Origin of the sequence: Flavobacterium sp. GSB-24 (assembly GCF_027924665.1) — a bacterium.
Classification (GTDB): Bacteria; Bacteroidota; Bacteroidia; order Flavobacteriales; family Flavobacteriaceae; genus Flavobacterium.
The window spans coordinates 3,863,364-4,786,109 of the sequence record NZ_AP027043.1 but is presented as its reverse complement, the minus strand read 5'-3'; the positions used below and the strand labels follow the sequence as shown (position 1 = coordinate 4,786,109).

General features: G+C 34.4%; 658 protein-coding genes, 8 tRNA genes, 6 rRNA genes, 2 other RNA genes and 3 pseudogenes (2 of these 677 running past the window's edge). 417 read left to right on the top strand and 260 right to left on the bottom strand.

Annotated features, from left to right (window positions below):
- From QMG60_RS20155 to QMG60_RS20135, 5 genes are all read left to right on the top strand, one after another.
- Positions 1-414 carry the 3' portion of a T9SS type A sorting domain-containing protein gene (locus QMG60_RS20155; protein WP_281866189.1) on the top strand. Its footprint begins 111 nt before the window's first position, so the window shows 414 of its 525 coding nt (coding positions 112-525); the start codon falls outside the window, past its left edge; its stop codon occupies positions 412-414.
- Positions 415-429: 15 nt separating this feature from the next.
- Positions 430-1,158 (top strand): hypothetical protein, encoded by a 729-nt coding sequence (locus QMG60_RS20150; RefSeq protein ID WP_281866188.1) that lies wholly within the window; start codon positions 430-432, stop codon positions 1,156-1,158.
- Positions 1,155-3,332 (top strand): hypothetical protein, encoded by a 2,178-nt coding sequence (locus QMG60_RS20145; RefSeq protein WP_281866187.1) that lies wholly within the window; start codon positions 1,155-1,157, stop codon positions 3,330-3,332. Before QMG60_RS20150 ends, QMG60_RS20145 begins: the two co-directional genes overlap by 4 nt.
- Positions 3,333-3,836: 504 nt before the next feature.
- Positions 3,837-4,067: a helix-turn-helix transcriptional regulator gene (locus QMG60_RS20140; RefSeq protein ID WP_144219045.1), complete on the top strand. Its 231-nt coding sequence runs from the start codon at positions 3,837-3,839 to the stop codon at positions 4,065-4,067.
- A 67-nt stretch (positions 4,068-4,134) separates the two neighbouring features.
- Positions 4,135-4,338, top strand: coding sequence for a helix-turn-helix transcriptional regulator (locus QMG60_RS20135; protein ID WP_057116544.1), 204 nt, complete (start codon positions 4,135-4,137; stop codon positions 4,336-4,338).
- A gap of 87 nt (positions 4,339-4,425) precedes the next feature.
- Here QMG60_RS20135 and QMG60_RS20130 read toward each other — a convergent pair whose 3' ends face one another.
- Positions 4,426-4,896: a UpxY family transcription antiterminator gene (locus tag QMG60_RS20130; RefSeq protein WP_057116543.1), complete on the bottom strand. Its 471-nt coding sequence runs from the start codon at positions 4,894-4,896 to the stop codon at positions 4,426-4,428.
- A 586-nt stretch (positions 4,897-5,482) separates the two neighbouring features.
- Here QMG60_RS20130 and QMG60_RS20125 point away from each other — a divergent pair.
- The 27 genes from QMG60_RS20125 to QMG60_RS19995 all read left to right on the top strand — a co-directional run bounded on the left by QMG60_RS20125 (position 5,483) and on the right by QMG60_RS19995 (position 32,980).
- The gene (locus QMG60_RS20125; protein ID WP_057116542.1) at positions 5,483-5,917 is read left to right on the top strand and encodes an adenylyltransferase/cytidyltransferase family protein; all 435 of its coding nucleotides are present in this window, start codon (positions 5,483-5,485) and stop codon (positions 5,915-5,917) included.
- Complete coding sequence (locus QMG60_RS20120; protein WP_281866186.1) at positions 5,907-6,908, top strand: mannose-1-phosphate guanylyltransferase; 1,002 nt, start codon at positions 5,907-5,909, stop codon at positions 6,906-6,908. Before QMG60_RS20125 ends, QMG60_RS20120 begins: the two co-directional genes overlap by 11 nt.
- A gap of 42 nt (positions 6,909-6,950) precedes the next feature.
- Complete coding sequence (locus QMG60_RS20115; protein WP_281867944.1) at positions 6,951-7,901, top strand: GDP-L-fucose synthase; 951 nt, start codon at positions 6,951-6,953, stop codon at positions 7,899-7,901.
- A 109-nt stretch (positions 7,902-8,010) separates the two neighbouring features.
- The gene (gene gmd, locus QMG60_RS20110) at positions 8,011-9,135 is read left to right on the top strand and encodes a GDP-mannose 4,6-dehydratase (RefSeq protein WP_281866185.1); all 1,125 of its coding nucleotides are present in this window, start codon (positions 8,011-8,013) and stop codon (positions 9,133-9,135) included.
- 51 nt (positions 9,136-9,186) lie between these two features.
- Positions 9,187-10,599 (top strand): UDP-glucose 6-dehydrogenase, encoded by a 1,413-nt coding sequence (locus QMG60_RS20105; RefSeq protein ID WP_281866184.1) that lies wholly within the window; start codon positions 9,187-9,189, stop codon positions 10,597-10,599.
- Between the two features lie 64 nt (positions 10,600-10,663).
- On the top strand, positions 10,664-11,965 hold the full coding sequence (locus tag QMG60_RS20100; RefSeq protein ID WP_281866183.1) for a polysaccharide biosynthesis protein: 1,302 nt from the start codon (positions 10,664-10,666) through the stop codon (positions 11,963-11,965).
- Positions 11,966-12,049: 84 nt separating this feature from the next.
- The gene (locus QMG60_RS20095) at positions 12,050-13,021 is read left to right on the top strand and encodes a hypothetical protein (protein WP_134140093.1); all 972 of its coding nucleotides are present in this window, start codon (positions 12,050-12,052) and stop codon (positions 13,019-13,021) included.
- A 21-nt stretch (positions 13,022-13,042) separates the two neighbouring features.
- The gene (locus tag QMG60_RS20090; protein ID WP_057116532.1) at positions 13,043-13,915 is read left to right on the top strand and encodes a capsular polysaccharide synthesis protein; all 873 of its coding nucleotides are present in this window, start codon (positions 13,043-13,045) and stop codon (positions 13,913-13,915) included.
- A gap of 60 nt (positions 13,916-13,975) precedes the next feature.
- Positions 13,976-15,058: a hypothetical protein gene (locus QMG60_RS20085; RefSeq protein ID WP_281866182.1), complete on the top strand. Its 1,083-nt coding sequence runs from the start codon at positions 13,976-13,978 to the stop codon at positions 15,056-15,058.
- A complete protein-coding gene (locus QMG60_RS20080) occupies positions 15,055-16,320 on the top strand; it encodes a glycosyltransferase family 4 protein (RefSeq protein WP_281866181.1) in 1,266 nt (421 codons plus the stop codon). The genes QMG60_RS20085 and QMG60_RS20080 overlap by 4 nt, the downstream gene beginning before the upstream one ends.
- Positions 16,311-17,609 (top strand): hypothetical protein, encoded by a 1,299-nt coding sequence (locus QMG60_RS20075; protein ID WP_134140098.1) that lies wholly within the window; start codon positions 16,311-16,313, stop codon positions 17,607-17,609. The genes QMG60_RS20080 and QMG60_RS20075 overlap by 10 nt, the downstream gene beginning before the upstream one ends.
- Positions 17,610-18,776 (top strand): glycosyltransferase family 1 protein, encoded by a 1,167-nt coding sequence (locus tag QMG60_RS20070; RefSeq protein WP_281866180.1) that lies wholly within the window; start codon positions 17,610-17,612, stop codon positions 18,774-18,776.
- Entirely contained in the window at positions 18,773-19,846 is a 1,074-nt protein-coding gene (locus QMG60_RS20065; protein WP_281866179.1) for a glycosyltransferase, read from the top strand. Before QMG60_RS20070 ends, QMG60_RS20065 begins: the two co-directional genes overlap by 4 nt.
- Positions 19,847-19,850: 4 nt before the next feature.
- On the top strand, positions 19,851-20,963 hold the full coding sequence (locus QMG60_RS20060; protein WP_281866178.1) for a glycosyltransferase family 4 protein: 1,113 nt from the start codon (positions 19,851-19,853) through the stop codon (positions 20,961-20,963).
- 7 nt (positions 20,964-20,970) lie between these two features.
- Positions 20,971-21,522 carry a DapH/DapD/GlmU-related protein gene (locus tag QMG60_RS20055; protein WP_134140103.1) on the top strand — a complete coding sequence of 184 codons (552 nt, stop codon included), beginning with the start codon at positions 20,971-20,973 and terminating at the stop codon, positions 21,520-21,522.
- Positions 21,515-22,333, top strand: coding sequence for a glycosyltransferase family 2 protein (locus QMG60_RS20050; protein ID WP_281866177.1), 819 nt, complete (start codon positions 21,515-21,517; stop codon positions 22,331-22,333). The genes QMG60_RS20055 and QMG60_RS20050 overlap by 8 nt, the downstream gene beginning before the upstream one ends.
- Before the next feature lie 5 nt (positions 22,334-22,338).
- Positions 22,339-23,307, top strand: coding sequence for a UDP-glucuronic acid decarboxylase family protein (locus tag QMG60_RS20045; protein WP_281866176.1), 969 nt, complete (start codon positions 22,339-22,341; stop codon positions 23,305-23,307).
- A gap of 201 nt (positions 23,308-23,508) precedes the next feature.
- Entirely contained in the window at positions 23,509-24,255 is a 747-nt protein-coding gene (locus QMG60_RS20040) for a glycosyltransferase family 2 protein (protein WP_281866175.1), read from the top strand.
- A gap of 94 nt (positions 24,256-24,349) precedes the next feature.
- Entirely contained in the window at positions 24,350-25,117 is a 768-nt protein-coding gene (locus QMG60_RS20035; protein WP_157848507.1) for a polysaccharide biosynthesis/export family protein, read from the top strand.
- 51 nt (positions 25,118-25,168) lie between these two features.
- The gene (locus QMG60_RS20030; protein WP_281866174.1) at positions 25,169-27,508 is read left to right on the top strand and encodes a polysaccharide biosynthesis tyrosine autokinase; all 2,340 of its coding nucleotides are present in this window, start codon (positions 25,169-25,171) and stop codon (positions 27,506-27,508) included.
- Between the two features lie 38 nt (positions 27,509-27,546).
- Positions 27,547-27,951, top strand: coding sequence for a VanZ family protein (locus QMG60_RS20025; RefSeq protein WP_057116519.1), 405 nt, complete (start codon positions 27,547-27,549; stop codon positions 27,949-27,951).
- Entirely contained in the window at positions 27,935-29,335 is a 1,401-nt protein-coding gene (locus QMG60_RS20020; protein WP_134140111.1) for an exopolysaccharide biosynthesis polyprenyl glycosylphosphotransferase, read from the top strand. The genes QMG60_RS20025 and QMG60_RS20020 overlap by 17 nt, the downstream gene beginning before the upstream one ends.
- Before the next feature lie 57 nt (positions 29,336-29,392).
- Entirely contained in the window at positions 29,393-29,596 is a 204-nt protein-coding gene (locus QMG60_RS20015; protein ID WP_128414957.1) for a hypothetical protein, read from the top strand.
- A gap of 587 nt (positions 29,597-30,183) precedes the next feature.
- A complete protein-coding gene (locus QMG60_RS20010) occupies positions 30,184-30,636 on the top strand; it encodes a hypothetical protein (protein ID WP_057116516.1) in 453 nt (150 codons plus the stop codon).
- A gap of 20 nt (positions 30,637-30,656) precedes the next feature.
- Positions 30,657-30,732, top strand: a tRNA-OTHER gene (locus QMG60_RS20005).
- A 165-nt stretch (positions 30,733-30,897) separates the two neighbouring features.
- Positions 30,898-32,076 carry an MFS transporter gene (locus QMG60_RS20000; RefSeq protein WP_281866173.1) on the top strand — a complete coding sequence of 393 codons (1,179 nt, stop codon included), beginning with the start codon at positions 30,898-30,900 and terminating at the stop codon, positions 32,074-32,076.
- A gap of 82 nt (positions 32,077-32,158) precedes the next feature.
- Positions 32,159-32,980, top strand: coding sequence for a phospholipase A (locus QMG60_RS19995; protein WP_057116514.1), 822 nt, complete (start codon positions 32,159-32,161; stop codon positions 32,978-32,980).
- A 73-nt stretch (positions 32,981-33,053) separates the two neighbouring features.
- Here QMG60_RS19995 and QMG60_RS19990 read toward each other — a convergent pair whose 3' ends face one another.
- Positions 33,054-33,257: a hypothetical protein gene (locus QMG60_RS19990; protein ID WP_128414956.1), complete on the bottom strand. Its 204-nt coding sequence runs from the start codon at positions 33,255-33,257 to the stop codon at positions 33,054-33,056.
- 36 nt (positions 33,258-33,293) lie between these two features.
- Complete coding sequence (locus QMG60_RS19985; RefSeq protein WP_057116512.1) at positions 33,294-33,563, bottom strand: hypothetical protein; 270 nt, start codon at positions 33,561-33,563, stop codon at positions 33,294-33,296.
- Positions 33,564-33,685: 122 nt separating this feature from the next.
- Between QMG60_RS19985 and QMG60_RS19980 the strand changes: the two genes are divergently transcribed.
- Entirely contained in the window at positions 33,686-34,015 is a 330-nt protein-coding gene (locus tag QMG60_RS19980) for a helix-turn-helix transcriptional regulator (RefSeq protein WP_082586781.1), read from the top strand.
- Positions 34,016-34,191: 176 nt separating this feature from the next.
- Positions 34,192-35,295 carry an acyl-CoA desaturase gene (locus QMG60_RS19975; RefSeq protein ID WP_281866172.1) on the top strand — a complete coding sequence of 368 codons (1,104 nt, stop codon included), beginning with the start codon at positions 34,192-34,194 and terminating at the stop codon, positions 35,293-35,295.
- Positions 35,296-35,523: 228 nt separating this feature from the next.
- On the opposite strand, the gene QMG60_RS19970 is transcribed toward QMG60_RS19975, so the two are convergent.
- Positions 35,524-36,045 carry a hypothetical protein gene (locus tag QMG60_RS19970; protein WP_281866171.1) on the bottom strand — a complete coding sequence of 174 codons (522 nt, stop codon included), beginning with the start codon at positions 36,043-36,045 and terminating at the stop codon, positions 35,524-35,526.
- 204 nt (positions 36,046-36,249) lie between these two features.
- Between QMG60_RS19970 and QMG60_RS19965 the strand changes: the two genes are divergently transcribed.
- A complete protein-coding gene (locus tag QMG60_RS19965) occupies positions 36,250-36,897 on the top strand; it encodes a M15 family metallopeptidase (protein ID WP_281866170.1) in 648 nt (215 codons plus the stop codon).
- On the opposite strand, the gene QMG60_RS19960 is transcribed toward QMG60_RS19965, so the two are convergent.
- From QMG60_RS19960 to tsaD, 8 genes are all read right to left on the bottom strand, one after another.
- Positions 36,898-37,464, bottom strand: coding sequence for a hypothetical protein (locus QMG60_RS19960; RefSeq protein ID WP_057116506.1), 567 nt, complete (start codon positions 37,462-37,464; stop codon positions 36,898-36,900).
- 3 nt (positions 37,465-37,467) lie between these two features.
- A complete protein-coding gene (locus QMG60_RS19955; RefSeq protein WP_281866169.1) occupies positions 37,468-38,646 on the bottom strand; it encodes a class I SAM-dependent methyltransferase in 1,179 nt (392 codons plus the stop codon).
- 2 nt (positions 38,647-38,648) lie between these two features.
- Positions 38,649-39,740, bottom strand: a complete 1,092-nt coding sequence (locus QMG60_RS19950; protein ID WP_134140123.1) for an AI-2E family transporter — start codon at positions 39,738-39,740, stop codon at positions 38,649-38,651.
- Positions 39,741-39,847: 107 nt separating this feature from the next.
- Positions 39,848-40,807, bottom strand: coding sequence for a zinc metalloprotease (locus QMG60_RS19945; RefSeq protein WP_281866168.1), 960 nt, complete (start codon positions 40,805-40,807; stop codon positions 39,848-39,850).
- A 293-nt stretch (positions 40,808-41,100) separates the two neighbouring features.
- Positions 41,101-41,598: a TrmH family RNA methyltransferase gene (locus QMG60_RS19940; RefSeq protein WP_281866167.1), complete on the bottom strand. Its 498-nt coding sequence runs from the start codon at positions 41,596-41,598 to the stop codon at positions 41,101-41,103.
- Between the two features lie 105 nt (positions 41,599-41,703).
- On the bottom strand, positions 41,704-42,342 hold the full coding sequence (locus tag QMG60_RS19935) for a DUF4159 domain-containing protein (RefSeq protein WP_134140128.1): 639 nt from the start codon (positions 42,340-42,342) through the stop codon (positions 41,704-41,706).
- Positions 42,343-42,480: 138 nt separating this feature from the next.
- A complete protein-coding gene (locus QMG60_RS19930) occupies positions 42,481-43,197 on the bottom strand; it encodes a 16S rRNA (uracil(1498)-N(3))-methyltransferase (protein ID WP_057116500.1) in 717 nt (238 codons plus the stop codon).
- Between the two features lie 3 nt (positions 43,198-43,200).
- Entirely contained in the window at positions 43,201-44,223 is a 1,023-nt protein-coding gene (gene tsaD / locus QMG60_RS19925; RefSeq protein WP_057116499.1) for a tRNA (adenosine(37)-N6)-threonylcarbamoyltransferase complex transferase subunit TsaD, read from the bottom strand.
- 194 nt (positions 44,224-44,417) lie between these two features.
- On the opposite strand from tsaD, the gene QMG60_RS19920 reads away from it, so the two are divergent.
- From QMG60_RS19920 to QMG60_RS19900, 5 genes are all read left to right on the top strand, one after another.
- The gene (locus QMG60_RS19920) at positions 44,418-48,944 is read left to right on the top strand and encodes a translocation/assembly module TamB domain-containing protein (RefSeq protein WP_281866166.1); all 4,527 of its coding nucleotides are present in this window, start codon (positions 44,418-44,420) and stop codon (positions 48,942-48,944) included.
- A 309-nt stretch (positions 48,945-49,253) separates the two neighbouring features.
- Positions 49,254-50,240: a 6-phosphofructokinase gene (pfkA, locus tag QMG60_RS19915; protein ID WP_057116497.1), complete on the top strand. Its 987-nt coding sequence runs from the start codon at positions 49,254-49,256 to the stop codon at positions 50,238-50,240.
- A gap of 93 nt (positions 50,241-50,333) precedes the next feature.
- The gene (gap, locus tag QMG60_RS19910; protein WP_057116496.1) at positions 50,334-51,338 is read left to right on the top strand and encodes a type I glyceraldehyde-3-phosphate dehydrogenase; all 1,005 of its coding nucleotides are present in this window, start codon (positions 50,334-50,336) and stop codon (positions 51,336-51,338) included.
- 130 nt (positions 51,339-51,468) lie between these two features.
- Positions 51,469-52,320, top strand: a complete 852-nt coding sequence (locus QMG60_RS19905) for an N-acetylglucosamine kinase (protein ID WP_057116495.1) — start codon at positions 51,469-51,471, stop codon at positions 52,318-52,320.
- Between the two features lie 10 nt (positions 52,321-52,330).
- Positions 52,331-52,705, top strand: a complete 375-nt coding sequence (locus QMG60_RS19900) for a methylglyoxal synthase (RefSeq protein ID WP_044048067.1) — start codon at positions 52,331-52,333, stop codon at positions 52,703-52,705.
- Here the strand turns inward: QMG60_RS19900 and QMG60_RS19895 are convergent.
- On the bottom strand, positions 52,686-53,066 hold the full coding sequence (locus tag QMG60_RS19895) for a RidA family protein (protein ID WP_057117004.1): 381 nt from the start codon (positions 53,064-53,066) through the stop codon (positions 52,686-52,688). The genes QMG60_RS19900 and QMG60_RS19895 overlap by 20 nt on opposite strands.
- Before the next feature lie 28 nt (positions 53,067-53,094).
- On the bottom strand, positions 53,095-55,791 hold the full coding sequence (locus QMG60_RS19890) for a putative LPS assembly protein LptD (protein WP_057117003.1): 2,697 nt from the start codon (positions 55,789-55,791) through the stop codon (positions 53,095-53,097).
- A gap of 82 nt (positions 55,792-55,873) precedes the next feature.
- Here QMG60_RS19890 and QMG60_RS19885 point away from each other — a divergent pair, with 82 nt between their 5' ends.
- From QMG60_RS19885 to QMG60_RS19855, 7 genes are all read left to right on the top strand, one after another.
- Positions 55,874-56,998, top strand: a complete 1,125-nt coding sequence (locus QMG60_RS19885; protein ID WP_057117002.1) for an N-acetylmuramoyl-L-alanine amidase — start codon at positions 55,874-55,876, stop codon at positions 56,996-56,998.
- A gap of 50 nt (positions 56,999-57,048) precedes the next feature.
- On the top strand, positions 57,049-58,014 hold the full coding sequence (locus QMG60_RS19880; RefSeq protein WP_281866165.1) for an MlaD family protein: 966 nt from the start codon (positions 57,049-57,051) through the stop codon (positions 58,012-58,014).
- A 6-nt stretch (positions 58,015-58,020) separates the two neighbouring features.
- Positions 58,021-59,361 (top strand): (Fe-S)-binding protein, encoded by a 1,341-nt coding sequence (locus QMG60_RS19875; RefSeq protein ID WP_134140132.1) that lies wholly within the window; start codon positions 58,021-58,023, stop codon positions 59,359-59,361.
- A 129-nt stretch (positions 59,362-59,490) separates the two neighbouring features.
- A complete protein-coding gene (locus tag QMG60_RS19870) occupies positions 59,491-60,282 on the top strand; it encodes a (Fe-S)-binding protein (RefSeq protein ID WP_281866164.1) in 792 nt (263 codons plus the stop codon).
- A gap of 123 nt (positions 60,283-60,405) precedes the next feature.
- Positions 60,406-60,888, top strand: a complete 483-nt coding sequence (locus tag QMG60_RS19865; RefSeq protein ID WP_057116491.1) for a hypothetical protein — start codon at positions 60,406-60,408, stop codon at positions 60,886-60,888.
- Positions 60,889-61,305: 417 nt separating this feature from the next.
- The gene (gene bshA, locus QMG60_RS19860; protein WP_057116490.1) at positions 61,306-62,451 is read left to right on the top strand and encodes an N-acetyl-alpha-D-glucosaminyl L-malate synthase BshA; all 1,146 of its coding nucleotides are present in this window, start codon (positions 61,306-61,308) and stop codon (positions 62,449-62,451) included.
- Between the two features lie 16 nt (positions 62,452-62,467).
- The gene (locus tag QMG60_RS19855; protein WP_057116489.1) at positions 62,468-62,890 is read left to right on the top strand and encodes a protease complex subunit PrcB family protein; all 423 of its coding nucleotides are present in this window, start codon (positions 62,468-62,470) and stop codon (positions 62,888-62,890) included.
- 244 nt (positions 62,891-63,134) lie between these two features.
- On the opposite strand, the gene QMG60_RS19850 is transcribed toward QMG60_RS19855, so the two are convergent.
- Both QMG60_RS19850 and QMG60_RS19845 read right to left on the bottom strand, forming a co-directional pair.
- Positions 63,135-63,632, bottom strand: coding sequence for a hypothetical protein (locus QMG60_RS19850; RefSeq protein WP_057116488.1), 498 nt, complete (start codon positions 63,630-63,632; stop codon positions 63,135-63,137).
- Between the two features lie 138 nt (positions 63,633-63,770).
- Positions 63,771-64,592: a UDP-2,3-diacylglucosamine diphosphatase gene (locus QMG60_RS19845; protein WP_057116487.1), complete on the bottom strand. Its 822-nt coding sequence runs from the start codon at positions 64,590-64,592 to the stop codon at positions 63,771-63,773.
- A gap of 188 nt (positions 64,593-64,780) precedes the next feature.
- Between QMG60_RS19845 and aroC the strand changes: the two genes are divergently transcribed.
- The 3 genes from aroC to QMG60_RS19830 all read left to right on the top strand — a co-directional run bounded on the left by aroC (position 64,781) and on the right by QMG60_RS19830 (position 69,477).
- Positions 64,781-65,839 (top strand): chorismate synthase, encoded by a 1,059-nt coding sequence (gene aroC / locus QMG60_RS19840; protein WP_281866163.1) that lies wholly within the window; start codon positions 64,781-64,783, stop codon positions 65,837-65,839.
- Between the two features lie 52 nt (positions 65,840-65,891).
- Positions 65,892-67,151: a dicarboxylate/amino acid:cation symporter gene (locus QMG60_RS19835; RefSeq protein WP_134140134.1), complete on the top strand. Its 1,260-nt coding sequence runs from the start codon at positions 65,892-65,894 to the stop codon at positions 67,149-67,151.
- Between the two features lie 142 nt (positions 67,152-67,293).
- On the top strand, positions 67,294-69,477 hold the full coding sequence (locus QMG60_RS19830; RefSeq protein ID WP_057116484.1) for a response regulator: 2,184 nt from the start codon (positions 67,294-67,296) through the stop codon (positions 69,475-69,477).
- Here QMG60_RS19830 and QMG60_RS19825 read toward each other — a convergent pair.
- Entirely contained in the window at positions 69,474-70,724 is a 1,251-nt protein-coding gene (locus QMG60_RS19825) for a DEAD/DEAH box helicase (protein ID WP_057116483.1), read from the bottom strand. The two genes, QMG60_RS19830 and QMG60_RS19825, sit on opposite strands and share 4 nt — an antisense overlap.
- A 135-nt stretch (positions 70,725-70,859) precedes the next feature.
- The gene (locus QMG60_RS19820; protein WP_281866162.1) at positions 70,860-71,897 is read right to left on the bottom strand and encodes a formimidoylglutamase; all 1,038 of its coding nucleotides are present in this window, start codon (positions 71,895-71,897) and stop codon (positions 70,860-70,862) included.
- 98 nt (positions 71,898-71,995) lie between these two features.
- On the opposite strand from QMG60_RS19820, the gene QMG60_RS19815 reads away from it, so the two are divergent.
- Positions 71,996-72,874 carry a hypothetical protein gene (locus QMG60_RS19815; RefSeq protein WP_057116481.1) on the top strand — a complete coding sequence of 293 codons (879 nt, stop codon included), beginning with the start codon at positions 71,996-71,998 and terminating at the stop codon, positions 72,872-72,874.
- A gap of 174 nt (positions 72,875-73,048) precedes the next feature.
- Here the strand turns inward: QMG60_RS19815 and hutI are convergent, their stop codons facing one another.
- Both hutI and QMG60_RS19805 read right to left on the bottom strand, forming a co-directional pair.
- Complete coding sequence (hutI, locus tag QMG60_RS19810; RefSeq protein WP_281866161.1) at positions 73,049-74,287, bottom strand: imidazolonepropionase; 1,239 nt, start codon at positions 74,285-74,287, stop codon at positions 73,049-73,051.
- Between the two features lie 132 nt (positions 74,288-74,419).
- A complete protein-coding gene (locus QMG60_RS19805; protein ID WP_134140137.1) occupies positions 74,420-75,469 on the bottom strand; it encodes a glutaminyl-peptide cyclotransferase in 1,050 nt (349 codons plus the stop codon).
- Positions 75,470-75,557: 88 nt separating this feature from the next.
- Between QMG60_RS19805 and ffs the strand changes: the two genes are divergently transcribed.
- The 5 genes from ffs (at position 75,558) to QMG60_RS19780 (ending at position 78,372) form a co-directional block, all read left to right on the top strand.
- Positions 75,558-75,655: signal recognition particle sRNA small type (ffs, locus tag QMG60_RS19800), an RNA gene on the top strand.
- A 154-nt stretch (positions 75,656-75,809) separates the two neighbouring features.
- A complete protein-coding gene (locus QMG60_RS19795) occupies positions 75,810-76,613 on the top strand; it encodes an SDR family oxidoreductase (RefSeq protein WP_281866160.1) in 804 nt (267 codons plus the stop codon).
- A gap of 4 nt (positions 76,614-76,617) precedes the next feature.
- Positions 76,618-76,824: a hypothetical protein gene (locus QMG60_RS19790; protein WP_281866159.1), complete on the top strand. Its 207-nt coding sequence runs from the start codon at positions 76,618-76,620 to the stop codon at positions 76,822-76,824.
- 306 nt (positions 76,825-77,130) lie between these two features.
- Positions 77,131-77,787, top strand: coding sequence for a fructose-6-phosphate aldolase (gene fsa, locus QMG60_RS19785; protein ID WP_057116476.1), 657 nt, complete (start codon positions 77,131-77,133; stop codon positions 77,785-77,787).
- Positions 77,788-77,877: 90 nt separating this feature from the next.
- The gene (locus QMG60_RS19780; protein WP_281866158.1) at positions 77,878-78,372 is read left to right on the top strand and encodes a hypothetical protein; all 495 of its coding nucleotides are present in this window, start codon (positions 77,878-77,880) and stop codon (positions 78,370-78,372) included.
- Between the two features lie 130 nt (positions 78,373-78,502).
- Here the strand turns inward: QMG60_RS19780 and QMG60_RS19775 are convergent, their stop codons facing one another.
- From QMG60_RS19775 to QMG60_RS19765, 3 genes are all read right to left on the bottom strand, one after another.
- Positions 78,503-79,972, bottom strand: coding sequence for an MFS transporter (locus QMG60_RS19775; RefSeq protein ID WP_281866157.1), 1,470 nt, complete (start codon positions 79,970-79,972; stop codon positions 78,503-78,505).
- Between the two features lie 174 nt (positions 79,973-80,146).
- Positions 80,147-80,848: a LytTR family DNA-binding domain-containing protein gene (locus tag QMG60_RS19770; RefSeq protein WP_057116473.1), complete on the bottom strand. Its 702-nt coding sequence runs from the start codon at positions 80,846-80,848 to the stop codon at positions 80,147-80,149.
- Positions 80,838-81,890: a histidine kinase gene (locus QMG60_RS19765; RefSeq protein ID WP_281866156.1), complete on the bottom strand. Its 1,053-nt coding sequence runs from the start codon at positions 81,888-81,890 to the stop codon at positions 80,838-80,840. Before QMG60_RS19765 ends, QMG60_RS19770 begins: the two co-directional genes overlap by 11 nt.
- A 274-nt stretch (positions 81,891-82,164) precedes the next feature.
- Between QMG60_RS19765 and QMG60_RS19760 the strand changes: the two genes are divergently transcribed.
- The 5 genes from QMG60_RS19760 (at position 82,165) to chiA (ending at position 96,269) form a co-directional block, all read left to right on the top strand.
- Positions 82,165-85,206, top strand: a complete 3,042-nt coding sequence (locus tag QMG60_RS19760; protein WP_281866155.1) for a SusC/RagA family TonB-linked outer membrane protein — start codon at positions 82,165-82,167, stop codon at positions 85,204-85,206.
- Positions 85,207-85,216: 10 nt separating this feature from the next.
- Positions 85,217-86,782, top strand: a complete 1,566-nt coding sequence (locus QMG60_RS19755) for a RagB/SusD family nutrient uptake outer membrane protein (protein WP_057116470.1) — start codon at positions 85,217-85,219, stop codon at positions 86,780-86,782.
- Between the two features lie 106 nt (positions 86,783-86,888).
- Positions 86,889-88,826: a glucosamine-6-phosphate deaminase gene (gene nagB, locus QMG60_RS19750; protein ID WP_057116469.1), complete on the top strand. Its 1,938-nt coding sequence runs from the start codon at positions 86,889-86,891 to the stop codon at positions 88,824-88,826.
- Between the two features lie 150 nt (positions 88,827-88,976).
- Positions 88,977-91,043 (top strand): family 20 glycosylhydrolase, encoded by a 2,067-nt coding sequence (locus tag QMG60_RS19745; protein ID WP_281866154.1) that lies wholly within the window; start codon positions 88,977-88,979, stop codon positions 91,041-91,043.
- Positions 91,044-91,517: 474 nt separating this feature from the next.
- The gene (chiA, locus tag QMG60_RS19740) at positions 91,518-96,269 is read left to right on the top strand and encodes a T9SS-translocated chitinase ChiA (RefSeq protein WP_281866153.1); all 4,752 of its coding nucleotides are present in this window, start codon (positions 91,518-91,520) and stop codon (positions 96,267-96,269) included.
- A gap of 177 nt (positions 96,270-96,446) precedes the next feature.
- On the opposite strand, the gene QMG60_RS19735 is transcribed toward chiA, so the two are convergent.
- The 4 genes from QMG60_RS19735 to QMG60_RS19720 are packed head-to-tail and all read right to left on the bottom strand — an operon-like array spanning position 96,447 to position 99,031.
- A complete protein-coding gene (locus tag QMG60_RS19735; RefSeq protein WP_057116466.1) occupies positions 96,447-96,644 on the bottom strand; it encodes a hypothetical protein in 198 nt (65 codons plus the stop codon).
- Between the two features lie 36 nt (positions 96,645-96,680).
- Positions 96,681-96,854, bottom strand: coding sequence for a hypothetical protein (locus QMG60_RS19730; RefSeq protein ID WP_281866152.1), 174 nt, complete (start codon positions 96,852-96,854; stop codon positions 96,681-96,683).
- Between the two features lie 17 nt (positions 96,855-96,871).
- Positions 96,872-98,260 carry a radical SAM protein gene (locus QMG60_RS19725; RefSeq protein WP_281866151.1) on the bottom strand — a complete coding sequence of 463 codons (1,389 nt, stop codon included), beginning with the start codon at positions 98,258-98,260 and terminating at the stop codon, positions 96,872-96,874.
- A gap of 15 nt (positions 98,261-98,275) precedes the next feature.
- Complete coding sequence (locus QMG60_RS19720; RefSeq protein WP_281866150.1) at positions 98,276-99,031, bottom strand: prolipoprotein diacylglyceryl transferase family protein; 756 nt, start codon at positions 99,029-99,031, stop codon at positions 98,276-98,278.
- 218 nt (positions 99,032-99,249) lie between these two features.
- On the opposite strand from QMG60_RS19720, the gene QMG60_RS19715 reads away from it, so the two are divergent.
- Complete coding sequence (locus QMG60_RS19715; protein WP_281866149.1) at positions 99,250-100,023, top strand: TlpA disulfide reductase family protein; 774 nt, start codon at positions 99,250-99,252, stop codon at positions 100,021-100,023.
- Positions 100,024-100,151: 128 nt separating this feature from the next.
- Positions 100,152-101,771: an ABC-F family ATP-binding cassette domain-containing protein gene (locus tag QMG60_RS19710; protein WP_057116462.1), complete on the top strand. Its 1,620-nt coding sequence runs from the start codon at positions 100,152-100,154 to the stop codon at positions 101,769-101,771.
- Between the two features lie 227 nt (positions 101,772-101,998).
- Here QMG60_RS19710 and QMG60_RS19705 read toward each other — a convergent pair whose 3' ends face one another.
- The 4 genes from QMG60_RS19705 to QMG60_RS19690 all read right to left on the bottom strand — a co-directional run bounded on the left by QMG60_RS19705 (position 101,999) and on the right by QMG60_RS19690 (position 103,493).
- Complete coding sequence (locus tag QMG60_RS19705; protein WP_166669280.1) at positions 101,999-102,172, bottom strand: hypothetical protein; 174 nt, start codon at positions 102,170-102,172, stop codon at positions 101,999-102,001.
- 96 nt (positions 102,173-102,268) lie between these two features.
- Positions 102,269-102,568 (bottom strand): type II toxin-antitoxin system RelE/ParE family toxin, encoded by a 300-nt coding sequence (locus tag QMG60_RS19700; protein WP_281866148.1) that lies wholly within the window; start codon positions 102,566-102,568, stop codon positions 102,269-102,271.
- A complete protein-coding gene (locus QMG60_RS19695) occupies positions 102,558-102,812 on the bottom strand; it encodes a type II toxin-antitoxin system ParD family antitoxin (protein ID WP_281867943.1) in 255 nt (84 codons plus the stop codon). The genes QMG60_RS19700 and QMG60_RS19695 overlap by 11 nt, the downstream gene beginning before the upstream one ends.
- 87 nt (positions 102,813-102,899) lie before the next feature.
- On the bottom strand, positions 102,900-103,493 hold the full coding sequence (locus QMG60_RS19690; RefSeq protein WP_281866147.1) for a dihydrofolate reductase family protein: 594 nt from the start codon (positions 103,491-103,493) through the stop codon (positions 102,900-102,902).
- Positions 103,494-103,745: 252 nt separating this feature from the next.
- On the opposite strand from QMG60_RS19690, the gene pyrR reads away from it, so the two are divergent.
- From pyrR to QMG60_RS19660, 6 genes are all read left to right on the top strand, one after another.
- Entirely contained in the window at positions 103,746-104,285 is a 540-nt protein-coding gene (gene pyrR / locus QMG60_RS19685; RefSeq protein ID WP_057116460.1) for a bifunctional pyr operon transcriptional regulator/uracil phosphoribosyltransferase PyrR, read from the top strand.
- Positions 104,286-104,390: 105 nt separating this feature from the next.
- Positions 104,391-105,317 carry an aspartate carbamoyltransferase catalytic subunit gene (locus tag QMG60_RS19680; protein WP_029273654.1) on the top strand — a complete coding sequence of 309 codons (927 nt, stop codon included), beginning with the start codon at positions 104,391-104,393 and terminating at the stop codon, positions 105,315-105,317.
- 257 nt (positions 105,318-105,574) lie between these two features.
- Entirely contained in the window at positions 105,575-105,907 is a 333-nt protein-coding gene (locus QMG60_RS19675; RefSeq protein ID WP_281866146.1) for a ribonuclease Z, read from the top strand.
- A gap of 105 nt (positions 105,908-106,012) precedes the next feature.
- Entirely contained in the window at positions 106,013-106,918 is a 906-nt protein-coding gene (locus QMG60_RS19670) for a ribonuclease Z (RefSeq protein WP_057116458.1), read from the top strand.
- A 154-nt stretch (positions 106,919-107,072) separates the two neighbouring features.
- Positions 107,073-107,717 (top strand): pyridoxamine 5'-phosphate oxidase, encoded by a 645-nt coding sequence (gene pdxH / locus QMG60_RS19665; protein ID WP_057116457.1) that lies wholly within the window; start codon positions 107,073-107,075, stop codon positions 107,715-107,717.
- A gap of 173 nt (positions 107,718-107,890) precedes the next feature.
- Positions 107,891-108,394, top strand: a complete 504-nt coding sequence (locus tag QMG60_RS19660; RefSeq protein WP_057117001.1) for a CAP domain-containing protein — start codon at positions 107,891-107,893, stop codon at positions 108,392-108,394.
- Between the two features lie 121 nt (positions 108,395-108,515).
- Here QMG60_RS19660 and QMG60_RS19655 read toward each other — a convergent pair whose 3' ends face one another.
- From QMG60_RS19655 to QMG60_RS19640, 4 genes are all read right to left on the bottom strand, one after another.
- Positions 108,516-110,459, bottom strand: coding sequence for an OmpA family protein (locus tag QMG60_RS19655; RefSeq protein ID WP_281866145.1), 1,944 nt, complete (start codon positions 110,457-110,459; stop codon positions 108,516-108,518).
- A gap of 13 nt (positions 110,460-110,472) precedes the next feature.
- Positions 110,473-111,384, bottom strand: a complete 912-nt coding sequence (locus tag QMG60_RS19650) for a type IX secretion system membrane protein PorP/SprF (protein ID WP_057116455.1) — start codon at positions 111,382-111,384, stop codon at positions 110,473-110,475.
- A 67-nt stretch (positions 111,385-111,451) separates the two neighbouring features.
- Positions 111,452-117,745 carry a gliding motility-associated C-terminal domain-containing protein gene (locus QMG60_RS19645; protein ID WP_281866144.1) on the bottom strand — a complete coding sequence of 2,098 codons (6,294 nt, stop codon included), beginning with the start codon at positions 117,743-117,745 and terminating at the stop codon, positions 111,452-111,454.
- Between the two features lie 17 nt (positions 117,746-117,762).
- Complete coding sequence (locus QMG60_RS19640) at positions 117,763-118,314, bottom strand: hypothetical protein (protein ID WP_281866143.1); 552 nt, start codon at positions 118,312-118,314, stop codon at positions 117,763-117,765.
- 498 nt (positions 118,315-118,812) lie between these two features.
- On the opposite strand from QMG60_RS19640, the gene QMG60_RS19635 reads away from it, so the two are divergent.
- The 6 genes from QMG60_RS19635 (at position 118,813) to QMG60_RS19610 (ending at position 124,331) form a co-directional block, all read left to right on the top strand.
- The gene (locus QMG60_RS19635) at positions 118,813-119,298 is read left to right on the top strand and encodes a histidine phosphatase family protein (protein ID WP_134140156.1); all 486 of its coding nucleotides are present in this window, start codon (positions 118,813-118,815) and stop codon (positions 119,296-119,298) included.
- A gap of 5 nt (positions 119,299-119,303) precedes the next feature.
- Positions 119,304-121,382: a polyphosphate kinase 1 gene (gene ppk1, locus QMG60_RS19630; RefSeq protein WP_057116450.1), complete on the top strand. Its 2,079-nt coding sequence runs from the start codon at positions 119,304-119,306 to the stop codon at positions 121,380-121,382.
- 31 nt (positions 121,383-121,413) lie between these two features.
- Positions 121,414-122,304: an exopolyphosphatase gene (locus QMG60_RS19625; protein ID WP_057116449.1), complete on the top strand. Its 891-nt coding sequence runs from the start codon at positions 121,414-121,416 to the stop codon at positions 122,302-122,304.
- Positions 122,305-122,442: 138 nt separating this feature from the next.
- Positions 122,443-123,015, top strand: a complete 573-nt coding sequence (locus tag QMG60_RS19620; RefSeq protein ID WP_057116448.1) for a TMEM175 family protein — start codon at positions 122,443-122,445, stop codon at positions 123,013-123,015.
- A gap of 16 nt (positions 123,016-123,031) precedes the next feature.
- On the top strand, positions 123,032-123,592 hold the full coding sequence (locus QMG60_RS19615) for a Crp/Fnr family transcriptional regulator (protein WP_281866142.1): 561 nt from the start codon (positions 123,032-123,034) through the stop codon (positions 123,590-123,592).
- 160 nt (positions 123,593-123,752) lie between these two features.
- Complete coding sequence (locus QMG60_RS19610; protein WP_281866141.1) at positions 123,753-124,331, top strand: NAD(P)H-dependent oxidoreductase; 579 nt, start codon at positions 123,753-123,755, stop codon at positions 124,329-124,331.
- A 15-nt stretch (positions 124,332-124,346) separates the two neighbouring features.
- Here the strand turns inward: QMG60_RS19610 and QMG60_RS19605 are convergent, their stop codons facing one another.
- The gene (locus QMG60_RS19605) at positions 124,347-124,790 is read right to left on the bottom strand and encodes a hypothetical protein (RefSeq protein WP_057116445.1); all 444 of its coding nucleotides are present in this window, start codon (positions 124,788-124,790) and stop codon (positions 124,347-124,349) included.
- A 248-nt stretch (positions 124,791-125,038) separates the two neighbouring features.
- On the bottom strand, positions 125,039-126,124 hold the full coding sequence (gene dnaX, locus QMG60_RS19600) for a DNA polymerase III subunit gamma/tau (protein WP_134140160.1): 1,086 nt from the start codon (positions 126,122-126,124) through the stop codon (positions 125,039-125,041).
- A gap of 320 nt (positions 126,125-126,444) precedes the next feature.
- On the opposite strand from dnaX, the gene QMG60_RS19595 reads away from it, so the two are divergent.
- The 3 genes from QMG60_RS19595 (at position 126,445) to QMG60_RS19585 (ending at position 127,670) form a co-directional block, all read left to right on the top strand.
- Positions 126,445-126,924 carry a BON domain-containing protein gene (locus QMG60_RS19595; protein ID WP_281866140.1) on the top strand — a complete coding sequence of 160 codons (480 nt, stop codon included), beginning with the start codon at positions 126,445-126,447 and terminating at the stop codon, positions 126,922-126,924.
- A gap of 6 nt (positions 126,925-126,930) precedes the next feature.
- Positions 126,931-127,302, top strand: coding sequence for a LysM peptidoglycan-binding domain-containing protein (locus tag QMG60_RS19590; RefSeq protein WP_281866139.1), 372 nt, complete (start codon positions 126,931-126,933; stop codon positions 127,300-127,302).
- A gap of 143 nt (positions 127,303-127,445) precedes the next feature.
- The gene (locus QMG60_RS19585) at positions 127,446-127,670 is read left to right on the top strand and encodes a type II toxin-antitoxin system ParD family antitoxin (protein ID WP_281866138.1); all 225 of its coding nucleotides are present in this window, start codon (positions 127,446-127,448) and stop codon (positions 127,668-127,670) included.
- 186 nt (positions 127,671-127,856) lie between these two features.
- On the opposite strand, the gene QMG60_RS19580 is transcribed toward QMG60_RS19585, so the two are convergent.
- Positions 127,857-128,150 (bottom strand): hypothetical protein, encoded by a 294-nt coding sequence (locus tag QMG60_RS19580; protein WP_057116439.1) that lies wholly within the window; start codon positions 128,148-128,150, stop codon positions 127,857-127,859.
- 123 nt (positions 128,151-128,273) lie between these two features.
- Here QMG60_RS19580 and rnpB point away from each other — a divergent pair.
- Positions 128,274-128,616, top strand: an RNA gene (gene rnpB, locus QMG60_RS19575) — RNase P RNA component class A.
- Between the two features lie 31 nt (positions 128,617-128,647).
- The gene (locus QMG60_RS19570) at positions 128,648-129,898 is read left to right on the top strand and encodes a cation:dicarboxylase symporter family transporter (protein WP_281866137.1); all 1,251 of its coding nucleotides are present in this window, start codon (positions 128,648-128,650) and stop codon (positions 129,896-129,898) included.
- 108 nt (positions 129,899-130,006) lie between these two features.
- Here QMG60_RS19570 and QMG60_RS19565 read toward each other — a convergent pair whose 3' ends face one another.
- The gene (locus QMG60_RS19565; protein ID WP_057116436.1) at positions 130,007-130,201 is read right to left on the bottom strand and encodes a hypothetical protein; all 195 of its coding nucleotides are present in this window, start codon (positions 130,199-130,201) and stop codon (positions 130,007-130,009) included.
- 180 nt (positions 130,202-130,381) lie between these two features.
- On the opposite strand from QMG60_RS19565, the gene QMG60_RS19560 reads away from it, so the two are divergent.
- On the top strand, positions 130,382-130,930 hold the full coding sequence (locus tag QMG60_RS19560; protein WP_281866136.1) for a hypothetical protein: 549 nt from the start codon (positions 130,382-130,384) through the stop codon (positions 130,928-130,930).
- Between the two features lie 31 nt (positions 130,931-130,961).
- Here QMG60_RS19560 and QMG60_RS19555 read toward each other — a convergent pair whose 3' ends face one another.
- Positions 130,962-131,651 (bottom strand): response regulator transcription factor, encoded by a 690-nt coding sequence (locus QMG60_RS19555; RefSeq protein WP_057116435.1) that lies wholly within the window; start codon positions 131,649-131,651, stop codon positions 130,962-130,964.
- Between the two features lie 10 nt (positions 131,652-131,661).
- Entirely contained in the window at positions 131,662-133,020 is a 1,359-nt protein-coding gene (locus tag QMG60_RS19550) for a HAMP domain-containing sensor histidine kinase (RefSeq protein WP_281866135.1), read from the bottom strand.
- A 201-nt stretch (positions 133,021-133,221) separates the two neighbouring features.
- Here QMG60_RS19550 and QMG60_RS19545 point away from each other — a divergent pair, with 201 nt between their 5' ends.
- The gene (locus tag QMG60_RS19545; RefSeq protein WP_281866134.1) at positions 133,222-135,336 is read left to right on the top strand and encodes an outer membrane beta-barrel family protein; all 2,115 of its coding nucleotides are present in this window, start codon (positions 133,222-133,224) and stop codon (positions 135,334-135,336) included.
- Between the two features lie 116 nt (positions 135,337-135,452).
- On the opposite strand, the gene QMG60_RS19540 is transcribed toward QMG60_RS19545, so the two are convergent.
- The gene (locus tag QMG60_RS19540) at positions 135,453-136,058 is read right to left on the bottom strand and encodes an RsmD family RNA methyltransferase (RefSeq protein ID WP_057116432.1); all 606 of its coding nucleotides are present in this window, start codon (positions 136,056-136,058) and stop codon (positions 135,453-135,455) included.
- Positions 136,055-136,876, bottom strand: coding sequence for a DUF3822 family protein (locus tag QMG60_RS19535; protein ID WP_281866133.1), 822 nt, complete (start codon positions 136,874-136,876; stop codon positions 136,055-136,057). The genes QMG60_RS19540 and QMG60_RS19535 overlap by 4 nt, the downstream gene beginning before the upstream one ends.
- A gap of 306 nt (positions 136,877-137,182) precedes the next feature.
- Here QMG60_RS19535 and QMG60_RS19530 point away from each other — a divergent pair, with 306 nt between their 5' ends.
- From QMG60_RS19530 to kdsB, 3 genes are all read left to right on the top strand, one after another.
- The gene (locus tag QMG60_RS19530) at positions 137,183-138,592 is read left to right on the top strand and encodes an AAA family ATPase (protein ID WP_057116430.1); all 1,410 of its coding nucleotides are present in this window, start codon (positions 137,183-137,185) and stop codon (positions 138,590-138,592) included.
- An 85-nt stretch (positions 138,593-138,677) separates the two neighbouring features.
- Positions 138,678-139,508 (top strand): 4,5-DOPA dioxygenase extradiol, encoded by an 831-nt coding sequence (gene ygiD, locus QMG60_RS19525; RefSeq protein WP_281866132.1) that lies wholly within the window; start codon positions 138,678-138,680, stop codon positions 139,506-139,508.
- A gap of 108 nt (positions 139,509-139,616) precedes the next feature.
- Positions 139,617-140,351: a 3-deoxy-manno-octulosonate cytidylyltransferase gene (kdsB, locus tag QMG60_RS19520; protein WP_134140177.1), complete on the top strand. Its 735-nt coding sequence runs from the start codon at positions 139,617-139,619 to the stop codon at positions 140,349-140,351.
- Between the two features lie 196 nt (positions 140,352-140,547).
- Here the strand turns inward: kdsB and QMG60_RS19515 are convergent, their stop codons facing one another.
- The 10 genes from QMG60_RS19515 to QMG60_RS19470 form a co-directional block, all read right to left on the bottom strand.
- The gene (locus tag QMG60_RS19515; protein WP_281866131.1) at positions 140,548-142,959 is read right to left on the bottom strand and encodes an alpha-ketoacid dehydrogenase subunit alpha/beta; all 2,412 of its coding nucleotides are present in this window, start codon (positions 142,957-142,959) and stop codon (positions 140,548-140,550) included.
- Between the two features lie 188 nt (positions 142,960-143,147).
- The gene (locus tag QMG60_RS19510) at positions 143,148-145,898 is read right to left on the bottom strand and encodes an aminopeptidase (protein ID WP_281866130.1); all 2,751 of its coding nucleotides are present in this window, start codon (positions 145,896-145,898) and stop codon (positions 143,148-143,150) included.
- 301 nt (positions 145,899-146,199) lie between these two features.
- A complete protein-coding gene (locus QMG60_RS19505) occupies positions 146,200-146,928 on the bottom strand; it encodes a TIGR00730 family Rossman fold protein (RefSeq protein ID WP_057116425.1) in 729 nt (242 codons plus the stop codon).
- A gap of 60 nt (positions 146,929-146,988) precedes the next feature.
- Entirely contained in the window at positions 146,989-147,114 is a 126-nt protein-coding gene (locus tag QMG60_RS19500) for a hypothetical protein (RefSeq protein ID WP_281866129.1), read from the bottom strand.
- 198 nt (positions 147,115-147,312) lie between these two features.
- Entirely contained in the window at positions 147,313-148,407 is a 1,095-nt protein-coding gene (locus tag QMG60_RS19495; protein ID WP_281866128.1) for a hypothetical protein, read from the bottom strand.
- A 12-nt stretch (positions 148,408-148,419) separates the two neighbouring features.
- Positions 148,420-151,251 carry an excinuclease ABC subunit UvrA gene (gene uvrA / locus QMG60_RS19490; protein WP_281866127.1) on the bottom strand — a complete coding sequence of 944 codons (2,832 nt, stop codon included), beginning with the start codon at positions 151,249-151,251 and terminating at the stop codon, positions 148,420-148,422.
- Between the two features lie 101 nt (positions 151,252-151,352).
- A complete protein-coding gene (locus QMG60_RS19485) occupies positions 151,353-152,306 on the bottom strand; it encodes a Fic family protein (RefSeq protein WP_281866126.1) in 954 nt (317 codons plus the stop codon).
- Between the two features lie 63 nt (positions 152,307-152,369).
- On the bottom strand, positions 152,370-154,154 hold the full coding sequence (locus tag QMG60_RS19480) for a chloride channel protein (RefSeq protein ID WP_057116421.1): 1,785 nt from the start codon (positions 154,152-154,154) through the stop codon (positions 152,370-152,372).
- A 73-nt stretch (positions 154,155-154,227) separates the two neighbouring features.
- On the bottom strand, positions 154,228-155,913 hold the full coding sequence (gene ggt, locus QMG60_RS19475) for a gamma-glutamyltransferase (RefSeq protein WP_281866125.1): 1,686 nt from the start codon (positions 155,911-155,913) through the stop codon (positions 154,228-154,230).
- Between the two features lie 33 nt (positions 155,914-155,946).
- A complete protein-coding gene (locus QMG60_RS19470; protein WP_281866124.1) occupies positions 155,947-156,531 on the bottom strand; it encodes an acyl carrier protein phosphodiesterase in 585 nt (194 codons plus the stop codon).
- A 203-nt stretch (positions 156,532-156,734) separates the two neighbouring features.
- On the opposite strand from QMG60_RS19470, the gene glmM reads away from it, so the two are divergent.
- Positions 156,735-158,123, top strand: coding sequence for a phosphoglucosamine mutase (glmM, locus tag QMG60_RS19465; RefSeq protein WP_281866123.1), 1,389 nt, complete (start codon positions 156,735-156,737; stop codon positions 158,121-158,123).
- Between the two features lie 634 nt (positions 158,124-158,757).
- Here the strand turns inward: glmM and QMG60_RS19460 are convergent.
- Together QMG60_RS19460 and QMG60_RS19455 are read right to left on the bottom strand one after the other, a co-directional pair.
- Entirely contained in the window at positions 158,758-160,242 is a 1,485-nt protein-coding gene (locus tag QMG60_RS19460; RefSeq protein WP_281866122.1) for a glycosyl hydrolase, read from the bottom strand.
- Positions 160,243-160,432: 190 nt separating this feature from the next.
- Positions 160,433-161,305, bottom strand: a complete 873-nt coding sequence (locus tag QMG60_RS19455; protein WP_281866121.1) for a lysophospholipid acyltransferase family protein — start codon at positions 161,303-161,305, stop codon at positions 160,433-160,435.
- 112 nt (positions 161,306-161,417) lie between these two features.
- Between QMG60_RS19455 and QMG60_RS19450 the strand changes: the two genes are divergently transcribed.
- The 6 genes from QMG60_RS19450 to QMG60_RS19425 all read left to right on the top strand — a co-directional run bounded on the left by QMG60_RS19450 (position 161,418) and on the right by QMG60_RS19425 (position 167,474).
- Positions 161,418-162,056 carry a rhomboid family intramembrane serine protease gene (locus QMG60_RS19450; RefSeq protein WP_134140193.1) on the top strand — a complete coding sequence of 213 codons (639 nt, stop codon included), beginning with the start codon at positions 161,418-161,420 and terminating at the stop codon, positions 162,054-162,056.
- A gap of 51 nt (positions 162,057-162,107) precedes the next feature.
- Entirely contained in the window at positions 162,108-162,797 is a 690-nt protein-coding gene (locus QMG60_RS19445; RefSeq protein WP_281866120.1) for an SIMPL domain-containing protein, read from the top strand.
- A 106-nt stretch (positions 162,798-162,903) separates the two neighbouring features.
- Positions 162,904-163,473, top strand: a complete 570-nt coding sequence (locus QMG60_RS19440; RefSeq protein ID WP_281866119.1) for a Crp/Fnr family transcriptional regulator — start codon at positions 162,904-162,906, stop codon at positions 163,471-163,473.
- An 84-nt stretch (positions 163,474-163,557) separates the two neighbouring features.
- On the top strand, positions 163,558-163,947 hold the full coding sequence (locus QMG60_RS19435) for a RidA family protein (protein ID WP_281866118.1): 390 nt from the start codon (positions 163,558-163,560) through the stop codon (positions 163,945-163,947).
- A gap of 666 nt (positions 163,948-164,613) precedes the next feature.
- Positions 164,614-165,531, top strand: coding sequence for a type IX secretion system membrane protein PorP/SprF (locus QMG60_RS19430; protein ID WP_281866117.1), 918 nt, complete (start codon positions 164,614-164,616; stop codon positions 165,529-165,531).
- A gap of 11 nt (positions 165,532-165,542) precedes the next feature.
- Positions 165,543-167,474, top strand: a complete 1,932-nt coding sequence (locus QMG60_RS19425; protein ID WP_281866116.1) for an OmpA family protein — start codon at positions 165,543-165,545, stop codon at positions 167,472-167,474.
- A gap of 81 nt (positions 167,475-167,555) precedes the next feature.
- Here the strand turns inward: QMG60_RS19425 and QMG60_RS19420 are convergent, their stop codons facing one another.
- Both QMG60_RS19420 and QMG60_RS19415 read right to left on the bottom strand, forming a co-directional pair.
- Positions 167,556-168,335 carry a hypothetical protein gene (locus tag QMG60_RS19420; protein ID WP_134140201.1) on the bottom strand — a complete coding sequence of 260 codons (780 nt, stop codon included), beginning with the start codon at positions 168,333-168,335 and terminating at the stop codon, positions 167,556-167,558.
- Positions 168,336-168,345: 10 nt separating this feature from the next.
- Positions 168,346-168,738 (bottom strand): two pore domain potassium channel family protein, encoded by a 393-nt coding sequence (locus tag QMG60_RS19415; RefSeq protein ID WP_057116406.1) that lies wholly within the window; start codon positions 168,736-168,738, stop codon positions 168,346-168,348.
- A 213-nt stretch (positions 168,739-168,951) separates the two neighbouring features.
- Between QMG60_RS19415 and QMG60_RS19410 the strand changes: the two genes are divergently transcribed.
- The 9 genes from QMG60_RS19410 to QMG60_RS19370 all read left to right on the top strand — a co-directional run bounded on the left by QMG60_RS19410 (position 168,952) and on the right by QMG60_RS19370 (position 184,412).
- Positions 168,952-170,283, top strand: coding sequence for a TolC family protein (locus tag QMG60_RS19410; protein WP_281866115.1), 1,332 nt, complete (start codon positions 168,952-168,954; stop codon positions 170,281-170,283).
- Between the two features lie 12 nt (positions 170,284-170,295).
- Entirely contained in the window at positions 170,296-171,357 is a 1,062-nt protein-coding gene (locus QMG60_RS19405; RefSeq protein ID WP_281866114.1) for an HlyD family secretion protein, read from the top strand.
- A 2-nt stretch (positions 171,358-171,359) separates the two neighbouring features.
- Positions 171,360-172,928 (top strand): MFS transporter, encoded by a 1,569-nt coding sequence (locus tag QMG60_RS19400; RefSeq protein WP_281866113.1) that lies wholly within the window; start codon positions 171,360-171,362, stop codon positions 172,926-172,928.
- A 176-nt stretch (positions 172,929-173,104) separates the two neighbouring features.
- On the top strand, positions 173,105-175,378 hold the full coding sequence (katG, locus tag QMG60_RS19395; protein WP_281866112.1) for a catalase/peroxidase HPI: 2,274 nt from the start codon (positions 173,105-173,107) through the stop codon (positions 175,376-175,378).
- A 468-nt stretch (positions 175,379-175,846) separates the two neighbouring features.
- Entirely contained in the window at positions 175,847-176,404 is a 558-nt protein-coding gene (locus tag QMG60_RS19390) for an RNA polymerase sigma-70 factor (RefSeq protein WP_057116401.1), read from the top strand.
- A gap of 112 nt (positions 176,405-176,516) precedes the next feature.
- A complete protein-coding gene (locus QMG60_RS19385; RefSeq protein ID WP_057116400.1) occupies positions 176,517-177,437 on the top strand; it encodes a FecR domain-containing protein in 921 nt (306 codons plus the stop codon).
- A 72-nt stretch (positions 177,438-177,509) separates the two neighbouring features.
- On the top strand, positions 177,510-180,890 hold the full coding sequence (locus QMG60_RS19380; protein WP_281866111.1) for a SusC/RagA family TonB-linked outer membrane protein: 3,381 nt from the start codon (positions 177,510-177,512) through the stop codon (positions 180,888-180,890).
- Between the two features lie 19 nt (positions 180,891-180,909).
- Positions 180,910-182,445 carry a RagB/SusD family nutrient uptake outer membrane protein gene (locus QMG60_RS19375; RefSeq protein WP_281866110.1) on the top strand — a complete coding sequence of 512 codons (1,536 nt, stop codon included), beginning with the start codon at positions 180,910-180,912 and terminating at the stop codon, positions 182,443-182,445.
- Between the two features lie 149 nt (positions 182,446-182,594).
- The gene (locus tag QMG60_RS19370) at positions 182,595-184,412 is read left to right on the top strand and encodes an alkaline phosphatase (protein ID WP_281866109.1); all 1,818 of its coding nucleotides are present in this window, start codon (positions 182,595-182,597) and stop codon (positions 184,410-184,412) included.
- Positions 184,413-184,546: 134 nt separating this feature from the next.
- Here QMG60_RS19370 and QMG60_RS19365 read toward each other — a convergent pair whose 3' ends face one another.
- The 7 genes from QMG60_RS19365 to QMG60_RS19335 all read right to left on the bottom strand — a co-directional run bounded on the left by QMG60_RS19365 (position 184,547) and on the right by QMG60_RS19335 (position 197,477).
- A complete protein-coding gene (locus tag QMG60_RS19365; RefSeq protein WP_281866108.1) occupies positions 184,547-187,360 on the bottom strand; it encodes a M16 family metallopeptidase in 2,814 nt (937 codons plus the stop codon).
- Positions 187,361-187,371: 11 nt separating this feature from the next.
- The gene (locus QMG60_RS19360) at positions 187,372-189,639 is read right to left on the bottom strand and encodes a Gldg family protein (RefSeq protein ID WP_281866107.1); all 2,268 of its coding nucleotides are present in this window, start codon (positions 189,637-189,639) and stop codon (positions 187,372-187,374) included.
- Between the two features lie 11 nt (positions 189,640-189,650).
- A complete protein-coding gene (locus QMG60_RS19355) occupies positions 189,651-190,598 on the bottom strand; it encodes an ATP-binding cassette domain-containing protein (protein ID WP_281866106.1) in 948 nt (315 codons plus the stop codon).
- 65 nt (positions 190,599-190,663) lie between these two features.
- Positions 190,664-192,034, bottom strand: a complete 1,371-nt coding sequence (locus QMG60_RS19350; RefSeq protein ID WP_281866105.1) for a RagB/SusD family nutrient uptake outer membrane protein — start codon at positions 192,032-192,034, stop codon at positions 190,664-190,666.
- A gap of 11 nt (positions 192,035-192,045) precedes the next feature.
- Positions 192,046-195,351, bottom strand: coding sequence for a TonB-dependent receptor (locus QMG60_RS19345; RefSeq protein WP_281866104.1), 3,306 nt, complete (start codon positions 195,349-195,351; stop codon positions 192,046-192,048).
- 274 nt (positions 195,352-195,625) lie between these two features.
- Positions 195,626-196,669 carry a FecR domain-containing protein gene (locus QMG60_RS19340; protein WP_281866103.1) on the bottom strand — a complete coding sequence of 348 codons (1,044 nt, stop codon included), beginning with the start codon at positions 196,667-196,669 and terminating at the stop codon, positions 195,626-195,628.
- A 220-nt stretch (positions 196,670-196,889) separates the two neighbouring features.
- Positions 196,890-197,477: an RNA polymerase sigma-70 factor gene (locus QMG60_RS19335; protein WP_057116390.1), complete on the bottom strand. Its 588-nt coding sequence runs from the start codon at positions 197,475-197,477 to the stop codon at positions 196,890-196,892.
- 341 nt (positions 197,478-197,818) lie between these two features.
- Here QMG60_RS19335 and QMG60_RS19330 point away from each other — a divergent pair, with 341 nt between their 5' ends.
- The 3 genes from QMG60_RS19330 to QMG60_RS19320 all read left to right on the top strand — a co-directional run bounded on the left by QMG60_RS19330 (position 197,819) and on the right by QMG60_RS19320 (position 201,919).
- Entirely contained in the window at positions 197,819-199,291 is a 1,473-nt protein-coding gene (locus QMG60_RS19330; RefSeq protein WP_281866102.1) for a M28 family peptidase, read from the top strand.
- A 237-nt stretch (positions 199,292-199,528) separates the two neighbouring features.
- On the top strand, positions 199,529-200,866 hold the full coding sequence (locus QMG60_RS19325) for a HAMP domain-containing sensor histidine kinase (RefSeq protein ID WP_166669285.1): 1,338 nt from the start codon (positions 199,529-199,531) through the stop codon (positions 200,864-200,866).
- Between the two features lie 63 nt (positions 200,867-200,929).
- Complete coding sequence (locus tag QMG60_RS19320) at positions 200,930-201,919, top strand: hydrogen peroxide-inducible genes activator (RefSeq protein ID WP_281866101.1); 990 nt, start codon at positions 200,930-200,932, stop codon at positions 201,917-201,919.
- Positions 201,920-201,977: 58 nt separating this feature from the next.
- On the opposite strand, the gene QMG60_RS19315 is transcribed toward QMG60_RS19320, so the two are convergent.
- Both QMG60_RS19315 and QMG60_RS19310 read right to left on the bottom strand, forming a co-directional pair.
- Positions 201,978-202,397 (bottom strand): OsmC family protein, encoded by a 420-nt coding sequence (locus QMG60_RS19315; RefSeq protein WP_057116387.1) that lies wholly within the window; start codon positions 202,395-202,397, stop codon positions 201,978-201,980.
- Between the two features lie 210 nt (positions 202,398-202,607).
- Positions 202,608-205,196: a glycoside hydrolase family 3 C-terminal domain-containing protein gene (locus QMG60_RS19310; RefSeq protein WP_281866100.1), complete on the bottom strand. Its 2,589-nt coding sequence runs from the start codon at positions 205,194-205,196 to the stop codon at positions 202,608-202,610.
- Between the two features lie 326 nt (positions 205,197-205,522).
- Here QMG60_RS19310 and QMG60_RS19305 point away from each other — a divergent pair, with 326 nt between their 5' ends.
- The 19 genes from QMG60_RS19305 to QMG60_RS19215 all read left to right on the top strand — a co-directional run bounded on the left by QMG60_RS19305 (position 205,523) and on the right by QMG60_RS19215 (position 244,168).
- Complete coding sequence (locus QMG60_RS19305) at positions 205,523-209,839, top strand: hybrid sensor histidine kinase/response regulator transcription factor (RefSeq protein WP_281866099.1); 4,317 nt, start codon at positions 205,523-205,525, stop codon at positions 209,837-209,839.
- Positions 209,840-210,373: 534 nt separating this feature from the next.
- Positions 210,374-211,123 (top strand): hypothetical protein, encoded by a 750-nt coding sequence (locus QMG60_RS19300; protein WP_281866098.1) that lies wholly within the window; start codon positions 210,374-210,376, stop codon positions 211,121-211,123.
- A 162-nt stretch (positions 211,124-211,285) separates the two neighbouring features.
- A complete protein-coding gene (locus QMG60_RS19295; RefSeq protein ID WP_281866097.1) occupies positions 211,286-214,507 on the top strand; it encodes a TonB-dependent receptor in 3,222 nt (1,073 codons plus the stop codon).
- Between the two features lie 24 nt (positions 214,508-214,531).
- The gene (locus tag QMG60_RS19290; RefSeq protein ID WP_281866096.1) at positions 214,532-216,424 is read left to right on the top strand and encodes a RagB/SusD family nutrient uptake outer membrane protein; all 1,893 of its coding nucleotides are present in this window, start codon (positions 214,532-214,534) and stop codon (positions 216,422-216,424) included.
- A 12-nt stretch (positions 216,425-216,436) separates the two neighbouring features.
- Entirely contained in the window at positions 216,437-218,086 is a 1,650-nt protein-coding gene (locus QMG60_RS19285; protein ID WP_281866095.1) for a DUF5123 domain-containing protein, read from the top strand.
- Between the two features lie 128 nt (positions 218,087-218,214).
- Positions 218,215-219,858 carry a glycoside hydrolase 43 family protein gene (locus tag QMG60_RS19280; protein WP_281866094.1) on the top strand — a complete coding sequence of 548 codons (1,644 nt, stop codon included), beginning with the start codon at positions 218,215-218,217 and terminating at the stop codon, positions 219,856-219,858.
- A 6-nt stretch (positions 219,859-219,864) separates the two neighbouring features.
- The gene (locus QMG60_RS19275) at positions 219,865-221,088 is read left to right on the top strand and encodes a glycoside hydrolase family 88 protein (protein ID WP_281866093.1); all 1,224 of its coding nucleotides are present in this window, start codon (positions 219,865-219,867) and stop codon (positions 221,086-221,088) included.
- Positions 221,089-221,120: 32 nt separating this feature from the next.
- Positions 221,121-222,803 (top strand): glycoside hydrolase family 28 protein, encoded by a 1,683-nt coding sequence (locus tag QMG60_RS19270; RefSeq protein WP_281866092.1) that lies wholly within the window; start codon positions 221,121-221,123, stop codon positions 222,801-222,803.
- 13 nt (positions 222,804-222,816) lie between these two features.
- Entirely contained in the window at positions 222,817-223,812 is a 996-nt protein-coding gene (locus QMG60_RS19265; RefSeq protein WP_281866091.1) for a pectinesterase family protein, read from the top strand.
- A gap of 46 nt (positions 223,813-223,858) precedes the next feature.
- Positions 223,859-224,854, top strand: a complete 996-nt coding sequence (locus QMG60_RS19260) for an alpha/beta hydrolase (RefSeq protein ID WP_281866090.1) — start codon at positions 223,859-223,861, stop codon at positions 224,852-224,854.
- A gap of 1 nt (position 224,855) precedes the next feature.
- Positions 224,856-225,653, top strand: a complete 798-nt coding sequence (locus QMG60_RS19255) for a rhamnogalacturonan acetylesterase (RefSeq protein WP_057116378.1) — start codon at positions 224,856-224,858, stop codon at positions 225,651-225,653.
- A gap of 82 nt (positions 225,654-225,735) precedes the next feature.
- Positions 225,736-233,022 carry a pectinesterase family protein gene (locus QMG60_RS19250; RefSeq protein ID WP_281866089.1) on the top strand — a complete coding sequence of 2,429 codons (7,287 nt, stop codon included), beginning with the start codon at positions 225,736-225,738 and terminating at the stop codon, positions 233,020-233,022.
- Between the two features lie 85 nt (positions 233,023-233,107).
- On the top strand, positions 233,108-233,758 hold the full coding sequence (locus QMG60_RS19245) for a hypothetical protein (RefSeq protein WP_281866088.1): 651 nt from the start codon (positions 233,108-233,110) through the stop codon (positions 233,756-233,758).
- A 328-nt stretch (positions 233,759-234,086) separates the two neighbouring features.
- Entirely contained in the window at positions 234,087-234,656 is a 570-nt protein-coding gene (locus QMG60_RS19240; RefSeq protein WP_281866087.1) for an RNA polymerase sigma-70 factor, read from the top strand.
- Between the two features lie 195 nt (positions 234,657-234,851).
- The gene (locus QMG60_RS19235; protein ID WP_281866086.1) at positions 234,852-235,991 is read left to right on the top strand and encodes a FecR family protein; all 1,140 of its coding nucleotides are present in this window, start codon (positions 234,852-234,854) and stop codon (positions 235,989-235,991) included.
- Between the two features lie 132 nt (positions 235,992-236,123).
- Positions 236,124-239,771 (top strand): SusC/RagA family TonB-linked outer membrane protein, encoded by a 3,648-nt coding sequence (locus QMG60_RS19230; RefSeq protein WP_281866085.1) that lies wholly within the window; start codon positions 236,124-236,126, stop codon positions 239,769-239,771.
- A gap of 4 nt (positions 239,772-239,775) precedes the next feature.
- A complete protein-coding gene (locus tag QMG60_RS19225) occupies positions 239,776-241,200 on the top strand; it encodes a RagB/SusD family nutrient uptake outer membrane protein (protein ID WP_281866084.1) in 1,425 nt (474 codons plus the stop codon).
- Positions 241,201-241,205: 5 nt separating this feature from the next.
- A complete protein-coding gene (locus QMG60_RS19220) occupies positions 241,206-243,650 on the top strand; it encodes a zinc-dependent metalloprotease (protein ID WP_281866083.1) in 2,445 nt (814 codons plus the stop codon).
- Positions 243,647-244,168 carry a DUF3347 domain-containing protein gene (locus tag QMG60_RS19215; RefSeq protein WP_281866082.1) on the top strand — a complete coding sequence of 174 codons (522 nt, stop codon included), beginning with the start codon at positions 243,647-243,649 and terminating at the stop codon, positions 244,166-244,168. Before QMG60_RS19220 ends, QMG60_RS19215 begins: the two co-directional genes overlap by 4 nt.
- A 151-nt stretch (positions 244,169-244,319) precedes the next feature.
- On the opposite strand, the gene QMG60_RS19210 is transcribed toward QMG60_RS19215, so the two are convergent.
- Together QMG60_RS19210 and QMG60_RS19205 are read right to left on the bottom strand one after the other, a co-directional pair.
- The gene (locus QMG60_RS19210; RefSeq protein ID WP_281866081.1) at positions 244,320-245,138 is read right to left on the bottom strand and encodes an alpha/beta hydrolase; all 819 of its coding nucleotides are present in this window, start codon (positions 245,136-245,138) and stop codon (positions 244,320-244,322) included.
- Between the two features lie 233 nt (positions 245,139-245,371).
- Positions 245,372-245,869 (bottom strand): hypothetical protein, encoded by a 498-nt coding sequence (locus tag QMG60_RS19205; RefSeq protein WP_281866080.1) that lies wholly within the window; start codon positions 245,867-245,869, stop codon positions 245,372-245,374.
- A 227-nt stretch (positions 245,870-246,096) separates the two neighbouring features.
- Here QMG60_RS19205 and QMG60_RS19200 point away from each other — a divergent pair, with 227 nt between their 5' ends.
- The 6 genes from QMG60_RS19200 to QMG60_RS19175 all read left to right on the top strand — a co-directional run bounded on the left by QMG60_RS19200 (position 246,097) and on the right by QMG60_RS19175 (position 251,597).
- The gene (locus QMG60_RS19200) at positions 246,097-247,065 is read left to right on the top strand and encodes an alpha/beta fold hydrolase (protein WP_057116367.1); all 969 of its coding nucleotides are present in this window, start codon (positions 246,097-246,099) and stop codon (positions 247,063-247,065) included.
- 253 nt (positions 247,066-247,318) lie between these two features.
- Positions 247,319-248,146 (top strand): STAS domain-containing protein, encoded by an 828-nt coding sequence (locus QMG60_RS19195; RefSeq protein ID WP_134140255.1) that lies wholly within the window; start codon positions 247,319-247,321, stop codon positions 248,144-248,146.
- 18 nt (positions 248,147-248,164) lie between these two features.
- Positions 248,165-248,563, top strand: coding sequence for an STAS domain-containing protein (locus tag QMG60_RS19190; protein WP_057116365.1), 399 nt, complete (start codon positions 248,165-248,167; stop codon positions 248,561-248,563).
- Positions 248,544-248,957, top strand: coding sequence for an anti-sigma regulatory factor (locus QMG60_RS19185; RefSeq protein WP_057116364.1), 414 nt, complete (start codon positions 248,544-248,546; stop codon positions 248,955-248,957). Before QMG60_RS19190 ends, QMG60_RS19185 begins: the two co-directional genes overlap by 20 nt.
- Positions 248,950-249,963, top strand: coding sequence for a SpoIIE family protein phosphatase (locus QMG60_RS19180; RefSeq protein ID WP_057116363.1), 1,014 nt, complete (start codon positions 248,950-248,952; stop codon positions 249,961-249,963). Before QMG60_RS19185 ends, QMG60_RS19180 begins: the two co-directional genes overlap by 8 nt.
- A 5-nt stretch (positions 249,964-249,968) precedes the next feature.
- Positions 249,969-251,597: an ATP-binding protein gene (locus QMG60_RS19175; protein WP_281866079.1), complete on the top strand. Its 1,629-nt coding sequence runs from the start codon at positions 249,969-249,971 to the stop codon at positions 251,595-251,597.
- A gap of 56 nt (positions 251,598-251,653) precedes the next feature.
- Here QMG60_RS19175 and QMG60_RS19170 read toward each other — a convergent pair whose 3' ends face one another.
- The 4 genes from QMG60_RS19170 to QMG60_RS19155 all read right to left on the bottom strand — a co-directional run bounded on the left by QMG60_RS19170 (position 251,654) and on the right by QMG60_RS19155 (position 255,079).
- Entirely contained in the window at positions 251,654-251,935 is a 282-nt protein-coding gene (locus QMG60_RS19170) for a hypothetical protein (RefSeq protein WP_134140259.1), read from the bottom strand.
- A 6-nt stretch (positions 251,936-251,941) separates the two neighbouring features.
- Positions 251,942-252,106, bottom strand: a complete 165-nt coding sequence (locus tag QMG60_RS19165; protein ID WP_157848504.1) for a hypothetical protein — start codon at positions 252,104-252,106, stop codon at positions 251,942-251,944.
- A 250-nt stretch (positions 252,107-252,356) separates the two neighbouring features.
- On the bottom strand, positions 252,357-252,920 hold the full coding sequence (locus QMG60_RS19160; RefSeq protein WP_281866078.1) for a ferritin-like domain-containing protein: 564 nt from the start codon (positions 252,918-252,920) through the stop codon (positions 252,357-252,359).
- A gap of 17 nt (positions 252,921-252,937) precedes the next feature.
- Complete coding sequence (locus QMG60_RS19155; protein WP_281866077.1) at positions 252,938-255,079, bottom strand: catalase; 2,142 nt, start codon at positions 255,077-255,079, stop codon at positions 252,938-252,940.
- Between the two features lie 431 nt (positions 255,080-255,510).
- Here QMG60_RS19155 and QMG60_RS19150 point away from each other — a divergent pair, with 431 nt between their 5' ends.
- Both QMG60_RS19150 and QMG60_RS19145 read left to right on the top strand, forming a co-directional pair.
- Positions 255,511-259,548 (top strand): PAS domain S-box protein, encoded by a 4,038-nt coding sequence (locus QMG60_RS19150; protein ID WP_281866076.1) that lies wholly within the window; start codon positions 255,511-255,513, stop codon positions 259,546-259,548.
- Positions 259,549-259,581: 33 nt separating this feature from the next.
- Positions 259,582-259,992 (top strand): response regulator, encoded by a 411-nt coding sequence (locus QMG60_RS19145; RefSeq protein WP_281866075.1) that lies wholly within the window; start codon positions 259,582-259,584, stop codon positions 259,990-259,992.
- 56 nt (positions 259,993-260,048) lie between these two features.
- Here QMG60_RS19145 and QMG60_RS19140 read toward each other — a convergent pair whose 3' ends face one another.
- Positions 260,049-260,474, bottom strand: a complete 426-nt coding sequence (locus tag QMG60_RS19140; protein WP_057116356.1) for a response regulator — start codon at positions 260,472-260,474, stop codon at positions 260,049-260,051.
- Between the two features lie 272 nt (positions 260,475-260,746).
- Between QMG60_RS19140 and QMG60_RS19135 the strand changes: the two genes are divergently transcribed.
- Positions 260,747-261,427 carry a DUF892 family protein gene (locus tag QMG60_RS19135; protein WP_281866074.1) on the top strand — a complete coding sequence of 227 codons (681 nt, stop codon included), beginning with the start codon at positions 260,747-260,749 and terminating at the stop codon, positions 261,425-261,427.
- Between the two features lie 75 nt (positions 261,428-261,502).
- On the opposite strand, the gene QMG60_RS19130 is transcribed toward QMG60_RS19135, so the two are convergent.
- On the bottom strand, positions 261,503-263,083 hold the full coding sequence (locus tag QMG60_RS19130) for an FAD-dependent oxidoreductase (protein ID WP_281866073.1): 1,581 nt from the start codon (positions 263,081-263,083) through the stop codon (positions 261,503-261,505).
- Between the two features lie 211 nt (positions 263,084-263,294).
- Here QMG60_RS19130 and QMG60_RS19125 point away from each other — a divergent pair, with 211 nt between their 5' ends.
- The 6 genes from QMG60_RS19125 (at position 263,295) to QMG60_RS19100 (ending at position 268,453) form a co-directional block, all read left to right on the top strand.
- Positions 263,295-264,464, top strand: a complete 1,170-nt coding sequence (locus QMG60_RS19125) for a zinc-dependent alcohol dehydrogenase (RefSeq protein ID WP_134140265.1) — start codon at positions 263,295-263,297, stop codon at positions 264,462-264,464.
- 294 nt (positions 264,465-264,758) lie between these two features.
- Positions 264,759-264,929 (top strand): hypothetical protein, encoded by a 171-nt coding sequence (locus QMG60_RS19120; protein WP_166669287.1) that lies wholly within the window; start codon positions 264,759-264,761, stop codon positions 264,927-264,929.
- 53 nt (positions 264,930-264,982) lie between these two features.
- Entirely contained in the window at positions 264,983-265,144 is a 162-nt protein-coding gene (locus QMG60_RS19115) for a hypothetical protein (protein WP_166669288.1), read from the top strand.
- Positions 265,141-265,797 (top strand): DUF6766 family protein, encoded by a 657-nt coding sequence (locus QMG60_RS19110; protein WP_057116352.1) that lies wholly within the window; start codon positions 265,141-265,143, stop codon positions 265,795-265,797. Before QMG60_RS19115 ends, QMG60_RS19110 begins: the two co-directional genes overlap by 4 nt.
- Positions 265,798-265,855: 58 nt before the next feature.
- Positions 265,856-268,042: a hypothetical protein gene (locus QMG60_RS19105; protein WP_281866072.1), complete on the top strand. Its 2,187-nt coding sequence runs from the start codon at positions 265,856-265,858 to the stop codon at positions 268,040-268,042.
- Positions 268,043-268,159: 117 nt separating this feature from the next.
- Complete coding sequence (locus QMG60_RS19100; RefSeq protein ID WP_057116350.1) at positions 268,160-268,453, top strand: hypothetical protein; 294 nt, start codon at positions 268,160-268,162, stop codon at positions 268,451-268,453.
- Between the two features lie 124 nt (positions 268,454-268,577).
- On the opposite strand, the gene QMG60_RS19095 is transcribed toward QMG60_RS19100, so the two are convergent.
- Complete coding sequence (locus QMG60_RS19095; RefSeq protein WP_281866071.1) at positions 268,578-270,086, bottom strand: tetratricopeptide repeat protein; 1,509 nt, start codon at positions 270,084-270,086, stop codon at positions 268,578-268,580.
- A gap of 126 nt (positions 270,087-270,212) precedes the next feature.
- Between QMG60_RS19095 and yiaA the strand changes: the two genes are divergently transcribed.
- On the top strand, positions 270,213-270,686 hold the full coding sequence (gene yiaA, locus QMG60_RS19090; protein ID WP_134140269.1) for an inner membrane protein YiaA: 474 nt from the start codon (positions 270,213-270,215) through the stop codon (positions 270,684-270,686).
- Between the two features lie 74 nt (positions 270,687-270,760).
- The gene (locus tag QMG60_RS19085) at positions 270,761-271,078 is read left to right on the top strand and encodes a hypothetical protein (protein WP_134140270.1); all 318 of its coding nucleotides are present in this window, start codon (positions 270,761-270,763) and stop codon (positions 271,076-271,078) included.
- A gap of 125 nt (positions 271,079-271,203) precedes the next feature.
- Here the strand turns inward: QMG60_RS19085 and QMG60_RS19080 are convergent, their stop codons facing one another.
- The 7 genes from QMG60_RS19080 to QMG60_RS19050 form a co-directional block, all read right to left on the bottom strand.
- Positions 271,204-271,665: a hypothetical protein gene (locus QMG60_RS19080; protein ID WP_281866070.1), complete on the bottom strand. Its 462-nt coding sequence runs from the start codon at positions 271,663-271,665 to the stop codon at positions 271,204-271,206.
- Positions 271,666-271,753: 88 nt separating this feature from the next.
- Entirely contained in the window at positions 271,754-272,938 is a 1,185-nt protein-coding gene (locus QMG60_RS19075) for a DUF3570 domain-containing protein (RefSeq protein ID WP_134140271.1), read from the bottom strand.
- A gap of 18 nt (positions 272,939-272,956) precedes the next feature.
- Complete coding sequence (locus QMG60_RS19070) at positions 272,957-273,190, bottom strand: DUF4266 domain-containing protein (RefSeq protein ID WP_057116344.1); 234 nt, start codon at positions 273,188-273,190, stop codon at positions 272,957-272,959.
- Positions 273,187-274,080 carry an FAD:protein FMN transferase gene (locus QMG60_RS19065; RefSeq protein WP_281866069.1) on the bottom strand — a complete coding sequence of 298 codons (894 nt, stop codon included), beginning with the start codon at positions 274,078-274,080 and terminating at the stop codon, positions 273,187-273,189. Before QMG60_RS19065 ends, QMG60_RS19070 begins: the two co-directional genes overlap by 4 nt.
- A 40-nt stretch (positions 274,081-274,120) precedes the next feature.
- The gene (locus tag QMG60_RS19060) at positions 274,121-274,558 is read right to left on the bottom strand and encodes a thioredoxin family protein (protein ID WP_281866068.1); all 438 of its coding nucleotides are present in this window, start codon (positions 274,556-274,558) and stop codon (positions 274,121-274,123) included.
- Between the two features lie 109 nt (positions 274,559-274,667).
- Positions 274,668-275,357 (bottom strand): VIT family protein, encoded by a 690-nt coding sequence (locus QMG60_RS19055; protein WP_281866067.1) that lies wholly within the window; start codon positions 275,355-275,357, stop codon positions 274,668-274,670.
- Positions 275,358-275,592: 235 nt separating this feature from the next.
- Entirely contained in the window at positions 275,593-277,101 is a 1,509-nt protein-coding gene (locus QMG60_RS19050; protein ID WP_281866066.1) for an ATP-binding protein, read from the bottom strand.
- A gap of 830 nt (positions 277,102-277,931) precedes the next feature.
- Between QMG60_RS19050 and QMG60_RS19045 the strand changes: the two genes are divergently transcribed.
- The 19 genes from QMG60_RS19045 (at position 277,932) to QMG60_RS18955 (ending at position 316,253) form a co-directional block, all read left to right on the top strand.
- Positions 277,932-280,103 carry an alpha-N-acetylglucosaminidase gene (locus tag QMG60_RS19045; protein ID WP_281866065.1) on the top strand — a complete coding sequence of 724 codons (2,172 nt, stop codon included), beginning with the start codon at positions 277,932-277,934 and terminating at the stop codon, positions 280,101-280,103.
- Between the two features lie 277 nt (positions 280,104-280,380).
- Positions 280,381-283,392: a TonB-dependent receptor gene (locus QMG60_RS19040; RefSeq protein WP_281866064.1), complete on the top strand. Its 3,012-nt coding sequence runs from the start codon at positions 280,381-280,383 to the stop codon at positions 283,390-283,392.
- Between the two features lie 19 nt (positions 283,393-283,411).
- Positions 283,412-285,025: a RagB/SusD family nutrient uptake outer membrane protein gene (locus QMG60_RS19035; protein WP_281866063.1), complete on the top strand. Its 1,614-nt coding sequence runs from the start codon at positions 283,412-283,414 to the stop codon at positions 285,023-285,025.
- 348 nt (positions 285,026-285,373) lie between these two features.
- Positions 285,374-287,686: a GH92 family glycosyl hydrolase gene (locus QMG60_RS19030; RefSeq protein ID WP_281866062.1), complete on the top strand. Its 2,313-nt coding sequence runs from the start codon at positions 285,374-285,376 to the stop codon at positions 287,684-287,686.
- A 20-nt stretch (positions 287,687-287,706) separates the two neighbouring features.
- Complete coding sequence (locus tag QMG60_RS19025; protein ID WP_281866061.1) at positions 287,707-289,983, top strand: GH92 family glycosyl hydrolase; 2,277 nt, start codon at positions 287,707-287,709, stop codon at positions 289,981-289,983.
- 13 nt (positions 289,984-289,996) lie between these two features.
- Positions 289,997-290,563 carry a hypothetical protein gene (locus QMG60_RS19020; protein WP_281866060.1) on the top strand — a complete coding sequence of 189 codons (567 nt, stop codon included), beginning with the start codon at positions 289,997-289,999 and terminating at the stop codon, positions 290,561-290,563.
- Positions 290,564-290,717: 154 nt separating this feature from the next.
- Entirely contained in the window at positions 290,718-291,569 is an 852-nt protein-coding gene (locus QMG60_RS19015; protein WP_281866059.1) for a DUF4861 family protein, read from the top strand.
- 14 nt (positions 291,570-291,583) lie between these two features.
- A complete protein-coding gene (locus tag QMG60_RS19010) occupies positions 291,584-293,413 on the top strand; it encodes a metallophosphoesterase (protein WP_281866058.1) in 1,830 nt (609 codons plus the stop codon).
- Positions 293,414-293,465: 52 nt separating this feature from the next.
- Positions 293,466-297,500, top strand: a complete 4,035-nt coding sequence (locus QMG60_RS19005; RefSeq protein WP_281866057.1) for a two-component regulator propeller domain-containing protein — start codon at positions 293,466-293,468, stop codon at positions 297,498-297,500.
- A 286-nt stretch (positions 297,501-297,786) separates the two neighbouring features.
- Entirely contained in the window at positions 297,787-298,665 is an 879-nt protein-coding gene (locus tag QMG60_RS19000; RefSeq protein WP_057116332.1) for an inositol oxygenase family protein, read from the top strand.
- 42 nt (positions 298,666-298,707) lie between these two features.
- On the top strand, positions 298,708-301,848 hold the full coding sequence (locus tag QMG60_RS18995) for a glycoside hydrolase family 2 TIM barrel-domain containing protein (protein WP_281866056.1): 3,141 nt from the start codon (positions 298,708-298,710) through the stop codon (positions 301,846-301,848).
- A gap of 103 nt (positions 301,849-301,951) precedes the next feature.
- Complete coding sequence (locus QMG60_RS18990; protein ID WP_281866055.1) at positions 301,952-303,094, top strand: DUF5009 domain-containing protein; 1,143 nt, start codon at positions 301,952-301,954, stop codon at positions 303,092-303,094.
- A gap of 57 nt (positions 303,095-303,151) precedes the next feature.
- Positions 303,152-304,789 (top strand): sodium/sugar symporter, encoded by a 1,638-nt coding sequence (locus QMG60_RS18985; RefSeq protein WP_057116329.1) that lies wholly within the window; start codon positions 303,152-303,154, stop codon positions 304,787-304,789.
- A gap of 29 nt (positions 304,790-304,818) precedes the next feature.
- Complete coding sequence (locus tag QMG60_RS18980) at positions 304,819-306,381, top strand: glycosyl hydrolase family 28 protein (RefSeq protein ID WP_281866054.1); 1,563 nt, start codon at positions 304,819-304,821, stop codon at positions 306,379-306,381.
- 102 nt (positions 306,382-306,483) lie between these two features.
- On the top strand, positions 306,484-307,923 hold the full coding sequence (locus QMG60_RS18975) for a glycosyl hydrolase family 28 protein (RefSeq protein ID WP_281866053.1): 1,440 nt from the start codon (positions 306,484-306,486) through the stop codon (positions 307,921-307,923).
- Positions 307,924-307,942: 19 nt separating this feature from the next.
- A complete protein-coding gene (locus tag QMG60_RS18970) occupies positions 307,943-309,922 on the top strand; it encodes an alpha-L-arabinofuranosidase C-terminal domain-containing protein (RefSeq protein ID WP_281866052.1) in 1,980 nt (659 codons plus the stop codon).
- Between the two features lie 14 nt (positions 309,923-309,936).
- Positions 309,937-312,405 carry a glycoside hydrolase N-terminal domain-containing protein gene (locus QMG60_RS18965; RefSeq protein WP_348773901.1) on the top strand — a complete coding sequence of 823 codons (2,469 nt, stop codon included), beginning with the start codon at positions 309,937-309,939 and terminating at the stop codon, positions 312,403-312,405.
- A 22-nt stretch (positions 312,406-312,427) separates the two neighbouring features.
- Positions 312,428-314,848, top strand: coding sequence for a sugar-binding domain-containing protein (locus QMG60_RS18960; protein WP_281866051.1), 2,421 nt, complete (start codon positions 312,428-312,430; stop codon positions 314,846-314,848).
- 31 nt (positions 314,849-314,879) lie between these two features.
- Positions 314,880-316,253 carry a glycoside hydrolase family 27 protein gene (locus QMG60_RS18955; RefSeq protein ID WP_281866050.1) on the top strand — a complete coding sequence of 458 codons (1,374 nt, stop codon included), beginning with the start codon at positions 314,880-314,882 and terminating at the stop codon, positions 316,251-316,253.
- Positions 316,254-316,385: 132 nt separating this feature from the next.
- Here QMG60_RS18955 and QMG60_RS18950 read toward each other — a convergent pair whose 3' ends face one another.
- Complete coding sequence (locus QMG60_RS18950; RefSeq protein ID WP_281866049.1) at positions 316,386-317,198, bottom strand: T9SS sorting signal type C domain-containing protein; 813 nt, start codon at positions 317,196-317,198, stop codon at positions 316,386-316,388.
- An 864-nt stretch (positions 317,199-318,062) separates the two neighbouring features.
- Between QMG60_RS18950 and QMG60_RS18945 the strand changes: the two genes are divergently transcribed.
- The 6 genes from QMG60_RS18945 (at position 318,063) to QMG60_RS18920 (ending at position 325,227) form a co-directional block, all read left to right on the top strand.
- Positions 318,063-319,400: a DUF6734 family protein gene (locus QMG60_RS18945; RefSeq protein WP_281866048.1), complete on the top strand. Its 1,338-nt coding sequence runs from the start codon at positions 318,063-318,065 to the stop codon at positions 319,398-319,400.
- 1,046 nt (positions 319,401-320,446) lie between these two features.
- Positions 320,447-321,124 carry a GNAT family N-acetyltransferase gene (locus QMG60_RS18940; protein WP_281866047.1) on the top strand — a complete coding sequence of 226 codons (678 nt, stop codon included), beginning with the start codon at positions 320,447-320,449 and terminating at the stop codon, positions 321,122-321,124.
- A 177-nt stretch (positions 321,125-321,301) separates the two neighbouring features.
- Entirely contained in the window at positions 321,302-322,336 is a 1,035-nt protein-coding gene (locus QMG60_RS18935; protein WP_281866046.1) for an SDR family NAD(P)-dependent oxidoreductase, read from the top strand.
- A 61-nt stretch (positions 322,337-322,397) separates the two neighbouring features.
- Entirely contained in the window at positions 322,398-323,228 is an 831-nt protein-coding gene (locus QMG60_RS18930) for an AraC family transcriptional regulator (RefSeq protein ID WP_281866045.1), read from the top strand.
- A gap of 289 nt (positions 323,229-323,517) precedes the next feature.
- Positions 323,518-323,970: an Hsp20/alpha crystallin family protein gene (locus QMG60_RS18925; protein ID WP_134140319.1), complete on the top strand. Its 453-nt coding sequence runs from the start codon at positions 323,518-323,520 to the stop codon at positions 323,968-323,970.
- A gap of 57 nt (positions 323,971-324,027) precedes the next feature.
- Positions 324,028-325,227, top strand: a complete 1,200-nt coding sequence (locus QMG60_RS18920) for a cation:proton antiporter (protein WP_281866044.1) — start codon at positions 324,028-324,030, stop codon at positions 325,225-325,227.
- A 115-nt stretch (positions 325,228-325,342) separates the two neighbouring features.
- On the opposite strand, the gene QMG60_RS18915 is transcribed toward QMG60_RS18920, so the two are convergent.
- Entirely contained in the window at positions 325,343-326,158 is an 816-nt protein-coding gene (locus tag QMG60_RS18915; RefSeq protein ID WP_134140324.1) for a tyrosine-protein phosphatase, read from the bottom strand.
- A gap of 26 nt (positions 326,159-326,184) precedes the next feature.
- Positions 326,185-329,088 carry a TonB-dependent receptor gene (locus QMG60_RS18910; RefSeq protein WP_281866043.1) on the bottom strand — a complete coding sequence of 968 codons (2,904 nt, stop codon included), beginning with the start codon at positions 329,086-329,088 and terminating at the stop codon, positions 326,185-326,187.
- Between the two features lie 219 nt (positions 329,089-329,307).
- Here QMG60_RS18910 and QMG60_RS18905 point away from each other — a divergent pair, with 219 nt between their 5' ends.
- The 11 genes from QMG60_RS18905 to QMG60_RS18855 all read left to right on the top strand — a co-directional run bounded on the left by QMG60_RS18905 (position 329,308) and on the right by QMG60_RS18855 (position 345,570).
- A complete protein-coding gene (locus tag QMG60_RS18905) occupies positions 329,308-330,495 on the top strand; it encodes a helix-turn-helix domain-containing protein (RefSeq protein ID WP_281866042.1) in 1,188 nt (395 codons plus the stop codon).
- A gap of 140 nt (positions 330,496-330,635) precedes the next feature.
- Complete coding sequence (locus QMG60_RS18900; protein WP_281866041.1) at positions 330,636-331,259, top strand: hypothetical protein; 624 nt, start codon at positions 330,636-330,638, stop codon at positions 331,257-331,259.
- Positions 331,260-332,070: 811 nt separating this feature from the next.
- Positions 332,071-334,116 carry a GEVED domain-containing protein gene (locus QMG60_RS18895; protein WP_281866040.1) on the top strand — a complete coding sequence of 682 codons (2,046 nt, stop codon included), beginning with the start codon at positions 332,071-332,073 and terminating at the stop codon, positions 334,114-334,116.
- A gap of 648 nt (positions 334,117-334,764) precedes the next feature.
- Complete coding sequence (locus QMG60_RS18890; RefSeq protein WP_281866039.1) at positions 334,765-337,764, top strand: TonB-dependent receptor; 3,000 nt, start codon at positions 334,765-334,767, stop codon at positions 337,762-337,764.
- A gap of 11 nt (positions 337,765-337,775) precedes the next feature.
- On the top strand, positions 337,776-339,125 hold the full coding sequence (locus QMG60_RS18885; protein ID WP_281866038.1) for a RagB/SusD family nutrient uptake outer membrane protein: 1,350 nt from the start codon (positions 337,776-337,778) through the stop codon (positions 339,123-339,125).
- 97 nt (positions 339,126-339,222) lie between these two features.
- Positions 339,223-340,176, top strand: coding sequence for an isoaspartyl peptidase/L-asparaginase (locus QMG60_RS18880; RefSeq protein WP_134140339.1), 954 nt, complete (start codon positions 339,223-339,225; stop codon positions 340,174-340,176).
- A gap of 8 nt (positions 340,177-340,184) precedes the next feature.
- Positions 340,185-341,078 (top strand): cyanophycinase, encoded by an 894-nt coding sequence (locus QMG60_RS18875; protein ID WP_134140341.1) that lies wholly within the window; start codon positions 340,185-340,187, stop codon positions 341,076-341,078.
- Positions 341,079-341,082: 4 nt separating this feature from the next.
- Positions 341,083-342,471, top strand: a complete 1,389-nt coding sequence (locus tag QMG60_RS18870) for a Na+/H+ antiporter NhaC family protein (protein ID WP_057116308.1) — start codon at positions 341,083-341,085, stop codon at positions 342,469-342,471.
- A gap of 12 nt (positions 342,472-342,483) precedes the next feature.
- Entirely contained in the window at positions 342,484-343,533 is a 1,050-nt protein-coding gene (locus QMG60_RS18865) for a cyanophycinase (protein WP_281866037.1), read from the top strand.
- A 67-nt stretch (positions 343,534-343,600) separates the two neighbouring features.
- Complete coding sequence (locus tag QMG60_RS18860; protein WP_281867941.1) at positions 343,601-344,515, top strand: arginine deiminase family protein; 915 nt, start codon at positions 343,601-343,603, stop codon at positions 344,513-344,515.
- Between the two features lie 65 nt (positions 344,516-344,580).
- A complete protein-coding gene (locus QMG60_RS18855) occupies positions 344,581-345,570 on the top strand; it encodes an arginine deiminase-related protein (protein ID WP_281866036.1) in 990 nt (329 codons plus the stop codon).
- A 156-nt stretch (positions 345,571-345,726) separates the two neighbouring features.
- On the opposite strand, the gene QMG60_RS18850 is transcribed toward QMG60_RS18855, so the two are convergent.
- The 9 genes from QMG60_RS18850 to QMG60_RS18810 form a co-directional block, all read right to left on the bottom strand.
- Positions 345,727-346,281, bottom strand: a complete 555-nt coding sequence (locus QMG60_RS18850; RefSeq protein WP_281866035.1) for an NAD(P)-binding domain-containing protein — start codon at positions 346,279-346,281, stop codon at positions 345,727-345,729.
- Between the two features lie 793 nt (positions 346,282-347,074).
- Positions 347,075-347,476 (bottom strand): helix-turn-helix transcriptional regulator, encoded by a 402-nt coding sequence (locus QMG60_RS18845; protein WP_241774338.1) that lies wholly within the window; start codon positions 347,474-347,476, stop codon positions 347,075-347,077.
- A 492-nt stretch (positions 347,477-347,968) separates the two neighbouring features.
- Positions 347,969-348,373 carry a response regulator gene (locus tag QMG60_RS18840; RefSeq protein WP_281866034.1) on the bottom strand — a complete coding sequence of 135 codons (405 nt, stop codon included), beginning with the start codon at positions 348,371-348,373 and terminating at the stop codon, positions 347,969-347,971.
- Positions 348,367-350,670 carry a PAS domain S-box protein gene (locus QMG60_RS18835; protein ID WP_281866033.1) on the bottom strand — a complete coding sequence of 768 codons (2,304 nt, stop codon included), beginning with the start codon at positions 350,668-350,670 and terminating at the stop codon, positions 348,367-348,369. The genes QMG60_RS18840 and QMG60_RS18835 overlap by 7 nt, the downstream gene beginning before the upstream one ends.
- 31 nt (positions 350,671-350,701) lie before the next feature.
- Entirely contained in the window at positions 350,702-351,463 is a 762-nt protein-coding gene (locus tag QMG60_RS18830; protein WP_281866032.1) for a LytTR family DNA-binding domain-containing protein, read from the bottom strand.
- Between the two features lie 1,295 nt (positions 351,464-352,758).
- A complete protein-coding gene (locus QMG60_RS18825; RefSeq protein WP_281866031.1) occupies positions 352,759-353,064 on the bottom strand; it encodes a hypothetical protein in 306 nt (101 codons plus the stop codon).
- Between the two features lie 273 nt (positions 353,065-353,337).
- Positions 353,338-353,622, bottom strand: coding sequence for a hypothetical protein (locus QMG60_RS18820; RefSeq protein WP_134141832.1), 285 nt, complete (start codon positions 353,620-353,622; stop codon positions 353,338-353,340).
- Positions 353,623-353,899: 277 nt separating this feature from the next.
- A complete protein-coding gene (gene hxpB / locus QMG60_RS18815; RefSeq protein WP_281866030.1) occupies positions 353,900-354,568 on the bottom strand; it encodes a hexitol phosphatase HxpB in 669 nt (222 codons plus the stop codon).
- A gap of 180 nt (positions 354,569-354,748) precedes the next feature.
- Entirely contained in the window at positions 354,749-355,360 is a 612-nt protein-coding gene (locus tag QMG60_RS18810) for an NAD(P)H-dependent oxidoreductase (RefSeq protein WP_281866029.1), read from the bottom strand.
- Between the two features lie 112 nt (positions 355,361-355,472).
- On the opposite strand from QMG60_RS18810, the gene QMG60_RS18805 reads away from it, so the two are divergent.
- Positions 355,473-355,835 carry a helix-turn-helix domain-containing protein gene (locus QMG60_RS18805; protein ID WP_057116297.1) on the top strand — a complete coding sequence of 121 codons (363 nt, stop codon included), beginning with the start codon at positions 355,473-355,475 and terminating at the stop codon, positions 355,833-355,835.
- A gap of 449 nt (positions 355,836-356,284) precedes the next feature.
- On the opposite strand, the gene QMG60_RS18800 is transcribed toward QMG60_RS18805, so the two are convergent.
- The 4 genes from QMG60_RS18800 to QMG60_RS18785 form a co-directional block, all read right to left on the bottom strand.
- Positions 356,285-357,202, bottom strand: coding sequence for a hypothetical protein (locus tag QMG60_RS18800; protein WP_281866028.1), 918 nt, complete (start codon positions 357,200-357,202; stop codon positions 356,285-356,287).
- 22 nt (positions 357,203-357,224) lie between these two features.
- Entirely contained in the window at positions 357,225-358,097 is an 873-nt protein-coding gene (locus QMG60_RS18795) for a helix-turn-helix domain-containing protein (RefSeq protein WP_281866027.1), read from the bottom strand.
- Positions 358,098-358,196: 99 nt separating this feature from the next.
- Entirely contained in the window at positions 358,197-359,105 is a 909-nt protein-coding gene (locus QMG60_RS18790) for an alpha/beta hydrolase (protein ID WP_281866026.1), read from the bottom strand.
- Positions 359,106-359,459: 354 nt separating this feature from the next.
- Positions 359,460-360,542 (bottom strand): Gfo/Idh/MocA family oxidoreductase, encoded by a 1,083-nt coding sequence (locus QMG60_RS18785; RefSeq protein ID WP_281866025.1) that lies wholly within the window; start codon positions 360,540-360,542, stop codon positions 359,460-359,462.
- Positions 360,543-360,634: 92 nt separating this feature from the next.
- Here QMG60_RS18785 and QMG60_RS18780 point away from each other — a divergent pair, with 92 nt between their 5' ends.
- The gene (locus QMG60_RS18780) at positions 360,635-361,015 is read left to right on the top strand and encodes a helix-turn-helix domain-containing protein (RefSeq protein ID WP_281866024.1); all 381 of its coding nucleotides are present in this window, start codon (positions 360,635-360,637) and stop codon (positions 361,013-361,015) included.
- Between the two features lie 181 nt (positions 361,016-361,196).
- Here the strand turns inward: QMG60_RS18780 and QMG60_RS18775 are convergent, their stop codons facing one another.
- Both QMG60_RS18775 and QMG60_RS18770 read right to left on the bottom strand, forming a co-directional pair.
- A complete protein-coding gene (locus tag QMG60_RS18775) occupies positions 361,197-361,517 on the bottom strand; it encodes a hypothetical protein (protein WP_057116292.1) in 321 nt (106 codons plus the stop codon).
- A 106-nt stretch (positions 361,518-361,623) separates the two neighbouring features.
- Positions 361,624-362,418 (bottom strand): SDR family oxidoreductase, encoded by a 795-nt coding sequence (locus QMG60_RS18770; protein WP_281866023.1) that lies wholly within the window; start codon positions 362,416-362,418, stop codon positions 361,624-361,626.
- A gap of 123 nt (positions 362,419-362,541) precedes the next feature.
- Here QMG60_RS18770 and QMG60_RS18765 point away from each other — a divergent pair, with 123 nt between their 5' ends.
- Together QMG60_RS18765 and QMG60_RS18760 are read left to right on the top strand one after the other, a co-directional pair.
- Positions 362,542-362,916 carry a helix-turn-helix domain-containing protein gene (locus tag QMG60_RS18765; RefSeq protein WP_057116291.1) on the top strand — a complete coding sequence of 125 codons (375 nt, stop codon included), beginning with the start codon at positions 362,542-362,544 and terminating at the stop codon, positions 362,914-362,916.
- A 453-nt stretch (positions 362,917-363,369) separates the two neighbouring features.
- On the top strand, positions 363,370-364,584 hold the full coding sequence (locus QMG60_RS18760; RefSeq protein WP_281866022.1) for a condensation domain-containing protein: 1,215 nt from the start codon (positions 363,370-363,372) through the stop codon (positions 364,582-364,584).
- A 598-nt stretch (positions 364,585-365,182) separates the two neighbouring features.
- Here QMG60_RS18760 and QMG60_RS18755 read toward each other — a convergent pair.
- The 4 genes from QMG60_RS18755 to QMG60_RS18740 form a co-directional block, all read right to left on the bottom strand.
- The gene (locus QMG60_RS18755) at positions 365,183-366,919 is read right to left on the bottom strand and encodes an FAD/NAD(P)-binding protein (protein ID WP_281866021.1); all 1,737 of its coding nucleotides are present in this window, start codon (positions 366,917-366,919) and stop codon (positions 365,183-365,185) included.
- A 1,060-nt stretch (positions 366,920-367,979) separates the two neighbouring features.
- Positions 367,980-369,110 (bottom strand): hypothetical protein, encoded by a 1,131-nt coding sequence (locus tag QMG60_RS18750; RefSeq protein WP_134141843.1) that lies wholly within the window; start codon positions 369,108-369,110, stop codon positions 367,980-367,982.
- A complete protein-coding gene (locus QMG60_RS18745; protein ID WP_281866020.1) occupies positions 369,100-370,143 on the bottom strand; it encodes a hypothetical protein in 1,044 nt (347 codons plus the stop codon). Before QMG60_RS18745 ends, QMG60_RS18750 begins: the two co-directional genes overlap by 11 nt.
- A 96-nt stretch (positions 370,144-370,239) precedes the next feature.
- Positions 370,240-371,019 (bottom strand): hypothetical protein, encoded by a 780-nt coding sequence (locus QMG60_RS18740; protein ID WP_134141845.1) that lies wholly within the window; start codon positions 371,017-371,019, stop codon positions 370,240-370,242.
- An 831-nt stretch (positions 371,020-371,850) separates the two neighbouring features.
- Here QMG60_RS18740 and QMG60_RS18735 point away from each other — a divergent pair.
- The 17 genes and pseudogenes from QMG60_RS18735 to QMG60_RS18655 form a co-directional block, all read left to right on the top strand.
- Positions 371,851-371,946: pseudogene (locus QMG60_RS18735) on the top strand (IS6 family transposase); the annotation flags it as partial.
- A gap of 477 nt (positions 371,947-372,423) precedes the next feature.
- The gene (locus QMG60_RS18730) at positions 372,424-375,462 is read left to right on the top strand and encodes a sensor histidine kinase (protein WP_281866019.1); all 3,039 of its coding nucleotides are present in this window, start codon (positions 372,424-372,426) and stop codon (positions 375,460-375,462) included.
- 57 nt (positions 375,463-375,519) lie between these two features.
- Positions 375,520-375,951: a response regulator gene (locus QMG60_RS18725; protein WP_281866018.1), complete on the top strand. Its 432-nt coding sequence runs from the start codon at positions 375,520-375,522 to the stop codon at positions 375,949-375,951.
- Between the two features lie 394 nt (positions 375,952-376,345).
- Positions 376,346-377,107: a LytTR family DNA-binding domain-containing protein gene (locus QMG60_RS18720; protein WP_281866017.1), complete on the top strand. Its 762-nt coding sequence runs from the start codon at positions 376,346-376,348 to the stop codon at positions 377,105-377,107.
- A 423-nt stretch (positions 377,108-377,530) separates the two neighbouring features.
- Positions 377,531-377,887 (top strand): hypothetical protein, encoded by a 357-nt coding sequence (locus QMG60_RS18715; protein WP_281866016.1) that lies wholly within the window; start codon positions 377,531-377,533, stop codon positions 377,885-377,887.
- A gap of 441 nt (positions 377,888-378,328) precedes the next feature.
- Entirely contained in the window at positions 378,329-378,676 is a 348-nt protein-coding gene (locus QMG60_RS18710; RefSeq protein ID WP_281866015.1) for a hypothetical protein, read from the top strand.
- Between the two features lie 361 nt (positions 378,677-379,037).
- On the top strand, positions 379,038-380,021 hold the full coding sequence (locus QMG60_RS18705; protein ID WP_281866014.1) for an AraC family transcriptional regulator: 984 nt from the start codon (positions 379,038-379,040) through the stop codon (positions 380,019-380,021).
- A 1,494-nt stretch (positions 380,022-381,515) separates the two neighbouring features.
- Positions 381,516-382,553 (top strand): hypothetical protein, encoded by a 1,038-nt coding sequence (locus QMG60_RS18700; RefSeq protein ID WP_281866013.1) that lies wholly within the window; start codon positions 381,516-381,518, stop codon positions 382,551-382,553.
- Positions 382,554-382,571: 18 nt separating this feature from the next.
- Positions 382,572-384,140, top strand: a complete 1,569-nt coding sequence (locus tag QMG60_RS18695; RefSeq protein WP_281866012.1) for a hypothetical protein — start codon at positions 382,572-382,574, stop codon at positions 384,138-384,140.
- Between the two features lie 85 nt (positions 384,141-384,225).
- The gene (locus tag QMG60_RS18690) at positions 384,226-385,473 is read left to right on the top strand and encodes a gliding motility-associated C-terminal domain-containing protein (protein ID WP_281866011.1); all 1,248 of its coding nucleotides are present in this window, start codon (positions 384,226-384,228) and stop codon (positions 385,471-385,473) included.
- Between the two features lie 79 nt (positions 385,474-385,552).
- Positions 385,553-386,464: a type IX secretion system membrane protein PorP/SprF gene (locus QMG60_RS18685; protein WP_281866010.1), complete on the top strand. Its 912-nt coding sequence runs from the start codon at positions 385,553-385,555 to the stop codon at positions 386,462-386,464.
- 11 nt (positions 386,465-386,475) lie between these two features.
- On the top strand, positions 386,476-388,422 hold the full coding sequence (locus QMG60_RS18680) for an OmpA family protein (RefSeq protein ID WP_281866009.1): 1,947 nt from the start codon (positions 386,476-386,478) through the stop codon (positions 388,420-388,422).
- A 90-nt stretch (positions 388,423-388,512) separates the two neighbouring features.
- Positions 388,513-389,685, top strand: coding sequence for a hypothetical protein (locus QMG60_RS18675; protein WP_281866008.1), 1,173 nt, complete (start codon positions 388,513-388,515; stop codon positions 389,683-389,685).
- Between the two features lie 331 nt (positions 389,686-390,016).
- Positions 390,017-391,051, top strand: coding sequence for a rod shape-determining protein (locus QMG60_RS18670; RefSeq protein ID WP_281866007.1), 1,035 nt, complete (start codon positions 390,017-390,019; stop codon positions 391,049-391,051).
- 439 nt (positions 391,052-391,490) lie between these two features.
- Positions 391,491-400,391: a T9SS type B sorting domain-containing protein gene (locus QMG60_RS18665; protein ID WP_281866006.1), complete on the top strand. Its 8,901-nt coding sequence runs from the start codon at positions 391,491-391,493 to the stop codon at positions 400,389-400,391.
- Positions 400,392-400,408: 17 nt separating this feature from the next.
- Positions 400,409-401,395 carry a type IX secretion system membrane protein PorP/SprF gene (locus tag QMG60_RS18660; protein ID WP_281866005.1) on the top strand — a complete coding sequence of 329 codons (987 nt, stop codon included), beginning with the start codon at positions 400,409-400,411 and terminating at the stop codon, positions 401,393-401,395.
- Positions 401,396-402,008: 613 nt separating this feature from the next.
- Entirely contained in the window at positions 402,009-405,032 is a 3,024-nt protein-coding gene (locus QMG60_RS18655; RefSeq protein ID WP_281866004.1) for a two-component regulator propeller domain-containing protein, read from the top strand.
- A gap of 195 nt (positions 405,033-405,227) precedes the next feature.
- Here the strand turns inward: QMG60_RS18655 and QMG60_RS18650 are convergent, their stop codons facing one another.
- Genes QMG60_RS18650 through QMG60_RS18635 form a run of 4 tightly spaced genes read right to left on the bottom strand, consistent with a single transcriptional unit; the run spans position 405,228 to position 412,430 of the window.
- Complete coding sequence (locus QMG60_RS18650; RefSeq protein ID WP_281866003.1) at positions 405,228-406,583, bottom strand: DUF4302 domain-containing protein; 1,356 nt, start codon at positions 406,581-406,583, stop codon at positions 405,228-405,230.
- A gap of 23 nt (positions 406,584-406,606) precedes the next feature.
- Entirely contained in the window at positions 406,607-407,464 is an 858-nt protein-coding gene (locus QMG60_RS18645; RefSeq protein ID WP_281866002.1) for a putative zinc-binding metallopeptidase, read from the bottom strand.
- Positions 407,465-407,484: 20 nt separating this feature from the next.
- Positions 407,485-408,972 (bottom strand): RagB/SusD family nutrient uptake outer membrane protein, encoded by a 1,488-nt coding sequence (locus QMG60_RS18640; RefSeq protein WP_281866001.1) that lies wholly within the window; start codon positions 408,970-408,972, stop codon positions 407,485-407,487.
- A 14-nt stretch (positions 408,973-408,986) separates the two neighbouring features.
- Complete coding sequence (locus QMG60_RS18635; RefSeq protein ID WP_281866000.1) at positions 408,987-412,430, bottom strand: SusC/RagA family TonB-linked outer membrane protein; 3,444 nt, start codon at positions 412,428-412,430, stop codon at positions 408,987-408,989.
- Positions 412,431-413,939: 1,509 nt separating this feature from the next.
- On the opposite strand from QMG60_RS18635, the gene QMG60_RS18630 reads away from it, so the two are divergent.
- The 4 genes and pseudogenes from QMG60_RS18630 to QMG60_RS18615 all read left to right on the top strand — a co-directional run.
- Entirely contained in the window at positions 413,940-414,248 is a 309-nt protein-coding gene (locus QMG60_RS18630; RefSeq protein ID WP_281865999.1) for a hypothetical protein, read from the top strand.
- 644 nt (positions 414,249-414,892) lie between these two features.
- On the top strand, positions 414,893-416,089 hold the full coding sequence (locus QMG60_RS18625) for a hypothetical protein (protein WP_281865998.1): 1,197 nt from the start codon (positions 414,893-414,895) through the stop codon (positions 416,087-416,089).
- A gap of 60 nt (positions 416,090-416,149) precedes the next feature.
- Positions 416,150-416,521, top strand: a complete 372-nt coding sequence (locus tag QMG60_RS18620) for a carboxypeptidase-like regulatory domain-containing protein (protein WP_281865997.1) — start codon at positions 416,150-416,152, stop codon at positions 416,519-416,521.
- A gap of 992 nt (positions 416,522-417,513) precedes the next feature.
- Positions 417,514-417,798: pseudogene (locus tag QMG60_RS18615) on the top strand (DDE-type integrase/transposase/recombinase); the annotation flags it as partial.
- Positions 417,799-418,406: 608 nt separating this feature from the next.
- Here the strand turns inward: QMG60_RS18615 and QMG60_RS18610 are convergent.
- The 3 genes from QMG60_RS18610 to QMG60_RS18600 form a co-directional block, all read right to left on the bottom strand.
- The gene (locus tag QMG60_RS18610; RefSeq protein WP_281865996.1) at positions 418,407-418,763 is read right to left on the bottom strand and encodes a TolC family protein; all 357 of its coding nucleotides are present in this window, start codon (positions 418,761-418,763) and stop codon (positions 418,407-418,409) included.
- Between the two features lie 382 nt (positions 418,764-419,145).
- A complete protein-coding gene (locus QMG60_RS18605) occupies positions 419,146-419,517 on the bottom strand; it encodes a VOC family protein (protein WP_281865995.1) in 372 nt (123 codons plus the stop codon).
- Between the two features lie 44 nt (positions 419,518-419,561).
- Positions 419,562-420,179 carry an NAD(P)H-dependent oxidoreductase gene (locus QMG60_RS18600; RefSeq protein ID WP_281865994.1) on the bottom strand — a complete coding sequence of 206 codons (618 nt, stop codon included), beginning with the start codon at positions 420,177-420,179 and terminating at the stop codon, positions 419,562-419,564.
- Between the two features lie 120 nt (positions 420,180-420,299).
- Between QMG60_RS18600 and QMG60_RS18595 the strand changes: the two genes are divergently transcribed.
- The 5 genes from QMG60_RS18595 (at position 420,300) to QMG60_RS18575 (ending at position 423,114) form a co-directional block, all read left to right on the top strand.
- Positions 420,300-420,680, top strand: a complete 381-nt coding sequence (locus tag QMG60_RS18595) for a helix-turn-helix domain-containing protein (RefSeq protein ID WP_281865993.1) — start codon at positions 420,300-420,302, stop codon at positions 420,678-420,680.
- 221 nt (positions 420,681-420,901) lie between these two features.
- Entirely contained in the window at positions 420,902-421,312 is a 411-nt protein-coding gene (locus QMG60_RS18590) for a nuclear transport factor 2 family protein (protein WP_281865992.1), read from the top strand.
- Between the two features lie 614 nt (positions 421,313-421,926).
- Positions 421,927-422,100 (top strand): hypothetical protein, encoded by a 174-nt coding sequence (locus QMG60_RS18585; RefSeq protein WP_281865991.1) that lies wholly within the window; start codon positions 421,927-421,929, stop codon positions 422,098-422,100.
- Entirely contained in the window at positions 422,064-422,240 is a 177-nt protein-coding gene (locus tag QMG60_RS18580) for a hypothetical protein (protein WP_281865990.1), read from the top strand. Before QMG60_RS18585 ends, QMG60_RS18580 begins: the two co-directional genes overlap by 37 nt.
- Positions 422,241-422,502: 262 nt before the next feature.
- Positions 422,503-423,114 (top strand): hypothetical protein, encoded by a 612-nt coding sequence (locus tag QMG60_RS18575; protein ID WP_281865989.1) that lies wholly within the window; start codon positions 422,503-422,505, stop codon positions 423,112-423,114.
- A gap of 427 nt (positions 423,115-423,541) precedes the next feature.
- Here the strand turns inward: QMG60_RS18575 and QMG60_RS18570 are convergent.
- Positions 423,542-423,697, bottom strand: a pseudogene (locus tag QMG60_RS18570) (IS1 family transposase); the annotation flags it as partial.
- A gap of 882 nt (positions 423,698-424,579) precedes the next feature.
- Here QMG60_RS18570 and QMG60_RS18565 point away from each other — a divergent pair.
- Positions 424,580-425,368: a hypothetical protein gene (locus tag QMG60_RS18565; protein WP_281865988.1), complete on the top strand. Its 789-nt coding sequence runs from the start codon at positions 424,580-424,582 to the stop codon at positions 425,366-425,368.
- Positions 425,369-425,374: 6 nt separating this feature from the next.
- Positions 425,375-425,755 (top strand): hypothetical protein, encoded by a 381-nt coding sequence (locus QMG60_RS18560; RefSeq protein WP_281865987.1) that lies wholly within the window; start codon positions 425,375-425,377, stop codon positions 425,753-425,755.
- A 467-nt stretch (positions 425,756-426,222) separates the two neighbouring features.
- Here QMG60_RS18560 and QMG60_RS18555 read toward each other — a convergent pair whose 3' ends face one another.
- The 6 genes from QMG60_RS18555 to QMG60_RS18530 all read right to left on the bottom strand — a co-directional run bounded on the left by QMG60_RS18555 (position 426,223) and on the right by QMG60_RS18530 (position 430,722).
- On the bottom strand, positions 426,223-427,383 hold the full coding sequence (locus tag QMG60_RS18555; protein ID WP_281865986.1) for an IS3 family transposase: 1,161 nt from the start codon (positions 427,381-427,383) through the stop codon (positions 426,223-426,225).
- 300 nt (positions 427,384-427,683) lie between these two features.
- A tRNA-Tyr gene (locus QMG60_RS18550) sits at positions 427,684-427,764 on the bottom strand.
- A 463-nt stretch (positions 427,765-428,227) separates the two neighbouring features.
- On the bottom strand, positions 428,228-428,587 hold the full coding sequence (locus QMG60_RS18545; protein ID WP_082586769.1) for a TlpA disulfide reductase family protein: 360 nt from the start codon (positions 428,585-428,587) through the stop codon (positions 428,228-428,230).
- Between the two features lie 45 nt (positions 428,588-428,632).
- A complete protein-coding gene (locus QMG60_RS18540; protein WP_057116262.1) occupies positions 428,633-429,394 on the bottom strand; it encodes a DUF4369 domain-containing protein in 762 nt (253 codons plus the stop codon).
- Positions 429,395-429,655: 261 nt separating this feature from the next.
- Positions 429,656-430,096 (bottom strand): KTSC domain-containing protein, encoded by a 441-nt coding sequence (locus QMG60_RS18535; protein WP_057116261.1) that lies wholly within the window; start codon positions 430,094-430,096, stop codon positions 429,656-429,658.
- A gap of 380 nt (positions 430,097-430,476) precedes the next feature.
- Positions 430,477-430,722, bottom strand: a complete 246-nt coding sequence (locus QMG60_RS18530) for a hypothetical protein (protein WP_057116260.1) — start codon at positions 430,720-430,722, stop codon at positions 430,477-430,479.
- A gap of 86 nt (positions 430,723-430,808) precedes the next feature.
- On the opposite strand from QMG60_RS18530, the gene QMG60_RS18525 reads away from it, so the two are divergent.
- The 9 genes from QMG60_RS18525 to QMG60_RS18485 all read left to right on the top strand — a co-directional run bounded on the left by QMG60_RS18525 (position 430,809) and on the right by QMG60_RS18485 (position 439,075).
- The gene (locus QMG60_RS18525) at positions 430,809-431,351 is read left to right on the top strand and encodes a hypothetical protein (RefSeq protein WP_281865985.1); all 543 of its coding nucleotides are present in this window, start codon (positions 430,809-430,811) and stop codon (positions 431,349-431,351) included.
- Complete coding sequence (locus QMG60_RS18520) at positions 431,351-431,497, top strand: hypothetical protein (protein ID WP_095931643.1); 147 nt, start codon at positions 431,351-431,353, stop codon at positions 431,495-431,497. Before QMG60_RS18525 ends, QMG60_RS18520 begins: the two co-directional genes overlap by 1 nt.
- Before the next feature lie 95 nt (positions 431,498-431,592).
- The gene (locus QMG60_RS18515; RefSeq protein WP_248727372.1) at positions 431,593-431,826 is read left to right on the top strand and encodes a hypothetical protein; all 234 of its coding nucleotides are present in this window, start codon (positions 431,593-431,595) and stop codon (positions 431,824-431,826) included.
- Complete coding sequence (locus QMG60_RS18510) at positions 431,798-432,196, top strand: YchJ family metal-binding protein (RefSeq protein ID WP_281865984.1); 399 nt, start codon at positions 431,798-431,800, stop codon at positions 432,194-432,196. The genes QMG60_RS18515 and QMG60_RS18510 overlap by 29 nt, the downstream gene beginning before the upstream one ends.
- 106 nt (positions 432,197-432,302) lie before the next feature.
- The gene (locus tag QMG60_RS18505) at positions 432,303-433,421 is read left to right on the top strand and encodes a VWA domain-containing protein (RefSeq protein ID WP_057116256.1); all 1,119 of its coding nucleotides are present in this window, start codon (positions 432,303-432,305) and stop codon (positions 433,419-433,421) included.
- Positions 433,422-433,567: 146 nt separating this feature from the next.
- Positions 433,568-435,031 carry an AAA family ATPase gene (locus QMG60_RS18500; RefSeq protein WP_281865983.1) on the top strand — a complete coding sequence of 488 codons (1,464 nt, stop codon included), beginning with the start codon at positions 433,568-433,570 and terminating at the stop codon, positions 435,029-435,031.
- Positions 435,032-435,133: 102 nt separating this feature from the next.
- On the top strand, positions 435,134-435,988 hold the full coding sequence (locus QMG60_RS18495) for a DMT family transporter (protein ID WP_281865982.1): 855 nt from the start codon (positions 435,134-435,136) through the stop codon (positions 435,986-435,988).
- 448 nt (positions 435,989-436,436) lie between these two features.
- Positions 436,437-437,723: a Glu/Leu/Phe/Val dehydrogenase gene (locus QMG60_RS18490; protein WP_281865981.1), complete on the top strand. Its 1,287-nt coding sequence runs from the start codon at positions 436,437-436,439 to the stop codon at positions 437,721-437,723.
- A gap of 128 nt (positions 437,724-437,851) precedes the next feature.
- Positions 437,852-439,075 (top strand): sterol desaturase family protein, encoded by a 1,224-nt coding sequence (locus QMG60_RS18485; protein WP_281865980.1) that lies wholly within the window; start codon positions 437,852-437,854, stop codon positions 439,073-439,075.
- Positions 439,076-439,450: 375 nt separating this feature from the next.
- Here QMG60_RS18485 and QMG60_RS18480 read toward each other — a convergent pair whose 3' ends face one another.
- Positions 439,451-441,049: a DUF6377 domain-containing protein gene (locus tag QMG60_RS18480; protein ID WP_281865979.1), complete on the bottom strand. Its 1,599-nt coding sequence runs from the start codon at positions 441,047-441,049 to the stop codon at positions 439,451-439,453.
- 480 nt (positions 441,050-441,529) lie between these two features.
- On the opposite strand from QMG60_RS18480, the gene QMG60_RS18475 reads away from it, so the two are divergent.
- The 6 genes from QMG60_RS18475 (at position 441,530) to QMG60_RS18450 (ending at position 451,216) form a co-directional block, all read left to right on the top strand.
- Positions 441,530-442,051 (top strand): DUF5004 domain-containing protein, encoded by a 522-nt coding sequence (locus QMG60_RS18475; RefSeq protein WP_057116251.1) that lies wholly within the window; start codon positions 441,530-441,532, stop codon positions 442,049-442,051.
- An 8-nt stretch (positions 442,052-442,059) separates the two neighbouring features.
- Positions 442,060-443,142, top strand: coding sequence for a hypothetical protein (locus tag QMG60_RS18470; protein WP_134141857.1), 1,083 nt, complete (start codon positions 442,060-442,062; stop codon positions 443,140-443,142).
- 29 nt (positions 443,143-443,171) lie between these two features.
- Positions 443,172-446,189, top strand: a complete 3,018-nt coding sequence (locus QMG60_RS18465; RefSeq protein WP_281865978.1) for a TonB-dependent receptor — start codon at positions 443,172-443,174, stop codon at positions 446,187-446,189.
- A gap of 28 nt (positions 446,190-446,217) precedes the next feature.
- On the top strand, positions 446,218-447,729 hold the full coding sequence (locus tag QMG60_RS18460; protein WP_281865977.1) for a RagB/SusD family nutrient uptake outer membrane protein: 1,512 nt from the start codon (positions 446,218-446,220) through the stop codon (positions 447,727-447,729).
- Between the two features lie 198 nt (positions 447,730-447,927).
- Positions 447,928-449,172, top strand: coding sequence for a glycoside hydrolase family 71/99-like protein (locus QMG60_RS18455; protein ID WP_281865976.1), 1,245 nt, complete (start codon positions 447,928-447,930; stop codon positions 449,170-449,172).
- Between the two features lie 25 nt (positions 449,173-449,197).
- Positions 449,198-451,216, top strand: a complete 2,019-nt coding sequence (locus QMG60_RS18450) for a glycoside hydrolase family 97 protein (protein ID WP_281865975.1) — start codon at positions 449,198-449,200, stop codon at positions 451,214-451,216.
- Positions 451,217-451,520: 304 nt separating this feature from the next.
- Here QMG60_RS18450 and QMG60_RS18445 read toward each other — a convergent pair whose 3' ends face one another.
- Entirely contained in the window at positions 451,521-452,435 is a 915-nt protein-coding gene (locus QMG60_RS18445; RefSeq protein ID WP_281865974.1) for a hypothetical protein, read from the bottom strand.
- A gap of 174 nt (positions 452,436-452,609) precedes the next feature.
- On the opposite strand from QMG60_RS18445, the gene QMG60_RS18440 reads away from it, so the two are divergent.
- The 3 genes from QMG60_RS18440 (at position 452,610) to QMG60_RS18430 (ending at position 455,883) form a co-directional block, all read left to right on the top strand.
- Positions 452,610-453,086, top strand: coding sequence for a MarR family winged helix-turn-helix transcriptional regulator (locus tag QMG60_RS18440; RefSeq protein ID WP_134141864.1), 477 nt, complete (start codon positions 452,610-452,612; stop codon positions 453,084-453,086).
- A 65-nt stretch (positions 453,087-453,151) separates the two neighbouring features.
- Entirely contained in the window at positions 453,152-454,573 is a 1,422-nt protein-coding gene (locus tag QMG60_RS18435; RefSeq protein WP_281865973.1) for an MATE family efflux transporter, read from the top strand.
- 146 nt (positions 454,574-454,719) lie between these two features.
- Positions 454,720-455,883, top strand: a complete 1,164-nt coding sequence (locus QMG60_RS18430; RefSeq protein ID WP_281865972.1) for a hypothetical protein — start codon at positions 454,720-454,722, stop codon at positions 455,881-455,883.
- 112 nt (positions 455,884-455,995) lie between these two features.
- Here QMG60_RS18430 and QMG60_RS18425 read toward each other — a convergent pair whose 3' ends face one another.
- Positions 455,996-456,430 (bottom strand): DUF6526 family protein, encoded by a 435-nt coding sequence (locus QMG60_RS18425; protein ID WP_281865971.1) that lies wholly within the window; start codon positions 456,428-456,430, stop codon positions 455,996-455,998.
- 309 nt (positions 456,431-456,739) lie between these two features.
- Positions 456,740-457,225, bottom strand: a complete 486-nt coding sequence (locus QMG60_RS18420; RefSeq protein WP_281865970.1) for a DNA-deoxyinosine glycosylase — start codon at positions 457,223-457,225, stop codon at positions 456,740-456,742.
- A 164-nt stretch (positions 457,226-457,389) separates the two neighbouring features.
- Here QMG60_RS18420 and QMG60_RS18415 point away from each other — a divergent pair, with 164 nt between their 5' ends.
- A complete protein-coding gene (locus QMG60_RS18415; RefSeq protein ID WP_057116240.1) occupies positions 457,390-458,415 on the top strand; it encodes an AraC family transcriptional regulator in 1,026 nt (341 codons plus the stop codon).
- 237 nt (positions 458,416-458,652) lie between these two features.
- Positions 458,653-459,603 carry a bifunctional helix-turn-helix transcriptional regulator/GNAT family N-acetyltransferase gene (locus QMG60_RS18410; RefSeq protein ID WP_281865969.1) on the top strand — a complete coding sequence of 317 codons (951 nt, stop codon included), beginning with the start codon at positions 458,653-458,655 and terminating at the stop codon, positions 459,601-459,603.
- 79 nt (positions 459,604-459,682) lie between these two features.
- Here the strand turns inward: QMG60_RS18410 and QMG60_RS18405 are convergent, their stop codons facing one another.
- The 10 genes from QMG60_RS18405 to QMG60_RS18360 form a co-directional block, all read right to left on the bottom strand.
- A complete protein-coding gene (locus QMG60_RS18405; RefSeq protein WP_281865968.1) occupies positions 459,683-460,882 on the bottom strand; it encodes an FAD-dependent oxidoreductase in 1,200 nt (399 codons plus the stop codon).
- Entirely contained in the window at positions 460,879-461,421 is a 543-nt protein-coding gene (locus QMG60_RS18400; RefSeq protein WP_243839362.1) for a low affinity iron permease family protein, read from the bottom strand. Before QMG60_RS18400 ends, QMG60_RS18405 begins: the two co-directional genes overlap by 4 nt.
- Positions 461,421-464,240, bottom strand: a complete 2,820-nt coding sequence (locus tag QMG60_RS18395; protein ID WP_281865967.1) for an AsmA-like C-terminal region-containing protein — start codon at positions 464,238-464,240, stop codon at positions 461,421-461,423. Before QMG60_RS18395 ends, QMG60_RS18400 begins: the two co-directional genes overlap by 1 nt.
- A gap of 132 nt (positions 464,241-464,372) precedes the next feature.
- On the bottom strand, positions 464,373-465,212 hold the full coding sequence (locus QMG60_RS18390) for an MlaD family protein (protein ID WP_057116235.1): 840 nt from the start codon (positions 465,210-465,212) through the stop codon (positions 464,373-464,375).
- A 22-nt stretch (positions 465,213-465,234) separates the two neighbouring features.
- Positions 465,235-466,014: an ATP-binding cassette domain-containing protein gene (locus QMG60_RS18385; protein WP_057116234.1), complete on the bottom strand. Its 780-nt coding sequence runs from the start codon at positions 466,012-466,014 to the stop codon at positions 465,235-465,237.
- Between the two features lie 2 nt (positions 466,015-466,016).
- Entirely contained in the window at positions 466,017-466,775 is a 759-nt protein-coding gene (locus QMG60_RS18380) for an ABC transporter permease (protein ID WP_281865966.1), read from the bottom strand.
- A gap of 260 nt (positions 466,776-467,035) precedes the next feature.
- On the bottom strand, positions 467,036-468,280 hold the full coding sequence (fabF, locus tag QMG60_RS18375) for a beta-ketoacyl-ACP synthase II (protein ID WP_281865965.1): 1,245 nt from the start codon (positions 468,278-468,280) through the stop codon (positions 467,036-467,038).
- The gene (locus tag QMG60_RS18370; RefSeq protein WP_281865964.1) at positions 468,280-468,837 is read right to left on the bottom strand and encodes a TetR/AcrR family transcriptional regulator; all 558 of its coding nucleotides are present in this window, start codon (positions 468,835-468,837) and stop codon (positions 468,280-468,282) included. Before QMG60_RS18370 ends, fabF begins: the two co-directional genes overlap by 1 nt.
- 183 nt (positions 468,838-469,020) lie before the next feature.
- Positions 469,021-471,291, bottom strand: coding sequence for a glycosyltransferase (locus tag QMG60_RS18365; protein ID WP_281865963.1), 2,271 nt, complete (start codon positions 471,289-471,291; stop codon positions 469,021-469,023).
- Positions 471,272-472,330: a pesticidal protein Cry7Aa gene (locus QMG60_RS18360; RefSeq protein WP_281865962.1), complete on the bottom strand. Its 1,059-nt coding sequence runs from the start codon at positions 472,328-472,330 to the stop codon at positions 471,272-471,274. The genes QMG60_RS18365 and QMG60_RS18360 overlap by 20 nt, the downstream gene beginning before the upstream one ends.
- A gap of 270 nt (positions 472,331-472,600) precedes the next feature.
- Between QMG60_RS18360 and QMG60_RS18355 the strand changes: the two genes are divergently transcribed.
- Positions 472,601-472,762: a DUF1328 family protein gene (locus tag QMG60_RS18355; RefSeq protein ID WP_082586767.1), complete on the top strand. Its 162-nt coding sequence runs from the start codon at positions 472,601-472,603 to the stop codon at positions 472,760-472,762.
- Positions 472,763-472,940: 178 nt separating this feature from the next.
- On the opposite strand, the gene QMG60_RS18350 is transcribed toward QMG60_RS18355, so the two are convergent.
- The 11 genes from QMG60_RS18350 to QMG60_RS18300 all read right to left on the bottom strand — a co-directional run bounded on the left by QMG60_RS18350 (position 472,941) and on the right by QMG60_RS18300 (position 483,862).
- Positions 472,941-473,408 (bottom strand): hypothetical protein, encoded by a 468-nt coding sequence (locus QMG60_RS18350; protein WP_057116229.1) that lies wholly within the window; start codon positions 473,406-473,408, stop codon positions 472,941-472,943.
- A gap of 27 nt (positions 473,409-473,435) precedes the next feature.
- Positions 473,436-473,942 (bottom strand): DinB family protein, encoded by a 507-nt coding sequence (locus QMG60_RS18345; RefSeq protein WP_281865961.1) that lies wholly within the window; start codon positions 473,940-473,942, stop codon positions 473,436-473,438.
- Between the two features lie 178 nt (positions 473,943-474,120).
- Complete coding sequence (locus QMG60_RS18340; protein WP_057116227.1) at positions 474,121-474,498, bottom strand: VOC family protein; 378 nt, start codon at positions 474,496-474,498, stop codon at positions 474,121-474,123.
- Positions 474,499-474,572: 74 nt separating this feature from the next.
- The gene (locus QMG60_RS18335) at positions 474,573-474,782 is read right to left on the bottom strand and encodes a hypothetical protein (RefSeq protein ID WP_057116226.1); all 210 of its coding nucleotides are present in this window, start codon (positions 474,780-474,782) and stop codon (positions 474,573-474,575) included.
- Positions 474,783-474,794: 12 nt separating this feature from the next.
- Entirely contained in the window at positions 474,795-475,175 is a 381-nt protein-coding gene (locus QMG60_RS18330) for a DoxX family protein (RefSeq protein ID WP_281865960.1), read from the bottom strand.
- A gap of 211 nt (positions 475,176-475,386) precedes the next feature.
- Positions 475,387-476,118 carry a GNAT family N-acetyltransferase gene (locus QMG60_RS18325; protein WP_281865959.1) on the bottom strand — a complete coding sequence of 244 codons (732 nt, stop codon included), beginning with the start codon at positions 476,116-476,118 and terminating at the stop codon, positions 475,387-475,389.
- Between the two features lie 71 nt (positions 476,119-476,189).
- Positions 476,190-476,795: a Crp/Fnr family transcriptional regulator gene (locus QMG60_RS18320; RefSeq protein WP_281865958.1), complete on the bottom strand. Its 606-nt coding sequence runs from the start codon at positions 476,793-476,795 to the stop codon at positions 476,190-476,192.
- 284 nt (positions 476,796-477,079) lie between these two features.
- Positions 477,080-478,498, bottom strand: a complete 1,419-nt coding sequence (locus tag QMG60_RS18315; RefSeq protein WP_281865957.1) for a TolC family protein — start codon at positions 478,496-478,498, stop codon at positions 477,080-477,082.
- Positions 478,499-478,625: 127 nt separating this feature from the next.
- Entirely contained in the window at positions 478,626-481,790 is a 3,165-nt protein-coding gene (locus QMG60_RS18310; RefSeq protein WP_057116222.1) for an efflux RND transporter permease subunit, read from the bottom strand.
- 12 nt (positions 481,791-481,802) lie between these two features.
- Entirely contained in the window at positions 481,803-483,020 is a 1,218-nt protein-coding gene (locus QMG60_RS18305; protein ID WP_281865956.1) for an efflux RND transporter periplasmic adaptor subunit, read from the bottom strand.
- A gap of 248 nt (positions 483,021-483,268) precedes the next feature.
- Positions 483,269-483,862 (bottom strand): TetR/AcrR family transcriptional regulator, encoded by a 594-nt coding sequence (locus QMG60_RS18300; RefSeq protein WP_057116220.1) that lies wholly within the window; start codon positions 483,860-483,862, stop codon positions 483,269-483,271.
- Between the two features lie 590 nt (positions 483,863-484,452).
- On the opposite strand from QMG60_RS18300, the gene QMG60_RS18295 reads away from it, so the two are divergent.
- Positions 484,453-484,887, top strand: coding sequence for a cupin domain-containing protein (locus QMG60_RS18295; RefSeq protein WP_281865955.1), 435 nt, complete (start codon positions 484,453-484,455; stop codon positions 484,885-484,887).
- A 227-nt stretch (positions 484,888-485,114) separates the two neighbouring features.
- Complete coding sequence (locus QMG60_RS18290; RefSeq protein ID WP_281865954.1) at positions 485,115-485,663, top strand: type 1 glutamine amidotransferase domain-containing protein; 549 nt, start codon at positions 485,115-485,117, stop codon at positions 485,661-485,663.
- Positions 485,664-485,915: 252 nt separating this feature from the next.
- Here QMG60_RS18290 and QMG60_RS18285 read toward each other — a convergent pair whose 3' ends face one another.
- Positions 485,916-486,548, bottom strand: coding sequence for a hypothetical protein (locus QMG60_RS18285; protein WP_281865953.1), 633 nt, complete (start codon positions 486,546-486,548; stop codon positions 485,916-485,918).
- A gap of 451 nt (positions 486,549-486,999) precedes the next feature.
- Here QMG60_RS18285 and QMG60_RS18280 point away from each other — a divergent pair, with 451 nt between their 5' ends.
- Positions 487,000-487,233 (top strand): hypothetical protein, encoded by a 234-nt coding sequence (locus QMG60_RS18280; RefSeq protein WP_281865952.1) that lies wholly within the window; start codon positions 487,000-487,002, stop codon positions 487,231-487,233.
- A gap of 52 nt (positions 487,234-487,285) precedes the next feature.
- On the opposite strand, the gene QMG60_RS18275 is transcribed toward QMG60_RS18280, so the two are convergent.
- From QMG60_RS18275 to QMG60_RS18245, 7 genes are all read right to left on the bottom strand, one after another.
- A complete protein-coding gene (locus QMG60_RS18275; protein WP_281865951.1) occupies positions 487,286-488,401 on the bottom strand; it encodes a response regulator in 1,116 nt (371 codons plus the stop codon).
- Positions 488,398-488,844 carry a hypothetical protein gene (locus tag QMG60_RS18270; protein WP_281865950.1) on the bottom strand — a complete coding sequence of 149 codons (447 nt, stop codon included), beginning with the start codon at positions 488,842-488,844 and terminating at the stop codon, positions 488,398-488,400. The genes QMG60_RS18275 and QMG60_RS18270 overlap by 4 nt, the downstream gene beginning before the upstream one ends.
- A gap of 2 nt (positions 488,845-488,846) precedes the next feature.
- Entirely contained in the window at positions 488,847-492,248 is a 3,402-nt protein-coding gene (locus QMG60_RS18265; protein WP_281865949.1) for a hypothetical protein, read from the bottom strand.
- 370 nt (positions 492,249-492,618) lie between these two features.
- The gene (locus tag QMG60_RS18260) at positions 492,619-493,707 is read right to left on the bottom strand and encodes an efflux RND transporter periplasmic adaptor subunit (RefSeq protein WP_281865948.1); all 1,089 of its coding nucleotides are present in this window, start codon (positions 493,705-493,707) and stop codon (positions 492,619-492,621) included.
- Positions 493,697-496,981, bottom strand: a complete 3,285-nt coding sequence (locus QMG60_RS18255) for an efflux RND transporter permease subunit (protein WP_281865947.1) — start codon at positions 496,979-496,981, stop codon at positions 493,697-493,699. The genes QMG60_RS18260 and QMG60_RS18255 overlap by 11 nt, the downstream gene beginning before the upstream one ends.
- Positions 496,982-496,991: 10 nt before the next feature.
- Entirely contained in the window at positions 496,992-497,303 is a 312-nt protein-coding gene (locus QMG60_RS18250) for a TolC family protein (protein WP_281865946.1), read from the bottom strand.
- Positions 497,304-497,360: 57 nt separating this feature from the next.
- A complete protein-coding gene (locus QMG60_RS18245; protein WP_281865945.1) occupies positions 497,361-498,377 on the bottom strand; it encodes a TolC family protein in 1,017 nt (338 codons plus the stop codon).
- Positions 498,378-498,552: 175 nt separating this feature from the next.
- Here QMG60_RS18245 and QMG60_RS18240 point away from each other — a divergent pair, with 175 nt between their 5' ends.
- The 4 genes from QMG60_RS18240 to QMG60_RS18225 all read left to right on the top strand — a co-directional run bounded on the left by QMG60_RS18240 (position 498,553) and on the right by QMG60_RS18225 (position 501,412).
- Positions 498,553-499,590, top strand: a complete 1,038-nt coding sequence (locus QMG60_RS18240) for a histidine kinase (protein WP_281865944.1) — start codon at positions 498,553-498,555, stop codon at positions 499,588-499,590.
- The gene (locus tag QMG60_RS18235; protein ID WP_281865943.1) at positions 499,587-500,291 is read left to right on the top strand and encodes a response regulator transcription factor; all 705 of its coding nucleotides are present in this window, start codon (positions 499,587-499,589) and stop codon (positions 500,289-500,291) included. The genes QMG60_RS18240 and QMG60_RS18235 overlap by 4 nt, the downstream gene beginning before the upstream one ends.
- 135 nt (positions 500,292-500,426) lie before the next feature.
- Entirely contained in the window at positions 500,427-500,900 is a 474-nt protein-coding gene (locus QMG60_RS18230) for a hypothetical protein (protein ID WP_281865942.1), read from the top strand.
- 59 nt (positions 500,901-500,959) lie between these two features.
- A complete protein-coding gene (locus QMG60_RS18225; RefSeq protein WP_281865941.1) occupies positions 500,960-501,412 on the top strand; it encodes a hypothetical protein in 453 nt (150 codons plus the stop codon).
- 237 nt (positions 501,413-501,649) lie between these two features.
- Here the strand turns inward: QMG60_RS18225 and QMG60_RS18220 are convergent, their stop codons facing one another.
- From QMG60_RS18220 to QMG60_RS18180, 9 genes are all read right to left on the bottom strand, one after another.
- Entirely contained in the window at positions 501,650-502,414 is a 765-nt protein-coding gene (locus tag QMG60_RS18220) for an SDR family oxidoreductase (protein WP_281865940.1), read from the bottom strand.
- Positions 502,415-502,554: 140 nt separating this feature from the next.
- Positions 502,555-503,280, bottom strand: a complete 726-nt coding sequence (locus QMG60_RS18215; RefSeq protein WP_281865939.1) for an SDR family NAD(P)-dependent oxidoreductase — start codon at positions 503,278-503,280, stop codon at positions 502,555-502,557.
- Positions 503,281-503,591: 311 nt separating this feature from the next.
- The gene (locus QMG60_RS18210) at positions 503,592-504,515 is read right to left on the bottom strand and encodes an AraC family transcriptional regulator (protein WP_281865938.1); all 924 of its coding nucleotides are present in this window, start codon (positions 504,513-504,515) and stop codon (positions 503,592-503,594) included.
- Positions 504,516-504,692: 177 nt separating this feature from the next.
- Positions 504,693-505,256 carry a 2'-5' RNA ligase family protein gene (locus tag QMG60_RS18205; protein WP_281865937.1) on the bottom strand — a complete coding sequence of 188 codons (564 nt, stop codon included), beginning with the start codon at positions 505,254-505,256 and terminating at the stop codon, positions 504,693-504,695.
- 21 nt (positions 505,257-505,277) lie between these two features.
- Positions 505,278-506,648, bottom strand: a complete 1,371-nt coding sequence (locus QMG60_RS18200; protein ID WP_281865936.1) for an alginate export family protein — start codon at positions 506,646-506,648, stop codon at positions 505,278-505,280.
- A gap of 3 nt (positions 506,649-506,651) precedes the next feature.
- Positions 506,652-508,439 (bottom strand): amidohydrolase, encoded by a 1,788-nt coding sequence (locus tag QMG60_RS18195; RefSeq protein WP_281865935.1) that lies wholly within the window; start codon positions 508,437-508,439, stop codon positions 506,652-506,654.
- Between the two features lie 150 nt (positions 508,440-508,589).
- A complete protein-coding gene (locus QMG60_RS18190) occupies positions 508,590-509,279 on the bottom strand; it encodes a hydrolase (RefSeq protein WP_134141916.1) in 690 nt (229 codons plus the stop codon).
- A 226-nt stretch (positions 509,280-509,505) separates the two neighbouring features.
- Positions 509,506-509,820: a hypothetical protein gene (locus QMG60_RS18185; protein ID WP_057116199.1), complete on the bottom strand. Its 315-nt coding sequence runs from the start codon at positions 509,818-509,820 to the stop codon at positions 509,506-509,508.
- Between the two features lie 777 nt (positions 509,821-510,597).
- Complete coding sequence (locus tag QMG60_RS18180) at positions 510,598-511,629, bottom strand: AraC family transcriptional regulator (RefSeq protein ID WP_281865934.1); 1,032 nt, start codon at positions 511,627-511,629, stop codon at positions 510,598-510,600.
- A gap of 107 nt (positions 511,630-511,736) precedes the next feature.
- Here QMG60_RS18180 and QMG60_RS18175 point away from each other — a divergent pair, with 107 nt between their 5' ends.
- The 3 genes from QMG60_RS18175 to QMG60_RS18165 all read left to right on the top strand — a co-directional run bounded on the left by QMG60_RS18175 (position 511,737) and on the right by QMG60_RS18165 (position 516,906).
- A complete protein-coding gene (locus tag QMG60_RS18175; RefSeq protein ID WP_281865933.1) occupies positions 511,737-514,130 on the top strand; it encodes a TonB-dependent receptor in 2,394 nt (797 codons plus the stop codon).
- A 22-nt stretch (positions 514,131-514,152) separates the two neighbouring features.
- Positions 514,153-515,388: a DUF4374 domain-containing protein gene (locus QMG60_RS18170; RefSeq protein ID WP_281865932.1), complete on the top strand. Its 1,236-nt coding sequence runs from the start codon at positions 514,153-514,155 to the stop codon at positions 515,386-515,388.
- 75 nt (positions 515,389-515,463) lie between these two features.
- Positions 515,464-516,906 carry a PepSY-associated TM helix domain-containing protein gene (locus QMG60_RS18165; protein ID WP_281865931.1) on the top strand — a complete coding sequence of 481 codons (1,443 nt, stop codon included), beginning with the start codon at positions 515,464-515,466 and terminating at the stop codon, positions 516,904-516,906.
- A gap of 83 nt (positions 516,907-516,989) precedes the next feature.
- Here the strand turns inward: QMG60_RS18165 and QMG60_RS18160 are convergent, their stop codons facing one another.
- On the bottom strand, positions 516,990-517,928 hold the full coding sequence (locus QMG60_RS18160; protein WP_281865930.1) for an alpha/beta hydrolase: 939 nt from the start codon (positions 517,926-517,928) through the stop codon (positions 516,990-516,992).
- 406 nt (positions 517,929-518,334) lie between these two features.
- On the opposite strand from QMG60_RS18160, the gene QMG60_RS18155 reads away from it, so the two are divergent.
- The 9 genes from QMG60_RS18155 to QMG60_RS18115 all read left to right on the top strand — a co-directional run bounded on the left by QMG60_RS18155 (position 518,335) and on the right by QMG60_RS18115 (position 529,420).
- Positions 518,335-519,804: an MFS transporter gene (locus QMG60_RS18155; RefSeq protein ID WP_281865929.1), complete on the top strand. Its 1,470-nt coding sequence runs from the start codon at positions 518,335-518,337 to the stop codon at positions 519,802-519,804.
- Positions 519,805-519,851: 47 nt separating this feature from the next.
- A complete protein-coding gene (locus tag QMG60_RS18150; RefSeq protein ID WP_281865928.1) occupies positions 519,852-521,168 on the top strand; it encodes an MFS transporter in 1,317 nt (438 codons plus the stop codon).
- A 98-nt stretch (positions 521,169-521,266) separates the two neighbouring features.
- Positions 521,267-522,106, top strand: a complete 840-nt coding sequence (gene kduI, locus QMG60_RS18145) for a 5-dehydro-4-deoxy-D-glucuronate isomerase (RefSeq protein WP_082586765.1) — start codon at positions 521,267-521,269, stop codon at positions 522,104-522,106.
- Between the two features lie 4 nt (positions 522,107-522,110).
- Positions 522,111-522,902, top strand: a complete 792-nt coding sequence (locus tag QMG60_RS18140; protein WP_281865927.1) for a gluconate 5-dehydrogenase — start codon at positions 522,111-522,113, stop codon at positions 522,900-522,902.
- 24 nt (positions 522,903-522,926) lie between these two features.
- Positions 522,927-524,330, top strand: a complete 1,404-nt coding sequence (uxaC, locus tag QMG60_RS18135) for a glucuronate isomerase (RefSeq protein WP_281865926.1) — start codon at positions 522,927-522,929, stop codon at positions 524,328-524,330.
- 63 nt (positions 524,331-524,393) lie between these two features.
- Positions 524,394-525,416: a sugar kinase gene (locus QMG60_RS18130; RefSeq protein ID WP_281865925.1), complete on the top strand. Its 1,023-nt coding sequence runs from the start codon at positions 524,394-524,396 to the stop codon at positions 525,414-525,416.
- A 10-nt stretch (positions 525,417-525,426) separates the two neighbouring features.
- Positions 525,427-526,095, top strand: a complete 669-nt coding sequence (locus QMG60_RS18125; RefSeq protein ID WP_057116188.1) for a bifunctional 4-hydroxy-2-oxoglutarate aldolase/2-dehydro-3-deoxy-phosphogluconate aldolase — start codon at positions 525,427-525,429, stop codon at positions 526,093-526,095.
- A gap of 219 nt (positions 526,096-526,314) precedes the next feature.
- On the top strand, positions 526,315-527,760 hold the full coding sequence (locus tag QMG60_RS18120) for a tagaturonate reductase (RefSeq protein ID WP_281865924.1): 1,446 nt from the start codon (positions 526,315-526,317) through the stop codon (positions 527,758-527,760).
- A 37-nt stretch (positions 527,761-527,797) separates the two neighbouring features.
- Positions 527,798-529,420, top strand: a complete 1,623-nt coding sequence (locus QMG60_RS18115; protein WP_281865923.1) for an altronate dehydratase family protein — start codon at positions 527,798-527,800, stop codon at positions 529,418-529,420.
- A gap of 320 nt (positions 529,421-529,740) precedes the next feature.
- Here the strand turns inward: QMG60_RS18115 and QMG60_RS18110 are convergent, their stop codons facing one another.
- Positions 529,741-530,769: a LacI family DNA-binding transcriptional regulator gene (locus QMG60_RS18110; protein WP_057116185.1), complete on the bottom strand. Its 1,029-nt coding sequence runs from the start codon at positions 530,767-530,769 to the stop codon at positions 529,741-529,743.
- A 284-nt stretch (positions 530,770-531,053) separates the two neighbouring features.
- On the opposite strand from QMG60_RS18110, the gene QMG60_RS18105 reads away from it, so the two are divergent.
- From QMG60_RS18105 to QMG60_RS18040, 14 genes are all read left to right on the top strand, one after another.
- The gene (locus tag QMG60_RS18105; RefSeq protein ID WP_281865922.1) at positions 531,054-532,499 is read left to right on the top strand and encodes a glycoside hydrolase family 28 protein; all 1,446 of its coding nucleotides are present in this window, start codon (positions 531,054-531,056) and stop codon (positions 532,497-532,499) included.
- Positions 532,500-532,532: 33 nt separating this feature from the next.
- Complete coding sequence (locus tag QMG60_RS18100; RefSeq protein WP_057116183.1) at positions 532,533-535,637, top strand: TonB-dependent receptor; 3,105 nt, start codon at positions 532,533-532,535, stop codon at positions 535,635-535,637.
- A 12-nt stretch (positions 535,638-535,649) separates the two neighbouring features.
- Positions 535,650-537,323: a RagB/SusD family nutrient uptake outer membrane protein gene (locus tag QMG60_RS18095; protein ID WP_281865921.1), complete on the top strand. Its 1,674-nt coding sequence runs from the start codon at positions 535,650-535,652 to the stop codon at positions 537,321-537,323.
- Between the two features lie 100 nt (positions 537,324-537,423).
- Entirely contained in the window at positions 537,424-538,362 is a 939-nt protein-coding gene (locus tag QMG60_RS18090; RefSeq protein ID WP_281865920.1) for an alpha/beta hydrolase, read from the top strand.
- Positions 538,363-538,393: 31 nt separating this feature from the next.
- Positions 538,394-539,614 (top strand): glycoside hydrolase family 88 protein, encoded by a 1,221-nt coding sequence (locus QMG60_RS18085; RefSeq protein ID WP_281865919.1) that lies wholly within the window; start codon positions 538,394-538,396, stop codon positions 539,612-539,614.
- A gap of 22 nt (positions 539,615-539,636) precedes the next feature.
- Positions 539,637-540,860: a glycoside hydrolase family 88 protein gene (locus QMG60_RS18080; RefSeq protein ID WP_281865918.1), complete on the top strand. Its 1,224-nt coding sequence runs from the start codon at positions 539,637-539,639 to the stop codon at positions 540,858-540,860.
- Positions 540,861-541,159: 299 nt separating this feature from the next.
- Positions 541,160-542,749 (top strand): glycoside hydrolase 43 family protein, encoded by a 1,590-nt coding sequence (locus QMG60_RS18075; protein ID WP_281865917.1) that lies wholly within the window; start codon positions 541,160-541,162, stop codon positions 542,747-542,749.
- A gap of 6 nt (positions 542,750-542,755) precedes the next feature.
- Entirely contained in the window at positions 542,756-544,756 is a 2,001-nt protein-coding gene (pelA, locus tag QMG60_RS18070) for a pectate lyase (RefSeq protein WP_281865916.1), read from the top strand.
- A gap of 111 nt (positions 544,757-544,867) precedes the next feature.
- The gene (locus QMG60_RS18065; protein ID WP_281865915.1) at positions 544,868-546,223 is read left to right on the top strand and encodes a glycoside hydrolase family 28 protein; all 1,356 of its coding nucleotides are present in this window, start codon (positions 544,868-544,870) and stop codon (positions 546,221-546,223) included.
- 207 nt (positions 546,224-546,430) lie between these two features.
- Positions 546,431-547,174, top strand: a complete 744-nt coding sequence (locus tag QMG60_RS18060; protein WP_281865914.1) for a rhamnogalacturonan acetylesterase — start codon at positions 546,431-546,433, stop codon at positions 547,172-547,174.
- Positions 547,175-547,854: 680 nt separating this feature from the next.
- On the top strand, positions 547,855-551,715 hold the full coding sequence (locus QMG60_RS18055) for a hypothetical protein (RefSeq protein ID WP_281865913.1): 3,861 nt from the start codon (positions 547,855-547,857) through the stop codon (positions 551,713-551,715).
- Positions 551,716-551,737: 22 nt separating this feature from the next.
- Entirely contained in the window at positions 551,738-552,124 is a 387-nt protein-coding gene (locus QMG60_RS18050; RefSeq protein ID WP_057116173.1) for a hypothetical protein, read from the top strand.
- 459 nt (positions 552,125-552,583) lie between these two features.
- Positions 552,584-553,906, top strand: a complete 1,323-nt coding sequence (locus QMG60_RS18045) for a glycosyl hydrolase family 28 protein (RefSeq protein WP_281865912.1) — start codon at positions 552,584-552,586, stop codon at positions 553,904-553,906.
- A gap of 306 nt (positions 553,907-554,212) precedes the next feature.
- Complete coding sequence (locus QMG60_RS18040) at positions 554,213-554,389, top strand: histone H1 (RefSeq protein WP_026729959.1); 177 nt, start codon at positions 554,213-554,215, stop codon at positions 554,387-554,389.
- Positions 554,390-554,533: 144 nt separating this feature from the next.
- Here QMG60_RS18040 and QMG60_RS18035 read toward each other — a convergent pair whose 3' ends face one another.
- A complete protein-coding gene (locus QMG60_RS18035) occupies positions 554,534-555,289 on the bottom strand; it encodes a LuxR C-terminal-related transcriptional regulator (protein ID WP_134141951.1) in 756 nt (251 codons plus the stop codon).
- Positions 555,290-555,458: 169 nt separating this feature from the next.
- On the opposite strand from QMG60_RS18035, the gene QMG60_RS18030 reads away from it, so the two are divergent.
- Positions 555,459-556,682: a serine hydrolase domain-containing protein gene (locus QMG60_RS18030; protein ID WP_281865911.1), complete on the top strand. Its 1,224-nt coding sequence runs from the start codon at positions 555,459-555,461 to the stop codon at positions 556,680-556,682.
- Positions 556,683-556,747: 65 nt separating this feature from the next.
- Here the strand turns inward: QMG60_RS18030 and QMG60_RS18025 are convergent, their stop codons facing one another.
- Positions 556,748-557,788, bottom strand: a complete 1,041-nt coding sequence (locus tag QMG60_RS18025; RefSeq protein ID WP_057116171.1) for a GntR family transcriptional regulator — start codon at positions 557,786-557,788, stop codon at positions 556,748-556,750.
- A 386-nt stretch (positions 557,789-558,174) separates the two neighbouring features.
- Here QMG60_RS18025 and rhaT point away from each other — a divergent pair, with 386 nt between their 5' ends.
- The 7 genes from rhaT (at position 558,175) to QMG60_RS17990 (ending at position 567,567) form a co-directional block, all read left to right on the top strand.
- Positions 558,175-559,224, top strand: a complete 1,050-nt coding sequence (gene rhaT, locus QMG60_RS18020; RefSeq protein ID WP_281865910.1) for an L-rhamnose/proton symporter RhaT — start codon at positions 558,175-558,177, stop codon at positions 559,222-559,224.
- Positions 559,225-559,253: 29 nt separating this feature from the next.
- The gene (locus QMG60_RS18015) at positions 559,254-561,395 is read left to right on the top strand and encodes a bifunctional aldolase/short-chain dehydrogenase (RefSeq protein WP_281865909.1); all 2,142 of its coding nucleotides are present in this window, start codon (positions 559,254-559,256) and stop codon (positions 561,393-561,395) included.
- A gap of 482 nt (positions 561,396-561,877) precedes the next feature.
- A complete protein-coding gene (locus tag QMG60_RS18010) occupies positions 561,878-563,152 on the top strand; it encodes a TIM barrel protein (RefSeq protein WP_281865908.1) in 1,275 nt (424 codons plus the stop codon).
- 64 nt (positions 563,153-563,216) lie between these two features.
- Positions 563,217-564,578: an FGGY-family carbohydrate kinase gene (locus QMG60_RS18005; protein WP_281865907.1), complete on the top strand. Its 1,362-nt coding sequence runs from the start codon at positions 563,217-563,219 to the stop codon at positions 564,576-564,578.
- A gap of 95 nt (positions 564,579-564,673) precedes the next feature.
- Complete coding sequence (locus tag QMG60_RS18000) at positions 564,674-565,414, top strand: (Fe-S)-binding protein (protein WP_281865906.1); 741 nt, start codon at positions 564,674-564,676, stop codon at positions 565,412-565,414.
- A 172-nt stretch (positions 565,415-565,586) separates the two neighbouring features.
- Positions 565,587-566,987, top strand: a complete 1,401-nt coding sequence (locus QMG60_RS17995) for a lactate utilization protein B (RefSeq protein ID WP_281865905.1) — start codon at positions 565,587-565,589, stop codon at positions 566,985-566,987.
- The gene (locus tag QMG60_RS17990) at positions 566,980-567,567 is read left to right on the top strand and encodes an LUD domain-containing protein (protein ID WP_281865904.1); all 588 of its coding nucleotides are present in this window, start codon (positions 566,980-566,982) and stop codon (positions 567,565-567,567) included. Before QMG60_RS17995 ends, QMG60_RS17990 begins: the two co-directional genes overlap by 8 nt.
- A 69-nt stretch (positions 567,568-567,636) precedes the next feature.
- Here the strand turns inward: QMG60_RS17990 and QMG60_RS17985 are convergent, their stop codons facing one another.
- A complete protein-coding gene (locus QMG60_RS17985) occupies positions 567,637-567,969 on the bottom strand; it encodes a YegP family protein (RefSeq protein ID WP_057116163.1) in 333 nt (110 codons plus the stop codon).
- A gap of 134 nt (positions 567,970-568,103) precedes the next feature.
- Entirely contained in the window at positions 568,104-568,853 is a 750-nt protein-coding gene (locus QMG60_RS17980) for a DUF1349 domain-containing protein (protein ID WP_281865903.1), read from the bottom strand.
- 101 nt (positions 568,854-568,954) lie between these two features.
- Between QMG60_RS17980 and QMG60_RS17975 the strand changes: the two genes are divergently transcribed.
- The 3 genes from QMG60_RS17975 to QMG60_RS17965 all read left to right on the top strand — a co-directional run bounded on the left by QMG60_RS17975 (position 568,955) and on the right by QMG60_RS17965 (position 571,519).
- A complete protein-coding gene (locus tag QMG60_RS17975) occupies positions 568,955-569,731 on the top strand; it encodes a helix-turn-helix transcriptional regulator (protein ID WP_281865902.1) in 777 nt (258 codons plus the stop codon).
- Positions 569,732-569,802: 71 nt separating this feature from the next.
- Positions 569,803-570,927, top strand: coding sequence for an XdhC/CoxI family protein (locus QMG60_RS17970; protein ID WP_281865901.1), 1,125 nt, complete (start codon positions 569,803-569,805; stop codon positions 570,925-570,927).
- Positions 570,902-571,519, top strand: a complete 618-nt coding sequence (locus QMG60_RS17965) for a nucleotidyltransferase family protein (RefSeq protein WP_281865900.1) — start codon at positions 570,902-570,904, stop codon at positions 571,517-571,519. The genes QMG60_RS17970 and QMG60_RS17965 overlap by 26 nt, the downstream gene beginning before the upstream one ends.
- A 99-nt stretch (positions 571,520-571,618) precedes the next feature.
- Here QMG60_RS17965 and QMG60_RS17960 read toward each other — a convergent pair whose 3' ends face one another.
- On the bottom strand, positions 571,619-572,761 hold the full coding sequence (locus QMG60_RS17960) for a cysteine desulfurase family protein (RefSeq protein WP_281865899.1): 1,143 nt from the start codon (positions 572,759-572,761) through the stop codon (positions 571,619-571,621).
- A 351-nt stretch (positions 572,762-573,112) separates the two neighbouring features.
- On the opposite strand from QMG60_RS17960, the gene QMG60_RS17955 reads away from it, so the two are divergent.
- Genes QMG60_RS17955 through QMG60_RS17945 form a run of 3 tightly spaced genes read left to right on the top strand, consistent with a single transcriptional unit; the run spans position 573,113 to position 576,940 of the window.
- Positions 573,113-573,751 carry a 2Fe-2S iron-sulfur cluster-binding protein gene (locus QMG60_RS17955; protein WP_057116158.1) on the top strand — a complete coding sequence of 213 codons (639 nt, stop codon included), beginning with the start codon at positions 573,113-573,115 and terminating at the stop codon, positions 573,749-573,751.
- Positions 573,748-574,728: a xanthine dehydrogenase family protein subunit M gene (locus QMG60_RS17950; protein WP_281865898.1), complete on the top strand. Its 981-nt coding sequence runs from the start codon at positions 573,748-573,750 to the stop codon at positions 574,726-574,728. The genes QMG60_RS17955 and QMG60_RS17950 overlap by 4 nt, the downstream gene beginning before the upstream one ends.
- A gap of 7 nt (positions 574,729-574,735) precedes the next feature.
- Complete coding sequence (locus tag QMG60_RS17945; protein ID WP_281865897.1) at positions 574,736-576,940, top strand: xanthine dehydrogenase family protein molybdopterin-binding subunit; 2,205 nt, start codon at positions 574,736-574,738, stop codon at positions 576,938-576,940.
- Between the two features lie 314 nt (positions 576,941-577,254).
- Here the strand turns inward: QMG60_RS17945 and QMG60_RS17940 are convergent, their stop codons facing one another.
- The 12 genes from QMG60_RS17940 to QMG60_RS17885 form a co-directional block, all read right to left on the bottom strand.
- Positions 577,255-577,818 carry a DUF2911 domain-containing protein gene (locus QMG60_RS17940; RefSeq protein ID WP_281865896.1) on the bottom strand — a complete coding sequence of 188 codons (564 nt, stop codon included), beginning with the start codon at positions 577,816-577,818 and terminating at the stop codon, positions 577,255-577,257.
- A gap of 133 nt (positions 577,819-577,951) precedes the next feature.
- Positions 577,952-579,748, bottom strand: coding sequence for a glycoside hydrolase family 2 TIM barrel-domain containing protein (locus QMG60_RS17935; protein WP_281865895.1), 1,797 nt, complete (start codon positions 579,746-579,748; stop codon positions 577,952-577,954).
- A 141-nt stretch (positions 579,749-579,889) separates the two neighbouring features.
- On the bottom strand, positions 579,890-582,298 hold the full coding sequence (locus tag QMG60_RS17930; protein ID WP_281865894.1) for a glycoside hydrolase family 2 TIM barrel-domain containing protein: 2,409 nt from the start codon (positions 582,296-582,298) through the stop codon (positions 579,890-579,892).
- Between the two features lie 72 nt (positions 582,299-582,370).
- Complete coding sequence (locus QMG60_RS17925; protein WP_281865893.1) at positions 582,371-583,564, bottom strand: glycoside hydrolase family 88 protein; 1,194 nt, start codon at positions 583,562-583,564, stop codon at positions 582,371-582,373.
- A 226-nt stretch (positions 583,565-583,790) separates the two neighbouring features.
- Positions 583,791-585,311: a RagB/SusD family nutrient uptake outer membrane protein gene (locus tag QMG60_RS17920; protein ID WP_281865892.1), complete on the bottom strand. Its 1,521-nt coding sequence runs from the start codon at positions 585,309-585,311 to the stop codon at positions 583,791-583,793.
- A 12-nt stretch (positions 585,312-585,323) separates the two neighbouring features.
- Complete coding sequence (locus tag QMG60_RS17915; RefSeq protein ID WP_281865891.1) at positions 585,324-588,326, bottom strand: TonB-dependent receptor; 3,003 nt, start codon at positions 588,324-588,326, stop codon at positions 585,324-585,326.
- 415 nt (positions 588,327-588,741) lie between these two features.
- Entirely contained in the window at positions 588,742-592,830 is a 4,089-nt protein-coding gene (locus tag QMG60_RS17910) for a two-component regulator propeller domain-containing protein (protein WP_281865890.1), read from the bottom strand.
- A gap of 124 nt (positions 592,831-592,954) precedes the next feature.
- On the bottom strand, positions 592,955-594,583 hold the full coding sequence (locus QMG60_RS17905) for a DUF4955 domain-containing protein (protein WP_281865889.1): 1,629 nt from the start codon (positions 594,581-594,583) through the stop codon (positions 592,955-592,957).
- Between the two features lie 178 nt (positions 594,584-594,761).
- Positions 594,762-595,946 (bottom strand): mannonate dehydratase, encoded by a 1,185-nt coding sequence (gene uxuA, locus QMG60_RS17900; protein ID WP_281865888.1) that lies wholly within the window; start codon positions 595,944-595,946, stop codon positions 594,762-594,764.
- Between the two features lie 123 nt (positions 595,947-596,069).
- Positions 596,070-596,882, bottom strand: a complete 813-nt coding sequence (locus tag QMG60_RS17895) for an SDR family oxidoreductase (protein ID WP_281865887.1) — start codon at positions 596,880-596,882, stop codon at positions 596,070-596,072.
- A 189-nt stretch (positions 596,883-597,071) separates the two neighbouring features.
- Entirely contained in the window at positions 597,072-597,734 is a 663-nt protein-coding gene (locus tag QMG60_RS17890) for a ketohydroxyglutarate aldolase (RefSeq protein ID WP_057116146.1), read from the bottom strand.
- A 3-nt stretch (positions 597,735-597,737) separates the two neighbouring features.
- Positions 597,738-598,187, bottom strand: a complete 450-nt coding sequence (locus QMG60_RS17885) for a YhcH/YjgK/YiaL family protein (protein WP_134141985.1) — start codon at positions 598,185-598,187, stop codon at positions 597,738-597,740.
- Positions 598,188-598,390: 203 nt separating this feature from the next.
- Between QMG60_RS17885 and QMG60_RS17880 the strand changes: the two genes are divergently transcribed.
- Complete coding sequence (locus tag QMG60_RS17880; protein WP_348773908.1) at positions 598,391-599,428, top strand: substrate-binding domain-containing protein; 1,038 nt, start codon at positions 598,391-598,393, stop codon at positions 599,426-599,428.
- Between the two features lie 67 nt (positions 599,429-599,495).
- Here the strand turns inward: QMG60_RS17880 and QMG60_RS17875 are convergent, their stop codons facing one another.
- The gene (locus QMG60_RS17875) at positions 599,496-600,665 is read right to left on the bottom strand and encodes a DUF4861 family protein (protein ID WP_281865886.1); all 1,170 of its coding nucleotides are present in this window, start codon (positions 600,663-600,665) and stop codon (positions 599,496-599,498) included.
- A 155-nt stretch (positions 600,666-600,820) separates the two neighbouring features.
- Between QMG60_RS17875 and QMG60_RS17870 the strand changes: the two genes are divergently transcribed.
- The 6 genes from QMG60_RS17870 (at position 600,821) to QMG60_RS17845 (ending at position 614,066) form a co-directional block, all read left to right on the top strand.
- Positions 600,821-601,285 (top strand): NUDIX domain-containing protein, encoded by a 465-nt coding sequence (locus QMG60_RS17870; protein ID WP_281865885.1) that lies wholly within the window; start codon positions 600,821-600,823, stop codon positions 601,283-601,285.
- Positions 601,286-601,375: 90 nt separating this feature from the next.
- Positions 601,376-602,014 carry an HAD family hydrolase gene (locus QMG60_RS17865; RefSeq protein ID WP_281865884.1) on the top strand — a complete coding sequence of 213 codons (639 nt, stop codon included), beginning with the start codon at positions 601,376-601,378 and terminating at the stop codon, positions 602,012-602,014.
- Between the two features lie 373 nt (positions 602,015-602,387).
- Positions 602,388-605,315 (top strand): triple tyrosine motif-containing protein, encoded by a 2,928-nt coding sequence (locus tag QMG60_RS17860; protein ID WP_281865883.1) that lies wholly within the window; start codon positions 602,388-602,390, stop codon positions 605,313-605,315.
- A gap of 217 nt (positions 605,316-605,532) precedes the next feature.
- Entirely contained in the window at positions 605,533-609,483 is a 3,951-nt protein-coding gene (locus QMG60_RS17855; RefSeq protein WP_281865882.1) for a family 16 glycosylhydrolase, read from the top strand.
- A gap of 126 nt (positions 609,484-609,609) precedes the next feature.
- A complete protein-coding gene (locus QMG60_RS17850; RefSeq protein ID WP_281865881.1) occupies positions 609,610-612,264 on the top strand; it encodes a beta-1,3-glucanase family protein in 2,655 nt (884 codons plus the stop codon).
- Positions 612,265-612,440: 176 nt separating this feature from the next.
- Positions 612,441-614,066 (top strand): glycosyl hydrolase family 18 protein, encoded by a 1,626-nt coding sequence (locus QMG60_RS17845; protein ID WP_281865880.1) that lies wholly within the window; start codon positions 612,441-612,443, stop codon positions 614,064-614,066.
- A 290-nt stretch (positions 614,067-614,356) separates the two neighbouring features.
- On the opposite strand, the gene QMG60_RS17840 is transcribed toward QMG60_RS17845, so the two are convergent.
- Positions 614,357-616,288 (bottom strand): metallophosphoesterase, encoded by a 1,932-nt coding sequence (locus QMG60_RS17840; protein ID WP_281865879.1) that lies wholly within the window; start codon positions 616,286-616,288, stop codon positions 614,357-614,359.
- A 235-nt stretch (positions 616,289-616,523) separates the two neighbouring features.
- A complete protein-coding gene (locus tag QMG60_RS17835) occupies positions 616,524-617,588 on the bottom strand; it encodes a phosphatidylinositol-specific phospholipase C1-like protein (RefSeq protein WP_281865878.1) in 1,065 nt (354 codons plus the stop codon).
- Positions 617,589-617,852: 264 nt separating this feature from the next.
- On the opposite strand from QMG60_RS17835, the gene QMG60_RS17830 reads away from it, so the two are divergent.
- From QMG60_RS17830 to QMG60_RS17810, 5 genes are all read left to right on the top strand, one after another.
- Positions 617,853-618,377 carry an RNA polymerase sigma-70 factor gene (locus QMG60_RS17830; RefSeq protein ID WP_057116135.1) on the top strand — a complete coding sequence of 175 codons (525 nt, stop codon included), beginning with the start codon at positions 617,853-617,855 and terminating at the stop codon, positions 618,375-618,377.
- An 84-nt stretch (positions 618,378-618,461) separates the two neighbouring features.
- Entirely contained in the window at positions 618,462-619,385 is a 924-nt protein-coding gene (locus QMG60_RS17825; protein ID WP_281865877.1) for a FecR family protein, read from the top strand.
- Between the two features lie 70 nt (positions 619,386-619,455).
- Positions 619,456-622,740: a TonB-dependent receptor gene (locus QMG60_RS17820; RefSeq protein WP_281865876.1), complete on the top strand. Its 3,285-nt coding sequence runs from the start codon at positions 619,456-619,458 to the stop codon at positions 622,738-622,740.
- A gap of 6 nt (positions 622,741-622,746) precedes the next feature.
- Positions 622,747-624,516 carry a RagB/SusD family nutrient uptake outer membrane protein gene (locus QMG60_RS17815; protein WP_281865875.1) on the top strand — a complete coding sequence of 590 codons (1,770 nt, stop codon included), beginning with the start codon at positions 622,747-622,749 and terminating at the stop codon, positions 624,514-624,516.
- A 432-nt stretch (positions 624,517-624,948) separates the two neighbouring features.
- Positions 624,949-625,323, top strand: a complete 375-nt coding sequence (locus tag QMG60_RS17810; protein WP_057116131.1) for an STAS/SEC14 domain-containing protein — start codon at positions 624,949-624,951, stop codon at positions 625,321-625,323.
- A gap of 143 nt (positions 625,324-625,466) precedes the next feature.
- Here QMG60_RS17810 and QMG60_RS17805 read toward each other — a convergent pair whose 3' ends face one another.
- The 3 genes from QMG60_RS17805 to QMG60_RS17795 are packed head-to-tail and all read right to left on the bottom strand — an operon-like array spanning position 625,467 to position 626,689.
- Positions 625,467-625,739 carry a PrgI family protein gene (locus QMG60_RS17805; protein WP_281865874.1) on the bottom strand — a complete coding sequence of 91 codons (273 nt, stop codon included), beginning with the start codon at positions 625,737-625,739 and terminating at the stop codon, positions 625,467-625,469.
- Between the two features lie 38 nt (positions 625,740-625,777).
- Positions 625,778-626,170 carry a hypothetical protein gene (locus QMG60_RS17800; protein WP_134142004.1) on the bottom strand — a complete coding sequence of 131 codons (393 nt, stop codon included), beginning with the start codon at positions 626,168-626,170 and terminating at the stop codon, positions 625,778-625,780.
- Between the two features lie 30 nt (positions 626,171-626,200).
- The gene (locus tag QMG60_RS17795; protein ID WP_281865873.1) at positions 626,201-626,689 is read right to left on the bottom strand and encodes a hypothetical protein; all 489 of its coding nucleotides are present in this window, start codon (positions 626,687-626,689) and stop codon (positions 626,201-626,203) included.
- 221 nt (positions 626,690-626,910) lie between these two features.
- Here QMG60_RS17795 and QMG60_RS17790 point away from each other — a divergent pair, with 221 nt between their 5' ends.
- The gene (locus QMG60_RS17790; RefSeq protein ID WP_281865872.1) at positions 626,911-627,384 is read left to right on the top strand and encodes a CinA family protein; all 474 of its coding nucleotides are present in this window, start codon (positions 626,911-626,913) and stop codon (positions 627,382-627,384) included.
- A gap of 163 nt (positions 627,385-627,547) precedes the next feature.
- Positions 627,548-628,009 (top strand): IS200/IS605 family transposase, encoded by a 462-nt coding sequence (gene tnpA, locus QMG60_RS17785; protein WP_281865871.1) that lies wholly within the window; start codon positions 627,548-627,550, stop codon positions 628,007-628,009.
- 987 nt (positions 628,010-628,996) lie between these two features.
- On the opposite strand, the gene QMG60_RS17780 is transcribed toward tnpA, so the two are convergent.
- Positions 628,997-629,911: a DsbA family protein gene (locus QMG60_RS17780; RefSeq protein ID WP_281865870.1), complete on the bottom strand. Its 915-nt coding sequence runs from the start codon at positions 629,909-629,911 to the stop codon at positions 628,997-628,999.
- A 276-nt stretch (positions 629,912-630,187) separates the two neighbouring features.
- On the opposite strand from QMG60_RS17780, the gene QMG60_RS17775 reads away from it, so the two are divergent.
- Entirely contained in the window at positions 630,188-630,664 is a 477-nt protein-coding gene (locus QMG60_RS17775; protein ID WP_281865869.1) for a TlpA family protein disulfide reductase, read from the top strand.
- 11 nt (positions 630,665-630,675) lie between these two features.
- Positions 630,676-631,287, top strand: coding sequence for a thioredoxin family protein (locus QMG60_RS17770; protein WP_281865868.1), 612 nt, complete (start codon positions 630,676-630,678; stop codon positions 631,285-631,287).
- Positions 631,288-631,364: 77 nt separating this feature from the next.
- Here QMG60_RS17770 and QMG60_RS17765 read toward each other — a convergent pair whose 3' ends face one another.
- From QMG60_RS17765 to QMG60_RS17750, 4 genes are all read right to left on the bottom strand, one after another.
- A complete protein-coding gene (locus QMG60_RS17765; RefSeq protein WP_281865867.1) occupies positions 631,365-632,597 on the bottom strand; it encodes a PQQ-dependent sugar dehydrogenase in 1,233 nt (410 codons plus the stop codon).
- 354 nt (positions 632,598-632,951) lie between these two features.
- Positions 632,952-633,245, bottom strand: a complete 294-nt coding sequence (locus QMG60_RS17760; RefSeq protein ID WP_281865866.1) for a DUF3861 domain-containing protein — start codon at positions 633,243-633,245, stop codon at positions 632,952-632,954.
- Between the two features lie 18 nt (positions 633,246-633,263).
- Positions 633,264-633,995 carry a LytTR family DNA-binding domain-containing protein gene (locus QMG60_RS17755; protein ID WP_057116120.1) on the bottom strand — a complete coding sequence of 244 codons (732 nt, stop codon included), beginning with the start codon at positions 633,993-633,995 and terminating at the stop codon, positions 633,264-633,266.
- A complete protein-coding gene (locus QMG60_RS17750; protein ID WP_281865865.1) occupies positions 633,992-635,041 on the bottom strand; it encodes a histidine kinase in 1,050 nt (349 codons plus the stop codon). Before QMG60_RS17750 ends, QMG60_RS17755 begins: the two co-directional genes overlap by 4 nt.
- Positions 635,042-635,305: 264 nt before the next feature.
- Between QMG60_RS17750 and QMG60_RS17745 the strand changes: the two genes are divergently transcribed.
- From QMG60_RS17745 to QMG60_RS17730, 4 genes are all read left to right on the top strand, one after another.
- Positions 635,306-636,466: an efflux RND transporter periplasmic adaptor subunit gene (locus tag QMG60_RS17745; protein ID WP_057116118.1), complete on the top strand. Its 1,161-nt coding sequence runs from the start codon at positions 635,306-635,308 to the stop codon at positions 636,464-636,466.
- A gap of 6 nt (positions 636,467-636,472) precedes the next feature.
- Positions 636,473-639,640: an efflux RND transporter permease subunit gene (locus QMG60_RS17740; protein ID WP_057116117.1), complete on the top strand. Its 3,168-nt coding sequence runs from the start codon at positions 636,473-636,475 to the stop codon at positions 639,638-639,640.
- An 18-nt stretch (positions 639,641-639,658) separates the two neighbouring features.
- Positions 639,659-641,065 (top strand): efflux transporter outer membrane subunit, encoded by a 1,407-nt coding sequence (locus QMG60_RS17735; protein ID WP_057116116.1) that lies wholly within the window; start codon positions 639,659-639,661, stop codon positions 641,063-641,065.
- A 340-nt stretch (positions 641,066-641,405) separates the two neighbouring features.
- Positions 641,406-641,915: a hypothetical protein gene (locus QMG60_RS17730; protein WP_113679120.1), complete on the top strand. Its 510-nt coding sequence runs from the start codon at positions 641,406-641,408 to the stop codon at positions 641,913-641,915.
- Between the two features lie 69 nt (positions 641,916-641,984).
- Here the strand turns inward: QMG60_RS17730 and fucP are convergent, their stop codons facing one another.
- The 7 genes from fucP to QMG60_RS17695 form a co-directional block, all read right to left on the bottom strand.
- Entirely contained in the window at positions 641,985-643,289 is a 1,305-nt protein-coding gene (gene fucP, locus QMG60_RS17725) for an L-fucose:H+ symporter permease (RefSeq protein WP_281865864.1), read from the bottom strand.
- 162 nt (positions 643,290-643,451) lie between these two features.
- Positions 643,452-643,895 carry a MaoC/PaaZ C-terminal domain-containing protein gene (locus QMG60_RS17720; protein WP_057116114.1) on the bottom strand — a complete coding sequence of 148 codons (444 nt, stop codon included), beginning with the start codon at positions 643,893-643,895 and terminating at the stop codon, positions 643,452-643,454.
- 109 nt (positions 643,896-644,004) lie between these two features.
- A complete protein-coding gene (locus tag QMG60_RS17715) occupies positions 644,005-645,078 on the bottom strand; it encodes a Gfo/Idh/MocA family oxidoreductase (RefSeq protein WP_281865863.1) in 1,074 nt (357 codons plus the stop codon).
- A gap of 33 nt (positions 645,079-645,111) precedes the next feature.
- Entirely contained in the window at positions 645,112-646,368 is a 1,257-nt protein-coding gene (locus QMG60_RS17710) for an extracellular solute-binding protein (RefSeq protein WP_281865862.1), read from the bottom strand.
- A complete protein-coding gene (locus tag QMG60_RS17705; RefSeq protein ID WP_281865861.1) occupies positions 646,368-647,507 on the bottom strand; it encodes a CaiB/BaiF CoA-transferase family protein in 1,140 nt (379 codons plus the stop codon). Before QMG60_RS17705 ends, QMG60_RS17710 begins: the two co-directional genes overlap by 1 nt.
- On the bottom strand, positions 647,504-648,655 hold the full coding sequence (locus tag QMG60_RS17700; protein ID WP_281865860.1) for a CaiB/BaiF CoA-transferase family protein: 1,152 nt from the start codon (positions 648,653-648,655) through the stop codon (positions 647,504-647,506). Before QMG60_RS17700 ends, QMG60_RS17705 begins: the two co-directional genes overlap by 4 nt.
- Positions 648,652-649,800: an extracellular solute-binding protein gene (locus tag QMG60_RS17695; protein ID WP_281865859.1), complete on the bottom strand. Its 1,149-nt coding sequence runs from the start codon at positions 649,798-649,800 to the stop codon at positions 648,652-648,654. The genes QMG60_RS17700 and QMG60_RS17695 overlap by 4 nt, the downstream gene beginning before the upstream one ends.
- 401 nt (positions 649,801-650,201) lie before the next feature.
- Between QMG60_RS17695 and QMG60_RS17690 the strand changes: the two genes are divergently transcribed.
- From QMG60_RS17690 to QMG60_RS17675, 4 genes are all read left to right on the top strand, one after another.
- Positions 650,202-651,056 (top strand): fumarylacetoacetate hydrolase family protein, encoded by an 855-nt coding sequence (locus QMG60_RS17690; protein WP_057116108.1) that lies wholly within the window; start codon positions 650,202-650,204, stop codon positions 651,054-651,056.
- A 183-nt stretch (positions 651,057-651,239) separates the two neighbouring features.
- Positions 651,240-652,253 carry a zinc-binding alcohol dehydrogenase family protein gene (locus QMG60_RS17685; protein WP_281865858.1) on the top strand — a complete coding sequence of 338 codons (1,014 nt, stop codon included), beginning with the start codon at positions 651,240-651,242 and terminating at the stop codon, positions 652,251-652,253.
- A 208-nt stretch (positions 652,254-652,461) separates the two neighbouring features.
- On the top strand, positions 652,462-653,259 hold the full coding sequence (locus QMG60_RS17680; protein WP_281865857.1) for an SDR family oxidoreductase: 798 nt from the start codon (positions 652,462-652,464) through the stop codon (positions 653,257-653,259).
- Between the two features lie 6 nt (positions 653,260-653,265).
- Positions 653,266-654,096, top strand: a complete 831-nt coding sequence (locus QMG60_RS17675; RefSeq protein WP_281865856.1) for an amidohydrolase family protein — start codon at positions 653,266-653,268, stop codon at positions 654,094-654,096.
- A 266-nt stretch (positions 654,097-654,362) separates the two neighbouring features.
- Here QMG60_RS17675 and QMG60_RS17670 read toward each other — a convergent pair whose 3' ends face one another.
- Positions 654,363-656,039: a glycoside hydrolase family 28 protein gene (locus QMG60_RS17670; protein ID WP_281865855.1), complete on the bottom strand. Its 1,677-nt coding sequence runs from the start codon at positions 656,037-656,039 to the stop codon at positions 654,363-654,365.
- 559 nt (positions 656,040-656,598) lie between these two features.
- Between QMG60_RS17670 and QMG60_RS17665 the strand changes: the two genes are divergently transcribed.
- The 4 genes from QMG60_RS17665 to QMG60_RS17650 all read left to right on the top strand — a co-directional run bounded on the left by QMG60_RS17665 (position 656,599) and on the right by QMG60_RS17650 (position 662,945).
- Complete coding sequence (locus QMG60_RS17665; protein WP_281865854.1) at positions 656,599-659,061, top strand: right-handed parallel beta-helix repeat-containing protein; 2,463 nt, start codon at positions 656,599-656,601, stop codon at positions 659,059-659,061.
- Positions 659,062-659,274: 213 nt separating this feature from the next.
- Complete coding sequence (locus tag QMG60_RS17660) at positions 659,275-660,339, top strand: Gfo/Idh/MocA family oxidoreductase (protein WP_281865853.1); 1,065 nt, start codon at positions 659,275-659,277, stop codon at positions 660,337-660,339.
- Positions 660,336-661,916 carry a sodium:solute symporter gene (locus tag QMG60_RS17655; protein ID WP_281865852.1) on the top strand — a complete coding sequence of 527 codons (1,581 nt, stop codon included), beginning with the start codon at positions 660,336-660,338 and terminating at the stop codon, positions 661,914-661,916. Before QMG60_RS17660 ends, QMG60_RS17655 begins: the two co-directional genes overlap by 4 nt.
- 108 nt (positions 661,917-662,024) lie before the next feature.
- Positions 662,025-662,945 (top strand): hypothetical protein, encoded by a 921-nt coding sequence (locus QMG60_RS17650; protein ID WP_166669316.1) that lies wholly within the window; start codon positions 662,025-662,027, stop codon positions 662,943-662,945.
- A 43-nt stretch (positions 662,946-662,988) separates the two neighbouring features.
- Here the strand turns inward: QMG60_RS17650 and QMG60_RS17645 are convergent, their stop codons facing one another.
- Entirely contained in the window at positions 662,989-664,197 is a 1,209-nt protein-coding gene (locus QMG60_RS17645) for an MFS transporter (protein ID WP_281865851.1), read from the bottom strand.
- Between the two features lie 128 nt (positions 664,198-664,325).
- Between QMG60_RS17645 and QMG60_RS17640 the strand changes: the two genes are divergently transcribed.
- The 38 genes from QMG60_RS17640 to nagB (QMG60_RS17455) all read left to right on the top strand — a co-directional run bounded on the left by QMG60_RS17640 (position 664,326) and on the right by nagB (QMG60_RS17455) (position 740,438).
- On the top strand, positions 664,326-665,117 hold the full coding sequence (locus QMG60_RS17640; RefSeq protein WP_281865850.1) for a helix-turn-helix transcriptional regulator: 792 nt from the start codon (positions 664,326-664,328) through the stop codon (positions 665,115-665,117).
- Between the two features lie 487 nt (positions 665,118-665,604).
- Positions 665,605-667,791, top strand: a complete 2,187-nt coding sequence (locus tag QMG60_RS17635) for an alpha-rhamnosidase (protein WP_281865849.1) — start codon at positions 665,605-665,607, stop codon at positions 667,789-667,791.
- A gap of 213 nt (positions 667,792-668,004) precedes the next feature.
- On the top strand, positions 668,005-669,681 hold the full coding sequence (locus tag QMG60_RS17630) for a hypothetical protein (protein ID WP_281865848.1): 1,677 nt from the start codon (positions 668,005-668,007) through the stop codon (positions 669,679-669,681).
- Positions 669,682-669,897: 216 nt separating this feature from the next.
- Positions 669,898-671,022, top strand: a complete 1,125-nt coding sequence (locus QMG60_RS17625; protein ID WP_281865847.1) for a glycosylase — start codon at positions 669,898-669,900, stop codon at positions 671,020-671,022.
- 215 nt (positions 671,023-671,237) lie between these two features.
- The gene (locus QMG60_RS17620; protein WP_281865846.1) at positions 671,238-674,561 is read left to right on the top strand and encodes a glycoside hydrolase family 2 TIM barrel-domain containing protein; all 3,324 of its coding nucleotides are present in this window, start codon (positions 671,238-671,240) and stop codon (positions 674,559-674,561) included.
- A gap of 301 nt (positions 674,562-674,862) precedes the next feature.
- A complete protein-coding gene (locus QMG60_RS17615; RefSeq protein WP_281865845.1) occupies positions 674,863-678,252 on the top strand; it encodes a glycosyl hydrolase in 3,390 nt (1,129 codons plus the stop codon).
- A gap of 324 nt (positions 678,253-678,576) precedes the next feature.
- Complete coding sequence (locus QMG60_RS17610) at positions 678,577-680,010, top strand: sialate O-acetylesterase (protein WP_281865844.1); 1,434 nt, start codon at positions 678,577-678,579, stop codon at positions 680,008-680,010.
- Between the two features lie 221 nt (positions 680,011-680,231).
- Positions 680,232-682,559, top strand: a complete 2,328-nt coding sequence (locus QMG60_RS17605) for a DUF5703 domain-containing protein (protein WP_281865843.1) — start codon at positions 680,232-680,234, stop codon at positions 682,557-682,559.
- Positions 682,560-682,574: 15 nt separating this feature from the next.
- The gene (locus tag QMG60_RS17600) at positions 682,575-685,034 is read left to right on the top strand and encodes a T9SS C-terminal target domain-containing protein (RefSeq protein WP_281865842.1); all 2,460 of its coding nucleotides are present in this window, start codon (positions 682,575-682,577) and stop codon (positions 685,032-685,034) included.
- Between the two features lie 173 nt (positions 685,035-685,207).
- Positions 685,208-687,226, top strand: coding sequence for a glycoside hydrolase family 127 protein (locus tag QMG60_RS17595; protein WP_281865841.1), 2,019 nt, complete (start codon positions 685,208-685,210; stop codon positions 687,224-687,226).
- 161 nt (positions 687,227-687,387) lie between these two features.
- Positions 687,388-688,374, top strand: coding sequence for a pectinesterase family protein (locus QMG60_RS17590; RefSeq protein ID WP_281865840.1), 987 nt, complete (start codon positions 687,388-687,390; stop codon positions 688,372-688,374).
- A gap of 696 nt (positions 688,375-689,070) precedes the next feature.
- Entirely contained in the window at positions 689,071-692,466 is a 3,396-nt protein-coding gene (locus QMG60_RS17585) for a SusC/RagA family TonB-linked outer membrane protein (protein WP_281865839.1), read from the top strand.
- Positions 692,467-692,485: 19 nt separating this feature from the next.
- Positions 692,486-694,462, top strand: a complete 1,977-nt coding sequence (locus QMG60_RS17580) for a RagB/SusD family nutrient uptake outer membrane protein (RefSeq protein WP_057116089.1) — start codon at positions 692,486-692,488, stop codon at positions 694,460-694,462.
- Positions 694,463-694,565: 103 nt separating this feature from the next.
- Positions 694,566-696,278: a polysaccharide lyase gene (locus tag QMG60_RS17575; RefSeq protein ID WP_281865838.1), complete on the top strand. Its 1,713-nt coding sequence runs from the start codon at positions 694,566-694,568 to the stop codon at positions 696,276-696,278.
- Positions 696,279-696,349: 71 nt separating this feature from the next.
- The gene (locus QMG60_RS17570; RefSeq protein WP_281865837.1) at positions 696,350-697,039 is read left to right on the top strand and encodes a DUF3826 domain-containing protein; all 690 of its coding nucleotides are present in this window, start codon (positions 696,350-696,352) and stop codon (positions 697,037-697,039) included.
- Between the two features lie 50 nt (positions 697,040-697,089).
- A complete protein-coding gene (locus QMG60_RS17565) occupies positions 697,090-698,796 on the top strand; it encodes a polysaccharide lyase (RefSeq protein WP_281865836.1) in 1,707 nt (568 codons plus the stop codon).
- A 214-nt stretch (positions 698,797-699,010) separates the two neighbouring features.
- A complete protein-coding gene (locus QMG60_RS17560; protein WP_281865835.1) occupies positions 699,011-702,169 on the top strand; it encodes a DUF6298 domain-containing protein in 3,159 nt (1,052 codons plus the stop codon).
- A gap of 146 nt (positions 702,170-702,315) precedes the next feature.
- A complete protein-coding gene (locus tag QMG60_RS17555; RefSeq protein WP_281865834.1) occupies positions 702,316-703,719 on the top strand; it encodes a glycoside hydrolase family 140 protein in 1,404 nt (467 codons plus the stop codon).
- Between the two features lie 267 nt (positions 703,720-703,986).
- Entirely contained in the window at positions 703,987-705,561 is a 1,575-nt protein-coding gene (locus tag QMG60_RS17550) for a glycoside hydrolase family 28 protein (RefSeq protein ID WP_281865833.1), read from the top strand.
- An 88-nt stretch (positions 705,562-705,649) separates the two neighbouring features.
- A complete protein-coding gene (locus QMG60_RS17545) occupies positions 705,650-706,567 on the top strand; it encodes a glycoside hydrolase family 43 protein (RefSeq protein WP_281865832.1) in 918 nt (305 codons plus the stop codon).
- Between the two features lie 66 nt (positions 706,568-706,633).
- Entirely contained in the window at positions 706,634-708,496 is a 1,863-nt protein-coding gene (locus tag QMG60_RS17540) for an exo-alpha-sialidase (protein ID WP_281865831.1), read from the top strand.
- Positions 708,497-708,639: 143 nt separating this feature from the next.
- On the top strand, positions 708,640-711,414 hold the full coding sequence (locus QMG60_RS17535; protein ID WP_281865830.1) for a glycoside hydrolase family 78 protein: 2,775 nt from the start codon (positions 708,640-708,642) through the stop codon (positions 711,412-711,414).
- A gap of 271 nt (positions 711,415-711,685) precedes the next feature.
- Positions 711,686-713,110 carry an acetylxylan esterase gene (locus QMG60_RS17530; protein ID WP_281865829.1) on the top strand — a complete coding sequence of 475 codons (1,425 nt, stop codon included), beginning with the start codon at positions 711,686-711,688 and terminating at the stop codon, positions 713,108-713,110.
- Positions 713,111-713,236: 126 nt separating this feature from the next.
- Positions 713,237-715,687 (top strand): glycoside hydrolase family 95 protein, encoded by a 2,451-nt coding sequence (locus QMG60_RS17525; protein ID WP_281865828.1) that lies wholly within the window; start codon positions 713,237-713,239, stop codon positions 715,685-715,687.
- A gap of 416 nt (positions 715,688-716,103) precedes the next feature.
- Positions 716,104-717,672, top strand: coding sequence for a glycosyl hydrolase family 65 protein (locus QMG60_RS17520; RefSeq protein ID WP_281865827.1), 1,569 nt, complete (start codon positions 716,104-716,106; stop codon positions 717,670-717,672).
- Positions 717,673-717,874: 202 nt separating this feature from the next.
- The gene (locus QMG60_RS17515) at positions 717,875-720,625 is read left to right on the top strand and encodes a glycoside hydrolase family 78 protein (RefSeq protein ID WP_281865826.1); all 2,751 of its coding nucleotides are present in this window, start codon (positions 717,875-717,877) and stop codon (positions 720,623-720,625) included.
- A 143-nt stretch (positions 720,626-720,768) separates the two neighbouring features.
- Positions 720,769-721,914 (top strand): sialidase family protein, encoded by a 1,146-nt coding sequence (locus QMG60_RS17510; protein WP_281865825.1) that lies wholly within the window; start codon positions 720,769-720,771, stop codon positions 721,912-721,914.
- Between the two features lie 95 nt (positions 721,915-722,009).
- Positions 722,010-722,894 carry a TIM barrel protein gene (locus QMG60_RS17505; RefSeq protein ID WP_281865824.1) on the top strand — a complete coding sequence of 295 codons (885 nt, stop codon included), beginning with the start codon at positions 722,010-722,012 and terminating at the stop codon, positions 722,892-722,894.
- Between the two features lie 208 nt (positions 722,895-723,102).
- Positions 723,103-725,832 carry a glycoside hydrolase family 20 zincin-like fold domain-containing protein gene (locus tag QMG60_RS17500; RefSeq protein WP_281865823.1) on the top strand — a complete coding sequence of 910 codons (2,730 nt, stop codon included), beginning with the start codon at positions 723,103-723,105 and terminating at the stop codon, positions 725,830-725,832.
- A 334-nt stretch (positions 725,833-726,166) separates the two neighbouring features.
- Positions 726,167-729,694: a malectin domain-containing carbohydrate-binding protein gene (locus tag QMG60_RS17495; protein WP_281865822.1), complete on the top strand. Its 3,528-nt coding sequence runs from the start codon at positions 726,167-726,169 to the stop codon at positions 729,692-729,694.
- A 180-nt stretch (positions 729,695-729,874) separates the two neighbouring features.
- The gene (locus tag QMG60_RS17490; protein WP_281865821.1) at positions 729,875-732,295 is read left to right on the top strand and encodes a sugar-binding domain-containing protein; all 2,421 of its coding nucleotides are present in this window, start codon (positions 729,875-729,877) and stop codon (positions 732,293-732,295) included.
- A gap of 252 nt (positions 732,296-732,547) precedes the next feature.
- Positions 732,548-733,054, top strand: coding sequence for an endonuclease V (locus QMG60_RS17485; RefSeq protein WP_281865820.1), 507 nt, complete (start codon positions 732,548-732,550; stop codon positions 733,052-733,054).
- Positions 733,055-733,183: 129 nt separating this feature from the next.
- Positions 733,184-733,990 (top strand): SDR family oxidoreductase, encoded by an 807-nt coding sequence (locus tag QMG60_RS17480; RefSeq protein ID WP_281865819.1) that lies wholly within the window; start codon positions 733,184-733,186, stop codon positions 733,988-733,990.
- 11 nt (positions 733,991-734,001) lie between these two features.
- On the top strand, positions 734,002-734,307 hold the full coding sequence (locus QMG60_RS17475) for a hypothetical protein (protein WP_281865818.1): 306 nt from the start codon (positions 734,002-734,004) through the stop codon (positions 734,305-734,307).
- Positions 734,308-734,346: 39 nt separating this feature from the next.
- The gene (locus tag QMG60_RS17470) at positions 734,347-735,261 is read left to right on the top strand and encodes a helix-turn-helix transcriptional regulator (protein ID WP_281865817.1); all 915 of its coding nucleotides are present in this window, start codon (positions 734,347-734,349) and stop codon (positions 735,259-735,261) included.
- Positions 735,262-735,415: 154 nt separating this feature from the next.
- Positions 735,416-735,973, top strand: a complete 558-nt coding sequence (locus QMG60_RS17465) for a YdeI/OmpD-associated family protein (RefSeq protein ID WP_281865816.1) — start codon at positions 735,416-735,418, stop codon at positions 735,971-735,973.
- A gap of 313 nt (positions 735,974-736,286) precedes the next feature.
- Entirely contained in the window at positions 736,287-738,380 is a 2,094-nt protein-coding gene (locus QMG60_RS17460) for an alpha-L-fucosidase (RefSeq protein ID WP_281865815.1), read from the top strand.
- A gap of 129 nt (positions 738,381-738,509) precedes the next feature.
- Entirely contained in the window at positions 738,510-740,438 is a 1,929-nt protein-coding gene (nagB, locus tag QMG60_RS17455; RefSeq protein WP_281865814.1) for a glucosamine-6-phosphate deaminase, read from the top strand.
- A 346-nt stretch (positions 740,439-740,784) separates the two neighbouring features.
- Here the strand turns inward: nagB (QMG60_RS17455) and QMG60_RS17450 are convergent, their stop codons facing one another.
- Complete coding sequence (locus QMG60_RS17450) at positions 740,785-741,498, bottom strand: response regulator transcription factor (RefSeq protein ID WP_281865813.1); 714 nt, start codon at positions 741,496-741,498, stop codon at positions 740,785-740,787.
- 69 nt (positions 741,499-741,567) lie between these two features.
- Complete coding sequence (locus QMG60_RS17445; RefSeq protein WP_057116063.1) at positions 741,568-742,626, bottom strand: histidine kinase; 1,059 nt, start codon at positions 742,624-742,626, stop codon at positions 741,568-741,570.
- Positions 742,627-742,756: 130 nt separating this feature from the next.
- Here QMG60_RS17445 and QMG60_RS17440 point away from each other — a divergent pair, with 130 nt between their 5' ends.
- The 16 genes from QMG60_RS17440 to QMG60_RS17365 all read left to right on the top strand — a co-directional run bounded on the left by QMG60_RS17440 (position 742,757) and on the right by QMG60_RS17365 (position 770,962).
- Positions 742,757-744,997 carry a GH92 family glycosyl hydrolase gene (locus QMG60_RS17440; RefSeq protein WP_281865812.1) on the top strand — a complete coding sequence of 747 codons (2,241 nt, stop codon included), beginning with the start codon at positions 742,757-742,759 and terminating at the stop codon, positions 744,995-744,997.
- A 17-nt stretch (positions 744,998-745,014) separates the two neighbouring features.
- The gene (locus QMG60_RS17435) at positions 745,015-746,892 is read left to right on the top strand and encodes a sodium:solute symporter family protein (protein ID WP_281865811.1); all 1,878 of its coding nucleotides are present in this window, start codon (positions 745,015-745,017) and stop codon (positions 746,890-746,892) included.
- Between the two features lie 240 nt (positions 746,893-747,132).
- Positions 747,133-748,098, top strand: a complete 966-nt coding sequence (locus QMG60_RS17430; protein WP_281865810.1) for a glycoside hydrolase family 130 protein — start codon at positions 747,133-747,135, stop codon at positions 748,096-748,098.
- A 7-nt stretch (positions 748,099-748,105) separates the two neighbouring features.
- The gene (locus QMG60_RS17425) at positions 748,106-749,173 is read left to right on the top strand and encodes a carbohydrate-binding family 9-like protein (protein WP_281865809.1); all 1,068 of its coding nucleotides are present in this window, start codon (positions 748,106-748,108) and stop codon (positions 749,171-749,173) included.
- Positions 749,148-750,266, top strand: a complete 1,119-nt coding sequence (locus tag QMG60_RS17420; protein ID WP_281865808.1) for a putative glycoside hydrolase — start codon at positions 749,148-749,150, stop codon at positions 750,264-750,266. Before QMG60_RS17425 ends, QMG60_RS17420 begins: the two co-directional genes overlap by 26 nt.
- A 90-nt stretch (positions 750,267-750,356) precedes the next feature.
- A complete protein-coding gene (locus tag QMG60_RS17415; protein WP_281865807.1) occupies positions 750,357-751,379 on the top strand; it encodes a N(4)-(beta-N-acetylglucosaminyl)-L-asparaginase in 1,023 nt (340 codons plus the stop codon).
- A gap of 137 nt (positions 751,380-751,516) precedes the next feature.
- Positions 751,517-753,829: a family 20 glycosylhydrolase gene (locus QMG60_RS17410; protein ID WP_281865806.1), complete on the top strand. Its 2,313-nt coding sequence runs from the start codon at positions 751,517-751,519 to the stop codon at positions 753,827-753,829.
- An 11-nt stretch (positions 753,830-753,840) separates the two neighbouring features.
- The gene (locus QMG60_RS17405; protein WP_281865805.1) at positions 753,841-755,691 is read left to right on the top strand and encodes a beta-galactosidase family protein; all 1,851 of its coding nucleotides are present in this window, start codon (positions 753,841-753,843) and stop codon (positions 755,689-755,691) included.
- Between the two features lie 57 nt (positions 755,692-755,748).
- Positions 755,749-757,233: an alpha-L-fucosidase gene (locus QMG60_RS17400; protein WP_248727148.1), complete on the top strand. Its 1,485-nt coding sequence runs from the start codon at positions 755,749-755,751 to the stop codon at positions 757,231-757,233.
- A gap of 11 nt (positions 757,234-757,244) precedes the next feature.
- Complete coding sequence (locus QMG60_RS17395; protein WP_281865804.1) at positions 757,245-759,488, top strand: GH92 family glycosyl hydrolase; 2,244 nt, start codon at positions 757,245-757,247, stop codon at positions 759,486-759,488.
- Between the two features lie 13 nt (positions 759,489-759,501).
- Positions 759,502-762,162: a glycoside hydrolase family 3 protein gene (locus QMG60_RS17390; protein ID WP_281865803.1), complete on the top strand. Its 2,661-nt coding sequence runs from the start codon at positions 759,502-759,504 to the stop codon at positions 762,160-762,162.
- Positions 762,163-762,424: 262 nt separating this feature from the next.
- The gene (locus QMG60_RS17385) at positions 762,425-765,511 is read left to right on the top strand and encodes a SusC/RagA family TonB-linked outer membrane protein (RefSeq protein ID WP_134142124.1); all 3,087 of its coding nucleotides are present in this window, start codon (positions 762,425-762,427) and stop codon (positions 765,509-765,511) included.
- A gap of 16 nt (positions 765,512-765,527) precedes the next feature.
- A complete protein-coding gene (locus QMG60_RS17380; RefSeq protein ID WP_057116052.1) occupies positions 765,528-767,114 on the top strand; it encodes a SusD/RagB family nutrient-binding outer membrane lipoprotein in 1,587 nt (528 codons plus the stop codon).
- Positions 767,115-767,285: 171 nt separating this feature from the next.
- Positions 767,286-768,620 (top strand): sugar MFS transporter, encoded by a 1,335-nt coding sequence (locus tag QMG60_RS17375; RefSeq protein ID WP_281865802.1) that lies wholly within the window; start codon positions 767,286-767,288, stop codon positions 768,618-768,620.
- Between the two features lie 186 nt (positions 768,621-768,806).
- Positions 768,807-769,853, top strand: a complete 1,047-nt coding sequence (locus QMG60_RS17370) for a sialidase family protein (protein WP_281865801.1) — start codon at positions 768,807-768,809, stop codon at positions 769,851-769,853.
- A 155-nt stretch (positions 769,854-770,008) separates the two neighbouring features.
- A complete protein-coding gene (locus QMG60_RS17365; RefSeq protein ID WP_281865800.1) occupies positions 770,009-770,962 on the top strand; it encodes a M20/M25/M40 family metallo-hydrolase in 954 nt (317 codons plus the stop codon).
- 57 nt (positions 770,963-771,019) lie between these two features.
- On the opposite strand, the gene QMG60_RS17360 is transcribed toward QMG60_RS17365, so the two are convergent.
- A complete protein-coding gene (locus QMG60_RS17360) occupies positions 771,020-771,385 on the bottom strand; it encodes a helix-turn-helix domain-containing protein (protein WP_057116048.1) in 366 nt (121 codons plus the stop codon).
- Between the two features lie 80 nt (positions 771,386-771,465).
- Here QMG60_RS17360 and QMG60_RS17355 point away from each other — a divergent pair, with 80 nt between their 5' ends.
- Positions 771,466-772,341, top strand: a complete 876-nt coding sequence (locus QMG60_RS17355) for an NAD(P)H-binding protein (protein ID WP_281865799.1) — start codon at positions 771,466-771,468, stop codon at positions 772,339-772,341.
- 192 nt (positions 772,342-772,533) lie between these two features.
- Here the strand turns inward: QMG60_RS17355 and QMG60_RS17350 are convergent, their stop codons facing one another.
- From QMG60_RS17350 to QMG60_RS17335, 4 genes are all read right to left on the bottom strand, one after another.
- Positions 772,534-773,526 (bottom strand): FAD:protein FMN transferase, encoded by a 993-nt coding sequence (locus tag QMG60_RS17350; protein ID WP_281865798.1) that lies wholly within the window; start codon positions 773,524-773,526, stop codon positions 772,534-772,536.
- Between the two features lie 289 nt (positions 773,527-773,815).
- Complete coding sequence (locus QMG60_RS17345) at positions 773,816-775,999, bottom strand: PepSY domain-containing protein (RefSeq protein WP_281865797.1); 2,184 nt, start codon at positions 775,997-775,999, stop codon at positions 773,816-773,818.
- Positions 776,000-776,131: 132 nt separating this feature from the next.
- A complete protein-coding gene (locus QMG60_RS17340) occupies positions 776,132-776,614 on the bottom strand; it encodes a DUF2271 domain-containing protein (protein ID WP_134142134.1) in 483 nt (160 codons plus the stop codon).
- Positions 776,615-776,662: 48 nt separating this feature from the next.
- The gene (locus tag QMG60_RS17335) at positions 776,663-778,159 is read right to left on the bottom strand and encodes an ankyrin repeat domain-containing protein (RefSeq protein ID WP_281865796.1); all 1,497 of its coding nucleotides are present in this window, start codon (positions 778,157-778,159) and stop codon (positions 776,663-776,665) included.
- Positions 778,160-778,981: 822 nt separating this feature from the next.
- Here QMG60_RS17335 and QMG60_RS17330 point away from each other — a divergent pair.
- The 3 genes from QMG60_RS17330 to QMG60_RS17320 all read left to right on the top strand — a co-directional run bounded on the left by QMG60_RS17330 (position 778,982) and on the right by QMG60_RS17320 (position 783,703).
- Positions 778,982-779,956: a ribonucleotide-diphosphate reductase subunit beta gene (locus QMG60_RS17330; protein ID WP_281865795.1), complete on the top strand. Its 975-nt coding sequence runs from the start codon at positions 778,982-778,984 to the stop codon at positions 779,954-779,956.
- Between the two features lie 18 nt (positions 779,957-779,974).
- A complete protein-coding gene (locus QMG60_RS17325) occupies positions 779,975-781,669 on the top strand; it encodes a ribonucleoside-diphosphate reductase subunit alpha (protein WP_134142138.1) in 1,695 nt (564 codons plus the stop codon).
- 429 nt (positions 781,670-782,098) lie between these two features.
- A complete protein-coding gene (locus tag QMG60_RS17320) occupies positions 782,099-783,703 on the top strand; it encodes a Na+/H+ antiporter (protein ID WP_057116040.1) in 1,605 nt (534 codons plus the stop codon).
- A 236-nt stretch (positions 783,704-783,939) separates the two neighbouring features.
- Here QMG60_RS17320 and QMG60_RS17315 read toward each other — a convergent pair whose 3' ends face one another.
- Together QMG60_RS17315 and QMG60_RS17310 are read right to left on the bottom strand one after the other, a co-directional pair.
- A complete protein-coding gene (locus QMG60_RS17315; protein WP_281865794.1) occupies positions 783,940-785,712 on the bottom strand; it encodes a DNA mismatch repair protein in 1,773 nt (590 codons plus the stop codon).
- Between the two features lie 61 nt (positions 785,713-785,773).
- Entirely contained in the window at positions 785,774-786,607 is an 834-nt protein-coding gene (locus QMG60_RS17310; protein ID WP_057116038.1) for a universal stress protein, read from the bottom strand.
- Positions 786,608-786,776: 169 nt separating this feature from the next.
- On the opposite strand from QMG60_RS17310, the gene mnmE reads away from it, so the two are divergent.
- Positions 786,777-788,177, top strand: a complete 1,401-nt coding sequence (gene mnmE, locus QMG60_RS17305; protein WP_134142142.1) for a tRNA uridine-5-carboxymethylaminomethyl(34) synthesis GTPase MnmE — start codon at positions 786,777-786,779, stop codon at positions 788,175-788,177.
- 119 nt (positions 788,178-788,296) lie between these two features.
- Here mnmE and QMG60_RS17300 read toward each other — a convergent pair whose 3' ends face one another.
- On the bottom strand, positions 788,297-788,716 hold the full coding sequence (locus QMG60_RS17300) for a helix-turn-helix domain-containing protein (RefSeq protein WP_281865793.1): 420 nt from the start codon (positions 788,714-788,716) through the stop codon (positions 788,297-788,299).
- A gap of 103 nt (positions 788,717-788,819) precedes the next feature.
- Between QMG60_RS17300 and QMG60_RS17295 the strand changes: the two genes are divergently transcribed.
- The 5 genes from QMG60_RS17295 to QMG60_RS17275 all read left to right on the top strand — a co-directional run bounded on the left by QMG60_RS17295 (position 788,820) and on the right by QMG60_RS17275 (position 795,883).
- Positions 788,820-789,587 (top strand): SDR family NAD(P)-dependent oxidoreductase, encoded by a 768-nt coding sequence (locus QMG60_RS17295; RefSeq protein WP_281865792.1) that lies wholly within the window; start codon positions 788,820-788,822, stop codon positions 789,585-789,587.
- 99 nt (positions 789,588-789,686) lie between these two features.
- Positions 789,687-790,304: a TetR/AcrR family transcriptional regulator gene (locus tag QMG60_RS17290; RefSeq protein WP_281865791.1), complete on the top strand. Its 618-nt coding sequence runs from the start codon at positions 789,687-789,689 to the stop codon at positions 790,302-790,304.
- 56 nt (positions 790,305-790,360) lie between these two features.
- Complete coding sequence (locus tag QMG60_RS17285; RefSeq protein ID WP_281865790.1) at positions 790,361-791,692, top strand: TolC family protein; 1,332 nt, start codon at positions 790,361-790,363, stop codon at positions 791,690-791,692.
- Positions 791,693-791,705: 13 nt separating this feature from the next.
- Complete coding sequence (locus tag QMG60_RS17280) at positions 791,706-792,824, top strand: efflux RND transporter periplasmic adaptor subunit (protein ID WP_281865789.1); 1,119 nt, start codon at positions 791,706-791,708, stop codon at positions 792,822-792,824.
- An 8-nt stretch (positions 792,825-792,832) separates the two neighbouring features.
- Positions 792,833-795,883 carry an efflux RND transporter permease subunit gene (locus QMG60_RS17275; RefSeq protein WP_281865788.1) on the top strand — a complete coding sequence of 1,017 codons (3,051 nt, stop codon included), beginning with the start codon at positions 792,833-792,835 and terminating at the stop codon, positions 795,881-795,883.
- Between the two features lie 227 nt (positions 795,884-796,110).
- Here the strand turns inward: QMG60_RS17275 and QMG60_RS17270 are convergent, their stop codons facing one another.
- The 7 genes from QMG60_RS17270 to QMG60_RS17240 are packed head-to-tail and all read right to left on the bottom strand — an operon-like array spanning position 796,111 to position 801,516.
- The gene (locus tag QMG60_RS17270; RefSeq protein WP_281865787.1) at positions 796,111-796,647 is read right to left on the bottom strand and encodes a 4'-phosphopantetheinyl transferase superfamily protein; all 537 of its coding nucleotides are present in this window, start codon (positions 796,645-796,647) and stop codon (positions 796,111-796,113) included.
- Positions 796,644-796,898 (bottom strand): phosphopantetheine-binding protein, encoded by a 255-nt coding sequence (locus QMG60_RS17265; RefSeq protein ID WP_281865786.1) that lies wholly within the window; start codon positions 796,896-796,898, stop codon positions 796,644-796,646. Before QMG60_RS17265 ends, QMG60_RS17270 begins: the two co-directional genes overlap by 4 nt.
- A gap of 4 nt (positions 796,899-796,902) precedes the next feature.
- Entirely contained in the window at positions 796,903-798,177 is a 1,275-nt protein-coding gene (locus QMG60_RS17260; RefSeq protein WP_281865785.1) for a beta-ketoacyl-[acyl-carrier-protein] synthase family protein, read from the bottom strand.
- Positions 798,174-798,611, bottom strand: a complete 438-nt coding sequence (locus tag QMG60_RS17255; protein WP_057116030.1) for a hydroxymyristoyl-ACP dehydratase — start codon at positions 798,609-798,611, stop codon at positions 798,174-798,176. Before QMG60_RS17255 ends, QMG60_RS17260 begins: the two co-directional genes overlap by 4 nt.
- A 14-nt stretch (positions 798,612-798,625) precedes the next feature.
- Positions 798,626-799,678 (bottom strand): type III polyketide synthase, encoded by a 1,053-nt coding sequence (locus tag QMG60_RS17250; RefSeq protein WP_281865784.1) that lies wholly within the window; start codon positions 799,676-799,678, stop codon positions 798,626-798,628.
- Complete coding sequence (locus tag QMG60_RS17245) at positions 799,675-800,388, bottom strand: methyltransferase domain-containing protein (protein ID WP_281865783.1); 714 nt, start codon at positions 800,386-800,388, stop codon at positions 799,675-799,677. Before QMG60_RS17245 ends, QMG60_RS17250 begins: the two co-directional genes overlap by 4 nt.
- Positions 800,389-801,516: an NAD(P)/FAD-dependent oxidoreductase gene (locus QMG60_RS17240; RefSeq protein ID WP_281865782.1), complete on the bottom strand. Its 1,128-nt coding sequence runs from the start codon at positions 801,514-801,516 to the stop codon at positions 800,389-800,391.
- 474 nt (positions 801,517-801,990) lie between these two features.
- Between QMG60_RS17240 and QMG60_RS17235 the strand changes: the two genes are divergently transcribed.
- The 7 genes from QMG60_RS17235 (at position 801,991) to QMG60_RS17205 (ending at position 814,495) form a co-directional block, all read left to right on the top strand.
- On the top strand, positions 801,991-802,440 hold the full coding sequence (locus QMG60_RS17235) for a sigma-70 family RNA polymerase sigma factor (RefSeq protein ID WP_241774327.1): 450 nt from the start codon (positions 801,991-801,993) through the stop codon (positions 802,438-802,440).
- A gap of 92 nt (positions 802,441-802,532) precedes the next feature.
- Complete coding sequence (locus QMG60_RS17230) at positions 802,533-803,738, top strand: FecR domain-containing protein (RefSeq protein WP_281865781.1); 1,206 nt, start codon at positions 802,533-802,535, stop codon at positions 803,736-803,738.
- A 101-nt stretch (positions 803,739-803,839) separates the two neighbouring features.
- Complete coding sequence (locus QMG60_RS17225) at positions 803,840-807,430, top strand: SusC/RagA family TonB-linked outer membrane protein (protein WP_057116025.1); 3,591 nt, start codon at positions 803,840-803,842, stop codon at positions 807,428-807,430.
- 10 nt (positions 807,431-807,440) lie between these two features.
- Positions 807,441-808,838 (top strand): RagB/SusD family nutrient uptake outer membrane protein, encoded by a 1,398-nt coding sequence (locus QMG60_RS17220; RefSeq protein ID WP_281865780.1) that lies wholly within the window; start codon positions 807,441-807,443, stop codon positions 808,836-808,838.
- Between the two features lie 60 nt (positions 808,839-808,898).
- The gene (locus tag QMG60_RS17215; RefSeq protein ID WP_281865779.1) at positions 808,899-810,905 is read left to right on the top strand and encodes a TlpA disulfide reductase family protein; all 2,007 of its coding nucleotides are present in this window, start codon (positions 808,899-808,901) and stop codon (positions 810,903-810,905) included.
- The gene (locus QMG60_RS17210; protein WP_281865778.1) at positions 810,905-812,320 is read left to right on the top strand and encodes an alpha/beta hydrolase; all 1,416 of its coding nucleotides are present in this window, start codon (positions 810,905-810,907) and stop codon (positions 812,318-812,320) included. The genes QMG60_RS17215 and QMG60_RS17210 overlap by 1 nt, the downstream gene beginning before the upstream one ends.
- 102 nt (positions 812,321-812,422) lie before the next feature.
- On the top strand, positions 812,423-814,495 hold the full coding sequence (locus QMG60_RS17205; RefSeq protein WP_281865777.1) for a thioredoxin family protein: 2,073 nt from the start codon (positions 812,423-812,425) through the stop codon (positions 814,493-814,495).
- A 175-nt stretch (positions 814,496-814,670) separates the two neighbouring features.
- Here QMG60_RS17205 and QMG60_RS17200 read toward each other — a convergent pair whose 3' ends face one another.
- Positions 814,671-815,945: a helix-turn-helix domain-containing protein gene (locus QMG60_RS17200; RefSeq protein ID WP_281865776.1), complete on the bottom strand. Its 1,275-nt coding sequence runs from the start codon at positions 815,943-815,945 to the stop codon at positions 814,671-814,673.
- 906 nt (positions 815,946-816,851) lie between these two features.
- Between QMG60_RS17200 and QMG60_RS17195 the strand changes: the two genes are divergently transcribed.
- The 4 genes from QMG60_RS17195 (at position 816,852) to QMG60_RS17180 (ending at position 827,013) form a co-directional block, all read left to right on the top strand.
- Positions 816,852-817,556 (top strand): hypothetical protein, encoded by a 705-nt coding sequence (locus tag QMG60_RS17195; RefSeq protein ID WP_281865775.1) that lies wholly within the window; start codon positions 816,852-816,854, stop codon positions 817,554-817,556.
- A 10-nt stretch (positions 817,557-817,566) separates the two neighbouring features.
- Positions 817,567-824,076, top strand: a complete 6,510-nt coding sequence (locus tag QMG60_RS17190; protein WP_281865774.1) for an Ig-like domain-containing protein — start codon at positions 817,567-817,569, stop codon at positions 824,074-824,076.
- A gap of 61 nt (positions 824,077-824,137) precedes the next feature.
- Positions 824,138-825,049 (top strand): type IX secretion system membrane protein PorP/SprF, encoded by a 912-nt coding sequence (locus tag QMG60_RS17185; RefSeq protein ID WP_057116019.1) that lies wholly within the window; start codon positions 824,138-824,140, stop codon positions 825,047-825,049.
- Positions 825,050-825,051: 2 nt separating this feature from the next.
- On the top strand, positions 825,052-827,013 hold the full coding sequence (locus QMG60_RS17180) for an OmpA family protein (RefSeq protein WP_281865773.1): 1,962 nt from the start codon (positions 825,052-825,054) through the stop codon (positions 827,011-827,013).
- A 147-nt stretch (positions 827,014-827,160) separates the two neighbouring features.
- Here the strand turns inward: QMG60_RS17180 and QMG60_RS17175 are convergent, their stop codons facing one another.
- Together QMG60_RS17175 and QMG60_RS17170 are read right to left on the bottom strand one after the other, a co-directional pair.
- Complete coding sequence (locus QMG60_RS17175; RefSeq protein WP_134142168.1) at positions 827,161-827,625, bottom strand: STAS/SEC14 domain-containing protein; 465 nt, start codon at positions 827,623-827,625, stop codon at positions 827,161-827,163.
- A gap of 106 nt (positions 827,626-827,731) precedes the next feature.
- Positions 827,732-828,490 (bottom strand): SDR family oxidoreductase, encoded by a 759-nt coding sequence (locus QMG60_RS17170; RefSeq protein WP_281865772.1) that lies wholly within the window; start codon positions 828,488-828,490, stop codon positions 827,732-827,734.
- Positions 828,491-828,873: 383 nt separating this feature from the next.
- Between QMG60_RS17170 and QMG60_RS17165 the strand changes: the two genes are divergently transcribed.
- Positions 828,874-829,155 (top strand): hypothetical protein, encoded by a 282-nt coding sequence (locus QMG60_RS17165; RefSeq protein WP_241774326.1) that lies wholly within the window; start codon positions 828,874-828,876, stop codon positions 829,153-829,155.
- 195 nt (positions 829,156-829,350) lie between these two features.
- Entirely contained in the window at positions 829,351-831,114 is a 1,764-nt protein-coding gene (locus QMG60_RS17160) for a mechanosensitive ion channel family protein (protein WP_281865771.1), read from the top strand.
- A gap of 121 nt (positions 831,115-831,235) precedes the next feature.
- Here QMG60_RS17160 and QMG60_RS17155 read toward each other — a convergent pair whose 3' ends face one another.
- On the bottom strand, positions 831,236-832,156 hold the full coding sequence (locus QMG60_RS17155) for a hypothetical protein (RefSeq protein WP_281865770.1): 921 nt from the start codon (positions 832,154-832,156) through the stop codon (positions 831,236-831,238).
- Between the two features lie 481 nt (positions 832,157-832,637).
- On the opposite strand from QMG60_RS17155, the gene QMG60_RS17150 reads away from it, so the two are divergent.
- Positions 832,638-833,240: a murein L,D-transpeptidase catalytic domain-containing protein gene (locus tag QMG60_RS17150; protein ID WP_281865769.1), complete on the top strand. Its 603-nt coding sequence runs from the start codon at positions 832,638-832,640 to the stop codon at positions 833,238-833,240.
- A gap of 3 nt (positions 833,241-833,243) precedes the next feature.
- On the opposite strand, the gene QMG60_RS17145 is transcribed toward QMG60_RS17150, so the two are convergent.
- The 5 genes from QMG60_RS17145 to QMG60_RS17125 form a co-directional block, all read right to left on the bottom strand.
- Entirely contained in the window at positions 833,244-835,586 is a 2,343-nt protein-coding gene (locus tag QMG60_RS17145; protein ID WP_281865768.1) for a UvrD-helicase domain-containing protein, read from the bottom strand.
- A 234-nt stretch (positions 835,587-835,820) separates the two neighbouring features.
- Positions 835,821-836,066 carry a hypothetical protein gene (locus QMG60_RS17140; protein ID WP_057116011.1) on the bottom strand — a complete coding sequence of 82 codons (246 nt, stop codon included), beginning with the start codon at positions 836,064-836,066 and terminating at the stop codon, positions 835,821-835,823.
- Between the two features lie 27 nt (positions 836,067-836,093).
- Entirely contained in the window at positions 836,094-836,315 is a 222-nt protein-coding gene (locus QMG60_RS17135) for a hypothetical protein (protein ID WP_281865767.1), read from the bottom strand.
- A complete protein-coding gene (locus QMG60_RS17130) occupies positions 836,305-836,508 on the bottom strand; it encodes a hypothetical protein (protein ID WP_281865766.1) in 204 nt (67 codons plus the stop codon). Before QMG60_RS17130 ends, QMG60_RS17135 begins: the two co-directional genes overlap by 11 nt.
- Positions 836,509-836,512: 4 nt before the next feature.
- On the bottom strand, positions 836,513-836,692 hold the full coding sequence (locus QMG60_RS17125; protein ID WP_057116008.1) for a DUF3606 domain-containing protein: 180 nt from the start codon (positions 836,690-836,692) through the stop codon (positions 836,513-836,515).
- A 326-nt stretch (positions 836,693-837,018) separates the two neighbouring features.
- On the opposite strand from QMG60_RS17125, the gene QMG60_RS17120 reads away from it, so the two are divergent.
- The 7 genes from QMG60_RS17120 (at position 837,019) to rrf (QMG60_RS17090) (ending at position 843,649) form a co-directional block, all read left to right on the top strand.
- Positions 837,019-837,552: a hypothetical protein gene (locus QMG60_RS17120; protein WP_281865765.1), complete on the top strand. Its 534-nt coding sequence runs from the start codon at positions 837,019-837,021 to the stop codon at positions 837,550-837,552.
- A gap of 68 nt (positions 837,553-837,620) precedes the next feature.
- On the top strand, positions 837,621-837,797 hold the full coding sequence (locus tag QMG60_RS17115; RefSeq protein ID WP_281865764.1) for a hypothetical protein: 177 nt from the start codon (positions 837,621-837,623) through the stop codon (positions 837,795-837,797).
- A 563-nt stretch (positions 837,798-838,360) separates the two neighbouring features.
- Positions 838,361-839,874 (top strand): 16S ribosomal RNA (locus QMG60_RS17110).
- A gap of 195 nt (positions 839,875-840,069) precedes the next feature.
- Positions 840,070-840,143: transfer RNA gene (locus tag QMG60_RS17105), tRNA-Ile, on the top strand.
- 148 nt (positions 840,144-840,291) lie between these two features.
- Positions 840,292-840,365: transfer RNA gene (locus QMG60_RS17100), tRNA-Ala, on the top strand.
- Between the two features lie 128 nt (positions 840,366-840,493).
- A 23S ribosomal RNA gene (locus tag QMG60_RS17095) occupies positions 840,494-843,375 on the top strand.
- Between the two features lie 164 nt (positions 843,376-843,539).
- Positions 843,540-843,649, top strand: a 5S ribosomal RNA gene (rrf, locus tag QMG60_RS17090).
- Together the 16S, 23S and 5S rRNA genes with 2 tRNA genes alongside form the textbook arrangement of a ribosomal RNA operon.
- A gap of 166 nt (positions 843,650-843,815) precedes the next feature.
- Here rrf (QMG60_RS17090) and QMG60_RS17085 read toward each other — a convergent pair.
- The 5 genes from QMG60_RS17085 to QMG60_RS17065 all read right to left on the bottom strand — a co-directional run bounded on the left by QMG60_RS17085 (position 843,816) and on the right by QMG60_RS17065 (position 853,857).
- On the bottom strand, positions 843,816-845,051 hold the full coding sequence (locus QMG60_RS17085) for a response regulator (RefSeq protein ID WP_082586727.1): 1,236 nt from the start codon (positions 845,049-845,051) through the stop codon (positions 843,816-843,818).
- Positions 845,052-845,060: 9 nt separating this feature from the next.
- Positions 845,061-851,426, bottom strand: a complete 6,366-nt coding sequence (locus tag QMG60_RS17080) for a HAMP domain-containing protein (protein WP_281865763.1) — start codon at positions 851,424-851,426, stop codon at positions 845,061-845,063.
- A 59-nt stretch (positions 851,427-851,485) separates the two neighbouring features.
- Positions 851,486-851,920: a response regulator gene (locus tag QMG60_RS17075; RefSeq protein WP_134142910.1), complete on the bottom strand. Its 435-nt coding sequence runs from the start codon at positions 851,918-851,920 to the stop codon at positions 851,486-851,488.
- Positions 851,917-853,368 carry an ATP-binding protein gene (locus QMG60_RS17070; RefSeq protein ID WP_281865762.1) on the bottom strand — a complete coding sequence of 484 codons (1,452 nt, stop codon included), beginning with the start codon at positions 853,366-853,368 and terminating at the stop codon, positions 851,917-851,919. The genes QMG60_RS17075 and QMG60_RS17070 overlap by 4 nt, the downstream gene beginning before the upstream one ends.
- Before the next feature lie 111 nt (positions 853,369-853,479).
- Entirely contained in the window at positions 853,480-853,857 is a 378-nt protein-coding gene (locus QMG60_RS17065) for a response regulator (RefSeq protein ID WP_057114997.1), read from the bottom strand.
- A 519-nt stretch (positions 853,858-854,376) separates the two neighbouring features.
- Between QMG60_RS17065 and QMG60_RS17060 the strand changes: the two genes are divergently transcribed.
- Positions 854,377-854,754, top strand: coding sequence for a nuclear transport factor 2 family protein (locus QMG60_RS17060; protein ID WP_281865761.1), 378 nt, complete (start codon positions 854,377-854,379; stop codon positions 854,752-854,754).
- Between the two features lie 95 nt (positions 854,755-854,849).
- Here QMG60_RS17060 and QMG60_RS17055 read toward each other — a convergent pair whose 3' ends face one another.
- Entirely contained in the window at positions 854,850-855,482 is a 633-nt protein-coding gene (locus QMG60_RS17055; protein ID WP_281865760.1) for a DNA-3-methyladenine glycosylase, read from the bottom strand.
- A 285-nt stretch (positions 855,483-855,767) separates the two neighbouring features.
- Between QMG60_RS17055 and egtD the strand changes: the two genes are divergently transcribed.
- Positions 855,768-856,760 (top strand): L-histidine N(alpha)-methyltransferase, encoded by a 993-nt coding sequence (gene egtD, locus QMG60_RS17050; protein ID WP_134142907.1) that lies wholly within the window; start codon positions 855,768-855,770, stop codon positions 856,758-856,760.
- 11 nt (positions 856,761-856,771) lie between these two features.
- Positions 856,772-857,953, top strand: a complete 1,182-nt coding sequence (egtB, locus tag QMG60_RS17045; protein WP_281865759.1) for an ergothioneine biosynthesis protein EgtB — start codon at positions 856,772-856,774, stop codon at positions 857,951-857,953.
- A 50-nt stretch (positions 857,954-858,003) separates the two neighbouring features.
- On the opposite strand, the gene QMG60_RS17040 is transcribed toward egtB, so the two are convergent.
- Positions 858,004-858,990 carry an SDR family NAD(P)-dependent oxidoreductase gene (locus QMG60_RS17040; RefSeq protein WP_281865758.1) on the bottom strand — a complete coding sequence of 329 codons (987 nt, stop codon included), beginning with the start codon at positions 858,988-858,990 and terminating at the stop codon, positions 858,004-858,006.
- Between the two features lie 310 nt (positions 858,991-859,300).
- Between QMG60_RS17040 and QMG60_RS17035 the strand changes: the two genes are divergently transcribed.
- Together QMG60_RS17035 and QMG60_RS17030 are read left to right on the top strand one after the other, a co-directional pair.
- Complete coding sequence (locus QMG60_RS17035; RefSeq protein WP_281865757.1) at positions 859,301-860,317, top strand: aldo/keto reductase; 1,017 nt, start codon at positions 859,301-859,303, stop codon at positions 860,315-860,317.
- A gap of 187 nt (positions 860,318-860,504) precedes the next feature.
- On the top strand, positions 860,505-860,864 hold the full coding sequence (locus QMG60_RS17030; RefSeq protein ID WP_281865756.1) for a hypothetical protein: 360 nt from the start codon (positions 860,505-860,507) through the stop codon (positions 860,862-860,864).
- A 50-nt stretch (positions 860,865-860,914) separates the two neighbouring features.
- Here the strand turns inward: QMG60_RS17030 and QMG60_RS17025 are convergent, their stop codons facing one another.
- From QMG60_RS17025 to QMG60_RS17010, 4 genes are all read right to left on the bottom strand, one after another.
- Complete coding sequence (locus tag QMG60_RS17025; protein ID WP_281865755.1) at positions 860,915-861,439, bottom strand: PPC domain-containing DNA-binding protein; 525 nt, start codon at positions 861,437-861,439, stop codon at positions 860,915-860,917.
- A gap of 17 nt (positions 861,440-861,456) precedes the next feature.
- Positions 861,457-862,989 carry a glycosyl hydrolase family 32 gene (locus QMG60_RS17020; protein WP_281865754.1) on the bottom strand — a complete coding sequence of 511 codons (1,533 nt, stop codon included), beginning with the start codon at positions 862,987-862,989 and terminating at the stop codon, positions 861,457-861,459.
- Positions 862,990-863,117: 128 nt separating this feature from the next.
- Positions 863,118-865,298, bottom strand: a complete 2,181-nt coding sequence (locus QMG60_RS17015; RefSeq protein ID WP_281865753.1) for an HAD-IIB family hydrolase — start codon at positions 865,296-865,298, stop codon at positions 863,118-863,120.
- Positions 865,299-865,470: 172 nt separating this feature from the next.
- Positions 865,471-866,370 (bottom strand): carbohydrate kinase, encoded by a 900-nt coding sequence (locus tag QMG60_RS17010; RefSeq protein WP_281865752.1) that lies wholly within the window; start codon positions 866,368-866,370, stop codon positions 865,471-865,473.
- A 372-nt stretch (positions 866,371-866,742) separates the two neighbouring features.
- Between QMG60_RS17010 and QMG60_RS17005 the strand changes: the two genes are divergently transcribed.
- The 4 genes from QMG60_RS17005 (at position 866,743) to QMG60_RS16990 (ending at position 879,009) form a co-directional block, all read left to right on the top strand.
- Positions 866,743-868,371 (top strand): T9SS type A sorting domain-containing protein, encoded by a 1,629-nt coding sequence (locus QMG60_RS17005; protein WP_281865751.1) that lies wholly within the window; start codon positions 866,743-866,745, stop codon positions 868,369-868,371.
- Between the two features lies 1 nt (position 868,372).
- Positions 868,373-874,447 carry a DUF5977 domain-containing protein gene (locus QMG60_RS17000; RefSeq protein ID WP_281865750.1) on the top strand — a complete coding sequence of 2,025 codons (6,075 nt, stop codon included), beginning with the start codon at positions 868,373-868,375 and terminating at the stop codon, positions 874,445-874,447.
- Between the two features lie 23 nt (positions 874,448-874,470).
- Positions 874,471-877,953, top strand: a complete 3,483-nt coding sequence (locus tag QMG60_RS16995) for a DUF6443 domain-containing protein (protein WP_281865749.1) — start codon at positions 874,471-874,473, stop codon at positions 877,951-877,953.
- 807 nt (positions 877,954-878,760) lie between these two features.
- A complete protein-coding gene (locus tag QMG60_RS16990; protein WP_281865748.1) occupies positions 878,761-879,009 on the top strand; it encodes a hypothetical protein in 249 nt (82 codons plus the stop codon).
- A gap of 100 nt (positions 879,010-879,109) precedes the next feature.
- Here QMG60_RS16990 and QMG60_RS16985 read toward each other — a convergent pair whose 3' ends face one another.
- From QMG60_RS16985 to QMG60_RS16975, 3 genes are all read right to left on the bottom strand, one after another.
- Positions 879,110-879,919 (bottom strand): SDR family NAD(P)-dependent oxidoreductase, encoded by an 810-nt coding sequence (locus QMG60_RS16985; protein ID WP_281865747.1) that lies wholly within the window; start codon positions 879,917-879,919, stop codon positions 879,110-879,112.
- A 67-nt stretch (positions 879,920-879,986) separates the two neighbouring features.
- The gene (locus QMG60_RS16980) at positions 879,987-880,574 is read right to left on the bottom strand and encodes a TetR/AcrR family transcriptional regulator (protein WP_057115010.1); all 588 of its coding nucleotides are present in this window, start codon (positions 880,572-880,574) and stop codon (positions 879,987-879,989) included.
- Between the two features lie 672 nt (positions 880,575-881,246).
- Positions 881,247-883,601: a mechanosensitive ion channel domain-containing protein gene (locus tag QMG60_RS16975; protein ID WP_281865746.1), complete on the bottom strand. Its 2,355-nt coding sequence runs from the start codon at positions 883,599-883,601 to the stop codon at positions 881,247-881,249.
- Between the two features lie 443 nt (positions 883,602-884,044).
- Here QMG60_RS16975 and QMG60_RS16970 point away from each other — a divergent pair, with 443 nt between their 5' ends.
- The gene (locus tag QMG60_RS16970; RefSeq protein ID WP_057115013.1) at positions 884,045-884,338 is read left to right on the top strand and encodes a winged helix-turn-helix transcriptional regulator; all 294 of its coding nucleotides are present in this window, start codon (positions 884,045-884,047) and stop codon (positions 884,336-884,338) included.
- A 138-nt stretch (positions 884,339-884,476) separates the two neighbouring features.
- On the opposite strand, the gene pdeM is transcribed toward QMG60_RS16970, so the two are convergent.
- The 6 genes from pdeM to QMG60_RS16940 all read right to left on the bottom strand — a co-directional run bounded on the left by pdeM (position 884,477) and on the right by QMG60_RS16940 (position 891,123).
- Positions 884,477-885,112, bottom strand: coding sequence for a ligase-associated DNA damage response endonuclease PdeM (gene pdeM, locus QMG60_RS16965; protein ID WP_281865745.1), 636 nt, complete (start codon positions 885,110-885,112; stop codon positions 884,477-884,479).
- A gap of 6 nt (positions 885,113-885,118) precedes the next feature.
- Entirely contained in the window at positions 885,119-887,578 is a 2,460-nt protein-coding gene (locus tag QMG60_RS16960; RefSeq protein ID WP_281865744.1) for a ligase-associated DNA damage response DEXH box helicase, read from the bottom strand.
- Entirely contained in the window at positions 887,579-889,180 is a 1,602-nt protein-coding gene (locus QMG60_RS16955) for an ATP-dependent DNA ligase (RefSeq protein WP_281865743.1), read from the bottom strand.
- Between the two features lie 168 nt (positions 889,181-889,348).
- Positions 889,349-890,353, bottom strand: a complete 1,005-nt coding sequence (locus QMG60_RS16950; protein WP_281865742.1) for a ligase-associated DNA damage response exonuclease — start codon at positions 890,351-890,353, stop codon at positions 889,349-889,351.
- Positions 890,354-890,401: 48 nt separating this feature from the next.
- A complete protein-coding gene (locus tag QMG60_RS16945) occupies positions 890,402-890,788 on the bottom strand; it encodes a DUF202 domain-containing protein (protein ID WP_281865741.1) in 387 nt (128 codons plus the stop codon).
- 17 nt (positions 890,789-890,805) lie between these two features.
- Positions 890,806-891,123 (bottom strand): hypothetical protein, encoded by a 318-nt coding sequence (locus QMG60_RS16940; RefSeq protein ID WP_057115019.1) that lies wholly within the window; start codon positions 891,121-891,123, stop codon positions 890,806-890,808.
- Positions 891,124-891,327: 204 nt separating this feature from the next.
- On the opposite strand from QMG60_RS16940, the gene QMG60_RS16935 reads away from it, so the two are divergent.
- A complete protein-coding gene (locus QMG60_RS16935; RefSeq protein WP_262487354.1) occupies positions 891,328-891,459 on the top strand; it encodes a hypothetical protein in 132 nt (43 codons plus the stop codon).
- Between the two features lie 83 nt (positions 891,460-891,542).
- Here the strand turns inward: QMG60_RS16935 and QMG60_RS16930 are convergent, their stop codons facing one another.
- The 6 genes from QMG60_RS16930 to QMG60_RS16905 all read right to left on the bottom strand — a co-directional run bounded on the left by QMG60_RS16930 (position 891,543) and on the right by QMG60_RS16905 (position 897,609).
- Entirely contained in the window at positions 891,543-892,172 is a 630-nt protein-coding gene (locus QMG60_RS16930; RefSeq protein ID WP_057115021.1) for a DsbA family oxidoreductase, read from the bottom strand.
- 370 nt (positions 892,173-892,542) lie between these two features.
- Positions 892,543-893,661, bottom strand: coding sequence for a DNA polymerase III subunit beta (gene dnaN, locus QMG60_RS16925; protein WP_111364793.1), 1,119 nt, complete (start codon positions 893,659-893,661; stop codon positions 892,543-892,545).
- Between the two features lie 107 nt (positions 893,662-893,768).
- The gene (gene gldG / locus QMG60_RS16920) at positions 893,769-895,454 is read right to left on the bottom strand and encodes a gliding motility-associated ABC transporter substrate-binding protein GldG (protein ID WP_057115022.1); all 1,686 of its coding nucleotides are present in this window, start codon (positions 895,452-895,454) and stop codon (positions 893,769-893,771) included.
- A complete protein-coding gene (gene gldF / locus QMG60_RS16915; RefSeq protein WP_281865740.1) occupies positions 895,454-896,179 on the bottom strand; it encodes a gliding motility-associated ABC transporter permease subunit GldF in 726 nt (241 codons plus the stop codon). The genes gldG and gldF overlap by 1 nt, the downstream gene beginning before the upstream one ends.
- 73 nt (positions 896,180-896,252) lie before the next feature.
- Positions 896,253-896,549 carry an antibiotic biosynthesis monooxygenase family protein gene (locus QMG60_RS16910; protein WP_281865739.1) on the bottom strand — a complete coding sequence of 99 codons (297 nt, stop codon included), beginning with the start codon at positions 896,547-896,549 and terminating at the stop codon, positions 896,253-896,255.
- Positions 896,550-896,781: 232 nt separating this feature from the next.
- Positions 896,782-897,609 carry an SAM-dependent chlorinase/fluorinase gene (locus QMG60_RS16905; protein ID WP_057115025.1) on the bottom strand — a complete coding sequence of 276 codons (828 nt, stop codon included), beginning with the start codon at positions 897,607-897,609 and terminating at the stop codon, positions 896,782-896,784.
- Between the two features lie 273 nt (positions 897,610-897,882).
- On the opposite strand from QMG60_RS16905, the gene QMG60_RS16900 reads away from it, so the two are divergent.
- From QMG60_RS16900 to QMG60_RS16875, 6 genes are all read left to right on the top strand, one after another.
- A complete protein-coding gene (locus QMG60_RS16900) occupies positions 897,883-898,833 on the top strand; it encodes a PhoH family protein (protein ID WP_134142876.1) in 951 nt (316 codons plus the stop codon).
- A gap of 123 nt (positions 898,834-898,956) precedes the next feature.
- Positions 898,957-899,232: a hypothetical protein gene (locus QMG60_RS16895; protein WP_134142875.1), complete on the top strand. Its 276-nt coding sequence runs from the start codon at positions 898,957-898,959 to the stop codon at positions 899,230-899,232.
- Positions 899,233-899,239: 7 nt separating this feature from the next.
- Positions 899,240-899,602, top strand: a complete 363-nt coding sequence (locus tag QMG60_RS16890) for a DUF1801 domain-containing protein (RefSeq protein WP_281865738.1) — start codon at positions 899,240-899,242, stop codon at positions 899,600-899,602.
- Between the two features lie 140 nt (positions 899,603-899,742).
- The gene (locus QMG60_RS16885; protein ID WP_281865737.1) at positions 899,743-900,573 is read left to right on the top strand and encodes a Cof-type HAD-IIB family hydrolase; all 831 of its coding nucleotides are present in this window, start codon (positions 899,743-899,745) and stop codon (positions 900,571-900,573) included.
- A 136-nt stretch (positions 900,574-900,709) separates the two neighbouring features.
- Positions 900,710-901,663, top strand: coding sequence for a phosphoribosylaminoimidazolesuccinocarboxamide synthase (locus QMG60_RS16880; RefSeq protein WP_281865736.1), 954 nt, complete (start codon positions 900,710-900,712; stop codon positions 901,661-901,663).
- 287 nt (positions 901,664-901,950) lie between these two features.
- On the top strand, positions 901,951-902,331 hold the full coding sequence (locus tag QMG60_RS16875) for an ankyrin repeat domain-containing protein (protein ID WP_134142869.1): 381 nt from the start codon (positions 901,951-901,953) through the stop codon (positions 902,329-902,331).
- A 62-nt stretch (positions 902,332-902,393) separates the two neighbouring features.
- Here QMG60_RS16875 and QMG60_RS16870 read toward each other — a convergent pair whose 3' ends face one another.
- A complete protein-coding gene (locus QMG60_RS16870; protein ID WP_281865735.1) occupies positions 902,394-902,915 on the bottom strand; it encodes an SRPBCC family protein in 522 nt (173 codons plus the stop codon).
- 357 nt (positions 902,916-903,272) lie between these two features.
- On the opposite strand from QMG60_RS16870, the gene QMG60_RS16865 reads away from it, so the two are divergent.
- Positions 903,273-903,653: an ankyrin repeat domain-containing protein gene (locus QMG60_RS16865; RefSeq protein ID WP_134142868.1), complete on the top strand. Its 381-nt coding sequence runs from the start codon at positions 903,273-903,275 to the stop codon at positions 903,651-903,653.
- Between the two features lie 168 nt (positions 903,654-903,821).
- Here QMG60_RS16865 and QMG60_RS16860 read toward each other — a convergent pair whose 3' ends face one another.
- From QMG60_RS16860 to QMG60_RS16835, 6 genes are all read right to left on the bottom strand, one after another.
- Positions 903,822-906,920 carry a CusA/CzcA family heavy metal efflux RND transporter gene (locus QMG60_RS16860; RefSeq protein ID WP_281865734.1) on the bottom strand — a complete coding sequence of 1,033 codons (3,099 nt, stop codon included), beginning with the start codon at positions 906,918-906,920 and terminating at the stop codon, positions 903,822-903,824.
- Between the two features lie 3 nt (positions 906,921-906,923).
- Positions 906,924-908,009 (bottom strand): efflux RND transporter periplasmic adaptor subunit, encoded by a 1,086-nt coding sequence (locus QMG60_RS16855; RefSeq protein ID WP_057115035.1) that lies wholly within the window; start codon positions 908,007-908,009, stop codon positions 906,924-906,926.
- Between the two features lie 12 nt (positions 908,010-908,021).
- Positions 908,022-909,269, bottom strand: coding sequence for a TolC family protein (locus QMG60_RS16850; protein ID WP_281865733.1), 1,248 nt, complete (start codon positions 909,267-909,269; stop codon positions 908,022-908,024).
- A gap of 85 nt (positions 909,270-909,354) precedes the next feature.
- Positions 909,355-910,716, bottom strand: coding sequence for a HAMP domain-containing sensor histidine kinase (locus tag QMG60_RS16845; RefSeq protein WP_281865732.1), 1,362 nt, complete (start codon positions 910,714-910,716; stop codon positions 909,355-909,357).
- Positions 910,713-911,393, bottom strand: coding sequence for a response regulator transcription factor (locus QMG60_RS16840; protein ID WP_281865731.1), 681 nt, complete (start codon positions 911,391-911,393; stop codon positions 910,713-910,715). Before QMG60_RS16840 ends, QMG60_RS16845 begins: the two co-directional genes overlap by 4 nt.
- A gap of 59 nt (positions 911,394-911,452) precedes the next feature.
- Positions 911,453-912,541, bottom strand: coding sequence for a M42 family metallopeptidase (locus QMG60_RS16835; protein ID WP_281865730.1), 1,089 nt, complete (start codon positions 912,539-912,541; stop codon positions 911,453-911,455).
- An 81-nt stretch (positions 912,542-912,622) separates the two neighbouring features.
- Here QMG60_RS16835 and QMG60_RS16830 point away from each other — a divergent pair, with 81 nt between their 5' ends.
- The 9 genes from QMG60_RS16830 (at position 912,623) to QMG60_RS16790 (ending at position 920,455) form a co-directional block, all read left to right on the top strand.
- The gene (locus QMG60_RS16830) at positions 912,623-913,306 is read left to right on the top strand and encodes a DUF4294 domain-containing protein (protein ID WP_134142859.1); all 684 of its coding nucleotides are present in this window, start codon (positions 912,623-912,625) and stop codon (positions 913,304-913,306) included.
- 1,009 nt (positions 913,307-914,315) lie between these two features.
- Positions 914,316-915,829, top strand: a 16S ribosomal RNA gene (locus tag QMG60_RS16825).
- Positions 915,830-916,024: 195 nt separating this feature from the next.
- Positions 916,025-916,098: transfer RNA gene (locus tag QMG60_RS16820), tRNA-Ile, on the top strand.
- A 148-nt stretch (positions 916,099-916,246) separates the two neighbouring features.
- A tRNA-Ala gene (locus QMG60_RS16815) sits at positions 916,247-916,320 on the top strand.
- A gap of 128 nt (positions 916,321-916,448) precedes the next feature.
- Positions 916,449-919,330 (top strand): 23S ribosomal RNA (locus QMG60_RS16810).
- Positions 919,331-919,508: 178 nt separating this feature from the next.
- Positions 919,509-919,618, top strand: a 5S ribosomal RNA gene (gene rrf / locus QMG60_RS16805).
- A 59-nt stretch (positions 919,619-919,677) separates the two neighbouring features.
- Positions 919,678-919,750 (top strand) — tRNA-Phe (locus QMG60_RS16800).
- A gap of 6 nt (positions 919,751-919,756) precedes the next feature.
- Positions 919,757-919,842 (top strand) — tRNA-Leu (locus tag QMG60_RS16795).
- Positions 919,843-920,020: 178 nt separating this feature from the next.
- The gene (locus tag QMG60_RS16790) at positions 920,021-920,455 is read left to right on the top strand and encodes a nuclear transport factor 2 family protein (RefSeq protein ID WP_281865729.1); all 435 of its coding nucleotides are present in this window, start codon (positions 920,021-920,023) and stop codon (positions 920,453-920,455) included.
- Here QMG60_RS16790 and QMG60_RS16785 read toward each other — a convergent pair whose 3' ends face one another.
- A complete protein-coding gene (locus QMG60_RS16785) occupies positions 920,456-921,106 on the bottom strand; it encodes an endonuclease III (RefSeq protein WP_281865728.1) in 651 nt (216 codons plus the stop codon).
- 48 nt (positions 921,107-921,154) lie between these two features.
- Positions 921,155-922,021: an alpha/beta hydrolase gene (locus QMG60_RS16780; protein WP_281865727.1), complete on the bottom strand. Its 867-nt coding sequence runs from the start codon at positions 922,019-922,021 to the stop codon at positions 921,155-921,157.
- 114 nt (positions 922,022-922,135) lie between these two features.
- On the opposite strand from QMG60_RS16780, the gene QMG60_RS16775 reads away from it, so the two are divergent.
- Positions 922,136-922,746, top strand: partial view of a glycogen synthase gene (locus QMG60_RS16775; protein ID WP_281865726.1) — the beginning only. Its footprint extends 817 nt past the window's final position; 611 of the gene's 1,428 nt are visible here — the first part of the coding sequence; its start codon is at positions 922,136-922,138; its stop codon lies beyond the right edge, outside the window.

The following is a 922,746-nucleotide window of genomic DNA, read 5'->3' as shown; positions in this document are numbered from 1 at the left end:
ATTACATCTGGAAGTAATGCGACTGGAAGTTCTGGAACCGTTACCTACTCAATTGGACAAGTATTTTACACTTATATAGGAGAAGAATCTGTATATAATGTTGCTCAAGGAATACAGCATCAAGAAAAAGATGCCAATTTAGGCACTCCAGAAGTTGACAAACCTACAACAGAAATATTCGTTTTCCCAAATCCAACAATAGATTTTGTTACCGTAAGCATGACCGGATTAGAGATGGAAAGCGGTCAAAGGTCCTACAAGCTTTATGATATTCAAGGCAGACTTTTAAAACAAAATACAATTAATCAAACTGAAGCGCAAGTCAGCTTTAGTTATCTAAGTCCATCTATTTATATACTTGTGGTGTATAATGACAACAAAATTTTGAAATCTTTTAAAATAATAAAAAACTAAAAAAATAAAAAGAGAATGAAACTGGCATATACCCTTTTATTATTATTTGTGACTGTTACGCTTAAGGTATTTGCACAATCACCTGAGAAAATGAGCTACCAGGCAATTGTTCGAGCCCAAGATAATAGTTTGGTTGTTAATTCGAGAGTCAGCCTTCGAATTATTGTGCATCAAGGCACTGCAACAGGAACTAATGTTTATCTGGAAACACATTCTGTTACTACAAATGCAAATGGTCTGGTTTCTCTTGAAATTGGTACAGGAACAATTGGTACAGGAGATTTTAGTAAAATCGCTTGGGATAAAGGACCTTATTTTATAGAAACTCAAGTAGACGTTAAGGGAGGATCTAATTACAATATTACGGGAGTTACCCAGCTTTTGAGCGTACCTTATGCTTTGTACGCAAAAACAGCAGGAGGAACATCAAGTACTCCATTTAGATCAGCAATCGTTTCATTTACTTCATCCAGAAACATTGCGGCTGGAGATGTAAACAATACAATAGAATGTACGGCTTCATCTACATTAACGCTGACTTCTGACTTTGGAAGCATGGCAATTGGTGAAACTATTAATCTAGAAGCACATAATGGTGCGGTGTTAACAATACAAGCGGCTTCTGGTGTAACAATTAATTATAATGCAGCTGGAAGCGGAAAGTTTACTAGTACTGCTGGAAATGTAAGGTTTGGATTTCTTAGAAAAACAGGCACAAATTCCTATATTATATCGGGACAATGAAACATCTAATTTACTTTTTACTCCTTTCAACTGCAGTTTTTTCACAAAACTATCATTATGCAATTGATGAGGCGCCGGTTAAAACTCCAGAAACTCCAGTTGTTAATAATCAGCAGGAAGAAAATGACTATTTTAATGCTTATTTATTACCAGTTACCCAAAAAGCAACTCTTCAGCAGGCTTTAGACAAATATGGTTCAGTAAGATTAGAAAAGGGAGATTATTCTGGCGTGGACATTGTCATGAAAAGTAATCAAAAATTATACGGACATCCGTCTTTAAATTTGTTTTCTAATATTACAATAGCCGCAGGAAGTACTGGTGTTGTTATAGAATACCTGCTTCCAGCCGATAAGACAATCACGCTTCAGGCAGGAGGAGTAATTTCTAATTGCACTTTAAAATCAATTAAATGGGCAACTTTAAAAGCTACAAATGCAACGTTTGAAAATAACTCATTTATAAATTTTGGAGGTCCTATATTAGTAGACTGTAGTCAGTCGGGTTATTTTAGAAACAATAAATTTATAAAGCATCAATCTGGCGGAGTAGCTACAGTTCTTACTATGAAAGGAAATTCAACAACTCCTAGTTATGGTAATGTACATTTGCATACTAACTTTTTGACGCCTCACGCCAATACAACAGAAATGGATAATTTAAAGTCTGCTACATTTGTTGGTATCGATGCTGAGGGATGGAACCTTGAAGGAAAGGGAACTTTTGCAATGTTTAAGGCCAGCAATATGGGGAATGTTAAAATTACCGACTTAGGTGGTGGTAATAATTATTCTGCAGTTCGTACAGGAGCTTTTGATATTGATGCTGCCAACGTTTCGATATTGAATAAAAAACTTACCACAGAATTTGATGTAATCTCAGCAAGAACCAATATGACTATGATAGGTGCTGTAGGAGGATACAAAAGAGGAAGCGGAACTGTAACAGGATATGATCTCTGGGGAAATGTCGATACGAGTAATTCTATAAAATATAATGGTGTTGAACAAACAGCAGCAATTGGCAATTCGACGGTAATTTCAAATTTAAGCAGTTCTATTTTAGGAACAAAATACACAGCGTGGGCTCGACCAAACTGGGAAACTTTACCAGATCCGCTGGGTGCAAATTGGAGAAACGACAGAAATGGTAAACCCGATAGTACAACCTATATTCAGAACTTAATTAATAATGCAGGAATCGCAGAACTTCCAGAAGGTGTTTTTTATATTAGTTCAACTTTAAAAATTCCTCTTGACAAACTTCACGGTATTACAGGAAAAGGTACTGGTAAAACAGTTATTGTTGGTTTAAAAGACGATTTTCCTTTAATATCACTTACAGGCGGTCAGGATGCTAATTTTGTATTAGCACATTTAACGCTTCAAGGTGGAAGTACAGGCGTTTATTCGTCACAAAACTACGGAACACAGCACATGGCTTATGTGTGGCTGAAATATGTAGTGTTTAGAGATCAGACCAATGGAATTCATCTGGATAAAATGATGGGATTTGATAATAATTTCCTAGACAATATTTCTTTTGTAAACTGCGGAAAAGGTTTCTTTCAAGATCCTCTTGCAGGTGGTGTTTCTGACAATTCTAGCTTTGTTGACAAAACAATGTTTTACAGAAGCCAGTTTATTAATTGTACCACAGCCATTTCTATGCTAGCAACAAGGGCAGATAATTTAAATGCCTGGGTAAATTGTAAATTTAGCGGCGGACAAAATGCACTTGCTTTAGCCTCGAACAATTATCCGCTGGTTGCCAATAGTGATTTTACGGGCTACACAGGAAATTACACTATCAGCAGTGGAGAGATTTCTTTGTACAGTGTTAATTTTTCTGGTAATTCAAATACAAAATCAACCATTAAAGCTATTACAACCTTTATAGAAGGCTGTAATTTCTCTGATGCTGCTCCAATATTTTCATCTGTTTTATACAACCCGGTGTATGCAAGTATATTAAACTCGACAATTACAAGTAATGTAACTGCTCTTGCGGTTGATGGAGATTGGAATAGTAAATACTCCGCTATATTTATGAATAACGATTTTAAGTCAAACTCAGCGCTTAGTAAATTGTTAGTCAATGTAAAAGAAGGAGTGTCAACTGTAATTATCAATACAACTTCTAATCCTTATCCGCAGTTTCTGGTAACTCAATAAGCATAATATTTTATAACTCCATCCGTTAACTATTAAAAAAGCTTTTAAAGCCGACATTAATAGTTAACGGATTTTTTTGTTTGAACTCTTCATCAGAATCTTCTGATTTCTCTTTTTCAATGTAACTATGCAGCAATTACGTTCCTGAAGTGCGTAGAATTACGTGATTATTATCTTATAAAATAAGGATTTTTGAATATTAGGAAGCACTTTTTGGAGCCTTAAAATGTAACATGTTGTATTTTATCGGATTTTAAAATACGTTGAACAGATTTATTATTAAATAGTCGAAACATTATATATTTTTGATCAAAATTTAAAATGAATGATAAAGAAAAACCGTCATTTAGCTTTAAACCTTATTAATAATTGAATAGTTGTCGTAAAAATGTGTTTTTTTTACAAATAAGACAAAAATAACGAATGACTTACTGTCAAGATTTAGTAATAGTTCTAACAGTAACTTCAAATAAGATTATTTATATTTTTTATTTTTTACTTTTTATGAAATACAGTGTATACGAAAATATTAGAAAGATAAGAGAATTAAAAAATTTCACTAGGGAATATGTAGCTGCTGAATTAAAAATGAGTACCAGCGGTTATGGCAAAATTGAAAGAGGCGATGTTGATTTAACGGTCTCTAAATTAATCGAAATTTCAAAAGTTTTAGAGGTCTCAATAGAGTTCATATTTAAATTTGATGTATCCATTTTTTTTAGTGAAACGAGATAGAATACCCATCGCAATTAATTATTAATCAAACTTTAACCAATTAGAATTAGTAATAAAAAATACGATTATGGAAAATTACTATTTAAAAATTAGAGAGTATCGGTTGCAAAATAATCACACCCCCGAGTATGTTGCAATTCAAATGGAAATTAGTGTCAAAAAGTACGAAAAAATCGAACAAGGAATGGTCGATCTTAAACTATCAAAGCTAGACCAATTAGTAAAGATTTTAGGAATCAAAAAAAGCCAGATTTTTCAATTAGATAATTAATTTTCAAAACGCAATCTTCATTTTGAAATTTTAAAAAAGAGTTTACTTAAGATCATCAGGGATATCTTAAAAAACTCTTTTTTCGTTTTATGATTTATGCTTTACTTTTAAAACGTACCCTAAAGATTCTAGAATTAAAACATAATGCGTTTTTGTAATGTCTTTTACCACTGCATTTTGATCGCAGAAAGGGCCAGAATTCAAATGAATTTTATCTCCAATTTGGTATTGCATAACAGATATTTCTGAAGCTGTGTCTCCAGTATTAAGCCATTCTTTAATAGTCTCAATTTCTTGATCCTTTACAATAGCATGTCTTCCAAGCCAGAATAAAAATCGCACTACTCCAGGAGAATGAAATACTAAGTTTCTATCTTTTTCTGCTAATTGTACAAATATGTAATGATTAAACAATGGCACTTCTACCTTTATTTTCCTATCTGATCTTTGTTGAATTTTTTTAATCACAGGACAATAACAATTGATATTAAACTTAGTTAATTGTTCTGCGGCTCTTTTTTCCCATTTAGGTTTTGTGTATACTACATACCATTTCATAATCCTTAATTTATTGTATTTGTAAATTAGTTGTTTAAAATAGCTTAAGCCGTTATATTGGTAATTCTCTTTTAATGGATAATAGTCTATACATTGATTGGTGTAAGCCAAATGTTTTCCATTAAATTATATGCTGCAGTATCTGGAAACCATCATTAAGATATGATATGGTTTTGTATACAAACTAAGATGTAAATTTAATTCGAGGACACTAAAATCACTGATGGTTTTTATGCTAAAATTTCCTTATTAAGGACATTTAGCAACAAAAACGAAATTTCTCATCAGCCGTATTATCATAATTTTATCTTAAATTATTGTTCTAGACAAATTGATATTATTTGATTTTGTTTTCGAGCTTTTTAATGCAGAAATAAAATTTTTTTGATATTAATATAGGAGCAAAATTTTAAAAGTTTTTTTACCATTTATTTTTTCTTTTTTGAGTAGTTAGAGTGTAACTATTCACGGGGAACCCTTATTCAAAATTTTAAAAAAACCGTTGAAACCCCAATAAAACGGTCTATTTTTTTACCCGACAATTCTACATTAACAAACATATTTTTTAATTTAAAACATTAAGCAGATGAGAACTGGAATAACATTTAGTGCTTTTGATTTGTTACATGCAGGGCACGTTAAAATGCTTGAAGAAGCAAAACAACATTGTGATTATTTAATTGTTGGTCTACAAACAGATCCAACATTAGATCGCCCGACAAAAAATAAACCAACACAAACTGTAGTAGAGCGTTACATACAGTTAAAAGCGTGTAAGTTTGTTGATGAAATTGTTCCGTACGCTACAGAACAAGACTTAGAAGACATTCTAAAATCTTTTACTCTCGATGTGCGCATTGTAGGTGACGAATACAAAGACAGAGATTTTACCGGCAGGACCTATTGTGAAGAAAAAGGAATCGAATTGTATTTTAATACCAGAGACCACCGTTTTTCGAGCACTAACCTTCGTAATGAAGTGTATCAAAAAGAAATTTTAATGCACTCTAATGGCAATTAGTTCTGTAACACATGTTGTTTTAACTGGCGGAATTGGCAGCAGGTTGTGGCCTCTTTCCAGAAAAACACTGCCTAAACAATATCTGGAACTTTTTGACGGTGAGTCGCTTTTCGAAAAAACGGTGGCCCGCAATCAAAATGTTTCAAACAAAATGATAGTAGTAGGAAATATTGAAAATTACAAAATGAGTAATCTCATTATGTCTAAATTCAATAGACCTTTTACTCATATTATAGAGGCAGTTCCCCGAAACACAGCTGCGGCAATTGCGTTTGCAGCTTTTGCATCAAAGCCAGAAGATGTTTTATTGATTACACCATCGGATCATATTATAGATGGCGAAGATTCATATCCAGCTGCTTTACAACAAGCAATTGCATTAGCCAATCAGGATTATCTAGTAACCTTTGGAATAAAACCAGCAAAACCAGAAACGGGCTACGGCTATATCGAATTTGAAGGTGAAAATGTAATTGCATTTCATGAAAAACCAAATTTAGAAACAGCAAAAATGTATCTGAAAAATGGAAATTATTTCTGGAATAGCGGTCTTTTTTGTTTTAAAGCTGGAAAGTTTTTAAGCGAACTTGAAAAGCAGGAACCAGAAGTTTATTGGGCATCAAAAGCAGTTTGGGAATCTAATAAAGATGGTTTTTTGGATTATGAATTATCACTTGCTATTCCTTCCATAAGCATTGATTATGCCGTTATGGAGCGAAGTAAAGATATAAAAGTAGTTCCGGCTCAGTTCGAATGGTCAGATTTGGGTTCTTTTGAATCGGTTTATGATTATTTGGTTGAGAAAGATCATCCAATAGATGTCAACAGAAATATTGTAATAGGAACTTCAATGCATACCACTTTTATTGGGGTTAAAAATTGCATTTTGATTTACACTGCCGATGCTTTAATGGTTTTGCAAAAAGAAAATTCGCAGGAAGTAAAACAAGTTTACCAGCAATTAGAATCAATTGCTTCTCCATTATTATAAAATAAAACTCTTAAAAGAATCAATAAAAAAGAGCCTGATATGATTGATAAAAATGCTGCAATATATATTGCTGGACATAAGGGAATGGTAGGAAGTGCCATTTGGAGAACCTTGACTGCAAAAGGTTATCATAATCTTATTGGAGCTTCAAGTACAGAAGTGGATTTAAGAGAACAAGACTCAGTTCGTGATTTTCTAGGAGAAATTAAACCAGACGTTATTATAGATGCTGCTGCAAAAGTGGGCGGAATTTTGGCTAATAATGATTATCCGTATCAGTTTTTAATGGAAAACATGCAAATTCAAAACAACTTGATTAGCGAAGCGCATAATTTGGGCGTAAGCAAATTTATCTTTTTAGGAAGTTCATGTATTTATCCAAAATTAGCAATACAGCCATTAAAAGAAGAGTATCTGCTAACAGCATCTTTAGAAAGTACCAACGAATGGTATGCTTTGGCTAAAATTAGTGGCGTAAAATTATGCCAAGCAATACGCAAGCAGTTTAAAAAAGATTTTGTCAGTTTGATGCCGACAAACTTATACGGCATTCACGACAATTTTGATTTGAACAGCTCTCACGTTCTGCCAGCTATGATTCGCAAATTTCATGAAGCTAAAGAAAATAATAATGCGTCTGTAATACTTTGGGGAACTGGTAAACCCATGCGCGAATTTCTGTTTGTAGATGATATGGCAGAAGCCGTAGTTTTTGCTGTAGAAAATCAGCTTCCAGGATATTTGTACAACGTAGGAACAGGAGAAGATTTAACTATTAAAGATCTGGCTGTTACGATACAAAAGATTGTGGGTCATACCGGAGATATTATTTGGGATGAAAGCAAACCTGACGGCACTCCGCGAAAATTAATGGATGTTTCTAAAATGCATAATATTGGCTGGAAACACCAAGTGAACTTAGAAGAAGGAATCCAAAAAACCTACAATTGGTTTCTAGAAAACATTGAAAACTTAAAAGAAAAGATTTACTAATCAGTCCATTCTTTTAATCTGGAAATCTCTCCCCAAAAACTTTACAAATAAGACTTTATCAAACATTGCAACATTGCAGCATAATGCCTTTGTGCCTTATAATTACATTATGAATCTATTAAAAAAAACAGCCTTCATTACAGGAGTGACAGGACAAGACGGAGCCTATTTAAGTGAATTTTTATTAGAAAAAGGCTATATAGTACACGGATTAAAAAGACGTTCGTCTTCATTTAATACCGATCGAATTGACCATTTATACCAAGATCCTCATATAGAAAACAGAAATTTTATTCTGCATTATGGAGATATGACCGACAGTACAAATTTGACGCGTTTGATTCAGGAAATTCAACCTGATGAAATCTATAATTTGGCTGCTATGAGTCATGTGGCAGTTTCTTTTGAAACTCCTGAATATACAGGAAATGTTGATGCCTTGGGAACTCTGCGACTTTTGGATGCCGTTCGTTTGCTGGGATTAGAAAACAAAACTCGAATCTATCAAGCTTCAACTTCGGAGTTGTATGGAAAAGTACAAGAAGTACCACAGTCAGAAACAACACCTTTTTATCCAAGATCACCTTATGCAGTAGCCAAAATGTACGCTTACTGGATCACGGTAAATTACAGAGAAGCTTACGGAATGTACGCCTGCAATGGTATTTTGTTCAATCATGAATCTCCTATTCGTGGAGAAACTTTTGTAACACGTAAAATTACCAGAGCAACTTCAAGAATTGCGTTGGGATTGCAGGATAAACTTTATTTAGGAAATCTAGATGCCCAAAGAGATTGGGGACATGCCAAAGATTATGTGCGAATGATGTGGATGATTTTGCAGACAGAAGAAGCTGAAGACTGGGTAATTGCTACAGGAAAAACTACCCGTGTTCGTGAATTTGTCCGAATGAGTTTTGCTGAAGTAGGTATTGAATTAGAGTTTAGAGGCAGAGGAATAGATGAAAAAGGATATATAGCTTCTTGCAGTAATCCAGATTATCAGCTTCCAATTGGGAAAGAAGTATTGGCAGTAGATCCAGAATATTTTAGACCAACAGAAGTAGATTTACTAATAGGTGATCCTACAAAAGCTAAAAAGAAACTAGGCTGGGAATGCCAATATGAGTTATCTGAATTAGTACAGGAAATGATGCAGTCTGATATAAAATTAATGAGAAAAGAGCAGCTTTTAAAAGAATGCGGTTTTTCGATAATGAATTACTTCGAATAACTAACTGGTTTCCAAAAACGAAATTATTCGCCTCCCAAAAAAGATATTTAAATGAAAATCAAAAATATTTGCTGCTTAGGTGCTGGTTATGTAGGTGGTCCTACAATGTCTGTTATTGCATTGAAATGTCCAGAAATTAAAGTAACTGTTGTCGATTTAAATAAAAGCCGTATTGCGGCATGGAATGATGAAAATTTAGACAATCTTCCTGTGTATGAACCTGGACTTGCAGATGTTGTTCGTGAAGCGAGAGGACGTAATTTGTTTTTTTCTACAGAAGTAGACAGTGCCATCGAAGCTGCCGATATGATTTTTATAGCTGTAAACACACCAACAAAAAATTATGGAGAAGGCAAAGGAATGGCAGCTGACTTAAAATTTGTTGAGTTATGCGCCAGACAAATAGCCAGAATAGCGAAGAACGATAAAATTATAGTCGAAAAATCGACACTTCCGGTTAGAACAGCAGAGACTTTGCAGACTATTCTAGATCATACTGGAAACGGATTTAAATTTGAAGTTCTTTCTAATCCTGAATTTTTGGCAGAAGGAACAGCAATCAATGATTTATTAAATGCCGACCGTGTTTTAATTGGAGGAAACCAAACAGAAAGCGGTCAAAAAGCTATTCAATCTTTAGTCGATATTTATGCACATTGGTTGTCTCCAGAACAGATTTTAACTACGAATGTTTGGTCTTCAGAATTATCAAAATTAACGGCCAATGCATTTTTAGCACAGAGAATTTCTTCTATTAATGCCTTGTCCGCTTTATGCGAAGTTACAGAAGCAGATGTTGATGAGGTTGCATCTGCAATTGGAACTGACAGTAGAATTGGTTCTAAATTTCTTAAAGCTTCCGTAGGTTTTGGAGGATCTTGTTTTCAAAAAGATATTTTAAACTTAGTCTATTTGTGCCGCTATTTTAATTTGCCAGAAGTAGCCAATTATTGGGAGCAGATAATTATCCTAAATGATTACCAAAAATATCGTTTTGCAAAAAAAATTATCACCTCTCTTTTTAATACGGTCAGCGGTAAAAAAATAACATTTTTGGGATGGGCATTTAAAAAAGATACCAATGACACCCGTGAGTCGGCGGCGATCTATGTAGCGGAACATCTTATTGAAGATGGAGCAGAAATTCATGTGTATGATCCTAAAGTTTCTGAAGCAAAAGTCAAAGACGATATGCGCTATTTATGGGAATTAAAAGGACTCACAGAACAAAAAATCGATTTAAAACTCAAACAGATTTTTGTTTACCAATCACCAATTGAAGCGCTCCATCAGGCGCACGCAGTTGCTGTTTTAACTGAGTGGGATGAATTTAAAACCTACGATTGGAATTTGATTTACATCAATATGTACAAACCTGCTTTTGTATTTGACGGGCGTAACATTTTAGATACAGAAAAATTAGCCGCAATTGGTTTTCAGATTAAAGGAATTGGGAAAGGTTAAACTTAACAATTGTAAAAAAGAATCTATTTTTTAATCTTTTTATTTCTATTTCTTGAAAAATATTTTGATAAAGCTCAAACAACACCCTAAGTATGATACTGTTATCAATTGGGGCAAATTAATTTCAATTACAGGAAGTGCGCAAATTCTGATACAGGCTTTAGGATTTGCTTCTGGAATTTTAATAATTCGATTGTTGTCTGTTCAGGAATATGCTTTTTATACTTTGGCCAATACCATGCTCGGGACAATGACTGTTCTTGCTGATGGAGGAATAATTACCGGAGTAATGGCACAGGGCGGAAAAGTGTGGGAGAATAAAGAAAAAATGGGTGCCGTTTTGGCAACAGGTTTAGATTTAAGGAAAAAATTTGCAGTAGCAAGCTTATTAGTTTCCGTACCAATCTTATTTTATTTATTACTGCACAATGGAGCCAGCTGGATTGCAGCAATTTTCATTGTAATAGCTTTGATTCCTGCTTTTTATGCAGCTTTGTCCGACTCGTTATTAGAAATTATTCCGAAATTGAATCAGACAATTTTGCCTTTGCAGAAAAATCAAGTCGGCGTGGGAATTGTGAGGTTAATACTTTCGGCATTAACCATGTTTATTTTTCCATTTTCTTTTGTAGCCATTTTGGCGGCAGGAATACCTAGAATCTGGGGAAATATTGGTTTACGAAAAATAGTGTACAGCATGGCAGCTAAAGATCAACAGCCAGATGTCCAAGTAAAAAAGGAAATATTAAGCTTAGTCAAACGCATTTTACCAACCTCAATTTATTATTGTCTTTCGGGTCAGATTACAATTTGGCTGATTTCAGTTTTTGGTAACACAACTTCATTGGCACAATTGGGAGCCTTAGGCAGATTGAGCGTAATGCTAACAATTTTTAATGTAATTATTGCAACATTAATAGTGCCGCGATTTGCCAAATTGGCGACTAAAAAATACCTTTTATTGACACGCTTTTTTCAAATAATGGGATTTTTGGCGGTTTTACTAAGTTTAATTGTGCTGGCAGTTTATTTATTTCCCGCTCCAATTTTATGGCTTCTAGGAGATGCTTATGAAGGATTATCGTTTGAATTATTATTAAGCATCATCAGCAGCTGTATTGGATTATTCAGCGGAATCGTTTTTAATTTATATAGTTCACGAGGCTGGGCGATGTCGCCAATAGCGGTAATTTTAATCAATTTAATTGCCATTATTGGTTTTGCAAGTCTGCTGGATTTGAGCAATTTGAGAGGAGTTTTATATTTTAATATAGCTTTAGGATTAGTATCCGTTGTCCAAACTGTTCTGTTTTGTTTGTATCATATTCTTCTACTAAAAAATCAAGAATATGAAGATGTCTCATAAGTCATCATTGTAAATAATAAAAGCCTGTAAATGAATTTAGACAGGAGTACTGCACGTTTTATAAAAAAAAGAACATAATAAGATATGATTTCAGCTGTTTGCACCTTATTTGAGGGACATTACCATTATGGAGTTGCTACCCTTTCTAATTCGTTATACATAAAAGGGTTTCGTGGAACTGTTTATGTAGGTTATCGAGGATCATTGCCAGATTGGGTTTCAAAAGACAAAAAAGAACACATTGGTAAATGGAAGGACGCAATTACCGTAAGTCCTGTTGACGGCATTCAACTCGTTTTTTTGCAGCTCGTTACGAGCTACAGTCTTACGAATTACAAACCAGATTTTATGCTGGAATTATGGGAAGGTCCTGCAAAAGATGCAGATGCGCTATTCTATTTTGATCCAGATATTGTTGTTGTTGATTCGTGGACATGCTTTGAACAATGGGTTCAATGCGGTGTGGCCGTTTGCGAAGACATTAATTCGCCTTTACAGGAATTTCATCCGCGCAGACAAGGATGGAGAGACTATTTTAAAAATTATAATATTGATTTACAGTTTAAAAACCAGATTTATGTAAATGGCGGTTTTGTTGGACTCAGTAAAAAAAATATTTCTTTTTTAAAGTTGTGGATTAAACTTCAAGAGCGAATGGGCGACGCAATAGGCGGACTAGATAAATCGATATTTCTAAATCAGGTGCATAATTCAACCATATTAAGAAGGGAAGGATTTCAGTTTTTTGATAAATCAGATCAAGATGCTTTAAACGCAACTATCGAAGCCTATCATGGTAAGATCAGTTACATTGGAAAAGACGGAATGGGTTTTATTCCCGGAGAAGCAACCATGATTCATGCATTAGGAAGTTCAAAACCTTGGAGAATAAATCACTTTGCAAGATTTTTTAAAGGGAGAATACCAAGAAAAGAAGATGTAGTATACTGGGAATATTCTAAAAGTCCAATTTTAGCGCACTCGAGAAGAGAAATTAGAAAAAAACAAATAGCTATTAAAATCAGCAAGTTCTTAGGGAGGTTTTATAGAGTTTAATCTAAAAAAGGATAATAAATTATGATTCCAAAAACAATTCATATATGCTGGTTTAGCGGAGAAGAATATACTCCATTTATAAAAGAATGTATTGAAACTTGGAAAATTCATTTGCCAGAATTTAATATCCGTTTGTGGGACAAGGATAGTTTTGATTTTGATTCGATACCTTTTGTAAAAGAGGCATTGCTGGCCAAAAAATGGGCTTTCGCGGCAGATTACATTCGTCTATATGCCTTATATACTGAGGGCGGACTATATCTAGATTCAGATGTTCGAATACTTAAACCCTTTAAAGAAGAATGGTTTGATTATGGGTTTTTTAGTGCCCATGAAATACATCCTGGATTGTTTGAAGAAGATGGGGGAATGCAGCGTTTAAATTCTTCCTTCCTGCCTAAAACTGCTGGAAAACCAATAATGGGTTTTGCTATTCAAGGTGCCATTTTTGCTTCAGTACCCAAACATCCTTACATTAAAGATTGTTTAGACCAATACAAGAATCTGCAATTATTTGCTGATGACGGAACCATCGATTTAAAAAAAGTAATAATAGGTTCTGTAATAACCCCAGTCGCCGAAAAATACGGATATACCTATCAAGACAAAGAACAAATCTTAAAAGAGAATATGCTCATTCTCCCATCCAATATATTAGTAGGAAACTCAATTTATTTAGATAAAGAATCGTACGCTATCCATCTAATTAATGGAAGCTGGAGAGGAAAAAAAGGAATTGAAAAATTTATGCATTTAGTGCGAAATCATTATCCTCGAATATTCCCAGTTGTCAACTTTATTGATAAAGGTTTTAAGAAAACTTCCCGTACCTCCAAACATATAAAAAAAGTATCCTACAACACCATCAAGACATTGATCAAGATCGTTTCCTGACTTGTAAGTAAGGAAATTATTAAACCTGATGATTCTATAATTCATAATTAAAATCAAAAAATGGATATTCTCTTCATTTGCGGTTCTGCCGAAATTGGCAATGACGGCGTAGGCGATTATACTCGCCGTTTATGCGGCATGCTGATACGATCTGGCCATCAAGCTCAGATTTTAGCCTTATGCGATCAGCAGATTACTTTTTTTACGACTGAAAATCAAATTGCAGAACAAACTCCAGTTACAGTTCATAGAATTCCTGTAATCGCAGATCATAATGAGCGCTTAGTTTTACTGCAAAGTGTTATAAAAGATTTAGAACCCGATTGGATTTCTTTACAATATGTACCGTACAGTTTTAATCCGAAAGGATTACCATTTTGGCTGCCTTCTTATTTAAAAAAAATAAGAGGAAATCATAAGTGGCATATTATGTTTCATGAGTTGTGGTTAGGAATAGATTCAGAATCTTCAATCAGGCACAAAGTTATTGGCAAATTGCAACAGGTAATAGCCAAGAAAATAGTTCATAATACTAAAACGCATTCGATTAATACCCAAAATAAATTATACCAATTCTTTCTTCAATCACAAAATATTACAGCAGAAGTACTGCCAATTTGCGGCAACATACCGCTGACAGCTGTGAAAAAAGAAACGCAGGAATTCACACAGTTTGTTTTGTTTGGTACGATTCATAACGGAGCTCCTTTTAAAGATTTTGTTGATGATTTGATGAAAACTTCAAATACATTTAGTAAGCCTCTAAAATTTGTTTTTATTGGGAACAATGGTCCTCAGCTAACGAACTGCACCGAGATATTAGAAAATTATAATATAGAGTATGAAGTTCTAGGAATACAAGCTGAAAATGTAATATCGCAAGTACTCTTAGACAGTGATTTTGGAATTTCAACAACACCTTATTTTCAGACAGAAAAAAGCGGCGTTTATGCAGCTTACAAAGAACATCAAATAAATACGATTTGTGTTTCTAGAAACTGGACACCAACTCAAGGACAATATACTATACCGCAAATCATTAAGTACGAAAAAAATAATTTGAATATAGTTCCAATGAATCTTGAGGTTTCTGATTTAAACGGCATGGCATCACAATTTATTAATTCAATTTCTATATCATGAAAGTGCTGGTCTCACATCCGACCTTAAATGCAAATTCAAAAAATTTGATCAATGGGTTATTAAAAGAGCAGCAGCTTTTTAAATTATTTACCTCAATTGCAATATTTCCGGGTCAATTATTATATAAGTTAGGCAATAACCCGAAGTTAAAAGATTTAAAAAGAAGAAGTTTAGATACAGCCTGGCAGCCTTATACACGTTCAAAATCTTTTTTTGAGTTTGGACGTCTGCTGACTTCAAAATTCAAATTAGACTTTTTAATCACACACGAAAAGGGTTTTTTCTGTATTGACAGAATATATCAAAAACACGATAATTGGGTAGCCAATACTTTAGCGAAAGCCAAAAAACAAGGATTATCTGGCGTTTATGCTTATGAAGATGGAGCACTGTCAACTTTTATAGAAGCAAAACAATTAGGACTTTATTGTATTTACGACCTGCCTATTGGCTATTGGAAAAGTTCTCGATCATTAATGCAAAAAGAATTTATTATTAATCCAGACTGGTCAAGTACACTTACTGGTTTTAATGATTCTTCAAAAAAGTTAAATAAAAAAGATCAAGAACTGGCTTTAGCAGATATCATTTTTGTAGCAAGCAGTTTTACCAAGAAAACGCTGGAAGAATATTCTGGAGACTTAGCAGAAATCAAAGTGATTCCATATGGATTTCCAGAAGTTACAGCAGAAAAGAAATATCAGCCGCTTGTTAATAGAAAGCTTAAAGTGTTATTTATAGGAGGCTTATCACAGCGAAAAGGACTTTCTTATTTGTTTGAAGCTGTTGAAGGACTGCAGGACAAAGTAGAGTTGACAATTGTAGGACAAAAAGCCGTGCCCAATTGTGCTTCACTAAACCGTGCATTAGAAAAACACAAATGGATTCCATCCTTATCTCATGATCAAGTGCTGGCCTGTATGAGAGAACACGATGTATTTGTATTTCCTTCTCTTTTTGAAGGTTTTGGATTGGTAATTACAGAAGCAATGTCGCAGGGAATCCCAGTAATTACAACCGATCGTACAGCAGGACCAGATTTAATAAAAGATGGCGAAGACGGCTGGATTGTACCAGCAGGTTCGTCAAAAGCATTGAAAGAAGTAATTACAAAAATACTTGAGAAACCTGAATTGGTAGAAAAATTTGGGCTTGCAGCACAAAATAAAGCGAAGACCAGACCTTGGTCTGTATATGGAAAAGAAATGGCAGATGCACTTTCTTCTTTGAGTTTTATAAAAAATTGGGATAAATGGATATAACAAACGAAATAGCGGCACCAAATTACAAATCCATAAAAATAGCGATATGGCTTTATTTTTTACTATGGATTTTTGAAGGTGCTTTGCGCAAATGGATTTTACCAAGTTTGGCGACGCCTTTATTAGTAGTGCGTGATCCAATTGCGGTTTACATTATTCTGCGGGCTTTTTATCTGCATGTAAAATTTGTAAACGGTTATGTGGTTTTAAGCAGCATTTTTACGCTTTTAGGATTGGCGGTAACATTGACTTTTGGACATGAAAATCTTTTCGTAGGACTTTATGGAGCAAGAATTATGCTGCTTCATTTTCCTTTGATTTTTATAATTGGAGAAGTTTTTAAGAAAGAAGACATATTGAAATTCGGACGTGTGATGCTGGCAATAAATATTCTGGTAACCTTAATCGTTTATTTTCAATTTATAAGTCCGCAGACTGCATTTATTAATGTTGGAGTTGGAGGAGAAGGAAGTGCAGGTTTTTCTGGTTCGATGGGATATTTTCGTCCATCAGGGACATTTTCTTTTACAACGGGATTATCGGCTTATTACATTTTAGTTTCTGTTTTTGTCTTTTATTTTTGGATGTCTAAAGAAGCTTGTTCTAAGATTCTGCTTATTTCCAGCACCATCGCCTTGCTGATTGCTTTGCCTCTTACAGTAAGCAGAACTTCGGTTGGAGGCGTAATCTTAGTAGGTTTATTTACTTTTTTAGGTTCCTCTACAAGTGTTAAATCGATAATTAGACTGGCATTTACTGTTGTAGTAATCTTTGTTTTATTTACAGTTTTACAAAAAACGACAACAATTTTTAGTTTAGGAACAGAAGTTTTTATGAGCAGGGTCGAAACTGCAAATACTCAGGGCGGCGGTATGAAAGATTCATTTTTTACCAGAGCGATATCAGGATTTACCGAGCCCATAGTTTCATTATTAAAAGCACCTTTATTTGTGGGCAATCTCGGAATGGGAACCAATGCTGGTGCACAAATGTTAGTCGGGAAAAGAGATTTCTTAGTTTCTGAAGGAGAATTGAATCGAGTCGGAGGAGAACAAGGACTGATTCTGGGCGGCGGCCTTATTGTTTTAAGATTGGTTTTAGCAATCAGTCTGTTTTTAAAATCAATTAAATTACCAAGTGCATACAAATTACTACCGGTAACATTTTGCGGAACTGCTTTATTTATGATTACTCAAGGCCAATGGGCACAGCCAAGTATGCTGGGCTGCGCAGTAGTTGCTACAGGTTTATTAGTAGCAAGTATAAATATCAAACCGAAAACCGAATAAATGAAAATTGTTCTTTTTGCACATCCTTATTTTTTAGATCACCAAAGCATGCCCCGTTATGCTAATATGCTGTTCAACGGAATGACAGAAAGAGACCATGAAGTAGAAATTTGGAGTCCGAAAGCTCGATTTTACAAACTTCCAAGTTCTAAGTCTTTAAAAAAGTGGTTAGGGTATGTAGACCAATACATTATTTTTCCGCTAGAAGTAAGGTTTAAACTGCTGGGAGCTTCAAAAGATACTCTTTTTGTATTTACAGATCAGGCTTTAGGACCTTGGGTTCCTTTGGTAAAAAATAAAAAACATGTAGTGCACTGTCATGATTTTTTAGCCTTGAAATCGGCTTTAGGGAATATTCCTGAAAATCCAACATCATTTTCAGGTAAGAAATATCAAAATTACATTCGAAATGGCTTTTCAAAAGGGAAAAATTTTATTTCAATTTCAAAAAAAACACAAGAAGATCTGCACGAGCTGCATCAAGGCAAAATTGTGAACTCTGCAGTATGTTACAATGGATTAAATCGTCCGTTTCATCCATTATCTCCAATTGAATCCCGCAATTTATTGAAAGCTAAATTAAATATAGAATTGACAGATGGATATATTATGCATATTGGTGGAAATCAATATTATAAAAACAGAAAAGGCGTAATAGAAATATATGATTTCTGGCGCGGAATAAGTAAAAAAAAGATTCCGCTGCTTTTAATAGGCTCAGAACCTTCAGAGGAATTGTCTGATTTACATCAAAAATCACCTTATAAAGAAGATATTCATTTTGTTAGTAATTTATCTGATGAATATATTAACAATGCATATTCTGGGGCTGTTTGTCTTTTGTTTCCTTCTCTTGACGAAGGTTTTGGATGGCCGATAATCGAAGCAATGGCTTCGGGTTGTCCAGTCATAACCACTAACAGATCTCCTATGAACGAAGTGGGCGGACCAGCAGCTTTTTATATTGACAAAAGACCTAATGATGAATTGCATTTAAAAAAATGGAAAGAAGATTCGGCAAAAATTTTAGAAAGATTGATTACTCTGGATACACTTCAAATGAAGGAATTGATAGAGAAATCATTAAAACAATCTCAAAAATTTACCACCGAACATTCTTTAAATGCTATTGAAGTTGTTTATAAAGAAATTAATCAAATTGTATGAAAGTAATTCACTATATAGCCAGTATCGATAAAAGTGGCGGCGGCACTACAGAATATATGCGTTTGCTAAGCAAAGCATTAAAAAACGATACTTCGTTTAGCATCGCTACAGGAATGTCCAGAGATCCTATTTCTATCGAGGGAGTTTCAATTAAATTTTTCAATAACAGTTTATTGCGCTGGTTTTCTTTGGCAAATGATTACCGCATTTTTCTTGAAAACGAAAAACCAGATATTGTACACATCAACGGAATTTGGAGCCCTCAAAATTGGATCTTTCAAAAAACAGCTCAAAAATTGGGAATCAAAGTAATCGTTTCTCCTCACGGAATGCTGGAGCCTTGGATTCTGGCTCATAATCCGCTGAAAAAAAGAATAGCACTTTTTTTATATCAAAAACACGCCATAAATAAATCGGTTTGCCTTCACGCAACCGCTGATATGGAAGCTGAAAATATTAAAGCATTAGGGTTTAAAAATCCAATTCATATTATTCCAAACGGTATTTATTTAAGAGATGTCAAAAAAATCAAGGAAAAATATGGAACCAAAAAGATGATATTCATGTCAAGAATTCATCCTAAAAAAGGTGTAGAATTACTGATAGATGCTTGGAGAACAAGTAATACAGAAGACTGGACGCTAGAAATTGCAGGTACTGGTGAAGAAGAATACGTAACAAATTTAATTAAGAGCGTAGAGGATTTAAAAAATGTCCGTTTTGTAGGGGCAAAATACGGAGAAGACAAATGGGATTTTTTACGATCTGCAGATGTAATGGTTCTTCCAACTCACAGCGAAAATTTCGGAATTGTTGTCGCCGAAGCACTGGCAGTAGCCGTTCCGGTAATAACAACGCATGGTACGCCGTGGGAAGATTTGGAAATACACAAATGCGGGTGGTGGATTGATTTATCGGTTACAAATTTAGAAAAGACTTTGCTTAAAGTTTTTAATTCTTCAAACATGCTCTTAGAAATGATGGGAAAACATGGCAGAGAATTAATAATAGATAAATACGACATAAAAACAGTAGGAAAGAAAATGGTTGAATTATATAAAACTATGTAAGGCAATGAAAATAACAATAGTTCAAGGCGCTTTTTTCCCCGTTCCGCCATTATTGGGCGGTGCTGTAGAAAAAATGTGGTACGGTTTGGCAAAAGAATTTGTTAATCAAGGTCATGAGGTGAATTACATATCAAAATCGTACGAAGGATTTTTAAATGTTGAAAGCGAAGGCGGAATCAATCACGTTAGGGTTAAAGGTTACAAAGTTCCCTCTTCTGGAATTGTTCTTAAAATTTTAGATCTCTTTTACACTTTAAAAGCCGTCCGAAAAATAGCCAATAATACAGACGTTATTATTTCTAATACTTTTTGGCTTCCCATTCTTTTACCATCCAATCAAAAGAAAAAATGTATGATTGATGTATCTAGAATGCCTAAAGGGCAGATGAGATTTTACACCAAAAATTCCAGATTACGCGCAAATTCAACCCCAGTTGCAAAAGCGATAAAAGACGAAATCAAAAAAGAGTATTTTGATAAAGTGGTAATGATACCTAATACACTGCCTTTTAGAAATACAAAAGCTGTTGATTTTTCAAAAAAGGAAAAAATAATACTATACACAGGACGAATTCACCCTGAAAAAGGTTTAGATATTTTAATTAAATCTTTTGCCTCTTTAGACACTAACGACTGGAGGCTGCTTATTGTAGGACCTTATTCTACAGAAACCGGAGGAGGCGGAGAAGCTTATTTAGAAGAACTAAAACAGCTGGCAAAAGACAGCAATGTGAGATTTCTGGAACCTATTTTTGATATGGACAAATTAAACGAAATGTACTCCAAAGCTTCCGTATTTGTCTATCCTTCAGTAGCAGAAAAAGGCGAAACATTTGGAGTCTCCCCATTAGAAGCCATGAGCTGGGGCTGTGCAACAATAGTTTCCAATTTAGATTGTTTCAAAGATTTTTTAATTCATAATAAAAACGGTTTGTGTTTCGATCATCGTGTGGAGAAAAGAGTTGAAATTTTGAATCAATACCTTAAAGATTTAATCAATAACCCAGCACAGCTCAATGATTTAGCAAGAGCAGGCTTAAAGGTAAACGAGACTCATTCTAACGAAAAATTAGCAGGTGAGTTCTTAAATGAATTTGAGTCTATGAAAATCAAATAATAACATAATGGAACAAGAATACTCACAAAATTCGCCTTACGATTCACCATGGTCGGTATCGCAGCGAATTAAAATGATAGTTTGGGAATATGTTTGGTTATTATTTTGTGTCTGGACTCCAAAACCGGCGAATGCCTGGAGATTATTTTGGCTCAAATTATTTGGCTGCAAAATCTACGGAAAACCATTTGTGCACCAAAGAGCGAGAATTCAAATTCCGTGGAATCTAATTCTTCACGATCATGCTTGTCTGGGAGATCGCGCCAACGCCTACACGCTTGGCATTGTAGAAATATTTGAGCACGCCACAGTAGGGCAGGAAGTGTATTTGTGTACTGGAACCCACGCTTTTGATAATCCGTCAATGAATTTGATTACCAAAAAAATAACAATTCATAAAGGAGTTTTTATAGGAGCGCGAGCACTTATAATGCCAGGCGTAACAGTTGGCGAAAATGCAATTATAGGTGCAGGAAGTTTAGTAACCAAAAATGTCGAGAAAAATACTATCGTAGCAGGAAATCCTGCCAAATTAATAAAATCTAGAAGCTTTGAATAAAATTCCAATTTCCGTAATCGTTTCTGTTAAGAACGAAGCTCAAAATTTACCCTCATGTCTGGGTAAATTAAAGCGATTTTCTCAAGTAATTGTAGTAGATTCAGGTAGCACCGATGATACTATAGATATAGCAAAAGCTATGGGAGCCGAAGTATTGCAATTTCAATGGAATGGTAAATTCCCTAAAAAAAGAAATTGGGCACTTCAAAATGCAAACCTTCTCAACGAATGGATTTTGTTTTTAGATGCTGACGAATTTGTAACTGACGAATTTGTGAACGAAGTAGAAACTAAAACCCAAGATCCTGCTTATAATGGTTTTACCATTCAATTTGAAAACTATTTTATGGGTAGAAAACTGAGATATGGTTATGGATTTAAAAAATCGGCACTTTTTAAAAAATCAAAAGGAGCCTACGAAAAAATCGATGAAGATTTATGGAGCCATTTGGATATGGAAGTGCATGAACATCCTATTATAGAAGGCAAAGTTGGTGTTATTGATGCCAAAGTTATTCATAAAGACTTCAAAAATTTAGAGCATTATATTGACAAACACAATGCTTACTCGACTTGGGAAGCACAAAGGTATTTACAGCTTAAACAATCTAAGAACACTCTTTTATCCTTAAATCAAAAAATTAAATACGGACTTTTAAATACAGGATTACTGCCTGCTGTTTATTTTTTTGGTGCTTACTTTTTAAAATTAGGTTTTTTAGACGGGAAAGAAGGGTTTTATCTGGCGCGTTTTAAGTCACATTACTTTTTTCAAATTCAGACAAAAATTGATTTAATCAAAAATAAATAGAATATATGAAAAGAATACTGATAACTGGAGGAGCTGGATTTGTAGGTTCACATTTATGTAAAAGATTATTGAATGAAGGAAACGAAGTAATTTGCTTGGACAATTATTTTACTGGAGCAAAATCTAACATCATTGAGCTATTGGATAATCCGTATTTTGAAATGGTGCGACATGATATTACAGAACCGTATTATGCTGAGGTTGATGAAATTTACAATCTTGCCTGTCCTGCATCTCCTGTACATTACCAATACAATCCCATTAAAACCATAAAAACGTCTATAATGGGAGCAATTAATGTACTTGGATTAGCGAAACGCATTAATGCTAAAGTATTGCAGGCCAGTACAAGTGAAGTATATGGAGATCCGCTGGTGCATCCTCAAACCGAAAGTTATTGGGGACATGTCAACCCAATTGGGATTCGTTCCTGCTATGATGAAGGAAAACGTTGCGCCGAAACCTTATTTATGGATTATCACAATCAAAATAAAGTAGCGATTAAAATTATTCGAATTTTTAATACCTACGGACCCAATATGAATCCGGCAGATGGGAGAGTGGTTTCCAATTTTATTGTACAAGCATTACAGGGAAAAGATATTACAATTTTTGGAGATGGACTGCAAACCCGCTCTTTTCAATATGTTGATGATTTAGTCGAAGGCATGATTAGAATGATGGGTTCTGCTCCTGAATTTTTAGGACCTGTAAATTTAGGGAACCCAAATGAGTTTACGATGCTGGAACTGGCTCAGACAATTATTGACTTGACAGATTCTAAATCAAAAATAATTCATCTCGATCTTCCGCAAGACGATCCAAAACAAAGACAGCCGGATATTTCTCTGGCAAAAAATAAACTTAATAATTGGGAACCTAAAATCCAGCTTAGAGAAGGTTTGGTTTCTACAATTAACTATTTTGACAAGCTATTGTTAAATCAACAAACAGCTTCTTCTGTTTTTTACTAAAAACATAAATTATCGCTGCTAATTTCTTCCCTAAATTTCCTGATTAAGGACATAGATCGCTCATTTTTAAGGCCTAAACTTCATTTTTTTGGGTTTTAACGAGGATTACGGTGCTTCGTCGAGAACTTTTTTTAGTAGTATTCTTTTGTTTTAGCTTTACCTTATAATTATGAAAGATTTTCACCTTAAAATATAATTATTATGAGAATTACCATAATCACAGTTTGTTACAATCGTAAAAATACAATCGAAAAAGCGATTAAAAGTGTTTTGTCTCAAAATTATCATGATGTAGAATATATAATCGTTGATGGAAACTCTACAGACGGAACCAAAGAAATTATTTCCTCTTATAGTGATAAAATAACTCAGTTCATTTCTGAACCAGATAAAGGAATGTATGATGCCATAAATAAAGGACTTAAACTGGCAACAGGAGACGTTATTGGATTGATGCATTCTGATGATGAATTTTATGATAAAAAGGCTCTAACCAGAATTGCAGCTCGTTTTGAATATGAACCAAACATCGACGGCGTTTACGGCGATGGAGTTTATGTTTCGAATGATCTGCAGGAACGATTAATTAGAGACCGAATAGGAGGTGTTTTCAGTATTAAAAAACTTAAAGAAGGCTGGTTGCCATTGCATCCTACTGTTTATCTAAAGAAAAGTATAATCGATAAACACGGTTTGTACAATCTGGATTTTAAAATTGCTTCTGATACAGAATTCTTACTTCGCTATTTGTACAAATATAAAATTAAGATGAGTTATATCGATTCTTATATCGTTAAGATGAGAATGGGAGGAATGAGCACTAGTTTTAAACGCGCTTTTGAAGTTTTACAAGAAGATTATAAGATTTATAAATTTCATGGTTTAGCAGCAATTGGAACTGTTTTTTTGAAGAAAACAATCGCTTTAAGGCAGTACATCGTTCATTAACATTGATCCATTTGTTTTAAAGAAGTGTAAGTCATCAGCAGAATTTTGATTCACGAAATTTAGATTAAGAATACTAATATATAATATGATTAACATGAAAAAGATTTCCTTTTCAATAATTTTATTGCTTTTAATGATGCTTCAGTCTTGTACGACCAAGAAACAAATGTTGTATTTGCAAGATTTAGATAAATATGCAAACACGACGATTAATTATACATCTCCTAAAATTCAGCCAAATGATATTTTAAAAATTGATGTTGGTGATCTAAATCCTTTAGTTGCTGCACCCTTTAATATTAATAACGGAACCAATAATTCGCAGACTTCTGTAGAAATGATGAGGTTATCAGGATATTTGGTTAATCCGCAAGGAACGATTATGATGCCGATTTTAAATGAAGTTAAGGTTGGAGGATTAACTCCAGCCAATGTCGAAGTCAAAATAAAAGAACGTCTGATCAGTGAGAATTATTTGGTAAATCCAACCGTTCAGGTAAGAGTCCTCAATAATAAATTTACCATTTTGGGAGAAGTAAATTCTCCAGGTGTTATAGCTTTTAGCGAAGAATCTATAAGCTTACTTGACGCAATCGGACTGGCAAAAGACTTGACTTATTCGGCAATTCGTACAGATATACAACTGATTAGAGAGTCAGAAGGAAAACGTTTGGTATATCATATTGACTTGACAACCGCTTCTTGGATGTCGAATCCAAATTTCAGAATCAGACAAAACGATGTTATTGTCGTAACGCCAAATAAACTCAAGGCAAATAGCGGCGGGGTAATCAAAGATCCATTGCAATTAATCGGAATAGTTGCTTCTCTGGCAGCGCTGATTATAGTAATTGCAAAGTAAAATTTACAAGTAAAAAATAGAGTAATAGAATTGCTAATTAATTAAATGGTTATGGATTTTAAAAAAGAATTTTTAAAGTATTTTCAGTATTGGCCTTGGTTTTTACTTAGCTTAATTGTATTTGTAGGTGCTGCTTATATTTTCATAAAAATAACGCCGCCAACATACGAAACTTCGGCTACGATCTTTATTGATAAAAAACAAGAAGACAAAACCAAAATAATTACCATCAGTACAGACAAAAAAAGTAGTGAGGATAATTTAGAAGACGAAATTAGACTGATGACTTCCAATGAGTTTTTGTTGGGTGTAGTAAATAATTTGAATTTAAATTTCAGCTATTTTGAAAAAGCATACACTGTACAAAATAATTATATAAATGAAGTTCCTTTTGTTTTGATTCCAACAGTTTCTAGAGATTCACTGCCACAAGTTACCTATGAAATTAAAATAGACAAAGAAGGATTTACGGTAACAGATCCAGCTGCAGAAAAAAGTTTCAGAATTAAAGGATATCAAAGCAATGAACCAGTGTATGGACTGCCATTTAAAATTCAATTATCTGCAAAAGCAAAAAAGAATCCAGCCTATTATTTTGAGAATGATTATAAGGTAAAAATTGAACCGACAGATATAGCTTTAAAAAATCTGAAAGAAGCGCTTATTGTTTTATCTGACGAAAAAGCACAAGGAGTAATAGAATTACAACACACAGGTTCAAGTCCAGATCGTTCCAGAAAAATATTAAACGAGATGATAACGTTGCTGGATAAAAATATTGTCATCAACAAGCAAAAAGTATTTAGTAATACGGTTTCTTATTTAAATCAAAGGATAAAAAATTTCACCAAAGAAAAAGATTCTATAGAAAGTGTAAAAGAAAAATACCTGCAAAATAATGATATCGGGGTAATGGACAATTACATCGTTGAAAAAACAGCCGATAGAAGCCAGACAAAAGAGAGCTCTATGCTCAACGAACGTCAAATAACACTTACCAATTTTGCGATTAACGATATTAAACAATCTGGCGTTGCACAAACTTTGGGTACAGGTTATAATTTAGATTCTCCAGCTGTTAATCAGATGCTTGTAAATTACAATGCAAAGCTAATGGACAGCCAGCTGATCTTAGAAAGAGCACAAAAAAATAATCCTGCGTATATTAGTTTAATGACCCAGTTAAAGGTTCAAAAACAAGAAATATTAAATACGCTGGAAGGGTATTTAAACTTTCTAATTCAAAATAGTAGAGCAAATAAATCAGAACAAAGTATTGCCGAAGCAAAAGTAAAAAGCATTCCTACAAAAGATAAAGTATTGGGTAATATCAATAGCAATCTTAATATGAAAGAAGAAACTTATGTGGCATTATTGCAAAAGAAAGAAGAAGCAGTTTTAAACGGCGCAATTTTAGAATCAAACCTAAAAACTTTAAATGCTCCTGAAACCAATTATTCGGCAATTTTTCCGCAGCCAAAAGCATTTATGTTAGGAGCTTTTATGTTTGGTTTACTTATTCCTTTCGGGTTCACATATCTTAGATTATTCTTAGATACCAAAATTCACAACGAAGAGGATATTCAAAAGGTAATTGCCGACATTCCAATTTTGGGACATATTCCTAAAATAAATACAAGCGAAAAATTGGACAACACTGCTACTTCTCGTTCGCTGATTGCAGAAGCATCACGAGCCTTAATGTCAAATATATCCTATCTGCTGCCCAGAAATAAGGAAAGTAAAGGAAATGTAATCCTGTTTACATCATCTATTCAGGGAGAAGGAAAATCGTTCTGTGCTTTTCATAATGCCATAACAATTAGTAATCTCAATAAAAAAGTGCTGCTTATTGGAGTCGATTTAAGAAATCCTCAATTACACGATTATTTTAGTATCAATAGAAACGTGTTAGGACTCTCTAATTTCTTAGCTAATAAAGCAGATGACTGGAAAGATTTTTTGCAGAAAGACAATAATTTTTCTACCAACTTAGACGTCTTGTTTGCAGGAGAAACACCGCCAAACCCTTCTCAATTAATTACCAATTCTAATTTTGATTCCTTGATTGAAGAAGCTAGAAAAATTTATGACTACATCATTCTAGATACTGCTCCTGTGCAAATAGTATCTGATACACTGAATTTTAGTCATTTGGCAGACGTAACAGTTTTTGTAGTAAAATACGATTATACAGATAAAAGCAATTTAGTCCAGGTAAGTAATTTTATTAAAAAAGAACAATTAAAAAATGTCGGAATTGTTATAAACGGCGTAAACATGAAAACGGCATACGGATACGGTTATGGCGTAAGCTACGGCTACCAGTATCAAGAAGCAAAAGTAAAGAAACCTTGGTATAAAAGAAGTCTTGCTGTAAAAGGCGCTTAAGCAATACAAAGCCATTTACTAAAATTAAATAATATAAAATGTTTCATAAAATAGTTCTATTGCTATTGCTCTTTGTTATTGGTGCCGTTTTTTATTTTTCGTGGCTGTCTGATCCTGGTTTTGGGGGAGAAACCTATCTGCCAAGATGGCTTTTGAACTGGAGTAACCATTATTATAATTTGCGTACTGCTGTTCCTTTTTTAGCTGTAGGTTTCTTGTTGGAAATCTATACGGAACAGAGTGAATATAACAGCAAAAATTTGAATTTCATACAAAATATTGGGATCGCAACAATAATAGTATGCATAGCTGAGGGAGGACAGTTTTTGATCCAGAGAAGAAGCCCCGATTTGATGGATATTTTTTATGGAATCGTTGGAAGTTTAATAGGAGCATTGTGTTACAATTTATTGAAAAAGATAAGAAATGCGAAACAGACATAAATTTACTTTCATAATGTGCTGCGCCATTGTAGATATGATTGCGATGGTTTTAGGGACTATGATATTTTTGAATTTTGCAACTGAAGAAAATATTGGTTGGAATGGATTATTTCTAAATAAAATGATTCCGATTACAATTTTAAGCTGGTTGTTTTCAGTTACTTATTTTCAATTGTATCGAGTAGACGTTCTTTTTAGTTTAGATGAATTTTTTAGAAACAGCTGGCGTGCTTTCTTTACACAAAGAATATTATGGCACAGTTATATTTTCATTTTTCAGGATGACGTTTTGTACTTCTTTGGAAGCAAGGCAAATTTAATACAGTTGAGTTTTTTACTGTCTTACTTTTTGTTTTCCAGAATTTTGTTTACAGTAGTTATTGGAAAAATAAAAGGCTGGGTTTTTAAGCAATATACAGTTGCAATATGGGGCTTTAATAAAACAAGTATCGAATTGGCTTCTCATTTAGAAAACAATTCATTCTTCATAAATTTTGTGGGTATTCTTAACGAAAATTCGTCTGTAGAATACACAAGTAATGAAGATTTTTCCTTGGCACTGTGTGACGCCATTCATAATGCATCTGAAAATAATATAAATGAATTGTACATAGTTACTAAACCTGATTTTATTTCAGATTTGAATTATTTCTTTGAGCTTGGTGATAAGCATTGTATGCGTTTGAAATTTGTACCCGATTTTTCATCAATTTCAAAAAAACACTTTAACTCAACTCATTTAAATAATTTTCATGTTATCAAGCCCCGTTTTGAGCCTTTACAAAATGCTTATAATAGATTAGCAAAAAGAATATTTGATCTAGCTTTCAGTATTTTGGTTATTGTTTTCATCTTGTCCTGGCTGTATCCTTTGTTAGCTTTTTTAATTAAAAAACAAAGTAAAGGACCAGTTTTATTCAAACAAATGCGAACGGGTAAAAAGAACCAGCATTTTTGGTGTTATAAATTCCGAAGCATGTATGTCAATATGGGAGACGAAACCCAGCAGGCACAAAAAGGAGACAGCAGAGTAACGCCAATAGGAAAATTTATCCGCCGTACCAGTTTAGACGAAATGCCGCAGTTCTTTAATGTTTTGATAGGAAATATGAGTGTCGTAGGGCCGCGCCCTCATATGATTAAGCACACATCTGACTATAATGACCATATCAATAATTTTATGGTACGTCATTTTGTTAAACCAGGAATTACAGGTCTGGCCCAAGTTTCGGGTCTTAGAGGCGAAACTAAAAAAGTATCAGACATGAAACGCCGTGTGACAACAGATATTGAATATGTACAGCGCTGGAGCCTGATTAAGGATATTAAAATTTGCTTTCTAACAGTTATTGTAACCTTAAAAGGAGATAAAAATGCTTTTTAAAAATTATAAAATAAATTAACCAAAAAAATAAACTAATAAACTTAAATAGAAGAAATTATGGACATGACTAATTACCTTATTGGTTTACTCACAGGAGTTTCTGTGACAACCTTTTTTATTGGAAAAGAGTGGTATAAATATTATACTAAATACACGATCCAACAAAAGCAATTGGATCGAGTTTTGAAATTAAACGATAAAATTAAAAAACTGAAAAATTACAGTCCGTCTGAAACTCAAAACTTAAATGTTGGAGTCTAAAATTATTTTTCTGATTTAATTTTTACGAATGCTTGTTAATTATTTAAATCTAGATACTTATTATCAAGTGTAAATAAACGATGTCAAAAACTTAAATAATTTTATGATGAAGTTAATAATGAGCTCGATAAAATGTCGAGCTCATCCCTTTTGAAATTACCTCTACGCCTGTTGCTTATTTTAAGTTCCTTTTATAGTCCGACTATTGAGGAATATTTTTCCTTATATGATTCGTGTTCTTAATGCATATAAAAACTTTTAAATCTCCCTTATCTCCAAGATGTTATATATTCTGTTTTCTTTAATGGAAATACCCAATACATCTAACCTTCTTTATACAACTTTACAAAGCTCCCAAATCCTATTTGAGGCTTAATAGCATTGCGATTGAGCCATTTGCATACATGTTTTTGCTCGTATGTATTCTTCATTTTACAAGTCAGCTAAAAATGAACAGTACTTATTTTGTAAAAACTATATATGATTTTAATTAAAGTCCCGATATGAGAATATAAGGGATTTTCGTGTTTTATGTTGTTGAAGTATAATCTATTATAAATAAGGATAAAAATGCTAAATCTTGAGAGATGATTAAAAAAGAAAAAGTTTTAGTTCGCGATAATAAAGGTATTTTTTTAAAAATGTTCAAAAGAAAGTTCAAGAGTGAATTTGACTTTTCTGAAGATTCCTTCTTGTTGAAAAATGAAAATAAATCGGGAGGTTTTGATCATTCTGTCTTTGTAGTTTATGAATATTCTGAATTAGTAGATTTTTTCGAATTAGACGGAATAAATACAAATTCTATGGTTTGCTTATTTAGTAAACATCTCTATAACAGCTTATCTAGAATAGAAGAGATTAAAGATTTAATTTTAATAGATGCCTCAAAGTCAAAAACAGAAATTTTTGAAGATTTAAAAGTATGCTTTAAAAAGTCTTCATCGCTGCTTCCAAAATTATCTCAGAACAAATTTGTAAAATCAAAAATGCCCAAAAAGCAGCTCGAAGTACTGCAGAGAGCTTTATATTTTATGATGTAAGTAACTCGAAAATTTATTACGAATGCATAGCTCAGCTGGTTAGAGTCTCCCAACTTCAGTCGGGAACGGTCGGGGGTTCGAATCCTTCTGCGTTCGCAAATAGCCACTCCTTTGAGTGGCTTTTCTTTTTTTTAAATTGACTGAAATTGAAAGCAATTTTTAGAAGATTTATTAAAAGCTTTTTCAGAATAGAAAAGTATATTTGCAGCCTGCGATTTATTCCATTCTTCGCTTCGCAGCAATTATTCTAACAGCCTGATAATGTCACAAAATAAAAAATCTATTTATACGCTTCAATTCATTCTGCTTTGCATGAGCTCGCTTTTGTTCTCGTCAAGTTTTAATATGATAATTCCAGAACTTCCAAGTTATTTAAGCAGTCTAGGAGGAGCAGAATATAAAGGATTAATTATTTCATTATTTACTTTAACAGCAGCAATTTCGAGGCCTTTTAGCGGAAAACTAACCGATAAATGGGGACGCGTTCCTGTAATGGCTGTAGGATCTGTCGTTTGCTTGATCTGCGGATTTTTATATCCCATCTTAAGTTCAGTTTCTGGATTTTTACTTTTGCGTTTAGTTCATGGTTTTTCAACCGGATTTAAGCCTACTGCGACTTCTGCTTATGTAGCAGATATTATTCCGCAGGAGCGCTGGGGCGAAGCATTAGGTTTGCATGGTTTATGTTTTAGTATTGGCGGTGCTTTAGGACCTGCATTAGGCGGCTGGGTCGTAAATGCTTATGGCATTGATGTTATGTTTTATGGTTCGTCATTTCTTGCCTTTCTTTCTATTGTCATTGTAATGAACATGAAAGAAACTTTAACAACAAAAGAAAAACTTCACAGATCTATGTTTTATATCGGTCGAAAAGATATTATAGATGTTGGGGCACTTCCTGCAGGAATCATCACTTTCTTTTCTTATACAGCCTATGGTTTGATTTTGACATTGATTCCAGATTGGAGCGAACATTTGGGAGCACAGAATAAAGGAATATTTTTTACAGCCTTTACAATAGCATCTGTTTTGATAAGATTTGGAGCTGGAAAAGTTTCTGACCGACACGGAAGAACGAATGTCATATTAGCAGGACTAGTGGTAACTGCAATTGCATTATTTGTAATAAGCGAAGGCACTCATATAAAGATGCTATTAGCAGGCGCAGCCCTTTACGGAATGGGAACTGGAATTTTATCTCCAGCAATAAGTGCATGGACAATCGATTTAAGCAATCCAGAACACCGCGGCAAAGCAGTAGCCACAATGTATATTTCTATGGAAATAGGAATTGGGTTTGGTGCATTGTTAGGAGGAAGCTACTATAGTGATCATATAATGCGAATACCGCAGATTTTCAAAATAGACATCCTAATAATACTAACGGGACTCTTGTATCTTTTGTATTGGAAAAGCAGAAATACTAATAAAAAATGTTGAAATAAGCAATTTTTAAATTCAGTAAAAATAACGTACATTAGTGTAAAAGCTTACAATAAAGCTCCAACTTTAAATCATAAAAATGTACTTTAAATACCTATTGACTTGTTTCATATTGTTTACAATCACATCCAACTCACAAATTGTAGAAGAGAAAAAAAATTTCCGCGCCGCAGATTCATTGTTAAAAGAACATAGTTTTTCTGTTCATAAGGATAATTATTTTTTAACCGGTATACCGTTGAGCGAACCCATTACACGAAATTCTGCAGATGTAAAATATCAAGTTAGTTTTAAACTTCGACTAAACTCAAAACCTTTATGGGGTGGATTTTTCCCTTATCTAATGTACACTCAAAAAGCATTTTGGGATATTTACGCAAGTTCAAAACCCTTTTCAGAAATTAATTTTAACCCTGGAGTTGCTATCGTTCGTCCGTTTTATTTAAAAGGCGGAAGATTAACGTATGGAACAATTTCGTTGGAACACGAATCAAACGGAAGAGATTCGATCTATTCAAGAACTTGGAATATGCTTGCCTTTTCATTAAAATCACAAGTCTCTCCAAGATGGACAGTTGGAATTAGAGGCTGGATTCCGCTAGTTGATAAAGAAGATAATCCTGGATTAACCAAATATGTCGGTTACGGTGAGGCAAGCGCAACTTATCAGATTCAGCCAGGAAGATGGAGCGCCGACGTTCTTTTTAGAAAAGGAAGCGGACTCATCAATTATGGTTCTCTGCAGACGCAGCTGAACTGGAAACCCTATAAAGACGAGAATTATTACATTACATTGCAATGGTTTGTGGGATATACAGAAAGTTTAATAGATTATCAGGAACATAAAAGCATGCTCCGTTTAGGCTTTACAATCAAACCAGAAAATATGGGAATTTTCTAAATCAAAAAAAACATCATTTTTTAGCAGCATTCCAAAAAAATCCAATTTCGAGACAAAATAAAAAAATATAGTTTTAATTTAATTCAGCTTCTATTTTTTTAAGCTGATTAAAACATCTGAAATGTATTTCTGCGCCTTCTATATATTGTTCAGGAGTCATTCCGTATAAGTTTAGGTTTGCTAAATCGTCTAGGGTAAGAGATTTATTTCTGAGCAGATCATTAGTAAAATCGATTTGGTATTCTTCTTTTGTGTTGTGTATATCCTGGTTGATCATAATGTTATTTTTAATAAGATTCGGTTAGAAATCTTTTTAAGAAGTTATAAGTTTAATTTTTTCAATTGCCTCTTTATTTTCTGCAGCTACTTCTACCAATGCAAGCAAAATGTCATTTCTTAATATTGCTTTATTTCTTACATTTCTAATCAAAGCTTTACTTGGAGGAGTTTTTCCTTTTTTAAGCAGGCAAGCGATAGTTAAGTCGACATAGGTAACTGGTAAATGCTTGTCAATAAATTCGTAAGCTTTTAGGTTGTGAGAATTATCTTCTTTAAAATTGCTGTTTTTGATTAATTTTGACATATATTTGCTATTAATAACTTAATCTTTTATAATTTATGTAAATGTAAGAAAAATATTATATTTTAAATAAGTTTTTATGTTAAAAAAAGTATTTTGAGTACATTTTATATTGAATTTAAATAATGATGTATAACGAAAAATTAAGCAAATTCTTTAAAGCTAAAGGATTAAAGCAAAAAGAGGTTGGCGAAATTTTAGGATTTAGCCCAGTAATGATTGGAAGATATTTACATGGTACTGCTAATATTGGATCTGAATTCCTTATTAGTTTAAGTAAAAACTTCCCAGATGTAGATTTGAATGATCTTTTTGCTCCAGAAAAAGAGCAAAATATGGTTAATGAAGACAGGGCGGTTTACGAAAAACATGATATTCTTAATGATTTAGAAGAAATAGAAGATCGTATCCATACCATTAGATTGCGCCTGGCAGAAAAAAAGTTTGAGGAATAGTTTTAAAAAATAATTTTCCGAAAATATCTAACAAAATAAACCTGAAAAAGAATTATTGAAACCACTCCAATAGAGTGGTTTTTTTATTTTACAAAGTTTATAGTTAAATAAATGTGTTATAGTAGATTAAGTTTTTTTTTATTAAATTTGATAGACAATTTCTAGCCAGAATACACATGGAAAAATTAAAACGACCGGTTTATGTCAAACCCGGAACTGATGATTTTTTTAAAAAGATGCGTTTAGAAGTGAATGAAACCGTCTTAAAGAATTCATCTTTATACGTATTAAATGTTGTAAAATCTCTAGGACTTCTAGTTGTTTTCTTTCTATTTTACAGCTGTATTTTACTTTTTGGTAACCAGACCTATTTGCTTTTTCTATTTTATATTTTGTCTGGAATTACTATGATTGTTTTATTTATAAATGCTTTTCATGATGCAGCGCATGGAGCATTGTTTAGAAAACCGAAACATAATGAATGGTTTTTATATGTTTTAGAACTCTTCGGCAGTAATCACTGGCTCTGGATGCGCCGTCATATCAGCCTGCATCATGCATATCCAAATGTTCCAGATTGGGATGTAGATATCAAACAAAGCGATATAATTAGAATATTTCCCAACAGTCCATTACTTAATTATCATAAATATCAGCATATTTATATGTGGTTTATATATCCATTTTATAGTCTCAACTGGATTTATATACGAGATTTTAAAGACTTTTTTGGTACCAAAGATAATTACGTAAAAAAAGTAGTCGAAAAGATTCCGAAACCAGAAATCTATCGCTTATTTGCGGCCAAGATTATTAATATTGCTTATTTGCTTTTCCTGCCAATGATACTTTTAAAACAGCCTTGGTATATGGTTCTGTTTGCCTGGCTGTCTATGCACATGTGCGGCAGTGCGCTTGGGGTAGTAGCCTTGGTTTCGACTCATGTCGATGAAGATGCTCATTTTCCGAATACAGATGAAGAAGGCAATCTTTCTGATACTTGGGCAGTACATCAAATGATAGTTACCAAAGATTTTAGCACCAATAGTAAACTAGCAAATTTTTTATACGGCGGATTTACACATCACGTGGCCCATCATCTTTTTCCAGGTGTTGGGCATACTTATTATCCATACATTACCCCAATAATAAGACGTTACGCAGAAGAATACAACCTGCCTTATACTTCGTATCCTTTTTATCACGCCGTGCGTTCCCATTTCAGAATGCTCAAAAATAAAGGAGTAAAAGAAAATATTTTAATGACGGGGGAAATTTGATTAAAAATTAAAAGTTAAAAGTTAAAAGTTAAAAGTTAAAAGTTAAAAGTTAAAAGTTAAAAGTTAAAAGTTAAAAGTTAAAAGTTAAAAGTTAAAATAGGCATTAAACACCAACCATTAACAATTAACAATTAACAATTAACAATTAACAATTAACAATTAACAATTAACAATTAACAATTTACCATCAACCATTAACCATCAACCATTAACCATTACCATTAACAATTACCCCTCAACTTCTACATTTTCTTTTTTAACGTTCAAATCTTTCAAGAAGTTATCCTTAATTTCGATTTCAAAATCATCTTCTTTAAAAATAGTTAGCTTAGATTTTTCAAACTTGTAAACATTTATCTTGTTATTTTTTACGTCGATAAAAAGATCATACGAATACGTACTGCAGTCGTGTTGTTTACATCCCCAGGCATGCAGGATATTTTCCTGTTTTTCAAAAGGCGTTTCTGTATTCCAATATTTTACCATTTGATCATAATCAGCTCCTAATAATTTTTTCAGCCTTGGAGCCAGACTGCTTTTAGTTAAAAACTGAGTTCCAATAACGCTTTTATCAACCAAATCATTTAAGGTATCTGACGGATTAATTACGGCCGAATCTGATTGTAAGGCATGTGTTATTATAGAGGTTGAATCTGTTGTAGGAAGACTTTTAACCGTTTCTTTTTTACATGAAATCAATATAAAACTACTTAATATAACTAGAGAAAAGTATTTGGCTTTGCAATTCATAATAATTGATTTTAGAATTAATAATTTAAATTATAAAGTCATAATAATCTAATATTCATAAAGATATTAAAATAAAGTCTGTTTTGAAAGAGATTTAAATCCATGTAAATTATAAAACATATTATTTTAGTGTAAAGATCAAATTATAAAGAAAGCAGTTTTAAGTTTTTTTGATTAACTTCAATTTTTTAAAATTATAAAGCAATGAATTGTTTTTCAAAACTTTTATGCGTTTTCCTTTTTGGTACCGCATCTTTACAAGCACAAAACGAAGCCTACACAGATATTTCTGAATCACAAATTTCAGATACAACATTTGTCAATCTAAGAGATTACAGTAATGATTTTATCTACGACATGAAATACGCAACCGAAGATAATTTTCTAAAAGCAAAAGTATATGATTGTGCCGAATGTATGCTGCGTTTAAAAACGGTCAAAGCTTTAATTGCGGCCAATACTGATTTTCTAAAAAAAGGCTATAGAATCAAATTATTTGATTGTTACAGACCTTTGGATATCCAAAAGAAAATGTGGGAGATTGTGTCGAATCCAGAATACGTTGCAGATCCAAAAAAAGGCTCCATCCATAATAGAGGAGGAGCCGTAGATATTTCTTTGGTAGATATAAATGGACAAGAAGTCGATATGGGAACTTCTTTTGACTTTTTCGGAATTCAAGCGAGCCACAATTTCAAACAGCTTTCAAAAGAAATCCTTTCAAAAAGAGCTTATCTGAAAAAAGTTATGATTAAAAACGGCTTTAATTCTTTTGATTCAGAATGGTGGCATTATAATTTAAAAGCGGGTTTAAAAGATAAAGTTGCCAATCAAAAATGGAAATGTGATTAATTATTCGACACATCGAATGTTGTCCATAAAATAAGTATTTGGATGGAAAACTTTACCATTCATTTCAGATGTTAATTCAGACTTTACAATGTAATCTTCAATGTTGGTTAAATATTTAACTCGCATTAAGGTTACAGGAGATTTTTTCAGCTCTTCGTAATTATCTTTCATAAAAAGAAAAATACCAGTATTAACACGATTGTCAAAACCTTTTTCGTCACGGATAAGAGTTCCGCAATTTTCTTGGTTAATGTGCATTAGCGAAACAATTTTTCCGTTTTGCAGTTGTAAAAATATTTTAGAATTTTTGTCAAAACAATTCGCTTTGATAAATTCTTTACTTTTTTGAATTAACTGCACATTTAAAGTCGGTAGTCCGTCTGTTTGAGCAAGCGAAAAAAAGATGTAATTAGAAGTTCCTCCAAAATTTTTCTCGTTTACTAAATATTCGTTGGTGATTTTATAAGAACCAATAGAATCGGTAACGTTGGTACTATATTCACATGGTTTTTGGGCAAAAGCGGTAAGGGTTAATAGAAAAATGGTTAAAGTAAATAGTTGTTTCATTGTTTAGATTATTTTGCTGCAAATTAAAACTATTTTGTTATCTTTTACATCGGTTGTAAAAAAACAATACAAATTCCCGCCATTTTTTATTTTCCATTTTTTTCTAATATTTTCCACCGTTTCTGGAAAATTACGCGTTGTGATATTCGCCTGCTGATTCGCAAGTTCATTTTTCATTTCGTTTTTATTGTACGGAATCACTTTTTGGATTTCAAATCTTCTTCCCGGAAAATCAATTAAGTTCTCTGAACTGTACAAATGGGAATGTTTGTGAAGTTTGTTAATTTGAAAAACAGCACTTACTTCATCAAAACCGCCAGATTTCATAATAGCCGAATTGGGTTCATAAAGATATTTCTGCGGAAAATCATAAATAGGAAAAGAAATTTCGCCTAAAACAAACTCAAAAGTTTCGGTTGTCTCTTTTAAAATATTGGCAGTCTTTAATTTTATTTCACTTGAATAATTTTTGTGAATTTCAAAAAGTAATTCTTTAACCTCATTTTCCAGTGCAATGACATGAATGTTTTTTACATTTTTCAATTCAGACAATCCAGCCGAAATATCCAGCAAAGGCGCAGTTTTAATTAAAATAGAATCTGCTTTTTCAAAATAAAAATCAAGTAATTCGGGAACATTTGGCAGGCAGTCTTTCAGCATAAAAACTTTGCCTTTCGCATCATTTCTTCGCGAAGGATCTATGTAAATACAATCATATTTTTGATCGGATTTTTCTAATAAATGAATGGAATCGCCAGCATAAAAAGTACAGTTTTTAATCTCTAACTGATTGAAATTATGTTTTACAATTTCAGATAAATCTTCATTGATTTCGCAGTGCGTTACAGCTTTAAATTTCTTAGAAAAGTAATAATCATCAACACCAAAACCGCCTGTAAGATCGACTAAAGTTTCACCAGAAATTAAATCAGCTTTGTAAGCAGCTGTTTTTTCTGAAGAAGTCTGTTCTACCGAAATTTTGCTTGGATAAATAATATTTGCAGCCGAAAACCAAGTCGGAAGTTTTTCTTTTGCTTTAGAACGCGCTTCGATTTGATTTAAAATTACAATCCAGTCTGCTTCTGGAAATGGATTTTTCTGAAGGGCTAGTTTCGTTAAGTCTACACCAGTATTTTGAATTATAAATTCCTGAATATCTGGATGCAAAATAGAAGTGTTCAAAGCTAAATTCTTTCGGTTAATACGGAGACAATTTTATTGTTAGGAAAAAATTCTTTCAAGATTACTTTAATCATTGTAAAAACCGGAACCGCGATGATCATACCAACAATTCCAAACGTAATACCGCTAATTAAAATAATTAAAAATATTTCTAACGGGTGCGAATTTACACTTTTTGACGAAATTATTGGCTGGCTGATATTATTGTCAATAGCCTGAACGACTAAAAATCCTATTATTACATAGATTGTAGTCGGCAGAATTTCCGATTGAAAATCTTGTCCGATCATGCTGATCATGGTTAAGATTCCAGCCAAAGTAGTTCCGATAATCGGTCCCAAATATGGAATTATATTTAATATGGCACACAAAAAAGCAATTACAAATGCATTTTTATTTCCGAATATGAGCAATACAATCAGGTATAGAATAAATACCACTATCAACTGCAATAGCAAACCAATAAAATAGCGGGTCAATAGATGATTTATTTTGGTGATTGAGTTTATAATTTTGTCTTCATTTGAATCTGGAAGTATTCTTCTCGCTTGATCTTTAAAAACGGTTTGATCTTTAATAAAAAAGAAAGTAATAAAAAATACTGATACTAATCCCATTCCCATATTGGCCATGAAATTAAGTATTGAATTAAGAAATCCTGTAAAATAGCTGAAATCCAGTACGGAAGTAAGTTTAGAATCCTTTATAACTTTATTTAAATCAATATGCTGGATATTAAAATATTCCTCAAGATGTCTTTCTGTTTCCATAAATTTTGTCTGAAGATGCGCTGTATCTAAAAGCGCTAAATTGTTGGCCTGAGAAATAATTAACGGAACAAACAATAATATGAAGCCTGCAATTAAAAAAACAAAAAGAATGATCGTTGTTGTAGCAGCTAAAGAATTGCTGAATTTTAATTTATTCTTTAAAAATAAAACCAACGGATTTGAAATTAAGCATAATAGTAATGAAATGCATAAGTATACAATTACTGTTTGAATTGAATATAAAAAGTATAAAATTATACCAATTATTAAGATTGTTGCTAAAGCTCTTAAAATTCCGTTTGAAATAGTTTTTGAGGTGATCATGTTTTCATTTTAGACTATAAATATAGGAAAAAGCATTTTAAAATTTGAGTTTAAATAAAAAAAGCGGGATGTATTACATCCCGCTTTGCCATATAATTTTTTGCTGATTATTGTGCAAATGAAGCTCTAGCACCTCCAGTTGTGAATATTGCAGCTATTCTGTTTTTTTGTCCAGTTGAGAACATATACATTGCAGCATCATCAACATAATCCATGTAGTTCATAGTCATTTCTACAGGATTTCCTGAACAAGTACTATAGTGAGGATAAGCAGGAACGCCATAGTTTTCTGCGTTATGAGTAGGAGTATCGGCAACAAGGTCGCTTCCGCAAGTTGCATCTCCCCAGATATGACGTAAGTTCATCCAGTGTCCAACTTCGTGAGTAGCAGTTCTTCCTAAGTTAAATGGAGCATTTGCAGAACCAGATAATCCAAAATAACGTGGGTCAATAACAACCCCATCTGTAGATGAAGATCCGCCAGGAAATTGTGCGTAACCTAAAATTCCGCCTCCAATGTTACAAGTCCAAATGTTTAATTTAGTTGTTGGAGAAGTAGGAGCAAGTCCGCCTTGAGCTGTTTTTTTCATGGCATCATTTGTACCCCAAGAAGTTTTGGTAGTAGATTTTCTAATGATCTGATCTAAAACAAATGTAATTCCGATATTAGCTTTAACTCCAGAGAATAAAGCAGGTACATTATTAAAATCAGAGTTTAATGCATTAAAATCTTTGTTTAAAACGTCAATCTGCGATTGAATTTGTGCATCTGAAATATTTTGTGCAGCAGTTCTATACAGAACGTTTACTACAACTGGAATTTCGATTTTGCCATTTACTAAACGGCCTGTAAAATTGGTAAGAGAATGTTTTGCAGTAAATGCTTCAATCTCATTCATTCTAATAGCTAATGAAGGATCAGCTTTTAATTGTGCTTCTAAAACGTCTTGTGTAGCACATCCTCGGCGAGAAGCTGCTACTGCATCTGGACTGTTAGAATCAGATTGTTCATTTTGACAAGCAAAGAGCATTAATGCTGCAAATGTGGTAATAATAACTTTTTTCATAATAATTTGGGTTTTTGTTATAAAAATGTTGATTAGTTAAACATTGCAGCAATTTTATAACAAAAATAAATTACAGAAAAATTTTATAAAGAATATTTTGTGGGAATTTTTGCAGTGCCTTACAAACACTGGTTCTTACAAAAAATCAACGAAAAATATTAGTAAGATTTTACTTTATTTTTATTTTTTTTGATGCATTTCGTCGTAAAAATTTGTACGTTAAACGATTATTTCGATAAATCAAATTGTTGAAAATCAAAATAATGGTTCAAAATACAAGCAGAATTGATTAATTATTTACACGTAAGCTCGTAAAGTGCAATACTCGCAGCCTGAACCACATTCATACTGCTGTTTTTTCCAAACATATTAATATGGACAATTTGGTGTGAAAGCTTTAAAAGTTCGTCTGAGATTCCATTGATTTCGCTTCCTATCAAAAGAGCGATTTTTTTGTTTTCTGGAATAACGACTTCTTTTAAGGGTTTACTAGTTAAGGCAATTTCTAATGCAATAATTTCAAAATCATTATCGATCAGAAAAGATTGAAGGTCGGTAAAATCTTCAATCACAGAATGAGGCACATGAAGATGAGTGCTTCGAGAAGTTTTATTGATTTTACGAGGTGTCAGCGGAATATCCTTTCCAAAAAAGATAATATTTTCTACTCCAAAAGCTTCAGAAATTCTGAATAAAGAACCAATATTCTGTTGAAAGTAAATATGATCACAAACTAAAGTGATGGGAAATGTTTTTCTTTCAAATTGATTTTCTTCGTGAGTAAGCTGCATTTTTGTTAGTAAAAAAGTAATTAGTGATTAGTGAAAAGTGATTAGTGTTGAGAGGTGATGTTGTTTTTTAAAATTGATGAATTACTAATTACTTAGGACTAGCCATTAATTAGTAAAAATATAATTGATGATGTTTGCACCCATTTTAAGGGCTTTATCTCTAACATTTGCTGGATCATTATGAACTTCAGCATCTTCCCAGCCATCGCCCAAATCGCATTCGTAGGTATAAAGCAAGACCAATTTATTTTCGATAAAAATACCAAACGCTTGCGGACGAGTTCCGTCATGTTCGTGAATTTTTGGCAATCCGTTTGGGAATGGAAATGGTTTTTGAAAAATAGGATGACTTGCAGGAATTTCAACTAAATTATTATTCGGAAATATTTTTTTGATCTCTTTTCTAATAAATTGATCCATTCCGTAATTATCATCAATATGCAAGAAACCGCCAGCTGTTAAGTAATTTCTAAGATTGGTAACATCAGAATCGCTGAAAACTACATTTCCGTGTCCTGTCATGTGCACAAAAGGATAAGAAAATAAATCAGGATTACTTGGCTCAACAGTCGAAGGTTTGCTTTTTATACGGGTATAAATATTAGCATTGCAAAAACTGATTAGATTAGGCAGTGATGTTGGATTGGCATACCAGTCGCCGCCTCCGCTGTATTTAAGCAAAGCAATTTCTTGTGAAAATGAAGAAACTGAAACCAATAAAAACAAAAGAAATATTTTTTTCATGTAATTTATATTATCGGTCTGTCATTGCGAGGAACGAAGCAGCCTCACTAAGTAATACGACCTTTTGTACTTTGACAAAGCTTTGTAAATTTAATTTGAAAGTGCGATTACTTCGTTCCTCGCAATGACTAATTAAACTTAATTATTAGGAACTTCATTAAAAAAAACAACACTATGGCAAGCCACAACTGCTGCCGTTTCTGTTCTTAAACGTGTGTTTCCTAAAGTTACTGGCTTGTAATTATTTTCTAATGCCAATGCAATTTCTTTCTCAGAAAAGTCACCTTCTGGTCCAATTAAAATGGTTACATCTTCGCTTGGTTTTAAGACTTCTTTTAGTGATTTTTTATCGGTTTCTTCACAATGCGCAATCAGTTGTAAACCTTTTTGCTGTTTTTTGATAAATTCCTTAAACGAAATCGCTTCATTTAATTTTGGCAGAAAAGTTTCGTTGCACTGTTTCATTGCCGAAAGAATAATTTTCTCGAAACGGTCTTTATTAATCACTTTTCGTTCAGAACGATCGCAAAAAATTGGGGTAATTTCCTGAATTCCAATTTCAGTTGCTTTTTCCAGAAACCACTCAAAACGATCATTCATTTTAGTTGGCGCGACGGCTAAGTGTAAATGAAATTTAGGTTTTTCGGCATTTGTTATAGAAAGTACTTCAACGATGCATTTACTGTCTGAAGCCAATGTAATCTGGGTTTCAAACAATAATCCTGAACCATTTGTAACATGCAGAATATCTGAATCTTTTTTTCTAAGAACTTTTATAATATGACGGCTCTCTTCTTTATCAAAAGAAAAACTTTGAGTGCTTTCGTCTATATTCGGATTAAAAAATAACTGCATGATTTAAAATTGAATTCGTGCTTTTGAAACTACAGAAGAAGTTTCAAAACGATTTGATAAATATTTTTGATAACCAACAATTCCAATCATTGCTGCATTATCTGTTGTGTATTCGAATTTCGGAATAAAAGTTTTCCAGCCGTATTTGCTTTCTGTTTCCTTCAATGTGGTTCTAATGCCTGAATTGGCAGAAACACCGCCGCCAATAGCAATTTGCGTAATTCCGGTTTCTTTTACCGCCATTTTTATTTTATCCATCAAAATTTCGATAATTGTATGCTGAATCGAAGCACAAATATCATTTAGATTTTCTTCAATAAAATTGGGGTTGGCTTGTTTATTTTTTTGAATGAAATATAAAATCGCTGTTTTTAGTCCAGAGAAACTAAAATCTAAACCAGGAACTTTCGGTTTTGTAAAAGTAAACGCTTTCGGATTTCCTTCTTTGGCATATTTGTCAATCAATGGTCCGCCGGGATAAGGAAGTCCTAAGATTTTTGCGCTCTTGTCAAATGCTTCACCTACAGCATCATCTGTTGTTTCTCCGATGATTTCCATGTCAAAAAAGCTGTTCACTTTTACAATCTGTGTATGTCCGCCGCTAATCGTTAAAGCTAAAAAAGGAAATTCTGGTTTATCATAACCTTCTTCATCAATAAAATGCGCTAAAATATGTGCATGCATGTGATTTACAGCAATTAACGGAATATCTAACGCCAATGATAAGGATTTACTAAAAGAAGTTCCAACTAATAAAGATCCCATTAAGCCTGGTCCTTGTGTAAATGCGATTGCGCTTAACTGTTCTTTTTGTACATTTGCTTTACGAAGTGCAGCATCTATAACTGGAACAATATTCTGCTGATGTGCTCGCGAAGCCAATTCAGGAACGACACCGCCGTATTGATTGTGAATTAATTGATTGGCAACAACATTTGACAATACTTTGTCGTTATGTAAAACCGCGGCAGCAGTATCATCGCATGAACTTTCGATGGCAAGAATAAAAACCTCTGGATTTTGCATATAAAGGCACAAATTTTGAATTATATTTGACAAATCAAATTATTATATTTCTTTGATTTAAGAAGTGACCAAAATTAAAGAATTTTTATCAAAAACAGCGGTTCTTTGTCTGTTCAAAATAAATTTAAAAGAAAACTAAAATTAAAGAAGCTATCAAAAAAGTAAAGAAAATAATATCTAGAACCCTAATTGGGTTGATTTTACTTTTGTTAGCATTAGCTATTACATTATCACTTCCTGTAGTTCAAACTCAGATTGCCAACTATCTGACCAATTCTTTAAACGAAGATTTTAAAGTAAATATTAGTGTAGAAAAAACGGCGATCAACATTTTTGGAGGTGTAAAATTGAAAAATGTGATGATTTTAGATCATCATAAAAAAACTTTGATTTATTCGGATATCATTACTACAGATATTGCCAGCTTCACCAGACTACTGGACGGCGATTTGATTTTTGGCGATTTACGTTTGACAGGTTTAATTTTTAATCTGAAAACGTATAAAGGCGAAGACGAAAATAATATCAATAAGTTTATAAAAGCCTTTGAGGTTAAAAATACTCCGAAGAAAAAATCAACAAAACATTTCCTTTTAACTGCAAAAAATGCTTACATCGAAAAGGGAAGATTTTCTGTTGTGGATGAAAATAAAACAACGCCTTTATTTTTAGATTTTACCAAACTAAATGCTTATATAAGTGATTTTAAATTGTATGGACCAGATGTAACTACTAGGATTCATCGATTTTCATTTATGGATCACCGTGGTTTATATGTTTCTAATTTTGCTGGGAAATTTGCGTATAGCAAAAAACAGATTAAGGTTGAGAATTTAGCTATTACAACCAAACGATCTTCAATTTACGGTTTAGCAATTTTAAATTATAAACCAGAAGATTTCATTGATTTTACAGACAATGTCAAGTTTAATGTTGTAATAGATTCGGCATCGATTGCAACAAATGATATTCGTAATTTTTATGATGGCTTAGGTAAAAATCAGCATTTTAAACTAAAAACAAAATTAGATGGTCCGCTAAATAATTTAACACTTTCTAAATTAAAATTAAGCGATACAAACGGATCAAAAATTAATGGAACTATAAATTTCAAAAATCTTTTGGGCAGTAAAACTCAGAAGTTTTTTATGGACGGTAAATTTGATAAACTGCTTTCAAGTTATGATAATTTAGTGGTTTTGCTTCCAGAGGTTTTAGGTAAAAAACTTCCGAAAGAACTTAAAAGAATAGGAAAATTTAATATTGTCGGAAAAGCAAAAGTTTCTACAACAGCATTAGAAACAGATTTTAAAATGGCAACCGATCTCGGAAACGGTCAAGTCGATCTTCATATGAATAATATGGATTTTATTGATAAAGCTTCATACTCTGGAAATATTATCCTGACTAATTTTGATGTTGGTGCGGTTCTAGCCCGAAAGGATATCGGAAGAACAACGCTGAATCTGGATGTGGATGGAGTTGGTTTTACAGAAAAGTATTTAAATACTATTATAAAAGGAGATATTTCGAAATTAGATTATAACAAATACACGTATAATAATATAGTAGTAAATGGAAATTTTAAACTGCCGTATTATAAAGGTCAAATTGCGATAAATGATCCGAATCTGAATTTAAATTTTGATGGTTTATTAGACTTAAGTAAAAAAGAAAATCGTTATGATTTTCATATTAATGTTGAGAATTCAGATTTAAGAAAACTGAGATTTATCAACGACTCAATTTCTCGTTTCAAGGGAGATGTTGTGGTTCAGGTAACGGGAAATTCGATAGAAAACCTTCAAGGAGATATTTTTATAAAAGATGCTGAATATCAAAATCCAAAATCAAATTATGTTTTTGAAGATTTAACGATCAATTCCAATTTTGACGCAGACAGACTAAGAACTATTACAATTAGTTCAAATGATGTTGTAGACGGAAAAATTGTTGGAAAATTTAGATTTGACCAATTGGATAAATTGGTAATGAATTCCGTTGGAAGTTTATATACTAACTATAAACCTTATAAAGTTAGAAAAGGCCAGTTTTTGCGCTTTAATTTCCGTGTATACGATAAAGTGGTAGAAATGCTTTATCCAGACATTAATATCGATTCGTCTACAGTTGTTCGAGGAAAAATCGATTCAGATTTACAGGAATTTAAATTCCGTTTTAGATCACAAAAAATTACGGCCGCTAAAAATACATTTGATAACATTCGAATTAATATCGATAATAAAAATACGCTTTACAATGCATACATCGAGTTAGATAGTATCAAAACGCCTTATTATAAGATTCGTGATTTTAATTTGATTAATGTTACATCAAAAGATACGCTCTTTGTACGTTCTGAATTTAAAGGCGGTAATGCAGGTGAAGATTACTTCAATCTCGATTTGTATCATACTATTGACAAGAATAAAAACAATATTGTCGGAATCAAGAAATCAGAGATGAAGTTTAAAGACTATATATGGTATTTAAACGAAGACTCTGAGAAGGATAATCAAATTGTCTTTGATCAGTATTTTAAAAACTTCACGATCGATAATATTATTTTATCGCATGAAAATCAGAAAATTGATTTGAATGGTGTCATTAAAGGAAGTGATTATAAAGATCTCGTCCTGAATTTTGAAGATGTTGACATTAATAAAATTACGCCTCTAAATTCCAAGTTTGTATTTAATGGAAATTTAAACGGAAACATAAATTATAAACAGAATAAGAATGTTTATCAGCCTACCGCGTCTATAAAAATAGATCATCTTGTTTTAAATAAAACAGAGCTGGGAACACTTAATTTTGATATTTCTGGAGACGAAACTTTTAGGAAGTTTACGGTCAATTCGTCTATACAAAATGGTTTTACAGAATCATTTAGAGCCGGAGGAACTTTTGCAGTTGAGAACAAAGAAACGATATTGGACATGAACTTAAAACTGGAAGGTTTTAATCTTGCAACTTTAGGAACGGTTGGAGGGGATGTCCTGTCGAATGTGAGAGGTTCTGTTTCTGGAAATGCAGCTGTTGTAGGGAATTTGAAAAAACCAGAAATAAACGGACGATTGTATGTTGAAAAGGCAGGAATGACTGTGCCCTATCTAAATGTCGATTACGAATTAAGCGATCGAACAGTAATTGATTTGACAAATGAGAAATTTTTATTTAGAAATAATCAGCTGACGGATACTAAATATGGAACAAAAGGTTTGTTGAATGGAAGTATTGAGCATCATAATTTTGGAGATTGGAAATTAGATCTAAACATAACTTCCAAACGATTATTAGCGCTCGATACAAAAGATAGTGACGATGCTGCGTATTTTGGCACGGCTTTCATAAACGGATCGGCTAGTATAAGAGGTCCGGTAGAAAGTTTATTTATTAAGGTTGATGCCAAGTCTGAGAAAGGAACTGAAGTTAAGATACCTATTAATAATGTACAAAGTGTTGGAGAGAGCAGCTGGATTCATTTTGTGACGCCAAAAGAAAAATTTAACCTGGCAAACGGAATTGTTGAGAAAACCAGAAATTACAACGGACTTGAACTTGAGTTTGATTTTGATATTACGCCAGATGCCGAAGTAGAAGTTATACTCGACCGAAATTCTGGACATGGTATGAAAGGAAAAGGATACGGATCGCTTTTATTTAAAATCAATACGCTGGGTAAATTTAATATGTGGGGAGATTTCCAGGCATATGAAGGAACTTATAATTTTAAATACGGCGGACTTATCGATAAAAAATTTGCTGTTAAAAAGGGAGGTTCTATTATTTGGGAAGGAAACCCGATGCGTGCTCAGCTGAATTTAGAAGCAGTTTATAAAACTCAGGCCAATCCTGCTGTACTTTTAGATAACACTTCTTCATTCAATAAAAAAGTTCCTGTAGAAGTGGTAATTGGATTGAGAGGAGATTTGGCAAGTCCAGAACCTAATTTTGATATTCAGTTTCCATCTGTGAGTAATGTCTTGAAATCGGAGATACAATATAAGTTAGACGATAAAGATATTCGTCAGACACAGGCGTTATATTTATTATCTACAGGTTCGTTTATGAGTACAGACGGTTTTAGCCAAGGAGATTTCTCGGGTACTTTAACAGAAACTGCATCTAGTTTATTAGGCGGAATTATAAAATCAGATAATGATAAAGTCAACATAGACTTAAACTATATTGCTGCCGATAGAAGAATGGGGCAGGAAGTAGATGGCCAGTTTGTGGCGAATATATCTTCTCAGGTTAACGAAAGAATTACAATCAATGGTAAATTGGGAGTTCCTGTTGGAGGTGTAAATGAATCTGCCATCGTAGGAGATATTGAAATTCTTTATCGTGTTAATGAAGACGGTACAATGAATCTTCGTTTATTCAATAAAGAAAATGATATTAATTATATCGGGCAGGGAATTGGTTATACACAAGGAGTTGGTATTTCTTATGAAGTCGATTTTGATACTTTTAGTGAATTAGTCAATAAGCTGTTTAAGAATCATAAAATTGAAAAAGCTGTAAAAGGTTCGTCAGACGATCTTCAAGATTCTTATTTAAATCCTGATTACGTGAACTTCACCAGTAAAAAGGATGCGGAAAAAAATAAAAAGAAAGCGGAGAAAGAAGAAGAGAAAAAGAAAAAGGACGAAGAAAAGAAGAAAAAACAAGAACCAGTTAATAATCAAGGTTTAATTCCAGATAACGATTATTAACAGTTTGTTAAAAATATACATTTATAAACCATTATACTTATAATGGTTTTTTTTTGTGCTAAATTTAGGGCCTCTATTCGAATTTTTCATGTGAGAGAGAAATTCCGATTTTTATAACACTTCATTTAGGTATTGTTAATTTTGACGATTTAATTAAAAAAATAGCGATTTATTATTTTAAATGAAATTTTTACCTGTAAAAAACTTATTAACGAAAACGTTTGAATTTAACATATTTTATTAATTTATAATAATCATAACCTAATAAGTGCTGAATGTTTGCTAATTTTACACTTTAATACTTAAATAATGCCAAAAACAATAAAAAAAGTAGGTGTTCTTACCTCAGGAGGAGATTCACCTGGAATGAATGCTGCAATTAGATCAGTTGTTCGAACTTGCGCATATCACAATATAGAATGCATCGGAATTTATAGAGGGTATCAAGGAATGATTGAAGGAGACTTCAAAGAAATGGGACCTCGTAGTGTAAATAATATTGTAAACAAAGGTGGAACGATCTTAAAATCGGCTCGTTCAGTTGAGTTTAGAACCCCTGAAGGTAGAAAAAAAGCACACGAAAACCTTGTAAAAGCAGGAATTGATGCTTTGGTAGTTATTGGTGGAGATGGAAGTTTTACTGGAGGTTTGATTTTTAATTCAGAGTATAATTTCCCTGTAATGGGAATTCCAGGTACAATTGATAATGATATTTATGGTACAAGTTTTACTCTAGGGTACGACACAGCTTTAAATACTGTTGTAGATTGTATTGATAAAATTAGAGATACAGCAAGTTCACATAACCGTTTATTCTTTGTAGAGGTTATGGGTAGAGATGCTGGTCACATTGCACTTAATGCGGGTATTGGAGCTGGTGCAGAAGAAATTCTTATTCCTGAAGAAGATTTAGGTCTTGATAGATTGTTAGATTCACTTCAAAAAAGTAAAGCTTCAGGGAAATCATCAAGTATAGTTGTTATTGCCGAAGGAGATAAAATTGGTAAAAACGTATTCGAATTGAAAGATTATGTTGAAGCTAATTTACCTGAGTACGATGTACGTGTTTCTGTTTTAGGACATATGCAGCGTGGTGGTTCTCCATCTTGCTTCGACCGTGTATTGGCGAGCCGTCTGGGTGTAAAAGCAGTAGAATCTTTAATTGAAGGAAAATCAAATTATATGGTTGGACTTAAAGAAGATAAAGTGATTTTAACGCCGCTTGAGCAGGCAATTAAAGGAAAATCTGAAATCGACAGAGAATTATTAAGAGTGTCTGACATCATGTCAACATAACCTAATATAAAAGTTTAAAAAGAAGAGAAGTTTATTGTGAGGAAATTAGACTTTGAAATAGTGTAATAAAAACAAAAGCAAAAATTTAGTAAAATGTCAAAAGTAAAATTAGGAATAAACGGATTTGGACGTATCGGAAGAATCGTTTTTAGAGAGTCTTTCAATAGAGATAATGTAGAAGTTGTTGCAATCAACGATTTATTAGATGTTGATCACTTAGCTTATTTATTAAAATATGATTCAGTTCACGGTCGTTTCGACGGAACTGTAGAAGTTAAAGAAGGAAAACTTTATGTAAACGGAAGAAATATCCGTATCACTGCAGAAAGAAATCCAGCTGATTTAAAATGGAACGAAGTTGATGTAGATGTTGTTGCTGAATGTACTGGTATCTTCACAACTATCGAAACTGCAAGTGAGCACTTAAAAGGTGGTGCTAAGAAAGTTATCATTTCTGCTCCTTCTGCTGATGCTCCAATGTTTGTAATGGGTGTGAACCACGAAACTGCAAAAGCTTCTGATTTAGTTGTTTCTAATGCATCTTGTACTACAAACTGTTTAGCTCCATTAGCTAAAGTTATCCACGATAATTTCGAAATTGTTGAAGGTTTAATGACTACTGTTCACGCAACTACTTCAACTCAAATGACTGCTGACGGACCTTCTAGAAAAGACTGGAGAGGTGGACGTGCAGCTGCAATCAATATCATTCCTTCTTCAACAGGTGCTGCAAAAGCGGTTGGAAAAGTTATCCCTTCTTTGAATGGAAAATTAACTGGAATGTCTTTCCGTGTTCCTACTGCTGACGTTTCTGTAGTAGATTTAACTGTGAAAGTAGCTAAAGAAACTACTTACGAAGAAATCTTAGCTGTATTGAAAAAAGCTTCTGAAAACGAATTGAAAGGTATCTTAGGATATACTGAAGATGCTGTTGTTTCTCAAGACTTTATTTCAGATAAAAGAACTTCAATCGTTGATGCTACTGCAGGTATCGGTTTAAATTCAACTTTCTTCAAATTAGTTTCTTGGTATGACAATGAGTACGGATACTCAAGCAAATTAATTGATTTATCTGTACATATTGCAGGTTTAAAATAATAATATATATTTTTGCAAAATCCCGTTAGTCAAATAACGGGATTTTCTTATTTTGTTACCTCTATAATTAATGTAAAAAGTACACTTTTAAGTTGAGAATAGGGAAGACCTAATCCAAAAACAAAAAAAAATGAAATTAATAGTTGATAGTGGATCTACTAAAGCCGATTGGATTGCAATTGATGATAATGGAAAAGTATTATTCACGACACAAACCTTAGGATTAAATCCTGAAATTCTTGACGGTCCAGAAATTATTGAAAGATTAAACGATCGTTTTGATATTTTACAAAACAAAAAAAATGCTACTCATTTATTCTTTTACGGTGCCGGATGTGGTACTGATAGAATGAAAACAGCACTATCACAAATTTTCCAAGAGTATTTTGTTAACGCTATTGTTGATGTTCAGGAAGATACTTACGCAGCCGTTTATGCAACAACTCCAAAAGGACAAGAAGCAATCGTTTCTATTTTAGGAACAGGATCTAACTGCAGCTATTTTGATGGTAAAGTATTGCATCAAAAAGTACAATCATTAGGATACATTGTTATGGATGATTGCAGCGGAAATGTTTTCGGAAAAGAATTAATTAGAAAATACTATTTTAATAAAATGCCTAAAGAATTGGCTGTTGAACTTGAAAAAGAGTACGACGTTGATCCAGATTTTATTAAAAATAAATTATATAAAGAACCAAATCCAAATGCTTACTTAGCAACCTATGCGAAGTTTTTAATTAAGCACAAAGACACTGAGTTCTGCAGAAAAATTATCTTTAAAGGAATGAAATCTTTCGTTAAGAATTACATTAAACAATTCGATAACTGTAAAGAAGTTCCAGTTCATTTTGTAGGTTCTATTGCATTTTATTTGAAAGATGAATTACAAGAAACATTCAATAAATATGAACTACAATTAGGGAATGTTTTAAGAAGACCTATTGATGGATTAATTGCGTACCATGTTGCTAATCAATAGTTCTGGTTTTATGGAGATTGCCATTATTGCTCATGATGGAAAAAAAGCTGATTTAATTGATTTTTTAATCAAAAATGAAGCTGTTTTGCATAATGAAAAGATAAGGCTGATTGGTACAGGAACTACGGGAGGAAAAGCCGAAGCTGCTGGTTTTAAAACACAGAGAATGCTTTCTGGTCCGCTGGGCGGAGATGCGCAGATTGCGGGAAGAGTAGCGGAAGGAATAACGCAGATGGTTTTCTTTTTTAAAGATCCTTTGTCAAGTCATCCACACGAAGCAGATATCAATATGTTGATTCGTGTTTGCGATGTACATAATGTGCCGCTGGCAACAAATGAAGCAACGGCACAATTATTATTAGATGCTATTGCACAGCAATTATAGAAATCTCAACATTTACATTTTTTGGCAGACAAGCCACTTGAACCGTTTCACGAGCTGGAGCGGTTTTTTCGTTAAAATAAGAACCGTAAACGGTGTTAATAGCGCCAAAGTTATTCATGTCCATAATGAAAATAGTAGACTTCACTACATTTTCAAAAGTCATACCTGCTGCCTCCAAAATAGCTGCAATGTTCTGCATAACCTGATTGGTTTCGTCATTAATGTTAGCTGTAATCAATTCTCCTGATTCAGGATTGATTGCAATCTGCCCAGAAGCATAAAGCGTGTTTCCAGATAAAACGGCTTGATTATAAGGTCCGATTGGAGCCGGAGCTTTCTCGGTAAAGATGATCTTTTTCATAATAAAATTATTTTGATTCGAAAGTAGTTTATCTATTAGAAACGCTTCGTTTGTTCCATTTAATATCACTAAGCATACCAGATTTAATTCCGATGAAGAAATTCCAGTTAGAGTTTGTTCCAAGAGGCTGCCAGTTAAATGCCATTCTCCAGCTTAATAAATCTCTTTCAAAACGGAATTGCGTAAAAGTAACCCCTTTTTGTACGAAATCGTAACCAGTAGAAACCCCGCCTTTCCATTTTGGCGTAATATCTGTGTTAATCGAAATCATAATAGAGTTTCCTGAAATTTCATTTTGCCTGTTGGTATTTGAATACGTTAATGAGTAGGCTAAAGTCATATCCCATGGAATTTTCGAATTAAAGAATTCCGTAATTACATCCTCTTTTTCAGGTTCATTAGCAAACTGACTGTTTCTGCTGTCATTTAAATCTGTATTCGTACCAAATAAGTCATCACTTCGTCCTCCATTCCGCTGACTCTGAGTATTTTTTTCTTTGCCGGTTCCTTTGTTCGAAAATGAATAATTAACCGTTAAATTGGCACTTGTAAGTCTAAATAAACTTCCGCCATTGTCAATATTGAACTTGTCGATTTTTTGGTTACCACTGTCCAGTGCATACGGATCAAGTGTTGCGCCAAAATTCATGTTCATTTTATTGTCAAAAAACTGTGTTCCACCGCTTACTAAAACAGGCTGCCAGCCGAAAGTAGTTTTTCCGTCAGCATCAAAATTATAACTTGTGCTAAAGTTTAAATTGTTTAGCAGCATTATTTTTTTAGGTTCTGTTTTTGTGCTGTCTCGGTCTCTTACTTTGGCTTCAAAAGTATTACTCAAAGCAAAACCAACTATATTTGAATTGTCTTTTCCAGGCTGTCCAAAAAGACCGTTTTCAAATCTTGTATATTCAGAAGTAATTCTTCCGGTAGCATCAACCGCATATGTGTCGTAATAACGTTCAAAACTTGGTGTGTAAGCATAAGTAATGCTCGGACGCATTACGTGTCGAATCGATTGAATTCTTTTGTCATCGCCAAAATTGAAAGTTCCGTAAATAGTAGTTCCTAAATTGGTACTGAAATTATAAGTTCTAAAAGAGTCAAAACCATTTACAGTTGTATTAACTGCCTTTCCTTCAGCCGAATCGTAATTTTTGGATACGGTTTTATTAACCCACGTTTCTTGATAAGTCGTTGAAGCTCCCGCACTAAAATATTTAAAAATTTTAAAGTTGGTACTAAGCGGAATGGTATGCTGCATTCCTAACTGAGCATCGTTAAACATCTGCGGCTTAAAAAACAAAGAATCTTTTGTTTTAAAGTAGTTTTTACCGCTTACACTGTATTGTAAGTTAATGTTTTTAATTAAGCCCTTTTTAACGCCGTCTTTTCCAACAAAAGGGTATACACGGTCAATACTTCCCTGTAAGGAAGGAAGAGTCATGATAATGTCTTCTGTTTGCGTATTTTGCTGATGCGTTGCAGACAACGAAATACGAGAACCGGGAATAGTGTTAAAAGTTTTATTGTAAGATATCGACGAACTTAATGTGTTGTTCAAATTCGATCCAATATTCGCCTGGTTAATCGATTGTTTAAAGTACTTACTGCTACCCATGTTAACCGATGCAGAAAAGGTTGAATTAGGATTCGATTTAGTATCTTTAGAATGAGACCACTGAATATTATAAATACCTTGTTTGCTGTAGTCAGGATAGCCGCGTTCGCTACTAATCAAATTCTCAAAACGAACATTTATATTTCCTCGATACTTATATCTTTTGGCATACGATGATTCAAATCGCATGGCATAACTTCCGTTGGTGTAATAATCTCCAAGTACCGTAAGGTCATAATTGTCGCTAAGAGCAAAATAATAACCCATATTTTGCAAAGAGAAACCTCTTGTGTTAGAGTCATTATAACTTGGAATGATAATACCAGAAACACTTTTTTCTTGACTCATCGGGAAATAAGCAAAAGGCAGTGCAAGTGGAGTAGGAACATCAGCAATTACCATGTTGGTCAAACCAGTAATTACTTTTTTTCCTGGAATAAATTTTACTTTATTGGTCTGGAAATAATACTCTGGATTGTCAACATCTGTAGAAGTTGTAAAACGGGCGCCTTTTAAGAAGTAAACAGAATCATTTTCTTTTTTAGTAACAGCAGCTTTGATTTTAAATTCGCCTTGTTCAGTTCTCGAATTGTAAATTAAAGCTTTTTTGGTTTTGAAGTTAAAACGAATAGAATCTGGCTGTACTTCGCTGCCCCCTTGTTTGAAATTTGGATATTGAGTCAAAACACCAGCAGAGTCTTTAATTCTTCCAGCGTAAACTTCATCTTTTTCATAATTAAGAACAATTATACCAGATTTTAATTCAACATCTTTATAGTATAATTCAGCTTCATTATACAAAGTAATAAGCTTTTTCTTTTGATCTATCTTGGCGTAATCTTTTGCTTTGTATCTTACTTTTCCATCCAAAAAAGTCTTTTTGGGTTTAACAGTATCAAGCTTTATAGTATCTGTAATTGCAGGAGCTTCTTTATCTGTTTGTTTTACAGCAGGTAAAGGCTTTTTTTTATTTTTTATTTCTTGCGAATATAAATTACCACAACCTATAGTTAGGAAAAATGATATTAAAACGATATTAAATAAGTTTGTATGCAAAGGTTTAAATGCTATTTTTGTAAAATTATGGCTTGTTTTTTGACATGTCAAACTTACATATAATTTTTTGGCAAAAATAATCAATTCTAAAAATTATAACAGCTGCGTTTTATTAAAATTAACTTTTAGATTTATGAATAGAATTAACAAATTTAAGGTAATATTTACTTTATTTCTAACAATACTGTCTTTTTATGCTCATAGTCAGTCAAATGTGTTTAAGGTGACTTTGGATGCCGGACATGGAGATCATGACTTTGGAGCAGTTTATAGTGGGAGAATTGAAAAAAATATTGCTTTAGCTATTGTGTTAAAAGTGGGCAAGATTTTAGAACTTAATCCTAATGTAAATGTAATTTATACTCGTAAAACAGATGTTTTTATAGATTTGGTCGAAAGAGCGAATATTGCCAATAGAGCCAATTCAAATATTTTTGTTTCTATTCACTGTAATGCCAATAAAAATACGGCAGCCGATGGAACCGAAACTTATGTAATGGGTTTGAGTAAAGTTGCCTCTAATCTTGAAGCGGCGAAAAAAGAGAACTCTGTAATTACATTAGAAAAAGATTATAAACGTAAGTACGAAGGATATGATCCTAATTCTCCAGAATCAATGATTGGTATGACTTTGATGCAGGAAGAATATTTGGATAATAGTATTTCCTTAGCGAGTAAAATTGAAGAAAACTTTGAAAAATTAGGTAAAAAACTTCGTCATGGCGGTGTAAAACAAGCGCCATTTATGGTACTTCATAAAGCTTATATGCCAAGAGTTTTAGTTGAAACTGGTTTCGTTTCAAATCCGACCGAAGGAAATATTTTAAATTCAGAAGAAGGGCAGGATGATATTGCAAGAGCAATTGCAGAAGCTATCTTAAGCTATAAAAGAGAATATTTTGGTTCTGGAGCACCAGAAGCAGCTGAGAGTCGGCCCATAAGAGATACTACTCCAGCAAAACCAAAAGCAACGGCGCAGGTTGCAGCGGTAAAAAATGCTCCTAAAGGAACATTCTTTAAAGTACAGCTTATTGCCAGTATTAAGAAAACACCTTTAGAACCTAAAAATTTTAAAGGTCTTAAAAATGTAACTATGATCTACGAAAATAATATTTATAAATATTTCTACGAAGAAACTTCAAGTTACGAAACAGCGCAAAAATACTTGCAAGAAGCTAAAAATAAAGGATATGGCGCAGCATTTTTAGTAGCAACTAAAGATGGAGAAAAAATCAGTATTCAGGACGCAATTAAATAATAAGCGTAAGTTCGAATATTTATATTAATTTTGTATAAACACTTAGAATTTTGAAACTAACAAGAGAAATTAAAACGGCTATATTAGTCATCGCATCGATTTTATTATTTATTTGGGGTTATAGTTTTTTAAAAGGCAGAGATCTTTTTACAAATTATAAAGTATTATATGCTGAATATGATAACGTTGAAGATTTATCACCATCAGCTCCAGTAACACTTAACGGACTTGCTGTTGGTAAAGTAAATAAAATTACTATTGATGAAGTAACAGGTAAATTATTAGTTGAGCTTCAGCTTAAAACTGATTTTCCAGTTTCGAAATCAAGCGTAGCTGCAATTTATTCTCCAAGTTTAATTGGAGGTAAACAAATTAAGATTGTTCCAAATTTTGCTGATAAAGAATTAGCAGAAGATGGGCAGAAACTAACTTCTACTGTAGAGCTTGGATTGACGGAATCTTTAGGCGGAAAAATTGAACCAATTCAGCAAAAACTAGATAAAATGCTGGTTAATATCGATGTTCTAGTTACAGGTTTAAACAATACTTTAGATAAAACTACACAAGAAAACCTAAAGAAAACAATTGCTGAGTTAAGCCAGACTATGGAGCAGTTTCATAGAGCTTCTGGAAGCCTTAACAATATTTTGGATACCAATAAAGGCCAAATTAGCAGCGTTGTGACAAACTTGAATAAAATATCAGGTAACTTTAACAAAATATCAGATTCTTTAAACAAAGCAGATTTAGGAAAAACAGTACGTAATCTTAATCAGGCTTTGGCAAAAGTTGATGGTTTAATGAATAACTTAAATTCTGGTAAAGGCACAGCTGGTAAATTATTGAATGACGATGCATTGTATAACAACTTGGCTAAAACTTCAAAAGAGCTTGAATTGTTGTTGCAAGATGTACGTCTTTACCCAACTCGTTATGTAAATGTTTCTCTTTTCGGAAAGAAAAATAAACCATACGTAGCACCAGCAGAAGAAACAAACTCAACTGATAAAAAATAATTATAAATGAGTTATTTAGATAATATTTTATTCGCGATACTTCTTATAGTAGGTTTCGGTTTTTTTGCAGCGAGCGTAAAAAAAATCATCCGAAATATTAATTTGGGAGTTGATATAGATCGAAAAGATAATCCTAAAGCTCGTTGGAAAAACATGGCATTGATTGCTCTTGGGCAGTCAAAAATGGTGAGACGCCCTGTAGCAGGAATACTTCATATCTTTGTATATGTTGGTTTCATAATAATTAATATCGAATTATTAGAAATCATTATAGATGGACTTTTTGGGACACATAGAATTTTTGCACCATATTTGGGTGTTGTTTATGATGTTTTAATTGCTTCATTCGAAATATTGGCAATATTGGTAATTTTTGCTGTCACAGTTTTCTGGATCAGAAGAAATTTTATCAGATTGAAACGTTTTATACATTCAGATTTAACTGGATTTCCAAAAAGCGATGCCAATTACATTCTGTATTTTGAGACCGTTTTAATGATTTTGTTTTTATTAATGAATGCTGCCGATTTGCATTTACAAAATGTTCCAGGCGGTTATTCACATTTTCATAAAGCAGGAAGTTATCCAATAAGTCAGTTTATTGCACCAATTTTTAATGGTTCGTCTAATGAATTGGTAGGTCTTTTATTCGAAGTTTTCTGGTGGCTGCACATTGCTGGTATTTTAGTTTTTATGAACTATTTATACTTCTCAAAGCATTTACACATTCTTTTAGCTTTTCCAAATACCTATTTTGCAAACTTGAAACCAGAAGGTCAGTTTGATAATTTAGAATCGGTTACAAAAGAGGTTAAATTAATGATGGATCCAAATGCAGATCCGTTTGCTGCTGCACCGCCTGCTGATGAGAATGCTGCTCCGGCTAAATTTGGAGCAAGTGATGTTCAGGATTTAAACTGGGTTCAGTTGTTAAACGCTTATACTTGTACAGAATGCGGACGTTGTACTTCTTCTTGCCCTGCAAATCAAACAGGTAAAAAATTGTCTCCTCGTAAAATTATGATGGATACAAGAGATCGTTTAACTGAAGTTGGTAAAAATATAGATGCTAACAAAGGTGTTTTTGTTCCAGATAACAAGACACTTTTAAATGATTATATTACTCCAGAAGAATTATGGGCTTGTACATCTTGTAACGCATGTGTGGAAGAATGTCCAGTAAACATAAGCCCATTGTCTATTATTATGGATATGCGTCGTTATTTGGTTATGGAGCAGAGTGCTGCGCCAATGTCGCTGAATGCCATGATGACCAATATAGAAAATAACGGTGCACCTTGGCAGTACAGTCAGCAAGACCGATTAAATTGGAAAAACGAGAATTAGAATGTATTGTTTAAACGGTTAATTGTTTTAGCTGTTTATCAATTTTAAAATATTTGAGGTTTTTAGTAGGTTATAGTAAAGAGTACGATTAACCAAATAAACGATTAACCGATTTAACAACAAAAGAAGATGTCAGAAAGTTTAGTAGTGCCAACAATGGCAGAGATGCTTGCCGAAGGAAAACAGCCAGAAGTTTTGTTTTGGGTGGGTTGTGCAGGAAGTTTTGATGATAGAGCAAAAAAAATTACTAAAGCGTTTGTACGAATTTTAAATCGTACCAATGTTTCTTTTGCGGTTTTGGGTACAGAAGAAAGCTGTACTGGTGATCCTGCAAAAAGAGCTGGAAACGAATTTTTGTTTCAAATGCAGGCCATGATGAATATTGAGGTTTTGAACGCCTACGAAGCAAAAAAAATTGTTACTGCTTGCCCGCATTGTTTTAATACTTTAAAAAATGAATACCCAGAATTAGGAGGTACTTACGAGGTAATTCATCATACAGAATTTTTGAAATCATTAATTGATGATGGAAGATTAACTGTTGAAGGCGGACAATTTAAAGGAAAAAAAATAACTTTTCATGATCCTTGTTATTTAGGAAGAGCTAATAAAGTTTACGAAGCTCCTAGGGATTTAATTGAGAAATTAGACGTCGAATTAGTCGAAATGAAGCGTTCTAAATCAAATGGTTTATGTTGTGGAGCAGGTGGTGCTCAAATGTTTAAAGATGCCGAACCTGGAAATAAGGAAGTAAACGTGCTTCGTACAGAAGATGCTTTAGAAGTACAGCCTGATATTATTGCAGCAGGATGTCCGTTCTGTAATACGATGTTAACAGACGGAATTAAACATGCACATAAAGAGGGCGAGGTAAAAGTAATGGACGTTGCGGAGTTAATTGCTAATGCGCAGGATTTGTAAAAAAAGGGTCTAAGATTCTAAGGTGCTAAGATGCTAAGTTTTTAACTGAACATGAAACCTTAAACTTGAATCTTGAGTCTTGAAACAGATCTAAAATCAACAATCTAAAATCTAAAATTAAAAATGTATATACCTTTTGAAAATTTACCTGGTGAATCCAGAGTTTGGATTTATCAATCGAACAGAAAATTTTCTGAGGAAGAGTTTTCTGAAATCGAAACAGACTTAAAAGCTTTTGTGGAACAATGGGCCGCACACGGAACAAGTCTTGAAGCTTCTTTTTTACTAAAATACAATCGATTTATCATATTGGCTGTTAATCAAGATGTGCAGGCTGCGACGGGTTGTTCTATCGATAGTTCGGTAGAATTTATCCAAAGTTTGGAGAAAAAATATAATGTTGATTTGTTAGATAAAATGAACGTTACTTTTAAACTTGGAGAACATATTGCACATAAACCATTGATCGACTTTAAGAAGATGGTAAAAGATAAATCGGTTTCTGAGAATACGATTGTTTTTAATAATCTGGTTAACAATATCGAAGAGTTCAACGAATCTTGGGAAGTTCCTGCTGCCGACAGCTGGCATAGCAGATTTTTCTAAAAAGAAATTTTATAAGATTTGAAAAGGCATGAAACTTCGGTTTTGTGCCTTTTTTTTATTTCATTAGTTTAAATTGTTTCAAGTTTAAGGTTTAAGGTTTAAGGTTTCAAGTTTTCCTAAAACTTAGGGATTAATCTTTGTCAAAGTTTTGAACTTTGACAAAGATTGTCATACTGCACTTCTTATGAAAACCAAAACGTCTATTCTAGCCCCGATGGAAGTGATATCCTTTTTCTTGCTTCTTTAGCAAGGAAAAGATTTAACGGACAGCGGGACTACTGGTCTTTTTTGCAGATATTGTGGTGCTGCTAAAAATATTTATTAACTAGAATTAATCTAATTTTGTCAAAAATCTAACAATTTAAAAGCTTAATTGAACGCTATTTTTGAGTAATTTCGTAGAATTAAATTTAATCCATGAAAATAGCAATTGTTTGTTATCCTACTTTTGGAGGTAGTGGTGTAGTAGCCACAGAGTTAGGTCTCGAATTAGCCAGAAGAGGACACGAAATACATTTTATCACATACAGTCAGCCGGTAAGACTGGCACTTTTAAATCCGAATGTCCATTATCACGAAGTAAATGTTCCGGAATATCCATTGTTTCATTATCAGCCGTACGAATTAGCCTTGTCAAGTAAATTGGTTGACATGGTGAAGTTGTACAAAATTGAACTTCTTCACGTGCATTATGCTATCCCTCACGCGTATGCGGGTTATATGGCAAAACAAATGCTTAAAAATGAGGGAATTAATCTTCCTATGATTACTACGCTTCACGGAACAGATATTACTTTGGTTGGAAATCATCCTTTTTATAAACCTGCCGTAACTTTTAGCATTAATAAATCGGATTATGTGACTTCGGTTTCGCAGAGTTTGAAAGATGATACTTTGAAATTATTTAAGATTAAGAATAAAATTAAAGTAATTCCGAATTTTATTGAATTGGATAAGGTTAAAAAAGATCCAACTGCGCCTTGTCATCGTTACGTTATGGCAAATGAAAACGAGAGAATTATTACGCATATCAGTAACTTTAGAAAGGTAAAACGTATTCCGGATATTATTAAGATATTTTATAGTATCCAAAAAGAAATTCCAGCTAAGTTAATGATGGTGGGTGACGGACCTGAGAAGGAAAAAGCAGAGATTTTATGTCAGGAACTGGGAATTTTAGACAAAGTTATTTTCTTTGGAAACAGCCACGAAATTGATAAAATTTTGTGCATGACAGACTTATTTCTGCTTCCTTCAGAAACAGAAAGCTTTGGTTTGGCTGCTTTGGAAGCAATGGCTTGCGGCGTACCAGTAATCTCTAGTAATTCTGGAGGTTTGCCTGAGGTAAATTTTGATGGTTTTTCTGGATATTTAAGCAACGTTGGAAATGTTGAAGAAATGGCCGAAAATGCTCTTAAAATTTTAAGAGATGATGCGGTATTGAGTCAGTTTAAGGCAAATGCGCTGGAAGTGGCAAGAAAATTTGATATTAAAAACATTCTGCCTAAGTATGAGGCTTTGTACCAAAAAGCTGTTGATGATTATAAATATGAAAAGCATTAATTTTTAATAAGGATAAATGAAAAAAGTAATTTCTGTTTTAGCAATTTTTGTTTTGGTTTCGTGCGGTGTTAAGAAAGTTGAAAATTCAAATGCTTTGTACGAAGTTTTGACAAAGCAGTCTGACGGCGGCGGTAATATTAAGTTTTTTGAGATCTTGACCGAACCAAATGAGATTAAGATGCTTGAAAACGATCCGCTTTTGGCTGATAAAATGAAGGATCCAAATGTTCATGATTATAATTATGTGATTTTGAATATGGGGGAGAAAAACACAAGCGGTTATTCTATAGACGTTGAAAAGGTCGAAGAAACAGATAAGAATATCATTATTACTGTAAAAGAAAACAGCCCGGCGCAAGATGCAATGACAATGCAGGTGATTTCGTATCCTTACACTGTGGTGAAAATTCATTCTAAGAAAGAGATTATTATTAAGTAATTAGTTTTTTAGTTCTTGGTTCATAGTTCTTAGTGATTAGTACTAGAGTTTGGTACTTAAACTTTAGTACTTATTCTTTGATTTTGTTATTTTAAGTTAAGTGTTATCCTGAGTGAAGTCGAAGGTTTAAGATGTAGAAAGGGCTTCTAGTTCGCTTACCCTGACAAAAACTTTAATCAATAAAAAAAAACCTGTCGCTTTAAACGACAGGTTTCTTCTTACAATTATTTTTTAATTTTTTATTTTAGAATCTGAATTTAACACCTAAACCAACGTCAAATCCAAAATTGTCATCATCATAGTATCCTGAACCAATTTCAGGTCTAGCATCTAATGATAATGTAATTGGCACTTCACTAAATCTATATTCGATACCAATATCTCCTGCTGCGAAAACATAAGTTCCGCTGTCATTATATCTGAAATTATTATTGTAATAGTCATAATCCCAAGCAGCAACTCCACCACCGACACCAGCGTACCAGTTAAATCCTCCGTCGATGTTCCAAACCCATTGGTAAAGGGCAACTCCTTTGATAGCATCAACATCTCTGCTGTTTCTCCAGCCTAAATCAAATTCTAGTCTGTTTTTTTGGTTCAATCCTAATTGGTATGATACTTCTCCTCCGAAACCGTTATTGTCACCTAAACGTAACCCTAACGCATGTTTTGAAATTTCTTGTGATTGAGCCGTAAATGCTAATCCTAAAAGCATAAGGGCTGATAAAATGATCTTTTTCATAAAAATGGTTAATTAATTTTTTTCAAATGTATAATTACAGTCAGATACAGAACGTATAATATTTTTGAAAATTGTTATATAATTCACATTTTCGAAATTAAGATTCTTAAAATTGTTAAAAAATAGGTTTTGGTGAGGTTATTTTAATATGATTGAAGATATTAATTGGGAAGTTAAAATATCTTCCATTTCAAAAAGATTTTCTTCTTCAACAAAATTAGCTGCTTTGTAAGAGAACAATTTCCAGCGTTTTTTATGGTATTCAAGAGCTGTTAGGTTTTCTACCCAATCGCCAGAATTAAGGTATAAAGTAGAGCCGTGTTTGTTTTCCTTAGTCATAATTTTTGGTTCATGGATATGACCGCAGATTACGTAATCGTAATTTTTTTCGATTGCTAAATCGGTTGCAGTAGTTTCAAAATCAGAAATAAATTTAACTGCTTTTTTTACGCTTGCTTTTATTTTTTTAGAAAAAGAGTAAGGTTCACGCCCGAGCTTTGATAGACACCAATTTACAAATCGGTTTATTAGAATCAAATAATCATAACCTAATCCGCCTAGTTTTGCAATCCATTTTGAATGCTGCACAGAGGCATCAAATACATCTCCGTGAAAAATCCATGCTTTTTTATCGTCTAATTCTAAAACTAATTTGTCGACCAAAGCAAAATTACCCATATTCATATCACTGAATTTTCGAAGTATTTCATCATGATTTCCAGTAATATAATACACTTTTGTTCCTTTAGAAGCCATTCCGATAATACGCTGAATTACTCTTAAATGTGCTTTCGGGAAGTACGATTTACGAAACTGCCAAGCATCAATAATGTCGCCGTTTAAGACTAAAGTTTTGGGTTTAATGCTTGAAAGATAGTTGTTTAGTTCTTTTGCATGACTTCCGTAAGTTCCTAAATGGACATCAGAAAGAACGACCAATTCGACATTTCTTTTTTTCAATTTTTCTTGATTTGAAGTTTTACAAATGAAAGAAATTTTGAATGGTTTTATTTTATCAAAAGGTTATGAAAAAGCGGATAATTTTACCAAATTGTGATTTTTAATCGGTTTAATGTTTAGTTAATAATACCAGTTTTAAATTTTTTAATTTAATTCATAAAACTTACATTTGCTCAAAACAAAATACAATGGCAGGAAACAGCTACGGCACCCTATATAAAGTTACAACATTTGGAGAATCTCATGGTGAAGCTTTAGGCGGCATTATTGACGGATGCCCTCCAGGAATACAACTTGATTTTGAAGCAATTGAATTGGATATGGCTCGAAGAAAACCAGGGCAGTCGGCAATTGTTACACAGCGTAAGGAACCAGATGCAGTTCAGTTCTTATCTGGAATTTTTGAAGGAAAAACTACAGGAACCCCAATTGGGTTTATTATTCCAAATACCAATCAAAAGTCAGATGATTATTCACATATAAAAGATAATTACAGACCAAGCCACGCTGATTATGTTTACGATCAGAAATATGGTTTTCGTGACTATCGCGGCGGCGGACGAAGTTCGGCTAGAGAAACTGCAAGCAGGGTAGTAGCTGGGGCAATTGCAAAACAAATGCTTCCAGAGATTAAGTTTAATGCTTACGTTTCTTCTGTTGGGCCAATTCATTTAGAAACGCCTTATCAAGAATTAGATTTTTCAAAAATAGAAAGTAATCCTGTTCGTTGTCCAGACGAAAAATCTGCAGCGATTATGGAAGAATATATTCGTGATATTCGTAAGCAAGGAGATACCGTTGGAGGTGTTGTAACTTGTGTAATCCAAAATGTTCCAGTTGGTTTAGGAGAACCGGTTTTTGATAAACTTCATGCAGAATTAGGAAAAGCAATGCTTTCTATTAATGCAGTAAAAGGTTTTGAATACGGAAGCGGTTTCCCTGGTTCTGAAATGAAAGGAAGCGAGCACAATGATTTGTACAATCCTAACGGATCTACTAAAACCAATCTTTCTGGCGGAATTCAAGGAGGAATCAGCAACGGAATGGATATTTATTTTAGAGTAGCTTTTAAACCTGTAGCAACTATTATGCAGACTCAGGACTCATTAGATAATAAAGGTAACATTACACCAATGACAGGAAAAGGACGTCATGATCCGTGTGTAGTGCCTCGCGCAGTGCCAATCGTAGAAGCGATGGCCGCAATTGTTTTGGCTGATTTTTATTTAATCAACAAAACATATTAATAAAAGGTAAGACAGTGAGGGTCTTATATTTTAATAATTAAAAAGTAAATTAATGCAAGTTACAGAAACTAAAAAAAAATCATTTCTTTCAGGATTAACAGGGCAAATTATAATTGCGATGATTCTTGGAGCTATTTTGGGAATCATATTACACAATTCAATTTCGCCTGAAGCAGCACAATCTTTTAGTACTAAGATAAAAATGCTGGCAACTATTTTTATTCGTTTGGTGCAAATGATTATTTCCCCTTTGGTTTTCACGACTCTGGTAGTGGGAATTGCAAAATTAGGAGATATTAAAACGGTTGGGAGAATTGGAGGAAAAGCTATAGGATGGTTTTTTACAGCTTCATTTATTTCTTTATTAATTGGATTGTTTTACGTAAATATTCTACAGCCGGGTGTTGGTCTAAAACTAGAGCACGTAGATATGGCAGCTGCTACTGAGGTAACTGGTAAAACACAAAATTTATCTTTCGAAAATTTTGTTGAGCATATTGTGCCAAAAAGTATTGTTGAAGCAATGGCAACAAATGAAATCCTGCAGATTGTAGTTTTTTCTATTTTCTTCGGATTAGCTGCGGCATCTTTAGGAGAAAAGGTAAAACCTATTATTGGAGCCTTTGATAAGTTGTCTCACATTGTTTTAAAAATGGTAAACTATGTAATGAACTTTGCTCCAATTGGAGTTTTTGGTGCTATTGCAGCTGTTTTTGCTATTAGAGATGCTGAAGAATTGGTAATTACTTATTTTAAATTTTTCGGATCGTTCTTAATCGGTATTAGTACATTGTGGGTGCTTTTAATAGCTGTTGGTTATATTTTCTTAAAAGGAAGAATGACAGAATTATTAAGACGTATCACTGGGCCATTAGCAATTGCTTTTGGAACAACTAGCAGCGAGGCTGTATTTCCTAAACTAACAGAAGAATTAGAAGGTTTTGGAGTAAAAGATAAAATTGTTTCTTTTATGCTGCCGCTTGGTTATTCGTTTAATCTTGATGGAAGCATGATGTATATGACTTTTGCCAGTATTTTTATTGCACAGTTTTACAATGTACATTTAGATTTGGGAACTCAAATGGCGATGCTGTTAGTATTAATGCTAACCAGTAAAGGTATTGCAGGTGTTCCAAGAGCAAGTTTAGTTGTTGTTGCGGCAACTTGCGGCATGTTTGATATTCCAATTGAAGGTATTGCATTGATTCTGCCTATTGATCATTTTTGTGATATGTTTAGAAGTGCAACAAATGTACTTGGAAATGCACTGGCAACTTCTGTTGTAGGACAGTGGGAAGAAGGTAAAGAATAAACAATAAACGAATAAGATTTTAACACTAAGAATATTATTTTTTGGCCTTAGTGTCCTAAATAACAAGTCAAAAGCTGTATTTTTTTATGAAATACAGCTTTTTTTTATTTTAAAGTGTATATTTGATAAAACTAGCCGATTAATGCCCCAAATACGGATATTTTTACTTCTATTCTTTGGTCTGAATTGCTTCGCCAATTCGGCAATTTCTCAATCTAATTGTAATAAAGATCCTAAGATCGATAAGCTGGTTAAAAAAGCACTTTTAAATTTTCGGGAATCTAATTTTGAGCAATCACTAAAAATTTCTAGAGCGGCATTAAATTCTGCAACATTACTAAAAGACTATTGCCTCATTTCTCGTTCCTATAATATTATTGCGGCTAACTATAATGAATTATCAGACTTTGATAAAGCGATTTTCTTCTATAAAAAAAGCTTGTATTATGCCAATAAAACAAATAACGACTCTCTAAAATGCAACCTCTATAATAATCTAGGGAACATGTATTGTTTCGAAAAGAAACAATTTGACAAAGGTATTAGTTATTATAAAAAATCTGTAGCTTATGGTTTGAAAATTAATGATTTAAAAGAAGTTTACTTTACAAATGTAAATATTACCTGGGCATACTTTGATATTAAAAATTACGATCAGGGATATCTTTTTTTAAAATACATTAACAGCACAAAAAACAAATATAGCGACGGATCTACAGAAGTTATCGTAGATATGCTTAATGCGATTTATTTAAGTTACAAAAACGATAATAATGCGGCTAATACTTATTTTTTAAGTGCTATTGAAGCAGGAAAAACATGTGAAGAAAAAACAGATTTATCGAATGTTTATTTAGAATATTCAAAGTTTTTAAATAAAATTAAAAGGCACAAAGAGGCTTATGAAGCTTTAGTGAATCACAATAAAATTTCGGAAGTACTATATAACGAAAAGAAACTAAAAAAAGCTTCGATTGCGGGAATGGGGCTTGAGTTAGATGAATATAAAAGACAGATTGATAAAATTGAAAGTGAAAAAGTAGAGCAGTCTCAAAGTCTTAAAAAATCAAGGATCATCGTTATTCTTTTTATCTTGATTTCTTTTATACTTCTGTTTTTAATCATCACTTTAGTTAAGAATATTCGATTTAAGAAAAAACATAATTTAGAGCTTCTAAAAGCGAAAGAAATTGCAGAGGAGGCATCTTTGCTGAAAACACAATTTATTTCGACTATAAGCCACGAATTACGCACTCCGTTGTATGGTGTGGTTGGAATTACTAATATGTTATTAGAAGAACATAAAGAAATTTCTAGAAGCCAGCATCTAAGTTCGCTTAAATTTTCTGCCAGATATTTACTGTCTTTGGTAAATGATATTCTGCAGATTAATAAAATTGAAGAAAATAAAGTAGTACTTGAAAATTTGACATTTAATATTTCAGATGAAATCACAGTTATAAAAAACTCACTTTCTTTTCTTTCCCAAAAAAACAACAATAGAATTTCAATAGACATAGATCCTGAAATTCCAGAATATTTAATTGGAGATAAATTAAGACTGGCTCAAATTTTAATGAATTTAGTGAGTAATGCACTAAAGTTTACTAAAGACGGGCAAGTCGAAATAATAGTAAAACTAAGCAGGGTAGAAGGAAAACTGAATTACCTGCATTTCTTAATTAAGGATAATGGCGTAGGAATTGCCCTTGTGGACCAAAGTAAGATTTTTGAAAAATTTGTTCAAGTTGGGAGAAAGGATGAAGATTATCAAGGAACTGGATTAGGACTTAGTATTGTAAAAAGACTTCTTGGACTCTTTGGAAGTACTATTACTTTGGATAGTGATCTCGGAAAAGGTACTTCATTTTCGTTTGAAATTGGTTTTGAGCACGATTTGGCTAAAACGAAAAGTATTATTGATGAAATTGAAGTTGATCTAACCTCAAATGAAGTTTATAAAATTTTAGTCGTAGAAGATAACTTAATCAATCAATTGGTAACCAAAAAGATTATTGAGAAAAATAATTATATCTGTAAAGTGGTTGATGATGGTTATGCAGCGCTTAAAATTCTTGAAAACGAAGTCTTTGATTTGATTTTAATGGATATTAATATGCCTTTGATGAATGGTTTTGAAACGACAAAAAGAATTCGTCTGGCAGGAATAGAAACTCCAATTGTTGCTTTAACAGCTTTTGACAAAGATGAAATTACCGATGAAGCACTTTCGTCTGGAATGAATGATATTATAATTAAGCCTTTTGAACCTGTCAAATTATTTAAGATAATCAATTACCTTATAAAAGAAAAAAACGCTGTTTAGTACCAGCGTTTTTTGTTTTTCTTAGAAGTATTTGATTTTCTTGATTTATGAGCTCCACCGCTTCTATTAGAAGAATTTTTTGGTTTTTCTCCAGCTTCAGGACTTCCAGACTGCCATTGATAAGGGTGATCTGCGATTGTTTTTACATCAACTTTAATTAATTTCTGAATATCTTTCCAATATGGAAGTTCATCTTTTCCGCAGAAAGAAATTGCAATTCCGCCATTTCCTGCACGACCTGTACGACCGATACGGTGAACATAAGTTTCTGGGATATTCGGTAAATCAAAATTAATCACATACGGCAGTTGCTCAATGTCAATTCCTCTAGCCGCAATATCTGTAGCAACCAAAACACCAACTTCTTTATTCTTAAAAGCGTCTAAAACTCTTTGTCTTGCATTCTGAGATTTGTCTCCGTGAATGGCTTCTGCTGGAATATCTTTTTTACGAAGCGCTTTAACAACATTGTCAGCACCATGTTTTGTTCTTGAAAAAACAAGCACATTTGATAAATTTTCTTCTTTAATTAAACTATACAACAAGTTTCTTTTTTCAGTTTTATCTACAAAATAAATGCGTTGTTCTACATTTTCGGCTGTTGATGAAACAGGAGATACTTCTACTTTTTCTGGATCCTGCAAAAACATTTCTGCCAGTTCGCGAATTGCAATTGGCATTGTAGCAGAGAAAAGTAAAGTTTGTCTGTTCTTTGGTGTAAGTTTTACGATTTTTTTGACATCATTAATAAAACCCATATCCAGCATTTGATCAGCTTCATCGAGCACTAAAGTGTGCAGATGGTCTAAATCTAGAAAACCCTGTTTATGAAGGTCAAGCAAACGTCCTGGAGTCGCAACTAAAATATCGATTCCATTTTTTAAAGCCTCAACTTGAGGGTTTTGAGATACACCTCCAAAAATTGTCAGCTGTGTTAAATTAGTATATTTAGCATAAGTGTCAAAACTCTGGCCAATTTGTACCGCTAATTCACGTGTAGGCGTAACTACAAGAGCACGAATTTGTTTCGCTTTTTTTGATGAACCGACAATTCTATGTAATTGATGTATGATTGGAATAGCAAATGCTGCCGTTTTTCCTGTCCCTGTCTGCGCGCAGCCAATTAAATCACGACCTGCTAAAACTATCGGAATAGATTTTTCCTGAATTGGTGTCGGATTTAAATAGCCTTCTTCAAATACGGCTTTTTGTATACTTTTTGAAAGTGATAAATCTTCGAATAACATATCTTAGGTATTAAGTATTTTAGTTTTAAGTACTAAAATGCCGTGCAAAGATAGTTTTATTCGGTTAATCGTTTGTTTGAATTAGCTTTTATTTGGCAAAACAGCTTCGCGTTAGAATTTTATCTGGTCGCTTAATTAATCTTTTTCGATGTTTGCTTTAATAAAATCGGTTACTAAATATCCAATTAATTTACCAATTAAATTATTATTAGGCGAATTGTCTAAATCTGGTGCTCCTTCGCAGATATGCAGATAAGCAGCGTTTTTATGTTCGGCGAAAAAAGAAACAAACTGTCTCAATTCTTCAACAGAAAAACCGCTAATTGTCATGGCACTGCTTGCAATATTAGGAATTGCATCAAGATCAATTTCAATTCCGAAAGCATCATTTTTAACAAAATCTAAAGCGGCAATCATTTCTCGATTGAAATCTTTTTCTTTTCTAATGTTTACACTGTCATAAGTATTATATCGAACTCGGTCTTCTAGTTTTTTAATTATATCTAAAACACTTTTTGAAGTATAATTTTCGTGAAGTCCAAAAATGAAATATTTTTTTAAAAACCCTTCTTCGTAAGCGTATGAAAATCCGTTGCCGCTGTGACGTCCTTCAAGAATTCTAAAATCAGAATGTGCATCAAAATTTATTGCGTTTATAGGTTTTCCTTTGGCTAAAGCCGCTCCTTTAATATTTCCGTAAGCATTATTGTGGCCCCCACCGATGATAATAGGCGTTTTTCCGGCTTTAATTATGGTAAAAATAATATGAGATACTTCTTTATCAATTTTTTCAACCAGCTGACTTAATTTTGAACGATCATCGATATCATTAAAATCAAGATTTTCGACTTCACGCATTTCGTCAGCAACATTAATCTGTCCTAAAACAATAATGTTACTTCCTTTACAAAACCGATTATGCTGAATGTTGGCAATACTTTTTATCGCGCTCTGCCATGCAGAAGCAGCTCCAGGTCTTCCGTAATTGGCACGTACGCCTATATCTTCAGGAATTCCAAGAAGGACATATTTAGCTTCACTTTCTTTTAAAAAATTGATTTTATCAACTCCAGATGGAATGACAATCATTTTTTCTCCGAACTTTATTTCACCACTTCGATGATTTGTGACTTTTGCTAAATCATTTATAGTGAAAGGGATTAATTTTTCCATGAAAAAAATTTATTTTCCAAAAATAATATAATTGTAGAAACTTACGTTATTACCTTATATTAATTCTTAAATTTGTTATTAAAGAAAATTATTTAAATATGGAAAACCCAAAGAACAACAATTCAAGTCTAAAGGCGATAATCGCAGTTTTAGCAGTCCTACTGATTGGTAGCTTAGTGTATATTTTTAAATTATCATCTGATACAGATGTAGTTAAAACAGAACTTACAACAACTTTGACAGAGAAAGAATCTGTTATGAAAGATTTGCAAGAGCTGAAAGCGACTTATGATGCTGCAATTGCTGAAAACACTTCTATGTCTGACGAATTAATCCAAGAGAGAGATAAAGTAGTTGCTTTAATGGATGATTTAAACAAGTCTAAAGGAGATGTTTCTAAATACAGATCTCAAGTTCAGGCAATGCAGAGTAAAATGAAAACTTTAGTTGCTGAAAATGATGAGTTGAAAAAACAAAATGGTGTTTTAACTACTCAAAGAGATAGTACTATTGTAGTTCTAGGAGAATCTAAGAAATATAACGAAGTATTAGTTGGTCAAAACGAAGAATTGGCTAAAACAGTAGAAAAAGGTGCGAAGTTATCAGTACTAAATACAAAAACTTCAGCTTATAAATTGAAAAGCTCTGGTAAACAAATTGAAACAGACAAAGCAAGTCGTGCTGATGTTTTAAAAGTTAGTTTTACAATTGCTGAAAATCAAATCGCAAAATCTGGAGATAAAACGTATTATGTACAAGTTATCGATGCTAAGAACAATGTTTTAGGTGAAAAGAAAACTGAAAATTTCGGTGACAATTCATTGACTTACAGTTTTAAAACTACTGTGAAATATGAAAATAAAACTGTAAACGTGAGCGAAGATCTTCCAGGAAAAGATTTTGCTAAAGGAACTTACTTTATCAATATTTTTGATAATGACGAATTAGTTTCTAAAACTAGTTTCAGTTTAAGATAATTTCTGCCAAAGGGATATAATACCACTTAGATATTAAAGGTCTGTGATTTTCACAGGCCTTTTTTTATGGGTAAATTTGAATGCTTTTGTCACTGTTCGGAGAACTGTAAGTTTCCCGTAGTTGAAACTACGGGTTATGTTTGGAATGATTTATTTTGTAAAAAGAATAATTGTTTATTCTAGAATTTTTCCTTCAACAAAAACAGATTCTATAAGATTGCTTCCAAAGGCATAAGGAATTTGGTAATAAGAAGAAATGGGTTTTGTTAGAATCAGATTGGCTTTTTTGCCTTTTGTAATACTTCCATGCGTTTCTGAAAGTCCCATGGCATAAGCACCGTTTATTGTTGCAGCATTAATTGCTTCTTCTGGTGTCATTTTCATCTTGATACAAGCCGTTGCAACAACAAAATTCATGTTTCCAGATGGAGTAGAACCAGGATTGAAATCTGTTGCTAAAGCCAAAGGTAAGCCTGCTTTAATCATTTCACGTGCGGGCGTGTACGGAATGCTTAAAAAGTAGGAACAAGACGGCAAGGCTACAGGCATTGTCTCGCTATCTTTTAAAGCTTCAATGTCTTCTGATGTCATAACTTCTAGATGATCTACAGAAAGGGCCTTAAATTTAATACCAGCCTGAATGCCGCCAATAGAATTAAATTGATTGACATGAATTTTTGGTTTTAGACCAAATTGAATTCCTGCCTGCATAATTTTTTCGGTTTCTTCCACAGAAAAGTAACCGCTTTCACAAAATACATCTACATATTCGGCTAATTTATTTTGAGCAATTTCTGGAATCATTTTAGTGATGATTTCTTCAATATATCCAGCTTTATTTTCTTTATAATGCGTTGGAAAAGCATGCGCTCCTAAAAATGTAGCTTTAATTGAAATTGGATAATTTTCAGCCAGTTTTTTAATAACACGAAGCATTTTCAATTCTCCTTCAATAGTTAGCCCATATCCAGATTTTATTTCAACAGCACCAGTTCCTAAATGCATAACTTCTTCCAGGCGAAGTTTTGACTGTTTGTAGATTTCTTCTTCAGAAGTTTCGTTGAGTTTTTTAGCCGAATTTAAAATACCGCCTCCGCGATTTGCTATTTCTTCATACGAAAGTCCGTTAATACGGTCCACAAATTCTTGTTCGCGATTTCCTGCGTAGACAATATGCGTGTGACTGTCGCACCAAGAAGGAAGAACAACTTTGCCCATAGCATCAATAATTTTATCAGCTTTAATTTCAGGAAGATCTTTCATTAAACCAAAATCAGCAATTAGATTGTCTTTTAAAACTAGAAAAGCATTTTTAATTGTTGGAAGTTGAGCCATTTCAGAACCTGAAACCTTATCAATTGAAGTTTCTCGAACTTGTAGTAATTCTTGTATGTTGGTAATTAAAGTAACCATTAATATGAGTTTGTTATATTTAGATAAGTCTATAAAAGCACAAATTTCACAAATTATCACGAACTAATCCGTGAAATCTGTGAAATTCATGTTTAGATTTTGAAATTAAAATTTTGAAATTTTATTTCAAAATTATTCTGAAACTGTTATTTCAAAAATTTTGTCCCAGTATTTTCCAGTAACAAAAATAGTTTTCGTAGCAGGATTATAGGCAATTCCATTAAGGACTTCTGCATTTTTAGCTTTAATAGATTTGCGCAGATCTGAAAGATTTAATATTCCTTCAACAGCTCCAGAAGTCGGATTTACAACAGCAATCGCATCTTTCTGCCAAACATTTACATAGAATTTTCCGTTGATTAGTTCTAACTCATTAATAGCTTTAATTTTTGCAGATCCAGAGTAAACGTTTATGTAGTCAATCAACTTTTGAGTAGCTGGATCCATTTTCCAGATTTTTTCTGTTCCGTCAGAATGATAAATGTATTTATCATCATGTGTCATTCCCCAGCCTTCGATATCTTTATCGTATTTAAAGGTTTTTTCTAGCTTAAAAGTATTGGCATCATAAATAAAACCAGTTTTTTCCTGCCATGATAGTTGGTAGATTTTACCATTGAAAAAAGTGATTCCTTCTCCAAAATATTCTTTAGGAAGATCCACTTGTTTAATCACTTTTCCTGTTTTATAGTCTACTTCTCTAAAATAAGAATCTTCTTTTTGTCCTGTACTTTCAAAAAGTCTTCCGTCATGAAATTCTAAACCTTCTGTAAATGCTGTAGTATCATGGGGAAAAGTATTTACTACTTTGTATTTTAATAGTTTTGGTTCAATATCAGAAATCACTTCAATTCTTTTAGTAGCATCTGAAGAATCGCCGCCAAAATAGGCAGTAGCTTTTAAGTATTGATAACCTAGTTTTTGTTCTTTTAAATCAAATTTAAATTTCTCAGCACCTTTTGTGCTTCCTACTCTTTTATCATTTACAAAGTAAGCAATACTGTCAATTTCTTTCGAATTTGGGTTTAAAATTCCAATTGAAACTGATTCTTTTTGCGTAAAATGAGCCGGAAAAGCAGAATCGTCGATAGTAAACAAAGAATTTTCACCTTTTTTTGTGTCTCCACATCCAATTAATGTGATTCCTAATAAAATGAAAGTTAGGAAGTTATATTTTTTCATAGTTTAAAATTTGAATAAGCCAATATACAACGATATTTTTATAGCAACAAAGGTCTTGCAAAAATATAAAAAGGTTGTATATTTGCACCGGCAAGTCCTACACGACCAGCTCCTGCAGACTCCCCCAGGATGGGAACATAGCAAGGGTACGTGGTTGAGCGGTGCGATGTAGGTCGCTTGCCATTTTTTTTTAGAATAAATTTAATTTGTAATCTTCCTTATCAGGAGGATTTTTTTATTTTTGGGACTTCGTAAAGTTAAAAGTTATTAGTTAGAGGTTGAAATTTTACCTCAATGAACCAACTCATAACTTATAACTCAAAACTCATAATTTTTCAAAATGAATAAAGTCGTTTTAATTACTGGAGGATCATCAGGGATTGGAAAATCTATTGGTGAATTTTTACATCAAAAAGGTTTTGTTGTGTATGGAACCAGCAGAAATCCTGAGAAAGTTTTAAATTCAGTTTTCCCTTTGGTGGCTTTAGATGTACGAAATTCTGATTCTATTCAGAAAGCAGTTTCTAAAATTATTGAAACTTCTGGTAGATTAGATATTGTTATAAATAATGCTGGAGTTGGAATTACAGGGCCTTTAGAAGAAATTCCGACTGAGGAAATCCGAAATAATTTTGAGACTAATTTTTTTGGACCAATTGAAGTAATGAAAGCTGCTTTACCGCAAATGCGTAAACAAAATTCTGGACTTATTATAAATATTACTTCTATTGCAGGTTATATGGGACTTCCTTACAGAAGTGTTTATTCGGCATCAAAAGGGGCTTTAGAATTGATTACTGAAGCTTTAAGAATGGAAGTTAAATCTTTTGGAATTGAAATTACCAATGTTGCGCCTGGAGATTTTGCTACAAATATTGCTGCTGGCCGTTATCATGCGCCAGTTATTAAAGATTCTGCTTACGAAAAAGTTTACGGAGAGGTTTTGGCAACGATGAATGATCATGTTGACGCAGGAAGTAATCCGAATGAAATGGCTGAGGCAGTTTACAAAATTATTCAGACCAAAAAGCCAAACGTGCATTATAAAGTTGGTGCTTTTATGCAGAAGTTTTCGATCGTTTTAAAACGTGCTCTTCCAGATAAGATATACGAAAAAATGTTAATGAATCATTATAAATTGTAATACTATGGATAAGATTTCAGAGTTTTTGCCTACTATTTTTGCTGTTTTAATTTTTCTGTTTATTTGGTTTGTAATTCGCAGGATCTTAAGTGCTTTAAGTGATAAGATTAATAATTCTGAAATTCAGAAAGAAGAGACACTTGCGGTTCTTCAAGAAATTAGAGATGAATTGAAAGAATTAAACAGAAAAAATTCTTCGGGGAGTTTATAGTGATTACGTTTTAGCCGAATTTGAAACATTAAGCCAGATTTTTAAAATTAAGTAAAATTATTGTTTGCAATTTATTTTGTGAATTTTAATGAAATTTGCAAATTGATTTGGTTTTTGAAATTGTTATTGGTATTGATTTCGTAATTTTGCAGCTGAATTTGCGTGAGGGATAGAAGCTGATCCGCAGAGTCGGAGTGGATAATCCAGCCAGATTAAAAAAAGGTACTTAGTAATCGTTCTGCTGAGTGCGCCTTTTATAAATGTGGTCACGCCCAGTTAATCAACACAATTTAAATAATATAAATTATGAAATTTTTTATTGACACAGCTAATTTAGCTCAAATTAAAGAAGCACAAGCTTTAGGTGTTTTGGATGGTGTAACAACTAACCCATCTTTGATGGCAAAAGAAGGAATTACCGGAAAAAACAACATTTTAAAGCATTATGTTGATATTTGCAATCTTGTAGAAGGTGATGTAAGTGCTGAAGTTAATGCCCTTGATTTTGACGGAATGGTTAAAGAAGGTGAGGAGCTGGCTGAATTACATGACCAAATCGTTGTAAAACTTCCTATGACTAAAGAAGGTGTTATGGCGGCAAAATATTTTTCTGATAAAGGAATTAAAACAAACGTTACTCTTGTTTTCTCTGTAGGACAAGCACTTTTAGCTGCTAAGGCTGGTGCTACGTATGTTTCTCCTTTTGTTGGACGTTTAGATGATATTTCTACTGATGGATTGAATTTAATTCAGGAAATTAGAGAAGTTTATGATAACTACGGTTACGAGACTCAAATTTTAGCAGCTTCTGTACGTCATACAATGCATATTGTAAATTGTGCAAAAATTGGCGCTGATGTTATGACTGGACCTCTTTCTGCAATTTACGGATTGTTGAAACATCCTTTAACTGATATCGGTTTAGCGCAGTTCGTAGCTGACTTTGAGAAGGGAAATAAATAATTCTCAAATACTTATAAAATTAAAATCGTCTTTTTTCTAACGAGAAGAGACGATTTTTTTTACTTTTATATGAACCTTAAATAGTTGAATATGAAAGCTATATTGATATTGTTGTCTTTTTTTGCAGCTAGCTTTTCAGTAAATGCTCAGGCAAAAGTTATTACTTCTGTAAACGATGCAGGCGACGTCGCAACTTACGAGTTGGATTCTTCTGTGAAATTTCAAACCCTCGCTAAAGGTCTACGTTACAATATTACGCGGCACGAATTTAGAGGTCCTGAAATGAAGAACAGTTATAGACTGCTTTTGGTTATGGATGGTTTTTATGCGAAAACGTTAAATAAAGAAATGACTATTTCTGCAGTTCTGAGTGATGGATCTGTCATTGAAGCCAGAAAGATTATTGAGGATGATGGCTTTTTTGATGGTGCATGCACATTGAAAATAAAAGACCCTAATGCTCTTTTAAAGGCAGATATCAACAAAGTTATAGTTCATGCTGATAAAGATGTTATTTATTCTTTAACGGCAGAAAACAAAGCGGTTTTTAAAAAGAATCTTAGCAATATTATTAATGCAAAGTGAAATTAAGGTTCTAAGATGCTAAGGTTCTAAGGTTATTAATGTCGATTACTATTGGTTAAAATAAAAATTCCAAATCCCAATTACTATAAATTGGAATTTGGAATTTAAAAAATTGGATTTTTTATACAGTTTAGTGACCTCCGCCACCGCCTTCAACGTGGTTGATACCTTGTCTTTTTAATATTTTTGGGCAGTAATAGCCATAAAATCCTAAGTAAGCAAAACCTAAAAGCGGTACGATATAAGAGAAATGTGTCCAAGTGATTCCGAAGATTCCTCCTGAGTGAGAAATGTCAAAGTCGCAAATACTTCCTTGAATTAATGGAATTACACCACCTCCAAGAATCATCATGATTAAGAAAGAAGATGCTTTTCCTGTGTTTTTTCCTAAACCTGCAATTGCTAAATCGAAGATTGAAGGCCACATAATAGATAAGAATAATCCTCCTGAAATGAAGAAGAATTTAGCTATTTCTGGGTTTGGCCATACTAATCCTAAGATCATCATTAATAAACCTGAGATTCCGAAAAGCATTAAAGTTTTTCCTGCGTTTTTACCTCCTACAAAACTTACTGCAATGAATAATAAGATCCAGATTGGGTAGATGTAGAATGAAGAAACATCATGCGCAGCAAAGATATTTGCTCCAATAATAACCCCAAATGCTAAAGCTGGAACGATAAATTTCAATGCTGTGTTTACAAGATTTGAAGTGTTGAAAACGTTAACTCCACCATTCCAACGGCCAATCATTAAACTTCCCCAGTATAGGGCAATGAATGGAGCAATGGCATCTTCTAGAACGTTTCCGAATTCTGCAGTATGAAGTAAAGCTGGTAAATTACTAATGATAGTAACCTCAGTTCCAACATAAATGAAGATTCCTAACATTCCTAAATATAGTTGTGGATAATCTAGTATATTGAATTTTTCGTGTGCTGTTTTAACTACTTCAACTTCTTCTTTTTCAGGATCTTCTATTTTAGAGAAGTTCATAAAAATGGCTACAACAATAAATGCTAGTCCAAGAATGATGAAAGGTAATTTGATATCTTCTAATGAAAGTGAAGTGTTTTTATTATCTCCCATTCCAAATAAAGCGATTCCTAAAAGGATAGCTCCAATTGTTGTTCCGAATGAGTTAATACCTCCAGCTAATGTTAAACGGTGCGCTCCAGTTGCAGGGCTTCCCATTTTAATTGCTAGCGGGTTAGCTACAATTTGTTGTATTGAGAATCCTAGACCAACAGTAAATAAAGCTGTTAAAAAGAATGGGAAACTTTCCATTGTTGCAGCTGGAATGAATAAAAATGATCCTACTGCTGAAAGGAGTAAACCAGCTGAAAGGGTTTTTTTATATCCGAATTTTTGTAAAACGTCCATTTTCAAGGATACTAAAAAGAAAATAATAGATCCTACGAAGTATGCAGCATAAAATGCCCAAGCAACTAATTGTGATTGTACTTGAGATAAAGTGAATACTTTTTTGAATACTGGAATCAGGATGTCATTGGCAGAACCAACAAAACCCCAAAAGAAGAACACGATTATCAAAGAGATAAACTGCCCCCATTTGGTTTGCACATTTTCTGAACTCATAATAATAAGGTTAATTTTTTATTTTATTGTTTTTTGAAGACCGTAAATATATTTGTTAGGATTATCAAAAAAAAATAAAAAGGTATAAATAATGTTAAATTTATACCAACGACACTCTTTTTTCAACAAAGTGTTAATTTTAACCTATTTAGAAAATGTAATTCATAAATATATTTACTCTAAAATTTTATTTTTGACCTCTTTACTGTAATTTCTGCCTATTGGAATGTTGTAAGATTGTATTTGAACACGGTTTCCCTCTATCGATTTTACCTTGTTTAGCGCAATTACATAAGATTTATGTATTCTGAGAAAACGATCTGCGGGCAATTCTTCAGACAAGGATGTAAGAGATTTATGTGTAATATAGGTTTTATCAGGTGTAACCACTTTTATATATTCCTTCATTCCTTCCACAAATAAAATTTCTTCAATATTAATTTTCATCATTTTTTTATCGACTTTGATAAAAATATGAGAATCACCTTTTGTGGTTTCAACCTTAATATTGTTTTTAAGATTGTATTCGGTAGTAATTTTATTGATGCATTTAATAAATCTCGGAAGCGGAATAGGTTTTACTAAATAATCTAAAACATCTAAATCATAACTTTCGGCGGCGAATTCTCTAAAAGCAGTTGTAATGATAACTTTGGTTTTACTTTCAATCAGGCTGATAAGTTCAAACCCTGTCATCATAGGCATGTTGATATCTAAAAAGACGGCATCAACAGCTGTACTGTTAATAAAATCGAGCGCCTCTAAAGAGTTATTGAATGTTGCTATAACTTCAAAATCTGTAAAATTGGTGAAATAATTTTGCAGGACTTTGATCGCTAAAGGCTCATCATCAATTAACACGCATTTAATCTTCATTCTGAGTAGGTATTTGTAATCTGATTATGTAGAAATTTAGTTTGGTTTTATGTTTAAGACTAAAATTGTTTCTGTAAATGAGTTTTAATCTCTTTTTTGTGTTTACTAAACCAATTCCTCTTTTCGGATTATGATTTTGTGAAATTACAAAATTATTTAAGATTTCAAAATCGAGCATTTTGTTGTCGATCACTTTACAATTGATTTTAATCTTCAAATTTTTGTTGTTTACGCCTCCATGTTTAAAAGCATTTTCTACTAGTGAAATAAAGATTAGCGGTGGTACAACAACATCTTCGATATTCGATTCGAGATTTATGGTTACTTCAACATTTTCAAAACGAAGTTTTTCGATTTCAATATAATTCTGAATATAATCGATCTCTTTTATTAACGGAACAAATTTAGTTCCTTTTACATCGTAGAGAACATATTCCATTAAGTTCGAAAGTTTGATAATTACATCAGGAACTTTTTTTGAAGATTCTAGTGAAAGTGCATATAAATTATTTAAAGTATTAAAGAAAAAATGCGGTTGAATCTGGTTTTCAAGATATTTTAATTTTATTTTAAATTGATTTTCCCGTAAAGATCTGTTTCTTTCTCTTTCTCTTAGCCAGGTTAAAGTAAGATAAACAGAAGATGCCATTGCAAGAACATACAATTCACCAATACAAACTGCTACAATGTGATTAATTTCAAACGGATGGTATTCTCTGTTTGCTTCAGGCCAAATATTTTCGGAAATGATATAATAGGTAAGGGCGGTTTTTAATAAATAGATTCCAAAAAGACTCACTAAAAGCCATGCAGTATATTGAATGTATTTTTGTTTAAGAACATATTTTGGAACCAAAACAAATAAATTCAAATATACTAAAGGGATAACCAATGAGAATTCAATCAAATTTGATTTGAAAGCGTACGGATAATCATTAAAGTAAGCTCCCCATCTTAAAAAGTTTAATATAAAATAGACTCCCCAAAACCAAATATGATTTTGCAGTTTAATATCAAATTTAACTTTTCTAATTTCTTTCAATTGGTTTTAAGTTATTTGTGTTTTTAGTTTTTCTTAACAATACTGAAATATTGTGCAACTTTAAACAATTAACTGCAAAGCGACAATTTTTTTGAATAAAATTTCGAAAAAAAACGATATTGGTGTTTTATTTTTTAATTAGAACGTTTTCGTAAAGCGTATTATTGAATGATTTATGTCGTTGGTTTAAATTTTGTTGTCGTTGGTTTAATTTATTTTTTTTAACAATGTCTTAAGAATAATTTTACCTCATAACTAACAAAATAAAATAAACATGAAAAAAATTTTCTTAATCTTTATGATTGTTTTTACGGCGCAAGTTTCGCTTGCACAAGTAAAAAGTGTCAAGGGTGTGATTACAGATTCTGACGGTATGCCATTACCAGGGGCTTCTGTTGCTGTACAAGGAGGTCAAAAGGGAACAACCACCGATTTTGACGGATTGTACACGATTGAAGTTCAAAAAGGTCAGAGCTTAGTTTTTACTTATGTAGGGCTGGAAACTCAGACAATTGTTGTAGGAGACGCTGCGACAATTAATGTGAAGTTGGTTCAAGGAGCTTCAAATGCATTAAACGAGGTTGTTGTAACTTCTTTAGGTATTAAAAAGACAAGAAAATCTTTAGCATATGCAGCTCAAGAGTTGAAAGGCGAAGAATTAACTCGTGTTAAAGATGCCAATCTAATTAATACTGTAGCTGGTAAAATTGCTGGTGTTGCAGTAACTAAAAGTTCTTCTGGAGCTGGAGGTTCAACAAAAGTTGTAATTCGTGGTAATTCTTCATTTGTAAATAACCAGCCATTATATGTAATAGATGGTATTCCATTGGTTAGTTCTGGAGCGGCACAGCCAAATGGTACATTTGGTGATTTAGCAGGAGGTAACCGTGACGGTGGAGATATTGTCTCATTAATTAATCCTGACGATTATGAAGGAATGACAGTTCTAAAAGGAGCTGCTGCATCTGTATTGTATGGTTCTCAAGGAGCTAATGGTGTAATTTTACTTTCTTCTAAAAAAGGAAAAGTTGGAAGTGAAACTTTTAATGTAAATTCAGTTACTACATTTGATTCTGCAGCATACTTACCTAAATTTCAATCAGATTATACTTCAGACCCTGGGGATTCAAGATCTTGGGGAGCTAAACAAAAAGTTGAAGGTGATATAAAAGATTTCTTTGAAACGGGAGTTACACAAATTACTTCTATGGCTTTTTCCAAAGCCTCTGAAGGTTCTGCTACAAGTTTAACTTATGCTAATACTGATGCTTCAGGAATTGTTCCAGGAAATCATTTGAAGAAGAACAATTTTGGTATTCGTCAATCAGGTAAATTTTTCGATGATAGATTAAATGTTGCTGTTACAGGTAATTATGTTAATCAAACTATTGATAACAGACCTGTTAACGGATTATACTTTAATCCAATCAGTGGTGTTTATTCACATCCAAGAGCTTTCAGTCTTAATGATTTGAAAAACTATGAAGTTTATGATCCATCGAAAAACTGGATGGCTCAAAATTATCCAGGCTTTGAAACTGCACAAATTAATGAAAGCAATGAAAACCCATATTGGCAGATTAATAAACAAAAATCTGTTGATTATAACAATTTCTTTAACGGGGCTATTGCTTTAGATTATAAAATCAATGATTGGTTGCATTTGACTTCTAGATATAGTTATAATAGAAATGAAAGTAATTTCCAAAAACGCATGTTTGCAACTTCTGCTTCATCATTAGTACATCCTAAAGGAAGATATATTAATTCTACATTAATTACAACTCAAAACTATGCTGATTTATTGGCTTTAGTAAATACCAAATTATCTGATAATTTTTCTTTAAATGCGACCCTTGGTACAAGTATCAATAATGGTAAAAGTGCTGGTGTAGTTCTTGACTCCGGAATTGGTGGAGGATTAGCAAACGCAAATATATTCACGTTAGGAAACTTCGTAAATAATAATGGAAACGTTCAAACTGCTTATCAAAGAGAAGTTCAGTCATTATTCGCTGCTGCAACATTTGGTTATAAAGATTACTTGTTCTTAGACGTAGCAGGAAGAAATGACTGGTCATCAACTTTAGTAAATACAAATGATGCAAGTTATTTTTACCCATCTGTTGGTGCGACAGCTATCTTAAGTGAAATGGCTACAATGCCAGAATTCATTAACTATGGAAAAGTTCGTGCAACATATGCTCAAGTAGGTAATGATATTGCTGCTTTTATCACTAATCCGACATATTCAATCGTAGCAGGAACACCTATTAATCCACCAGCTGGACCAAGACCTGGTACTACATTAAAACCAGAATTGAAATCAGAAGTTGAGGTTGGTACAGAATGGAGAATGTTTAATAATAGATTTGGTTTTGAATTATCATATTACAATTCAGAAACGAAAAATCAATATATGTTAGTTCCTGCAGAATCTACAAACGAGAATGGATACACTAATTATGCTATAAATGCAGGAAGCATTTCAAACAAAGGATTTGAGGTAGTATTATTTGCTGACATCATTAGAGGAGAGAAATTTAATTGGGAATCAAGAATCAACTATTCTCAAAATAAGAGTAAAGTAAACGATATCCCTGCTCAAAATGCAGAAGGAAGAATTGTTTTAACTGATCCAGGTTCTAATAGTTACAGATATTCACTAGTTGAAGGAAGACCATTTGGAGTAATCGAAGGATATAACTTTAAAAAAGATGCTCAAGGAAGAATCTTAGTTAATGATGATAATACAATTCAAAGAACTGACTGGGAAGAACTTGGTAACGCAAATCCTGATTTTATGTTAGGATGGTCTAATACTTTTAAGATCGGAGCGTTTACAGCAAACATTTTAATAGATGGACGTTTTGGAGGAGAAGTTTTAAGTTTAACTCAAGCTATAAATGATCAAAATGGAGTTTCTAAAGCTTCTGGAGATGCGAGAAACGCTGGAGGAGTTAAAATTAATGGAGTTAGAGCTAGTGACGGAACTACGCCTGTAATTACAATGGATGCAAAAGAATATTACAATACAGTTGGAGGAAGAAATGGAGTAAGTGGAGAATATATTTATGACGCTACAAATGTAAACGTAAGAGAGGTTTCTATTGGTTATACTTTTAACAAATCTAAAATTCCATTTGTTCAATCTGCATCAATCTCGTTGATTGCAAGAAACTTATTCTTTATTTACAAAAAAGCTCCTTTTGATCCAAATGTGGCGCTTAGTACAGGAGAAGGATTACAAGGTGTTGATGTTTTTGGAATGCCATCAACAAGAAACATCGGTCTTAATTTAAACATAACATTCTAATCTTACTATCATGACACTAAATAAATTTAAAAAAACAGCAATTTGCTTCTCTTTACTAGCAGCTGTAGGTTGTACAGATAATTTTGAGGAGATTAATACAAATCCCACTGGGGCTACAACAGAGCAATTAGATCAAGATTATAATAGTATAAAAAGCTTGTTTAAACCTGCTTTTAACAGAATGTATATTTGTGATGTAACTTGGCAATATCAATTGCAGCAAAGTTTGCAGGCAGATGGTTGGTCTGGTTATATGACTACACCAGTTCCTTTTGGAGCATTTAATAATCATGATTATGCTCTAAATGTTGGATGGAACAGTTATGCTTGGGACGATGCTTATGTAAACATTATTGCATATTTATACAAAGTAGAGCAAAGATCTAAAGGTAAATTTGATCAGTTTTATGCATGGTCTTTAATATTTAAAGCGGCTACAATGCAGAGAATTACGGATATGTATGGACCTGCAGTTTACTCTAAATTTGGAAGTGAAGTAGCGACATACGATTCTCAGCAGGAAATTTACACTCAGATGTTTAAAGATCTGGATTTCGCAGTTGCGGAATTGTCTAAAAGAATTGCGGCTAATGAAAAAACATCGTTTGATGAAACAGATTTATCTACTTACGAAGGAAGCTATGAGAAATGGGTAAAATATGCGAATTCTCTTCGTTTAAGAATGGCAATGCGTATCTCAAAAGTAGATCCTGCACTAGCAAAAACAGAAGCAGAAAAAGCAGTAAATAATCCTATTGGTGTTTTCACAACGGTTGCAGATCTTATGAAAGTTAAGTCTCCAGTAGATTTAAATGTGATCGATGTAATGAGCCACGCTTGGGCTGGTTTATTTATGGGAGCGGATATGGAGTCTATTTTAGGCGGGTATGAAGATCCTCGTATGGCTAAATATTGGGAGACTTCTGAAGTTACTCCAGGAGAATACAAAGGAGTTAGAACAGGTATTGTTTATCCAACAGGAACGACTTATGGTAAATTTTCTAAAACTGCCTCAAGAACTAAAACAGGAGAAATTACATGGATGTCAACATCTGAAGTTTATTTCTTAAGAGCTGAAGGTGCTTTAAGAGGTTGGAACATGGGAGGAACTGCTAAAGATTTATATGAAGCTGGTATAAAAGCATCTTTTGACCAAAATGGTGTTGAAGGAGCAGCTGCTTATATTGCAGACAATACTAAAAAACCTAAAGATTATGTTGATCCGCTTAATGCAGCCAACAACGCAGCAGCTGTTTCTAAAGTTACTGTCGCGTGGGGAGCAACTAATGAGGAAAATCTTGAGAAAATTATTACTCAAAAATGGATTGCGACTTATCCTGATGGTCAGGAAGCCTGGTCAGAATTCAGAAGAACTGGTTATCCAAAATTGTTTAGAATTACCAATAATAAAAGTGGTGGTTTAATAAGCACTGAATTAGGAGTTCGTAGATTAGGTTTTTCACAATCAGAAATTAACAATAATAAAGAAGGTATCGAATCTGGTTTAAGTAAACTTGGCGGTCCAGATAATGGAGCTACAAGACTTTGGTGGGATGTTGATAAAGCAAACTTCTAAAAAAAACAAAGATATTGAGTTTGGTTAGTAGTATGGTATAGGCGGCGAAAGTTGTCTATACCATTCTTAAAACCAAAATGGTAATTACTACAAAAAAAGAAAAGAAATGAAAAGTGCTTTAGAAATAAAACCTGATATCAGTTACAAAAGCGCGGGAAAATTTGAGGAAACTCGATTTGAGAAAATTCATAACGAAATTTTCAAAGGCTCAATAGAAGCTTCTGTAATTGTGGCACAGGAAATTGCGCAGCTAATTAGATCTAAACAAGAAAAAAATAAATCTTGTGTTTTAGGTCTTGCTACAGGTTCTTCGCCTATTAAAGTTTATGAGGAACTAGTGAGAATGCACAGAGAAGAAGGACTAAGTTTTAGCAATGTAATTACTTTTAATTTGGATGAATATTATCCGATGACTAAAGAGAATAATCAGAGCTATCACTATTTCATGCATCAGCATCTTTTTAATCATATTGATATCAAACCCGAGAATATTAATATTCCAGACGGTACAGTAGGAATTGACGAAATCAATCAATATTGTATCGATTATGAAATGAATATTAAAAATGCAGGCGGTCTTGATTTCCAACTATTAGGAATTGGACGTACAGGGCATGTTGGTTTTAATGAGCCGGGTTCGCATATCAATTCTGGAACCCGAATTATTACACTGGATCATATCACGAGAGTAGATGCTTCATCAGCTTTTAATGGTATTGATAATGTACCAAAACGTGCCATTACAATGGGAGTTTCAACCATTATGAGATCAAAACGTATTGTTTTGATGGCATGGGGACAGAACAAAGCCGATATCATTAAGAGAACTATTCAAGGAGATATCAGCTCAGAGGTTCCAGCAACATTTTTACAAAATCATCCAAACGCAACTTTCGTTTTAGATCAGTCTGCAGCTTCAGAATTAACCCGTTTCAAGACGCCTTGGTTAGTTGGAGAATGCCTTTGGACACCTGAATTAAAAAGTAAAGCAATTGTTTGGTTGTGTCAAAAAACAAAACAATCTATTTTAAAATTGACTGACCGTGATTACAACAATAACGGAATGTCTGATCTTTTGGCACAGGAAGGTTCTGCTTATGATATGAACATTAATATGTTTAATATTTTGCAGCACACTATTACTGGATGGCCTGGAGGAAAACCAAACACAGATGATTCGCATCGTCCCGAAAGAGCAAATCCTGCAAAAAAGAGAATAATTCTCTTTAGCCCGCACCCCGATGATGATGTTATTTCTATGGGAGGAACATTTTCAAAATTAATCAAGCAAGGTCACGATGTTCATGTGGTTTACCAAACTTCAGGAAATATTGCCGTTACAGATGACGAAGCATTAAAATTTGCAGAAGTTGCCAGTGATTTTATTGGTAAAGGTGAATCTGATATCAATTTTAAAGAAGTAATTAAATTTCTAAACAATAAATCAGAAAATCAAATTGATTCTCTTGAAGTTAGAAAATTAAAAGGACTTATTCGAAGAAGAGAATCTTATGCTGCAACAAGATATATTGGGTTGAAAGATGAGAATACACACTTTTTAGATCTTCCTTTTTATGAAACTGGACAGGTTAAGAAAAATCCATTAGGTCCAGAAGATATTGCCATTGTAAAAGATATTATTGCTAAAATAAAACCACATCAAGTTTTCGCTGCTGGAGATCTTGCAGATCCACACGGAACTCATGAGGTGTGCTTAAATGCGATATTCGCTGCATTAAAAGAACTTAAACATGAGCCTTACATGGACGATTGTTGGCTATGGCTTTACAGAGGAGCTTGGCACGAATGGGATATTCATGAAATTGACATGGCTGTTCCTTTAAGCCCTTCTGAAGTTTTATTAAAACGTCATGCGATTTTATACCATCAGTCTCAAAAAGACAGGGTTATGTTTCAAGGAAATGATTCTAGGGAATTCTGGGTTAGAGCAGAAGATCGAAACAAAAATACAGCCATATTATATGATGAATTAGGTTTGGCTGAATATGAGGCAATAGAAGCTTTTAAACGTTTTGATTACTAAAATTTTTTCCGATTCATTTAAAAATGAATCAAATAACAAAATTCAGATTGGTCTCATCGCAAAAGTGAGGTAATGCAGAAATCTCTCTGAGTTTTGTTTTTTTAATAAATTTAGGATACTTAAAAACTATCCAAACCAAAAAAAAGAAAAATGAAATATCTATTTGTACTATTATTTGCAGGTATATCTGCAGGTGCTCAAATTCAGAAAGAGCAGCTCAATCTTATGCCTTGGCCTCAGAACTTTGTTATTAATGAAGGTAATTTTAATTTAACTAAAAATTTTAAAGTAAACATTACTGGTAATCCAAATCCAAGAATTTTTGGTGGAGTAACTCGTTTTTTGCGCCGTTTAGATGGTAGAACAGGTATATTTTTTGAACAAGGTTTTATTTCCAAATTAAATGAAGTTCCGAATGCAGAATTGCAGATCAATTGTACAAAAAATGGTAAAATTGGTTTATATGAAGATGAAAGTTATCATTTAGATATTGCTTCGAATAAAATTATTTTAAATGCTTCGAGTGATTTAGGAGCTTTGCATGGACTTGAGACATTATTGCAAATACTTCAAAATAATTCGACCTCATTTTATTTTCCAGCTTCAAAAATTTCAGATTTTCCAAGATTTACATGGAGAGGCTTAATGATTGATGCTTCAAGACATTTTCAGCCAATTGATGTTATCAAAAGAAATATTGATGCTTTGGCAGCTATGAAAATGAATGTTTTTCATTGGCATTTGGTTGATGATCAAGGCTGGAGAATCGAAATGAAAAAACACCCAAAGTTTACCGAATTAGCTTCGGATGGACTTTATTACACACAAGAGGAAATTAAAAATATCGTAAAATACGCAGATGAGCGTGGTATTTTAATAGTTCCAGAAATAGATGTCCCAGGTCACGGATCAGCAATTTTAACAGCTTATCCAGAAATAGGAAGTAAAGTAATTACTTTGACAGGAGGAACATCCGAAAAAAATATTCAAGGTACAGCAATCGCTACCTATGGAATTGAAAGAAATGCTGGTATTTTTTCGCCTACGTTAGATCCTTCAAATCCTAAAACATATCAACTTCTAAGTGAAGTTTTTGATGAGGTTTGTCCGTTATTTCCTGGAGCTTATTTCCACATTGGAGGAGATGAAAACGAAGGAAAAGATTGGGATGCAAACCCTAAAATTCAAGAATTTAAAAAGAAACACAACTTAAAAACCAATCACGAGTTACAAACTTATTTCACGATGCAGCTGGCTCCAATGTTAAAGAAACACGGAAAACAGTTAATGGGATGGGAAGAAATTTTAACCAAAGATTTATCTAAAGAAGCTATTGTACATTCATGGAGAGGTCCAAACGAAGGAATGGCGGCCGGCCAGTCTTTGGTAGACGCGGTAAAAAAAGGTTATAAAACAGTTTTATCAAATGGGTATTATATCGATTTGATGTATCCAATTGCTAGTCATTATTTAAATGATCCGATGCCAAAAGGAGCGAATTTAACCGCAGAAGAAAAGGCTAGAATCCTTGGCGGAGAAGCAACAATGTGGACAGAATTAGTAACCTCTACAACAATAGACTCTAGACTTTGGCCAAGAACAGCTGCAATTGCAGAAAGACTTTGGTCCGCAGAAGATGTTGCCGATGTAGAGAATATGCGTAAACGTTTAGAATCGGTTTCTTTCAGATTGGAAGAATTAGGGCTTACACATATTCGAAATAAAGATGTGATTTTAAGAAATATTGCCAATAATCAAGATATTAAAGCGCTTGAAGAATTTTCAAATGTTACTGAACCACTAAAAGGATATACACGTAACAAAGGCGGAACGGAATATCAAATGTATTCTCCATTTACCTTATTTGCAGATGCATGCGGACCAGATGCCAAAGATGCTTTAGGATTTAACGCGGCTGTAAATCAATATTTAGCAAATAAATCGGCAGATAATAAAGCTAAAGTAGCAGCCTATTTCACAAAATGGATTGCAGTACATCAAGAGTTAACAAAACTAAGTGCAAATGCTCCATTGATACAGCCATTACTGCCTTTGTCAAAAAAATTAAATGATGCGTCACAAGAATTATTATTGGTTTTAGATAATAAATCGACATTAAAGACAGCAGATTTAAAAGGTTTAATAGAACAATGCAACACAAAAGATCATGCAGATGTAGAATTATCTGTTTATGAGAGTTTGAAGAAATTAATTTAAAGTTGGATTTGAATTAGTATTTAGTACGTTTTTAAAGCTGCTAATGTTTTTTTAAGAGTGGTGATTATCTCTGCCATAATTATTTGGCAGAGGTAATTACAAATTAGAATTTTAAAATGAATTCAAGTCATAAGTAAGTATAAAAAATAACCAATAATAGAGTATTAACCTTTAAAAAACCAAATAGAAAGAATAAAAAAACATGACAAAAAGAAGAGTATAGATTGATGAGTCGTCCCAAATTTATCATTTGTATTTAATATTAATTTTTTAAAAATTATAAATAAATATCAATCACTACTATTTGCTATTGATTATAAAAAATCGGTAATAGTAATATTTATCTATAGAATGTAATTTGAGTTTATTTCCCAGTCGACAGCAGCCTTCCAACCTGCAGTTGAGCGAAACCCAGATGCTTTTGAGATCTGCGGCCCAATTATTTATTTTCTATTAATCAAATATTTATTAACTATGAAACATTATTACAGATTGCTCTTTTTGTTACTGTTTCCCATGCTCGCGTTGGCACAACCAGCTCACGGAAAAAAAGTAGTGGGATATTATGCACAATGGTCTATCTATGCTAGGGATTTTAATATTCCCAAAATTGATGGAAGTAAATTGACGCATTTGAATTATTCTTTTTATGGCACAAGTTATGATCCTGCCCATCCTGAGAATACAAAATTACAATGCTTGGATACCTATGCTGATTTTGAGCATATGGAAGGTGGAATTCCGTGGGATGCTCCTGTTAAAGGTAATTTTTATGACCTAATGAAACTCAAACAAAAGTATCCTCATTTAAAAGTTTTAATTTCTGTAGGAGGTTGGACGAAAGGTCAGGATCTTTCTCCAATTGCAGCAAGCCCAGTGGCAAGAGCTGCTTTGGCTGCAGATATGGCAAACTTTATTGTTACCTATCCTTTTATTGATGGTTTTGACATTGATTGGGAATATCCTCTTTCTGGAGGAACTGATGGTACAGAAGTGATTAACGGAGCTCCAATTCCTCCGCAAAAATACAGTCCTGATGACAACAAAAACTTGGTATACTTATTAAAAGCAATGCGTCAGGCAATGCCAAATAAATTAATTACAATTGCTGCTGGAAACAACGTTAGAAAAGTAGCACAGCAATATTTAGGACCAACAAACAGATCACAATACGGAATGACAGAAGATATTTCGACGTATTGCGATTATATAACTTATTTTGGATATGATTTTGGCGGGAACTGGTATGACAAAACATGCTACAACGCACCTTTATATTCAAGTGGAAACACAAACGATCCGCTTTATGGCGCAACACAATCAGAATCATTAGATGAACTAACAAATCAATATTTAAACGTAGTTGGTTTTCCTGCAAATAAATTAATCATGGGGCTTCCTTTCTACGGAAAGAAATTTGACCATGTGGCAAATAACGGAACCAATCCAAATTTACCTGGATTATTCGTTTCTGCACCAAGAGATATTGTTGCTGGATGTACCAATCCGCAAAATCCAACAGGTACATGGGATGGTCCTGCAGCGTGTGAAAAATCAGGAAGTATTGAAATCTGCGATTTAGTCGGAAATCCAGTTACAAATTCTCATCCTTATTTAGATCCAAATACTATGTTAGTTACTCCAGCTGCGGCTTCAGCAGGCTGGGTACGTTACTTTGATAATACAACCAAAGTTCCTTATTTGTACAATTCGACTCTAAAACAGTTTATCTCTTATGAAGATAAGCAGTCAATGGATTTAAAAGTACAATATATAAAATCAAGAAATTTAGCTGGAGGTATGGTTTGGGAATTATCTCAGGATACCAGAGGTTCAGTTCCAAATTCTTTACTAACACAGGTTGATACTTCTTTCGGAAGCATTGTTGCTGGAACAGTAAGTATCTCAGGTTCTGTAAAAAACGGATCAGCTTTAATTCCAGATGTTACGGTTGAATTGCGTAATGCAAGTAATACTGTTATTCAAACTGTGGTTTCTACAGGAGGAAATTTTACATTCAACAATCTAACTTCGGGACAAAACTATACATTAACAGCTTTAAAAACGACTTATAGTTTTACTCCTGTAACTTTAACAAACGTTACAGTTAATCAAACTGCAGTAGTTATTAATGGAACTCAGCCAACGTATACAGTTAGTGGAACAGTTTTAAATGGAACAACTCCAGTTTCTGGCGTAACTGTTTCTGCAGTTTCAGGAAGTACAACATTAACAGCAGTTTCAAACGCAAGCGGCGTTTACAGCATCGCAGGTTTAACAGCAGGACTTAACTTTACAGTAACAGCTGCAAAAACTGGATTCTCTTATGCTCCAGCTTCAACAGTTTATAATGCTATCGACGCAAACAAAACGTTGAATTTTACACAAGGTGCAGCAGTTGTTAATTATACCGTAAGCGGAACTGTTTTAAACAATACAACTCCCGTTTCAGGAGTAACTGTTACAGCTTCTTTTACAGGAGGAAGTTATGCTGCTGTTACAAATGCAAGCGGAGTTTACTCACTTAGTTTACCGTCAGGCGGAAATTATACAGTAACCGCAGCCTTAACAGGTCAAACGTATACGCCGGCTTCGACAGTTTATTCTAATTTGAATGCCAACAAAACATTAAACTTCTCTCAAGATGTAGTGGTAGTTGGAACGAACAAAATTAGCGGAACGGTTAAAAATGGAACAACTCCAGTTGCTGGTGCTAAAGTAGAATTGGTTTTACCTTGGACAGACAGCACACACAACTGGAAAAGCGTTATTGCTGTAACCGATGCGCAAGGAAAATACAGTTTTGATAATTCAGTTGTAGCAGGTTATACAACAGTTACAAGTTTAAAATTAAATACTTGGGAAAACGGAGAAGTAAATTATTTTCCAAATAATCTAGCAAACTTCCCTGTTCCTGCCAATCCAACGGTTTATAATTTCAATACCAGTTCAACAGCTAAAGCAGCGTTAGCAATGGCTGCAAATTTAATTAGCGGAACTGTGAAAAATGGTTCAACCCCAGTAGCAAATGCTAAAGTTGAATTGGTTTTACCATGGACAGATAATACTCATAACTGGAAAAGTGTTTTGGCAACAACAGATGCATCAGGAAATTATACTTTTGATAATTCAGTTGTAGCGGGTTATACACAGGTTTTAAGTTTGAAATTAAATTCATGGCAAAATGGAGAAGTAGCTTATTTTCCAAATAATCTAGCAAACTTTGCTGTGCCAACTACTCCGACAGTTTATAACTTCAATACACAAGCGGTGGTTGCGACTAAACCAGTGGTTGCCATTACAGCGCCAACAGCTTCGGCGATTGCTATAAATTTAGGATCATCAATTAATTTTGTTGCAAGTGTTGGATTAAGTGCTGCAGATGCCACTACAATTTCTTCTGTTGCATTTAGTTTAGACGGACAAAATTTGAGCGCTACTAATTCTTCTGGAACTTATACAGCGGTTTGGACACCAGCTGCAAATCAGTTTGCGCTTTCTCATACATTAACGGTTACGGCTACGGCATCAAACGGAACAACAGATTCAAAAACATATAGTTTTACATTGACTTGTTCAGGTGCAAACTGTCCAAATGCAGTGCCTGTCATTAATTGGAATTCACCATCGAACACAACTGTAAACCAAAGTTCTTTCCAAGTTGTGCCAATTTCTGTTACAGCTGTTGATAGTGACGGATCAGTTTCGGGTGTTACAATTACAATAAACGGAGGTACATTTAACATGACAGCAGGTACAAATAATACTTATACGTATAATTTTACACCATCTGCATATCAGGATTATCCAGTTGTAATCAAAGCGACGGATAATAAAGCTGCGGTAACTACATTCAACAATACCATTAAAATTGCTCCAGTAAGCACGAATAGATTCATTCCGCTTCCATCTAAAGTTATTTTAGGATATGCACATTCTTGGGAAAATACTGCTGCTCCATTTTTATATTTTTCTCAAATGGTAGGAAGTAAGTTTAACGTAGTGGATTATTCTTTCGTAGAAACAGTTAATCGTGATGGTTATACACCAGTATTAACTACAAATGACACTAGATATTTGACTAATGGCGTTTTCAATAAGCAATTGTTGAAAAACGATATAAAATCCTTAAGAGACAGCGGAGTTCCTGTTATTGTTTCTATTGGAGGTCAAAATGGTCATGTTGTTTTAGACAATGTAACTCAAAAAAATATTTTTGTTAATGGTCTAAAAGCAATTATCGACGAGTATCAATTTGATGGAGTTGATATTGATTTTGAAGGCGGATCGATGAATTTTAGTGCAGGAAATTTAAGAGATATTTCGTATGCGGGTATTTCTGCTTATCCAAGATTGAAAAACGTAGTAGATGCTTTTAAAGAATTAAAAGCATACTATGGCCCTGGATTTTTATTAACCGCAGCTCCAGAAACACAATATGTACAAGGAGGATATACTACTTATACTGATACTTTCGGATCATTTCTTCCAATCATTCAAAACTTACGTAATGAACTGGATTTGTTAGCTGTACAGTTATATAATACGGGAGGAGAAAACGGATTAGATGGTCAATATTATGGAACGGCTAAGAAAGCAAACATGGTAACAGCCTTAACTGATATGATAATAAAAGGGTACAACATTGCTTCGACGGGAATGCATTTTGATGGTTTACCAGCCTCAAAAGTTCTTATTGCATTACCAGCTTGTCCGAGCGCAGCAGGCAGCGGTTACTTAACTCCTACAGAAGGAATTAATGCTATGGATTATTTAAGAAACGGAACTACTTTTTCAGGAAGAACATACACTCTGCAGCCAGGCGGGCCATATCCTTCTTTAAGAGGTTTAATGACTTGGTCTGTAAACTGGGATGCATCTTCTTGCGGTAATTCATCTGAATTATCTAAAGCGTACGCGGCTTATTTTGCGTCACAAGCTACAGCAAAAACATTAGCGGTGGACGATATTTCGGCTGAAAGTAATGCGACAGTAGCTTATTTTAAAAACAATACCTTATCAGTAGCGAATGAAACAGGAGATATTACTCAAGTTGACGTATTTAATACAATAGGGCAAACTGTTACAAGTCATAGAAATATTCAAAACAACAAAGAGGTACTACTTAATAGCCCGAGTTTTGCTAGTAAACAAATTTTTGTTGTAATAGTAACAGATAAATCAGGTCACAAAAAGTCATTGAAAGTAATGAACTTTCTAAACTAATATAAATGATTGAAAATTTAGAAATAAGAAAATTGGGACGGTTAAAATTGAGTTTGGTTATTTATTTTTTAACCTAATTTTTATTTCTTAAATGCTGTGAATTGAGGTAATTTGTTATTTGGTTTTTGCCTCAACTAGCGCATTATGAACCTGGCAATTTTTATTGCCAGGTTTTTTTTAGTGCATTCCTCCCAATGAAAAATTTGCAGCACATGTACCAAAGCCAATTACAAAACCAATCACAGAATACAAGATTATTTTTAATGATGTATTTTTGTCATCTGATATAAATATCAAACGGAATAATCCGATAAAAAAAGCAAGTACACTTGCTAAGGCAGCTAGACATCCTGCTGAAGCTAAAAAATCTCCCATATTTAGATCTTTTTCTAGGTGAGTTAAATTATAAAGTTACAGACCGCTTATTATTAATGCACATGTTCCAAATCCAATTACAGCAAAGACAACAGGAATTAACATTAAGGTTAGATAAAATTTTTTGTCTTCTTTTCTAAAAATTAAACCAATTAGACCAATCAAGAACATTGCTGTAAAAATAACGCCAATAAGTATTAATGCTTCCATATTTCTAATTTAAATAACTAGACAGTTAATTCTTGTCGGATTTTTTCAATTTTATTATCCCTGTAAAATAAATTCATGGTTTCGAAAGGAATAATTTTCATTTTATCGCTTACAATGTGAACACATGATTTTTTTACAGCTCTTACATCAAAATCATGGGCATCCATAAAATTCATAATTAAAATTCGAAATAAATTATTATAATTCAAGGTATCTGACTGAACTCTTGGCAGACAGCACATCAATTCATTAAATTCTCCTTCTGCACAATCCACAGAAATACCAGTACTAAATAAGTTAAGCATATGTGTTTTTAGTTTTTCATCATGCTCAAAAACAATTGTATTTTTTGAGTTGTTTAACAAATCTTCTGGGTTTATTAAATGAGTCATTGGAAAAACTTCGCCATCTATTTTAAGAGCATATGCCATACACAAAGCGTCTGGATTACAAGGAACAGGAATGAGATCCTGAGGTGTAAAAAGTGGATATTGCTCGTAAATTTTTCTTCGTACTTCTGTCAAGGTTATTCTTCCCGAAATATCATCATAGTTGTCATTTCTGCCTGCAACCTGTGTAGGTTGAAAAGTGACACCACGAACACATTTCTGTTGTAATGCATACTCAATTATTTTTCCAATCTCATCGTCATTTTCTCCTTTTTGCAGTGTGATTACTAGTGTGGTTGAGATATTAAACTGATTTAAATTTTCTATTGCTTTTTTGCGTACTTCTGTTAGGTCTTCGCCTCGTAATTTTTCTAATACTTCTGGTTTAAAACTGTCAAACTGCAAATAAATTTCAAAGTCAGGCATATACGTAGCCAATGTTTCTACAAATTTGATGTCTTTTGCAATTCGAATACCATTTGTATTAAGCATTAAATGCTTGATTGGTTTGCTTTTGGCTATATCTAAAATTTTAAAAAATTCTGGATGTACTGTTGGTTCTCCTCCAGAAATCTGAACAACATCGGGTTCTCCTTCATTAGCCACAACAGCATCAAACATTTTTTCTATTTCTTCTAAAGTCCGGTGTCTTCCATAGTTTGGAGCTGAGTTTGCATAGCAAGTAGGACATGCTAAATTACATCGGTCTGTAACTTCTACAATTGTCAGACAAGAATGCTGTTCATGATCTGTACATAATCCGCAGTCGTAAGGGCATCCGTAATGCACTTTTGTATTGAATTTTAAGGGCATTTCAGACTGCTTGTTGTAATTACGTAATTGTTTATAATAATTTACATCATCCGCAATCATCGACTTTGATTCACCATGTGTTTTACAATGTTTGAGCATCCAAACTTTATCGTCCTGAAATACAATTTTTGTATCTACAAGTGCCAGACATTTATGACATAGACTCTTGGTGTAATCGTAAAATATATAGTCGCGAGTTTTCATTAAAATATTTTTATGTTATAAAGTACGTTTTTTATTTATAGCTAAAGGAAATTCCCTGTAAAGAAATTTCCAATAGTAAACAAAAATTAAGATAGAGCTCCATTGTATACTGCTCAAATTAAGCAGCAAAGGCTCGTATGGTTTTAAAAATTCAATTAAAAAACGAAACAGAAAATATAAAATCATAAAGATTTTAAAACGGTCACCATTCAGCAGAGCTTTATTTTTTATACTTTGAAAAAAGATGAAAAGCAGAATCATGAAAAACATTTCGTATAATGCAATAGGATGTCTTTTTAAACCGTCACCTAAATTAATTCCTGTAAAAAAGTTAGTTTCTATCCCGTAAGTAGGTTCTGCCATTCCCATCGAAAAACATCCAATACGTCCAATAAACAAAGCAGTTATTATTGGAATTACGTATAAATCTCCCGACGAAGATTTTTCTCCAATCGCTTTTTTTATAAGCTCGACACCAAATAATCCTCCTAGAAACCCGCCTGCAACCGTTTTATTTTGATATAAGGTTAAAAAAGTTTGATGGGTTATTTGAGATGGATTTTCTAATAAAGCAATAAATCGCGATCCGATCAACGCTCCAACCATTGCTCCGATCATAATAACTAAACGATTGGTGTCTGATATTGAATCTTGAGTTCTCTTTTTTAAAAAATAATACATTCTTATTCCAACAAAAAAAGCTAACGTTTCAAATATAAAATGCCAGTAAAAAGTTTTTTCAAAAATTTCAAATTGAAAAGGAAACGTCATTTTTAGTCAGAATTTTTTGCGAATATAAGGAAATCACATTAACATTTAAATAAACTTTCAAAAAAGAATGACAATCTGTTTAATTTTATTTTTTACACAGTGAAATTGTCAAAATTAGCCAAGTTGTCATTTTTAGTTGTAAAAAAGTAAAAGTTTTGTTCTAAAAACTCCATAGATTTTTAAGTACTTTTGAAACTCATTATATCTGATTAAAACTCATGCATAAATTCATTTACATAAATACTTTTCTTTTAATTCTTAATTTCTGTTCGGCCCAAAACAAATTCGGAAATCCCGAAGTTGATCCCATTCAAATTCAGAAAAACTATATGGAATGGTCGGTTTATCAGAATAAAAAAATAATGCTTTCGCGAGATTTTACAGCTCTTGATTCTTCTTCTAAAGAAATTTCGAAAGAGGCTTTTTTTGATCAATTAGCAAATGGAAATTTTATTCCAATTCGGTTAAAATCAGATAACTCTACATACTATTATAAGTTGTTCAAAATTCTGCCAAAGACAGATACAAGCATAAAAGCGACAATCAATCAGATTGGTTTTGACGCTTACAAAAATTATAAAATGGAAGGAACTGTTTTTCCGAAATTCTCCTTTAAGGATTTAAATGGAAATTTGGTGACCAACGAATCCATGAAAGGAAAAATCATAGTGATAAAATGCTGGTACATTCATTGTACACCTTGTATAAAAGAATTTCCGCAAGTCAATAAATTGGTTGAAGAATATAAAGATCGAAAAGATATTGTTTTTATGAGTTTAGCCGAAGATTCACCAGAACAATTAAAAACATTTTTGGCTAGAAAACCATTGTCATATTCGGTAGTTCCAGATATGAAAGAATATATGAATGAATCTTTGCAGTTGAATTCATTTCCAACACATTTTATTCTTAATAAAGAAGGTTTAATTTCTAAAGTCCTTCCGAATTTTGAAAGTCTGGAAGTTGCGCTGGCGAAGGAAAGTAAATTGTAAAAGCTTAGAAGTTAGAAGTTTTTAGGGTAATCATTTCATATTTTACAATTTACATTTCACATTCCGACATCTTTGCAACTCTGAACCTTTTTCCGTACTTTTGCACCAAATTAATTAAAAAGACATTCATGTTAACAGTCAATAATTTATCAGTTCAATTTGGCAAACGAATTTTGTTTGACGAAGTAAATACCACTTTCACTCACGGAAATATTTACGGCGTTATTGGAGCCAATGGTGCTGGAAAATCAACTTTCTTAAAAGTTATTTCGGGTGATATCGATCCGACTTCTGGGCACATTCATTTAGAGCCGGGAAAACGTATGTCGGTTTTAAACCAAAATCACAACATGTTCGACGAACATACTGTTTTGGAAACCGTTTTAATGGGGAATAAAGTTTTGTATGCTGTTAAAAAAGAAATGGATGAACTTTATTTAGATTATAACGATGCCAATGCCGACAGAATAGGGGAGCTTCAGGTTCAGTTTGAAGAAATGAACGGATGGAACGCAGATTCTGATGCAGCTGCGATGTTGTCTAACTTAGGTATCACAGAAGCAGATCATTATACTTTAATGGGTGATATGGAAGGAAAAATGAAAGTTCGTGTGCTTTTGGCGCAGGCACTTTTCGGAAATCCCGATTTGCTTATAATGGATGAGCCTACCAACGATTTGGATTTCGAGACAATCGCTTGGTTAGAAAACTTCTTGGCAAACTACGAAAACACTGTAATCGTTGTATCTCACGACCGTCACTTTTTAGATGCCGTTTGTACACATATTTCTGATATTGATTTCGGAAAAATTAATCACTACTCAGGAAACTATACATTCTGGTACGAGTCTAGCCAATTAGCGGCAAAACAACGTGCACAGCAGAACAAAAAAGCAGAAGAGAAGAAACAAGAGTTGGAAGAATTTATTCGTCGTTTTAGTGCAAACGTTGCGAAATCTAAACAAGCAACTTCTCGTAAAAAAATGATTTCTAAATTGAATATTTCTGAAATCAAACCATCAAGCCGTCGTTACCCTGCCATTATTTTTGATCAGGACCGTGAGGCTGGAGATCAGATTTTAAATGTAGAACATTTATCTGCATCTGTAGATGGAGAAGTTTTATTTAAAGATGTCCATTTGAATATGGCAAAAGGCGATAAAATCGTTCTTTTCTCTAAAGATTCACGTGCTACAACAGCTTTCTACGAAATCTTAAACGGTGAACAAAAAGCAGATTCTGGAACTTTTGACTGGGGAATTACAACCAACCAAGCGTATCTACCAGCTGAAAACCATAAGTTCTTTGAAAACGATTTGACTTTAGTAGATTGGTTACGCCAATATGCCAAAACAGAGGAAGAGCGTGATGAGGTATTTATTAGAGGTTTCTTAGGAAAAATGATTTTCTCTGGAGAAGAAGCTCTAAAAACGTCTAGAGTTTTATCTGGAGGAGAAAAAGTGCGTTGTATGCTTTCTAGAATGATGATGGAGCGTGCTAACGTTTTAATGCTGGACGAGCCAACAAATCACTTAGATTTGGAATCTATTACAGCTTTTAATAATTCGTTGAAAAACTTTAAAGGTTCTGTAATTTTCACCACTCATGACCACGAGTTTGCACAGACTGTTGGTAACAGAATCGTAGAGTTGACACCAAACGGAGTAATTGACCGTTACATGACATTTGACGAATATCTTGATGATGAAAAAATTCAAGAACAAAGAAAGAAGATGTACAATCTTTAATTTTTTAAATTCTAATATTAATCCCGAAGCTTCGGGACCAAATTCCAATTTTGCGAGCTTTGATAAAAGATAAATTATAAAGTTGATTAGCGCATTTTTGTCATTCGACCGAAGGGAGAAATCTTCACGAGAAGCTCCGCAAAGATTGACTTTATTCTACATCATAAAAAAATCCCAAACTCCAATTTAAATTTGGAATTTGGGATTTTTTAATTTTTTATTTGTGTTTATTTACGTCCGAACATTTTTGCGAAAATCCAGATTATAATCGCAACAATAAAAATTACGATAAATATCCCGAATCCCATTCCGGCTTTAAAAATGTCTCCTACTAGTTCGCAGCTTGTAAATGAAAATAGTATAACGAATACCATTAACAATCTTAGTATTTTATTTTGCATGATGTTGAGTTTTTAAGTTCAATAATAAAATTACTTCAACAATAGTGGAAATGTGTTATAGAATTTTTGGAAAAAGTTTTAGGATTTTGATTCAGATTATTTACTTAAATGTCTCTCGATATCCATCATTTGATGTAAAATTCGAATGATTTCTAATTGGTTTTCTTTTATGTTGATCTTATAGAATATTAAATGTGATTTTACTTTACTTCTAAAATAACCTTTTCTAATATGATTTACATCATTTCCAGATTTAGGATTTAAACATAAATATTCAATTTCATCAATAATTAAATCTATATATCTATGAGCTTGTTTACGTGACCAATTTTCAAAAGTATATAACCAGATTTTTTCTAAATCATAAGATGCTTCGGTACTAATCTTATAATTCATTATCTGAATATTTTTTATCGAGATTGTTTAAAAAAGAAACACGATCGAAATCTTTTACAAAACCAGATTTCTCTCCTTTTTCTAATTCCTTAATTAATTCAGTTTTTTTTGTTTCTTCTTCTTCAAACATTCTTAATGCTGCACGTACAACTTCGCTGGCAGATGAGAATCGTCCAGTTTTAATTTGTGAACTTATAAAGTTATTAAAATAATCCCCTAATAATATTGATGTATTCTTTGGCATAACTAAAATTTCATCAAAAATACCAAGAATTGGTATTCTTTCCAAATAAGATTATATTTTTTTTAGAGCTAAGATTATTAATATCTCTTATTCTCCAATAGTTCCTGTTTTAACTTCGGCAGCTCGCTTATAGCTTACAGCAATTACCCCACTTGGCGTAACTGTACTTTCAACTAATTTAAATCCTGCCGGAGTTGAACTTTCATTAAATAATTTTTTTCCTTTGCCTAAAATTATGGGATGAATTTTTAGAGCCAATTCATCAACTAAATCATGTTGAAGCAAAAGCTGTACTAGTGTTGCGCTTCCCCAAACTTTAATATCATCACCTTCACTATTTTTAAGTTTCTTAATGTCATCAATAGTTGAAAGGAATTCTGAGTTTTCCCAATTAGAGTTTTTTCTGGTAGAAGATAAAACGTATTTGGTAACTTCGTTAATTCCCGGCCAGCCTTCTACGTGTTTTGGCCAATAATCTTCGAAAATATCAAATGTTTTTCTGCCTAACAGAATATCCGCTGGAGCCATTTGTGCCTGCATAACTTTTCCATATTCTTCATCACCAAATGGAGCAACCCAGCCTCCGTATTCAAAACCTCCTGATGTGTCTTCTTCAGGTGCGCCCGGTGCCTGCATTACGCCATCGATTGTAATCATTGATATGACGATTATTTTTCTCATGATGTTTAATATTTCAGTGTTTATCAAATATAAGAAAAATCATGGAAATCTTAATTTTTCAAAAAAAGGGTCATCGGCTCGATTAGTATTGTAGGAGTGGATTTTAATCTAGCTAAAAAATAAAAGAAGTATTAGATTCAATTATTGAAAGTTTTGACAAACGTAATTTCAAAAAATAATATTTGTCTTTAGATTTCCCCAACAAATAAAATCAGATTCCGTATATTTGCAAACCAAACATTACAATTACTTATGAGCCAAAAAGTATTACTTAATTCAAAAGAAGTTACTATCATACTCCATCGTTTGGCTTGTCAGTTAATCGAAAAACATCTTGATTTCTCCGATACTATTTTAGTGGGAATTCAGCCAAGAGGTGTTTTTTTAGCTGAACGTTTAAAACAAATATTAGAAGACGAATACAAGGTTCCCGAAATTTCTTTGGGATATCTAGACATCACTTTTTTTAGAGATGATTTTCGTCGTACTGATAAACCGCTTGAAGCCAATAAGACCCAAATCAATTTTATAGTCGAAGACAAAAAAGTCATTTTTATTGATGATGTATTGTTTACGGGGCGAAGCATTCGTTCTGCATTAACCGCGATTCAATCTTTTGGAAGACCTTCAGAAATTGAATTATTAGTTTTAATAGACAGACGCTTCAGCCGTAATTTACCAATTCAACCCGATTATAGAGGCCGTCAGGTAGATGCTATTAATGGCGAAAAAGTAAAAGTGAGCTGGAAAGAAAATGATGGTGAAGATGTTGTTCACTTAGTAACGAATTAGTTTAATCGGTTAACCGGTTAATTGTTTAATCGGCAGAAAGACCGATTAAACGATTTGAAAAAAAACGATTAAACAATTCAAAGAATAAACAAATAAATAATAAAAATGAAAGAATTAAGCGTAAATCATTTATTAGGAATCAAATATATCAACGAAAATGATATTAACCTGATTTTTGAAACGGCAGATCATTTTAAAGAAGTCATTAACCGACCAATTAAAAAAGTTCCTTCATTACGAGATATTACCATTGCCAATATTTTCTTTGAAAACAGTACCAGAACCAAACTTTCCTTTGAATTAGCGCAGAAACGTCTTTCTGCGGATGTTATTAGTTTTTCTGCAGCGCAGTCATCGGTTAAAAAAGGAGAAACTCTGATTGATACTGTAAATAATATCCTTTCGATGAAAGTTGACATGGTTGTAATGCGCCACTCCAATCCCGGAGCGGCTTATTTTTTATCTAAAAATGTGAAAGCCAGTATTGTAAACGCTGGAGACGGTGCGCACGAACATCCAACGCAGGCTTTATTAGACAGTTATTCTATTAGAGAAAAGCTGGGTGATGTTGCCGGAAAAAAAGTAGTTATCGTTGGAGATATCCTGCATTCAAGAGTTGCCTTATCAAACATTTACGCTTTGCAAATGCAGGGCGCAGAAGTAAAAGTATGCGGACCAAAAACGCTGATTCCGAGATATATTGAATCGCTTGGTGTTACGGTTGAACCGAATTTAAGAAAAGCATTAGAATGGTGTGATGTTGCCAACATGCTTCGTGTACAAAATGAACGTATGGATGTAAATTTCTTTCCATCAACACGCGAATACGCGCAACAGTATGGAGTTGATAAACCGCTTTTGGATTCTCTTGGAAAAGAAATTGTAATCATGCACCCAGGACCAATCAATAGAGGAGTAGAGATTACATCTGAAGTTGCAGATTCTGATCATTCTGTTATCTTAAATCAGGTGGAGAATGGTGTTGCGATTAGAATGGCGGTGATTTATTTACTGGCTTCTAAGATTCAGTAGCTTTTAGTCGCAGTTTTAAGTCTCAGTAACAGTTTTTTGATCGCGTTTTTCAGTTTTGGAAGAATGTCCACTAAGCGATCCCGAGGCTTCAGGAGAGTGCTTTTTTAATACTAAACGTGGCTTCTGCCGAAGCCTCGGGATCGCTCAGCCTGACAAACTTGAAATCTGAAACCTAAAACTTGAAACAAAAAAATAAAAAAACTTCGTACCTTAGCTCTTAGAAAATCAATTTTTATATAAGCCCCACAAATTAAAAAATGAAAGTAGATCAAAAAGGACATACCGTTACTATTAAAGATACACAAGGAGATGTAAAATCTTTCCTTGAAAAAGTTACGCATCAGTTTAAAACCTTTGAAAAACAAAATATTATAATCGATTTATCATCAGATTCTAAGCTGTCAGAAAATGATTTAAAAGCTTTTTTACCGCTTTCTAAAGCTCACAAAAAAGCAAAAAAATCTTTCGTAATTGTTGCTTCTGATCTTGATTTTAATGCTATTTCAGATAAATTGGTTGTGGTTCCTTCTCTTTTAGAAGCGCACGATATTATCGAAATGGAAGAAATCGAAAGAGACCTAGGATTTTAGATTTCAGATTTTAGACTTTAGATTTTAGATTGTTACTAAATCTAAAATGCTTTTATCAATTCTAAAATATTTCATCAATCTAAAATCTAATATCAACAATCTAAAATGAAGTTGACTATACTTGGCTGTTATGCCGCAACTCCCAGAACGCTTACCAACCCAACTTCGCAGGTTTTAGAAATTAAAAGCCGATTATTTTTAATTGATTGTGGAGAGGGAACTCAGGTTCAGCTTCGAAAAAATAAGATTAAATTCTCAAAGATTAATCACATTTTTATTTCGCATCTTCATGGAGATCATCTTTATGGCTTGATTGGTACGATTTCGACTTTTTCCCTTTTAGGAAGAACAACCGATCTGCATATTTATGGTCCAAAAGGAATTAAAGAGCTTATTCTGCTTCAATTAAAATTGACAGAATCGTGGACAACTTACAGCCTGTTTTTCCATGAATTGGAATCAAAAGAAAGTGAAGTAATTTTTGAAGATAATAAAGTCATCGTTAAAACAATTCCACTGAAACACCGCGTTTATACCAACGGATTTTTATTTCAAGAAAAACCTGCAGAACGCAAGCTGAATGTTGAAGCTGTTCAGCATTACGATGTTCATATTGCTTATTATCAAAAGATAAAAAACGGCGGCAATGTTACTCTGGATGACGGAACTGTAATTGAAAATGAAAAACTGAGTTTTGATCCCGAACCGCCAAAAAGCTATGCCTTTTGTTCGGACACAGTTTATAACGAAGATGTGATTCCGATTATCAAGGATACAGATGTCTTATATCATGAATCTACATTTTTAGAATCTGAAGCGCGTTTAGCATTAAAAACATTGCATTCCACGGCAAAAGAAGCGGCTAGAATTGCTTTAAAAGCCAATGTGAAATATTTGGTTTTAGGTCATTATTCAACACGTTATGACGAAATTGAACGTTTTAAAGAAGAAGCTAAAACGGTTTTTCCTAATGTACTTTTGGGTGATGATGGGGTGAGTTTTGAATTTTGATCTAAGGTTCTAAGGGGCTGAGGTACTAAGATACTAAGTTTAGGAACGCGAAGCCTGAGCGATCCCGAAGCTTCGGGATCGCTCAGCCTGACAAACTTGAAACTAGAAACAAAAAAATCTAAAATCTGCAATCTAATATCTAAAATATAAAATCATGAATGATTTAAGTAATTATAGAAGATCCTACGAAAAAAGCGAATTACTGGAAACTAACATTCCTGAAGATCCTATTAATTTATTTAATAGATGGTTTCATGAAGTAGAAGATTTCGGTGGAAGTGGAGAAGTAAATGCCATGACCGTTTCGACAATTGGTCTGGACGGATTTCCAAAATCGCGTGTTGTTTTGTTAAAGAAATTCTCTGAAGAAGGATTTATATTTTATACCAATTATAATTCTGAAAAAGGAAAAGCGATAGAAGCGAACCCAAATGTTTGTTTGTCTTTTTTCTGGCAGGAAATGGAACGTCAGGTAATCATAAAAGGAATTGCACAAAAGACTTCTGAAATTATTTCTGATAATTATTTTGATTCCCGCCCAGAAGGAAGTAAACTCGGAGCGATCGTTTCTAATCAAAGTGAAGTGATTCCGTCAAGAACTTTCTTAGAAGAAAACTTGAAAAAACTAGAATCAGAATTTGAAGGAAAATCAATTCCCCGACCAGATAATTGGGGTGGTTATTTAGTTACTCCTCTGCAAGTTGAATTCTGGCAGGGAAGAGCTAACCGACTCCATGACAGAATACGCTATACAAGTCAATCTGATTTTACGTGGAAGATTGATCGACTTTCTTCTTAATTTGTAAGTTTTTTATAGGTAAAAGAAAAAAACACATGTAGTTCATCGATTAATTTTGTAGTTTAACGGTAAATTGAATATGTTTGGTACAGAAAATCAGACGATAATTATTCAAAAATAAATTTAAAGGATTTGCCCCAACATTTACTTTAAACCGCTAAATGCTGTTGATTATGAAAAAGATTATGCGCATCATGTTGTTCATTGCGATTCTAATCGCAATGAACTCATGTTCTGCTGAGACTGCCGAAGGAAGCGTGGATAATACTCCTGTTGAAACGCTTGTTGCCAATTATACTTACAACGATACAGAAATACAAACCATGAAGCTAATAAACGAATACCGTGTGAGTATTGGTTTAAATGCTTTGGAACGCATTAATCATATATCTTATAAATGTGAAGAGCATAATAAATATATGATTGAAAATAATGTTGTAAACCATAATGATTTTACTGAAAGATCTAAAAATCTCACAGATGTTTTGGGAGCTAAAAAAGTTGGTGAGAACGTTGCCTACAACTATAAAACTCCCGAAGCAGCTTTGAGAGCCTGGTTGGACAGCCCTGGTCACAAAGAGAATATCGAAGGTGATTATACGCACTTCGGATTATCTGTAACGACAGACGCTGCCACAGGAAAAAAATATTACACTAACATTTTTGTTAAGATTTAAATCGAATATTGAACAGGTTGGTTTTTTAGAGGTCGTTGTAATTCTTTGAATTGCAACGACTTTTTAAATTAAAAAAGGCCGCCTTGTACAGATAGCCTTTTTTAAATGAAATGATCAATTTTTATAAAGCAGTAATAATAAATTCACTTCTTCTATTGGCTTGATGTTCTTCTTCGGTACATTTTACACCGTCAGCACATTGATTGACAAGCTGTGTTTCGCCGTATCCTTTGCCGGTTAATCGGTTTGGGGCTACGCCATTTTTAATCAGCCATTTTATAGTTGATTTTGCTCTTCTTTCAGATAAAACTTCATTGTATTGATGTGTTGCTCTGCTATCTGTATGCGAACGAATATCGAGTTTCATTGTTGGGTTATCGTTTAAAACAACCAATATTTTTTCTAAATCTAAAGCAGCTTCTGTTCTTATATTGTATTTATTCAAATCGAAATAAATCATTTTAATTCCAAAACATTTTCCGAGGTCATCTCCAACAGTAACTTTGCAGGTTGATTTTTCTAATGCAATTGGTAAAGTTGTTTTACCGCTTGTTTTGGCAATAGTAACATTAACTTCTTTTGTGGTGTATTCTGGCTTTTCTGCTCTTACATTATAGGTTTTGCCGCATTCTACAGGAAAAGAATATTTTCCTGAACCGTCAGAAACAGTAGAGTTTTTAACTGCCATTTGATTGTTGTATAAAGTAATTATTGCTCCAGGGAGAATTGCTCCTGTTTCGGCATCTGTTATTATGCCTTCCAGTTCTTGAATGCATTTTAGTTTTTTGGTTTCTAAGAATTTATAAATATCATCAGAACCTTGTCCACCGTCTTTATTAGAGCTAAAATATCCTCTTCTGGAAACTGGATCAATGATATAGGCAAAATCATCATTAGGGGAATTCACATCTCCTCCGACATTTTGAATATTAGTGATTGTACCATTTTCTTCGATATTAGCAACAAAAACATCTAAACCACCTAAACCGGGATGCCCATCTGATGAAAAGTAGATTTCATTTTCATTTGTAACAAAAGGATAAGTCTCTTTTCCTTCTGTATTTATTGTATTTCCCAGATTTTCTGGAGTTCCGTATCCGCCATTAGAATTAATGCTCACTTTATACAAGTCTGATTGTCCTACTGAACCGGGCATATCTGATGAAAAATATAATGTTTTCTCATCTGGACTTAAAGCTGGATGTCCAGCGCTGTAGTTATCGCTGTTAAAAGGAAGTTCGGCAATATTGGTCCATTTGTTATTACTGTCCAATTCAGCTTTATAGATTTTGATTAGCGTAATCTTATTATCGTCTTTTCCTTTTTTTCCATTGATGTAGTTATTTCTAGTAAAATAAACTGTTTTTCCGTCTTTGGTAAAAACTGGAGAAGCTTCATGGAATTTTGTATTTATAGCAGATTTAAACTTATTTACTTTTGCAGCTTTTCCTGTTTCAGGATTAAGATCTGCATTGTAAATATTCGTAAAATATTCTCCTGTCCATTTGTGTTTTCGCTGCGAAAAATTTCCTGTATCTCTTGCCGAGGCAAAATAGATTTTATTATCGTAAACAAAAGATCCGTAATCTGAATATTTGCTGTTTATTCCAGCATCTTCAATTTTATATCTTCCTGAATTTGCTTTAATTTCATCGAGATAATTGACATCATTTTTATAAAGTTTGGCTCTGGTATCGTTTTTTGATTGAGTATTAAATTCATCAAAAATTTTATTTGCCTTAGCAATATCTCCAGTAGACTTTAAAGATTGGGCGTATCGATAATAATACTCTGGTTCAACAGTAGTATTCATGGCAAATAATTCTCCGTACCATTTTGCGGCACCTTCAAAATCAGAATTAAAATAATAAGAGTTGCCTAATTTTTTAAACATGTCTTCAGATTTATAACCCTTATTGGCTACTTTTTCATAAGTTTTTATGGCATCAACGTAGGCGTAATTATCGTATTTTTTGTCTCCCGAATTTATTTTTGACTGCTGTGCATAACTGCTAAATGAAAAAGCACTTATGATTGTGAAGAAATATAGTGTATAGTTTTTCATGATACTTTTTTTTTTAGAAGAAACGAGGAGTTGTCATTTTACCGTTGTTTTTAAAGAATTCAAAGCGCAGGAAAATTTCGTGTGAGCCAGAATTGTAGTTTCTTAATCTAGTCGTTTCATTATCATACGCATAACCAAGATATAGTCCGTCTGTGAGTTGAAATCCTGCCATTGCACTTACAGCAGCATCCCATCTGTAAGCAACACCCAAGGTGAGTTTTTCAAAGAATAAAAAGTTAGCAGACACATCAACTTGAAGTGGTGCGCCTTCGACCATTTTAGTTAAAACTGCAGGTTTGAATTTTACTTCTTGAGAAAAATCAAAAATATAACCTCCCATTAAATAGTAATTTATTTTGTCTTTGTAAATGGCAACATCATTGTCGTCGTAACGATTGGTTTGTATAAAATTTGGAACAGATAATCCGATGTAAGCGTTATCAGAATGCCAATAAATACCTGCCCCAATATTGGGCGAAAAGTCATTGTTCAGATTTTGAAATTGCGGATCTCCTTGAGTTTCTGGATTTAGTTTTGTTACGTCAAGATTAAAGATATCGGCTGTACCTTTTATACCAAAAGAGAGTTTCCAAGTTTCTGAGGTTGGAACTGTATAAGACAGATCTACAGAAAATTGATTCTCATTTGTTGGACCAATTTTGTCGTTTACCAAAGACACTCCAAGTCCGACATTACTATTATTAATTGGGGTATTTACTGAAATTGTATTGGTTTTTGGAGCTCCATCGAGTCCCACCCATTGATCACGATGCAGCGCAAAAATGCTTAATGCACCACGAGAACCAGCATAAGCAGGATTGATATTTATGGTATTGTACATATATTGAGTAAACTGCGCATCTTGTTGTGCATGCCCCATATAGGTAACTAACAGAATGACGAAGAAAAATAATTTTGTTCTCATAGTAGATATATTATTTAATGTTACTAATGATTTAAAAATCAGTTAGTTGTTTTTATTCAAAATGGAATTATTTCGATAGATATAAATACCCGTCTAGTTTGTTATCTTGAATAGCATTATTTCCATCGACAGACTTATAATTAATAATATAAAAATAAGTACCAGTTGGGAGTCCGTCAGATTGCTTTACAGTTGTTCTTCCTCTTGAGTTACCGTCAAATGCATTTGTTGTATTGTTATAATTTTTGGTTTCAAAAACTAGAATTCCCCAGCGGTTATATATTTCAACTGTATTTTCTGGATAACAAGTTAAATCTTCAATATTGTCAATTTTGAAAATATCGTTCGTTCCGTCGCCATTTGGAGAAAAGGCATTATGAGGTAAAACATTGCCACAGGCTAGTACTTTACAATCATCGTTTACTTCCATATCTAGGACAATGCTTCTTGGACATTTTTCATCTGCTATTATATACTCAAATGAATAATTACCAAGCGATATACCAAACGGATTAAATACACTTCCCTGAAGGCTATTCGTATTATTTCTATCAATCCAAGAACCAGTAGTCGGACTGCCTTCTGGGAGTAAAGTTGTTAAGTTAATCAGGGTTGAATCGTCAGTACAAGCTGTACTTTTAATTTCTGTAATTCCGTTTGGAGCTACCGTAATAGTGACAATTGCAGTATCACAATTCTCAGCACTCAATTTGTCACAAATTCTATAACTATAAGTGTAAGTTCCCGCTGGTGTCAAACTAGAAACGGTTACATTTCCAGAAGCGTCAATTGTAATGTTTGGATCTGTTTTAGTATTATTTTCGTTAATAAGTGTAAAGTTTACTAGTTGCAGCGTTGCAGGATTTAGCCCTTTGAAATCATTACTTAAAACATTGCCGACAAGTCCAAAAGTATTACATCCGATATTGTTGTAACTATCATCATTAGCCACAACTGGAGTAGGCGGAGCAGGAGTATCTAGAATTATGACAGTTACAATAGCTGTATCACAGTTTCCGAAATCGGCTTTCTCACAAATCTGATAAGTCAATATGTAAGTACCGGCAGGTACATTGGCAGCAACGTCTACCGATCCGTTTGGATTTAATGTTAAAACTCCTTTAGGATCTGGTGTTACGGTGGTTAATATTAGATCATTAATATTTGCAGGACTATTGTTTAATGTATCGTTGGTAAGAACATTTACAATATTGGTAACTGCTCCAGGTCCTGTAATAGGTGTTGGATTATCGTCATTAGCATTAATTGCAAATGTTGGTCTGGCAGTACAATAGGGATCTGCTGGTGGATAATTAACAGTAATAGTTTCGGTTGGATTTAAAGATATTATCAGATTAGCTGCAGGACGTAATTTTTCAAATCCATCAGGACCTTGAATCCATTTATTATTTTCAAAAATCCATCCCGGCCAGTCAATTCCTTTTCCAGTTCCGTCGACAACAGCTCCAGGCCATAATACACGACCATTTAAGGGTAAATCGGTCATTGTTGTAATAATAGTATTGCTACTGTCTGCCCAAGTAATTGTTAATCCGTTCACAGGAGTGAAGTTTATAGGAGTAACCACATAATCAATGTAAGGAACGTCGTTGATACAAATAGGTGTTGCAGTAACCGTCATTTTTGGTGCTTCAATTGTAATTGTAACAGTTGCAGTATCACAGTTATCTGTTTGGCCTGCTTCACAAATTTGATATACTAATGTTAATGTTCCTGCCGGCGCATTTGGTAATACATCTACAGAACCATTAGGATTTAATTGTAAATAATTATTTGGTGTTACGGTTGTCAGTATTACATCGGTTGGCGTTACTGGGATACCTTCAAGAGTATCGTTTGAAAACACATTCAAAACATTTGTGGTACTATGATTTACACCGGCAACTGGTCCAGCAGTATCATCATTCGCTACAATGACTTTTATAACTTTACAATTTACACTAAAGGTCTGAACCAATTTAGTGATGTTTCCAGCGCAATCTATTAAGGTGTAAGTTCTCGTTACGATAGAAACATTTCCGTCGCACTCAGTACTGGTATCTGCTACAGTTATATTTACTGTAGGACTGCAATTATCAGTAGCATCTTTTATGTCTGATGGACTTCCGACAGGAATCAAATCTATACTGCCTAAATTATTTACATTCGCAGGAGCTGTTCCAGTCGGAGCCGTTTTATCTCTTACAGTAAGAATTTGAGTATATGATGCTGTGTTTCCACTACAATCACTCGTTTTCCATGTGCGGGTTAAAGTGTAGTTAGAAGCACATCCATTTTGAATATCCGATTTTGTTTCGGAGAATACAATTGGCAAATCTCCATTGCAATTATCTGAAGCATGCATTTCAGCTGGTTCAGGAACTGCGTCACAAGATGCTTCGATATCCAAAGGAAGAGTACCTGTAAATATTGGTGCAGTTGTATCTTGAATAGTAATCACCTGCGTGAAAGTATCAGAAGTATTTCCGCAGTCATCTTTCACAGTCCAAGTATTGGTGTAAGTTCCAGCATTTGCACAATTTGCAGAAGCTGTAAATGAACCGCTAACTTTTACAATATTGGTTACATCAGCATCACAAGTATCATACGCTGTTGGAAATAAAGCCTGCGCAGCTGTTAAAGCTGATGCGTCACTGCACTCAATAGTTTGATCTAAAGTTCCCGCTTGAATTGTCCAAGTTGGCGCCGTATTATCTTGTACCATTATGGTTTGGCTAACAGGAAGCGAAATGTTTCCACAAGCATCTTTTGCGGTCCAAGTTCTTGTAGTTGTATACGATCCAGCACAATTTCCTGGCGTAATAGTATCAACGTAGGTTAATGAAGAAATAGTTCCATTAGTATCAGAAGCAGTTGCTTGTTCAAAAACAGGCGCTGCTGGACAATAAATTGTAGTAGTCTGTGGTAGCGGATTTATAATTGGTATAACAGAATCTCCATCAATAATTGTAAATGATTCAGAAAGCTGGCATCCATTTTCATCTGTGATAACAACGCTATAGTTTCCAGCAGTAAGACCAATTGCCGAAGCAGTTGTCTGCACAGGATTTGTATTCCAAGTATAAGTATACCCAGAAGTTCCGCCAGAAACCGTTACGGTAGCAGAACCGTTATTACCGCCTCCACAAGTAACATCAGTTTGTGTTTTTACTGCATTTAATGCATTTTGTGGCTGCGAAATTGTTACAGTATTAGATTGAGAAGAACAAGAATCTGTTACCGTTAAAGTATAAGTTCCCGCAGGCAGATTTGAAACAGAAGCTGTACTTCCTACTTCAACATTTGCACTGTTTTTCCAGGAATACGTTATTGTTCCCACAGCATTTGTAATTGTTCCTGCAGTTACAGATCCAGTACTTTCACCAAAACATAAAACATCTGTTTTAGAAGAAATTCCCAAAGTTAAAGCAGCGATTGGCTGATCGATTGTAACCGAATTAGATTGAGAAGAACAAGAATCGGTTACCGTTAAAGTATAAGTTCCCGCTGTAAGATTAGATACAGAAGCAGTTGTTCCTACTTCAACATTTGCACTGTTTTTCCAGGAATACGTTACTGTTCCCACAGCATTTGTTACTATGCCGGCAGTTACAGATCCAGTACTTTCTCCAAAACATAAAACATCTGTTTTTGAAGAAACTGCAAGGGCTAAAGGAGCATTGGGTTGTAAAATACTAATTGTTATTGTTCCTTGGCAGCCATTGGCATCAGTTGCTGCAACCTCATAAACTCCAAATCCCAAATTATTTAAAGTTTGAGAAGCTCCAGCATACGCAGAACCGTTCTTTTTCCATGAATAAGTGTATGGAGCAACTCCTCCAGAAGCATTATTTACAGTAATTGAGCCAGTAGCTTCATTAAAACATTTTACATCTACATGCGAAGCAGTTAATTCTGTAACTATAACGGTGCTTTTGGTAATTACGACTGGTTTTATATCGTAACAATTAGAAGTATTTGTTCCTTTGATATAATAAGTTCCAGGAACGGCAGTACTAAAATTGGCATACGGAAGAGTCGCAGCAGCATCAGTCCAATACGTATAAGTCAAACCTGATGTGCTGCCAGCAGTGATATTTGCAGCGGTTAAATCTACTGTTGCTGCTGGTGCACAAATAGGAAGTGGATTGGTTATAGTTATTGTTGGTTTTGAATTTATATTGACTACAATTGCTTTTTTAGGACCAATGCAGGCATTGGTTTTTCCTTCTGCAACATAATAGGTAAATTGTCCTGCAACAGCAGTAGAAGGTGTTAATGTCTGCTGGCCTGTTGAAGTGGCAGTTTGGTAATAGTATAATGTATACTCGGGTTTGCTTGGTACCGCAGTTAAAGGAAGCGCATTATCGCCAATACAATAGTTTACGGGATCTGTAACAGTTGGCATTGTTGTAATGCTTTCAACTTTAATCGTAAATTGAAAGTAACATCCGGCAGCAGCTCCGGGAGGAATTGCATAATAAGTTGATGTTCCCACTGTCGCAGGGAAAGGGTTGTTAATCGTATATTGGGTTGTTGTTCCCGCTACTACTGGGTATGCATTGTAAAATGTGGAACCAGAAGGAAACGAACCCGTTACATCTGTAATTGGAATTGAGGATGCATTATTACAAAAAGTAAAAGAAATAGTTGGTGAAGTAGCCTGACAATTCACATTTGTATAATTTGAAGAATCTATAGTGGTTTGAAGCGGTGCAGATATAGTAGTTCCTGTACAGCTTCCAGAGGTTGTATAACCTAAAATTAAAGGTTTGTCGGTTACTGTTACAGTCGAATTTACACCTTGTCCGCTTAACGAGCCGTTTACTTGAATTACATTACTGCAGTTTGAGTTTTTAAGCAAAGCACAGTTTTCTGTAGATTTTAATTGGAATGTCAGCTCAGCCAAAACAGTATTTGGATCAGATGGTAAAGGTAATGTGCCAATGTTCCAGACAATAGATCCGTTGGCGCCAATTGTAGGTTCGTAAGTAAGCAAATTTGGCGAAGGAGCTGGAGTGAAATTCACTGTTTTAGCTAAACTTCCGCTAACAAATGTGGCATTGTACGGAATTGGAATAACAATCTTGCTGTTTTGAATCGCTTCAGAACCTCTATTTTTTATTTGTATTTTATAGCCAAGTTCTTGACCTGGCAAAACAGTGTAAGGACCAGCACCAGCAGAACTTCCGTTAATAGTTGTAGCTGTAAGAACACCTTCAATTTCTGGTACGTATGCATCAATTGCCATTACGATCGAGAAAATCGTATAGGTGTCAACGGTAGATCCATATTTAAAAGTCGTAGACGTCTGATTGTTTCCAATAATATCTTTGTTACTGTTTGGAAGTTTAAACATGCTGATATCAAGTCCCGAATTATTAACCAAATTCGGATTTCTGTTGTTTCCACCAGTGCTAATAGAAGAATTAAAAAAGTTATTGGCAGAATTTCCAGTTCGGCTTAAGCTTAAATAATTGTTGGTATTCAATTTTTGAATCTGAAAGTAATCACCCTCATAGTTCACATCACCTTCGCCGGCCATAACTCCAAGTTTAACATCGACTGGCCCAGATGTTACAGAGTTAAAGCCCGAAACAGTAAAACTATGTTCTGCGGTTATATTATTTTGCACAAAAGCGTGTCCGTCAAAAACAGTAATATCTCTGTTTTTCATGTTAGAATTTTCATAAACCACGACCAAACCCCATCCCGCATATTTTCCTATCGCGCCTCCGTCAGCACCTTCAGTTGCCGCGATGTTGGCCGCAAAATATTCACCAATTCCGTTTGTTCTTACATAATCCGTAACCTCCGCGTAAGCAGTAAACATATTGTTATCTGCATTTGTCGGAAAATAAATATCTGTCGCCGTAAATTCATCATAAGTACTATCATTAGGCCCTTTAAACAGAATTTTTCTTTTATCTAAAGTTTTAGTCACGCCATTTTTAGTCACATTAAAAGAGTTTGGGCTGTAAGCCGCATCAGAAACTCTCCCAGTCCAGTACAATCCAGCATAAACAATATTATAGCAGTTCGTTAATTTTACTCCGCTGTCATTTAGCAAATCCAAAGTTGCCGCAGAAGAGTTAACAGTTTGATTGTTATTATCCTTATCTACATATACCATCGGGAAAGGTCCGTTGGTTTCACCAGCGTCGTAATTCTGCATAGTTAGATTAGTGTTTCCAATCATCGTAAAATCTCCTTTAATTTTATAAATCGTTTTGGTAGGAGAATAAGAAGATGTTCTTTCTTTAAACGGTTTTATAACCTGCGCATTTGCTTCAGTAGTACCAATGATAAGCATCAACAAGAAATAAAAAACCGCAAAATATTGAGAGTAGATTTTTTTCATAATAGTAGTTTTTTAAATTATCCGCCTATAGAAATTTTATACAGAAGAACATATTTTGAAGTATCATTTTTTATCAAATTATTGATAACAGAAGGATTAGTCCCAATTCCTGAAATGATGAAAATGTATTTTAATTTTTCGAAAGCGGAGAAAGAATTCAGATCGATGGATTGGTTTAAATCTGTCGTTTTTTCAATTTTAATCGATACAATTTCGATGTCACTTTTTGTAGCAATAGAAGAATTAAGACTATTAACCGAACTAATATCTGTGAACAAAGCAGTAGGCTGGTCGCCGTAAACATTTATATCTCCAGAAGAAACATAAACAGCTGATTGTAAATCGTAAAGAAGATGTTTGAGATCACTAAGCTTAGAATCCTGTCCCGAATTTTCTAAGTTGGTTAAGTACGAATCCACATTTTCACTTTGAGCAAATGAAAAAGTTGTTGTTAAAAAAAACAGCACGAAAAAAATGTTTTTTTGAAAGATGTTCTTTTTGAACGAAAAAATAAACTTACAATTGTAAACAAATTTTACTGCTTTTTCAAGAGTAGATTTAGTTCTCATAACTTAAGACTTTGTTTTGAAGTATTTATAAAATTTTAACAGAATCAAAGTTATAGGGTCTATTTATTTTTGATTTTTTTTGTCTGTAACTAACCTAAAAACTCGTTGAAATGTATTTTTTGTATATAAAACAGCGTCAAAAAGCATTTTTTTTAACACAAAAAAGCCATTTTTTTAATACATTTTTTTTGCTTTTTTGTTGAAAACAGAGCGTTTTTAAATATTGTAAGTTGTTAAAAATCAAATATTTAGTTAAAATTTTGAAAATTTAAAGAATATCGACTAAATACTCATTTTATAGATGAAGTACATAAAAAAGAAAAATCTGCGTTTTATGTTATACTTAAAAGTTAACGATTAATAAACTATTCATTCTTGTTAAAATTTGGATATAATGTTAACACAAATAAAAAAAAGAAAAGGTTTAAAATATCTTTTGTAAATTAGAACTTAATTAAAAATATAAGTCTGCAAGTCAGGTTTTTAAATTTATTGTTTATGAAAAATCTTATTTTAATACGTCATGCTAAATCAAGTTGGGAAGCACCATTAAAAGATTTCGATCGTCCGTTAATGAAAAGAGGAATCTTAGACGCGCATGATGTGTCATTAAATATCTCAGATTACCTTCCTAAAACCTATATAATTTGGAGCAGTACTGCAGCAAGAGCTTCAGAAACAGCTTTAATCTTTGCACAAAACATTTCTTACCCTATAGAAAGCATCGTTTATAAGGATGACCTTTATACTTTTGATGACAAACAACTCGAAAAAGTTATCAAATCGTGTGATAATAGTTTTGAAAGCGTTATTCTTTTCGGACATAACGAGGCTATTACAAATTTTGTTAATAAATTTGGGGATGTTTTTATAGAAAATGTTCCAACATCTGGCTTTGTCTCATTGCAATTTGATGCCGACAGCTGGAACACAATCGATAAAGGCAAAACACATAAAACTATTTTCCCCAAAGATTTAAAATAATTACAGTGTACGAACAGAAATATATCGATAGAGAAAAAAGCTGGTTAGCGTTTAATGCAAGAGTGCTTCAAGAAGCAGCAGACAACACGGTTCCACTTTTAGACAGACTGCGTTTTGTTGGAATTTTTTCAAACAATTTAGATGAATTCTTTAGAGTTCGGTATGCAGCCATTCGTAGATTAAGTCTCTCTGGAATTTCTGGCGAAAAATATTTGGGAGGTATTTCTGCCCATCAATTAATTAAAGATATTACAGAAATCGTAATTCAGCAGCAGTCTGAAAGTTTACGTATTTTAGGAAATATCGAAGCAGAGCTTGAATCTGAAAACATTTTTATTATCAACGAAGATCAGATCACGCCAAAGCAGGAATGCTTTTTAAAAGATTTTTTCACCCAAAAATTAAGTCCAGAATTAGTAACAATTATTCTGAATGATTTGGCTGTTTTTCCAGTATTAAAAGATACTTTAGGCTATTTGGCAGTACGTTTGGAATTGAAAAATGATGAGGTTCGATATGCTTTAATCGAAATTCCGAAAAACATAAACAGATTTGTCGTTCTTCCTTCAGAAGATGAAAAACAATATGTAATTCTAATCGATGATGTTATTCGTTTTAAACTGAAAAACATCTTCAATATATTTGATTATAAGACTGTTTCGGCGCACATGATCAAAATTACTCGTGATGCGCAATTGGACATTGATAGTGATTTGAGTAAAAGTATGCTCGAAAAAATTGCTACATCTGTAAAAGACCGCCGAATAGGAGAACCAGTTCGTTTTATTTATGATAGTTTAATCGAAGAAGATACGCTGCGTTTCTTCCTAGATAAAATGAAAATCGTCGAAACAGATAGTATTATTCCAGGAGGAAGATATCACAACCGACGTGATTATATGAGCTTTCCAAATTTAGGACGTTACGATTTATTGTATAAGCCAAATGAGCCGCTTCCGGTTCCGGGTTTAAGTTTAGAAGGAAGTATTTTAGAAAAAATCAGTAAAAAAGATTATTTGGTACATGCACCATATCAGTCTTTTTCTTATTTGACAAAGTTTTTGCGCGAAGCAGCTTTAGATCCTAAAGTTACAAGTATTAAAATTACTTTATATCGTTTAGCAAAAAATTCACAGATTATCAGTTCGCTGATTAATGCTGCTAAGAATGGAAAAAGAGTAGTGGTTCAAATCGAGCTTCAGGCGCGTTTTGATGAAGCTTCGAATATTTCCTATGCAGAACAAATGCAGACAGAAGGTATCGAACTGATTTTTGGAATGAAAGGTCTTAAAGTACACAGTAAAATATGTGTTATTGAAAGGACAGAAGAAGATAAAAACCGACGTTACGGATTTATTTCAACTGGAAATTTCAACGAATCGACAGCAAAAATTTATACCGATGTTACGCTTCTTACCTGCCATCAGGGAATTTTAAAAGACACATCAAAAATATTTGAATTTTTTGACATCAATTATAGAGTTCATAGATACAAACATTTAATTGTATCGCCGCATTATACCAGAACAAAATTTATAAAACTAATTGATCGTGAAATTCTTCATGCCTTAGCGGGTAGAAAGACACATATTAAATTAAAAATGAATAGTTTATCTGATTTTAAAATGATCGATAAATTATACGAAGCCAGTAATGCCGGTGTGAAAATTCAGCTTCAAGTGAGAGGAATTTGTTCTTTAATTCCTGGAATTCCGGGAATGAGTGAAAACATAGAAGCCATAAGTATCGTTGATAATTATTTGGAACATTCAAGAGTTTATATTTTTGGAAATGCAGGTTTAACAGAAGTTTACATTTCATCTGCCGATTTCATGACCAGAAATCTTGACGGAAGAGTTGAAGTAACGTGTCCGATCTATGACCTTGAAATTAAAAAAGAACTGATAGATAATTTCAACATTGCCTGGAAAGGAAACGTAAAAGTAAGATATCATTCGTATAAATTAGATAATAAATATAAACCTAAAAATCATCATGCCCCATTTAGAGCACAATTTGAGACCTATAAGTATTATCAGAATAAAATAGCAATGCTGGATGAGGTTCCTCAAAAAGTAAATTAATAATAAAACAATTTCAAATCATATAGTGAGCATGATTAATATAAGGAAGTTTGCAGCGATAGATATCGGTTCAAATGCCATGAGGCTTCTGATATCCAACGTTGTGGAACAAGATGGGAAAGAACCACAGTTTAACAAAAGTTCCCTTGTTCGTGTACCAATTCGTTTAGGGCAAGATGCCTTTACAGTTGGAGAAATTTCACCAGAAAATATAGACCGAATGGTTGATGCTATGAAAGCATTTAACCTTTTGATGAAAGTACATAAAGTAGAGCGTTATATGGCATTTGCAACTTCTGCAATGCGTGAAGCCTATAATGCAAAAGAAGTGGTGGCTTTGATTAAGAAAAAAGCCGACATTAAAATTGAAATTATCGACGGTAAAAAAGAAGCTGCAATTATTGCTTCTACAGATTTACATCATTTATTAAAAACAGACGAAACCTATCTTTTTGTAGATGTGGGAGGTGGAAGTACTGAATTTACATTATTCTCTGATGGAAAAATGATAAATTCAAGATCTTTTAAAGCTGGAACCGTTCGTTTGCTGAACAATATGGTTCATGATGTGGTTTGGGACGAAATCGAAAAATGGATCAAAACGAATACAGCTGGATACGAGGAAGTTACCTTGATTGGTTCTGGGGGGAATATTAATAAATTATTTAAAATGTCTGGAAAGCAGCAAGAAAAACCGCTTTCATACATTTATATTAATTCACAATATGCGTTCTTAAATTCATTGTCTTACGAGCAAAGAATTGCCGAATTAGGTCTGAATTCTGACCGTGCCGACGTTATTATTCACGCTACCCGTATTTACCTAAATGCGATGAAGTGGAGCGGCGCACGCCAGATTTACGTTCCAAAAATTGGACTTTCTGACGGAATCGTAAAAGCGATGTATTACGGAAAAATTTAAAGTACAATAACTTTTTTTGCCACGAATTCCACAGATTTACACAAGTTATATTTTACAAAGCATAAAAAAACCGTGTAAATCTGTGGAATTCGTGACAGACTTTTTTAACCTATAAGTTGAAAACTTAAATCTTAGTAAATGAATAAAACTAGACTTGAAGCCTTTAGTGATGGTGTTTTGGCAATTATAATAACCATTATGATCTTAGAAATTAAAGTGCCGGAAGGAAACGAGTTTGCAGATCTAAAACCATTAATACCTAAGTTTTTAAGTTATATATTGAGTTTTATTTACGTTGGAATTTACTGGAACAATCACCATTATTTACTGCACGGTTTATCTAAAGTAAACGGAAAAATTTTGTGGAGCAATCTGCATTTATTGTTTTGGTTATCCCTAATTCCAGTTTCGACAGGATGGATGGGAGAACATAATTTCTCAAAAGCAGCAATGGCATTATACGGAGTCATTTTGTTGTTGTGCGCAATAGCTTTTGTAATTCTTCAAAAAATAATTGTTGATACAGAAGGAAAAGATTCGCTCTTGGCTAAAGCATTAGGAAAAGATTTAAAAGGAAAAGCTTCTGCAGTTTTGTATATAATAGGAATAATAGCTTCATTTTATAACGAATGGATCTCAGGAGCTGCTTATTTTATAGTAGCAATGCTATGGCTTATTCCTGATAAAAGAATTGAAAGAGTTTTTTCTTAAAGTTGATATTTAATAAATGAGGTCAATTTTCCAGTCCATTCAAGATTTTTCTCAGGAAGAATTAGATCTTTTAGATGATTTAATCACATTTCGAACACTGAAAAAAGGCGAACTTTTATTAACAGAGAATCAGGTTTGCAATGAAATTGTATTTATAAAGAAAGGAATTCTTCGTTCCTTTTTTATCAATCATAAAGGAGATGAAATCACCAATTGCTTTGCCTTTGAAAATGAATTTATGGCTTCGTTTGCCAGCTTTATAACAGAAGAAAAAGCAGAAGAAAGCATTCAGGCCTTAGCAGATACAGAATTACAGGTTTTAGATCGAAAAAGCCTGGAAGAATTATATAAATCAAGTTTCAACTGGCAGGAAACGGGCAGGAAATTAACAGAACTAGAATTTGTAAACCTTCAAAAGAGAATGATTTCTTTTCAGAAATTATCAGGCGCACAGCGTTATGAAGAACTTTACAAAAATCAGAAAAAATATTTGGAGTTAATTCCGTTGCAATATTTAGCTTCCTATTTAGGAATAACACCAAGACATCTAAGCCGAATCAGAAAAGCAGCGATATAGTATTTTTTGTTTTACACAGATTTTGCAGATTACGCAGATTTTTTCAATCGTTTCTTCAGATAAAAAATCTGCTAGAAAATTAAATCAAGCAATTTCAATATTCAGGACATTTGTCCAGTAAAAGAAATAAGTCGAATAGTATTTTTGAAAAAAGAACAATATGAAAAAAATACTGATTATAAACGGGCATCCAAATCCTGACAGCTTTAATTTTGGCATTGCAGAATCCTATAAAAATGGAGCCGAAGCTTCTGGCGCTGTAATAGAAACTATTACAATTGCATCTCTAGATTTTAATCCCAATTTAAAATTTGGTTACCAAAAACGAACCGAATTAGAACCCGATTTGTTGGAATCTTGGGATAAAATCAAAAGAGCAGATCATTTGGTATGGATACATCCCGTTTGGTGGGGAGGACTTCCAGCTATAACAAAAGGCTTTATCGATCGTTTATTTCTTCCAGGAATGGCTTTTCAGTACAGAGAAAATTCAGTTTGGTGGGATAAACTGCTAAAAGGAAAGACTGCACACATAATTACAACTTTAGATCAGCCGAGCTGGTATTATAGATTTGTTTACGGAAGACCAAGTGTTAATCAGTTAAAAAAATCTACTCTAGAATTTTGCGGTATAAAACCTGTAAGAGTCAGTTATATAGGAGTTATCAAAGGTTCTGAAGAAAAGCAGAGAAAAAAATGGCTTGATAAAGTTTATAATTTCGGAATTAGAAATCTGTAAGCAGAAACAAAAAAATTAATCTTTCAAATCTAATCCAAATGTTGAACGCAAAAGTTCGATGTTTGGATTGATCTCTAAGAAACGATTGTAACGGTCCTGATTGTTATAACTTCTTTTAGCTTCTACTTTTTCATTTACAATTACTTCAATAGTAATATCATGATTGTGTAAATGTCCTTTTAAATGCCCTAATAATCCATTAATCTGACTTTCAAACTCTAGTTTTGAACCTTCGTTTGGCAGTTCGTAAAGAATTCTTGTACCATCCAAAACAGGATCGTTGATCAATAGGATAGATTCCATAATTTTGAATCCTTTTTGACCTAAACGTTCTGCATATTTGTTCCAATGCAATAACATTTCAGTTTCTGTAAATTCTTCAGTAGGTAAAACAGATGAAGGTTTTACGTAAGATTTACTGCTTGCCTCAAGTTCTTTCTTTTTTCGGATACTTGCCAATGAAAATGCAGAAACCTTAGGCGTATTGCTTGTTTCTGTTTTCGGAGTTTCCGCAGTTTGAACTTTTGGAACTTCTACAGATGGAGTACTATTTCCAGTTTTTGGAACGTTAGAATTATCGTTTTCACTGCCATTTTGATTGACATCGATATTGATTTTTTCTTCCGTATTTGGATTTTGGGATTTTAAATCTGGGGTTTTAACTTCCGTTATAGAGAAGCTTCCATTTTTATAATAAGTAGGCGGAATTATGAATTGCTCAACTTTTTTTTTTCTCCATCAAAGTTGATAGAGGCCAATTGCATCAAACATAATTCTACTAAAAGTCGCTGATTCTGACTCAATTTGTATTTCAAATCGCAGTCGTTTGCAATATCAATTCCTTTCAATAAAAATTCCTGAGAACATTTTTGAGACTGAGCGCCATACATTTGCTGTGCTTGTTCTCCCACTTCTAATAAAGCAATGGTAGAAGGCGTTTTGCTGACTAGTAAATCTCTAAAATGAGAAGCCAATCCAGCAATAAAATGATGTCCGTCAAAACCTTTTGCAAGAATATCGTTGTATGCTAATAAAAGATCTGGAATTTTATTTTCCAAAATCAAATCGGTAATCGAAATGTAAGTTTCGTAATCTAAAACGTTTAGGTTTTCGGTTACGGCTTGACGTGTTAAATTAGTTCCGCAATACGAAACCACACGGTCAAAAATAGACAAAGCATCACGCATTGCACCATCTGCTTTTTGAGCAATAATGTGCAGTGCATCATCTTCAAAATTGATTCCTTGACTTTTTGCAACTTCAGCCAAATGTTCTTTAGCATCTTTTACTGTAATTCTTTTAAAATCAAATATCTGACAGCGAGATAAAATCGTCGGGATAATTTTGTGTTTTTCTGTTGTTGCTAAAATGAAAATAGCATGTTTTGGCGGTTCTTCTAAAGTTTTAAGAAAAGCATTAAAAGCAGCCGAAGACAACATATGAACCTCGTCAATGATATATACTTTGTATTGTCCAGTTTGCGGCGGGATTCGAACCTGATCAATCAAGCTTCGAATGTCATCAACTGAGTTGTTTGAAGCAGCATCTAACTCAAAAACGTTAAAAGCAAAATCTTCATTTGGATCGTCATATCCAGGCTGGTTTATTTTGCGGGCCAAGATACGCGCACAGGTAGTTTTTCCAACTCCACGTGGTCCCGTAAACAAAAGTGCAGAAGCAAGGTGATTGCTGTCAATAGCATTCAACAAAGTGTTGGTAATGGCTTTTTGCCCCACAACATCCTTAAAGGTCTGCGGGCGGTATTTACGAGCCGATACTACAAATTGTTCCATATTCTGTTTTTATTCGATAGCAAATATAGGCTGAAAATTACCAAATCACAAATCTGAAAATCATAAAACTTTTAAAGGTTTTTTGAGTGGATTGAGTTTGAGTTCCTAACGTTATTTTTTATTGGAAAAGTAATTTTTTGATTATTATATATAGTAAAACATTGTGGAGAAAAACCTTGTAAAATAATAAAGATTGTGTTTAATTAAAATTGAAAAATTCTTTTTACTGGAAAAGATATAAAACCCACGAGCATATCCTATAATGTTTTGATATTTAAACTGTTTAATTTTAGATAGTTAATTATTAAAACTTTATTATTATGAAAATCAAATCAATTTTATTGGGAATCGGTCTTTTTCTTTCACTTGCAGCATGCGCTCCTAAAGATGCAGATATAGAAAAAGCAATCAGCGAAAAATTAAGTGACACACCAAACATACAAGTTACTGTGCATGAAGGTGTCGCAACAATTACTGGAACTTGCGACGACGAAATTTTCAAAAAAAATATCGAAAAAAGTGTTAGAGCAACGAAAGGTGTAAAATCCGTAGTGAATACCTGCGAAATTGCAAGAGCTAATCAAGAACCTGCTGCAGCAACTGTGGTAATCAATTCAGATGCTGAATTAGATAAATCGATACATAAAGTAGTAGATGCTTACGATGGCGTAAGTGCAACTGTTGTAGGAGGTGTTGTAACACTTTCGGGAGAAATTAAAAGAGATAAATTACAGCCTCTATTACAAAGCATACAGGAATTGAAACCCAAAAAAGTTGATAACAAATTAACTATTAAATAAAGAATCATGAGTTTACTAGATAAATATAGAGAATTGACAAGTTTGGCAGCTGAATTAGGAATCGCCAATTTGCAGTTAAGAGAGCAGGATAACGTTTTATATATTGACGGAGAAGCAAAATCTGCTGAGGACAAAGAAAAACTTTGGAATTCTTATGCTAAAATTGATCCAGATTATAGATCTGGCGATGTGGTAATGAATATTCAAGTTGCCGCAAGACCTACAACAGATTATACTGTAAAAAGCGGTGATTCGCTTTCTAAAATTGGAAAAGAATTTGGAGTTTCCTGGCAGACAATCTTTGAAGCTAATAAAGATGTTATTTCAAACCCAGACTTAATTCAACCTGGTTGGAAATTGAAAATACCAACGGCGTAAATTAAATTACGCTTTTTGCATAAAAGTCCGTTTTATTGACGGGCTTTTTTTGTGGAGCATATTTAAAGTAAAAAGACGTTGTATTAAAAGAAAGTAGAAGGAATTACCAATTTTTAGTAACTTTATAATTCTAAAAATTAAGCATGGGAAGAAATACTTCTATATCATTAGGAAATCATTTTGAAAATTTTATTAAAAATAGACTTTCTGAAGGAAGATATAAAAATGCAAGTGAAGTTGTGAGAGCTGGATTGCGTCTTTTGGAAGAAGAAGAAAATAAATTATTAATATTGAAAATAGCTGTTGAAGAAGGACAATACAGTGGTCGTGCAGAAAACTTTGATCCAATAAAACATCTTAAAAGTTAAAGCAAAGAAAAAAATGGATTTAAAAAAGTAAGTTTTTAATGTTTTGAATCAGTTTTTAAGGTTAAAACTAACACATTTTTACAATAATTCTTTCCATTTATTTCATTTCGACGAAAGACAAATCGCATTTTACTTTACAGCATTTTAGTTGATTTGTTTTTCGTCGAAATGACAAAAGTTAATAAACTACCTTCCTCTAATACTTAAATCAAATAAAAATTTAGCTGTTTCCTGATCTGAATCGGCTGAAAAACCAGCTACATACACGCCCTTTTTGCCGTTAGTAGATTTAATTCCGTATACAACTGCCTCATCCGCTGGGTCTGATTCCCCTTCGTATCGATACACATGAACAATTTCAAATTTCTCAGGATTCTTTTTAATCATGTCTGCATTTCGATTAAAATCGCATGTAAATCCTTTTTCATTCAATTGATCTAAAGCCTTTGAGACAGTTGCGTAATGATACATTCTTTTCATGATAACTGAATTTAAATTAATAGATTTTTAAAGATAACTAATTTAAAATTAAAAAGTTATGATGAACTCATAAAATCGGAAATTTAAAACCAATATAGTTAAGTGATAAAATTGTACTTTTGCCGCGCAGACCGCCTTATCGTCGTTCCAATTTATTGGGAGGGAGGAAAGTCCGGACACCACAGAGAAGCATAGCGGGTAACACCCGTCGGTCTCGTCCCGAAGTCTCGGGATCGGGATTAGGACAAGTGCAGCAGAAAGTATGTACAGGTAATGCTGTAGTGAAAACAGGTAAACTCTATGCGGTGAAATACCAAGTATATCAGCATTTAAGGGCTTCTCGTCCGTTGCTGAAGGGTAGGTAGCTTGAGTCATGCAGTAATGCATGATCTAGATAAATGATAAGGTATTGTCTCGTTGTAAAATGAGACAAGAACAGAATCCGGCTTATAGGTCTGCATTTTTTATATATTTGTGAAACTATCTAAACCTGCTTCATGAATATTTCTACTCCAAATCCTTCTTCCAAAACTAAGAAAAGTCTTTTCCGCACTGTAATTACCAATTTGACTTTTTGGGTTTTAATTGCAATTATTGCCGGGATTCTGCTTGGACATTTTTCTCCTCAAAATGGAGTAAAAATGGAAATTTTGGGTAAAAGATTCGTTGATCTTATCAAGCTTTTTATTGGACCAATTATTTTCCTAACAATTGTTTTGGGAATTTCTGGAATGGGAAATCTAAAGAAAGTAGGACGCATTGGGATAAAAGCTCTTGCTTATTTTGAGGTAGTTTCTACAATAGCATTGGCAATTGGCGTTGCAGTTGCTTATTTATTTCAACCAGGAAAAATTGATAAATCGGGATTAACTCTCGGAGATGCAAGTCAATATACAAATTCGAGTGCAGAGAACTTTTCGTGGATTCAATTTTTCTTTTCCAATTTTACGCTGCAGGTTTTGCTGGCAGCAATTATTTGTGGAATTGCCCTGAACTTTTATAAAAAAAGAGAACAAACTATTTTTGTTCTGGAACGTTTTTCTAAAGTTGTTTTTACCTGTTTAAAATATGTAATGTATCTCGCACCTATTGGAGCTTTTGGCGGAATGGCTTACACAATTGGAAAGTTTGGATTAGCAACTTTAATTCCGCTTGGGAAATTAATGCTTTGTGTATATTTAACCATGGCACTTTTTGTGTTTGTAATTTTAGGAAGTATTCTGCGGTATTATAAAATCAGTATTCTTTCGATTTTAAAATATATCAAAGAAGAACTTTTATTGGTTTTAGGGACTTCCTCTTCAGAAGCTGCTTTGCCGAGTATTATGGTAAAACTAGAAAGAATGGGCTGCAGTAAATCGGTTGTAGGATTGGTAATTCCGACTGGATATTCTTTCAATCTCGATGGAACTTCGATTTATCTTTCGATGTCAGTAATTTTCTTAGCACAGCTATACGATGTACATTTGAGTTTCTTCGAAATCCTAACCGTTATCGGAATTTTAATGATTACTTCGAAAGGTGCGGCGGGAGTTACCGGAAGCGGTTTTATTGTTTTAGCATCTACATTAACGGCGCTTCATAAAATTCCCGTTGAAGGTTTGGCCTTTTTATTAGGAGTTGATAAATTTATGAGCGAAGCCAGAGCAATTACAAATTTGATAGGAAATACAGTAGCAACCATTATAATTTCTAAAACTGAAAGAGATTTTACAGAATTGAATCTTGATCCAGTTTTAGAAGAGTAGATTTTTTAAGGTTCAAAGGTTCAGAGTCACGAAGGGACAAAGTTTTTAAATCCTTTGAACCTCTGCACCTCTGAACCTTTGTTACTTTAAATGTTACTTTAAAAGAAACTAAGCCTCATCTTTTGTAGCACGAACCAAACTGATTCCTGACATAAAAAAAACGATTCCTAGTACACCGTAGATAATTAATGATTTGATATCTCTCGTTTCTCCAGATGTGCTGGCAAAAATTACAGCAGTATATATAAGTCCTACTATTCCTAGGATTGTCAATAATCCTCCGAAAAATCTTTTTAGGTTCATGATTGTTAGATTTAAAAGTTCTTATTCAAATGTATAATTGAAATAGACAAAAGTTGTTATACAATTGTTGGTGAAAGATTATATGATTACAAGCAAGAACTTGTGAGAAAATAAAATAAGGTTTTAAAGTTTTACATTGTTCAATTGCTATTTTTGTCTCAACTAACCAATTGATAAACAATGAAGAAAAATTACCTCTTAGCAATCTTATTTATTATTTCTATTACTACAATCCATGCGCAGGATGACGCTCCTGTAAGTGTTGAAAAAAATCAGTTTAAGGTTAATTTATTATTTCCAGGCTTTGTTTACGAACATGGTTTTTCAGCCAAAAACACTTTGTATTCTGAAGCTAGTTTGGGATTAGGTTATCGGTATAATAGTTATTATGATGAAGAAAATTTTTATTTTTTTCCTATGATTAATGAGCAGTTTCGTCACTATTACAATTTAGAAAAGAGGGCTTCGAAAGGAAAAAGAACAGCCCGTAATTCTGGTAATTTTATCGCGGCGTCTGCCTATTATAATTTTAAATCTTTTTCTACAAACGAAAAGTACGGAGAATACGTTCCTTCTTTTACGATAGCACCGCTTTGGGGATTTCAGCGTACATATAAGGGAAGATTCAATATAGAGGTACATTTAGGAGCAGGTGTAAATTTTGATAGATGTGACACTGAATTTGCTCCTATTGGAAACTTTACTTTAGGCTGGGTTATTGGAAAATAATTTTCAAATAAACAAAGAAAACCTTGATACGTCAAGGTTTTTCTATTTTAAATTCTAAGCCGATATTACGAACGCTTTCAATTTTGATTTTTGGATCTGAATTAAAATATTTTCGAAGCCTGCTGATAAAGACATCCATGCTTCGGCCTGAAAAATAATCATCTTTTTTCCAAACAGACATTAAAATTTGATCTCTCTTTAATAACTGGTTATGGTTTAGATATAAATATTCAATAAGAGAAGCTTCTTTCTCTGTAAGCTGTTGTACGTGATTTTTATTGTTGAGTGTTAATCTTTCATTATCAAAAATATAAGAACCAATTTCAATAATATTGTTTCCTTCCAGACTTCTTTTTTGTTCGATTCTTTTTAGAATATTCTGCAAACGGAGAACCAGCTCATCGACTTCAAAAGGTTTTACGATATAATCGTCCGCGCCTAATTTTAATCCAATGATTTTGTCTTCTTTTAACTTTCTTGCCGTCAGGAAAATAAATGGAATTTCAGGATTGATCGTAATTATTTTTTCAGCCAATGAAAATCCGTCCAATTTAGGCATCATGACATCAAAAACACAAATATCAAAAGTCTGGTTTTTGAAATACTCCAAAGCTATTTCGCCATTTTCTGCCCAGATTACTTCAAATTGATGCAGTTCTAAGTATTGTTTTAAAATTGCTGCAAAATCAAAATCGTCTTCAGCTAAAAGTAATTTTTTCAAAATAAGGGAATTAAACTTTTAATAAAATAGTAAACTGTGTTCCTTTTCCTAACTCACTCACAACGTTAACAGAGCCCTGATGTGCTTTTATAATTTGAGAAACATAATACAAACCTAAACCTAAACCTTTTGTATTATGAAGATTTCCTTGTTCTACGCGATAGAATTTGTCAAACAGAAACGATTGTTTGTTTTTAGCAATCCCAATTCCATCATCTTCAATGCTTATCGCAAACTGATTTTCAACTATTCTTGTTTTGATAGTAATCGTACTGGAACCATATTTTACGGCATTTTCCAACACATTCAAAAAAGCAGTTGTCAAGTGGAATTTATCTAAAACTAAAATCGTTTTCTGGGTTTGAAAATCGGTTTTTAAATTGATGTTTGGAAACGTAATTTTAAAATCATTTACAATAGAAAGCAGAAAATCTTCTGTTTCGATTTTTTCTTTTTGTAATTCCAATTCATTTTCAGCCAGAGAATTAGCCATAACCTGATCAATCAAACTTTGAAGGCGATTGTTCTGACGCGAAATTGTATTGACAATTGCATTGAAATTTTCATCGTTGTCACGAATGTTCTTCTGCTCCAAAATTTTTGTTGAAATTCCTAAAGTTGCCAAAGGCGTTTTGAGTTCGTGTGTGATATTATTGATGAAATCGGTTTTAACATCACTTACTTTTTTCTGTTTAATTAATGCTTTTAGCGCAATTACAAAAAGTGTGATCAGCGTGAGAATCGATAATAAGGACAAAACCAAAATAAATGTCATTCGTCTTAAAATAATCATTTCCCAATCGATAACCGAGACGTACATCGAATCTTCTGTCAGTAATTTATATTCTTGATTATCAAAGTTTCCGTTTGTGGTTCCAACATAACTTCTCACCAAAAAAGCATTGTTTAACGAAGTCAGATTACCGTATAATTTATTTTGGATAAAAGGTTTTTCAGAGAAAATGGTGTCAGCTTTTGCAGCGTTTTTGTAGAGTATAAATTTATTGAGAACAATCGCAAAATCAATTTCGAAATTAGGCAAATCCCTTTCAAATTTTCGTTTAATTTTCTGTGTTAATGCATTTTCGAATTCATTTTCTAGAATTCCATTTTTAATATCCAGTTTGGATTTTTTTCCTTTAAGATAATTCTCAGATAGACTTTTATAAAGTGCTTCTTTTCGAGCAACCAACGCCGAATCAATATCGCTGTAGTTATTACTAATCTGTGCAATTTCATTTTTAATCTGCGTATGAAACTGCGCCACTTTATATTCGTAAGCGGTTTTTACCAAATAGCATTGTACCGTCATTAAAACAATTAATGCAAGGACAGAAAATGCGATTAATAAATTGATTCTTTGCTTCATTTATAACACGACGATTAAGCTGCTTTTTTTGTGAAATTCGCACGCTGATCTATAAAAAATTGCGTTCGATTTTTCGATTCAAAAATAATGCTTTTAAAAGACAATCTGGAGATTAACCCCGCATTAACCTTCAATTAACTTTCGGAATTGGTTTTTCAAAGCACTTTTGCATTGTCATTAACCAAAACTTTTATTTCACAAATGAATATTTACCTGCCGTTAAAACTTTTGATAGCTTTTATGCTTTTTTGTCTTTCATTTATGGCAAACGCTCAAAATGAAACTCCTAAAGATTCCATCTCGCAAAAACTAAACGAAGTCGTTATTACCCAAAACAAAAAGACTTTTACCAATTCAAACGGAAACATAAAAGTGGATGTTGTCAACTCAATTTACAATGCAATTCCGAATCCTGTTGATTTGCTTTCCAGACTTCCATTGGTGCAGGTAAGCCCAAACCGTGAAAGCGTTTCAATTGTAGGCAAAGGAAATCCGCTTATTTATATCGACAATCAAAGAGTAGGAATGAATGAGTTAAATGCTTTAGCTGTCGCTGATATCAAAACGATTGAGATCATTCAAAATCCGTCTTCAAAATATGAAGCTGAAGGACGTGCCGTAATTTTGATTACCAGAAAATTGAGTAAAAAAGATAGTTTTAGAACTGAAATTAGTGAAACAGCTTCCTTTAAGAAAAATTATAATAATTACTTAGGATTCAATTCGAGTTTCAAAAAAAATAAACTGGAATGGAAAGCTAATTTGAATTACAATAAACTCGAACCGTGGGAAAATCATAGTATTGCGTATCAAATTCCTCAAGCGGGAATAATTTCAGATTATGATGTTTCGGCTGTTACCAAAAGAAATCAATATATTTTTGGAGGAGGTTTATTTTATAAAATAAATGAAGAAGATTACTTCTCGGTGAACATAAATGGTAAAAGTCAGGGCGATAATTTTGATATTAATACCTTTACTTTTAATAAAAATATGAACGACGAAAACAACGTTTATACTTTTAGCGATAATTCTAGCTCAAAGAATTTTATCAATTCATTTGTCAATTATTCAAAAAAAATAAAAGCAATCGATACTAAGCTTTTTGCAGGTTTTCAGTATTCCAATTTCAATCAGCATTTGTGGAGTTTGGTGCAGAATAATTACAATGAAACCGAATTGGAACTATCTCAAAACCGTGATCAAAAATTTAATGTTGATGCTTTTTCGGGACGAATTGATTTAGAAAAAAAGTTTAAAAACGAAATGAATTTAGAATACGGCGGACTTTATTCTGCCGCAAAATCTAAATCTAATTATGATGTTTTTGATTATGGTAAAAATGGAAACACCACTTTTGATTATAATTTTAAAGAAGCCAATTTAGCAGCATATTCCCAGCTTTCTGGAAAAATTAAAAAAGCAGCATTCTCGGTTGGACTTAGAATTGAAAATACCAATGTCAGCGGAAAATACAGCACAGATAATTCTTTTTTGATTGATAAAAATTATACTAATCTTTTTCCAAAAGCACAGCTTTCTTATGCGATAGACAGTACTAAAAGTTTAAGTGTCGATTATTCTAAAAGCATTTCGAGACCCAATTATTCTTCGTTAAGTATGATTGCAACTTACATAAATCCGTATTTTATTTATGGCAGCAATATCAATTTAGGACCCACTTTTATGGATGTTATTTCGACGGTTTTTCAGTATCATGATAAGTCTTTAAAACTAACTTTATATCAAAACAAAAATCCTGTTTATCAAGATTTTGTTTTTGACAATCAGAATAATGTGCTGACTTTTACGGAGAAAAATTTTCAAAAAGAGTCAGGGTTTAATATTGAATTAACAGTGCCTTTTACCTATAGGTTTTGGACCAATACAAACTCTTTAGTTTTTACTAAAAACAAAATTGAAGATGAAAATGCATTATTCAATTCGTCTAAACCTTATATATATTATTACTCTAACAATAGTTTTAAACTTCCAAAAGATTTTACATTTGTTCTGTCTTTTTGGGGAGCAACCAAGCAAAAAGAAGGTGTTTTTGAACGAAATGCAAAGTTGATTTTTGATATGTCTCTCGCAAAATCTTTCGGTAAAAACTGGAATTGTACTTTAAGCTATAATGATATTTTTAAAAACACGATTTATACAGAGCGATTCACAATCAATGATATAGGATCTAGAGCGAGATATTTGGTTGATGCGAATGAAGTTTCAATTACACTTCGTTATTCTTTTGGAAAAATAAAAGAAAGTGAATTTAAAGAAAAAAGTGTGAATGAAAATGAGAGCAGGATTCGATAGCTCGATTGCGTGTAATTATTTGCGGAGATTTCTCTTTCGTCGAAACAGTCATTTCGTTTAGAGATAAACGTAAAAAGAGTCTAATTTTAGACTCTTTTTATATCTTTTAAAAAAAACTATCCTTCGTCTTCTTCAGTATCTTTTTTAGAACTGTCATGTGGCAGTTCTTCATCATCATCGGTTGAATTTAGTTCGAAGAAACTAAAAAACGAACCGCCGTAACTTTTTTGAAAAGAAAAATTACTCAAATGATCCATTTTAGTATACTTTGAATGCTCGATAATCATCATGCCGTCATCTTCTAGTAAACCTTTTTCAAAAACCGTTAAAACAACTTTTTCGAACGTAGCCTGGTCCAATCCGTATGGCGGATCGGCAAAAATAATATCATAAGTCGTTTTACAGTTTTCCAGAAATTTAAAAACATCACTTTTAGTCGCAGCAATATCAAAATCATATTCTGATGAAATTTGCTTGATGAATTTAACGCATCCGAAATCGCCGTCAACAGACGTAATTGGCGCGCTTCCGCGTGAAGCGAATTCATAACTAATATTGCCAGTTCCCGAAAATAAATCCAGAACCTTTAAGCTGTCAAAACTAAAATGATTATTCAAAACATTAAACAATGCTTCTTTACTCATATCAGTCGTTGGTCTTACAGGTAGATTTTTTGGCGGAAAAATTCTGCGTCCTTTATATTTTCCTGAAATGATTCTCATGATTGAAATAAGATATAATGTTTTTGATTTTGAGCAGTTGTGAAATTGTTCTTTTCCTGCAGTTTTGTTACGTCTAAAAAAGAAATATGACGGATATATTTGTATGCAATGGCATAGAAAGGATCATTTTCTGTAATGGTTCCCAACAATTCTAATTGAAAACTTTCTGGATTCAGACTCAATTGTTCTGCGGTAAACAAAATGTAATAAATAAAATCTTCCGGAGTATTGTATTCAAAAGAATTAAACAATAAAAGCTTCTGATTTTGAACAACAATGATTTCGAAATTTCCCGGATTGAAATTCACAATCATTTTCTTATCATCATTATTACGAGAATTATCCAAAATCTTTTCGACCAAAATACTGTTCGCATGTTTGTAGTCAAAAGATCCAACATTATCAATCAGGAAATTATTGATATTCACATAGGGAATATAAACGGCATTCATTTCATAATTAGAAATTTGATCGAAAGTAAAAAAGTCAGTTTCAAATACTTTTGTAGTGTATTGAAGATAACTTCCTAAATAATTTTCATCAAACAAAGCAGTCGGAACAAAAGTTGAAAGATTGTTGGTATGAATAACCATTACTTCATCGTACGTGTTTTTTAATTCAGGATTATTCTTAAATGCATCAGCAAATAAGTCCTCAATTTTTGTTGATTTATTCGAATTGTCAAATTGAATTTCTTTAAACGAAGTAATGATATTATTTAAAGTATCAAAACAGCAATATGAAAATCCAGTCAGAGAAACCTGAATAGAAAGTTTTTTGTAATTTTTTGAAGTAATGTTAGTGTTTTGTAATGACATAGTTGATTTACAATTCGTTACCTGTTTTAAATCAAGAAAGAATTTAAGCGACCACAAACTTACAAATTAAAAAGGAACAATTATAACTGCAATTTCAAAAAACAAATGGAATTAAACTTTAATCTAAGGTTAAGAAAAAGTTTATTTATTTGAAATTAAATAAGTTAGGGTGTTTGCTTTTGATTATTTGGGGATTCTGTATTTTAAATTTAAAAGCTTGGAATTTGCAATTTGATTTTGGAATTTAAAATTTGAATTTTGCCATTGCCGTTTAAAAAACCGATCTTTGTCTTTCAATAATATTATATGAATTCTGCACTGTTTTACGGTATTTTACAAAAACGATTTCCTTTTGCTCCAACTCACAAACAGGATATTTTTTTTCAGAAGATTGCAATTTTTTTAACGGAACCTCAAAACGACACCATTTTCGTTTTGAAAGGATACGCTGGAACGGGAAAAACAACCGTAATCTCTACTATCGTCAATAATTTGGGAGATATCAATAAAAAGTTTGTTTTGCTGGCGCCAACTGGACGTGCGGCAAAAGTGATTGCAAATTATTCAAATACGCCAGCGTTTACGATTCATAAAAAAATATATTTTCCTAAAAAATCATCGGGTGGAGGAGTGGCTTTTACCAAACAGGTTAACAAACACAAAAACACCATTTTTATCGTCGATGAAGCTTCTATGATTTCAGACAGCACATTAGACAGCGGTTCACTTCTGGACGATTTAATTAATTATGTCTATTCTGGAAACAATTGTAAAATGATTCTGTTGGGAGACACGGCACAGCTTCCGCCGGTAAACTTAGATATTAGTCCAGCACTCGATGTTCAGACATTAGGAATTCATTACGATAAAGAAATTGAACATATCGAACTAGACGAAGTAATGCGTCAGGAAGAAAGTTCTGGAATTTTATACAACGCCACAGAATTACGTGAATTGTTGAAAGAGAGTTTTATAACTGAGTTCCGATTTAATGTAAAGAAGTTTAAAGATATTGTTCGTTTAACGGATGGCTATGATATTCAGGATGCTATAAATATGGCGTACAGTAATTATAGTATTGAAGATACTGCTTTTATTGTTCGTTCTAATAAAAGGGCAAATCAATACAACGAACAAATTAGAACCCGAATTTTATTCAAAGAAAGTGAACTTTCGGTGGGTGATTTTTTGATGGTTGTAAAGAACAATTATTTCTGGCTTAAAGAAACTGATGAAGCTGGATTTATTGCCAACGGAGATATTATCGAAGTTTTAGAGTTATTCGGAATTAAAGAATTGTACGGATTTACTTTTGCGAAAGTAAAAATAAGAATGGTCGATTATCCCGATCAAAAACCTTTTGAAACGGTTTTGATTTTAGATACTTTAAAAAGTGAATCTCCATCTTTAACTTACGAAGAATCAAATCGTTTGTACGAAGAAGTAATGAAAGATTATGAAGATGAATCTACAAAATACAAGCGTTTTCAAAAAGTAAAAGAAAACGAATATTTTAACGGATTACAGGTTAAATTCTCTTACGCCATCACTTGTCATAAATCGCAAGGAGGACAATGGAACACGGTTTTTATTGAACAGCCTTTTTTGCCAAACGGAATCGACCGCGATTACATACGATGGCTTTACACGGCAATGACACGTGCTAAAAATAAGTTATATTTGATAGGGTTTAAAGACGAGAATTTTGAAGAATAAAAACACGAATTTCACGAATTAGCACGAATTAAATAAAAAACAATTTGTGTAAATCTGTGAAATTTGTGTTTGAAATAATATAGCAATGACAACATTAAACGATTTACATTCGATTTCATCAACGTTTTCGAATACTGATAAAATGCCAGTTTTGTTTTTAGGACACGGAAGTCCGATGAATGCAATTGAGGAAAATCAGTTTGTGGCGGGTTTTCGTGATTTGGCTAAGACATTGCCGCAGCCTAATGCTATTTTATGTGTTTCCGCGCATTGGTTTATAAAAGGAACAAAAGTTACTGCAATGGAAATGCCCAGGACCATTCATGATTTTGGAGGTTTTCCGCAGGCACTTTTTGATGTGCAGTATCCCGCAAAAGGAAGTCCCGAACTAGCAGTTGAAACACAGAAAATCCTAGATCCTGTAATGGTCGAATTAGATGAACATTGGGGATTAGATCACGGCGCTTGGAGTGTAATTAAACATTTGTATCCGAATGCAGATGTTCCTGTAATTCAATTAAGTATCGATTATACCAAATCGGGACAATATCATTTTGAATTGGCTCAGAAATTACAGGCATTGCGATATAAAGGCGTTTTAATTATCGGAAGCGGTAATATTGTTCACAATCTTAGAATGGTCGATTTCAGAAATTTTGATAAAGATAATTACGGTTACGATTGGGCAATTGAAGCTCGTGAAACTGTGAATAATTATTTGCTTGATGGAAATTTCCAACCTTTAATTAATTTTGAAAAATTGAATAAAGCCATTCAATTGGCAGTTCCAACACCCGAACATTATCTTCCGTTGTTGTATACGTTAGGTTTAAAAGATAAAGCTGATGATTTAAGTCTGTTTAATGATAAATTACTGGCAGGTTCATTAAGTATGACTTCAGTAAAATTGATGTGAAAAAAACTTTGAGAATCTCTGTGAAAACTCTGTGCATCTCTGTGGTAAGTTTATAACGCAAAGTGACACAAAGATTCGCAGAGAAAAAATAAATTTAAAAATAGAAGAATGAAAATAATAGCGGTAATTCCAGCCCGATATGCTTCAACTCGTTTTCCTGCAAAATTGATGCAGGATTTAGGAGGGAAAACTGTGATTTTAAGAACTTACGAAGCGGCAGTTTCAACAAACTTGTTTGACGATGTTTTTGTAGTAACCGATTCTGATTTGATTTTTGAGGAAATCGTTTCAAATGGCGGAAAAGCGATTATGAGCATCAAAGAACACGAATCTGGAAGCGACCGAATTGCAGAAGCTATTGCAGATCTTGACGTTGATATTGTGGTAAATGTTCAAGGCGACGAACCTTTTACAGAAGCAGAACCTTTGGCACAAGTTTTATCTGTTTTTGAAAATGATACAGATAAAAAGATTGATTTAGCTTCACTAATGCGCGAAATAACCAATGAAGATGAAATTAATAATCCAAACCATGTAAAAGTTGTCGTAGACCAATCGCAGTTTGCCTTGTATTTTTCCCGTTCAGTGATTCCATATCCGAGAGAGAAAAATGTTGGAGTGCGATATTTTCAGCATATCGGAATCTATGCTTTTAGAAAGCAAGCCTTATTAGATTTTTATAGCCTTCCTATGAAATCTTTAGAAGCTTCTGAGAAGTTGGAGCAGTTAAGATATTTAGAATTCGGAAAACGCATTAAAATGGTCGAAACAACTCATGTAGGAATTGGGATTGATACTGCTGAGGATTTGGAAAGAGCTCGAGCAATGCTGCGTGATATTTAGACGCGGATAAAACGGATTCGCTTTCGCGAAGACGCTGATTTAAACGGATTTTTATTTCATTGCAAACAATCTCATTTGCTAAGTTCAAATTATAGAGAGATTGCTTCGTTCCTCGCAATGACTCTAACTTTGTGTATATAAAAACAAAAAGCTCCAAATATTTGGAGCTTTTTTAATATCTAAAACATTCTAAATCTTAGTATAAACTAGGAAACTTAGAAGGATTAACTTCGTGCATCATATCATATACTTTCTCGAAAATATCTTCAGCAGAAGGTTTAGAGAAATAATCACCATCAGTTCCGTAAGCAGGTCTGTGTGCTTTTGCAGCTAGAGTCTGCGGTTTGCTGTCTAAGTATTTATAAGCATCCTGCTCTTCTAGAATTTGCTGTAAAATGAAAGCTGAAGCTCCGCTAGGAACGTCTTCGTCGATTACTAAAAGACGATTTGTTTTGGCAATACTTTTTACAATGTCTTTATTGATATCAAACGGAAGTAGAGATTGAATATCAATTACTTCACAGTCAATTCCTAAATCTAATAATTCGTTAGCTGCTTGCTGCACCAGTCTTAAAGTTGATCCGTAAGAAACTAAAGTAATATCGGCACCTTCTTTTAAGGTTTCTACAACACCAATCGGCGTTTTAAATTCACCAAAATTTAGAGGTGTTTTTTCTTTTAAGCGGTAACCGTTTAAACATTCAATTACCAAGGCAGGTTCGTCGCACTCTAAAAGTGTGTTGTAAAATCCTGCTGCCTGTGTCATATCTCTTGGAACCAAAACGTGAATACCACGAATCGCATTGATAATCATTCCCATTGGAGAACCAGAATGCCAGATCCCTTCCAAACGGTGTCCACGGGTTCTAATGATTAATGGTGCTTTTTGTTTTCCAACAGTTCTATATTGTAAAGTAGCTAAATCGTCACTCATGATCTGAATAGCATACAATAAATAATCTAAATATTGAATTTCAGCAATTGGGCGTAAACCTCTCAAAGCCATTCCAATTCCTTGACCGATAATAGTCGCTTCACGAATTCCGACATCGGCAACACGAAGTTCTCCGTATTTTTCCTGCATGCCTTCTAGACCTTGATTTACGTCGCCAATGTTTCCAACATCTTCACCGAAAATTAAAGTTTCTGGATATTTAGAAAATAAAGCATCAAAGTTATCACGAAGAATCATTCTTCCGTCCAAATCTGGTTTAGCATTTTCGGCATATTTAGGAAGCACTTTTTCTACAGAAAATACATTTTGAGAAGATTCAGAATGCAGATTGCTGCTGAATTTTTCCTGAGTTTCTGCAATGAAATTTGTAATCCAGTTTGATAAAAGCATCTTACTGTTTGGAACTTCAATAAAACGAAGAATTTTTCTAGCGTAAACCAATAATTCCTTTTTTAAAGGAGCTTTGATAGCGCCTAATTCAGAAATCAATTTTTTGATTCTGTCTTTATGATTAATGCTTGCTTCAGCAATTTGTTCTAGTAAGCTAAGAAGATTTTTTTGATCTTCTATAATTGGGTTAATGAACGAATTCCAAGCCTCTTTTTTAGCTTCAAGAACCTCTTTCTTTATTTCAAAATCAAGTTCTGCCAATTCTTCTGGAGAAGCAATATTAATTGCAATCATCCATAAACGCATTTGACGAATACAGTCAAAATCTTTTTCCCAAGCCAGTCTTTCTGCATTTTTGTAACGTTCGTGAGAACCAGAAGTAGAGTGGCCTTGTGGCTGCGTTAATTCGTTTACGTGAATCAAAACTGGAATATGTTCTTCGCGTGCAATTGCTCCAGCTCTTTCATAAGTGGAAACCAATTCGGCATAATCCCAGCCTTTTACTCTAAAGATTTCATAACCTTTAGCGTCTTCATCGCGTTGATATCCTTTTAATATTTCAGAAATATTTTCTTTAGTAGTTTGATGTCTGGCGTGAACAGAAATTCCGTATTCATCATCCCAAACACTCATTACCATCGGAACTTGTAAAACCCCTGCAGCGTTTATAGTTTCGAAAAATAAACCTTCAGAAGTACTCGCATTCCCGATAGTTCCCCAGGCAACTTCATTTCCATTTACTGAAAATTTGTCTTTGATGGTAATTCCGTCAACATTTCTATAAATTTTAGAAGCCTGCGCCAATCCCAATAATCTTGGCATTTGTCCTGCAGTTGGAGATATATCTGAGCTTGAATTTTTTTGTTTCGTTAAGTCTTTCCAAGAACCATCTTCGTTTAAACTGTGCGTTACAAAGTGTCCGCCCATTTGTCTTCCCGCAGACATTGGATCATAAGCTAAATCGGTATGACCATATAAACCAGCAAAAAACTGTTTAGCATCCAGTTCGCCAATAGCCATCATAAAAGTTTGATCGCGATAGTATCCAGAACGGAAATCACCATTTTTAAAAGCTTTTGCCATTGCCAGCTGTGGAACTTCTTTTCCATCACCGAAAATTCCAAATTTGGCTTTTCCTGTTAGTACTTCTTTTCGACCTAAAAGACTACATTCACGGCTTGTTACAGCAATTCTATAGTCATTCAATACCTCAGTTTTGAAATCTTCAAATGTCAGTGTAGTATTGTTTTTTTCTTTTATCATAATCTTGAAGGGTCATGTTTATGTCGCGAAATTACTTAAAAACAATCAATAATCATAATTCTTTAAAATAAATATAATTTAATTATTTGTATTTAAAATCAAAAAACTACGTACTTTTTTTGTGTTATTTCTATTTAAAATTTATTATTGTTGATAATTTCGCAAGTTTTTATTTAAAATTTATTCGATTAAAACCATTTTCGGGTAAAAAGTGTGACTAAAGTTTTTGGCGAAAAAGTGATAATAAATCGTATTTTTTCATTGTATTTTGTTTGTGCTATTTCCCATCCGTTATTAGAATAAACAGGGAAATAGAGTTCAAAGTAGTCTGGAACAAGATTTAAACGCACACCAGTATCATAAGCAAAGAACTCTTTTTGGTGTTTATTTTTAAGAAAACCAATGTCGCCATAAAGTTCAATCCAATTCCAAACTGCATAACTAGTATTCAAAGTGGTCATCCATTGATTGGCGAACGCAGGTTCTAATTGTGATTTAAAACCCCCTTCTGCAATTACATACTGCTGACTAAAAAAACCGCTGGTTTCAGATCTTCCAAAAAGATTGTAATCAAACAAATAATCAGTCGGTCGGTCTAAACCAAAACTAAAATAATCTGAATTTGTTTTATTATACAAGAAACTTCCAGCGTACAATCTTAAGTTTAGTTTACGATTGTTCTCAAATAATCTTCGGTATTCAACTTCTCCTGAGACTTTTCCAAATCCACCCGAAAATTGCAAATCGGTCATAAAACTAAAATGGTCAATCAGTTCAGTTTTGGTGTTTGAATAACGTGCATTAAAAACAGAATAATTGGGCTCAGAGTTATCCGTAATAAATTCGCTCGCTTCTCGCTTTACAATAATCTGGCGAAATAAAAATTGTTGTTTTCTATTGTCTCTAAAATCTTTTTCGCGAATGCGGAACAGCACCATCGGATTCAATCTCAAATAAGTAGCGTCTGGTGCGTAATGAAAATAATTTTGACTAATGGAATAACGAACATTGTATAAAGTGGAGTTTCTGTAATATTGATTCCAAGAAAAAGCAGACGAACCAGATATCGTTCCCGCTTTAAGGGAATAGGCTGGATTAATATCAAAATTAAAAGGTTTGTCTAAAATTGTTTTATTGCTAAAGCGGATTCCAGGCGTAAAACCATCATAATAATTATAAGTCAGCGTCGGAAGATATAAGATCTGATTGTAAAAAGGATCTTCTAAATCTTTGGCGAAGTTAAATTTAATTGGGCGATTGGTTACTGCAATATGTTTTAGCGATTTCCAATTATTTCTTTGGTTGTATTCTGGAACTTCATTATCGTAGTTTAAAACAATTTTATCAGCATTCTTTCTGTCAAATGCATAAACAGAATCTTTTGTTTTAGGTTCGATCCATTCTTTAAAAACAACTTCCTTTTTTTTAATTCCGTAAACGGGAATCGGAGCGTAAAATCCAGTTTTGTTTTTAATTGAAAATTTAACGCTGTCTGCAGTTCTAGAAACATTAGAGAATTTATAGTCGATTATGTCTCGAGAATCAATAATAGTATTAAAGAACCAATCTAGATTTTTTGGACTTTTTTTGATTAATATTTTTTCAAAATCGTATCGGTTTGTTTGTTGTTGTTTGTTGAGATTGTAAAATTCCTTTACACTTTCTGGAACAATATTATGATTCAGATAATCATCTAAATAACTCAAACTTAATCCAGCTCGATATTTACTGGCAATCTGTTCGTTGAATTTGATTAAAGTATTCTTTGGATCTCCCAGAGGCTGATCTAAATTTTTACGAGCCATTAACATGTAATAATAGCTGTATTGCTCATTAAAAGTTAAGTTGGTGATGTTGTAACTTTTAAAAAGCTTCATGTTCGAAAGTCTTCCCAGCATTTTTTGATCCAGATGATTCTCTTCCATATATTTCATCATGGCATAAATCTGAATTCCATCATAAACCCAGTTGTCTTTTCGCGGATCCAAACAAAGACTGTTTTGGAGATAAGTATTTAAAAATGTCTTTAAAAACTGAATTTCAAATATAAAATCATCTGAAAATGGACTAATAAACGAAGGCAGCTGATTTAAACCATAAAACGGATTTCGATCGTAATCTATTTGAGAAACTGTTATTTTTTCATGCGGATATTTACCAATAAAGTTTTCAGCAAAAGAAGCAACCCGATCAATAATTATAGCTTTTTGAATTTCATCGATCTTCTTGCTTTTCAAATTAGTTGCAATTTCTATTGATTCATTCGCATAAGTTCGAAATCCGTTTTGCTTTTCTATAAAAAGACTAAAGTCGGTTCTGTCTTTACCAGAGAAGGAATAAATACTGTAATCGCTATTGCTTACATCTTTAGAAACCGAATTAAGGTCTGTTGTAATAGAATATTGATTCGGGATTTTAATAGCAATTTCGTAACTAGTTACTGCGTTGGCAATATCATCTAGATTGAAATTGTTGTACTTTATAAAATTATGATCTTCAAAACGCGCAGGACTTATAAACCAATTTTTCAAAGCCATTCCGCCATTTTGGTCAAAACCAAAACGAGTAAATTTGTCGTTTGGAATTTTTGAAATGTAAGTAAGATGTAAATCTATTTTTTCTCCAGGCGCCAATTTCCTGTTTAATTTTACCGTAATATAATCTGGATTTTTACCGTCTCTTTCCCATTCAAGAGCTATAAAATTGGGATCCAAAAGGTTTAGAATTGTAGTTTTTCCCCTGTCAGCAGCTTTGGCCAAATGAAAACCTCTATAAAATTCATCAGAAAATCGTTTTGCCAGAGGTGTGTTTTTATCAGCAAAAGCATTATTCCAGTCGTTTAAAACAATCGAGACTAAAGAATCATTCGAAGTATTGTAATACGTAATATCTTGTTTTACATTCAGTGTTTTCAATTCAAGATTTACCGCCACCTCCATCTTAGACAGATGTTGTGCATGAAGTTTTATCGAACTGAATAAAACTAAAATAGAGCAGATAATTTTAAAAAAGAATTTCAAGAATGGCGCAAAATTTATGAGTTATATACTTAAGTTACGTATATAAAGTTACTTCGGATTTTTGTAAAAATAGCATAAAAAAAGCTGTTTAAAAAAACAGCTTTCAATTTTTACGTATTTGAAGTAAAATTTAACCATATAAGTTATATAAGTTCATATAAAAGTATTGTTTTAAACGTTGCGCTTAAACGCTTATATCACTTATCTGTATAGCTTAAATTTAGAAATTCGGACTTAAATCGTATTTCTTGTAGAATTTATCTAATACGTCAACAACTTCATCTTCAGTATCTACAATCTTAAATAAGTTTAAATCTTCTGGGCTTACTGTATGCATTTTTTCCACCAATACCGTTTTTACCCATTCGATTAAGCCAGACCAAAATTCAACTCCAACCAAAATAATTGGGAATTTTCCAATTTTCTTAGTCTGAATCAAAGTGATCGCTTCAAACATTTCGTCCAAAGTTCCAAAACCACCTGGCATAACCACAAAACCTTGCGAATATTTAACGAACATTACTTTTCTCACAAAGAAATAATCGAAATTCAAGTTTTTATCATGATCGATATACGGATTAAAATGTTGCTCAAAAGGAAGTTCGATATTCAACCCAACCGAAGTTCCACCGCCCAAATGTGCGCCTTTATTTCCAGCTTCCATAATTCCGGGACCACCTCCTGTAATCACACCGTAACCTGCTTTACTAATTTTGTAGGCAATTTTTTCAGCCAGTAAATAATATTTGTCATCTGGTTTGGTTCTCGCAGATCCAAAAATCGAAACACAAGGACCAATACGCCCCATTGCTTCGTAACCATTTACAAACTCAGACATAATTTTAAAAATTGCCCAGCTGTCATTGGTTCTAATTTCATTCCACGTTTTTTGTTTCAAACGATCCTGAATTACTTTATCTTCATCATTATCAAAATCTTCTAATCTCATTTTAGGTATTTTAATTTATTATTTTATTATGTTTTTCCTCATTGTCATCATGAACTCAGACTATGAATAAGGAGCTGATTCCTGCTGTCCGCTATATTCCCGATAAACAAAAACTACGGCTAAAAAGCCTTGTTTTTCTAAATCGGGAGATGCCACTCCCATCAGGGTTAGGGCAGTTGGTTTCAAATAAACAATTGGTTTTATTTAAAGATCTCTCTTTAAAACTTTGAAGTTTTCAGAAAAAGCGGATACTAAATTAACGCTTTTTTCTAGAATTGTTATAAAATGAGGGATTAATTAAATTGTAAAAGTAACAGAATTGGACTTTTTTTGTGTATGCGTGTTGAATACCAGTGGCTTGTGAAGTAAGTAAAATATTTTTTTTTAATAGTAATTTATCTTTCTAGTTCTTTTAGAATGGATAGATCCATTTCTAATAATTGTGATTGTAATCCAATTATCATTCATGTCATATTGATAATCGTATTCCAAACCATTAGAATCTTTATCGTAGTTACTATCAGATTTTATTATCTCAGAAATATTATTATTATTTTCGTCATATTTATAATTAAAAATTACCCCTTCATTAGATAATTCAACAATGTTGTTTTTTGCATCAAATTCAAAGCCATAAGTACCAGTGACTTTAAATTTAGTCGAATTAACTGAATTAATTCTGTTGAATTCGTCATATTTTATAGTGATTGAATTTTCTATTTTATTTGAAAAAAAATGATCAATTTTTGAAACTTCACCCTTTTTATTTAAATAGTAAATCTTTTTTTGAGGATTTGAATTGAATATTGTTGAATCTTTTTTTAATTCTTGAATGCTATGATTCTTATCTCCAAAATTATATGTTTTTTCAGTAATGGTATTATCCGCATATTCAAAAAGAGATAAAGACCCAAAAATGAATGGTACATTTTCTCTGATCTCATATTGATATTTTTTTACTAATTTATTTTTGTCTATGTATTGATAATCTTCAATATGTCTTTCGATAATATTTTGTTTTTGATCATAATTGGTAAGTGATTTTTTTATGATATTATTGTTGTAATCGTAGAAAATACTATCTGTAGAAGATAATTTATCCGCAATATTGGTTCCAATAGCGTAGGATTGTCTTGTAATAATTTTGTTGGAGTAATTGAAAGTTATTTTTTTATGGTAATAAAAATTCTCAATCTTTTGTATTTTACCATCACGTGTAAACTCTATGAAATACATTTTAGCTTTATTATTATTGTAATAATAACTAACATCTTTAATAGGTTTGTTTTTATTGAAAAAAAAGTCTTCTAAATTAATTTCAAAATAATAATCATAATAAGCCTGATAATTCGGTGTTGGGTTAATGCTAAATTTATTTTTAATGCTTCGATAAGTATTTTTCGGATAATTAAAAGTTTCTATTTGCTGACTAAATATAGCATGATTTACAAATAACAAAATGTAAAAGATTTTCTTCATATACTTAAAATATTACTCCAATTCTTTTTTCAAAAACTTAGCCGTATAACTTTTTTTATTCTTTGCTACTTCTTCAGGAGTTCCTTTAGCAACCAATTGTCCGCCGCCTTTTCCTCCTTCTGGGCCAATATCGATAATATAATCCGCAAGTTTTATAACGTCCATATTGTGTTCGATAACCAGAATTGTATTTCCTTTATCAACTAGTTTGTTAATTACTTCCATTAAAACGCGAATGTCTTCAAAGTGTAATCCGGTTGTAGGTTCGTCTAGGATATAAAATGTATTTCCAGTATCTTTTTTAGATAGTTCTCCAGCCAGTTTAATTCGCTGCGCTTCTCCTCCGGAAAGAGTGGTACTTTGTTGACCAAGTGTAATATAGCCTAAACCAACATCTTGGATGGTTTTGATTTTACGGTAAATTTTCGGAATGTTTTCGAAAAACGGAACCGCTTCATCAACTGTCATATCCAATACATCAGAAATTGATTTTCCTTTATATCTAATTTCTAAAGTTTCTCTGTTAAAACGTTTTCCCTGACAAGTTTCGCATTCTACGTAAACATCTGGAAGAAAGTTCATTTCGATTGTTCTTACACCAGAACCTTCGCAGGTTTCGCAACGTCCGCCTTTTACGTTAAAGCTGAAACGCCCCGCTTTGTAACCACGAATCATGCTTTCAGAAGTCATTGTAAACAGATTTCTAATTTCTGTAAAAACTTCGGTATAAGTCGCTGGATTTGAACGCGGTGTTCTTCCAATCGGACTTTGATCTATATCAATTACTTTGTCAATATGTTCTAAACCTTCAATCTTTTTATAAGGCTGTGGTTTTTTTACGCCATTAAAATAATACGCATTTAGAATCGGGTAGAGTGTTTCGTTAATTAAAGTCGATTTACCACTTCCAGAAACTCCAGTTACGCAGGTTAATTGTCCCAAAGGTATTTCAATAGAAACATTTTTCAGGTTATTTCCTGTTGCGCCGGTTAGTTTTAAGAATTTCCCATTTCCTTTTCTACGCTTTTTCGGAATCTCTAATTTCATTTTACCATTCAAATATTGAGCAGTAATGGTATTTGATTTTAAAGTTTCTGCGGGAGTTCCAATACTGATGATTTCTCCGCCGTATTTTCCTGCTTTTGGACCAATATCAATAACGTAATCAGCTGTTTCGATCATGTCTTTATCATGTTCAACCACAATAACCGAGTTTCCGATATCACGTAACTGCTCCAAAGATTTAATCAGTTTTTCGTTGTCTCTTTGATGTAAACCAATACTTGGTTCATCCAGAATATAGAGAACTCCAACCAATTGCGAACCAATTTGTGTTGCCAAACGAATACGCTGTGCTTCACCACCAGAAAGCGATTTTGAGCTTCGGCTTAAAGCCAGATAATTCAAACCAACATTCATCAAAAAGTTCAAACGATCTTTTATCTCTTTTACCACTTCAGAAGCAATCAAAAGCTGTTTGTCTGATAAATGATTATTCAAATCCTGAAACCAGGCAGTCAAATCAGATATATCCGTATCACACAATTCGGTGATATTTTTTTCATTCACTCTAAAAAACTGTGCTTCTTTTTTCAAACGAGAACCATCACAAACGGGACAGTTAATTTCGTCCATAAAATCTTTTGCCCAGCGTTTTATGCTTGTTGTGGCACTTTCATCGTATTGATTTTTGATGAAATTAGAAATTCCTTCAAAATCAATTTTATATTCTCTCGTTACGCCAAGATCTTTTGAGTTTACGGCAAATTTATCTTTTCCGCCATACAAAATCATGGTCATGGCTTCTTCTGGAATTTTCTCGATTGGATCGGTGATTTTAAATCCGAATTTTTCTCCGATTGTTTCTAACTGCTTGAAAATCCAAGAAGATTTATATTCGCCAAGAGGCGCAAAACCACCGCTTTTTATCGATAATTTCGGATTTGGAATAATCTTTTTTACATTGATTTCATGAACAGTGCCTAATCCATTACAATGCGGACACGCGCCTTTTGGAGAGTTAAATGAAAATAAATTCGGCTCTGGATTTTGATAAGATATTCCTGTTGTCGGACACATTAAATTTCTACTGAAATAGCGCACTTCATTACTGTCCTGATCTAAAATCATTAAAACATTTTCACCATGATGCATTGCTGTATTAATACTTTCAGCCAACCTTTTCTGATTGTCAGGTGTGTCTTCAATCTGCATTCTATCTACAACAATTTCAATGTCATGGGTTTTGTAACGATCCAGTTTCATTCCAGAAACTAAATCCTGAACTTCGCCGTTTACGCGGACTTTTAAAAATCCTTGTTTGGTAATCTGCTGGAATAATTCGGCATAATGTCCTTTTCTGGCTTTAATTACGGGAGCGAGAATATTAATTCTTTTTCCTTTGTAATCCTGAATAATCAAATCTTTAATTTGTTCATCAGAATACGAAACCATTTTTTCGCCAGTGTTGTAACTGTAAGCGTCTGCACCACGTGCGTATAGAAGTCGCAGAAAATCGTAAATTTCAGTGATAGTTCCAACAGTCGAGCGTGGGCTTTTGCTGGTAGTTTTTTGTTCAATAGCAATTACAGGCGAAAGTCCGTCGATTTTATCTACATCAGGACGTTCCAACCCGCCGAGGAATTGTCTGGCATATGCCGAAAAAGTTTCAACATAACGACGCTGACCTTCAGCATAGATAGTGTCAAACGCCAAAGACGATTTTCCAGAACCAGATAAACCAGTAATTACAACTAGTTTTTCTCTCGGAATAGAGATATCGATATTTTTTAGATTATGAACTCTTGCACCAAGAACTTCAATAGTATTGTCTTTTTCTAACATAAATTTGAGCAAAACGCAAAGTTACCACTTTGATTTGTTCTTTTTGCACTAGACTATAGAAGTTTATGTTAAAAATTGTAACAAAATTAAGCTAGTAGCAACTAGCGTTTTCTTTTTCTTGTTGCCATATATTCTTCGATAGCTTCCTTGGTTGTATACCAATTTCGACCTTCTTTATAAGCGTCTATTTTTCCTGTTCTGGCCAACAAACTTACATATTCCTGACCATATGGTGTGTCGGGTTCGCTAACGATATTTTGTATGGATTGGTAGTCGTAACTACTTCCTGGCATAGCACTTAAATAAATATTGAGTGTTCGCTCAAGTGCTTGACACATTAAAAGTGTTAGTTTTTGATAATTACCGTTATTAGCTTGATTAAGTGCTTCATAGTATTTCTTGCGATCATTTTTTAAAATGATTGCAGGAGGAAAACCAGAGCGCATCAATAATAAATTCATGGTTAAGCGAACTGTGCGTCCGTTCCCGTCAAAAAAAGGATGAATCCAGACTAGTTTATGATGATAGATTGTTGCGAGTTCAATATCATTTAAACCAAGAGGATTTGTATTGATAAAATCAATTAATTCGTCCAAATAATCGGAAACTTTATTGGCATTTGGAGGCATAAAATTAGCTCCCGAAATTCGAACGCCTCCATTACGAATTCGCCCTGCAAAATCATCTTCGATAGAACGTAAAACTAAACCATGAATAGAAAGTATATCAATGCTTCTAAGTTTGTAATTGTCATCAACAATAGAATAAAGATAATCGATAGCTTTATCATGATTATGAGTTTCAAAATGTTCGCGAAGTGATTTTCCTTTAATTGTAATTCCTTCTTGAATCACCATCTGGGTTTCGCGCAAACTCATTGTATTTCCTTCAATACTATTAGAATTGTACGTCCATTCTATAGATAAACTTTCTCTAATTTTATGCAAAGCAATATTTGGCAATGGTCTGCTGGTTTGCAGTTCCTGCCTTTTTTGGTACAATCGATCAAAGGTTGACTGAAATTCTGTTCTGTATGTTAGATCTATATTCCACATTCGACGACAAATTTACTTCTTAATATCGGATAAATAAAATTTTTAACTTATCCGATATTAAGCTTATTCAATCGTCATAGAACGAAGTTTTGTTCTATAAGCTTCAAGTGCTATTGATTTGGAAATGAAGCCGTGATATTTGCCGTTTCTTAAAACAGGAAGAAATGCCGATTTCGATTTTTCAAATTTACTCATCACGATTTCCATACTGTCAAACGAAGAAATGGTTGCAGCTGGCGTTTTCATTACATCTTTAATCTGGGTATATTTTACGCGGTAAGCATTGAAAATAATTTCTCTAATATCATTAAAATGTACAACGCCGACTAAATCTTTATCATTGTTAACAACTGCGAAAACGACTTGATTAGAATGCGAAATAAGATCGACCAATTTACTTAAATTTTCATCGGGATGAACGGTTAAATAATCACATTGAATGATGGTGTCGATATCTAAAGTTGAAAGAATATTAGAGTCTTTATTACTGGTAAAGGCGTGACCTTTTTTCGCTAATCCTTTTACGTCAAGCGAATATTTTTCATAACGTTTAGAAATCGCAAAACTAATAGAAGAAACTATCATAAGCGGAATCATTAATCCGTAACCTCCTGTTATTTCTGCAATCAAGAAAATAGCGGTCAAAGGAGCATGAAATAAACCACTCAAAATTCCAGCCATTCCGACCATCGTAAAATTGGTGATAGGAAGTTTTGATAAACCGATAAGTGTTATAAATTTAGAAAAGAAATAACCCAAATACGAACCTAAAAATAGAGAAGGAGCAAAGTTTCCTCCATTTCCACCACTTCCAATAGTTAATCCTGAAGCAAAAACTTTAACCATCATTGTTGCTCCCACAAATAGCAGCAAAACCCATTGGTTATTTCTAAAATCTGCAAACAAAGTATTGTCTAATAGTTTTCCAGGATCTGTTTCAGACAAAGTTTTGATGCTTTCATATCCTTCACCAAACAACGTTGGAAAAATAAAAATTAGTAACGCTAAAAGCGATGAACCAATTAACGCTTTTTTGTATGGATTAATCTGCTGCTTGGAAAAATAATGCTCAACTCTCTGAAAATTTCGAGAATAATAAATAGCAACTAATCCCGTAAGAACACCTAAAACAACGTAAAAAGGAATATTATGAAAATCGAACGTTTCTTGCTTTTTAAAACTCAAAAGAATCGTTTCATCTAAAACAATTGCGGAAACTAATGCACCTGTTGCAGCAGAAATCATAATGGGTGTAAATGCAGAAATACTAACATCTACCAGTAAAACTTCAATAGCAAAAAGAACTCCAGCAATTGGAGCATTAAAAGCAGCTGAAATTCCAGCCGCAACGCCACAGCCAATTAATAAAGTTCTGTCTTTGTACGGCAGTTTGTAATTTTGAGCGAAATTTGAACCAAATGCAGCTCCAGTAATCACAATCGGACTTTCTAAACCTGCAGAACCTCCCAAACCAACGGTTAAGGAACTGGTAACAATCTGAGCATACATCTGTTTTCTCGGAATAATGCTGGCTTTTTTTGCAACAGCATAAAGTATCTGTGAAGTCCCTTTTTGTATAGATCCGTTAAGTACTTTTTTAACCACAAAAACCGTCAGTAAAATACCAACAATTGGCAGAATACTATTAATGAAACTTAGTTTTAAAATTCCGTTGATGTAAGTGGCAAAAGAAAATACGCTGTGAGCAAAAGTTTTTAAAACGATTACTGCTAAAGAGCATGAAATCCCAATTAAAACACTTGATAAAAAAATAAACTGCTTTGGAGTCATTAACGATTGCGCCAAAGCAATTATGCTTTCGAGTCTTCTGAAATATTTTTTTAGCATTAGGTTTTAAAAATTATCGTTCTTACAAAATTAGGCTATAATCTTAGATTAAAAAAATAAAAAGGCAGAAGTATTAAAAACCAACGGCAGTATCATCTCCACGAAAATCAGCTCCGCCTTCAAGACTTTTATTTGGAAGAACTAAAATTGCATCCACTTTTCCGATGATAGGAGTTGGTTTTTCGTTGATTAGATAATTTTTAGCTTTAAGCTTGTCAATTGTTTTTGTTTCGAAGGTACTAGGTTCAAAAGTAATTAAATCGGGAAGCCACTGATGATGGAAACGTGGTGCATTTACAGCTTCCTGCATACTCAAATTATATTCGTAAACATTTAAAATAGTTTGTAAAACAGAAGTAATAATGGTTGAACCTCCAGGAGTTCCTACAACCATAAATAATTTTCCGTCTTTCTCTACAATTGTCGGTGTCATTGAACTTAACATGCGTTTTTGCGGTGCAATGCTGTTGGCTTCATTTCCAACTAAGCCAAACATATTAGGAGAACCCGGTTTAGCGCTGAAATCGTCCATTTCATTATTTAAGAAGAAACCCAATTCATCACAATAATATTTTGATCCATAACCATCATTTAATGTTGTAGTAGCAGCAATTGCATTTCCGAATTGGTCTACAATAGAGTAATGGGTGGTTTCTGTACTTTCGGCATAATTTACTTTTCCTTCTTTTATTTCAGAAGATAAAGTGGCTTTTTCTGGATTGAAACTAGCCATTCTATTCTGTAAATAATTTTTATCTAATAATTCTTTAATCGGAATTTTTACAAAATCTGGATCTCCTAAAAAGAAACTGCGGTCGGCATATGCTCTTCTTTCAGCTTCTACAATAACCTGAATAGATTCAGCTGTATTATGTCCCATTTTTGCTAAATCGTATGGCTCCAGCATTTTTAAAATTTGTGCCAGACAGATTCCTCCGCTGCTAGGAGGTGACATCGAAGTAATTTTTAAATCTTTATAAGTAAATTGAAGTGGTTTTCTCCATTTGGCTTCATATTTCGCTAAATCCTGCAGGGTAATAATACCGCCTTTTTTTTGAAGATAATCTACAAGAATTTTAGCCGTTTCGCCTTTGTAGAATTCATTTCTTCCTTTTTTCTGAATTCTTTTTAAAGTCTTAGCTAAAGCTGGATATTTAATAGTATCATTCTCTTTAAAATTTCCAGACAAAAGAGAAGTTTCGCCGTTTATTTTTACAATACTTTCGTGATAATCTTTTAAACTTTTTTCTTGTTTTTTGGTCACAACAACTCCTCTTTCTGCAAGAGCAATTACAGGTTCTAGAATTTTAGAAATTGGCATTGTTCCGTACTTTTTATGTACAGCAAAAACTCCGGCAATAGTTCCAGGAACACCAATAGCAAGAGCTGTTTCAGTGCTTTTTCCTTTTATAACATTTCCTTGGCTGTCCAGAAACATATCTTTTGTTGCTGCCAACGGTGCTTTTTCGCGGTAATCTAAAGAACCAACTTCTCCATTTGCTTTTCGATACACCATAAATCCGCCGCCGCCAATATTTCCAGCAAAGGGAAATGCAACTGCCAGGGCTAATTCGGTTCCTACCATGGCATCAAAAGCATTACCGCCTTTTTTCATAATATCGGAACCAATTTTAGACGCTTCTTCACGTGCAGAAACGACCATTGCTTTTGTGACAACTAATCCTGTTGGTGCTGTATTTACCTGCTGTGCATTGCTGCTAATATAAATAAGAGCTATTAAAAGCGTAATTTTTTTCATGTGTGTAATAATTTTGTAAATGAGAAAAAGCAGTTAAAGAGAAAGCAATTTTGCTTTTGCTTGTATTTTTATTTCTTCAAAAAATGAAGTAAATTCTTCTTCAAATTCGTCGTAAAATTCATTAAGTTCTTCTATCGCATACTGCATTTTAGAAATGTTTTTAGATCTTCGATCCATCTGCGTTAGAATCTGGTGAATCCCCTCTGTAGTCCTGTAACTTAAAAGCCAGTTTCTTTCGATCATATAAGGCATTAGACCTTGTGTTTTTTCGGTCAAAATACTATAATTGTCATGTAAAGAGTTATAGAATCGATTAATAAAACTTTCTAATTTTTCTTCCGAATAATTACTCCAGTTTTTGGCCAGAAAATGATCGTAAACGATATCTACAATAACTCCCGAATAATGGTGGTATCTATCGTGTAAGCGTTTGGTACTTTTTCTGAAAATATGGTGAGAATCGGTATAAGTATCAATGAATCGATGCAGTAAAATTCCTTTTTGGACATCTTCGGGAAAATGCTCAAATTGTTTCCCGCGAATTCCATCGGCCATAAAATTTCCAATTTTGATCAAATCATTTTCTCCAGAAAGATATATGTGGGCTAAGAAATTCATTTTTTTGAGTTGCTAAGATTCTTAGAGGCTAAGTTTCTAAGTTATTTTAGTAAATGTATAAAAACTTTTTTAAATCATTTTGTTATAAAATTGTGTTCTTTCAAAGCAAAACCATACTGCAATTTCAAATTCTTAGAAATTTACTGCGGGAGTAACTCAGTAACTTTTCTATATTTGTAATAAAATAACCCTAACTCACAAAAATGACTCTAATAAAATCTATTTCTGGAATCCGTGGGACGATCGGAGGAAAAGTAGGAGATAATTTAACTCCTGTTGATGCGGTAAAATTTGCGTCGGCATACGGAACTTTCTTAAAAAATAATATTTCTAAAGATAAATTGACAGTTGTAATTGGTCGCGATGCCAGAATTTCTGGGCCAATGATTCACAACTTAGTAGTAAATACTTTAATTGGTTTAGGGATCAATGTAATCGATCTTGGACTTTCGACAACTCCAACGGTTGAAGTTGCCGTACCTTTGGAAAAAGCCGATGGCGGAATTATTTTAACGGCGTCGCATAATCCAAAACAATGGAATGCTTTAAAATTATTAAATGCAAAAGGAGAATTTTTAAGCGGTGCAGATGGTGCAAAAATCCTTGAAATTGCTGAAGCTGAAGCTTTTGATTTTTCGGATGTTGATAGTTTAGGTGAAATTATACCAAACGATGCTTACATGGATATTCATATTGATGAAGTTTTAAACTTACCATTGGTAGATATCGAAGCGGTAAAAGAAGCTAAATTTAAAGTGGTTGTAGATGGTGTAAATTCTTCTGGAGGCATTATTATTCCAAAACTTCTTAAGCAAATGGGAGTTGAAGTGGTAGAATTATACTGTGAACCAAATGGACATTTCCCTCACAATCCAGAGCCTTTAAAAGAGCATTTAACTGATATTTCTGAATTGGTTGTAAAAGAAAATGCACATTTAGGAATTGTTGTCGATCCAGATGTTGACCGTTTGGCTTTTATCAGCGAAGATGGCGAAATGTTTGGTGAAGAATATACGTTGGTTGCCTGTGCAGATTATGTTTTGAGTAAAACTCCAGGAAACACAGTTTCAAACATGTCGTCTTCTCGCGCATTGCGTGATGTAACTGCAAATCATAACGGAAGTTACGAAGCAAGTGCAGTAGGAGAGGTGAATGTTGTTGAATTGATGAAGAAAAACAATGCTGTAATTGGCGGTGAAGGTAACGGCGGAATTATCTATCCTGAATTGCATTACGGACGTGATAGTTTGGTTGGAGTTGCTTTGTTCTTAACGCATTTGGCTAATAAAAAAATGTCGGTTTCTGCATTGAGAGCTTCTTATCCAGAATATTATATGAGCAAAAATAAAATTGAATTAACACCGCAGATTGATGTTGATGCCATTTTAACTCAAATGACAGAGAAATATAAAAACGAAGATATTTCGACAATTGATGGTGTGAAAATTGATTTTGCAACAGAATGGGTTCATTTAAGAAAATCAAATACAGAACCAATTATCCGTATTTATACAGAAGCACCTTCTCAAGATGCTGCAGATAAACTTGCTCTTCGTATTATTGATGAGATTAAAATAATAGCTGGAATCTAAGATTTTAGTTTTTTTATATATTCAAAGGGTTGTCTTAAGTAAAGACAGCCCTTTTTTTTAAATCAAACGTTCCTACGGAACGTGAAATCTGTTGCTATTATAATTTTTCTACCGACGAAATGTTCCTACGGAACAAATATTTTTACAATGTTCACTCAACTTTTTAGTTTTTATATTTACAGTTATCATTCCGTAGGAATGTTTCGTCGGTAGAAAAAAAAATAGCACATGCATGTAGACGTTCTGTAGGAACGTTTGAGATTAGATTGTTAAAAATGCTGTCCAAAATCAAACGTTCCTACGGAACGTGCAATCTGTTTCTAATTATAATTTTTCTACCGACGAAATGTTCCTACGGAACAATATTTACAGCATTTTTACTCAATTTTTTTAGTTTTATTTACGGTCATCATTCCGTAGGAATGTTTCGTCGGTAGAAAAAAAAATAGCACATGCATGTATACGTTCCATAGGAACGTTTGAGATTAGATTGTTAAAAAGGAGGTCAAAAATTCAGACGTTCTTAAGGAACGTGAAATCTGGTACTATTATAATTTTTTCTACCGATGAAATGTTCCTACGGAACAAATATTTATAGCGATTTTTAATTTCTAAAAATTAAAGAATTAATATCTTAGTTTTTAATAATCTTAATTGATTTTTCAATTTTACCATAAACAGCATTTACAATATAAACCCCTCTTGGAAGTTTATCTCCAATTTTGATATCCTGATTAGTAAAATAAGCATCTGAAGAAAAAACGGTATTTCCATTCATATCCACAATTTTTAATTTTACTGATTCAGTTTCTGCAGATTTGATATGAAGAATAGACTGATTTTTTATTGGATTTGGATAAACTGTAAAACTGTTTTTTTCCAGTTCAGATTCTCCAACACCAAGATTAGCGGCAATAACATCAATATAATTAAAATTGATATCGTTTGATTTGAATTTTATTTTCAAGTAAACTTCACCTTTTGGTAATGCAACTCCGTTTACAACTTTGTCTCCATAAGTCTGCCAGTCGCCAGTTGGCGGAAATGTTTCGTCTGTTTTAACAATTACATCATTTATAAGTATATCAAATTTTCCAGTGTTAACGGGTGATGCAACTCTAAAAGTCAAATTATATGTTCCAGCATCAGGAACATTTAGCATAAATTCGTTCCAGTCTCCATCATTGATAAAACAAACATTTTGCCCCGTGTTAGAGTCTAACGTGGCTTGTAAGCCGGTTCCTTTTCTTCTATAGTGTTTGTTTGCTACAACACGGCCTGGAACAGTTATTTTTTTTGTTGTATAAGGGACATTGATATATTCAGTTCCAATTGGTCGTAGAACACCGCTTGTGCCACTTAATAATTGTCCTTCTAACATATCTGTCCAAGTAGGATTTACTCTTCCGGTGTACCATGAGTAACGGAAAATGTCGGGATCATTTTCAAAATTGGTTAAAATAGTTTTCATAAAAGCTGTTTTATCAGCAGCACTTTGAATAACTCTATTGGCAAATTCAGTAATCCAAAGCGGACGATTGAATTTCTTTAAAAGTCCCGTAACACCAATTACAGAACCTGCAGTATCATCATACGTGTGAAAAGCAATATAATCGACTTTGCAGTTTGGACATAATTGAAAAAACTGATTGTGCCAAACAACAGGATCTTGATAACCGCCATAATTGTTTGGACCGTTATAAGCTGGAGATGCGCTTACAATTTCAAGGTTTTTTGCAGCAGCAATTTTTTCAATATTTGGCCAAGCATTAACAGCTTCTTGTGGTGTTAATCTTGCGCCGTCGGTGAAATTTGGTTCGTTAAAAGCGAGAAGATATTTCGCTCCTGGTTTTATTTTATTGATGAAAGTCTGAACTTCTGCATCGCTGATTTTTCCCCATGCCATTGGGACAAACTCAACTCCAAGTGATTCATAATTTGCGTTTAAAGCCGCATCAGGTTCTGGCGACCAATTGTACCACCAAGAAAGTCCTGGTTTTAAGGCCAGCATATCTGCTTCTGAATGATATCCGTAAGCAATACCTCGTTTGGGACTTTGAGCAGAAATGCTGAGATTTAGAAACAGTAATAAAACTGTAAATAGTAATTTTTTGATCATGGTTAATGATTTTTTTGTTTTTTTGATAATTAGAGAAGGTCAAATTTATATCGTTTCCCATTTTAATCAATCTAAAAAAATCATTACAAAAACACATCAAAATACCTATAGAATGCGTTTTATGAAATTCGAAAGCATTATTAAAGAAAAAATCTGAAAAGCAAATGCTGCATTTCGGATTTTTAAATTTTTATTGAACTCGATGTTTCCATCTTTTATGTGTCCATAAATAAAATTCTGGTGTTTCAAGAATTTGCTTTTCGACTTCTTTTAAATACATTTCTGTAATTTCAAAATCTTCAAAATCTTTCGGATTATCAGCAAGAGAAAGAAAAGTTGCTTCATAATATCCTCTTCTTACTTTTTTTACCTTTACCATTATAACCGCAAGATCATATTTTTTAGCCAGCATTTCAGCGCCTGTGTGTACAGGAACTTCCACTCCCATAAATTTCATTGAATGGAAAATTCTATCCAATTTAGGAGATTGATCACTTGCCAAACCATACATGCTTAAAATCCCATTGCGCTGGTTTTGTGCCATTGTCGGAATTGCTTTTCTGGTTTCAATCATTTCGGTATTGTATTTAGAACGAATTTTTCGAACCAATTTATCAAAATACGGATTGGCCAATTTTTTATAAACAGCAATTCCTTGAAATCCAAGTTTTGGATTAATGGTTAAAAGCCATTCGTAACTTGCATAATGTGAAGCAACAAGAATTACGCTTTTTCCTTTTTTAGCATAATCTAAAACGAGATCAATATTGGTTACATGAAATCTTTTTTCCATTTCTTCTGGAGAAATACTCATGGTTTTAATCATTTCTAAAAACATATCGCACATATGTTTGTAGAATTTTTTCTCGATATCTTTTCTTTCAGCGTCACTTAAATGTGGTAAAGTAAGCGCTAGGTTCTCACGAACAACTTTTTTACGATATCCTATAACTCTGTACACTAGAAAATATACAAAATCTGAGAATAAGTAAAATAATCGAAAAGGAAGTATAGAGATTAGCCAAAGCAAAGGATAGGCTAGAATATAAACGAGAAACTGCATGTAATTTTTTTTTACAAAGATAAATCAAAAATGATTAATGATTGATATTTTGCTTTCTTACGCACTTATGTTTTAGAATGATTATCTTTACAATTCACAATAATTATAATTTATGAATATCATTTTAGCAGGGATTATCGTTGCCAACGCTGTTATTAGTTACAAAGGTTTTAATGATCTTTCTTTTTTTAGAAAATACGAATTTCATGTAGGAAGTATTCGTTCGGGCGAACAAATTAGAATGCTGTCTTCTGGATTTCTGCATGTAGATATGATGCATTTAATATTTAATATGCTGACACTTTACTTTTTTGCACCAGTGGTTATAGGCTGGCTTAGTACCTTCTCTTTTATTCTTATTTATTTCGGAAGTTTAATTTTCGGAAATCTTCTTACCATGTTATTTCATAAAAATGATTACAGTTATCGCGCTGTTGGTGCTTCGGGAGCTGTAACAGGAGTTTTGTATTCTGCTATATTGCTGCAGCCTGACATGATGCTGGGAATATTTTTTATAATTCCGATGCCCGCATATATTTTTGGAATCTTATATTTATTGTATTCTATTTACGGAATGCGCGCCAAAAATGACAACATTGGACATACAGCACACTTTGGAGGCGCTATAGGCGGTTATTTAATTACATTGATCAAACAGCCTTCTTTATTTACAGATCAAACCCTAATGGTAATCCTGCTTGCGATTCCGATTTTGATACTTTTTGCAATGGCAAAATTGGGAAAATTATAATGCTGGCATAACTTTTGAAAAGCTTTTACTAAATATTAAAATTTAACAAAAATGAAAAAACTAGTATTATTTTTAACAATCATGTTTATGACTATGTCTTACGGCCAGGAAATCAAACAAGTACCTCTAATCAACGTGAACGGAGAAGGAAAAGTAAAAGTAGCGCCTGATCAGGTTTGTATTTCAGCTTCGGTTGAAACAAAAGGGAATAATGCTAAAGACGTTAAAAAACAAAACGACGAAAAGATGGATGCTGTTTTAAAATTCATCAAAAAAATGAATATCCCAACGGCAGATTTCAAAACCAAACAAGTTGCTCTTAATCCGCAGTACGATTATGAGAAAAAGAAAACTTCTTATAACGCAACTCAGACTGTAGAAATTATTGTAAAAGATTTGTCTAAATATGACGAATTAATGGAAGGTTTAGTACAGCAGGGAATCAATCGTATTGACAGAGTTTCTTTTGAGTCATCTAAATTAGCACAATACCAATCTGAAGCTAGAAAATTAGCGATGAAAGATGCTAAAGTGAAAGCAGAAGAATATGTTTCTGTTTTAGGACAAAAAGTAGGCAAAGCTTTTACAATTTCAGATAACTCTCAGATTTATACTCCGAGACCAATGTATGCAGCAATGAAATCAATGGAGATGGATGCAGCTGGAGCTTCAAACGAAACTTTGGCAATAGGCGAAATCGAAATTACTGCAAATGTAAGTGTGAGTTTTGTTTTAGACTAAACGATATAAAATTCAAATTTTTAAAATCCAAATTCCAATTTAATTGGGATTTGGATTTTTTTGTTTTAAAAAGCTTCATTTATATTTACACAAAAAGTAACTTCAAATGAATAATCCAGAGCAATTTTTAAAAGCGCATATTGAGAAAGTAGTTCCATTAGCGGATGATGAAGCTGCTTTTATTATATCTCATTTTGAGTTAAAAACTTTTCAAAAAGGCCAATTTATTATAGAAGAAGGAAATGAAGTTTCAGATGTATATTTTGTAATTTCTGGATTAGTCAAATTAGTTTATGAAGACAAAGATGCCAAGAAACATATCGTTTCTTTTGCAATGGAAGACTGGTGGGAAACCGACTTTCATGCTTTTTATACCAAAAGTAAAGCAACACTATCCTTAGAATGTATTGAAGACACAATTGTGTATAGCCTTTCTTTGGAAAACTTCGAAAAACTTTGTTCGGAAATACAGAAAATGGAGCGTTTTTTTCTCCGAAAATCTATTGCAGGTCATATTGGATCACAAACAAGAATATTGTCATTTCTAACTTCAAATGCACGCGAAAGATACGAACAGTTACTGCTCAAAAATCCAGCTTTGCTGCAGCGTGTTCCTAAAAGCTCTTTAGCCTCTTATATTGGTGTTTCGCGCGAGACGCTGAGCCGTTTATTTTAATAATTCAAAATTGTGATGTTTATCACACCCCGGAAAACAAAGCCTTTCTGATTTTTGCATCTACTTAATTTAAAAATATAAATGATGGAAAAACGAACAATAAATCCTTGGAAATGGCAGGACGCCAGAAGCTATGTTCAAGCTGTAGAAGTGAGTAACGTAAAAGGAACTTTGTATGTTTCTGGTCAAACGGCTATTGATGATAATGGCGTTTCTAGTGATGCTGATATGCGTACTCAATTGATACAAGCAATCGAAAATTTAGAAAAAGTAATTAATGAAGCTGATTACGAATTAAAAAATATTGTTAAACTTAATATCTATACAACAGAAAGTACTTCGTTATTTGAAAATTTCGATGTTTTACAAAATTGGATTCAGAATAACGAAATAAAACAATCGAGTACAGTTCTGGAAGTAAAAACTCTTTTTGAAACTTTAAAAGTCGAACTTGAGGCAACTGTAGTAAAGTAGATTTTTAATTTATTTCTAATTATAATATACAATGAAAGTCCTAATAAATATTAGGGCTTTTTTTTGGAAATTTTTATTGGATATTATAATGGTCATTTATATAAGTTTTTTATTAATAATGAAAAATTAAAATTTTGATTGTTAGTATTTTAAAATTTATTACTTTTACAAAACTTTAATTAAAATAGGATTCATCTTATAAGTATTATTTCATTAGTTCAAAAAATCCTTATTTAATTTATTCAAGCCATCAAATCTAATACGTTTTATAGAGATCTATATTTTTATTTATGCCGTCTCTTCTACATGTCTTCTTAAAAGCATGTAATAATCTATTTTATCATTTTTGTTCTTTAAGATTAGACCTTTTAATTCATTCTTTTTGTATCTATAGGTCTTGCTTAAAGTGTTTTCTCTTATCTGCCTTAGATGTCTGTCTTTAGTTTTTATTTCTATTATAAATAAATTGTTTGATCATCCTAATAATTGAACTTATGAAGAATAAATTACTCTCTTTGCTTTTATTTTCAAGCTTTTATGCTAATAGCATTGCAAATCTTTTTGTAATGTACTTTGCTAGTATTCGATACGGCAATTTTTCCACTTTAATTATTTAAGACTTACTTCCAGGTAATAGAAAAAAATAGTAATAATAAATATTCTATTATGAAAACAACATTATTTTCTTTCATTTTGATGTTTACAGCTATTGCAAATTACGCTCAGCAAGATGCCCAGTACACGCAGTATATGTACAACACGATCAATATCAATCCCGCTTATGCAGGATCGCGGGGAGCTTTAAGTATTTTTGGATTGTATCGTACCCAGTGGGTGGGTCTTGATGGTGCTCCAGAAACCAGTAGTTTCTCGATCAACACCCCAATTAACAATAGCAAGTTAGGGGTAGGACTATCAGTAGTAAATGATAAAATTGGACCTACTAATGAGAATAACTTTTCGGTAGACTTGTCTTATACTGTTCAAACTTCGGCAGATTTCAAACTCTCTTTTGGAATAAAAGGAACAGCTAATTTGTTTAATCTCGATATTAATAAATTGAATCCAGAAGATCAAGGCGATCCGCAGTTTCAGGACTTAGACAATAAATTTTCGCCAAACGTTGGAGCAGGAATCTATTGGCACTCTGACAAAGCCTATATCGGATTATCTGTACCTAATTTCATAGAAACTAATCGTTATGATGATAATGATGTTGCCATCTATAAGGATAAAATTAATTATTACTTAATGGGAGGCTATGTCTTTAATCTAGATAAATATCAGGATATTAAATTTAAACCAGCAGTATTGGGTAAAATGGTAGAAGGAGCTCCATTACAAGTAGATATTTCGGCTAATTTTATGTTCATTGATAAATTTGTGGTAGGTGTGGCCTACAGATGGAGTGCTGCGCTTAGTGCTATGGCAGGTTTTCAAATAACCGACGGTTTGTATATTGGTTATGGCTATGATCGTGAAACTACTCGTCTGAACAACTATAACTCAGGCTCACATGAAATATTCCTGCGTTATGAATTCTTCAAAAACAATAATAGAATGACAACTCCTCGATTCTTCTAAAAATATTTATTATGAAAAAAGTTATACTCATTTGTACAATAATAAGTGTTTTTTTTCAAGGTTATGCTCAAGAGAAAAAAGTAGCCTTGGGAGATAAAAACTATAATAGTTATGCCTATATCGATGCGATTAAGACTTATGAGCGTGTGGCAGATAAAGGATACAAATCTGAAGATATGTTTAAAAAGCTGGGGAATTCCTACTACTTCAATTCTGATTTTGAAGGCGCTGCTAAATGGTATGGTGAACTTTTTGCTATGAACCCTTCTCCTGAAGCTGAGTACTATTACAGATATGCACAATCACTTAAATCAATAGGTCAGATCGAAAAAGCAAATAAAATGCTGGCAGAATTCAGCGCTAAGTTTAGTAATGACAGCAGAGGAAAATTATACAAAGAAGACAGTAATTATCTTAACCAAATCAAAAACAATTCAGGGCGTTATAAAATTGAAGATGCAGGAATAAATACCAAATATTCTGATTATGGCTCTTTTGTCTATAATGATAAAATATACTTTGCATCTGCAAGAGATACGGGTAATTTCTCGCAGCGTAAGCATCAATGGACAGGAGAATATTTCACTAATTTATATTTTGCAGATATTGACCCAGTAACCAATGCAAGTTCTAAAGTCAATAAATTTAAAACCTCCTTAAATACCAAATTTCATGAATCTTCCCCAGCTTTTACCAAAGATGGAAAAACGGTATATTTCACAAGAAATAATTTTATAAATGGTAAAAAAGGTAAAGATGAAAATAAAATTACTTTAGTAAAAATATACAAGGCTACTCTCGAAAATGATAAATGGACAAATATAACAGAACTTCCTTTCAACAGTGACAATTACAGTACAGCACATCCAGCTCTAAGCGCTGATGAGAAAACGCTTTACTTCGCATCAGACAGGCCGGGAACACTTGGTCAGTCGGATATTTATAAAGTAAGTATCAATCCTAACGGAGGATACGGGCCACCTGAAAATCTCGGAAACACCATAAATACAGAAGGCAAGGAAACTTATCCATACGTTACAAGCGAAAATGAAATCTATTTTGCTTCGGATGGTCATCCTGGACTTGGCGGATTAGATGTTTTTGTGGGGAAAATTGAAGATGATGGAACTATAAGCAATATTCAAAATGTAGGTGCTGATATTAATTCTCCCAAAGATGATTTTGCTTATATCATTGATCCCGTTTCCAGAAGAGGATATTTCAGCTCCAATAAAGATGGAGGACAAGGTTCTGATGATATTTATAAATTTCTTGAAACCCGAAAACTACAATGTATTCAAGGATTAGAAGGTACAATAACTGATGCTGCAACCGGCAGTATTCTTTCGGGAGCAAAAGTAACATTATATGAGGATCAGATCGTTAAGAGTACCATAGTTTCTGATGGTTCAGGAAATTATTCTTTTCCTGTAGAATGCGGTAAAACGTATAATGTAAGAGCAGAAAATACAGATTATACGACAAAAGAAGTAATGGTGACTATAGATAGAGTAACAGGAAAAACCACCCTGCCAATTGCTTTGGATAAAGCCACTTGTAAGGTTACTGTTGGCGATGATTTAGGAAAATGTTTTGATATTAAAATGATTTATTTCAAATTGGACAAGTCAGATATTCAAAGGGAAGCAGCGCTAGATCTAGAGAAGATTTTGGATGTTTTAAATAATAATCCAACAATGAAACTCGATATTCGTTCACACACCGACAGCAGAGCCAGCAATAAATACAATCAGGCTTTATCTAATAGAAGAGCCGAATCAACTATAAAATGGCTGATTAAAAATGGTATTAATGCCAATAGATTAACTGGAAAAGGGTATGGCGAAACCCAGTTAGTAAATGGATGTACTGATGGAGTAAAATGTTCAGAAGAACAGCATCAAGCCAACAGAAGAAGCGAATTTATTATTTCACAATTATAATATTTTAATTGAAATCAAAACAATAAAAAAGTCCTAATGAAAATTAGGACTTTTGTTATATGGTGTATTATAGCTTTTTAATTACTGAAAATTTTTCCTCAAGTCAATTATAGTTTGATTAGGAACATCTAGGTTAACGAAACCTCTGCGCGGTCTGTCTAGATCTAAAGTAAATAGAACTACTAAAGAAACCAAAATACAAAATCCAATTTGTACCAGCCAGTCAATTTTTCCTTTACGGCCCTCAGAATAACCTCCATAAAATGAAATTATTACAGCCAGAAAAAATAACATGACTAAGATACTCTGAGGAACTTTTGCCTTTTCTCCAGAAAGCCGGGTAGTAGTTACATCAATCATATCATTTAAAGCAGGAATCATTTGCTGCGTTGCAGCTAAATTAGCGGGATCTTTAGAAAGTGAAGTTGCACGTTTCCATAATTTAGCCGATATAATCTGCGATAAGCTGTCGGCTTTTAAAATCCCTTTTGCATCTGGGCCTGCCGTATAATAAGAAATTCGTGTTTCTACATAATCTTTAAAATCTTTACGAAATAAAGCTCTAGTCGTGTCCGGATATAAATCAGCTCGCAATATGGCAGTACCAATAATATTGGCTTCTTCTACAACAACCTTTCTTCGCGAATCGTAGCGTTCGCCGCTCATACCAAATGTAAATGCAAGTAAGAAAAAAAGCAAAGCAATGAGAGCCGAAGTTTCTGGCGGTTTTTCTTCAGTTTGATTTTTATTATGAATGTAATTTCCAATTTGTTTTCCAACAAAGCTTGAAATAAGCATCAATGCAAAAAGGAGGAGAGCAATCACCCAGGCTTCGGTATGCTCTAATGTATTTGAATTCATATTTTATTCATTAAAGTCCAGCTTCTTTTCTTGCTTTTTTAAGCGCTTTTTTTTCAGCTTGTTTTTTTTCAAATTCTTCATGAGCAGCAATAATTGTTCTTCCTGCTTCAAGTACAAAAATTAGATATACACCAACACCTATAAAAATGTATATAATATTAAAAACAACACCAATAGTGGAAAAAGTAATTTCATGATCGTACGGACTATTCATAGAAAGTGTTCCTACGGAATAAGCCAATGCTTTAAGAAAAGGCAGATGTTCTACCAGCCAAAAAAACATTGTACCAACCAAAATTAAAACGAAAAGTAAAAATCCTAGGGTTCGAAATGTCTTGTCATTTCTCAATCTTTTAACAATATCTACAATGAATTTTCCCGTTAAAGCAAGTTCTATAAGCATCGTGTTTTGATTTTAAGTTACTCAATATTAGTGATTTATTTTTATATACAGAAATATTTACTATATTTATAATGAAAAAAATTAACAAAATTTTATGTTAATCCTTTAAAATCAACCCATACAAGCCTAAATATTCAGATTCCTTCTTTTAAACGGTTTTAAATTTAGAATACTTTTTGAAAATCAACGCGTTAAATTATATTAATGAATTATATGTTGAACAAAAAAATACGACTTCTCTATTTGTTTTTGATTTTGACCTTGTTTAGTACTTTACCAATTTTTTCTCAAGGAGACAGTCTGGACAATTCACGAACAATTTTATTGGAAGAAGCACTTTTATTAGGAATCCAGAATAATAGGCAACTCAAAATGGTTACTGTGGATGCTACAATTGCAAATGAAAATGTCGCCCAAGCCAAAATTGCTAAAGCCCCTCGTATAGCTCTGAATGGTGGTTATACTTATATTGGAAATCCAAAACTATATGAAGGTTTTTACGAAAACAGTATAACAGTAGATTATTTTAATCATCAAGCATTTGCCAATATTATTACTTCAATGCCAATTTATAATGGAAGTTTAATTAATAGAAAAATTGAACAGCAGAAAATCCTGAGCCAGATGCAGGAATCAGCAGTAAAAATGACGCAGGCAGAAGTAAAGAATGCCATTACAACTTATTATTTTACGCTTGAAAAATTATACAAACAAATTGAAGTAACGAAACAAAATATTATAAACACTGATCTTAGAATTAAGCAGCTAAAATCTCGTGTAGAGAATGGCCAGAATTTAAAAAGCGATTTGCTTAGAACAGAATTGCAACAATCTAATTTTAAAGTTTCGGTTTTTAAAAATACAAACGATATAGAATTAGTAAGCAACTATTTAGATGTTTTGATAGGTATTCCAACTAATACAATTCTAAAACCTCAAATAGATAAAAGTGGTGTTCCATTTGAAGAAATAAAATTGCAAGAAAGCATTTCGCAAGCTTTCCAGAATAGAGAAGAAATCAAGCGTGCGGAAATTGGCATTGAATTATCAGAATCGACTCTAAACATCTCAAAAAGCGGATTTTCGCCAAGTATAAATGCAAATCTTATTTTAAATACAGAATATCCTGCACAATGGCCAAACTATGTCAATATTATTAATTATTGGGCAGCGGGAATTTCTTTAAATTGGGATGTTTCAAGTTTTTATAACATTAAACACCGCATAAAAGGAGATAAACTTCAAATTGAAAAAAGCAATGTTGCTCTTGATGCAGCCAAAAACCAAATTGAAAGCGAAGTAAAAACAGCATTTGTTAAGTATGAGGAAAGTAAAAGAAATATAGCGACTTATAAAAAAGATGTAGAGCTGTCATTAAGTAATTATAAAATTGTAAAAAGCAGATATGATAATGATTTTGCTTTAATAAGCGATATGGTTGATGCTGAACTGCAATTGAATAATTCAAAAATCTCACTTGTCAATGCGAATTTAGATTTAATCATTCAGTATTATTCCCTGCAATTTGCAATGGGTAAACTTTAAAATTAGAATAGTATGAGCGAAGAAAATAAACCAGCTGAAGGAATTCAAAAGGATAAAAAGAGAAATACGATTTTAACTATTATTTCTTTTATTTTTTTAGCTGCTGGAGGGCTTTGGATTTTGAGTTTGTTTTTTGATTTTAGCAATTACGAAACTACCAATAATGCTCAAGTTGAGGCTTATATAAGTAACGTTTCAGCAAGGGCATCTGGACACATTGCCGCAATTCGGTTTGAAACCAATCAGGTAGTGCACAAAGGAGATACACTCGTAATTTTGGACGATTCAGAATATTTAATTAAAGTGAGCCAAGCCGAAGCAGATCTTGCAATTGCAGTTGGAAACCTTCATTCATTAGAACAAACCATAATTACTTCATCTTCAAATCAATCTGCAGCAAAAGAAAAATTAGCAGGCGATTTGGCCAGTCTTGAAAAAGCACAAAAAGATTACCAAAGATTCAAAAATATGTATGCAGATTCTGCCGTTACGCGTAATCAATATGATCAAGTAGTTTCAAAATTAAGATCAGAAGAAGCTTATTTAAAAGCAGGTAAAAAAGGATTAGAGGCAAATAATTCTGTAACAAAGCAAAGTAACATTAATCTCGAAGCAGCGAGAGCTACAGTCGCGCGTAAAAAAGCTGATCTTGAAGCAGTAAAATTACAATTATCGTATACCAATATTATTGCTCCCGCAGATGGTATAGCTGGAGAGCGCAACTTATCAATTGGAGAATTAATAAATGCCAATCAAGTCATTGCAACAATTGTACTCAATCAGAAATTATGGGTTTCGGCTAATTTTAAAGAAACACAAATCAGAAAAATTAAAATAGGACAACAGGTTGTTATAACAATTGATGCTCTTGGTGAAAAAGAGTTTAGAGGGAAAGTTACCGGCTTTTCTCCAGCAACAGGTGCTAAGTTTTCGATGGTTGAGCCAGATAATGCAACAGGAAACTTTGTCAAAATAACACAGCGAATTCCAGTTAAAATTGAATTTGAGTCAGATCCTAAAGATTTAGAAGAAGTAAAGCCAGGAATGAACGTAACAGTCGAAGTAAAAAAATAAATATGTTTGCAGGAAAAAAAGGAAGCGTTTTTACACTCGTAGGATTATATATCTTAACCATTCCTTTTTTTAATGGATTGAATGTCACCACTTACGACAATTCTCAAGTTTTAGGACATTTTGGTGCATCGACTACTGTTTTTACCTATTCTATATATATTCCAATTTTTGTCATGCTGGCTTTTATGCCTTTAGGATTAAAATTGGGCAAGCAGATTAAGGTGCGGACAATGATTTTGTCAGCTGCATTTTTATCCATTATATTCAATACTGCTTCCTTATTTGCTCCAAGTATAGAATGGTTTACCTTTTGGCGTTCGCTTTTAGGAATTGTTTCTGTAATTGGAATTTTTGCTTCAATGGTGCCAATTTTATTAAAATACAATCCAGCTTTTAATATGGCATTGCTGTACGGAATTCTGCAATTCATTCAAAAAGGCAGCCAGCATGTTTACCAATATTTAGGAGCACATTTTACTAGTTTTTATAATTGGACATTTGGCATATATTTTCTGAACGTCAATTTTTTAATCTGTATTCTTCTGGCGTGGTATTTTTACAAAGCAGATGTTGCTCCAATGAAAACCAAATTTCAATTTGACTGGCGCGGATGGATTATTATGATTTTATTTTTTACCGTAATTCTCTTTCTATGCGCGGAGGGGCAAAGCAGAAATTGGTTTAACGATCCTAAAATTAATTTAGCCGTAGCTTTATTATTGATTCTAATTGGCATTTACCTAATACATGTACGTTTTACAGATGATCCCATAATTGATCCCGATGTTTATCGTTTTAAAAATGTAATTATTGGAACTTTTTTAATGTTCTATATTGGTGTAATTAACGGAACAGGAAGTGTTGTAACAGGTTATATGACCAATATTTTAGGTTTTGATGCTGTTTCAGGAGCCAGAACACATTTAGCATTATTAATAGGATTATGTATTGCTATTCCTCTATCAACTTATCTTTTGTTTAAGAAAATTTACCTGGCTACTATTTGGATTATGGGATTTGCATGTTACGGATTTTACCATATCATTCTTTTTTTTCGGTTTTATCCCGGAATAGATTCTTCAGATTTTTTTCTTCCTTTAATTTTTAAAGGACTCGGAATTGGTTTTCTTTTCCCAATTTCTCTTCTTTATATTTCCGAAGGAGTTCCTCCAAAACTAAGCGCATCTAGAATGATGAGTGGTATTATTGCCCAAGCGGTTTTTGCAGGTTTATTAGGAAGTGCCATTTTAGCGACTTTTATCTCAGGTTTAAATATACAGCATAAAACAGGTCTTAACCAGCAATTAACAGAATTAAACCAAATGGCACAGAAGCAATTGGCTAATTCTAAAAGAAATTTTCTCTATATGGGATTATCCAAAGCGGAAGCGCAAAAAAAGGCTGAAAAAGCTCTCTCGAACAAAACTTCGCAAGCTTCCATATTATTAGCATATAAGGATATTTATCTTGTCATGTCGGCCGTTTGCTTTTTTCCTGTTTTAATTATTTTAATATTTAAACTTTGGCGAAGACCACTCAGAAGAGTAGATGTAGAACCAATACCAATCTAGCTGTCAATAACTTTAGCTAAAATTGAAATAAGTTTATGAAGACAAGAGTGGAATGATATGTAAAGTTTATTTTAATACAATAGATTTTATCTATAAAATAAAAAATATTTATTATTCAAACCAATGGAATTCTCTTTGTATAGTTTGTAATTTAGTAAAAATAAAAAAAAGCAATTATGGATAATCAATCGAATGACATCAGCAAATGCCCTTTTCATAATGGGAGCATGGATAAGGAAGCAGCAACAGGCACAAAAAATCGTGACTGGTGGCCAAAGCAGCTAAAAGTAAATATCCTGAGACAGAATTCAGCTTTATCAAATCCGATGGATAAGGATTTTAATTATGCTGAAGCATTTAAAACTCTTGATCTTGAGGCGGTAAAAAAAGATTTACATGAACTCATGACTGATTCACAAGATTGGTGGCCTGCAGATTTTGGTCACTATGGAGGTCTTTTTATCCGAATGGCGTGGCATAGCGCTGGAACTTACAGAGTACATGACGGACGCGGTGGAGCAGGAGCAGGACAACAGCGTTTTGCGCCGCTTAACAGCTGGCCAGATAACGTAAGCCTTGATAAAGCCAGAAGATTATTATGGCCGATAAAACAAAAGTATGGTCAAAAAATTTCTTGGGCAGATTTAATGATCTTAACTGGAAATGTTGCTTTGGAATCAATGGGCTTTAAAACATTTGGTTTTGCAGGAGGAAGAGCAGATGTATGGGAGCCAGATGAATCAGTTTATTGGGGTTCTGAAACTACATGGCTTGGAGGTGATGAACGTTATAAAGATGGTTCTGAAGGTGTGCCAAAAGATCATGGAGTTGTATCGTCAGATGATGATGCAGATGGTCATATTCACAGCAGAAATCTAGAAAAACCTCTTGCCGCTGTACAAATGGGGCTTATATATGTAAATCCGGAAGGTCCAGACGGAAATCCAGATCCGATTGCTGCGGCAAAAGATATTAGAGATACTTTTGGACGTATGGCAATGAATGATGAAGAAACAGTAGCATTAATTGCGGGAGGACATACTTTTGGTAAAACTCACGGTGCAGCTTCTTCTGACCACGTTGGTAAAGAACCAGAAGCAGCAGATTTAGGACTTCAAGGTTTTGGATGGAAAAATAGTTTTGGTTCAGGTAAAGGTCCTGATGCCATTACAAGTGGACTAGAAGTAACATGGACAACAACTCCAACACAATGGAGCAATAACTTCTTTGAAAATTTATTTGGTTTTGAATGGGAACTTTCTAAAAGTCCTGCAGGTGCGCACCAATGGGTAGCTAAAAATGCTCCAGAAATTATTCCTGATGCTTTTGATCCTAATAAAAAGCATTTGCCAACAATGCTTACTACTGATTTATCGCTGAGGTTAGATCCAGAATATGAAAAAATAGCACGACGCTTTTTAGAGAATCCAGATCAGTTTGCTGATGCTTTTTCACGTGCATGGTTTAAATTGACACATCGTGATATGGGACCACGTGCACGCTATCTAGGACCAGATGTTCCGCAGGAAGAATTATTGTGGCAGGATCCTATTCCAGAAGTAAATCATAAATTAATAGATGAGAATGATATTGCTCAGCTAAAAGAAAAAATACTAAATACCGGATTAAGCACATCTCAACTGGTTGCAACGGCATGGGCTTCGGCTTCTACTTTTAGGGGATCTGATAAACGTGGTGGTGCAAATGGAGCACGTATAAGACTACAGCCGCAAATTGACTGGGAGGTCAATAACCCAACGCAGCTTAGACAGGTTTTAAACCAATTAGAAACGATACGCGTAGAATTTGACAATGCTCAAATCGATGGAAAAAAAGTTTCACTGGCAGATTTAATAGTTTTAGCAGGTGCTGCAGCAGTAGAAAGAGCGGCGAAAGAGGCAGGAAGTACAGTTGTTGTACCTTTTACCCCAGGTCGTATGGATGCATCATCAGAACAAACAGATGTTGAATCATTTGGATATTTGGAGCCTAAAGTAGATGGTTTTAGAAATTATAGAAAAACTAAATCACCAGTTTCAACAGAAGAACTTCTTATTGATAAAGCAAATTTATTAACCCTTACAGCACCTGAGCTAACAGTACTTTTAGGAGGACTACGCGTGCTGGACATCAATACAGATGGTTCAAAAAATGGTGTATTTACACATCGTCCGGGAAAATTGACGAATGACTTCTTCATAAATCTGCTTGATATGAATACACAATGGCAGGCTGTTTCCAATGATAAAGAGCTGTACGCAGGAAACGATCGCGCAACAGGTCAGCCAAAATGGATTGGTACACGTGCAGATCTTGTTTTTGGTTCTAATTCAGAATTAAGAGCTGTAGCAGAAGTGTATGCAAGTACAGATGCACAAGAAAAATTTGTAAACGATTTTGTTGTAACATGGAATAAAGTAATGAATCTAGATAGATTCGATTTAGTTTAAAACAAAAATTAATTTTACAATTGCCCCCAAAAAGTTTGCTGCTTATTGGGGGCATTTTTTTATAAAAAAAATTAAACAGCTATGATTTAACCTTCCGTGCGCTTAGAGTCTTTAATTTTTTGTTAAGCACTTTTTTATCATTCAAACCTCAAAAAAAGCTTTTTTATAAGAGAAGGATTATTATAAAAGAGAGACCATTCTATTTTTTACTTCAAATACTTCATAACCTTATTTTACAGGTAACTTTAGTTTCAAATGTTAATAATATGTTTCGTTTTAAGACCGTTTTATTAATGTAAACGTAACCTTTTCGACCTACCCTCATCTTTAATTTTGAAGACATATAAAAAGAACCTAATACTTTGTATATGTCATTTTTAAAACAACAAGAACATTATCAACACGAAATCAGAAGAAATGCTGCAGACTGCATTTTTCATTTGATTATTCATGCCAAAATAATGTACAATGTATAAGAAGTTTACAGACGAAGAACTTGTCGAACTATTAAGAAACGGCAAAGACAAAGCTTTTGATGAACTCTATTTTAGATATCGAGACATACTTGTTCGATTTGTATACCTCAGAATGAAATCGGTAGCAATATCAGAAGAAATTGTTCAGGAAGTTTTTACTAGTATCTGGGAACGACGCAAGACAATTGTCATTCAAAAAAGTTTTGCGGCTTATATCTACACTTCGGTTCGTTATATGACATTAGATTATATAAAATCTCATACAGTTGCAGACCAATATGTACAAGAAGTTTTGGATAGAAATACTGTTTCGTACGGCAGTCATAATGCAACAGAAGATTCTATTTATTACGATGAACTGCAAAAAGCAGTTGATAAGGCAGCAATGTTACTTCCTAAAAAATCAAAAGAAGTTTTTATTCTAAGCAGAGTAAAACATTATACCAATAAAGAAATCGCTGAGGAACTGAATGTTTCAATAGAAACGGTAAAGTATCATATTACTTATGCGCTCAAATTTATGCGCACTTATTTGGGCGAGTTCAATTAAAAGTGAAATCAAAATTAAGACTTCATTTTTTTCTTAACAGAAGCGTAACCTTACGCGCCTACCGAAAATTACAATTCCAAAGACATATTATTAAAGACATAAAGAAATTATAATGCCTGATAAATTAAGACAAGAAATAAAACATTTTTTAGAAGGAAAGTATTCTCCAAAAGGACAAGAAATGTGGAATAAATGGTACGATCGTACTGATGATTTTTTTGAAAACATGGAAATGATACAGTCAGATCGTTCGAAACTAAAAAAAGAGTTACGTCAAATTAAGAAAACCAATAATGTTATTGCTCTTCAATATAAAAACTGGGCGGTTGCTGCCTCTTTGGTTTTTCTAATCGGATTATCAGTGTTTTTTTATCAGTCATCACATTCAATTGAAAACACACAATTAGCGGTAAAACTTGGCGAACATGCTCAAATAAAATTGAGTGACGGAACGCAGATATGGCTGAATGCCGGAAGTGTTTTAAAATATCCAAAAGAATTTAAAGGAGATACAAGAGAAGTATATCTCTCTGGTGAAGCTTTTTTTGATGTAGCCAAAGACAAAAAACATCCTTTTATCATTCACACCAATAAAATGGATACCAAAGTTCTCGGAACCAGTTTTAATGTACAGGCATATCCAGACCAAACAACCCAGGAAGTTTCAGTTTTAACTGGAAGAGTGAACGTGAAATCTACCGTTACAGAAGAGAATGTGTATGTAACTCCTGGCCAAAAAGTGGTATTTAAATCACACAACAATAAGCTTCAGGCTTTTAAAGATATTCCAGTGAATACAATTTCACTATGGCGAAAAAATATTATGGTTTTTGAAGATACGCCTCTGCCCGAAGTGGTTGCCACAATTAACCGCAATTATAATGTGGCTATCGAAATCAAAAATCAAAAATTAAATGCTTTAAAGATAAGCGCCTATTTTAAAGAACTGCCTGCCGATCAAGTAATTGGGTTGGTGTGTAATATCATCAATGCCGATTATAAAATGGATTCGGGTATTTATAAAATAGAGTAATTCTTCAGCACATTAAAAATAAACTACGTAGCATCCTAAATAAACAAAAACAATCAACTAAATCTAAAAATTATGAATGAAAAACAAATGCGGTATGCCGTAAATTGTCAGAGCTTAAAGACAATAGGAACAAAATTATTCCTGTTTATGGCTTTGTTTTTTGCGACGCTGACAGTAAACGCCGGGAATGTTGACATTAACAAAAGAGTAACTTTAAAAGTTGAAAATGAAAGTATAAAAAAAATTTTTCAAAAAATTGAAAATCAGGTCGATGTGCATTTTATGTACGAAAGCAGCCAAGTCAATACCAATCAAAAATTAAGTTTAAAATTGAGTAATGTAACGCTGGAACAAGCGTTGGACAGAATTTGCGGTGCAGCACTTCGATATGAAATTGTGAGCAATAATATCGTTATCAAAAAAAATCAAAAAGTAGCAGCGACAGATCAGAATAAAATAATTGTTTCAGGAACTGTTTTTGGAGGCGATGATAATATGCCGTTACCAGGAGTTGGAATCAAAGACAAAGGTTCTGATGCAGCTGCAGCTACAGATTTTGACGGAACGTTTAAAATGGAAATCAATGCAGCAGAAGCTACTCTTGTTTTTTCATACGTTGGTTATATTACACAAGAAGTAAAAGTTACCAGCACACAAACCATTACAGTAAAACTGGCAGCTGATGTAAAACAACTTCAGGAAGTGGTTGTTATGGGTTACGGAAGTGTAAAAAAGAACGAAGTTCTTGGCGCTGTAGGTTCTGTTTCTATGAAAGAAACTTCTAGCAGAACGTATAACAATGCTGCTGAATTACTGCAGGGAACGGTTGCTGGTGTTACGGTTATTAACGATGGAGGTGATCCAACATCTTCACCAACAATCAATATTCGTGGCATCGGATCTTTAAATGCTGAGACTCCGTTAATTGTTTTAGACGGAATTATTTATAGTGGTTCATTAAATACTTTAAATCCAAATGATATTGCTTCGATAAGTGTTTTAAAAGATGCGGCTTCTGCTGCAATTTATGGTGCGAGAGCTTCTGGAGGGGTAATTTTAATTACTTCTAAAAAAGGAATTTCAGATCGTATCAATGTAAATGTAAACTATCAGGGAGGGTTTCAAAATGTAGCGAAAAAATTAGAGGTTCTAAACGCTGCAGAATATGCTGATGCTATGAATCTGGCAAGAGATAACGCTGGATTACCAAGAATTCCTGCTTTTGACACTGCATTTGAACCAACAGCAAGAACTACAAAAACAAACTGGATGGATGAAATTTTCCGTACAGGAGAAATTCAAGATCTGTCTCTTTCTGTAAATGGAAAAACAGAAAAATCTAATTTCTTTCTTTCTGGAAGTTATAGAAAAAACGAAGGTATTTTGTTAAACACATACGGAGAACGTTATACAGTAAGAGCAAATTCATCTTTTAAATTGGCCGATAATTTCACAATTGGGGAAAATCTTTCATATTCCTTAACTGATGGTCAGACTGCTAATACTTCAAGTTCGTATACAGGAGCAATTCAAGCAGCGATTTTGTATCCGCCAAACGCGACGATTTACAGAGAAGATGGTTCTGGCCAATTTGGCGGTGTTCCTGAAAAATATATTGGCTCTTACGGAGACGTTATCAATCCAGTGGCATATTTAAAAAGATTAGATAACAAAAATCCAATTTCTACCATTTTGATCAATCCTTATGCAGAATGGGAAATTGTTCCAGGGTTAAAAGTAAAATCAAACTGGGGATATACCAGAATTCAGGATAATGCAACAGATTTCACAGTAAAAGTTACTGAGCCAGGAAAAATATTTGATTTCAATAGACTGACTCTAAAAAATATGACAATTACCGATTTATTGAGTGAGCAGACTATTTCTTATGAAAAATCATTCGGAAAACACAACCTTAAAGCTTTAGCCGGATATACGTATCAAGAAACTAAAAGAGATTTCTATACAGTTGAAGGAACTGGATTTGACAACGAAGATCCATCACAGCGCTATTTATTAAATGCAAAATTAATTCAACAGACAGGGGCAGGTTTATCAGATGAAATCATTTCTTCTTATGTAGGAAGATTAAATTATGACTTCAATCAAAAATATTTATTCTCAGGAATTGTGCGTCGTGACGGAACTTCAAAACTTTTGCAAGACAACCGCTGGAAAGTATATCCTTCTGTTTCTGCAGGTTGGTTAATTTCTGAAGAAAGTTTTATGAAAGGTCTTGAACCAATTGTAAGCAATTTAAAATTACGTGCAAGCTGGGGACAGATTGGAAATTTAGGAAACCTTGGACCATATCAGTTTAGTGTGCCATTATCACAAACTCAAGCTTTAATTGGAGCAACTCCATCTATTAATTATGGTTATGCAGAAAGCGAATTATCAAACCCTAATTTAAAATGGGAAAGCTCTGAGCAGACTAATATTGGTTTAGATTTTACAATGCTAAATAATAGTTTAGTTGGATCTGTCGATGCTTATGTGAAAAAAAATAAAGACATGCTGGTTCGTGACCAATTACCTGGTGTTTCTGGAACGCCGCAAGGAAGAATTGTAAACTCTGGAGATGTTGAAAATAAAGGTATTGAGGTTAGTTTAACGTATCAAAAAACAAAAGGCGAATTTAAGTTTGACGTTACAGCAAACGCTGGATTCTTAACCAATAAAATTGTTTCTATTAAAGACGATTTGACTTCGCTTGAACCCTTAAACTTAAGCAGAGTTCGTAGTTTACCTTTAGCAAATATCTATCAAGTTGGAAGTCCTGTTGGTGCTTTCTACGGATATGAAACAGACGGATTATTTCAAAGTGATGCAGAAGCAAAAGCGTATGTAAACAAAAATGGTGTGGCCTATCAGCCAAATGCTGTTGCGGGAGATATTAGATTTAAAGATGAAAACGGCGATGGTGTTATCAATAACAGCGATAGAGTAGTATTAGGAAGTCCTTTTCCAAAAACAACTTACAGTTTGAATGCTAATTTTAGGTACAAAGGATTCGATATGAATATCTTTTTTAACGGTGCTGCCGGAAATAGTGTTTTCAACGCTGTAAAACATACAGGTTTAAATGCTTCTTTCCCAGGATATAACTTATTGGCAGAGTCTAAAGATGCTTGGTCTCCAACCAATACAAACACCAATGTTCCGGTTCTATCTTCAACAGACAACAATAATAACTTCGGACGTATCTCTGATCTTTATATCGAAGATGCTTCTTTCTTGAGATTGAAAAACGTGTCGATTGGTTATACCGTAAAAGAAAGCTGGCTGAACGGAAAAGCAAAACTTAGATTCTTTATTTCTGGACAGAACTTATTTACAATTACTAAATATTCTGGAATGGATCCTGAAGTTGGTCTTAAAAACTTCGGAATGGATTTAGGTAAATATCCACTTTCACGTATTTACATGACAGGTGTTAATGCAACTTTTTAAAAAATAAAAAACAATTAAAATGAAAAAAATAAGTCTTTTATTATTGAGTTTTGTGCTTTTAATGGGCACTTCGGCTTGTGAAAGTGAACTTGATGTTGTACCACAGGGAGCTCCTTCAAGCGGAAATTTCTGGAAAACTCCAGCAGATGCAAAAGCAGGAGTAAACGCAATATATGCTTTATATTCTGATGATAATATGTATGGCCGTGGTTTTTTCTGGCTGAATAATGCAAGTGATGATATCGGAACAAAACCAAGACAAAACGCAGAGCGTATCAAAAATTTTATTGTTGACGGAGCAGAATCGGATACAAAAGATATTTGGAGAATTCACTATGAAATTATGAAACGCTGTAACGATGTAATTCGTAATGTGCCAAATATTCCTTTGGATGAAAGTACAAGAAACGGAATGCTGGGAGAAGCTTATTTTAATCATGCCGTAATGCATTTAGAATTAGCATACCATTATGGAGACGATCGTGCAGGAATTCCAATTCAGGACAGAGAAAACCCAACAAATGTGTATGTGCCTCGTGCTAAAAATGTTGCAGAAAACTACGCTTACATTGCTGCAGATTTAATTAAAGCGGCCGATTTATTACCTTACTTTGACCAGCTTACACCAGACAATTACGGACGCGCTCACAAAACTGCTGCATGGGCTTATTTAGTTCGTACGTATTTGTATGCAAAAGATTGGGACAACGCTATAAAATATGCCAACATGATTGTGGCAAGCGGAAAACACAAATTATTAGACAATTTTGAGGATGTATTTAAAATTAGCAATAACTGGTCATCAGAATATATTTGGTCTGTTACTTCAAGTGCAGAAAATACTTCTTTAGGATCTATTTTTCCTGGAGTTTGTTTAGAAGATAAAGGATGGGGAGTTTACAACGGATGGGGAAATTTCTATCCAACAAAAGAATTGTTTGATACTTATGTTCCAAACGATAAAAGACGCAGTGCTACGATTTTACAAAAAGGAGATAAATTCATGTATTTTGGAGAATTGGTAACTTTTAATGAAGGAAATCACGTAGTAAGTTCAAGTAACAGAACCGGTTATCAGTTTAAAAAATACATGGAGCCATTTAGTTATCCAAAAACAACATCTGGCGGAGTTGATATTCGTTACGTAAATGCAAACGGGGACAAACCTTCGACAGCTTTAAACGTACCTCTTTTACGTTATGCAGACGTAATTTTGATGTTAGCGGAAGCGAAATTAATGAAAGGGCAGAATGCAGATACAGAAATCAATATGATTCGCCACCGCGCAGGTCTTACAGATCTTTCTGGAGCTACTTTAATTGATTTAAAAAGAGAAAGACGCTGCGAGTTAGCAGGTGAGTGGACAGACCGTCACTTTGATTTAGTGCGTTGGGGAGATGCAAAAGAAACATATGCCAAACCATTGCACCATTATGATGGAAGTGTAATTTATCCAGCTCGTAATTTTAATCCAGCTATACACCATGTTTGGCCAATACCGCCAGATGAAATCGCAGTAAGCAAAGGAGCTTTGACTCAAAACCAAGGCTGGTAATCAATAATTTCATTGTGTTTTTTTAGTTTTTTTACGCTGCAGTTTTTTTTGTCGGGAGGCTGCGGCCGTAAAAAATTAATAAAACCATTTTTTATTTTCATACAATTCAAAAAGTAACCTACAACTTTTTGTTATTTAATTTATTTTCGATGAAAAAAATAATCACCCTTTTTTGCCTTCAGTTTTTCCTTTTCGCACAGGCGCAGGAATACAGTTCTTCTAATATTCATTCTCATAATGATTACGAGAGTAAATTACCATTTTATGGCGCTTATTCTAATGAAACCGGTGTTATTGAAGCCGATGTTTTTTTGGTGAATAACGAATTGTTTGTAGCCCACACTTCAAAAGAAATTGTCGCTCACAACACGCTTAAAAGCATGTATTTGGAACCGCTTTCTTCTAAATTAAAAACTTTAGAAGGAAAAGCGTACCCAAGCGGCAAACCTTTAATTTTAATGATTGATATTAAGTCTGATGCCGATTCGACTTTGAAAGTTATTGCACAGCAGTTAAAGACTTTTCCAGATATTATTTCGAATAAAAATATAAAAGTGGTCATTTCTGGCAATAGACCTTTACCTTCAAAATGGAATGAATATCCAGATTTTATTTATTTTGACGGAAGATTAAACGAAAATTACACGCCAGATCAATTAGCGCGTGTAGAAATGATCAGCGAAGATTTAAAAGAAATCACCGTTTGGAACGGAAAAGGAGTTCTAACGCAGGCAGATTCTGAAAAAATTCAAGCTATTATCAAGAAAGTTCACGATCAAAATAAAAAAGTAAGATTCTGGGCAACGCAGGACAACGTAAATACTTATATGACTTTGATGAATTTAAAAGTTGATTTTATCGGAACAGATAAAGTTACTGAGCTGACGCAGTTCATTAATAGCATTAAAACGACATTTTACCAAAACACAGAATTTCATCAAGCTTACGTTCCTAAAAATGCATTTAAAAGTAAACGTCCTAAAAACGTTATTCTTTTAATTGGCGACGGAATGGGATTAACTCAAATATATTCTAGTTACACCGCAAACAAAGGACAATTGAGTTTGTTTAACATTCCAACTCAAGGATTTTCTATCACCAAAGCTTCAGATAGTTACATTACAGATTCTGCTGCTGGAGCAACTGCAATGGCAACTGGACATAAAACCAATAATCGTTTTATTAGTGTTGACGAACAAGGAAAACCGTTGGAATTGATTACACAGCAATTGATTAAGAAAAACTATAAAACGGCAATTATTTCAGCAGGAAATATTACAGATGCTACGCCGGCGGCTTTTTATGCACATCAGCCGGAAAGAAGTTTGAGCGAACCAATCGCAAATGATTTCCTGGCAAATCCTTCTGATATTTTAATTGGCGGAGGTCAAAATGAATTTAAATCCAGAAAAGACGGTAAAGATTTGTCTAAAGTTTTAATCGAAAAAGGATATACATTTTCAGATAGTTTTGCCAGTTTAGATACCATCAAAAACAATCGATTTGTAGTTTTAGAAGATAAAGCTGTTGTTTCTATGAAAAATGGGAGAGGAGATTTTCTAACTAAATCTTTAGCGAAAGCAACAAGCACTTTTTCAAAAACTAAAAATCCATTTTTTATCATGGCAGAAGGTGCGCAGATTGATTACGGCGGGCACCAAAATAATGTTGAATATGTTGTTCGTGAAATGCTGGATTTTGATAAATTAGTTGGACAAGCAATGGAATTTGTAGATAAAAATCCAGAAACTTTATTAGTCGTAACCGCAGATCACGAGACAGGTGGATTATCATTGATTGATGGAAGTATCGAGAAAGGTTACGTTCACGGAAGTTTCAGCACAAATGATCATACCGCAGTTCCAGTTCCAGTTTTTGCTTATGGACCAGGAGCAGATAAATTTATGGGAGTTTATCAAAACACATCGATTTATCATAAGATAATGGAATTACTTTCTGCTAAATAAGATTTTTTTATTGAGATATAAAAGGGCGGTTGATTTTCTTCAAACGCCCTTTTTTAATGAATGACCGAACAAAAAAGGCTGCCCAGAGAGGACAACCTTTAATGACTAATAAAATAAAAATGTATCCTAAAGTTTTACTTTCCTGATTCGATTTCAGGGCTCATAATAACTTCGACACTGCTAGAACTATCCAAAACGTGCTTACTAAACTGCTGAATAGTTTTTTGATTAATTTTAGAAATTAAATTTTTATATTCCTCATCCGTCGAAAACGGAATCTGATTTAATGTGCTGTTATAAATTGTTGTATTCCAGAAAGAATTGGTTTTAAGCGATTCTTCTCGGTTTTTTAACAAAGCTTTTTTAATACCTTCCAAATCATTTGCATTGACTGGATTTGATTTTAAGTCGTTTATTTCTTTCCAGACAATCTGCATTAATTTTTCCTGTTTGTCAGGATTACAGTCAAAAGTGAGAGCCAGACTGAAAGTTGGTTTAGGAATCAATTCCAGATTTCCTCCAACGTTTACACCGTAACTGCCGCCTTCTTCTTCACGAATGGTCTGCAAGAATCGTTTTGATAACAGTTCTCCGATGATATACATTGTCAAGGCATTTTCTTTACTGTATTCTGTTTTTCCGGTTAAGTTTAAATAAACGGTTGCTTTTGCAACTTCCATAGGACGTTTGAAATGAACTTGGGTCTTTCCTTTTTTAGGCTCAATATTATGGTCCACATAATTTTCCTTTAAGGCTGGATTGGAGTTGATATTTCCGATGTATTTCTGAATTAATCCTAATGCGGAATCTGGAATGTTTCCAACAAAAATAAAAGTAAAATCACCGGCATTTTTAATTCTGTCACGGTAAATGTTTTCGGCTTTTTTCAGATCAATAGATTCAAGAAATTTTTCATTGAAAATAAAAGTACGGGCATTATGATTTGAATTTGCTAAATCAATAGAATCTTTAAAGACACTTTCATTATCTTTTTTAATAGTTTCCAGTCGGTTTTTATATTGGTCTTTTAGGATATTGAAAATATTTGGATCAAAACGCGGCGACTCAAAAGAAAGATAAACCATTTGCAGCATAGTTTCGAAATCGGCTTTATTTGAACTTCCTTGGAATCCCTGTGTATTTTGACCAATAAACGGTGCGGCCTGCGCAACTTTTCCGGTCAGTTTTTCTTTTAGACCAATATTATCAAAATTACCCAGACCTGAAGATCTTGCAATTGTTGTTGCAATTTCAGCAGAAGCGAGATCTTCTGTCTTAATTAAAGATTTACCTCCTTTTGAAAATGCCGAGAAAATAATCTGATCTTGTGAATAGTTTGTTGGAAGTACAATTATTTTAGCTTCATTTTCTAAAATATAACCTTTTGCGTCCTTAACTCCAGCTATTTCAAATGTTTTTTTAATTGCAGCAGGTTTTAGTTCCTTATCAATTAACGGCGCGTTGTTTTCTTTTTTAGTGTAAGGTTCCAAAGTCATGTTTTCGACTTTTTTCATTACGCTTACAACAGCTTCTTTTGTTGGGAAATCATTTTTATCCTGATCTGAACCAGTAACTAAAACCACTTGGTTTGTTGGTTTTTGAATGGTTTTCGCATAAGCATTCAATTCCTCTAAAGAGATACTTTTTATAATCCCAACAATTAATTTATAATCATCTTCAGGGGAAAGGAATGGCTTAGCTTTTAAGAAATAATTGGTCAGTTTATCTGCCCAGCTGTCGTTGTCAACTTTATCTTTATTGTTTATAAAATCATCATAAGAGCTTATGAAAATCTTTTTAGTTCGATCTAATTCTATTTGAGAAACACCAAAACGCTTTAGGCGCTCTGTCTCTGTATAAGCTTCTTCAAATGCCTGGATTATTTTTCCTTTTTTGGCTAAAGCCGAAATATTAAACGATGTATTTAATCTTGAAATAGGTTCAAAATAGGTTTTTAAGTTTAAAGCACCACTTTGATTTTTTAAAAGCAATTCTTTGAAACGATTATTTAAAATGCTGGTATAAAATGAGTTCATTACGTTTTTACGCGTAACGATGCTGTCTTTTAATAAAGGCTCGTCTAAGACATATTGAAGTGTAATGGAAGAAGAAGATGCTTCTTTGTCTGACGCCGTGCCAAAATACAATTCATCGTGTTTTGGAATATTAAAGTAGGGGCGGGGAACTGCTTTTTTTGCCAGTGGAATTCCTGAAAAAAATGTCTTCACTTTTTGTTCCATTGCTTTTACATCAATATCACCAACAATGATTACAGCTTGTAAATCTGGGCGGTACCATTTTTTATAATAGTTTCTCAGTTCAGGATATTTGAAATTGTTGATGATATTTAAATCGCCAATAACATCTCTTTTACTGTATTGCGAACCTTTGTATAAAACGGGATCTGTCTGCATTTTTAAACGAAAATCACTTGTTCTTCTGGTTCTCCATTCTTCTCTGATTACACCTCTTTCAGCATCGATTTCGGCATCAGTTAAAGACAGCGATCCTGACCAGTCATGCAGCACCCAAAGTGTAGAATCGATTAGTTTTTCGTTGCTGACAGGAACTGTGCTGATATTATACACTGTTTCATCCTGAGCAGTATAAGCGTTGATGTCTTTACCAAAACTTACTCCGTTCTTCTCTAACATTTTAATGATCCCTTTTCCTTTAAAATGTTCTGTTCCGTTAAATGCCATGTGTTCCAGAAAATGCGCCAATCCGTTTTGATTGTCGTCTTCTAGAATGGCACCTACATTTTGAACAAAGTAAAAACTGGCTCTGTCTTTTGGTTCTTCGTTGTGGAGAATATAATATGTCAGCCCATTTTTTAATTTTCCGGTTGTCACATTTTTATCCAGCGGAATGTTGGTTTTGAATTGGGAAAATGCGCCTTGAAAAGACAAGGCGAGAATACCAATGATGATATTTTTTTTAGTGTTCATTTTGATATTTTTTATCTTCTGTTTCTTCTAATCAGTATGAAAGCAGCACTGAGTATAATCAATAAAGGAAACAGTGCAATAAATACAATTTTACTCATGAAAACCTGATTGGCATTTACCGTTATTTTTTTATCGATATTTTCAGGTCGAGTAGTGTCTATAGGAAATTCATAATTGGTAAACCAGCTGAAGATATCAGTAAAAAACTGAAATGTTCCTGATCCGCCTCGGCTTAATTCGGCATTACCCATAAAATCGGCATCTCCTGCCACAATTATTTTTTGTGATTTACCATTTACATTTCTGGTTAAAGCTACAGCAAGCGGAACAGCAGTTACAGCAGGTTGTTTTTTCAAATCTTCAGGAATTGAAGTAATTCCAGTCTTTGCTTCCCAAGCCGGCTGTGTGTTGGTTTTTAAAAGCGGTGTCACTTTAAAACCAACGTCTTTTACCATTTTAATCCCACTGCTTCCTAAAAACGGAATTGGATTGTTGTCTTTGTTTTTAGTTAATTTGATTACAGTCGAATCAATATTTTTTGAAACTTCAGTAACTAAATAATCTGGCGAATTAGTTTCACTTTCTTGAACTAGAGCTTGTTTGGTAAAACTTAAACCTAACTTATCTGTTACAGCAGCCAAAGCAGAATTTGTTTCAGGTTCAGCCAAAAGCATTACATTTTTTCCCTGATCGATGTATTTATTGATGCGGTCTACAGCACCTTGGCTCAATTGCGTTTTCGGATCGGCAATGATTAAAATTGTGGTTTGTTCTGGAATATTCTGCGCATTAATATCTACAGAAGAAACATCAAATCCTTGATTGATAAGTGAATATCTGAAAGTGATTTCATTAAAACCAGTTTTGTAATTTTTATCTCCAATTTTATCAACGCTTCTTTCCATGTTGCCGGTTGCAAAAACGATTTTAGGAGCAGGAACAACTAGACGTTTTAAAGAGGCAGAGATTTCTTTTTCCATAGGAACCTTAAACATATCGTCATACATTCTTAAGAATGTTTTCTTACCGTTATATTCCACAGTTCGTACAACTCTGTTCTGCTCAGGTTTTAAATCTACAACCTTTTTAATCTCTTCTGGAGAATAAAGTTTTTTTAGCTTTAAATCCTGTGTTTCGATCATTTTCTGCGCAAGCTCTTTGTCGTTTAATCCAGGGTTTTGAGCATATAGAGCTTCATTGTTTGAAGTATCATAATAATACACATATTCCATTTCCATCTGTGGTATAAAACGGGTGTATTTTTCAAAGCTTGCTATATCTGAATTTTGAGAGTAAGGCATAGCCATATAATAGTTGATGTCTAGTAAGTTTACATAAGTGGTTAACTTTATAGGGCCGTCTATTTTTTTGACAATATCTAAACTGGTTTTTGTTAATGTTCTGTCTTTTGTACGCGTCATATCTTGATACAGCGTAAGAGAAGCTCTGGAAGTAATATAGCCAAATGATAAAACAATTGTGACTAGTAAAGTATATTTTAAAACTCTTTTTGAGATTGTTTGTGCGTCTCTTCCTGTCTGTAGTTTATAGATGCTCAACACGATAAAAAGACTGCTTACCAAAACAAAGTAGATTACATCTTTACTGATGATAAGACCTTCCAGCATTTCATTTGCACGGCCGGAGATAGAAAGGAAATAGGTGATGTCTTTTACAACTTCAACATCCTGCCAAAGTTTGCCGATGAAATTTAAACCTGCCAAAACTACCAAAGTACTGATCGCAGCCACAACCTGATAAGAAGTGAGGCAAGACATAAAAAGCCCGATTGCGGCATATGTACAAACCAATAAATACAAACCAATAAGACCTGATACGGCAAATTTTAAATCTAAATTTTCAATAGAGAAGTACGCAATACCAACCTGTAATCCTAATATCACAATGAATAAAAGACAGTAAGCAGCTATAGCTAAATATTTACCAAGTACAATATCTTTAATTTTAATTGGCGAAGAAAGTAACAGTTTGATCGAACCGCTGTTAATTTCGCGACTTACTAGTCCCATTGTTAAAAGCGGCACATACAAGTATAAATAATTCTGCATTTCTGTATATAAACCATTGAAGCCCGAAAATGTAATCTGAGTTAAGTTGCCAAGACCCTCTCCAATTTTTTGTGCTTTTTCAAAACGTTCAATAGAGTTGAAAAATTTCCAGCTGGACTGGATTGAAAATATTACTAAAACAACCCATGCGACAGGTGAGTAAAACATAGTGTTGAGCTCTGTTTTAGCAATTCTATATATTGTTTTCATTTGTTTGTTTTTTAAGAAGGAATAGAATTTTTAGAAGGCGCTTTTTTAGATAACTGCGCAAAAATTTCATCAAGGGAAACTTTTTCGAATTGAATCTCACGTAATTTCCAATTGTTATGAACACTTAACGAAATGATTTTTTCGGCAACTTCCTGAGTTCCGTCAAATGTTATCTGCACTTTTTTAGGAGAAAGAAAAACAGCATCTGTCACTTCTGGAATAGCTGTTAAAGATTCGACTTGCGGTGGATTTTCAAAACTAGCTGTCAATTTATCTGCTTCGATGTAGTTATTGAAGGCATCAAGCGTATCGGCAAAAACCATATGTCCGTTTTCAATCATCCTGATATCCTTGCAGGTTGCCTGAACTTCGGATAAAATATGAGAAGAGAAAATAACGGCTTTATCTTTTGATATTTTTTTGATTAATTTTCTAACTTCTAAAATCTGGTTAGGATCAAGTCCGTTTGTTGGTTCATCTAAAACTACTAATTTAGGTTCGTGAATAATAGCTTGAGCAATACCTACACGTTGTCTGTAACCTCCGGATAAGTTTCGAATTAATCGGTGGCTGAAATGTGAAATACCGCATTGTTCCTTGGCTTTCTCTAAAGCATTTTTTAAATCTTCTTTTTTTACATGACGCAGTTCCGCACAGTGAATTAGATATTCATCTACCGTTAGATCTAAGTGCAAAGGAGGTGTCTGTGGTAAAAAACCAATTAATTTTTTGGCTTCAACCGGGTTTTCCTTTAGATTAATTCCATCAATAAAAATATTGCCGCTGGTTTGGTTTAGCACGCCGCAAAGAATATTCATTGTAGTTGATTTTCCAGCTCCATTAGATCCTAAAAGGCCTAAAATTCTATTTTCTTTAATTTCAAAACTAATATTTTGTATTGCCCAATCCTTACTGTATTGATGCGACAAATCCTCAACTCTTACAATTGTTGTTTCCATAGTGTTTTTAAAATCGCAAGAATGTATTTTTGTTGAAAGTACATTCTTGCGTTATTTTTAATTTTTTAGTATCCTGTATTTTGGATTAAAAAGGGATTAGAACGAATAGCAGGTTCTGGTATTGGATATAAATTATCTGTAGTTTTCCATATTTTATCAGATAAAACAGAGAGGGTTTCATCTAGTTTGCCAGTTCTTTTAAGGTCCAGCCATCGATGTCCGTTTTCTGCAAAGAACTCGCGTTGTCTTTCAAGAGCAATTAAGTCTAGCAACTGATTTACATCTGTTAAGGTCGTATCATTTAATAAGGCTCTATTTCTAAGAACATTAATATCATGCTGGGCACCTATAATATCATTTGATCTTACTCTGGCTTCGGCTCTAATTAAATACAGCTCTGCTAATCTTAATACAGTAGAGCGTTCTACAGGAGAATCACCAAATCCGTTGTGATATTTATAAGGTGCGATACCTAATAATACGCCGGCTCCATTTGTAATATCAATTGTCCAATTTGTTTTTCTGGCGTCACCAGTTTCAAAGAGCGAATTGCCTTTTCTCAGCAAAAAAGTACCACCGGTTGTGAATACAGAAGATCCTTCGTATGTGTAATCAACATTAAAATAAGGTATCTGTAATATAGCTTCATCATTGTCTGCAATAAACGGACTGTTATCATCTCCCAGATCAGTAATTATTTTGTAAGTTCCTGTCTGGTTTATTACTGTAGAGGCATGAGCAGCGGCTTCAGTCCATCTTCCTAAATAAAGATTTACCCTTGCCAATAAAGTTTCTGCAGCCCATTTTGTAGCTCTAATTCTTTCTTGGTCATAATCTTTGTAATCCGTTGGAAGATCTTTTGACGCATCTGTTAAATCAAGCAAAATTTGTGCATAAACAGTTTCTTGCGGAGATTGCGGCAACAGTGCAGATACATCTACATTTGTAGTCAGTACTAAAGGCACATTTCCCCAAAGATTAGTCAGATAAAAATAACAATACGCTCGTAAAAATTTTGCTTCTGCAATCCATCGCTTGCTTTTCACATCATTAAGAGAAGTACTTTTAGAGATTCCTTCAATTACGTTATTTGCGTTATAGATAGTTTTATATAATTCGCCCCAATTACCATTTATAGTTCCGTCGGTTTCTGGGATTTCATTAGAACTGTAAACATTGGCAATACCAGCTGCTGGCACCAATTCATCAGCAGTTTCTCCAAGAATAGAATGCACTCTGTTATAATAAAAATCTGTAACCATACTTTGATAGATTCCGTTTACAGCGGCTTCAGCAGTTGCTTCTGTAGAGTACACATTTTCTGATGATAATTGATTACTAGGGATATCAACATCAAGAGCATCGTCACAGCTCGTAATTCCTAGCAAAAGAAAAAATGAAAATATATAGGTATATTTATTTGAAATATTTTTCATGATTTTGAGATTTAAAATGTAAACTGAGTTCCAAAAGTTATAGTACGTAATGGCGGAAGTGCCAATCCCTGTGTTTCAGGATCAAGACCTTTATACTTAGTAAATGTTACTAAGTTTTGTCCTTGAATCGAAAGTCGGATACTCTGCAAATATTTCTTTGTTGCCTCATCTAAAGGAATTTGGTAAGAAGCACTTACATTTTTAAGTTTTATATACGATGCATCTACAATTGAGGCATTTGATCCCATATAATCATAGAAACTATCTTGAAAACCTGAACTTAAAACATTTCCCTGCGCTAAATAATGATTATACTCATCCACTTGAAAATTTGCAGTGCTGTAAGGATAACCTGGTTGTGCCCCGGTGTCCGTCATTAAAGTTGTACCATCCTGTTTTACAAATTGAAATAAAAAATCAAGAGTAAAAGCCTTATAGCTAATCGTATTGGAGATACCGCCATAATATTGCGGATAAGTTGGTCCATAATATTTTCTGTCTCCTCTGCCGGTTTCTGCAAATCCGCTGGAGATTCTGCCGTCTCCATTTTTATCTTCAAATTGAGCAATTCCATCTGCATCAACACCTGTAAAGTTGTATAAATATCTGCCGCCTAAAGGTTTTCCAACAACATATTGAGAATAGTAGCTGGTAAACTCTATTCCAGAAAATGATACTAATTTGTTAGAATTGGTTGAAATATTAAAAGAAGTTGACCAGTTTAAATTTTTAGTATGAATATTTGTTGTACCAAGGGTAAATTCCCACCCTTTATTTTCAACTTCAGCCGGTAAATTTGCCGTATAAGTTGTAAAACCTGCCTGTGCACTAAGGGTATAGTTTACCAATTGGTTACTCGAAGTATTTTTATAATAAGCTGCCGTAAAAGAAATGCGGTCGTTTAGGAAACTTAAATCAAGTGCCGCTTCAAATTTCTTTGTTAATCCCCATCTAATGTTAGGGTTTGCAATTCTAGCTGCTGTCATAGAGGCATTTCCGCTTCCATATGTACGAGTGTCAAAAGTATCAGCATATTGGTAATCTCCAATAGCATCGCTTCCAATTTCACCATAACTAGAGCGTAGTTTTCCAAAGCTTAACCATGAAAGATTGTTTAAGAATTTTTCCTGTGTAAATACCCAGGCTGCACCAACAGAACCAAAATTTCCAAAACGATTATTCGCTCCAAAACGGGATGAGCCATCTCTTCTAAAGTTAACATTTAGTATATACCTGTTTTGAATATTATAGTTTAATCTGCTGAAAAGAGAAATGTACTTATATTCAACACTTCCATTGTTGGCAGTAATGCTTTCTGCAGTTCCTAAGTTACCAATTAAATTATCTGAGCTGTAACCATTTGAATTCACATAAGAAGGCATCTCTGATTTTCTATTCTGCAATGAACCTCCAACAAGTGCTGTTAAGTTTCCTTTCCATAATTCTGTTGTATAATTAAGCTGAGGCTCAACAGTAAAATTATTGGTATTATTAGTTGAAACCGTATAAGATCTTTGAAAGTTTACATTACTGCCGTTTGCTTCAGCATAAACATGATTAACTGCCGATCCTGGCATAAATTGTTTGGTCTGCATTTGAGCTCTTCCATATCCTAAATCTGTTTTGAAAGAAAGTCCTTTTGCAATTTCGTATTGAAGATTAAAGCTGGTAATTAAATTGAGTCCTTTATCGTCTACTCTCTTCTCTAGAGCGGCAAGAGGATTTATATCACTAAAATAGTCTGGTGACCAATAATAGCTGCCATCTGCATTGTATAAAGGACGGTTAGGAGCAGTGCCGACCGCATATGTTGTGATATCAAAAAATGGTAGTTTATTATTATCTGTAGCAAAAATTACCGAAGCACCAATTTTTAATCTCCTGTCTAATGTGCTGTGATTAATATTAAAATTAGTAGAGAATTTATCATAGCTAAAATCTCCAGGCACAACCGTAGTTTCTTTATGGTAAGCACCACTCAAAAGGAAATTCGTTGTTTCGTTCCCGCCTTTTAAAGATGCCGAATAATTATTAAAGTTAGCAGTTCCTCCTATTAATTTTTTCTGCCAGTTTGTATAAGCATTAGGATCCCAGTCTGTAAGGGCAATACCGTTACTGCCAACATCAGCAACATCGCCGTTATTATTCAAAGCAGTCTGCAGCATGTTCAGGTAAGCGGGAGTATCTAATGTTTTGACCATATGCGCTACTTCCGAAACTCCAGAGTTGGTAGTTATGGTAAACTCAGTTTTTCCAGATTTGCCTTTTTTAGTCGTAATCAGTACAACACCGTTTGCACCTCTTGAACCGTAAATTGCCGTTGCATCGGCATCTTTTAAAATTTCGATGCTTTCGATATCATTTGGATTAATGATGTTTAGCGGACTTGTTGATTTTTGAGCTCCTCTAATCACATTTTGATCCTGCACCTGTTGTTTAATATCGTCTCCAATGTATGGAACTCCATCTACGATATAAAGAGGAATATTACTGCCTTCAATAAAGTTTCGCCCGCGGACACTAATATTCATATCACTTCCTGCGTAACCCGAAGTCTGCGTTACAAAAACGCCGGGAGTTCTTCCCTGCAGCGTTTGCAGAATATTGGTTATCGGTTGTTTTTCAATATCTTCAGATGTAATTTTCACTACAGACCCAGTTGAAGTTCTTTTTGTGGTTGTACCGTAACCAATCACTACGATTTCATCTAGTTTAGCCAGATCGGGCTGCATTTTAATGGTAATAGAGGTTTGGTTTTCAACGGTAACCTGCTGTGTTTTATATCCTAAATAAGATACTTTCAGCACGTGTTTCCCTGCTGGCAGTTCGATGTAAAACTGACCATCAAAATCTGAAACGCCCTGTTTATTGCTTCCTACAACTGCAATAGACACACCCGGCAGAGGCAGGCCATTTTCATCCAGCACTTTACCATTTAGCATGTAATTGGCTTCACTGTCATCTGTTTTTGATGCTGTGGTTTTAGGATTTTCTTTTTTATAAATGACAACGTTTTTATCTACTTGTTTGTAAACTAAATTACTGCCCTGAAATACGGTATTCAAAATATCACTAACACTGCGGCGTCCTCGTGGTGTAGTTACTTTTGGAAAATCTTTTATGATCTGCGGCTGATAAGCAAACAGTAGTCCCGTTTTATTTTCTATTGTCTTAAATAAAGTTTTAATGTCTTGATTATGAAGTTCAATATCAACAGATATCGATTCTAAATTCTGACCGCTCATTTCGGTAGCAAATACCATTGGAGTGCCGCAGGTCAGTAAGAAAATGTGGAATAAACTGATTCGCATGATCATAATGGTTTTTTTTGACAAGTGAAAAAAAGATGATTTCTTTTCCCTGTCAAACATGGTTGTTTTACAGCGTAATTTCATAAATTTGCTTGTTTTTTAATGGTTACTGGATTAATTGTTAAAAATCTTGGCCATCTGGTGTAGGAGCTGGATGGCTTTTTTAGTTTTGGTTTTGGGTTGTTTTTCTTCGTTTTTTAAGGTTAATATTTATTTTTCTCAGCTTTCTAAGTAGGAGATTAGCCAGCCTGATTACTAGTTATTATGTATTCTTTACTCTTTACTCACACCCTTTGCCATCTAAAATAACAGCGCCGGCTTTGTCGTAATGATATTCTGTTTCTAGAACACTTGAGATTACTTTTAAAACATGATCCAAATCTTCTTCATTTAAGAAACTCGCGGTTATTCTGCAGTTTTTAATTTTTTCATTCTGTATTAAAATCTGAACTTTATATTTCTGAGAAATTAATGCAGCAGCTTCGGTCATATTAATATCATCCAGAATCAAGTAATTACTTTTCCACTCCGTTACAACAGCAGCGTTGATATTATTCTGTTCAAAATTCAAAGTGTTTTTGTTGACTTTAATCTGCTGGTTCGGAGTAATCACACCATAGACTTTTTGAGTGTCTCCAACCTGAACTTTACCACGGGTAACTGTAACTTCGATATTGTTTGAAGAATTTTTGGCATTGATATTAAAAGCAGTACCTAAAACTCTAGTCTGTACCTTACCCGTATGTACAATGAAAGGTTTTTCTTCGTTGCGTTTAATGTCAAAAAAAGCTTCTCCCGTCAGTGTTACTTCGCGAGTTTTGCTGTTAAAGGAATTTTGATCGTATTTTAAACTACTGTTGTCATTTAAAAGAACCGTACTGCCATCAGGAAGGTGTACCAACTGTTTACCGCTGAAATCAATTAAAGTGTTTTCTGCTATAACTTCTGGTTGAACAGCTGGGGCAGGAAGAGAATTATTTTTTGTAAAAAAGAATGAATTTCCAATAGCGATCAAAGCAATAATACTAGCAGCCGCAAATACAAATTTCAAAACTGTTCTTCTGCTTCTTTTCTTAGGATTTAAATCTAAAACTTTAGGTTCGTTTTGCGGTTTAGATAAAATGTAGTTTAGAATATCATCTCCCTGCTTTTTATCCATTACTTCAGTAACGTAATCGTTTTTCAGCATATCATGAAGTTTTTCTTTTAGAAAATCATCATGGGTTCCCTGCTGAATTATTTCCATCATTTGCTGCTGTTCTGCATCAGATAGATTATTCTGCAGGTAGCCTTCAAATAACTCTTCGAATTTTTTTTGCTGCATTGTTTAGTAAATTAAATTAGTACTTGTTTGTAAATGATAGATTGGGTTATCTTTTTTTTTTTTTTCAGCCCTTCTGATTTTAGGGATAAGGCATGTTTAATGTGCCTCTTTATTATAAAGACCATTTAAAAATGGGGAGGGAGTAGTGAAATGTGAAAAAAATGTAAAAAAAAGGTAAAATAATAGACAATGAGGCCTTTTTGAGAGAAAAAACTTTAATCTATAATTTAAAAAATAGAAGAAACGTCATGAACATATTCATGTACGGAGAAATTTTAAGACGTATAAATTTTAGAGCCTGCGCCATATGTTTTTTTACAGTCTCAGTCGAAATGCCTAAACTTTCACCAATTTTTTGATGACTCAAACCGTCCAATTTAGCCATTTTATAAACTTTCTGCTGCTGCGGAGGAAGCTGTTCCACAATCTGGTTTAAAATTATATTGTACTGCTCGTCTTTAATTGAGGTATCTGTATCTATAAAGCCGGTCTCTTTTAAATTAATTTCTGATGCTAAAGTAGCTTCTCTTGCAATTTTCTTAATGGAATTGAACAAATGATTGCGCGAGATGATATAAAGATAATTTTCAAAATGGTCTATTTCAGACAAAGTTTCACGATTCTGCCAGATCTTCAAGAAGATATCCTGAACAGCTTCTTCTGATAAAATTTTTGATTTAGTAATTCTAAAAGCAGTAGAATAAACAGTATTTTTATACTGATTGTACACATTTGTAAAAGCAAGCTCACTTCCTTGAGATAATTCAAGAAGAAGTTTTTTTTCGTCAATATTTGAATTTTGAGCCATGCTTTAGGTAAGAATCAATTCAGCAATATTATTTATTTTTTTTCAAATAAAGATTATATATCAAGAATATGCATTCAAAAATGTTGTTTTACGATTTTATTGAAGAAAATAATAAATTATTGTAAAAATAAACATCTCTATTTTGCATAAGATTCATTGCAGGTTATTGTAGTGTTTAAATTATTGTAGGTTAAGTCTTGTTTTAATTGAGGATTAAACAAAATGTAATAAAAAAAGTATTTTTTATTGAAGGATATTTATAAAAAGTATAGATTTGTTTTTTTTCAGACCCTTCTTTTTTTGCAAGAAAATTATTTTAATTCTTTAATTTGATTTTAATTATGAAAAAGAAGTTATTTATATTACTTAGTTTATACTGCAATGTGATTTTTTCGCAAGCAGTAAAAAAGCCTTTAGTTTCTGCAATTACGGTAAAAGATCTTAAAACAGATATGTACCAAATGGCGGGAGACCACTTTAATGGGCGCGAAGCCGGTACTTTAGACGAGTTGAAAGTATCTGTTTGGCTGGCAGAAAAAGCAAAACAATCTGGAATGTCTCCTGCAGGAGACGATGGTACTTTTTTCCAGTTTTTTGATTTGTACAGGCATCAGGTTACAAACTACACCAAATTTAAGATTGGTCAAAAAGAATTCAAATTGTGGAGTGAGGTTTTAATTGCCGAAACCACAACCAATAAAGTTGAAGCTCCCTTACTTTATTTAGGAAAAATTTCACCAGAAGAAATTAAAAAAGTAGATGTAAAAGGAAAAGCTGTTGTTTTGCTTGCATCGAAAGACGGGATTTCCGAAGACATTTCTCTTTTTGAAAGACGCTATCCAGGATTTGTTAAGCAGAAGTATTATGAAGATCTCGCTTATAGAGGCGCTGCAGCTCTTATCATTATTGCAGATGAATTTGGAGAAAAATGCTGGTCTCAAGTGGAGCCGCAGATGAAAAGAGGTGTTTATGGTATCGAAGGTTATCGCGACAAAATGCCTGTGCCCTCTAGAATGCCTGCTTTTTGGTTGCATAATGATCAAATTGATTTTCTAAAAAACACGAAAGAGAATTTATCAGCCGAAGTCATTTCTGAAACTTATAAATATCCTTCAGTAAATGTTGTTGGAAAAATCGAAGGCACAGATCCCCAATTAAAAAATGAATATGTTCTTTTTAGCGGACATCAAGATCACGACGGTGTGCGTCAAAAATATGGACAAGATTCAATCTACAATGGAGCAGATGATAACGCAAGTACTTGTGTCGCCATGCTTGCCATTGCGAGAGCTTATAAAAAACAACCAGCTAAGAGGTCTGCATTATTTGTATTTCATGGTTCAGAAGAACGCGGATTATTAGGTTCTAGCTGGTATGCTTCACATCCTACAGTGCCTCAAAAAGATATAATCGCAGTTTTAAACGGAGATATGATAGGAAGAAACGATATTAATCAAGCGGCATTATTGGGTTCAAGTGATCCTCATCAAAATTCTCCTGATCTGGTTAATATCGCTAAGAAAGCAAACGAAGAAGGTCCTAAATTCGAGCTTGATAAACTTTGGGACAGACCTGAACATCCTGAATTCTTTTATTTTAGATCGGATCATCTTCCTTACGCTCAAAAAGGAATACCAGCTGTTTTTTTTACCAGCGTACTCCACAGTCAATACCATACACCAATGGATGAGTCTGAAAATATTGATTTCGCCAAACTTCATAAAATGACAGATTGGATATACCGCACCGGCTGGATATTGTCTAATAACCCTGATAGACCTAAACTCATAGTAAACAAAAAGACAAAAGAATAATTCTTAGTATATAATTTTGAAATTATACAGATCTGCATTCAATAATGTTGGAAGATCATTTAAAGTAAATTTAGATGATCTTTTCATTTTATCATTAGTCGCCAAGATTAGTAATTTTTATACCTAACAGTCGATAAGTATTGATTATACTGTGATTTTGTATATTTGCGGTCAGTTTTTAATATACATAACTCAATAATGTTCAAATTTTTACCTCTAGATCCAAAAACGGTTTTTATGCTCTATTTTTGGGGAAACTTATTTATTTGTATTCTTATTTTTAGTTATGCCTTTTCGTATGCTACAGCAGAGAATAAGAAAAAATTAAAAACATTTGGATATGGAAAAATATTACTGACTATTGGTTGGGTATTTATTTTTTTAAGAAACGTAGCTCCAGATTTTATCTCGATAAACCTTGCCAATACTACCATTCTTGCAGGCGCTTGTTATGAAACGATCGCAATAATGTCTATGATTAAAACCAAATTTTCAAGACGTTATCACTTGCAAATTGGTATTACAGTTGTGACAATGTTGGTTTTTAATATTTCAACGTTTTTAGAAAGTACGATGAATACTCGTATTTTGATTATGTCCCTCGGAATATTTGCCATTTATCTGCCGCCAACAATTAGTTATTTTAAAGAAAAAAAGAATAATTTATTCCGTATTTTTTACCTGCTTTGTTATGTTTCTTTTGAAATTTTAATCTTTTTGCGAGCGGTTTACAGCTATATAAATCCACAGAAAAATTTTTTCAGACCAAGTATTTTTGACAGTTTATATAGTATCGGCTTATTTTTATTAACCCTCATTGGTACGGTTGGATTTTTATTATTAGTAAAAGAAAAACAAGATCTTAGAATACAGAAACTTCTAAGAGATAAAAACTTATTCTTTTCTATTATTGCACACGATCTAAAAGGTCCATTGGGATCGTCGGTTGCATTATCAGAAGTAATGTCGGAGGAAATTGACACGTACAGCCGTGAAGAAATTAAAGAGATTACCGAATTGCTGCACGAATCAAACAAAAATATTTACAAGTTGCTTGAAAACCTTTTGGATTGGTCTAGGGTACAAACTGGAATGATGGAATACAATCCTAAAAAAGTGATCTTAAATAAATTGATTGAAGAAAACATCGGACTTAATAAAAACGCTGCATTAAATAAAAACATTGACATTAAGTTTGAATCAACTGAGATTATTGAAGCTGATCTGGATAAAGATATGATTGATACCGTTTTGCGAAACTTGCTGACCAATGCAATTAAATTTACAGATCATCATGGTGAAATTATAATTCGAATGCAAAAGTCCAATCAAAAAGTTGAAGTTTCGATTAAGGATAATGGTATAGGAATTCCAGACAACATAAAAGAAAAACTGTTTAAAATCAATGAGAAAGTAATCCAAAAAGGAACAGAAAATGAAATCGGAAATGGACTTGGATTATTACTTTGCAGTGAATTTGTAAAAAAACATAATGGCGAAATTTGGGCTGAAAGTAAACTCGGAAAAGGAAGTACTTTTAAATTTATCTTACCATTAAAAAGACAAAATCACTAGAAATTTCCTGTTTTATAAGCAGAACTGGTTTTTTACTTATCTTTATAAAATAAATTTATAATCATGACCATACAACAATTAAAATATATTGTAGCGTTAGACGAAGAAAGGCATTTTGCGAGAGCTGCTGAAGTATGCATGGTTACACAGCCAGGTCTTACAATTCAATTAAAAAATCTGGAAGAAGAAATAGGCATCAAAATTTTTGATCGTAATAAAGTACCCTTAACACCTACAATACTAGGAGTAGAAATTATAAACCGAGCCAAAAAAATACTACGTGAAGCCGACGAAATACGTGATTTTGTAGTAAATGAAAAAAACTTATTAGAAGGAGAAGTTAAAGTAGGAGTAATTACAACATTATCTCCATATCTGATTCCGTTGTTTATTAAGGCAATGAAAGAAGCGACTCCAAAAGTGCATTTTATTATAAAAGAAGCCAATACAGGGCAGTTAATGAAAGATCTGGAAACTGGTGCATTAGATGTGGCTTTAATGGCAACACCAACAGGAAACCCAAATTTAATTGAACATCCAGTATTTAAGGAACCCTTTGTAGCTTATCTGAATAAACTTCATCCGATGATTAAAGATGAATTTTATGAAATGCAGCCAGGAGATAAAACAGAGTTATTGCTGCTTCATAGTGAGTTTTGCTACAATGCGCAACTGCTCGATATCTGCGGTATAAAATCACCAGGAAAAATAAAAGAACAATTTACTTACGATATTAGTTCGATCGAAACTTTAAAAAATCTGGTTCATGCACAATTGGGTTTTGCCATTATTCCAGAGCTTTCTATTCTTAACGAAAAAGATTTGGGACTTTTTAAACCTTTTAAAGAACCAAAACCAGTACGAGAAATAAGTTTAGTAGTTTCAGATTCCTTTTCAAAGAAATTACTGCTGGAAAAAATGAACGAAGCGATCTGGAATTGTCTTCCAGAATCATTAAAAAAAGACTTCGCTTACCGTAAAATAAGATGGAACGATTCTCCTTATTTTGTGAAATCAGTAAGTGATTTTATAATGCAAAGCAAAAAAGCCTGACCGTAAAGGCAGGCTTTTTTTTAAGTATTATTCTTAGTAAGCTTCTATTTTAATTTGCTTATGCATTTAGTGTTACTGCTAAAGTAATTTCAGTATTTAGTAGTTTAGATATCGGACAAATTTCTTTTGCTTTTTGAGCTGCTTTTTGAAAATCTTCTTCTGAAATTCCTGGAACTTTACCATTAAGTATTAATTGTATTAAAGTAATACTTCCATCTTCAAAAGTCACTTTAGCTTCTGTACTTAAATCTTCTGGAACAAATCCGGCTTCAGAAAGCAAAAAGCTTAACTGCATAGTAAAACAACCAGAATGTGCCGCTGCGATTAATTCTTCAGGATTCGTTCCCACACCTTGATCGAAACGGGTTTTAAAAGACAGCTGAGCATTGTCTAAAGTAGTACTTTGTGTACTGATAGTTCCTGTTCCTTCCATTCCTGTACCTTTCCAATTTGCGTTTGCTCTTCTTGTAAATTTCATGTTTTCTATTTTTTAAAAGTTATTTTTTGATTTCAAATCAGTTGTTTGATTTTGATGAGACAAATTTATGGCGGTCTGTGTTATTAATCAAATTAATAATTTTTAGTACTTATAAAAATAATTTATAATGATGTTTTTTTCAATTTTATTTTAAACAACAAAGCCTTTAAACGTAGTTGTTTAAAGGCTTTGTTGTATTAAATTTTAATACTATTTATCCAGTAATAATTCTTTTCCTGTAATATTTATTCGGCCAGTTTGAATATCGCTCGAACCATCTGGCTGTTTTCCTCCAATTGAGATCGTAAACCATCCTGGTTCTACAACACGTTGTTTTTTCTTATTGATTAAAGATAATTGTCTCGAATTAATTGTAAAACTAACTGTTTTTGTTTCTCCTTTTTTAAGATGAATTCGCTCAAAACCTTCTAACTGACATATTGGTCTCGGAGTAGAGGCTTTTTCATCTTTTATATACAATTCAACAACTTCATCTCCATCGCGGTCACCAATATTGGTTACATCAACCGATACTTTTAAGTCTGTTTCTGCACTTGCATTTGCAGGAATTTGTAAATTGCTGTACTTGAATTTAGTATAACTCAAACCAAATCCAAAAGGATAAAGAGGATCTTTTGTAAAATAGCGGTACGTACGGCCTTTCATGTCATAATTTTCGAAATCTGGCAGCTGGTCTACAGATTTATAGTACGTAACAGGTAATCTGCCGGCTGGATTATAATCACCAAAAAGTACATCTGCAATTGCATTACCGCCTTGCTGCCCTGGATATCCAGCTGTTAAAATAGCAGGAATATTATCATTTGCCCAATTTATAGAAAGAGCACTTCCGTTTATTAAAACTAAAATAACAGGTTTTCCAGTTGCTTTTATTGCTTTCATCAATTCTTCCTGATTTGCTGGTAAGTTAAGGCTGGTACGGTCTCCGCCTTCAAAACCATCCGCTTCCACTTTCATTTCTTCACCTTCCAAACGTTCATTTAATCCCAATACCAAAACCACAGCATCCGCTTGATTGGCAGTTTGAACCGCTTTTTCTAATGCATTTTCTTGTGGTTCGGCCCATAAAAGCTGCGCAATTGCATCGCCGTAGAAGTTTTGGTATTTCACTTCAATTTTATATTTTTTTCCAGCTTCTAATGTAATTTTCTGTGGACGAATTCTCGGGTGATGATTGTTTTTACCGCCAGTAGTTTTCCCCGTTTCAATATCTATGGTCATAAAAGGTTTTGACCAGTCAGAAATATTGTAAATTCCTGTTTTTGGAACCGTTATATAACCAGACCATTTTACGCTATAATTTCCCATTTTCATACGCGGATCAGGTGTGTTAATGTCCCAATGAAAATCTATATTATCATCATTACGAACAAAAAGTGGTTTTCCCTGCCATTCAGTGTTATCAAAATATTCTCCTGTTAAGCCTTGAGTTCCTTTTTCATTTTGAAAGTAAATAGACGGAATAACATTCATCTCAGGAACACCTTTTGCAAGGTCTGTCCCTTTTGCATACAATACCTTTGCATTAGGTTCAATTTTGTTTTGAATCCCCTTAAGAACAGTAATTGGATTGCTCGGAACACCACTGTAATTTCCCCATAGTGACTGTATATCATTTGCGTTTGGTCCAATTACAGCAATTGTTTTGATGTCTTTAGAAAGCGGTAATGTATTATTTTGATTTTTTAAAAGAACAATACTTTTTTGAGAAGCTGTACGAGCAAGCCAGTCATTTGCAGAATTATTATTTACGGAGTATGGAATTTGAGCATAAGGAACAATTTCATCAGGATCAAACATTCCTAATTTAAAACGAGCGGTAAACAAACGTTTTATGGCAGTATCAATATCCGCTTCTGTCAGCAATTTTCGGTCAAGCGCTTCTTTTAGTGATTTGTAACTGCTGCCACATTCTAAATCTAAACCTTCTTTTACTGCTAGAGCCGAAGCTGAAGCCGCATCATTGGTTATTTTATGATATTTCCAAATATCAGTTACAGCACCGCAGTCGGAAACGATATAACCTTTAAATCCCCAATCATTTCTAAGGATATTGAATAAAAACGGACTTGCACTGCATGATTCGCCTCTAAATCGGTTGTAAGCTCCCATTACAGAATAAACATGACCGTCTTTTACCAGAGTACGAAAAGCAGGAAGATACGTTTCATAAAGGTCAATATCACTCACATCGACATTAAATTGATGGCGAGATGGTTCTGGGCCAGAATGAACAGCAAAATGTTTGGCAGTAGCAATTACTTTAAAATATTTTTTATCAGTACCTTGAAGTCCGTTAACGTAATTAAGTCCGAGCTGGCTGGTTAAAAAAGGATCTTCTCCATAAGTTTCATGTCCGCGTCCCCAGCGTGGATCACGAAAGATGTTGATATTTGGAGACCAAAAAGTCAATCCCTGATAAATGCCATGCTGTCCTCGTCTTAAATATTCATGATGTTTGGCGCGCGCTTCATCAGAAATAGCACTCGCAACATCAAAAATTAACTGTCGGTCCCAAGATGAGGCAATAGAAATAGATTGCGGAAAAACGGTAGCATATCCCGCACGCGCAACACCATGCAGTGATTCGTTCCACCAATTGTATTCTGGCATGCCCAGACGATCTATAGCAGGAGCTGAATCCATTAATTGATTTATTTTTTCATCGATTGTCATTCGGGAGACCAAATCGTCAACGCGTTGTTCAATAGGTAAATTTGGATTTTTAAATGCAGCGTTTTCTTGTGCAAAAGTGTTTAATGCAAGGAAGTTTAGCATAAACACAAGTTTGTATACTTTTTTCATTGAATTGTGTGAGTGGTTTTGGGTTAATATAGTTAATAGGTTTTTTTTATTGAAATTGCGTAGAATGTTTATCAAAATTGAAGATACAAAATTATAGGATTACATTTTTTAGCTGAGTATTAATTGCTATTTCACACGTGTTGTAAAGCTTAAGCATCATTTTTATGAATTTGCCTCAATTGGTAAAAGAGTAAAAATAACTATTTAATAGAGGGCATTTTGCTAATTACAGTTCGTATTTTAGGTTAGGAAAGTAATTTTGATATTTTTGTGACTTCCGCCAAAAACTAAATTTAAGTATGCTGAAACATAAAACCATTGTCTTATTTTTTTGTTTGATAAGTGCATTTTGTACTGCTCAGCCAACAGGTCTTCTTACTCATTTTTCAAATGATGGTAAGTTAAGCCAATCAAGAGTTTTAGGAATTCAGCAAGATGAGAAAGGATTTATTTGGCTGGCAACTTTCAATGGACTGATTCGTTATGATGGAAATACTTTTCGAAAATTTAAAGTAGAACAAAGCGTGCCTTTAAATATAAAGTCTAATCGTGTCTCTAAATTTAAGTTTGATAATGATGAAAGAATTTGGATTCAGTCTGAGAAAAATGATGTCTATTATTTTGATGCAAGAGAACTAAAATTTCATAATCCTACAGAAGGAGATTCTGCTAATCATACTTTTGACCATTTTAAAATTATGCCTTCTGGAAAGACCTGGCTTTTTCCTGAAAGTAGAAACTACATGATCGTTTTTGAAACTAACAAACAGGTTAGACGAGTTAATTTTGATGTGGATAAGCATTTCGGAAAAATTAGAGATGTTTTTGAAGATAAGTTAGGAACGACTTGGTTTTTAACAGATGCAGGTATTTGCAGGTTAAATAAGTCTGCTAAAATACCGGAGTATTTCTTTTCGAATATGGCAGGAGAAGCTGGAAAGTCTAATTCATTTAATATTGCTGAAGAAACAAAGGAAGATCTTTGGTTTGGCGGTGATAAAGGAAAGTTTATACGATACAATAAAAAATCAAGTACTTTCTTTGACTTGAATTTAGGAATCAAAGATGATATTCTATTATTGAATATTGTCGAAGACAGTAAGGTATTGATAGTTACAAAAAGTAACGCCTTTTGTTTGTATGATATAAAAGCAGGTAAACTCGATACTTATAATGCTAAAACACTGCCGGGACTGCCTAATGAAAATATCAATTTTTTAGGATTAACGCATTCAAGATATTTTTGGTTTGATACTCCATCGGCAGTATTTCAGTTTGATTTAATTACCCGAAAATTACAACGATTAGAAGTCGATTCCAGTAATCCCGCTACAACAGCCGGTAAACAAAAAAGTTTTCTGTTAACCTCGCCAAACGGAACAGTCTGGATTCAGTCCAATAAAGGAGCTTTTGCTTACTGGGACGAAAAACAGAATAAGTTACGTTCTGTACTGCGATGTATTAAGGAATCAAGGGAAACTGTATCAGATGTTATGCATACCGCAATGTTTGATAAATTAGGAAATCTTTGGTTTTGTTCTTATAAGCAGGGATTGGACTTAATTACATTTAATAACAGTAATTTTTTGTCATTAAACTTAAGGACATCCGCAGATAACAAAAAGCAAAATGTCCGCAGTCTGATGGAAGACAATAAGAAGAATCTTTGGGTAGCAAGCCGCGGTGAAAATATTGAATTGTTTGATTCGCAAAAAAGAAAGATCGGTTTCTTGGGTTCTGACGGAACATTATCACAAAACAGTCCAGGCTGGGGCGCAGATATTTACAGTATGATGCAGGACTCTAAAGGCAGAATATGGATTGGAACACGCGGAAATGGCGTTTTCTGTCTTACTCCCAAACAATCCTCTTTCAGTTTTGCAGTACAACATTATAAATATGATGAAAAGGATAAGTATAGTATTAGTTCAGATGATATTTATAAAGTTTTTCAAGCAACAAACGGCCAAATTTATTTCGCTACTTGGGGAGGCGGAATTAATTTAGTTCGTGAGTCAAACAACGGAATCAGTTTTGTGAGTTATAGAAACGAACTGAAAAACTATCCAATTGGCGGAGCAGATAAAGTTCGTTCAATCGTTGAAACCAAAGAGCACAAAATCTTTTTTGTATCTTCTTATAAATTATTTTCTTTTTCAGAAGGAAATAAATCACCAGAAAAATTACAATTTAAAGAACATTTTCAGGCTTCTGGAAATGATATTCTTGATGTAATTGTTACTTCTGATAATCGTTTGGCATTGGCTACAAACGGAAAAGGATTGATTCTGATTGATATAGATAAGCAGGATAACGTAAAGGTGAAAACATTTTGGAGTGAAAATTTCGGTTTTCCACTAGAAGGTGTTGTCGGTATGCAGGAGGATAAATTTGGGAAAATATGGCTGATGGGGGATAATCAGATAGTTCGTTTTGATCCTAAAAATAATAGCTGCGAAACATTTCCGGAGTTAAAATCTATCATTGGAACCGAAATATTTTCCGAAGCAACAAAATGCAGATTATCAAGCGGTGAAATTGTTTCAGGTTATTCAGATGGAGTTATTTATTTTAAACCAGAAGCAATTAAATCGTCGACATTTAAACCTTATCTGGCGATATCTGGATTTTTAGTAAATAATAAAGAATTGTACGAAGTAAATCCTGAGACACCCAAAAATCCTGATTTATTAAAGGAAGTCACGCTGCAGCACGATCAGAATTTTTTCAGGGTTCAGTTTTCTGCATTAGATTATATCAAAAATGAAAACATTGTTTATCGCTACAAATTAGAAGGAATTGATAAAGAATGGAATTACATTAAAGCAGGACAATCTATTAATTATACCAATCTGGGGAGAGGAAGTTATACACTTTTAGTTTCCTCTACAAATGGGCACAATTTAAGGCTGGACAACGAGAGACAGATTAAAATTACAATCCGACCTTCAATTTGGGGAACCAACTTGGCGTATTTCTGTTATTTTTTATTGGGCATTGGTTTGTTTTTATTAATTCGAAGAGCGGTTTTAACAATTTTAAAACTGCGTAACGATGTAAGGGTTGAAAAAGAAGTAAGTGAATTGAAATTGAATTTCTTTACTGATATTTCACATGAAATTCGCACGCCTCTCACCATGATTACTGCTCCTTTAGAAGTAATGCTTTCAGATGATCAAATAGATAATTCGGTTAAATCACAGCTTCGTGTTATCGAAAAATACAGTACTAAGCTGCTCAATCTTGTCAATCAGATTTTAGACTTGAGAAGAATGCAGGATAGAAAATTAGAAGTTCGTGAAATAGATCTAGGGCAATTTGTGTCTGAAGTTTGTGACGGTTTTGCAGAAACCAGCATTCAGCGTAACATAAGATTAAAAGTAAGTATTAGTGAAACCAAACCGCATATATGGGCAGATCCAGATAGTCTTGATAAAATTTTAGTCAATCTGCTGTCGAATGCTTTTAAATACTGCAAAAAAGGAAATTCGATTGAAGTAAAAGTAGAAGAATCTGAAAAAAAGGTTTCTTTAAAAGTGAGCGATAATGGTCCGGGAATCAATTCGGTAGTTCAAAAAAAGTTATTTGTCCGTTTTTCAAATTACAATGAAAATCCTTTTAATCCAAGTACCGGAATAGGTCTTTCAATCGTAAAAGATTCTGTTGAAAAACATGGTGCAGAAATTTCACTTGAAACAACACTGGGTAAAGGAAGCAGTTTTGAAATTTCTTTTCAAAAAGGATACAGCCATTTTTCTAATGCGGTAGATATAGTGTTTGAAGAAACAGACGAACATTTGGCTGAGGATGAATTAACAACAGAAGAACATATTGAAACAGAAATAAGAGAAAAACCTATTGGTCTGGTGGTTGAAGATGATCCTGAATTGAGAAAGTTTATTGTTTCAATTTTAGAAAGTGATTATACCATTTATATAGCAGAAAACGGAGAAGAAGGACATTTAAAAGCGGCAGAATTATCTCCAGATTTTATAATCAGCGATATTATGATGCCTGAATTAGACGGGATAGAAATGCTTAAAATTATCCGAAACAACTTTGCAATCAGTCATGTTCCGGTGATTTTACTTAGTGCAAAAACAGCAATTGAAAGTAAATTGCAAGGAATGGAATACGGTGCAGATGATTATATTACAAAACCTTTTAATGTAAGTTTTTTAAAAGCAAGAGTAAAAAATGTTTTAGAACAGCGTATTCGTCTGCAGCAGTTGTATTCTACAGGAAGAATTGCTGAAATAGAAGTGGAGAAACCATTGCAGATTTCCAATAGAGACAATAAATTTATGCTTCAAGTAATTGAATTGGTGAAAGAAAACATTTCTAAATCTGATTTTTCTGTTGATGAATTAGGGAAATTAATGTGCATGTCACGCGCTAGTTTTTTTAATAAACTTAAAAGTATTACAGGTGTTTCTCCAGTTGTTTTTATTCGAGATATGCGGCTGAATGAAGCTGCAGAGCTTCTTAAAAATGAAGATCTGCTGATTAAAGAAATTTGTTTTGAAGTTGGTTTTAATGATTTAAAATACTTCGGAAAATGCTTTAGAGCAAAATACAATTATACTCCTGTAGAATATCGTAAACAATTCCGTTAGATATAAAAAACTATCTTATAGTGGTTTTAATACAAATTGAAACGTCTTTTTTTTAGTGATAAAATTTAATGTTTCTATTATTAAAAAATCCCATTCATACCTCAATACTAATTTGTATTGAGGTTTTTTTATGAATTTTCTACTGCGATTTGCAATTACATTAATGCTCAAAGTTTGTTGTGAAGTGATTTAGAATATTGATTATATGTGTTGAGATATGTTTTTTTATTTGTGAATATTTTTTTACATAATATAAAAAATAATAAAGTTAATTGTCAAATAGTCAGTTTTTATGGGGTAAATAGCGATTTAACCCTTTTTGAAAAGCAATATTTACCCCAATTTGAGATTAGCTATATCTAGTTTTGCTTCATAATCTTAACGGATTTTTAACTAACTAATCTTAAAACCAAAATTATGAACCAAACTAACACTCACACCAAATTTTCGCCACCAACGAAAAAAGTCAGCCGCAGCTGTAGAAGAAACGAAAAGGCAAATATTCTTCATTTTTAAATTTATATGGATATGAAAATGATGAAAAACCTAATACTTGGAGTGGGTTTATTTTTCGTGCTGACTTCCTGCTCTAATGACGATTTTAAATATGAAAGTTCTACAGTAAAATCATTAGATTTTCAATTAAATGGTGAGCCGTGGAATTTGAATGTCGGAATCTCAACCAGACCTTTATTTGTCTATAAAGACAATGGAGATTATTTTGCTAATTACAGTTTGCTTTATCGTTTTTCATTAGACAATGGAAAATACAAATTTGTAGCATCCGATTATCCAGATCAAATGATTCCTTCTCCAACCAATTTAAATGATTTGGTTGTGCCTCAGCCTACATTGGCAAACCAGCATGTCAACTTATCAGATGCCATGCCGTATGCATCTCCTTTTGAAGAACCGCTTACCTTGAACATTATTACGAGGACAGGAATACTGCGTTTAAAATCATTGGATATTACGGCAGACAAAAGTTATTCGACAATTAAAACAACAGTTTCTATAAAACGAAGCGGTTATAAAGTTTCTGACGGAACTTTTGTAAAAGAAGACATGTTTGTTACAAGAAGTAAAGCAACTGCCAGCGGCGGAATTAATTATACAGACGATTTTATTTTATTTCAAACGGGCGAAGAAGCTAACAATGTTCGTGTTAAAATAGAGTGTTTAGATCAAAACATGCAGGTTGTAAAAACAAAAGAATTACAAGCAGCATTTCCTATTGAAGCCAATAAGGTCACGAATGCAGATTTCTTTTTAAATGAGCTTTAATACATCTGCGGATACACTCGGAATACTTTAATAAAATAAAATCAGCAGTCCTTAACAGATTTATACTCATACCACATGATCCTATCATCGTGGAAACATTCTGCATATAAGTATAATATCTAATGACTTCGCTTTTAAAACAAATAAAAAAATAGTCTAGTTATGAAGATAAAAAAATATATCTGGAGCATTTTAGCCGTGTTACTTTTAACATGCAGCGCGTATGCTCAGAAGCGTGTAACCGTGACGGGTACAGTAAGGGATAATATGGGGCTGATTCCCGGCGCAACGATTATAGTAAAAAATGAAAATACAAATACAGTAACCGATTTTGATGGTAAATTCAGCATTGCCGTGACAGATCCAGAAACAGCCGTTTTGATTGTCAAATTTATTGGTTTGACAGATGAAACTGTAGCGTTAAAAGGACGCACATCTGGCATTACTGTTCAAATGAAAGAATCTAGCAGTGAGCTGAACGAAGTCGTAATTATTGGTTATGGTACGCAAAAGCGTAAAAATCTAACAGGAGCAATTTCGAGTATTAAAGGTACAGAATTAGCAAAAGTTCCAACAGCATCGGTAGCTGAAGCTTTGGTAGGAAGACTTCCAGGTGTGCAAGTTACAACTGCCGATGGTTCTCCAGGATCTGAAGTTATGATTAGAGTTCGCGGCGGCGGATCTATTACAGAAGATAACTCACCATTAATCTTGGTTGACGGATTTGAAGTTGCCAACTTAAATGATATTCCGCCAACAGATATCGAATCTGTAGAAGTTTTAAAAGATGCTGCATCAACAGCTGTTTATGGAGCGAGAGGTGCCAACGGAGTAATTTTGGTTACTACAAAAGTCCCAAAGGCAGGAAAAGTTTCGGTAAACATTCATAATTATACACAAATAAAAACGCTTGCCAATCACCTTGATGTAATGGATCCGTATGAGTTCGTAATGATGCAGTATGAATACGAACGTCAGCGTAACTCAAATCCAACTGGATTTTATAACAATTACGGACGTGCCAATGAATTATACATTTATAAAGGCAACAAAGGAACAGACTGGCAGGACGAAATATTTGGAAGTAACCCAATTACCAGATATACCGATATAAACGTTAACGGAGGAAGTGAAAAAACGAAATTCAAATTCACATTTGTCAATCAAGAGCAGCCGGGAGCATTGATAGGAACTGGTATGCGCCAAAACTATCTTTATTTAATCTTGAATTCAAAATTAACAGACAATCTTACTTTCGAATATCAAACCCGTTTGACAAATCAAACAATAGACGGTTCTGGAACAGAAGGTGTTAGTTTGCTTCGAGCTTTACGCGAAGCACCAACGGCAGGTTTAGAAGATTATATGACTTTACCAGATGATAATACTTATTTTGATCCAGAAGATTATGAAATACGTGCGCGTTTCAACCCAATAGAAGAATCAGAAAAGAATTACCGTGAACGAACTACACGAACTTTTAATACTACCGGAGCATTAACCTGGACTATCAAAAAAGGTTTAACACTGCGTTCTTCATTTGGTTATGAATACAAATACAGTGAAGATGGTCGTTTCTGGGGTACAGATACAGGTACAGCCAATGCAAATAATAATCTGCCTGTTGTATATTGGTCTATGACTCAGTCGCCGAGATGGCAGTTGAACAATGTTTTAAACTACGGATTCAAATTAAAAGAAAAACACGATTTTCAATTAATGCTTGGGCAGGAAATTAAAGATCAGGAAAGTTCTGCCAAATTTTACCGCACGCGTTATTTCCCAGAAGAAATCTCAGGTTCAAAAGCTTTAGATAATCTGGCATTAGGAACTCCTTTTGATAACGGTTCAATCGCAGGTTCTCCAAATAGAATTTCTTCCTTTTTCGGACGTGTAAATTACGGATTCGACGAAAGATATCTTTTTACGTTTACTGTTCGTACGGATGGTTCTACAAAGTTTGGACCTGATAATAGATGGGGAGTATTTCCTGCGGGAGCTTTTGCCTGGAGAGTTTCAAACGAAAGTTTCTTAAAAGACAGCAAAGTGGTTTCCAACTTAAAAGCTCGTGTAAGTTATGGAGCATCTGGAAATGACAGAATCAGCGGCGATTTATATGCGAAATATTACGGCGTATCTAGAGACCGTTCTGTAGGATGGGGAGAAGAAAATCATTATTACTATAATTTTTATAATGACAAATACTTAAACAATCCAAATGTAAAATGGGAGACAACTTATACCGCCAACTTAGGTCTTGATTTCGGTTTCTTTAACGAACGCCTTACAGGTAGTCTTGATTTTTATCACAATAAAGTAAAAGATTTATTAGTGCCGTCAGATATTGCTTCTGTATCTGGTTTTACAAAAATGATGACAAACGTTGGACAGACTTCTAACAAAGGAATTGAGTTTGCAATTACAGGAAATGTTATTAGAAAAAAAGATTTTCAGCTTGATTTAACTTTTAATATCGGACACAACAAAAACAAAATTGATAAGCTTTCAAGCGGAGAACAGGAATGGATTCTTAGTTCTGGCTGGGCAGGAACACAATTACTAAATGACGACGATTACCGTGCTTATGTTGGTGGTACAAAAGGTTTGATTTTTGGTTTTGAAAATGATGGCTTCTACACAATGGATGATTTCGAATCTTTTGATTCAGTTACAAGAACATGGAAATTGAAAGACGGTGTAGCAAACTCAAAAAATCTTTCTGGAGATCCGCGTCCTGGAAATGCTAAATTCAAAAAACTTACAGCTGTTGATCCGTCAGATCCAAATACGTATGTAATTGGTGATAAAGACAGAAAAGTTATTGGAGATACTAATCCTAATTTCTCAGGAGGATTTGGTTTAAATGCAGTTTGGAAAAACTTTGATTTATCTGCATTCTTCAATTTCATGTCAGGTTTTGATGTGTATAATGCCAACAAAATCATGATGACTTCATGGTATCAAAACACACAAAATAATTTAGGGATGGAAGTAGGTTTGAATAACCGCTGGAGAAATTTTGATGACATGGGGAACGATCTTCGCTATTCACCAGAAATGCTGGCGAAACAAAACGAAAATGCTACAATGTGGAATCCGACCAGTATCGGGCGTCCTATTGCAATGTCTTATGCCGTTGAAGATGGTTCGTTTCTTCGATTAAATAATCTGAGTATCGGATATACAATTCCAAAACAAAACAGCAGTAAAGTGGGATTCAGCAGAATTAGACTTTATGTAACTGGAAGTAACTTATTTGTTTGGACAAATTATTCTGGATATGATCCTGAAGTAAATCTGGAAACAGGCCTAACACCAAATATTGATTACAATGCCTATCCAAGAACTCGTAACTACGCTTTTGGAGTGCAGCTGTCATTTTAATTAAACGAATTAAATCACAAAAAGATGAAAAAGATATTATTAAGTTTTCTGTTAATTTTTGCGCTGACTTTTACAGCCTGCGAAGATTATCTAGATGTACAGCCTGCAACAGGTTTTACTCAGGCAGAAGTTTTCAAATCAGAAAAAGACATACAATCTGCAGTTGCCGGCGTGTACACGCTTATGCTTACCGATGATGCTTATTCAAATCGTCTGGCCTTTGTTTTTAATATGAATACCGATGTCGAAATGTCGGGAGTTACAACCAATACAGTAAACGGAAACGGGTCGGATATTGCCTGTTTTGATCCAAAACCGTATTGGACAACCTTAAATTCGACATGGAGTGCGATGTATAAAATTATCAATACAGCAAATGATGTAATTGAAGGAATTGAAAGTTCAGAACTATATAATTCAGATCCTAAAACACAGCCGTCAAATATTATGCATATGTATGGTGAAGTAAAAACACTTCGTGCGATGGTTTATTTAGACATGATTCGTATTTGGGGAGATGTTGTTTTTAGAACAAAATCCTCAACTGGAGACGAAAATTTTGCCGTGGGAGTTACCGATAGAAATACAATTCTTGAATTTTTAATCGACGATTTAAAATCGGTTGAACCTTTAATGAAAAATGCAAGTGAATTAGATTATGGAGTAGAACGCGCATCGAGAAGTTTCAATCAAAGTTTAATTGGTTTGCTGGCACTTACAAGAGGAGGATGGACACTTCGCCCTGACGAAAACAATCCTGCAAGTATTGGGCACATGGAAAGAGGTAAAAATTACGAGCAGTATTATGACATTGCCATTCAATATCTGGATAAAGTAATCCAAGGTAGACAGCACGATTTAAAATTGAGTTTCAGAGATTTTTGGGTAAAACAAAATAATTGGGAAACCCCAGTTAATGACGATGTGATATTTTCGCTGCCGATGCTAAAAAACTCATCAGGAGAATATGGCTATTTTGTTGGAGTTCCAATTATTGAAGGAAATCATCCATACGGAAGCGCATCAGGAAATTTAAGTTTATGCGGAGAGTATCTTTATTCTTTTGATAATAAAGATTTAAGAAGAGATATTACATGTGCACCACTATCATACGATCAAAACCTGAATCAGGTAATCCGTCTGGATTTAGCACGTTTAGCAGTAGGAAAATGGTCGAAATTATTTATGACAGATCCATTAGGAAGCACCAGCACAAAAGGAACAGGTATAAACTACGCATGGATGCGATTTGCAGATGTATTATTAATGTATGCAGAAGCCGTAAACGAACGTTTTGGTCCGCGCGAAGATGCCAAAGAATGTTTGAGACGAGTGCGTCGAAGAGCATTTGCGCAGTCTAACTGGCAGGACAAAGTAGACAATTATGTACAAGCTAAATCATCTCCAGAGTTGTTTTTTAAAGCCATTATGGATGAGCGTAAATGGGAATTTGGAGGCGAAAGCAAACGTAAATTCGATCTAGCACGCTGGAATAAATTTAGTGAAGTTATTTACAATCAATATTATAAACTGCTTAACTGGGGACGCGTAGCAAATGGAGCTTATGTGCCGGGAATAGACCAAGTTCCAGGAAGTATTTATTATAAAAATATTCCAGATCCTGCAAACTCAGGCAGAACCATTTTAGATATTAAAGGTATTGATGAAATTCTACAAGCACGTCCAGCTGGTTATACAGAACTTCCGTTTGCGATAAGCTGGTATTCATTAAATAATGATACTGCAAGTTATGAACCTAGAAATGATATTAAATGGAGTTTTAGAGGTTTTATCAATTACAACAATGCTTCATCTGTATCTCCAAATGATCCATTACGTTATTTATGTCCTTATCCTTCCAAGGTAATTACAGATCATCGAGGAGCCATTCAAAATTTTTATGGTTTTAATTTTTAATCGAATAGTAGTATGAAAAATTTTAGAACATTAATTTATATTTTATCATTTATGGGCTTAATTGTCTGTGGAGAAATGCTAAAATCCTGCGATACAGATGAGTTTCGTTATAAACCTGTCGAAGACTTATTCCAGCCAAAATTCGTGCTTCCTGCTCCATTAGTAAAAAGCAATTCAATAGCTGTGGTGTGGTACAAAGTTAATGATGCAGCGTCTTATACAGTAGAACTTCATTTGGATAACTATTATAAAAGTTTGTACAAATCGTATACCATTACTGATACACAAATTTTGATGGACGACATTCCTTATAAAACCCAGTTTTATATTAGAGTAAGATCGAATCACGTTAACGGAGATCATAATTCACAATGGGCTTACTCAAGTGCTCTGACAGAAGACCGTCCGCCATTCGATCCTATTTTACAGCCAGTCGAAAGAGTGAATATTACCGAAACAAATGTAACTGTAACATGGGCAGTTTCTGCTGGAAATCCAGTAGACAGTATATCGGTTCAGCCAGCTCAGTCTGCAGAACTTCCTGCTATCGGGCGTAAATTAACTTCTGATGAAATGAGTAAAGGAGAAGCAAAGGTTGAAGGATTAGAAAAAAACACTTTGTATAACGTTAATATTTTTGATAACAATAAACCAAGACGTTATGATAAACCTTATAATCAGGTTTCTTTCCGTTCTGCGGGACCGTCAGCTTCTACTATTATTGTAACAAAAGGAATGGATTTAGATGCATTGCTGCGAACTAACAACGACGATCCAACAGTTCCAGAAGGAACAGAATATTTCCTTGAAGCAGGTTCATTATTCAAAATTACTCCGTTTACCATATCAAAAGGATTTAAGCTGACAGGAGGAACACAAGGAGAACGCCCACAGATTGAAATGAACGGAAACTGGAATATTGCAGAAGGATCATACTTATCATCTCTGGCTTTTGAAAATATTCGTTTTTACCAAACTATAGATGCCAGCTATTTCTTTAATAGTGGAACTTCTTGGACAGTAGAATCTATCACATTCTACAACTGTGTTTTCAACTATTTCAAAAGAGGCTTCTGGAGACATCAAGGAAACGGAAAATACAAAGAAATCGGAAATTTTGATATGAGCTATTGTACGTTTGATCAAGTTGGAGGCCACACAGGACCTTACGGTACATTTGCTTTTGGTTCTGCCGGAGCTGACAATGTAAAAAGAGCAGTTTTCTCAAATTGTACTTTTATGAGAGATTACTATCAAACAACAGATAAAAATAGAAACTTTAAAAACCTATTCGATTATGGAACATCTGCATATCCAATTCATTTGGAATATCAAAATGTTACCATTTACGATTATGCTTATAACAGATCATTAATCAATATACCATCTGCAGTAGGATCAACTTTAATCTTTAAAAATGTGTTACTGGCCTCTGCCTGCGGTAAAGTGATTCAGGCAATTGCGGCCAACACACCTACGACATACGGCAATAATTACACCACAACAGATTATCTGCTTGGTGCCGCTGGAATACAAGGAACAGATTTAGGCATTAGTGCACAAAATTTATTTGTCGATCCAGCAAACGGAAATTTAATGATTAAAGACTCTAATTCTCCAATTGTAACCAACAAAGTAGGAGATACGAGATGGCTCCCATAAGTTTTTGTTAATTAAGTAAGTGGTTTCAGTACTGAGGAAGTATCCTTGTGGTTGAGGATACTTCTATGTACTGTTCGATGCTGATTAACCTAAACGAATCAATGAATTATATCAAAAACAATTAAAAAATGAAATTCAAACAATTACTGCTTTCCCTTGGATTATTATGTTATTTGGGAGTAAAAGCTCAAGGCTGGAATGCCGATTTAGGAAACGGAAAATATAAGAACCCTATTTTACACGTAGATTACTCGGATCCCGATGTATGTGCAGGTAAAGAGGGGTATTATATGACCGCATCCAGTTTTAATAGTATTCCCGGGCTTCCTATTCTTCATTCCAAAGACTTGGTAAATTGGCAGTTGGTTGGATATGCATTACAAAATCAATTTCCTATTGAGCATTATCGCACTGTTCGTCATGGTGATGGCGTTTGGGCTCCCTCTATTCGTTACCACAATGGAGAATATTTCATCTATTGGGGAGATCCAGATTTCGGAATTTACATGGTCAAAACCAAAAATCCAGAAGGTGTTTGGGAAGAACCCGTTTTAGTCAAAGAAGCTAAAGGAATTATTGACACATGTCCGTTTTGGGATGAAGATGGAAAAGCCTATTTGTCGTATGCTTTTGCAGGAAGTCGTGCCAATGTAAAAACAGTTTTAATGCTGTCTGAACTTACGTCAGATGGCACTAAACTAATTGGAAATGCCGCAATGGTTTTTGATGGACACAACGGCCACACAACAGTTGAAGGTTCTAAAATGTACAAACGTGATGGTTATTATTGGATTATGGCTCCCGCTGGAGGTGTAAAACCTGGATGGCAATTGGCAATGCGCTCTAAAAATGTTTGGGGTCCTTATGAGTCTAAAATAGTTTTGCATCAAGGAAATACAGTAATGAATGGACCACATCAGGGAGGTTACGTAGAAACGCCAAATGGTGATGGATGGTTCATACATTTTCAAGATCGTTGGGCATATGGACGTGTAGTCAATTTACAGCCTGTTACTTGGAAAGACAACTGGCCTATCATGGGAATAGATTCTAATAAAGATGGTATTGGCGAACCGGTTTTAGAATGGACAAAACCAAATGTAGGCAAAAACTATCCTGCAACTCCCTTGGTTTCTTCTGATGAATTTGATGGACATCAACTTGGATTACAATGGCAGTGGCAGGCCAATCAAGACCCGGCTAAACATTGGGGATGGTCGTCTGCAAATCTAGGATTTATGCGTTTAAACTGTATTCCACGCGATGAAAATACCAACACAATGTGGATGTCGCCCAACCTTTTACTGCAAAAATTTCCAGGCGATAATTTTACAGCAACTGCAAAACTGACTTTCGAGAACAATCCAGAAGCAGGAGTAAGCGGTTCTGGTTTAATTGTATTTGGTGAAGACTATTCTTATATCGCAATCGAACAGGATAAAGCAGGAAATCTGAATCTGGTGCAGCGTACAATGAAAAATGCGAGAACTGCTAAAGAAGGTGAAAAAGATATTGCCTCAGTTTTGATAAATAAAAAAGAAGTACAGCTTCGCGCTAAAGTGGAGATGATTCAGAACAAAGAACCGTTTGATGCCAGAGTTACTTTTTATTACAGTATCGATGGAAAGAATTTCAAAAAATTAGGTGATTCTTTTAAACCTGTTGCAGGACGATGGGTCGGCGCAAAAATTGGTCTTTTTGCCACAGGAACAAAAGCGGTAAACGACAGCAGTTATGCCGATTATGACTGGTTTAGAGTAGAAGGTAATTAAGAAGTTATGAAAGAAAAAATGAAATATTATGCATTCTTTTTGATTGTTTGTCCTCTAATATCCTTTGGACAATTAAAATCAAAAGAAAAATCTGGAATAACGCCAATCGAGTGGGCAAAGAAAATGGCTGATTCTGACCAAAAACGTGTTCCGAATCCTGTATTTCTTGATGGTGTAAAATTTCCAAAATGGAATTACACCAATGGTTTGGTTACACTTGCTAATCAGAAATTATATGATTATACGAAAGAACAAAAATATTACGATTACGGACTTTCATACGCAGAACAGCTTATTGATAAAGAAGGTAAAATTGGCGGTGGTTACGAGCTTGAAAAATACAGTCTAGATTTAGTGAATTCTGGAAAACTTCTTTTTGAAATTTACAAGAAAACGAATGATACGAGATATAAAATCGCAATGGATGTGCTTCACAAACAATTAGAAACGCATCCAAGAACTTCTGATGGCGGTTATTGGCACAAAAAAAGTTACCCGTGGCAAATGTGGCTCGATGGTGTTTATATGGCAGACCCTTTTGCTGCTCAATATGGATTTGTTTTTAATGATCCAAAAGCAATTGACGATGCGATTTTACAAGCAGAACTTATTCAAAAACACACTTTTGATGCCAAAACAGGTTTGAATTTTCACGGTTATGATGAGAAACGAACTCAGTTTTGGGCAGATAAAAACACTGGAACTTCTGCCCATGTGTGGGGGCGTGCACAAGGCTGGTATTGTATGGCATTGGTAGACATATTAGATTTTGTTCCAGAGAATCATCCCAAAAGAAAAAATTTAATAGAAATTCTTCAAAAGGTATATGAATCTGTATTAAAAGCACAGGATTCCAAAACAGGCGTGTGGTGGCAGGTCATGGATCAGCCGGGACGAAAAGGTAATTATTTGGAATCTACCTGCTCAACCATGTTTGTGTATTCGTTTGCGAAAGCCTATAACAAAGGTTATGTCGGAGAAAAATTCCTTAAATCGGCGCAAAAAGGTTTCAAAGGAATTCTAAAAGAGTTTATAAAAGAAAATCCAGACGGCACAATATCGATTACCAAATGCTGTGCGGTTGCCGGATTAGGAGGAAAAAATCCTCAAGATCGTGACGGTTCATTCGAATACTATATTTCGGAACCCATAAGAGATGATGATGCAAAAGCTGTCGGTCCGTTTATAATGGCTGGAATTGAACTGCAAATGCTTTCAGACAAAAAATAATACATCACATTATACAATTGGTTATGATAAAAATGAAAAAAACAATTCTTCTAGCAGCATTTCTTTTTGCTGCTTTTTCCTGTATGAGTCAAAAGAAAGGAGCTCAAAATGTGACAGAAAAAAAGGCAGATTCGGGGTTAAAAATTCCCTTCAAAATGCCAGAAGTACAGCTTCCGAAATTTAAAACAGACACTTTAAATATTGTTGATTTTGGAGCAGTGCCCAACACCGAGCAACTTTGTACAAATGCCATTAATACAGCAATCGAAAAGTGCTCTAAGTCAGGTGGAGGTGTGGTTGTAATTCCTGCTGGTTTATGGACAACAGGCCCTATAAAACTGAAAAGCAATGTAAACCTTCATACCCAAAATGGCGCTTTTATTTCTTTTACAAGCGATTTAAAACAATATAAGCTGATAGAGTCTTATTTTGAAGGAAGTAAAGTAATTCGATGCGAATCGCCTATTATGGGTGTTGGCCTAGAAAATATTGCGATTACAGGCCAAGGTATTTTTGATGGAAATGGTGCTGTATGGAGGCCTGTCAAAATGGGTAAAATGACTGCAGGACAATGGGACGAATTGATAAAATCTGGTGGAGTTTTGTCTAAAGATGGTAAAATCTGGTATCCTTCAAAAGGCGCTTATGAAGGAAATGAGGAAAGAAATAAACATCCTAAAAAACAAACCATAGAAAACATGGAGCCTTACAAAGAAGCGCTTCGTCCCGTAATGGTAAGTTTAGTGAATTGCAAAAAACTGCTTTTAGACGGCGTTACTTTTCAAAATTCTCCAGCATGGAATGTCAACCCATTAATGTGTGAGCATCTTACCATACGAAATTTAACAATTCGAAATCCGTGGTATTCTCAAAATGGCGATGGCCTGGATTTAGAATCCTGCCGAATCGGATCGGTAACCAACTGCCGTTTTGATGTTGGTGACGATGCGATTTGTATCAAATCCGGAAAAGATAAAGAAGGAAGAGACCGCGGAAAACCAACAGAATTATTTGTAATAACAGATTGTGTAGTTTATCATGCACACGGTGGTTTTACCATTGGAAGTGAAATGTCTGGAGATGTTAGAAATATATTCGTTAAAAACCTCACATTCAATGGTACAGACTGCGGACTTCGTTTTAAATCGGTTCGAGGCAGAGGCGGAGTGGTCGAAAATATTTGGATGGAAGACATCAGAATGAATAATATTCCGACTGATGCCATCAATTTCAATTTATACTATTTCGGAAAATCACTCTCAGAAGATAAAGATACAGGAGAAGTAACAGTAGCAAAAGAACCAGTTTCAGAAGAAACTCCTGCATTTAAAAATATGTATTTTAAAAATATCTATGTAAACGGAGCTTCTCAGGCTTTGAAAATTATGGGAATTCCCGAAATGCCAGTTACTAATATCGAATTTGAAAATATGATCATTCGTTCAGATGTAGGTATTCAGATGAATTACGCAAGCAAAATTGCTTTTAAAAATCTTGATTTAAGATTAGACAAACCAGGAATTGCCGTAAGTTTTTCTAATAGTCAGAATGTGAGTTTGGATGGCTTGAAATCTACTGGCGAAAATCAGATGTTTTGGGTTGGCGGTTTAGAAACAAAAGATATTTCATTAAAAACCAACGGAAAGAAAATGGTTATGAATAAAGATCTAAAAGTTCTAGAGTCGATTAAAGGAGAAGTGAAAGTTGTGGATTAAAACAGAAAACAAAATGATACTATTCAGATTTTTAGCAGTCTCGATTTTCTTTACGAATGTTTCATTTGCAAATGATGCTATAAGAACTCAAGCTCCAAAAGAACTCAAATCGTACGATATTGTTGTAGATGCCAATGGCACTGGGAATTTTACAACAGTTCAGGCTGCCTTGAATTCGGTTGCATTATTAAAAACAACCGAAACTACAATTTTCATTAAAAACGGTGTTTACAAAGAAAAACTAGAAGTAGTTTTAAACCAAAACAATATTACTTTAATAGGCGAAAGCAAGGAAAAAGTAATTCTTACTTATGATGATTATGCTTCCAAACCGAATGGTGCAGGCGGAACAATTGGAACTTCTGGATCGGCGAGTTTTATAATTACAGCAAATGATTTTAAAGCACGAAATATAACTTTTGAAAATTCATCTGGACCAGTAGGACAAGCTGTAGCAGTGAGAATTGACGGCGATCGAATTATTTTTGAAAATTGCAGATTTTTAGGTTTCCAAGATACACTATATCCGCGTGCAGATACCAGCAGGCAGTACTATAAAAATTGTTATATCGAAGGAACAACCGATTTTATTTTTGGAGGTTCAACAGCTGTTTTTGATCAATGTGAAATCTTTGCCAAGAAAGGCGGTTCCTATATAACTGCAGCCAATACGCCTCAATCTAATCCGTATGGATTTGTATTTCTGAATTGCAAGTTGACTACAAATTCGGGAAACAGCACTTATTATTTAGGAAGACCTTGGCGCAATTATGCGCGAACTGTTTTTCTAAAATGCGAAATGGAACCACACATTAAACCAGAAGGATGGCACAACTGGGGTAAACCAGAAGCCGAAAAGACCACTTTTTATGCCGAATATTTGTCTACAGGAACAGGAGGAAATACATCCTCCCGCGTAAAATGGTCTCATGTATTATCATCCGAAGAATTTAAAAAAGATTATTCGATGAAAGCTGTTTTGAGAGATTGGAAACCAGCAATTAAATAATTCATTTTTAAATCATATAAATCATAATAAGTTAAAGATATGGACAATGAAATTTCAAAATAAAAATCTTAGCGCAGTAATTATTGGGGTTTGTATGATTTTCTTTCAAAACATAAACGCTCAGTATTTAAAAGGCATTACAAATGTCAGGGATACTTCGTTTACCAATGTAAGTGCTTTTAAGAAAACACTTAAATATTTTCCGCAAACGACGAGAGTTCCAGAACTGCATTTTGATAATGTGATGCGGCAAACAGATATAACTTATTGCAGTTACGGAAAACGTAAAATGAAACTGGATGTTTTTTATGATAAAAATGTCAAGAAAAAACAAACCGCAATTATCATTATTCATGGCGGAGGCTGGCGTTCTGGAAGCAGACAGCAGCATCATCAAATGGCACAAAAACTCGCAAGCCTGGGATATGTGTGTTTTACGCCAGAATACAGACTTTCTACAGAAGCGCTTTTTCCCGCAGCGATTTACGATCTCAAAGCATGCATTCGCTGGGTAAGAGAAAATGCAGTAAAGTATAATATCAATCCAGATCAAATAACTGCTCTCGGATTTTCGGCAGGAGGCGAATTGGCCGCTTTTATGGGCACGACAGCAAATATGCCGCTTTTTGAAGGCATGGTAGTCCATTCAAATTTAAAATCTCAGGTGAATGCTGTGGTGAGTATCGATGGCACTCTTTCATTTGTACATTCTGAAAGCAGTGAAGGAGATGACAGTAAAAACATTTCGGCAGGAACCTATTGGCTTGGTTATTCCAGAAAAGACAATCCTAAACTTTGGGAAGCTGCTTCTCCTCTCAGTTATGTAAATGCATCAACACCGCCAACATTATTTATCAATAGTTCAATAGCACGAATGCACGCAGGAAGAAACGATTACAGAAAGGTTTTGAATGAAAACGCAATCTATTCTGAAGTTCATGAATTTGAAAATTCCCCTCATTCATTTTGTCTTTTTAATCCGTGGTTTGAGCCTACAATTCAATACATCGACAATTTTTTAACTAAAATATTTAGCACATAATATGAAAACAAAATTTGTAATTCCACTAGTAAGCATGACTCTAGCAGTCTTGATAATGGCTTTTACCAGATCGAAAGCGGTAACCACAGTTTATTTAATCGGCGATTCCACAGTAGCTAATTATGCCAATAATTACGAAGAAGGAAAAGATTACATGAAAACCCGATATCCAGTTACAGGCTGGGGACAAGTGTTTCAGCAATTTTTAGTCAAAGACAGCTTAAAAAAGATCGATAAATTAATCAAAACAGACAGCGCATTTGTAGATGATAGGGCAAGAGGCGGCCGAAGCACTCGTACTTTTTTTCAGGAAGGCAGATGGCGTTCTGTTTATGAAAATCTCAAAAAGGGAGATTTGGTTTTAATGCAGTTTGGTCATAACGATGCAGCTGAAGACAAACCAGAACGCTATGTTAATCTTGAAGGATATAAAGAATTCTTAAGGCTTTTTATTGAACAAACAAGAGCAAAAGGAGCCAAACCAATTTTGATAACTCCAGTATCTAGAAATTTTCCATGGAAAGAAGGTAAACTGCAGAATATTCATGGTTTATATCCTGACGCTGTAAAAGAAATTGCAAAAGAAATGAACGTAATGATTATCGATTTAAACCAGAAATCAATGGACTTTTTTACAAAGAAAGGACAGCCTTATGTGAGTGAAAACTATTTTATGAATTTACCCGCAGGATTATATGAAGCTTATCCAAATGGTCAAAAAGACAATACACACTTTCAAACCAAAGGTGCTGTAGAAGTTGCAAGGCTTGTTTTTGAAGGAATGAAAGAATTAAATTAAAATTTTTATAAACCGTCAAAAGAGTGTGAAGAAGAATAAAAACTCTTTTGACAAACTATTACTAACTAAAACCAAAAACCAAATGAAAAAACAATTTATTCACCTATTCCTCATACTGTTTACAGTAATGGGGTTCTCTCAGACCATTGAGAGAATTGAAGCCGAAACTTTTAATCAGGCTTCGGGGGCGAGGGCAGAAACCAATGCTTCTCTTTCGGGAGGAGGAAACGTAGGTTACATTAAAAATAATACGTGGATTAAATTTAATGCCGTCCAGTTTACCGAATTTGTAACTCGTTTTGATATCGCCGCTGCGGGTTCAGCAGGAGGTAATATCGAATTGAGGTTAGGATCTGCAACAGGAACTTTAATAGGAACAGCTGTTGTCTCTGGAAGTACTGGATTTTCTGATTATAAAAAGTTCTCTACCACCATTACGCCAACAACAGGTACATACGATTTGTATCTGGTTTTTACAGGATTAGGAACGGGCTATTTATTCAATTTAGATTACTTTGAAAAAATAACCGAAAATTCTAATGCGATTACTTATAAACTAACCACAAGTGTTAATCCTGCTTCATCAGGAACTGTTGTTACTAATCCTGGAGGAAGCACATTTGCAAAAGGAACCGAATTAAAATTAACTGCCAATAAAAATTTCGGATATAATTTTAAACAATGGATAGATGATAAAGGCGCTGTAGTTTCAACAGCAAATCCTTTAACCTATACCATCAATGACAATACAACTCTTATTGCAGAGTACGAAACAATTCCAACTTATAACCTGACCGTTAATGTTAATGGAGCATTCGGATTAGGAGATTATTCTCTTGCTCCAGCTGGAAAAGACGGTGCATTTTCGGTGTACGAAAAAGGAACAAATGTTACCATTACGGCTGTTGAAAATGATATTATTAAATTCAGCAATTGGTCTGATGGTTCTACTTCTTTAAGTACCTCTGTGGTTATGGATCAAAACCAAACAGTTACAGGAACTTATGCCAATCAAAATTTTATTGCGGGATGGACATTCAAAAATGACCAATATGCTAATCCGAGAGTAGCAGAACTTTATTCTAAAATAGAAAATAAACCTCAATTATTTGCTTACAATGTTGCCGACAATGTGTTTGCGCCTAATGTAAGACTTCAAAACAGAGGCGGAAAAAATGGGGTTTGCGTCTGGAATACAGAGCGAGGAAATTTCTATTATTTTATGACAACGCTTTCTACAGTTGGTTATAAAAATATTAATGTTGCCTCAGGACTGCTTGGCTATTATTATGGAGCTGATGAATGGACTTTTCAATATTCATTAGACGGCGTAAATTTTGTTAATGTTTCGGCATTAACGACCATCAATACTAATACAATTACTTCTATTGGAGGAATTCTTCCTGCTGAAGCAGAAGGTAAAGAAAAAATATACCTGAGATGGTTTCCAAATATTAACGGACCCAAACACGGATCTGCTGTCGATGTAACGGCTACGATTTTATCTAATGTGATGATTAAAGCCGATGAGGTTTTGGTTACAGATACAAACGCACCTGTTCTCGAATCTTCGTTTCCAGCAGAAGCTTCATTAGCTGTTGGCGCAAATGGAAATATCATTCTGAACTTTAACGAACAAGTTCAATTAGGTTCTGGACAAGCAGTTTTAAACGGAAAAAATCTAACTGCCGAATTCGTAAATAAAACGGTAAAATTTAGTTATTTCGGATTAGAATATAATAAACAATATACTTTTAGTATACCTGCAGGATTTGTAAAAGACCTTTCCGGTAATAATGGTGACGCGATTAGTTTGTCGTTTAAAACAATGGAAAAACCAATTCCGGTTAAACGAAAATTTGATTTAATTGTCGATGCTGATGCTACTACAGAACAGCTTGCTTCTGGAAAATATGTAAAAACCATAGCCGAAGCATTTAACGCAGCGCCTAATAACTCTGCATCGAGATTTTTGGTTTTAATTACCAACGGAACCTATAATTTGGGTGGAGATGGTACAAATCCGCAGGATATTGTATTGAAACTTCCATCAGGAAAAAACAATGTTTCTTTGGTTGCACAATCCAAAGACAAAGTAATCTTTCAGGGAAATCCAGGTCAGGGAATTAAAAATGCCGTTCTCTCTATCGAAGCCAATGATTTATACATGGAAAATATTACGATAGAACACAAAGACGGAATTATAAATTCTGGACAAAAACCTGCACTAAATCCCGCAGGAGATCGTAATGTTTATAATGGAATTAGATTAAGAAGTAAACAAGATACGCAGGTAACAGGCGGAAAAAGAAGTTTTTACTATAAATCTACCATTGAGGGAGATGTCGATTTTATCTGCGGAGGAGGAACACATTGGTTTGAAGAATGTAAATTGGTTTCTGTTGCACCCGGTTATATCGTAGCACCAAACCACGATGCAGCTACACAATATGGTTATATTTTTAATAATAATACCATTACTGCTTCAGCCAGTTATTATTTAGGGCGTCCGTGGCAGAATTCACCAAGAGCAGTTTATCTCAATACCAAAATGATAAATGAACCCAATGTACTTGGATGGGCAAATATGGGAACATATCCAGCACTTTTTGCAGAATACAATAGTGTAAACGGAAACGGAATTGCTGTTAATACCGATAACAGAACCAATACATTTACAGTAAATGGCATTTCGCAGACAGGAAATTATAATCCAGTTTTGACAAAAGCTCAAGCAGATGAATTCACAATCGAAAATGTGCTGAGCGGTACAGATAAATGGGATCCGCGCAGAGTTGTAGAACAAGTTACAAAACCAGCTAATCTTATTGCTGCTGAAAATAACACTTTAAAATGGGATGAAAATCAATATGCAATGTGTTATGTTGTGAGTAAAGACGGAAAGATTTTAGCCATTACGACTGAAGCAAGTTATGTAGAAACTTCTAAAACAGCAGGTACTTATGCATACACCATACAAGCTGCAAATGAATATGGCGGATTAAGTGATGTAAGCACTATTAATATGACAATTGGCGGAGCTGTTAAATCTTCTATTGCCTATTTAAATTCGATTGATGGTAATGCTATATCAGGTTTAACACCAATAGAATATACTGAAGGTACAGCTCAAACACTGCCAGTTCCAACTTTAAAAGGTTACACTTTTTTCGGGTGGTCAGCTTCTGCTTCAGTACCCAATTCTTTAAAAGAAATTGCAGCTACAGTAACAGGAAATCAAACATTATATGCTTTTTGGGGAACAGCAGGAAATAACAAACCTGATGAAGTAACTCCGCCAACAAATTTTGATTATGAATTTACAGCAGCAGTCAATAAAAGCTGGGATAATGCAGCAAATTTCAGTCCAGCTGAAATGCCAGTTGCAGGTAAAACTGTTTCAAGCACAAAAGAAATAGAAACAACAGCTACTGTTTTTCCAGCTGATATTATTTTTTCTGGCGCAGGCACACTTCGATTAAGAGGTGCTCATAAAGCCACAGGAAATTTAATTTTTAAAGACGGAACACGCGTATACTATAATACAAGCGGTGCAGGAATGACGTTAGAAGCTCCAATAGTAGTTTCTGGAAATGTGAAATTTGAAATGATTTCAGGAATAGCCAATCAAACCATAATGACTCTAAGCGGACCAGTTTCGGGTAATGGAACTATTATTCCAATAAATATAGGGCAGGGAGTTAATCCAAATACAGGAATTTTACTTTTAAAGGGAGATAATAGTGAATTTATCGGAACTTGGGATTTAACTCAAAAAAGTACAAAATTCCCAGCATTAAATTATCCAACTGCAATTGATGGAGCATCTGCAAATGCTTTTGGTTCTGGAACAATAAACGTTGGTCAGGATAATTACGTAATTTTTAGTCATGAACGCGCCGCAGGGTCAAACTTAAATTTGAATATAACGGCTAATGGAAAAGCGGCATTAAATACTGTTTTGAATGTTCAAAAGCTTACTATAAATGGAGTAGATTTTAAGGAAGGACTTTATGACAAAACCACAAATCCTGAGTTTTTTACAGGAGAAGGAAAGATTGAAGTGAAAAAAGAAACTACTGGCGGAGGTACAGAAACCGTTCCTGCGTTTCCAGGAGCAGAAGGTTACGGTAAATACGTAACAGGAGGCCGCGGCGGAAAACTAATTTATGTAACCAATTTAAATGATTCGGGAGCAGGTTCTCTTCGTGATGCCATAAATCAGGCAGGTCCGAGAATTGTTGTTTTTAAAGTATCTGGAAATATCGAATTGAAAAGTGAATTAAATATTACGGATAATATCACTATTGCCGGACAAACAGCGCCAGGCGGTGGTATTACGATAAAAGATTACAATGTTAAAGTAAGAGGAAATAATGTAATTCTTCGTTATTTACGTTTTAGAATGGGAGATACTCATGATGTAGAAAATGATGCATTAGGCGGACGTTTCCAGAAAAATATTATTGTAGATCACTGTTCGATGAGCTGGTCAACAGACGAATGTGTCTCTTTTTACCAAAATGAAAACTTTACGCTTCAATGGTGTATCATTTCCGAAAGTCTACGTAATTCAGTTCATGCCAAAGGAGCTCACGGTTACGGTGGTGTTTGGGGAGGTAAAAATGCTTCTTTTCACCATAATTTATTAGCGCATCATGACAGCCGTAATCCAAGGTTGGGAGAATATGCTAACGATATTTTTGCAAAAACCGATTTAGTTGATATTCGTAACAACGTCATATACAACTGGGGAGGAAACAGTTGTTACGGCGGAGACGCTATGAATGTGAATCTGGTTAATAATTACTGGAAACCTGGCCCTGGAACTTCTAATTCTACTAAAGAACGTATTTTATCAACTGGAAGAAGTTTAGATGCCACTTCTCCATTATATGGAATCTGGGGTAAATATTATGTAGACGGTAATTATGTTGTCGGTTCTCCAAGAACCACTCAGGATAACTGGACTTATGGTGTTTACAGTCAGTTTCACAGCAGTCAGCTGCCGGTAAGTGACGCTGATAAAGCAGCATTAAAAATTGATGTTCCTCATTCATTTGGAGAAATAACAACTCATACTGCCACAAAAGCATACGAATTGGTTTTAGAAAATGCAGGTGCCAATTTATACAGAGATGCTGTAGATAAAAGAGCAGTAGATGATACTCGCTCTGGAACTGCAAGTGTTATGAATGGCGGTAACGGAAGTACAAACGGTTATATCGATACGCCATCAGCAGCTGGCGGATGGCCGGTTCTTCCTACTGGCGAAGCACCTTTAGATACAGACGGAGACGGTATGCCGGATAAATGGGAAACAGAAAAAGGATTGAATCCTGCAAGTGCTGCCGATGGTAATTTAAAAACAGTTGATGGCATTTATACCAATATTGAAGTTTACATCAACAGCCTTGTGTATAGTATTACGTCAACTCAAAACGGAAGTTTAGATGTTTATGTAAATCCGCAAAATTTTGTTGAGAAATATAATGCAGCAGAAGATGGTACAAAGTTTATTATGGCTGGCGGTACGTACACAGCCAGTACTCCGCTAGCGGTGAAAAATCATAAATATACATTTGTTCCAGATGAAGGTGCAAAACCTGTTTTTGCTGGATCTTTTTATTCAGAAAATCCAGAAATCTTCTCCGGAAGTTTCAGTTTCAATGGTGTAGATTTTGATTTCACAAATGCTGATTCTAATGTAATGCAGTTTAAAAAAGGAGCAGGTTTGTCTAATTTTGAAATTAAAAACGCTTCGATAAAAGGAATCAAACAAAGTTTATTAATAACAGAAGGAACTAGTGAACATCCAATTTCAAAAATTGCTTTAGATAATTGTTTAATTGACGGAAGCACCGCTCAAGGGGGTAATTTTATCCAGCCAGATTCACATATTGTAAATTCGGTTTCGATTAAAAACTCGACCATTTTCAATTATTCAAAAGGAAACAACTTTATAATTCTTCAGAAAAAAGATAATGTAAACGAGCCAATAAATGTAACGATCGAAAATAATACAATTTATAATGCCTGCAGTCAGGAAGGAAATGGTTTTGTATTTATAGATAATCAATACAGTAAAACATCAACTTTCACCTTCAAGAATAATATTATGCAGGACGAACGTGAAAATCCGAAAGCGATTTATATGTTCTATTCTAACAATGTCAATGGCGCAGGAACGGCAGTTTTAGACAACAATCTTTTTACAGGAGTATCTTCTCAATCGACAAAAGGAACTATTGCCGTTACAGAAACCAATGTTAAAACATTGACAGGTTTAGGTATGACAGCACTTTCATATCCTAATCCACTACAGGGAAATTTTAGTTTTTCTAAAAATTCTCCATTAGCAGCAGCAGGTATCGGCGGCGGCGCTTTGGGAGATCTGAGATGGTTAAAAGCAGATGCTAAATTTTCACCAATAAATTATCTGAATTCTATCGATGGAAAACCCATAACACTTTCACAAGCTGAATTTATGGAAGGATCAATTACCAATTTAGGAACACCAAAATTAGAAGGATACACTTTTTTTGGCTGGTCAAGTACAGCGACTTCGCCTGGATTAATTAAAAGTATTCCAGCAACAGCAACAGGAAATCAAGTGTTTTATGCTTTTTGGGGCGAAGGCGGAAACAACAAACCCGACGCAAAACCAGTTGTAAAATCTACAATTTCCTATATGAATTCAATTGACGGTAAAGCTTTAACGGGTTTAATTCCATTAGAATATACTGAGGGTACATTATTAACGCTGCCCGTTCCAGTTTTAAAAGGGTACACATTTTTCGGATGGTCGACTTCTGCCACAGTGCCTAATTCTTTAAAAGAAATTGCAGTTACTGCAACAGGAAACCAAATTTTATATGCTTTTTGGGGAGCAGGAGGTAATAACAAAGCCGATGAGGTTGTGCCGCCTACTTTCTATAACATCTCTTATATGAACTTACCATCAGGAACAGTTAATCCTAATAAAGCAAGCGTAGAAACGGGAACTGTTTATAAACTTGAAGAGGCTTCTTGCGTAGGTTATCGTTTTTTAGGATGGTATTCTGACAGCGCTTACGGAAAAGAAATAAGTGGATTTGACAGTAAACAGAAAGAAAACTTTACGCTTTACGGGCGCTGGAAAAAGTTAGGAGATTTTTATGCATTTCCAACAGTTGCAACTGGTAAAATTACCTTGAAATCCAGCATTGACTATGACAGCGTAGTAATTTTTAGTATGAACGGACTTCTGATAAAACAATTGGATACAGCAGGTTTTGAAACGGATATTTCTATATCAGATCTTGCATCAGGAAGTTATTTCATCAAAAGCCTAAAAACAGGGTTATCTACTAGAATCATAGTTAAATAAGTTTGAAATCAGGGACAGGAATTTGATTTATTGTCCCTGATTATGAAAATGAATTCATTAGTATAAAAAATTTAATCATAAAGATATGAGTAACAGTATCAAATTATTAGCGCTGGTTTTCATAACATTATTTTCCTCCTGTTCCAAGGATGATGAGGAAAACTCCAATGGAAATGGAAATCAAGGTTTTTTAAAAATAGGGAATCAAAGTGTCGAGTTATCGCAGGGTTATCTTGAAAATTTCGGCGTTCGAGGAAATGCATATAACATTGATTTTTCATTAAAATCGAAGTCGATTTCTGGAGAAGAGGATGGGGCAGTAGTGTATTTTGAATTGTTTTCTTCCCTTCAAAATAATTTATCAAAAGGAGATTATGCCTTTGGCGGTTATTCAGAAGCAACTGCTTATACTTTTACAAGATGGGGACAATCTTTGATCGGTAAAAATATTAATTCTGAAAAAGGAGGAATGTCGGTTAAAAATGGCATCAGCATTAGACCATCAGGCGGGACTTTTAAAGTGATAGAAAACGGCCAGTTATATAAAGTTAGTTTTACAGGCAAAGGTACTGCCAGTTATTATAAGGACGGTGTACTAACTTCGAGTGAGAATGATGTAAGTTTTAGTATGCAATATCAAGGCGATGTAAAACGCTCTGAAGGAAAAACTTTTACAGCCAAAAAAGTATTTTCAGAAGAACGATTAGAAAAAAATCATGCGGTTATTTTTAATTAAAAAAGTTTCTAAGAACAGAAAGCATTAATTAGAATTGCTTGATTGCATTCTAATCGAATTTAAAAACAGAAATTGGTCCAAAAGATCATTTTCTGTTTTGTTGTTTTAGAATATTTCTGATTTTAATTGTAAGTGAAAATCTGAAATTTTTCATTAGAAAAAGAGACCAGTAAAATCGCTTTTTTCGCATAATGGAATCATCAATAAAAGATGATGTAAGAAAAGGATTCTTATAAAACTATGCATCCTTTTGTAACTGAATCATCTTTTAGTTTTTAACACAAAAAATGTTTAATATTGCTTTTTTGATTCTCAACCCTTCCCATAAATGCCTATTTATAGCGAATATGCTGATCATATTTTAGTTGATCTTCTTAAAGAAGATGATCAGCTAGCGTATACAGAAATTTTTCAAAGGTATTCGAAACTTTTATTGAATCATGCCTATAAAATACTTGAAAATCAAGATGAGGCCAATGACGTTGTTCAAGAGGTTTTTCTTTCGATCTGGAACAAACGTTACGAATTGATACTAACAGGATCTCTTTCTTCCTATTTATATAAAGCGGTAAAAAATAGAGTACTCAATTATATCGCTCATGAAAAAGTGGTTTCCCGCTATGCCGATTCCATTTCTAATTTTGTTGAAAACGACTATGTATTTGCTGATTCTAGACTTAGAGAAAAAGAATTAGAAGCAATAATTGCAAAAGAAATTGCTTTGCTTCCCGAAAAAATGCGCGAAGTTTTTCTCTTAAGGAAAGTTGAAGAACTTTCATATGATGAAATTGCACTTCAATTAAATATTACAGACAAAACAGCCAAACAGCAAGTTTATAATTCCGTTAAAATATTACGAGAAAAACTCAAAAATTTTATGGGTGTTTTTATGTGGTAACTATGTCGCTGTGTTTTTGTTAATTTCTCTCGTAAAATATTGATATATCGTTGTAATCCGTAAAGAAGAGTTAATACTATTCTTGCTTTATTAATGATATGATAATAATTTTTTAATTTTTTTTTGTCATTGTCTATGACAAAACTCATTTCTAACTGTCTTACTTAAAACGGGACCAAATTTCGTATTGTATTTATGAATGAAACGGAAATTTTAGCATTGCTAAAAAAATATCAGGAAGGGACTTTATCTCATGAAGATAAAGACAAACTCGATGCCTGGTATTTGCATAAAGCTTCGAATAGTAACAGCCAGCTTAATGAGTATGAACTACAGGATAGTTACAAATTGCTGCAATCGAAATTACCTTTGTATAAAGAAACAAAAGTAATTCGCATTTGGCCTCGTGTTGCTGCGGCCGCATCAATAGCCGTATTATTGGGTACGGGAATATTTTATTTCACCAAACCCAAACAACAAAATATTGAGGTTGCTGCAAAACCACAAGAAATTGCTCCAGGAGGCACTAGAGGAATCTTAACGCTTTCTAACGGAAAACAAATTGTCCTGTCTGCGATTTCTGGAAAAGATACAATTGCGAAAGAAGGAGACGAGCAAGAGGTGACTATTAAAATGGGAGCAAATGGTGTTATTACTTATATCATTAATCCAAATGCTGATGCTTCAAAAGATGATCCAGATTCATTTAATACGCTTTCAACTCCAACAGGAGGACAGTATAATATTGTCTTGGCAGATGGAACCAAAGTATACTTAAATACCGTTTCATCCATTAAATATCCAACTCAGTTTAACGGCGATCAAAGAGTTGTGGAGTTAGAAGGAGAAGCTTATTTTGAAGTAGCCAAAAATAAAAATAAACCTTTTATAGTAAAGTCAGGCAACCAGTCGATTGAAGTACTGGGAACTCATTTTAACGTCCATGCTTATAATAATGAATCGGTTTTAAAAACCACTTTATTAGAAGGAAGTGTTGCGGTTTCTTATAAAAATCAAAAATCAATTTTAAAACCCGGACAGCAGTCTAGTGTATCTGACAATTTTGCTAAAATTAAAATTAAAGAAGTGGATACCGAAGCTGCGATTGCCTGGAAAAACGGCCGTTTTAAATTTGATAATGCCGACTTAAAAACAGTGATGAAACAACTGGAACGCTGGTACGGAATTAAAGTAGAATACCGCGGCAATGTTTCGGATGTGAGATTTAACGGAGGTACGTTTATGAATAAAAATTTATCTGAAGTATTAAAAGTACTTGAGCTTAGTAATATAAAATTTAAGGTCGAAGGAAAAACAATTATTGTTTATCCCTAAAGCTAGATTTACCGTATATATTGGTCTATAAACTAAAAAACCAGAGGCAGTTGCGATGCTTCTGGTTGTTATAAAAGTTTATAGCCAGTATAAGTTGTCCACCTATTGTTTAACTATAACCAATGTAAATGTATGAAATTAAATTTACAACCAAAAAAACCTTACAAAAAATCTGGAAAAAAGATTCCCAGATTTAATTTTTCTACTTGTTTAAAGATATTCGGTGCACTTATTATGCTGCTTTGCAGTTATTCAGGACAAGCGCAGAATATTAGCATTAATTTCAAAGACGCACCGCTTGAAACGGTTTTAAAAGAAGTTGCTAAACAAAGTAACTACGAAGTCTTTTATACTCAGAAATTGCTCAAAGATTCGAATCCTGTTACTATTTATGTAAAGAATTCGAGTTTAAAAGAAACATTAAATCGAATTTTCAGTTCGCAAAATTTAAAATACTCGCTTACCAATCAAACCATTGTGGTAACTGCAGGAAAAGAAAAAGCGGAAAATTTGGGAAACGGATCAATCGACGTCCGAGGAAAGGTCTTAAATAATAAAAATGAGCCTTTTCCTGGAGTCACTGTTACCCTTGTAGGAACAAACAGAAATAGTATAACCGATTTTGACGGAAGTTTTACATTTGATAATGTTCCAGAAAATGGCATTCTTGAATGCTCTGGATTGACTATTGAGAAAAAATCTTTTGGTATCTCAGGCAAAACACAGCTGACCCTAGTTGTAGAGGACAAAGTGGCTGCGATGAAAGAAGTTGTGATAACGGGATTTCAAACCATAGCAAGAAGTAATTTTACTGGAGCAATTGCCAAAGTTGATGAAAAAACATTAAATGAAAACATTAATACTGATTTATCAAGTGCGCTGGAAGGTCGTGTTGCAGGTTTGATGTTTCAAAAAAATCCAAGCGGCGCTGCAGCAGATAAACCAATCTTGAGAGGTATAGGTACTTTTTCTTCTCTTGAAGTTGGTTACAGTCCGCTTATTGTAATAGATGGTCTTCCAACAGAATTGACTCTAAATGATATTAATCCTTATGATATAGAAAGTGTAGACGTTCTTAAAGACGCAGCTGCGGCTTCTATTTACGGTTCAAGAGCAGCAAATGGTATTATCGTCTTAACAACCAAAAAAGGAAATGGGAAATTAAAAGTAAGTATAAATTCAGATTTCTTTATTGCCGAAAAACCGAATTTGCGAGATATGAATTATGCTTCTACAAGTGATATAATTGATCTTGAACAAGCTGTATACAATAGAGAAAGAGCCAGATTTGCAAACACATCGACGATGTTTAACAATTATGGAGATATTGGAAACAGCAGTATGAAATATTACAGTCCTCTTTATCAGCTGAACAGAAATTTGGAAGAAGGAAAAATTAGTAATGCTGATTACGACAGCACACTTGCGCAATGGAGAAAAAACGACTACATACAAGATTATCATGATAATGTATGGCAGAATGAATTCAGACAGCGTTACAATATTGCATTTTCTGGTAGTACAAGTAAACAAAATACATACGTGTCGTTAAATTACGACGAATCAAAAAATCGGGTAAAATTCAACCAAAGCAGAGCCTTTAATCTTTATGCAAAAAGCAGTTTTCAGATCAATAACTGGTTGAATGCAACATTTGGGATAAATGGAACTTATAGCAATGACGACGTAACCGATGGTGATTATAATGATTACCTGACTATTCAAAAAAGATACGAGCGAATTACAGATGACAATGGAAATCTTGTAATAGCACCTTTTGTTGGAATTAGAGATGGTTTTACTTCCAGCGGTGTTATTAATCCGGCTGTTGCCGAAAAACTGGCAAGTTTAAGTGGTTTTAAACCAATGTCTTTTAATATTTTAAACTCACTTCAAGAAGGGATTGAGAAACAAAATTCACTAAGTTTAAGAGCATTTGCTAACCTAAAAGCTAAAATTTGGAGAGGACTAAGTTATAATACACAGTTTCAATATGAGGTAAGAAGAAACGATAATGAACAGTATTATGACATTAACTCTTATAAAATGCGTTATGCAATTAATACACTGACAGGATATAATCCAACAACAAATGTTTATACACCAGTAGAAGGCTTTTCTACAGGAGGACGTTACGAACAATCTAGTAATCAATCTACTAATTACTCTTTTAGAAATCAGTTAGACTATGCTGAGGAATTTGGCGAAGGGAAACATTCTATTAATGCTTTAGCTGGTTTTGAAATGCGCGAAACTTTTCTGCCAAGAACTGTCGAGTCGCTGCGTTATGGTTACGACCCTGTAACGCTTACATCGGCTGTAATGAATAATCTTGCGTTAAGTCAGACTGGAGTTTCAAGTTATATATTCGGAAATAATAGAACTTTAGGGGCTTTAGCGAGAACACAAAAAGAAATACTACACCGTTATTTTTCAGTATTTAGTACTGCGAGTTACACCTATTTATCTAAATATAACTTAACAGGAAGTTACCGTGTAGATAGAGCAGATTTATTTGGAGTAGATCCGAAGTATAAAAATCGTCCTTTATGGTCTGCAGGTTTAGGATGGAATGTCAGCAATGAAGAATTCATGAAAGAAGTAAAGTGGGTAACCTCTCTTAAACTTAGAGGAACTTATGGTATTAACGGAAATATAGATCAAAGTACAACTCCATACATTACCGCTACAAGAAGAAACGATAACTTATATCAATCTTTACAATACACCAATATTACAGCACAGCCTAATCCTATGTTAAGATGGGAGAAAACGCAAAGTACAAACGTTGGTTTAGATTATAGTTTGTTTAGGGCGAAGTTAAATGGTAGTATCGATTTATACCGTAAATATAGCAGCGACTTATTGGCAACGACAGATTTAGATCCTACAGTGGGAGCTTTGACAAGAAGAATTAATGCTGGAGCGTTATTAAACAAAGGAGTCGAATTTACTGTTGGGTCTGAATGGTACAACAATGGTAGTTTTCGTGTAGCTTCTAATGTTGTATTTGCTTACAACAAAACAACTGTTAGAAAAGTGACAAGAGCACAGTCATCAGCTTCTGTATATATTGCTTCGCCTGGAGATTTCTTTGAAGAAAATGAATTGTACAATAGTTTATATGCATACCAATACGGAGGAACAACAAATGGTTATCCGTACGTTTTAGATGAAAATGGCAATCCATCAATTACTTTTGATGCAAATGGCAATCCAATTTCTACAAGTATAAAAACGGTAACAAATCCCGATGCATTAGTAAACATGGGAAGTTTAATGCCAACTTATACAGGTTCGTTATCACAGCGATTTTCGTATAAGCAGTTTGATTTGAATTTCTTATTTGTTTTCTCTGGTGGGAACGTAATGCGTAAAGAAGTTCTTGCGATGGATACAGATGTGGTAAACCTATCAGGTATTGCAGATCGTTACACAGATGCCAATCAAAATGGTAATACGCGTTTATATGTAGATTTAGACGAAAGTGTTAGAAATTACGCAACTACTATAAGCAGCCAGTGGAAAAATTCAAGTGCAAATGTTGTAGATGGAGATTATATCAAACTTAGAAACATTTCACTAGGTTATAATCTGCCAAAAACCTTTGCTGCTAAAATGAATATTTCATCAGCAAAATTTACTTTTCAAATGAATAATATTTGGTATTGGAGTGCAGCCGGAAATCGTATCGACCCAGAAGTTTACAGCGCAAACTCTGCTACACGTAATTTGCCATCGCCAAAAACGTATTTATTAGGCTTTAACCTTACTCTTTAAAAAAATGAAAAAGATATATATAACACTGCTGTCGCTGATGATGCTTACAGTAACATCATGCGAAGATTATACAGATATTACGCCAAAAGGAGCTTTAGTTATTGAAACACCAGAACAATTTCTTGAATTGGTATCGCTGCCAAACAGAGGTTATCCAATCAATAACTTTCAGTATTTGTCAGACGATCAATGGATGAAAGAAGCAAACGTAATAGGCAAAACTCCAAACGTAGATATTGTCAATTTTACTTTTGATGAAAGTGTAGATAGAGTCTCTTTAATTGGAAGTTCTAGTTTTTATAATCAGGCTTACACCTATATAAACAGATGGAATACCATTATTTCATTAGTAGATGAGAGCAAAGGCGATGAAAACACGAAGCGTTTAGCAAAAGCAGAAGCTAAAATTTACAGAGCTTACGATCACTTTTTATTGGTGAATACTTACGCAAAAGGTTATGATCCTCAGACTGCTGCTACAGATGGCGGAATTTGTATTATGGATAAATTTGATTTAGAAGCACAGCCTTCAAAATCTACCGTAGCCCAGGTTTACGATTTTATTCAGAAAGATATTGAAGATGCACTGCCGTTTCTTCAAGAAAAACCACTTGACATTTACCACCCTTCATTAGCATTTGCTTATGCATTTAAGGCTAAAGTTCATTTGTTTAAACGTGAAATTGCCCAAGCAAAAGAAGCTGCAGAAAAATCATTAAGCTATAACAATCAAATATTTGATATGGTTGCTTATAATGCCCAAGGCGGACCAAATGTACTTCCTGTTCCAGCAGCAAATAATGTTGAAGTCCTAAGTTACATGTATATGACGGGTTATAATGAGATGAACTTTGCTTATCAATATATCATCAGTCCCGAGCTAAGAACTTTATTTGGTACAAACGATGCGCGTTTTAATTTGTTTTTCAATACTACCAGCGCAACAAATCTGGATCAGGGTTCAAATACAGCCTATTGGGCAACGGTATATACAAAATTCTTTTATCCGACAGTTGGTATGAAAACAACAGAGGTATATTTAATGCTGGCAGAATGTTACGCAAGAGATAACCAATTTAAAGAAGCCGTTGATGTTCTAAATACATTAAGAGCAAAACGTATTTTATCTGGTACTGTTAACTTAACCGTTCCAACTACTCGTAAAGAAACAATGGACTTGGTTATTAACGAAAGAAGAAAAGAACTGCTTTTAGGCTTTAACCGTTTTTTTGATTTGAAGAGATTAAATACCGAAACAGAATATGCTAAAACAGTTACGAGAGTATTTCCAATTGTAAACAAAACTGTTCCTCAAAAAACATATACGTTGCAGCCAAACTCTAGATTATATATTATACCATTTCCTTTATCTGTTTTGCAAAAGAATCCTAAACTTACCTTAAACACAGACGAAAAGGTTCCATTTTAATTCTCATGAAGAAATTATTTATTTTAACAATCATGCTGGTGGCTATACACCAGCATGGTTTTGCCCAAACGCCCGAAAAAAAAGCGGATAGTACAAGTACACAGCCGAAAGGTTTACAGCCCTACGAGAAAATAATTAAAGACAATTCTAAAAATAAAGCTGGTCTTTTTACGATTAGCCAGGTAGATACGAAGTTTTACTTTCAAATTCCTGACAGTTTATTTAATAGATATATGCTTGTTGTAACAAGATACCTTTCTACTCCAGAAGGAATGGGGGTTTTTGGCGGTGAAAAAGCCAACGAGCAGACTATTTATTTTGAAAAAGGAGCAAATAATACCGTTTTTTTAAGATCGTTACAATATAAACAGGATGTCCGCAACGCAGATTCGATGCTGGCAAAAGCATTAGCAGGTAGTAATGAAAATCCAATTGTGGCCGCTTTTCCAATAAAAACAACCAATCCTGAAACGGGAAATGTTGTTATTGATGTAACTGATGCCTTCAAGAAAGATAATCCAATGTTTTCTTTGGAAAGTAAAGAGAAAACAGAGAAAAAACTAACCTCTCTTGCAGATGATAAATCTTTTATTGAATCGATCGATACTTATCCAATTAACATTGAGGTAAAAACAACAAAAACGTACACGAACTCTACAGCAAGCAGCGGAAGTGTAACCTTACGATTAAATACTTCTATTGTACTATTGCCAAAAACACCAATGCGCAAACGTTTTGCCGATGAAAGAGTTGGTTTTTTTGCCAATAAATATGTTTTGTTCGATGATGATGAGCAGCGTGCGCAAACGAAATTCATAATTCAGCGTTATCGTTTGGAACCAAAAGACAAAGACATTAAGAAATATCTAAATGGCGAATTGGTTGAACCTAAAAAACAAATTGTTTATTATATCGATCCTGCAACGCCAAAAAAATGGAGACCGTATTTAATTGCAGGAATCAACGACTGGCAGAAAGCTTTTGAAGCTGCAGGTTTTAAAAATGCAATTGTGGGTAAAGAATGGCCGGAAGACGATAAAACAATGAGTTTGGAAGATGCAAGATATTCTGTAGTAAGATATTATGCTTCTGAAACACCAAATGCTTACGGACCACGTGTGAGTGATCCAAGAAGTGGAGAAATCATTGAGAGCCATGTTGGCTGGTATCATAATGTGATGAAATTAGTGCAGAGATGGTACATGATTCAGGCAGGACCTTTAGACGCCAGAGCCAGAAAAATGCATTTAGATGATGAATTAATGGGGCAATTAATTCGTTTTGTTTCTTCGCATGAAATTGGTCATACAATTGGTTTACGTCATAATATGGGAGCGAGCAGCGCAACTCCAGTAGCAAAATTAAGAGACAAAAAATGGGTTGAAGCAAATGGACATACCGTTTCTATAATGGATTATGCACGTTTTAACTATGTTGCACAGCCAGAAGATAATATTAGTCCGCAAGGTATTTATCCACGAATTGGTGCTTATGACAAATGGGCTCTTAAATGGGGATACAGCTATTTTCCAAAAGCAAAAGATGAGTTTGAAGAAGAAACAATACTGGCTAAATTAACGACAGATAGCCTGACTGCAAATCCTAAATTATGGTTTGGAGGAGAAGGTAAAGACGAAGATCCACGCAGTCAGACAGAAGATCTTAGTGATGATGCAGTAACTGCAAGTGATTACGGAATCAAAAATTTAAAGCGTGTAGTTCCAAATCTTATTCAATGGACGTATCAGCCAAATGATGCATATGATAATTTATCAGATATGCACAAAGCAGTTGTAAGACAATATGGTTTGTATTTATATCACGTACTAAAATATATAGGTAACAACTACATCACTAAAAGAACTGTCGATGAAAAAGGTGTAGTATACCAGCCCGTTCCAAAAGCAAAAGTAAAAGCAGCGATTGATTACGTAGGAAGACAATTGTTTGTTGCGCCTCTTTGGATGTATCCGCAGGAAATTAATCAATTAATTGCTTTAAAAACAGAAGATCAAATAGCAGATCAGCAAAATCAGGTATTAAATATGCTTTTGAGTTCTGGAATGCTTTATAACATCAGCCTTAAAGCAATGCAGTCAGAAGGAGCTTATACCGTTCCTGAATTTTTAAACGATCTGGGGCAAACCGTATGGATAAATTTTAGCGGGAATGAAAAATTAGATTTTTACAGAAGAGGTTTACAGCGTAGTTATATTGAAAAACTAAACTTGTTGTTATTGCCTAAAGAGGCAGACCCAGGGAAAGCTTTAAATACAGCGCAGCGCAGTGATGTACGATTATACGGAAAACAACATTTGGTCAAATTAAGAGCTGATGTTACAAAACTAATGAACGGAACAGCAGGATTAAATAAAGAACATTTCGATAGTATTTTGATTGAAATTGATAAAATCCTTTCAAAAATTAATACCACTACAACTACAATATGAAAAAAATAATAGCACTAGCATTTATTTGTTTAAGCAGTCTGGCTCAGGCTCAGTTAACATCAAAAGAAGAAGTTGCTCCGGAATTGACAGCAAAACGAGAAGCACAGAAAAAAGAAATCACAAGCAATTATCTGGCTTTAAAAAACAACCTTCTAATTTCAGATAGTATTGCAGTTGTAAAAAATGCCACAGCATTACAGAATTCATTACAGAGTTTTAAGTTTAAAAAACTAACTCTCGAGAAAATGAACGAAGCAACGATAAAAAGAAAAGAAATCATAGAACTTGCGGCTGAAGTTGCTGCAACAAAAAACATCAATAAACAGCGCAAAGTTTTTCAATCATTGTCTGTCAAGTTTTGGGATTTGGCACCTAAATTCAAAGCAGAAGATACTGCATTGTTTTTACAAGTTTGTCCCATGACCGGGGCAGGATGGGTGAGTGACAGTAAGGAAATCAAAAATCCTTATTATCCAAAAAACATGTTGACTTGCGGTGAAGTGAAAGCAAGTTTATAGTTTTTTTTTAATTGAATTAGTTTGATAAATGCGGTATCCTTAATAGGAGCCGTATTTGTTTTTTAGCCAAATTGTTAATTACCTAAAAATAAAAACCTCCAAAAACATTTTGATTTTGGAGGTTTTTATATAGAAAAGCAGTTTGTTATTTTTAAGATTTAATAAATTCTAAAATATCTTTATTAATAGTCGCAGCTTCAGTTGTTGGCATACCGTGAGGAAATCCTGGATAAGAAATTAGTTTACCGTTTTTCAATAATTTAGCAGCTTTTGGTGCTTGATTATAAGGAACAATTTGATCGTCTTCTCCATGCAGTACAAGAACAGGAATATCTAAACTCTTAAGATCTTCTGTAAAATCAGATTCAGAGAAAGCCTTAATTCCTTCATAATGTGCTAAAACAGAACCCATCATTCCCTGACGCCACCAATTATGTTTAATTCCTTCCTGAACTTCTTTTCCTTCGCGGTTCCATCCGTAAAAAGCAATGGGAAAATCATAAAAATATTGTGCTCTATTAAATCCAGTACCTTCTCTTATTTCATCAAAAACAGATAGCGGAACACCATCAGGATTGGCTTCATTTTTTATCATAATTGGCGTTACTGCGCTAATAATGATAGCTTTTGCAACACGGTCTTTTCCGTATTTTGCTGCGTAGCGAATTACTTCACCGCCGCCGGTTGAGTGGCCAATATGAATAGCATCTTTTAAATCAAGTGCAGCTGTTAATTCCGCAATGTCTGATGCGTAGGTTTCCATGTTATTTCCTTCAGAACTTTGACCAGAGCGACCATGCCCGCGTCTATCATGTGCAATAACACGATATCCTTGTTTTAAGAAAAACATCATTTGTGCATCCCAATCATCACTTGATAAAGGCCATCCGTGGTGAAAAACAATTGGTTGTCCAGTTCCCCAATCTTTATAATAAATTTCTGTTCCGTCTTTTACTGTAATTTTACTCATTTTTTTGGTTTTTTAAGATTAATAAATTTTAGGAATATCCCAATTTGGTATTTGTTATTAAGATCTAAGTTTTTATCTGTTTTTTTTTCTTAGATTTCTTTTACAAATTTATATAGGAGGCAACTGCCTATCGATTAATCTAGATTAAGTTCTGAGGATTTATTTGTAAAATATTGTAATTTAGGTTTTTATATAAATTTAGCAGAATAAATTTAATTAACACCTTATATTTATCATTTCTTTTTATTCTTAAGCTGCACCTTAAATTTACCCCAATAAGGATTGTCAGCCATTTGCGAATGTCCAATTACAATAATATGATTTCCTTTTTGCGTTAACGGAATTTTCAAATCCATTCCAAAAGGTCCGTCTGAATTTTTATTTGGGAAAATAATTTGATTGAAACGAATGTTTCCTTTGCCTGCAGCTGGAATAATATTGCCATTCAATTCGCCTAAATCTTCATTTTTAAACTTAACATATACTTTTGGATGAATAGAATCCAGTAAACCATCAGCAATAAATAAACCTTGCTCATTTTTAGAATCCATGAAGATTGTGTCACCTACTTGTTTGTTTATTTCTTCTTTTATATTCGTGACCATTTTAGTAGTTAAAGTGTCTTTATTGGTAGCAATTGAATCTGAGCCAGATACAGAAGTGTTTTTATTTTCTTTTGATTGACATGAAAAAAAGAAAATTGATAATAAAAGCATTAATAGATTTTTCATAATTGTATTTTTTAGTAAATCATCTCAAATTTATTTGTTTTCAGAGAATGAGCTATTACATAATAGCATTTCGATTTTGCAAGATCTAGACATAAATGTATTTTTTCCTTAAAAAACACATTCGCATATTATTAATAATTCAGAAAATTGAAATTAAAAAGGCTGTATTAAATTTCCTATCGATTGATTTCTTAGCTTTGTATAAAGCACATTAAATCTTTTTTATCATGCCACTAATTGAACAATCAGAATATGATTTTCCTTCTATTATTCATCGAAACAGGCACGTTTCTACTATTTATGCTGCTTTGTTTAAGAAGTTTGATGTGCCAGGATACACAAGAGAAAAACTGGAGTTAAATGACGGGGATTTTATCAATATCGATTTTATGATAAATGATCCTAAAAAAGCGGTTATTCTTTGCCACGGTTTAGAAGGAGATTCCAGAAGAACTTATAATAACAGCTGTGCAGCTTATTTTCAGCAAAAAGGAGTTTCAGTCTTTGCATGGAACAATCGTACCTGTGGAGGAGAAATGAACCGCCTGCCAAGACTTTATCATCATGGTGCAGTTGACGATCTGGATGAGGTCGTGCAGTTTGTTTTAAAAAAAGGATTCGAAGAAGTTTATTTAATCGGATATTCAATGGGCGGTGTACAGCTTTTAAATTATTTTGGCTGGACAAAACTCGACGAACGCATAAAAGCAGGGGTTTCTATTTCAGTGCCAACTCATATTGCAACCAGTGCCGAAGTACTCAAACAAGGATTCAACAGAGTTTATCTGAAGAATTTTACAATTGATATTAAAAGAAAACTCAAATATAAAGCGGCTCAGTTTCCAGATTTTATTAACCGTGATCAAATCGATAAAATTTCTTCGTTTGATGAAGTGGATCAATATTTTACGGCACCGCTGCATGGTTTTGCGAGCAGAGATGACTATTACCAGCAGGTTTCCCCTGAATTTTCACTTAAAAATATTACCATTCCGGTTTTAATTATCAATTCGCTTGATGATCCTTTTTTGGGCGAAAGATGTTATCCCAGAGCTATAGCAAAAGAAAGTGAATACGTGTATCTGGAAACTCCAAAATATGGAGGTCACTGCGCTTTTCCGCTGCGTAATTCAACGTATTCCTATGCAGAAAAAAGAGCTTATGAATTTTTTGAATCCTGCAAGGCATTAGCATAGTATTATTTCCTAAAAACAACCTAATAACAACTAAATGTTGAAGCAAAAAATTAAGGTTGTTTGTATGATGATTTTTTAAATTTTTATAATTGCTTCATACAATTTTTCTCAAAATTAATAAGTAATTACCTGTCATATAAAACGATAAAAGTTTCAAAATTTAGTAATTTTTTTTTTACATCTATTTTCTTGAATTGGAAATTATGGAGAATTATTTGTCTATATTTACATAAATATCCAAATATCACAGCAAATGCAAAATAATCTCCTTGGAAGCTTGAAAGAGCACCAAAACAAATTATTGACTACATGGTCTCAGCTTTTACAAGCAAATGGTTCTACTGATGGGGCGACAGAAGAAGAAGAATCAAAAGAGTTCGCAGCCCTTTTATTAGACGCCTTACAGCATTCAAACGGCAATACAAACTCACAAGAATTTGAGAGAGTAAATGATCTGCTAATTGGAATTTCAAGTTCAAGAGGGAGACGTGGTTTTTCACCTCGTGAAAATGCTCAGTATTTAATTGCTTTTAAAGAAGCTGCTTCAAAGATCCTTTCAGAAATTGAGCCTGAATCTTCAAAGTTATACGACGCAAATTTACAGCTAAGTACACTTTTGGACAATATGACGATTCTGACTTTCGAATCTTATATGAAAGGACGTGAAGATGTTATCGCTAGACAAATTGATGAAATCAGCGAAATTTCTACTCCGGTTATTAGAGTTTGGGACGGTGTTGTGGCACTGCCTATTATTGGTACACTTGACAGCTCAAGAACTCAGGTTGTAATGGAAAATCTTTTACAGCAGATTGTTGATACAGGAAGTTCTATTGCTATACTTGATATTTCAGGAGTGCCTGCAGTAGATTCGCTTGTAGCGCAACATCTTATCAAAACGGTAAGTGCAACCAGATTAATGGGAGCAGAATGTATCATTAGTGGTATTCGTCCTGAAATTGCGCAGACTGTAGTGCATTTAGGAATAGATCTTACAGGAATTATTACCAAAGCTTCACTTGCAAGCGCTCTTCAAACAGCTTTTGACATGCTTCAGCTTACGGTTGTGAAGAGAAAATAACGAATTAAGATTATTGAAATGGAAAGAATTCCTATACTCAAGATGGGAGATTTTCTTCTAGTTACAATACAAGTAGATTTGTATGACCAATTAGCGGAAAATCTTGAATCTGATTTAATAAATACTATAAATAAACATAATTCAAAGGGTGTCCTAATTGACATATCAGCGGTTTCTATTATTGACTCTTTTATGGGACGAATTTTAGGAAATATTGCGGTAATGTCAAAAATTATGGATGCACAAACAGTCGTAGTAGGTATGCAGCCAGCAGTGGCTATCACACTCGTCGAACTTGGATTATCTTTAAATGGTGTTATAAGTGCCTTAAACGTTGAAAAAGGCATGGATTTGCTTCGCGCGAAAATGTACAATGGCGATAACGAGGAGCAGGTATATGACGACAGCAACGAATAAAGAAGAACTGCTTATTGTAAAAGAGCAGGATGTAGTTCCGTTACGCAATCGTGTAAAGGAATATGGCGTACAGATTGGAATGAGTATTTTAAATCAAACCAAATTAATTACGGCCACAAGCGAACTCGTCCGTAATCTTTTAAAGTATGGCGGAGGAGGAAAAGTAATTATTGAATCTGTAAGCAACGGACGCGATAATGGCGTGCGTGTGACTTTTATTGATAAAGGACCAGGAATAAAAGATATTGGAATGGCTATGCAGGATGGATACAGCACCGGAAAAAGTCTTGGACTTGGCTTGCCAGGGACAAAAAGACTAGTGAATGAATTTGATATACAAACCGAATTAGGAAACGGCACAACCGTTACTATAATAAAATGGAAAAATGGATAATACTTTTTCCGTTTACAAAATTGACGATAGAAGCTTAATTGCTTTTATAAAAAGAGAAATACATAATTTAGCATTACAGTTAGGTTTTACACCACACAGAGCTGCTGAAACGGATATTATAATTGCAGAACTTACTTCTAACCTTATTAAATATGCCGACGGCGGCGATCTGCTTTATAGAGCGCATTACAACGGAAGTCATAATGAAATAGAAATTTACTGTCTGGATAAAGGAATAGGAATTGAAAATGTAACCAAAATAATGAATGATGGTTACTCTACTTCAAACACACTTGGTCAGGGACTTGGAGCAATCAAAAGATTAAGTAATGATTTTCAGATTTACTCCATGCGCGGATGGGGTACTGTGCAGTATATAAAAATTTGTGATAAGGCTGATTTTTCCGTTATCCATTCAGAAAATGAATTAAACCTTTCTGCTATAAGTGTAAATTATCCTGGTGAAAGAGTTTGCGGGGATGGATATTACATTAAATATAGTAAAAAAGGTTTTCAGATTTTTTGCGGCGACGGATTAGGTCACGGTGCAAAAGCAAATGAAGCCGTACAGCAGGCTATAAGAGCCTTTAAACAATGTACAGAGAACGATCCGACATCTATTTTACGATATGTTCACGAACATGCTAAAAAGAGCAGGGGACTTGTCGCAACTATTGCCTGCGCAGATTATACAACCGAAACTTGGAATATATGCGGTATAGGAAATATCAATACACGTATCTATAACGGACTTGATAATAAAACTTATACGCCTTACAATGGTATTATTGGGCATAATATACCACGTACCTTAAACAATACGGTTGTTCCTTATCAAAAACATCAAATTATTATTATGCACAGCGACGGACTCCGTACTAGATGGAATCTCGCTGAGCTGACTTCGATAATTAAGCAAAGTCCTGGTATTATTGCTTCGGCTTTATATAAAGACAATGTAAGAGGAACAGATGATGCTACAATTTTGGTTGGAAAAATATTTTAGGGATCATGAAGGAAATTGTAAAAATTAATCTTGATAATGAAATGGACCTTATACTGGCCCATAAGCGTTCAATGAAAATTGCGGAAATGTGTGGCATGCCTTTACAGGCTCAAACCAGATTTTCGACAGCAGTTTCAGAAGTAGCAAGATGTTCCATAGCTAATGGAAAAAACTCTGTACTGGTATTAGGAATTAATATTATCAGAGCTACTCAAAAAGAGATATTGGCTGTTCTTACGGATGAGGTTGATCTGAAAAAATGCAATCCCGAGGCGTATAAATATGCAGCCAAAATATCTGGAAATATAGAATATATTTATACAGATAACCATTCAAAAACCACTCTCAGTCATCAAGTGCCTTCACCAGGACTTCTTTCAGATGCAAAAATAAAGACATTGGTAGACTACTTTAAATACGAACCGCCAATATCTGCTTATGATGAAATCAGAAAAAAGAATATTGAGCTTGTAGCACTTTCCGAAAAGCTTGGAGAAAGTGAAAATCGCTATAGAAAATTAGTTGACACTATTCCTGTTTTAATCTGTATTGTAAATGACCGCAATAATGTACTGCTTTCAAATAATGCCTTCGAAGCCTATTTAACAGCACCTTTTAGTTCTTTTGATAAAAAAAGCATAAGTACTTTTATACATGATGATGATATAGATCTTTTGATTGAAGGATGGAGCAGAGCCAAAAAGATTAGAGGAGATTTTTCGGCAGATATTAGAATTAAAAAAGATGATTATTATATCTGGCATAATGTTTCTATTATACCTAATAAATCTGAAGATGGTTCTTTTAGCAGCTGGCTTATTTATTTTGTAAATAATAATGCTCAGAAAATGATTGTTGAAGCCCTAAAAGACAATTCAGAATTAAAGGAGATTCAGCTTGAGCTCGAAAGTGCAAATTCAAAATTAAAATTCAAAAATAAAGAGCTGGAGCAATTTGCTTTTATAGCCAGTCATGACCTGCAGGAACCACTTCGAAAAATTATGATCATGCTGTCACGCGCATCAGAACATCTGACTGAAGAGCAGAAACAACTGTATTATTTTGATAAAATAACCTCTGCTGCGGGCCGATTGTCCAATTTAATATCAGATGTACTGAATTACTCGCGTATTAATAATCATGACAAATTTATTGGCAAAGTTGATCTTAATGAAGTCATCTCAGAAACTTTAGATGATTTAAGCCTGATTATCGAAGAAAAAAATGCAATTGTAAACGTAAATGTGCTTCCAACTGTGACTGGGCTTGAACCTCAGCTTCGTCAGTTATTTTATAATTTGATAAATAATGCGTTAAAATTTAATACTTTACAACCAGCGGTAACTATATCTTATCAAGAAATCTCAGCTAGCAGCGAAAGATCTTTTGATCAGGCTGCTCCTGTAGGTAACTTTCACGTAATCTCGATTGCAGATAATGGTATCGGAATGAATAATGAATATTCAAGCCGTATTTTTGATATGTTCCAGCGTCTGCACCAAAGAGATCAGTATGGCGGAAATGGTATAGGTCTTGCTCTCTGCAGACGTATTATTGAAAATCATAACGGAATTATTAACTTCACCAGTATTCCTGAAGAAGGAACAACTTTTTGGATTTATCTGCCTGTTTAAGGCCATATAAATAAAGAAGCCGCCTAAATTAGGCGGCTTGCTGTAAGAGAATATCATTATTCGTTATCATAACTGTCTCTTTCTTTCTTAATACTTTCTTCAGAATCTTGATCTTCGTCATCTTCATCGTCAAGATCATTTTCTAAATCATCATCGTCCTCTTCTTCAAGATTGGCATCTTCATTAATAACGAAATCCGTACTATAATCTGGTTCTGCATTTTCTGTGATAGAATGATCTACAGGAGGCAAATCAATATCTGGATCTTCATATTCATCTCGGTCGTTTTGAAAATACTGGTCTTTTTGCCCGTAATTTTCTTTTTCATCTAAATTCATACATCACTATTTTTTAGTTGTGGTTGTTCCTTTTTTTGTATCTGAAGCAACTTTTGAATCTTTCTTAGAATCATCTTTAGAATTGCTTTTTGATGCACTTTCTTTTTTATCAGTTTTTTTATCTGATGCCTTAGCACTATCAGTGCTTTTTTTTGTGTTTGAAGTATTCATAATGTTATTTTTTTTAAATTTTTATACTGTAAAAGTACACTTGCTTTATGTCTATAATTTTACATATGTATTTGTATTAATTGTATAATTAACAGTTAGTTAGGTTTAAGTATTGGAAGTTTTATGCTTGAATAATTGTTTGGATAATTTGGCTGGTAGTTTACTCTGCACTCATCAAAAAAAAACATCTGCATTGTACAGATGTTTTTTAGTGAAATTGAAAAATATAAGTTAAAATGTTTGAAAAAGTTTATTCGGCTGCTACAATATTAACTGCATTTAAAGCTACATCATTCAGTATGCAGTCAGCTTCTTTTTCTTCTGCAAGAGTTTGCGTTAATAATTTTGCAGCATCATTCTCTCCCAGCGTTTTGGCAAAAGCGACTAAGGTTCCGTATGTTGCAATTTCATAATGTTCTATTTTTTGCGATGCGGCAATTATTCCAGCATCTCTCACCGCTCCAGGAGTAGTTTCTAAAAGAATGCTGTCTCCTTCTTTAAGAAGTCCAGCCATTGCTTCACATTTTTTTCCTTCGGCTTTTTCACCTAAAAGATCAAAAACTTGTTCTAATCTTTTAACTTGGTTTTTTGTGACATCAAGATGTTCTAATACAGCACTAGCAAGCCCTGGATCAGTAGCGTTGTCAGCCATTTTTGGAAGAGCACCTACTAATGCATTTTCAGCCCAGTAAATGTCTTTAAGACTGTTAATAAAAAGATCTTTCAATTCTGTTGCAGCGTCTGATGCAGGTTCAACAAAATTCTTGTTATTTTTTGCTGCTTTGTTTTCTATAGGTTTTTCTGAATTTTTCATGTGTTTTTTCTTTGAAATTAATTGTATAAGTTTGGTTCACGCTGCCAAAAACGATGCATTGTCATTGCAGCGATAAAATCTTGAGCAAATCCTTCAGTTGCTACATCGCTTGTTATAATAATTCCAGCGTCATCATTTGTGATTTTTGAAGCAAAAGGTGCGCTGCTGATGATTTCTGATGCTTCGCCATCTGCTCCAATAACTTTACAGTGTTTGTAAGCGTCATTAACGAATTCTAGAAGATCTTCATTTTCTGCCAATGCATTTAATCCTAATCCGTGTGGAATGTAAACAGCATCAAATAATACCGATGAAGCCGTTAAAAAACTAAATTCGGCAGCAATTGCACCATCAGAATCAGTTATAATTGACCCTAAATGTGGCGCAATAATACATCCCTTAGCGTCTTCTTTTTTAAGTGCTTTTTTCATATTCAGAACAGCAGCTTCAGAAACGCCATCAGAACAAATAATGGCTACTTTTCTAGAAGCAATTGTTGGTGAATTTGTTGGATTTTTAATCATGCTCAATGCTTCTGAAGCAGAAACACTAGATTCTACAGTTTGAGGTTCTTGAGGACCGCCTTCGTTTTCAGGAGATACACCTTTATTAATCGGCGTTTCCAAAATTGGCGGAACAGTAGCTCCAAGTCCAAGAGCCACTTTTTCAGCAAGAGTGGTATCAATTTGCGAAAGCAGTCCTAACATTCTAACTCTTATGGCAGTAGTTTCTACTTTCCCAAGTTCAAAACGCAATGCTTTTACAATATGGCTTTTTTCTTCTGGGGTTTGGCTGTTAAAAAATAATTTTGCCTGCCCAAAATGATCATTGAAGCTCTCGCTTCTTTCTCTTACTTTATGCGCATCAACTCGTTCATTAAAACTTGCAAAACCGCCTTGTTCAATTTTTGCTTGATAAGGACAGCCGCCGCCAAGCGAATTAGGATGATAACTTACGCGACCTTTATTAATTTCCTGACGCATATGTCCGTCACGTTGATTATTGTGAACTGGAGCGACACTTCTGTTAATTGGGATTTCATGAAAATTTGGACTTCCTAATCTAGAAAGCTGTGTATCGGTATACGAAAATAAGCGTCCTTGTAAAAGAGGATCATTACTAAAATCAATTCCTGGTACAATATGACCCGGGTGAAAAGCAATTTGTTCTGTTTCTGCGAAGAAATTATCTGGATTTTTGTTCAGAACCATTCGGCCGACAATAGTTACCGGAACTAATTCTTCAGGAACTAATTTTGTTGGGTCAAGAAGATCAAATTCATACTTATTTTCATCTTCAGCAGGAATTACCTGAACGCCTAATTCCCATTCTGGGAAATTACCCATTTCAATTGCTTCCCAAAGATCTTCTCTGTGAAAATCTGGGTTTTTTCCTGAAATTTTTTGCGCTTCATCCCAAGCAACAGCGTGAGTTCCTAATTTAGGTTTCCAGTGAAATTTCACAAAAACAGATTCTTCTCTTTCGTTGATCAATCTGAACGTGTGCACTCCAAAACCTTCCATCATTCTATAACTTCTCGGAATGGCGCGATCAGACATTACCCACATGATCATGTGCATGGATTCTGGCATTAATGAAATGAAATCCCAAAAAGTATCATGCGCAGATGCAGCTTGCGGCATTTCATTATGAGGTTCTGGTTTTACTGCGTGAATAAGATCGGGAAATTTAGCGGCATCTTGTATAAAAAACACAGGAATGTTGTTTGCAACTAAATCATAAATACCTTCTTGAGTATAAAATTTAACTGCGAAACCTCTGGCGTCTCTAGCAAGATCTGTAGAGCCTCTTGATCCTGCAACGGTAGAAAATCTTGCAAATACAGGCGTTTTAAGACCTTTTGCTTTAAGAAAACCTGCTTTAGTTAATTCTGGAATTGGATTGGTTACTTCAAAAAAACCATGTGCTCCTGAACCTCGTGCGTGAACAATTCTTTCTGGAATTCTTTCGTGGTCAAAATGCGTTATTTTTTCCCTTAGTATGAAATCCTCGAGTAGAGAAGGTCCTCTTTCTCCAGCTTTCAGCGAGTTGTTATCATCATTAATTCGAAGGCCTTGATCTGTGGTTAGAAATTTGTTTGTGCCATCTGATTTGTTGATTGATAAATCGCGTTGTTTTTCGTCTTGAAAATTTTTCATAAAATATCTTATTAGTTAAATACTTTGAAATTTTGAAAAATTATAACCCTTACTTGTCAGATCTCTAGCTAGTTAAAAGTTGTAATTTTTCTTTTATCAAATGTAAATTATCCTAATGTCACGTATTTATAATATTACAATATATAGTTCTACAATTACCAGTAGGTCAGATAAATAAAAATTACCATCAACGAATCAGGTGTTTTTTTGGCATCAGAACAAGATTAATTTTTTAGAATTTTTACTAAAGTTAATTTTTACAGATAGGGAATGACTTATAAACTAAATGATCTATTATTTATATTATTGAACGTAATTGCTCAAGTAATTACAGTTAATTTAGTTAATGATTTTTCGATACTGGACTTTTAAAAAATTGGTCATTCATTAAAATTGCTTTATCTTTCCACTTAAAACAAAATATTTCGCAGGTGCAGTTAAGTAAAAAAGAATTCGAAAATTCATTTCTAAAAAATGGAGGAGAATTAGGAACCCTAGTAAGGGAAATGAAATGGAGTAATACCTCTTTGGGAGAAACAGAATCTTGGCCGAATAGTCTTCGTACTGCTTTGAGTATTATGTTTGGTTCGAGTATTCCTATGTTTGTTGTATGGGGAAAAGACAAGATTTTTTTTTATAATGATTCTTTTCGCCCCTTTCTTTCTGGTACAGAAAAGCATCCGCATGCTTTAGGAAAATCATTAAAAGAAACTTTGCCGCTGGAATGGAAAAGTGTGTCTGATGCTATTTATAATATGATAGATGATGGTATTTCTAGATCTGAATCTAATATTGTAACAGTTCTCAATAGAAATAACGTTTCACAACGCGTATACCTGACTCTGGGATATAGTACTATTTTCAATTCCAATAATACAATTGAAGGTGTTTTTGTCACCTGTACAGAAAATTCAGCAATTATTCCCGATCTTATAGAATCTGGATCTGTTCGATCACAGCTCAACAGCGTTTTAATGCAGTCAAATGCAGGAATTGCACAAGCCAATATTGAAGGGCGGGTAATAGAAGTTAATGATCGCTACTGTCAAATGCTGGGTTACAGCAGAGAGGAAATATTAAAAATGAATCTGGGAGAACTAACTCATCCTGATGATTTAGAAAACAATATGATCCTTTTAAAAGATTGTATTGCAAATGGAAAGGATTTTCTAATTACCAAACGCTACATCTGTAAAGACGGTTCTGTCATTTGGGTTAACAATAGTATTTCTTTAGTGAAAGATGTAGCGGGAGAAAAATATATTACAGCAATTGCTATAGATATAACCGCCGAAAAAGAAAAAGAAAAACAATTGCAGGTCAGTGAACTTCGTTTTCGTGCACTTATTGAAAAAGCTCCTGTTGGCACTGCTTTATTTCGTAGCAGTGAATTTTATATTGAATTGGTCAACGATGCAATGATGGAATACTGGTCAAAAGACATTGCTATTATCGGTAAGAAGATAAAAGAAGTCTTTTCAGGTAAAGATTACGAGGATTTATATAGAAAGCTCAATGAAGTTTATGTAACGGGAGAAGAATATAAAATTTCTGGAATCAGAATTCGAAACGAAAAATCGAATCTAGAACAGTATTTCGATTACTCCCTTACACCTTTGCGTGATGAGAAAAATACTGTTTATGCTATTCTGGTTATGGCTTCTGATGTTACCTCATCATTTAGGGCCCAGCAGGAAATAATAGCACGTCAGGATGAGTTGGTAACAATGTTCGAACAGTCACCTGTAGGTATTGCTACTATTAGTATAGAAGAAGATTTGATTTTTCAAAATGCTAATAAATTTTATTGTGAATTGGTAGGGCGCCAGCCTCATGAAATTATTGGGAAACCACTTTTGGAGGCACTTCCAGAACTAAAAGGTCAGGGATTTGACGACCTTCTAAGGCAAGTGATCCAAACAGGTAATGCCTATATTGCCAAAGAAGTAGAAGTAGAATTGCTCCGCAAAGGCAGGCTCGAAGATGTGTATGTTGACTTAACTTATCAGCTTAACAACAATGCGCTTGGAGATGCAACAGTTTTATTAGTAGTAGCTACCGACGTAACGCAACAGGTCCTAAGCCGCCGTGAAGTAGAGGAGAGCGAAACCAAATTAAAAACCCTGATTGCTGCCGCTCCCGCTGGTATAGGTCTATTTGTTGGCAGGGATCTTATTATAGAATATCCTAACCAGACTTTTATTGATATAGTAGGTAAAGGACCAGATATTAAAGGACTTCCGCTGCGAGAGGCTATGCCAGAATTGATAACTGAAGGCCAAGCGTACCTTAAAATACTCGATGATATTTTTACTACGGGAGTTCCTTTTATTTCACCTGCTTCGCTGGTCAAAATAAACCAGAATGGAGTCCTTAATGATAATTATTATAATATTTCGTATACACCACTGCGCAACAAGGCAGGAGAGATTTATGCAATTTTAGATATTGCTATTGATGTCACGGCACAGGTTATGGCACAAAAAGCAATGGAAGATAGTGAAGCCCATCTGCAGTTATTAAGAGATACTGTTCCGGCCATGATTTTTTATCTGGACGAAGAACAGCGTTATCAAACTTATAACAGTGTATTTATGGAGTGGTTCTCTGTAAATGAACATGAAGCCATTGGTAAAAGTGTACGGGAGTTTTTAGGAGAAGCTGCCTATGCAAAAACACTTCCGCATCTTGAGGTCGCTTACGGAGGTGAGCAGGAGAAATATGAAATGTTTGCTCCTTCGAGAATGGGAGTTACCAGATGGCTTAGTATTGTATATACGCCGCATAAAAATAACGAAGGAAAAGTAATTGGCTTAATTGTTCATGCTACTGATATCACACAGAGTAAATTAACGGAGATTGCACTTCGAGAAAGCGAATCTAAACTTCGTTCAGTATTAGCAGCTGCGCCTGTATCTATAAGTTTATTTGTAGGCGAAGATTTAATTATTGAGAATGCAAATGAACCCTTTATAAAGAAAATAAATAAAGGAGATTCAATAGAGCAACAATCTTTAATTACAGTCTTGGAAGGAAGTTCTCCTGAATTTATAAAAGCCGTACAAGAGGTTTATCGCAGTGGAGAACATTTGGCTGCCAATGGGGTAGCAGATATCCATACTACAGAAGAAACGCCGCAGTATCACAATATAAGTCTTACGCCTTTGATGGATAGTAAGGGTGAAGTATATGCGGTACTGTATGTAAGTTCTGATGTTACAACAGAGATCAATGCAATTAAGAAAATTGAACAAGCTGAGGAAGCACTTCGATCTGCTGTAGAACTAGCACAGTTAGGTACATGGTCAATGGATGTCAATACAAGAATGAGCACCGTTTCTGAACGCCATGCCGAAATGTTTGGACTTAATGGTACTCATGTATCATCTCAAGATATACAAGCGCTTATCAAGCCTTCAGATCATAAACGGGTAACAGAGGCTTTCTTTGCCGCACAACAAGCAGGATCTAGCGGAAAGTACGAAGCTGAATACCGCATTATTCATGGAGAAAGCGGAAAGGAAAAGGTAATTCATGCTGTTGGGCAAACGTATTTTGATATAGAGGGCAAACCACTAACAATTAGCGGGACAGCACAAGACATTACGATTCAGCGTGAACTGCAATTGGAACTGGAGATTGAAGTAGCACTTAGAACCAGAGAACTTGAAAATGTTTTACAAGAGCTGCAGGCTTCTAATTTAGATTTGGAGCAGACCAACTATGCCTTGAAACATTCTAACGAAGAACTAGCACAATTTGCATATGTAGCCAGTCACGACCTTCAAGAACCTTTACGAAAAATTCGAATTTTTGCAGGTTTGCTGCAGGAAGAAAATTCAGGAAGAAATCCGAAAACTTTAGTGGAAAAAATTGCTTTTTCAGCAGCGCGTATGAGTCAGTTGATTTCAGATCTTCTAAGTTTTTCTCGATTAATACAACCCGAGAAAAGTTTACAGCCTGTAGATTTAAATAAAGTAATAGAAAATATATGGACTGATTTTGAGCTGGCTATTGAAGAGAAAAAAGCAGTGATTGAAATGGGAAAACTGCCAGTGGTTCAGGCTGTAGGTTTACAAATGAATCAGCTGTTTTATAATCTTATGAGTAATTCTTTAAAATTTACTAATCCAGAGGTTATACCACAAATTAAAGTTAGTTCGACTTTAGTTTCTCGAGAATATGTAGCGCAGTTTACAGATTCTCCGCTAGTACTAGGCGAGTATCATCATATTTCATTTACCGATAACGGAATTGGCTTTAAGGAAGATTATAAAAATAAAATTTTTGAAATTTTCAAACGTCTGCATGGACAGAATATTTTTCCAGGAAGCGGTATTGGTCTTGCTTTGTGCAGAAGAATTGTTATGAATCATCAAGGAGTTTTATTTGCAGAATCTCAATTAGGAGAAGGATGCACATTCCATATTTTCCTGCCAGATTTCCCAAAAGATAGAAATAGTATTTAAACCTGATTAAAGAATAATCCGTATATTGGGATAATGGCACGCAAAAAAAAAAAGAATAAAATTATGTTATACAAAGAAATTCTACTCATTGATGATGATATAGATGACGCTGAAATATTCATGGAAGCGGTCTATAGTATCGACACAGAAATAGTTTTTCGCGTCGAAAGTAACCCCGTTAATGCATTCAATAAATTAGAAAGCGCCGAAAAGCTTCCTGATTTGATATTTCTAGATTACAATATGCCACTTTTAAATGGTAAAGAGTTTCTGCAGAAAATAAAAAGTAATGAGAAACTGAAAGACATACCTGTAATCTTGATTTCAACGCCTTCCCAAGAATTTGTTCAGGACTTATTGCAAAAAAAAGAAATTATACACTATATGAGTAAGCCCAATAGTTATGATGAACTCATTAGTATGCTCAAATCTGTACTACAATAATCTAACTATTTCTTTATCTTAAGATTCAGTAGATTACACCAAAGTTTTTGATCTAATTAATGAGAAGATGAAGGAGTTAAACTTGTACGCCAATATTCCATGATATTTTGAATCATTAACTTGTATGTTGGGAAATTTTCTTCTTTCGTAAAATAACCCTGCACATTATAATTGTAAGCTTTAGTTACATTTTCAGGATTTTTTGAAGTAGAAAGAAAAATATAAGGCACACATTTTTGACTTATTCCGTCATGAGCAAGAATCTGGCTGCGAAGTTCGAATCCATCAATTTTCGGCATATTAATATCCGAAAGAATAAGAAAAGGATTTGTCTGAGGTTTTAACAAATACGGAATTGCAAGTGTAGGGTCTTCAATGAATACAATTTTGTTCGGGTAGCCCAGACTATCAAAGATATCTTTAAGAAAATTTCTGTCATCTTCGTCGTCTTCTATTATAATGATTTCTCCATTTCTTCTCATGGTGTAAATATACCACAATTATTGGAAAAAGTAGTGTATTATAAAAAACGAACTTTTATATTTTGCAAGAAATTAAACTATAGTTTTAGTATTTGATTTCCCAATTTTATACAACCTAATTTAATAGTAGCTAAGAATTCATTATATTTTTTTTTAATTTTCTACTGGTTGATATTCAAATATTTGAATGTTATAATATTGAATTAGAATTGTATAAGCTAACTGTTTGAATGCTCCATACATTTGATAAACTAATTTTAAAAATTATTATCATGAAAGATTCAAATACAAAGACAGCTGCAAAAAAGCCAGCTGCATCTAAAACAAACGCATCTAAAACAAACGCATCTAAAACAAGTGCATCTAAAACAAGTGCATCTAAGACAAGTGCATCTAAGACAAGTGCATCTAAAACAGCTGCACCAAAAGGAACTGTAAAAGCTAAATCATCAGCAGCAGAAGGATTAAGAGACTTATTTGTTGACTCTTTAAAAGATATTTATTGGGCAGAAAAAGCTTTGACTAAAGCATTACCAAAAATGGCTAAAAATGCAACCTCTCAAAATCTTATTGATGCAATTAATGAGCATTTAAAAGTTACTGAAGGACAAGTTACCCGCTTAGAAGAAGTTTTTGCATCTGTTGGAGAAAAAGCTGTTGCAAAAAAATGCGATGCAATGGAAGGCTTGATCAAAGAAGGTGAAGGAATTATGGAAGAGACAGAGCAAGGAGCAGTTCGTGATGCCGGAATTATTGCAGCATCTCAAAAAATTGAACATTATGAAATTGCAACATACGGAACACTTGCAGCGTTTGCTAAAACACTAGGTGAAGATGAAGCAGTATCACTTTTGGTTCAAACTTTAAACGAAGAAAAAGAAGCTGATACTACCTTAACAGAAGCGGCTTATAATACTATTAATTTTGACGCCACAGAAGGCGATGATAAATAATAGAAACGCTTAGTTATGAAAAAACCTCCATCTGAAATAAGGATGGAGGTTTTTTTATTTTATATTTTTATGAAATTATTTGACGTGTATTGGACTCAAATCAGTTTTTGCAGGACCATTCATTACCGTTCCATCTGATGCAAATCGAGAACCATGACACGGGCAGTCAAACGATTTTTCGTCAGTATTCCATTGCACGATACAGCCTAAATGCGGACATACAGCCGAGAAAGCATGCAGCGTATTATCATAATCACGATATACGGCAATTTTTTTCAAACCAGACGAAAGAACACCTCCTTCACCAGCATTTAAATCGGCAGTATTTTTTAAATCAGAAGCTTTTACCCAATCCAGATATTGTGAAGCCATATTCGCAGTTTCTTTAGCAAAATCTCCAATAGATTTGAGTGAAATTCTGGATGGACTGTATAACTCTTCCCATTTATTTTTTATTCCAAGTATTGCATCACTGATAATCATTGCTCCAATTGTGGCATGAGTCATTCCGTTGCCAGAATCACCAGTTATAATATAAATATTATCATCACCAGGATTTTTCCCCATATAACCTAAACCATCTACAGGTTCCATTATCTGGCCAGACCATCTGTAGGCAATATCTTCAAGTACAGGGAAATAATTTCGTGTCCAGCTTTCCAGTCTTTCATATCGTTCAAATTCCGAAATTCCTTCTTCATCAGCCTGCCCAGTTTTATGATCTTCTCCACCAGGAATCAGCAGGTCATATTCGTCATCAAAATTTTCCAAACGAACATAATGATAGGGTTGCGAAACCCATTTCGAATTTAAATCGCCAGTATCCCACCATAGTGAATTTGGCAGTTTGCCTTTGGGAACTTTGCCCGCAATAACATAACTTCTGTAGGCCGCTTGTTTGGTGTGCATCGTAAAAGTATCGTTAATAGGCGAATTAGTAGCCACAACAATATGTTCTGCAGAAAAATTATACCCATTTACTTCTGCACCATCTTTAGTAATTTTTTCGGCTCTTGCTTCTGTATAAATAGTTCCGCCAAGAGCAATAACTGCATCAGCAACTCCTTTAAGGTATTGTAAAACATGAAATTGAGCCTGATTATTAAAAACAATACATGGCATAGATTCCCCGCCGTTTATTGTTGGGGTTTCTTTTAAAAAAGCGGTATCTATTCCAGCGTTTTGTGTGGCATTGAATTCCTTTTCTAGATTTTCTATTTTATCCGAAGGATGCAGAAACAAATAACCGTTTACTCTTTTGAAGGAACAATCGATATTTAAAGTCTGCACTATATTTTCTATTTCATCAATTGCAGCACTGTGGCTTTCGGCTGCTAATTTTGCTCCATCATTGCCAAAAGTATCTTCTAAATAATAATATCGATCATCTAAGGCGCAGGACAAATGTGCTGTAGTGCGGCCGGTTTCTCCGCTTCCTATCACACCATCGTCTACTAAAACCACTTTTTTACCTCCTTTTAATAATTTATAAGCTGTAGTCAGACCAGCAATTCCACCGCCAATAATAAGGACTTCTGTTGTAATATCTTGGTCAGGATTTTGAAAAGCAAGAATAGAAGTAGAATCAATCCAATACGATACATTGCTTCCTGACGAAATGCTGCCATCATTCCATTTATCATCTGTTTGTGACATAATAAAATTGTTTTAAGGATTATTGGATTTGAATCAGATTTTTCAAATCTCTCTCAAATTTATAAAATCAACACCCCAAAATATTATAGCTTAAAATGATTAGTTTACATCATTACCAGTCAATTTTTATGTAAGAAAATGGAATTAAAATATAATATTAATGGTTTAAATAAGAGTTACTTAGCGTTCTATTAATGTAAAAATAAATATTATGAAAGCAGCAGTTATCCATGGACCTGGATCCATAAAATACGATACAGTCGATGACCCAAAATTAAATGCAAAAGACGATATCATTCTTAAAGTTACTTCTACAGCAATTTGCGGATCTGATCTTCATATTTATTCAGGAGGATTTCCTCAGCCCAGACCTATGGTTCTCGGACATGAATTTATGGGGATAGTAGAAGAAGTTGGCTCTGAAGTAACTCATGTTAAAAGGGGCGATAGGGTTGTAGTTCCTTTTCCTATTGCATGCGGAAATTGTTTTTTCTGTAATCACGATGTTCCAGGAAATTGTGAACATAGCAATCCTGAACATTATGGACCTGAAGGAGGCATAGCCACAGAAAAAGGAGGTGCACTTTTTGGATATACAGATCTTTACGGAGGTTATGACGGAGGTCAGGCTCAATACGTAAGAGTTCCTTATGCGAATTATGGACCAAGAGTTGTTCCTGATAATTTAACAGATGAGCAGGTTCTTTTTCTAACAGATATTTTCCCAACTGGATATACAGGAGTAGATTGGGGAGAAGTTAAAGGAGGAGAAACAGTAGCTATTTTTGGTTCGGGACCAGTTGGTTTAATGGCTGCAAAAAGTGCCTGGTTAAGAGGAGCAGCGCAGGTTATTGTTGTAGATACTCTTCAATACAGACTTGATAAAGCAAAAGCTACAACGGGCTGCACTACTATTTTATGGGAAGACGGACCAAAAGATGTTGTAGAACATATTCGTTCTTTAACAAACGGCCGCGGTGCAGATGTTTGTATTGATGCCGTAGGTTTTGAACCTGATCGAAATCTAGGTGACCGAATTAAAGCAACTATTAATTTTGAAAAAGGTTCCATAAAAGTACTAGAAGCTTGTATGAGTGCTGTAAGAAGAAGTGGAATAGTTGCTGTACTGGGCGTTTATCCTGTTAATTACGATAATTTTCCGTTGGGACAATTCTTTGACAAAGGAATTATCCTAAAAGGCGGACAAGCTCCTGCTCATAAACATATCGATAAATTATTAGAATATGTGGTTCAGGGAAAAGTACAGCTTGATGATATTATTACACACAGACTGCCATTATCTGAGATTTCGCATGCTTACGACATTTTTAAAAAACGCGAAGACGGATGTGTAAAAGTCGTTTTAGATCCTTGGAAGTAATTCAACTCTATATCACGCAGTAATTTATATTGAAGTAAAAAGAAAGGGAAAACTTTAAAACTATTTAAGCTTTCCTTTTCTTTTTTTAAAGCAGCACTATTTATTTAGGGATTTTTGAATACTTGATATTCAATAAATCATTTAATAATATAATAAAGCTCTATAATGTTGTAAAATACTGAAAGCCAGTATAAGTAATTTTAACATTGAGAAAAATAAATGAATTTTCATGTTGTGATTTATTTATTAAATAATGAAAAGAGAAGATTTTGTATAACAATAAGGATTAAGATTATGTTTAAGAAAGGTCAAAAAGTACAGCAGGAATTTGGTAATCAAGTAATGAAAATTATAGATTTTGAACCAGATTTGATAGAAAATGTCATTACCCAATGGGAAGATGAACAAGGAACTATTGTTACGGGAAAATTTATGGAATCTCAGCTTTTACCAGCAGATGAATAAATGCAGAAGATAGAGGGATTATGGTTTAATATAATACACCTAAAATTATGAAAATGAATTCAACATATAATAAGAACACTTTCTATGATTATCAAGAAAAGGATATCGAAAGTTTATTTGGTCACAAAAAAATAACTACAATACAAAAACTGTTTTATGAATTGCCAAGTGCTGGCGGTATATCAGTAATGTTTTCTGAAATGAACATATTATGAAAACTTTTATACGCAACAACGGACTTTCAATTTGTTTCTTATTATTATTTTTTGCTTCGTTTGCCGGGCAGATTCTTTTTGGTTTTAAAGAATATAATAAAGATCTTATTGAAAACGGAGTGACTCCAATTACTATATTATCTTATTTCTCAACAGGACATTTTGTAGAGTCTACTTTTGAAAATTGGGAAAGTGAATTTTTGCAAATGGCGCTTCTTGTTGTATTAACTATTTTTTTACAGCAAAAAGGATCTTCAGAATCTAAAGATTTTGATAAAGAAGAAGAGGTTGACCGTGAACCTTCTCCCAATAAAAAAGACGCTCCTTGGCCCGTTAAAAAAGGAGGATTTATTTTGGCTCTTTACAAGCATTCACTTAGTATTATGTTGTTTTTATTATTTGCGCTTTCATTCGTTGCACATTTTTATGGAAGTTTAAAAGACGAAAATGAACAGCTCTCTTTCAAAGGAATGCCCCTAGAAACAGCATCAAAATATATTACCGATTCAAGATTTTGGTTTGAATCATTTCAAAATTGGCAGAGCGAATTTTTATCAGTATTTGCAATTATAGTACTTTCTATTTATTTGAGACAGATAGGTTCATCACAATCAAAACCTGTAGATGCACCTCACGCAGAAACTGGCGAGTAATATTTGTTTAAACAAAATTTCAAAATTTACCATTAATGCTATCTTAAACAAATGATGTATGCATACAATTTCACCATGGGCAGCCACAGTGCAGGCCGATTTAGAAAACAGCGTTTTAATATGGGAAAAGGAATTTCATAACTATTTTTTCCAAGTTTATAATACAGGCGATTCATTATGGATTTTGGTGATTTGGCCAAATCAGGTAAAGATGGCCTTTCGTGCCGCATTTGCTATGAATAGTTGTTTTGAAGTCACAAATCTATTTGATGACGAGGAAATACTCATAATTAATTTAGAAACAAAACTGGGCACTTACAGCACAGCTATTTCTTTTCCGAATTCTGATAAAACTTTACTTCATTATAAAACTACATTTAAAGCTAATCAGCCTTTTATGATTCCATTTTGGCCAAGAGATATAATTCCTGTAACCCAAAGTGGAAATGTTGCCAATACAAATGGAACCATCCATACCAATCAAATAGGTTCAAGGTCTGGACTACTTTTTGCAAGTATGACCAAACCAAAAGGAGGTTCTTTTTTTTACTTTCAAGATTTGGGCTCTATAAGCGAATATTGTGAGGCAACAGAAACATCATTAGAAAATACTGTTGGCGGAAGCTGGCCTGAAATTGGTTTTCAATTACCAATAACAGAAGAAAAACCTTTGCCTTCAGATAAAGCCTATGTAATATCAGATGCCTATGTTTTATTTTCTGAAGATACAATTGAAAATGAAATACAAGAAACACAAGAGTTTATTAGAAATTTGGCAGATGTTTATTGCGTTTTACCACATCCTGAAATCATTTATCACAACTGGCCTGAAATTACCCAAAATTGTCTGGACGAGTTGTATCATAATAAAGGATCTTGGACTCAGACAAAAGGAAACTCTTTTTTAAATGCTTATTTGTGCGATTACGATACTCCGGCAGAAGTTATGGTTCAGCTCGCCGTATTAATGCCTCTTAATGAATTAACCCTCTGGTACGGAGAAACACATCCAGTTTATAATGATTTGCTCGAAGGAATAGATTCGTTTTATGATCCTAAAATAAAGACAATAAACAGATGGCTTCCAGAACTTATTGAAGAACTTGATAAGTCAGAAGAACAAAAGAAGGAAATGGTAATGGATTCCTGGTACCTGCATCATCCTCTCATGAATTTGACAAGACTCGCTTTGAATGGCGAAAAAAAAGCAGAAGATCTCGTTTTAAAATCTGTTGAATTTGCCATTAAGGTTGCGCATCATTTTGATTATGAATGGCCGGTATTTTATAAAATGGATACTCTTGAAGTTGTTAAAAAGGAAACTGCTCCTGGAGAGGGAGGGGAAAAGGATGTGCCGGGATCATATGCACATTTAATGTTGCTGTTGTATCGCTTGACAAAGGAGAAACGTTATCTAAATGAAGCTGAAAAAGCAGTTAAGAAACTCATAGGCTGTGGATTTAGTATTTTTTATCAAGCCAATAATACCGCTTTTTCTGCTGGAGCACTTTTAGAATTATATAAAATTACGAACAAAAAAGAATACCTGGATTTAAGTTACGCTTGTCTGGCTTGTCTTTTCAAAAATATGCAGATATGGGATTGCCAATACGGATTTGGGAAAAATTACCCAAATTACTTTTCTGTTTTTCCTCTTAACGAAGCACCTTATACTGCCGCATACGAAGAAATGGAAGTATACGCAGCGCTATCAGAATATTTAATACAGGCCGAATCGATAGATCTTGAACCTGCATTAAAAATTCTTATTCCAGAATTCTTAAAATATGCTATCAGCAGATTTCCTTATTATTATCCAACCAAACTTCCTCCTGAGATGGTTTCAGACGAAGCTAAAACAGGCGAAATAGGCAAAACATTTTGGATTCCGCTAGAAGATCTTTATAATGGATGGGAAAAAAGCGGACAGGTAGGGCAGGAAGTTTATGGAGCTGGCGTGGGTTTTGGAGTCATGACAAGACAATATCATCAAGTAAGAAATGAAGACTTTTTAATTTTTACAGATTATCCAATTGTAAATTTTAAAAAAGTAAAAAAAACAATAACATTTAAAGTTTTAGGAAATGCGGATTTCGAATGCAATTTTAAAATTCTACTAAATGAGAAAAGTAAAATCGATTTTGAAGTTTTCCAAAATAAGAAAAAAATCGAACCTGAATCTAAATCCAAAACTTTAGCAGAGTACAAAATAAATGGAGATTCTTCTGTAAAAATAATTTTATAGTGTTTGTTGTTTGATTTTCAGATATATGTATGAAATATATAAAATCTAGAGATCGATAATGTAACAATAAAAGAGTGTGGAGAAATAACTTTGAATAATAACTAAAAAATAAAAATTATGAAAACTATATTCAAAACCTCGATATTAATCTTCTTATTTGCAGCGGTCATTTCTTCATGTAAAAAGAATGAAAATGCTGCTGAAGATAATACTTATACCAATAGTGCTGATTCAACCGAAACAACTATTGATACTGTCGGACCAAATTCTGACACCACAAATACTAGTACAAATGGAACAACCGGTGCCGTTGGTGAAGGTTCTACAGGTTCTGGATCTGACGGAACAACGCAAAAAGGAAGTACTAGTGTAAAAACAGACTCAACATCTAATAGTAAAGGCAGTAAATAACTGCCCTGGTTGATTACTTAATGTTGAACCTGCAGCAGTTGCTTGCTGCAGGTTTGTTTTTTGTAAATAAACAAAAAATCATCAAATACTAGAGAATCAAAATTACGATTACTTGATCGAAAATTCAGGCAGGAAAATAGGTAGTTAAAAGATTTAAAGTTGTCTCATAAATAGGCTTCTGTCGTACTTTTGCGAGCAGCCATGCCAAAAAGCTCATGATCAAAATATCCTTAGGTCCGTTTTGAGATGTAATGATAAAATCTTCAATTGTTTTTTGAAATTTTTCAGTTTTTATAATTTCTGGTTTCAGTACATATTGTTCTACAAATAAGAGATACTGCACAACTCGCTCTTCATTTACCGTTAAAAGATATTTTTTGTAACGGCGTTTAAAACTTTTTATACGCGATATTGCCAGTTCTGTATTTTCTTCCTGTACATGAAGCAAGATTTCTACAAGACACTTTTTGATTGTCCAGTCCATTCCCATTTTTTTTTCGTACCAGCTGTCGGTATGGTTTAGTTTTGCCATTTCTTTTACGGCATTACGTCCTGCATTTTGCTGTATATAAAAAACGATCAGCATCAAACGAATATCGTTACTGTCATTAGGATCTGTCTTTTTATTTAAAGTTAAAGACTTCTCGGCAGTCTCTATCGCTTTTTGAAAATTTCCAAGATAATTTTCATTGAAAGAAAGCAGTAAAAAATATCTCAGGCAAAAACGCTGATAATACTTACCAGACTGATTATTCAGTTGTGTAAACAACGAATTCAAATAGCTTAAAGATTCTTTAAATTGACCATTTCTAAAATAGAAGTTCGCTATAAAATATAATATGTAGATATGATAGTACAAATGCTTATTTGTCAAATCTGCTTTTTTACTAATGAAGCGATAGCTCTTAAGAACAAATGGCTGTATAAGCGAGAAATTGTTGTTTATAGAAGCATACTCATTGGCAATGAATAAGATCTGGTAAAGAGATTTAAAAGTTAATCCTTGTTTTAAAGAAATTCCGTATGTTTCAATAGTGTTTTTTATAAGCGCCTGGAAGTCTACAATCCGGCTTTCATGATAAATAGCAGCCAGTTCGCGTCGCAAAACAGCATAGCCCAAATTAAGCTGTTCTTCGTATTCGAGCTGTTTTTTATTTGCTTTGAAATTCTGTATTATTTTTTCAATTGGCTGTGACAGATCGAAGTGGGCAAACTGTATCTGAGTCAGATATATTTCATTAAGCAGACTAAAATGTTCCAAGTTGACTGCAATTTCTTCAGCCTTTGCCAAACATTTGAAAGCCGTTTTTTCGAGTTTATGTTCAAAAAATAGGCGGCTCACAACAATAAGACGAAGTATTGCATTTTCTTGTGAAGTATCATTTTCAAAACTTCGATTAGCCATGAAGTCAATCATGTTGTCATAAAGTCTTTTTCTAAGGGCATGATACGCATCTGTACTTTTTGTATCTAATGAATTCTTTTTGTTAAGTTTTATATCGTCAGTTTTTAAAGAATTAAATAAAGCGATATTACCTGCATCTTTTCGCTTGTTTTTTCTTGATAAATACTGTATGAATGCCTTTTTATCATTCTCATTCATTATGTTTGATATTTCTTGGAGTGCATTCATAAATAAGATTTTTATTGAGGTAAAAATAATAAAATGTATTTTATATCGTCAGTTTTATATGGAAATTGATTTTGATAACTCCTGCTTCATCCTGAAATTTGTCTCATAATTATAAAACATAAAATTATGGAACCGCTAAAATCAAATGAATCAAACAACAATTCAGAATCAAAAAATGCAAAATCAAACAATGGATTTAATCCGTTAAAACCGAGCGCTGCCTTTGTGGGAGCATCTTGGATGACATTAATTATTGGTATGACCTCTTATTGTATTGGTCTTTACAATTCGGAAATGGCTTATAACGAAAAAGGCTATTATTTTACAATTCTTCTCTTTGGTCTTTTTTCTGTAATATCAGTACAAAAAAGTGTGCGTGACAAGCTGGAAGGAATACCAGTAACCGACTTATATTACAGTATAAGCTGGTTTAGTACTATTGCCTCTATAGTCTTACTTATAATTGGTTTGTGGAATGCTAATTTACTATTGAGTGAAAAAGGTTTCTTCGGAATGTCATTCGTATTAGGATTGTTCTCGGCCCTTGCTGTGCAAAAAAATACCCGAGACCTTAAACAATTTGAATCTACTATTGTATAATATTTTAGCGGAGCCTCATTACTGTCACAGCAATGTGCAGTTTTGAGGTTTTCTAAAGCTTAATTCGTATGATTATGAAATCTAGATACAAAACGATTATTTATAGTATGGGAGTATTATTGCTTGCCATTAATGTTCTAGATAAAATTTGGTGGATATATATAAGCAAAATCTACACTGAGTTTGAAGATTGCAAGACAGCTTATCTTAGTGTGTTTCCCGAATGTATTCAAGATGCTTTTCTTTTAACAGTTATTGAAATATTTTCATTAGCAATAACGGCGATTATCTTTTCAAAAGCTAAAAAGGCTGCTTATCTAAAAAAGACATCCAAAATTTTGATGATAATTTCTTTAGTACTCTGTGGATGGAATGTTTTTTCTTTGATGTAAAAGATTTACAATTTTACATATTATACAAAAAAAAACACTTCACAATGAAGTGTTTTTTCCTTGGTTGCTAATAAATATTCTAGATATTTTATATAAAAAAGAGGCTCCCCAAAGCCTCTTTTGCATTAATGTTTCCCATTTCCTTTGCCCTTACCATTTCCATTATGGTTCCCACTATCGTGATGTCCATTATTCCCTTTACCAGGTTTTGGACCAATTGTTTTTTGAGGTTTTCCTTTATAACCTTTTGCATATTTTAACTTATGGGTTTTAAAATTGTCATAAGGACGGTCTCCTCTATAATCTGTCAAAACTACTTTGTACTCATTGTAAAGATCATAATTTCTATAGGCAGCAGGCAACGCTCTTGTTCTGACCCATCTTCCGTTGTTTAAGTACACATAATTTGACGTGCTTACATCATAATAAGTCTCAAGATCTGGAAGATAATAGTAGCGAACATCTGTGTAGCCCACCGGACCCCATGCAGGAGGAGTTCCTATATTTACATTTACAGATACTTGTGCTTGAGATTGACTAAAAGAAAAGAATACGATTCCAATCAATAAATATTTTAAAGTTTTCATAATTTCATTTTTTTAATTCATTACTGTATTTAGAATAAACAAGAAGCGTGCCTAAATTTATTTTATTTTTTAAGTGGTTGATTATCTTTTATTTGTATTTTATATTAATGCTGATAATATCCGAAGTCATATTAGTAGTTCTAGTATAATGCCCGTAACGGAGTTCTAATGTATTCCAGTGTTTAAGTCCAAAAATTCCGTTTAGAGGCGTAAATTTCATTCCCATTCCAAAGAAACTACTGTTAAACTTAGATAAATCATAATTGCTGGTGTAATATTCATCAGCTGCAGTATGTTCTCCGTATGGTTTAAAATATTTAGTTCCTGTTTGTGTATAATATCTATAAAAAGGACTGACTGAAAAAGCCTGGGTTAATTTCACAGGAATTTCAATATCGGCAGTATGCGCTTTTAAGCTCCAATCGTCAGTATAATATCTGTAATAAGCACGAATAATTATATTGTCTCCCAAGAAATAACTGGCTCTGATTCCCAATGGAATTTTGAATCTGGTATCCGGCATTTTTTCCTGATGCACCGAGCCATCTACAAAATAAACTCTATGAAAAGGAAGGCTTAAGTATCCATTTTGGCTGATTACATCTCCTACAAGCATTACCTGCAGGTTCTTGTTTACAACCTGCGAGTAGCTTAAAGTTCCTGCAAAAGTATTACGGTTGGCGCTGCCATAGCCTTCCTGGCCTGGAGGGCGGAGCTCGACTGGTTCAATTAATTTTAACTGATCTATAAAGGTCTGAAATTTAGCTGTAAATTCTCCGTTTCTGTCTTTTGTTTTTTGTGAGAAGCTGATGTTTCCTCCAAAGGACTGGTAGTCAAACTCCGTTGATGATGAAACTCCAATTCCCAATGTTCTTCCTTTTTCTTCATTCTCTCTCAAATAAGTCAACGAAGGATAGAAGCGGTTGTCTGAAGATGATGCAGATGAATTGGCACTCAAATCAATCATATCTGATGATGCTGAGGTATAGTGATCTATACCAGCTTCGATATCAAAAGTGTGCTTAATTCCAGTTTCTCCGTATTTTACTAATTTTACATCAATAGTATTTGCTATATCTGTAAGGTGCTCAGAACCAATACCTCCAGTAACGGCAGAATTATCTCCATCCTGTTTATAATAACTGGAAACCAGATTTACTTCTTCCAGCTTTAATTTTTTGCTTTTATAACTAATAGAATCAGTAGGAACATTTTGTGCTTTTGTCTGAAATAATGCCAACAAAGCAAACCCTGTTATGAATATTCTTTTCATTTTTTTATAGTATGAAAATTAGTTACACCCGCAGCCGCCACCGCTTTTTCCTGAATTTGCTCCGGAAGCTCCTTCACGGTAGGATTGAAAACTGAGTTCTGTCTTTTCGATTTTTCGATTAGAAAGTACCATTTCAGAATCGTTGATTTTTCCCTTCTGGTATTCTTTTACCGAAGTACAAGAGGTGAACAGAATAGCTGTAAAAGCAATGCTGCAGAACAGTACCAGTTTTTTTTGCTTTGGCTTTTTCATTTCAGGTTAATGTTTTTTGATGTGTAAATTTTATTGCTGTCATCGATAATAATACAATATAAATCAGGGATCTGATCTATTAAAAATAAGCCTGCCTTAATTCCCATAACTGCTATTGGAGTTGCCATTGCATCTGCAAATTCTGCATTAGAAGCGATAATGGTAACACTTTTTATTCCGGTTATTGGCAGCCCTGTTTTTGGGTCAATGGTATGCGAATATTTTTTTCCATTAATGGTTACGAATTTTTCATAGTTGCCAGAGGTTGCTACTGCTTTATTGGATATTTCCATGTACGAAAAAGCACCATTTGGAGAGTCAGGGTTTGCTACGCCAATTGTCCATTTTTTTCCATCAGGCTGTAATCCCCACGCAGATAGATCTCCACTGGCATTTATAATGCCGCTTTGAACATTTTGTTTTAAAAGGATCTGTTTGGCCATTTCAGCGGCATAACCTTTTCCAATACCTCCAAAACCAATCCGCATTCCTTTTTCTTTTAGAAATACAGTTGAGTTTTCTTTGTCCAGCATGATATTTCTGTAATCAATAAGGTGCACCATTTTTTTTGCTGTCAGTGCATCAGGAAGTGTGGTCATTGTTTTGTCAAAATTCCAAAGACTTTTGTCGATACTTCCGTAAGAGATATCAAATGCACCTTGTGTGATTTTCGAAATTCCAATGGATCTTTCAATAAGATTAAAAACTTCCGGATCTACTTTTACAGGCTGAATTCCTGCATTATCATTAATCAGATTGGTCTGGCTATCTGTGCTATAAGTAGTCAGCAGCTTTTCAATCCGCCTGATTTCTTCAATAGCAAGATTAATATTCTCATTTCCTTTTTTCTCATTTTCAGCTACAACTGTAATGGTAAAGTTGTTTCCCATGAGTTTTAGGGATTGAGAATATTTTTGCTTTTTGAATATGTTATTTTCGGCTTTCACAGATCGCTTTTATTTCGGCAGTCCATTGTTCAGGTGAGGTTTCAGGTTTTCCGTGCCAGGTTTTGATTACTTTGCCATCAGCATCCAGAAGAAGTGTTAAAGGGAAACTGCCTTCTTTATTATATATTTCAGCTAACCCTTCATTACGCTTAACCTGTTCGGGTGTTCCGATGTTTTTCTTTTTTCTTGGAAAATCAGCATTAACCAGTACTAAATTTTCATTTGCCATATCTGTGAACACCTGACTTTCAAAATATTCTTTGCGCGTTACGATGCAGGGTCCGCACCAGTCTGAACCAGAGAAGTTCAAAAGAATTAATTCGTGCTTTTCTTTTGCAATTTTTTTTGCATTATTAAAGTCAGGTTCCCAATTTACAGGAGACATAAATGTTAATAGGAGAAACATTGCGATAAGCTTCATTATTCAGTTTGTTTTTAGGTATATACGAAATAACGAATTAGAAGGGATCTTATTTTTTTTTATCGCTTAAGATTTGATTAAATTTATATTACATTGAAATCCTAACTTTTTAAGCGGTCTGAACTCCAAAAATATAGCCAACTAGCGCAGATGCTGCCATTGCAAAAGTACCCCAGATACAGATACGCATTACTGCTTTTAAAATATTTGATCCGCCTGCCTTTGCAGCTAGTATTCCAGATAGTGCCAAAAAAAGTATTGAAAAACCATATTGATAAAATACCATTTGTTTACTAGGAGCGAGAATAGCTACTACAAGCGGTAAAATACCTCCAATAATAAATGAAACAGCCGATGCAAATGCCGCCATTAATGGATTGGCCTGCGTAATTTCATTTATTCCTAGTTCATCTCTTGCGTGAGTTTCAAGAGCATTATGAGCGGTTAGTTCATGAGCGACCTGTTTTGCTAATTCTTTATTTAGTCCCCTTTGAATGTAAATATGTGTCAGTTCTTCAAGTTCAAGTTCTGGCATATTTTCCAACTCTGCTTTTTCTCTTTTAAGATCAGCAGATTCAACATCAGCCTGGGAGCTTACAGATACATATTCGCCTGCTGCCATAGAAAGGGCACCAGCTACTAAACCAGCCGTTGCAGCCAGTAAAATAGGTTCTCTTGTTACACTCGCTGCAGCTACACCAATTGCTAAACTTGTAGTAGATAAGATTCCGTCGTTTGCACCTAGGACAGCTGCCCTTAACCAGCCGCTTCTATTGATATAATGATTTTCAGTATTCATAGTTCATGTAAATTATTTGTCCAGTCGAAATAAGTTTTAAGAAATTCCCTATTTTATAATTATGTTTCATTCTGGGCAGGCTTTTGTCTATATCATTTATTTTTCACTTTTATATCCAAATAAAATTAACTGAAAATGTCTTCTATCATGTGATTAGTACAAATAGAATGATTCTAAATTTTAGCCATTATAATTTTTGATCTTAATTACCGTAATCAAAAATATTTATTCAATATTATATACTTTGTGTTGTTTGTTTTAAAGGAAGCGTTACTGTAAATTCGGCTCCATTATCTTTTTCTCCGGTGGCTGTAATTGTACCATGATGTCTTTTTGCTATTTTTCTGCAAAGCGAAAGCCCGAGTCCATTTCCTTCATATTCGTCTTTAGAATTTAATCTTTCAAAAGCATTAAAAATCCTTTCAGCGAAAACAGAGTCGAGTCCGATGCCATTATCTTTAACGACAATTTGTACAGCATCTTCACCATTTAAAGTTGTATTTGCACAAGTAATAATAACTCTTGGCGGCTCATCTGCTTTTGAGAATTTTAATGCATTTTGTATAAGGTTATAAAAAAGCTGTGTAATAAGAATAGGCGCTCCTTCTATTTCGGGCAGGTCACAAGAACTCAATATTGCGCCTTTCTCTTTTATAATCAGTTCTAGGTCTGTTTTTATACCGTCAATAACTTCATTGAGATTAATTTTTTCAATTGACTGCTTGGTTTTATCAATAGTAGAGTAGCTGAGAATACCTTCTATTATATTGTTCATTCTAAGTGTAGACTGGTCTATTTTATGGAGATATTTTTTACTGCTCTCATTAAAATTAATTTCTTTTTCATTTTTTAAAAGAGTATTGAAAATTTTAATTTTTCTTACAGGTTCTCTTAGATCGTGACTTACTACATTTGCAAAATGAAGTAGATCATCATTTGATCTCCTTAGTTCTTCGGTGCTGTAAGCAACCTGTTTTTTTAATTCTTCTTCAAATTGCCTCTGCTCACTAATATCCTGAATAATTCCAATTATAGTGATTGGAATTCCATTTTCATCTTTAATAATCTTGCCATTAATTTTTGTCCATCGTATGGATTTATCTTTATTTACAATTCGAGCTTCATAACATATTTTCCCTGTGCTTTCAGCTTCTTTATGTGCTTTTTCACGAGCTGCTAAATCGTCCGGATGAAGTTTTGCGACTAATTCTTCAGTGGATATTTCTGATTCAATAGCGCATATAGAATTGAAATTCCCACAGGTTTTGATTTTTTTGGTTACAAGGTCTATTTCATAAGTTCCCATTCCAGATGACTCTATTGCAATTCTAAGCCTTTCTTCTGCACTCTGAACCTGTTGCGTAGCCATATGTAAATCAGTTACATCTGCGCCAGTATTCATTACTCCATAAATTTTTCCTTGTTCATCAATAAGAGGAATGAAACTATAATTGAAATAATATGAATTTGTGACGCCATTACTAATTAGATCTACCTTTTTGTCTTGAGCATGAAAGGGAATTCCAGTTTTAAGTACATTAAGTGCCTCATCAAAAAAAGAATCTTTTTTAATCTCAGGAAGAATGTCAAGATAATTTTTGCCTATTACATTATTGCCTTTCCCCCAAAGTTGAATCATAGCAGTATTGGCAAGCTCAATTTTTAGATTATCACCTGTATAAACTGCGATAGGCAATGGTGTATGGTCAACTATATCTTTTAAGATCCTCACATTTTGATACATAGCAATTTATTTTAGGTTTTTGTTTGACAAATCTAATTTTTTATTAAACATTTTTGTTACACTAATAAGCTAAAGTGTTTCATAATTTGTGGCTAATATTAACTCCAAAGTATCGTTTTAATTTGGGGTTTTGTGTTATTACAAGGAAAGCTTATTATTGAAATCTAAATTAAATAAACAATTCTATTTTGTTTAACATTGTTTTAAAATAATTAAACAAAATAAAATATTTAACAATTAAATAGATCAATTATTTAGAAATTGGAAAATTAAGAGTAAATGATTTAAAATTTTAATACTTAATATCTCATTTTTAAATTTGGTATTTTAAAGTAGATTAAAGTAAATGTAATTGATTTTTCGACAGAACTTTACTTTTTAAATCAATCATATTTTAAATTCTAAGTTTTGCATCGATTTTGTCAAAAAACTTTTCAGGAATTTTTACAAGGTCAAAAAATGTTTTTACACAAAAAACTAAATAGTATCATTTTTTAGTCTCTAAGATTTAAACCTTTTCTTCGGCAATCATAGAATGAATAAACAATTCCTTTAATATGTATTTTCAACAATACCATTTTTAAATAAACAAACTGTAAAATATGTCTATGTTTTTGATTGATGAATCCATCTTTTCTGATAGTCTTATACATAATTTTATTTTCCAGTTCAGAGCCCATTATTTTGCTCTACATTTTATTAAATAAGAATTGTTAATTATTAGTAATAGATTTTTGTTTGGTTTGTTTTGTGGGGGAGATTAAATAGTTAATCTCCCTTATTTATGTTTTAGAAATGTTTTAAGACAATTTAATAAATATGTGATTGATATGAAAAAAGAGAATTTTCTAAATAAAAAGCACGGTTCTTTAAAAAGAATTGTACCATTTTTTATGCTGCTGTTTTTTTGTGTAGTGAAAGTATACTGTAAAAATGAAGAAAAAATAGAAAGTGCCCAAAAGGTAATTGAAAGACTTATAGGTAATCGTGCCAGCGAGTTCGAATTAAGCATTATTGAAAACAAAGGGAATAAATTAGATTGGTTTGAAATTGAAACAACAAACAATAAAGTAAAAATAAAAGCATCAAATAATACTGCTGTCTGCTATGCTGCTTATAATTTTCTTAGGGATATAGGTGCAGTTTTAGTCAGCTGGGAAGGAAATAGAATTCATTTACCCGAGACATGGCCAAAATATTCTAAAAAGAGTGAGACACCATTTCAATATAGAGAATATTTAAATGCCTGTACTTTTGGTTATACGACACCATGGTGGGATTGGAAACGATGGGAACAAGAAATAGACTGGATGGCGATGCACGGAATAAATCTTCCTACCGCAATGGAAGGTCAGGAAGCAGTATGGCAGGAACTATGGAAAGAGTATGGCTTGACCAGCAATCAGTTAGAAGCCCATTTTGCAGGGCCAGCCTATCTGCCATGGCAGCGAATGGGGAATATTAATAGTCTAGAAGGACCATTGCCAAAAGAATGGTTTAGTAAAAAAGAAGAGCTGCAAAAGAAAATATTGGAAAGGATGAGAGCCTTAGACATGCATCCTGTTGTTCCTGCTTTTAGTGGTTATGTGCCTAAAGCTTTTGCCGAAAAACATACTGAGGCTAAAATAACAGAATTAAAATCTTGGTCGGGAGGCGGCTTTGCAAGCACTTTTCTATTAGATTCCAAAGATCCATTGTTTAAAAAAATAGGAAAACGTTTTATTGAAATTTATACCCAAAAGTATGGCGCATCTAATTTCTACTTAGCAGATTCTTTTAATGAAATTGAACCTCCTGTTTCTGAGAATAATAAATACGAAGAACTTTCTAATTACGGAAGTGCAATTTACGAAACTATTAATGAAGCAGCTCCTGGTGCAGTATGGGTAATGCAGGGATGGCTTTTTGGAGACAATAAAGAGTTTTGGACAAAAGAGGCAACCAGCGCATTTTTAAGCAAAGTTCCAAATGACAGATTGATGGTTCAGGATTATGCCAATGACAGGTATAAGGTATGGGAAAATCAAGAAGCTTTTTATGGTAAACAATGGACTTATGGTTATGTCCATAATTATGGAGGATCAAATCCTGTATATGGAGATTTAAATTTCTATAAAAATGAATTGACAAGTTTGCTGCAGAATCCAAATAGAGGAAATATTGTGGGTTATGGGGCAATGCCCGAAGGCTTAAATAATAATTCAATTGTTTATGAATACATATATGATCTTGCGTGGACTAAAGGAGAGCAGCCTCTTAATGACTGGCTGACTAAATATTTACATGCGAGATATGGACAAAAACATACTCAATCTATTTTTCAAGCTTGGGAACTATTACTAGAATCTGTTTATAATGTGAAATACTGGGAAACTCGCTGGTGGAATGATAGGGCTGGAGCGTATTTGTTATTTAAACGCCCAACGGCCACAATTACAGAATTTAAAGGAAATCCTGGAGATAAGGAAAAATTAAAAGAAGCTTTGGATATCCTTCACAAAGAAGCTGCAAAGTATGATAAAAAGAATTTCATTAACTACGATTTAATTGATATTTCAAGACATTATTATTCATTGTGTATTGATGAGGATTTAATGAAATGTGTAAAAGCGTATCAGCAGAAAGATGTTATCAAAGGAGACCAGCTTTTTAAAAAAATAGAAAAACAAGCTTTGGAGATTGATAAAATGATGTCTGGGCAGCCATTAAATAGTTTAGATCAATGGGTAAAATCGGCTTCTGATTACGGAAGTTCAGCAGAGGTTTCAAAATTATATGTAAAAAATGCAAAAACACTAATTACGCTTTGGGGTGGAGAAGGTCATTTGAATGATTATGCTTCCCGATCATGGCAGGGAATGTACAAAGGATTCTATTGGCCGAGATGGAAAATGTTTTTAGAAGCCTTTAGAAAATCAGTTGTAAACAATACTCAATTTGATGAATCTAATGAAAGAGAATTAATCAAAAATTGGGAAATTAAATGGACTGAAAGTAATTAAAATAATACTTAATTGCGATTAATTCGTAGATACATAAAAAATAACCAATACTTCGTAACCAAAACCAAAACAACAATGAAAAACAGGAACTGAATCTTCGCGAAAACGATTTATTAGTAAGTTTTTAACTATAGAATTTTAGAAAAATAACTTTGGCAAGCCTTACTATCACTGACTTTATAGAAATTATCCATGTTTATGAATAACTTGTCCATTTCTTAACATTTCATTAGCACTAATTTCGTCAGTACTATTTAACCAATTAACCAATATCACAATGGAAAAACTTAAACTTTTATTATTAGCCCTTTGCTTTGGCTTCTCAATTAATACCTGGGCACAAAAAACAGAAGTGTCCGGTGTAGTTTTAGATGACAAAGGCATTCCACTGCCAGCCGCCAATGTACTAGAGAAAGGTACAACGAATACAGTAACAACAGATTTTGATGGGAAATTTAAAATTTCAGCTTCAAACAAAAATGCGACACTTATATTTTCCTTTATGGGATTTGATGATCAACCGGTAAAATTAGACGGGACAAAATCAAATTATACGGTTAAATTACAGTCAACAACAACTAACTTAGAACAAGTAGTAGTTGTAGGTTACGGAAAAGGATCTCGAAAAAACCTTACTACTTCTGTAACTTCTGTAAAAGCCGAAGATTTAAACCGAGGAGCAATCAGTGACGTGGGACAGCTTTTGCAGGGTAAAGTTTCTGGTTTGAACATTTCCTCTAGTGGTGACCCAACTAAGACAGCATCTGTAGTTTTGCGTGGAGCATCAACATTAAATAGTTCTCAAGGACCATTTTATGTAATAGATGGAATTCCAGGAGTCGATATTTCTGTAATTGCTCCAGATGACATTGCAACAATTGACGTTTTAAAAGATGCTGCCGCAACAGCAATCTACGGTAACCGTGCGGCAAATGGTGTTATCATGGTAACCACAAAAAAAGGAAGTAAGGGCAGAACGCAAATTGCATACAATGGTTATGTGGGCTGGGAAGAAGTTTCAAATAATCTGGACATGATGAATGCAGATCAGCTGAGAGCTTTTACAACTAAAAACAATTTGAATTTTACTCCAGAAAATGATAAAGGCGCTAACACTAACTGGCAGAAAGAAATTTTAAGAGCAGGACGTGCGGCATCAAGCAGTCATAACTTGTCTATGAGCGGCGGAGGCGATCATGGAAACTATACCGCAAGTATTACTTCTCTTAACAAAGAAGGAGTAATGTTGAAAAGTGATTTTTCTCGTATCATTGCTCGTTTGTCAGTCGAACAATTTGCTTTTGATGATAAGGTTAAATTTGGTCTGAATGTTACTAATTCTAGTACCAAATATCAAAATGTACCACAGCGTAATACTGTTCTTTTACAAGCAGCAAGTTATCTTCCTGTTTCGCCAGTAAGAAATGCTGATGGAAGTTATTTTGAAAATTTTGTCAGCCCCGGATATTTCAACCCTGTAGCTTTAATCGAGCATGGCACTGACGAAACTAAAACGGATAACCTTGTTGGGAATCTTACTGCAGAAGTAAAATTACCATTTGGAATTACTTATAATTTGAATTTAGCACATCAAAGATTAACTGCATCTCATGGAGAATTTTATGACAGTTATTATTCACAATACAATAGTGCCAACTTCTACAACAATCCAGATCCTCCTTTGACAAAATCTTTAGTAAATTTTGGTGTAAATGGTTCTGCATTGAGAAATTCTTATGAAACAAGAAACAATATTATTGAGAGCTTCTTTACTTGGGACAAGTCAATAGGAGAGCACAAAATAAAAGCGGTTTTAGGGTATTCTTGGCAAGAAAACACTTTAGGTGATGGTTTTCAAGCTACAACAACAAACTTTCCTGTAGACAATGTTGGATATAATAACCTTGCTTTAAGTAATTACACTTCTGTTAATGGGTATGTAGTAAATTTTGGAGATAGTAAAGCATATCAAAAAACACGTTTGATCTCATATTTTGGACGTTTAAATTATAACTATAAAGATAAATATCTTTTACAAGGATCTCTTAGAAGAGATGGAGGCTCTATGTTTGGAGCAAATAACCAGTGGGGATATTTTCCTTCTGTCGGTGGTGCTTGGAGATTAGACAAAGAAAGTTTTATGCAGAATCAAAGCTTTTTTAGTGATTTGAAAATCCGCGGAAGCTGGGGGGTAACTGGAAACTCTTCTGGATTTAATGCTTACACAGCTCAATTTATTTCTGGAAGTTTAGGAACTTTCTATTATAACGGACAACAAATTGGAGCTTACGGGCCTAACCAAGCCGCTAACCCAGATTTGAAATGGGAAAAAACAGCTACTTCAAATATTGGAGTTGACTTCGCTATCTTAAAAGGAAAAGTTACAGGTTCTGTTGATTTATATAATAAAAAAACAACAGACATGATTTTCAATTATAATGTTAATCCTGTACTTGTGCCAGTAGGGACAATTGTAGCAAACGGTGGTACAATGTCTAATAAAGGTATTGAGGTTAGTTTAAGCACAACTCCAGTTAAAACAGCAAATTTCAGCTGGACAACTAATCTGAATTTGTCACATAATAAGAATGAAATCGTAAAATTAACCAGTCCATTCTTTGTTGGAGGTGATTCCATTCGTCGTGTGCAGCCAGACGGTGGGGGACAAACAGGAAGTACATTACAAATCTTTAAAGAAGGAAAACCTTTAGGACAATTCTTTACATTGAAATATGCAGGAAAAAATGCTGCAGGAGTTTCACAATACTATGATAAAAATGGTGATTTAACTACTACACCTCAAATTGGAGTAGATTATCATTATGCAGGAAGCGCACAACCAAAATTATTGGTAGGATGGGCAAATAATTTTCAATACAAAAAATTTGATTTAAGTATTTTCTTCAGAGGAGTATTTGGTAATAAAATTTTCAATGCAACTCGTGCCGATTTATTCAGGCCAAGCACCGCAATGACCAATAATATTTTAGTTGATGCAGGAAATGAATCACCAAATGACTTAAACTCTTACAAGTATTCAGACCGTTTTATAGAAGACGGCAGTTACGTAAGATTAGACAACATGACTTTAGGATATAATTTTGGTAAGGTGGGCAAATACATACAAAGCGTACGTATTTACCAAACAATAAATAACGTATTTGTTATTACCAAATATACAGGAATTGATCCGGAAGTAGAACAAGGAGGAACAGCTCCTGGTGTAGATTCAAATAATTTCTATCCAAAAACCAGAACTTATATGTTTGGTTTAAATGTGATCTTCTAAAAATTAAATGCTAAAAATTATGAAAAAGATATTAAAATATTTAGGACTTCCAGTACTTATAGCTGGTTTAATATGGTCTTGTGACGATCTAGAAGTGCCTATTACAACACAATTAACACCTGAAGTATTTCCTCAAAACTCAACACAATATATTCAAACTACTGGACCTGTTTATGCAGCTTTCCGCGGTGAATTTTCATTTGCCTGGTGGTGGTCTCAATCTTTATCTACAGATGAAGCTATTTTGCCGTCAAGAGGAGGTAACTGGTTCGATAATAGAAACTATATTTCGATGCATTATCATGATTGGAATGCTGATAATGGTATTATCGGAAGTCTTTGGGATTGGTCTTCTAAAGTGATAGGAACAAGTAATCAGGCAATTTCTATTTTAAGACAAACAATGCCGGAGGGTGCAGAGAAAAAAACTTTGATTTCAGAGTTAAAAACTATGCGTGCTATTTCGTATTTCATGTTAATGGACAGTTATGGAGATGTACCTTTGGATACCTTATATGGAGATTTTACATCTCATGCTAAAACACCAAGAAAAGAGGTTTTCAATTTTATTGAGAGTGAATTAAAAAATGCAGTTCCCAATCTAAATCCAGCAGCAGGAATTACAACCTATGGTAGACCAAATAAACAGACCGCTAATGCAATGCTTGCTAAATTGTATTTAAATGCTGAAGTTTATACAGGGACACAACGTTACAATGAATGTATTGCAGCTTGTGATGAGGTAATTAACTCTAATTTATATGCTGTTGAACCAAGAGCGACGTATTTGCAAATGTTTTATCCAGCAAACGGACCACAAATGAAAGAGTTCATTTTTGCAGTACCTTATGATCCAGCAGCCGTTACAGTTGGTTATAACGGACAAATGTATCACGCTCGTTATGATGTACCACGTTCTGAAAGAACTAAGTTTGGTCTTCCTTATACACCAAGTGCACCAAGAAGTACGCTGCCAGAATTTTATGCTTATTTCAATGATGCAAATGACATTCGTAACAAACAGTGGCTTACGGGTCTCCAGTATATGAATGATGGAGTTACACCAGTAATGGTTACTACAACCAAAAAAGGATATGATCAATTTTATACAGGATCTGATGGCGGTGCAACTTACACGTATCAGGTAAATTTAACACCAGATATTATTCTTCGTCAAAGTGTAGCCTTATTCGATCTTGGAAACGATGAAATTGCTTGGAATATGGGGTATAGAAATATTAAATTTTATCCAGATGCAACATCAACAAATCGTAACCAAAAGAACGACGTTCCTTTCTTGCGTTACTCAGATGTTCTTTTAATGAAAGCAGAGTCAATTCTTCGAGGTGGAGCAGTAACTTTAGGACAAAGTGCAGATGCATTAATAAATATGGTTCGCTCTAACCGTACAACATCTGCAGCCTTGAGCGGTGTAACTTTAGAAGAGCTTTACAAAGAAAGAAGCCGTGAATTTGCTTGGGAAGCTTGGCATAGAAATGATATGATCCGTTTTGGAAAATATGAAGGGCAATGGGGATACAAAACCAATACAGATGTTTATCGTCGTGTTTTCCCAATTCCAACCAACGCGATGGTCTTAAATCCAGCCCTGATTCAGAACGATGGATATTAAAAATAAAGTTTTAGTTAAGTACGCATTGTAACCCAATTTTAATTTTGAAAAGGAGAAGAGCGTAAAAATTCTTCTCCTTTTTTACTAAAGAAAAACTGGTTTCTAGTTGCTCGTGAGAACCAGTTCAGTTTCATTTTCATTTTTTTGAATGAATGCAAAGCTTAATCAAATGCCGATCTTGAAAGTCAATGAAAGATTAAGCTTTGTACCATTCTATCAATTTATACTTTAAAGAATAATATAACTCTTTGTTGTTTAGAAAATAGTATCTCTACTAATTTCAATTAGCCTATATCCGAACAAAAAAATTTGTCTAAACCATATTTGCCCCACCAATAAATAGAATAAATGAAACTAAATAAAATCTATAAAATAGGACACATTGTAATAGGTTTAACTCTTATTTTTTTAGTGTCATGCAATGCTCAGAAAGCTGTTAATTTAAAGAAAAAACAGCTGTCTGATATGGTATATCCGTTGTTGGACACCGAAAATTCTAGATGGTTTTACTTTTCATCAGCAAGTCGTCCCTTTGGAATGGTAAACCTAAATCCTGATACCGAAATTAACGGCGATTGGGGTGGCGGTTATAAATATACTACAGATACAATTAAAGGTTTCAGCCACATTCACGAATGGCAAATGTCAGGAGTATCAGTAATGCCCATAACAGTTGAACCAGAAAATAAATTAACAATCTTTAAAGACTTTTATTCCAAATTCAGTCACCAAACCGAAATCATTACTCCAGGATATCATTCTTTAAAACTAGATCGTTATCAAATAATTACAGAATTAACCAGCACACAAAGAGTTGGTTTTCATAGATATACTTTTCCTGTAAAAGCACAAAAAGCAGTTCTTTTTAATTTGAACACTATTTTAGGACCTTGCGAAAATACAAATGGGAAATTAGAAAAAAACAATGATTATGAACTTTCAGGATCATTAGTTTTGAGTACCAATTTTAGACGTCCAAAACCATTAACCGTATTTTTTAAAATTAGAACCAATGAGCCTATTACGGCTATAGAAAGAGATAATCTAACAGGAAATTATTTAGTTTATTTTAATAAAACAAAAGAACAATTATTGATGAAAGTGGGAATATCCTACACTTCAATTGAAAATGCCAATAACAATATAGAAACCGAATTACCAAATTGGGATTTTAATAAAACAGTTGATAATTCCAGAAATGAATGGAGTAATTTATTAGGAAGAATAAAAATAGAAGGCGGAACCGAAACCGATCAAAGAAGATTTTATACAGATCTTTGGCATGCCCTGCAAGGGAGAAAAATGATTAGTGATGCAAATGGATCCTATCCTGATAATACAGGGGAAAAATTCAGGGTGGGACATTTGCCTGTAAATGCAGATGGAAAACCAAAATTCAATCATTACAATTCAGATGCTTTTTGGGGTGCACAATGGACAATAAATAATCTTTGGGGACTTGTATATCCTGAAATTATGGAAGAATTTGTGTATTCGCTCATGCAATATTACAAAGACGGAGGCATTATTCCGCGCGGACCTTCAGGAGGAAATGATACTTACGTCATGACAGGAGCTTCTGCAACACCATTTATCGTAAGCGCCATTCAAAAAGGAATTGTAAAAGATGATTTAGAGGGAATTTATACCGCACTCAAAAAAAATCATATGCCAGGCGGTATTATGGAAAAAGCAGGATATGAACATAATACGAACATTGGAGGCGGATTAAAATATTATTTGCAAAAAGGATATGTACCTTATCCGCTTCCAGAAGGTAATTTCGGAAGCCATGAAGACGGTGCAAGCCAGACTTTAGAATACGCTTACCAAGATTGGACTTTGGCACAATTGGCTAAAAAATTAAATCATGAAGAAGATTATAAGTATTTCATGAAAAGAGCCCAAAACTATCAGAATATTTTTGATAGCAAAATAGGCTGGATGCGTCCGAAAAATGTAGAAGGAAAATGGCGAGAAAATTATGATCCGTATCAATATGAAAATGGATTTATAGAATCGAATGGAGCGCAGTCAACCTGGTTTGTGCCGCACGATATTGAAGGTCTGGCAGTTTTGATGGGAGGAAAAGAGAAAGCAGTCGTAAAATTGAATACTCAATTTGAAACCGCTAAAAAACAAAAGTATACTTCAGGTACATCGCACGATGCAGAATTACATCCAGAATTCAGTAGAATTCCTGTAAATTTTGGAAATCAGCCGTCTATGCAGACCTCTAATATTTTTACGGTTTTAGGAAGACCAGATCTAACACAGTATTGGACAAGAAACGTAGTAAAAGAAACTTTCAGTGGATTATCACCTTCAACGGGATATAATGGAGACGAAGATCAAGGATTAATGGGAAGTTTAAATGTTTTGCTCAAATTGGGTTTATTTCAAATGAATGGAGGAACAGACCAAGATGCTGTTTACCAGATAGGAAGCCCAATATTTAATAAAATTTCGATAGATTTAAATCCAAAGTATTATTCAGGGAAAACATTTGTAATTAAAGCAGCCAGCAACAGCAATGAAAATGTTTATATAAAAGACATAAAATACAACCATAAAGAAGTACAAAATTTTAATCTTTCACACCAAGATATTACCAGTGGAGGTGAGTTGATCTTAGAGATGGCTTCTCAACCAAACCCTTAAAACTAAAGAAATAATATACAATGAAAATAATATCCAAGTTTATCTTTTTTTTAGGAATATCAATTTTTAGCGCAAGTACGGCTAAAGCACAGCAAACAGTTCATCAATATGTAGATCCGATGATAGGATCAGAAGGAGTTGGGCGGGTTTTCATTGGTCCGTCTTGTCCATACGGAATGGTAAAGCCAAGTCCAGACTGTACCTCAAGTCCCAACAGCGGCTGGCTTCCAATGCCAAAAGAAGTTACAGGTTTTAGCCAGGTACACGTAAGCGGAACAGGCGGAGGCCCGAAATACGGAAATATTCAAATCATGCCATTTTCTGGAGCTTTAGATAAAATGGATCAAACATCCTTTAGAACAGAAGAAAATGTAAAACTAGGATATTACGAAACTGTTTTTAAAGAAAATAAAATCAAAACAGAAATAACCACTGGAGAAAAAGTATCTTTTTACCGTATTACTTATCCCAAAAACATTTCAAAAGAATTAAAAATTGATCCCGGATTTTTTCTGGGAGAAGAAAAGATTCCAGATGCCAGAGAAGCTCAGCAGTTTGTAGGTTCGCAGATTGAAATCGTTTCGGATACCGAAGTTCGAGGATACAGCAGAATAAGAGGCGGATGGAATAACGGACGCGCTTATACCGTTTATTTCTGGGCAGTTTTCGATCAGCCAATTGCAAAATATGTAACCTTTAAAGATGGGAAATTTTACAACAATCAAAAAGAGCAGTTTGATTCAGGAAAAAAAACTGGAGCTCTCATTTCTTTCGGAAACACAGGAAAAGAAGAACTAAATGTCAAAATAGGAATCTCATTTTTAAGTGAATTAAAGGCAAAAAATAATATTGAAGTAGAAATCGCACACTGGAATTTTAATACTGTTTTAGCTGAATTAGAAAATAAATGGGAAACATTATTAAACCGAATTAAATTATCGGAAGATACATCAGATGCTTATAAAAAAATGTTTTACACAGGTTTATATCATACCATGATTATGCCAGTTGACCGGACAGGAGAAAATCCGTTATGGACAAATGATGAACCATATTACGACGATTTTTATACAATTTGGGATACGTTTAGAACTTCGAGCCCTCTAATTACATTGATTGACAGCAAAAGAAAAGTTGAAATAATCAATGCGATGCTGAACATTTACAAACGCGAAGGATATCTGCCAGAAGGAAGAAGCGGAAACGACAACGGAAGAACTCAAGGAGGTTCTAACGCTGAGGTTGTTATAGCCGATGCTTTTGTCAAAAACTTAAAAGGAATAGATTACGAAATGGCGCTTCAGGCTATGATCAAAGACGCGACAGTACCGCCGGGAGGAAATGAAGAAAAAGAAGGAAGAGGCGGATTATTAGATTATCTAAAATTAGGTTACGTTCCCTACGGAACAGACCGCGCCGGAAACCGAACAATCGATTATGCATACAATGACTACAATATTGCTATTGTAGCTAAGGGATTAGGTAAAATAGATTTGTACAATCAATACATGAAACAAGCAGACAGCTGGCAGAATTTATGGCGTTCGGATTACGAAAATAATGGCGCCAAGGGTTTTATTATGCCAAAAGACAAAGATGGAAAATGGCTGGATGATGTTGTTTTTGGAGAATCAAAAATTCAGAAACCTACTTTCAAATATACGCCAGTAATTATCGAATCTCCTTGGTATGTCTGTCATTGGTGTGTGTTTTTCTACGAAGGAAATTCATGGGAATATTCATTTAGCATTCCGCACGATGTTCCAGAACTGGTTCGTAAATCTGGAGGAGAAAAAGCTTTTGAAGAAAGATTGAATACCTTTTTTAACTCAGATTTATATAATGTTGCCAACGAGCCGTCATTCTTAACACCATGTCTATATCACTGGATCGGGAAACCGTATAGGAGCAGTGACAGAATCAGGACGATTATCAAAAATAATTTCAATACCTCAAGAGAAGGTCTGCCTGGCAATGATGATTCTGGGGCAATGTCTTCCTGGCTAGCTTTCCACATGATGGGATTGTATCCAAATGCAGGACAGCCTTACTATCTTATTAATACACCTTTGATAAAAGAAACAACGATACAATTGGAGAATGGTAAAAAGTTTAAAATCTCAGCTAAAAAAATGAACGATAAAAGCAAATACATAAAAGCTGCTTGGTTAAACGGAAAACCGTACAATAAAGCGTGGATTTTACACGATGATATAAATAATGGAGGAGAATTAATTTTAGAAATGGATTCAAAACCTTCCGCATGGGGAACAACAGTTTTACCGCCAGCAAAATAAAATGATGAACAAGATGAAAAATATAATAATAGTATTTCTGTTTTTATCATTTTATGAAACAGGAAGAGCACAAACCTACATTCCGACACTTAAAAACAATACAGAACTGAATTATGTCTGCAAATTGCACGGACAGACCAGAACTTTATCCCTTAAAGCGGAAACAGCAAAAGGCGGTCTGACTTTTAAACTAGAAACTAGAGGCGTAAAAAGTAGTATTGTAATGCTTCCCGAAGCTGTTGAAAAAGGTAACGCCCTAAGCTTTAACCAAGGAGAATATGAGCCAGTTTTAAACTTAAAACCAACAGAAACTTTTTTTATGATTTCAAGATCGGCATATCAAGATCTAATAAAAAGTAGTTCATTCGTTTATAATAACACAAATTATGTCTTAGATAAAAACGAAGATAAAAATCCTGTTTCTATTGATGGAAAAATAGTCGATGCTTTGCACGTAATCGCGCAAATTGATGAAACCGAAATGTGGATCGTAAAAAATCCTGAATATCCTTTAATCTGTAAAATAATTAAAAACCCGTTAGGGATAAATTATGTTTTGGTGAAAGTGGATGATAAGTAAAGAAAATATTTTCCCTCCTGTTGTTTTGTAGTGCTGCTCTTTTTTTATCACAAAATGAGTATTTATTGAGAAATCGTTTGCGTAATAGTGAAAGTATTGAAATCTTAGTTTAAATTTACGAGAATTAAATTTTAAACTATAAATAATTGAAATTATGAGATTATCAGTCATCATCACTTTACTTTTTTGCTGCATTTGTTTTGGACAGAATAATACAGACACCAGTTTGTATATGAAGTCTGATAAAATTACTTATTTGACAGATATTGGCTCAGAAACAGGAGATTTATATAAAACCATTGGACATCACGGTCCAGCTGTTGAAAATGAATGGATGGCTTTGAGAATTTATTTTAGCGATAAAGTAGCAATTGATGTTTATTCTAAAGCTAAACCAGGTTTAGAGTTAAGAAAAGCAAATTGGTACCCAACACCGCAGCAGCAAAAAGAAGGATGGGGAGCTGATTATTATAAAGTAGCATCAACTGTTGGTTTGGGAGGTGTAAAACTTTGGGACGGCGAAAAAGTTGTGCCTTTAAATCCAGTAACAAATCGTTTAGCACGTGTAGGAAAAACAGATACTACTTCGTGGATGGAAATGATTTCTAGAGGGGTGCCATACAAAGGAAAAAAAGTAGACATCTTAGTTCGTGTTACAGTGTTTTCTGGTAAAAGAGAGGCTAAGGTTGAAGCAGTTTCTTTAAGCGGAGAAAAAGTGCAGTTTGCTACAGGAATTAATTATTTCAAAGATTTTGGAACTAAAAAAGGAACAAATTATATCGCAGTCTGGGGAAAGCATCCCGAAGATGTTGCCGCTGAAATCGTAGAGATTGGAGCAGCAATTATGTATAATCCAAAAGATTATGAAAAAAGTACAGATGACGGAACTCAATATTTATTGATCTCAAAACCTACGAAAAATTTACAAACAACAATTATTTCTTCAAGTGCAAGAGAAACAGAATTAAACACTTTAGATAAATTGGAAGCTTACATTAAAAAATAAAGCATAAAAAATACATGTTTAGAATATCGGCTATAGTAGTACTATTACTTTTTTTATATTCCTGCAAATCGCAAAAGGTCTCTAAAAAAGAAGTTCAAATCGCTTTTATAGCCGATGTTCATTTACAAGATATTTTTGCAAAATTTGAGGATAACGATTATCAAGGAATCAAAAATCCGATTACTGGCGAATATGCCAATATCAGAACAATGAATTCTCAGCTGCATTCTACCAGAATTTTCAATGAAAATTATTTTGCCTTTTTAGAGGCCTTGAATAATATTGTAAAAAGAGGTATCAAACAAGTTGTGCTTCCAGGCGATTTTAGCGATGACGGACAACCCGTTCATGTGCGCGGATTGAGAAAAATACTTAATGAATATTCTCAAAAGTATGGTTTATCTTTTTGGGTAACCACAGGAAATCATGATGTTGTAAGGCCATTTTCGCAAGATGCAGTAAAAACTGATTTTCTGGGTAAAGATGGAAAAGAGCAGATTATAAGCAGTTCTAAAGAAAATGTCAACAAAAATAAAAGTGAATTAGAACCTATTATTACTTCTGATATAAAAAATTGGGGCTATAAAGAAACCATTCACGAAATGCGTGATTTTGGTTTTTTTCCGAAAAAAACAGATTTGTATTGGGAAACGCCTTTTTCAAATTATACGTATGACCAATATAATTTTGAAGAAGCGCAAAAAGAATCTTCTTTAGAAAAAAGAACGTATGTAATTAAAAATACCAGTTTGTTTCTTACAGATGCCAGTTATGTAGTTGAACCTATTAAGGGAATCTGGCTTTTGGCGATAGATGCCAACGCTTATGTTCCGAATGAGAAATTATCAGGAAAACCAGATAATCCGCAAGATTTTTCAGGAGCCAATACAGGTTACAATAACGTTCTGATTTATAAAAGCCATTTGTTAAACTGGGTAAAAAAAGTTTCAGCAGAAGCGAAACAAAGAGGAAAAATACTGATTGCTTTCAGTCATTACCCGATGGTAGATTTTAACGACAACGCATCGCCTGAATTAAAACAGCTTTTTGGTGCCAATAAAATGCAATTACAAAGAGTTCCAGATGAAGAAGTAGCACAGCAATTTGCAGATGCTGGAATTCAGATTCATTTTGGCGGCCATATGCATATTAACGATACAGGAGTAAGAACTTCTGCAAAGGGGAATACTTTGTTTAATATTCAAACACCTTCATTAGCTGCCTATATGCCGGCTTATAAAATATTGACCATTCATTCTGATTCTGAGTTTGAAGTTGAAACAATTGTCATTGGCAAAGTCCATAAATTCAATAGTTTATTTCCTTTTTACGAAGAAGAATATGCTCATTTGCAAAACACTAAAAATGATCATATTTGGAATAAAGAAATTTTAAAAGCTGACGATTATAAAGAATTTACAAATTGGCATTTAAAAGAATTGGTGCGTTTAAGATTTCTGCCAGAAGATTTTCCAGAAGATTTTCTAAAATCAATTATAAATATTTCAGGCAAAGATTTAGTAGAAATAAATAAAAACACATCAGAGATTGCCAAAGATTTAAAATCAAACTCCCTGTCAATTTCCGATTTTGAATCATGGACTGGTTTTGATATGATTTTCGATTTTTACCGTTTAAAAAATGCCGGTGAATTGGCTGTTTCACAAATTGGAAAAAAGAGATTAAAGCAATATGAATTGGTTTGCATCCAATTGAAAAAATCAAATAATCCCAAACTCGTTTTATGGGCCGAAATATTCTTGAAAACCATGAATGGAGAGCCTTCTGATCATTTTAAAATTGATTTAGAAAACAACAAAATTGATAATTTATCTGTTAAATAATTTTGATATTTATTAAGTCAAAAAGTTTAAATTGCATTTATAATTTATTTTAATGAAACAGCAATCCCTTGTAGCAGTCTTGTTTTTTACCATTTTTTATCATTCTTATTCACAGAATATAAAATTTGCGCATTATAATGACAATAACGGATTGTCTCATAATTCGGTGCGCCATATTGTACAGGATAAGAAAGGTTTCATGTGGTTTGGAACGTTTTCAGGATTAAATCGTTTTGACGGTTACCAGTTCAAAAACTATATGAGTTCTACCCCTGGAAAGAATAAACTATACAACGATGACATAACAGCTTTGGAGCTGGATGAACAATCCAACCATTTATGGATTGGTACCAGAAAAGGATTGACTCTTTTCAAAATGGATACACATGTTTTTACCACTTTTTTTCATAAAAATGAAGATCCAAATAGTCTGCCCGACGACGAGGTGCGATCTGTTTATGTCGATAAATTTAAAAGAGTCTGGGTTGGTACTAAAACAAAAGGAGTATATCTGTTTTTTCTCAAAGAGAACCGATTTGAAAAAATTAAGCTTAAAGGTTTTGATTACGTAAAAGAAATTTTTGAAGACAAAAAGGGCAATGTCTGGATAGGAAGTTATGAAAAAGCATCGGTAGCAAAAATTACTATGGATGCAAAAGGAGCGATAGTAAAGATTAACAATTACACGCTATCTGTTCCAAATTCAAACATAAAAAATCCGTATCTTAATTTTATTTACGAGGATGGCAAATCGGATATTTTTGTTGGAACCCGTGAAGGATTATACAAGCTCGATCGAGCCACCGACCAGTTTGTAAATTTATATATAGAAAACAAACAAATTAGAGGCGCTTTAGGTCCGTATTTTTTATCAGTAGCCCGCGCTCCAGACGGAAAATATTGGGTAGGAACTTTGGGAGGATTATTGGTTTGTAATCAATTAGAAGACATTCAGAAAGGAAATTACAAATGGTATTATTCTATTTTATCAGATGATACTTCACTTGTAGATAATTTAATTTCAGCCCTTTATTTTGATGCATCTGGAGTTTTGTGGATTGGAACAGAAGATGGATTGGATAAGTATGATCCTTATGAAAATCAGTTCACTTTAAATAAAGATATATCACGTTCTATTGGCAATCAGGCACCTCGCATTAGGGGTTTTGCTAAAACTTATGACGAAAAAGTGATTGTGGCAACCTATCACAACGGACTTTTTATTTCTAATACAAAGGGCTCAACTCCTTTGCACAATACCGGAAAAGACATTGCCAGTATTTATTCTGATGATGGAAAAATATTTTATTGCGGTCTTTGGGATGGTAATATTTTAGTTTACAATTACAGCACAAATTCTTCGAGAGAAATAAAAGCTGGATTTGATAAATCGCCTGTTTTTGCTTTTAGAAAAATTACAGATGATTTGATCATAGTGGGTTCTTTTGGTGAAGGCGCAGTGATTTTAAATACCAATACGCTTCTAGTACAAACTTCTAGTAAACTTTTGCCAGATTTTCAGATTAATGCCATTGAAAGAGATGCCAAAAACAATGTTTGGTTTGCCACCGAAACAGGAGTGGTAAAATACAATATCAATTCAGGAAAAATAGAAACCTATTCATCCCTTTTTATCAAAGAAAAAGGAGTGCCGCACGATGAAAATGTCAGCGATATTTTAGTAGATGCAAAAGGAAAAATCTGGGCGTCAACACGTTTTGGATTATGTTTATACAATCCGAAAAATAATCAATTTGAGCCTGTAAAAAATCTAAAAGAACTTTCAGGCAAATGGATTACCGATATTTTATCTGATGCCAACGGAAATTTGTGGCTGAACATCAATAATAATAACATTGCTTTTGTTAAATCTAATTTAAAAGATATTAGTATTTATCACGTAAACAGCGGTAACAGACTAGACGTTTTTAGTTCTAGCGGTTTTTTTTACTTTAATAATTCTAATATTTTCCTTGGAGGTAAAAACGGAATTATTTCTTTTTCACCGCCAGAAATGAAAAGAAATAAATGGTCGCCGTTACCTGTCATATCCGAATTTAAAATTCAAAATGAGGAAGTATTTCCAGAAATGGAGATCAATGGAGAAATTCCGCTTTCAAAAGATTTGAATTATGGAAAAGAAATAGAACTTACCCATAAAAACCGCAATTTTTCGATTCAGTTTTCTGCTCCTTCATTTGCAAATGAAAAGCTGAATAAATTTCAATACATGCTGGAAGGTTTTGATAAACATTGGATTACGGCAAACAGTACTTCTAGAATAGTCCAGTATACCAACCTTTATCCAGGAAATTATGTCTTTAAAATAAGAGCAAGCAACAGTGACGGATATTGGAGTAAATCGGTTTCATATAAAATAAAAATCCTGCCTCCTTTCTGGCTTACGCCGACTTCTTTTTTACTGTTTTTAGCACTTTTATTTGGTGTTTTTTATTTCATCAGAAAAGAAATTAAAAACCGAATTCGTTTAAAGCAAGAATTGCTTACTGAAAAAGTAAACAGGGAGCACGACATTAAACTGAACAATGAGAAGTTACGCTTCTTTACCAATATTTCGCATGAATTAAGAACCCCGTTAACGCTTATTTTAGGTCCGGCAAAACAGCTTTTGGACGAAAGCAGCAATGCTACCGATTATGAAAAAAGCAGATACAATCTGATTTATCAAAATGCCAGCAGATTGCTGAATTTAGTAAATCAAGTATTAGATTTTAGAAAAGCACAATCTGGTGAATTAAAATTAAAGGTAACTCAAACGGATATTCTTGCTTATTCGAAAAATATATTCGATTCGTTTAAGGAAATGGCTTATAATAAAAAGATTAAGCTCAATTTTATTACTGAAGATGAGGAAATAAATGGCTGGCTGGACAATGATAAATACGATAAAATTCTTTACAATCTGTTGTCGAATGCCTTAAAGTTTACTAATAAGAACGGAAACGTAGATTTTTACGTCAGGCTGAAAGATAGTGTTGAAGATATTTTAGTAATCGAAGTAACGGATGACGGAATAGGAATTCCATTAAAGAGTCAGGATAAAATTTTTAAACGTTTTTATCAGGCAACAAACAGTAAAGCCAATAATACAGGATCTGGTATTGGTTTGTCGCTGGTAAAATCTTTAGTAGCAATTCATAAAGGAACCATTTCTGTAGAAAGCACACCAAGTAAGGGAAGTACGTTTAAGGTTGAAATTCCAATTGACAGAGCATCTTATGAACATAAAGAAGTTTTTGAATATGCGCTGAAAAATGATAATCTGAGTATGCTTATTCCAGAAAAAGCGGCTAAGAAAATCATTCAGAACACGGAACTTAAAGAGAAAATATTGGTAATTGAAGATAACAGTGAACTCAGAAAATATCTGGTTGACTATTTGTCTGATTATTACAAAGTTTATGATGCAGAAAATGGTGAAGAAGGTTTGAGAATCTGCAGACAAATTAAACCCATTTTATGCGTTACCGATGTTATGATGCCCGTGATGGATGGACTTGAATTTTGCCGACAACTTAAAAACGATGAGTTTATTAGCCATATTCCGGTGGTAATGCTTACCGCCCTTTCTGAAAACATGGATAAAGTTAAAGGGTACGACATGGGTGCAGACGGCTATTTGGTTAAACCCTTTGAGCCATTACTGCTAAAAACAATGATTGAAAACATGATTAAATCAAGGCTGGAGCTTAAACAGAAATTCTCTGGAGAAGTAGAAGGAAAAATCAGCATGCTGACTCACTCTCCAATTGACGAAGAATTTATGGAAAAAGTCACCAAACTAATCAATGATAATTTAAGCGAAGTAGATCTTTCCACAGAATTTCTATGCGATAAACTGGGAGTTAGTTCTTCAAAATTGTACAGGAAAATTAAAGAACTGACTGATTTGGCACCAAACGAATTCATCAGAACCATTCGTTTAAAAAAATCAGCAGAACTGCTTAAAACTAAAAAGTATAATGTTTCAGAGGTCACTAATTTGGTTGGTTTTAATGATCCACTATATTTTAGCCGTTGTTTCAAAAAACAGTTTGGTTTTCCGCCTAGTAAAATAATCAATTAGTTTTTAGCCGCTACTTACACGAATTGTTTTTCGAAACATAGCCTAAGGTTTCGACTTTCGGCGCGCGTTTCAAATTCGCATTGCAAATCCACAATCTAATTTTTCAGGCTTTCCCACATAGGCTAAACCGTGGGCTGTATTAAAATGCGGGAATAAAAAAAAGTCAATAAAAAAGTATAAAAATCTTACAATAATTAAAATTATCCATGTTTTTGATGTATTAATCCATTTTGAACGGTAGATGTAATTCTATTTTTGTCTTATAACTTTTAAACTTTTTAGCATTATGAAAAAGCATATAGACACAGATAATCCGTTGAATAATTTAGATGAATGGGAAGATGATTTGTTGCTGCGATATCCTGATCCTTCAGAAAGTACACCAGAAAAACAAAAAGAAGAATTTAGAAATTACGTCGATTCGGAAAGAGTAGAAACGGTTAAGGAGTTTTATAGAATAAACCATACTTATCAGACTTATGATTTTGTATGCAGTAAAGAACAGGATTTTCTGCAGTTTAATAGAAAAGAAATGTCAATCTGGGAAGCTGTTGAGTTTTTAAACACACTTGTAGATGACAGCGACCCAGATATTGACTTAGACCAGACACAACATCTTTTACAGACTTCTGAAGCCATTCGAGCAGACGGACATCCAGATTGGTTTGTATTGACAGGATTTATTCACGATTTGGGTAAAGTTTTATGTCTTTTTGGAGAACCGCAGTGGGCGGTTGTGGGCGATACATTTCCAGTGGGCTGTGCTTATTCGGATAAGATTGTTTATTCGGAGTTTTTTAAAGAAAATCCAGATTATACCGACGAAAGATTCAATACCAAATTTGGTGTATACACAGAAAACTGCGGACTGGATAATGTAAAAATGAGCTGGGGACATGATGAATATCTGTACCAGATTATGAAAGATTATCTTCCAGATCCAGCTTTGTATATGATTCGCTATCATTCGTTTTATTCACAGCATAAAGAAAATGCTTATGCTCATTTGATGAATGAAAAAGACATCGAAATGTTTGACTGGGTAAGAAAGTTCAATCCCTATGATTTATATACCAAAGCACCTGTTAAGCCAGACGTAAAAGCACTACTTCCATATTATAAAGAATTAGTGGCTAAATATTTACCTGAGAAATTGAAGTTCTAGGAATATCAAAATTTCATTTGAAAGCTATCTAAAACCAAAATAATGTATAAAACCAAAACCAAAATATTTTTTATAAACCTTTTACTGCTTATCACGGCAGGAATTTCGGCTCAGGAAAAAGACCGCAACGACTGGGAAAATCCACAGGTATTTCAAATTAACAGAGAACCTGCCCGTGCAGCTTTTCTTCCTTATGCAGATGAAACTTCTGCGATAAGCGATAAATATGAAAATTCACCTTGGTATTTTTCTTTAAACGGTAAGTGGAAATTTTCCTGGTCGCCAACACCAGATCAGCGCCCAAAAGATTTTTATAGAACGGATTTTAGCACCCTGCACTGGAAAGAGCTTCAGGTGCCTTCAAATTGGGAACTGAATGGCTATGGTATACCAATTTACACCAATATAACCTATCCTTTCGAAAAAAATCCGCCCTTTATAAATCATTGGGATAATCCTGTTGGTTCTTATAAAAAAGATTTTGTACTGCCTGAAAACTGGAAAAACCGACATGTTTTTCTTCATTTTGAAGCAGGAACATCTGCCATGTATATTTGGGTAAATGGTGAAAAAGTAGGATATACCGAAAACACTAAAAGTCCTGCAGAATTTGATATTTCTAAATATTTAAAACCTGGAAAAAATGATCTGGCTGTAGAAGTTTACAGATGGAGCGATGGCTCGTATCTGGAAGATCAGGATATGTGGAGACTTTCTGGAATTGACAGAAATGTATATTTATACAGCACAGATAATGTTCGCATTTCAGATTTTTTTGCCAGACCAGATTTAGATACAAAATACAAAAACGGAAGTTTGAATGTCGAAGTAAGTTTAAAAAACCTTACGTCGACTGCTGTTAACAATCAAAAATTGACAGCAAAATTGGTAGATGCTTCTGGAAAAAACGTATTTACAAAAGAACTTAATGTCAATTTTGAAGCTTCAAAAATTCAGACAATCAATTTTTCACAAAAGGTATCCAATCCTAAATTATGGAGCAGTGAAACGCCAAATTTATACACCTTGCTTTTGACTTTAAAAAATGCAAAAGGAGAGATTATCGAAACCGTTTCCACTCAAATTGGATTCAGAAAAGTAGAATTAAAGGGCGGACAATTATTGGTAAACGGAGTCCGAATAATGGTTCATGGTGTAAATATTCATGAACATAATCCAAAAACTGGACATTATCAGGACGAAGCCACGATGATGAAAGATATCAAAATGATGAAGCAGCTGAATATTAATTCCGTACGCTGCAGTCATTATCCAAACAATATTTTATGGGTAAAATTATGCAACAAATACGGTTTGTTTTTGGTAGATGAAGCCAATATCGAAAGCCATGGAATGGGAGTAGAGGGACAGCCTCTTATTTATATGAATCCAAAAACGAATCCTGGCCACCTTCCAGAATGGAGAGAAGCGCATCTGGATAGAATCTATAGTCTTGTTGAAAGAGATAAAAATGCGCCATCTGTCATTATTTGGTCATTAGGTAATGAAAGTGCCAATGGACCTGTTTTTCATGAAGCCTACAAATGGATCAAAAAAAGAGATAATACAAGATTAGTTCAGTTTGAGCAGGCAAAAGAAAATGAAAATACAGATATAGTATGTCCGATGTATCCAACAATTGCTTACATGAAGGAATATGCGGCACGTAAAGAAGTCAGCCGTCCATACATCATGTGTGAGTATTCGCATGCAATGGGCAACAGCAGCGGTAATTTTCAGGAATACTGGGATATCATTCGCGGCAGCAAAAATATGCAGGGCGGATTTATCTGGGACTGGGTAGATCAGGGATTTGAAGGAACAGATGAAGCAGGCAGAAAATATTGGACCTACGGCGGCGACATGGGGAGCCAAAACTATTTAAACGATGAAAACTTCTGTCACAACGGATTAGTTTATCCCGATAGAACTCCACATCCCGGAGCATTTGAAGTAAAAAAGGTATATCAGGATATTTTATTTAATGCCATTGATATCAAGAACGGATTAATTGAAATTGTAAATGATTTTGGATTTACAAATCTAAATAAGTACAACTTTAAATATGAGGTTTTAGAAAACGGTAAAGTAATTAAAGAAGGAATAATTAATGTTGATTTAAATCCAAAAACAAAAAAGCAATTTAAGCTCGATTTACCGACATTACAGTCAAAAGAAGGAACAGAATATTTATTGAATGTCTTTGCGTACACCAAAACGGGATCAGAATTACTGTCTCAGAATTTTGAAATTGCGAAAGAGCAATTTGTTATCGAAGACTCCAATTATTTTGCAAAATCAGAAAAGATAAATACTGCTAAAATTCAGGAGGAAAAAGAGCAATTTGTTCTGACGTCAAATAATGTTGTTGTAAAAATCAGCAAATCAACTGGATTAATTTCGTATTACAGTTTAAATGGTGAGGAATATTTTAAACAATATCCTGAACCCAACTTCTGGAGAGCACCAACTGATAACGATATTGGAAATAAAATGCAGATTAGAACTAATGTTTGGAGAACGGCAGGAAAAAATACCACTTTAGAAAACATTCGGCAGACAGAAGAAAATGGGCAGCAGTATGTGATTGCAAAATTAAAACTGAACGATGTTGCATCTGATTATACTATCAAATATTCATTAGGAAATGATGGTGCTTTAGAAATACAATCATCTTATAAAAAAGGCAGTAATCCGTTACCAGAATTACCTCGTTTCGGAATGATTTTTACCTTGAAAAAGACATTGGAAAATCTGGATTATTATGGAAGAGGACCTTTAGAAAATTATCCAGACAGAAAAACAGCCTCATTCAAAGGAATTTATAATAGTAAGGTTGCAGACCAATATGTGCCTTATACACGCCCACAAGAAAATGGATACAAGACCGATATACGCTGGTTCAAATTGTCAAGCAATACAGGAAATGGCTTGGAAATAAAAGGTCTGCAGCCTTTATCTATGAGTACTTTGAATAATTATCCTAGTGATTTTGACGGAGGAATTTCTAAAAAGAATATTCACTCCAGCGATATTACCCCAAGAGAAGAATTAGTAGTTTGTGTCGATTTAACACAGCGAGGTTTAGGAGGGGACAACAGCTGGGGATTGCCGCCGCACGAACAATATGTACTAACACAAAGTGAATACAGCTACGGATTTGTTATTCAACCAATAAAATAAGTTTGCAGTTTGCAGCCTCAGTATTCAACATAAACTACACTGAAAACTGCGACTGCGGCTGAATACTAAAAAAACTATCAACCGACCACTGAATATTAAAAAAATGAATAAGCCTACAAATGGAAGATTAATTTCCTTAGATGCACTGCGGGGATTTGTGATGTTTTGGATTATGAGCGGGGAACATATTATCCATGCTCTGGCAAAAGCAGCTCCAATTCCTGTTTTTATCTGGATGTCATCACAGCTGCATCACGCAGAATGGAATGGAATTACTTTTTATGATATGATTTTTCCTGTGTTTCTATTTGTTGCAGGAGTTTCTATGCCATATTCTTTTGAAAAGAAAATGAGTTTAGCGGGAGTAAAAACACCTCAGGAATTGCCTTCAAAAGAAAAACGAAAGATTTATTTTTCCATGCTGAAAAGAACCTGTATTTTACTGGTTTTAGGTCTTGTAGTAAATGGATTGTTGCGATTTGACGGTGTTGACCACACGCGTTTTGCAAGCGTTTTAGGGAGAATTGGACTAGCATGGTTTTTTGCCGGAATCATCTATTTGAATTTTGATTTGAAAAAACAATTGATCTGGTTCTTCGGAATTTTAATTGGTTATTACGCTGCAATGAAATGGATTCCCGTACCAGATTTTGGAGCTGGAGTTTTGACCAAAGAAGGATCGCTGGAGGGCTATATTGACCGTTTGCTTTTACCCGGCAGACTGCACAGCACAGTTTACGATCCAGAAGGCATATTTTCAACCCTGCCTGCTATTTCGACTGCTTTGCTGGGTGTTTTTACGGGAACATTTTTAAAATCAAAATGTCATTTATCTATAAAAGTAAAAGTTCTTTTAATGGCTCTTGCAGCAGTAATTTTAATTATTGCTGGTTTAATTTGGGATATTAATTTTCCAATCAATAAACATTTATGGACAAGTTCTTTTGTTTGTTTTGTTGGCGGGTTTAGTATTTTATTTTTTGTTTGTTTTTATTTAATTATCGATTTACTGGATTTTCATAAATGGGCGTTCCCTTTAATTTTAATTGGTTCAAATTCTATTTTAATTTACATGGCCGCCGAAGGTTTAGTAGATTTTAAACATACGGCAGATTATGTCTTTGGCGGACTTATAAATTTTCTGCCGCTTATTTGGCAGCCCGTATTTGCCGCTTTATCAGTAACTGTTATACAGCTTCTTTTACTTTATTTTCTATATAAAAGAAAATGGTTTCTAAAAATTTGATACAAATCAAATCTTAAAATACATTTTACTATCTAACCACACAATAACCACACAATTATGAATGTATTACAAACCGCAGATTACATTGTTTTCTTTATTTACTTTGTCATAGTTACAGCTTATGGAATGTATATTTACAGAAGCAAGAAAACTGCAGCCACTAGTTCCAACGAATATTTTTTAGCCGAAGGATCTCTTACTTGGTGGGCAATCGGAGCTTCTTTGATTGCTTCGAATATTTCAGCAGAACATTTTATCGGTATGAGTGGCTCGGGGTTCGCCATCGGACTTGCGATTGCTTCTTACGAATGGATGTCGGCTGCTACATTAATTATAGTGGCAATGTTTATTTTACCAGTTTATCTTAAAAACAAGATATTTACTATGCCGCAATTTTTGGCCAAAAGATATAGCGGAACAGTCAGTACTATTATGGCTATTATTTGGCTGTTAATATATGTATTTGTAAATCTTACGTCTATTATTTATTTGGGAGCTTTGGCGATTTCATCTATTGCGCCGGTAAGCTTTCAGTTTTGCGTTATTGCATTAAGTTTATTCTCGGTAATTGTTACTTTAGGGGGAATGAAAGTGATTGGATATACCGATATGTTTCAGGTTATAGTCCTAATTCTTGGAGGATTAGTAACAACTTATTTAGCTCTAACATTACTTTCGGATCAGTTTGGTTTTGGAAAAGACATTTTAAAAGGACTTTCTATTATTGCCCATGAAGCGCCAGGACATTTGCATATGATATTAGACGAATCGAATCCGCATTACAATGAACTGCCTGGAATGTCTGTTTTAATAGGCGGTATGTTAATCAATAATCTGGCGTACTGGGGATGCAATCAATATATTGTTCAGAGAGCTTTGGGAGCCGATTTAAAAACTGCCCGTAAAGGAATTTTATTTGCTGCTTTCCTAAAATTATTGGTTCCAATTATAGCTGTTTTACCAGGAATCGCGATGTTTGTAATGCATGAAAACGGCATGTTTCAGCAGGAAATGGTAGATGCTGCTGGAGTTTTAAAACCAGATCATGCGTACCCAACTTTAATGAATTTACTTCCTGCAGGTTTAAAAGGAGTAGCTTTAGCGGCTTTAACAGCTGCAATCGTAGCTTCTTTAGCCGGAAAAGCCAATAGTATTTCGACTATTTTCTCTTTAGATATTTATAAAAAATATTTTAATTCTCAGGCATCAGAAAAAAAGCTGGTTCGTACAGGAAGATGGTGTGTGGTTGTCTGCATGATCATTGCCGCTTTTGTTGCGCCGGCATTAAAATCATTAGATCAGGCCTATCAATTCATACAAGAATATGTGGGCTTTTTTTCTCCTGGAGTTTTAGCCATTTTCTTATTGGGAATGTTCTGGAAAAAAACAACTCCGTCAGCGGGACTTGCAGGAGCATTATTGACAGTTCCACTTGCGGCAGTTTTAAAATTCCTTCCAATGTGGACAGAAGGCGCTTTCCCAGATTATCCTTTTTTAGACAGGATGACTATTGTTTTTTTCATGATTGTGTTGATAATGGTTGGAATAAGTCTGGCAAAACCAGTTTCTGAAGAAGAATCTGAGATCCATAAAATAGAGGTAGATAAATCAATGTTTAAGGTGTCTTCGGAATTTATTATAGGGTCATTTATTATCAGTGGCGTTTTAGTGGCTTTATATACTGTTTTTTGGTGATTTTAATTAGTAATTGAAAAGAAATAAGTATGAATATTTACAACAAACAAGTTTTCAAGAATTGCTTCATTTTGTTTTTTCTTTTGCAGCTGAGCTTCAATCCAGAAACGTATGCTTTTAAGAATAAAGATTATTTAATAACTGCTTATGGCGCCGTAGGAGATGGTAAAACTTTAAATACTAAAGCTATTCAGAAAGCTATCGATGCAGCAAATAAAAATAAAGGAGGAAGAGTTATTTTTTCTAAAGGTAAATTTCTATCCGGGAGTATCGTTTTAAAAAGCGGAGTAGAATTGTTTTTTGAAGAAGGGGCAGTATTATTAGGAAGCATCAATCCAAATGATTATCCAAAGTACGGAGAAATAAGAGCTTTGATTGTAGCAAATGAATCAAAAAATATTGCCGTAAATGGAAAAGGAATTATAGATGGACAAGGAAGAGAACTGGCATTGGCAATCGACAGCCTGCATCATACTGGAGTTCGAATTGATCCAAAATATAATTATAGAAGAATGCGTCCTGAAGATGGAAGAGGAAAACTCATTTCGTTTGTAAAATGCGACTCGATAACCATGACCCATATTACCTTAAAGAATAGTCCAGGCTGGGTGCAGTGTTTTACAGATTGCAAAAATATTGTAATTGATGCTATGCAAGTCAATAGCAGAGCTTACTGGAATAATGATGGGATTGATATTGACGGATGCGAAAATGTTCGCATAACCAATTGCAATGTAAATGCAGCAGATGATGGAATATGCTTAAAATCAGAAGTACCGGGCTTGCATAATAATAACATTTACATTGCAAATTGCACGATCAGATCAAGTGCCAATGCCGTAAAATTTGGAACTGGCTCTTATGGCAGTTTCAAAAATGTAACAATTGAAAACATCAATGTTTTTGATACGTTCAGATCGGCAGTTGCAATTGAATCTGTTGACGGGGCAGCAATTGAAAATATTAATGTTTCCAATATAACCGCTGTAAATACAGGAAACGCAATATTGATTCGTCTTGGCCATAGAAATGGAGATAAACCAGGATATATCAAAAACGTATCGGTTAAAAATGTAAAAGTGCAAGTTCCTTTTGGGCGTCCAGATATAGATTACGATATGCGCGGGCCAGAAGTAGATTATTTCCATAATCCGTTTCCTGCTTCGATCGCTGGAATTCCAGGACACCTTATAGAAAATGTGACTTTAGAAAATATTGAAATTATATATCCTGGAAGAGCTTCAAAAGGAATGGCATATCATCCTTTAAGCAGATTAAAGGATGTAAAAGAAAACATAAGCGGTTATCCTGAATTTACCATGTTTGGAGAACTGCCTTCTTGGGGTTTTTACGTTCGTCATGTAAACGGAATCGAAATGAAAAACATAAAACTGATACTGGAGAAAGAAGATTTTCGTCCCGCTTTTGTTTTTGATGATGTACAAAATCTGACAATGAAAGGTATTGATGTTCCTTCTGATAAAATCAGCCAAATTATTTTTAAAGATGTTCCATCAAGTAATTTGGACAGCGAATCTTTAAAAAGGAAAATAGAGCCAGAACAAAATAAGTTTGAAGTGCCTGCTAAATAAAATTGCGCCGCAGAGACGCGAACCAGCAGAATAAGATTAAAAAAATAAACCGAAAACTTTGCTAAAGCTATTTTAAACAAGGTTTTTAATAAATAAAGTAAAATGAAAAAGAAATCTATAATTGCGATCCTGATTTTTTGTCTGTCTTTAACAGTCTCGGCACAGAATGTTTATGACGTTAAAAAGTACGGAGCAAAAGGAGATGGTAAAACCAATGATGCAGCAGCCATTCAAAAAGCAATTGATGCCTGCAGTAAAACTGGAGGAAGAGTTTTAATTCCGGCACCATTTACATTTTTAGCTGGACCAATTGATGTTAAATCAAAAGTAGATCTTCATATCGAAGCAGGAGCAAAATTATTGGCTAGTCCAGATGAAAAGTTATATACAAAAAGCGCTTTTAGGACCAATCCAGGAGAAGGTACAATATGGATTGGAGGAGAAAATGTTGAGGATTTTACCATTAGCGGAAGCGGCAAAATTGATGGAAACGGAATTTCTTTCATGGGCGAGGAATTAGAAGATTCGTATGTTTTAAAACCATTTAATGTACTGGATCCAAGACCGCATGTGTTAACCATTATTGGAGGAAAAAATATCAGAATCAAAGATGTTCATATCGGAAATTCAGCTTATTGGACCATACATTTAGTAGGTTGTAACGATGTTGTAATAAGCGGGATTACTTTATTGAACAGTTTAAAAGTACGCAATAGCGATGGTATCGATTTGGATCATTCTAAAAACGTAAGAATCAGCGATTGTTATATCGAAAGCGGTGATGATTGCATTTGTTTAAAAAACAGAAGGGAATTTGAAGAATTTGGCGCCTGCGAAAATATTACAGTGACTAATTGTACAATGACCAGCAGCAGCTGTGCGATCAAAATTGGATCAGAAAACATGGATGCAATCAGACAAGTAGTGTTCAATAATTGCATCATTAAAAACAGCAATCGAGCATTAGGAATTCAGAACAGAGATGAAGGAACAGTGAGCGATGTCATTTTCTCAAATATCATTATCGAAAGTAAGTTGACCACAGATACTTGGTGGGGAAAAGCAGAACCCATTTATGTAACGGCTTTTAGCAGGGCAAAAGGAAATCATAAAGATGCCAATTGGCGTTTTCCAAAAGGTGCAACAGAAGGAAAAGTGGGTGAAATAAAAAACATCTATTTCTCTAATATTCAATGTACAGGAGAAAATGGTGTGTTTGTGAGCGGCGAATCAAAAGATAAAATAAAGAATATTGTTTTTGACAATGTGAGTATTTTTATAGATAAGACAACATCTTTTCCAGGTGGAGTATACGATAGAAGGCCTTCTAATGTTGAAGGTTTTGTAAAAGGAAGTACTTCGGGATTTTATTTTGATGCTGCTGAACGTATTAAAGTTCAGAATTGTACAGTACAATGGGGGAAAAATAAACCAGAATATTTTAAACATGCAGTAGAAAGTAAAAACGTAGATCAATTAATCGTAACAAATTTAGACGGAGAAGCAGCTTTTCCAGCTAAATTAGAGGCAGTAAAAAAATAATTCTTTCATTCCAAAAACTATGAAAAATAAGATCCTTACAAAATTTACTATTTGTGGTATTCTTTTAAGCAGTTTTTATATAAGTGCTCAAAAAGTAACTTTAGAAGTAGATGCCTCTAAAACCATTACTAAAATCCAGCCAACCATGTTCGGGTTATTTTTTGAAGATATCAATTTTGCTGCAGATGGAGGGCTATATGCCGAAATGATTAAAAACAGATCTTTTGAATTTGAAAAACCTTTAATGGGATGGGAACAGCCCAATACAAAAAGATCTTCATTAAATAAAGAATCGGGTAGCGCAGCGCCAATAAAAATTGAGGCAGATAATACTGTTTTTTGCAGAGTTGAAATTAATAATGCAAAAGGTTATGTTTTAATAAATGAAGGTTTTAGAGGAATGGGAGTGAAAAAGGATGCAAAATATAACCTTTCTTTAAAAGCAGCAAATCATAACCAAGGTGTCAAAAAGATTATATTTCAACTTATTGATAAAGATCAAAAAGTAATTGGAGAAACCAGTGTCGATCCAAAATCTGAAAAATGGACCAATTATACCGCACAAATAACAGCACTTCAAACGGAAGCCAAAGCAAAATTGAAAATAACTTTTGAAGGAACAGGAACAATAGATTTAGATATGATTTCATTGTTTCCTGAGGATACTTGGAAAAACAGAAAAAATGGTCTTCGTAAAGATTTGGTGCAGCTTTTATATGATATGAAACCTGGTTTTTTACGCTTTCCGGGAGGCTGTATTGTTGAAGGAAGAACGTTGTCAGATCGTTACCAATGGAAAAAATCAGTTGGAAATGTAGAAGACAGAAAAACGATGATGAACCGTTGGAATGTAGAATTCAGTCATAAACAAACTCCAGATTATTTTCAAAGTTTTGGATTAGGATTTTTTGAATATTTTCAGCTTTCAGAAGATATTGGTGCAGAACCGCTTCCCATTTTAAGCTGCGGCATGGCTTGTCAATACAATACTGGTGAATTGGCTCCAATAAACGAACTTGACCCTTATGTACAGGATGCTTTAGATTTAATTGAATTTGCCAATGGTGCTGTCACAACTACTTGGGGGAAAATCCGCTCGGATATGGGGCATCCAAAGCCATTTAATCTAAAATATATTGGAGTTGGAAACGAACAATGGGGACCCGATTATATTGAAAGATATAAAGTTTTTGAGAAAGCAATAAAAGCAAAATACCCAAACATCATTATTGTATCTGGAAGTGGTCCTTCTCCAGACGGTGAACATTTTGATTTTGCTATGGAAGAACTTAAAAAACTTAATGCAGAACTTGTAGATGAGCATTATTATAAAAGTCCGCAATGGTTTAGAGAAAATGCCGGGCGTTATGATAATTATGACAGAAAAGGCCCCAAAATATTTGCTGGAGAATATGCTGCTCAAAGTGTTTCAGGAGCCAATCCGAATAACAGGAATAATTGGGAATGTGCTTTTTCTGAAGCTGCTTTTATGACCGGACTGGAAAGAAATGCAGAAGTAGTTCATCTAACATCTTATGCCCCTTTAATGGCTCACGAAGATGCTTGGCAATGGACTCCAGATATGATTTGGTTTAATAATCTACAATCTTATGGTTCCGCCAATTATTATGTACAGCAATTGTTTTCAACCAATAAAGGGACAGATTTATTGAGTATTACTAAAGACGATAAACCATTAACGGGGCAAAACAATTTATACGCATCTGCAGTAAAAGATGCCAATACAAAAGAAATAATCGTAAAATTGGTTAATACATCGGCATCAAATCAAGAGGTTTCGATTGATTTGAAAGGAGCAAAATTAGGTTCAAAAGGAAGTATGATTACACTTGTAAGTCCGAATGTTCAGGATGAAAATACGTTTGCAGATCCGAAAAAAATAAGTCCGAAAACAGGCGAATATAAAATTGCAAAAGGGAAACAGCAATTGAATCTTCCTGCGTATTCGGTAACGGTTTTAAAACTGAAGACTATTTAATTAAAAATTTAAAAATGATGCTTTACAATCTTTTAAGAAAAAGTTTTTTGCTTTTGTTTTTGTTGCGTTTTGTGGGTTATGCCCAAGATTTAAAACTCCAATACAATCAGCCCGCTGTTGAATGGACAGAAGCTCTGCCAATTGGAAACGGAACACTCGGTGCAATGGTTTTTGGAAGAATAGATTCTGAATTAATTCAGTTGAACGAAGCAACTTTGTGGAGCGGCGGACCTGTGCAGAAAAATGTAAATCCAGATGCTTTTAAGAATCTGGCTCTAATTAGAGAAGCACTAACGAATGAAGATTTTGAAAAAGCCTATGCTTTGACTAAAAACATGCAGGGGGCATACAGCGAAAGTTTTATGCCCTTGGGAGATCTTATTTTGACACAGGATTTTGACGGACAAAAAGCAGCATCTTATAATAGAAGTTTGGATTTACAAACGGGATTAGCATCTACCAGTTTTAATATAAACGGTGTAAATTACAAAAGAGAAATATTTGCTTCTGCACCAGCGCAATGCATTGTAATTAAACTTTCGGCAGATCAGTTGAAGAAACTTTCAGTAACAATTGATGCTTCAAGTCTTTTAAGAAATCAAAAAACAGTACAAAATCAGTCAGTGGTTTTAAAAGGCAAAGCGCCTTCGCATGTAGATCCGAATTATATTGATTATAACAAAGAACCAATCGTTTATGAAGATGCATTTGGCTGTAGAGGAATGCGTTTTGAATTGATTATTAAACCCGTAATAAAAGACGGTGTAATGAATTCTGATGGAAATAAATTAGTAATTAAAAATGCATCTGAAATACTACTTTTCGTTTCGGCAGCAACCAGTTTTAATGGCTTTGATAAATGTCCAGACAGCGAGGGAAAAGATGAACATAAATTCGCAGAAAATCCAATTAAAAAAGCTGTAACAAAGAAATATGATAATTTACTAAAAGATCACGTTGCAGATTTTCAGCATTTTTTTAATAGAGTTTCTTTAAAGCTTAATGAAAAAGAAACCGATAAATCGAATCTGCCGACTGATACAAGATTAGAGCAATATGCAAAAGGCGAAAAAGATGCTGGTCTTGAAGCTTTATTTTTTCAGTTTGGGCGTTATTTGTTAATTTCTTGCTCGCGTACACACAATGTGCCGGCCAACCTTCAGGGAATCTGGAATAACAAACTTCGCGCACCTTGGAGCAGTAATTATACGACAAATATTAATTTGCAAATGAATTATTGGCCTGTTGAATCGGGAAGTTTGTCTGAATTGTTTTTTCCGCTTGACGAGTTCATTAAAAATGTTTCGGTAACAGGAACAGAAACAGCCAAAAGTTATTATCATGCCAATGGGTGGGTACTGCATCATAATTCAGATATATGGGCAATGACCAATCCTGTAGGTGATTTTGGAAAAGGAGATCCTATGTGGGCCAACTGGTATATGGGAGCCAACTGGCTGAGCAGGCATTTATGGGAACATTATGAATATACAGGTGATAAAGAATACTTGAAAAAAGTATATCCAATTATAAAAGGAGCAGCAGAATTTAGTTTAGACTGGCTTCAAAAAAACAAAGACGGCTATCTGGTAACGATGCCTTCGACATCGCCAGAGAACAAATATTTTTATGATGGAAAAAAGCAAGGAAGTGTAACGACAGCTTCTACCATGGATATCGGAATCATAAAAGATTTATTTGAAAATACTGTAGAAGCGTCTAAAGTGCTAGGCACCGATTTAGAATTCAGGCAAAAAGTTAACAAAGCTTCAGATCAATTACTTCCTTTTCAAATTGGAAATAAAGGACAACTTTTAGAATGGTATAAAGATTTTGAAGAAGAAGATCCGCATCACAGGCATACATCACATCTTTATGCTTTACATCCTGCAAATTTAATAGCGCCGCTAAAAACACCAGAATTGGCTGCGGCAGCAAAGAAAACATTAGAATTGCGAGGCGACGATGGTACGGGCTGGAGTCTGGCATGGAAAGTAAATATGTGGGCGAGACTTTTAGATGGGAATCACGCTTATAGATTATTTAAAAACCAATTAAGATTAACAAAAGAAAACAATACAGAGTATAGCCGACATGGCGGGTGTTATCCAAATCTTTTTGATGCTCATCCGCCTTTTCAAATCGATGGGAATTTTGCAGGAACAGCTGGTGTAATAGAAATGCTCATGCAAAGCCAGAACAAAGAAATACATCTGCTTCCCGCTTTACCAGATTCGTGGACAGACGGAGCAATAAAGGGGATTACAGCAAAAGGTAATTTCACTGTAGATATTAAATGGAATGATGGCAAAATGAGCCAGGCCAAAATTGTATCTAATAAGGGAGGCATTTGTGCTGTAAGAGCAGGAGAACCATTCGTAATTGAAAAACTTAATATCAAAAGCGAGAAATCGTCTATTGGTTACACCGTAGTATTTGAAACTAAAAAGGGAACATCTTATACCATAAAACCAGTCAATTAAAAATATATTAAAGCTAAAGATAATGTGTACAAATAAGATCTTACTACCCATATTTCTCTTCTCCTGTTTTTCGGCAATCAGCCAGATTTCGTTTGGAGATTCGAACAAAATCAATGACAACTGGAAATTTAATCTTCAGGATATTTCTGATGCCAAAAACGTTTCATTTGACGACAGTAAATGGCAGCAGGTAAATGTGCCGCATGACTGGAGCGTAAAAGGACAGCTGAGTCCGACTCTTGCAAGCTGTACAGGTTATCTGCCAGGAGGAATTGCCTGGTATAGAAAATCTATAACTATTCCGCAAAGTAAATCGGGCGAAAAAGTCTATTTGTATTTTGAAGGGGTTTACAATAGAAGTGAAGTTTTTATTAATGGACATTCATTAGGAAAGCGTCCAAATGGTTATATATCGTTTGCTTATGACGCTACTGGATTTGTAAAATATGGTAGTGAAAATATCATTTCTGTTCGTGTAGACCACAGTCAAAGTGCTGATTCAAGATGGTACAGCGGTTCTGGAATTTATAGAAATGTTTGGTTAGTTTATGCAAATCCAGTACATATTGCACAATGGGGAGTTTACGCTTATCCAGAAGTAAAAAAAGGAAATGGAATATTAAATGTTGAGGTTGAAGTCGAAAATAGCTCAAAAGAAAAAACTAGCCTTACAATTATAAATGAACTTTTTTCGCAGGATAGAAAATCAGTAGCAAAATCTTCTTCTAAAGTTGAAGTTGCAGCAAATCAGAAAGGAAAAATAGCTGCTAAAATAAACGTAAAAAATCCACAATTATGGGATTTAGATAATCCGAATTTATACGAACTCAAAACTACAGTTTTACAAAATGGAAAAGAAATTGACAAAACAGTAACACAAACAGGTTTTAGAACTTTTACATTCGATCCTAATAACGGTTTTGCCCTAAACGGAAAATGGATGAAAATGAAAGGCGTTTGTTTACACCACGATGCTGGAGTTCTAGGTTCTGCCGTTCCTAGAGAAGTTTGGAAGACCAGATTGAAAACCCTGAAAGAAATTGGAGTAAATGCGATTCGTACAAGTCATAATCCGCAGGCACCAGATTTTTATGAGCTTTGTGACGAATTAGGATTATTGGTTTTAAACGAAGCTTATGACGAATGGGAATTTCCAAAACGCAAATGGTTACAAGGCTGGAATTATGGAACGCCAGGATTTGAAGGTTCATTTGATATTTTTGCCAATTGGGCAGAAAGAGATTTAGAAGATTTTGTCCGTCGTGATAGAAATCATCTTTCCGTATTTGCGTGGAGTATTGGCAATGAAGTAGATTATCCAAACGATCCGTATTCGCATCCAGTTTTAGATAAAGGAACCAATGGTTTTGGACAGGCTGCGTATGGTGGTTACAAAAAAGATGCACCAGATGCCATGCGACTAGGGGCTATTGCCAAACGCTTGGTTGCAGCGGTTAAAAAATACGACAAATCTCGTCCTGCAACGGCTGGTTTGGCGGGTGTTGCAATGTCTAACGAAACAGAATATCCAGGTGCTTTAGATATTACAGGATACAATTATACAGAAAGTAAATATCTAGAAGATCACAAAAAATACCCTCGAAGAGTGATTTATGGAAGTGAAAATACGCATAATATAGAGCCTTGGCTTGCTGTAAAAAATAACAAACATATTTTCGGGCAGTTTCTCTGGACAGGAATTGATTATCTAGGAGAATCTGGAAGATGGCCCTCGAGAGGATTTTATTCTGGTTTAGTTGATTTTGCGGGCGTAATCAAACCAAGAGGATATTTCCGCCAGTCATTGTGGTCAGATAAACCAATGGCTTATTTAGGAACGTATCCGCTGACAAATGAAAAAGATATTTCTAAAGATGCTTGGGCAATCTGGAATTACGAAACTGGACAAAAAATTCGCGTGGTTTGTTATACCAATGCGGTAAAAGCACGTTTAGAATTAAATGGAAAAGTAGTAGGCGATACCAAATCGTACGATGAAAAAACGGGAATAATATATTGGGATATTCCGTTTGTTTCAGGAAAATTAGAAGTAGTTGGTTTAGATAAAAGCGATAAAGAAGTAACTCATTATGCAATTAAAACAACAAACCAGCCAGTTGAATTAGTTATTGACAATAAAGATATTACCATCAGCAGAGACAAAGGAGTGGCTAAAATCATGGTTCAGGTTAAAGATCAAAACGGTCTTCCAGTTATGCTTTCAGACAATGAAGTGACATGTACAATAAGCGGACCCGGAACTTTATTAGGACTTGAAGCAGGAAACAACAGCGATATGACAGATTACACAGATAATGTACAGCGAGTTTTTCATGGACACATTGCAGCTTACATTCAGGCAAATGGAGAAGTACAACCTATCAAAATTAAATTTACGAGCCAGTGGTTAAAACCTGATGAAGTAACCATAAACGTTAAATAGAAAAATAGTATTCAAATTAATTCAAATTAAGATGAAGATAAAAAACACAGTTGTGTTGGTATTAGTAATTATTATGTATTCGATCTCAGCGAATTGTCAAAATAAAACCTTTCAAAAAGAAGAATTCAAGCAATGGGCTCAGACACCGCCAATGGGGTGGAACAGCTGGGATTGCTATGGCCCAACAGTTGAAGAACACGAAGTAAAAGCCAATGCCGATTACATGGCAAAAGAGCTCAAGAAATTTGGATGGGAATATATTGTTGTTGATATTCGATGGTTTGTTGAAAATGATAAAGCAGGAGGTTATAATCAGACAAACCCGCGATATGTAATCGATCAGTACGGCAGATATCTTCCAGCCGTTAATCGATTTCCTTCTGCGAAAGATGGACAAGGTTTTAAGCCTTTAGCCGATTATATCCATAAAAAAGGATTAAAATTCGGAATTCATATAATGCGTGGAATTCCGAAGAAAGCAGTTGAAGATAAACTCCCAGTAAAAGGAACCAACGGAATCACAGCAGACCAGATTTATTCTACAGCATTACAATGTGAATGGTTAAGAGACAATTATACTGTTGTGGCAGATAAACCCGGAGCTCAGGAATATTATAATTCTATCTTCGAATTATATGCACAATGGGGAGTAGATTTCATTAAAATCGATGATTTATCAAGACCTTATCACGAAGGAGAAATCAACTTAATAAGAAATGCAATCGACAATTGCGGACGTAAAATAGTTTTGAGCACTTCACCTGGAGAAACACCAATTTCTGCTGCACCACATGTAACTAAACATGCCAATATGTGGCGTATGGTGGATGATGTTTGGGACACATGGCCGCATATCACACATTTGATGGATGTAGCACAAAAATGGTATCCATACATTGCACCGGGAACATGGCCAGACTGCGATATGATTCCGTTAGGACGTATTTCGATTAGGGGAGAGCGTGGCGAAGAAAGAATGACGCGTTTAACAAAAGACGAACAATATACGTTGATTACATTTTTCAACATTTTTAAATCACCATTGTTCTTTGGGGGAGACTTACCTAGCAACGATGCCTTTACGATATCATTATTGACAAATAATGAGGTCTTGAAAATGCATAACGAAAGTACAGCAGTAAAACAACTTTTCCAGAAAGAGGGAAAGATTGCCGTGACTTCAAAAAATGCAAAAGATGGAAGTATTTATCTGGCTTTGTTTAATATCTCAGATACAGTTTCAAAAAAAGTAACTGTAAACCTTTCAGATCTTGGAATTTCAGGTTCTGTGGAGGTTTTAAATATGTGGACAGGAGAAAAATCAAAAATAATTTCAAAAGAAATAGAAACAGATTTAAAACCGCACAGTTCTGTTTTGTATCAATTAAAAAGTAAAAATAGATAAATGAATATTTTTTACTCTATTAGTATCTTTTGAAATATAAACAACAAATGTTCTTAAAATTACATAAAAAAAAAGCCAGCGGAAACTTGATTGTATCCGCTGGCTTTAATTTTTTTTTGTGCTTTTTTCAAACTAGAAAAGTACCTTCTTAGTTATAATGTGGCCATCATCTAATGTTGTTTTAACTAATAAAATTTGAGGCCCTGATTGAATGCTGGAAATCTCTAATTCTGACTCCCCGATATTTTGTTTATTGTAAAGCAGTTTTCCTGCTATGTCGAAAACAGAAACCTCATTTAATCCTGTCTTGTCCGATTTTAACCTGATCGTTTTATCCTTCGATGCAACATTTAATTTCTGTGGAACATTTTTAAAATCATCTATTCCTAAGTTTTTATCAGTACCATAACTTATAAAGAAACGATCTGTAAAAACACCTGTAGGAGAGTAGAATGTATAACCGCCACTTTTCAAATTATGAACAGTACCAGTTTCTTTATCATGTAAATAAATATTGTAGTTTAATAAATCGCCATCAGCGCGATCAATGGCAATAGTCAAATCTCCAACAATACTGGATCTGTAACCAAGAGGCACTGTATCGGCTAAATCGAATGGCAGCGCACGTCCTTGAATAACGAGTTTTTTATCCTCATTGATACTGTAAAAATCGGCGAATTTGTTAGCATCCAATGAGACAGCGTCATAATTGAGATCCCATCCGTTGGTGGCTCCTTTCACATATCCGATAAGAATCTGTTTAAATAAACCGTTGGGATTTGTTAGATTAATCCACACCCTGTGTCTTTCTGTTTCAAGTGGGCTAATGGATTTTGTAAAGCCTACAGCTTCAAAGATTTGATAAGGGCTGACAGCAATAGGATTAGATAAGAGAACCGAATTAATAGGAAAAAGCAGGACAGATGATAAGAAAAGTTTTTTCATAATACGATAATTTAAATGTTTAATAAAGAGATATACGCTGATACCTTGGTTCTCTAAAAATTTTAAAATATCATCAATAGAAAAGATGCACAGAATGAATATTCTGAAACTAGAAATACAAAATAAATACAAAATAGATTGTGATGAGTAGTTTTTTCTCCCTAGCGATGATTTTTAAATTTGTAATTTGTTTTTAATTATTAATAAATAGTAAAATTTTATTGATCGATGGTAAAAAGCCAAGCATTTGTTTTTTAATAAATTTAGGTAATACATCGGTTTTTTTAACCGTTAGTCGATCAATTATTATGTTAAGTTAAGAAATTTTCTTTCATTATAAAAGTTAAAAAATAAATAAAATGTGATTTTAACACTATTTAATTTCTGGCTTTTAGTTTGTTTTTACAAAAAAATACATGTTGAACAACAGGAAGCGATTCAAATAAAGAATTTATGAATCTATAGATGCAGAAATTAAATTTAAAAGCAGAGGTTTTGAAAAGGGATATTGATGATTGTACTATTTATTAAAATCCTGTGTTTTCAAGGCCTCTTTCATACTGTTAAGATATCCTGCTCCCATCTACTTCTGCTGGCCGTATTGGTGTTGTCAGCTACATCATCCATTTTTTATTTTTTTGGACTCCAGTTGGATCTAATGTTTTGAGCGGCTGAGAGTAGAATCTCTTGATAATACGGAATACCGTAAAAACTTATAAATAATTAAGTTATATTGCAACTGGTATTATACTGATTCAAATTTGAAAAAATGATGTTTAAGGCATTTTTATCAGATACAGTATGAATCAAGAATCGGGAATAATTGGCATTTTAATTTAAAAATATAAGCTCAGCTCCATTTAAATGAAGATAATACAAAGTTTTTGGACCAGTAATTCAACTGATTTAAAAAGTAATTATGGCTGGTTTTCCTATAAATATAATTGGCTGAGCTGGATTTTAAGCTGTCACCAATTGGTGAAATTTCATAAAGATGTTGAATTGTACACAGATCGTTTCGGATATGAGATCTTAATTACAAAACTTCATCTTCCGTATACCAAAGTTCATGTCGTTTTAGATGATTTAAATGATTATCACAGTGATCTCTGGGCTGTTTCTAAAATTAAAGTATACCAGATGCAGACCGAGCCGTTTCTGCACATTGACGGAGATGTTTTTGTTTGGGAATCTTTGAATGAAAAATTTCGGGATGCGGCTGTACTCACTCAGAATTTAGAAATTACTGCCAGTAACTATGCTAAAATGTGGAATGAAATTTCACCCGAACTTATCTACATGCCCGATGAAATGGAGAGCTATCATAAGCGTCCCGATAATTTTGGATGCAATATGGGCGTTACAGGGGGAAATGATATTGATTTTTTTAAAGAGTATGCCAGAATCAGCATTGATTTTTTAGATAAAAACAGAAAAGCCTGGTCCAAAATTAACTGCCTTAATTTTAATCTATTTTTTGAGCAGGTGCTGTTCTATCAGTATGCTCAGAAGAGGGAGGCAAAAATTGATTTTTTGTTTAGTGAAGTGTACAATGACGGCTACTATTCTGGTTTTGCTGAATTTCAGGATGTTCCCGATAAAAAGTATTTACATTTACTGGGAGCCTATAAAAAAAATCCTGCCGTATGTAAAGCTATGGAAGTTTATGTAATGAAAAATTATCCGCAGTATTATTCAAAATGGGCCTTAATGATCAATGAGGCGGAAGGCGAGCATAATGAAATTGAATTTTTGACCCTAGAAATGGCAGCAGAACTGATTTCTATGTTTGATCATGAGCTCAAAAGTAAAAAGTTTTCTGCTGAACATTATCTGCTGAAAAGGGACCTTTATACAGAAGGTCTGTCAGGTTATCTGAAAAGCCTGCTTGGGAAGAAGGAAGATTTTAATATCGCGCTGTTAGACGGCCTTGAACAGACAGTCTCTGAGCTCAATGATGAAGAAGTCTTTTTTCTGGAAATAAAGGAGCATAACGTTGCTCCTGGAAAATACCAGCTGGATGATTTAGATCAAATTGCATTAGGCGCAATAGAACCGGGAATCCTGTATTCTGAGTTTATTGCAGAAATGCTGGTTCATTTTGATTACGACACACAGGAGCAGCAAGACGGCATTTTAACACTTTTAAACGGACTTCTTGCCAGTTATATTGTTTTAAAAATAATCGCAATTTATAAATAAGAATAATCTAAAGCATATTGGTCAAACATTTCATGGGTTCATTGTTTCATGAATATTTTTAGATACTCCTTGTTATAAAATCAGTAATTATGTTAAAATATAAAAAAAATAGGTTAAAAGTAAGTAATTATCGTAAAAATAAATCATATTTGTAAGTATAATTTTGGTTTTGTGGATACCAGAACTTAATCATGACTTTGCACAGTTAATTCAAAGATATTTAAGCAGTAAAAAAACTGCGCTAAAACAGACATAAATTCCAAGTGTCTTTAAATGATTGGAATAATAATCACTTTAAAACTATAAGTTATGTTTAACAAAAAACCAAAAGACAAAGAAGTTAAAAAATTTCTACCGAGTGATGTGCAAAAACTAACTGAAAAACAGTTAAAACAGACTATGGGAGGTTATCAGTACCCGAATCTGTGTTATGATGAAATTAGAAACAGATATTATAAGTGTTAATTCAGCCTTGAATAGAACATCAGGATCATGAAGCTCATTTTAGTGCTGTTCTTAAAGACACTTTATAATTCCAAATTAAAACTGCCAGTATTTATGCTGGCAGTTTTTTTTATCCAAAAAGTAATTGAAAGTTCTTTGGTCATAAACTTTTGGGATGTCTTATGGGTTAAGAAATTTAATATTATAAGCCTAGTGTGCCTCTCATTTTGATTATTATCTTATCATTTTGATAATAATTTGAATAGTGTAATTACTATTTTGTTCTTTATTATCTTGATAATTAATTACTTGCAAATATTTGTTTTTCTTGGCATACCCTTTGTTTTTTAGCTTTCAGAAAAATTACAGTTGTTTTAAACTTGATAGAATCGAATTGATTTGTAGGTTCTAAAACTTTTGCTGCAACTTTAACAATATAGATATATGAAAACAAATAAGACTAGAAGTAAAGAGATTACGAAACAATACATAACAAATAAATCTACACACAATAAAGGAAGGGTAATAAATTTAATGGTGTTCACCATAGTTTTCTTTATTACTGTTTTGCTAATCTCTAAAATATTGTAAACTAAATTATTATGAAAATTATAAACCCTATTATAGATCCTAAAATACAGCTGCCTAGTAAAAGTGCTTTATTTTCCAGCTCATTTTACACTAAAACAATCCCTTCAACTGCCGCGGATGTTTTGGAACCAGTTGAATTTATTATTGAGAAAGCCAGATCTGTTCATACTTTTTGGATCAAGCAAATCTGTGAGGTAACATTATCATCGGCTATCGCACGTGGAACAGGTATTTCTCAGCGCTCTCCAGAAATGCTTGAAGCAAAAATGAAAAAAGGAGAAGCTGTCATCGCTTTTGCATCAGATGGCAGGTGGGCAGGTTTTTCTTTTATTTCTGCATGGGAGAACGGAAAATATGTTTCTAATTCAGGATTAATTGTAGCACCTGAATTCAGACATACTGGACTTGCAAAAAGGATTAAGAAAACTATTTTTGAGCTGAGCCGTGAGAAGTATCCAACTGCCCGTATATTCAGTTTGACTTCTGGTCTTGCCGTAATGAAAATGAACCATGAACTAGGTTTTGAACCGGTTACATTCTCGGAACTTACAAGTGACGATCTTTTTTGGGAAAATTGCAAGACTTGCGTGAATTGCCCAATATTGCTCAGTAAAGAAAGAAAAAACTGTTTATGTACGGCAATGCTTTATGATCCGAAAGCTGATGCATTTTCATCTCAGGACAATTGATCTCAGACGTATAATATTTCAGCTTGCAAAGCTTCCTTTATATATGCTTTTATAATAAGGAGAGAGGTGTAAGCACATTAACAACAACCGACCCTATAAACAAAGTAAATAGGACTTTTAAACAAAGTTTGCAGGATAAATGCTTTTTATTTTTGTTCTAATAAAATTTTTAAAAAAATGGAACAAAATAATTACAACGGAGCTTTACAAAAACCGATAGGTTCAGGCTTCAACAAAGCATCAACAACAACAGATGTTATCCAAGGAATCGATCTTACAGGCAAAACCGCAATTGTTACAGGTGGTGACAGTGGACTTGGATTAGAAATCACCAAAACACTGACTTCGGCAGGGGCAACAGTTATCGTTCCAGCAAGAGATACGGAAAAAGCAAAGAAAAATCTGCAAGGAATTTTGAATGTAGAAGTAGAAACATTAAATCTAACAAACCCAGATTCTATTGATGCATTCGCTGAAAATTTTTTAGCTTCGGGTAGACCGCTGCATATGCTTATAAACAATGCAGGTATTATGTGGACCCCTTTGCAGCGTGATCAGCGTGGTTATGAAGGACAATTTTCTACCAATCATTTAGGGCATTTTCATTTGACTGCGAAGCTGTGGGACGCCTTGAAAAAAGCAAATGGAGCAAGGGTGGTAAATGTTTCATCCTCAGGGCATCACTTTTCGCCAGTTCTTTTTGAAGATGTAAATTACAATGTTAGGAAATACGACAAATTTGAAGCTTACGGGCAAGCCAAAACAGCAAACGTGCTTTTTACGGTAGAACTGGATAAAAGAGCACAGCAGTTTGGTGTTCGTGCTTATAGCTTACACCCTGGTTTAATTCTAGAGACAAATTTGAGCAGATATTTAACTTTTGAAGATTTTGTTGCAATAGGTGCACTGCATCCAGACGGAACACCAAACATTGAAGCCGAAGCAGAAATGAAAAAAATACAAAAAACCAAAGAACAAGGAGCTGCCACAACCGTTTGGGCAGCTACGAGTCCTAAACTTCAAAATATTGGAGGCGTATATCTAGAAAATGTTGAAATTGCAGACTACAACCCTGATTTCTATGATAGTGAAGCTGGCAGAAAAAGTCCTGCTGGAATAGCTGGGGTTGCACCGTTTGCAGTGGAAGACCAGGCTGCCCAAAGACTCTGGACTATAAGTGAAGAATTGACTGGTGTAAAATTTGACATTTAATATAATTGAAAGAAATAAGGCTTACATAGTTGAGCCTTATTTCTTTTTTTACATTTGCATTATGGCAACAAGACAGATAAATAACCATGCTGAAATTGTTTTTACTTGCAGCGAAGCAGTTCATCACAATACCGAAATGATAGCTGAAGAACATTCTGTTGTTCGGGTTTTGTCGGGCGAACTAAAAGTAATCCAATCCAATAGAACGTATGTTTTGGGAGCAGGTGAAACATTTCTGTTTCCACGAAACAGGCTGGCTTCATTGATAAAATCTGAAAAAGACGGTCTGCCTTACAAAGCAATTATCGTAAAACTTACCCACGATGTTTTGAGAGATTTCTACGAGCATAAAAATATGGAAACCTTTCTGGCTTCCAAAACTGATAACATTATTCCGTTCCCCAAAGATCCTTTGCTGGACAGTTTTTTCGCTTCAATGCTTCCCTATTTTAACTTGGATTACAAGCTGCCGCAAGACCTGTCGACATTGAAAATTCAGGAAGCTATTACTATTTTACGTTCTGTAAATAGAGATATTGATACTATTTTATCCGATTTTTCAGAACCGCACAAAATCAATATTTCAGCGTTTATGCAAAGAAATTATATGTTCAATATGCCTATAGAAAAATTTGCTTATTTGACTGGACGCAGTTTGACTACTTTTAAGCGGGATTTTAAAAAGGCATTTGATACCACACCACAAAAGTGGCTGACAATGAAACGGCTGGAACTTGCCCATTACCAGCTGACCGAAAAGCATAGAAAACCTATTGACGTTTTTTACGAAGTTGGTTTTGAAAACTTATCACACTTCTCGTATGCCTTTAAAAAACAATTCGGACAGTCGCCAACAGAGCTTGCTGTAAGAAAAACAGATATTAGCCGCTAGCCGCATTCTAATATGGCGAGTTAATTACGAAATTCATTGCCATTTCTCTAATGAAATCCTGAACTGAATCTTTGCTCTTCGATTTCAACTACTCCTTCAAGACGTTATATTCTGCCTAAACTGACAGTTCGACAAACGAACTTAGAAACCTTGATTAGTGACATTTTTTCATCATAATATATGAAAAAATGTCATTTTTTTCCACTGGCACATAATTTGTTTTTTTTCTTGTGCACGCTGGTGTGCACGTTCAAATTTTTATTGTCTAACAATTTTAAAAATTAATGTTATGAATCTTATTAAAAGAGATGCAGGCCGTATACCGGCTTTTCAACGCTTGTTTTTTGATGATTTTTTTGGCCGTGATCTTTTCAATTGGGAAAACAACAATTTTTCAGCAACAAGCACTACACTGCCGTCTGTGAATATTAAGGAAACAGATGAGAATTACGAAGTCCAAGTCGCCGCACCGGGAATGGACAAAAAGGACTTTAAGGTTACTCTTGACAATGGGCAGCTCACTATTTCTTCGGTAAAACAAAATGAGCAAAATACCCAGGAAGAAAATTTTACTCGCAGGGAATTTAGTTATCAGTCCTTCCAGCGAAGCTTTACCCTGCCAAAAAATGTAGTGGACGAAGATAAAATCAGTGCTCGTTACGAAAACGGAATTTTACTGCTGTCTATTCCAAAGCTCGAACAAGCCAAAGAAAAATCTCCCCGTCTGATTGATATTTCTTAAGTTAAACAACACAGTTAGAAAGCTGCCTCCGGCAGCTTTCTTTATAATCATTTCCACATGTTATCACAATTATTCTCTGGGATAGCTGTGCTGTCCTTTGTTATTTTACTGCTTATCTTGCTTCTTCGCGGTTTAAAACAGCCATATTTTATCGCTTATATAGTCGCTGGAACACTTTTAGGGCCTCAGGCTCTCAATATTATTGACCATCCAGGAGTGATTGCAGAAATAGGTGAAATCGGAATTGTACTGCTCATGTTCTCCATTGGCCGTGAGATTGATATTCAAAATCTGAAACGAAATATTCATAAACCGCTTTTAATCGCTTTTGTGCATCTGCTGCTGAGTTTTTTCTTTATGCATACCATTGGGGCTTATGCAGGATGGAAAATGACAACTACAGTTTTGATGGCTTTTATTATAAGCATAAGCAGCTCTGCTATAGTATTTCAATATCTGGCCAGAACGGGAGAAATTAACAGTCGTCTGGGAGTGATTACAGGAGGTGTGCTTTTGCTGCAGGATATATTGGTTATTCCAATGATGCTGATCCTAAATTTTATGTCAGGAAATCATATCTCGCAGACACAGCTGATTAAAGTGTGCGCTGCTGGACTGCTTATGCTGCTGTTTTTAAAACGTGCAGTGGGGCAGAAACCACTGAAACTTCCCATGAGCAGCGAAATTGCGGCAGATCACGAATTGCAGGTTTTCATAGGTTTCAGCTTGTGTTTTGGAATGGCCTGGATAACTGGAGCGCTCGGTTTATCAACCGCTTTTGGGGCTTTTGCAGCAGGAATTTTAATCGGTCATGATAAAGCGACTCATTGGCTCGATAAATCCCTTATGCCGTTCAGGGTCTTCTTTATGGCTTTCTTTTTTGTAGCCGTCGGACTGCAGTTGGACATTAAATTCTTTTCGCAGCATACTTTAACCATACTGCTGATTTCAATCGCGGTGCTTTTCAGCAATAGTGTCATTAACGCGGTTCTCTTTAGGGTTACAAAAAATTCTTGGCGTGATAGTATATACGCAGGCGCATTATTATCTCAGATAGGAGAGTTTAGTTTCGTATTAATAACAACCGCTTCCTCACTAGGTTTGATAGGTCCTTTTATGTACCAGATTACCTTAGCAGTAATTACCTTAACAATGGCTTTTACCACTATATGGCTTATGGTAATTCAGAAGCTGATTTACAAAATCAACAAGAAGGGTAAGACGGGTTTCAAATGCTCGAAGAAGAGCTTGTCTTAAAAAAAGAGACTAGTAAAATATCTCTAAAAACTACCTGAATTTTTGCGGCAAAAAATATACAAGCAAAAAAGCGATTGAAAAATCAATCGCTTTTAAAAACAACAACTTGAAATTATTATTTAGTATATTTTTTTCTTAGAATGTTTATTTCCTTAGGTCCGATTCCCATTTCCTGCTGTAAAAAGTTTTCTATACTTCCGTATTGCGTTTTAATGCCTCCAAAAAACGAACGGATAAGTTCTGGTTTTAATGCCATTTCATTTTCTACCTGTGCTTCAGTCAAACCGCTCATTTTTGCAAGCGGAGCCATCATTCCGTTGTTCATTTTCTTAAGATATACATTAGATGCCACATAATCTTCTTCAATGGTTTTTTCAGGAACGTTTAAAATATATAAAAATAAGGCAGTTGCCATACCGGTACGATCACGTCCGCCGGTGCAGTGGTACATTACGGCTTCTTTTTTATCAGCAGTTAATAATTTTACAAATAACGGACGGAACCTGTCTCCGCTGTATTTCACAGCATCAATCCCATAAAATTTTTCAAGAAAACCTCCTTCTTTTAAAAGTTTAACCATTTGAGCAGGATTTGGAATACTGTCACTTCCTGCCGGGCTTAAAGTGTAATCTGTATTTTGAGGTAAACGGTCCGGAGCTGCTTTAGATTCTGCAACGCCTCTGAAGTCAACTACTGTATGGATTTTCTTTTTATCCAAAAGCGCTAGATCTTCATTTGTCAATTTATCAATTCCAGCACTTCTAAATACTTTTCCCCAAACAACTTCTTTTCCATCTGCAGTTTTGTATCCGCCTACATCTCTAAAATTTAATGCACCTTTTACAGGAACGAGTCTTTTAATACTGTCAGTAAGCTGAGCATTTGCTAATGTCTGTACTAAAATTGCAGCTATAATAATTGTCTTTTTCATTTTTATATTGATTAATTTATTTGTTTTTAAAATATGTCATAACGCAGACCTGCCTGTCCTCGGCTTCCGTACCATTCCTGCGAAGTAACACGGCGTTTATCATTCCCCATATACATTTTTACTGGTGAATCACTAAGGTTGTTTAACTCAATAAATACTTTAAGTTTTTTATTGATATTGACAGTTGCAGAAGCATCAATTGTGAAATTAGAATCGGACCAGATGTAATAATCAGGACCTAATTGCTGATTTATGGTTTCTACAGAATTGCCGCGGTAATTGCCTGCAAGACGAACCATTACGCCATTTCTTTCATAAAATAAAATAGCATTGAAAAGATTCTTAGACTGGTTAGGAAGACTTGTTTTGTCATTGAAAGTATTTGTTCCGTTAACACGCGGCACTTCGGTTTTTGAGTCTAAATAAGTGTAATTAAATTCTACTCCGAAACCGCTCCAGAATCCATTAAGGAAATCAAACCTTTTATTGATTCCAGCTTCAAATCCTACTAAAGATGCTTTGTTTAGGTTTTTTGCCTGCGTAACCAAATAATCATTTCCGTCAATGTTCTGCATACTTACATCTGTAAATACCACATCTGTAATATTTTTGTAAAATACACCTCCTGAAAGAATTCCCACATTATCAAAATAGTATTCTCCCATTACGTCAAAATTATTACTGAATGTTGGCTTTAGATCAGGATTCCCTTGTGTAATAGTCATAGGAGAAGCTGTTGTATTTGTGGAACTTCCAGGTGTCATGTCTCCAAAATTTGGACGAACAAATGTGCGGGTGTATGCGGCACGAAGATTTGATTTGTCGCTTAATTTATATTTTAAATGAAGCATGGGAAGAAACGAATTATAATTATTCTCGACCACAGACGGACTAAGCGTTATTACGGCAGGAGTTCCTTCAGTAGTAGCTTTAGTACCATTCAAGGTCATAGCAGTGTACTCATTACGTAATCCTCCAACTATCTTTAAGTTATCTGTCGCGTCGATTTCTGCCATTGCATAGCCTGCAATTACATTTTCATCACCTGTATAAAAAGAAGTTGCATTTGTTTTGGATGTAAAATCCATAAATCCGTTAGCAGTCTGGAAAGATTGTCCGTACATATTAAACAACTGATCTTTAGTCAATGGGTTTACGATGAACTGGCTGAAATCATCATTCATGTTTCCGAAAAACTTGCTTCCGTTAGGGAAATTAGTAGTCTGCAATGCTGAAAGCGGTACTAAAGCAGGCGAATTTGGAATTCCGACAGCTGCTCCAGGCAGATAAACAAAATTAGATCCGTAAGTGTTTGTTCTGTCTTTATGACGGTATTTTGCACCGAATTTCAGGTTTACTTTGGAACTGGCTTCTACTTTTAAATTAATTTGCCCGATCTGGTCTCTTTCACTGTTATCAAGCTGAGCAATTACCAGCTGGTTTAATAGTAGTTTTGAAGGATCCATCACTTCGTTTGTATTTGCAATACCAGTTTCGAAGTGATCTACGGTACCGCCGACTCCGTTTGGAGAATCAAATCCCCAGTAACGTTTTCCATCACTGGAAAGATCATTGAAACCACCTGTTATTTTCTGGCGGAAAGTAGCAATAGGAAGTCCTTTGTTGCCTGAAGTTGGAGGAGTGTCTAAGTAATATTCTGATTTATGATTGCTGTAGCTCCAGTCCAGTTTAAATTTTTCACTCATTTGATGTTCACCACCAACTTCAAAACCATTTAAAGCTGTTTGATAATGAGAATATCTGTAATTGTATTGAAAACGAGAATTGGTATAATCAATATAAGATTCATAAACAGGACGAATGTCATCAAATTTATTAGCCATCCCTCTAAAGAAGATTTTATCAGATGGAGTAAGTTTATATTCAGCACCTACATTTAATCCTTTCGTTTCACGCTCTCCCATATAGCGTTTAAAAAGAACGGTATTAAGAGATTTTTTCTGTTCAACAACAGTCGCACCGGTATTATAAGTTGCAGCAAATTCATCAGATCCCCATTGTCTGCTCCAGATTGCTCCAGAAACAATTACTCCCAATTTATTATTAAAGAATCGGTCTCCATAAGTTACAGAAGCATTGTAAGTACCATTTTCGCTGAATGTATTGTAACCTCCGGCCGCGCTGACATTCAAAATACGTTTTGATGGAGCTGTGCGTGTAATAAAATTGATGGATCCTCCAATAGCGTCACCTTCCATATCTGGGGTAACAGCTTTGGCAACCTGAACATATTGAATCATTTCTGAAGGAACGGCATCTAAAACTGATGAACGATTTCCCATAACATTAGAACTCGGAAGACGATTTCCGTTAAAGAGTGTAGAAGTCCACGCAAAAGGAGTTCCCCTGACCGTTGCCTGATCGGCCTCTCCATGATAACGTGCTACGGCAACACCCTGCATACGCTGCACCGCTTCGGCGGCATTACGATCTGGTAATTTACCAATAGCATCGGCCGCCATTACATCCATTATGGCAAGCGAATTTTTCTTGATGCTGTAAGCTTTTGCCTGAGAAGGAGCCATTGTTCCTTTTACCACAATTTCTTTTAGTGCTGCTGAGCCGTCTGGTGTCATTTGAATCAGCCCCAAATCATTTATTCCTTTTGCCAGATTTACAGTTATCGATTTTGTTTCAAATCCAATATAGCTGATCTCAATAACAGCTTCTCCTTCGGTCGGTGCTGTAAGGGTGAAAGCACCCTGCAGATCTGAAACTGCCGAGTTATTAAATGTTTTTCCAGAAATGTTGGCTGTAGGCAGTGTTCCTGCATCGCTTGTAACAACTCCTTTTATGGTCTGTGCATTATTCGATACGATAGAACCGATTGTTAGTGCAGCAGTGAAAAGTATTTTTTTAAATATCTTTTCCTTTTTAAACAAAGATTTTAAAATAATTTTAGGTGTCATGTTTTGTACTTTTTCTGCAAAGATTGCTTCGATTTAAACTATGAAACGACTTTGTCGAACTAGAACTACTTTTAGAAAGTGTCAATCTTTTGATTAGGTTGTAAGATGTTCATTTTTAGTGTTTTAATTTTTGTTATTAAATTGTTACGAATCAATTATTTCGCATTTAATAAACATTAAATTAACAGCCTCATGGTACTTTAGCACAAAGATTTTAAGATGAAATACATTATTGCAATAGGAATTTTTCAGGCTCTTTTAGCCGCAGTATTACTTTTAAGAAGCAGGTACAGAAAAAATGCAGATGATTTGCTGATATCTCTCGTAGTATGCATTGGGCTGCATCTTTCTATAAAATTTTTCATTTTTACTTTTGTGGAGGATCAGCAGGTTTTAAATATGATGAATACCTTTATCGGGTTCTGCTACATTCCATTGTTGTACCTCTATACCTTAAAAACAATCCGTCCTGAATTTGTAACTGCTTCAAAATGGTATCTTTTTATTCCGTTTATTATCGGTGCTATAGGTTATTTTTCTACTGTGTGCGTTTTATCAGTAACATCCCCAAAAGCTTATTTAGTGCTGTATTGGTACAATACAATTAGTCTTTACACACTGCTTCCACTGGATATTATTTTTTCATGTGGCATCATTTATCTGGCGATGAATAAACTGCCAAGAAACAGTCAGGAGAAAAAGTTAGTTGTCCAGCTTGCTTCTCTTTTTTTATGTGTTGGGGTTTTAGGAGTCTTGTTTGTAATTTTCAACTCTTTCTTCGACTCTTCAAATTATTTGTGCCGATCTATAATTTATACTCTTCTTATTGTCATTACAATTAGAATAATAAATTATAAATATGGGGCAGTAACAGGAACTGAAATGCTTTTATCTTCTGGAAATTACAATGGTGATGAGATTACTACTGAAATGGAGCCAAGCAGTGTAAGTAATTTTGTATTGGATCCGATTGAAAATATTCAGAGAGAAGAAAGAGAGATATCCGTACCTCAAAAGAGAAAAGAAATATTAAGCCAGAGTGAAATGTTTAAGATACTGCTGAGACTCGAAAAAGCAATGGAAAAGGAGCAGTACTATATGGACAGCGAACTCACGCTTGATAAGCTTGCAAAACTTACGAACGTCAATAAATATCATATAAGTGAGACATTAAATCATTTTGTAAATAAGTCTTTTTATACTTTCATAAATGAATACAGAATCGAATATGTAAAAGAAAAACTTAAAAGTTTATCAGAAAAAAATAGCAGTATTACTATTTTGGAATTGGCGTATGAATCTGGTTTTAATTCTAAATCATCCTTTAACAGATATTTTAAAGAGATAACTACATACACGCCTAGAGAATACCTGAATTTAATTGCGGCAGAAGTTTTAACGACTTAGAAGAACTTTGTTGTTTTGCAGTATTTTAGAATTATTACTTCGAAGTTTAATTTTTTTAGAAAAAATACAGCTTTAGTTTTTTCTGTATTTTTGTTTACATATGAATTAGTCGAGAGTTGGAAAATTGAACAATTAAGAAGATGATTAAAAAATATTCGGTTTTACTATGTCTGTCCATTTCCTTGATTTTGATGGTAATAGCGGCCTCACTTTATCCTGGCGGCTCATTGTTTGACAAGAATTCCATAGGGTTTGGCTGGTCAAAAAATTTCGTAAGCAATTTATTTGCTGCAAAAGCGATAAATGGTTCAGAAAATCCCGGCAGGATCTGGGCAGTTATTGCGATGGCATTCCACTCGGCGGGTTATGGGATTTTTTTTATCAATATGTCAAAAAAAATACCTTCTGTACAATGGGCCAAAATTTTAAAATTTATTGGCATCGTTAACATAGTATTTATTTTCTTAATTGCAACGCCCTTGCATGATCTGGGAACCATATCGATCGTTTTAACATTGTTTGGTCTCTTTACAATTACGATATATATTCTAAAGTCAAAACTTCATTTCCTTAAATTCTGCTGTATTTTATGCTTGTTGACCTTTTACTGTTTCTTTTTTCTATTTGGATTTGGTTATTTGGGTTTGGCAGTCATAATGCAAAAAGTATATAATGCAAGCGCAATACTATTAGTTTTGGCATTGGAGTACTTTACCAACTATGAGGATTTTAAAGAAATCAAATCGGCAGGTCAAAAAATATAAGATTGGGTATTAACAAATACAGCGCATACCGATAGATTTCCTGCAGATTACATCTTTCGAACGATAAATTTCCTTTCCTGATTTTTCTGATTTCGAGTCCAATTTACACGTGTGTTAGAATAGTTTAAATATTTTTTAAAGCTCCATTAAATCAATTTTAAACTCATGATAAATTTTTATTTATTCAATAAATTTTGATTTTATGTGCATTTAATTTATATAAAAATAATAATTGATGAATTAAGTTTAATGAATTTGTAAATTTTATTTTATTGAATCATTTTTTTTTATATTTTTGGTTAAATAAAATCTACTGTTTTGATTTCTAGGAAAATAAATAAAATTTTAAAAACTAAATCTCTTACTTTAAGAGGTCTTCAGCCTATTTTTAATTGTTGAAGAAAATTGTTACGGACCTTTGCTTTTAAAAGCTTCTCGTTTACAATTTAGTTATTTTATTTTTAATTTTCTCAACTACAAAAAATGAACTATAATAACTTAGCACTCGTTTGTATTGATTGCAAATCACTTTATTTAAAAGGGTTGCAGCCAATATTCAATTGTTGAAAATAGCTTTCTTCATACTTAAAGTTTTCAATATATTAATTTCTACTTTCTACTTTGGAAATTGTATTGAAAACTAATATTCCATTTTATTAATTTTTAAAAGATTGGAAAATACAATTTTCAATAGCATTTAAAATTCTGTAAACATTGTTGTAATATGTTTTAAACATGTTGCAACAGTATAATTTGCGATTTTAGGACTATTGTTAGTTTTTAAATTTTAACATTAAACAAAAAACATATTATGAAAAATATTTACAATATCAAGAAGAATTATTTGAATATAGTATTATTTCTATTCACAATAAATTTTGCCTACTCACAAACTTATACAAGCTGGATAACAGGAAGTACTTCGGATGTTAACACCACAACTACAGGAGGTACATGTTTAATGGGAGGCGGAACGGATAATGATGATGCAATAAAATGGATGATACAAAAATCAGGTGGCGGTGATTTTGTTGTCATTAGATCTGCAGGTACAGGAGCTTACAATGATTATATCTATGGATTGGGAACAGTAAATTCTGTAGAAACAATTTTAATAGATACTAGAGCAAGGGCCAGTATTGCAGAAATTGCGACAAAAATCAGAAATGCTGAAGCTTTATTTATTGCAGGTGGAGATCAAGCTACTTATGTATCTTATTGGAAAGATACTCCGGTCGAAGACGCTATAAATTATCTTATAAACACAAAGAAAGTACCTGTTGGAGGAACCAGCGCTGGATGCGCTATTCAAGGTAAATATTATTATAGTGCTGCAAATGCAAGTGTTACATCAGCTCAAGCCTTGGCCAATCCATATAATTCAGATATGACCATTGGAGCAAATGATTTTCTAAACAATCCAATACTGGCTAATGTAATTACTGATACACATTATAATAATCCGGATCGCAGAGGTAGACAAACCGCTTTTATTGCCAGAATGTGGAAAGATTTGGGTGCGGGATTGAATGCAAAAGGAATTGGGGTTTATGAAAAAACCGCAGTTTGTATTGACCAAAATGGTATTGCTAAGGTTTTTGCTCCGGCAAGCGCAAATTATGCTTATTTCTATCAATTTGATACCAGTTCGTTACCAGAAACTGTGACTTCAGGCTCTGCTTTAACTTGGAACAATAACGGAAAAGGAGTAAAGATCATCAAAATTGAAGGGGATAGTACAGGGTCTACCACACTAAATTTAAACGATTGGACGACAGTTTCAGGATCTAAAGCAAGTTATGGAGTGATTAAAGTAGTTAATGGGACTTTAACAGAAACATTAGGTACTGCACCATCAGGCTGTCCTATGCCTACAAATTTAACTGTAGGCAGCATAACAACTAATTCTGCAATCCTTAACTGGGCGGGTAGTGCAACAAATTATACTGTTAAATATAAGACAAATAGTTCATCAACTTGGACAACACTTAGCGCTACAACAGCAACTACGGTTAATTTAACAAGTTTAAATACTAATACTGTTTATAATGTTGAAGTTTATGGCAATTGCACAAGCGGTTCCTCTCTAGCTGCAACGATAAACTTCACCACAACATCTGGAGGTGGCGGTACAGTGACCTATTGTTCTTCCGCCGGAAGTGATGCCAGTAGAGAATGGATTAAAAAAGTAGCAATTGGCAGTATTAGTAATTTAAGTAATTCAAATGGAGGTTATGCTGATTTTTCTTCACAAGTAGCTAACATCTCTAAAGGAACCGCGACCACTTTGACATTGACTCCTGGATTTAGTGCAACGAGAAAATTATACTGGAAAGTATTTATTGATTTAAATAATAATGGTGCATTTACCGATTCGGGAGAAGAGGTATATTCTATTTTTAGCAGCTCCACTTTAACACCTCAAATCACAATACCAGCATCAGCCGTAAATGGAAACATAAGAATGCGGATCATAGTAAGTTATAATTCAATTACATCTTCTTGCGGTACTTATACTTATGGCGAAACAGAAGATTATACATTGAATGTTTCAGGCGGAACCGCAAAATTTAAGGAAATTAAAAATATAGAAGTGACGAATAATCCGATAGTAATTTACCCAAATCCGACTGTAGATATCCTTAAAATTGATTTTGCAGTGGCAGAAAAAGAAGATATTCAAGTTTCTATTTATGATCTTAATGCTTCGCTTTTAAAAACAATTAACGTTAAGGGGAATCCTGGTGAAAACAGCTTAGATGTGAACGTTTCAGATCTAAAAGCGGGTCAATACTTACTTTCCATCAGAAAGGGAGACCAAGTCGTAAAACGTTCTAAATTTATAATATCAAATTAATTTTTTTGTTTTTTAAAGCATTCCGCAGATAATGACAAAGCAATCAATTTTCATACTTCTTTTTTTAGAATTATTTATTTTGATATTGGGAAACTATTTTTCAAATGAATATGTTTCCCAATATTAGATTTTTAGAAAATCTTTTTGTTTTATTTGGCAGGAATCTTAAAATTATAAAGAAAAATCATTATAAAAACTAAAAGGGTAAATAAAATTTAATTAAAAGTGTGGTTTTTATTTTTTAATTCATTTTTTTTTCTACTTTTAACATCAAATAAAATCAGTCTCTTTTGATTTCAGGAAAAGCAAATACAATCACAAAAACAAAATCTCTTACTTTAAGAGGTCTTCAGCCTATCTTTAATTGCTGAATAAAATTGATATTTATACACCACCGTTCTGGAGTGTTTGATATCATTATTGTATTTTTTTATTTTCTCAACCAAACTAACCCAAACCAAATGAATTTTACCAATTTATCAAACCGCTGTATTGATTGCAAATCACTTTATCTAAAAGGTTTGCAGCCAATATTTAATTGTTAAAGTTTCCCTTCTTCGTTTACAGATTTTTATGCCAAAACGCTTCATTTTCATGGATAGTTAAGGTATTTCTATTGTCAATTTTATTAAATTTTAAATCAAGAAAATGAAACTAAACAATAAACTAAAGCTAATTGTTGTGTTGTTATCATGCATTTCAACATACGCTCAAAAAACTATAAAAGGAACTGTTGTAGACAAACAATCCAATATACCCATGGCAGGTGTCAATGTTATTGCGCCTAATTCAAAAGCAAGTGCAATTACAGATTTTGATGGAAAATTTGAACTTCAAATACCTGATAACAGCAATTTAATAGAACTCTCTTATATCGGATTTCAAACTCAAAAAGTAATTATAGATGGAAAATCCAATTACACTATTTTTATGACATCGGGTCAAGGCCAAAGTCTAGATGAAGTGGTGATTATTGGTTACGGAACACAATCTAAAAAGGATGTAAGTTCGAGTGTACAATCTATAAAAACAAAAGACCTGCCTCAGGGAACCTCGTCAAGTTTTGAAAATAGTCTCCAAGGGCAGACTCCAGGGGTGAATATTAGTTCATCTTCGGCTACACCGGGAAGTGCTGTGAGTGTTAATATCCGTGGTGTGTCTTCTATTTCGGCCAGCAGCCAGCCTTTATACATAGTAGACGGAATTCCAATAGTATCTCGAAATAATTCAGCCTTGAATGCTAATATACAGCCTGTTAATCCTTTAGCGGATTTGAGCCCAAATGACATTGAATCTTTTACAATTTTAAAGGATGCTGCAGCTGCAGCTATATATGGATCAAGAGGTGCTAATGGTGTAATCTTAATTACCACAAAGAGAGGTAAAACTGGTGCAAGTATTGTCGATGTTAATTACTATACTTCTTTTGCTCAAATTTCAAAATATCCAAAAATGGTAGACAGCGAGAAGTTTAAAAAATTTTTTAATACCGCTGCAGAATTTGACGGACTAGGTTCTGATTATTTTGATTGGATTGATACTTCAAAAGGAATCAACACCAATATCTATGATGAAATTTTCAGAGTGGGTGTAACGCAAAATTTAGATCTTAGTGTTAAAGGCGGAAGCGAAAAAACAAGTTATTACTTAAGCGGGAATTATTATAATCAGGAAGGAATTCAATTGGGGCAAGGCTTTAAGAGATTAAGTGCCCGTATGAATCTGGATCATAATATTAATGAAAAATTCAAAATAGGAAATACTTTTTTTATAACTAGAAGTAATCATCAGCGAACAATTGGAGAAAACGATGAATATGGAGTTGTAATTAATGCGCAGGGATGGGATCCTACAGAACCAATTTATGATGATAAAGGGAATTACACCAATCCATTCAAATACAATACTTGGTGGCCTCTTGAGAATCCTGTTCAAATTGCCAAAGAATATAAAAACAACTCTCAATCGACACGTGTACAAGGAACAGCATATGTGGAATGGAAAATTATTCCAGATTTAAAATTTAAGTCTGCTTTTTCATTAGAATATTCCAACTTAGTTGAGGATTCTTACGTTCCGTCTGGCACAAATAAATCTAAAACAGGTGAAGGTATTTTTGCGACTTATGAAGAAACCAACTGGCTTTTGGAAAATACTTTAAACTACAACAAACAGTTTGGCGAAAAGCATAATTTCGGAGCTATTTTAGGATGGACAATACAAGAAAATGAAACTCGTTTTTCAGATCAATCTGGTGTAGGATATGCTACTAATACAACATCTAGTATTTCGGCGGCAAGTACAATTATTGCGAGTACGTCTGGTAGAAATCAATACGGATTGCAGTCTTTTTTTGCTAGAGCAAATTATGTTTATGATGATAAATATATAGCATCATTTACAGTGAGAGCTGATGGTTCTTCCCGCTTTGGAGAGAACAACCAGTATGGTTATTTTCCGTCAGGATCACTAGCTTGGAGAATTAATAAAGAGAAATTTTTCAAAATTGAAAGTATTTCTGATTTTAAAATTAGAGCCAGTTACGGCCTCACAGGAAATCAGGAAATTGGTTCAAACTGGAGAGGAACTTATACTTTGAATGCTAATTATAACGGAGTTCCGGGAATAGCGCCTAATCGATTAGAAAATCCAGACTTGGGCTGGGAAAAAACAAAACAGCTCGATATTGGTTTAGATTTTGGATTGTTTAAAAACCGAATCAATTTTACGGCAGATTATTTCAACAAACAAACAGATGATCTTTTATTGCAGGCTAAAGTTTCGGGACTTACAGGCTTTAACTCCGTTTACCAAAATGTTGGAGCTATAGAAAATAAAGGATTCGAATTTGGAATTAATGCTGCTGTCTTTGATGGAAATTTTAAATGGAATACAGGAATAAATTTTACGCTGCTTGACAACAAAATTAAAAAATTAATCAACGATGGAGAAGAAGTAGGAAGAAATCATATTCTTAAAGAAGGACAGGAGGTTAGTACTTTATATTTAATTAAATTTTTGGGTGTAGATCCTCAAACTGGAGACGCAAAATTTGATGACGTGAATAAGGACGGAATTATTGATTTCTCTGACAGGCAGATTGTTGGCGGTGCATTACCAACTTATTTTGGCGGATGGAGCAATAATTTTACATACAAAGGATTTACCTTAACAGCAAACTTCGTATTCTCTGGTGGAAATAAAATATTCAATCAAAGCCGACATGTTTATGATAATTATGGTTATACAAAAAGCGGCATCCCTTATTCTAATATAAGCGAAAGAGTATATGATAATTATTGGAGAACGCCTGGGCAAATTACCGACGTACCAAGACCATCAACAAAAGATGGGCAAATGCAGCGTTTTAGCACGCAGTTTTTGGAAGACGGTGATTACATAAGATTGAAAACGTTAAGTCTTGCTTATAAACTGCCCTCTAATGTTATTCATAAAATTGGTTTAAATAGTCTTTCTCTTTACGTACAAGCTCAAAATTTGTTTACCATAACAGATTATTTAGGTTTTGATCCTGAGGTTTCTACAAATACTTCAAGTCAGCAAGATTTAAACAGCATGCAAGGGGAAGATTTTGGAACTCTAGGTCAGGCGCGCACTTTTACATTAGGACTAAGTACAACATTTTAAATTTTAAAATCATGAAAAATAAAAAGATATATATATTCTTGTCTATGCTGCTTGCCTTTACAGTTTTAGGATGTGACGATGTATTAGACACTAAATTAGATGATGAAATTCCAGCGGCAACTGCAATAACTGATAATATTTCATTAAAGGCAGCAGCTGTCGGATTATATGATGTGATGCAAAGCGGCACTTACTATGGAGGTGAATTTATATTGGCTCAGGAATTAACAGGCGGTAATGCTGATGCGACAGGCTTTCAGGAACGTTTTACACAATTAGACAATGCTATTGTCCCTCCCTCAAATGCTTATATTCAAAGCAATTGGGTAAATGTTTATTCTCTTGTTAATGCCAGTAATTTGATTTTGCTAAAAATGGAAGAGCTTCAGTTACAAGATGATAATTCTAAAGGAACTGCACTTTTCTGCAGGGCATTAGGGCATTTTGATGCGCTGCGTCAATTTGGACAATTTACAGATCTAAACTCAAAATATGGTGTTCCTGTTTCAACTAAATATTTGGATGCAAAAGCGGCAGCCGAAATTTCTAGGTCTACTGTTGCAGAATCTTATCAGCAGATAATCTCAGATTTAAAAGAAGCTATCGCAATTTTGAAATATGACAGTGCTAGATTTTTTATTACAAAAGCAGCAGCCGAGGCTTTACTTGCAAGGGTTTATTTATATCAAGGTGATTATGATAACGCTATATTGTACGCCACTAAAGTGATCAGCAATAGTACTTATAAATTAAATACAAAATTTAATGATATTTATGATGTTGAAGGTTCGTCTGAAGCTATACTGGAGTTACAGTTTTTAGGTATTGACGGTAATAGTTTAACCGAATATTTATCAGTTTCTCCTCCAGAGGTTTCTGCCAACTACAATAATTTCTTCAAAGCAATGGACGCTGATAACGATCCAAGAAGCTATAAATATTATGATTCAGGAAAAGAAGTTTTTTGTGATAAATATGGAACCCGTGACAGCGAGATAGATGGAAATGCAATTATCCTCAAACTTTCAGAAATCTATTTAATCCGTGCAGAGGCACTGGCAAAGAAAGACCCGCAAAATTTAACTTTAGCTTTGGCTGATTTAAATGTGGTGCGTCAAAGAGCTCTGCCTGCTAAACCTTACACTTTGGTGGAGATTCCAAATCTAGATGCTTTTATTAATGTTCTGATTGAAGAAAATAAAAGAGAATTAGGCTTTGAAGGACATCAGTGGTTTACTTTAGTTCGATTAGGAAAGGCATCTTCAATTTTAAATATTCCTGCCTTTAGAACAACTTATCCGATTCCGCAAAATGAAATTACGATTGCTCGCGGCAAATTAGAACAAAATCCAGGATATTAAAATCAAAATAAGAAGCTGCTACTGCGGAATCCATCAATAAATGGTATTTCGCCAGCAGTCTTCTTTCAAATCAAAAAAAAGAAAAAAGAAAAAAGAAATGACAAATAAAAAAACCTTTGCACTTTGTATACATGGAGGTGCCGGTGTAATAACTCCTGAGAATTTATCACAAACAGACAAAAATAAAATAAAAAATGACTTAATTCTTGCCCTGAATGCAGGAGAAGCAATTTTAGCAGAAGGAGGCAATGCTGTTGATGCTGTTAGTGCTGCTGTAGTAGTTTTAGAGAATAGTATCCATTTTAATGCAGGAAAGGGAGCGGTTTATTCTCGTGAGGGCAAACATTTGCTGGAAGCGTCAATAATGGATGGTGCTACTTTAGAGGCTGGAGCGGTAGCGAACAGTATGAAAATTAAAAACCCTATTTTATTTGCCAAAAGCTTATTAGCAAATAAAGATATTATAATGATTTCAGGCGAGGCTGCGGATAGTTTGGCAGAACAAACTAATCATGAATTAGTGGATAACCATTATTTTGACACTGATTTTAGAAAAGAACAATTTTTGGAGGCGAAAAAAATTTCTGAAACAGCAAGTTTTTTGGATCATACAAATTTAAAGATGGGAACTGTTGGCGCTGTTGCTATTGACAGAAATGGTAATATAGCTGCAGCAACTTCAACTGGAGGTATGACCAATAAATTGGATGGACGTATTGGTGACTCTGCAATTATCGGTGCTGGTACTTACGCCAATAATAAGACTTGCGGCGTGTCCTGTACAGGTGTTGGAGAATATTTTATCAGGGCCACAGTCTCTTCAATGGTTTCAAATTTAATGGAATTTGGGAAAATGTCTCTTGAGCAGGCAACTGAAGTAACCATCAAAGGCCATTTGACAAAGCTTGGAGGAGAAGGAGGACTTATCGCAATTGATAAGGATGGCAATGTTAATTTTTCTTATAACTCGGAAGGAATGTATCGAGGATATGTGAGTGAGAAAAATAGTGAGAAGAAAGTGTTTATCTGGGATCTGGAAGAAAAAATTTAATGTCAAAAATGAAAACTTTCAAACAATTAGCAATGATAATTTTATTACTAAGTTTATCATGCAAATCAAAACAAAATAAGTCTTTCAAACAAGATAATTTACCAGCAGGCAAAATTGTAAAAAATACAGCCAAAGGAAACTTATTTATAATTGGAGGCGGTAAAATATCTAAATCACTGATTAAGGAATTGATAAGCACTAGTAATTTGAAAGATAACGATTTTATTGTAATACTTCCAATGGCAAGCGAGGAGCCAGACTCTGCGTCATACTATGCTAAAAAAAGTTTTGTTGACGTAGGAATCAATGCGGATAAAATAAAAACATTTAATTTAAAAAAAGAGCAGCAAAGCATTTATCAGATTGATTCTATAAAAAGAGCATCCTTAGTTTACATTACTGGCGGTGACCAAAATTTATTTATGTCCCAAATTCTTCACACACCAGCATACCAAGCCATACACACCGCATACCAAAATGGTGCGACAATTGCTGGAACAAGCGCTGGCGCTGCTGTAATGAGCAGGGAAATGATAACTGGTATTGAGTATAAACATTCTCAGTACACTGGTAACTTTCGAACTATTGAGTCAGAAAATTTTGAGATTAAAGAAGGACTTGGACTAATGCCCTCTGCAATCATAGATCAGCACTTTATTTACAGGATGAGAATGAACAGGCTCCTTTCAGTTGTCTTAGAGCATCCTGATAAAAAAGCAATTGGTATTAATGAATCAACTGCCCTAATTGTTCATGGTGACTCAGCAGTAGTTTCTGGAGAATCACAAGTTATCATTTTAAAAAACTCGAATAAAAATAGTATTAAAACAAAAGATGGTCTTTTGGGCGGTGAAAATATTCTTATAGACATTCTTCTACCTGGAGAAAAATTTAAACTTTAAAAAAATGAAACTATTACAAAAATTTCCAGATACAATCACTATTATTTTAGTGATCACTATTCTTTTTATTGGTTTAACCTGGGTTATTCCTGCAGGAGAGTTCGATAGGTCACACGGAAACAATACTGAGAAGATTATTGCAGGTTCGTACAAACATGTAGCGGCATCTCCTCAAGGAATTAAAGCTTTTTTAGAAGCTCCGATTAAAGGTTTTATTTCCGCATCGCAAATTATTGCTTTTGTATTTTTGGTTGGAGGTGCTTTTTCTATTATAAATTTGACAGGTGCCATAAATGCTGGACTTTTTAATGTAATTGAGTTCAGTCAAAAAAAGCCAAAACATAAAATTTTCATTATTCCTTTTTTAATTATATTGTTTTCTTTTGCTGGAGCTACTTTTGGATTGAGCGAAGAAATTTTAATATTTATTTTAATTACCGTACCCATGGCAAAAGCGATGGGTTATGATGCTATTGTTGGTGCCGCTATTCCAATTGTTGGCACTGGTGTTGGTTTTGGAGGAGCCTTTAGTAACCCATTTACTATTGGTATTGCACAAGGTATTGCACAAATTCCAATTTTTAGCGGGATGGAATATAGGATTTTTGTATGGTTTGTTTTGACAACCTGTGCCTGCACTGTAATCACTCACTATGCAATAAAGATCGAAAAAAATCCCGAGAAAAGTCTATTATTTGGCAGTACTGATGAGAAAGAGAAAAGCAGTCTTGAGGTATCAGATTTTAAATTAGACGGTTCAAGAAAAATAATTTTATATGCACTTTTTGCTTCAATTATCATATTAATTTATGGGGTGAGTAATTATGATTGGTACATAAACGAAATTGCTGCTTTATTTTTGGCATTAGCAATTTTTGTTTCCATTATTTACAGAATGTCTATGTCAAAAGCGATAGATGCTTTTGTATCTGGAGCTAAAGATATGATGACTGCAGCTTTGGTAATTGGATTGGCTAAAGGACTATTAATCATTGCGCAGGAAGGCAAAATTATTGACACAATACTTAATTCAATTGTATCAATAACGCAGGACACGCCCAAAGCTATATCCGCTGAATGTATCTTTTTTTTCCAATCATTTTTAAACTTTTTTATTCCTTCAGGATCAGGACAAGCTTCTTTAACGATGCCTATTATTATTCCTATTTGTGATGCATCAGAAATAAGCAGACAAATGGCTGTGCTTACTTTTCAATTAGGTGATGGTTTTACTAATCTTATCATTCCCACAAGCGGGGTTACAATGGGAGCGCTTTCTTTGGCGAAAATACCCTATAGTAAATGGTTTAAATGGATGCTGCCTAGAATGTTGGTGTTTTTAATAGCGTCTATGCTGCTGATTCTCCCTCCTTTATATTTATTTAATTGGTAAAATCATAGTAAAATGAAAACAATTACGATAACTTTTCTGCTGATTTTAAGCGGTTGTTCTTCTGAAAATAATCAGGAAAATTCAGTTCAACAAAAACCAGAAGTAAAAAACTACGTGTCTTATTTTACAGGAAATAAAGTAGATAAAATTACTGTTCCAGAAGGCGGAATCTGCTTAATGGGAGGAGCCACCGAAAATGATGAAGCAATGAAATGGTTTCTAAAAAGGGCAGCTGGCGGAGATGTTTTGATATTAAGAACTTCGGGATCCGATGGTTATAATTCGTACTTACACTCTTCTTTAGGTGTTGCCGTTAATTCTGTTGAAACCATTGTCTTTAAGACTGTTGCAGCGAAGTCAGATAAGTATATACTGGAGAAAATAAATAATGCAGAAGCGATTTGGTTCGCCGGCGGAGATCAATGGGAATATATTTCTTACTGGCGAAACACTCCAATTTCTGAAGCTATCAATAATGCTATTAAAAGAAAGGCAGTTGTGGGCGGAACCAGTGCAGGTATGGCTATTCAGGGAGGTTTTTATTTTTCGGCTCAAAACGGCACGATAACTTCTCAAGAAGCTTTATTGAATCCTTATGATACTAAAATTGCACTATCAAATGATTTATTTTTAGATAATGCAATATTAAAAGATGTAATTACCGATACGCATTATGATAACCCCGATAGAAAAGGAAGGCACGTGACTTTTTTAGCTCGAATTATAAATGATTATAAAGTAGAAGCTAAAGGAATTGCGTGTGATGAATACACATCGGTATGTATCGACGAAAAAGGAATTGCAAGAGTCTTTGGCAATTATCCTGCAAGGGAAGATACCGCATACTTTATAGCACCAAATACAGAAATTCCAGATAACAAGCCAGAAATTTGTAAGCCTAACACTCTACTGGAATGGAATCGGAATGCAACTGCAATTAATGTTTATGAAATTAGAGGAACTAGTACAGGAGTCAATACATTTAATTTGAATAATTGGAAGGATGGAGTAGGAGGCGTATGGAAAAAATGGTTTGTAGAAAGTGGTAAACTAAAAGAGTAAAGAAGCTAAAGAAAAATGCATTTTAATGAAAGACGAACCATTTTTGTCTTTAAAATATAATAAAGTTATGTTGCAATTAAATGTAAAGAACGAAACGTCAAGACTGCGTGCCGTAGTTTTGGGTTCTGCCGTTCATAATGGGCCGACTCCTTCATTAGAAGAAGCCTATGATCCTAAATCATTGGAACATATTAAAGCAGGAACATATCCTATCGAAAAAGATATGACTGCTGAAATGGATGCTTTTAATGCTGTGTTTCAAAAGTATGATGTAACTGTTTACCGCCCCGAATTGATAGAAAATTATAATCAGATTTTTGCAAGAGATATTGGATTTGTAATTGATGATGTTTTTATAAAATCGAATATTTTACCAGACCGCGAGCGTGAACTGGATGCCATTCAATATGTAATTGATCAAGTAGATCCTTTAAAAGTCGTGCGTCCGCCGGAAGAAGTTCATATAGAAGGCGGAGATGTTATGCTCTGGAATGATCATATTTTTATAGGTACCTATAAAGGAAGCGATTACAAAGATTATATAACTGCACGAACAAATATGCATGGCGTCAATTTTATAAAAGAATTATTTCCGAATAAAATTGTAAAAGAATTTGATCTGGTTAAATCGAAATTGGAAGCCCGCGACAATGCATTACACTTAGACTGTTGTTTTCAGCCGGTTGGAAAAGACAAAGGAATAATCTACAAGAGAGGTTTTCGTGAAGAAGCAGATTATTTGTATTTGGTAAGTTTATTCGGGAAAGAAAATTTATTTCATATCGAAAGAGAAGAAATGTATAATATGTTTTCAAATGTATTTTCGATTGATAAAGATGTTGTGGTTTCGGAGAAAAATTTTACCCGATTAAATAACTGGCTTCGTTCAAAAGGATTTACTGTGGAAGAAATTCCGTATGCTGAAATTGCAAAGCAGGAGGGTTTATTGAGATGTTCAACACTTCCACTAATAAGAGACTAGGAATAATTTCAGAATTCAGATTTCAACAACTTGAAACTTGAAACATGAAACAAAAAATATATAAAATGAGACAAACAACAAATGCAATCGTAATGATTCGTCCAGTTGCTTTTAGAATGAATGAGCAGACGGCTGTAAATAATTATTACCAAAAAGTATTAGACGGATTATTGCCAAGTACTGTAAATGCTAAAGCCCAGCAGGAATTTGATGCCTTTGTGGAGAAACTGAGAGCTGTTGGTGTTGATGTAACGGTGATTGAAGATACTTTAGAGACGGATACCCCGGATAGTATTTTTCCAAACAACTGGGTTTCATTTCATGAAAATGGCGATGTTGCGCTTTACCCAATGTTTGCTGAGAACCGCCGCCAGGAACGCCGCGAAGATATTTTAGATACTCTAGAAGAAAAAGGATTCGAGATTACTAATATAATGGATTATACTTCTGCAGAAGAGGATGGTATTTTCTTAGAAGGAACAGGAAGTTTATTATTAGATAGAGCAAACGGAAAAGCTTACTGTGCTTTATCCCCGAGAGCAGATGAAGAGTTATTTATAGAATTCTGCGAAGATTTTGATTATGCCCCTGTAATTTTTGAAGCTTTTCAGACTGTTGACGGCGAGCGTAAACTTATTTATCATACAAATGTAATGATGTGTCTGGGCGAGACTTTTGCGGTTATCTGCGCAGATTGTATTGACGATAAAAAAGAACGTAAAATGGTTCTGGATAATCTTAAACAAGATCAAAAAGAAATTATTCTAATAACCGAGGCTCAGGTAAATAATTTTGCTGGAAATATGTTAGAAGTCAGAGGAAAAGATGATAAGCGGTATATTGTTATGAGTGCATCGGCGCATCAAAGTTTGACTCCTAAGCAGATTTCCCAGTTGGAGAATCATGCTGAAATTTTAAGTTCAAGTTTAGATACAATCGAGGCTTGCGGCGGCGGAAGTGCCAGATGTATGATGGCCGAAGTTTTCTTGTCCAGATCTCCGCGTACATTACGCCAAAAAACAAAAATTAACTTCAATAAATACTATAAAGAATAAATTTATTTAATTGTTAAAATTATAAAGCTGAAACTCTTCAGCTTTTTTACCTTAGATCAAACTGAGTCATTTTTAAGAATATTTCCTAATAGACCAAAACTTTAACAAAACTTCGTTCCTGCTATTTTTGGCATAAACGAAGTTTTGTGATTTGTGTCAATTATGTAGATCCATTTCATTTACTGTTATTAGAGCAGTACTTGAAAAGTCTAAAGCAGTCAAAAAAGAAATTACCTTATTTTCTACTTTTGGATTCTTAACCATATAAAAAATTTCTGTTTGGTGTTTAGATTCATTTTTATTTATGATTAAAGGTTGTAATCTATTAAAGATTCTCACCACGTGTGCATCTGGCAATAGGGAAGCAATCTTTTCACTAGCAGATTTTCCTATTATTACAGGGAGAGAAGAAGATGGAGATTCAAACTTAAAAATGGAATTGTTAGTGTGTAATATTATTTTTTCGGACATATCTGGTAAACGGGATACTGATGATTCTAGTTCTTCCCAGTCTAAAGAGAATACAATGATTTCAGCTATAGCTGCGTCATACATATCAACTAATTTTACATTATTGCCCATATTTTGAATTATTTCTTTTAAGCCATAAATCTGCTTTGTGTGGCTGATTAATACTTCATAGCCTAATTTGGCAGCTCTATGCGCATAATCCATATTTATATTTTTAACTCCTATAATTCCGACTTTCATTTCTTTGATATCTGTTTTATTTTGTATTGTAAGCTATATTCTGTAAAATATTAAGCAATCGTGCTGAACTAATTAAATAACTCTTTTTTTTTGCTCTAAAGGCAGCCAACTAATTCCAACAGAGTACTGAAAGAATATTATACTTAGACTGAATTTCATTTATTCAATTTAGATTTTAATAAAATTGAGTAATAAATATATCTCCCCAAGCCATAAATGATAGTTGATTATAGATTTGAAATTTATAATCTACACGAATATTTTAATAATTGAAAATTGACTGTAGTGCTTTTAAATAAAAAGATTAACAATCAATTATTCGTTAGGTTTATCATTTTTGCGGTAAGAAATATAATAATAGAACAAAATACTGCAGTTAAAAACTCGAAGTAGTAGATTTAGCTGCTGGTTAATCTCAACAATTAAAGATTGGTTGAAGACCTCTTAAAGAAAGAGTTTTTGTAGGGATCATTTTGTTTTTTCTTTTCAAAACTAGAAAGATTTTTAGTAGAGGTTAAAAATATTAAAAAAAAATAAAATGCCAAAGGTGATTACTTATATATGTCCTCTTTCTCACTTTTATTTTTTTAATGAAATATGGTAGTATGTTTTTTGGAATTGAGATTTTGCTACTTCAAATTTACTGACATTTGAGCTGAGTTGATAAGTTTGATATTACAGAGAGCTCCAGATGGCGTACTGTGATTCTGCAACAAAAAATAGAATATGAAGGTGTTTAATTTTTTATGGCAAAAGGTATCAAAGTCCACAATTTCATAATTTTAATTTTGTGTTACAGACCAAATCTAGTTTTATAATATTCTAATTCATTTTCAGTTTTATTTAAAAGCTTTTCTAAAAGTTTTATTTTGTCCTCATAAAGTTCTTTTAGAACTTTATAGTTATCATTTAAATCTGTGTTAGTATCTTTAATTGTATTTAAACTTTTAATACATTCTTTACTGTCAAAATTTATTATCTCTTCTATGCTAGCTTCAAATATTACGCTAATTTCTAGCAATTTAGAATATGATACAAGAGTTTTTCCTTTTTCAATTTTACTATAACCGGCTTGGGTAATGCCAAGTTGATCAGCCATATATTGCTGTGTATAATTTCTTAATTCTCTAATGTTTTTAATTTTATTTTTTATTGACGTGCCCATGTAACGGGGATGTTGTACCGTTTTTTTCATCTTTATTATGATTTAAGTTATTAGTACAAGTTTTTCTAATTTAAAGTCTATTTTTTTGAAAATAGTATAGCAGCCAAGACCTGCTGTAAATAATAAAAAAAGCATTGAGTAAATAAAACCTTCAACTGGTGCATGCGCTAAATAAATACAAAGGCGATTTGTTGATCGCGCAATCATTAGAGTAACAAATATTAAATAGAAAACTGGTTTTTTCATGATTGACAATAGTGGGGAGTTAAGCTAAAAGCATTTATTAGATTGTGCAAAACATTCTTTTTTAATATTATATATGCAAATTAACAGGGATACCTTTAAAACTAAAAGGGAGAAGTAATAACCGACAGTTATATAGTATAACCGTTTACTGCAATAAATTCCAGCTATGAAAATTCTGATACTAAATCACTACGATATTGCAAGCGGAGTGGTGGAGTATAAAATCCTGATTTAGTTTAATTCAATTATTAGAATTAATAGTAACAATGACTGCTCCTAAAAAATTCGGTCAAGAAATTCTTTGGTAATCGGTTTTACATGAAAAGAAACCACATTCTTATTATTGCTTGATCGTGCAATATCTTCATTATCAATTGTTGAGGATATGATATAGGTTTTGCAATAATTTTTTAGAGTAGTTGATAATTTATCATATGCTTCCATAAATTCAAATCCGGACATTAGAGGCATGTAAATGTCTACAAAAATTATTTCAGGTAATTTAGAAATATTGTCCTGATTGTCCTGCAGATATTTCATGGCTTCTTGTGCCTCTGTATAATGCATCACATTTTTCCCAAAATTATTCTGCGTAACCATTCGTGAGATAATATATAAATCTACCAGATTATCATCAATAATCATAACGGTTTCAAATTTTGAATGTAGTTCTTTTAGCATGGTTTCAAATTTTTTAGAGTGATATTAAATTTGGTTCCGATCCCTTTCTCTGACTGCACTTCTATAGAGCCCTGTAATATTTCTACAGCATCTTTTACGATATATAGGCCAATACCTGAGCCATCTTTGCCTGAAAGACGAAAAAACATTTCGAATATTTTTTGATGATATGCAGGATCAATTCCTATCCCGTTATCTACTATTGAAAAATGTAGATTTTCATTATCCGAATATCCAAATATTTTTACAAATCTGTCATCTTCCTCTTTTTTATGGTATTTTATGGCATTTGAAATTAGATTTTTTATAATGGTTGTAAATCTAAGCTTGTCCGTGTAAAAAAGTTTTTGTTCGGTAATTTCAATTTCAAAACGAATCCCTTTAGCTTCTTTCATTCTTTGGAGCGAATCTACTATATCAAGTACCATTTCATTTGGCGAAATCTGTTCTACTAAAATCCCAGTACGGTTATTACGCGAATAGCTTAAAATATTTTTTATAAAGTCATCCAAACGATTGATGCTAATCCGTATCAATTCAGCATGCTTTAGAGTATCAATTTCCTTGCTTTCTGTTTCAATAAAAGAGATCAGACCAAGAATAGATGTTAGAGGCGAACGTAGATCGTGTGATACACTATATACAAATCGATCCAGTTCCGAATTGGTTTTGATAAGCTCCCGATTTCTTTTTTCCAAATTTGTTTCTGCCTTTTTGCGATCAGAGATATCATTAGAAAGAATTAATCTTGCTGCTGTTCCTTCATAAACAACATTATGGGCAATAATTTCAACAGGAATAATAGTTCCATCTTTCTTTATATGATTCCATATTCCTCTATTATAATTCGATTTAGTAATATTTGAAGTATCACTCGATTTTATGAAATGAATTTTATCATCATTTGGCCGTATGTCCAAAGCAGTCATAGAAAGGAATTCTTCACGGCTGTATCCGTATTGCAGAATTGCCATTTTATTTACATCCAGAAATTTAAAAGACACTAAATCAATAATCCACATTGGCATTGGATTGTTGTCAAAAAGATACCTGTATTTTTTTTCACTTTTTTTCAGCTCTTTTTGTGCCAGTTTCATTTCAGTAATATCAGAAAGTACAATAACTGCTCCTGTTATTTCACCATCAGCATTGTGAAACGAAACTGGGTGTGGCAGCACATTGCGCTTATCGCCATTCGGGCGCTCTATAATTATTTCCTTATTAAGGATTGGATCACCATCTTTTAGTGCTGTAGCCAACGAACATAAATTCAAAGGTGCAGAGTGCTCTTTTTTATTATCATTACTGTACCATGAATTACACCATAAATCTTTTCCTAATTCAGGCTCTCTACCCCATAATGCGGCTGCGGCCTTATTATAAAGTACTATTCGTCCTTCAGCATCGCAAGAGTAGGTAGCAACTGGCAATTTATGGATTAAATCTTTATACATTTTTTCGCTTTCTTCAATTTTTTTTCGCGATAGAACCTGCTCTGTTACATCGTTCCCAAAAATGAATATTCCGTCAATAGTATTATCTGCATTCCTGCGGGCCTGAAAAATAAAATTTAAGTAAAAATCTTTGAATTTTCCGTCGCTATAACGATCAAATGTTATGAGCATTTCATTAGCACAAAAGCTTTCCCCTGTTTTAAATACATTATCTAAAATTTCAAAAATTCCTTGCGTTTCAAGTTCTGGCAAAACTTCTTTTACAGTCTTCCCAATAATATCCCTCTTATCAATTAACTGCAAATAAAGTTCGTTTGCCAATTCATAAACGTGGTTGGGACCATTTAAAATTCCCATATAGGAAGGGGCCTGCGAATATATATTAAAGAATTGCAGCCTTTCAAATTCAATTGCTTTTTCTATATTTTTTTTCTCAGTAATATCTCTCCCTATGCAGTAGCATAAATTTTTAACATTATCTCGAACAATAGACCATTGCAAATAGATAATATTTGTGTTTTTGTGTATGAACTTTTTTTCAAATATAGGTAAGTGTGTCTCGCTCTTAAAATCAAAATTTTCATTTATCGGAATACCATTATCCTCATGAAATAAAAAATCACTGTATTTTTTACCAATTAATTCTTCGGGTTTATAACCTAAAATACGTTCTGAAGCTTTATTTACCCATACAAATCTTCCCTCTTCATCACAAGAGCAGATTAGATCCATTGAAAAATCTAAAATTTTACCAAGGTCAGTTAAAGGTTCTTCCAAATGATAAGTAGTATTATCATTTTTTTCTTCTGCCACGTTGCTTTCTGAATTATTATGGATATTCATTTTGCGGGTAATTGAGGTTAACTTTTTATTTTTAATCTTTAAGTTTTATAAACTTGTTAAAATCATCTTGCCGTCTTTTGGCAATTGGTAAAATTACTCCATTAGAAAGTTCGCAGAAGTAGCCGTCTTTTTTTGAGATTTTAGCGATATAACGAAGATTGACAATATAAGAATGGTGTATTCTAAAAAAATAACTGTTATCAAGAATTGTACTGTATTCACCTAGATTTCTGCTTGACATTATCTTGGCTCCGTTACTTAAAATAAAAACGGTATACTTTCCATCTGCTTTGCAAAAAGTAATTTCGGACATTGGTATGAGTTCTATTTTTTCTAAAGATGCAACGGCAACATAATCATTTTTTTGACTTATAGTGTTTGAAATATTTATATTGTTAATTTTTTGATTTTGATAGGAGCGCTCCATTTCCCTTCTTTTAATTACTTTATAAATAGCCATTATTATGGAATTAAAATCAATTGGTTTTAGTAAAAAATCAACGGCATCGTGTTTAAAAGCTTTAACAGCATAATCCTTATTTGCTGATATAAATACAAGTTTCGGAATATTAAATTCTAATTGTTCGAGCATTTCAAAAAACAAATTATCTGTAAGATAAATATCTAAGAAAATAAGGTCTGGCTTTTTCTCTTTTATTAAAGTCATTACGTCTTTTGTACAATCCGCGTTACCAATTATCTCAATAATCATAGCGTTTTCTTCCTCAAATTTTTTTAAGATTTGAAAAGTTTCTTGTTCCTCAGATATGATTATGGCATTAACAGGAGTCATGTCTTTTATTTGCGCTTTATTATCAATTCAAAAATTTAGTTCAAAAATTCAAATATGAATGTGTTGATTATTAATTATTTTACTCATGTCTAAAATGTTATACTTTCAGACATAAATTACAGAAACATTTAGCAATACTTTTACGATTAGGTTATTTGATTTATTGAGAAGTAATAAATGGACAAATAAAAGTATAAGTGTTTAAAATTGACCTTATCTTGTATTGATGCTGTTTTAACAACTGGTTTTATATAGACTAAATAATGATCTGTTACTTGTTTAGTCTTAGTTCTAGTTTAATTATACTATTTTATGAGATAGAAGTTTTAAAAGAAAACTATTAGTCTTTGATAGTTTTATTTTCTTTGCAAAATAAGATCATTAGGAAATATAGTTATAGGACAAAATACTTCATTTATGGGACTAATGTCTCTTTAACGAAAATTTGTGCATACTTTTTATTTATTAAACCAATAACAGCAAAAAAAGTAAGTTGTTATAAGTTGTAAGTAGGTTTGCCCAGACATGCACAAATCCAAATTTGTAATTCAATTTCAGAGAGTAATAACTAATACTATTGCTGTTATTTGCAACAACAGTTATATTTTTTAAATCAAAGTCAGATTAATAAAAGTTCTGAAGTTAAATTTGGAAAGCGTTGATTTGTTAGTTTTTCATTTTGCAAATAACGATGTACTACGATTCTGCCACAAAACTTAGATGTGTCAAATAATTTTAAAAACTGCCTTAACTTTTTGTGGTAAAATAAAAGCAGTTTCGGTCGCTAAAATTTGAGCAAAAAAAAGTCCTCGATGAGCTGTATATTGTTTTTATCAACTGTTTTCATAATCCAATTTAATATCTTATTTTGATATAATTTGATTATTTTTAGTTGTTTAATATTTCAAAATTACTGAGCTTATATTTAATATTGATAGATGTAGAGTATTATATAGTTTTTTATCCGTTATTTTCAATTTGAGAGCTTGATTTAATAATATTGGAACCTAGACTTCTTTAGTTTTTAATTTTAGTGAATTTTTGGTTGTTCGAACACATGCAGTGATTTTTACACAAAACAAAGATTATAGGGAATTAAAAAACTTATGGACCTGAAAGTTATTACGAGAAAAAAGTGCTAGGGGTATGCAGGGTGGAAAAACATGATGAGAACAGAATTTCATGGGCAGAACGAAAATTAAAAGAATAATTTTCTATTGCCCGGGAAGTTATCTGACTGTGTGGATCAGTTTATCCACATGTTGTGTGGTAAACTGGCAGCTGCGAATTCCTATCTAATAATAAGTTGATTCCAGATACGGGTCATAGATTTCCGCATCCCACTGGTTATCATTAAATAGATCTGTAAGCTCATCTTGAGATTCTAAATCAATAACATTTTCGTTTTCGCTACAGCTGTATGCTGCATCTAGAAATTCACAGTCAAAGTCTGGTTCATCATCAGATCTGCTGTATAAGTCTGTTAAAAGATTTTGTTTCTGCGTTTCTATTCGAAATGCCTCATCTGCGGAATTTGTGCCAGATTCAATATTAATTTTTTTAAATAATGGAATAACTGGACTTACTGCTGCTATTTTCATATTTGGACTAAAAGGTGGGTGTATAAATATATTTTTTCAAAAGTAGCTTGAACAGCAGCTTTTTAAGTTATAGAATTTTGATAGAGTTTTATATAATTTATAATTAATCAGAGGGCATTTTTAGCAACAGGCAGGCAATATAAGTCCAGCTTCTGGAAAGGATAAAAAGCTGTATGAAAACTATTAAGGAGCAGATAAAAGAATTAAATTTAAAAAGTAAAGGAAACAGTTGTTGATTTCTGTTTCCTTTATATTTCTTTTACTAGAGTCGTCCTACTCTGTCTGTTGAGAATCTGAAGCTGATTCAGCTTTTGAAATGCTTTGTGCAGCAGACTTCAAAACATCTTGATATTTGGCAATACCTATTCCAATTATAGGTATTGATAATTTTCCAATTACAGAGCCCGCCTGAGTATGTCCAGTTTTATTAAGATACGAAGATAAAAGCAGAGCTCCTACTGCCCCGCAGAGGATTAGTTCTCCTGGAACACTGCTGAGTTTATCTTCTATCATTTTTTGTATATCTTCCAGATTTTCCTGATTGAATATATTTTCCATAATCTTATTTTAATTCACTGATTTGTAATTATTCATTGTGATATTAAAATTACATGTTGCGCTGCTACTGTAGTTTATAAAATTTATAAGGAGGCTTATATAATTGACACTTGAATCTTTTGGATCGCTAAAGTATCCATTATATATGGAAGGGGATGAGGAAAGCCCTAAAGGGGTCAGAAATATTTTAAACTTTCTGTTTTATCGTATATTTTTATTGAATCTCTGAATGGGACTGATGATGTGGGCAGTGAGGCAGATATGACAAGTACTCGCCTCAGTTGCTGCAGGCTGCCGGCCATTGGTCAATATGTCTGAAATTGTTAATCACGTCATTTGCGATACTTATGTCTGCGCCTGTATTTCCATTTGTAAATGCTACCACTTTCATTCCTGCCCTTTTGGCTGCAAGCATTCCTGAATAGGAATCTTCAATGGCAGCACACTGCTCTGGTTCTACTTCCAGCTTACGGCATGTAGTTAAATACACACTAGGATCAGGTTTGCCATTTCGTTCTGAATCAGAGGAGGATACTGCATCAAAGTATTGTGCCAATTTTAATTTTTTGAGCACCACAGGTATAATTCTATAAGGTGAATTTGTAGCTAGCCCAATTTTATAACCTTGATTTTTAATAAGCTTCACAAAATTCTCTATACCCTCTATTTGGCAGTTTTCATTCTCAATGAGTTCAATTACACGAGAAATTACTAAATCTGCCACCTGCTGGTCACTTATATCTTCCCATGCACATTTACTGCGCCAGAACTCAGTAACTTCTTTTGTAGTCATTGTTTTAGTGATCAATGTTAGTTCCTCAGTTACCTGAACTCCTAGTGAAGAGAAAATTTCAAATTCTGCTTTCTGCCACAAAGGTTCCGAATCAACCAGCACTCCGTCCATATCAAAAATAACTGCCTTTGTTTTTAAATTTGCCGCATCCATATTCTATGTTTATTTTAAAGTCTGGACTTTGGAAGCAGACTACAGGTTATGTTTCAAAAATACTACTTTTCAAAGCTAAATCAAATACCAGCCCAGACGAAGTTACATTCCTTATAAGTCTTTCTTTCTTACAACCAAAGGAATACTATTTAGCGTTTTGATAAAGATATCATCAAGTAATTAATCGATAACTATACTACTAATTCCTTTTTCCAATGCCGTATCTTGTACTAGAGTTACGTGAAGTCCTTCTGCTCTAAATATGGTAAGATCAGTCATTCCTAAAGCTCCTAAAAAAGATTTTAGATAAGGTGCTACAAAATCATTGGCTTTGCCCTGTTCATCGGTATAAATACCACCTGAACTCATAGCAACATATATTTTTTTACCAGTTACTAAGCCTATAGGCAAACCTTCTTTGCTGTAACCAAATGTAATTCCACGGCGAGTGATATGGTCTATCCAAGCTTTAAGAGAACTGTGAATAGTGCGATTGATAAGTGGTGCTCCGATTACAATGATGTCTGCATCGAATAATTGTGCTACCAATTTGTCCGACAAATTAAGTCTCTGTTTTGTCTCTTCCGTTTGATGCTCTGTTGGCGTTAACATTGCTTGAAACGTTTCTGGAGTAAGATGGGGAATATTACTTTCTACCAAATCCAATTGCTCAACTGTACTATTAGCATATTTTTCTTGAATTTTTTCTACAATAGCATTCCCCAATTTTTTACTGTATGATTGTTCTCCCATTATGCTGGAATTAAGTTGTAATATTTTCTTTGAATTCATTTTTTTATCTTTTTTTAATTATTGATACAAAGGTAAATTCAATAAGTATTAAAAAGATAGTAGTTACCCAAAGGAAAGCGGTTACTTTTTAGAAAGTTGATATATTTACAATATGAAAACGAAAAATAAAAACGAGGAGATTTCGAAGGTAGAATGCGGGAGTAATTTGAAGAATGTAATAGATGCTTTGTATGTACTAAATGGCAAATGGAAATTACCAATTGTTTTGAGTTTGGTAAATGGCTCCAAGCGCTTTAATGAAATCTTGAAGGATGTTGATGGTATTTCTCCAAAAATATTAGCACAGGAACTAAAGCATTTAGAACAAAACGAATTGATATTGAGAAATGTATATGACACTACGCCTGTGAGCATTATTTATGAAGCATCTTCATACAGTGAAACTCTAAGAGACGTTTTAAGAACTTTAAGTGAATGGGGAGCTGGTCATAGAAAAAAGATTACTGGCAAATAGTAAACTAAATTATTTTTATTTCACTACGATATCCCTCTTTGGCTAACTAAACGAATGCAAGAATCGCTATATTACAATTCATTTTTTATTTTTTGTAAACTGTTTTAAGGTTGTAATATTGAAACCTTCCTGAAATACTGCATAAAATGGTTCGCAAATAGGTTCTTAAGGACCGTGATATTTTAGAACCTTTGAAAATTATTTGATTTTGGAGGTTTTTAGATTTTAATGAGTTTAGTACTAGGTCAAGACTTACGCGCCACGATTCTGCCGCAAAACTTTGCCTCATGAAATATCTTAAAAACCGCCTTAATTTTTTGTGTCAAAAATGGTATCCACTCCAAACCCTTGTTGCCATGATTCTGCCATACATATAAATTGTCATTATTTATGAGTTAAGTAAAAAACATTTTTAAAACCTTATTTCGTTTGAATTTTAAGGCCGTAATTTATGTATAAAAAATCTGTAATTGATTTTGCCTTTTTTTCACGCGTTTATTCTTGCTTGGTTCATAGAGGACTTCCTGAATTCCATTTTTTAGAACTACCACTTTATAAGGCTGCTTCATTTTCTCGGTAAGATGATAAATAGTTAATGCCTCGGCTAGATCTTCAAACCATGATGCTGTGCTGTAGAGTGAAACAAAAGGTGTTTTTTGAATTGCTTTATACACTTCTGGGGCATATGAAACTTCGATTGGTTTACCACTTCTAAAGAGTACAGTCTCGAGTAATGGATTGATTACGTTCTCCGAAGGCTCATTATATTTATCCCAAACATTTTGTGTAAAGTCTTTTGATCCTTCCCAAACATCTTTTTCATTCAGATGAGGAGTTAGATTTAGAACGCCATCCACGACATGTGTAGCTTCATGAAGTAAAACGTAGATAATGGCATCCAGATTACCAGCTTCAATCGTAACCTGATATTGACTGTCTGTTAATTTTTGATAGCAGGTGTTTTCTTTCCAGGTTGTCCACTCAGAAATAGTCTGGTTAAGAATTTCAGCACGGAAAGCTATATTATACATTTTTACCGAATCAGATGTTTCGACAGGTGATGTAAGGGCAGTATTGGGCATATTATCCATAAAACTGATACTGTGCAGATGCTTTTTTAGAATTTTTTGATGTAATGGAGGCAGTATAGCAAAGGCATTGTTTAACTTCTCTCTTTCAATATCGGTTAATTGATGTTCAACAGGATCCATGCCTGCATTGCGAAATTTTTTAAAAACACTTTCCGGTGCACGTTGATTGCGTTCAGCCAATGTGCTAATATTGGGATCTTTAACTTGCTGTGCATTAATACAGATTGCAGTTAAGAAAAGGTATAGAAAAGTATACACAAAATATTTACTTGTCATTATTTTATTTTTTTTCTGATTTTTAAAGACTTTCTTCTGAAGCCTGAATGCTGAGGTATTTATTCTTAAAGCCAAATGGGGTTTCATTAGTTTTTATGAAAAAAAGACGGCTAAAATAAGCTGGGTCTTCATATCCAAGATCGTATGCGATTTCTTTGGCACTTTTAGCAGTATGAACTAAAAGTCTTTTTGCTTCTAATATAATTCGGTTTTTGATAATTTCATTGGGTTGCGGCAGGTTCATCCGCTTAAATTTATGGGTCAGAGTCTTGGGTGCTATAGCAAGTATATCGGCATAGTCTGCTACACTATGTTTTTGTTTATAGTTTGCTTCAACCAATTGGGTGAAACGCCTGAAACATTCGAGATCATTGTGGTGTTGCCCCAATACACCGTCTAGGTGCTGCAGTTTCCAGAGTCGGGTTGACTTAATGAAGATTTGTTTCAGATAAGTACGGATCATTTCCTCTTGCGAGGAATCTTTCAAAATAAATTCATCTTGCATCTGAACAAATAAATAATCGATAAATGCGGAATCTGTCTGAGGTACAGTCGTCATGGGCATATTATGAATATTATTGAACAGCAGTCCATCGCAGGCAACTTCCTCGTCATGAATTTGAATGCAGTAAAAATCACTGTTGTAAAATATAAAGAAGCCTTCTTGCTTACCGATCTCTTCGATGCTGAGAACCTGATTGGGACTTATAAAAAAAAGAGAACTGCCTGAAGTATTATATACTTGAAAATCTACCTTGATCTTACAGTCTGCATCAAGGTAAAGCACTTTTATATACTCTTTGTAAGCTTCAGAATTGATCATTTCGAGGCTATCATTATCTACTTTAAGCATACCTATTTTTTTAAGGCTTATATCAAAAACGTGTTCTTTCATTATCAATTCTTTTAAAAGCCGGTCTTTAAAAGACCGGCGATGATACTTAATTAGCTTCTAATCTTTATTTTTTACAAAGCAATGAACTGCGGCAATAAATTATTTTTTTGTAAATTTTTCAAGTTCTGTATTGAATTTTTCCATTTCCTCAATAAATAGTGCGTGTCCACTGTTTTCAAACTTTACAATGTAAGAGTTTTTTAGACCTTTGTGCAATTGCTCTGCAAACACGAAGTCACACAGCTTATCTTTCGTGCCATGAAATATTGCTACAGGCACATTAATTTTTGATAAGGCAGGACGTAAATCAAGATCTCGCAAAGCTATTATAGATTGTGTTGTTGCATAGGGAGAGGCATCAGAATTGATACTTGCCAGCCATTGAGACATAGTTGGTGAGATTGCATTTTCCGACGCGCCAAAGGCTTTACCAAAATCTTCAATCAACTGCTGTCTGTTAGTTCTTGTTGTATGTATTAATCCTGCAGCTGCTTCATCGGTAGCACCATATGGAAAACCTTCACGTTGTTTCCACGAAGGCGCGGCAGCGGCAAAAAGGGCCAGTTTGCTCACATGTGCTCCATTGTATCTTGCCATATAATGTATGACAACTGCACCTCCCATAGAAAAACCGCCGAGAACTGCATTTTCGATCTTAAGTTTATCTAAAACTACCTTGATGTCATCTGAGAAAACATCAAAATCGTATTTACCATAGGGTCTGTCAGATTTTCCAAATCCTCTCATTGATATTCCGATCACCCTAAAACCTTTTTGAACGAAATATTGATATTGATATTCATACATTGCATCATTTAACGGCCATCCGTGTATTAATACAATAGGCTGTCCTTCCCCAAGGTCGGTTACATGAAGTTTTACATTTGGTTCAACTTCAATAAATTCTAATCGTCCGGCTGATGCTGGAACTCGTTTTGATTGAGCCAATAACGGCTGGCTTAAAGTAAAGATACATAAAAGGCTTAATGTTGAAATAAGTGTTTTCATTTTGTTTATTTTTAATTAGTTACTATTTGTTTTGAATTATTTACAATACAAAGATGCGTAAAACACTAAGGCCTGAAAATGGACATTTGGAAGAGTCCATTGTACATTTTTCCCTATATCAAAAACGTCGCTTTAGGACCCAAAAAACAACTCTATTTAATCTATAACTTTATTTAAATCAACGAAGTAAAATCCTGACATAACCTTTATAAGCAAGTACGGAATTACGATCGATATAGAGAAATAAAAGTACTTATCGGATTAAAATCCCAGACAGTACAAAAACACTTAGAAATTAAGAGCTAGATTGTTAACACATGGATTTTGCAGTAATTAAGCTTTAAGCTTATTACCTTAACCTTTTGAAGACTTCTCGATATCATTGAGTAGATGTGATAGTACAACTGCGTCGTCAAAAGTTGGTGCTGTTTTCGTTTTATTTTTTATATCAGCAGCAACTCTTTTGTAAAGCAGCACCACATTTCTAATTACCGGATTATCAGGCAAACCCTCATACATTTCATTTGGAATTGGCAGGTTTTGTAATTTCGTATCTTTCCCTTGGGCTCCTTGAATTTCTAAAGGGACAAGCTGACCATGTCCAAGCGGCCCTGTTACCTGTATATCTCCTTGCGTTCCATTAATCTCCCACAAAAGGTTAGTGCCTCTTGAAACGCCGCCGCGGTAATGAATAGAAATTGCGGCTCCATTTTTCAATTGGCCTATTACCATAATCTGGTCTTCAGAGGTCTTAGGTTTTATTTCACCAATATCAGTAAGTTTTACTGTTGTGTAATTGTTTATCATTTTTGCTGTCAAAGTATCAAAACCACCCAAAACTTTAGTTAAACCTGCCAATGTATGCCCCAAGGGGATGGTCAACATTGTAGCGCCGTTTGTTTTATCGTATAGATAATAGTTAGCCGAAATTGCTTCATCTGACCAAGGACCTCCCGAGCCTAGGAGTGTAGTGGATAAAACCTTCCCTACATAGCCATCTTTAATAAGGTGCTCCAGATAAGTCAATTCTGGTGATACAACCATTTGCGTCCCTACTGCTGCAACTACATTTTTCCGTGCCGCAATCGCTGCTAATTGCTCCGTTTCAGTAAGTCCGTTACCCAAGGGGTGTTCGCAGTACACATGTTTGCCTGCTTCAAGCGCAGCCTTTACAAGATCATAATGGTAAGGGACTTTTACAGTAATAACAACCAGTTCTATTTCGGCTGATGCTATTAAGGCATCTGGGTTTTCATAAGCGATTGGTATTTCTAGTTTATCCGCAGCTATTAAAGCGCTTTCATGAGTAGAATTGGCTACTCCGATAACCTCAAAGGTATCAGACAGATACCTTAATGCAGGAAGGTGTGACTTTGATGCCCACTGGCTGTCGGGGTTAAGCCCTATTATACCAACTTTTATTTTTTCTGTTTTCATTTATTTCTATTATATTGATTGTAAAATTAATAAGAACACTATAATTTTGTAGTGTACACAACCTATTGTATGTACATACAATTTTGTAAGTAATGACAAATAGAAAAGAAAATACCACAAATAACATCAATCGAAATTTTCTTTCAGATTGTAATCTTACCTACGCCGTACAACTAATGGGCGGAAGGTGGAAACTGCCAATTTTAATACGGTTAAGTAACGGTAAAAAACGTTTTGGAGAGCTTAAAAGGATAATCCCGAACATTACCGAAAGGATGCTGACATTACAGCTTCGCGAGCTGGAACGTGATGGATTGGTAATACGGACCGTGTATCATGAAGTGCCTCCGCGGGTTGAATATGAACTTACTCCTGTAAGCAGTGCTCTCATTCCTATCTGCCTGCAATTGGATGAGTGGGGGGCAAAGCACAAAGATGTTCATTTAGGAATTTCGTCAACATTAATTCCTTAACCATAAACATGTTGCAAATAGAGAAAGATAAGGTGAATGTAAAATCCAACAAGATCTAGACTGACAAGATTTAGGTTCGAAACTTTATAAAAACAATTAGGAGAATTAAATAGGTCAATTATTCAATTGTATGTAATTCTCCTAATAGAATAATCATAATTTAAGGTCTGCTTTTGCAACTTTAATTAATTTCCAACGATTCTATAAGTTTTCCTTTAAACGTTAAATTATAGGTAAGAATAATGGGACTCCCTGGAAAAGTTCCGGATACTTCTGCTTTTAAATTTCCCTTTTCAGCATCTCCTTCAAATTCAAGCGGTTTCATTGCCGTATTGTATTCCTTTGAGCTTTTTTCTATCCAGTTTTTTATTTCTGTTTTGCTGGTATAATTTTTTCCCTCGTCAAATACGATTGCAGTTTCTGAAAAGCAATCGGCAAAAGCCGAACTGTCAAAATTGTTTTGCGCTTTTACTAAGTCTTGTATTACTTCTGGTAAGTTCATAATGTATCTATTTTATGGTTACTAATGCTTATTTATTTTATTACTTACTATTTTTATTAGACATATAGACCTCTTCTTTCAAGGTAACTATTACATATATTAAAAATCAGATCGTTGGAATTGTTCCACCATCGATTACATATTCTGTTCCTGTCAGGTAACCTGCTCTGGGTGACACCAAAAATCCAACGAGTTCAGCGACTTCTTCCGGTTTGGCTGGTCTTCCGTAAGGGATACCTCCCAAAGCTGCCATTACACCTTTTTCAGCCTCTTCTATAGATATATTACTGCTTTCAGAAATGCGCTCCATCATGCGTATTGATGCTTCGGTCATAATCCATCCTGGAGAAACGGTCAATACACGTACACCTTTTGGAGATACTTCTTTCGATAATCCTTTGCTGTAATTAATAAGTCCGGCCTTTGCGGCAGCATACGGCAGCGTGGAATCATACAAAGGAAGTTTTCCCTGAATAGATGCTATGTGGATTATTACCCCGCTTTTACCTTCAAGCATTTTTGGAAGAACTGCCTTATCCAGACGAACTGGTGCCAGTAAGTTGGCTTGTATTGTTTCTTCCCAATCTGTATTGGTTAATGCAGCAAATCCTCCGCCAGGAGTTTCAGAACCTCCCAGATTGTTTACAAGGATATCTAACTTACCGAATCTCTCCAATACTTCAGAAGCAACTTTGGCAGCAGCTTCTGGTTTGCTTAAATCTGCAGGAATGAAATGCAGCTCTTTATCTGGTGTTTCAGGTTGGTTTCTTGCGCTGATAATTACCGTAGCACCGGCATTTTTCAAACGTTCGGCTATCGCTCTGCCAGCTCCTTTTGTACCTCCTGTCACCAGTGCAATTTTGCCTGATAACTCGTTTTGATAATCTACTATTTGTTTCATAATGATTTCTTTTGTACAAATTTCAGAAGTATGCAACTTTCTCACAAGTACGGAATTACGATTCAGATAGGGATAAATTTTTCCCCTATTGTATAAATCGTAACATACTAGTACTTTTACAATATGTATGAAAGAAAAACAATACCCAACTTAAACTGCGGACTTGACCTGATAGGGGAAGTATTATATGGTAAATGGAAGATACGTTTGCTTTGGTTTATTAACGAAGGCCATAAGCGACCAAGTGAATTGCAGCGTAAAATACCAGATGCTTCACGCAGGGTCCTGAACATCCAGTTGAACGAATTGGAAGAACATGAGCTCGTTGTTAGGAAAATATATCCTGTAGTGCCGCCAAAAGTAGAATACAGTCTCACTAAATTTGGCGAGAGCTTAATTCCAGTTATAGGTGCTTTAGGCCAATGGGGTGATCAGAATCAAGAGAGACTGAAATCTTTGATCATTAAAAAATTTCCCGGAGCAGCCGATACGGAATAAAATTAAGAATCTCTAAATTAATTTTGTTCTGCTAAAATTTATACTCTTTTATTCGTTTTTTTGATTTCCAATTCCTCTACAAATTTCCGTTTCTCTTTTCCTATACTTCTATTAATACATAAATTTTCTGTGCTGTCTATTTGTATAGTTATTACATACGACAGCATTTGCAATTCCTCTATCATTATAAATAATTACAAATATCCCGAGCTGGTAGTTTTGACAATTCCTAATGCTCTGCACTTTACTTATGATGCCTGATTTTGTCTTCTGTCACACCAAATCTAATTAAGGGAAAAATCTACAATAATAACTGCACTATATCCATTTTTAGAGAATCGGTCTTTACTGAATTTTGCTGCGGAGAATGAAAACGGTCATGTTGATTATTATTAATCACACGAGATATAGAATCATTCTCAAAGAATCAGTAAAAATTTAAAACTATTAGAAATGACAAAACATGAAAACCGCACATTGGGTGCATTTGAAAAAACGTTCTGGCTGTTGGATCAGATTGATTCTAAGGACTTTGCTTTGGCAGCAGAAGTAGAAGGAAGAGAATCGGCTGATGCATGGAGACTGGCCGTTGATCAGGTTCAGAAGAGACATCCCAACCTTTCAGCAAGAATTAGAATGGATGAATTTAAAAGACCTTTTATCGAACATGTTGACTCCCTAGTCATTCCACTGAAGGTCATAGAAATCGATAACAGTTTTAAATGGGAGGAAATAGTCGAAAAGGAATTAGCAACACGATTTAATACTGAAGAGGGCCCTCTTTTTAGAGTGATTGTATTACAAAAACCTGAAGATACTGTATTGATTTTAGCAGCCAATCATACATTAGCCGATGGATCTTCACTTATGTATTTATTCAGGGATTTACTGGAGGCAGTTACAGGCCAGATTCCGCTGGTATTAGCACCGCAAAAATCTAACGATGAAACACTTGGACTTCCTGAGGATACTGCTGTTGAAGATAACGAAACTTCAATATATATATTTAAAAAACCTGATGCTGTTTCTCCTAAAGTTGAAAGTATTAAGTTTTCAAGCGAGCATACATCACAGCTTATAGAAAGATCAAGACTGGAGCAAACAACGGTGCATGGTGCAATTTGCGCTGCTGTGGTTATTGCAGGAAGAAAACTTCGCCAAGAGTGGGATGACAAAAAAATTGAATTAATTTCTCCTATCTGCACACGAAAAGCGCTTCAATTAGATGATAACTGTGGATTGAATATTACGACTCATCCCGTTTATTTTGAGCCAAAAGAAAAGCAATCTTTTTGGGATATAGCCAGATTGGCTAAATCAGGCCTCAATGGAACAGAAACAAAAGAACATGTAGAGAATTATCTTGGTTTTTTCAGAACGCTGACTTTCAACAGTGCAGATATCCAAAAAATGGTAGATATATTAAAAGAAGCATTCAATCACCAAATAATGGTTACTAATCTGGTAAAGGTGAAATATAAAACAGATTTTGGAAAGCTCAAACTTAAATCTGTATATGGTCCAATGGTTCGTTCAGGAAAGGGCTTGGAGCAGACTATTGGGGCGATCAGTACCAACGGCAATCTTTGTCTCACAAATACCAGCGACACACCTATTGCAGGTTTATTAGAAGAAATGCAGATGCTTATGGCGGAAGCCTGCAAATAGTATTCGGACAATCTAAGATAATTTAATTTTAAAGAAACACCATATGATGCATAGATGTATTGTATGGTGTTATTTATATAGACATACCTGATATCAATTTTGATGTTTTTAAAGAATTAGTACATTGATAAAAATAATTACGAATTGAAAATTTATTAAAATTACCAAAAACATAAGAGAAGTTTAATCTTTGAGAGTTAGTTTTAAAATTAACCTATTGCATTCGTTTTTTAATTAATTCCTCATCAGGAGAAAAAAAACTCTAAAAGTTTAGAACCTAAACTTGTTAGATCTTTGTTTTTTTGGATTTCTAGTTTTTAAAAGAGGGTGTGCCACGATTCTGCCACAAATCTCTGATTGCTTAAATGGAACTGTATTTACGCTGGTTAGATAGGTACGAAAAGCAGGATGGCGAAAATAAGCCAATTGGTTTAATAATATTTGCAGAAAGCAGCGGGAGCAAATTGAATTACTTGAAATAAGAATGTAAGCTTTGTAAAATTGATCATTTTGAATAAGAAAGGCAGGTATATATACATTATTTTGCCTTGACTAATTTTATATATTTACACCTGAGTTTTCTGCTGTTTTTTCTTTCTTAATAATTAAAAACTGTTAAAGAATCAGATAAAATAGATTCGACAATTAATTTTGAAGCTGCTTCACAGAAATCCAAACCAGAATAGTCTGGATTAAATCCTCCGATATAAGGTACTGCCATAATGTAAATATTTTCATTGTATGCGCCATACTGATCAATAATTTGAAAATTATCGTTCATCGCAATACCCGATACATTTAAAAAGTAATTTCCCTGCGAATCTTTCTCGACAGAACTTCCTGTTTCTAGTGCTTTAGCTGCTGTCTCGTGAGATTTAAATTTTAATCTGGCGGGACTTATCAATTTTTGCGAAAGCAGACTTTTAAATGGAAAATCTTCGTACGATAAATGAGGCTGGCCAATGCAGTCGATAAAAGTATTGTAGTAAACAGCTTGTAAATTTTCATTTTCGTCATTGTACTTGTAAAGTATGCCTCCGCCATTTTGAGGTTCTACAGAACTATTATGATTTACTGCAGCAATATCCAGAACCCCTGCATGGTGTAAAGAAAGTAATTCACTGCAGGATTTCTGCGGTACAAATGCAATTACAATAGAAATCAAAGGCATAAGTACTTTTTGTAATCGCTGCATATCTTCTGCCGAAAGATACTTTGCAGGATGGTTCATAGCAAAACTTAATACCGCCAGCATTTCTTTCCAATATACTGACTCCTGTCTTTTTATTGATTTTTCAGCCTGTATATATTCTGCCTTTAAAAGCTGGAACGGATCCAGACGTTCCCTGAGTTCCATCATTTCTTCAACAAATTCCTCTATTGACAGCTCTTTAATACGATCATAAAAGTCAGGATCTTTTTCTCGGAAAATTTCTTTAAAATTATTTTTAAAAATAAAATCAAGCGATAAAAAGCCGTCGTTATATTTTCGATGTTCGTCTATCTCTTCTCTGGTCAGCAATGAATCATTGGACAAATGAGAATCTTGTAAATGAAAACGCACCGCAGGAAGCATGCCGCTTCGGGAATGAATAACCATTTTAAAATCTGGACTCTCTGCTGCTTTTTCAAAACGAATAGTTCCATCAGCCTCTTTAATAAATTTTCCGTTACTGCGGGCTAAAGTCCTAATGGCATCAATTGCAGTAAGAGAAGATCCTCTTATTGCTATGGCATGATTCAAATGCACTGCCAATTTTGCGGGAGGATATGGCGAGTCAAAATAACCTTTTACTTTTCCCTCATATCGTATGGGCCAATGATGACCGGTACAAATTACCGCATAATCAAAAACTGCTTTATCATCTGTAGTTTCTATGGTGACATTATTGTACTCTTTATTGTAAATAATGTCCAGAACATTAGTCTGATAATGTATAGTGGTAAGAATTCCTTTTACAGAAGCGATTTGCTGCAGAAGCTCGAATTGTGAAGAAAGATAATATCCAAATAAAATTCGCGGTAGTACTTTGTATTCATTAAACTTATTGGGATTTATATCGAATTTATCCAATAATTCGGCAGGAGCAGTCTGCAGCCACTCTTCGATCGAATTGACAATTTCAGGAATTTCATTATCTGAAACATTGGTAACATGTTCTTCATTGGCGCCTTCGGTGCTGTACGGCATACCTGCTCCAAGCATGCTTTTTCTTTCAAAAATGGTAACCTCCAGATCAGTACTTCCAGATTCAACTAATCTTTTATAAAGAAAAAGGCCGCTTGGACCGCCTCCCAGAATTGCAATCTTCTTTTTAGATTTATTTTTCGGCATGTTTAAATTTTTAAACAAATATAATCTGCTTTAATATAGAAGTTTTACAGAATTAGCAACCAGTTGTTTTAAAATTCAGCTCTCAAAATCAGCTGATTATTTATTTCACAATCTAAATCATCCAGCCGACTTGATGCCTTCTGAGATGGTTTCCTCTTATTATAAATGAGAAGAGACCTGGGTCTGTGTAGATTAAATTTTTCATTATAAACATTATTAGGAATAAATCAAGATCTTAACTATTAAATGAGTGTTTAATGTTGTTGAGAATCTATCATTTCTTTGATTAGGTCATGAAAAGCTTAGGCTGGTGAAGGAATAATTGGCTGGACAGGAAAGCCTTATTAACTATGTTTTGCAGAAAAAGAGGTTCCTTAATGAATTATTAAACACTAGTAAATATTAGGTTTTATATGCTGATTTAAGAGTCGGCACATAAAAAAAAGTATACGTCGATTTTTTATCAATTTCCTTAGACAAATATTAGGTTAATTTCTGTGACCGAAGATCAGAAAGACAATCTTTTTCATAAAATCCAGAATAATTTTGATAGTTAATAATATTAGAATCTAAATTGGGCAAGAGTTAGTTTTGCCATAGAAATTTTGAGCAGTTTTAAAAAATCTGAATAGCAGTATATAATAAAAAAGCCTGTAAATCGTAAGATTTGCAGGCTTTACCACGTTTGTTATGGGTTTTTGAAAAGATTAAAAAACTTTCGTTTTGGCTTCTTTTACCCTTTTGGTGGGGAGAGCAGGATTCGAACTATATGAGTTCAAGTCCCGTCTTTGCTACGTTTTTATAAATGTCTTATACCTCAATGCACCGATTCTGCACCCAAATTGTATATTATTTATTCAATATTTACTTGTATAAGTAATAGGAAACCAACGAATTAATAATGAGTAATATTATTCTTTTTTTTGTGATACAAATATATTTAAAATACTGTAACCTCTATTGATTTATTTGCACTTTTAATTATACAAAATTTGAGGGTTAAGCGTTTAGTCGCAAAAAAAAAAGGTATCAACTCCAGTTTCAGATTTTCAACAATCTGCTATTTAAAATATTGTATTTTTCTCTCCATTTTAGCTGTTACTTCATTTTTATTCCCTTCTAAATACATCTTACATTTAATCCAGTTTTTATGATTATCGTATTCATATTCATAATATCTGTTTGCTGGCTGATTTATTTCATCTTCACTAATAAAATTGACTTCCACTAAATCGTTATTTTCATTATAGTTGAAAACCATGTCATCACTTGGGTAGGGATAAGTTTGTTGACCTGTAATATGTATTTTTTGAATATAGGTATTGGTAGAGTCGTAAGTATAAATTGCAGTAAGGAATATTCCTAAATAGTTACTCCAAGTTGCCTTGGCGATTTTGCTTTTGTCATCGTAATAACATTTAAATTTAGTGTCACAAGCATAATGAAATTTATTGTCTGAATTAGTGTCGCGATACGGGCTTGTGTTCTTTGAATCAAAATTACATTCTGTTAGGTTTCCTTTCGAATCGTATTTAAATGTCTTTACTACCAGTAGTTCGTTTTCAGAAGGTGATTTAAATACTTTTTGTTCAGGTTTAGGTTTATAATAAATCTTTTCTTCAATAATTTTATTTCCTTCAGTTTTATATTGATATTGAAACTGCCTTAGATCTCTATATCGATCTTGATATTGATTTAGTGCTATATTTGCGCTGTCTAGTTTGGCTATTTTATAATCTTGGTCAATTTTAAATCTATTTTCAATAGCAAAATTTGTCTGGATTTGTAAATCCAAATCAATGGATAATGGTTTTGAAATGCTTTGGTAAGGCAAAAAATCTTTCTTTAAAATATAGTCTTTGTCATCATATTCATATTTATATAATTTTCCCACCGGACGATCTTCATAACCTTTGGTTCTAAGAGTAATTGCTTTTTGTATAGGAAGTCCTTCTTTGTTAAATTCATAAGAATCATCATTAGCAATATCGTTTTCAAATAAAACACGGTATTTTACTAGTGGTGTAATGTTTTGTTTGTAAAAGGAATAAAATGTATTTACGGTCTTCACAGGGCCGTTTAAATTTAACGATCTGTTTACTTTTAATTTGTTTTCCTGAGCAGTGCAAAGGCTACAGTATATCAATGCAAAAACTGCAATAACTTTTTTAACATCCAATTTAATTCCCATAATATGAAATTTTTCTTTTTATACTTTTAATCACCTCGTCCTGCATGGAATTGTATCTAAGTTTACATTTTATCCAGTTGTTATGACTATCATACTCATACTCGTAAAAGACTTTTTCTTGTTTTTGCAAATTATCATTTATATACTCACACGCTATGATATCCGCATTTTTGTTATAATAAAATTTAGCTTTTTTATATTTATGACCAAAACCAGCCTCGTAAAATATTTCAACCTCAGTAACGTAATTTTCGGTAGGATGATATTTGTATTTCAGTTCTATACGTGGCTCTTGAACTTCCTGAGATTCTGCAGCATACATTTCAGTTACTTTAATTAAGCGATTTTTAACATCATATTCATACATCCATTTTTCATGCGCCCCATCTTTCTCCGTAGTATAATTATTTTCCTTGTATGGTCCTTCATAAAATAAACGCTGCTGTACCAAATTGCCTTTTAGATCATAAATGTATTTTTTGGTTTGGTATAGCTTAGTTTCAATTATCTTATTAGAATCATCTTTGTCTACAAAATATTCTTTTTCATCAGTTATTTTACCGTTTTTGCCGAAATTATATTTATACGCAAAATCCGAGTCTGAATATTTAAAACAGTTAGACCTCTTAAATGTAATTTTATTCACATTTTGCATATTTAAATTAACCATTCCCGTCCAATCGGGTACTCGATACACCTTTTTATCCAATTCATATTTGAAATTATTTTGGAGGTATTTTTGGTCATATACTAATGAATCGTGAAAATGTCTTGATATCAAACCATATTTATTAAATTCATATGATTCGTATGAGTTTTGGCGTAATATTACTATATCTGTGATATCATCTATTTCATATGCTGTGAGATCTTCTTTGTAAAAGGTACGGCCATAAACGACTGATTTGACCGAATCATTTAAATTTAAACGATACAAATCTTTATTAATTCCATTTTGATTATTGGTTTTAAGCTGTGAAAAGCAGTTTAGCGAAAGGGAAAGAAATAGTAGTAGGATTTTTATTTTATGCATTTTAAGTAATATTTATATTCGACCTGACTTGGTTAACTTATTGATGTATTTGGACTTTAAAATAATATTAGACATTTATATGGACCGCTATACAAATCAACCTTTTTGGGTGCCTGACACTTTAGATAATTGTGCCAAATGTTCTTGAATTTTAGAGACAACAGTATTGCAATTTTTAATAGCCGACAAATAATATAGGATTCCAACCATACTGCTTGTGGCATCAACGGTAGTTTCTACTTTTTTTAAAGCATCTGTTTCGTTGCCAACAGCCGTTATTTTTGTATAGGTTTCAACTATATACGGTTGTGTTCTTCTCAATTCCAGTATTGCGCTATCAAGCTTAGTACCCATAACATTAAATGCCAATCCCATTTTAGTGTAAATCCTTTTGACTTCTTCAATATTATTTGCTTTAGCAGCAGCGTCAAGTTCGGTTGCTTTCTTTTGCAACGATTGAGAAAGCAATTCAGATTTTTTGACAAAAACATTTCCATGAGCTATCAAAGCTTCATATTTTTCCTTTGGATACACTTCGTTAAATGACGGTTCACTATTTACTTTAGTTTCCGATCCCAGATTTTCGGTAGTACTATTTTTGTTTTTTTGAAGTTCAACTGAAATATCACTGAATACATCAAGCAAATTTTTATCTGTGGAAGTACTTTGAGTTAAAGAAGTACTATTCGGATTAGCGTAATTATCGTCTATTATGGTTTGACAGACTTTTTCAATTGCAGCTAATGTCTCTAGTTTGGATTTAGTGGTTTGTGTAGTTTTATTTTTTTCAATTGTTCCATTTTGGCCATAATTCACAGTAATACAAAGGAATAGTATGTAGGTGAGTTCTTTTTTACCAACTAGTTTTAATCTCATAAGTATTTTAGTTATGGATAGATTTTTTTGGGTTTTCAATTCTATAAATATATACATTATTACACTGGTGTCCACTAAAAAAGAAAATAAGTTCTTCTAAATTATTGTACATCTGTATCTTAATAGTCATTTTTGAGCGTGACGATTTGAAATGATTATTATGTTCGTAAATCAATATTATGAATACGAAATAAATCAATTTCTGGCATCGGTTGAACAACAAGTAATATATAAGACAGTAGTATGTCAGTAATGTTTCGAACTTGAGCCTTCAAATTGTTTTAATACAGTATTATAAGTTCTTGTTAAATCTAAATGCATCGACTGTGCACCCAGTTTAACTCTATCATCATAAGAAAAGCTATTATTTAATTGCCTGCTGATTCTGAAACTCTTCGATCGTTAAGTTTTCGAGTGCAGAATGTCTTCTGCAAAAAAGGTATCAACTCCCATTTAGGGTTTACATCCTTATTTTTAGCACTTCAGATAAATACTGCCTAAGCTTTTAGTCGCAAAAAAGGTATCAACTCCATGAACCTCTGTGCACCGATTCTGCACCAAATTCAATTTTTACTATTTCAATATTAACTCATACACAAAACTTAAAATAATAACGATTTACGAGGTAGTAGTATTATTCTTTTTTTTTATTATAAATATATCAAAAATATTTAATATTTAGGTTTAAGAGATTGAAGCATTATTCTGTAGTAGTAAAAAAGGCGGTTCCAAGTAATCTCTAAGCATTTCACCGCTACACTACATATTCTAGTTGCTTCCCAATAATTCAAGTACTTCCACTATCAAAGTCTATAACAGTCGTTCATTCTTAAGGTTAAAATCTGGCAAAGTAATTATCTTAACAATGTTGTCGAAATGGACCATTGTTTTATCAAGTGGCGCATACAAAACGGATTAGGTTTTAAAGTTTTGAATCTGCTTAGAAAGAATCAGATGTTTATACCAAGGATATCTACGTTTAAATCATTCTGTAAATTGAAGGGCTAACTTTTAAATTACTTAAATTGTTATGTTCGATTCTGATAGATGCGACAGAACATTTGAAGTCATTAATACAGAATGAATAAAAAAAGGTAATCACAATACAAATTCTTTAAAATTCCAGCAAGACTATATAGGCATGATTTATACGTTAATCCGTTAATTCTTCCCTTAATTCAAATAAAATGACCGTTTACTACTTTAGATTTTTTTTAATATCATTTTGAGTTTAATTTTATGATCAGCTACTTGATGATCACGGTCTGTTAATGAAAATTGGCTTCTTCATATGATGTTATCAATAATAAATTAAACAAAATTCATGTCGCTTGTGAGATTGTCTGAAAAGGTATTTATAGTATTACTTTATGATTTTTTCTTTGTTGCGATAAATATTTTCCTATGATTTTAAGATTATTAATCCTTCTATTATATGCCCCGTTCATCGTAGGACAAAATTATACTTTAAAAACTATTCCCGTTCGTAATGAACTCAATACAGATTTATTAACAAGCGATCCCTTTATTGACAAAGACGGTTTTGTATGGTATGCAGTCAACACAGAGGGAATATTTTATAAATATGATGGACGAAATCAGATAAAATATAGTATTTTCATAAAAAACAGAAGAAGGATTACTGTTTCAACGGCTAGCATCTATAATTGGATTCAAGACCAGAACGGAAATATATGGGCCATTTCAATAGAAGGGGCATATATCATAAATCCTGAGACATTTCATGTAAAGTATGTAAAATGGAAATCTTATAAATTTGGTTTGAGAGATTTTCGTGATTTGGCCTCGATTTTAGACCACAATGGCAGCATATGGATAAGCCTGGGTGATGAATATTTATTGCAATTCGATAAGAATTATAATCAAAAGACATTTGACTTCGCAAAGTCACTAAAAAGAGTAGATCCTGATTCTTTTAATGCTGATCATACTCCAAAAAATGTTAATCTCAAAATATTGAAAGAATTAAAAGATGGAAGAATTTTAATAAAATCATATCAAAATCTCTACACCTTTGACAGCAGAGGCATGCATTATATCGATCATATAAATTACGACGGCAATAAGACTCATTTTGTCGAAAATGGCTCAATTTTCCCAAGGGATAAAAGCGGAGCATATTATTTTACTGGTAGAAAGTTTAATTATAAGTACTTAAAGCAGATAGGAATGCATATGTTTGAGTACCCCTATGAGAACTTTTTATATGTGAAATCAAAGTTTTTTACAGTTGATAAAAACAGACTTTTTATCGGCTCAATCAATAGAAGTACTCATCCTCTTAAACTTACCGACACTCTAGACCTCAAAAACAATATAACCAACGACCATCTGCTTGCGGGAAAAAATAATATTGTGTGGTTTTCTACAAATGATAATATTTTTATGTTAAAAACCAATGATGGAAGATTTAAAAAATATATTCAAAATGAAAATTTTAAAATCAGCACCCGTGGCATTGTATCGGATAAATATGGTAACACTTATATAGGTTCATACAAAGGGCTTTTTAAATTGAATACCTATAGAAATACGCTGTCGAAAATTATTGATGTGAGGTACCGTTTTAATTATTATAATTCTTTGTTAATTGAACACGACTCACTATTATGGGCAATTGGAGAAGAAAATTTTGTGAAATCAATTGGATTGCACAGCGGTAAAGTAAAAACCGCACGATATGAGGGAAGGGCAAAATTTAGATCTATTTTTATAAAAGAGAAATCTGCCGATTCTTTGTGGGTAGGTTCAGAAAATGGATTGTTTGTGTTTATTAAAAGTAGTGCAAGGCTCGAAAGATATAAAATTAAAGGATTTAAAGATAATTTTACAATATACGACATTTTAAAAGACAGTAGGGGGATTTTGTGGATTGCCACAAGTAGAGGTCTGTTTTTTAAGACAAAACAAAAGTTTTTTCTAAATTATTATAAAGATGGCTTCATTTTTAAAGACAAAACTATAATGGTCATTCATGAAGATGAGGATAAAAATATTTGGATTGGCACCAACAACTCAGGTGCAATTCTGCTGAATTTCAAAACAAGTGCCATGGAGATCTATGATCAGAGCAGAGGGCTTTCAAATAATACTGTATGCGGGATATTAGAAAGCGATGGTCAAATGTGGTTTTCAACTTTTTATGGCCTGTCTGTCCTAAATAAAAGTGCAAAAAAGTTTAATAACTTTTATATGCGCGATGGAATTTCGGACAATGAGTTTAATATGAGGTCGTTTCATAAAAAAGACAGTTACACATTCTATTTCGGAGGTTTAAACGGTATAACTGAATTAAACCCTAAAAATTTCAATTTTCAAAAAAAACAATATAAAGTTTACCTTTCAAAAAAGGAATATTATTCGAAATTAAAAGGTAAAAATATAACAGATTATGGACACAGTTTTGAAACAATTGAACTGCCTTATGACAAAAATTACTTTTCGGCCGAGTTCTCCACAAATGACATGTATGATCATGAGAAAAGCGTTTACTATTATAAGATTGATGGGTTAACAGATGGTTGGCTGAATGCCGGCACTTCAGGTCTTGTAAGATTGTATAATTTACCAGCAGGCAATTATTTGCTGGAAGTGAAAGGAAAAGATTTTGAAGGTTCTGAAACGATTAACAAAATAAGAATTAGAATAAATGTTGAGCAAATATTTTTTAAAAGCCCTTATTTTATATGTTTTGTAGCTGTTTTGGGAGTTTTAATAATAATTTTTGAGTTTAAAAGAAAAACCAAAAAGCAAAGGAGAAAGTATGAAAGGGAAAAAGAAATAACTGCCTTAAAATCAAATGCCTTAAAGGCGCAGATGAATCCACATTTTGTATTTAATATTCTAAATAATATGCAAAGTATAATGATACTTAAGGGGGAAGCGGAAGCCAACAAGTATTTTGGTGCGTTTTCTAGGCTTCTGCGCCTTACACTGGATATGTCCAAGCAGGAAATCGTTTCTTTGGAAGATGAACTCCAGTATATCAACTATTATTTAATTCTAAATAATCTTCAGCTGAATAATAAACTGCAGTTTTCAATAAAATATGATGAAATCGAGAACGTAAAAAGTGTTTTCATACCAGGCATGCTAATACAGCCCTTTGTCGAAAATGCTATTGTTCATGGCCTGTCTCCTAAAGAAGAAGGGGATAAGATTTTGGAAATTAGATGTTTATTAAAGGATGGATATCTTTTTGTAATTATTAAAGACAATGGTATTGGAAGAGAAGCAGCATCGCGGTTAGTCAAAAACAGGGAATATGCGCATAAATCTTGGTCAACTGCAATTGTTAAAGAAAGAATAGACATTATAAATGCCTCTTCCAAATTACAGTATATTTCATTCAATATTGAAGATCGTAAATTAGGTAGTATAGCATTAGGAACAACAGTTACAATGAGGTTTAAAATAAATTAATGAATTCTTATTGTAAATCTGAGTTTTAAAACTAACCTTTAAATCTGCATATGAATTATGATTATATACAAGGCACTTGTTGTTGATGACGAAGTAAATAATATTTTACTGATTAAACATTTTATAAATAAATATTGTCAAAATATTCAAATAGTTGGCGAAGCTGCCACAGCCGGTAGTGCAATTTCCCTTATAAATGAACTTGAACCTGATATTCTTTTGTTGGATATTTGGCTTCACGGTAAAGATATCTTTGACATGTTAGACCTTATAAAAATTCCCAGAGCGCAAGTTTTATTTGTCACTTCGCATGAAGAATACGCAGTAAATGCAAGCAGATATGTGGAAATTGATTATATTTTAAAACCTATAATAATTGAAGAATTGATTCATTCGGTCAGCAAGTCAATATTAAAAATTGAGAAACAGCAATACTTTGATTTTAGGAAGGGGTCGGAAATAGCGAGAATTAAAAAAAGAAGCATTTAAAGCAATTGGAGATACATAAAAAATTTGATTTTAATTCTATTCCATAAGTTCGTTGAAAGATAGTACGCCTTCTTTCGATGCGCACCAGGTTTTATTCCTTATTCTATATTATTAAATGCTATTCTTTATGCCCGGACTAAAAAGAATAGTCTTTCATTTAACTATTTAATGCATTTTTTTAAGAGATAATTTATTTTTAAAGTGAATTTTAGTTTATGTTTGTTTTTTTGTTAAATTAATAATGCTAAAAAAGGTGCTTAACATGGTAAAACATGTGGCAAATATTTGATTGTCAAGTTTTAACTGAATCGATTAATTAAACTTATAGTAAAGAGAGAAGTTTGCTTCTGCAAAATATAAAGCTTAAATTCCCACTTAATACAATGAAAAGATTATGAATAAATACAAAGCAATTTTGGTCGATGATGAGCTAAATAATATTCTGCTTCTTAAGCATCTAATAAATAAGTACTGTATCAATATAGATGTTATAGCCGAAGCACTAACCATAAACAATGCGATTAAAGTTATCAATGAAATGAAACCAGATATTCTTTTTTTGGATATAAGGCTTAACGGAAGGGAGGTTTTTGAAATGCTCGATGAAATAACGCTTTCAAGGGCGCAAGTAATATTTGTCACCTCGCATGATGAATATGCTTTAAAAGCAATAAAATATAACGCCATCGACTATATTTTGAAACCGGTCATAATAGAAGAATTGATATTGTCAATTAATAAGGCTTTAACAAAGATTGAGCGTGAAAACTATTTTGATTTTAGCAGCATGAGGAACGGTAAGATAGAAAAAGATCTTGCAAACAACAGAGATTATATTGCTGTAGCTTCAATGGATAAAATTGAATTAATAAAAACTTCAGATATACTTTATTTGGGATCCGACAGTAAATATGCGACTTTTTATATGGTTAATGGAAAAGAGTATGTTTCTAATAAAAATTTAATTTTCTATGAAAATCTTCTTGATGAGACTGTTTTCTTTCGTATTCATAAATCATATATTATTAATATAAAATATACAGTGAGGATTATTAAAAGAGACGGCAGCTACTGCGAATTAGTAAATGGATTGTTTCTTCCGATTTCAAAACGCAAGCAAGAACTTTTTAACAGGTTTCTAAAAATAAAGAACTAGTCCTCAACGATACGATAAACACGCTCTCTCCGGTAATTTTTTACTATATTATCTGTCGATTCGATATACTAAAGTGATAAAGAGTCATAGTCTTTGCTATATTAAAAGCTGGCTATGGCTCTTTATTGTATTTGCAACATATTCAGTACATTACTATTTTTCGATTATCTGAAATTAAGCCCGATAATCTGAGATTAGTCCCGTTAACTACTTTTTGTTAGCATAAAGCCGCTTTTATAGCAACCTTTACTAAATATTATAACTTATTGCGGTATTATTTCATGGCTTTTTTAGAAATATTTTAGGCAGCTTCTAGAAAAAGTGTCCTCAGTAGAATTTAGGCCAATGGCTTATTATTTGAATTATACGGCTACGCCAAATATCGTTATTTGCGGGTTTTAAATTTTTTTAATAAAAAATATTATGAGAGAGATGTTTAAAGAAAAGATTTTGGTTCATGATTCATCGAATGGATTTTTAAGATTCATTAGAAATCATTACTGCAATAAGTTTACAGTTGAGGTTAATAAAAATAAGAAAGAATTTTCTTTAAGAAATGTTAAGGAATATTCTTTCGGATTCATAAACATAAATGATTATAATGATTTGATCTATGTTAAATTTATTGAATCTAAAGTGAAGTTTCTATTGATCGTTTCGACTAAAAGTGAATTCAATCAATTGAAGTTTGACGCCGATAGAGTGCTTTTCTTGGATAGTTTTTCATTAAAATCGGAAATTTTAAAACAGATTGATTTTGGTATAAATTCACTAGCGTAGAAGATCACATAATCAAGCCTTAGATGAGGTTAGGTTAATTACTAATAATTTGCCTTATGGCATAAAAACAGATTCATATGAAAAATGAAAATGAAAAAGAGAAAGAAAAATTTAAAGCATATAGCTACGGAACGTTAATAATATTCTTATTGGTATTATGGTTCATATTGCAGTATTTCGTCAAAATGTGCAATGATAGAGGTTAAATTAAGATCATATTTTTTCCATTTGAAGGCTTGAGTGTTTAGCAATTTAGCACAAGGCTGGAAACAATTATGGCATTCTGTAATTGGAATTTGCAATACATAGCAATTGCCAGCATTTTAGAATATTTTAGATTCGTATAAGTACTTATTTATGTTGCAATTTTTCAAAAAAAAAAAAAGAATCTATTCTAAAACTGAAGATCATATCTGCGGGATAGTTTTAGAACTGCTAAAATTGAGCGGAACCGATATAAATTATGATGAACTGGGAGAGAAATACTATGTAAACAATGATGAACACCATTTAAGCATAACCATCTTTTCTAATGAATATGTTATCAGACTCACCAATACGAAAGATTCGATCGCAGAAAAATACAATAAAGATTTTGTGGAAGAGATTTTAAAACTGATTAAAAATGAAAAACACCGCCGAATGGAAATGGTCATGGATGCTATTGCGTCAAGTATCGAAGGAATGGCAGAACGCTTGCATAATAGTTTGATAGAATCGAATTGCCGGCAAGTTTTTAAAACAGAGAAAAAAGATCCAAATCTAATTAGGATAAGGAAATCAATTTAGAAATGGAGACTTAGAGATGTGAATATTAATTATGCTATTAGTTTGAATAATAGATGTTTTTTAATAGATAGATAGTTTGGAAGCCACTAATATTAAGGGAACATCCTCCTAATTTGTCTACAATAGGCTAGTGATAAATTCGCGATGTGCAATGCTTTAAAGGAGAACGTTTCCCCCAGACGGCCTCAGTAAAAAATATGCATCAAGAGAAATAAGAGGATTCCCTTAATATAATGTGCAGTAATTGTCTTTGCTTAGCATAAAGAAGACTTTGTTTAAAAATGCTTGGCCTTAATTAACATTATAAACGAAAAGTTTCCTATTGTTTTTAGTTCCAGCATTTATAATCGTTTTTATAAAAATGAATGATATAAACTCACTTACAATGGATAAAGTTGCAATGAAAATAGATGCGCTTAAGTTTAATTTTGTAAAATATTGCTTGCCTTTACTGCTTTTAAAACATTTTTTTCTCATTGTACTAAATTATTATTTCAGCAATTTATTATCAGTTTTTGCTGGTGCGATCTTTATGGGAATTGTCCTGGGAATTTATTTATCTTATCTTTTTTCGCCAAATTATCATATGAAACTGACCAGTATAAGCTGTGTTTTATTTTTGTTTTTTGATTTAATTTATGGATTTCTAAACCATACAGCTTCGCTGTTTCTTTATATGAATATATTTTTATTTCCTTGGATCCTGTACATGTTTTATTCATTGAGAAAAACGATTTTTATCACCTGCAGCACCATGCTGGTTTATCCTGCCGATGCGTTCTTTGGCCGCTATTTTCAGCTTGCCCAGCAAAGCAGGCAATACGAAAGCTATACTCTTGCTTGTCTTTTGTTTTTTAATCTGGCATTGCTAATTCTTATCGTATATTATGGAACTGAAATAAACAAATACAATGCAATATTATTTTTTGAAACGGAAAAAACTTTACACGCAAACAGAAATTCCGAACAAAAAAGGGAAATAGAGGCAAAAGTTAATATTTCCTTCCAAAGGATATTTGAAAAAGTTGATTTATATATGAAAACTCAGGAGCCTTGGAGAAATCCAGATTATAGTTTAGAGCAGTTGGCGCAGGATCTCCGCTTAAGTGTTATTCAGATTTCCAGCGCTGTAAACTACAGCACGAAGAATAATTTTAAAAGTTATCTAAATGATTATAGACTCAATGCATTTGTTGAGGAGATTAAAAATCATGAAAGCAAGGATTTTTTAATGAAAGAACTTTACATGGATCTGGGGTTTAATAGTCGCGCCACATTTAATAGAAATTTTAAAACCAAGTTTAGAAAAACGCCTCAAGAATTTGTTGCAATGCATGTTTTTTAATTATAAACTTGGTAAAATGATTTAACCAATTATTCATAATGGTTTTGTATTGTTGCTTGATTCTTTTAAGAGAGGAGCCCTTGCTTCTCTCTTATTTGTATGAAAAAAATCTTAATTAGGTTTTAATTTAAGCAGCAAAAGAGATTGTTTGCCAAAAATCAGCATCTGTTGCATTAGATTTATACAGTGTTGCGATGGAATTTTGACTTTTTTATGGGCTGGTCATGATTATTAGGCAGTAGGTAATTAGAACTGATATCATATCAGGTCTAATTCTAAAATTGTGTCAGATGTAAAGCAGTAAGCCACAGATATTGTGCGGGTTAGGGGGCTAAGCCGGCTTTTTCTAAAGCTTAAGCAAACTGCTTTACACCCATAATGTCATAATTTACCATAAAAATCAGTTAAATACCATAAAAATAGATGTTAAGTGAAGTTTTTCTGGAGGTTTTTTCTCTATAAGGACAAATACCGTTTTTAGAATTTGATTTTTATAGTTTAAATATGTCTTACATTCTTACATCTTTATTTTTTAACTATTATCCTCATAAAATGGTCAAATTGCCGTTTTGTATTTTGTGTTTTAAAAAGAGGCTTTGGCCTCTTTTTTTTATGGACTTATTTTTTTTACCTACTTAATGTTTTATGAAATATTCTTCTAAAAGTCAAGCAATAATCAATATTGCGAAAGAGTCCGCTTTATCAGCATATGCCCTAAAGCGTACTTATCCAATCATGGCCAAATTAAGCATATCTCCATACCATTATTCAAAATAAAAATCAGAAAATGAAGCTTTTTATGGTATTGCAATGCTGTAATCCTGTTTAATTTTTAAGCATCTGTGCTGAATTTCAAGTAGAAATATATAAAAAGATATCTTATTGTTTTCTTTTTGGGAGTTACATCAATTATATATTTTCAAAAGCGGCATATAAGATTTTTGCTCCGTAATAAAACTTTGTATCATAGATTAAAAGAGTTATATCTGTAGCAAAACCTTAGATCAAAAATATATAAAAAGTGTTTTAAATTATTGATTTATAGGTGTTTGTTAAAATGAGATACTGTATTTTTAAATTGATTCATCTTAAAATCAAAAATAATTTTACTTCGCCTCAATTGAATTTCGTAATGGTTTCAATCAAGATTGAAGATCATCTCCGAAGACACTTTTATTAACAAAAAAATATAAATGGATAATATGCACTGAAAGACAGTAAGCTTTGTGAGCTACTATAGCTATAATTGATAAGAGTTAAACTGATAACAAAAACTGAATCCTTTCGCACTTTGTTACTGTTTTTAAAATTGTATAGTAAAGTAATGCAATAGAATGGGTCTAGATGCATTTGCTGGCTATTGAATCCCTTTATATTGCGGCCATAGTAAACATTATTGCGCTCACAAAGCTTTCGACCCAAAATAATACATGCTTAAAAACAATTAAAAACAATTAAAAATCAATTCTGTTTAAAGATTAAATGAATAAAATTATGAGAAGATTTTACATGCTGATACTACTTTTATCGATGGGTTATATAAGTTACGGACAAGTTGGAATTGGAACCGTTAGCCCTAATCCGTCATCTCAATTGGATATTGTTTCCGAAAACAAAGGAATATTGATTCCTCGCGTTTCATTAACAGGCATTACAGATTCAAAAACAATTGCAAATGGGAACATCAATGGATTGCTGGTATTCAATACAGGCACTACAGAAGATACGCAGCCTGGCTTTTACTACTGGTACGCTGACAAATGGATAAGAATAGGATCGGCTTCCGCCCAAGATTTAACCAATTCGCTGACATACGCCAATAATAATATTACTTCTGTTGTAAATGGACAAGCTGCTACGGCCCAAATTGTTAATTCGGTCTCCAACAGTTTAAACGGAACCAATCTCATAACTACTGTAAATGGATTTTCGGGCAGTGCTGTAGATCTTGCTCCTCTGCTTAGCGATGATGTTGCTGCGGACAATGGCTTAACTGCAAATGATGCTAAAATTGAATTGGGGGGAGCATTGACCAAACCTACGGTAATTACAGCTACAGCCTCTAACAGCTTGTCTTTAGCAGGTCTCCAGACAGGAAGCAACACTTACGTTTATGACGGAGAATCCTATTCTTCAGTTTCCGACAGAATTTTGGTAGGCGATCCTGTTTCAGGACTGATAAAGCAGGTCAAGTCGGCGATGCCCAATTTTTTTTATGCTCCCTCAGTGGCTGTCCCAACGCATAATCAGTCAGGGGCCCTCTTAAGCGGGCCTCAAACCCTGGATGTTTATAGTCTATATGCCCGACAATTTGGTTATCACCAAGGCAGTGGACAAGCGAGAAGTAACAATGCATCGGTACTGCCAGTTTTGGCTCCTGCTGATTTAGATTATTTCGTGACTTACTTTGACAGCACTGTATTTGACAGTGTTTCAATTTCGGCCTCGGGAGTAATTACGTACTCGATTAAGGCTGGTGCAGCGATATCCGAAAATTCATTTATGAACATTGTATTCAAAGTAAAAGATTAATTCCTAAAATCCATTGCTATGACAGATAAAAATATGAAGAAGTGTTATTATTTTTTGAGAAAATTGCAATATGCTATTCTGACGCTTTTCATATGTCTTGGAAGTTATCAGAAAGCAAATGCGCAATTGTATGGAGGTTTTCCCTATCACCAGAGCTTCACCTCTGGAACGAAGCCATCAGAGGTTGTTCTACCTACAGGATCTGGAGCAAATTCAGCAAAATTTACTCCAACAGGATTAGAGTTGACTCCAGCCGAAAACTATAAATTTGGCGCTGTTGTTATTGGTAATAAGATGTTTAATAGTGCAGTCGGAATCAAAATTTCATTTAACTACGCAATTTACGATGGTACTGGAGCGGACGGCATTAGTGTTTTTTTATTTGATGCTGCAGCAAATCCGTTATCAAGTGGCTCTTATGGCGGTCAGTTGGGCTATAGTTTCAGAAGAACCAATAATAATTTTCAGGATACGAGAAAAGAAGGGCTCTCTGGTGCTTATCTAGGGATAGCACTGGATATTTATGGAAATTTTAAAAACATGATTTTCAATCCGGACGAAAGAATCAATGGTATCCAGATGCCTGGCATTCTGTGGAAGGATCAGGCTAAGAGCCATGTGACTCTCCGCGGCGCAAGAGGTCCATATATTGATGCAGAAGGTCGGGGAGACGGATATACAGGTTACCCTGTGCTTACTACCATGGGCACCCTTGAAACTTTAAAATCTAAAGGAGTAGTTGCAGGTGCTACGCTGAATAGTTCAGGTAGTTATGACCTATTAGGCAGTTTTGCTGGTGATCGGTTTGATCTAAGATCAGGATCTTATACTACCGATATGCAGAATCCGTCTTATCGCAAGGCTTTTATTGAATTGATGCCCAATTCCCTAGGAGGATACAATGTGACTGTAAAGATCCAGCATCAAAATGTTGTTAGTACAATAATTGATAAGTATTGGTATCGCACTTCCATAACTTATTCGGAAAACGCAAATCCTGCTGTAACTGATTTCAACACGCTAGCAAATAGAGGGCCTGATAGCAAGCATACCATTGATGCTTTAATTCCAGAGAATTTTAGAATTGGATTTGCTGCAAGTACAGGAGGTTTGAACGATATACATAAAATTTGGAATTTAGATATTATGCTACCTTATGCTGCTGAAGCTAATTACGATTCAGGTGAGATTTGCAAAAATGCAACTCTTATTCTAAATCCTTTAGATAACGACCTTGCATATGCTGGTCCAACTACCGGATCTCCAATTGGGGCGTCTGAAAATATAGACAGAACACAATTCAGATTTTTGAACAGTGATGGCAGTGCGGTTCCAAATCCCTATGAGGTGAAAGATAGCCAAGGGACCTTTTCCTATAACCCCGATACCGGTAGTGTTACATTTTCTCCTCTAGATTCTTTCAGTGGCAGAGCTTCCATAAAGTACTCTATAAAAGGAAAATCTTATCCGTCTGGCACCTTCCAGCCTTATGGCGATGAAGCCTTTAGATCTGCGCCTGGAGAAATTGCAGTAAATGTTCGAAGATGTAGAGTCATTTCAAATCCTGCACTTCCCTTAAAACTGTAATTTTTAATTGCGGGGATTATATGTAATTGTTGCCGTTTTTTAAATTTTAATGCATCGCATTGTAACGAATAAAAAATAATCTTTGATGAAAAATATTTTAAGCCATTTATGCCTACTTCTGCTATTGCCCGCTTTGCAGAAAACCTATCCGCAAACAGTTAATTTAGGAGATTTATATGTAAGTGCTGGGACTGTAGTTTCAACCTTAATGCCTATGGATAATAGGCTTGCGGCAAAATTAATAAATGATGGGGACTTTTATTTGTATAACCATTACAATAATGATGGCAAAGTGACATTCACAGCTGGCTCAAAAACGGGAACTACATACATGGTTGGCGTTTCGGGCGCTCAGAATATTTCTGGAAATGCTGCTATGGACTGGTGCAATGCCATATTTAATAACAAAGAGACGCAGCCAGCTTTTTACCTGTCAAATGGAGTGCGAATATTTGGCAGCTCGACTTTTCAAAAAGGCATACTAGATAATACATCTTATAATGGGAAGCTCTTTTTTATGGAAGATGCAGAAGCAGTAAATGCCAATGACGATTCTTATGTAAACGGATTGGTTCAAAAAAATGGAAAAGCTGATTTCCATTTCCCTATCGGCGCAGGCGGACAGTATAGATATGCAGGCATTTCATTTCTTAATAATGCAGAAAATGCTTTTGGTGGAAGATATTTTTTTGAAAATTCAAACTTGAATTATCCTCACGTTAATAGTCAGAAAGAGATTAGTTTAATTGATGATAGAGAGTATTGGTCTGTAGAGAAAACAAAAGATGGCAGCGGGGCAATTATAAGTCTTACATGGGACGAAGACACAACACCGTCAGCTATTTATGCTGCTCCTTTAGACGAGCTGCATATTATTCGTTGGGATGAGTCCAAAAAAATATGGGTCGATGAAGGCGGAACAGCAGATCCTTTTGCAAAAGAAATTAGCACAGTGGTTCAGGCTTCAGATTACGGCATTTTCACCTTAGCGCGATTCAGCGGTACTGCGCAGGATTCCTGCAAATCAATAACGGTCTTTAATGCAGTGTCTCCTAATGGAGATAATATCAATGATTATCTTACAATTAACGGTTTAGCAGATTGTGGCAGCGAGAATTCCATTGAAATATATAATCGATGGGGCGTTAAGGTATACGAAACGATCAATTACGGATCTAATGATAACTTTTTTAGAGGTTACTCCCAAGGAAGAACAACGATTTCCCAAAAAGAGCTGCTGCCGCCTGGGACCTATTTTTACGTTTTATATCTTAAAAATCAAAGTGGCGCAAAAACAAAACAGAAAGCGGGATACCTGTTCTTAAGCTGGTAGCTGCCTTTACAATTTCACCAGTGCAAAAAAAAATTTAATAATAAGGTAACTGTCAAGTTACGAATTATGGACAAACAATATGAAAACAAATTTTTTAATGCCCATTATGCTCCTGAGCATCTTTTTTTGCCATGCCCAGCAAGATTCTCAGTTTACCCAATATATGTACAACACGATCAATATAAATCCGGCGTATGCTGGATCGAGGGGAGTTTTAAGCTTATTTGGCCTGCATAGAAGCCAATGGATTGGCATGGATGGTGCTCCTGAAAGCAATGCAGTCTCGATTAATACCCCGATAAATGAGAGCAATATCGGGCTGGGAGTTTCATTGATCAGCGATAAAATTGGTCCTACAAGCGATACTAAGATTTCTGCTGACCTTTCTTATACGATTCAAACATCAGATTCATGGAAACTTTCTTTTGGAGTAAAAGCGACGGCCTCTATTTTCAATCTCGATGTAGCAAAATTAAACCCTCAAATTTCGGGAGATCCGCAATTTCAAAATTCGATCAGTGAGTTTTCGCCAAATATAGGTACAGGGATTTACTGGCATTCGAATAAAGGGTACATTGGGCTTTCGGTGCCCGGTTTTATCCAAACCCAGCACTATAATGATAATGATCTGGCAATTTATAAGGAACAGATAAACTATTATCTCATCGGAGGATGTATACTTAATCTTTCACAAGAAGTGAAATTCAAGCCTGCCTTTTTAGTTAAACTTGTTGAAGGGGCGCCGCTTCAGGCAGATATATCTGCAAATTTTCTATTTTTTGAAAAGTTGACAATTGGCGCAGCGTACAGGTGGGATGCAGCAGTAAGCGCAATAGCCGGTTTTCAAATTTCTAACGGATTATATCTAGGATATGGATATGATAGTGAAACAACTAAACTGAGAAAATACAATTCTGGCTCACATGAAATTTTTCTGCGCTTTGAGTTTTTCAAAAAATATGACAGAATTACTACCGGACGTTTCTTTTAAAATCGACTATTATGAAAAATATTATTGCAATTGGAACCTTCATTATATTCAATGCATTTTCGCTTAATGCCTTTTGCCAGAAGAATTTAACTTCGGGGGATAAAAATTTTGAAAGGTATGCATTTATTGATGCCATTAAAACATATGAAAGAATAGCAGCAAAAGGATTTAAGTCTGAAATCATGTTTAAAAAACTTGGGGATTCGTACTATTATAACGCCCAATATAAGGAGGCTGCTAAATGGTATGGAGAACTATATGCCATGAACGATTTGCAAGATTCTGAATACGATTTCCGCTATTCGCAATGTTTAAAGTCGGCCGGACAAATAAAAAGAGCTGATCAAATCATGCAGAGGCTTGCAGCTAAAGATAAAAGTGACAGCCGGGGAGCTTTAAATAAGAATGACAAAAATTATATGAAAAAGATAATTTCAAATTCAGGAAGATATGCAATTTACGAGTGCAGTTTTAATTCGCCCTATTCTGATTTCGGCGCATTTGTCAGATCTGGAAAGGTTTACTTTACATCAGCCAGAGATACCGGTAATTTTGTCAAAAACAAGCACCAGTGGACTGACCGTTATTTTACTCATATATACGCTGCCGATATTGATAGTATTAGAGGTTCAGCAGGCAAGAGCAAACCTTCTAAGGTTAATATAAATTCACTAAGTAAATTTAATGAGTGTTCGCTGATATTTACCAAAGATGGCAAGACTGCCTATTTTACAGGCAACAATTTTACTGGAGGGAAATTGAAGAAAAGCGAGAAGGGAATAACCTTTCTTAAAATTTACAGTGGAAGGGTAGAAAATGATAACATTACCGATGTACAGGAACTGTCTTTTAATGGAGATAATTATAGCAGCGCGCATCCTGCACTTAGTTCGGATGAGAAAACTTTGTTTTTTGCATCTGATAGGCCTGGAACGTTAGGTAAGTCTGATATTTTTAAAGTAAGTATAGGAGAGAACGGAGTATTTGGTGAAGTTATAAATCTTGGTCCAAGCATTAATACAGAAGGCAGGGAAACCTACCCTTTTATAAGCAAAGAAAATGAAATTTATTTTGCATCAGACGGGCATCCAGGCCTCGGAGGTCTTGATGTTTTTGTAGGTGCATTTGAGGATGATGGCTCGGTGGGGTTTATTCAAAATATAGGTTCTGATATCAATACTTCGGGAGACGATTTTGCATACGTGATAGATTCTGAATCAAGGAAAGGTTTCTTTTCGTCCAACAAAAATGACACAGGAACCGATGAGATATACAGTTTTCTGGAAGCAAAAAAAATAGTTCCTGAAAAAGAGGAGCTTAACGGCCACGTGATGGATTCTGAAACTGGATTACTGCTTCCAGGAACAACTTTAGAATTGTATGATTCAAAGATGGTTTTAAAAAGCAAAACAGTAGCAGATTCTACTGCGAGTTACAGCTTTTTTGTTGAGGCGGGTCAGAATTACACTATTAGGGCATCGTTACAGGATTACTTTACCCGAGAACTAAAAGTTAAGACCGTCAGGGAAAATAAGAAAAAAGACTTTTTAGTACTCCTTGATAAATCGAGATGTAAAATTGTTGTCGGAGATGATTTAGGGAAATGTTTTGGCATAAAAATGATCTACTTCGATTTGAATAAGTCAGAAATTAATAAAGATGAAGTTTTTGAATTGGAGAAAATTCTTGATGTTCTGATGCAGCATCCTTCATTAAAATTAGCTATCCGTTCGCATACAGATAGCAGGAATACTGCCATATATAATCAGGTTTTATCGGCTCGCAGAGCAAAATCTACAGTTGATTGGCTGATTAAGAATGGCATATCTCCTGATAGATTAACAGGAGAAGGTTTTGGAGAATCTGAATTGACGAATAATTGCGGCGACGGGGTGAAATGCACAGAGGAGGAGCACCAAAAAAATAGGCGAAGCCAATTTATTATTAAAGAACTCTAATGGTAAAAATCTTTATAGCCCTGTTTCTTGGCGATAAAAGGTATTGCCTTTTTATGATTCGTCTTAAAGAAATACTGAAACATTTTCCAAATGACTTTATCAGGTCGGAGAGTTTGCAAAAAAAACAAAAAAAGTATGGGTTTTTCAAAAAAAATAATAACTATGAAACTGAGTCATTTACTATCATTCTTACCATTTCTAATTTTTAGTGGGGTAAGAGCACAGAAACAGGAGATAAAATCGGCTTTCAGGGAATTGAGAGAGGGATATCCGCAACGCGCACTAACGTTGATTAGTGATCTCGATTACAAGATTCTTAATGCAACAGATGAGGAAAAATCAGATTATTATTATATTAAAGGGGTTTCAAATTATAGTCTTGCTGAAAATAAGGGAGATAATAAAAATCTTGGTCTTGCGGTGCAAGCTTTCAATGAATTGCTAATTACAGAAAATTCTACCAGGCTCTTTAAATATTCTGAATCAGTAAAATCTGCCATTTATGATATTAAGAGAAAATTGGCCAATCGTGGTGCTGTTCTTTTTATGGAAAAAAAGTATGAAGCAAGCGGCAATAACTTTCTAGATCTTTACCAGCTTGACAAAGATCAGCTATGTTATTTGTACTATGGCGCATATATTAATATAATAGCCAAGAATTATTCTAACGCATTAAATTACTTTACGGAACTAAAAAAAAAGAATTATACAGGTAAAGTAAATTTCTATTACGCAGTTAATGCCTCTACACGAAAAGATGACGAATTTTCTTCTAAATCTGAAAGGGATAAGGCGGTAGCGGCTGGAACTCATAGAAAGCTTCCTATTGATATGGATGATCCTAAAAAGGAAAACATACTAAAAAACATTATAATACTAAATTTCTTATTGGGTAATGCTGAAAATGCGAAAAAGGCAATATTGGAATATAGAATTCACGAAGTGGGCAATCGGGTTTTTGATATAGCAGAATTTAAGCTATACTTAGAAACAAGAGATTATCAGGGTTTTGAAAAAATTTTACTTGAAAGGATTCAAAAAGATCCTAATGATGCAGACCTGCAGTTTTATTTGGGCATTATAAATGAAAAGCTCAATAAAAAGAAAGAAGCAAAAAAATATTTCAAAAGAGTCTTAGAAATTAACCCTATATATCAATTTGAAAATGATGACCGCCTGACATCGAGCATGGAAGCGGAAAAGATATTCAATGATTTGGATGAGGAAATAATATTAAAAAGCATCGCTGATGCAAATCCTTAGTATTTCCTGAGAAATAATTAGTGTTTTTTTATCTGATTTTAATTTAATAATTAGCATACAGCTATAAAATAAAGTAGAAACCGGCCAATAGGATTATTCATTCTTTGTGCTTGATTTGAAATATTTTGAATTAGCGGACAATAGTTTTTCTTGGGCGAGAAGGCAAAGTGGTTTAGTTTAGATTTTTTTTGTAGTTGATTTAGTGACTAATATTTAATTTATAAGTGACATGCTCGCACGCATATTTTTATGTAAAAAAGCTTTTTTTAATATTCTTGCCCCAGACTTCCATTAGTGCGAAATAAACCTTTAATTTTTAAGATTACTGCTTATGTGGCTGTCAGAATTGATGATAAGGGAAATAGCCGTTGACTTGGGAAAATCTAATACTTTGATAATTAATGAAGATGAAATTGTTATTGACAGCCCAAGTATAGTGGCTAGGGACCTCGTGAAAAAGAAAATTATTGCTGTAGGCAGAGATGCGTATTTAATGCAGGGCAAAACACACAGCAATATAAAGACCATTCGTCCTATCAAGGAAGGGGTAATTGCCGACTTTGATGCCGCAGAGAAAATGATGGGCAAATTTATTGGTGGTATACCTGCATTAAAATTAAATTTCTTTCCATTTTCACTTCGTATGCTTATCTGTATGCCTTTGTCAATTAGTGAAATTGAAATTAGAGCCATCAGAGAGGCGGGCAAAAAAATAGGAATAAAAGAAGTTTGTTTGATCTATGAGCCGCTAGCAGCCGCAATAGGAATTGGCTTAGATGTTATGAATCCTCAAGGAAATATGATCGTTAATATAGGCAGCGGCACTACTGAAATTGCTGTGATTTGTCTTGGTGAGATCATTTGCAGTAAGTCTATAAAAATTGCAGGCGATGTTTTTACTGAAGATATTTTAGGTTATCTTAAGACAGAACATCAGATTCAGATTGGTTTAGTCTCAGCAGAAAAATTAAAAATTGAAGCCGGCTCAGCAATCGATGAACTTGAAAAAAATCCTGAAGAAGTAACTGTCAGTGGAAAAAAATTAGCAAATGGCATAATAACTAATCTCAAAGTCGGCCGCAGAGAAATTTCCAAAGCTCTGGATGATTCAATATGCAGAATAGAAGAGGCAATAATATTTACTCTTTCCATGGTTCCGCCAGAAATAGCAGCAGATATCTATAAACGAGGATTATATCTAACTGGAGGAGGTGCCTTTCTTCGCGGTCTTGATCGGAGAATAGAAATGAAGACCTGCTTAAAAGTGTCTATAGGAGAAGATCCCTTACGAGCCGCCGTCAAAGGCGCTAATACAGTTTTGAAAAATAAAATCAAGTACAGTGCAATGATTTCTTCACTTAGATAATTGTATCACATAGAATTCTGGCTAACAGTTACAAATACGATTTAAAAATTTAAAAGAGCGCTATATAGGAAATCACCTTTAAAACTTTTTTAATGTAACCTTGCACCCGTAAGAAGTTTTAAGCTTTTTTTAGAAAAAAATGACTGCCCTTTAACGAATGTCAAATAAAAATCGAATTACAGAGAAGCTTCTTCTTCAATTGATGAATTGCGATAATCTGAAGAATGAAACGTTTTTATCCGATTTAAGACCGTTAACTACTTATGGTTATCGTTTGCCTTCTCATTTTTTGATATTTACACATCAATAATCCCTATTTCAAAAAAACAGTATAAAATTTTGATAAAAAATAAACCAAGAAATTTAGCTGTAAAAAAACAAAGTTCACCATTGTATTTCTTCCAAAGAAAAAAAAATGCTTTTAAATAATTGATCATTTATGAAAAAAACTACTATTCTGAAGCTACTATTAATTTTGCTTATAATGCAGGTTTTTGCAGTGCATTCGCAAAATGCGGTAGCCTTTAATTTCAATGTCAAGAAGGATTTTAATTTTTTTTTAAATACTGACAATCAGTATCTTGAAGATAAAATCGCGGCCTATAGGCAGATTTCTAGTATTACAGATTCGGAGGTAATTGCAAATCCAGTAACAAAATATGCCCAAAGCCCTTACGCAGGTGTAGTTTCTCAATGTCCCAATGATGGGACTCTGCTTCCAAAATTGTTTCTATGTGGCTTAAATGACAGCAGATTAATCCAAACAGGTATAAAAGATGCGCTTTTTATTATATGGCAGAGGAAAACAGGAGGATGCGCATCTCCGTCCAGCGGAAGCTGTCCAAGCAGAGATGCAAACTGCACTTGGGCGGATGTAGGAGAAGGAGCTGATTATTCTGCTAACAGTAGTGGAGAATTTAGGGTGAAAATTAGAAATCAAAATAATACAGAATCTGTCTTTTACTTTAATGTATATAAAAATGAGCTGGATCCAAAGGGAATAGTGAAAAGTGATATTATTACTGACAGTAACGGCTGTAGCATTCCCGGACAGATAATTGCTGGAGGCTTTAATAAGGATTATGAGTACAGCTGCACTACAAACCCGGCTCCAAGCAATTGGCAGGACAGCAATACATTTACAGTTTCAAATCCAGGATCATACAATATTTTTATAAGATTGAAGGGGGTAGATGGGAGCTGTGTCTTCAGTATTAAAAATATTGCCATAAACGCTATTGCTTTTACATCTTCGCTAACTGCGGGGCAGCCTTTATGTTCTGGTGAAAAAGGAACTATTAAAGTAACTACAAATGCTGTAAATAAACAGCTCAAGTATCAAATATATAAAAATGAAAATATTGTTCCTTTAAGTACTATTGGGCCAGTATCGCTTTCAGAATTTGAATTTACCGGGTTAGATGCAGGATTCTATCGTATTGTGTCTGCTGTAGATGGATCGTGCGCTACTGAAGAACAGAGTATTAGAATTACTTCCGCAACTAAGATTAGTAACAATTCTACCGTTTCCCAAACGTTTACAGTTTGTACTAACGGCTTAATTAAAGGATCTGCTACCGGGGGAGTTAAGCCTTATAAATATTCGGTTGATATAGATAATGAGGGTTTTCAAGACGTTCCTAATGGTATAGTGACCGTTAAAAAAGGCGGAACATATACCATACGTGTTGAAGATGTGAACGGCTGCATTGTGGATAAGAAAATTTCAATACCCAATGTAACCAAACCAGAATATGATATTGTAGTAACCAGCGGAAAATGCGGAGAAGACAGCAGCATTAATATAAAGCTTACAAATGATAATGGTTTTACAATGGAATACAGTAAAGATAATGGCGTAAATTTTATAAAAGGAACCAGTTCGGGCATCATTTTCAATAATTTGAAAAATGGACAGTATAGTATAGTTGTGAGATATACAAAGAGTGGTATAAATAATGGCAGCAGCTGTTCAGATAATTCTAAGATTATAGATATTGGAGCTACAACGCCTTTGACAGCCTCTGCAGGCATTGGCTCACTTTCGGGCTGTGGGCCATCATCTGATACTACGGAAGGAATTGCAAGAATTACCAATCCGCAGGGGGGAACTCCATTTCCTGCTCCTAATCTGTATCTGTACAGTTTTGATAATCAAAAGAGCTGGATAACCCAGAATGAAGGCTACATTAAACCTGGCGGACCATATTCAGTTTTTATAAAAGATGCCGCAGGATGCATTTTTGAAATGGCGGGACTAAAATTAGATCCAAAGCCCGCTCCACCAAATATTACTGTTAATGATCCTGTTTACAACTGCAATGGGACTGCAAATTCTGCTGTCATTATTAACGGAGGAGCAGGTGATCCTAAGTACTCGTATCAGCTTTACCTAGATGGTCAGCCTAATACTAATGCGGCCCATCCTACGGAATTTGTTAATATTCCCCCAGGGGACCATTATATTACCGTAGACTATAACGTGTTGGCAGTAAGTACTTACAGTAATCTGCTGGATGAAAGTTTTGGCAGCGGAGAAAACACTACATCGCCAGGTATTAACAGTTTTTATTATTGTTTTGAAAGGCAGCTGCCGGAACGGGCCGACACTTATTGCAACGGCAGCTATGCTATCAACGATGGAGATTATTCGGTGACCAGTTCTATCAATCAGGCAGCAACTTTCGATTGGGGATGGAGATATCCCAAAGACCACACCAGTAATGGTAATGATCCTAAAGGAAGATTTTTGGCTGTAAATATTGGTAGCCAGATACCTGAGACAACAATTCTATACGAAAAGAAAATTAATGATGTGATTCCGAATCAGCCCATTAATTTTGATTTTTATGCTATGAATTTAATGCGGCCAGGTGCAGGAAATGAAGACCCTAATTTAAGAATTGCATTGGTCGATGCCAATGGAGATGAGATTTCATGGTTTGCCACAGGTCCCATTTCCAGATCAGTCTCTAACACAGACTGGAAACACTTCCCGGAAACCCCACTAACTCTTAATCCTGGCAATAACACTTCCTTACGTTTAATTATCCGTTCGAATGTGAGAAAAGAGAATGGTAACGATGTTGCAATAGATGATATTAAGGTATTTCAGGTTCCAAAATCCTGTGGGGCACAGTCCATATTTAAAATTAAAGTTAATGCCAATAAAGTGTTTAATGCCAGAGTTGAAAGCACTCCGGTGAAATGTAAGGGAGAAAGCAGCGGGTCATTGAGCATATATGCCGAAAATTTTTCAGATGCATTCCAATATTCCATTGACGGAGAACCATGGAAATCATCTTCTGAATCTCCTGTTGTTATTAGTGGACTGAAGGCTACCCCTTATAGGGTTAAAGTAAGGTACAATGAAAAATCTCCTGATTGCGATTTTGACATTCCTGCAGCAGTGACTTCTTCCGAATTTTTTTTGGTAGATGCATCAGCAACAGAGGCTACATGTTCTGATGGCGCGGTTGTTACCGTTAGCGCATCTGGAGGAACTCCTCCATATAATTTTATATTGAAAGACTCTAATGGCAAGGAAACCACTTTCTTTAGTGATGGCAATGCAGGAGGGATCTTAAAGAAAATTTCTCCTGGAAAATATACTGTTGTGGGATATGATAAAAATTCATGCAGCAATAGCAGCAAAGATGTCAATTTAGTTATTAAACAGACAGATCCGCCTCAAGCTGTAGTCAATAAAACAAATGGATTCTGCTTTGACGGCAAAAACAGCGTTCCTATTACCATTGATATTGCAGGAGGCAAGGAGCCTTTTACATATAAGGTTAGCCGTGATGGAGGGTTTGAATATGAAGCTTTTAGACCTTCTTTTTTGGAACGTTCATTTACATACCAAGCTGTTGCTGCAGGATCATATGATTTTATCATTATGGATGCAAATGGCTGTTCGTCTAGCGCTAAGGTTGTTATTGACGAGCAACTGAGCACTGAGGCAGTTTTAACTAAGAATCTTACCTGTGCCGCTATTCCGCAGAATGCAGCAATAATAAAAGCAACCGTAACAGGTGGAGCGGCTCCATTTGGTTACAGAGCAAAACGCAATTCGGCTAATTTTAGCGGTCTGCCGATCTCATTTAACGGCACTTTTTTTGAATATTCTGCATCAGCTTCGGGAAGTTATATTTTTGAAATAACAGATTCAAAAGGTTGTATAAAGGAAACATCAGCAGTAGTGGTAAAAGATCCTGCAGATGTTACGGTATCTTATGAAACAACAGAACCTGTTTGTGATGGAGCTGCCAATGGAACTATTTCATTTAACGCTCTATCAGGAGAAAGCCCTTTTTCATTCAGTATCGATAATGGAAAGTCATTTCAGGATTCGAATAAATTTGGGGGCTTATCGGCAGGCGTTTATGATTATATCGTAAAAGACTCTAAAGGCTGTACAGCTTCTGGCAATCTAACGTTGAATAATCCAATTGCGATCACAATGCAGATTCATGCTAACGGAATAAAGTGCGGACCTGTTAAACCAGGAAGTTTTGATGTTAATGTAGCCAATGGAGGAAAGGCTCCCTACATTTATAATTTGTACAATAATGCTATGGAAGTGATAGATTCCTATACAGCCGCAACTCAAGCGGATGCATCAGCAGTGCATAATTTTCCGAATCTTCAATTTGGCGATTATTATATATATGCTACGGATGCAAATGGCTGTGAATTTAAAAGTGATAAATTAAGAATAGAACCGCCGCCTTATCTAAAGGTATCAAGTACAATTGCTGGAGCCACCTGCGCAGACGGTGTTTCAGTTACATTAGAAGTAGCTGGCGGAACGGGGCCTGCTTTCACCTACACTATATTCGGCAATGGCAGAACATCGGGACCCCTTGCATCTTCTTCTTTTACTTTTGATAAGCTGGAGCAAAATATGGACTACGTGTTTGAGGTAGTGGATTCAAATGGATGTCCATCTTATTTAGAGATTAAAACGCCTAGTATCTCAAATCTTAAAATTGATCCGATTACTGCTAAAGAGGTGACTTGCAATGGTGCAGCCGATGGCGAGGTTGCTTTTACAGTATCTCAATATAATGCGACAAAACTTCGCTATGAAGTCAGAGATAATTTAACCAATAATGAAGTGATCCCTTCCTTGGGCGATTCGGTAAACGGCTTGGCAGGGGATGATTTCACGGCAGTGATAAAAGGAATAAAACCGGGCAATTACTCTCTATATGTCAAAGAAATGGACGGCACGTTGTGTTCTGCTTCTAAGATGTTTAAAATTGGACAGCCTGCCTCTGCTCTTAGAGCAGAAATAGTGAGCGTAAGTAATGCGAACTGTCGCACAGGAGCTTTGGTAACTGTAAATGCTGCAGGAGGAGCTGGATCTTATCAATATGCTGCAGCTGTTAGTCCAGAGGTTCCTTCTCTATTTGGAGGCAACAATGTTTTAGAATTAGCAGAACCGGGAACAGACTGGAATATATTGGTGAAAGATGCGAACGGATGCACATTTACTTTAACCCAGATTACAGCCAAAGATCCAAGCCCATCTATAGCACTATCCGTCGTAGATAAATGCTCTGGCGAAAATGAATTTACAGTTCGCATCACTGAGACAGCTGCAGGCAAAGGATCTTATTTTATGAAAATTGATAATGGAGATTTTATAGCTATTGGCGCCCTTCCATACGACATAACGGGATTAGCGTCAGGAAACCATTCCGTTACGGTGAAAGATGCGAATGGATGTGCAGATACAAAAACAATTAAAATTGATGCTCCTGTTAATATAATTGCTTCAGCAAGTGTATTGCCTGGATGCGAAACTAACAACGGAGTAATTTCCTTAACGCCTTCAGGAGGAACAGGTTCGTATAGTTATTCCATTAATCCAATGCATCCCGGAATTATGATTAATGGAGATAAAATTACTGGACTGACAGCAGATAACTATACCATTACAATGCAGGATAGCAAGAATCATTGTACGGCTAATGCAGCAGTTACCTTATCGGCAGCAACTCCCGTAAAATTTGAGGCACATGCCAGAAATACAACCTGCAATGGGGCAAACAATGGGGCAATTACAGTTACGATTTCTAATGAAAATAATAATCTGCCTTATACCTATAGCATTTCTGGAGGTTCAATAGCTTCCATTTCAGATCAGACCTCTGCTGAATTTACAGATCTGCCAGCAGGCAGCTATACTGTTGAGGTAAAATCGAATAGAGGATGCACAGCCAAAATGGATGTCAAGGTTGATCAACCAGAGCAGCTTGAAGTTACCGCAAACGGGACTCAATATAGCTGTAATAGAGATTCTAATGGATTTAATTATGCGGTAATTGCCGCGGATAATGTAAAAGGCGGAGCAGGAGCTGGCAGCTATGTTGCCTATCAGTTTTTAAGAGATGGAACAGAGGTTCAAAATGGCTCTTCGAATATTTACTCCGAATACGATCATAAAGGAGGAAATTATAAGATAAATGTATATGATAAGAATAATTGTATGGGCACATCCGAGACTATTGCAATCAAGCCTTTTACTGTTCTAGAAAATATATCCATAAATAAAGTCTTGCCTATTACGTGTCAGAATTTAGAGTCGATAAAAGTTTCTGCAGCTGTAAAAGGAGGCGCAGGATCCCTGCAGTATCAATTAACAGGTATGGACAAAACAGCAATTGCACCTCAGACTAATGCAACAGGAGAGTTTGAAGGATTAGATATTGGCGATTATTTAATCAATGTCACTGATACGGTGACAGGATGTTCAATTGAAGAATATTATCATGTGTATAATCCTAATACATTTGAAATTCAAGTTCATTCTCTGAACACGGAAATTTGCTACGGAACTAATGAAGGAAGTATAGAATTAGTTTTAGTTGACTCGCAGCCTGCCCCAAGCAATGACGCAGGAGCTTTTGACTATACAATTACAGGTCCAATGCCTGAAATATCAGGAAAGTCAGAGAATGCAGGCCCTATTAAGATAAACGGATTAGTTGCAGGTGATTATACAGTTGCAATAAAATTGGCAGGAAGTCCTAAATGCGAAGCCCGTAGCGGTTTCCATATTTCACAGCCACAAGCTAAATTAGACATTCAGGCGAAAGAAACGCCAATTACCTGCAAAGAAGGAAATAATGATGGAACTATTACGGCTACAGCGTCAGGGGGTTGGACGGAAAGAGTTTACCAATACGAATTGATTGGTCCAGTCAGCCACGCATATTCAGAAGAATACTATTTTAATAATTTAACACCAGGACATTATAAGGTAAATGTAAAAGATGGAAAAGGCTGCGTTGCAACAGCTATTGTCGATTTAAGAGCACCAGATGCTATAAAATTTGCAGCCTCTGCAGCCTCTCCTGTGCTGCCTTGTTATGGTGACGGAAGCGGAGTTATTAGAGTTTCCAATGTTACCGGAGGTGTGGGTGCTAATTATGCCTATTCTCTAAAATACACTTCTCCGTCAGGGGAAGTCATTACATCTGGTCCCCAGCAGTCCAATGAATTTAGAGGGCTATTTTCAGGGAATTACACCGTGGTGGTAAGTGATGGATTTAGCTGTGAAGCGGTATCCGAAATTATTACGATTTCAGATCCGGTAAAAATTGAAGTGGATTTATCTCAAAACACCGAAATTACCTGTTTATCTGACGCAACTCTCATTTTAAAAGCGACTGGGGGCACTTCTCCTTATGTTTATAGCGAAGATGGAGCCAGTTATGGAGCCAGTTTTGATTCTCAAACTATATTCAGCGTAAAGCCGGGGATGCATCAATATTGGGTTAAAGATAGCAAGGGCTGCGTAAGCGAATTGTCAGGAACAGTTCGTGTGGAACCTATCGTCCCGTTATCAGTCGAATTAGATGTAAAAAATGCCGGAGTTAACTGTAAAGGTGATGCTACAGCAATGATTGCAGCTGAATCAAAGGGAGGTATGGGAGATTATGAGTACTCATTATTGGATAGAAACGGAGTAGAGGTCCGTCCTGCTCAGAAAGCAGGGATCTTTGATTCCTTATCGGCAGATTTAAGCCCTTATACAGTTCATGTAAGAAGCGGGGATTGCGAAATAAATTCTCAAGCAGTTAATGTAAGTGAACCAGACCAATCATTGAGATCCACTTATACAGTCTCTCCTGTAAGCTGTTTTGGTAATAATGATGGAATAATAAATGTTGTAGCGCAAGGGGGGACTGGAAATATTAAATATGCCATTTCACCTAACTTGAACATGTTTGTAGAAAGCGGGAAGTTTGAAAGACTGCCTAAAGGAGTATATACCATTATCGTACAAGATATAATGGGATGCAGCAATATTTATAAGGACATTGAAATAACGGAACCAGCATTTTTAGCGGCTTCTGAAATTCCAAATTCAAGAATACCCGAAATATGCAAAGGCGATAAAAACGGTGCATTCTTTATCGAAATAAAAGGAGGAACCCCACCATATTTTGAAAGTCTTGATAATGAAAATGGAAATTATTCTCCTGTGAACGGTTCTGTTAAAGATTATCTGAACCAAAGCGAAGGAAAACATACAGCATACATAAAGGATAATAATGGATGTGCCAGCGAAGTAGAAGTTATAATGCAAAAAGCTGTCATTCTAAATCCAAGCGTTGAGATCCAATACGATTGCGTTAATAATAGACAGTACAACATTGTGACCGTTACAGTTGACAGAAGCAATTCTGATGTGGAGGACGTCGATTATTCGCTTGACAGCGATCAGGGGCCATGGCAGCCTAACAATACTTTTTCCAATGTCGATTCTGGAAGACATTATGTAGTGGCTAGGCATACCAACGGATGCACTGCAAAAAGTGACAGTTTTGAAATTCGGCCTTACAGCCCACTTACTCTTGCGCCGTTCCCTCAGCAAGATGAGATGAATGTAATTTCAGTGCGAGCAGCCGGCGGAATTCCTGAGTACGAATACAGTTTAAACGGAGGAGATTTTACATCATCAAATAACTTCAAAATTTATCAGTCTGGAGATTATGAAGTGAAAGTAAGAGATAGAAATGGCTGCACCAGCAGCGTAACTGTTCCTATGGTTTACATAGATATCTGCATCCCCAATTATTTTACACCTAATGGCGATGGCATTTATGACACATGGGGACCTGGATGCACCAACATTTATGACAAACTCGAATTTTCAGTATTTGATAGATATGGACGTCTAATAAACAAATACCACTATGGACAGAAATGGGACGGAAAATATAAAGGGGCAGAATTGCCATCGGGCGATTACTGGTATGTTTTGAAATTGAACGATAAAAAAGACGATAGAGAATTTAGAGGACATGTCACAATATACAGATGACGGATTAAGGAAATATTATGCGGCTATATAAAAAAAAGATAAAATTATTAATATTGCTATTTCTAGTTGCAGCTTCAAGCAATGGACAGGAATTAAATCTGCCAGTATTTACACAATATCTGGCTGATAATTCATTTGTCATTTCTCCCACATATGCGGGCATTGGAGATAACCTGAGAATTAGGGCCAACGGTCTTGCGCAGTGGGTAGGCTTGAAGGATTCTCCAAACAATCAGTCATTATATGCTGATTTTAGGGTTTTTGACCGCTCTGGAATAGGGATAAGCCTATATAATGATAAAAATGGCTATACAAGGCAGACCGGGGCTAAAATTTCTTTTGCCCATCATTTAATTTTGGATTATTATGCAAAAGAGTATTTATCATTCGGGCTTTCCTATAATCTCAACCATTTTCGGATAGACAGCGATAAATTTAATCTAACGATGGAACAGCCAGTATTGGATGCCATTGTCACTGACCGTTATTTGCCAAACAATAATTTTGATCTTGGTGTGCTTTATCGCATCAGCAAATTTTATTTGAGTTTGAGCGTAAACAATGTGCTGAAAAAAAATAGCGATAAATACAGAGCCGCTGAACCTGAACTACTGGCAAATTATCAGCTTTATACCGGCTATGTTTTCAAAGACAGGTACAACAGCCGAATTGAGTACGAGCCTTCCATGTATTTTCAGTATTTTGCAGGAGACGGACGTTCTACTGCCGATATCAATTTCAAGTTTAGGCAATATAACCCTTATGATGAATATTATTGGATAGGGATTTCCTACCGCATGATCAATGATCAAATATTCAAGCCTTTATCCGTCGGGCCGATGGCTGGCTTCATGAAATCTAAATTTTATTTTGGATATGCCTATCAGATAACACTTAACCAGCTCGGAAATTACAATGCGGGCACGCATTCTATCACTATTGGTTTGGATCTTTTAGAATCGATCAGCAATTGTCCCTGTACTCAGGGTCCGGTTCATGATTGAATGAGAAGAATTATTTTTATGCACTGACGTATTGAATTCCTCTTATTCAGCGATTAAATATATAAAAGAGGCGGCTCTTACAGGGGCCGCTTTTTTAGTTGTTTTAGAAATCTCGAATGAAGAGAAAATTTATCGATAAAATATTGCCGTTTCCCTTAAACTTACCAGTAATGAATGTTTTTATTTGCCTGCCTAAAATTATCAGTCGAATGTAAAATTCACTTGAGGAACAATATTTTGATGTGAGATATCAATTAGGAGACCAATGAATAAGCTTGCGCCAATCTAAGATGAATTAATGATTATTGAGATTCTTATTTTCTTTCTTAATTATCGACTCTTAATTTTTTTTAATATTTAAAAAATTAAGCAGCAGGAATTATTTCAATAACCTATTTTTATTATGTTTGCTTAAACTACAGATTCAAAAACGATTCAAGCTGTATGTTTTAATCAACTGACTAAAATTTTTTAGTTTATGGAGCTTCTTTCTAAATGTTTACTGTTTTGCAGAAAAGTTAAAAGCAATAGCATCAGATTTGTTTTGCAATTATTAAGATTTAATTGTTTAAACTGCAATATGCGAGCTATATTTTTTTGTTTAAATCCCCTTTTGTTTTTTTTTTCTGTTCATGTTTTTAGCCAAAACTATACAACAAATGCAGTTCATATTCATGATCTTTCACAATCTTATTTTGTTGCCAGCCAGCCTTTTATTGACAGAGATGGTTTTGTCTGGTATGCAGTAAATGAACAAGGAACATTCTTCAAATACGATGGGATAAACATTGTTAAATTTACTATGAAAGACAGTGATGAAAAGCGTTTTTCTATTACTGCGATCTGTATCAATGCTTGGACCCAGGATAGAAAGGGGAACGTCTGGGCTATTAATCCTGATGGGGCCTATGTAATAAATCCAAATACATTTAATGTCAAGCACATTAAATGGCAATCAAAACATGAGATCAGAAGCAATCAAGATGTAAGCGCGCTTCAAGATAAGAAAAATAATATATGGATCAGTACCGGTGAAAATTACGTTATAAAAATCGATAAAAATTACAATCAGAAGATATTTCAGTCTCCAGAGCTTCCAAGGATAGCTGCACATAAGAAACAGCACGGCGCGGCCACTGGTGCTGAAAATCTGCCCCTAAAAGTGATAAAAGAATTGGACCAGGGAAAAATACTGGTAAAATCTCGCTGGAACTTATATCTGATCGACGATAAAGGCATGCAGTTCATTTTGAACTTTAAAGAAGATGGATCTAACCTACATTTTACACAGGATGGAGAAATTTTCAAGCCCCATACCAGCGGCACCGTTCTTTTTAATGGAAAAAAGTATAATTATAGCTATTTAAAGAATTTAAATATTCAAATGTTTAATTGCCCGTATGACAACTTCTCATATAAAAACTCAAAATTTTTTACAGTTCAAGCAGACAAGGTTTTTATAGAAAAATTTAATAAAGAGAAAATTGAATTTACAGTTACTGATACTTTTGAATTACATTTTGATAGGAAAATTATTAATAACAGCCTAACTCTGGATTCTAATAACATCATCTGGTTTTCGAATAATTATAATATTGTTATGCTTAAACCTACAGATGCAAGATTTAAAAAGTACCTGCAAATTAAGAATTCGCCAATTAGTGCCAAAGGAATAGTTTCTGATGATCGAGGAAATTTGTATGTATGCTCTTCTACTGGACTTTTTAAATTAGACGCTAAAGGCCAGCTTCTTTTAAAAATTTATGACCCGTCCAATTCTGGCAATATTTATAATTCTATGCTAATAGATCAAAATGGAATTTTATGGGCAGCTGGTGAAGGTGCTTTTATAACATCCATTGATTTAAGAACAAATGTAATTGCAACCAGAAAATATGGAAAGAGATTCGATTTCAATTGTACATTTCTAAAAGCAAAATCAAAAGATTCGTTTTGGGTAGGATCCGATAAAGGCCTATTTATTTTGGATAAAAAATCTGGAAAATTATTTCGATGCAAGCTCGGCAATATTAATTCTGACCGTTTAACTGTTTATGATATTTTGCAATCCGGCAATGGCAATTTGTGGGTAGCCACTAATAATGGTCTGTACTTTAAAGGCAAAGGAAAGAAATGGATAGATTATAAGGCTAAAAACTCTTTTTTTTCCAATAGAAAAGTTTACGTGCTACACGAAGATGCAAATAAAAATATCTGGCTCGGAACGCATAATTCTGGGGCTGTCTGTCTAAATTTAAAAACCCAGAAAATTGATGTTTATGACGAATCAGCCGGCTTGTCTAACAATGCTGTATATGGCATATTGGAAGCGGATGGCCAATTTTGGTTCTCGACCTTTTTTGGGATATCTGCACTCCATAAAAAAAACATGAAATTTAATAATTTTCATTTGCAGGACGGATTGCCTGATAATGAATGTATTCTCAGATCATTTTATAAAAAAAATGACAGCAGTTTCTATTTCGGCGGATTAAATGGTATTGTTGAGTTAAATCCTAAAGAATTTAATTTTAAGAAAAGAGATGCTAAAATATTTATTTCTAAAACAGAATATTTTTCCATAGAAAGAAAAGAAAATGTTACAGATTATTTAAATGAAAATAGAAGTATTACATTGCCGTACAATAAAAATTATTTTTCGGTTGAATTCACTACAAATGATATGTATAATAATCGTAGAAGCACTTATTTCTATCGTATTAACGGATTAACTGATGGATGGGTAGGTCGTGATGGAATAGGCATTGTTAAATTGAGTAATCTGCCGCCTGGCAAATTTGTCATAGAGCTTAAAGTGAAAGATTTTTATGGATCTGAAATAACGGATCATATTAAAATAAATGTACTTGTTGAACAGATTTTTTACAAGACACCTTTTTTTCTCGGTTTTATATTTTTATTGTTAATTGCATTTGTAATATATATATTCAGAAGAAAAATTAGAAAACAGAAAAAGATTTTTGAAAGAGAAAAGGAAATAATTATTTTAAAATCAAATGCATTAAAAGCACAAATGAATCCTCATTTTGTCTTTAATATATTAAATAATATGCAGAGCATTATGATTTTGAAAGGGGAAGAGGAGGCGAATAGATATTTCGGCGCCTTCTCACGACTGCTTCGCTTAACGTTAGATATCTCTAAGCAGGAATCTGTTTCTTTAAAAGATGAATTGGATTATATTAATCAGTACCTTATACTAAGCAGTCTGCAGCTAAATGAAGAGTTGAAGTTTTCGATTTTTACAGATGAAAATGTGAATAAGGAAGATATATTTATACCAGGAATGTTAATTCAGCCTTTTGTAGAAAATGCAATTATTCATGGCTTAAGTCCAAAAGAGGGTGAAAAGGCGATAAAGATAACATGTTTTATTGAAAATGATTTTTGTGTAGTTAAAGTTGAAGATAATGGAGTAGGAAGAGAAGCGGCTTCAAAATTAACGCAAAAGAGGGAGTTTGTCTATAAGTCCTGGTCAACAGCAATTGTTAAAGAGAGAATAGAACTAATAAACTCCTCATCTAATAGTCAAAAGATTATTTTACAGATTGAAGATCTAAAAACTGAAGATCAGAGTTTGGGAACTGCAGTCACAATTAAGTTTAAGATCAAATAAAATAAACTTTAAACTATTAATTATTATAAAGTAAAAAGATGTTTTATTACAATTATGAATCATAAAGCCGTCATTTTTGATGATGAGATTCATAATATTGTATAAAGCAGGAACTGATTGGAACTGTCATTGCATATAGAAATGCAGCCCTAAAAGGGGCTGCATTTTCTTAAGATCGAGCACTAAATAAAATTATTAGATCAGCTGCCAAGCGGTCATTCTAAATGGACTTGAAGAACTCGTAAAAGTATAGACGGCATTTGAATATTTTAGTTTGAAATTTTCTTTTTTAACATACAGCCCATTAGCATCCATCAGGTTTTTATCAAATCCGTCAATGAATGCAGGAGTCGCAGCAGTTGTGTCTTTGTTCCAAGACTTATGATTTAAAATAATTTTTTTGTTTACAGCATCTTCCTGCACATCTACAAAATGCAGTAAAGATCCTCTGCCCTCGAAAGTATAGTAAATAAAGCTACCCTGTGAATGATTTAGATATAATTGTACAGAAGTGAGATATTGGCCATCAGGTAAATTTGCATTAATTTTATCTATTTCTGCTTGAAATAATTTGGAATTCGTAGAGGCATCAGCTGTGTAATCGTCGGGATAGTAGCCAAATCTGGAATAAACTTTTCCCGGCAATAATATGTTATAATCATCTGTCGGCCTTGGAGGTATATTGGTATATTTAATAGTAGCACTAACTTCATTTGTGCCAGTTGCTACAAAGTTACTTGTTGCACTATCGTAAATGAAATTCGTAAGTTTTTGACCTTTGACGATTACTGGAAGTTTGGTAACAACTCCTGTTGGTGTAAATGCAAATGCGAGATCATATGCCTCCTGACTACCTGGTTCTAAGGATGTTGCGGTACCAAAACGAGCGTTCGTATTATAGCTAAAGTCAAACTTATGTGTAGCTGCTCCATCATTTGTTTCCATTATCCTAAACAACGGACTGTACATATCTCCATTTAAACTGCTTATGGTCGCTTTATTTTTTGACAGATCTGCCCAATCCTGTGCTGTTGCTTTTATAAAACGCAGAAAATGTCCGTTTCTATTTGTTCTAAAAAGAATATCTCCATCCTTTTGTCCATAATAATAGAATTGAAAATCTCCCAAATATCCTTTTGCTAAAAGCGAAGCTGTTGGAGAATTACCAGCATCAGATAAAAGATGTATTCTGTTTTGTGTTGTAAAAACTAGGCTCACAGTACTTCCCATCTGGATTTCATACTGACTTGTATACGTTTTTGTGTCTGTATCTGTACCTATAGTAAAATCTGATGCCATATCTACTTTTCCTTCTGGCAGAAATTTCATTAAATGGGTCCAACCACCTAATTGTGTACTATCAGTATAATAAACTGCTTTCCATCCTTCTGCAGAGGAAAGTAGTAGGTCATTCAATTCTTTTTGGCGTCCGCTTAATCTCTCCGTCGCATTTTGATCAAAATCCGAATCTACTTCTGTGCTTGTACATGATCCCAAAAGCAAAGCCCCTAAAGAAACCACTAAGTACTTGTATATATTTTTTACTTTCATAATATCTATTTTTAGAATTGTCCTTAATTATTTATTACAAAATCAGTATTTTTTTGAGCTTCATCTCTTAAAGCATAAAAATCAATATTGAAAGCATCTCTATAATATTTCACTACAAGTGCTTCTTTTGCTTTTATATTAGCTTTTGCCGCAGTATCTGTAACACCAGCTAAAATCGCATCATACTCCGCTTTTGAGCTCGTTAAAATTGTAGCAGCAGTTTCAGCAAAATCTTCATAAATACTTAATCTGGCGTAACTTGTTATAAAACCTAAATTTCTTGAAGTAGCTATTGCTGCAGTATACCAGCTTGTAGTATATCCAGTCGGCGTTAATTTAGCCCAAGCTTGTTCATCAAAAGGCTTGGTCTGATTCAAGATATGAACGTACTCATGCTGAATGGTATGAATAAACTGCGTTACGTTCGCTCTATTTTTTTTGTTAAGATTGTCTACCTGAAAAAGAGTAACTTTTTGACCCGCTTCAGCAAGTCCTAATGTTACTGTACCATTTGTATTTAAGTTTATTCCTCCTACAAGTACAAACTCTCTCGGTGCAATTTTCTTAACAAAATCAGCTCCTCCAATAGTCGTATAACTATCAATCCAGATTTTCTTAACTACTTCCATTGCTGGCTGGACTTTTTCTCCTTTTGGCGGATATAAATATCTATTGTTATCTACCAGATTTTGATTCCATATATAGTACACGTTGATATTATAAGGATCTAAGAAATTTACATCAATCCATTTATCTAAATCCGTTTTATTTGGTACCGAAAAATCTAACCAGCTTTCTTTTGGCTGGTCTTCATGTGCGCAAGAAGAAAGAAGTAATACCCCTGTCATAAGCACTGCTGTATATATTTTTACTGTTTTCATATTAGTTTTCTAATTAAAATTTATCTAGGATTTTTCTCAATACCATTACTTGAAGCTCTTAACGGTATTTGTAAAGCTCTGCGTTTGTCATCTTTCTCTAGAATGTTTTTTCGAACCACTTTACCAAATTCAAGAGTATTGTGCTCTACTACTAAATTAAAACGTTTAATATCGAACCATCTAAGACCCTCTCTCATAAAATCTCTTCTTCTTGCCTCTGCAATTGCTTTGATATAAGAAGTCTGAACTGCGCTTAATTCATAGAAAGGAGTAAATTCATTTGCAACTACTGGATATTTTGCAGTTACTCTGGCTTCATCTAAAATATCAGTTGCTGGATTATAGCCTGAGGTTCTTGTTCCTAAAAAGTATCCTAATTCAGTATTTACTTCTGTAAATCTGTTTTTCATTACAAGAGCTTCAATACGGTTTAGGTACATTTCATCGTTACTAAATAAAACCGTAGCGGTGTAAGCTTCTCCAATTCCAGCTGTAACATTTGTATATTTAAAATACTCATAAAGCTTAGGAATAAAAACATTTGAACCACCATAATAGTAACCATTTGCATTTATTAAGTTGGCTTTTCCCCACATATTCGTTTGAGGTCCTAGCAATTCATCTGATTTAAGTGATGGAAAAGCAAATCTATATGACGCTGCTCTATTTGCAATTGAATTAGGATAATTAATCAATAAATTAGTATCCTGCTCTGCCTTAGAATATTCGATCGGCATTTGAGCAAAAGCCGCAGCATTAAAAGCTGTATAATTTCTAAGTTTCGTTGGTTTAGAACCAAGTCCTTCTGAATACTCCAATACTTTATCCCAGTCTCCTTTTATCAAGTAAAAACGGCAAGCAAACGCTTTAGCAGCATCTACTGTAAAATGATATTTAGGCTCTTTGTAGTTGCTGGTAACAAACTTCATTCCTTCAATAAGATCCTTTTCTATAAAGTCGAACACTTCTTTAACTGTATTACGCTTATATTTTGCCAACAAGGCAGTTTCGGGTTCTGTAACATAAGGAACTCCTAAATCTGTCGATGCAGTCGCTGGATTATATCTGTTTGACCACAAAGAAACTAACATAAAATGGTTGTATGCTCTTGCAATTAATGCTTCTCCTTTTTGAGGATTTAAAGTACCAGGGCTTCCAAGTTTTTCGATCGAAGCCAAGGCTTGATTTGCCGCTGCAATAGCCTCGTAAGATCCTGTCCAAAATCCGTTTTCAGTATCTCTTTCAATTTGAGTCTGCATGTCCCAATTAAAACTTTCCTCATTGCTTATGTTAGCATTTGTTTTTACTTCAGTGTCAAAAATATTATCTGACATTGTCTCAGCAATAACAAAGTAAGTAGTTTTAGGATATGCTGTAACCAACAATTCGGATATCTTTTCAGGAGTATCTATCTGCGTTCTATTATCTGGTACCTCTGAAAGAAAATCATCACAACTGCTAATACCAGCTAGTAATAATAATGACAGTGTTAATTTTATATTTTTCATAATCAATTTTATTGTTAAAATGAGAGGTTTATTGCAAAAGTGTACTGTGCTGTAATTGGAAAAGCTACGCCCCCTGTATTACGAAACTCTGGATCTTGACCGTGTAATTTTTTATCTGAATAAATTAACCACGGATTAACTGCTGATCCTTTCAAATTAAAAGTACTCACCCCTAACTTTCTCTTAAAATCACTTGGAAATTCCCAGCCTAGAGAGATGTTTTTTAATCTGACAAAATCACCGCTGGCAATTCTAACATCAGAGAAATTATAAGTGTTATAAGCAATTTGTAAATTATTACTGCCATAATTTCTGTTCATTAATTGGTCAGCAATAACAGGAACATCAGTGAAGTTTTCATCTCCTGGACTTATCCATCTGTTAGCAAATTCTTTTGTAAAAACAGTTTGATCTGTATACCTATTACTGTAAACTGGATTTAATCTCACTTTGTTTCCTCCTGATCCTACTATAAACACATACAATGACCAGCTCTTATAAGTAAATGTATTGGCAAGACCAATTGATTTATTTGGTTCAACTGATCCTTCGTATTTCAAATATTTCATTACATCATTAGTATCCTGAAAATTTGCCTCTGTAATATTATTTTCAGCACCGTCTTGCAATTTGAAAGTTGGTAAACCCTCATTGTTTAATCCTGTAAATTGATACGAATACAATGAGTTTCTAGGATGTCCTACTGTATTTCCTCCGTTACCAGCTATTAAATCAAATGCTGAAGGTCTATTTGCTAAATTTGTGATTTTTTGATCATAAATAGAAAAGTTCAATGTAGTAGACCATTTAAAATCTGGCGAAACAATATTTTGAGTGGTAAAACCTATTTCGATACCTTTAGTTTCCATATCGGCATTATTCCCCATTTTAACTGCCTCTCCTCCAACTCCTGATGTAATTACATAATCAATCAAATCGAATGCTGTACGTCTATAAACATCAGTTGTAAATTGCAATCTGTTCCTAAACATTCCTAAATCTACACCAATATTAGTTTCGTATTGTTTTTCCCAAGTTAAATCCTGATTTTGCAAATCTTCTATACGTATTGCATTTTCTCTGTCAGTTGTTGCAAAACGATCTGTAATGTAACTTTTATAAATCGCTAATGAATTTGTTGCTGGACCCGCAGTTGCCGTTAGACCGTAAGAAGCTCTAAGCGCTAAATTGTTTATAGATTCTACATCTCTCATGAATTTTTCTTCCTTGATATTCCATTTACCACTAACTGTGTATGTAGGCAGCCATCTTGAAGACCCTGTATCACCTTGTCTATTCGATCCATCGTAACGTCCAGTAACTGATACTGTATATCTGCGGTCATAAGTATAACCTACTTTTCCAAAGAAACCAACAGTACGCTCTCTCTCAGCACCAAAATCGTAATAAGTATTTCCTTCATTTACCAATTTTTCAATCAATTTAGGGTCAATAAAGGCACTTAGTCCTTTTTCATATTGCAAACCTGCAGCTGTAAAATTGTCGTTGTTTCTATCTACAGATCTAAACTCTGTACCAAAAAAACCTTCAAGTTCATGCTTTTCATTAAATGTGTTTCTGTATGTGACACTATTTCTAACATTATATGAAGTCATATCATTTGTGTATTTTCTTAAAAATCCACCGTTTTGTAAAACTGATACTTTAGGCGCAGTTAAGTCATTTGGATTTTGGTATAAAAACACGTTATCTCTTTGAATCTGCGTATTTGGATTATCTCCAACACCAGCATTATACGCACCTACGACATTTGAATCTTCGTAAATTTTATGCTCTCTGGATGTAGTAGCATAGCGAGCTGAACCAGTAAAATTGTATGTCAAATTTTTATTGATTTTATAATCTAAATCAGCTTGAAAACGAATATCTTTTACTTTTATACCAAGTTTATTATTCTTTAATTCGTTAAGAATATTCATTGGAGCCCAGTTATTTTGATAATATTCTAAATTTCCATTATCATCATAAGGTCTTAATGTTCTACTTGTACTCAAAACATAGTTGAAAGGATTAATATCAAAATCTCTCGTAATTTTACCAAATACAACATCATCTTTACTTTCGTAAGTACCAGGTGCTTCTTGATCACGAGCAGATGCAAGCGTTGATAAAGTAATATTTAATCTATCATTGATATAAAATGTTCCTTTTAAGTTTGATGATAATTGTTTCACATTATCTGCCAGAGTCCATCCTGGATCAGTATAATAACCTAAAGAACCATAAAAAGTATTATTCTTTCCTCCACCTGAAAAACTTAAAGAGTGATTTTGAGTAATAGAAGGTCTAAATAAAACTTTAAACCAATCTGTATTTGCTAACTCATATTTTTTTAAAAATTCATTGATGTATGGCTGTTCATTTTTTACACCATATAAGCCATTAGAGCTATCATAAAGATTAACCTGTTTTGCTAAAATACCATAAACACCGCTAAATCTTGATGTTAAAGATGCGCTTTGGCTCAAATATCCTTTTTCTCTCATCTCTTGAAAAACACTCATTGATTCTTGAGAATTCAAAACATCATATTGAGTATAACTAGGAACTGCTCTCACTGTATTTTCGACAGAATAACTAATTTTTAAGGGAGTGTCTCTGCGGCCTTGTTTAGTTGTTACAACAACTACTCCGTTTAACGATCTTGAACCATAGATAGAAGTAGCGGATGCATCTTTTAGAATTTCAATACTTTGTATATCGTTAGCATTTAAACCAGCTACCGCAGAACTTAATAATGTTGCTGAATTTCCTGAAGCTAAATCGGCAAATGTTACATTGATAATATCCTCTTGAACAACACCATCAATAACCCAAAGAGGTTTTGTATCTCCGAAGATAGAAGAAGATCCACGAACCGTAATTTTTGGAGTTGATCCAAAAGATCCTGTAACGTTTTGAACCGTAACTCCGGCAGCTTTTCCTTCAATCATTCTGCTCACATCAACAACTCCATCCACTTTTAATTCAGCTCCAGAAATTTTACTGATTGCTCCCGTAAATGTTCTTTTTGAAGTTTTTTCATATCCAGTTGTAACTACAACCTCTTTAAGATTTTGTCCTGCTTCTGTTAAAACAATAGTTGGTGTAATATTTTCTATACCAATTTCTTTAGTTTCCATTCCAACGTAAGAAATAACAATACGGTTTACATTTGCTGGCATTTCAATAATGAAATTTCCATCAAAATCTGTTAAAACTGCAGTTTTTGTTCCTTTTGCCATAACTGTTGCTCCAGGAAGCGGGCTGCCCGTTTGGTCTGTAACTTTTCCTTTAATAATAGGTCCTGCATTTAATTTGGCGTCCAGCTTTTTTAGTTCATGTGTCTTAATGGGCACTGTGAAACTTGACAACGCAATTCCTAGAACGAACTGGAACAGTATTATTTTTAAATTTCGACAGAACAATCGTTTTTTTTGGACTACTTGGTTTTTCATACTTTGGCTGTTTTGGTTTTTATTAATTTATCTTCGAATCAAAAAATAATTTTCATTAAGAGAGAATTATTTTCGATTGCTGATTGCAAGACTGCAGTCAAATTTATTTTTGGATCCGCAAATTTTTCATAGGCATTATTTTATGATTATCAATTTGACTTAATCAAGAGAAGTTTATTTTAACAAATGACAGATTATATGTTAAAAACGTAAAGCTAATTTCTAAACCGTATTTTACATATTGAAAAGTAGTTAACGGTCAGATAATGTAACTTAAAGGCATAATTGGCTCGTTAACGTAATTTTTGTCATGCAGCAGTTTTATATGGTCGGAGTAGAAGGCAATCTTCTAGATTTTAATCGTATGTAGGTTAAAAAAATGGATCTAAAGTTTTATAAAGTATTGATTTTTAAAGTTATTAAAGCTTCTACAGCAACATTTTGTGTAAAATCGAGATTTCCTTGATTAAATGCCGTTAATCGGTAAAAAGGGATGGTGAATTTGTGATTTATGACCGTTAACTACTTTTAATTTTATTGTTTACAGGAAAAGAGAAATCTTTGCTGGAGAAACAGTTGTTCTGTAATCCCTACAGGCTGTCCAGGACAATATTTTTAGATTTGAATTCGGTGGGAAAAATATTTTTTTGATTTTACTTTTTCAAGAAAATTTAAAGCAAGCTCTGCAAGTCCATTAAATGAGATAAAGAAATTATGAATAAATTTTACATTATCAATAAGTGCGTGCGATTTATAGTCTGGACAGTTTTAATATTGTATTTAATTTTATGCATTTTTATAAGATCCACATAAAGCTGCCAGTATTAAAAAGGGTTACTTTGGTCCAAGGTTTTCGGGGCATGATACACAATATTTAATTTCTCCCGATAAATGCTAAAAGTGGATTTCGGCGTCATCTTCACATGACAATTGTACGAGGTTACAATACAGAGTGCGGTGTCTCTTTAGCTTCAAAGTGTGAGTCCAGTTATATCGCGGGGAACTGGCAAGGGAAGATAGAGCTTTGGTTAAATATATATTAGCAAGTTACATCCGAGTATATTTGGAAAGAATAATTATATAAAGCTTCATTTGACAGTTAAATTTACGGAACGGCAATAAGAACCAGATATAAGGGATTATAATATTTCAGCTCACGATGCTTTTGGAGAAATCCTTAGCGCTTCTCAACTTAATGACCGTTTATTTTTATCCGACTAACAATAAAATAAAAGTTTAAAATTTTATAGGTCGTCAATTACAGAACAAAATTAGCTTTTATCAAAGAGCATTTCCTTTTATTCACTATTTTGAGTTAGTATGCTAATAGTAAGTTACAGGATAAAGCCGTCTAAATTATTTTTAGGCGGTTTTTTTAAATAGAAAATAGATGTACTATATTGACACCAAAACTGTTACGAAATTTTCGTTCGGAGAAAGCAGATAATGGCATTGAAAGATACAGTTGCCTTTAGAAATAATTGTGGAATATAAAATTATATGAATCAAATGGAAAATTGGATGATGGACAAGGCCAGATCTGCTTTTCTAGATCAAGTTCTGATCGCTCTTAGCAGTAATTATTTTGGCAGCGTGCCTTTCGAAGAAATAATGGAGGTATTTTACAGCATTTCAAGCACTGCGGTTTCATCCAGTAGTGCCATCGAAAATGAGGCAAAAATTCTTGATGCCTTATTGGAATTGGAAATTTTAGGCCTTGTGGTTGTAAATTACGACACCGACGAAAGTTCCCTTACCGATTTAGGTTTAGAGTGGGTGAGAGGCAAAATTCTCCTTGAGCGGCTTGGAATATTTTGATTTTATTAGTCATTGCATCTAGTTATAACATCATATATGAGCTTAATGAAGCTTTATCCTTGAAGCGGATTTATAATTGAAATCTGGGATAACCTAAATTATTATTGGGTGCGGAAGAATTTTCTGGTTATAAATAAAGAATCCACTTTTTATACTACTCTAATCTCTGAGCCTAATGGTTTAAATTCATTATTCCTCCATTAAAAAAAACATAAGAGTCAGGAAGGGTTCATTTATAGGAGCTAATGCATCATCTTTTTTCCGACTTATGTAAAAGCTGTATAACATTTATTTTAAAACCAGTTTTGATATTGGCCTCTTTTTAAGAGCAGTGCCTCTATTTTAAAATGGAAGCAATCTTTTTTTATAATGAGTCTGAAATTCTCAGTCATGAAAATCTTCCAGTGCTGTCAAAGAATTGGATCCCGTTAATCGGCATATTTGTTTATTAATCGGCAAATAACTACCGTTAACTACTTTTTGATAGCAGTATATGCGATTAATTTCAATATTTGGATGGTAATTTAAGATGCAGATTTGCCTGTGAATAATTATATAATAGAGAATTTAAAACTGCATTTTGTAGCTTAAATTTTAACCTGAATAAAAAATAATATGCTATGAGAAAAAATATTTTTTGTTTTATGATTTGTGTGATCTTTGCAACTTTGATTTTAGGCTGCAGCGATAATGATTCAAAGCAGGATGATTATATTCTTGCACAAATAGATGCGTCAGATCTGCCCAAAGATAATAGACCTATGACAATGTTTGAAGATGATGAAAGCCCGTCAAAAATGTATGATAATAATGATCGCTGGTTCCGAGTGAATGAGCCATTGCAGATCATACTGAAAGGAAAAGATTCTGTACAAATATCACTTTATTCACCTGTTGGGCTGTCTAATGTAAAAGTTTATGCAAAACTGCGCAATTATGACAAAAGATTCCTAATTTATAATTTTTCTAAAATTCCAGCTTTCCACCGTTCTTTTCATAAGATTCCCTTGACGGATAAGGGGAATCAATATGAGTTGGAATCCGGAGGAACCGTTACAATTGAGAGAATAGAAGGTATTTCTTCAGATGACATCACATTTTCATTGCAATCAGATGATCCTTTATTTCAAAAGTTTAAAAGAATAAAATCTTCACGGCTGGTCGCGTTCAGTGACAAGTATCATTTGAGTGATCCAAATCCGAATTCGTATCTGCCTATGAATCCAGTTCTGGCAAAGGAGGCTATAACAATGATCATAAATTTTTCATATGTTTTAAGCCATCCATTGTATTATGATACATTTATGAATTTTGACCGATATAAAAAGGAGCAGATGGACATTGAAGGACTGCCGTTGGAGGGGGCTCTAAACTGGCATGGAAATGCTGAAGATATTAATGGCGTATATGATTATTTTACCGAGGCCCAAATGGAAGATATTTATGCAAACTATATTGATGGGAGGAAGCTCTATATGGCAATGGTAGGTGGTGAAAATGCTTGGGGAGGCGGTCCGCTGGCTTCTCATTGGGAGTCTTATTATGTAGTAGGGCACTGGATTGGTGATATGTCAGTATGGACGCATGAATATGGCCACCATAGCGGCTATCAACATACTAGTAATTTGGTTAATAGGGCAGACGGGGGAGGTTTGCAAACTATGGTGCAGAATTTATATAAATATCTAATCTATATTGAAGATCTTCCATTTTTAGATCCTGATGTTCTTAAGACTTACAATAAAAGTAAATACCTCCAAAAAAGTTATAACAAGCCCGTTTTCAAAATAAAACCATTAAACCCATTTTTGGTTAAATATAAAGGAGAAGGAAAGTGGTGATGCCCTATGTTAAACTGTTAAAATGAATCCAGCGAACTCATAAAAATCCTAATTTTAAAAATGAAAAATCCTATCCTTAAATTCTTCGGCAATAAAACAAAACATATATCAATACTGACATTGATAACCTTCAATTTTTTTTCGATAGCTTTTGCAGAAAGCCATTCGCAGCTTGAGTTTTTTTTTCAGCCAGAACAAGCTTCGACAGTAATTATCATTAAAGGACGTGTTACAGACAAATACGGAGAACCCTTAAAAAACGTTACAGTATTGCTTATAGAAAGGGCGAGAAAAGTTTTTACAGATGCTAACGGCGAGTTCATTATCGCTGCATCTGTTAAAGATAATCTGGAATTCTCATTAACAGGGTTTAAAAGTAAAAAATCAAAATTATCAGAAAAAATGCTTAACGTAAAACTTATCAAACAATAGGAATCTATTAGGCTTCAGTTTTGTCAAATGAAATCCAATTATTCTTTATTTTTAAAAGCTTTTTTTAAAACCGTTAGAATTCCAGATTGAATGCGATAGAAATAAATCAATTTATAGCTTCTGTTGAACAGCAGGGAATGTGCTTTGTTATAACAATACTAAATAGTAATCAAAGCAGGATCTTTAGATTTGTATGGAAATCTGTCTTCTAGATAGAGTTGAACTTCAAAATTTTACAGAGTTGATGTTAGTAATGATTTGAACTTAATTTTTCAAGTTGCTGTTTTATAGTATTTTAAGATTTGTCTTAAATCTAGGTGCAACGATTCTGCACCCAGAACCTAGTTGATCCATTTGAATATTTTATTATGCCAAAAATCCTTCTCTAAAAGTTTCGAACCTAAACTTGATAGGGCTTGGTTTTGCTGGTTTTCTATTTTTAACAAACTTCATGCGCCACGATTCTGCAACAAAGATTTTGTTCGATTTTATAAATATTGAAAAGCGGTATAAATGAAAAAAACCTGCAAATCGTTGGATTTGCAGGGTTTATCACTTTTTTTGGCCATTTTTTAAAACTTTGAAAATCTTGTTTTTCCTTTGTTTTCGGGCCTTCGCGGAGAAAAAGGGATTCGAACAAAAATGTTGAATCCCGCTTTTATACTGCATTCCCTAATAATTTCTCGTTATTTTGCCACGATTCTGCCATGAACTTTTTGTGCACTTTTATGCATTTTGAAAAGTTCCGGAGCAGATTATCTGTTTAAATAATGTTGTAATTCGTAATTAATTGAAAGGCAAACTTACAAATTTTTAAGACCGAACTAACAGAAAAAATTTTGAAAGCCTTTAAGGAATGTTAAAAGGAATTGAGAAGTAATTTAAGATTATATTCTCCTTTCTAATTCTCCAATTTTTTATCACATCCAACAACTGATTGATAATGAACACAAAATTGCTTGAATCTCTTATTAACTAAAAGAAGGCAGAGAATGAATGCCCAATCATTTCTAATTAAAGCAATTAGTACTAACTGTAGTCCCAGAGTAATAAACATCGATATAAGCGGTTTTAATACCGCAGCGATCAAAGTCTATAACAAACGTTCGTTCTCAAAGATTAAAATCCGGCAGTGTAAATATCTCAACAATATTGTAGAGCAGGACCATCGTTTTATAAAATGGCGCATCCGAAATGGACTAGGTTTTAAAAGTTTTGAATCGGCTAAGCGAACATTGAGCGGAATTGAAGTTGTGCATATGCTGAGAAAGAATCAGATGGTCAAACCAGGGATATCTATTTTTAAATCATTCTGTAAATTGGCGGGCTAAATTTTAAATTACTTAAATTCTTATATTTGTTTCTGAAAGATGCGACAAAAAACATATTACTATCTATAGAATAATATTTAATAAATTACATTTAAAATTCTCAGGGTGGACAAATTTATGATGGAGGCTGTGATAATTATTATCCTCAAAAATGGTTAAGACATCTGAAGCTATTTTGGTGATCAAAGTGGATTCCGTCCTGACCCTTCATCAGGAAGAATATTATGCATGATCAAAAGTATAGAGTATAAAAATAGATGACAGAAGTTTTAATAGTTTTTGTTGAATATTAATCGCTTACCAGTAAGCTTTGGAAAGTTATGCCCATATTAAAGTTGTAATATAATTTTGTCACTGACCATCTGTTTTACTATGCGGATGATCCATTTAGAGAGATTCAGATTTAATATCTGGCCATAATTTTAAAAAGACTGGCATTACTCATTAATAAACTGTTCTCCATATTAATTTGCTGTATTCTTGCAGCTATAAGATTGGTTTCACGGGAATTAATAATAAAGATTGAACTTTCTCCAAATGAAAAAAGGCGGTCATCAGCCCAGTATTGTCTGGTAATCTTTTACAAGGCTTTCCAAAAGGTTTAACTGTATTTTAAGCGATGCAATTTCAGTAAGTTGTGCATCAATTTTATTTTTAATCTGTAACTGTTCCTGTTGCAGTTCAAACTTTGTATCCTGTAGTTTTAGTTTAGTTAAGTTTAAGGCTCCTCTTTCTTTTCTTAAAAAAATAGGTAAGGTGAAGTTAAGCCCTATCTTGTAATCTTCTCTACGAAAATTATCAAAATAGGACGGCTCTGAAAGATAATAATAGCCTAAATCAATTTTTGGGAGTAAATAACTAGCCTTAAGCTTTCTTTCAATATCCAGCATCTCAATTTTTGTTTCCAGCATTTTAAGTTTAGGATGTGGTGTAATGATGGCTTCGTTATTGTTTATTCCTCCTGTATTTAATATGGTTTGAATCTATCTGCAAACGCAAAATTTCTAGCATGAGAAACAGCCGTAAAATTTAACTAGGGAATAGCAGAAAAGTGAATTATGTTTTCGCTAGAAATGGCCAATTCCAGACAGGTTACCATGTGTAAAATACCATTTTGGACATTAAACTCCAGACCATCCCCAAAACCGCTGTGTTAGGTGCCGGAGTTCTGTATGTCGATGCTGTTTTGTCGATGTTACTCATGTCTTTGTCCATGGAATAGGGTAAAGCTGATAGAAATAGCAATCATCACACTTCTATCAGCTATTTTACAAAGATACGGAGAACAATGTATTAACCCATTGAATGGAACCCTACCTTGTTTCCTTCTGTGTCGATAAAAAGGGCAATAAAGCCGTTGTCACCAATAGAGGTTTTGGGCAGAATAACTCTTCCGCCGGCACTTTCTACTCTGCATAATGGAACCGAAAGGTCATGTCCGCCATCTAAGTAAACCGTTGTGCCGGTCACCGCTGGAACAAAGTTTTCACCACGGGCAATTGCTCCGCCGAATGCGCCTTTTTGTGGATCAGAGGGTAAATATGCATATTGCATATCAGTATTAGGGTCTTGAGTAATTTGAGCATCTAAAACTTTGGAATAAAAAGTCTTTGCCCTTTCGAAATCTGTAGCGGGTATTTCAAACCAATTTAAAGTATTTACCATGTTTATTAAAGTTTATTTGTTTTTGTTTTTTAGTTGTTAAGGACTTAGCGCAGCACCAGCTGATCAATCTGGTCCTCTGCTTTGCGAGTATTCTCCTCAGCGTTAAACAAAAGCCCGGAAGCATCAATAAACTGCACGTGCTCAATACCCAGCGTCTGCCACAAATACTTCACGTATGGAGTAGCGAAATCCTTCTCGCTGCCTAAGCCGGTACCCCCGCTGGTAAAGATGATGTAAATGCTTCGGGCGCGGAGTAAGCCATGAGAAACGCCATCGAGATATTCAAAGGTCACGCCCAGACGGTTGACATGGTCAATATACGCCTTAAAGGTAGAGGGAACGGTCCAGTTGTAGATCGGCATTCCGAGTACCACCAGGTCGGCAGCGAGGAGTTCGGCCACCATTTCGTTGGAAAGCTGCATGGCGGCCTGCATGGCCGGGGTTGGGTTTTGCATAGAGTACAGGCTCCCATCAACGAACGCCTCGGTTGGTATGGGTAGGCCTGCCGCTAAATCTCTTGTCGTGAGGTTAGCCTGGGGATATTCCCGCAACAGACGAGCCACAAAGTGGTCGGTCAGGTGCCGGGACACGGAATCGACATAACGCGAGCTGCTGTCGATTCGAAGAATATCAAGGGGGCGGGTGTGAGAGTTGTTAGTCATAATCAAGAGAATTAAAAAAGTGAGTGATTTTCTATTATTGGTTAGTTTTATTTATTTTTGTATCGCAAATATGCAGAGTTAAAATAAATAATACAAGTAGGACATTTAAAATGTGTAAGTATGAAAAATAATACTAATATTGATAATCAAGAAGTTATTAAAGAAAAAAAAAGGGTTTTTGATGAAAGATCCTGTCCAGTCACTGCAACAATGCAAGTTTTAGGTGGAAAATGGAAACCGATTCTGATCAATGCTATTTATCACACTTCTCCTGCCAGATTTGGAGAATTAAAAAAATCAATCATAGGCATAACCCAATCTATGCTCACATCACAGCTTAGGGAACTTGAGCAGGATGGTATAATTAATAGAAAAATTTATGCAGAAATCCCCCCAAAAGTGGAATATACATTAACGGAATTTGGAATGACTTTAAGCCCCATTATGCAATCAATGGGAGAGTGGGGAATTAAATACAGAATGAAAAAGCTAAAGGAGTAGTGGACTAAAACTTAGTACTCTTTAATTATAGATAAATAAACCGCTGTTAACAGCCGCTACAAAGGATTTGGGCATTGAGTTTAAGGAAAAGATGGTTTTGCATTTGGGACAATTTGGCAAATCCTAAAAGAGGGCTTAATTTAGTGCCAAACCCGCTATAGTGCAATAACGCTAGCGGTTATTTCGCGTGAAAGATTACAACCATTCAAACTATAAATTTTATGAAAACCAATTTGTCAGATAATCAAAAAATTGTGATTGAATTTCTTAAGATGGTTCAAGAAAGACAATCATCAGATGAGCTTGAAAAGTTTTATCATTCTGAAATTGAACAAATAGAATTCCCAAATGCTATTGTAAAAAACACTGTCTATAGAAATTTAGAAGAATTGAAAGAAGGCTCAGAAAGAGGACGAAAAATATTATTGAAAGAAGAATATGAGATTCAGAATCTTTTTTCTTTTGAAAATGTGGTAATTCTTGAAGCAATATGGAAAGGCACTTTATCCGTTGGTATTGGAAATATTCCTATTGGAGGAGAAATGGTTGCGCATTTTGCTCAATTTTTTGAGTTTAAAGATGATAAAATCTATAGACAGAGAAATTATGATTGCTTCGAACCCTTTAATTAAAGGAAACAACCGCTGACACATGCTACAAGCAATTTTGGAGATTTGGCTTTCCCGAAGTATCGGGAGAAAAGCTGGTTTTGTATCTGGGCTAATTTACTTCGTCTGTTCGCTTCGCTCGAGTGGCAAATCCGAAGAATGGCCTTAATTTAGTCCCAAACCCGCTGGTAGTGCCAGAACATTACCGCCAATTTTAGAAAACCTGAAATCAATAGAAACTTTTATCTAATAGTCACATTAATGTTACTAAATCAGATTTATGCGCAAAACTTTAGATCAAAGACTGATTCCATCGTAAAAATTGAAATTGCTAGTCTAAAAAAAAGCGGAATTACGGAAATTGGTTTTACAAATTTAACGTGCACTAACTATGCAGTTATTCAACTGTCTTCCTATTTTGGAAGAATGGTAATGTAACATACTTGCAGAAATTCAAAAACTCAGAATATGAAGAGAATTCACTCAAAATATTTAAACCGATTAAAATAAAAGATACATTATTCTTTTCTTTTTTCAAGCTTAACAAAAACAAAATTGAAGAGGAAAAAGTTTTGCCTTGTCAATATCAAAAAGATTCGTTAGAAATAAAAAAAGGAATTTCTAACAGAATCATATCTATGCACACATGTATTCAATATTTTGAAATTTATATTGAAGATAAAATTTACCAATACAAATATGATTATTTTGATACACGGGAATTCGATAATGAAAAAATTGACAATTCTAAGCTTACAAAAGAAGAAATTGAGAAATGGAAAACAAATGGAAAACAAATGGTTGGGAAATAGATACAACCTACGAAAATCACCCCAGCAGAAATATTAATTTCGCTCACAACAAAGATTTAATTATTTTAGATTGGAGTAAAAAACTGAAAAAAATGGTAGAATTATTAGAAGAAGAAAAGAAATTCATCATTCATAAATAAACTGTGGTAAAAGCTATTACAACGTATTTGAGCAATTATCTTAATGAAAAATGATTTTGTATCTGTAATGATTTACTTCGTCTGTTCGCTATCGCTCGGGTGGCAAATCCGAAGAATGGGCTTGATTTAGTCCATACCTGCTGCAGTTCCAGGCCGTTAGTGGCTATTTTACACGAAAACCGTCGAAAATGAAAAGAATAATCTACTTTTTTTAATTTTTAATTTCAATTTTTGCTTCTCGCAATTTGGAATAATAAATGATTTGGATGGATTTGTAAATGTTAGAAGTTCAGCCGAAAAAGGAAACAATATTTCTGATAAATTGGAAAATGGTTTTATAGTTTATTATTTTGAACCTAAAGGGAATTGGGTTAATATTGACTACAAAAAGGACGGAAAACAATTAAACGGATATATTTACAAAGACAGAATTAAGTATATAAACGATTTTACAAATATTCCATTGAATGCAAATCCTAATGTAAAAGCAGAATTGGAAAATGAAAAAGTAAAAATTGAAATTAGTGAAACTGAATTTAGCAGAGAAAAGCACAATTTAAAATTTCTCAAAAATGATAAATCCATATTATTGAAAATTGATAATTTACAAATATTTGGAAATGATGGAGGAATTCCAAAAAAGGAGTATAAGTCGATCAAAATTGAAATAGATAATGTAAAAATAGAATTGCCGAATATTGCTTTAAAAAATTTATACGAACCGAGTCTGTATAATTCAAAAGCAAATTACGACGATTTAAATGATGTTTTACACATTACATCATCAAATAGTGACGGAGCTGGTGGTTATGACATCATATGGATTATCGAAAAAAAGAAATATAAATATAGATTTGAAGCTTATGGTTTTTAAAAAATAAAAGCCACTAACAGCTGCTGCAGCGGATTTGGGCAAAAGGCTTAATAGAAAAATGACTTTGTATTTGGGATGATCTGCTTCGTTTGTTCGCTTCGCCCGGGCGGCAGATCCGAAGAATGCGCTTAATTTAGTCTCAAACCCGATGCAGCCGAATAAAGTTAGTTAGTTTTCATTTATTTTTTTTCTTTTGTTTTAAATCTTTTAATATGATTTTGGCCGGAGAGAGTGGAGCCCTATGACGTGGTTGTTTATTTGAATGGGATAATTATTTAGTCGTTATTGGATTTCTTATGATTTAATGAGATTTGCCAGATGCGGGTTATAGTTCTGTTCCCGCTACTAAGGAAGATTCAGAGATATCAGAAGCTTTTTCGTTCAAAGCCAAAAAAAATTTTAAAATACAAATTAAGATTATCAAACTTCAACTAAAACATATCGTCCTCCTGTTTAATCTTTTGGGATGCTTTCCCAAAGTCAAATTTTTCCTTTCAATATGACTAGTGCCAAAACGTTTTACGGAAGGTAATTTCTCATCCATCAAATATCTATAGTTTTTCAATCTGTCTGTAAATATCTTTTTTGCTTTCTGATAATTTAAAGTTTCAAAAACACGGCTTAGTGTTTTATTGGTTCGTTGCCGACATTAAAACACAACATTTTTAGAATTCTTGTCCAAAGCATAAACTGGATAGATCTAATTCCTCTTATGCATGATATAGGTGCACAGCTGATCAATTTCATAGGTTTTCCTTTACTGATAATTATATTTTCAACTATTGTTTTCACGCACAGCTTATAAGTATATCTTTGATGCCTGACTGGGTTTTCCCATTTTTTATCATGTTTTTAATTTCACCGACACATCTGTAAGATTTAGTCGGGTTTAAGCCTATTTTTAACGATTTTAAGACATTATAAAATAAAAAAACAGCCCGAAGGCTGTGTTGAATTCTTTGCTACATTACCATAAATAATTGATTATCTGCAAATGCTAGGTAGCATAATTAACCGCAAACACATCTGATACATTGTCCAATCTAACTATATAGGCATAAAAAAAAAACACCTATCTCCTAAAGCAATAAAGATTTTTTTTTACGTTAATCATTGAAACAAAACGTTAAAACCTAAAATTGCCCGTAAACTACTTTTTAATTTGAACGCTCTAAAAGAGAAACTACATTTACAATACAATATTATTTTCTTGGAAAAGATGTACAAAATAGTTTGAAAAAAATGTAACTCTTTTTTAAATAACCATGATATGGAGCAATAGTCATTACATTTTAATAATTGTGTTCAGAAAAAATAGCTTGTTAGCAAGATTTATGAAAAAATAATTTATAACGGAGCAGCAATATTCTTACAATCATGATAATCTTTGCTTTATAAATATCTCCCAACTTGATTCCCAATCAACTCACATATATTGCCATTTAATTTTATTAAATTTAAAAAAATGAAAAAATTATTATTACCGCTTGTAGTGTTGACTTCAGTAAGTATTGCTTATGTAAGTTGCACAAATGATGCATCTGTTAAAAAACAAACTTCAAATTCAAAAATTTCAATTCCGTTAACGGACTATGGTTTTTATCATAATGAAGCTTTGGCATTATATTATAAAAACCATACATTATATAGCAAAAGTAAAAATGGTGTGGAAAACAAAAAATCGGATTTAGTAATCACAGAAATGACTGAAGACCTTAAAGAGAAATATCCCAAGGAATTTGAAAATGTAAAAATCGAAGATATTAAACTGGCTTTTAAAGATGTAGATTCGGAAAATTTTGACATTGTTACATTTTGGAATTCAAAAAAAGAAGCCTTGTTTATTTCGAATAAAATATCAAGAAAAGTCGGCAGTTTAGTTGATGAAATATTAAAAACTGACATGAAATATACTCAGTATGCAGTAAAAATTGAAGATTTTAAAAGCAAAAATCAACTAACTCCAGAAGAAGAAAATCAAATAATTTTATTTGAAAGTGTTCTGAAAAGCTCAAATGAGTATTGGAACTCTAAATATTCTACTAAAGGAAAATCTGCAAAACCTGGATCTAAGGTAATTGTTGCTGACACTTTAGGAGCATTAATGTTTGCTTACAGTGGACCTGGAGCCATAATTGCGGGTGGTATCAGCTCTTTATTTGTTAACGAAGCTTTGCCTCCATTGCAGGTGCCTACAGATGAGCTTCCGGCAGAAGATAATCCCAACAGTCCAAGACCTATAATACTAGAATAAATAAAGATGGAACTAAATAAGATCATTACAATTTTAGAAGAAAATAATTATAAATACGATCTCAAAAGTGAAAAAATCGTTGTTGCTCTCGATTTATCTCAGGAGGTTATAATAGACTTTTCAAATCCAAAAAAAACTATAATTTCTGACCAGCTTACAAATTGGAATTTTTTAACTGGTTGCTTTAAAATAAGCTTAAAAAATGCAATTCTATATAATTTTATTTTGCTTTTATTTTTTGGCTTTTTTTGTCAATATGCAAAATTTATAAATCAAGACTTTACCAGTTTATTATTAATATTTATCGCCTGGATTTTATTGTTTGCAGTTTACTATTTAATTAAATTAGAGAATTTTAAATTGCAACTTTTACTGATGACAAAGTAAATCATGAAAGACTGCCCGAAGATTAATTGCCGCAGGCCTAATCCAGTTAATTGGTCTAAGTTCAATTATTTTAAAATAATCTTTAAAAGGCTTGAAAATTGTATGTAAACACTTATCCAAATTGCGGGCTTTACATTAGAAGAAAATAATGCAACTTACATATGATAATTGTTAAAAGCGATTTTGGCAATTGAGAAATAAATCAATTTTTGGCTTCTGTCGAACAACAGGAAATGTGCTTTGTTAAAACAATAGTAAATAGTTAACAAAGAAGAATCTTTAGATTTGTATGGTAATCTGTCTTCTAGCTAGAGTTGAACTTCAAAGTTTTACAGAGTTTTTGTTGTTGTCAGTAATGTTTCGAACTCGATCCTTCAAATTGTTTTAATACAGTAATATAAGTTCTTGCTAAATCTAAAAGCATCGATTGTACACCCAGTTTAATCCTAGTATCATAAGAAAAGCCATTATTTAATTGGCTGCTGATTCTGAAACTCTTCGATGGTTAAGTTTCCGAGTGCAGAATGTCTTCTGCAGGTGTTGTAAAAGTTCTCGATATAATCGGTTATTGATTTTTCTGCTTTCTCTTTAGTCTTATATTTATTTTGGTATATCAGTTCTACCTTTAATGTCTTGAAGAAGCTTTCTGCTATTGCGTTATCATAACAGTTTCCTTTTCGGCTCATGCTTTGGGTTATTTTATTTGTGACTAATAAAGCAGTAAACTCACGACAGGCATATTGCTTTCCTTGGTCTGAGTGAAAGAGTAATTCCTGATTGTCCTGCAGGGGACGATTTAGAAGAGCTTTTGCTAAAGAGGCAATGCTGGTATCTTTTGCCCGCATTGTTTCGCTGATTGACCATCCGATCACTTTACGGTCAAAAAGGTCTATCACCACAGTAAGATAGATCCAGCCTTCATCTGTTTCGATGTAGGTGATATCAGAAACCCAGATTTCGTTTCTTCTGGATGCCTTAAAAATCTGTTCTAATCTGTTTTCTGCTGATCTGTTATTACGGGGTGGGTTTGTAGTCTTTTTATATTTAGATTTTGCAATGCTTCTCAGATGGTTTTCCTTCATAATTTGCCCGACAAATTTTCTGGAAACTTTTATCCCGATGGAATCTAATTCTTTAGCAATTCTAGGGCTTCCGTATCGGCAATGGCTCCAGTGGTAAATTCTTATAATTTCTTTTATTATATGGGCTTTCCGCACTGACTTTGCAGTGGGTGTTCTTTTCCTCCATCGGAAGAAACTGCTTTTGTGGATCTGAAAAATCCGGCACATCTTCTCGACAGGAAATATTTCAGCATTTTCTCTGATGAATTCATATTTCACCCGCCGCTCTTGGAGAAGATATTTTGAGCCTTTTTTTAGGATGTCCCTTTCAATTTCTAATTCTTTTATCTGTTTCCGAAGCTTCTGCAGCTCATTTTTATGGGATATTTCAGATGAAGTTTTCTTTATGGTAAATCTGCCTTCTTGGTAAAGCTTCTTCCAGTGGTGAAGGGTACTTGTACTGATGTTGAGTGCTCTTGCCACGTCACAGACTCTTCCGCAGTGAATGCTCATGGAAGCGGCCAGGATCTTAAAGCCTAAAGTAAAGGTTCTCCTAGTATTTTTCATGCCGTTTAATTTAGCGGGAATAAAGTTAGCCGCCAGTCAGAAATTTTTAGGCTATATATCTTCATTTTTTACTACATCCGATAGATACTGCCTAAGCTTTTAGTCGCAAAAAAGGTATCAACTCCAGCCGGAAAGTGCACCGATTCTGCACCTTTAATTTTGTGAGCATTTATAAATATTGAAAACAGCCCATAAAGCAAAAAAGCCAGTAAATCATCGGATTTACTGGCTTTAAGACATTTTTTAAGGCTTTTTAAAAAGATTGAAAACTTTAAGTTTTCCAGCTTTTCGGCCTTTTCGTGGGGAGAGCAGGATTCGAACCTGCGAAGTTCACACAGCAGATTTACAGTCTGCCCTCGTTGGCCGCTTGAGTATCTCCCCTCAGCTTTGTATTGTTGTGCTTTGTTGTTCTAAGCGGTTGCAAAGATAGCAACGTTTTCTACATTTGCAAACAAAAAAAGCACTTAATTTTAAGTTATTTTAAAGTTATTTTTTAATTCATTGGAAGTGAATAAAATAAAAAAAGCTTAATTGGGACTTTTTTTTTATTTATTCAATAAAATAGGATTATTCTTAATGTGTGATTGCCGTTTTTTTATGTTTTACAGCATAGATTTAAATTTATAATTACTGATTTTCCTCATAAATCAAGAGTAAAGTTGATCAAAAATTCTGTTTTGTTTATGAGTGTTGACTTAAAAAAAAAACAAACATATTTAATATGCAGATCGTTTTCTAAGGGCTGATTAATTAAAACTGTTGCTATTTTTAATGAGTTTTCAATATTGAGTATAAAATAAAAAAATCTCCACGAGGGAGATTTTTTATTATTCTGAAAATGCTATTATTTAGCTAAAAGCTCTACGATTTTTGCTTCCAATTCTGGACCTCTTAAGTCTTGAGCAACCACTTTTCCTGAGGCATCAAGAATAAAAGTTGCAGGAATAGATTCAACATTATATTGTTTTGCAATTGGCTCGTCCCAAAATTTTAGGTTTGAAACGTGTGTCCAAGTTAAGCCATCTTTTGCAATCGCTTCTTTCCATTTTGCAGCATCTTTATCTAAAGACACTCCAACAATATTTAATCCTTTTGGGTGCAATTTTTTATACATTGCTACAACATTAGGATTTTCTTGTCTGCATGGTCCACACCATGAAGCCCAGAAATCTACGATTGTTACTTTACCTAAACTTTGTTTCAGTGAAACTACTTTTCCTTCTGGATTAGGAGCCGAAAAATCTGCTCTTCATTTAGCACTGCCCACTGGTGCAGCTGTAGCTCCAACAGATGGCATTTTTGCTTGGCCAAATCTAGTTTTGATTTCTTTTCCAGGAGTAGTCTTTTTCAAAGACTCATCTAAAGAATTGTAAAGGCTTTCTAATTTTTTAGTATCAGCTGTTGGATCATTCAATAAATTTTGAATAAGAATAGCTGAGATATATGATTTTGGATGAGTTTCAGCATAAGTATAATATTTCTTTTTGCTGTTTTCTCCAACTTCTTTCTGGATTTCCATGTATTGTTTCATCAAGCTGTTGATAACTGCTGTATCTTGAGCTTGCTGTGCTTGCTGCATTTTTTGATTATTCTTTTTCTGAAAATCAATTAAGCTTTTTTGAGTTTTTGTAATATCTTCAATGAAAGATACATACTCATCATTATTGTAAGTTCCAGAAACTTTAGATTTTTGGATACTGTCTTTATCAATTGTAACTTTAATTTCACCTGATTCAAGAATCAATGGAATAGGACCATTAGCTCCTTGTAAAATCAAAGTATGGAAAGCTGGTTCAGTTACTTTTCCTTTTATTTCAAATTTTCCATTTTCAACTTTTACTGTATCAAGAGAAACTGGCATTCTTGTAGCAGGATCTGCACCTTGTAAAATAATAGTTTTCCCGTTTTCAATCCCTGTAGCTGTACCTGTAATAAGGTATTCTCCATCTTTAACTTTGCTGCAAGAAATGATAGCTGCAGAAGCTGTAAGTACAAAAAGTATTTTTTTCATTATAAAAAATTAATTAGTTAATTGATTTGTGCAACAAAAGTATCTAAAATTATAAAACATACAGAATTTTGTAACCTAAAATTTTGTTATAGTTTTTTTAGTCTTAAAACCCATTGAATCAGTGTGTTTGTTGGCTTAATTTGATTTAAAACTCTTAACTAGAAACTAATTTTAAATCTTAATAATCAAATTTTTAATTTTTTGACATAAAAAAAGCGCTCGTTTAATAGAGCGCTTTTTTGTAAATATAGTGTTTAAAAACTATTCTTGATTTGTTTTCTTTCTCCAAGTAAAAGAGTTTAAGATATGTCTTTTTGCAAATCTTCCAGGAGAATCAGCATTTACCATTTTAACGTAAGTTGCTTTAGGAACACTAATGTATTCGTAAACGCTTCCGTTAGAAAAGTCAATGATTAAACGACCTTCAACAAATTTATAATCTGTAATTGTACAAGTTGAAATTGTTTCTGTGTACTCAGGTAAATTAAGTTTAATAGTATCAGGGTGAATGCTTACTAAAAAGTGGTAAGCTTCGATGATAGTTTTACTTTTTTCTTCAGCAGCTTTTAGACCAGCGTCATCTCCTTGAAATTTATCAGGATGCGCTTCTTTCATTGCATTACGATAAATTGTTTTTAACTCTTTTAACTCTGCAGTTTTTTCTACGTTTAGTAACTTGCGGTATTCAACTATTTTTTTCATAAATAAAAGGTAACTACTTGTCTATTAGTTTGAAATCGATATTAATTAGTTCAAATCGACAAATTTTTTGCAAAGGTACACTTTTTTTTAACTTTTTAGTTTTGATGTACAAAATATTGAGAAAAGTAACTATAAGTTTATTTAACCGCAAAGGGAGCTAAGATTTTTTTAAACACAAAGTTTATCAAAAATTACGCAAAGAATGCTAAGATTTTTATTTAAACATTATTTACAAAAGCAAAGTTCGCAATGCCTTGTATAAAAAAAGCTTTGCGAACTCTGTGTTTATAAACGTTCCTTTAGATAAAAAAAAAACTTTGCGTTCTCTGCGTTAAAAATTAAACGTTCCAACCTGAAACCTGAAACTTGAAACAAAAGAACTATTCCGGCTTATGATTAGCCTTATCGAAGTTTCTTGATTTCTTTGGGTATTTATTGTAGCTGATATCACTTGGGTTTTCGATAATCGATTTTATAGTGATCCAATCGCCGACATTAAAGTTAGATTGAACCATTTTATAATCTAAAAGATATTCGCCGCAGAAATAATTATTGTTTTCATCTTTTTCTATAATACCTGTAAAAACTCCTTTTTGCGGCATTTTTTGTTGTGAATCTTTAGACATCTTTTTTTATTTTGAAATTACGAAGCAAAGGTAAGCAATTAATGTTTGTTTTAGGGAGTTCCATACAATCTGAGTATATTTGCAGCATGCAGAAAAACTTTAAGCCACATCCTAATTCTTTTAAAAATACATTTTGTGCCTTTAAGGAAGTGCTTCCAAATGAAATTGAAGGTTTAAAAAAGCAATTTGAAAGTAAAGCAGGAAGTTCTTATTATTATACAGAAGCAGGAATGTACCGCGTTTCCAATCATTGGGGAAGATTAGCAAACAGTAAATGGCGTTTAATAGCCAGAGAGCCTGAGACAGAATCGAAAACTAAAATTGGTTTTGCCAAATGGGAAGAATTTTACCCAGACAACGCCGAAGAAAAACTGTATTACATAAAAGCCGATTTCGAAAAGAATCTTGCCAATTATGAGCATAAACAGAACCCAGAATATGATGGTAAAGCAGTGCTGCGAACAAGTTTTGAAACGACCAAAAGATTGAAACAAATAAGAAATTTGCAGCAATTAACTTCTTGGGCAAAGCATTTTGATTATGATGATATTGATGAATTGCGAAAGCAGATTATCAACGAATTAATTTTTACGGAGAAAACGTTGGAACAAATTAAAAGAGAAATATAATGGGACGCAATAACGAACGCAATATCAAGAAACACAATGATAAATTGCACAAAGCCCAAGCAAAAGCAAAGCAAGCCGAAATAGCTCGTAAAGAAAAGCTAAAGGAAATTGTAAAGAAATTTAACGAAAGTAAAAACGAAGAATAAATAGTTTCAAGTTTCAGGTTTCAGGTTTCAGGTTTCAAGTTAACGTTTGGAATATGAAACCTGAAACTTGAAACAAAATAAAAACAAAAAAATATATGAATAGTAAATTCGAAAACTTAAAAGCAAGCGTACAAGAAATTATCGATTTAATCGCTGCAAAAAATGACAGAGAAGCAAACAATAAATTATTGGAGGTAAGCGAAACACTAGACGAAATGATTGATTTTGCAGAAGAAGATGAAGAAGTAAGAGAAATCACTCGTTATCAGGTTTTGTTGAATCAGCTTCATGTAAAAATTAATGGAGAAGAACCAGTCGATGGAGAATAAAAAATGCTTCTGCGATACCGGTTTATTGTTTGAAAACTGCTGCGGATTGTATTTAGATACTAGTCAAAAAGCTCCATCTGCATTGGCATTAATGCGTTCGAGATATTCGGCATACGCTTCTCATAATGCAGATTATCTTTTGGAAACGACTTATAGTTCAGAAAGAAAATATTATTCAAAACCAGAAATTTTAAGATGGGCAGTTTCGAATAAGTGGCAGAAACTAGAAATATTGAGTTTTACAGAAAATACAGTTGAATTCAAAGCCTACTTTTTAGATTCAAATAATAAACCACAAGTACATTATGAGTTTTCTACTTTTAAGTTCGAAAATGGATCTTGGTACTACGTAGACGGAAAGTTTGAATAATTAATACATCTAACATTGTTAATTGTAGTTTTTGATTAAATATTTTAACTAAAAATTAATAAACGATTCGTTTTTCATAATTCTAAAAAGACGTAATTTTAGATTTATGAAAAACGAATTTAAAAAAGGCTTTTACTTTAAGACTTACGAAGCTCCTTTTCAGTCTCCGTTTGACAAACTTTTTACTATTTTTAAAGAGTTGATCACCCATACTTCGGGCGATTTTGACGAAGCTATCAGCTGGCTTCGGGAACTGGACATCGAATATAAACTTACCGACGAAAATTATACCATCGACGATTTTATTGAGGATCTTAAGAAAAAAGGATACATCAGAGATGAAGTTAAAGACGATGGAAGTCCTGGATTAGGAATTACTGCAAAAACCGAAAGAGCCATTAGACAACAGGCTTTAGATCAGATTTTTGGTAATTTGAAGCGTTCAGGAAGCGGTAATCATAAAACGAAACATGCCGGAAATGGAGATGAACACACAGGAGAATTCCGTGAGTTTAATTTTGGAGATGGTTTAGAAAGAATTTCTTTGACCGAAAGTCTTCGAAATGCACAGATCAATAATGGGGTGGAAAGTTTTATGCTCACCGAAAATGATTTGGTTGTCGAAGAAACGCAGTACAAAGCACAGATGAGTACGGTTTTGATGATCGATATCAGTCACAGCATGATTTTATACGGCGAAGACCGAATTACGCCTGCGAAAAAAGTGGCCATGGCTCTTGCTGAATTAATTACGACAAGATATCCAAAAGATACACTCGATATTTTAGTTTTTGGAAATGATGCCTGGACAATTCCAATTAAAGATTTACCATATTTACAAGTTGGACCTTATCATACCAATACGGTTGCAGGTTTGCAGCTGGCAATGGATATCCTTCGCAGAAAACGAAATACCAACAAGCAGATTTTCATGATTACCGATGGAAAACCAAGTTGCGTTCGCGAACGTGATGGTTCCTATTATATGAATAGTAATGGTCTTGACGAATATATTGTAGATAAATGCTACACACAGGCTCAGCAGGCAAGAAAACTGCATATTCCGATCACAACTTTTATGATTGCCAAAGATCCGTATTTACAGCGTTTTGTAAATCAGTTTACAGAAGCAAATCAGGGAAAAGCATTTTATACTGGACTGAAAGGTTTGGGTGAAATGATTTTTGAAGATTATGAAACGAATAGGAAGAAAAGAATTAAATAAAGGGGCAAAGGTTCAGAGGAACAAAGGTTCAAAGTTTTTTTCTGTAGCGACGCACAGTAGTGCGTCTATGTAGGTTCAAAGGTTTCTTTGACGAAAAAAATATAACGCTCACCAAATCAATAATAAACAATCTATATTTCAATAAAATGGAAATAAATAATATAAAGACTTTAGGTCAATTAAAAGCCGCTGGATATAAAAGTACAAGCATTAAAGATGAATTGCGAAATAATCTTCGTGAAAAAATAAAATCCGGAAAACCTGTTTTTGAAGGCGTTCATGGTTTTGAAAATACTGTAATTCCAGAACTAGAACGCGCAATTTTATCACGTCACAATATTAATTTACTTGGACTTCGCGGACAGGCAAAAACTCGTTTGGCGCGTAAAATGATCGAATTATTAGATGAATATATTCCGTATGTATCGGGTTCAGAAATTAATGACGATCCGTTAAATCCGATTTCTCGTTTTGCTAAAGATTTAATTGAAGAAAAAGGAGAAGACACACCAATTTCTTGGCTGCATAGAAGTGATCGTTTCTTCGAAAAGTTAGCAACTCCAGACGTAACCGTTGCCGATTTAATTGGAGACGTAGATCCAATAAAGGCGGCAAATTTAAAATTGTCTTATGCAGACGACCGCGTAATTCACTTCGGAATGATTCCGAGAGCGAACCGCTGTATTTTTGTAATCAACGAATTACCCGATTTACAGGCAAGAATTCAAGTTGCTTTATTCAATATCCTTCAAGAAGGCGACATACAAATTAGAGGTTTTAAAGTTAGGATGCCTCTGGATATGCAGTTTGTTTTCACGGCAAATCCAGAAGATTATACCAATAGAGGAAGTATAGTAACACCTTTAAAAGACAGAATTGGATCTCAGATTTTAACGCACTATCCTGAGAATATTGCTATTGCAAGAACTATTACAGAACAGGAATCTAAATTAGATCAAAACCAAACGGATATCGTTTATGTACCGAGCTTAGCCAGAGATATTTTAGAACAAATAAGTTTTGAAGCCCGCGAAAGCGAATATATCGATAATAAAAGTGGTGTAAGTGCCAGAATGAGTATTACAGCTTTTGAAAATTTAATAAGTACCGCAGAACGTCGTGCTTTGATTTCTGGAGTTGATAAAACAACGCTTCGTTTATCTGATTTTATCGGTATCATTCCTGCGATTACAGGAAAAGTAGAATTGGTTTATGAAGGCGAGCAGGAGGGAGCAGATGTTGTGGCAGAAAGTCTTATTGGTTCAGCGATCAGAACTTTGTTTCCAGAATATTTTCCTAAAATTGAAAAATTAGAAAAACCAGACGAAAAAACGCCGTATTCTGATGTTGTAGAATGGTTTTTTGCCGAAAGTGGTTTCGAATTATTAGACGATGCTTCAGACGCAGAGTATAAAAATATTCTGGATGAAGTTACTCCATTAGATGAATTATTAAAAAAATACCAGCCTCAACTGGCAAAAGAAGATCAATACTTTATGAAAGAATTTGTTTTGTGGGGATTGGTTGAATATAGAAAATTAAGCAAAGACAGATTTGCAAAAGGAAATCAGTTTAGAGATATTTACGGAAGTTATATCAGTAAATTTTAAGCTAATTTTCTTTAAAATCTTATCTGGTCTAACTGGTTTTTTAAAACCGGTTGGGCCTTTTTATTTTGGAATAGAGTACTTTTACAATCCAAATATAAATCTATGTTATTCCTTATTTTAAGCATTTTATGCAGTGTTATTGTGGGTGTTGTATTCAAAATTTCAAGAAAATACAATGCAAATCCTTCTCAGATCATTTCTTTCAATTATATAACAGCCATTACGCTCTGCTATTTTACTTTTGGACCAGACCTTCAATCATTAGATAATAATGCACCTTTAGGAATTTATACAGCAGTCGGAATTTTACTTCCAATTGTGTTTTTATTTTTGGCACTTTCCATTCGATTTATGGGAATTGCAAAAACAGATGCCGCGCAGCGATTGTCGCTTTTTATTCCCATTTTAGCAGCCTGGCTTTTGTTTAATGAGTCATTTAACACTTATAAAGTTATTGGTGTTTTAATTGGTTTTGCCGCCCTTTTATTCATTCTTAGAAAACAGTCTGACAATAATGACAATAAATGGATTTATCCAGCATTGGTATTATTCGGTTTTGGACTTGTAGATATACTTTTTAAGAAAATTGCTTTGTATACGGCAGTTCCTTATACAACATCTTTGTTTTTGGTTTTTCTAATTTCGTTTGCTGTTTCTGTCTTTATCGTGCTTTATAAAATAATTATTCCAAAAGAAAAATTAGAAGTTAAAAATATTCCTTTCGGAATGCTGGTTGGAGTTTTTAATTTCGGAAATATTTTATTCTACTTAAAAGCTCATAAAGCATTTGCAGAAAATCCGTCGACAGTTTTTGCAGGAATGAACATGGGGGTTATTATTCTTGGAACTATAATTGGAGCTTATTTCTTTAAAGAAAAGCTTTCTAAAACTAATATTTTTGGCTTGTTTCTGGCTTTAATTGCTATCGTTTTTATATTTATTTCACAATTGCAGTAAATTTTTTTAGACGTTAATCCTTTAATTTACAGTTGATTTAATGTTATGTTTTCAATTGATCGAAAATAAACTCGACTAATTCTATAGAATTTATAAATATATTTTTGTAGATTTGCTTCAACAATGAAAAACTATAGCCGAAATATGAAAACGTTTTTTCCATGCAGCTTTGCGATGTGCTGCATGATGAACCGCGTTTTGAAATGGCGTTAATAGAGAAAGTACTTGTTAGTTATTTTTTTTTTTAGCCTTTCATTGCACCATGAAAGGCTTTTTTTTGAATTATTTAAAAAATGAAATATGAGAACCAATAGAAATATAAATATTTTGATGCGCTGCTGTTTAATAAAAATTCCGTGTTGCATGTAGCAGAAGCAATAAAGCAGATAAAAATCTTCATAAAGAAGATATAACTTAAAAAGTAACCCAAAACTAAAAACTATATATTATGAGTTCAGAAATTATAAAACATAATCCCTTTCAATCGATGATTGATCGCTTTAATATTGCTGCAGATATTTTAAAATTAGATGATTCTATTAGACAAAAACTACAGCGGCCAGAAAAACAAATCACTGTAAACTTTTCTATTACCTTAGATAACGGAGACGTTCAAAATTTTGAAGGTTACCGAGTAATTCACAATACAGCTTTAGGACCTTCAAAAGGAGGCATTCGATATGATACCGCTGTTAATCTCGATGAAGTAAAAGCACTTGCCGCCTGGATGACCTGGAAATCTGCTGTAACCGGAATTCCGTTTGGCGGCGCTAAAGGCGGCATTATTTGCGATCCTAGAAAACATTCTAAAGCAGAATTAGAAAAAATTACAAGAGCTTACACAAAAGCTTTAGCGGATATTTTTGGACCAGAAAAAGATGTTCCAGCTCCAGACATGGGAACTGGTCCAGACGAAATGGGCTGGCTGATGGATGAATTTTCGATAGTGCACGGCAGACCAATTCATGCCGTAGTTACAGGAAAACATCTTCATTCTGGAGGATCTTTAGGCAGAGTAGAAGCTACAGGAAGAGGCGTAAGTATTATAAGTCTTCTGGCACTTCAAAAATTAAAAATCAGACCTGCAAGAGCTACTGCGGCTATTCAAGGTTTTGGAAATGTCGGACTGCATTCGGCTTTATTTTTATATGAAAAAGGAATAAAAATCGTTGCCGTAAGTGATGTTTCAGAAGCTTTGCATAATCCAGACGGAATTAATATTCCAGAACTGATTTTGTATTATAATTTGAATAATAAAACGATAAAAGGTTATCCAAATTCGGTTGCCATAAAACATGACGATTTATTGCTTTTAGACGTTGATGTGTTGATTCCGGCTGCAAAAGAAGATGTGATTACGCAGAAAAATGCAGGAGATGTTCAGGCAAGAATTATTGTTGAAGGTGCCAATGGTCCTGTTTCTTCAGATGCAGATCAAATTCTCCATGATAAAAATATATTAGTTGTTCCTGATATTTTAGCCAATGCCGGCGGTGTTACGGTTTCTTATTTCGAATGGCTTCAAAATTCGCTTTTGGAGTCTTGGAGAATTCACCAGATTAACAAACGTCTGGAGGATATATTAGAAAAAGGTTTTGATACTGTTTTTAGAGTTGCAGTAAAACATGATGTAACGCCTCGTATTGCTGCTTATATAATTGCTTTGAAAAAAGTAGCCGAAACACAATCGGTAAAAGAAGTTGCTTTAGAAGCGCCTCAGTATAAACAAAATTAAATCAGGTTTACTTCGTAAAGATCATTTTCGTTGATTACATTTTTAGTCTTTAAAAAGGTAATTAACGGGAGTGTCTTTTTCGTTTGTGCTATTAAATACAATTTTTAGAATCGAAAAATATCATACAAATGAAAAATATCAATTTTCTAGCTTTTGCTATGCCAGCCTTTTTTCTTTTTTTATTTTTAGAATATAAGCTTGCTCAACGCAGAAAAAGGCCTGAAATTTTTAACTATGAAAGCTCAGTTTCTAATATTAGCATTGGTATTGCAGAGCGGTTGATTAACTTATTTATTGCCGCCAGTTTTTATCAGTTGTATTATTTAATCTATGACGATTATAGAATATTTGATATTCCGAGCAACGCTTTGGTTTGGTTTGCCCTCATTCTTGCCACCGATTTCGTTTGGTATTGGTACCACCGATTAGGACATGAAGTCAATTTTTTCTGGGCGGCGCATATTGTGCATCATCACAGCGAAGAATTTAATTTTACCGCTGCGGCCAGAATTACAACTTTTCAGGCAATAATACGAACGGGATTTTGGTGTGTGCTGCCATTAATGGGTTTTCATCCTGCAATGGTAATTACGATGCTAATTGTCCACGGAGCATATTCTTTTTTTACACATACACAGCTTATTGGTAAAATAAAATGGCTGGAATATGTTTTTGTAACACCTTCTGTTCATGGCGTTCATCATGCATCTGACGAAAAATATCTGGATAAAAATTACGGAGATATGTTTACGTTTTGGGATCGCCTTTTTGGAACTTTTCAAACCGAGGAAGAAAAACCAAAATACGGGTTAACGCACCCGCTTAAAAGCTATAGTTTCTTGTGGCAGCACTTTCATTATTACTTTGAAATTTACGAATTATGGAAACGCTCCAGCGGATTTAAAGCGAAATGGAAGGCGGTTTTTGGAAGTCCAGCCCACATGGATCAAGATATTCGCCCCATTCTGGAAAAGCGTTTTCTTCAGGATAAAAGTAACCCGCATCAAAGACTTCGATTTAAAAATTACCTTTATATAAAATTGGGAATCTGTACGCTGGTTTTAACCGTTTTTACGTATTATTTCGATTATTTAGAAATCTATGATAAACTGTTTGTACTTTGTTTTATTATAATCACCTTAATCAATTGCGGGGCTTTATTAGAACAGCGAAAATGGATATATTATTTAGAATATGCCCGTATTTTATTAATTACAACTTATTTTTTATACGAAGAAGATTTGATCATGTTTTTCTTCGTGCCTATTGCAGTAATGATTTTTGTTGAGCAGTTATTTTCGTTGAGTAAACTCTATCAAAATACAATTTTGCAATTGGAGACTTCCGAATAATAAAATATAGCCACGGCTCGCAATAGAGAATAGGCGAAGCAATTCAAGAATTTTTTGAGATGTAGTTCGTACGACATGTTTTATCAGAAAAAAAATATAATGGAAATTGCTCTGTTTATGAGAAGTCACAGAGTGACGAATTATTTATAGAAAAATGTTTGTTATACAAAAAGCTCCAGCGGAGCGACATATAAATTTAAGTACTAATAATATGTCGCTCCGCTGGAGCTTTTTTCTTGAGGTATTACCTATATTTCTATAAATATTTAGCTTCTCCGAAGCTTTTAGAAAATCTCAAAAACTTAGAAGCTCAGAAACTCAAAAACTCAGAAGCTCAGGGCCTTAGTATCTCAGAACCTTAGTATCTCAGCACCTTTAAATAGTTTTAATCTCCATAATTTTTTGTTCAAAAGTATCTTTAAAATCAGATTTACTTTTAATTCTGGTTTTGTAGGTGTAAATTGTAGCCACAGAAAGTTCTAAGAATTCTGCCATTTGACTACTGTCTTGAATTCCTAATCGGTACAAAGCAAAAATTCGTAATTCGGTATTCAAAAGTTCGCCTTTTTTTACAATGCATTTATGATCGTTTGGGAACAGTTTATTGAATTCGGTCACAAAAGTGGGAAACAATCTCAAGAAGATCTCATCAAATTGATGAAATAGATTTTCTCTTTCTTCCTTTACGTTATAGCGCTTTAAACTGGCAATAACTTCATCTGTTTTTTTGGTGATAATTTTATGAAGCGTGCTTTTCTGAATATGATCTATTTTATTGATGAAAGCCGAAGTTGCTTTGATGAAATACGTAATATATTCTTCTTTTATAGCATTTGCCTCGCTTAAACTCACATTCATTTCTTGTAATTGCAGATAAGAAGAAGCCATAATTTTTCTAGCCTTATTTTTTTCTTTCAACTGCTTGAAAATAATCCCTAAAAACAGAAAAATAATAACCGTAAGAATGGTCAATAGGATAATGATTTTTTCCAGTTTATCATTTTTGTCTTTTACATTATTCAATTGTGCCTTTTCTATAATCGGCAGAATAGATGAGATTTCAATTTTTCGATGTCTGGCGTTATAAAAAGTGGCATCATCCATCGCTATATTGATGTATTCATTGGCTTTATCCAAATATCCCATTTTAAAAAGTTCGTTGGCCAGGTTTCGAAGTGCAACCGTTTCTTTTGTTGCATTTTTAACATCGGCAACCGCGGCAAGTGCTAGGTATTGAATAGCCTTTTTGGTATATCCTCTTTCCGAATAAATATATCCCAGACTCGAAGTTGCAATTCCGTAATAATCGGGAGGCAGGTTATAATTATTAATCCAATAGCTAAAGGCGAATTCTGCTCCGCGCCAATCTTGCTGCTTTAGACGTTTCAGGCTTTCTGCTGCCCAATATTCATTAGTATTTGTACCAATTAAAGCCAATGCCTTTTTTAAGAAATGATTTCCCTGCTGCACATAATGAATATTAAAGCGCTGATCACGGTTGTAGTCGGCTAAATCATAATAGGCTCGGGCTTTAATGTTATAATATTCAAATTTATTTTTAAGATCAAGTTTAGTATCATCAATAACATTCAGAGTATCAATTGCTTCTTTAAAAAGTCCAGAAGACAGTAAAACAAAACCTTCTTTAATTCGGCTTTTAGACAAAAACTTAGGATCTTTTAAAATTTTAGCTTTGATTTTAGATTGCTCCAGATAATAATAAGCAGAGTCGTATTTAAAAGATTTGTATTCTTCAAATAATGACATATAACAATTGTACAGCTCTTCATTGTTTTGATTAAGCGTAAACTTTGAAACGTTTTTCTTTAAAGCTTCAATTTTTCGATATTTCTGTTTCAGGTAAACATCTTTTTTCAAGAGAACCTGATCTAATTCTTCTAAGTAAGGATTTGTCTCTTTTGCAGTCAGAGAAAAACTTCCAATGAAGAAAAGCAGTATCAATATTCTTCGCATGATTTGGTTTTGGTTAGGGTAAAAAGTAGTTGTTAGATATTTTAATTAATTCGTTTTAAAATTAAAAAATAAGTTTGGGATTAGACGAAAACTAATTTTTAGAATCTTGTAAATTGTTTAATAACATCGCTTTAGAAGGTGGTTTTTGGAATAAAAATAAGCTGTAAATGTTAAAAAAGAATAAATTATTTGCAATTATACAATAAAAACTAGTTATATATATGCATAGTGAAAAAAATATAGTGATTATTTTAGATATTGTCATTTTTACCATTAAAAAACCACCGATTTTGATCTAAACAACTTCTTGATTTTTTAAATGTAAAAATAAATATAAATAATTGATATTTAATTAGTTGTGTTTTAAAATGCTCAGATTTTATCTTGATTTTTCTCAGATATTTTTTTTAAGATTTATTTAACTTCTAGTTTCGCTGTATCCTTTTGAAGGGGGTAACAAACTAACAAAAACCAAAATTTATGAAATGTAAAAGTCTTTATTGGTTAGCTTTTATAATGTGTTTTTTTGCGCTTAGCTGCGACAACACAGAAGATGGAAGCTACGTAGATCCGATTACCATTTATGAGAAAGTAAATGGGAATTGGCAATTGGCAAATCTGAAAATGGTTGATGAAGTTGCGAAAGCAAATAAGATCGAACCAAATGAAGAAAACTTGAGTACCTATTTCAACTACGAAGATTTTAAAATCAACTTCAGCGTAGACGAAAAAAACCAGCCAACAACTTATGAAGTAACTGGAAATGTCCCTCCATTATTTGCTCCAAAGGGTTACTGGGCGCTAAGCTCAGCTTTTCAGCCGACTAATTCTGGTGCAACAAGAATCTACTTGTATAGTGATGCACAAAAAACTCAAAAAACAGATGAACTTCGATTGATTTCTGTTCCAGGAAAAAATGACGAAATGCAGATTCAGTTAACGCATTCTTCAGACGGAGTAGATTTTGTGTCTTATGTATTTAAATTAAATGCTATTAATTAAAAAGTAATATGAAAAAGTTTATATATACAATTTTACTTGCCTTGTTGATGGCTCCTAATTTTATTCAGGCACAAGAGGCTGCTGGAGCTGTAGGGCCAATGTCATCTTATCCTGTTGTATACAAATATGATGAACAAGTGACCTGGTATTTTGATTTATCAGGAACAACATTTGCAGAAAACGAAAATTTATACATCTGGATTTGGTCGCCATCTGAACCAGATGCTGGAAATTGGGAGAACTCTTCTGAATTTGCCAAACTTAAATATGAAGGAAACAAAGTTTGGAGTTTTACTTTAACTCCAACAGTTTATTTTTCTAAAACTCCTGCAGAAATTGCAGCAAGTGCGGGCTTTTGGTTTCGTTTAAAAAACAAAAACGGATCTAAACAAAGTGAGGTTGCCAATATGCCGTATACAGATTTTACGTCATTTTATACTGCAAATGAGGTAATCAGATCATACCCAACAAAACCTTTAATTGATAAACCAGTTAGTATTTTATTCAATTCTAATTTGAAAGATGGTTTTGCAGGTGTTGAAAGCGTTCATTTTCATAGTGGTTTAAACAACTGGGCAGTTTTGCAGGAGTATCAAGCATGGCTTCCAGATGTGTCTGAAAAAACAAAATTGAAAGATCTTGGAAATGGTTTTTACAGGATGGATTTGATTCCGCAGCAATATTACAATACAGAGCCAGGTTTTGTTATGGAAAATATTACTTTCCTAATGGTAGCAAAAGACTGGACAACAAATTCTGGCGACCAAATTATTTATGCTGGAGAATTTATTCCGCCGCCGCCGCCGAGTTTCAACTTTTTCCCATTACAGATAAGTCAAAAAGATTTTCTTGGAATGTCTAGAAAAAATAACGAACCAGGTGTAAACAAATTACTTTACACTATTACAGCTGGCACAAAAACATTCTCTGGTGAGTTTTCTGGAGGAACTGCAGAAATTAAAGGTTTTGTGAATCTTGTTTCTGAACTAAACGGTATTTCAAATTTAAATGAAATTCATGTTTTAGTAAAAGACAACAAGGATAAAACGATTTCGGACACGACAATTCCGCTAAAAACTTTAGATAAATAATTCACTATTAAATTAAAACACCAATTCTAATGAATAGTAAAAATAAAAAAAGCGTCCTGCATCAAATGTGGACTGCTAAATCGGCGGTATTGATGATTTTTATGCTTTTTCTTTCTGCCGGCATATTTGCGCAGGGGAAAAAACAGATATCAGGAACCGTTTACGACAATACTGGCAATGTATTGCCGGGAGCTTCTATCATTGAAGTAGGAACAAAAAACGGAACTACAACAGATTTTGACGGTAAATTTAGTCTTCAGGTAGCCGTAGGAGGTGCAATCGAAGTTTCTTTTATTGGTTCAACAACTCAAAGAGTTCAGGTTACAGGAACTACTTCTAATCTTGAAGTGCGTCTGCAAAATGATGGTTATACTTTGGCAGAAGTACAAGTAGTTTCTGTAGGTTATGGAAAAGTAAAAAAATCAGATTTAACGGGAGCTATTTCAACTGTTGGAGCCGATGATTTAGTAAAAGGAACAATTTCATCAACAGAACAAGTTTTACAAGGAAAAGTAGCAGGATTAAATATTATTCGTCCTTCCGGCGATCCATCCGCGGGTTCTACAATACGATTACGTGGAGGAACTTCTTTAACAGCAAGCAACAGTCCGTTAATTGTGGTTGATGGTATTGCAGGGGTAGACATAAATGTGGTGCAGCCGGCAGATATTAAATCGGTTGATGTTCTTAAAGATGCTTCTGCAACTGCAATTTATGGTTCTAGAGGAGCAAACGGGGTAATCATGATTACGACTAAATCTGGAACTAAAGGAGTGTCTGTAACGTACAGCGGATTATCAAGTTTTGGTTACGCTGCCAATAATTTAGATCTTTTATCAGCCAATCAATGGAGAGGTTATGTTCGTGAAAATGGATTGGCAGATGCTGTAGATTATGGCGGAAACACAAACTGGCAGAAAGCAATTGAACAGACTGCAGTTTCGCAGTCACATACTTTAAGTATTAATTCTGGTAAAGCAGACAGCGGTTTCAGAACTTCACTTTCTTATCTAAACAATGAAGGTCTTATAAAAAGATCTGGTTTAGAAAGAATCAGCGGAAACGTTACAGCTTATCAATTTCTTGGAGACAACAAAGATGTAAAGTTTGATATGGGATTATTTGCAAATATCGACAAATGGCACCCTATAGACTATAGAATTTTTGAAAGAGCTTACAACTTAAATCCAACAATTCCAGTTTACAATTCTGATGGTGAATTTTCTGAAGTAACTGGAAATATTTATCAAAATCCAGTTGAGATTTTAACCAACAGAACCATTGATAATGAGAGACACAGATTATTAGGTTATTTTAAAACAGATGTCAAATTCTTAAACGATTTTACCGCTACAGCTAATATTTCATTAGAACATAATGCCGTAAAAGGAGGTTCGTACAAACCATCGTATGCCGTTATGGAAGGGCAGACAGAAGGGGGTTTTGCACAGAGAAGTTATGGCGAATTTACAAATGCACAAGGAGAACTTTACGTAAACTACAATAAAACTTTCGACAAACATAACGTAAGTGCTTTGGCTGGATATTCTTACCTGCAAAATATTTACGAAGGTTTTGGAGCACAAAGAGGCGGTTTTGTAACAGATGCTTTCAGCTATAACAATTTAGGGGCTGGTTACAATTATCGTCTGGGTGATGTTTATTCATATAAAGGAAAATCAAATTTAGTTTCGTTTTATGCTCGCGCCAACTATGGTTACGACGGTAAATATTTATTGACAGCAACTGTAAGACGCGACGGATCAAGCCGTTTTGGAGAAAACAATAAATGGGGAACTTTCCCATCTGCATCTGCAGCCTGGAGAATTTCTAACGAAGCATTCATGGAATCTTCAAAAGGATGGTTAGACAATTTAAAAGTTAGAGTTGGTTATGGGGTTACAGGAAATCAAGATGGAATTGGCGAATACAAATCGCTTTCTATTTTAGGAGTTGGAAACGACAGTTACTACGATCCAGTTACTAAAACTTGGAGTTTGGCTTATTCACCAAAACAAAATCCGAATCCTGATTTGAAGTGGGAATCGACAGAGCAGATAAACGTTGGTTTTGATTTTGGTCTTTTCAATAGAATTACAGGATCATTCGAATGGTATTCTAAAACAACAAAAGATTTATTATATACTTACGAAGTGCCTCAGCCTCCTTACTTAGTAGGAACTATGCTGGCTAATGTTGGTGAAATGTCGAATAAAGGAGTTGAACTTACTTTGAATGCAGATATTGTAAAAGGAGATAAATTCAATTGGAATGCGAATTTGACACTGGGTCACAACGTTCAAAAAATCGAAAAACTTTCAAACCCAACGTACAAAACAGATGTTATTTACAGCGGATCTCTGCATGGTTTAGCAGGTATGTCTGGACAATATTCTCAAATTATTGCCGAAGGATACCCAGTTGGAACTTTCTGGGGATTTAAAAATGCTGGTTTAGATGCTGATGGAAAAATTCAATATTATAACGCTGCGAATGAAGTAGTGGCAGAGAGCGCATTGGTTGATGCAGATAAAAGAGACTTAGGAAACATCCAGCCAGATTTAACTTTAGGTATAGGAATGAATTTTACTTATGAAAATTTTGATCTTGGAATTTCAGGCTACGGAATGTTTGGTCAAAAAGCATTAAATGCGACCAACATGATGTTAAACGATCCAAACAGGTTACCAGCTTTTAATGTGCCTGATGATTTCTTAAACAGCGGTATTACATCGGCACCAAAGTATTCTGATTATTGGATTGAAGATGCATCATTCTTTAGACTTCAAACCTTATCACTTGGTTACACACTGCCATTAAAATACAAAAAATCTAAAGTTAGATTCTATGTAATGGGAGAAAACCTATTTGTAATTACGGGCTACAAAGGTGTAGATCCAGAGATTGGTCTAAATGCTCAAGACGGTATAAATCAAACTGGAGTAATGGATCAAACGGGATTAGCAGCTCCTGGAATTGACAGGTACAACAATTATCCTCGACCAACTACGATTTCTGTTGGACTAAATTTTACGCTGAATAACTAAGCGAATTGATAACCATAAAATATTAAAAATGAAAATCAAAATAACAGCAGCGATACTTTTAAGCATGCTTTTTACGGTATCATGTACTGATCTAAACGAACAGTTGTATGATCAAGTAGAAGATGGAAATTTTGGAAACACACCTAAAGAAATAGATGCGTTGGTTGGTGGAGCTTATTCTTCTTTAAGAGGATTCTCTGATGCAGTATCGAATAATTTCCCTACTTGCGAATATGTTTTCTTTTTGAATGAAGTAGTTTCAGACGAAGCTACAATTCCAACAAGAGGAACAAACTGGTACGATGGCGGACAATATCAAGATGCTCAAAAACATACTTGGAAAGCTGATAATAGAATGATTCTTTCGGCTTGGCGTTACAATTATACTGGAATTGCTAAGATCAACGCGATCATTTATCAAATCAATAAATCGTCATTGACAGAGAAAGCAAAAGCCCCAATTTTTGCAGAATTAAAAGCGCTTAGAGCTTATTACTACTACAATCTTTTGGATTTATTTGGAAACGTGCCAATCGTAACTAATTTTGAAGACACAGATCTTCCAACCAATTCAACTAGAAAAGAAGTCTACGATTTTGTTGAAAAAGAGCTTACAGATGCAATTCCGTATTTAAATGGAAATGTAGTGTATTCTAAATTGACTAAAAATGTAGCCTATTCAATTTTGGCAAGATTATATCTGAATTCTGAAGCATTTATTGGCGTGGCGCGCTGGCAGGATTGTTTAGATGCATGCCAGAAAGTAACGGGTTACAGTTTAACACCAGATTTCTTTGCCAACTTTGCAACAGAAAATCAAACTTCAAGCGAAATCATTTTTGCAATTCCTTACGATTCAAAAGCAGGAACGGTTGGAAATTACATGAACTCAATGTCTGCTCATTATAATCAAAAATTAGCAATTTCACCAATAGGAAATTACCCTTGGAGCGCTAACGGAATGTGCGCTCAGCCTGGAGTATATTCAACTTTTGCAGATACAGACAAAAGAAAAAAATGTATGCTGGCAGGAGATCAAATTAATCTTGCCACGGGTTCTGTAATTATGATGGACAATGGAGAACCGTTGACTTATACAGAAAACTTGACAAGTTTAACAGATGCCAAAGAAAATGAAGGAGTTCGTTTAGCTAAATACGAAATGAAAGCAGGAGAACAATGGGAGCGTGATCATGATTTCGTTTTAATTCGTTATGCAGAAATCTTAATGATGCAGGCAGAATGTTACGTGCGTTTGGGCTCGCCAGATTTAGCAAGACCATTTCTACAACAAGTAACCGCACGTGCTGGAGAAGAAATGCCGGCAACTATTGATCTTGCTTTTATAGACAAAGAATTGTTGAAAGAATTTACATTTGAAGGAAGAAGAAGAACAGATAATATTCGTTTTGGAACATTTTTTCTTCCATGGTGGGAAAAAGGAACTACTGAAAAATACAGAGCAATTTTTCCAATTCCGAGTACAGTTTTAACTACAAATAAAAACCTGAAACAAAATCCTGGGTATCCTTTGAATTAGGTTTCTAAACTGTCAGTCTTCCATGTTGGTTAGTCGTGGAAGGCTGACATGTTTTTACGAATGAATATATGAAGGGCTTTATTTTAGCCACAGATTAAAAGATTCTCACAGATTATAATTAAACAAATACAAAACAAAAAATCCTTTTTAATCTTTTAATCTGTGGCAAAAAATATAAATAATAAATAATACATCAGTATGAAAAGATATATCACATCGCTGGTTTTCGGTTTAATGAACATTTTGATGGTTGCTGGCTGCAGCAGTGATGACAAAGGTCCAGAAAAACCCGTAGAACCAGAAGTAGTAAAACCTGTTGCGATAGAGAAAACCAACAGCACCAAAATTTATGTTCACTACATGCCGTGGTTTGAAACCAACGAAAGCAGTGCCGATAAAAAATGGGGATATCATTGGACAATGGCCAACAAAAATCCGAATAATGTTGCGGCTAGCGGCCGTAGAGAAATAGCATCTTATTATTATCCGCTGATTGGACCTTATCACTCAGGCGATAAAAATGTGATTGAAAATCATTTATTGATGATGAAATACTCTGGAATCGATGGAGTTCTAATAGATTGGTATGGAACTTTTGATGTATATGACTATAGAATGGTCAAAGAAAATACCGAACAGCTGATTGATATGCTGGAAAAAGTAGGATTAGAATATGCCATTGTGTATGAAGATCGAGTAACCAAAAGTGCAGTAGATGCCGGAAAAGCCATTTCGGTAACCAGTGCTGCAAAAACAGATTTAGCTTATGTACAAAATAATTATTTTACTGATGCTAATTATATCAAAATTAATGGCAAACCTCTATTAATGAATTTTGGGCCAATCATTTTGCAGACTCCTGCAGAATGGACAAATGTATTTGGTACTTTAACCACAAAGCCAACATTTTTGACACTTTGGGATCAATCTTACGAAGCTGGCGAAAATGCCTCTGGCGAGTATGCGTGGGTATACAAAGACAACAGTTATCTGACTAATTTTTATACCAATACCAAACCAAAATTAGGTGTTGCTATGGGAAGCGCTTATCCAGGATTTAAAGATTTTTATGCAGAAGGCGGAGGCGGAGCAGCAATTGGATGGACAATCGAGCACAATAATGGAGCGACCTTAGACGCAACACTTGCTTTGGCTAAAAATGCTAATGTAAATTACCTACAGCTTATTACTTGGAATGATTTCGGAGAAGGAACAATGATAGAACCCACTGTCGAATTCGGTTATTCTTTTATTGAAAAAATAAAAACTTTTTCGGGAGTAAAAGATACAGAAAATATTTTCCCGGAAATCAGCAAATTGTATGATTTACGCGTACAGAAAAAAGGAAATGTCGAAGCCCAGAAAAAACTCGATCAAGCGTTTAATTATTTTGTTTCCATGCAGTCAGCAAAAGCAAAACAAATAATGAGCGAAATTAAATAGAGCTGTAATTAATACAATTTAAATAATGAAAAACATAAAATATAGATACTGCCTAATGGCGCTGGCATCAATGCTGATTTTTGCCTGCAGTACTAAAAAAACGTATAAAATCAGTTCTCCTGAAAAAATCTCTGAATTAACTTTTGAATTAACTCCTTCAGGACAGCCTCAATATAGTTTTTCTTCTAACGGAAAATCGGTTATTGAACCTTCTCTGCTTGGTTTCGAATTTCAAGGACTTCCCAAAATGACGGAAGGTTTTGAAGTCGTTTCAACAGAAGAAAAATCGGCCGATGAAACTTGGGAACAGCCTTGGGGAGAATTCAAAAAAGTAAGAGATCATCATAACGAATTAATTGTTCACTTAAAAGAATCAAAAGGCGAGGAGCGTTTGGTTGATATTATTTTTAGGGTTTTTGATGATGGAGTAGGATTTCGATATGAATTCCCGAAACAGCCTCACTTAGGAAAAGTCAAAATTTCTAATGAAATAACACAGTTTACCTTTAAAGACAATAATGAAGTTTGGTGGATTCCAGTTCATCGCGAAAATAGTTATTACGAAAGCGAATACCGTAAAACTTTAATGAGTAAAACAGATACCATTAATACGCCGGCAACTTTTGAAACCAAAGACAAATTGTATGTAGCGATTCACGAAGCCAATCTAACAGATTTTGCCTCAATGACACTTCTAAAAACTACAGACAAGCAATACAAAAGTGATTTGGTGCCTTGGGCAGATGGTGTAAAAGTATATGCAGAAACGCCTTTTAAAACACCTTGGAGAACCATTGTTGTAGGTAAAAATCCTGGAGAAGTGGCAACTTCGACCATGATGCTGAATCTAAATGAACCTTCAAAAATTGAAGATCTATCTTGGATCACACCTTCAAAATATATTGGAATCTGGTGGGGAATGCATTTAGAAAAGTACACTTGGGGACAGGGACCAAAACACGGTGCAACAACTAAGAATACAAAAGAATATATTGATTTTGCTGCAAAAAATGGTTTCGACGGCGTTCTAGTCGAAGGCTGGAATGAAGGCTGGGACGGCGACTGGACAGCAGACGGTTCTGCATTTAGTTTTGTAAAAGCCTATCCAGATTTTAATTTGGAAGAAATTACAAAATATGCTGCTATGAAAAATGTTCGTTTAATCGGACATCATGAAACTGCAGGAGCAACCAAAAACTACGAAAGCCAGCTTGAAGATGCATTCAAATTGTATCAAAAAATGGGTGTGAATTCGGTTAAAACGGGTTATGTAAACAAATTCCTGGATAAAAAAGAATGGCATGACAGCCAATACGGAGCGCGTCATTACAGAAAAGTAATTGAAACAGCGGCAAAATATCATATCATGATCGATAACCACGAACCAATGAAAGGAACGGGTTTACAGCGTACTTACCCGAACTTTATGTCGCAGGAAGGCGGAAGAGGGCAGGAATACAATGCATGGTCTGTAGATGGAGGAAATACGCCAGAGCATTTAACTACGCTTCCTTTTACGAGAATGCTTTCTGGACCTTTTGATTACACGCCGGGGAATTTCAATTTTGATTATAAAACGCCTTCTGGAGCAAAAGTGCAGACTACTTTAGCCAACCAATTGGCATTATATGTTATTATTTTTAGTCCGCTGCAAATGGCATCTGATTTACCCGAAAATTATGAAGGCAAACCAGAATTTCAATTCGTAAAAGACGTTCCTTGTACTTGGTCTGACACTAAAGTTTTAGATTCTAAAATTGGTGAATACACTACAATCGCCCGTAAAGACTGGGAGGAGAAAAACTGGTATTTAGGGTCAATTACAAACAGAAATGCAAGAGATTTAAAAGTAGCACTTTCATTTTTAGATAAAGACAAAGAATACGAAGCAGAAATCTATGCAGACGGACCTGGAGCAAATTATAAAAACAATCCGTATCCTGTTACAATCTCTAAACAAATAGTAAATAATAAAACTGTATTAAATATTAAGTTGGCCGCTGGAGGAGGAACAGCAGTAAAATTCACTCCACTAGAGAAATAAATTAGTTGAGTTTTATTTTGAGTTAATTAAGTTAAGTTTAGTAATGCAAACCCGATAGCTGGAGAGTTATCGGGTTTGTTTTTTTTTGTTTCAAGTTTCAAGTTTCAGGTTTCAGGTTTTCTTTGCTTTGAGTATAATTTTACCGCAAAGCACGCTAAGTTTTTTAACAAACCAGGTTTTGAAAAAAAAGGCAAAAGTTCGCAAAGCTTTGAGAAAAAAACTTTGCAAACTTTGCGTAAATCTTAGCGTCTTTGCGTTAAAAAAACTTAGAAACTTAGCCTCTCAGAACCTTAGCACCTTAAAATTAATGTTTATAAAGCTTAACATGATTTCCAAAGCTATAAGTAGCTGTTATAGTTGGACCGTTATATCCCCATTTAAAAAATCCATTTAATCTTTCTTTTTCAACATCAACTCTGATATTAAGACCAGTATATCCAGCTGTTAAACTAAAATTTTGATAAACATTGTACAACACAGATAAATTGTAACTTAACAATCGTCCGTCAAAATCATTAATTTTAATAGCAAAATAATTGATATTAGCATAAAGACCAACTTTTCTACCTAATACAAATTCGCCCCAAAATCCAATGTCTGGCAGCGGTGCAGTAAAATCAAAATTATCTTTATATTCTGTTTCGATTGTTGCACCTTCTAATCGCATACCCACGTCTCCAAATAAAACGTGTGCTCCAATAAGCGCTCCAATTTCGTATTTTGGTTTAGATATAAAAGCATATCCGTAAGTAATTCTGCCAATATGGTTGTCCATAAAAGCAGAAACTGTTGCATTGACAGGATAAACATGGTCACCAAATTCAATTTCCTTCTGAAGTGTTTTAGTGGCACTTCTGCTCAAATAGTAATATTCGGCTCCAAGTCTTGATCTTCTTGAGATTCTCCATTCAAAAGTTCCCATAAAAGAGACAGAACTTTTATTAAAGCCGAGATCTTTTTCAAAATCAATTAAATTGCCAAAACTTCCATTATTACTTCCTACTTCAACTTCGGTATTATTTACAGGAAAAAAAGCACCCGCGGTTACCTTGAATCTTCTCGCATGCCACGGCAGATCATCTGAATAACTGTCCTGAAAATCTTCATTTTCAGTTTTAAAAGTTGTTAAACTTTCACTAGAATTATTTTCTGCGATAGTTTGAGCTTTTAGCGGAATCCATAAGAGCGTCATTACCAAAAAAACAAATATTTTTTTCATCAGATTTAGTTTTTAGATTTTGATTAGGTAATATTTAACATTAAAGTTAGTAAAAATTATCGTTCATTTTTATTTTTTATATTGAATTGTTAAATTGAAGTATTTGGTTATCAGTAAAATATGGGTCTTATTTAAAATTAGTTGACATGTCATCTTTTTTTATAACTTTGCATCATGGAAAAAGCAAATACAGATAAGGAAAGTTTTTCAAATTTTTGGAAAGAGGAAATATCCGATAGTTTCTTCTTTCAGATTCACCGTATTAAACGTGCAATTTTTAGACGCACCAATGCGTTAATGACAGAAGCAGGAATTACATTGCAGTTAGAACAATTGCCATTGCTGATGATTTTGAATTATAAAAGCCTTTCGCAAAGAGAATTATCAGACAAAACAATGCGCGATAAATCTTCGATTTTAAGAAGTATTACAGCGCTTGAAAAGAAGAATTTAGTTGAGGTTGTAAAAGATAAAACAGATAAAAGAAAGAATATTGTAAGTCTTACCTCTGATGGAGTTGCTATGGCAAAAAATATTCGATCGCTAATGAAAAGGGCAGAAGAAGAAGTAATGTCTGTATTTTCTCCAAAGGAAAGAATAGAAGCTTTAAATGCGGTAAAATCTTATGCAGATAAATTAGAAATGCTTTAATTTTTTTTTAAACTTTAAAAGTTGATATGTCAACTTATTTTTTAAATAATTATTTGAAATAAAAAATGAAAAAAAACGAATTATTAGAAGGACCAATTCTTTCTTCATTATTAAAGCTGGCAGTTCCAATCATGATTGCCAATCTCTTACAAGCTGCTTACCAATTGGTTGATGCTTTTTGGGTAGGTCGCCTCGGCGGAGATGCTGTTGCGGCAGTTTCAATAAGTACGCCCGTAATATTCTTAACCATTGCTTTAGGAACTGGACTTGCGATTGCAGGATCTATTTTAATTGCGCAATATTTTGGTGCGGGAAATCAAACAATGGTCAATCATGTGGCGGCACAGACATTGTCAATGGTAATTATAGTTTCTATAGTTTTATCTATTATTGGATATATTTTGAGTCCATATTTTTTATATCTTTTAAAAGTAACGCCTGAGGTTTATGCAGATGCTTTAGGATTTATGAGAGTCGCCTTTGTAGGTTTAGTTTTTAGTTTCGGATTTATGATTTTCCAATCTATTATGCGCGGGGTTGGTCGTGTAACACTTCCTGTTTATATTGTTTTAGGAACAGTAATTTTGAACTTTGCGCTGGATCCTTTGTTTATTTTCGGATGGAATTTTATTCCAGCAATGGGCGTAAAAGGTGCTGCATTGGCAACTTTGTCTACACAGCTTTTGGCTATTATCATTGGATTTGTGATTTTATTTAGAGGGAAACACGGAATTCATCTTCGCATTCAAGATTTTAAACCTGACTATAATCACATTAAAAGAGCTTTTGAAATCGGATTTCCATCTTCTATAGAGCAATCTATGCGTGCTCTGGGTATGATGGCTATTACGTTTCTAATTGTACGTTTTGGTACAACAACGGTTGCTTCTTATGGAGCAGGTTCCAATTTAATTCAGCTGATTTTAATTCCAGCTTTAGGTTTATCGATGGCGATTGCTACTCTTGTTGGGCAAAATATTGGTGCAGGAAATATTGACCGTGCTGCTCAAATTTCAAAACTAGGTGCTTATCTCGGTTTTGGATTGTTAACAGGATTGGGAATAATAGCGTTTATTCTTGCGCCATATTTAATTGCGTTTTTTGTTCCAAAAGATCAAGCGGTTATAGAAGGTGGAACAGAATTTCTTAGAATTACCTGCCTTTCCTGGGGATTTTTAGGTTTACAACTTTGCTTAACGGGCGTGTTCCGTGCCGTTGGAAATACAAAATTGCCAATGATTTTAACTTTGGTTTCGCAATGGGTAATCCAATTTCCGCTGGCTTTTATTTTATCTCATAATACACCACTAGGAAAAATCGGAATTTGGTGGGCTTTCCCGATTTCTTCGGTAGTGACAGCATTAATTACCTTAGTTCTCTACGTAAAAGGCGACTGGAAAAAAGAGAGATTAACTGGTAAAACCAATAAATTAATCGGTAAAGTAGAAAGCGAAATTGTGAAAGAGGGGTTTGATATTTCGAAATAAAAGGGTCTAAGATTCTGAGATACTAAGGTTCTGAGATTAATAAAAAGACGCACAGTTGTGCGTCTTTTTAATTTTATGCTAAATGCAAAAGAAAAATTTAATTATCTTAGAACCTTAGTATCTCAGAACCTTAGCACCTTTTAAAAATGACCAAAAATCTAAAACGTTATTTCGTAAAATCTGTAATTGTATTAGCCATAATTCATTTAGCTTATTTTTTATACGGTTATTTTACTTTTAAAGGAATTTCAAAAATTAATATTTATACAGAATTCTACCGTTTTAAGTTTTACGATGATGTTTCGATATCGCATTTTTTTGTGAGCGGTTTGTTTTTACTTTTCTTTCTCATTTTCTTAGTTCGAAATCATTCTAGAGAAAATTATAAAGTAGGAAGTTTGCTTAAAATAACTTCCTGTTTATTGCTGATTTCGTTTTTAACTTTTTCATTTTTCATTAGTTACAGCTTCGGAATGAATGCGAAACTGAAAACAGAATTATCTGAAAATGATTTTAATAAAGACAAAAAACTACTTAATGTTCTAAATCCGTTTTTATATGGTTATACATCTTACAGTTCGGAGAAACTTTTTAATTATGAGAACATCTTATATCCAAAGCCGTATCCTGTAATTAAGCAGGAAGATACCATTTCTGCAGGCGAATATCCAATAATTGAAACCAATTATTATAGTATTGATACCATAAAAGCCCTCACAAGTACTTTTGACAAAACTAAAAATAAAGCTGACAGTATTCTGGATATTATTGGTTTAGATAAAGAAGAATTGTATAAAAGAATTATCTCTAAAAAAGTTATAAAAGATAGTACACAGATTATTTTTAAAGGACTTCCTGTGCATCCCGAACATGATGAAGATATCTGCATATTTTTGCAAAACAACTCATTATTTAATGCTGTACATGGTGATTCGATCGACAAACAAAAGTATCAATCTGCAGTAGATCGTTATAAAATATTGTATAAATCTAAGAAAGATTCTTTAACGTATGAATTTCAAAAATTAGACACAATTCTTAGAAAATACAATATAGAAACCAATTTGATTCCGAAACAATTAACCCAAGATGTTTATCATTATAGAGATAATCATGGGGAACCATTAAATGGAATTCGAAATAATTTTGAAAGAAAAGCTCTAGCAGAAAAGTTTAGCACTTTAGATAAACTTTTTTACGAACCAAATTACCTGCATCCGAATATTATCGGAATATATTTCATTGTAATTGTATCGGTTTGGATAATATTATCACTATTTTATTTAGCTTTTAATAAAAAAAAGGAATAGTTCAATATCAAAATCAATATCAAAAATCAATGTCAATTTAAAATTGAAATAATTCTTTTGATTCTCATTGATCCTTGATATTGAAATTGATTTTTGTAATTGTTATTCTTTGCTAAACCCTGTGATAATCTGCTTTCCAGTGCACGATTGCTTTTTTGATTGCGTCTCCGCTTAAATTGTTCTTTAAAACATCTTCTACAAGCGGAATCAATTCGCTGTCGGGAGCAAAGCGCAATGCAAATATTTGATCGTCTGTAAGTTTGTACTCAAATTCTTCGAATCTTTTGCCTGTTAAAGAGAAATAGCGGTAACGCATTTCTAAACGCACGATTCTGTTTTGTAATGTAAGTGCATAATGCTGGCGCAGCATAAATGCTAAAGCGAACAAAAAGACAAAAATAACGCTTATGAATCCCCAGATAAGATAATCTTCTGTCGTTGCAGCAAAATAAATGCTTGCAATTAAAAATAGAACTAGAATTGGATAATATACAAAATGGTGTGGGGTATAAAACCGTATATGATTGTAATAGGTTTGAATTTTCATGTTTTTCTTTTTTAAAGGTACTCTAAAAAAACAAAGCTGCTCTATAAAATTATAGAGCAGCTTTTTCCCAAAAATAAACTAACATAACCAATGTTCTCTTTATAATCTAAACTTTTTTAAAGTTTGTTAAGTAATTTTAGTAAGAAGAAAGCCTTTCCATTTCGTTCATCACATTTTCAACAGGGCTTATTTTTCTTTGTTTTCTACGATGTAAAATTAGATTTAGAGTGGCTATAATTTGTTATATTTTAAAAGGAAAAAGTTACATGATTCCAATATTTGCATTTTAATTGTATAAAATTATAGCTCCTATAATAAGGTTTGAATAATACTCCATTCCTTTAATTTGTCTTGAGAAGTCTTACTGGCGTTGGCGGGACTGGTAGAAGGAAGCGTAAATTTTTTATATTCTTTTTTTAAGTGAACATATTTCTTAAAAAAAGCAGCGGCTTTCTGTCCGTTAAAAAGAATGTATTCTATTTGAGGATGTTTTTCTAGAAAATCTTCAAAATCATTTGCAATTTCATTTTTAATTGCGCTGTCGAGACTTCCAACACGCTCGCAAAATTGTAAGACATCCCAAAGAGCAATATGGTTTTTAATCAATAAATTTTTTCTAGTTTCATAATCCGGCGAAAATTCTTCTCCTAATATTTCAAAGAGAAATTTCCAAAAGTTATTCTGCTTATGACCATAATATTGATTGAGTTCTAAAGATTTTGTTCCGGGCATTGTGCCTAAAATCAGGATTTTAGAATCTGTAGAACTAATGGGAGCAAAAGAGAAACTTTTCATATTTAAGGGTTGAATTTGTATCTGTTAAAATAATCATTTATAAGGAATTATAAAACAAAACGATAAAATTATATAACACGTTTCGCTTGTGTTTACACGAACTTTGACTTCAGATTTTTAGCAAAGATCTATTTAGCAAATTATAGAATTTAAATCCAGTCACCATGAAAATTGTTACTATAAATACAGAAAAAACACAAAATATATTTGATGAACTTCATACTAATTTTGGCGGAAAAGTGACTTTTGACTTAGACGAATATACACTTGAAGTAGAAAATAGTTTTGCAGAAGGTTCAATTATAGGAGCTTCTTTTAATGATAATATTTCGTATGTTCAGTTTGATATGACATTTTCAAGCGATGTCAGACTAGATATTCTAAATGTAAAATCATCACCAATTTATTTTGCATACTGTTCTAAAGGAAGTTTGTCGCATAGTTTTGGATTGAATGGAGAAGAGCGAAAACTAAAAACTTTTCAAACAGCTATTGTAACTTCAAAACAAAATCAGGATAATGTTTTATTTTTTGAAAAAGGGAAAAAAACTAAACTGACTTTAATTATTGTGGGAACTCAAGTTGATGCTAAAACTCAATTACATTCTTTAAACCAAAGAGTAAAAGATACCTTTTTTGAAAATAATTTAGTTCAGGATTTCTTTTATATAGGTTCTTATAATTTACAAATTGCAGAAAAAATCGAACAGCTTAATTCTATTACACAAACGGGAATTGTTCGTAATTTATTGAAAGAAGGTATTATGAGAATTATCCTTGCAATGGAAATTCAACAACATTCAGACGACTTGCACGCTTTCGCAAATGAGTCAAACGGATTGACTTTAAGAGAAATGGAAGAAATTAAAGAACTTTCAGAGTTTATTAAAGCAAGTCCAGAAGAAGCTTTTTCTATTAAATCTTTAAGCAAAAGATCAGGTTTATCTCCAAATAAACTTCAAGAGGGCTTTAAAATGATACACAATCGTACTGTTAATGATTATATCACACATATGCGAGTATTAAAAGCCGAGATATTGATACGAACTTCAGATCTAAATATTTCAGAAATAGTGTATTGCATTGGTTTTACAAGCAGAAGTTATTTTTCAAAAATCTTTAAACAAAAATTCAACTGCAGCCCAAAAGAATATAAATTCAATTTGAATTCGTTGGCTATAACGGCGTAACCGCCGAAGTTGCTAAGGTTCTGAGATGCTAAGATACTAAGCTTTTAGATAAACATATAACTTCAGAACTTAGTATTAAGAAAATAAAGTCGCTAGCTCTAAAGCACAATATATAAACGCTAAGGTTCTAAGATTCTAAGTTTTCCGATAAAAAAACTTAGAATCTTAGAACCTTAGTTTCTTAGTATCTAAAAAAATCATACATTTGCATAACTAGTTATATAATTAATTATTGTTATGGAATTTTTTAATAAAGTTGGTAAAGTGGCTTTGGGAAGTCGTTTACGTTTAATGACGGCAAGTTTTACAGATGATGCTGCTAAAATTTACGAATTATACGGAATAGATTTTAATCCGAAATGGTTTCCTGTGTTTTATACGATTGCAGAAGATAGAGAAAGGACAATTACAGAGATAGCCAATGAAATTGGACATTCTCAGCCTTCCGTAAGCAAAATTATTCAGGAAATGATTGGTGCCGGAATACTTGAAGAAGGGGCGAAGACCGATGATAAACGCAAGAACAATGTTGTTTTAACCAAGAAAGGTAATTTGATTTCGAACAAAATTAAAAATCAATTATTAGATATCGATGTGGCTGTTGAAGGCTTGATTTCTGAAGCAAAACATAATCTTTGGGCAGCAATTGAAGAATGGGAATTCTTGTTGCAGCAAAAATCATTATTTAAAAGAGTAAGCGACCAGAAAAAAATTCGAGAAAGTAAAGATGTTGAAATTGTAGAATATAAATCAGAATATAAAGAAGCATTTAAATCTTTAAATGAAGAATGGATTTCGACTTATTTTGAAATGGAAGAAGCTGATTATAAAGCCTTGGATAATCCAGAAGATTATATTTTGAATAAAGGCGGAAAAATTTTAGTGGCTTTGTATAAAAATGAACCTGTTGGAGTCTGCGCACTTATAAAAACGAAAAATCCTGAATATGATTTCGAAATGGCTAAAATGGCCGTTTCGCCAAAAGCACAAGGTAAAAATATTGGCTGGTTGTTAGGAAAAGCAATAGTAGATACTGCAAAGGAACTTGGTGCAAAAAAGATATATTTAGAAAGTAACACGATCTTAAAACCTGCTATAAACTTGTATTACAAGTTGAGTTTTGAAAAAGTTTTCGGACTCTCAACCCCCTATAAAAGATGCAATATCCAAATGGAGTTGATTTTATAAAGGTGCTAAGGTTCTGAGATACTAAGACTCTAAGAAAAAACTTAGTATCTCAGAATCTTAGTCTCTTAGAACCTTTTTCTCACCTTCCAAATCGATAATACTCCAAATCTGTATTTTTTTTATTGTGAAGAGAATCTAATATAGAATTCATTCCGATCACGCTGAAGGTTATGCCGTTTCCTCCAAAACCTAGAATGTAATGTTCGTTTTTTCTCGGATTTGGTTTTCCAAAATAGGGGAGTCCGTCTTTGGTTTCTCCAAAAGTACCTGCCCAGGAATAATCAATTTTGAAATTTAAGTCTGGAAATCGTTTAAAAAAATTCTTCAAAAGATACTGCTCTTTTTTAGGCAGTAATTTATCGCGTTTTACAGCATCTTTAAAATCTTCGTCGCCGCCACCCATAATAATTCGGTTATCTTCTGTAGTCCTAACGTAATGGTAAGGAGAGGCGGTATCCCAAAATATAGCATGTTTGAAACTTTCAGGAAGATCAGGCTGACTTTCAGATGCAATAACATAAGTGCTTTTTAAGTCGACAACCTTTTCGGTTAAGGTTTCTGTACTTTCATAACCTGTGCAATGAATTATATGTGAAGCGGTTATGGTGTGCTTTGAATCAGTTTCAGCAATTATTTTACCTTTTTGGTGTTGTATTGAAGCAACATTTGTTCGATCAAAAATCTGCATGCCTTTTTCATGGCAATGAAATAAAAGATCAGTAGCTAATTTGAACGGATCCATGACGGCTGCAGTTTTAGATTCTATTGCTGCAATGGCATTTAATCCCATTTTTTGTAATTCAGACCGATTGAGCCAGCTAACTTCAAAACCATGCTGTTTGCGGGCTTTAAATTCATTTTTTAAATATGGGACATCCTTTTTTAGTGTAGTAAAATAGATGCTTTTTTTAAATTCAAAATCACAGTCACACCCTACCGTGTCAATAATATTACGAAGATCAAAAATGGCTTTTTTTCCATTTTGATAACTTTCTACGGCACATTTTACCCCTCTAAGTTTAATAAGCTGATGTAACGGTACATCAATTTCGTATTGCAGTAAAGCAGTGCTGCCTGATGTACTGCCTCCGCAAACATCACGACGGTCTATCAAAACAATTTTTTTTCCTTCGTTAATTAATTTGTAAGCGGTAAGGGCTCCAGTAATACCTCCTCCAATAATTAAAATATCGGTATTGATATCAGAATCGATCGAGGGATAACTATGTTTTATGGCATTTTTTAATGGCCAGTAAGTTTCTGTAGAGCTTAATTTCATTTTTTAGATGCGTTTTTGGTAGTGTTTTTGGTATTCTTCGGAGTGGTTTTGCCCGTTTTCTTTATGGTTGTTTTATCTGATGGTTTATTTTTTTGTTGTTTTCGATTGTGCAGCTCATGTGCCTCTGCAATAGAATGTGAAGTTCTTATGCTTTCGTCTTTTTTGGCCAGTTCACTCAATCGATGATAGTATTTTTGAACAATAATCATTTCTTCTTCAGTCATGCTTTCAATATCAACCAAACTATTGCTGGATAAATCATTAGAAGCAACAAGCTCATTTAATTTTAATTGAATGGCGAGCGAATCTTTATTTTGAGCTTTTTGAATTAAGAAAACCATCAAAAAAGTAATAATTGTAGTTCCAGTATTAATGACCAGCTGCCAAGTTTCTGAATAATCGAAAATTGGTCCCGAAACGGCCCACGCAACAACGATAATAAATGCGCCAATAAAGGCAGTGGTACTTCCTGCTGCTTTGGAAACTTTTGTAGCAAATTTCTCAAATGCACTTTGACTATGTGGAGATTTAGAATTCATTACGATTTTTTTGTTTTAGATTTACTTACTTTTTCTTCCTTTATAACTTTATTGTTTTTTTCGTCATAAACAGCAGGATCAATTTCTTGTCCCGTTTTGCTGAATATTTTGATTTTTGGAGCGTCATGCGTGCCAGTAATAACAATCGGAAATCCGATAAGTCCGAAAAGGGGAAGACCCAAACGCATTCTAAGATCCAATAGTCCGTCAAAGCTTGTAGTTCCTTTTATAGTTGGTTTAAAACCGGCTACAGTAAAGGTGAATGGTTCAATATGAATAAGATTTTTATTTATTGTAGATTTGACTTCAATTCCTTGCATATCAGGATTATTCAAACCATTTTGTCCTGTTTTAGAACTAATTCCATCAAAAAGTTTTAGTCCTTTAATTTTTACGTCTCTTAAATTCAATGTACCGCCTCCCTGAAGAGATTCATAAATAGGTCCCATATTGCCATTTAAATCTCCTTTGATGTTATAATCTACAGAAATTATTCCGTAAGCTTTTTCAGCTGCGGTAACCATATCATGAAACATCGGAATTTCTTTGTAAGCTCTTTGTACATCAAAATCTTTCGCACGGAAGTGAGCATCAAAATGTGCTGCTGTAGGTGATTCATCTTTGTAAGTTGCATCAATTCCTAAAATACAGTCAATGATGTTGAAGGTTGTATTTTCTAAATAAAACCCACCTTTCGTAATACCCGTTTTTCCGTTAAGTTTATTGAAGACCAGTCTGTTATATTCTACCTTGTCTGCACTTGCATTTAAACTGACATTTAAGTTTTTCGGAATTATAACTACACCGCTCATTTTCGGATGATCTTCTTTGGCATATTCTACCTCAATATTTCGATCTTTATTTTCGCCTTTTTCAAGTGCCATAAATTCGTCAACATTTATCAATTTTGATTTTAAGTTGAAATTACCGCTCAAAGTTCCTTGCGATTCTAAGAAATAATTTATTGTATTTAAGAGGTAACCGTTAATATCAAAATCTGATTTTCCGTAAGAAGCATTAAATTTCTCAAACCACATTTTCTCGTTTTGAAAACGGAAATTTCCCTGTTTGATAAAAAAAGCTTTCGGAAACAACTCAGATGTTGCTTTTATATTTTTAAGGATTAAAGTTCCTTTATTATCTAGTTTGTCATATTGTCCAGTTGTAGCGTAACTTTGTTTTCCTTTCAATGAAAGATCTGCTTTTGCATAACCCGTTAAATCGAGACCTTTTTGAGAGAAAACCTGATAGATTCTACCAACATTTAATTCACCTTTTATTTTAGCATTATAAGCCAAATCATTGAAATCTGATACAGTTGCATTTACGTAAACAGGATTTCCTTCAAAAACAAAAGAGGCTGGAGCAACTGCAACAATCAAATCTTGATAGGTTCCTGCTTTGTTAAGCATATTGGCAACAAAAGTGATATTGGTGATTGGATTTGGATAATATTCTGTTTTAAGCCATCCGTTTCGTAATGAAATACCACCGATAGTTTTTGGAAAAAGTTTTTTAGACGTGCTGAAAGTACCGCGTGCCTGAATATCGGTTTTTAAAATTCCTTTTACGTCAACACTGGTTAAACCTAAAGCGGCATCAACGACAGCCAAATCCAAAGCGCCTTTTACACTTGCATTGATATCCATTTCGCTCAGACCTTTACTATGCAGATAAGCGTTGAAATAATCTTTTTCGCCTACTTTAAATTTTAGTGTTCGCAGATTAATCAATAATTGTTCAGGATCCAATGACGGAAGTATTGCATTCAAATCCACTTGGAAATCTGTTAATGGAACAGGGGCATTTTGGTAATTTACCGAACCTTCATTTATTTTTAAGTTGAAAGCTAGATTTGGTTTTTGCTTTTTAGCGACATTATAATCGCCTTTAAAAGTAAATACCAAATCACTTCGGCCAGAAATATCCGTTTTTTCTAACCATGTTAAATATTCTGGAGGCATAACAGACAATAAATCTTTAACAGTTGTATTCTCTGAAGCGGCTTTTATATTTATCTTATAACCATCTCTAAGAATGGAAAAAAGGCCAGTAAATTTTAAGGGTAATTTATTGATATTAAGTTCATTCTTTTGAAGAATAAACGAAAGCGCATGTGTATTAATTCGGGTAATTAAATCGGCGCGAACCTCTTTTTTTCTAAGATAAGCTGTTCGGTTATAATAGAAATCCAGATTTTCAATTCTGGCATCGGTTGCAAGATCAAAAATATCTTCGCTTAAGTTTCCTTTTCCAACATAATTAAAACCTTGAGCATCGACCAAAATTTTGGCCGAACGATCGTTATATTTAACATGACAATTTTCTAAATCAATGCGTTCTAGTCGAATTGCTGTTCCTTCTTCTGGAGCGTTTGGATCATTTTTCTCGTCTTTTGGAGCCACATAAATATTATAGTTTGCTTGACCTTTTTCGTTAACCATTACATTGATTAAAGCATCTGAAATATACAGCTTGTTAATTTTTACTTCATTATCAAAAATCAAACGTTTTAAGTTTATACCAAAAGCAACTTGATCTGCTTTTAACAAAGTATCATTGCTAAACGGTTTAGAACCTGTAAGAGATAAATCGTCTAAAGAAACTGTCAAAGATGGAAAATGAGTGAAAAATGAAAGTCTTGATTTGGTAAAATCTAGTTTGGTGTCTAAACGTTCATTGGCAATTTTCTTTACTTCAGAAGCAATTTTACCAGGAAACAGCAACGGAATTATAAACAATAAAAACAAAATCACCGCAATCGTAATTCCGGTAATTTTTAAGACTTTTAAGGCGGTATGTTTAAATGAAGTTGGCATGTACAATACGTTTTTGTTGTTTAAAAACTGGAATGAATTTAGATTTAAAGTGTTAGAAATTAGAACTTAAAGTTGTAATAAAGAATTATGATTTAAACAGATTCTGAATTTTCAATTTCAAATTTTCTCAATTTATTTTTTCTTTTCAGCTTCAGCTTTTTTAGCATCTTCTTCTTTTTCCTTTTGTTCTTTCTCTTTCTGCTCTTTCTCCTTTTGTTCTTTTTCTTTTTGCTCTTTTTCTTTTTGAGCTTTCTCTTGCTGTTCTTCTTTTTTCTCTTTGGCTTCTTCTTTTTGTTTTTCCTTTTGTTTCTCTTTTTTCTTGAAATAACCTCTAAACAAGAAATTGCTTTTTGCAGCTTCCATATTTTCGCTGAAACCCTTTGTTCCACTTTCTAAATTAGAAAGCGTGTTCGAAACGCTGTTCGCCATTTTATCATCTCTAACCAATCTAGCTAGCGCACCGTTTCCGTTGTTCATACTGTGGCTGAAAATGGCTATTTCATCTGAAATTACACCAATATTATCCACGCTTTTCTTAACGCTTTTCATAATATCGTGCATTTCTATTCCGTCGACAGAAGCAATCTGCCCATTGTCTTGAATAACTTTTTGGGACTTTTGCCCTGGAGTAATTGTCAATACTTTGTCACCCATTAATCCGTCAGAACCAATGCTGGCCGTTGCATCTGTTTTAATAAATTTTCGAACATCTTCTTTCATTACTAAAACAACAACTACAGATGAATCGTTTATTAATTGAATTTGTTCTACAGTTCCGACATTAATACCCGAAAAACGAACATTATTTCCAACTTCTAAACCGCTTACAGTTTTAAACTGAGAAGTAATATGAAAGGTTGAACCGAATAGGTTTTTTTGTTTTCCGATAAAATATACGGCCATTATAAAAAGCAGTAAACCTATTGTTACAAACATTCCTAATTTCCAAGTATATCCCGATTGCTTTTCCATGATTTCTATTATTTATTTTGCTTTATTCAAAAAATGAGCGTACCCATTCGTCTTCGTTTTTTTCTAATTCTTCGTATGTTCCTTCGGCGTGAATTACTCCTTCTTTTAAAACAATAATTCTATCGGCAGTTAATTTCGCACAAGCCATATCATGTGTGATAATGATCGAGGATGTTTTTTGTTTGTGTTTAATATCAAGAATCAATTCACTAATTTCTCTCGATGTTATCGTATCTAAACCTGTTGTAGGTTCGTCGTATAAAATAATTTCAGGCTTTAAAATTAAGGTGCGGGCCAGACCAATTCTTTTTTTCATTCCTCCAGATAATTCAGAAGGCATTTTGTCAATTGCTTCTGATAAACCAACACTTTCAAGAGCTTCCATAACTTCACTTTCAATTTCTTCGGCACTTAAATCACGTTTGTGTTTGGTCAGTGTAAAAGAGAGGTTTTCTCTAACCGACATTGAATCGTAAAGTGCACCACTTTGAAATAAAAATCCGATTCGGACTCTAATCTCATTCAGTTCTTTTTTGGAAATGTTCAGTACATTTTCGTCAAAAACTTTAATTTCACCTTTGTCAGGTTCAATTAATCCAACGATGCATTTTATCGTTACCGATTTTCCAGATCCTGAACGTCCTAAAACCACCAAATCTTCTCCTTTATTCAAAGTAAGATTTACCCCTTTTAAGACTTTATTATCTTTTCCAAAAGTTTTGTGCAGATCTTTAATCTCTATAATTGGAGCTTGATCTTTTTCTTTCGTTTTGGGTTCTTTATGTAGTTTTTCTTTGGTCATTTTTAAAAGAATAAATCGGTTATTTGAACGGCAACCATATCAATAATAAAAATGCTTAATGATGCTGTTACAACGGCTGAATTGGCAGCTTGTCCAACACTTTCTGTTCCATTTGATGCGTTAAAACCTTTATAACATCCAATCATTCCAATAAGAAATCCGAAGAAGAAAGTTTTAATAGTAGCAGGAAACAAGTCTAAAAACTCTAATGATTGAATGATTTGAGTTAGATATCTGTAAAAGTTCACATCTCCGTGAATATTAATTCCTACATATCCGCCCATAATTCCGATTGCGTCGGCAAAAAAGACTAAAATCGGCACCATCAAAGTACAGGCTAATACTCTCGTTACAACCAAATAGTTATAAGGGTTTACTGCCGAAACTTCCATTGCGTCGATTTGCTCTGTCACTTTCATAGATCCTAATTCGGCTCCAATTCCAGATGAAATTTTTCCGGCGCAAATCAAAGCTGTAATTACTGGTGCAATTTCTCTAATTAACGAAAGTGCAACCATTCCTGGAAGCCAGCTTTCGGCACCAAATTTTACCAAGGTTGGTCTTGACTGGAGTGTAAGTACCAAACCCATAATAAAACCTGTAATGGCAACTAAAGGCAGCGATTTGTAGCCAATGACATAACATTGTTTTAAAAACTCCTTCGTCTCATAAGGCGGAATAAATACCTCCTTAAAAAACTTTTTGGCGAACAATGTTGTTTCTCCAATTTCAGTAAATGTATTTTTTAGGTTGAGAATCAAAATGTTTTTGTTTTTAATATGAATGATATAAAATGAGAATCAATTATTTAACAGTTTTTTTCTACTGATTAAATTATATATGAAAGTTAGCCCGATACTTGTTAAAATATATTACACAACTTTTTTCGAGCCTTATATAATTTTCATAGGCTCACAATATTTGGAATAAATTTCCGTTGCCGTTTTTACCAATAAAAAAATCCCTTTCGTTTAGGAAAGGGATTTATAAAATGAAAACTTTTAAATTTTGGCGTATATCGTTATTCTTTAAATTTTTTAAAGATTGAGCTTGCAACATGACCTCCAAAACCGAAAGTATTACTCATAGCATAATCAACTATTCGCGATTGTGCTTTTCCTAAAGTAAAATTGAATTTATCGGCATATTCTTGTTCAACAGTTTCTGTATTTATAGTGGGCGGTACAATGTTTTCCTGAAGTGCTTTTATACAGGCAATTGCCTCAATAGCTCCAGCGCCGCCAAGCAGATGTCCAGTCATAGATTTTGTAGCACTAACATTTGCATTCGGATTTATGCCAAAAACTTTTTCCAATGCTTTAAGTTCGCTTAAATCACCAGTTGGAGTAGAAGTAGCATGTGCGTTGATATAATCAATTTTGTCTGGAGTAATCTCCGCTTCTTCAAGAGCAAGTTCCATTCCTAAAACTGCACCTTCGCCTTCAGGATGTGTTCCTGTTAAATGGTAAGCGTCTGCCGCCAGTCCGCCGCCAACAATTTCGGCATAAATTACCGCATTTCTTTTGATGGCATGTTCATAGCTTTCTAAAATTACAACGCCGGCACCTTCGCCCAAAACAAATCCGTCTCTTGTAACATCAAAAGGACGTGACGCTTTAGTGTAATCATCATTTAAAGTTGACAATGCTTTCGAAGCATTAAAGCCGCCAATTGAAGATTCTGTAACAGAAGCCTCAGACCCGCCGCTGATAATCATATCTGCTTTACCCCAGCGAATGTAATTGAAAGCATCTATGATTGCGGTATTACTTGCAGAACAAGCCGCAGCTGTGGTATAATTAATGCCGCGTAATCCATATTTAATAGAAATGGCTCCCGAAGCTATATTGACAATTCTCTTTGGAATGAAAAACGGACTAAATCTAGGTGTACCGTTTCCTAATTTGTATTCTCCAAATTGTTCCTCAAAAGTAGAAATACCACCGTCTCCACAGCCCCATATAACACCAATTCGGTTTTTATTTAAGGTATCAAAATCAATATTTGCATTTGTTATTGCTTCGTCTGCTGCATATAGAGCATATTGCGTGAAAAGATCATATTTCCTAATTTCATTTTTCTCAAAAATGTGCTGCGGATTAAAGTTTTTAACTTCACATGCGAATTTAGTTTTGAATTGTGAGGTGTCGAATCTTGTTATTGGTGTTGCACCGCTGACTCCATTAATCAAGGAATGCCAGTATTCTGACACATTATTTCCAATGGGAGTTACAGCTCCTAATCCTGTTATAACTACTCTTTTCATTATTTTTTAGGTCTTAATTCTGTTAATATTGTTTCTCTTACCAATTCAAAATCTTCATCGATTGTAAGCCTCGAAAGCTGTACAATGGCTACCATATTTGTTATAATCATTATTGCTTTTGTTCTTGGTGCCATATCAAAATCAAATATGTTTTGCTCTTTTCCTTCAATTAAAATAGCAGTAAGCCACGTAATTACCAATTGAGCAAATTGTTGTAATTCTGTTTTTATGGAATCATCTAAGGTGTTTAAATCTGTAGCTAATGAGCCAACAATACACACTTTATTCTCTTTTTTAATTTTAGCCTGTACTTCTAAGAAAGCTTGCAGTTTTGTTAATGGTGATTCGTTAGCCACTTTTTCCTTTAAAATTTCAACTCTTTCGATATGTTCTTTTATTGTCGCTACACCCAAATTTGATTTTGTAGGGAAATGATAATGTATCGATGCCGTTTTTATTCCTATATCATTAGAGATGTCTTTAAAACTAAAAGCGTTATAACCTTTATCCCTTATTAATTGATCTGCTTTTTCAATAATAGATTCTCGTGTTGTCATGGCAATGATTTTTATACAAATATACTACCTATTAGTAGATAGGCAAATTATTTAAACAGTTTTTTATTTAGTGAAGATTTTGATGATTTTGACGAAATAGCAAAAAACAAAAAAGCCCTTTCATTTAGAAAGGGATTTTCAGGGTTTTAAAAGAGAAGTATTTGGTTAGCTTCTACCTTATTTTTATGAATTAATTGCGATTCCAGTACGGGATTTCATTAACGGAATAACTTTAGACTGTGTCTGAGCTAATTTTTCCATTAATAATCTTGCTGTTAAAAAACATACTGTAGATTCTGCGCCTTGATTTAAGTTTACATTTTCTTTTTCAAGTCCGTCATAACCACCGCCGCTTACTGGGTTGTACATAATTTGATTCAAGTGGTTTTTACCTAAGAACCAATTAAATGCAATTCTCATTTTCTTTTTATATTCTGGAGTTTTAAATGCATCATAAAAGGCATTTAAAGTCTGTATCGTATAAGTAACATCTATTGGCTGTTCTCCATATTGTTGTGGTTCTGAACCTTTATGGTGCCAGCTTCTATTAGAAATTGCTTTAAAATCACCATTTACGAATGTTTTAGAAATCAAGAAATCTAAAGAATCTAAAGCAACCTTTTTGTAAATTGGCTTATTAGTAATTAAGTAAGCATACAGCATTGATTCTGGTAAAACACCATTTCCGTATGTTAAATAATTTTCAAACCATTTCCAGTCTTCTGTAGCTGTATCTTCGTAATTTTTAAGCAGTTTTGCATTCAATTTATTAATAATTGCCGCTACATATAAATTAGGAATTGTTGAGTGATACAAGTACAAACCTTTTGTTGCAAAACCAATAGAACGTGGCGATTGAATAGTTTCAGTCCATTTTAATGAATTCAATAAACATCTAGTTGCTTTTTTAGTAATAGCTTCTGGAAGAATATCTGAAAGTGAAACCACAGTTCCTAATGCCCAAATTGCTCTTGCATTTGAATCTTCTAAGTTAACTTCGGCATTTTGTTCAACATGTTCACGATTTTCCTGATCTACGTAATTGATGAAATCACCTTTTGGTTTTTGACAACGCTGGATAAAATCTAAGTAGATTAGGATATAAGCTAAATCATCTTTATCTTGAGTCAGTTTGTAATGCATACAGAAAGCAATCAATGCTCTTGCGTTATCGTCTAATGTATATCCAGAATCTAAATCTGGAATTGAAATTTTACTAAATTGAATAATACCAAGTTCGGTAGTTAATCTTTTAATATGTCTTAGTTGAATTTCCGGATAACTGTATTTAATCTCTGAAGAATTTTCCATTAAGTTTTTATATGTATTCATGTGGGTAATGGCAGCATTTTCCCAAGAAGAAGCACGCATTTTTGTAAACGAGTTTATACCCATTTCATTTCTTAAGTTTTCATCAGCGATTAATTTAATTGCCGCATCTGCAAACTGATCTACATCTCCGATATCTACTAATATTCCTGAATCTGGAGTTAATACTTCTTTTGTATGAGGAATTTTAGAAGCCACTATAGGACACGCACAGCTCATTGCATAAGCAAAAGTACCGCTTACAGCCTGATTTGGATCTTTAGATGTAAACATATAAATATCTGTAGCTTTTAGGTATTCTAAAAGTTCATCAGTGTCTAAATATTTGTTTATAAAACGTACATTATTCTGCAGATTTAATTCTTCTACAATTGACTCTAATTTTTCTCTATAAGTGTCTACACCATCTTTAATTAAATTTGGATGTGTTTTTCCAATAATTAAATACAATGCATTTGGTGCTTTCTCAACAATTTTTGGAAGTGCCTGCAATCCAGTTTCGATATTTTTTCCTTCGCCTAAAAGTCCAAAAGTTGATAATACGATACGATCTCCAATGTTTAATTTTTCCTTTGCATTTTGAGGAGCTTCATAAACTACGATATGAGTTCCATGAGGTACGCAAGTAATTATTTCTTCATTGATGTCATAGTCTTTAATTAGTATTTCTTTTGATTTGTTAGTCATTACAAAAACCGAATTGCTGTAACTCAATAACAGTTTTACAAAAGTTTTTAATTCGTTGTTTGGGTTTGGTATTACACTATGGAAAGTGTATGTCACAGGTATTTTAATTACATTTAAAAAATCTAATAGATGATCTCCGTAATTTCCTGAAAACAAACCAAACTCATGTTGAATGTGAACTAATTTTACAGCTCCATCCTGATTGATTTCTTCTGCTACTTTTGCGTACTCTTCTCTGTTTTTTGTGTTTAAGGTAAATGCCTGTGTTGGTTTTTCTTTTGGTGTATCCACAAGCTCACATATTTCGCATGTGATAGATTTACCATATACATCGGTGATTCCTTTAATTGTATCTTGAGTATAAGTTGCTATGCCACATTGTGTTGGCGGAAAAGTAGATAGAAAAACTATTTTTGATTTATTTGATATTGTTTTCATGAGAATTCATTTTTAGTTCGGTTAATAACTCGTTCAGGTTCAAAGATGCCACCGCAATTTTGTCATCGGCAGCGCCATAATAAATATATAATCGGTCATCAAAAATTGCAGTTCCAGTCGGGAAAACTACATAATTTACATAACCATGTCTTTCGTAATATTCAGAAGGAGTAATAATTGGTTTTGGCAGTCTGCCGATTACTTTCGCTGGATTTTCTAAGTCCAGTAAAACGGCACAGGCATGATAAACCAATCCTTTTTCTCTTCTTTCAGCAGCATGATAAATTAAAAGCCAGCCGTCTGCTGTTTCGATCGGCGGAGCTCCTGGTCCAATATGACTTGTTTCATGGTCAAACTTGGGTTCCATTACAATATGACTCGGAAGATCTTTTAAATAATTTTTCCAAAAGTCTTCAGTCAGCTCAGATTTTTTTTCGAATGTAACAATCTGAATAGACGGGAAGAGCCTGTGCAATGCGACAAATTTTCCATTAATTTTTTTCGGAAAAAGAACCACATTTTTATCCCACACGTATAAGTGCTCTTTCATGGTCTCCGTGAGCGGATAGTTTCTTTCGGTATTAAAAGCTAATATCTTTGCAATACTCGGATTTTGTAAATGGTTTCTAATTAGATTAGTAAATTCATTTAAAATAAATCGCGGTGTAATTATTCCTTTCTTTTTAAACTTTACTAAATCTTTAGAAACAGCAAAGGCACCGCAGGCATTTAATCCGTCATACGTGACATAAGTCATATAATACAGGTCATCTATTTTAGTAATTCTTGGGTCTTCAACTCCATGAATTTCATAAATATACTCTGGAAGAAAAATCGGATTTGAACGTCTTTCTACTAAAGTTGTCGGTCCTTCAAAACGACAATAACCTATAGTGGAGAAATTTCCTTTTTTGGCAGCTCTGTAAAACATGTGAACAGTATTTCCATCTTGATAAATGGCTGGATTTAAAACACCCAATTCTTCAAAATTTCTTTCTGTTTTTTCTAAAAGAACACCATGCTTTTTAGCTTCTTCCATTACTGTAATTATTTTTGATAAAATTACCTTGGGATAGGAGCAGCGATTAATCCAATCCATTAAAAAATTAACTCAAAAGCTTAAACATGGTAATTCTGTAAGACTAAAAAATAATAATGAAAACCTGCGGTAAATGCTTGTTTTTTAGTTTATTGAGTTAATTTAAAAAGCGTTTTGAGTTAACAAGATTTGTAGGAATAAAATAAATTTGAATAACAAACAAAACAGACTATTGAATAGTCGTATTTACGAACTAAAAAATCTAAAATTATGTTACGCTGGACAGTCATTTTTATAATTCTTGCTATTATAGCCGGAATTTTTGGTTTTGGTGGTATTGCCGCTGGAGCTGCAGGTATTGCAAAAGTTTTGTTCTTTATCTTTATAGTGTTATTTATTATTTCACTAATTACAGGTAGAACAAAGGTTTAAGCACTTTTAAGAAGATATTTTTTTTTAACATATAAGTAATTCGGGTTCTACGGAACTTGAATTACTTTTTTGTTTTTAGACCATTTGAGATTATTTTCAGAAATCAAAAATGTAAAAAGTATAAAGCAGCTAAATTCAACCTCTGCCACTCTGAACCTTAAACCTTTGAACCTTTTTTCTAGTACCATTTAGCATAATATTTCCGCGTTATGAAAGCTATTGGTATCCCTACGCAGCAAATTACGATTAAAATTGACAATAGGAGAGCAAAGTCTAATTTCTTTTCTGGTAAAACAGGAAAAACAATTGGAAGTACAATAAGATTCATTACAACCCAGATAAAGAAGCCATAAGAAACTCCAGATAAAAGGGTGTTTATTTTGAAAAAAGGAATGTACGGAAAGATCTTAAAATAAAACCAGGCAAATATAAAAGTGATTAAGAAATGTAAACCTAAACCCGCAAAAGTCATTTCTGTTCCAGCTGTATAAGCTTCTTTTTTAAAAACACCGCTTGCGATAGACTGCAGGATTTTTTCGGCTGTTGTTTTATGAAGGATCACGGCATAAATTAAAATAGCTGCAGTAATATCTAATGTGCCAGCTACTAAACCAGAAGAAACAATGGTCTTAACTTTTGATCTCATAAAAATAAATTTTGGTTTAACTATTTATTATTTTTTGATATTTTCATAAATCAATTTCAATTGATGCGTATGTCTTTGTGTATGAACAATTGCAAAATAAATCCATTCGTAAATAGTGAAATTTTCAAAACCTGGTATTTTGGCATCAAGACACGTCAGCGTTAAATCGTAGGTTTCAGCAGCTTCAAATAAATCTTTTTGTATTTTATTTAATGAAGCCAGTAATTTGCTTTTATCGTAATCAATTTCAGCAGGTTTTATATTTTCGGGAGATTGGTATTTGGTATTAAAATCTAAAAAAACCGCATCCAGATTTTTAACGTTTTCATCAGCCTCACGGTTTGTTTTCTCTGTTTTTCCAGCAAACAGTTTTGGAATATCAGCACAGGCTAAAATAATATGCTGTGCAGTCTGCCCGGCTGTCCAGCTTCCTTCAAATGGTACAATATTAATTTCTTCCTCCGAAAAAGAAGAAATAGTATCATTCAATTTACTGTAAGTTTCTATAATAGTATTTTGGATACCGCTTTTCATCTTATTTTAATTTTAGAATTAGATCAATAACAGCTGTGAACCGATCGGTTTTAAGAAAACCTGCCAGTGAATTTTGTTCAATTAAATTTATAGAATTAGGGGAATGATAGTACTTCAAATATACGATAAAAAATATTAAAATTCTAATAATCAGTATTTTGAATTTCGGTTTTCTGCTTTAATTATTTACAGAGGTAATCCACCACACATTTCCAAACGGATCTGTAACACCGCAGGTTCTGCCATAATCTTGGTCGCTTAACTCCATTAAAGAAACAGCTCCGTTTTCTATAGCTTTTTTATAGGTTTCATCGGCATTGGGAACATAAACAAATAGGTGTGAAGTTTGTTTTGCCCAATCCGTAATTTCATCCGTAATCATAATGGTGCTTCCGTTAAGGGTAACTTCAGCATGCATTATACTTCCGTCTGCGCGGATTGATTTTGTGTTAGTTTCAGATGCTCCAAAAACAACTTTTGTAAAATCGATAAATTTTGCTGCGCCTTGTAAAATTAAATAAGGCATTATGGTTTGATGTTCTGCCGGAATATTCATTTTCGATATTTTAAAATTAGTATTCTAAAATTACGATTTTTATTTTACTATTTGTAAATCAATAAATTATGTTTTTATAAAAGAACCTCACAATGAAAACCATGTGCATTCAGAAGCTCAATTATTATATTATTTGAAATTCCCGCAGCATGAATTCGTAAAATTTTATCGCAGTCTTCAAGGTCAAAATTAATAGCGCTGTTAGGATAGTGTTCAAGAAGTTTCTCAATAATAATTTTACATTGAGATTCTTCTTGAACATTTGTTTTAAAAACTTCAATCATAAAGTTTTGAATTTACAGCGCGATATTTTTGTATCGCTCTATTTTATGATAATAGATATAAGAAATCGCCAGAATCACTAAAAAGATCAATGGAAAGAAACTTTGAAAATTTATTCCGTCAACCGCAAAGTGACTGATAGAAGCAAAGATAAAATCGAAACCAAATCCTGCATAAGCCCATTCTTTTACATTTTTAGGTACTTGTGGAATTACCAAAGCCAAAACACCAAGAATTTTAAAAATTACCAAAGCAACTCCAAAATATTCAGGGTAACCTAAATGTCTGATTCCTTCTTTAGCTTCCTGGCTTTGTGAAAATAAAGCGGGCATAACGCCTTCAAATAGAAAAATAATAATAGTCGTAATCCAAAAAATAATTTTTGCTTTTTTCATTGGGTATTGTTTTAAAAGGTTATTAGTTAATGTATTACAAATCTAATAATGTTTTACTTTTTAACGAATACGCATTTGCGACTATTTTAGGGGCATTTGGGACATTGTTGATTTTAGATTTTAGTCCCGAAGCCTCGGGATAGATTTTAGACTTTAGATTTTTAACCACAATGACAGAAAATGAGAAATTTGGAATTTTTGATTTTAAAATTTACGTCAGTTGGTAATTAGTAATCAAAAACAAATCTTCAAAACCTAATCTTGTATAAATTCCTTTTCCTAAAGCTGAAGCTTGTAGTTGTGCATATTCACAGCCAGCATCAATTGCTTCGTTGAGGGCAAATTTCATGATTTCTTCTGCAAAACCTTTTTTACGCATTTCTGGAATTACTCCGACACCATGAATTCCCATTACATTCCCAGTTTGAAAAAGGGTCAGCGTTCCAATTGGTTTTTCTTCAAAATGAACCAGATAAAACTTCACATTTTCGTAATTATGCACCAGCGTCTCTTTACTGATTACATAGCTGAAAGATAAAGGATAAATATCAGACCAAGTTTTAGCATCTTCTTCATTTAGAACTCTTTTAAAATTCAACTTATTTTGAAGTGTGAATTTTTTATCCAGTTTTAAGGCCATAGCCATCAGTTGAATTCGAATTTTAAATCCTTTATTTTCAAAAAATTCACTGGAGTTACTTCCAAAAATATCCCAATACGGAATAACTAATTCTGGATTTTTTTCCATAATTTCCATAATCTGCGGAAGATTTTCTTCTTTAATATCTTCACGAAACCATAAGCGGTTAGGCCAGCCTGAGTTTTTTATTTGGCTGAATTCAAAAGGATCGAATTTATGATAGGAAAGGAGTGGAGTGGCAACAGTTCTCCAAAGTGCTGTAAGATTGTCAATATTGTCTTTGATAAGGTTTCTATTGGTCATTGTAATAACAAGTTTGAATTATAGAGCAAAGATAAAATCAGTCTTTTAGAAAAGCCTTTACATATGTTGATTTACAAATCTTTTTCCAGACTTTTTCTAATTCGGCTTAACTGTGTTGGCGTAATACCTAAATGCGATGCAATATGCAATAACGGAACTCGTTCTGCAATACTTGGATGTTTTTGTAAAAGACTTACATATCGCTCGGTTGCGTTTTGCATGACCAAAGCGACTTCTCTCTGCTCTTTATCTATAATCCAGTTTTTCTCTAAATGAGCGATATAAAAGTTTTTGAGATCATCGTTTTCATTAATTAACGAAATGTATTTTTTATAATTAAGATTGATGATAATGCTGTCTTCCAAAGCTTCAATTGTAAAATTCGAAGGTGATTGCAGCATTAATGAAACCTTAGAACCTGCAAAATAATTTTCAAGAAAGAGATTTTTGTTATAGAAATTTCCCTGCTGGTCTGTGATAAAAGCTCGTAAAACACCTTTTGCTATAAAATGAAGATTTTTAGCGATTTCTCCGTTTTGCAATAACGTTTCTCCTTTTTTAAGGGTTTGAAATGCTGCAATGCCCTCAATCAATTGCCATGAGTTTTCAGAAAGAGGATAGTAGCTTTCAATGGTTTGTTTTAATTGAGTGAGGTATCTCTGGTGGTTAGAAATCATTATTGTAATTTTTAAGCTTACCAAAAATAGCTAAATTTTGAGTCAGATTTGTCATTTCAAGGAAGCAAACTCATTTGCTGAATCACTAATTCTAGTGTGGTTGCTTCGTTTCTCGCAATGACATAAAATGAGATAAAATAAAATCAGCGAGAGGCTTAAAAAAAAACTTCGTGCCTTAGCGCCTTAGCGGCAAATTAAAAAAACTAAAAAACGCCATGAAACCCAAAGGTCTCACAGCGTTTTCATCTCAAAAAATAAATAATTAACGGGTAATGTAACAGGTATTATTTCCAACCTCCGCCTAGAGCGCGGTACAAATCTGTATTAGCTGTAAGTTGTTGTCTTTTAATATCGGCAAGTTCTAGTTCGCTTTGCAAAAGATTTGCCTGTGCTGTTAAAACTTCCAGATATTCTGCCATACCATTTTTGAATAATAAGTTGGCATTTTTAATGGCAAATTGTAATGTTTTTACTTTTTCTTTTAAGAAAGTCTCCTGTTGCTGTAATTTCTCTACTTTAACCAAAGCATCCGAAACTTCGCTTACGGCAACCAAAACCGATTGTCTGAAATTTAAAACCGCTTTTTCTCTTTCTGCTACAGCGATATTATATTGCGTTCTTACTCTTTTGTTGTTTAAAAGTGGCTGCGTTAAACCTCCCGCAACAGTTCCGAATAAAGAAGCTGGAATGTTGAACCAATTGCTGGTTTCGAAAGAGTTTAAGCCGCCTTGCGCTGTTATTCTCAAAGCTGGATATAAATCGGCTTTTGTGATTCCTACGTTTGCGTTGGCAACTTTCAGAGCCAATTCGGCACTTTTTACATCAGGTCTTCTGCTTACTAAGGCAGACGGAATCCCGATTGCTGTATTGTGTTTTACATCAATTGCACTTAAACGAATTGTTCTTTCTTTTGAATTCGGAAAAGAACCCGTTAAAACACTCAAAGCATTTTCCTGAATCGCAATATTTTGTTCTAATAACGGAATCAATTGCGCTGAGTTTAATTTCTGTGCTTCAGATTGTTGAATCGCTAATGTCGTTACCTGACCAGCATCGTATTTTAATTTGATAATGTTCGTTGTACTATCGTTTAATTTTAGATTTTGTCTGGCAATTTCCAATTGTGCATCCAGCATCAAAAGATTATAATATCCTCTAGAAACATTTGCTACAATATTAGTCTGCAAAGCTTTTTTTACTTCTTCAGATTGAAGATATCCTGCGTAAGCACCTTTCTTTTGGTTTCTGATCTTTCCCCAAATATCAGCTTCCCAAGAAAGTGAAGCTCCAGCAGAATAATCATCAATATGTTTTGCACCAATTGCTTGGTTTAAATTCAATCCTGTAAAACTGTTATCAGACGGATTGCTTGTGCTTGCATTTACAAATAAATTAACCTGAGGTACATTTCCCCATTTTGACTGTGTAAAACGGTATTGAGCAATTTCGATGTTCTTTTCGGCAATCTGAAGGTCGTTGTTTCTCGCAACGGCACTGTCAATTAGTTTGATAATATCTTTTTCTGTAAAGAAATTTTTCCACTCCAAATCGGCAATACTGGTTGTATCACTCGAAACCGATGCATTCCTGAAATTCTCAGGAAATGCATCTTTTGGAGTTTCAATATCCTTCGAAACTTTACAGGATATTAAGGTCGTGATCAGAATGGCGAAGGTCACGATTTTGGTTATATGATTTTTCATTGTTTTTTTATTAGATTTCTGTACAAGTATCTTTTCTAGTTTCAAGATCTTTTGCGATTCTGTACGATATATAAGCGATGCCAATGATAATGGCTACTAAAGCTGTTGTTATATAGTTTTCCATATTTTATTTTTCTTCATTATGAATTACGGCAACTGGTTTTCCAGAAACCTTTTCTTGTAAATGCTGGAAGATGATGAAGAGCACCGGAATGATAAACAAACCTAGAATTACTCCTGAAAGCATCCCTCCAGCTGCCCCGATACTGATGGAGTGGTTACCTTGTGCAGATGGACCTTTGGCACTCATCATTGGCACTAAACCTACTACAAAAGCAAGAGACGTCATGATAATTGGTCGCAAACGTAATTTTGCTGCATCGATTGAAGCTCTGACTAACGCTTGTCCCGATTTTCGTTTTTGAACGGCAAACTCGACAATCAAAATGGCATTTTTAGCAAGAAGTCCGATCAGCATGACGAGCGCAACTTGTACGTAAATGTTGTTTTCGATTCCAGTTAAACCAATCGCTACGAATACTCCAAAAATACCTGCAGGGATTGACAAGATTACAGCCAAAGGCAAAATGTAACTTTCGTACTGTGCAGCAAGTAGGAAATAAATGAATATCAAACACAGTAAGAATATAGTTGCAGACTGCCCTCCAGAAGAAATCTCCTCACGAGTCTGGCCCGAGAATTCAAACCCGTAACCTGCAGGTAATTGTTGTGCTGCTACTTCTTCAATTGCTTTAATGGCATCTCCGGAACTAAATCCAGGTTTCGGAATCGCATTAATCGAAATTGAATTAAATAAATTGTATCTAGAAGCGGTTTCAGAACCATAAATACGGGTTAGTTTCACTAAAGTATTTATTGGCACCATTTCGCCTGTTTTGTTTTTGACAAAAACTCTGTCAATAGCAGTTGGATCAGCTCTGTCTTCGATATCGGCCTGAACAACTACACGGTAATATTTACCAAATCGGTTGAAATCAGAGGCCTGAGCGCTACCAAAGTAAGCCTGCATCGTTTGTAAAATGTCTTTTACATTAACGCCTAACTGATTTGCTTTTTCGTCATTAACTTCCAATTGTAATTGCGGATAATCTGCTTTGAAAGAGGTAAAAGCAACAGCAATTTCTGGACGTTTCATTAATTCGCCGATAAAGTTTTGAGAGATTCCAGAGAATTTATCCAGTTTTCCTCCCGTTTTATCTTGAAGAACCAAATCTAAAGCTTCAACATTACTAAATCCAGGAACAGTTGGGAAACTGAATACGAAGAAACTTCCGCCAGAAATAGCGCCCAGTTTACCACGAACCTGATTCATGATTTCGTCAATATTTTTCACTTCGCCTCGTTCCTCATTTGGTTTAAGCAATACGAAAACTACTGCAGAAGATGGACTTGTTGAATTTGTCAATAAGTTGAAACCTGAAATCGCTGTTACAAATCGAGAAGCATCTAAACCTCTTAAAGTATTCTCAGCTTCAGTCATTACTTTTTGAGTTCCGTCTAATGATGTTCCAGAAGGTGTATTTACTGCAATAGCAATAAATCCTTGATCTTCTGTTGGGATAAATCCTGCTGGAGTTGTTTTCACCATAATTACTGTTGCAACAGTAATTAAAGCTAATCCGCCTAAGCTCAACCATTTTCTTCTGATTAAGAATTTCAATCCGCCAACGTAACGGTTTGTCAACGATTCAAAACTGCTGTTGAAAGCGGTAAAGAATTTTTCTTTAAATCCTTTTTTCTCATAAGGCGCGCCATGATCGTGAGATCCATGATTATCCTTTAAGAATAAAGCAGCAAGCGCCGGACTCAATGTTAAGGCATTAACAGCCGAAATTACAATTGCAATTGCCATCGTAAAGGCAAACTGACGATAGAAAACTCCTGTTGAGCCTTCCATAAAACCAACCGGCAGGAATACAGCAGCCATTACCAGCGTAATCGAGATAATAGCACCCGTTATTTCGTGCATTGCTTCATGGGTTGCGATTTTTGGAGACAAACGTTTGTGCTCCATTTTCGCATGCACCGCTTCGACTACCACAATGGCATCATCGACCACAATACCAATCGCCAGAATTAATGCGAAAAGCGTTAAAAGGTTGATCGAAAATCCGAATAACTGCATGAAGAAGAACGTTCCTAAAATTGCTACAGGTACAGCAATAGCCGGGATTAATGTTGATCTAAAATCTTGCAAGAAGATAAATACCACAATAAATACCAGTATAAAAGCTTCTATTAACGTATGCTCAACCTGTTCGATAGATTGGTCAAGAGATACTTTTGTACTATAGAAAATATTGTGTTTAATGCCTTTTGGAAAATCTTTAGAAGCCTTTTCCATCATTTTGTTAATAGCAATCTGAATATCATTCGAGTTAGAACCTGCTAACTGAATAACCCCAATTACAATTCCTTTTTTACCATTTAAACGAGTTAAACTGTTGTAAGAGTAAGCGCCAAGTTCAACTCTCGCTACATCTTTTAAGCGAAGTACTGAGCCATCTGCATTAGAACGTATAGCAATATTTTCATAATCTTCAGGTTTGGTTAATTTTCCTTTGTATTTAATAACGTATTCAAAAACTTCTTTGCTTCGCTCTCCAAATTTACCTGGAGCCGCTTCCAAACTTTTGTCCTGAATCGCTCCCATAACTTCGCTTGGAGTCACTTTGTAAGTAGACATCTGCGTTGGATTCAACCAAACACGCATAGAGTAATCTTTTACACCACCAAAAATACTGGCAGAACCCACACCCGGAATACGTTTTAGCTCCGGAATAATATTAATCTGTGCATAGTTGGCCACAAAAGTCTGATCGTATTTTGATTCATCTTCGGTGTACATACCAATTGCCATGATGAAACTGTTTTGCTGTTTCGCCGTAACAATACCTTGCTGTACAACCTCGGCAGGAAGCTGGCTCGTTGCCTGAGCAACACGGTTTTGTACGTTTACCGCAGCCTGATCGGCATCTGTTCCTAGTTTAAAGAAAACCGTAATCGCTAAAGTACCGTCGTTACTGGCTGTAGAACTCATATAAGTCATGTTTTCTACACCATTTATTGATTCTTCGATAGAAGGTGCCACAGAACGTAAAACCGTTTCTGCGTTGGCTCCAGGATATACCGCCGTTACCAAAACCGATGGAGGCGCAATATCAGGAAACTGTTGTAAAGGCAGTTTAGTTAAACCCAATACCCCCAGAATTACCAATAAAATGGAAATTACGGTTGCCAGTACAGGTCTTTGTATAAATATTTTGAACATTGTCTTTTAGAATTATTTTTTATTAGTTACTTGGGCAACTTTTGCAGCTTTTTCAGGTTGAATAGCCTGTCCGTCCTGAAGTTTGTCAATACCGCTCATTACGATTTGATCACCCGTTTTTACACCATCTTTAATTAAATAATTGGTACCATTTTTACCCACAACTGTAATTGGCATTTTGGTTACTTTGTTGTCTTTGCCTACGGTGAAAACAAATACTTTATCCTGCATTTCAATCGTAGCAGCTTGCGGCACTAAAATCGCATCGTCGTGTTGTAACCCTAAACGAATTCTTCCTGTGTTTCCAGAACGTAACGTTCCGTTTGTATTTGGGAAAGTTGCTCTAATCGTTATTGCACCTGTAGTTTTATCAAACTGACCGTCAACCATATCGATTTTTCCAGTTTGCGGATAAGCGTTGTTATCAGCTAAAATCAAAGTAACTGGAGGCAGTTTTTTGATTTTATCACCTAAAGAACTTCCTGCATATTGTGATTTAAAGTTGATGAAATCTGTTTCGCTCAAAGAGAAATAAGCAAAAACTTCATGAACGTCTGATAAAGTCGTTAAAGGTTCAACATCAGAAGCTGATACTAAACTTCCTTGTTTTTTAGGCAGTCTTCCTATGTAACCACTAACTGGAGCTGTCACATTTGTATAGCCTAAATTAATTTTAGCAGAACCAACCATTGCTTTTGCTTGTTCAATATTTGCAGCAGCAATTTTTTGAGAAGCTTTAGCTGTTTTTAACTGATAGTCTGAAACTACTTTGTTTTGAACCAGCGGAGTAAGTTTATCAACTTCTAAATTAGCGTTGATTAAAGCCGCTTCTGCAGCGTGTAGACTTGCCAAAGCATTGTTTAACTGCTCACGAAACGGACGTTCGTTTATTTTGAATAAAGTTTGTCCTTTACTTACATACGCACCTTCGTCAACAAAAATTCTGTCAAGGTTTCCGCTTACTTGTGGGCGAATTTCAACATCAACAGTTCCTTGTATTGCAGCAGGATATTCAGCGTCAGTTGTAGTGTTTGCACTTGTAATAGCCAGCACAGGTAAAACCGGTGGAGGCGGAGCAGTAGGCGCCTGATTTTTGTCGCCACAGCTGCTTAATACTAGGGCCAGAATAAAACTGGTTATAATTACATTTTTCATTTTCATAGTGGTTTTAATTGGTTGAACATTTTCTCGGATTAAATTCTTTGGTATTCTGGCATTCTCGGGATTCATATTTAATTGAATTAAATTATCTAACGTTGTTAAGTAAAAGTGCACAAATTTCTATACAGCAAGCCCTTTCCAATTCTATTCTAAATCGGTATTAAATTATCTAACATTGTTAAGTAAGAGTCTAAAAAAAGAGCTTTTACTACCTTTATTAAATTTTCTAACAGTGTTAAGCGAATGTTATAAAAAAAAGGATTTAATATTATCCTGTTTAAATCATTTTACACCGTTAAGTAAAATTGAAAATTTTTTTATTGTATAGACTTGATGATACCACCAATGGCATCTTTCAAAATCTGAGCATTTATTGTTTCTAAAATATCACTTTTATTAATGATGTTGATGGCGATTAAACCATGAATAACAGAAAAGAAAGTAAAATATTTTTGTTTGATGATATCTTCACTAGGGTTGCTGTCCTTCATGATTTCAGCAATAACTCCGGTGAACAATTTGTAAGGTGCTTCCTGAGCCGAACATCGCTGTGCGCAGCAGGTCATTTGAACACCAAACATTAACTGATACATTTCAGTATTAGTAAAAGCGAAGTCCCAGTAAGTCATCCACATGGCTTCTAATTGATCTTCGGGTTTTTCAAATTTGGCTTTAGCAGTTTGTAACTCTTTCGCCAGTTTCATAAAACCTTTGCCAGTCAGTTCTTCTAGTATTGCTTCCTTATTCGAAAAATATTCATAAATAATAGGAGCAGTATATTCGATCCTGTCGGCAATTTTACGCATACTCAAACCATTCCAGCCTTCGTCTTTCACGATATCATAAGCAGCCCCAAGGATGTTGTTCCTTGTCTCTTCTTTTTGTCTTAAAATTCGATCTTTACTAGCCATTATATTCGAGTATTAAATTGTTTAACACTGTTAGGCAAATGTATGGCGGTTTTTCTAATTATGAAATATTTTTATCATAATATTTTCTTATCGTGTCATAGATTGATTTAAAAAACTTCGGAAAGCCTTTATTTTATTCAAGTTTTTGTCTGGATGATTATTTTAAGGAGCAGCCATTTTTTAGTTTTTAAGACCATTTGTCCCGCTCTCCATTATATTTTTTGTAGTCTCGTTAAAGAAACGAGACCATAAAAAGATACCATTTCGATCGGGGCTAGACGAGAATGTATCTTTTTCATTAGAACTTTTTCAAATTTTACCATCAATGATTTTCTCGAAGGTAAAATTCCAGAGGAATGAAATATTTATAGATTGTTAAATAGCGGTTTACAAAGCTCCTGCGGAGCGATATAATAATTATCGAAATCAACAGAGAATATTTCGCTCCACTGGGCTCTATCAAAATGTAATTATTATTTCTATAAATATTTCGTCCCGTTCGGACTTTTAATAAAATAGTAATGGTTTCTTTTGTGGGACTGAGCAAAACCACCTGTATCATTTTTTTTCGTAACATTACAATAAAAAAAATGAAGCCACTAACCATCCTAAAAACCACAATTGCTGTTTTATTTTTCCAGCTGACCTTTTCTCAGGAAGCCAAAAAAGAAACCGCACAACCGCAATACACAATCGAGAACTGTGTCAATCATTTCGAATTAGACAAAGCCACAAAAACCAAAGTAGGTTATCAATATTGGTTTGGCGATAAAAACTTCACTCAGGAAAACACACTAAAAATGAGTATCGTCGAACCTGGCAAATCTACACACGCGCCACACCATCACGTCGAAGAAGAATTTTTCTATATCCTCGAAGGCACAGCCGAATTCTACTTAGACGGAAAAACCAAAATCGCAGGTCCGAACACGAGTTTTTACTGTCCCTCAAATATGGAACACGGAATAAAAAATGTTGGAACTACCGATTTGAAATATTTGGTTATTAAAAAAGATTTGAGGTAATTCCTTTAATATGATTTTTAATCGTTCTCTAAGTTGTCATCCTATAAAATAGGGAAGTATAATAGCGTGAATTTTATATAATTTCAGTTTAATTTTTAATAAAAATCTGTATTTCAATTAATTAACTTTTATTAAAGAAAGGTTTAACACTGTCTGTTTTCCCTGGCTGTTTGAAATAAGTAATTTTAGGTAAATCAAAATTAATAACATTTTAAAAATTTAAAATTATGAAAAAGAATATAGCCATATTAGCAACAAACGGATTTGAAGAATCAGAATTAGCATCTCCTAAAGCCTATCTGGAAGAGCAAGGTTGGAATGCAGATATTGTAAGTTTGAAATCAGGAACTATTAAATCTTGGAAAGACGGTAACTGGAGCAAAGAATATAATGTTGATGTTGTATTGGATCAGGCAAATGAAGCAGATTACGATGCTTTGGTTCTTCCGGGGGGAGTTATAAACCCTGATTTATTAAGAAGAGAAGAGGCTGCAGTAAATTTTGTCCGTTCATTTTTTGAAAGTAAAAAACCGGTAGCGGCTATTTGTCATGGACCTCAAATTCTGGTAGATGCAGATGTGCTACAAGGTCGAAAAGTAACTTCGTTCTTCTCTGTTAAAAACGACTTGAAAAATGCCGGTGCACAATGGGAAGACTCAGAAGTAGTGGTAGACAATGGTTTAGTAACCAGCCGAAACCCAAATGATTTGCCTGCTTTTAATAAAAAAATGGTAGAAGAAATTAAAGAGGGAAAACACGAGCGTCAGACAGTGTAATTTTTATTTACATTTATGAAGTTACAAAAAATGCAAGATCAATTTTGGTCTTGCATTTTTTTTGTGATAAAATTGTGGTGCTTTGACTTCGATCTGTCAGACAAATGTTTACATGCGGTTTGTCATCCTGAGGGACGAAGGATCGCACGCGCATATCGACAAGGATTAACGACTTAGTTTATTTTTTCTGAAAAACCTCGATCTTATGGATCAAGGATTTGTTTCAATGTTTTTGGTTTTTCAATGCGTTATCTATAATTCTAATGTAATCAAATAAATAATGAAAGCAAGTATTATTGATCCAATTCCAACTATCAGTATAGGATCGACTATATCAAAAAGTTTAGGTTTTTTAGGAAGAGAATATACAATGGCTGTCAAAATAAAGATCGAAAACAAAATCAGAAAAATCCTTTTTCCTCCTCCATTGTCTACTTCATTTCGGCATCTAAGATCGAGGTATTCTTTATCATTTTTTACCAACGAATGAATTTCACAAGAATTTTGTGTGTTGAAATCATTCAAATCATCTTTTAAAATAGCAATGGAGATGGTATCTCCAGTTTTTATTTCATTTATAACTTCTTGATCATTAACACAACTATAGTCATAACCAGCAATCTCAAAAGTACTTTGATTATTAATGCAATTAAATTCTATCCATTTTCTGCTTCTTTTTCCTTTTCTTTCTTTGAATTTAGGAGCGTTCGAAATGATCAGGTTTTCATAAACTTCAAGATCTGATTGTTCTATGACATAACTTCCACTAATGACTTTGATAAAAAAATAAGTTCCGAAAATGAGACACAATACAGATACAACTAAATAACCTTTTTGTTTTTCTTCCCAATCACTAATGCTGTTAATCATATTAAAGTTTGTCATATTTTGTATTCAAAAATAGGAATATTTTTAGAGATTTTGGCTTTGGAATTGTTTGTGTTTTTTTACAATCTTGTTATTTTGACCTAAGTCATAGTGAACAGGCGAAGCAAATCTCCACAAGTAGCTCCACAATCTACATTGCCAATCTTTGTAGAGTTTCTCGCTAAGATTTCTCTCCCGAAGCCTCGGGATCGAAATGACAAAAATGCGATAAATGCCTGCTGAAATATAGATTTCTTATATTTGATAATAGTAATATATTAATTGAAAGAAAAATCTTTCTTTTTAAAAAATTTTCCTATATTTGAAGTTCCTATAATTACGACTTTAAATTAGAACAAGATTTGCCCTTGTATTATGTGTACGGTATCGGAAACGACCGTAAACGCTGTCGTAGGCGTTAGGAACACTAAAATGCAAGGGTTTTTATATTTCCTAATACTACGACATTATGAGTACAAACACCCTTTCCAAAGAAGCCGAAACAAGGCTGATTGATTTCTTTAACCATATTATAGATCCCAACGATATGGCTAAAATATTAAGACAAGTAAACTGCATTTTAGCTCTCGGCGTAACGCGACAGCACGAAACTCTCCAAATCGGACTTTTAAATTTTGAAGACAATTATTATTGGCTCAATGAATTGGCGGAAATTTTGAATCCTTATTTGAGTGAGGAGTAGAGTTTATAAAATGAGAAAACCTCGATTTTTGGGATCGAGGTTTTCATTACTTTTAAGCAACTAGATCTATTTTTAACTTTTTAAAAGCATCTTCTAGTAGATACTTTATTGATAGAAGGTTTTCTTTGTCAAGTGTACATACCATATTTGAAAATTGTTTCTTGTAATCATCATTTACCTTATTTATGGTAAGTAAAATTTCATCTTCAGTAAAATTGCTTTCTCTTAACGTTTTTTCAGATATTTCTAAATTTTTTAATTTTAGTATGGAAGAATCAATCTTAGTTTTTTTTAAATCTCTTGATATTAACCAGCCATTTGCATTTGCTGCTTTCCAACAATCAATTGATATTAAATCTTCAATAGTGGTTTGAAAAGTAATACCTTTTGATTTAATTGATTTAAGTAAAACGGAATATTTATAACTGTTCTTTAAAATGGAAAAGGTCTTGTTTTCAGCAGAATTTTGCTCAATTTGGTTAACCAAATTATCAATTGCTATCTTTCCGGCTTCATCATCATCAAAGATTCCAACTGCTTTTAAATATTTTTCCTCTTTTGTTTTTATGGTTAATGACTTTGCCCAAATAAAAAGTTGCCTTTGTACCCATGAGGCACCTCCACCATAATTTATCGTTTCTAAATAAACTTTATCTATTTCGTTTTCAAAAAAATGTTTTAAACATGATTCGATAATATTTTTATCTGTTGGGCCCTCTAAAAAAATTGTTTCAATTTTATTTGCTTTGACACGTGATTTAACTAAACTAATATGAAATATAAGATCCCTTAAATTATTTTTCCAGATTTCGGAACTAGGTTCAAAATGCCAAATTTTCCAAATACCTTCAAAGTTATTCTTTAGCTCTTCAAATTGTGTAAGACCAACGATATACATAGGAACATTTACTTTACTTTTATTTCTATACAATTGTTTAATAAGTACTTGACCGCCATTGTCATTTGGCTGGTCATCATATTTTAGAGGCATTTGTAAATCAGTAATCAATAAGTGATATTCCTTATTTTGTAAATTTTCAATAGCTTCTTGTACGCATGAAGCTTGATTTATAGATAAAGTTTCGTCGAAAACTTCTTTAATTGTTCGTATTATAGATGAAATTTTATTAAAATCATCATCAACTAGAAGAATACTAATATGATTCATATTTTTAATTCTGATATTAAAGTAGACATATCTATTTGCCAGTTATCTTCATTAGCATTATAAAAGACTGCTCCAATATAAAAACTATCAAATTGGTTTTTAAATATTGTATTTATTTCGTCGAAAGTTAAATTTCCTTCTTTGGTTGGAAAGACATCAAACATCGTAAATAAGATTGTAGGCAATAATATTTTTCTGCGGTTCATCTCTCTTAGGATTTTTTCTCCACCGAATTGTTCATAATTTCCTCCTAAATCATTCAAACCTTTCTCCCATAGAGGAATTGTCATATCCAGAATTAATAGATCATAAACTTGATAATTACTTTTTAATTCTAACATTCCACTTTGAAAAGATTCTTTGATTACAATTTTTTGAGATTCTAAAAAACTACTTAGCCTTTCAATTTTTATTTTATCATCTTCTATTATTAAAATTTTCATAATTAAGCGATTGGTTTTTTGTAAGGAAAATAAAGTGTAATTGAAATTGAGTTTTTATTTAGCTCGTAATCAAATCTGTGTGTTTTGGCTAATGCTTCGTATAAAAGTATTCTTTTTATTTTATCATAACCACTTTCTCCCTCTTTATTAGATCGTTCTATATTTTCATGGTTATTCCAATTTTCTTTTATTGCCTCTAGTTTAATTCTATTAGCAGAATAATCGAAATTAGGATTAAGATTATTTGTGAATTTTATTAATACAAATTCATCCTTATCAATTGATGAATCTATTCGTAATTTAATTTTATTTGTGTCTAATTTTGAATGTTCAATAACATTTTTGAACATAATGTTGAAAACAAAAATTAAATTACTATATCCTGCAAAAATATTTTTTACATTTATTTCTGGCTTTAAATTAAATAGAGGATTTATTCTGTTTGTTAAATTTAAACTAGCATCAATAATTGTTTCAATGCTTAATAACGAGGAAGAACTAGTTGTATTTAGATAGAACCATTCTGATAAATATTGTAATTCGTTTTGTATTTCTGTACTAGATTTAGTGAGATTAGATATTAGTTCGCACTCATTTGGTAAATTAAGATTTCTTAACTCCCCAATAGTATTTTCTATTATTAATTGAAATTTCTTTGGAATTGTTGATGAAAATGCGTGAACAATATCCTCTTGAAGATTTATCAAAGTATAATTGACAAAATTTGTTAATATCATTTCAATTGTTGATTCGACAGAATCGAAGTATTCTTTAGCCTCATTGTAAAAAGAATATAAAAGTTCATCATTTGTGTAGTATTGAAATAATCCTTCAGCCTTATCCGAATTTTTTTCTGTTTGTATCTGGATTAATTTTTCTACAATAAAGGTAGTGTTATCATCTATTTCTTTAGAGAAATTTTTTAAGATAAGTTGAACTGGAATATTTAATTCTGGAGTACTCACTAATTGCGCTCTCCAAATATTATTGTCTTTATATTGATTATTTATTTTTGAAGTTATAAGATTTAATTTTTCAAATACGCTTCTAATATGATTTTTCAAAGCACCATGTCTGATTCTTGTGCTCAGACAACTATCTAGTCCATATTCTTTACTAAAAAGAAAATTTTCACGGGATTCTAAATAAATACTTTTAAAAGCAAGGTAGTTAGCACTGTTATATTCTTCAATGTTATCGTTTTTCTCAGTTAATGCTTTTTCCCAGTTTTTAGTATTTGAAGTATTAAAACCAATTAAATTTTGAGTTGAAGATGAAGCCTCAATTTCTTTAAATCTTTGAAATTGATCGCTAAAATTTTTAATTTGAATTTCCTTCAAACTGCTGACGTCAATATATAATCTTCCTTCATCAACTTCTTTTAAGACTTTTCTTACTGAGTTTATTTTATAAATTTCATTTATTTCTTTTTCATAAATTAATTTATTTGATAAATCTACGGAAATTAATATTTCTAATATTTTTACCCTGTCTTCTTCCACATCACTAATGGAGTTATATTCTGTGGAATATTTTAATGTATCTATTGTAATAACATTGCTTAAAAAATATACAACTTTTTCTAAAGTGTATTTTTCAATAAAAGAATAGATATCTATTTCTTCGATACTAAAGATATTAATTGAACACATAAAATCATCATACGCCTCATATAAGTCATATTCTTTAACAATTAACGAATAAAGAATAGGATATTCTATTGAATCGATAATAAAATCTTTATTTCGTGTTTCTTTAATTTCTTCATATAAATCAATGTAGCTAAGTTTTCTTGTGAGAGTAGTTTTATTGAAAAATATTTCTCCAAATAAATTTAATGCTTCTTTCAATAATCCTAGATTTAGAAATGAATAAAAAAGTAAGCTTACTTTTCTTTCATAATAGTATGGTAAATTATCTAAATCAGATGCTTCTGCTAATATTTCAATAACATTGTTAAAGTCTTCTTTTTGATAACTTCTAATTGCTTCCAATGTACTTTCTTGTAACTTTGATTTTGAAATAGAATTAAGGAATTTTACATCATTTCCTTGCTTAAAATATTGTACTTTAAAACTATGATTCGAAAAAAGGTCTTTAAAATTTTCGACAATTAAGTTTCTGTTACCTATTAATGCTAAATTTTTATGCGAATTAAAAGATGATGATAAAAATCCTATAATATGATTTTTTTCAATTTTTCCTTCAATTTCTGCCATTAACCCAGTTATTTGTTTTCCAAAATTTGTATTCATTAAAAACAAAGTAGATTTAAGTAAATCTTTCCAGCTTTTTTCTTTATCATTTTTAAAGGTTAATAAATCGTAAGTATTTTTTAATATTTCATCAATTGTTTTACTTAAGCCTGTTTGAACAAAACCAATTTCTAGGTTTATAAGAGATTTACAATATGTTTTGTAGTATTCATATTCTAGAGGATGTGTCTTTATTCCAACACGTGATATTTCTAATGCTCCTTCAAAATCTCCAGAGTAATATAAGTTTAAGCATTGCAGAATATCATTGTTGTTTTCAAAAATTAGTAATTCTTTTTTTTCATTAATTACATTGTAAATGTTCCAAATTCTATAATCATTGGGAACATTGTCTTTCAATAAATTTATAAAGGGGAAAAATAATTTATCATTTTCAACCGATGTGGCTAAATTGTAAAGAATAACATCAATAAGTATTAGATATTGATCTATTATTGAAAATATATTTGAAACATAAATTACACTTTCAAGATTTTTATATTTGTAATCATAATTAACAATGTTAAAATTTTTGAATACTAAAAAATCTTTAATTAAACCATCTGCATTAATTGTATCAATTTCATTTTGAAACTGATTTAGAAATGTTTCAAATGAAAATTTAGATTCAATCCTTTTACTACTTGAATTTATTGTAAATTCATAAATTGGTTTTTTTATTTCCTTTAAATAGTAAGAGAGTTTATTCCAATTCGATTCAGAATTATTAACCCTTTCCTCTATTATTAAATTTGCTTCAATACTCCATAAGCTAATTCCAAATAAATTTTCTATATCTTTTAATATATCACTGGCATTTTCAAAATTATCTAGAATTATACATTCTTCAAATTTGTTTTTTAAAGCTATAAAAGAATCTATTTCATTTAAGTAGTTTTCAAGAATATTTGTTATCCATTTGAATTCTTTTTTAAAATTTTCTGTGAATGAATAAGGCTCTTTTAAAAAAATATTTTCTATTGATTTAAAAAAAGGATCTTTATTTAAACTTTTATTAAAAATTGGGTGTGATTTTAATGCCTGTTTGTATTCACCAGCATTGATCAATATTTTTATTTGGTTAATCTGATTAACAACGGTTAATTTTCTATTACCTAAAATTAATCTGATTGTCTTTTTATATTCCATTTTTAGTTGTAATGATTATATTTTGTAATAAGATTTACAGGATTTCTCCTTTTTAGTTTTGGAAACAAATCTAGTAATTACCAAATGTATTTAATTTTTCTTATTAAAACTACCCTACAAATAAGATGTCAAATAGTTTAATATAAAATATGTTGAAAAAATTATTTATGTATGGGATTGTACTAGCAAAATGCAGAAACTAAAAAAAAAATCATTTTTGGCAATTATTTATAGATGGTTAATATTATAAAAAAAAAGACAGTCCCTCCAATTAAAGAAGAACTGCCCTTTTAGGCAAATTTTTAAATTTGCATTCCTAAGAATGCGTACAGTTTTTGGTAATCTACTAAAATGAAGACTTAAACGCAGGTTATTCGTTTATTGTATCGCCTTCCTTAGTTTCTTCGCTGGCAATTTTTACCAGTTTATCTTTCGGGTTTAAATCGCCGAATATTTCGATTTTATCGTCGATTTCTCTTCCTTTTTTAATGTTGACTCTTGTTGCTTTGTGGTTTAAAACTTTGATCACAAATAAACCTTCAGCAGAATTCACCACCGCCGATTTCGGAACTACAAATGTGCTGTCTTTTGCGTTTAACGGCAATAAAACTTCGGCAACCATTCCAGGTAAAAGATCTTTTTTGGTATTGATAACGTCCATTTCAACACGCTCAGAACGCAGTTTCAAATCTAAAGCGCCAGACATTCTGGTAATTTTCGCTTTAAAAGTTTCCGGCAGCGATTTTACGTTAAAACTCATTTCGTCGCCATTGTGTAAATATCCCGTATACAATTCCGGAATCGAAACCGCCAAACGTAATTTATCCTGCTGCTGAATCGTCAACAAAGGCAGATCAGAACCTTTTCCGGCTGGACCAACGTAAGTTCCTAAATTCACATTTCTAGCCGCTACAACACCGTCAAAAGGAGCACGGATTTCTAGATAACCTCTCATAATGCCCACTTCTTTGTGTGCCGCAACCGCAGCCTGATATTGTGCGTAATCAGAATTCTTTTTACCGCTTGCCATTTCTAAATCGTTTTTAGAAATCGTTCCTTCAACCTTGCTAGTTTCATACAAACGGTTGTAAGTGCTTTTGCTGGTGGTGTAAATGGCTTCCATCGACTTCAACCTTGATTCGGCTGCAGCCAATTGTGAACTGATTTCTGGCGCTTCTAAAACAATCAAAAGCTGTCCTTTTTTTACTTTCGTTCCAATATCAACTTTTAATAATTTTACGAAACTGCTCACTTTGGCATATAAATCTACTTGCTGGAAACCCGTTAATTCTGCTGGTAAACGCAATTCTGTAGTCAGTTTTTCTTTTTCTAAAAGAAACGTTTCTGTTTTAGGTTCGATTTCTGCCGTAACAACTTCTTCTTTCTTTGAATTACAGCTGTTCAGAAAAAATAATGCTGCTAAAAACAGCGGGCTGTATTTTATAATTTTAGTGTTCATTTTTTGGTTTTAATGATGAGATATAATGGATACTTTCTTCGTCTTCGGGATCTAAAGAAACAGATTGTGTCGTTGTTTTTTCTTGTGCCCAGGCAAAAATCTGCGGAAGGATTAATAATACGGCAAAAGTAGAAAATAAAAGTCCACCGATAACCGCTCTTCCTAACGGAGAAACCTGATCGCCTCCTTCGCCGTGGCCAATTGCCATTGGCAGCATTCCCGCAATCATCGCGACAGATGTCATGATAATTGGACGCAAACGCAGCGCAGCAGCTTCACGTGCAGATTCTAAGGCATTGCCATTTATTTTTCGAAGCTGTTCGGCATTCGTTACCAATAGAACGGCATTGGCAATCGAAACCCCAACCGACATAATGATTCCCATATACGATTGTAAGTTTAATGTAGAACCTGTAATAGTCAGCATTAATAAGGCTCCTAAAACTACCGCAGGAACTGTCGTTAAGATTACTAACGAAACTTTGAACGACTGGAAATTAGCGGCCAACATTAAGAAGATTACAAAAACGGCAACCAATAATCCTGATTGTAAACTGCTTAATGTTTCAGTCAGTACAGTACTTAGTCCAATTGGCGTGATAAACAAACCACGTGGTAATTCGCCAAGAGAACTAATTGTTTTGCCTACATCTTTTGTAGCCGTACCTAAATCGGTTTGGTTGATGTTTGCAGTAACGGTAATGTACGGCATGGCCCCTAAATTGTCATTTTCACCGCTTACAAATCCGGGTGTAATTTTAGCAACGTCACTTAAAACAGGACGAAGCGAGTTTCTCAATAACGGAATTTCTCCAATATCGGTTTTACTTTTCATCTGGTTCAACGGAACCTGAACCTGAACGTTGTATGATAATCCCGCTCTTTCATCAACCCACATATTTTTTTCGGTGTATCTTGATGATGAGGTTGAAGCCACAAGCGAACGCGAAATATCGTTCATGTCTACGCCTAATTCTGCCGCACGGGTTCTGTCAATATCAATATTCATTGCTGGATAATGAATAGGCTGTCCTATTTGAACGTCTCTGAAATACGAAATCGCTTTTAGTTTGTCAACAATTTGATTCGCGTATAATTCATTTCGTTTTTTATCTTTTCCTGCAATTCGAATTTCGATTGGAGTAGGAGAACCTTGGCTTAAAACCTTATCCGTTAATTCAATTGGTTCAAAAGAAACTTTAGTGTCTGGCAGTACTTTTTTCAATCTTGCCCTGAACTCGTCTTTAAACTCATCCATATCGGCATGATAATCTTTTAAACTTACCTGGAAAACAGCTTCATGCGAACCCGCCATAAATAAATAAATCGGGTTGATCGAGAATAAAGACGGATGCTGTCCGACATACACAGAAGAAATTCCTATATGTTCCGGGCCAACCATTTTCTTCAATTCTTTTAACGTAATCACAGCCTGTTCTTCTGTTCTTTCTAAACGAGTTCCATCTGTAGCACGAAGTCGCAGTTGAAATTGACTTGAATTGGTTTTCGGGAAAACATCTTTACCGATAAAAGTAATTAATACAATTGCTAAAACCGTTGCAGAAACCAAATACACAATACTAGTTGCTTTTTTATGAACGAATAATCGATCCAGCGTTCTCATAAAGCGGATTCTAAAACGCTCAAATGCACCTATTTTTCCATCGCTGTTTGTATCGTCTTTTTCTACATAGTTTTTTTTCTGCGTAATAAGCTCTCTTTCAGATTCTGGAGTTAAGCCGCAGGCATTAAATTCAGCTTCATCATCTGTAATTTCCGGCGTATGATCGTGTTTTGGATGCGCTTTCATTAACCAGTTGGCCATTACAGGTACAAAAGTTTGTGAAAGTAAAAACGAAATTACCATTGAAAATCCGATTGCTAAAGCCAAAGGAAGAAACAACGCTCCCGGAATACCAACCATTGTAAAGGCTGGTGCAAATACGGCAAGAATACACAATAAGATTAATAATTTTGGTAAAGCAATTTCTTGACAAGCATCCCAAATGGCGAGTGCTTTTGGTTTTCCCATGTCGAGATGCTGGTGAATATTTTCGATCGTAACCGTACTTTCATCCACCAAAATACCAATTGCCAAAGCCAATCCTGATAGCGACATTAAGTTGATCGTCTGCCCAAATAATTTCAGGAATAAAACTCCCGAAATGATCGAAATCGGAATCGTTAAAATTACGATTAACGCGGCACGTCTATCTCCCAAGAATAACAAAACCATTAAACCCGTTAAAACCGCACCGATAATTCCTTCGGTAATTAAACTTTTAACCGAGTTGATTACATAAACCGACTGGTCAAATTCGTATGATAATTTTACGTCTTCGGGCAATGTACTCTGAATTTTAGGAAGTTCTGATTTTAATTTCTGAACCACATCCCAAGTCGAAGCATCTCCTGCTTTTGCAATACTGATATAAACCGAACGTTTTCCGTTTACCAAAGCATAACCCGCAGTAATATCGGCACCATCTTTTACAGTCGCTACATCGCCTAATTTTAAGTTTTGAACGCTTCCTTTAAATAACGGAATGTTTTCAAAATCCTTAACTTCTTTAATTGTATTGTTGGTTGGCGTGATATAATTTTTGTCGCCCATTCGCACGTTTCCGCCCGGAGCCGTCTGGTTGTTGACACGAATCGCTTCTACAACTTGATCTGGTGTCATATTATGCGAACGCAGTAAATCTGGATCTACGTTAACCTCGATTGTTCTTGGGCTTCCGCCGAAAGGCGCAGGAGACAATAATCCTGGAATCGAAGTAAACGAAGCACGAACATAAACGTTGGCTAAATCCTGTAATTCGTTGTTTGAACGTATTTTACTGCTCAAGACCAATTGCCCGATTGGCAGTGAAGAAGCATCAAAACGAATGATAAACGGAGGCTGTGTTCCTGGAGGAAATGCCGCCTGAATCCTGTTCGAAAGCGAACTCAATTCGGCTGCAGCCTGCGCCATGTTTGTGTTTTCATAATAGGTTAATTTCATGATCATTAACCCCTGAATATTTTTAGTTTCTACCGATTTTACACCGTTGGCAAAAGGCAGAATGTTAACATAAGTCTTAGCAAAATAAGCTTCCATCTGGTCCGGCGTATAACCTCCAAAAGGATGCGCAATATAGATAACCGGCAAATTCATTTTTGGTAAAATATCTACCTTAATGTCTTTGATGGCACCAATTCCGAAGAAAAATAGACCCGCAACCAATACTAATATGGAAATGGGTTTGCGGAGTGCAAAACGTATTAAATTCATTTGGATCTAATTAAAATTCATTTATAAATAAGTCAAAATTGCCCGTTGCAGCAACTTTCAGCAAAAACGACTGCCATACATTATTGTTGACAATATCACGATCAATTTCCGCACGATTTAAAACATACATTGTTTGTGTTAAATCAGTTAAGTCGGTTAAACCGTTTTTGTATAAAGTCGATTTTTGCAAATAAGCTCTTTTTGCCGCATCAACCTGAATAGGCGCTTCGGCATAATTTTCTAAAGTAATTTTGATCTTATCTTCGGCAAAATTCAGCTGTGATTTTAAATCTCTATCCGCCTGATTGTATTCTTCCTGCAAAGCCTGAGAAACAAATTTCTGAGCGCTGACTTGTTTGCTGGATCTAAACGGCGTGGTTTAATTCCACGTAATTCCAACTCCAATCAAATAGTTTGTACGATCTGGATTTACGCCGTCCCAATAATTTCTGCTGAAAGCATTTTGGTCGGTTGCATAACTATTTTCAAATCCTGAAGCTCTAGTTTGTAAAACACCAAAAGCACTCATTGTTGGGTAATAAAAACGTTTAAACAATTTAACCTGCTGGTTGCTGTAATCAATTCTCGTTTTATAGAATTGCAATAACGGATGCAGACTGTCATTTGCAGCGTTTCCTTTAATTAGTTCTTTTGGAATCTGAGTTACAAAAAGAGTATCGGTAACAAAATCCTGTGGCGCAACACCCATCAAATCAACTAATTTGTTGTTTTGTTCTTTAACGAAATTTCTAGCTAAGTTTAAAGCAATTTTAGCTTTAGAAACTTCTGCAGTTGCTAGTGTAGAATCTACGCCAGCTAATAATCCGTTTTTAACTCTGGCAACAGCTGTCTTTTTGAAAATTTCTGCGCGGTCTAGATTTTTTTGCTGCGAAATCAATAATCTTTGGCTCGCTAATAAATTAAGATAAGCAGCAGAAATTTTGATTTCCTGTTGGAATTTTTCCTGCTCTAAATCTTTTTCTTTGGCCTGAACATCAATCTTAGACAAATTGATTTTTTCTTTCATTTTTCCAAACGTGAAAAAATCCCAGTTCATGTTGACAAGATAAAGCGCGCCAAATGCTGAGTTCCAGTTTTGTTCAGGTAACGGAAGTCCTGATGAAGCAACTCCAAGTCCTCCAAAACCATAAAGCGGTCCGTTTTGTCCGTTTACAGTTCCGTAATCTTGCTGCGCTGACAAATTTAAGTTAGGCAGATAATCACGACGAGATTGTTTTAGAGTCTCTTTTGATGCATTGGTGTAATTGGTTTTTGCTCGGATCGAACCGTAGTTTTCAAGCCCAGTTTTTACTGCTTCTTTTAAAGAAAGGGTTTGAGAGTAACCGATTGAGGCAAAAATCAATAAAAATAAAATGGTAATTTTTTTGAAATACATAAACTCAAGGTGTGATATGAAATGTTTTTTGATGAAACAAATTTATTTCTCTTACGCTGATAAAAGTCAGGTTAAGTGATGTACTGCACTAGTAAATGACGAATTGAATTTGTCATTTTTTGAAAAAATTAATTAAATATTTGTTCGTACTTTGTAACCTATTTCCAAATTAAGAATGAACAAAAAAGTCGATAATATATTGGATAACAAATGGTGGCAGGAGGTTGCTGTTGTCCTTTTTTCATTTACAATTTATACCTTAAAAAATGATTGGATGTTATTTAGTTCATTCATTTCGATTTTAATGGGGGTATTTTTCTATTGTATTTTATACATGCACGCCCAATTTAACCGTTTCTTTCTCCTTCCAATTTTATTCAAAGCAAACAAACCTTTTACGTATATCATATTGACATTGTTTGGAGTTTTTGTATTTTCTGTTGTATTGTACGAAATCACAATGCTGGATATGTTTGCCAAATGTCATTTGTATCAAAACTCGCATCAAAGAAGTTACGCTTATCAATTGGCCAGCGTTTTAGGAACTTTAGTCTGTATTCTGAGTCCGATAATTGTTTTTAAGTTTTATCGTATCCACAGAAAACAAACCGATGCGGCTTTATTGTTCAATCAAATGCAGTTAAATTCTTTGAAAGGACAATTGAATCCGCATTTTTTGTTCAATACTTTTAATACACTTTACGGAATAAGTCTTCAATTTCCAGACCGAACACCAGATTTGATCATGAAAGTTTCGCAGCTCATGCGTTATCAATTGGAAAGTAACAGTAAACAATGCGTTTCTTTAGAAGACGAATTGGAGTTTATAAACAGTTATGTTCAGCTTGAAAAAGAACGTGTTGGCTATCGCTGTGACATTACATTTGATGCTGATATTGACAACGAAAACGCTTATAAAATTTCGCCAATGCTTTTAATTGCATTTATTGAAAATGCCTTTAAACACGGAACTTGTGCAATTGAAAACTGCTATGTAAAAATTACGATTACGGTAAAAGAAGGATTACTAAATCTGCATGTTACCAATTCGATTCCGAAGAAAAATGATGTGATTTCGACTAAAATCGGCTTAAAAAACACAATCGAACGTTTGAATTTAATTTATGGGAAAGATTATAAATTAGATATTCAAGACGATAAACAGACTTATATTGTTGATTTGGAAATACAACTTAAAAAGTTTGTAGGATGAGAGACGCAAAAAAATGCATTATTGTAGACGACGAACCAGCGGCGCATTATGTTTTGGCGAATTACATCAAACAGAATCCGCAGTTAGAATTGGTTTTTCAAGGCTATAATGGCATTGAAGCAATGAATTATCTCAGAGAAAATACAGTTGATTTGATGTTTCTGGATATTAATATGCCTGAAATTTCTGGAATGGAACTGCTGAAAATTCTTCCAACACATCCAAAAACTATTTTAACAACCGCTTATTCTGAATTTGCTTTAGAAAGCTACGATTACGGCGTAATTGATTATCTGCTGAAACCGATTTATTTTCCAAGGTTTTTAAAAGCAATTGATCGTTTTTTTGCCACAGAAAATGGAAAACAAAAACCAGAAGAAGCAATTAATTCGGTTAACGTAAAAGTCGACGGCTATTTGATGAATATCGAATTGGATCAGCTTTTGTTTGCGCAGAGTTTTGGCAACTACGTAAAGCTGCACACGACAAAAAGAACTTATCTGGCATCGATTACAACAACTGAATTTGAGAAATGCCTTCCGGAAAAGAGTTTTATGCGCATTCATAAATCGTATATAGTTGCTTTGGATAAAATTGAGGTAACCGAAAAAGATTTTGTAGTTATTAAAAACGAAAAAATTCCAATAGGAATTACTTATAAAAGAGAACTTACCGACAGATTAAAAAAGCTGGAATTATAAATTGATTTCTGTCTAAGTATTTAGTTTTGAGATGGTTTAGTTACGTTCATTAAAAATATTGTTTACTTCATTTATTCTTAATTAAAAAGTAGTACTTTTAATACGTTATTTAAAGTTTAATTTAAAAATGAAACCATGAAAAACGTGTTTTTGACTTTTACTTTTTTATGCAGCAGTTTTTTAATTGCACAAGAAGGGACGAATATGAAAAAAGTAGTTACACCTCCAGAAGTTGTGAGACTTGCTTTTGAAAAAGAATATCCTGGTAACGTGCCGGTTTGGGCGGAAGAATATGTGGGAGATGATAATGATGAAATTCGTTACGAAGCACGATATAATGTAAATAACACCACAAAAGCATTAGCAGTTTACGACAATTTGGGTGCTATGAAAGCTTATGAATTACAAATTCCTTTAAGCCAGCTGCCGCCAAAAGCACAAGCTTATTTAAAGAAAAATTACCCGGCCAAAGCTATTCGCGAAATTGCAGTTGTTGTAGATTATAAAAAAATAACGACCTATGAAGTTGGAATTGAAAAAGACGCCAAATTCTATGATATACAGTTTGATAAAGACGGTGGTTTTAATGTGATAGTAGAGAAAAATTAATTTTGTAGGAAAATTATCAATATTTGTTTAGTTTTATATTTTTAATTTAAAATCTAAGCATGAGAAAAATTATTTTATTCGCCTTTGTAATTTATAGTAATTTTCTAATTGGCCAAAATGGGATTATAGTGCCGCCAGAAAATATTAGAACAGCTTTTGAAAACCAATATCCGCAAAAGAAACCAGTTTGGGATATTGAATACGGTAAAAATGAAGATATCATTTTTGAAGCAAAATTTAATGAAACAGCAAAAACAATTGCTTTTGCCCGATATGATAAAGAAGGAAATTTTAAAGCTTACAAAACACAAACATTATTAACCAAACTGCCGAAAAAAGCACAAGTTTATCTTAAAGAAAATTATCCTGTTAAGTCTTTGAAACAATTTTTTGCTGTCGTAAATAATTTAAATATAAAAAGTTATGAAGCCGGAGTGGTCAAAGATGCAAAGTTTTACAATGTAGTTTTCGATCAGGACGGTGAATTTTATAAAAGAATCCAAATTAGGTAAACTTCTTACTAATTCAAATATATTTGAAATGACAAACCCGATAAGTTTTTAAAGCTTATCGGGTTTTGTTTTTTATGGGTTAAGAAATTAAAAGTTAAAAGTTAAAAGTTAAAAGTTAAAAGGTAAAAGGTAAAAGGTAAAAGGTAAAAGGTAAAAGGTAAAAGGTAAAATTACCACTAACCATCCACAATCAACCACTAACCATCAACCATTAACCATCAACCATTAACCATTAACTTAAAGCATCATCCCACCAGAAACTTCAATACGTTGTGCATTTATCCAGCGAGCTTCTTCAGTACATAAAAAAGCTACGACACCACCAATATCGTCAGGTAAACCAACTCTTCCTAAAGCGGTTACAGAAGCTATTTGTTGGTTCATTTGTTCATTATCGCGAACCACTCCGCCGCCAAAATCTGTTTCGATTGCGCCTGGGGCCACAACATTTACTTTGATTTTTCTAGCGCCTAATTCTTTTGCCTGATATTTAGTTAAGGTTTCAATTGCCCCTTTCATTGCAGCATAAGCAGCATAACCAGGGAACGAGAATCTAGCTAAACCTGTAGAAATATTTACGACTCCGCCGCCGTCATTCATTATATTTAATCCTTTTTGGGTTAAGAAAAACGGACCTTTGAACTGAATATTAGTCAATTGATCAAATTCCGCTTCAGTTGTTCCAATGAAAGAATTGTGAATTCCGATTCCAGCGTTGTTTACCAAAAAGTCAAATTTATCAGTATTAAAAACACTTTTTAAAGTTGATTCTACTGCTGTAAAAAATGCATCAAAAGTACTTGACTCAGCCACATTTAATTGAAGCGAAGCCGCTCTCTGACCTAAATTTTCAATTTCTTTCACCACCAAATCAGCTTCTTCTTTTTTGCTGTTGTAAGTGATAATTACGTCAATTCCTTTTTTAGCAATAGCAATTGCCATATTTTTTCCTAAACCTCTGCTTCCGCCTGTAACCAGAGCTATTTTTGTATTTACTGCCATTTTTTATAATTGTTAATTTGTGAAATGTGAAATGTAAAATGTTAGTTGTAAGATGTGAAATGTGGATGTGAAATTTTTGTCATGTTTTTTTAAGGTAGGATTCCTTTTTTGCATCTCACATCTCACATTCAACATTTTACTTAATTAGAATGCAAAGCCTCAAATGATGCCTTCAATTGTGGCACACTTGCGTTTAATCTAGTTTCGCTGGTTCCAAAAGTAAGTTCTGTTCTGCCTTCTTTTAATTGTTCAAAAATAGAAACAATAAAATCGCTCACGCTTGGATGTGCATCGTGTAAACCAACTCCACCCAAATCTGTATTAAGTGCAGGCGGAATAATTTCGATTACTTCGATGTTTTTAGCCTTTAATAAATGACGAAGTGAAATCGTAAACGAACGGAAAAACGCTTTTGTAGCCGAATAAACCGGAACTTTTGCAAAAGGAGAAAATGCCAATCCAGAAGTTACATTCATTACAGTTTGTAAAGATTTCAACTCAATAAATAATGAAGTTAAATGTAAAGGAGCTTCAATATTTGTCGAGATTTCAGCTTTCATACTTTCGTAAAAACCAGCATCTGTAACAGAAACCCATTTTTGAATTCCAGCATTATTGATTAACACGTTTAAGTCCGAATGATTTTCAGAAATCCATTTGTAAAGTTCGATTCTTTCTTCTTCTAAAGACAAATCGCAGACTTTTGTTATAACCGATGGAAATTTTGCTTTTACTTCGTTTAAAACAGATTCTCTTCTGCCGCAGATTATAACGGTATTGTTTTCTTGAATAAATCGTTCAGTAAGTCCAAGTCCGATCCCGCTTGCACCTCCTGTAATTAAAATTTTGTTGTTTGATAAATTCATCTTTTCGATCTTTTAAATTGATAAGACAAAGGTAGGAGCAAAGTAGATTTGGGAAATTGTAAATATCAAACCGATGTTTGCGAAATTCAAATCAGATAACTGAAATTTATTTTTTTTTAAATTCCAAAAATCCAATTCTTATTTTATGTATTCCTGAGCGAAGTCGAAGGACACGCACAGAATATGCTCAAAGCATAGTCATTGCGAGGAACGAAGCCATCTCACTTGCTACAGGTACTCATACTAGTGCGATTGCTTCGTTCCTCACAATGACAAGTATTGCGTCTATTTGTATAATCTAAAATCTAAAATCAAGCTCTAAAAGCCAAAGGCGTCAACGACGTTTGTTTCTTAAAGAAATTAGAAAAATGCGCTAATTCTTCAAAACCAAGTGAATAGGCAATTTCAGAAATATTCCAATCGGTTTGTTTTAATAGAATCTTGGCTTCGTTTGTTAATCGGCTGCTGATTAATTCTGTTGTGGTTTTTCCAGTGTTTTCCTTTAAAACCTTATTTAAATGATTGACATGAACTGATAGTCTAGATGCAAAATCTTTGGCAGTTCGCAATTCTAATCTTTGATTTGGAGATTCAATTGGGAATTGTCTTTCAAGTAATTCCGCAAATAAAGAAGATACTCTCGCAGCAGAATTATGTTTAGAATACAGCGCTGTAATAGGCTGTAATTTTTGTCCGAAGTGAATTAATTCCGCAACATAATTTCGAATTAAATCGTATTTATAGATATAATCAGAATTGATTTCTTTTTGTATTTTGTTGAAAATCAAAGCAACTTCTTCAACTTCTTCATCAGATAATTGAAATATAGGATAACCATCTGAAGCGAAAATCGGAAGTTCGTCCAAATCGATTCCGCTTTTGTTTTTAGATAAAAATTCGCTGGTGAAAACACAAAACTGTCCAGATTGATTGGTGTCCTGCGGTAAATAGTTGTACGGAATTTTTGGCGTTGCAAATAACAATCCCTGTTTTTCTATATCGATTATTTTATCGGCATATTCGGCTCTGTTTTTCCCGCGAATCAAACTTATTTTGTAGTAAGCCCTTCTGTCATAAGGCATTCCAGGCTTTCCTTTCATGCGTTCCAAAAGCTCTTTGATATCAAATACATTAAAATGACCAATTTCTTTTTGAATGTCATTTGGCAATAAGGAGTTAGGTTCTACAGTTGAACCTTCGGTAATATCTTTATAAAATGAATCTAGGGATTTCATATTTTAGAATTGTAAAATTCAAATATACGAAACATTTTTTTTAGTTTTAGGTTTCAGGTTTTTTTAGTTTCATGTTGCTTTGCTTGTGTTTATTTAACCGCAAAGAACGCAAGGTTTTCTCGTAAAGTTCAAAAAGAAAACTTGCGTTCTTTGCGTAAATTTTTGCGAACCTTGCGGTTAAAATAAACTTCCCTGAATTAATTCTGGCTGAGGATTACTGCCAAAAGGAAATATTTCTAAGATAAAATATTGTTTTTTAATCGGATCAAATTCTCTTAGTATAATAGCATCACATAAAAATTCCATGTTAATTGTAGTGAATAAATCACGGGCAATTTTGATGTTTTCAGGCGTTAGATTTCGTCCTATTGAAATATGAGGATCGTCGCTTCTGTCTTTAATGGAAATCAGAAGTGTTTCCTGAATTTTTTTCATCATAGGTTTTAAATTTACTTTAGAATCTTCATTAGGAGATATAAAGAAAGCCCGACTTTCCTCATACGCATCAAAATGATCTAAATAAATTTGTATTGGAATTAAAGTGTCAGCGATTTTAGAAAGCTTTTGTATGAATTTTTCAAGCTGATTTTCACTCGCTTTAAATCCACCAATTGTAATATGTGCTACAGAATTGCAGCTGCCATACCATCCAATTTTATTGAATAATTCTAATTTTAGTTTTTTGATTATCTCAATTCCATCTTGTGAGGGATGAAAAACAACTGAATATTTCTTTTCCATTGCATCAGCTTTTCTGCAAATTTAAAATTTAAACTGAGCAGTCAAAGCTGAATAAAAATAATCTTTTCCTGAACCGGCTTCTTTTAGGAAAGCTCCGGCATTAAACCAAGCGCCTTCAACGGAAAGCGTTAAAAAGGAATTTACGTTATAATCAAAATTAGCGATCAATTGTGTTCCTATAAAACGCTCGGTTGTGTTGTCTCCAGAGTATAACAATTGCATGTTTGGAGCATATAAACCGTCATGAATTGAACTTCTCCAGAAAATATCATAATCTATCCCAAAGCCTAACTTTTTGGTTAAATCGAAAGCAATCGATGGGTGAATGTCAATTAAATTCGCTGGACCTATTAACCCAACCAAGCCAAAATAAGCGCCTTTTGGATATAAGGGATTGAACGTTTGTAATGTATTGTCGCTATTATTTTTATCTCCAGAAATAAACTCGGTTTTTAAACCAATTTCAGGACTGAATTTTACATTTTCAAAAGTATAAGATGTGTTTGATGAAAGTGTCCATGCTGCAATATTTTGAGCGTTTATTTTTCCAAATTGATACAATCCTTCAAAATCGTATTTCCAGTTTCCTTTTGTTTTCCAAATTCTGGTTCCTATCGAATGTCTTGTTTCTTCACCAACTGCATTATCAAAAACGGCGCGGCTTTTCCATAATCCTAAATAATACAAATCGATATTTTGGATAAAAGGAACTTTATGAATCACCGTATAACTTCCCCAAAGTTTAGCATTGTCATTGAAATCATCATTAAAAACACCAGCTTTATTAGCAACAGGATGAGAGTAAAAAGCATCTGTCTGCCAGTTGTTATTTTTATAAAATAGTTTCACTCCGTCAAAGGCAATTCGGTTATTTGGTCTTTCGCGAACGCTTACTAAACGTTGTGAGCCGTAAGCCATTTCTTGTCGACCAACTCTAAGAGTTAACTGCTGATTTTTATTCTGAATGAAATCAATATCTAAAAAAACCTGATGAAAATCCAGTTCGTTTTCATCCACCGGACTTGGATCTATTTTGCTGTTGGCAAGACTGCTTTGGAATTCAACAAAAGTCCTGAATCTGCCAAAATGGATATCGGTATTTAATAAATAACGTGAAAGTAAGTAGCCGTCTCCGCCAGTTGTTTCGTCGCCCCATTTGTCATTAACGGTATAAAAATATTGTTCTCTGATTTCACCGCCAATTGAGGCGTAGTATTTATCGTTTTTACCTAATGGAATATATTTGATTTTCTCGTACCAGTTTTTCGTCGAATCGGGTTTTAGATATTGGAAATCATCCTCATATCGCAGCTTTTGAAAAACTGGTTTTTGTTGTGCATTTGCAGAAAAAAAGATTCCCAAAAGCAACAATAGTAAGAATGTATTTTTCATCATTTAATTTTTTTGGTAACCTCCAAAGTAATTTACCGGACTCCAGTCTGGAATTGCTTTTGGGGTTTGTTTGGCAAAGGTTCTAAAGTCATTATCGGCATATACTACTTTTCCGTTTACGACTGTTAGTTTGGATTCGATGTTAAGTATTTTTTCTTCAGAAGTTGAAAAATAATCGTCGGAAAGAATCGCAAAATCGGCTAGTTTATCTGCAGTCAGCATGCCTCGGTCTTTTTCGATATTGATTAATTCGGCACTTCCGTAAGTAAATAATTTTAAAGCGGTTGTTCTGTCTACGATATTTTCGTCATTCATATATTTTAAACCGCCCAATGTTTTTCCAGTTGTCAGCCAATATAAACCTACCCACGGATTATAACTTGCTACGCGGGTTCCGTCAGTTCCCATTCCGACTTTTATTCCCAATTCTAAAATTTTCTTAAGCGGAACTGTATTTGCAGCAGCGGTTTTGCCATATCTTTTAATGAAGCTTTCTCCTTGATACGCCATTCTGTGCTGAATTGCTAATCCGCCATTTAAGGCTTTTATTCGTTTTAAATTTTCTACAGAAACCGTTTCTCCATGATCAAAGAACCATAAAAGGCCATTTAAAGGAGTTTCCTTGTTAATGTCTTCGATGACATTTAAAAATCTTGTAATGCTTTCGTTGTAGGTCGCATGTATTCTAAATGGCCATTTGTTTTTTACTAATAATGATAAAACTTCTTTCAATTGTCCTTCCATCGCTGGGCTTAATTCAGGTCTTGGTTTGTCGAAGTTTTCAAAATCTCCTGCGCTCATAACCAAGTTTTCTCCCGCGCCCTGAACGTGATATTCTACTTTGTCCGAATGATGATCGTCATCACAGCCTTCACCAATTTCAACAGTATTAATCCATTTGGTGTAATCGTTTAATTCGCTTCCTGCTTTTTGTGCAAACAAATAATAAGGCATTCTGATGGTCAAATCACTGTCTTTGCATAAACCGTTTGTTACGCCGTAATCGTCTGGAAAATTTTGAAATCCGCCTCCTGCATCCATAATAGCGGTTACGCCAAGACGATTCATTTCGGTCATAAATTGCTTAGTCGAATTAAATTTTTCATCCTGAGTTAATTCTGGAATTTTGGCAAGAGTAGAGTAGAGGATAAAAGCATTCGGCTCAGCAATTAATAATCCGGTTGGATTTCCGTTAGCATCTTTTTCAATTAATCCCGCATTTGGATTTGGCGTATTAGAATCAATTTTTAATGCTTCTAAACCTGCTTTGTTTAAATAAGCGTGTCCATATAAATGCAGTACAAATGTCGGAACATCGCCGCTTGCTTCGTTAATTTCGGCCAAAGTTGGCAGTCTTTTTTCTTCGAACTGGTAAGCATTCCAACCGCCTACAACTCGCACCCATTGTCCTTTTGGAGTTCTTTGTGCTTGTTCTTTCAGCATGGCTAACGCTCTTTTTAAAGATCGCACTCCATCCCAGCGTAATTCAGTATTGTAGAATCTTCCGCCACGGATAATGTGCATGTGAGAATCAAATATTCCAGGAATAATTACTTTTCCTTTGGCATCGATTATTGTTGTTGCTTTATCTTTTAACTTTAATATTTCACTGTTTTTTCCCGTTTTAAGAATTTTTCCATCAGCAACAGCCATCGCTTCAACGATTGTGTTTTTATTGTCCAGAGTGTGAATTACTGCATGGTGAACAATTAGTGTGGCTTTTTTGTTTTGCCCGAAAATGGGAAGAGAAATGATTAAAAGAAGGGCTGTTATTTTAGAAATGAGTTTCATGGTTGTGGTATTTAAGTGGTTTTGGAGAGTGGGTTTTAATTAAAAATTGAGAATTAAAAATTAAATTTCAGCTCATCTTCCTGGAAAAATAAACTATAGATTTTAAATATCTTTTAATTTTTAATTCTCAATTTTTAATTTAAAATAAAATTAGTGTTTCAACATTTCGTGAGCATATTGTACGCCTACACCATAAGCACCACCGTATTTTTTAACTAAATCTGTCACAGGTACATAAGTTTCCTGACGACCCCAGTCGCGTTGCAATTCTAATAAATACTGTAATGAAGTTATTGGGTGAGCGCCAGCTTGAACCATACGTGTTACGGCCATTTCGTGCGCTTCTTTAGAAACGTCTCCGCTTGCATCTGTAATTACATAAACATCATAGCCTTCGTTGATTGCTGATAATGCTGGCCCAACGATACAAACGCTTGTCCATAATCCGCCAAAAACAATTTTCTTTTTACCTGTTGCAATAATTGCTTTACGTGCAGGAGCATCCTCCCAAGTGTTCATTGTGGTACGATCAATATAGTTTGAAGTTTTTTGCGGGTAGAATTCTTCGATTTCTCTAAAAACAGGTCCGCTGAATGATTTTTCTGCAACTGTTGTTACGATAGTTGGCACTTTGAATATTTTTGATGCTCCAGCAACAAGGGCTGTATTGTTTCTAAGTTGATCGATTGGAATGTTGCTTACTGCAAATGCCATTTGGCTTTCATAATCTACCAGTACCAATGTATGGTTTGTTGGATCTAATAATGCTGGACTTGGCTTTTGAGCGAATCCGATAAATGTAACTAATAATAAAACTGCGGTAAGGATTAATTTTTTCATGATAATTTGATTTTGTTGTGAATAAATGGTTTTTAAAAATTATTTAGTATTTGATTTTCAGTGTATTGCATTCAAATTAAATGCCTTGTTTGTAATGTATTGATTTTAAAAGGTGTTTCAGAAAAGGCAATAGTGATCCTAACGATATATCGTCAATCAAATTGGATATTTCGTGAATGAATTGTTATAAAGCTTTAATGAATTTTAAAAAGGAAGATTCTGTTACCTAAATTTTTCCTTTTAGATGTAATCTGTGGAGAATTTCAGATTTTAGTAAACCGCTTCCTCCACCAAAATGTTCAATTACTTCTACATCTGGCTGATGTTTTAAACAAAATGAAGTAAATTCTTTTTCGATATGATCTTCGATTCCGGAACTCAATAGAACAACATCGATTTTGTGATTCTGAAAATATTCTTGAGCCTCTTTCTCATTGTTGAAAGAAACAGCGTTCCAATCTTCATAAGCATTTACAAGGCGAAGTAAAATGGCCAGAATTGCTTCGTTTTTTCCGAGTAATAAGAATTCAAGTGTTTTCATTTTTTTTAAGTTTCTGAGATTCTGAGTGGCTAAGGTTTTAAGGTTTTTTTACTTAAAAAATTAGTTTGGGCAGAACTTCTAATTTACTTTACAAATTTATTTCTTTCATTTTTGTTTCGACTTAATCTAGAACAAGAAAAGATTTTATGTTTCAAATATTTTTTCTTTGTTTTCGATTTCAGTTTTTGACAGAACTTTTAATTTACTTTGCAAATTTATTGGTTCTTATCATGCTTCAACTTAATCTAGAACAAGAAAAAAATTAAGGCTTTCATACCTTTTCTCTTTTTGATTTCAGTTTTTGATTGAACTTATAATTTACATTACAAAGATAATTTAAGAAGAAAAAAACAGCTCTTAATCTAGGACAAGAAAGTGTTTTAAAGTATGATTTCACAATTTTAAAAAAGAAGATGAGTTTGAGTTGTGTAAAAAAAATGTTAAACTTTAAAATTTATTTTATTGATAAACAGTTTGTTAGTTTGTTTTCTTGATAAGAAGCGCCTAGCTTTTTCTCAATATGAGGAAAACCGTAAGGTAATTGCTTTTGTGAATTATAACTTTGACATATAGAAATTTGAAACAGTGGCACTCTTTACCTTTTTAGATGTCATTTAGAATTTTTATAAAAAACTGTTTTTGGAGAAACGTTTTTAGAATTTAATTGACAGATTCATTTGATCGTGGGTTTTGTATATAAGTTTGCAATATACATTAATGTCGAATTTTTAAGGGTTTTAAGATTAAGTCGACGGACATAATTTTAAGACCCTTTTTTTACCACAAAAATGAAAAACCAATTAACCAAAATTGAATAATGTCGGTATTGATTTTAAATTTTTGTGGAGAAAAGCCGTAATAGCTTTTAAATGCAGCCGAAAAATGAGAGACATCTTTATAGCCGCATTTGTAAGCAGCTTCGCTTACGGTTGCTGTTTTGCTTTGAAATAACTCTTTGGCGTGTTCCATTCTAAGTTTGATAATATAGCTTTTAACGGTTGTACCAAAACAAGCTTTAAAACCTTTTTTTAATTTGAATTCGTTTAACGAAATAAGTCGTGAAAGTTCTGGCAGGGTAGGTGTGTTTCGATAATCGTTGTCTAGTATTTTTTTTGCTTCTAAAAGTTTGTTGTATTCTTCTTCGTCAATTTTTTCTTTTAATGGAGGTTTGGTAATTATTGCTTCGAGCTGATGAATTAGAAGTTCCTTAATTTTACTTTCGATATAAATTCTCTTGAGTGCACCTTGACGCGCACAATTTTTTATCTCGTGTGTAACCCATTGAATAGCCGGCGAAAAAGAAAGGTATTTTGAGGTTAAATAACTGGATTTTTTGCCAAGAATGTTTTTTGAAAATTTTTCGTGAAGCTGCCAATCTTCATTAATGATATTGTAATAAAACTCCTTTGATAAAATAATGGACAAGTAATTTATTTGTTTAAAAGGTGGAATTGTAAATGAAGCTTTAAAATTACTGGTATAAAAAATATTATGTGTATTTTCTTTAGAAAATTTCTCGCCTTCTAACTGGTCTATTTGAGTTTCTACATTGCTGCTGTAAATAAAATTCATAACAACAGATTCTTCATCTATTTCAAAAATGACTGTTTTTGAGCTCGAATAATACATTTGGGTATCGAGTATAACTAAGCCTTCTGTAATTAAATGCCGGCTGCTAATTTTCTCCGAATCGTTGTTTTCTATATTGATATTCTCCTCTGTTAAAATGCTTTTTGGACAATATTTATCTCCAATTTGAATTTTAATTATTGGCGTTTCTGGTGTTAAAAGTGTGGCTTTGATTTTCAAAATTTAATCCGTTTTTACAAAATAATAATCCGTTTTTCCCTATCTTTTTTCAGGTTGTTGATGGTACTTTTGTGACAAAGTTATTTATAATTAGTCTAATTAAATATATGTCAACTCAAAAATTTTTATTTTTTATTTCATTTTTCTTCTTTTCGTTCTTATCATTTTCCCAGCAAAATCAAGCTGTTACCGTATCTGGACAAGTTGTTGAAAAATCTGGGCAAACAATTCCATTTGCCACAATAGTTATAGAAAAAACGGGTTTAAGTATGATTTCAGATGAAAACGGGAAGTTCATTTTTAATAATGTTAAGTCGGGAAAACACACATTAAAAATTTCTGCAATCGGTTTTTCAAGCTTTAAAAAAAACATAGAAGTTTCAGATGTCAGCATAAATATTCCAGTTCAGTTAGAAAGTGAATTACAAGAGTTAGAAAGCGTAACCGTACTTGGAAGAACACCAACCGAAAAAGTAAATAAAAAAGCTTACAGCGTAACAGCAATTGATGCTAAAAAATTACACAATTCAACATTGGATCTGTCTCATGCCTTAGATCGTGTTTCTGGAGTTCGTAATCGCGAAGCAGGAGGAGTTGGTTCGAGATCTGAACTTTCTATAAACGGATTTTCGGGTAATCAGATCAAAGTTTTTATTGACGGAGTACCAATGGATAATTTTGGTTCTTCATTTCAAATGAATAATATTCCAATCAATCTTGCCGATCGTGTCGAAGTTTACAAAGGAGTTGTACCAATTTGGCTGGGCGGAGATGCTCTTGGAGGTGCAATTAATATTGTGACTAACAGCAAGCCAAGAACTTTTGTAGATGCATCTTATTCTTTCGGATCTTTTAATACGCATCGTTCTAGTATCAATGCAGGCTATACCGCAAAAAGCGGATTCACAACAGAAATCAATGCTTTTCAAAACTATTCAGACAATAATTATTGGGTCAACGTAGACGTTGCCGATTTAAATACGGGAGCTTATTTCCCCAATCAGCGCGTAAGACGTTTTCATGATAAATACCGCAATGAAACCGTAATTGTAAATATTGGTGTAACAGGAAAAAAATATGCCGATAAATTAATGATTGGTTTTACTGGAGGAGAAAATAAAGCTGATATTCAGACTGGTGCAAGAATGGTTAGCGTTTTTGGAGAAATCTACAGAAGAGGAAGTATTGTTATGCCGACTTTGAAATATCAGGTTAAAGATTTATTTACCAAAGGTCTTAATGTTAATGTGACGGGTAATTACAATTTTGGATTCGAACAAAATGTAGATACAGTTTTTAGAAGATACAATTGGTTTGGAGACTATAAACAGTATGAAGGTACTGGCGGAGAAAGAAGCCGTACACTTCGTAAATTTTATAACAATAATGGTGTAGCGACTGCAAATGCAACTTATACGCTGAATGAAAGACACTCATTTATGATCAATAACACTTTTAATACTTTTGACCGTAAAGAGAGTGATGAACTAGTTCCTGAATCTTTGGTGTACAAACAGCCTAAAAAGACACAAAAAAATGTTTTAGGTTTAGGGTATAAACTGGATTATAATGAAAAGTGGAGTACTTCTTTATTCTTAAAAGATTATTCATTAAAAACTACTTATTCAAGAAGTTACAATCCTTCTGGAAATGCGGGCGATATTGCTTATCAAAAATATGTTGATAATACTTCTACAACAGGATATGGTGCCGCAACGAGTTATTACATAAAGCGTAATCTTCAGGTAAAAGCTTCTTTTGAGAAGAGTTACAGACTTCCAACTCCTGAAGAAATCTTCGGAAATGTAAATGATAATTTAGAAGGAAATCTGGCTTTAAAACCAGAAACTAGTAACAACTTTAATATTGGTGCAAGTTATCAAACGAGTTTTAATGTAAAAAATGCGCTGTCATTTGATGTGAATCTTTTACATAGAAATGCGACAGATTTTATTCGTCCTACCTTGAATAATAATCAAACCATGACTACGAATGTAAACCAAGGGAAAGTAACCAATTATGGTATTGATGGTGAGGTTAGATATTCGTACAGCAACAGGTTTACGGCTGGATTTAATGCCACGTATCAGAATATTAGAAATATGACTGAATATGAGCCAAATCAAAATTATGTTTCTCCATTTTACAAAGACAGAATTCCAAATATGCCATTCCTTTTCGGAAATGCCGATGCAACTGTATTCTTCAATAATCTATGGAAAAAAGGAAACAATTTATCCGTTGGCTACAATTTACTATATGTCCATACTTACTATTTGTCTTGGCCAAGTATGGGAAGCAAGGATAGTAAATTAGAAATTCCGCAGCAGTTCAGCCATGATTTGAATGCAGTTTATACGCTTGCTAACGGAAAATATAATATTGCTTTTGAATGTAAAAACTTCTTAGATAATAAACTCTACGACAACTTCTCCTTGCAAAAACCAAGCAGAGCTTTTTACATCAAACTTAGATATTACTTCAGTAAATCAAATAATTAATTTAATACAAACACATATTACAATGAAAAAAAGTACCAAATTAGCGTTATTATCAGCTGTATTAGCTTTTACAGCTTTTTCTTCTTGCAGCAGTGATTCAGATAAACCAGGCGACACAACAGGTGGTGGTACAGATACTGGAAAAACTAAATATATTATTACTGCAACAACAGGAGCAGCAGGAATTGCAGATTATTTATTAACTGCAGACGATGTTACTACAGGAACTATCACAACTACTGGAAACGGATTGGAACAAGACGGAACGTACCGTTACTATATTACAGCACAAAATAACTTTTTCAGTTTACTTTACGGACAAGGAAATCCTGGAGCTGTAACAACTTACAATTTAAATGCTGAAGGAAAATTAGTGAAGAAATCTGATTTCCAGGCAGAAACTGTACACGTATTTGCTGCTGTAAACAAAGATATCCTAACAATTAAGGTTCCAAGAAGTGGTGCTTCAATTGCTTCTATGTACAAGATTGATGCTGAAAAATCACTTATTATTGGTGAAGCACAGCAAGATACTAAGAAATTGGCAGGAAATGGAGAAAGAGCTTTCTTTACTTGGGCAACTCAGGTTGGAGACAAAGTTTATATGCCATATATGAGTATTAAAGGTGATGGAGTAGATAATTTCGGAACTGTAAATCCAGATAGTACTTGGGTAGCAGTTTACAACTATCCAGAACTTAAATTAGAAAAAGTAATCAAAGATAACCGTACAAGTTACTTAGGAGCTTATTTCACAAACGGATTATTTCAAGATGAAAATGGAGATGCTTACGGTTTCTCTGGAGCTATTGCGACAAGCAATGCTGTTGTGACTTCTACAAAACCATCTGCGGTTGTAAAAATTAAAAAAGGAACTACAGAATTTGATAAGTCTTATTTCTTCAACGTTCAGGAAAAATCTGGAGGATATAAAATTTCTTCGACTTCTTACATTTCAAAAGGGAAATTCTTATTGTTAATGTACGGAAATGTTGGAAAAAACAATGGTGCAGTTAAAATGGCTATTGCCGATGTGTACAACCAGACATTTACATGGGTTACAAATGCTCCTGCAACATTAACTTCTGTTACAAGCCGTTATAATATTACTTCTGAAGACGGAAGTTCTGCAATTGTTGGTATCAACACTCCGGATGGAAACTGGATTTATTCTATCAACGGCTCAACAGCTGTTGCTACAAAAGGAATGAAAGTTGAAGGCGGACAAATTACTGCAATTCAGAAATTAAAATACTAATTTTTTTTTACCGTAAGTCCTTCTTTTTTATGAGGACTTGCGTTTTTTTTATTTATCCTATTTATCTATCCAATTATGTTTTCTTCTTCAAAACCAAAACCCAATACTAAGAAAAAAAGTAAAAAATCGCTTTTTAAGCGTGTTATGGCCTGGCTCCATTTGTGGCTTGGTCTGGCATCTGGAATTATTGTAGTGATTGTCAGTCTTACAGGCTGTATATATGTTTTCGAAAATGAAATTAAAGATTTTATTGAAGACTGGCGTTTTGTAAAACCACAGGAAAAAGCATTTTTACTGCCATCTCAATTGGTTACGATTGCAGATAAGAAAATGAAAGATAAACATGCGACCAGCGTAACTTTTGGCGGAAAAGACGAAGCAGCGATTGTTGGTTATTTTGTGGAGAAAAAAGAAGAAGGCAGAAAAGGCAGGGGAGAAAGAGCGGAACGCAAACGAGACGATAAGAGAAAAAACTTTGCTAAAAATGAAAGTGTAAAAGCAAAGTCGGACTTAAAAGCGCAGCCGAATGAAAAAGGAAAAGAAAAAGGTAAAAAAGGAAAAGGCGGAAGAAGAAGCGGGACTTTTATAAGTGTTTATATGAATCCTTATACTGGGGAAATCCTGAATGTTAAAACCTTTTCTAGAGGAGAATCGCCAGATTTTTTCAGATGGATTTTAAACGGTCATCGTGCCTTATGGCTTCCGTATGACATAGGACGCCCGATTGTAGGGGTTGCTGTCCTGATTTTTGTTTTTCTTTTAATTTCCGGAATTGTTTTGTGGTGGCCAACAAAATGGATAAAATCAATTATCGATAAAAGTTTTAAAATAAAATGGGACGCGAGTTTTAAGCGTGTCAATTACGATTTACACAATGTATTCGGATTTTACAGCTGTATTTTCCTGTTTTTCATTGCCGTAACTGGTTTGGTTTGGAGTTTTGGGTGGTGGAGTAAGTCACTATATTGGGTAACATCAGGAGGAACTCCGCTAGTTGAAAATCGAGAATCTCCAAAATCTGATACCACAATTGTCAAGGCATTTAATATTACAACTGCTGATAAAGTATTATTGAATATTAAAAAAGGAAACCCTCAGGCTGCTGGAATCATGATTAGTATTCCTTCGAAACCTGCAGATCCTATTGGTGCTTTTGTTTACAAGCAAAGACATACTTTTTACAACATGGACCGATATAGTTTTGATCAGCAGACTTTGAAGGAAATTTCGATTAAAACTCCTTTTTCAGGAAAGTATATCGAAGCCAATATTCCAGACAAGATTCGACGTATGAATTACGATATTCATGTAGGAAGCGTTCTTGGTTTGACAGGTAAAATTATTGCGTTTCTCGCTAGTTTAATTTCAGCCAGTTTACCCATTACCGGATTTATTATTTGGTGGGGGAAACAAAAATTTGGCAAAAAGAAAGCGCCTGCAGCAAAACCCAAAGTGGCCAGTAAAATTATTACTGCCCCGAAATTGAAAAGCAACGCAGCACAAGAAGTTTCTGCTTAAAATATAAAATGTTTTTTAATTCCTTTTTGTTTTTTTTTTTGATCAAAAGGCAAAACTTCGTAAGTTTTGCCTTTTTTTATTTTTTAGTTATAACCATTAGCTTTAAGCCATTCTACACAATCTCTGGTCCAGAATTTGCTGGTGTCATTAACTCCTAATCCAAAACCGTGACCGCCTTTTTCGTATAAATGTAACTCTGCTTTAACACCATTTTTTTTGAGTGCTAAGTAGTAATTAATACTGTTTTCTGGAATAACAACTGTGTCATCTGTAGCGTGAATTAAGAAAGCTGGAGGTGTTTTAGACGTAACTTTCTTTTCGTTTGAATAGGAATCAATTAAATCTTGTGACGGATTACTGCCAAGTAAATTAGTCTGCGAACCTTTATGCGTAATTTGATTTTCCATTGAAATTACAGGATACATTAAAATAGAAAAATCGGGGCGTGCACTAACTTTATATGTAGATTCGTAAACTTTATCATCATAATGAGTAGATAGAGTTGAAGCCAAATGACCACCCGCAGAAAAACCTAAAATTCCGATCTTATTCGGATCAATATTTAATTTTGCTGCATTTTGTCTTACATAACGAACTGCCTCTTGGGCATCTTGTAACGGACCAACATTTTTATTCTTCATAATCAAATCGTTTGGGAGACGATATTTTAATACAAAAGCCGCAATTCCTAAGCTGTTGAACCATTCGGCTACTTTTGTTCCTTCTTTATCAAAAGCTAAATGCATATAACCTCCGCCGGGACAAATGATTACCGCAGTTTGATTGGGTTTTGCATCTTTAGGAAGAAAAATGCTTAAGGTTGGAATGGTAACCTGAGTTGTACTTTGCAGTTTTCCGTCAGTAATACTTTCTTTTTCCTTATAATCTGCTGCTTTTATCTCGTCTGGAATTTTATTCCATAACGGAATTACTTGATTCTGTGCACTGCTGGAAAATATTCCAGAAAGCAATAGAAAACCCAAAGCAATTCCTCGTAATAGTTGTATTTTTTTATTTTTCAATTTGTTTAGTAATTATTTGATTTTTAAATATTTATTAACTTTTGTTGTAAAAAAAGTAACCGTTTATTCTAAAAGTAAAATTAGAATAAAATTGATTCTAGAAACATAAATTTCAGGACAATTTTACCCCATAAAAAGGATGAATTTCACCTCTTGGTTTTTAACAAATATATTGTTTAATGTGTAATTTTGTATTCTTTTTTTTATGTAATATGTTTATTTAAATAGTTAAAATAATTTTTTATACAATTTATTTGGATTGTAGAGATTAAAAACTATATTTGTGCAATCGATTACATTATTTATTTCATTGATTGTTAAAATATTGATTTTAACATTTTTAAATAGAAGTAAATGCTATAGGCTGAGATTACCAAAAATTACAAAACTATAATACCCACTTACTATGAATCAAACCGAAACTGTTGCCGTGAATGAGAATGTCAAATCTACAGGAAAATACCGTTGGAGTATTTGTGCATTGTTGTTTTTTGCAACTACAATTAATTATTTGGACAGACAAGTACTTTCGCTGACTTGGAGTGATTTTATTGCACCCGAATTTCACTGGACAAATAGTGATTACGGAAGTATAACTGCATGGTTTTCTATTTTTTATGCGATTGCCTTATTGTTTGCGGGAAGGTTTGTAGATTGGTTAGATACTAAAAAAGGATTTCTTTGGGCTATAGGAATATGGTCAGTTGGAGCCTGTCTGCATGCTTTTTGTGGAATTGCCACTTCAGGACTTATAACTGGAAACTGGTTTGTAGGTTTTGAAGGCGCTAAAGAAACAATCCATATGGTGAATAATACCGGATTGGTAATTAATGTAAGTGTTACATTATTCATATTTGCCCGTTTTGTTTTGGCAGTAGGAGAGGCGGGAAATTTTCCGGCAGCAATTAAAACTACAGCAGAATATTTTCCTAAAAAAGACAGAGCTTTTGCAACTAGTATTTTCAATGCTGGTGCAACAGTAGGAGCTTTAGCTGCGCCAATTACTATCCCTTTTATTGCAAAATCATTTGGCTGGGAAATGTCATTTATTATCATTGGAGCTTTAGGATTTGTCTGGATGGGATTCTGGATGTTTATGTACGATAAACCAGAAAGACATTCAAAAGTAACAGCAGATGAGTTAGCTTATATTCAGCAAGATGACATCGCTGATAGTAAATTAGTGGGTTATGTTCCCGAAACAACTACAAAAGTTTCTCTACTAGAGTGTTTCAAATACAAGCAAACTTGGGCATTCGCATTCGGGAAATTCATGACAGATGGTGTTTGGTGGTTCTTTTTATTCTGGACACCGGCATATTTAAGTTCTGTTTACGGAATGGATTCTACTCAAGCCGCATTACCATTGTTTGTTTTATATATGATTACTTTATTGTCAATTATCGGTGGATGGCTTCCAACTTATTTCGTAGAGAAAAAAGGAATGAATCCATACGAAGGAAGAATGAGAGCGATGTTGATTTTTGCGTTTTTCCCATTGTTAGCACTAATTGCACAGCCTTTAGGATATATTAGTTACTGGATTCCTGTCATCATTATCGGAATCGCTGGTGCTGCACACCAATCTTGGTCGGCAAATATCTTTACTACGGTTGGAGATATGTTTCCTAAAAAAGCAATTGCCACCATTACGGGAATTGGAGGTTTAGCAGGTGGAATTGGTTCGACATTAATTAACAAAGGATCAGGGGTTTTGTTTGATCATGCTAAAGAAACAGATATGGTTTTCATGGGATTTAAAGGAATTGAAGCTGGATATTTTATCATCTTCTCAATCTGTGCAGTTTGTTATTTAACTGGCTGGATTGTGATGAAAACACTAGTTCCGAAATACAGACCAATTACAAATCTCTAACCAAGATTTCTCAAAACTAACTAACCAACTTAAACCAAAACCACATCATGAACCAAGCTAATGCAGCAATAGGAAAATACCGTTGGACTATTTGCAGTTTAGTGTTTTTTGCTACAACTGTCAATTATCTGGATAGAAATGTAATAAGTTACCTTCGGCCTTTTTTAGCAGAAGCTTTTCATTGGACACCAGAGCAGGAAGTAATTGATTATTCAAATATCGAATTGGCTTTTAAAATAGCTTATGCCTTGGGAATGCTGGTTGCCGGTGGAATTATTGATAAGTTAGGAACAAAATTAGGTTATGCAATTGCAACCGGATTATGGAGTTTAGCGGCAATTGGACATGCGCTGGCAACAGGAACAGGAGGATTTTTAATTGCCCGTGTTTTTTTAGGAGTAACAGAGGCAGGGAACTTTCCGGCAGCGATAAAAGCAACAGCTGAATGGTTTCCGCAGAAAGAGAGAGCTTTAGCAACAGGGATTTTCAATTCAGGAAGTAACATTGGAGCTATAATCGTACCTTTAACTGTTCCTCATATTGCAGAAAAATACGGATGGCAGTGGGCTTTTATCATAACAGGAATAGTTGGTTTTATCTGGCTGATTTTATGGTTTTTGTTTTATGAAGTTCCGCAAAAACAGAAACGTCTTTCTCAGGCAGAATTGGAATATATTACTTCTGATAAAATTGAAGAAGTAGAACAAGAATCAAAAGAAAAAGTTTCGTGGATTAAATTGTTGTCGTTTCGCCAGACTTGGGCTTTTGCAATTGGTAAATTATTGACAGATCCAGTTTGGTGGTTTTATTTATTCTGGCTTCCAGATTTTTTGATGAAAGAATACAAGCTTACAGCAACAGAAATTATTTGGCCGTGTGCGCTGGTATACATGATAGGAAGTGTTGGAAGTATTGGCGGAGGCTGGCTTCCGTTAAAATTAATAAACAATAATTGGCCTGCTTACAAAGCTCGTAAAACAAGTATGCTCATTTATGCATTTGCCGTTCTTCCCGTTTTGTTTTCACAATATTTAGGAACAATAAATATGTGGTTTGCCATATTGGTTATTGGTCTGGCGGTTTCAGCACATCAGGCCTGGAGCGCCAATATCTTTACGACTGTTTCAGATATGTTTCCAAAAAAGGCAACGGCATCGGTTACAGGAATGGGAGGAATGTTTGGAGCGCTTGGCGGTATATTATTGACTTTAGTAGTACAGAAAAACATGTTTGTGTACTATACTAAATTGGGTAAAATCGAAACAGGATATTTCATTATGTTCTGTATCTGCGGAGCTTCGTATTTATTGGCTTGGCTGATTATGCATATTCTGGTTCCAAGAATGAAAAAGGTGGAATTGTAAAGAAAAAATGATCGGCAGTGAAATAAATTTTGGTTTGAATTATGGTTTTTCAATATAAAAAATTAATTTTGTGCAATCGATTACATTAAATAGAAATTATGACAAAATATAGTTCAAGATACGCGTCAAGCCCAGAAGCTGTAAAAAAATATGATACACAGCAATTAAGAGAAGAATTCTTAATTGATGACCTGATGCAGGAAGATGAAGTGGTATTGGTTTATTCGCATTACGACAGATATATTGCAGGTTCTGCAGTTCCGGTAAAAGGAGATTTGGTTCTAGAAACTATCGATCCGCTTAAAGCGCCTTATTTTTTAGAAAGAAGAGAACTTGGAATTATTAATGTAGGAGGAAGCGGTTCTGTTGTAGTGGAAGGAACAACTTATGAATTAGGTTTTAAAGATGCACTTTACATCGGAAGCGGTAATAAAGAAGTAATTTTTAAAAGTGATGATGCAGGCAGTCCTGCTAAATTCTATCTGAATTCAGCTCCAGCTCATACCAATTACCCAACTAAAAAAGTAAGTTTAGCGGAAGCGAATAAGCTGCAGTTAGGAACAATGGAAACAGCTAACCACCGTACTGTAAACCAAATGATTATTGGAAGTGTTGTTACAACCTGCCAATTGCAAATGGGAATGACAGAATTAAAACCGGGTAGTGTTTGGAATACAATGCCGGCTCACGTACACGATCGTAGAATGGAAGTATATTTTTATTTAGATATTCCACAAGATCAGGCTGTTTGTCACTTTATGGGACAGCCTCAGGAAACAAGACATATTTGGATGAACAACCATCAGGCAGTAATTTCTCCGCCTTGGTCTATTCACTCAGGTTCAGGAACCAGTAATTATACTTTTATCTGGGGAATGGCAGGCGAGAACTTAGATTACGGAGACATGGATGTTTGTAAAATCACAGATTTAAGATAAGAATATGACAAACTTATTTGATATAAAAGGAAAAGTTGCCCTTATTACAGGAAGTACGCACGGACTGGGAATGGCAATGGCAAAAGGACTTGGAGAAGCCGGAGCTACAATTGTTGTGAACGGAAATTCGTCTCAGCAAAAAATTGATGACGCCGTAGCAGAACTTCAAAAAGAAGGAATCAATGCTGTTGGTTATAAATTTAATGTAACAGAAGAGCAAGAAGTAAAAGCAGCTGTTGCTAAAATTGAAAGCGAAGTTGGACCAATCGATATCCTAATCAATAATGCCGGAATCATCAAAAGAATTCCATTGTTAGATATGGAAGTTTCAGATTTTAGAGAAGTGGTTGATATTGATCTTGTAAGTCCATTTATCGTTTCTAAGCATGTTGCAAAAGGAATGATCGAAAGAAGACAAGGAAAAATAATCAACATTTGCTCTATGATGAGTGAATTAGGACGTAGTACAGTTTCTGCTTACGCTGCTGCAAAAGGCGGTTTAAAAATGCTGACTAAAAACATGGCTACAGAATGGGCAAAATACAATGTTCAGATCAACGGAATCGGTCCAGGATATTTTGCTACGGAACAAACAAAACCAATTAGAGTTGACGGACATCCGTTTAACGATTTTATCATCAGCAGAACTCCTGCTGCAAAATGGGGAGATCCAAGTGATTTAGCCGGAGCAGCAATATTTTTATCATCAAAAGCGAGTGATTTTGTAAACGGTCACATTTTATATGTTGACGGTGGAATCCTTGCTACAATTGGAAAACCTTCAAACGAAGAATAATTCTCAAATTATATTTTAAAAGACATGAGCGCAAATACATTCATACATGACAATTTTTTATTAGAAAATAAATACGCTGAAGAGTTATATCATAATTATTCTAAAAATCAGCCAATTATTGATTATCACAATCATCTTAATCCGCAGTTTATTGCAGAAGATAAGATTTTTGATAATATAACAAATGTATGGATCAACGGCGATCATTACAAATGGCGTGCAATGCGTACGTTAGGAATTAATGAGCAGTTTGTAACAGGAAATGGTTCAGATAAAGATAAGTTCTTAAACTGGGCAAAAACAGTTCCGTATACGATGCGTAATCCATTGTACCACTGGACACATTTAGAATTAGCTCGTTATTTTGATATTTATGATCTGCTGAATGAAAAATCGGCTGAGAAAATTTATATCGAAACTTCAGAAAAAATAAATTCTCAAGCTTACAGCACACAGAATCTTCTTAAAAAAGTAAACGCTGAATTAGTTTGTACGACAGAAGATCCAATTGATTCTTTAGAATATCACCAAAAATTCGCAAACAATTCAGTTGGAATTAAAATGAGTACGGCTTTCAGACCTGATAAAGCCATCTTAATTGCTAATGATGGTTATAATGCATATCTGGACACATTAGGGGATGTGTCCGGAGTTGCAATTAATACTTATGCTGATTTACAAACTGCATTAAGAAAAAGAATTGAATTCTTTAATACAAACGGATGTAAATTAAGTGACCACGGTTTAAATCAAATTGATTTTGAAGAATTTACTGAAAATGAAGTAAATGCGATTTTCAAAAAGAAAAGAGAAAACAGAATTTTATCGCCAGAAGAAACTTTAAAATTCCAAAGTGCGATTTTGATTTTCTTATCAGAAACGTATCATGAATTTGGATGGGTACAGCAGTTTCACTTAGGTGCATTGCGTAACAATAATGCCCGTATGCACAGAATTTTAGGTCCTGATACAGGATGGGATTCTATTGGAGATTATCCTCAGGCACAAAAATTATCGGCTTTCTTAAATGCATTAGACAGCAAAGATAAATTGACCAAAACAATTATCTACAACCTAAACCCGGCTGATAACGAAGTTATGGCAACCATGATTGGAAATTTCAATGACGGAAGTGTTCGCGGAAAAGTACAATTTGGTTCAGGATGGTGGTTTTTAGATCAAAAAGACGGAATGACAAAGCAGTTAAACGCGCTTTCAAATATGGGATTAATCAGCTGTTTTGTTGGGATGCTTACAGATTCAAGAAGTTTCTTATCGTTCCCAAGACACGAATATTTCAGACGTATTTTATGTAATCTTTTAGGAGATGAAATCAAACGCGGTGAACTTCCAAATGATATGGAATGGATCGGAAAATTAGTTGCTGATATTTCATACAACAATGCTAAAGAGTATTTCAAATTTTAATTAAAAGTTAACCGCAAAGTTCACAATCCCGATAGCTATCGGGAGTGGCAAAAAAAATATAATATGAGTAGAGTAGTTGCATTTGGAGAAATCATGCTGCGTTTATCGACAGAAAGACATTTGCGTTTTTCGCAGTCTACAGCATTTGGTGCTACGTATGGCGGCGGCGAATTTAACGTATGCGTTTCTTTGGCAAATTACGGAGTTAATGCTGAATTTGTTACCAGACTGCCAGAAAATGAAATTGGTTTTTCTGCATTAAGAGAAATCAGAAAAATGAATGTCGAATCTAAAAACATTGTTTACGGAGGAGAGCGTTTAGGAATCTATTTCTTAGAAACTGGAGCAGGAACACGCGGAAGCAACGTGGTGTACGATCGTGCGCATAGTGCAATGTCAACAATTGAAAAAGGGCAGGTAGACTGGGAAAAAGTTTTAGAAGGAGCTGAATGGTTTCACTGGAGCGGTATTACACCAGCGATTTCAGAAAGTGCAGCAGAAGCTTGTTTAGAAGCAATTAAAATCGCTCATAAATTAGGAATTAAAATTTCCTGCGACTTAAATTACAGATCAAAACTTTGGCAATATGGTAAAATGCCAAGCGAGGTAATGCCGGAAATGTTAAAATACAGTAATGTTATTTTAGGAGATATTGATACTGCGTATTTTATGTTGGGAATTCCTAAAGTGAATCCGAATTATCAAGACGAGAAAACGCTTCCAAATTTATATACAAAATTGTTCGAATTTATTCCGAACCTTCAAATTGCTGCTACGACACTTCGTTATTCTGTAAGTGCTTCTCACCAAAGAATCGGCGGAATTTTATTTGACGGAAAAGCAATTCACAGTGCAGCAGTTAAAGAAGTTACTCCGGTTGTAGACCGTGTAGGAAGCGGTGATTCATTTATGGGCGGATTAATTTATGGTTTGCTAGAATATCAAAATAATAACCAAAGAGCATTAGATTTTGCAGTTGCAGCATGTTGTTTAAAACATACCATTGCAGGCGATTACAACTTGGTTACATTGAAAGAAGTTGAAAATATGATTGATGGTGATGGCTCTGCATTAGTATCAAGATAAAAAAATAAAAATGGCAAAATATTCAAGAATTGAAGTCGCTTCCCAAATGAAAGAAAACGGTATGGTTCCGTTGTTTTTTCATTCTGATATCGAATTGAGTAAAAAAGTTTTAAAAGCATGTTACGACGGTGGTTCTAGATTAATGGAATTTACCAGCAGAGGTGATTTTGCACACGAAGTTTTTGGCGCTTTAAACAAATATGCTTTGGCAGAACTTCCAGGAATGATCTTAGGAGTGGGCTCGATTACAGATGCAGCTTCTGCTTCATTGTACATGAGTTTAGGAGCAAATTTTATTGTAACACCAGTTTTTAGAGAAGATATTGCTATCGCTTGTAATCGTAGAAAAGTATTATGGTCACCTGGCTGTGGTACTTTAACAGAAATTGCGAGAGCAGAAGAATTAGGCTGTGAAATTGTAAAATTATTTCCAGCAGATATTTACGGACCAGAATTTATAAAAGCCATAAAAGGACCGTGTCCGTGGACAAACATCATGCCTACAGGAGGTGTTTACCCGACTAAAGAAAGTCTGAGTTCATGGTTAAATGCAGGTGCAACCTGCGTTGGTTTAGGTTCGCAGTTAATTTCAAAAGATATATTAGAAAATAAAGACTTCGACGGATTGACTGCAAAAGTCAGTCAAGTTCTTGACATTATAAAAGAGATTAGAAAATAGATTAAGGGGTAATCATGCCGAACTCCTTATTTTATAAGTTTTTTTTAGATTTTTAGAGATTGTAATTGAACATTACGCTTGAAAAATTTTACCCGCCATTCCTCACAGCAGGTTTTATTTTGCTAATCGGGTGTAATGTTTCATTTACAATTTAAAAGGCAGAAATAAAAAAATAAGGTTTGTAAATGGTTATTTATAACGCATTAAAGAAAATTTAAAATGAAAAAATTAAATAGAATAAATACAGGATTAGAAAAGTTACAGCCAATTAAGGTAGTTCAATTTGGAGAGGGTAACTTTTTAAGAGCCTTTGTTGATTATGCTTTTGACAAACTAAATAAAGAAGTTGATTTTAATGCTGGTATTGCAATAGTGCAGCCTTTGAAAGACGGTATGGTAAATATGATTAATGATCAGGACGGTCTTTATACCTTATTTATGAACGGAATTAAAAAAGGTGAAAAAATACAAGATATTGAGTTAATTACCAATATTGTAAAAACTATAAACCCTTATACTGAATTTGCAAATTATTTGGCTTTAGCCAAAGAAGAAGAACTTCAATTTATTGTTTCTAATACTACAGAAGCTGGAATTGAATTTATTGAAAGTGATACTCCAGACATGCAGCCGCCAGTGTCATTTCCTGCAAAATTGACGGTTTTATTATATGAAAGATTTAAACATTTTAATGGAGATGCTTCTAAAGGAGTTACAATAATTCCTTGTGAATTAATTGATTATAACTCTGAAACACTGAAAAAATATATTTTACAATATGTTGATTTATGGAAATTAGAAGATGCATTTAAAACTTGGGTATCAGATGCTTGTACCTATCACAGTACTTTGGTTGACAGAATTGTTCCTGGATATCCAAGAGCTGAAATTGAAGAATACAATAATAAATTAGATTATGAGGACAATTTAATTGTTGCGGCTGAACCTTTTTTCCTTTGGGCTATTGAGGGCGGAGATGATTTAAAAGCAAAATTGCCATTTCATAAAACAGACTTGAATGTAAAAATCGTTGATGATATACGTCCTTTTAAAATGATTAAAGTTCGTATTTTAAACGGTGCGCACACGGCAATGGTTCCTTTTTCACTTTTACATGGTAATAAATTAGTAATGGAAACTGTTAACGGAGACTTTACTGGAAAATTTGTAAACAGCGTTATTAGTGAAATTAGTGAAACTCTTGATATGGACAAAAATGAAATTACGGCCTATTCTGAGGAAGTAATGGACCGATTTAAAAATCCATTTATCAAACATGCACTTGCTGATATTGCATTAAATTCTGTATCGAAATTCAAAGTAAGAGTTTTGCCTAGTTTATTAGGATATTATAAGGCTAACAAAAAACTGCCTGTTAATTTGACTTTTTCATTAGCGAGTTTAATTCGTTTCTACAAAGGAACGTGGAATGGTGAAAGTTTACCGGTTAAAGATGGTGAAGATATTACAACTTTCTTTAACGGACTTTGGAAATCTGATGATTATGAGAAAATCGCTCGTTTAACATTACAAAATAAAAATTTCTGGGATGAAGATTTAACAGAAATCCCTGGATTAACAAAAGCAATTACAATTGCATTAGAAGAAATTGATGCAAATGGTATTGAAGCTGGCTTCGCTAAGTTTCAAGAAAGAATCAAATAAAAAAACACACAAAAAGAACAAAGAACAAAGGTTAATTATGGCAACGCAGAAAAAATTAATAAAAGTTAATCCTACTGATAACGTAGCGGTAGCTTTGGTAAATCTTACAGCAGGCGAAGTAATTGATTTTGAAGGAGAATCAATTACTGTTGAGTCTGATGTAAAAATGAAACATAAGATTGCAATGGTTCCTTTTAATGTAGGAGACAGAATCATTATGTACGGTGTTTTGGTGGGAAAAGCTAGTGCAAGAATCGAAAAAGGAGGATTGCTTTCTACTTTAAACGTAAAACACGAAAGTGATAAAGTTACTGGTAAAACAGAAACTATTGGCTGGAATGCACCAAATGTTGATAAATGGAAAGATAGAACGTGGCAGGGCTATCATAGAGAAGATGGACAGGTTGGAACAGAAAATGTATGGTTATTTTTTCCGTTAGTTTTTTGTGAAAACAGAAACATCGAAATCTTAAAAGATATCTTTGAGAAAGAGTTGATGAAACCTAAAGAAAACGATTATCAATTGTTGTTGCGTTCTTTAGTAAAATCAGAAACTGGCGGAGCAGGAAATCAAGAAGCGTCAAACGATGCTAACTTGTTCAATAATATCGAAGTTAAATTCATTACACATCAAGGTGGATGCGGTGGAATTCGTCAGGATTCTCACAGTTTAGCGAAGCTTTTGGCTGGTTACGTAAATAATCCAAACGTGGCTGGAGCAACAGTATTAAGTTTAGGATGCCAGAATCTTCAAATTTCAATTTTCAAGGAAGCTTTAGATGCTATTAATCCAAACAGTAAAAAGCCTGTTTTAATTTACGATCAGCAGTCTATTGGAACAATTGAAACCATGTTGAGCAGTGTTGTAAAAGATACTTTTGAAGCGATTAAAAAAGCAAATGAAATAAAAAGACAACCAGCTCCATTATCTAAACTAAGAATTGGTTTAGAATGCGGTGGATCTGACGGATTTTCTGGAATTTCTGCAAACCCAACGTTGGGAGTGTTGTCGGATCATTTAGTTGCTTTAGGAGGAACTACAATTCTTTCTGAATTTCCAGAATTATGCGGCGTAGAACAGGAATTAGTTAATCGTTGTGTAGATGATAAAGATGGAAAACGTTTCTTAGACTTAATGCAGTGGTACGAAAAAACAGTTGTAGATGCAGGTTCAGGATTTGACATGAATCCATCACCAGGAAACATCAAAGACGGTTTAATTACAGATGCAATGAAATCGGCTGGTGCGGCTAAAAAAGGAGGGACTTCACCAATTGTAGGGGTTTACGATTATGGAGAATATATTAATGAAGCAGGCTTTACATTGTTGTGTACTCCCGGAAACGATGTGGAATGTACAACTGCAATGGTAGGTTCTGGAGCAAACATGGTATTGTTTACAACAGGTTTAGGAACTCCGACAGGAAACCCAATTGCACCAGTTGTAAAGATTTCATCAAACACGCAGTTAGCAAATAAAATGTCTGATATTATCGATATTGATACTGGTGGAATTATCACTGGAGAAAAATCAATTGATGAAATGGCCGACGAAATGTTGGAATTTATTATTGATGTTGCCAGCGGAAATATTAAAACTAAAGCAGCAATATTAAATCAAAACGATTTTATTCCTTGGAAAAGAGGGGTTTCGCTTTAAGTTTTTAGGTACTAAGGTACTAAGGAGCAAAGTGACAAAGGTTTATATAGAAGACGCACAATATAGTGCGTCTTTTTTTTGTTAGGTTTATCTGTTGAGAAAGCTCCAGTGGAGCAAAATATTTATAGCATTACAATATTACAAGCAAAAGAAGCTCCAGAGGAGCGACATAAATCTAGGCTGTAGAAAAATATGTCGCTCCTCTGGAGCTTTATGCTGTGAATATTTATTCTTTGCTATAAATATTTTGCTTCTTCGAAGCCTGCATAAAAAAAGCCCATTCTAAAATGAGCTTATATAACTTATATAGGGGAAAAAAATTAAAAATTAGTTTTGGTAGAAGATTTACGAATATGTAATTCTGGTGCAAGAACCACCTTTTTTTCGATTTTAATAGTATCTGTTTTATCGACTTGTTCTAAGAAAACGCGGGCAGACATTCTTCCCATTTCCAATGGTGACTGATCTACAGATGTGATAGATAATTCCATGAATTTTGTAAAAGGCTCATTACTAAAACCAGCCACACAAAAATCGTTTGGAATATTGATATTGCGCTCTTTTAATTCTTGAATAGCTCCTAATGCAGCAAAATCACTCGAAGAAAATATAGCATCGGGAGGAGTTTCTAATTGCAAAAGTTTATCGACTGCTTCTTTTCCAGCATCGACAGCACTTTTGGTGTAAATAACATATTTTTCATTAAACTCTATTCCGTTATCAAGTAAAGCTTGTTTGTATCCTAAGAAACGGTTTTTAAAGATGTCCAGCGATTGATCTCCAGAAAAGTGAGCAATATTTCTACAGCCTTCATCAATCAAATGTTTAGTGGCTAAATAACCTCCTTTAAAGTCGTTAATAGTGACAGAGCTTACGCCATCGATGTGCTTGCTTCTATCAAAAAATATCAGTGGTACATTTTTTTCTAGTACATTTCTAAAAGCGCTGTCATTTTCATCAGAAACGCCAGTTACAGACATCATAATTCCGTCAACCTGCGCATCTACAAGCGTATGAAGATTTTCATTCTCTCTCTTAATACTTTCGTGTGTTTGACAGATAATAACCTGATAGCCATGAGGATAAAGTTCTTCTTCAATTCCCCTGATTACAGACGCAAAGAAATTGCTGTCAATACGCGGTACAATAACTCCGATATTATTACTTCGACCACTTTTTAAAGCCAGCGCCAATTTGTTCTGCTTATAGTTCATCGCCGCTGCGGTTTTAATCACCAGCTCACGTGTAGCCTCCTTAATTTTAGGATTGTTATTTAGTGCTCTAGAAACTGTTGCAGCAGTGATATTTAGTTTTTCAGCAATATCGTAAATAGTTACTTTTTCACTCATTAAAAAAAGTTTTATCGGATTATTTTAGACAAAAATACATTTTTTTTTATTACGCAATATAAAATGTTATCGATTACCATAATTAATAACTAAAACGTTTTATATTTTACAATGATAATAAATTATGTGTTTTTTTAAATTAAATGTAATTATATTTTATAATAAAATTAAATATATAATTTTTTTCTAAATTAATTTGGTGTCTTAGAACAATTTTTCTACTTTCGTGTAATCGATTACACAATTGCTTGCGTTTTCGACTTTAAACAAGAAAATACGACTAAATGATTCCTCCTAAAAACCTCACATTTAATTGGATTGTATTTTTAACTGCTTTTACTGTAGTGGCGGTATCATGCGCAAAGAGAACCTCTTCTGTTTCTTCTAATGCATTGAATCCGTGGAAAAAAATGGATTTGGTTTTAAAAAGTATTCCGCAAACACATTTTTTGGATAAAGTATACAACATAAATGATTTTGGTGCTGTTGCAGATGGAAAAACGCTTAATACGGAAGTTTTTCAAAAAGCAATAAAAGAATGTGCGGCAAACGGAGGCGGGCAGGTTTTGGTTCCAAATGGGAAATATCTAACTGGAGCTATACACTTAGAAAGTAATGTGAACCTGCATTTAGAAGATCACGCTGAGATTCTTTTTAGTTTAAATCCTAAAGATTATCCAATCGTTCATACCTCTTGGGAGGGAACAGAAGTAATGAATTACTCTCCTCTTATTTATGCAAAGAACAAAACCAATATTGCTGTAACTGGAAAAGGTACTTTAAACGGTCAGGCTGACAGCACCAATTGGTGGATTTGGTCTGGCGGAAAAAATTACGGCTGGAAAAAAGGGATTCCGTCTCAAAATGATCCGACAAACCGTGAAGTATTGGTCGATATGGCTGAAAAAGGAGTTCCTGTTGCCGAACGCATTTTTGGTGAAGGAAGATATCTTCGTCCAAATTTTATTGAGTTTTTTGAATGCAATACCGCATTAATCAAAGATGTTACAATCATAAATTCTCCTTTTTGGATTTTGCATCCAATTAAGACAAACAACATGATTATTGATGGCGTAACGGTTAACAGCCATGGGCCAAATAATGACGGCTGTGATCCTGAGTATTCTCAAAATATTGTAATTAAAAACTGCACTTTTAATACTGGCGACGATTGTATTGCAATAAAATCCGGCCGCGATGCCGATGGAAGAAGAGTGGCAATTCCGAGTAAAAATATAATTGTGCAAAACTGTAAAATGATCGACGGCCATGGCGGTGTTGTTATTGGGAGCGAAATTTCCGCAGGTGTAAATAATGTATTTGTTGAAAATTGTGTAATGGACAGTCCCAATCTGGATCGCGCCATTCGTATCAAAACCAACTCTAAAAGGGGTGGCATTATCGAAGATATTTTTGTTAGAAATCTTGAAGTCGGCACTGTTAAAGAATGTGTTTTAAAATTAAACATGTTTTATAATGTATACGGATCACAGACTGGGAATTTTATTCCAACCATTAGAAATGTAAGTTTAGAAAACGTAAATGTGAAAAACGGTGGCAAATACAGCGTTTGGGCAGAAGGATATGCAGCATCTCCAGTGGAAAATATTACCCTTAAAAACGTGAAAATTCAGAAAGTAGATTCTGTTTATTTATTAAAAAACGTAAAAAACATAAATTTTATAAATACCTACATCAATGAGAAAAAAGTAGAATCAATTAAACACTAAACACTATCAATTAACCAAACTTTAAACCAGACTATGAATTTTAAAAAACTATCAAAGAAAAAAGAAAAATACAGCTTTGTATTTTTATTTTTCCTGAATTTACTGCTGTGTAATACAACAAATGCACAGTCAGTACTAATTGAAGGAAAAATTACCGATGCCGCGGGACTATCACTTCCTGGAGTAAATATTCAGGAAAAAGGAACTAAAAACGGAACTTCAACAGATTTTGAAGGAAGTTTTAAAATGAATGTAACTAATCCAAAAGCCACTTTGGTTATTAGTTATTTAGGCTTTCAAACGCAAGAAGTCACTATTGCCGGAAAATCTAAAATTAACGTAAGTCTTGCAGAACAATCCAACTCTCTAAATGAAGTTGTTGTGGTTGGTTATGGCTCTGTTAAAAAAACTGATTTAACAGGATCTATTAGTACAATCAGTGCTGCAACTATTACGGAAAGAAATACTACAAGCCCATTAGAGGCAATTCAAGGAAGTACACCAGGGGTTCAGATTTCATCTGCTTCAGGACGTGCAGGAGACGGATACAAAGTGGTAATCAGAGGAAATAATTCATTAGTTGGATCATCACCATTATATATCGTAGATGGTGTTCCAGTTGATAATATTGACTTTTTGAATCCGCAGGATATTTCTAGAATGGATGTTTTAAAAGATGCCTCTTCGGCAGCAATTTATGGTTCGCGAGGAGCGAGTGGTGTTATTATCGTAACAACAAAAAGCGGTGCGAATGTAAAATCTGGAATCAACGTCACTTTTGATACTTCTTATGGTAATAAAACTGCCGTGAGAATGCCAAAAATGATGAACGGAGCAGAATGGTGGAAATTTCATCAGGTTGCCTATATGAGTGCAACACCTCAAACACAAACGCCTGCGCAATTAGCAGCTTTAGCAGGAAATCAAAGTCCATTATTAGTTTCCCGCGCTAACAACGGTTACAATTTTGACTGGACAGATGCTGTTCTTAAACCAGGTATGACTCAAAACAATTATTTAAATGTTACAGGACGTTCAGATTCTGGTTTGAGCTATAATTTAGGATTTGGTGTTCAAAGCGATGAAGGGCTTATCGAAAATGATTCGACTGATAAGTATTCTTTTAAATTGGGATTGAACCATAAAATCAATGATAAATTTACTACTGGGGCCAACATTACTGTTGCACGTCTTGATACACAATTAGGAAGTGATTTAGCAATGCAGGATGCTTTCAGATTAAGTCCGCTGATGTCGCCTTGGGCTGTAGATGCACAAGGAAATGAGAAAGTGGGAACACTGTTTTTCCTTCCAGGAAAATTAACTTATCCAGATGGTTCATGGGCAATAAACAAAACCAGTACTGTAAACCCATTAATGGAAATTGCCAATTCATCTCAAACAGAAAAAACATGGCAAACAGTTGGAAATGTTTTCTTCCAATACCAGCCTTTAAAATGGCTTTCGTTTAAAACAACATTTGCAGGAGGTATCGAAAACACTGTTACCAGTACAGCTTATAAAGCGCAGACCAATGCAGGTGTAACCTTAAACGGAAAAAATTCTGCATCAATTAAAAACTTCAACAACTTTAACTACACTTGGGATAACCAGATCGATTTAAAACACACATTTAAAGAAGTACATGATTTTAGTGTTTTATTATTACAGAGTTTGTATTCAAATGTTGATGAAACATCTTATTTATATTCTAACAATCAGCCTTTTGATGTTGGATCAAATAATATGGGATCTGGAGTTCAGACGAGTTATAACATAAGTTCTGGATATCAAAAGAACACTTTAAGTTCTTATGCAGTTCGTTTAAATTATACATTTAAAGACAAATATCTTTTAACAGCTTCTACAAGATGGGATGGTTCTTCTGTTTTATCTGAAGGTAATAAATGGCAGAGTTTCCCTTCTGTAGCTTTAGGATGGAAAATTAGCAAAGAATCTTTCTTAGCAAATAGCTCAGTTATTTCAGATTTAAAACTTCGCGCAAGTTTAGGTTATACAGGAAACGACAACGTTGCACCTTATACTTCTCAGGCTTTATTGAATCAGCAGACTTTTTATGCAAATGGAGCGAATGTAGTTTCGGGCTGGCAGTCTGAAAATTTAGCGAATCAAAACTTAACTTGGGAAAAAACACGAGAGTTAAACTTTGGTCTTGATTACGGATTCTTAAATAACAGAATCACAGGTTCTGTAGATGTTTATGACAGATTATCAGATAAATTAATTTATAAACAAGAACTGCCTCTTGAAACAGGTTATAAAAATACATTTTCTAACGTTGGATCTGTTAGTAATAAAGGGGTAGAAGTTCTTTTAACTACAAAAAATATCAAAAGCAAAAATGTAAATTGGGAAACTACTTTCACGTTTACTAAAAACGTAAATAAATTAGAGTCAATTTACAATCAGGATCAAGTAAGTGATATTGGAAACAAATTAATTTTAGGATCTGAATTAAATCCAAACTACAATTACGTTTATGACGGAGTTTGGCAGGAAAGCGAAGCTGCACAAGCTGCGTCATACGGAATGGCTCCAGGGCAGGCAAGACCAAAGGATTTGAACAATGACGGTAAATTCAATCAAGATGATAGAACTGTAATCGGAAATGCTAATCCAGACTGGCAGGGAAGTTTATATTCTAAATTGACCGTTGGTAATTTTGATTTCAATTTCTCAGTTTTAACGAGCCAAGGACAAACAGTTTTAAGTACTTTCCACCAAAACTTTGCTGATGTGAGCGACCGTGGACGTCAGAAATTAGCAATGGATTACTTTATTCCAACAAACGGGACAGGAATTGAGGCTAATGCAAATAATACAAACCCAAGACCAGGGCCTGTAGCTACTGGAGCTGGAGCTTATTGGACTTCTTTATTTGGGTACTACAGAGACGTTTCTTACGTAAAAATTAAAAATATATCTTTAGGATACACATTAGATTCTGAACTATTGAAAAGGCTTAAAATAAGTAATTTAAGAATTTACGTGAATGTTTTAGACCCATTTGTATTTACAGATTTTGATGGATATGATCCTGAATGGGCTGGTGCTGCCTTTGGAGTAAACCGTCCAGCATCAGTGACTACACAATTAGGATTAAGTGTTAAATTTTAATAAGGATATCAAATGAAAAAATTCATCATAATATTAGGAATCATTGCAGGAACCTTAAGTTCTTGCAGTAATTATATCGAAGAAGAAAGTTTGTCAAATGTTCCAGCTGATGGAACTTATAAAACAGCGGCAGGTTTTCAGTTATTAATAAACACAAACTATGCTTGGCTTAAAAGTATTTACGGAGGAAATCCATGGCTTTTTGAAGCAGGAACTGATATGTATGCGGAAGGAAGAACTCCAGAACCAGCAGGTTTGAGCCAGTATACGCTTTTAATTCCGTCCTCAGACAATGTTGCCGATTTGTACAGACCTTGTTATCAGTTAATTCAATCAGTGAATAAAGCAATTTATTATTCAACTGTGACCGAGCAAACTTCTAATTTAAATACACTTTTAGGTGAAGCTAGATTTTTAAGAGCTCAGGCTTATTTTCTATTAGTTCAGACTTATGGTGGTGTGCCAATTGTAAGCGAGAATATTACAAGCCCAGTTTTATCTTTTACAAGAAACAGTGCAGAAGAAGTATACGAACAAATTATTTCAGATTTAGATTTTGCTTTAGCTAATGTTGGAACTGCTGCTTACAGCACATCTGGAAAAGTCAACAAAAGAGCTGTAAACGATTTATTAGCAAAAGTATATTTAACAAGAGGATATGAAACTTTTGGTAAAGCGGATGATTTTTCAAAAGCTGCCGCTTATGCCGATGCTGCAATCGCAGGACAGACTTTAGCTATCGCTTTCGATCAGCTATTTAAACCAGGAAATGATTTAAATGCAGAAACGATTTTTTCTGTACAGTACGACAAAGCTTCAACTAGTACAGATCCGACGAAATTGGGTAACAACCAGTTTTACTATTTCAGTTCTTATTTAGGAGGGGCAGAAACTGGAGCGCCACTAAGAAGTTACAATTTATGTCCTACAGATTATGCACTAGGTTTATACGAAAAAGGTGATGCAAGATGGAATGCTACTTTTATGACAGAAATTTTAGAAGGGCCTGAAACAACAAACGGCGTTACAAAAACTATTTTATATTATCCGTATTACAGAAGTTCAAACCCAGCTTCATTAAAAGTGAGACATTTTTACGAGCCAAAATGGTTTACTCCAGCAGATAAAACAGCTTGGATGACAGCAAATGCTTCTAGGTTAGCTTCAACATTTGTGTACCATCCTTGGGGAGAATACTCTGCAGCACATACGTTAATTAAAAACTTAGACTGCTACACTATTCCAGTTAAGAAATTTGATGATCCCGACCCAACTACTCCTTCTAGCACAGGACCTGTAAGTACAAGAGATATCATTGTAGCAAGATTGGGAGAAACTTATCTTGTAGCTGCTGAAGCCTATTTAAAAGCTGGAAATCCGGGAACTGGATTAGATCGTTTAAACGAAGTGCGCAGAAGAGCAGGAGTAGCCAATGCAACTTTAGCTCAATTTAATATCGACTATATCCTAGACGAAAGAGGAAGAGAGTTATTAGGAGAATACAAACGCTGGTTCGATTTAAAACGTACTGGAACTTTGGTAGCGAGAGCTTCAGCTCATAATTATAAAATAAAAGAAGCAAATTTTGTTGGTGTTGACGGCAAACTTAAAATTTTAAGACCAATACCACAATCTGCTTTAGATTTAAACCAAAATAAAGATTTTCCTCAAAATCCTGGTTATTAGTAATTTTTTTAGTTTTTTGAGAATATTGTTTTTTTGAAGTAGTTAAGAAAGAGTTTGACTATTTGTCAAGCTCTTTCCTTAACTTAAATTAAGAATTGAAATGCAGAAAGTGAGATTAATTTTAATAGTATTTTTTTATGTAATTGCAGTTCAAAGCCAGCAGTACAAGATTGATACGTCTTATACAATTAAAAGTACTTTTACTAAATTGATTAAGAAATATCCATTTATCACAATTCCAGAAATTAAGCCCAATCCAGACGTTACAGAAATGTTTGATTTGGTTTATAATAAGGAACAAGATAGGACATTACATTTTGATGCATTTGTAAATACAAAAAAGAAAAAGAATCCAGTCGTAATAATGATTCATGGCGGAGGATGGAGATCTGGAAATAAAAACCAAATGCAGTTTTTAGGAAAAGAGATCGCATCAAAAGGGTATTCTTGTTTTACCATAGAATATAGATTGTCGCTGGAAGCCAAATATCCAACGGGTGTAGTTGATGTAAAAAATGCAATCAGATTTATAAAAGACAATGCAGGAAAATTTAATGTAGATCCTAATAAAATTGCGGTTTTAGGCTGTTCGTCAGGAGGTCAAATGGCAGCTTTAATAGGAACAACAAATGAAAATCCGATTTTTGAAGATAAAACTTTTAAAAGTAAACATTCATCAAAAGTTAATGCGATTGCCGATGTAGATGGAGTATTAGCATTCAAACATCCAGAATCATCAGAAGGAGATATGGCTGCCTTTTGGCTTGGCGGAAAATCAGATGAAACTCCAGAAAACTGGAAAAATGCCTCTGCATTAACTCATACCGATAAAAATACACCGCCGATATTATACATCTGCAGCAGTATTCCGAGATTTCATGCAGGACGTGATGATATGATTAAAATTTTGAATGAGAATAAAATCTATAATGAAGTGCAGACAATTCCAGATTCGCCGCATTCGTTTTGGTTTTACGAACCTTGGTTTGGACAAACAGTTTCGTACACCGTACGATTTTTAGATAAAATTTTTAAGTAATTTAGAATAAAAATGAAAACCAATACAAACTATGCATAAATCTCTTTCTAAAAAGATTACTATAAAAACCGTAATTATTTTACTGCTTATTTTCGGTGGGAAAACCATAGCTCAGAATCAAAACGATTCAGAAAAAGCTGTTGTTCCTTACGATTTAAAATGGTCCGAAAGAACTGCAATTACCATTTTAAACAAATATCCACAGGCGTGGCAGCTCGACGGAAACGAAAAACCAAAATGGGATTATAAAATGGGATTTGTATTGTCTGGTTTTGAGAAATTATATCAAAAAACAAACGACAAAAAGTATCTGAATTATATCAAAGAGTATTTTGATGGAATGATTGACAGCACTGGAAATATTAAAAAATACGATATCAAAGAATACAATATTGATTATTTAAATCCGGGAAAACTGCTTTTCAATTTATATGACATTACAAAAGATTCCCGCTATTTACAAATTATTGGGAAGCTGCGAAATCAGCTGGAAACACAGCCAAGAACAGCGAGCGGAGGATTTTGGCACAAGCAGATTTATCCAAACCAAATGTGGATTGATGGTTTGTATATGGCAGAACCTTTTTATACGCAGTTTACGGTTAAATATGAAAAGGGAAAAAGTTTAGACGACATCGCTAAACAATTTGAATTGGTTCATAATCATATTGTAGATAAAAAAACAGGTTTAGTTTATCATGCTTGGGATGAAAGTAAAGAAATTGCTTGGGCAGATAAACAAACAGGAACTTCGCCAACGATTTGGGGACGTGGAATAGGATGGTACATGGTTGCACTGGTTGAAACCTTAGATTATTTTCCGAAATCACATCCAAAGTATAAAGTTTTGGTAGAATATTTGAATCAGATTTCAAAGAATGTAAATCAGTACAAAAGTGAATCTGGATTATGGTATCAAGTAGCAGATAAACCAGAACTGTTTGGAAATTATGTTGAACCATCAGCTTCAGGAATGATTATTTATGCTTTTGCTAAGGGCGCTAATAAAGGCTATTTACCCAGCAGTTATAAATCGACAGCTAAAAAATCATTTGACAGTTTCGTAAAAGAATTTGTAAAAGTCGATAAAAAAGGAGAAATAAATATTCTGAATGTTTCTTCGAATGTAGGTTTAGGAGGAAAACCTTTTCGAGACGGAACCAACCAATATTACCTCACGGCAAAACCAAAAGAAAATGGCGCAATAGGCATAGGAGCATTTTTATTGGCCGCAATAGAATTAGAAAAATAAAAGAATTTAAATATATTTTGAAATGAAAAATACTAGAAAACAAAGTTATTTGATGTCGGTTTTAATGATCTGCGTTATGACATTTACAAGTTGTAAAGTAACTTCTCAAGAACCAGCAAAAAAAGATATTGTAATAGGAAAGAATGCGAAGTGGTCAGATAAAATGGCATTAACTTTAATGAAACGCCATCCAGAAGCATATATGCTGGACGATGCTAAAAAACCAAAATGGGATTATGTACATGCTTTAGTTTTACATTCTATCGAAGAATTATACAAAAAAAATCCAGATCCTAGATACAAAGCTTACGTAAGAGGTTACGTAGATGAGTTGGTTCAAGCTGATGGAACTATTAATACATACGAATTTGATAAATACAATATCGATTTGGTTTTGCCAGGGCGTTTGCTTTTTGATGTTTATGAGTCTTCAAAAGAAGATAAATACTTAAAAGCAATGCAGTTAATTCGTAAACAGCTTACAGAACAGCCAAGAACACAAAGCGGCGGATTCTGGCACAAACAAATTTATCCAAATCAAATGTGGTTAGATGGGTTGTATATGGGAGAGCCATTCTACGCAGAATATACAGCTAAATTTGAAAACGGAAAAAGCTTTGATGATATCGCCAAACAATTTGAATTAATTCAGCTTCACGCGACAGATCCAAAAACAGGATTGTTATACCACGGATGGGATGAAAGCAAGCAAATGCCTTGGGCAGATAAACAAACAGGAAATTCTCCAAATTTTTGGTCTAGATCATTAGGATGGTACGTAATGGCTTTGGTTGATGTTTTAGATTATATGCCAAAAGATCATCCAAAACAAAAAGAATTGGTGAAATATCTAAACAATGTTTCGGAAGCATTACTTAAATTTCAGGATAAATCTGGTTTGTGGTATCAAGTTACAGACAAAGTTGATGGAAAAGGAAATTATTTAGAGGCTTCTGGTTCGGCTATGTTTTCGTATGCTTTTGCGAAAGGAGCAAACAAAGGATATTTACCAGCTAAATTTAAAAAATCAGCCAATAAAGCTTTTGACGGATTAACTAAAGTTTTAATCAAAAAAGTAGATGAAGATGGCGGAATCACTTTAACAAACTGCTGCCAAGTTGCAGGTTTGGGAGGAACTCCATATCGTGATGGATCTTACGAATATTATGTAAACGAAAGAAAAAAAGACAACGATCCTAAAGCTACAGGACCTTTTATTTTAGCAGCTTTGGAGTTGAATCGATAATTGTTAATGGTTAATTGTTAATGGTTGATTGTTAATGGTTGATTGTTAATGGTTGATTGTTAATGGTTGATTGTTAATGGTTGATTGTTAATGGTTGATTGTTGATTTTTAATTATTAATTTTTAATTATTAATTGTTAATGATTGATGGTTGAATTTAATTGAATACTTGGAGTAGAAATTTTTGTTTTCTGGAGCGAATTCGAAAGGTCGCATGAAGCTCTGCTAAGAATAATAAATAGAATCCTGACAGGTTTTTAAAACCTGTTAGGTTTTCTTTGAAAGACAATACTTTTAAAAATGAAAAATATAAAAATCATCACTTTTCTTCTTATAGTTTTTTCTTTACAGAAGAATAGTGCGCAAGTCTGGGTGCCTGATAATGGAGATGGAACTTATACAAATCCAATCATTCATGCCGATTATTCAGATCCAGATGTTGTTCGCGCAGGCGATGATTATTATATGACAGCTTCATCGTTTAACTGTAATCCCGGATTACCAATTTTACATTCTAAAGATTTGGTGAACTGGAAAATTGTTGGATATGCACTTACCAAACAGCCGCCCTTTGAAACATACAATAAAGTACAGCACGGAAATGGGGTTTGGGCGCCCAGCATTACTTATCACAATAATGAATTTTATATTTATTATCCAGATCCAGATTTTGGAATTTATATGATTAAAGCCAAAAAAGCAGAGGGACCTTGGTCTGAACCGCTTTTAGTAAAAGCCGGTACAGGATTAATAGATCCGAGTCCGCTTTGGGATAATGATGGTAAAGCTTATTTAGTTCATGCTTTTGCGGGAAGCCGTGCGCAGATTAAGAGTTTACTGGTAGTCTGCACCATGAATTGGGAAGGTACAATTGTGAATAATGACGAAGTAATGGTAATTGATGGACATGCAGGTGAAGAAACAATAGAAGGACCAAAATTTTACAAACGAAATAATTACTATTACATTTTTGCACCAGCTGGCGGTGTTCCTACAGGCTGGCAGACTGTTTTAAGATCTAAAAATGTTTTTGGACCTTATGAAAAGAAAAAGGTTCTGGAACAAGGATCGACAACTATAAACGGTCCGCATCAAGGCGCTTGGGTAACAACTCCAACAGGCGAAGATTGGTTTTTTCATTTTCAGGATAAGGGTGCTTACGGACGAATTGTTCATTTACAGCCAATGAAATGGATAAACGACTGGCCAGTTATGGGAGAAGATTTTGATAAAAACGGAATTGGAGAACCAGTTACCACTTATAAAAAGCCAAATGTAGGAAAGAAATATCCAATCGAAATTCCAGCAACTTCAGATGAGTTTAACGAGCCAAAATTAGGATTGCAATGGCAGTGGCAGGCCAATAAACAAATCAATTGGGGATTTCCAACAAGTTTGGGATACTTTAATTTGTTTTGCAATACCACGACGACAAACATTTTTAATGCTCCAAATTTATTACTGCAAAAATTTCCGGCAGAAGAATTTACAGCAACTACTAAACTAACTTTTAATGCTAGGTTAAATGGCGAATCTACAGGATTAATCATTATGGGATTGGATTACAGTTATCTCTGTTTTAAAAACGATAACGGAAAATTATATCTGAATCAGAAAACTGGAACTTTTGCTGATTCAGTCTCACAAACCGAAACAAAACCCATATCAATAGAAAGCAATACCATTTACCTTAAAGTAAAAATTAAAAAGGGTGGAATCTGCAGTTTCTTCTATAGTTTAGATGATAAAAATTATCAAGTTATAGGAAATGAATTTACAGCAAGAGAAGGAAAATGGATTGGCGCTAAAGTTGGTCTTTTTGCTTTAGGCGAAGAGGTGAAAAATGATTCTGGAAATGTTGAAGTAGATTGGTTTAGAGTAACGAAATAACAAGAAATGATGCAGTTAAAAAAACAAATACTATTTTTTTTATGTCTTTGCAGTGTTGCTGTAAATTCTCAGAATACTTATAAAAACTGGTCTGAAATTATTCGTAAGAGTGATGCAGCTTGGTTTGCTTCGGCGGATGCCAAAAGAATAGCAGAAAACGTTCTACTGTACCAAAGAGATATTGGTGGCTGGCCAAAAAACATTCAGATGCAGCAGGAACTCACAGAGAAGCAAAAGAAAGATTTACTTGCATTAAAAAAAACAGCCGTAGAAACCACTACAGACAATGGAGCAACTTGCCAGGAAATGCTTTTTATGTCAAAAATGTATGCTCAGGTAAAAGACGAACGTTATAAGGAGTCTTTCTTAAAAGGATTAAATTATTTGCTAGAAGCCCAATATGAAAATGGAGGCTGGCCTCAATTTTATCCCTTAAAAAAAGGATATTATACGCATATTACCTACAATGATGATTCGATGGTTAATATTCTAAATGTAATAAAATCGGTGGCTGATGAAACCAATTATTACAGTATTAAACCTTCAAAAGAAGTTGTTGAAAAATGCAAAAAAGCATTTGATAAAGGAATCGACTGTATCTTAAAAACACAATACAAACAAAATGGAGTTTTAACAGCATGGTGCGCTCAGCATGACGAAATTACTTTAGCCCCAGCAAATGCAAGAGCTTTTGAATTGGCTTCTTTAAGCGGTTATGAATCGGCAAAAATTGTATTGCTTTTAATGTCTTTAGAAAAGCCGTCAGCAGAAGTTGTGACTGCTGTAAAAAGTGCTGTTGCTTGGTTTGAAAAAACTAAAATTACCAATTTAGAAGAAAAAAGAGTTGTAAACGATGCAGGGAAAGTAGTAGATAAAAAGATGATTCCTGCTGTAAATGCTGGGCCTATTTGGGCAAGATTTATGGATTTGGAAACCAATGAACCTTTCTTTTGTGATCGTGACGGAATAAAAAAGAAGTCGATTGATCATATTGGAGCAGAAAGACGAAACGGTTATTCATGGTATTCTGATGCGCCAAAAGAAGTTTTAAAAAGATTTCCAGATTGGGCAGTAAAAAACGGGACAAAAGTTTCGGCTTCAGAAAAGAAAAATGTCACCCTAATTACTGTTGCACAAGATGGTTCTGGAGATTTTACAAAAATTCAGGATGCAGTATATGCGTGTCCAGCGTTCCCTTATGAAAAAGTTACTATTTATGTAAAAAATGGAACTTACAACGAAAAAGTCCGTATACCAGAATGGAACACGAATGTAATTTTAAAAGGCGAAAGCAAAGAAAATACAATCATTACTTTTGATGATAACTTTTCTAAAATTAGTTTAGGTCGAAACAGCACCTTTTATACGTATACAGTTTTAGTTGAAGGAGACGATTTTTCGGCATCCAATTTAACGATTAAAAATACTTCAGGAGAACGTGGTCAGGCTATTGCATTGTCTGTTGTGGCAAATCGAGTTAAAATTTCAAATTGTAACCTTTTAGGAAATCAAGACACTTTGTATTTATCAGGAAAAGACGCAAAGCAGTATTTTAAAGATTGTTATATAGAAGGAACAACCGATTTTATTTTTGGAGGTGCCACAGCTTTATTTGAAAATTGTATTATACACAGTATTAAAAGTTCATACATAACTGCTGCTTCAACTCCAGAAGGAACTGATTTTGGTTTCGTTTTCAAAAATTGCAAACTAACGGCAAATCCTGAGGCGAAAGATGTTTACCTGGGAAGACCATGGCGTATTTATGCCAAAACGGTTTTTATTAATTGTGAAATGGGTAAACAAATTAAAGCAGAAGGATGGGAAAATTGGGCAAAACCAGAAGCAGAAAAAAAGGCCTTTTATGCAGAATACAATTGTAAAGGTGAAGGTTTTCAACCGTCGAAAAGAGTGAAATGGTCGCATCAACTTTCTAAAAAAGAAGCAGATCAGTATTCAATAGAAAATATTCTAAAAGACAAGATCTTGAATTGGTATTTGAGGTAGAGTTTTAGTCCCAGTTTTCAGTCTCGGTCTCAGTTTGAAAACTGTGACTAAAAACGGCGTCTGCGACTGAAAACTGAAAACTGAAAAACAGCTATTAAAAACTATAAAAAAATGAATTCTAAATACTTATTTCTCCTATTTTTTACCTGGGTTTCTTTTTCCCAAAACAGTGATTTCCCTTCAGAAAGAGTAGATTCTATAGTGAAAAGAATTCAGCTGCCCGTTATTCCTTCTTATCAGATAAATGTATTGAAACTTGGTGCAAAAGGCGATTCAATTACGGATAACAAAAAAGTTTTTGATAAAGCCATGGCTTTGTGTAAAAAAAATAACGGTGGGACAATTATTGTTCCTAAAGGAATTTATAAGATCAACGGCCCAATTCATTTTGTCAGCAATGTAAATTTAAAAATTGAGAAAGGCGCAAAAATTAAATTCAGTGATAATCCAAAGGACTATCTGCCAATGGTTTTAACAAGCTGGGAAGGAACAATGCTCTACAATTACAGTCCTTTACTATATGCGAATGGTTGTATCAATATTTCGCTTACAGGAGAAGGGACAATTGATGGTGAAGGCGGTAAAATATGGAAAACGTTTAAAGCAAAAGAAGGCGAAGGCAAAAACCGCAGCCGTGAAATGAATCATAATAGTACTCCAATTTCAGAAAGAAAATTTGGTGAAGGTTATTTTTTAAGACCGCAAATGATTCAGTTTTTGAATTGCAAGAATATTTTAGTCGAGAATATTAGCATTGAAAACTCACCATTTTGGTGTCTGCATCTTTTAAAATCAGAAAGCATTACGATTAGAGGAATCAGTTATAAATCATTGAATCATAATAATGACGGAATCGATCCAGAATATGCAAAAGATGTTTTAATTGAAAATGTGAACTTTGATAATGGTGATGATAATGTTGCCATAAAAGCGGGACGAGATCATGAAGGAAGGGCCAATGCAGCAACACCAAGTGAAAATATTGTAATTAGAAATTGTAATTTCAAAGGACTGCATGGTGTAGTTGTTGGCAGCGAAATGTCGGCTGGTGTTCGCAATGTTTTTGTTGAAAATTGTAAAACAGCAGGTTATCTTAAAAGAGGAATTTATCTGAAAACCAATGCAGACAGGGGAGGTTATATTAAAGATGTTTTTGTGAGAAATATAAAACTCGATGAAGTAGAAGACTGTCTTTACATTACAGCCAATTATCACGGAGAAGGTAAAGGCTTTCAATCAGATATATCCAATGTACATTTTTCTGATATTACCTGTAACAAAGCTGCAGAGTCGGGAATTGTAATTCAGGGTTTTCCAGATAAAAAAATTAGGAACATATCTTTAAAAAATATTGAAATCAAATCGGCAAAAAATGCGTTGTCAAACGAGAATGCAGAAAATGTTCTAATGACAGATGTTTTTATTGGGCAAAGAGCTGGTGTGCCTTCGGCGGTTTCAAAAAATTAGTTTTTTTTGGAAGGTTCAAAGGTTCAAAGGTTCAAAGGTTCAGAGTGACAAAGGTTTTCTGTAGAGACGCACAGCAGTGCACGTACGTGAAGAGTATCCGAAAAAATCTGGTCTGTCGGTAAAAGTGAAAGTACTTTTAAGATTAAGAAGGTCTTCGACTACACTCAGACTGACAACTCCAAAACAATTAACATTAACAAAAATAAAATGAAAAAATATATACTATTAACGTTTTTAATAACCACATTTTGTTTTGCTCAAAAAACAGCAGTTTATTGTATTGGAGATTCTACAATGGCTAATAAAAAAGATCCTGAACGTAATCCAGAACATGGATGGGCGCAGGTATTACAGCAATTTTTCAATGATAATATAGTTGTTATAAATAAGGCTGTAAACGGCAGAAGTACTAAAAGTTTTATCAATGAAAAACGCTGGGATTCTATTTATAAAAAATTGAAAAAGGGAGATTACGTTTTAATAGAATTTGGACATAATGACGAAAAAATAGAAGATTCTCTCCGTTACACAAATCCTCATACAAGTTACCGTTATAATCTAATTCGATTTGTGCAGGAAAGCAGAGAAAAGGGAGCTATACCAATTTTATTAACTTCAATTGCCAGACGTAATTTTAATGATAAAGGTGTATTGGTTCCAACTCATGGAGACTATCCATTAGAAACAAGATTAGTGGCGCAGGAATATAAAGTACCATTTATTGATTTGGAGTATTATACAGAATTGCTAGAACAGTCTTATGGGCCTGAAAGATCGAAAGAACTTCATTTACATTATAAAGCAGGTGAGAACCCTTATTACGATAAGGATAAGGCAGATGATACACATCTTTCTTTAAAAGGTGCTACTGTAATAGCGCAGATTGTGATAGATAAAATTAAACTCTTACAAGATTCTTCAATAGATAAACTTCAAAAGAGAATTAAATAGTTCATATAGTAAGAACTTAAAAATTGGTGAGAGAGAACATTTAGTTCTCTCTTTTTTTGTAGATTATTTTTCTTGAATTTCTTTAAATTCTTTAGTTCAAATTTAAAATAAGAGTACAGATTCACTTTTTAATGGACATTTTTTTATCTTTTTTAGTGTTAAAATTTTATTAATGTGCTGAAATTAAGTACTTTTGTGTTTTAAAAGTAAAAAACTATACAATTTTGGTTATTTACAGTTGATAGTTGAATTATTAAATCTTTAGTAGGATAATTCATTCGAGTATCGTATAGCCATTACTACAAGCCACACTTTAGAGCTATATTTTTTTTTATTACGCCAGTATCTTTTTTTAATAGAAATAATTTTTAAAATTATTGTTTAACTAATTGTAATTAAGTCTTTTAATTATTGTTGAGTTGCTGTTCTGTTCATTTATATTATCTAAGAGAATCTTTGCTCTAAAATATAAATACCCTATTCTATAACTTTTTAAACTTTTAAGGGTAATAAGAAAATTGAACAAGCAAGACTTTTGCGCCCGCTTTCGTAAGAAGGTGTAAATCAATAAAATATAAGATTTAACTATAAACCAGTTGTTTTAATAACAGCATATCTTTTTTTCTTACCAAAAAAGATATCGTGTTCAAAGTAAGTCTGTTTAATTAATAAGAACAATTATGAAGTCAAAAATTACTTTACTAGTACTGTTAATGATTTTACCCGTAATGAGTTTCATGGGAAATGAAGCTTTTGCTCAAACCGTTTCAGGTATCGCAAGCAATACAGGATGTTTTAACAGTGGAATTGTAACTGCAAGCAGTACAGGTTTGGGAGCTACACCGCAATACCAATTATTAAAAGCAGGGGTTGTAGTTGCTCCAGTTTCTGGAGATCCTACGCAATTTACAAACAATAATGTTTTTACAGGATTAAGTTCGGGAGTTTACGTTGTAAGTGCTCGGGCAACCGCCGGTGGAACTGTATTCTCCAGCGCTAACATTACAGTTACCGATGGCTATACTGCTATGAATGTTGCCACGCCAACAAAGGTGGCAGATTGCGTGGGAGGAACAACTTCGCTGACTTCGGCGGTAACAGCTGGAAAAGCACCTTATACCTACACTATTGCTAACCAAACTGCTCCAGCTGTAATTTTACAAAATAGTGGACCAATTAGTGCAACTACTTTTACTTTTAATCCGTTAGGGGTAGGTAACTATTTAGTAAGCGTAACCGATGATTGCGGCCAGACCATTACCGGGGCAACATCTATTTCTAATCCGACTGTAACGGTAAATGATTTTAAATTAGGAAGTTTAGCTTACCCTAGTTTTAATACTACAAATAACTGTTCTACACCTCTAAATGTTATTAACGAATTATTATTTCAATATACAGCTAATAGCACTACTATTTCGCCAAGCGATGCGGCAAGATTTAGCTGGAAGATACTATATCAAGGACAATTGTACGGTCAGGATACTAATGCAGATGGATATAGTGATGTTGGCGGGGCTGGTTATTCTCCTTTACTTAATACTGTTAGACTGCCATTAATTGCGACAAAAGCTGGTGTATTGGCTGAAATTGCAAGTGGATCTATGAAAGTAGTATTAAGTGATAACTGTGGTAATAGCAAAGAATTTAATGTAACCCAATACAATAGTGGAGGTACCATGGGACCAACGAATTGTGCGGGTGCAGGATTGATTAGAGCAGTGCCTAATAGGTTAAGCTGTTTTCCTTTGAATGTTACATTTACAAATATCGCGAATCCTGCAGATGTTGTAACAACAACAATTAATAGTACTGCACAACTTATTACAGGCTTTACAGCTGGTGCAACCTATCATGTAACGTATGTAGATGCACAGGGCAGTACAACAAGAAGTTTCGATACACTTCCTGTATCTCAAAATATATCTATTCCCGCGGCTTCTACATTTACAATTAATCAGGTTTTAACAGGGGTTCAGCAAAATTTAAACGCGTTAGGTTACGGAAGATTAATTCTAACGGTATCTCCTGTTCAGGCGGGAGACATAATAAATTATACGGTTACATCTTCAGATAATCCTTTAGTTCCTGTCGGATATACAAGCAGCACACCTTTAAATCCAACATCAGGAAGTGCTACATTACCAAGAGTAAATGCCTCAGATCCTTTAGACTATTGGCCATCTGGTCATTATACTTTAGACATGACTATTCCTTGTGGTACAAGAACCATTAATGCAACAGTTTCAGGTTATAATGCTACTTTAAATGGAAATACAATTACTCCAGTTTGTGGAGGATTTAATTACGTAATGAATGGAAATTTTGATAGTGTAAGCGCTTATCAGGTTATTATTGTTTCTGGTCCGTCAAGTGTGGGCCAAGTTAGAGATTTAGCAAGTAATACTGCGTCACTTCCTTTTAACGGATTAAGTTATGGTACTTATGTTTTTGGTTTACGAATAAAAGGAGGAACCGTTAATGTTCTTACTCAAACTTTGACTTATGATTCTAATAATGTTATTACTGTAGATAAAACCAATACCGGCGGATATGTTTGCAGCAGTGGTGCAACTAATGGAACTTTAACTATTGCAGCAACATCAAACTCACCTGCACCAGGAAATGTTTTAGAATACGCCCTTAGTACAGATGGGGGAACTAACTTTGGTGCATATCAAAGCGCTAATACCTTTAGCGGATTAACTGACGATACTTATTTTTTTAGAATTAAAGATGGCTGTGGGAATGTTATAACACAATCTGCACAAATAGGTGTGGCGGCTGCTCCAACAGCAACTGCTGATGGCCAGTCCACTCCAGCGACATTTTGTAATTTAAGTACAGGAACATTGCAGTTAGATGTAGACACAGTAGGGGCAATTTCCTATTTATGGACAGGTCCCGGAATTACTCCTGCAAATGAAACACTTAAAAGTCCTTTGGTAAATTACTCAGCATTATCAGTTGGAAATAATAATTTTACTTGCTCTGTAACTTTTGGGCCACCATGCAGCAGTACTACGGTTTCAAATTTAACAGTAGCCATTACTGCGCTTCCGAATGTTGTTATTACGAATCCAGCAGCTGTCTGTTTTCCTAATACAGTAAATATTACGGCACCTGCAATAACTGCAGGTAGTGAAGCAGGTTTAACATACACTTATTTTACAGATGCAGAAGGTACTGATCCTATAGTTGATCCTACAATTATTGATGTTAGCGGTACTTATTATATAAAAGGTACTAACGCTACTTGTAGTAATATAAAGCCTGTAACAGTTACTATTAATCCATTGCCTGTTGCAGGTATATCGTATCCTAGTACACCATATTGTCAAACTGGTACAGCAACTGTAACCCAAACAGGTATAACAGGAGGAACTTACAGTGGAGATACAGGGTTAATTATTGATACTGCGACAGGTACAATAGATTTAGCTGCTTCGACTTTAGGAAGTCATACAGTTACTTATAGTTTTACAGATGGCAGCTGTTCTAGTACAGACATTGCACAAATAGAAATAAATGAATTACCAACTGCAACAATTGCTTATTCAAGTACTCCATATTGCAATAGAGGTACAGCCGTTGTAACTCAAACAGGTGAAGCAGGCGGCACTTATAGTGGAGATACTGGTTTAATTATTGATCCAGCTACTGGAACGATAGATTTAGCACTTTCTACAGTTGGAACTCATACGGTTACTTACAATTTTAGTAATCCAACCTGTTCAGGAACAACAACTGCAAGTATCACAATAAATGCAACAGTAGTTCCATCAGCTTTAGCAGATGTTACAGGACAATGTGAGGCAACACCAATTGCCCCAACAATTACAGATCCTTGTGCAGGAACAATTACTGCAGTAACAACAACTTTATTTCCGATTACAACTCAAGGAACAACTGTGGTTACCTGGACTTTTGATTATGGAAATGGTTATACTCAAACAGCCACTCAAAATGTAATAATAGATGATACTTTAGGACCAGTTATGCCAATTTTAGCAGATGTTATAGGTCAGTGTGAAGCAACACCAACAGTACCTATAGCTACAGATGCATGTACAGGTGCAATTACAGGAGTAACAACAACTTCATTTCCGATAACAGCAAAAGGTACAACTATTGTTTTGTGGACATTTGATGATGGAAATGGGAATATATCATTTGCAAATCAAAATGTTATTATAACAGATACTACAGCACCAGTCGTGCCAGTATTAGCAGATGTAACAGCAGAATGTTCGGCAACACCCGTGACACCAACTACTACAGATAATTGTGATAGTGGAGTAATAACTGGTACAACTTCTACCATTTTTCCAATAACAACACAGGGAACAACTGTAGTTACTTGGAACTTTACAGATAGTTCAGGAAATACTTCAACAGCAACACAAAATGTTATTATTGATGATACGATTGCGCCTGTTGTACCAGTTTTAGCAGACGTAACAGGACAATGTAGTGCAACACCTGCAGTACCAACAGCAGTAGATGCCTGCGCAGGAACTATAACAGGAACAACCACTTGATAATAAAGGTGTTTTTCTAAAAATGTTTAAAAGAAAATTTAAAGATGAGTTTGAGTTTTCAGAAAAATCTTTTTTTGGAAATAATGAAGAGGAAGAAGCAAAGCAGTATGATCGAATTGTTTACGTTGTACATACGCGAGAAGAATTACTAGGATTTCTTCAAGAAAATAAAACAACAAATGTATTAGTTTGTTTATTTAATAAACAGTTTTATCCAAGTTTGGCATTTTTAGTAAATAACGTGGTTTTGTTTGATGAATCCAAAACGAGTCGGGAAATTTTCAAAGAACTGCAAACTTTTTTTAAAAGCAAACTGGATTTTAAAAACGAAAGAATTTCCTTCTCGGGATCAAAATTATTACAGACAAAGGCAGATGATTATTTTAAAGCCATGTATTTTTTAATGTAATTAGTTTATTTTTTTTATATTTTTTTAGTGCACACATTTTGATTATGACTTGATTTAAAGTTGTGCATTTTATGCAGGATAAATATTGTTCTTTATCCTGCATTTTTTTTTTGCTATTCTGAAATTCTTTCTAACAAAGTTTTTTATTTGAAGTGTTATAATGACAATTAAAACCCTTAAATTGTTCTAAAAAATAAAAATCAGATAGAATGAAAAAAACAATGTCAATTTATCTTCCCATTACTTAATTATCTAAAAAAGCGATTTTGATATAAAGGGAGCGTCTCGGAAAGATTAATTAGAAAAATATTTATTCTATTTTGATAAAGAAATTAGCTATTATGCGATTGTAGCTTGGGAGTTAAGTGCGAATAAAGATTTAAATATTAGGTCAGCGAAACAGCTTTCGCCCAAAATAAAAGTTGAAACAATAATTAACCGGTAAAAAATGTTTTTGAAATGAGAAATAATCTTTTAATGCTATTTATTATAGGAGTATTTAATTTCTCTTTTTCACAGCAGCAAACAGAAAATTTTCCTGATGGAACTCCAATAGCTAACTGGTTTAAAGAACATCAAAAATTAAAGCTTGAAAATTTAGGAAAGCAATATGTAATTACAAATTTTGGAGTTAAAAACGATAGTACTTTACTTCAAACCAAAACTATACAAGCTGTTATCGATAAAGCATCGGAGAACGGAGGCGGCGTGATTGTGATTCCGCAAGGTGTGTTTTTAAGCGGTGCTTTATTTTTTAAACCAAAAACAGTTTTGCATTTGGCAAAAGACGCAGTTTTAAAAGGTTCTGATACTATCGCAGATTATCCAATAATGCCCTCGCGTATGGAAGGACAGAACTTAGATTATTTTCCTGCTTTGATTAATGCCTATGGAGTGGATTATTTTTCTATTTCTGGCGAAGGCACAATAAACGGAAACGGAAAAAAGTTTTGGGAAGCTTTTTGGAAAAGACGCAGTGAAAATCCAGATTGTACTAATCTTGAGGTTTCAAGGCCAAGATTGGTTTTTGTTTGGAACTCTAATAATGTACAGTTTCAAGAGGTAAAAATGGTCAATTCTGGTTTTTGGACGAATCATTTTTATAAATGTAAGAATGTAAAACTGCTCGGACTTCATGTTTTTTCACCGCACATTGGCATCAAAGCGCCAAGTACAGATGCCGTCGATCTCGATGTTTGCGAAAATGTTTTGATAAAAGACTGCTACATGTCTGTTAATGATGATGCAGTTGCTTTAAAAGGCGGTAAAGGACCTTATCCGGATCAAGATAAAAATAACGGACCAAACAAAAATATTATAATTGAAGACTGTACTTTTGGGTTTTGTCATTCGGCTTTGACAAATGGGAGTGAAGCGATTCATAACCGTAATGTTATATTTCGGAACAGTAAAATCGATGGAGCTTCAAGATTGCTTTGGCTAAAAATGCGCCCAGACACTCCACAGCGGTATGAATACATTTTGGTTGAAAATATAAAAGGTGAAGCCGAAACTGGTTTGGCAATTTTTGCTTGGCGACAATTTTATGATTTAAAAAGTCGTGCAGATATTCCTTTGTCTTATGGCGATCATATTACTTTGAGAAACATTGATCTTAAGTGCAGTAATTTTTACGGAGTAGAAAAAGATCCCAATGTTCGCTTGACTAATTTTAAATTTGAAAATTTAAATATAGAAACTGTAAAAACTAAGTTTGATAAAAGCATTATCGACGGTGTTATTTTAAAAAATGTATACATCAATAAGATGTTGACCGAGTAAAATTTCCTTTTTTTGAGTAATTTTTCCACTTTTAAAGCATACAACACAGCGTTCTCTGCTATATTTTCATACATTTTTTTAGTAGAACAAAAGCTATGTACAAAGCTTCAAAAGGATTATGATTATTTTGTTTTGTAAATAAGTATTTGATTGTTAGTTGTTTGTGTTTGCTGTGTTTTTGCAAAATCGTGAGGTCAATTTATTGTAAAGAAAATGAATGAAAAACTGCATTAAATTTAACAGCAATTTTGTTGTAACTATCACACAAACTTTTATTTTTGTGGCTTAATTTAACAATATATAAGCATGAAAGATTTATTAGTAAAAATCAACGCCGAAATTGACACATTTAAAGCAGAAGCTGAATCTTTAACTGAAAAAGGAATTAAAGCAGCAGGTCCAAGAGCACGTAAAGCGACTTTAGAAATTGAAAAACTTTTAAAAGAGTTCAGAAAAGTTTCTATCGAAGAATCAAAAAAATAATACAATTAAACCCCATCATCAGATGGGGTTTTTTTATGGTTTTTGTTTCGTTGAAAATTAAGAATTAAGATACTTAGATACTTTTTAATTTCAGAAAAAAACTCTGAGCCTTTGTTCCACTGTCACTTTGCACCTCAAAAAAAACTATATCCACTTCAGTTTTGCAGCAAGCGTACATGCCTCAGCAGTATTGTTGACTTTCATTTTTTCCAGAATGTTTTGCCTATGGCGGCTTACAGTATTAATACTTATAAATAAAAGAGAAGCAATTTCTTTACTTTGTTTTCCTTTTTGGAGCATTTTTAGAATTTCTTTTTCCCTAGCCGAAAGAAAAGAGGTATTGCTAGTTATATTTTCCTCCACAATATTTCCGTTTGCAGTATTCATAATGGCTCCTTCATATTGAAGAGCTAGAGAAAAATCAAAATTATAAAGACAAAGAGCCAATTCTACATCTTCATATTGATTTGAAAAATAAAACATTTTGTGCACGAGAGACTTTCCAGACGTTTCATCATTCATTCTCAGTTTGCTAGTGATACAAAAGTCCTTTCTTTCCTCAATAGAAACCGTTTTTATAAACTGAAAAAAATGGAGTTCCAAAAGATATTTTTGCAATACATCGTCAGAATTCAATTTGCCAAAAAGTTCATCTTCCCATATACTTTCTATTTCCTGGACTTGATCTTTCTTAAAAATTCCTAGTTCATCGGTAATTTTACCAGAATAGATATAACTTTTGTTATTATATAAATCGCTTAGCACCGCAATGCCGTTTTCTAAATTAGCAAAATTCTGCGCAATTTTTTGAAATGCTTTTAAATCTTGTGTAGGATGTAAGCTATGCGAGTTTTTTTGCTCCAAAAGCTGTTTGCTCAAATCATCTTTTATGCTTCTCATAAAAATGGTTATTTATCAGTATTGTCTTATGCTTTAACGGCTAATATATTTGTGTGATTATAGGACTGAAATATAGTAAAAAATGGTTTTTAAATTAATTATAAAATTCTTAGTCATTTTATTTGATTTATTGTCAAGTTGTTTTGCTTGAGTGTATTACTCAAAAAAAATGATAAAAGCAGCATTAATTAGTAACACTGAATACATCTTAATCATGAAAAATCTTTTTCTTGTTATTTTTTTTATAAATATAATTTCTGTTCAAGGACAAAATCCGGTCATTAAAAGACTTGATGGAAGCACAATTTCTGCTGATAGTTTGACCGTTGCAATTGAAAACCTTATGGGTAAAGCCGATGTAAAAGGATTAGCTATTTCTGTTTTTAATGCTAAAAAACCTGTTTATATGAAAACTTTTGGTTTTAGTAATATCGAAACAAAAAAGAAATTAGAATTGCAGACAAATCTTTATGGAGCCTCTTTTAGTAAAGCTGTATTTGCTGTTTTGGTTATGAAATTGGTTGAAGAAGGCGTAATAACCTTAGACAAACCACTTCAAGATTATCTTCCAAAACCCATTTATGAATATGATTTTAAAGTATGGCATGAAGATTTTAAAGAATTAAAATCGTATCCTGAATACAAAAAGATAACGGCAAGAATGTGCCTAGATCATACATCGGGTTTGCCTAACTGGCGCTGGTTTGAAACAGATGAAAAGCTTAAAGTTAAGTTTGAACCTGGAAGCCGATACAGTTATTCGGGTGAAGGGCTTACATATCTTCAGGTAGTATTAGAGAAAATTACAGGAAAACCTTTGGAAGAACTGGCTCAGGATAAAATATTTAAACCGCTTGGGATGAATTATTCAAGCTACCGCTGGCAGGATAAATTTGAGAAAGATTTTGCCTACGGATATGATAACGATGGAAAGGTTCAGGAAAAAGATAAAGACAACGCGCCAAGAGGAGCGGGAACACTTGAAACTACGATAGAAGATTACAGTAAATTTATAACCGCTATTTTGAACAAAAAAATACTAAAAGACAAGTCGTACAAAGAAATGTTTAGTCCGCAGATTCGTATTCGCTCCAAAAATCAGTTTGGGCCAGGAGCATTAGAAGACGGGAATTGGAATGACAAAACGGAGCTTTCGTATGGACTGGGCTGGGGAATAGTAAAATCACCTTACGGATATGGAGCCTTTAAAGAAGGACAGGGTTCAGGTTTTCAGAATTATAGTATTGTTTTTCAGGATAAAGGAATTGCAATGCTGATAATGTCTAATAGCTATTCGACAGGGAAAATAATAAAATATTTGCTAGAAATAGGAATCAAAGATACTTACACACCCTGGGAGTGGGATCAATATATTCCGTATGATAAAAAGTAAGTTTCTGAGATACTAAGTTTCTAAGAAAAAAACTCAGAATCTCAGCATCTCAGAACCTTAGCATCTTAAATAGAATTTCTATCAATAAAATTAAAAGGAACTTTTACCTGACCTTTTTCTTTATTCAAAATCATTCGTGCGGCTGTTTCACCCATGATATTAAAGTCAGTTGACATTACTGTAATTCCTAATAGTTCTTTAAGAGGTGTATCATTATAAGAAATAACTCCAATTTCTTTTCCTAAAACATATTCTTCATCACGAATTTGTTTCATTAAATTAACTAAATCAGATTCTTCGATGGTGATAAATAAATCTCCTTTTTTAAGAATCATATCATCGTAAACTTCACTTAAAATTTCAAAATTGATATCATGTTCGACACAGAACTTTCTAAATCCATGTAAAATTCTTCTTGGATATGGATAAACAGCTTTGTCGGGATAAACTAAAATTAAGCGTTTGTATTTGGCTATTTTAGAAAGGCCTTCTTTTAAGGCATTGTAAATATCATTTTCAAAATCCTGATAAATCTTAATGACATCGTCGCTGGTTCCTAATTTAATATTATCCAGAACAACCAGCTTTTCTGTCGGAATATTTTTTATGGCATTCACCACTTCATCTGTAAAACTCAAATGCTTAAGTTCGTCAGTTTTAAAATGGGTTGTAATTACATAATAGTCGTAAGCGCCTTCAAACTTATCTAAAATGTTCAAAAATAAAGTTTCGTCACAATGATAAATTTGCAGGTCAACGTGTGCATTTGCTCCAAGAGTATTAATGAAAGAACTATAAGTCTTCATTTTATAAGAACTCAGTTTATTGGTCAGGAACAAAATATTGACTTTCGATTCTAGTTTTGTTCTTGTAATGTAGTATCCTTTTCCTCTAATCGAAGAAATAATTTTACGTTCCTTCAAAATATTATAAGCCTTTTCGACAGTGTCTCGAGACATATAAAATTCTTCACTAAAACTATTTATGGAGGGAATTTTTTGGTTGATTTTTAAATTTCCGTTGGCGATGTTTTGAAGAATAGAGTCAACAATCTGTTTGTATTTAGGTACTCTTGAATCTTCGTCTATTTTAATTAGTTTAATCATGATTATGTCTTGGAAATTTGTTTCATCTTTCGACGAAACCAATTTTGATTCTAACTTTCTTCCTCTTTTTTTAAGTGAAATAACTATAGTGGCTAAATTATTTTACTTTTTTAAAAAAGAGAATATAATAAGGCTTGTAATACTTTTTTTATAATTCTTGAATTTTGTCCTAAATGAGGATTCAATAATTACGAAATCGATTGCTAAAATAGCTATTTTAAATTTATTTACCCAATAATTACAGTGCCTTATTTCTAATAATCCTTAGTTTTAACAAAAAAACACAAGAACTATAAAGGATAGTACAGGACAGTTTTGTTTTTGACATTCTATTATTTTACAAAACCAAATTACTATCAAACAAACCTTAAACCAAAAATTATTAAATGGAATCATTATTAGGAATCATTTTTCATTCTATCGGAGGATTTTCTTCAGGTAGTTTTTATATGCCTTTTAAAAGAGTAAAGGACTGGGCTTGGGAAAGCTATTGGCTGGTAGGAGGATTTTTCTCTTGGCTGATCGTTCCGCCAATTGCAGCTTACTTAACGATTCCAAATTTTGTTGAGATTATTGCAGAAGCTTCTCCATCAATAAAAGCCTTTACTTATTCAATGGGATTAATCTGGGGAATTGGCGGGTTGACTTATGGTTTGGGAGTTCGTTACTTGGGAATGTCTTTAGGAAATTCAATTACTTTAGGTTTCTGCTCCGCATTTGGAGCTTTAGTACCTTCAATTTATTATGATTTTGTTCCAACAGAAGGTAAGATTTCATTTTCTCACATGCTTTCTAATACTGGCGGACAGATCGTTTTGTTAGGAGTGGTGGTATATCTTATAGGAATTGCTATTTCTGGAAAAGCGGGAATGCTTAAAGAGAAAGATTTTGCGACAGGGCATGAGGATAAAGACAAAGATTTCAATTTGGTAAAAGGACTGATTGTTGCTGTGATTTCAGGAATTTTAAGCTCATTTTTTAATTACGGAATCGAAGCAGGAAAATCAATGGCAGAGCAAGCGGTAATAACTGGCTCTAATCCTTTATTTCAAAATAATGTGACTTATGTTGTTTTGCTCTGGGGCGGATTAACAACCAACTTTATCTGGTGTCTTTATTTGAATTTTAAAAATAAATCGATTAAAAATTACACAGATAAATCTACTCCGATTACTAAAAATGTTTTGTTTTCTGCTCTTGCCGGAACCATGTGGTTTTTACAATTTTTCTTTTACGGAATGGGAGAGAGCAAACTGGGGAATGGTGCCAGCTCTTGGATTCTGCACATGGCGACCATTATTTTAACAGCAAACTTTTGGGGATTTTATTTGAAAGAATGGAAAGGTGTTTCTAAAAAAACATTAAGTACTTTTTTCTGGGGCATTGGGCTTATTATGCTTGCAATCGTTTTGGTAGGAATTGGTAACTCATTATAAATAAATACAAGAAATAATACAAATAGTATATGTCGAATACAAACACAATTAATATGAATTTTAAGCATGTAAGCTACCTTTGGGATGAAGCTAAGGCAGCAGCATTAGCAGGAGATGAAGTGGCGCTTTTTATTTATCGTTCTAACTTGTTAGGAGCTGATTTAAGATTGACCAACTACGGAGGTGGAAACACTTCTGTAAAAATTACAGATAAAGATCCTTTAACAGGAGAATCTTCTGAAGTAATGTGGATTAAAGGTTCTGGTGGAGATATTGGAACATTAACAAAATCAGGTTGTGCGGCTTTGTATTTAGACAGACTTCGTAATCTGGAAAATGTGTACAAAGGAATCGAGTTTGAAGATGAAATGGTAGAGTTATTCAACCACTGTATTTTCGATTTAGCTTCAAAAGCACCTTCTATCGATACACCTTTACACGGTTTTCTTCCGTTCAAACATATCGATCACTTACATCCAGACGCGGCAATTGCTATTGCTGCAGCGAAAGATGGAAAGAAGATAACAGAAGAATTATTTAACGGAGAAATTGGCTGGGTAGGCTGGCAGCGTCCAGGATTTGATCTTGGTCTTCAGTTGAGAGCTTGTTTAGAAGAAGCAGCAAAAAACGGTAAAAAACTACGCGGAATCATGTTAGGTTCTCATGGTTTATTTACTTGGGGAGATACTGCGTTTGATAGTTATATTAATACGCTGGAAGTAATAGAGAAATGTGCTTCGTATTTAGAGAATAATTACGGAAAAAAACGTCCTGTTTTTGGAGGTCAGAAAATTGAAAGTCTTCCTGAAGCAGATCGTAAATTAAAAGCAGCGAAAGTAGCTCCAATCTTAAGAGGTTTCTGTTCGTCAGAGCGTCAGATGATTGGTCATTATACAGACGATGCAAGAGTTTTGGAATTCATTAATTCGAATGATCTTTCAAAATTAGCTCCATTAGGAACTTCTTGTCCAGATCACTTTTTGAGAACTAAGATAAGTCCATTGGTTTTAGAATTAGATCCAAACGAAGATTTATCGAATGTTGATGCAATAAAAGCAAAATTAACACCTGCTTTTGAAGCTTACCGTGCCATGTACAAAGACTATTACAATGCCTGTAAAAAATCAAATTCGCCGGCAATGCGTGATCCAAACCCAGTGGTAATTTTATATCCTGGAGTTGGTATGTTCACTTTTGCTAAAGATAAAACAATGGCGCGTTTAGCCTCTGAATATTACATCAATGCAGTAAACGTAATGAAAGGTGCTGAAGCAGTTTCAGAATATACATCTTTACCGCACCAAGAAGCTTTCGATATCGAATATTGGTTATTGGAAGAAGCTAAATTACAGCGTATGCCAAAACCAAAAGCACTATCTGGAAGAGTAGCTTTGATTACAGGTTCAGCAGGCGGAATAGGTAAAGCTATTGCTAAAAAATTCGCACAGGAAGGTGCTTGTGTTGTAATTAATGATATTAACGAAGAGCGTTTAGAAGGTGCAGCAGCTGAGTTTATTAAAGCATTTGGAAAAGATGCCGTTTCTAGCACTTTATTAAATGTTACTGATGAAGTAAGCACAGAAAAAGCATTAGACGAAGCTTCTTTAGCTTTTGGAGGTGTTGACATCGTAGTAAACAACGCTGGAATAAGTATTTCTAAATCGATCGCAGAACACACTTTAGAAGAGTGGGACAGACTATACGATATCTTGGTAAAAGGACAATTCATTGTTTCTAAAGCCGGAATCGAAGTAATGCGCAAGCAAGGTTTTGGAGGAGATATTGTAAATATCGTTTCTAAAAATGCTGTAGTTGCAGGTCCGAATAATCCAGGTTATGGTTCGGCTAAAGCAGCGCAGGCGCATCTAACACGTTTAATGGCTGCCGAATTAGGAGCAGACAAAATACGTGTGAATACAGTAAATCCTGATGCCGTAATTTCAGACTCTAATATTTGGTCTGGCGGATGGGCAGAAGGTCGTGCAAAAGCTTACGGAGTTACAGTTGAAGAACTGCCAGCTTACTATGCAAAACGTACGTTATTAAATGAAATCATATTGCCTGATGATATTGCAAATGCTTGTTATGCTTTTGTTGGAGGTTTACTTGGTAAATCTACAGGAAACGCATTAAACGTAGACGGCGGCGTAGCAATGGGCTTTTATAGATAAAGATTGTTTAGGTTTTTTATATAAGTTTGTTTAAGCAAAAGTGGTTTTTTGTGGTCTAACGTTCGAATCTTTCGAACGTTAGATTTTTTTAGACACATCGCTTTTAAACTTATAAAAAACAAAAAAAGTGAAGTAAAAACCAGAGTTTAAATTATTATAAATTTATAAGTTGAAGTATTTAAACGCATGGAACTCATAAAACGCAGATGGAACGGATTCGCTATCGCGAAGACACAGATAAAACGGATTTTTTGTTTCACGCAGATTTAGACAGATTAAGCAGATTATTAATTTTATTTTTAATAACAGATATTCAGGAATAAATCTGCGAAAAATCAGAAAACAAAAAATCTGTGTAGATCAGCGTTTTCGCGATAGCGAATCCGTCTAATCCGCGTGTGAATTGGGAACTGTGTGTTAAAAAGTATACTAAAAGTATAAAATTATATATCTTGTAAACTCTATTAAAATATCAAATTACTATGTTAATCTCATCAAACCACATTGAATCTCATAACGAAGATTTATTAAAAAAACACCAGAATAAATTAGTTTTTACAGCATCAGAAATAAATGATACAGAATCGATTATCCAGAAATTAATCGACTTTCAAATTGCAATTCCATCTTGGGCTTTAGGAACAGGAGGAACTAGATTCGGGCGTTTTGCTGGCGGCGGAGAACCTCGTTCTATCGAAGAAAAAATCGAAGATGTTGGTTTGCTTCATAAATTAAACAGCGCTTCTGGAGCCATTTCACTTCATATTCCGTGGGATATCCCAACCAACTACAATTCAATTAAAGCACTTGCAGCACAATACGGCTTAAAGTTTGATGCCATGAACTCGAATACTTTTCAAGATCAGGCAGATGCTTCAAATTCATATAGATACGGTTCTTTACAAAACGTAAATAAAGCAGTTCGCAAACAGGCAATTGCTCACAATATAGAAGTTATCCAGCACGGAATCGAATTAGGATCTGAGTCGCTTACCATTTGGCTAGCAGACGGTTCTAATTTTCCTGGACAATTAAACTTTAGAAAAGCATATCAAAATACATTAGAAAGTTTAGAGGAAATCTACGATGCATTGCCTTCAAACTGGAAATTATTTTTAGAATACAAATGCGCAGAGCCTAACTTTTATTCTACGACTGTAGCAGATTGGGGGCAGTCTTATTCGTATGTTAAAAAGTTAGGCGACAAAGCGCAGACTTTAGTCGATTTAGGACATCACCTGCCAAACGCTAATATTGAGCAGATTGTTTCTTTATTATTGATGGAAAACAAATTAGGCGGATTCCACTTTAATGATTCAAAATACGGCGATGACGATTTAACTGCCGGAGCATTAAAACCGTATCAATTATTCTTGATTTTCAATGAATTAGTTGAAGGAATGGATGCTAGAGGAATGAATCACGCCAAAGATTTAGGCTGGATGATCGATGCTTCTCATAACATCAAAGATCCTTTAGAAGATTTATTGCAATCTGTAGAAGCTATTATGATTGCTTATGCTCAAGCACTTTCTGTAGATAGAAAAGCATTAGAGCAGGCACAAGAAGAAAATGATGTCGTAAAAGCGCAGGAAATCCTTCAAAATGCATTCCGTACAGATGTTCGCGCGTTAGTAGCAGAAGCTCGTCTTCGTTCTGGCGCAGCTTTAAATCCAGTAGCATTATATCGTTCACTTCAGGTTAGAGAAAACCTAATTGGCGAAAGAGGTTTAAAAACATTGGCAACTGGATTATAATTATAAATTATTAATTGTTAATTATAAATTGACAATTGATAATTAACAATTTACAATTAAAAAAATGAATGTAGTTGCGATTTTTGATATTGGTAAAACAAACAAAAAGGTTTTTTTATTTAACGAAAATTATAAAATTGTCTGGGAGAAATCAGTAAATCTGGAAGAAACCACAGACGAAGATGGATTTCCGTGTGAAGATATCGAAGTACTTAAAAATTGGATTTTAGACCGATTATCTGAAATAAAAGAGCTGACGGAATATGTTTTGAAAGCCATTAACTTTAGTACTTACGGAGCTAGTTTTGTGTATATTGACGAAAAAGGAAAAGTTTTAACTCCTCTGTATAATTACCTAAAAGATTATCCAGAGGAATTAAAAGCTGATTTCTATGAAAAATATAAAGGAGAGAAAAAGTTTGCTGTAAAAACAGCTTCTCCAGTTTTGGGCAGTTTAAATTCGGGAATGCAGATTTACCGATTGAAAGAAGAAAAGCCCGAAATATTTGAAAAAATAAAATACTGTCTGCACCTGCCGCAGTTTTTGAGTTTTCTTTTAACCAATGAAGCATACGCTGATATTACCAGTATTGGCTGTCATACCAATTTGTGGAACTTCAAAAAAATGAAATACCATAAATGGCTGAAACAAGAAAATATAGCATCTAAAATTCCGCCAATTCATTACGGTAAAGATGTAATTATGAATAGCGATAATCTTGCTGTTGGTGTTGGTCTTCATGATAGTTCATCCGCAATTATTCCGTACACGATCAATTTTACAGAACCTTTTGTTTTATTGTCAACAGGAACTTGGAGTATTTCTTTAAATCCGTTCAATAATAAACCTCTAACTTTTGACGAATTGCAAAATGACTGTCTTTGTTATATGCAGTACACCGAAAAGCCTGTAAAAGCAGCACGTTTGTTTGCTGGAAACGAACATGAAATGCAAACCAAACGTTTGGCACAGCATTTTAATGTAGCTATTGATACGTACAAAGAAGTTTATTTTGATAAGAAAATCGTAGCCAATTTACGCTCGCTCAATTTTCAAATTATCTATCCTAAAAAGTACGATTTTGATATTTTAAATGAATGTCCTTTTCAAAAAAGAGATCTTTCTTACTATAAAGATTACGAAACGGCTTATCATCAATTAATGCTGGATTTGGTAGAACAGCAGGTTTTTTCTACCAATTTAGTTATTCATAACAGCCCGGTAAAAAAGATTTTTGTAGACGGAGGTTTCAGTAAAAATTCTATTTATATGAATTTGTTAGCAGAAGCTTTTCCAGATGTAGAAGTCTATGCGGCTTCAATGGCGCAGGCAAGTGCATTGGGCGCGGCATTGGCTATTCATCAAAACTGGAATCCAAAACCAATTCAGAACGATTTAATTGACTTGAAATTCTATAAACATTAGGTAAAAACGGTCTGTATGTTGTAAATTTGCTGAGAAACGTATTTTTTACATTTTTACAGTATACGCCTAATGAACAACACACTAAATACTACAACATGAAAATTGGACTTTTTATACCTTGTTATGTCGACCAATTTTATCCAAAAGTAGGAATTGCAACCTACGAATTACTTCAAAAATTAGGCTGTGACGTCGAGTTTCCAATGGGGCAGACCTGCTGCGGACAGCCAATGGCAAACAGCGGTTATGCACATTTAACAAAAGGATGTGACGCTAATTTTATTGCCAATTTTTCTGGATTTGATTATATCGTCTGTCCTTCTGGAAGTTGTGTTTTACATGTAAAAGACCATTTGCACGACGAAAACCAAGAAGATAAAGCAGCAGCAATTCGAAATACGGTTTACGAACTAACAGAGTTTATAACCGACATTTTAAAAATCGACCATATTGACGGAAGATTTCCTTATAAAGTTGGAATGCACGTAAGCTGTCACGGTCAGCGTGGATTAAAGCTTTCGCAGATGTCTGAATTAAACGCGCCATTTTTCTCTAAACCAGAACAATTATTGCACAATATTGAAGGTCTTGATTTGGTTGCTTTAACTAGAAAAGACGAATGCTGTGGCTTTGGAGGTACGTTTTGCGTTACCGAAGAAGCAGTTTCTGTGAAAATGGGACAAGATCGTATTAAAGATCACGAAAGCCATAATGTGGATTATATTACTGGAGGCGATATGTCTTGCTTAATGCATTTAGAAGGTATTTTAAAAAGACAAAAAAGCAGGATCAAAACGATTCATATTGCTGAAATATTAAATTCACTCGAAAATTAAAATAAATGTTGAGTGTATTTTTTAACCGCAAAGTTCGCAAAGAAAAAATACGCAAAGCACGCTAAGATTAAAAATTAGCTTTGCGAACCTTTCGTAAAACCTTACGAACTTTGCGGTTAAATAGAACATACCAATAATAAAGATTTCAAAATTGACTTTTAAATAATTAAAAATGTCATCAGAAAAAATAATACCGCACAGCGAAGCCGCAACCAAATTCAACAAAGATGTAGAGCGTGTCAATTGGCATGATGAAACACTTTGGTTTGTGCGTGCGAAACGTGACAAATCTGCTCATCAAATTGCCGATTGGGAACTGCTTCGCGAAACCGCTTCCAAAATCAAAAATAATGTACTCTCCAATATTCATGACTATTTAGTTGAATTTGAAGCTAATGCTCAACGGAACGGAATAATTGTACATTGGGCAGCAGATGCCAAAGAGCATAACGAAATAGTGCATTCGATCATGGCAAAACATGATGTAAAGCAAATGGTGAAATCCAAATCGATGCTTACAGAAGAATGCCATTTAAATGATTATTTAGCCGAAAAAGGAATTGAAGTCATCGATTCTGATTTAGGAGAATATATTGTACAGCTTCGAAAAGAACCGCCAAGCCATATTGTACTTCCGGCGATTCACTTAAAGAAAGAAGATGTAAGCGAAACTTTTCACGAACATTTAGGTACAGAAAAAGGAAATTTCAATCCGCAGTACTTAACAGAATCGGCGCGTCATAGTTTAAGAAATACTTTTTTGACTAGAAAAGTAGCTTTAACCGGAGTGAATTTTGCTGTTGCAGAAACTGGAGAATTTGTAGTTTGTACGAATGAAGGAAATGCCGATATGGGTGCGCATCTTGCAGACGTCCACATTGCGTGTATGGGATTTGAAAAACTAGTTCCGAAAAGAGAACATTTAGGTGTTTTTCTAAGATTATTGGCTAGAAGTGCCACTGGTCAGCCTATAACAACTTTTTCAAGTCATTTCAAAAAACCAAGAGACGGTCAGGAAATGCACATTGTAATTGTAGATAACGGCAGAAGCAAGCAGTTAGGCAGAGAAGATTTTAGAAATTCTTTGAAATGTATTCGCTGCGGCGCTTGTATGAATACCTGCCCAGTTTACAGACGAAGCGGCGGACATAGTTATCATAATGCCGTAGCAGGTCCAATTGGTTCTATTTTAGCGCCGAATTTAGACATGAGCAAAAATGCAGATTTGCCATTTGCAAGTACACTTTGCGGCTCTTGTACAAACGTTTGTCCTGTTAAGATTGATATTCATGATCAATTGTACAAATGGCGTCAGGTTTTGGTAAAAGACGGTTATACGCCAACAGCAAAAACCGTTGCTATGAAAACGATGGCAAAAGTTTTGGCCAATCCGACAATCTTTAATATTGCTGGAAAATCAGGCCGATTTGTAATGAAAAATATTCCTGGAATGGTCAATAATAAGATGAATAAATGGTACGATCAACGCGAAATGCCAGACGTTCCAGAAGAATCGTTTAGAGAATGGTACAAGAAAAATTCAAGAGAATCTAAATCGAAAGACAATGAGTAGTAAAGCAGAAATTTTAAATAGAATAAAACTGAATCAGCCGGATTTGGTTGCTGATCTGCCAGATTTAAGTCTTTTAGGTTCAGAACAATTTGATGTGCTGGAAACGTATAAAACGGTTTTAAAAGGAATTGGTGGCGACCCAGTTGAAGTTGCTGATTATAATGAAATCATCAATTACATCAAATCGAATTATAACTTAGAAAAAAGGCTCATTACAACGCTTCCAGAACTTTCTGAAATTGCTTCTTTAGACTGGAAAACGGTCGATCCGCATTCACTGCAGAATGTTGAATTAACAGTTATAAAAGCACATTTTGGCGTAGCAGAAAACAGCGCACTTTGGGTGACCGATGATATTTTAGGACAGCGAGTGGCGCCTTTTATTGCGCAGTATTTAGCAATTGTGGTTCAGAAAAAAGACATTTTACCAACTATGCAGCAAGCGTATAATAGAATCGGAAACATGGAATACGGTTTCGGAACTTTTATAGCAGGTCCGTCAAAAACCGCAGATATCGAGCAGTCTTTGGTTCTAGGTGCTCATGGAGCCAGAGGATTGATTGTGTTTTTATTGGATTAAAATAAAATATAGAGATAAAGAAAAAGCGAGGCATGTACCTCGCTTTTTTTATGTTTGAAAAAGTTTATATTATACTGTTTGATCGTCAATTACTGCGTCTGGAGCATTTGATTTTACAGATGCAATTCCATTATCTCTTGCAGAAGTACTTTCATACATTTCGCTAGAACCAATTATCTGTCCGTTTCCAGCTTTTAATGTAAAATACGGTTTACCACTTTTCGATTCTTCTTTGTTGTAACGAGAATCATCCTGCGAGTTTGTTTTTACAGATTCGATTCCGTTTTCAGCACCTGCTTTTGTAGAGTAACCTTCGCTGCTCAAAATTGTCTGGCCATTTCCAGCTTTCAAATTAAATTGAAATTCACCGTTGGTTCTTTTAGTAATTACAAATTTTCCCATGTAGTTTTTTATTAAAGTTAGGTAATATTTTATTTTTGATAAATATAAAAATACAAAACTTAGTCCTATAAATCATACAATCATTTTAAAAAATGATTACCTAAACAATAAAAAAGGTATCGTAAAAATTGAAATTAAATCCCTAAGCGAAAATCAGATACACTTTTTTCTTCCAAGTTAATTTGATCAAATGTGCTTTGAGTTCCTTTATCTACAGGGCACTGTGTACTAATTCCAGCCCAGATTTCTTTTGGATAATTATTTTTATACAATCGAACCATCTGCCAGTTTTTCTTATCAAGAGAATAATAGCTGGCAACCGTTTTGGTATCCGAAGAAATTTTCATGTAAATAGACGGCTGTTTTACAACATCATGATTATTGTCATCAGAAGTACCCATTGTGCGTACCGTTACAACTCTGTGATTTCCTCTTTCGTCTTGTTCAAAACAAAATTTTTGGTAGAAACTATCATTTACATAAATGTATAAAACACCAGCATTATATAATCCTTTTTCGGTAAATTCTGGAGTTACTTTTGCTGTAAGTGTAAAAGGTTTCGTGTTATCGACTTTAGACAAAAGCATTGGAGCAGTGTTATTGGATAATTTTCCATCAGGATCTGAAAAGTAATCTGATTTTTCGCCTGCTTTAAATATAATTTTTTCGTCTTTTTCAGTTTTAATTAAAGTATCTGCGCCGTTAACTGCTTTTGTAAAATGTATGGCAGATAATTTAATATCACAAGTTGAACCATTTACAAATGCTGAATCTTTTTTGGTTTCTTCTGCAGTTGTCGCTTTTGTAGTTTCATTTTTAGAATTACAGCTTAGAAATATAGAAAGGCTTGAAATAATGAATGTCTTGTAAAAAAATGTTTTCATAATGGTCTTTTTTGGGATATTAAATGATATTTTTAGTTTTCCAAAATTAAAATTGCTTTTCAAGAAGGGCAATACGTAAAATTAACCAATTCCTCTTTTAAATGCCACAGAAGCTTTCAATCGAAAACGAATTAATTACTACATTTTTAGAACAAAAATTTGATGATGGAGAATCAAATGATATTGAAATGTACAAACAATTTGTAAGCAATTATGTAAAGATCGAACAATGTGTGGCAGTTCTATCCGATTATCAGTCAGATTGCAGTTATATTTATGCGGGAAGTTTCGGTGCAGTATTCGGACTTCCGGATGCAAATTCGGTAATTGATTCGGCTTTTGAAGAATGTATTTTTACCAAAATAAATCCAGATGATTTAGTCGAACGTCATGTTTTAGAACTCAACTTTTATCAGTTTTTAAAAGGAATTCCACAAGAAGAATATAGTAATTACAGTACTTTCAGTCGTTTAAAAATGAGAGATTCTGTAGAAAAATGTTCGCATATCAATCATCGCACTATTTATCTCAAAACATTCAGCAACGGCAGTATTTCTTTGGCGCTATGTTTATATTTACCTTCAACAGATCTACAGCCCCGAAAAGGAATCGATGGAAAAATTATCAATATAAAAACGGGCGAAGTAATAGAATCTGAGAAGTATAAAAATCAGGTTGAAAATATTCTTTCAAAAAGAGAAATAGAAGTTTTAACCAGCGTTGCAAAAGGAAACAAAAGCGAGCAAATCGCTTCAGAAATGCATATCTCGGTATATACAGTTCGTCGTCACAGGCAGAATATCATTGAAAAACTAAAAGTAACCAATACGGCAGAGGCAGTGCAGACGGCTTTTGTTATGGGAATTATTTCGCTTTAAATTTTTAATTTGTATTTTTATAATCACTTGTTCAAAAGACGTCGACGTAAATTTTGTTGGCGAATATTTATATGAAAGAAATCAGCGAAATACTAAAAGCATATTCTCGAGCAAAATCCGAAGGAAAAAAAACAGCCCTGGCTACTGTAGTTAAAGTCGAAGGATCTTCATACAGGCAGGCAGGCGCACGAATGTTAGTTACAGAAGATGGTTTGCTGACTGGCGCAATAAGCGGCGGATGCCTGGAAGGAGATGCTTTACGAAAAGCACTTCTTTCGATTAATCAAAAACAAAATAAACTAGTCACTTATAATACAAGTAATGAAAATGATGCCGAAGTTGGTCTACAGCTTGGTTGTAACGGAATAGTACATATTCTTTTTGAATACATTGACGATGAGGTTCAGAATAATTCAATTCAGCTTTTACAGCAATTAGAATTAGAAAGGAAAGAAGCTGTTATTGTTACTGTTTTTTCTTTGAAAAGAAATGCTTCTCAGATTGGAACCACATTATTTTTCAGAAAAGACAGTCCTATTTTAAATCATAATGATGAAGTTTTGAGTTTAATTTCGGATGTAAAAGAAGTTATTAAAACCAAAACCTCTGTAGTTAAAAAACTTCAGGGAAAAAATGATGATGAAGCTTTAATTGAATATATAAAACCTCCAATTTCTCTAGTTATTGCAGGTGCAGGAAATGATGTAAAGCCGTTAGTAGAAATGGTTTCGATTCTAGGATGGAAAATTACCGTTGCGGAAGGTCGTGCCACTCATGCCGTACAAAAACGTTTTCCAAAAGCAGATCAAGTTTTTGTTACAAAGCCCGAACAATTTTTAGAGCATATTAGTATTGACGATCAAACGTATTTCGTTTTAATGACGCACAATTACAAATATGATCTGGGAATTCTAAAATTATTACTAGAAACAAACTGCCAGTACATTGGTATTTTAGGTCCAAAATCAAAGTTGAACCGAATGCTGGATGATCTCGAAAAAGAAGGTGTTTTTCTAAATGAAGAACAGCTCAATAGAATTTACAGTCCAATCGGACTAGATATTGGTTCTGAAACAGCAGAAGAAATTGCACTTTCTATCGTCTCTGAAATTAAAGCGTTTTCTACCGAAAGACAAGGAGCTTCTTTAAAATATAAGTCAGGTAAAATTCATGATGAAATTCATTATGGAAAATAAATTCCAAAATAAAATAGGCATTGTAATTTTGGCTGCAGGAAGTTCTTCCAGATTAGGACGGCCAAAGCAATTATTGCAGTACAAAGAGACAACGCTTTTAAATAATACAATTTTAGAAGCTTCTAAAGTTCAAAATTCGTTTGTGGTTGTGGTAACAGGCGCAAATAGTGAAAGTGTTTTAAAAGAGCTTATTTCTGCTGAAATAACTACTTGCTTCAATCTAGATTGGGAAACAGGAATGTCGTCTTCAATTGTAAAAGGTTTAAACGAAATACTGCTTTTAAATCCCGATTGTGAGCAATGTATTTTTGCAGTCTGCGATCAGCCTTTTGTAAAGACTTCAATATTTGAAAACCTTATAAACGAACATGATAAAACAGGAAAAGCAATTGTTGCTTCTGCCTATTCCAAAACTTTAGGAACGCCAGTCTTATTCCATAAAAAATACTTTCGTGAATTATTGGAATTGAAAGGGCAGGAAGGCGCAAAAAAACTCATTAAAAAGTATGCTGAAGATACGGCTTCAATTATCTTCGAAAAAGGAAATATTGATATTGATACCGAAGAAGATTACGATAAGTTGATTCGGTGATTTAGTTGCAGAGGCTCAAAGGTGCAAAGTTTTTTATAGATTGAATAAAGATTAAAATCTGCTTAATCTGCAAGATCTGCGAGACAAAAAAATACTTTCTTATGTTTTCGAGTAAAGTTCACGAACCAAAAAAAGCACACGATCAATAACAATATCAATTTCTTCTTTGGTAGTAAATCTTCCCAAACTAAACCGAATCGAACTCAAAGCTTCTTCATCCGATAATCCCATTGCTTTTAAAACATGAGAAGGTTCAGAAGTTACTGCCGAACAAGAAGCTCCGTTTGAGACCGAAATAGTACCTAAAGCCATAATCAGTTGTTCTGAATTAACACCTGGAAAACATATATTTAAAGTATTACAAATACGATTCTGAGTATTTCCATTTACAAAAGAACCTTCAAATTGAAGTAATCCTGATTCTAATTTATTACGTAATAATTCAATTATATATTGATCTTCTTCTAATTCATTTACAGCTATTTCACACGCTTTACCTAAACCAATAATTCCAGGGACATTTAGCGTCCCACTTCGTAATTTACGCTGCTGGCCGCCGCCAAGTATCTGTGAAGTTAATTTTAGTTTGGCTTTCGCCGAAATATACAACGCACCAACTCCTTTTGGACCATAAAACTTATGCGCCGATAGTGCTAAAAGATCAATTCCCAAAGATTTAACATCAATCTGAATTTTCCCGATGGCCTGAGTAGCATCACAAAAAAATAACACATTTTTAGCTTTCAGAATCTTAGAAATTTCCGCAATGTTTTGAATAACACCTGTTTCATTATTAGAAAACATTCCAATGAAAACCAGTGTTTTATCATTTAGTATTTCTTCTAAAAGTTTAATATCTAAAATGCCATCAGAACAAGTTGGTAAATACGTTACGGTAAAACCTATATTTTCCATAAAGGCACAAGTTTCAAGTACAGCTTTGTGTTCAGTAGCAATTGTAACAATGTGTTTTCGATCCTGATCGGCTAGACCTTTTATCGATAAATTAATTGCTTCTGTTGCTCCAGAAGTAAAAATGATTTCTTCTGCATCAGCATTAATTATATCTGCTGTCTGCCATGCAGCATTTTCAACGGCTTCTTTAACGGTTAATCCCGTAATATGCTGACTAGTCGAGTTGGCATAAAAATCTGTAAAATAAGGAAGCATAGCTTTTAGAACTCGTTCATCAACTCGAGTTGTAGCATTATTATCCAGATAAATATTTTGGTTTTGAAACATAATTTTGACTTAGTGTCGTAAAAATACAATTTTGAAAATTCCTAAAATTAAAAAAATGTATAAATCTATGTGTCTGTTTTTTAACGCAGAGTCCGCAAAGGTTTAATAAGTAGAGAGATTTATAAAAATACAAAGTTCACAAAGCTGGGATTGATGAAGCTTTGAGGACTTAGCTTTTTTTTTAAAATAATCTATATCAAAAAAACTTAGTGTTCTTTGCGGTTAAATTTATGAGAAACTGTAATTATTCTAAATAAGCGTAATGTTTGAATTTTATAACTTTTTGTGAATTAAGATTGTTAAATTTGTTAGAATACCTAAAGTGATTTTGCTAATTTAAAGATAGACTGAATGGCTTCAAAAAAAACAAATCCGAATAAAGTAAGTGTGGAAGACTCCAATTCCCGCCGAGACTTTATAAAAAAATCAGGACTTTTTACCGCTCTCGCCTTGACACCGCCTTCATTGGTAATGGCATCCGAGAATAAATGGGACGAAAAAATAGCGGAATATTTGGAGACAGTACCGCTTTCTATCGAAGTAAATGGCAAAAAACACAATCTTAATATCGAACCAAGAACCACTTTGCTAGATTTGTTAAGAGAACAATTGCAGCTTACCGGAACTAAAAAAGGATGCGATCACGGACAATGCGGTGCGTGTACGGTTCACGTAAACGGAACCCGAATTTTGTCGTGTTTATCTTTGGCTTCTATGCAGCAAAACGCACAGGTTACCACAATCGAAGGTCTTTCGAACGGAAAAAAACTACATCCGATGCAGGAAGCTTTCATCAAAAATGATGGTTTTCAATGCGGTTACTGCACGCCAGGACAAATTATGTCTGGAATTGCCTGTATCAAAGAAGGCCATGCTAACAGCAGGGAGGAAATCAGAGAATATATGAGCGGTAATATCTGCAGATGCGGTGCTTACCACAATATTGTTGATGCTATAACTGAAGTGAAGGAAGGAGGAAAGGAGATATGAAAAATTTTCAGATCATAAGAGCATTGTCAGCAGCATCTGCTGTTTCAAATATCAAGAAAGAAAAAGAGGCGATGTTTATTGCCGGCGGTACAAACTTGGTTGATTTAATGAAAAAGAATGTAGTGGCTCCAGATAAACTGGTAGATATTACAGCTTTAGATTTAAAACAGATTGAATTTTTAAAAGGAAAAGTTTCTATAGGCGCCCTAGCCAAAAACAGTCAAGTTGCCGAAGATGCATCCATTAAAGAAAAACATCCTTTGCTCGCTCAGGCTTTGGCAGCAGGAGCTTCACAACAAATAAGACATATGGCAACGGTTGGCGGAAATATATTACAGCGTACTCGCTGTTCGTATTTTTACAATACGGATATGCCTTGTAACAAACGTGTTCCTAAAAGCGGCTGCGGCGCTATTGGCGGTGTAAATAGAATGCACGCAATTTTTGGAGCTTCAGAAAGCTGCATTGCCGTTCATCCAAGCGATATGTGCGTGGCGATGGCTGCATTAGACGCTAATGTTTTGGTAGAAGGTCCAAAAGGGAAAAGACAAATTAAATTCACAGATTTTCATCGTCTGCCGGGAAATACGCCAGAAAAAGACAATACTTTGGAAGATAAAGAATTGATTACTTCAATCGAAATTCCGGATAATAATTTCACTAAAAATGTACATTATCTAAAAGTACGTGACCGAAGCAGTTATGCCTTTGCATTGGTTTCTGTTGCTGTGGCTTTAGATCTTAAAAATGATAAAATTAATGATGTCAGACTTGCTATGGGCGGTGTGGCACATAAACCGTGGCGATTAACTGAGGCAGAAGAATTTCTGAAAGGGAAAACAATTTCAGAAGGGATTTTTAAACAGGCAGCAGATTTAGCAATGAGAGGCGCCAGAGGTTACGGTGATAATGATTTTAAATTAACACTAGGAGCCAATGCCATAACAGAAGCACTTACAATAGCAGCATCAAAATAATTAGATTATGAGCAAGACAAGTAATATTAATAGAGTTGACGGATTTGCTAAAGTAACAGGTTCTGCAACATATTCTGCCGAATATAAAACGCCTGGTGTTGTATATGCGTGTTTGGTTGGAAGTACGATCGCAAAAGGAAGAATCAAAACCATTGATACTAAAAAAGCAGAGTGGGCGCCTGGAGTTTTGGCAGTTATCACACATTTAAATGTGGATAAACCTGTTGGCTATCAAAAGGCGAAAGACAAACATAATTTCGGTCAGCCGCTTCAGATTTTTAAAGATGATTCGGTTTTGTACTACGATCAGCCGATTGCATTGGTTATTGCCGATACTTTCGAGCGTATGCAGTATGCAGCAAGTTTAATTAAAGCCGATTATCTAAAAGAAGAACATTCGACCGAACTTAAAAAAGCAGCAGATAAAGAGAAAAAAGTTGAAACCGATAAAGGAAATGACTACCATCGCGGTGAGCATGACGGATATAAAAATGGAGAGGTTGTTTTAGAAGCAGAATATACCATTCCAACCGAAGTTCATAACCCGATGGAACTTGCCAATATTATCGCAAAATGGGATGGAAATAAACCGATTTTGTATACCAAAAGTCAAGGTGTCGAAGGAACTCGTAAAAGTGTTGCCGGAGTTTTTGGTGTACCTGTTGAAGATGTTGAGGTGCATTCTGAATATCTTGGAGGTGCATTTGGAATGGGATTACATACTTGGCCTTATGAAATCGCAGCTTTAATTGGAGCAAAAAAACTAAATCGTCCAGTAAAATTAGTTCTGCATCGCGAGCAAATGTTTACCAATGTTGGATTCAGGCCTTATACCATCCAGAAAATGGGCTTAGGCGCAACCAAAGAAGGAAAACTGACTGGCTTGACACACGAAGCCGTTGCGATGACTTCCAGCTATGAGGATTTTATGGAAGGAACCGTAAACATGTCGCGATTTATTTATGATTGTGCGAATGTTTCTACGCGTTATCGAATTGTACCTTTGGATACTTGTACCCCAATTTGGATGCGAGGCCCAGGCGAGGCAACGGGTTCTTTTGCACTAGAATCTGCAATGGATGAAATGGCGCATAAATTAAATCTGGATCCAATTGAATTTCGAAAACTAAATTATGCGGAAAAAGATCTGGAACAAAATAAACCGTGGAGCAGTAAATATCTTTTAGAATGTTACGAAGGCGGTATGGAACTTATTGGCTGGAAAAACCGCAAAAACAAACCTGGTTCAGTGAAAGAAGGCGACTGGCTGGTAGGCTACGGAATGGGAACGGGAACTTTTGGAAGTTACAGAAATCCAACAGCTGTAAAAGCTAAATTTTTAGCAGATGGAAATTTGGTACTTCAATGCAGCGTAAATGATATGGGACCGGGAACGGCAACGATGATGACTGCAATTGGCGCTGAAATTACTGGAGTACCGCCAGAAAATGTAATTATTGAAATGGGAAAAAGCGGACTACCAAAAGGTCCAACGCAGGGAGGTTCTGCCACAACTTCATCTGTAGGTTCTGCAGTTCATGATTCCTGTAATTTATTAATAAGCAAAGTGCTTGGGCTGGCAAGTGAAAATCCATCTCTAAAAGGAATTCCGATTACAGATTTAACTTTTTCAAATGGTGTGATTTCATCTAAAAAAGATACTTCCAAAAAGGTTGGTTTAACTTCCTTGCTTACTGCAAATAAATTAGAAGGAATAGAAGTTGAAAACCAATCGAAAGGTACAGAGGAAGCTAAGAAATATTCTATTTATTCATTTTCAGTGCATTTTGTAAAAGTATTAGTGAATCCGAATTTGGGTAAAATACGATTAGCGCATGTGGTTTCCTGTGCCGATATCGGAACGGTTATCAACCAAAAAACATCGGCTGGGCAAATGTACGGCGGTGCGGTAGGAGGAATCGGAATGGGATTGATGGAAGCTCTCGAAATCGATCATCGTTTTGGAAGACCAATCAATAATAATTTCGCCGATTATCACGTTCCAGTAAATGCTGATATTGAAAAACAGGAAGTTTTCTTCGTGAATAAAAAAGATCCAATCAGTAACCCAATGGGAACAAAAGGTCTTGGAGAAACCGCTTTGGTAGGAATGGCGCCTGCAATTGCAAATGCTGTTTTTAACGCCACTGGAAAGCGAGTAAGAGATTTACCAATTACATTAGATAAAATTATAGAAACCGTTAAGGTTTAAAAAAAAAGAGACATTGTCTCTTTTTTTTAGTTTCAATAATATGAAATATGTCGCTTCTCTGGAGCTTGAATTTCATGACTTAGAATTTTCTATAACTATTAAGCTCCGCTGGAGCTATTAAATGTTCTAAAGAAAGTCCCAGCGGGACGAAATATTTATAGAAATCACAAATCAGTTTCTCATTTCCAAAAGCCCCAGCGGGGCGACATAAACCGTTATTAAAAACAATCTAAATCAAACATAGCGAGATTAAAAAAAGTCGCAAAGCTTAAAAAAACTTGCGACTTTGTGTCTTCATGGTATATTAGTAAAACTTATTTAATCGTAATTGGTAATTCAACAGTTGTTTTATCCCATCCTATAACTAAGTTAGCAACAGAACCCTGAGTTGTAAACGCAATAGATAAAGCCTCGATCGTTTCGCTTACGGATTTAACAGGAACTGAAACTCTTACAACATCTTTACTTTGGTCATAAGCATAAGCGCCCCATAAATCCAATTCTTTGTTGATAATGATAGTCCATTTATCTTTTTCAGGAATAGCAAATAAGCTGTAAGTTCCTGCTGGAATATTTTTACCGCCAATTGTTACTGCTTTGTAGAATTTTACCTCTGTATTTTCATTAGCACCAACTCTCCAAACTTCTCCAAATTTCACAATATCTCCAAAAATTGTACGTCCTTTTACAGAAGGTCTAGCGTAAATAACTTTGACAACTGGATTTGGATTATCTGTTTTTTTGAATTTTACTGCTTTGTTTGGGAAATAAGAAATGTCAACCGGACTCGCATCAAGTGGAGCAAACTTTACTATGTCTTGAGCTTGAACTGTGAAGGCAGCAAATAAAGTAACTGCCAGTAAACTTAATTTTTTCATAGGATTACAATTTTTAGAATAACTACAAAGTAAGTTAATAATGAAGAAAAATCATATAATTACAGTTTGTTTTTTGTTAATGAATTGATAACAGTTTTTATTTCTGATTGAAATGATATGAATAGTTTTTTTCTTATTCGTTTTTCTTTTTGGCGTACCAGTCCTGCATAATGTAAAAAGCTTTCTTTTTATTACCATCGTTTGAAATTAATCCTTTACGATTGTATCCATCCTGAATACCGGGAAGAAGACGTTTTGGAGATCTAAAATCAACTAAAATCCATGGACTTAATCCGCTTAAGTGGGGAATTTTTTCGATCATTTTTAAGTTCTGAATGTATAAATATTCCTGATATTCTTCTGTCCAGCGTTCGTTCTTTTCTCCGTGAAAACCTTGCTTAGCATCTCCTCCAAATTCAGAAACAATAATAGGCTTATTATATTTCGATTTCCATGTTATTTTTTCAGCATCTTCAAGATTACCGCCGTACCAGCCTAAGTACTGATTAAAAGCTACAACATCCAATATTTCTCCAATTGGGTCATCAATTGTTTCTTTTTTAGTTAATAAAGCCGCGCTGATTAATCTCGTATTATCTAGTACTCTTGTATGTGCGGCCAAATTTGTGATAAATGTATTTCTCGCATCTGAGATTGGTGTTTCATTCGCCATTGACCAAATAATAATCGAAGCTCTGTTTTTATCTCTGATGATAGAAGCCGTTAATTGATCTTCAGCATTTTGATAAGTTTCTTTGTTAGTAAATTCTACCGTCCAGTAAACTGGAATTTCTTCCCAAACCATTAATCCCATTTTATCCGCCTCTCTAACCATGTTTTCGTTATGCGGATAATGTGCCAAACGAACATAGTTGCAGCCTAGTTCTTTTGCCCAATTCAATAAACGCAATGCATCTTCTTCAGAATTAGCGCGTCCGCCTTTAGCGTTTTCTTCGTGAATTGAAATTCCTCTTAAAAAGATTGGTTTTCCATTTAATAAAATTTTATCTCCCTGTGTTTCAATTGTTCTAAAACCAATTTTATCATTTAATGTATGTCTGTTAAAATCAATTGTAACATCGTATAATTTCGGATTTTCAGGCGACCAATAAGAGATTTTTTTCACAGGAATTTCAAAGTTTAAAATACCGCCGGCAGCAATTTTTCCTTTGTAATTAATCTTCAATTCAGGAATAGCAATCGAAACCTGATTTTGTGCCGAGTTAAAATTATTGATTTTAATGAATCCAGAAATAATACTGGCATTATTCTTTTTAAGCTGAATCGTATAATCTTCAACAAATGAATTTTCTTCCTCAATTAAAGTTATATCACGAGTAATTCCGCCATAATTCCACCAATCGGTATTTACAGTTGGAACATCTTCTTTATGGCGCGTATTATCCACTTTTATAACCAAATAATTGTCTTTTGGTTTTACAATTGAAGTAACCTCATAATTAAAAGGCGTAAAACCACCAATGTGAGTTCCTAGTTTTTTCCCGTTTAAATAAACATCAGCTTTGTAGTTGATGGCGCCCAAATATAAAAACAGACGTTTATTAGTTGCCAGATTATAATCGAAAGACTTTTTGAACCAAACATTTCCTTCATAATATTTCAGTTCCGTAACCTGCGAATTCCAATCGCTAGGAATAGTAATAGTTGGCGATTTATCAAAATCATATTCTACCAGCTCCTGTTTGTTTTGAGCATGGTAATTAGTGAAAAATGCGCCTTTTGCTGGTTTTTCCTGTTTGTCGTATTGGTCAAGGTGAAAGCTGTAAAATCCCGTTTGATAAGGATCTATAATGTAATTCCAAACGCCGTTTAATGAAGTGATATTTCGGTTTGGAACGTTTGAGATTAAATTTTGTCCAAATCCCAGAAAGGAATAGGTAAGGAGTAATGTGGTTAATAGTCTTTTCATTGTATTATAATTTGTTTTGTAATTGTGTTTTTGCCACGAAGACGCTAAGGCACGAAGTTTTTTTTACTAGTTTTTTTGTCAGGATGACAACTAGACTAAAAAAAACTTAGAATCTTAGTGCCTTAGCATCTCAGAATCTTTTTACTCAACAGAAATCTTTAAATATTCCCCTTTAAAACTCTGATTTAGTGCCGTCATTTCAATCGGATTGCCTGAACCGTCTGGAACAACTTCAATAGAAGCCTTTCCGTTTGCCATTCTTACAGATTCACTTCCCGTTGGCGTTCCTTGATTTTTTAACGTTTTACCGCCTTTCATACATTGAAAATAAACACTCGCTTCATAATCCAGACAGCGTAAATTATTGTTGTCAATTGCAATTGCTGTTACCAGATAATTCCCATTCTTCAATTTTTCTGAAGATAATTGCAAAGAAGAGGCCGTGTCATTTTTATTGAAACGATAATTCACTTTTATAGTATCCGAAACCGTTTTACCATCTTTATTTTTACCAATAGCAATTAGGATATTTTCTCCTTTTTTAAAATTGACATCCCAAGTTAAGCCATTTGCAGGATATAGCGCAAGATTTCTTTGTTTTTCGCCAAGAGATTTTCCGTTATGAAGTAAAGTCACTTTCTCGCAGTTACTAAAAACACTGATCGTTCTCGGAGTATTTTCTGGACCTTGTCTTTCTGTCCACGTATGCGATTCTATGTATGTAAAAGGCTCTTTTGCCCAATAACTTTTAAAAACATAATAAGCATCTTTCGGGTTTCCGTTTCGGTCTGTTAATCCTTTTTGGTTCATATACGGAATATCGTCTTCTGGGCGTAATGGCGTTGCAAAATCCTTAAATGCCCATTGAATATTTCCCACAAACGTTGGATCATTCTCGGATATATGTAAATGCCAGTCAAACAAATCAACTATATAGTTTTCGCTCCAATCGCCAATTTGCGCAATGTTAGCGATTTTAGTCTGTACAATGGCTTCTTCCCATCCTTCAGCTTTTATTACATTTTCGCCTGTAATTGGATTTTCGCTATGACGTCCAACATGACTGTCTCCGCCATATTCAGCGTGAATGAAATGTTTGTATTCTTTTTTGTAAACATCAATTGCTTTTTGGTAGCTTTTATAACTTCCAGAATACCAGCCAGACCAAATCGAAGGTGAAAAAACATCCACAATATGCGATCCTTCGTAATATTTTCTAATCGCCGTTTTTCTAGTTGGATCCAGTTTATGAGCAATCTCGTTTAGTTCATTTAAAAAAACGTTGGTTTTATCTGCATTATCACCGTCAGGAAAGTCTGGAAGCCAATTGATTTCGTTTCCAAGAGACCAGATAATAATGCTGGGATGATTATAGTTTTGAGTAATGATTTCCTCAAGCATGTTTTTGGTAGTCGTTTTCCAGACATCGTTACCAATTCCGCCACGGCACCAAGGCAGTTCATCCCAAACCAAAAGGCCAAGTTCATCACAAGCTTTATATATTTCAGGATCTTGCGGATAATGTGCTAAGCGAACAAAATTAGCACCCATTTCTTTGATTGATTTCATATCGGCCCAATGCTGTTCGTTGCTCATAGCAGCGCCAACTCCGGCTTGCTCTTCATGACGATGTGTACCGCGAATTAGCAAACGTTTTCCGTTAAGGTAAAACGGACCATGATCTTTAAATTCAAACCATCTAAAACCTACTTTTTCAGAAACACTGTCCTTAATTTGATTTTTTTCTGATAAAACAGCACTTAGTTTATATAAATTAGGTTTTTCGGTATCCCAAAGTTCTGGATTTTTGATATTTTCGAAAGTGACTGTCGAAGTTTTATCGGTAACAGGAATTGTTTTACTTGCCACTTTTTTTCCTTTCGGATTTTTGAGTGTTATGGTTAATGATAAATCTTTTGAATTATCTGAATTAACAAAAGTAGAAACGATTTGCACCGAAGCTTTTTTGGCAGAAACTTCAGGAGTTGTAATTTTTATATTTTCGATATGATTTTTGTATTTCGAAACTAGCCACACATCGCGTGTGATTCCACCATAAATAAAGAAATCACTCTTTTGAGACGGGATAATTTCGATGTCGTAACTATTATCAACTCGAACAAAAATATCGTTGTTTCCTTCTTTAATAAAGTTGGTAATGTCAATTGAAAAGCCAATATATCCGCCAATATGCGAACCAGCTTCTTTTCCGTTTACATATACTTTTGTGGTAACATTTGAACCTTCAAAATATAAGGAATAAACACGGTTTTTATCGATTTGCGGAATGTCTAGTTTCTTCTGATACCAGCTGGCATCGCGTCTGTAACCCGGATATAAATCGGTTGCATCTTCGGCGTTCCAAGTATGTGGTAAATTAAGAGAAATCCAGTTTGAAGCTTTTTCGGCTTCGTTGAGGTTTGAAGTATGATTTTCTAAATAAAGCCAGTTGTCATTAATGTTTCTTTTTGTCTGAGCAAAACTGCTCAGACAAATTTGAAACAAAACAAAAAGCGCAAAAATTGAAAAAGTTTTATTCGGTTTATTCATAGTTACAAAGGTTCATAGTTACAAAGGTTCAAAGGTTTTCTGGCTCAAAGATTCAAAGATTCAAAACCTTTGTTACTTTGAACCTTTGAGCCTTTGCACCTTTATTAATGCTTCTAGAAAATAATAATCGGCGTAGATTATTGGTTCGTCAATTTCATCGTGTTTGGGCCAATTTCCTGTACTATGGTCAAAAAGAAAAGGCGCTTTAATTGTGGTGTCTAAAATGTATTTATCGGTTTGTACCGAAGCCATCATTTTATCGGCGAAAGCCACATAAGCATCATTTTTAGTATAATCGTACAGCTCATATAATGCTGACGCCATAACCATTGCTGCAGAAACATCGCGAGCTGCATTTGGAATACTCGGATCTTTAAAATCCCAATACGGAATTCCATCTTCTGGCAGGTTTTTATTTGTCATAAAAAACTTTGCTGTCGCTTCGGCTTGTTTTAAATAGGCAGGATCTTTTGTATATCGGTAGGACATCGTAAATCCGTAAACGGCCCAACCTTGACCGCGCGCCCAAACCGAATCGTCATTGTAACCTTGAAGCGTAGTTTTCTTTCTGACTTCGCCAGTTGTTGGATTATAATCGATAACGTGATAACAAGAGTTATCTGCTCTAAACTGGTTTTTTAAAGTTGTATTAGCATGCTGAATCGCTACATCACGGTATTTATTGTTTCCAGATAACTTTGAAGCTTCAAAAAGCAATTCTAGATTCATCATATTGTCGATAATAACTGGATAATCCCAAATTTCCTTGTTGAAATCCCAAGAACGAATCGAACCCACTTTTGGATTGAACCTTGTACACAAAGTTTCAGCGCCTTTAATAATTACCGCTTCGTACTCTTTCTTGTTTTCCACTTTTAGAGCTTCTCCAAAACTGCAAAACACTTTAAAACCTACGTCATGCGAATTACTGTTGACACTTTCCTTTTTGCTGAAAGGAGTCCATTTTTGAGCTTGTTCTTTATATTTTGAATCGCCTGTAAGTCGGTACAATTGCCAAAGATTTCCAGCAAAAAAACCGCTGGTCCAATCTTTCGATGGCACTTTGCGAATCTCAAGAGTTTTTATATTCATACTTCTAGGCATAGACATCGAATCGACTGGATAATCGAGTAACATTTTGTAACGCGTTTCCAATTTTTGTGTACTTGCTGAGGTTGTTTTTGCTTGAGGATTAATTCCGGGCTTGCACGCTGTTACCAGCGATGCAAACCCAAGAATTAAAGAAATGAAACTGACATTCTTCATATTAAATATTTTGTAATCGTAATTTTTAGACGCGGATTTGACAGATTCGCTATCGCGAAAACGCGGATTTATACGGATTTTATTCTCTCGCAGATTTGGCAGATTTTTTTTTACTTTATCTGCTAAGTCTGCAAGATCTGCGGGAAACCAATTACGCGTGACGTAATAAAAAAAAACCGTTTGATCAGCGTTTTTGAGATAGCAAATCCGTTTCATCTGCGTTTAATTAATACCCAGGATTATTTGGTTTTAGATTCGGATTGATTGCCAATTCAGTTCCAGGCAATGGCCATAAATAATCTCTGTTTGGATCAAAATTTGGATGAGGTTCAAGACCATTCGGACCAAATACTTCAGGACCATTTTTTAGTCTTTTGATGTCATACCATCTGATGTATTCGAATGCTAATTCTAATCTTCTTTCGTCAATAACCATTTTTCTAAAATCTGTCTGAGAAAGCCCCGGAGTTACGTTTGCAGGAAAAGAAACCAGTTTTCCAGCTTTGTTTCTCGCTCTTGCACGAACACGGTTTACATAGCCGTCAGCTTCTGTTGTTCCGGGATTGATTTCGTTTAAAGCTTCAGCAGCCGTTAGTAGAACTTCTGCAAAACGCATTGTAATGTAATTGTGCTGCGAAGTTCTTCCGTTTGCACCAGCTTTTCCTGGGAAACGGAAATATTTTGCAATATGCGGACGAGGCGCTTTCTCATTATCGCTTGAAGGATAAATTTGCAGTGAACCGCCTGGACCAGTTTTCTTTCTGATAATCGTATCAAAACTTACGGCTCTTCTATAATCTCTTTGATCCCAAGTTTGAAATACTTTTAAAGATGGAACGGCAACAGAAAACCCTTGTCCGTAGCTGTAACTGTCATCTTTTAAAGATCCTGTAAAAAATGCTGTATAATCCTGACCGTAATTTCCAGAAGTTAAGTTGTTAAAATCAACTGTAAATAAAGGTTCTTTAAGTGAAGCTGTTTTTGTGGCATTAAACAAATCTTGAAAATCAGCATCTAAACCTAAACCAAATTTGGCTTCGTTTGTAATTACATATTTGGCTTCATCATAGGCTTTTTGGTAATTGCCTAAAGTCAGATAAACAGATGCTAAATAACCGGCTGCTGTACCTTTTCCTGGCACTGCTTTTACTTTTGGTTTATCATCCAGCCATTGTTTTGCAAATTCTAAATCGGCAATTATTTTTGGGTAAACATCTGCTTCTTTGGTTTTACTTAAAGAGTTTACCTGCGCCACATCATTTACAACAAAATCAACATATGGAATATCTCCAAAAAGGCGAACCAAATGATAGTACGTAAAAGCTCTTGCAAAATAAGCCTGAGCCACAATTGCATTTACTTTTGCAGGATCGCCAGGTGTTTTCTTAGCGCCTTCAATAGCTTGATTGGCTGCGGTAATTATTACGTACGACTGCGGCCAAAAGTTTGCAACAAGCGCATTAGTATCATTCATACTCATATCATTTACATCGATACGCGCGGCCTGAGTAGTTCTGTCGCCAATATCTGCCATATCATCGCGAAGCATTAAGGCAATTGTAAATTCTCTTCCCCAATAATTATTGTGGGCAATATTGGCAAAGGCTCCGTTTACAGCGGCTTGTAAATCATCTGTATTGTTAAAAAAATTATCTGGACGAATAATTCCTACTGGTTTTTCTTCCAGATCAGAACAACTGAAGAAAGTCATTGTTCCTAAGCAAAGAAGAGCTATATATTTTTTCATAGTGGTTTTAGATTAAAATTTCACATTAAATCCTGCTGTAAATGTTCTCACGTTCGGATATCCTCCATAATCCAATCCTAAATTGGTATTACTTCTTGAATTGGTGTCGTTTAAGTAATTTGTTTCAGGATCTGAACCAGGATAATCTGTACTTGTCCAAAGGTTTTGTGCACTGATGTAAAAACGAACTTTACTTAATCCCATTTTCGAAACAATTTTTTCATCTAAACTATATCCTAAAGAGATGTTTTTCAAACGAATGTAACTTCCATCATACACAAATCTAGAAGTGATTCTTTTGGTTCTGGCAGCATTTGCAGGAACATTTGTATCTGTATTTGTTGGTGTCCAAGCATCTAAAACCTCAGTTGTAGCATTGTTATTTCCCGAGGCTAATTCCATCAAAGTATAGTTTAAGATTTGATTGCCTTGTGAACCTTGGAAAAAGATATTCAAATCCAGATTTTTATAAGTGAAATCATTGTTGAATCCGAAGATGAAATCTGGGTTTGGATTTCCGATGATTGTTTTGTCCTGAGAATCTAATTTTCCGTCGCCATTGTAATCTCTGAATTTTTCTCCTCCTGCAGCTGTTTCAAAATTTCCTGGCAACACCGCTTCACCTTGCTGAATTACGCCGTCATAAATAAATCCGAAGAAAGAACCAACTGGCTGACCTACTCTCAAAATCTGAGATTCAGTTGCCAAGAAGTGGCCTGGAGCAGAGTTGATTAAAAGATCTTTATTATCAGCTAGTTTTAGTACTTTATTTTTGTTGGATGAAATATTAAAATTCGTTGACCAAGTAAAATCGGCACCAATGAAGTTTTTGGTATTAATTCCTAATTCCCATCCTTTATTTTCTAACTCCCCAACGTTTTGCAGCTGTGAAGCAATTCCTGAAATGCCAGGTAAAGGTCTGTTAAACAATAGATCTTTAGTAATTGTTTTATAATAATCTGCCGTAATACTGATTCGGTTATCAAACAAACCTAAATCAATTCCGTAATCCTGCTGATAAGAAGTTTCCCATTTCAAATTTGGATTATCCAAAGAAGTTAATTGCACCGCATTTACGATTACGTCACCGCTCACGTCATAAATTTCAGAGAATCGCGATAAAGTAGAGTAGGCGCCAATTGAAGGGTTTCCAGTTGCTCCATAACTCGCTCTTAATTTTAGATTTGAGACCGTTTTGCTATCTTTTAGGAAATTCTCTTTTCCTATGTTCCATCCAATTGCACCAGAAGGAAAAGTTCCGTATTTGTAGTTTTTACTAAAGCTTGAAGAACCGTCTCGTCTGGCTGTAAAAGTTAGTAAATACTTATCGTCATAATCAAAATTCAACCTTCCGAAAGCAGAAATCAATTCCGTTTCAGATAAATTAGAATCTGGTTTTAAAAATACAGTTCCAGCGCCTAAATTTCGATACGAATTGGTATTGGTTAAAAATCCTCTTGAAGCAGCATATGAACTTTCATTTTTATTTTTTTGATAGGAATACCCGCCAAGAACCGTCAAAATTCCTTTTTCAATAATTTCACGTTTGAAAGTCAGATAGTTTTCTGTTAGGAAAGAAGAAAATCTGGTGTTGTTTACAGAAGCTTCTCCTTTGATGTTTTTTCCAGCAATTAAAGTAGAAGGAATAAATCTTCCCGTCTGCGAATTATTATCGGTTAAACCTAAAGTGGTTTTAAAATCAAGATCTTTTGTAATCTGATACTGGGCAAAGAAATTGCTTCTGTTTACAATAGAAACTGTTTCCAGAATATTTTCCATTGCCGTAGCGTACGGATTGTCAATATCATCCCCAATTGGAGCTGTTGTGGTGTAAGTTCCGTCAGCATTGTAAATTCCTTTGTCGGGCATAAATCTGTACGCAGCTGCGATTACACCCGCAGCACCAGTTCCTCCAGCTCCTGTCTGGCTGATAATTCCTTCTTTGTTTTGTTTGCTTGTAAAAGTATTTAAACCGACTTTGAATTTTGGAGACAAATCAGCTTCAAGATTTCCTACTATGGTGTATTTATCAATTCCTGAATTAATTACAACTCCATCTTGGTTGAAATACGTTCCAGACACATAATATCTCACATTGTCAGATCCGCCAGAAAATGACAATTGTGTATTCGAAATCATTCCATCTCGGTAAATAACATCCTGCCAGTCTGTATTCGCAGGACCTTGTGTGTGCGTTGTAAAACTTTGTCTGTATGCTGCAAACTGATCAGCATTTAATAAATGTAATTTGTTATTTACTGATTGTATCGAAGTAGAATTACTAAATTCAATAACAGGTTTTCCTGGTTTTCCTTTTTTAGTCGTTACCATGATAACCCCGTTTGAACCTCGAGATCCGTAAATTGCAGTAGCCGAAGCATCTTTTAAAACCTCAATAGAAGCAATATCCTGAGGTGCCGGCATCGAAACTCCTGCAAAACCATCAACTACAATAAGGGCATCACCGCTGGCATTAATCGAAGTTCCGCCACGCACCCTGATTTTTACGGGAGCACCAGGTTCACCACCATTATTAGTCATTACAGAAACACCTGCAGCACGACCTTGCAAAGCTTGTTCTGCATTTAAAAGTGGAAACGCGGTTAATTCTTTTGCTGTTACAGAAGATACAGAACCAGTAATGTCGCTCTTTTTACGCGTTCCATAACCTACTACAATTACTTCGTCAAGGGCTTTTGTATCTGGTTTTAAACTTACGTTGATTACGGTTTTGTTTCCAACTGGAATTTCTACAGTTTGAAATCCGACAAAATTGAAAACTAAAACAGCATTTTTTTCTGAAACGATAACAGTATAATTTCCGTCCATATCTGCAGATGCGCCTACAGATGAATTTTTAATATAGACATTCGCCCCAGGAAGTCCGAGTAAATCTTCGCTCGAAGTAACTTTTCCAGTTACTTTTCTTTCCTGCGCATTCATCATGAAATTTACCAGTAAAAAAGATACCAGTAAACACCATTTAAACGGTTTGTTTTTTTGGTTTGTAAACATTCATTTTTTGGTTTTAAGGTTAATAAGTTAGATAAAGTAGAAAAGCAATAAACTCATTCCGATTATCACAATGACAAAAAGAATTTGCAGTAATAAAAAGTTTGTTTTCTTGATTTTCATATGGCAAATGTAGAAGCCAAAAAAGAAATAGAAATACAAAAAAGGGTATCTAAAAATACAGATACCCTTTTTTAAGCCTTTAAAAATGCGGATTGTTTACGTAAAATGTCAAATGTGAGATGTGAGATGTGAGATGTGAGATGTGAGATGTGAAAAGTGAAAAGTGAAATGTGAGATGTTAGACGTGAGATGTTAGATGTAAAAAGTGGAAAGTAAAAAGTAAAAAGTAAAAGATGTTCACATCTAGCAATTCAAATTTTCACATTCACACATTTCACATCTAACATTTCACACTTTACATCTCACACTTTTTATAAAATTTGTCTGCGTATTGCGACGGCGTTTCTCCGTATTTTTTTTGAAAGCATTTGCTGAAGTATTTCGGATTGTTAAAACCGACTTTATAGCTCACTTCTGAAACATTTAGTTTGTTTTGTTCTAATAATTGAGCGGCGCGTTTTAATCTGATTTCGTGAATAAATTCGTTTGGTGTGCAATTGGTCCAAGCTTTGATTTTTAGAAATAACATGGTACGGCTGACACCCAATTCTGAACAGAAGAAGGGAATATCAAATTGTTCGTTTGAAATGTTTTCTTCTACAATCTTGAATGCTTTTTTCAATAATTCTTCATCCAAAGAAGAAACTGTGATTTCTGATGGAATAAAACTGTCTTCGCTTGAAAATTTGATTTTTAAACGTTCAGTCGTGTTCAGAATGTTTTTAACGCGAAGTCTGAATTCCATTAAATTGAATGGTTTACTGATATAATCATCTGCACCGCTTTCCAATCCTTCAAATTTATAAACCAATGAAGATCTCGAAGTCAATAAAATAACAGGAATATGACTGGTTTTAAGGTTTTCTTTTATTTTCGAACAAAGTTCTGTTCCAACCATTTCTGGCATAATAACATCACTGATAATCAAATTTGGAACAAATTTTAGTGCTTTTTCAAAAGCAATTTTTCCGTTTTCAGCCTCAATTATATTATAATCTTTTTTGAGCAGGTTTTTCATGAACTTTCTCAAAACCTTGTGATCTTCAACAATTAAAATCGTTTGTTTTTCGTCGTTTACAATTAAATCTTCGATGTCTTCGTTTTCAATTACTTCCGATGGTTCTAATTGTGCTGTATATTGTGCAATATCATCACTGATTTTAAAATCGGGAATAATTTCGTTGTCTAAAAGGTGGTTTCGCCCAAGCGGAAGTGTAACCTTAAAAATCACACCGCCAGTTGGTTTGTTCTTTACATCAATATTTCCTTTGTGCAGTTTTACAATGTTTTTTACAATCGAAAGTCCAATTCCAGTTCCTTTATTGTAGTTTTTTTGAACTTGATTGTGCATCGGAATTTCAAAAAACAAATCAAAAATTTTATCGATGTGTTCTTCCGAAATACCAACTCCAGAATCTTCAACAGCAATAAAAAGATTTTCTTGGTCGTGATTTATTTTAATGTTGATTGAACCGCCTTTTGGTGTGTATCGAAACGCATTCGAAATCAAATTATAAAAAACACGTTCGAGTTTGTATCGGTCAAAATAAACCAGAATTTCTTCATCATCAGTTTCAAAAGTATACTCATAACCGCCGTCTTTGGCATATTCTATAAACGATAAAAAGATTTCTTTGGTGAATTTTACAATGTTCCCGTTTGCAGATTCCAGCGTTGCTTGATCGTTTTCGAGTTTTCTAAAATCCATTAGTCGGTTAATTAAACTCAGCAAATGATTGGCGCTTCCTTCAATTACTAAAAGCTTTTTATACATTTCGTTCGTTCCGTTATAGTCAGCCAGAATTTGCTGTAACGGACCTAAAATCAATGTTAAAGGTGTTCTGAATTCATGCGAGATATTGGTAAAGAAATCCAGTTTTGCACGGTTGTTTTCTTCCACACGTTTGCTTTCCAAATATTCCAATTCGAGTTTTTGTTTCAATCTGGCTTTCGATTTCATAATCCAGATCAAACCGTATAATCCTAACCCAATTATGATTCCGTACAACAAAAATGCCCAAATACTGCGCCAAGGAGCCGGATTTACAATTACGGTAAGTGTCGTTGGAGTTTTGTTCCAAATGCCGTCGTTATTGGCACCACGGACTTCAAAAGTGTAAGTTCCTGGATTCTGAATAGCAAAATTGGCTTCTGAATTTTTTGTAGTGGTCCAGTTGTTTTCCAAACCCGTTAAGCGGTAGCTGTATTGATTGTTTTTGGATCGAATGTAATTTGGAATTGCAAAGTTTATAGAGAAATTGGCTTTGTCATAATCTAATGTAATAGTCTTCGTAAAACCAATGCTTTTCTCTAAAATTTCAGCTGAATCGCCTGGATTTATAGTTTTATTTTTAATTTTCAAATCAGTAATTAAAACCTGAGGTGCATATTGATTTAAGGAAATTTTGGATGCATCAAAATAAGTCGCGCCAGACGGACTTCCGAAATAAAATTGATTTGAACTTAATTTTAAAGCCGAATTGTCATTGAATTCATTACTTGCTAATCCATCTTTTTGATCGTAAATGACAATGTTTTTTTGATTTGTATTGTATTTGATAATTCCCTGATTGGTGCTGATCCATAGGTTTTTATCATCATCTTCTAAAATAGAATGTATAGAAGTTATTATAGTATTTCCAATTCTGAGATTGATTTGGTTGAATTTTTTTCCATCAAAATAGTGAAGTCCTTTTGCTTTTGTTCCAACCCAGATTTTGTTTTGAGAATCCTGAAACAAAGTCAAAATATCATCGCCTGATAAAGAGGAATGATCGTAAAAGAAATGCTGAATTGCATATTGCTTCGGATTAAAATTTCGTAACGGGATGCGGTTCAGTCCGTTTTGAGTTCCAACCCAAAGAAAATTATGTTTGTCGACTAAAATAGTTCGGATAATATTATTGGTCAGAAAAACAGATTTTGTATTGTCGTTTCCAATTAGCTGGAAAGTTTTATCTGTTGTATTATAGCGAATTAATCCCTTTCCAAAAGTTCCAATCCATAAAATACTGCCTTCTGTTTTAAGAGAATATACGCCGGTTTCTTTCAGTAAATCCGTTAAATCAGAAGCAATTCGATTGTCTTCAATTCTTTTCGTAATCGTATTGTAGGGAGATAATCCTTTAGAAAAAGTACCAATCCATAAAATACGATCGTCAGAAAGACACATCGATTTAATGTCATTTTTATTGCTTTGACCAGTTTTACTGTTGATGTAACTTGTGGTTTCTGTACTTTTATTATAAATCGTAATGCCGCCGCCTTCTGTTCCAAAATAAATGTTCTGGTTTTTATCTGCAATAATCGAACTCACAACATCAAAACTCATCGGGATCTTTTTCGAATTCTGATTGTAGTTAGAGAAATTGACATTGGAAACGTCCCATAGATTCACGCCTTTATAATAACAGCCAATCCAAATAGAACCTTTTTTGTCTTTAAAAAGTGACTTTACTTTGTCGATTCCGTTACTGTTATTGCTGTTGTTTATTTTCTGCAGACTTTTATCCAAACCTAAAATATAGATTCCGTCATAAGCTCCAATCCATAAAGAACCTTGATTGTCAATTACTAAAGATCGAATGTCTGTATTAATTTCTCTGAACTTTTCATTGTCCAAAAAAGAAACATAAGATTTCTGTTTTTGATCGAATTTTAAAAGACCTTTATTTTTTGTTCCAACCCATAAATTACCATTTTTATCTTCTATAACCGACTGCACATTCAATAAATCAAAATTATTCAGCGGATAATTTTTAAATTGAAATTTACCATTTATTCGATTTACTAATTGGCATAAACCTTTTGTGGTTCCAATCCAAATTTCGCCTTTTTTGGTTTTTAGAATGCTTAAAATATTATTGCTCGGAAGGGTAGAAACATCATCGTCTGAATGGAAAACCGAAGTAAACAATCCAGATTTTTTATTGTAAATCGTTAATCCTTTTGAAGTTCCAAACCACATTTCGTCGCCAATTTCCTTAATGCTCCAAACGGCGTTATTACTTATCGTGTGATTGGCTTTGGTATGCAGATATCTTGTAAATTTATTCAAAACAGGATTATAACAGTTCAAGCCATTGTAAGTTCCCACCCAAATTTTACCAGAGTTATCTTCTTCAATTGCCAAGATATCATTGTTACTTATGGAAGATTTATCCTGGGCATCATTTCTAAAAATAGTAAATCGGCTGCCATCGTATTTATTCAGTCCGTCACGCGTACCAAACCACATCTGCCCAAATTTATCCTGATGAATGGCAATGACAGAACTCTGCGAAAGGCCGTCGGTCGTAGAGATGTTTTTAAGGCGGTATTTATTTTGGGAAAACAAATTTCCGCTGATAAATACGATAAACAAAAGAGCTATTTTGAATTTCATAGCGCGTAGTTTTATATTGTGAATTGAATTCTCGCAAAGTCGCAGAGTCGCAAATTTTTCTTTTTTAAGTTTTTTTAAATTTTCTCTTTGCGTCTTAGCGACTTTGCGAGATTAAATAAGAACTTTACTTCAATCGCTTTTTTAATTGATAATCGTACAAAGACGGAATTTTTTCTATTTCCGTATTCAAAAACTCAATATAAGGATCAACATCGTATTTGATTTCAAATTTAGTATTTCCATGAACGCCAATGATTCTGGCGAAAGCACCGTCTTTCATTCCGTACAATAAAACAGGTTTAGTCTGATCTGGGTTTGAAACCTGAACATTTAAGTTCCAAAAAGTACTGAAAGGTCCGTGCGAAGGTTTCCAGTAATCCGCTCCGCCGCCGCCAAATAGGTAATAGCTGTTATTTTTATCAGCAGTAATATGAACCGTAATATTATCAAACAAATTTTGATGATTTGCTCCTGAATGCTGGTCTAAAAGAGCGTCTTCAAAAATCTCACAATTTTGATACACATTTTTAGTAGAAAAAGTATTGAAGCTCAACGGGTGAACTGCTTTATTGTAGATTTTTAAGTTCTTGACTAAAACATTATGAACGCCTCCTAAAGTTACGGTATAATGCGATAAATGAGGACCATCGGTAATGATATCCTGAACGGTTACATTAGAAACTTCTTCGGCTAGAATACCGCTGTCAGCATTGGTAATTTTGACGTCTTTTACCCAGCTGTTAAAAAGGCGCGTTAAGAAAATTGCATTATTTCCCGGTTCAACGTGATGCGCGACTCTCGGAATATCCGGAAAAGTAAAACGTAAATTTTCAATTCCCACTTCATTTAAATGTTTCCATTCGACGAGTTGTGCATGGTAACTTGGCTTTATCGAAATGGTTAAAGGTGTTTTTAAAGTAATTTTAGAGGAAGATATTTTAATGATTTCAACTTGCTGTCTTACAATTGGAAGTTTTGGAAATTTCCAATGATGCGAACCAGGCTTGACTTTTGCCCCTTGATATAAATCTTTAATAATTTCGCCGTTTTCCCCATCTTTATTGAACAACTGTAATTCGACTATATCGCCGACTTTTAAATTTTTCACTTCGGAAATATTAATGACAAATTCACCCATTTTTCCAGAACTGACTTTCGCTAAAATGTTAGGTTCGGGTTCATATTTATCCAAATAAGATTTCACACGTTCATTGGGAATCTGTGTCCAGATAAAGCCTCCCGACCATGCATATTGCGAAAAAGGCAAGTCAATATTATTTTCGGGTTCGCGTTGTCTTTTATCAAAAGAGGTTAGGTATTCTCTAAGTTCCGCAAGAGATTCAGGATCTTTAAGATACATCATTGGTCTTGGGCAGTAGATTTCAGTTCCGTTTTCACCAGAACCTGCACCGCGAAGTACAAAATTGCTTCTTTCGATGTAGAGAATATCGCTTAGAATAATTCGGCCTGCGGGTAATTGTAAAATTACATTTCCATCGACTGCGTTTGCTGCTTTTAAAGCTTTGAGTAATGCTTTTGAGTCGTCTAGATTGTCATTTACTTTTACGCCAAAATCAGCGGCGTTAATAATTTTTCCTTCGGTTTCTGGAAGTTTGCTTTCTCCAAAATTATAACCTGCATAGCTAAAATCAGGAAGATAATTGACTTTTGAAGTAATAATTTTTGGTAATTCCTGCGCCATTGTAATATTTACAACAAGGCTGCAAAAGATAGTTATGGCTGGACGAATCATGGTTTTTTGTGGTTGTGGTTAGTTAGTTTTTTTTGCCACGAAGGCGCTATGGCACAAAGTTTTGTATTTTTATATTTCACGCTCCCGATAGCTATCGGGAGCGTGAAATAAATCTTCGCGACTTTGCGATAAAGCTTTAAAAAAAACTTTGCGCCTTCGCGTCTTCGTGGCAAGAAAATTATAAAGATCGCTTAATCCCCAATTCAAGTCCTCGCAATTCTGCCAAGCCTCTTAAACGGCCAATCGCAGAATAACCCGGATTTGTTTTTTTCTTTAAATCGTCCAGCATTTGGTGACCGTGATCTGGACGCATTGGTAACTTGCTGTTATTTCTTTTTTCGACTTCTAAAATTGCTTTTACTACTTCGTACATATCAACATCACCTTCAAGATGATTGGCTTCGTAGAAACTTCCTTCCTCATCTCTCTGCGTGCTTCTTAAATGGATAAAATTCATTTTATCGCCGTGACGTCTTACAATTCCGGGTAAATCATTATCGGCTCTAACGCCATAAGAACCTGTACACATTGTAAATCCGTTTGATGGAGACGGCGCTGCATTCATTAATTCCACCAAATCTTCTTCCGTACTTACCACTCTAGGCAAACCTAAAATAGGGTAGGGAGGATCGTCAGGGTGAATGGCCATTAAGACACCTTTACTTTCGGCAACGGGGATAATCTGCTGTAAAAAGTAGAATAAATTGTTTTTTAAAGCCCGTCTGTCAATATGATTATAAGCACTTAAAGTAACTAAGAAATCTTCAACCGTATAAGCTTCTTCGGCACCTGGAAGTCCAGCTAGAATATTACGTTGTAATTTTACTTTATCTTCATCTGTCATGGCTTCAAAATAACTTTTTGCTTTTTGAATTTGAGTTTCAGAATATTCTTTTTCTGCGCCTGGTCTTTTTAAAATGAACAATTCAAAAGCCGCAAAAGCATTAATGTCAAAACGAAGTGCTTTAGAACCGTCTTCAACCGTATAAGATAAATCGGTTCTTGACCAGTCTAAAACGGGCATGAAATTATAACAGACACATTTGATACCGCATAAAGCCAGATTTCGAATGCTTTCTTTATAATTTTCAATGTATTGAAGGTAATTACCAGTTTGCTTTTTAATGTCTTCGTGAACCGGAATACTCTCGACAACCGACCAAGTTAAACCAGAAGCCCCTTTTTTAGGATCGCCGTTTTCGTGTTCGATTTCGACTTTTCGTTTAATGATTTCGTCGATGCTCCAAACTTCTCCGTTTGGAATATGGTGTAATGCGGTTACAATTCCAGTTGCTCCCGTTTGTGCAATATCTTGTAAAGAAACAGGGTCATTTGGTCCGAACCATCTTAATGTTTGTTCCATGTTTTATTTGTTTTTGGTTTGATTCCTGAAAGGTTTCCAAAACCTTGTAGGTTTAAATTATCATCTATATAAATAAAAAACATACCTACAAGGTTTTAGAAACCCTGCAGGACGTGAGAAATCTTAAATGCTTGTTGCAGCAAAACCTCCGTCGACTTTTAAGATTGTTCCAGTTACGAATTTTGACATATCGCTGCATAAAAACAAAAGCGCACCGTCAATATCTTCTGGAGTTCCAAATCTTCCCATTGGTGTATGATCGATGATTTTTTCGCCTCTTGGCGTTAGTTTTCCTTCTGGAGTTAATAATAAAGCGCGGTTTTGTTCTCCAATAAAAAATCCAGGAGAAATAGCGTTTACACGAATTCCTTCGCCATATTTTTGAGCCAGTTCAACTGCCATCCATTGTGTGAAGTTATCAATTGCCGCTTTTGATGCCGAATAACCTACAACTCTAGTTAAAGGTCTTTGTGCCGATGCTGACGAAATATTAATAATATTTCCTGATTTCTGTTTAGCAAAAAGCTCCGCAAAAACCTGAGATGGAAGCATAGTTCCAATAATATTCAAATCGACAACCTTTTGCAAATCATCTGTTTTCATATCATAAACAGCTTGGTCGGGCTGAATTGTCGCACCCGGCATATTTCCTCCTGCAGCGTTAATTAAAATATCCAGACGACCGTATTTTTCTACGATAAAATCTTTTGCCTTTTCTAATTCTTCTTTGTTTAAAACATTCGCCTGAATGGCAAATGCCTGGCCGCCGTTTGTTTCTATGTTTTGTACCGTTTTCTCCGCTTTTTCCAGCGATTGAGAAACGATTCCAACAACAACACCTTGTTTAGCCAGAACGTTTGCAAAGTTGCTTCCTAATACTCCAGCACCACCTGTGATAAGTGCAATTTTACCTTTTAGATTGAATATTGAATCCATTATTTAGTTATTTAAAAAATCAATAATTTAAATTCCAAATTTCAATTTGAAAGATAAAGTATGATAAATATTTAGTTTAATTTTTAAGTTTATCTGATTCCGCTTTGAGGTTGGAATTTAGAATTTGGAATTTGGTATTTTAAAAATTGGAATTTAGAATTTGGTATTTCAAAAATTGGAATTTTAAATTTAACCTCTTATTGCTCCAATCAGTTCTAATACTCTTTTAGTCTCATTTTCGATTGTATCGTAAGCTTCGTATTCCATAACATTTTTACTGATTAATTTACTTCCCATTCCCACAGCAGAAACACCAGCATTAAACCAAGTTTCAATACTTTGACGAGTAGTGTCAACGCCTCCAGTCGGCATAAAAATTAAGTTTGGAAAAACATCTTTGATAGCACTCATAAAGTCTGGCCCTAAAATATTTCCAGGGAAAAGTTTGATGAATTGAACTCCGGCATTTTCAGCAGCAATAATTTCAGTTGGAGTCATGCAGCCAGGCGCGTATAAAACCTCTTTACCAATTAAAAATGAAGCTACTTCAGGAACAAAACCCGGACTTATAAAAAAATCAGCTCCAGCCAAGAAATAAGTTTCTGCCTGTTCTAAGTTTTTAATAGTACCAATTCCTAAAAGCATTCCAGGCATTTCGGCGTTTCTAATTTCAATTAATTTCTTAAAATTAGAAAGAGCTTCAGGGCCTCTGCTGGTATATTCCACGGCTCTAACTCCCACGTTGTAAAGTGTTTTTAAAACAGCAATACTTTTATTTTCGTCAGCATTAAAATATAAAGGAAGCATTCCTTGTTTTAGAATCACATCAATAGAATTCTGAATAGTACTCATGGCTTATATTTTTACTTTAATTACAATTTTTTTCAATTCACCTTCGCCAATCATCGCTGTGTGTACATCTTCAGGAAATAATATGGCAAATTGTTTTTCCTGCAATTGAAAGAAAGTGTCTGGGGCATCATGAAAAAATCGAACATCTCTTTCGTCGCTGTAATCGCCATTTGGATTTACACATTTCTCTCTCGGTTTCCAGGCAAAAGTTTCTGGTCCTTTTATTGAAATCTGAATGTCTATGTTTTTGTCGTGGCATTCAAAACCTTTAACGGCTTCTTCTTTTGTATTTCCTTGTCCGACAATTACAATTAGTTTTAAGCCTTCGCCAATTTCAAAAGCGCCCTCTTCCAGATTGGCAATATCATTTTGATTTACATAATCGAATGCTTTTTTAAAATTGGGATGCAGACCGTAATATTTTGCTGCGTTGTGTAGTGAATCTACTATCATTTGGTTAGATATTATTTAGTTTTTTAATCGTGTATTTTAGTTGATTAACAGAAAAAATAATTGTTTTTTTAATGTTATGTGTATATTTGCGTGTGCGTACACGGTATTTTACAAATGTATGTAAAATGAAGTGTAAAACAACTTATTTTTAATAAAATAAATTAAATTTACTGCACTGCTTTTATTTTTTTAACTTAAAAAGAATCAATATCATAACAATTAAGAAAATTGCCGAATTAGCTAATGTTTCGCCGGGAACAGTCGATAGAATTATACATAAGCGCGGACAAGTGGCGCAGGAAACTGTGGATAAGGTTAATGCTATAATTGAGGAATTTGGTTATAAAAGAAATATACTGGCAAGTAATCTCGCTTTAAATAAAAAATTTCATTTTGCAGTTTTTCTTCCAAAGTCTGAAACATTGGAATATTGGAAAAGTCAGGTTGACGGAATTGAAAAAGCAGCCTTGGAGTTTAGCAAATTCGGAATTGTATTGGATTATTTTTTCTACGATTACAATCTGATCTCATTTCAAGAAACTGTTCAAAAAGTTATGCAGTTTGATTGTGACGGTTTATTATTTGCGCCTATATTTTATGAAGATTCTGTTCAGTTTTTAAAAGAATATCAAAAGAAGAATATTCCAGTTGTAATGATTGATTCTAATATTTCTGAAGGAAATGAACATGCGTACGTAGGGCAAGATGCCTTTCAGAGCGGTTATTTAGCGGGAAGATTGATCAGTTTTGCAGTGAAGAATGAGAGACAAGTTTTGATTTTTAAAATTACGAGAGAAATTGAAAGTACTTCGGTATACTTACAGCGCATCGATGGCTTTTATTCTTATTTTAAAGATCATAACGAACTGACGAATTTTAAATTTTCAGAAGTCACTTTAAAAGATTCCAAAATAGATCAGTTGAATTTGGAAATGTTTTCTGGCGTAAGCAGCATTTTTGTGCCAAATTCCAGAGCGTATATTGTCGCTGGATTTTTAGAAAAAAATAATATAAAAGGTGTCCGCATTATTGGTTTTGATTTGTTGAAAGAAAATATCGAATATTTAAATAAAGGAATAATCGATTTTTTAATCAATCAAAGACCAGAAGACCAAGGTTATATGGGGATTAATTATTTGTATAAGAAATTGGTTCTACAAGAAGATGTTGAACGTACACATTATATTCCGTTAGAAATTATTTTGAAAGAGAATTATTTTCCTGTTAGAAAATCAATTTAAACTATTGATAAATTTTAAACCTGACAGGTTTTAAAAACCGGTCAGGTTTCTCAAAGTGATGAAATCTTTACTTCTTAACCTTCACCACCAAAGGATTATTAATCTTCTCAGCAAAAGCACTCAAATAAGTTTCCCATTCTTGTTTAGTTTGAAACGGACTTCCTTTTTTCCATCCAAAACCAGCATAATAAATTGCTTTATTATTTTTTACAGAGATATTTCCATATAGATTGCTTAAATCTTTTTCATCGGTAACATGATTATCAAAGCTAATTAAAGAACCTTTTGGCGCTACTAAACCCATTCCAATTTCAGAATCATCAATAGGCTCCCAGTAACTTAGCCAGCCTTTTTCTAAATTTGTTCCTGTAGTTCCTTTTTTATCATGAAGTGTCAAACCAGCAGCAATAGTTTTAGTTCCAGTAACATTGATTTCGAAGCGAGAAAGCTGGCTTCCATAATCCAAACTGATCAATTTAGATTCGGTTATTCTATTGCCTTTCGCATCCCAATCAGCATAGGTCAAAATAAAGCTCGTTCGGATCGCACCATTCGTAATTGTTTTCCAGCTGATGAAATTTTTAGAAAAATAATATTTACCATCCACATTTACAGCAATTCCGCCAATACCTCGGCTTGGACCCACCTGAAAATTATCAAGTCCTTCTCCAGTATCTTTATGATACGTTCCAGTTCCGTTTGTGGTTTTTTCATACCATTTATTAATAATTGGATATTCCACTCTTTTTAGCCAGGCATCGATTCCGCTGGTTAATGTTCCGCCTGGAATATTTTCTTCCACCATTTTTTGAGCCACAGGACCGTAAGTTCTAAAAGCGACTTTGTTGTTTTCCCAAGCGTAATCATCTGTTCTTTCTGGAACAAATCGTGAATAACAGCTAATGACTTTGGACGCAGAAGGATTTGTGCCGACTAAAACCTCAAAATCTTGCTTTGAAGAAGCTTTTATTTTGGGCTGAAACAAAAGAACATCCATAATTCCGTCGCCGTCATTGTCTACAGTCTGGGTTTCTAGAAATGAATTGCTGCTGATTTCTTTTACAGCATAATTTTCAAGTTTAGCATCTGCTTTTAATCCCAGCGTTTTTTTAGTTAATTCAACTGTTTCAAATTCTCGGTTTACAGGCAAATTATTGATAATTGTAATTGTTTTGTTTTGAGATTGAACTGTAAAGTTCGCTGCCAGAATTGCGGTAAGTAAAAGATATTTTTTCATTTTGTATGCTGCTTTTTTATTTCATAAAAATACAAATCAAAAAGCAAACAGAAATACACTATTGGAGTAAATATGTACAAATTATTGATAGTGAGAGTAAGTCACAAGAAAGTTAATAATTTAAACTTATCTTTAAATATTAAAATCAAGATAAAATGAAACAAAGCGCCGGCATATTAGCCTATAAATTCATTGATAAAACAGTATTCTTCTTTCTAGTTCATCCAGGCGGACCATTTTGGAAAAACAAAGATTTAGAATCTTGGTCGATTCCCAAAGGAGAGTTTACAGATGACGAAGATCCGCTGGAGGCTGCCATACGAGAATTTAAAGAAGAAACTGGTTTTGAGGTTGATGGAGATTTCATAAAACTAGAATATGTAAAATTGAAATCTGGTAAAGTTGTTCATGCTTGGGCGGTTGAATTTGAACTCGACGAAACGTTGCTAAAAATCAATGATTTTGAAATGGAATGGCCTCCAAAATCTGGAAAACTAGCAAATTTCCCTGAAGTCGACAGAGGAGAATGGTTTCAAACGCACGATGCCTTAAAAAAAATAAATCCTGCTCAAGCTGATTTTATCGTTCAAATGATTTCTAAAATTTCGGCTTCACTTTAATTTCTTTGTTTTCTTAATGAGATAATTTTTGTAATTTACATTCTTATCATCTGAATGATGTATTAGATTTATTAAAAGCAAATTAAGAATATGGAAGTGAAGTGTATTATTTTCGACTGCGATGGAGTTTTGGTAGATACAGAAAAAATTGGGAATGGAATATTGCTTGAAATGGCAGCTGAGTATGGTTTTGAAATGGAAATTGAGGATGCATACCGCAATTTTAACGGTAGAAATCTAAAAGATTGTTTTCTTCATATCGAAGATGCTATCGGAGCAAAACTGCCGGAATCTTTTGAAGCAGAATACCGTGAAAAAAGTTTCAAAGCTTTTAAAACAGAAGTAAAGCCGATGGAAGGTGTAGTGTCATTTATCGAAAAACTGAATATTGCGTATTGTGTGGCGTCAAGCGGACCAGTTGAAAAAATCAGGCTTAATCTTGAAGCATCTGGTTTATTGGATAAGTTTGAAAATAAGATTTTCAGTTCCTATCAAATTAACAGCTGGAAACCAGATCCTGGAATATTTTTATATGCCGCAAATGAAATGGGTTTTGAGGTAAGTGACTGTATAGTTCTGGAAGACAGTAAAGCAGGAGTGAAAGCTGGAATAGATGGCGGATTTAGAGTATTTGGACTTGCCAATGGTTATAACAACTCAGATTTGGAAGAAGAAGGTGCAATGCTTTTTTATACTTATGAGGAACTGAGTGATATTATTGGAGTTTGATTTGTTTTAGGTTTTATTTTTCAAGTTTCAAGTCTTGTGTAGGGCTTCGACTTCGCTCAGCCTGACAGCCACTAGGTTGTCGATGTCATCTTGGGCGAAGTTGAATGAAAGTGAATTAACTTAAGGTCTAAATCAAATTTGAGTTTTTCTAATTTTCATATTCTTAAAAACAAATGTAATTTGTTACATTAAAATTAAATTTCATATATTTGAGTTTGTACATTCGTTTTTTTAATGAGTTTTTTATGATGAATTTCTAATGATTCATTAGAAAAATCGGATGATTTAGATAGAAAAAGACTTTTCCCAAAGAGTCATTTTTTAGAATGTGATTTCCCAAAAGTCACATGCGATTAACCTACAGACAGACAAAATGACGAAATTTATAATTAGAATTTTAATTCTATCACTATTACTCGTTTCTTCAATCGAAGCCCAGATTAAAAAGATTGGTGTTCCTTTTATAACCAATTATAATCCGAAAACTTATAAAGCAGCTTCCGAAAATGGAGATGTTGTACAAGATTCTAAAGGCATGATGTTTTTTGCCAATCACTTCGGAATCATGCAGTTCGACGGTGTACGATGGAGTATTGTTACACAGCCTGAAAACAGAAGTATGGTTCGTTCGCTGGCAATCGATAAAAACGATAAAATTTATGTTGGAGCGCAAGGCGACTTTGGTTTTACAACGCAATTGCCTAATGGGCAATATCGATACACTTCGCTGGTTAAATTACTTCCTGTTTCAGCTCGAAATTTTGGCGATGTACTTCACACTACTATTCAAAATGGGAATGTGATTTTTTTCTCTTACGAAGGAATATTTATTTATAAGAATAATAAAATCAAGGTTTTAAAATCAAATTCTAGTTTTGATGATTTTTTTGAAGTCAATAAAGAGATTTATGTTTTAGATAATGAAAGAGGATTATTGAAATTAAAAAACGACTCATTAATTGCAATTTCAAATGCTCAGAAATTTGCCGGCATGAAGATTAGGAAAATCTTTAAAACAAAAAAAGGACTTTTATTATGCACACAAAAGAATGGTCTTTTTATTTATTCCGATAATCAAATAAAACCTTTTGTAACGGAAGTTGATTATTTATTAAAGCAAAATCAAATCTCTGCTGGAATTGAGCTTTCGGATGGATATTTCGGAATTGGAACCCGCCAAACAGGATTGATAGTTATAGATGGTTCAGGAAATTTGATTCAGCATATTAATAAACAAATAGGTTTGCAAAATGATTATGTAACAAATCTTAAAATTGATAAAGAAGGAAATTTATGGGTTACGCTTAAAGAAGGTATTTCGATGATCCAGATTTCTTCGCCTTTGTCTAAGATTTTGGACACATCAAATTCAGAAACCAAAATATACTGCAGCCAAATTTATCAAAACAAGTTATACATCGCTACAGATAACGGTTTATTCTCGCTCGATTGGGAAGCTTATAAAAACGGAAAACGTGAAAATGCCAACTTTCATCATATTTCTGGAATGTCTGAAAATGTTTGGAATATTGGCATTTTTGGAAATTCTCTTTTGGCTTTTGAAAAAAACGGAATATATGAAGTGTCTGGTAATTCGGCAAAAATACTAGCAAAAGTAGACGGCGCTTGGAAAGGGATTTTAGTTCCAAACCATCCAGATTTACTGCTTGCAGGTGGTTACAACGGTTTGTATCTTCTTAAAAAAATAAATAATTCTTGGGTTTATCAGCATAAAATAAAAGGTTTTCAGGAAAGCAGCCGTATAATTGAAACGGACAAGAACGGCAATTTCTGGATTGCTCACGGTTACAAAGGAATTTTTAAACTTCAATTTAATACCGCATTCGACTCGGTTTCTAATGTCCAGTTTTATAATCAAGAAGATGGTTTTCCGTCGAGTTTATTTTTGAATACTTTTAAAATTGATAATCAGATCTTTTTTGGAACTACGAAAGGGGTTTACAAACAAAATACATCTTCAAACAAAATGATTCCAGACGCTATTTTTAAAAAATATCTGGGAATGGAAAATCATATTCGGTTATTAAAAGAGGATAATCAGAATAATATTTGGTACGTTTCTGGAGAAAATACTGGGAAAATGACTAAAAAAGCAAATGGCAGTTTTGATGTTGAAGAACTTCCATTTAGAAAACTTAGATATTTATATGTTCCAGGTTTCGAAAATATTCAGACAACAACAAACGGCGATGTCTTTTTTGGGACACAAGATGGGTTAATTCATTATAATTCAGTCAAAAACAAGAAATACCCAACCAAATACAAAGCTGTAATTTCAGAAGTTAAATGTATTTTTCCAAAAGACAGTCTGCTGTTTTCAAGCCGTTACGATGTGCTTCCGAATAAAACAAAATCTGCAGAAAAAGAAATTTCAAGACTTTTTTCGTATTCCAATAATGCTGTTCATTTTTCTTTTTCTTCCCTTTTTTATGATGAAGCTGATGCCACAAAATATGAATATTGGCTGGAAGGTTTTGAACCAAAATGGTCGGAATACAGTCTTCAAACCGAAAAAGAATATACCAATTTGCCTGAAAATGAATATGTGTTTCATGTAAGGGCAAAAAATATTTATGATGTTGTAAGCGAAGAAGCTGTTTTTCGCTTTGAAGTTTTACCGCCTTGGTACAGAACGATTTGGGCTTATGTTTTATATTTAATTCTCTTTGGTATTTTGATTTATACGATTATCAAATACCAAAAAAATCTTGCGGAACGTGACCGCCAGCAATTAATTTTGAATCAGGAAAAAGAATTACTGCAGAACCGTGCTGAACTTAATGAACAAAAATTGGCATTAGAACAAGAAAATATGGTGATAATGCGGGAGAATCTTGAAACAACGATTAATCTCAAAAACGCTAAAGTAGCTTCAAACACTGTCAATCTTATCCATTTAAATGAAATTCTGCTTTCTATAAAAGAACTCATCGGACAAATGGATAAGAAGAATGATCCTAATGTCAACTTCAGTTTATTAACCAAAATAAATAAACTGATCGATCATGAATTGCAGGGCGATAAACATTGGAATGAGTTTGAAGAAATTTTCAATCAGCTGCACGATAATTTTATGCAGAGACTCAAAACAAGTTATCCTGAATTGACGCCGCGCGATATGCGATTGTGTGCGTATTTGCGAATGAATTTCAATACGAAGGAAATTGCACCGCTTTTAGGAATTTCTGTAAGAGGTGTGGAAGATACCAGATATCGCATTAGAAAAAAACTACAGCTTCCATCAGATACAAACATTACCGAATTTATTCTCAATTTTTAATTTTTCTCATTTAAGTGAAATTTTAAGTGATTTTATGCTTTTCATCGATGATTTGTACATTTCTTCGATAGTACCGTAGTCAAACCGTACTCTAAAATGTAAGTCTTGCCTGATTTTTTAGTTAATATTGCGTTGTTATTGTCGGAAAATACAAACTATTTTTTTTAAATGGTTTGTATTGAAGAAATAACATTTACTAACTAAAAACCTATTTAAAATGAAGCAAAATGACTTTTTTTTCGGCCGACCACCGAAAAGCAATTCTTATTTATTAAAACAATTTTGTATTGCAGTTTTATTTGTACTGCTGCCATTTCTGAAAGCCCAAGCTCAATGTAATACGCTTGTTTGGTCTGATGAATTTAATGGCACGACAGTCGATTTAACCAAATGGCAAAGCATCTCAGGAAACGGCTGTCCATCGCTCTGCGGATTTGGAAATGCCGAAGCACAGCGTTACGAACCGAATCAGGCAACAATTGTAAAAGAAGGAACGAATAGTTACTTGAACATTGAGGCTAAATATCAGCCAACGTCACAGTTTCCAGATCAGCCGTATGCTTCCTCTAAATTAACAACAGAAGGGAAGTACTCTTTAAAATACGGAAGAGTTGAAGCTAGAATGAAGTTATCTAATGGCCAGGGAGCGTGGCCTGCTTTTTGGATGCTTCCCGTAAATGGAAATTGGCCGTATACTGGTGAAATTGATATTATGGAAGCCAAACACAGAAATCCGCAATCTGTAGATGGAACTATACATTATGATGGAAACGGCTATCATTTTACGGGAAGAAGCTACAGTTCTCCAACCGATTTATCTTCTGATTTTCATGTTTATGCAGTTGAATGGGGACCAAATTTTATTAAATGGTTTGTTGACGATGTATTATTTCATACAGCAACACCAAATACAACTGTAAACGGCGGATGGCCTTTTAATGATAATCAGTTTTATATTATTTTAAATCTGGCTGTTGGTAGTGCCGGAACTCTATATACAAGTGTAAATGGTGCAGGAGTACCGCCGCTTCCTGCTGATTTTCCAGCAAAATTACAGGTAGATTACGTTCGTGTTTATGACGGAAGTTATAAATATGGAGTTGTGGGAGATGCAAAAGTATATCAAAATGAAAGCAGCAAAACTTATTCTATAAACGCTATAACAGGCGCCTCTTATAACTGGACGGTTCCTGCAGGTGCGACGATTACTGCTGGACAGGGAACAAATGCCGTTACGGTAAATTGGGGAACTTCGGGTGGCGATGTTTCTGTAACAGCGACCACTTCCGGCTGTACGGCAAATACATATAAACTAGCCGTTGTAACAGAACCGGTAATTCCTGTAGAGAAAATTCAGGAAGATTTTCAATCCAACAGAAATATTGTTTACGGAAACAAAACAGGAATTTTGACAGAAGCGGTTGCCAATCCTTCTGCAACAGGAATTAATACTTCGGCTTTGGTAGGAAAATATGTCCGTAATTCATCTGAATTGTACGATGTTTTCAATATTAAAAATGTAGTCATCAGTAATGCTAATGATTATGTGTACGGAAGAAAAAGAATTTCTTTTGACATTTATACTTCAGCTCCAGTTGGAACTAAAATTTCGATGCAGCTTGAAAATAGCTTAGTAACCACAGCCACTAATTATCCGTCAGGAAGACACAGCGGTTATAAAGCGACTACTACAGTTCAAAACAAATGGGAAACTATTGAATTTGAGTTTGAAAAAATAATAGATCCAAACACAAGTGCTTTGACAATCAATAATATTGCTTTCCTTTTTGAATCGAATTCAAATTCTGGAGCAACTTATTATTTTGATAATCTGCTGACACGAGCAGCGCCAGAAAAACCAATTATTGCAACCGACGTTTTGCAAAATTACGATGGCATCAATAAAATTATAAAAGGAACTACAACTGGAACGTACTCTGTTGTAGCAAATCCAGGTTCAAATTCTGTCAACTCATCTGCGAATGTGGCAAAGTATGTTAGAAATGTAACCGAACAATACGATGTGCTTTTCTTTAATACACAAACTTCGATCGAAGATGCTGGTTTATTTAAAAGTCAGATCAATAAAATCATGATTGACGTTTATACCTCGGCACCAGTTGGAACAGTTATAAGTATGAATTTTGAGAATAGCGCAACATCGCTTCCTGCGAATTACCCAACGGGAAGAAATAGTAATTATGTGGCTATTACAACCAAACAAAACCAGTGGGAAACCTTGACTTTCTATTACAATTCAAGTCCAGATGCTGGAACTTCGAATCTGGCAGTAAACCAAATGGTTTTATTGTTTAATTCAGGTTCTTATACAAACGATACGTATTATTTTGATAATATCAGAATTGGTTCAACCAAACTGCCAGATACTTTTACACCTGGAGTTGTTTACGAAGATTATCAAAATACCCACAACATTACGTTTAGAGACGCTATCGGAACGTATACACCAAATACAGCAAATCCGAATGCAGCGGGAATTAATACTTCTTCGAATGTTGGAAAATACGTGCGTAAGTCCACTGAAATGTATGACAATTTCTCTTTCAATACTACTTTAAACAATATTGGAGATTTTAAAGCGGGCACTAAAAAATTCGCGATGGATGTTTATACATCTGCGCCGGTTGGGTCTATAATTTCTTGGCAGGCAGAAAGCAGTGCTTCGGTTCCTGCAAATTATCCTGTTGGCAGACACAGTATTTATCAAGGCGTTGTCAAACAAACCAATACTTGGCACACCATTACTTTTACATATGTGAGTACGCCCGATGCTTCGACTTTAGATAGTGAAGTAAACCGCTTTGTATTTTTATTTGAACCGGGAACGAATTCTGGAAATACCTATTATTTTGATAATATCAGAGCTTTAAATTTAGTTTCTACAGAAACACCAGCAGGATTGCCTTCACCTTGGATTAGCACAGATTTAGGAGCTGTTACCCCTGCGGGAGAAGCATCACATTCTAACGGAACTTTCACAATTAAAGGTTCAGGAAATGATATTTGGGAAACAAGCGATCAATTTCAATTTGTAAATCAGTCCATTACTGGAGATGCGGAAATTATTGCTAAAGTAAATTCATTAACGAATACCAATACGTATGCAAAAGCTGGAGTAATGTTCCGTGAAACGCTTACGCCGACTTCTAAACATGCCATGACAGACGTAAGTGCTGCAGCTGGTATAGAATTTTTATCTAGAGAAGCAACTTCTGGAGTAACAACAGCTCAAGTTGTGGTAGGAACAGCTCCAAAATGGATTCGTATCGTAAGATCTGGGAACACATTCACTTCTTATTCATCTGATAATGGAACGACATGGACACAAGTTGGAACTCCCAAAAACATAGCAATGGCCAATACGATTTATGTTGGAATGGCAGTGACATCTCACGCGAACGGAACTTTAGCAACAGGGGTTTTCAGCGATGTTATAGTTCGTACTATTACATCAAACCCAAATGTCAATTTAGCTTTAGGCAAAACAGCAACAGCTTCTACCGAAGAAAATGCAACGCTTTCTGCAAATAAAGCAACTGACGGAGACGGCACAGCATCAAGATGGGCAAGTTCTTTTGCCAATGCAACAGAATGGATTTATGTGGATTTAGGAAACAATTACACACTTAACAGAGTTGTTTTAAAATGGGAAGCGGCTTTTGCAACTCAATATAAAGTACAGCTTTCGACAGATAATGTTTTCACCGAAAATGAAACAATAAATACGCAGACAGCCAGTGACGGAGGTACGGATGATTTAACGGTAAGCGGAACGGGAAGATATCTTCGCATTTTATGTACAGCAAAAGCTTTGGCTCCTTACGGATATTCATTATTTGAAATTGAAGCTTACGGATCTTCGTCAACAGCTAGAATGGCTTTGAATGTTGCTGAAGAACCTCTGGCTGAAGAACCTGTTTTTGCAGTGTATCCAAATCCGACCACAAATTATGTTCAAGTTTCATCTCCTGAAAACTTAGATAATAAAGTCATTACGATTTATGATAATTCTGGGACATTAATTTTGCAAAACAAGCCTCAAGGAAATGAAAGCGTAATTGACGTGAGTAAACTTCGCAGAGGAATCTACATTCTTAACTTCAAATCAGATCAAAAAAGCTGGAGTAAGAAGTTAATTAAGAAATAATTTTTAAATCCGTTGGGTGCAATTCAAGGAGGGCATACCAGTTGTACCTGACGGATTTAGTTAGTCATTTATTTGAAAATGACTTTGGTTTTAGAATCTATTTATTAACCCCAAAACTATTTAGATATGAATAAAATTAGACTTCAAAGATTTTCTTTTTTGATGACACTTTTTTTAGTGTTTTCAAGCCTAATGCATGCTCAAGGGCCTGTACCATTTACGATTAGTAATAATTCGACGTTTGCCGACAGCGATTTATATGTTGCCATTGTAGGAATCGATTATACTACAGGAAATCACGTTTGGGTAAATGCCAAAACGAGTCAGGTTTTACCAATGAATGCGTCTTATAACACAGTTACAGGACCCACTTATGGTGGAAATACAGGACCAGGACAAAATTCTAAATATGCCGCTTGTTTTACTAAGCTGAGTGAAATTCCAAATAAGACCTTCACATTGCCTTTAATTGCAGGATGCAGGGTTTTTATTTCTAAAGGTTCTCAACTGTATTTTTATTTCTTTGGAGCCAGCGGAGCACCTTCGGGATATGCATCGCCAAATCCGCAGAACGCAACAGATCCAAATCAAGGAATTTTGTATGAAATGATCGAATTGACCAATAATCAATATGGTTTCTTCGGAAATCCAACAAGAGTAGATTCATACAAATATCCAATGGGATTGGAGTTGTTTGGTGCTAACGGTTATCAAAAGAAAGTGGGAGACTTGAAAAAGCACGCTGATATTGTTGCTGCTTTTAAAGCGAATGTTCCAGCAGAATTTCAAGGCTGTGTCAATGATGCAATAGGAGAAATTACAGCTCCGTCTAAAACTCCAGCTTATGCTGAAGGATCAGGGCCATACGCAAACTATTTAAAATCATATATCGACGCAATTTGGAATAAATACAAAAATGAAGATTTGATTTTTTATGCAGGAGATGCGGGAGTTTTTAAAGGGCGAGTTATTGGAGAACAACTAGAAATGGTTGGGCAGTCTGGAGCTTTTGTTGGAAGAACAGGACGTGTACAAAACCGACCAACAACGCAGGAAGCGCTTGAAGGAAAAGGCGTTTTGGACAGAAGATTGGTTGACGGAGATTTAGATCTTGTGATTCAGTCGCAATTAACAGCTGCCATTAATCGACATGTGGTAAATACAACAACGACAAATCCTGGACAGCAGAATTGGTACGATGCATCGAAATATTATCAAGTAAATCCAACCAATCATTATTCTAAATTCTGGCATTTACCGGGAATTAATATCGATAATTTGGCTTATGGGTTTGCGTATGATGATGTTGCCGATCAGTCGCCATCGCTTCATTCGCCACAGCCAACAAAAGTTATCGCAACATTTGGGGGTTATTACGGACTTACGACGCCTTCAGTTCCAGCTACAACAGATGTAATAACAGTTTACAAAGATTGCAATTATGCAGGATTCTCTGGCGGATTGACAATTGGTGATTACAATCTAGCTCGTTTAAATTCTTTAGGTGTTTTAAATGATGATATTTCTTCACTAAAAATTACTCAAGGTTATCAAGCGATTTTATATCAAGATGATAATTTTACAGGAGCTTCAACCGTAATTAATTCTGATAATTCTTGTTTGAATACCACTTGGAACGATAAAGTAAGTTCGATTAGAGTTATTGCAAACGGAACAACGACTTTAGGCAACCAGACTTTCTTTCTTCAAAACAGAAACAGCGGTTTGTACATGGACGTTTGGAATTCCAGCATGTCAAACGGAGCAGGAATCAATCAAGGGGCTTTGAATTCTGGTAACAATCAGAAATTTACTTTCACGCATTTAGGAGACGGAATGTACAAAATCATTGCCAACCACAGCGGAATGTCAATGGATATCAATAACTTCAATAAAGCCAATGGCGCAAGAGTAGAGCAGTATCCGTACAATGCTACAACAAATCAGCAGTTTATTTTGGTTTCAACTGGTGATGGCTATTATAAAATTGTTGCCCGTCACAGCGGAAGAATTGTTGAGGTAGCAGGAGCAAGTACAGCTTCTGGAGCGATCGTTCAGCAATGGGATAATAACAACCAGACTTGCGGACAATGGAAATTAGTTCCAGCCACAAGTTCGCAGACTTCAGTTTTAATTCAAGCAGAAGATTATTCAGCGATGAGCGGTATTCAAGTTGAAGCAACAACAGATACTGGAGGAGGTTCAAATGTTGGTTATACAGAAACAGGTGACTGGTTAGCGTATAATAGCATTAATTTCCCAACTACAGGTTCTTATTTAATAGAATACCGAGTGGCTAGTGCTGTCAATGGCGGAAGATTATCATCTGATTTAAATGCTGGAGCAGTTGTATTAGGAAATGTTGATATTCCAAATACCGGAGGTTGGCAGAACTGGCAGACCGTTTCTCAAACCGTAAATGTTAATGCAGGAACATATAATTTCGGAATCTATATTCAGAATACTGGAATGAATATCAACTGGATTAAAATTACAAAAGTAGCGGGAGGAACAGCACGAATGGCTTCAGTTGAAACAATGGAAGAACCAGCCGAAACAATTTTAAATGTTTATCCAAGTCCAGTTGAAAGTACACTTTATGTAACAGCAGATCTTTCTGGAGGAAGCGTAAAAATTGTAGATTCTCAAACAGGATCTACTGTAGCATCTCAAAAAATCAACAACAATAGTTTTGATGTTTCGCATCTTAGAAAAGGAATCTATTTTATAGTTTTTGAAAAAGAGGGCAAACAAACGATCAAACGATTCATAAAAAAATAGTTTTAAAAAGTGATCTCAGGCTTTAGATTTAGATAATAAATTAGGTAGTGTTAGTTCTACGAAATTGGATTTTAAGTCAAATCTAAAATCTAAAGTCTGAAATCTAAAATAAAAAAAATGCAACTCAAATAACCGTCCCATGTTTACGAGTTTATTAATCTATTAAAACAATTATTATGAAAAACAATTACAAAAGAATGCTGCAGAAATGCATGATTATTTTAGTCTTGGGCGCTTTTAATTTAGCGACAGCTCAGAAGAAAGTCATTGCTTATATTCCGAATTGGATTGATTTGAATGCTTTTTCGAGTACTATTCAATACAGTAAATTAACGCATATTAATATTGCGTTCGAAAATCCTGATGCCAACGGATATTTGAGTTTTAATTCAGGAAGTAATACGATTATAAATGCTGCTCATGCCCAAAATATAAAAGTTTTTGTTTCGCTGGGCGGAGGATCTGTTTCAGAAGGCGGGCCAATTCGCGATAATTACTTCAATTTGATTACGCCAGCCAACAGAACAGCTTTTATTCAAAAGATCTACGACTATGTAGTCGCTCATAATTTTGACGGAGTCGATGTAGATTTAGAAGGCCCAGCAATTAATGGAGATTACGGCGGATTTGTTATTGCTCTTGCCAATAAACTGCATGCCAATGGCAAATTGATTTCGGCAGCGCTTTCAGAAGGATATGGTGGTGCCAATGTACCTTCATCTACTTTTGCAGCTTACGACTGGATCAATATCATGGCGTACGATGCAACTGGTCCTTGGGCTCCAAATAATCCAGGACAGCATTCTCCTTATAGTATGGCGGTAAATCAGTTTAATTACTGGACAGGAAGAGGATTGCCTGCAAGTAAAGCCATCATCGGACTTCCTTTTTATGGATATGGTTTTGGTGCTTCTGCCAATCAAGGAATTTCTTATGCTAATATCGTAGCTCAATATCCTGGGGCTGAAAATCTAGATCAAGTAGGAAACACCATTTATTACAACGGAATTCCGACAATCAAACAAAAAACAACTTTTGCAATTCAGAACGCAGGAGGTGTTATGATTTGGGAATTGTCTCAGGATGCAACAGGATCAAAATCTTTACTGACAGCAATTAATCAGGTAATTTCGGGAAGCAATCCTCCCGCAACAGGAACTTTAATTCAAGCCGAAAATTACAATACAATGAGTGGTGTTCAAACCGAAGCAACAACCGATACAGGCGGTGGATTAAACGTAGGATATTGCGATACAGGCGACTGGATGGCTTATTATAATATTAATTTCCCAACTTCTGGTTCTTATCAAATAGAATATCGTGTTTCAAGTGCTGTTACAGGCGGAAGATTATCCTCTGATTTAAATGCAGGAACAATTCAGTTGGGTGCTGTAAATGTGCCAAATACAGGAGGATGGCAAAACTGGCAGACAATTACTCAAACCGTAAATGTAAATGCTGGAACGTATAATTTCGGGATATATGTTCAAAACACAGGGTTTAATATAAACTGGTTTAGAATTACAAAATCGGGTTCAACGGCAAAATCTGCTCCTGTAAATTCAGAACAATCAATTGCAAGTTTGGAGATTTATCCGAATCCGACTGAAAGTCAGCTTTTCTTCAGCACAGAGGTTTCTGGTGGAAATGTAAGTGTCATCAATACAGAAGGTGGTGCAACTGTTTTTTCTCAAACCGTAAACAATAACAGCATTGATGTTTCGACTTTAAAAACGGGAATTTATCTAATTTCGGTAGAGAAAAACGGAATCAAAACGGTAAGACGTTTTATTAAAAAATAATACTAACCCATTTGCCATAATGGTTTAGATACATTAAATTTTAGGTTTTAATGTGATGAAAAGGCTGTCATTTTTGTGACGGCCTTTTTTTGTTTTAACCGCAAAGAACGCTAAGGTTTACGCAAAGAGCGCTAAGTTTTTTTAAAGCTAAATTTATAAATTAAAAAGTTCGCAAAGCATTATGGGATTAGCTTTGCGAACTTTAATTTATAAAATTATACTCAAAATCCTTTGTGACCTTTGCGTAAACCTTAGCGTTCTTTGCGTTAAAAAACGTCTCTTACAATAAATTACTTCACACTTTTAATTTCGCTATTTTTCAAATCAACTGTAAAATGATCCGCAGGGACTTCATGCATAAATTTATTGAAAATAATAAGGAACAATTTCATTTGTTTTTGTAGTGGAGTGTCTTTTGAAAGATCAGCTTTAGAACCTTCTAAAAATAAATTGGATAAGACTTTGTATTCTTTTGCTCTTTGAATTCCAACATCGGCTAGAGCCAATTCATCGGCACTTCTGAAACGATAAAAATCTACTAAAAGATCATAACCCGTCCAATTAAAAGCGTCTTTTTTGAAATTACTCTGAGTTAAGATTTTTTGCGATTTAGCTTCAGCTTCTTTCCATTTTGTTTGAAACTGTTCTTTATTTTTTATTATAAAATCAAAATCTTGATCAGATTGCATATTGGCCAAAACCAATAAATCTTTTGCAGAAACATTCAAAATGAAATCTTTAAAATCAGAAGGCCAATCGTCTTTTAAGAATCGAAGGCGAACTAATTCTTTTAAATGAAAATCGGTAAAATCATGATAGTTTTTTGTTTTTAAAATATCAATATTCCAAATGTCTTGGACATTCTGGCTTTTCAAAAACTGATATTCCATTTCATATAAATCAAAAAGTTCGTTGTATCTGGAAACATTGTCAATAGTAATGGTTTGAATATCGACAAGATTATCTTTTTTGAAAGTCAATAATTTATAAGCGGGAATATATGCGGCAAGCGATGGTGTCTGAATATTAACCAGAGTATTTCCTTTTGCAGAAGTCCGAACTCCCGTATCGTTGATATGCATGTGGCCTCCAAAATGAATCTTCAACCCTGCATCTGCAAAAACCTGAGCTACTTCTTCAACTGGGACACGATTTAACTGCCATTTGTTTGGACCAAGCAACTCTTTTATTTCCGCAGAAGCATCATCATTAAAATCAATCATTGGGAAATGACTGAAAGCTATTAAAGTTTTCCCTTGTTTCTTGGCTTCAGCCGAAATAGTTTCAACCCATTTTATAAGATGTTTTTTATTGGAAAGCACATTGTTATATCCTGTACTGGCTTCGTTGTAATTTTTAGAATCTTTTTCGGAAGAAACATTTTTTTTAGGTATATAAACATTTCCGTCAATGGCCATTAGCCAAAGTCCGTCAATAGGTTCTACAACATAACTAACATCTGGAACTTCGTAACCTGGAGCTACCTCATACACACGGTTTGCCAGTTTAGCACTTTCCGCTGCTTTTTCAAACGAGTAATTTTTACTAGTATAATTAGAAAAAGGCGTTGCCCAGAATTTGTATTTTTTATTTGAATGAAAACCAAAATCCTGAAGCTGTTCGGTGATTCCTAAATAACCCATTTTAGCAATATCGGCGGTAACAACTACTGGCTGTTCGGTGTTTAAATTTGGCTTATAAAGGCCTTCTTTGCTAAAAATGGGCTGACTTTTGCCTTCTTTTCCTAAGAAATCTTCTTTTCCAGATTCTTGCGCAAACGGTCCGACTGGATCATGATTTCCTGTGGTGATGAAGAATTCTATTCCGTATTTTTTGGTGTATTGTTTTAATATTGAGGCTAATCCGCGAACGTGAATCGGCTGGCCATCATCTGTATAATCCCCTGGAAGTGCAACATATTTGATTTTTCGTTTGGCGATATCTTCTAATGCTGCTATAAATGCAAAATAATTTTCATTGAAAATTCTAGTAGAATGAAGTTGAGACGACATGGTTCGCAACAAAACATACTGTCCCGTTTTCGGATTCAAAACTCCTTTATAATCGGAATCTAAAAAGCTGCCAAATAAATCTTGTAAATGCACATCGGATAAAAATGCGATTTGTGTTCCGTTGAGGTTTTTTACTTTTTGTGCTGATGCAGTATTGTTGAAGAAAACAACAAAGAACAGTATATGTAAAAATGTATATCTTGAATTCATAATTGTTTTTAACTTTTGAGTTTTTTTTAACCGCAAAGACCGCTAAGGTTTTTCGCAAAGGCCACAAATATTTTGTGCGAAGTTTATAAAATAAATAAGTTCGCAAAGCTTTGCGAACTTCGCGTTTATAACGTAATCTTAAAAAGAACTTTGCGCTCTTTGCGGTTAAAATTATTATTGTTTCAAGTTTCTCGGTCCAGTAATAACTTGAAACCTGAAACCTGAAACAAAAAAACTATTTTCCAGTCACAGGATTATTTCTCACATAACTTCCATCATCATATTTAATTTGATACGGTGAATTAAAGAAAGTACTTGGCAGATAATAATCGGTTGTGATGATTTGAGCGCCTGATTTTTTTGCAGCTTCAAAATGAGAATAATCGTTGGCACGTGCTTCTTTGGTATCAGAATCGGCGCGAGTTCTTATTAAATAACCTTTTTGTACTAAATTGGCAATTTCTGGATCTTCAGAATTATTTCTAAATAAAGTTGCAGCTTCTGGTTTGCCAGGCTCGGCGTTAATGAAAACGGCGCGTCCTTTAAGGGACGGATGATTTAATGCGTACAAATCTCTTTTTGCGCCGTTGTTATCTAAAATGAATAAAAATCTTCCTTTTGCTTCTTTTAATGTCGGCCAGTTATTGTACAGAACTGCTTCTTCAAGCGTTTTATATTTTCCGCGAACCATATCTGGTGTAATCAGCTTGTCTTTTCCTAATTCTTTTCTGATTACTTTGTCCATTTCATCAAAAACGGCTACGGTGAAATCTTCTGGTTTTGTTCCGAAGAAATTAGCATCGCCGTCTTTTGGTTCTAAAGTGATAAAAACGGGAACATGATTCGGATTAGCATCAGACCATTTTTTTAATTCTTGAAGACAGATTTCAAAAGTGTAGCAAGAAGTTCTAAAATCGATATCCGGCATATGGAAAACTTTAAAGCCAGGTTTTTTCATTAATCCCTCTGGATCGTAGGCTTCTTCAGATTTAACAGCATCTAAGCCTTTTGGATGTGCATATTTTCCGCCTTTAGCGTCAGCAAAAATATCAATTTCAAGATTGCGTAAACCTTTGTTTAATTGATCTGTAATACTAATATGAGTGTATTGTAAACCTTTTAAGGAACGCGAAGTGTCTTTCGCCTGAATGAGATTGTATAAATCGGGTTCAATAGCATGACGATAGCTGTTATGCGAACCAATGACTTGAAGCTGATTAATTTTAAGATTTTCGTTTTGGGCCTGAACGCTGTAATTTACAGCACCGGCAAGAAATAAAGTGAACAAAATTTGTTTCATGATTCTAAAATGGAATTGATACTATTTGATTGGGACGCATCAAAAGAAAATTACATTTTTGAAAAAGACTAAGTTAAAGGTAGTCTTTGATTTGTTTGTTAGTTAAAGAAAAAGAAATCGCAAAATCATTAGTACTTCGTCCCTAAAAAAGTAGTATTTATACATCAAAAGTTTTCATTTCTTAATTTAAAGATAACCTTGACGCAAAAAACATTGGCTTTTGATTTTATTATTTTACGATATGAATCAGTCTGTAATTGCCTTATGAATAATCCTGAAATTTTTGAAAAAACGTATAACGAATACTGGAAAAAACTCAATGCGTTTTCCTATACGATGACTCAGGACAAAGACTTGGCACAGAACATTGTTCAAGATGTTTTTGTCGATTTATGGGAGCGCAAAGAAGAGCTTAATATTAATGCAATCGAACCTTTTTTATTTCGTGCCGTAAAGAATCAGGTTTTTAAGCATTACCAAAACAATCGCTTTGACAAGACTATTTTAGAAGAAAAATTTGAAGACTACATTATTGACAATTTTTCGTCTATCGATCCAGAAGTTATGGATCTGCTTTATTCTTTATTAGATAAACTTCCTGAGAAAAGAAAAGAAGTTTTATTAATGTATAAATTTCAGGATATGACAATCGATCAGATTGCAGAGGAACTTGGAATTTCTAAACAAACGGTAAAAAACCAAATTTCATCTGCTGTAAAACAACTTCGCGAAGGCTTGAAAGATCTAGCTTGGCTGGCTCCATTTATTATTTTTAATCAAAAATTTTAAAATAACTTTCGCTTGATGTTTTCATAATATTTGGCGATAGTACGATTTCGAGATTCTGGTACTTATTCATAACAATAAGTATTTATGATAAAAAGAATCAAACATAGTTTAGAATACCTGCTTGATAAAAGTTCAAGAAGTAAAACTTCAGCAGCTGAAGAAAATCTGCTAAATGATTTTGCTTTTAACGAATATCAAAATTCAAAATGGGATAATGGTTTAATGGGAAATCCAGAAGACGCTTCTCAAAATATTTATGACGGAATTCAACTTAGAATAGGAAAGACGAAAACCTTCAATCCTTATTTAAAATATATAGCTGCTGCCAGCATTCTTTTTCTAGTTGGTTTAGGATTTTTATTTAGACCAAATGTTTTAGACCAAAAACAAATCACATTTAAAACGTCATCGATTCCCCAGTCTATCCAATTAAGTGACGGTTCGAAAATTTATCTGGCAGCAAACTCATCATTTCAGTATCCTGAAAAATTTGAAGGCGACCAAAGAACGGTTTCTTTATTAAAAGGAAATGCCTTTTTTGAAATTGCTAAAGACAAACAGCATCCTTTTGTTATTTATTCTGGTGAAATAAAAACCAGAGTTGTCGGGACTTCATTCCATATTCAATTATCGAAATTGAATTGTAAGGTTATTGTCGTGACCGGAAAAGTAAATGTTTCTGGAAAAGGGCAAAGTGTCGATTTGGTTCCGAATGAAGAAGCTTTATTTGAATCGGAAAAACTAATCAAACATTCAGCAGATAAAGCTTTCTTGGTCAATTGGTATAATGAAGATGTAACACTCGACCAAACTACGCTAAAACAGGTTATTACAATTTTACAATATAAATACGGAGTTTCATTTCAGTACAATAATGAACACGTATTAGCAACGCCGTTAACGGTATTCATCAAGAAGGACGCAACATTAGAGAATGTTTTGGAACAAATAAATTATATCACAAACCTAAAATTCAAAGTTTATGGCGAAATAGTAAAAGTGGATTAAAAACAAAAAAGCAGTTGCGGGAACAACTGCCATTAATAAATTAAGCATCGTAAAAACAATTACTTAAATCATGTATTTTAAACCTTCTTATTTAAATCTAAAGAGTTTTGTCTTTTTAGTTCTGGCTTTACTGGCTTTTCAAAGCGGTTATAGTAGAACAAATTTATTAGAAAAGCCAAATGTAAAAAATAAAATAGAAAAAGCGACTCTTGTTTCTATTTTTTCAAAATTAACGCAGCAGACTGATTATAAATTCAGTTACGGGCAAGCTGTAATAGCAGATAATACTGCGTATGCGGTAAATTACAGCGGAGAATCTATTACAGAAATTTTGAATGATCTTTCTCAAAAAGCCAATTTTAATTACAACATTAACGGAAAATTAGTTTTAATACAGAAAAAAACTGCGCCAAAAACGGTAAATACAAAAGCGGTTGATAGAATTAAAGTTAAAGGAAAAATCGTAGACGAGAACAAAGTGCCAATTCCAGGTGCAACTGTAATTGAAACAAGTACTTCTAACTCTACTGTAACTGATTTTGACGGAGTATTTGAACTTTCTGTTGGAGAAGGAAAAACGATAGATGTGTCTTACGTTGGTTACAAAACCAAAACGGTTACAGCACAAACTGGTTTTATGACTATTCAGTTAGAACCAACTACTGCAGAATTAAATGAGGTTTTAATTGTAGGGTACGGTAAACAATCTAAAAAAGACGTTACTGGAGCAGTTACACAATTGGAAGCTTCAAACTTTAAGCAAGGTGTAAGCATTTCGCCAGATAATTTAATTCAAGGAAAAGTTGCCGGTGTTCGTGTGGTTAGTACAAGTGGTGAGCCAGGAGCTGGGGTAAATGTAACAATTAGAGGAGTTGGATCTATTAGAAGCGGAAGTACGCCTTTATTTGTTGTTGACGGAATTCCATTGTCTAATGATGATGTGAGCCCATCTGGAACGAATGTTGGTTTTGGTAGTTCTCAAGCTAAAAACCCTTTAAACTTTTTAAATAATAGCGATATCGAATCTATTACAGTTCTAAAAGATGCATCTGCATCTGCCATTTACGGAGCAAGAGGATCTAATGGAGTTGTTTTAGTAACGACTAAAAAAGGAGCAAAAGGTGATGGAACTTTAACTTTTGATTCGTCTTTAGGAATTTCTACTGTAGCCAACAAATTAGATGTTTTGAGTGCTGATGAATATAGAAATGCTATTAAAGACAAAGCTTTTGATCACGGAGGTAATACAGACTGGCAGGATGTTATTTTTAGACAAGCTGTTACAAAAAGTAATTCGCTGGCATTTTCTAAACAAACAGAGTCTGGAAATTACTATGCATCTGTATCGCAATTAGATCAAGAAGGTATTATTAGAAACAGCGATTTTAAACGTTTGACAGGAAGAATTAATGCTGCTGAGTCGTTTTTGGATAAAAAACGTTTAAAATTAAAATTTAATCTTACTGCCAGCGAAACTAAAGACGATGGCGTTCCTACAAGTGATGACGGAGGTTCTAATGGACAATTGCTGGTTCACACATTAATGGCAAATCCAACGAGATCAGTTTTTGATGCAAATGGTAATTATACCAATTTTAATATGAATGCTCACTACAATCCAGCGTATTTATTAAGTATTTATACCGATCAAACGCGTACTTTGAGAGTGTTAGGGAATTTTGAAACTTCTTTAAGAATCATTGACGGATTAGAATATAAATTAAACCTTGGTATCGACCGCTCGATGTCAGAGAGAAACACTACTATTTTTCCAAACTTAACAGACTTAAATCCAAAAGGAAAATATGTTCAGAATAATCTAGATTCTAAAAACTCTTTGGTTGAACATTATTTGACTTACAATCTAAATTTAGATAAACATAAAATTGAAGCTTTAGGTGGATTTTCATATCAAAAATTTGAAAGATCTGGAACAGCTTTCAGTATTGACGGAATTTCGAATCAAGGTGAAGGTGTACCTCCTTCAATTAATCCTGGCTTTAAAGGCACACAATCTGGAACGACTGGTTATGCTCAGGAAAACGAATTACAGTCTTATTTTGGAAGATTAAACTATAGTTTCGACAACAGATATCTTTTAACAGCTTCTATGAGAGGAGACGGATCTACTCGTTTTGGTAAAAATAATAAATACGGTTATTTTCCATCTTTTGCCTTAGGCTGGAATATTGCTAATGAAAGTTTCTTCAAAGATTCGACATCATTAAACAATTTAAAACTAAGAGCAAGCTGGGGACAAACAGGAAATCAAGAAGTTGAAAATAAAATTACACAGGCGAGTTATTCTTTATCTGGAGCTGACGGATATTATTTATACGATGACTTGAATTTAGTTAATGGAGTTTCAGTTAACAGAACACCAAATCCTGATTTAAAATGGGAAGTTGTAACGCAATATAACTTAGGTTTAGATTTCAATTTATGGAATGATAAATTTTACGGAACATTAGATTATTTCAACAAAACCACTACAGATGCAATTTTGAATGTTCCTTCACAAGCTTTAAGCCCAACAACTACAATCTGGACTAATATTGACGGTAAAATCATTAATAAAGGTTTTGAAATTATGTTAGGTTCTAAGATAGTAAATACTAAAGATTTTACTTGGAATGTTGACATGAATGGTGCGACGTTGAATAATAAAATTCAAGATCTGCCAGTTTCAGAAATCTTAACAGGTACAATTTCAGGACCTGGACAATCTGGTGTAAATGCAAATATCTATAAAAGCGGTTACGCAGCAGGATCTTTCTACTTGTTAGAACATACTGGTTTTGATGATAATGGAGCTAATATTTTTAAAGATCAAAACGGAGACGGTAAAATTGATAACAGTGACAGAATTATTATTGAAGGTGCGCTTCCAACTTTCTATTACGGATTAAACAGTGATATGAGATATAAAAACTTTACATTCTCATTCTCTATCATCGGACAAACTGGAGGTTATTTATTAAATAATACAGGTTTGAATGCTTTAAATATAAACAACTTAGCATCAGATCGTAACGTAGCAACAGGGTATTACGAGTCAGGCGCGAACCCTACAAACTCACCAATTTTGTCAACGCTTTTCTTAGAAAAGTCTGATTTCATTAGATTGAATACCGCTCGTATTGGATACAATTTTGACTTAAAAGGATTGAACTGGATCAACGGCTTAACACTATATGTAACAGGTCAAAACTTAATTACGATTACAAATTATACAGGTTACGATCCGTTAATCAACAGCCCAAAATCAAACGGAGGAAACCAATCTATTGGTATCGATTACGCAAGTTATCCAACTTCAAGAACATTCAGTTTTGGAGCAACTTTAAAACTATAATTTATTATGAAGACAAATACTATTTTTAATATTAAAACATTAGCATTATTTTCTTTTATCTGGCTTTTTGCAAGCTGTACAAATCTTGACGAAGTGGTTCTAGATGAGGTTTTAGGAGAAGATGCTTCAAACCCTGCAGGGGCGCTTGCTGCTGCATACGACCGATTGGGAGACGGAACTTTTGTAGATCACGGTGGAATTTTTTCGCTGCAAGAATACACTACAGACGAGGCAATTTTGCCAACTAGAGGAAGTGACTGGGGAGATGGCGGAAAATGGAGAGACATGCACGAATTTACATGGAAGTCTGATAATGCAATCGTGGTTGATAACTGGAACAAACTTACTAATGGAATTACTCGTTCTTTAACAGCAATTCAGTCAATTGAAGAAAGTTCAATTTCAGAGAAAAAATTGTTTTTAGCAGAAGCTAAAGGACTTTTAGCGTATTATTTATATACAACATTAGATTTGTACGGACAAGCGCCATACAGAGATCCAATGAATCCGAATGCGCCTTTACAGATTTTAAAAGCTGATACACAAATCGATATTTTAATTGCCGATGTTGAGGCTTTAATTCCAGATTTGGCAAGTATGGGAGAGCAGCGAACACATCACGGAAGATTTACAAAAGAAGCTGCTTATGGTTTGTTAAGTACAATGTATTTGAATCGTGCTGTTTTTAAAGATCGTTACAATACAGCTTCAAATTTTAATTTTAATGAAGCTGCAGCAACTGGTACAGGAACAGATATGGATCGTGTAATTTACTATACTTCATTATTGATCAATTCTGGAAAATACAGTTTAGAAAGCGATTATTTCAAAAACTTTGCAAGAGATAATGAAAATGGGAAAGAGCTTATTTTTGCGATTTCTCAAAAAATAGATTACATCCGTAACGGTTCAAACAGTTTTGCTTATGTATGTATGGAACGTAACCAAAGAACTTCTGCAGCAAACAGAGGAACAAATGCGGCTTGCACAACTCCAGAGTTTTTTGCAACATGGGATGGAAACCACGATGATCCGAGATTTCAGCAAAAATACCAATATGGAGATGGTACATGGTTTATGAACGATGGTACAGATGTAAGCGTACCAGCAACTGATATCGTACCAAAAAGTGCTAATTTAACATGGTTCCACTTTAACAGAGGTATTCAATACGGACCACAATACGGACCAATATTGCTAGCTTCAGGATCGTTGGAAATGACAGGAAACCGTATCAAAGTTTCTCCATTATATATGGAAAAAAGTACCACAACAAGAATGGATTTTACACCTTCTTTGACTTTTAAAAATCCTGCACAATCTGTTTTTGCTCAAAACGAAATCAATCAAGGAGCTCGTATTTTCAAATACGAATTTGATCCTGAAGGAGGAAACGGAAATAGTAATGTTGATATTCCATTATTCCGTTTAGGCGGAATCTACATTATGAGAGCCGAAGCTTATTTTAGAAAAGGAAGCACAGGATTGGCAATGGATGATCTTAATAAATTGCGTACAAGTAGAAAAAGAGAATCTTTATACGGAGGTGTAACTGGAAAACCATTAACATCAATAGATCAAACTATTTTATATAAAGAAATTGGATTTGAATTGTACTGGGAATTGCAAAGAAGACCACAAATGATCCGTTTTGGAAAATTTGATTTAGCGGGAACTGCAAAACCTGCTTCAGAACCATTTAGAAGAATATTTCCAATTCCGCAGTCTACAATAGATGTGACTAAAGAATTCAAACAAAACCAAGGATACAATTAAGTTTGTGTGTTAGTTTATTTTTTATTTTTTTTCAAAAAGCCTGTTTCGAAAGAGATAGGCTTTTTTTTTTTAAGGTTCTAAGGTTCTAAGGTTGTAAGTTGCAAAGGTTCAAAAGTTCAAAGGTTTTGTAGTGGATATGTATTCTGTAGAGACGCACCGTAGTGCGTCTACGCAACGAGTATCCACATTTTATTTTTGCAGCAGTGAATTTAAATTCACTATATGTATACTGCCAATGAAAAAACTCAGAACCTTAGCCTCTCAGCACCTCAGAACCTTCAAAATATATAATAATCAAATGAAAAAATATAAGATTTAACTATCATTGAATCAGTACATTTGAGATGGATTTGGTATTTTGAATACAACTGTCTTCGAAAAATATCAAAGAATAAAACTCAAATTAATAACTCAAAAAAAAGTGTAAAAATCATGATACATCAAATTGACACTACCGATAACATTGTTGCATTTAGAGCATTAGCAGAAGTAACCAAAGAAGATTTTTTGACAGCAGTAGTTCCTGCGGTTGAACATTTAGTGAAACAAACCAACGAAATTAATTTTTTATTGGTCCTCGATACAGATATTAAAAACTTTACTGCTGGAGCGTGGCTGGAAGACGCACTTTTAGGATTAAAACATCTAGGAAAATGGAATAGAGCAGCAATCATTACAGATACTGAAGAAATTATTTCGTTCACAAACGGATTTAGTTATATTGTTCCAGGAGAATTTAAAGGTTTTAAAAAAGTAGATTTTAATAAAGCCTTAAATTGGGTTGAAGGAAATATCGAGGTAAAATAAGATTCCATAGTACATCCTTTGAATAGTAGTACTGTAAAATTTCTACTCAAAAGGAAAAATAAATACTTCTATATAGAGAAGATTATAAAAAGAAAGCCTATAAAATTAATTATAGGCTTTTTTGATTTTATCACAAATGATGATTAATGATTGTATTCGATACCACTGCTTGTTTTAGCATCGATTTTTTCTTTAGTAACTTCACTATACTTTTTATAACAAGCCGAAACTAAAATTGGCAGTGCAATACTTCCAACAACAGCACTAGCTTTTGGATGTCCTGTTTTTTTCAAAACTGCAGAAGCCAAAAGAGCACCAACTCCTGCGCATACCATTTGTTTAACCGAAAGATTAATTGATTTATTCTGTGGGGTAATTCCGTGTAATAATGGATCTATGAAATTTAAATTCTCCATGACAATAATTTGTTTAGTTATACTTATTTTTTTAATTTTTATTCTTTTTCAGAGTCAGTTTCACTTTCGATTTTTTCGATTTCAACTTTTTCTTTTTTGATCGCCTGACGCAGCAATGCAAAAAGACTCATATAGACATTTGCTGTAAAAACCAGAGAAAACCCTGCCAAAATATAGCCTCGCCAATCATTTAACAAAAGTTTATAATCACAAAGAATTAAAAATGCAATTGTGACATAATGGCTAAAACAATATTCACACGTAAAGAGGTAGAAAAATTTTCTCGATACTAAAAATCGGTCATTTTTAGAACGTCTGACACACCATTCGTGCGGTTCTCTAAAAATCTCTTCGTGCGTTACAGTCCAGCTTATACAGGCAATTGGAATTGCTAAAATAAATAGCCAGACAATTTGTGTTACTATAGTCATAAACAATTGTTTTGAAGCTATGATAAATGGTTATTCTCTAGGATGGTTTTCTGGATAATGTTCAGCATCAAAATCATCTAGTTCTTCATCATTATCTAAGTCATCATCTTTCTCCAAATCATTGTCTAAATCTAGATATGGATCATACTCATCATTCAAGTCGTCTTCTGTATCGTCATTTGTAATGGCATCATCTTCATTAATAATACGTTCTTGATTTGGTATATTCTCAGATCTTACATTTGTATTCTTTTCAAAATCTTGTTCTGGATGAGATAGATCTTCTACAAATTCTTCTTGATATTGATACGGATCTTCATCTCTTGCGTAATTGTCATTATCAATTAGCGTATTTTGCTCAATGATGTCGGGATCACTTTCACCAAATTCGCGTTCATCGTGTTTTTTCAGCTCTTGTTTATATTCATCTTCAACTGAATAAGTTCCGTCTACAAGAGTATTTTGATCTATATAATCAGGGTCGAATTGACCATAATCATGGTTGTGTGGCTTTTCCATAATACTATTTTTTTAATTTTTTGTCGTAATACTTTTAAACTTAAAAAGTAGGGTTTTACAAATTTAACAAGCAGGTAACTAAAAGTCTTTACAAGAAAATTATTTATAGTTGCATAATTAACAGTTATTTATAATATAATAAGTGTAAGAAATTATGTAAGATAACCATATTACTTACATTATAATTTTGATATGAAATAGTAATTAAAAATTAAATAATTATGGCATCTCATAAAGTGAACGCTTGCTGTCAAGCTCTAATAGAAAAAAACTTGACCATATCATTTGCAGAAAGTGCTTCTGCTGGAAAAATGTGTTATGAATTTTCGACAGTTTTTAATTCAGGGAAAATCTTGATAGGAGGGATAGTAAGTTACCACTCTTCTATGAAAGAAGATTTACTGCATATTCCTTGGGGAACAATAGAAAAATACAGCGCAGAATCTGCCGAGGTGACTAAATTGATGGCACAGAATTTTTGTCGTTATATTAGCTCAGATATCTGTGTTGCCCTCACTGGTCTTACAACTCCAGGCGGAAGCGAAAGTGAAGAAAAACCAGTAGGAACCATTTTTATACATATTATTATTGCAGAAAAAGAAATTGCCAGACATTTTGAGTTTGAAGGAAATCCTGAAAGTATAATCAATCAAGCAATCGATGCAGTTGCAGAATTGATTTTGGAGGAGATTTGAAAAGTAACCAACAATAATTTACAAAAGCCACAAGTTATCTTGCGGCTTTTCTGTGTTTTTTAAGATTTAGCTTAAAATGATATTTTAATGACTTCTATGAGATATATCGATTTTTAGCATTTTGGAAATTTGTATAAAAGGAACATTAATCGGTAGAAATCATATGGCAAATACATATACACAAATACACATACAATTTGTTTTTGCAGTAAAATTTAGAAAAGGATTAATTGGAAAAGAATGGAAAGACAGATTACATCAATACATAACTGGTATTGTACAATCAAATCAACATAAAATGCTTTGTGTAAATAGTATGCCAGATCACATTCATATATTTATAGGGATGCGACCAACACAATCTATTTCATCCTTTATTCAAAATTTAAAAACAGAAACCAGCAAATGGATTAAAGAGGAAAAACTGTCTCCAAATTTTGCATGGCAGGAAGGTTATGGTGCTTTTTCTTATTCAAGAAGTCATGTCCCCAATGTAATACGTTATATTCAAAATCAAGAACAGCATCATAAAAAAGAATCATTTTTAGAAGAATATCAAAAATTACTCAAAGCATTTGAAATTGAATACAATAACCAATATATTTTTAAAGAGCCAATTCTCTAAATTCCAATCGTCCCTACGGGACGACACAAAAAAATAAATATTTTTTCTACCAATGAAATGTTCCTAACGGAACATGGTTTGGATTTTTATGTTGTTTTATAAGTAAGTAAATAGAATATAAAATTTATTGAATTTTAAAAAAAATAAACGATTCATAAAAAATGTTCCGTTAGGAACATCTCATCGGTAGAAAAAAAATAAATGCATCGATTTTACGTTCCGCAGGAACGTTTGATTTTCTATTATAATATTTCCAAATTTTATGTAGATCAAGAATTTTTAAATGTTCCGTTGGGAACATCTCATTGGTAGAAAAAAAAATAAATGTATTGATTTTACGTTCCGTAGAAACGTTTGATTGTCACAATCGCATAATTTTAAAGAGCCAATTCTTTAAATTCCAAACGTCCCTACGGGACGACACAAGACACATAATTTTTTCTACCGATGAGATGTTCCTAACGGAACATGGTTTGGATTTTTATGTTATTTTATAAGTAAGTAATAGAATATAAAATTTATTGAATTTTAAAAAATAAACGAGTAATAAAAAATGTTCCGTTAGGAACATCTCATCGGTAGAAAAAAAATAAATGTATCGAATTTACGTTCCGTAGGAACGTTTGATTTTCTATTATAATATTTCCAAATTTTATGCAGATCAAGAATTTTAAAATGTTCCGTTAGGAACATCTCATTGGTAGAAAAAAAAATGTATCGAATTTAAGTTCCGTAGGAACGTTTGATTTTCTATTATAATATTTCCAAATTTTTATGTAGATCAAGAATTTTTAAATGTTCCGTTAGGAACATCTCATAGGTAGAAAAAAAAATAAATGTATCGATTTTACGTTCCGTAGGAACGTTTGATTGTTGAAATGACAATATTTTAAATAATCAAATTCATGACCCAAACGTGCCTACGGGATGATATCTAGAAAAATATTTATTTTCTACCAATGAAATGTTCCATGGGACATTTTAAAATTACTTACTGTAAAGCGAACCATTCTTTATAGACATTTTACCTAACTTTCCTCTTTCATGCAATTCTTCTAATATAATTTTTGCTTCGTTAACAGAAATGTCATGAATTACGGCATATTCTTTTGGTGCTAGCGAAGGATATATTTCAAAAATCGATAAAGGATTTTCTTTAACAATACTTTTCTTTTTTGCTTCTGGAAATAAAGCTAATAAAGCATTCTCGTAAGAAGCATAAGGTTTAGAACCGTAAACAGTTAATTTATTATTATTTTCATCAGCAAAAAAAAGCGTTGGGAAACCTCTTACTCCAAGAGTTTTGGCATAATTTAAATCTTCTTGAAAAAGCTTTTTTGCATCACCATCGTAATCTGTTTTTAGTTTTTCGACATTAAGATTTGCGATTTTTGCAGCTTCTACAATATTTTCCCATTTTGCTATGTTTTTCTTTTCGAGATATAATTTCTCACGTAGGATTCTCATAAATTTTACTGCTTTTTCTTTACCCTGTATCTGCGCAGCTTTCATAGCAATACAAGAAGGATAAGAAGAATCTAACGGATCTTCAAGCCAAACATCTCCATCAATTGGCATTTCGTAATGTAGACTAGCTTCATCCCAATGATACGCTACATCTGCAGGTTTGCTTATACCGCCGCTATTATAACTCCAATCTGGTAGTAAACCGCCCATCCTGTACTCAATATCAAAATAATCTCCGTATTCCAGTTTTAATTTTCTAAGTTGAGGTTCTATTCCCCAGCACGACGAGCAAATAGGATCTGTGTAATAAATGATTTTTATAGGTTTATTTTCAATTTGAATATTAGCGGTTTTATTAGAATTTTCGCTTATTGGCATTTCACATGTTCCGCTTATTGGATCGCATAATAGCGGATTTGTTTTATTTTCATTCATTTTTGAATTTGTTTGAGATTGACAGCTTAAACTGCAAATCATGATTAATAACAGCGACAGTATTTTCATAACAACTGTTTTTTATTTGCAACAAAGTTCGTTTGTAATTAATGATAAGTCAATTAGTCAATAAAATGTGACTATCAAAATTCAATGCACAAAGCTTATATGAGTTTCTGTATAAATTAAAACCTATTAAACTTTTATTAACAAAAAGTAAGATTTCATTGCTTTATATTTGTAAGGCACAATTTAATCCTAAAGCATTGTATTCTTATGAAAATCAAGTCTTTTTACTATATCTTTCTAATTAGTATTTTTTCAATTTCGGCTTATAGCCAGAACGTAAAGCTCTTGAATATAAATCAGCTTAATGAGAGAATTAAAAATGGAAAAGACAGTACTTACGTTGTCAATTTTTGGGCAACTTGGTGTGCGCCTTGCATTAAAGAATTACCGCATTTTGAAAAGTTGAGTGCAGAATATAAGTCAGAGAAACTGGCTGTTTTATTGGTAAGTTTAGATTTTAAATCGAAACTAGAATCGAACGTAATTCCGTTTGTAAAAAGAAAAAACTTGAAGAATGAAGTTTTTCTTTTAAACGAAAGCAGTCCGCAGGAATTTATCGACCGAATCGATCCAAACTGGTCAGGAAGTATTCCAGCAACGTTATTCATTAAAAATGATAAACGAAAATTTGTCGAGACGGAATTTACATACGAACAATTATTAACTGAATATAAAAAACTATAAATCCAGAAACCATGAAAAAAATAATTTTATTACTAGCACTGGCATTTTCAGCCTTTCTTTCTCAGGCACAAACTACAACTCTTAAAGCTGGAGATACTGCACCAGATTTTAAACTGAAAAATGTTGACAACAAAGAAGTTTCTTTTGGAACTTTTAAAGATGCAAAAGGTTATATCGTAGTTTTTACTTGCAACACTTGTCCGTATGCGATAGGTTATGAGCAAAGAATTATCGATTTAGATAAAAAATTCAGACCACAAGGATATCCTGTAATTGCAATCAATCCAAATGACCCAGAAGCTTCTACAGCAGATACTTTTTCTAAAATGCAAGACTTGGCAAAAAGTAAAAAATATCCTTTCCCATATTTATTTGATCCAGGACAAAAAATTACTGACGAGTACGGTGCAAAACGTACACCGCATATTTTCATCGTTTCTAAAACCTCAAAAGGAAATATTGTAGAATATGTTGGAGCAATCGACAATGATCCAGAAGGAAATAAAGCTGATAAAGTAAAATATGCCGAAGATGTTATCGCATCTTTAAAAAGCGGTCAAAAACCAGCAATTACTCAAACTAAAGAAATTGGCTGTACAGTAAAAAGAAAAGCTAAAGCTTAATTAATTCTTTATTTTATAAAATACGAAACGCCCCATAAGTGGGGCGTTTTTGGCTAATATAAATGAACAAGTTTAGTTTACTTCTGTTTTTTATCAATTTTGTAAAGTCTTCCTTGATCAGTAACGGCGTATAATGCTTCATCTTTTCCTTGTGTGATATCTCTAAATCTTTGTCCCTCACCAGCCAATAATCTTTCTTCTCCAGCTACTTTATTATCCTTAAAAGCTAAACGAACAATATGCATGCCACTTAATGCTCCTATGAAAAGATTATTTTGCCATTCAGGTACACGGTTTCCTGCGTAAAAAGTCATTCCACTTGGTGAAACAACAGGATCCCAGTAATATACAGGCTGTTCCATTCCAGTTTGCTGCTGAATACCTTCGCCAACTTTGGCACCGCTGTATTCAATTCCGTATGTAATAGTTGGCCAGCCGTAGTTTGCTCCGGCTGTGATTCGGTTAATTTCATCACCGCCTCTTGGTCCGTGTTCACTCTGCCATAATTCTCCAGTTGTTGGGTGAAGAGCCAGTCCTTGTGGGTTTCTATGTCCGATAGTGTATAACTCTGGTAAAGCGCCAGTTTGCGAGAAAACTGGATTTCCAGATGCAGCTTGTCCATTTGTAGTAATGCGTACAATTTTACCTAAACTGCTGTTTGCTGCCTGTGCGAGCGGACGAGTTTCTAATACAGATCTTTCGCCAATGCTCACAAATAAATTTCCAGTTTTGTCAAATAATACACGGCCTCCGTAATGTAATGTGCTGTTATTTGGTGTATTAGAACGATAAATTACAGTTGCATTTTCAATTGCTGTATCATTATCTGAGATTCTTCCTTTTGCAACAGCTGTAATATTTCCGCCTGCTACTACTTCAGAAAAAGCCCAATAAATCATGCGGTTTGTTGCAAATGCAGGATCAAGACAAATTCCTAATAATCCGCCTTGATCTGCTGGATTTACAGCGGGAACTCCTGTTAAGGCATTACTTATAACTCCAGCTTGAGTAACAATTTTTATTTTACCTGCTTTTTCGGTTACCAAAAGACGTCCATCCGGAAGGTAAGCCACTCCCCAAGGAGCGCTTAAACCGTTGGTGATAACTTTAGATTCAATTTCTGTTGTGGTTTGAATACTTCCTGCACGCGTTTGTCCAGAAAATGCAGGTTTGTAGGTTGTATTTGCCGTACCTGTTTCTACCGGCGGTCCAGTCGGCCCTATATTGGTACTATCATCATTATCATTGTTGGAGCAGCTGCTTAAAGCTAAGACCCCAGCAAGAAGAAAAATACTTTTTTTAATTATCATAATGCTTTCATTTTAATGGTTAAAAAATAAAATTTGCATTATCCAACAATCGAAAAAGAATATTCTTTTTTAGAGATTCATTAAATATGAAAAGGTCAGTTTCAAATGAAATTCTCCGTTTTATCTTCAATTTAGATTTGCCTAAATACTTATGCTATTTTATATGAAGCAAAAGAATTTCAAATAGAAATTAAACTTCTTTTGGAAAAGCATCTAGTGGGACATGCATTATTTTTAACGGAAAATCCCTTCAAATTATTGCCGAGAAGAATTAGATAATCTTTATTTCTATTGAAATTTAACACTATAATTTAAAAGCATAAGGAGTCTAAAGTCTTAATTTTAAAGGAGTTTTTAAAGACTTTTTAGTTTTTTCATAAAAACAGGAAAAACTTCATTTAATTCGTCAAAAAGAGGATTTTTGCGATTTTTTAGTTTAATCTCACTGAATAATTTTAGTCCCAAAGCAAATTGAACAGCTTCTGACTGATCGGCAAAGATGTTTTTTTCTTTGATTTTTTCGATGATTCCGAAAATTTCATCGTGATTGTCAAACTCGATTCCAAGCTCTTTTGCTGGTTCTGTTGCACCGTTAGCGTATTCTTTAAGACTTAAAGTCAGGTAATATTTATTTGATCTTTTTTCCATAATTTTTATAATTCTAATTTATTTAAGCCATTTATCGACTACTATTTTAAAAGCTTCTTTGTACTGTTCACCAACCGTAATTTCTATTTTATCAATAAAAATCGAGTTTTTGCTGATAGCACTAATTTTGTCCAGAGATACAATAAAAGAACGATGAACACGCATAAATTTTGATGAAGGAAGTTTTTCTTCTAAAGCCTTAAGTGAAATAAGTGACAGTAAAGCTTTCTGAGAATCTTCAAGATGAACTTTTACATAATCTTTTAAACTTTCTATATAGCAAATATCTTTTAACGAGATTCTAACCCATTGATATTCTACTTTTAAAAAGATAAATTCATCGTCTGCAGCAATGTTTTGAAACTGATTGTTTGCTTCTTCAGATAATTGTAAAACCTTCGTAGAAGCGCGAAGAAATTCTTCGTAACTAAAAGGTTTTAAAAGATAATCTACAGCATTTACTTTATATCCTTCTATTGCATAATGATTGTAAGCGGTAGTAAAAATAATCTTTGGAAGAGGTCCAGGCTGATCTTGTATAAGTCTTGCCAGTTCCATTCCAGTCAAGTTTGGCATATTGATATCTAAGAAAACAACATCAGGTTTTGTTTCCCTAATTAATCCCATAGCCTCAACAGCATTGTCGCAGGTTGAAATTAATTCTAAAAATGGAGTCTGCTGTATAAACGTTTCTACGAGTTTTAAAGCTAAAGGTTCATCATCTACTGCTATGCATTTTAATACGGTCATTGCTCTAAAGTTATTTTCAATTTAATTTTATATGTTCCGTGGTCGGTAATTCCAAAAGTGATGAAATGATGATTTGGGTAAATCAAGTGTAATCTTCTTTTGGTATTTGTTAAACCAATTCCGCCTTCATTAGTAACTGTTGTTTTTTCGAAGAAAGTATTTTCTACTTCAAATTCTAAATCAGTACCATTTTGTGAAAGTTTAATGTATATTTCGCTTTTATCTGTGGCATGAATACCATGTTTAAAAGCATTTTCTACTAAAGGTAATAATAACATGGGAACAATTGGGTAATCATGAAGTTTTTCGGGAATTTCTGTATTGATAGTTAATTTTCGGTTCGCACGAAGTTTCATTAAAGCAATAAAATCCTTTAGAAATTCTACTTCTTTTAATAATGTTGTTCGTTCTCCTTCGGTGCTGTAAAGCAAATAACGCATCATACGGCTTAAAGTATGAAGTGCATTTCTCGAATCTTCAATATCAGTATAAGTAAGTGAATAGATGCTGTTTAATGAATTAAAGAAAAAATGCGGATTAATCTGTGCTTTCAGCATTGCTAATTCTGCGGCTGTTTTATCCTGTTCTAATTTTTGTTTATGCTGTGCGGCTTTTTGCCAATATTGTAGCATTGCCCAGCTGGTACTTATTCCTAAAACCAGAAGCGTAAGCGTAAAAACATAATTATCGAAATAAGGATTTTTATACTTTGTAAAACCAATAGCTTTACTGATTTGATTATGAAGATCTGTCTGAGAGGTATAAAAATAAGCAATTAGCTGCATGCTGAAAATAGCAAGAAATGCCCAAAGTAAAAAAAGAGAGGTATTGTCTTTAATAATTGTTTTTGGCACAATAATTTTTGCTGTCGAATAAAAAACAACAATCAATAAAAAAAGCACAATACTCTGCCAAAGCCAAAATGCTGACGGAAGCACAACATTCCAAGTTAATGGGATGTAAAACAGCATAATATATCCTAACAAACACCATCCAAGAATGTGTAATCCGGTGAATAAGTAGGGTCTGAAAAAGTTAGGTGTCATTATAATTTATCGTTTTAAGGGCAATATTACATTTTATTTAAACATAAATTTTGGGCAATCGTCCAAGACTGATTTAGAGTCTCTAAAAAGCATTTTAGAGTCGATAAGATAAAATTAAACGCTTGTTTAATATTTGGAAAAATTCCATCGGTCGTCAGCTTACCTTTATCGATTCTCTCTCGCTCTTCGTCTATTTGAAAATTTTCATTAGTTATATTTTAGTTATTTTGTCTACATATAATCGATAATTACACATTTTTCACAATGAATAAGCAATCATTTTTAAGTATTCTCGCAGCATCAATTGTTATCGCTTCTTGCGGTAAAAATGATAAATCGGCTCAGGCTGGGGGCGCACCGCAGATAAAAGAGTATAAAACTGTGACATTACAGCCGGAATCTGCTACATTAAACAGCGATTTTCCTGCTAGTATTCAAGGACAGCAAAATATAGAAATTCGACCAAGAGTTGAAGGATACATTGATAAGATCTTTGTTGATGAAGGGGCTGTTGTAAAAGCTGGACAGCCTTTGTTCAAAATCAGTGCACCAGAATATGAGCAGCAAGTTCGTACTGCAACTGCAAGTATTAAAAGTGCTCAGGCAGATTTAAGTGCAGCTAAATTGGCTGTAAATAAAGTAAAGCCATTGGTAGAAAAAGGTATTATCAGTAAATATGATTTAGAATCAGCACAATATACTTACGAGTCAGCTTTAGCGGCTTTGGCTCAAGCAAATGCGGCTTTAGTAAATGCAAAAACAAATTTAGGATATACAACAGTTACAAGCCCGGTAAATGGAGTTGTAGGTTCAATTCCGTTTCGTTTAGGAAGTTTGGTAAGCTCAAATACTACAGAACCTTTAACAACAGTTTCAAGCATTGGTAACGTTTATGCATACTTCGCCATGAACGAAAAAATGCTTTTAAATTTCACCCAAAATAATAATACGGGAGCTTCTTTAACACAAAAAATCAAAAGTATGCCGGCAGTTTCTTTACTGCTTTCAGATGGTTCTGTTTATGAAGAAAAAGGACATATTGAAACGGTAAACGGATTGATTAATACAGAAACTGGTTCGGTAAATATCAGAGCTCGTTTTCCTAATCCAAAAGGAATTATTAGAAGCGGAAGCAGTACAACAGTAAGAATTCCTACTGATGTAAAAGATGCCATAATTGTACCGCAAAGTGCCACTTTTGAACTTCAAGATAAAATTTTCGCGGTAGTTTTAGGAAAAGACGGAAAAACGAAAAATGCTAATATCACGATACTAGATAATTCAGCAGGAAATTATTATGTGGTAACAAGCGGATTAAAACCAGGAGACGAAATTGTATTAGAAGGAGTAGCTTCTTTAAAAGAAGGAACTGAAATTAAAGCTCAAAACCAAAAACCAGAAATGGTTTATGCTGACTTAAAATAAAAAAGAATGTTTAAAAAATTTATACAAAGACCCGTACTCTCGACGGTAATATCTGTTATTATCGTCATCTTAGGTGTTTTAGGCCTAATTGAGTTACCGATTTCCCAATATCCGGATATCGCACCGCCAACAGTTAACGTGGCAGCAAGTTATACCGGAGCCAACGCCGACGTTGTACTTAAAAGTATTGTTATTCCGTTGGAGGAGCAGATTAATGGTGTAGAGAACATGACTTACATGACTTCTACAGCAACTAACGATGGTAATGCTTCTATTAAAATTTTCTTTAAAGTTGGAACAAATCCTGATTTAGCAGCGGTAAACGTTCAAAACAGGGTTTCTAGAGCAACAAGTTTATTGCCAGTAGAGGTAACTCAGGCTGGGGTTACCGTAACCAAAAGCCAGAGTAGTAACTTATTGATTTTCTCTTTATATAGTGATGATAAAGCTTATGATCAAACGTTTCTTCAAAATTATGCGAAGATCAACCTTGTACCGCAGATTCAGCGTGTTGTTGGGGTAGGAGATGTAACCGTTTTTGGTGCAAAAGATTACTCTATGAGAATCTGGCTGAAACCAGATGTAATGCAGCAATATAAATTGATTCCGAGTGATATTTCAGCAGCTTTGGCAGAGCAGAATATCGAGGCAGCGCCAGGTAAATTTGGTGAAAACGGAAATCAGGCATTTCAATATGTAATTAAATACAAAGGACGTTTAACAAGTGCTCAGGAATTTGAGGATATTATTATAAAATCTGTCGGAAACGGCCAAATGCTGAGACTTAAAGATGTAGCTAAAGTAGAATTAGGATCTTTAAGTTATTCGTCAACAATTAAAACAAACGGTGTAGAATCGGCAGCAATGGCAATCAGCCAGACTCCAGGATCAAACGCTCGTGATGTAATTATTAATTCTAAAAAATTAATTGAAGAAGCCGCAAAGAGTTTTCCAAAAGGAATGAAGTATACCATTATGGTAGACGTGAATGAAAATTTGGATGCTTCTATTGAGAAAGTTATTCATACTTTGATCGAAGCTTTTATCTTAGTTTTTATCGTAGTATTTATTTTCCTTCAAGATTTTAGATCGACTTTAATTCCGGCGATTGCGGTTCCGGTTGCGATTGTGGGAACGTTCTTCTTCCTGAATCTATTCGGATTTACGATTAACTTATTAACGCTTTTCGCAATGGTTCTGGCCATTGGTATTGTCGTCGATGATGCGATTGTGGTTGTTGAGGCCGTTCACGCCAAACTTGACCACGGGTATAAATCGGCTAAAAAAGCGACCATCCATGCAATGGACGAAATTTCCGGAGCGATTATTTCGATTACATTAGTAATGGCGGCGGTATTTATTCCGGTAACATTTATTACAGGATCAACAGGGGTTTTCTACAAGCAATTTGGTATTACACTGGCTGTAGCGATTATTCTTTCGGCTGTAAACGCCTTGACATTAAGTCCGGCATTGTGTGCGCTTCTATTGAAACCACATGCTGACGATCATAAACATAAAAGTTATTTACAGCGTTTTTATACTTCATTTAACGTTGCATTTGATAATGTAACCCAAAGATACAAGCGTTCGGTAAGTTTCCTTTCTGTAAAAAAATGGATTGTTTTAGCTTCGATTTTAATAGCAGGTTTGGGATTATTTTATATGATGAAAACTACGCCGTCTGCTTTCGTTCCTTCAGAAGATCAAGGGACAGTTTTTGCTAATATCAGTTTACCGCCATCAGCTTCTATGGAACGTTCTGATATAATGGCTAAAAAAGTAGACAGTATTGCTAAAACTATTCCAGGAGTTAAAAATACACTTCGTATTGTGGGGCAGAACTTTACTGCAGGTGCGGGTAGTGCATACAGTATGGTTATTGTAAAGTTATATCCTTGGGACCAGCGAGATCTAAGTGTAGATGATGTAATTGGACAGCTTTTTGCTAAAACGAGCGGAATTCGCGAAGCGAGTATATTCTTTATTTCACCGCCAACAATTCAAGGTTTTGGTCAAAGTGGTGGATTCGAATTCCAGCTGCAGGATAAAGGTGGTCACACGACTTCTGAATTCTATAAAGTGAATAATGAATTCCTTGCAAAATTAGCTGAACGTCCAGAAATCCAGTATGCGACAACTCCATTTAATCCTGGTTTCCCTCAATATATGATGGATATTAATTTAGCGAAAGCGAAAGATGCGGGAGTTTCTGTAAATACAATCTTGTCAACGATGCAGGGTTATTATGGTGGATTATACGCTTCGAACTTTAATAAATTCGGGAAACAATACCGTGTAATGGTTCAGGCTTCTCCAGAGTTTAGAGCTAATACACAGGGATTGAATAAAATATTTGTACGTAATAGTGCAGGAACAATGGCGCCAATTACAGAGTTTGTAAAAATGACGAGGGTTTTTGGACCAGAATCTATTTCAAGATTTAATTTGTTTACCTCTATTTCGATTACGGGAGCACCAAAACCAGGTTACAGTTCTGGAGATGCTATTAAAGCAATTCAGGAAGTAGCGGCAGAAAATCTTCCGGCTGGTTATGGTTATGAATTCTCTGGCTTAACACGTGAGGAATTAGCTTCAGGAAGTGAAACGATTTTCATCTTTATTTTATGTTTGGTTTTCGTTTATTTCTTGTTGAGTGCGCAGTACGAAAGTTATATTCTTCCGTTTGCGGTATTATTCTCCATTCCGTTTGGATTGGCTGGAGCTTATTTATTCTCGATTATTTTCAAATTGAATAGTAACATTTACCTGCAGATTTCCTTAATCATGTTGATTGGACTTCTGGCGAAGAATGGTATTTTGATTGTCGAATTTGCCTTAGACAGAAGACGTAAAGGTCTGCCAATTGTACAAGCTGCAATTGAAGGTGCTGTAGCACGTTTAAGACCAATTTTGATGACTTCTTTCGCCTTTATTTTAGGACTTGTTCCATTGATGTTTGCATCTGGTGCAGGAGCTGTTGGTAACAAATCGATCGGTACAGGAGCTGTTGGAGGTATGTTAATCGGAACAATTTTAGGAGTATTTGTTATTCCAGTTCTATTTATCATTTTCCAGACATTGCAGGAGAGAATAAGCGGTCCAGCAAAAGATGGTTATGATGACGATGACGATGATGAGGAAATTCATTTATTAGAAGCTCACAAAGAGTAAAATTTAATTAAAAAAGAGATGATTAAGAGTTCAAATAAATATATTCTTATGGTAATTGCAGCCGCACTTTTAAGTGCGTGCTCGATTACCAAAAAGTACGAACGACCAACAACGCTGTCGACAGATAAGCTGTATCGTGATCAGGCTTCTGCCGATACGACTACAATTGCTGATATGCCATGGCAGAGTATTTTTAAAGATGAAAAACTAAATGCATTAATTCAAAAAGGATTAGAAAATAACCTTAATTTGAAAAATGCAATTGAGAATATCATACAAGCGCAGGCTTCATTACGCCAAAGCAAACTGGCTTACTATCCTACGTTAAATTTTGATGCCAACGTAACTAGAAATAAACAATCTCAGGCGGGACTAAACTTTCCAGCTGGAATTAATATTAATACGTTGACAACAACTTACAAACTAGGTTTAAGCACTTCTTGGGAAGCTGATATATGGGGAAAATTAAGCAGTTCTAAAAGGGCAGCTTTAGCTTCATACTTAGCGACAGATGCTGCAAAACAGGCAGTTCAAACGCAATTAATTGCAGATATTGCCAACAACTACTTTTTATTGTTGTCTTACGATAAATCATTAAAAATCACAGAGGAAACATTAGCAAGTCGTATCAAAAATGTTGAAACAATCAAAGCATTAAAAGAAGGTGCAATTGTAACAGGCGCAGCAGTGGTGCAGAGTGAAGCAAACCAGCATGCAGCCGAAGTTTTAATTCCAGATTTGAAGCAAAGTATTCGTGAAACAGAAAATGCTTTGAACATCTTATTAGGACAAGCACCTGGACCAATTGATAGAGGAGAATTGGGAACGCAGATTATTCCAGAGAATATTGCTATTGGAGTGCCTTCTCAATTATTGGAAAATCGTCCAGATGTCCGTCAAGCAGAATTTAATTTCAGAGTTGCATTTGAATCAACAAATTTAGCTAAGACTTATTTTTATCCAAGTTTAACGCTTACAGCAAGCGGTGGATTTTCGAATTTAGAATTGAAAGACTTTTTTAGTAACTCTATTTTCTATTCAATAATTGGAGGTTTGACACAGCCAATTTTTAATCAAGGATTGAATAAAATGAGATTAACTACGGCTCAATCTCAACAATTACAAGCTTACAATAATTTTCAGCAAAGTCTTTTAACAGCAGGTCAGGAAGTTTCAAATGCTTTGTATTCGTATGAAATGGCTGTTGCTAAAGAAGATTCAAGAAAGAAACAAATTGAAGCTCTAGAAAAAGCTGTAGATTACACACAACAGCTTTTAGAATATAGTTCTGCAACCAATTATACAGACGTATTAACTTCAGAACAAAATTTGTTAGCTGCGCAGTTAAGCGGTATAAACGACAACCTCCAAAAACTGCAGGCTGTTGTTAATTTGTACAGAGCTTTAGGTGGAGGTTGGAAATAAAAATGCTTTTGATTGAGAAAAAATAACCGTTTGTCGGAATAATTAAGCCTTTCGTCTAATTAATAATTAGTATTAAAAAATTGGACATACCTTTGAACTGGTTAAAAAAAAATAAAACATATATAAGTTCCACTGAGATCATAATTCGTAGATCACTTATTTAATAAAAACATGACTCCAAACGCCTCAGAAATGAGGCGTTTTTTTTTATTGTATATCGGTTGAAAATTACTATTCGTCGATTAGTATTGCCCTTCTGTATAATCAATGCAAGAACCATAATTATTGGCATTACTTTAGATTATTATCTACTAAGATTAACATTTAAAAATCTAAAAACATGAAAAAGTTAGTATTCGCCTCAGTGCTCTTTATGAGTGTATTTTTCGCCCAAGCGCAAGTATCCATAAATGTAAATATTGGAACACCGCCAAGCTGGGGTCCACAAGGTTATGATGACAGCAGATATTATTACCTGCCAGATATCGATGTGTATTATGATGTAAATCAAAGCGTATTTATCTACGATAACGGCGGAAAATGGATACGTGAAAAAAGATTGCCATCGAGATATAGAAACTATGATTTGTATTCAGGTTATAAAGTAGTTTTGAGCGATTATAGAGGAGATTCTCCATATTCTTATCACACCAAACACAGAGCTAGTTATCCAAAAGGTTATCATGGAAAACCTCAAAAAAACAGAGGAGAAAAACCAGTAAAAAACGCTAAACCAAAAGGGCAGAAAAAGCAGGACAATAGCGATAAGAAGAAAGATTATAAATACGATAAAAACTCCAAACAACAGTCAAACAAAGACCACGATCATTCTAACGGCAATCGTCGTTAGTTCTTAAACATGACTAAAAGAAAACGCCTCCAATTGGAGGCGTTTTTTGATTTTATTATATATCTAAAATTATTCAGAAACCGTTTTTACTTTATGACCAAAAACCCCAAAAGAAAGAATAATCAAAAAGCAAACTAACGGAATAATATATCCGGACTGAATATCATCATGATTCATGTCGATTAAAGTCCCCATTCCGTAAGGAATAATCGCTCCGCCGACAATTGACATTACTAACCAAGAAGATCCCGTTTCAGTATTCGATTTTAAACCTTTAATTCCTAATGAGAAAATAGTTGGGAACATAATTGACATGAAAAATCCAATTCCTCCAAGAGCATAAATAACTACAATTCCAGAGCCATAAATAGCAACTAGACATAATAAAACACTCATTACGCAGTAGATTGAAAGTAAAACATAATCTTTTACATAACGCAAAAAGAATGTCCCAATAAAACGTCCTGCCATAAAAAGGAAGCCGTAGATTCCCAGATAATATCCTGCCGTTTTTTCGTCTAAACCAGCACCTTGCTGTGCAATTCTGATAAAGAAACTTGTGATACAAACTTGTGCACCCACATAGAAAAATTGAGCAGCAACTCCCCAGCTTAAATGTCTAAATTTTAAAACAGAGAAAAATCCCGGTTTAATTTCAGCTTCGGTATGCGTTGCTTTCATTGACGGCAATTGCACGAAGTAGAAAATAATGGCAACCAAAACCAAAATACTTCCTAATACGATATATGGCATTTTTACAGAAGCAGCTTCTCCTAATAAATAGGCCGCTTTTTCGGCTTCTGGCATCGCAGCCATTTGTTCTGGCGTATGATTTGTTCCAGAAAGAATAAATAATGAACCTACAATTGGAGCAACCATTGCTGCTAATCCGTTGAAAGAAGCCGCTAAATTCAATCGTTTAGAAGAAGATTCAGCTGGTCCTAATATCGCAGCATACGGATTTGCACTTGTTTCTAAAATCGTCAAACCACATCCGATTACAAATAAGGCGAATAGAAACAATTCGTAAGTTCTCGTATTGGCTGCAGGTACAAATAGAAATGCTCCAACAGCAAAAACCAGCAATCCTGTTATAATACTGTTTTTATAACCAAATCTTTTAATCAGCATTCCGGCAGGAATCGCCATAATAAAGTAAGCAAAGAAAACTGAAGTATCAATTAAAGTAGATTGGCGGTTGTTTAGTTCACAAGCCTTTTTTAGGTGCGGAATCAAAACAGAATCTAAATTGTGGGCCATTCCCCAAAGAAAAAATAGGCATGTAACTAAAATAAAAGGAAGAAGATATTGTTTTTGATTTCCGCCTTCCGTCGGCACTTCATGTAGATCGCCAGCTTGGTTTGTAATTTGCATTTTTAGATAGTTTTTTAGTTTTTTTTATAGTTGCTAAGGTTCTGAGGTGCTGAGATTCTAAGTTTTTTTCTTTTCGAGAAAAAAAAATGTTTTGCAAATAATCTCGCAGAGCCTCTAAGATGCAAAGTTTTTAAAATCTTAGAACCTTAGTATCTTAGAATCTTAGGATCTTTTCTTCACAAGCAATAGATGATCACATACCAAAACGACTTCACCTCGCTGGTTGATAATTTCTACATGTTCGGTTACGGTTCCCATTTCAGGATTTTTAGCTTCGCCTTTTTCAGAAATCGTAATTTCTGAGTGAATAGTATCGCCAATATGAACAGGTTTTACAAAACGCATTTTGTCATAGCCCCTAGAAAAAGCTTCTGGATTAATTTCAGATGCCGTTAAGCCGATTCCAATGCTGAAAACCATAGTTCCGTGTGCAATTCTTTGTCCGAAGGGTTGTGTTTTACACCATTCTTCATCCATATGGTGCGGGAAGAAATCTCCCGTATGTCCGGCATGAACCACAAAGTCAGTTTCTGTGATGGTTCTGCCTAAAGTTACTCGTTTGTCGTCGATTTGATAATCTTCGAAAAAAGTGGATTTAAAATACATAATCTAATTACTTTTTATTCGTCAGACTCTTTCAAATAAATGTCAAAATCACGTTTGTTTTGAAGAGGACTTAAATTTTGTTTTTTGGTTTTGAAATATAGTGTTTTAATTACACTTCATCAAAAGAAATACCGCCATTTTTACTGCTGATATAACAAGCTTCTACAACTTTCATTGTGCCTAAAACATCTTGAACACTGGCAGATAATATTGTATCAGAACCTTCCTTGTAGCGTATCAGATTAGACATTGCGCCAATAAATGCTTCCGGAAACCAAGATCCTTCCAGTTTAACTTCGGTCCATTCGTATTCTTTTTCATTATCTTTTTTAGCTAAAGCGTACTCAAAAACGTCTGGAAGACCGTCAGGATAATTCATTAATAAGCCCATTTTTGCTCGAATAGCACCTTTTGTTCCTTCCCATTTGATGTAACTTTCCTCATGTTTTGGACCAAAGTGATGATCATGATTCGTATTAATAACCACATGCATATCTTCGGCATAATCTAAAATAATTGTCGATCTGCTTGAAGATAATTTTTTAAGCGGATGTTTAGCCGTTTTGGCCATAACTCCTTTCGGATTTCCCAAGAAAGATCGAATACAATCAATGTAATGCACGCTGTGAAAAAGAATTTCCAATCTCGGATGTTCTTTAATTAAAGGAAATAATTCCCAAGGTGTATTTACCGTAACTTTAAACTCTAAATCGTATAATTGGCCAATAATTCCTTCATTAATTAAATAACGGGCAGCGCTGACAAACGAAGCAAATCGAAGCTGAAAGTTGATTGCAGCAACCAGATTTTTTCTTTCGCAAACCGCCACAATTTCCCGTGCCTGAGCCAGATCATTTCCCATTGGTTTCTGAATCAAAACAGCGGCTCCATCAGGAAGCTGTTCTAAAATTTCAATGTATTGGTCAGGTAAAACGGTAATATCGTAAACAGCATTTGAGGGCGCATTTTTAACCGCATCTGCCACATTTTCAAAAACATGATCGATTTTGAATTGTTTCTGTAAATCGTATGCTTTAGAAATTGTTCTGTTCGTAATACCAAAAACTTTAAAACCAGCCATTTCGTAAGCTGGAAGGTGTGCATCTTTTACGATACCACTCGCCCCGATAATGATAATTGGCTGTTCTGTTTCGGGAAGTAATGGTTTATAGGGAATATTCATTTGTTCTATATTTTGAATTTGAGCCTGCCAAGTTTAATTTTTGACAGAGCTGTGTAATGTTGTTCCTTGACTTAATTCTCTAATTTTTTTCTGAGTTTCCTCTAACAATATTTCAGACGAAATATCGGTTTCAATGGCTTTCAAAACAGTGCTGTCAATCAGTTCTGCTACTTTTGGCCAGATTGGTGTTTGAGGTAATGTTAGCGCATTTTCATGAAGCATTTCCAGTTTATGATAAAACGGAATTAAAGTATTAATTTCTTCATCTTTCCAAGTTGATTTCCTACATCCAATACCGCCTTCAGTCGTTAATAATTTGTCGCTTTCTGGCGTTGTGGCAAAACGCAAAAAATCGTATGCCAGTTTTTTGTGTTTGCTTCCAGATCCAATGGTATACAGCCAATATACATTCAAAGAAGCTGTTTTATAACCCGGATCGGATGGAAGGGAAGTGATATCGATTTTTCCTTTTACTTTCGAATCTTCAATTACTTCTGCCATAGAAGCAAATCCAAACCAGTTGATTGCCATTGCAGCTTGTCCTTCGGCGAAAGCCAGACCTGCTTCAACCGAACCAAATTCTCTCGATTTTGGATGAACAGCATTTTTATCGGTGACCATTTTTCGATAGAAATCCAATGCTTTTATGGCTGCTTCATTATGAATGTCAATCTGATTTTTTTTGTTTAATAAAGAACCGCCTCTTGTCCATAATTGCAGACAAAAGTCAAAAACCATGTTGTGCCCGTCTGGATAATTGGCAAAAACAGAACCGTATAAATTTTGTTCGGGACGATTAAAGAATGTTGCAATTTCTGCGAATTCCTGCCACGTTTTTGGTGTAGAAAGTTCGTAACCAAACTGTTTTCTAAAATTCTCTTTTTCTGTTTTGTTTTCGAATAAATCTTTTCGGTAGATCAGACATTCTGGTCCATCGTGAAAGGGAAGTCCGAAAATGCCATTACTTAGTTTTTGTAAATGCAAAAGCGATTTATGCCATCCAAAAGGATAATTTTCTGGTGGATTTTCTCCAATTAAGGAAAACAAATTAAGAACCGCATTTTCGTTTACAGCATCAAAAATCCAATCGGTGTTAATGTGAGCAATATCCCATTTTCCTTCTTTTAAACCTTTTTCTGAAATTGTGGTTTCATACAAGTCATGAAGTTCTAAGGCAATCATTTCTGCTTCCATTTTTATATTGTTTTGAAGGCAGAAAGCATCCCATAATTTTTGAAGTGTACTTTCGAACGGATCGAATTTTCGAACGGCGATTCTAATTTTTTCCATCAGCAGTCTATAAATTCTTTAATAATTTTCTCGTTGTCTTGACCCAGTTTTGGCGAACCTTTTCCAGAAGTCAGATATTCGCCGTCTATTTTTATTGGACAGCGTGTTGTTTTATAAGTGTAGCCGTCAAGCATTTCGACTTGTTGGGTAAAATTCAACACCTTAAATCCATCTTCAGCAAATAGCTGCTGATAATTTAAAACTCCTGCACACCAAATATCTGCGGGTTCTAAAATGTCCAGCCAAAACTGTGTTTCCTGCGTTTGCAAATGATCCGCAAGAATATTTTTAATTTCGTCTCTTAATGTGAATTTATTTTCAGGAAACTGTAATAAATCATCACATTTTAGCAGAGAAGCCAAAACAGGAATTGATCCCATTGCTAGTGCTAAATAACCGTTTTTGGTTTTGTAAATTCCGTATGGCGCGCCCAAATACGCATGTGCATTATTGGTTTTGGTTCGAACAGGCAATTCGCCTCCGTCATTAAAATAAGTTGTAATCGTCTCAAATTGAAAATCAAATGCCGATTCGAGCATGCTTACCTGAACCTGCGCCCCAATATTATGCGTTGCTTTTCTGTATAAGGCAGCCAAAATTCCCTGCGCCAAATGCGCTCCAGCGAGCATATCAACGATCGATAGTCCCATTGGTACCGGGCCGTCTTCCTGATTACCGCTCAACCAAGTCAAAGCCGTTAAAGATTGCAAAAGCAAATCCTGACCTGGTAAATTTTTTAAATCTGGATGTTCTCCAAAACCTGAAATCGAAGCATAAATCACATTTGGATTAATACTTTTAACTTCATCATAACTTAAACCAATGCGTTCCATAACTCCAGGTCTGAAATTATGCATCACAACATCAGCTTTAGCTAATAATTTTTTTAATTTTTGAAGTTCCTCAGGCTGTTTAAAATCAATTGCAAATGATTCTTTGTTTCTGTTGATGGTATGAAAAACAGACGATTCGCCATTCATAATCAAATCAGAAGTATATAAAGTACGGCAGATGTCTCCCGTTCCCGGCTTTTCTATTTTTATCACACGCGCTCCCAAGTCTGCCAGACGTAAACTCGCCGACGGACCCGAAAGAAACTGACTGAAATCTACAATTAAATAATCTTCTAATGGCTTCATTTCAAATCGTTTAAAAATTGTTCGTGTATGCTTAAATTATCCTGACCTACTTTTGGTGCTGCTTTTTCGCTTAGCAGAATTTCTCCATCCAATTGAATCGGACTTCTGGTTGTAACCAAAGTTTCGCCTTCGGCATTTTTTACGGTTTGTTTCAGCTGTAATTCATTTACAAAAGGCTGATTATCCAGTTCTTCGTAATTGAAAACTTTACCGCACCAGATTCCTTCTTGTTGAAGGATTTCAATCCAATAATCAGAAGTTTGGGTTTGAATTCTTTCGCTTAAAATCGTTCTGATTTCATCTCGTTTTTCAAACCAAAGATGTTTATCTGTAAATTCAGTTAAATCTAAACCTAATGCTTTTCCAATGAAAAGTAAATCGCCCATTGCAAGTGATAAATAACCGTCTTGCGTTTGGTAAACACCATAAGGGGCACTTAAAAAAGCATGTGCGCTTCCTTTAATATCACCTCTTTCAGGCAATTGACCTCCATCATTTAAGAAAGAAGTAATGGCTTCAAATTGTACATCGAGAATCGATTCTAATAAACTGACTTCAACCAAAACACCTTTTTTAGTTTTAGCTCTTTTTAAAAGTGCGGCCAAAATTCCCTGTACAAAATGATTCCCGCACATTAAATCGGCCACAGCCAAACCAAAAGGAACTGGACCTTGGCTTTTGCGTCCGCTCAGCCAGCTTAATCCAGAAAGCGATTGCAATAATAAATCCTGTCCAGGTTTCTTTGCCCACGGACCTTCATTTCCGTAACCTGTAATGGTTCCGTAAATAATTTGTGGATTTATAGAAAGCGTATTTTCAAAATCTAAACCGATTTTTTCCATCACGCCAGGTCTGAAATTATGTGTCATAATATCAGCCTTTTGAATCAGTTTTTTAATTAAAACTAAATCGTCAGGATTTTTTAAATCGGCTGCAAAAGATTCTTTATTTCGGTTTATGGTATGAAAAAGCAAACTGCTGTCATCAACAAATAAATCTTTGATGCTCAATTGTCTGCAGGCTTCACCTTTTACAGGACGTTCGATTTTGATGACACGTGCGCCCAAATCGGCTAGTTTTAAACCAGCAGAAGGTCCTGCCAAAAACTGACAGAATTCTAAAACAATTAATCCTTCTAAAGGCTTCATATTGTCTGAATTTTTAGAGATTCTGCGTAAAGCGAATTCATTTCTTCCAATACTTTTAGTTCGTCTCCGCCTTTCATCAAATAATTGCGAACCACATCGCCTACATGATCTTGGAAATACATATGTCCATAATATCTCGGACGAAGGAATGCGCGTTCTAAAGCGGGTAAAGTGTTTTTGAAATAATCATGCGTTACACCATTAATTCGCTCACTTTTCCAAGCCTGCAAATGGCCTGGCTGACCACCATTATCCGTATAAATATTTTGCTGTATTTGAGATGAACCTGTAAATTCAGCATATTTAACCGCTTCATCAATATGCTGGCTGAAAGATGAAACCGCTAATCCTGTTCCGCCCAATGACGAAATCATTGGATTATCATTCAATTTTACTAAATCGTAAAAATGTAAAAGTTTACGGCTGTAGCCAATTCGCGAATAATTAGAATAACCATAAGCAAACGGGCAGTAAGCAATTTCATCTGAATTAACCATCGCTTCATAAACCTGAATTGGGTTTCTGTTAAAGTTAGCTGGATCAATCAATTGTGCCAATTCCCTAAACATTTGAAGCGCTTTGATTCCTGTTGTTTTAGAAATTACTTTTTCTTCAGAAAGAAAAGGAGCTTCGCCTAAACTGCAGCAAAACATATAAAAACTCATTAAAACATCTACCGGAATTCCAGCAAAAGCCACTAAGCCTTTTTTAGCCAATGCCAACAAATCGTCGTACGTTTTAGGTACTTCTAAGTTGTTTTTTTCTAAAAGATCCAAGCGGGCAGAGGCAACCGGAGTTGCAGCATCTATAGGAAGCGCCCATAATTTATCATGAAAAACATAACTTCCGTAAGATTTTCCGACAGTGTTAATTTCTTGATCTTTAATATATTCGTCTGATAAATAATCAGATAACGGAAGAATTGCTTTGGTCTGCGCTCCAAAACCAGTCCAAGGATGATCGATTACCAATAAATCAAATCTTTTGGCTAAATCTTCAATAGAAGCATCTGCGAATTCTTGTAAACTTCTCTTTTCCCATGAAATTTCAACTTCTGGATGTAGTTCAGTAAAACGCTGCGATGTGGCTACCATAGGAAGCAGACCTCTTGTATGGTTCCAAGTTATGCCTTTTAATTTTATCATTTTATATAGGAATTTTGGGTAGTGAAATCGTTTGAAATAATAAATGTAAAAAATACAATTACAAAAGTAGAAATAAGATTTAAATGAACAAGAAATCCTATGTTTATTGCAGATCTTTTTTTACGTAAATCGATATTTAGTGATATAATTTTTACAAACCATCTAAAAAATGTTATAAAAATTTAAACTTTAGTCATTTTAAGTAATGGAAAATAAAATATATCTCGAATATTAATTTTTAAAAATTACTTTTGTAATTGTAAAATTTACATTTATTATTTTTGCTAGGTCTTTTTTATCAAAATTGAATTGGTAAATAGAAGACTTAGCCATAAAACAGAAGTGTTTGATGAAGTTCATTCATCAGAAAAAAATAAACTAACAATTAAAAATATACGATTATGAAATTAATACGTTTTGGAGAAATCGGAAAAGAGAAACCAGGAGTTTTAATTGGAGAAAAGAGATATGATGTTTCTTCGATTGTAACCGATTTTAACGAAAGTTTCTTTGAAGAAAATGGATTAGAAAAACTGCAAAAAGCATTAGAAAGCAATCCGACTTTGCCAGAAGTAGATGCTTCGGTACGTTTGGGTTCTCCAGTTGCACGACCTTCTAAAATTATTTGTATTGGTTTGAATTATATCGATCACTGCAAAGAAACAAATGCGCCGATTCCGACTGAACCTATTATTTTCTTCAAATCGACTACTTCTTTATGCGGACCAGATGATGATTTGATTATTCCAAAAAACAGCGAAAAAACAGATTGGGAAGTAGAATTGGCATTTGTTGTAGGCAAAAAAGCAAGTTATGTAGAAGAAGCGGAAGCTTTGGATTACGTTGCAGGTTATGCTTTGTTGAACGATTACAGCGAAAGAGCTTTTCAATTGGAACGCGGCGGGCAATGGGCAAAAGGGAAAGGAAGTGACACTTTTGCGCCTCTTGGACCATTTTTGGCGACCAAAGACGAAATCGCAGATGTTGACAATTTAAAGATGTGGCTGACAGTAAATGGCAAAAAATACCAAGACAGCAATACCTTAAATTTAGTTTTCAAAATTCCTTATTTGGTGCATTATTTAAGTCAGTTTATGACTTTGCTTCCTGGCGATATTATCAGTACAGGAACGCCTCCGGGAGTTGGTTTAGGAATCAAACCAGATCCGATTTACCTTAAAGCAGGAGATGTTGTAGAATTGGGAATTGAAGGTTTAGGGACAAGTAAACAAAAAGCTGTAGCTTATAAAAAGTAATATAACGATCTGTTATTGTACTAACGAATGATGGCGCTGACAAAATGGATTTATTTTGTAAAAACGCAGATTCAAACGGATTTTATATTTAAGAAATTAATCAAAAATCCGTTTAAATCCGTGTCTTCGCGATAGCGAATCTGTATCATCCGCGTATAATTAGAAATTTAAACGAATTAAAAAATGAAATATATTGTTTGCGAAAAGCCGCAGGAATTTCTTTTAAAAGAAACCAGTATTCCAGAACCAAAAGAAGGCGAAGTTTTATTGAAAATAAAAAGAATTGGTATCTGCGGAACTGATATTCATGCTTTTGGAGGAACTCAGCCCTATTTTGAATATCCAAGAATTTTGGGACACGAATTGGCAGCGGAATATGTAAAAGGAAATGCAGCAGGTTTTAAACCCGGAGATAAAGTTACTTTTATTCCATATTTCAACTGCGGAAAATGTGTGGCGTGTCGAAACGGATTGACAAACTGCTGCGTAAATATTAAAGTTTTTGGAGTACATATTGATGGAGGAATGGCCGAATATGTTTCGATTCCTGAACAATATTTACTGCACGGTCAAGGTTTAGATTATGATGAATTGGCTTTGGTTGAACCTTTGGCAATTGCAGCACACGGAGTAAGAAGAGCGGCTGTTAAGTCAACGGACACTGTCTTAGTTATGGGCGCAGGACCTATCGGAATTGGTTTGATTCAGTTTGCTAAAATCGCTGGAGCAAAAGTAATTGTGATGGATATCAACGATTACAGATTAAATTTCTGTAAAACGGAATTAAATGCAGATGAAACGATTAATCCGTTAAACGATGATGTTGCGCAAAAATTAGCTGAATTGACCAATGGCGACATGGCAAATGTGGTGATCGATGCAACTGGAAATCAGAAAGTAATGAACAGCGCTTTCAACTATATTTCGCATGGCGGAAGATTTGTTTTGGTTGGACTACAAAAGGGAGAATTGAGTTTCAGTCATCCTGATTTCCATAAAAGAGAATCAACTTTAATGAGCAGCAGAAATGCCACAATCGAAGATTTTGAATATGTAATGAAATGTTTGAAAGAAGGCAAAATCGATCCGAAGAAATACATTACGCATAGAACAAGTTTTTCTGAAATGATTAATGATTTTGGAAGCTTGATTGATCCGAAGAATAATGTGATTAAGGCGTTAATTGAAATTGATTAATTTGTGAAAAGTGAAAAGTGAAATGTAAAAAGTGATTTGTGAAATGTGAAATGTGAAATGTGATTTTCGTTATATAGACATAAAGCGATCGGATTTTACATTTCACATTTCACCTCTTATATTTCACAAAAAGAAAAATCATTTTACATTTCACAAATCACTTTTTACAAAAGAGACATTTTACAAATTACATCTAACACAAAAAGAAATGGATTTAAACTTAAAAAATAAAATAGTTGTTGTTTCTGGTTCGGCTGGAAAGGAAGGCAGTATTGGAGAAACGATCGTTAACAGACTGGCAGATGAAGGTGCAATTCCGGTTTTGGTTGACAGAAATGCAAGAGGTTTTGAATACGTGGAAAAACTTCAAAAAAGAGGCGTTAATTCTTTATTTGTTCAGACAGATGTAACCGATCCCGTAGCAATAGAAAATGCTGTAAAAGTAATCGCAGCAAAATACGGCAGAATCGATGCTATTATTAATAATGTTGGTGTAAATGACGGTGCAGGATTAGATTCAAGCTACGAGGATTTTATGAATTCATTGAAATTGAATGTAGTAAGTTACTTTCTACTGGCTAAATATGCACTTCCATATTTGAAAGAATCAAAAGGAAATATCTTAAATATTGGTTCAAAAGTAGCTTTAACAGGGCAGGGCGGAACTTCAGGTTACGCTGCTGCGAAAGGCGGAGTTTTGGGACTTACCAGAGAATGGGCAGTAGATTTGATTCAGTTTGGAATTCGTTCGAATGCAATTATTATTGCGGAAAGTTATACTCCGGCTTACGAAGATTGGATTAAAACATTGCCAGACGGCGAAACAGTTTTAAATAAAATCAATAAAAGTATTCCGTTAGAAAGCCGAATGACCAAAACAGAAGAAATTGCAGATACGGCACTTTTTATCATTTCAGAAAAATCATCGCATACTACAGGACAATTTGTTTTTGTGGATGGAGGTTACGTACATTTAGACCGCGCTTTAATCAGCGATGTTAATTAAAAAGATATGAGTAAACGAATAGATTCCCATCAGCATTTTTGGAAGTTTGATCCCGTTCGAGACAGCTGGATTGATGAAACGATGCAAAATATTCAGAGAGATTTTCTTCCAGAAGATTTACAGCCACTATTAAAAGAAAATCAGTTTGAAGGCTGTGTGGCAGTTCAAGCAAGTCAGTCTGAAGAAGAAACTCATTTTTTATTGGATTTAGCTTCAAAAAATGATTTCATAAAAGGTGTTGTCGGCTGGATAGATTTACGAAATGAAAATATCGATGAGCGTTTACAATTCTTTTCGAACGAAGAAAAACTGAAAGGTTTTAGACATGTTGTTCAAGGCGAAGCTGATGATTTTATGTATGGAGAAGCGTTTAGAAGAGGAATCGCAGCTTTAAAACCATTTGATTATACGTATGATATATTGATTTTCGAACGCCAATTGCCGGCAGCTATAAGTTTGGTGAAAGATTTTCCAAACCAAAAGTTTGTAATCGATCATATAGCAAAGCCAAACATCAAATCAGAAACTATTTATTCTTGGAAAAGCGGCATCGAAGAAATAGCAAAATACAATAATGTGTGGTGTAAGATTTCTGGAATGGTCACAGAAGCCGACTGGAAAAATTGGAAACCAGAAGATCTAAAACCGTATTTAGATGTAATTTTTGAAAACTTTTCAATCGATAAATTGATGTACGGATCAGATTGGCCGGTTTTAAATGTAGCTTCAGATTATAATGAAGTGGTAAAAATTTTGGAAGATTATATTTCAGGATTTTCAATTGAAGACCAGAATAAAGTTTGGTTTGAGAATGTGAGTAGGTTTTATAAGTTATAAGTTATGAGTTATGAGTTACGAGTGCATTCAAAGCTACTATACTTAACGCATAGTTTGTCATTTCGATCCCGAGGCTTCGGGAGAAAAATCTTCATAAGTAGCTCGACAATCAAAGTAAATCTTTGCGGAGTTTCTTGCGGAGATTTCTCCTTCGTCGAAATGACAAATAAAACGCAAAAAAAGAGGATATTCATGTTGAACATCCTCTTTTCTATTTTATAATATAGCTAACCTTTTACAGTTAACATTTAACCTTTTACAAAAAATTAAAACTTAACCGCTTTCTTAGGAACATCCTTTCCAATAGTAGTACTTTTCGATAAATTAGAACCACTCAAATCAATATTTTTACTCGCTCCACCATCAATTGTAATCATATTAGAAGAACCAGAATTAAACTCGATGTTTTTTAATGAAAGGTTTTGCGTATTGTAAATTTCAAAAGCATTTTTAGCTTCGATATCCAATTGAGCGTTAGTGATTTTAATTCCGTTTGCATCAATAATAGAAAATCCTTTTTGAGCTTTGGCAATCAAGTTTGAGATTTCAATATTTTCTAAATTCATTTCAGGTAGACCTTGTAAAAATACTGCCTGCTGAGCGCCTTTAATCGTAATATTTTTGATTACAATATTTTTAAACTGAGGTGTTTCCTCATTTACTGGAATCGCTTTTGTACTAACAGTATTCCCACCTTCCGCTAGAGTTTCAGCGATCGATTTTCCTCCGTAATACAAATCAAAAGAAATCGCCTGAGAAGGAATATCAGTCATAAAAACATCTGAGATATAAATGTTTTCAACTATACCACCGCGTCCGCGAGTACTTTTAAAACGTAAACCAACATCAGTTCCCATAAAAGTACAATTAGAAACATGCAGATTTTTTACACCACCAGACATCTCACTTCCAACCGTAACACCGCCGTGGCCGTGATAAACAATATTGTTTTTTACAATGATATTTTCGCAAGGAACGCCTCTGTCACGTCCGTCTTTATCTTTTCCAGATTTAATACAGATGGCATCATCTCCAACATCAAAGCTAGAGTTTTCGATGATTACATTTTTACATGATTCAACATCAAGTCCGTCACCATTTTGTGAAAACCATGGATTTCTAACGGTTATATTTCGAACAATTAAATCTTCAATTAATAAAGGATGAATGTTCCAAGCTGGTGAATTTTGGAAAACTGGCCCATCAAACATCACTCTTTTACTATTTTGAATACTCACCAATACTGGACGTAAGAAATCATGAATCGCTTCAAAATCTTCTTTCGTTTTTAAATCAGGACGAACGTTCTGATCTGCACCTTTAGCACCTTTTAAATATTGCTCAGATGGATACCAACTGTCTTTCTTTTCATTTAAGACTCCGCCAGAAGCCACAAACTTTTTCCACTGTTCCTCTGTCAATTTACTCTTTTTTACCTGTCTCCAAGCTTCGCCAGAACCGTCCCAAACTCCATTTCCGGTAAAAGCAATATTCTCTAGATTTTTACCATAAATAGGAGAGATACAACGCCATGTATTTAGGCCCTCAAAGCTAGTTTCGATAATTGGATATAAAGATTTGTCTGTAGAGAATTTAATTAAAGCTCCAGTTTGAGCATGCAATTCAATATTGCTTTTTAAAATGATTGGCCCCGTCAGCCAGATTCCAGGCGGAATAACTAATTTTCCTCCGCCTTTTTTAGAAAGCCCATCAATGGCATCAGCGAAAGCTTTTGTATTTAAAACATAACCGCCGTTGACTGCTCCAAAATCCTTTAAGTTCACAACATTATTTGGAATAATTGGTTCGTTTACTTTTGGCATTTTGAATTCAACATTAGCATAAGTATCGTAAGAGGTGCTTTGAGCATTTACATTTTTCGACCCCATACAAAGCATAATTGCCATTGCAAGAGAAAAAAGATTTAGTCGGTTGGTTTTCATTGTTAGTAAATTTTTGGTGTTATTTTTATAGATGTGAAAAATTACTTCTCACATTAATAATAATAGTTAAATGTAATCGATTACACAAATCTATTAAAAAAAGTTTAAATGTTTGCCACGAATTACACGAATTGCACTAATTTTTCTTTCTATGTAATTAATAATATGAATATGAATTGCCTCCAGCTTTAGCTGGGGGTTATATTTTAAACATTTCCAGGCTTTATCTAAATTTCAAAATTTGACTAAAGCCTTTACTCTTTAAATTATAAACCTTCATCTAAAGCTGGAGGCAATTGGAGTTAATTAAATAAAAAAATTAGTGCTATTCGTGTAATTCGTGGCTAAATCAAAAACCACAAACAGGAGGGTACAGGATACATATAACTTTATGTTCAAGTAAATTGGACGAATTATTTGGTAAAAGTGTTAAAAACACATTTATTTGTAAAATTATTAGTGCTTTAAATTAATGCCTGATAATTTTATCCTAAGAAAAAAATCAATACTATAAATAATGCGCTTACTTCCTTTCAACAAATTACTGATCGTTTTTTTAATGATATTCACTTTTTTTTCGGCGAATGCTGCTGAAATTTGGGTGTCGCCATCGGGAAATGATTCCAACATCGGAACAAAATCAAATCCGCTGGCAACGGTTCACATGGCAATGCGAAAAGCCAGAGAACTACGCCGACTAAAAGATCCATCTATAAAAGACGGAATCCGAATTATAGTAATGAACGGAACGTATTATTTAAACGAACCTTTGTTTGTAAGACCAGAAGATTCGGGAACTCCAGAAAGTCCAACAACAATTGAAGCCGATGCAAATGCAAAGCCAATTATTAGCGGGGGAATCGAAATTAAAAACTGGAAAAAAACCAGCATTTTAAATGGTAAAAAAGGAACATTTTGGGTGGCCGATGCGCCTCAAAAAGCAGGTTCAATTATCAATTACCGACAATTATGGGTAAATGGAAAAAAAGCAGTGAGAGCCAAAAGCACTGCTGGAAATGCAATGGACCGAATTTTATCGTGGGATCATCAGTCGCAAACCTGCTGGATTCCGTTTAAAGACAAATCGATAAAGTTTGAGCCTGGAATGGAAATGTTTATCGTACAATGGTGGTCGATTGCCAATCTCCGAATCAAAAATATTGAAGTTCAGAAAGACAGCGCCAGACTTTCGTTTGAAGAGCCTGAAAGCCGTATTCAGAGCGAACACCCGTGGCCGGCACCGTGGATCTCTAAAAATAACGGAAATTCTGCTTTTTATTTGAATAACGGGATCTCGATGCTGAACGAACCTGGAGAATGGTTTTTGGACAAGAAAAATGCCAAAATCTATTATGTTCCGAGAGCTGGAGAAGATATTAATTCGGCAGTTGTAACTGCGCCTGTTTTAGAAAATCTGGTTGAAATAAAAGGAACAATTGATTCGCCTGTAAGTCATTTTAGATTTAAAGGAATTTCGTTTCAGTACAGCAACTGGCTTCGTCCTTCAAAGCAAGGTCATGTGCCATTGCAATCGGGTTTGTACTTGTTAGATGCCTATAAATTGAAACAGCCGGGAACGCCAAATCAGGCGAATTTAGAAAATCAGGCGTGGGTGGGAAGACCTCGTGCGGCGGTTGAAGTAAATTATTCGAATAATATTCAGTTTGAATCCTGCCGTTTTGAGCATTTGGCTTCGACTGGTTTGGATTTAAATAAAGGAACAAATCACAATACCGTAAAAGGAAATTTATTTAAAGATATTGGCGGAAGTGCCATCAATGTAGGTATTTTTTCTGAAGAAGCTTTTGAAGCGCATTTGCCTTTAATTATAAAAGACGAAAGAGAAATGTGTTCTGATGAAGTCATTGCCGATAATTTAATTACCAACGTAACCAATGAAGATTGGGGAACTTTGGGAATCAGCGCAGGTTTTGTGCGTAATATTACCATAGAGCACAATGAAATTTCAGACGTATCGTATTCAGGAATGGCGATGGGCTGGGGATGGACGCATACACCAAACGTGATGCAGAACAACAAAATTCTGGGGAATAAAATTCATCATTATGCCAAACATTTGCATGATGTAGCTGGAATTTACACGCTTTCGGCACAACCCAACAGCCGAATTGAAGAAAATTATATCGACAAAGTTTACAATAGTCCGTATGCGCACGATCCGTTTTTATGGCTGTATTTGTATACCGATGAAGGTTCTGAAGGTTTTACAATTAAAAATAACTGGATTGCCGAGAAAAAAATCCTAAAAAATCATAACGGTCCGAAAGGAAATATCTGGGAACATAACGATCCGTATGTGAGTACAAAAATTAAAGAGGCAGCCGGAATTAGAGCGCCTTATAAAGATTTAGAAAAAGAAGTTGTAATCGATGAAAAATGGGGACTGCAGGAAATGCCAAAACCGTATGCAATCGAATTGATAGGTAATGATTTTGACATCGAAAAAATCAAATCGACTTTGGTTGGTTTTAGAATCGTAGGTCAGGAATTGTACCAATGGAAAAATCATTTGGTGATTTACGGAAAAATGAATCAGCCGGAAAGAACAAAGAGAAAATTGGCAGGCGCTTTTCCTTCTTTAGAAATTAAAATCTATGATGATTTGGTTTACGATTTTCAAAACTTCGAAAGATGTAAAGATTCGAAACCGGCATCGGATTGGGAAAATATTGTTTTAACAGCGAATCTTCCTGCCGATGAAAAAGGGCAGAAAGAATATGTTGAGTACCACAAAACGCAATTTGAAAAATGGCCGGAAGTAGCAAAAGGTTTCTGCAACGCCGATTTCCAACAGTTACAGGTTTTCAAAAAAGACAGGCAATTGATCTTGGTAATCAGTATTCCGAAGGGCGAAAATCTGGACAAACTAAATCCGAAAACAACCCAAAATAATCCGCGTGTAGACGAATGGAACGCTTTAATGAAGAAATATCAAAGCGGAATTGAAGGCGCAAAACCAGACGAAACCTGGATTTTCTTGAACAAAGCAGAAACTAAATAATTACAGACGACTTATCCTAACAGGTTTCCAAAACCTGTTAGGTATGTGTAAGTTCAAAGGAATACAAACCAAAGATTAAATGATTAAAATAATTTTTCTAATCTGTGAAGATCCTTTAATCTGTTGCAAGAAAAATACCTAACAGGTTTTAGAAACCTGTTAGGATACGTACAAAAAAAACTAACATCAACAATCTAAAAATAACCACATCTCATGTTAAAAATAGCCATTCTGGGACTTGGAGAAGGACGAAGCACCATGTCAGCCGCTATAGAAAGTTCAAAATTAGAGCTTGTAAAAATATGCGACAGAAACGAAGACTTGTGCAAACAGCGCGCAAAAGAATTTGATTTTCATTCGTACACCACCAATTACGAAGATTTATTAAAGGATGCTTCAATTGATATAATTGCGATTTACACGCCGGATCATTTGCATGCACAGCACGTAAAACAAGCTTTGTTACACGGAAAACATGTTGTTTGTACAAAACCTTTTATCGATGATCTTTCTGATGCAAAAGAATTGTTAGAATTAAGCAAATCGACTGGAAAAAAAGTCTTTATTGGACAAAGTTCCCGTTTCTTCGAACCAGCTAAAAGACAAAGAGCCGATTATGAAGCAGGATTAATTGGAGATTTAATTACAATTGAAGCGCAGTATCATGCCGATCACAGATGGTTTTTAAAGAAAGAATGGTCGCTTTTACAGTCGTTTAAATGGCTGTACGGAGGTTTGAGCCATCCTGTAGATTTTATAAGATGGTATCTGCCAAACATTCAGGAAGTAATGGGTTACGGAATGATCAGCAGTAACGGACAAGCAGCAGGATTGAAAAATGAAGATACGATGCACTTTATCTTCAAGGCAACCGATGGAAGAATTGCACGTGTGAGCGGTGTCTATACTTCGCCAACTCAGCCAGCGCAACGCGACAGCGGAATGAGTACGATTTTAAGAGCAACAGAAGGAGCAAGCCAAGCCGATTATCACGAATTGCGTTATGCAGTTACAGACAAAACGGGAGAAGAAAAAGTAATTACCTGGGGCGACAGCACGATAAAATATTATTTCCGTTTTGAAGGACAAAGCCATCACGGCGGGGAATATCAGAATTATTTAGAATATTTTGTGGACAGCATCGAGCAGGGTTTTGAAGCCTATCCAAACATGGAAGAAGGAATTGGAACTGTGGCTTTATTGCAGGCAATGGACAAATCACTGCAAACTGGAATGCCGGTTAAAATCGCCGATATTCTTAACGAATACGGACTATGAACAGCATCTACGATAAATTAACGACGCTCGATTTTATAATTGTAGCTGTTTATTTGGTGACTTTATTAGTCATTGGTTATGTGGTGAGCGTGAAGCAGAGCAAGAAAAATGAAACGCTTTTTCTGGCTTCCAATTCATTAAACTGGTACAGCATCGGGTTTAATATGTGGGGAACCAATGTTGGGCCTTCGTCCTTATTGGCTTTTGCGAGTATTGGTTATGCTACAGGAATTGTGGCAGGAAATTTCGAATGGTACGCCTTTGTATTTTTACTGCTTTTGGCGATGGTTTTTGCACCAAGATATATTGCGAGTAAAGTCAGTACCATGCCCGAATATATGGGGAAACGCTACGGCGACAGTACTCAGAATATTTTAGCGTGGTATGCTTTGGTAAAAATATTAGTAAGCTGGCTGTCTTTAGGATTATTCAGCGGAGGCGTTTTAGTACGTCAGATTTTAGGAATTCCGATGTGGCAGAGTGTTACGGTTTTAGTAATTTTCTCTGGAATATTTACGTTTGCCGGAGGATTAAAAGCGATTGCTAAAGTGAATGTTTTTCAGATGATTTTGCTGATTGTAGTTTCGCTGACGCTTTCGTATTTAGGTTTGCAAAAACTAGGCGGAATAGATGTTTTAATTGCAAAAACACCTTCAAACTTCTGGAATTTAGTCCGTCCTTCGGATGATGCCCATTATCCTTGGCCAGCTATTTTGTTGGGATATCCTGTAGCTGCAGTTGCTTTTTTCTGTACCGATCAATCGATGGTGCAGAGTGTTTTGGGAGCTAAAAATCTAGAACAGGGGCAATTGGGCGTAAACTTCATTGGTTGGTTAAAAGTCATGGCTTTGCCGTTGTTTATTCTTCCCGGAATTTTGTGTTATGCTTTATATCCCGAATTAGGAAGCAATTCCGATTTGGCTTATATGACAATGGTTACGAATCTCTTTCCAAGCGGCATGAACGGTTTGGTAATCTGTGTGATGATTGCGGTTTTGGTAGGAACAATAGGTTCTTCTTTAAACGCTTTGAGCACCGTTTTTACCAATGATATTTACGTAAAGAAAATCAATCCGACGGCGACTATCAAAGATCAAATCAAAATTGGTCGTTTAACGATTGCAGCTGGTTGTGTTTTTGCGATTCTGATTGCCGTTGCAATTGACAATATCAAAGGGCAAAATTTATTTAATATTTTTCAGGCGGTTTTAGGTTTCCTGGCGCCATCTTTATCGGTTGTATTTTTGCTGAGTGTTTTCTGGAAACGCACCACAAAAAAAGCCGTAAATGCAACACTTTCTTGGGGGTCTGCCTTTAGTTTATTTGTTGGGGTTTTATACTTATGGATTTTTCCTGCCGATAAATATCCAGCCTGGCCTCACTTTTTATTGATTTCCTTTTACATTTTTGCTGTGCTTTTAATTGCAGCAGTTATTATCTCTTTAACCGATAAAAATCCTGAGGTTAATTTTTCAGATGAAACGGATATTCCTAAAACTAGTAAAAAGGTGAAACTTTTGTTTGGTTTGCTGGGTTTGACAATTTTGGTTTTGTATTTGGTTTTTAATTTTAATTAATCGGAAGAAAAATAAATAATAAAAAGATTACTTTAATTTAAATGTTTTGTAGTTTTTGTATTACATTTGCATCGCTTTTACGAAATGTTTAATGATAAAAATGTAATTATGTCAAAAAGTATATTAGCAGTTTTAATTTTTTCTTTTATTAGTATTAATAAGATGGCCTCGCAAAATCAAAAGATTTTTATCACTAGCGTCAAAAAAAGTGATAACAGTGTAGAATACAATTATACTAAAGCGGTACCAGGAAATTATTTTATAGAGTTTGATTTAGAAAGTGCTGCAAATGTTGAAAATATCTCTGCATTTAGAAAAACATATAATTTAAATTTAACCGAAGATTCGGGAACACTTTTTAAATTAGAACCTGCTGACAAAGAAAAGCCGATTTATTGTTCTTATACCTATAGCTATAGAAAAGGTTCTATAAAGCCTCAGCTGGATAACTCGATTGTTTATTTTCTACCATTTAAACAGAATAAAGAGGTAAGAATATATGAAACCTTTAGATTTAATGTTAAACCTGAAATATGGAAAAATTATACGGTGTTTTCTAAGACTAAAGATACCATATGTTCAATGAGAAAAGGTTTAGTTACCGAGATAAGAAAATTTGCTGTCTCAGATAAAGGAAACACTATTTTCAGAACAGAAATCATAGTTGACCATGCTGATGGAACAAATGCATCATATAGCGGTGTGGATGAAAATTTATTAGCGGTTAAACTTAATGATCAAGTTTATCCAGGTTCTATGCTTGGTGTAATGGATAACGTTGTGGATAACGATAAAAATCATGTCTTTAAATTTAATGTTTATTATTTGTCTGATGAAGAAGTAGATGGTTTAGATGGTAAAAAAAATAAAGTAATTGAAAGATCTGTAATGCCAATTTTTTATACTGCTGAAGGTTATCAAAACTTATACAGCGATAAAAAGTATACAGTAAAGTATAATGATGAAGTCCTTTTTAGAGAAATGACTCCTCAGGAAAAGGAAAAATATACTTCAAGTAACGTAATGTAAAAAAAATGCTCTAAATATTTTAGAGCATTTTTTTTAGTATATATTAGTTTTTAATTTTCTTCTCAAGATTTGGTAAAAATCCAGTGATAATACCAATTAAAGGCAGAAACGCACAAATCTTAAATACATATTCAATACTTGTCGCATCGGCGATTTTTCCGAGAATAGCAGAACCTAAACCTCCCATTCCGAAAGCAAATCCGAAGAAAAGACCTGCGACAAGTCCGACTTTTCCGGGCATTAATTCAGTTGCGTAAACTAAAATTGCAGAGAATGCAGAAGAAAGAATCAATCCGATAATTACAGATAGAGTTCCAACCCAAAATAAAGAAACATAAGGTAACATCAAGGTAAAAGGAGCAACTCCCAAAATAGAAACCCAGATAACATATTTTCTTCCGTATCGGTCTCCAATTGGTCCTCCGATCAAAGTTCCTGCAGCAACAGCGCCAGAGAATAAAAATAAATATACTTGTGACTGCTGAATTGTGATGTGAAATTTATCTATCAAGAAGAAAGTATAATAACTTGTAATACTGCTCATGTAGAAGTATTTAGAGAAAATCAATACCAATAAAATAATTAGCGAAGCAATTACTCTGTTTTTAGATAAATGATGCGTTTCGATTTGGTGTGCCGATTTATTAGCCATTCTTTCAGATAAATGTGCCGTGTACCAAATCGCAATTTTATACAAAGCAAAAATTCCAACTAAAGCAATAATACAAAACCAAGCGATATAAGATTGTCCGTGCGGAATAACGATAAAAGCGGCTAATAAAGGTCCGATAGCACTTCCTGCATTTCCTCCCAATTGAAAAATAGACTGCGCCAAACCTCTTTTTCCGCCAGAAGCCAAATGCGCCACACGTGAAGATTCAGGATGGAAAATTGAAGATCCAATTCCGATTAAACTTACTGATAATAATAAGTTGATAAAACTTGAAGCGATCGAAACAAAGAAAAGTCCAACCATGGTAAAACACATTCCAACAATCAGCGAATATGGTTTTGAGTTTTTATCGGTATACATTCCCACAAATGGTTGTAAAATAGACGCTACCATTTGGTAAGTCAAAGTAATAATACCAATTTGGGTAAAACTCAAACTGAAATTGTCCTTTAAAAGCGGATAAATTGAAGGCACTACAGCCTGTAAAAGATCATTGATTAGATGCGAAAAACTTATAATAAATAAGATCGAGTAGGTGGTTTTTTTAACTATGTCGGGGTTTGCTTTAATAGTGTCCATTTGGTAATTTTTGATTCTTAAATTAGGTTTAAAAACAACAGCTGTATTATTTTTTACAAAGATCAAAAGAATAGTAATGTCAGAATTGCTATATTTGGACAATGAATAACCAGATTCGGACATATCGAATGGCGCAAGAGCATGGATACAGAATTGATCCATCGATTCCTGTTATTGGCTATACCGAAATGGTAACCAACGAAATGTGTATTTCGCACTCGCACCCAAGAGGTCAGTTGATCTATGCAACTCGAGGAGTAATGAACGTTGTAGTGGGCAATCATATTTGGGTTGTGAATCCGTTGCAGGGCTTGTGGCTTCCGGGCGGAGTAGAGCATCAGGTTACTTTTCAGAAAGACGTTAATTATTACAGCGTTTTTATCGATCCGTCAGCAATGGAAGGATTGCCAACAAATAGTTTTTCCTTTGATATTCCGATGTTTTTAAAGCAGTTGGTTTTTAAAATCATTTCTTTTGGAATAGAAGGAAATCTCACTCCGCCACAAAAAAGAATCATTTCTGTTTTCTTAGACGAATTGGCTTTAATTGAGCCAAGTGCAACCTTTCTGCCAACAACGAATCACGAAAGACTTCAAAAAGTAGTAGAACTTTTAATGGACGATATAGCAAGTAAAAATACGATAGAGCATTACGCCGAACTTTCTTTTATGAGCACCAGAACTTTATCCCGCTTATTTATTAAAGAATTGGGAATGAATTTTAGCGATTGGCGCACGCGTTTAAAATTGCTGGAAGCCATAAAACGTTTGGGCGAAAAACAATCCATAAAAGAAATTGCCTTCAATTTGGGTTACGAAACTACCAGCGCTTTTATCTATATGTTTAAGAAGCATTTGGGTAAAACGCCTTCTAATTATATTTTAGAAGATGAAAATGAATCTGATATGATGATTGCTTAGATTGTCAGCCTAAATTTAAACGCAGATAAAACGGATTCGCTATCGCGAAGACACGGATTGACGCGGATTTTTTTCTTTTATTTCTCTTCAATAGCTTTGTCAAAAAAAGGATTATGAACTTTAATTTTATACAAATAGCCACAATCATTGTCATTTCGACGAGAAATCTTCGCAAGTAATTCCGCTACGAAAGTCCAATCTTTGTCGAGCTTCTCGAGGAGATTTCTCTCCCGAAGCCTCGGGATCGAAATGACAAAATACCCGAATAATTAAAATCCGTATAAATCCGCGTTTTTACGAAGTAAATCCGTTTCATCAGTGTCCCATAAAATTCTAACATCATTTTTTTTAGTACTAAAAAAGTGATAAGCCGTAATTTTTCCCTTAAAAAATTATCAAAAAGTGCTATTTTTTATGAATTAGCAGGATAGTGCAGGTTGTGAAATGTAAAGAGAACACTTATCTTTAGTCCCAAAATAAACTTACTATGCTAAACCGCTTTTCCATTTTTAAGACTTTACTTCTTTTTGTTGCCCTTTTTTGTTGTTCGCTATCATCAGCACAAGAAAAATCAAAAGAAGCGACATGGATCTGGTATCCAGGCGATTTCGAAGTTTGGTTAAGCAATAAAATGCAGGTAAGACGTACAGAACGCGAAGCCGTATTTCCACCGCTTTGGCAATATTACAGCCCTTATGCCTTGGTAACTTTTCAAACAGAAGTAAATATTCCGGAACCAGACGAGGCAAAAATCTTTTCGGAAGGACCTTTTCAACTACTTTTAGATGGTGTTCAAATCTACGGACAGCCAAAATCAATAAAAATTCCTGCTGGAAAACACAAAATTTCTTTTAAAGTTTACAATCAGGAAGTGTTGCCGGCTATTTATATTAATGGTAAATATGTTAAATCCGACGCTTCTTGGAAAGTAACCAATGAAGATAAACTCTGGATCGATGAAACTGGAAAAGCACAGCAATCTGGTACACCTTGGGTGCCTGTTGGCTCTTGGAATTTTAATTCGCCAGAAAACAAACCTTCTGAGTTTAAACTGACGACTAAACCTTTAAGTGCAAAGAAAACAGAAAAAATAGGAGCTGGACAGTTGGTCGATTTTGGTAAAGAAACTTTTGGTTATATTAAAATTCATGGCTTGAAAGGAAAAGGTAAAGTAGCGCTTTATTACGGAGAATCTCGCGAAGAAGCGCTGGATTCTGCCAAATGTGAAACCTTAGATCATTTATCTTTTGATGGAAAACAGCTTGAAACCTATACACACGACGGATCGAAAGCATTTCGCTATGTTCAGGTTCAAGCAGATGCAGGTATAAAATACGATTCGATTTCGATGCTTTATGAATATTTGCCATTAGACTATCGTGGTGCATTCAAATCATCGGATGAACAACTGAATAAAATTTGGGACGTGTCGGCTTATACGATGCATTTAACCTCTCGTGAATTTTTTATAGACGGAATTAAACGTGACCGCTGGGTTTGGTCTGGCGATGCCTATCAAAGTTATTTAATGAATTATTATTTATTCTTTGATTCGGCTTCTGTAGAACGAACGCTGTTAGCACTTCGAGGAAAAGATCCTGTAACGGCTCACGTGAATATCATCATGGATTATTCGCTGTATTGGTTTGTGGGTGTTTACGATTACTACTTACATACAGGCGATACGAAATTTATCAAAACTTTTTATCCAAGAATGAAATCGCTTATGGATTTCTGTTTAGAAAGAAGAAACAAAAACGGATTCCTTGAACCATTAGAAGGAGATTGGGTTTTTATTGATTGGGCAGACGGATTGCCAAAAACGGGCGAGGTTAGTTTTGAGCAAATGCTTTTAGCCAGAAGTCTTGAAGCCATGGCGGTGAGTGCTGAAATTGCTGGTAAAAGTGAAGACCAAAAAGAATATCAAAAATTAGGAGATAATTTGAAAACCAAATTATTTGATGTGTTTTGGGATAAAAAAGAAAACGTAATGAAGCACCAGCGTATCGATGGTAAAATCCAAAATATTGTAACCAGATATGCTAATATGTTCGGTATTTTCTTCAATTATTTTAATGAAGAACAAAAACAGAGTGTAAAAAATAATGTGCTGCTTAATAAAGATGTTCTTCAAATCACAACTCCATACATGCGTTTTTACGAGTTGGAAGCATTGTGCGCAATGGGCGAACAGGATTACGTTTTAAAAGAAATGAAAGACTATTGGGGTGGAATGCTGAATGAGGGCGCTACTTCATTTTGGGAAGAATACAATCCAAACAAAAAAGGAACGGAACATTTAACGATGTATGGTCGTCCTTACGGAAAAAGCCTTTGCCACGCTTGGGGAGCAAGTCCGATTTACTTATTAGGGAAATATTATCTGGGTGTAAAACCAACAGCTCCGGGATATGCCGAATATGAAATCAAACCAAATCTTGGCGGTTTAAAATGGATGGAAGGAAAAGTGCCAACACCAAACGGCGAAGTTGCCATCTATTGCAGTACCAAAGAAATTAAAGTTAAAGCAGGCGAAGGAGAAGGAAAATTGATTTTTGAAAGTGCCAGCAAACCAAAAACAAATTCAGGAACGATTAAGGAACTATCGAAGAATAAATATCAGTTGATTGTAAAACCGAATGTGGAGTATAAAGTGAGTTATAGGGCAATTTGAGTGATTAGTGATTAGTTCTAGTGATTAGTTCTTAGTGATTAGTCCCTAGTTCTTAGTTTGTAAACGTCCAGTTTGTCATTTCGACGGAGGAGAAATCCTCGCAAGTAACTCCACAAAGATTGATCTGCTAGGTGTGCTCAGCAAACGAAGATTTCTCCTCCGTCGAAATGACAAGATTGAAGAAATTTATAGTCAATAAAAAATAAAAAACAAATGTTTTCAAAAAATACAAAATACAATTTCAAATTAAAAACAGCTTTTCTAATGCTGTTAACTGTCTGCATTCAAACTACAGCACAAAATACCGCATGGAAACCTGCTTCATTTGAAATTGTAAAATCCAATTACAAAACTTTCAAAACCATCCAATACGCTCACGTATTTTCAGGAAGCAAGCATAATATTGTTCGTTTAGCACCAGAATTGCAAGGATTAACAGGCGTTGAACTTCCTTTAGAAAAATATAAAAACGGAACCAATTCTCCATTACAATTAAAGTTTAAAGAACCCGTAACTGTTTTGGTTGGTGTATTTCAAGATAAAAATGCGGAATACTTGCAAGTAAATCAAATCGGGAATAATAATGAAATCCTTTCAAACGGAGTTACCATTACAGGTTTACCGCCTGTTGATGTTTATGCAATTCCGTACGGAAAAGGAACCCATACTATTTTACCAAATCAAAAAGGATTGTTTGCTGTCTTGGGAGTTTTAAAAATCGATCAGCAGTTGAATGCAAGAGATGCCAAATTACCAGACGGAAAACTTTGGAATCCGACTTTTATCGTTGAAGGATTTTCAGATGAAAAACCACTTTTCGAAATTATTGGCGGAGAAAGCAAACCAGTTATTGATGAAGGAATGTCTGGAACAGAAGGAATTCAGGGTGGATTTGAAGGCGGACGTGTAGTGAAAGTCGGCGATACCTATCATATGTTCCCAACCGAAAGAGCAGGAGAAAAAGGTGTTGATTATTATTACGATCGTGTAAAAACCAGAATCGGACATTGGACAAGTAAGGATGCAATTACTTGGAAAAGAGAATCAACAATCTACCAAGCCAGCGGAACTTATGCCGTAACCGAAGATGATAACCCGATGAATGACCGCCGTGCAGCAATTTGGTCGTATATGCCTGTTTTTAATGAAAAAGCTAATAAATGGTACGGCTATTATTTGGCTTATACTGTTAGTAAAGAAATAGAGCCAAATCATTCATTTGGAAGAATTTGGAGATGCGAATCAACTGTTGAAGGTATCAACGGAATCGGTGGTCCTTATAAAGATATGGGAATTATCATGGAACCAGGATTAGATTCTCAGCCTTGGGAAGGCCGTCAGGGAGTTGCTTCGTTTTTTCCTTATCAAGTTGGTGATAAATATTTCGGGTTTTACAGCGGGGCGTATCCATTTACCTCTTGGGCAGATTATCCAAAGAAATCAGGAAAAGGTTGGTTTGTGGCTTTAGCTGAATCCAAAAGCTTAGAAGGACCTTGGACAAGAATGAACAAAGGTTTGGAACCTATTAAAACGATGCATCCACAATTTGTTGAAAATCCAATTGTAAGTCAATTACCAAACGGTCTGTACATTGCTATTTTCGACGGAGGCCCAGACGGATGGGGACATCATTTACCTAATATGATTGCCTATTCATTATCAGCAGACGGAATAAATTGGGCAGAAGCGCATTATCTTCCAATAGAAACCAAAGTAGATAAATGGTGGGATATTATGAGAACTCCTTTATGTTTAATTCCAGAAGGAAATGATGTTTATACAATAGTGTACAATGCAATCGATTTAAAGAGAAGATTTCATCCAACAGGAATGGTAAAAGTAAAATTGAATAAAGATGTGATGGAGTCTAAATTAAAAGAATTGAAATAAATTGCACACGGATGAGGCGGATTTACTTCGTAAAGACGCTGATTAGCGCGGATTTTTTTTATAAACGCGCTTAATCTTTGTCAAAATTTTAAACTTTGACAAAGATGCTAAGATTGAGAAATAGAAAAAAAATAAAAAAATCCGTTTTTTCCGCGTCTTTACGAAGTAAATCCGTGTCATCTGCGTTCAAAAACGTTCAATAATTACATAAAGAAAATGAAAATTAAATATCTACTTATTGCCACAATAGCACTTGCTATAACCAGCTGTGCAACCAAGTACAAGAAAAGAGAAATTACAGAAACCGTAATGCAGGAGATTTACGAAGAAATCAAAACGCCTTATAAATACGGTTTGGTGATGGTTCCAACAGACAACTCCTATAAAATGGATTGCCCGAGTGTATTCAGAAAAGACGGAAAATGGTATATGACTTATTTAATTTACGATGGAAGAGGTTACGAAACATGGTTAGCAGAAAGTGACGACCTTTTAGATTGGAAATATTTAGGAAAAGTAATGTCGTTCTCAGAAAACGAAAAACATTGGGATGTCAACCAAAAGGCAGGATATATTTCACTGCAAGATCCAACGTGGGGTGGAAGTTATGAATGGGAAAAATACGATGATAAATATTGGATGAGTTATTTTGGCGGAGACAGCAAAGGTTATGAAGCTGGCGTTTTATCAATTGGAATGGCGTATACGAAAGAAGCGCCGACAAAACCACACGAATTTCAAAGATTAGAAAATCCGGTTTTAACGCCAAAAGACAAAGACGCAAAATGGTGGGATAATAGCACGATGTATAAAAACAGCGTGATTCGTGATAAAGATAAACTGACAGGGCATAATTTTATAATGTATTACAATGCCCGTGGCGACAGTATAAATCCTGCTAAAGGCGCTGAACGTATTGCCATGGCTGTATCAGACGATATGAAAGTATGGAAACGTTATGGCGATAAACCATTAATCAATCATCATAAAGGAATTTCAGGAGATGCTTATATTCAGCGAATTAATGATACCTGGGTGATGTTCTATTTTGGAGCTTTTTGGACGGGTTGGAATCAAGGTGCATTTAACCGTTTTGCAGTTTCAAATGATCTAGTAAACTGGACCGACTGGAAAGGTGACGATTTGGTTAAATCTTCTGAACCTTACGATGATTTGTTTGCGCATAAATCATTTGTGGTAAAACATGATGGTGTTGTTTATCATTTCTATTGTGCCGTTAACAAAGCAGAACAAAGAGGAATTGCAATCGCAACGTCTAAAGATTTAGGAAAAAGCAAATTGAATTTTGTGGCTCCTCCGGAGAAAAAGAAGAAGAATTAAGTACAGAGTATTAATATACATGAAGTTTTAGACATGACAGGTTTTAAAAACCTTTCAGGTCTAATAACCACAAAATAATAAAGAGACAGTTTTGTCACTTCGACGAAGGAGAAATCTCCACAAGTAGCTCCACACAGGATGGTTGCCAATCTTTGTAGAATATCGTGCGAAGATTTCTCGTTCCTCGAAATGACAAAAAAACTAAAAATAAAACAATGTTTAAATCAAATTATATTCAGCAATTTTTCAACTTTCGACTTTTGACTTTCGACTTTTTGACTGTAATCTTACTTCTAATATCTTACACAACTCACGCCCAATCCGTTACAGGAGAACCGGCGGGAGTTCCTGAATTGCATAAAAAATACCAATTTGCACCTTGGGAAGATCCAACGGTTACGAGCATCAACAGACAGCCTTCGAGAGCAACTGCTTATTCGTATACCTCTGTTGAAGACGCTCTAAAAGGCGACAGAACCAAAAGCCGAATCCAGATGCTGAATGGCGATTGGGATTTTAAATATGCCGTAAACCTGAAAGAAGCTTCAAAAGATTTCTATAAAAGTACCGTTTCAGGCTGGGATAAAATCGAAGTGCCCTCCAATTGGGAAATGAAAGGATATGATAACCCAATTTACAAAAGTGCCGTTTATCCGTTTCGACCAATAAATCCGCCTTATATTCCTAAAGATTATAACGGAATTGGTTCTTACCAACGCAGTTTTACCGTTCCGGCAAACTGGAAAGACATGACAGTTACATTGCATTTTGGAGCTGTAAGTTCTGGTTTTCAGGTTTGGTTAAACGGAGAATTTTTAGGGTATGGAGAAGACAGTTTTCTGCCATCAGAATTTGATATTACGCCTTATTTAAAAGAAGGAGAAAATATCGTTTCTGTTCAGGTAATTCGTTGGGCAGATGGTTCTTATCTGGAAGATCAGGATCACTGGCGCATGAGCGGAATCCAGCGTGAAGTTTTCATTATGGCAGAGCCGAAATTACGCATTCAGGATTTCTTTGTTCAAACCAAATTAGACAAACAATATACCGATGCGATTTTCAAACTGCGTCCAAAAGTGGAGAATCTTACAGGAGAAAAAGTCAAAGATTACACGATGAATGTTCAATTGTACGATACTAATAACCAGGCAGTTTTCAAAGAACCGCTTCAGAGACCCGTAATCGATTTAATCAACGAAAGTTATCCTCGTCTTGATAATGTTCGTTTTGGATTCTTTCAGGAAACCATCAAAAATCCGAAAAAATGGAGTTCAGAAGAACCGAATTTATATACGATGGTCATTTCCATCAAAGATAAAAACGGCACTATTACCGAAGCCAAAAGCTGTAAAGTAGGCTTCCGTTCGATTGAATTTTCAAAAGAAAACGGTAAAATGCTCATCAACGGAAAAGAAACTTATGTATATGGCGTAAACCGTCACGATCATCATCCAACAAGAGGAAAAGCCGTTACGAGAGAAGATATCAAACAAGATATTACCACGATTAAAAAGTTCAATTTCAATTTTATACGTACAAGCCATTACCCAAACGATCCTTATTTTTATGAATTATGCGATCAGTATGGAATCATGGTTATGGACGAAGCCAATCAGGAAACACACGGAATTGGCGGTAAATTAAGCAACGATCCGCTTTGGACAAATGCTTATATGGAACGTATGATTAGAATGGTCGAAAGAGATAAAAATCATCCGTCAGTCGTGATGTGGAGTTTAGGTAACGAAGGCGGAAAAGGGCCAAATCACGCGGCTATGTCGGGCTGGGTTCACGATTTCGACATTACGCGTCCCGTACATTACGAACCAGCGCAGGGAAATGCAAAATTAGACGGTTACATCGATCCGCTGGATCCAGGATATCCTAAAACAATCGATCACGCTTACCGATTCGAAAATCCGCAGGATGATTCGTATGTTGATATGGTCAGCCGTTTTTATCCGGGCGTTTTCACTCCGAAATTTTTAGTTGATCAAAAGAAAGATACTCGACCAATTATTTTCGTTGAATATTCTCATGCAATGGGAAATTCAGTTGGAAATTTAAAAGAATTATGGGATGAATTCCGTTCGCTTCCAAGAGTTATCGGCGGTTGCATCTGGGAATTTAAAGATCAGGGATTGGTGAAATTCGATTCAAGATCAGGTCAGAATTATTTTGCGCATGGAGGAGATTTTGGCGAAAAATACCATGATGGAAATTTCAATACAAAAGGAATTGTAGATTCTAACGGAAAACCAAAAGGATCGATTTTTGAAAACAAATGGGTCTATCAGCCAGCGGTTTCCACTTTAAATGGAAATCAATTGGAAATCAAAAACCGTCAGGCCGTTAAATCTTTAGAAGATTATATTCCAGTTTTAAAAGTTTTGGAAAACGGAAATGTAATCAAAACACAAATATTAAAACCATTTAAGGTAGAAGCAGGACAGTCAACAACTTTAGATATCAGTTCTTATCTGCCAAAAATGAAAGCCGATGCGGAGTATATTTTAAATATAGAATTCCAGCTTTCAAAAGAGGAACTTTGGGCTTCAAAAGGCTACGCTGTCGCGGAAGATCAATTTGTGTTGCAAAAGAAAGAAGCGGTTTCGCCTGAAACTAAAAAGGAAGCTTTAAACGTTTCAGAATCTGATTCTGATTTTAAAATCAAAGGAAAAAATTTCGACATTAACATCAATAAAGGAAACGGAGCTTTGAGTTCGTATATTTTTAATGGCGAAGAACAGGTTTTTGCCCCATTGCTGCCTAATTTCGTAAGACCGCTTACAGATAACGATAAAAGAGGTTGGAAATCACAAAAGCTGTTAAAACAATGGTACAAAGCAAAACCAAAATTGGTAAATATTACAATCGACAAATCGGCTTCTGAAATTAAAATTACAAGCGATTACGAAATTATAAAAGACAGCGCAAGCGTAAATGTGGTCTACAATATTTTACCAAATGGATTGATAAAAGTTGATTACAGTTTAAAAGCATCGAACAAACTGCCAAACATTCCAAAAATCGGAATGCAGATGGGAGTGCAAAGAAAATTCGATCAGATTTCGTGGTACGGAAAAGGAGAATTGGAAAATTACAGCGACAGAAGTTTTGGCTCGTTTGTTGGAAAATATTCACTGCCAATAAATGATTTTATTGAACATTACCCAAAACCACAGGAAAACGGAAACAGATGCGATGTAAGATGGATGGCGCTGACAACTCCGCAGAAAAACAACGGATTTTTAGTGGTAAACGACACCAAAGTTTTAAGCATGAGCGCGTGGCCTTATACGCAGGAAAATCTTAGTTCCGCTGGTCATACCTACGATTTGAAAGATCCAGGATTTTTAACGCTAAATATCGATTTAATGCAGATGGGAGTGGGAGGAAATGACAGCTGGACAATTGTAGCACAGCCAATAGAACAATATCAAATTAAATCTGGAGATTATCAATATAGTTTTTATTTGACGCCTTTCAGCGGTTCAAAAAATGAATTAGAAAATAGTTTGAAGAAGTTTAAGTATTAATATATCCTAACAGGTTTCCAAAACCTGTTAGGTATTTTGTATTATAGATAAAGTATATTTTAAGTATAGTACAAGTATAGTTTATAATATGCAGTTTGTCATTTCGAGGAACGAGAAATCTTCGCAAGTAACTCCGCAAAGAAAAGCCAATCTTTGTCGAGCTTCTAACGAAGATTTCTCCTCCGTCGAAATGACAAAAAAAGAGAAAAATCAAAAAAAATCCGCTAAATCAGACAAATCTACGGGAGTAAATTTTCCCGCAGATTTAGCAGATTAGGCAGATTGTAATAAAACAACAAAAATGTTTCAAAAAAAACACCTCTTTTTTATCCTCCTTTTGGCAAGCTTCGTCTCAGCACAGGAAGTCCATAAAAAAGAAATATCATTTCAGCCAACGATCGAATCCTCAAAACCTTGGGTATATTGGTATTGGATGAAATCGGCTTATTCTAAAGCAGGAATCACAGCCGATTTAGAAGCGATGAAACAAGCAGGAATTGCGGGGGCTTATTTAATGACTATTAAAGGACCAGCAAATCCGCCATTAATAGATCCGCCGGTTTTACAGCTGAGTCCTGAATTTTGGGATATGATTCATTGGGCTTTTAAAGAAGCAGATCGTTTAGGTTTGAAATTGGCTTTTCACGGAGCAGACGGATTTGCCGTTGCAGGAGGGCCGTGGATTACACCAGAAATGTCGATGCAGAAAGTTGTCTGGTCAACTACAGAAATCTTAGGAGGTAAAAAGGTGACTTCAAAACTGCCAGTTCCAGAACATTACAAAGACTATTATAAAGACATTGCAATTTTTGCACTTCCGATTAAAGAATATCAAATTACTTCGCAGATGCAACTGCCAAAAGTAACGACATCAAACAGTACCGATGCTTCGTTTTTGGCTGATCCTAAAAAAGATGAAAATTTCAAGTTTGCAGAAAAAGGATGGATTCAATACGAATTTGCACAGCCATTTACCTGTAAATCTATTGTTATAGAAACCAAAGGAAGAGATTTTCAGGCACAGCGTCTGATTGTGGAAGTGAGTGATGACGGCATAAATTTTAGATTTCATGAAAGAATGACTCCGCCACGTCACGGCTGGCAGGACATGGATTTTTCTAACACACATGCTATTGCGTCTGTTACGGCAAAATATTTCAGATTTGTTTATGATCCAACTGGAACAGAACCGGGAGCAGAAGATTTGGATTTTGCTAAATGGAAGCAAAATCTGAAAGTGAGTAAAATAACACTTTCGAATCAGTCATTAATAAATAATTACGAAGGAAAATCAGGCGCAATTTGGCGTTTGACTCCGCAGACTACAGACAAACAGATTCCGAATTCGGAGTCATTTAAAAAATCGGAAGTTATTAATATTTCCAATTTTGTTGATGCTGATGGAAATCTGAACTGGAAAGCGCCAAAGGGAAAATGGAAAATTATCCGAATGGGACACACTTCGACAGGACATGAAAACGCAACTGGCGGAGCAGGAAAAGGATTGGAAGTAGATAAATTTAATCCCGAATTAATTCGTTTTCAGCTAGATCATTGGTTTGGTGAAGCGGTTCGTGCGGCTGCTCCTGAACTGACTTCAAAAGTTCTGGAAATCCTTCATTTTGACAGCTGGGAATGTGGAAGCCAAAACTGGTCTTCGGTTTTTCAGGCTGAGTTTAAAAAGAGACGTGGTTATGATCTTGTAGATTATCTTCCAGTTATGGCGGGAATCCCGATAGAAAGTGCCGATTTCTCAGAGAAAGTTTTATACGATATTAGAAAAACAATTGCCGATTTAGTAGCCGATAATTTCTACGGAACTGTTGCTCAGATTGCAAAAGAAAATGATGTTAAGTTAAGTTCAGAAAACGTTGCGCCAACAATGATGAGTGATGCTTTGCTGCATTATAAATATGTCGATTATCCAGGTGGTGAATTTTGGCTGAAAAGCCCAACACACGATAAACCTTTTGATATGGTAGATGCCATTTCGGGTGGACATATTTACGGTAAAGATATTATTCAGGCAGAATCTTTTACAGCTTTGCGAATGGATTGGGACGAACATCCGGGAAATCTGAAAACAACTGCAGACCGCAATTATGCTTTAGGAATCAACCGTTTGTTTTACCACGTTTTTGTTCATAATCCGTGGACAGACAAAAAACCGGGAATGACTTTAGATGACATTGGAACTTTTTTCCAAAGAGACCAAACTTGGTGGAAACCTGGAAAGGCTTGGTTTGAGTATTGTCAAAGAGTGCAGTTTCAGTTGCAGAAAGGAAAACCTGTGATTGATCTTGCAGTTTTTATTGGCGAAGATTTTCCTTCACGTTCTTTTGTGCCGGATCGTTTGGTGCCTTTTATTCCAAATGTGTTTGGTGCAGCAAGACTGGAAAGCGAGAAAATCCGTTTAGAAAATGAGGGTCAGCCAACGGCTAAAATGCCAAGAGAGGTTACCTATTCTAAAAATATTACCGATTTATCACAATGGATTAATCCGTTAAATGGCTATCAATATGATTCTTTCAACGCCGATGTTTTAATTAATCGTGCAAAAGTGGTAAACGGAAAAATTTCTTTTGATGGTGGAATTGAATACGGAGCTTTATTCTTTCCGGGAAGTCACAAAATGGCACCAAACAGAATTTTGTCTTTAGCTTCTGCTGAAAAAATATTGCAATTGATAAAAGACGGAGCTAAAATTTTTGTGGATGAAAAACCAAATATTCTACCAGGAATCCAATCAGAAACAGACCAAAAGAAATGGCAGAATGTAATTGATGAAATCTGGAATAATGCTAATTCATCAACATGGAAAATCGGAAAAGGAACGATTATCAAATTACCATATTTAGGAAATGATTTTGCTTCCATCGGAATTACACAAGACATCTATTTTCCAAATTTCAACAGAGCAGATTCAGAAACAATTGCATGGGCACATCGCAAATCGGATACTGAAGACGTTTACTTTATTTCTAATCAAAAAGGAGAAAAAAGAACATTTGATGCGTCGTTTAGAATAGCTGGAAAAGTTCCGCAATGGTACAATCCTGTTACCGATAAAATTTCGGAATTAACCAATTGGAAAATCGAAAATGGTAGAACAATTGTTTCAATAATTTTAGAGGCTAACGAATCTGGTTTTGTGATTTTTAAAGAAGAAACGAAAGAAGTTTTAGTTCAAACAAAATTTTCTGAATTTGAAAAAGTGCAGACTTTAGATGAAAATTGGGAACTTCAATTTGATCCAGCATTTAAAGGGCCAAAAGAAATAATTAAAATCAATAAACTTTTTGATTGGAGCACTTCTGAAAATGATCAGATTAAGTATTATTCAGGAACTGTCAGCTATAAAAAAGATTTTATTTGGAAAGGAAAAACTTCAGATAAAATCTGGTTAGATTTAGGTGAAATTTCTAATATCGCCGAGATTTCAATCAACGGAAAAGATTGTGGAACATTATGGACTTTCCCTTTCAAAACTGATATTTCAAAAGCTTTACAAAAAGGAAAAAATACAATCGAAATTAAAATCACAAATACTTGGGCAAATAGATTAATTGGCGATCAAAAATTGCCAAAAGAAGAGAGATTGACATGGACAACAGCGCCATTTCGTTTAGAAGGAGAACCGTTGTTGAGAGCGGGATTATTGGGTCCAGTTATGATTTTGAAAGAAAAATAAAATCAATTGCCTCAAGCTTTAGCTGGAGGCAATTGAAAATGGCAAAAAAGCATTTTTAGTTGTTTTGAAATCAGATAAAGATGTCGCTCCGCTGGAGCTTTTGTGTGATGATAAAATTTATTCTATAAATATTTCGTCCCTCTGGGACTCGTTTAGGAAGGATAGAATATTTAAACACATGTTTTTTATTTTAAATAAGACATGACTTTTTTCGAGACAAAGACAAGCTCTGGAAGAGCGAAATATTTATAGAAAATAATATATAGGAATAGTTTAGCTCCAGAGGAGCGACACAAATTTTTAGAATTAAAAGCATAAAGTAAAATGAAAAATTTAAAGAACATTTTTGTTGTTGTAATTGCCTTTTTGACAACCCTTCAAATGAATGCCAAAATCAAACTACCAGCATTGTTTACAGATAACATGATGTTGCAGCAAAAATCAAATGCGTCAATTTGGGGCTGGGCAGAAAAGAACGCCAACATTGTAATCAAAACTTCTTGGGATTCTAAAACCTACAAAGTAAAAGCAGACAATTCTGGAAAATGGAAAACCGAATTGAAAACAGCTTCTTTTGGCGGTCCTTACACGATTGAAGTTTCGGAAGGAAACGAAAAAGTAACGATTAAAAATGTTTTGCTGGGCGAAGTTTGGTTGTGTTCCGGACAATCAAATATGGAAATGCCGTTAAAAGGTTTTCAAGGACAACCCGTAAAAAACGGAAACGAAATCATCGTAAGATCAACCAATAAAAATATTCGGTTAATCACCATTCCGCGTGCGACTGTTTTAGAACCTTTGCAGGATTTTGAAGGAAAATGGGAAGAAGCTTCTCCAAAATCAACTTCTAATTTTAGTGCCACGGCATGGTATTTTGGTTCGCTTTTGCAGGAAGTTTTAGACGTTCCAATTGGTTTAATTCATGTTTCTTATGGAGGATCAAGTATGGAAGCGTGGATGAATCAGGAAATGCTGAAAGATTTTGCCAGCGCTAAAATTCCGACCACAAAAGAAGAATTGGCAAAAGATCCAAACCGTGTTCCAACGACTTTGTTTAATGGAATGCTTTCGCCTGTAATAGGTTACGGAATAAAAGGCTGTATCTGGTATCAGGGAGAATCGAATTACGAAAGAGCATCTGAATATACCGCTTTAATGAAAAAAATGGTTTCCAGCTGGCGAGCTTTATGGAAACAAGGAGATTTCCCTTTTTATTACGCTCAGATTGCGCCGTTTAATTATGCTTCATTCCATCCAAAAGATTATTTGGAGAAATACAATTCGGCTTATTTGAGAGAGGCGCAGTTTAAAGCTTCAAAGGAAATTCCGAATTCAGGAATGGCCGTTTTAATGGACGTTGGAGAAGAAAATAACATTCACCCAATGGACAAAGAAAAAGGAGGAAACCGACTGGCGTTTCAGGCCTTAGCAAAAACCTACGGAATTGAAGGTTTCGAATTTGAAAGTCCGAAATACAAATCGATGGAAATAAAAGACGGAGCGGTTACGGTTTCTTTTGATGATGTAGCCAACGGAATTACGTCTTATGACAAAGAAGTAACAGGTTTTGAAATAGCGGGAGAAGACAAAGTTTTCTATCCGGCAAAAACGGTAGTAAGAAGAAAATCAGTGGTTTTGACTTCGGATAAAGTAAAGAAACCAGTTGCTATTCGTTATTTATGGAAAGATTTTGCAAAAGCGGAATTGTTTAGTGCAGGCGGTCTGCCCGTTTCATCTTTTCGAACAGATGAATGGTGATTTATAATTGTGAATTGTTAATTGTGAATTATGAATTATGAATTGTGAATTATGAATTGTGACGTTAGTTTGTCATTTCGACGAAGGAGAAATCTTCGCAAGTAGCTCCGTAATTTTTGTCGATTATGCAACGGAGATTTCTCCTTCGTCGAAATGACAAAAATGAGAATAAATCTGCGAGAGAAAATTAAAAATTTAAAAACCTTGCAGGAAAGAAAAAAATGAAATACATTAAATACATACTTCTCTTCACAACGCTTTGCCTTAAAGCACAAGTCCCTGTGCTCGAAAATTACAATCAGGTTTGGACAACACAGAGCAATAATTCATCAGAATCAATGCCTTTGGGAGGTGGTGATATTGGCATGAATGTGTGGGTAGAAAAAGGCGATTTGTATTTTTATTTTTCAAGAAGCGGCACTTTTGACGAACACAATACTTTATTGAAATTAGGACGAGTAAAAGTAACTTTAAATCCGAATCCTTTTGAGAAGGCAGCAGGTTTTCATCAGGAATTGAAATTGAAAGACGGATATGTATTAGTTGGGCAGAATGACACTAAAATCAAACTTTGGGTAGATGTTTTTAAACCGATCATCCATGTTGATTTAGAAAGTAAAAAGACATTAAAAATGACAGCTTCTTATGAAAGCTGGCGTTATAAAAACCGAGATTCAAAAGGAAAAGCCAATAATGCCAATTCTTATAAATGGGCGCCTCAGGGAGATATTATTACCTATAAAGATTCGATTGCATTTGAAAATAACGGCATAAAATTCTATCACAGAAACAGAGAAAACACCGTTTTTGATGTAGCGGTAAAACAGCAGAAAATGGAATCGGTTAAAGACCAAATGCTTAATCCGCTTAAGAATTTAACTTTCGGCGGATTTATGATTGGCGAAAATCTAAAACCTGACGGAACGTATTTAGGAAAATACCAATCGACAGATTTTAAAGGTTTTAATTTAAAAAGCGTAAAGCCATCCAAAAAACATTCACTAGAAATTTATTTAAATACCAATCAATCTGATTTTTCTACTTGGGAGAATGGATTGAAAAGTCTGATTTCTGCTAACAAGAACACTTCGAAACAAGCAGAAAAAAACACGATAAAATGGTGGAATACTTTCTGGAACCGCAGTTTTATTTTTACTCAGAAAAATCAATCCAATGCTAAAGATTCAGTTTATCAAATCGGACAGAATTATCAGCTGTTTCGATATATGCTCGGCTGTAATGCGTACGGAAAATATCCAACAAAATTCAACGGCGGATTGTTTACCGTTGATCCTGTTTTTACAAACCCCGATTTAGATTTTACTCCCGATTTCAGGAATTGGGGAGGAGGAACCATGACGGCTCAAAACCAGCGTTTGGTTTATTTTTCGATGGTAAAAAGCGGTGATTTTGACATGATGAAATCACAGCTGGATTATTATTTGAGTTTACAGAAAAATGCCGAATTAAGAAGCAAAGTATATTGGAATCATAACGGCGCATCATTTACAGAACAACTGGAAAATTTCGGTTTACCAAATCCCGCAGAATACGAATGGAAACGTCCTGCAGATTACGATCCAGGAATGGAATATAATGCGTGGCTGGAATATGAATGGGATACGGTTTTTGAATTCTGCAAAATGATGTTACAGCAAAAAGAATATGCTGGAGAAGATATTCAGAAATACAATGCTTTCATAATCAGTTGTCTTCGCTTTTTTGATGAACATTATCAATTTTTATCGAAACAAAGAGGGAGAAAAGGTTTGGACGGAAACGGTAAATTGGTTCTTTTTCCGGGTTCGGGAGCAGAAACGTATAAAATGGCAAATAATGCCAATAGTACCATTTCAGCTTTACAAGTTATTACAGCCAATCTTTTAAACCTTTCGGCAAAAGAATTGTCAAAAGAAGATGCCGAATATTTAAAAGGATTTCAAAACAGAATTCCGCCTTTAAATTTTGGGCAGATTGAAAATCACAAAGTTTTACTTCCTGCAAAATCTTGGGAAAGAGTGAATAATTCGGAAGTGCCACAATTGTATCCAGTTTATCCGTGGGGAATTTACGGCATTGGAAAACCTGATTTGGAAACGGCTTTAAACACTTGGAAATACGATCTCGATGCTTTAAAATTTAGAAGTCATATTGGGTGGAAACAAGACAATATTTTTGCAGCACGTTTGGGATTAACAGAAGAAGCGATGAAATATAATACGCTAAAAATGGCCAATTCAGACAGACGTTTCCCTGCCTTTTGGGGACCAGGATTTGACTGGGTTCCAGATCATAATTGGGGCGGTTCGGGAATGATAGGCATGCAGGAAATGCTTTTGCAGGAAACTGACGGAAAAATCTATCTTTTCCCAGCTTGGCCAAAAGATTGGAATGTTCACTTTAAATTACATGCAAAACAAAATACAACAATTGAAGCCGAACTCCTGAATGGCGAATTGAAGGTTTTAAAAGTTATTCCGGAAGAAAGAAAAAAAGACATTATAAATCTGTTAGGAAAATCTGAAGCAGAAAAAACAAAATTAAACTAACTATTACCAAACAAAATGATAAAGAAATTAATAAACGCCGCTGTTTTGTCGCTGATTTTGACCACAAACGGGCAAGCACAATCAGCTCAGCATACTGATAAACAAATAGTAAAAGTCGATTTCGACTTTTTTCAAAGAAGACTAGAAGAGGTTCACGATCCGAGTTATGATTCTTGGGTGATTAATGAAGGAAAAGAAGCTGAAAAATCATTTAATAACGTGTCATTTAAGTTAAAAGGAAATTTTACTTCTAAGTGGTACAAAGTCGGGATGAGTGCTCCGTTTTATAACAGATTAGGAAGCGACGGATTAGTAACTTCTGAAAATTTAGAATTGAAAATCAGTGGATTGAAAGCAGGAAAACACACGCTTTTAACTTTTCATAACGCTTTTGATGTCATTACAGGAAAAACTTTTTCTCCGATAAAAATATTCGTAAACGGAAAACTGCAGCAAACGGTAAATGCAAGTCAGAGAGCCAATGCTAAAATTGATGCATCGATGGCGTATATCACTTTTAATGCAGAAAAAGGCAGAGATGTAATTGTTCGTTTTGAAATTGATCCGACTTCAAATCCAGATGTTGTAAAACAAATCGTGATTAATGGTTTTGAAATTGACACGCCAAACCTGATGAATCAGGCGCGTACTCCTGAACCAAAAAACCGTGACGAACATGTTGAAGTGGGTAAAACTCTAACTTTAAAATGGGATGCTGTAAAAAATGTGGCAGCTCATAAGTTGTATTTTGGCGAAGATAAAAATGCCGTAGAAAATGCAACGGAATCTTCAAAAGAATTCAAAGGAAAACTAACTGATAAAAGTTTTACGGTTTCAGATTTATATTCAGGTACAACGTATTACTGGAGAGTGGATGAAGTTGATGCAAATGGAGAAGTAACTTTAGGAAATGTATGGTCGTTTAAACCGGCACAATTGGCTTTCCCAGGTGCAGAAGGTTACGGCCGTTATGCTGTTGGTGGACGCGGCGGAAAAGTAATCGAAGTAACCAATTTAAATGACGACGGACCAGGAAGTTTACGTGATGCCATCAATCAGGAAATTGGACCGAGAACGATTGTTTTTAATGTTTCGGGAAATATAAAATTGGCTTCGAGATTAGTAGCAAATCAGCCTTATATCACTATTGCAGGACAAACCGCTCCGGGAGAAGGAATTACCATTAGCAGAGCACCAATTGGATTGACTGGAAATGATGGTGTTGTGCGCTTCTTAAAAGTAAGAATTGGAGGCGGTACTACTTTTGACGGAATGGGATTAACAGGTGCAGATTACAGTATTATTGACCATTGCTCGATTAGCTGGACAATTGACGAATCGTTTAGTTCGCGTGGTGCACATCATATTACGTTACAAAGAACTTTAATTTCTGAAGCGTTGAATGTGGCGGGACATGATAAATATCCAGCTGGAAAAATGCACGGATTTGCTGCTACAATTGGCGGAGATATTGGAAGTTTTCACCATAATTTATTGGCTCATAATTATGGCCGTAACTGGAGTATTGGCGGCGGTTTAAACGGTGATGGTTATTATACCGGCCGATTGGATATTACCAATAATGTGGTTTACAACTGGGGACAAAGAACTACAGACGGTGGTGCAAACGAAGTTAATTTTGTAAACAATTATTACAAACCAGGCGCTTCAACTAAAATATTTGTGGCTTTAAATGCACAGCACGAAGGCGTTGGAAAAGGAATGCAGCGTTATTACTTTAACGGAAATATTATGCCTGGTTATTTTGATGAAAAATCTCAGGATAAAGGAAGAAAATCTACTATAAGCCATAATGAAAAGGTAGAATATGAAACTTTCGTAGAGAAACCATTTTTCCCTTCTTATGTAGAAACGCAATCGGCGAAAGCGGCTTATAAAAATGTACTTTCTGATGTTGGGGCGAATCAGCCGTTTTTCGACAAACACGATAACCGAATTGTAGATGAAACTTTAAAAGGAACTTTTACTTATAAAGGAAGTAAAAGCGGTCTTGGCGGTATGATAGACAACGAACAAGATGCAGGTGGATGGCCAAATTTTGCTTCAGAAACGCGTCCTTCAGATTGGGATACTGATCATGACGGATTGCCAAACTGGTGGGAAAAATCTTTTGGCTTGAACGAAAATTCGAAAGCAGGAGATTTTTCAGATGCGAATCAGGATAGTGATAAAGACGGTTTTACGCAATTAGATAATTATCTGAATTGGTTGTCAACACCACATTATTTTGTGACTTCAGGTGAAAAGAAAGTTTTAAATGCTGCAGATTTTTTCAAAGGTTATGAAAACAAACCTGTGTACACTTTCTCTGATCTTAAAAATGGAAAAGTAGTTTTAAAAGGAAAAGAAATTCAGTTTACAACCGTTGAAAAAGGTTTTGCTTCTTTCGTATTAAAGGTAAAAGATGCCGATGGAGATTCAATGAGCAGAACAATTAATTTCTTTGTAAAATAAAAAAAGGGTTGCCACGAATTACACTAATTTTCACTAATTTTTTCGTACTTACTATAAAAAAATAATTCGTGAAAATTAGTGTAATTCGTGGCAAAAGAAAAAATCCGCATTCATCTGCGTTTTTACGAAGTAAATCCGTTTCATCAGCGTTCAATAATACAATACAAATCAAAATGAAAAAGAACATCATCCTATCCTCTTTATTTCTTTCAACAGTAATCTTTGCACAAAACAAAGGTTTGGTTGCGAATTCAGAAAGTCCGTATTCAAAACTGCAAAGCATTGGCTTACAAGATGTAAAATGGACAAATGGTTTCTGGAAAGAACAATTTGATGTAGAAACCAAAAACACCCTGCCCTATATGTGGGATTTGTATCATAACGATGAGATTTCGCATGCTTACAAAAACTTCGAAATTGCAGCAGGCGTAAGCAAAGGAACGTTTAAAGGGCCTTCGTTTCATGATGGTGATTTCTACAAAATTTTTGAAGGAATGGCGGCAACTTATGCCGTTACAAAAGATAAAAAACTGGATGCTGAAATGGACAAGGCTATTGCGCTTTTCGCGAAAGTACAGCGCAAAGACGGCTACATTCATACACCCGTTTTAATCGACGAACGTTGGGGAACCTTAGGACCAGAAGAAGTAAAAAAACAATTGGGTTTTGAGAAATATAATATGGGACATTTAATGACTGCTGCCTGCATTCATTATCGTGCTACAGGAAAAACCAACTTCTTAAATATTGCAAAAGGCGTTGCCAATTTCTTATATGATTTCTACAAAAAAGCATCACCTGAACTGGCTCGAAATGCAATTTGTCCGTCACATTATATGGGAATTGTCGAAATGTATAGAACTACTAAAAATCCAAAATATCTGGAACTGGCCAATAATTTAATCGACATTCGCGGTACTACAAATGACGGAACCGATGATAATCAGGATAGAGTTCCGTTTAGACAGCAGACAACCGCAATGGGTCACGCTGTAAGAGCAAATTATCTTTACGCAGGAGTTGCCGATTTGTATGCGGAGACAGGAGAAAAGAAATTGTTAGACAATCTGCAATCGATTTGGGATGATGTAACATATCGTAAAATGTACATTACAGGTGGTTGCGGCTCTTTATACGACGGCGTTTCACCAGACGGAACTTCTTATGATCCAACTGTAGTACAGAAAATTCATCAGGCGTACGGAAGACCTTTCCAATTGCCAAATGCAACAGCTCATACCGAAACCTGTGCCAATATTGGAAATGTTTTATGGAATTGGAGAATGCTTCAAATTACCGGAGATGCCAAATATGCTGACATTGTGGAGTTGGCACTTTATAACAGCGTACTTTCCGGAATGGATTTGGAAGGTGAAAAATTCCTTTACAATAATCCGCTGAATGTGTCTAATGATCTGCCGTTTCACCAAAGATGGGGAAATGAACGTGAAGGTTATATTGCCTTATCAAATTGTTGTGCACCAAACGTAACAAGAACAGTTGCCGAAGTTGGAAATTATGCTTACAATCTTTCAAAAGAAGGTTTGTATGTAAATTTATACGGAAGTAATTCTTTGAAAACAAAATCGTTAAACGGAGAAGAAATCGAAATCGAACAGCAGACGAATTATCCGTGGGATGGAAAAATAACGTTGAAAATTGTAAAAGCTCCAAAAGATCTGCAGAATTTCTTTTTAAGAATTCCGGGCTGGAGTCAGAATGCTTCGGTTTCAGTTAATAACGCAAAGATTAATGACAAAATCGTTTCCGGCACTTATTTAAAATTAAATCAAAAATGGAAAAAAGGAGATTTGATCGAATTAAATCTTCCAATGCCAGTTGAATTGATGGAAGCCAATCCTTTGGTTGAAGAAGTTAAAAATCAAATCGCTGTAAAAAGAGGACCGCTGGTTTATTGTTTAGAATCAGATCAGCTTCCTGCAAAAACAAGTGTAAATGATATTGCATTAAATGTGAATTCGAAATTTACGACTAACAATTTCACCCTTAATAATAGAAACTTAGTAAGCATTGATGCAGAAGCGGTCATAAAATCGGATAATTCTTGGAATAAAACTTTGTACAAACCGCTTAATTCGAAAGATGCAACTGCAGTACCAGTAAAATTGATTCCGTATTTTGCATGGGGAAATAAAGGCAAAGGGGAAATGACGGTTTGGATGTCGCATTAGAAATTGCAAAATAGATTCCTATTTTTGGTAGAGACGCACTGCTGTGCGTCTTACGCATTTAGATCAATAATTATTAGTGACAATTAAAATCAGCATCGCGTAGACGCACTGCGGTGCGTCTCTACAGATACACTTTATCTAAGACTTTAAAATGAGACTTTATGAAATACATTCTAGCATTATTTTTAATAACAACACTTTCAATTTCAGCACAAACGCTCGATAACAAATTAGCTTTAACCGTTGCGCAAGACGGTTCAGGAGATTTTCAAACCATTCAGGAAGCGGTTAATAATGTTAAAGACAATTCAGACAAGCGTGTTGTAATAACTATAAAGCCAGGAGTTTATAAAGAGAAATTGGAGATTCCAGTTTCTAAAACGTTCATCACTTTAAAAGGAACTGATCGAAACAAAACGATTATTTCATTTGATGATTATTCGGGAAAACCGCTTCGAGAAAAAGATCCATCAGGAAAGACCGCTTTTGGAACGGGAACTTCGTATTCTTTTTTAATAAAAGGAAATGATTGTACGCTAGAAAATCTTACTGTAGAAAATACCGCAGGAAGAGTAGGGCAGGCGGTGGCGCTTCATATTAAAAGTGATCGGGTTATAGTAAAGAATTGCAATCTTCTAGGTAATCAGGATACACTGTATTTATCTGAAGAAAAAACGCGTATCTATTTTGAAAACTGTTTCATCAACGGTACAACCGATTTTATTTTTGGTGCTGCAACAGCTTATTTTTATAAATGTACGATCGAAAGTTTAACGAACTCTTATATAACGGCAGCTTCGACTCCGCAAGGTCAGACTTACGGATTTGTTTTCGTTGATTGTAAACTTACAGCCAAAGACAAATTTGTCGATAAAGTATTTTTGGGAAGACCTTGGAGACCTTATGCTCAAACTGTTTTCATCAATACAGATTTAGGTTCGCATATTATTCCAGAAGGCTGGAATGCATGGATTGACACAAGATTTCCAGATAAAGACAAAACAGCTTATTATGCAGAATTTGGAAGTAAAGGTTTAAGTGCTAAAGGGATTTCTCAACGAGTTTCTTGGTCGCATCAATTGAAGAAAGAAGATATTAAAAAGTATGATCGAGATTTAGTCCTAAACGGATGGAATCCGAATAAATGATAAGCATTATAAGAGGTAACGGTTAAACACAACGAAATTTATTTTAACAAACCCGCTGAACATCTATGTTTAGCGGGTTTTTTGGCGATTTCTGTTAAATGAACAAATAAAAAATAAGTATTTAAATTTTGTTGGTCAGAATTTACTTTTAAAAAAAAAATTTTTTTATAAAAAACATTTAAACTTTTATACTGTCCTGTAACTATCCAATGCGTTTTTTTTTGTAGGTTATGTAGTATAAAATAAATATACTATTAGTATTTATCTCTATCGTTTTCGTAAAAAAAGCGCTTGGTATAAGCTCTTATTTATCAGCCACAATGGTTGTTATTTTGCAGATTATATACTATATGTTTATTTTTGATATTAATCTTGTAGAATTTTAATCAAATTAAGTTTGTAAATTTTGTTTTAAGCAAACATTTGTCTTAAATATTTTGGTTCGTCTATTTTTTCCATTCGTTTTTTATTAATATTGTTTTTTTAGTCGCATTTTTTTTGACATTCCTCGATTAAAACAGGATAGAGCAGGACGGTTCTAATGTATCATCATCATATTTTTGGAATATTAAAATAAATGTGTTTTGGACATTTAATCTTCTTTGTTAAGATTTCTTTAAGTAAAGTTTATTAAAACTAAAACATGTTTAAAACATGACTAACTAACAATTAATAACCTAACCAAAAAAAACATTTATGAAACAAGCACTTATAAAGAGATGTAGTTTTCTTTTGTTTACACTGATGAGTGTACTGAGTTATGCTCAAAACTCTACTCAAGTTACAGTAACAGGAACTGTTACGGATAATTTAGGAGGACTATTGCCTGGAGTTAACGTTACTGAAAAATCAACTAAAAATTCAGTTACAACAGATTACAATGGAAAATACCAGATTAAAGTAAAAAGCGGTTCAACATTAGTTTTTTCTTTCATTGGAATGAAAAAAACAGAAATACCACTTAACAATCGTTCTATAGTTAATGCAAAAATGGAAGACGATTTTAATCAACTTGAAAATATTGTTGTAGTTGGTTATGGTAGTCAGAAGAAAAAAGAGCTTACTGGAGCGATTGCTACAATTAAACCAGATGATGTGATGGATTTGCCTGTGACAAATTTATCTGATGCATTGAAAGGATTAGTTCCAGGAGTTAATGTTACTAGTGGGACAGGTCGTCCGGGTGAATCAGGAACTATTCAAATTCGTCAAACTTTTAGTTTATCTAAAGATGGAGGTTTTAGTATTCCTTTGATAATCATTGACGATATGATTCAAGTTGACCCGAGTAACGGTAAACCTACAATGGAACAATTTAATAGATTAGATCCTTCTGAGATTGAAAGTATTACTGTATTAAAGGATGGTTCTGCTGCAATTTACGGTTCTCGTGCTTCACAAGGTGCGATTGTGGTAAAAACCAAACGTGGTAAAGCTGGTAAAGCAAAATTTTCTTATAACAGTCAATTTGCTGTCAACGATGCAGTTAGCCATAGTAAGGTATTGAATGCTTATGAGTTTGGAGTTTTCAGTAATAGATTTTTTAATTCAAGAGTGGCTGCTCCAGCTGTGATTGATCCTACAACTATATATTCAGCTTCAGAATTGGAGCAAATGAAAGGTTTAAATTATAACTGGTTAGATGAAGCTTGGAAACCAGCTATTCAACAAAAACACTCTTTTAACGTGAGTGGCGGTAATGAAGATATTACGTATTTTGCAGGTGCAACTTATTTAACACAAGATGCTAATTTAGGAAACCAAAAATATGATAAATGGAATTTCCGTACAGGAATAAATGCAAAAATTGCTAAGAATTTAGATTTTTCTGCTTCTGTTTCTGGGAACGTAGGAACAGTTGATAAATCATTTACCAAAGCCTCGTCAAATATTAGTGACGGAAGTTATGCTTCTGCTTCTGGTGGAGAACAAGCAGATTATGGATTCTTGCTGCATATGCCGCAACATGTGCCTTGGGAAACAACTATAGATGGTAAAAATTATTATGTTTCTCCATTTCCTAATTCAAACAAAAACTTTGGAAGTGCAAATGCGAATAACAATATTGCTGGCTGGAACTATTTTGCAAATTTAAATAATGGTTCACATCAAGTTACTGATGATAATACATTCAATGTAAATGCTTCATTAAATTATAAAGTAGCTGCAGTTAAAGGATTATCTTTTAAGGTAACTTATTCAAGAAATCAAAGTTCATCATATACAGAACAAATTCAATTGCCATATGATTTAGTTAGAATTAGAGATTATCAACTTCAAGACAGACACTTAGCAAGTGCAGCTAATCCTAGTTTTTATAATGGAACAACTAATCCGGCAGGTAGTTATATTCTAGAAACGAATGCAAGAAACTCAAGAGTTTATTATAATAATACAGACGGAAAAAGTACTCAGGGAGATTTCATGATTAACTATGACAGAACTTTTGGAGATCATCAGATTGGCGCAATGGTAGGAGGTGAAGCTTCAGAAGTGTATAATACATTTACTCGTTTAGCATATGAAAACACAGGTAAGGACTATTTAGGAGATTATCGTACTGCGGGAACATTAAGCACTTCTAATAGCCAGGCTACAAAAGTTGAAGGAGGAACTTTATCTTATTTTGGCCGTTTCAATTATAGTTTCAAACAAAAATATTTGTTCCAGTTTATTCTTCGTAGCGATGCATCGACAAAATTTGCACCAGAAAACTATTGGGGAACTTTCCCATCTGTTCAAGTGGGTTGGGTAATGTCTAAAGAAAGCTGGTTCGAAAAAAGTGTACCGTGGGTTGATTTCTTTAAAATTCGCTACTCTATTGGTAAAACAGGTAAAGATAATATTCAACCATGGAGATGGGAGCAGTATTATGACCTAATTGTAGATAAAGGTTTTCAGTTCGGATCTGGTACACCTACTAGCGGGGGTGGATATAATGGAAATGGTTTAACTCCTAGAGTAAATCCAAACAGAGATGTAACATGGGACACTACTATAAAAAACAATATTGGGGTTGATATTAATTTGTTGAAAAACAGATTAAGCTTAACGTATGATTTCTATTACGACAAAAATAAGGATATGTTAACAGATATGAGCAGTGCTGTAGGTGTGCCAATTTCTGTAGGAGGAGCTTATGCTGAACAAAACTATGGTCAAATTGATGCATGGGGACATGAAGTTGCTATTAACTGGAGTGATAAAATAAAAAGTAATTTGAGTTACAATATTGGGATCAACTTTAGTTACAATAACAATGAAATCAAAAAATTCCCTGATCAAGGAAATGTTCTTCCATCTAGTAATACTTCGCGAGTGGGATATTCATCATTTAATCCAGTGTGGGGATTTGCAGTTTGGAAAGGGACATCAACAGGAGACGGTATTTTGCGTACAGACGAAGATATTGCAAATTACTGGGCTTACTTAACTGAACGTGCTACTGCGGCTGGAGGAGTACCAAGATATTTTGATATCAATTCTGCTGCAGGAATGAGAAAAGGATCTTTGGCTTATCAAGATGTTGCAGGTCAGCTTAATCCTGATGGAACTTTAGCACCAGCAGATGGACAAATCATGAAAGAGAATGATTATGTGAAATTAGCAAATAGCAGCAGAACTTATGGTTTTACAACAAACTTAGGATTTAAATATGAGGGATTTTCTTTGAGAGCCCAAATTGCAACATCTTGGGGAGGAGCTAATTTTGTAGATTTAGTAAATCAAGGTACATCATCTGCAAATAATATGTGGTCTCGTGAGAGTTTCTGGAGAGATATGTATGGTGAGGACAATCCAAATGGTAAATATCCGAATGTAGCACAATGGACGTATATGTCTAGTCCATCAGACTTCTGGCAGCTAAATACTTTCCGTTGTTTTGTTAGAAACTTAAGTGTTAATTACGATATACCAAAGAAAGTTTTTGCAGACACGAAAATTGCAGCTATAACATTGGGTATAACAGGTAATAATCTTTGGGATTTATACAATCCTTATCCAGATCATTATAGAAATATGTATGATAATTCTTCAGTAAATTATCCTACACTTAGAACTTGGTCGCTTAATTTTAACGTATCATTCTAATCAAAATTAAAAAGAAACTATGAAAACACCATTTAAATATATAACACTATCATTATTACTTGCTGCAAGTGCGGTTTCTTGTAGTGATGATTTTCTAAAAGATAAGAAAGGTTATGGCTTTTATGATGATACGTTCTACCAAACTCAAGAGCGTGCACAAGCCTATGTAGATAATCAATATTATGATTTTTACAATGCTTATAAATCACCAACTTCTACAATTATTGGTTCTTATACAGATGCCAACTCAAGATTGACAGAGGAACTAGGAGGTACACAAGATTTTATTAATCCTAATAAAACCCTTGTAAACTCCGCTGATGGAAGTGGCTATTACGGAGCAAAATTAACAACAAGCATTAATAACCATCCTTATAATAGAATTAGAGAATGCAACGCTTTTATAGAAGAAGTTGATGTAAAAGGTTCAAATTTGGATAAAACATTTCGTGATCAGGCAAAAGGACAAATGTACTATATGCGTGCGATGCAGTATTTTGATTTAATGCGCGTATATGGTGGTGTACCAATTGTTACGACTGTTCAGGAAGCAGCAGCTGATGATCCATCGATTCAGCTTCCGAGAGCAAAAGTTTCTGAAGTTGTAGCTCAAATCGTAAAAGATTTAGATATGGCAGCAAGTTTATTACCTGGGAATTGGGCATCAGGTGCTTATGGACGATTTACAAGAGGAGCAGCTATGGCACAAAAAGCAAGAGTATTGTTAACATTTGCGAGTCCTCTGTTTAATAAAAATTGGGATGGTTCAAATGAGCGTTGGGAAGCAGCTTTAAAAGCTGGATTAGAAGCAGAAGCTCAATTGACTGCAGACGGTTACGGATTATACGGAAGTAATGCAAAACAATGGGAACAAATGTTTTTAATTGACAATGCTTTTTGCTCAGAAGCAATTACAGTGCAGCTTTGCGGAACTGGTAATCTTTCTCAAGCCATTAATAATTCATGGGAAAAAGGAATTCGTTTATTGAGTTTAGGCGGTACAGGAGGAGGAGTTGCTGCTCCAAAAGAAATGATAGATTTATTTCCGATGGCAGATGGTAGTAGGCCAACTGCAGCAAATGGTTATAACGATTTTACTTTCTTCCTGAACAGAGATCCAAGATTTTACAGAACTTTTGCTTTCTCTGGTTCAAAATGGGGAAGTAAAGAAACTCCTAACAGCGTTCTTTGGGCTTACCGTTGGGTAGATGGTTCAAATAAAGCAGGTTTTTCAGATGGAAACACTGCAATCTCTAGTCCAGCTTTCGTTAGAAAAATGACTAATATTAATGCTAGTAAAGAAACCAACTTCCAATATTCGGGAACGGATATTTTTGAATATCGTTATGCAGAGCTATTATTGAATATTGCAGAATGTTATGCAGCTTTAGGACAGACTAACAGTACTTTAACTTATTTAGGAAGAATTAGAAATCGTGTTGGTATTCCTTCTGCAAACAATTATGGTATTGGAACATTATCTGATAAGTATCAAGCAATTGAAGCTGTTTTATATGAAAGAAGAGTAGAATTGGCGTACGAAGGAAAACGTTTCTGGGATGTTCAAAGATGGATGTTATATGATAATGAAGCTCTGCCAGGAGTTACAGGAGGTACAGTGAGTAAATTAGGTTTGACTCCAATTAACGGAACTAAACGTACGGGTAACTTTTTGCAGTACAGAGTTGCAACAACTTCTGCAACTACAGATCCTTTAGCTGCTGCTCGTGCAAGTGTAGTAGCAGATCCAGATGCGGCAAATTTTGGAGCACAATTAACAACTTTAGCAGCATTTTACAATGCAAACTTTATCCGCACGCCACTAATTACGCCGATGGATAATTTTAATGGGGCAGCTGTTAATATTAAATTTAATCCAAATTATTATATTAATGGTCTTAATACAACAGCTCTAACTTCAAACCCTTGGTTGTTACAAACGATTGGTTGGAACGATAATTTTGGAGGACAAGGAACATATAATTATCAAGAATAAATTATAATATCAAAAAAGAATTATCATATAAAACTTTTCACCTGTATTCGTCAAAAGATACAGGTGATTTGTTTAAAAAGAATTACCACAACTAGAAATTAACATGAAAAATTCCGCATTATTTATCGCATCATCTCTGCTTTTTTTAGGAAGTGCAAAATGTTTTGCTCAATATCCAAAGATAAGTCCAGAAGTTCAGGCACAGGAAAAAGCAATTAAAGAAGAAGCTCAAAGACTTTCTGATGAAGCTTGGCAGAAAGCTTTAGTTGTTATTGAAGAAGAAGCAAAACATGGTAAACCGTATATTCCGTGGGCAGCAAGACCAACAGATTTACCTCAGGCAGAAATTCCTGCTTTCCCAGGTGCTGAGGGTGGCGGAATGTACACATTTGGAGGTCGTGGTGGAAAAGTTTACACGGTAACTAGTCTTGAAGACCGCGGACCAGGAACTTTGCGTGAAGCCTGCGAGCAAGGAGGAGCGAGAATAGTGGTATTTAATGTTGCTGGAATTATAAGATTAAAAAGTCCGTTGATTATTCGTGCGCCTTACATTACAATTGCAGGACAAACGGCTCCTGGCGATGGTGTTTGTATTGCTGGAGAATCAACTTGGATTGATACACATGACGTAATTATAAGACACGTACGTTTCCGTCGTGGAGAAACTTTTGTAGGCCGTCGTGATGATGCTATTGGAGGAAATCCAGTTGGTAATATCATGATCGACCACGTTTCTGCAACTTGGGGATTAGACGAAAATATGTCAATCTACAGACACATGTACAATCCAGGGCCAGGTTACCCAGACATTAAAGTTGGAACTGTAAATATTACGATCCAAAACAGTTTATTCGGAGAAGCATTAGATACTTACAATCATGCTTTCGGAAGTACTTTAGGTGGAGAAAACTGTTCTTTCATGAGAAATATGTGGGCTAACAACGCAGGAAGAAACCCTTCTATAGGTTGGAACGGAATTTTCAATTTTGTAAATAACGTAGTTTTCAACTGGTACAACAGATCTACAGATGGTGGAGATTATACAGCAAATTACAACATCATCAACAACTTCTACAAACCAGGTCCGGTTACCGATTTAACACAGCCAATCAGCTACAGAATCTTAAAACCAGAATCAGGAAGAAGTAAGTTACCTTATATGGTTTTTGGTAGAGCTTATGTTAATGGAAATGTTGTTAACGGAAACGAAAAAGTTACCAAAGACAACTGGGACGGCGGAATTCAGTTGGAGAACAAAAAAGGCGAATTGATGACGTATGAGGAATCAAAAGAATACTTCTCTAAAATGAAAGTTGACAAACCTTTTCCAATGCCTTGGTTCAATAAATTCATGACTGCAGAAGAATCTTATGAATTCGTTCTTAAAAATGTTGGAGCTACTTTGCCAATTAGAGATAAAGTAGACGAAAGAATCGTAAGAACTGTAAAAACTGGAGTTCCAGAATATGCAAAAGGATTAGAGAAAAAAGAATTCTATCAATTCGAACACAGACGTTTACCAATGGATTCTTATAAAAAAGGAATTATTACAGACATTTCTCAAGTTGGCGGATATCCAGAATACAAAGGAAAACCTTATGTAGATACTGATAAAGACGGAATGCCAGATGCATGGGAGAAAAAATACGGTTTAAATCCGAATGATCCATCTGATGCAAAAGGTGATTTAAACGGAGATGGATATTCTAATATTGAAGACTACATCAACGGAGTGAATCCAGCTATAAAAGTAAACTGGAAAGATCTGGCTAATAACAAAGAAACATTAGTTAGACCTTTATTAGATTTAAAATAAGGAATAATTTTTGAAAACATTCTTGTTTAGTAATGAGCAAGAATGTTTTTAAATAACTAAAAAATAAAATCATGGCACTAAATAAAATAAATGCTGGTTTATTATCGCTTGTTTTTGCCTTTTCAACTTTAAATGCACAGCAGCATTTAGATCCTGAATATGTAAAGGTTACTAACGAAAGAGCTACAAAAATCGTTACCAAATTAGATTTAAAAAACGAAGCGAAAGAAAAATCGGTTTCAAATATTATTGCACAACAATTCAGAGATTTAACTGAAATTCAGGATGGAAGAGATGCTGAAATCAAAAAAGTAAAAGAAGATACAAGCTTAGCCAAAGAAAAACAAAACGAAAAGATTGATAAACTGAAAGTAAAAGCAGATGAATCAATTGCAAAATTGCATAAATCTTACCTTAAAAAATTAGGTAAAGAATTATCAGAAGACAAAATAACTGAAGTTAAAGACGGAATGACATATGGCGTTCTTCCTATAACAGTTGCAGGTTATAACGATATGCTTCCAAATTTAACGGCAGAACAAAAAGACTATATCTACAAAGCTTTAGTTGAAGCCAGAGAACATGCAATGGACGGTGGATCATCTAAAGAAAAACACGGTTGGTTTGGTAAATATAAAGGAAGAATCAACAACTATTTATCAAAACAAGGTTACGATTTAAACAAAGAAAGTGCTGACTGGCACAAACGTATCGAAGAAAGAGAGAAGAGTAAAACAAAAGATTCTACTGCAAAAGAATAATCTCTTAAACTTTACGCCAAAAACTATTAACTACAACCACACACAATTCAATGCATACTATTTTCCCAAACCGTACTTTAAAAAGAACATTTATGGCGTTGTCATTTTGTTCTCTTGTATCATCTGCTTATGCGCAATATCCGATAATTCCAAAACCAGTTCAGGAAAAAGCAGATGCAGTTTTAGCTGACGAAGAAAAAAGACTGAGCGAAATTTGGAATGCTAATCTTCATATAATCAGAGAAGAAGCAAAGCAAGGAAAACCCTATTTACCTTGGGCTTCATATCCTAAAGATTTTGTACAAGCAGATATTCCTGCTTTTCCGGGAGCCGAAGGCGGAGGAGCATACACACAAGGCGGACGTGGCGGAAAAATATTTGTAGTTACCAGTTTAGAAGACAGCGGAAAAGGAACTTTTCGTGAAGCCTGTGAAGCAGTTGGAGCAAGAACTATTGTTTTTAACGTTTCGGGAATTATTCAATTGAAAAAAAGAATCAGCATGCGTGCGCCTTATGTGACCATTGCTGGGCAGACTGCTCCGGGAGACGGAATTTGCATTGCTGGAGAGACTTTAGAAATTGATACTCATGACGTTATTATCAGACACATGCGTTTTAGACGCGGTGCAACCGAAGTAACTAGAAGAGACGATGCATTGGGCGGAAATCCGATGGGAAATATTATCGTAGATCACTGCTCAGTAAGCTGGGGATTAGACGAAAATATTTCTCTATACAGACATCAATTCGCAGCAAATGCAAAATCAAAATTGGAGAAATTACCAGCTTGTAACATCACCATTCAAAACACCATTTCTTCGGAAGGTTTAGATACTTATAATCATGCTTTTGGAAGTACAATCGGCGGATTAAACAGTACGTTTATGCGCAATTTATGGGCAGACAACATTTCAAGAAATGCTTCTATCGGAATGTATGGCGACTTCAATTTCGTAAATAACATAGTCTTCAATTGGTGGAATCGTACCCTTGACGGAGGTGATTATCGTTCGATGCTGAATATCATCAATAACTACTTCAAACCAGGTCCAATAACACCAGCAGATCAGCCAATTGCGCATAGAATCGTAAAACCTGAATCTGGTTATATTGAACCAAAACAATACGGAAGAGCATATGTTTCAGGTAATTTTATTGTGGGTTCTCCAGAAGTTACAGCAGATAACTGGAATGGCGGTGTACAATTAGAAGATCTTCCAGAAGCTCAAACAAAAGAGTTTTTAGCAGCTATCAAACAGCCAAAACCTTTCTCAATGCCAAAGTTTAATATCATGTCGGCTGAGGAAGCATATGATTTTGTTTTGACGAATGTAGGAGCGACAATTCCAAAAAGAGATGCAGTTGACGAAAGAATCATCAAACAAGTCCGCACCGGAAAAATCGAAGTAAAAGATGGTTTAGAAAACGCAATTGGAAAAGAATTTATTAAAAGAAGATTACCTGCAGATTCTTATAAAAAAGGAATTATAACACATCCTGACCAAGTGGGAGGTTATCCAGCATACAAAGGAAAAGCATACAAAGATTTTGATAATGACGGAATTCCAGATGCATGGGAGAAAAAATTTGGGTTAAACCCGAATGATGCTTCAGATGCAGTTAAAGATTCAAACGGAGACGGATATACCAACATCGAGAAATATTTTAACGGAATTGATCCAAACAGTAAAATTGACTGGACAAAATCTGAAAATAACACGGATACATTGGCTAAATTAAAGGGATTGTTGCAATAAAGTCTTAAATTTAGTCACTAGATTATTCTCAAATTAAACCTGATAGGTTTAATTAACATAAAGAATACACACAGAGTTTGTCATTTCGACGGAGGAGAAATCTTCGCAAGAAGCTCGACAAAGATTGATTATCATTACGGAGTTACTCGTGAAGATTTCTCCTCCGTCGAAATGACAAGATTGTGGAAAATGTAAATTTTAAAATAATATTGAGTTGAATTTTATCCAATTAAAAAATATAATTCCTTCTTCTAAGAATACATTATTTCTAATGTGTACAGCTTTGTTTTTTAATGCAAAAATCACAGCACAAACCAATTTCCCTGATATTATCAAAACCAAAGAAGGAAAACTTTCTTTCACAAAAGATAATAAAGGAAACCAAATTCCTGATTTTTCTTATGCAGGATATATGGCATCAGAAAAAGCAATTCCGAATGTTGAGAATAAAATTTTTGTTCCAAAACAAGAAGAAGATGCAACTCAAAGAATTCAGGCGGCGATTGATTACGTAAGTAATTTAAAACCAAACAAATCAGGTTTTCGCGGAGCAGTTCTTTTAGACAAAGGAACTTTTAAAATTAACGGAACATTATTCATCAAGAAATCAGGCGTTATTTTACGCGGAAGCGGCAATAATGAAAACGGAACCATTCTTTTAGGAACCGGATTGAAAAGAGAAGCTGTAATTAGAGTTTTAGGAATTGACGATAAAAAACTCGGTGAAACCTTTGAATTCAATACCAATTATACGCCGCTTGGAACCAAAACAATTCAATTAAAAAATGCTTCAAAATTAAAACCATCAGATGAAATTATCATCACAAAACCTTTAACCGATAATTGGATTAAAGAGTTAAAAATGGATGATTTTGGTGCAGAAACTGGCTGGGTTGGTTGGAAAAAAAATGACTGGGATATTACCTGGAACAGAGTTGTAACCAAAATCAATGGGAATGAAGTAACTCTAAATACACCACTAACAATGGCTTTAGACGATGTTTACGGAACTGCAAAAGTAAACACGTATTCTTGGCCGGGAAGAATCGAGCAAATCGGAATCGAAAATATTTTGTTGAAATCAGCTTATGATACTTCAAAACCAAAAGACGAAGAACACAGATGGTTCGGAATCAGCATTGAAAACACAAGAAATGCCTGGGTAAAACAAGTTAGTTTTAAACATTTTGCAGGAGGAGCCGTTTCGGTATTAAAATCGGCACAGCAAATTACAGTTGAAGACTGTATCGCTACCGAACCCGTTTCTGAAATTGCAGGTTTTAGACGTCATACTTTTTATACAGAAGGACAGCAGACCTTATTTCAACGCTGTTATTCAGAGTATGGTTACCACGATTTTGCAGTAGGCGGCTTTGGGACAACAGGACCTAATGTATTTATTCAATGCGAATCATTTTTACCATTCAATAACAGTGGCGCCATCGGAAGCTGGGCCACAGGAGTTTTATTTGAGGTTTCTTATATAGACGGTCACGCTTTAAGTTACAATAATAGAGAGCAAAATGGAAGAGGGGCAGGATGGACTGCTGCCAATAGTGTGATTTGGGAAACATCGGCATCAAAAATAGAATGTTACAATCCGCCAACAGCAAACAACTGGGCTTTTGGAACTTGGGGTGGCATTATGGCTGGAGATGGGCATTGGAAAGATGTAAACGGGCATATTAGCCCGAGAAGTTTATTTTATGCACAATTAGAAACTCGTTTAGGAGCACTTCCTGTGAAACCGTTTATTTATGATTTAGGTTCAGAACCATCATCAAGCCCTGCTGTTGAAGTGGCTCAGGAATTAACTAAAAGTTCAGTCGCTCCAAAACAAAGTTTAGTAGAATGGATTGCAGAAGTTTCAAAAGCAAATCCAATCAATACAAACAATTCAGGACTCAAAAATGCGAATGATTTAAAAATAAATTCGACACAAAATACAATTTCAGATAAAAAAGTAACCACAAAAAATGGATGGCTTACTTATGACAATAAGGTAATTGCCGGAAATAGATTAAGCGTGCCGTGGTGGCGTGGAAGTCTAAGAGATAGTGATATTTCTAAATCAGTTCCGGATGTTACAAGATTCGTTCCCGGACGAACCGGAACCGGATTTACAGATAATATTAATGACGTATCAGATTATTTGAATACCAATAATATGGTTGCTTTAGAGCACAATTACGGCTTGTGGTACGAAAGAAGAATGGACGATCACGAAAGAGTTCGCCGTTTTGATGCCGATGTTTGGCCGCCGTTTTACGAACAGCCATTTGCCAGAAGCGGTCAGGATTTGGCTTGGGATCAATTAAGCAAATACGATTTAACAAAATTCAATGATTGGTACTGGGAGCGTTTATCGCTTTTTGCGAATGCGGCAGAAGCGAATGGACAATTGTTAGTCAATCAGCAATATTTTCAGCATAATATTATCGAAGCAGGAGCACACTGGTCAAGTTCACCGTGGCGATCGGCAAACAATATAAACAGCACTGGTTTTCCAGAGCCACCGCCTTACGCAGGAGACAAGCGTATTTTCATGGCAGAGCAGTTTTACGATGTTACGAATTCCGCAAGAAGAAAATTACACCAAGGCTTCATCAGAAAATCGTTGGATAATTTTGCAGAAAACAGCAACGTAATTCAGTTAACAAGCGCCGAATACACAGGTCCGCTGCACTTTATGGAATTCTGGCTGGACGAAGTTCAAAAATGGAAAGACGAAACTGGTAAAAAAGCAATCATTGGTTTAAGTGCTACAAAAGATGTTCAGGATGCTATTTTAAACGATGCCAAAAGAGCCAAAACAGTAGATGTCATTGACATTCGTTATTGGTATTACAAAGAAGACGGATCAGCTTATGCACCAGAAGGCGGTAAAAATTTAGCACCAAGACAACACGCCAGAAAATTAAAAACCGGAAAAGAAACTGATAATCAGGTGTATCGTGCCGTGCGTGAATACCGAGAAAAATATCCTGAAAAGGTAATTTTATATTCAACCGACGGCTCACCAAGATTTGGATGGCCGGCTTTAATGGCGGGCGCTTCATTAGCAAACATTCCAAAAATCGAACTTCCTGAGTTTTATACCGCTTTAAGCGAAATGAAATTAGTAGATGGAAACACTTTTTCAGACAATCTATGGAAATTAGAAAACAAAGGAAAAAGCTATCTTTTTTATCTCAAAACCGATCAAGATATTTCAATCGATTTATCAAACGAAAAAGGAACTTTTGAAGTATACACAATAAACGCAGCAACAGGAACTTTCAACAAAAAAGCAAATATCAGCGGAGGAAAACAAGTAACAATTCCACAAGCTGAAATAAAAGAAAAAGTACTTTTTGTTTTTAAAAAGAATTAAAAATCAAAGATTAAAAATTAAAAATAAAATCTGCTCAATCTGCAAAATCTGCGTGAAAAATTTAAACACAAAGCTTGGAAAAATCCATTAAATCAGTAAAATCTGTGGCAAAAAAAAATAAAAATATAATTTCAAAATAAATCAAAATGAATCTGAAAATTAAATATTTATACGCCTTAAGTGCAAGCTTTTTATTGACAGCACAAAGCGGATTTTCGCAAGCTGTCAAAACAAAAGATGCCCTGCCTGAAATCAAAATTTCTAAAAATCAGCATTATTTTGTTACCGGAGATGAAAAACCATTTTTCTGGCTGGGCGACACAGGCTGGCTGGCATTCGGAAAATTAGACAGAGCAGGAGTAGACAAATATTTTAAAGACAGAAAAGAAAAAGGCTTCAATGTCGTTCAGGTGATGGTGCTGCATAATATTAATGCCGTTAACGTGTATGGCGATCCAGCTTTGATCAACGAAGACGTATCAAAACCATTGCTTACGGCGGGGAATGATTTTAAAGATGCAAAACAATACGATTATTGGGATCACGTAGATTATACATTAGAAGTCGCTCGCAAAAACGGAATTTATTTAGCAATGGTTCCGGTTTGGGGAACCAACGTTTCTAAAGGAAATAAAGTGAGCAAAGAACAAGCAATAGAATATGCAATGTTTTTGGCAAATCGATATAAAAACAAAACCAACGTAATTTGGTTAAACGGAGGCGATACGCACGGAAATGAATTTCAGGATATCTGGAACGCCATCGGGAATACTTTAAAAACCAACAATCCAAACCAATTAGTGACTTTTCACCCGTTTGGAAGAACGGATTCTTCGGAGAATTTCCACAACGCAAAATGGCTGGATTTCAATATGTTCCAATCAGGACACAGAAGATACGATCAGGATTCAATAAAAACGAATTTCAAAGAAGACAATTACAAATTTGTTCTAAGAGATTTCGAATTAAAACCAACAAAACCTACGCTTGACGGAGAACCATCTTACGAAGGAATTCCACACGGTTTACACGATACTCTACAACCAAAATGGACAGCAAATGATGTTCGCCGTTACGGATATTGGTCAGTTCTATCAGGCGTAGCAGGTTATACGTACGGACACAACGCTGTAATGCAAATGTTTAGAAAAGGCGATAAACCAGCGTACGGAAACAAAGAATTATGGACATCGGCCATTAATGCACCAGGAGCAAAGCAGATGGTTTATATTAAAAAACTGATGGAGGAATTTCCATTTTTAGAAGGAGTTCCAGATGTTTCATTAGTAGTTAACCAAGGAGAAAAATACGATTACATTCCGGCAATAAGAGGGGAAAAATATGCTTTGTTTTACACTTACAACGGTAGAATAATTGAAGCCAAATTAGGAAAAATTTCCAGCGATAAATTCGAAGCAACTTGGTACAATCCAAGAAATGGCAAGAAAACTAAAATAGGAACATTTGATAATAAAGGAACTCAAAATTTTCAGCCAGCAGGAAAAAAAGAAGACGGTAATGACTGGGTTTTGATTTTACGTTCTATTTAGTAATTAGTGAAAAGTACAAAGTAATTAGTGAAATGTAATTCTTGAAATAAATAATCACAGATTATCCGCAATATTGTCATTCCGAGGAACGAGGAATCACACTCGAGAATCGACAACGATTGTCGACAAAGTAAATAACCACAATCTTGTCATTTCGACGAAGGAGAAATCTTCGTTAGTAGCTCCGTATGATTGAGCAACTTTGTAGAGTTTCTTGCGAAGATTTCTCCTTCGTCGAAATGACAAAAATGAGAAAACAGCACAACTATGAAAATCAAAAACATACTAATAATCCTCTGCTTCATAACTGGTCTTAACACCGCTTTCGCAAACGACGGCTGGTTAAACATTTTAAACGAAGGAGGAAATAATAAAGGAATAAAATGCACCCAAGCCATTCAAAATGCAATTGAAAAAGCTTCTAAAAATGGCGGAGGAACGATCTTTTTCCCTGCTGGGGAATATCTTACGGGAGCGTTAACACTAAAAAGCAACATCACAATTCATTTAGATTCAGGCGCACTTTTAAAGTTTTCAGAAAATTTTGATGACTATCTGCCTTACGTAGAAATGCGTTACGAAGGAATTGTAATGAAAAGTTTCCAGCCATTATTTTATGCTAAAGATGTAGAAAATATCACCATTACTGGAAGAGGCGTAATCGACGGACAAGGAAAAGCTTGGTGGAATGAAGTGTACCGAATCGAAACAGTCAAAGAACCGCTTCCTCCAACCAAATACCAAACGATGTGGGAAGAGCAAAACAAAGGCCTTTACACCGAGCCCTATTACAAAAGAACGGTTGATAAAAAATTCTTTAGACCTTCTTTTTTTCAGGCTTACAACTGTAAAAACATTTTAATAGAAGGCGTTACGTTTCAAAATTCACCTTTCTGGACCATCAATCCTGAGTTCTGTGATAATGTAACGGTAACCGGAATTTCGATTTTTAATCCGCATTCGCCAAATACAGACGGGATCAATCCTTCGTCTTGCACCAATGTTCATATTTCAAATTGTCATATCAGCGTTGGAGACGACTGCATTACCATTAAATCAGGAAGAGACGGCGACGGACGTAAATACGGAAAAGCTACTGAAAATGTTACGATTACCAATTGTACAATGTTAAGCGGTCATGGCGGCGTTGTTATTGGAAGTGAAATGTCGGGCGGAATCAAGAAAATCACGATTTCAAACTGTGTTTTCGACGGAACAGATCGCGGAATCCGTATCAAAGCAGCACGCGGACGAGGCGGTGTTGTAGAAGATATTCGTGTCGATAATATCGTAATGAAAAACATTAAAGAAGAAGCAATTGTACTAAGCCTTTTCTATGATAAAGACACCAAAGTAGAACCTGTAACCGAGAAAACACCGATTTTCAGAAACATTCACATGAGCAACATTACAGCTTCAAACGTGAACAAAGCAGGACAAATTTTAGGAATTACCGAAATGCCGATTCAGAACATCACTTTCTCCAACATCAATATGGACGGAAAAGAAGGCTTTACGGTAAACACGGCTACAGATGTTGAATTTCACGATGTAAAAGTAAATGCAACAATTGGTTCTTCTTTCAAAATATCAGATTCGAAAAATGTTATTTTAGACAATGTTGGATCTTCAACACCAATTAAAAATGTTCCGGTTATTAAATTAGATAATGTTTCTAATGTATTGATTAATAATAATTTTCCATTCAATGCTACGGATGTTTTCATCGAAGCAAACGGAAAAGACACAAAGAATGTTTTCCTAAAAAATAATGTTTTTAACAATGTAACAACATCAGTTAAAAAAGGAAAAGATTTAGATAAAAAAGCAATTACAGAATAGAAAATTCAAAATAATATAACACAGATTTCACGGATTTAAACCAATTTAATTCGTGTTAATTAGTGAAATTGGTGTTTAATTGGACAACATGAAAAAAATAGTCATCATAGTAACCTTTTTCATTTTTGCGGTTAGTTATTCGCAGAAAAAGAAAGATTTATACCTTTTTACGTCATTTCGTGAACCAGCAACAGAAGGTTTATATCTGGCTTACAGCGAAGACGGTTATAATTGGAAAGGTCTGGAAGGCTCATTCTTAAAACCTGAAATCGGCGCTAGCAAAATCATGCGTGATCCGTCGATTACTAAAGGAGCAGACGGAACCTATCACATGGTTTGGACAACCGACTGGAAAGGCGGAAACGGTTTTGGATATGCAAGTTCTACAGATTTAATTCATTGGTCAGAACAACAGTACATTCCCGTAATGAAAAACGAACCGGAAGTGGTAAACGTTTGGGCGCCGGAAATTTTTTATGATGATGTTAAAAAAGAATACATTATTATTTGGGCATCGACAATTCCGTTCCGATTTGAAAAAGGTGTGGAAGAAGAAAAAAACAATCACAGAATGTATTATGTAACGACAAAAGATTTCAAAACATTCTCTGATACAAAATTATATTACGAACCAGGCTTCAGCGTAATTGATTGTGTGATTGTAAAGAAAGGCAAAAAAGATTACGTTTTAGTTTTGAAAGACAACACAAGACCCATGCGAAACATAAAAGTAGCGTTCGGAAAATCGCCTTTAGGTCCATTCAGCAAAAGTTCAGAACCTTTGACCGAATATTTATCAGAAGGACCAACGGTAGTGAAAGTGGGTAAAAAATGGCTGTTGTATTATGACAATTACGGTTCAAAAAATTATAAAGCCTTAAGTACTTCAGATTTTGTTCATTTTGAAGATGTTTCGTCAAAAATAAGCCTTCCCGAAGGGCACAAACACGGAACGATTACAACAATATCTGCAGAAGTTTTAAAAGGATTAATTGAAAAGAAATAATTCGCAACGAGACCTAACAGGTTTTTAAAACCTGTTAGGTCTGATCAGAATAAAAAATAAAACACAATGATTGCTTTCCAAAAAATAAAAACCAACCTCTTAACCACAGCCACAATTTTATTGATTGGTACAGCTGTAAATTCGCAGAATGACACCGTTCGTTACGTTGGTAAAACACTTTCAAATGTTGATTATCATCACGGGCAGTTAAGTCCAGCAGTTGGAGTTCACGCTACACAGATCATGCGTGCGAGCAGAGAACATCCTGAAAAAGCCGATGGTTTTGGCTGGACATACAATCATCAGCCTACAATGGCGTATTGGAATGATTCTTTTTATCTGCAGTATTTAAGTGATCCTGCTGGCGAGCATATTCCGCCAAGTCAGACGCTGATTATGACTTCAAAAGACGGCGTAAGCTGGAAAATGCCAAAAGTAATTTTCCCAATTTATCATATTCCTGACGGATGGAAAAAAGAGGGCGTAGAAGGCGTTGCTAAAAATCTGGATGCGATTATGCATCAGAGAATGGGTTTTTATACTTCAAAAGACAAGCGACTTTTTGCTTTGGCGTATTACGGAATTGCGATGGATGAAAAGGACGATCCAAACGACGGAAAGGGAATTGGACGTGTAATTCGCGAAATCAAAAAAGACGGCAGTTTTGGCGAAATTTATTTCATCAGATACAATAAATCCTGGGATAAATCGAAATCGGCTTTCCCATTTTATACGCAGGCAAAAGACAAAGGTTTGAAAAAAGCCTGCGAAGAAATTTTATCTGATCCGTTGGTTTTACAGCAATGGGTAGAGGAAGCAGATCGTGATGACGAATTGATTCCGCTAAAGAAACCTTATAAAGCTTTAAGTTCGTATCATCTGCCAAATGGTGATGTTGTAGGTTTATGGAAACACGCTTTAACTTCGATTAGTAAAGACGGAGGAAAAACATGGGAATACACTCCCGTTCGTGCTCCCGGTTTTGTAAACAGCAATGCTAAAATCTGGGGACAAAAAACGTCTGATAATCGTTATGCGACCGTTTACAATCCATCAGAATACCGCTGGCCTTTGGCAATTTCAACAAGTGATGACGGATTAAATTATAAAGATTTACTATTAGTTCACGGCGAAATCAGTCCAATGCGTTACGGAGGCAACTATAAATCGGCAGGGCCTCAATACGTTCGTGGTATTTCAGAAGGCGACGGAACTCCGCCTGACGGAAAACTTTGGGTAAGCTACAGTGTAAACAAAGAAGATATTTGGGTAGCATCGATTCCGGTTCCGGTTACTTCGGTTGTGACAGAAAATGCGAATGATGTTTTCAGTAATCTTCCTGACGGACAAGAATTAAAGTTATGGAATACCTATGATTTATCTTGGGCTTCAACAAAAATCGAAAAGAAAGACGGTAAAAAATGGCTGACTTTAAGAGATCAGGATTATTTTGATTATGCGCGTGCAGAACGTGTTGTTCCGTTTGCAGAAAAAATGGAAGTTACTTTTACGGTTAAACCAGAGCAGAATAATCACGGTTTATTACAAGTTGAATTTCAGAATAAACAAGGATTGCCAGCCGTAAGATTAACTTTTGATTCGGATGGGCAGTTGAAAACAAAAACGGGAGCTCGTTTCAATACGATTGCCAAATACGAAGCTGGAAAAGAGTATAAAGTAAATCTAAAACTGAACGTTAAAACCCGTTCGTACACTGTAAAAGTAAACGACGAAAAAGAATCAACGAGAATTTTTTATGCTCCGGTAGATGGTTTTGAGCGAATTATGTTCCGCACAGGCGAACAAAGATATACGCCAAATCCGGACACAGCACCAGATACAGATGATTACGACGATCTGCCTCAAACAGGAAAATTAATCCCAGAAGCGGTATTCAATATAGATTCGTTGATAACGAAAAAATTATAGAACGCGGATGACACAGATTCGCTAAAGCGAAGACGCAGATTGACGCGGATTTTTTTAAATACTACAATGAAAAAATCCGTTTTTATCCGCGTCTTTACGAAGTAAATCCGTTTCATCCGCGTTCAAAATCTCAACAATACGAAATGAAGAATTTCAAAAACATAGTATTAGCAATTTGTCTTTTAGTAACCCTAGTTTCTAAAGGACAAATTTTGCCTGTACATTTAACAACAGAAATGGCTGAAAATCCATTAGCAGTGGTTCAAAATCAACCGAGGCTGAGCTGGCAGCTGGTTTCAAAAGAATCTGATGCATCACAAATTGCTTATTTGATTTTAGTTGCTTCTTCGGAAGAAAAATTAAATAATGACGATGGAGATATCTGGAATTCTGGAAGAGTAAATACAGATAAAAACCTGCATATTATTTATAACGGAAAACCATTAAAAAACGAAACCAAATATTTCTGGAAAGTGAAAGTTTGGAATCAATCAGGAAAAATTTCTAAATGGAGTAAAACAGCTTCTTTTAGAACTGCTTCGTTAGAATCAGAATTAAATCCGATTTGGATTGGGGCGATTACCAAAGCCGATAGTCATCTGCCGGAAGGAAGAAACTACCACACAGCCACTTTCAACAGAGAAAAAAAGAATTCGTTTATTAATGCTTCAGATTCGCTGTCACGCAGGAGTATCATGCTTCGTAAACCTTTCGAAGTAAAAAAAGAAATCAAAGAAGCAGTCGTTTACATTTCAGGTTTAGGACATTACGAATTGACTATCAATGGTAAAAAAGTGGGGAACAGCCAATTTGCACCTTTATGGACAGATTATGATAAAACGGTTAATTACAATATTTACGAGTTAAACGCGAAACAATTAGAAAAAGGCGAAAACGTAATTGGTGTTCTTTTAGGGAACGGAATGTACAATACGCTTGCTGAAAGATATACCAAATTCTTCGTGAGTTTTGGTCCGCCGACTTTATTCTTCAAAATGAAAATTAGTTATAAAGACGGTTCAGAAGAAATTATAAAATCAGATGAAACCTGGAAATACAGTAAAAGTCCGATTACGTACAACAGTATTTTTGGAGGAGAAGATTACAACGCCAATTTAGAGCAAAAAGGCTGGAACAGAAAAGGTTTCAAAGATACTGACTGGAAAAAAGTTGTAATTCAGGAAGCACCAAAAGGAGTTTTAAGACCGCAGACAGCACCGCCGGTTACAATTCAGAAGCAATACGAAGTAAAAACCGTAAAAGAGTTAAAACCAAATTTTTATGTTTTTGATATGGGACAGAATCTTTCTGGATTTCCCACTATCAAAGTCAAGGGAAAAAAAGGACAGACGATTCGTGTTTGGGTAGCCGAAGGTTTAAATGAAGAAGGAACAATTGCTCAGGGAAGATCTGGAAAACCATACTATTACGATTATACTTTAAAGGGAAAACAGGTCGAAGAATGGACGCCAAAATTCAGTTTCTACGGTTATCAATATGTTCAGATTGAAAACATTAATTATAAAGAACATAAGAATAAGGAACTTCCAACTTTGGTTGATTTAAAATCGAATTTCATTTATAATTCGGCGGGAGAAGCAGGAAGTTTTGCTTGTTCGAATGAAATCTTCAATAAAACACACGAGCTGATTAATAATTCGATAAAAAGTAATTTCCAAAGTGTTTTTACCGATTGTCCGCAGCGTGAAAAATTAGGCTGGTTGGAAGAAATTCATTTGAATGGTCCGGGTTTAATGTTCAATTATAATTTACAGACTTTCATTCCTGCAACGATGCAGAATATTTCAGATTCACAACGCGATAACGGATTAATTCCGACCATTGTTCCTGAATATGTAATTTTTGGAGGTGACTTTACCGATTCTCCGGAATGGGGTGTAACAGGTGTAATTCTGCCCTGGATGTATTATGAATATTACGGCGATGCTTCTTTACTCGAAAAATATTTTCCTGTAATGAAAAAGTATGTGGATTATTTAGGGACAAAAGCTGAAAATCATATCTTATCGCACGGATTAGGAGACTGGTACGATTACGGAACGCACGCTGCAGGTTATTCAAAAAACAGTCCGATTGCACTTTCGGCTACTTCGCATTATTATTATGGCGCTTATTTAGTGGCAAAAGCAGCTAAAATGTTGGGAAAAACGGAAGATTTAGAGAAATACGAAACTTTGGCTTCTGAAGTCAGAACTGCTTTTAACGCAAAATTTTTCAATCCAGAAACGAAGCAATATGGTACAAACAGTCAGTTTAGCAATGCTGTTCCGATTTTTATGAATATTGTAGAGCCTCAATATAAAGAGGCTGTAATGCAGAATTTATTAGCTGACATCAAAGAAAAAGGCGATCGTTTGACAACTGGAGATGTTGGTAATCGCTATTTATTCCAGACTTTGGCAAGAAATGGAGAAAACGAAACGATGTACAAAATGCACAATCATTACGATGCGCCGGGTTATGGTTTTCAGATTAAATTTGGTTTAACGACTTTAGCGGAACAATGGGATCCGAGAAAAGGAAATTCATGGAATCATTTTATGCTGGGGCAGATTGAAGAATGGTTTTATCAAAGTTTAGCCGGAATTATGGCCGATCCAGAAAAACCGGGCTTCAAACATTTCTTTATCCAACCGGAAGTAGTTGGCGATATGACTTTCGCGAAAGCGGACTATCAATCGGTTTACGGAAAAATAGTTTCGTCTTGGGAAAAGAAAGACGGCAAATTTATTTTGAATGTTGAAATTCCTGTGAATACAACGGCAACAATAAAATTACCTGTTTCTAAAAGTTCGGAAGTAAAGATTGATAATAAAAAAGTTAGGGCAGGTTTTGATGGAACGAAACCAACTTTAGAATTAGGTTCAGGAAAATATACAATCGAATGCAAAATATAGAACACGGATGACACGGATTCGCTATCGCGAAGACGTGGATTTACGCGGATTTTTTTTTATGAATAGCCTCCAGTTTTAACTGGAGGTTACAAATAAGATAAGTTATAGGGCTTTAGCCAAATGAATAAGTTTGGCTAAAGCCAATGAGGGAATCAAAATATTTTCCTCCAGCTAAAGCAGGAGGCAATTAAAGAAAATAAAAAAAATCCGTGTAAATCTGCGTCTTTACGAAGTAAATCCGTTTCATCAGCGTCTAAAATCTCAACAATAAATGAAAAATATCAAATACATAATTACAATTGCAGTTTCCATTTTTGCTTTGACATTGGCCAATGCGCAAAGCACTTCTGATACTAATTTTAGAAAACCAGTTTCAGAAACTTTAAAGAAAATAGAAACCGTTTTTAATGTCACGATTAACGACGACCGAGGTTTACTGAAAGGAAAAGAACTGGATTATGCCGACTGGAGAATTGAACCCGGAAATTTGGCTATTTCGCTGACTAACATTCTGGCTCCGTTTGAATTGATGTATTTCAAACAGCCGGATGGAACCTACATTATTCGTAAATATGAAAACCATAAAGTTTCAGTTGATAAAGGAAAAGAACGCTTGTTTTATTTAGAAAGCCTTTATTCGACAAAAGAACAATGGGAAAAACGTAAAACGGAGTTAAAAGCTTGTATGATAACCTCATTTGGATTAGAAAAGGCTCCCCCAATGCCAAAATCTAAACCACTTTTAACTCCAAAGAGAATTTATAAAGATTACAGCGTAGAAAATATCGCTTTGGAAATCTTGCCCGGTGTTTATGCAACGGGATCGATTTACAAACCGTATCCGTTAAATAAAAAAGCAGCAGTTATTTTAACTCCTGACGGACATTTCGGCGACGGAAGATATAGAAAAGACGAGCAGTACCGTTGCGCTATAATGGCTAAAATGGGCGCTATTGTTGTGTCTTATGATTTATTTGCATGGGGAGAATCATTATTGCAGTTTCCTGAAGAAACGCACAGAAATAGTATTGCATCGACAGTTCAGGTTTTAACCGGAATACGTTTTCTGGATTATTTGGCGACGGTAAAAAATGCTGATATGTCTAGAGTTGGCGTTACAGGTGGATCTGGCGGAGGTTCGCATACGATGTTTTTAGCAGCATTAGATGACCGAATAAAAGTTTCAGCTCCGGTTGTGATGGTTTCATCTCATTTCTCAGGCGGTTGTCCTTGTGAAAGCGGTCGTGGAATTCACTTGTGCGGCAACGGAACAAACAATGCAGAAATCTCAGCCATGATGGCGCCAAAACCACAGTTAATTGTTTCAGATGGAAAAGACTGGACCTTAGCGGTTCCTGAACTGGAATTTCCTTTTATCCAGAGAACGTATGAATTGTACGGAAAGAAAGATTTAGTCGAAAATGCTCATTTTGCAAAAGAAGGACACGATTTTGGAGTATCAAAACGTATGGCTTTGTATCCGTTTATGGCGAAATATTTAAATTTAGATTTGAATAAAGTAAAGAATGATAAAGGCGAAATCGACGAATCGACTTGTGTGATTGAAACTTACGATAAGTTGTATGTTTTTGGAAACAAAGCAGAAAATCTGCCTAAAAATGCGTTGAAAGACATCAACAAATTATATGAAATGTTCGGAGAAAAAAATCTGAAAGTTTACGAAAATAAGAAATAAGAAAGATAAACACAGATTACACTAATTAACACAAATTCTGCAGGTTTTAGAATGTAAGTGAAATTATTCAGTATTATATTTTTGTGTTAATTCGTGTAATCTGTGTTAAAAATAATGACAAAGTATATGAAGTTAAAAATTAAAATAACGGCAATCTGTCTAGGGATTTTTTCGCTTACAGCAACAGCACAAAACGACCTGAAATTATGGTACGACAAACCCGCTGCAATCTGGAACGAAGCTTTGCCATTAGGCAATGGTCGTTTGGGTGCAATGATTTTTGGTGATCCGGCGGTGGAGCGTTTGCAATTGAATGAAGAAACTATTTGGGCAGGATCACCAAACAGCAACGCACATTCCAAATCAATTGAGGCTTTGCCAAAAGTAAGACAGCTTATTTTTGATGGGAAATTTGATGAAGCGCAGGATTTGGCAACCAAAGATATTATGTCGCAAACCAATGACGGAATGCCGTATCAGACTTTTGGCAGCGTTTATATTTCCTTTGCTGGACATCAAAAATATACCGATTATTACCGTGATTTAGATATCAGCAATGCAACAGCAAAAGTAAAATACAAGGTAAACGGTGTCGAATTTACAAGAGAAATTCTAACCTCATTTTCAGATCAGGTTATTGTGATGAAACTTTCGGCTAGTCAGCCGGGACAAATTACGTGCAATGTTTTCATGAACAGTCCGATTGATAAAACGGTGGCTTCCACAGAAGGAAACCAAATTATACTTTCGGGTTTAGGAACTAATTTTGAAGGCGTAAAAGGAAAAGTAAAATTTCAGGGAAGATTAACCGCTAAAAATAAAGGTGGCGAAATTAACGCGAGCAACGGAATCTTAAGCATTAACAAAGCCGATGAAGTAACTTTGTATATTTCGATTGCAACCAATTTTAAAAATTATCAGGATATATCGGGCGATGAAATTGCCAAAAGTAAAGAGTATTTGGCAAAAGCCGAAGTAAAAGATTTTGAAACGATAAAGAAAGCCCACATTGAATATTACCAACAATTCTTCAACAGAGTGGCTTTAAATTTAGGTTCGAATGATTTAGTGAAGCAACCAACTAATGAAAGAATCCGTGATTTCTCAAAACAATTTGATCCACAATTGGCAGCTTTGTATTTTCAGTTTGGACGTTATCTTTTAATTTCGAGTTCACAGCCCGGCGGACAGCCGGCGAATTTACAGGGAATTTGGAATGATATGGTAACGCCGCCCTGGGATAGTAAATACACGACAAACATCAATGCCGAGATGAATTATTGGCCTGCACAGGTAACCAATCTTCAGGAAATGCACGAGCCTTTTGTACAAATGGCAAAAGAGTTAAGTGTTACAGGCGCAGAAACTGCGAAAATGATGTACAATGCCAGCGGTTGGGTTTTACACCACAATACCGATATCTGGCGTGTAACGGCTCCGGTAGATTCTGCTGCTTCGGGAATGTGGCCGACAGGCGGTGCGTGGGTTTGTCAGGATTTATGGGAAAGATATTTGTACACAGGTGATAAAAAATATCTGGCAGAAATTTATCCAATTATGAAAGGTGCTGCAGATTTCTTTCTTGATTTTATGGTGATCGATCCGAATACGAAATATTTGGTGGTTGTTCCTTCAAGTTCTCCTGAAAACACACATGCAGGAGGAACAGGAAAAGCGACAATTGCTTCTGGAACTACGATGGACAATCAACTGATTTTTGATTTGTTTACGCATGTTATTGAGGCTTCGGCTTTGGTTTCTCTGGATGCAGCTTATGTGAAAAAAGTAAGTGATGCTTTGGCAAAAATGCCTCCAATGAAAATTGGAAAACACAGTCAGTTACAAGAATGGCAGGATGATTGGGACAATCCAAAAGACAATCACCGACACGTTTCGCATTTATACGGATTGTATCCGAGTAATCAGATTTCGGCGATTAAAACGCCTGAGTTATTTGAAGCGGCCAAGCAATCTTTGATTTACAGAACAGACGAATCTACAGGCTGGTCGATGGGATGGAAAGTAAATTTGTGGGCCAGACTTTTAGACGGAAATCACGCTTACAAATTAATTCAGGATCAATTGCATTTGGTGACAGCTGACCAAAGAAAAGGCGGTGGAACGTATCCGAATATGTTAGATGCGCATCAGCCGTTTCAAATTGATGGTAACTTTGGATGCACAGCCGGTTTTGCTGAAATGTTAATGCAGAGTCAGGAAGATGAAATACATTTATTGCCGGCTTTACCTAGCGTTTGGAAAGACGGAAGTATAAAAGGTCTGGTGGCCAGAGGCGGATTTGTAATTGATATGACGTGGAAAAACAATAAAGTTTCTGAATTAAAAATCTACTCCAAAATAGGAGGAAACTGCCGATTGAAAGTAGAAAATACTTTAAAAGGAAATTCGCTTAAAAAAGCAAAAGGCAAAAATCCAAATCCGCTCTTTTATGATGTGGAAGTAAAGAAACCGATTATTTCTGATCAGGCGAAATTGGAAAAAGTAAAACTGCCAAATTACAATATTTACGATGTGAATGTGAAAGCTGGGCAGACGTATACTTTTTCTGGGAATTAATAGAGATGTTTTTAGACCTGACTGGTTTTTAAAACCAGTCAGGTCTCGATACGTTTCCTGCAAGGTTTTCATAACCTTGTAGGTATAAGTTAGCAAGTCTAGTTTGTCATTTCGACGAAGGAGAAATCTCCGTTAGAAGCTCGACAAAGATTGGTATTCACTTTACGGAGTTACTTGTGAAGATTTCTCCTTCGTCGAAATGACAATATTGTGTAAAAAAGAATTAGACCTACAAGGTTTTGGAAACCTTGCAGGAGTGGAAAACCTGAAAACCTTGCAGGAGTGGGAAACCGCAAAGTTCTCTCGCGTGAGGGATGGAAGTGGAGCTCTCCCGATTTTTCATCGGGAAGCGGGAACGGACAGCCCGGCCCGGAGGGACACGCCCAAATAATGAATTTTATAATTAGATTTTAAATATGTTACATCATTTTAAATACAAAATAATCGCTTTACTAATCTTGGTTTCAACATTAAACATAAGCTGTAAATCGGGTGCAGGGCATTCTCAAAAGGGAAAAGCAGTTGTTTTAAAAGAAAAAAACTTCAAACATTATGTTGATTATTTCAACACGATGGAAGATGAAAATTTGAAATTTGCGATTCCGAATGACAGTGCGTGGACTTGGATGGAAAAGAATATTCCGTTGTTTGAATGTCCGCAGCAGAATTTTGAGGAGATTTATTATTTCCGTTGGTGGAGTGCGAGAAAGCATATTAAAAAAACACCACAGGGATTTGCGATTACCGAGTTTTTGGTAGACCGTTCGTATGCAGATAAATACAACATGATCAGCTGTGCTTTGGGGCATCACATTAATGAATTCAGATGGGTTCATGATCCGCAGTATATTGAGCAGGATGTGAAAATTTGGTATCGAGGAAATGATGGAAAACCGATGAACAAATTGTATAAATTCAGCAGTTGGACAGCCGATGCTTTGTACAATCGTTATTTGGTGAATAAGGATGAAAAATTCTTATTGGATATGTATCCAGACATGGTAACAGATTATGCTGTTTGGGAAAAAGACCGTCAGCGCAAGGATGGTTTGTTTTGGCAGCATGATGTAAAAGATGGAATGGAAGAGTCTTTAAGTGGCGGACGTAAAGTGCAAAATGCAAGACCAACGATTAACAGTTATATGTTTGGGAACGCTATTGCGATTTCTAAAATGGCTGCTATGAAAGGCGATAAGGAAACGGAAACAAAATTCAAAGCTAAAGCGGATGTTTTACAGCAATTAGTCGAAACCAAGTTATGGAATGCTAAAAGCGAGTTTTTTGAAACTTTAACAGAAAAAGATACATTAGCGCAGGTTAGAGAAGCTATCGGATTTATTCCGTGGTATTTTAATCTTCCAGAAAAAGGAAAAGGTTTTGAAAAAGCGTGGGAACAAATTAAGGATGAAAAAGGATTTTCGGCGCCGTTTGGTTTGACAACAGCCGAAAGAAGAAGTCCGCGTTTTAGAACTCACGGAACTGGAACCTGCGAGTGGGACGGAGCGATATGGCCATTTGCAAGTTCGCAGACTTTGACGGCTCTAGCGAATGTTTTGAATAATTATGATCAAAATTTTGTGGCTAAGATGGATTATTTCAAACAAATGGATTTGTACGTGCAGTCGCAGTATTACAGAGGAAAACCATATCTTGGCGAATATTTGGACGAAACAACGGGCTATTGGTTAATGGGTGACAGAGAAAGAAGCCGTTATTACAATCATTCGACTTTTAACGATTTGATGATTACAGGATTGGTTGGTTTGCGCCCGAGAGCCGATGAAAAGATAGAAGTGAATCCATTGATTCCGCAGGAAAAATGGGATTGGTTTTGTCTGGATAATGTTTTGTATCACGGCAATATTATTACGATTCTTTGGGATAAGACCGGAGAAAAATATAAAAAAGGAAAAGGTTTCAGGATCTTTAAAAACGGAAAAGAAATTGCTTTTTCTGAGAGATTGGAGAAGTTGGTTTCTGAATGAAATAATTTAGAATAAACATCTAAAGATGCTTGAGAGAAGCATAATATTTATAGCCAGATTAACACCTGTATTATTTAAAGCTCCAGCGGAGCGATACATATTGTAAATTATGTCGCCCCGCTGGGGCTTTATGAACAAACTATTATAAGATCTATAAATATATCGTCCCTATGGGACTTGAAAAACTGAATTAAATAAAATCATGAAAAAGTTTTTTTTACATCTAACCATAATCATCTCACTTTTTACACTTTCGGCGAAAGCCCAAAATAAAATCAGTGTTGTGGATTTAAAATGCGAAATGCTGACTAATCCGGAAGGAATTGATGTTTTACAGCCAAGATTGAGCTGGAAAATAAAAGCAAACGTAAATGATGTAAAACAAACCCATTTTCAAATATTAGCTTCTTCAAGTTTAGAAAAGCTAAACGCAGGAAACGCTGATTTATGGGATAGTGGAAAAATACAAAGCGATGAATCTGTAAACGTAATTTATAACGGAAAAAAGCTAAAAGACAGACAAGATGTTTACTGGAAAGTAGTTATTTCTACCAATAAAGGTGAAGTAAAATCAATAGAACCGGCTCATTTCAGCATCGGAATTTTGACTTATGCCGACTGGAAATCGACGCGTTGGATTGGGTATGAAAAAACTTCTCCAGGCGATAGTATTTCGCAGTATTCTCGATTATCAGCCAGATATTTAAGAAAAGAAATTGACTTGAAAAAGAAAGTCAAAAATGCCAAAGTTTATATCATGGGAATGGGCTTGTACGAGCTGTACATTAACGGAAATAAAATTGGCGATCAGGTTTTGGCTCCCGTTCCTACGGATTATACGAAGAATGTGAAATACAATGTTTTTGATGTGACTTCGCAACTAAAAGAAGGCAAAAATGCATTGGGAACGATTTTAGGAAACGGACGTTTTTTTACGATGCGTCAGGATTATAAACCTTATAAAATCAAAACTTTTGGGTATCCGAAAATGGCTTTGCAGTTATTTGTAGAATATACAGATGGAAGCAAAGACGTTATTCGCACAGACGATACCTGGAAAATAACAACCGACGGACCAATCTTGTCAAACAACGAATACGACGGAGAAGAATACGATGCCCGTAAAGAAATGAAAGGCTGGAATACCATTAATTTTGATGATAAAAAATGGCTTTCGGCAGAATATGTTCAAGAACCAGGCGGATTCTATGAAGGACAGATGTCGGCGAATATGAAAATTAAACGCGAAGTAAAACCTATTTCGATTAAACAGACACCAAAAGGAACTTATATCTTAGATATGGGACAGAATATGGTAGGATGGCTGCAATTGAAAGTGAAAGGAAATGTGGGCGACAAAATCACGATGAAGTTTGCAGAATCTTTACAGCCAGATGGTTCGTTATATATTGCCAATCTTCGCGATGCTAAAACGACTGATATTTATACTTTAAAAGGCGGAGGAGAAGAAGTTTGGGAACCCCGTTTTATTTTTCACGGTTTTAGATTTGTTGAAATTTCAGGCTTCAAAACAAAACCTACTTTGGAAAATTTTGTTGGAAAAGTGGTTTATGATGATATTGCGACGACAGGAACTTTCGATTCTTCAAACTCGATAATGAATCAGATTTTTAAAAATGCGTGGTGGGGAATCAGCGGAAATTATAAAGGAATGCCAATCGATTGTCCGCAAAGAAACGAGCGTCAGCCTTGGTTGGGAGACAGAACCACAGGGGCTTATGGTGAAAGTTTCTTATTTGATAACCAAACATTATATGCAAAATGGCTCGACGATATTAAAAACGCACAAACTATTGACGGCGGAATTCCAGATGTTGCGCCAGCTTTCTGGCGTTATTACGGTGATAATGTGACTTGGCCGGGAACCTATATTACGGTTGCCGATATGCTGTATCAGCAGTTTGGAGACAAAAAAGTAATTGAAAAACAATATCCGTCTATGAAAAAATGGATGGATTATATGGAAGAAAATTATTTGGTAGATGATATCATGACCAAAGATAAATACGGTGATTGGTGCGTTCCGCCAGAATCTTTGGAGTTAATTCGTTCTAAAGATCCTGCTCGTTTAACAGATGGAGAATTGATCTCAAGTGCCTTTTTCTATCAGCTTTTAAATACGATGAAAAAGTTTGCGGTAATTACAAATGCTGAAAAAGATATTGCACATTATGAGGATCTGGCTTCGAGAATTAAAAAAGCATTCAATGCGAAATATTTTAATGCATCAAAAAATAATTACGCCAACAATACTGTAACAGCCAATTTACTGCCGTTGACTTTCGGAATGGTTCCAGAAGAATTACAGCAAAAAGTTTTCGAAAATTTGGTGCACGAGGTTGAAGTAACTAAAAATGGTCACGTAAGTACAGGAGTTATCGGAACGCAGTTTTTAATGCGAACACTGACTAATTTTGGGCGAGGTGATTTGGCTTTCAAATTAGCATCAAACAAAACCTATCCAAGCTGGGGTTATATGGTCGAAAACGGCGCAACCACCATTTGGGAACTTTGGAATGGAAACACTGCAGATCCTGCTATGAATTCGCAAAATCATGTAATGCTTTTGGGCGATTTATTGATTTGGTATTACGAAAATATGGCTGGAATCAAAAGTAATCCTGAAACTCCAGGTTTCAAACAGATTATTATGAAACCAGATTTTAATGCTGGATTGACTTATGTAAATGCTTCTTACGAATCTATTTACGGTTTAATTAAAAGTGACTGGAAAAAAGATAAAAAGGCTTTAGTTTGGAACGTTACTATTCCCGAAAATACTTCGGCTATTGTGTATCTTCCGACAACAGATATTTCTGCGGTTTCCATCAATAAACAGAAGCTGGATAAGACTTCTCATGCTTTTTCAGTAGAAAAAAATCAAATAATTGTCACACTTTCGTCAGGAAATTTTGCGATAAACGTTAAATAATCTGCATTTTTAATAATTCGGGACAGTACAGGATACATTGTTAATTTTTTGGTGTTATTTTTACACTTATTAAATATTTTTACCTAAAAAAATGTTAGGTATGTATTTATAGTCAAAAAAAATAATTCATAATTTAATTAAGAATGAAGATAACAAAATTAGCATTTGTCTTGTTTGGACTTTTCCTTTTAGGAAGTTGTAAGTCGGCTTTAGAGAAAAAGACTTGGAAAGAAGGAATTTTAGTAGATCAGTTTATTTACGATAAAGCGCCTTATCCGTCTTGCCACGCTGTTACAATTGTCGAAGCTACAAATGGTGATTTAGTTGCTTCTTGGTTCGGAGGAACTCACGAAAGACATCCTGATGTTTGTATTTATGTCGCTATTAAACCTAAAGGAAGCGATACTTGGAATGAAGGCGTAAAAGTTGCGGATGGTGTCATGAAAGAAGGTTCGAGATTACCAACATGGAATCCTGTTTTATATCAAATTCCGGGTGGTGATTTAATGCTTTTCTATAAAATCGGACCAAAACCATCAGAATGGTGGGGCGTAATCAGAACTTCATCTGATGGCGGAAAAACATGGTCTGAAGCACAAAAAATGCCTGATGGTTTCTTAGGACCAATCAAAAATAAACCGGTTTTATTGAGCAACGGAACTTTATTATGTCCGTCAAGTATCGAAGGCGACGGCTGGAGATTGCGTATGGAATCAACTCCTGATTTCGGAAAAACTTGGGTAATGGGCGATACGCTTCCAAGAGGAAAACAAAAAATCAATGCGATTCAGCCCAGTATTTTATTTCATAAAGACGGAAGTATTCAGGCCATCGGAAGAACCAGAAACAGAGCTATTTTCAGCACTTTCTCAAAAGACAACGGAAAAACTTGGTCTGATATTGAGTTAATCGGACTTCCAAATAACAACTCAGGAACAGATGCCGTAACTCTAAAAAACGGTAAACATTTACTAGTTTACAATCATGTTCTTCCTCCAGGGAAAGAAGCAAAAGGCCCAAGAACGCCTTTAAATGTTTCGATTTCGGATGACGGAATTAACTGGAAAGCTACTTTGGTTTTAGAAGATTCAAAAATCAGCCAGTATTCGTATCCTTCTATGATCCAAAGTTCTGATGGAATGGTGCATATCGTATACACTTGGAGAAGAGAAAAACTGAAATATGTAAAAATCGATCCAACGAAGTTAAAAGCACTTCCAATCAAAAACGGAATTTGGCCAGGCGAAGAAGGAAAAGTGGTAACGGCTGTTAAGGCTGAAGAAGAGTAAAAAAAAGTTCGCCACGAATTTCACTAATTTTCACGAATTTTTTAAAAATAGTAATTCGTGAAAATTAGTGCAATTTGTGGCAAAAAAATATAGACATGAAATTAAAAAAACATTTATTAATTGCCTTCCTTGTTGTTCTGTCAACAACATTCAACAGTTGTGCAACAGCTCAGTCTTCCAATAAAAAACAAAAATACAAAGTAGCAGTTTGCGACTGGATGATTTTAAAAAGACAAAAACTAGGCGCTTTTGGTTTGGCGGCTGAAATAAAAGCAGACGGAATCGAACTGGATATGGGAGGTTTAGGAAACCGACCAACTTTTGACAGCAAATTAGGCGATCCAGTTGAGAGACAAAAATTCTTAGATAAATCGAAAGAAACTGGAGTTGGAATCAGTTCTATTGCGATGTCTGGATTTTATGCGCAGTCATTTGCCACAAGAGAAATCACGCCAATGATTACGGATTGTATTCAAGCTATGAAAAATATGAAAGTTAAAGTGGCCTATCTTCCGTTAGGAACTCAAACTGATTTGGTTAAGAATCCAGAATTACGTCCAGAAGTGATCAAGAGATTGCAGTGGGCAGGAAAAGAAGTGGGGAAAATTGGTGGAGTTATCGCTATTGAAACTTCTTTGAGTGCTACAGAAGAGAAAAAACTTTTAGACGAAGTCGGTTCAAAATATATTAAAAGCTCTTTCAATTTTGCCAATGCAGTTGACAATGGCAGAGATATTTCATCAGAATTAAAAATCTTAGGAAAGAAATATTTAGCACAGATTCATGCATCAAACACCGATCAGTTTTGGTTAGAAAACGATAAAGCGATCGATATGCCGAAAATCAAACAAACGTTGGACGAAATGAAATGGGGCGGATGGCTAATTGTAGAACGTTCTCGTGACGTGACACAAGTGCACAATGTAAAAGCCAATTACGGAGCGAATGTAGCATATTTGAAAAAGATTTTTCAGAATTAAAAAAAATATTTAGCCACAGATTAAAGGATTAAAAAGATTTTTTTCAATCTGTGGAAATCTTTTAATCTGTGGCAAAAAATAAAAAAGTAAATCTGCTTAAATCTGCTTGATCTGCGTGAAAAAAATTGCACGCAGATTTATATAGATTTAAGCAGATTTAGCAGATTATTTTTTAACATTCTCAAAGAATAAAACACAATACAATACAATGAAATATTTACAATTACTTTTTTTATGTTTTTATGTCTCTTTCGCGACAGCGCAGAACATCACAGTTGTGAGTGATCCGAGTTCGCCGAGAGCAAAATTTGGCGCAGATAAATTATCTGAAATACTTACAGCAAAAGGTTTCAGCGTAACTTCTTCTGATAAATTCAAAAAATCAAAAGATAAAGTAATTGTTATTGGTGGAAAAGGAACTGATTTCTGGAAAAAAAATGCTAAAAGCGCTAAAATCGATGATAGCAAATTAACAAAGAAAGAAGGTTTTCAGATTCGTACTCAAAATAATATTATTTACATTGAAGGAACAGATGCTTCTGGAGCTTTGTATGGCGCTTTAGAATTAGCAGACCGTATTAAAAGTTCAGGAAAACTTCCGTCAGAAATTAATTTGGATGACAGTCCGGAAATGGTTTTAAGAGGTGCTTGCATCGGAATGCAGAAACCCGTTTATCTTCCTGGGCGTGATGTTTATGAATATCCGTATACACCGGAAACTTTTCCTTGGTTTTACAATAAAGCTTTATGGATAAAATATCTGGATATGCTGGTAGAAAACCGCATGAATTCCTTGTATTTATGGAACGGACATCCGTTTGCTTCTCTAGTGAAATTAAAAGAATATCCTTTTGCTGTAGAAGTAAGCGACGAAGATTTCAAAAAGAACGAAGAAATCTATAAATTCTTAACGGTAGAAGCGAACAAAAGAGGAATCTGGGTAATTCAGATGTTCTATAACATTATCGTTTCTAAGCCTTTTGCAGAACATTATAACATTAAAACACAAGATCGTTCGCGTCCAATTACGCCATTACTTTCAGATTATACCAGAAAATCTATCGCTGCTTTTATCGAAAAATACCCTAATGTTGGATTAATGGTTTGCTTGGGAGAAGCGATTAATACGGTTGATGATGATGTAGAATGGTTTACCAAAACAATTATTCCAGGCGTTCGCGATGGCTTACAAGCATTAGGAAAAACAGAAGAACCGCCAATTATTTTACGTTCTCACGATACAGACGGGCCTTTGGTAATGGAAAAATCACTTCCGTTATACAAAAACTTATATACAGAAAGTAAATATACAGGAGAATCTTTAACGACTTATACGCCGGGCGGACCTTGGGGCGAAACGCATAAACAATTGAGCGCTTTAAAATCAATTCATATTGAAAATGTTCATATTTTGGCCAACTTAGAACCCTTCAGATACGGTTCGCCGGACTTTATCCAAAAAACGGTTAAAGCTATGCACAGCGTTCACGGAGCCAATGCATTACACTTGTATCCGCAGGCATCGTATTGGGATTGGCCGTATTCGGCAGATAAAACTAAATCAGGCGAGCGTTTACTAGAAATGGATCGTGACTGGATTTGGTACAAAGCTTGGGCAAGATATGCGTGGGACAGCAAAAGAGACCGAAATGAAGAGGTGAAATTCTGGCATAATGATTTAGCCGCTAAATTCGGAACGAGTCAGGAAGCTGCGAATAACATCTTAAAAGCCTACGAAGAAACAGGAGAAATTGCGCCAAAAACATTAAGACGTTTCGGAATTACCGAAGGAAATCGTCAAACCTTATTATTAGGAATGTTTGAAAGCCAATTGGTAAATCCGTCGAAATGGCGTGTGTATCCTGGATTCCACGAATCTTGTGGACCAGCAGGCGAATTGCTTTTAGAATATGCTAAAAAGGAATGGAATAAAGAACCGCATTCGGGCGAACTTCCAACACAGATTATTGCTGAAATTACAGAACATGGAAGATTGGCTGTTGAAGCCATCGACAAAGCCGAAGCAAGCGTTACCAAAGATAAAGAAGAATTTGCACGTCTTAAAAACGATATGCATGCCTATAAAGCTTTCGCAGATTTCTTTTCAGAAAAAGTAAAAGCAGCCTTATTGGTTTTAAGATACAGTTATTCAAATGATATCAGCGATTTAGACAAAGCAATGCCTCATTTGGAGAAAAGCATTGAGTATTACGAATTATTGGTGAACCTTACGAAAGATACGTATTACTATGCCAACAGTATGCAAACCGCTCAACGTAGAATTCCGATTGGTGGTGATGACGGTAATAACAAAACTTGGGCAGAATTATTACCGCATTACGAGCGTGAATTGGCTAATTTCAAAAGAAATCTAGAGAAGTTAAAATCTTCAAAAGACGGCAAAATTGAAACTAAAGAAGGAAAACCTTGGAAAACGGCCGAAGTTACTTTCATCGACGAAAAACCGGGAACTTATTTAGTAAAAACAGGAACAAAAGTTTACGGAACCGATATTTCTGAATTAACGAAAATTGCTCCTGAACTTCAAAACTTAAGAGGATTTTCGTTTGTAGAAAATGACCAGAACGAAAAAGGTACACATTTGAAGTTTAGAAATACAAAAGCGGTTAAATTAGTAGTTGGTTATTTCAATTCAGATCAAAAGAGATTTTTGTTACCGCCAAGTTTGGAAACAGATGCAGCAGGAAATGCCCACGGTCAGGCGGAAGTTATTTTGGCAAGCGCCATGAATTTAAAAGAGCTTCCGAGAGTAAACATTCATACCTATACTTTCCAGCCTGGCGAAAATAAATTAGATTTAGGAAAAGGAAAAGTATTGATTTTAGGTTTCATCGACGCAGATCAAATCATCACACCGCGTGATGTTGGATATATTGATGCAGGAGAGAAAGCAGCTATTGACTGGTTGTTTTATTAATAAGATTTTGGGCGTGCCCCTCCGGGTCGGGCTTTCGGCTATATCTTTTATTCCGCTCCGCTGCATAAAAGGATACCGCCTCAATCCCTCACGCGAATAAACGTTATTAAACCTGACGGGTTTTAAAAAACCGTCAGGTTTATACGCAAAGTATAAATACAATCTTGTCATCCCGATCCCGAGACTTCGGGAGAGGGATCTTCGCAAGTTGCTAAAGATTGGTGACATTTCTATACGGAGCTACTTGCGAAGATTTCTCCTTCGTCGAAATGACAAAAAGCCGTATATCAAACTTTAATAACCTTATATCACTTATATGGTTCAATAATAAAATATGAAAAGAATAGTTTTTTTTATTTTTTGTTTTTTTTCAAGTCTTTGCTTTGTTTGGAGTCAGAGCAAAGGTTCAGGGAAGCTTCGTAAAGAAATTTCGCTGAATTCATCTTGGGAGACCGTAATACTGGATAATCTTCCGCTGAAAGAAGAAGATTTTGTAGAAAATCCAAAAACTGATTCCAATTGGCAAAAGGTAAGTGTGCCTCACAATTGGGATCAGTATTATGGTTTCAGAAGAACAAAACATGGAAATTTACATGGTACTGCTTGGTACAAGAAATCTTTAAAACTGGATAAAAAAGACGTTTCTAAAAAGCTTTTCCTCTATTTTGAAGGCGTCAGTTCCTACGCAACAGTTTGGGTAAACGGCAAAAAAGTCGGCGAACACAAAGGTGGCAGAACTACTTTTACATTAGACATAACAAAAGCCGTTTCTTTCGATAAAGAAAACCAGATTTTGGTTAAAGCAGCACATCCCTCTTTTATTGCCGATCTTCCTTGGGTTTGCGGAGGATGTTCTGGCGAATGGGGATTTTCTGAAGGTTCGCAGCCAATGGGAATTTTTAGACCTGTTACGTTGGTTGTTACAAACGATGTTAGAATAGAACCTTTTGGAGTTCATATCTGGAATGATAAATCGGTTTCCAAACAAAAAGCCATTCTTCATACTACAACAGAAATCAAGAATTACGGTGCTTCAAACCGAAATTTAACGATTGAAAACATCCTTTTTGATGCTTCAGGAAAGAAAGTTGCCATTACAAAAAGCGACAACAAAATTAATTCAGGAGAAACAAAAGAAATAACACAAACACTTCCAGAGATTATAAATCCGAAATTATGGTCGCCGTCGAGTCCGTATTTGTACAAATTGGTGACTTCTATTTATGAAAACGGAAAAATAATCGATCAGTTAACAACACCTTACGGAATCCGTTGGGTGAGCTGGCCGGTCAGCCGTGACGGAAAAGACAATCGTTTTTTTATCAATGGCGAACCTTTATTCATCAACGGAACCTGCGAATACGAACATTTAATTGGAAACAGTCATTCGTTTTCAGACGAAATGATTCATTCCAGAATCGAACAAATCAAAGCGGGCGGATTTAACGCTTTTAGAGAAGCGCATCAGCCTCATAATTTATTGTATCAAAAAGAATTAGACGAAAACGGAATTTTATTTTGGAGTCAGTTTTCGGCGCATATTTGGTACGATACACCAGAATTTAAAGAAAACTTCAAAACCTTATTACGCGAATGGATTAAGGAACGCAGAAATAGTCCGTCGGTGGTGATGTGGGGATTGCAGAATGAAAGTACTATTCCGAAAGAATTTGCAGAAGAATGTACTCAGATTATCCGCGAAATGGATCCGTTATCAGCTTCTCAAAGAATCGTGACGACTTGTAATGGAGGAGAAGGAACAGACTGGAATGTCGTTCAAAACTGGTCAGGAACGTATGGCGGAGACCCTTTGAAATATCATTTAGAAATGAGCACGCAGTTGTTAAACGGTGAATACGGCGCTTGGCGCTCAGCTGATTTACATACCGAAGGCGAGTTTGACCAAAAAGGAACTTTGAGCGAAAACAGATTCTCTCAATTAATGGAAATTAAAGTTCGCGAAGCCGAATCGGTTAAAGATAAAATTGCGGGGCAGTTCAACTGGCTTTTTGCTTCGCATGAAAATCCGGGACGCGTACAGAACGGAGAAGGCTTTAGAGATATTGACAAAGTAGGCCCGGTAAATTACAAAGGACTTTTTACCATTTGGGGCGAACCTTTAGATGCGTTTTATATGTACAGAGCCAATTACGTTTCGAACAAAACCAATCCGATGGTGTATATCGTTTCGCACACTTGGCCAAGCCGTTGGGATAAACCCGGAATCAAAAACGGAATCGATATTTATTCGAATTGTGACGAAGTAGAATTGTTTAATGATGTGAATAAATCTTCTTTAGGAAAATTAAAAAATCCAGGAATCGGACAGCACTTTCAGTTTAACAATGTCAATATTCAATACAATGTTTTGTATGCTGTTGGATATGTAAACGGAAAAGCGGTTGCTAAAGATTATATCGTTTTAAATACACTTCCGAAAGCGCCAAATTTAGCCGATTTAACTCCTGAAAAAACAGACTTATTAAAAGATAAAAAAGGCTATAATTACATCTACAGAGTAAATTGCGGTGCATTTGAATTTACTGATAGTTCAGGAAATACTTGGTTTGCAGATACGCACAAAAGCGGAAAATATACTTGGGGTTCTTCATCATGGACAGATAACTTTGAAAAACTTCCGGATTTCTTTGCAAGTCAGCGAACGACTTTTGATCCAATAAACGGTACAAAAGATCCCGAATTATTCCAAAGTTTTAGATACGGTGTTGACAAATTGCGTTACGAGTTTCCTGTTCCCGACGGAGAATATTTAGTAGAATTATACTTCACAGAACCGTGGTACGGAACTGGAGGTGGAATGGACTGCAAAGGCTGGCGTTTATTTGATGTTGCCATCAACGAAAATGTAGTTTTAAAAGATTTTGATATTTGGGCAGAAGCGGGACACGATCAGGCTCTGAAGAAAACTTTTGTCGTAAAAAGCAAAGACGGAAAAATTGTGATTTCGTTTCCGAATGTAAAAGCAGGGCAGGCAATTATTTCTGCAATTGCTATTGGAACTAAAGATCGAAAACTAAGACCTGCAGATGCATCGCCAAAAAATATTCAGAATTTTGTTTTAGATTCTTATGAGAAAACCAACAGAATAGCTTCGTGGATGGATATCAATTCAAAACAATTTTCAGATTCTGATGTTGTTTTTACCGAATTGCCTTCTGAATTATTCGGTGCCGATTATTTACAGTTTTCAGTTGCTTCTAAAAATAAAGGTTCGTTTACTGCCAAAGAAGATTCGAATATTTATGTTTTAGTTGATAGTAAAGTCAAAGAATCAGCTTCGCTTTCTGATTATAAAAAAATAGAGGAAAAAACGAAAAACAGCAATGGAGTTTCGTTTACCATTTTCAATAAAAAGGTTAAAAAAGGAGAAAAAGTTCTTTTTGATAATGCTGAATCGATAAGCACAATTGCTGTTGTTCCGGTTTATGATATGGGCGAAAAAGACGATTCAAGACCTGTTGTAATTATTGAAGCTGAAAACGCTAAAACAACAGGAACCGGAATTGAAAAAGGAAATTTCAAAAAAGCCGATTATATTGAGTTTACCAAAAAAACAGCAAACAGTATTCAGTTTGAAGTAAAACCGGGCGTTGCGGGAATTTATTTGATGCGTTTTAAATTCATGAACAGAAATGAAACGCCTTTAAAAGTCAAATTTAAAATGGAAGATGCGTACGGAATTTTAATGCGAAATGATACCATTGAGTTTTTTACAGCACCAGAAAAGTGGAAGATTTTAAATACGACATCGGGCGGTTATATTAATGCAGGAACGTATAAAATAACGTTGGAAGGAGATGATTTGAAAGGATTGATGCTGGATAATTTCGAATTTCAATAGGTTTTTTTGAGGTTCAAAGAGGCAGAGGTTCAAAGGCTCAAAGGTTTATCAGAATTGCATTGTAGAGACGCACTGCTGTGCGTCTAACGTTCAGTACGGCCAATTGGAACGTAGACGCACTGCGGTGCGTCTCTACAGAAAAAACGTGCGGACATTTTATTAGAATAAAAAAACATATTTATGATTAAACATAAAAACATATTTCAAAAAATTACAATAGCCTTATTGTTTTCAGTATCCATTTTTGCGCAAAAACAAGCCAGAATTGTCGAAGATTTCAATAAAAACTGGAACTTTAAATTAGGAGATTATGCAGATGCAATTCAAGCAAATTTCGATGTGAAAGATTGGAGAACATTGCAATTACCGCATGATTGGAGTATTGAAGGCACTTTTGATAAAGATGCTAAAACCAAACAAGCGCAAGGATTTTTGCCTGCTGGAAAAGGCTGGTATCGCAAAGTTTTTTCTATTCCTGCGAACTGGCAAAACAAAACAGTTTCAATAGAATTTGATGGCGTTTTTAAGAACAGTGAGGTTTTCATAAATGGAAAATCATTGGGAATGCGTCCAAACGGTTATATTTCTTTTGGTTATGATTTATCTCAATATGTAAATTTTGGGAAAGAGAACGTTATTGCAGTAAAAGTCGATAACGATGCACAACCGAATTCAAGATGGTACACAGGATCTGGAATTTACAGAAATGTGCGTTTGGTTGCTAGCGAAAAATTGCACGTTGGAAAGTGGGGAACTTTTGTAACCACGCCTGAAGTTTCTGCGGCAAAATCTAAGATTCATTTAGAAGTTGCAATTGATAATGACAATGAAACTTCGAAAGAATTTAAACTCGTTACTTCAGTTTTAAATGCTGACAATAAAGAAGTGGCTAATTTTACTTCAACAGAAAAAATATCGGCTAAAACTTCAGAGAAAAAGATTCACGATTTGGTTTTAAATCAGCCAAAATTGTGGGATACTGAAAACCCGTATTTGTATAAAGTGGTTACTAAAATTTATGAGAAATCGAAATTAGTCGACACTTACGAAACGCCTCTTGGTTTCCGTTTCTTTAGTTTTGATTCGGCGAAAGGATTTTCTTTAAACGGAAAACCAACGAAGATTTTGGGAGTCTGCCTGCATCATGATAATGGCGCTTTGGGAGCGGTCGAAAATATTCATGCGGTGAGAAGAAAACTGACTTTGATGAAAGAAATGGGCGCAAACGCCATTAGAATGTCTCATAATCCGCATTCTTTAGAAATGATGCAATTGTGTGACGAAATGGGTTTTATCGTTCAGGACGAAGCTTTTGACGTTTGGAAAAAGAAAAAAGTAACGAACGACTATCACAAAGATTGGGATGCATGGCACAAACAGGATTTAGAAGATTTTATCAAAAGAGACCGAAATCACCCATCGGTTATGATGTGGAGTATTGGGAATGAAATTAGAGAACAGTTTGATTCGACAGGAATTGCAATTACAAGAGAATTAGCTAAGATTGTAAAATCGCTAGATACAACGCGTCCTGTGACTTCGGCTTTGACCGAAAATGTTATTGAGAAGAATTTTATTTATCAATCTGGAGCTTTGGATCTTTTGGGCTTCAATTATAAGCATGAAGATTATAAAGATTTTCCAACACGTTTTAAAGGACAGAAAATATTAGCTTCAGAAAGCGTTTCGGCTTTAGAAACACGCGGTCATTATGATTTTCCAGACGGAATTAAAGCTTGGCCAACCAAACACGGCGCTCCATTTGACGGGAATGCAGACTGGACGGTTTCTGCTTACGATCAGGTGAAATCGTACTGGGGCGCAACGCACGAAGAGAACTGGAAAACGATTAAAAAACAGGATTTCATGGCGGGAACTTTTATTTGGACTGGTTTTGATTATATCGGAGAACCGGATCCGTATCCGTATCCTGCGAGAAGTTCTTACTTTGGAATTGTGGATTTAGCCGGACTTCCAAAAGATGTGTATTATATGTACCAGAGTGAATGGTCGAATAAAACGGTTCTGCATATTTTACCACATTGGAACTGGAAAAAAGATCAGGAAGTGGAAGTTTGGGCGTATTATAATAATGCCGATGAAGTAGAATTATTCTTAAACGGAAAGTCTCTCGGAACAAAATCAAAACAAAACGACGATTTGCATATTTCATGGAAAGTGAAATTTGAACCGGGAACACTAAAAGCGATTTCAAGAAAGAACGGAAAAGTGGTTTTAGAAAAAGAAATTTACACAGCGGGAGAAGCTTCAAAAATTGATTTGAAAGCAGAAAAAACTACAATCAAAAACGATACTTATGATTTGGTTTATGTAACAGTTTCTATGTTAGATAAAGAGGGAAACTTATTGCCAAATGCTATGGATTTAATCAATTTTGAAGTGACTGGCGGAGGAAAATTAGTTGGGGTTGATAATGGTTATCAGGCCAATTTAGATTCTTTTAAAGCCAATTCTTGTAAGTTGTTTAATGGGAAATGCATTGCGATTATTCAATCAAACGGAAAGAAAGAAAATATTCAGTTGAAAGCAACGACAGGAAATGGAATTCCAGTTTCGTCGATTCTGATAAAGGTTAATTAATCTATATGCCGCCCCGCTGGGGCTTTTGATTAACACCTCATTTTTCTATAAATATTAAGCTCCGCTGGAGCTTTTTTTATGGAAAATGCTTTTGGCGAAATATATAGAAAAAGATTGCAGATCTGGAAGAGCGAAATATTTAGATCTAAATTTAAAAAATCAGTAAACTCCATTAGAAATAATGGAGTTTTTTTATGAAGTACAAAGTTGATTTTGTCTTATATTAGCATCTTTGACAAGAAATAAAACACTATGATATTAGCATTTGATACTTACTATTTTGATGGAAAAGCCAAAACAGTTTGTTTGGAATTTGAAGAATGGGATGAAAGTAAAAACTTTAAAATTCACACCGAAATAATAGAAAATGTAGAAGAATATATTCCTGGTGAGTTTTACAGAAGAGAACTTCCCTGTATTTTAAGTTTATTAAATCAAATAGATCTAGCAAAAGTTGATATTATAATAGTGGATAGTTTTGTTTATTTAGATGATGATAAAAAATATGGTTTAGGCGGGCATTTATACGAGAGGCTTAATAAAGAAATTCCGATTATTGGCGTTGCCAAAACAAATTTTGCATCGATTGAAAAAGATAAAGTCGGGATATTAAGAGGCGATAGCCAGAAACCATTATTTATTACTGCCATTGGAATCGAACTTGAAGATGCCGTTGAGAAAGTAAAAAGTATGGCAGGAGAATTTAGAATTCCAACATTGTTAAAAGAACTGGATCGATTGACGAAAGAGAATTTATAAACCAAAACTCCATTAGAAATAATGGAGTTTTTTAGTATCCGTCATTTTGGCTAATACATCTTCCAAAACGGCTACAAACACCTTTATACTTCGGCTGATCTTTGCATTATAATTTTAAAACAATTAAAAATGCAAAAGACAATTTTTATTACAGGAGCTTCAACAGGATTAGGAAAATCTACAGCAAAATTATTTCAAAGCAAAGGCTGGCAGGTAATTGCGACCATGCGTAATCCAGAAAAGGAAACAGAATTAAATCAATTAGAAAATGTGATTGTACTTCCGTTAGACGTCACAAATTCAGAGCAAATTGATTCTACGATTAAAAGTATTACAGAAAATTATTCGATCGATGTAGTTTTAAATAATGCTGGTTATGGTTTAATTGGCGCTTTAGAATCTTTAGAAAACCATCAAATCGAACGTCAGATCGTGACTAATTTATTCGGGGTTATTCGGGTTTCAAAAGCTTTTGTATCTCACTTCCGAGAGAAAAAAAGCGGTACATTCATTAATATTACTTCTACTTTCGGTTTAATGGGTTTTCCTACTTGTTCGATTTACAGCGCGACAAAGTTTGCCGTAGATGGATTCTCAGAAAGTCTGGCATCAGAATTAGTCCAGTTTGGAATACAAGTAAAAGTTGTGGCTCCAGGGGGCATGAAAACAGATTTTGCCATACGATCTATGGAAGTTGCACAACACGAAGCATATGAAAAACTAACTTTTGAAGTGAGTAAAGGGTATAGCGCAGAACAATTAGAGAATTATACAAAAGCCGAAGATGTTGCTCAAATTATCTACGAAGCTGCGACAGACAACAAGAATCAATTACGATATATTGCCGGAAATGATGCCAATGCATTATACAATGATCGTTTAAGTTTGGGAGCTGAAAATCAGGTGAAAAATATCAAAACAATGTTTACTTTTTAATTTTAGATGAGATGAAAAATCAAGCTATAGAATTGACTACCTTTAAACTAAGAGGTTTTACAACCAAACAATTTATTGAAGCTAATGCTGCAATTGATGCATTTTTGAAACGCCAAAAAGGATTTCGTTCCCGAACTATTTTCGAATTAAAGAAAGATGTCGTGTATGATATGTTGGTTTGGGACAGCGAGGAAGATGGTACAAATGCAATGCATAAATTAATGACTGAATTGAGTGATTCGCCCGTACATGATATGATCGATCAAAGTACTGTGAGCTGGAATATTGCGCCAGTAGAACATTTTGTAAATTTGTAAAATCTTCAGCATTTTTAAGCTGTACATTCATCCATGAAAATGAAAAATCAACCCAGAATATTCAATACCATTTCGGAGTTGCATAAAGCAATGGGACAACCGAAACCATTGCATCCGCTAATTAGCATTCTGAATTATGGCGAAGCTGTATTTGATCCCACAGATTTTGAAAATGGAATTGTTTTGGATTTTTATAAGATATCTTTCAAGACAAATTTTACAGGAAAACTGCGTTACGGACATGGTTTTTACGATTTTGAAGAAGGCGGAATGTCGTTTGTTTCTCCAGGGCAAGTTTTGAAAATGCAGGAAGAAGAAGCCGATTACAGCGGAATGTCATTAAACATTCATCCAGATTTTTTTCGTCCATATTCTTTAAATGAAAATATTAAAAAATATGGATTTTTCTCTTATTCGGCTGCCGAAGCTTTATATCTTTCAGAAAAAGAAAAAGAGACAATTTTAGGCGTTTTTATAAATATTCAGAATGAACTGAACGAACGAATCGATCATTTTAGTCAGGATGTTATTATCTCGCAAATAGAACTTTTGCTGAATTACAGTAATCGATTTTACAATCGACAATTTATAACCCGAAAAGCGGTTAATAATGATATGCTTTCAAAATTGGAAAATTTGCTGAACGATTATTTTAATACTGAAAAGCCTTTAGAAAATGGTTTGCCAACGGTGCAGTTTGTAGCCGATGAAATGCAATTGTCTGCAAGATATCTCAGCGATTTACTGCGAAGTACTTCGGGACAAAACACACAGCAGTTTATTCATGACAAATTAATAGAAAAAGCTAAAGAATATATTGCCAAAGGAACTTTTTCGGTTTCAGAGATCGCTTATAAATTAGGTTTTGAACATCCGCAGTCATTTAATAAACTTTTCAAGAAAAAGACAAATATAAGTCCGATTGAATTTAAAGAATTATTTAATAAAAATTAAAATATTGCATTAGTAATTTTGAACCATATATGTTATTTTAAGTTTCCTCTTAATTAAGATGACATATATGGTTTTATTCTTTAAATTAACTTAGCCCTCTGCTTCAGATAGCTATCGGGATTGTGTGATTCTTTGTACATTTATAAAAAAAATAATGACACCAACTTTCTTCGCAAATCAATCCGAATTTAGAAAATGGCTAGAGAAAAATCACCAAAAAGAGAAAGAACTTTTGGTCGGTTTTTACAAAGTTAACAGCAAAAAGCCATCTATGAGCTGGTCAGAATCTGTAGATCAGGCGCTTTGTTTTGGGTGGATCGATGGCGTTCGAAAATCTATAGATCAAGATAGTTATACAATCCGTTTTACTCCCAGAAAATCTTCGAGCATTTGGAGCGCGGTAAATATTCAAAAGATGGAAGATTTAACCAAAGTAGGACTTATGACAGATGCCGGATTAAAAGCATTTAGTTTTAGAACGGAAAGTAAATCTAAAATATATTCTCACGAAAAAGAACCCGTTCCGCTGGATGAAGCTTATGAGAAAGAGTTTAAAAGTAATAAAATAGCTTGGGAATTTTTTGAGAAACAAGCGCCTTCATACAAAAAAGTAATGATCCATTGGATTATGAGTGCCAAGCAGGAAAAAACGAGACAATCACGTCTTGAAAAAACGATTATAGAAAGCCAAAATCAAAAGAGAATATTGTAAAAAATTATTGTGCTTTGGCCTTTTAACCAATGGTACATATACTTTTTTTCGTATCCATTTATAGATGCCACAAAGTTAGGTTTTTCAATTGCAATGATAAACAGATTGTTTGTTTTGCTTGTGTTTGTTGTTTCCGCTATTTTGATTTTTATTTTAAGATGGAAGATTAAACTCTTTCAAGTCAAATCATATTTTAAATATACATTCAAAACCAAAACACTTTTAAATTTGTTGTTGGTCGAAATTCTGTAGATGAGAAAATCAATTTATACTACATTTATGCTTTATAGATTATTTTAAAGCAATTCAGCAAATGAAAAAAGTATTCCTTTCGTTATGTTTTTTTGGTGTAATTTCTAATGTTTCGAGTCAGGAATTGGCCAATGCTCCAAAGCCTTTTGGACCGCTTCCGACGCAAAAACAAATCGACTGGCAGGAAATGGAATTTTATGCTTTTGTACACTTTTCATTAAACACTTTTACCAATAAAGAATGGGGTTACGGAGACGAATCGCCAGAGCTTTTTAATCCGTCGCAATTGGATGTTCGCCAGTGGGCACACGTGGTAAAAGAAGCCGGAATGAAAGGAATTATTCTGGTTGCCAAACATCACGACGGTTTTTGTTTATGGCCATCAGCCTATACAGAACGGTCGGTTAAGAATTCTCCTTGGGAAAACGGAAAAGGAGATTTGGTAAAAGAATTGGCTGCAGCCTGTAAAGAATACGATTTAAAGCTAGGATTATACCTTTCGCCATGGGACAGAAATCATCCGCAATACGGAAAACCTGAATATATAACGTATTTTAGAAATCAATTAAAAGAATTATTGACAAATTACGGAGATGTTTTCGAAATGTGGTTTGACGGTGCAAATGGCGGTGACGGTTATTACGGAGGAGCAAATGAAACCAGAAAAATCAATTCGCTTACCTACTATAATTGGGATGAAACTTATAAAATGATTTACGATATCGCTCCAAAAACGTTGGTTTGGGGAGTTGGACCATCAGAAGCGAGATGGATTGGGAATGAAGAAGGGCGCGCAGGAAAAACCAATTGGTCGTTATTACGTCAGAAAGATGAGTTAGCTGGAAAAGTACATTACAGCGAATTTATGTCTGGACATGAAGATGGAGAAAAATGGGTTCCAGGCGAAGCCGATGTTTCGATACGCCCAGGATGGTTTTACCATTCTGTGGAAGACGATAAGGTTCGTTCGCTTGATGAAATGGTCGATATTTATTATGAATCAATTGGGCGAAATGCGACTTTATTATTGAATCTTCCAGTTGACAAACGCGGTTTGGTTCATGAAAATGATGAAGCAAGATTAAAAGAATTGGTGGCAACAATTAAAGCCGATTTCAAAACAGAATTATTGGCTGGTTCTAAAGTTCAAGCTTCAAACACAAGAGGAACCGATTCTAATTTCGGACCTCAAAATGTTATTGATGGAAATAAAAATACGTATTGGGCAACAGACGATAAAGTCAAACAGGCTTCGATTGAATTTACGTTTAAAAAGCCAATAGCAATCAATAGACTTTTACTTCAGGAATATATAAAATTAGGACAGCGCGTAAAAGCATTTTCTGTAGAAGTTAATGTAAACGGACAATGGAAAACAATTGCCAATGAAACCACAATTGGTTACAAAAGAATTTTACGTTTAGACCGTGTGACGGCTTCAGCGCTTAGAATTAACATTTTAGATGCAAAAGCTGGCTTTGTAATTAATACAATTGAAGCCTATAATGCGCCGACTTTTGTAAAAGAACCGCAGATTCTTCGTGATAAAAATGGCTTGGTGACGATTAAATCGGAAGATGGAAATACGGTTTACTATACTTTAGACGGGAAAATGCCTTCTGAAAAAAGCACTTTATACAAAACTCCTTTTACTTATAATAAAGCAGTAACAATTAAAGCCATTTCAAGAAACACTAAAGAAAAAATTAATAGTGCTGTTAAAACGGCTAAATACGGTGTTTCTAAAGAAAAATGGAAAGTGATTTCGGTTTCAAGCGGTGACACTAAAACTGTTGAAAAAATTATTGATGGCGATGCCAATACCGATTGGGGTTTTGGAAATGATGAAAATAAACTGCCTCAATCTGTGATTATTGACATGGGTGAATTAATAGAAATAAAAGGCTTTACGTATATACCACAGCAGGTTGGAAATAATTTGAATTTAATTTCGAATTATGAATTTTATACCAGCGAAGACAATATTACGTGGACTAAACAATCGGAAGGAGAATTTTCAAATATCAAACACAACCCAATTGAACAATTTAAGAGTTTTGCTGCAGTTAAAGCAAGATTTTTAAGATTTGTGGCGACAGCTGGCATAGGAAAAGCGCAAAGTGTTTCGATTGCCGAAATCAGCATCATCGAATAAAGGCTTTTTCTGCTCCTTAAAAACTACTTGAAGTTTGCTATTTTGTTTTCTGCCGAACGATAGTCGTTATTAGTCGAAATTTTAGTTCTAACGGACTATTTAATTCTACTTTTATCTTACATTAATTAAATGAGCGACAGCGATATGATTAAAGAAGATATTGGATTTACGGAAGCAGGAAAATTTGAAGAAACTCGTTTTGAGAAAATTCATAATGTTATTTTCGAATCGTCGCAGGAAGCTTCTTTATTGGTCGCGCAGGAAATTGCCAATTTAATTCAGAGAAAAAATGAACTAAACGAACCTTGTGTTTTAGGTTTAGCTACAGGATCTTCTCCAATAAAAGTTTACGAAGAGCTTGTAAGAAAACATAAAGAAGAAGGACTGAGTTTTGCAAACGTAGTGACCTTCAATTTAGATGAATATTATCCGATGGATAAAAATGATATTCAGAGTTATTATCATTTTATGCACGAGCATTTGTTTCATCACGTTAATATTCTTCCAGAAAATATCAATATTCCAGACGGACAGGTTAGTGCTGAGGAATTACAACAATATTGTATTGATTATGAGATGAAAATTAAATCGTACGGCGGTTTAGATTTTCAGCTTTTAGGAATCGGCAGAACAGGACATATTGGTTTTAATGAACCAGGTTCGCATGTAAACTCTGGAACCAGAAGTATTACTTTGGATCATTTGACACGTGTCGATGCGGCCTCTTCTTTTTTAGGAATTGACAATGTTCCCAGAAAAGCCATTACAATGGGAATTGGAACCGTTAGAAATGCAAAAAGAATCGTTTTACTAGGATGGGGAATTAGTAAAGCAGGAATTATAAAAAATACAATTGAAGGCGAGGTTTCTTCGCAAGTGCCGGCTACGTATTTACAAGAGCATAACAACACAACATTTGTTCTAGATACAGAAGCTTCATCTGAACTTACAAGGGTAAAAACGCCTTGGCTGGTTAAGTCTTGTGTTTGGACAGATGAATTAAAATTAAAAGCGGTGGCATGGTTAAGTGAGTTGACGAAGAAACCTTTCCTAAAACTAACTGATAAAGACTATAACGACAACGGAATGTCGAGTCTTTTGACGGAAGAAGGAACTGCATACGATTTGAACATTAAGATGTTTAATAAAATGCAGCAAACCATTACAGGATGGCCGGGAGGAAAACCAAATGCAGATGATACCTATAGACCAGAACGTTCAACTCCTGAAAAGAAAAGAGTAATTATTTTTAGTCCGCATCCGGATGATGATGTGATTTCGATGGGAGGAACATTTGACCGTTTGGTAGAGCAGGGGCATGAAGTTCATATTGCGTATCAGACTTCTGGAAATATCGCGGTTTCGAATGAAGAAGCTTTAAAATTTGCAGAAATTTCAAAAGCATTAAATCCAAATTCTACTGTTTCAGATGAAATTATTGATTTCCTTCAAAACAGAACCGGAAATGAAATTGATTCTCCTGAGGTTAGAAAATTAAAAGGATTAATTAGAAGAAGTGAATCTTTTGGAGCAACTCGTTACATTGGTTTGCCAGATTCTAATGTTAACTTTTTAGATCTTCCGTTTTACGAAACAGGAACAGTGAAAAAGAATAATCTTTCGGATACAGATATCGACATTATGTGTGATATTATTGAAAGAATAAAACCGCATCAAATTTATGCCGCCGGAGATTTAGCAGATCCGCACGGAACTCATAAAGTTTGTTTAGACAGTTTGTTTGAAGCTTTAAAAAGATTAAAACACAAAAGTTTTATGGACGACTGCTGGGTTTGGCTTTACAGAGGCGCATGGCATGAATGGGAATCGTACCAAATTGACATGGCAGTACCAATGAGTCCTGACCAGGTTTTAAAGAAACGACATGCGATTTTTTATCACCAGTCTCAAAAAGACGGAGTTATGTTTCAAGGTGATGACAGCAGGGAGTTTTGGGTGCGAGTTGAAGACAGAAATAGATTGACTGCAGAAAAATATCACAACTTAGGATTAGCAGATTATTCGGCTATCGAAGCGTTTAAACGTTATCATTTCTAAGGATTTTTCCAGCAATAAAGATAATAGACTATTTCATGGTTTATTTTGGTTAGTTACCTATAATTGAGAGAAAATGCGGTCGTGGTTGGCCGCATTTTCGTTTTTTACTCGTTTTGTGTTTTTTTACTGCAGAGTTTTTTTTAACCGCGAAGTTTTTTTAACCGCAAAGAGCGCAAAGATTTACGCAAAGCTCACAAAGGGTTTTTTTCTAGATGAAAATAGATAAAAAAGTTCGCAAAGCTTATTCTTTAAGCTTTGCGAACTTTTTTATAATCCTTTTTTAAAATATAAACTAAAAAAAACTTAGCGAACTTTGCGTAAATCTTTGCGCCTTTGCGGTAAAACCCTAAATGGAAGAATTCAAAATTTTCTGCTTTACTTCATCAATATAAGATCTTCCAATAACGTATCTAAGTCCTTCAATTTCAATGCTATTTCCTTCTACAGCATCAATTTTATCAATTGCGATCGTGTAAGATCTGTGGATTCTTATGAAATCTCTTTCAGGTAATAAACTCGTAAAATCTGATAAAGTGCTGTGAATGATGAATTTGCCAGAAGAGGTACTTATTTTTAAATAATCTTTTAAGCTTTCGATGACCAAAATTTCGTTCAAGAAAATCTTCTTCATTTTTTTCTTGTCGATTTTAACGAAGATGAAAGGGTTTTCTTTACTATTTTCCTGAGGAATTTTACTGGTATTATTAAGTCGTTTGTTGATTTTGTTTACGGCTTTCATTAATCTAGGAAACTCAATTGGTTTTACCAGATAATCTAAAACATCCAGCTCGTAAGTTTCAATTGCAAATTGATCGTAAGCGCTCGTGATAATAAGCAGAGGCGGGTTTTCTAAACTTTTGATAAAATTTATACCGTCTAACACAGGCATATTAATGTCAAGAAAAATTACATCAATAGTATTGTTTTTCAAGAAATTTAACCCTTCAATAGAATTACTAAAGGTATTAATGAGTTCTAAATCTTCAATCTGTTCAATATAACTTTTAATAACGTTTATTGCCAATGGCTCATCATCGATAATTAAACACTTTATTTTCATTTGTAAATATTATTTTAGGCCGATATGGTTTTTTTGTAGGTATAGTTTTCGAAATAGCTAAAAGCGAGGCTACGTGACTTTTATGACTAGTTTAACGACAAAAATATTCTTTTTATTTTTAAATGAAAGCTTATAGTCACTTTTATTATATCCTAATTCAAGTCTTTTTTTGACGTTTTCAATACCTATACCACTTGCCTTGTTAAAATTATCTTTATGTACGGTAATTTCGGGCATTGGGTTTGAAATACTGAAGTATAAGAAATCGCCTTTTACCTTAAAATTAATATCGATAACAACATTTCCGGTATTTTTATTAACGCCATGTTTAAAAGCATTTTCAACAAAAGTCAATAATAGAACGGGTGAAATTTCTTTATCATGTATATCTCCTGAAATGTACATATTAACTTCTAGTCTTTCTCCGTTTCTAATTCTCTCTAAATCAAGATAATTTTGAATACATAGAATTTCGTTCTCTAATGACTGTTTTTTTTCTTTTGTTTCATAAAGCATGTAACGCATTAATTCAGAAAGCTTTAAAACTATCTTAGGCGTTTTGTTTGATTTTTCTACAGAAAGCGAATAAATATTATTCAAGGTATTAAAGAAAAAGTGAGGTGAAATCTGAGATTTTAAAAATAATAATTCTGTTTCCAGCTGCGATTTTTCCAGATCGGTGACACGTTTTTGTTCTTGTAAAAGATCGAGCGTGATTTTAATAGCTGTTACAAAAGTCATCACATATAATTCGCCCATCATCATGTCTATCGTATAATTTAGCGTAAGTGTATTGATGGTTTGCGGACCTTCTGGCCAAACGTCATGCGTAATCAGCAAATAAGTCAAATTAAATTTTAGAACAACCATGACAAAAATTGCCGAAAGTACTGTTATAATATATAGGACATATTTTTTACGATAGACCAAATGAGGCATCAAAACCAAAATATTCAGATAACATAATGCCATGTGAATAGGAAAACCAAGTAAAGTAGTTTTTAAAGAATATACGTAATCGTTAAAATAGCTTCCCCAGCGCAGTGTATTGAACAAAAAATATGTGAGCCAAAAGTAAACATGATAGCGTATAGGTAAAGTGTAAAGCTTGCTTGAGTTGAAAATCATAGTGGTAATTTAAAATGTCGTTTGTTGCTTTTTTTTGATGTTTAGAGCTGTTTAAATGTCGTCCGTCTAAATTTATTTTGGTAAAAGTTGAATTTATCTAAATTTAAAGTTAAATTAATATTGTTTTGATATGAGGAAAATTACTCTGCTTTCTCTGACGGTAATTTTTACTGCAAGTTGCAAAATAAATGTAGATAAAAATAAACATCAGCAAAGTTTTGCAGCAAATTATGTAGATCCTTTTATAGGTACTGGCGGTCACGGACATACGTATCCAGGCGCGACAGTTCCATTTGGGATGCTGCAAGTGAGTCCAGATAATGGGGTTTCTAGCTGGGACTGGTGCTCAGGTTATCATTATTCTGACTCTATAGTTTCTGGATTTAGTCACTTACACTTAAGCGGAACAGGAATCGGTGATTTGGCAGATATTTTATTTATGCCGACAAACAAAAAGTTAGACTTAACCGCCAAAGCCGCTTCACGCGATTTCCTTCCGTATAAATCAAAATATAATCATGTTAACGAAAAAGCAGTACCGGGTTATTACCAAGTTTTTCTTGAAGATCCTAAAATCAATGTAGAATTAACGTCTACGCAAAGAACCGCATACCATAAATATACTTTTAATGATACCAATACACAATCAGTTATTGTAGATCTTGGTTTCGCTATTAATTGGGACAAAGCAGTAAAAACTTCTATTACAATTGAAGATGCCAATACCATCAGCGGTTTCCGTTACAGTACAGGCTGGGCAAAAAATCAGAAAGTATTTTTTGTGGCTAAATTTTCAAAACCAATCACAGAATCTATTATTACTGCTGATAAAAAAGTTGTTAATGCTAAAAATGCAGAAGGTGAAAATACAGCTTTGCAATTATTCTTCGATCCTAAAAATTCTAAAGAATTAGGTGTAAAAGTGGCACTTTCTTCAGTTAGTATTGCAAATGCGAAAAACAATTTAGATAAAGATCAGGAATTTGAAAAGGTAAAAACAGATGCTTCTGCAGTTTGGAATAAAGCTTTAAGCAAAATTTCTGTAGAAACTCCGGTTGATTCTTTAAAAACTATTTTCTACACCGCTTTGTATCACGCTCAAGTTGCGCCAGTTACGTACAGCGACAAAAATGGACAGTTTAGAACTGAAGACGACAAAATTGTTACTTCAAAAAATTATACCGCTTATTCTACTTTATCGCTTTGGGATACCTTTAGAGCAGAGAATCCGTTACTTACAATATTAGATCCAAACAGAGTTTCAGATATGGTTAACTCAATGTTAGCGTATTACGAAACCAAAAAAATATTGCCAGTTTGGACTTTGTATGCTAATGAAACCAATACAATGACAGGATATCACTCTATTCCAGTTATTGCAGATGCTTATATGAAAGGTATTAAAGGTTTTGATGCTGAAAAAGCATTTGAAGCCATGAAAGCCACAATGATGCAGGACGAACGCGGTTTAAACTTCTACAAAAAATACGGTTACATCCCTTATAATTTATTAGACGAATCAGTTACCATTACTTTAGAATATGCTTATGATGATTGGTGTGTAGCGCAAATGGCGAAAGCTCTAGGAAAACAAGCTGATTATGAGTTTTTCTCTAAACGTGCAAAAGCTTACGAATATTTATTTGATGCCAAATCTGGTTTTATGAGAGGAAAATCGGAAGATGGAAAATCTTGGAACGAGCCTTTCGACCCAAAACACTCTAACCACAGGGAACATACTGATTATACAGAAGGAAATGCTTGGCAGCACAGCTGGTTTGTACCTCATAATGTTGACAATTTTATTAAGCTTCATGGCGGAAATGCCACTTTCACAAAACGATTAGAACAATTATTTACAGAAAGTTCTGAGATTACTGGAAACAATGTTTCTGCAGATATTTCTGGTTTGATCGGGCAGTATGCGCACGGTAACGAGCCAAGCCACCACATTGCTTATATGTTTAATCACGCAGGTCAGCCTTGGAGAACGCAATATTGGGTTCGCCATATTTTGGACACACAATATAATACGACTGCAAATGGTCTAAGCGGAAACGAAGACTGCGGACAAATGTCGGCTTGGTATGTATTCAGTTCAATGGGGTTATATCCAATGAATCCAGCTTCTGGAGAGTACGAAATTGGAAGTCCGATTTTCGAGAAATCAACTTTAAATCTTCCAAATGGAAAAACTTTTGTAATTGAAGCAGAAAATGTTTCAAACAAAAATTTCTATATCCAATCGGCTACTTTAAACGGAAAAGCATTTAATAAAACAGCAATCTCTCACCAAGAAATGCTGCAAGGCGGTGTGCTTCATTTTACAATGGGAGCGGAGCCAAACAAAAACTGGGGTTTGACTAACTAATTCAAAATAAATATTTAATGAACATTATAGACGTATCAATCATTTTAATCTATATCGTAATGTCGGTCGGTATAGGAATCTGGATTTCAAGAAAAGCATCAAAAGGGCTTGACGATTATTTCCTTGGCGGGAAATCAATCAAATGGTATTTTTTAGGATTGAGCAATGGCTCAGGAATGTTTGATGTTTCAGGAACTTCCTGGATGATTGGAGTTTTATTTTTATATGGCGTAAAAAGTTTCATGTTTATGTGGCTTTGGCCGATTTGGAATCAGATTTTCGTCATGATGTTCCTCGCAGTCTGGATTAGAAGATCGAAAGTAATGACGGGTTCTGAATGGATTTTAACTCGTTTTGGAAGTGACAAAGCAGGAAAAGCTTCTCATATTATTGTGGCCATTTTTGCTATTATTTCTACAATTGGTTTCATCGCTTATTTCTTCGTTGGAATCGGAAAATTTGTAACCATTATTCTTCCTTGGGATTTAACAGTTCACATAAACGGTGGTGTTTTCTTAACATCAGAACAGGCTTATGCTTTGTTAATCATTTTTTTAACTACCATTTATACCGTAAAAGGTGGAATGTTTTCAGTAGTAGCAACAGAAGTCGTGCAATATATTATTATGATTGTTGCCGGAGTTCTAATCGCAGGTTACGCATTCATTAATTATACTGATATTCAAATCAATTCTGTAATTACTCCAGAATGGAAAAATGTTTTCTTCGGATGGGAATTTGAAACACAATGGGGCGATAAATTCGAAACTTTCAACAGATTAATTGATACAGAAGGTTACAAAATGTTTGGTGCATTTATCGGAATGACGCTTTTCAAAGGATTTTTTGCAAGTGTCGCAGGTCCAACACCAAGTTACGATTTACAGCGTGTTCTTTCTACTAAATCAGTAAAAGAAGCCGCTTACATGAGTGGTTTCACCAACTTGATTCTATTTATTCCGAGATATTTATTAATCACAGGAATTGTAGTTATTGCATTGGTGAATTTAGCACCAGAATTAAATGCAAATGTTAACCTTACCGGAGCAGACTTAGAATTATTAATGCCAAAAGTGGTGAATCTTTATATTCCAGTTGGAATTAAAGGAATTCTTTTAGCAGGTTTATTAGCTGCTTTTATGTCTGGATTCTCAGCTTTCGTAAACGCAGGTCCTGCTTATATTGTAAATGATATTTATAAAAAATACTTCAAACCAGTTGCATCAAATGCACATTATATTAAAGTAAGTCAGATTTCTTCTTTCTTAGTTGTTGGACTTGGAGTTTTCATGGGATTCTTTGCAGATTCTATCAACTCTTTAACGCTGTGGATTACAAGTGCTTTGTACGGAGGTTACGTTGCTGCGAACTTCTTAAAATGGATTTGGTGGCGTTTCAACGGATGGGGTTATTTCTGGGGAATGGTCGGAGGACTTGTTGCAGCTTCGCTTCAATTTGTTTTGGATCAGAATAAAGGAAATTTTGGAGACGGAACGTTATTACATCAACTTTCGCAAGTGCCATCGATTTACTTATTCCCGTTAATTTTCGGATTTTCTATATTAGGTTGTCTTTTAGGAACATATTTAAGCAAACCAACAGATATGGAAGTGCTGAAATCTTTCTACAGTAATGTTAGACCTTGGGGATTTTGGAATCCAGTTTACAAACAATTAAAAGCGGAAGATCAATCTTTCCAAAAAAATAATGATTTCTATCTAGATATGATGAATTGTGTGATCGGAATTGTATGGCAGTCAAGCATGATTCTGCTTCCGATTTATTTCATCATCAGAGATTATCCAAAAGCTTGTGTTGCTTTAGTTGTCTTTTTAGTAACGACTACGGTATTGAAGTTTACTTGGCTGGATCGAGTTAGGAAGATAGAAGAGTAAATTAAGTGTTGCTACTTTGTCAAAGTTCAAAACTTTGACAAAGTTTTGCGATGCAGTTTGTCATTTCGAGGAACGAGAAATCTCCACGAGTAACTCTACAAAGATTGGTAACTTACGAGATGGAGCTTCTTGCGGAGATTTCTCCTTCGTCGAAATGACAAAACCGAACGTTATAGTTGCCAAAAAAAAAGTCAGAGACAAAAGAATAAAAAAAACTAATAAATAAAAAAAAAACAAAAAATGAGTACTATTCCTTGGCAAGACAGACCCGAAAACAGTAAAGATGTAATGTGGAGATATTCTGAGAATCCAATTATCGACAGATATTCGATTCCTTCTTCAAACAGTATATTCAATAGTGCAGTTGTACCTTTTGGAGACGGATATGCTGGGGTTTTTAGATGTGATAATAAAGCAGTTCAGATGAATATTTTTGCTGGTTTCAGTAAAGATGGTATCAATTGGGACATCAACCACGAACCAATTGAGATGAAATCTGGAAATACAGAAATGATCGAATCTGCTTATAAATATGATCCTCGTGTGGTTTGGATCGAAGATCGTTACTGGATTACTTGGTGTAATGGTTATAACGGACCAACAATCGGTATTGGTTATACTTTTGATTTTGAAGAATTTTTCCAATGCGAAAATGCTTTTTTACCATTCAACAGAAACGGAGTTTTATTCCCGCAAAAAATCAACGGAAAATACGCCATGTTAAGCCGTCCAAGTGATAACGGACACACACCATTTGGAGATATCTGGATTAGCTATAGCCCAGATATGAAATATTGGGGAGAACACAGATTAGTGATGAAACCATCTCCATTTGAGAAAAGTGCGTGGCAATGTACAAAAGTAGGTGCAGGACCAATTCCGATTTTAACTGACGAAGGATGGTTAATGATCTACCACGGAGTTATCAATACCTGCAACGGTTTCCGTTATGCAATGGGTTCAGCATTATTAGAAACAGACGCGCCAGATCAAGTAAAATACAGAACACAGCCGTATTTATTAGGACCTGCAGAAACGTATGAAATGGTTGGAGATGTACCAAATGTAGTTTTCCCATGTGCTGCTTTACACGATTTTGAAGAAGATAAATTAGCAGTTTATTACGGTGCTGCAGATACTCATGTAGCGATCGCCTTCGGAAAATTAAGTGAAGTAATTCAGTTTACAAAAGATAATAGTTTATAATATAAAGATGCATAGTAGAGGTAAATTATTGTCCCTTGCCGTTTTTTTTGTTGGTTTGATAGGGTATTCGCAATCTGAAAAAGAGGTTACACCAAAAAGTTATATTGCGTATAAAACGTCAAAAGAAATTGTTATTGACGGCGATGAAGCAGATAAAGCTTGGGAAAAAGCAGCTTGGACAACACCTTTTGTCGACATAGAAGGTGTTGAAACTCCAAAATACAAAACTCAGGTTAAAATGCTCTGGGACGATAATTACTACTATATTCTAGCTAAGATGGAAGAGCAGCATGTTTGGGCAAATCTTAGACAACGCGATACTATTATTTTCTATAATAATGATTTTGAGGTTTTTATTGATCCAGATAATGATACTCAAAATTATTATGAATTGGAAATAAATGCATTAAACACCGCTTGGGATTTATTTATCAATAAACCCTACCGCGAAAAAAATACGGTTTTAAACGACTGGAATATCGATGGTTTAAAATCGGCTGTAAAAGTAGATGGAACTTTAAATAATTCATCAGATATTGATAAAGGCTGGACATTAGAAATTGCCATTCCATGGTCGGTTTATAAAACATCTTATCACGATAATATTGTTCCTAAAGATAAATTCTGGAAAGTCAATTTCTCTCGAGTAAATTGGCAGCATTCTGTTGTTGACGGAAAGTACGAACGAAAAAAAGATACAGAAGGAAAGTTTCTCCCAGAATACAATTGGGTTTGGTCGCCTATGGGAGTCATTAATATGCATGAGCCCGAAAAATGGGCTTATGTATACTTTTCTTCAAAAGAAAGCGAAGACAAATTTGTAATTCCGCAGGAAGAAAAAGTAAAATGGGAACTGTATACTTTATACAGAGCTCAAAAAAGATATTTCGAAAAGAATAAATCTTGGGCAAAATCACTGCAAAGTATCAGTAAAAAAAATATAGTGGTTGACGGAAAGACTTTAAAGCCAATTTTAGAAAATCATTCATCAGGATTTAATATCTTGGTAAAGAGTCCTTTTTCAAACAAAACCTTAATAATTAAAGAAGATGGTAAAATTATTACGAACGAGTAAGTTGCAAAAACTATCAAAAGTTTTAGTATTAGCGCTATCGCTGAGTTTATTCTCTTGCGGACAAAAAGAAACCAAAGATCAGGAAAATGGTAAATTCACTTTTGGTGTTTGGACTACTGCTGACGCTAAAAAATCGGATGCAGATTATTCGAAAGAATTCAAAAAATACAAAGACGGCGGAATCGATGAAGTTTTAATTAACACGCAAACAGATCCGAAACTATTAGCAAGATTAGTTCCGCTTGCAACAAAAGAAGGACTAAAAGTGCACGCTTGGATCATGGCGATGAACCGCCCAAATGATTCTATAGCGTTACAGCATCCAGATTGGTATCAAGTAAGTAAAGAAGGAAAATCTTGTTTTGATAATCGTCCGTATGTAGATTATTACCAATGGCTTTGCCCAACTAAAGAAGAATCTAGAAACCACGTTTTAGGCTTGGTTGAAGGTTTAGCAAAAGTAGAAGGAATCGAAAGTGTACATTTAGATTACATTCGTTTTCCAGACATTTTCCTGCCAATCAGTTTATTGCCAAAATACAATTTGGTTCAAGATACAGAGTTACCACAATTTGATTTCTGTTATTGTGATGCCTGCGTAAGTAAATTCGAAAAAGAACATCATAAAAATCCAAAAAATAGCCACAATACTTCAATTGATATGGAGTGGAAAAATTTCAGATTAAATGCGGTAAAAGCTGTGGTTGACGATGCATACAAAATTGCTCACAAATACAATAAAAAATTAACGGCAGCAGTATTTCCTTATCCAGAAATGGCGGATCATATGGTGCGCCAGCGTTGGGATAAATGGAATATTGACGAAGTTTATCCAATGATTTATCATAGTTTTTATGATGAAGAAATTGACTGGGTAGGTTATGCAACCAAACAAGGTGTAGCAGATCTTGAAGGAAAACCAACGAAAGTAAATACAGGAATTTATATTCCAGGTTTAAAATCGGATGCAGAATTGAAAGAAGCGATTCTAGAAGCGAAGAAAAATGGTGCAACAGGAGTTTCATTTTTTGACGGAAATGCTTTATCAGAGAGTAATTTAAAAACAATTAAGTCGGTAAAAGCGTCGTTATAGTCGATTTTACTGGGATTAAAAATTATTACTGATTAATTTAGCAACATTAAGAAAACTTAGTTTCTTAGAGTTGAACCAAAAATAAACCACATGTCAAATAGAAGAGATTTTATCAAGAAAACAACGTTAGGCACTTTAGCCATAAGTTCTGTTTTGGGCGTAAGCGGATTTGCTGCAAATCACGAAAATGAACCAGAAGCTGAATTAAAAGAAAAAAAACAGACTAAACCGATCATCATCTCGACATGGAATCATGGTCTGCCTGCTAATAAAGAATCTTGGAAGAATTTAAAAGAAGGAAAATCAGCTTTAGATGCCATCGAAGCTGGAATGAAAATACCTGAAGCAGATCCGACTGTCCGCAGCGTAGGTTACGGAGGATATCCAGACCGTGAAGGAAAAGTTACTCTTGATGCCTGCATTATGGATCACAATAGCAATTGCGGTTCTGTTTGTTTTCTGCAAGGAATTATGCATCCAATTTCTGTTGCAAAAAGAGTATTGCAAAATACGCCTCACGTAATGTTAGCTGGGCAGGGTGCGTTACAATTTGCCTTGTCTGAAGGCTTTAAAGAAGAAAATTTATTGACTCCAGAATCTGAAAAAGACTGGAAAAAATGGCTGGAAGATTCTAAATACAAACCAGTTATTAATATAGAAAATCACGATACCATCAGTATGCTAATGTTAGACCAAGAAGGCAATCTTTCGGGCGGATGTACCACGAGCGGTGCAGCTTGGAAAATGCACGGACGCGTCGGTGACTCCCCAATAATCGGCGCGGGTCTTTTCTTGGATAACGAAGTAGGAGCGGCCGCAGCAACTGGTTTAGGCGAAGCCGTAATTAGAACTGCAGGAAGTGCAATGGTTGTAGAACTAATGCGTCAGGGAAAATCGCCTTACGATGCTTGTAAAGAAATTACAGAACGTATTTATAACAAACATAAAAACCACAAAGACATGGAATACCTGCAAGTTGGTTTTATTGCTTTGAATAAAAACGGAGAATATGCGGGTTACAGTTTAAGATCAGGATTCAATTACGCCGTTTCTGATGACGTAAAAGGCCACAGAATGGAAGACGCGAAATTTAAAATGGCTTGGGATAAATAATATTAATCCGTTAAAGAGATTAAACACAATATTTGTCATTTCGATCCCGAGGCTTCGGGATCGAAATGACAAACTAAACCTAAAAACTACATCTTTAAATGTTTGAACAAACAATTAGAGAAACCAAAAAACAAAGAATGAAAAAATTATTATTCCTATTAACCCTAACCGCTTCAATTTTCTCGGCTCATGCGCAGAAAGTTTACACAGAAAGTGATATTAACATTATTCCGAAACCGAGTCAGACTTTTATTAAAACTGGTGTTTTTGAATTTACAAAAGATACCAAGTTTGTAGTAAATGGCGATTTCCAAAGAGATGCTGCAAATGCTTTAGCTTCTAAATTTGAAGTAGCTGCAGGATGGAAACCAGAGACGACAACTAAAGCTCCGGTAAGCAATTTTGTGCAGTTTAAAGTAGATCCTAATTTAAAAAATGAAGCTTACGTTTTAGATGTAAATCCGACGAGTATTGTTATTTCTGCAAAAGGAAATGTTGGTTTTCTATATGGATTAGAAAGTGTTAGGCAATTACTTCCTGAAGCGATTGAAAGCAAATATGCAATCACTTCTGCGAAATGGCAGATTCCAAGCTTAACGATTAACGATGAACCACGTTTTAAATGGAGAGGTTTAATGTTAGATTTATCACGTCATTTCTTTGATAAAAATTACATTTTAGCGACAATCGATCGTTTGGCAATGCATAAAATGAACGTTTTACATTTGCATTTGGTTGACGATCAAGGTTGGAGAATTGAAATTAAAAAATATCCAAAACTAACTGAAGTTGGGGCTTGGAGAGTTGATCAAGAAAACACTAGCTGGAATGCGAGATTAACGACAAATCCTGACGAAAAAGGAACCTACGGTGGCTTCTTTACGCAAGATGAATTAAGAGAAATCGTAAAATATGCTTCGACAAAAGGAATTGAAATTATTCCTGAAATCGAAATGCCGGCGCACGTAAGCAGTGCGATTGCAGCTTATCCGGAATTGGCTTGTTTTAATCAGAGAATTGGTGTTCCGTCAGGCGGAGTTTGGCCTTTGACTGATATCTATTGTGCAGGAAAAGAAACTACGTTTGAATTTTTGCAAAATGTAATTGATGAAGTAATTACTATTTTCCCATCAAAATATATTCATATTGGTGGCGATGAGGCGACGAAAACCAATTGGGCAAAATGTCCGCACTGCCAAAAAAGAATCAAAGACGAGAAATTAAAAGATGTCAACGAGTTGCAAAGCTACTTTGTAAAACGTATGGAAAAATACATCAACTCAAAAGGTAAAAGAGTTATCGGCTGGGATGAAATTTTAGAAGGCGGTTTGGCTCCAGATGCAACGGTAATGAGCTGGAGAGGAATGAAAGGCGGAATCGAAGCGGCAGATCAAGGTCATGACGTAATTATGACACCAGAATCTCCTTGTTATTTTAACTTTTATCAAGGTCCGCAAAACGAAGAACCTTTAGCTTTTGACGCTTATAATCCGTTAAGTGAAGTGTACAAATTTGATCCTGTAGTTTCAACAATGACACCTCAGGAAGCGGGACACGTTTTAGGAGGACAAGCGAATTTGTGGGCAGAACATTTAGCGTTGCCAAAAGATTCTGAATACATGATTTTCCCAAGATTGGCAGCATTATCAGAAACTTTATGGAGTCCGAAAGAGAAACGCAATTGGAATGATTTTACAACGAGATTATTCTCTTTATTAAAACGTTACGATTATTTAGGAATCAATTATGCGAAAAGCGCTTATTTGGTAACGGCTTCTTCTACAGCTGATTTAGCTAATAAACAGATTAAGGTAGAATTGAAAAACGAGTTTCCTAATCCAGACATTCGTTATGTTTTAGGAAACCAGACCATTGATCACCATGCTATAAAATATACAAGCCCAATTGCAATAAAAGAAACAACGGTTTTAAAAGCTTCTTTATTCCAAGATGACAAGCCAGTGGGAAAAACATATACAGATACTATTGTTTTCCATAAAGCATTTTCGAAAAAAGTGAAATACTTGACCCCTTACAATTCGAATTATAAAGGTGACGCCAATACCATGGTAAATACGATCAGAGGAAGTAAAAATTTCCATGACGGACAATGGCAGGCTTGGTTGGTTAACGATATGGAATTGGTTATTGACTTAGAAAAAGTAGAAAGTATCGAGCAAGTAAAAGTTGGAGCTTTAGAAAGTCAAGGAGCAGGAGTTAATTTCCCAATTCAACTTAAAGTCTTGATTTCTACAGATGGAGTTAAATACACGCAGGTTGGCAAAATTATGCGCCCTTATGCAGTAAATGCTGTTCCAGAATTGAAAGATTTCCAAATCAATTTCCAAAAACAAAATGCACGTTTTGTAAAAGTTATTGCAGGCAACTTAAAGAAAAGTCCAAAAGGAGAAAGCTCTTGGTTGTTTGTCGATGAAATTTTAATTGATTAATTATTAAAAAAATGAAGAAGGTACTATTTAAGCTCGGGATATTATTGATTTGCTTGATGCCGTTTTTTACTAAGGCACAAACCAAAGGATTTTCTATATCTAAGGGAGAATTTCAGCAAGACGGGAAGATAATTAAAATACATTCGGGAGAAATGCACTATGTACGTATTCCTAAAGAGTATTGGAGACATAGATTGCAGATGCTTAAAGCTATGGGAATGAATACCGTGGCTACTTATGTCTTTTGGAATTATCACGAAGTAGCACCAGGTGTCTGGGATTTTAAAACAGGAAATAGAGATCTTTCAGAATTTTTACGTATTGCCAAAAGTGAAGGCTTATATGTAATTCTTAGGCCAGGTCCATATGCATGTGGCGAATGGGAATTTGGAGGATACCCTTGGTGGCTGCAAAATAATCCAGATTTAGTAATTCGTACCAATAACAAAGCATTTTTAGACGCTTGTAAAACGTATCTAGAACATTTGTATGGAGAGGTAAAAGGACTTTTTGCTAATCAAGGCGGACCTATTATTATGGTTCAGGCTGAAAATGAATTTGGTTCTTATGTTTCTCAAAGAACCGATATTAGTGCTGAGGATCATAAAGCCTACAAAACTGCAATTTACAATATACTTAAACAAACGGGATTCCCAGAGCCTTTTTTTACTTCTGACGGTGCCTGGTTGTTTGAAGGTGGTATGGTAGAAGGCGCGTTACCGACTGCAAATGGGGAATCAAATATAGATAATCTAAAAAAACAGGTTGATAAATACCATAACGGACAAGGACCTTACATGGTCGCAGAGTTTTATTCTGGCTGGTTGGATCATTGGGCAGAACCATTTATTAAAATTGGATCTGAGGAGATTGCAAGTCAAACTAAAAAGTACCTTGATGCAGGTGTTTCTTTTAATTATTATATGGTACACGGCGGTACTAATTTTGGATTTACCTCGGGGGCAAATTATAATGAAGAAATGGATATTCAGCCGGATATTACGAGCTATGATTATGATGCTCCTATTAGCGAAGCAGGTTGGGCAACACCAAAATTTATGGCTATACGTGAAGTAATGCAAAAGTATTCTAAAACAAAATTAGCCTCAATTCCAGCCAAAATACCAGTTGCAAAATATCCTAATCAGGCTATCAAATCAAGCATGGATGTTTTAAGTTGGATAAAAAAAGAAAAACCAGTTGTAAATGACCAGCCTTTAACATTTGAAAAATTAGGTCAAGGACATGGATATGTTTTGTATCGAAAAAGATTTACGCAGCCTATTTCTGGTAAATTAAAAATTGAAGGATTGAGAGACTTTGCTACAGTTTATGTAAACGGGGTTAAAGCAGGTGAGTTGAATAGAGTTTTCAAAAACTACGAGTTGACAGTTACGATTCCTTTTAACGGTATTTTAGAAATTCTAGTTGAAAATATGGGGCGCATTAACTACGGTGCCGAAATCGTACATAATACTAAAGGAATTATTACTCCAGTATATTTAAATGAATTTGAAATTAGCGGCGGATGGGAAATGTATAAAATGCCAATGAATGAAGTTCCAGCTGTTAAAAATGAAACGATAAAACCTAGACGTCCCGTCTTATATGAATCTACTGTAAGCATAGATAAACCTGCTGATACTTTTCTGGATATGACAGGTTGGGGAAAAGGAATTGTATTTGTTAACGGACACAATCTTGGACGTTACTGGAAAGTTGGACCGCAGCAAACGCTTTATGTACCAGGTTGTTGGTTGAAAGCAGGCGAGAATAAGTTTGTTGTATTGGAGCAGCTTAATGAAAACAGTAAAACAGAATTGACTTTTACGGATCAGCCTATACTTGAAAAATTAAATTAAGATTACCTATTACACAAAAAACAAAAGAATAAATAAAACCTAATAAATAGATTAAAGATGAAAAGAGGAATATTCATTATCGCCCTTTTATTTTCAGCTCAGATATTCGCGCAGGCGATATATGAAGATGAAAGATACGTACCAGAGACAGATCCGGCAGTATTAAAAAACTTAGATGAATGGCAAGGCAAAAAATTTGGTCTGCTAATGCACTGGGGAACTTACAGCCAATGGGGTATTGTAGAATCTTGGTCTATTTGTCCTGAAGATTACGGATGGTGTGAACGTAAAAAAGGAAGTAATCCATCTAATTATAATGATTATATAAAAGATTACGAAGGGTTAAGAAAAACATTTAATCCAGTAAAATTCGATCCAGAAAAATGGGCAAAAGCAGCGAAATATGCTGGAATGAAATACATGGTTTTTACAACAAAACACCATGACGGATTTAATATGTATGATACTAAATATTCTGATTATAAGATAACTAGTAAAGATGTTCCTTTTCATACAAATCCAAAAGCAGATGTTTTAAAAGAGATTTTCAACTCTTTTAGAGGCGAAGGTATTTCTACAGGAGCTTACTTTTCAAAACCAGACTGGCACAACGAAAACTACTGGGATCCTTATTTTCCGCCATTTGACAGAAACGTAAACTACGATCCGTCTTTGTATCCAGAAAAATGGCAGAAATATGTTGACTTTACACACAACCAGATTTTAGAAATTTTGACTAATTATGGTAAAGTGGATATTCTTTGGTTAGACGGAGGATGGGTTCGTAAAAGAGATCAAGTAAACATCAAAGAAAACTACGACGAGAAATTTACTGAAAACGAATCTAAAAACGGTTTCATCAAACACAGAGTGGTAGACCAAGATCCAAAAATGGACGAATTGGTAGCAAAAGCACGTGCAAAACAACCAGGTTTAATTGTGGTGGATAGAGCGGTTCACGGTAAAAACCAAAACTACTTAACTCCAGAAGGACGTGTTCCTGCTAAGACTTTGCCTTATCCTTGGGAATCTTGTATTCCAGCAGGCGGTGGATGGTCTTATTCTCCAGGCGCTACTTACATGACTGGAAGACAAGGTATTCACATGTTAGTTGACATTGTGGCAAAAGGCGGAAACTTATTATTAAATATTGCGCCAAGTCCAGAAGGAGAATGGGATAAAGGTGCTTACGATTTATTGCAGGCTTACGGTGATTGGATGAAAGTAAACAGCACAGCGATTTACAACACAAAACCAATCGAACCTTACAAAGAAGAAAACATTTGTTTTACACAAAATAAAGCGGGTAATGTATTTGCATTTTATTTAGCTAAAGACGGGGAAGATAAAATTCCTGCTGAAGTTACTGTAAAATCTATCAGTCCTAAAAAAGGAACAAAAATTACCATGTTAGGTTCTAAAACTTCTTTAAAATGGACAAAAGAAGGAAACGGATTTAAAGTAATTATTCCGGAAAGTTTAAGAAACAATCTTCCTGCAAAAGAAGCTTGGACTTTAAAAATTGAAGCGATCAACAGATAAGAACGAAGCCTATGGTTTTAAATACTAAAAATAAATTTAAGACAGCATGTATTTTATACATGCTGTTTTTTAGCATAACAATTTTTGCACAGGAGCCTGCCGATTTTGTAAATCCGTTTATTGGGACTTCCAATTATGGGGCGGCTTATCCAGGACCAATTGCACCACGCGGAATGGCAAGTATTAGTCCGTTTAATGTGGCTGGAGTAAAAAATACTCCTATGGAAAAAGATAGTCAGTGGCTTTCGAATCCGTATGTGAATGAGAATACCTTTTTGACAGGATTTAGTCAAGTGAATTTAAGCGGTGTTGGCTGTCCAGAATTGGGCGTTATTTTATTGATGCCAACGACTGGAACAGTAGAAATCGATCATTTAAAATATGGTTCGACTTATTCTAATGAAGTAGCTAAGGCAGGCTATTATAGCGTAAACATCGACAAGTATAAAGTAAAAGGAGAGTTTACAGCTTCAAAACGAGTGGGAGTAAGCAGATTTACTTTCCCGAAAGGGCAATCTAATATTTTATTAAATCTTGGATTGGGATTGACAAACGAAGAAGGTGCAATGGTAAAAGTAGTTTCTTCTACAGAAATTGAAGGAATGCGATCTGTTGGATCCTTTTGTTATAACAGTCCAGAAGATGCATATCCAGTTTACTTTGTAGCTCAATTTTCGAAACCTGCGGCTAAATTTGGTGTTTGGAAAAAAACTTCAAAATACAACGGTGTTGAAGCACAATGGATGGGTTACAATGGAAAAGCGAGAATAATGGAGAATACAATCAAAACCGTTGTAGGTGATAGTATAGGAAGTTATTTTACTTATAAATTCGAAAAAGAAGAAACAGTTGAAGTGAAGATCGGAATTTCGTACGTAAGTATCGAAAATGCCCGTGAAAATTTAGCAAAAGAAGTAGGTAACAGATCTTTTGACGCAATTTACAAAGAAACCTACAACGAATGGAATGAAGAACTTTCTAAAATTTTAGTTGAAGGCGGTTCAAAAGATGACAATACGATTTTCTATACGGCTTTGTATCACACTCTAATTCATCCCAATATTTTAAATGATATTAACGGACAATATCCCGTAATCAAAAGAAGTAAAATTGCTAAAACTGATGACACCCGTTATACCGTATTTTCTTTATGGGATACGTACCGAAATGTACATCCATTGATGTCTTTGGTTTATCCAAAACAGCAATCTGATATGGTAAAAAGCATGTTGACTATGTTTGATGAAAACGGCTGGTTACCCAAATGGGAACTGAATTCGACTGAAACTTTTACCATGGTTGGAGACCCTGCAAGTATTGTAATTACAGATACTTATATGAGAGGAGTTCGTGATTATGATGTTAATAAAGCCTATTATGCGATGTTGAAAGGCGCAGATAATATTGAAAATAATCCGCTTCGTCCAGGATTGAAAGATTATATCAAAAAAGGCTATTTAACAACCGACAATAAAGGTCCAGTTTCTACAACTCAGGAATACAATATTTCAGATTATTCTATTTCGCTTATGGCCAACGAATTCGGGGACAAAGACAATGTAAAACGTTTTAAAGAACGTTCATTATCCTATAGAAAATTATTTGATAAAAACTTAAATCTGCTTCGACCAAGAACGGCTGACGGAAAATGGTACGAGCCATTTGATCCTGCTTCTGGAGCTAATTTTGAAGAAAATGTTGGCTTCATCGAAGGAAACGCTTGGCAGTATGCATTTATGGTTCCGCACGATATTAACGGATTAAAGAAATTAATGGGTGGCGATCAAGCTTTTTCGGCGCAATTGCAGAAAATCTTTGATATAAAACAATTTGATATGGCAAACGAACCAGATATTGCCAATCCGTATTTGTTTAATTATGTAAAAGGTGAGGAGTATAAAGCTCAGGAAATGGTAAAGAAATTGGTTCGCGAATATTTCAAAAATGAGCCAAAAGGATTACCCGGAAATGACGATACCGGAACCATGTCGGCCTGGTTAGTTTATTCGATGATGGGAATTTATCCAATATCGCCGGGAGATCCAATTTACACCATTACTGCGCCAATGTTTCATAGAGTGACTATTAAATTAGATCCAAGATATTATAAAAAAGAGAGCATTGTAATTGAAAGACAAATCAATAATGACGGGAAAATCAATTCGATTGAGCTAAACGGAAAAACACTTAACAGCTTTTTTATTTCGCACGACGATTTTGTGAATGGAACAAAGCTAAAAGTGATTCAAAACTAAACACAACACAACTATGTTACAATTAAGAATGAAGAAAACGGCCATTATTTTTGTAATGGCTGTTGGTTTTTTTAACCAAAGCCATGCACAGAAAAAGTATCCGTACCAGGATGCAAAATTACCAGTAGAAGAAAGAGTTCAGGATTTGCTAAGCCGTATGACACTTGAAGAAAAAGTACGTCAGATGGATATGTATAGAGGAGATTTTTTTAAAGATAAAGAAGATTTCGCGAAATCTAAATCGGCAGAAAAAATCGGGAATTTAGGAATTGGAGCTATTCATGATCTTTATCCGCGTTCAGCGAAAATGATCAACGATTTGCAAACCAATGTAATCAAAGGAAACCGTTGGGGAATTCCGGCGCTTATTATGTGTGAAATGCTTCATGGTTATTTAGACGAAGGAAGTACAGCTTTTCCAATGAACATCGGACTTGGAGCAACTTGGGATGTTGCCGTAATGGATAAAGTTGGAAAAGTAATTGGTATGGAAGCCAGAGCGCATGGAGTTCATTTTGGTTTTGGTCCAAACTTAGATTTAGGACGCGAACCAAGATGGGGAAGAGTTGCTGAAACTTTCGGAGAAGATGCATTTTTAAATAGTGAAATTGGTTTAGCATTCATTAAAGGATTACAGGGAGATGATTTAAAATCGGATCGATCTATTATTGCAGAGCCTAAACACTTTGCCGTTCATGGTATTCCGCAGGCGGGAGGAAATTCTTCGCCAATTTTGGTTGGAGAACGTTCAGCAAGAGAAGACCATTTACCATCTTTTCAAAAAGCATTTACAAAAGGCGGTGCTTTGGGAACAATGTGCGCATATTCTGAGTTAGACGGTATTCCTTGTGCAGCAAATCATTGGCTATTGACGGATGTTTTGAGAAAAGAATGGGGATTTAAAGGGCTTGTAGTTTCAGATTTAGGAGCAATAAAATACATTCAGACGACTCACAAAGTTGCTGATTCTCCAAAAGATGCTATTAGAGAAGCAGTTTCTGCAGGTGTTGATATGCAGTTTTATGATTTTTCAAACGAGTTCTGGCAAAATACTGTTATTGAATTGGTAAATGAAAAAAAATTGACAATGGAAAATATCGACCGTGCGGCGGGAGCAGTTTTACGTTTGAAATTTTTATTAGGATTATTTGAAAATCCGTACACAGATAAAAATCTGATTAAAGAGCGTTTTCATACTAAAGAAAATCAAGCTGTTGCTTTAGAAGCTGCTCAAAAATCAATGATTTTGCTGAAAAATGACAATAATATTTTACCGTTGAGTAAAAGTATTAAAAACATTGCCGTTATAGGACCAAATGCAAACGCTTCAAGAATGGGAGGTTATGCTCCTAAAAATAGTGTTGGAACAACAGTTTTCGAGGGTATACAGCAAATTGTTGGAAAAACTGCCAATGTAGTTTACGAAGAAGGTGTTCCTTTAATTGTAAAAGGACAAATTATTCCATCTAAATATTTATTTACGCCAGACGAATCTCAAAACGGATTAAAAGGAGAATATTTCAATAACAGAAACCTGGAAGGAACTCCAGCATTGACTCGTATCGACAGTCAATTAGAGTTCGACTGGCCTTGGGCGCCTGGAGACGGCGTAAATGTGGATGATTTTTCTATTAGATGGACAGGATTCTTAAAATCAGATCAAGCACTTGACGGATGGTTAGGTTTAAGTTCTGATGACGGAATTAGAATGTATATCGATGACCAATTAGTAATTGACAACTGGACTAAAGGTGCGACAAGCATGGTTACAGTTCCAAAAAATATTGAAAAAGGTAAAAAATACAAAGTCCGCATTGAAATGTGGGAAGGAGGCTGGGGTGCCAGAGCGCATTTCCGTTGGAATTTAGAAAAAGTAAACTTACAGCCGGCAATCGAAGCTGCTAAAAAAGCAGATGTTGCCATTGTGGTTTTAGGAGAATCTAACGAATTGGTAGAAGAAAACAGAGACGTTGCATCTTTAGACTTATTTGGAATACAACAGCAATTGATTGAAGAGATCCAAAAAACAGGAACACCTGTAGTTTGTGTATTATTAAATGGTCGCCCGCTTTCTACAAATTGGATTGCAGAAAATATTCCGGCGGTAATTGAAGGATGGTTCCCAGGAGAATTTGGAGGAAGAGCTGTTGCAGATGTTTTATTTGGAGATTACAATCCAGCAGGAAGATTACCAATAACGGTTCCAAAATCGGTTGGGCAGCTACCTATATATTATAACCAAAAACCATCTGCGATACATAAATATGTAGCAGAAAGCGAACATCCTTTATATTCATTCGGTTTTGGATTGAGTTACACGAAGTTTGAATATTCAAATCTTAAAATCAGTGCAACTGAAATTAAACCAAACGGAGAATTGAAAGTTTCTGTTGATGTTAAAAATATTGGAAATCTTGATGGAGATGAAGTTGTACAATTATATATTAATGATGTTTACAGCTCTGTTACCACTCCAGAAAAAACGTTAAAAGGATTCAAAAGATTGAATATTAAAAAAGGAGAAATAAAAAATGTTGAATTTACACTTACATCAGATGAGTTATCTATCTGGAACAGAGAAATGAAGAGCGTTGTAGAGCCTGGAGATTTCGAAGTTATGGTTGGCGGAAATTCGACAGATTTACTAAAAACTAAATTTAAGGTTTCGAACTAAAATCGCTTAAACGCAGAATAATTTTAAACGTTTTTTCGATAAAAAAAAGAATACAATTGAAAAAGGCCAAAATCTATTAGATTAATAGATTTTGGCCTTTAAAATAAGGAAGAGTTAGATTACAAATGAAAACGTTTTCTTTCAATAAAACGCGAAACTTTCACCAACACCTTTTCAAAATTGTCATTTGTCGAAATTATGTATTGTTAACAAAACGTATTCTTAAATTTAACATGTTATTAACTCTAAAAAAACAACTAATATGATTAAAAACGTACTAAAATTACTGTTGGTCATATGCCTTTTCGGATTCCAAAGCCTTGAAGCGCAGACTACAGTAAAAGGAACGATAACAGATGCTCTTACTGGAATTCCGATTCCTGGGGCAAATATTATTGTTAAAGGAACAAAAACAAGTGCTTCATCAGATTTTGATGGTAAATACAGCATTAGTGTTCCAAATCAATCAGCAGTTTTAGTTTTTACTTATGTAGGATCTGCTACAAAAGAAGTTGCTGTAGGATCTCAAACTACTATTAATGTAGCTTTAGGTGCAGACACCCAGCAGTTGGGAGAAGTAGTGGTTACGGCTCTTGGTATTAAAAGAGAGAAAAAAGCCATTACGTATTCTGCACAAAACGTTTCAGTAGATGAACTTTCTGAAGCTAGATCATTAAACGTTGCCAACTCTCTTTCTGGTAAAGTTGCAGGTCTTAACTTCTCGACTACTTCAAATGGTGTTGGTTCTTCTTCCAGAATTACTTTAAGAGGTAACAGATCTCTTAATGGAAACAACCAGCCTCTTTATGTAGTAGATGGTGTGCCAATTAGTAACGGAACAACAACAACAAATCCTGATATTGATACAGGGGGAACTACACAGCCAGATGGTATTTCTAACATTAACCCAGAAGATATTGCTTCGATGACTGTTCTTAAAGGACCTTCTGCAGCAGCACTTTATGGTTCTAGAGCATCAAATGGTGTAATCGTTATTACAACAAAATCTGGTAAAGCAGGAAAAACCTCAGTTTCGTTATCATCTAACTTTATGGCTTCTTCAGCTTATAACTTGATGAATTTACAAAACGAATACGGTCAAGGTACGAATGGAGTGTATGTTCCAAACTCATCTTCAAGCTGGGGAGGAAAATTAGACGGAAGCCAAGTTTCAAACTGGCAGTTAGTTCGTAACCCAAATTATGCTGGACCAGCTACACAAAGCTATTCTCCACAGCCTAATAACGTTATTGATTTTTACAAAACAGGTTACAACTTAGCAAATACATTAACTGTAACTGCTGGTAACGAAAAAGCGCAAGGTTATTTCTCTTATACCAACACACGTGCTGAAGGTATCGTTGGAGGAAACCAAATGGATAGACACAATCTTAACTTAAGATTGACGAGCAAAATCTCTGATAAATTATCATTAGATGTAAAAACAAACTACATCGTTCAAGATATTGATAACTTATTGAGAACTGGTGAAGAGTCTATTGGTACATCTGCATATTTATTACCTCGTAGTATCGCATACAACGATTACAAAAATTTCGAATATTTTGATGCTGCAGGACAAAGACAAGTAAACTATTTCCTTGACGAAACTGGAGCTCCAGGTGGAAACCCATTTTGGTCTGCATTAAGAGATGATGCTCGTACAGATAAAAGAAACAGATTTATTGGTTTAGCGTCTCTTAAATATGAGTTTACAAAAACGTTAAGCTTACAAGGTAGAGCTGGTTTAGACCAAATGACTAACAAAAACGTAAGAAACAGATATGCAACAAATGCATTTAACAGCAACATGGGTTCATACAGCGAGTCTTATGAAACAGTGAGCGAATTAAACGTTGATGCTTTACTTTCTTACAATGAGAAATTTGGTGATTTTTCTATCGGACTTAATGCTGGTGCAAACTCATTGCAACAAAATAGTTCAGCTTTAAATTCTGGTGGTGTTTTAAGTAAAAGAAACTTCTTCGCATTATCTAATGTGCAGACAGTTCAATCTACATCTACTGCTTCAGAAAAAAGAATCAATTCAGTTTACGGATTTGGTCAAATTGGTTATAGAAACTATTTATTCTTAGACGTAACAGCTAGAAATGACTGGTCTTCTACATTACCAACAGATTATTTCTACCCATCTTTTGGTCTTTCTGCAGTTCTTTCTGACATGTTTACATTGCCAGAAGTAATCAGCTTTGCAAAAATTAGAGGTTCTTATGCACAAGTTGGTAACGATACAGATCCATACCAAACACAACAAAGATTCTCATATATTGGAGGAAATGGTGGTATGTTGTACGGACAAAGCACAAAAGCTAATCCAAACTTAAAGCCTGAGATTTCTTCTTCTACAGAGTTTGGTGCAGATGTTAGATTCTTTAATAACCGTTTAGGTTTAGATTTTACATATTTCAATACATTAACAGACAATCAGATTTTCTATATTAACACTCCTGAATCTTCTGGATATTCTAGAGCAATCGTAAATGGTGGAGATATTGAAAATAAAGGTATTGAGCTTACGCTTACTGCAACTCCAATTCAAACTGCAAACTTTACTTGGGATATTACAGCAAACTATGCTTCTTATAAATCAAAAGTTAAGTCTATCTTTGAAGGAAGAGATGAGTTAGTTCTAGGTGAAGGACGTTTAGTTAGAAGTAAAGTTGTTCAAGGTGGTGAATACGGAGATTTATATATTAAAGGTTTCCAAAGAGATCCAAACGGAAATATTATTGTAAACAGTGCTGGTATTCCATTGGCAACAAATGGTTTCGATGTTCGTGCTGGAAACTTTAACCCAGACTGGACAGCAGGTTTCAAAAATAATTTCAAATACAAAGATTTCTCTTTAAGCTTCCTTGTTGATTTTAGAATTGGTGGAGAAGTTATTTCATACACTCAAGCAAGACAAGCTGGTTTAGGGGTAAGTGATGTTACACTTGCTGGAAGAGAAGGCGGAATTATTGTAGATGGTGTTGTTGCTGCAGGAAATGGTACATACACTCCAAATACTACAAGTATTACAGCAGAACAATACTGGACAGCTATTGGGCAAAGAACTCCAATTGCAGAACCATTTATTTATGATGCTACAAACATCAGATTAAGAGAACTTGTTTTTGGTTATTCTTTACCAAAACGTTTATTAGGTAGTTCAGGATTTTCAAGTATTGACTTCTCTTTAGTGGGTAGAAACTTATTCTTCTTCTTAAACAAAGCAGAACACTTTGATCCAGAAGCTGGAGCAGGTACAGGTAACTTACAAGGGATAGAATCTTTCAACATTCCTTCAACTAGAGATTATGGAGTTAATGTTAAATTCGGATTTTAATTAAAAAAGAGATATCATGAAATATAGTTTTAAAATAAAAACACTAGGAGTCGCTGTAGCGATGCTATCTACTTTTTCTAGTTGTACAAAGGACTTCGACGAAATAAATACGGATCCAAATTCGCTTACAGAAAGTCAGTTAGATCCAACTCTTGCTGGTCCTGCATTTGCATCTGCGTTATACGCAGGTATCCACAACGGATCTTATTCTTCTCCAGGTGTAGATGATCAAGGTACTTGGGGTATTGCAACAGGTATTTTGTCTTCAACTTTTATTCACTACTTAAATTGTGGATACGGAACGGAAAGAAATGCTTTCGTTAACGGATACGAAGGAAGAGGATGGACAAGATTTTATACAGTTGCTGCGCCAGCTTTGACAAATGCTTTCAAAGCATCTGAAGGAAATGCTGAAGCTTTAGCAGTTCTTAAAATTTGGAAAGTTTTCATGTACAACCAAATGGTTGATGCTTACGGACCAATTCCTTACACTGAAGCAGGTAATGGTAAAGAAAAAGTTCCTTATGACAGCGTAGAATTCATCTATGAAGATTTCTTTAAATTGTTAGATGAAGCAAACGCAGTATTGAGTTCTTCTTCTACTGCATCTGTAGCCTCTCTTGCCCCAAATGATAGAGTTTATTCAGGAAGTGTTGACAAATGGAGAATTTTTGGAAACAGTATGAGATTGCGTTTAGCTTTAAGAATTTCGGATAAAGATCCAGGAAAAGCAAAAACTCAAGCTGAAGCTGCTGTAGCTGCAGGAGTTATGCAGACAAATGATCAAAGTGCATTCTTTAAAGCAAGTAACATTACTCCAAACAATTTAAACATGATTGTAAACAGCTGGGGTTATGTAATGACAGCTTCTATGGAAAGTATCTTAGTAGGATACAACGATCCACGTTTATCAAAATGGTTTGCCCCAATCGATACTGGAGTTTATAGAGGTAACCCTGTTGGAGGTTTAGAAGATCAATTTGGAACTACTAAATTCTCTGCTTTCAATAATGACGTAATGGGTAATGGTGCCACTAACAACCTTAGTGAAACTAAAAATATCGAAATCTTCATGGCTTCTGAAAACTATTTGAGCAGAGCAGAAGGTGCATTGAATGGATGGAACATGGGCGGAGATGCTAAAACTTTGTATGAAACAGGTATTAGATTATCTCTAGCACAATGGGGAATTACAAATGCTGCTGAAGTAGATGCATACATCAATGGTTCATCATTGCCAACTTTACCAAATATCTTAACAGTTTACCCTACTTTAGACTTAAGAGATATCCCTGTTAAATTGCCAGTAGCTTGGTCTGCATCTACTGCTGATCAACGTACACAGATTGCAGTTCAAAAATACTTAGCAATTTTCCCAGAATCTTGGGAAGCTTGGGCAGATTTACGTAGAAGCGATGCTAAAGTTATTTATCCTGTATTAAACACAGATAACCCAGACCCAGGAGTTGGAAAATCTCTAATGAAGAGAATCATTTATACTACAAATGAGTATTCTTCTAACAAAGAAGCAGTTGATGATGGTATCGCAAAATTAGGCGGTGCAGATTCAGGTGGAACTAGACTTTGGTGGGACACAAAATAATTAATTTGGTGAGTAATGATCGACACAATCCTTACTTAAAATTCAAAAGGAGAGGTAACTCTCCTTTTGTTTTATCCATATGTCAGTAATTTTTGACATACAAAATTTCTTTTAACTACTGATGATTTTCTCCAATTTAACAAATCATCAAACCACAAAAACATAATAAAAATGGTTGATACAAATACCACTAACTCCTCACAAACCAAACCAACCACATTAGTTCCAATTTTAATAATAGCAAGTCTGTTTTTTATTTTTGGATTTGTTACCTGGATCAACGGAGCTTTGATCCCGTTTATGAAAACAATTAACGAATTAACTTCAGCGCAGTCTTTATTAGTTGCGTCGGCATCTTATATTTCGTTTGTTGTAATGGCACTTCCTGCCTCTTATATTTTAGCTAAAATCGGCTATAAAAAAGGAATGTCTTTGGGATTATTCATTATGGGTTTCGGAGCCTTAATTTTTATTCCTGCAGCCGAAGCGAGAACCTATTGGATGTTCCTTACAGGAATTTTTATTCAGGGAGCCGGAATGACTTTATTGCAAACAGCATCTAATCCGTATATCACTATTTTAGGACCAATTGAAAGCGCAGCAAAAAGAATTTCTATTATGGGAATTTGTAATAAAATCGCTGGAGCTTTAGGGTCGCTTATTTTCGGATCTATTTTATTGTCAGGAATAGATGAAATTCAGGAAAAACTGGCTGTAGTAAGCGTTTCTGAAAAGAATACATTACTAAATAATATGGCAGACAGTGTTGTAGTTCCTTACATTTCAATGGCAGTGGTTTTGTTTATTTTAGGATTGCTGATTCGTAAAGCACCGTTGCCAAATGTAGAAGCCGCGCCAATCGAAGAAACAAAAGAGGGAGAAACAGCAAAAACAAGTATTTTTCAGTTTCCGCATCTTTGGCTTGGGGTACTAACTTTGTTTATGTACGTTGGAGTAGAAGTTATTGCTGGTGATACGATTATAGCTTACGGAATCGCGTTAGGATTTCCTGCAGGCGATGCCAAATTCTTTACAACATTTACCTTATTAGCGATGGTAGCTACTTATGCTTTGGGAGCATTTTTGATTCCGAAATATATTACGCAGGCTTTGGCTCTAAAAGTGAGTGCGGTTTTAGGAATTATATTGTCATTCTGCATTGTGTTTTCTAGCGGATTTACTTCTGTTTTATTCGTTGCTGGATTAGGAATCGCAAATGCATTAGTGTGGCCTGCAGTCTGGCCTCTTACACTTAACGGTTTAGGAAAATTTACGAAAACAGGAGCAGCATTATTAGTAATGGCAATTTCTGGAGGAGCAGTTATTCCGCCTCTATATGGGAAATTTGTAGACGGAACAAAAGCCGATCTGATCGCGCAGGGAATTAGCGAAGTTAACGCAACAGCAGCAGCCTCAACAAAAGGATATTGGATTTTACTTCCTTGCTATATTATTATCCTTTACTATGCGATTTCAGGACATAAAGTGGGGTTGAAGAAGAGTTAGATTTTTTTATCTGAAAGATGTAAGATGTGATATGTAAGATGTGATATGTGATATGTAAGATGTAAGATGTATGATGTAGGATTTAAAGCTATATCAAAGAGACATTTTTCATATTGAAAAGTAAATTCAAAATCTTGCTTCTTGCTTCTTTCATCTAAAAAAAAAAGCAAAAACAAAAAAAAGAAAATGATTTTAAAAAAGAGATATACTACAGCTGCATTATTGATGGTAATTGTTTTTTCCAATTCAGTAAAAGCACAAACTAAAGCTGTGAATATTGAAAGCAGTTATATTGCAGATCCGCCTGTTACAGCCAACAGTCACGCATCTACATTGGTTGAATATAAACCAAATGAGATTATGGCAGCTTGGTTTGGCGGTAAATACGAAGGTGCAAAAGATGTCGGAATTTATATTTCCGATTATAAAGATAAAAAATGGTCAACCCCAAAAGAGCTTATTCAGCCATTAATCAAAAACGGTGATACGCTTCCTTGTTGGAATCCGGTATTGTTTAAAAGCAAAAGCCAGAATTTGTATTTGTTTTACAAAGTCGGAAAAAATCCAAGAGAATGGTTTGGTGCTATGATTGTTTCAAAAGATAATGGAACAACTTGGGGCGAACCAAAATATCTTCCAGAAGGATTTTACGGACCAATTCGAAACAAACCAATCGAAACTACGCCGGGCTTAATTCTCTGCGGTAGCAGTACAGAAAGTGTTGATAAAGACGAATGGAGAATTCATGTTGAAACTTACACAGAAGCTGACGATTCTTGGAAAAAAATTGAAGTTGAAAACAATAAACAATTAAATGTCATTCAGCCTACATTTTTAGTTCATAGTGAAAGTGATATTGAGATGCTGTCCCGTAGCAAACACAATAGAGTAGTTGCAAGCTGGTCTGGAGATAACGGAAAAAGCTGGATAAGAACCAATACGATTAATGTGGTTAATTCAAATTCAGGAATAGATGCTTTAACCGTAAATAAAAATCTTTTTTTATTAGTGAATAATCCGCTCCCGCAGGGAAAAGACTGGTTTAACGGCCGCAATATTTTAGACGTTGAATATTCCACAGATGGTTTGAACTGGAGAAAGTTATTTGATTTGGAAAATCAGGAAAAAGGAGAGTTCAGTTACCCAGCAATAATTCAAACCACAGACAAGAAAGTACACGTACTGTATACTTATGATCGAAAATACATTAAACATACCTCTTTTGATTTATAATCTTTGAATGATGGTACGCAGATGACATTCATTTACTTCGTAAAGACGCTGATTTTACGATTTTATTTGATTAATTTTTTATAATATCTGCGTTTATCCGCGTTTTTGCAAAGCAAATCCGTTTCATCCGCGTTCCATTCTATAGAAAAACAATTATGAAATTAAAACTTTTTTTTACGACCGTATTTTTTTGCTGCACTTTCGTGAATGCACAAATTTCCAAAACCTTTTATAAACATGATAAATATCTATCATCAGATAAATTGGAAGGCCGTTTTCCGGGTACAAAAGGAAATAATAAAGCAGCAGCTTATATTCAGAAGTATTTTAAAAAATATGGTTTAAAAGAATTCAATAATTCCTATTATCAGCCTTTTAAAGTTTTTGTAAAAGAAGGCATCAATAAGATGAAATCAGATAGTGCTGCAACTCAAAATGTTTTGGGTTTTATCCAAGGATCTGATCCGGTTTTAAAAAATGAATATATTGTAATAGGAGCACATTACGATCATTGGGGCTGGGGCGGGCCAGGTTCTGGAAGTAAAAAGAAAGAAGCGTTTGCCATTCATAACGGTGCAGATGATAATGCTTCTGGTGTCTCGGCGCTGCTTTGCATTTTAGAAGAAATTTCAAAACAAAAAATCAAACCAAAAAGAAGCATCATTTTTATTTCGTTCAGCGGAGAAGAAGAAGGATTATTAGGTTCTAAATACTTCGTAACCCATCTGCCAGTTCCAAAAGAATCCGTAAAAGTAATGCTCAATATGGATATGGTTGGAAGATTGAATGAGAAAAAAGAGCTTTATATGGGCGGTGCTGGAACTTTCCCAAATGGAGTCGAACTGATGCAAAAACTGCAGGAAAACTCAGGATTAAACCCAGTTATTCACGCAGGAGATGTTGGCGGTTCCGATCATGTTTCTTTTTATAAAGAATCTATTTCTGCAGTTGGTTTTCATACCGGCGGACATCCGCAGTATCATACACCAGAAGATGATATAGACCTCATTAATTCTGATGGAGGTGCTTTGGTTTCAAAATATATTTATAATGCCTTAACAGAAATTGCCAATTACAAAGAAGCTTTGTTTTTTATCAAACAGAATTAAACAAAGCAATTAAAAATAAGTTAATTAGTTTTTTGTTGTTTGAAAAGGCGGTGTCTATTAAACGCTATAGATGCCGTCTTTTACTTTAAAAGCCCACGCAGCCATTGCATCAATAACGGGTAATAATCCCTTTCCAGCATCACTTAATTTATAAGTCACAAAAGGAGGAACGACAGGTTTTGCTTCGCGAATCACCAAACCATCTGCTTCTAATTGTTTTAAATGCTGAATAAGCATCTTCTCTGTTACAGCCGGAATTGCTCTTTTCAATTCGCTGTAACGTTTATCTCCAGTCGATAAATGATATAAAATAATGGGTTTCCAGTAGCCTCCAATTTTTTCCATAACGAAAGTTACAGGGCATTGTTCCAACGCATACTGCTTGTTTTCCTGAATAGTTGACGATTCTTTAATTGCTGTCATAATACATACTTTAGGGTAAGTACTTGTATAAAAGTAAGTACAAAGATACCTTTGTCTTGTTAAATAAAAAAACTTTAAAGATGAAAATTATAATTTCAGGTTCGTTAGGAAATATCGGAAAGCCTTTAACGGCTCAATTAGTAAAATCAGGACACGATGTAACAGTTATCAGCAGCAATGCAGATCGAAAAGCAGCGATTGAAGATCTTGGTGCGAAAGCAGTAATAGGATCGGTTAGTGATGCCGATTTTCTTTCAGAAACTTTTAAAGGTGCAGATGCCCTTTTCGCTATGACGCCTCCAAATATGGGCGGTGTAAATATTATTCAAAACACTACAGATGCTGGTACCGCTTTCGCGAAAGCGATTCAGAATGCCAACATTAAAAGAGTAGTAATGCTAAGCAGTATTGGAGCTGATTTACCAACAGGAAACGGACCAATTGCGGGTTTGTACAATATTGAGAAGATTTATGAGAAACTAAATACTTCAATTACATTTTTGAGAGCTGGATATTTCTACATTAACTTCTTCAACGATATTCCGATGATAAAAGGAGCAGGGATTATGGGAGCAAATATTCCAGCAGGAAATCGTATTCCGTTAGTGCATCCAGAAGATATTGCATGGGCTGCCGCAGAAGAATTACAAAAATTACCAGAAGGAAAAAATGTGCGATATATTATTAGTGATGTTCGCACGCCTTCAGAAATTGCAAAAACATTCGGAGCAGCAATTGGAAAAACAGAACTTCCTTGGGTTGAATTTACTGATGAACAATATTTAGGAGGAATGACGCAAGCTGGAGTTCCAGAAGAAATGGCTGGTTTATATACCGAAATGGGAAGCGGACTTCGCAACGAAACCATTGCAGCAGATTTTCTAAACACTGATGGAAAAGTTCAAGGAAAAATCAAACTAGAAGATTTTGCAAAAGAGTTTGCTTCAAAATTCTAATCAAAAAAACATTCCGCTTCTATTTACAGTAAGCGGAATGTTCAATTTAAATAATGAGTTATCATTATTTCATACCCTTTATAATTTCACCGAAGACTCAAGCAATAGCGAACAGACTAAGTAATCATCTCGACAAAATCTGCTTCCCATGACCATCAACCACCAACCATCAACCACCAACCACCAACCAACTTACAATTTATAAGAGAAATTTTTAGACTTAACCACTTTTCCTTTATCAGTAATTATTACGCAGCTGTATTCTGGGAATTTTTGGAGCAGCAGTAAGCCTTCTTTTAGACCTAAAACCATCATTGAAGTACTTAATCCGTTTGCCGTTTCGGCGTTTGGACCAAAGACAGTTACACTGCACAAACCAATTGCGGGATACCCAGTTGCAGGATTTATAATATGGGAGTAGCGTTTTCCATTAAAAACAACAAACTTTTCATAACTGCCAGAAGTAGTGACAGCGCCTTCTTTTAAAGGAACAACAGCTAAAATTTTTTCAGGTTTAAACGGATTCGTAATACCGATTTTCCAGTCCTTTCCGTTGGGTTGTTTTCCCCAGGTGCTCATATCGCCAGAACCATTGATAATTCCGGCTTTAATGCCTTTTTCAATCATCATGGCACGGCATTTATCAGTGGCGTAACCTTCGCCGAGAGCACCAAATCCGATTTTCATGCCTTTTAATTTCAAAAAAATAGTCGATTCTGTGCTGTCCAAAATAATATTCTTGTAACCCACTTTTTCAACCGATTTTTTTATGGCTTCCGCCGAAGGCATTTCCATCATCGAACCGTCAAATTTCCAGATTCTGTCCATTGCAGCAAAGCTGACGTCAAATCCGCCATTTGTTATTTCAGAAAGTTTAACAGCTCTTTGGGCAAGTTCAAAAACTTCTCGATCTACTTTTATAGGTTGAATTCCCGCATTCTGATTCACTGCAGAAATTTGAGAATCGGCTTTCCAGTCCGAAATTAGGTTTTCTATTCTAGTAATTTCAGCAATCACAATATCGATATTTTGTTCAGCTGAAAGCGAGTCTTTATCGACAATACTAATATCAAAACGGCCGCCCATTAAGAGCGTTGCTCTTTTTCGTAATACTTGCGAATAGCCTGTAAAGCATTGAACCGTTACGAAAAGAATTAAAAGTTTATTTATAATTGATTTTTGCATAAAAAATCATTTTTTAGAGCTCCCCTGGAGCGAAATATTTATAGTTATAATTTAGACGTTTCAAATTAAAGCTTCGCCAGAGCGATATGTAGTTTGTATATGTCGCTCCGCTGGAGCTTTGACTTTGTGTGAACCAAATGTAATCTATAAATATGTCATCCCTCTGGGATTCATTTATAATTGCGATCTAAATTCTATAATCTATCCCGAGGCTTCGGGACTACAGTCTAAAATCCAAAATCCAAAATCCAAAATCTACAATCTACAATCTATAATCTAAAATCTAATCCTAATAGCAATCCGTTAATAATTGACCATTTTCTTTGTATTCAGAAAGACTTTTAATTCCATTTTCCAGACACAATCCATTCAAAACAGCTTCAACATCTTTCTGCATGGCAAGCGAACCACAGATCATGATTACACCGCCTTCTTTTAATAAATTCATAAAAAAAGAAGCATCTTTTTGAATCAAATCCATAACATAAATATTTGCTCCTTCACGAGATAATGCTACGTGAAAGCGATCCAGATGTTGTTTTTGAATCATCACTTTTGCAAACTTTTTATAAGCCAAAAGCGTTGGAGTTACCATTCTAAAACCGCTGTACAAATGTATTTCCTTCTTAGCTTTATTCTGTTCAATCATTCCCAGGAAAGGAGCAATTCCAGTTCCGTTAGAGATGAGAGCCACTTTTGGTGCTTTCTTTGGAAGGTGAAAAGTAGGGTTTTTAAGAATTCTAGCTTTTATCGTATTTCCAGGTTCCAAATTATTTAAAAAGCCAGAACCCAATCCGTTTTCATGCAGTTTTACAACCAATTGTATGTTTCCAGAATGATTTCCAATAGAGTAGAGGCGTTTTCTAGAATCATTAGCAGGATAAATTGCCAGTAAATCACCAGAAACAAATTTAGCCCTAGAATTAGCGCGTAATGTTAGTATAAAAGTATGTTCGGTATCAGAAATCGGCGTCTTATCTAAAACCATTAATTTCTGCAGTCCTTTCGGTACGTGATTGTATAATGAAGGAGTTGTCGCCAAAGGAATTCCCGTTTTAGCACTCCATAATTTTATCCAGTTTACAAATTCAACAGCCGATTTGTCGTTAACGGTTTGTAAACTTAAATAACGTTCTGCCCAGTTTTGAGCCGCTAAAAGCTGATCGATCTCAATCGCAAACTGACAGAAATCTGGGTACGCTTTAGAGCCAAAACCAACGACAGAAAAATTAATTTTCTGATCCTGATTTTGCTTTTCTAATACAGCTTTGAATTTTTTTGCGTTAGAAGGCGCATCACCTAAACCATGAGTAGAAGTAAAGACAATTATATGTTCTGCCTTTGGATATACCGAAAAACGATTCAGTTCGGTAATAAAAGCCTTGTAGCCTTGATCGGTTAATTGTTTCAGAATAGCATTAGCAAATCTAAAAGAACTTCCGTTTTCAGAGCCAACTAAGAGAATAAAAGTACTTTCTTGAGATGTGAATTTGTTTTTAATTCGGCTTGATCTTCTTTTTAAAGTAATCGCAAAACCAGAATAAATAAAGAATAAAATATTGATGCAAGCTATTGCTAAGATTACAGCCCAGACTCCGTTAATTCTACCTGTATGAAGATCAAGGCTCAAAGCAGCAAATTGTTTGGTTACCGGCGAAAGTTTTTCTGAAATAACAGCACCAGAAACCTGATTAACTTCGATCTCGCGATCTTTTAATTCAATGATATAATATTCTTCAGGATCATCTGTAAAAGGAAACTCAATTTTTTTTACATCAGAAAGTAAAGTAGTTTTAAATATAGAAGTCGTTTTGTCTTTTTCTGAAAGTTCAGATTTTACAGGTTTCGCTTTTTCTTCACCCATAAAAAAGTTAAATCGTTCCAACGATAAATAGGTTCCTGTTAATGCAATAATTAGAATTGGAATTAAAGCCAATCGCCCCAAAACAACATGATAATACTGGGCGAAATATTCCTTGATTACTTTGGAGAAGAAATTTCGAATACCGCGTTGTCTCTTTAATACCAATACAAAACCCGAAAGCGAAATTAGTAATAAACAAAAAGAAATTATGCCGACAAAAAAACGTCCTGCTTCATGAAGAAACAACGAGCGATGAAAACTTGTAACCCATTGAATAAATTCGCTTTTTTTTACAGGAGTTCCTAAAGCTTTTCCCGTTTTGGGATCAACATAAGCATTAACATCATTTCCGTCTTGATCAATTGCCTGAAGCGTTACAAACTGATTGTAATCAACACTTAATTCTGTAATTTCTGGGTAAGCCTTTTTTAGAATAGGAAGAGTTTCTCCTAAAGTTATTTCATTAAAATTTTCAGTTTTGTACGGAAGAGTTTTTTCCTGCACTGCATCGACCGCCAGAATAATTCCGGTTACCGTGGCTAAAAACAAAAAAATAGAAGAAAATAAGGCCAGGGCCAAGTGTGCGTAACGCCAGAAAGAAAGAGTCATTGAATGTATTAAAAGTAATAAATGTTTAAAGCTTTGTCAAAGTTAAAAACTTTGACAAAGCTCAGATTTCAATTTTAAGCAGAAAAAAATAGAATTCATGCTTATAGAGGTTAAAAAATAATATGCTGAATATTAAATTTTGCTTAACCTTACGTATTTAATATAGCCTTTCCCATCTGTTTTAGCAGCCAAACCTTCTGTTGTAAGCGGAATTTCAAGATCGCTTACATAATACTTTTGATCTTCAACAGCTGTTTCAAAACGTAGTTTGTAGCCTTTGTTAATTTTAGAATTTTCAATTTCTATTGTTGTCACACTGCGATCTCCGCCAGTAACAGATGCCCCTGTTTTTGCACTGATATCATCATTTTTTTGAGTATGGAATTTGTTCCATTCTTTTAATGATTTGTACCACTTTTTATCATCGCCCATTACATAAAGTGTTTTTTCGTATTCGCCGTTTCCATTAACGAGTGAAACTACAATATATGCACCTTCTCCCATATAATTATTCATCTGCAGCATGCATTTATATTTGCTTGACTGCGCATTAGATTGAAGAGAAAGTAAAAAAACAAATGCGCTTGTAAGAGCAATTTTAAATATAGATTTCATATTTTTTTAATTGTAATTTGGAATTTTATTTTTGAAGTTTAAAACTATTTACTTTAAGAATTCAACCGAAATATTGTTTTTTGTAAGCAGATCATTTTCTTTTGCCAAAGCGTAAGCTGTCTCGTCAAATTCTGTATTGATGTCTTTTTTGGCTCCAACAGAAACAAGATATTTTAAAATCGAATCATCTTTAGAAGTCATAGCCGCTCTGTGCAGTGCAGTTAAACCATCTTTGTTTTTAACGTTTACATCTACTTTTAAATCAGTAATTTTTTTAAGGAGAGAAACATCATTTTTAGTGATTGCTAAATGATATAGAGTGTTTCCGTCTTTTTGTGCTGCCGCCAAATTTAATCCTTTATCCTGAAGTAATTTTGCTTTTGCATCAAAAGGATCTTGTTTAGGAGCATCTTTATCTTTTCCCGCAGGACGATAAGACTGTACTAAATAAACTCCTAAATTATTGCCGTCTTTGTCTTTTACATTAATATCTGCACCTTTCGCTAAAAGCAGACTTACAGCTTCTGGAGTTCCAGATCTTACGGCATATGTCAAAGCAGATTCTCCTTTTACGTTTTGAGCATTGATATTTTTTGCATTAGGAAGAAAAAGTTCTAAAGCAGCAGTTTCTCTTGCAGATGCAGCAGCCATAACTGGCGTATTTCCTTCTTTATCAACTTTGTTAACATCAACACCTTTTCCTAAAAAGTATTTGATAATTTCAGTTTGATTGGGTTTTCCAGCTAAAATATGTAATACATTTTGTCCTGCTTTGTTTTGGGCAGCTGCTTTTATTTTTACTTCTTCAACCAAATATTTGTACGTTTCGATTGTATTAGTTTCTCTTCTGCTTCCCTGTGCAGCAATCAAAAGTGCAGTTTCTGTTGGTTTAATTCCTTTTTCTAAAAGTTTTTTCAAAAGTGGAATATTTCCAGATCTTGCAGCGTATGTAAAAGCAGTATTTCCATCATTATCAACATCTTTAAGAGACATTCCTTTAGTTGCGAAATATTCTGCAGCTTTTAAATCTTTATCTGACGCAATTGCCAGAAGTAAAAGGTTTGCTCCATTTGTATATTTTTTTGTCGGATTTACTCCAGCCTTAAAAAATGCATCATACATCGCAGGACTCGACTGCCCGTTTGATGCTGCGAAATCTGCAGGAGTAGTTCCGTGGCTGTCTTCAAAATTTACATCAGAACCTTTATTAATAAGATATTCTACTAATTCTGTATTTCCTCTATAAGCCGCCCAATGCAAATAAATACGATTATCGTGCGTTAATTTCATAACCGAATTTCCTGGCTGTTCAATTAAAAATTTAATAGTTGCAACAGGCGCATCATTATTAATTGCCAGCGTTGTAACATCAAAAGCATTGGCATTTGCCTCTGAAGGATTATTTCCTTTTGCTATTTCAGCCTTAACAGTTTCGATATCTGGAGAGGTTTTCCAAAAAGATTGTTCTAAAAGAGTATTTTTTTGCTGAGCACTTACAAAAAGCGTAACAGCAAATGCAAAAGAAGCGAAAAGATTCTTTTTCATGTTTTGATAATTTATGGTTATAGAATTATTCAAGATTAAATTTATTTTCAGATATGTATTTTACTCTATTTAGAATAAATAAAAATAAAGCAAATGTAAAGATTAATATTTTTAAATCAATACAAATTTGTTGTTAAAACGGATTTTTAATCTAGTATTTCGGAATTTTAAGAATGTCTTAAGCTGATTTTAATTTTTATATCCAAACAATATCCTTTAGATAATTGATATTTGAAACTATTAAGATCAGAGTAGTTTCTTAGATAAAAACTATATATTTTTTGAATCTATTTACCTTGAATAATGTTTTTACCAATCTTTCCTGTTAAAAGCAATTGTTGTCCTTTTTTGAATATACTTCACATCAATTTTAAAAGTGTTTTTTAGTCTAATTATCTGTTATAAAAAATGTTATGTTTTTTAGTAGTACAATATTATTTAGAATAATTATTAATAACTAGCGTTTTTTTATTTTGAAATTGATTTTAAAATTAATCTTTTTCCAAATCAACTGTTGATAACTGCTTAGCTCCATACCTCAAAAAATATCACTTTAAGATGTTGATAACTTACTATTAATTTTAGGGAAACAGTTAGTTCATTGAGAATTACAAGACATTATTTTCCTGTTGATAAAATTTGCAGAAACTCCAATTTTTAAAGTTTTCAAACTGTTGATAATTGGAGATATTTTTAACATCTAAAACTGGACAAAAGGATAACTGTGGGCTAAATTTGTAATTATAAAAAATCACGCCGATACCACCTGCAAAAGAGCGCTCGATTTTTTATTTCAAAATAGTCACTTAAAATTCTATATATATGTCAATTTTCGATAAAAGAATCAATTATAAACCTTTTGAATATCCTGAGGTTCTCCAATTTACTGAAGCAATTAATAAAGCCTACTGGGTGCACACCGAAGTAGATTTTACTGCCGACACACAAGATTTTCATGCCCATTTAAATCTGGCTGAAAAAACCGCAATTAAAAATAGTTTATTGGCTATTGCACAAATTGAGGTAGCTGTAAAAAGCTTTTGGGGAAATATATACGAGCATTTTCCAAAACCAGAATTCAACGGATTGGGAACTACTTTTGCAGAATGTGAATTCAGACATTCTGAAGCATATTCTCGTTTATTAGAAGTTTTAGGTTACAATGATGAATTCGAAAAACTTTTAGATGTTCCTGTAGTACGGAGACGTGTAGATTATCTTTCTAATGTATTAAAGGATACCAAATCTCAGGACAACAGAAAATACATGGTTTCGCTGATTTTATTCAGTATTTTAATCGAAAATGTTTCTTTGTTCAGTCAGTTTGCAATTTTATTGTCGTTCACAAGATTCAAAGGCTATATGAAAAATGTGAGCAACATTATTGCTTGGACATCTATCGACGAACAAATTCATGCGAATGGTGGAATTTATATTATTAATAAAATCCGTGAAGAATTTCCCGAATATTTCAATGCTGAAACATTAGAATTAATTAGAGAAACAGTTAAAGAATCTATAACTGTTGAAGCCGATATTTTAGATTGGATTTTTGAAGACGGAGCGATCGAAACTATTAATAAAGAAGACTTAGTGAACTTCATGAAATTTAGAATTGATGAAAGTTTAAAACAAATAAATATTGAAACGATCTTTAATGTTTCTCCAGACGAATATTCAAAAATGACTTGGTTTGAAGAAGAAGTTTTTGCAAACAGTTTAGACGATTTCTTTGCCAAACGTCCTGTTGAATATACGAAACATGATAAAAGCATTACCGCAAACGATCTTTTCTAATACAAGCCCAGAATACTTATGAATACGATAGACACAAACCCAGTAAATAATTTTGAATCACAGAACGATAGTAAAATGTGGTGGAAGAACTCTGAAAGTGAGCAAATTTTAAATCGCGGATACCTTTTAAAAGGTGAAACGGTTGAAGGTGCAATCGATCGAATTTGTACCGCTGCCGCTAAAAGACTTTACAAACCAGAATTAAAAGAATCTTTTGTTGAAATGATCGAAAGAGGCTGGATGAGTATTAGTTCGCCTGTGTGGGCAAATATGGGAACAGAAAGAGGTTTGCCAATTTCTTGTTTTAATGTACACGTTCCAGATAAAATTGAAGGAATCACCCATAAATTGGGCGAGGTAATTATGCAGACTAAAATCGGAGGCGGGACTTCTGGTTATTTTGGTGAATTACGCGAGCGCGGAAGTGCCGTAACAGATAACGGAAAGAGTAGTGGAGCCGTAAGCTTTATGAAACTTTTTGATACTGCAATGGATACAATTTCGCAAGGCGGAGTTCGTCGTGGCGCATTTGCAGCTTATTTAGATATTGACCACCCGGATATCGAGGAGTTTTTGAAAATTAAAAGTATCGGAAACCCAATTCAGAATTTGTTTACAGGAATCTGTGTGCCAGATTATTGGATGCAGGAAATGATTGATGGAGATGCTGATAAAAGACAAATTTGGGCGAAAGTTTTAGAAAGCCGTCAGCAAAAAGGTTTGCCTTATATTTTCTTTAGTGACAACGTAAATAAAAACAAACCACAAGTTTATAAAGATCAAAACTTAAGAATCAATGCCAGTAACTTGTGCAGTGAGATTATGCTTCCATCAACTCATGATGAATCATTTATCTGCTGTTTATCTTCAATGAACTTGGAGCTATATGAAGAATGGAAAGATACTGAAGCGGTAAAACTGGCAATCTTTTTCTTAGATGCTGTTTTACAGGAATTCATCGAAAAAACTGAAGGGAACTATTATCTTTCTGCAGCTAATAAATTTGCTAAAAGACACCGTGCATTAGGTTTAGGCGTTTTAGGATGGCATTCTTATTTACAGAAAAATATGATTCCGTTTGAAGGAATGGAAGCTAAAATGAAAACTACAGAGATTTTTAAACATATTAGCGATAAAGCAGATAAAGCAAGTCAAGAATTAGCTAGAATTTACGGAGAGCCGGAATTGTTAAAAGGTTACGGAAGACGTAATACAACCACAATGGCAATTGCACCAACAACATCTTCTTCTGCAATTTTAGGACAAACTTCTCCAGGAATTGAGCCTTTTAGCAGTAACTATTATAAAGCTGGATTGAGTAAAGGTAATTTTATGCGTAAAAATAAATACCTTAAAAAACTGTTGGAAGAAAAAGGTTTAGATAATGAAGAAGTTTGGAGAGGAATTATGCTGAATGGCGGAAGTGTTCAGCATATGGAACAGTTGACTCAGCAGGAAAAAGATGTATTTAAAACATTTAAAGAAATCAGCCAGTTAGAAATTGTACAGCAGGCAGGAATCCGCCAGAAATTTGTGGATCAGGGACAAAGTTTAAATCTTAATATTCCAGCAGAATTGGCAATTAAAGATGTGAACCGTTTAATGATCGAAGCTTGGCAGCAAGGAGTTAAAAGTTTATACTACCAAAGAAGCCAGAGTGTTTCTAAAGAATTAGTAACAAGTCTTGTTTCCTGCAGCAGTTGCGAATCATAAAAAAGCAAAGCCGAATCTTATTTTAGATTCGGCTTTTTTATTGTTGCTGAGAGTTTCACGCAGATTTTAAAAGATTTGGGCAGATTTAATAGATTTTTTATTTCTGTACTGCTTGTTATGTCGACAGAGGAGACATCTCCTCTAGATTTAGAACGCTAAAAAAGGCATTTTACTTTGTATTAATAAACCTAGCAGGCTATGTGTAAAAGCGTTCTTTTTTAATTCTTTACAAACAAATCAAAATACTAGGTCTCTATGTGTTTAAAAAAAAACTAAACCATAAACTTCAACCATCTCAAATTTCCTGAGTTTAATGTAAGTCAATAAATTGACAATTCTTTTTTAGTGTTATTTTAATTTAATTATCATAATATATTAATTTAGTGCCAGAAATTATAATCCCAAACCAATAAATACCCGCAGTAAATAATGGAAAATATCACAGTAATTATAATGTTACTCTTTGGCGTGGCTTTTCTTAGCCTTGTTAGTAAAAGATATAATTTCCCGATTCCAATTGTTTTGGTTTTATGCGGTGTTGTCATTAGTGTTGTTCCAGGACTTCCTGTAATTGCTTTAAGTCCAGAAATAGTATTTATCGTATTTCTTCCACCTCTTTTGTATCATGCCGCGTGGCATACCAGCTGGTCAGACTTTAAACAATCCATACGTCCGATAACTTTTGCCGCCGTTGGTTTGGTGTTTTTTACTACAGGATTAGTTGCTGTTTTTGCACATTGGCTTATTAATGATATGTCTTGGCCGTTAGCCTTTTTACTTGGTGCTATTGTTTCGCCTCCCGATGCGGTTTCTGCAACTGCTATTACAAAAGGATTAGGACTAAATCCACGATTAATTGCCATTCTAGAGGGAGAAAGTTTAGTAAACGATGCAAGTGGTCTTGTAGCGTACAAATATGCTCTTACTGCGATTACAGCAGGAAATTTTATTTTATGGCAGGCGGGATTAAATTTTGTTTTAATGTCGGTTTTAGGCATAGCCATAGGTTTAGCTGTTGGTTATATCATGTATTATATTCATAAGAGATTTGTTTGTGATGATATTATCGAAGTAACGCTCACATTATTGACACCATTTGCTTCTTATCTACTTGCAGAACATTTTGAAGGTTCGGGAGTTTTGGCTGTCGTAACAACAGGTCTTTTTTTAGCTGCGAGATCGGGAACCATATTTTCTCATGAAAGCCGAATTATGACAAATACAATTTGGGATGTTCTAAATAATATTCTAAACGGTTTGATTTTTATTTTAATCGGACTTCAGTTAAGGCAGATTATCGCAGGCATCAGTAATTACTCTGGAAATTCGTTGTTTATCTGGGGAGCTGTTATCAGCATTGTGGTTATTTTGGTTCGTTTTTTATGGGTTATTCCAGCTGCGATTCTTCCGAGAATAATAAGTAAAAAGATCCGCGAAAAAGAAAAATTTGATTATCGAAATATGATCATTTTCGGATGGTCTGGAATGCGTGGTGTAGTTTCCATGGCAGCTGCTTTGGCACTTCCCTTAATGTTGAATAAAACAGAAGCATTCCCGCTTCGTAATTTGATTATTTACTTGGTTTTTTGCGTAATACTATCCACTTTGGTTATTCAAGGGCTTACACTTCCTTGGCTAATTAAAAAACTAAAAATCGAGCGTTATTCTATTTTGGCAGAAGAATATGAAATCCGAAATAAAATAGTTTCTGAGACAATCGCACATATCGAAGATAATTTTTCTTTACTAGATGATGAATTACTCCATAACATTAAAAGCAAGTATGAAGTAAAATTTAACCGACTCCAAAAGACAGAACTTCCGGCTAATTTTTTCGGAAATGGAAAAGTATTGGGTGGACAAATTTTTAATGAGTTTACCAAAGTTCAGATTGATCTTTTGAACGTTGAACGCAATAAATTAGAAAGTATGCACAAAAAAGGATTAGTAAACGAAGAGATTTTTCGCAAAATTGAAAAAGAACTTGATTTAGAAGAAACCCGTTTGTGGATGGAAATGTATGAGGAAAATTAATTTTTAATTGTGAATTGTGAAATGTGAATTGTGAGTTGTGAGTTGTGAATTGTGAGTTGTGAATTGTGAATTGTGAGTTGTGAATGAGCTTTATATAAAGAATAATTCTTAATTCACCATCAAGCATTAACTATTACCATCAACAATTAATAATTCACCATCAACCATTAACCATCAACTATCAACTATCAACCATTAACCATAATAATTCACCATTAACAATTCACCATTCACAATTAAATAACCCCCATCTTCTGCATTAAGAAAGTAGCGCTTTTATTTTTACAGATACCGTTTCTAAGTTTATAATCGAAATGCAGTTCGTTATTTTGGATTTCGACTTCAAAGCATTGATTGGTTAAAATTTCAGGATATTCGTTTGTTGTTAAGCAGACTTCAATGTCATGTGTAGCGATTGCGCCAACGGCTTTTTTAGAAATTATTTTCTTTACGACTTCAATTGTTCCGTTTCTTTTGTCATCCGAATTTGTTCCTCTTAAAATCTCATCTAATAGAACAAAAGCTGGCTGATTTTCAAGAGCATCCATGATCTGTTTTAAACGTTTAATTTCAGCAAAAAAGTAAGATTCGCTGTCTGATAAAGAATCAGATAATCGCATTGAAACTAATACTGGAAGTGGATGTATTTTAGCTTCTGAAGCACAAACAACTGAACCTATTCCGCCAAGCACCATATTAATCCCTAAGCTTCTTAAAAAGGTACTTTTTCCCGACATATTAGAACCAGTCAAAATCACGAAAGAAAGCGGGTGAAAATTAGTGTCGTTTCCAATTCGTGTAGCAGGATTTAATAACGGATGACTTAGATTCTTGAATTCAATTTTATATTCAGAATTAATTTCAGGGAAAACAAAATCAGAATTGTTGTAAGCTAAATTGGCAAGACTATTTAAAGCTTCCATTTCGCCAATTATAGAAATCCAATTATCGATTTCAGAAGCGTAATTTTCTTTCCATTTTAAAAGTGATCTTAAAACATGAAGGTTGAACAAGAATGTTCCGTTAAAAAGAATCGCAGTAACAAAATTACTGATCGTATCCATTCTTGAAAATAGTTCTGAAAGCTGTTTCAAATGCTGGTTTGCTTTGGCATTTTTATAAACTAGCTGTTCTTGTAAGCGGATTAATTTTTTAGATTGAAAAGATTCTTTTTCGATTTTTTCCAACAATAAACTATACTGTTTGATGATTTTATCAATATTATCTGCCTTTGCTATTTCTCCCTGAATCCTTTTTAATGACCTTCCTAAAACAATTAAATTGGCAATAAAAATGTAAGTCAGGTATGAAAGTAAAATAGTTTTTGAAGTGATAAAATAGGCTGCTAAAACTCCAAAGAATAATGTTGGAAGAATAATGGAAAGCGCAACTAAAACTTTAGGTAAAGTATTATTTTTAAAAGAAATCCAATGTTTTATAGCTTCAAAAGATGCTTTAGAATCTTCGCTAATAATTGCTAAAGCTTGAAATTCTTGTCTCCAGTCTACTTTGTTTTTTAGTTCGTTAACAGCTTCCTGGTTTTCTAAAATTGCAGTTTCAGGAAGAGTATGAAGTAATAAATCGGCAAGTGTTTTTTTTCCGATATATGATGCCGTTCTGTTTAGATTTTGAAATAAAGAATGTTCTCCAAAAATATCTAAATCATACGCATACGGATGATGAAAATCGATAAATTCAGCACCATTTTCAAAAGGCGTTTTTTCTCTTTGTAAAAAAGAAATTTCGTTTTGATTGATTTTAAGCAGTGTTTCTGCGAATAGTTTTTGAAAAGACAAACGAGAATGTATTCTCATCAAAATGATAAAACCAGCAAAAGACAGAACAGCTAAAATCACATAAAGTATTTCGTTTGTTTTGATGTAGTAAAACATAAAAAACAATAAAAGAAAAATACTCAATAACCTCAAAAGGCTTATGCTGTTATATTTTTTGTTGGTTTTATTATATAGTTCTGAATACGTGCTGACTTTGTCCTGATATGCTTTCATTAGAATAATTTACTGAAATACAAATATAGCTTTTAAGTGACAAAATCATCAGATATTAGAATTAATCTTCGTGCATAACTAATACAGGAATTGGTACTTCTTTTGATATTTTTTTACTAAAACTTGAATCGAAAAGACTTTCAAAGAAAGATCTTTTATGTGTGATAGTGGTCAAGATATCAATGTCTTTATAAAGAATAAAATCTATAATTGTTTCTTTAACCTCATCACTTGGCAATACTAAAAATTCAACATTGTCATTGGCAAATTCGTTTTCCCATTCTTTTATAGTTGTATCTGCCACGTCTGAATTGGAAGTTTTTACATATAAACTTTTCACTTTAGCATCTGTTTTCTTCGCTATTTTCAAGATTTTTTTAAGTTCTTTTTTATCTTTTTCACGGTAGCGAGTGGTAAAACCAATAGTTTTTATTTTCTTGAATTTTGCCTCAACTGGAACGCACAATACAGGAACCTCAACTCCCGAAATTACTGATTCGGTATTAGATCCAGTAAAAAATTTAGTCCAATCAGAAACGCTGTTTGTTCCCATTATTACAAAATCTACGTTGTCTTCTTTAACCGCATTTTTAAGGTTGTATATAAGATCGCCGTCCATTAAACGGTGTCTGATCACAATATCATCTAATTTACGTTCGGCAGCGATAGCTCTTAATTTTGGAATTTCATCTTTGAACATTTCAAATTTGGCTAACTCGATCGAACTATATATAGAAGCGTAATTCTCTGGAAAAAATTGGCTGTCGTAAACTGGAATCTCAAATGTATGAAGCAAGATTAATTCGGCTTTTACAATTTTAGCAAATTCTAAAGCATGGACAAATGCATTTGTTGCAGCATCAGAGAAATCGGTAGGGAATAGTATCTTTTTCATTTTATTAGGATTATGGTTTGTCTCTCAAATTTACTCATTCTAGCAGTAAAACAACCTGATAATTATCAGTATTTTAACACTTAATGATTTGTTAATAATTCTTAATTTGGTGATTTGAGGCTGAATTAGAAATTAAGATACATTCTGCCTTTTTTTATACCTTTGCAGCATGATAAATCAAGATTCTATAGTTGCTTTGGCTACACCTTCTGGAGCTGGGGCTATCGCCATAATTCGAATTTCGGGAGCTGAGGCTATTACGATAGGTAATTCAGTTTTTAAATCAATTAAAAATAAAGATTTAACCAAACAAAAAACACATACACTGCATTTAGGACATATTGTAGACGGAAGTAAAACGCTAGATGAAGTTTTAGTTTCGGTATTTAAAGGTCCGAATTCCTATACAGGAGAAGATACAATTGAGATTTCTTGTCACGGCTCAACTTATATTCAACAGCAGATTATTCAGTTATTACTTCGAAATGGCTGTAGAATGGCCGATGCAGGGGAGTTTACACTTCGTGCTTTTTTAAACGGAAAACTAGATTTGTCACAAGCAGAAGCAGTTGCCGATTTAATTTCTTCTGATAATGAAGCTTCTCACCAAATTGCCATGCAGCAAATGCGCGGGGGATTTAGTAATGAAATTGCAAAACTTCGTGAAGAACTTTTGAATTTTGCTTCCTTAATTGAATTAGAATTAGACTTCGCTGAAGAAGATGTGGAGTTTGCTGATAGAACGCAGTTTCATGAATTGTTAAACCGAATTGAATTTGTTTTAAAACGCTTAATTGATTCGTTTGCAGTTGGGAACGTAATTAAAAACGGAATACCAGTTGCTATTGTCGGCGAGCCAAATGTTGGAAAATCGACTTTATTGAATGCTTTACTGAATGAAGAAAGAGCGATTGTTTCGGACATTGCAGGAACAACTCGTGACACAATTGAAGATGAATTGGTAATTGGCGGTATCGGATTTAGATTTATTGATACTGCTGGAATACGCGATACAAAAGATGTTGTAGAAAGCATTGGTATCAAAAAAACTTTTGAGAAAATAGAGCAGGCTCAGGTGGTAATTTATTTGTTTGATGGATTAAAATTCCAAACTTCAAGTTCTGATTTTGTTTCAGAAATTGAACAAATCAAGAATAAATATCCATTAAAACCTTTGCTTATTGTAGTTAATAAAAAAGATATTTTATCTGAAGAAGAAGTACAAAACATTACAACTAAACTTGAAAATCTAAATGCAAAACTTCTTTTAATTTCAGCTAAAGAAAAAATTGGGGTAGAGGATTTAAAGAATGAGTTATTGTCTTTTGTAAATACAGGCGCGCTTCGAAATAACGAAACAATTGTTACTAATACAAGGCATTATGATTCGTTATTAAAAGCGTTAGATGAGATTCAAAAAGTAAAATTCGGATTAGAATCTGGTCTTTCAAGCGATCTTATGGCGCTTGATATTCGTGAAGCTTTATATCAATTCGGGCTGATTACAGGTCAAGTTTCAAATGATGAATTACTGGGGAATATCTTTGCTAACTTTTGCATCGGTAAGTAGAAGGTACAAAGAAATACAAAGTTTAACATTTGACAATAAATTTTTAAGAATAAAAAAAGCCAGAGAATCTAAATTTTCTGGCTTTTTCATAATTTTAATTGTGTATTAATTTTTTGTATTCAAAAATTGATATTTGTGGTGAGTTCATCAATGCTCTTTATAATAAATCCTTCTTTATCAGCATTCATTTGGGCTACTAATTCTTTTCTACTCTCGGGTATTTCGGTATACTTTTCCGCCCATAAATTAATTTCAACAATTATGGGAATTAAATCTATTCCTTTCTGTGTTAACTGATATAATACTTTGGCTTTACTCTCTGGATGTTCCAATTTTTGGATAATTCCATTTTCCTCTAATGAAAGAAGGCGGGCTGCTAAAATATTAGTTGCTATCTTCTCGTCAGATTTTGCCAATTCGCCATAGGTGCATTTTTTGTGCAGCATTAAATCCCTTACAATGAGCAGTGACCACTTGTCGCCAAAGGCTTCAAGCGAATAACTTACAGGACAGTCTGATCTTTTTTTTGGAGTTTTCATAAAATAAATTTAAATTCACTTGCATTTCGCAAGTAAATGTTTTTATATTTGCACTTGCATTTTGCAAGCAAATATACAAATAATAATATTTATAATAAAAATTATGGAATTAAACGGAAAGACGATATTAATCACTGGCGGCTCTGCTGGCATCGGATTAGAAGCTGCAAAGCAATTTATTGAGCAGGGAGCAAAAGTTATTATTACGGGAAGAGATCAGGTAAAATTAGCGCTTGCCAAAAAAAATTATCCTTCTTTAATCACTATCAATAGCGATGCATCAAGTCAGGAGGCTGCTTTGAGTTTGTACAATCAAATCAGTGAACTTGGAGGTATTGACATACTTTATAATAATGCTGGAATCATGAATGGGCAGGATAATTTAGGTCTAAGCAGTTCTAAACATTTTGAGAAAGCCTCTATGGAAATTAATACCAATTATTTAGGCGTTATTTTATTAAATGATCTTTTTATGGACATGTTGAAATCGAGAAAGGAAGCGGCAATTATTAATACAAGTTCTATTTTAAGTTACACGCCCTCTAATCTTGTTCCTACTTATTCAGCATCCAAAGCTGCAGTACGTTTCTATACAGAAGCGCTGCGAGATCATTTACAGATAATAGGAAGCCAATTAAAAGTATTCGAATTACTGCCGCCACTGGTAAAAACAAATTTGTCTGAAAATATGGAAGGCAAATCTATAACACCAGATGTGTTGATTGATGCTTTAATAAAAGCAATAAAAAACGATACTTATACCATACGCGTGGGAGATACGAAAGCAATTTACTGGTTGAACCGATTTTTACCGAAAGCTGCCTATAAATTATTGAACCATAAGGGTGTTGTGGCTAAACTTCGTTCTTGATTTAATCAAAAAATATTTTGCTGTATAAATAATGAACAACGTTCATTTTATTTTATATCTTTGCCTCAAATCATAATTTTGCTGAGCAATAGAAATAGGATGAGTACAGTAGATAGAAAAGCACGAGAAAAAGAAGCGTTAAGAGCATTGATATTAAAAGGTGCTAAAAAGCTTTTCGTTGAAAAAGGAATTGAACAGACAACCATTAGAAACATAGCAGAAGAGATTGATTATAGTGTAGGGACGGTTTATGTTTATTTTAAGGATAAAAATGCTATTCTGCACGATTTGCATTCAATTGGTTTTCAGGAATTAGGTAGTTATTTTCAGGACTTAATTACAATCGAAGATCCAAAAGAGCGATTAAAAAAAATGGGATTTACCTATATAAAATTTGCCCTTGAAAACTCTGAAATGTATGATTTGATGTTTAATTTAAAGGCACCAATGGAATTTCTTGAAAGTTCGGATAATGAGAATTGGGATGAAGGTGCCGTTACGTTTAATTACGTAAAAAAAACTATCGAAGAATGCATTGATCAGGGTCATTTTAAAGATCATGAGGTAGAGGGTTTGTCTTTTATGGTTTGGAGCTTAGTCCATGGTATGTGCTGTCTTGAAATCAGACAGAGAACAAAAGGAGTGAAATTTACCAACCCAGATACCATTTTATATGATGGATATAATGAATTTTTAAAAATAATAGAAAAGCTTTAAATTTTTTTTTGCTCAAAAAAATGAACAACGTTCAAATTATAAACAATGTATAATAAATGAAAATAAAATTAACTTTTGCAATACTCTTTCTGGGATTTTTAGGGTATTCACAGAACAAGCTCGACAGTTATATAGAGACTGGTCTTAAGAACAACGAAGTTATCAAGCAGCATAATTTTGACATCAACAAAAGTATGTACGCTCTGAAAGAAGCACATTCTTTATTTTATCCTACTGTTTCCTTAAACGGGACTTACACGAAAGCGGAGGGGGGAAGAACAATTGATATACCAATAGGCGATATGCTTAATCCAGTTTACAATACATTAAACCAGATAACCAACTCGAACGCTTTTCCAGCTTTAGAAAATCAGTCTGTTTTAATTAATCCTGATAATTTTTATGATGCTAAGATTCATACAACAATGCCGTTGCTGAATTTTGAAATTATTTATAATAAGAGAATTAAGAGCCAGCAGACTTCACTGCAAAAAATAGAACTCGCCATATATCAAAGAGAGTTAGTAAAGGAAATAAAAATTGCTTATTACAAATACCTGCAGTCTGTCGAGGGAATCAAAATTTATGAGGATGCCCTGGCCTTGGTAAAGGAAAATCAAAGGGTAAACCATTCTTTATACAAAAATGAGAAAATAAACAGAACTGCAGTTTTACGAAGCGATAATGAGGTAATTAGAATACAAGCCAATTTAGAAACTGCCAGACAGACTAGTAATAATGCCAAGTCATATTTTAACTTTTTACTGAATCAAAAACTCGATACAGCGATTGAAGCAGAAGAAAATGATGCTCCACCAATTGATGCCAATGAGGAAAATACCCAAAATAGAGAAGAACTTCAAAAGCTTAATCAGGTAAAAGAAATAAATGAAAATGTAAGCAGACTTACCAGCTCGTTTTGGCTGCCAAAACTAAATGGTTTTGCTGACTTCGGTATTCAAGATTTTGATTTTGAAGTAAACAAACAATCCAGATATTATTTCGCTGGTGCAGCTTTAGAGTGGACTATTTTTTCGGGCAATAAAAATAAATACAGGCTCAAACAAGTCGAAGAAGAAAGTAAAAAAATAAGTTCTCAAACTGATAATGTTAAACAGCAGTTACTGCTTCAGTTTCAGGTTTCACAGCATAATTTGAAGTCAGCTTTGGAACAGTTCTACGCCGATAAAAATCAAAAAGTAGCTGCTAAAAAATACAATGAGGATATTACCAAATTATACAAGCAGGGGCAGGCGATTTATATTGAACTTCTTGATGCTCAAAACCAATGGGTGAACGCGCAGCTCAATACCAATATATCGCTTTATAATTCGTGGATTGCTTTTGCAGAATTAGAAAGAGCTAATGCAACCTTTACTTTTAATTAATAAACTTAAAATCATGAAATCAAGAATTAATTTAACCGTTCCTCTTTCAGGCTCGGGTTACAAATATCTAAAAAACAGCTTTATACCGCACAGTAAAAAAATACTGATAGTACTTTTTGCTTTACCTTTTTTTTATGCCTGTAAAGAGGAAAAAAAGGAAAATTCACCATTTGAAAGTGCTGATATTATTCCCGTTAAAACGGCTTCTGTCCAATCATTGGCACTTAACAGTAATATCAGTGCATCTGGTTTGGTGACAACCGAAAACCAAGCCAATTACGGATTTAAAATTGGAGGAATAATAAATCGTATCTATGTGGAAGAAGGTCAGTTTTTTAAGAAAGGTCAGCTTCTAGCATCCTTAGACGAAACAGAAATCAATGCAGGTTTGAATCAGACCGATCTGAACGTAAAAAAATATGAACGCGACTATAAACGAGCGAGTAATCTTTATAAAGACAGTGTATATACTTTAGAGCAGCTTGAAAACACAAAAACGGGGCTTGATATTGCCAGAAAGCAGAAAGATGCAGTTGCTTTTAATGCACGTTATTCTAAAATATATGCTGCTGCCGATGGTTTTGTATCTAAAAAAATAGCAAATGAGGGAGAAGTAGTTGGTCCGGGATCTCCAATTCTGGCTATAAATGAAACAAGCCAGAATAATAATTATGTGCTAAAAGTGGGATTAACAGATAAAGAATGGGCAGTTGTGAAAGCAGGGCAGAAAGCTGTTGTTACTCTTGATGGATATCCTGACGAACGTTTTGATGCCTTTGTTTTTAGAAAATCACAGGCGGCAGATGCAGCATTAGGTTCTTTTCAGGCAGAATTGAAGCTGAGTCTTAAAAAAAGCAAGGCAGCCGTGGGAATGTTCGGTAAGGCAGAAATAAAAGCAGAGCATTCTGAGGATTTTGTCATCATTCCTTACAATTCACTAATAGAGGCTGATGGAAACAAAGCTTTTGTTTTTATTGTTGAAAACAATAAAGTAAAACGCCAGCCGGTTACTATCCATAAATTCGAGAACAATAAGGTATTTATTAAAGATGGGCTTCAGAAAACAGATCAGATTGTGATCTCTAACAGTGCATATCTTAATGAACAGTCAACCATCAAGATCATTAAATAAGCGCTATCATGAAAATAACAAACTTTGCTGTTAAAAATTATCAGTTTACATTGATTATATTTTTACTGGTTGCCGTAGTAGGCTGTCTCACATTATTTACAATGCCCAGAGCAGAGGATCCTTCAACACATCCTCCTCAGTATCTTATTACGGTAATCTATCCCGGTACCAGCCCTAAAGATATGGAGGAACAAGTCGTAAAACCGATCGAGAATAAAATTTACGGACTGGAAAACATAGAAAAAATCTTAACTACGGTAGAGGACGGAGTAGCCGCTTTTCAGGTGAAATTTAAATATGGAGTAGATGTGGATAACAAGTATCAAGAAATCTCCACAGAAATGAATGCTCTTAAAAGTAGTGAGCTTCCTAAAGATATTTATCAGATTAAAACCGAAAAAATAGCGTCTTCAGATGTGAAAATCCTTCAAGTTGCTTTGGTTTCAGAAAATGCATCAGATAAAAAACTTCGAGATGAGGCGGATAGGCTTAAGTCTAAAATTGAGAAAATAACCAACCTTAAAGATGTAAAATATTCGGGAATTCCAGAGCAGGAAATTCGTATAGATTTGCAAATGGAAAAACTGGCTCAGCTAAAAATTCCATTAAATGCAGTGATGGGAAGTCTGCAGAGCGAAGCAGCCGATATTCCTGGAGGAAGCATTGATCTGGATAGTAAAATATTTAATGTCAAAACCAGCGGCAAATTTAAAAATGCTGATGATGTAGCCAATACGGTAATTTACAATGCAAATGGAAAAATAATTTATATGAAGGATGTAGCCCAAGTAGGTTACAAGTCGCAGGTTGTAGACCATATTACCCGCATCAATGGTCATAGATGTGTACTGGTAACAGCGGGAATGAAAGACAATGTAAACATTACCGATGTACAGAAAGAATTTCTCCCAATTATAGATGAGTTCTCTCAAGATTTACCTCCAAACATAAAACTGGTAAAAAGCTTCGATCAGGCTAATATGGTATCGCAGCGTTTAGGACATTTGGGATTCGATTTTACACTTGCTATTGTTTTAGTAATCATTACTTTACTTCCGTTAGGGCTAAGAGCTTCAGGAATCGTTATGATCTCCATTCCTTTATCACTCGCCTTGGGTTTGATTGCAATGAATGCATTTGGTTTTTCTTTAAATCAGCTGAGTATTGTCGGTCTTGTAGTGGCTTTGGGGTTACTAGTTGATGACAGTATTGTGGTAGTCGAAAATATAGAACGATGGCTCAGGGAAGGACACTCTAAAATGGATGCAGTCTTAAAGGGGACACAACAAATAGGAATTGCAGTTGTGGGCTGCACCGCAACGCTTATTATTGCTTTTTTACCGCTGGCTTTTCTGCCAGATGTTTCGGGAGAGTTTATTAGAAGCCTTCCAATAGCGGTTATCACCAGTGTATTAGCCTCTATGATTGTAGCGCTGACTTTAGTGCCATTTTTAGGTAGCCGATTTTTAAAAACGCATGATCATGCAGGCGGTAATATTTTTCTCCAGTATCTGCAGAAATTCCTAACCAGGTCTTATCGTGATATCATGCCTAAAGCATTAAAATATCCACGAACTACTATTGCCATTTCTATAATTTTGAGTATTATTGCTTTTGGCCTTTTTAAAGTGACGGGTTTTAAGTTGTTTCCAACTTCAGAGAAGCCAATGTTTCTTGTAAATATCAAACTACCGCTTCAAGCCAATATTTTAGAGAGTGACCGCGTTACCAAAATTGTAGAAGCGGAGTTGAAAAACCACAAGGAAATTGTGTATTATACCTCCAATGTGGGTAAGGGGAATCCCCAGATTTACTATAATGTACATCCTCAGGACAGAAAACCAGACTTTGCCCAGATTTTTGTCCAAATGGAAGATGAAGCAAAACCATCGGAGAAAACGGCTTTGATCGAAGAATTGCGAACTAAATTTAAAACGATGCCTTATGCTAAGGTTGAAGTAAAAGATTTTGAGCAGGGAACACCATTAGAAGCCAATATTGTGGTGAGGCTCTTTGGTGAAGATCAAGAAGTTTTGCGCAGGCTTTCCTCTGAGGTAGAAACTATCTTAAGAAATCAGGAAGGAACCGTATACATCAACAACGAGTTGAATACTTATAAAACGGACGTTAAAATAAAAATTAATAAAGAAAAAGCTAGAACATTGGGCGTCCTGACCAGTGAAGTAGATAAAGTAATCCGCCTTTCAGTAGCAGGACTGACCGTCGGGGATTATATTGATGACAGGGGAGATGCTAGAAATGTAACGCTGACATTGCCAAGAGATAAATTCTCGAACCTTGATGCTTTGAAAAATCTCTATGTCAATAATCTGCAGGGAACTCCTATAGCACTTAACCAGATTGCTGAAATTTCTTTTGAAACTTCGCCAACTGCAATTAATCATTTTAATAAATCCCGTTTTTCAAAAGTAACTGCTTTATCCGCTAAAGGTTATTACGCGAACGATTTATTGACTCATATTATTCCTAAACTGGATGAGTTGAAAATGCCAAAAGGATATTATTATAAATTATCAGGTGAAAAAGAATCGGAAGGTGATGCGCTTGGAGGAAACTTCCTGGCGGTAATTATTTTAAGCACCTTTTTATTTATTGCTGTATTACTGCTTCAGTTTAAAACCTTTAAAGGAATCATTATTGTACTTTCTATTATACCATTAGGAATTTTAGGAGGTGTTGTGCTGCTGCTCATAAATGGAAGTCCAATGTCGCTGGTTGCAATTATCGGCTTTATCGGTCTTTCGGGAATACAGGTGAAAAATTCATTACTGCTGGTTGATTTTACTAATCAGTTAAGGCAGGAAGGGCATTCAATAGATGAAGCCATCTCTATCGCGGGAGAAACCCGTTTTCTGCCAGTGGTGTTAACATCTATTACAGCAATCTGTGGTTTAATTCCCATAGCTCTGAATTCAAATCCTTTAATTGCGCCGCTGGCAATTGTTTTAATTGGAGGACTAATCAGTTCGACAATATTATCAAGGATTGTTACGCCTGTTATGTACAAATTAATTCCGCCAAGTATTGAAAACAAGTAATTATAGATTATTAGTAAAGTGCTAATATATAATAAGCTTTCATCATCAAATCAAAAGCCCGCAGATATTCATTTGCAGGCTTTTGATTATAAAGAATTATACTTCCTTTTTTTATAAGATCTTTGAGGAATATCGTTGCAATTGATTTGTTACTGAATAGTTGGGGAATATAAACTGTAATTATGAAGTAAATGTTGTTTCCGATATGTGTCAAAGAATAAACGAAATCAATAGGCTTTATTGAAGAGATTACTCTCTTGCTTTTGAATATTTATAGTTATCACTTTTTCAAATCGGCCGTGATGGCTTACTGAGACATCCTGAAACCTATTTTCTAAAGAAATAAAATAAGGAATATTATTTCTGTCTTTAAAAATTGATTTCTTTTCAATCTCTATCACACGGTTGAGGTTATCTAAAACGCAGGCTGCAATAGTATGAATATAGTCTTTCGAAAGAAATGTTTTAGTGTAGTATGTGTTTTCAGAACAAGTAACTTTTCCTCTTATAAAATTATGGTTTTGTGATTCTATAAAGCAGGAAAGTTTTTTAGGAATATATTCCCTTATTTTTGTTTTGCGATTATAGACTTTATAAGCAGCTTCTTTCATGCTCCAAAGTATCCAAACCATGCTTTCCGGATCTAAAGAATCTGCAATTAGCAACTGTTCTTCGGGAGTAAAAATTTTTTCTACAAAACCCTTGCGCCGCCAATTGCTTTCCTTACGGGATTGCAAAATATCTATGACATCATTGCCAATCATTTTTCTGCCAGTTTGGTTTCTATAATTTCTACCGCAGTTTTAACATCCAGCATTCGTTCCATATCGGTGTTATCAATTACAACATCAAAAGCTTCTTCAATATCAAGTACAATGTCAACCAAATTCGCCGAATTGATACTCAAATCATTAATGAAGTCAGTATTTTCAGTAAGGTTATCATATGCTTCTGTGTTTGTGGTATAAGGCTTTATAATTTGTTTTAGTTTGGCGATAAGTTCTTCTTTGTTCATATATCTATTTTTGAAATTTTTTTAAAATTATACAAGCATTTACATCGCCAAAACCAAAACTTGCTTTGGCAATTATTTTAGGATTTATAGTAATTGTTTTTGAAGGCACTTTTGAGGAATCAATAAGCGCCGTAATTTCCGGATGAAGATCTTCGCAATTGGTATTTCCAAAAACAAAACCTTCATGAAGCTGCAATACTGCGGCGACACTTTCGATACTTCCGGCTGCACTTAGACAATGTCCGGTCATGCTTTTTAAAGAATTGATATACGGAAAATTAGATCCATTTCTGTTTAAAGCTTTTGTCCAGTTTTCAATTTCAAAACTGTCTTTTGTAGTGGCGGTAAGATGTCCGTTTATAGCGTCAATAGCATCAGCAGAGATACCGGAATTTTCAATTGCAGTTGTAATACATCGCTGTACTGCTGTGCCGTTGGGAGCTGTCATACTTCCGTTACCGCGCTGTCCTCCTGAGTTTACACTTCCGCCTAATATTTCGGCATAAATAGTTGCTCCGCGTTTTAAAGCAGTTTCTAAATCTTCTATTACTAATGCGCCGGCACCGCTTCCAGGCACAAATCCTGCAGCCGTGGCACTCATAGGTCGTGACCCTTGTTCCGGATTATCATTATATTTGGAACTGCAGACACGTAAGGCATCAAAACCCGCCCAAATATAAGGACCACTGTCGCCTGTACTTCCTGCCAGTATGCGATTTGCCTGTCCGGATTGTATGCGATCATAGGCCATCATTATAGCCTCTGTACCAGTTGCGCAGGCAGATGAGTTGGTGGTAACCTGATTTCCGAGTCCTAACTTTCCACCCAAATAGGCACTTATGCCGCTGTTCATGGTTTGTGCTACAACAGTGCTGCCTAACCTTCGCACCTGTAATTCGTCTATTTTATAAATGCTTTCGCGGAATTTATCGATACCAGATGTTCCAGAGCCAAAAATAGTACCGCTGTCCCAATCGGGTTCTTCATTAACTTCTATTGATAATCCAGCATTTTTCCAGGCTTCCATACCTGCGATAACACCGTATAAAATCCCAGTGCTGTTAAAACCGCGAAGTTCCAGTTCTGTAAAATATTGTGATTTAAGTTCTTCAGAAATTTGAGGCTGACCGGCAATCTGACAAGAGAACTGCAATTCCTGTAGTTGTACATCATGCCGAATTCCCGATATTCCGTTTTTTATGGAATGACTAAACGCTTCAATTCCAACTCCGTTGGGAGCCGCAACGCCTAATCCTGTTATCACAACTCGTTTCTTCATAATTTATTAGTAATCATACCAGCCAAAATACCTTTACAGACTTCTTGTCCGGCTTCGTTTTTCATAATGACATCACATTTCAGTTTTCCAAATCTGAAAAATGATTTTTGAGAGGTTACCGTTACTTTCTCGTTTGGATATACAGGCTTTAAAAACTGCATATCGGCAGAGGTAAAAGCAATTACAGTATCTTTATTAAAACTGTCACCCAGCAGGTAAATGCCAAGGCAGACCATACCAATTTGCGCCATGGTTTCTGTCAGGATTACACCTGGAGTTACAGGATTATCTTTAAAATGACCTTTGTAAAAATCTAGGTTTTCATTAAAAGTATAAGTTCCGGTAACGCTATTTTCATCAACATGAAGCAGTTCGTCAACAAACAAAAAAGGTTTGCTGTAAGGTAACTGCGCTATAATATCTTGTGCTTTCATTATTTATGTTCTAATTACCATTGCAATAAAACCCTTTGTGCTGAAAATCCCGGACCAAAACTAAGCATCAAACCTTTTTCTCCTGGTTTAGGATTTCCATCCATAATTCGTTCTAAAACATATAATACAGTTGCGCTTGACATATTGCCGTATTGTTTGAGAACTTCTTTAGTATCATCAATATTTTTTCCCAAACCAGCGAAAAGAGTTTCAACTGTGTTTACAATCTTTTTACCACCGGGATGAAATATCATGTGGTCAATATCTTTAATTTCTAAATTATTTTTCTCCAAAAACGGGTGAATAATAGCACCAAAATGCGATGCAATCGTGTCAGGAACTTCGATATCCAAAACCATCTGTAAGCCTGTATTGGTCAGTTTAAATCCCATCATGTGTTCTGCTTCATAAAAATGATACATTTCTTCGCTCAAAATTTCCGGGCCGTAATCTTCTTCATAAGAAGAAAGTAAACAACAGGCAGCTCCATCTCCAAAAATAGCCGCGCTTACAATATTCGGCATCGAAAAATCATCAAGCTGAAATGTTGCTGTTGGTGATTCTACAGCTATAACTGCTGCACGTTTTCCGGGATTAGCTTTCAGAAAGTTTTTGGCGTAAATAATACCGGATATTCCGGCAGCACAACCCATTTCTGTAACAGGAAGACGGATAATATCCTGTCTCAAATTCATTTTATTGATGAGGTAAGCATCCAATGAGGGAATCATAATTCCAGTACAGCTTACTGTGATAATGTAATCAAGCGTCTGCGGATCCCAATTTGCTTTTTCGAGCGCTTTCTGCAGCACCTGCTCGCCTAAAATTATAACTTCACGAGTGTAAATATCATTTTTTTCTTCAAATGATGTTGCAGTAAAAACTTCAGCGGGATCCATTATAGAATAACGTTTGTCAACGGCTGCACCTTCAAATATCTTTTTTACTTTTTTTATAAAACGTTCGTCTTGTCCGTGAAGCCAGCCCTCCAGCATTGGAAGTATATCGGCCGTTTCACGCGAATATTGTGGCAGTTGCTTGGAAGCAGTTACTATTTTTACACTCATTTGTTTGTTATTATCCACTGGTAGCGAAAAGCCCATTTCCAGTTTATGGTATAGTTTTTTAAATTTGTTTTTTTAGAGAATTCTTCCAGTTCTTTCTTTCTAAATCCTCTTAAAATAGATACCAGTCCATCTTCGCGCGACATTCTGTTCAGATTAAAAATAAAACAGATCAGTTCAAAAAGACGGTATGCTGTTTTACTTCGATGCAGGTCATTGATAATGATTCCAGCTTCGGCATTCTTATTAAAGATAGTAATTATATTTAATATTTCCTCATTTGAAAAGTGATGCAGGGTAAGGGTACATAGAACAATATCATACTTAAAAGCTTTAAAATCCTCACTAAAAATATCCATGCATTTATAGTCAATATTTTGATATTCTGTAGATAATGTTTTGGCATAATTTACAGTAAATTCATTAGCATCTACTCCGATAAGTTGTAAATTAAGCTTGTTTTTTTGACCGAATTTTGCCAGCATTCGCAGCATATCACCATTTCCACAGCCAATATCAGCTATCATAATTGTTTTAGTTTTGTCGAGCTTTTTTACTAATGTTTTTACGCCGTGAAGTGTAACTTTATTCCCACCGAGTAATTGATTAATGTTTGCAATTTGATCAAGTGCCGCCCTTAATTCTTCTCCCTGAAGAGAAAAATCATCCATTATTTCGGTTTCCTGAGTTCTGTATTTGGTATTTATGGACATTTAATTAATTGCTATGGGTTTTCCGTGTGTTTGTTTAATTATTCCTTTCAAAAGAGCAGGAAATGATGCTGCGATTGTAATGAACAGATTGGTAATCGTTTTATAGGTTAAGATGCGTGCGAGGATTCTTCCCATAAATAATCTTTTTCCAAAATGTTTCTTCCATTCTTTTGTATATTTTTTTTCTAATCCTTCGCGGGAAAGTGATTCATTCGAAAAATATTCTACAACCAATTCTGATGCTATTTTTGCGCTGTGAATTGCCATCGCCATTCCGTTGCCACAAAGCGGATGAATAAGTCCTGCCGTATCACCAATCATTATAATATGATTTTCTACAGCCCTTTTTTTCTCAAAAGAAATCTGGCTTATGGTAAGCGGTTTATCAAAAACAAGTTTGCTGTTTTCAAAAATGGATTTTAGATGTTTGTTTTTATAAAGTACATGCTGCTGGTAATCCTCAATATTTTTATATTGTTTAAAAGTGGCGTAATCTGCCAGATAACAAATGTTTATGAGATTATTCTCTACTTTAGAAACGCCGCAATAGCCCCCTTTAAAGTTATGAAGCGCTACAAGATCATTATCAAGATTACCCGAATAATGTGCTTTTACAGCCAGCCAGGGTGATTTTTTATGAAAGAAGTCCCGATCTAAAACCTGATCTACATTGGAACGTTTGCCAAAAGCGCCCAAAAGAATTTTAGCCGTTAAAATTTGATTTGAAGTAGTAACCGTAAACATATCATTGCTAAAAGAAATGTCAGTAACATTTTCTTTAAGGATAGAGCAGTGGTTGGCTAATGCTTTATGATATAAGAAATCGTCAAGTGAATACCTGCTGATTCCAAATCCTCCTAACGGAAGTACCGCCTTTGCAGTTTTGCCGTTATTAGCAGTAAATTCAAATTTAGAAATATTTGTTGGATGAAGTTCTGAAACATCGGCGCCAAGCCAAACCAGATAAGGTAAAATCTCATTTGAAATATATTCACCACAAACCTTATGTCTGGGATAATTGGATTTTTCAAGCAGTGTTACTTTCAAATTCTTTTGTGATAGATGAATAGCCGCTGTTAAACCAGCTAGTCCGCCGCCAATAATTAATACATCAGAATTTGTTTTCATAATTACCAATTTAGGCATTAAATATGAAACAACATAACCTTTATTAGATATATTTTTGCAGTCTAACTACATCCAAAGATTTCATTTCTGTAATAAGTTTATGAGACAAAAGGGGTCAATAATGAAACATTTTAACAAAACTAAAAATCATATGTTTTTCATTCTTCATCTTAATCGTAATATTCAAACAATCAAAGATGATACAGCATTAAACTGTAAATACTAAATTGTAACTCTTTATTAGATTAATCTCGTAAAAAGTGTTTATTTTCCTGCTTTTTTGCAATGATTTTAGGTGTTTTGTATCAATTGGTTTCAGATATTGCAGTTTTGTTTATTAAAAATATATATTTGCTAGAATAAAAGCAGAAAGAAATTAATCCACAGCAGCAACATATTAAAATTGACGAGGAATACTATAAGGAACTTTTTTATTCCTTATATCCAAGACTTGTAAGCTATAGTTTCAAATATTTGAAAGATAAATTTGAAGCAGAGGAAGTAGTTGAAAATGTCATGCTGCAATTATGGGAGGACCGTTTGAAATTTGAAAAAGTGGATGATGTGAAATCGTATATCTATAAAATGGTCAAAAGCGGTTCTCTAGGAGTCTTAAAAGAACAGCAAAAAAAGGTTAAGCTTGAGGATGAAGCTTCTGATAATGCGCTTGAATTTGATTTTAATATTCTCGAAGAGGAAGTTTATGCTGTCCTGATCACTGCCTTAGATTCTCTACCTGAAAAATGTAAAGAAGTTTTTGAACTTTCGTGTTTAGAAGGAATGAAATATAAAGATATTGCACTCCAGCTTAATATTTCTATAAACACTGTCAAATCACAACGTTCACGTGCTATTGAATTGTTAAAGACAAAACTTACAAATTACCCAGAATTACTGTTTTTTTTATTTTTTTTGAAAATTTAACTTAAATCTTTCCACCCTTTTTTAGTGTTTGGTACTCTTAGTTATATAACATTTACTTAAAGTGTTAATAATAGATACTTAATATTAAAAATATGTCTTTAGAAAAAAAAGAATTTCTAATCGCTGATCTTATAAGAAAAGAGCTTTCTGAGGGCGGTTTATCTACGGCAGAAAATGCTGTACTGCAGCAATGGCTTTCGGTGCCGGAAAATCAGCAGTATTATCAAAAGCTGATTCGCTTTGAAACCTTAAAATCCAAAGAGGCATTTTACAACAGTATTGATACAGATGCCGCTTTTGAAAGAGTCAGAGAAAAGATCAGGCAGGATCATACACCTGTAATTTCATTTTTCAACTACAGACAGTTTCTACAATACGCAGCAGTTTTTGTAGTCCTGCTTGGACTTGCTGCTGTATTTATTTTTAGAAATAGTGAAAACAATCCAAAAAATGAAGTTGTAGTTCGAAGCATTGCTCCAGTATACCATAACCCAACTTTGGTTTTGGCAGATGGGACAGTTGTTTCCTTAGAACCAAAAAAGGAAAAGATTGTTTCTAAAAATGGTGTGATCTCTAATGTAAATAGTGTTTTGGTTTATGATGCCAAAGATTTAAACGGAACAACTTCAACGGGGGATAATACTTTAATAGTTCCTGTGGGCGGTATCTATGCCGTAAACCTTTCTGACGGCACAAAGGTTTGGTTAAATTCAAAATCATCCTTGAAATATCCAGTTGAATTCAGCTCAGATAAAAGAATAGTTACTCTTGAAGGAGAAGCTTATTTTGAAGTAGCTAAAAATCCACACAGTCCATTTATTGTAAAAACAAAGTCAGGTAATGTAACAGTATTAGGAACACATTTTAATGTGAGTTCTTATACAGAAGATCAATTATTTGCAGCAACTCTTGCAGAAGGGAAAGTTAAGGTTTCAGGTATTTCCACTGAATCAGAAAAGACGTCTGTTGCTTTAACACCAGGACAGCAGGCAAGAATATATCATAAAAATGAAGAAATCAAAATAACAGAAGTTGATCCTGCGGCTTACACGGCATGGAAAGACGGCAGGTTTTATTTTGAAAACGAAAGCCTGAAAAGCATTTTGACCAAGATGTCCAGATGGTACAACTTTAATGTCAAGTTTGAGAATAAATCTTTGGAGCAGATCAAGTTTACGGGTGTTGTTTTAAAACAAGAACCTATAGACCGCCTTCTGGATATTATCAGTAAAACATCGAATGTGAATTATAAAATAACCAAAATAAACCAAAATTATGAAGTAACCGTAACTAAGTAAATAAAAAAAACCGGAAAATATTGCGAGTATTTCCCGGCGAGTATTTGTTCAGTCGAAAAAAAGAAGTCAAAATCTATTAACCAACCAAAACATTTAAAAGTATGAAAAAAAACCTATCCGCAAAAGATTGTGGGGTAAAATCCGCTCTTTGGGATAAATTTCTTGCCATTATGAAGAAATCCCTAATATTATCAATATTTTTTACCCATATAGTCGCTTTCGCTTATGCGCAGAAAGTCACTATTAAGGCAAGAAACCAATCTGTATCGGCTGTTTTAAAAACTATTACCCGCAAGACCAATGTGGAATTCTTCTATAGCGATGATGTCTTTGATGCACAGAGAAGAGTTGATATAGCTGTCAATAATGCCGATGTTATGGCAGTAATTAAACAATTAATTGGTGAGGGTTATAAGGCAGAATTTGTAAACAGCAAACTGATTGTTATTGCACTAAACCCAAAAGTAAAGACAGTCCAAACTTCTGTAATGGAAGAAAAAGTAAAAATTAAGGGAGTTGTTACCAATTCAAAAAAAGAATATTTAATTGGTGCAACTGTCTGGGTAAAAGGTACAAAAGATGGTGCTGTTACCAACTTTGACGGCTCGTATGAAATCATGGCCAAAAAAGGTGATGTACTGATTTTTGAGTATATGGGTTACAAAAAACTAGAAGTTATAGTTTCTGACAGTTTGATTATCAATCCCATCATGCTAGAAGATATAAGTAAATTAGATGAAGTAAAAATCATTTCTACAGGTTATCAAAATATTGATAAAGAACGTTCTACAGGTTCTTTTGCTGTAATTACGGCAAAAGATTTAGAAAAAGTTCCGGTTAATAACGTATTACACAGATTAGAAGGTCAGGTTGCGGGTTTGCAACTGGATATTCAGGATTCAGACAATACTTTTGTGTATCAAAATAAATTTGGCAGTAATCAGGGAAAATTTAGCTATAATGTTGCCATTAGAGGAAAATCTACTTTTGATTCTTTTGGAACTAATTCAATGCCATTAGTTGTGCTTGATGGTACACCTACAGAATTGGATATCAGAACGATAAATCCAAATGATATTGAAAAAATTACTTTTCTAAAAGATGCAGCTGCAGCTTCTATTTATGGTGCAAGAGCGGCAAATGGGGTTATGGTAATTAATACTAAAAAAGGAAAACAAGGACAAACCAGAATTAATTTTTCTCAAAATTATAGTTTCTCTAACAAACCTTCTTTATCAAAATTACCCCTAATGAATTCGTCTCAGGTTTTAAATTTAGAGCAGGAATTTGTAGATAAAAATCTGGTTACAGATCCGGCAAGTGTAACCTATATGCTTACTACGCCGGTCAGCCAGGGAATGGATTTAATGTTTCAGTACAAACGCGGGCAGATCACACAGGCTCAGAGAGATGCCGGGTTAGATGTTTTACGCGGTCGTAATACTTATGGTCAGGCAGAGCAGTATTTGCTGCAAGCTGCAACAAGCCAGAATTATGATTTGTCTTTTAGCGGAGCAGAAAATGATTATTCTTATTTCATGTCAGGTTCTTATTCTAAAGAGGAAACTCAGTCAAAAGGAAATAGCGGACAGCGTTTGACTTTACTGTCTAATCAGGATTTTAAGCTTTTTAATTATGTAAAAATGACAACCAGCTTAAGAGGGTCGATTTTTAAATACAATGATAATGCCTTAGGACTTTCTCCATTAGGAACTTCACCAACAACTTTATTGCCTTACGATCAAATCGTTGGAGATAATGGTAATTCAGTTGATTATTACCGTCGTTATTATGCTGCACAAACAATTCCGTTGGAGCAAAAAGGATATCTGCCTTGGACGTACAATTACATCGATGAATTAAATAATATGGACAGAACAATGGATGAGCAGAACTTTGGAGCTACCATTTCTGCTACACTTCCTTTATTAAAAGGCTTAGATGCTGTTGGTACTTATTCTGTAGAAACTTCAACTTCATCAAGTGACAATATCTATAATGAAAATACCTATTACGCTCGTGATATGGTTAATTCTGCTACATCAATAAACAGTAGCGGTGATTTAGTATACGGAATTCCATTAGGAGGTATTTTTCAAAATAATACATTCGGAAAAATGAGTTCTACCATGAGAGGACAGCTAAATTATGACGGCATCATTGGTGAAGATCATTTGATTAATGCTATGGGAGGTATTGAAGCAAGAGAGACTGGTGAAACTCAGGATTCGAGAACACTTTATGGTTACAATTCAAAAACGCAGACTTCTGTAGATATCCCATCACAAAATTATGTAGACGTTAACGGATATAATTATACTCTAAGCAATGGTAATGTACATAAAGATTTCCGCAGAAGATTTTTATCTTATTATGCAAATGCAGGTTATACATTCAAAAATAAATACACACTTACAGGAAGCGCAAGATTAGACGATTACAACAATTTTGGAGTAAGCAAAAAATTAAGAAGAACACCATTATGGTCTGCCGGAGCTAAATGGAATATTAAAGAAGAATCTTTTCTTAAAGACGTAAACTTAGTTAATAATTTAGCTTTCAGAGCGAGTTACGGATTTAACGGAAATATCAACTTAAATGTTTTCCCTTTTACAAACATAAGTTTAAGTGATTTAGATACTTTTTCACAGCAGCCTTATGCTTTTATCAGCCAGCCGGCAAACCCTAATTTGCGTTGGGAAAAAACAGCAATCTTAAATTTTGGATTGGATTTTTCGCTCTTAAACAGCAGATTAAATGGTACAATAGAATATTATAAAAAAGACAGTAAAGATTTAATTGTAGAATTCCCTGTATCACCATTTTATGGTGTATCAAATAATACGTTGGTACAAAATGCAGCAACTTTAGCAGGGCATGGAATCGATTTAAGTTTAAATGGAACCATCCTTAAAGCAAAAGATTTTTCATGGGATTCTGCTCTAGTAGTTTCTTTCAATAAGACAGAAGTTACAGATTCTCGTTTCCAAAACTACAGCCAGTATTTAAATGGTTCAGGAGGTACACCACCTATTGAAGGCTACCCGTTGAACAGTATTTTTGCTTTTAGGTCAGCAGGATTAGACGCAACTGGAAGAACTCAGGTATATGATAAAGATGGTAATATCGTAAATTCTTTTACTTCTCTAAAAGATATTGCGGACATGAAGTACATGGGAACTAACATTCCTTCGTATTACGGAAGTTTCAGCCAGACTTTCAATTATAAAAAATTGTCATTATATATTTTGGCAACTTACAAGTTTGATTATGTATTATTTAAACCAACTTATGGAGGTTACGTAAACAGACAGGGCAGATTTAATCAATACGATTTAAATACAGATATCGATCAAAGATGGAGAAATCCAGGAGACGAAGCGACAACTTCTGTACCGGGAATTCAGGGGTCAACAGGACTAAGTTATGTAAGATATATGTTTGCAGATGACAGAATTATTGAAGGAGATCATATCCGTTTCAGAGAACTTTCATTAAAATATGATTTGACAAGTCTGATTGACAGAGGAATTGTAAGAGGGGCTTCGGTAAATTTTACAGCTAGAAATCTTGGTTTCTTCTGGAGAAAAAATAAAGATGGTTTAGATCCTGACTTTTTACCTTATACAGGAGCTAATATGAAACTGCCTGCAACGGCGATTTATTCAATTGGTTTTAATGTTAATTTTTAATTTTTTAAAGATGAAAAAATATTTAAAATACATAGCAATTGCTGCAGCGGGAGTTCTTGTTTTAAGCTGTGATAATTATGTGGATATCAAAACAGAAGGGAAACTAATACCTGAAGAAACATCAAATTATAGATATCTTCTAAATAACAGTTCTACATTAGACAAAACTTATGGTAGTATAGATGTAGCATCTGATGATATTAGTTTTCAAAATGAAGCTCATACCACTGCATTAGCCGCTGCAGATTACCTTCGACCTTTTAGAAATTTGTATAAATGGTCTGATGTTGTCTATTTTGACGGTGAGACGGATTATGATATGAGTAATCTTTATAATGCATTATACACTGTTAATGTAGTTATCAATGAAGTAATGAAAAGTAAAAATGGAACGGAAGCCGAAAAAGCAGCCATAAAGGGTGAAGCAGAAGTACATCGTGCCTTTATTTTTCTAACGCTGGTGAATACTTTTGGAAAAGCGTATGATGCCAATACTTCGGCTACAGATCTGGGAATTGTTCTTTTTACAACACCAACTGTTTCAGATGACATTAAAAGAAGTTCTGTACAGGATGCTTACAATCTAATTCTTAGCGATCTTAATGATGCAGTAAATTCAGGGTTAAAATCTGTAAATTCTGGCAACAATGTGGCCTTTCCATCCAGAGCAGCGGCATATGCACTTTTGGCGAGAACCTATTTGTATATGCGTAATTATCCGCTGGCTTTGGAAAATGCCGAAAAAGCACTAGCATTACAAAACACACTTAACAATCTGGAAGATTATGAATTTGCGGCTTATCCGTCAAGAAAACTTGATAAAGAATTGATTTTATCAAAATGGAATGGATATAGTTCTTACTCTTATGCACCGCAAATATTATCGTTAAGCAATGAGTTGATCAATTCGTTTGATACCAATGATTTACGCTACGTACTTTTTACACAGCCATCAAGCAGTTTTAATTCGGAATATACTTTAGGAAGAACATATTCTAAAGAAGGCTTAACGGGAGAAAGCAGAAATGCAGGTCCAACAGTTCCTGAAATGATGCTGATAAAAGCAGAATGTCTGGCGAGAGCAGGTTCTGGCGATTTAGCAATTGCAGAAATAAATAAATTAAGACAAAAAAGATTCAGAGCTTCACAATACACTGCTATGACAGCAGCAGACAGTAAAGACGCTCTAATCAAAGTTTTAGCAGAAAGAAGGAGAGAGTTAATGGCAACTGGAGGCTTTAGATGGTTTGATTTAAAACGCTTAAACAAAGAACCCGAATTTGCCAAAACCATTACCCATGATTTTGCAGGACAAACCTTCACACTTGCCCCAAATAGTGATCGTTATCAAATGCCTTTTGCTCCAATTTATTTTGAATATGCTCCAAACTTACAACAGAATCCATAATTTATTTAATTAAAAATGTGCACTCGATTTTTTCGGGTGCACTAAATTCAAAAAAAGAAAATGAAAAAATTAAAACTGGTACTATTTTTTCTGAGTATCACAACAGGTTTATTGGCACAAGATGCAGCACCGATGCAGAAAATTGTTCTGTCTCCTGAACATCCAAATCCAGGAGATGAGATCACTATAACTTATAATGCCGCCGACGGACCGCTGGCCAATGCCATGTATGTAAATGGGGTAGTGTATACCTATGATAATTTTAAATGGATTACGAATGATATTACTTTAAAAGCCGCAGGAGATAAAAAATGGGAAGCCAAAATGAAACTTTCAGATCATGCTTCGTTTATTAACTGCGTTTTCAAATCCGATACCATAGTTGACAGAGGACAAAGAATGCCTCACGCTTACATGTTTGCACAAGTTCCCGGAGCGTATACGGGCTGGGGAATTTTGAGAAGCAGGGCCTTTCAAAATGAAGTTCCAAATGTGGTAAGTGACAGCGCATACATTGCAGATCAGGTTGGTTTGATGTGGATCAACTATGAATTGCAATACCATCCCGAAAGCCGCAAAAAAGTTTTTTACTACGGATTAAAATTAAAACAGCTTTCAACTGGTACCGATCAGTCTGCAGCTATCAAGAAAGAATTACGAGGTTTATTAGCCGAAAAAAATCTAGATAATACAACACAATATGATATTCAAAAGACATTGTATTTATTAGATAATTCGACAAATAAAGTATTTACAGATTCTGTTCAAAAGGTTTTAGTAATGAAATATCCTTTTGGTGTTTTAGCCAGAGACAAAGAAATTCAGGATATATTTAAAGAACCTGATTTTTCTAAAAAAGTAAAATCATATGATGAATTCAATAAAAACTTTCCGCAAAGCAAATTTGAAGATGTTTATACTGATGTAGAAAGTTTGTATTATGATAAAATGATTAAATCAATCGTTTATGGCTATATCGTAAATAATAAGGATTACAATTATGCTCTTAACAGTGTAAAATCAGTTTCTTTTACAAACTTATTGGACTATCACTGGCACTTAGTATCAATTCCTTTTGACAGAGATCACGAAGGAACTGAAAAAGCTTCTATAGAAACTTTAAAAAAGTATGCAGATATTTTTATGGGAGAAATGGAAAACAGATTAACCTATGTTCCAAAAATGTTTGCTGGAAAATTATCTTTGAAAGAATGGCAGGAGCAGGCTTTACAAATGATGGCAAGAGAATATTTTACTTATGCTAAATTGGCTGAAGCAATAAAAAACTATGATGTAGAAGAAAAATATATGGCAAAAATTAAACCTTTATACGGTTATAATGATGCTGTATACAATGAAGTATATACCAGAATGCTGTTACGAAAAGGACAAACAGCCGATGCTAAAAATTATATGGCACTTGCAGTAAAACAAAATCAGGTAACACCACAGATGCTGGCTTCTTTAAAAGAAATTTACCTAAAAGAAGGTGGTGCGGCTGCAGGATTTGAGGCTTACTTAGAATCTTTAAAATCTTTAAGCAATATTGAGCAACATAAGAAGAAAGTAATTTCAGAATTGATAAACCTTCCAATTGCAGGTTTTGATTTAGAAAGCAGCAAAGGCGGCAGAGTAAAACTATCTGATCAAAAAGGAAAAATCGTAGTACTTGATTTCTGGGCAATGTGGTGCGGACCATGTAAAAATGCTATGCCGGGAATGCAGATGGCAGTTGAAAAATACAAAAAAGATGCGAACGTAAAATTCTATTTTGTAGATACGCAGGAATATATAAAGGATTATAAAGAGCAGACCCAGGCATTTATCAAAGAAAAAGGATTTGATTTTAATATACTGTATGATGGAAAAAATCCTAAAACAGGAAAGTTAGATCTAGTATATGAGCAGTACTCGAAAGCATTTAAATTTTCTGGTATTCCAGAGAAAATGATTATTGATGCCGATGGAAAATTACGCTGGATGTCAAACGGATATTTTGGAAGCCCAAGCGAATTGGTAGATGAAATTTCAATTATTGTTGAGTACTTAAAGTCAGAGAAAAAATAATGAAAGGATTATTTAATTTAAAGAAAACAAACCTTCTTTTAAGATCGTTATTTTTCTTGATGATGACCAGCCAGTATAGTTTTGCACAAATTATCTGGCAGGGCCAGCATCATTCGTACCGTATTATTTTATCGGGAAATATGGACAGCTACCAAACAGATTCGCTGAGTGTCAGTATTCCTGAATTAGATATCAATAAAAAAGTAGTTACTGAAATAAAAGGAGACAGCCTGTCTTTTAAAAATGAGATGTATGGTTTCTCTTTTAAAGGAAAGTATAACCCAGAGAAAACGGCTATTTCAGGAATCTTTAATTATTACTCCATTCCAAATACAGCAGTTGTTTTAAAAAAGGAAAAAGAAATACAGCCTTTGTTTTTTGCGCAACATCCTAAAAAGCCATATCCGTATCAGGTTATTGATATGACTTTTCTAGGAAAAAGCACCAAATTAACCTACGGAGCAACCTTAACAATTCCGCAGGATAAAAAGAAGTATCCTCTGGCGATTTTAATTTCTGGAACTGGACAGCATGACCGAAACTACACCTATATGGGCAGGGAATTTTTTACAGTCCTGGCTGATGAACTTGCTCGAAAAGGAATTGCTTCTCTGCGTGTTGATGACAGAGGAATAGGTAAGACGTCGGGCGATTTTAAAAATGCAACAACAGGAGATTTTGCAGATGATGTTGATGCGCAGATTGCATACTTAAAAAGTGATAAAAATATTGATGCTTCTCATATTGGATTAATCGGCCACAGCGAAGGCGGGATGATCGCTTCAATTGTGAGTGCAAGAAATAAAAATGTAAAGTTTATGGTAAGTTTATCAGGTGTTGCAGTAAGCGGACTTGAAATGCTAAACCTGCAAAACACGGCAATTCTCAAAAATTATGGTTTTTCAGACAAAGTGGTGAATAAACAAATGGAAATGTATAACATCATGTTTAAAGCCGTTTACGATACAAAACCAACAGATTCTGTAACACCGGTACTGCAGCTAAAACTGGACCAGTGGCTCAAAACACAGGATTCGACTACTCTAAAAGAGATTCATATGTGGGGCGGACGCGAGAAAGATTTTATATACCGTTACGGTAAAGATGCAGAACGCAGATGGTACCGTTACTCGATTCATTACGATCCCAAGGATTATCTGCCAAAAATTGAAATTCCAGTTTTGGCTGTAAATGGAGATAAAGACATTCAAGTTCCGGCACAGGAAAATCTGCAAAGTTTTAAAAAATACCTCAAAAGCAGCGACGTCACAACCAAAATCTATCCAAATCTAAATCATATGTATCAGCACTGCATAACCTGCAAGCAGAGTGAAAGTAAAGAAATCGATGAGGTTTTTGCCCCCGAAGTTTTGCAGGACATCTCTAATTGGATTTTGTCAAGGTATAAAAAATAATTATCTAATAAACATTTCTCCCGCCATTGTCAGGATTTGAAATTTAACAATGGCTGCGGAGGATTGAAAGCTGCACAAGGCAATTCTAAATATTCCAATAACATGAAAAAAATATTTCTTTTTATCGCAATTTTCTTTGCGGTAAGTAATCTTACTGCCCAAATTTACGATCCAGTTTCGTTTACTTCTTCCGTAAAAGAAATTGGAGAGAACAAATATACCCTAATCATAAGGGCCAAGATCGATAAAGGCTGGCATATTTATTCTCAGAATGTGCCAAAAGGCGGCCCGGCACCCACAAGTTTTACTTTTCCTAAATCGAAAAATTTTAAAACTATTGGAGCTGTTGTTGAACCAGAGGGACATGAGGTAGATGATCCGGTTTTTCAAATGAGGATTAAATACTTTGCAGACAAAGCAGTTTTCACCCAAGATATAGAACGAAAATCTGCAGATGCTTTTACCATCAATGCCAGCATATTTTTTATGGTCTGCAATGATAACAGCTGCCTGCCTCCAACCGATAAGGAAGTTAAATTCACATTCAAAAAATCAAATCTGCCGTTTCAAAACAATGAAACTTCAGCATTAAGTACAGTTCAAAAAAATACCGATTCGCCTGCCACAGATGAATCTACTGCTAAACAGGATACCACAAACAACACAACAGATTCTGTTTCTATTGCCAGCACAGACATTCCTAAAAACGTAAATAATACGGCCCAAAAAGCTTCAACAGGAAAAACAGCCCCTGATGAAAGCTTATGGACATTATTTTTCTTCAGCTTTTTAGGAGGTCTTGCGGCTTTGTTTACGCCCTGCGTATTTCCAATGATCCCTATGACAGTAAGTTTCTTTACCAAACAAAGTAAAAATAAAGCTGCAGGAATTAAAAATGCAGTGATGTATGGTATTTTTATTATCGTGATTTATGTGATTTTGGGAAGTCTGGTTACAGCCATTTTCGGTGCAGATGCCCTGAATGCTTTAGCTACAAATGTTGTTTTTAATATCGTATTCTTTCTTCTCCTACTGGTTTTTGCGTTATCATTTTTAGGAGCTTTTGAAATTGTACTGCCAAGTTCATGGCTGACCAAAATTGACCAAAAATCAGAAATTGGTGGTGTTCTTGGTATTTTCTTTATGGCATTGGCTTTGGCTGTAGTTTCATTTTCATGTACTGGACCAATTGTTGGGACATTATTAGTTCAGGCAGCAAGTCAGGCGGGAATTGCACCAATTGTCGGAATGCTTGGTTTTTCATTAGCAATTGCATTGCCATTTGCTTTATTTGCAGCATTTCCAGGCTGGATGAACTCACTGCCAAAATCAGGAGGCTGGCTGAACTCTGTAAAAGTAGTTTTAGGCTTTTTAGAATTGGCTTTAGCCCTTAAATTCTTATCGAATGCTGATTTAGTTTTGCAGCTGCATTTATTAGAAAGAGAAGTATTCCTTGCAATTTGGATTGCTATTTTTACTGTATTGGCTTTTTATTTGTTCGGGAAAATCCAATTATCGCATGATACACCTGTAACTCATATTTCTGTTGGAAGATTGAGCTTAGGAATTATCGTATTGTCATTTGTAGTTTATATGATTCCAGGGCTCTGGGGAGCGCCTTTACAGTATATCAGCGGATTTCCTCCGGCAAAACAATACAGCGAATCACCAAATGGTTTTGGAAATGCAGTAACGCAAAACACAGAAAAAGCAGCTTTACCAGAAGGCGCGGAAAGTGGTCCAAACGGAATTCCTACTTTTCATGATTATGAGCAAGGTTTAGCTTACGCCAAAAAAGTAAACAAACCCATAATGATTGACTTTACAGGATATGCCTGTGTAAACTGTCGCAAAATGGAAGAACGCGTTTGGCCAGATCCTAAAGTCTTGAATGTTTTAAATAACGATGTTGTTTTGATTTCTTTATATGTTGATGATAAAAGACCACTTCCAATTGAAGAACAGGTTGTTTCTAAAATTACTGGTAAAGTCTTGAAATACACAGGACAGAAATGGAGTGAACTGCAGATTTTAAAATATAAAACCAATGCGCAGCCTTACTACGTTTTAATGGATCATAAAGAAAATGATCTTAACAAACCCTCTGCTTATAATCCAGATATTAACGGCTACTATGAGTGGCTGCAAGAGGGGATTAGAAATTTCAAAAAATAAATCTGACTGCAAAAAGTATATAACTGTAGCGTAAAATCGAAACCTTAACAGTTTAACGATCTAATTATAATTATTGGTTTTTCATTCATTATTATTTTAGAAGTATTTGAATTAGTAAGCTTGTACACTATTTGAAAAACCTAAAAGAGCTGTTTTGCCAACAGCTCTTTTTAATTTAATTTATTTTTTTCTCTTCATTTTCTTTTTGCAGATATGTAATGAAGTTCATTGGAGAAACTCCAGTTACTTTTTTAAATGTAATTGTAAACCTGCTATGTGATGAAAAACCGCATTGATCGGCAAGATAACTAATTTTATATTTTAGGTAGTTTTCATCATTTTTTAATCGGTCGATGATGTAATTTATTCGCAGTTCATTGATGTAGCTAGCAAAATCTTTTGCTTTATGCTTGTTGATTACATAAGATAAATAGCGTTGGTTAATATTAAGTTCGGCAGCAACAGAATTTAGTGAGATATCTTTATTAAGATAATAGTCTGACTTTTTAAGCTCTTGTAATCCGTTTAAAATACTATTTTCAGTTGCTTCGGACATATATTCTCTTGACGTATCTTTTTTAGCAGTTACTGCTTTCAATACTTCTTGATCGTTTTCTTCATTTAATGTAGCCGCCGCATTTTTATCAATAAAATTTTTAAATTTTTTATAATCTTGTTTTCTTCTATAGAAATAGATTCCTATGGTAAGTAAAACAATGCAGATACATATCCCAATAATAATATAGGTGCTTTTTTTGTAATTGGACTGATTTATTGACTGCTTTTTATGAAGGGTTTTAATTAAATCATCTGCAATAATTTTGCGATTGTACTCATCATCCTTCGTCAGTTTTACATTCCTTTCATTGTATTCAATATATTTTTGATTATCTGTTTTTTTATAAAATTCCATTAAAGAGGTATATACTTCCTGTTTAAGTGTGAAAAAATTAGAAGCCTCTGCTATTTCTTCAGCCTTTTGATAATTCAGGAGCGCCTTGGGATAATCTCCTATTGCAGTATAGACGCTGGCAAATCCATTATATATAAAACCTTTTAACGGGCTTTGTGATGACTGGGATGCTTCAAGTTCCTTATATGCCTTTTGATAATAAGTGAGAGAGGAGTCAGTTTTATTCAACAGCAGGAAATTTTTAGCTATCATTTCATCGTTTACAGCGGTCTGAAAATTGACATCAATACTTGCACCCGCTTTTTTAAACAATTGATTTCCTGCTTTAAGATTTGATATTGCTTTTGAATAATTTAAAGCATACATCTCATAATAGGCAAGTTCCTGTGATAAATTCCCCTGAAATTTATACATCTCGTTTTTATCCTTTATTTTTCTGCTGACAGCCACTGCTTTCTGGAGATGAATTTTTCCTATACTGTAAATTTCATTTTCTCTGTAGAGAGTTGATAGGAAGCCATTTATTCGTGCCTGCATTGTATAATTTTGATCAATCAGCCCAAGACTGTCAGCTCGTTTTAATGAAGAAATTGCTTCATTGCGTAACCCATATTGGCGCAGGATAGTAGCCTTTAACATGCAGGCTTTAATTCTTTCTAAATTATTTTGCGAAATTTTATACAGATAGTCAGTATTATGCAAGGCTTTCTTTGGGTTCGAACTCAATAAAACTTGAGCCGTTTCCGAGAAAACCTTATCGTATTTTGAATTTTGGGAATAAGTGAAAGAATTAAAAATAGTAAGAATAGTAAATATGAAAAAAGATTTTAGGTGCATATAAATTAGTAATGTAAATATTAAATAATTAGGCTAATAGCAATGGTATTATTTGTTTTAACAGCTGTTTTAAGAATTTTAGAAGAATTTTTGAAATCTACTTTTTACAATTATCCTTGAGATTTTGATTCTGTTATTGAAAGATATTTATACTAGTAGATTTAAAAATACAGCAATGTTCTAAAGTAGTCAAAATTATAATAAGTTAGTCAATTCTAGGCATTATTCACAAGATTAAATCTTTACGTTATAAATAATTTTGTGGAATAGTTTTGAGTGGGAAAAACAAACTTTTTCGACTGTACTACTTTTATTCTCTTGATTGAGCGTTCAAGCTTTATCAATTAACTAAAAAATGAGAAGCAGCATCTTTGCTTTGAATGCATTTGTCAGTAATTCTATATACTCACAGCTCTTATTGCTTCAAAAAGAACTTTACAATGTGCTTTTTTAATGTTCTGTAAACGAGGTTTATATGTTTTTTTTCAGCATATAATGTTTTTCTTTTTACGTAATAGATAAAGTGCCGGCCTAATTTGGCCCGATGTAGATATTTATTTTCGCACCCGGTTAGCGAAAAGCTATCGTAACTAAATTTTTCATTTTATGACATCGACTAATTACTGGAATTCATTCAGCTTCAAAAACGAAAAACTCTTAATTTATTTTTTATTGTACAGCTTGTTTTTTAGTTACAAGACTACAGCTCAAAACAATCTAAGTACAGTTTCTGAACAGTTTTATAAAACAATTTCTTTTGATGAAAAAATTGATTTTGGAAATGTTGATTCAGCCGCAACTTGGACAATTACAAATTCTAAAAGCAACAGCAGTAATTTTTTAAATGGCAGCGAAATCAATAATTACCAGTTTAAACAACCTGGTATATACGAAGTAAGCTTTCAGGAAAACGCAAAACATGACGGAGAATGTGATCATGCGGTTTTTCCAAAAAGATTTCGTGTTAAGGTAGAGCCTGTAAAGCTGTCTTTTGATTTTTCAAAAGTCAAATTCTCTCAAAAGCTTGAAAGGGGAAAAAATTATTCAGATTTAATAATCAGTGTTCCTGCAGAAATTATATCAATAGATAATTCAATTACCCAATTACCAGCTCCAAAGATGTCAGTTGCAGGAATAGGCGTATTGCTTAACGCAGAGCCAGTTGAAAAGGAGATTATTTTGACAGCTAAAAATCAAACACTCAAATATAAGGTTTCAGGAACTATAAACAATGAAACGTATTTAATGTTTGATTTTTATGATTTCAATAATGAAGTAAAGACCTATAACCTGCCGCAGAAAATAAAATAACCGATTACTTATGATAAAAAACTACTTTAATTTTAAAAAAATATTGGACTTAAAAAACACACTATATCTACTTGTTGTGTTTTTTGCTGGCATTGAGCTCTCAAACGCTCAATGTGCTACGCCTATAGCTGGCTGTTCCAATACAGACTTATCGAATTTTGGAGCAGCGTCAAATAACAATGCTGCTACTATAGAGTATGATAACTTTGTTTCGAGCTGGCATACTACCATTGTAAGAACCTCTGACGGATCTTTTCAGACTTGGGGTGAAACAATTTCCAATACAGGCGCAAACCAGTTAGCACCTGTAACTATTAACAGAACTAATTTTCCTGCATTATCAGCAGGGGCAGTTCCTTTAAAAGCAGCATTAGGAAGTACTTCTTCTAATAATGTTCAAGGAATACTTTTAGCGACAGATGGTTTGTATGCTTGGTCAAAACCAGGGATGGTGCTCGATGCATCGCTTACTACCAATGCTGTTTTTCAAAAGCTTACTATAGGCGGAAATACTAATGGTCTTCCGGCTGGTGTGTCACCTGGTGATGTTAAGATGATGTTTGGAACTTACAAAACGCTTGCAATTACTACCTGCAGCGGCGATGTGTGGGTAATTTCACAAACTGCTGCCGTTAGGGGGAATGGAGCTTTGGGAAATAATACAACATGGTACAGAGTAAGGACTTCAGAGGCTGGTAATCCATTTTTGACTGATGTGGTGGCCTGTAGAGGTAATAATGACGGACTTATGGCATTGAAATCTGATGGGACTGTTTATGTATGGGGAGTGAATGTATTTTTAGGAAACAGCACTGTTGCTGCAACTCAAAACTATGCCGCACCAATGAGCATTCCAGTTGGAATTACACCAAAAATGATTGGATCGACTGGTAATGGTACACTAAGATCACATTATATTTTAGCAACAGATGGAAGTTTATACGCGTTAGGTAATAACACTAACAGACAATTAGGAGACTGGTCTACTGCAACTGAAAGATTAGCTTGGGTTCAGCCGCGATATAACTCTTCGAGTACTGCACTTATGAATGATGTTAAATGGTTTAGCCCTCAAGAACATGATTCGCAGTATGCTGCTATAAACGTTTTAACCAACGGCAATAAAATATATGCCTTTGGTAACAGCAACGGTTCGTTACTTGGAATAGGAAGTGGTACAGCTAATAATCCTACAACTCCTGGAGGCCTTCTGAATTCAGATAATATACTGGCGGTTGAGACTGGAGGACATACTTCGATGCTGGTAAAAAGCTGTGAAACTAAGTTTGGATATGTAGGACATAGAATCAGCGGAAGTATGGGAGATGGTACTAATAATAGTACTAATGAAACTAGTTATACTTTCGCAACAGCGAATGTACAGATATGTGGTGCGGAATCCAATCCAGCTATCCAGCCGATTTCAACAGGAGGAGGACCAGATTCAAAATATTGTGTCGATGATCCTGTTTTATTAAATCCAACTCCGGCTGGAGGTACATTAAGTATTGTAAGTGGTCCTGGCAGCTTATCAGGAAATACTTTGAACTTTACTGCTGTAGGAACGGTTTCAGTTCAATATACTGTAACTACCTCGTGCGGCGGAACATCAGTTACAACTCGAAGTTTTGATGCCGCGCTTTGTCCTGCCGACCTTGAAATTACAAAAGTGGCAGATAATTCTGTAGCAAGTGTTGGAAATACTGTGATTTTTACCATTACAGCCAAAAATAATGGACCATATAAAGCTACGGGGGTAACTGTAAATGATGTACTCCCATCAGGATATAGTTTGGTTAGTGCGGTGCCTTCGTCAGGTACCTGGTCAGCACCCAATTGGACGATTGGTTCCCTTGCAAATGGTGAAAGCGCTTCTTTATCAGTTACAACAACGGTAAATGCGACAGGATCATATAGTAATACTGCCAGTATTTCTGGAAATAACCCTGATGGTACTGCAGGAAATGATTCAGCAACTGCTGCACCTGTAGTTCAGGCAGATCTTTCGGTAACAAAATCAGTAAATAATGCTACTCCAAGTGTTGGATCAACAGTTACATTTACAATCACAGCTTCCAATGCAGGGCCAAGTACAGCAACAGGAGTTAATGTAACAGATGTTCTTCCATCAGGCTATACTTTTGTAAGTGCAACACCTTCAACAGGAACATGGTCAGCGCCAGATTGGAATATTGGAAATCTTGCCAATGGAGCCAGTACCACTCTTACAATGGAAGCAGTTGTGAAAAGTACAGGAATTTATGCTAATACAGCAAGTATTTCAGGTGAGGAGAGTGATGTGACTCTAGGTAATAATTCAGAAACGATTACGCCTACAATTAATAATGCTCCAGCAGCTGTAAAAGATATATATAGTGTTGCAGAGGACAATACAGTTACTTTAACACCACTTATCAATGACACGGATGCTGACGGCGATGCACTTTCTATTGTTTCAATCAACGGAACTGCATTAACAGGTTCAGCTCAGGTTATCACCGTTCCAGACGGAACAGTCAACATCTCGGCTTCAGGAGTAATTACTTTTACGCCATCAGCGGACTTTAATTCGGCAGCACCGGTAATTTTCCCTTATGTGGTTACCGATGGAAGTCTTACAGCTTCAGCGAATATAGAAATCACTGTCACGGCAGTAAATGATGCTCCGTCAGCTGTAAAAGATATATATACAGTTGCAGAGGACAATACAGTTACTTTAACACCGCTTATCAACGACACAGATATTGACGGCGATGCACTTTCTATTGTTTCAATCAACGGAACTGCATTAACAGGTTCAGCTCAGGTTATCACCGTTCCAGACGGAACAGTTAATATTTCGGCTTCAGGAGTAATTACTTTTACGCCATCAGCGGACTTTAATTCGGCAGCACAGGTAATTTTCCCTTATGTGGTTACCGATGGAACTCTTACAGCCTCAGCGAATATAGAAATCACTGTCACGGCAGTAAATGATGCTCCGTCAGCTGTAAAAGATATATATACAGTTGCAGAGGACAATACGGTTACTTTAACACCGCTTATCAACGACACAGATGCTGACGGAGATGCACTTTCTATTGTTTCAATCAACGGAACTGCATTAACAGGTTCAGCTCAGGTTATCACCGTTCCAGACGGAACAGTTAATATCTCAGCTTCAGGAGTAATTACTTTTAAGCCATCAGCGGATTTTAATTCGGCAGCACCGGTAAGCTTCCCTTATGTGGTTACCGATGGAAGTCTGACAGCTTCAGCGAATATAGAAATCACCGTTACGGCAGTAAATGATGCTCCGTCAGCTGTAAAAGATGAATATACGGTTGCAGAGGACAATACAGTTACTTTAACACCGCTTATCAACGACACAGATATTGACGGCGATGCACTTTCTATTGTTTCAATCAACGGAACTGCATTAACAGGTTCAGCTCAGGTTATCACCGTTCCAGACGGAACAGTTAATATCTCAGCTTCAGGAGTAATTACTTTTACGCCATCAGCGGACTTTAATTCGGCAGCACAGGTAATTTTCCCTTATGTGGTTACCGATGGAAGTCTGACAGCTTCAGCGAATATAGAAATCACCGTTAAGGCAGTAAATGATGCTCCGTCAGCTGTAAAAGATGAATATACGGTTGCCGAAGATAATACGGTTACTTTAACACCGCTTATCAACGACACAGATGCTGACGGAGATGCACTTTCTATTGTTTCAATCAACGGAACTGCATTAACAGGTTCAGCTCAGGTTATCACCGTTCCAGACGGAACAGTTAATATCTCAGCTTCAGGAGTAATTACTTTTACGCCATCAGCGGATTTTAATTCGGCAGCACCGGTAAGCTTCCCTTATGTGGTTACCGATGGAAGTCTGACAGCTTCAGCGAATATAGAAATCACCGTTACGGCAGTAAATGATGCTCCGTCAGCTGTAAAAGATGAATATACGGTTGCCGAAGATAATACAGTTACTTTAACACCGCTTATCAACGACACAGATGCTGACGGAGATGCACTTTCTATTGTTTCAATCAACGGAACTGCATTAACAGGTTCAGCTCAGATTATCACCGTTCCAGACGGAACAGTTAACATCTCAGCTTCAGGAGTAATTACTTTTACGCCATCAGCGGACTTTAATTCGGCATCACCGGTAAGCTTCCCTTATGTGGTTACCGATGGAAGTCTGACAGCTTCAGCGAATATAGAAATCACTGTCACGGCAGTAAATGATGCTCCAATAGCAAATGATGATACAAATAATATAATTGTATCAACAGCAGGCGCAACAACCATCAATGCTTTAACAGCATCAGATGTTGACGGAACAATCGCTAATTATACAATTTTAACTTTGCCGCCAGACGGAGTATTAAGTTTAATGGGAACCCCGATTGCTGTAGGCCAGATATTGACACCGGCAGAAGCTACGATGATTACCTATACTCCAAGCGGTACATTTACTGGAAACGTTATGTTTACTTTTACCGCATCAGATGATTTAGGATTAACCGCAGTAACACCTGGAACAATCACAATTCCGATCGGTAATAATGCACCAGCAGCACATGATAATACCAATTCAAATATTCCTTCTAGAGCAGGAGCGACTGCAATTAAAGCGTTGACGGCGACTGATACTGACGGAACAATTATAAATTATATAGTAACTACATTACCAGCTCATGGAGTATTAGCTTTATCGGGAGTGCCTGTTACAGTTAATCAAACTTTAACACCTGCAGAGGCTGCCATGTTAACTTATGATCCAAGCGGTGCATTTTCTGGAAATGATACATTCACTTTCACTGCAACAGATAATAATGGAGCAGTTGATGCAACTCCGGCAACCATTACAATTACGGTTGATAAAACTACATTAGTAGCAACACCAGATCCAATAGGTACTGTAGTGGGTATAAATGAAGTAGTGGAAATAGTAAATGTTTTAACAAACGATACTTTAAACAACGATCCTTTATTACCTATAGACGTTAAATTAGATGTTTTAGTTAAAGATCCTAATAATGTACTAACATTAAAACCAGACGGAACAGTTGAGTTAATTCCAAACGCTCCGTCAGGAAATTATTCTTTAACTTATGAAATCTGTGAGAAAGCAAATCCTTCTAACTGTACTTCAGCGATAGTTTCAGTTACGGTTGAAGCTCCTAAAATGACAGTTACAGCCAACAGTTATTGTTCAGACAATACGCCTTATGTTTCATATAATGTAAAAGCTGATAATTTCACACCAAAAGGTTTATTGACCATTAACTGGATCGACAGCGCTAATAATATTGTAGCAACTCAAACCAACATGCCTTTAAGCGGAAATGTATTATGGCCGGGTGCTGTGGTTGACAGCAATAATAAACCAATTGACTGGCCGGGATGGGTATTGGTTAACGGACAGTGGATTGAAGGTAATGACGGTTTTGAATTAACAAGACCAGCTGTTACAATGCAATTTACATTAAATCCTACAGAATCAGTAACAGTAAATTATCCTGCACCATCTTCTGGCTGTAATGCAAGGCCTTATTTCGGAATTGAAGCAGAAAATGATTATGATAATATAACTGCTGACGGAATTAATGGTTCAGATGAATTAATTAATGTTTTAGACAATGATAAATTAAACGGTGCTCCAGTAAATCCAGCAGATGTTATTTTAACACCAAATAATTTTCCAGCAGGAATTACTTTAAACAGTGACGGAACAATTGATGTAGCTCCGGGAACTAAAGGAGGAAGCCATACATTAACCTATCAAATTTGTGAAAAAGCAAATCCATTAAACTGTAGTGATGCAACGGTTAATATTTTTGTGGAAGTGCCGTCAATCACGTTGGTTATGAAAGTGGAATTAAACGACCAAAATAAAAATGATAATGCAGAAGCTGGCGAAACTTTAACCTACACATATACAATTACAAATAACGGTAATGTACCTCTTCAAAATATTACAATTTCCAATCTTTTACCAGGAATTGTAATTACTGGAGGACCAATAAGTTTAGCAGTAGGCGAAAGAGATTCTCACACTTTTACAGGAACTTATACTCTAACCCAGGCTGATATTAATGCTGGAAAAGTAGTGAATCAGGCAACTGCTTCAGGAACTACTCTAAGCGGTATAAAAGTAGAAGACAAATCAGATTCTAACAATGATAACGGAGATGTTCCAACAGAGATTGATGTGAACGGCTGTCAAGTAAAAATATATAATGCTGTTTCTTTGAACGGAGATGATATGAACGAGAGATTTTACATCAGAGGAATTGAATGTTACCCAGACAATACGGTTCAGATATTTAACCGCTGGGGAGTTTTGGTTTTCGAAAGAGATCATTATAACAATAGCGATGTTGTGTTTAAAGGTTTCTCAGAAGGCAGAACCACAATTAAAGAATCAAACGGACTGCCGGAAGGAACTTATTATTACATAGTAAGATACAAGGATAATAATTCAAGCCCTAAACAAGAGGCAGGATATTTATATCTGACTAAATAATATTCCTAATCAATTACAATGGCTTAGCCATAGGTTAAGCCATTATCTTAAAAATAAGTAAATGAAAAAAATAGTTTTAGTTTTATTGTTTTGTTCTGCCATTGGTTTTGCACAGCAGGATGCTCAGTATACACAATATATGCACAATACCATAAACATAAACCCTGCTTACGCTGGTTCAAGAGGAGTTATGAGTGTTTTTGGTTTGTACCGCACGCAGTGGGTCGGACTTGACGGCGCACCAGAAACAAGTACTTTATCATTAAATACGCCTATAAGTAACAGTAATATAGGATTGGGATTTTCCTTAATCAATGATAAAATAGGTCCAACAACTGAGAATAATTTTTCGGTAGATTTATCCTATTCAATTCAAACATCGGCTGCAGCCAAACTGTCTTTCGGGATTAAGGGATCTGGTAATTTTTTTAACCTTGATCCTAACAAGCTGACTATGGAACATCAGGGAGATCCACAGTTTTCTGATTTCAAGAATAAGTTTACACCAAATGTCGGCGCAGGTATTTATTACCATTCAGATAAAGGGTATATCGGATTGTCAGTTCCTAATTTTATAGAGTCAAGACGTTATGATGACAACGATACTGCGATCTACAAAGAACTTATTAATTATTATTTAATTGCAGGTTATGTATTCAATTTAGACCGTTATGAAACGATAAAATTTAAACCGGCAGCATTAGTAAAAGTAGTCGACGGGTCACCATTACAGTTCGATGTTTCTGCCAATTTTATGTTTAATGATAAATTTACTGCAGGAGTGTCTTACAGATGGAGTGCAGCTTTGAGTGCTATGGCTGGTTTTCAGCTAAATAAAAGCTTGTACATTGGTTATGCCTACGACCGAGAAACAACCAAATTAAATAATTACAATTCGGGTTCGCATGAAATCTTTCTGCGTTTTGAATTTATGAATAGTTTTAGCCGAATTACATCACCAAGATTTTTCTAATTATGAAAATGAAGAAAATATTATATACATTTTTTTTGTCTCTCTTTTTCTTAAATGCAGTAGCACAAAAATCAATTCTTGCCAAAGCTGAAAAAGAATACAATAATTACGCTTACGCGGATGCTATTGAAATTTATGAAAAGCTTGCAGCTAAAGGTTATGAAGATGAAAAAATGTTTCAGAGACTAGGAAATGCCTATTATTTTAATGCCGAGCTGCCAAAAGCGGCCGCGTGGTACGATAAGCTTTTTGCCTTAAATGCACAGCAGGAACCAGAGTATTTATACCGTTATGCACAGTCCCTTAAATCAATTGGAGATTATGCAAAAGCAGATAAAATGCTGGAGGTTTTCAATAAAAAAACAAATACAGACAGCCGTGGCATTTTGTTTGAAAATAACAAAAACTATCTGGAACAGATTAAATTAAATTCTGGCCGATTTGAAATTTCAAGTGTAAATGTAAATTCTGAAAGTTCAGATTTCGGAAGTGCTTTTTTAAACAATAATTTGGTTTTCAGTTCAGCTAGAAAAATTGGTAAAGCAAAAGGGAAAACATTTAAATGGACCAATAAATCTTTCACCAATTTATACATTGCTCCAATAGATGCAGACGGAAATGTTTACAATCCTGTTCTTTTAAACAAAGAGATTAATTCAAAATTCAACGAATCAACTCCCGTATTTACAAAAGACGGCAAGACAATGTATTTTACCCGAAATAACTATTTAGATGGGGAACGCGGGAAAGATGATAAAAATATTACGCTATTAAAATTATACAAAGCAAATCTAGTAGATGGGAATTGGGTAAATATTACCGAACTCCCTTTTAACAGCGATAGATACAGCACTGCACATCCAGCTTTAAGTTTAGATGAAAAGAGATTATATTTTGCCTCAGATATGCCGGGAACATTCGGCCAGTCAGATTTATTCAGCGTACTGATCAACGCCGACGGATCATATGGCAGGCCGGAGAATCTCGGTCCATCAATTAATACAGAAGGTAGAGAAACTTTTCCTTTCATTTCAGCAGACAACGAATTGTATTTTGCAACTGACGGACGTCCTGGACTTGGTGGACTTGATATTGTCTTTTCTAAAATTTTGGAAACCGGCACCTTCGATCAGGTACAGAACATCGGGGAACCTGTTAATACAAAATTTGACGATTTTGCATTTATTATAGATAGTAATAGCCGTAAAGGTTATTTTTCTTCAAACAAGAAGGGTGGAGCAGGAATTGATGATATTTACAAATTTACAGAAACCAGAAAATTGGTCTGCGAAAGAACTTTAACAGGAACAGTGCGCGACAGCCGACAAGATGAAAAAATTGAAGGTGCTAAGGTTACTTTGTATGATCAAAACAACAAGCTGATGCAAGAATTTATCACAGGAATTGATGGAGTTTACAGTTTTAAAGTCAACTGCGGTCAAAAGTATTCCGTTAGGGTAGAACGAAAAATGTATCCCGTTAAAGAAAATACGATTTTAATTTCTGCAGTTCTGGATAACAAACTGGATTTCACTTTAGAAAAAGTAAACATAGCGGGCATAGAAATGCCGGAACTAAAAACTATTAAAGTGGGAACAGATTTAGCTAAAACGCTAAATATTTCAATGATTTATTTTGATCTTGGAAAATGGAATATTACAGATGCAGCTGAAATAGAATTAAAGAAGATTTTAGCAGTAATGCAGGAATATCCGCAGATGAAAATCGATATACGTTCGCATACAGACAGTCGCTCATCTGCTAAATCAAATTTAATTTTATCCGACAAAAGAGCAAAATCAATTGTATCGTGGCTTGTTAAAAATGGTGTTGATTCCACTCGACTGAGAGGAAAAGGTTATGGAGAAAGCAAATTAATCAATAAGTGTAAAGATGGAGTAAAATGCTCTGAAGCAGAACATTTATTAAATAGAAGAAGTGAGTTTGTAATTTTGTCTATGTAATTTAACTGTATCAGTTTGTAATAAATAATCCCGCAAAACGTAATTGTTTTGCGGGATTGTTATTTTTAATAATTCTTTATTGATATTGTCAAGTGTTTTGGATAGACAGTTTTTAATCCTTAGTTAGTTCTACTATATTTTGCATTTTCAATCAAATTTAAGATCTAAATCTGTATAGCCATTAGAAAAATCTTTTTCACCAAGGTCATCAGCATCTCTGTAAGATGGCGAGTTGTCAAAAAATTGGATTTCATTACCGCTAACCCAGAGCAAGGCTTCTTTAAGTCTATCTTTCGAATAGGTTCGGAGTTCACCAGACACAATAAAACTAAAACTTCTGGCGAAAGACTGAACCTTTTGTGAGTTAGTAACAATCGCCGTGCGGTTCCATTTTCCGAAATTTCGCAGTCCGATCAAAGCATCTTCCACCCAAACAGGCATAATAAAATCTGGAAATTCTCCGTCTATAAAAAACAAAAAGTTGATCTCGTTGAATTTCTCAGATAATGATTTTACTGCTGGTGCTATGACAGTTTTGTAATCATCGGCCGTTAACTCTACCGAGGATTTGAATGCCACAGCCGTATCTGTAGTTTTTAGTATCTCTATCATATGACAAGATTTATTATTTTATGTGAATAATTTCAGCATTTTGAAATTAGATATCATTACATCTTTGAACAGATGCCGGAGTGGAGTGGGGAACAAACCCTAGGTTTTAAATAAACTGTTGATGCGGACGTATCTGCATGCTAACAATATCACATCTTTTAGGCTGGGAGAGACAAAAAAGAATACTCATTGCGATATCCTCGGCTTCCAGCATTTCCAGTTTTTCAATTTTTTTCTCGTGTTCTTCCCTGTTTCCAGGCTGCATGTTGCTGGTTACTGCACCAGGTTCAATAAGTGACACTTTGATTCCCATCGGATTAAGTTCTTTTCTAAGGGAAGTGCTGAAACCTCGTATAGCTGATTTGGTAGCCACATACACGGTGCTGGTTTTCTCGCGGCTTTCAGCGCTCATGGATCCTATGTTAATAATATGTCCTGATTTCTGAGCCGACATTCTTTTGGCTGCTTCCTGAGCAAAAGCAATGTATCCCATTACATTGGCATCCACGATATACTTAAAATCTTCATAAGAGCATTCGGTAACTCCAGGGGCAGCAAGGGCAGCATTGTTTATTAAAATATCAATACCTCCAAGGCTTTGATCCGTAATAGCCATTATTTTGTCAATATCCTCTTTTTTAGTTACATCTGCTGGAGTTCCATATAGTACTGCATCAGGGAACTGTTGTTTAAGATCAGCAACAGCTTTTTCAAAATCTTCAGGATCTCTTCCAAAGATTAGCACATGCCCTCCGAGTGCGGCTAATAAATCTGCTGTTGCTTTTCCAATACCAGTTGTGCCCCCAGTTATTACAATTCTTTTTCCTTTTATCTTTTGTCCTAAATAATCTGATAATTGTTTCATAATGTTGATTTAAATATTAAAGGTGGGTAAAATATACTATCAAATTTAAAGGAAACATTTTCAGCATCAGTTATAGGTTTTTTAGTTCTAATTGTATTATTATCAGGTTGTTGTATGTGGAAATTTTATAATATTACGATATAAAATCTAGAACAGTTCGACTTTGTTTTTTTGTAATTATGTTAAATTTTATTTTTTAAACAATGTTTAATTTAAGTTGAAGGAATATGAAATTATCGCACGAAATAATTAATGGGGTTTATATTTTTCTGGCAATTGGTTTATTTTTTATACTGCTGGAAATTATAGATTTATCTCACCTGTTTTATCTACGTCTGCTAAACATATTTTTTATTATTTATGGCGTTAATAGAACTCTTAGTATGAATCGTAGAGAGGGTAACAATAATTTTATGTTTAATGCAGTGTCTTCAATGCAGACTGCTTTTACGGGTGTAGTGCTAAGCATTGCAGCGCTGGTCATCTATAGTTATGCCAAAGGAGGAGATGGATATGTTATATCTTTATCTCAGGCATTTATGTTCGGTGGTGATCCATCGGTACCTGCTTATTGTCTTTCGCTTTTATTTGAAGGAAGTGCCTCGTGTATTATTGTTACACTGATACTAATGCTGTATGGAAATAATAAATATAAAGCAGATTAAAATTAGATAATTCTTTTTTTTCATGAAACTAGAAATAATAAATCTGCATATTTTAAAAAAATAATTATGGCGCATGAAGATCTACTCTTTTGGTGCATGATTCAGATTTGCAATTCTCTTTTTTTTTTAAGGATTTCATTTTTCTTTTATTATTTCCTAATTTTAGTAGATAAAGTGCTGAAAAAGAAATAATATATGATTTTAGATATTAAGCGTTTACTGCTGTGTATGCTGTTTGCATTATTGCTGCCAAATACAACAATAGCTCAGTTGTTAAGTGCAGCTAAAACTCCTGTTGAAGAGTCTGTAAAAGTACCTGAAGATTCTCTGGGAAGAAGAACGCCGCAGGGAACGGTTAATGGATTTATTAAAGCTATAGGCGAACAGAACTATCTAAGAGCCAGTCAATATTTTGTTTTAAGTAAACGTTCGTATCGTAGGACTGCTGATCGAATTAAAATAGCTAAGACCTTTCAGCAGCTGCTGGATCAGGGAGGTAATCTTTCTCCATCATCCATTGTCAGCAATAAAGAAACTGGAAGAACAGATGATGATCTAGCAGCAGGTGTGGATCTTGTTGGAAATATTGCAGCAGGCAAAACAACCATACCGTTGTACGTAGAAAACCAGTCAGATGACAGTGAGCCTGCCTTGTGGCTCTTTTCGGCTGAAACTGTAGAGTCAATTATGTCTGCCGATATCTCGGGCGAAAAGACTTTTTTGGATCGCGTGCTCCCGTCGGTTTTAAAAGAGCGAAAACTTGGTAATGTTCCTATAGGACACTGGGCAGTAGTAGTGGTGATGACTGTTGTATCTTACCTGCTATCCAGACTGTTACTTTTTGCAGCTGGTTATATTATACAAAAAGTATGGCGGAAAGCAGCGAGTGAAAAAGGAAAAGCTGTTATAGAAGCTTTTTCGCTGCCGGTTATGATGTATCTCACCGTTATTTTATTTGTAGCCTTAACCCAGCGAATGGGAATTTCGATCATTGTACGCCAGCGCTTCAGCATTATTATAATCACTATTGGAATTGTCGCTTTTCTAATTCTGCTCTGGAGGCTGACTGATTTCGTAAGCCTTTATACGCGCAGCAGAATGAATAGGCGAGGACGTATTTCTGCCGTATCTGCCATATTATTTCTAAGCCGTACCACCAAAGCAGCTATTGTTTTCATAGGTATAATTGCGTTGCTGGGAATTATCGGCGTTGACGTTACAGCAGGACTTGCGGCATTAGGAATAGGAGGTATCGCCCTGGCCTTGGGTGCTCAGAAAACTATAGAGAATTTCGTTGGAAGTGTCAGTCTCATTGCCGATCAGCCCCTGCGGGTAGGTGATTACTGCCGAGTAGATGATATTAAAGGCACCGTAGAATCAATTGGAATGCGTTCCACAACACTTCGTACTTCTGCGCGAACCATAGTTACAATTCCCAATGGACAATTATCGGCCAGTAAAATAGAAAATTTTGCACACCGTGACCGCTTTATCTTTGATCCCATCTTTAATTTTAGGATGGATACAGCTCCAGACCAAATGCGCTATCTGCTGGTAGAGCTCCGTTCATTGTTATATGCACATCCGGCAGTACTCAATTCGCCTCCCGTGGTACGATTTACAGGAATAACAGCCGATGCTTTGAAAGTAGAAATTACAGCATATATAGAAGCTGTTAATTTTGATAAATCACAAGAAGTTCAAGAAGATCTGTTATTGCGTATGATGGATATAATCGAAAATAGCGGCACTGCCTTAGCTTACCCTTCTCAGACATTATATATGTCAAACGATACTGCTTTATCTAGTGAAAAAACAGCAGAAGTTTTAAAACAGGTAAAAAAGTGGAAAGATAATAATGAACTTCAGCTGCCTGAATTTGACCCCGCGCGCGTTGAGGAATTAAAAGGAAGCATTAAATATCCAGACGAAGGAAGTTATAAAGCTGATGAGTCATAACGTAATGTAGGGAATTGCTTTTAGATTGAAATTTGAATTCCTCCTATTTGTAAGAGTTCATTGATTTTGAGCTGCTACACCATTGACATTTGCACAATTAAATTATGCTGTAAATTGTAAATTATTTTCCAACTTGTGTTCTGGAGGCAATTAGGCGGAAGAGAGGTTCATATTTTTTAATATGAAGGTCAAGGTTTTTATTGCTTTCTACAGGTCCGATACTACCTTGAATACAGTATAATTTTCGGTCTTGGGTAAACATAAACTGTAGCATGCGTATTTTTATTTTTTCGTGAGGTATGTTTTCTTCTACTTCAACCATTATTGCAGGTCTGCCGTCAATTTTAATTGCTTCTGTACGAATCAGCTCAGTCTGGGGTGGTATAATTTCTGAGACTGATTTTTTATCCAATTTAAAATTTTGGTCTGCAGGCAGATCATATATGACTAGCAGTATTTTTTCAATCCCTTTCCCGTGAAAGCTCGTAAACTGCTGCACAGTTTGAGTCATTTCTGCTTCTTGGGCCTGCCAGCTTGCAGGGATAGGTATTTCCAGATCGGTTTCTGCAGCCTTAGGATGATCTTTTGTAGTAAAAATTTTTAAATGTCCATCTGTAATTTCTTGGTGTGGTACATCATGATAAGCAAATGAAATAATTCCTTTTGACTGAAGCGTATTTAATGTGCTCGATTTACTACTGATTTTTTCAAGAAAATCACGTGCATGCTGCTCCTTTTCAATAGGTCTTTCTGTCTGCTCGGTAAGCATAGCATTAAGTTGATTTTTTAAAGAATTGAAGCTTTCCTCAGGTAATTCATTGGACAGAAACTGCTCTATATTTTGTTCTGCTCGGGCAAACAAAACTGCTGTGCTCTTTGTTGCTGCTGTAATTTCACTTTTAAGTGCAGGAAATTGTTTGGCAATGTTTTTAAGTGCAGCGCTTCGGCCCTTTAAAAAAGCATAAGTTTCCACGGCTAGTGCAATCTTTGGACTATACTCCTGCACCTGCCCAAAGCCAAGCGCGGGAAGTACAAAGTACAAAACCAGTAGATTTTTTTTTATTTTATTTCTTGATATAATCATTGGAGGGGAATTATTTAAGTTCCTTTTTTAATTATAACTAATGATTAAAAGCTAGCAGTATTTGATTTTATCAAAATTGAGAATAGCACTTATTATTTTTATTATAAGGTTTTTATACAACTTTATATAATTGCCATATGACCTTGTTTAATTTGCTAAGAAAAATAAAAATCATAAAAGAGATGTATACCCCGACAACACTTGAATGTTCTTAAATTAAAGAGATTTAACTTCAAAAAACATACTGAAATTCTGGATTATCCTAATAATTTTTTATTTTAAGAAAAAAAATAGAAGCTAATTAGCATGATTTCAAATATTTATCATATATTTAACATCAGAAACATGGGAATAGTGTAAAATTTTATCATAATTTTGCAACATCAAAAGTGATTGATAGTTCCCCAATCTGCTGTTTAACTTAATATAATGCCTGCATATGAGAATATTTTTAATGGCACTGCTTTTTTCTTTAAGTTCGTTCACTACCTACAATAGAGCGGATACTAAGGAAATATTAACGGAAGTAGAATTTGTAAGACTTACTGAGCACGTAAGTGAAATCAAATCCTTTACTGCTTCTAACCGTGGATACAGCAATAAGATTGCTTTTCTTGTGGATATGAAAATCAAATCAGGAAGAAATCGTTTCTTTGTATATGACCTTCAAAATGACAAGATACTAGATCAAGGGCTTGTTGCTCACGGATCTGGATCGGAGACTGGAATTAAAGGAGATATCTTGCAGTTCAGCAATACGCCAAACTCTAACTGCACATCGTTAGGACGCTACGGAGTAGAGAAGCCATATAATGGTGTTTTTGGAAAGGCTTTCAGGTTAAGCGGACTGGATCAGACCAACAGCAATGCGATGAAAAGAGCAATAGTATTGCACCGTTATAAAGAAGTTCCTGACGAAGAGAAAGAATACTACATCATTAATAGCCACGGCTGTCCAATGGTAAGCGATTTATTTTTTAAAAGACTGGAAAAAGTAATCGAAAGTTCAGATTCTAAAATCATGCTTTACGTTTATTACTAAATCCTAACTCCAGGGTTTCCACCATTTTTTTTCCTCTTCGCCGCTATCCTTATCCTCATTTAAGCTGGAATCCTGTGTTTTTTCAAATACGTTTTTCTTCGGCTCAGATTCTGTTTTTTCAAAGGGATTTGGAGTAGATTTTAAATGTTGTTGCAGGTCTTGGGGAGTAAAATCAGCAGTTTCATCAGTATTGGCATCTTCGATAGATGTTAAGTGTTTAAAACTGAAATCTATTGGTTTTTCTTTTGCTATTGCAGCAAATTCCACAATGTATTGGGTTTTTTCAACATCTACAGTTTTTACTTTCCCCTTATTCCAGACCGGATGCATAACCAGATCACCCTCCTTAAATGTTGTTTGGGTATCACTTTGTAAAACATTGGATTTTGTTTCATTGTTTTGAATAATCTCTGGCGAAAGTTTTCCTTTTCGTACATAAAACTCCTCACTGATTTCAAAGAGAAACCTTGAAGGATATTTGTTGAGGCCCGTAGTGAAATTAAAACCCTCCGAATCAGTCATATAAAATCTTTTCTCAGCGCGTGTAACTGCCACATACATGAGTCTTCGTTCTTCCTCAATGGCACGTTTTCTTCTTTCTTTAATAGATAGAGCGCTCGGCAGTATTCCTTCAGTAAAGCCGCATAAAAAGACATAAGGAAATTCAAGACCTTTAGAAATATGAATGGTCATAAGTCTTACCTTATCCTGCTGCTGGGTATCGGCATCCAAATCTGTATACAAGGCAATTTCCTGCAGATACTCAACAATGTTCACAGGAGCATTATTTTCCTTTTCTAGGAGCAGCATTGAATTTACAAGTTCTTTAATATTTTCAAGCCTGTCCTCATCACCATCTTTTCGGTAAAGATCAGAGAGTCCGCTCTTATCCAGTATGATTTTTACCAGGTCTGATATAGATTTGGTTTTAGCAGTTTCACGAAGTTCATTAATTAGTGCCAGAAAATCTACGGCACCTTTTTTAGCGAGTTCTTTATCGGCTATGTTTTTTTCCAATGCCTGGAGCAGAGAGAGATTTTGCTCTCCGGCTAAAAGACTAAGCCTTTCTAGAAATTTCTTGCCAAGACCCCTTGTGGGCTGATTGTGCATGCGCAGAAAAGAAAAATTATCCCCCTGAACAATAAGGCGTAACATCGAAAGGACGTCTTTTATCTCTTTTCTCTCAAAGAAACGGATTCCTCCAAAAATGGTATAAGGAATATTGTCTTTTATAAGTGCTTGCTCTATATTTCTGGAAAGGTGGTTGGAACGGTATAATATAGTTATATCAGAGTATGAAGCATCTTCGGACTGCAATATTTCTTTTATTTCAGAAGCTATCCAGCGGCTCTCCTCAAAATCATTTTTTCCGTGGAAATGCACTACTTCAAAGCCTTCGGGCTTATCGGTGATCATATCCTTATCAACCCTAATAGTATTATTTTTGATGATATGATTACCAACCTTCAAGATATTAGGAGTGGAGCGGTAATTGCGATTCATAATGATGGTCTGCGTATCAGGAAAGATAGTGTCAAATTCCACTAGATATTCAGGTTTGGCTCCACGCCATTCATAAATAGTCTGATCTGGATCCCCAACAAGAAAAAGGTTCTGATGTACGCGTGAGAGCATTTCAACTAAATGAAACTGGCTTTCAGAACTGTCCTGTGCCTCATCAACTTGAATATAGTGCAGGTTTTCCTGCCACTTTAAAAGCACATCAGGATTGTTGTCTAAAATGAACGCCGTGAAATGTATGAGATCATCAAAATCCAATGCATAATTTCGTTTTTGCTTGTCAAGGTATATTTGGAAAACACGGCTTGATAACGAATCACTCTCATCAGGCTCAAAGCTTTTGTTTTCAAGTATATAACCAAGGTAATTTGAAGTGCTTTTCTGCTTAGATATAAAGCGTAAAACTTGTTTAAAAGTCAAGTGTTTCGAATTGATCTGAAGCTCCGTGAAAACATCCCTGAGTATGCTTTTCTGATCTTCGGCATCCAAAATGATAAAATTCTTCGGATAATGTATTTTGTTGATTTCCTCGCGCAGGAATCTTACGCAAAAACCGTGATAGGTAGTAATAAAACTCACATCATAGTTATCTCCTATGAGAGCCTTGACACGTTTTTTCATTTCCTGAGCGGCTTTATTGGTAAAAGTCACGCAAAGTATGTTGGAAGAATTAATCCCCAGCCTGTCTACAATATAGGCAAATCGGGAAGTCAGCGCCTTTGTTTTTCCTGATCCTGCTCCAGCGATAACGCGTACGTAGCCTTCCGTGGTTTTAACGGCCTGCAGTTGGTTAGGATTAAGATTATCTAGAATCGGGTCATTCATTTTAAAACGGTAATTTTTTTGATCTATTTATTTTATTTTAAGCAGACTGATCAAAAAGTCTGTCATACAAATTTATGCAATTAATTTGATGTGAATCATCACGGTAAATAATTGCTTTTACGGCATATAAAAAATCCTGAAGAGAATCAGTAGTTTTAAGTACAAAACTCTTTTCAGGATCTTATGTTCACATCTTTTTGTTGTGCTATATAAGACAACTTTTTAGAAGGAGGGTTAATTATCTTCGTCATCTTCAACTGCCTTCTCTTCATCTAAGGTTCTTCTGTTAGCATCAGGATCTCGTTCATCTGGACGGGGGTTAGGGTGTTTTGAAGCATCACTATGTATTCCCGTGGTATCATTTTCATGCTGGTTGATGGCGGGATCCTTTTTCTCAATAAGTTCTGAATTTATGGAATCATCTGCTGCGTGATAGGTACGTTCATCCTGATCGTAATTATCGAAGTTTTCTCTTGACATAATTATATAATTTAGTTCTTTACTATTTTAAAATTTAAATAATTTTGAAGGATCGGTAGCTTCTTTAATACTCTTGCCTTCTGGATTATTTTTATTTTCTTTTTCCTTATCGTGCCATGGTCCGTCTTTAAGATGCACCGTTTCTGCTGCACTTTCTCCTGAAGATCCTTGATTCGTAATGCTTGGAGCATTTAGTATATCTTGATTTTCGGATTCATTATGAATTTCTTTATACTTGTTACTTTCCATGATTTTCTGGTTTTTCAGTTTTCTCTTTGTGATTTTTTAAGAGCTCTCTGGCCTGTTTGAGTCCTGTAGCAATTGCAATTCCTTCTTCCGCACCATCTAGAAGCAGGGCATTGGCTATTTCTATCGCTTTTTCCCTAAGCTCGGTCGGCTGATTCTTGTAAGATGGGGGATAATCCCCGTTATACCAAGGCATAATATCAGATGTTTTGTGTGAGATGTTTAGTAAAATCATCTACACTGGTTCCAGCGGCTCTGACAGCATTTTTCAAAACCTCTTCAGGCACATTTAATTTTTCGGACCAATATTGAATTTCTTGCGGTTCTGAAATATCGATATGAGCATCATCCACTTTTCCTATGTTTGCATTATCTTCCATGATTTTAATTTTTTTAGTTTATGCCAAAGTTACTATCAGGAAAAAAAATCCTGTTATATTATAAAATCCTATTTTTATAGGATTGCAATGATTTACAATGTGTTAAGGGTATTCTCGAAGTAGCAGATTTTCCACATAGCACTCATCTGAGAAGCTAGAACTACTTAAGTGGATTAATCCTGGCATATTACCATAATTGATTAAATTCGGCGGGAGATTAATAAGGAATAATTATATCAGTATTTTGACGTATAAATAATTGAAAGGATTGTAATACTTTTAAGGGTTGGAATTTAAAATATTTTATAAACTTAAGATTTACAATTATGGAAGAAACTGATAAATTGCTCACTTTAGAAAATAAATCTGATAATTCCAAGGAACAAAATAATGAATTGGTATTCTCGTACCTCACATTAAGAAATCTTATAGGCTTCAGCGGATTACTGCTTCCTGTAATTTTATCAGTATTTCCCAGAAGGTCATCTGATTTTTATGGTTTTGAACCTTCTATCAGCGACTATTTCTATACTGATCGTGGTGATATACTAGTAGTAGTTTTGTGTGTTTTAGGAACATTGCTTATTACTTATAAAGGTTATAACTGGAAAGAGCAGTTTTTAACATTTATTGCAGGAATCTGCGGAATGGGTGTTGCATTTGTGCCAACTGCAAAAGTCTGTTTGGATTGTCAGGACAGTGTTCATACCGGCAGCGGAGGAGTATTTGATTTTATTACTGGAAAATGGTGGCATTTTGCCTTTGCTGCAACTTTTCTATTCTGCCTTGCTATAATGTCCTTAGTGTTTTTTGTAAAGAAAAATGAAGATATCCCATTAAATCATCTAATGGCTCCCTGACTCAAAAAGGAAAGCGTAATATTATCTATAAAATATGCGGCTGGGTGATTATTGGTTCTCTGCTGATTATGGGAATATATTTTATAGCGGGATGGAAAATTAAAAAGATTCCTTTTGTTTTTATTTTTGAATCCATTGCTGTAATAGCCTTCGGGATTTCATGGATTACAAAAGGACAGACATTATTGCCAGATGGTGAACATTATATTAGTAAAGGAATACATAAAATGAAAGGACTACTTTAAAGATGTCTTTTTAATAAATGAGTTACTGTAATAATTTTGCAGGATTTTAAATTATAACTTATTTGAATTAAAGATTCCGGAGGGCAGATAAATCCTGTAATTGAATTTTTGCTGCAATAACTTAATAATATATATAGTTTCATAAGGTTTTGACTTTTGTGAATATTGTATTTTTATATTTCATAAGTATGTAAATACATTTGTGAGCTGAATAATATAAGTGTTTTTATATTTTCTTTTGCTTAAAAATAGATATTGTAGGAAAAATTACCTAAATAATTTTAAAAATTTAAATACTTAAGTCTAATGTTATCAGAAACTTAGGAAAAAAAATATGAAAATATTTAAAAAAAGTCATTAAAAAGTATTGTAAATACTGATAAACTCCCTACTTTTGCACCCGCTTTGAAACACAGGCGGAATAATAAAGAAGACACGTTCGTAGACATATTGAATTGACAGCCGTTTTAACAGAGATGTTAGAACAAAAGAATAAGAGTAATAGAATTGTAAGATTCGAAAAGAACCGATAGATAAATCATCGCGATATAATATTACAATATACGATGAAGAGTTTGATCCTGGCTCAGGATGAACGCTAGCGGCAGGCTTAACACATGCAAGTCGAGGGGTATAAGTCTTCGGATTTAGAGACCGGCGCACGGGTGCGTAACGCGTATGCAATCTGCCTTTCACAGAGGGATAGCCCAGAGAAATTTGGATTAATACCTCATAGTATTACGACCCGGCATCGGGATGTAATTAAAGTCACAACGGTGAAAGATGAGCATGCGTCCCATTAGCTGGTTGGTAAGGTAACGGCTTACCAAGGCAACGATGGGTAGGGGTCCTGAGAGGGAGATCCCCCACACTGGTACTGAGACACGGACCAGACTCCTACGGGAGGCAGCAGTGAGGAATATTGGACAATGGGCGCAAGCCTGATCCAGCCATGCCGCGTGCAGGATGACGGTCCTATGGATTGTAAACTGCTTTTGTACGAGAAGAAACACTGATTCGTGAATCAGCCTGACGGTATCGTAAGAATAAGGATCGGCTAACTCCGTGCCAGCAGCCGCGGTAATACGGAGGATCCAAGCGTTATCCGGAATCATTGGGTTTAAAGGGTCCGTAGGCGGTCTTGTAAGTCAGTGGTGAAAGCCCATCGCTCAACGGTGGAACGGCCATTGATACTGCTGGACTTGAATTATTAGGAAGTAACTAGAATATGTAGTGTAGCGGTGAAATGCTTAGAGATTACATGGAATACCAATTGCGAAGGCAGGTTACTACTAATGGATTGACGCTGATGGACGAAAGCGTGGGTAGCGAACAGGATTAGATACCCTGGTAGTCCACGCCGTAAACGATGGATACTAGCTGTTGGAAGCAATTTCAGTGGCTAAGCGAAAGTGATAAGTATCCCACCTGGGGAGTACGTTCGCAAGAATGAAACTCAAAGGAATTGACGGGGGCCCGCACAAGCGGTGGAGCATGTGGTTTAATTCGATGATACGCGAGGAACCTTACCAAGGCTTAAATGTAGATTGACCGTTTTGGAAACAGAACTTTCGCAAGACAATTTACAAGGTGCTGCATGGTTGTCGTCAGCTCGTGCCGTGAGGTGTCAGGTTAAGTCCTATAACGAGCGCAACCCCTGTTGTTAGTTGCCAGCGAGTCAAGTCGGGAACTCTAACAAGACTGCCAGTGCAAACTGTGAGGAAGGTGGGGATGACGTCAAATCATCACGGCCCTTACGCCTTGGGCTACACACGTGCTACAATGGCCGGTACAGAGAGCAGCCACTGGGCGACCAGGAGCGAATCTATAAAGCCGGTCACAGTTCGGATCGGAGTCTGCAACTCGACTCCGTGAAGCTGGAATCGCTAGTAATCGGATATCAGCCATGATCCGGTGAATACGTTCCCGGGCCTTGTACACACCGCCCGTCAAGCCATGGAAGCTGGGGGTGCCTGAAGTCGGTGACCGCAAGGAGCTGCCTAGGGTAAAACTGGTAACTAGGGCTAAGTCGTAACAAGGTAGCCGTACCGGAAGGTGCGGCTGGAACACCTCCTTTCTAGAGCCTCAATTGTTAGCACGAAGGTTATGAGTTAGAAGTTATGAGTGATGCGTCTTGACGCTTAACCCTTAACGTATAACATTTAACACAATGGCACGATGGGGAAAAAAGATGGTTTTCTTCAGGTATCTGAATTGGAGATTGTATTACTCTTGCTGTTAATTTAAAAGAAATGAAAATTAAGTAAAACAGAGTCTCGTAGCTCAGCTGGTTAGAGTACTACACTGATAATGTAGGGGTCGGCAGTTCGAGTCTGCCCGGGACTACTTTTTTAAGATTGTTAATTGTAAATTATAAATTACAAAAGACAGAATAAAAAAAGACTGTAAGCTTGATTAAAAGGAAATTTTAGGGGTTGAGGCCTTATGAGAACTAATTCATAACTCATAACTAATAACTCATCACTAAGAAAATGGGGGATTAGCTCAGCTGGCTAGAGCGCCTGCCTTGCACGCAGGAGGTCAACGGTTCGACTCCGTTATTCTCCACAGGTCCGAAAGGACAAAAGTTCATTGACATATTGAGATAAGAAAATAATAAGAAAGTAGAAAGCGTTTTTTACAATTTTATTGTAAAAAACAAAAAAAAACGGTCCTGATTAATTTTAGGATTGGTACAATAAGCAAAATAAGGGCGTATGGGGGATGCCTAGGCTCTCAGAGGCGATGAAAGGCGTGATAAGCTGCGAAAAGCTGCGGGGACGGGCACACACCGATTGATCCGCAGATACCTGAATGGGGCAACCCGCTATGCTGAAGGCATAGCACACCGATAGGTGGGCAAACCCGCTGAACTGAAACATCTAAGTAGGCGGAGGAGAAGAAAACAAAAGTGATTCCGTAAGTAGTGGCGAGCGAACGCGGATTAGCCCAAACCGGTGCTGTTACGGCAGTGCCGGGGTTGTAGGACCGCGGTATTTTATGTACAAGGAACCGGAAGCTTCTGGAAAGGAGCACCATAGAGGGTGACAGTCCCGTACGGGTAACAAGTATAATAGATAGCGGTATCCTGAGTAGGGCGGGGCACGTGAAACCCTGTCTGAATTTGGCGGGACCATCCGCTAAGGCTAAATACTCCTGAGAGACCGATAGTGAACCAGTACCGTGAGGGAAAGGTGAAAAGAACCGTGAATAACGGAGTGAAATAGATCCTGAAACCATACGCTTACAAGCGGTCGGAGCCCTTTCGTGGGGTGACGGCGTGCCTTTTGCATAATGAGCCTACGAGTTAACGTTGCTGGCAAGGATAAGTGTTTAAGACATGGATCCGCAGCGAAAGCGAGTCTGAATAGGGCGCTTTAGTCAGTAGTGTTAGACGCGAAACCGTGTGATCTACCCATGGGCAGGTTGAAGCTGTGGTAACACACAGTGGAGGACCGAACCGGTTGACGTTGAAAAGTCTTCGGATGACCTGTGGGTAGGGGTGAAAGGCCAATCAAACTCGGAAATAGCTCGTACTCCCCGAAATGCATTTAGGTGCAGCGTTATTTTAGTTATACAGAGGTAGAGCTACTGATTGGATGCGGGGGCTTCACCGCCTACCAATTCCTGACAAACTCCGAATGCTGTATAATGATTGATAACAGTGAGGGCTTGGGTGCTAAGGTCCAAGTCCGAGAGGGAAAGAACCCAGACCATCAGCTAAGGTCCCCAAATATATGCTAAGTTGAAAGAACGAGGTTTGTCTGCCCAGACAGCTAGGATGTTGGCTTGGAAGCAGCCATTCATTTAAAGAGTGCGTAACAGCTCACTAGTCGAGCGGACGAGCATGGATAATAATCGGGCATAAGCATATTACCGAAGCTATGGATTTACAGTTTACTGTAAGTGGTAGGGGAGCATTCTGACAGGGCAGAAGGTGTATCGTAAGGTATGCTGGACCGGTCAGAAAAGAAAATGTAGGCATAAGTAACGATAATGCGGGCGAGAAACCCGCACACCGAAAAACTAAGGTTTCCACAGCTATGCTAATCAGCTGTGGGTTAGTCTGGTCCTAAGGCGAACCCGAAAGGGACAGTCGATGGCCAACGGGTTAATATTCCCGTACTGCTTATTACTGTGATGGGGTGACGGAGTGATGAAAGCGCCGCGGACTGACGGAATAGTTCGTTAAAGTACCTAGCTATATTCTCTGCAGGCAAATCCGCAGAGAATGGTGAAATACGATAGTACTCGGAGTCTTCGGACAAAGAGATAGTGCGCCTAAGGGCTTCCAAGAAAAACCTCTAAACTTCAGGTAATAAGCACCAGTACCGTAAACCGACACAGGTAGTTGAGGAGAGAATCCTAAGGTGCTCGAGAGATTCATGGCTAAGGAATTAGGCAAAATAGACCTGTAACTTCGGGAGAAAGGTCGCCCCGAGCAATCGGGGCCGCAGTGAAGAGGTCCAGGCGACTGTTTATCAAAAACACAGGGCTCTGCAAAATCGTAAGATGAAGTATAGGGCCTGACACCTGCCCGGTGCTGGAAGGTTAAGAGGAGATGTTATCTTCGGAGAAGCATTGAATTGAAGCCCCAGTAAACGGCGGCCGTAACTATAACGGTCCTAAGGTAGCGAAATTCCTTGTCGGGTAAGTTCCGACCTGCACGAATGGTGTAACGATCTGGACACTGTCTCAGCCATGAGCTCGGTGAAATTGTAGTAACGGTGAAGATGCCGTTTACCCGCAGTGGGACGAAAAGACCCTGTGCACCTTTACTATAGCTTAGTATTGACCTTGGATAAATGATGTGTAGGATAGGTTGGAGACTGTGAAGGGGCGTCGCCAGGCGCTTTGGAGTCATTGTTGAAATACAACCCTTTGTTTATCTGAGGCCTAACCCCGCAAAAGCGGGGGACATTGCTTGGTGGGTAGTTTGACTGGGGTGGTCGCCTCCAAAAGAGTAACGGAGGCTTCTAAAGGTTCCCTCAGTACGCTTGGTAACCGTGCGTAGAGTGCAATGGCATAAGGGAGCTTGACTGAGAGACATACAGGTCGATCAGGTACGAAAGTAGAGCATAGTGATCCGGTGGTTCCGCATGGAAGGGCCATCGCTCAAAGGATAAAAGGTACGCCGGGGATAACAGGCTGATCTCCCCCAAGAGCTCATATCGACGGGGGGGTTTGGCACCTCGATGTCGGCTCGTCACATCCTGGGGCTGGAGAAGGTCCCAAGGGTTGGGCTGTTCGCCCATTAAAGTGGCACGCGAGCTGGGTTCAGAACGTCGTGAGACAGTTCGGTCTCTATCTACTGCGGGCGTTAGAAATTTGAGTGGATCTGATTCTAGTACGAGAGGACCGAATTGGACAAACCTCTAGTGTATCTGTTGTCCCGCCAGGGGCACCGCAGAGTAGCTACGTTTGGAAGGGATAAGCGCTGAAAGCATATAAGCGCGAAACCCACCACAAGATGAGATTTCTTTTAAGGATCGTGGAAGATGACCACGTTGATAGGCTATAGATGTAAAGGCAGTAATGTCATAGTCGAGTAGTACTAATAATCCGTAAGCTTATGTACACCCTTTTCTCCCGGCTGCGGCCGGGAGAAGAAACTTTCTAAAATATATTTACTTTTCTTTATCTCAGTATGTTAAAATATTTGCCTGTCGCGGGCAGTTATGAGTCTTGGGTTATAAGTTTTGAGTTAAAAAACAATAAACCAAAAACCATAACTAAAAACCTTAAGGTGGTTATTGCGGCGGGGCTCACCTCTTCCCATCCCGAACAGAGTAGTTAAGCCCGCCTGCGCAGATGGTACTGCAGTATTGTGGGAGAGTATGTCGCCGCCTTTTTTTCAAAACCCTGTTTCTAATCGAAACAGGGTTTTTTCGTTTTTATTGGTTTTATTTTTAAACAGCCAATAAAGATTTCTTGATATTCTCATTATTGCAATATTGGCTGTATCTACACTATTATAATCCTTTGTATAATGAAAAGTAAATGCTCTGAAAGATAGAATTATTGAGGAATATAAATGTGAAAAGTGGCTCCTTCCATATGTTTTCCCGTCGCTGTAATTATTCCGTTATGATTGTCTACTATCTTTTTCACAATAGCCAGTCCTATTCCGGTTCCATCGTAATCATCTCTGCTGTGCAGTCTTTGAAAAACACCAAATATTTTCTCGCTGTGCTGGGAATCAAAACCAATCCCATTATCTTTAAAAGCAATGTGACAGTAGTTTTGCTCGGGCTGTAACTTTTCATTTTCTAATTCCTGTCCAGAAAGCAGACGGCTTTTAATTTCAATGGTAAGAGGAATATCTTTCTGTGAAAATTTTAAAGCATTATTGGTTAGGTTTTCCAGCAGTTGTACAAATAAAAATGGGATAATATAAATCTTACCATGTAGTTCAGTTGTAATGACAGCTTTTTTATCCTTGATGTTTTCAGAGAGAGCTTCTTTCACATTTTCAATAATGACGCTTAGATCTGTATGTTCATAAATGTGCTCCGTAGTGCTTGCTTGTGAGAATACTAGTAAATCGTTAATTAGATTTCGCATGCGGTTGGCTGCATATAAAATCCTGTCAAATTTTGATTTTCCATCTTCGCTCAAATTCGAATATTCTTTTGTAAGAATCATGTTGGAAAAAGTCTGGATTTTTCGCAGCGGTTCCTGAAGATCATGGCTGGAAATCTGAGTAAATGCATCCAGTTCCGCATTCTTCTGTTTTAATTCTGCCGCATATTTTTCAATAGCTGCATATTGTTGAGCTAATTTTTCGTTAGCTTTTACAATTTTGTGATTTAAGGCAGCTGTTTCTTCTTCCTTAAGCTGCAGTTCCTTATTCTTTTTATACAATTCGGTAAAAACTAAAACTTTGGCTTTAAGAATTTCTGAAGAAAGCGGTTTAATCATATAATCTACAGCTCCAGATTGGTATCCTTTGAAAATATAGTCGGAAGTATCCATATTAGCTGTTAGAAAGATAATAGGAACATGCTTAAGTTTATCACTTTGGCGTATGAGCTCGGCTGTTTCAAAACCGTCCATAAGCGGCATCTGCACATCCATGAGGATAATGGCAAAATCTTGGTTTTTTAGGAGTATTCTTAAAGCATCTTTACCTGAAGAAGCTTCTACAAATTCATATCCCTGACCAGCCAGAATGACTTGAAGAGAAAGTAGGTTTTCTTTCTTGTCATCGACTATTAATATTTTTACGGGATGTTTTTCCATGAGGCTTTCCATATTAAAATATTATTTTAGCCATACTCTCATCAGTGAAGACAGCTGTTCCACATTGACAGGTTTAGTAATGTAGTCAGAAGCTCCAGATTCAATACATCGTTGTCTGTCTCCTTTCATGGCTTTAGCAGTGACTGCAATAATAGTCAGATCTTTATGTCTAGGATTTCTGCGAATAATTTTCATAGTTTCATAACCATCAAGTTCGGGCATCATGATATCCATTAGTACAATATCGATAGTTTCGTTTCCGTTTAGTATTTCAACCGCCTCGTGACCACTTTCGGCGCTTATAACATCTAGTCCAAATCGTTCCAGTGCTGTAGTAAGGGCAAAAAGGTTTCGAACATCGTCATCTACCAAAAGTACTTTTTTATTTAGTAGTACATCTTCTTTTAAGTAAAACGTTTCAATACGCTTTTTCATATCTTCAGGCAGTTCTTTATGCACACGATGCATGAAAAGAGCAGTCTGGTCCACAAGCTCATCCATTGAAACAGCACTTTTGGTAATAATACTATGGGCAAAACGGCCGAGTTTACTGCGCTGTTTTTTGCTTAGATCACCAGCTGAATGGACAATAATTGCTGTTTCCTGTCCGCTGATATTGTTTTCAAGATCGCTGATGAGATCTAGTCCGTCTGCATCAGGAAGAACAAGATCTAGTATAATACAGTCGAAAGATTTTGTCTCAATAAGCTCCACTGCCTGTTTCGCTGTCAAAGCAGTATCAATTGAAATATCGTCTCCCTGTACCGCTTTAATTATACGGTCCAGTTCCGCTGGATTGTCATCTACAATAAGCAGGTTTTTTTGTGCATTATTTTTGAAATTCTGAATATCATTAAAAAGTGAGGTTAGAATATCATTTTTTACAGGTTTGACTAGAAAGTTTCTGGCACCTCGTTTGAGTCCTTTGTTTCTTTCATCTTCTCCCGAGATAATATATACGGGAATGTGGCGCAGGGTAAAATCAGTTTTTAATCTGTCTAGAATTTTCCAGCCGCTGGTATCGGGCATATTAAGATCCATTGTAATGGCATGAGGCTGGAAGTGACTGATATAATCCACCACATCATTACCTCTTGTGGTTACAATGGCTTTGATATTATGCTGATGAGCTCTCTCAAGAAGAATTTTAGCAAAGGTTTCATTATCCTCTGCGATCAGCAGCACTTTGTCTTCTGGTTTGATAGAAGTCCTGTCATCACCAATTTCGTCTGCAAAATACAGATCAGTATCTGATGATTTAAAACTCGAAGATGGAAGTGATTTTAAACGGCTCTTTCCAGCATGAAGCACACTTGTTTCTTCATTGACTGTAATATCTTCGATTTCTGGAATATGGACAAATTTTAAAGGTAGAAATAAAGTGAATTTACTTCCAATGTTGGTGTCACTTTCCAGTTCTATGCTTCCTCCCAGTAGGTCAGAAAGTCCTCGACTGATTGATAATCCAAGACCTGTTCCTCCATACTTACGGCTTGTAGAACCTTCTGCTTGTTGAAAGGCTTCAAAAATAATATTTTGTTTTTCTTTAGAGATTCCAATTCCAGTATCTGATATTTCAAAAGCTACGACAGCTTCGGCATTATCCAGACTGCTGCTTTTAGTTTTCCAATTATGTTCTGCCTTGTAAATGTTTAGTTTAACAGATCCTTTTTCAGTGAATTTAAAAGAGTTCGATAAAAGATTTTTCAGAATTTGGTTTAAACGTTGTGAATCAGTTTCCATAACTTCAGGAAGATTTTCATCCATTTTGATTTCAAAATTAAGATGTTTGGCCTCTGAAATAGGGTTGAAGGTAGAAGCTACAAAACGGCTTATCTCCTCAAAGCTAATCGGGTTGTAATCCACAGAAATATACCCTGACTCAATTTTAGAAAGATCCAGGATGTCATTAATCAGCTGAATAAGGTCATCTCCGCAAGAGTTAATGGTTTTCGCAAACTGAATTTGTTTTTCGGATAAATTCCCGTCTCGGTTCGCAATTAGTTCATTAGCTAGAATCTGTAAACTGTTCAAAGGAGTACGAAGTTCGTGAGACATATTGGCCAAGAACTCGGATTTGTATTTTGAAGTAAGCGTCAGCTGATCGGCTTTTTCCTCTAGCGCTTTACGGGCAACCTCGACTTCTTGGTTTTTAAGTTCTACTTCTTCTTTCTGATTGGCCAATAATATTGCTTTTTCCTCTAATTCTTCGTTGGTATTTTTAAGTACTTCCTGCTGACTTTTAAGCTCGCTGGCAAGTGATTGGGATTGTACCAGCAGTTCTTCAGTTCTAGAATTAGATTCGATGGTATTAATTACAATACCGATACTTTCGGTAAGTCCTTCAAGGAAATCCAAGTGTATCTGGCTGAAGGTATCAAGTGATGCCAATTCAATAACTGCTTTAAGTCTGCCTTCAAAGAGCACTGGAAGAATAATGACGTCTTTAGGTCTGGCATCGCCAAGTCCTGAATTTATTTTAATGTAGTCTTTCGGAACGTTGCTCAGTATTATTCTTTCTTTTTCTACTGCAACCTGGCCAATTAGACCTTCTCCCATACCGTATTGAGTAAGGGAATTTTTTCGTTTTATATAAGCGTAAGAAGCAATTAGGTTTAATTTAGAATCCATAAATTCTTCGCCTTCTTCTAAAATATAAAATAGACCATGCTGAGCGGTTACCACTGCAGCAAGTTCTGAAAGGATTTTTTTAGTAACTGCATTCAATTCTTTTTGACCCTGAAGCATTTGGGTAAACTTAGCCAAATTCGATTTCAGCCAGTCTTGTTCTTGATTACGTAAAGTAGTTGCTTTAAGATTAAAAATCATCTGATTAATAGTGTCTTTAAGTGCCTCAACTTCACCTTTTGCTTCAACACCAATAGTTCGTGTTAAATCTCCCTGTGTTACTGCCGATGCTACCTCAGAAATCGCACGTACCTGAGTGGTTAGATTCGCCGCTAACTGGTTTACATTTTCTGTTAAGTTTTTCCACGTTCCAGAAGCTCCTGGTACGTTTGCTTGTCCTCCCAGTTTTCCTTCGGCACCAACCTCACGCGCAACTGTTGTTACCTGATCTGAGAATGTGGCAAGCGTATCAATCATTTCGTTGATGGTATCGGTTAACTGTGCAACTTCACCTTTGGCATCAATCGATAATTTTTGTTTTAGATTTCCTTTTGCTACTGATGTTACAACTTTTGCGATTCCACGAACCTGACCTGTTAAGTTAGAAGCCATTACGTTAACCGAATCGGTTAAATCTTTCCATGTTCCCGCAACACCTTTTACTTCAGACTGTCCGCCCAGTTTTCCTTCGGTACCCACCTCACGCGCCACACGCGTAACTTCAGAAGCAAATGAATTTAACTGTTCTACCATCGTATTAAAGGTATTTTTCAAATCTAGAATTTCTCCTTTTACGTCAACGGTAATTTGTTTGGAAAGGTCACCATTTGCAACTGCTTTGGTTACATCGGCAATATTACGAACCTGACCGGTTAAGTTCGATGCCATCTGGTTAACCGAATCCGTTAAATCTTTCCATGTCCCAGCAACACCAGGCACGAATGCTTGTCCACCCAGTTTTCCGTCGGTACCCACCTCACGCGCCACACGAGTTACCTCAGAGGCGAAGGCACGAAGCTGATCCACCATTGTATTTACGGTTTCTTTCAATTGTAGAATTTCTCCACGAACGTCGGCCGTAATCTTTTTCGACATATCTCCATTCGCAACTGCAATCGTTACCTCGGCGATATTACGAACCTGAGTCGTTAAGTTACCCGCCATCTGGTTCACCGAATCTGTTAAATCCTTCCATGTTCCGGCAACACCTGGTACATTCGCCTGACCTCCCAATTTTCCTTCGGTTCCTACCTCACGAGCCACACGAGTTACCTCAGAGGCAAATTCACGAAGCTGATCCACCATCGTATTTAAGGTTTCTTTTAATTGAAGAATTTCTCCACGAACGTCAACGGTAATTTTTCTGGACATATCTCCATTTGCCACGGCAATTGCCACATCGGCAATATTACGTACCTGAGCGGTAAGATTTCCTGCCATTTGGTTAACGGAATCTGTTAAATCTTTCCAAGTTCCAGCAACTCCTGGTACGTTGGCTTGTCCTCCCAGTTTTCCTTCGGTTCCTACTTCTCGAGAAACCCTTGTTACCTCCGAAGCAAAGCCTCGAAGCTGATCCACCATGGTATTAATTGTATTTTTTAACTCTAAGATTTCTCCTTTTACATCAACCGTAATCTGGAGCGATAAATCTCCTTTTGCTACGGCTGTTGTTACTTCGGCAATATTACGCACTTGTCCAGTAAGGTTGGATGCCATTTGGTTTACCGAATCCGTTAAATCTTTCCAAGTTCCACCAACACCTTCAACCTGCGCTTGTCCTCCCAGTTTTCCTTCGGTACCAACTTCACGCGCCACACGAGTTACCTCAGAAGCGAAAGAGTTCAGCTGGCCCACCATGGTATTAATTGTATTTTTTAACTCTAGGATTTCTCCTTTGGTATCCACCGTAATTTGACGTGATAAATCCCCTTTTGCTACGGCCGTTGTTACCTCGGCGATATTACGTACTTGTCCGGTTAAGTTGGATGCCATTTGGTTTACGGAATCAGTCAAATCTTTCCATGTTCCGCCGACACCTTTTACTTTTGCCTGACCTCCCAGTTTTCCTTCTGTACCTACCTCAAGTGCCACACGCGTTACCTCAGAAGAGAAGGAGTTCAGCTGATCCACCATTGTATTAATGGTTTTTTTCAATTCTAGGATTTCTCCTTCGGCTACAGCCGTAATTTTTTTCGAAAGGTCACCATTTGCCACGGCCGTTGTTACCTCGGCAATATTACGTACTTGTCCGGTAAGGTTAGATGCCATTTGGTTCACCGAATCTGTTAAATCTTTCCATGTTCCTCCGACACCTTTTACTTTTGCCTGACCTCCCAGTTTTCCTTCAGAACCTACCTCACGCGCCACACGAGTTACCTCGGCACCAAATGAGTTCAGCTGATCCACCATGGTATTGATGGTGTTTTTTAATTCCAGGATTTCTCCTTCAACGTTTACGGTAATTTTTTTAGATAAATCTCCTTTTGCCACGGCTGTTGTTACCTCGGCAATATTACGCACCTGACCTGTTAAGTTGGATGCCATTTGATTTACTGAATCGGTCAAATCTTTCCAAACTCCGCCGACCCCTCGTACTTTTGCCTGACCGCCCAGTTTTCCTTCGGAACCTACTTCACGTGCCACACGCGTCACCTCAGAAGAGAAGGAGTTCAGCTGATCCACCATTGTATTAATGGTATCTTTAAGCTCAAGGATTTCTCCTTTTACGTCTACTGTAATTTTTTTAGATAAATCTCCTCTTGCTACGGCCGTTGTTACATCGGCAATATTACGTACCTGTCCGGTTAAGTTGGATGCCATCTGATTTACGGAATCCGTTAAATCTTTCCAAGTTCCGCCGACACCTTTTACTTGTGCTTGTCCGCCCAGTTTTCCTTCGGTTCCTACCTCACGCGCCACACGAGTTACCTCAGAAGAAAAAGAGTTCAGCTGATCCACCATGGTATTAATGGTATTTTTTAATTCTAAGATCTCCCCTTTTACGTCAACGGTAATTTTTTTAGATAAATCTCCTTTTGCTACCGCAGTGGTTACATCGGCAATATTACGTACCTGACCCGTTAAGTTACTCGCCATTTTATTTACAGAGTCTGTCAAATCTTTCCATACACCACCCACACCGCGAACTTTTGCTTGTCCGCCTAGTTTTCCATCAGTTCCCACCTCACGGGCTACACGGGTAACCTCCATAGAGAATAGGTTCAGCTGTTTTACCATCCCATTTACCTCTTTGGCAATTCTAAGGAATTCTCCTTGAAGTGGATTTCCTTCAATGGATAAAGGCATTTCCTGCGATAAATTTCCTTTTGCAACAGAGGTAATTACGTGTGCAATTTCAATTGTTGGATGCACCAGATCAGAGATCAGTGTATTAACAGAATCCACGCAGGAACTCCACGAACCGCGTGCACCGTCTAGAACGACACGATTCGTTAATTTTCCTTGTTTACCAATGCTTTTTCCAACTTTCTGAAATTCGAATACCATTCGTTCATTCAGATCAATTATTTCATTTAAAGTGTCGCAGATTGATCTTTTAATGCCATTCTGATCGGTAGGAAAACGCTGCGAGAAATTACCGTTTTTTACTTTCATCAGAATTTTTAAAAACTCGGCATCGCTTAGCACGGATTCTTCGGACTGATCTTTGATCTTGGCGCTTTTTTTATCAGTTACCACGGGAAGTACAAGCAGTTCTTCGCCGCTGGATTTTTTTGTGACAGGTTTTGATTTTTTCATAATAGACGGTTCTTGGTTTGATTAAATTTTTGGTTTATGGGATGTGTAAAAGGAATGCTTTAAACGCTTTCGTCCAATAATATTTTACGCAGATGAAACTGTACAAAAGCATCCATTGAATCAGGTCTTTTGGTATTGTCTGTATAATTGAGAGGCTTTATAATATAGCCTGATATTCCTAAATTTTCTGCATTGATGCGGTCATTACTTTCAGAGGAGGTAGTCATTATAAAAACTTTCAGGTCTTTTAATTTTTCATCTCCACGTATGATTTTAAGAAACTCTATTCCATTCATTCTTGGCATATTAATGTCCAAAAGAATTACATCAGGATAAAGAGCTTTACCAGTTTCACCACGTAGAAGATGCAACGCTTCAAGTCCGTTATAAGCGGTATGAAGCTCGTATTGGATTTCTAGCTTTTTTAATGAACGTTCTACAGATATAGTGTCCAGTTCATCATCTTCAATTAGTAAAATGGTGGGTGTTTTCATATTCTTTTATTATTTTTCCAAGTGAAAGTAAATGTTGTTCCTTCTCCCAATCGTGAGTGTACTTGTATGCTTTCTCCCTGATCGTCAATAATTTTTTTCACAATTGCCAGACCAACACCAGTGCTTTCCATTTCATTTTTTTCTCGGAGTGTTTGAAAGATTTCAAATATTTTCTTGTGATATTCGGGATCAATTCCAATTCCATAATCTTTTACGGAAAATTCGTAAACATCTAAAATTGTCAGGCAATCAATTTCAATACGGCCCTCGTTTGGTTTTGAATACTTAACGGCATTGCTGATTAAATTAGAAAATACCTGTTCAAGTTTAAGACGCTCGGTAAAAATTTCAGGCAGGTTACGCAATTCAACAGTAAAATCCCTCGGTACTATGGCTTGAGTGATTTCATTTACAAGTGCATTTGTATCAACTAATTCGGGAGCTGATTTCTGGTTGATGCGGGCATAGTCGAGCAGTCCGTTGATCAAAGCTTCCATGCGTTGAGTTCTTTTAGGTATGATGTTTAAATAATTGCGAAGAGCAGGAGAAATTTCCTCCGACAAGTCTTCTTCAATCCAGGTGATAACATTATAAATCCCACGCAGCGGCGCCTTTAGATCATGAGAAACCACATAAGCAAATTTATTAAGTTCTTCATTTTTGTTTTCTAGTTCCTGAATATTCTTCTCTAATTTTTGGGACATGATGTTTAAAGAGGAGGCTAAGGCGCTAAGCTCGTCGTTTTTAGAATCCCGAACTATGGTAAAACGACCTTTTGAAATGGTATCAGCAAGACGCACCATCGAATTAATGCGGTTGGTTATCATAATTACAATATAAGCAGTACTGCATATTCCAGCGAAAATAGTCAGGGACAAGAAAATCAAAGAATATGTTCTTGTCTTATGAAGGGAATGCAACAGCATTTCACTATGATGTTTTCGAGTTTTATATTCTAACTTGTCAAATCTTTTAAATTTAGCTGTTATAGAATCATTAATATTCTTACCGACATGTTTTCGAAGTTTGGAATCTAACAGTAACTGATAAGTTTCAGGGTTTTCCATTCTGGCGTTTATTATTTCAGCAGTATAGACAAGCCATGCATCATGAAGCACGGCTACTGAGTCCAAAATACGACGCTGTGTTTCATTATCATCAATAAGTTTATGCTGTTGTTTTAAGAATAGTGGTACTTTCTCCAGTCCCTTGTAATAGGGGCGCAGAAAAGTAGTATCATTAGTAAGCAGGTAGCCCCTCAAAGCACTTTGCATTTCCAGTATAGCTCTATGGGTTTTGTTTGAGTTACGGATCACATCTTCTGATTTGGAGAGAAACTGTGAGTTGAGATGCACTTTACGAGATAAGCGGTAATTCGTATATGAATCTGCAACAGAAAGTAATATGATCAGCGAAAACGCCAGAAGTATTTGTGTTGATAATTTCATTTTCCAACTGTTATAAAGCCCCGTAAATGGTCAGTTTCTTTAACGATAAAAATAGCGGGAAATATGCTGTTTTTGAAAATGAATACATTACCAATCTCAGGTGTAAATTTCTCACGCTGTATAATGGGCTAGAATTTTTTTCATTTCATCAAAGTCACTTGGTTTGGATATATATTCATCAGCCCCATAGTTTCTTGCTTTGCGTTTTATCTCTTCCATCTGTGAAGTAGAAAAAATAATAACTGGGATGTTTTTTATAATTTCCTGCTTTTTTATTTCAATTAAAAACTCAAAACCAGACATAATAGGCATATTCAAATCAAGGAATATTATATCAGGTTTAAGTTCTTTTAGAATCAATTTGTTAAGCGCTTCTACAGGATTATGCATAGAAGTATATCCCGCTTGAGATACTGCCTGGAGCGCTTCCATAAAAAATTCGCAGTCGTCAATATCGTCATCTATCTGCAGTATATTTTTATAATTCATTTTAGTTTGCTGTTAAATTAAAGTGCAATAATTAGGAAGCCTCATTAACCAAAGCTCGATGTGCGAGCCGTTAAAGTATTGGTGAGTTAGAGAAGCATTTTGCATTCGTCTAATCTTCATTTTTAAATTTTGGGACAACCGGATTTAATTATGCTGTTAATTAACAAACAGTAAAAATTTTGAGTAATTTTTTTTCATATTAGATTTTTAGATGTATAGAATTTGGTAACTGAAAAGTAAAATTACGGCAACAATTAAATTTATATAATTTCAACTTCGATTTATATAATTAACATTTTAAATTGTTTTTTAATCAAATTAATACAACTAATTGGGTGGAATATTTTTATTAAATCCATTTCATTTAAAGAATTTACCTTGCTGTAAATTAAAATCTACATATCTGAAATTTTCTCGCTTTGAATGATCAAACTCCACATTAAATCTATGTTAAAAATGTAACGCATTTCGATTTTAGTTTGAATTTTGTATAACTGTTTAATTAATAATAAGATAGTCATGGAAAAGCAAATTATTGAACTGGAAAAAAAATATTGGCAGGGAATGGAAAATCACGATTATGAAACGGTTAAACAACTTACTCATTTTCCCTGTATAATCGCTGGAAAGAATGGTGTGCAAAGTGTAAATGAAAATAAGTTTAAAAAGATGTTTGAGTCAGGAGATGGAGATAAAATAAAAGTATTGAATATTTCTGATATTGAAGCGCAGTTACTTACTGAAAATACGGCGATAATAGCTTATTCAATAGAATTAGGAATGGCAGATGGCACAAAAAAAAGTTCTATGAAATGTGCCTGCACTTCTACTTGGATTAAAGAAAATAATAACTGGGTTTGTGCTCTACACACCGAAGCTGAACTATTGCAGCAATAAATTATTCTATTTTAGATTCACGATAAAAAAATCACGAATCGTCAAAATCTCGTAATAGTTAGTACGAGATTTTTTAATTATGAATAAAGCTGCATTTAAATTTTATTTGGTTTACTGACATATTTATTTCCCTTAATGAAAAATCTCCACGGGAGTAAGGCATGATCTTGACCATAAGCTACGCCAACTCTAGGCGATGCTGCAATTTGTTCCTCTTTATAACGGATGCCATGATCTTCAACCCATATTTCATCGCCGCCTAAATCTTTTTTATTAAAAGAGCGATCAATTCCTAAGGCTTTTGCTGCAGAGCCAGGTCCAGCCGAAATTGCGCCTTTTGAAGCAGACATTTTCCGTCTCTCTTCCATAATATCTTTTCCTATCAATGGTTCGATACCTCGTATTAAAACGGCATGTGGTTCGCCTTCAACAGAACTTACAATATTAAACAAGTGATGAATTCCATAACAGAGATAAACATAAGAAATACCGCCTTGGCTGTAAAGTGTTTCTGTTCTATCAGTTCTTCGTCCGCCATATGCGTGAGAAGCTTTATCATGTACACCAAAATAGGCTTCTGTTTCAACAATTATTCCAGCAGTTATTTTTCCATCGATTTGAGTAAAAAGTACTTTTCCCAAAAGATCTTTCGCAAGGAAAATAACATCTTGGTTTAGAAAATAAGAAAATGGCAGTTTAATAGGAGTTGTGAAAGATAATTTAGTCATTCTAGGTTTTTCATTTATCATTAAAGAAAGTAAAAATTACGGAGAATTTTTGGATCAAGTATTAAGTGGTATAAAATAATTGTAATTGAATTTTTAAGGATGAGTAAAATATAATGTCTGTCACAGCTACTAATGATGGTTGCTGCAGTTTTTTTAAGTTAAGATTCTGTTTAATAAAGAACTTATCAGACATGAATAAAACGTACCTTTAAGTAAGAAAAAGTTACAGTTATAATATCTCTAATTAAATGGGGAATTATTTTCTGTCAAAAAAATGCGATACATATGAAATTATTTGAAACAGCTATAAAAGAAAATATAGAAACAGAAGAACAAAATAAAAATAATTTTCTTCAGGATGTAATTGCTGGTTTACGGCAGCATCCAAAACATCTCCAGTCAAAATATTTTTATGATCAACGTGGCGACACACTTTTTCAGGAAATTATGAACTTACCTGAATATTATTTGACTCGCTGTGAAATGGATATTTTTGAAAATAAAACTGCTGAAATAGCGGCTGGTATTAATGCAGATCAAACGCCATTTGATTTAATTGAATTGGGGGCCGGCGATGCATCAAAATCAATGCATTTGCTGCGATATCTAAAAAATGAACTTACAGATTTTAGATACATGCCAATTGATATATCAGGAAATATACTTTCGGTTTTAGATGAAAAATTAAAGAAAAATATACCAGGCCTAGATATTTTATGTCTTGAAGGAGAATATTTTGACATGTTGCACAAAGCTGCACAACTTTCCTCTCGTAGAAAAGTGATATTGTTTTTAGGAAGTAATATAGGGAATATGGAGTTAGAAGAAGCCTATCGATTTTGTTTTGAACTGAGAAAGAATCTCAATAAAGGAGATATAGTTATGATTGGCTTTGACTTAAAAAAAGAACCTAATACAATTCTTAATGCATACAATGATGCAAAAGGAGTAACAGCTTCCTTTAACCTTAATCTGCTTGAGCGTATTAATAAAGAGCTGAAAGCTGATTTTAAGGTGGATAAATTTGAGCATTATGAAACTTATGATCCTCTTAGCGGCGCGTGCAGAAGTTATCTAATTAGTCTTGAAGATCAGAAGGTTTCTATTGATGACGCTGTATTTCATTTTGCCGAAAATGAGGCAGTTTATATGGAGGTTTCACAGAAATTCTCTACTGAAGATACCGAGAAAATGGCCGCACAGTCGGGATTTACACAGGTTTATAGCATTAAGGATAGCAAGGAGTGGTTTGTCGATGCGTTTTGGAAAGCCGTTTAAAAACAATAATTATGGAACAGACAGCACAAAAAAATGATGCGCTATTAATATTATCGCAGTACAAAAAAATACGCAGACATTCTGAGACAATATGCCGTCCACTTGAAATAGAGGATTATGTAGTACAGCCTATTGCAGATGTGAGTCCGCCCAAATGGCATTTAGGACATACAACTTGGTTTTTTGAGACTTTTATTCTTATTCCGAATTTTCAAGGATATAAAGAATTCAATCCACAGTACAACTTTGTTTTTAACAGCTATTATGAAACTGTAGGAGCCAGAGTAGTGCGTACAGACCGTGGTAATCTAAGCCGTCCGTCGGTTGCCGATATATATGCATACCGAGCCTATGTCGATGAACAGATGGAAGCTTATTTAAATCACCATAATGATCTTTCAGACGAGCTTTACGCTGTTTTAGAATTAGGTTTGAACCACGAACAGCAGCATCAAGAACTTCTATTAACCGACATTAAATATATTTTAGGGCACAATCCACTTTTTCCTGTCTATAAAGAAATGGAAGAAGTTATTGTAAAAAGAGAAGAATCTCCATTTATTGCGATGCCAGAGGACATTTATGAAATAGGATTTAACGGGACAGGTTTTAGTTTTGATAACGAGTCTGGAAGACATAAAAAGTATTTAGAAGCTTTTGAAATCTCTTCAACTCTTGTAACAAATGCAGAATATTTGCAATTTATGGAAGAGGGTGGTTATGAGAATTTTAAATACTGGCATTCCGAAGGCTGGGACTGGGTTACACAGCAAAAGGCAAAAGCACCACTTTATTGGCATTCTATTGATGGTAAATGGCAGCACTATACGCTGGGCGGATTGCAGGATATTGATCCACTTGATCTAGTCTGCCATGTGAATTTTTATGAAGCTTCGGCGTTTGCAGCATGGAAGGGTATGAGACTGCCTACAGAAGAAGAATGGGAAGCAGCGTCTAATCATTTTAATTGGGGTGAAAGATGGGAATGGACGGGAAGCGCCTATCTTCCTTATCCTAGGTATAAGAAAGAAGCAGGTGCGATTGGTGAGTATAACGGTAAATTTATGGTCAATCAGATGGTTTTAAGAGGAGCTTCAATCGCTACTCCACAAGGTCACAGTCGTTCGTCATATCGTAATTTTTTCCATCCAAAACACCAATGGCAATTTTCAGGAATTCGTCTGGTAAAATAGAAAGTTATTTATAATAATATTTTTTTGGCGAAAACATACAAGCTCGATTTTTACAGCTTTTTACTCACTAATAGTAAAGCTGCAGTCATACCTAATCCTGCAAGCAGTCCTAAACCGAAGTTATGAGTAGTTTTTGACGGAAGTTTTCCATGAACTCGAAGAGGTTCTTTAGAGTTTTCCAAAACATTTCCAGGATTATTTTCCTTAGTGTCGTTAAGCTTCATTTTTAGCCTTACGGCTGCAGATGCTGTATTAATCACAGTTTTTGGAAACAATCGATAAAGGCTTGTTATTGCCGCAGCGGGAAAATCGGGAAATATATCTTTTTTAGGATGTTTTGCTAGTTCTACCATTTTAGCTGCGGTATTACGTGGATCAGAAGCAATAAATGGAATTTTCATATCAAACCCCGAGTATTTTGCTGAATGCAGATTTCCAGTTGAATTTTGTAACTGAGGATATAGATTACAGATGTGAATATTTGAACGGTTTGATATTTCACCTTGGAGACATTCCATCATACCTTTTATTCCAAATTTTGAAGCAGAATACACAGCGCTATAAGGCGCAGGCATAAATCCACCAATAGATATGTTATTAATTAAAATTCCTTCATCTTGATTCTTAAAAATTTTAATGACATTATAAGCTCCATGCATGTATCCGAACAAATTGGTTTTAATGACCTGCTGATGAATTTCTAAAGGAATTTCTTCAAATTTTCCGCTGGCCATCACTCCGGCATTGTTTACCCATATATCAATTTTACCATTTATAGAAAGAGCTTCTTTAACCACTTTCTCAACATCTTCAGCAATTGACATGTCTGCACTTACACCAACACACAAAACATTTAAACTTCGGCAATAGTCAACAACTTCATTAATACCTTTCTGACCTCTAGCAACTGCAACAATATTACATCCCTCTTTTGCAAATGCTTCTGCTGCAGCCCGGCCAACACCACTGCTTGCTCCAGTTATAACTACATTTTTTCCTTTAAGACTGTTTTCAAGTATTTTAATATCTTCCGTCATCTTTATTATTTTAAGTTGATAATTATTATTGTCCTATAACATTTATTTAAGTTACTAAAAATAATTTTTAGAGTGTTAAGCTTTAAGAAAACTTTAATTTACAGAAGATTAGTTCAGTTATGTTTGAATTGTCTCTTTTTTTTATACGACGAGTATTTATTGCTGTTAATAATGTAATCTTCGAATTGTAATTCTATATTATAAAAACCAAGATTTAGCAGAAATTTGTAAATCATTCTTCATTGGATGTATGAGCACTAATCTTTTTCTGTCTGTACGTTCATTCAGAATTTTTTAAAATAAAACTGCTATGGAACAAAATAATAACCAAAACAAACGTTATCGTCCCTTAAGTTTATCAGGACTGGGCGGTGTCGCAGCGGGAAACGGATTTCATGAAAATCCCGATACTAGTATTACGCAAGCATTGGCAGAGGCATGGAATAATGGTGTACGTTATTTTGACACTTCACCTTGGTATGGCTTAGGACTTAGTGAACGCCGCTTCGGGCATTTTCTTAGAAATAAAAAACGTGAAGAATTTACTCTTTCCACAAAAGTAGGCCGTTTGCTTACTCCAGACAAAGATTTCAAATTAGAAAATGGTTTGTGGAAAGGAAAACTTAATTTTTCTTATCGTTACGATTATTCCGCAGAAGGAACTAGAAGAAGTATCGAAGATAGTTTGCAACGCTTAGGCCTACCGTATTTGGATATTGTTTATATACACGATCTCTCTCCAGATAACGAAGATATGAAGGAAAACTGGACAAAGTACTTTGATGAAGCCATGAAAGGAGCAATTCCGGAACTAACCAAAATGCGTGAAGAAGGTATTATAAAGGCCTGGGGTTTTGGTGTAAATACTCTTGAACCAGCATTGAAAGCAATTGAGCAGGCAGATCCCGATATTTTCCTTTCAGCAACTCAATATTCCTTAATTAAGCACGAAGAGGCATTAAACAGGTTGTTTCCAGTATGTGAAGAAAGAAATATTTCTATTGTTGTAGGTGCTCCGCTAAATGCTGGCTTTCTGGCAGGTGTTGAACGATACGATTATTTTGGAACATTCCCTGACGGTGTAATTGAAAAGAGAAACAGACTGCTTGATATATCTATAAAACATGACGTTGACCTTCGAACAGCTGCGCTTCAGTTTTCGGCAACGCCTAAGGTTGTTTCCGCGGTTATTCCGGGAGCCTGGAATGCAGAACAGGTTTTTGAAAATGCCAATTCTTTCAAGAAATCAATTCCTAAAGCTTTTTGGGAAGAACTTAAACATGAAAAACTGATTGCAGAAAATGCTTCTGTGCCTAATGATAAATAAAATGTAAATTTCCAGAGGGGGGACTTAAGACAATTTTTTTAATGCTGAATAATTTATAGTAAGTACGAAAAGTATAAACAATACAGAGCCGTAGCTTATATAGATTATTTGTTTTTATTAATTTTTTTTTTTGCTGTAATTTTGTGTCATATTTATGCCTCAAAGGTGTAAATCATTATAATAACAAATGACTATACAAGATTTAGCAGGTAAATATTCCATTTCTGGAAGTAATCAAGATGAGAGTAACGAGATAACGTACAAAGGTATTTTAACGTTGACCTTAGATAAAAATAATAGAATTGCAGCGCATTGGCTCATTAACGATTCGCAGATTCAAAAAGGACATGGCTTTTTTAAGGATAATATTTTAGTAATTAATTTTAGTTACAAAGGAGACGATAAGAAAACTTATAAAGGTGTTGCAGTTTATAGATGCATTACCAAAGATGTCTTAAATGGATTTTGGTCAGAAAAACACGGAAATCCGCTATATTTGGGAGCAGAACATTGTTTAAGAATAGAAAGTACCGAACGATTAAATTAAATCTCGTAGAAAATCCAAACTAAATGTAGATATTAGATTTTCATTAATCTTTATTTCACACAAGGTAATTGTAAAACATTCGCATTCAAAGGCTTTTCAATTTTTCTTTCCAGCTTTTCATCATTTACGGTGATATAAATTTCCATCGAACCTGTTCCAACTTTTAGAGCAAGAATATGACCTCCGTAAGCATCAAATTTGTCATCGGTTGCAACTCCGTGCATGTGTATCGATGGTTTGTTTTCACTCCAAGCAATAGAACCAGTAATACTTCCCATTTCTACTTTATTGAAAGTTTTTGGATGAAATTTTTTTTCTCCAAAATCATAAAAACCAAAAGTAGCATCTTGGGCAAAACCAATTCCTGTAAAATTTGCTGATGGAATTTTTTGTTCTTTTGCCAGATTTTCAATTTGAGAAAGAACATTATCGCCTTCGCGAAGAACCATTAAATAACCATAATTTGTTTTGGTATAACGACATTTTTGAGTATCATTACTTTGCTGCGCTTGTGATAAATTAAAAACCAGACAAAAAAGTAGTCCAGAAATAATTCTTTTTATTTGAGTTTTCATAATCGTAAATTTTAAATTTAATTGGTATTTGTGCGGGTATCTAACTGCATAATTCTATTATAATCTTCGTTATATTTTTCCGGATCTGAAGCTGCATATTCATTTTCTGGTTCTGGAATTACATGAATTTTTGAATCGCTTATAGAGATAACTGCCGAGCAGACATAAATTCCAACTTTTCCTTCGTTGTATTTAAAATCCAACAAAGTTAATTTGACAATATCATTAATTGAAAGTTCATAGTAATTTCCGTAACGAATAATCTTAAAATAGATTTGTTTCTCTTCTCCAATTTCAAATTGATTGGTTTGAATATTTTCGAAGATAAAATTGTTCTTCACGTCTTTTTCATTAAATCCCCAAGCTCTAAACTGAACAAAACCATTCATAAAATCAATCGAAATATAATATCCTGTTCCTTCTTTGTCACATTCAATTACAAAGCCGGTTTTTCCCATTCCTTCAACAGCAAGAGTTCCTTCCCAGACAAAATCGCTTGAAGGTTTTTCGAAACCATAAATTTCGTAACCGCTTCGACAGCCAAAGCGCCATTTATTTTCATTCTCTAAAACAAATTCGGCAGTTGGATTTCCTAAAATAGGCAAAGGATGAGGCAGATCTTTTTGTAGGATGGTCTTTTGATAAAGCTTTTCCCAGTAATAATAGCTTTTTAAAAGAAGTCTTCCGCTTTTATCAATATCTAATTCTTTTGGCGGCGGAATAACTCGGTGTGTGTTCACATTTCCGTCAGCAAAATAAAAATTATAGACCAAAAAGTGTTTTCCATCTTTTACAACACGTGCGGCATAATTTCCTTGTGGCAGCAATACATTATTATGAAATGCAAAATATTCGCCTTTAAATTCAGGAGCAGACCAATAACGGACTTTAATATCTTCTCTAATAGATCCTAAAAGATAATGCATTCCCTTGATTTCGAAAACGCAAGGACATTCTACATCATCATAAACATAAGGAATGTGAAGCGGTTTTTGCAACACATATCCGTCTTTTTCTCTCTTGGCAACGCCAATGCAACCTCGGCGATATATTGGCCCAGAGGCACTTCTAGCACATATTAAGAGATAATCTTCACCTTTATATTGATATTTAAAAGGATCTCGAAAACTAATCCATTCTCGCGGATTATTATTTTTTCCTTCATAATGCGGTGCTTCGCTTTTAAACGGAAGTCCGTATAAGTTTTCCTTTTTCCAAGTAATTAAATCGGCAGAAATTGCTCGGCCAACTTTCTGTTCAATTCCTTTATCTTGACGTTTTAAGCCTGTATAATACATTTCATAGCCATCACCTTCCGATTTTTTACTGACATGCATAGTCCATAACATATCATCATCCCATTCTCCTGGATCGCCTACAAATAAGGCGTTTTTTACCCTTTTCCACGAAAGACCGTCTTTTGATACTGCATGAGCAATATAATCGTGATTTGGAATAATTAAATGAAATAAATGGTGAATTCCTTTTTCATCTATAAATACATCAACATCTCCAATTTCCCAACTACTAAACCCTGAACCTGAATACATTTTATTACTTATTTAATCTGTTAGTATTTTTTTTTTTGAAACACATAGAAATATATGCATTCATTTTTTATCAACTCAATAATATAAAATCTATGTTTCTATATATTTATTATTAAATAACCAGCCTGTTATTTAATGATTTTATAATGTTTCAATCCTTCTAAAATCCCTTCAGATGCTGCAGTTTTAGCGACGTAAATACTTTTTGTTGTCTCGTAATCTGCCAGCTCGGCACTTCTGTTTCCAACAATAATTCCTTTTACAGGACCTCTAAACATATCTACATCATTTCCTGAATCTCCTGCCGCAATGACATTTGACAACGGAATAGACCACTTACGGCATAAAAACTTGATTGCATTTCCTTTAGAAGCTCTCTTCGGAATAAAATCCAAAAACTGACCGTGACTCGGAATTATATTTACTTTGTACCAGCCCGTTCCTAAAACGCGGATTAGTTCTTCATGATCGTAGTTTTCCTTTTCATAGTAATAAGAAATTTTATAAGGATTCTGAGCTTCTTCTTCCTGTAGTTTGATCCATTTAACATCTTTCAATCTGTTTACAATGTCATCTCTTTTCCATCGTCCAGCTAAAAATTTTGCCCAGCCTTTGTCAAGAATATAATCTTTGCCGTTGGTATAATAAATTTCTGTTCCAACAGAGCAGATAATAAAGTCGGGGAGAGGAAATTCTTCTTCGTCAATTACTTTTTTGACCAAATCTAAATTTCGTCCAGAAGCCATTGCAAAAGCCATTTTATCCGTACGATTGATAAGATGTGTTTTTAATTCCTTTAAACCAGGATTGGCAAGTTTAGGTTCAATAAGAGTTCCGTCGATATCTGAAACTAACAAATGATCGATTTTTCTTTTTAAACGGCTGATATTAATATTAGGATAGTGCTGTTTTTTAATTCCAGCTCCAGAAGAAAGCGATAAATTTTCATTAATCAATTCAACATATTGATTGACGTGGCTTACCCAGCTGTAATGTTTTTGAATATTGATGGCGCCGTTATTAGAATAATATTTCCATTGATTTTCATCTGTTAAAATATTTCGAAGCGCTTTTTTAATTTGATTTTCTTCCTGCGGATCTACTAATTCTCCGTTTTGGCAGACAGGAATAATTTCTGATGGCCCTCCGTTTTTGGTAACAACCACAGGGAGTCCAGAACTTGCTGATTCAATAACGGTCAAACCGAAATTTTCATGCAAAGCCAAATTCACAAAAACACCTCTTTTTTCTGCGGCATATCGATAGATAATAGAAACTTCATTCTCGACATCATGCTTTTTAGGAATTGCCATTTTTCCATACAAATCGTATTTATCCATTAGCAGAAGCAGGTCAGTCAAAACGTTTTTTTCCGATTCTGGCATTTTGGCTATATCTTTTCGGATACCTGCAAAAATTACCAGATTGGCAATGCTTTGCAGTTCCTTATCTTTTCCGTAAACTTCAATTAAAGTGTTCAAGTTTTTGTGTCGGTCAGGTCTTGAAAGTGCCAGAATAATAGGCTTATGCGGATTGGTAAGAAATTTTGAAATGCTTTCTGAAACCCAGTATTTTCGCTGTATTTCTTCCATATTTTTTTCAGAATCGCCTTCTTGAAAATAATACGGAACAAACTTTCTAGTATCTATTCCCGGAGAAATCGCGTGGTATTTTCCTAATTCGAAATTTTTATAAGCTTTATAAGTTTCAATTTCCTGTTCGGTTGAAGTAACAATAAATTCTGAAAGTTCTAAGGTTCTTTCTTCAGCCGCCATTCTTGCTTTAAATTTGAATTTCTTTTCAAGATCTTCCTCAATTTGTCCGCTTTCTAATAATTTTTTCTTTTTGTAGAAACCTAATGAATGTCCTGTATGAGCAAAAGGAATATTTAAAATTGCTGATAATTCTGCAGCAGCATATCCGGCATCGGCATAATGAGAATGCAGCCAGTCGGGAAAAATGTTGTACTGTTTAATATGTTGTACAACGCCATTTACAAAAGTGTCCAAACCTTCCCAAAGTTGTTCTTTTGCCTTGTATTTTTTTCCTAAAAACGGAATTCGTCTGATGTCTAATTTTTCATTGATAATTTCAACTGGAACAGCGTATTCGGGAGAAAGAGAAGGATCGTCAATTAATCTTGTAAAAAGGTGAACATGCTCTACATCTTCATGTTGTGATAAAAATTCTGCTAATTCGTAAATGTATTTGGTTTGTCCTCCATTATCAGCATCTCGTCCAATTTCGAGACCAGAACCTTTTAGGAGTCCGTGAATATTTATAAGAGAAATTCGTAATTTTTTCATCATTCTTCATTATTGTTTGAAGCGACAAGTTACTATGCTCATGCTGATTTAGTAGAAATAATTACAGTTTTAATTTATATATTTCCCATGTTTTCCGTGCATTTTCTAATGTTATAACTATAAAAAAGCCCGATATTGAGATATCGGGCTTATATTAATAAATTTTAATTTAGTGCTAATTTTTATTTATTAAATCGTCAATAGCCACTAACGGAATTTCAGGGTTTGCACCATCCGATCCTGCTACTAAGGCTCCTGTAGCACAAGCAAAATTTAAAGCTTCCTGCGGTTCTTTGCCAGTTAAAAGAGAAGTCACTAAAGCGCCTAAGAAAGAATCTCCAGCACCAACAGTGTCGGCCACGTTAACTGTATAACCAGAATTTGAATAAAGATTTTTGTCCCATAGCAATAATGCTCCGTCTTTACCTTTCGTTACACATATTGCTTTTGCATTAGTTAAAGAACAGATAAAATTCATGTTTTCTTCTAAAGTATGAAAAGGAGAATCTAAAGCCTGGCTGATTTCTGTTATTTCTTCATCATTAAACTTGATAAAATCCGCAGACTGCATTAATTGTTGTAGAATCTCATATGTATAATTAGGCTTTCTTAAATTAACATCAAAAACTTTATAAGCATTCGTAATTAATAATTCTTCAAGCGCTTGTCTGGAGACCTCATCTCTGCAGACTAAACTTCCGTAGATTAAAACGTCTGCCTCTTGAACAGATTTTCTAGCTGTATCATTTGGAATAATTTTATCCCAAGCAGATGGATATAGAATTTCATAAGTTGCAGATTTACTTTCGTCTAAAGTTACATATACCAATCCTGTTGGAAAATCGTCTGATTTTAAAATCGTATCTGTATCTAATCCCAGTCGTTTTACCTCAGCGATAATTGCCTCACCATCCATATCATTTCCCACACAGCTTATCATATTTACATCGGCTCCTAAAGCTTTCATTCGCAGTGCTACATTAAGAGGAGCACCTCCAATTTTTTTTTCATTTCCAAAAATATCCCACAATACTTCTCCGAAAGCGACAGCTTTAAGTTTTTTGTTGTTAATCATTATAAATTTTGTTTTTGTATGTATTCAAGCAATTTTGATTTTGCAATTTTATAAAAATAGTGAAGATAGGTGGTATATGCAACTCAATTCTTGATTGATGTCTTTGAATTTTTGGATTGTTAACTAAAATTCAGTTTATTCAAAAATTTTAGTTTAAGCCATTGCTAATAAGTTACTGTCTTGAAAATTTTTAAATCCTTAATCTTTTAAGTCATTATTTTCTTTATAAGAAACAATCAACAAAAGTTAAATTTTTACGGAAAGCCGTAAAAAAATACCAAATTATTAAATTATTTTGGCAGCATAATTTACATAACCCCAAATTATATAAAAATGCTTATGCGGAAACTTTACCTACTGTTACTTTTTTTTGTGTCTTTTATTATCCATTCTCAAGATATACTTTGGGAAAAATCCTATGGAGGCACACATGCTGATTACCTTTTTGATGCCCAGCCAACAGCCGATTATGGCTTTATTTTGGCTGGAAGTTCACTTTCTAATAAAACGGGAAATAAGGCAGAAGACAATCATGGAGATTTAGATTATTGGATCTGGAAGATGACCGAAAAGGGAGAACTGGACTGGCAGAAAAGTTTTGGCGGTTCTGGTTTTGATATGCTTCAAAGTATCAAAAATACCAGTGACGGCGGATTTATTCTTGCAGGAACTTCAAGCTCAGCTAAGAGTTTTCAAAAGAAAGAAAATTGTAAAGGTCTTTCAGATTTTTGGGTAATTAAACTTAATGCAGCCGGAGATGAGCAGTGGCAGAGAACAATTGGAGGAATTGGTCAGGAAGAATTACTCTGTGCCTTTCAAACAAAGGATGGAGGTTATATTCTTGGAGGTTCTTCCAGCTCAAGTCCGAATTCTATCTCCACTTCAAAATTTGACGAAAAATCCTTAATAACCGATCCTTATGCTAAGTCGGAAAAAAGCAGAGGAAATATGGATTATTGGATCGTTAAATTAGATAAGCAAGGTGTAATAGAATGGCAGAAAACCTATGGTGGTCAATATGCAGATTTATTAAGGAGTATGGAGCAGACTTCGGATAACGGTTATATTCTGGCAGGTTATTCGAATTCACCTATTTCAGGCGATAAAACAGAAGGAAATAAAGGAGCTGGTGATTATTGGGTTTTAAAGCTTAATGATACAGGAGAAATTCAATGGCAGAAGGCTTATGGAGCAGATGGAGATGACCAGCCGTATGTAATACACCAGACTAAAGACGGCGGTTATATTATTGGCGGAAACTCAAACAGTTCTGGTGCATTGAGTAGTCAAGGTGGCATAGTCGGAAATGGAACTGATTATTGGATTTTAAAGCTGGATGAAGAAGGAGAGGTTGTCTGGAGTAAAACATTTGATTTTGGAAAAGTTGATATTTTAACATCGCTGGTAGAAAACAATGATGGAACTTATTTAATCGGAGGCCATGCACGTAATTCTGCTCCGAGATCAGGCGGCGGGCTAATGTCAAAAGCAGCAAGTTTGATTGTTAAAGAAAAAGATGGTATTAACGATTATATAGCTTTAAAAATTAACGATCAAGGAGAAGAAATTTGGAGCAAGACTGTAGGAAGCGGTGGAGAAGATATTCTTAGAAAGTTAATAGAAACTCGTGACGGCGGTTATCTGATGGCTGGTACATCTAATTCTGGTTCATCAAAAGATAAAAATTCCAATATCGGCTCTAATGACTTCTGGGTTGTAAAACTTAAGGATAAAGCCAAGGTAGAAAAAGTTAAAGCAAGCATTGAAGCTATCCCGAACCCAGTTTCGACTTATACCAATGTGATTATCGGCTATGATTTTAATAAAGGAACAGCAAGTGTTGTGGATATGTTAGGCCGCACACTACAGAATTTTGAAATCTCGAGTAGAACGGTTCCAGTTGACTTAAGTTACTATGCTGAAGGAATCTACATTATTAAAATCCAGACCGATGTTAAAACCGAATCGGTTAAAGTAATTAAAAGAATAACAGGTAAATAAAATGAAATATTTTATACTTTTCAAAAAGGCGTCAGGTTTTCTGCTGTCTTTAATATTGTTTTTGAGTTTTTCAATAACACTGCAAGCTCAAACAGAAAATAGTTCTCCAACACCGAATTTTGCACCTAAAACACCTGAAGCAGCTGCATTTTTAAAATATGGAGAATATCCTGTTGATTTATCTACTGGTGTACCAGGTATTTCAATACCATTATATAATATTGAGATAAATGGATTTAAACTTCCAATTTCTCTAGACTATCATGCATCTGGGATTAAAGTAAATCAAGAAGCTACATGGGTTGGTTTAGGATGGAATTTAAATGCTGGCGCTCAGGTGATTCTAAGTCCAAGAGATGAAATAGATGAAAATAATCCTTATATTGATGATATTCCTGATGATGACGGAATAATTGCCTTTTTTAAACTTCATCCTTATAAACATAATGATGTTTTGGCATTAAATTCAAATCTTGACCAATCGAGAGTAAAAGATTTATATGTGTTTTCTTCTCCCACAGCAAATGGAAGTTTTTATATAAAAAATTTTGCAAACAATGAAGTTGTAACAATACCTCCAAACGCATTTAAAGTAGATTTGATAGGAACAAGTAGGGAAAATATGAAATTTAAAATAACTGACCCACAAGGGAATGTGTATTCATTAAATACTACAGAGGTATCGCTTCGAACTATGACACATGACGATAGATATATTAGTGCCTGGTTTGTAGATGAAATCAAAACTCCTTCCAATAACAAAATTAATTTTACATATCAGGACGACGGTGGTTTTAATGATATAAGCACTTTTCAAAGAATACAGGTAATTAAAAGGGCCGTAAGTAAAAAAGAAGGAGCTAACGACGGAATTTGTGCTGAAATTCCATTGATAACAACCCGACTTGGAAACTTAATAACTCAGACGTCTAATACGCAGACACTTTCAAAAAAAATAAAAGAGATCGTTTTTAATGATGGTAAATCCAGAGTGTTATTTACAAAAACAGATGGGAGACTTGATGTTATTAATGGAAATGGTTTTTTAAATAAACTTGAAATTCAGCACCTTGAATTTGATGGCTTTTTATCGACAAAAGGTTTTGTTTTTCAATATTCCTATTTTGAAGAAGCTAATGGAAGTGTTGATTATTCGGGAAAGAGATTAAAATTAAATAAGATTATTGATCTCAATGGACAGGAACAGCAAAGCTTTGTGTATTCTAATATAGAAATCCCAAATAAAAATTCGAAGGCGCAGGACTATTTTGGGTATTATAACGGGGCTCTTAGTAATACTGATATGATACCAAAGCACTTTCTTGCTTCTCCTTATGTGATAGAAGTAGGGAAAGGAGATAGAAGGGTGAATACTTCTCTGAATCAAGCTGGTATTCTAAAAGAAATTCATTATCCAACCAAAGGTTACACTAAATTTAATTATGAAACTAATCAATTTTATGGTGTTGATACTTTTGGTAAATATGAATCAAGTAATGTTAACGGAAGTGTAATTCAGGGAACTGGGGGGGCAGTACCAGTAAAAGAAAGACCGGGTATTGATGGTATGGTATGTGACAATACAGATCCACAAGATTGTGTAAATTATGTATCATTACCTTTTACAGCCATAAATGGTGAAGGATTGTTAAGTTTTAAATTAAATAAACCTGCTGGAGATGATCCAACATTATACAAATACCACTATGCAAAAGTCAGGGTTATTTCTGGCGGAAATGAAGTATATAATTCCGGAAGTTTAGTTGGGCAGGAATATAATGTGCCAATTTCTCTTCCTGGCTCAGGCACAATAGAGGTTGAAGTTTATGGACAATATTATAGTGTACAAAACTTGCAGCTTAAATATGTTAATTATGATCCAGCACCCAAAAATGTTTTTGGGTCAGGTCTTCGCATTAGAAATATTGAAAATTATAATTTTGATAATACTTTACTTTCTAAAAAGGAATATGACTATTCTGATATAGGTGATCATAATATTTCCAGTGGTAAATTAATAAATGATTTAATTACTTCATATATCTCTCAACCATTCACAAATTATAATTTTATGACTTGTGGAACAGGTGAAGATTATCAAACCTCAGGATGTTTTGCAGCATCAGATGTTAATACGAGTTTTGATATTTCTTCAAATTCAAGATATGGTATTGAAGGAAATTCGGTAGTATATAAATATGTAAAGGAAAGTCAAATTGATGTACAGAATCATCTGAACAATGGGTACACTTTATATGAATTTACAACAAATGCTGATGATTTTCCTTTCGGGAACAATAACACCGCTTTACAAATCAATACTACATGGAAAAGAGGAAAGGTTTTAAATAAGAAGATTTTTAAAGCTGTGGCAGGAAGTAATTATTTGTTAGAGGAAGAGAAAAATGCTTATTTTGAAGATGCATCGAAAACTTCTTATTACAGTGGTTTTAAGATGTTTAGAAGAGCTAAGACGAATATCGTTGAATATCCAACCAACCCACTTACATTACTTTGTCCCTATAATGCTGATGGATATGATATAAAAGTATTGGATATTATAGAGCCACTAACTTATGATATTCCAATTTTGTGGTATTATCAGAAAACGTCAGAGAAAACGAGTTATTTTTATAACTCATCTAATAGTTTGACGGGAAAAGTAGCGACTACCACCAATTTTAATTACAATAATCCTTCGCATCTTCAATTAAGTTCGCAAACAACTACAAATTCAAAGGGCGAAATTTTAGAATCAAAGTATTTTTATGCGGGAGATACAGAAATGGCCACTAAACCATTTGTAAATGAGTTGAACAATGCTTACATGATTGGAATTCCTTTAAATACACAGACATTTAAAGGTGGAGTTAAAGTATCAGAGCAATTAACTAATTACGATAAAAGTCTTTCCACAAATAATTTATTACTTCCTAAAGCTGTATATGCTAACAAAGGCGCAGCAGTGATAGATTTAAATGCAGACAAGAAAATTACATATGATTTGTATGATGATAAAGGAAATGTTTTGCAGTATACTCCTGAGAGTGGAATTCCGGTTTCAATTGTATGGGGATACAATAAGACACACCCCATCGCTAAAATTGATAATGTAGCTTACTCTTCTATTTCTCCAGAAATAATCACAAATCTGCAGACTCTTTCCAATAGTGACCATGATAATTGTATGTCTGATAATTGTTCAGAACAGTTATTGCGAAATGCATTAAACTCATTTAGAGATTCTCTTCCAGATGCATTTGTTTCAACATATACCTACAATCCGCTTGTAGGAGTTACAAGTGTAACAGATCCAAAGGGATTATCTTCTTATTATGAATATGATAAAGAAGGCAGGTTAAGATTTATAAAGGATAAAGACTTAAATATACTTCAGAAATACTGTTACAATTATAAAGGCCAGACAATTGACTGTGGAGATAATTCATCAGGCAGTGTTGTAATTTATAAAAGCGAAGCACAGAACGGTTCATTTACAAAAAATAACTGCTCTTCTGGTGGTACTGGTTCAAGTGTAATATATAATCAGGCTGAAGGGGTAGCAATTTCTACAATTTCACAAGCTGATGCAAACACATTAGGACTGGCTAAATTCAATGCAGATGGACAGTCTTACGCCAACTCTAATGGATATTGTACTTATTACAGCACTGCCCAAAGCGGCTCATTTATTAAAAATAATTGTTCTGCGGGAGGAACTGGATCAAGTGTGTCTTATAGCCAAGGTGCTGGAATTTTAACTTCGACAATTTCTCAGGCAGATGCAGATGCGTTAGGTGTGGCAAAGTTCAATGCTGATGGTCAATCGTATGCCAATGCAAATGGATATTGTACATATTACAGTGCTGCCCAAAGTGGAACATTTAACAAAAATGATTGTGCTCTGGGCGGAGCAGGTTCAAGTGTATTTTACAGTCAAGCGGCTGGAGTTGTTACTTCAACAAACTCTCAGGCAGAAGCAGATGCATTAGGATTGGCTAAATTCAATACGGACGGACAAGTTTATGCTAATGCGAATGGTTATTGTACTTTTTACAGTGCAGTGCAAAATGGTTCTTTTACCAAAAATAATTGTTCTGCTGGGGGAGTAGGGTCATCTGTTGCTTACAGTCAATCAGCAGGAGCTTTAACATCTACGACTTCTCAAGCAGATGCAGATGCTTTAGGATATTCTAAATTTATTACGGATGGTCAAAATTATGCGAATGCCAATGGCTACTGTACCTATTATAGTGCTGCTCAAAGCGGATTATTTACTAAGAATAATTGTGCTTCAGGAGGCACAGGTTCTAGTGTATCTTACAGTCAATCAGCTGGAGTTGTTACTTCGACAAGTTCTCAAGCAGAAGCAGATGCATTAGGATATTCAAAGTTTATTAGTGATGGTCAGATATATGCTAATGCAAACGGATACTGCACATATTACAGCATTGCACGAAGTAATTTTTTTGTTAAGAATAATTGTCCCCCTGGTGGATATGGTGCAATGGTCACTTATAACCAAGCGGCAGGAGCAGTTACATCAACAATATCTCAGGCAGATGCAGATGCTTTAGGACTTGCTAAATTTAATACTGATGGTCAATTTAATGCGAATGTCAATGGGTATTGTACTTTTTACAGTGCTGCACAAAGCGGTTCATTTACCAAAAATAATTGTAGTCCTGGATCAACAGGTTCAAGCGTAGTTTATACTCAAGATAGCGGAGTGTTATCTTCTAATATTTCACAAGCTGACGCTGATGGTATAGGATTAGCAAAGTTTTATGCTGATGGTCAGGCTTATGCTAATGCAAATGGTTATTGTACATATTATAGTGCCGCAATGACTGGTCAATTTACCAAGAATAACTGTGCTGCCGGAGGATATGGATCAACCGTGACATACTCTCAGCCTGCTGGTTTCATGACATCGACATCCTCACAGGCAGACGCTGATGCATTAGGATTGTATTTCTTTAATGCGAATGGTCAATCGTATGCCAATGCAAATGGATATTGTACTTTTTACAGTTCTCCCCAATATGGATCATTTACTAAAAACAATTGTCCTTCAGGAAGTGCTGGTTCAACTGTCGCTTATGGGCAAAACTGGGGTGTTTTAAGTTCAACAATTTCACAGGCAGATGCAGATGCTTTAGGATATTCTAAATTTATTACAGATGGACAAGCTTATGCCAATGCTAATGGATATTGTACTTATTATAGTGCAGCACAAAGCGGTTCTTTTACCAAAAATAATTGTGCTTCAGGAGGAACGGGCTCAACAGTAGTCTATACTCAAGGAGCTGGGGTCTCTACATCTACAATTTCACAGGCCGATGCCGATGCACTAGGATATTCTAAATTTCTTAATGATGGACAAGCTTACGCCAATGCAAATGGTAATTGTACATTCTACAATGATGCTGTAAGTAAAATATTTTTTAGAAACAATTGTCCGGCAAATACAGATCCCGGCACATTTACTTATTCAGTACCTTTCGGTGCTTATACAAGTAATATATCTCAGGCACACGCTGATCAGCAAGCACAAAATGCAATCAATACCTATGGGCAAAATGCGGCAAATTTAGAAGCTGTTTGTACATTTTATAATGTAGCTAAATCTGGAACTTTTAATAGAAATAATTGCGGTGCAAATTATATAGGTGGTACAGTTGTTTACAGTGTGAGCGCACATTCCTATAGTTCTACAATTTCTCAGGAAGATGCAGATAACAAGGCCCAAGCCGATGTTAATAATAATGGACAGGTTTATGCTAATACAAATGGAACTTGCACAGCTATTCCTCAGCCGGTAACTTTTACTTATGAATATCTTTTTAGCAGCACAGCTAAGTTACTTTATCTTGATGTATATGCTTCTACAGCAAATCATTCTGGTGCAACTTTGTATTTTAACATAACATATGTTCGTTTAGTAGGAACTCAACAATCCACCCAGTCTTCTACTGTAGTGGTCAATCCTCAAATGGCAGATCAAAGTTTTGCAATTTCAGTAAATGCAAAAAGTATTGTAAGTGTTGAACTTGTAAACATTGTTAGAAATTAATAGTAAAAGAAAATTTAATATAAATGAAAAAATATATACTAGTACTAATTTTACTGTTTTTTGCTAAAGTAAATGTAAAAGCTCAGACCTTCAGCGATGATAACTTTATTTATACGATAGCACCCAAAAAAGCAGTCCAGTCGGCAAATTTAAACACGCTGACAAAAGAAGAAATGACTCAGAATCTGACCTATTTTGATGGGCTTGGCCGCCCCATTCAAACTCAGATTATAGGACAGGGCGGACAGGGGCAAGATCTTATTACGCCAATTGAATATGATGGACTTGGCAGACAAATAAAAGAATATCTTCCTTATGCAGCAGCAAATAACGGAACTAACTATTCTAAAATTGATTTTAATACCGCTCTAAGCTCATCAATTTCATTTTACAGCGGAATGTATAATACATCAAATCCCTATTCACAAAAAGAATTAGAATCCTCTCCCTTAAGCAGAGTTCTAAAGCAGGCAGCTCCAGGAGCTTCGTGGGAAATGGGAAATGGACATGAAATAAAATTAGAGTACCAGAGCAATACTGCAGATGAGGTAAAGTTGTATCAGGCATCAACATCCTGGAGCGCTGGTTCTGGTTTGTACGATATTTCATTTTCAGATGACGGATATTATGCAGAAAACCAGTTGTATAAAAATGTAACTTATGATGAAAATACAACTGCAAGCCCTGCAGAAGGTTCTGGATCTACGGTTGAATTTAAGAATAAAGAAGGCCAGGTTGTTTTAAAAAGAACCTATGATGCAGGCGATAAACACGATACCTATTATGTTTATGATATTTACGGAAACCTGACTTATGTAATTCCTCCAATGGCCGAAGGGACTATTACTGCAGATGTTTTAAACGGTTTATGCTACCAATACAAGTATGATGATAAAAATCGTCTGGTAGAGAAAAAACTGCCTGGAAAACAATGGGAATTTATTGTTTACGATAAATTAGACAGACCGGTTGCAACAGGACCAGCATTATCTCCTTTTAAAGATGACACGGCTGCAGGCTGGATTATCACTAAATATGATGCTTTCAGCAGACCGGTTTATACAGGCTGGAGTAACCAGACATCAAATGCTGCTACTCGTAAATCTTTGCAGGATGCCCAGAATGCTGCTGCAGTTTTATTTGAAACTAAGCAGACATCTGGAAACATTGACGGAATCGAAGCATACTACAGTAATGTAATAGCACCGACAAATTTTAAACTGCTCACAGTTAATTATTATGATAATTACGAATTTCCTAACGCACAGCCAGTTCCAAGCACGGTCGAGGGACAAGCGGTTTTAGCAAATATTAAAGGTCTGGCTTCGGGCAGCTGGACAAGAGCAGTAACTGCAGCATCTTCTACAGCCGGTGAAACGAGTACGATATTTTATGATGACAAAGCCAGACCTGTAAAAAACTATCTTCAGAATTATTTAGGAGGTTACACTTCAAGTGAGAGTAAAATTGATTTCGCAGGCAAAACGCTGTATTCCATTACAAAACACAAGAGAACTTCTGGAAATACAGAAATAACAGTACGAGAAGAATTTACGTATTCGCCTCAAGATCGTCTGCTGATCCATACACACCAAATAAATGGCGGTGCAGTACAACTGCTTGCAGATAATACCTATGATGCGCTGGGGCAGCTGGAAAGTAAAAAGGTTGGAAACAATACAGGAGACCCGCTTCAAAAAGTAGACTTTAAGTATAATATAAGAGGCTGGCTTACCGCAATAAACCAAACCAGCAACTTACAGCAGGATACTGATCCAGTTGACTTATTTGCTTTTAAAATTAATTACGACACTGTTCAGACTAGCGCAGCAGGTGTAAACGCATTGTATAATGGTAATATTTCTGAAACATTCTGGAAAACAGCTTCGGATATAACAGAAAGGGCTTACGGGTATAAATATGATAACCTAAACCGCCTTAAAAATGCAGTTTACGAGAAAAATGGCGTCACGACAAGTGCTTATGATGAAAATCTGACTTACGATAAAAATGGTAATATTAAAAAATTGAGCCGTAAAGGAGATTATGATCCTCAAGTAGGGAATATTGATATTGATGATTTAGTCTATACATATACTGCAAACACTAACCAGCTTACCAAAGTAGAGGATAATTCTAACAACGTGAGCGGATTTAATGATGCAAATAAAGCAGACGATGATTACAGCTATGATGATAATGGTAATATGATTACCGACAAAAACAAAAACATTACAGCCATAAGCTACAATCATTTAAATTTACCAAAGAAAATAACATTTGGAACAACTGGAAGTATTGAGTATTTTTACACTGCAGCAGGGCAGAAAATCGAGAAAATTGTTACCGAAGGTACCGTAACCACTGCAACCAATTATTTAGGAGGCTACCAGTACAAAGACAATGTTTTAGAGTTTTTCCCGACAGCAGAAGGTTATGTGAAGAATACAGACGGTGCACTTTCGTATGTTTTTCAATACAAAGATCATTTAGGAAATGTTCGCTTGAGTTATGCTAAGAACCCAACAACACAAGTTCTTGAAATTATTGAAGAGAATAATTATTATCCTTTTGGATTAAAGCATAAAGGATATAATGATTATACGGCGAATAGTAATAAGTATAAGTACAACGGTAAGGAGTTGCAAAACGAGCTGGGACTCAACATGTATGCTATGGATTTGCGTTTGTATGATCCAGCGATAGCTCGATGGACGGTTATTGACCCAGTTGTACATTTTGATGAATCACCATACAACGCATTTAGTAATAACCCAGTATTTTGGGAAGACCCAAGTGGTGCTTCACCGGTATATAATAATGTAACGGGACAATATGTAATAAATGGTGCTGTAGCTACATTTGAAGATGCTTTGGCGTATGTTAATTCTGGAGGAAATGCTAAAGGAGACAATAATAATACAGCAAGTAAAGGTGGTTTTGATGAGGAATTAGACTCTAATTTTTCACAGGATGGTTATAACATTTATTTATTTAGGGCAACTATGGGTGAAGGTATGAAGACCATAGCGTCTGTAATAGATTTAATAAATGGAGAATCAAGTCTTGAGAGCACATTAGAAGATGGTGAAAGGCTAACAAAAATTATTCTTTTCAAAAAAGAAATTAATATGGAATATAAAGATGGAAAAGGTAATAAAATCTCAAAGAATAAGTATGATGAATTTGTTAGTAAGGGAAAATCAACGACAATTACTAAAACTACCATAATAAAAAGATATCAAGGTCAGATACCAACTATAGCAAAACAAAGTGTTATTGATGCAAAAAATATAAAATTAAGTTTAACTAAAACAACCACTGTTGATAATCATGGAAAGACTACTACAAGTAAAAGTAATAGCACAACTTCATTAAGTACACTTTCTTCTAATATTCAATTGATTTTTCAGTCTGCAGCAGATTACAATAGTAACCAATATGAGACGCAAAGTGGTTCATTCATAGAAAATTTTAAAGAAACAACAAAAAAAGTAAGAGAATGAGAAAAAAAGAAATTTTGAAAGTATTGTTTTTTTCCCTAGTAATAGCCATCATAATCAAGTATATTTCAATAGCTGTTATAGGAGAATATATGGAAATTACTAAAAACAGTTTTCATAACAATTTGATAAGTCTAGATGTTTATCAAGAAAAGGCAACTGAAATTTTTTATCTTGAATTAGTAAACCTAATTATTTTGCCATATGTCGCTGCAGTTTTATTTTACTTTTTTACTAGGATTAATTTAAAACAAAAATGTAATTTCTTAATATTTATATTTTTGTTTACTGTATCATTTTTCTTGTTTTATTTTTTAATAAGTTGCTTATATAAAATGTGGTAATGTATCAGATGTATTGGCGGTTAATTTTTGTATGAAACATTTTCATATTATGGTACTGTTGGGTTGGTAGTGGGTAGTGTTTCAAAGTTAGTGGGTAATGTATCAGATGTGTTGGTGGTTAATTATTGTCTCTAACATTTAAGGAAAATCAGATATTTATATTAATATGCATAAAAACTAAAACAGCCTTCGGGCTGTTTTTTTATTTTATAATGCCTTAAAATGAAAAATGAAGTCAAACCCAACTAGGTGTTACAGACGTGTTGGTAGCAAAACTATACATTTATACTTAAAATTATATTCTTAAAAAATTGCATAATGCTATTGGGATATGTTTTAAAAAAAAATGTTCATAAACTGTTGATAAGTAATACATTGCGAACTGTGTTAAAATATTATTTCCAGTCATTAATTATTATAAATTTATAATTGAATGACAGCTAATTACTGTGAAATTTTTTTAAATATGGGAAAAGCTATACAATTACAGGTACGTAAGGAACTGAACGGAAGACAACAGTTCAATATTATTAAATTAAAAGGCAGTTTAATCTCTAAAGGATACACTGAAATTATACATATCAGTGATCAAGATGATGAATTTCATATTAATTCATTTGAGACCAAAATGGAGGCAAGGGTAGAAGTGCAGGAATTCATTCAGGATTTTATTATGAAAGAAGACTTGGCCAATACCATTAGTGTATTAAGATAATAGCCCTTAAGTCATATAGTTCATAATTTTAATTTAAATGAGAAATACAGCAAGAAAGACAGTTCGCCAGAACTGTCTTTCTTGCTATAAAAGAGATTTTTTAACCGTGTGCTTCAACAGAAACATTGTTCCATTTCTCCCAATTTTCTAATCTTTGTTCATAGCTCTGTTTTACAAATGGCAACGCTATTTTTCCAAGTAATAATCGTAAAGGAGGATTTTCGTTTTCGACTAGTTTTACAATTATAGGAGCTGTTGCTTCAACTTTTCCGAATATATTTTCTGCAGCTGCCATAGCTTTTTTAATTTCATCATAAACAGGTAAACTTTCACTGTTAATTCCAGTGTGCCAGATATTTGACGCGTATCCGTTTGGTTCTAGTATCGTTACTTTGATTCCGAATTGTTTTACTTCCGAAGCTAAAGTTTCACTTAAACCTTCAATAGCAAATTTTGAAGCGCTGTAAAGTCCCATTGTGGCTGGTAAAGTTGCCAATCCTAAAATAGAAGAAACTTGAATAATATGCCCGCTTTTTTGCTCTCTCATAATAGGTAGAACCGCTTGCGTTAACCACAAAGTTCCGAAAAAGTTAGTTTCAAATTGTTCTCTTGCTTCCTGTTCACTAGCTTCTTCAATCGCGCCGGTAAGTGCGTAGCCTGCGTTGTTTATTAAAACATCAACTGTTCCAAAATGCTGTTTTACTTTTTGTACTACTTGAAGAGATTCTTCTCTATTATTTACATCTAGTTGTAACGGCAGAATTGCATTCCCGTATTTTTCTTTTAAATCGTTTAAAGTATCTAGATTTCTAGCAGTTGCTGCTACATTGTATCCTTTAGCTAAAAAAGCTTCTGTCCAAGTTCTTCCAAATCCTTTTGAAGCTCCTGTAATTAAAATTGTTTTTGACATGGTAATTGTTTTTATAATTAATTAATTGAAAAATGTGACTGATCGGTCATTTTTATGGTAAAAAAAATTATATCGAGTTTTCAGATATAATTTTTTTAAGTGTTTCTTCTATTGTTTTCATGTTATCATTATTGCCAGACATGCGCGACATTAAATGTCCGCCTTCAAGCATGGCAAAAAGCACAGTGGCAAATTCTGATCCTTTCCATTTCGGATTAAATTCTCCATCAGCAATTCCTTTTTCTATAATAGCAGATAAAAGCTGTTGTCCTCGTTTAATGCCTGTGTTCACTTTTTCTTTTACAATCGGATTAGTATCGTCAGCTTCCGTTCCAAAATTTAATAACGGACAGCCGCCGCTAACAGGTGGATTAAGTGGATTGCTGAAAAAATCGATATAAGCAAAAAGCTGTTCTTTGGCACTTTTCCCCTGACTTAATTGCGCCTGAAGTTTAGTGCTTAATATTTTCATATTGTGATCTACGGCGGCGCAAGCCAAAACATCTTTATTTTCAAAATGAACATACATACTTCCTTTAGACAATTTCGTAGCCTCCATGATATCGCTCATAGAAGTAGCAGCAATTCCTTTTGTATTGAAAATAGGAGCGGCTTTTTCTATAATAAATTGTTTGGTTTCTTCGCCTTTTGTCATGATAGGTTGTATTTGATGATGTAAATATATGACCGATTGGTCATATACACAAATATTTATGAGATTTTTTTTAATTATTTGTTTTTAAGGTTTTTAGTGAGAGTTGTTTTTAAGTAAAAATTGCTTAAATCACTGGACTTAACGCAGTTTTTTATCAATTTAATTCGCTCGATCTCTTTCGCCTTCATTTCCAAAACCACGATCTAATTTATTAGATTCATTGTTTGTACATTATTCCAAAAGATAAATAAAAGTTATTGATGGAAATCAGATTTTAACAAAAAGTGGCAATATTCATTAGACTTCCTAAAATAAGAAGGTCTGCTCTCGACACGCCACGCAAGCCATTAAAAGATAGCTTACGCAAGCTTCAACCATTGCAGTATCTGGTATAATCCAAATCACGGATATATGTCGACATTCCTATGAGCAGAACCTTCTTCTTTAATTTTAAATTTAATCCAAGTTTATTTGAAATGCTTTTAAGCTGATAATTTGAATAGGGTAAATGTATTATCATCATTTTTTTCAAAACATGATTCTAATCATGCTGTTAGATATTTATTTTTTTATTTTTTGCGTAACTTTTATGGATTATCTAAAAAAATAAAGCTGCAACTTTTTTAGTGTTGCAGCTTTATTGTAAGAAGTATAATGTCTTTTATTTTTCTATTAACTAGAGAAATGTAAACCTTTGTTTTTAAAACTATTATATAATTCTTGTCTCGCCAGACTTATTGTTTCTTCGGTTCTGTAAATACTACACCAAAATTTGATCAGAAGTTTATATTTTCCGTCAGAAATAGCGCTGTAATAAATCTGAGATGGTTTTGCATTATTTACCATTGGCAGATTAGCAAGTGTTTCGTTTACAACTAAATTGATTTCTTCTGGAACGGTTTCACCAACGATTTCAAAAGTAACTTCAACGAGTTTGAAATTATCAGTATAGGTCCAATTGGTAATGTTTTGAGATAATAAATTACCATTCGGAATAATGATTTCAGCACCGTTTGGCGCATTAATTTTAGTAGTTCTAAGTCCCATAGATTTTACACGGCCAGATTCTGAACTAATTTCGACAACATCACCAATTTGAATAGGTTTATCAAAAATCAAAATGATTCCTGATACAAAGTTGCTGACGATATTTTGAAGACCAAGTCCGACACCGACACCTAAAGCTCCTAATAAAATACTCAATTTGTCTAAAGGCATTCCTGACGCCGCAACCGCAAGCAGATATCCGCTTATTAAAACTACTAATCGGGTAATTAATAATTTTGAATGCTGTCTTTTGTTGACGTTTTCTTCGTTTTCATCATCAATTTCACCAAAGAAATACGCCACATACTTTTGCAATAAATGCGCAACCCAAATAATAATAAAGAAAAGAACAATGTTACCAAGTGTAAATGTGATGCTTCCGATAGTATTTGGATGATTTAATATTTTTTGAAAAGCAGCACGAAGTGATTCCCAAATATTAAGATTTGAAGCAATTACCACAAGCCACATATAGCTGATTACGATAATAAAAGGCTTTTTTAAGGTATCTGATAAATTTTCGAAATCAAACATTTTTTCGATGCCTCTTTTTACTCGCGTAGTATAAATCTGCAAAAGGATAATCTCTAAAATAATTTTTAATAAAACGCTTAAAGCGACAATCTGCGTAAGCGAAATAAATGCTGTAAGGCTTAACATATTGGAAAGAGAAACTCTTCCGAACAAATTAAAAAGAATTGATAAACCATTTAATCCGATAAAAATGATGCTTGCCCATTTAAAAAATCCTTTAATGTAAAGTTCTTCTTTTAGGGTTTTAATTTGCACCAAACCATATCGAATTCCTAAAATATTAATTGCAACAAAAGCAAAACGCTGTAATAACCCTATTGTAATAAATAAGTCTAAGAAACAAAGGGCAAAAAACAATCCGAGTAAGAAAAGCCAATTGCGCATAGCAACTTTAGACCATTGATTTTTAAAGAGTACAGTTAAAACTCCAAGCAAAAGAAGCTGCATTAATTCTAAAAATAATGCTGGTGCATATAAATTGGTAACAACAGCAATGTTTAGTGCAATTACTAAAACTGGCAGTAACACACCACGATTTAAATATTTGAAATTTAAAAGAGAAAGACTTTCGCTATAACCATTTGCTTTTAAATATTTTACGTTTCTGGAAATGTACCAAAACAAAAGGCCCATGAAAAAACATAAAGTGATCAATCCGCCGGCTTTGTAACCTAGATAATAGGCAGCAACATTTTCTTCAATTATAATTTTATTTTTAATGTTGTGTGTCACCTTTTTATTGGCAGCCGAATCTGTGATCTGCCATAAAGTTGGATATTCTTTCTTAAAAATGCTGATTCCAGATTTTTCAAGTTTACTTTCAACTGTAATTAAAGCGCTAGAAACAGCAATTTTTCGCTGTACAGTCAATCGCTTCTTATTGTTTAAAATGGTTTGATTTTTAGTCATAAGACTATCAGTTCCAACATATCTCTTTCTAAGATCAGCAAATTCTTTCTTGAACTGCTTGCGGCGAATGGTGTCTTTAAGTAAAGTAATTAAAGTTTTGTCTTTACGAAGATCAATTACGCGGGTTTTAATTTTTTCAAGATTAAGATTTCGAGCGTTTATAGCTTTATTCTGTTCTTCTAATTCTTGTTGGATTTCCTGAAGTACAATGCGGTACATCTGCTGGTTGCGCACATTAGGATTGGCGCCTTTTAAACTGGCTAAAATAAGGTTTAGTTTACTTTCTGTGCGTTTCATTTCGCCAAAAAGATGATGAGTATCACCTTCAAAATCAATGTCATTGTAAGCAGATTCTAATACTTCTCCTGCTTTTTCGATCGCCATTAGGTAATCGCTGTCTGTTGCTGTGGTGTCGTTAAATAATCTGCCGGAACTTTCTTTTTTGACAGGTTTTTGTTCCTGCGAAAAACTTTGCAGAGAACAGAAAAGAAATAAAAACAGAGCGAAAAAATAAAATGTTCTTTTTTGAAAAATCATAATGTAAATGGCTTATTTAGGGAGATCAAATTTAATTTTTTTTGCAAAACTTTTCGTGAAGAAAAAATTAAATTAGACATTTCAGCACATTTTATCGTCAGATTACGATTATATCTCTCTCAAAGTGATTTCGCGCTTAATTTCTTTTAATGAATTTGAGTTGTCAATTATAATTGAAATCATCGAAAAGGGAATTACAATTAAAGCGCTAAATTCCTTTTTTAGAAATAAAAACACTATAATTAAAAGTAAAAGTATAGAAGCGCCCAGTAGAATATATATCATAAATTGTATTGTTTTCTGTCTTTTTAATAGTTGCTCGGTCGTCATTTCGCTAGGTTTCTTTGTTTTCATTTTATATTTTTACATTAAGTTTTATACAAAATTTAATTAAAAAACATTCCGAAACAATAGGTCAGATTTTCTTGACTACCGAATAGATTATGGAAGAAACAGAAACTTGTCCAGCACAAAGACTTTTAAAAATGTTATCTGGAAAATGGAAAGCAGAAATTTTTCGTTTAGCAGTAGAATCACCTCTACGATTTAATACTTTGCTGCGACAAATTCAGGGTTCCAACAAACAATCTTTGTCTACCGCTTTGAAAGAATTGGAAGAAGAAGGACTTTTAGAAAAAACGACAATTAAATTAAAGCCTTTGCATATTGAATATTATCTGACAGCGAAAGGAAAAGCTTTGATCCCAGTTTTTGAACAATTGGAAGGATTATCTTAACTGAAATGGAAAAGATTTGCTGTTGTTAATAAAACAAACCTAGTAAATTTAGTTTTGATTATTTTTTAAATTTTACTTTAAATAAAATGCTGTAAATTGCTTATTATCAATTTCATAACATAATATTATGATGTTTTTTTATTCTTTACTAATCTGAATTACCTCATTTCCAGCAATAGCATAAACAATATCTTCAACATTAGGTTTCAGAAAATACTTTCCAGTAAACTCACCAAAAGCAGGTAAAATCATTTGATTTGGTTTATGAAAAAAGCAGGGAAGTCTAAGACTTTGTAAACCTAAACCACGCAAGAGAATTCCAGGATGAATATGCCCAGAGAAATTAAAAGAATTCTCTTTTTCAGTTGGGTGATGTGTAAAAAAGAAGTGATCAATTTCTAACATTTCAACCACAATTACACCAATTTTTCTATAATGATTTTCATCGATAATATCGTGATTTCCTGTTATCAAATACGTTTCATAATTGTTATCTAAAACCCAGTTTTCGAATAAATTCCATTCTGCGTTTTTGGTGCTGTGGAATAAATCTCCTAAAAAGATAATTTTATCCGGATTAAAATACTCTAAAACTTCAGTAATCTTTCTGAAATTCTCTGAAATGGCATTTTGCGGAATAGCGATTCCATGTTTTCTAAAATGCGTCACTTTTCCTAAATGAACATCAGAAATAATTATTGTATTTTTTTCTTCCCAAAAAACAGCTCCATTGCAATGCAATATAAATGTTTCGTTATTGATTTTAATTTTCATAAAGTATTATTTCATGTAAGAAGCGGTCATTTTTTGGATTCTCTCCGCTAATGTTTCGCTTGAAAGCTTTTCTCTTAAACGGTCCGTAATTATAGGAAAACTAAACGGAGTAGGTTTAAGACATTGTTTCCAAACTATTTTTTGATTGGCAATTCGTTCCAAAGCCAAAATCAAACGTCCTTCTTCCAGCTGATGTTCGAAGGTCTCACGATACGCTTGATGCAGCAATAAGTTATCAGGCTCAAAATCTCTGAATACTTCAAACAGCAATTGAGAACCACTTTGTAAATGTTTTGTTTTGACCATTTTTCCAGGAAAACCTGTAAAAACCAATCCTGCAATTACGGCAATATCTCGAAATTTTCTTCTTGCCATTTCCGTCGAATTTAAACTTTTCTGCAAATCATGATGTACATATTCTGTTGATAATAGATTGTTATCCAATACCGCTTCAATATCAATTTCCTGATCAGAAAGCAATTCAAATCCGTAATCATTATAAGCCAAAGAAAAACTGATCGATTGCAGTAAACTAATTCTGTAGGCCAATAAACTTGCCAGCGCTTCGTGTACAAAACGTCCTTCAAACGGATAAAATATCGCATGATAACCTTCTCGGCTTTTAAAAGTTTCTATCAAAAATTCATTGTTATCAGGAACAATCGATTCCTTTCGCTGTCTATTAAACAATGGCTGAAGCGCTTTTAATTCGGGTGAAAGATTATCGGTATTGGCTCGATATAGTTCCTGACGAAGCAATTCACTCATTTGTGCAGATAACGCCATGCGTCCGCCCATCCAGCTGGCAATTTTTGATTCTTTTTTTGGACTGGCTTTTTTAACCAAAACCTGCATATTTCGAATTCGGAATAATTCCAGTTTTTTTCCTGCAAAAATAAAAGTATCGCCGGGTTTCAATTTCGAAATAAACCATTCTTCAATAGTTCCAATATAACCGCCGCTCATATATTTTACATTCAAAACAGCATCGCCTACAATTGTTCCAATCTGCATTCGGTGATGCATTGCAATCATTCGGTTATTAATTTTATAGCGCCCGTCTTCTTCAATTTCTACTTTTTTGAATTCGTCGTAAGCGTGCAGACTCTGACTTCCGTTGGTAATGAAATTCAAGATCCAGTTCCAGTTTTCTTTTGTAATGGTTTGGTAGCTGAATGTTCCTCGTACTTCTTTAAAAATTTCATCTGGAAAGAAACCGTCAGAAACCGCTAAAGTATTGAGATACTGAACCAAAACATCCCAACTGTTTAAATACGGAACACGATCTTCGATTACGCTGTTTTCTACTGCTTTTTTCAAAGCAGAAGCTTCTATAAGTTCAATAGCATGCGTGGCAAGAAAGTAAATAACACTTTCTTTTCCAGGCTGATGACCGCTTCGTCCTGCTCTCTGCATAAATCGTGCAACACCTTTTGGGCCGCCCACCTGAATAATAGATTCGACTGGAGCAAAGTCAACTCCCAAATCTAAACTAGAAGTACAAACTACGACTTTTAATTCTTCATTTCGAATGGCATTTTCAACCCATTGTCTGGTTTCTCGATCAATACTTCCGTGATGCATTGCCATTTCGCCAGCAAATTCAGGATATTTTTCTAGTAATCGCTGATACCAAATTTCGCATGCCGAACGAACATTCGTAAAAATAAGTGTTGTTTTACTGGCTTTTACAATTTTTGCTGCTTCATCAATTAAATGTAAGCCCATGTGTCCTCGCCAAGGATAAGTATCCATTTTCTCTGGAATAATCGAGACAACTTTTATTTTTTTATTAATTACAGCTTTGATTAAAACAGAATTATGATAAGCCTCAGAATCGACACCGAGCAAAACTTCCTGAGCTTGCTGCAAGTTGCCAATTGTTGCTGAAATTCCCCAAATGCGAATGTTTTTCGCAATTGTTTTGAGTCTCGATAAACCTAATTCTACTTGAACGCCACGCTTTGTTCCCAGTAATTCGTGCCATTCATCAATTACAATTGAACTACAGTTTTTAAAAGTAGATTCGTATCCTTTTGAGGCTAAAAGCAATTGCAGGCTTTCTGGAGTTGTAATTAATAAATCTGGCATTCTTCCTTTTTGCTTGGCTCTTTCCGCTGCGGAAGTGTCTCCAGAACGGATTCCAACCGTCATTTTAATATCTAAATCATTTATAACTCTTTCTGCAGCTTGTTTGATTTCGACTGATAAAGAGCGCAAGGGCGTAATCCAAATAGCTTTTAAACCAGGAGTTTGTTTCGTTTTATAGTTTGGATTTTCTTTAATATAATTTAAAATAATTGGAAGCCAGAGCGCATACGTTTTTCCGCTTCCGGTTGGCGCATTTAGCAAGCCATTTTTTCCCTGCAGGAAAGCAGTCCATGTCTGAGTTTGAAATGGAAAAGGTTTCCAGCCCTGATTTTCAAACCAATTGCTGGCAATTGTAAATAACTGCTCTCTATTCATTTATGAAATCATATTTTTTAAATCTTCGATCGAATTGGCTTCATCGATTTTTTTATCCTGACGCCATCTTAAAATTCTTGGAAAACGGGTTGCAACACCGCTTTTATGTCTTTTAGAAAGTGCAATTCCTTCAAAACCAATCTCAAATACTAATTTTGGTGTCACACTTCTTACTGGTCCAAATCTTTCTAAAGTATTTTTTTTGATAAAATCGTCTACCATTCTAAATTCGGCGTCAGTTAAACCAGAATACGCTTTCGCGAAAGTGACGAGTTCACGTTCATTATTTTCATTTTCATGCCATAAGGCAAAAGTATAATCGGTAAACAAATTAGATCTTCGTCCGTGGCCTCGCATGGCGTAGGTGAGAACCGCATCTATTGTTAAAGGTTCAATTTTCCATTTCCACCAATCGCCTTTTTTTCGTCCAACTAAATAAGGAGAATCTTTTCGCTTCAACATTAAACCTTCGCTTCGCATTTCGCGCGATTTTAGTCTTTCAGCTGTTATTTCTTCCCAAGTTGAAAAATTAAGTCTTTCTGATAATTGAAGCGGAATATCTTTTCCGATTAAAGTCGTAAATAATTCTTCTAATAATGTACGGCGTTCTTCATAAGGCAGATTTCGAATATCATTTCCCTGCCATTCAAGTAAATCATAAGCTTTGATGATAACTGGAGTGTTTTTTAAAACAGAAGCTGATACATTTTTTCGTCCAATTCTCGTCTGCAGATCATTAAAAGTACCAATTTGATTATCTATGAAAGGAAGAATCTCGCCATCAATTACAGTTCCATTTGGAATATTTCCGATAAACGAATTAAACTCTGGATATTTATCGGTTACCAATTCTTCGCCTCGGCTCCAGACGTATATTTCATTATCTCGGATAATAGTTTGAGATCGAATTCCATCCCATTTATGTTCGGCGCTCCAATCTTCTGGATTCCCAAGATTTGAAAGTTCTCCTTCAACAGGATAAGCTAAATAAAACGGATATGGTTTTGATAAATAATCGCTGCTTCTTTCGTCTAAAATTAATTCTTGAAAAGTAATCGTGTTCGGATTCCAGTCTCCCATTAATTTGTACGCTAGGGTATCTTCGTCAATATTCTCAGATTTAGAAAGCGCGCGAGTCATTAATTTCTGACTTAAACCAATTCTAAAACTGCCTGTAATTAACTTTGTGAAAACGAATCTTTCGTAATAATTTAAATTAAGCCAATTGGTTTGGAGATATTCTTTTTTTTCGAAATCGGTTTTCTTTTTTAAAGCGATAATTTCTTGTAGAAATTCAGTCAGACTTTTATCAGAATGTTCTTTTGTAGTCGGAATTACCAATGCAATAGTTTCAGCCAAATCACCCACAATATGATAACTTTCCTCAAAAAGCCAAAGCGGTATATTCGCCAGTTCGTTTGCCCACAATCGTAATAAAGTTGTATTAACAGGTCGGGGAGGGCGACGGTGAGAAAGAATAGCTATTGTCCACACTTTATCTTCATCACTGGCTTTTTCAAAGTAATTCGTTAAAGCATCAACTTTTACCGATGTTTTATTAGAACTATCCAGGGTTTTTATAAGCTCGGCAAAGTTTTTCATATTTTTTTAGTTGATAGTTGATGGTTAATGGTTGATGGTTGATGGTTGATGGTGATATTTGATGGTTATTGTTAATGCTCTGTATTGGTGATCGATATTTAGGGTGTGATTTTGAATAAATTGACAACTCCCAACTCACAATTCACAATTCACAACTCAAAACTCCTTTCAGTTTTCTTCAGAATCATTCGTTTCTCCTTCGTATTGTGTGTGGGCGGTTCTTGCATCGTAACCCAATTCCCTTAAATATTTAGAGAATATATCCGAATATCCGTGGGTGCAGATTACTTTTTCTGCGCCTGTCGCTTGAATGCTTTCTAATAATCCTGTCCAGTCGCAATGATCACTTAAGACAAATCCCCGGTCCACAGCTCTTCTTCGTCTTGCGCCTCGAAATGCCATCCAGCCGCTTGCTGAACCTGTTACAAAAGGCGTCATCCTTCTAATCCAAGTACTTCCATGCGCGCTTGGAGGTGCGATAACGATACTTCCCAGCAAATCTTCTTTTTTAGTTTCAGGCGTTACTCGAATTGTTGCAGGTAAATCAATTAACGGACGAACAACTTCGGTCATATTTTCGATTGCACCATGAGTGTAAATTCTTCCAATATTTGGATCCAAATTTTTTAATAAACGTTGTGCTTTTCCTAACGAATAACCAAATAGAACAGAGGTTTTTCCTTCAGCGCGATTTTCTGCCCACCAATTATTAATATCGGTCATTACATCTGTCTGCGGTTCCCATTTAAAAGCGGGAAGTCCAAATGTACATTCCGTTATAAATGAATGGCATTTTACGACTTCATAAGGGACAGAAATTCCATCGTCTTCTGTTTTGTAATCTCCTGTAAATACCCAAATCTCACCTTTGTATTCTACTCTTATTTGAGCAGAACCAATTATGTGGCCAGCAGGATGAAAAGAGAATTTTACGCCGTTTATCGTAAAAGTTTCGTTCCAGTTTTTCCCTGTTACATTAATATCGCCAAGACGATGTTTAATGATAGGCACATTGGTGTAATGAGTAATATAATTTTGATGTCCCCACCTTGAATGATCTGAGTGACCGTGTGTGATAATAGCATTTTTAACGGGGCGCCAAGGGTCAAGATAAACATCTGCCTGCTGACAGTAAATGCCCTTATCGTTAAATTGTAATAATGGTGGATTCATCTTTATAATTTTAATAATTAGATAATTTGAGAATTAGAAAATTACAATTTATGTACTTGCAGCAATAATAAGATAAGCAATGAGAAAAATACTCAAAACAAAAAGCATCATTGTTATAAAAGTCAGCATTGCAGTTGAATATTGGTATTTGCCCTGTTTCAATAATTTGACAGTTTTGGTGTAGCGCAAATAAGATAGAAGAATCGTTAATGCGCCTGCAATCAATAATCCAATTCCTAAATAGATAGTAAAATTACTATTTGGAGGTACAGTATCTGCTAAATATTTAGCCGGAAGCTGTTTTAAAAACAATGAAAATTTTACCGCTACAAAACCAAAAACCATTATGCCAATTCCAGTACGAAGCCACGCTAACAAAGTTCTTTCGTTAGACAAATATTCATTCATTATTTCTTGATCATTTTTTGGCGACATAATTTACTAAAGGTTTTTTAATTTTCAAGATTTTTATAAGGAGGATTAGAGTATTTTTCGTCTTCATGATCCAAATTATAACTATCATACGGATTTGATTGATCATAAGTTGAAAATGACGTATTATCTTCAGCTAGATTTAATCCGCTTTCTATAATTTCATAACTATCTTCAGAAAACTGATCACATTTATTTCTATAAGTAGTATCAGGATTTTGGCCAGTTGTGAATTCTTCATCCATTGCCTCATTTTCATGAGCTGTATCAATATGATCTGGTCTACTGCATATGAAGTGATTTTTTGCAGCAATGCTGTTGTCGGCATTTGTTTTCATAGCTGTTATTTTAAATTAATAAACATTCAACTTTTGCATATATACAAATTTGAAAATTAGTTATTTAAAAAAATTATAGGATTTAATTTTAATCTTACATGATTGTTTGCTTTTTATTTTATAAGATTCGAATTTAATTCTATAAAAAAATCAATCGCCTATTTTGCAACTTTGTATATCAATAATTTAAAAAATTATATTATCATGGAAACTTCAAGAAAAGATTCGAAATCTGGAATGAAAGATTCTGGAAAAACTCAAAAATCATCAACTGGTTCTAGAGGAAAAAGCACTACAACAAAATCAACAGATTCAAAAGGTAGAGGTAGTCATTAATTTTTAGTTTGAAATAAACTAAATAATAAAAGCGTGCTGTTTAAATATAGACAGCACGCTTTTACGTTTTTTTAATGTTTCTTTTATTTGAGAATTTCTTCAATAGTTTTTATAAAGGTTTCTACAGGCTGTGCTCCAGAAACTGCGTATTTGCGGTCGAAAACAAAAAACGGAACTCCTTGAACTCCAATTTCACCAGCTTCTTTAATATCTGCTTGTACTTCTTTTATAAATAAATTATCGCTTTCAAGTACTTCTCTAATTTCATTTTCTTCCAAACCCGCTTCAATTCCTAATTGAATTAAAGTAGGACCGTTGTTTAAATCTTTTCCATCAGTGAAATAAGCTTTGAAGAAAATTTCTTCCATACGATCGCCAATATTTTTAGTCTTAGCCAATTGAATGATTCGGTGGGCGTTTAATGAATTCGATATAACGGCTTTGTCAAAATTATATTCTAAGCCAACACTTTTAGCGCGTTCAACGACTCCTTTGTGCATTTCTTTAGATTGTTCGATTGACATGCCTTTTCTCTCAGCTAAAAACGTGTAAACGTCCATATTTGGCTGAGAAGTAATAGTTGGATCCAATTGAAAGCTTTTCCATTCAATTTCAAAATCATTATTTGGGAACACAGCAAGCGCTGTTTCCAACTGTCTTTTTCCGATATAACAAAACGGACACATGATGTCCGACCAAATTTCTATTTTCATTTTACAAAGTTACAGAAAATTTTGTTTCAGGTATTCAAGTTTAACCGCAAAGGTCGCAGAGGTTTTTAGCAAAGGTCGCAAAGTTATCATAAAGCTTTGCGAACTTTTTGCGTTTGTAGACATATAAAGCTTAGAAAAAAAACTTAGCGAACTTTGCGGTTAAAAAACATACAGCATATGTGCCAACCTGAAACATGAAACCTGAAACAAAACCAAGCAAACCTTAAAATAAAAAACCGCAACTCTTTATAGGAATTGCGGTTTCTAGGTATAAAAAATGGTTGGTTAATAGCGATATCTTTTTTTTTACAATGATAGATCTTTAATCTGAAACTAAAAAATATCCCTGTAACAGAAAGAAACTTTAATGTTAACTATTTAACATTACAGGCATTACAAGCATAGTAACTGTTTCTCCCTCTTCTAAACCATCTACAGGCGTTAAAATACCTGCTCTATTTGGTAATGACATTTCAAGCATAATCATGTCAGATTGCAGGTTTGTCAACATCTCAGTTAAGAAACGAGAGTTGAAACCAATTTGTAAATCATCTCCTTGATAATCACAAGTTAATCTTTCTTCTGCTTTGTTTGAGTAATCAATATCTTCTGCAGAAACATTCAATTCAGCTCCAGCAATTTTTAAACGAATTTGGTGTGTAGTTTTATTAGAGAAAATCGCAACACGCTTAACTGAACTTAAAAATAAAGAACGGTCAATCATTAATTTGTTTGGATTTTCTTTTGGAATTACCGCTTCGTAGTTTGGATATTTTCCGTCGATTAGACGACACATTAAGATATAATTGTCAAATGAGAAAGTCGCATTTGAATCGTTGTATTCAATTTTTACTTCAGCATCAGAAGTTCCTAAAATACTTTTTAAGATATTTAAAGGTTTCTTTGGCATAATAAAATCTGCTACTTGAGAGGCCTTTACATCTGTACGAGAATATTTTACTAATTTGTGCGCATCAGTTGCTACGAAAATTAATCCTTCAGGTGAAAACTGGAAGAAAACTCCAGACATTACCGGACGTAAATCGTCGTTTCCAGCAGCAAAAATAGTTTTACTTACCGCAGTTGCCAAAACTTCTGCAGGAACAAGTGTTACAGACGGATCTTCTAAACTTACCGCTTTAGGAAATTCTTCTCCAGCAGCGTAAGCCAATGCATATTTACCAGAATTTGAACTAATTTCTACTGTATTGTTATCCTCAACAGTAAAAGTTAATGGCTGTTCTGGGAAAGTTTTTAAAATTTCAAGCAAAAGTTTAGCTGGTACAGCTACGCTTCCTTTACTTGTAGAATCGATCGATAATGTAGCCGACATTGTCGTTTCAAGATCTGAAGCCGAAACTGTTAACTCATTATTGTTTAGTTCAAATAAAAAGTTGTCTAAAATTGGCAACGTGTTGTTGCTATTGATTACACTACCTAAAACTTGTAATTGTTTTAATAAGTACGAACTCGATACTATAAATTTCATCTGTTTTATTTTATTTTTTGATGGATCTTTTAGCAAATAAAGGGCTAAATATACGGATTACAAATATATCTTAAACAATCCAAAGTATTACATTTTTTTATTAACATCTACTTACTGTACCTTCTTTTTCTGATAAAGGTAAAGGCAAGTCCAAAAACTAATAAAATTAGAATTGGAACTCCGATAGTTATGAATTGGGTCATAGTGTAGCTTTCGTAAACTTTTTCTTTATCTAATAAAGGCAGCTCCACATCTTTACTTCTAATGTTAATAAGTCCAGTATCATCCAGCAGATAATTGATGCAATTCATGATAAAGTCTTTATTGTCGTAAAGATTTCCAGTTCTTTGATCGTAACCTAATTCTACAGGCATTCTGTTTTTGTCTAATTGATTTCTTGCCAAGTCTCCGTCAGCAATAACAATCATTTTATTTGGTTTTCCTTTTGCGGTAAAAGAATTGTCTTTAAATGGCAATACTCTATTTTCAAAAGCAGAATGAAAAGATCCTTCTAATAATACGGCAAGAGGTAAGTTTCCTTTATTCAAATACTCTTCTGGAGTAGATTTTTCGGTTACCATATTCAGATTAATTTCTGCGGGCGAACCGATGGTTTTAGAATATTGAGAAGACTGCAGTAAAACAGTTTTTTTAATTCCATTTTTTAAAGTGTCAATCGGACTTGCAAAATCGAATTTAATACCGCCAAGATTTTTAACGATCGGGTGCTGGCTTGCTGGGTAAACCTGAGGAGCAAATTTCCAGACAAAATCCTGATATTGAGTTGCGCTTCCTTGTTCTCCGGTTGCCAGTTTTATTGGACTTCCTTGTTCATCTTTTATTAAATCAGGATTAATTCTGAACCCGTATTTAAAGAACATATCGTTCAAATTTAAATCTCTCGGATATGCTAAAGTGGCGCCCATATCATTATACAAACTATCCATATCGGCAGCAACTTGGTCAATTAGCCAAATTGTTTTTCCTCCGTTCATTATAAACTGATCCAGAACTTCTTTTTCTTCGTCAGTGAATTTTTCTGTTGGTTTTGAGATAATGGCTAAATCGTATTTTTTCAATGCATTTAAAGTTCCATTTGGATCTTTTGCAACAGAATCTAATGTAAATGGTCCGATGAAATAACTTTCTCTAATCTGCAGCAGCATTTTAGCAATATGAATTTCTTTCAATTCACCGTTACCTCTTATAATTGCAACTTTTTTCTGTTTGTTTTTAGTAATTTTATTGATGGCATCTGCGATAGAATATTCTAAATGCTGAATCGATCCCATTACTTTTTGCGTAGTCGAGGCACCCATTATATTTTTCAATAATGGAATATTAACTTCTTTTCCGTTATAAACTGCGATTGCCCAAGGAAAAACCATTGCTTGAGATTGTTTTCCTTTATCGTCAACTGTTATGTTTACTGGCGTTAATCCTTTTTTGAAAAGTGATTTTGTAAGTTCGTCACTTTCTTCTTCATTTTCTAAAGGATCAACAAATTCGAAAACAATATTTTTATTGTACGCTTGAAATTCTTCTAATAATTGTTTGGTTTCCTGCTGCAAACGTTTAAAATCTGCTGGAAGATCGCCAGCCATATAAATTTTTATAGAAAGCGGATTCTCAACTTGTTTTACAATTCCTAATGAAGTTGGAGACAGTGTATAGCGTTTGTCTTTCGTTAAATCAAAACGCTGGAAAAATAGGGTACCAAGTACATTTAAAACAACTAAAATGAATATAGTAATGCCTAATGTTTTTAAATTCTGCTTTGTAGATGCTTTCATTACGCTTTATAAGATTTTAATTGGTAAACAGTAAAAGATAGAAAAGCGATTGTAATGCTTAAAAAATAAATAACATCGCGTGTATCAATTACACCACGACTCATGCTTTTAAAGTGATTCTGCATTCCTAAAACTGAAATAAAATTGTTTGAACCAGGAATTAAAGAACTTAAACCTTCAAAACCAAAATACAAGAAAAAGCATAAGAAAACAGCAATAATAAAAGCGACAATCTGATTTTCTGAAAGGGTAGAAGTGAAGATTCCGATTGCTGAATAAGAAGCGATTAAAAATAACAATCCGAAATACGAACCAATTGTGCTTCCCATATCAATGTTACCTTCTGGCAAACCTAAATCTGAAATTACTTTTACATAAATAAGTGTCGGAACAATTGCCAAAATAATCAAAAGAAAAGAGCCGAAAAATTTTCCGTTTACAATTTCCCAGATTGATAAAGGTTTTGTCAGTAACAATTCTAAAGTTCCCTGCTTTTTTTCGTCAGAGAAACTTCTCATAGTTACGGCTGGAATTAAGAAAATTAGAATCCAAGGCGCCAAAGTAAAAAATGGAGTTAAATCTGCATAACCTGTATTCAGGATATTATAATCTCCTTCAAAAACCCATAAAAATAGTCCGTTGCTGATTAAAAAAATCGCAATAACCAAATAGCCGATAGGAGAGCCAAAAAAAGATTTTATTTCTCTTAAAATGATTGATTTCATTCGTGTTTTGTTTTTATTGTTTCATGTTTAAGGTTTCAAGTTGCCTGCTTAACGTGAAACTTGAAACTTTAAACTATTTTAAACTAACCAATTTATCCACGCTCCAAGCTTCTGGCTTTGCATTGAATAATTTTTTTGTAAAATCCCAAACCGTATTAAAAAGCTCAGAATTTCTATAATTTTCCAAATCAGCTTCGGTTTCCCAATAACTGTAAGTGAAAAAGATGCATTTATCATTTTTATCCTGATACAATTCTAAAAAACGATTTCCCTCAGCATTTCTTATTTTTTCTTTCACGGATTCAAAATTCTCCAGAAAATCAGGAACTTTTTCTTCATGAAAACTCATTTTTACTATTCTGACAAACATGTTGTTATTTTAGATTTGATAGTTCAGTCCCGATCCCGAAACCTCGGGACGGGATAGATTTTTAAATTGTTTAAAGTCTTACAGGAGCGCAAAAGTACCAAATTTGATGGTTGTTTTTATAAAAAAATAAAATTCCAATAGAGAAATTTCAAATTCCAAACTTTAGAGTTTCCTTAATCTAAAATTTATCCCGTCCCGAGGTTTCGGGATCGGGACTAAAATCTAAAATTATTTACGAAAACTTAATCGTAATCACATCACGATAATTCAATCCTAGCAAACTATTAGCAGAACCTACTTTAGACGGATTGCTTCTAAATATTGCGATTTCAAGAAAACCTGCTTCATTAAAAATCGCCAGTTTCTCTCCTTCATACGTTTTAATCGGATACTTATCAGAAGTTGCAATAGCCGAATAATTAGGTAAAATCGTTTTGATATTTTTAGGTTTCATTACAATTTCATACTGTCGTCCGCGTGAAACTTCTAAGAATTGTTTCTTTGAAATATTAGTGACAACGTTTCCAAAATGATCAATATAAATTATATAACCTTTTAACGAGTTTCCGTCGTCGGCAACAATAGCTTGAAGTTCAGTTGCTTCTTTTATTGAGGTGATTTCTTTTCCAATTACATTCAATAAACCGCCTTTTGATAAATGAGAAGCCACTTGAATAAAGATATCCATATCCGTTGATTCTATCGGGAAACGATCATGAATATTTATCGCAACAATTTTTTGCGGTACGATCTTCTGCGTAAGCATGCTCAAAATTCCGTTATCGGCACAAATAAAATAGTGGTCATTCCACTGCATGGCGATATGCTGGTTCTCTTTATTACGTTCAATATCGACGCCAATAAGGTGTACAGTTCCTTTCGGGAAACTTAAATAAGAGGCGCCAATTACATAACTGGCTTCTGCAGTATTAAAGGGATCAATGTCATGAGAAATGTCAATTATTTGAACCTCTGGATTTTCAGAAAGTATTTTACCCTTCAGCGACCCCACAAAGTGATCTTTTAAGCCGTAGTCTGTAGTAAGGGTAATTATTGACATCATTTTGTTTATAACTATTGATAGTATTTAAATCTAATTTTCATTAAATTTGAGAAATGCAAAGCTAATAATAGTAAACACAAATTGAAAGAAAGAAAAGACAAATTGTAATTTTAAAAATTAACTTGCTGTTATAGAAGTCTCTGTATGAATGCAGGTCCAAGTTTCTACAAAAATGGAAAACTGAAACTGCAGCTGGAAACTAAGACTAATAAAAAAGACCCGACAACCCCTAAATAAGAAAAAAGGAATTTTAATTTAAAACTACTTCATTTGAACGAAAGAATAATCGAGCTAGTAGATATTGCTCCAAAAGAATTTTGGGGCGCACAGGACAGCCATCTAGAAATTATTAAAAAGTATTACCCAAAGCTTAAAATCGTAGCGCGAGGGACAACTTTAAAAGCATTTGGCGAAAAAGAAGTTTTAGATGAATTTGAAAAAAGATTTCAAAGATTAATGCTTCATTTCACACGATACAATAATATTGATGATAATGTAATTGAACGTGTAATCATGAGTGATGGTCAAGAAGATAAAAGAGCTTACGATCATGACAAAATCTTAGTTCATGGTGTTGGCGGTAAGATTATCAAAGCGATGACGCCGAATCAGCAATTGCTGGTGGATACCATTAAGAAAAATGATATGGTCTTTGCTATTGGTCCTGCTGGAACTGGAAAAACGTATACCGGTGTCGCTATGGCGGTTAAAATGTTAAAAGATAAAGAAGTAAAAAGGATTATTTTGACTCGTCCTGCAGTCGAAGCCGGAGAAAATCTCGGATTTCTGCCTGGGGATATGAAAGAAAAACTCGATCCTTACATGCAACCGCTTTACGATGCGCTGCGTGACATGCTTCCCAACGAAAAACTCGAAGATTACATTTTAAAAGGAATTATTCAGATCGCGCCTCTTGCGTTTATGCGCGGCCGAACGCTTGACAATGCCTTTGTAATCCTTGATGAAGCCCAGAACACCACTCACTCGCAGATGAAAATGTTTTTGACCCGTATGGGTAAAAACGCCAAATTTATGATTACAGGCGATCCTGGACAGGTCGATTTACCAAGAAGAACTATTTCTGGTCTGAAAGAAGCAATTTTGGTTCTGAAAGATATTGACGGAATCGGAATTATTTATCTGGATGATAAAGATATCGTTCGCCACAGATTGGTTAAAAAGGTAATTGACGCCTACAAACAAATAGAGAATCACGACTAATTTTTAATTTTAGTAAAATGTTAATGTAAATCGTGAATTGTGTTTTAACATTTATTGATATTCGTTTTACACTTGTTTCTTTGGAAAAGTGTAAAACGAATATTTTTTTTTAAATTAATAAAAATGAAGACTTTAAAAATCATTGGTAATAGAGTTTTTGCATTTAAAATTTCTTTATTTTATGTAGGATTAGGAACGTTATCTGTATGCTCCATTTATCCTAAAGATTTATTTTATGGAAGTTGGTCATTGTTTGGATTAATAATAACTTTTCCTGTATCAATTGTAAGCTTTGGTTATAGATATGCTAACGCTGATTTGCTTTATCCTGTTTTTTTAATTCAGTTAATTATGTTATTTCCAACATTTTTAATTTTAAGTCGATTTATTAAAAAGTGAAGATACAATGAAACAATTAGATGATTTCTACTTAAATCAAGAAGAACCTATAAAAGGAATATTTTTGGCATTAAAAGAAATCATTTTGAAACAAGATGAAAATATAACGAATACTTTAAAATACGGAATGCCTTTTTTCTGTTATAAACGTAAAATGTTTTGCTATTTATGGATTCATAAAAAACTCAAAAAACCGTATATCGGAATTGTGGAAGGAAAACATTTTGACGATCCATTTCTGATTCAGGAAAAGCGTTCGAGAATGAAAATTATGATGTTTAATGTTAATGAAGATTTACCTTTAGAAGAAATTGAAATTGTAATTCAGAAAGCTGTAAACTTATATAAATTAGGAATTATAAAAGTTTAAAAATATTTAAATCGCAATATTTAATCAAATAGTTAAATAAATAATAAACTTAGCTCATTTTTGGATTTCAAAGTTAGGAAACTTTGTCTAAACGAGCTTAAAGCCGTAAATTTGCATAACATCAATATTTGATAATTAATATGACAAAACTTAAAAATATAAAAGTTGTAGTAAGTGACCTTGATGGAACTTTACTCAACCCTCAACACAGAATTTCAGAATATACTAAATCAATTTTTCAAGAACTGCACAATCAAAATTACCTTATAGTTGTAGCAACTGGCCGTCATCATCTTGATGCAATGGCAATTATTGAAACACTTGAAGTTCCTGTATATTTAGTGAGTTCAAACGGAGCTAGAATTCATTCACCAAATAAAGAAGAGCTTTTTGCTTATAACCTTGACAGTGATGTGGTTAAAGCCGCATTGAATGTTGAAATTGATCCTGCAATTACAGTAGTTTTATTTAAGGAAAATGTTTGGCAGACTAACAAATGGAACGAAAGACTTAATTCTTTTCAAGCCGAATTAAAATACCGTCCAGAATTAGTAGATTATAAAAATCTGGAAGATTTTGGCGCAATCAAAATTTTCTTTTCATGCGACGATCATGAAAAATTAGTAAAACTAAAAGACGATGTTTTGGCAAATTCTTCAGAACATTTGCATCACGCTTTTAGTTTACCAACCTGCTTAGAGTTTATGGATAAATCTATAGATAAAGCAGTGGCAATTGAGCAAGTTTTGGAAAAAGAAGGTTACACTTTAGATCAAGCAGTTTCTTTTGGCGACGGATTTAATGATGTGCAAATGTTATCTGCATCAGGAAAAGGTTTAATTATGGGGAATGCTCCAGCGGTTCTAAAAGAAACTTTACCAGATTTAGAAGTTATTAAAACCAATGCAGAAGATGGTGTAGCAAGATATATTGCATCTAAAATTTTAGATAAAGAATTAGCTTCAAGTTAATTTTGAATCATATTCAAACTAAAATCCTTAAATATTTTATTTAGGGATTTTTTTATTTCTGAATCTTAAAATTTCATGGTGTAACTCTCTGAAATAATTTTAAATTTGCATTCATAAAAAACAACACAACTAGATAATGAGCAATACAATCACAACTACAAATTTTAATTTCCCAAATCAGAAATCAGTTTACCGCGGAAAAGTTAGAGAAGTTTATAATATCAACGACGAACTTTTGGTAATGGTAGCAACCGACAGACTTTCTGCTTTTGATGTAGTTTTGCCTAAGGGAATTCCATATAAAGGACAAATCTTAAATCAGATTGCTACTAAATTTATGGAATTGACTCAAGATATTGTTCCTAATTGGTTAATTGCAGCTCCAGATCCAAACGTTGCTGTTGGACATTTATGTGAGCCTTTTAAAGTAGAAATGGTAATTCGTGGTTACTTGTCTGGACATGCAGCTCGTGAATATGCAGCAGGAAGAAAACAAATCTGCGGTGTTGCTATGGCAGAAGGTTTAAAAGAAAACGATAAATTCCCAGAACCAATTATTACACCAACTACAAAAGCAGATAATGGTTCTCACGACGAAGATATTTCTCGTGAAGATATTTTGGCAAAAGGAATTGTTTCTGAAGAAGATTATTTGATTTTAGAAAAATATACTCGTGCTCTCTTTCAAAGAGGAACTGAAATTGCAGCTTCTCGCGGATTAATTTTAGTGGATACAAAATATGAGTTCGGAAAAACTAAAGACGGCGTTATAGTTTTAATTGATGAAATTCATACACCAGATTCTTCTCGTTATTTCTATGCTGACGGATATGCCGAAAGACAAGAAAAAGGTGAGGAGCAAAAACAACTTTCTAAAGAATTTGTTCGCCGCTGGTTGATCGAAAATGGTTTTCAAGGGCAGGAAGGACAGCAGATTCCAGATATGTCTGATGAATATATTGAATCTGTTTCTGAAAGATATATTGAATTATACGAGAATATCTTAGGAGAAAAATTCGTAAAAGCTGATATCGATAATATTGATCAGCGTATTAATAAAAACGTATTAGAATACCTATCTTCTAAATAATAATTTCTGGTTTAAACTAACTATTAAAACCGTAAAGTAAAAAGAGTGCCCTGCTATTTGTATATCTTACAGCAGGGCATTTTCTTTTGTGAAGATTGATTTGAAATAGCAAATTCAAATTAAAAATATAATGTTAATTATGCAAAAAGCGCATTTCAGTTTTTCTGATTGCGCTTTGTTGTTTTAAGAGTTTTTAAATTTTTTTTCATTTTGATGCAACGTTTTACCTATAAGATGCGTCTAATTAGAAATCATCACAATCATTAATCATTTAACAAACATCAATCATGAAAAAGAAAGTAATCATTCTGGGAACGGCTTTGGCTGTATTTACAAATTTTGCAACAGCTTCTAATCAAAAGCCGGCAATTAAAAATCAAATTGAAATTTCAACTTACTTAGCATCACCTTTGCATGAAGCTATATGTCAGGGTAATCTTGAAAACGTTAAAAAAAGTATCGAATATGGTGCTGATGTTAATAAAATTGTACGAAATATGACGCCTTTAATGCTGGCCGCTCGTTTTAATCATGTGGACATCATTAAAATTTTATTAGCCAATGGAGCCAAACCTTCAATCGAAAATGACCATGGCTTAAAAGCATTAGATTATGCCAAATATGCAAAATCAGATGAATCTGTAGCTATTTTAAAAGGGTTGAGATAATACCATTAAAAAAAGAAAAGCATTATTGATAAAATGATGCTTTTCTTTTTTTAAAGTCTATTTTATTTTTCTTCCATTATATTTTTCAGATTTTCCAAACCTTTTTGTAAATCTTTTCCAATCATTTGGTCTAATCTAAGCATTGGAAGCATAATATTTGTTTGATACGGAATTTTACCATTTATTTCCCATTTTACTTTTGTCTGATTTCCAGAAAGAGGTTCTGTTGACATAAATCCAACTGCTGTATCTTCCATTGGTTTTTTAAAGCGAAGTGCAAAATCTATTTGTCTGTTTTCTTTTATTTTAGTTATTTCTTGTTCACCAACTCCAACTTCTTTTACATTACTTTCCCATCCATCGGTACCTTTGTAACTCACTTTCATTTTCGGATCTATATTAGCCCAAACACTAAATTCATTCTGATTTTTTAATGATTTTACATATTTAAAAACACTGTCAACTGGTTTATTAATTGTAATTTCTCTTTCAACCATATATTCTTTTGGCATAAAATAAGCCACTATTAATACTAATGAAATAATTAAAATTAAAACGACGAGTATTCTTTTTATAATAATCATAGCTATTGATTTATTGGTTATTATTTTAAGTAAAATGCTATAAATCTAATGGTTTATAGTTTGAATTGGATAGTAAAATTAAAAAATAAAGATTTCGATATACGCTGATGGACAGAATTTTGAAAAATAAAAAGAAAGTTTTTCGAATTTATTGTAACATTTTTCATTTTTTGTAGTCTATTATAGTAAAACCATGAATTTGGTAACATTCAAGTCTTTTAATTATGGTTTTATTAAGTTACTGTTAACAATTAGTTAAAACATGGTACTTTGTAATGCATAATACGATAAAAATAGTTACTTTTACATGGAAATTAAAAATCATCATCATCAATCATTTAACAACAATCAATCATTATGAAAAAATCAGTTATTTATTTAGGACTAGCCTTGGTAACATTTGGAAATGTAGCAATGGCTTCAAATGGAGTTTCAACAATTAAAAATCCAATTGAGCGTACAGGTTATACAGCAAACCCATTAAATATTGCAATTAGTAAAGGAGATTTGCAAACCGTTAAAAAGTTTATTGAATACGGTGCAGATGTTAATCAAATATCTGAAGATTTTACACCTTTAATGATCGCTGCTCGTTATAACAAGCATGAAATTGTTAAAATTTTATTGGAAAATGGAGCTCGTCCAAATTTGAAAAATGAAAAAGGATACACTGCATTAAAATATGCAGAATTATCAAATGCTACAGAATCGATTGCGATTTTGAAAGAATTGAGATAACAGTTTAAGAGTTTTGAGTTAGTATTAAAAAGACCTTTCTGAGCAAAAGGTCTTTTTTTATGCTTTATTTTCTTGTACAATTTATAAACAGAAAAGCACCATTACAAAGAATGATGCTTTCCTTTTTTAAATCCAACAAATTGATTTAAACTAAAACTATTAAAATTATTATTCAATTGGTACATGTTTTTTTCTGTTGAATACCCAGAATAAAATTGGAAATACCAATAAAGTTAAAACTGTGGCTGTTATAAGCCCTCCGATAATTACAATTGCAAGTGGTTTTTGTGATTCTGATCCAATTCCTGTAGAAATTGCAGCAGGCATTAATCCAATTGAAGCCATTAATGCTGTCATTACAACCGCTCTTGTTCTGGCTTTTACTCCCATAAAGATGGATTCTTCGAGCGTGAATTTGGCCTTTAAATTATGATGGAATTCAGATATCAAAATAACTCCATTTTGAATACAAATACCTAACAGGGCAATAAAACCAACCCCGGCAGAAATTCCGAAATTCATTCCTGTAATATGCAGTGCAATAATTCCACCAATTATAGCAAACGGAACATTGGCTAAAACAAGAAGAGAATCTTTAAAGTTTCCGAACAATATAAACAACAATACAAAAATTCCAATTAAACTAATAGGCACAACTTGAGCCAAACGCGCACTCGCACGAACCTGATTTTCAAATTCTCCAGTCCATCCAGTTGTGTAACCTGCAGGAAGTTTCAATTTATTGACTTTTGACTGTGCTTCTGCAATTGTACTTCCTAAATCTCGATCACGAACAGAGAATTTTACACCAATAAAACGTTTCGTATTATCTCTATAAATAAATGCTGGACCTGTAATGGTTTTAATATCGCAGATTTCTTTCAAGGGAATTTTGATGCCGCTTATGGTTGAAACTTTAATTTCTTCAAGATCTTTTTCATCTTTTCTGTATTCTTTAGAAAAACGAACACGAACATCAAATTTCTTTTCATCCTCGTATTTTTCAGTAGCAGTTTTTCCTCCAAAAGCTAATTCTAGTACCGCTTGAGCATCACTTAAAGTTACTCCGTAAGCTGCCATTTTTTCACGATCTAAGATTACGCTTATTTCCGGCTGTCCCACATTTCTTAAAATTCCCGCATCTTTTATACCTGGAATATCTTTAATTTGAGCTAGGACTTCATTAGCAAGCTGATCTAATTTATTTAAATCATCACCATAAATTTTAACCGCATTTGAAGCTTTAAATCCAGCTACAGATTCTGCAACGTTATCAATTACAGGCTGTGAATAATTATAAGTAATTCCTTGATGTACTTTTAATTTATTATCCATTTCATTAATCAGATCATCCATAGAAATTTTTCGTGTCCATTCTGCTTTTGGTTTTAAATCAACTTGAAGCTGGATAAATCCAAAACCATTTGGGTCGGTTCCATCATTGCTTCGCCCAGTTTGCGATAAAACATTTTTAACTTCTGGAAAACTTTCTAGGTCTTTTCTAATTATTGCTGCTGTTTTAACACTTTCTGGCAATGAAGTACTCATTGGTAATTCAGCAGTAACCCATAATGCACCTTCATTTAACTGCGGCAAAAATTCCGTACCTAAAAATCCTGCAGAAAAGAAAACTGCGGCTAACAAACCAATAGAAGCAATTAAAGTTTTTGCTTTATGCTTAAATGTCCATGCAAAACCTTTAGAAACAATTCTGTCCCAAAAATTCACAAACGGATTATGTTTCTCTTTTACATTTTTATTCAATAAAATATGAGAAAGAACAGGAACTAAAGTTAAAGTGAAAATAAGTGCCCCCAATAATGCAAACCCTAAAGTAAAGGCTAGGGGAGAGAACATTTTTCCTTCAACTTTCTGGAATGAGAAAATTGGAAGTAAAGCTGTAATAATAATCAATTTAGAAAAGAAAATAGCCTTACCCATTTCTGTTCCTGTTTTCTTAATTAAGCTTCCTTTTGCAATTTTATTAAATTTTTCCATTCCCAATTGATGCGCTCGATGATCTAAAACCACAAACAAACCTTCGACCATTACGACGGCACCATCAATAATAATTCCGAAATCGACTGCACCTAAACTCAATAAGTTGGCGCTCATTCCCATCATTTTTAGACATAAAAACGCAAATAATAACGAAAGCGGAATAACAATAGAAACTGTAAAAGTAGTTCGCCAGTCGGTCATAAAAAGAAATACAACACAGGTAACCAGGATAATACCTTCAAATAAATTGTGCATTACCGTTTCGGTAGTGAAATTCATTAAATTATCTCGATCGTAGAAAGTCTCTATTATAATGTCTTTTGGAAGAACATTGTCATTCAAATCTTTGATTTTTGCTTTTATTAGAGCAAGCGTTTCCTGCGGATTTTCTCCTTTTCGCATTACAACGATTCCTTCAACCGCATCGTCATTATTTCCAAGACCAGTTTGTCCAACCCTTGGCATAGAACTTTCGTAAACATCAGCTAGATTTTTAACCAAAATTGGGTTTCCACCAGCATCATCAACAATAATATTACCAATATCAGCTTTAGATTTTAATAAACCAACACCTCGAACGACAAAAGCTTGTCCATTTTTTTCAATTACGTCACCACCAACATTTAAATTTCCTGCATTCACAGCATTGTAAACTTGTAATGGAGTAATATTATATTTCGCAAGTTTAATAGGATCTACACCAACTTCGTAAGTTTTAGTCTGTCCTCCAAAAACATTTAAATCTGCAACACCAGGAAGAGAACGAAGCTGTTTATCTATTACCCAGTTTTGGTAAGTCAATAACTCCCTGCTGTCTCTACTGTTACTTTTTACAATATATCTGAAAATTTCACCAGTTGGACCGTATGGTGGCTGAACATCTGGTTCTACATCATCTGGTAGAGATACGTTTTTAAGCAGATTATTTACTTGGAAACGGGCAAAAGTATCGTCGACTCCATCATCGAAAATGATTTTAATAACAGATAATCCGAACATAGTAATGCTTCGAACACTCGTTTTTTTCTGAACTGAGTTCATTGAGATTTCGATAGGAGAGGTAACAAAACGTTCTACTTCTTCAGCACTTTTCCCATTCCATTGTGTAATTATAATAATCTGTGTATTGGTAACGTCTGGAAAAGCATCAATAGGCATATTTTTGAATGAAATAAAACCTGCCACAGCCAATAATCCAACCCAAAAGAAGGTAAATGCTTTATTCTTTAATGAAAAAGCAATAATATTTTTAATGAATTTGTTCATGTTTTAATTATTTAAAGCACCATAAATAAACAGCTGATTGTTTGTGATTACTTTTTCGTTTTCTTTTAAACCACTTGAGATATAAGTAATATCGCCAACAACTCTATATACTTCTACTTGTCTAGTTTCTATATTATTACGGTCTTTAAATACCACAACAAAGTTTTTACTTTTATCAAATACAATAGCTTTACTAGGTACGGCTATCATAGATTGATTTTCGCTAAAAGACAATTTTATATTTGCATTCATATCCGGTTTAAGCAGGTAATCCGTATTTTTCAATTTGATTCTTGCCTGCATCGCTTTAGTTTCGGGATCAATTACGTTGTAGATTTTGTCAACTTTTCCGTAAAATGTTTTATCTGGATAACTCAATGTAGTAACCGCGGCACTTGTTCCCAGTTTTACTTTATTAATATCAATTTCGTTGATGTTGGCCATTGCCCAAACTTCACTGATTTCTGCTATATCAAAAATGTTTTCAGAGCGGTCATTACGTAAAAGCATGTCTTGATTAATACTTTTTTGAATAATAAAACCACTGATTGGCGCTGTTACTTCGTAAATTGATCCTGGCTTGATATTATAAATTTTGTAGGTTTCCTGAACCTTGCTCAATTGCGACTGCGCTTTATTTACTTCAGATTTAGCTTGAAGCACATCACTTTCAGAGTTTAATTTACCATCGAATAATTCTTGGGCAACTTTTAAGTTGTTTTTAGCAACAAGCAAATCACTTTTAGCATCTATCGACTGCTTTTCAAAATCTGCTACATCGGTACTTTTTATAGTTGCAAGGACTTGACCTTTCTTCACATAATCTCCAAGTTCAACGTTTACTTTCATTACATTTCCTCCAACTAACGGATAAACATCGATCATTTTATTGTTGTCAGCAGTAATTTTTCCATAAAAACTAAGTTCATTTTTTAACGGCTGAGTTTCCGCAGCAGCAGTAGTAGTAGTTTTTAGCATATCGTTGCTTAAGACAAAAGAGGTATTAGTTTCAGGATTTTCAACTTCTTTTTTGCAGCTTGCCAGAGATAGACTTACAATTGCGATTCCTATGAATAATGTGTGTTTCATTTCTTTAATTTTTTAAAATAAATCTTTATTTACTGTACTGTTTAATTCTTCACCCGCCAACACTACTTTTTTCTTTAATTCATTTAATTGAATTATAGCTTGATTGTAGCTTTCCATAAAATCGGTAAATTCTAAAAGACTTACATTTCTTTTCTGAAAGTTGGTCAGCATTCCGTTGTAAACAGCTTCAAAGTCTGAATTTACAGTAGGTTTAATAACAGCATAATTTTGTCTCGATTCATCCCATTTAGTCCAAGCCGAAGTAATCTCTGTTTGCAGCTGTAATTCGAAGTTTTGTTTTTCAATTTTAGATTGTTCCAGAATAGTTTGAGCATATTTAATATTTCCTTTATTTTTATTCCAAAGCGGTAAAGGAATTCCAACTGTTAAATTAGCTTCATTATTAAAGGCTCCACTTCGCTGATCGTAATTTGCACCCAATGTAATATCCGGAACAGAAAGTGATTTTTGCCATTTTACATTCAATTCATTAGCATCAATTTCTTTTTGTTTTGCTAAATAATCTGGTCGATTGGCAATTGCTTGGTCTTCGAAACCTTTTAGATCAAACGTAATTGTTTTCAAATATTTATCAGAATCATCTTTGCTTACAACTGGAATCACATTTTCAGTTTCATTGAGCAGCAGTTTTAAGTTTGCCTGTTCTTCTATATTGTCATTAACGACTTCCATTCGTTCATTCTTAAAATTAAGATAGAGCGATTGTAAACGCACAACATCTTTTAATGGAATATTTCCTTTTTGAGCCTGAACTGAGTACGAATTAATTAAGTTTTCAATATGTACAATTTGCTTATCAGTATTTTCAAGATTCTTTGTGTTGTAATACACGGTGAAAAAACTTTTGCGTAGCTGTAATTTTAAGTTGCGAAGTAAATCGTTGAATTGAAGTTCTGCAAGCTTTTCATTTGCTTGCGCTAATCTTACTTCATTTCTTTTTTTTCCGCCAAGATAAATTAACTGTTCTACCGCAAAAACTTTCTGGCCATCTTTACCAATGTCAAAATACTTATCGCGTTCTGGATTATAAGCATTCAATTCTGCAGAAAGTGTGGGGTTATCCCAAATACGGGCCTGAATGGTTAATGCTTTTGAGGCATCGATGTTGTATTGAGATGCCAGTAAAAAAAGATTCTTTTTTAAGAATTGGCTTTCGCAGTCTTGAAGTGTGACTGTTTTTTGAGCCATTACTATTTGATTGAGCAATACAAATAGTAAGAATGCATATAGTTTTTTCATTCGTATCAAATTTATTTTATACAAATATGCTATCGGCTGACTTTAAGACACCTTAAAATCCACCTTAAAAATAGCTTAAAATAAATTATTTACGAAAAATAATACAAAATAAATTTATGTTATTAGCTGGAATACTGTATGTTATGTGTGAATTATGAAGAGTAAGGATTCTATTTACAATACGAAGTCCAAGTCCAAAACCTGTTATTCCTTTCGCATTTTCTCCGCGCATAAAAGGCTGGAAAAGATTTTTTTGTTCTAACTCTGTCAAAGTTCTGCCAGAGTTAGAAATCGATAAAACAAGCAAATCGTCTTCTGTACTAATTTTAACTTTAGCCTGCTTATTATCTGAATAAACATAAGCGTTTTTTAAAACGTTTGTAATGGCTATTTCTAAAAGATTTCTGTTCCCCTCAATTTCTAATGCAGTTTCTAGATCATCACTTTCCTCCATTTCAAAAAGAATTACAAAATCTAGAAAAGTTTTGTTTATCTTTTCAATAGATGAAAATAAGATTTCGTCTATGCGCTGAATTTCATGACTTTCAGCATTTCGATTGTCTATTTTTGAAAGAATTAATAACGAATTGATTAATTCGCTTAAGTGGTTAACATCTGTTAATATTGCATTTAAGAAGGATTTACTTTTAGGTTTAATATCAGGATCTGCAACTGCATTTTCTATTTGTGAAGTCATTCTAGAAAGCGGTGTACGCAATTCGTGGGACGCGTGTGCCGTAAACTCCTTTTGTTTTTGGTAGGAGATTTCAATTCGATCCATCATAAAATTGAATTCGTCAGCAATTAGGTCAATTTCATCTTTACTGCTTTTAGATTCAATTCTGGTATCGAGATTATTTTCGTTTATGTTTTTTATTTTTTGATGAAAAGCATTAAGCGGATTCATAGCTTTCCTAACCATAAAAGAGGTCAAGAGCCAGCAGATAGTAGTGAAAAAAATGTATGAAATGACCAAAGTATATCGAAGAAAAAGCAGTTTTCTATTTCCGTAATCATCTGTTGCAGAAATTAAAGCATAAAAATCTTTATCATTAGTATCATAAAAGACACCATAAACTTCATAATTACCCTGTTGTTTAAAAAAAGTTTTATTCTTTTTTAAATACTTTAAATCGTCAACAGACCAATTAATTTTAGCATCATCAATACTGCTGTAAATCAATTTATAATTAGAATCGAAAACTAATGTTTTTTCATCATATAATTTATTAATAGAATTTTGATCTATTATTTTAAGAAGCTGATTGTCAACTTGTTTTACATTTACTAATAATTTTATATTAGATAATGCTTTGATTTCAAGTCGTTCACGAAATTCTTCTTTTCTATAATTAGAATATAAAATGAATATCACCGTAGATGCCAATCCAAATAGAATGGTAAACAGTAAACTAACTAAAAGTGATATTCGATTTTTTAATGTCATTCTTGATCGCTTAGATAATATCCGTAACCAACTTTGGTGCGAATAAGTTTTGTATCATGATCTTTGTCTATTTTCTTTCTCAAAAAATTAATATAAACTTCAATAGTATTTTGATTGGTTTCAATATGATAATCCCAAAGCTTTTCTGCAATAAATTGCTTTGAAAGAACCTTTCCTTTTGCATGTGCGAGAATAAGAATAAGTTTAAACTCTTTTGGAGTAAGTTTAATTTCTTCACCACATCTAAAAACCTTCATATCGTCTTCAAAAATCTCAAGATCATTTATCACTATTCTGTCTTGTACCTGTTGCGGAACATCTTTTCGTCTTAAAAGAGACTGAACTCTAGCATACAATTCATCAAAGTGAAAAGGTTTTACTAAATAATCATCTGCGCCATTATCAAAAGAAGATAGTTTATCTTCAATTTCGCTAAAAGCAGTCAGCATAATAATAGGTGTCTTTTTGTCGACTTCTCGAATACTTTTGCAGACATCGATTCCGTTTGTGCCAGGTACATTAATATCAAGAATGATTAGATCATATTCATATGGAAAATATTTTTTCAGCAATAGAGAACCATCATAATAAGGAATACACTCGAACGTCTTTGAAGTAAAGAATGCTGAGATTTCCTTTGATAAAGTAAAGTCGTCTTCGAGTAGTAATATTTTCATGTGAATTTATTATTTGTAAACCCTGTTAAATCAAATCCAACCGGATTTACATTTATGTCTTATTTAAAATATGAAAAAGTCTCGTTATTTTCAATTTTCAAAAGCGATTCATAAATCAATTGAATTACATTTTCAACATCATCTCTATGAACCATTTCTACAGTCGTATGCATATAACGCAATGGAAGTGAAATCAATGCTGACGGAACTCCGCCATTACTATAAGCAAAAGCATCAGTATCTGTCCCTGTAGATCTTGATGTAGCATGACGCTGAAATGGAATTTTATTTTCTTCTGCAGTATCAACAATCAAATCGCGTAAATTATTCTGTACAGCAGGAGAGTAGGCGATAACTGGACCTTTTCCCATTTTCAAATCACCTTCCACTTTCTTATCAATCATCGGAGTTGATGTATCGTGACATACATCAGTCACAATAGCAACATTTGGTTTTATCCTATGTGCAATCATTTCAGCTCCGCGAAGACCAATTTCCTCTTGAACAGAATTTACAATATAAAGACCAAACGGAAGTTTTTTGTTGTTCTCATGAAGTAAACGAGCCACTTCAGCAATCATAAAACCACCCATTCTATTATCGATAGCGCGGCAGACAAATTTATTTTCATTTAAAACCATAAATTCATCAGGATAAGTAATCACACATCCAACATGAACACCAAGAGCTTCAACTTGCTCTTTATTTTCGCATCCTAAATCAATAAAAATATTACTTGTTTTAGGAACTTCTTCCTTATCACGTAATCTAGTATGAATCGCCGGCCAGCCGAAAACGCCATTTACAATACCTTTTTTAGTATGGATATGAACGCGCTTAGAAGGTGCAATCTGATGATCTGAACCTCCATTTCTAACAACATACAATAATCCATCTTCAGTAATATAATTGACGTACCACGAAATTTCATCAGCATGACCTTCAATAACAACCTTATAAGGAGCATCAGGGTTAATTACTCCAACAGCCGTTCCGTAAGTATCAGTGATAAAAGTGTCAACATAAGGTTTCAAATAATTCATCCAAAGCTTTTGTCCTTCGCTTTCGTAACCAGTAGGAGAAGCATTATTTAGGTAGCTTTCTAAGAAAGCTATAGAAGTATCTTTTAAGATAGATTTTGTACTCATAAAAATATTTTTCCGCTAAAATATAAATTTGGTATTAGAGTTGTGTATAAATATATAATTTTACATTTAAATTATGATTCAATGAGATTTACCAGTTTTATTTTGTTTATACTATTAGTTTCCTTTTCATCCAGCGCTCAAGTTACTCCAAAAGAGAACGAACAAATGGGGTATATATTAACAGAACAAGATTCTATTTTAAACGATACCATCCAATTACCTGAAATAATTATTTCAAAAGGAGAGAAGATGAACCCTGAGGAATTAAAACAATTTCAAATTCTTCAGAACAGAGTATATAAGGTTTATCCATATGCTAAATTAGCTTCGGATAGATTAACAGCTTTGAATAACGGAATGGCACGTTTAAAAACAAATCGTGAAAAAAAGAAATATTTTAAAATAGTAGAAGATTATTTAAATAACGAATTTGAAGAAAGACTTAAAAAGCTTTCGAGAAAGCAAGGGCAGATTCTTGTAAAATTAATTCATCGTCAAACAGGAATCACAACTTATGATCTAATCAAAACCTTAAAAAGCGGTTTTAAAGCTTTTGTGTCTAATACGACCGCAAACTTATTCGATATAAGTTTAAAAACAGAATACAAACCATACGATGTAAACGAAGATTATTTGATAGAAACAATTTTAGTTCGAGCGTTTGAGTCAGGAAGATTAGTAAATCAAAAACCAGCTAATCCTGTAAACTACGACGACCTTTCTGTTAAATGGCAACAAAGAGCAAAAGAGCTAAATAAAAAATAACTCCTATAGATAATAGGTTCTGCAACCCGACAGGTTTTTAAAACCGGCCGGGTTTGTTTTTTATACATATATAAAGGAGAACTATAATTTAATTTAAATGTCAAGTGTCGGGCTGAGCGGAGTCGAAGCCCAATGCTATGATTTGGAATTTGGAATTTGGAATTTAAAATTTAGAATTTGTTTTTTAATTAGAAGCTATTCCCGCTGTCCGCTTCAATCTTTTTGAGGCGAACCCCGCCCCAAAAAGGATTTCCTCCCGAATCCTCGGGACTATAGGGGCTGGGGCCATCAGTTTTCAGAAGAAAAAATCGGCAAGAAAAGACCATTTCAGAAGGAAAAACAAAGTGAAAAATAGAAACTTAGCGCCTCTGCGCCTCTGCGGGATTAAAAAAAACATAGAAAAAACCAGACTTCGGGCCTTAGTGCCTTGGCGGCAGAACCAGGCAAAGCGAAGCAAAACAGCCAAAATCCCCAATAAAGGCAAAACGGCGAAAAAAACTTTGTATTGTAAAAAACGCCATACCAGCGAGTTATAAAATATATGGAAAATATATAATAAAAAGTCTTGCAGATGTAAATAAAGGTGTTACTTTTGCACCCGCAGAAGCGATAAATGTTCACAGAAATACCGGCAGGAAAAGCTAACTAAAAGAGAAAAGAAATTTTCAAAAAAGATTAGAAAAAGCTTGTGGGAATGGAAAACGGATATTACATTTGCACCCCGCAAATACAGGAAGTTCCTTGAGATACTGAGAGAAGAATTGGAGAAAAAGAGATTTAAAAATTTCGGAAAAAAAAACTTTAATTTTTTCTTGCAGGAAACAAAAAGAATTTTTAGTTTTGCACCCGCTTTGAAACACAGGCGGAATAATAAAGAAGACACGTTCGTAGACATATTGAATTGACAGCCGTTTTAACAGAGATGTTAGAACAAAAGAATAAGAGTAATAGAATTGTAAGATTCGAAAAGAACCGATAGATAAATCATCGCGATATAATATTACAATATACGATGAAGAGTTTGATCCTGGCTCAGGATGAACGCTAGCGGCAGGCTTAACACATGCAAGTCGAGGGGTATAAGTCTTCGGATTTAGAGACCGGCGCACGGGTGCGTAACGCGTATGTAATCTGCCTTTCACAGAGGGATAGCCCAGAGAAATTTGGATTAATACCTCATAGTATTACGACCCGGCATCGGGATGTAATTAAAGTCACAACGGTGAAAGATGAGCATGCGTCCCATTAGCTGGTTGGTAAGGTAACGGCTTACCAAGGCAACGATGGGTAGGGGTCCTGAGAGGGAGATCCCCCACACTGGTACTGAGACACGGACCAGACTCCTACGGGAGGCAGCAGTGAGGAATATTGGACAATGGGCGCAAGCCTGATCCAGCCATGCCGCGTGCAGGATGACGGTCCTATGGATTGTAAACTGCTTTTGTACGAGAAGAAACACTGATTCGTGAATCAGCCTGACGGTATCGTAAGAATAAGGATCGGCTAACTCCGTGCCAGCAGCCGCGGTAATACGGAGGATCCAAGCGTTATCCGGAATCATTGGGTTTAAAGGGTCCGTAGGCGGTCTTGTAAGTCAGTGGTGAAAGCCCATCGCTCAACGGTGGAACGGCCATTGATACTGCTGGACTTGAATTATTAGGAAGTAACTAGAATATGTAGTGTAGCGGTGAAATGCTTAGAGATTACATGGAATACCAATTGCGAAGGCAGGTTACTACTAATGGATTGACGCTGATGGACGAAAGCGTGGGTAGCGAACAGGATTAGATACCCTGGTAGTCCACGCCGTAAACGATGGATACTAGCTGTTGGAAGCAATTTCAGTGGCTAAGCGAAAGTGATAAGTATCCCACCTGGGGAGTACGTTCGCAAGAATGAAACTCAAAGGAATTGACGGGGGCCCGCACAAGCGGTGGAGCATGTGGTTTAATTCGATGATACGCGAGGAACCTTACCAAGGCTTAAATGTAGATTGACCGTTTTGGAAACAGAACTTTCGCAAGACAATTTACAAGGTGCTGCATGGTTGTCGTCAGCTCGTGCCGTGAGGTGTCAGGTTAAGTCCTATAACGAGCGCAACCCCTGTTGTTAGTTGCCAGCGAGTCAAGTCGGGAACTCTAACAAGACTGCCAGTGCAAACTGTGAGGAAGGTGGGGATGACGTCAAATCATCACGGCCCTTACGCCTTGGGCTACACACGTGCTACAATGGCCGGTACAGAGAGCAGCCACTGGGCGACCAGGAGCGAATCTATAAAGCCGGTCACAGTTCGGATCGGAGTCTGCAACTCGACTCCGTGAAGCTGGAATCGCTAGTAATCGGATATCAGCCATGATCCGGTGAATACGTTCCCGGGCCTTGTACACACCGCCCGTCAAGCCATGGAAGCTGGGGGTGCCTGAAGTCGGTGACCGCAAGGAGCTGCCTAGGGTAAAACTGGTAACTAGGGCTAAGTCGTAACAAGGTAGCCGTACCGGAAGGTGCGGCTGGAACACCTCCTTTCTAGAGCCTCAATTGTTAGCACGAAGGTTATGAGTTAGAAGTTATGAGTGATGCGTCTTGACGCTTAACCCTTAACGTATAACATTTAACACAATGGCACGATGGGGAAAAAAGATGGTTTTCTTCAGGTATCTGAATTGGAGATTGTATTACTCTTGCTGTTAATTTAAAAGAAATGAAAATTAAGTAAAACAGAGTCTCGTAGCTCAGCTGGTTAGAGTACTACACTGATAATGTAGGGGTCGGCAGTTCGAGTCTGCCCGGGACTACTTTTTTAAGATTGTTAATTGTAAATTATAAATTACAAAAGACAGAATAAAAAAAGACTGTAAGCTTGATTAAAAGGAAATTTTAGGGGTTGAGGCCTTATGAGAACTAATTCATAACTCATAACTAATAACTCATCACTAAGAAAATGGGGGATTAGCTCAGCTGGCTAGAGCGCCTGCCTTGCACGCAGGAGGTCAACGGTTCGACTCCGTTATTCTCCACAGGTCCGAAAGGACAAAAGTTCATTGACATATTGAGATAAGAAAATAATAAGAAAGTAGAAAGCGTTTTTTACAATTTTATTGTAAAAAACAAAAAAAAACGGTCCTGATTAATTTTAGGATTGGTACAATAAGCAAAATAAGGGCGTATGGGGGATGCCTAGGCTCTCAGAGGCGATGAAAGGCGTGATAAGCTGCGAAAAGCTGCGGGGACGGGCACACACCGATTGATCCGCAGATACCTGAATGGGGCAACCCGCTATGCTGAAGGCATAGCACACCGATAGGTGGGCAAACCCGCTGAACTGAAACATCTAAGTAGGCGGAGGAGAAGAAAACAAAAGTGATTCCGTAAGTAGTGGCGAGCGAACGCGGATTAGCCCAAACCGGTGCTGTTACGGCAGTGCCGGGGTTGTAGGACCGCGGTATTTTATGTACAAGGAACCGGAAGCTTCTGGAAAGGAGCACCATAGAGGGTGACAGTCCCGTACGGGTAACAAGTATAATAGATAGCGGTATCCTGAGTAGGGCGGGGCACGTGAAACCCTGTCTGAATTTGGCGGGACCATCCGCTAAGGCTAAATACTCCTGAGAGACCGATAGTGAACCAGTACCGTGAGGGAAAGGTGAAAAGAACCGTGAATAACGGAGTGAAATAGATCCTGAAACCATACGCTTACAAGCGGTCGGAGCCCTTTCGTGGGGTGACGGCGTGCCTTTTGCATAATGAGCCTACGAGTTAACGTTGCTGGCAAGGATAAGTGTTTAAGACATGGATCCGCAGCGAAAGCGAGTCTGAATAGGGCGCTTTAGTCAGTAGTGTTAGACGCGAAACCGTGTGATCTACCCATGGGCAGGTTGAAGCTGTGGTAACACACAGTGGAGGACCGAACCGGTTGACGTTGAAAAGTCTTCGGATGACCTGTGGGTAGGGGTGAAAGGCCAATCAAACTCGGAAATAGCTCGTACTCCCCGAAATGCATTTAGGTGCAGCGTTATTTTAGTTATACAGAGGTAGAGCTACTGATTGGATGCGGGGGCTTCACCGCCTACCAATTCCTGACAAACTCCGAATGCTGTATAATGATTGATAACAGTGAGGGCTTGGGTGCTAAGGTCCAAGTCCGAGAGGGAAAGAACCCAGACCATCAGCTAAGGTCCCCAAATATATGCTAAGTTGAAAGAACGAGGTTTGTCTGCCCAGACAGCTAGGATGTTGGCTTGGAAGCAGCCATTCATTTAAAGAGTGCGTAACAGCTCACTAGTCGAGCGGACGAGCATGGATAATAATCGGGCATAAGCATATTACCGAAGCTATGGATTTACAATTTACTGTAAGTGGTAGGGGAGCATTCTGACAGGGCAGAAGGTGTATCGTAAGGTATGCTGGACCGGTCAGAAAAGAAAATGTAGGCATAAGTAACGATAATGCGGGCGAGAAACCCGCACACCGAAAAACTAAGGTTTCCACAGCTATGCTAATCAGCTGTGGGTTAGTCTGGTCCTAAGGCGAACCCGAAAGGGACAGTCGATGGCCAACGGGTTAATATTCCCGTACTGCTTATTACTGTGATGGGGTGACGGAGTGATGAAAGCGCCGCGGACTGACGGAATAGTTCGTTAAAGTACCTAGCTATATTCTCTGCAGGCAAATCCGCAGAGAATGGTGAAATACGATAGTACTCGGAGTCTTCGGACAAAGAGATAGTGCGCCTAAGGGCTTCCAAGAAAAACCTCTAAACTTCAGGTAATAAGCACCAGTACCGTAAACCGACACAGGTAGTTGAGGAGAGAATCCTAAGGTGCTCGAGAGATTCATGGCTAAGGAATTAGGCAAAATAGACCTGTAACTTCGGGAGAAAGGTCGCCCCGAGCAATCGGGGCCGCAGTGAAGAGGTCCAGGCGACTGTTTATCAAAAACACAGGGCTCTGCAAAATCGTAAGATGAAGTATAGGGCCTGACACCTGCCCGGTGCTGGAAGGTTAAGAGGAGATGTTATCTTCGGAGAAGCATTGAATTGAAGCCCCAGTAAACGGCGGCCGTAACTATAACGGTCCTAAGGTAGCGAAATTCCTTGTCGGGTAAGTTCCGACCTGCACGAATGGTGTAACGATCTGGACACTGTCTCAGCCATGAGCTCGGTGAAATTGTAGTAACGGTGAAGATGCCGTTTACCCGCAGTGGGACGAAAAGACCCTGTGCACCTTTACTATAGCTTAGTATTGACCTTGGATAAATGATGTGTAGGATAGGTTGGAGACTGTGAAGGGGCGTCGCCAGGCGCTTTGGAGTCATTGTTGAAATACAACCCTTTGTTTATCTGAGGCCTAACCCCGCAAAAGCGGGGGACATTGCTTGGTGGGTAGTTTGACTGGGGTGGTCGCCTCCAAAAGAGTAACGGAGGCTTCTAAAGGTTCCCTCAGTACGCTTGGTAACCGTGCGTAGAGTGCAATGGCATAAGGGAGCTTGACTGAGAGACATACAGGTCGATCAGGTACGAAAGTAGAGCATAGTGATCCGGTGGTTCCGCATGGAAGGGCCATCGCTCAAAGGATAAAAGGTACGCCGGGGATAACAGGCTGATCTCCCCCAAGAGCTCATATCGACGGGGGGGTTTGGCACCTCGATGTCGGCTCGTCACATCCTGGGGCTGGAGAAGGTCCCAAGGGTTGGGCTGTTCGCCCATTAAAGTGGCACGCGAGCTGGGTTCAGAACGTCGTGAGACAGTTCGGTCTCTATCTACTGCGGGCGTTAGAAATTTGAGTGGATCTGATTCTAGTACGAGAGGACCGAATTGGACAAACCTCTAGTGTATCTGTTGTCCCGCCAGGGGCACCGCAGAGTAGCTACGTTTGGAAGGGATAAGCGCTGAAAGCATATAAGCGCGAAACCCACCACAAGATGAGATTTCTTTTAAGGATCGTGGAAGATGACCACGTTGATAGGCTATAGATGTAAAGGCAGTAATGTCATAGTCGAGTAGTACTAATAATCCGTAAGCTTATGTACACCCTTTTCTCCCGGCTGCGGCCGGGAGAAGAAACTTTCTAAAATATATTTACTTTTCTTTATCTCAGTATGTTAAAATATTTGCCTGTCGCGGGCAGTTATGAGTCTTGGGTTACAAGTCAGGAGTTGAAAAACAATAAACTCTAAACCAAAATCCAAAATCCATAACTAAAAACCTTAAGGTGGTTATTGCGGCGGGGCTCACCTCTTCCCATCCCGAACAGAGTAGTTAAGCCCGCCTGCGCAGATGGTACTGCAGTATTGTGGGAGAGTATGTCGCCGCCTTTTTTTGAAAACCTCGTTCTACGAACGAGGTTTTTTATTCCAAATTTACTTTAAGTAAATACGGTACCTTAGCTCAGATGGTAGAGCAATGGACTGAAAATCCATGTGTCCCTGGTTCGATCCCTGGAGGTACCACATAATGCTCGGATGGTGAAATTGGTAGACACGCTGGACTTAAAATCCAGTGAACAGCAATGTTCGTGCGGGTTCAAGTCCCGCTCTGAGTACTAAAAACTTCAATTGGCTTTGCTAATTGAAGTTTTTTTTGCTTTAAAGCGAAATTATAAATTCAGTCAAACTGAATATTTTTTATATTTTTACTTTTTTATTGAAGAGGAATAATATGTTTGTTAGATATTTAAAACATCATTTTACACGATAAAGGTTTAATTTAATCTATTTTATATGAAGACTTATTTTATTCTATTTTTTCTTTTACTCTGTATTTATTCAAATGCACAAAAGCAAGAAGTTCAAAAGAGTATCGATGTATTCTTTGACGGTTTTCATCAAAGAGATTCAATGAAGATAAAATCGGTTTGTGCAGATAAAATGATTCTACAATCGATTAGTGAAAGTTCTTCAAAAGGAAATAAATTATCTGATGAAAGCACTAAGGAATTTTACAAATCTATCGCTTCTATTCCTTTGAATATAAAATTTCAAGAGAAAATTTTAAATTCTAATATCCAAATTGACGGTACAATGGCTCATGTTTGGGCTCCTTATGAGTTTTACATCAATGATAAATTAAGCCACACAGGTGTAAATACTTTTACTTTATTTAAAGAAAAAGATATTTGGAAAATCATTTATTTGATTGATACTAGAAGAAAGTAGTTAATTATGAAGTACTTTGGTATTATAATACAAACAGATATCTGTTAGTAAACATTCTTCGCATTTTGGTTTAGGCCTGCATATTTCTCTTCCTAAAAAGGAAATTGCCATTCCAATTTCTGACCAGATATTTTTTGGTAAAACCTGCATCAGGTCTTTTTCTATTTTATTTCCGTCTTTAGACTCTTTTACAATTCCAATTCTGGGCGCAACTCGGATTACGTGTAAATCAGCAATAATGCCTTCTGCTGGTTGGTGAGTTTCTCTTAAAATAACATTGGCCGATTTTCTTCCAACACCTTTTAAAGTGGTTAAGCCTGACATTGTTAATGGAATATCTTTATCGTTTTTAATTGTTTTCGCAATTTCCAAAAGCCAATTTGCTTTTGTTCCGTGGTTTCGAACTTTAGTAATATAAGGTAAAAAAGTATCCAAATCAGTTTTTGATAAACTATTTAATGTTGGAAATTTTTCGAATAAATCTGGAGCAATATTATTGATATTAGCATCGGAATCTTGCGCAGACAGAACAACCATTACCAAAAGCTGGTACGTATTTTTGTATTCTAAAGGATGTTTCTTATCCTTATATTTCTTTAAAATGGGTTTTAATTTAGTTTCCCAATTTAATGTTTCTCCAAATAAATCCATTCGTGATATTTTTTAAAAATTGATATTGAAGTAGTTACTTATATAAAGTTAATTTATTTTAATGAATTCTAAAGTTTTTTTAATCACATTATGATTGCCTAATATTTTTCTGTGTCCAAGTCCGTCTGTTAAATAAAGTCTTCCTTGTTCAAGATTTTGATGAATGTGAATTCCTGCTTTAACTGGAACTTCCGGATCATCATTATCATGTATTACTAAAACGGGAATTTTAACTTTCTGAGCTGCTCGATAAGCTGAAAAATCATCCATTTTAACTTTATATTTTTCTTCAAATAAATCTCTTAAATCATCACCAATTTCTTTTTTCAATCCTAATTTAAAAATAAACTCATCTAAAATATCTTGTACCATATCACCGCTTCCGATTATTACAGCTTTGTTTACTTTTAAACCGTCTTTAATCGCATTTAAGACAGACATTCCGCCAAGTGAATGTCCAATTGCAATTTCAAAAGGACCAAATTGCTTTTCAATTTCAAGAATAGAAGCTATAAATTCAGACATTATTGTGGTTTTGCCTTCTGATTTTCCATGTGCGGGAGCATCAAAACTAATAGTTGAATAGCCATTTTGTAAAAGCTCATCTGCGATTTTGAATAACTGTGTTCCGCGGCCAGACCAGCCATGAACTAATAATATTTTATGCTCACTTTTGCCATATTCATAAGTCACAACGCTCTTATCGATTGCAGGAATATTAATTGTTTTTTGAATGCTTTTACGATCCATTTCAAATTCTCGTTTTGGAACTTTATGTTTTACTGGTGTTGTAAATATTCTTGCAGCAAATTTTGTAACTAATTTTTTAGAAATAAAAGCGCAAATTTTGGCAGATATTATAATTATCTGAGGAATTTTTAATGATTTAGTGGGATTGATTGCCTTTTTTGCCATTTCAATAAAACTTTTTTGGAAGCGGAACTTTGCTTATTTTTTGCTAAATTTAGAAAACATAAAAGTAACATATTACTGATTGTTCTTAAATAATAATTGCAAATTAATTTCTAAATGGAAATATTTCATATTAGTGCAGAATGTTATCCAATGGCAAAAGTTGGTGGTTTGGCCGATGTGGTTGGAGCGCTTCCTAAATATCAAACTAATGCAGGCCATAGTGTACGAGTTATTGTTCCTGCTTATGACACAAAATTTAAAAAAGAAAATCAATTCGAATGCGTTCATTGGGGATCTGTTAAACTCGGAAGTTTTAATTTTCCTTTTAGCGTTCTTAAAGAAAGCACAGATATATTAGGTTATGAGCTATATCTTATAGAAATAAATGAATTATTCGATCGTCCAAATGTATATGGTTATGAGGACGATATAGAGCGGTTTTTATCTTTTCAGATTGCGGCCTTAGATTGGATAATTGCTCGAAATGAAGTTCCAGATGTAATTAACTGCCATGATCACCATACTGGGTTAATTCCATTTCTAACTCAATTTGCTTATAAATATGAAAAATTAAAAGATCTAAAAACAGTCATAACCATTCATAATGGTTTGTATCAAGGATGGTTTGGTTTTGATAAACTGCACTATCTGCCAGAATTTGATTTGAAGCACGTTGGATTTTTAGAGTGGAACAATTCAATAAACTCACTAGCTGTTGCAGTAAA

Coding starts and splice junctions, on each gene's coding strand:
- QMG60_RS17430 (WP_281865810.1), top strand. CDS start 747,133: ATGAGTACTATTCCTTGGCAAGACAGACCCGAAAACAGTAAAGATGTA.
- QMG60_RS19770 (WP_057116473.1), bottom strand. CDS start 80,848: ATGAAGATTAAATGCGTGTTAATTGATGATGAGCCTTTAGCGATCAAA.
- QMG60_RS18740 (WP_134141845.1), bottom strand. CDS start 371,019: ATGAGATTAAAACTAGTTGGTAAAAAAGAACTCACCTACATACTATTC.
- QMG60_RS18010 (WP_281865908.1), top strand. CDS start 561,878: ATGTTAATCTCATCAAACCACATTGAATCTCATAACGAAGATTTATTA.
- QMG60_RS19640 (WP_281866143.1), bottom strand. CDS start 118,314: ATGAGAACTAAATCTACTCTTGAAAAAGCAGTAAAATTTGTTTACAAT.
- QMG60_RS19825 (WP_057116483.1), bottom strand. CDS start 70,724: ATGTTATTCGAAGATTTATCACTTTCAAAAAGTATACAAAAAGCCGTA.
- QMG60_RS19855 (WP_057116489.1), top strand. CDS start 62,468: ATGAAAAAAGTAATTTCTGTTTTAGCAATTTTTGTTTTGGTTTCGTGC.
- QMG60_RS18525 (WP_281865985.1), top strand. CDS start 430,809: ATGCAGAAAAACTTTAAGCCACATCCTAATTCTTTTAAAAATACATTT.
- QMG60_RS19015 (WP_281866059.1), top strand. CDS start 290,718: ATGAGATTATCAGTCATCATCACTTTACTTTTTTGCTGCATTTGTTTT.
- QMG60_RS17945 (WP_281865897.1), top strand. CDS start 574,736: ATGAGCAAGACAAGTAATATTAATAGAGTTGACGGATTTGCTAAAGTA.
- QMG60_RS19350 (WP_281866105.1), bottom strand. CDS start 192,034: ATGAAAAATATTTCAAATAAATATACCTATATATTTTCATTTTTTCTT.
- QMG60_RS17825 (WP_281865877.1), top strand. CDS start 618,462: ATGATAAAAAGAATCAAACATAGTTTAGAATACCTGCTTGATAAAAGT.
- yiaA (WP_134140269.1), top strand. CDS start 270,213: ATGGAACCGCTAAAATCAAATGAATCAAACAACAATTCAGAATCAAAA.
- QMG60_RS19990 (WP_128414956.1), bottom strand. CDS start 33,257: ATGATCAACCAGGATATACACAACACAAAAGAAGAATACCAAATCGAT.
- QMG60_RS17965 (WP_281865900.1), top strand. CDS start 570,902: ATGATGAAATTCATTATGGAAAATAAATTCCAAAATAAAATAGGCATT.
- QMG60_RS18105 (WP_281865922.1), top strand. CDS start 531,054: ATGATTCCTCCTAAAAACCTCACATTTAATTGGATTGTATTTTTAACT.
- QMG60_RS16990 (WP_281865748.1), top strand. CDS start 878,761: ATGGGAAAAGCTATACAATTACAGGTACGTAAGGAACTGAACGGAAGA.
- QMG60_RS18590 (WP_281865992.1), top strand. CDS start 420,902: ATGAAAACCAATTTGTCAGATAATCAAAAAATTGTGATTGAATTTCTT.
- QMG60_RS18065 (WP_281865915.1), top strand. CDS start 544,868: ATGAATTCTAAATACTTATTTCTCCTATTTTTTACCTGGGTTTCTTTT.
- QMG60_RS17570 (WP_281865837.1), top strand. CDS start 696,350: ATGGCACTAAATAAAATAAATGCTGGTTTATTATCGCTTGTTTTTGCC.
- QMG60_RS17040 (WP_281865758.1), bottom strand. CDS start 858,990: ATGACGGAAGATATTAAAATACTTGAAAACAGTCTTAAAGGAAAAAAT.
- QMG60_RS19670 (WP_057116458.1), top strand. CDS start 106,013: ATGAAGTTGACTATACTTGGCTGTTATGCCGCAACTCCCAGAACGCTT.
- QMG60_RS19005 (WP_281866057.1), top strand. CDS start 293,466: ATGAAACAGCAATCCCTTGTAGCAGTCTTGTTTTTTACCATTTTTTAT.
- QMG60_RS17080 (WP_281865763.1), bottom strand. CDS start 851,426: ATGAAAAAATCAAAACCTGTCACAAAAAAATCCAGCGGCGAAGAACTG.
- QMG60_RS19115 (WP_166669288.1), top strand. CDS start 264,983: ATGAATTCAACATATAATAAGAACACTTTCTATGATTATCAAGAAAAG.
- QMG60_RS17075 (WP_134142910.1), bottom strand. CDS start 851,920: ATGAAAACACCCACCATTTTACTAATTGAAGATGATGAACTGGACACT.
- QMG60_RS18870 (WP_057116308.1), top strand. CDS start 341,083: ATGAAACTATTACAAAAATTTCCAGATACAATCACTATTATTTTAGTG.
- QMG60_RS18555 (WP_281865986.1), bottom strand. CDS start 427,383: ATGAAAAATACTAGGAGAACCTTTACTTTAGGCTTTAAGATCCTGGCC.
- QMG60_RS19270 (WP_281866092.1), top strand. CDS start 221,121: ATGAAAAAAACAATTCTTCTAGCAGCATTTCTTTTTGCTGCTTTTTCC.
- QMG60_RS18790 (WP_281866026.1), bottom strand. CDS start 359,105: ATGAAAACACTTATTTCAACATTAAGCCTTTTATGTATCTTTACTTTA.
- QMG60_RS18475 (WP_057116251.1), top strand. CDS start 441,530: ATGAAATGTAAAAGTCTTTATTGGTTAGCTTTTATAATGTGTTTTTTT.
- QMG60_RS18115 (WP_281865923.1), top strand. CDS start 527,798: ATGGCAACGCAGAAAAAATTAATAAAAGTTAATCCTACTGATAACGTA.
- QMG60_RS19165 (WP_157848504.1), bottom strand. CDS start 252,106: ATGAATACTTCAAACACAAAAAAAAGCACTGATAGTGCTAAGGCATCA.
- QMG60_RS19540 (WP_057116432.1), bottom strand. CDS start 136,058: ATGAGAATCATTTCAGGAAAATATAAAGGACGCAGAATTTTTCCGCCA.
- QMG60_RS18435 (WP_281865973.1), top strand. CDS start 453,152: ATGAAAAAAAACGAATTATTAGAAGGACCAATTCTTTCTTCATTATTA.
- QMG60_RS19775 (WP_281866157.1), bottom strand. CDS start 79,972: ATGAGTTCAGAAAATGTGCAAACCAAATGGGGGCAGTTTATCTCTTTG.
- QMG60_RS19930 (WP_057116500.1), bottom strand. CDS start 43,197: ATGCAGTTATTTTTTAATCCGAATATAGACGAAAGCACTCAAAGTTTT.
- QMG60_RS18905 (WP_281866042.1), top strand. CDS start 329,308: ATGAAATACATTATTGCAATAGGAATTTTTCAGGCTCTTTTAGCCGCA.
- QMG60_RS18080 (WP_281865918.1), top strand. CDS start 539,637: ATGAAAAATACTAGAAAACAAAGTTATTTGATGTCGGTTTTAATGATC.
- QMG60_RS18310 (WP_057116222.1), bottom strand. CDS start 481,790: ATGTTCAAAATATTTATACAAAGACCTGTACTGGCAACCGTAATTTCC.
- QMG60_RS19460 (WP_281866122.1), bottom strand. CDS start 160,242: ATGATCAAAAAATTACTATTTACAGTTTTATTACTGTTTCTAAATCTC.
- QMG60_RS18150 (WP_281865928.1), top strand. CDS start 519,852: ATGAACCAAGCTAATGCAGCAATAGGAAAATACCGTTGGACTATTTGC.
- QMG60_RS17760 (WP_281865866.1), bottom strand. CDS start 633,245: ATGGAAAAAAGATCAAATAAATATTACCTGACTTTAAGTCTTAAAGAA.
- QMG60_RS19515 (WP_281866131.1), bottom strand. CDS start 142,959: ATGATAAAAGAAAAAAACAATACTACACTGACATTTGAAGATTTCAAA.
- QMG60_RS16950 (WP_281865742.1), bottom strand. CDS start 890,353: ATGAATCCACCATTATTACAATTTAACGATAAGGGCATTTACTGTCAG.
- QMG60_RS16785 (WP_281865728.1), bottom strand. CDS start 921,106: ATGGATTTATTTGGAGAAACATTAAATTGGGAAACTAAATTAAAACCC.
- QMG60_RS18900 (WP_281866041.1), top strand. CDS start 330,636: ATGATTAAAAAATATTCGGTTTTACTATGTCTGTCCATTTCCTTGATT.
- QMG60_RS19070 (WP_057116344.1), bottom strand. CDS start 273,190: ATGAAAAAGCCAAAGCAAAAAAAACTGGTACTGTTCTGCAGCATTGCT.
- QMG60_RS19550 (WP_281866135.1), bottom strand. CDS start 133,020: ATGAAGCAAAGAATCAATTTATTAATCGCATTTTCTGTCCTTGCATTA.
- QMG60_RS17575 (WP_281865838.1), top strand. CDS start 694,566: ATGAAAAATTCCGCATTATTTATCGCATCATCTCTGCTTTTTTTAGGA.
- QMG60_RS19545 (WP_281866134.1), top strand. CDS start 133,222: ATGAATATTTACCTGCCGTTAAAACTTTTGATAGCTTTTATGCTTTTT.
- QMG60_RS18830 (WP_281866032.1), bottom strand. CDS start 351,463: ATGACTCCTGTTAATGCCATAATCATATCTGAGGAACAAGAAACTTTT.
- QMG60_RS19610 (WP_281866141.1), top strand. CDS start 123,753: ATGAAAAAAATACTGATTATAAACGGGCATCCAAATCCTGACAGCTTT.
- QMG60_RS17275 (WP_281865788.1), top strand. CDS start 792,833: ATGAAAATAACAAACTTTGCTGTTAAAAATTATCAGTTTACATTGATT.
- QMG60_RS18530 (WP_057116260.1), bottom strand. CDS start 430,722: ATGTCTAAAGATTCACAACAAAAAATGCCGCAAAAAGGAGTTTTTACA.
- QMG60_RS17990 (WP_281865904.1), top strand. CDS start 566,980: ATGAGTAGTAAAGCAGAAATTTTAAATAGAATAAAACTGAATCAGCCG.
- QMG60_RS17555 (WP_281865834.1), top strand. CDS start 702,316: ATGAATCTGAAAATTAAATATTTATACGCCTTAAGTGCAAGCTTTTTA.
- QMG60_RS17655 (WP_281865852.1), top strand. CDS start 660,336: ATGAACAGCATCTACGATAAATTAACGACGCTCGATTTTATAATTGTA.
- QMG60_RS18680 (WP_281866009.1), top strand. CDS start 386,476: ATGAAAAATATTATTGCAATTGGAACCTTCATTATATTCAATGCATTT.
- QMG60_RS18695 (WP_281866012.1), top strand. CDS start 382,572: ATGACAGATAAAAATATGAAGAAGTGTTATTATTTTTTGAGAAAATTG.
- nagB (WP_281865814.1), top strand. CDS start 738,510: ATGAGCGACAGCGATATGATTAAAGAAGATATTGGATTTACGGAAGCA.
- QMG60_RS17365 (WP_281865800.1), top strand. CDS start 770,009: ATGAAATTAAAACTTTTTTTTACGACCGTATTTTTTTGCTGCACTTTC.
- QMG60_RS19440 (WP_281866119.1), top strand. CDS start 162,904: ATGAATAATCCAGAGCAATTTTTAAAAGCGCATATTGAGAAAGTAGTT.
- QMG60_RS17230 (WP_281865781.1), top strand. CDS start 802,533: ATGTCTTTAGAAAAAAAAGAATTTCTAATCGCTGATCTTATAAGAAAA.
- chiA (WP_281866153.1), top strand. CDS start 91,518: ATGAAACATTATTACAGATTGCTCTTTTTGTTACTGTTTCCCATGCTC.
- gmd (WP_281866185.1), top strand. CDS start 8,011: ATGAATCTATTAAAAAAAACAGCCTTCATTACAGGAGTGACAGGACAA.
- QMG60_RS17495 (WP_281865822.1), top strand. CDS start 726,167: ATGAAAAGAATAGTTTTTTTTATTTTTTGTTTTTTTTCAAGTCTTTGC.
- ygiD (WP_281866132.1), top strand. CDS start 138,678: ATGACAACATTAAACGATTTACATTCGATTTCATCAACGTTTTCGAAT.
- QMG60_RS19900 (WP_044048067.1), top strand. CDS start 52,331: ATGGAGATTGCCATTATTGCTCATGATGGAAAAAAAGCTGATTTAATT.
- QMG60_RS18635 (WP_281866000.1), bottom strand. CDS start 412,430: ATGAAAAACCAAGTAGTCCAAAAAAAACGATTGTTCTGTCGAAATTTA.
- QMG60_RS19285 (WP_281866095.1), top strand. CDS start 216,437: ATGAAAAATTTTAGAACATTAATTTATATTTTATCATTTATGGGCTTA.
- dnaX (WP_134140160.1), bottom strand. CDS start 126,124: ATGGAACAATTTGTAGTATCGGCTCGTAAATACCGCCCGCAGACCTTT.
- QMG60_RS18095 (WP_281865921.1), top strand. CDS start 535,650: ATGAAAAAATTCATCATAATATTAGGAATCATTGCAGGAACCTTAAGT.
- QMG60_RS19885 (WP_057117002.1), top strand. CDS start 55,874: ATGAATAGAATTAACAAATTTAAGGTAATATTTACTTTATTTCTAACA.
- QMG60_RS19795 (WP_281866160.1), top strand. CDS start 75,810: ATGAATAAAGTCGTTTTAATTACTGGAGGATCATCAGGGATTGGAAAA.
- QMG60_RS20040 (WP_281866175.1), top strand. CDS start 23,509: ATGAGAATTACCATAATCACAGTTTGTTACAATCGTAAAAATACAATC.
- QMG60_RS19675 (WP_281866146.1), top strand. CDS start 105,575: ATGAAAGTAGATCAAAAAGGACATACCGTTACTATTAAAGATACACAA.
- QMG60_RS19680 (WP_029273654.1), top strand. CDS start 104,391: ATGAAAGAATTAAGCGTAAATCATTTATTAGGAATCAAATATATCAAC.
- QMG60_RS19580 (WP_057116439.1), bottom strand. CDS start 128,150: ATGAAAAGAATGTATCATTACGCAACTGTCTCAAAGGCTTTAGATCAA.
- QMG60_RS17650 (WP_166669316.1), top strand. CDS start 662,025: ATGTCAAAAAGTATATTAGCAGTTTTAATTTTTTCTTTTATTAGTATT.
- QMG60_RS18880 (WP_134140339.1), top strand. CDS start 339,223: ATGACAAATAAAAAAACCTTTGCACTTTGTATACATGGAGGTGCCGGT.
- QMG60_RS17310 (WP_057116038.1), bottom strand. CDS start 786,607: ATGAAAAAGATACTATTCCCTACCGATTTCTCTGATGCTGCAACAAAT.
- QMG60_RS20125 (WP_057116542.1), top strand. CDS start 5,483: ATGAGAACTGGAATAACATTTAGTGCTTTTGATTTGTTACATGCAGGG.
- QMG60_RS17215 (WP_281865779.1), top strand. CDS start 808,899: ATGAAAAAATTAAAACTGGTACTATTTTTTCTGAGTATCACAACAGGT.
- QMG60_RS18770 (WP_281866023.1), bottom strand. CDS start 362,418: ATGAAACAAATAGTAGATTATCAAAACGAGTTATCAGGCAAAATTGCA.
- QMG60_RS17245 (WP_281865783.1), bottom strand. CDS start 800,388: ATGTCCATAAATACCAAATACAGAACTCAGGAAACCGAAATAATGGAT.
- hutI (WP_281866161.1), bottom strand. CDS start 74,287: ATGGTTACTTTAATTACCAACATACAAGAATTACTACAAGTTCGAGAA.
- QMG60_RS16780 (WP_281865727.1), bottom strand. CDS start 922,021: ATGGCAAAAAAGGCAATCAATCCCACTAAATCATTAAAAATTCCTCAG.
- QMG60_RS20105 (WP_281866184.1), top strand. CDS start 9,187: ATGAAAATCAAAAATATTTGCTGCTTAGGTGCTGGTTATGTAGGTGGT.
- QMG60_RS19100 (WP_057116350.1), top strand. CDS start 268,160: ATGAAAACTATATTCAAAACCTCGATATTAATCTTCTTATTTGCAGCG.
- QMG60_RS18210 (WP_281865938.1), bottom strand. CDS start 504,515: ATGAAATCCCTAGATTCATTTTATAAAGATATTACCGAAGGTTCAACT.
- QMG60_RS18245 (WP_281865945.1), bottom strand. CDS start 498,377: ATGTATTTCAAAAAAATTACCATTTTATTTTTATTGATTTTTGCCTCA.
- QMG60_RS19050 (WP_281866066.1), bottom strand. CDS start 277,101: ATGTATCAAAATGTGAGGATCTTAAAAGATATAGTTGACCATACACCA.
- QMG60_RS18035 (WP_134141951.1), bottom strand. CDS start 555,289: ATGAGAAGCATAAAAGATGATTTGAGCAAACAGCTTTTGGAGCAAAAA.
- QMG60_RS16865 (WP_134142868.1), top strand. CDS start 903,273: ATGAAAAAATCAGTTATTTATTTAGGACTAGCCTTGGTAACATTTGGA.
- QMG60_RS18705 (WP_281866014.1), top strand. CDS start 379,038: ATGAATGATATAAACTCACTTACAATGGATAAAGTTGCAATGAAAATA.
- QMG60_RS17290 (WP_281865791.1), top strand. CDS start 789,687: ATGAGTACAGTAGATAGAAAAGCACGAGAAAAAGAAGCGTTAAGAGCA.
- QMG60_RS18605 (WP_281865995.1), bottom strand. CDS start 419,517: ATGGTAAATACTTTAAATTGGTTTGAAATACCCGCTACAGATTTCGAA.
- QMG60_RS18425 (WP_281865971.1), bottom strand. CDS start 456,430: ATGAAAATTCAAACCTATTACAATCATATACGGTTTTATACCCCACAC.
- QMG60_RS19265 (WP_281866091.1), top strand. CDS start 222,817: ATGATACTATTCAGATTTTTAGCAGTCTCGATTTTCTTTACGAATGTT.
- uxaC (WP_281865926.1), top strand. CDS start 522,927: ATGAGCGCAAATACATTCATACATGACAATTTTTTATTAGAAAATAAA.
- QMG60_RS19210 (WP_281866081.1), bottom strand. CDS start 245,138: ATGAGTAAAATTACAGTAAAAGACGGAACAGAAATTTATTATAAAGAT.
- QMG60_RS18890 (WP_281866039.1), top strand. CDS start 334,765: ATGAAACTAAACAATAAACTAAAGCTAATTGTTGTGTTGTTATCATGC.
- QMG60_RS17665 (WP_281865854.1), top strand. CDS start 656,599: ATGATATTCACTTTTTTTTCGGCGAATGCTGCTGAAATTTGGGTGTCG.
- QMG60_RS17540 (WP_281865831.1), top strand. CDS start 706,634: ATGATTGCTTTCCAAAAAATAAAAACCAACCTCTTAACCACAGCCACA.
- QMG60_RS18465 (WP_281865978.1), top strand. CDS start 443,172: ATGAATAGTAAAAATAAAAAAAGCGTCCTGCATCAAATGTGGACTGCT.
- QMG60_RS19975 (WP_281866172.1), top strand. CDS start 34,192: ATGGAAAAATTAAAACGACCGGTTTATGTCAAACCCGGAACTGATGAT.
- QMG60_RS18950 (WP_281866049.1), bottom strand. CDS start 317,198: ATGAAAAAACTTTTCTTATCATCTGTCCTGCTTTTTCCTATTAATTCG.
- QMG60_RS16940 (WP_057115019.1), bottom strand. CDS start 891,123: ATGAAAACAAATGCCGACAACAGCATTGCTGCAAAAAATCACTTCATA.
- QMG60_RS17845 (WP_281865880.1), top strand. CDS start 612,441: ATGAAAAACAATTACAAAAGAATGCTGCAGAAATGCATGATTATTTTA.
- QMG60_RS19190 (WP_057116365.1), top strand. CDS start 248,165: ATGGAAAGAATTCCTATACTCAAGATGGGAGATTTTCTTCTAGTTACA.
- QMG60_RS19815 (WP_057116481.1), top strand. CDS start 71,996: ATGGAAAACCCAAAGAACAACAATTCAAGTCTAAAGGCGATAATCGCA.
- QMG60_RS16860 (WP_281865734.1), bottom strand. CDS start 906,920: ATGAACAAATTCATTAAAAATATTATTGCTTTTTCATTAAAGAATAAA.
- QMG60_RS19315 (WP_057116387.1), bottom strand. CDS start 202,397: ATGAAATTTACAAGAAGAGCAAACGCAAATTGGAAAGGTACAGGAATG.
- egtB (WP_281865759.1), top strand. CDS start 856,772: ATGGAACAGACAGCACAAAAAAATGATGCGCTATTAATATTATCGCAG.
- QMG60_RS18405 (WP_281865968.1), bottom strand. CDS start 460,882: ATGAAATTAAGCTCTACAGAAACTTACTGGCCATTAAAAAATGCCATA.
- QMG60_RS18840 (WP_281866034.1), bottom strand. CDS start 348,373: ATGCTAAAAGAACTACATTCAAAATTTGAAACCGTTATGATTATTGAT.
- QMG60_RS19135 (WP_281866074.1), top strand. CDS start 260,747: ATGAAAGATTCAAATACAAAGACAGCTGCAAAAAAGCCAGCTGCATCT.
- QMG60_RS18155 (WP_281865929.1), top strand. CDS start 518,335: ATGAATCAAACCGAAACTGTTGCCGTGAATGAGAATGTCAAATCTACA.
- QMG60_RS18120 (WP_281865924.1), top strand. CDS start 526,315: ATGAAAAAATTAAATAGAATAAATACAGGATTAGAAAAGTTACAGCCA.
- QMG60_RS18400 (WP_243839362.1), bottom strand. CDS start 461,421: ATGAATTCTAAATCTCCACATAGTCAAAGTGCATTTGAGAAATTTGCT.
- QMG60_RS17680 (WP_281865857.1), top strand. CDS start 652,462: ATGGATTTAAACTTAAAAAATAAAATAGTTGTTGTTTCTGGTTCGGCT.
- QMG60_RS18580 (WP_281865990.1), top strand. CDS start 422,064: ATGGAAAACAAATGGAAAACAAATGGTTGGGAAATAGATACAACCTAC.
- QMG60_RS18445 (WP_281865974.1), bottom strand. CDS start 452,435: ATGAAAAAAATATTTGTTTTTTTGGTAATGACGCTCTTATGGATTCCG.
- QMG60_RS17615 (WP_281865845.1), top strand. CDS start 674,863: ATGTTTCAAAAAAAACACCTCTTTTTTATCCTCCTTTTGGCAAGCTTC.
- QMG60_RS17035 (WP_281865757.1), top strand. CDS start 859,301: ATGGAACAAAATAATAACCAAAACAAACGTTATCGTCCCTTAAGTTTA.
- QMG60_RS18075 (WP_281865917.1), top strand. CDS start 541,160: ATGAAAAATATAAAAATCATCACTTTTCTTCTTATAGTTTTTTCTTTA.
- QMG60_RS17010 (WP_281865752.1), bottom strand. CDS start 866,370: ATGATTAACAACAAAAAACTTAAAGCTGTCGCTTTCGGAGAAGTATTG.
- QMG60_RS17255 (WP_057116030.1), bottom strand. CDS start 798,611: ATGAAAGCACAAGATATTATAGCGCAGTTACCTTACAGCAAACCTTTT.
- QMG60_RS19140 (WP_057116356.1), bottom strand. CDS start 260,474: ATGAGAAGAAATGGAGAAATCATTATAATAGAAGACGACGAAGATGAC.
- QMG60_RS18795 (WP_281866027.1), bottom strand. CDS start 358,097: ATGAAAGAACACGTTTTTGATATAAGCCTTAAAAAAATAGGTATGCTT.
- QMG60_RS18460 (WP_281865977.1), top strand. CDS start 446,218: ATGAAAATCAAAATAACAGCAGCGATACTTTTAAGCATGCTTTTTACG.
- QMG60_RS17370 (WP_281865801.1), top strand. CDS start 768,807: ATGATTTTAAAAAAGAGATATACTACAGCTGCATTATTGATGGTAATT.
- QMG60_RS17150 (WP_281865769.1), top strand. CDS start 832,638: ATGAGAATATTTTTAATGGCACTGCTTTTTTCTTTAAGTTCGTTCACT.
- QMG60_RS18620 (WP_281865997.1), top strand. CDS start 416,150: ATGAAAAATCCTATCCTTAAATTCTTCGGCAATAAAACAAAACATATA.
- QMG60_RS19865 (WP_057116491.1), top strand. CDS start 60,406: ATGTATATACCTTTTGAAAATTTACCTGGTGAATCCAGAGTTTGGATT.
- QMG60_RS17440 (WP_281865812.1), top strand. CDS start 742,757: ATGAGGAAAATTACTCTGCTTTCTCTGACGGTAATTTTTACTGCAAGT.
- QMG60_RS17750 (WP_281865865.1), bottom strand. CDS start 635,041: ATGACACCTAACTTTTTCAGACCCTACTTATTCACCGGATTACACATT.
- QMG60_RS17885 (WP_134141985.1), bottom strand. CDS start 598,187: ATGATAGTAGATTCACTACACAACGCAGCAAAATATTACGGTCTGCAT.
- QMG60_RS19085 (WP_134140270.1), top strand. CDS start 270,761: ATGAAATCTAGATACAAAACGATTATTTATAGTATGGGAGTATTATTG.
- pyrR (WP_057116460.1), top strand. CDS start 103,746: ATGAGCCAAAAAGTATTACTTAATTCAAAAGAAGTTACTATCATACTC.
- QMG60_RS17140 (WP_057116011.1), bottom strand. CDS start 836,066: ATGTCAAGAGAAAACTTCGATAATTACGATCAGGATGAACGTACCTAT.
- QMG60_RS17775 (WP_281865869.1), top strand. CDS start 630,188: ATGAAAATCAAGTCTTTTTACTATATCTTTCTAATTAGTATTTTTTCA.
- QMG60_RS19370 (WP_281866109.1), top strand. CDS start 182,595: ATGAAAAAAATAATCACCCTTTTTTGCCTTCAGTTTTTCCTTTTCGCA.
- QMG60_RS19000 (WP_057116332.1), top strand. CDS start 297,787: ATGAAAAAGCATATAGACACAGATAATCCGTTGAATAATTTAGATGAA.
- QMG60_RS19565 (WP_057116436.1), bottom strand. CDS start 130,201: ATGAACCTAAAAAGATTTTTCGGAGGATTATTGACAATCCTAGGAATA.
- QMG60_RS19745 (WP_281866154.1), top strand. CDS start 88,977: ATGAAATATCTATTTGTACTATTATTTGCAGGTATATCTGCAGGTGCT.
- QMG60_RS18025 (WP_057116171.1), bottom strand. CDS start 557,788: ATGATTAAACTAATTAAAATAGACGAAGATTCAAGAGTACCTAAATAC.
- QMG60_RS18005 (WP_281865907.1), top strand. CDS start 563,217: ATGAATGTAGTTGCGATTTTTGATATTGGTAAAACAAACAAAAAGGTT.
- QMG60_RS17425 (WP_281865809.1), top strand. CDS start 748,106: ATGCATAGTAGAGGTAAATTATTGTCCCTTGCCGTTTTTTTTGTTGGT.
- QMG60_RS18835 (WP_281866033.1), bottom strand. CDS start 350,670: ATGAATATCCATAATAATTCAGAAAGCAACGTGGCAGAAGAAAAAAAT.
- QMG60_RS18915 (WP_134140324.1), bottom strand. CDS start 326,158: ATGAAAAAGACAATTATTATAGCTGCAATTTTAGTACAGACATTAGCA.
- glmM (WP_281866123.1), top strand. CDS start 156,735: ATGACTCTAATAAAATCTATTTCTGGAATCCGTGGGACGATCGGAGGA.
- QMG60_RS17795 (WP_281865873.1), bottom strand. CDS start 626,689: ATGGAAAAGCCACACAACCATGATTATGGTCAATTCGACCCTGATTAT.
- QMG60_RS17465 (WP_281865816.1), top strand. CDS start 735,416: ATGACACCAACTTTCTTCGCAAATCAATCCGAATTTAGAAAATGGCTA.
- QMG60_RS17925 (WP_281865893.1), bottom strand. CDS start 583,564: ATGAAGAATGTCAGTTTCATTTCTTTAATTCTTGGGTTTGCATCGCTG.
- QMG60_RS18420 (WP_281865970.1), bottom strand. CDS start 457,225: ATGAAAAGTTTCTCTTTTGCTCCCATTAGTTCTACAGATTCTAAAATC.
- QMG60_RS17145 (WP_281865768.1), bottom strand. CDS start 835,586: ATGAATGACCCGATTCTAGATAATCTTAATCCTAACCAACTGCAGGCC.
- QMG60_RS20070 (WP_281866180.1), top strand. CDS start 17,610: ATGAAAATTGTTCTTTTTGCACATCCTTATTTTTTAGATCACCAAAGC.
- QMG60_RS17780 (WP_281865870.1), bottom strand. CDS start 629,911: ATGAATGAAAATAAAACAAATCCGCTATTATGCGATCCAATAAGCGGA.
- QMG60_RS18320 (WP_281865958.1), bottom strand. CDS start 476,795: ATGATTTCTAACCACCAGAGATACCTCACTCAATTAAAACAAACCATT.
- QMG60_RS16935 (WP_262487354.1), top strand. CDS start 891,328: ATGGAAACTTCAAGAAAAGATTCGAAATCTGGAATGAAAGATTCTGGA.
- QMG60_RS18865 (WP_281866037.1), top strand. CDS start 342,484: ATGAAAACAATTACGATAACTTTTCTGCTGATTTTAAGCGGTTGTTCT.
- QMG60_RS19280 (WP_281866094.1), top strand. CDS start 218,215: ATGAAATTCAAACAATTACTGCTTTCCCTTGGATTATTATGTTATTTG.
- pdxH (WP_057116457.1), top strand. CDS start 107,073: ATGAATGATTTAAGTAATTATAGAAGATCCTACGAAAAAAGCGAATTA.
- QMG60_RS19355 (WP_281866106.1), bottom strand. CDS start 190,598: ATGGAAACAACAATTGTAAGAGTTGAGGATTTGTCGCATCAATACAGT.
- QMG60_RS17165 (WP_241774326.1), top strand. CDS start 828,874: ATGAATCGTAGAGAGGGTAACAATAATTTTATGTTTAATGCAGTGTCT.
- QMG60_RS19130 (WP_281866073.1), bottom strand. CDS start 263,083: ATGTCACAAACAGATGATAAATGGAATGATGGCAGCATTTCGTCAGGA.
- QMG60_RS19195 (WP_134140255.1), top strand. CDS start 247,319: ATGCAAAATAATCTCCTTGGAAGCTTGAAAGAGCACCAAAACAAATTA.
- QMG60_RS19980 (WP_082586781.1), top strand. CDS start 33,686: ATGATGTATAACGAAAAATTAAGCAAATTCTTTAAAGCTAAAGGATTA.
- QMG60_RS19035 (WP_281866063.1), top strand. CDS start 283,412: ATGAAAAAGATATTAAAATATTTAGGACTTCCAGTACTTATAGCTGGT.
- QMG60_RS17210 (WP_281865778.1), top strand. CDS start 810,905: ATGAAAGGATTATTTAATTTAAAGAAAACAAACCTTCTTTTAAGATCG.
- QMG60_RS18765 (WP_057116291.1), top strand. CDS start 362,542: ATGTATGAAAGAAAAACAATACCCAACTTAAACTGCGGACTTGACCTG.
- QMG60_RS18780 (WP_281866024.1), top strand. CDS start 360,635: ATGACAAATAGAAAAGAAAATACCACAAATAACATCAATCGAAATTTT.
- uxuA (WP_281865888.1), bottom strand. CDS start 595,946: ATGGAACAAACATTAAGATGGTTCGGACCAAATGACCCTGTTTCTTTA.
- QMG60_RS19225 (WP_281866084.1), top strand. CDS start 239,776: ATGAAAAAGATATATATAACACTGCTGTCGCTGATGATGCTTACAGTA.
- tnpA (WP_281865871.1), top strand. CDS start 627,548: ATGGCAAATACATATACACAAATACACATACAATTTGTTTTTGCAGTA.
- QMG60_RS17545 (WP_281865832.1), top strand. CDS start 705,650: ATGAAAAAAATAGTCATCATAGTAACCTTTTTCATTTTTGCGGTTAGT.
- QMG60_RS20135 (WP_057116544.1), top strand. CDS start 4,135: ATGGAAAATTACTATTTAAAAATTAGAGAGTATCGGTTGCAAAATAAT.
- QMG60_RS17240 (WP_281865782.1), bottom strand. CDS start 801,516: ATGAAAACAAATTCTGATGTATTAATTATTGGCGGCGGACTAGCTGGT.
- QMG60_RS17515 (WP_281865826.1), top strand. CDS start 717,875: ATGAAAAAGTTTTTTTTACATCTAACCATAATCATCTCACTTTTTACA.
- QMG60_RS19365 (WP_281866108.1), bottom strand. CDS start 187,360: ATGAACACTAAAAAAAATATCATCATTGGTATTCTCGCCTTGTCTTTT.
- QMG60_RS17565 (WP_281865836.1), top strand. CDS start 697,090: ATGCATACTATTTTCCCAAACCGTACTTTAAAAAGAACATTTATGGCG.
- QMG60_RS19415 (WP_057116406.1), bottom strand. CDS start 168,738: ATGCTTATAGAACTTGCTTTAACGGGAAAATTCATTGTAGATATTGTT.
- QMG60_RS19335 (WP_057116390.1), bottom strand. CDS start 197,477: ATGGCTCAAAATTCAAATATTGACGAAAAAAAACTTCTTCTTGAATTA.
- QMG60_RS16850 (WP_281865733.1), bottom strand. CDS start 909,269: ATGAAAAAACTATATGCATTCTTACTATTTGTATTGCTCAATCAAATA.
- QMG60_RS19700 (WP_281866148.1), bottom strand. CDS start 102,568: ATGAATTATAAGATTAGTACCGAAGCATCTTATGATTTAGAAAAAATC.
- QMG60_RS18640 (WP_281866001.1), bottom strand. CDS start 408,972: ATGAAAAATATAAAATTAACACTGTCATTATTATTACTAGCTGGTATT.
- QMG60_RS18995 (WP_281866056.1), top strand. CDS start 298,708: ATGTATAAAACCAAAACCAAAATATTTTTTATAAACCTTTTACTGCTT.
- QMG60_RS19220 (WP_281866083.1), top strand. CDS start 241,206: ATGAAGAAATTATTTATTTTAACAATCATGCTGGTGGCTATACACCAG.
- QMG60_RS17715 (WP_281865863.1), bottom strand. CDS start 645,078: ATGAATATTCCCTATAAACCATTACTTCCCGAAACAGAACAGCCAATT.
- QMG60_RS19245 (WP_281866088.1), top strand. CDS start 233,108: ATGAGTAACAGTATCAAATTATTAGCGCTGGTTTTCATAACATTATTT.
- QMG60_RS19820 (WP_281866162.1), bottom strand. CDS start 71,897: ATGGAAAAATTAATCCCTTTCACTATAAATGATTTAGCAAAAGTCACA.
- QMG60_RS18910 (WP_281866043.1), bottom strand. CDS start 329,088: ATGACACCTAAAATTATTTTAAAATCTTTGTTTAAAAAGGAAAAGATA.
- QMG60_RS18350 (WP_057116229.1), bottom strand. CDS start 473,408: ATGAGATCAAAAGTTAAGACCATTGTTTCTTCTGGTTTAGTAGCTGGC.
- QMG60_RS18235 (WP_281865943.1), top strand. CDS start 499,587: ATGAGAGACGCAAAAAAATGCATTATTGTAGACGACGAACCAGCGGCG.
- QMG60_RS17580 (WP_057116089.1), top strand. CDS start 692,486: ATGAAAACACCATTTAAATATATAACACTATCATTATTACTTGCTGCA.
- QMG60_RS18430 (WP_281865972.1), top strand. CDS start 454,720: ATGACCAAAAATCTAAAACGTTATTTCGTAAAATCTGTAATTGTATTA.
- QMG60_RS20060 (WP_281866178.1), top strand. CDS start 19,851: ATGAAAATAACAATAGTTCAAGGCGCTTTTTTCCCCGTTCCGCCATTA.
- QMG60_RS19400 (WP_281866113.1), top strand. CDS start 171,360: ATGTTTGCAGGAAAAAAAGGAAGCGTTTTTACACTCGTAGGATTATAT.
- QMG60_RS17485 (WP_281865820.1), top strand. CDS start 732,548: ATGATATTAGCATTTGATACTTACTATTTTGATGGAAAAGCCAAAACA.
- QMG60_RS18540 (WP_057116262.1), bottom strand. CDS start 429,394: ATGAAAAAAATACTTTTTGTACTTACAGCTTCTGCAGCTATCATTTCT.
- QMG60_RS17705 (WP_281865861.1), bottom strand. CDS start 647,507: ATGAAGCCATTAGAAGATTATTTAATTGTAGATTTCAGTCAGTTTCTT.
- QMG60_RS20140 (WP_144219045.1), top strand. CDS start 3,837: ATGAAATACAGTGTATACGAAAATATTAGAAAGATAAGAGAATTAAAA.
- QMG60_RS18845 (WP_241774338.1), bottom strand. CDS start 347,476: ATGAAAAAAACGGTACAACATCCCCGTTACATGGGCACGTCAATAAAA.
- QMG60_RS17260 (WP_281865785.1), bottom strand. CDS start 798,177: ATGAAGAAACGAGTTGTGATAACAGGATTAGGCGTTGCGGCTCCCAAC.
- QMG60_RS18200 (WP_281865936.1), bottom strand. CDS start 506,648: ATGAAAAATACATTCTTACTATTGTTGCTTTTGGGAATCTTTTTTTCT.
- QMG60_RS17330 (WP_281865795.1), top strand. CDS start 778,982: ATGTCAATTTTCGATAAAAGAATCAATTATAAACCTTTTGAATATCCT.
- QMG60_RS18810 (WP_281866029.1), bottom strand. CDS start 355,360: ATGAATTCAAAGAAAATATTACAACTTAATTCCAGCATAATGGGAGAA.
- QMG60_RS18360 (WP_281865962.1), bottom strand. CDS start 472,330: ATGGAAGAAGCTAAAAAGCATGGTGTTCTTTTAGAAAAAACAGAAAGA.
- QMG60_RS18560 (WP_281865987.1), top strand. CDS start 425,375: ATGGAACTAAATAAGATCATTACAATTTTAGAAGAAAATAATTATAAA.
- QMG60_RS19075 (WP_134140271.1), bottom strand. CDS start 272,938: ATGAAAAGAATATTCATAACAGGGTTTGCTTTGTTGGCATTATTTCAG.
- QMG60_RS17120 (WP_281865765.1), top strand. CDS start 837,019: ATGGAAGAAACTGATAAATTGCTCACTTTAGAAAATAAATCTGATAAT.
- QMG60_RS17355 (WP_281865799.1), top strand. CDS start 771,466: ATGAAAATTATAATTTCAGGTTCGTTAGGAAATATCGGAAAGCCTTTA.
- QMG60_RS18370 (WP_281865964.1), bottom strand. CDS start 468,837: ATGACAACACGAGAATCTATTATTGAAAAAGCAGATCAATTAATAAGG.
- QMG60_RS18675 (WP_281866008.1), top strand. CDS start 388,513: ATGACTTTATCAGGTCGGAGAGTTTGCAAAAAAAACAAAAAAAGTATG.
- QMG60_RS19125 (WP_134140265.1), top strand. CDS start 263,295: ATGAAAGCAGCAGTTATCCATGGACCTGGATCCATAAAATACGATACA.
- rhaT (WP_281865910.1), top strand. CDS start 558,175: ATGGAATCATTATTAGGAATCATTTTTCATTCTATCGGAGGATTTTCT.
- QMG60_RS17805 (WP_281865874.1), bottom strand. CDS start 625,739: ATGGAGAATTTAAATTTCATAGATCCATTATTACACGGAATTACCCCA.
- QMG60_RS18955 (WP_281866050.1), top strand. CDS start 314,880: ATGAAGATAAAAAACACAGTTGTGTTGGTATTAGTAATTATTATGTAT.
- QMG60_RS19655 (WP_281866145.1), bottom strand. CDS start 110,459: ATGAAAAACTATACACTATATTTCTTCACAATCATAAGTGCTTTTTCA.
- QMG60_RS18040 (WP_026729959.1), top strand. CDS start 554,213: ATGAAAGATTTATTAGTAAAAATCAACGCCGAAATTGACACATTTAAA.
- QMG60_RS19255 (WP_057116378.1), top strand. CDS start 224,856: ATGAAAACAAAATTTGTAATTCCACTAGTAAGCATGACTCTAGCAGTC.
- QMG60_RS18805 (WP_057116297.1), top strand. CDS start 355,473: ATGAAAACGAAAAATAAAAACGAGGAGATTTCGAAGGTAGAATGCGGG.
- QMG60_RS17820 (WP_281865876.1), top strand. CDS start 619,456: ATGTATTTTAAACCTTCTTATTTAAATCTAAAGAGTTTTGTCTTTTTA.
- QMG60_RS19385 (WP_057116400.1), top strand. CDS start 176,517: ATGCCTGATAAATTAAGACAAGAAATAAAACATTTTTTAGAAGGAAAG.
- QMG60_RS18715 (WP_281866016.1), top strand. CDS start 377,531: ATGAGAGAGATGTTTAAAGAAAAGATTTTGGTTCATGATTCATCGAAT.
- QMG60_RS19120 (WP_166669287.1), top strand. CDS start 264,759: ATGTTTAAGAAAGGTCAAAAAGTACAGCAGGAATTTGGTAATCAAGTA.
- QMG60_RS17685 (WP_281865858.1), top strand. CDS start 651,240: ATGAAATATATTGTTTGCGAAAAGCCGCAGGAATTTCTTTTAAAAGAA.
- QMG60_RS20010 (WP_057116516.1), top strand. CDS start 30,184: ATGATTAAAAAAGAAAAAGTTTTAGTTCGCGATAATAAAGGTATTTTT.
- QMG60_RS19470 (WP_281866124.1), bottom strand. CDS start 156,531: ATGAATTTCTTAGCCCACATATATCTTTCTGGAGAAAATGATTTGATC.
- QMG60_RS19870 (WP_281866164.1), top strand. CDS start 59,491: ATGTCAGAAAGTTTAGTAGTGCCAACAATGGCAGAGATGCTTGCCGAA.
- QMG60_RS19235 (WP_281866086.1), top strand. CDS start 234,852: ATGAATGAAACGGAAATTTTAGCATTGCTAAAAAAATATCAGGAAGGG.
- QMG60_RS18240 (WP_281865944.1), top strand. CDS start 498,553: ATGAACAAAAAAGTCGATAATATATTGGATAACAAATGGTGGCAGGAG.
- QMG60_RS19360 (WP_281866107.1), bottom strand. CDS start 189,639: ATGAAAACAATATATAGAATTGCTAAAACAGAGCTCAACACTATGTTT.
- QMG60_RS17535 (WP_281865830.1), top strand. CDS start 708,640: ATGAAGAATTTCAAAAACATAGTATTAGCAATTTGTCTTTTAGTAACC.
- QMG60_RS16960 (WP_281865744.1), bottom strand. CDS start 887,578: ATGAATAGAGAGCAGTTATTTACAATTGCCAGCAATTGGTTTGAAAAT.
- QMG60_RS17870 (WP_281865885.1), top strand. CDS start 600,821: ATGAAACAAAGCGCCGGCATATTAGCCTATAAATTCATTGATAAAACA.
- QMG60_RS18625 (WP_281865998.1), top strand. CDS start 414,893: ATGATTTGTGTGATCTTTGCAACTTTGATTTTAGGCTGCAGCGATAAT.
- QMG60_RS19635 (WP_134140156.1), top strand. CDS start 118,813: ATGAAAAATCTTATTTTAATACGTCATGCTAAATCAAGTTGGGAAGCA.
- QMG60_RS16995 (WP_281865749.1), top strand. CDS start 874,471: ATGAAAAAATATATACTAGTACTAATTTTACTGTTTTTTGCTAAAGTA.
- QMG60_RS18760 (WP_281866022.1), top strand. CDS start 363,370: ATGACAAAACATGAAAACCGCACATTGGGTGCATTTGAAAAAACGTTC.
- QMG60_RS17930 (WP_281865894.1), bottom strand. CDS start 582,298: ATGAATAAACCGAATAAAACTTTTTCAATTTTTGCGCTTTTTGTTTTG.
- QMG60_RS19420 (WP_134140201.1), bottom strand. CDS start 168,335: ATGAATTCAAATACATTAGAGCATACCGAAGCCTGGGTGATTGCTCTC.
- QMG60_RS18015 (WP_281865909.1), top strand. CDS start 559,254: ATGTCGAATACAAACACAATTAATATGAATTTTAAGCATGTAAGCTAC.
- QMG60_RS19290 (WP_281866096.1), top strand. CDS start 214,532: ATGAAAAAGATATTATTAAGTTTTCTGTTAATTTTTGCGCTGACTTTT.
- QMG60_RS18725 (WP_281866018.1), top strand. CDS start 375,520: ATGATTATATACAAGGCACTTGTTGTTGATGACGAAGTAAATAATATT.
- QMG60_RS19410 (WP_281866115.1), top strand. CDS start 168,952: ATGTTGAACAAAAAAATACGACTTCTCTATTTGTTTTTGATTTTGACC.
- QMG60_RS18645 (WP_281866002.1), bottom strand. CDS start 407,464: ATGAAAACAGTAAAAATATATACAGCAGTGCTTATGACAGGGGTATTA.
- QMG60_RS17810 (WP_057116131.1), top strand. CDS start 624,949: ATGATACATCAAATTGACACTACCGATAACATTGTTGCATTTAGAGCA.
- pdeM (WP_281865745.1), bottom strand. CDS start 885,112: ATGAAAATTAAAATCAATAACGAAACATTTATATTGCATTGCAATGGA.
- QMG60_RS19720 (WP_281866150.1), bottom strand. CDS start 99,031: ATGACGTTTCCTTTTCAATTTGAAATTTTTGAAAAAACTTTTTACTGG.
- QMG60_RS18935 (WP_281866046.1), top strand. CDS start 321,302: ATGGAACAAAATAATTACAACGGAGCTTTACAAAAACCGATAGGTTCA.
- QMG60_RS16895 (WP_134142875.1), top strand. CDS start 898,957: ATGAAGACTTTAAAAATCATTGGTAATAGAGTTTTTGCATTTAAAATT.
- QMG60_RS19170 (WP_134140259.1), bottom strand. CDS start 251,935: ATGAATTTAGATGAAAAAGAAAATTACGGGCAAAAAGACCAGTATTTT.
- QMG60_RS19530 (WP_057116430.1), top strand. CDS start 137,183: ATGAATTCTGCACTGTTTTACGGTATTTTACAAAAACGATTTCCTTTT.
- QMG60_RS19705 (WP_166669280.1), bottom strand. CDS start 102,172: ATGCAAAATAAAATACTAAGATTGTTAATGGTATTCGTTATACTATTT.
- QMG60_RS19230 (WP_281866085.1), top strand. CDS start 236,124: ATGAAATTAAATTTACAACCAAAAAAACCTTACAAAAAATCTGGAAAA.
- QMG60_RS19650 (WP_057116455.1), bottom strand. CDS start 111,384: ATGAGAACAAAATTATTTTTCTTCGTCATTCTGTTAGTTACCTATATG.
- QMG60_RS17060 (WP_281865761.1), top strand. CDS start 854,377: ATGGAAAAGCAAATTATTGAACTGGAAAAAAAATATTGGCAGGGAATG.
- QMG60_RS19715 (WP_281866149.1), top strand. CDS start 99,250: ATGCATAAATTCATTTACATAAATACTTTTCTTTTAATTCTTAATTTC.
- gap (WP_057116496.1), top strand. CDS start 50,334: ATGTCAAAAGTAAAATTAGGAATAAACGGATTTGGACGTATCGGAAGA.
- QMG60_RS19695 (WP_281867943.1), bottom strand. CDS start 102,812: ATGCCAAAGAATACATCAATATTATTAGGGGATTATTTTAATAACTTT.
- QMG60_RS19430 (WP_281866117.1), top strand. CDS start 164,614: ATGAAAACAACATTATTTTCTTTCATTTTGATGTTTACAGCTATTGCA.
- QMG60_RS19945 (WP_281866168.1), bottom strand. CDS start 40,807: ATGAAAAAAGTTATTATTACCACATTTGCAGCATTAATGCTCTTTGCT.
- QMG60_RS18820 (WP_134141832.1), bottom strand. CDS start 353,622: ATGGAAAATATATTCAATCAGGAAAATCTGGAAGATATACAAAAAATG.
- QMG60_RS19175 (WP_281866079.1), top strand. CDS start 249,969: ATGAAGGAAATTGTAAAAATTAATCTTGATAATGAAATGGACCTTATA.
- QMG60_RS18940 (WP_281866047.1), top strand. CDS start 320,447: ATGAAAATTATAAACCCTATTATAGATCCTAAAATACAGCTGCCTAGT.
- QMG60_RS17960 (WP_281865899.1), bottom strand. CDS start 572,761: ATGTTTCAAAACCAAAATATTTATCTGGATAATAATGCTACAACTCGA.
- QMG60_RS17815 (WP_281865875.1), top strand. CDS start 622,747: ATGAAGACAAATACTATTTTTAATATTAAAACATTAGCATTATTTTCT.
- QMG60_RS19080 (WP_281866070.1), bottom strand. CDS start 271,665: ATGAAAACTTTAAAATATTTATTGATTGGAATCGTATTCTTTTCTTTT.
- QMG60_RS17320 (WP_057116040.1), top strand. CDS start 782,099: ATGGAAAATATCACAGTAATTATAATGTTACTCTTTGGCGTGGCTTTT.
- QMG60_RS19390 (WP_057116401.1), top strand. CDS start 175,847: ATGTATAAGAAGTTTACAGACGAAGAACTTGTCGAACTATTAAGAAAC.
- QMG60_RS19895 (WP_057117004.1), bottom strand. CDS start 53,066: ATGAAAAAGATCATCTTTACCGAGAAAGCTCCGGCTCCAATCGGACCT.
- QMG60_RS16870 (WP_281865735.1), bottom strand. CDS start 902,915: ATGATTATTATAAAAAGAATACTCGTCGTTTTAATTTTAATTATTTCA.
- QMG60_RS19570 (WP_281866137.1), top strand. CDS start 128,648: ATGAATATTTCTACTCCAAATCCTTCTTCCAAAACTAAGAAAAGTCTT.
- QMG60_RS18315 (WP_281865957.1), bottom strand. CDS start 478,498: ATGAAAAATCATATAACCAAAATCGTGACCTTCGCCATTCTGATCACG.
- QMG60_RS20095 (WP_134140093.1), top strand. CDS start 12,050: ATGATTTCAGCTGTTTGCACCTTATTTGAGGGACATTACCATTATGGA.
- QMG60_RS19025 (WP_281866061.1), top strand. CDS start 287,707: ATGAAAATAATATCCAAGTTTATCTTTTTTTTAGGAATATCAATTTTT.
- QMG60_RS19275 (WP_281866093.1), top strand. CDS start 219,865: ATGAAAGAAAAAATGAAATATTATGCATTCTTTTTGATTGTTTGTCCT.
- QMG60_RS18110 (WP_057116185.1), bottom strand. CDS start 530,769: ATGAGTGAAAAAGTAACTATTTACGATATTGCTGAAAAACTAAATATC.
- QMG60_RS17030 (WP_281865756.1), top strand. CDS start 860,505: ATGACTATACAAGATTTAGCAGGTAAATATTCCATTTCTGGAAGTAAT.
- kduI (WP_082586765.1), top strand. CDS start 521,267: ATGACAAAATATAGTTCAAGATACGCGTCAAGCCCAGAAGCTGTAAAA.
- QMG60_RS19950 (WP_134140123.1), bottom strand. CDS start 39,740: ATGATCACCTCAAAAACTATTTCAAACGGAATTTTAAGAGCTTTAGCA.
- QMG60_RS18280 (WP_281865952.1), top strand. CDS start 487,000: ATGAGTACAAACACCCTTTCCAAAGAAGCCGAAACAAGGCTGATTGAT.
- QMG60_RS19965 (WP_281866170.1), top strand. CDS start 36,250: ATGAATTGTTTTTCAAAACTTTTATGCGTTTTCCTTTTTGGTACCGCA.
- QMG60_RS17950 (WP_281865898.1), top strand. CDS start 573,748: ATGAAAAATTTTCAGATCATAAGAGCATTGTCAGCAGCATCTGCTGTT.
- QMG60_RS17185 (WP_057116019.1), top strand. CDS start 824,138: ATGAAAAAAATAGTTTTAGTTTTATTGTTTTGTTCTGCCATTGGTTTT.
- QMG60_RS18295 (WP_281865955.1), top strand. CDS start 484,453: ATGAAGCCACTAACCATCCTAAAAACCACAATTGCTGTTTTATTTTTC.
- QMG60_RS19620 (WP_057116448.1), top strand. CDS start 122,443: ATGAATAAAACTAGACTTGAAGCCTTTAGTGATGGTGTTTTGGCAATT.
- QMG60_RS16885 (WP_281865737.1), top strand. CDS start 899,743: ATGACAAAACTTAAAAATATAAAAGTTGTAGTAAGTGACCTTGATGGA.
- QMG60_RS16975 (WP_281865746.1), bottom strand. CDS start 883,601: ATGATTTTTCAAAAAAGAACATTTTATTTTTTCGCTCTGTTTTTATTT.
- QMG60_RS17935 (WP_281865895.1), bottom strand. CDS start 579,748: ATGAAAAGACTATTAACCACATTACTCCTTACCTATTCCTTTCTGGGA.
- QMG60_RS19590 (WP_281866139.1), top strand. CDS start 126,931: ATGAGTTTACTAGATAAATATAGAGAATTGACAAGTTTGGCAGCTGAA.
- QMG60_RS18060 (WP_281865914.1), top strand. CDS start 546,431: ATGAAAAAATATATACTATTAACGTTTTTAATAACCACATTTTGTTTT.
- QMG60_RS18975 (WP_281866053.1), top strand. CDS start 306,484: ATGAAAAAGAAATCTATAATTGCGATCCTGATTTTTTGTCTGTCTTTA.
- QMG60_RS16955 (WP_281865743.1), bottom strand. CDS start 889,180: ATGAAAAACTTTGCCGAGCTTATAAAAACCCTGGATAGTTCTAATAAA.
- QMG60_RS17975 (WP_281865902.1), top strand. CDS start 568,955: ATGCCACAGAAGCTTTCAATCGAAAACGAATTAATTACTACATTTTTA.
- QMG60_RS19310 (WP_281866100.1), bottom strand. CDS start 205,196: ATGCTAAACTTCCTTGCATTAAACACTTTTGCACAAGAAAACGCTGCA.
- QMG60_RS18920 (WP_281866044.1), top strand. CDS start 324,028: ATGTTATCACAATTATTCTCTGGGATAGCTGTGCTGTCCTTTGTTATT.
- QMG60_RS17645 (WP_281865851.1), bottom strand. CDS start 664,197: ATGGACACTATTAAAGCAAACCCCGACATAGTTAAAAAAACCACCTAC.
- QMG60_RS17435 (WP_281865811.1), top strand. CDS start 745,015: ATGAACATTATAGACGTATCAATCATTTTAATCTATATCGTAATGTCG.
- QMG60_RS18690 (WP_281866011.1), top strand. CDS start 384,226: ATGAAAAATATTTTAAGCCATTTATGCCTACTTCTGCTATTGCCCGCT.
- QMG60_RS16880 (WP_281865736.1), top strand. CDS start 900,710: ATGAGCAATACAATCACAACTACAAATTTTAATTTCCCAAATCAGAAA.
- QMG60_RS18965 (WP_348773901.1), top strand. CDS start 309,937: ATGATGCTTTACAATCTTTTAAGAAAAAGTTTTTTGCTTTTGTTTTTG.
- QMG60_RS19435 (WP_281866118.1), top strand. CDS start 163,558: ATGGAAAAACGAACAATAAATCCTTGGAAATGGCAGGACGCCAGAAGC.
- QMG60_RS17200 (WP_281865776.1), bottom strand. CDS start 815,945: ATGCAGGCACGAATAAATGGCTTCCTATCAACTCTCTACAGAGAAAAT.
- QMG60_RS17480 (WP_281865819.1), top strand. CDS start 733,184: ATGCAAAAGACAATTTTTATTACAGGAGCTTCAACAGGATTAGGAAAA.
- QMG60_RS17525 (WP_281865828.1), top strand. CDS start 713,237: ATGAAGTTAAAAATTAAAATAACGGCAATCTGTCTAGGGATTTTTTCG.
- QMG60_RS19180 (WP_057116363.1), top strand. CDS start 248,950: ATGGATAATACTTTTTCCGTTTACAAAATTGACGATAGAAGCTTAATT.
- bshA (WP_057116490.1), top strand. CDS start 61,306: ATGAAAATAGCAATTGTTTGTTATCCTACTTTTGGAGGTAGTGGTGTA.
- QMG60_RS19455 (WP_281866121.1), bottom strand. CDS start 161,305: ATGCAGTTTCTCGTTTATATTCTAGCCTATCCTTTGCTTTGGCTAATC.
- QMG60_RS18125 (WP_057116188.1), top strand. CDS start 525,427: ATGGCAAAATATTCAAGAATTGAAGTCGCTTCCCAAATGAAAGAAAAC.
- QMG60_RS16835 (WP_281865730.1), bottom strand. CDS start 912,541: ATGAGTACAAAATCTATCTTAAAAGATACTTCTATAGCTTTCTTAGAA.
- pelA (WP_281865916.1), top strand. CDS start 542,756: ATGATGCAGTTAAAAAAACAAATACTATTTTTTTTATGTCTTTGCAGT.
- aroC (WP_281866163.1), top strand. CDS start 64,781: ATGGCAGGAAACAGCTACGGCACCCTATATAAAGTTACAACATTTGGA.
- QMG60_RS20090 (WP_057116532.1), top strand. CDS start 13,043: ATGATTCCAAAAACAATTCATATATGCTGGTTTAGCGGAGAAGAATAT.
- QMG60_RS18355 (WP_082586767.1), top strand. CDS start 472,601: ATGTTACGCTGGACAGTCATTTTTATAATTCTTGCTATTATAGCCGGA.
- QMG60_RS19510 (WP_281866130.1), bottom strand. CDS start 145,898: ATGGAGGTGGCGGTAAATCTTGAATTGAAAACACTGAATGTAAAACAA.
- QMG60_RS19375 (WP_281866110.1), top strand. CDS start 180,910: ATGAAAAAAATAAGTCTTTTATTATTGAGTTTTGTGCTTTTAATGGGC.
- fabF (WP_281865965.1), bottom strand. CDS start 468,280: ATGAAAAGAGTAGTTATAACAGGATTAGGAGCTGTAACTCCCATTGGA.
- QMG60_RS18050 (WP_057116173.1), top strand. CDS start 551,738: ATGTTTAAAAGAAAATTTAAAGATGAGTTTGAGTTTTCAGAAAAATCT.
- QMG60_RS19450 (WP_134140193.1), top strand. CDS start 161,418: ATGAATATCATTTTAGCAGGGATTATCGTTGCCAACGCTGTTATTAGT.
- QMG60_RS17625 (WP_281865847.1), top strand. CDS start 669,898: ATGAAAATTAAATATCTACTTATTGCCACAATAGCACTTGCTATAACC.
- QMG60_RS18565 (WP_281865988.1), top strand. CDS start 424,580: ATGAAAAAATTATTATTACCGCTTGTAGTGTTGACTTCAGTAAGTATT.
- QMG60_RS19380 (WP_281866111.1), top strand. CDS start 177,510: ATGAATGAAAAACAAATGCGGTATGCCGTAAATTGTCAGAGCTTAAAG.
- QMG60_RS19625 (WP_057116449.1), top strand. CDS start 121,414: ATGATTAATATAAGGAAGTTTGCAGCGATAGATATCGGTTCAAATGCC.
- QMG60_RS17670 (WP_281865855.1), bottom strand. CDS start 656,039: ATGAAAACCAACCGACTAAATCTTTTTTCTCTTGCAATGGCAATTATG.
- fucP (WP_281865864.1), bottom strand. CDS start 643,289: ATGCAAATTACAAACCAAGCTGGCGATCTACATGAAGTGCCGACGGAA.
- QMG60_RS18255 (WP_281865947.1), bottom strand. CDS start 496,981: ATGAATTTAATACGTTTTGCACTCCGCAAACCCATTTCCATATTAGTA.
- QMG60_RS16910 (WP_281865739.1), bottom strand. CDS start 896,549: ATGTTTGTCAGAATAGTAAAAATGAGTTTTCATGAAGAAAAAGTTCCT.
- QMG60_RS20055 (WP_134140103.1), top strand. CDS start 20,971: ATGGAACAAGAATACTCACAAAATTCGCCTTACGATTCACCATGGTCG.
- QMG60_RS18960 (WP_281866051.1), top strand. CDS start 312,428: ATGTGTACAAATAAGATCTTACTACCCATATTTCTCTTCTCCTGTTTT.
- QMG60_RS18045 (WP_281865912.1), top strand. CDS start 552,584: ATGAGAAATAATCTTTTAATGCTATTTATTATAGGAGTATTTAATTTC.
- QMG60_RS19835 (WP_134140134.1), top strand. CDS start 65,892: ATGCAAGTTACAGAAACTAAAAAAAAATCATTTCTTTCAGGATTAACA.
- QMG60_RS19615 (WP_281866142.1), top strand. CDS start 123,032: ATGAGGTCAATTTTCCAGTCCATTCAAGATTTTTCTCAGGAAGAATTA.
- QMG60_RS17920 (WP_281865892.1), bottom strand. CDS start 585,311: ATGAAAAAATATATAGCTCTTCTTTGCTTAGGAACAATGACTTTCTTC.
- QMG60_RS18270 (WP_281865950.1), bottom strand. CDS start 488,844: ATGAAAATTTTAATAATAGAAGATGATAAAATAAAAATTGAAAGGCTA.
- QMG60_RS17970 (WP_281865901.1), top strand. CDS start 569,803: ATGAAAGAAATCAGCGAAATACTAAAAGCATATTCTCGAGCAAAATCC.
- QMG60_RS19905 (WP_057116495.1), top strand. CDS start 51,469: ATGAAATTAATAGTTGATAGTGGATCTACTAAAGCCGATTGGATTGCA.
- QMG60_RS18775 (WP_057116292.1), bottom strand. CDS start 361,517: ATGAACTTACCAGAAGTAATACAAGACTTAGTAAAAGCGCAAAACAAT.
- QMG60_RS19215 (WP_281866082.1), top strand. CDS start 243,647: ATGAAAAAAATAATAGCACTAGCATTTATTTGTTTAAGCAGTCTGGCT.
- QMG60_RS17735 (WP_057116116.1), top strand. CDS start 639,659: ATGATTAAGAGTTCAAATAAATATATTCTTATGGTAATTGCAGCCGCA.
- QMG60_RS17800 (WP_134142004.1), bottom strand. CDS start 626,170: ATGACTATAGTAACACAAATTGTCTGGCTATTTATTTTAGCAATTCCA.
- QMG60_RS19935 (WP_134140128.1), bottom strand. CDS start 42,342: ATGAAAAAAATATTTCTTTTGTTTTTATTGGTTTCAGTTTCTTCATTT.
- QMG60_RS19445 (WP_281866120.1), top strand. CDS start 162,108: ATGAAAAAACTAGTATTATTTTTAACAATCATGTTTATGACTATGTCT.
- QMG60_RS17835 (WP_281865878.1), bottom strand. CDS start 617,588: ATGAAACAAATTTTGTTCACTTTATTTCTTGCCGGTGCTGTAAATTAC.
- QMG60_RS17335 (WP_281865796.1), bottom strand. CDS start 778,159: ATGAAAAAGAATCTTTTCGCTTCTTTTGCATTTGCTGTTACGCTTTTT.
- QMG60_RS18225 (WP_281865941.1), top strand. CDS start 500,960: ATGAGAAAAATTATTTTATTCGCCTTTGTAATTTATAGTAATTTTCTA.
- QMG60_RS16985 (WP_281865747.1), bottom strand. CDS start 879,919: ATGTCAAAAACAATTTTAATTACAGGAGCTTCAAAAGGATTTGGAAGA.
- QMG60_RS18455 (WP_281865976.1), top strand. CDS start 447,928: ATGAAAAGATATATCACATCGCTGGTTTTCGGTTTAATGAACATTTTG.
- QMG60_RS17445 (WP_057116063.1), bottom strand. CDS start 742,626: ATGATTTTCAACTCAAGCAAGCTTTACACTTTACCTATACGCTATCAT.
- QMG60_RS17890 (WP_057116146.1), bottom strand. CDS start 597,734: ATGAGTACTATTCAGAATTCTATTGATGTGATTCTAAAACAAGGAATG.
- QMG60_RS19330 (WP_281866102.1), top strand. CDS start 197,819: ATGAAAAAGAAGTTATTTATATTACTTAGTTTATACTGCAATGTGATT.
- QMG60_RS17130 (WP_281865766.1), bottom strand. CDS start 836,508: ATGCCTTGGTATAACGGGGATTATCCCCCATCTTACAAGAATCAGCCG.
- QMG60_RS18990 (WP_281866055.1), top strand. CDS start 301,952: ATGAATAAGCCTACAAATGGAAGATTAATTTCCTTAGATGCACTGCGG.
- QMG60_RS19495 (WP_281866128.1), bottom strand. CDS start 148,407: ATGAAGAAAATCTTTTACATTTTGTTATTTGTAAATCATGCTATATTT.
- QMG60_RS19560 (WP_281866136.1), top strand. CDS start 130,382: ATGAAGAAAAATTACCTCTTAGCAATCTTATTTATTATTTCTATTACT.
- QMG60_RS20150 (WP_281866188.1), top strand. CDS start 430: ATGAAACTGGCATATACCCTTTTATTATTATTTGTGACTGTTACGCTT.
- QMG60_RS18275 (WP_281865951.1), bottom strand. CDS start 488,401: ATGAATCATATTAGTATTCTTCTAGTTGATGATGATTTTAATAAAATT.
- QMG60_RS19780 (WP_281866158.1), top strand. CDS start 77,878: ATGAAAGCTATATTGATATTGTTGTCTTTTTTTGCAGCTAGCTTTTCA.
- QMG60_RS17315 (WP_281865794.1), bottom strand. CDS start 785,712: ATGAAAGCATATCAGGACAAAGTCAGCACGTATTCAGAACTATATAAT.
- QMG60_RS18215 (WP_281865939.1), bottom strand. CDS start 503,280: ATGAATTTATCAAACAACAAAATTTTAATTACAGGAGGTGCAAGCGGG.
- QMG60_RS17405 (WP_281865805.1), top strand. CDS start 753,841: ATGAAGAAGGTACTATTTAAGCTCGGGATATTATTGATTTGCTTGATG.
- QMG60_RS17875 (WP_281865886.1), bottom strand. CDS start 600,665: ATGAAAAAATATCTTTTACTTACCGCAATTCTGGCAGCGAACTTTACA.
- QMG60_RS17850 (WP_281865881.1), top strand. CDS start 609,610: ATGAATAAAATTAGACTTCAAAGATTTTCTTTTTTGATGACACTTTTT.
- QMG60_RS18410 (WP_281865969.1), top strand. CDS start 458,653: ATGGAATTTTTTAATAAAGTTGGTAAAGTGGCTTTGGGAAGTCGTTTA.
- QMG60_RS19645 (WP_281866144.1), bottom strand. CDS start 117,745: ATGAAAAAAATCTACTCTCAATATTTTGCGGTTTTTTATTTCTTGTTG.
- QMG60_RS17600 (WP_281865842.1), top strand. CDS start 682,575: ATGATAAAGAAATTAATAAACGCCGCTGTTTTGTCGCTGATTTTGACC.
- QMG60_RS17385 (WP_134142124.1), top strand. CDS start 762,425: ATGATTAAAAACGTACTAAAATTACTGTTGGTCATATGCCTTTTCGGA.
- QMG60_RS18175 (WP_281865933.1), top strand. CDS start 511,737: ATGTCAACTCAAAAATTTTTATTTTTTATTTCATTTTTCTTCTTTTCG.
- QMG60_RS16875 (WP_134142869.1), top strand. CDS start 901,951: ATGAAAAAGAAAGTAATCATTCTGGGAACGGCTTTGGCTGTATTTACA.
- QMG60_RS17380 (WP_057116052.1), top strand. CDS start 765,528: ATGAAATATAGTTTTAAAATAAAAACACTAGGAGTCGCTGTAGCGATG.
- QMG60_RS16970 (WP_057115013.1), top strand. CDS start 884,045: ATGGAAGAAACAGAAACTTGTCCAGCACAAAGACTTTTAAAAATGTTA.
- QMG60_RS18390 (WP_057116235.1), bottom strand. CDS start 465,212: ATGGAAAAGCAATCGGGATATACTTGGAAATTAGGAATGTTTGTAACA.
- QMG60_RS17390 (WP_281865803.1), top strand. CDS start 759,502: ATGTTACAATTAAGAATGAAGAAAACGGCCATTATTTTTGTAATGGCT.
- QMG60_RS20025 (WP_057116519.1), top strand. CDS start 27,547: ATGTTTCATAAAATAGTTCTATTGCTATTGCTCTTTGTTATTGGTGCC.
- QMG60_RS17135 (WP_281865767.1), bottom strand. CDS start 836,315: ATGGAAAGTAACAAGTATAAAGAAATTCATAATGAATCCGAAAATCAA.
- QMG60_RS19940 (WP_281866167.1), bottom strand. CDS start 41,598: ATGCAGCTTACTCACGAAGAAAATCAATTTGAAAGAAAAACATTTCCC.
- QMG60_RS20000 (WP_281866173.1), top strand. CDS start 30,898: ATGTCACAAAATAAAAAATCTATTTATACGCTTCAATTCATTCTGCTT.
- QMG60_RS17180 (WP_281865773.1), top strand. CDS start 825,052: ATGAAAATGAAGAAAATATTATATACATTTTTTTTGTCTCTCTTTTTC.
- QMG60_RS17265 (WP_281865786.1), bottom strand. CDS start 796,898: ATGAACAAAGAAGAACTTATCGCCAAACTAAAACAAATTATAAAGCCT.
- QMG60_RS18860 (WP_281867941.1), top strand. CDS start 343,601: ATGTTGCAATTAAATGTAAAGAACGAAACGTCAAGACTGCGTGCCGTA.
- QMG60_RS18345 (WP_281865961.1), bottom strand. CDS start 473,942: ATGAAAAGCGGTATCCAAAATACTATTATAGAAACTTACAGTAAATTG.
- QMG60_RS19405 (WP_281866114.1), top strand. CDS start 170,296: ATGAGCGAAGAAAATAAACCAGCTGAAGGAATTCAAAAGGATAAAAAG.
- QMG60_RS19970 (WP_281866171.1), bottom strand. CDS start 36,045: ATGAATTGCAAAGCCAAATACTTTTCTCTAGTTATATTAAGTAGTTTT.
- pfkA (WP_057116497.1), top strand. CDS start 49,254: ATGCCAAAAACAATAAAAAAAGTAGGTGTTCTTACCTCAGGAGGAGAT.
- QMG60_RS17895 (WP_281865887.1), bottom strand. CDS start 596,882: ATGGATTCAATATTCAATCTAAAAGGTAAAATTGCACTTATCACAGGT.
- QMG60_RS16830 (WP_134142859.1), top strand. CDS start 912,623: ATGAGATTTACCAGTTTTATTTTGTTTATACTATTAGTTTCCTTTTCA.
- QMG60_RS18985 (WP_057116329.1), top strand. CDS start 303,152: ATGAATGTATTACAAACCGCAGATTACATTGTTTTCTTTATTTACTTT.
- QMG60_RS19595 (WP_281866140.1), top strand. CDS start 126,445: ATGAAAATCAAATCAATTTTATTGGGAATCGGTCTTTTTCTTTCACTT.
- QMG60_RS17280 (WP_281865789.1), top strand. CDS start 791,706: ATGAAATCAAGAATTAATTTAACCGTTCCTCTTTCAGGCTCGGGTTAC.
- QMG60_RS17520 (WP_281865827.1), top strand. CDS start 716,104: ATGTTACATCATTTTAAATACAAAATAATCGCTTTACTAATCTTGGTT.
- mnmE (WP_134142142.1), top strand. CDS start 786,777: ATGATAAATCAAGATTCTATAGTTGCTTTGGCTACACCTTCTGGAGCT.
- QMG60_RS18730 (WP_281866019.1), top strand. CDS start 372,424: ATGATTTTAAGATTATTAATCCTTCTATTATATGCCCCGTTCATCGTA.
- QMG60_RS19240 (WP_281866087.1), top strand. CDS start 234,087: ATGCCTATTTATAGCGAATATGCTGATCATATTTTAGTTGATCTTCTT.
- QMG60_RS19760 (WP_281866155.1), top strand. CDS start 82,165: ATGAAAAAAATTTTCTTAATCTTTATGATTGTTTTTACGGCGCAAGTT.
- QMG60_RS17295 (WP_281865792.1), top strand. CDS start 788,820: ATGGAATTAAACGGAAAGACGATATTAATCACTGGCGGCTCTGCTGGC.
- nagB (WP_057116469.1), top strand. CDS start 86,889: ATGAAAAGTGCTTTAGAAATAAAACCTGATATCAGTTACAAAAGCGCG.
- QMG60_RS18330 (WP_281865960.1), bottom strand. CDS start 475,175: ATGAAAAAAGCAAAAATTATTTTTTGGATTACGACTATTATTATTTTT.
- QMG60_RS19155 (WP_281866077.1), bottom strand. CDS start 255,079: ATGAAAAATTTTCAAGACGAAAAACAACGCGATTTATCAATCAACAAA.
- QMG60_RS16905 (WP_057115025.1), bottom strand. CDS start 897,609: ATGTCAATAATTACCCTTACTACAGACTACGGCTTAAAAGATCACTTT.
- QMG60_RS17530 (WP_281865829.1), top strand. CDS start 711,686: ATGAAAAATATCAAATACATAATTACAATTGCAGTTTCCATTTTTGCT.
- QMG60_RS18085 (WP_281865919.1), top strand. CDS start 538,394: ATGCATAAATCTCTTTCTAAAAAGATTACTATAAAAACCGTAATTATT.
- QMG60_RS17590 (WP_281865840.1), top strand. CDS start 687,388: ATGAAATACATTCTAGCATTATTTTTAATAACAACACTTTCAATTTCA.
- QMG60_RS18500 (WP_281865983.1), top strand. CDS start 433,568: ATGGAAATAAATAATATAAAGACTTTAGGTCAATTAAAAGCCGCTGGA.
- QMG60_RS18230 (WP_281865942.1), top strand. CDS start 500,427: ATGAAAAACGTGTTTTTGACTTTTACTTTTTTATGCAGCAGTTTTTTA.
- QMG60_RS18130 (WP_281865925.1), top strand. CDS start 524,394: ATGAGTAGAGTAGTTGCATTTGGAGAAATCATGCTGCGTTTATCGACA.
- gldG (WP_057115022.1), bottom strand. CDS start 895,454: ATGAAAGCATCTACAAAGCAGAATTTAAAAACATTAGGCATTACTATA.
- QMG60_RS17955 (WP_057116158.1), top strand. CDS start 573,113: ATGGCTTCAAAAAAAACAAATCCGAATAAAGTAAGTGTGGAAGACTCC.
- QMG60_RS18290 (WP_281865954.1), top strand. CDS start 485,115: ATGAAAAAGAATATAGCCATATTAGCAACAAACGGATTTGAAGAATCA.
- QMG60_RS18260 (WP_281865948.1), bottom strand. CDS start 493,707: ATGAACACTAAAATTATAAAATACAGCCCGCTGTTTTTAGCAGCATTA.
- QMG60_RS20080 (WP_281866181.1), top strand. CDS start 15,055: ATGAAAGTGCTGGTCTCACATCCGACCTTAAATGCAAATTCAAAAAAT.
- QMG60_RS19480 (WP_057116421.1), bottom strand. CDS start 154,154: ATGCTAAAAAAATATTTCAGAAGACTCGAAAGCATAATTGCTTTGGCG.
- gldF (WP_281865740.1), bottom strand. CDS start 896,179: ATGAAATCAATCATTTTAAGAGAAATAAAATCTTTTTTTGGCTCTCCT.
- QMG60_RS17470 (WP_281865817.1), top strand. CDS start 734,347: ATGAAAAATCAACCCAGAATATTCAATACCATTTCGGAGTTGCATAAA.
- QMG60_RS20085 (WP_281866182.1), top strand. CDS start 13,976: ATGGATATTCTCTTCATTTGCGGTTCTGCCGAAATTGGCAATGACGGC.
- QMG60_RS18000 (WP_281865906.1), top strand. CDS start 564,674: ATGAAAATTGGACTTTTTATACCTTGTTATGTCGACCAATTTTATCCA.
- QMG60_RS20045 (WP_281866176.1), top strand. CDS start 22,339: ATGAAAAGAATACTGATAACTGGAGGAGCTGGATTTGTAGGTTCACAT.
- QMG60_RS18365 (WP_281865963.1), bottom strand. CDS start 471,291: ATGAAAACAATATCAAATAAATCAAAAATAGTTTTTCTATCTACTTTT.
- QMG60_RS17160 (WP_281865771.1), top strand. CDS start 829,351: ATGATTTTAGATATTAAGCGTTTACTGCTGTGTATGCTGTTTGCATTA.
- QMG60_RS18650 (WP_281866003.1), bottom strand. CDS start 406,583: ATGAAAGTAAAAAATATATACAAGTACTTAGTGGTTTCTTTAGGGGCT.
- QMG60_RS19040 (WP_281866064.1), top strand. CDS start 280,381: ATGGAAAAACTTAAACTTTTATTATTAGCCCTTTGCTTTGGCTTCTCA.
- QMG60_RS19485 (WP_281866126.1), bottom strand. CDS start 152,306: ATGTGGAATATAGATCTAACATACAGAACAGAATTTCAGTCAACCTTT.
- QMG60_RS17460 (WP_281865815.1), top strand. CDS start 736,287: ATGAAAAAAGTATTCCTTTCGTTATGTTTTTTTGGTGTAATTTCTAAT.
- QMG60_RS18450 (WP_281865975.1), top strand. CDS start 449,198: ATGAAAAACATAAAATATAGATACTGCCTAATGGCGCTGGCATCAATG.
- QMG60_RS19690 (WP_281866147.1), bottom strand. CDS start 103,493: ATGAGAAAAATAATCGTCATATCAATGATTACAATCGATGGCGTAATG.
- QMG60_RS17360 (WP_057116048.1), bottom strand. CDS start 771,385: ATGACAGCAATTAAAGAATCGTCAACTATTCAGGAAAACAAGCAGTAT.
- QMG60_RS18660 (WP_281866005.1), top strand. CDS start 400,409: ATGCGGCTATATAAAAAAAAGATAAAATTATTAATATTGCTATTTCTA.
- QMG60_RS17225 (WP_057116025.1), top strand. CDS start 803,840: ATGAAAAAAAACCTATCCGCAAAAGATTGTGGGGTAAAATCCGCTCTT.
- QMG60_RS17585 (WP_281865839.1), top strand. CDS start 689,071: ATGAAACAAGCACTTATAAAGAGATGTAGTTTTCTTTTGTTTACACTG.
- QMG60_RS17610 (WP_281865844.1), top strand. CDS start 678,577: ATGAAAAATTTAAAGAACATTTTTGTTGTTGTAATTGCCTTTTTGACA.
- QMG60_RS18495 (WP_281865982.1), top strand. CDS start 435,134: ATGTTATTCCTTATTTTAAGCATTTTATGCAGTGTTATTGTGGGTGTT.
- QMG60_RS19030 (WP_281866062.1), top strand. CDS start 285,374: ATGAAACTAAATAAAATCTATAAAATAGGACACATTGTAATAGGTTTA.
- QMG60_RS18685 (WP_281866010.1), top strand. CDS start 385,553: ATGAAAACAAATTTTTTAATGCCCATTATGCTCCTGAGCATCTTTTTT.
- QMG60_RS17710 (WP_281865862.1), bottom strand. CDS start 646,368: ATGGAAAAAATTAGAATCGCCGTTCGAAAATTCGATCCGTTCGAAAGT.
- QMG60_RS17510 (WP_281865825.1), top strand. CDS start 720,769: ATGAAGATAACAAAATTAGCATTTGTCTTGTTTGGACTTTTCCTTTTA.
- QMG60_RS18750 (WP_134141843.1), bottom strand. CDS start 369,110: ATGGGAATTAAATTGGATGTTAAAAAAGTTATTGCAGTTTTTGCATTG.
- QMG60_RS18300 (WP_057116220.1), bottom strand. CDS start 483,862: ATGGCTAGTAAAGATCGAATTTTAAGACAAAAAGAAGAGACAAGGAAC.
- QMG60_RS17395 (WP_281865804.1), top strand. CDS start 757,245: ATGGTTTTAAATACTAAAAATAAATTTAAGACAGCATGTATTTTATAC.
- QMG60_RS17985 (WP_057116163.1), bottom strand. CDS start 567,969: ATGGGAAAATTTGTAATTACTAAAAGAACCAACGGTGAATTTCAATTT.
- QMG60_RS17690 (WP_057116108.1), top strand. CDS start 650,202: ATGAAATTAATACGTTTTGGAGAAATCGGAAAAGAGAAACCAGGAGTT.
- QMG60_RS19010 (WP_281866058.1), top strand. CDS start 291,584: ATGTTTAGAATATCGGCTATAGTAGTACTATTACTTTTTTTATATTCC.
- QMG60_RS17475 (WP_281865818.1), top strand. CDS start 734,002: ATGAAAAATCAAGCTATAGAATTGACTACCTTTAAACTAAGAGGTTTT.
- QMG60_RS17000 (WP_281865750.1), top strand. CDS start 868,373: ATGAAATATTTTATACTTTTCAAAAAGGCGTCAGGTTTTCTGCTGTCT.
- QMG60_RS19185 (WP_057116364.1), top strand. CDS start 248,544: ATGACGACAGCAACGAATAAAGAAGAACTGCTTATTGTAAAAGAGCAG.
- QMG60_RS17170 (WP_281865772.1), bottom strand. CDS start 828,490: ATGAAACAATTATCAGATTATTTAGGACAAAAGATAAAAGGAAAAAGA.
- QMG60_RS19340 (WP_281866103.1), bottom strand. CDS start 196,669: ATGCAGCAAAAAAAATTCGAAGAGTTATTTGAAGGCTACCTGCAGAAT.
- QMG60_RS20120 (WP_281866186.1), top strand. CDS start 5,907: ATGGCAATTAGTTCTGTAACACATGTTGTTTTAACTGGCGGAATTGGC.
- QMG60_RS19790 (WP_281866159.1), top strand. CDS start 76,618: ATGGATAAGATTTCAGAGTTTTTGCCTACTATTTTTGCTGTTTTAATT.
- QMG60_RS17830 (WP_057116135.1), top strand. CDS start 617,853: ATGAATAATCCTGAAATTTTTGAAAAAACGTATAACGAATACTGGAAA.
- QMG60_RS17640 (WP_281865850.1), top strand. CDS start 664,326: ATGGCGCAAGAGCATGGATACAGAATTGATCCATCGATTCCTGTTATT.
- QMG60_RS17630 (WP_281865848.1), top strand. CDS start 668,005: ATGTTTTCAAAAAATACAAAATACAATTTCAAATTAAAAACAGCTTTT.
- QMG60_RS19660 (WP_057117001.1), top strand. CDS start 107,891: ATGAAAAAGATTATGCGCATCATGTTGTTCATTGCGATTCTAATCGCA.
- QMG60_RS19730 (WP_281866152.1), bottom strand. CDS start 96,854: ATGGAAGCATTAATACTTATTGGCGTTATTTTTACAGCAATGTTCTTG.
- QMG60_RS18480 (WP_281865979.1), bottom strand. CDS start 441,049: ATGCGAAGAATATTGATACTGCTTTTCTTCATTGGAAGTTTTTCTCTG.
- QMG60_RS18510 (WP_281865984.1), top strand. CDS start 431,798: ATGGAGAAGAACCAGTCGATGGAGAATAAAAAATGCTTCTGCGATACC.
- QMG60_RS17020 (WP_281865754.1), bottom strand. CDS start 862,989: ATGTATTCAGGTTCAGGGTTTAGTAGTTGGGAAATTGGAGATGTTGAT.
- QMG60_RS18195 (WP_281865935.1), bottom strand. CDS start 508,439: ATGAAACTCATTTCTAAAATAACAGCCCTTCTTTTAATCATTTCTCTT.
- QMG60_RS18875 (WP_134140341.1), top strand. CDS start 340,185: ATGAAAACTTTCAAACAATTAGCAATGATAATTTTATTACTAAGTTTA.
- QMG60_RS16945 (WP_281865741.1), bottom strand. CDS start 890,788: ATGTCGCCAAAAAATGATCAAGAAATAATGAATGAATATTTGTCTAAC.
- QMG60_RS18395 (WP_281865967.1), bottom strand. CDS start 464,240: ATGCCAACTTCATTTAAACATACCGCCTTAAAAGTCTTAAAAATTACC.
- QMG60_RS17995 (WP_281865905.1), top strand. CDS start 565,587: ATGTCATCAGAAAAAATAATACCGCACAGCGAAGCCGCAACCAAATTC.
- QMG60_RS19145 (WP_281866075.1), top strand. CDS start 259,582: ATGGCACGCAAAAAAAAAAAGAATAAAATTATGTTATACAAAGAAATT.
- QMG60_RS17490 (WP_281865821.1), top strand. CDS start 729,875: ATGATTAAACATAAAAACATATTTCAAAAAATTACAATAGCCTTATTG.
- QMG60_RS17065 (WP_057114997.1), bottom strand. CDS start 853,857: ATGAATTATAAAAATATACTGCAGATAGATGACGATATTGACGACTGC.
- QMG60_RS16840 (WP_281865731.1), bottom strand. CDS start 911,393: ATGAAAATATTACTACTCGAAGACGACTTTACTTTATCAAAGGAAATC.
- QMG60_RS17400 (WP_248727148.1), top strand. CDS start 755,749: ATGAAAAGAGGAATATTCATTATCGCCCTTTTATTTTCAGCTCAGATA.
- QMG60_RS18855 (WP_281866036.1), top strand. CDS start 344,581: ATGAGACAAACAACAAATGCAATCGTAATGATTCGTCCAGTTGCTTTT.
- QMG60_RS18505 (WP_057116256.1), top strand. CDS start 432,303: ATGAAAAACGAATTTAAAAAAGGCTTTTACTTTAAGACTTACGAAGCT.
- QMG60_RS17915 (WP_281865891.1), bottom strand. CDS start 588,326: ATGTTTACAAACCAAAAAAACAAACCGTTTAAATGGTGTTTACTGGTA.
- QMG60_RS18340 (WP_057116227.1), bottom strand. CDS start 474,498: ATGAATATTCCGGCAGAACATCAAACCATAATGCCTTATTTAATTTTA.
- QMG60_RS18100 (WP_057116183.1), top strand. CDS start 532,533: ATGAATTTTAAAAAACTATCAAAGAAAAAAGAAAAATACAGCTTTGTA.
- QMG60_RS19160 (WP_281866078.1), bottom strand. CDS start 252,920: ATGAAAAATTCAGAAAAACCTATAGAAAACAAAGCAGCAAAAAATAAC.
- QMG60_RS19960 (WP_057116506.1), bottom strand. CDS start 37,464: ATGAAACAACTATTTACTTTAACCATTTTTCTATTAACCCTTACCGCT.
- QMG60_RS17595 (WP_281865841.1), top strand. CDS start 685,208: ATGAAAAAGAACATCATCCTATCCTCTTTATTTCTTTCAACAGTAATC.
- QMG60_RS16980 (WP_057115010.1), bottom strand. CDS start 880,574: ATGACAAAAGGCGAAGAAACCAAACAATTTATTATAGAAAAAGCCGCT.
- QMG60_RS17285 (WP_281865790.1), top strand. CDS start 790,361: ATGAAAATAAAATTAACTTTTGCAATACTCTTTCTGGGATTTTTAGGG.
- QMG60_RS17175 (WP_134142168.1), bottom strand. CDS start 827,625: ATGATAGAGATACTAAAAACTACAGATACGGCTGTGGCATTCAAATCC.
- QMG60_RS19995 (WP_057116514.1), top strand. CDS start 32,159: ATGTACTTTAAATACCTATTGACTTGTTTCATATTGTTTACAATCACA.
- QMG60_RS18165 (WP_281865931.1), top strand. CDS start 515,464: ATGTTTTCTTCTTCAAAACCAAAACCCAATACTAAGAAAAAAAGTAAA.
- QMG60_RS20075 (WP_134140098.1), top strand. CDS start 16,311: ATGGATATAACAAACGAAATAGCGGCACCAAATTACAAATCCATAAAA.
- QMG60_RS17865 (WP_281865884.1), top strand. CDS start 601,376: ATGGAAGTGAAGTGTATTATTTTCGACTGCGATGGAGTTTTGGTAGAT.
- QMG60_RS17770 (WP_281865868.1), top strand. CDS start 630,676: ATGAAAAAAATAATTTTATTACTAGCACTGGCATTTTCAGCCTTTCTT.
- QMG60_RS17410 (WP_281865806.1), top strand. CDS start 751,517: ATGAAAAAATTATTATTCCTATTAACCCTAACCGCTTCAATTTTCTCG.
- QMG60_RS18030 (WP_281865911.1), top strand. CDS start 555,459: ATGATAAAAGCAGCATTAATTAGTAACACTGAATACATCTTAATCATG.
- QMG60_RS18755 (WP_281866021.1), bottom strand. CDS start 366,919: ATGCCGAAAAATAAATCTAAAAAGAAGATTGCAATTCTGGGAGGCGGT.
- QMG60_RS17415 (WP_281865807.1), top strand. CDS start 750,357: ATGTCAAATAGAAGAGATTTTATCAAGAAAACAACGTTAGGCACTTTA.
- QMG60_RS17695 (WP_281865859.1), bottom strand. CDS start 649,800: ATGATAAAATTAAAAGGCATAACTTGGAACCATACAAGAGGTCTGCTT.
- QMG60_RS16845 (WP_281865732.1), bottom strand. CDS start 910,716: ATGACATTAAAAAATCGAATATCACTTTTAGTTAGTTTACTGTTTACC.
- QMG60_RS18700 (WP_281866013.1), top strand. CDS start 381,516: ATGAGAAGATTTTACATGCTGATACTACTTTTATCGATGGGTTATATA.
- kdsB (WP_134140177.1), top strand. CDS start 139,617: ATGAAAATAATAGCGGTAATTCCAGCCCGATATGCTTCAACTCGTTTT.
- QMG60_RS17755 (WP_057116120.1), bottom strand. CDS start 633,995: ATGACCGTATTAAAATGCATAGCAGTAGATGATGAACCTTTAGCTTTA.
- QMG60_RS20020 (WP_134140111.1), top strand. CDS start 27,935: ATGCGAAACAGACATAAATTTACTTTCATAATGTGCTGCGCCATTGTA.
- QMG60_RS18170 (WP_281865932.1), top strand. CDS start 514,153: ATGAAAAAAAGTACCAAATTAGCGTTATTATCAGCTGTATTAGCTTTT.
- QMG60_RS17505 (WP_281865824.1), top strand. CDS start 722,010: ATGAAATTAAAAAAACATTTATTAATTGCCTTCCTTGTTGTTCTGTCA.
- QMG60_RS18945 (WP_281866048.1), top strand. CDS start 318,063: ATGAAGATAATACAAAGTTTTTGGACCAGTAATTCAACTGATTTAAAA.
- egtD (WP_134142907.1), top strand. CDS start 855,768: ATGAAATTATTTGAAACAGCTATAAAAGAAAATATAGAAACAGAAGAA.
- tsaD (WP_057116499.1), bottom strand. CDS start 44,223: ATGCAAAATCCAGAGGTTTTTATTCTTGCCATCGAAAGTTCATGCGAT.
- QMG60_RS18925 (WP_134140319.1), top strand. CDS start 323,518: ATGAATCTTATTAAAAGAGATGCAGGCCGTATACCGGCTTTTCAACGC.
- QMG60_RS19200 (WP_057116367.1), top strand. CDS start 246,097: ATGCCACTAATTGAACAATCAGAATATGATTTTCCTTCTATTATTCAT.
- QMG60_RS18490 (WP_281865981.1), top strand. CDS start 436,437: ATGAGTTCAGAAATTATAAAACATAATCCCTTTCAATCGATGATTGAT.
- QMG60_RS18185 (WP_057116199.1), bottom strand. CDS start 509,820: ATGAAAACACTTGAATTCTTATTACTCGGAAAAAACGAAGCAATTCTG.
- QMG60_RS17195 (WP_281865775.1), top strand. CDS start 816,852: ATGACATCGACTAATTACTGGAATTCATTCAGCTTCAAAAACGAAAAA.
- QMG60_RS17860 (WP_281865883.1), top strand. CDS start 602,388: ATGACGAAATTTATAATTAGAATTTTAATTCTATCACTATTACTCGTT.
- QMG60_RS19425 (WP_281866116.1), top strand. CDS start 165,543: ATGAAAAAAGTTATACTCATTTGTACAATAATAAGTGTTTTTTTTCAA.
- QMG60_RS18970 (WP_281866052.1), top strand. CDS start 307,943: ATGAAAAATAAGATCCTTACAAAATTTACTATTTGTGGTATTCTTTTA.
- QMG60_RS18520 (WP_095931643.1), top strand. CDS start 431,351: ATGGGACGCAATAACGAACGCAATATCAAGAAACACAATGATAAATTG.
- QMG60_RS17635 (WP_281865849.1), top strand. CDS start 665,605: ATGCTAAACCGCTTTTCCATTTTTAAGACTTTACTTCTTTTTGTTGCC.
- QMG60_RS19060 (WP_281866068.1), bottom strand. CDS start 274,558: ATGAAGCTTATCGCAATGTTTCTCCTATTAACATTTATGTCTCCTGTA.
- QMG60_RS17250 (WP_281865784.1), bottom strand. CDS start 799,678: ATGAGTGTAAAAATAGTAACTGCTTCCAAGCAACTGCCACAATATTCG.
- QMG60_RS18665 (WP_281866006.1), top strand. CDS start 391,491: ATGAAAAAAACTACTATTCTGAAGCTACTATTAATTTTGCTTATAATG.
- QMG60_RS18930 (WP_281866045.1), top strand. CDS start 322,398: ATGGCAACAAGACAGATAAATAACCATGCTGAAATTGTTTTTACTTGC.
- QMG60_RS17025 (WP_281865755.1), bottom strand. CDS start 861,439: ATGAAAACTCAAATAAAAAGAATTATTTCTGGACTACTTTTTTGTCTG.
- QMG60_RS19985 (WP_057116512.1), bottom strand. CDS start 33,563: ATGTCAAAATTAATCAAAAACAGCAATTTTAAAGAAGATAATTCTCAC.
- QMG60_RS20065 (WP_281866179.1), top strand. CDS start 18,773: ATGAAAGTAATTCACTATATAGCCAGTATCGATAAAAGTGGCGGCGGC.
- QMG60_RS18220 (WP_281865940.1), bottom strand. CDS start 502,414: ATGGCAGTAAATACAAAAATAGCTCTGGTTACAGGCGGAAGCAGAGGT.
- QMG60_RS18265 (WP_281865949.1), bottom strand. CDS start 492,248: ATGGAATATAAAAAGACAATCAGATTAATTTTAGGTAATAGAAAATTA.
- QMG60_RS17375 (WP_281865802.1), top strand. CDS start 767,286: ATGGTTGATACAAATACCACTAACTCCTCACAAACCAAACCAACCACA.
- QMG60_RS20030 (WP_281866174.1), top strand. CDS start 25,169: ATGGATTTTAAAAAAGAATTTTTAAAGTATTTTCAGTATTGGCCTTGG.
- QMG60_RS19755 (WP_057116470.1), top strand. CDS start 85,217: ATGACACTAAATAAATTTAAAAAAACAGCAATTTGCTTCTCTTTACTA.
- QMG60_RS18485 (WP_281865980.1), top strand. CDS start 437,852: ATGAAAAATATCAATTTTCTAGCTTTTGCTATGCCAGCCTTTTTTCTT.
- QMG60_RS18745 (WP_281866020.1), bottom strand. CDS start 370,143: ATGCATAAAATAAAAATCCTACTACTATTTCTTTCCCTTTCGCTAAAC.
- QMG60_RS18720 (WP_281866017.1), top strand. CDS start 376,346: ATGAATAAATACAAAGCAATTTTGGTCGATGATGAGCTAAATAATATT.
- QMG60_RS18800 (WP_281866028.1), bottom strand. CDS start 357,202: ATGACAAGTAAATATTTTGTGTATACTTTTCTATACCTTTTCTTAACT.
- QMG60_RS19300 (WP_281866098.1), top strand. CDS start 210,374: ATGATGAAAAACCTAATACTTGGAGTGGGTTTATTTTTCGTGCTGACT.
- QMG60_RS19535 (WP_281866133.1), bottom strand. CDS start 136,876: ATGTCATTACAAAACACTAACATTACTTCAAAAAATTACAAAAAACTT.
- QMG60_RS17420 (WP_281865808.1), top strand. CDS start 749,148: ATGGTAAAATTATTACGAACGAGTAAGTTGCAAAAACTATCAAAAGTT.
- QMG60_RS18895 (WP_281866040.1), top strand. CDS start 332,071: ATGAAAAATATTTACAATATCAAGAAGAATTATTTGAATATAGTATTA.
- QMG60_RS19260 (WP_281866090.1), top strand. CDS start 223,859: ATGAAATTTCAAAATAAAAATCTTAGCGCAGTAATTATTGGGGTTTGT.
- QMG60_RS17700 (WP_281865860.1), bottom strand. CDS start 648,655: ATGAAGCCTTTAGAAGGATTAATTGTTTTAGAATTCTGTCAGTTTTTG.
- dnaN (WP_111364793.1), bottom strand. CDS start 893,661: ATGAAATTTATAGTATCGAGTTCGTACTTATTAAAACAATTACAAGTT.
- QMG60_RS18850 (WP_281866035.1), bottom strand. CDS start 346,281: ATGAAAGTCGGAATTATAGGAGTTAAAAATATAAATATGGATTATGCG.
- ggt (WP_281866125.1), bottom strand. CDS start 155,913: ATGAAAAAAATTACGCTTTTAATAGCTCTTATTTATATTAGCAGCAAT.
- QMG60_RS16890 (WP_281865738.1), top strand. CDS start 899,240: ATGAAACAATTAGATGATTTCTACTTAAATCAAGAAGAACCTATAAAA.
- QMG60_RS18055 (WP_281865913.1), top strand. CDS start 547,855: ATGAAGTCAAAAATTACTTTACTAGTACTGTTAATGATTTTACCCGTA.
- QMG60_RS17720 (WP_057116114.1), bottom strand. CDS start 643,895: ATGTATTTTAAATCCACTTTTTTCGAAGATTATCAAATCGACGACAAA.
- QMG60_RS18825 (WP_281866031.1), bottom strand. CDS start 353,064: ATGAAAATAGCAGCAGTAAGTCCAGTTATTCCATTATTTAAAAAAATT.
- QMG60_RS18305 (WP_281865956.1), bottom strand. CDS start 483,020: ATGAATCCCGAGAATGCCAGAATACCAAAGAATTTAATCCGAGAAAAT.
- QMG60_RS18515 (WP_248727372.1), top strand. CDS start 431,593: ATGAATAGTAAATTCGAAAACTTAAAAGCAAGCGTACAAGAAATTATC.
- QMG60_RS18385 (WP_057116234.1), bottom strand. CDS start 466,014: ATGACCAAAGAAAAACTACATAAAGAACCCAAAACGAAAGAAAAAGAT.
- QMG60_RS17070 (WP_281865762.1), bottom strand. CDS start 853,368: ATGAAATTATCAACACAAATACTTCTGGCGTTTTCGCTGATCATATTA.
- QMG60_RS17940 (WP_281865896.1), bottom strand. CDS start 577,818: ATGAAAAAATTAAGTTTACTGGCAGTTACTTTATTTGCTGCCTTCACA.
- QMG60_RS19205 (WP_281866080.1), bottom strand. CDS start 245,869: ATGAAAAATCTATTAATGCTTTTATTATCAATTTTCTTTTTTTCATGT.
- QMG60_RS17340 (WP_134142134.1), bottom strand. CDS start 776,614: ATGAAATCTATATTTAAAATTGCTCTTACAAGCGCATTTGTTTTTTTA.
- QMG60_RS18470 (WP_134141857.1), top strand. CDS start 442,060: ATGAAAAAGTTTATATATACAATTTTACTTGCCTTGTTGATGGCTCCT.
- QMG60_RS18205 (WP_281865937.1), bottom strand. CDS start 505,256: ATGGAAAAGAAATATTCAGTTGTTTTTCATCCCTCACAAGATGGAATT.
- QMG60_RS19850 (WP_057116488.1), bottom strand. CDS start 63,632: ATGAAAAAGATCATTTTATCAGCCCTTATGCTTTTAGGATTAGCATTT.
- QMG60_RS17085 (WP_082586727.1), bottom strand. CDS start 845,051: ATGGAAAGCCTCATGGAAAAACATCCCGTAAAAATATTAATAGTCGAT.
- QMG60_RS17450 (WP_281865813.1), bottom strand. CDS start 741,498: ATGAAAATAAAGTGTTTAATTATCGATGATGAGCCATTGGCAATAAAC.
- QMG60_RS17550 (WP_281865833.1), top strand. CDS start 703,987: ATGAAAATCAAAAACATACTAATAATCCTCTGCTTCATAACTGGTCTT.
- QMG60_RS17730 (WP_113679120.1), top strand. CDS start 641,406: ATGAAAAAGTTAGTATTCGCCTCAGTGCTCTTTATGAGTGTATTTTTC.
- QMG60_RS18585 (WP_281865991.1), top strand. CDS start 421,927: ATGCACACATGTATTCAATATTTTGAAATTTATATTGAAGATAAAATT.
- QMG60_RS19830 (WP_057116484.1), top strand. CDS start 67,294: ATGCCCCAAATACGGATATTTTTACTTCTATTCTTTGGTCTGAATTGC.
- QMG60_RS18140 (WP_281865927.1), top strand. CDS start 522,111: ATGACAAACTTATTTGATATAAAAGGAAAAGTTGCCCTTATTACAGGA.
- QMG60_RS18785 (WP_281866025.1), bottom strand. CDS start 360,542: ATGAAAACAGAAAAAATAAAAGTTGGTATAATAGGGCTTAACCCCGAC.
- QMG60_RS17190 (WP_281865774.1), top strand. CDS start 817,567: ATGATAAAAAACTACTTTAATTTTAAAAAAATATTGGACTTAAAAAAC.
- QMG60_RS16790 (WP_281865729.1), top strand. CDS start 920,021: ATGAAGACTTATTTTATTCTATTTTTTCTTTTACTCTGTATTTATTCA.
- QMG60_RS19110 (WP_057116352.1), top strand. CDS start 265,141: ATGAAAACTTTTATACGCAACAACGGACTTTCAATTTGTTTCTTATTA.
- QMG60_RS17055 (WP_281865760.1), bottom strand. CDS start 855,482: ATGACTAAATTATCTTTCACAACTCCTATTAAACTGCCATTTTCTTAT.
- QMG60_RS17620 (WP_281865846.1), top strand. CDS start 671,238: ATGTTTAAATCAAATTATATTCAGCAATTTTTCAACTTTCGACTTTTG.
- QMG60_RS18595 (WP_281865993.1), top strand. CDS start 420,300: ATGAAAAATAATACTAATATTGATAATCAAGAAGTTATTAAAGAAAAA.
- hxpB (WP_281866030.1), bottom strand. CDS start 354,568: ATGGATGCGGCAAATTTAAAAACAAAGGCAGTTATTTTTGATATGGAC.
- QMG60_RS17115 (WP_281865764.1), top strand. CDS start 837,621: ATGGGAATATATTTTATAGCGGGATGGAAAATTAAAAAGATTCCTTTT.
- katG (WP_281866112.1), top strand. CDS start 173,105: ATGGATAATCAATCGAATGACATCAGCAAATGCCCTTTTCATAATGGG.
- QMG60_RS19020 (WP_281866060.1), top strand. CDS start 289,997: ATGAAAAATATAATAATAGTATTTCTGTTTTTATCATTTTATGAAACA.
- QMG60_RS17745 (WP_057116118.1), top strand. CDS start 635,306: ATGAATAAGCAATCATTTTTAAGTATTCTCGCAGCATCAATTGTTATC.
- QMG60_RS17345 (WP_281865797.1), bottom strand. CDS start 775,999: ATGACTCTTTCTTTCTGGCGTTACGCACACTTGGCCCTGGCCTTATTT.
- QMG60_RS17350 (WP_281865798.1), bottom strand. CDS start 773,526: ATGCAAAAATCAATTATAAATAAACTTTTAATTCTTTTCGTAACGGTT.
- QMG60_RS19250 (WP_281866089.1), top strand. CDS start 225,736: ATGAAAAAACAATTTATTCACCTATTCCTCATACTGTTTACAGTAATG.
- QMG60_RS17325 (WP_134142138.1), top strand. CDS start 779,975: ATGAATACGATAGACACAAACCCAGTAAATAATTTTGAATCACAGAAC.
- QMG60_RS18610 (WP_281865996.1), bottom strand. CDS start 418,763: ATGCTGGAAACAAAAATTGAGATGCTGGATATTGAAAGAAAGCTTAAG.
- QMG60_RS19805 (WP_134140137.1), bottom strand. CDS start 75,469: ATGAAAAAATATAACTTCCTAACTTTCATTTTATTAGGAATCACATTA.
- QMG60_RS17125 (WP_057116008.1), bottom strand. CDS start 836,692: ATGGAAGATAATGCAAACATAGGAAAAGTGGATGATGCTCATATCGAT.
- QMG60_RS20035 (WP_157848507.1), top strand. CDS start 24,350: ATGAAAAAGATTTCCTTTTCAATAATTTTATTGCTTTTAATGATGCTT.
- fsa (WP_057116476.1), top strand. CDS start 77,131: ATGAAATTTTTTATTGACACAGCTAATTTAGCTCAAATTAAAGAAGCA.
- QMG60_RS19725 (WP_281866151.1), bottom strand. CDS start 98,260: ATGAAAACTCGCGACTATATATTTTACGATTACACCAAGAGTCTATGT.
- QMG60_RS19095 (WP_281866071.1), bottom strand. CDS start 270,086: ATGAATGCACTCCAAGAAATATCAAACATAATGAATGAGAATGATAAA.
- QMG60_RS17205 (WP_281865777.1), top strand. CDS start 812,423: ATGAAAAAAATATTTCTTTTTATCGCAATTTTCTTTGCGGTAAGTAAT.
- QMG60_RS19585 (WP_281866138.1), top strand. CDS start 127,446: ATGGGAAGAAATACTTCTATATCATTAGGAAATCATTTTGAAAATTTT.
- QMG60_RS17765 (WP_281865867.1), bottom strand. CDS start 632,597: ATGATAATTAAAAAAAGTATTTTTCTTCTTGCTGGGGTCTTAGCTTTA.
- QMG60_RS18885 (WP_281866038.1), top strand. CDS start 337,776: ATGAAAAATAAAAAGATATATATATTCTTGTCTATGCTGCTTGCCTTT.
- QMG60_RS19295 (WP_281866097.1), top strand. CDS start 211,286: ATGAAGATAAAAAAATATATCTGGAGCATTTTAGCCGTGTTACTTTTA.
- QMG60_RS19045 (WP_281866065.1), top strand. CDS start 277,932: ATGAAAAAAGAGAATTTTCTAAATAAAAAGCACGGTTCTTTAAAAAGA.
- QMG60_RS18600 (WP_281865994.1), bottom strand. CDS start 420,179: ATGACTAACAACTCTCACACCCGCCCCCTTGATATTCTTCGAATCGAC.
- QMG60_RS17840 (WP_281865879.1), bottom strand. CDS start 616,288: ATGAATTCAAGATATACATTTTTACATATACTGTTCTTTGTTGTTTTC.
- QMG60_RS17270 (WP_281865787.1), bottom strand. CDS start 796,647: ATGATTGGCAATGATGTCATAGATATTTTGCAATCCCGTAAGGAAAGC.
- QMG60_RS17300 (WP_281865793.1), bottom strand. CDS start 788,716: ATGAAAACTCCAAAAAAAAGATCAGACTGTCCTGTAAGTTATTCGCTT.
- QMG60_RS18630 (WP_281865999.1), top strand. CDS start 413,940: ATGGAAAATTGGATGATGGACAAGGCCAGATCTGCTTTTCTAGATCAA.
- QMG60_RS17910 (WP_281865890.1), bottom strand. CDS start 592,830: ATGAAATTCAAAATAGCTCTTTTGTTTATCGTATTTATCAGCGGAAAT.
- QMG60_RS18535 (WP_057116261.1), bottom strand. CDS start 430,096: ATGAAAAAAATAGTTGAATACCGCAAGTTACTAAACGTAGAAAAAACT.
- uvrA (WP_281866127.1), bottom strand. CDS start 151,251: ATGTTAGAAAAAGACAATACTATTGAAGTTCTTGGTGCAAGAGTTCAT.
- QMG60_RS17740 (WP_057116117.1), top strand. CDS start 636,473: ATGTTTAAAAAATTTATACAAAGACCCGTACTCTCGACGGTAATATCT.
- QMG60_RS17905 (WP_281865889.1), bottom strand. CDS start 594,583: ATGATTCGTCCAGCCATAACTATCTTTTGCAGCCTTGTTGTAAATATT.
- QMG60_RS19710 (WP_057116462.1), top strand. CDS start 100,152: ATGTTAACAGTCAATAATTTATCAGTTCAATTTGGCAAACGAATTTTG.
- QMG60_RS18335 (WP_057116226.1), bottom strand. CDS start 474,782: ATGATTGAAGTTTTTAAAACAAATGTTCAAGAAGAATCTCAATGTAAA.
- QMG60_RS16855 (WP_057115035.1), bottom strand. CDS start 908,009: ATGAAACACACATTATTCATAGGAATCGCAATTGTAAGTCTATCTCTG.
- QMG60_RS17015 (WP_281865753.1), bottom strand. CDS start 865,298: ATGATGAAAAAATTACGAATTTCTCTTATAAATATTCACGGACTCCTA.
- QMG60_RS20145 (WP_281866187.1), top strand. CDS start 1,155: ATGAAACATCTAATTTACTTTTTACTCCTTTCAACTGCAGTTTTTTCA.
- QMG60_RS17675 (WP_281865856.1), top strand. CDS start 653,266: ATGAGTAAACGAATAGATTCCCATCAGCATTTTTGGAAGTTTGATCCC.
- QMG60_RS18090 (WP_281865920.1), top strand. CDS start 537,424: ATGCAGAAAGTGAGATTAATTTTAATAGTATTTTTTTATGTAATTGCA.
- QMG60_RS17660 (WP_281865853.1), top strand. CDS start 659,275: ATGTTAAAAATAGCCATTCTGGGACTTGGAGAAGGACGAAGCACCATG.
- QMG60_RS18440 (WP_134141864.1), top strand. CDS start 452,610: ATGGAAAAAGCAAATACAGATAAGGAAAGTTTTTCAAATTTTTGGAAA.
- QMG60_RS17855 (WP_281865882.1), top strand. CDS start 605,533: ATGAAGCAAAATGACTTTTTTTTCGGCCGACCACCGAAAAGCAATTCT.
- QMG60_RS19325 (WP_166669285.1), top strand. CDS start 199,529: ATGCTCTATTTTTGGGGAAACTTATTTATTTGTATTCTTATTTTTAGT.
- QMG60_RS17605 (WP_281865843.1), top strand. CDS start 680,232: ATGAAATACATTAAATACATACTTCTCTTCACAACGCTTTGCCTTAAA.
- QMG60_RS16930 (WP_057115021.1), bottom strand. CDS start 892,172: ATGAAAATAGAAATTTGGTCGGACATCATGTGTCCGTTTTGTTATATC.
- QMG60_RS18190 (WP_134141916.1), bottom strand. CDS start 509,279: ATGAAAAAATTAATCCTTACCGCAGTTTTATTATTAGTTACATTTATC.
- QMG60_RS19065 (WP_281866069.1), bottom strand. CDS start 274,080: ATGGGAAACAACTTTACCATTACAGTTGTAGCTGAAAATGAGAAAAAA.
- QMG60_RS19505 (WP_057116425.1), bottom strand. CDS start 146,928: ATGAGATTAGAAGATTTTGATAATGATGAAGATAAAGTAATTCAGGAT.
- QMG60_RS19105 (WP_281866072.1), top strand. CDS start 265,856: ATGCATACAATTTCACCATGGGCAGCCACAGTGCAGGCCGATTTAGAA.
- QMG60_RS19735 (WP_057116466.1), bottom strand. CDS start 96,644: ATGGGAGATTTTTTAGCTTCAGCAGGATGTCTAGCTGCCTTAGCAAGT.
- QMG60_RS17790 (WP_281865872.1), top strand. CDS start 626,911: ATGGCATCTCATAAAGTGAACGCTTGCTGTCAAGCTCTAATAGAAAAA.
- QMG60_RS18415 (WP_057116240.1), top strand. CDS start 457,390: ATGAAAATTGTTACTATAAATACAGAAAAAACACAAAATATATTTGAT.
- QMG60_RS18980 (WP_281866054.1), top strand. CDS start 304,819: ATGAATATTTACAACAAACAAGTTTTCAAGAATTGCTTCATTTTGTTT.
- QMG60_RS18325 (WP_281865959.1), bottom strand. CDS start 476,118: ATGACCAATAGAAACCTTATCAAAGACAATATTGACAATCTTACAGCA.
- QMG60_RS19305 (WP_281866099.1), top strand. CDS start 205,523: ATGCTGAAACATAAAACCATTGTCTTATTTTTTTGTTTGATAAGTGCA.
- QMG60_RS19345 (WP_281866104.1), bottom strand. CDS start 195,351: ATGATCATGCGAATCAGTTTATTCCACATTTTCTTACTGACCTGCGGC.
- QMG60_RS18285 (WP_281865953.1), bottom strand. CDS start 486,548: ATGACAAACTTTAATATGATTAACAGCATTAGTGATTGGGAAGAAAAA.
- QMG60_RS19875 (WP_134140132.1), top strand. CDS start 58,021: ATGAGTTATTTAGATAATATTTTATTCGCGATACTTCTTATAGTAGGT.
- QMG60_RS20130 (WP_057116543.1), bottom strand. CDS start 4,896: ATGAAATGGTATGTAGTATACACAAAACCTAAATGGGAAAAAAGAGCC.
- QMG60_RS17500 (WP_281865823.1), top strand. CDS start 723,103: ATGAAATATTTACAATTACTTTTTTTATGTTTTTATGTCTCTTTCGCG.
- QMG60_RS17220 (WP_281865780.1), top strand. CDS start 807,441: ATGAAAAAATATTTAAAATACATAGCAATTGCTGCAGCGGGAGTTCTT.
- QMG60_RS17980 (WP_281865903.1), bottom strand. CDS start 568,853: ATGAAAACATTTTTTTACAAGACATTCATTATTTCAAGCCTTTCTATA.
- QMG60_RS19320 (WP_281866101.1), top strand. CDS start 200,930: ATGACCATACAACAATTAAAATATATTGTAGCGTTAGACGAAGAAAGG.
- QMG60_RS20015 (WP_128414957.1), top strand. CDS start 29,393: ATGGACATGACTAATTACCTTATTGGTTTACTCACAGGAGTTTCTGTG.
- QMG60_RS18670 (WP_281866007.1), top strand. CDS start 390,017: ATGTGGCTGTCAGAATTGATGATAAGGGAAATAGCCGTTGACTTGGGA.
- QMG60_RS19055 (WP_281866067.1), bottom strand. CDS start 275,357: ATGAATACTGAAAATCATTATATCAATAGAAGCGGCTGGTTAAGGGCA.